The 922746-nt window shown below is 66.2% G+C and carries 838 protein-coding genes, 8 tRNA genes and 4 pseudogenes (2 of these 850 only partly in view); 341 read left to right on the top strand and 509 right to left on the bottom strand.

Annotated elements, in window-relative coordinates; all coding sequences use genetic code 11:
* Nucleotides 1-602 carry the 3' portion of an MAB_1171c family putative transporter gene (locus JOF56_RS17085; RefSeq protein WP_209638954.1) on the top strand. 628 nt of this gene lie to the left of the window's left edge, so only the last 602 of its 1230 coding nucleotides appear in the window; its start codon lies off the left edge, out of view; it ends in the stop codon at nucleotides 600-602.
* On the opposite strand, the gene JOF56_RS17080 is transcribed toward JOF56_RS17085, so the two are convergent.
* Nucleotides 586-1068 (bottom strand): sigma-70 family RNA polymerase sigma factor, encoded by a 483-nt coding sequence (locus tag JOF56_RS17080; protein ID WP_209638952.1) that lies wholly within the window; start codon nucleotides 1066-1068, stop codon nucleotides 586-588. The genes JOF56_RS17085 and JOF56_RS17080 overlap by 17 nt on opposite strands.
* A 505-nt stretch (nucleotides 1069-1573) precedes the next feature.
* Between JOF56_RS17080 and JOF56_RS17075 the strand changes: the two genes are divergently transcribed.
* Nucleotides 1574-3763, top strand: a complete 2190-nt coding sequence (locus tag JOF56_RS17075; RefSeq protein ID WP_209638950.1) for an ATP-binding protein — start codon at nucleotides 1574-1576, stop codon at nucleotides 3761-3763.
* A 55-nt stretch (nucleotides 3764-3818) separates the two neighbouring features.
* Here the strand turns inward: JOF56_RS17075 and JOF56_RS17070 are convergent, their stop codons facing one another.
* From JOF56_RS17070 to JOF56_RS17055, 4 genes are all read right to left on the bottom strand, one after another.
* Nucleotides 3819-4022 carry a cold-shock protein gene (locus tag JOF56_RS17070; RefSeq protein WP_037252080.1) on the bottom strand — a complete coding sequence of 68 codons (204 nt, stop codon included), beginning with the start codon at nucleotides 4020-4022 and terminating at the stop codon, nucleotides 3819-3821.
* A 144-nt stretch (nucleotides 4023-4166) separates the two neighbouring features.
* Nucleotides 4167-5060: an EamA family transporter RarD gene (gene rarD / locus JOF56_RS17065; protein ID WP_307855134.1), complete on the bottom strand. Its 894-nt coding sequence runs from the start codon at nucleotides 5058-5060 to the stop codon at nucleotides 4167-4169.
* Complete coding sequence (locus JOF56_RS17060; RefSeq protein ID WP_209638946.1) at nucleotides 5047-7707, bottom strand: LuxR C-terminal-related transcriptional regulator; 2661 nt, start codon at nucleotides 7705-7707, stop codon at nucleotides 5047-5049. The genes rarD and JOF56_RS17060 overlap by 14 nt, the downstream gene beginning before the upstream one ends.
* Nucleotides 7708-7789: 82 nt before the next feature.
* Nucleotides 7790-8746 carry a LysR family transcriptional regulator gene (locus tag JOF56_RS17055; RefSeq protein WP_209638944.1) on the bottom strand — a complete coding sequence of 319 codons (957 nt, stop codon included), beginning with the start codon at nucleotides 8744-8746 and terminating at the stop codon, nucleotides 7790-7792.
* Nucleotides 8747-8932: 186 nt separating this feature from the next.
* Here JOF56_RS17055 and JOF56_RS17050 point away from each other — a divergent pair, with 186 nt between their 5' ends.
* On the top strand, nucleotides 8933-9646 hold the full coding sequence (locus JOF56_RS17050; protein ID WP_209638942.1) for an HAD family hydrolase: 714 nt from the start codon (nucleotides 8933-8935) through the stop codon (nucleotides 9644-9646).
* Here JOF56_RS17050 and JOF56_RS17045 read toward each other — a convergent pair.
* The gene (locus JOF56_RS17045; protein ID WP_209638940.1) at nucleotides 9627-10052 is read right to left on the bottom strand and encodes a hypothetical protein; all 426 of its coding nucleotides are present in this window, start codon (nucleotides 10050-10052) and stop codon (nucleotides 9627-9629) included. The two genes, JOF56_RS17050 and JOF56_RS17045, sit on opposite strands and share 20 nt — an antisense overlap.
* Before the next feature lie 44 nt (nucleotides 10053-10096).
* On the opposite strand from JOF56_RS17045, the gene JOF56_RS17040 reads away from it, so the two are divergent.
* On the top strand, nucleotides 10097-10648 hold the full coding sequence (locus JOF56_RS17040) for a GNAT family N-acetyltransferase (RefSeq protein ID WP_209638938.1): 552 nt from the start codon (nucleotides 10097-10099) through the stop codon (nucleotides 10646-10648).
* A gap of 273 nt (nucleotides 10649-10921) precedes the next feature.
* Here JOF56_RS17040 and JOF56_RS17035 read toward each other — a convergent pair whose 3' ends face one another.
* Entirely contained in the window at nucleotides 10922-11728 is an 807-nt protein-coding gene (locus JOF56_RS17035) for an NgoMIV family type II restriction endonuclease (RefSeq protein ID WP_209638936.1), read from the bottom strand.
* Nucleotides 11729-11820: 92 nt separating this feature from the next.
* Between JOF56_RS17035 and JOF56_RS17030 the strand changes: the two genes are divergently transcribed.
* Together JOF56_RS17030 and JOF56_RS17025 are read left to right on the top strand one after the other, a co-directional pair.
* The gene (locus JOF56_RS17030) at nucleotides 11821-12279 is read left to right on the top strand and encodes a very short patch repair endonuclease (RefSeq protein ID WP_209638934.1); all 459 of its coding nucleotides are present in this window, start codon (nucleotides 11821-11823) and stop codon (nucleotides 12277-12279) included.
* Nucleotides 12280-12310: 31 nt separating this feature from the next.
* Nucleotides 12311-13459, top strand: coding sequence for a DNA cytosine methyltransferase (locus tag JOF56_RS17025; protein ID WP_209638932.1), 1149 nt, complete (start codon nucleotides 12311-12313; stop codon nucleotides 13457-13459).
* Here JOF56_RS17025 and JOF56_RS17020 read toward each other — a convergent pair.
* Together JOF56_RS17020 and JOF56_RS17015 are read right to left on the bottom strand one after the other, a co-directional pair.
* A complete protein-coding gene (locus tag JOF56_RS17020) occupies nucleotides 13453-14418 on the bottom strand; it encodes a NaeI family type II restriction endonuclease (protein WP_209638930.1) in 966 nt (321 codons plus the stop codon). The genes JOF56_RS17025 and JOF56_RS17020 overlap by 7 nt on opposite strands.
* 257 nt (nucleotides 14419-14675) lie before the next feature.
* On the bottom strand, nucleotides 14676-15332 hold the full coding sequence (locus JOF56_RS17015) for a KpnI family restriction enzyme N-terminal domain-containing protein (RefSeq protein WP_209638928.1): 657 nt from the start codon (nucleotides 15330-15332) through the stop codon (nucleotides 14676-14678).
* 321 nt (nucleotides 15333-15653) lie between these two features.
* Between JOF56_RS17015 and JOF56_RS60125 the strand changes: the two genes are divergently transcribed.
* From JOF56_RS60125 to drmB, 4 genes are read left to right on the top strand one after another with little or no spacing between them, the layout of a single operon-like run.
* Nucleotides 15654-20315 (top strand): sacsin N-terminal ATP-binding-like domain-containing protein, encoded by a 4662-nt coding sequence (locus JOF56_RS60125; RefSeq protein WP_209638926.1) that lies wholly within the window; start codon nucleotides 15654-15656, stop codon nucleotides 20313-20315.
* Nucleotides 20316-20317: 2 nt separating this feature from the next.
* Nucleotides 20318-21895 (top strand): NERD domain-containing protein, encoded by a 1578-nt coding sequence (locus JOF56_RS17005; protein ID WP_245379654.1) that lies wholly within the window; start codon nucleotides 20318-20320, stop codon nucleotides 21893-21895.
* The gene (locus JOF56_RS17000) at nucleotides 21892-25044 is read left to right on the top strand and encodes a helicase-related protein (protein ID WP_209638922.1); all 3153 of its coding nucleotides are present in this window, start codon (nucleotides 21892-21894) and stop codon (nucleotides 25042-25044) included. The genes JOF56_RS17005 and JOF56_RS17000 overlap by 4 nt, the downstream gene beginning before the upstream one ends.
* A complete protein-coding gene (drmB, locus tag JOF56_RS16995) occupies nucleotides 25041-26858 on the top strand; it encodes an MrfA Zn-binding domain-containing protein (protein WP_209638920.1) in 1818 nt (605 codons plus the stop codon). The genes JOF56_RS17000 and drmB overlap by 4 nt, the downstream gene beginning before the upstream one ends.
* Before the next feature lie 173 nt (nucleotides 26859-27031).
* Here the strand turns inward: drmB and JOF56_RS16990 are convergent, their stop codons facing one another.
* The 3 genes from JOF56_RS16990 to JOF56_RS16980 all read right to left on the bottom strand — a co-directional run bounded on the left by JOF56_RS16990 (nucleotide 27032) and on the right by JOF56_RS16980 (nucleotide 31938).
* Nucleotides 27032-27943 (bottom strand): MBL fold metallo-hydrolase, encoded by a 912-nt coding sequence (locus JOF56_RS16990; RefSeq protein WP_209638918.1) that lies wholly within the window; start codon nucleotides 27941-27943, stop codon nucleotides 27032-27034.
* Between the two features lie 9 nt (nucleotides 27944-27952).
* Nucleotides 27953-31012, bottom strand: a complete 3060-nt coding sequence (locus JOF56_RS60120; protein WP_209638916.1) for a UvrD-helicase domain-containing protein — start codon at nucleotides 31010-31012, stop codon at nucleotides 27953-27955.
* Nucleotides 31013-31245: 233 nt separating this feature from the next.
* Nucleotides 31246-31938, bottom strand: a complete 693-nt coding sequence (locus JOF56_RS16980) for a TetR family transcriptional regulator (protein ID WP_209638914.1) — start codon at nucleotides 31936-31938, stop codon at nucleotides 31246-31248.
* A gap of 85 nt (nucleotides 31939-32023) precedes the next feature.
* Here JOF56_RS16980 and JOF56_RS16975 point away from each other — a divergent pair, with 85 nt between their 5' ends.
* From JOF56_RS16975 to JOF56_RS60700, 3 genes are all read left to right on the top strand, one after another.
* Nucleotides 32024-32236, top strand: coding sequence for a DUF6372 family protein (locus JOF56_RS16975; RefSeq protein WP_209638912.1), 213 nt, complete (start codon nucleotides 32024-32026; stop codon nucleotides 32234-32236).
* A 257-nt stretch (nucleotides 32237-32493) separates the two neighbouring features.
* Nucleotides 32494-33216: a hypothetical protein gene (locus JOF56_RS16970; RefSeq protein WP_209638910.1), complete on the top strand. Its 723-nt coding sequence runs from the start codon at nucleotides 32494-32496 to the stop codon at nucleotides 33214-33216.
* A gap of 1 nt (nucleotide 33217) precedes the next feature.
* A complete protein-coding gene (locus tag JOF56_RS60700; protein ID WP_372447974.1) occupies nucleotides 33218-33544 on the top strand; it encodes a PIN-like domain-containing protein in 327 nt (108 codons plus the stop codon).
* Here the strand turns inward: JOF56_RS60700 and pcaC are convergent.
* From pcaC to JOF56_RS16950, 3 genes are read right to left on the bottom strand one after another with little or no spacing between them, the layout of a single operon-like run.
* The gene (gene pcaC, locus JOF56_RS16960; protein ID WP_209638907.1) at nucleotides 33532-33918 is read right to left on the bottom strand and encodes a 4-carboxymuconolactone decarboxylase; all 387 of its coding nucleotides are present in this window, start codon (nucleotides 33916-33918) and stop codon (nucleotides 33532-33534) included. The two genes, JOF56_RS60700 and pcaC, sit on opposite strands and share 13 nt — an antisense overlap.
* Complete coding sequence (locus JOF56_RS16955) at nucleotides 33915-34829, bottom strand: S-adenosylmethionine:tRNA ribosyltransferase-isomerase (RefSeq protein ID WP_372447973.1); 915 nt, start codon at nucleotides 34827-34829, stop codon at nucleotides 33915-33917. The genes pcaC and JOF56_RS16955 overlap by 4 nt, the downstream gene beginning before the upstream one ends.
* 35 nt (nucleotides 34830-34864) lie before the next feature.
* The gene (locus JOF56_RS16950) at nucleotides 34865-35515 is read right to left on the bottom strand and encodes an SDR family NAD(P)-dependent oxidoreductase (RefSeq protein WP_209638903.1); all 651 of its coding nucleotides are present in this window, start codon (nucleotides 35513-35515) and stop codon (nucleotides 34865-34867) included.
* Between the two features lie 73 nt (nucleotides 35516-35588).
* Between JOF56_RS16950 and soxR the strand changes: the two genes are divergently transcribed.
* The 4 genes from soxR (at nucleotide 35589) to JOF56_RS16930 (ending at nucleotide 38611) form a co-directional block, all read left to right on the top strand.
* Nucleotides 35589-36062, top strand: coding sequence for a redox-sensitive transcriptional activator SoxR (soxR, locus tag JOF56_RS16945; protein ID WP_209638901.1), 474 nt, complete (start codon nucleotides 35589-35591; stop codon nucleotides 36060-36062).
* 9 nt (nucleotides 36063-36071) lie between these two features.
* On the top strand, nucleotides 36072-37034 hold the full coding sequence (locus JOF56_RS16940) for a hypothetical protein (protein ID WP_209638899.1): 963 nt from the start codon (nucleotides 36072-36074) through the stop codon (nucleotides 37032-37034).
* A gap of 69 nt (nucleotides 37035-37103) precedes the next feature.
* Nucleotides 37104-37439: a YciI family protein gene (locus tag JOF56_RS16935; protein WP_209638897.1), complete on the top strand. Its 336-nt coding sequence runs from the start codon at nucleotides 37104-37106 to the stop codon at nucleotides 37437-37439.
* Between the two features lie 41 nt (nucleotides 37440-37480).
* The gene (locus JOF56_RS16930; RefSeq protein WP_245379651.1) at nucleotides 37481-38611 is read left to right on the top strand and encodes an RNA polymerase sigma factor; all 1131 of its coding nucleotides are present in this window, start codon (nucleotides 37481-37483) and stop codon (nucleotides 38609-38611) included.
* 77 nt (nucleotides 38612-38688) lie between these two features.
* Here JOF56_RS16930 and JOF56_RS16925 read toward each other — a convergent pair whose 3' ends face one another.
* On the bottom strand, nucleotides 38689-39144 hold the full coding sequence (locus JOF56_RS16925) for a hemerythrin domain-containing protein (RefSeq protein WP_209638893.1): 456 nt from the start codon (nucleotides 39142-39144) through the stop codon (nucleotides 38689-38691).
* A gap of 78 nt (nucleotides 39145-39222) precedes the next feature.
* A complete protein-coding gene (locus tag JOF56_RS16920; protein ID WP_209638891.1) occupies nucleotides 39223-39468 on the bottom strand; it encodes a hypothetical protein in 246 nt (81 codons plus the stop codon).
* A 99-nt stretch (nucleotides 39469-39567) separates the two neighbouring features.
* On the opposite strand from JOF56_RS16920, the gene JOF56_RS16915 reads away from it, so the two are divergent.
* From JOF56_RS16915 to JOF56_RS16900, 4 genes are all read left to right on the top strand, one after another.
* Nucleotides 39568-40416 carry a helix-turn-helix domain-containing protein gene (locus JOF56_RS16915; protein ID WP_209638889.1) on the top strand — a complete coding sequence of 283 codons (849 nt, stop codon included), beginning with the start codon at nucleotides 39568-39570 and terminating at the stop codon, nucleotides 40414-40416.
* Between the two features lie 6 nt (nucleotides 40417-40422).
* Nucleotides 40423-40596 carry a DUF397 domain-containing protein gene (locus JOF56_RS16910; protein WP_209638888.1) on the top strand — a complete coding sequence of 58 codons (174 nt, stop codon included), beginning with the start codon at nucleotides 40423-40425 and terminating at the stop codon, nucleotides 40594-40596.
* A 164-nt stretch (nucleotides 40597-40760) separates the two neighbouring features.
* Nucleotides 40761-41093, top strand: a complete 333-nt coding sequence (locus tag JOF56_RS16905) for a VOC family protein (protein ID WP_209638886.1) — start codon at nucleotides 40761-40763, stop codon at nucleotides 41091-41093.
* Nucleotides 41094-41134: 41 nt separating this feature from the next.
* Nucleotides 41135-43630, top strand: a complete 2496-nt coding sequence (locus JOF56_RS16900; protein WP_209638884.1) for a DEAD/DEAH box helicase — start codon at nucleotides 41135-41137, stop codon at nucleotides 43628-43630.
* Here JOF56_RS16900 and JOF56_RS16895 read toward each other — a convergent pair.
* The 10 genes from JOF56_RS16895 to JOF56_RS16850 form a co-directional block, all read right to left on the bottom strand.
* Entirely contained in the window at nucleotides 43627-45015 is a 1389-nt protein-coding gene (locus tag JOF56_RS16895; RefSeq protein ID WP_209638882.1) for a M20/M25/M40 family metallo-hydrolase, read from the bottom strand. The genes JOF56_RS16900 and JOF56_RS16895 overlap by 4 nt on opposite strands.
* Before the next feature lie 108 nt (nucleotides 45016-45123).
* Nucleotides 45124-46818: an ABC transporter ATP-binding protein gene (locus tag JOF56_RS16890; RefSeq protein WP_372447970.1), complete on the bottom strand. Its 1695-nt coding sequence runs from the start codon at nucleotides 46816-46818 to the stop codon at nucleotides 45124-45126.
* Nucleotides 46815-48494: an ABC transporter substrate-binding protein gene (locus JOF56_RS16885; RefSeq protein WP_209638880.1), complete on the bottom strand. Its 1680-nt coding sequence runs from the start codon at nucleotides 48492-48494 to the stop codon at nucleotides 46815-46817. Before JOF56_RS16885 ends, JOF56_RS16890 begins: the two co-directional genes overlap by 4 nt.
* Before the next feature lie 10 nt (nucleotides 48495-48504).
* Nucleotides 48505-49500, bottom strand: a complete 996-nt coding sequence (locus JOF56_RS16880; protein ID WP_209638878.1) for an ABC transporter permease — start codon at nucleotides 49498-49500, stop codon at nucleotides 48505-48507.
* Nucleotides 49500-50429: an ABC transporter permease gene (locus JOF56_RS16875; protein ID WP_209638876.1), complete on the bottom strand. Its 930-nt coding sequence runs from the start codon at nucleotides 50427-50429 to the stop codon at nucleotides 49500-49502. Before JOF56_RS16875 ends, JOF56_RS16880 begins: the two co-directional genes overlap by 1 nt.
* 119 nt (nucleotides 50430-50548) lie before the next feature.
* On the bottom strand, nucleotides 50549-53836 hold the full coding sequence (locus tag JOF56_RS16870; RefSeq protein ID WP_209638873.1) for an NACHT domain-containing protein: 3288 nt from the start codon (nucleotides 53834-53836) through the stop codon (nucleotides 50549-50551).
* 69 nt (nucleotides 53837-53905) lie between these two features.
* Nucleotides 53906-54562, bottom strand: coding sequence for a response regulator (locus JOF56_RS16865; protein ID WP_209638871.1), 657 nt, complete (start codon nucleotides 54560-54562; stop codon nucleotides 53906-53908).
* Complete coding sequence (locus tag JOF56_RS16860; RefSeq protein ID WP_209638869.1) at nucleotides 54559-55734, bottom strand: sensor histidine kinase; 1176 nt, start codon at nucleotides 55732-55734, stop codon at nucleotides 54559-54561. The genes JOF56_RS16865 and JOF56_RS16860 overlap by 4 nt, the downstream gene beginning before the upstream one ends.
* 115 nt (nucleotides 55735-55849) lie before the next feature.
* On the bottom strand, nucleotides 55850-57034 hold the full coding sequence (locus JOF56_RS60115) for a CDP-glycerol glycerophosphotransferase family protein (protein WP_209638867.1): 1185 nt from the start codon (nucleotides 57032-57034) through the stop codon (nucleotides 55850-55852).
* A gap of 466 nt (nucleotides 57035-57500) precedes the next feature.
* Nucleotides 57501-58718: an ROK family transcriptional regulator gene (locus tag JOF56_RS16850; protein ID WP_209638865.1), complete on the bottom strand. Its 1218-nt coding sequence runs from the start codon at nucleotides 58716-58718 to the stop codon at nucleotides 57501-57503.
* A gap of 491 nt (nucleotides 58719-59209) precedes the next feature.
* Here JOF56_RS16850 and JOF56_RS16845 point away from each other — a divergent pair, with 491 nt between their 5' ends.
* Entirely contained in the window at nucleotides 59210-60949 is a 1740-nt protein-coding gene (locus JOF56_RS16845) for an albusnodin/ikarugamycin family macrolactam cyclase (RefSeq protein ID WP_281065444.1), read from the top strand.
* The gene (locus JOF56_RS16840; protein ID WP_209638861.1) at nucleotides 60946-61659 is read left to right on the top strand and encodes a lasso peptide biosynthesis B2 protein; all 714 of its coding nucleotides are present in this window, start codon (nucleotides 60946-60948) and stop codon (nucleotides 61657-61659) included. Before JOF56_RS16845 ends, JOF56_RS16840 begins: the two co-directional genes overlap by 4 nt.
* A 3-nt stretch (nucleotides 61660-61662) precedes the next feature.
* Here the strand turns inward: JOF56_RS16840 and JOF56_RS16835 are convergent, their stop codons facing one another.
* Genes JOF56_RS16835 through JOF56_RS16825 form a run of 3 tightly spaced genes read right to left on the bottom strand, consistent with a single transcriptional unit; the run spans nucleotide 61663 to nucleotide 66721 of the window.
* Nucleotides 61663-64266 carry an ATP-binding protein gene (locus JOF56_RS16835; RefSeq protein ID WP_209638859.1) on the bottom strand — a complete coding sequence of 868 codons (2604 nt, stop codon included), beginning with the start codon at nucleotides 64264-64266 and terminating at the stop codon, nucleotides 61663-61665.
* A gap of 47 nt (nucleotides 64267-64313) precedes the next feature.
* Complete coding sequence (locus JOF56_RS16830) at nucleotides 64314-65543, bottom strand: aminotransferase family protein (RefSeq protein WP_209638856.1); 1230 nt, start codon at nucleotides 65541-65543, stop codon at nucleotides 64314-64316.
* An 8-nt stretch (nucleotides 65544-65551) separates the two neighbouring features.
* A complete protein-coding gene (locus tag JOF56_RS16825; RefSeq protein WP_209638854.1) occupies nucleotides 65552-66721 on the bottom strand; it encodes an acyl-CoA dehydrogenase family protein in 1170 nt (389 codons plus the stop codon).
* 61 nt (nucleotides 66722-66782) lie between these two features.
* Here JOF56_RS16825 and JOF56_RS16820 point away from each other — a divergent pair, with 61 nt between their 5' ends.
* Entirely contained in the window at nucleotides 66783-67838 is a 1056-nt protein-coding gene (locus tag JOF56_RS16820; RefSeq protein ID WP_307855133.1) for a CaiB/BaiF CoA transferase family protein, read from the top strand.
* Nucleotides 67835-68485 carry a GntR family transcriptional regulator gene (locus tag JOF56_RS16815; RefSeq protein WP_209638850.1) on the top strand — a complete coding sequence of 217 codons (651 nt, stop codon included), beginning with the start codon at nucleotides 67835-67837 and terminating at the stop codon, nucleotides 68483-68485. Before JOF56_RS16820 ends, JOF56_RS16815 begins: the two co-directional genes overlap by 4 nt.
* On the opposite strand, the gene JOF56_RS16810 is transcribed toward JOF56_RS16815, so the two are convergent.
* On the bottom strand, nucleotides 68385-68969 hold the full coding sequence (locus tag JOF56_RS16810; RefSeq protein WP_209638848.1) for a hypothetical protein: 585 nt from the start codon (nucleotides 68967-68969) through the stop codon (nucleotides 68385-68387). The genes JOF56_RS16815 and JOF56_RS16810 overlap by 101 nt on opposite strands.
* A gap of 256 nt (nucleotides 68970-69225) precedes the next feature.
* Nucleotides 69226-70023, bottom strand: a complete 798-nt coding sequence (locus JOF56_RS16805; RefSeq protein ID WP_209638846.1) for a hypothetical protein — start codon at nucleotides 70021-70023, stop codon at nucleotides 69226-69228.
* Between the two features lie 19 nt (nucleotides 70024-70042).
* On the opposite strand from JOF56_RS16805, the gene JOF56_RS16800 reads away from it, so the two are divergent.
* On the top strand, nucleotides 70043-71281 hold the full coding sequence (locus tag JOF56_RS16800) for a serine/threonine-protein kinase (RefSeq protein ID WP_209638843.1): 1239 nt from the start codon (nucleotides 70043-70045) through the stop codon (nucleotides 71279-71281).
* A 46-nt stretch (nucleotides 71282-71327) separates the two neighbouring features.
* Here the strand turns inward: JOF56_RS16800 and JOF56_RS16795 are convergent, their stop codons facing one another.
* Together JOF56_RS16795 and JOF56_RS16790 are read right to left on the bottom strand one after the other, a co-directional pair.
* On the bottom strand, nucleotides 71328-73184 hold the full coding sequence (locus JOF56_RS16795; RefSeq protein WP_209638841.1) for a glycoside hydrolase family 9 protein: 1857 nt from the start codon (nucleotides 73182-73184) through the stop codon (nucleotides 71328-71330).
* 115 nt (nucleotides 73185-73299) lie between these two features.
* Nucleotides 73300-74370 (bottom strand): hypothetical protein, encoded by a 1071-nt coding sequence (locus JOF56_RS16790; RefSeq protein WP_209638839.1) that lies wholly within the window; start codon nucleotides 74368-74370, stop codon nucleotides 73300-73302.
* A gap of 206 nt (nucleotides 74371-74576) precedes the next feature.
* Here JOF56_RS16790 and JOF56_RS16785 point away from each other — a divergent pair, with 206 nt between their 5' ends.
* Nucleotides 74577-75218, top strand: coding sequence for a lytic polysaccharide monooxygenase auxiliary activity family 9 protein (locus JOF56_RS16785; RefSeq protein ID WP_209638837.1), 642 nt, complete (start codon nucleotides 74577-74579; stop codon nucleotides 75216-75218).
* 45 nt (nucleotides 75219-75263) lie between these two features.
* On the opposite strand, the gene JOF56_RS16780 is transcribed toward JOF56_RS16785, so the two are convergent.
* The 3 genes from JOF56_RS16780 to JOF56_RS16770 all read right to left on the bottom strand — a co-directional run bounded on the left by JOF56_RS16780 (nucleotide 75264) and on the right by JOF56_RS16770 (nucleotide 80817).
* Complete coding sequence (locus JOF56_RS16780) at nucleotides 75264-78461, bottom strand: S8 family serine peptidase (RefSeq protein WP_245378282.1); 3198 nt, start codon at nucleotides 78459-78461, stop codon at nucleotides 75264-75266.
* A gap of 257 nt (nucleotides 78462-78718) precedes the next feature.
* Complete coding sequence (locus JOF56_RS16775) at nucleotides 78719-80227, bottom strand: FAD-dependent monooxygenase (protein ID WP_209638833.1); 1509 nt, start codon at nucleotides 80225-80227, stop codon at nucleotides 78719-78721.
* Nucleotides 80224-80817, bottom strand: a complete 594-nt coding sequence (locus JOF56_RS16770) for a TetR/AcrR family transcriptional regulator (protein WP_209638831.1) — start codon at nucleotides 80815-80817, stop codon at nucleotides 80224-80226. The genes JOF56_RS16775 and JOF56_RS16770 overlap by 4 nt, the downstream gene beginning before the upstream one ends.
* 117 nt (nucleotides 80818-80934) lie before the next feature.
* On the opposite strand from JOF56_RS16770, the gene JOF56_RS16765 reads away from it, so the two are divergent.
* Genes JOF56_RS16765 through JOF56_RS16745 form a run of 5 tightly spaced genes read left to right on the top strand, consistent with a single transcriptional unit; the run spans nucleotide 80935 to nucleotide 84926 of the window.
* Nucleotides 80935-82050, top strand: coding sequence for an acyl-CoA dehydrogenase family protein (locus JOF56_RS16765; protein WP_209638829.1), 1116 nt, complete (start codon nucleotides 80935-80937; stop codon nucleotides 82048-82050).
* Nucleotides 82050-83063, top strand: coding sequence for a s-methyl-5-thioribose-1-phosphate isomerase (locus tag JOF56_RS16760; protein WP_209638827.1), 1014 nt, complete (start codon nucleotides 82050-82052; stop codon nucleotides 83061-83063). The genes JOF56_RS16765 and JOF56_RS16760 overlap by 1 nt, the downstream gene beginning before the upstream one ends.
* Complete coding sequence (gene mtnC, locus JOF56_RS16755; RefSeq protein ID WP_209638825.1) at nucleotides 83060-83773, top strand: acireductone synthase; 714 nt, start codon at nucleotides 83060-83062, stop codon at nucleotides 83771-83773. Before JOF56_RS16760 ends, mtnC begins: the two co-directional genes overlap by 4 nt.
* Nucleotides 83770-84354, top strand: a complete 585-nt coding sequence (gene mtnB / locus JOF56_RS16750) for a methylthioribulose 1-phosphate dehydratase (RefSeq protein ID WP_209638823.1) — start codon at nucleotides 83770-83772, stop codon at nucleotides 84352-84354. Before mtnC ends, mtnB begins: the two co-directional genes overlap by 4 nt.
* The gene (locus tag JOF56_RS16745) at nucleotides 84351-84926 is read left to right on the top strand and encodes a 1,2-dihydroxy-3-keto-5-methylthiopentene dioxygenase (RefSeq protein ID WP_209638821.1); all 576 of its coding nucleotides are present in this window, start codon (nucleotides 84351-84353) and stop codon (nucleotides 84924-84926) included. The genes mtnB and JOF56_RS16745 overlap by 4 nt, the downstream gene beginning before the upstream one ends.
* Nucleotides 84927-84936: 10 nt before the next feature.
* On the opposite strand, the gene JOF56_RS16740 is transcribed toward JOF56_RS16745, so the two are convergent.
* Nucleotides 84937-85950, bottom strand: a complete 1014-nt coding sequence (locus JOF56_RS16740) for a pentapeptide repeat-containing protein (RefSeq protein ID WP_209638819.1) — start codon at nucleotides 85948-85950, stop codon at nucleotides 84937-84939.
* Between the two features lie 11 nt (nucleotides 85951-85961).
* The gene (locus JOF56_RS16735; RefSeq protein WP_209638816.1) at nucleotides 85962-87050 is read right to left on the bottom strand and encodes a hypothetical protein; all 1089 of its coding nucleotides are present in this window, start codon (nucleotides 87048-87050) and stop codon (nucleotides 85962-85964) included.
* Between the two features lie 249 nt (nucleotides 87051-87299).
* On the opposite strand from JOF56_RS16735, the gene JOF56_RS16730 reads away from it, so the two are divergent.
* A complete protein-coding gene (locus JOF56_RS16730) occupies nucleotides 87300-87797 on the top strand; it encodes a phosphoribosyltransferase (protein ID WP_209638814.1) in 498 nt (165 codons plus the stop codon).
* Here JOF56_RS16730 and JOF56_RS16725 read toward each other — a convergent pair.
* The 5 genes from JOF56_RS16725 to JOF56_RS16705 all read right to left on the bottom strand — a co-directional run bounded on the left by JOF56_RS16725 (nucleotide 87794) and on the right by JOF56_RS16705 (nucleotide 92611).
* On the bottom strand, nucleotides 87794-88546 hold the full coding sequence (locus JOF56_RS16725) for an ESX secretion-associated protein EspG (protein WP_209638812.1): 753 nt from the start codon (nucleotides 88544-88546) through the stop codon (nucleotides 87794-87796). The genes JOF56_RS16730 and JOF56_RS16725 overlap by 4 nt on opposite strands.
* Entirely contained in the window at nucleotides 88543-90342 is a 1800-nt protein-coding gene (locus tag JOF56_RS16720; protein ID WP_209638810.1) for a hypothetical protein, read from the bottom strand. Before JOF56_RS16720 ends, JOF56_RS16725 begins: the two co-directional genes overlap by 4 nt.
* Nucleotides 90343-90357: 15 nt before the next feature.
* A complete protein-coding gene (locus tag JOF56_RS16715) occupies nucleotides 90358-90804 on the bottom strand; it encodes a hypothetical protein (RefSeq protein ID WP_209638808.1) in 447 nt (148 codons plus the stop codon).
* A gap of 132 nt (nucleotides 90805-90936) precedes the next feature.
* Entirely contained in the window at nucleotides 90937-91122 is a 186-nt protein-coding gene (locus tag JOF56_RS57940) for a response regulator transcription factor (protein ID WP_307855132.1), read from the bottom strand.
* On the bottom strand, nucleotides 91103-92611 hold the full coding sequence (locus JOF56_RS16705; protein ID WP_209638806.1) for an AAA family ATPase: 1509 nt from the start codon (nucleotides 92609-92611) through the stop codon (nucleotides 91103-91105). The genes JOF56_RS57940 and JOF56_RS16705 overlap by 20 nt, the downstream gene beginning before the upstream one ends.
* Before the next feature lie 118 nt (nucleotides 92612-92729).
* Here JOF56_RS16705 and JOF56_RS16700 point away from each other — a divergent pair, with 118 nt between their 5' ends.
* The 3 genes from JOF56_RS16700 to JOF56_RS16690 are packed head-to-tail and all read left to right on the top strand — an operon-like array spanning nucleotide 92730 to nucleotide 95502.
* Nucleotides 92730-93200, top strand: a complete 471-nt coding sequence (locus JOF56_RS16700; RefSeq protein WP_209638804.1) for a nucleoside deaminase — start codon at nucleotides 92730-92732, stop codon at nucleotides 93198-93200.
* Complete coding sequence (locus tag JOF56_RS16695) at nucleotides 93197-94153, top strand: isopenicillin N synthase family dioxygenase (protein ID WP_209638802.1); 957 nt, start codon at nucleotides 93197-93199, stop codon at nucleotides 94151-94153. The genes JOF56_RS16700 and JOF56_RS16695 overlap by 4 nt, the downstream gene beginning before the upstream one ends.
* A 2-nt stretch (nucleotides 94154-94155) precedes the next feature.
* On the top strand, nucleotides 94156-95502 hold the full coding sequence (locus JOF56_RS16690) for a purine-cytosine permease family protein (protein ID WP_307855131.1): 1347 nt from the start codon (nucleotides 94156-94158) through the stop codon (nucleotides 95500-95502).
* A gap of 4 nt (nucleotides 95503-95506) precedes the next feature.
* Here JOF56_RS16690 and JOF56_RS16685 read toward each other — a convergent pair whose 3' ends face one another.
* Together JOF56_RS16685 and JOF56_RS16680 are read right to left on the bottom strand one after the other, a co-directional pair.
* Nucleotides 95507-96661, bottom strand: coding sequence for a cytochrome P450 family protein (locus JOF56_RS16685; protein ID WP_209638800.1), 1155 nt, complete (start codon nucleotides 96659-96661; stop codon nucleotides 95507-95509).
* Entirely contained in the window at nucleotides 96648-97769 is a 1122-nt protein-coding gene (locus JOF56_RS16680; protein WP_209638798.1) for an amidohydrolase family protein, read from the bottom strand. Before JOF56_RS16680 ends, JOF56_RS16685 begins: the two co-directional genes overlap by 14 nt.
* 57 nt (nucleotides 97770-97826) lie before the next feature.
* Here JOF56_RS16680 and JOF56_RS16675 point away from each other — a divergent pair, with 57 nt between their 5' ends.
* The 7 genes from JOF56_RS16675 (at nucleotide 97827) to JOF56_RS16645 (ending at nucleotide 109315) form a co-directional block, all read left to right on the top strand.
* On the top strand, nucleotides 97827-99107 hold the full coding sequence (locus JOF56_RS16675; RefSeq protein WP_209638797.1) for a type I glutamate--ammonia ligase: 1281 nt from the start codon (nucleotides 97827-97829) through the stop codon (nucleotides 99105-99107).
* A 66-nt stretch (nucleotides 99108-99173) separates the two neighbouring features.
* Entirely contained in the window at nucleotides 99174-100997 is a 1824-nt protein-coding gene (locus tag JOF56_RS16670) for an AMP-dependent synthetase/ligase (RefSeq protein ID WP_209638795.1), read from the top strand.
* 10 nt (nucleotides 100998-101007) lie between these two features.
* Nucleotides 101008-101481, top strand: a complete 474-nt coding sequence (locus JOF56_RS16665; RefSeq protein WP_209638793.1) for a (2Fe-2S)-binding protein — start codon at nucleotides 101008-101010, stop codon at nucleotides 101479-101481.
* Complete coding sequence (locus JOF56_RS16660) at nucleotides 101478-102446, top strand: FAD binding domain-containing protein (RefSeq protein ID WP_209638791.1); 969 nt, start codon at nucleotides 101478-101480, stop codon at nucleotides 102444-102446. The genes JOF56_RS16665 and JOF56_RS16660 overlap by 4 nt, the downstream gene beginning before the upstream one ends.
* On the top strand, nucleotides 102443-104521 hold the full coding sequence (locus JOF56_RS16655; RefSeq protein WP_209638789.1) for a xanthine dehydrogenase family protein molybdopterin-binding subunit: 2079 nt from the start codon (nucleotides 102443-102445) through the stop codon (nucleotides 104519-104521). Before JOF56_RS16660 ends, JOF56_RS16655 begins: the two co-directional genes overlap by 4 nt.
* A gap of 353 nt (nucleotides 104522-104874) precedes the next feature.
* Nucleotides 104875-106536 carry a glucosyltransferase domain-containing protein gene (locus JOF56_RS16650; protein ID WP_209638787.1) on the top strand — a complete coding sequence of 554 codons (1662 nt, stop codon included), beginning with the start codon at nucleotides 104875-104877 and terminating at the stop codon, nucleotides 106534-106536.
* A gap of 133 nt (nucleotides 106537-106669) precedes the next feature.
* Nucleotides 106670-109315, top strand: a complete 2646-nt coding sequence (locus JOF56_RS16645; protein ID WP_209638785.1) for a glycoside hydrolase family 2 protein — start codon at nucleotides 106670-106672, stop codon at nucleotides 109313-109315.
* Here JOF56_RS16645 and JOF56_RS60695 read toward each other — a convergent pair.
* On the bottom strand, nucleotides 109312-109548 hold the full coding sequence (locus tag JOF56_RS60695; protein ID WP_372447961.1) for a TetR family C-terminal domain-containing protein: 237 nt from the start codon (nucleotides 109546-109548) through the stop codon (nucleotides 109312-109314). The genes JOF56_RS16645 and JOF56_RS60695 overlap by 4 nt on opposite strands.
* Here JOF56_RS60695 and JOF56_RS16640 point away from each other — a divergent pair.
* Nucleotides 109433-109786: a VOC family protein gene (locus JOF56_RS16640; protein ID WP_372447959.1), complete on the top strand. Its 354-nt coding sequence runs from the start codon at nucleotides 109433-109435 to the stop codon at nucleotides 109784-109786. The two genes, JOF56_RS60695 and JOF56_RS16640, sit on opposite strands and share 116 nt — an antisense overlap.
* Here the strand turns inward: JOF56_RS16640 and JOF56_RS16635 are convergent.
* The 4 genes from JOF56_RS16635 to JOF56_RS16620 form a co-directional block, all read right to left on the bottom strand.
* Nucleotides 109768-111114 carry an 8-oxoguanine deaminase gene (locus tag JOF56_RS16635; RefSeq protein WP_209638781.1) on the bottom strand — a complete coding sequence of 449 codons (1347 nt, stop codon included), beginning with the start codon at nucleotides 111112-111114 and terminating at the stop codon, nucleotides 109768-109770. The two genes, JOF56_RS16640 and JOF56_RS16635, sit on opposite strands and share 19 nt — an antisense overlap.
* A 9-nt stretch (nucleotides 111115-111123) precedes the next feature.
* On the bottom strand, nucleotides 111124-112152 hold the full coding sequence (locus JOF56_RS16630) for an LLM class F420-dependent oxidoreductase (protein WP_209638779.1): 1029 nt from the start codon (nucleotides 112150-112152) through the stop codon (nucleotides 111124-111126).
* The gene (locus JOF56_RS16625; RefSeq protein ID WP_209638777.1) at nucleotides 112149-113300 is read right to left on the bottom strand and encodes a CaiB/BaiF CoA transferase family protein; all 1152 of its coding nucleotides are present in this window, start codon (nucleotides 113298-113300) and stop codon (nucleotides 112149-112151) included. Before JOF56_RS16625 ends, JOF56_RS16630 begins: the two co-directional genes overlap by 4 nt.
* Before the next feature lie 139 nt (nucleotides 113301-113439).
* On the bottom strand, nucleotides 113440-114624 hold the full coding sequence (locus JOF56_RS16620; RefSeq protein WP_209638775.1) for an RNA-guided endonuclease InsQ/TnpB family protein: 1185 nt from the start codon (nucleotides 114622-114624) through the stop codon (nucleotides 113440-113442).
* A 291-nt stretch (nucleotides 114625-114915) separates the two neighbouring features.
* Between JOF56_RS16620 and JOF56_RS16615 the strand changes: the two genes are divergently transcribed.
* Entirely contained in the window at nucleotides 114916-116007 is a 1092-nt protein-coding gene (locus JOF56_RS16615) for an alcohol dehydrogenase catalytic domain-containing protein (RefSeq protein WP_245378280.1), read from the top strand.
* On the opposite strand, the gene JOF56_RS16610 is transcribed toward JOF56_RS16615, so the two are convergent.
* Both JOF56_RS16610 and JOF56_RS16605 read right to left on the bottom strand, forming a co-directional pair.
* Nucleotides 115997-116602, bottom strand: a complete 606-nt coding sequence (locus tag JOF56_RS16610) for a TetR/AcrR family transcriptional regulator (protein ID WP_209638773.1) — start codon at nucleotides 116600-116602, stop codon at nucleotides 115997-115999. The two genes, JOF56_RS16615 and JOF56_RS16610, sit on opposite strands and share 11 nt — an antisense overlap.
* A gap of 9 nt (nucleotides 116603-116611) precedes the next feature.
* Nucleotides 116612-117421 (bottom strand): oxygenase MpaB family protein, encoded by an 810-nt coding sequence (locus JOF56_RS16605; RefSeq protein ID WP_209638771.1) that lies wholly within the window; start codon nucleotides 117419-117421, stop codon nucleotides 116612-116614.
* Between the two features lie 129 nt (nucleotides 117422-117550).
* On the opposite strand from JOF56_RS16605, the gene JOF56_RS16600 reads away from it, so the two are divergent.
* Nucleotides 117551-118924 (top strand): WS/DGAT/MGAT family O-acyltransferase, encoded by a 1374-nt coding sequence (locus JOF56_RS16600; RefSeq protein ID WP_209648299.1) that lies wholly within the window; start codon nucleotides 117551-117553, stop codon nucleotides 118922-118924.
* 371 nt (nucleotides 118925-119295) lie between these two features.
* On the opposite strand, the gene JOF56_RS16595 is transcribed toward JOF56_RS16600, so the two are convergent.
* The 6 genes from JOF56_RS16595 to JOF56_RS16570 form a co-directional block, all read right to left on the bottom strand.
* On the bottom strand, nucleotides 119296-120492 hold the full coding sequence (locus JOF56_RS16595; protein WP_209638769.1) for an acyl-CoA dehydrogenase family protein: 1197 nt from the start codon (nucleotides 120490-120492) through the stop codon (nucleotides 119296-119298).
* Nucleotides 120489-121775: an acyl-CoA dehydrogenase family protein gene (locus JOF56_RS16590; protein ID WP_209648298.1), complete on the bottom strand. Its 1287-nt coding sequence runs from the start codon at nucleotides 121773-121775 to the stop codon at nucleotides 120489-120491. Before JOF56_RS16590 ends, JOF56_RS16595 begins: the two co-directional genes overlap by 4 nt.
* 242 nt (nucleotides 121776-122017) lie before the next feature.
* Entirely contained in the window at nucleotides 122018-123727 is a 1710-nt protein-coding gene (kstD, locus tag JOF56_RS16585) for a 3-oxosteroid 1-dehydrogenase (protein WP_281065443.1), read from the bottom strand.
* A gap of 118 nt (nucleotides 123728-123845) precedes the next feature.
* Complete coding sequence (locus JOF56_RS16580; protein ID WP_209638767.1) at nucleotides 123846-124868, bottom strand: alpha/beta fold hydrolase; 1023 nt, start codon at nucleotides 124866-124868, stop codon at nucleotides 123846-123848.
* 20 nt (nucleotides 124869-124888) lie between these two features.
* Nucleotides 124889-126433, bottom strand: a complete 1545-nt coding sequence (locus tag JOF56_RS16575) for a succinic semialdehyde dehydrogenase (protein ID WP_209638765.1) — start codon at nucleotides 126431-126433, stop codon at nucleotides 124889-124891.
* Entirely contained in the window at nucleotides 126430-127290 is an 861-nt protein-coding gene (locus tag JOF56_RS16570) for an SDR family oxidoreductase (protein WP_209638763.1), read from the bottom strand. Before JOF56_RS16570 ends, JOF56_RS16575 begins: the two co-directional genes overlap by 4 nt.
* Nucleotides 127291-127352: 62 nt before the next feature.
* Here JOF56_RS16570 and JOF56_RS16565 point away from each other — a divergent pair, with 62 nt between their 5' ends.
* Entirely contained in the window at nucleotides 127353-127997 is a 645-nt protein-coding gene (locus JOF56_RS16565; protein WP_245378277.1) for a TetR/AcrR family transcriptional regulator, read from the top strand.
* A gap of 68 nt (nucleotides 127998-128065) precedes the next feature.
* Here JOF56_RS16565 and JOF56_RS16560 read toward each other — a convergent pair whose 3' ends face one another.
* The 8 genes from JOF56_RS16560 to JOF56_RS16525 form a co-directional block, all read right to left on the bottom strand.
* A complete protein-coding gene (locus JOF56_RS16560) occupies nucleotides 128066-129298 on the bottom strand; it encodes an SAM-dependent methyltransferase (protein ID WP_209638761.1) in 1233 nt (410 codons plus the stop codon).
* The gene (locus tag JOF56_RS16555; RefSeq protein ID WP_209638759.1) at nucleotides 129298-130632 is read right to left on the bottom strand and encodes an FAD-binding oxidoreductase; all 1335 of its coding nucleotides are present in this window, start codon (nucleotides 130630-130632) and stop codon (nucleotides 129298-129300) included. Before JOF56_RS16555 ends, JOF56_RS16560 begins: the two co-directional genes overlap by 1 nt.
* A gap of 50 nt (nucleotides 130633-130682) precedes the next feature.
* On the bottom strand, nucleotides 130683-131504 hold the full coding sequence (locus JOF56_RS16550) for a hypothetical protein (RefSeq protein ID WP_209638756.1): 822 nt from the start codon (nucleotides 131502-131504) through the stop codon (nucleotides 130683-130685).
* A gap of 11 nt (nucleotides 131505-131515) precedes the next feature.
* Nucleotides 131516-132145 (bottom strand): alpha/beta fold hydrolase, encoded by a 630-nt coding sequence (locus tag JOF56_RS16545; protein WP_209638754.1) that lies wholly within the window; start codon nucleotides 132143-132145, stop codon nucleotides 131516-131518.
* Between the two features lie 65 nt (nucleotides 132146-132210).
* Nucleotides 132211-133374 carry an acyl-CoA dehydrogenase family protein gene (locus tag JOF56_RS16540; RefSeq protein ID WP_209638752.1) on the bottom strand — a complete coding sequence of 388 codons (1164 nt, stop codon included), beginning with the start codon at nucleotides 133372-133374 and terminating at the stop codon, nucleotides 132211-132213.
* On the bottom strand, nucleotides 133371-135329 hold the full coding sequence (locus JOF56_RS16535) for an ATP-binding protein (protein WP_209638750.1): 1959 nt from the start codon (nucleotides 135327-135329) through the stop codon (nucleotides 133371-133373). The genes JOF56_RS16540 and JOF56_RS16535 overlap by 4 nt, the downstream gene beginning before the upstream one ends.
* Before the next feature lie 5 nt (nucleotides 135330-135334).
* Entirely contained in the window at nucleotides 135335-136948 is a 1614-nt protein-coding gene (locus tag JOF56_RS16530; RefSeq protein WP_209638748.1) for a carboxyl transferase domain-containing protein, read from the bottom strand.
* Nucleotides 136949-137055: 107 nt separating this feature from the next.
* Entirely contained in the window at nucleotides 137056-137844 is a 789-nt protein-coding gene (locus tag JOF56_RS16525; RefSeq protein ID WP_209638746.1) for an SGNH/GDSL hydrolase family protein, read from the bottom strand.
* Between the two features lie 151 nt (nucleotides 137845-137995).
* On the opposite strand from JOF56_RS16525, the gene JOF56_RS16520 reads away from it, so the two are divergent.
* The 4 genes from JOF56_RS16520 (at nucleotide 137996) to JOF56_RS16505 (ending at nucleotide 142624) form a co-directional block, all read left to right on the top strand.
* Nucleotides 137996-138592, top strand: a complete 597-nt coding sequence (locus JOF56_RS16520) for an SACE_7040 family transcriptional regulator (protein ID WP_307855130.1) — start codon at nucleotides 137996-137998, stop codon at nucleotides 138590-138592.
* 146 nt (nucleotides 138593-138738) lie between these two features.
* Complete coding sequence (locus JOF56_RS16515) at nucleotides 138739-139563, top strand: SAM-dependent methyltransferase (protein WP_209638744.1); 825 nt, start codon at nucleotides 138739-138741, stop codon at nucleotides 139561-139563.
* Nucleotides 139564-139953: 390 nt separating this feature from the next.
* A complete protein-coding gene (locus tag JOF56_RS16510) occupies nucleotides 139954-142068 on the top strand; it encodes an EAL domain-containing protein (protein WP_209638742.1) in 2115 nt (704 codons plus the stop codon).
* A 127-nt stretch (nucleotides 142069-142195) separates the two neighbouring features.
* Nucleotides 142196-142624 (top strand): hypothetical protein, encoded by a 429-nt coding sequence (locus JOF56_RS16505; protein ID WP_245379634.1) that lies wholly within the window; start codon nucleotides 142196-142198, stop codon nucleotides 142622-142624.
* 468 nt (nucleotides 142625-143092) lie between these two features.
* On the opposite strand, the gene metX is transcribed toward JOF56_RS16505, so the two are convergent.
* On the bottom strand, nucleotides 143093-144163 hold the full coding sequence (metX, locus tag JOF56_RS16500; protein WP_209638738.1) for a homoserine O-acetyltransferase MetX: 1071 nt from the start codon (nucleotides 144161-144163) through the stop codon (nucleotides 143093-143095).
* Nucleotides 144160-145461 carry a bifunctional o-acetylhomoserine/o-acetylserine sulfhydrylase gene (locus JOF56_RS16495; protein WP_209638736.1) on the bottom strand — a complete coding sequence of 434 codons (1302 nt, stop codon included), beginning with the start codon at nucleotides 145459-145461 and terminating at the stop codon, nucleotides 144160-144162. The genes metX and JOF56_RS16495 overlap by 4 nt, the downstream gene beginning before the upstream one ends.
* Before the next feature lie 160 nt (nucleotides 145462-145621).
* Between JOF56_RS16495 and rdmE the strand changes: the two genes are divergently transcribed.
* A complete protein-coding gene (rdmE, locus tag JOF56_RS16490) occupies nucleotides 145622-147139 on the top strand; it encodes an aklavinone 12-hydroxylase RdmE (RefSeq protein ID WP_209638734.1) in 1518 nt (505 codons plus the stop codon).
* A 10-nt stretch (nucleotides 147140-147149) separates the two neighbouring features.
* Nucleotides 147150-148019 (top strand): SGNH/GDSL hydrolase family protein, encoded by an 870-nt coding sequence (locus JOF56_RS16485; protein ID WP_209638732.1) that lies wholly within the window; start codon nucleotides 147150-147152, stop codon nucleotides 148017-148019.
* Here the strand turns inward: JOF56_RS16485 and JOF56_RS16480 are convergent.
* On the bottom strand, nucleotides 148016-149128 hold the full coding sequence (locus tag JOF56_RS16480) for a DUF5925 domain-containing protein (protein ID WP_307855129.1): 1113 nt from the start codon (nucleotides 149126-149128) through the stop codon (nucleotides 148016-148018). The genes JOF56_RS16485 and JOF56_RS16480 overlap by 4 nt on opposite strands.
* Nucleotides 149129-149433: 305 nt before the next feature.
* Here JOF56_RS16480 and JOF56_RS16475 point away from each other — a divergent pair, with 305 nt between their 5' ends.
* The 9 genes from JOF56_RS16475 (at nucleotide 149434) to JOF56_RS16435 (ending at nucleotide 163886) form a co-directional block, all read left to right on the top strand.
* Nucleotides 149434-150966 (top strand): PucR family transcriptional regulator, encoded by a 1533-nt coding sequence (locus JOF56_RS16475; protein WP_209638729.1) that lies wholly within the window; start codon nucleotides 149434-149436, stop codon nucleotides 150964-150966.
* Nucleotides 150967-151089: 123 nt separating this feature from the next.
* Nucleotides 151090-152202, top strand: coding sequence for an alanine dehydrogenase (ald, locus tag JOF56_RS16470; RefSeq protein ID WP_209638727.1), 1113 nt, complete (start codon nucleotides 151090-151092; stop codon nucleotides 152200-152202).
* Nucleotides 152203-153383: 1181 nt separating this feature from the next.
* Nucleotides 153384-153575 carry a hypothetical protein gene (locus JOF56_RS16465; RefSeq protein WP_209638725.1) on the top strand — a complete coding sequence of 64 codons (192 nt, stop codon included), beginning with the start codon at nucleotides 153384-153386 and terminating at the stop codon, nucleotides 153573-153575.
* A complete protein-coding gene (locus JOF56_RS16460) occupies nucleotides 153572-153976 on the top strand; it encodes a hypothetical protein (protein WP_245378275.1) in 405 nt (134 codons plus the stop codon). The genes JOF56_RS16465 and JOF56_RS16460 overlap by 4 nt, the downstream gene beginning before the upstream one ends.
* Nucleotides 153977-154033: 57 nt before the next feature.
* Entirely contained in the window at nucleotides 154034-155080 is a 1047-nt protein-coding gene (locus JOF56_RS16455) for an ATP-binding cassette domain-containing protein (protein ID WP_209638723.1), read from the top strand.
* Nucleotides 155080-155916: an ABC transporter permease gene (locus tag JOF56_RS16450; protein ID WP_209638721.1), complete on the top strand. Its 837-nt coding sequence runs from the start codon at nucleotides 155080-155082 to the stop codon at nucleotides 155914-155916. Before JOF56_RS16455 ends, JOF56_RS16450 begins: the two co-directional genes overlap by 1 nt.
* 46 nt (nucleotides 155917-155962) lie before the next feature.
* The gene (locus JOF56_RS16445; RefSeq protein WP_209638719.1) at nucleotides 155963-159709 is read left to right on the top strand and encodes an ABC transporter ATP-binding protein; all 3747 of its coding nucleotides are present in this window, start codon (nucleotides 155963-155965) and stop codon (nucleotides 159707-159709) included.
* Nucleotides 159710-159941: 232 nt separating this feature from the next.
* Entirely contained in the window at nucleotides 159942-163646 is a 3705-nt protein-coding gene (locus JOF56_RS16440; protein ID WP_209638717.1) for a multifunctional oxoglutarate decarboxylase/oxoglutarate dehydrogenase thiamine pyrophosphate-binding subunit/dihydrolipoyllysine-residue succinyltransferase subunit, read from the top strand.
* 60 nt (nucleotides 163647-163706) lie between these two features.
* Entirely contained in the window at nucleotides 163707-163886 is a 180-nt protein-coding gene (locus JOF56_RS16435; RefSeq protein WP_209638715.1) for a DUF6104 family protein, read from the top strand.
* A gap of 176 nt (nucleotides 163887-164062) precedes the next feature.
* On the opposite strand, the gene hutI is transcribed toward JOF56_RS16435, so the two are convergent.
* The 7 genes from hutI to JOF56_RS16400 form a co-directional block, all read right to left on the bottom strand.
* Nucleotides 164063-165211 (bottom strand): imidazolonepropionase, encoded by a 1149-nt coding sequence (gene hutI / locus JOF56_RS16430; protein ID WP_209638713.1) that lies wholly within the window; start codon nucleotides 165209-165211, stop codon nucleotides 164063-164065.
* A complete protein-coding gene (locus JOF56_RS16425; RefSeq protein WP_209638711.1) occupies nucleotides 165208-166494 on the bottom strand; it encodes a formimidoylglutamate deiminase in 1287 nt (428 codons plus the stop codon). The genes hutI and JOF56_RS16425 overlap by 4 nt, the downstream gene beginning before the upstream one ends.
* The gene (locus JOF56_RS16420; RefSeq protein WP_209638709.1) at nucleotides 166491-167693 is read right to left on the bottom strand and encodes an allantoate amidohydrolase; all 1203 of its coding nucleotides are present in this window, start codon (nucleotides 167691-167693) and stop codon (nucleotides 166491-166493) included. Before JOF56_RS16420 ends, JOF56_RS16425 begins: the two co-directional genes overlap by 4 nt.
* 7 nt (nucleotides 167694-167700) lie before the next feature.
* Complete coding sequence (gene hutU, locus JOF56_RS16415; protein WP_307855128.1) at nucleotides 167701-169344, bottom strand: urocanate hydratase; 1644 nt, start codon at nucleotides 169342-169344, stop codon at nucleotides 167701-167703.
* On the bottom strand, nucleotides 169341-170846 hold the full coding sequence (gene hutH / locus JOF56_RS16410) for a histidine ammonia-lyase (protein WP_209638707.1): 1506 nt from the start codon (nucleotides 170844-170846) through the stop codon (nucleotides 169341-169343). The genes hutU and hutH overlap by 4 nt, the downstream gene beginning before the upstream one ends.
* 73 nt (nucleotides 170847-170919) lie before the next feature.
* Nucleotides 170920-171861: a hypothetical protein gene (locus JOF56_RS16405; RefSeq protein ID WP_209638705.1), complete on the bottom strand. Its 942-nt coding sequence runs from the start codon at nucleotides 171859-171861 to the stop codon at nucleotides 170920-170922.
* Complete coding sequence (locus JOF56_RS16400; RefSeq protein ID WP_307855127.1) at nucleotides 171858-172340, bottom strand: SigE family RNA polymerase sigma factor; 483 nt, start codon at nucleotides 172338-172340, stop codon at nucleotides 171858-171860. The genes JOF56_RS16405 and JOF56_RS16400 overlap by 4 nt, the downstream gene beginning before the upstream one ends.
* A 55-nt stretch (nucleotides 172341-172395) precedes the next feature.
* Between JOF56_RS16400 and JOF56_RS16395 the strand changes: the two genes are divergently transcribed.
* Nucleotides 172396-173172: an IclR family transcriptional regulator gene (locus JOF56_RS16395; RefSeq protein ID WP_209638703.1), complete on the top strand. Its 777-nt coding sequence runs from the start codon at nucleotides 172396-172398 to the stop codon at nucleotides 173170-173172.
* Here JOF56_RS16395 and JOF56_RS16390 read toward each other — a convergent pair.
* Nucleotides 173169-174593 (bottom strand): DHA2 family efflux MFS transporter permease subunit, encoded by a 1425-nt coding sequence (locus JOF56_RS16390; protein WP_209648291.1) that lies wholly within the window; start codon nucleotides 174591-174593, stop codon nucleotides 173169-173171. The genes JOF56_RS16395 and JOF56_RS16390 overlap by 4 nt on opposite strands.
* Nucleotides 174594-174679: 86 nt before the next feature.
* On the opposite strand from JOF56_RS16390, the gene JOF56_RS16385 reads away from it, so the two are divergent.
* Nucleotides 174680-175477: an SDR family oxidoreductase gene (locus JOF56_RS16385; RefSeq protein ID WP_209638702.1), complete on the top strand. Its 798-nt coding sequence runs from the start codon at nucleotides 174680-174682 to the stop codon at nucleotides 175475-175477.
* Between the two features lie 43 nt (nucleotides 175478-175520).
* Here the strand turns inward: JOF56_RS16385 and JOF56_RS16380 are convergent, their stop codons facing one another.
* The 8 genes from JOF56_RS16380 to JOF56_RS16345 all read right to left on the bottom strand — a co-directional run bounded on the left by JOF56_RS16380 (nucleotide 175521) and on the right by JOF56_RS16345 (nucleotide 184768).
* On the bottom strand, nucleotides 175521-176438 hold the full coding sequence (locus tag JOF56_RS16380; RefSeq protein ID WP_209638700.1) for an ABC transporter substrate-binding protein: 918 nt from the start codon (nucleotides 176436-176438) through the stop codon (nucleotides 175521-175523).
* 11 nt (nucleotides 176439-176449) lie between these two features.
* Nucleotides 176450-177169, bottom strand: coding sequence for an ABC transporter permease (locus tag JOF56_RS16375; RefSeq protein ID WP_209638698.1), 720 nt, complete (start codon nucleotides 177167-177169; stop codon nucleotides 176450-176452).
* A complete protein-coding gene (locus JOF56_RS16370) occupies nucleotides 177166-177822 on the bottom strand; it encodes an ABC transporter permease (protein ID WP_209638696.1) in 657 nt (218 codons plus the stop codon). Before JOF56_RS16370 ends, JOF56_RS16375 begins: the two co-directional genes overlap by 4 nt.
* A complete protein-coding gene (locus JOF56_RS16365) occupies nucleotides 177819-178907 on the bottom strand; it encodes an ABC transporter ATP-binding protein (protein ID WP_209648290.1) in 1089 nt (362 codons plus the stop codon). The genes JOF56_RS16370 and JOF56_RS16365 overlap by 4 nt, the downstream gene beginning before the upstream one ends.
* 112 nt (nucleotides 178908-179019) lie before the next feature.
* Nucleotides 179020-181722: a bifunctional diguanylate cyclase/phosphodiesterase gene (locus JOF56_RS16360; protein WP_307855126.1), complete on the bottom strand. Its 2703-nt coding sequence runs from the start codon at nucleotides 181720-181722 to the stop codon at nucleotides 179020-179022.
* A gap of 313 nt (nucleotides 181723-182035) precedes the next feature.
* On the bottom strand, nucleotides 182036-183214 hold the full coding sequence (locus JOF56_RS16355; protein WP_209638692.1) for an NAD(P)-dependent malic enzyme: 1179 nt from the start codon (nucleotides 183212-183214) through the stop codon (nucleotides 182036-182038).
* A 451-nt stretch (nucleotides 183215-183665) separates the two neighbouring features.
* Nucleotides 183666-184076 (bottom strand): type II toxin-antitoxin system VapC family toxin, encoded by a 411-nt coding sequence (locus JOF56_RS16350; RefSeq protein ID WP_209638691.1) that lies wholly within the window; start codon nucleotides 184074-184076, stop codon nucleotides 183666-183668.
* On the bottom strand, nucleotides 184073-184768 hold the full coding sequence (locus tag JOF56_RS16345) for a hypothetical protein (protein WP_209638689.1): 696 nt from the start codon (nucleotides 184766-184768) through the stop codon (nucleotides 184073-184075). The genes JOF56_RS16350 and JOF56_RS16345 overlap by 4 nt, the downstream gene beginning before the upstream one ends.
* Before the next feature lie 433 nt (nucleotides 184769-185201).
* Here JOF56_RS16345 and rfbC point away from each other — a divergent pair, with 433 nt between their 5' ends.
* Nucleotides 185202-185798, top strand: a complete 597-nt coding sequence (gene rfbC / locus JOF56_RS16340) for a dTDP-4-dehydrorhamnose 3,5-epimerase (protein ID WP_209638687.1) — start codon at nucleotides 185202-185204, stop codon at nucleotides 185796-185798.
* Here the strand turns inward: rfbC and JOF56_RS16335 are convergent.
* Entirely contained in the window at nucleotides 185755-186078 is a 324-nt protein-coding gene (locus JOF56_RS16335; RefSeq protein WP_209638685.1) for a S26 family signal peptidase, read from the bottom strand. The two genes, rfbC and JOF56_RS16335, sit on opposite strands and share 44 nt — an antisense overlap.
* 118 nt (nucleotides 186079-186196) lie before the next feature.
* Between JOF56_RS16335 and sodN the strand changes: the two genes are divergently transcribed.
* Together sodN and JOF56_RS16325 are read left to right on the top strand one after the other, a co-directional pair.
* A complete protein-coding gene (sodN, locus tag JOF56_RS16330) occupies nucleotides 186197-186613 on the top strand; it encodes a superoxide dismutase, Ni (protein ID WP_209638683.1) in 417 nt (138 codons plus the stop codon).
* Nucleotides 186614-186699: 86 nt separating this feature from the next.
* The gene (locus JOF56_RS16325) at nucleotides 186700-187566 is read left to right on the top strand and encodes an SDR family NAD(P)-dependent oxidoreductase (protein ID WP_209638681.1); all 867 of its coding nucleotides are present in this window, start codon (nucleotides 186700-186702) and stop codon (nucleotides 187564-187566) included.
* A 3-nt stretch (nucleotides 187567-187569) separates the two neighbouring features.
* Here the strand turns inward: JOF56_RS16325 and JOF56_RS16320 are convergent, their stop codons facing one another.
* Complete coding sequence (locus JOF56_RS16320; RefSeq protein ID WP_209638679.1) at nucleotides 187570-188619, bottom strand: glycoside hydrolase family 19 protein; 1050 nt, start codon at nucleotides 188617-188619, stop codon at nucleotides 187570-187572.
* A gap of 295 nt (nucleotides 188620-188914) precedes the next feature.
* Here JOF56_RS16320 and JOF56_RS16315 point away from each other — a divergent pair, with 295 nt between their 5' ends.
* Both JOF56_RS16315 and JOF56_RS16310 read left to right on the top strand, forming a co-directional pair.
* Nucleotides 188915-189523, top strand: coding sequence for a histidine phosphatase family protein (locus JOF56_RS16315; RefSeq protein ID WP_209638677.1), 609 nt, complete (start codon nucleotides 188915-188917; stop codon nucleotides 189521-189523).
* A 52-nt stretch (nucleotides 189524-189575) separates the two neighbouring features.
* Complete coding sequence (locus JOF56_RS16310; protein WP_209638674.1) at nucleotides 189576-189989, top strand: DUF4259 domain-containing protein; 414 nt, start codon at nucleotides 189576-189578, stop codon at nucleotides 189987-189989.
* On the opposite strand, the gene JOF56_RS16305 is transcribed toward JOF56_RS16310, so the two are convergent.
* The 3 genes from JOF56_RS16305 to JOF56_RS16295 all read right to left on the bottom strand — a co-directional run bounded on the left by JOF56_RS16305 (nucleotide 189979) and on the right by JOF56_RS16295 (nucleotide 192011).
* Entirely contained in the window at nucleotides 189979-190641 is a 663-nt protein-coding gene (locus JOF56_RS16305; protein ID WP_209638672.1) for a tRNA-dependent cyclodipeptide synthase, read from the bottom strand. The genes JOF56_RS16310 and JOF56_RS16305 overlap by 11 nt on opposite strands.
* A gap of 125 nt (nucleotides 190642-190766) precedes the next feature.
* Nucleotides 190767-191504 (bottom strand): S1 family peptidase, encoded by a 738-nt coding sequence (locus JOF56_RS16300; RefSeq protein ID WP_209638670.1) that lies wholly within the window; start codon nucleotides 191502-191504, stop codon nucleotides 190767-190769.
* Between the two features lie 108 nt (nucleotides 191505-191612).
* Complete coding sequence (locus JOF56_RS16295; protein ID WP_209638668.1) at nucleotides 191613-192011, bottom strand: hypothetical protein; 399 nt, start codon at nucleotides 192009-192011, stop codon at nucleotides 191613-191615.
* A gap of 330 nt (nucleotides 192012-192341) precedes the next feature.
* Between JOF56_RS16295 and JOF56_RS16290 the strand changes: the two genes are divergently transcribed.
* Nucleotides 192342-193262 carry a diacylglycerol/lipid kinase family protein gene (locus tag JOF56_RS16290; RefSeq protein WP_209638666.1) on the top strand — a complete coding sequence of 307 codons (921 nt, stop codon included), beginning with the start codon at nucleotides 192342-192344 and terminating at the stop codon, nucleotides 193260-193262.
* Between the two features lie 213 nt (nucleotides 193263-193475).
* Nucleotides 193476-193730: a WhiB family transcriptional regulator gene (locus JOF56_RS16285; RefSeq protein ID WP_209638664.1), complete on the top strand. Its 255-nt coding sequence runs from the start codon at nucleotides 193476-193478 to the stop codon at nucleotides 193728-193730.
* A 77-nt stretch (nucleotides 193731-193807) separates the two neighbouring features.
* Here JOF56_RS16285 and JOF56_RS16280 read toward each other — a convergent pair whose 3' ends face one another.
* Nucleotides 193808-195316, bottom strand: a complete 1509-nt coding sequence (locus tag JOF56_RS16280) for a sensor histidine kinase (RefSeq protein ID WP_209638662.1) — start codon at nucleotides 195314-195316, stop codon at nucleotides 193808-193810.
* 154 nt (nucleotides 195317-195470) lie between these two features.
* Between JOF56_RS16280 and JOF56_RS60690 the strand changes: the two genes are divergently transcribed.
* Nucleotides 195471-195545 carry a 50S ribosomal protein bL37 gene (locus JOF56_RS60690; protein WP_372448383.1) on the top strand — a complete coding sequence of 25 codons (75 nt, stop codon included), beginning with the start codon at nucleotides 195471-195473 and terminating at the stop codon, nucleotides 195543-195545.
* Between the two features lie 43 nt (nucleotides 195546-195588).
* On the opposite strand, the gene rsrA is transcribed toward JOF56_RS60690, so the two are convergent.
* Both rsrA and JOF56_RS16270 read right to left on the bottom strand, forming a co-directional pair.
* Nucleotides 195589-195903 (bottom strand): mycothiol system anti-sigma-R factor, encoded by a 315-nt coding sequence (rsrA, locus tag JOF56_RS16275; RefSeq protein ID WP_209638660.1) that lies wholly within the window; start codon nucleotides 195901-195903, stop codon nucleotides 195589-195591.
* Entirely contained in the window at nucleotides 195900-196517 is a 618-nt protein-coding gene (locus JOF56_RS16270) for a sigma-70 family RNA polymerase sigma factor (protein ID WP_209648289.1), read from the bottom strand. Before JOF56_RS16270 ends, rsrA begins: the two co-directional genes overlap by 4 nt.
* Before the next feature lie 168 nt (nucleotides 196518-196685).
* Here JOF56_RS16270 and ybaK point away from each other — a divergent pair, with 168 nt between their 5' ends.
* The gene (ybaK, locus tag JOF56_RS16265; RefSeq protein WP_209638658.1) at nucleotides 196686-197162 is read left to right on the top strand and encodes a Cys-tRNA(Pro) deacylase; all 477 of its coding nucleotides are present in this window, start codon (nucleotides 196686-196688) and stop codon (nucleotides 197160-197162) included.
* 178 nt (nucleotides 197163-197340) lie between these two features.
* On the opposite strand, the gene JOF56_RS16260 is transcribed toward ybaK, so the two are convergent.
* Nucleotides 197341-197952 carry an alpha/beta hydrolase family protein gene (locus tag JOF56_RS16260; protein ID WP_209638656.1) on the bottom strand — a complete coding sequence of 204 codons (612 nt, stop codon included), beginning with the start codon at nucleotides 197950-197952 and terminating at the stop codon, nucleotides 197341-197343.
* A complete protein-coding gene (locus JOF56_RS16255) occupies nucleotides 197949-198704 on the bottom strand; it encodes an SOS response-associated peptidase (protein WP_209638654.1) in 756 nt (251 codons plus the stop codon). The genes JOF56_RS16260 and JOF56_RS16255 overlap by 4 nt, the downstream gene beginning before the upstream one ends.
* A 72-nt stretch (nucleotides 198705-198776) precedes the next feature.
* Here JOF56_RS16255 and aroA point away from each other — a divergent pair, with 72 nt between their 5' ends.
* The 3 genes from aroA (at nucleotide 198777) to JOF56_RS16240 (ending at nucleotide 202013) form a co-directional block, all read left to right on the top strand.
* The gene (aroA, locus tag JOF56_RS16250; RefSeq protein WP_209638652.1) at nucleotides 198777-200042 is read left to right on the top strand and encodes a 3-phosphoshikimate 1-carboxyvinyltransferase; all 1266 of its coding nucleotides are present in this window, start codon (nucleotides 198777-198779) and stop codon (nucleotides 200040-200042) included.
* A gap of 1 nt (nucleotide 200043) precedes the next feature.
* Nucleotides 200044-201084, top strand: a complete 1041-nt coding sequence (rsgA, locus tag JOF56_RS16245; protein ID WP_209638650.1) for a ribosome small subunit-dependent GTPase A — start codon at nucleotides 200044-200046, stop codon at nucleotides 201082-201084.
* Nucleotides 201085-201188: 104 nt separating this feature from the next.
* On the top strand, nucleotides 201189-202013 hold the full coding sequence (locus tag JOF56_RS16240) for an SCO4651 family lipoprotein (RefSeq protein ID WP_209638648.1): 825 nt from the start codon (nucleotides 201189-201191) through the stop codon (nucleotides 202011-202013).
* A 526-nt stretch (nucleotides 202014-202539) separates the two neighbouring features.
* Here the strand turns inward: JOF56_RS16240 and pruA are convergent.
* From pruA to JOF56_RS16225, 3 genes are read right to left on the bottom strand one after another with little or no spacing between them, the layout of a single operon-like run.
* On the bottom strand, nucleotides 202540-204183 hold the full coding sequence (gene pruA / locus JOF56_RS16235) for an L-glutamate gamma-semialdehyde dehydrogenase (RefSeq protein WP_209638646.1): 1644 nt from the start codon (nucleotides 204181-204183) through the stop codon (nucleotides 202540-202542).
* A gap of 10 nt (nucleotides 204184-204193) precedes the next feature.
* Nucleotides 204194-204685 carry a DUF6912 family protein gene (locus JOF56_RS16230; protein ID WP_209638643.1) on the bottom strand — a complete coding sequence of 164 codons (492 nt, stop codon included), beginning with the start codon at nucleotides 204683-204685 and terminating at the stop codon, nucleotides 204194-204196.
* A gap of 4 nt (nucleotides 204686-204689) precedes the next feature.
* On the bottom strand, nucleotides 204690-206102 hold the full coding sequence (locus tag JOF56_RS16225; protein ID WP_209638641.1) for a WS/DGAT/MGAT family O-acyltransferase: 1413 nt from the start codon (nucleotides 206100-206102) through the stop codon (nucleotides 204690-204692).
* 92 nt (nucleotides 206103-206194) lie between these two features.
* On the opposite strand from JOF56_RS16225, the gene JOF56_RS16220 reads away from it, so the two are divergent.
* The gene (locus tag JOF56_RS16220) at nucleotides 206195-206950 is read left to right on the top strand and encodes a TrmH family RNA methyltransferase (RefSeq protein WP_209638639.1); all 756 of its coding nucleotides are present in this window, start codon (nucleotides 206195-206197) and stop codon (nucleotides 206948-206950) included.
* 4 nt (nucleotides 206951-206954) lie between these two features.
* On the opposite strand, the gene JOF56_RS16215 is transcribed toward JOF56_RS16220, so the two are convergent.
* Nucleotides 206955-207284, bottom strand: coding sequence for a hypothetical protein (locus JOF56_RS16215; protein ID WP_245378273.1), 330 nt, complete (start codon nucleotides 207282-207284; stop codon nucleotides 206955-206957).
* Between the two features lie 233 nt (nucleotides 207285-207517).
* Between JOF56_RS16215 and JOF56_RS16210 the strand changes: the two genes are divergently transcribed.
* On the top strand, nucleotides 207518-207991 hold the full coding sequence (locus tag JOF56_RS16210; protein ID WP_209638637.1) for an Rv3235 family protein: 474 nt from the start codon (nucleotides 207518-207520) through the stop codon (nucleotides 207989-207991).
* Nucleotides 207992-208735: 744 nt separating this feature from the next.
* Here JOF56_RS16210 and secA read toward each other — a convergent pair.
* The 7 genes and pseudogenes from secA to JOF56_RS16175 all read right to left on the bottom strand — a co-directional run.
* Nucleotides 208736-211753, bottom strand: a pseudogene (gene secA / locus JOF56_RS16205) (preprotein translocase subunit SecA); the annotation flags it as partial.
* Nucleotides 211754-212068: 315 nt separating this feature from the next.
* The gene (gene hpf / locus JOF56_RS16200; protein ID WP_209638633.1) at nucleotides 212069-212749 is read right to left on the bottom strand and encodes a ribosome hibernation-promoting factor, HPF/YfiA family; all 681 of its coding nucleotides are present in this window, start codon (nucleotides 212747-212749) and stop codon (nucleotides 212069-212071) included.
* 484 nt (nucleotides 212750-213233) lie between these two features.
* Nucleotides 213234-213821, bottom strand: a complete 588-nt coding sequence (locus JOF56_RS16195; RefSeq protein WP_209638631.1) for a ComF family protein — start codon at nucleotides 213819-213821, stop codon at nucleotides 213234-213236.
* Between the two features lie 192 nt (nucleotides 213822-214013).
* Nucleotides 214014-215726 carry an LpqB family beta-propeller domain-containing protein gene (locus tag JOF56_RS16190; protein WP_209638629.1) on the bottom strand — a complete coding sequence of 571 codons (1713 nt, stop codon included), beginning with the start codon at nucleotides 215724-215726 and terminating at the stop codon, nucleotides 214014-214016.
* Nucleotides 215723-217426, bottom strand: coding sequence for an MtrAB system histidine kinase MtrB (gene mtrB, locus JOF56_RS16185; protein ID WP_209638627.1), 1704 nt, complete (start codon nucleotides 217424-217426; stop codon nucleotides 215723-215725). Before mtrB ends, JOF56_RS16190 begins: the two co-directional genes overlap by 4 nt.
* Nucleotides 217427-217436: 10 nt before the next feature.
* On the bottom strand, nucleotides 217437-218114 hold the full coding sequence (mtrA, locus tag JOF56_RS16180) for an MtrAB system response regulator MtrA (RefSeq protein WP_033392556.1): 678 nt from the start codon (nucleotides 218112-218114) through the stop codon (nucleotides 217437-217439).
* 147 nt (nucleotides 218115-218261) lie between these two features.
* The gene (locus JOF56_RS16175) at nucleotides 218262-218894 is read right to left on the bottom strand and encodes a dTMP kinase (RefSeq protein WP_209638625.1); all 633 of its coding nucleotides are present in this window, start codon (nucleotides 218892-218894) and stop codon (nucleotides 218262-218264) included.
* An 88-nt stretch (nucleotides 218895-218982) separates the two neighbouring features.
* Here JOF56_RS16175 and JOF56_RS16170 point away from each other — a divergent pair, with 88 nt between their 5' ends.
* Nucleotides 218983-220026 (top strand): hypothetical protein, encoded by a 1044-nt coding sequence (locus JOF56_RS16170; RefSeq protein ID WP_209638623.1) that lies wholly within the window; start codon nucleotides 218983-218985, stop codon nucleotides 220024-220026.
* Between the two features lie 35 nt (nucleotides 220027-220061).
* On the opposite strand, the gene JOF56_RS16165 is transcribed toward JOF56_RS16170, so the two are convergent.
* Complete coding sequence (locus JOF56_RS16165) at nucleotides 220062-220325, bottom strand: hypothetical protein (RefSeq protein WP_209638621.1); 264 nt, start codon at nucleotides 220323-220325, stop codon at nucleotides 220062-220064.
* 188 nt (nucleotides 220326-220513) lie between these two features.
* On the opposite strand from JOF56_RS16165, the gene JOF56_RS16160 reads away from it, so the two are divergent.
* Entirely contained in the window at nucleotides 220514-221512 is a 999-nt protein-coding gene (locus tag JOF56_RS16160) for a helix-turn-helix domain-containing protein (RefSeq protein ID WP_307855125.1), read from the top strand.
* A gap of 670 nt (nucleotides 221513-222182) precedes the next feature.
* On the opposite strand, the gene ahcY is transcribed toward JOF56_RS16160, so the two are convergent.
* Entirely contained in the window at nucleotides 222183-223673 is a 1491-nt protein-coding gene (gene ahcY / locus JOF56_RS16155) for an adenosylhomocysteinase (RefSeq protein ID WP_209638619.1), read from the bottom strand.
* Between the two features lie 68 nt (nucleotides 223674-223741).
* Here ahcY and JOF56_RS16150 point away from each other — a divergent pair, with 68 nt between their 5' ends.
* A complete protein-coding gene (locus JOF56_RS16150; protein WP_209648286.1) occupies nucleotides 223742-226024 on the top strand; it encodes a lipase family protein in 2283 nt (760 codons plus the stop codon).
* Here the strand turns inward: JOF56_RS16150 and JOF56_RS16145 are convergent.
* Both JOF56_RS16145 and JOF56_RS16140 read right to left on the bottom strand, forming a co-directional pair.
* Nucleotides 226021-227295, bottom strand: a complete 1275-nt coding sequence (locus JOF56_RS16145; protein ID WP_209638617.1) for a glutamate mutase L — start codon at nucleotides 227293-227295, stop codon at nucleotides 226021-226023. The genes JOF56_RS16150 and JOF56_RS16145 overlap by 4 nt on opposite strands.
* Nucleotides 227273-228790: an amino acid permease gene (locus JOF56_RS16140; protein ID WP_209638615.1), complete on the bottom strand. Its 1518-nt coding sequence runs from the start codon at nucleotides 228788-228790 to the stop codon at nucleotides 227273-227275. Before JOF56_RS16140 ends, JOF56_RS16145 begins: the two co-directional genes overlap by 23 nt.
* Before the next feature lie 114 nt (nucleotides 228791-228904).
* Between JOF56_RS16140 and JOF56_RS16135 the strand changes: the two genes are divergently transcribed.
* Nucleotides 228905-229696, top strand: coding sequence for a hypothetical protein (locus JOF56_RS16135; RefSeq protein ID WP_209638613.1), 792 nt, complete (start codon nucleotides 228905-228907; stop codon nucleotides 229694-229696).
* 7 nt (nucleotides 229697-229703) lie between these two features.
* On the opposite strand, the gene JOF56_RS16130 is transcribed toward JOF56_RS16135, so the two are convergent.
* The 6 genes from JOF56_RS16130 to JOF56_RS16105 are packed head-to-tail and all read right to left on the bottom strand — an operon-like array spanning nucleotide 229704 to nucleotide 234975.
* A complete protein-coding gene (locus JOF56_RS16130) occupies nucleotides 229704-230624 on the bottom strand; it encodes a cation diffusion facilitator family transporter (protein WP_209638611.1) in 921 nt (306 codons plus the stop codon).
* A 39-nt stretch (nucleotides 230625-230663) separates the two neighbouring features.
* Complete coding sequence (manA, locus tag JOF56_RS16125; RefSeq protein ID WP_209638609.1) at nucleotides 230664-231881, bottom strand: mannose-6-phosphate isomerase, class I; 1218 nt, start codon at nucleotides 231879-231881, stop codon at nucleotides 230664-230666.
* A 17-nt stretch (nucleotides 231882-231898) separates the two neighbouring features.
* A complete protein-coding gene (locus tag JOF56_RS16120) occupies nucleotides 231899-232990 on the bottom strand; it encodes an SIS domain-containing protein (RefSeq protein ID WP_209638607.1) in 1092 nt (363 codons plus the stop codon).
* 5 nt (nucleotides 232991-232995) lie between these two features.
* Nucleotides 232996-233199 carry a Trm112 family protein gene (locus JOF56_RS16115; RefSeq protein WP_209638605.1) on the bottom strand — a complete coding sequence of 68 codons (204 nt, stop codon included), beginning with the start codon at nucleotides 233197-233199 and terminating at the stop codon, nucleotides 232996-232998.
* 30 nt (nucleotides 233200-233229) lie between these two features.
* A complete protein-coding gene (locus tag JOF56_RS16110) occupies nucleotides 233230-234579 on the bottom strand; it encodes a phosphomannomutase/phosphoglucomutase (protein ID WP_209638603.1) in 1350 nt (449 codons plus the stop codon).
* Nucleotides 234580-234627: 48 nt separating this feature from the next.
* Nucleotides 234628-234975: a DUF3499 domain-containing protein gene (locus JOF56_RS16105; RefSeq protein WP_245379611.1), complete on the bottom strand. Its 348-nt coding sequence runs from the start codon at nucleotides 234973-234975 to the stop codon at nucleotides 234628-234630.
* Between the two features lie 124 nt (nucleotides 234976-235099).
* On the opposite strand from JOF56_RS16105, the gene JOF56_RS16100 reads away from it, so the two are divergent.
* Nucleotides 235100-235570, top strand: a complete 471-nt coding sequence (locus JOF56_RS16100) for a metallopeptidase family protein (protein WP_209638600.1) — start codon at nucleotides 235100-235102, stop codon at nucleotides 235568-235570.
* A gap of 73 nt (nucleotides 235571-235643) precedes the next feature.
* Here JOF56_RS16100 and JOF56_RS16095 read toward each other — a convergent pair whose 3' ends face one another.
* Entirely contained in the window at nucleotides 235644-238778 is a 3135-nt protein-coding gene (locus tag JOF56_RS16095) for a glycosyltransferase family 2 protein (protein ID WP_307855124.1), read from the bottom strand.
* 61 nt (nucleotides 238779-238839) lie between these two features.
* Nucleotides 238840-239154: a WhiB family transcriptional regulator gene (locus tag JOF56_RS16090; protein WP_209638599.1), complete on the bottom strand. Its 315-nt coding sequence runs from the start codon at nucleotides 239152-239154 to the stop codon at nucleotides 238840-238842.
* Between the two features lie 241 nt (nucleotides 239155-239395).
* Between JOF56_RS16090 and JOF56_RS16085 the strand changes: the two genes are divergently transcribed.
* Nucleotides 239396-240169 (top strand): site-2 protease family protein, encoded by a 774-nt coding sequence (locus JOF56_RS16085; RefSeq protein WP_209638596.1) that lies wholly within the window; start codon nucleotides 239396-239398, stop codon nucleotides 240167-240169.
* Here JOF56_RS16085 and JOF56_RS16080 read toward each other — a convergent pair.
* A complete protein-coding gene (locus JOF56_RS16080; RefSeq protein WP_209638594.1) occupies nucleotides 240095-240976 on the bottom strand; it encodes a helix-turn-helix transcriptional regulator in 882 nt (293 codons plus the stop codon). The two genes, JOF56_RS16085 and JOF56_RS16080, sit on opposite strands and share 75 nt — an antisense overlap.
* A gap of 117 nt (nucleotides 240977-241093) precedes the next feature.
* Between JOF56_RS16080 and JOF56_RS16075 the strand changes: the two genes are divergently transcribed.
* A complete protein-coding gene (locus tag JOF56_RS16075; RefSeq protein ID WP_209638592.1) occupies nucleotides 241094-241843 on the top strand; it encodes an SDR family oxidoreductase in 750 nt (249 codons plus the stop codon).
* 43 nt (nucleotides 241844-241886) lie between these two features.
* Here the strand turns inward: JOF56_RS16075 and JOF56_RS16070 are convergent, their stop codons facing one another.
* The 4 genes from JOF56_RS16070 to JOF56_RS16055 are packed head-to-tail and all read right to left on the bottom strand — an operon-like array spanning nucleotide 241887 to nucleotide 244115.
* Nucleotides 241887-242675 carry a hypothetical protein gene (locus tag JOF56_RS16070; protein ID WP_209638589.1) on the bottom strand — a complete coding sequence of 263 codons (789 nt, stop codon included), beginning with the start codon at nucleotides 242673-242675 and terminating at the stop codon, nucleotides 241887-241889.
* Between the two features lie 15 nt (nucleotides 242676-242690).
* Complete coding sequence (locus JOF56_RS16065) at nucleotides 242691-242981, bottom strand: hypothetical protein (protein WP_209638587.1); 291 nt, start codon at nucleotides 242979-242981, stop codon at nucleotides 242691-242693.
* Between the two features lie 34 nt (nucleotides 242982-243015).
* Nucleotides 243016-243729: a YbaB/EbfC family nucleoid-associated protein gene (locus tag JOF56_RS16060; protein WP_209638585.1), complete on the bottom strand. Its 714-nt coding sequence runs from the start codon at nucleotides 243727-243729 to the stop codon at nucleotides 243016-243018.
* A 14-nt stretch (nucleotides 243730-243743) separates the two neighbouring features.
* A complete protein-coding gene (locus JOF56_RS16055) occupies nucleotides 243744-244115 on the bottom strand; it encodes a hypothetical protein (RefSeq protein ID WP_209638583.1) in 372 nt (123 codons plus the stop codon).
* 118 nt (nucleotides 244116-244233) lie between these two features.
* Between JOF56_RS16055 and cofD the strand changes: the two genes are divergently transcribed.
* Both cofD and JOF56_RS16045 read left to right on the top strand, forming a co-directional pair.
* Nucleotides 244234-245220, top strand: a complete 987-nt coding sequence (gene cofD / locus JOF56_RS16050; protein ID WP_209638581.1) for a 2-phospho-L-lactate transferase — start codon at nucleotides 244234-244236, stop codon at nucleotides 245218-245220.
* On the top strand, nucleotides 245217-246533 hold the full coding sequence (locus tag JOF56_RS16045) for a coenzyme F420-0:L-glutamate ligase (RefSeq protein WP_209638579.1): 1317 nt from the start codon (nucleotides 245217-245219) through the stop codon (nucleotides 246531-246533). The genes cofD and JOF56_RS16045 overlap by 4 nt, the downstream gene beginning before the upstream one ends.
* Here JOF56_RS16045 and JOF56_RS16040 read toward each other — a convergent pair.
* The gene (locus JOF56_RS16040; RefSeq protein ID WP_209638577.1) at nucleotides 246515-246838 is read right to left on the bottom strand and encodes a hypothetical protein; all 324 of its coding nucleotides are present in this window, start codon (nucleotides 246836-246838) and stop codon (nucleotides 246515-246517) included. The genes JOF56_RS16045 and JOF56_RS16040 overlap by 19 nt on opposite strands.
* Before the next feature lie 284 nt (nucleotides 246839-247122).
* Between JOF56_RS16040 and JOF56_RS16035 the strand changes: the two genes are divergently transcribed.
* Together JOF56_RS16035 and JOF56_RS16030 are read left to right on the top strand one after the other, a co-directional pair.
* The gene (locus JOF56_RS16035) at nucleotides 247123-247458 is read left to right on the top strand and encodes a hypothetical protein (protein WP_209638574.1); all 336 of its coding nucleotides are present in this window, start codon (nucleotides 247123-247125) and stop codon (nucleotides 247456-247458) included.
* A gap of 22 nt (nucleotides 247459-247480) precedes the next feature.
* Nucleotides 247481-248041 (top strand): NUDIX hydrolase, encoded by a 561-nt coding sequence (locus JOF56_RS16030; RefSeq protein ID WP_209638572.1) that lies wholly within the window; start codon nucleotides 247481-247483, stop codon nucleotides 248039-248041.
* Here JOF56_RS16030 and JOF56_RS16025 read toward each other — a convergent pair.
* Nucleotides 247989-248885 (bottom strand): DNA-3-methyladenine glycosylase family protein, encoded by an 897-nt coding sequence (locus JOF56_RS16025; RefSeq protein WP_209638571.1) that lies wholly within the window; start codon nucleotides 248883-248885, stop codon nucleotides 247989-247991. The two genes, JOF56_RS16030 and JOF56_RS16025, sit on opposite strands and share 53 nt — an antisense overlap.
* 57 nt (nucleotides 248886-248942) lie before the next feature.
* On the opposite strand from JOF56_RS16025, the gene JOF56_RS16020 reads away from it, so the two are divergent.
* The 4 genes from JOF56_RS16020 to JOF56_RS16005 all read left to right on the top strand — a co-directional run bounded on the left by JOF56_RS16020 (nucleotide 248943) and on the right by JOF56_RS16005 (nucleotide 252658).
* On the top strand, nucleotides 248943-250037 hold the full coding sequence (locus tag JOF56_RS16020) for a mannose-1-phosphate guanylyltransferase (RefSeq protein WP_307855123.1): 1095 nt from the start codon (nucleotides 248943-248945) through the stop codon (nucleotides 250035-250037).
* A gap of 117 nt (nucleotides 250038-250154) precedes the next feature.
* Entirely contained in the window at nucleotides 250155-250577 is a 423-nt protein-coding gene (locus tag JOF56_RS16015) for a hypothetical protein (RefSeq protein ID WP_209638569.1), read from the top strand.
* Between the two features lie 102 nt (nucleotides 250578-250679).
* Nucleotides 250680-251684, top strand: coding sequence for a S8 family serine peptidase (locus JOF56_RS60110; RefSeq protein ID WP_209638567.1), 1005 nt, complete (start codon nucleotides 250680-250682; stop codon nucleotides 251682-251684).
* On the top strand, nucleotides 251612-252658 hold the full coding sequence (locus JOF56_RS16005; RefSeq protein WP_209638564.1) for a hypothetical protein: 1047 nt from the start codon (nucleotides 251612-251614) through the stop codon (nucleotides 252656-252658). The genes JOF56_RS60110 and JOF56_RS16005 overlap by 73 nt, the downstream gene beginning before the upstream one ends.
* A 22-nt stretch (nucleotides 252659-252680) precedes the next feature.
* Here the strand turns inward: JOF56_RS16005 and JOF56_RS16000 are convergent, their stop codons facing one another.
* The 3 genes from JOF56_RS16000 to JOF56_RS15990 all read right to left on the bottom strand — a co-directional run bounded on the left by JOF56_RS16000 (nucleotide 252681) and on the right by JOF56_RS15990 (nucleotide 255984).
* Entirely contained in the window at nucleotides 252681-253571 is an 891-nt protein-coding gene (locus JOF56_RS16000; protein WP_209638562.1) for a glycosyltransferase family 2 protein, read from the bottom strand.
* Nucleotides 253572-253624: 53 nt separating this feature from the next.
* The gene (locus JOF56_RS15995) at nucleotides 253625-254782 is read right to left on the bottom strand and encodes a glycosyltransferase family 4 protein (protein ID WP_209648283.1); all 1158 of its coding nucleotides are present in this window, start codon (nucleotides 254780-254782) and stop codon (nucleotides 253625-253627) included.
* 71 nt (nucleotides 254783-254853) lie between these two features.
* The gene (locus tag JOF56_RS15990) at nucleotides 254854-255984 is read right to left on the bottom strand and encodes a glycosyltransferase family 4 protein (RefSeq protein WP_209638560.1); all 1131 of its coding nucleotides are present in this window, start codon (nucleotides 255982-255984) and stop codon (nucleotides 254854-254856) included.
* Between the two features lie 29 nt (nucleotides 255985-256013).
* Here JOF56_RS15990 and JOF56_RS15985 point away from each other — a divergent pair, with 29 nt between their 5' ends.
* Nucleotides 256014-256913 carry a glycosyltransferase family 2 protein gene (locus JOF56_RS15985; protein ID WP_372448382.1) on the top strand — a complete coding sequence of 300 codons (900 nt, stop codon included), beginning with the start codon at nucleotides 256014-256016 and terminating at the stop codon, nucleotides 256911-256913.
* On the opposite strand, the gene JOF56_RS15980 is transcribed toward JOF56_RS15985, so the two are convergent.
* Complete coding sequence (locus tag JOF56_RS15980) at nucleotides 256864-257457, bottom strand: DUF7850 domain-containing protein (protein ID WP_209638556.1); 594 nt, start codon at nucleotides 257455-257457, stop codon at nucleotides 256864-256866. The genes JOF56_RS15985 and JOF56_RS15980 overlap by 50 nt on opposite strands.
* 76 nt (nucleotides 257458-257533) lie before the next feature.
* Here JOF56_RS15980 and JOF56_RS15975 point away from each other — a divergent pair, with 76 nt between their 5' ends.
* On the top strand, nucleotides 257534-260023 hold the full coding sequence (locus tag JOF56_RS15975) for a glycosyltransferase (RefSeq protein ID WP_307855122.1): 2490 nt from the start codon (nucleotides 257534-257536) through the stop codon (nucleotides 260021-260023).
* 5 nt (nucleotides 260024-260028) lie between these two features.
* Nucleotides 260029-261111 (top strand): glycosyltransferase family 4 protein, encoded by a 1083-nt coding sequence (locus JOF56_RS15970; protein ID WP_209638554.1) that lies wholly within the window; start codon nucleotides 260029-260031, stop codon nucleotides 261109-261111.
* Here JOF56_RS15970 and rfbD read toward each other — a convergent pair.
* Nucleotides 261090-261998: a dTDP-4-dehydrorhamnose reductase gene (gene rfbD / locus JOF56_RS15965; RefSeq protein WP_209638551.1), complete on the bottom strand. Its 909-nt coding sequence runs from the start codon at nucleotides 261996-261998 to the stop codon at nucleotides 261090-261092. The genes JOF56_RS15970 and rfbD overlap by 22 nt on opposite strands.
* The gene (gene rfbB / locus JOF56_RS15960) at nucleotides 261995-262990 is read right to left on the bottom strand and encodes a dTDP-glucose 4,6-dehydratase (RefSeq protein ID WP_209638549.1); all 996 of its coding nucleotides are present in this window, start codon (nucleotides 262988-262990) and stop codon (nucleotides 261995-261997) included. The genes rfbD and rfbB overlap by 4 nt, the downstream gene beginning before the upstream one ends.
* 169 nt (nucleotides 262991-263159) lie before the next feature.
* Here rfbB and JOF56_RS15955 point away from each other — a divergent pair, with 169 nt between their 5' ends.
* The 3 genes from JOF56_RS15955 to JOF56_RS15945 all read left to right on the top strand — a co-directional run bounded on the left by JOF56_RS15955 (nucleotide 263160) and on the right by JOF56_RS15945 (nucleotide 266679).
* Nucleotides 263160-264707: an LCP family protein gene (locus JOF56_RS15955; protein WP_209638548.1), complete on the top strand. Its 1548-nt coding sequence runs from the start codon at nucleotides 263160-263162 to the stop codon at nucleotides 264705-264707.
* A gap of 78 nt (nucleotides 264708-264785) precedes the next feature.
* Nucleotides 264786-265979, top strand: coding sequence for an LCP family protein (locus JOF56_RS15950; RefSeq protein ID WP_307855121.1), 1194 nt, complete (start codon nucleotides 264786-264788; stop codon nucleotides 265977-265979).
* A 10-nt stretch (nucleotides 265980-265989) separates the two neighbouring features.
* Entirely contained in the window at nucleotides 265990-266679 is a 690-nt protein-coding gene (locus JOF56_RS15945; RefSeq protein WP_209638546.1) for a TIGR03089 family protein, read from the top strand.
* Between the two features lie 279 nt (nucleotides 266680-266958).
* On the opposite strand, the gene JOF56_RS15940 is transcribed toward JOF56_RS15945, so the two are convergent.
* Both JOF56_RS15940 and JOF56_RS15935 read right to left on the bottom strand, forming a co-directional pair.
* Nucleotides 266959-267645 carry an META domain-containing protein gene (locus JOF56_RS15940; protein WP_209638544.1) on the bottom strand — a complete coding sequence of 229 codons (687 nt, stop codon included), beginning with the start codon at nucleotides 267643-267645 and terminating at the stop codon, nucleotides 266959-266961.
* A gap of 161 nt (nucleotides 267646-267806) precedes the next feature.
* Nucleotides 267807-269369, bottom strand: a complete 1563-nt coding sequence (locus JOF56_RS15935) for a class I adenylate-forming enzyme family protein (protein ID WP_209638542.1) — start codon at nucleotides 269367-269369, stop codon at nucleotides 267807-267809.
* 103 nt (nucleotides 269370-269472) lie between these two features.
* Here JOF56_RS15935 and JOF56_RS15930 point away from each other — a divergent pair, with 103 nt between their 5' ends.
* Nucleotides 269473-270630: an acyl-CoA dehydrogenase family protein gene (locus JOF56_RS15930; RefSeq protein ID WP_307855120.1), complete on the top strand. Its 1158-nt coding sequence runs from the start codon at nucleotides 269473-269475 to the stop codon at nucleotides 270628-270630.
* Nucleotides 270631-270720: 90 nt separating this feature from the next.
* Nucleotides 270721-271323, top strand: a complete 603-nt coding sequence (locus JOF56_RS15925) for a hypothetical protein (RefSeq protein ID WP_209638538.1) — start codon at nucleotides 270721-270723, stop codon at nucleotides 271321-271323.
* Nucleotides 271324-271350: 27 nt separating this feature from the next.
* Here the strand turns inward: JOF56_RS15925 and JOF56_RS15920 are convergent, their stop codons facing one another.
* A complete protein-coding gene (locus JOF56_RS15920; RefSeq protein ID WP_209638536.1) occupies nucleotides 271351-271941 on the bottom strand; it encodes a DUF6000 family protein in 591 nt (196 codons plus the stop codon).
* A 42-nt stretch (nucleotides 271942-271983) separates the two neighbouring features.
* Nucleotides 271984-281682: a LamG-like jellyroll fold domain-containing protein gene (locus JOF56_RS15915; protein ID WP_209638534.1), complete on the bottom strand. Its 9699-nt coding sequence runs from the start codon at nucleotides 281680-281682 to the stop codon at nucleotides 271984-271986.
* A 543-nt stretch (nucleotides 281683-282225) separates the two neighbouring features.
* On the opposite strand from JOF56_RS15915, the gene JOF56_RS15910 reads away from it, so the two are divergent.
* On the top strand, nucleotides 282226-284040 hold the full coding sequence (locus JOF56_RS15910; RefSeq protein WP_209638532.1) for a tachylectin-related carbohydrate-binding protein: 1815 nt from the start codon (nucleotides 282226-282228) through the stop codon (nucleotides 284038-284040).
* Nucleotides 284041-284123: 83 nt separating this feature from the next.
* Here JOF56_RS15910 and purE read toward each other — a convergent pair whose 3' ends face one another.
* From purE to JOF56_RS15885, 5 genes are all read right to left on the bottom strand, one after another.
* Nucleotides 284124-284603, bottom strand: a complete 480-nt coding sequence (gene purE / locus JOF56_RS15905) for a 5-(carboxyamino)imidazole ribonucleotide mutase (protein ID WP_209648280.1) — start codon at nucleotides 284601-284603, stop codon at nucleotides 284124-284126.
* 21 nt (nucleotides 284604-284624) lie between these two features.
* A complete protein-coding gene (locus tag JOF56_RS15900; protein WP_209638530.1) occupies nucleotides 284625-285812 on the bottom strand; it encodes a 5-(carboxyamino)imidazole ribonucleotide synthase in 1188 nt (395 codons plus the stop codon).
* 7 nt (nucleotides 285813-285819) lie between these two features.
* Nucleotides 285820-287016 (bottom strand): glycosyltransferase 87 family protein, encoded by a 1197-nt coding sequence (locus JOF56_RS15895; protein ID WP_209638528.1) that lies wholly within the window; start codon nucleotides 287014-287016, stop codon nucleotides 285820-285822.
* A complete protein-coding gene (locus JOF56_RS15890; RefSeq protein WP_307855118.1) occupies nucleotides 287013-288362 on the bottom strand; it encodes a glycosyltransferase 87 family protein in 1350 nt (449 codons plus the stop codon). Before JOF56_RS15890 ends, JOF56_RS15895 begins: the two co-directional genes overlap by 4 nt.
* Nucleotides 288363-288483: 121 nt before the next feature.
* The gene (locus JOF56_RS15885; protein ID WP_209638526.1) at nucleotides 288484-289302 is read right to left on the bottom strand and encodes a GGDEF domain-containing protein; all 819 of its coding nucleotides are present in this window, start codon (nucleotides 289300-289302) and stop codon (nucleotides 288484-288486) included.
* 202 nt (nucleotides 289303-289504) lie between these two features.
* Here JOF56_RS15885 and JOF56_RS15880 point away from each other — a divergent pair, with 202 nt between their 5' ends.
* From JOF56_RS15880 to JOF56_RS15870, 3 genes are all read left to right on the top strand, one after another.
* Nucleotides 289505-291799 (top strand): sigma-70 family RNA polymerase sigma factor, encoded by a 2295-nt coding sequence (locus tag JOF56_RS15880; protein WP_209638524.1) that lies wholly within the window; start codon nucleotides 289505-289507, stop codon nucleotides 291797-291799.
* Between the two features lie 134 nt (nucleotides 291800-291933).
* On the top strand, nucleotides 291934-292491 hold the full coding sequence (locus JOF56_RS15875) for a GtrA family protein (protein WP_209638522.1): 558 nt from the start codon (nucleotides 291934-291936) through the stop codon (nucleotides 292489-292491).
* A 41-nt stretch (nucleotides 292492-292532) separates the two neighbouring features.
* Nucleotides 292533-293048, top strand: a complete 516-nt coding sequence (locus JOF56_RS15870) for a GtrA family protein (protein WP_209638520.1) — start codon at nucleotides 292533-292535, stop codon at nucleotides 293046-293048.
* On the opposite strand, the gene JOF56_RS15865 is transcribed toward JOF56_RS15870, so the two are convergent.
* Together JOF56_RS15865 and JOF56_RS15860 are read right to left on the bottom strand one after the other, a co-directional pair.
* Nucleotides 293045-294322: a sensor histidine kinase gene (locus tag JOF56_RS15865; RefSeq protein ID WP_209638518.1), complete on the bottom strand. Its 1278-nt coding sequence runs from the start codon at nucleotides 294320-294322 to the stop codon at nucleotides 293045-293047. The genes JOF56_RS15870 and JOF56_RS15865 overlap by 4 nt on opposite strands.
* Before the next feature lie 3 nt (nucleotides 294323-294325).
* Nucleotides 294326-295003, bottom strand: a complete 678-nt coding sequence (locus JOF56_RS15860; protein WP_209638516.1) for a response regulator transcription factor — start codon at nucleotides 295001-295003, stop codon at nucleotides 294326-294328.
* Between the two features lie 33 nt (nucleotides 295004-295036).
* On the opposite strand from JOF56_RS15860, the gene hisN reads away from it, so the two are divergent.
* Nucleotides 295037-295798, top strand: coding sequence for a histidinol-phosphatase (hisN, locus tag JOF56_RS15855; RefSeq protein WP_209638514.1), 762 nt, complete (start codon nucleotides 295037-295039; stop codon nucleotides 295796-295798).
* Here hisN and JOF56_RS15850 read toward each other — a convergent pair.
* A complete protein-coding gene (locus JOF56_RS15850; protein ID WP_209638512.1) occupies nucleotides 295788-296414 on the bottom strand; it encodes a TetR/AcrR family transcriptional regulator in 627 nt (208 codons plus the stop codon). The genes hisN and JOF56_RS15850 overlap by 11 nt on opposite strands.
* A 110-nt stretch (nucleotides 296415-296524) precedes the next feature.
* Here JOF56_RS15850 and JOF56_RS15845 point away from each other — a divergent pair, with 110 nt between their 5' ends.
* A complete protein-coding gene (locus JOF56_RS15845; RefSeq protein ID WP_209638510.1) occupies nucleotides 296525-297559 on the top strand; it encodes a medium chain dehydrogenase/reductase family protein in 1035 nt (344 codons plus the stop codon).
* 4 nt (nucleotides 297560-297563) lie between these two features.
* Nucleotides 297564-298169, top strand: coding sequence for a TetR/AcrR family transcriptional regulator (locus tag JOF56_RS15840; protein WP_209638508.1), 606 nt, complete (start codon nucleotides 297564-297566; stop codon nucleotides 298167-298169).
* 28 nt (nucleotides 298170-298197) lie between these two features.
* Here the strand turns inward: JOF56_RS15840 and JOF56_RS15835 are convergent, their stop codons facing one another.
* From JOF56_RS15835 to JOF56_RS15805, 7 genes are all read right to left on the bottom strand, one after another.
* Entirely contained in the window at nucleotides 298198-298476 is a 279-nt protein-coding gene (locus JOF56_RS15835) for a hypothetical protein (protein ID WP_209638506.1), read from the bottom strand.
* Nucleotides 298466-300445 carry a TNT domain-containing protein gene (locus JOF56_RS15830; protein ID WP_209638504.1) on the bottom strand — a complete coding sequence of 660 codons (1980 nt, stop codon included), beginning with the start codon at nucleotides 300443-300445 and terminating at the stop codon, nucleotides 298466-298468. The genes JOF56_RS15835 and JOF56_RS15830 overlap by 11 nt, the downstream gene beginning before the upstream one ends.
* A gap of 1 nt (nucleotide 300446) precedes the next feature.
* The gene (locus JOF56_RS15825) at nucleotides 300447-300758 is read right to left on the bottom strand and encodes a WXG100 family type VII secretion target (protein ID WP_209638502.1); all 312 of its coding nucleotides are present in this window, start codon (nucleotides 300756-300758) and stop codon (nucleotides 300447-300449) included.
* Nucleotides 300755-301195, bottom strand: coding sequence for a YbaB/EbfC family nucleoid-associated protein (locus JOF56_RS15820; RefSeq protein ID WP_209638500.1), 441 nt, complete (start codon nucleotides 301193-301195; stop codon nucleotides 300755-300757). Before JOF56_RS15820 ends, JOF56_RS15825 begins: the two co-directional genes overlap by 4 nt.
* 149 nt (nucleotides 301196-301344) lie before the next feature.
* A complete protein-coding gene (locus JOF56_RS15815; RefSeq protein WP_209638499.1) occupies nucleotides 301345-302277 on the bottom strand; it encodes a hydroxymethylglutaryl-CoA lyase in 933 nt (310 codons plus the stop codon).
* Nucleotides 302278-302820, bottom strand: coding sequence for a PH domain-containing protein (locus JOF56_RS15810; protein ID WP_209638497.1), 543 nt, complete (start codon nucleotides 302818-302820; stop codon nucleotides 302278-302280). It abuts the gene before it with no gap.
* Between the two features lie 70 nt (nucleotides 302821-302890).
* Nucleotides 302891-303670: a biotin--[acetyl-CoA-carboxylase] ligase gene (locus tag JOF56_RS15805; RefSeq protein WP_209638495.1), complete on the bottom strand. Its 780-nt coding sequence runs from the start codon at nucleotides 303668-303670 to the stop codon at nucleotides 302891-302893.
* Nucleotides 303671-303745: 75 nt separating this feature from the next.
* Between JOF56_RS15805 and JOF56_RS15800 the strand changes: the two genes are divergently transcribed.
* The 3 genes from JOF56_RS15800 to JOF56_RS15790 are packed head-to-tail and all read left to right on the top strand — an operon-like array spanning nucleotide 303746 to nucleotide 307569.
* Complete coding sequence (locus JOF56_RS15800; RefSeq protein ID WP_209638493.1) at nucleotides 303746-305392, top strand: acyl-CoA carboxylase subunit beta; 1647 nt, start codon at nucleotides 303746-303748, stop codon at nucleotides 305390-305392.
* The gene (locus JOF56_RS15795; protein ID WP_209638490.1) at nucleotides 305389-305604 is read left to right on the top strand and encodes an acyl-CoA carboxylase subunit epsilon; all 216 of its coding nucleotides are present in this window, start codon (nucleotides 305389-305391) and stop codon (nucleotides 305602-305604) included. Before JOF56_RS15800 ends, JOF56_RS15795 begins: the two co-directional genes overlap by 4 nt.
* 57 nt (nucleotides 305605-305661) lie before the next feature.
* Entirely contained in the window at nucleotides 305662-307569 is a 1908-nt protein-coding gene (locus JOF56_RS15790; RefSeq protein WP_209638489.1) for a Xaa-Pro dipeptidyl-peptidase, read from the top strand.
* Nucleotides 307570-307621: 52 nt separating this feature from the next.
* On the opposite strand, the gene JOF56_RS15785 is transcribed toward JOF56_RS15790, so the two are convergent.
* Both JOF56_RS15785 and JOF56_RS15780 read right to left on the bottom strand, forming a co-directional pair.
* Nucleotides 307622-308731, bottom strand: a complete 1110-nt coding sequence (locus tag JOF56_RS15785) for a CU044_5270 family protein (protein ID WP_209638487.1) — start codon at nucleotides 308729-308731, stop codon at nucleotides 307622-307624.
* Nucleotides 308718-309278, bottom strand: coding sequence for an RNA polymerase sigma factor (locus tag JOF56_RS15780; RefSeq protein WP_209638485.1), 561 nt, complete (start codon nucleotides 309276-309278; stop codon nucleotides 308718-308720). Before JOF56_RS15780 ends, JOF56_RS15785 begins: the two co-directional genes overlap by 14 nt.
* Nucleotides 309279-309652: 374 nt before the next feature.
* Here JOF56_RS15780 and JOF56_RS15775 point away from each other — a divergent pair, with 374 nt between their 5' ends.
* From JOF56_RS15775 to JOF56_RS15760, 4 genes are all read left to right on the top strand, one after another.
* On the top strand, nucleotides 309653-310201 hold the full coding sequence (locus tag JOF56_RS15775; RefSeq protein WP_307855117.1) for a PadR family transcriptional regulator: 549 nt from the start codon (nucleotides 309653-309655) through the stop codon (nucleotides 310199-310201).
* Nucleotides 310198-311571, top strand: a complete 1374-nt coding sequence (locus JOF56_RS15770) for a DHA2 family efflux MFS transporter permease subunit (RefSeq protein WP_209638483.1) — start codon at nucleotides 310198-310200, stop codon at nucleotides 311569-311571. Before JOF56_RS15775 ends, JOF56_RS15770 begins: the two co-directional genes overlap by 4 nt.
* A 14-nt stretch (nucleotides 311572-311585) precedes the next feature.
* A complete protein-coding gene (locus JOF56_RS15765) occupies nucleotides 311586-312185 on the top strand; it encodes a Maf family protein (RefSeq protein WP_209638481.1) in 600 nt (199 codons plus the stop codon).
* A 207-nt stretch (nucleotides 312186-312392) separates the two neighbouring features.
* The gene (locus tag JOF56_RS15760; RefSeq protein WP_209638479.1) at nucleotides 312393-313715 is read left to right on the top strand and encodes a dicarboxylate/amino acid:cation symporter; all 1323 of its coding nucleotides are present in this window, start codon (nucleotides 312393-312395) and stop codon (nucleotides 313713-313715) included.
* On the opposite strand, the gene JOF56_RS15755 is transcribed toward JOF56_RS15760, so the two are convergent.
* On the bottom strand, nucleotides 313712-314347 hold the full coding sequence (locus JOF56_RS15755) for a hypothetical protein (RefSeq protein ID WP_209638477.1): 636 nt from the start codon (nucleotides 314345-314347) through the stop codon (nucleotides 313712-313714). The genes JOF56_RS15760 and JOF56_RS15755 overlap by 4 nt on opposite strands.
* A gap of 143 nt (nucleotides 314348-314490) precedes the next feature.
* Between JOF56_RS15755 and JOF56_RS15750 the strand changes: the two genes are divergently transcribed.
* The 5 genes from JOF56_RS15750 to JOF56_RS15730 are packed head-to-tail and all read left to right on the top strand — an operon-like array spanning nucleotide 314491 to nucleotide 318840.
* Nucleotides 314491-316287, top strand: a complete 1797-nt coding sequence (locus JOF56_RS15750) for an acetyl/propionyl/methylcrotonyl-CoA carboxylase subunit alpha (RefSeq protein WP_209638475.1) — start codon at nucleotides 314491-314493, stop codon at nucleotides 316285-316287.
* An 18-nt stretch (nucleotides 316288-316305) separates the two neighbouring features.
* Nucleotides 316306-316710 carry a DUF1707 SHOCT-like domain-containing protein gene (locus JOF56_RS15745; RefSeq protein WP_209638473.1) on the top strand — a complete coding sequence of 135 codons (405 nt, stop codon included), beginning with the start codon at nucleotides 316306-316308 and terminating at the stop codon, nucleotides 316708-316710.
* A gap of 13 nt (nucleotides 316711-316723) precedes the next feature.
* Nucleotides 316724-317167 (top strand): DUF1707 SHOCT-like domain-containing protein, encoded by a 444-nt coding sequence (locus tag JOF56_RS15740; RefSeq protein ID WP_209638471.1) that lies wholly within the window; start codon nucleotides 316724-316726, stop codon nucleotides 317165-317167.
* A 41-nt stretch (nucleotides 317168-317208) separates the two neighbouring features.
* Complete coding sequence (locus tag JOF56_RS15735; protein ID WP_209638469.1) at nucleotides 317209-317757, top strand: DUF1707 SHOCT-like domain-containing protein; 549 nt, start codon at nucleotides 317209-317211, stop codon at nucleotides 317755-317757.
* Nucleotides 317758-317799: 42 nt separating this feature from the next.
* On the top strand, nucleotides 317800-318840 hold the full coding sequence (locus tag JOF56_RS15730) for a DNA adenine methylase (RefSeq protein ID WP_209638467.1): 1041 nt from the start codon (nucleotides 317800-317802) through the stop codon (nucleotides 318838-318840).
* Here the strand turns inward: JOF56_RS15730 and JOF56_RS15725 are convergent.
* The 3 genes from JOF56_RS15725 to JOF56_RS15715 are packed head-to-tail and all read right to left on the bottom strand — an operon-like array spanning nucleotide 318827 to nucleotide 322606.
* Nucleotides 318827-319477, bottom strand: a complete 651-nt coding sequence (locus JOF56_RS15725; protein WP_209638465.1) for an ABC transporter ATP-binding protein — start codon at nucleotides 319475-319477, stop codon at nucleotides 318827-318829. The genes JOF56_RS15730 and JOF56_RS15725 overlap by 14 nt on opposite strands.
* A complete protein-coding gene (locus JOF56_RS15720) occupies nucleotides 319474-320124 on the bottom strand; it encodes an ABC transporter ATP-binding protein (RefSeq protein ID WP_209638463.1) in 651 nt (216 codons plus the stop codon). The genes JOF56_RS15725 and JOF56_RS15720 overlap by 4 nt, the downstream gene beginning before the upstream one ends.
* Nucleotides 320117-322606 (bottom strand): ABC transporter permease family protein, encoded by a 2490-nt coding sequence (locus tag JOF56_RS15715; protein WP_209638461.1) that lies wholly within the window; start codon nucleotides 322604-322606, stop codon nucleotides 320117-320119. Before JOF56_RS15715 ends, JOF56_RS15720 begins: the two co-directional genes overlap by 8 nt.
* A gap of 173 nt (nucleotides 322607-322779) precedes the next feature.
* On the opposite strand from JOF56_RS15715, the gene JOF56_RS15710 reads away from it, so the two are divergent.
* The 4 genes from JOF56_RS15710 to JOF56_RS15695 all read left to right on the top strand — a co-directional run bounded on the left by JOF56_RS15710 (nucleotide 322780) and on the right by JOF56_RS15695 (nucleotide 325713).
* Complete coding sequence (locus JOF56_RS15710; protein ID WP_209638459.1) at nucleotides 322780-323346, top strand: GNAT family N-acetyltransferase; 567 nt, start codon at nucleotides 322780-322782, stop codon at nucleotides 323344-323346.
* 77 nt (nucleotides 323347-323423) lie between these two features.
* Nucleotides 323424-323753: a transcriptional regulator gene (locus JOF56_RS15705; protein WP_209638457.1), complete on the top strand. Its 330-nt coding sequence runs from the start codon at nucleotides 323424-323426 to the stop codon at nucleotides 323751-323753.
* Nucleotides 323750-324910, top strand: coding sequence for a PPE domain-containing protein (locus JOF56_RS15700; RefSeq protein WP_209638455.1), 1161 nt, complete (start codon nucleotides 323750-323752; stop codon nucleotides 324908-324910). The genes JOF56_RS15705 and JOF56_RS15700 overlap by 4 nt, the downstream gene beginning before the upstream one ends.
* Before the next feature lie 2 nt (nucleotides 324911-324912).
* Nucleotides 324913-325713, top strand: coding sequence for an ESX secretion-associated protein EspG (locus tag JOF56_RS15695; RefSeq protein ID WP_209638453.1), 801 nt, complete (start codon nucleotides 324913-324915; stop codon nucleotides 325711-325713).
* A 603-nt stretch (nucleotides 325714-326316) separates the two neighbouring features.
* Here JOF56_RS15695 and glpD read toward each other — a convergent pair.
* Nucleotides 326317-328074 carry a glycerol-3-phosphate dehydrogenase gene (gene glpD, locus JOF56_RS15690; RefSeq protein ID WP_307855116.1) on the bottom strand — a complete coding sequence of 586 codons (1758 nt, stop codon included), beginning with the start codon at nucleotides 328072-328074 and terminating at the stop codon, nucleotides 326317-326319.
* A 223-nt stretch (nucleotides 328075-328297) separates the two neighbouring features.
* Here glpD and JOF56_RS15685 point away from each other — a divergent pair, with 223 nt between their 5' ends.
* Both JOF56_RS15685 and glpK read left to right on the top strand, forming a co-directional pair.
* A complete protein-coding gene (locus tag JOF56_RS15685; protein WP_209648276.1) occupies nucleotides 328298-329038 on the top strand; it encodes an MIP/aquaporin family protein in 741 nt (246 codons plus the stop codon).
* Between the two features lie 15 nt (nucleotides 329039-329053).
* The gene (glpK, locus tag JOF56_RS15680; protein ID WP_209638451.1) at nucleotides 329054-330562 is read left to right on the top strand and encodes a glycerol kinase GlpK; all 1509 of its coding nucleotides are present in this window, start codon (nucleotides 329054-329056) and stop codon (nucleotides 330560-330562) included.
* A gap of 48 nt (nucleotides 330563-330610) precedes the next feature.
* On the opposite strand, the gene JOF56_RS15675 is transcribed toward glpK, so the two are convergent.
* Nucleotides 330611-331051: a SixA phosphatase family protein gene (locus JOF56_RS15675; protein WP_209638449.1), complete on the bottom strand. Its 441-nt coding sequence runs from the start codon at nucleotides 331049-331051 to the stop codon at nucleotides 330611-330613.
* Between the two features lie 49 nt (nucleotides 331052-331100).
* Between JOF56_RS15675 and JOF56_RS15670 the strand changes: the two genes are divergently transcribed.
* Entirely contained in the window at nucleotides 331101-331973 is an 873-nt protein-coding gene (locus JOF56_RS15670; RefSeq protein ID WP_209638447.1) for an LLM class flavin-dependent oxidoreductase, read from the top strand.
* On the opposite strand, the gene JOF56_RS15665 is transcribed toward JOF56_RS15670, so the two are convergent.
* The 3 genes from JOF56_RS15665 to JOF56_RS15655 all read right to left on the bottom strand — a co-directional run bounded on the left by JOF56_RS15665 (nucleotide 331974) and on the right by JOF56_RS15655 (nucleotide 334496).
* Entirely contained in the window at nucleotides 331974-332579 is a 606-nt protein-coding gene (locus JOF56_RS15665; protein WP_209638446.1) for a class F sortase, read from the bottom strand.
* A 6-nt stretch (nucleotides 332580-332585) separates the two neighbouring features.
* Complete coding sequence (locus tag JOF56_RS15660) at nucleotides 332586-332954, bottom strand: GVDTG sorting domain-containing protein (RefSeq protein ID WP_209638444.1); 369 nt, start codon at nucleotides 332952-332954, stop codon at nucleotides 332586-332588.
* 138 nt (nucleotides 332955-333092) lie between these two features.
* Nucleotides 333093-334496 carry an NAD(P)H-quinone dehydrogenase gene (locus JOF56_RS15655; RefSeq protein WP_209638442.1) on the bottom strand — a complete coding sequence of 468 codons (1404 nt, stop codon included), beginning with the start codon at nucleotides 334494-334496 and terminating at the stop codon, nucleotides 333093-333095.
* A gap of 103 nt (nucleotides 334497-334599) precedes the next feature.
* Here JOF56_RS15655 and JOF56_RS15650 point away from each other — a divergent pair, with 103 nt between their 5' ends.
* Nucleotides 334600-335049: a gamma-glutamylcyclotransferase family protein gene (locus JOF56_RS15650; protein ID WP_037252314.1), complete on the top strand. Its 450-nt coding sequence runs from the start codon at nucleotides 334600-334602 to the stop codon at nucleotides 335047-335049.
* On the opposite strand, the gene JOF56_RS15645 is transcribed toward JOF56_RS15650, so the two are convergent.
* The 8 genes from JOF56_RS15645 to JOF56_RS15610 form a co-directional block, all read right to left on the bottom strand.
* A complete protein-coding gene (locus JOF56_RS15645) occupies nucleotides 335021-335452 on the bottom strand; it encodes a hypothetical protein (protein ID WP_209638440.1) in 432 nt (143 codons plus the stop codon). The two genes, JOF56_RS15650 and JOF56_RS15645, sit on opposite strands and share 29 nt — an antisense overlap.
* A 117-nt stretch (nucleotides 335453-335569) precedes the next feature.
* Nucleotides 335570-345085 (bottom strand): polymorphic toxin-type HINT domain-containing protein, encoded by a 9516-nt coding sequence (locus JOF56_RS15640; RefSeq protein WP_209638438.1) that lies wholly within the window; start codon nucleotides 345083-345085, stop codon nucleotides 335570-335572.
* Between the two features lie 168 nt (nucleotides 345086-345253).
* A complete protein-coding gene (locus JOF56_RS15635; RefSeq protein WP_307855788.1) occupies nucleotides 345254-348247 on the bottom strand; it encodes an ATP-binding protein in 2994 nt (997 codons plus the stop codon).
* A gap of 93 nt (nucleotides 348248-348340) precedes the next feature.
* Nucleotides 348341-349606 carry a M20 family metallopeptidase gene (locus JOF56_RS15630; protein WP_209638434.1) on the bottom strand — a complete coding sequence of 422 codons (1266 nt, stop codon included), beginning with the start codon at nucleotides 349604-349606 and terminating at the stop codon, nucleotides 348341-348343.
* Nucleotides 349607-349823: 217 nt separating this feature from the next.
* Nucleotides 349824-350093, bottom strand: coding sequence for a hypothetical protein (locus JOF56_RS15625; RefSeq protein WP_209638431.1), 270 nt, complete (start codon nucleotides 350091-350093; stop codon nucleotides 349824-349826).
* A 9-nt stretch (nucleotides 350094-350102) separates the two neighbouring features.
* A complete protein-coding gene (gene meaB / locus JOF56_RS15620) occupies nucleotides 350103-351071 on the bottom strand; it encodes a methylmalonyl Co-A mutase-associated GTPase MeaB (protein ID WP_209638429.1) in 969 nt (322 codons plus the stop codon).
* Nucleotides 351068-353245, bottom strand: a complete 2178-nt coding sequence (gene scpA / locus JOF56_RS15615) for a methylmalonyl-CoA mutase (protein WP_209638427.1) — start codon at nucleotides 353243-353245, stop codon at nucleotides 351068-351070. The genes meaB and scpA overlap by 4 nt, the downstream gene beginning before the upstream one ends.
* Nucleotides 353242-355086 (bottom strand): methylmalonyl-CoA mutase family protein, encoded by a 1845-nt coding sequence (locus tag JOF56_RS15610; protein ID WP_209638425.1) that lies wholly within the window; start codon nucleotides 355084-355086, stop codon nucleotides 353242-353244. Before JOF56_RS15610 ends, scpA begins: the two co-directional genes overlap by 4 nt.
* 90 nt (nucleotides 355087-355176) lie before the next feature.
* On the opposite strand from JOF56_RS15610, the gene JOF56_RS15605 reads away from it, so the two are divergent.
* Nucleotides 355177-356883 (top strand): serine/threonine-protein kinase, encoded by a 1707-nt coding sequence (locus JOF56_RS15605; protein WP_307855115.1) that lies wholly within the window; start codon nucleotides 355177-355179, stop codon nucleotides 356881-356883.
* Here the strand turns inward: JOF56_RS15605 and JOF56_RS15600 are convergent.
* Nucleotides 356866-357513: a MerR family transcriptional regulator gene (locus JOF56_RS15600; RefSeq protein ID WP_209638423.1), complete on the bottom strand. Its 648-nt coding sequence runs from the start codon at nucleotides 357511-357513 to the stop codon at nucleotides 356866-356868. The genes JOF56_RS15605 and JOF56_RS15600 overlap by 18 nt on opposite strands.
* 101 nt (nucleotides 357514-357614) lie before the next feature.
* Between JOF56_RS15600 and JOF56_RS15595 the strand changes: the two genes are divergently transcribed.
* From JOF56_RS15595 to JOF56_RS15575, 5 genes are read left to right on the top strand one after another with little or no spacing between them, the layout of a single operon-like run.
* Entirely contained in the window at nucleotides 357615-358547 is a 933-nt protein-coding gene (locus JOF56_RS15595; protein ID WP_209638422.1) for a hypothetical protein, read from the top strand.
* Nucleotides 358548-358562: 15 nt separating this feature from the next.
* A complete protein-coding gene (locus tag JOF56_RS15590) occupies nucleotides 358563-359015 on the top strand; it encodes an ABA4-like family protein (protein ID WP_209638421.1) in 453 nt (150 codons plus the stop codon).
* Nucleotides 359012-359815 (top strand): purine-nucleoside phosphorylase, encoded by an 804-nt coding sequence (locus JOF56_RS15585; protein ID WP_209638420.1) that lies wholly within the window; start codon nucleotides 359012-359014, stop codon nucleotides 359813-359815. The genes JOF56_RS15590 and JOF56_RS15585 overlap by 4 nt, the downstream gene beginning before the upstream one ends.
* On the top strand, nucleotides 359812-361458 hold the full coding sequence (locus tag JOF56_RS15580; RefSeq protein ID WP_209638419.1) for a phospho-sugar mutase: 1647 nt from the start codon (nucleotides 359812-359814) through the stop codon (nucleotides 361456-361458). The genes JOF56_RS15585 and JOF56_RS15580 overlap by 4 nt, the downstream gene beginning before the upstream one ends.
* 2 nt (nucleotides 361459-361460) lie before the next feature.
* Nucleotides 361461-361913, top strand: a complete 453-nt coding sequence (locus JOF56_RS15575) for a flavodoxin family protein (protein ID WP_209638418.1) — start codon at nucleotides 361461-361463, stop codon at nucleotides 361911-361913.
* Between the two features lie 8 nt (nucleotides 361914-361921).
* Here the strand turns inward: JOF56_RS15575 and JOF56_RS15570 are convergent.
* Nucleotides 361922-362602 (bottom strand): annotated as a pseudogene (locus JOF56_RS15570) (NsdA family TPR-like regulatory protein); the annotation flags it as partial.
* Nucleotides 362603-363016: 414 nt separating this feature from the next.
* On the opposite strand from JOF56_RS15570, the gene JOF56_RS15565 reads away from it, so the two are divergent.
* Nucleotides 363017-366601 (top strand): S8 family peptidase, encoded by a 3585-nt coding sequence (locus JOF56_RS15565; RefSeq protein WP_209638416.1) that lies wholly within the window; start codon nucleotides 363017-363019, stop codon nucleotides 366599-366601.
* A 109-nt stretch (nucleotides 366602-366710) separates the two neighbouring features.
* On the opposite strand, the gene JOF56_RS15560 is transcribed toward JOF56_RS15565, so the two are convergent.
* The 4 genes from JOF56_RS15560 to JOF56_RS15545 are packed head-to-tail and all read right to left on the bottom strand — an operon-like array spanning nucleotide 366711 to nucleotide 368707.
* Nucleotides 366711-367685, bottom strand: coding sequence for an aldo/keto reductase (locus tag JOF56_RS15560; RefSeq protein WP_209638415.1), 975 nt, complete (start codon nucleotides 367683-367685; stop codon nucleotides 366711-366713).
* On the bottom strand, nucleotides 367682-368053 hold the full coding sequence (locus JOF56_RS15555; RefSeq protein WP_209638414.1) for a MerR family transcriptional regulator: 372 nt from the start codon (nucleotides 368051-368053) through the stop codon (nucleotides 367682-367684). The genes JOF56_RS15560 and JOF56_RS15555 overlap by 4 nt, the downstream gene beginning before the upstream one ends.
* 39 nt (nucleotides 368054-368092) lie before the next feature.
* Nucleotides 368093-368473, bottom strand: a complete 381-nt coding sequence (locus JOF56_RS15550) for a type II toxin-antitoxin system death-on-curing family toxin (protein WP_209638413.1) — start codon at nucleotides 368471-368473, stop codon at nucleotides 368093-368095.
* A gap of 27 nt (nucleotides 368474-368500) precedes the next feature.
* Entirely contained in the window at nucleotides 368501-368707 is a 207-nt protein-coding gene (locus tag JOF56_RS15545; RefSeq protein ID WP_209638412.1) for a ribbon-helix-helix protein, CopG family, read from the bottom strand.
* Nucleotides 368708-368823: 116 nt separating this feature from the next.
* Between JOF56_RS15545 and JOF56_RS15540 the strand changes: the two genes are divergently transcribed.
* Nucleotides 368824-369402 (top strand): TetR/AcrR family transcriptional regulator, encoded by a 579-nt coding sequence (locus tag JOF56_RS15540; protein WP_209638411.1) that lies wholly within the window; start codon nucleotides 368824-368826, stop codon nucleotides 369400-369402.
* On the opposite strand, the gene JOF56_RS15535 is transcribed toward JOF56_RS15540, so the two are convergent.
* Nucleotides 369383-369829, bottom strand: coding sequence for a hypothetical protein (locus JOF56_RS15535; protein ID WP_209638410.1), 447 nt, complete (start codon nucleotides 369827-369829; stop codon nucleotides 369383-369385). The two genes, JOF56_RS15540 and JOF56_RS15535, sit on opposite strands and share 20 nt — an antisense overlap.
* A 20-nt stretch (nucleotides 369830-369849) precedes the next feature.
* Nucleotides 369850-371004 (bottom strand): hypothetical protein, encoded by a 1155-nt coding sequence (locus JOF56_RS15530; RefSeq protein WP_209638409.1) that lies wholly within the window; start codon nucleotides 371002-371004, stop codon nucleotides 369850-369852.
* Nucleotides 371005-371124: 120 nt separating this feature from the next.
* On the opposite strand from JOF56_RS15530, the gene JOF56_RS15525 reads away from it, so the two are divergent.
* Nucleotides 371125-371658 carry a DUF3558 family protein gene (locus JOF56_RS15525; protein WP_209638408.1) on the top strand — a complete coding sequence of 178 codons (534 nt, stop codon included), beginning with the start codon at nucleotides 371125-371127 and terminating at the stop codon, nucleotides 371656-371658.
* A gap of 5 nt (nucleotides 371659-371663) precedes the next feature.
* On the opposite strand, the gene upp is transcribed toward JOF56_RS15525, so the two are convergent.
* A complete protein-coding gene (gene upp / locus JOF56_RS15520) occupies nucleotides 371664-372287 on the bottom strand; it encodes a uracil phosphoribosyltransferase (protein WP_209638407.1) in 624 nt (207 codons plus the stop codon).
* A 137-nt stretch (nucleotides 372288-372424) separates the two neighbouring features.
* Between upp and JOF56_RS15515 the strand changes: the two genes are divergently transcribed.
* From JOF56_RS15515 to JOF56_RS15485, 7 genes are all read left to right on the top strand, one after another.
* Entirely contained in the window at nucleotides 372425-373099 is a 675-nt protein-coding gene (locus JOF56_RS15515; protein WP_209638405.1) for a DUF1707 SHOCT-like domain-containing protein, read from the top strand.
* Between the two features lie 95 nt (nucleotides 373100-373194).
* Nucleotides 373195-374175: a deoxyribose-phosphate aldolase gene (deoC, locus tag JOF56_RS15510; RefSeq protein WP_209638404.1), complete on the top strand. Its 981-nt coding sequence runs from the start codon at nucleotides 373195-373197 to the stop codon at nucleotides 374173-374175.
* A gap of 1 nt (nucleotide 374176) precedes the next feature.
* On the top strand, nucleotides 374177-375610 hold the full coding sequence (locus JOF56_RS15505) for an aldehyde dehydrogenase family protein (protein WP_209638401.1): 1434 nt from the start codon (nucleotides 374177-374179) through the stop codon (nucleotides 375608-375610).
* Complete coding sequence (locus tag JOF56_RS15500; RefSeq protein WP_209638399.1) at nucleotides 375603-376499, top strand: aldehyde dehydrogenase family protein; 897 nt, start codon at nucleotides 375603-375605, stop codon at nucleotides 376497-376499. Before JOF56_RS15505 ends, JOF56_RS15500 begins: the two co-directional genes overlap by 8 nt.
* Nucleotides 376496-377167 (top strand): hypothetical protein, encoded by a 672-nt coding sequence (locus JOF56_RS15495; protein WP_209638397.1) that lies wholly within the window; start codon nucleotides 376496-376498, stop codon nucleotides 377165-377167. The genes JOF56_RS15500 and JOF56_RS15495 overlap by 4 nt, the downstream gene beginning before the upstream one ends.
* Nucleotides 377168-377245: 78 nt before the next feature.
* Nucleotides 377246-377569 (top strand): type VII secretion target, encoded by a 324-nt coding sequence (locus tag JOF56_RS15490; RefSeq protein WP_209638395.1) that lies wholly within the window; start codon nucleotides 377246-377248, stop codon nucleotides 377567-377569.
* Nucleotides 377566-378738 (top strand): C40 family peptidase, encoded by a 1173-nt coding sequence (locus JOF56_RS15485; protein ID WP_209638393.1) that lies wholly within the window; start codon nucleotides 377566-377568, stop codon nucleotides 378736-378738. The genes JOF56_RS15490 and JOF56_RS15485 overlap by 4 nt, the downstream gene beginning before the upstream one ends.
* 107 nt (nucleotides 378739-378845) lie before the next feature.
* Here JOF56_RS15485 and JOF56_RS15480 read toward each other — a convergent pair whose 3' ends face one another.
* A complete protein-coding gene (locus JOF56_RS15480) occupies nucleotides 378846-379025 on the bottom strand; it encodes a hypothetical protein (RefSeq protein WP_209638391.1) in 180 nt (59 codons plus the stop codon).
* Between the two features lie 132 nt (nucleotides 379026-379157).
* Here JOF56_RS15480 and JOF56_RS15475 point away from each other — a divergent pair, with 132 nt between their 5' ends.
* The 5 genes from JOF56_RS15475 to JOF56_RS15455 all read left to right on the top strand — a co-directional run bounded on the left by JOF56_RS15475 (nucleotide 379158) and on the right by JOF56_RS15455 (nucleotide 382549).
* A complete protein-coding gene (locus tag JOF56_RS15475) occupies nucleotides 379158-379550 on the top strand; it encodes a YbaB/EbfC family nucleoid-associated protein (protein WP_209638389.1) in 393 nt (130 codons plus the stop codon).
* Nucleotides 379547-380029 (top strand): YbaB/EbfC family nucleoid-associated protein, encoded by a 483-nt coding sequence (locus JOF56_RS15470; protein ID WP_209638387.1) that lies wholly within the window; start codon nucleotides 379547-379549, stop codon nucleotides 380027-380029. The genes JOF56_RS15475 and JOF56_RS15470 overlap by 4 nt, the downstream gene beginning before the upstream one ends.
* Nucleotides 380030-380123: 94 nt before the next feature.
* Nucleotides 380124-381395: a SatS C-terminal domain-containing protein gene (locus JOF56_RS15465; RefSeq protein WP_209638385.1), complete on the top strand. Its 1272-nt coding sequence runs from the start codon at nucleotides 380124-380126 to the stop codon at nucleotides 381393-381395.
* Entirely contained in the window at nucleotides 381395-382141 is a 747-nt protein-coding gene (locus JOF56_RS15460; RefSeq protein ID WP_209638383.1) for an AraC family transcriptional regulator, read from the top strand. The genes JOF56_RS15465 and JOF56_RS15460 overlap by 1 nt, the downstream gene beginning before the upstream one ends.
* Before the next feature lie 36 nt (nucleotides 382142-382177).
* On the top strand, nucleotides 382178-382549 hold the full coding sequence (locus tag JOF56_RS15455) for a DUF4345 family protein (protein ID WP_209638381.1): 372 nt from the start codon (nucleotides 382178-382180) through the stop codon (nucleotides 382547-382549).
* Nucleotides 382550-382759: 210 nt separating this feature from the next.
* Here the strand turns inward: JOF56_RS15455 and JOF56_RS15450 are convergent, their stop codons facing one another.
* Entirely contained in the window at nucleotides 382760-383869 is a 1110-nt protein-coding gene (locus tag JOF56_RS15450; RefSeq protein WP_209638379.1) for an adenosine deaminase, read from the bottom strand.
* Nucleotides 383870-384123: 254 nt separating this feature from the next.
* Between JOF56_RS15450 and JOF56_RS15445 the strand changes: the two genes are divergently transcribed.
* Nucleotides 384124-385389 (top strand): coiled-coil domain-containing protein, encoded by a 1266-nt coding sequence (locus JOF56_RS15445; RefSeq protein WP_245379576.1) that lies wholly within the window; start codon nucleotides 384124-384126, stop codon nucleotides 385387-385389.
* Between the two features lie 48 nt (nucleotides 385390-385437).
* Here JOF56_RS15445 and JOF56_RS15440 read toward each other — a convergent pair whose 3' ends face one another.
* The gene (locus JOF56_RS15440; protein ID WP_209638375.1) at nucleotides 385438-386715 is read right to left on the bottom strand and encodes a thymidine phosphorylase; all 1278 of its coding nucleotides are present in this window, start codon (nucleotides 386713-386715) and stop codon (nucleotides 385438-385440) included.
* A 36-nt stretch (nucleotides 386716-386751) separates the two neighbouring features.
* Nucleotides 386752-387141, bottom strand: coding sequence for a cytidine deaminase (locus JOF56_RS15435; RefSeq protein ID WP_209638373.1), 390 nt, complete (start codon nucleotides 387139-387141; stop codon nucleotides 386752-386754).
* 85 nt (nucleotides 387142-387226) lie between these two features.
* Here JOF56_RS15435 and JOF56_RS15430 point away from each other — a divergent pair, with 85 nt between their 5' ends.
* Nucleotides 387227-388333: a phospholipase D-like domain-containing protein gene (locus JOF56_RS15430; RefSeq protein ID WP_209638371.1), complete on the top strand. Its 1107-nt coding sequence runs from the start codon at nucleotides 387227-387229 to the stop codon at nucleotides 388331-388333.
* Between the two features lie 3 nt (nucleotides 388334-388336).
* Here the strand turns inward: JOF56_RS15430 and JOF56_RS15425 are convergent, their stop codons facing one another.
* From JOF56_RS15425 to JOF56_RS15410, 4 genes are all read right to left on the bottom strand, one after another.
* Nucleotides 388337-389614: an ABC transporter permease gene (locus tag JOF56_RS15425; protein ID WP_209638369.1), complete on the bottom strand. Its 1278-nt coding sequence runs from the start codon at nucleotides 389612-389614 to the stop codon at nucleotides 388337-388339.
* A complete protein-coding gene (locus JOF56_RS15420; RefSeq protein ID WP_209638367.1) occupies nucleotides 389614-390705 on the bottom strand; it encodes an ABC transporter permease in 1092 nt (363 codons plus the stop codon). The genes JOF56_RS15425 and JOF56_RS15420 overlap by 1 nt, the downstream gene beginning before the upstream one ends.
* Nucleotides 390702-392222 (bottom strand): ABC transporter ATP-binding protein, encoded by a 1521-nt coding sequence (locus tag JOF56_RS15415; RefSeq protein WP_209638366.1) that lies wholly within the window; start codon nucleotides 392220-392222, stop codon nucleotides 390702-390704. Before JOF56_RS15415 ends, JOF56_RS15420 begins: the two co-directional genes overlap by 4 nt.
* 69 nt (nucleotides 392223-392291) lie before the next feature.
* Complete coding sequence (locus JOF56_RS15410) at nucleotides 392292-393443, bottom strand: BMP family lipoprotein (protein ID WP_209638365.1); 1152 nt, start codon at nucleotides 393441-393443, stop codon at nucleotides 392292-392294.
* Nucleotides 393444-393868: 425 nt separating this feature from the next.
* Here JOF56_RS15410 and sdhC point away from each other — a divergent pair, with 425 nt between their 5' ends.
* The 12 genes from sdhC to JOF56_RS15350 all read left to right on the top strand — a co-directional run bounded on the left by sdhC (nucleotide 393869) and on the right by JOF56_RS15350 (nucleotide 401542).
* On the top strand, nucleotides 393869-394279 hold the full coding sequence (gene sdhC, locus JOF56_RS15405; protein ID WP_209638364.1) for a succinate dehydrogenase, cytochrome b556 subunit: 411 nt from the start codon (nucleotides 393869-393871) through the stop codon (nucleotides 394277-394279).
* Nucleotides 394279-394686, top strand: coding sequence for a succinate dehydrogenase hydrophobic membrane anchor subunit (locus JOF56_RS15400; RefSeq protein WP_209638363.1), 408 nt, complete (start codon nucleotides 394279-394281; stop codon nucleotides 394684-394686). The genes sdhC and JOF56_RS15400 overlap by 1 nt, the downstream gene beginning before the upstream one ends.
* 41 nt (nucleotides 394687-394727) lie before the next feature.
* Nucleotides 394728-396482: a succinate dehydrogenase flavoprotein subunit gene (sdhA, locus tag JOF56_RS15395; protein ID WP_209638362.1), complete on the top strand. Its 1755-nt coding sequence runs from the start codon at nucleotides 394728-394730 to the stop codon at nucleotides 396480-396482.
* Nucleotides 396482-397255: a succinate dehydrogenase iron-sulfur subunit gene (locus tag JOF56_RS15390; protein WP_209638361.1), complete on the top strand. Its 774-nt coding sequence runs from the start codon at nucleotides 396482-396484 to the stop codon at nucleotides 397253-397255. The genes sdhA and JOF56_RS15390 overlap by 1 nt, the downstream gene beginning before the upstream one ends.
* A 210-nt stretch (nucleotides 397256-397465) precedes the next feature.
* A complete protein-coding gene (locus JOF56_RS15385) occupies nucleotides 397466-398149 on the top strand; it encodes a S1 family peptidase (protein WP_209638360.1) in 684 nt (227 codons plus the stop codon).
* Nucleotides 398150-398480: 331 nt separating this feature from the next.
* Complete coding sequence (locus tag JOF56_RS15380; protein WP_209638358.1) at nucleotides 398481-398789, top strand: gas vesicle protein GvpO; 309 nt, start codon at nucleotides 398481-398483, stop codon at nucleotides 398787-398789.
* 2 nt (nucleotides 398790-398791) lie between these two features.
* Nucleotides 398792-399142 carry a gas vesicle protein gene (locus tag JOF56_RS15375; RefSeq protein ID WP_209638357.1) on the top strand — a complete coding sequence of 117 codons (351 nt, stop codon included), beginning with the start codon at nucleotides 398792-398794 and terminating at the stop codon, nucleotides 399140-399142.
* Nucleotides 399139-400032, top strand: coding sequence for a GvpL/GvpF family gas vesicle protein (locus JOF56_RS15370; RefSeq protein ID WP_307855114.1), 894 nt, complete (start codon nucleotides 399139-399141; stop codon nucleotides 400030-400032). Before JOF56_RS15375 ends, JOF56_RS15370 begins: the two co-directional genes overlap by 4 nt.
* On the top strand, nucleotides 400025-400177 hold the full coding sequence (gene gvpJ, locus JOF56_RS15365; protein WP_209638354.1) for a gas vesicle protein GvpJ: 153 nt from the start codon (nucleotides 400025-400027) through the stop codon (nucleotides 400175-400177). The genes JOF56_RS15370 and gvpJ (JOF56_RS15365) overlap by 8 nt, the downstream gene beginning before the upstream one ends.
* 11 nt (nucleotides 400178-400188) lie before the next feature.
* On the top strand, nucleotides 400189-400479 hold the full coding sequence (locus JOF56_RS15360; RefSeq protein ID WP_209638352.1) for a gas vesicle protein K: 291 nt from the start codon (nucleotides 400189-400191) through the stop codon (nucleotides 400477-400479).
* On the top strand, nucleotides 400476-400826 hold the full coding sequence (gene gvpJ, locus JOF56_RS15355; protein ID WP_209638350.1) for a gas vesicle protein GvpJ: 351 nt from the start codon (nucleotides 400476-400478) through the stop codon (nucleotides 400824-400826). Before JOF56_RS15360 ends, gvpJ (JOF56_RS15355) begins: the two co-directional genes overlap by 4 nt.
* Entirely contained in the window at nucleotides 400823-401542 is a 720-nt protein-coding gene (locus tag JOF56_RS15350) for a GvpL/GvpF family gas vesicle protein (RefSeq protein ID WP_209638347.1), read from the top strand. Before gvpJ (JOF56_RS15355) ends, JOF56_RS15350 begins: the two co-directional genes overlap by 4 nt.
* Nucleotides 401543-401553: 11 nt before the next feature.
* Here the strand turns inward: JOF56_RS15350 and JOF56_RS15345 are convergent, their stop codons facing one another.
* Together JOF56_RS15345 and JOF56_RS15340 are read right to left on the bottom strand one after the other, a co-directional pair.
* Nucleotides 401554-402297 (bottom strand): GvpL/GvpF family gas vesicle protein, encoded by a 744-nt coding sequence (locus JOF56_RS15345; RefSeq protein ID WP_209638345.1) that lies wholly within the window; start codon nucleotides 402295-402297, stop codon nucleotides 401554-401556.
* Complete coding sequence (locus JOF56_RS15340; protein WP_209638343.1) at nucleotides 402272-402628, bottom strand: gas vesicle protein; 357 nt, start codon at nucleotides 402626-402628, stop codon at nucleotides 402272-402274. Before JOF56_RS15340 ends, JOF56_RS15345 begins: the two co-directional genes overlap by 26 nt.
* A gap of 343 nt (nucleotides 402629-402971) precedes the next feature.
* Here JOF56_RS15340 and JOF56_RS15335 point away from each other — a divergent pair, with 343 nt between their 5' ends.
* Both JOF56_RS15335 and JOF56_RS15330 read left to right on the top strand, forming a co-directional pair.
* Nucleotides 402972-403463, top strand: a complete 492-nt coding sequence (locus JOF56_RS15335) for an ArsR/SmtB family transcription factor (protein WP_209638341.1) — start codon at nucleotides 402972-402974, stop codon at nucleotides 403461-403463.
* A gap of 27 nt (nucleotides 403464-403490) precedes the next feature.
* Nucleotides 403491-404492 carry a serine hydrolase domain-containing protein gene (locus JOF56_RS15330; protein WP_209638339.1) on the top strand — a complete coding sequence of 334 codons (1002 nt, stop codon included), beginning with the start codon at nucleotides 403491-403493 and terminating at the stop codon, nucleotides 404490-404492.
* A gap of 57 nt (nucleotides 404493-404549) precedes the next feature.
* Here the strand turns inward: JOF56_RS15330 and JOF56_RS15325 are convergent, their stop codons facing one another.
* Complete coding sequence (locus JOF56_RS15325; RefSeq protein ID WP_307855113.1) at nucleotides 404550-406925, bottom strand: immune inhibitor A domain-containing protein; 2376 nt, start codon at nucleotides 406923-406925, stop codon at nucleotides 404550-404552.
* Between the two features lie 160 nt (nucleotides 406926-407085).
* Nucleotides 407086-407433, bottom strand: coding sequence for a hypothetical protein (locus JOF56_RS15320; protein ID WP_209638337.1), 348 nt, complete (start codon nucleotides 407431-407433; stop codon nucleotides 407086-407088).
* Nucleotides 407434-407564: 131 nt separating this feature from the next.
* Here JOF56_RS15320 and JOF56_RS15315 point away from each other — a divergent pair, with 131 nt between their 5' ends.
* Both JOF56_RS15315 and JOF56_RS15310 read left to right on the top strand, forming a co-directional pair.
* Complete coding sequence (locus JOF56_RS15315; RefSeq protein WP_209638335.1) at nucleotides 407565-408929, top strand: D-alanyl-D-alanine carboxypeptidase family protein; 1365 nt, start codon at nucleotides 407565-407567, stop codon at nucleotides 408927-408929.
* A gap of 273 nt (nucleotides 408930-409202) precedes the next feature.
* Nucleotides 409203-409901 (top strand): annotated as a pseudogene (locus JOF56_RS15310) (D-alanyl-D-alanine carboxypeptidase family protein); the annotation flags it as partial.
* A gap of 235 nt (nucleotides 409902-410136) precedes the next feature.
* Here the strand turns inward: JOF56_RS15310 and yhjD are convergent.
* From yhjD to JOF56_RS15290, 4 genes are all read right to left on the bottom strand, one after another.
* On the bottom strand, nucleotides 410137-411111 hold the full coding sequence (gene yhjD / locus JOF56_RS15305; RefSeq protein ID WP_209638333.1) for an inner membrane protein YhjD: 975 nt from the start codon (nucleotides 411109-411111) through the stop codon (nucleotides 410137-410139).
* A 48-nt stretch (nucleotides 411112-411159) separates the two neighbouring features.
* Nucleotides 411160-412137: a tryptophan--tRNA ligase gene (gene trpS / locus JOF56_RS15300; protein ID WP_209638331.1), complete on the bottom strand. Its 978-nt coding sequence runs from the start codon at nucleotides 412135-412137 to the stop codon at nucleotides 411160-411162.
* Between the two features lie 57 nt (nucleotides 412138-412194).
* The gene (locus tag JOF56_RS15295) at nucleotides 412195-412509 is read right to left on the bottom strand and encodes a hypothetical protein (protein WP_209638329.1); all 315 of its coding nucleotides are present in this window, start codon (nucleotides 412507-412509) and stop codon (nucleotides 412195-412197) included.
* Between the two features lie 216 nt (nucleotides 412510-412725).
* On the bottom strand, nucleotides 412726-415242 hold the full coding sequence (locus JOF56_RS15290; RefSeq protein ID WP_209648272.1) for a bifunctional FO biosynthesis protein CofGH: 2517 nt from the start codon (nucleotides 415240-415242) through the stop codon (nucleotides 412726-412728).
* 182 nt (nucleotides 415243-415424) lie between these two features.
* Here JOF56_RS15290 and JOF56_RS15285 point away from each other — a divergent pair, with 182 nt between their 5' ends.
* Complete coding sequence (locus JOF56_RS15285) at nucleotides 415425-416792, top strand: methionine--tRNA ligase (protein WP_209638326.1); 1368 nt, start codon at nucleotides 415425-415427, stop codon at nucleotides 416790-416792.
* 108 nt (nucleotides 416793-416900) lie between these two features.
* On the opposite strand, the gene JOF56_RS15280 is transcribed toward JOF56_RS15285, so the two are convergent.
* The 5 genes from JOF56_RS15280 to JOF56_RS15260 form a co-directional block, all read right to left on the bottom strand.
* On the bottom strand, nucleotides 416901-417695 hold the full coding sequence (locus tag JOF56_RS15280; RefSeq protein WP_209638324.1) for an exodeoxyribonuclease III: 795 nt from the start codon (nucleotides 417693-417695) through the stop codon (nucleotides 416901-416903).
* 155 nt (nucleotides 417696-417850) lie between these two features.
* Nucleotides 417851-418219, bottom strand: coding sequence for an SH3 domain-containing protein (locus tag JOF56_RS15275; RefSeq protein WP_209638322.1), 369 nt, complete (start codon nucleotides 418217-418219; stop codon nucleotides 417851-417853).
* 143 nt (nucleotides 418220-418362) lie between these two features.
* Nucleotides 418363-419577: an NADP-dependent isocitrate dehydrogenase gene (locus JOF56_RS15270; RefSeq protein WP_209638320.1), complete on the bottom strand. Its 1215-nt coding sequence runs from the start codon at nucleotides 419575-419577 to the stop codon at nucleotides 418363-418365.
* Nucleotides 419578-419725: 148 nt separating this feature from the next.
* Entirely contained in the window at nucleotides 419726-420310 is a 585-nt protein-coding gene (locus JOF56_RS15265; RefSeq protein ID WP_209638319.1) for an LPXTG cell wall anchor domain-containing protein, read from the bottom strand.
* A gap of 99 nt (nucleotides 420311-420409) precedes the next feature.
* Nucleotides 420410-420754 (bottom strand): LPXTG cell wall anchor domain-containing protein, encoded by a 345-nt coding sequence (locus JOF56_RS15260; protein ID WP_209638317.1) that lies wholly within the window; start codon nucleotides 420752-420754, stop codon nucleotides 420410-420412.
* 156 nt (nucleotides 420755-420910) lie between these two features.
* On the opposite strand from JOF56_RS15260, the gene JOF56_RS15255 reads away from it, so the two are divergent.
* The 5 genes from JOF56_RS15255 (at nucleotide 420911) to JOF56_RS15235 (ending at nucleotide 425420) form a co-directional block, all read left to right on the top strand.
* Nucleotides 420911-421129, top strand: a complete 219-nt coding sequence (locus JOF56_RS15255) for a hypothetical protein (RefSeq protein ID WP_209638316.1) — start codon at nucleotides 420911-420913, stop codon at nucleotides 421127-421129.
* Nucleotides 421130-421322: 193 nt separating this feature from the next.
* Nucleotides 421323-422132: a metal-dependent hydrolase gene (locus JOF56_RS15250; RefSeq protein WP_307855787.1), complete on the top strand. Its 810-nt coding sequence runs from the start codon at nucleotides 421323-421325 to the stop codon at nucleotides 422130-422132.
* A gap of 12 nt (nucleotides 422133-422144) precedes the next feature.
* Nucleotides 422145-423533 (top strand): serine/threonine-protein kinase, encoded by a 1389-nt coding sequence (locus tag JOF56_RS15245; protein ID WP_307855112.1) that lies wholly within the window; start codon nucleotides 422145-422147, stop codon nucleotides 423531-423533.
* A 23-nt stretch (nucleotides 423534-423556) separates the two neighbouring features.
* Complete coding sequence (locus tag JOF56_RS15240; protein WP_307855111.1) at nucleotides 423557-424159, top strand: class I SAM-dependent methyltransferase; 603 nt, start codon at nucleotides 423557-423559, stop codon at nucleotides 424157-424159.
* 70 nt (nucleotides 424160-424229) lie between these two features.
* A complete protein-coding gene (locus JOF56_RS15235) occupies nucleotides 424230-425420 on the top strand; it encodes an MFS transporter (RefSeq protein ID WP_209638312.1) in 1191 nt (396 codons plus the stop codon).
* Here JOF56_RS15235 and JOF56_RS15230 read toward each other — a convergent pair.
* Complete coding sequence (locus JOF56_RS15230; protein ID WP_209638310.1) at nucleotides 425360-425551, bottom strand: DUF1918 domain-containing protein; 192 nt, start codon at nucleotides 425549-425551, stop codon at nucleotides 425360-425362. The two genes, JOF56_RS15235 and JOF56_RS15230, sit on opposite strands and share 61 nt — an antisense overlap.
* A 48-nt stretch (nucleotides 425552-425599) precedes the next feature.
* Nucleotides 425600-426094: pseudogene (locus tag JOF56_RS15225) on the bottom strand (HhH-GPD-type base excision DNA repair protein); the annotation flags it as partial.
* A gap of 44 nt (nucleotides 426095-426138) precedes the next feature.
* On the opposite strand from JOF56_RS15225, the gene JOF56_RS15220 reads away from it, so the two are divergent.
* The 11 genes from JOF56_RS15220 to JOF56_RS15170 all read left to right on the top strand — a co-directional run bounded on the left by JOF56_RS15220 (nucleotide 426139) and on the right by JOF56_RS15170 (nucleotide 437719).
* The gene (locus JOF56_RS15220) at nucleotides 426139-427680 is read left to right on the top strand and encodes a recombinase family protein (protein WP_209638306.1); all 1542 of its coding nucleotides are present in this window, start codon (nucleotides 426139-426141) and stop codon (nucleotides 427678-427680) included.
* Nucleotides 427681-428271: 591 nt separating this feature from the next.
* Entirely contained in the window at nucleotides 428272-430566 is a 2295-nt protein-coding gene (locus JOF56_RS60105; RefSeq protein WP_209638303.1) for a type IV secretory system conjugative DNA transfer family protein, read from the top strand.
* 115 nt (nucleotides 430567-430681) lie between these two features.
* Nucleotides 430682-431503 carry a replication-relaxation family protein gene (locus JOF56_RS15210; RefSeq protein ID WP_209638301.1) on the top strand — a complete coding sequence of 274 codons (822 nt, stop codon included), beginning with the start codon at nucleotides 430682-430684 and terminating at the stop codon, nucleotides 431501-431503.
* Entirely contained in the window at nucleotides 431500-432549 is a 1050-nt protein-coding gene (locus JOF56_RS15205) for a DNA-methyltransferase (protein WP_209638299.1), read from the top strand. Before JOF56_RS15210 ends, JOF56_RS15205 begins: the two co-directional genes overlap by 4 nt.
* Before the next feature lie 40 nt (nucleotides 432550-432589).
* The gene (locus JOF56_RS15200) at nucleotides 432590-433426 is read left to right on the top strand and encodes an antirestriction protein ArdA (protein WP_209638297.1); all 837 of its coding nucleotides are present in this window, start codon (nucleotides 432590-432592) and stop codon (nucleotides 433424-433426) included.
* Between the two features lie 119 nt (nucleotides 433427-433545).
* Entirely contained in the window at nucleotides 433546-433866 is a 321-nt protein-coding gene (locus tag JOF56_RS15195; RefSeq protein WP_245379561.1) for a hypothetical protein, read from the top strand.
* Nucleotides 433867-434177: 311 nt separating this feature from the next.
* Nucleotides 434178-434402 carry a helix-turn-helix domain-containing protein gene (locus JOF56_RS15190; protein WP_209638295.1) on the top strand — a complete coding sequence of 75 codons (225 nt, stop codon included), beginning with the start codon at nucleotides 434178-434180 and terminating at the stop codon, nucleotides 434400-434402.
* Entirely contained in the window at nucleotides 434402-435805 is a 1404-nt protein-coding gene (locus JOF56_RS15185) for a tyrosine-type recombinase/integrase (RefSeq protein WP_209638293.1), read from the top strand. Before JOF56_RS15190 ends, JOF56_RS15185 begins: the two co-directional genes overlap by 1 nt.
* 126 nt (nucleotides 435806-435931) lie before the next feature.
* On the top strand, nucleotides 435932-436420 hold the full coding sequence (locus JOF56_RS15180) for a DUF3846 domain-containing protein (RefSeq protein ID WP_209638290.1): 489 nt from the start codon (nucleotides 435932-435934) through the stop codon (nucleotides 436418-436420).
* 160 nt (nucleotides 436421-436580) lie between these two features.
* Nucleotides 436581-437396 (top strand): Rv3235 family protein, encoded by an 816-nt coding sequence (locus JOF56_RS15175; RefSeq protein ID WP_209638288.1) that lies wholly within the window; start codon nucleotides 436581-436583, stop codon nucleotides 437394-437396.
* Nucleotides 437397-437428: 32 nt separating this feature from the next.
* A complete protein-coding gene (locus JOF56_RS15170; protein WP_307855110.1) occupies nucleotides 437429-437719 on the top strand; it encodes a hypothetical protein in 291 nt (96 codons plus the stop codon).
* Nucleotides 437720-437767: 48 nt separating this feature from the next.
* Here the strand turns inward: JOF56_RS15170 and JOF56_RS15165 are convergent, their stop codons facing one another.
* Both JOF56_RS15165 and JOF56_RS15160 read right to left on the bottom strand, forming a co-directional pair.
* On the bottom strand, nucleotides 437768-438628 hold the full coding sequence (locus JOF56_RS15165) for a transposase (RefSeq protein WP_209638286.1): 861 nt from the start codon (nucleotides 438626-438628) through the stop codon (nucleotides 437768-437770).
* Between the two features lie 475 nt (nucleotides 438629-439103).
* Nucleotides 439104-440318: a pentapeptide repeat-containing protein gene (locus JOF56_RS15160; protein ID WP_209638284.1), complete on the bottom strand. Its 1215-nt coding sequence runs from the start codon at nucleotides 440316-440318 to the stop codon at nucleotides 439104-439106.
* A gap of 294 nt (nucleotides 440319-440612) precedes the next feature.
* Here JOF56_RS15160 and JOF56_RS15155 point away from each other — a divergent pair, with 294 nt between their 5' ends.
* The gene (locus tag JOF56_RS15155) at nucleotides 440613-442679 is read left to right on the top strand and encodes a recombinase family protein (RefSeq protein WP_209638282.1); all 2067 of its coding nucleotides are present in this window, start codon (nucleotides 440613-440615) and stop codon (nucleotides 442677-442679) included.
* A 106-nt stretch (nucleotides 442680-442785) separates the two neighbouring features.
* Here the strand turns inward: JOF56_RS15155 and JOF56_RS15150 are convergent, their stop codons facing one another.
* Nucleotides 442786-443184, bottom strand: coding sequence for a hypothetical protein (locus JOF56_RS15150; protein ID WP_209638280.1), 399 nt, complete (start codon nucleotides 443182-443184; stop codon nucleotides 442786-442788).
* A 177-nt stretch (nucleotides 443185-443361) separates the two neighbouring features.
* Between JOF56_RS15150 and JOF56_RS15145 the strand changes: the two genes are divergently transcribed.
* Entirely contained in the window at nucleotides 443362-444483 is a 1122-nt protein-coding gene (locus JOF56_RS15145; RefSeq protein ID WP_209638278.1) for a restriction system modified-DNA reader domain-containing protein, read from the top strand.
* 734 nt (nucleotides 444484-445217) lie between these two features.
* Here JOF56_RS15145 and JOF56_RS15140 read toward each other — a convergent pair.
* Nucleotides 445218-445589, bottom strand: a complete 372-nt coding sequence (locus JOF56_RS15140; protein WP_209638276.1) for a hypothetical protein — start codon at nucleotides 445587-445589, stop codon at nucleotides 445218-445220.
* A 485-nt stretch (nucleotides 445590-446074) separates the two neighbouring features.
* On the opposite strand from JOF56_RS15140, the gene JOF56_RS15135 reads away from it, so the two are divergent.
* The 3 genes from JOF56_RS15135 (at nucleotide 446075) to JOF56_RS15125 (ending at nucleotide 450018) form a co-directional block, all read left to right on the top strand.
* Nucleotides 446075-446827, top strand: a complete 753-nt coding sequence (locus tag JOF56_RS15135; protein WP_209638274.1) for an MBL fold metallo-hydrolase — start codon at nucleotides 446075-446077, stop codon at nucleotides 446825-446827.
* A 109-nt stretch (nucleotides 446828-446936) separates the two neighbouring features.
* Complete coding sequence (locus JOF56_RS15130) at nucleotides 446937-449468, top strand: BsuBI/PstI family type II restriction endonuclease (RefSeq protein WP_209638272.1); 2532 nt, start codon at nucleotides 446937-446939, stop codon at nucleotides 449466-449468.
* Between the two features lie 142 nt (nucleotides 449469-449610).
* A complete protein-coding gene (locus tag JOF56_RS15125; RefSeq protein WP_209638270.1) occupies nucleotides 449611-450018 on the top strand; it encodes a hypothetical protein in 408 nt (135 codons plus the stop codon).
* A 950-nt stretch (nucleotides 450019-450968) separates the two neighbouring features.
* Here JOF56_RS15125 and JOF56_RS15115 read toward each other — a convergent pair.
* Nucleotides 450969-451331: a histone-like nucleoid-structuring protein Lsr2 gene (locus JOF56_RS15115; protein ID WP_209638265.1), complete on the bottom strand. Its 363-nt coding sequence runs from the start codon at nucleotides 451329-451331 to the stop codon at nucleotides 450969-450971.
* A gap of 645 nt (nucleotides 451332-451976) precedes the next feature.
* Between JOF56_RS15115 and JOF56_RS15110 the strand changes: the two genes are divergently transcribed.
* The 3 genes from JOF56_RS15110 to JOF56_RS15100 all read left to right on the top strand — a co-directional run bounded on the left by JOF56_RS15110 (nucleotide 451977) and on the right by JOF56_RS15100 (nucleotide 454845).
* Nucleotides 451977-452573 (top strand): RNA polymerase sigma factor, encoded by a 597-nt coding sequence (locus JOF56_RS15110; RefSeq protein WP_209638263.1) that lies wholly within the window; start codon nucleotides 451977-451979, stop codon nucleotides 452571-452573.
* Nucleotides 452560-453921, top strand: coding sequence for a Crp/Fnr family transcriptional regulator (locus JOF56_RS60100; RefSeq protein ID WP_209638260.1), 1362 nt, complete (start codon nucleotides 452560-452562; stop codon nucleotides 453919-453921). The genes JOF56_RS15110 and JOF56_RS60100 overlap by 14 nt, the downstream gene beginning before the upstream one ends.
* 66 nt (nucleotides 453922-453987) lie before the next feature.
* Entirely contained in the window at nucleotides 453988-454845 is an 858-nt protein-coding gene (locus tag JOF56_RS15100) for a hypothetical protein (protein ID WP_209638257.1), read from the top strand.
* Here JOF56_RS15100 and JOF56_RS15095 read toward each other — a convergent pair.
* Nucleotides 454842-456206 (bottom strand): hypothetical protein, encoded by a 1365-nt coding sequence (locus JOF56_RS15095; protein ID WP_209638255.1) that lies wholly within the window; start codon nucleotides 456204-456206, stop codon nucleotides 454842-454844. The two genes, JOF56_RS15100 and JOF56_RS15095, sit on opposite strands and share 4 nt — an antisense overlap.
* A 654-nt stretch (nucleotides 456207-456860) precedes the next feature.
* Here JOF56_RS15095 and JOF56_RS15090 point away from each other — a divergent pair.
* Both JOF56_RS15090 and JOF56_RS60685 read left to right on the top strand, forming a co-directional pair.
* Entirely contained in the window at nucleotides 456861-457082 is a 222-nt protein-coding gene (locus tag JOF56_RS15090) for a hypothetical protein (RefSeq protein WP_209638253.1), read from the top strand.
* A gap of 45 nt (nucleotides 457083-457127) precedes the next feature.
* The gene (locus JOF56_RS60685) at nucleotides 457128-458204 is read left to right on the top strand and encodes an RNA polymerase sigma factor (protein ID WP_372448381.1); all 1077 of its coding nucleotides are present in this window, start codon (nucleotides 457128-457130) and stop codon (nucleotides 458202-458204) included.
* A 251-nt stretch (nucleotides 458205-458455) separates the two neighbouring features.
* On the opposite strand, the gene JOF56_RS15080 is transcribed toward JOF56_RS60685, so the two are convergent.
* Complete coding sequence (locus JOF56_RS15080; RefSeq protein WP_209638249.1) at nucleotides 458456-459262, bottom strand: dihydrolipoyllysine-residue succinyltransferase component of 2-oxoglutarate dehydrogenase complex; 807 nt, start codon at nucleotides 459260-459262, stop codon at nucleotides 458456-458458.
* A gap of 1132 nt (nucleotides 459263-460394) precedes the next feature.
* Here JOF56_RS15080 and JOF56_RS15075 point away from each other — a divergent pair.
* Nucleotides 460395-460628, top strand: a complete 234-nt coding sequence (locus tag JOF56_RS15075; RefSeq protein ID WP_209638248.1) for a hypothetical protein — start codon at nucleotides 460395-460397, stop codon at nucleotides 460626-460628.
* A 1454-nt stretch (nucleotides 460629-462082) separates the two neighbouring features.
* On the opposite strand, the gene JOF56_RS15070 is transcribed toward JOF56_RS15075, so the two are convergent.
* Entirely contained in the window at nucleotides 462083-463192 is a 1110-nt protein-coding gene (locus JOF56_RS15070; protein ID WP_209638229.1) for a hypothetical protein, read from the bottom strand.
* Nucleotides 463193-463313: 121 nt separating this feature from the next.
* Here JOF56_RS15070 and JOF56_RS15065 point away from each other — a divergent pair, with 121 nt between their 5' ends.
* Together JOF56_RS15065 and JOF56_RS60095 are read left to right on the top strand one after the other, a co-directional pair.
* Nucleotides 463314-463718 (top strand): hypothetical protein, encoded by a 405-nt coding sequence (locus JOF56_RS15065; RefSeq protein WP_209638227.1) that lies wholly within the window; start codon nucleotides 463314-463316, stop codon nucleotides 463716-463718.
* A gap of 309 nt (nucleotides 463719-464027) precedes the next feature.
* Nucleotides 464028-464267 (top strand): helix-turn-helix domain-containing protein, encoded by a 240-nt coding sequence (locus tag JOF56_RS60095; protein ID WP_209638225.1) that lies wholly within the window; start codon nucleotides 464028-464030, stop codon nucleotides 464265-464267.
* Nucleotides 464268-464433: 166 nt separating this feature from the next.
* Here JOF56_RS60095 and JOF56_RS15055 read toward each other — a convergent pair whose 3' ends face one another.
* The 7 genes from JOF56_RS15055 to JOF56_RS15025 all read right to left on the bottom strand — a co-directional run bounded on the left by JOF56_RS15055 (nucleotide 464434) and on the right by JOF56_RS15025 (nucleotide 471937).
* Nucleotides 464434-465018, bottom strand: a complete 585-nt coding sequence (locus tag JOF56_RS15055) for a 2OG-Fe(II) oxygenase (protein WP_209638223.1) — start codon at nucleotides 465016-465018, stop codon at nucleotides 464434-464436.
* Between the two features lie 27 nt (nucleotides 465019-465045).
* Nucleotides 465046-466419, bottom strand: coding sequence for a cysteine--tRNA ligase (cysS, locus tag JOF56_RS15050; protein WP_209638221.1), 1374 nt, complete (start codon nucleotides 466417-466419; stop codon nucleotides 465046-465048).
* A 16-nt stretch (nucleotides 466420-466435) separates the two neighbouring features.
* Nucleotides 466436-467494, bottom strand: a complete 1059-nt coding sequence (locus tag JOF56_RS15045; RefSeq protein WP_209638219.1) for a hypothetical protein — start codon at nucleotides 467492-467494, stop codon at nucleotides 466436-466438.
* Complete coding sequence (locus JOF56_RS15040) at nucleotides 467494-468903, bottom strand: ATP-grasp domain-containing protein (RefSeq protein ID WP_209638218.1); 1410 nt, start codon at nucleotides 468901-468903, stop codon at nucleotides 467494-467496. The genes JOF56_RS15045 and JOF56_RS15040 overlap by 1 nt, the downstream gene beginning before the upstream one ends.
* Nucleotides 468900-470036 (bottom strand): sugar-transfer associated ATP-grasp domain-containing protein, encoded by a 1137-nt coding sequence (locus tag JOF56_RS15035; protein WP_209638216.1) that lies wholly within the window; start codon nucleotides 470034-470036, stop codon nucleotides 468900-468902. The genes JOF56_RS15040 and JOF56_RS15035 overlap by 4 nt, the downstream gene beginning before the upstream one ends.
* A complete protein-coding gene (locus JOF56_RS15030) occupies nucleotides 470033-471226 on the bottom strand; it encodes a cysteine--tRNA ligase (RefSeq protein ID WP_209638214.1) in 1194 nt (397 codons plus the stop codon). The genes JOF56_RS15035 and JOF56_RS15030 overlap by 4 nt, the downstream gene beginning before the upstream one ends.
* Before the next feature lie 303 nt (nucleotides 471227-471529).
* The gene (locus JOF56_RS15025; RefSeq protein ID WP_209638212.1) at nucleotides 471530-471937 is read right to left on the bottom strand and encodes a hypothetical protein; all 408 of its coding nucleotides are present in this window, start codon (nucleotides 471935-471937) and stop codon (nucleotides 471530-471532) included.
* Between the two features lie 488 nt (nucleotides 471938-472425).
* Between JOF56_RS15025 and JOF56_RS15020 the strand changes: the two genes are divergently transcribed.
* From JOF56_RS15020 to JOF56_RS15010, 3 genes are read left to right on the top strand one after another with little or no spacing between them, the layout of a single operon-like run.
* Nucleotides 472426-474012, top strand: coding sequence for a helix-turn-helix domain-containing protein (locus JOF56_RS15020; RefSeq protein ID WP_209638210.1), 1587 nt, complete (start codon nucleotides 472426-472428; stop codon nucleotides 474010-474012).
* Between the two features lie 52 nt (nucleotides 474013-474064).
* A complete protein-coding gene (locus JOF56_RS15015) occupies nucleotides 474065-475009 on the top strand; it encodes an FAD-dependent oxidoreductase (protein WP_209638208.1) in 945 nt (314 codons plus the stop codon).
* 22 nt (nucleotides 475010-475031) lie between these two features.
* Nucleotides 475032-475895 carry a DMT family transporter gene (locus JOF56_RS15010; protein ID WP_209638206.1) on the top strand — a complete coding sequence of 288 codons (864 nt, stop codon included), beginning with the start codon at nucleotides 475032-475034 and terminating at the stop codon, nucleotides 475893-475895.
* A 410-nt stretch (nucleotides 475896-476305) separates the two neighbouring features.
* Here JOF56_RS15010 and JOF56_RS15005 read toward each other — a convergent pair whose 3' ends face one another.
* The 8 genes from JOF56_RS15005 to JOF56_RS14970 all read right to left on the bottom strand — a co-directional run bounded on the left by JOF56_RS15005 (nucleotide 476306) and on the right by JOF56_RS14970 (nucleotide 481672).
* Entirely contained in the window at nucleotides 476306-476896 is a 591-nt protein-coding gene (locus JOF56_RS15005; protein WP_209638204.1) for a class I SAM-dependent methyltransferase, read from the bottom strand.
* A gap of 74 nt (nucleotides 476897-476970) precedes the next feature.
* A complete protein-coding gene (locus JOF56_RS15000; RefSeq protein WP_209638202.1) occupies nucleotides 476971-477453 on the bottom strand; it encodes a glycine-rich domain-containing protein in 483 nt (160 codons plus the stop codon).
* A gap of 91 nt (nucleotides 477454-477544) precedes the next feature.
* On the bottom strand, nucleotides 477545-478213 hold the full coding sequence (locus JOF56_RS14995) for a replication-relaxation family protein (protein WP_209638200.1): 669 nt from the start codon (nucleotides 478211-478213) through the stop codon (nucleotides 477545-477547).
* A gap of 137 nt (nucleotides 478214-478350) precedes the next feature.
* Nucleotides 478351-478611: a hypothetical protein gene (locus JOF56_RS14990; protein ID WP_209638198.1), complete on the bottom strand. Its 261-nt coding sequence runs from the start codon at nucleotides 478609-478611 to the stop codon at nucleotides 478351-478353.
* Nucleotide 478612: 1 nt separating this feature from the next.
* The gene (locus JOF56_RS14985; RefSeq protein WP_209638196.1) at nucleotides 478613-480520 is read right to left on the bottom strand and encodes a type IV secretory system conjugative DNA transfer family protein; all 1908 of its coding nucleotides are present in this window, start codon (nucleotides 480518-480520) and stop codon (nucleotides 478613-478615) included.
* Between the two features lie 389 nt (nucleotides 480521-480909).
* Complete coding sequence (locus JOF56_RS14980) at nucleotides 480910-481068, bottom strand: hypothetical protein (protein WP_209638194.1); 159 nt, start codon at nucleotides 481066-481068, stop codon at nucleotides 480910-480912.
* Nucleotides 481065-481358 (bottom strand): hypothetical protein, encoded by a 294-nt coding sequence (locus tag JOF56_RS14975; protein WP_209638193.1) that lies wholly within the window; start codon nucleotides 481356-481358, stop codon nucleotides 481065-481067. Before JOF56_RS14975 ends, JOF56_RS14980 begins: the two co-directional genes overlap by 4 nt.
* Before the next feature lie 2 nt (nucleotides 481359-481360).
* Nucleotides 481361-481672, bottom strand: a complete 312-nt coding sequence (locus JOF56_RS14970) for a hypothetical protein (protein ID WP_209638190.1) — start codon at nucleotides 481670-481672, stop codon at nucleotides 481361-481363.
* A gap of 219 nt (nucleotides 481673-481891) precedes the next feature.
* Between JOF56_RS14970 and JOF56_RS14965 the strand changes: the two genes are divergently transcribed.
* Nucleotides 481892-483115, top strand: a complete 1224-nt coding sequence (locus tag JOF56_RS14965) for a hypothetical protein (RefSeq protein WP_209638188.1) — start codon at nucleotides 481892-481894, stop codon at nucleotides 483113-483115.
* A 561-nt stretch (nucleotides 483116-483676) separates the two neighbouring features.
* Here the strand turns inward: JOF56_RS14965 and JOF56_RS14960 are convergent.
* From JOF56_RS14960 to JOF56_RS60085, 3 genes are all read right to left on the bottom strand, one after another.
* The gene (locus JOF56_RS14960) at nucleotides 483677-484783 is read right to left on the bottom strand and encodes a hypothetical protein (RefSeq protein ID WP_209638186.1); all 1107 of its coding nucleotides are present in this window, start codon (nucleotides 484781-484783) and stop codon (nucleotides 483677-483679) included.
* A gap of 128 nt (nucleotides 484784-484911) precedes the next feature.
* Nucleotides 484912-486168, bottom strand: coding sequence for an effector-associated domain 2-containing protein (locus JOF56_RS60090; protein ID WP_209638184.1), 1257 nt, complete (start codon nucleotides 486166-486168; stop codon nucleotides 484912-484914).
* A gap of 935 nt (nucleotides 486169-487103) precedes the next feature.
* Nucleotides 487104-489137 carry an ATP-dependent nuclease gene (locus JOF56_RS60085; protein ID WP_209638182.1) on the bottom strand — a complete coding sequence of 678 codons (2034 nt, stop codon included), beginning with the start codon at nucleotides 489135-489137 and terminating at the stop codon, nucleotides 487104-487106.
* Between the two features lie 218 nt (nucleotides 489138-489355).
* Here JOF56_RS60085 and JOF56_RS14945 point away from each other — a divergent pair, with 218 nt between their 5' ends.
* The gene (locus JOF56_RS14945) at nucleotides 489356-491929 is read left to right on the top strand and encodes a DEAD/DEAH box helicase (protein WP_209638179.1); all 2574 of its coding nucleotides are present in this window, start codon (nucleotides 489356-489358) and stop codon (nucleotides 491927-491929) included.
* 289 nt (nucleotides 491930-492218) lie between these two features.
* Here JOF56_RS14945 and JOF56_RS14940 read toward each other — a convergent pair whose 3' ends face one another.
* On the bottom strand, nucleotides 492219-492791 hold the full coding sequence (locus JOF56_RS14940) for an HhH-GPD-type base excision DNA repair protein (protein ID WP_209638177.1): 573 nt from the start codon (nucleotides 492789-492791) through the stop codon (nucleotides 492219-492221).
* A gap of 599 nt (nucleotides 492792-493390) precedes the next feature.
* On the opposite strand from JOF56_RS14940, the gene JOF56_RS14935 reads away from it, so the two are divergent.
* Complete coding sequence (locus JOF56_RS14935; protein WP_209638175.1) at nucleotides 493391-494374, top strand: WD40 repeat domain-containing protein; 984 nt, start codon at nucleotides 493391-493393, stop codon at nucleotides 494372-494374.
* 425 nt (nucleotides 494375-494799) lie between these two features.
* On the opposite strand, the gene JOF56_RS14930 is transcribed toward JOF56_RS14935, so the two are convergent.
* Entirely contained in the window at nucleotides 494800-495279 is a 480-nt protein-coding gene (locus tag JOF56_RS14930) for a hypothetical protein (RefSeq protein WP_209638174.1), read from the bottom strand.
* A gap of 892 nt (nucleotides 495280-496171) precedes the next feature.
* Entirely contained in the window at nucleotides 496172-496993 is an 822-nt protein-coding gene (locus tag JOF56_RS14925) for an inositol monophosphatase family protein (protein WP_209638172.1), read from the bottom strand.
* A gap of 86 nt (nucleotides 496994-497079) precedes the next feature.
* On the opposite strand from JOF56_RS14925, the gene JOF56_RS14920 reads away from it, so the two are divergent.
* From JOF56_RS14920 to JOF56_RS14910, 3 genes are read left to right on the top strand one after another with little or no spacing between them, the layout of a single operon-like run.
* Nucleotides 497080-497763: a response regulator transcription factor gene (locus tag JOF56_RS14920; RefSeq protein WP_209638170.1), complete on the top strand. Its 684-nt coding sequence runs from the start codon at nucleotides 497080-497082 to the stop codon at nucleotides 497761-497763.
* Nucleotides 497763-499034: an ATP-binding protein gene (locus JOF56_RS14915; protein WP_209638168.1), complete on the top strand. Its 1272-nt coding sequence runs from the start codon at nucleotides 497763-497765 to the stop codon at nucleotides 499032-499034. Before JOF56_RS14920 ends, JOF56_RS14915 begins: the two co-directional genes overlap by 1 nt.
* Nucleotides 499035-499090: 56 nt before the next feature.
* Nucleotides 499091-500272, top strand: coding sequence for a cytochrome P450 (locus tag JOF56_RS14910; RefSeq protein ID WP_209638166.1), 1182 nt, complete (start codon nucleotides 499091-499093; stop codon nucleotides 500270-500272).
* Between the two features lie 77 nt (nucleotides 500273-500349).
* On the opposite strand, the gene JOF56_RS14905 is transcribed toward JOF56_RS14910, so the two are convergent.
* The 6 genes from JOF56_RS14905 to JOF56_RS14880 form a co-directional block, all read right to left on the bottom strand.
* The gene (locus JOF56_RS14905) at nucleotides 500350-501339 is read right to left on the bottom strand and encodes a malate dehydrogenase (protein ID WP_209638164.1); all 990 of its coding nucleotides are present in this window, start codon (nucleotides 501337-501339) and stop codon (nucleotides 500350-500352) included.
* Between the two features lie 162 nt (nucleotides 501340-501501).
* Nucleotides 501502-502158, bottom strand: a complete 657-nt coding sequence (locus JOF56_RS14900) for a VanZ family protein (protein ID WP_209638162.1) — start codon at nucleotides 502156-502158, stop codon at nucleotides 501502-501504.
* A gap of 135 nt (nucleotides 502159-502293) precedes the next feature.
* The gene (locus JOF56_RS14895) at nucleotides 502294-502590 is read right to left on the bottom strand and encodes a DUF3017 domain-containing protein (protein WP_307855109.1); all 297 of its coding nucleotides are present in this window, start codon (nucleotides 502588-502590) and stop codon (nucleotides 502294-502296) included.
* Nucleotides 502587-503435 (bottom strand): bifunctional methylenetetrahydrofolate dehydrogenase/methenyltetrahydrofolate cyclohydrolase, encoded by an 849-nt coding sequence (locus JOF56_RS14890; protein ID WP_209638161.1) that lies wholly within the window; start codon nucleotides 503433-503435, stop codon nucleotides 502587-502589. The genes JOF56_RS14895 and JOF56_RS14890 overlap by 4 nt, the downstream gene beginning before the upstream one ends.
* A complete protein-coding gene (locus JOF56_RS14885) occupies nucleotides 503432-504376 on the bottom strand; it encodes a DMT family transporter (protein WP_307855108.1) in 945 nt (314 codons plus the stop codon). The genes JOF56_RS14890 and JOF56_RS14885 overlap by 4 nt, the downstream gene beginning before the upstream one ends.
* Nucleotides 504373-505602, bottom strand: coding sequence for an MFS transporter (locus JOF56_RS14880; protein ID WP_307855107.1), 1230 nt, complete (start codon nucleotides 505600-505602; stop codon nucleotides 504373-504375). The genes JOF56_RS14885 and JOF56_RS14880 overlap by 4 nt, the downstream gene beginning before the upstream one ends.
* A gap of 74 nt (nucleotides 505603-505676) precedes the next feature.
* Here JOF56_RS14880 and JOF56_RS14875 point away from each other — a divergent pair, with 74 nt between their 5' ends.
* A complete protein-coding gene (locus tag JOF56_RS14875; protein WP_209638159.1) occupies nucleotides 505677-507713 on the top strand; it encodes a TNT domain-containing protein in 2037 nt (678 codons plus the stop codon).
* Between the two features lie 44 nt (nucleotides 507714-507757).
* On the opposite strand, the gene JOF56_RS14870 is transcribed toward JOF56_RS14875, so the two are convergent.
* The 3 genes from JOF56_RS14870 to JOF56_RS14860 form a co-directional block, all read right to left on the bottom strand.
* On the bottom strand, nucleotides 507758-508210 hold the full coding sequence (locus JOF56_RS14870; RefSeq protein ID WP_307855105.1) for a universal stress protein: 453 nt from the start codon (nucleotides 508208-508210) through the stop codon (nucleotides 507758-507760).
* A gap of 17 nt (nucleotides 508211-508227) precedes the next feature.
* Nucleotides 508228-509364 (bottom strand): reverse transcriptase family protein, encoded by a 1137-nt coding sequence (locus tag JOF56_RS14865; protein WP_307855104.1) that lies wholly within the window; start codon nucleotides 509362-509364, stop codon nucleotides 508228-508230.
* A gap of 279 nt (nucleotides 509365-509643) precedes the next feature.
* On the bottom strand, nucleotides 509644-512964 hold the full coding sequence (locus JOF56_RS14860) for an error-prone DNA polymerase (RefSeq protein WP_209638157.1): 3321 nt from the start codon (nucleotides 512962-512964) through the stop codon (nucleotides 509644-509646).
* A gap of 107 nt (nucleotides 512965-513071) precedes the next feature.
* Between JOF56_RS14860 and JOF56_RS14855 the strand changes: the two genes are divergently transcribed.
* Nucleotides 513072-513812 carry a hypothetical protein gene (locus tag JOF56_RS14855; RefSeq protein WP_209638154.1) on the top strand — a complete coding sequence of 247 codons (741 nt, stop codon included), beginning with the start codon at nucleotides 513072-513074 and terminating at the stop codon, nucleotides 513810-513812.
* 195 nt (nucleotides 513813-514007) lie between these two features.
* On the opposite strand, the gene JOF56_RS14850 is transcribed toward JOF56_RS14855, so the two are convergent.
* From JOF56_RS14850 to JOF56_RS14830, 5 genes are all read right to left on the bottom strand, one after another.
* Nucleotides 514008-515972: a S9 family peptidase gene (locus tag JOF56_RS14850; RefSeq protein ID WP_209638151.1), complete on the bottom strand. Its 1965-nt coding sequence runs from the start codon at nucleotides 515970-515972 to the stop codon at nucleotides 514008-514010.
* Nucleotides 515973-516025: 53 nt separating this feature from the next.
* Nucleotides 516026-516856, bottom strand: coding sequence for an RNA polymerase sigma factor (locus tag JOF56_RS14845; RefSeq protein ID WP_209638150.1), 831 nt, complete (start codon nucleotides 516854-516856; stop codon nucleotides 516026-516028).
* Nucleotides 516853-517716 carry a haloalkane dehalogenase gene (locus tag JOF56_RS14840; protein WP_209638148.1) on the bottom strand — a complete coding sequence of 288 codons (864 nt, stop codon included), beginning with the start codon at nucleotides 517714-517716 and terminating at the stop codon, nucleotides 516853-516855. The genes JOF56_RS14845 and JOF56_RS14840 overlap by 4 nt, the downstream gene beginning before the upstream one ends.
* Before the next feature lie 86 nt (nucleotides 517717-517802).
* The gene (locus JOF56_RS14835; protein WP_209648263.1) at nucleotides 517803-519350 is read right to left on the bottom strand and encodes a DNA polymerase Y family protein; all 1548 of its coding nucleotides are present in this window, start codon (nucleotides 519348-519350) and stop codon (nucleotides 517803-517805) included.
* A 106-nt stretch (nucleotides 519351-519456) separates the two neighbouring features.
* The gene (locus JOF56_RS14830) at nucleotides 519457-520215 is read right to left on the bottom strand and encodes a GntR family transcriptional regulator (RefSeq protein WP_209638147.1); all 759 of its coding nucleotides are present in this window, start codon (nucleotides 520213-520215) and stop codon (nucleotides 519457-519459) included.
* Between the two features lie 228 nt (nucleotides 520216-520443).
* Between JOF56_RS14830 and JOF56_RS14825 the strand changes: the two genes are divergently transcribed.
* The 3 genes from JOF56_RS14825 (at nucleotide 520444) to JOF56_RS14815 (ending at nucleotide 521347) form a co-directional block, all read left to right on the top strand.
* Entirely contained in the window at nucleotides 520444-520584 is a 141-nt protein-coding gene (locus JOF56_RS14825) for a hypothetical protein (RefSeq protein ID WP_209638145.1), read from the top strand.
* Nucleotides 520585-520633: 49 nt separating this feature from the next.
* Nucleotides 520634-520852 carry a hypothetical protein gene (locus tag JOF56_RS14820; protein ID WP_209638143.1) on the top strand — a complete coding sequence of 73 codons (219 nt, stop codon included), beginning with the start codon at nucleotides 520634-520636 and terminating at the stop codon, nucleotides 520850-520852.
* Between the two features lie 207 nt (nucleotides 520853-521059).
* On the top strand, nucleotides 521060-521347 hold the full coding sequence (locus tag JOF56_RS14815) for a hypothetical protein (protein ID WP_209638140.1): 288 nt from the start codon (nucleotides 521060-521062) through the stop codon (nucleotides 521345-521347).
* Between the two features lie 368 nt (nucleotides 521348-521715).
* Here JOF56_RS14815 and imuA' read toward each other — a convergent pair whose 3' ends face one another.
* Both imuA' and JOF56_RS14805 read right to left on the bottom strand, forming a co-directional pair.
* A complete protein-coding gene (gene imuA', locus JOF56_RS14810; RefSeq protein WP_209638139.1) occupies nucleotides 521716-522393 on the bottom strand; it encodes a DnaE2-dependent mutagenesis accessory factor ImuA' in 678 nt (225 codons plus the stop codon).
* Between the two features lie 112 nt (nucleotides 522394-522505).
* Entirely contained in the window at nucleotides 522506-523189 is a 684-nt protein-coding gene (locus tag JOF56_RS14805; protein ID WP_209638137.1) for a GntR family transcriptional regulator, read from the bottom strand.
* Nucleotides 523190-523269: 80 nt separating this feature from the next.
* Between JOF56_RS14805 and JOF56_RS14800 the strand changes: the two genes are divergently transcribed.
* Nucleotides 523270-524523, top strand: a complete 1254-nt coding sequence (locus JOF56_RS14800; protein WP_209638134.1) for an MFS transporter — start codon at nucleotides 523270-523272, stop codon at nucleotides 524521-524523.
* Entirely contained in the window at nucleotides 524520-525287 is a 768-nt protein-coding gene (locus JOF56_RS14795) for a putative hydro-lyase (protein WP_209638132.1), read from the top strand. The genes JOF56_RS14800 and JOF56_RS14795 overlap by 4 nt, the downstream gene beginning before the upstream one ends.
* On the opposite strand, the gene JOF56_RS14790 is transcribed toward JOF56_RS14795, so the two are convergent.
* Nucleotides 525272-526450, bottom strand: coding sequence for a phytase (locus JOF56_RS14790; protein ID WP_209638131.1), 1179 nt, complete (start codon nucleotides 526448-526450; stop codon nucleotides 525272-525274). The two genes, JOF56_RS14795 and JOF56_RS14790, sit on opposite strands and share 16 nt — an antisense overlap.
* 104 nt (nucleotides 526451-526554) lie before the next feature.
* On the opposite strand from JOF56_RS14790, the gene JOF56_RS14785 reads away from it, so the two are divergent.
* On the top strand, nucleotides 526555-529728 hold the full coding sequence (locus JOF56_RS14785) for a S8 family serine peptidase (RefSeq protein ID WP_209638129.1): 3174 nt from the start codon (nucleotides 526555-526557) through the stop codon (nucleotides 529726-529728).
* A gap of 40 nt (nucleotides 529729-529768) precedes the next feature.
* Nucleotides 529769-532912: a S8 family serine peptidase gene (locus JOF56_RS14780; protein WP_209638127.1), complete on the top strand. Its 3144-nt coding sequence runs from the start codon at nucleotides 529769-529771 to the stop codon at nucleotides 532910-532912.
* Between the two features lie 45 nt (nucleotides 532913-532957).
* On the opposite strand, the gene purH is transcribed toward JOF56_RS14780, so the two are convergent.
* The 8 genes from purH to JOF56_RS14740 all read right to left on the bottom strand — a co-directional run bounded on the left by purH (nucleotide 532958) and on the right by JOF56_RS14740 (nucleotide 541957).
* Nucleotides 532958-534523, bottom strand: coding sequence for a bifunctional phosphoribosylaminoimidazolecarboxamide formyltransferase/IMP cyclohydrolase (purH, locus tag JOF56_RS14775; RefSeq protein WP_209638125.1), 1566 nt, complete (start codon nucleotides 534521-534523; stop codon nucleotides 532958-532960).
* Nucleotides 534520-535107, bottom strand: coding sequence for a phosphoribosylglycinamide formyltransferase (purN, locus tag JOF56_RS14770; protein WP_307855103.1), 588 nt, complete (start codon nucleotides 535105-535107; stop codon nucleotides 534520-534522). Before purN ends, purH begins: the two co-directional genes overlap by 4 nt.
* A gap of 96 nt (nucleotides 535108-535203) precedes the next feature.
* The gene (locus JOF56_RS14765; protein ID WP_209638123.1) at nucleotides 535204-536562 is read right to left on the bottom strand and encodes a cell division protein PerM; all 1359 of its coding nucleotides are present in this window, start codon (nucleotides 536560-536562) and stop codon (nucleotides 535204-535206) included.
* Nucleotides 536563-536701: 139 nt separating this feature from the next.
* A complete protein-coding gene (locus tag JOF56_RS59490; RefSeq protein ID WP_281065439.1) occupies nucleotides 536702-537331 on the bottom strand; it encodes a DUF5336 domain-containing protein in 630 nt (209 codons plus the stop codon).
* A 281-nt stretch (nucleotides 537332-537612) separates the two neighbouring features.
* Nucleotides 537613-538500 (bottom strand): succinate--CoA ligase subunit alpha, encoded by an 888-nt coding sequence (gene sucD, locus JOF56_RS14755; RefSeq protein ID WP_209638119.1) that lies wholly within the window; start codon nucleotides 538498-538500, stop codon nucleotides 537613-537615.
* A gap of 5 nt (nucleotides 538501-538505) precedes the next feature.
* Nucleotides 538506-539684 (bottom strand): ADP-forming succinate--CoA ligase subunit beta, encoded by a 1179-nt coding sequence (gene sucC, locus JOF56_RS14750; protein WP_209638118.1) that lies wholly within the window; start codon nucleotides 539682-539684, stop codon nucleotides 538506-538508.
* Nucleotides 539685-539777: 93 nt separating this feature from the next.
* Entirely contained in the window at nucleotides 539778-540128 is a 351-nt protein-coding gene (locus JOF56_RS14745) for a hypothetical protein (RefSeq protein WP_209638116.1), read from the bottom strand.
* Entirely contained in the window at nucleotides 540125-541957 is a 1833-nt protein-coding gene (locus JOF56_RS14740) for a hypothetical protein (protein ID WP_209638114.1), read from the bottom strand. Before JOF56_RS14740 ends, JOF56_RS14745 begins: the two co-directional genes overlap by 4 nt.
* Before the next feature lie 848 nt (nucleotides 541958-542805).
* Between JOF56_RS14740 and JOF56_RS14735 the strand changes: the two genes are divergently transcribed.
* Nucleotides 542806-543576, top strand: a complete 771-nt coding sequence (locus JOF56_RS14735) for a M23 family metallopeptidase (RefSeq protein ID WP_307855102.1) — start codon at nucleotides 542806-542808, stop codon at nucleotides 543574-543576.
* Between the two features lie 484 nt (nucleotides 543577-544060).
* Here the strand turns inward: JOF56_RS14735 and JOF56_RS14730 are convergent, their stop codons facing one another.
* Both JOF56_RS14730 and pcrA read right to left on the bottom strand, forming a co-directional pair.
* Entirely contained in the window at nucleotides 544061-544801 is a 741-nt protein-coding gene (locus JOF56_RS14730) for an aspartyl/asparaginyl beta-hydroxylase domain-containing protein (RefSeq protein WP_209638110.1), read from the bottom strand.
* Nucleotides 544802-544921: 120 nt separating this feature from the next.
* Entirely contained in the window at nucleotides 544922-547255 is a 2334-nt protein-coding gene (gene pcrA, locus JOF56_RS14725) for a DNA helicase PcrA (protein WP_209638108.1), read from the bottom strand.
* Nucleotides 547256-547534: 279 nt separating this feature from the next.
* Between pcrA and JOF56_RS14720 the strand changes: the two genes are divergently transcribed.
* From JOF56_RS14720 to JOF56_RS14690, 7 genes are all read left to right on the top strand, one after another.
* Nucleotides 547535-548191 carry a DedA family protein gene (locus tag JOF56_RS14720; protein ID WP_209638106.1) on the top strand — a complete coding sequence of 219 codons (657 nt, stop codon included), beginning with the start codon at nucleotides 547535-547537 and terminating at the stop codon, nucleotides 548189-548191.
* A 203-nt stretch (nucleotides 548192-548394) separates the two neighbouring features.
* Entirely contained in the window at nucleotides 548395-548670 is a 276-nt protein-coding gene (locus JOF56_RS14715; RefSeq protein WP_209638104.1) for a chorismate mutase, read from the top strand.
* A gap of 64 nt (nucleotides 548671-548734) precedes the next feature.
* Nucleotides 548735-549040 (top strand): hypothetical protein, encoded by a 306-nt coding sequence (locus JOF56_RS14710; RefSeq protein ID WP_209638102.1) that lies wholly within the window; start codon nucleotides 548735-548737, stop codon nucleotides 549038-549040.
* Between the two features lie 192 nt (nucleotides 549041-549232).
* Nucleotides 549233-550153: a hypothetical protein gene (locus JOF56_RS14705; RefSeq protein ID WP_209638100.1), complete on the top strand. Its 921-nt coding sequence runs from the start codon at nucleotides 549233-549235 to the stop codon at nucleotides 550151-550153.
* 165 nt (nucleotides 550154-550318) lie between these two features.
* Nucleotides 550319-551242, top strand: coding sequence for a hypothetical protein (locus JOF56_RS14700; RefSeq protein ID WP_209638098.1), 924 nt, complete (start codon nucleotides 550319-550321; stop codon nucleotides 551240-551242).
* 308 nt (nucleotides 551243-551550) lie between these two features.
* A complete protein-coding gene (locus JOF56_RS14695; RefSeq protein WP_209638096.1) occupies nucleotides 551551-552885 on the top strand; it encodes a serine/threonine-protein kinase in 1335 nt (444 codons plus the stop codon).
* Between the two features lie 83 nt (nucleotides 552886-552968).
* Nucleotides 552969-554618, top strand: coding sequence for a serine/threonine-protein kinase (locus JOF56_RS14690; RefSeq protein WP_281065438.1), 1650 nt, complete (start codon nucleotides 552969-552971; stop codon nucleotides 554616-554618).
* Between the two features lies 1 nt (nucleotide 554619).
* Here the strand turns inward: JOF56_RS14690 and JOF56_RS14685 are convergent, their stop codons facing one another.
* A complete protein-coding gene (locus JOF56_RS14685; RefSeq protein WP_209638094.1) occupies nucleotides 554620-555525 on the bottom strand; it encodes a LysR family transcriptional regulator in 906 nt (301 codons plus the stop codon).
* Nucleotides 555526-555673: 148 nt separating this feature from the next.
* Between JOF56_RS14685 and JOF56_RS14680 the strand changes: the two genes are divergently transcribed.
* Complete coding sequence (locus JOF56_RS14680; protein ID WP_209648260.1) at nucleotides 555674-556576, top strand: DMT family transporter; 903 nt, start codon at nucleotides 555674-555676, stop codon at nucleotides 556574-556576.
* Between the two features lie 39 nt (nucleotides 556577-556615).
* Here JOF56_RS14680 and JOF56_RS14675 read toward each other — a convergent pair whose 3' ends face one another.
* The 3 genes from JOF56_RS14675 to JOF56_RS14665 form a co-directional block, all read right to left on the bottom strand.
* Complete coding sequence (locus tag JOF56_RS14675) at nucleotides 556616-557365, bottom strand: S1 family peptidase (RefSeq protein WP_209638092.1); 750 nt, start codon at nucleotides 557363-557365, stop codon at nucleotides 556616-556618.
* 109 nt (nucleotides 557366-557474) lie between these two features.
* Nucleotides 557475-558146: a response regulator gene (locus tag JOF56_RS14670; RefSeq protein WP_209638089.1), complete on the bottom strand. Its 672-nt coding sequence runs from the start codon at nucleotides 558144-558146 to the stop codon at nucleotides 557475-557477.
* An 8-nt stretch (nucleotides 558147-558154) separates the two neighbouring features.
* On the bottom strand, nucleotides 558155-559399 hold the full coding sequence (locus JOF56_RS14665) for an ATP-binding protein (protein WP_307855101.1): 1245 nt from the start codon (nucleotides 559397-559399) through the stop codon (nucleotides 558155-558157).
* A gap of 111 nt (nucleotides 559400-559510) precedes the next feature.
* On the opposite strand from JOF56_RS14665, the gene JOF56_RS14660 reads away from it, so the two are divergent.
* Together JOF56_RS14660 and JOF56_RS14655 are read left to right on the top strand one after the other, a co-directional pair.
* Nucleotides 559511-560776, top strand: coding sequence for a PspC domain-containing protein (locus JOF56_RS14660; RefSeq protein WP_209638085.1), 1266 nt, complete (start codon nucleotides 559511-559513; stop codon nucleotides 560774-560776).
* Nucleotides 560766-560990 (top strand): hypothetical protein, encoded by a 225-nt coding sequence (locus JOF56_RS14655; protein ID WP_209638084.1) that lies wholly within the window; start codon nucleotides 560766-560768, stop codon nucleotides 560988-560990. Before JOF56_RS14660 ends, JOF56_RS14655 begins: the two co-directional genes overlap by 11 nt.
* 4 nt (nucleotides 560991-560994) lie before the next feature.
* Here JOF56_RS14655 and guaA read toward each other — a convergent pair whose 3' ends face one another.
* Complete coding sequence (guaA, locus tag JOF56_RS14650; RefSeq protein WP_209638082.1) at nucleotides 560995-562554, bottom strand: glutamine-hydrolyzing GMP synthase; 1560 nt, start codon at nucleotides 562552-562554, stop codon at nucleotides 560995-560997.
* A 123-nt stretch (nucleotides 562555-562677) separates the two neighbouring features.
* Between guaA and JOF56_RS14645 the strand changes: the two genes are divergently transcribed.
* From JOF56_RS14645 to JOF56_RS14635, 3 genes are all read left to right on the top strand, one after another.
* Nucleotides 562678-564123: an aldehyde dehydrogenase family protein gene (locus tag JOF56_RS14645; RefSeq protein ID WP_209638079.1), complete on the top strand. Its 1446-nt coding sequence runs from the start codon at nucleotides 562678-562680 to the stop codon at nucleotides 564121-564123.
* A gap of 201 nt (nucleotides 564124-564324) precedes the next feature.
* Entirely contained in the window at nucleotides 564325-564489 is a 165-nt protein-coding gene (locus JOF56_RS14640) for a hypothetical protein (protein ID WP_209638077.1), read from the top strand.
* Nucleotides 564490-564575: 86 nt separating this feature from the next.
* Nucleotides 564576-567212 carry a CHAT domain-containing protein gene (locus JOF56_RS14635; RefSeq protein ID WP_307855100.1) on the top strand — a complete coding sequence of 879 codons (2637 nt, stop codon included), beginning with the start codon at nucleotides 564576-564578 and terminating at the stop codon, nucleotides 567210-567212.
* Here JOF56_RS14635 and JOF56_RS14630 read toward each other — a convergent pair.
* From JOF56_RS14630 to guaB, 5 genes are all read right to left on the bottom strand, one after another.
* A complete protein-coding gene (locus JOF56_RS14630) occupies nucleotides 567209-568681 on the bottom strand; it encodes an FAD-binding oxidoreductase (RefSeq protein ID WP_245378264.1) in 1473 nt (490 codons plus the stop codon). The two genes, JOF56_RS14635 and JOF56_RS14630, sit on opposite strands and share 4 nt — an antisense overlap.
* A 122-nt stretch (nucleotides 568682-568803) precedes the next feature.
* A complete protein-coding gene (locus JOF56_RS14625) occupies nucleotides 568804-570456 on the bottom strand; it encodes an FAD-dependent oxidoreductase (protein ID WP_209638075.1) in 1653 nt (550 codons plus the stop codon).
* Nucleotides 570457-570514: 58 nt separating this feature from the next.
* Nucleotides 570515-571012 carry a GNAT family N-acetyltransferase gene (locus JOF56_RS14620; protein WP_209638072.1) on the bottom strand — a complete coding sequence of 166 codons (498 nt, stop codon included), beginning with the start codon at nucleotides 571010-571012 and terminating at the stop codon, nucleotides 570515-570517.
* Nucleotides 571013-571087: 75 nt separating this feature from the next.
* Nucleotides 571088-572221 carry a GuaB3 family IMP dehydrogenase-related protein gene (locus tag JOF56_RS14615; RefSeq protein WP_209638070.1) on the bottom strand — a complete coding sequence of 378 codons (1134 nt, stop codon included), beginning with the start codon at nucleotides 572219-572221 and terminating at the stop codon, nucleotides 571088-571090.
* 24 nt (nucleotides 572222-572245) lie between these two features.
* Nucleotides 572246-573757 carry an IMP dehydrogenase gene (gene guaB / locus JOF56_RS14610; protein WP_209638068.1) on the bottom strand — a complete coding sequence of 504 codons (1512 nt, stop codon included), beginning with the start codon at nucleotides 573755-573757 and terminating at the stop codon, nucleotides 572246-572248.
* 119 nt (nucleotides 573758-573876) lie between these two features.
* Here guaB and JOF56_RS14605 point away from each other — a divergent pair, with 119 nt between their 5' ends.
* Nucleotides 573877-574263, top strand: coding sequence for a DUF5319 domain-containing protein (locus tag JOF56_RS14605; protein ID WP_209638067.1), 387 nt, complete (start codon nucleotides 573877-573879; stop codon nucleotides 574261-574263).
* Nucleotides 574264-574317: 54 nt separating this feature from the next.
* On the opposite strand, the gene JOF56_RS14600 is transcribed toward JOF56_RS14605, so the two are convergent.
* From JOF56_RS14600 to JOF56_RS14580, 5 genes are all read right to left on the bottom strand, one after another.
* On the bottom strand, nucleotides 574318-575337 hold the full coding sequence (locus JOF56_RS14600; protein ID WP_209638065.1) for an anti-sigma-D factor RsdA: 1020 nt from the start codon (nucleotides 575335-575337) through the stop codon (nucleotides 574318-574320).
* A complete protein-coding gene (locus tag JOF56_RS14595; RefSeq protein ID WP_042198889.1) occupies nucleotides 575338-575910 on the bottom strand; it encodes a sigma-70 family RNA polymerase sigma factor in 573 nt (190 codons plus the stop codon). It abuts the gene before it with no gap.
* A gap of 248 nt (nucleotides 575911-576158) precedes the next feature.
* A complete protein-coding gene (locus tag JOF56_RS14590) occupies nucleotides 576159-576755 on the bottom strand; it encodes a response regulator transcription factor (RefSeq protein ID WP_018682728.1) in 597 nt (198 codons plus the stop codon).
* A complete protein-coding gene (locus JOF56_RS14585) occupies nucleotides 576752-577729 on the bottom strand; it encodes a hypothetical protein (RefSeq protein WP_209638064.1) in 978 nt (325 codons plus the stop codon). The genes JOF56_RS14590 and JOF56_RS14585 overlap by 4 nt, the downstream gene beginning before the upstream one ends.
* Complete coding sequence (locus JOF56_RS14580; protein ID WP_443667620.1) at nucleotides 577722-578654, bottom strand: MerR family transcriptional regulator; 933 nt, start codon at nucleotides 578652-578654, stop codon at nucleotides 577722-577724. The genes JOF56_RS14585 and JOF56_RS14580 overlap by 8 nt, the downstream gene beginning before the upstream one ends.
* Nucleotides 578655-578917: 263 nt before the next feature.
* Between JOF56_RS14580 and JOF56_RS14575 the strand changes: the two genes are divergently transcribed.
* Complete coding sequence (locus JOF56_RS14575; RefSeq protein ID WP_209638062.1) at nucleotides 578918-579220, top strand: WhiB family transcriptional regulator; 303 nt, start codon at nucleotides 578918-578920, stop codon at nucleotides 579218-579220.
* Between the two features lie 78 nt (nucleotides 579221-579298).
* Here the strand turns inward: JOF56_RS14575 and groL are convergent, their stop codons facing one another.
* Nucleotides 579299-580924: a chaperonin GroEL gene (groL, locus tag JOF56_RS14570; protein ID WP_209638059.1), complete on the bottom strand. Its 1626-nt coding sequence runs from the start codon at nucleotides 580922-580924 to the stop codon at nucleotides 579299-579301.
* A gap of 77 nt (nucleotides 580925-581001) precedes the next feature.
* Nucleotides 581002-581295, bottom strand: a complete 294-nt coding sequence (gene groES, locus JOF56_RS14565) for a co-chaperone GroES (RefSeq protein ID WP_209638057.1) — start codon at nucleotides 581293-581295, stop codon at nucleotides 581002-581004.
* Between the two features lie 544 nt (nucleotides 581296-581839).
* Between groES and JOF56_RS14560 the strand changes: the two genes are divergently transcribed.
* Entirely contained in the window at nucleotides 581840-583366 is a 1527-nt protein-coding gene (locus JOF56_RS14560) for an alkaline phosphatase D family protein (protein ID WP_209638055.1), read from the top strand.
* 105 nt (nucleotides 583367-583471) lie between these two features.
* On the top strand, nucleotides 583472-585388 hold the full coding sequence (locus JOF56_RS14555; protein ID WP_209638054.1) for an N-acetylmuramoyl-L-alanine amidase: 1917 nt from the start codon (nucleotides 583472-583474) through the stop codon (nucleotides 585386-585388).
* Nucleotide 585389: 1 nt separating this feature from the next.
* Here JOF56_RS14555 and tsaD read toward each other — a convergent pair whose 3' ends face one another.
* Genes tsaD through tsaB form a run of 3 tightly spaced genes read right to left on the bottom strand, consistent with a single transcriptional unit; the run spans nucleotide 585390 to nucleotide 587526 of the window.
* A complete protein-coding gene (gene tsaD, locus JOF56_RS14550) occupies nucleotides 585390-586439 on the bottom strand; it encodes a tRNA (adenosine(37)-N6)-threonylcarbamoyltransferase complex transferase subunit TsaD (protein ID WP_209638051.1) in 1050 nt (349 codons plus the stop codon).
* Nucleotides 586436-586894 carry a ribosomal protein S18-alanine N-acetyltransferase gene (gene rimI / locus JOF56_RS14545; protein WP_209638050.1) on the bottom strand — a complete coding sequence of 153 codons (459 nt, stop codon included), beginning with the start codon at nucleotides 586892-586894 and terminating at the stop codon, nucleotides 586436-586438. Before rimI ends, tsaD begins: the two co-directional genes overlap by 4 nt.
* Entirely contained in the window at nucleotides 586891-587526 is a 636-nt protein-coding gene (tsaB, locus tag JOF56_RS14540; protein WP_209638048.1) for a tRNA (adenosine(37)-N6)-threonylcarbamoyltransferase complex dimerization subunit type 1 TsaB, read from the bottom strand. The genes rimI and tsaB overlap by 4 nt, the downstream gene beginning before the upstream one ends.
* A gap of 60 nt (nucleotides 587527-587586) precedes the next feature.
* On the opposite strand from tsaB, the gene JOF56_RS14535 reads away from it, so the two are divergent.
* Entirely contained in the window at nucleotides 587587-587958 is a 372-nt protein-coding gene (locus JOF56_RS14535) for a MerR family transcriptional regulator (RefSeq protein WP_209648256.1), read from the top strand.
* Nucleotides 587946-588275, top strand: coding sequence for a thioredoxin (trxA, locus tag JOF56_RS14530; protein ID WP_209638046.1), 330 nt, complete (start codon nucleotides 587946-587948; stop codon nucleotides 588273-588275). The genes JOF56_RS14535 and trxA overlap by 13 nt, the downstream gene beginning before the upstream one ends.
* A gap of 50 nt (nucleotides 588276-588325) precedes the next feature.
* On the opposite strand, the gene JOF56_RS14525 is transcribed toward trxA, so the two are convergent.
* On the bottom strand, nucleotides 588326-588886 hold the full coding sequence (locus JOF56_RS14525; protein WP_209638044.1) for a TetR/AcrR family transcriptional regulator: 561 nt from the start codon (nucleotides 588884-588886) through the stop codon (nucleotides 588326-588328).
* Nucleotides 588887-588990: 104 nt separating this feature from the next.
* On the opposite strand from JOF56_RS14525, the gene JOF56_RS14520 reads away from it, so the two are divergent.
* The 3 genes from JOF56_RS14520 to JOF56_RS14510 are packed head-to-tail and all read left to right on the top strand — an operon-like array spanning nucleotide 588991 to nucleotide 592539.
* Nucleotides 588991-589908, top strand: a complete 918-nt coding sequence (locus tag JOF56_RS14520) for an SDR family NAD(P)-dependent oxidoreductase (RefSeq protein WP_209638042.1) — start codon at nucleotides 588991-588993, stop codon at nucleotides 589906-589908.
* Nucleotides 589909-589937: 29 nt separating this feature from the next.
* The gene (locus JOF56_RS14515) at nucleotides 589938-591308 is read left to right on the top strand and encodes an acyl-CoA synthetase (RefSeq protein ID WP_209638039.1); all 1371 of its coding nucleotides are present in this window, start codon (nucleotides 589938-589940) and stop codon (nucleotides 591306-591308) included.
* On the top strand, nucleotides 591292-592539 hold the full coding sequence (locus JOF56_RS14510) for a carboxyl transferase domain-containing protein (RefSeq protein ID WP_209638037.1): 1248 nt from the start codon (nucleotides 591292-591294) through the stop codon (nucleotides 592537-592539). The genes JOF56_RS14515 and JOF56_RS14510 overlap by 17 nt, the downstream gene beginning before the upstream one ends.
* Here JOF56_RS14510 and JOF56_RS14505 read toward each other — a convergent pair.
* Nucleotides 592483-593859 (bottom strand): MFS transporter, encoded by a 1377-nt coding sequence (locus tag JOF56_RS14505; RefSeq protein ID WP_209638035.1) that lies wholly within the window; start codon nucleotides 593857-593859, stop codon nucleotides 592483-592485. The genes JOF56_RS14510 and JOF56_RS14505 overlap by 57 nt on opposite strands.
* A gap of 107 nt (nucleotides 593860-593966) precedes the next feature.
* On the opposite strand from JOF56_RS14505, the gene JOF56_RS14500 reads away from it, so the two are divergent.
* Entirely contained in the window at nucleotides 593967-594926 is a 960-nt protein-coding gene (locus JOF56_RS14500) for an Lrp/AsnC family transcriptional regulator (RefSeq protein WP_307855098.1), read from the top strand.
* On the opposite strand, the gene tsaE is transcribed toward JOF56_RS14500, so the two are convergent.
* From tsaE to alr, 3 genes are all read right to left on the bottom strand, one after another.
* Entirely contained in the window at nucleotides 594916-595389 is a 474-nt protein-coding gene (gene tsaE, locus JOF56_RS14495; protein WP_209638031.1) for a tRNA (adenosine(37)-N6)-threonylcarbamoyltransferase complex ATPase subunit type 1 TsaE, read from the bottom strand. The two genes, JOF56_RS14500 and tsaE, sit on opposite strands and share 11 nt — an antisense overlap.
* On the bottom strand, nucleotides 595368-596348 hold the full coding sequence (locus tag JOF56_RS14490) for an alpha/beta fold hydrolase (RefSeq protein ID WP_245378262.1): 981 nt from the start codon (nucleotides 596346-596348) through the stop codon (nucleotides 595368-595370). Before JOF56_RS14490 ends, tsaE begins: the two co-directional genes overlap by 22 nt.
* A 101-nt stretch (nucleotides 596349-596449) precedes the next feature.
* On the bottom strand, nucleotides 596450-597532 hold the full coding sequence (alr, locus tag JOF56_RS14485; RefSeq protein ID WP_209638029.1) for an alanine racemase: 1083 nt from the start codon (nucleotides 597530-597532) through the stop codon (nucleotides 596450-596452).
* Nucleotides 597533-597753: 221 nt separating this feature from the next.
* Between alr and JOF56_RS14480 the strand changes: the two genes are divergently transcribed.
* Nucleotides 597754-598386: a TetR/AcrR family transcriptional regulator gene (locus JOF56_RS14480; protein WP_209638027.1), complete on the top strand. Its 633-nt coding sequence runs from the start codon at nucleotides 597754-597756 to the stop codon at nucleotides 598384-598386.
* Between the two features lie 293 nt (nucleotides 598387-598679).
* Here JOF56_RS14480 and JOF56_RS14475 read toward each other — a convergent pair whose 3' ends face one another.
* Nucleotides 598680-600065, bottom strand: a complete 1386-nt coding sequence (locus JOF56_RS14475) for an NAD(P)H-hydrate dehydratase (protein WP_209638025.1) — start codon at nucleotides 600063-600065, stop codon at nucleotides 598680-598682.
* Nucleotides 600066-600498: 433 nt separating this feature from the next.
* Here JOF56_RS14475 and JOF56_RS14470 point away from each other — a divergent pair, with 433 nt between their 5' ends.
* Nucleotides 600499-601056, top strand: a complete 558-nt coding sequence (locus JOF56_RS14470; protein ID WP_209638023.1) for an eCIS core domain-containing protein — start codon at nucleotides 600499-600501, stop codon at nucleotides 601054-601056.
* A gap of 13 nt (nucleotides 601057-601069) precedes the next feature.
* Here JOF56_RS14470 and glmS read toward each other — a convergent pair whose 3' ends face one another.
* Nucleotides 601070-602908, bottom strand: coding sequence for a glutamine--fructose-6-phosphate transaminase (isomerizing) (glmS, locus tag JOF56_RS14465; RefSeq protein ID WP_209638020.1), 1839 nt, complete (start codon nucleotides 602906-602908; stop codon nucleotides 601070-601072).
* Nucleotides 602909-602973: 65 nt separating this feature from the next.
* Here glmS and JOF56_RS14460 point away from each other — a divergent pair, with 65 nt between their 5' ends.
* Nucleotides 602974-603783 carry a dienelactone hydrolase family protein gene (locus JOF56_RS14460; protein WP_209638018.1) on the top strand — a complete coding sequence of 270 codons (810 nt, stop codon included), beginning with the start codon at nucleotides 602974-602976 and terminating at the stop codon, nucleotides 603781-603783.
* Here JOF56_RS14460 and JOF56_RS14455 read toward each other — a convergent pair.
* The 7 genes from JOF56_RS14455 to rplM form a co-directional block, all read right to left on the bottom strand.
* Nucleotides 603780-604298: a hypothetical protein gene (locus JOF56_RS14455; protein WP_209638016.1), complete on the bottom strand. Its 519-nt coding sequence runs from the start codon at nucleotides 604296-604298 to the stop codon at nucleotides 603780-603782. The two genes, JOF56_RS14460 and JOF56_RS14455, sit on opposite strands and share 4 nt — an antisense overlap.
* Before the next feature lie 8 nt (nucleotides 604299-604306).
* Nucleotides 604307-607618, bottom strand: coding sequence for a hypothetical protein (locus JOF56_RS14450; protein WP_209638014.1), 3312 nt, complete (start codon nucleotides 607616-607618; stop codon nucleotides 604307-604309).
* 2 nt (nucleotides 607619-607620) lie between these two features.
* Nucleotides 607621-607938: a hypothetical protein gene (locus tag JOF56_RS14445; protein ID WP_209638012.1), complete on the bottom strand. Its 318-nt coding sequence runs from the start codon at nucleotides 607936-607938 to the stop codon at nucleotides 607621-607623.
* A gap of 118 nt (nucleotides 607939-608056) precedes the next feature.
* Complete coding sequence (locus JOF56_RS14440; protein ID WP_209638010.1) at nucleotides 608057-608473, bottom strand: hypothetical protein; 417 nt, start codon at nucleotides 608471-608473, stop codon at nucleotides 608057-608059.
* Nucleotides 608474-608549: 76 nt separating this feature from the next.
* A complete protein-coding gene (gene glmM / locus JOF56_RS14435) occupies nucleotides 608550-609884 on the bottom strand; it encodes a phosphoglucosamine mutase (protein ID WP_209638007.1) in 1335 nt (444 codons plus the stop codon).
* A gap of 73 nt (nucleotides 609885-609957) precedes the next feature.
* Nucleotides 609958-610482 carry a 30S ribosomal protein S9 gene (gene rpsI / locus JOF56_RS14430; RefSeq protein WP_307855097.1) on the bottom strand — a complete coding sequence of 175 codons (525 nt, stop codon included), beginning with the start codon at nucleotides 610480-610482 and terminating at the stop codon, nucleotides 609958-609960.
* Entirely contained in the window at nucleotides 610479-610922 is a 444-nt protein-coding gene (gene rplM / locus JOF56_RS14425; RefSeq protein ID WP_209638005.1) for a 50S ribosomal protein L13, read from the bottom strand. The genes rpsI and rplM overlap by 4 nt, the downstream gene beginning before the upstream one ends.
* Nucleotides 610923-611239: 317 nt before the next feature.
* Between rplM and JOF56_RS14420 the strand changes: the two genes are divergently transcribed.
* The 6 genes from JOF56_RS14420 (at nucleotide 611240) to JOF56_RS14395 (ending at nucleotide 615944) form a co-directional block, all read left to right on the top strand.
* Nucleotides 611240-612370, top strand: a complete 1131-nt coding sequence (locus JOF56_RS14420) for a sensor histidine kinase (RefSeq protein ID WP_245378260.1) — start codon at nucleotides 611240-611242, stop codon at nucleotides 612368-612370.
* A complete protein-coding gene (locus JOF56_RS14415) occupies nucleotides 612358-613032 on the top strand; it encodes a response regulator (RefSeq protein WP_209638004.1) in 675 nt (224 codons plus the stop codon). The genes JOF56_RS14420 and JOF56_RS14415 overlap by 13 nt, the downstream gene beginning before the upstream one ends.
* Before the next feature lie 50 nt (nucleotides 613033-613082).
* On the top strand, nucleotides 613083-614765 hold the full coding sequence (locus JOF56_RS14410; protein ID WP_209638002.1) for a type VII secretion-associated protein: 1683 nt from the start codon (nucleotides 613083-613085) through the stop codon (nucleotides 614763-614765).
* 15 nt (nucleotides 614766-614780) lie between these two features.
* Nucleotides 614781-615065, top strand: a complete 285-nt coding sequence (locus tag JOF56_RS14405; protein ID WP_209638000.1) for a hypothetical protein — start codon at nucleotides 614781-614783, stop codon at nucleotides 615063-615065.
* Between the two features lie 213 nt (nucleotides 615066-615278).
* Nucleotides 615279-615596, top strand: a complete 318-nt coding sequence (locus JOF56_RS14400; RefSeq protein WP_209637998.1) for a WXG100 family type VII secretion target — start codon at nucleotides 615279-615281, stop codon at nucleotides 615594-615596.
* 51 nt (nucleotides 615597-615647) lie between these two features.
* A complete protein-coding gene (locus JOF56_RS14395; RefSeq protein ID WP_209637996.1) occupies nucleotides 615648-615944 on the top strand; it encodes a WXG100 family type VII secretion target in 297 nt (98 codons plus the stop codon).
* Between the two features lie 61 nt (nucleotides 615945-616005).
* Here the strand turns inward: JOF56_RS14395 and mycP are convergent, their stop codons facing one another.
* Together mycP and eccD are read right to left on the bottom strand one after the other, a co-directional pair.
* Nucleotides 616006-617442, bottom strand: coding sequence for a type VII secretion-associated serine protease mycosin (mycP, locus tag JOF56_RS14390; protein ID WP_209637994.1), 1437 nt, complete (start codon nucleotides 617440-617442; stop codon nucleotides 616006-616008).
* The gene (eccD, locus tag JOF56_RS14385; RefSeq protein WP_307855096.1) at nucleotides 617442-618839 is read right to left on the bottom strand and encodes a type VII secretion integral membrane protein EccD; all 1398 of its coding nucleotides are present in this window, start codon (nucleotides 618837-618839) and stop codon (nucleotides 617442-617444) included. The genes mycP and eccD overlap by 1 nt, the downstream gene beginning before the upstream one ends.
* Nucleotides 618840-619038: 199 nt before the next feature.
* Here eccD and eccCa point away from each other — a divergent pair, with 199 nt between their 5' ends.
* Nucleotides 619039-623037, top strand: coding sequence for a type VII secretion protein EccCa (gene eccCa / locus JOF56_RS14380; RefSeq protein WP_209637992.1), 3999 nt, complete (start codon nucleotides 619039-619041; stop codon nucleotides 623035-623037).
* An 85-nt stretch (nucleotides 623038-623122) separates the two neighbouring features.
* Here eccCa and JOF56_RS14375 read toward each other — a convergent pair whose 3' ends face one another.
* From JOF56_RS14375 to eccB, 3 genes are all read right to left on the bottom strand, one after another.
* On the bottom strand, nucleotides 623123-624316 hold the full coding sequence (locus JOF56_RS14375; protein WP_245378259.1) for a WXG100 family type VII secretion target: 1194 nt from the start codon (nucleotides 624314-624316) through the stop codon (nucleotides 623123-623125).
* Entirely contained in the window at nucleotides 624313-624630 is a 318-nt protein-coding gene (locus tag JOF56_RS14370; protein WP_209637990.1) for a hypothetical protein, read from the bottom strand. The genes JOF56_RS14375 and JOF56_RS14370 overlap by 4 nt, the downstream gene beginning before the upstream one ends.
* A 192-nt stretch (nucleotides 624631-624822) precedes the next feature.
* Nucleotides 624823-626688 (bottom strand): type VII secretion protein EccB, encoded by a 1866-nt coding sequence (gene eccB, locus JOF56_RS14365; RefSeq protein WP_307855095.1) that lies wholly within the window; start codon nucleotides 626686-626688, stop codon nucleotides 624823-624825.
* A gap of 89 nt (nucleotides 626689-626777) precedes the next feature.
* On the opposite strand from eccB, the gene eccE reads away from it, so the two are divergent.
* The 4 genes from eccE (at nucleotide 626778) to JOF56_RS14345 (ending at nucleotide 631803) form a co-directional block, all read left to right on the top strand.
* Nucleotides 626778-627992: a type VII secretion protein EccE gene (eccE, locus tag JOF56_RS14360; protein ID WP_209648249.1), complete on the top strand. Its 1215-nt coding sequence runs from the start codon at nucleotides 626778-626780 to the stop codon at nucleotides 627990-627992.
* A 74-nt stretch (nucleotides 627993-628066) separates the two neighbouring features.
* The gene (locus tag JOF56_RS14355) at nucleotides 628067-628723 is read left to right on the top strand and encodes a hypothetical protein (RefSeq protein ID WP_372448380.1); all 657 of its coding nucleotides are present in this window, start codon (nucleotides 628067-628069) and stop codon (nucleotides 628721-628723) included.
* Nucleotides 628724-628865: 142 nt separating this feature from the next.
* A complete protein-coding gene (locus tag JOF56_RS14350) occupies nucleotides 628866-630413 on the top strand; it encodes a S8 family peptidase (RefSeq protein WP_209637988.1) in 1548 nt (515 codons plus the stop codon).
* 217 nt (nucleotides 630414-630630) lie between these two features.
* On the top strand, nucleotides 630631-631803 hold the full coding sequence (locus JOF56_RS14345; RefSeq protein ID WP_209637985.1) for a S8 family peptidase: 1173 nt from the start codon (nucleotides 630631-630633) through the stop codon (nucleotides 631801-631803).
* Nucleotides 631804-632009: 206 nt separating this feature from the next.
* Here JOF56_RS14345 and truA read toward each other — a convergent pair whose 3' ends face one another.
* From truA to JOF56_RS14135, 42 genes are all read right to left on the bottom strand, one after another.
* On the bottom strand, nucleotides 632010-632780 hold the full coding sequence (gene truA / locus JOF56_RS14340; RefSeq protein ID WP_372448379.1) for a tRNA pseudouridine(38-40) synthase TruA: 771 nt from the start codon (nucleotides 632778-632780) through the stop codon (nucleotides 632010-632012).
* 62 nt (nucleotides 632781-632842) lie between these two features.
* Nucleotides 632843-633487, bottom strand: a complete 645-nt coding sequence (gene rplQ / locus JOF56_RS14335) for a 50S ribosomal protein L17 (protein WP_209637983.1) — start codon at nucleotides 633485-633487, stop codon at nucleotides 632843-632845.
* A gap of 41 nt (nucleotides 633488-633528) precedes the next feature.
* Nucleotides 633529-634584, bottom strand: a complete 1056-nt coding sequence (locus JOF56_RS14330; RefSeq protein WP_209637981.1) for a DNA-directed RNA polymerase subunit alpha — start codon at nucleotides 634582-634584, stop codon at nucleotides 633529-633531.
* An 88-nt stretch (nucleotides 634585-634672) separates the two neighbouring features.
* Nucleotides 634673-635278, bottom strand: coding sequence for a 30S ribosomal protein S4 (gene rpsD, locus JOF56_RS14325; protein WP_209637979.1), 606 nt, complete (start codon nucleotides 635276-635278; stop codon nucleotides 634673-634675).
* Nucleotides 635279-635301: 23 nt separating this feature from the next.
* Nucleotides 635302-635706, bottom strand: a complete 405-nt coding sequence (gene rpsK, locus JOF56_RS14320) for a 30S ribosomal protein S11 (RefSeq protein ID WP_033384187.1) — start codon at nucleotides 635704-635706, stop codon at nucleotides 635302-635304.
* A gap of 200 nt (nucleotides 635707-635906) precedes the next feature.
* Complete coding sequence (gene rpsM / locus JOF56_RS14315) at nucleotides 635907-636287, bottom strand: 30S ribosomal protein S13 (RefSeq protein WP_209637977.1); 381 nt, start codon at nucleotides 636285-636287, stop codon at nucleotides 635907-635909.
* A 157-nt stretch (nucleotides 636288-636444) separates the two neighbouring features.
* On the bottom strand, nucleotides 636445-636558 hold the full coding sequence (gene rpmJ / locus JOF56_RS14310; RefSeq protein ID WP_010148647.1) for a 50S ribosomal protein L36: 114 nt from the start codon (nucleotides 636556-636558) through the stop codon (nucleotides 636445-636447).
* Between the two features lie 35 nt (nucleotides 636559-636593).
* On the bottom strand, nucleotides 636594-636815 hold the full coding sequence (gene infA / locus JOF56_RS14305) for a translation initiation factor IF-1 (RefSeq protein ID WP_005166804.1): 222 nt from the start codon (nucleotides 636813-636815) through the stop codon (nucleotides 636594-636596).
* A 158-nt stretch (nucleotides 636816-636973) separates the two neighbouring features.
* Nucleotides 636974-637387, bottom strand: coding sequence for a DUF1707 SHOCT-like domain-containing protein (locus tag JOF56_RS14300; RefSeq protein ID WP_209637975.1), 414 nt, complete (start codon nucleotides 637385-637387; stop codon nucleotides 636974-636976).
* A gap of 325 nt (nucleotides 637388-637712) precedes the next feature.
* The gene (gene map / locus JOF56_RS14295; RefSeq protein ID WP_209648246.1) at nucleotides 637713-638486 is read right to left on the bottom strand and encodes a type I methionyl aminopeptidase; all 774 of its coding nucleotides are present in this window, start codon (nucleotides 638484-638486) and stop codon (nucleotides 637713-637715) included.
* A 41-nt stretch (nucleotides 638487-638527) separates the two neighbouring features.
* The gene (locus tag JOF56_RS14290) at nucleotides 638528-639076 is read right to left on the bottom strand and encodes an adenylate kinase (RefSeq protein WP_209637973.1); all 549 of its coding nucleotides are present in this window, start codon (nucleotides 639074-639076) and stop codon (nucleotides 638528-638530) included.
* Nucleotides 639073-640374, bottom strand: a complete 1302-nt coding sequence (gene secY, locus JOF56_RS14285) for a preprotein translocase subunit SecY (RefSeq protein ID WP_209637971.1) — start codon at nucleotides 640372-640374, stop codon at nucleotides 639073-639075. Before secY ends, JOF56_RS14290 begins: the two co-directional genes overlap by 4 nt.
* 195 nt (nucleotides 640375-640569) lie before the next feature.
* Nucleotides 640570-641118, bottom strand: a complete 549-nt coding sequence (gene idi / locus JOF56_RS14280) for an isopentenyl-diphosphate Delta-isomerase (protein WP_209637969.1) — start codon at nucleotides 641116-641118, stop codon at nucleotides 640570-640572.
* Nucleotides 641096-641677 carry a hypothetical protein gene (locus tag JOF56_RS14275; RefSeq protein ID WP_209637967.1) on the bottom strand — a complete coding sequence of 194 codons (582 nt, stop codon included), beginning with the start codon at nucleotides 641675-641677 and terminating at the stop codon, nucleotides 641096-641098. Before JOF56_RS14275 ends, idi begins: the two co-directional genes overlap by 23 nt.
* A gap of 83 nt (nucleotides 641678-641760) precedes the next feature.
* Nucleotides 641761-642294 (bottom strand): hypothetical protein, encoded by a 534-nt coding sequence (locus JOF56_RS14270; RefSeq protein WP_209637966.1) that lies wholly within the window; start codon nucleotides 642292-642294, stop codon nucleotides 641761-641763.
* 98 nt (nucleotides 642295-642392) lie between these two features.
* Entirely contained in the window at nucleotides 642393-642836 is a 444-nt protein-coding gene (gene rplO, locus JOF56_RS14265; RefSeq protein WP_209637964.1) for a 50S ribosomal protein L15, read from the bottom strand.
* A complete protein-coding gene (gene rpmD / locus JOF56_RS14260) occupies nucleotides 642836-643021 on the bottom strand; it encodes a 50S ribosomal protein L30 (RefSeq protein WP_037270250.1) in 186 nt (61 codons plus the stop codon). The genes rplO and rpmD overlap by 1 nt, the downstream gene beginning before the upstream one ends.
* A complete protein-coding gene (rpsE, locus tag JOF56_RS14255; protein WP_173140150.1) occupies nucleotides 643021-643665 on the bottom strand; it encodes a 30S ribosomal protein S5 in 645 nt (214 codons plus the stop codon). The genes rpmD and rpsE overlap by 1 nt, the downstream gene beginning before the upstream one ends.
* A gap of 43 nt (nucleotides 643666-643708) precedes the next feature.
* Entirely contained in the window at nucleotides 643709-644110 is a 402-nt protein-coding gene (rplR, locus tag JOF56_RS14250; RefSeq protein ID WP_209637962.1) for a 50S ribosomal protein L18, read from the bottom strand.
* 1 nt (nucleotide 644111) lies between these two features.
* On the bottom strand, nucleotides 644112-644651 hold the full coding sequence (gene rplF, locus JOF56_RS14245; RefSeq protein WP_209637960.1) for a 50S ribosomal protein L6: 540 nt from the start codon (nucleotides 644649-644651) through the stop codon (nucleotides 644112-644114).
* 15 nt (nucleotides 644652-644666) lie between these two features.
* The gene (gene rpsH / locus JOF56_RS14240) at nucleotides 644667-645065 is read right to left on the bottom strand and encodes a 30S ribosomal protein S8 (RefSeq protein WP_209637958.1); all 399 of its coding nucleotides are present in this window, start codon (nucleotides 645063-645065) and stop codon (nucleotides 644667-644669) included.
* Between the two features lie 74 nt (nucleotides 645066-645139).
* Nucleotides 645140-645325 carry a type Z 30S ribosomal protein S14 gene (locus JOF56_RS14235; protein ID WP_033384211.1) on the bottom strand — a complete coding sequence of 62 codons (186 nt, stop codon included), beginning with the start codon at nucleotides 645323-645325 and terminating at the stop codon, nucleotides 645140-645142.
* A 3-nt stretch (nucleotides 645326-645328) separates the two neighbouring features.
* Entirely contained in the window at nucleotides 645329-645892 is a 564-nt protein-coding gene (gene rplE / locus JOF56_RS14230) for a 50S ribosomal protein L5 (RefSeq protein ID WP_209637956.1), read from the bottom strand.
* 2 nt (nucleotides 645893-645894) lie between these two features.
* Nucleotides 645895-646212: a 50S ribosomal protein L24 gene (rplX, locus tag JOF56_RS14225; protein ID WP_209637954.1), complete on the bottom strand. Its 318-nt coding sequence runs from the start codon at nucleotides 646210-646212 to the stop codon at nucleotides 645895-645897.
* Nucleotides 646213-646214: 2 nt separating this feature from the next.
* The gene (rplN, locus tag JOF56_RS14220; protein WP_033384214.1) at nucleotides 646215-646583 is read right to left on the bottom strand and encodes a 50S ribosomal protein L14; all 369 of its coding nucleotides are present in this window, start codon (nucleotides 646581-646583) and stop codon (nucleotides 646215-646217) included.
* Between the two features lie 68 nt (nucleotides 646584-646651).
* Complete coding sequence (gene rpsQ, locus JOF56_RS14215; protein WP_209637952.1) at nucleotides 646652-646933, bottom strand: 30S ribosomal protein S17; 282 nt, start codon at nucleotides 646931-646933, stop codon at nucleotides 646652-646654.
* Nucleotides 646930-647172, bottom strand: coding sequence for a 50S ribosomal protein L29 (gene rpmC / locus JOF56_RS14210; RefSeq protein WP_245378258.1), 243 nt, complete (start codon nucleotides 647170-647172; stop codon nucleotides 646930-646932). The genes rpsQ and rpmC overlap by 4 nt, the downstream gene beginning before the upstream one ends.
* Entirely contained in the window at nucleotides 647172-647591 is a 420-nt protein-coding gene (gene rplP / locus JOF56_RS14205; protein ID WP_209637950.1) for a 50S ribosomal protein L16, read from the bottom strand. The genes rpmC and rplP overlap by 1 nt, the downstream gene beginning before the upstream one ends.
* A 3-nt stretch (nucleotides 647592-647594) precedes the next feature.
* On the bottom strand, nucleotides 647595-648458 hold the full coding sequence (gene rpsC / locus JOF56_RS14200) for a 30S ribosomal protein S3 (RefSeq protein ID WP_209637948.1): 864 nt from the start codon (nucleotides 648456-648458) through the stop codon (nucleotides 647595-647597).
* A complete protein-coding gene (rplV, locus tag JOF56_RS14195) occupies nucleotides 648458-648895 on the bottom strand; it encodes a 50S ribosomal protein L22 (RefSeq protein WP_209637946.1) in 438 nt (145 codons plus the stop codon). Before rplV ends, rpsC begins: the two co-directional genes overlap by 1 nt.
* A gap of 41 nt (nucleotides 648896-648936) precedes the next feature.
* Nucleotides 648937-649218 (bottom strand): 30S ribosomal protein S19, encoded by a 282-nt coding sequence (rpsS, locus tag JOF56_RS14190; protein ID WP_033384221.1) that lies wholly within the window; start codon nucleotides 649216-649218, stop codon nucleotides 648937-648939.
* A gap of 18 nt (nucleotides 649219-649236) precedes the next feature.
* Nucleotides 649237-650070 (bottom strand): 50S ribosomal protein L2, encoded by an 834-nt coding sequence (gene rplB / locus JOF56_RS14185; RefSeq protein ID WP_209637944.1) that lies wholly within the window; start codon nucleotides 650068-650070, stop codon nucleotides 649237-649239.
* 20 nt (nucleotides 650071-650090) lie between these two features.
* A complete protein-coding gene (gene rplW, locus JOF56_RS14180) occupies nucleotides 650091-650390 on the bottom strand; it encodes a 50S ribosomal protein L23 (protein ID WP_033384225.1) in 300 nt (99 codons plus the stop codon).
* Complete coding sequence (gene rplD, locus JOF56_RS14175) at nucleotides 650387-651070, bottom strand: 50S ribosomal protein L4 (RefSeq protein ID WP_209637942.1); 684 nt, start codon at nucleotides 651068-651070, stop codon at nucleotides 650387-650389. Before rplD ends, rplW begins: the two co-directional genes overlap by 4 nt.
* 1 nt (nucleotide 651071) lies before the next feature.
* The gene (gene rplC / locus JOF56_RS14170) at nucleotides 651072-651722 is read right to left on the bottom strand and encodes a 50S ribosomal protein L3 (RefSeq protein WP_209637940.1); all 651 of its coding nucleotides are present in this window, start codon (nucleotides 651720-651722) and stop codon (nucleotides 651072-651074) included.
* 39 nt (nucleotides 651723-651761) lie between these two features.
* Nucleotides 651762-652067 carry a 30S ribosomal protein S10 gene (gene rpsJ, locus JOF56_RS14165; protein WP_003938093.1) on the bottom strand — a complete coding sequence of 102 codons (306 nt, stop codon included), beginning with the start codon at nucleotides 652065-652067 and terminating at the stop codon, nucleotides 651762-651764.
* Between the two features lie 390 nt (nucleotides 652068-652457).
* Nucleotides 652458-653651 carry an elongation factor Tu gene (tuf, locus tag JOF56_RS14160; RefSeq protein WP_209637938.1) on the bottom strand — a complete coding sequence of 398 codons (1194 nt, stop codon included), beginning with the start codon at nucleotides 653649-653651 and terminating at the stop codon, nucleotides 652458-652460.
* A gap of 141 nt (nucleotides 653652-653792) precedes the next feature.
* Nucleotides 653793-655892 (bottom strand): elongation factor G, encoded by a 2100-nt coding sequence (gene fusA / locus JOF56_RS14155; protein ID WP_209637936.1) that lies wholly within the window; start codon nucleotides 655890-655892, stop codon nucleotides 653793-653795.
* 40 nt (nucleotides 655893-655932) lie between these two features.
* Nucleotides 655933-656403 carry a 30S ribosomal protein S7 gene (gene rpsG, locus JOF56_RS14150; RefSeq protein WP_173140179.1) on the bottom strand — a complete coding sequence of 157 codons (471 nt, stop codon included), beginning with the start codon at nucleotides 656401-656403 and terminating at the stop codon, nucleotides 655933-655935.
* A gap of 1 nt (nucleotide 656404) precedes the next feature.
* Complete coding sequence (gene rpsL / locus JOF56_RS14145; protein WP_025361387.1) at nucleotides 656405-656779, bottom strand: 30S ribosomal protein S12; 375 nt, start codon at nucleotides 656777-656779, stop codon at nucleotides 656405-656407.
* A 403-nt stretch (nucleotides 656780-657182) separates the two neighbouring features.
* Nucleotides 657183-657773 carry a response regulator transcription factor gene (locus JOF56_RS14140; protein ID WP_209637934.1) on the bottom strand — a complete coding sequence of 197 codons (591 nt, stop codon included), beginning with the start codon at nucleotides 657771-657773 and terminating at the stop codon, nucleotides 657183-657185.
* Complete coding sequence (locus JOF56_RS14135) at nucleotides 657770-658915, bottom strand: sensor histidine kinase (RefSeq protein WP_209637932.1); 1146 nt, start codon at nucleotides 658913-658915, stop codon at nucleotides 657770-657772. Before JOF56_RS14135 ends, JOF56_RS14140 begins: the two co-directional genes overlap by 4 nt.
* Nucleotides 658916-659005: 90 nt before the next feature.
* Here JOF56_RS14135 and JOF56_RS14130 point away from each other — a divergent pair, with 90 nt between their 5' ends.
* Both JOF56_RS14130 and JOF56_RS14125 read left to right on the top strand, forming a co-directional pair.
* On the top strand, nucleotides 659006-659887 hold the full coding sequence (locus tag JOF56_RS14130; RefSeq protein WP_209637930.1) for an ABC transporter ATP-binding protein: 882 nt from the start codon (nucleotides 659006-659008) through the stop codon (nucleotides 659885-659887).
* A gap of 2 nt (nucleotides 659888-659889) precedes the next feature.
* Entirely contained in the window at nucleotides 659890-660597 is a 708-nt protein-coding gene (locus JOF56_RS14125) for an ABC transporter permease (protein WP_209637928.1), read from the top strand.
* Here JOF56_RS14125 and JOF56_RS14120 read toward each other — a convergent pair.
* From JOF56_RS14120 to JOF56_RS14040, 17 genes are all read right to left on the bottom strand, one after another.
* Complete coding sequence (locus JOF56_RS14120) at nucleotides 660575-660742, bottom strand: type II toxin-antitoxin system Phd/YefM family antitoxin (protein WP_209637926.1); 168 nt, start codon at nucleotides 660740-660742, stop codon at nucleotides 660575-660577. The two genes, JOF56_RS14125 and JOF56_RS14120, sit on opposite strands and share 23 nt — an antisense overlap.
* A gap of 90 nt (nucleotides 660743-660832) precedes the next feature.
* A complete protein-coding gene (locus tag JOF56_RS14115) occupies nucleotides 660833-664732 on the bottom strand; it encodes a DNA-directed RNA polymerase subunit beta' (RefSeq protein ID WP_209637924.1) in 3900 nt (1299 codons plus the stop codon).
* Nucleotides 664733-664826: 94 nt separating this feature from the next.
* On the bottom strand, nucleotides 664827-668312 hold the full coding sequence (gene rpoB, locus JOF56_RS14110; RefSeq protein WP_209637922.1) for a DNA-directed RNA polymerase subunit beta: 3486 nt from the start codon (nucleotides 668310-668312) through the stop codon (nucleotides 664827-664829).
* A gap of 274 nt (nucleotides 668313-668586) precedes the next feature.
* A complete protein-coding gene (locus JOF56_RS14105; protein WP_209637919.1) occupies nucleotides 668587-669144 on the bottom strand; it encodes a hypothetical protein in 558 nt (185 codons plus the stop codon).
* A gap of 223 nt (nucleotides 669145-669367) precedes the next feature.
* Complete coding sequence (locus tag JOF56_RS14100) at nucleotides 669368-669952, bottom strand: DUF2017 family protein (RefSeq protein ID WP_209637917.1); 585 nt, start codon at nucleotides 669950-669952, stop codon at nucleotides 669368-669370.
* Nucleotides 669953-670005: 53 nt separating this feature from the next.
* Nucleotides 670006-672273, bottom strand: a complete 2268-nt coding sequence (locus JOF56_RS60080) for a helicase-associated domain-containing protein (protein WP_209637915.1) — start codon at nucleotides 672271-672273, stop codon at nucleotides 670006-670008.
* Nucleotides 672270-673184, bottom strand: coding sequence for a hypothetical protein (locus JOF56_RS14090; RefSeq protein ID WP_209637913.1), 915 nt, complete (start codon nucleotides 673182-673184; stop codon nucleotides 672270-672272). Before JOF56_RS14090 ends, JOF56_RS60080 begins: the two co-directional genes overlap by 4 nt.
* A 19-nt stretch (nucleotides 673185-673203) precedes the next feature.
* Nucleotides 673204-673719, bottom strand: a complete 516-nt coding sequence (locus JOF56_RS14085) for an Rv1363c family protein (protein WP_209637911.1) — start codon at nucleotides 673717-673719, stop codon at nucleotides 673204-673206.
* A complete protein-coding gene (locus JOF56_RS14080; RefSeq protein ID WP_209637909.1) occupies nucleotides 673719-674984 on the bottom strand; it encodes an MCE family protein in 1266 nt (421 codons plus the stop codon). Before JOF56_RS14080 ends, JOF56_RS14085 begins: the two co-directional genes overlap by 1 nt.
* Nucleotides 674978-676183 carry an MCE family protein gene (locus JOF56_RS14075; RefSeq protein WP_372448378.1) on the bottom strand — a complete coding sequence of 402 codons (1206 nt, stop codon included), beginning with the start codon at nucleotides 676181-676183 and terminating at the stop codon, nucleotides 674978-674980. Before JOF56_RS14075 ends, JOF56_RS14080 begins: the two co-directional genes overlap by 7 nt.
* 116 nt (nucleotides 676184-676299) lie before the next feature.
* Nucleotides 676300-677466: an MCE family protein gene (locus tag JOF56_RS14070; RefSeq protein ID WP_209637905.1), complete on the bottom strand. Its 1167-nt coding sequence runs from the start codon at nucleotides 677464-677466 to the stop codon at nucleotides 676300-676302.
* Entirely contained in the window at nucleotides 677463-678446 is a 984-nt protein-coding gene (locus JOF56_RS14065; RefSeq protein ID WP_209637903.1) for an MCE family protein, read from the bottom strand. Before JOF56_RS14065 ends, JOF56_RS14070 begins: the two co-directional genes overlap by 4 nt.
* Complete coding sequence (locus JOF56_RS14060; protein WP_209637901.1) at nucleotides 678443-679468, bottom strand: MCE family protein; 1026 nt, start codon at nucleotides 679466-679468, stop codon at nucleotides 678443-678445. Before JOF56_RS14060 ends, JOF56_RS14065 begins: the two co-directional genes overlap by 4 nt.
* Nucleotides 679465-680814 carry an MCE family protein gene (locus JOF56_RS14055; protein ID WP_209637899.1) on the bottom strand — a complete coding sequence of 450 codons (1350 nt, stop codon included), beginning with the start codon at nucleotides 680812-680814 and terminating at the stop codon, nucleotides 679465-679467. The genes JOF56_RS14060 and JOF56_RS14055 overlap by 4 nt, the downstream gene beginning before the upstream one ends.
* Nucleotides 680811-681635, bottom strand: a complete 825-nt coding sequence (locus JOF56_RS14050) for an MlaE family ABC transporter permease (RefSeq protein WP_209637897.1) — start codon at nucleotides 681633-681635, stop codon at nucleotides 680811-680813. Before JOF56_RS14050 ends, JOF56_RS14055 begins: the two co-directional genes overlap by 4 nt.
* A gap of 2 nt (nucleotides 681636-681637) precedes the next feature.
* On the bottom strand, nucleotides 681638-682369 hold the full coding sequence (locus JOF56_RS14045; RefSeq protein ID WP_245379511.1) for an MlaE family ABC transporter permease: 732 nt from the start codon (nucleotides 682367-682369) through the stop codon (nucleotides 681638-681640).
* Between the two features lie 59 nt (nucleotides 682370-682428).
* Nucleotides 682429-683571 carry an ABC transporter ATP-binding protein gene (locus JOF56_RS14040; protein WP_209637894.1) on the bottom strand — a complete coding sequence of 381 codons (1143 nt, stop codon included), beginning with the start codon at nucleotides 683569-683571 and terminating at the stop codon, nucleotides 682429-682431.
* Between the two features lie 237 nt (nucleotides 683572-683808).
* Between JOF56_RS14040 and JOF56_RS14035 the strand changes: the two genes are divergently transcribed.
* On the top strand, nucleotides 683809-684666 hold the full coding sequence (locus tag JOF56_RS14035) for a trypsin-like serine peptidase (RefSeq protein WP_209637892.1): 858 nt from the start codon (nucleotides 683809-683811) through the stop codon (nucleotides 684664-684666).
* Nucleotides 684667-685510: 844 nt separating this feature from the next.
* On the opposite strand, the gene rplL is transcribed toward JOF56_RS14035, so the two are convergent.
* Together rplL and rplJ are read right to left on the bottom strand one after the other, a co-directional pair.
* Nucleotides 685511-685897, bottom strand: a complete 387-nt coding sequence (rplL, locus tag JOF56_RS14030) for a 50S ribosomal protein L7/L12 (RefSeq protein WP_209637890.1) — start codon at nucleotides 685895-685897, stop codon at nucleotides 685511-685513.
* 43 nt (nucleotides 685898-685940) lie between these two features.
* Nucleotides 685941-686474: a 50S ribosomal protein L10 gene (gene rplJ, locus JOF56_RS14025; RefSeq protein WP_209637888.1), complete on the bottom strand. Its 534-nt coding sequence runs from the start codon at nucleotides 686472-686474 to the stop codon at nucleotides 685941-685943.
* Nucleotides 686475-686717: 243 nt separating this feature from the next.
* On the opposite strand from rplJ, the gene JOF56_RS14020 reads away from it, so the two are divergent.
* Nucleotides 686718-687440, top strand: a complete 723-nt coding sequence (locus JOF56_RS14020) for a hypothetical protein (protein ID WP_209637886.1) — start codon at nucleotides 686718-686720, stop codon at nucleotides 687438-687440.
* Between the two features lie 71 nt (nucleotides 687441-687511).
* Here JOF56_RS14020 and rplA read toward each other — a convergent pair whose 3' ends face one another.
* The 5 genes from rplA to JOF56_RS13995 form a co-directional block, all read right to left on the bottom strand.
* The gene (rplA, locus tag JOF56_RS14015; RefSeq protein ID WP_209637884.1) at nucleotides 687512-688231 is read right to left on the bottom strand and encodes a 50S ribosomal protein L1; all 720 of its coding nucleotides are present in this window, start codon (nucleotides 688229-688231) and stop codon (nucleotides 687512-687514) included.
* A gap of 69 nt (nucleotides 688232-688300) precedes the next feature.
* Complete coding sequence (rplK, locus tag JOF56_RS14010) at nucleotides 688301-688732, bottom strand: 50S ribosomal protein L11 (protein WP_209637882.1); 432 nt, start codon at nucleotides 688730-688732, stop codon at nucleotides 688301-688303.
* A gap of 82 nt (nucleotides 688733-688814) precedes the next feature.
* Nucleotides 688815-689606: a transcription termination/antitermination protein NusG gene (gene nusG / locus JOF56_RS14005; RefSeq protein ID WP_209637880.1), complete on the bottom strand. Its 792-nt coding sequence runs from the start codon at nucleotides 689604-689606 to the stop codon at nucleotides 688815-688817.
* Between the two features lie 48 nt (nucleotides 689607-689654).
* The gene (secE, locus tag JOF56_RS14000; protein WP_209637878.1) at nucleotides 689655-690080 is read right to left on the bottom strand and encodes a preprotein translocase subunit SecE; all 426 of its coding nucleotides are present in this window, start codon (nucleotides 690078-690080) and stop codon (nucleotides 689655-689657) included.
* 38 nt (nucleotides 690081-690118) lie between these two features.
* Nucleotides 690119-690191 (bottom strand) — tRNA-Trp (locus JOF56_RS13995).
* Between the two features lie 179 nt (nucleotides 690192-690370).
* Here JOF56_RS13995 and JOF56_RS13990 point away from each other — a divergent pair.
* Entirely contained in the window at nucleotides 690371-691600 is a 1230-nt protein-coding gene (locus JOF56_RS13990; RefSeq protein WP_209637876.1) for a pyridoxal phosphate-dependent aminotransferase, read from the top strand.
* Between the two features lie 225 nt (nucleotides 691601-691825).
* Here the strand turns inward: JOF56_RS13990 and JOF56_RS13985 are convergent, their stop codons facing one another.
* The 6 genes from JOF56_RS13985 to JOF56_RS13960 form a co-directional block, all read right to left on the bottom strand.
* Complete coding sequence (locus JOF56_RS13985; protein WP_209637874.1) at nucleotides 691826-692233, bottom strand: MaoC family dehydratase; 408 nt, start codon at nucleotides 692231-692233, stop codon at nucleotides 691826-691828.
* Nucleotides 692230-692697, bottom strand: coding sequence for an FAS1-like dehydratase domain-containing protein (locus JOF56_RS13980; RefSeq protein ID WP_209637872.1), 468 nt, complete (start codon nucleotides 692695-692697; stop codon nucleotides 692230-692232). The genes JOF56_RS13985 and JOF56_RS13980 overlap by 4 nt, the downstream gene beginning before the upstream one ends.
* Before the next feature lie 11 nt (nucleotides 692698-692708).
* The gene (gene rpmG / locus JOF56_RS13975; protein WP_209637869.1) at nucleotides 692709-692873 is read right to left on the bottom strand and encodes a 50S ribosomal protein L33; all 165 of its coding nucleotides are present in this window, start codon (nucleotides 692871-692873) and stop codon (nucleotides 692709-692711) included.
* A 148-nt stretch (nucleotides 692874-693021) separates the two neighbouring features.
* Nucleotides 693022-693094, bottom strand: a tRNA-Met gene (locus tag JOF56_RS13970).
* A gap of 50 nt (nucleotides 693095-693144) precedes the next feature.
* Nucleotides 693145-693217 (bottom strand) — tRNA-Thr (locus JOF56_RS13965).
* 63 nt (nucleotides 693218-693280) lie between these two features.
* Nucleotides 693281-695887, bottom strand: coding sequence for a putative bifunctional diguanylate cyclase/phosphodiesterase (locus JOF56_RS13960; protein ID WP_209637867.1), 2607 nt, complete (start codon nucleotides 695885-695887; stop codon nucleotides 693281-693283).
* A gap of 423 nt (nucleotides 695888-696310) precedes the next feature.
* Here JOF56_RS13960 and JOF56_RS13955 point away from each other — a divergent pair, with 423 nt between their 5' ends.
* The 4 genes from JOF56_RS13955 to JOF56_RS13940 are packed head-to-tail and all read left to right on the top strand — an operon-like array spanning nucleotide 696311 to nucleotide 699414.
* On the top strand, nucleotides 696311-697051 hold the full coding sequence (locus JOF56_RS13955; RefSeq protein WP_209637865.1) for a siderophore-interacting protein: 741 nt from the start codon (nucleotides 696311-696313) through the stop codon (nucleotides 697049-697051).
* A gap of 59 nt (nucleotides 697052-697110) precedes the next feature.
* Nucleotides 697111-697968, top strand: coding sequence for a zinc metalloprotease HtpX (gene htpX / locus JOF56_RS13950; protein ID WP_209637863.1), 858 nt, complete (start codon nucleotides 697111-697113; stop codon nucleotides 697966-697968).
* A 46-nt stretch (nucleotides 697969-698014) separates the two neighbouring features.
* On the top strand, nucleotides 698015-698473 hold the full coding sequence (locus JOF56_RS13945; RefSeq protein WP_209637861.1) for a sigma factor-like helix-turn-helix DNA-binding protein: 459 nt from the start codon (nucleotides 698015-698017) through the stop codon (nucleotides 698471-698473).
* Nucleotides 698474-698487: 14 nt separating this feature from the next.
* Nucleotides 698488-699414 (top strand): maleylpyruvate isomerase family mycothiol-dependent enzyme, encoded by a 927-nt coding sequence (locus JOF56_RS13940; RefSeq protein ID WP_209637859.1) that lies wholly within the window; start codon nucleotides 698488-698490, stop codon nucleotides 699412-699414.
* Here JOF56_RS13940 and rfbA read toward each other — a convergent pair.
* Both rfbA and JOF56_RS13930 read right to left on the bottom strand, forming a co-directional pair.
* A complete protein-coding gene (gene rfbA, locus JOF56_RS13935; protein WP_209637857.1) occupies nucleotides 699400-700293 on the bottom strand; it encodes a glucose-1-phosphate thymidylyltransferase RfbA in 894 nt (297 codons plus the stop codon). The two genes, JOF56_RS13940 and rfbA, sit on opposite strands and share 15 nt — an antisense overlap.
* Nucleotides 700293-700784, bottom strand: coding sequence for a YajQ family cyclic di-GMP-binding protein (locus JOF56_RS13930; RefSeq protein ID WP_209637855.1), 492 nt, complete (start codon nucleotides 700782-700784; stop codon nucleotides 700293-700295). The genes rfbA and JOF56_RS13930 overlap by 1 nt, the downstream gene beginning before the upstream one ends.
* A 103-nt stretch (nucleotides 700785-700887) precedes the next feature.
* Here JOF56_RS13930 and JOF56_RS13925 point away from each other — a divergent pair.
* The 4 genes from JOF56_RS13925 to JOF56_RS13910 all read left to right on the top strand — a co-directional run bounded on the left by JOF56_RS13925 (nucleotide 700888) and on the right by JOF56_RS13910 (nucleotide 703667).
* Nucleotides 700888-700968 (top strand) — tRNA-Tyr (locus JOF56_RS13925).
* Nucleotides 700969-701573: 605 nt separating this feature from the next.
* On the top strand, nucleotides 701574-701777 hold the full coding sequence (locus tag JOF56_RS13920) for a hypothetical protein (protein WP_209637853.1): 204 nt from the start codon (nucleotides 701574-701576) through the stop codon (nucleotides 701775-701777).
* 527 nt (nucleotides 701778-702304) lie between these two features.
* A complete protein-coding gene (locus JOF56_RS13915) occupies nucleotides 702305-702496 on the top strand; it encodes a hypothetical protein (protein WP_209637851.1) in 192 nt (63 codons plus the stop codon).
* 334 nt (nucleotides 702497-702830) lie between these two features.
* Nucleotides 702831-703667, top strand: coding sequence for a hypothetical protein (locus JOF56_RS13910; RefSeq protein ID WP_209637849.1), 837 nt, complete (start codon nucleotides 702831-702833; stop codon nucleotides 703665-703667).
* A gap of 68 nt (nucleotides 703668-703735) precedes the next feature.
* Here JOF56_RS13910 and JOF56_RS13905 read toward each other — a convergent pair whose 3' ends face one another.
* Nucleotides 703736-704410, bottom strand: a complete 675-nt coding sequence (locus JOF56_RS13905; protein WP_209637848.1) for a GntR family transcriptional regulator — start codon at nucleotides 704408-704410, stop codon at nucleotides 703736-703738.
* A 160-nt stretch (nucleotides 704411-704570) separates the two neighbouring features.
* Here JOF56_RS13905 and JOF56_RS13900 point away from each other — a divergent pair, with 160 nt between their 5' ends.
* The 17 genes from JOF56_RS13900 to JOF56_RS13825 all read left to right on the top strand — a co-directional run bounded on the left by JOF56_RS13900 (nucleotide 704571) and on the right by JOF56_RS13825 (nucleotide 717577).
* The gene (locus tag JOF56_RS13900; RefSeq protein WP_209637846.1) at nucleotides 704571-704762 is read left to right on the top strand and encodes a hypothetical protein; all 192 of its coding nucleotides are present in this window, start codon (nucleotides 704571-704573) and stop codon (nucleotides 704760-704762) included.
* Between the two features lie 261 nt (nucleotides 704763-705023).
* Nucleotides 705024-705206, top strand: a complete 183-nt coding sequence (locus JOF56_RS13895; RefSeq protein WP_209637844.1) for a hypothetical protein — start codon at nucleotides 705024-705026, stop codon at nucleotides 705204-705206.
* A 337-nt stretch (nucleotides 705207-705543) separates the two neighbouring features.
* On the top strand, nucleotides 705544-705933 hold the full coding sequence (locus JOF56_RS13890) for a hypothetical protein (RefSeq protein WP_209637842.1): 390 nt from the start codon (nucleotides 705544-705546) through the stop codon (nucleotides 705931-705933).
* Nucleotides 705934-706024: 91 nt separating this feature from the next.
* Nucleotides 706025-706264 (top strand): hypothetical protein, encoded by a 240-nt coding sequence (locus tag JOF56_RS13885; protein ID WP_209637840.1) that lies wholly within the window; start codon nucleotides 706025-706027, stop codon nucleotides 706262-706264.
* A complete protein-coding gene (locus JOF56_RS13880) occupies nucleotides 706261-706488 on the top strand; it encodes a hypothetical protein (RefSeq protein ID WP_209637838.1) in 228 nt (75 codons plus the stop codon). Before JOF56_RS13885 ends, JOF56_RS13880 begins: the two co-directional genes overlap by 4 nt.
* Nucleotides 706485-706928 (top strand): RRQRL motif-containing zinc-binding protein, encoded by a 444-nt coding sequence (locus JOF56_RS13875; RefSeq protein WP_209637836.1) that lies wholly within the window; start codon nucleotides 706485-706487, stop codon nucleotides 706926-706928. Before JOF56_RS13880 ends, JOF56_RS13875 begins: the two co-directional genes overlap by 4 nt.
* Before the next feature lie 368 nt (nucleotides 706929-707296).
* Nucleotides 707297-707482: a hypothetical protein gene (locus JOF56_RS13870; protein ID WP_209637834.1), complete on the top strand. Its 186-nt coding sequence runs from the start codon at nucleotides 707297-707299 to the stop codon at nucleotides 707480-707482.
* 87 nt (nucleotides 707483-707569) lie between these two features.
* Nucleotides 707570-707809 carry a hypothetical protein gene (locus JOF56_RS13865; protein ID WP_209637832.1) on the top strand — a complete coding sequence of 80 codons (240 nt, stop codon included), beginning with the start codon at nucleotides 707570-707572 and terminating at the stop codon, nucleotides 707807-707809.
* A complete protein-coding gene (locus JOF56_RS13860; protein ID WP_209637830.1) occupies nucleotides 707806-708666 on the top strand; it encodes a vinculin family protein in 861 nt (286 codons plus the stop codon). The genes JOF56_RS13865 and JOF56_RS13860 overlap by 4 nt, the downstream gene beginning before the upstream one ends.
* The gene (locus JOF56_RS13855) at nucleotides 708666-710882 is read left to right on the top strand and encodes a zonular occludens toxin domain-containing protein (RefSeq protein ID WP_209637828.1); all 2217 of its coding nucleotides are present in this window, start codon (nucleotides 708666-708668) and stop codon (nucleotides 710880-710882) included. The genes JOF56_RS13860 and JOF56_RS13855 overlap by 1 nt, the downstream gene beginning before the upstream one ends.
* 255 nt (nucleotides 710883-711137) lie before the next feature.
* Nucleotides 711138-712037, top strand: coding sequence for a bifunctional DNA primase/polymerase (locus JOF56_RS57890; RefSeq protein ID WP_245378257.1), 900 nt, complete (start codon nucleotides 711138-711140; stop codon nucleotides 712035-712037).
* Complete coding sequence (locus JOF56_RS57885; RefSeq protein WP_307855094.1) at nucleotides 712034-712771, top strand: DNA cytosine methyltransferase; 738 nt, start codon at nucleotides 712034-712036, stop codon at nucleotides 712769-712771. Before JOF56_RS57890 ends, JOF56_RS57885 begins: the two co-directional genes overlap by 4 nt.
* Nucleotides 712772-712892: 121 nt before the next feature.
* Nucleotides 712893-713942, top strand: a complete 1050-nt coding sequence (locus JOF56_RS13845) for a DUF3631 domain-containing protein (RefSeq protein ID WP_307855093.1) — start codon at nucleotides 712893-712895, stop codon at nucleotides 713940-713942.
* Nucleotides 713903-714139 carry a helix-turn-helix transcriptional regulator gene (locus tag JOF56_RS59485; RefSeq protein ID WP_209637824.1) on the top strand — a complete coding sequence of 79 codons (237 nt, stop codon included), beginning with the start codon at nucleotides 713903-713905 and terminating at the stop codon, nucleotides 714137-714139. The genes JOF56_RS13845 and JOF56_RS59485 overlap by 40 nt, the downstream gene beginning before the upstream one ends.
* Nucleotides 714139-715512, top strand: coding sequence for a site-specific integrase (locus tag JOF56_RS13835; protein ID WP_209637823.1), 1374 nt, complete (start codon nucleotides 714139-714141; stop codon nucleotides 715510-715512). The genes JOF56_RS59485 and JOF56_RS13835 overlap by 1 nt, the downstream gene beginning before the upstream one ends.
* Nucleotides 715513-716520: 1008 nt before the next feature.
* On the top strand, nucleotides 716521-716778 hold the full coding sequence (locus JOF56_RS57875) for a permease (protein WP_307855092.1): 258 nt from the start codon (nucleotides 716521-716523) through the stop codon (nucleotides 716776-716778).
* 484 nt (nucleotides 716779-717262) lie between these two features.
* The gene (locus tag JOF56_RS13825) at nucleotides 717263-717577 is read left to right on the top strand and encodes a DUF6355 family natural product biosynthesis protein (RefSeq protein ID WP_209637821.1); all 315 of its coding nucleotides are present in this window, start codon (nucleotides 717263-717265) and stop codon (nucleotides 717575-717577) included.
* Nucleotides 717578-717626: 49 nt separating this feature from the next.
* On the opposite strand, the gene JOF56_RS59480 is transcribed toward JOF56_RS13825, so the two are convergent.
* The 3 genes from JOF56_RS59480 to ddaH form a co-directional block, all read right to left on the bottom strand.
* Entirely contained in the window at nucleotides 717627-717749 is a 123-nt protein-coding gene (locus JOF56_RS59480; RefSeq protein WP_281065436.1) for a hypothetical protein, read from the bottom strand.
* Nucleotides 717750-717811: 62 nt separating this feature from the next.
* On the bottom strand, nucleotides 717812-718357 hold the full coding sequence (locus JOF56_RS13820; protein ID WP_209637819.1) for a hypothetical protein: 546 nt from the start codon (nucleotides 718355-718357) through the stop codon (nucleotides 717812-717814).
* Nucleotides 718358-718821: 464 nt separating this feature from the next.
* Nucleotides 718822-719658 (bottom strand): dimethylargininase, encoded by an 837-nt coding sequence (ddaH, locus tag JOF56_RS13815; protein WP_209637817.1) that lies wholly within the window; start codon nucleotides 719656-719658, stop codon nucleotides 718822-718824.
* 75 nt (nucleotides 719659-719733) lie between these two features.
* Between ddaH and JOF56_RS13810 the strand changes: the two genes are divergently transcribed.
* The 4 genes from JOF56_RS13810 to JOF56_RS13795 all read left to right on the top strand — a co-directional run bounded on the left by JOF56_RS13810 (nucleotide 719734) and on the right by JOF56_RS13795 (nucleotide 724099).
* On the top strand, nucleotides 719734-720192 hold the full coding sequence (locus JOF56_RS13810; protein ID WP_209637815.1) for an Lrp/AsnC family transcriptional regulator: 459 nt from the start codon (nucleotides 719734-719736) through the stop codon (nucleotides 720190-720192).
* The gene (locus JOF56_RS13805) at nucleotides 720189-720935 is read left to right on the top strand and encodes an enoyl-CoA hydratase (RefSeq protein ID WP_209637812.1); all 747 of its coding nucleotides are present in this window, start codon (nucleotides 720189-720191) and stop codon (nucleotides 720933-720935) included. Before JOF56_RS13810 ends, JOF56_RS13805 begins: the two co-directional genes overlap by 4 nt.
* A gap of 207 nt (nucleotides 720936-721142) precedes the next feature.
* Nucleotides 721143-723050, top strand: coding sequence for a 2-oxoacid:acceptor oxidoreductase subunit alpha (locus tag JOF56_RS13800; RefSeq protein WP_209637810.1), 1908 nt, complete (start codon nucleotides 721143-721145; stop codon nucleotides 723048-723050).
* On the top strand, nucleotides 723047-724099 hold the full coding sequence (locus tag JOF56_RS13795) for a 2-oxoacid:ferredoxin oxidoreductase subunit beta (protein WP_209637808.1): 1053 nt from the start codon (nucleotides 723047-723049) through the stop codon (nucleotides 724097-724099). Before JOF56_RS13800 ends, JOF56_RS13795 begins: the two co-directional genes overlap by 4 nt.
* 45 nt (nucleotides 724100-724144) lie before the next feature.
* On the opposite strand, the gene JOF56_RS13790 is transcribed toward JOF56_RS13795, so the two are convergent.
* The 22 genes from JOF56_RS13790 to JOF56_RS13685 all read right to left on the bottom strand — a co-directional run bounded on the left by JOF56_RS13790 (nucleotide 724145) and on the right by JOF56_RS13685 (nucleotide 749225).
* A complete protein-coding gene (locus tag JOF56_RS13790; protein ID WP_209637806.1) occupies nucleotides 724145-724906 on the bottom strand; it encodes an ESX secretion-associated protein EspG in 762 nt (253 codons plus the stop codon).
* A complete protein-coding gene (locus JOF56_RS13785) occupies nucleotides 724906-726516 on the bottom strand; it encodes a hypothetical protein (protein WP_209637804.1) in 1611 nt (536 codons plus the stop codon). Before JOF56_RS13785 ends, JOF56_RS13790 begins: the two co-directional genes overlap by 1 nt.
* Nucleotides 726517-726535: 19 nt before the next feature.
* A complete protein-coding gene (locus tag JOF56_RS13780; protein ID WP_245378255.1) occupies nucleotides 726536-727147 on the bottom strand; it encodes a DUF3558 family protein in 612 nt (203 codons plus the stop codon).
* Nucleotides 727148-727153: 6 nt separating this feature from the next.
* Entirely contained in the window at nucleotides 727154-727564 is a 411-nt protein-coding gene (locus JOF56_RS13775) for a hypothetical protein (protein WP_209637799.1), read from the bottom strand.
* Between the two features lie 140 nt (nucleotides 727565-727704).
* The gene (locus JOF56_RS13770) at nucleotides 727705-728952 is read right to left on the bottom strand and encodes a sensor domain-containing diguanylate cyclase (RefSeq protein WP_245378254.1); all 1248 of its coding nucleotides are present in this window, start codon (nucleotides 728950-728952) and stop codon (nucleotides 727705-727707) included.
* 195 nt (nucleotides 728953-729147) lie between these two features.
* Entirely contained in the window at nucleotides 729148-730173 is a 1026-nt protein-coding gene (locus JOF56_RS13765) for a sunset domain-containing protein (protein WP_209637797.1), read from the bottom strand.
* Nucleotides 730174-730236: 63 nt separating this feature from the next.
* Nucleotides 730237-731292: a polyprenyl synthetase family protein gene (locus tag JOF56_RS13760; protein WP_209637795.1), complete on the bottom strand. Its 1056-nt coding sequence runs from the start codon at nucleotides 731290-731292 to the stop codon at nucleotides 730237-730239.
* A gap of 66 nt (nucleotides 731293-731358) precedes the next feature.
* A complete protein-coding gene (gene nuoN / locus JOF56_RS13755) occupies nucleotides 731359-732930 on the bottom strand; it encodes an NADH-quinone oxidoreductase subunit NuoN (protein ID WP_307855090.1) in 1572 nt (523 codons plus the stop codon).
* A 1-nt stretch (nucleotide 732931) separates the two neighbouring features.
* Nucleotides 732932-734506, bottom strand: coding sequence for an NADH-quinone oxidoreductase subunit M (locus JOF56_RS13750; protein WP_209648241.1), 1575 nt, complete (start codon nucleotides 734504-734506; stop codon nucleotides 732932-732934).
* Between the two features lie 20 nt (nucleotides 734507-734526).
* A complete protein-coding gene (nuoL, locus tag JOF56_RS13745; protein WP_209648240.1) occupies nucleotides 734527-736437 on the bottom strand; it encodes an NADH-quinone oxidoreductase subunit L in 1911 nt (636 codons plus the stop codon).
* A gap of 63 nt (nucleotides 736438-736500) precedes the next feature.
* Nucleotides 736501-736800 (bottom strand): NADH-quinone oxidoreductase subunit NuoK, encoded by a 300-nt coding sequence (gene nuoK / locus JOF56_RS13740; protein ID WP_209637793.1) that lies wholly within the window; start codon nucleotides 736798-736800, stop codon nucleotides 736501-736503.
* Nucleotides 736797-737642: an NADH-quinone oxidoreductase subunit J gene (locus tag JOF56_RS13735; RefSeq protein ID WP_307855089.1), complete on the bottom strand. Its 846-nt coding sequence runs from the start codon at nucleotides 737640-737642 to the stop codon at nucleotides 736797-736799. The genes nuoK and JOF56_RS13735 overlap by 4 nt, the downstream gene beginning before the upstream one ends.
* A complete protein-coding gene (gene nuoI, locus JOF56_RS13730) occupies nucleotides 737639-738172 on the bottom strand; it encodes an NADH-quinone oxidoreductase subunit NuoI (protein WP_209637792.1) in 534 nt (177 codons plus the stop codon). Before nuoI ends, JOF56_RS13735 begins: the two co-directional genes overlap by 4 nt.
* Nucleotides 738159-739451, bottom strand: a complete 1293-nt coding sequence (nuoH, locus tag JOF56_RS13725) for an NADH-quinone oxidoreductase subunit NuoH (RefSeq protein WP_209637790.1) — start codon at nucleotides 739449-739451, stop codon at nucleotides 738159-738161. The genes nuoI and nuoH overlap by 14 nt, the downstream gene beginning before the upstream one ends.
* A gap of 31 nt (nucleotides 739452-739482) precedes the next feature.
* Nucleotides 739483-741927: an NADH-quinone oxidoreductase subunit G gene (locus JOF56_RS13720; protein ID WP_209637788.1), complete on the bottom strand. Its 2445-nt coding sequence runs from the start codon at nucleotides 741925-741927 to the stop codon at nucleotides 739483-739485.
* Nucleotides 741927-743225: an NADH-quinone oxidoreductase subunit NuoF gene (gene nuoF, locus JOF56_RS13715; protein WP_209637786.1), complete on the bottom strand. Its 1299-nt coding sequence runs from the start codon at nucleotides 743223-743225 to the stop codon at nucleotides 741927-741929. Before nuoF ends, JOF56_RS13720 begins: the two co-directional genes overlap by 1 nt.
* Complete coding sequence (gene nuoE / locus JOF56_RS13710; protein WP_209637784.1) at nucleotides 743222-744085, bottom strand: NADH-quinone oxidoreductase subunit NuoE; 864 nt, start codon at nucleotides 744083-744085, stop codon at nucleotides 743222-743224. Before nuoE ends, nuoF begins: the two co-directional genes overlap by 4 nt.
* Nucleotides 744082-745428 carry an NADH-quinone oxidoreductase subunit D gene (locus tag JOF56_RS13705; RefSeq protein WP_209637782.1) on the bottom strand — a complete coding sequence of 449 codons (1347 nt, stop codon included), beginning with the start codon at nucleotides 745426-745428 and terminating at the stop codon, nucleotides 744082-744084. The genes nuoE and JOF56_RS13705 overlap by 4 nt, the downstream gene beginning before the upstream one ends.
* Nucleotides 745425-746165: an NADH-quinone oxidoreductase subunit C gene (locus JOF56_RS13700; RefSeq protein WP_209637780.1), complete on the bottom strand. Its 741-nt coding sequence runs from the start codon at nucleotides 746163-746165 to the stop codon at nucleotides 745425-745427. The genes JOF56_RS13705 and JOF56_RS13700 overlap by 4 nt, the downstream gene beginning before the upstream one ends.
* A 3-nt stretch (nucleotides 746166-746168) precedes the next feature.
* Entirely contained in the window at nucleotides 746169-746729 is a 561-nt protein-coding gene (locus JOF56_RS13695; RefSeq protein WP_209637777.1) for a NuoB/complex I 20 kDa subunit family protein, read from the bottom strand.
* A gap of 17 nt (nucleotides 746730-746746) precedes the next feature.
* The gene (locus tag JOF56_RS13690; RefSeq protein WP_209637775.1) at nucleotides 746747-747145 is read right to left on the bottom strand and encodes an NADH-quinone oxidoreductase subunit A; all 399 of its coding nucleotides are present in this window, start codon (nucleotides 747143-747145) and stop codon (nucleotides 746747-746749) included.
* Between the two features lie 790 nt (nucleotides 747146-747935).
* The gene (locus JOF56_RS13685) at nucleotides 747936-749225 is read right to left on the bottom strand and encodes a geranylgeranyl reductase family protein (RefSeq protein ID WP_209637774.1); all 1290 of its coding nucleotides are present in this window, start codon (nucleotides 749223-749225) and stop codon (nucleotides 747936-747938) included.
* Between the two features lie 169 nt (nucleotides 749226-749394).
* Here JOF56_RS13685 and JOF56_RS13680 point away from each other — a divergent pair, with 169 nt between their 5' ends.
* On the top strand, nucleotides 749395-752082 hold the full coding sequence (locus JOF56_RS13680) for an alpha/beta hydrolase family protein (RefSeq protein ID WP_209637772.1): 2688 nt from the start codon (nucleotides 749395-749397) through the stop codon (nucleotides 752080-752082).
* A 1-nt stretch (nucleotide 752083) separates the two neighbouring features.
* Here the strand turns inward: JOF56_RS13680 and JOF56_RS13675 are convergent, their stop codons facing one another.
* Genes JOF56_RS13675 through JOF56_RS13665 form a run of 3 tightly spaced genes read right to left on the bottom strand, consistent with a single transcriptional unit; the run spans nucleotide 752084 to nucleotide 754998 of the window.
* The gene (locus JOF56_RS13675; protein WP_209637770.1) at nucleotides 752084-752776 is read right to left on the bottom strand and encodes a demethylmenaquinone methyltransferase; all 693 of its coding nucleotides are present in this window, start codon (nucleotides 752774-752776) and stop codon (nucleotides 752084-752086) included.
* Nucleotides 752777-752785: 9 nt separating this feature from the next.
* Entirely contained in the window at nucleotides 752786-753895 is a 1110-nt protein-coding gene (locus tag JOF56_RS13670; RefSeq protein ID WP_209637768.1) for a glycosyltransferase, read from the bottom strand.
* Nucleotides 753895-754998 (bottom strand): glycosyltransferase family 4 protein, encoded by a 1104-nt coding sequence (locus tag JOF56_RS13665; RefSeq protein ID WP_209637765.1) that lies wholly within the window; start codon nucleotides 754996-754998, stop codon nucleotides 753895-753897. Before JOF56_RS13665 ends, JOF56_RS13670 begins: the two co-directional genes overlap by 1 nt.
* A 155-nt stretch (nucleotides 754999-755153) precedes the next feature.
* Here JOF56_RS13665 and JOF56_RS13660 point away from each other — a divergent pair, with 155 nt between their 5' ends.
* A complete protein-coding gene (locus tag JOF56_RS13660; RefSeq protein ID WP_209637763.1) occupies nucleotides 755154-755990 on the top strand; it encodes an inositol monophosphatase family protein in 837 nt (278 codons plus the stop codon).
* Here the strand turns inward: JOF56_RS13660 and JOF56_RS13655 are convergent.
* From JOF56_RS13655 to menD, 3 genes are all read right to left on the bottom strand, one after another.
* Nucleotides 755956-756417, bottom strand: coding sequence for a DUF3592 domain-containing protein (locus tag JOF56_RS13655; protein ID WP_307855088.1), 462 nt, complete (start codon nucleotides 756415-756417; stop codon nucleotides 755956-755958). The two genes, JOF56_RS13660 and JOF56_RS13655, sit on opposite strands and share 35 nt — an antisense overlap.
* Before the next feature lie 74 nt (nucleotides 756418-756491).
* Nucleotides 756492-757994 carry a M1 family metallopeptidase gene (locus tag JOF56_RS13650; protein WP_209637762.1) on the bottom strand — a complete coding sequence of 501 codons (1503 nt, stop codon included), beginning with the start codon at nucleotides 757992-757994 and terminating at the stop codon, nucleotides 756492-756494.
* A 98-nt stretch (nucleotides 757995-758092) separates the two neighbouring features.
* Nucleotides 758093-759769, bottom strand: a complete 1677-nt coding sequence (gene menD / locus JOF56_RS13645) for a 2-succinyl-5-enolpyruvyl-6-hydroxy-3-cyclohexene-1-carboxylic-acid synthase (RefSeq protein ID WP_209637760.1) — start codon at nucleotides 759767-759769, stop codon at nucleotides 758093-758095.
* Between the two features lie 18 nt (nucleotides 759770-759787).
* Between menD and JOF56_RS13640 the strand changes: the two genes are divergently transcribed.
* The 4 genes from JOF56_RS13640 to JOF56_RS13625 are packed head-to-tail and all read left to right on the top strand — an operon-like array spanning nucleotide 759788 to nucleotide 763730.
* On the top strand, nucleotides 759788-760699 hold the full coding sequence (locus JOF56_RS13640; RefSeq protein ID WP_209637758.1) for a 1,4-dihydroxy-2-naphthoyl-CoA synthase: 912 nt from the start codon (nucleotides 759788-759790) through the stop codon (nucleotides 760697-760699).
* A complete protein-coding gene (gene menE, locus JOF56_RS13635; RefSeq protein ID WP_209637756.1) occupies nucleotides 760699-761796 on the top strand; it encodes an o-succinylbenzoate--CoA ligase in 1098 nt (365 codons plus the stop codon). Before JOF56_RS13640 ends, menE begins: the two co-directional genes overlap by 1 nt.
* Nucleotides 761796-762839, top strand: coding sequence for a DUF8814 domain-containing protein (locus tag JOF56_RS13630; RefSeq protein ID WP_209637754.1), 1044 nt, complete (start codon nucleotides 761796-761798; stop codon nucleotides 762837-762839). The genes menE and JOF56_RS13630 overlap by 1 nt, the downstream gene beginning before the upstream one ends.
* A gap of 18 nt (nucleotides 762840-762857) precedes the next feature.
* Entirely contained in the window at nucleotides 762858-763730 is an 873-nt protein-coding gene (locus tag JOF56_RS13625; RefSeq protein WP_209637752.1) for a 1,4-dihydroxy-2-naphthoate polyprenyltransferase, read from the top strand.
* Here JOF56_RS13625 and cds1 read toward each other — a convergent pair.
* On the bottom strand, nucleotides 763723-764814 hold the full coding sequence (gene cds1, locus JOF56_RS13620) for an L-cysteine desulfhydrase Cds1 (RefSeq protein WP_209637750.1): 1092 nt from the start codon (nucleotides 764812-764814) through the stop codon (nucleotides 763723-763725). The genes JOF56_RS13625 and cds1 overlap by 8 nt on opposite strands.
* 123 nt (nucleotides 764815-764937) lie before the next feature.
* Here cds1 and JOF56_RS13615 point away from each other — a divergent pair, with 123 nt between their 5' ends.
* On the top strand, nucleotides 764938-765114 hold the full coding sequence (locus JOF56_RS13615; protein ID WP_209637748.1) for a hypothetical protein: 177 nt from the start codon (nucleotides 764938-764940) through the stop codon (nucleotides 765112-765114).
* A 19-nt stretch (nucleotides 765115-765133) separates the two neighbouring features.
* Here JOF56_RS13615 and JOF56_RS13610 read toward each other — a convergent pair whose 3' ends face one another.
* From JOF56_RS13610 to JOF56_RS13590, 5 genes are read right to left on the bottom strand one after another with little or no spacing between them, the layout of a single operon-like run.
* Nucleotides 765134-766156, bottom strand: coding sequence for a mechanosensitive ion channel family protein (locus tag JOF56_RS13610; RefSeq protein ID WP_209637746.1), 1023 nt, complete (start codon nucleotides 766154-766156; stop codon nucleotides 765134-765136).
* A 46-nt stretch (nucleotides 766157-766202) separates the two neighbouring features.
* Complete coding sequence (locus tag JOF56_RS13605; RefSeq protein ID WP_209637744.1) at nucleotides 766203-766874, bottom strand: DUF6596 domain-containing protein; 672 nt, start codon at nucleotides 766872-766874, stop codon at nucleotides 766203-766205.
* Nucleotides 766871-767212 carry a YciI family protein gene (locus JOF56_RS13600; RefSeq protein WP_245378253.1) on the bottom strand — a complete coding sequence of 114 codons (342 nt, stop codon included), beginning with the start codon at nucleotides 767210-767212 and terminating at the stop codon, nucleotides 766871-766873. Before JOF56_RS13600 ends, JOF56_RS13605 begins: the two co-directional genes overlap by 4 nt.
* A gap of 38 nt (nucleotides 767213-767250) precedes the next feature.
* Nucleotides 767251-767517 carry a DUF4229 domain-containing protein gene (locus JOF56_RS13595; protein WP_307855087.1) on the bottom strand — a complete coding sequence of 89 codons (267 nt, stop codon included), beginning with the start codon at nucleotides 767515-767517 and terminating at the stop codon, nucleotides 767251-767253.
* 11 nt (nucleotides 767518-767528) lie between these two features.
* On the bottom strand, nucleotides 767529-767981 hold the full coding sequence (locus tag JOF56_RS13590; protein ID WP_209637742.1) for an Lrp/AsnC family transcriptional regulator: 453 nt from the start codon (nucleotides 767979-767981) through the stop codon (nucleotides 767529-767531).
* 210 nt (nucleotides 767982-768191) lie between these two features.
* On the opposite strand from JOF56_RS13590, the gene JOF56_RS13585 reads away from it, so the two are divergent.
* The 3 genes from JOF56_RS13585 (at nucleotide 768192) to JOF56_RS13575 (ending at nucleotide 769259) form a co-directional block, all read left to right on the top strand.
* Nucleotides 768192-768614 (top strand): VOC family protein, encoded by a 423-nt coding sequence (locus tag JOF56_RS13585; RefSeq protein WP_209637741.1) that lies wholly within the window; start codon nucleotides 768192-768194, stop codon nucleotides 768612-768614.
* Nucleotides 768615-768755: 141 nt separating this feature from the next.
* On the top strand, nucleotides 768756-768968 hold the full coding sequence (locus JOF56_RS13580) for a BldC family transcriptional regulator (protein ID WP_209637739.1): 213 nt from the start codon (nucleotides 768756-768758) through the stop codon (nucleotides 768966-768968).
* Between the two features lie 102 nt (nucleotides 768969-769070).
* Nucleotides 769071-769259, top strand: coding sequence for a hypothetical protein (locus JOF56_RS13575; RefSeq protein ID WP_209637737.1), 189 nt, complete (start codon nucleotides 769071-769073; stop codon nucleotides 769257-769259).
* A 7-nt stretch (nucleotides 769260-769266) separates the two neighbouring features.
* On the opposite strand, the gene JOF56_RS13570 is transcribed toward JOF56_RS13575, so the two are convergent.
* From JOF56_RS13570 to JOF56_RS13460, 23 genes are all read right to left on the bottom strand, one after another.
* The gene (locus tag JOF56_RS13570; protein ID WP_209637735.1) at nucleotides 769267-770754 is read right to left on the bottom strand and encodes an AAA family ATPase; all 1488 of its coding nucleotides are present in this window, start codon (nucleotides 770752-770754) and stop codon (nucleotides 769267-769269) included.
* Between the two features lie 110 nt (nucleotides 770755-770864).
* The gene (gene ccsB / locus JOF56_RS13565; RefSeq protein WP_209648235.1) at nucleotides 770865-771845 is read right to left on the bottom strand and encodes a c-type cytochrome biogenesis protein CcsB; all 981 of its coding nucleotides are present in this window, start codon (nucleotides 771843-771845) and stop codon (nucleotides 770865-770867) included.
* On the bottom strand, nucleotides 771842-773332 hold the full coding sequence (gene resB / locus JOF56_RS13560; RefSeq protein WP_209648234.1) for a cytochrome c biogenesis protein ResB: 1491 nt from the start codon (nucleotides 773330-773332) through the stop codon (nucleotides 771842-771844). The genes ccsB and resB overlap by 4 nt, the downstream gene beginning before the upstream one ends.
* A gap of 38 nt (nucleotides 773333-773370) precedes the next feature.
* On the bottom strand, nucleotides 773371-774120 hold the full coding sequence (locus tag JOF56_RS13555; RefSeq protein WP_209648233.1) for a cytochrome c biogenesis CcdA family protein: 750 nt from the start codon (nucleotides 774118-774120) through the stop codon (nucleotides 773371-773373).
* Nucleotides 774121-774223: 103 nt separating this feature from the next.
* Nucleotides 774224-774796, bottom strand: coding sequence for a TlpA disulfide reductase family protein (locus JOF56_RS13550; protein ID WP_307855086.1), 573 nt, complete (start codon nucleotides 774794-774796; stop codon nucleotides 774224-774226).
* The gene (locus JOF56_RS13545) at nucleotides 774793-775401 is read right to left on the bottom strand and encodes a histidine phosphatase family protein (protein ID WP_209648232.1); all 609 of its coding nucleotides are present in this window, start codon (nucleotides 775399-775401) and stop codon (nucleotides 774793-774795) included. The genes JOF56_RS13550 and JOF56_RS13545 overlap by 4 nt, the downstream gene beginning before the upstream one ends.
* A 17-nt stretch (nucleotides 775402-775418) precedes the next feature.
* A complete protein-coding gene (hemL, locus tag JOF56_RS13540) occupies nucleotides 775419-776729 on the bottom strand; it encodes a glutamate-1-semialdehyde 2,1-aminomutase (RefSeq protein ID WP_209637731.1) in 1311 nt (436 codons plus the stop codon).
* 264 nt (nucleotides 776730-776993) lie between these two features.
* The gene (locus tag JOF56_RS13535; protein WP_209637730.1) at nucleotides 776994-777515 is read right to left on the bottom strand and encodes a DUF5666 domain-containing protein; all 522 of its coding nucleotides are present in this window, start codon (nucleotides 777513-777515) and stop codon (nucleotides 776994-776996) included.
* Between the two features lie 10 nt (nucleotides 777516-777525).
* Nucleotides 777526-778722: an ABC transporter permease gene (locus tag JOF56_RS13530; protein ID WP_209637729.1), complete on the bottom strand. Its 1197-nt coding sequence runs from the start codon at nucleotides 778720-778722 to the stop codon at nucleotides 777526-777528.
* Entirely contained in the window at nucleotides 778719-779429 is a 711-nt protein-coding gene (locus JOF56_RS13525; protein WP_209637728.1) for an ABC transporter ATP-binding protein, read from the bottom strand. Before JOF56_RS13525 ends, JOF56_RS13530 begins: the two co-directional genes overlap by 4 nt.
* The gene (locus JOF56_RS13520; protein ID WP_209637727.1) at nucleotides 779426-780679 is read right to left on the bottom strand and encodes an efflux RND transporter periplasmic adaptor subunit; all 1254 of its coding nucleotides are present in this window, start codon (nucleotides 780677-780679) and stop codon (nucleotides 779426-779428) included. Before JOF56_RS13520 ends, JOF56_RS13525 begins: the two co-directional genes overlap by 4 nt.
* A gap of 66 nt (nucleotides 780680-780745) precedes the next feature.
* The gene (locus tag JOF56_RS13515; protein ID WP_209637726.1) at nucleotides 780746-781087 is read right to left on the bottom strand and encodes a hypothetical protein; all 342 of its coding nucleotides are present in this window, start codon (nucleotides 781085-781087) and stop codon (nucleotides 780746-780748) included.
* 13 nt (nucleotides 781088-781100) lie between these two features.
* Nucleotides 781101-781535: a transport-regulating membrane protein Mce1N gene (gene mce1N, locus JOF56_RS13510; protein WP_209637725.1), complete on the bottom strand. Its 435-nt coding sequence runs from the start codon at nucleotides 781533-781535 to the stop codon at nucleotides 781101-781103.
* A complete protein-coding gene (locus JOF56_RS13505) occupies nucleotides 781532-782041 on the bottom strand; it encodes a hypothetical protein (RefSeq protein WP_209637723.1) in 510 nt (169 codons plus the stop codon). The genes mce1N and JOF56_RS13505 overlap by 4 nt, the downstream gene beginning before the upstream one ends.
* A gap of 10 nt (nucleotides 782042-782051) precedes the next feature.
* Nucleotides 782052-782498: a hypothetical protein gene (locus JOF56_RS13500; protein ID WP_209637721.1), complete on the bottom strand. Its 447-nt coding sequence runs from the start codon at nucleotides 782496-782498 to the stop codon at nucleotides 782052-782054.
* 16 nt (nucleotides 782499-782514) lie between these two features.
* A complete protein-coding gene (hemB, locus tag JOF56_RS13495) occupies nucleotides 782515-783492 on the bottom strand; it encodes a porphobilinogen synthase (protein WP_209637719.1) in 978 nt (325 codons plus the stop codon).
* Nucleotides 783492-785024 carry a bifunctional uroporphyrinogen-III C-methyltransferase/uroporphyrinogen-III synthase gene (locus JOF56_RS13490; RefSeq protein ID WP_209637717.1) on the bottom strand — a complete coding sequence of 511 codons (1533 nt, stop codon included), beginning with the start codon at nucleotides 785022-785024 and terminating at the stop codon, nucleotides 783492-783494. Before JOF56_RS13490 ends, hemB begins: the two co-directional genes overlap by 1 nt.
* A gap of 20 nt (nucleotides 785025-785044) precedes the next feature.
* Nucleotides 785045-786016, bottom strand: a complete 972-nt coding sequence (gene hemC, locus JOF56_RS13485) for a hydroxymethylbilane synthase (protein WP_209637715.1) — start codon at nucleotides 786014-786016, stop codon at nucleotides 785045-785047.
* The gene (locus tag JOF56_RS13480) at nucleotides 786013-787320 is read right to left on the bottom strand and encodes a glutamyl-tRNA reductase (protein WP_209637713.1); all 1308 of its coding nucleotides are present in this window, start codon (nucleotides 787318-787320) and stop codon (nucleotides 786013-786015) included. The genes hemC and JOF56_RS13480 overlap by 4 nt, the downstream gene beginning before the upstream one ends.
* Nucleotides 787317-788120, bottom strand: coding sequence for a redox-sensing transcriptional repressor Rex (locus JOF56_RS13475; RefSeq protein ID WP_372447869.1), 804 nt, complete (start codon nucleotides 788118-788120; stop codon nucleotides 787317-787319). Before JOF56_RS13475 ends, JOF56_RS13480 begins: the two co-directional genes overlap by 4 nt.
* A gap of 163 nt (nucleotides 788121-788283) precedes the next feature.
* Entirely contained in the window at nucleotides 788284-789798 is a 1515-nt protein-coding gene (locus JOF56_RS13470) for a molybdopterin-dependent oxidoreductase (protein WP_209637711.1), read from the bottom strand.
* A gap of 65 nt (nucleotides 789799-789863) precedes the next feature.
* Nucleotides 789864-790079, bottom strand: coding sequence for a glutaredoxin family protein (locus tag JOF56_RS13465; RefSeq protein ID WP_209648230.1), 216 nt, complete (start codon nucleotides 790077-790079; stop codon nucleotides 789864-789866).
* A 20-nt stretch (nucleotides 790080-790099) separates the two neighbouring features.
* Nucleotides 790100-791542, bottom strand: a complete 1443-nt coding sequence (locus JOF56_RS13460; RefSeq protein WP_209637708.1) for an AMP-binding protein — start codon at nucleotides 791540-791542, stop codon at nucleotides 790100-790102.
* A gap of 192 nt (nucleotides 791543-791734) precedes the next feature.
* Between JOF56_RS13460 and JOF56_RS13455 the strand changes: the two genes are divergently transcribed.
* Entirely contained in the window at nucleotides 791735-792361 is a 627-nt protein-coding gene (locus tag JOF56_RS13455) for a sigma-70 family RNA polymerase sigma factor (protein WP_209637706.1), read from the top strand.
* On the opposite strand, the gene JOF56_RS13450 is transcribed toward JOF56_RS13455, so the two are convergent.
* From JOF56_RS13450 to JOF56_RS13385, 14 genes are all read right to left on the bottom strand, one after another.
* The gene (locus JOF56_RS13450) at nucleotides 792358-793287 is read right to left on the bottom strand and encodes an HAD family hydrolase (RefSeq protein WP_209637704.1); all 930 of its coding nucleotides are present in this window, start codon (nucleotides 793285-793287) and stop codon (nucleotides 792358-792360) included. The two genes, JOF56_RS13455 and JOF56_RS13450, sit on opposite strands and share 4 nt — an antisense overlap.
* Nucleotides 793288-793314: 27 nt before the next feature.
* Nucleotides 793315-794385 carry a DUF5667 domain-containing protein gene (locus tag JOF56_RS13445; RefSeq protein ID WP_209637701.1) on the bottom strand — a complete coding sequence of 357 codons (1071 nt, stop codon included), beginning with the start codon at nucleotides 794383-794385 and terminating at the stop codon, nucleotides 793315-793317.
* 155 nt (nucleotides 794386-794540) lie between these two features.
* The gene (locus JOF56_RS13440; protein ID WP_209637699.1) at nucleotides 794541-795527 is read right to left on the bottom strand and encodes a lysophospholipid acyltransferase family protein; all 987 of its coding nucleotides are present in this window, start codon (nucleotides 795525-795527) and stop codon (nucleotides 794541-794543) included.
* 11 nt (nucleotides 795528-795538) lie between these two features.
* A complete protein-coding gene (locus tag JOF56_RS13435) occupies nucleotides 795539-796582 on the bottom strand; it encodes an NAD-dependent epimerase/dehydratase family protein (RefSeq protein WP_209637697.1) in 1044 nt (347 codons plus the stop codon).
* Nucleotides 796583-796713: 131 nt separating this feature from the next.
* On the bottom strand, nucleotides 796714-796815 hold the full coding sequence (locus tag JOF56_RS13430; protein ID WP_076993459.1) for a 30S ribosomal protein bS22: 102 nt from the start codon (nucleotides 796813-796815) through the stop codon (nucleotides 796714-796716).
* Nucleotides 796816-796944: 129 nt separating this feature from the next.
* On the bottom strand, nucleotides 796945-797178 hold the full coding sequence (locus JOF56_RS13425; RefSeq protein WP_209637695.1) for a helix-turn-helix domain-containing protein: 234 nt from the start codon (nucleotides 797176-797178) through the stop codon (nucleotides 796945-796947).
* A 129-nt stretch (nucleotides 797179-797307) separates the two neighbouring features.
* Entirely contained in the window at nucleotides 797308-798117 is an 810-nt protein-coding gene (gene proC / locus JOF56_RS13420) for a pyrroline-5-carboxylate reductase (RefSeq protein WP_209637692.1), read from the bottom strand.
* Between the two features lie 19 nt (nucleotides 798118-798136).
* Nucleotides 798137-798907, bottom strand: coding sequence for a thioesterase family protein (locus tag JOF56_RS13415; protein WP_209648229.1), 771 nt, complete (start codon nucleotides 798905-798907; stop codon nucleotides 798137-798139).
* Between the two features lie 53 nt (nucleotides 798908-798960).
* The gene (locus JOF56_RS13410; RefSeq protein ID WP_209637690.1) at nucleotides 798961-799878 is read right to left on the bottom strand and encodes a proline dehydrogenase family protein; all 918 of its coding nucleotides are present in this window, start codon (nucleotides 799876-799878) and stop codon (nucleotides 798961-798963) included.
* 169 nt (nucleotides 799879-800047) lie between these two features.
* On the bottom strand, nucleotides 800048-800833 hold the full coding sequence (locus tag JOF56_RS13405; RefSeq protein ID WP_209637689.1) for a sugar phosphate isomerase/epimerase family protein: 786 nt from the start codon (nucleotides 800831-800833) through the stop codon (nucleotides 800048-800050).
* The gene (locus tag JOF56_RS13400) at nucleotides 800833-802071 is read right to left on the bottom strand and encodes an Rv0497 family membrane protein (RefSeq protein ID WP_209637687.1); all 1239 of its coding nucleotides are present in this window, start codon (nucleotides 802069-802071) and stop codon (nucleotides 800833-800835) included. The genes JOF56_RS13405 and JOF56_RS13400 overlap by 1 nt, the downstream gene beginning before the upstream one ends.
* Nucleotides 802072-802120: 49 nt before the next feature.
* A complete protein-coding gene (locus tag JOF56_RS13395) occupies nucleotides 802121-803065 on the bottom strand; it encodes a Ppx/GppA family phosphatase (protein WP_209637685.1) in 945 nt (314 codons plus the stop codon).
* Between the two features lie 72 nt (nucleotides 803066-803137).
* Nucleotides 803138-803827, bottom strand: a complete 690-nt coding sequence (locus tag JOF56_RS13390; RefSeq protein ID WP_042182430.1) for a response regulator — start codon at nucleotides 803825-803827, stop codon at nucleotides 803138-803140.
* On the bottom strand, nucleotides 803824-805002 hold the full coding sequence (locus JOF56_RS13385; protein ID WP_307855084.1) for a sensor histidine kinase: 1179 nt from the start codon (nucleotides 805000-805002) through the stop codon (nucleotides 803824-803826). The genes JOF56_RS13390 and JOF56_RS13385 overlap by 4 nt, the downstream gene beginning before the upstream one ends.
* 187 nt (nucleotides 805003-805189) lie before the next feature.
* On the opposite strand from JOF56_RS13385, the gene JOF56_RS13380 reads away from it, so the two are divergent.
* A complete protein-coding gene (locus JOF56_RS13380) occupies nucleotides 805190-805807 on the top strand; it encodes a helix-turn-helix domain-containing protein (RefSeq protein WP_209637681.1) in 618 nt (205 codons plus the stop codon).
* Here JOF56_RS13380 and JOF56_RS13375 read toward each other — a convergent pair whose 3' ends face one another.
* The 8 genes from JOF56_RS13375 to JOF56_RS13340 form a co-directional block, all read right to left on the bottom strand.
* Nucleotides 805808-806713 carry a GNAT family N-acetyltransferase gene (locus JOF56_RS13375; RefSeq protein WP_209637679.1) on the bottom strand — a complete coding sequence of 302 codons (906 nt, stop codon included), beginning with the start codon at nucleotides 806711-806713 and terminating at the stop codon, nucleotides 805808-805810. It lies immediately after the preceding gene.
* A gap of 130 nt (nucleotides 806714-806843) precedes the next feature.
* Nucleotides 806844-807584 carry a phosphoglyceromutase gene (locus JOF56_RS13370; RefSeq protein WP_209637677.1) on the bottom strand — a complete coding sequence of 247 codons (741 nt, stop codon included), beginning with the start codon at nucleotides 807582-807584 and terminating at the stop codon, nucleotides 806844-806846.
* 392 nt (nucleotides 807585-807976) lie between these two features.
* Entirely contained in the window at nucleotides 807977-808807 is an 831-nt protein-coding gene (locus JOF56_RS13365; protein ID WP_209637675.1) for a DUF4349 domain-containing protein, read from the bottom strand.
* Nucleotides 808808-808889: 82 nt separating this feature from the next.
* Nucleotides 808890-809399, bottom strand: a complete 510-nt coding sequence (locus JOF56_RS13360; protein WP_209637673.1) for a type III secretion system chaperone family protein — start codon at nucleotides 809397-809399, stop codon at nucleotides 808890-808892.
* Nucleotides 809396-810682 (bottom strand): D-inositol-3-phosphate glycosyltransferase, encoded by a 1287-nt coding sequence (gene mshA, locus JOF56_RS13355; RefSeq protein ID WP_307855083.1) that lies wholly within the window; start codon nucleotides 810680-810682, stop codon nucleotides 809396-809398. The genes JOF56_RS13360 and mshA overlap by 4 nt, the downstream gene beginning before the upstream one ends.
* A complete protein-coding gene (locus JOF56_RS13350; RefSeq protein ID WP_209648227.1) occupies nucleotides 810679-811479 on the bottom strand; it encodes an alpha/beta fold hydrolase in 801 nt (266 codons plus the stop codon). Before JOF56_RS13350 ends, mshA begins: the two co-directional genes overlap by 4 nt.
* Before the next feature lie 41 nt (nucleotides 811480-811520).
* Nucleotides 811521-812693 (bottom strand): L,D-transpeptidase, encoded by a 1173-nt coding sequence (locus JOF56_RS13345; RefSeq protein ID WP_209637671.1) that lies wholly within the window; start codon nucleotides 812691-812693, stop codon nucleotides 811521-811523.
* 77 nt (nucleotides 812694-812770) lie between these two features.
* Nucleotides 812771-813859, bottom strand: a complete 1089-nt coding sequence (locus JOF56_RS13340) for a UDP-N-acetylmuramate dehydrogenase (RefSeq protein ID WP_307855082.1) — start codon at nucleotides 813857-813859, stop codon at nucleotides 812771-812773.
* Nucleotides 813860-813884: 25 nt separating this feature from the next.
* Here JOF56_RS13340 and JOF56_RS13335 point away from each other — a divergent pair, with 25 nt between their 5' ends.
* Genes JOF56_RS13335 through purU form a run of 4 tightly spaced genes read left to right on the top strand, consistent with a single transcriptional unit; the run spans nucleotide 813885 to nucleotide 816795 of the window.
* Nucleotides 813885-814385 carry a DUF2505 domain-containing protein gene (locus JOF56_RS13335; RefSeq protein WP_209637667.1) on the top strand — a complete coding sequence of 167 codons (501 nt, stop codon included), beginning with the start codon at nucleotides 813885-813887 and terminating at the stop codon, nucleotides 814383-814385.
* Entirely contained in the window at nucleotides 814364-815188 is an 825-nt protein-coding gene (locus JOF56_RS13330) for a class I SAM-dependent methyltransferase (protein ID WP_209637665.1), read from the top strand. Before JOF56_RS13335 ends, JOF56_RS13330 begins: the two co-directional genes overlap by 22 nt.
* Nucleotides 815189-815920: a maleylpyruvate isomerase family mycothiol-dependent enzyme gene (locus JOF56_RS13325; RefSeq protein ID WP_307855081.1), complete on the top strand. Its 732-nt coding sequence runs from the start codon at nucleotides 815189-815191 to the stop codon at nucleotides 815918-815920.
* A gap of 14 nt (nucleotides 815921-815934) precedes the next feature.
* The gene (gene purU / locus JOF56_RS13320; protein WP_209637663.1) at nucleotides 815935-816795 is read left to right on the top strand and encodes a formyltetrahydrofolate deformylase; all 861 of its coding nucleotides are present in this window, start codon (nucleotides 815935-815937) and stop codon (nucleotides 816793-816795) included.
* On the opposite strand, the gene JOF56_RS13315 is transcribed toward purU, so the two are convergent.
* The 4 genes from JOF56_RS13315 to JOF56_RS13300 are packed head-to-tail and all read right to left on the bottom strand — an operon-like array spanning nucleotide 816792 to nucleotide 821668.
* Nucleotides 816792-817790, bottom strand: a complete 999-nt coding sequence (locus tag JOF56_RS13315) for an NADP-dependent oxidoreductase (RefSeq protein WP_443667643.1) — start codon at nucleotides 817788-817790, stop codon at nucleotides 816792-816794. The genes purU and JOF56_RS13315 overlap by 4 nt on opposite strands.
* A gap of 2 nt (nucleotides 817791-817792) precedes the next feature.
* A complete protein-coding gene (locus tag JOF56_RS13310; RefSeq protein WP_209637659.1) occupies nucleotides 817793-818680 on the bottom strand; it encodes a fumarylacetoacetate hydrolase family protein in 888 nt (295 codons plus the stop codon).
* On the bottom strand, nucleotides 818580-820718 hold the full coding sequence (locus tag JOF56_RS13305; protein ID WP_209637658.1) for a putative glycosyltransferase family protein: 2139 nt from the start codon (nucleotides 820716-820718) through the stop codon (nucleotides 818580-818582). The genes JOF56_RS13310 and JOF56_RS13305 overlap by 101 nt, the downstream gene beginning before the upstream one ends.
* Nucleotides 820715-821668, bottom strand: coding sequence for a glycosyltransferase family 2 protein (locus JOF56_RS13300; protein WP_209637656.1), 954 nt, complete (start codon nucleotides 821666-821668; stop codon nucleotides 820715-820717). Before JOF56_RS13300 ends, JOF56_RS13305 begins: the two co-directional genes overlap by 4 nt.
* A 94-nt stretch (nucleotides 821669-821762) precedes the next feature.
* On the opposite strand from JOF56_RS13300, the gene JOF56_RS13295 reads away from it, so the two are divergent.
* Both JOF56_RS13295 and JOF56_RS13290 read left to right on the top strand, forming a co-directional pair.
* Nucleotides 821763-823418 (top strand): PIG-L family deacetylase, encoded by a 1656-nt coding sequence (locus JOF56_RS13295; RefSeq protein WP_209637655.1) that lies wholly within the window; start codon nucleotides 821763-821765, stop codon nucleotides 823416-823418.
* 56 nt (nucleotides 823419-823474) lie between these two features.
* Nucleotides 823475-824581, top strand: a complete 1107-nt coding sequence (locus JOF56_RS13290; RefSeq protein ID WP_209637654.1) for an SLOG cluster 4 domain-containing protein — start codon at nucleotides 823475-823477, stop codon at nucleotides 824579-824581.
* Here JOF56_RS13290 and JOF56_RS13285 read toward each other — a convergent pair.
* From JOF56_RS13285 to tgmC, 4 genes are all read right to left on the bottom strand, one after another.
* Entirely contained in the window at nucleotides 824570-825112 is a 543-nt protein-coding gene (locus tag JOF56_RS13285) for a YbaK/EbsC family protein (protein ID WP_209637652.1), read from the bottom strand. The two genes, JOF56_RS13290 and JOF56_RS13285, sit on opposite strands and share 12 nt — an antisense overlap.
* A gap of 9 nt (nucleotides 825113-825121) precedes the next feature.
* A complete protein-coding gene (locus tag JOF56_RS13280) occupies nucleotides 825122-825817 on the bottom strand; it encodes an alpha/beta fold hydrolase (protein ID WP_209637650.1) in 696 nt (231 codons plus the stop codon).
* Entirely contained in the window at nucleotides 825817-826110 is a 294-nt protein-coding gene (locus JOF56_RS13275) for a DUF2516 family protein (RefSeq protein ID WP_209637648.1), read from the bottom strand. Before JOF56_RS13275 ends, JOF56_RS13280 begins: the two co-directional genes overlap by 1 nt.
* A 74-nt stretch (nucleotides 826111-826184) precedes the next feature.
* Nucleotides 826185-827324, bottom strand: a complete 1140-nt coding sequence (gene tgmC / locus JOF56_RS13270; RefSeq protein ID WP_209637646.1) for an ATP-grasp peptide maturase system methyltransferase — start codon at nucleotides 827322-827324, stop codon at nucleotides 826185-826187.
* Between the two features lie 137 nt (nucleotides 827325-827461).
* Between tgmC and JOF56_RS13265 the strand changes: the two genes are divergently transcribed.
* Both JOF56_RS13265 and JOF56_RS13260 read left to right on the top strand, forming a co-directional pair.
* Nucleotides 827462-827863 (top strand): helix-turn-helix domain-containing protein, encoded by a 402-nt coding sequence (locus JOF56_RS13265; RefSeq protein WP_209648225.1) that lies wholly within the window; start codon nucleotides 827462-827464, stop codon nucleotides 827861-827863.
* Between the two features lie 5 nt (nucleotides 827864-827868).
* Nucleotides 827869-828528 (top strand): hypothetical protein, encoded by a 660-nt coding sequence (locus JOF56_RS13260; protein WP_209637644.1) that lies wholly within the window; start codon nucleotides 827869-827871, stop codon nucleotides 828526-828528.
* A 73-nt stretch (nucleotides 828529-828601) separates the two neighbouring features.
* On the opposite strand, the gene JOF56_RS13255 is transcribed toward JOF56_RS13260, so the two are convergent.
* Both JOF56_RS13255 and JOF56_RS13250 read right to left on the bottom strand, forming a co-directional pair.
* Entirely contained in the window at nucleotides 828602-829228 is a 627-nt protein-coding gene (locus JOF56_RS13255; RefSeq protein WP_209648224.1) for a P-loop nucleotide/nucleoside kinase family protein, read from the bottom strand.
* A gap of 29 nt (nucleotides 829229-829257) precedes the next feature.
* Nucleotides 829258-829668: a TFIIB-type zinc ribbon-containing protein gene (locus JOF56_RS13250; protein ID WP_209637642.1), complete on the bottom strand. Its 411-nt coding sequence runs from the start codon at nucleotides 829666-829668 to the stop codon at nucleotides 829258-829260.
* A 75-nt stretch (nucleotides 829669-829743) separates the two neighbouring features.
* Here JOF56_RS13250 and JOF56_RS13245 point away from each other — a divergent pair, with 75 nt between their 5' ends.
* From JOF56_RS13245 to JOF56_RS13235, 3 genes are all read left to right on the top strand, one after another.
* Nucleotides 829744-830493, top strand: a complete 750-nt coding sequence (locus JOF56_RS13245; protein ID WP_209637640.1) for a 3-hydroxybutyrate dehydrogenase — start codon at nucleotides 829744-829746, stop codon at nucleotides 830491-830493.
* A gap of 62 nt (nucleotides 830494-830555) precedes the next feature.
* Nucleotides 830556-831830 carry an MFS transporter gene (locus tag JOF56_RS13240; RefSeq protein WP_209648223.1) on the top strand — a complete coding sequence of 425 codons (1275 nt, stop codon included), beginning with the start codon at nucleotides 830556-830558 and terminating at the stop codon, nucleotides 831828-831830.
* On the top strand, nucleotides 831796-833595 hold the full coding sequence (locus tag JOF56_RS13235; protein ID WP_209637638.1) for a helix-turn-helix domain-containing protein: 1800 nt from the start codon (nucleotides 831796-831798) through the stop codon (nucleotides 833593-833595). The genes JOF56_RS13240 and JOF56_RS13235 overlap by 35 nt, the downstream gene beginning before the upstream one ends.
* Here JOF56_RS13235 and JOF56_RS13230 read toward each other — a convergent pair.
* The gene (locus JOF56_RS13230) at nucleotides 833585-833962 is read right to left on the bottom strand and encodes a DUF3224 domain-containing protein (RefSeq protein ID WP_209637636.1); all 378 of its coding nucleotides are present in this window, start codon (nucleotides 833960-833962) and stop codon (nucleotides 833585-833587) included. The two genes, JOF56_RS13235 and JOF56_RS13230, sit on opposite strands and share 11 nt — an antisense overlap.
* A 127-nt stretch (nucleotides 833963-834089) precedes the next feature.
* Between JOF56_RS13230 and JOF56_RS13225 the strand changes: the two genes are divergently transcribed.
* Nucleotides 834090-834800, top strand: coding sequence for a phytanoyl-CoA dioxygenase family protein (locus tag JOF56_RS13225; RefSeq protein ID WP_209637634.1), 711 nt, complete (start codon nucleotides 834090-834092; stop codon nucleotides 834798-834800).
* Between the two features lie 28 nt (nucleotides 834801-834828).
* Nucleotides 834829-835386 (top strand): sugar O-acetyltransferase, encoded by a 558-nt coding sequence (locus JOF56_RS13220; protein WP_209637632.1) that lies wholly within the window; start codon nucleotides 834829-834831, stop codon nucleotides 835384-835386.
* Between the two features lie 15 nt (nucleotides 835387-835401).
* Here JOF56_RS13220 and JOF56_RS13215 read toward each other — a convergent pair whose 3' ends face one another.
* From JOF56_RS13215 to JOF56_RS13200, 4 genes are all read right to left on the bottom strand, one after another.
* Entirely contained in the window at nucleotides 835402-837693 is a 2292-nt protein-coding gene (locus tag JOF56_RS13215) for an FtsX-like permease family protein (protein WP_209637630.1), read from the bottom strand.
* Nucleotides 837690-838382 (bottom strand): ABC transporter ATP-binding protein, encoded by a 693-nt coding sequence (locus JOF56_RS13210; RefSeq protein ID WP_209637628.1) that lies wholly within the window; start codon nucleotides 838380-838382, stop codon nucleotides 837690-837692. Before JOF56_RS13210 ends, JOF56_RS13215 begins: the two co-directional genes overlap by 4 nt.
* Entirely contained in the window at nucleotides 838379-838903 is a 525-nt protein-coding gene (locus JOF56_RS13205; RefSeq protein ID WP_209637626.1) for a PadR family transcriptional regulator, read from the bottom strand. The genes JOF56_RS13210 and JOF56_RS13205 overlap by 4 nt, the downstream gene beginning before the upstream one ends.
* A 78-nt stretch (nucleotides 838904-838981) precedes the next feature.
* Nucleotides 838982-840190 (bottom strand): DUF445 domain-containing protein, encoded by a 1209-nt coding sequence (locus JOF56_RS13200; protein ID WP_209648222.1) that lies wholly within the window; start codon nucleotides 840188-840190, stop codon nucleotides 838982-838984.
* 98 nt (nucleotides 840191-840288) lie between these two features.
* Here JOF56_RS13200 and JOF56_RS13195 point away from each other — a divergent pair, with 98 nt between their 5' ends.
* Complete coding sequence (locus JOF56_RS13195) at nucleotides 840289-841473, top strand: pyridoxal phosphate-dependent aminotransferase (RefSeq protein ID WP_209637624.1); 1185 nt, start codon at nucleotides 840289-840291, stop codon at nucleotides 841471-841473.
* Here JOF56_RS13195 and JOF56_RS60075 read toward each other — a convergent pair.
* The 3 genes from JOF56_RS60075 to JOF56_RS13180 form a co-directional block, all read right to left on the bottom strand.
* Nucleotides 841451-843574 carry a CHAT domain-containing protein gene (locus tag JOF56_RS60075; RefSeq protein ID WP_209637622.1) on the bottom strand — a complete coding sequence of 708 codons (2124 nt, stop codon included), beginning with the start codon at nucleotides 843572-843574 and terminating at the stop codon, nucleotides 841451-841453. The two genes, JOF56_RS13195 and JOF56_RS60075, sit on opposite strands and share 23 nt — an antisense overlap.
* Entirely contained in the window at nucleotides 843571-844422 is an 852-nt protein-coding gene (locus JOF56_RS13185; protein ID WP_245378250.1) for an RNA polymerase sigma factor, read from the bottom strand. Before JOF56_RS13185 ends, JOF56_RS60075 begins: the two co-directional genes overlap by 4 nt.
* 797 nt (nucleotides 844423-845219) lie before the next feature.
* The gene (locus JOF56_RS13180) at nucleotides 845220-846368 is read right to left on the bottom strand and encodes a S8 family peptidase (RefSeq protein WP_307855080.1); all 1149 of its coding nucleotides are present in this window, start codon (nucleotides 846366-846368) and stop codon (nucleotides 845220-845222) included.
* Nucleotides 846369-846573: 205 nt separating this feature from the next.
* Between JOF56_RS13180 and JOF56_RS13175 the strand changes: the two genes are divergently transcribed.
* Nucleotides 846574-847584: a hypothetical protein gene (locus JOF56_RS13175; protein ID WP_209637618.1), complete on the top strand. Its 1011-nt coding sequence runs from the start codon at nucleotides 846574-846576 to the stop codon at nucleotides 847582-847584.
* A 508-nt stretch (nucleotides 847585-848092) separates the two neighbouring features.
* On the opposite strand, the gene JOF56_RS13170 is transcribed toward JOF56_RS13175, so the two are convergent.
* The 3 genes from JOF56_RS13170 to JOF56_RS13160 are packed head-to-tail and all read right to left on the bottom strand — an operon-like array spanning nucleotide 848093 to nucleotide 849085.
* Nucleotides 848093-848341, bottom strand: coding sequence for a DUF3703 domain-containing protein (locus tag JOF56_RS13170; RefSeq protein ID WP_209637616.1), 249 nt, complete (start codon nucleotides 848339-848341; stop codon nucleotides 848093-848095).
* A complete protein-coding gene (locus JOF56_RS13165; protein ID WP_209637615.1) occupies nucleotides 848325-848876 on the bottom strand; it encodes a Clp protease N-terminal domain-containing protein in 552 nt (183 codons plus the stop codon). Before JOF56_RS13165 ends, JOF56_RS13170 begins: the two co-directional genes overlap by 17 nt.
* The gene (locus JOF56_RS13160) at nucleotides 848876-849085 is read right to left on the bottom strand and encodes an Lrp/AsnC family transcriptional regulator (protein ID WP_209637613.1); all 210 of its coding nucleotides are present in this window, start codon (nucleotides 849083-849085) and stop codon (nucleotides 848876-848878) included. Before JOF56_RS13160 ends, JOF56_RS13165 begins: the two co-directional genes overlap by 1 nt.
* Nucleotides 849086-849226: 141 nt before the next feature.
* On the opposite strand from JOF56_RS13160, the gene JOF56_RS13155 reads away from it, so the two are divergent.
* Nucleotides 849227-850156, top strand: coding sequence for a hypothetical protein (locus JOF56_RS13155; protein WP_209637611.1), 930 nt, complete (start codon nucleotides 849227-849229; stop codon nucleotides 850154-850156).
* On the opposite strand, the gene JOF56_RS13150 is transcribed toward JOF56_RS13155, so the two are convergent.
* Nucleotides 850146-851084 (bottom strand): chitinase, encoded by a 939-nt coding sequence (locus JOF56_RS13150; RefSeq protein WP_372447868.1) that lies wholly within the window; start codon nucleotides 851082-851084, stop codon nucleotides 850146-850148. The genes JOF56_RS13155 and JOF56_RS13150 overlap by 11 nt on opposite strands.
* A 189-nt stretch (nucleotides 851085-851273) precedes the next feature.
* Between JOF56_RS13150 and JOF56_RS13145 the strand changes: the two genes are divergently transcribed.
* From JOF56_RS13145 to JOF56_RS13135, 3 genes are read left to right on the top strand one after another with little or no spacing between them, the layout of a single operon-like run.
* On the top strand, nucleotides 851274-851951 hold the full coding sequence (locus JOF56_RS13145) for a polysaccharide deacetylase family protein (protein ID WP_209637609.1): 678 nt from the start codon (nucleotides 851274-851276) through the stop codon (nucleotides 851949-851951).
* A 7-nt stretch (nucleotides 851952-851958) separates the two neighbouring features.
* Nucleotides 851959-852876, top strand: a complete 918-nt coding sequence (locus JOF56_RS13140; protein WP_209637607.1) for a glycosyltransferase family 2 protein — start codon at nucleotides 851959-851961, stop codon at nucleotides 852874-852876.
* Complete coding sequence (locus JOF56_RS13135; RefSeq protein ID WP_209637605.1) at nucleotides 852873-853880, top strand: GNAT family N-acetyltransferase; 1008 nt, start codon at nucleotides 852873-852875, stop codon at nucleotides 853878-853880. The genes JOF56_RS13140 and JOF56_RS13135 overlap by 4 nt, the downstream gene beginning before the upstream one ends.
* Here JOF56_RS13135 and JOF56_RS13130 read toward each other — a convergent pair.
* From JOF56_RS13130 to JOF56_RS13110, 5 genes are all read right to left on the bottom strand, one after another.
* Entirely contained in the window at nucleotides 853877-855190 is a 1314-nt protein-coding gene (locus JOF56_RS13130; protein WP_209637604.1) for a UDP-glucose dehydrogenase family protein, read from the bottom strand. The genes JOF56_RS13135 and JOF56_RS13130 overlap by 4 nt on opposite strands.
* Nucleotides 855191-855201: 11 nt before the next feature.
* The gene (locus JOF56_RS13125) at nucleotides 855202-856536 is read right to left on the bottom strand and encodes a glycosyltransferase family 4 protein (protein ID WP_209637602.1); all 1335 of its coding nucleotides are present in this window, start codon (nucleotides 856534-856536) and stop codon (nucleotides 855202-855204) included.
* 255 nt (nucleotides 856537-856791) lie between these two features.
* Nucleotides 856792-857628, bottom strand: coding sequence for a glycosyltransferase (locus tag JOF56_RS13120; RefSeq protein WP_209637600.1), 837 nt, complete (start codon nucleotides 857626-857628; stop codon nucleotides 856792-856794).
* Between the two features lie 8 nt (nucleotides 857629-857636).
* Entirely contained in the window at nucleotides 857637-858620 is a 984-nt protein-coding gene (locus JOF56_RS13115) for a TolB-like translocation protein (RefSeq protein ID WP_209637598.1), read from the bottom strand.
* Complete coding sequence (locus JOF56_RS13110) at nucleotides 858617-859831, bottom strand: MFS transporter (protein ID WP_209637596.1); 1215 nt, start codon at nucleotides 859829-859831, stop codon at nucleotides 858617-858619. Before JOF56_RS13110 ends, JOF56_RS13115 begins: the two co-directional genes overlap by 4 nt.
* Before the next feature lie 148 nt (nucleotides 859832-859979).
* Here JOF56_RS13110 and JOF56_RS13105 point away from each other — a divergent pair, with 148 nt between their 5' ends.
* The 5 genes from JOF56_RS13105 (at nucleotide 859980) to JOF56_RS13085 (ending at nucleotide 865453) form a co-directional block, all read left to right on the top strand.
* On the top strand, nucleotides 859980-860768 hold the full coding sequence (locus JOF56_RS13105) for a YveK family protein (RefSeq protein ID WP_209637595.1): 789 nt from the start codon (nucleotides 859980-859982) through the stop codon (nucleotides 860766-860768).
* Nucleotides 860769-862085, top strand: coding sequence for an O-antigen ligase family protein (locus tag JOF56_RS13100; RefSeq protein ID WP_307855078.1), 1317 nt, complete (start codon nucleotides 860769-860771; stop codon nucleotides 862083-862085).
* Nucleotides 862082-863296, top strand: coding sequence for a glycosyltransferase family 39 protein (locus tag JOF56_RS13095; protein WP_209637593.1), 1215 nt, complete (start codon nucleotides 862082-862084; stop codon nucleotides 863294-863296). The genes JOF56_RS13100 and JOF56_RS13095 overlap by 4 nt, the downstream gene beginning before the upstream one ends.
* Complete coding sequence (locus tag JOF56_RS13090) at nucleotides 863293-864705, top strand: lipopolysaccharide biosynthesis protein (protein ID WP_209637591.1); 1413 nt, start codon at nucleotides 863293-863295, stop codon at nucleotides 864703-864705. Before JOF56_RS13095 ends, JOF56_RS13090 begins: the two co-directional genes overlap by 4 nt.
* 130 nt (nucleotides 864706-864835) lie before the next feature.
* Nucleotides 864836-865453 (top strand): class I SAM-dependent methyltransferase, encoded by a 618-nt coding sequence (locus JOF56_RS13085; RefSeq protein ID WP_209637589.1) that lies wholly within the window; start codon nucleotides 864836-864838, stop codon nucleotides 865451-865453.
* Here the strand turns inward: JOF56_RS13085 and JOF56_RS13080 are convergent.
* The 8 genes from JOF56_RS13080 to JOF56_RS13045 all read right to left on the bottom strand — a co-directional run bounded on the left by JOF56_RS13080 (nucleotide 865434) and on the right by JOF56_RS13045 (nucleotide 877445).
* Nucleotides 865434-866261 (bottom strand): class I SAM-dependent methyltransferase, encoded by an 828-nt coding sequence (locus tag JOF56_RS13080; RefSeq protein ID WP_209637587.1) that lies wholly within the window; start codon nucleotides 866259-866261, stop codon nucleotides 865434-865436. The genes JOF56_RS13085 and JOF56_RS13080 overlap by 20 nt on opposite strands.
* A gap of 7 nt (nucleotides 866262-866268) precedes the next feature.
* Entirely contained in the window at nucleotides 866269-867504 is a 1236-nt protein-coding gene (locus JOF56_RS13075; protein WP_209637585.1) for a glycosyltransferase family 4 protein, read from the bottom strand.
* Nucleotides 867501-867761, bottom strand: coding sequence for an LbetaH domain-containing protein (locus tag JOF56_RS13070; protein WP_209637583.1), 261 nt, complete (start codon nucleotides 867759-867761; stop codon nucleotides 867501-867503). The genes JOF56_RS13075 and JOF56_RS13070 overlap by 4 nt, the downstream gene beginning before the upstream one ends.
* A gap of 38 nt (nucleotides 867762-867799) precedes the next feature.
* The gene (locus JOF56_RS13065) at nucleotides 867800-868942 is read right to left on the bottom strand and encodes a glycosyltransferase (protein WP_209637581.1); all 1143 of its coding nucleotides are present in this window, start codon (nucleotides 868940-868942) and stop codon (nucleotides 867800-867802) included.
* Complete coding sequence (locus JOF56_RS13060) at nucleotides 868939-873036, bottom strand: DUF4082 domain-containing protein (RefSeq protein ID WP_245378249.1); 4098 nt, start codon at nucleotides 873034-873036, stop codon at nucleotides 868939-868941. The genes JOF56_RS13065 and JOF56_RS13060 overlap by 4 nt, the downstream gene beginning before the upstream one ends.
* Before the next feature lie 263 nt (nucleotides 873037-873299).
* On the bottom strand, nucleotides 873300-874163 hold the full coding sequence (locus JOF56_RS13055) for a COG1361 family protein (RefSeq protein ID WP_209637579.1): 864 nt from the start codon (nucleotides 874161-874163) through the stop codon (nucleotides 873300-873302).
* A 13-nt stretch (nucleotides 874164-874176) separates the two neighbouring features.
* Entirely contained in the window at nucleotides 874177-875676 is a 1500-nt protein-coding gene (locus JOF56_RS13050; protein WP_209637577.1) for a sugar transferase, read from the bottom strand.
* A gap of 410 nt (nucleotides 875677-876086) precedes the next feature.
* Nucleotides 876087-877445 carry a glutamate-1-semialdehyde 2,1-aminomutase gene (locus JOF56_RS13045; protein ID WP_209637575.1) on the bottom strand — a complete coding sequence of 453 codons (1359 nt, stop codon included), beginning with the start codon at nucleotides 877443-877445 and terminating at the stop codon, nucleotides 876087-876089.
* 56 nt (nucleotides 877446-877501) lie between these two features.
* On the opposite strand from JOF56_RS13045, the gene JOF56_RS13040 reads away from it, so the two are divergent.
* From JOF56_RS13040 to JOF56_RS13030, 3 genes are all read left to right on the top strand, one after another.
* Nucleotides 877502-878260: a WecB/TagA/CpsF family glycosyltransferase gene (locus JOF56_RS13040; RefSeq protein ID WP_209637573.1), complete on the top strand. Its 759-nt coding sequence runs from the start codon at nucleotides 877502-877504 to the stop codon at nucleotides 878258-878260.
* 292 nt (nucleotides 878261-878552) lie between these two features.
* Complete coding sequence (locus JOF56_RS13035; RefSeq protein WP_209637571.1) at nucleotides 878553-879344, top strand: MBL fold metallo-hydrolase; 792 nt, start codon at nucleotides 878553-878555, stop codon at nucleotides 879342-879344.
* Nucleotides 879341-882016, top strand: coding sequence for a VTT domain-containing protein (locus JOF56_RS13030; protein WP_209637569.1), 2676 nt, complete (start codon nucleotides 879341-879343; stop codon nucleotides 882014-882016). Before JOF56_RS13035 ends, JOF56_RS13030 begins: the two co-directional genes overlap by 4 nt.
* Here the strand turns inward: JOF56_RS13030 and JOF56_RS60070 are convergent.
* Both JOF56_RS60070 and JOF56_RS60065 read right to left on the bottom strand, forming a co-directional pair.
* Nucleotides 881991-883067: a glycosyltransferase family 4 protein gene (locus JOF56_RS60070; RefSeq protein ID WP_209637567.1), complete on the bottom strand. Its 1077-nt coding sequence runs from the start codon at nucleotides 883065-883067 to the stop codon at nucleotides 881991-881993. The genes JOF56_RS13030 and JOF56_RS60070 overlap by 26 nt on opposite strands.
* A 14-nt stretch (nucleotides 883068-883081) precedes the next feature.
* A complete protein-coding gene (locus JOF56_RS60065; RefSeq protein WP_209637565.1) occupies nucleotides 883082-884080 on the bottom strand; it encodes a glycosyltransferase family 4 protein in 999 nt (332 codons plus the stop codon).
* A 71-nt stretch (nucleotides 884081-884151) separates the two neighbouring features.
* Between JOF56_RS60065 and JOF56_RS13015 the strand changes: the two genes are divergently transcribed.
* The 4 genes from JOF56_RS13015 (at nucleotide 884152) to JOF56_RS13000 (ending at nucleotide 890197) form a co-directional block, all read left to right on the top strand.
* On the top strand, nucleotides 884152-885609 hold the full coding sequence (locus JOF56_RS13015) for a flippase (protein WP_209637563.1): 1458 nt from the start codon (nucleotides 884152-884154) through the stop codon (nucleotides 885607-885609).
* A 321-nt stretch (nucleotides 885610-885930) separates the two neighbouring features.
* Entirely contained in the window at nucleotides 885931-887838 is a 1908-nt protein-coding gene (locus JOF56_RS13010; RefSeq protein ID WP_307855077.1) for a glycosyltransferase, read from the top strand.
* The gene (locus tag JOF56_RS13005; RefSeq protein ID WP_209637561.1) at nucleotides 887835-888857 is read left to right on the top strand and encodes a glycosyltransferase family 4 protein; all 1023 of its coding nucleotides are present in this window, start codon (nucleotides 887835-887837) and stop codon (nucleotides 888855-888857) included. The genes JOF56_RS13010 and JOF56_RS13005 overlap by 4 nt, the downstream gene beginning before the upstream one ends.
* A gap of 89 nt (nucleotides 888858-888946) precedes the next feature.
* Nucleotides 888947-890197 (top strand): glycosyl hydrolase, encoded by a 1251-nt coding sequence (locus JOF56_RS13000; RefSeq protein ID WP_209637559.1) that lies wholly within the window; start codon nucleotides 888947-888949, stop codon nucleotides 890195-890197.
* On the opposite strand, the gene JOF56_RS12995 is transcribed toward JOF56_RS13000, so the two are convergent.
* The 4 genes from JOF56_RS12995 to JOF56_RS12980 are packed head-to-tail and all read right to left on the bottom strand — an operon-like array spanning nucleotide 890187 to nucleotide 895148.
* The gene (locus JOF56_RS12995) at nucleotides 890187-891218 is read right to left on the bottom strand and encodes a glycosyltransferase family 4 protein (RefSeq protein ID WP_209637557.1); all 1032 of its coding nucleotides are present in this window, start codon (nucleotides 891216-891218) and stop codon (nucleotides 890187-890189) included. The two genes, JOF56_RS13000 and JOF56_RS12995, sit on opposite strands and share 11 nt — an antisense overlap.
* Entirely contained in the window at nucleotides 891215-891955 is a 741-nt protein-coding gene (locus JOF56_RS12990) for a YveK family protein (RefSeq protein ID WP_209637555.1), read from the bottom strand. The genes JOF56_RS12995 and JOF56_RS12990 overlap by 4 nt, the downstream gene beginning before the upstream one ends.
* The gene (locus tag JOF56_RS60060) at nucleotides 891952-894003 is read right to left on the bottom strand and encodes an O-antigen ligase family protein (protein ID WP_209637553.1); all 2052 of its coding nucleotides are present in this window, start codon (nucleotides 894001-894003) and stop codon (nucleotides 891952-891954) included. The genes JOF56_RS12990 and JOF56_RS60060 overlap by 4 nt, the downstream gene beginning before the upstream one ends.
* Complete coding sequence (locus JOF56_RS12980; protein ID WP_209637551.1) at nucleotides 894000-895148, bottom strand: class I SAM-dependent methyltransferase; 1149 nt, start codon at nucleotides 895146-895148, stop codon at nucleotides 894000-894002. The genes JOF56_RS60060 and JOF56_RS12980 overlap by 4 nt, the downstream gene beginning before the upstream one ends.
* Before the next feature lie 20 nt (nucleotides 895149-895168).
* Between JOF56_RS12980 and JOF56_RS12975 the strand changes: the two genes are divergently transcribed.
* A complete protein-coding gene (locus JOF56_RS12975; RefSeq protein WP_307855076.1) occupies nucleotides 895169-895699 on the top strand; it encodes a dTDP-4-dehydrorhamnose 3,5-epimerase family protein in 531 nt (176 codons plus the stop codon).
* Between the two features lie 161 nt (nucleotides 895700-895860).
* Here the strand turns inward: JOF56_RS12975 and JOF56_RS12970 are convergent, their stop codons facing one another.
* From JOF56_RS12970 to JOF56_RS12950, 5 genes are read right to left on the bottom strand one after another with little or no spacing between them, the layout of a single operon-like run.
* Nucleotides 895861-896847, bottom strand: coding sequence for an NAD-dependent epimerase/dehydratase family protein (locus tag JOF56_RS12970; RefSeq protein ID WP_209637549.1), 987 nt, complete (start codon nucleotides 896845-896847; stop codon nucleotides 895861-895863).
* Nucleotide 896848: 1 nt separating this feature from the next.
* Nucleotides 896849-897496: a PIG-L deacetylase family protein gene (locus JOF56_RS12965; protein WP_209637547.1), complete on the bottom strand. Its 648-nt coding sequence runs from the start codon at nucleotides 897494-897496 to the stop codon at nucleotides 896849-896851.
* Nucleotides 897477-898268 carry a glycosyltransferase family protein gene (locus JOF56_RS12960; protein ID WP_209637545.1) on the bottom strand — a complete coding sequence of 264 codons (792 nt, stop codon included), beginning with the start codon at nucleotides 898266-898268 and terminating at the stop codon, nucleotides 897477-897479. Before JOF56_RS12960 ends, JOF56_RS12965 begins: the two co-directional genes overlap by 20 nt.
* Nucleotides 898265-899476 (bottom strand): methyltransferase domain-containing protein, encoded by a 1212-nt coding sequence (locus JOF56_RS12955; RefSeq protein WP_372447867.1) that lies wholly within the window; start codon nucleotides 899474-899476, stop codon nucleotides 898265-898267. The genes JOF56_RS12960 and JOF56_RS12955 overlap by 4 nt, the downstream gene beginning before the upstream one ends.
* Nucleotides 899476-900912, bottom strand: a complete 1437-nt coding sequence (locus JOF56_RS12950) for a sugar transferase (RefSeq protein ID WP_245379452.1) — start codon at nucleotides 900910-900912, stop codon at nucleotides 899476-899478. Before JOF56_RS12950 ends, JOF56_RS12955 begins: the two co-directional genes overlap by 1 nt.
* Nucleotides 900913-901550: 638 nt before the next feature.
* On the opposite strand from JOF56_RS12950, the gene JOF56_RS57845 reads away from it, so the two are divergent.
* Nucleotides 901551-902861, top strand: coding sequence for a peroxidase family protein (locus tag JOF56_RS57845; RefSeq protein ID WP_209637539.1), 1311 nt, complete (start codon nucleotides 901551-901553; stop codon nucleotides 902859-902861).
* Between the two features lie 488 nt (nucleotides 902862-903349).
* Here JOF56_RS57845 and JOF56_RS12940 read toward each other — a convergent pair.
* The 4 genes from JOF56_RS12940 to JOF56_RS12925 form a co-directional block, all read right to left on the bottom strand.
* Nucleotides 903350-903423: transfer RNA gene (locus JOF56_RS12940), tRNA-Phe, on the bottom strand.
* A gap of 65 nt (nucleotides 903424-903488) precedes the next feature.
* Nucleotides 903489-903562 (bottom strand) — tRNA-Asp (locus tag JOF56_RS12935).
* Nucleotides 903563-903604: 42 nt separating this feature from the next.
* Nucleotides 903605-903677: transfer RNA gene (locus JOF56_RS12930), tRNA-Glu, on the bottom strand.
* Nucleotides 903678-903901: 224 nt separating this feature from the next.
* On the bottom strand, nucleotides 903902-904147 hold the full coding sequence (locus JOF56_RS12925) for a hypothetical protein (RefSeq protein ID WP_209637538.1): 246 nt from the start codon (nucleotides 904145-904147) through the stop codon (nucleotides 903902-903904).
* A 255-nt stretch (nucleotides 904148-904402) separates the two neighbouring features.
* Between JOF56_RS12925 and JOF56_RS12920 the strand changes: the two genes are divergently transcribed.
* Together JOF56_RS12920 and JOF56_RS12915 are read left to right on the top strand one after the other, a co-directional pair.
* The gene (locus JOF56_RS12920; protein WP_281065435.1) at nucleotides 904403-904612 is read left to right on the top strand and encodes a heavy-metal-associated domain-containing protein; all 210 of its coding nucleotides are present in this window, start codon (nucleotides 904403-904405) and stop codon (nucleotides 904610-904612) included.
* A 736-nt stretch (nucleotides 904613-905348) separates the two neighbouring features.
* Complete coding sequence (locus JOF56_RS12915; protein ID WP_209637534.1) at nucleotides 905349-905657, top strand: hypothetical protein; 309 nt, start codon at nucleotides 905349-905351, stop codon at nucleotides 905655-905657.
* A gap of 98 nt (nucleotides 905658-905755) precedes the next feature.
* On the opposite strand, the gene JOF56_RS12910 is transcribed toward JOF56_RS12915, so the two are convergent.
* Complete coding sequence (locus tag JOF56_RS12910; protein ID WP_037265614.1) at nucleotides 905756-905959, bottom strand: cold-shock protein; 204 nt, start codon at nucleotides 905957-905959, stop codon at nucleotides 905756-905758.
* Nucleotides 905960-906526: 567 nt separating this feature from the next.
* Between JOF56_RS12910 and JOF56_RS12905 the strand changes: the two genes are divergently transcribed.
* The 3 genes from JOF56_RS12905 to JOF56_RS12895 all read left to right on the top strand — a co-directional run bounded on the left by JOF56_RS12905 (nucleotide 906527) and on the right by JOF56_RS12895 (nucleotide 908974).
* Nucleotides 906527-907561, top strand: a complete 1035-nt coding sequence (locus tag JOF56_RS12905; protein WP_307855075.1) for a L,D-transpeptidase — start codon at nucleotides 906527-906529, stop codon at nucleotides 907559-907561.
* Nucleotides 907562-907860: 299 nt separating this feature from the next.
* The gene (locus tag JOF56_RS12900) at nucleotides 907861-908040 is read left to right on the top strand and encodes a LuxR C-terminal-related transcriptional regulator (RefSeq protein ID WP_209648215.1); all 180 of its coding nucleotides are present in this window, start codon (nucleotides 907861-907863) and stop codon (nucleotides 908038-908040) included.
* A 94-nt stretch (nucleotides 908041-908134) separates the two neighbouring features.
* A complete protein-coding gene (locus JOF56_RS12895; protein WP_209637530.1) occupies nucleotides 908135-908974 on the top strand; it encodes an alpha/beta hydrolase in 840 nt (279 codons plus the stop codon).
* Here the strand turns inward: JOF56_RS12895 and JOF56_RS12890 are convergent.
* Genes JOF56_RS12890 through JOF56_RS12880 form a run of 3 tightly spaced genes read right to left on the bottom strand, consistent with a single transcriptional unit; the run spans nucleotide 908967 to nucleotide 913824 of the window.
* Nucleotides 908967-911522 carry a serine/threonine-protein kinase gene (locus JOF56_RS12890; protein ID WP_209637528.1) on the bottom strand — a complete coding sequence of 852 codons (2556 nt, stop codon included), beginning with the start codon at nucleotides 911520-911522 and terminating at the stop codon, nucleotides 908967-908969. The genes JOF56_RS12895 and JOF56_RS12890 overlap by 8 nt on opposite strands.
* A 14-nt stretch (nucleotides 911523-911536) precedes the next feature.
* Entirely contained in the window at nucleotides 911537-912496 is a 960-nt protein-coding gene (locus tag JOF56_RS12885; protein ID WP_209637527.1) for a glutamate ABC transporter substrate-binding protein, read from the bottom strand.
* Nucleotides 912496-913824, bottom strand: a complete 1329-nt coding sequence (locus JOF56_RS12880) for a GlnX family signal transduction membrane protein (RefSeq protein ID WP_209637525.1) — start codon at nucleotides 913822-913824, stop codon at nucleotides 912496-912498. Before JOF56_RS12880 ends, JOF56_RS12885 begins: the two co-directional genes overlap by 1 nt.
* A gap of 209 nt (nucleotides 913825-914033) precedes the next feature.
* On the opposite strand from JOF56_RS12880, the gene JOF56_RS12875 reads away from it, so the two are divergent.
* From JOF56_RS12875 to JOF56_RS12865, 3 genes are all read left to right on the top strand, one after another.
* The gene (locus tag JOF56_RS12875) at nucleotides 914034-914249 is read left to right on the top strand and encodes a hypothetical protein (RefSeq protein ID WP_209637523.1); all 216 of its coding nucleotides are present in this window, start codon (nucleotides 914034-914036) and stop codon (nucleotides 914247-914249) included.
* Nucleotides 914250-914256: 7 nt separating this feature from the next.
* Nucleotides 914257-914751 (top strand): DUF5134 domain-containing protein, encoded by a 495-nt coding sequence (locus JOF56_RS12870; RefSeq protein WP_209637521.1) that lies wholly within the window; start codon nucleotides 914257-914259, stop codon nucleotides 914749-914751.
* A 47-nt stretch (nucleotides 914752-914798) separates the two neighbouring features.
* A tRNA-Lys gene (locus JOF56_RS12865) sits at nucleotides 914799-914871 on the top strand.
* A gap of 577 nt (nucleotides 914872-915448) precedes the next feature.
* Here the strand turns inward: JOF56_RS12865 and JOF56_RS12860 are convergent.
* Nucleotides 915449-918544 carry an AfsR/SARP family transcriptional regulator gene (locus tag JOF56_RS12860; RefSeq protein ID WP_209637519.1) on the bottom strand — a complete coding sequence of 1032 codons (3096 nt, stop codon included), beginning with the start codon at nucleotides 918542-918544 and terminating at the stop codon, nucleotides 915449-915451.
* A 214-nt stretch (nucleotides 918545-918758) separates the two neighbouring features.
* Between JOF56_RS12860 and JOF56_RS12855 the strand changes: the two genes are divergently transcribed.
* Nucleotides 918759-922746 carry the 5' portion of a LamG domain-containing protein gene (locus JOF56_RS12855; protein WP_209637518.1) on the top strand. It continues 2687 nt past the right edge of the window, so 3988 of the gene's 6675 nt are visible here — the first part of the coding sequence; it begins with the start codon at nucleotides 918759-918761; its stop codon lies beyond the right edge, outside the window.

Genomic DNA, 922746 nt, shown 5'->3' with positions numbered 1-922746 from the left:
TGTGGTTCGGCTGGGATTCGCTGGACTGGGTCTCCCCCACCGCTCGCGCGGTGTCGGCGTTCGGGTTCATCCCCGGCGCGATCGCGGCGGCCCTGCCTGGCATCGAGCGGCTCAAGCCACGTCTCGGCCTGGCCGCCGAACGCTGGCAGGTTTTCCTGCTGTTGCGGCCGATGCACCGGTCGTTGCGGTACGTCAACCCCGCGGTTGTGTTCGTGGCCAGGGGAAAGCGGTTCGACCCGCATCACCGGGTCCGGCGCCAGCTGCTGGAGCTCAGCGAGTGGCGTTGGACACTCGCGCCGCGGTTCGACCCGGAAGTCCGGGCGGCCGCCGAGCGGATCGGCACGATGCGCGGGCTGACCGGCGTGGATCTGGGCGCCACAGTGGAAGCAGCACAACTGAAAGCCGCCGTCATGCACACCCGCCGGGCCTCAGGTCCGCCGGTGGAAGGCGAAGCGACCCAGGACGGGTCCGGGTTGGACAGTGAGTACGCCTGGTGGGTCGCCGTGGCGCACGCTTTCCGGCACTCCAATGTGGTTACCGCCGCGCTGGCCGAAGCCCGCGAACCGCGGGCCCGCAGCTTTCTGTTCACGTCCGGTCGCTGAGCGTCCGGCGCAGCGCCCGGACTCCGTGGTACATCCGGGATTTCACGGTTCCCGGTGGCACACCCAGCGTCTGCGCGACCTCGTTGACCGTTTTGCCATGCATGTACGTCTGCAGGATGACCTCGCGCTGGGCGTGTGGCAGCTTGTCCAGCGCCCGGTGCACGACGACTGAGGAAACGGTCTGGTCAGCCGGATCCGGCACGCTGACATAGTCCTCATGGGCCTCTTCGACCTCGAAGGGGCGCGCCCGCCGGCTCCGCCGGTCGTCGATCACGACACGCCGGGCGACCGTGCACATCCAGGCACGCATCAACTGTGGCCGCGGGTCGAGTCTGTTGGCGTTGCGCCAGGCTCTGATCAGGGTTTCCTGCACAACGTCTTCCGCCCAGTGCCGGTCGTAACCGGTCAGCCGCAACGCGTACGGCATGAGCGAGACGCCCATCTCCTGATACAGCACTTGACCCATGACCACATCGTCTTTTGTTGCGCCGCAACAATCCAGCCGAAAATCCCGTTACGCATACCTGCCTCGTCACACCCGATTTCCCAAGCACGGCAACGAAATTTGCTACTCACCGTTAGGTTCGTGACCCGCTGGGCGAATCGCCCGGTCCACCAGCACGAACCCCGTCGCACAACAGAAGGTCGACAAAGGAATGTCGTCACGTAAGGAAAGTGTTTCAGAAAGAGCGAGGAGGGACATGGTCAGCTTGGGGGTGAAACTGACCAGGCCCCTCCTCCAGTGGCGGCTGGTGCTGGGGACACCGGATTGCCGCCGGCCACCTCCCACCGTCCGCGGAGGGGTGTGCCGCTCATGTGCGCACGCCCGGCGTGGGTACTACTACCGTTGCCGATAGGCCCAGCCGGTTGGCACGCTTGTCCTCTCAACTATCACCGGCCGGGCCACCTGGCGGGAGTGGTTGACCGTTGCCTCGTCAGCAGGCAACGACTGGGACGGGAGGCGCGGGGCTGTGTCAGGCACGTTCGGCGATCGGCTGCGGGAAGCCAGGCTGGCCGCGGGCTGGTCGTTGCGCGAACTGGCCGGCCGGGTGCACTACAACACCGGGTATCTCAGCAAAATCGAGAACGGGCTGCGTCCCGCGTCGGTCGAGTTGGCGAAACGGTGTGATGCGGAACTGGGTACGGCACTTGCCCGGCTGATCCCGCCCGCGGTCCCGCGCTCGGCACAGCGGCCCGCGCCAAGGCAATTGCCCGCGCACGAACCGAGGATCGTTGACCGGCAAGACGATCTCGACGCACTGAACGCGATGCTCGCCGACGACCGGATGACCGTCGCGGTGTTGTCGGGCACAGCGGGTGTCGGCAAGACAACACTTGCATTGCACTGGGCACACCAGATCCGGCACCGATTCCCGGACGGCCAGCTGTACGCGGACATGCGCGGGTTCGGGCCACAGTCTCCTGTGGACGCCAGCCGCGTGCTGCGCGGCTTCCTGCAGGACCTTGGCGTCGCGCCGCAGGCGATCCCGGCCGAGGACGACGAGCGCGCGGCGATGTTCCGCAGCCTGCTGGCCGACCGCCATGTCCTTGTCGTGCTTGACAACGCCCGTGACAGCGAGCACGTCCGTCCACTGTTGCCAGGCAGCCCGAGCTGTGCCGTGATCGTCACAAGCCGGGACCGGCTGGACGGGCTGGTCGCGTCGGCAGGTGCACGCCGGCGCACACTCGGGCTGTTCAACGTGGACACCAGCAAACAGATGCTTGCCATGCGGCTGGGGGAATCCGGGATCGCCGCGGAGCCCGAGGCCGCCATCGAACTGGCCCGGCTGTCGGCCGGGCTGCCCCTGGCGCTGAGCATTGTCGCGTCCCGGGTGAACACGGAGTTCCCTGCGCCACTGCATCATCTCGTCGAGGATCTGCGGGATACCAGGCACCGCTTGGACGCGCTCGACCTCGGCGAGACGGATCTCAACCTGCGTACCGTGTTCTCGTCGTCCTACAAACGACTCTCGCCTGGCGCTGCGCGGATGTTCCGGCTACTGGGCGTGTTCCCTGGCTCGGACATCGACGTGCACGCCGCATCGGCGTTGGCGGGCACGGACTTCGGTGCGGCGCGCCGGGATCTGGCCGAACTGGTGCGTGCGCACATGCTGACCGAGCAGCGACCCGGCCGGTTCGGCTTCCACGACCTGCTCCGGGTGTACGCGGCCGAGAAGGCCGAACCACAACCCGAAGCGATCGCCCGGCTGCTCGATCACTACCTGCACACGGCGATCAGCGGCGACAAGCAGCTCTACAGCAACCAGTCCGGGTTCGAGGTGGCCGAACCGGTCGCCGGCGCGGTACCCCGGCAACTGCCGGACTACCCGAACACGATCCGCTGGTTCGACGACGAGCACCAGGTCCTGATCGCCTGTGTCCAGCACGCCGCCGACGGAGGCTGGGATCAGCACGCCTGGCAGCTGCCGCGCGCCCTGGCCGGTTTCCTGCGCCTGCGCGGGCACTGGCAGGACTGTCTGGCTACGCAACACATCGCGCTCGCCACCGCGCGGCGAATCGGCCACAGGCCGGCACAAGCCGACGCACACCGGCTGCTTGCCCAGGTGTACCACAGTCTTTGCGAGTACTCCGAGACTGTTGACCACGCCGAACAAGCCATCAACCTGTACGGGCAGCTAGGTGACCGCAGCGGCGAAGCGTTGGCACACCGGCATTTGGCGTGGACGTATCACGAGAAGACCGACTACGAACGGGCTGTGGCGCACCACCGCCAGGCACTTGCCCTGTTCCGGTGGAGCGGGCACCGCCTCGGCGAGGCCAGCAGCCTCAACGGTCTTGGTTGGACAACGGCGTACCTCGGCGACTACCAGGCCGCGCGCGGCTTGTGCGAGCAGGCACTGCGGATTGCCGACAACCTGCGCGACAAGCACATGCAGGCCGCCGTACGCGACAGCCTCGGCTATATCCACCACCGGCTCGGTTCACTGCCCCGCGCCGCGGAGCACTACCGCCAGGCCATCACCGGATTCCGGGAACTCGGCAGCTCGTACTACGAGGCGCTGTCGCTCAACAACCTCGGCGACGTGCAACTGGCCGAAGAGGATCTCTCCTCGGCTACCGAGTCCTGGCAGCAGGCCAAAGCGATTCTTGACTACCTGGGTCATCCGAAAGCAGCCGAAGTGGCTGCCAAACTCTCCTAGAGAAGGCGGAAGGCCCGCACCATGAGTGGTACGGGCCCACGCTACGAAGTGCTGATCAGATCGCACGCACGCTCTGGGCCTGCGGGCCCTTCTGGCCCTGGCCGATCTCGAACTCAACACGCTGGCCCTCGTCCAACGACCGGAAGCCCGTGCCCTGGATCTCCGAGTAGTGCACGAACACGTCGGCGCCCCCGCCGTCCTGCTCGATGAACCCGAAGCCCTTCTCGCCGTTGAACCACTTAACGGTGCCTTGCGCCATACCACTATCTCCCTGAAATACAGCCCAGGTCATCACAGCGAAGACCCGCGACCGGCGTCCATACTGCCACCAGATGGCGATCGAGGCATAGCTGGCCAGCCAATTTGATCCAAAAACACTCTGTGACCAGGGCAAAGCTGACAGCTACCTGGCCGCCCGATCACCCACAAGGGCCCCACGGCGGCCTCTGGCGTGCCGTAGACCGTCGAAACTGAGCACCGCGAGGGCCACCCAGACCAGTCCGAAACCCAGCAGCCGGGCGGGCGGCATCGGCTCGCCGAACACGGTGACGCCGAGGGTGAACTGCAGGACCGGGGTGATGTACTGCAGCAGCCCCATCATCGTCAACGGCAGCCGCTGCGCCGCCCCGGCGTAGAACAGCAGCGGTATACCGGTGACCGGTCCAGCCAGGACCATCAGCACCACGTGCCACGCGGGCCCGTCAAGAAATGTGTTGCCACCGGGGCCGGCGAAGAAGAACATGTACCCCAGCGCGATCGGCGTGAGCACGAGGGTTTCCACGGTGACGCCTTCGAGCGCGGGCACGGTCACCGATTTCTTCAGCAACCCGTACGTGCCGAACGCGACGGCGAGGGCGATCGCGATCCACGGCAACCGTCCATATTCGACAGTGAGCACCAGGCCGGCCGCGACACCGAGGCCGACCGCCGTCCACTGCAGGCCACGCAAGCGTTCCCGGAGAATCGTCACACCGAGGATCACGGTCAGCAACGGGTTGAGGAAGTATCCGAGCGCGGTCTCCACGACCTGGTTGGTGTGCACGCCATAGACGTAGACCAGCCAGTTCACCGCGATCGCGAACGCGGCGAGGACCAGCTTTCCCTGAAACGCCGCGCGCAGGCCACGAAGCCGCTGCAGCGCCGTGAGCAACAGCACGCCGAACACCGCGGTCCACAAACAACGGTGGATCAGGACCTCAACCGGCCCAGCCGGTTTGAGAGCCTCGAAGTACAGCGGGAACAACCCCCATACGGCGTACGCGGCGATCGCGTAGCCCAGTCCCTTACGACTCTCCACCCGGCCAGTGTCCACGCAGCGCACCCGCGAGCTGCGGGCGACCGGATATTCCCAGTTTCCGGTACGCCTTGGTCAGATGCTGTTCCACGGCTCGTTGCGTCACGTACAGCTCGGCAGCGATCTCCCGGTTCGTGCGGCCACGCACGGCCATGGAGGCCACGCACAGCTCCTGATCGGTCAGCGCGGTCGAGTCACGCCGCGACCGGCGCCCGCCGGCGGCCCTGAGCTCGTTGGCGGCCTGCGTCATGAGCGGGATCGCGCCGCACGCCTTCGCCAGATCGTGTGCCCGGCGGTACACCGGCCGCCGATCGGCCGGCGGTAGCAGCGCGCCCCAGCTCAGCAACGACCGCGCCAGCTGCAGCCGGGCCGACGAGTCACCGAGTACCTGGACCGACTCCTCCAGCAGCTCGTAGCCCTGCTCCTGGGCGGCCACACCGGCCACCCGCAACGCCATGCCCAGCGCCCGTGGCCGGCCCCAGCGCCTGGCCAGGGCGACTTCCTGCTCAGCCAGCCGCAGCGCGTCAGCCGGCCTGCCGAGCGCCAGGTACTCCTCAGCCGCGAAGGACCGCCACGCCGTGCCGCCCGGGTTCGTGACCCCGCGCCGCATCAGCCGCTTGCCGCATTCCAGCAGGTCGAGCAGGGCTCCACCGTGGTCGCCGAGCCGGGAGCGCACGATGCCGCGGTGGTAGAGCACCCGGTCGAACCGCCGGGACTCCGGGACGGCCCCGTCCAGCCGGTGGATCGCCAGCAGCTCGGCCGACCGGTCCGGGTCGCCCATCTCCGCCCAGGTCGAGCACAGGGCCGTGACGGCCAGCGTGACCACTCGTTGGCGGCCCAGCTTGAGCTGGTCGAAGATCCGCAACGCCGCCTGGCCGGCCGTCTCGGCCTCAGCCAGCCGGCCCAGCCGCAGGTAGATGTGCGCGCGCAGGGAGTGCACCTGCGCCGAGGCGACCGGCACCTCGCCGCTGCCGGTGGCCGCGAACGCGTCCTCGCACAGCCGCAACGCCAGGTCCAGCTCGTCGGCGATCATCAGCGAGATCACGATGTGGGTGAACGCCGCCCGATCGATGATGTCGCCGACCGCGCCGTGCACCAGGCTGGGCGGGGCCGAGCGGGCCAGTTCGGCCGACCGGCTCGGGTCCTCGCCGCGCAGGCAGTCCCGGAACGCCAGCAACGCCGACAGGAACAGCTCGTTCTTCGGTGACATACCCGGCTCGGCGAGCAGCCTGGCCAACCGCGGCTGCAACCCGGTATCCACACAGGATTCTTCGAGGATCAGCCTGGCGGCGTACAACTGCAGTGCGTGCCCGAGATCACGGTCGGCAGCCGCGACCGCCGCCGAAGCGCTGTCCAGCGCGGCGACCGCACGGCCCCGGTCCTGGCGTTCGGCGATCTCGTAGGCGAGCGTCAGCGTCAACCGCGCTTCCTCCACCGGATCGGTGACGTGACTGTGCGCGTTCTGCAGCGACTCGAACGCGGCCTCCGGGTCCAGATGGGTCTGCAGGTTGCCCAGCTCAAGCATGATTTCGGCGCGTGAGCCGTTGTCCGGCAACGGTTCTCGCAACAGACGGCGGAGATACGCGGCGGCCCGGTCAGGGCTTTCCGCCCGCCGCGCGGCTTCGCGCAGCTCGGCGATCGCCCACTCCGTGCCGAGTGGCGCGCTGGCAAGCAGGTGTTCACCGGCGGGCTGGCCACGGCCGTGCAGGAACTTCGCCGCCCGGCTGTGCGTGGTCTCCCGCTCCGGGCTGGACATCGCGTGCAGCAGGGCAGACCGGGCGATCGGGTACGTGATCGAAAGTGGTTCCTCGCCGACGAAGCCGAGTTCGTGGAGCGTCCGTGCCGCGGCCATCGCCGGGGCGAGCTCGAGCCCGGCGGCCGCGGCGGCCAGCGGGATGCCCGCCTGCCCCAGCAGCGCGACGGCTTTCGCCAGGTCGAGCACGTCCGCGCCATGCCAGGTCAGCCTGGGCACAAGACTCGCCGCGACCGAACCCGCGGCCGCTTCGATGCCCTGCGGCGTCTGGGCCGTCTGCGCGGACACCAACTCGCGTAACAGGTACGGATTGCCACCTGTGGCCGTGCGGCACGCGGCGATGTACTCGTCCGTCGCAGGGCCGATCATGCGGGCGCAGCCGGACAGTTCGAGGCCGCTGAGCTTGATCCGGTCGAGCGGGCCGGTGAGCTCGTTGACCAGGGCGGAGCGGACCGGGCCACAGGTCAGCACCAGGGTGACCGGCAGATCGGCCAGCCTGCGGTGCATGAACGTGAGCCAGCGCAAAGACTGCTCGTCGGCTTTGTCGACGTTGTCCACACCGATGAAAACCGGATTCCCGGCGGCCAGTTCCCGCAGATGCCTGGCCAGATGCCGGAGCACCGGATGCATATCCGTCCGGCAGGACAGGTCGAAATCGTCCAGCTGCCCGGCAAAGAGCTGGTCGACCACACCGAATGCCAATCCGGTCTCCACCGCGGACGCCTCTGCGGTCCGTACCGTCAATCCGGACGCCTCGGCCTGCCGCGCCATTTCGGCGAGCAGCGACGTCTTACCAGAACCCAGCTTCCCCTCGACACATGTTATCCTGTGCCGATATTCCCTGGGTCGTTCCGGAAATTCCGGCACACCGTTTCTCGCGTCGAGAACCCCGGTCATGTGATACCCCCGAAGGCAGGTCAGAAAATCGTATCACCAGCCGGATACACCGCCGACCCAACAAATTGCCATAACTCTGCGATTATGCTCGATCACCCTCACGTGAACTCCACCAGCGCGCATACACCGGCGAGGCACGCATGAGCTCCAGATACCCGGCGAGCATCCGCTCGTAGATCTGGTCGGCGACCTGCGCGATCGGCGAGTCACCCCGCCAGGCCAGCAGTAGCCGCCGGTAGTGCGGGTTGCCCGCGATCGGCCGCAGGACGACCGCCCCCTGAGGCTGTGACGTGGGAAAGTAGCATCCGATGGCCTCTCCTGAAGAGACCAGCAGGCTGGCCGCGATCGAACTGGCCACCCGGTGGCGGATCTGCGGCACGAACCCGGCCGCCCCACAGGCCATCCGGAAGCTGGCCAGCCCGCCGGCCTCGTCGTCCGGCGGCAGCACCCACTCGGCTTTGGCCAGGTCGGCCAGCACGATCTCGTCCTGGCCGGCCAGTGGATGGCTGGCCGGCAGGCCGATGAAGAACGGCTCGGTGACCAGGACCCGGTGCTCGATTCCGGGGCCAAGGTAGATGGGATAGCGCGGGAATTCATGCAGCACAGCTATTTCCAGCATGTTCGCACCGAGGGCCTCGATGACCGGACGAACCTCGGCCGATATCCAGCTGGAGACATCGGGGTCCGGCAGCACCGCGCGAATGACCGTGACCAGCGCGGGCGTATGCCTGTTGTCGATCCCGCCGACCCTGATGACCGGATCGAGCACGCGATCGGAGAACTGCTCGCCCGCTTCACCCAGCTGGTCGAAGCGCTCGACGAGCTGACGTGCCTCGTCGATGAAGTGCTGACCGAGGTCGGTCACCACGATGCCGTCCCGGCCCCGCCGGAACAGGTGCCCGCCGACCTCCCGCTCGATGCGCTGGAGCTGGGAGGACAGGCCCGGCTGCGTGACCTGCAAGATCGCTGCGGCACGGCTGATGCTCCCTGCGTCGGCCACGGCCAGCACGGTGCGCAGATGCCTGATCTCCAGGCGCATCCGACAACCCCCTACCCCCGAAGGTGTTAGCGTTCGCAATCCCCGCCTTCGGTCACCCGAACACACTATGCGAAAGTAGGTTAATCACCCAACCAGGCTCTTGTAGGCTCACCGTTTCAGAGTAACGTCCCCGAAGTGCGCCGGTTCAGCAAAGAAGACAAATAATCAATGCCCACACTAGCGGACATGTACGACGGATTCGTCTTCGAACTCGAAGGATTACTCGATGCCGACTCCAGAGCGATCCCCTTCGCCAGGGAAACGCTCGAGTCACTGCAATCCATTGCATTTGTGAGCAGCGACGCCATACGGACACCGGCCGCAGGAGCGGCATTGCTGGCCGATCTGGGAATCAATGCCCATAGGGGCCAAGTGATCACCAGCTCGCAAGCGGCGGCGCGACAGGTATCCGGCCTGGTCCCCCGCTCGGACGCAGCCATCGTCGGCGCCGGCACGAGCGTCGACGACGAACCGTCCTACCCTGCGTTGCTACGTTCGGCCGTACAGCTGACCGGCGCCCGGTTTCCCTTGGTCGTCAGCCACTCGCTCGCATGTGTTTCCGCGGCGCGGTTGATCCACCTGCCCAGCGCGCTGGTGCTGAACCCGGAGAGCGATCTGCGGGAACTATTGCTGTGTCCGCCGCCACAACGGCCCACATTCGTCCTGACCGATATGCGGGACATGTTCCATGGCCAGCCGATCGTCGACTGTGACTCGCGTTACTGGGAATGCGAAGGATGGATAGCCGCCGTCAGGCACGGCCGGCTACGGCTGTACCCAGGCCCCTCATCCACGCTTGCCGCAGGCGCCCGCGTGTTGTGCGCGGCGGCATGGAACTGGCGAGGGCCGGAACTCGACGTCGAACCGGCCGTGTCGCTGTTCACTTCCCTTGTTGGTTGAACACCACAAGCGCGTCGTCCATGCAGGGCAGCAAAGTCACGTCACCGTGGATGTTCGGGCCCTGGTAGGTGGCGGTGAACTCACCTTCCGGGCCGGCCGCGGCCTCTTGCGCCGTGCTGCTCCAGCCCCGCTCGGTGACAGCCTTGGCAAGCTGGCTCTTGAGCTCCAGCGGCTCCGCGTCCGCGACCGCGGCGACCTGGATGTCCGTGCCTTTCTGCTTGCCGCGCGGGTCGATGACGTCGGTCGGCAACGGCGGCACCGGGTCAGGCTTGAACTCCTCGACCGGCAGGCCGGTGGCCATGATGTCCTTGGCACTCTGGCACTTCTGCTCCAGCGTCGGGTCCTTCTCCTTGATGGAACACCCACCGAGCGCGAGCACCAGCAGTGCGACCAGTACGAACCGCAACGCCCCTCCTTAATCGATTTGACCCTAGCCGGACGATCGAGCCCATGGAGGTCTTTCTGACAACCTCACGCCTGGTGTTGCGCCGTTTCACCCCGCAGGACGCGGACAACCTGCTCGAACTGGACAGCGACCCGGAAGTGATGAAGTTCATCAACGGCGGCCGCCCAACCCGCCGATCAGTCATCGAAGCCACAATATTGCCCGGCTACCAGCTCTACGACGCAGGCCACGGCCACTGGGCAGCCCAGGAAGCGACCACCGGAACATTCATCGGCTGGTTCGCCCTGCAACCCACCTCTCAGCCCAAGGAGGCCGAACTCGGCTACCGCCTACGCAGACCCCACTGGGGCAAGGGCTACGCAACCGAAGGAGCCCGCGCCCTAGTCCACAAAGGATTAGAAACCTTCACCCGAATAACCGCCCAAACCATGACAGTGAACAAAGCCTCCCGCCACGTCATGGAAAAAGCCGGCCTAGAGTTCGTCCGCCACTTCCACCACCCCTGGCCAGACATAATCGAAGGCTCCGAACAGGGCGACGTCGAGTACGCGATCACAAGGCCAGGCGTGTCAGATCAACCTCGTACCCGGCCGTGACCAGCTGGTCTTGATGAGTCCCCGTTGCCTCATAACGGTCTGAGCCCGCCGGAAGCTCAAAGGTGTGCACCGTGATCCCAGGCATCCCACTGGCAGGCCCCTCCAGCCGCCAGAAATGCGGGATGCCGCCTTCGGCGTACGCCAACGGCTGGACCCTGCGATCTGGCTGCCAGGCGCCGTTGCGTCTAGGTGCACGACTTCGCCACACCAGCACCAAAGGCGCTGCGTGCCGCCGCGGTGATCAGTCGTCCGAGGTGTGCTAGACGTCGCACCTCAGCTAAGGATCAGGTCGGTGACGAGCTCATGGAAGGGCTTCACGCGACGTTGTTGTACCAGTTCTGCCCACTCGCTTTGTTGCCTGGCCGTCGTCCCACAGGTCTTCACTGCTCGGTCCAGCTCTTCATAGAGCAAGTGATAGACCGCATCCACCTCTCCGGTGCCCCGACCGATGGAGACAAGACGGCTGGGGGACGGCTCTATAGTCACCAACACGAGGTGTGGCAGGCGTCCACGGCGGTGTCGTACGAGCGTAGCGAACTCGTGCCTGACGTTCTGGACGCGGTCCGAACGGATCGACCACTTGCACGAAATCGCAGCATGAAGGAACGGAAGCCGTCCTGCCTGTGGAGGATCGACGCCGACAAGGACATCGGTCTTGATGTGATAGTCACGCCCAAGAGTCGTACGCAGGGTCGGGTGATCCTCAAGCAGGCTTTGAAGTTCGCCGAGGTGGTGAAATTGGGCGTAGTCGGAGGCGTCTCCTTTGCGGGCGACCGTCCAGCCGCGACTGGGAGCCTGCTCGCTCAAAGACCGTCGGATGTCGGTTTCGACCCCTATCTCGAAGGGCGTTCCGTGGTTACGGTTGTCCTGGGATGCGTCGCCGATGTCGGCGCCCTTGCGTCCTCGAGGAATGCCCAACTGTTGGTAGATGTCGCCTGCGATTCGAAGACTCTCGTCGGAGCCGATGTCGGCGATGTTAGGTGCGATCGCTTCATTGAGCACGCGTTGACAGCGCGGCATGCCTTTCTTCGTCGCAGGGCGCCAGCCGAGGAGTGCGTGAAGCCAGAGAGGGGCTGCCATTGGCGTGAGGCTACCGATGGGACCGCGTTCTTCGCCTTGGGGTCGACGGGACCTGTACAGGGCAGTCCCAAGTCTTGAGGGACAATGCCGGTATGCAGCGATTACCCACGACCGAGGGCACCCGGACCCGAATGAGCAGGCAGCGGGCGCGGGACACGAGCGCGGAGACGACGCTGCGACGGGAACTGCATCGCCTCGGTCTGCGGTATCGGATCCATCGTCGACCGTTGGTGTCAGTCCGCCGCGAGGCCGACGTGGTGTTCGGTCCTGCCAAGGTGGCGGTCTTCGTCGATGGGTGTTTCTGGCACGGATGCCCAACACACGGCACCTGGCCGAAGCGCAACGGCGAGTTCTGGCGTACCAAGATCGAGAAGAATCGCGCCCGGGATCTCGACACCGACCGGCAACTGGCGGAAGCAGGCTGGCTCTCGATCCGGGTGTGGGAACACGAGGATCCTTTGGCTGCGGCGACCCGGATCGCTGAGGTGGTAACGGCACGCCGATCCCTGGCCCGGATCCCAATGCCCGGGATTGTCAGTGGGGTCGGCTAGTGTTCGCGGTGTGGGATCACGACTGTTCACGATGATCGACCTGTTCGCGGGTTGTGGCGGCATGACCTCGGGATTCATGGCCGCCAAGGGGTACAAGTCGGTGATGGCGGTCGAGTTCAACCTCGAGGCAGCCGCGACATACGCGGCCAACTTCGGTGAGGCTCATACTCACTACGCGGACATCGCTGACATTCCTGATGAACAGGTCCCGGCGGTTGACGTGATCATCGGTGGACCGCCCTGTCAGGGCTTCTCCAACCTCGGTTCACGCAACGTAAACGACCCGCGCAACAAGCTGTGGAAAGAATACATTCGCTTCGTCCGACATGCGCATCCGAAGGTCTTCGTGATCGAGAACGTCGACCGGTTCTTCTCGTCGAGTGAGTTCGCGCTCCTGCAGGCGGAGACACGGCCAGGCGGTCTGCTCGAGGAGTATCACCTCGAGGCTGGCTTCCTGCTGGCCGCCGACTTCGGGGTGCCGCAGCGTCGCAAACGAACGATCGTCATCGGTTCGCGGATAGGCGAGATACCGCTACCCCTGCCTACCCACATCCGACCAGGTTCGCTGGGCAAAGAGCCGGAATGGCACACCACTCGGGACGTGCTCACCGGGCTACCCACGGTGCCAGCCGTCCGTGACCTGCCGGAATCCTGGACTCGCGTCTTCGACCAGCGCGTACGCGGGGTCTTCAAGAGCCCCGACCTGCACATCGGTCGCAACCCGACACAACTCTCCCTGGATCGCTACCGCCACATCCCACCCGGTGGCGGCCGCTTCAACCTGCCGGACCATCTGCTGTCCCGGTGCTGGCGAGAGAAGAAGACAGGCACCACCGACGTCATGGGCCGAATGCAATGGGACATGCCTTCTCTGACGATCCGGACTGAGTTCTACAAACCGGAGAAGGGCCAGTATCTCCATCCGCAATGGCACCGCGACGACCCGGATCGCAGCGTGGACCGACCCATCACACATCTCGAAGCGGCGCGCCTGCAGACCTTTCCGGACGATTTCGTCTGGTGTGGCAGCAAGATCGAGATCGCGAAGCAGATAGGTAACGCAGTGCCATCGATGCTGGCCGAAGCGATCGCACACCACCTCAAGCCCTATCTGCGTGGCAAAGGTGGCACACGTCCCAAGGAACTGCCCTGCCGCCTGTGCCAACGGCGCAGTCAGTAGTGGATGTTGTCCGGAAGCGGCTGCACGGCTTCCCCTGGTCTGGCGATGGCGTAACCCCTCTCGGCGATGTCGGCGACAGGGCGATCGGTAGTTCCGACCGGGACTTCCACAAGCCGCACGGACAGGAATGTCCCTTTGGGCGGCACAGGTAGCCGCAAGGCCCGGGCGATCTTGGGACTGTCGTTCTGATGCCCCAGGACGGCGATCCCTTCGGGACGCAAATGCCTTCGAGCATCTCGGCACCGTTTGAGCCCGTCCTGTTGCTGGGCCACCGTGACGGCTGCGTTGCGGTCGATCAGCTGTCCCTGCACGCTCCGCAGCAACTCGTTGATCTTTCGCTGCCCGGACCCTGCACTCATGATCCGATCGACCGTGGTACATGGAAGCGATAGCAGCAGATTGTGCGGGAGCGGGGCGTTGCGTGCGAGCCAGGCGATCGATGCCTTTGCCTGTTTGGTGATAGTGGTCTTGTGATCCTTGTTCCGACCCTGGTTGAGGATCTCGGGACGGATCCGGATCACTCCGACGTCGAACGTGCTCTTTCGATCGTTGGCGCTCATCAGCAGGCACAAATGCCCCATGGCTTCGGTGGGGATGGCCCACGCCCCTGTGAGTGAGAACTTGGCATCGATATCGTGGCCTGCGACCTCGTAGTCCATCTTGATGCCTTTGGATAGTTCGAAGGCAGCGCGGGTGACGATCTCGACCTTCGTGCCGAGGTAGGTCTTCTCGGTCTTGGCGAGGTCGTCGATGTCGAACCGGCCCGTCCTCTGACCGTCAAGTACCTCGTCAAAGGACTGTCGGAATACTGACCCGAACCGCGCTTGCAGGTCCCTATGCCCGCGGAACCAGTCCAAGACCGCTTGCAGTGCCGATTCGACTGCGCTGCCGGACTCGCCGCCATGACCGATGTCCTCTGGCCCGCTGGTCAGGTCGAACAGGCCACCCGTGTCTCGCATGAGAAGAAAGGTAGCGGAGTACGGACGGGCGAGGAGGTCCATTCGCCCGGTCCACACTGGATCAGAATTCGCCATCGGTGTCGGCGAGACTGTCCTCGCCGCAGTTTGGCACCGATCTCCGCGACGGTTACTCATCCGGTGTGCGAGCAACGCGACGTTGCTCGTTCTGCATCACCTCTTTACCCGCCTGGTGAGGTCAGGCGACTCGTCTAAGCCAGTCCACACTCACAACAGCGGTCCACCGGACCCAGCCTGAGTCAGAGCAGCAGGCGGTAGCTGCCCGGAGCCAGTTGCGGATCCTCGTCGGCCGAGCGGATATCCCAACCCTCGTCCCGTAGGTCGCCGATTGCGGGCTTCCAGGTTCCGCTCTTGGCCACATATTCGAGATCATCACGGTCGGCGGCCTGAGGGCTGACGGCTTTCAGGAAAGCGAGGATGCGGTCTCGGACCGTGCCGCTGCTTCTGCGGATATCGGAAGCGAGTTGCCACTTCCTTGCCAGTTCTTCGTCCCGTTCCCCCCGGAGGAGGATGTACTCGTCGGGGCGGAGCGTGGATCGCTGAACCCCGCTCTCGATGGGCCACCCCTCCTCGACGCGTAACTCGCGGATTCGCCGCGGCCATTCGGCGATCCCGGCGACCCCGGACAACTCCGGACCCGAGACGACCTGACCAACGTGTCGCAGCAGATACCGCAGCAGGCGCTTCTGTGCTCCGCCCAGCCCCAGGAGAACGCCGACTCTCGCCATGTTTTCACGGTGAAGAGCCATGCTGAGCCCCACGGCCGCACTGGCGTCCTGCCAGTCATCCTCCGTAACCCTTTCGGCGGTACCAATCTTGTCCAGATGGCTGATTGCAGCAGTCAAGGCATCCCGAGCGCCCGCGATAGCGGTACGTAGTTCGTCGTCCGAACACATAGGTATAGTCTTTCATGCAATGCGACTCACTCGCCCGCGCTTTCGGTCCACCGTTACAGATATCCGAGCCTGTCGATTGGGTCGTACTGCGGCCCATTTCGACAGCGGTAGTGGCGGTGACCGGGAATCGTGTCCGTGAACAGAATCGGCTATCGAGAACTCCGTCGCAGTCGCGAAGGGGTCCAGCCAGGGGCCGCCGATCGTGTCGCATCGGATTCCAGCAGCTCAGGGTTTCTCGCCATCTGAGCCAGGACGCCCGATTCGGACTGTCCACACGTTTCGCAGGGAGATGAACATGGTCGACAGTGGACGAAGCCGTTGGTGACCGCCGACAGTGCCTGGAACCAGGAGGATCCGGACCTGGTCCGATGGCTTGAGCAACACCGTGTGAACACGCTCAAGGCCTACGCTGCGGATCGACTTCTGCTGGGCGAGCACGCGAACCAGGAAGACAGTTACAGGACTGGGGGCTATTCGCGACGACAGATTCTGGAGCTGGTCCAGAATGCGGCCGACGCACAGCACGAGAACCGGCGGGGCCGCATCGAGATACGTCTCGTCGGTGAAACCCTGTACTGTGCGAACGAGGGGAAAGCCTTCTCCAGGGGTGGGCTTGAGGCCATCTGTCACGCCTTCCTCAGTGACAAGCGTGACGAGGCGATTGGCAGGTTCGGCCTCGGGTTCAAGTCTGTGCTGGGCATCACCGGGAATCCAGCCGTCTTCAGTCGGTCGATCAGCTTTGGCTTCGACGCCGAGCGGGCGGCAACGGAGTTTCGTCGTCTCGATCCGACCGCCACACGCTTCCCTGTACTCCGCATGCCTGCTCATCTCGACGTGATGGAGGAAATTCAGCGCGACACCGTGCTGGCCGATCTGGCTGAATGGGCCACCACGGTCATCCGTTTACCGCTGACAGCGGACGCGGCTCGGCTCGAACGCGAGCTCAAGGACTTCCCGCTGGAATTCCTGCTGTTCGTTCCGAGAGCGTCAACCCTACGAATCGTGGTCGATCGCCCAGAGAACGAACGCGTCGAACTGGAGCACGAGTGCATTGCGCTCCCTGACGGGGTGCGCCGCCTTCAAACCAAGGGTCGTGCACCGTCGGACTGGCGGGTATGGCAGGGCATACACCGACCATCACCCCAAGCCCTGCAAGAGGTCGGAGAGGCAATCCGCCGCGAGAGCGTCAAGGTGACCTGGGCAGCGCCGTTGGCCTCGGACCTCTCGACGCTGGGGCGGTTCTGGGCCTATTACCCACTGACGGAGACCACGTCGCTTCGCGGCATCCTGAACGCTCCCTGGCAGATCAACGACGACCGCACAAGCCTCCTCCGCGGGAAATTCAATCAGGAGATCCTGGAGAGGATCTCCGCTCTCGTCGTCCAGGGTCTGCCGGACCTCGGCGATCCAGCAGACCCTGCCCGCCACTTCGACTACCTGCCTGCGCGAGGTCGCGAGGCGCCGAATTTCGCCGATCGGTTCCTCACCGAACGCGTTCCGCAGCTGGTAGCGGCGGACGCATGCATTCCCGACCGCGACGGCGTGCTCCGTCGTGTCGACGAGCTGCGCTTTCCGCACCAAGAGCAGGTCCGACTCGACGCTGCCTTACTCAATGCCTGGTACTCGGCCCCAGGAGGCCCACGCTCGGTGCCCCACATTCAGTGCTTTCGCAACACCACCCGACAGGCGCGGCTGCGCAGTCTGATCCGCGCCGACGACACACGGGCTGCGTCCGTCGAGTTACCCGCCCCGGCCTGGCTCGAACAAGTTGTCGGTAACGCGACTGACAAGGAATGCGCATCCGCTCTCCAGGTCGTCGCGGCTACCAAGGATCAGGACACTCGACATAGGTTCCTGTCCGCCAGGATTCTGCCGGATGACAGTGGACGCTTGTGGCCACTGAGCGCGACCGGAGATGTGTTCCTCCGTGGGGACGCCCTCACCAGCCAAGCCAGGATCAGCCTGGTGCGACAGTCCCTTCTGGCACTTCCCGATGTCGAGCCTCTCCTTCATGAGTTCGGCTTTCAGGACGTCAATCCCGCCGACGAGCTGGCCAAGCTCACTCGTGCGGACACCAAGAAGTGGGCCAACGCCGAATGGGCCGAGTTCTGGCGGCTGGTGTCCGACGTGCCGAAATCCCTTGCCGAGCAACACCTGGAGGACCATCTCGCCAAGGGACGCAGGCTCAAAGTCAGATGCCGGGACGGCTGGTGGCATTACTCCGACGAAGTCGTCATCGCAGGCAAGGTCCGGCCGCAAAGCCCTGTGATGGTGCTCGACGAGGACTTCCATCACGATCTACATCCCGACCTGTTGCGACGGATCGGCATTGCCGCCGAGCCTGTGGTCAGTCGTGCGCTGGCCCAAGACTCGACCTACCTGGAGTATCTGCGACGAATCCGTACGACGTACCTGTCGAAACTGCCGGCGCGAGGTCGGCCCTCCGATAAGGAGCTCGGATTCCTGGACCACGACCCGGTGGGGCCTCTGCACATCCTTCGTAGATTCCGGGATTCCGGCGACGTCGAGTCGTGTATGGGCTGGACCGATGCGCTCCTCAAGCTGGACGTCCCCGACAAGTGGATGTTCGGGCGCGTCGCCCGCAAGACCCTTTCGCCCATTGAGGTTCTCGCGCCCTCGGTCTGGGCAGCCAGGGAATACGGACTGCTGGCTACCTCGTGGGGGCCGCGTCCAGCCACGGGCAGCGTGGCCCGGACACTGCTGGCGTACGCGCCTTTCCTGCCCGTGGCCGAGTGGCAGGCCGCTGACAAGTTGCCCCTGACCGAGTCCCTGGCCGACATCGCTCCAGGTATCTGGCAGGAGTTTCTCGGTCGGGTGCCCTCAATAGGGGACGCGTGGACCCTCGGTGGCCTGGTCGCCGAGGCGGCCCGCACTCTGCCCGAGAGCGAAGTACCGGAATACGTACCTGCGATCAGCGGCTCCTCGGGCTGCCGCGTGCCACGCGAGGAGCTTCTGATCGCCAGGACGGAAGAGGAAAACCTGGCTCTCGCCCAGCGAAGGTCGGCCTACGTCGTGGTCTCCGATAGCGCACTCGCCACGCTTCTCATCGACAAGTGGGGCTGCACTCTCGCGTCATCCCGACTGCGCGTGGAGGTGCTGGCTGAGAACCCGGCCGAGCCCGTCGTCGTCCTGGACCGCTACCGCGGCCTCCGTCCGCTTGCGGAGGGCGCGCTTCACAACGTGGACCTCGTCGAATGCGGCGACCTCTTCCGACAGATCACAGGACCGGAGGGGGTGGACCGGGAACCGGCGGATCTGCTGCGCGACGGCAACGTCGTCTACCATCGCGCAGCGCTGCAGGACGAAGATCTCCTAACACGGCTCGCCAATGAGTTCCGTATCGAGCTGAACACCAACGCGATCGCCCGAATCCTCGAGGACTCGCAGGACGAGGCGGTCCAGACACGCATCGCGATGTGCCGCAAAGAGCGGAACCACCCTCGGAAGCTGTTGCACCTCCTGGATGTGGAGAAACTCGAGGCCAGGCTCCCAACAGGGCTGCTGGACACCGTGCGCAAGCTCGACGACGACGAGGGAACTTATCAAGTCGCACAGCTGCTGGTGGACGTGCACGGCTACGACGTCCTGCGTGAACTGCGCCACGACCTCAAGGCCGCAGGCTTCCCGGTACCCGACCGCTGGGCCGGAAGCCCGCCCGCAGTAGGTTTCGTCCGCAGCCTCGGTTTCCCCACCGAATACGCCGGGGAACGCGGTTCCCACCTCGAACCTGACCTGACCGTGCTCGGGCCACCTCGCCTTGGTCCCCTTCACCCTTACCAACAGGAGCTCGCGGAGAAGATCCGGCGCCTCGTCGCCGACCGAGGTCGGGGCTTGTTGTTCCTGCCAACCGGCGCAGGCAAGACCCGGGTCACTGTGCAGGCACTGGCGACGGCGTTCATTGAGGACGGTCTGACGGGTCATTTGCTGTGGGTCGCCCAGAGCGAGGAACTGTGCGAGCAGGCCGTCCAGACATGGAGCACCGCGTGGCGCGATATCGGTGACGGCCGAGCCCTGCGGATCTGCAGGCTCTGGGACCGCAACGAAATCGCCGAGGGCGAGAACGAGCTGATGGTCGTCGTGGCCACGGATGCGAAACTTACCGGGTGCCGAGACGATCCAGACTACACATGGCTCGCGAAACCGGCCGTGGTTGTGATCGACGAGGCGCATGAGGCAACCGGCAAAGATTACAGGAAACTCCTTGCCTGGCTCGGGTTGGATACCCGCCGGACAACCAGGCCCTTGCTCGGGTTGACCGCCACGCCGTTCAAGGGCACCAATGAGGAGATGACCCGGCGGCTGGTGGGACGGTTCGGCGGCAACCTGCTGGACGTCCTCGGCGATGACCCCTATGGCAGGCTTCAGGAGCTGGGAGTTCTCTCCCGAGTCAAGCATCAGGTCCTCGACGGCGGTGCAGTGATCCTCGATGCGGAGGAGGCCGAGACCACCCAACGCACACGGCTGTTGCCTTCCAGCGTCCTGGAGCGCCTTGGTCGTGACGAGGCAAGGACATTGCGTTTGTTGGAGCACATTGCAGGCCTGCCACCGGAGTGGCCGGTCCTGGTGTTCACGGCATCGGTGTTATCGGCCCAGGTCTTGGCAGCCCTGCTGCGTGTGCGGAAGATCCCGGCGGCCTCGATCAGCGGCTACACACGCATCCATGAGCGCAGGCGCAGTATCGAGCGGTTTCGTGGCGGCGAAATCAGGGTTCTCACGAACTGTAACGTCCTGACTCAGGGTTTCGACGTCCCTGGCGTCAGAGCCCTGTACATCGCCCGCCCCACCTTCAGCCCCAACGCCTACATCCAGATGGTCGGGCGCGGATTGCGCGGCCCCGCCAACGGAGGCAAGGCAGAGTGCCTGGTGGTCAATGTCGCGGACACGTTCGGTCAGTTCGGCGAACGCCTCGCCTTCAGGGAATTCGATCACCTATGGGAACGACAAGGGGGACGAGACACGTGAGGATGATCCCCGCCCCCGAGACCTTCGGCTGTATCGACAGTGTCGCGGAGCTACGAGTGGCAAAGCTCCTCGCTCAGGCAGATCTGGGCGTGCCGACAACCTGCCTGTACTCATTGAGACTACCCATCCACGAATACAAGCGGATGTCCGAAGTGGACTTCGTCGTGGTGTGGGACGACACCGTCCTGGTCATCGAGGTGAAGGGCGGACGCATCGGCCGCCGGGACGGCCTGTGGACCTTCACCGATCGCTACGGACAGACTTACGAGAAACGCGAAGGTCCCTTCGAACAGGCTGCCTCTGGCATGTTCGCGCTGCAACGCCGACTTATGGACCGTCTGCCGCATCTCGACGTCGCCTTCGGCTCCCTGGTGCTCACCCCGGACCAGGAACTCGACCGGGACCTGGAGTGGGAGCCCCGACAACACGCCGGGCCGCGGGCCATGAGCGTCCGCGCGCTGGAACAGGCTCTGCGGCGCGCTCGCAGCTTCTGGCACGAACGCCTCGGCCACCCGGTACGAGGCGGCGCCCGCAAGGAGCTGCTGACCGTGCTCCGCCCGGACTTCGACCGGGTGCCCAGTCTGGCCGCTCGGGCAGCAGGGCTTGAACAGGAATACGTCCAGCTGGCCGAGCGGCAGTACGACCTGATCATCGGAGTTGAAAACAACAAGCGGATCGTGTGCACGGGTGGCGCGGGTTCGGGCAAGACGCTACTTGCCGTGGAGACGGCGCGCCGTGCCGCCGCCTCTGGGGACAAGGTCCTGCTTACCTGCCGATCCCCTTTGCTGGCTGGGGTGCTCCGCGACGCTGTCGCAGGCTCGGGCGTCATCTGCGGCGCATTGGCCGAACTGCAGGGAGCGTCATCCGCCGATGTCCTCGTCGTCGACGAGGCCCAGGACCTCATGGACGTCGACGCCCTACTGCAACTGGATGATCTGGTCCAGGGCGGATGGTCGACCGGTCGTTGGCGGATCTTCTGCGATCCCAATAACCAGGCCAACGTCGATGGAACATTCGACAGGCAGGCTTATGACGAACTGGCGGCCAACGCAGTGCCCATCGACCTCCCGTACAACTGCCGCAATACCTCGCCGGTGGTCCTGCAGACCCAACTCCTCACCGGGGCCGATCTTGGAGTGGCCCGAGCGGGAGCCGGTCCTGTTGTCGAGTACAAACGCCACGACGACGACCAGGGGGCGGCCCGGCTGCTGGACACGCAATTCAGCAGGCTTCGACAGCAGGACGTCGACCTCGCCGACGTCGCAGTTGTCACTCTCCGGGATCGGGTGGAGGACAGCGCCGCAGTGAACTCCAAGGCATTCCGTACCGGTCTGCTCACAAACCGGCCGGACCCGCGAACGAAACAATCGGGTACAGCCCGGCTCGTTACGAGTGCCCAGATCAAAGGGCTTGAGGCAGCCCACGTCTGTCTGGTCGACGTGGAGGAGATCACAGAACCCGCCCGACTGGCACGCCTGTATGTGGCGATGACCCGGCCGAGGATCAGTCTCTGGGTTGCCATCAGCGAGACGGCATGGCAACAGCTCGAGCAAGGCTCAAGCGAGAGGACCATACCATGAGCGACCGTGCTCAGGTCGGAGTGCGCGACGATCTGCTCGCCTACTTGCTTGATCAATACCTGGGTCCGGCGTCGGGCCTGGAGGAAGTCGTCCACACCAGACCAGAACACACCTACCTTGTCGGGACGCTCTATCCCCAAGGGCCGTCAGCCGAGAGGCACTACGGCGACAGCCTCGGAATGGATGCCCACGACGAGGAGCTGGACGAACCCATCGAGATGGCGAACAGCTGGCATCCGGCCTCCGCCGCCATCTCGTTCCTCCACGACGCTTCCAGGCTACGCTGCGAGATCAGTGCAGGCACTTACGAGAGGATTCCAGGGAACGAACCGAACACGCATGGCAATCAATGGTCGCGGCGTGACTGGCGCGATGAGGCAGTCTTCCGTGCAGACGGCACCCCCGATGACAACAAGGTCGAGCTCCTAGGCGGGCGAGCGCAGTTGGTTTGCGTATGGCGCAAAGCGGGCACGGCATGGTTGGTGACCGTCGCCCTCGAGAACCGTGCCGAGCATGACGAGGCGGAGTCCCCGCCGCCGACCGAGATGTGTCTCTTTCAGACCGCCTTCGTCTGCCATGTACAGGATGGCCGGATCCTGCCGTATCCCAGTAGCACTGATTTGTCCGACGAACCGGAGGACCAAGAACTTCGGCTGTTGTATCGGCACCGACGCGTATACGGCATCGGGCATGGCTGCTCCGTCGACTGGACCAGAGACCCTGACGGCGAGATCCGTACAGTGCAGACGAAGATGCTGCCCGCCACGGTCGTTCCTGGTGTCGCACGGCCGTCAAGCGGAGGCGACGTGCTTCGGATGGCCTACCTCGCAGACGAATCGGTCGATGTCAATGAGCTTCTCGCGCAGCTCAGGGATTTTGTCGGCGGCTACGAGGCGTGGGTCGCCCAGCGCGTACAGGACGCACAGACTCTCGAACCGTTCCATCAGCCCGCTGCCCGGCGACTCCTCAAGCGGATGCGACGCGCGGCCGTACGCATGCACGAAGGAATCGACCTCCTGCGCGATGATCCGAAGTGTCTGCTGGCCTTTCGCCTCGCCAATGCAGCCATGTTCGAGCAAGTGTGCCAGACGCGACATGTGAAGGATCACCCCGGCGAACTGGGCATGTCACTCGTCCCCCGAGACCCGTACGGCGACGAGCCTCGCTGGTATCATTTCCAGCTCGGATTTCAACTGCTCAGTCTGACCTCGACCGCCGACGGATCGCATGCCGACCGCAGCGTCGTCGATCTCGTCTGGTTTCCCACCGGTGGTGGAAAGACCGAGGCATATCTCGGGCTCGCCGCGTTCGAAATGATTCGCAGACGGCTTGTGGACGGCCTGCGCGGCGGCGGCACCGCCATCCTAACCCGCTACACCCTCCGGCTCCTGACGAGCCAGCAGTTCCAGCGTGCAGCCACTCTGATCTGCGCCCTGGAACGCCTGAGGGAAAGCCATCTCGACTTGAGAGATACTCCACCGTTCAGCATCGGCCTGTGGGTGGGCGGCGACACCACACCGAATAACTACAAGGACGCCCTCAAACGGGTCAACGAGTTGCTTCTTGCGCAGAAACCGAAAAATCCTTTTCAGCTACAGAACTGCCCATGGTGCGGAACGCTGATCGTTCCCAGGAGACGACAGCCGAAAGCACCCGATGGCGGACCGAGCCCGGCATACGGGGTCAGAGCCACGAAAAGCCACTTCGAGCTCTTCTGTCCGCACGGCGATTGTCCGTTCCATGAAATCCTTCCAGTGGGCGTGGTCGACGAACAGATCTTCGCCGACCCACCCACGTTGCTACTGGCGACAGTGGACAAGCTCGCTCGCCTGCCGTGGGTGCAGGACGCGGGCCGGCTATTCGGACGGGGCTCGGTGCCCTACAACGCACCGAGCCTCGTGATCCAGGACGAGTTGCATCTGCTGTCTGGTCCGCTGGGAACCACAGTCGCGTTGTATGAGGCGGGAGTGCACGCCCTGCTCTCCTGGGACGGGAGCACCCCGAAGATCGTCGCATCGACAGCCACAATCCGTGCCGCCGCCCATCAAGTACGCAGTCTCTATGGTGCGCCGGTCGAACTGTTCCCACCCAGCGGACTCGACGCAGACGACAGCTACTTCGCACGCACCGATCGGACAAGCCCAGGCAGGCTCTACATAGGTCTGATGCCGCAAGCCTTCACACAGGCCTCCGCCACCATTCTGAGTAGCGTGGCAATTCTCCAGGCACCCGCCGTTCTAGGGTTGTCGGACGGGGAATTGGATTCGTACTGGACACTGGTCATCTACCACAACAGCCTGCGTGAACTCGGGCGAACGGTGACTCAGGTACGAGATGACGTCGACGCCATGCTGCAGGCCCGCAGAACCGATGCGACAGTCACCCGCAGCCTGCGCGGCGGCGGCGTCGTGGAACTCACCAGCAATGTCCATGCCGATGAACTGCCCGAGATCATCACACGTCTGGAACAGAAGGTTGGCCAGCGGGATGCCGTCGACGTCCTGGCGACGACCAACATGCTCTCGGTGGGTATCGACATAGGCAGGCTAGGGGTGATGCTCATGAACGGACAACCGAAGACCACGTCCGAGTACATCCAGGCCACCAGCCGAGTCGGTCGGTCCGCCGCGGTTCCGGGACTGGTCGTCACTCTGCTCCGGGCCAACAAACCAAGGGACCGCTCCCACTACGAGTCCTTCCGCGCCTACCACGAGTCGCTCTACCGGCACGTCGAGCCCACCAGTGTCACGCCCTGGTCGTTGGCCTCTCGCGAGCGGTCATTGCGAGCCGCATTCGTCTTGCTCATCCGACACGGAGTGGGACTCCGCCGTAATGACCAAGCTGGGGACTTCTCCGCTGACGACCCGGTTGTGCGTCGGGCCCTTGAACGGTTGGCCGAAGCCGCCCGCCGCGCTGATGCCGATGAAGCCGATGCTAGCGAGCGTGAGCTACGGCGCATCGCCCAGGAGTGGCACGAGCGCGCCAAAGCAGTCACCGCCAGGGGCGAACGATTGTTTTACCGATCCAGGGACCACGCCACCTTGCTCAAGGATTTCGGGACAGGAGGCGAGGGCTGGCCAATCGCGCACTCCATGCGGTCGGTCGATCGGCAGGTGCGGATCCTGGCTGTCGGAGAGGGGCGTAGATGAGAACCGTACGGCTGAGTCAGACCATTTCGCCCTTTGGTGTAGGAGCCATTGTGGACGTAATGGGGGAATCTCTCATGGGTGTCGACATCAGTGAATGGCCCTACGAGCGAACGGTGCGAGTGGAGTCCAAGAGGCTCGAGGAACGCCTGGGGGTGCACGAGCTCCGCTCGCCCCCAAGCGTCCCGGCAAGGCCGTCGATCAACAGCCCAGGGATCCCATACCAGCGTTTTCCCCGGTGGCTGTTCTGTCAGGACTGCCGTCGGATGCACCACTACCGTGCCCAGCAGGAGACCGGTGAGGCGCCCCAATGCGGCCAGTGCAGGGGAAAGTTGGTGCCAATGCGATTCATCGCGGTCTGCGCGACCAGGGGACATGTCCGGGACGTGCCTTGGGACAAGTGGGCGCACTCCGCGCCCGAGTCGGATTCCCAGCAGCGGTGCCAAGATCATATGCTCGTCTTCGACACGGCCGTCAGGGGAAACGAAGGGCTATCCGGTCTCGTCGTGCGCTGCCTGACCTGCGGTGCTTATCGGAACCTTGGTGACCTGCCCGCCAGGGGGGCGCTCAGCCGAATCGGAATCGCCTGTACTGGAGGACAGCCGTGGCAACGAAACTCTCCGCCTTGCGACCAACCTCTCGAGATGCTGCAGCGGGGTGCAACCAACGTTACGTTGGCTGACACCACCACTGCCCTTGACATTCCTGAGCCAGCTGGCAGTGCTCGGGACATCGCAGCAGAGGTGCGCCAACACCGCAACTTCGAGGATGTGTGCAGTGCGCCCCACGGCCCTCGAGCCTCTGTCCTCGTTGGGCTCATCGCCGAAGACCTCGGAATTGATGAACGGCAAGTCCGCCAGGCGCTTGACGGCGACCCGAACGAGGTCCTACGTGAGATGCGGCGAGGGCTCCTCAGCGACGAGTGGGATGCATTCCTTGAGGCCACCGGCTCGACCGACGAGCCTGTCGGCACGCCTGACTTCGTCATCAGTGCCACCGAGCTCAGGCGCCTCGGAGCCGACACCTCTGTCGTGACAGAACAGTTGAGCGGACTTGTCGACGCGGTGGTTCTCGCACATAGGCTGCGTGAGATCCGTGTCCTCCATGGTTTCCGTCGCTACACAGCCGACGCCGACCTGGTCGACGTGAATCTCGGAAGGAGAGGACGCGGACGGTGGCTTCCGGCCGTCGAATCATTTGGGGAAGGGATATTCGTCTCGCTGAATCAGGAACGTCTCACCGAGTGGGAGCAGGAGGAGATGGTCCGTGTGCGGGCTGCCGTACTGGAGGATCGCCGCCGCCGCAGCATCATGGGGTCGAGGCTTTTCGAGGCGACACCTCGAGCCGTGCTGCTCCATACACTGGCGCATATTGTCATGCGTAGGCTTGCTTTCTCGTGTGGTTATTCCTCAGCCTCCCTGCGTGAGCGTGTCTACGCCGAGACCACTCCGCGGTCCGAGGCAGGATTTCTCATTTACACAGCTGCGGGTGACGCCGAGGGCACTCTCGGAGGCCTTGTGCGGGAAGGTGAGGCGCCCAGACTCGCGCGTACCCTTGTTGCCGCAATAGAGGAAGCTGGATGGTGCTCGGCCGACCCACTCTGCCGGGAAAGCCGCGGACAAGGGTTGAACAGCCTCAACCGTGCTGCGTGCCACGGCTGTTCGCTAGTCGCGGAGACGTCGTGCGAACGGTCCAACGTCTTGTTGGACCGGGTATTGGTCGTTGGAGATGACAAGACACCTGGTTTTTTCCAGCCAGTACTTGAAACCATCCGCGCTGAAACAGTGGCCCGGTCCCGATATCTTGCCGATGAGTAATTGCTCTCCTACGTCTCGTTTGGGCCGTCGATGGCTGTGCGAAGCAAGGAGGTGCGAGTCAAATGAGGGCGAGCCCTTCTTAGTCAGGATCGTGTGAGACCCCTGAATGAGGACGGGGCCATGCCAAGGACGGAATCGCCCAATCGTCTATCACTCCATAGAACAGACAGACGTCACAGGGCGCAGTGCAGGGGGCCGCCGTTGTAGGTGATGGCGTCGGTCAGGGAGGCGACGAGGTTCATCTCGGTGTTGGTTGCCTCGGCGTAGGCGCGGTGCAGGTTGAGGACGATGCGTTCCTGGTCGGGGAGGTCTTTGAACTCGCCGAGGGTGGCTTCCTGGGCGGCCTGGAGCGGGGTGAGGCCGCGGTCGAGGCCGGACTGGGCGGTGGACTGGATGAAGCGGTAATAGCGGGCGTGGAAGTCCAGGACTGGGCCGAATTCCTCGCCTGTGAGGAGGGGGCCGTGGCCGGGGACGACGTGGGCGGCGGGGAATGTGCGCAGCCAGTCCAGGGCTTTCAGGGCGCCGGCGACTGAGCCCATGAAGACCAGGGGCGTGACCTGGTGGAAGACGAGGTCGCCGGTGAACAGGACTGCTGCGGAGGGCACCCATGCGATGGCGTCGCCGACTGTGTGGGCGGTGTAGCCGGGGTGCTGCACCAAAACAGCTACGTCGCCGGCGTACAAGGTCATCGCCGAGTCGAAGGTGACGGTCGGCGCGCGGACGGCCGAAATTCCCCAGTCTGGGGTTGGGGACCAGATCGGTGGGGTGTTGGCGAGCAGGAAGTCCGCGAGGATGCCGTCCCGGGTCAGGGTCTGCGAGACGATCACGGTCGAGTCGGGCAGCAGGGCGTTGCCGTACATGTGGTCGCCGTGCAAGTGGGTGTTGACGGCCATCTTCAGAAGGCCGCCGTCCGTGGCCGTGGCCACCGCGTCCAAGAACAAGGCAGTTCGCTTGCGGGTGGCGCACGTGTCGATGAGCACCACATCTGAGCCGGAGTGCACGACTCCGGCGTTGTTCAACCACCACGAACCGTCGGGCTGGACCCAGGCGTGGATGCCGGGGGCGACCTCGTGCAGCGCTGACATAGGGCGAACCTATAGCAACCGCAGCTGCCTGCTCTTGCGTGAGGTCCGCCCTGCCAGCTGTTCGGCGAGGTCGGGGCCGAGAGTCTTCAGGAAGGGCGACGGCGTGTCCCGATGGCTGATGTACAGGTGTTTCTGGGCGCGGCTCACCCCGACGAAGAACAGCCGCCGTTCCTCGGAGACGTCCTCGGCCCACCGCATTGGCAACAACTGGTCAGAACAGCCCACGATGAACACGACCGGGAACTCCAGGCCCTTCGCCGCGTGCAACGTCAGCAGTGAGATGCGGTTCGCGCGCGGGTCCCAGGTGTCGACCTCGGCGCCCAGCGACAACTCGGCCAGGAAGGCGTCCGGGGCCAGGCGCGCGGCCAGTGGGGCCAGCAGTTCCAAGGCGTCCTGGACGTCAGGCGAATCCACGGCCTGAGCTGCGCGTTTCAGCAGTGCGGGAGTGTTGGGCGAGTCGACGACCATGTGCCGCAACAGTTCCTGGACGCCTGGGTGGCCGCTGAGCCGGTTGTGGGACCGTTTCTGGAAGGGCAGGCCTTCCCGGGAGAGCGTTTCCATCACCGGCCGGGCCTGCGCGTCGGTCCGATACAGCACGGCGATGTCGTCAAAGGACAGTCCACCTTCGACACCATCACCAGATACGCGGCCTGAGTCGTGGGCGTGGAATGACGATCCGCCAAGCAATTCCTCTATGGTCTGGACCACGAACTCGGCCTCGGACTCGTCCGAGGCCGCCGGGTAGATACCGATCCTGGACCGGTCGCCGGGCTCGGACCGCATCGCCTGCAGTTCCCGGTCCGCGACCAGCGTCGACGGTTTGATCGCCGCCACGGCACCCGCGACGATCACCGGGCTCGACCGGTAGTTGCGTGTCAGGTGCACTGTCCGGGCAGTCGGGAAATCGCGCTGGAAACGCAGGAAGAATCCGACATCAGCCCCACGGAATGAGTAGATCGCCTGATCGGGGTCGCCGATCGCGCACAGATTCCCGGTCGGCGGCGTCAGTTCCTGCAGCAGCCGGTACTGCAGTTCGTCGACGTCCTGATACTCGTCGACACAGATGTAGGTGAACCTCGACCGATAGTGCTCCACCAGGTCGATCTGCCTGGACAGTAAAGTCACCGGCATCGTCAGCAGATCGTCGAAGTCGACGAGATCCTTGCTGTGCAAGGCTTTGTCGAACCGTTCGACCAGTCCGATCAGGTCGCCGTCGATCTCCTCGCCGATCGGCAGCTCACCGGCGGCCGCCGCCGCCATCCTGGCAGCAAGCATTCGCTTGGCACGTGAGATGTCCTGCAGCGCCCGCCGCGGCTCCTCACCGATGATCTCCCGCAGTACGGCGATCTTCGTCGGCTCGTCGGCGACGCTGAAATCCGGTGCCAGGCCGAGCTTGTCATGCTGCTCACGCACCAGCATCAGGCCGAACTGGTGGAACGTGGTAACGGTCATCTCGGCGGCCGACGCAACCAGGCTCGCCAGACGTTCCCGCATCTCCTCAGCGGCTCGTCGAGTGAACGTAATAGCCAGACAGCTAGCGGGATCAACACCCTGCGAAAGCACCAGATGTGCCAGCCGGTGCGTCAAAGTCCGCGTCTTGCCCGTTCCCGGACCGGCCACGATCAGCAGCTGACCGTCCACAACAGACGCCGCGGCCCGCTGGTCGGGATCGAGGCCGTCCAGCAACGAAGCCGAGGACTCGTAGACCACCGCCGGAGCCGGTCGTTCCACCGGAACCTCGACAATGGGCTTGATCCCCCGCCGGGAGACCACGATCTCCTCGACCGTGGGCACGTCGAACAGGCCCGGCGACTGGTCGGTCGGCGCGTCCAGCTCACCCGGCGCGAACATCTTGATCGTCCCGTACTCGCCGTCGAATCCGGGATCGCAGCGCACCTGACCGCTCCGCAACCGGTCGATCGCCTCATGCACAAGCGGATGCTTGATCTCGGAAAGCGGAACCTCCATCAGCATCGGCAGTTCCGGCCCGTACGAGTTGACCAGGTCGGTCACTGCCGTGCCGACCGCCTTGCTCTTGGGGCCGACCTTGAGAATCTCGCCCATGATCTCCGGCAACGGCACGATGCTCCACGCCTGTCCGGCGTTGGCCGGCCGCGTGCCGGCGTCCCGGTCGGCGAGCTCCGCGATCCGGTGCAGCACGCCGACGGTCAACGGCTTCGAGCACGACGGGCAGATCGCGTTCAGCTTCTTGGTCTCGGCCGGCTCCATCCGGATGTCGCATTTGCGGTGCCCGTCCAGGAAGTACTTGCCTTCCTCGGGGAACATGTCCACCGTGCCGACGTACCCAGGGCCGTCGCGCAGGGCGTCACGCAGCGCGAAGTAGCTCAACTCGGTGTCGAAGACGGTCGCGTTGCGGCCGAGGATCGGCGGCGAGTGCGCGTCGGAGTTGCTGACCAGCCGATACTTGTCGAGGCTGGACACGCGCCAGTTCATCGTCGGGTCGCTGGACAGTCCCGTCTCGACCGCGAAAACGTGGTCGGCCAGGTCGGCGTAACAGTCGGCGACCGCGTCGAACCCGGATTTCGAGCCCAGCACGGCGAACCACGGCGTCCAGACGTGCGCGGGCACCAGGTACGAGCCCTCGCCGGACTCCAGCGTGATCTCCAGCAGGTCCCGGGAGTCCAGACCGAGGATCGGCCGCCCGTCGGATCCGAGATTCCCGATCTTGGCCAGGCTCGCGGTGAACTTCTCGGCCGCCTCGAACGACGGCACGTAACAAAGGTGGTGCACCTTGCGGGTGCGGTCGTCACGCTTGTAGATCGTCGAGATCTCCACCTCGAGCATGAACCGCACTTCGCCGTGACAGCTCGGCGGCAGCTTGCGCAGCACGTCGGCGTCGATGTCGTCGCGCAGCTTGAACAGGCCGGGCTCGGCGGGCACCAGGGTTTCACGCAGCTCCTGCGCCCACGCGGGATGCGTGAAGTCGCCGGTGCCCAGGACAGTGATCCCCTTGCGCCGCGCCCACCACGCCAGGTTGCGCACGTCACAGTCGCGGCTGCAGGCCCGGCTGTACTTCGAGTGCACGTGGAGATCAGCGTAATAACGCACCGACGGATACTGCCATGACCACCCCCGGACCCTTCGGAGGCTGGCCTTTCCGGCGGCGTGGCGAGCGATGACGATCTTGCTGGTTCCACGTGGATCAGCGGATCTTCGCCGAAACGGTTGAGCCGCTTCAGGTTTACCTCTCGCCCAAGTTCACCCGGTCATCGGAACAACAACACCCGAATGGCCCTGGCCAACGATCCCAGGCTATCTTCCGTCGAAATTGGCACTGAGTGTCAGCGTTCGAGCGCGTCTTCGATCCGGCTCATCACACTGGCCAACGGCATCCCCCGGCGCATGACCGCGACAACGACGTCGTCGACATCCTCGGAGCGGGCCGCGGTGACGCCCAGCGTCTCGCGGATGTAGCGGAAAGCGCGGTCCGCCTTGCCTAGTACGTCACCTTTGCCACCGGCTTTGAGGTACTGCCGGAGAACGTGGTTGTGCGCAGCGACGACCGCCGAACCGGCAACCTCCGCCCACAGCGCACCGTCCGGTTCGTCGCCGACACGGCCGACGAGATACCGCGTGACAGCGATGTGATAGCTGTGCGCACTCGCGATCTCTCTAGCCCGCAACTGGGGGAAATCGCGTGTCAACCGGTACCGCTGTACTGCGATAACACCTTCATCGAGATAAGCCTCAAGCACTCCGTGCACCGCCCGGCACGCCACCGACAACGGCGACTCGTCGATCGGCGCCGTGGCGAAAACCTCCGCGACCCGCAGCAGCCGCGCCTCATGGTCCGGGAAGATCACGTCTTCCTTGGACGGGAAGTACCGGAAGAAGGTCCGCCGGCCGACCCCGGCTGCCGCCGCGATCTCGTCGACCGTGGTCTCCTCATAACCCTGCGCCTGAAACAGGTCGATCGCGGCCGCTGTCAGCGCCTCGCGGACCCGGCGCCTGCGGTCGGGCACCCCGCTCGTCATGCCGGAAAACTAGCACGAGGTGTTGCGCAATGGCACTGAGTGCCATTAGTGTGTTGAGTCACGCTCACCAACGATGGAGGCAGCGATGAATCCGAGCACCGCCTGTCTGTGTGTTTGCGCCCCGGCGGGCCACCACCACAGCACCTGCCAGTCCACCGCCGAACCAGGTCTGAGCGTGGCACTGAGCCAGTCCACCACCAGGCCGATCCGCGTCCCGGCGTGCCGCCCCTGCTACGAGGCCGTCCGCCGCGCACTCTGGGCAGGTGTCGGCCTCCGCCTGCACCCAGCCAACGCCTGACAGAACCCCCGGCGTGACCACCCCGCCAGTTTTGAACCCTCGAACCCCACTGGGCCCCGGCACATCCACAGGCCGGGGAGCGCTGGTCGCCGTAACCTCCTGCAACTACGTCGACCAGCGCACTACCCACGCCACAACCTTCACTCTGGACGCACGACCACCAAGATTCCGATCCAACGGGTGTGTCGTGCCGGTCGCTGCCCAGTGAACTGGGACGATGTCACCAGTAGCGGCGATGGAAGGGTGGTGATCCACAGATGAAGGCGGATGCCCTCGACCGGTTCTCCACCGCGCTCTACACCGTGCCCGAAGCGGCCCGCTACCTGGATGTCCCGCCGAGCACACTGAAATCCTGGGCGCATGGCTACCGCAACCGTCCAGCCGGCCGGCCCGAGGTGGTCGGAGCGCCGATAGTCACCGCGCTTTCCCGCGATCACATCCGGCAGCCGGTGATCCCTTTCATAGGCTTGGCCGAAGGCGCGATCTTGAGCGCGATCCGCCGCAGCGGTGTTCCGATGCAACGCATTCGCCCAGCCCTGGAGCAACTCGGCAACCAGTTCGATCTGTCCCATGCGCTGGCGAACAGGCGTCTCTACACCGACGGCGCTGAAGTCCTGTTCGACTACGCGGAAGGCACCGATGACCCTGGCCTGGTCCGCGCCGCGCGGGAACTTGTTGTGGTGCGCAACGGCCAGCGAGTGTTCAACGAGGTAGTGGACGCCTACCTCCAGCGCCTGGAATTCGACAGCGAAGGCTACGTACGTCTGATGCGGCTACCGGCTTACGCGGTGGCCGACGTCGTCGTCGACCCCGCCCGGGGGTTCGGTCAGCCGATCTTCGCTCACGGCGGTGTGCGGCTTGAGGATGCTCTCGGTTTGTTCCGCGCAGTCGAGCCGCTCGACGTTGTCGCCGACGAGTACGGCATCCCGCGCGACCATTTAGAAGACGCAGTCCGTATCGCTACCCGGCCTGCGGCTTGACATGACGGCCGGGCATCCAGACGGCTTGCCCCCGCTGTTCCTTGATCGCAGCCTCGGCCGGCGGCAAGTACCCGATCTTCTCTGTGCCGAGGGGTTGTGCCTGCAAACCCTCGCGGAGGTGTACGGCATTCCGGCCGATGAGGACGTGGCCGATGTCGACTGGCTCGCTCGGGCAGGCAGCGAGGGCTGGGTCGTCCTCATGAAGGACGAACGCATCCGCTACCGCCCGGCCGAGCGAGTCGCGCTTGTCGATCACCAGGTTCGAGCATTCTGCTTGACGAGTGGAAATCTTCGAGCCGCCGAAATCGATCTTGATCAGGACTCCTGATCGAGGTTGTTCAGGACTTCCTGGGCGATGGACAGGGCTCGGTTGGCGGCTGGGACGCCTGCGTAGAGGCCGACCTGGAGCAGGACTTCGGAGATTTCGGCCCGCGTGACGCCGTTGCGCAGGGCGGCCCGGACGTGCATGGCGAGTTCGCCCTCGTGTTGCAGGGCGGCCAGGAGGGCGAGGGTGATCAGGCTTCGTTCGCGGCGGCCCAGGCCGGGGCGGCTCCAGATGTCGCCCCAGGCGTTGCGGGTGATGTAGTCCTGGAAATCCTGTGTCACGTCGTCGGTTCTGGCGATGGCGCGGTCGACGTGCTCGTCGCCCAGCACCTCGCGGCGGACACGCATCCCCTGGTCGTAGCGCTCCTGGTCGTTCATTTGGGCAACAGTAGGCAACTGTCGCCGAATTCGTGCCACAAGTAACCCTCGTCACCGGCTGCCGCGTAAGCCTGGTCCACGAGCGCAGAACCGGCCACGGCCTGCAGTAACTGCAGGTGTGAGGCACCTGGTGCATGCCATCCGGTGATCAGTCCGTTGACCACGCGCGCAGGCCACTCGAGTCCTAAAACGAGTTCTGTCCAGCCCTCCCCGGCACGCACCACACCATCGGGTGAAGCCACGGACTCGAGTGCACGAGTCACGGTCGTGCCCACTGCGACAACCCGGCCACCGGCAGCACGAGTCGAGTTCACAAGCCGCGCGGTCGCGGCAGGGACCTGAAACCTTTCAGGCAGCGGAGGTTTGCCCTCTTCGATCGACGAAACGCCGGTGTGCAAAGTGATCGGAGCAAAAGCAATCCCGGAAGAAACCAACGATGTAACCAGTTCAGGAGAGAAGGGCCGGCCCGCGCTAGGCATCTCTGCGCTCCCAGCCGACTGGGCGAAAACCGTTTGATAGTCCGAGATCGGCCACTGCTTGGGCACATACGAGTACCGGATCGGTCGCCCATGCGAAGCAAGCATGGTAGGCACGTCGACCGAGACCTTCGCCCGCCAGAGCCGCCCCGGCACGTAAGGATCGAGGAGTTCGAGGTCCCCGCAAGGCAGCGAGATCCGCTGTCCCGCAACCGCTTGCGTCCCCTCCGGGCGCAGCTCGACCACCCAGGAGCAGTCGTCGAGCTGAGTGGAGAAGTGCACGGTCACCTCACCGTCCACGGCGGCTGCCATGGTGCCGGAGTTGTTGACCACGATCAGGTCACCCGCACGAAGGAACTGCCGCAGATCGGCGAAGTGCGCATGCGTCACCCCCGACGGGCGAGCCACGAGCATGCGCACGCCGTCCCTCGGCACCCCATGAGCCTCAGGCGGCTCGACCGCGGAAGGCATCATTTTGTGTACCGCCCGCTCGGTGGGCGTTCGTCCAGCAGCTTGAGCAAAGAAGGCACAACCGTTGACGGTTCCGGCCGGTCCGAGATGTCCTCGCCGGGGAACGCGGCCTGATGCATGTCGGTCCGCATGTCACCCGGATCGAAGGCGTAGACACGCAAAGAAGGCTGCTCCACAGCAAGCACTGCGCTCAACCGATCCAGAGCAGCCTTGCTGGACCCATAACCACCCCACCCTTCATAGGCTTCAACGGCAGCGTCGGAGCTGACATTCACGACAGTTCCATCCACTTTGGTCAGCAACGGCAAGGCAAGCTGGATCAAAGCGAGCGGCGCGATGACGTTCGCCTCGTAGACGCTGCTGAACTCGGTCAAGGGATAAGAAGCCAGCCGCGGCTGAGGACTCGGTCCCAGCGCGCTGGCATTGTTGACCAGCAAATCCAGGCGTGACACGGCGTTGATCAGGTCCGCACGATGTGCGGGATCTGTGACGTCACCTGGCACGAGCGTCACCGACGATCCGAAATCCGCTGCTTTCAACGCCTCCGCACCACGCGCGTCAACGACCAACTCCCAGCCGCGAGCGGCCAGCGCGTGCGACAGTGCCCGGCCGAAACCCTTCGATGCCCCGGTGACGATGGCTACCGGCATCAGACTCTCCTTGCCTCGGAGTACTTCTGAAGGCATCCTGGTAGTTGAAGTCAACTTGAAGTCAAGGCGTGATATGCACACCAGGGATCTGCTCACAGTCGGTGAGGTCGCCAAGCGCAGCGGCTTCGCGGCATCGGCGCTGCGTTACTACGACAGCCTCGGCCTGATCTCGTCCACGCGCACCTCCGGCGATCAACGCCGTTACGAACGCGGCGTCCTGCGCCGGCTGGCGTTCATCCGGGCCGCCCGCAATGTCGGGCTCACCCTGGACGAGGTCGCCGAGTCGCTGGCCCGCCTGCCGCAGAGCCGCACACCCACGAAAGCCGACTGGGCCAAGCTTTCCCGCGGCTGGCACGACCGGCTCAACGAGCAGATCCAGGCCTTGGAGAAGCTCCGGGACGATCTTGACTCGTGCATCGGCTGCGGCTGTCTGTCGCTGCGCAAGTGCGCGTTCTCCAACCCCGATGACGGGCTCGCGGCCCTCGGACCGGGCGCGGCCTATCTGCCGAGGCGGCTGCGTGAACCCCAGGCGGGCCAAGGTGGTTAACTCCGGAGCATGGAATACCAGCTCAAGGCCGAGGTCGCCCCGCCGGCAGGCACCTCGGAACTGGACGCACTGCACCGCCACGGCGTCGTGTCGCTGCTCGACGAGCAGCTCGACCTGCTGGCCGGCATCGAAGGCCCCGACGGTGTCGAGATCGAACCGCTTGATCATGAAGTGAGCGCCCATCCGGGTGGTGCCTCGATCAAGTGGCTGGTCGAGGCGCCCGCGCTGGCGTTCGCCGAGGAGGCGGCCCGCGCCGTGCTCACCGAACTGCTGGAGCGCACCGAGCTGCTGTCGGCCTGGTCCGTCGGCACCTGCGAGGTCACGGTCAGTGACGAGGACCTGGAGACCGCGCTCGAGGACGAGCCGGAGGACGAGCTCGAAGACGACGTGGTCGAGCTGGTCGAGCTCACCGAGGACGAGCTGGAGGAGCGCCGCGACCTGCTGCTGGCCGACAGCGAGCTGGTCACGGCGCTGGGCACGGACGCGTTCGGCACCGAGGACGGCGTGACCGCCGACCAGGCGAAGCTGGTCGCCGGTGCGCTGGCGGAGGCCGTCGTGGTGGTCATCGACGAGCTGTTCGACGACGTCAACGCCCTCGACGAGGACGACACCACCGCCGACCAGCACGAAGAGCTGCTGGTGATCGATGAGCTGCCGGAGGGGTTCGCCGACCAGTACTCGGCGTGGTTCGCCAAGCGGTTCCTGATCGCGACCGTGATCGTCGGCGACCGGTTGACCGAGGACGAGTGGCGTTCGCCGACCTGCGTCGCCGAGGCGTTGGCGCTGCACCTGCTGAAGGGCCGCGCGCGGACTGAGCTGACCGCGGCGGGCCTGCTCGACGAGGAAACCCTCAAGCGCGCGTTCGCCGCGTTCGACGAGCACGCGTTCGACGACCTGGAGCACGAGGCCCTGTACACCGACGAGGCCGAAGGCTCCGTTGTGGACTGGCTGCCGGCCATCGCGAAGTCGTAGTGTTCGTGCCGGCCCGGGTGTCGAGTCCGGGCCGGCCCGGTCGTCATTCTCCTGACAAAGGAGGATCAGATGCGTTACATGTTGTTGATCTACGGCTGCCACCGTGAGGAGCTGCCGGACGGCTATGACCAGGTCAACGCCTACGTGAAGGACCTGACCGCGCGGGGAGTGTTCGAGGCGGCCGACCCGCTGCACCTGCCGGCCACCGCGACGACCGTGCGCGTGCGTGACGACGAAGCGTTGATCACCGACGGGCCGTTCGCCGAGACCCACGAGCAGCTCGGCGGGTATTTCATCGTCAATTGCCGGGATCTGGACGAGGCGATCGAGCTGGCGGCGTTGTGCCCGCTGGCCAAGCTGGGCACGGTGGAGATCCGGCCGATCTTGGAAGTCACTTTCCGGTAGTGCATCCGGTCGAGCAGGTGTTCCGCGCGCACCGGACCCGGATGCTCGCGGCCCTGGTCCGCGTCCTCGGCGACATGGAGCTCGCCGAGGACAGCCTCCAGGACGCGTGTGCCCAGGCGTTACGCAGTTGGTCCGAGGTGCCGCGTGATCCGGTGGCGTGGTTGCTGACGGTTGCCCGTAACCGCGCCATCGATCGCCTCCGGCACGCCAACCGGGCGCCCGTGCAGGACGTCGTCCCAGCTCGGGAGCACAGCGAAGACAGTCTGGTGAACATCGGTGACGACCGGCTGAGCCTGATCTTCACGTGCTGTCACCCCGCACTGTCGATGGAAGCGCGTGTCGCCTTGACTCTGCAGGCGGTGGCGGGTCTTACCGCTGCGCAGATCGGCCGCGAGTTCCTCGTGCCAGAGGCGACGATGGCGCAACGCCTGGTCCGGGCGAAACGCAAGATCCGCGACGCCGGGATCTCGTTCGCGGTACCGGCTGATGATCAGCTGCCGTCGAGGCTTTCGGCTGTGCTCGCGGTCGTGTACCTCGTTTTCACGCAGGGCTACACCTCCGCGGACCGGATCCTGGCCGATGAGGCGATCCGGCTGGGCAAGCTGATCGCGACGCTGATGCCCGACGAGCCGGAAGCCCTGGGCCTGGTGGCCTTGTTGCTGTTGCAGGATTCCCGGCGTGCCGCCAGACGTACACCATCAGGTGATCTCGTCCTGCTGGAAGACCAGGACCGTTCGGTCTGGAACACCGCCCAGATCACCGAAGGCATCGGCCTGCTCGACCGCGCACTACAGCGGCGCGACGCCGGCCCCTACCAACTCCAGGCCGCGATCGCCGCCGTGCACTCGCAGGCACCGTCCACAGCAGACACCGACTGGGTGCAGATCGTCGCCCTCTACACAGAACTGGTCGCCCGCAATCCCTCCCCCGTGATCCGGCTGAACCTCGCAGTGGCGATCGCGATGGCCGACGGCCCGGAGACCGGGTTGAAGCTGATCGACTCGATCGAAGGCCTCGACCGGTTCCACCTGATGCACTCGGCCCGCGCGGACCTGTTGCGCAGACTCGGCCGGACCTCGGAAGCGGCGGACGCCTACCAGCTCGCGTTGTCGTTGGCCGGTGAGGAGTCCGACCGCCGCTTCCTCCAGTCCCGCCTCACCAGCCTCCACTAACTCGAGCCCGAACATGTGCCCCCAATGCCACATTGGGGACATCGCATGCCCCCAATGTGGCATTGGGGGCATACTTGCTACGTCTTGTGGAGGAATTTGGGCTGGTCGGCTGTCCACTCAGGAGCGTTGAGCTCGTTGAGCGCCTGGATGATCTTGCGTTCCTCGTAGGCGAAGTGGGACTCGATGATGGCCTCGATGCCGTTGAGCTCCCGCAAGGAGTCCTCCGGATCGGTGAAATCCAGCTGTTCCAAGCGTTCCAGCATCATGGTGATCAGCCCGTGGTCGTGCGCGAGCTCTTCGAGCACCGGTTTCAGTTCCGGGAACTGCTTGGCCAGCGCGGGAAAGGCGCCTTCGTCCTCACCCGTGTGATGTTTGGTGACGGCAGCACAGAACGACAGGCAATGTGCCTGCAATTTCTTTGGTCGCACCCCATGCTGCACATCCGAACGCAACCGGGCCAACTCGCCCCGGAGCCAGTCATGAACCTCGATGAGTTGAGTGCCAAAAGCCGCGAACCGGCTCGTGTCCTGCAAAAACTTCCCCTGTAGTACGACGCCTCCATGCCCACGGGGTTCTCCAGCCGGGTACACGCGACGCTGGCCCGAATCAGATCATCCAGAAGAGTCCCCGTCAAGTGGCGGCTCCGGGTCGATCCACACAACCTCGCACGAGTCCCCGAACAGGAAGGAGACCGCCGCGACCGTGCTGAACCGCCCACACATCCCCGGTTCCACGGAATGCACGTCCACATTGCCCGGTGCAGCAAGTCCCCAAGCCACAAGCTGGCCGCCGGAGTCGTCATCAAGAGTCTCGAACACGGCGAACCGGCTTGGCGGAGAATGAAGGTCAGCAGTCACAGAACCAACCGTGGCACAACGGAATTGTGTCCCAGCACATGAAACAGCTAGCCCGATCGTGTAGTGGCGTAGGCCTGTCCCGCCCGGTGCACTGGAATTATGACAAAGAAGCGCGGCACAGCGCGAATCCGTGGCCTGGCAGCAGAGTTGAAAGACCTCCGCACCAAAGCAGGTTTGAACACCCGGGAAGCCGCCGCCCAAGCAGGACTCTCGGCATCAACCCTCAACCGGATAGAGCTAGGCAACAGAATCATAGAAGTAGCGGACATGGCAGGACTGCTTGTGGTCTACGGGGTGACAGGAGTTGAGCGAGAACGCTTGTTGACTATGACAAGGGAGGCCGGTCAGCCTGGCTGGTGGGAGACCACTGGACCAGGCCTACCCAAAGAGGTGCCAGCACTGATCAACTTCGAAGCGGAGGCAGCCAGAATCGTCGAGGTGTCGTTGCTTCGAATCCCCGGTTTGCTGCAGATACCCGGCTATATCCGCGAGATCCTGACATCTGCAGGTGTCACTGGCACGAGCCGAGAAGCCATGGTGTCAGCGCGACTCGGCCGCCAAGCAGTCCTGACTCGCCCAGGCTCACCCCAGTATGTAGCGATCATCGATGAGGCGGCATTGCAAAGGCCCATCGGCAGCCCGCAGGTGATGGCCGAGCAGCTTCGGTATGTCATCGCCCAAGCGAGCTTCGCGAACGTGGATGTTCGAGTCGTGCCCTTCACACTCGGGGCTCACACCGGCCTGGATGGCACCTACATGACCCTTGAATTCACCAAGGCCAGGTCGATCGTGTACCTCGAGCACAAGCGATCCTCACTGTTTGTCGACGAGCCAGAAGATGTGGCTCCGTTTCATGAGGCAACCGATATTCTGTTGGAGACAGCCCTGGATTCATCCGAATCGGTGAAGTTCCTGACCCGCCTGGTAGCCGACTACGAGAAAAGTTGAGACAAGATGGATCTTGAAACCGCCCGGTGGCGCAAGTCAAGCCACAGCGGATCAAACGGCGGTTGCGTTGAGGTCGCCTTCGTGCCTGGCATCGCCGCCGTCCGCGACACCAAGAACCGCACCGGCGGCACCCTCACCTTCCCCGAATCAGCCTGGCGCTCTCTCACTCGAATCACCTGACCAGCACCTACTTACACAATACCCCTCGACTCATGGGGAATTGTGTAAGTGTGGGCAGGTCAAAGGCCTGTGCAGACCCCGCTAAAAGATCTTGGAGTCACCTGTCGAGTCCGGTGAGGGCCGGTCGTCCTTGGGGAGTTGGCACTACCCGAGAGGACAGATTCATGGCTGGCGAGATCAACTGGTACGAGCTGGCGGTCGAGGACACGGACAAGGCCGGTGCTTTCTTCGGTGCGGTGTTCGGCTGGCAGACGATGCCGTTCGAGGGGCAGGACTACCACCTGATCACCAATGGGCTCGGGGCCATCGCGCCGAAGTCCGCGAACCTGCCGGGCAGCCGGGTGTACTTCTCCGTCGACGACCTCGACGCCACCCTGGTGAAGGTGGGCGAACTGGGCGGCAAGGCGGGTGAGCCGTCCCCGGTTCCTGGGTTCGGGCGGATCGCGCACTGTGAGGATGATCAGGGGACCACGTTCAGCCTGTTCCAGCAGAGCTGAGGCCGAGGTCGAGGCGCTGGTGGGATAGGTTGGGGAGTGCCATGACACTCACCGAGCTTGTTCCCACCAGCCCTGACCCGGACTCCCTGTTCGAAGCGTTCTCCGAATGGGCGGCCGGCCGTGGCCTGAGCCTCTATCCGGCGCAGGAGGAGGCGCTGATCGAGGTCGTCTCCGGGTCGAACGTCATCCTCGCGACGCCGACGGGTTCCGGGAAAAGCCTGGTGGCGGTGGGTGCGCACTTCGCGGCCATGGCTGATCAGCGGCGTAGCTTCTACACCGCGCCGATCAAGGCCCTTGTCTCGGAGAAGTTCTTCGACCTGTGTGAGGTGTTCGGCGCCGATCAGGTCGGCATGATGACCGGCGATTCCAGTGTGAACGCGGGCGCGCCGATCATTTGCTGCACTGCCGAGATCCTGGCGAACATCGCGTTGCGTGACGGCGCCGAAGCGGATGTCGGCCAGGTTGTGATGGACGAGTTCCATTTCTACTCCGAGCCGGAGCGCGGCTGGGCGTGGCAGGTTCCGCTGCTCGAACTGCCGAAGGCCCAGTTCATTCTGATGTCCGCGACACTCGGTGACGTCACCAAGTTCGAGAAGGACCTCACGCGCCGCACCGGCCGGCAGACCACTGTCGTCTCCTCGGCACAGCGCCCGGTCCCGCTGTTCTACAACTACTCGCTGAGCCCGCTGCACGAGACGCTCGAAGAATTGCTCTACACCAACCAGGCCCCCATTTACATCGTCCACTTCACACAGGCGTCGGCGATCGAACGGGCTCAGGCGTTGATGAGCATCAACGTGTCCACGCGCGAGGAGAAGGACGAGATCGCCCGGCTGATCGGCCGGTTCCGGTTCTCGTCGGGCTTCGGCAAAACGCTGTCACGCTTGGTGCGCCACGGAATCGGCGTGCACCACGCGGGCATGCTGCCCAAGTACCGCCGGTTGGTCGAGCGCTTGGCCCAGGCCGGGCTACTGAAGATCATCTGCGGCACGGACACGCTCGGCGTCGGCATCAACGTTCCGATCAGGACAGTCCTGTTCACCGGTCTGTCCAAATACGACGGTACGCGGACCAGGCATCTCAAGGCACGCGAGTTCCACCAGATCGCGGGCCGGGCCGGGCGCGCCGGGTTCGACACGGTCGGCAACGTCGTCGTGATGGCGCCCGAGCACGATATCGAGAACGAGCGCTTGCTCGCCAAAGCGGGTGACGACCCCAAGAAGCGCCGCAAGGTGGTCCGCAAGAAGGCGCCGGAAGGCTTCGTCTCGTGGGGCAAGCCGACCTACGAGCGGCTCATCGCCGCCGATCCGGAGCCGTTGACCTCCAGCTTCGCGGTGAGCCATTCCATGCTGCTCAACGTGATCGGCCGGCCGGGCGACGCCTTCAAAGCCATGCGCCACCTGCTGGAGGACAACCACGAAGAGCGGCCGTCGCAGCGCAGGCTTATCCGCCGGTCGATCGCGATCTACCGGGCGCTGCTCGCGGCCGGTGTCGTGGAGAAGCTCGACGAGCCGGACGAGACCGGCCGCACGATCCGGCTGACCGTGGATCTGCAGTTCGACTTCGCGTTGAACCAGCCGCTGTCTCCGCTCGCGCTTGCCGCGATCGACTTGCTGGACAAGGAATCGCCCAGCTACGCACTCGACGTCCTCACGGTCATCGAGTCTACTTTGGAAAGCCCACGGCAGATTCTGTCCGCGCAGCAGCACAAGGCGCGCGGCGAGGCCGTGAACCGGATGAAGGCCGACGGCATCGAGTACGACCAGCGGATGGAACTGCTCGAAGAAGTCAAGCACCCCGAGCCACTGAAAGAGCTGCTCGACGCGGCGTACGAGATGTACCGGCAAGGCCACCCGTGGGTCGCCGACTACCACCTCGAGCCAAAAGCTGTTGTGCGGGACATGTTCGAGCGAGCGATGACGTTCGCCGACTACGTGAGCTTCTACCAGCTCGCCCGTTCCGAAGGCCTTGTGCTGCGCTATCTCGCGGACGCGTACAAGGCTCTCAAACAGACCGTGCCGGACGAGGCCAAGACCGAAGAACTCCAGGATGTCGTGGAATGGCTGGGTGAACTGGTCCGCCAGGTCGACTCCAGCCTGATCGACGAGTGGGAGAAGCTGCGCAACCCCGACGACGAGGATCTGCGGGAGCAGGACGAAACACTGGCCGGGGTCACCAAGAACGACCGGGCGTTCCGGGTGCTCGTGCGCAACGCGTTCTTCCGCCGAGTGGAATTGGCGTCCCGCCGCAACTACTACGAGCTCGGCCGGCTCGATTCAGCTGACGGCTGGGACGCCGAGTCCTGGCAGGAGGCGTTGGAGCCGTACTTCGAGGAGCACGACGACCTGCCGGCCGGCCCGGAGGCCCGCGGCCCGCACCTGTTCGTCGTCGAACAGCAGCCCGAGCGCTGGCTGGTCCGCCAGGTCATCGACGATCCCGCTGGTGATCACGACTGGGCGATCTCCGGCGAAGTCGACCTCGCCGCGTCCGACGAGGCCGGCAACGCCGTCATCCACATCACGGAAGTCGGGAACTAGCTCGGCACTGGGAACGCGACCGGGCTGCGGTGGCCTGCCTTGTCGTAGGCCCGGACGCCGAAGAACACGTTGTCCTTGGACAGGTCGATCTTGGCTGACGTGACGTCGCCGACGTCGATCGCGCTTGTCCAGTCAGAGGCCGTGGTCTCCCGCCAGACGACCTCGTAACCACCGAGATCCGGCTCGGATCCACGGTCCCACAACAGGTCCGTGTCGTTGGTGAGCTGTGATGTGTTGACACGGACGTTCTTCGGCGTGCCTGGCGCGTTGGCCAACGACCACAAAGTAGCGCCGTTGACACGCGCCACCCGTGCGATATAAGGAAAGTCGCAGAACTCGGGCAGGTCGCCGAACTGCTTGCCGTCGACCACACGGACATCTTGGTGCTGGTGCGCGTAGTCCTCATTGGGTTCCGTGAAACGGGCAGCCGGATATGCCTGCTCCAGGAACGGAATGTGGTCGCCGCCGCGCAGGTATCGGTCCCGCCGGTAGATCACGCGAACGTCCATACCAGTGGCGTCGTTCACCGCAACGCTGCGCACGAACCTGGACAGCTGCCGCGAGCTTGAGTCGTTCTCACCACCGACCGACCGCCGGATATTGGCTTGAGCAGGGGTTTCCGCCGTTGGTACGCCTTCGGCGAAGAGCCGGATCGTGCGTGGGTCGCGGGTTGCGTCGTCGGCTTTGGAGCTGCCCACGATGTCGTTGGTGAACATGGCCTGGATGTCGGCGTTGGCGGCCTTGTATTGGGTCGCCATGTAACGAGCGCCGTGCAGGCCTTGTTCCTCACCGGCCACGGCAGCGAACACGATCGTCGCCTCAGGCCGCCGTTTCGCCATGACACGGGCGAGTTCCATGGCCACGGCGACACCTGATGCGTCGTCATCGGCGCCAGGTGCATCGCTGGTAAAATCGTTAGGATCGGTGCAGCGTGAGTCGTAGTGACCGGAGACGACGTAGATCCGTTCCGGTGACGTGGAACCGCGCAAGGTGGCGACCACATTGGTGATCCGGACCGCTTCGGGGATCCGGGGCGGTGCCGGTTGCTGGATGTAGGACTGCAACTCGACGGTCAGATTCTCGTTGGCGTACTTGCTCATCTCCGCGAAGATCCAGTCCCGGGCGGCGCCGATACCGCGGACCGGATTGTCCTGAGAGGACAGTGTGTGCCGGGTACCGAAGGAGGCCAGCTTGCGCACGGTCGCCTCGATCCGGCGTTCGTCGACCTCCTTCAGGATGGCGCGCAGTTGTGCGTCCGGCGGCTGCGGCTTGACCGGCTTGCCGGGCCCGCGGTCGCCGAGTTCCTCGGCACCAGCCGGAATACCGGCGCCGGCCAGCGCGACCGTGGCGATGGATGCGGACAAGAACGTTCTTCTCGTGCCCATGTTCGCCGTCCTACGCCCATCCGAAGGTCACCGCCACCCTCGAAAGTAGTTTTTGCCCCCAATGCCACATTGGGGACATCCCATGCCCCCAATGTGGCATTGGGGGCACTACACCAACTGGCGCCAGGCTTCGCGGCGGCGGCGCTGACCGGCCGGGTCGGCGACCGGTGCTGCTGCGAGAAGTCGCTGCGTATAGGGGTGAATCGGCCCTGCCAGCACTGCCGCGGTCGGTCCTTGTTCGACCACGTGTCCACGGTGCATCACCGCGACTCGACCGGCCAACTGCTCGATCACTGCGAGATCGTGACTGATGAAAAGACACGCGAACCGATGCTCTTCTTGTAGGTCTCTGAACAGGTCCAGGACTTTGGCCTGCACGGACACGTCGAGCGCACTCGTCGGCTCGTCGGCGACGAGCAGATCCGGCTGCAGAGCAAGCGCTCGTGCGATACAGACCCGCTGCCGTTGCCCACCGGAGAGCTCATGCGGATACCGGGCCCGCAAAGACGGGTTGAGCTGCACCGATTCCAGCAACCCGGCCACTCGCCGATCCACTTCGGACCCTCGAACGGCTTTGTGCAGCCGGATCGGCTCGGCCACACTGTCCCCCACGGTCGCGCGCGGGTTGAGCGACGACAACGGATCCTGAAACACCACGCCAATCCGGCGCCGCAGGGCTTTGGCAGCGCGGCCACGAACCCGGGCGACATCAACACCATCGACCAGGATCTGGCCGCCGGTGGCCTTCACCAGGCCGGTCACCGCGCCCGCAACCGTGCTCTTCCCGGAACCCGATTCCCCGACGAGGCCGAGCACCTCACCTGGCTCCACATGCAACGAGACCCGGTCAGCGGCATGTACTGCCATTGACCGGAACCTGCCGCCGTAAACCACCGACAGGTTCTCGATACGCAGCAACGGCTCGACGCCGGGCACGTCCGGAACCGACTCGGTCGCTGGATGATCCGCCGCCGCGAAATGATCCTCCCGGACCACAACATCCGAGATCAGAGCGCGTTCAGTCACCGTGCCGCTCAGGGAGATCACCGAGCCCAGCAACTGTTGTGTGTACTTCTCCTTGGGCGCGGCGAAGATTTCCTCTACCGGGCCTTGTTCGACAACCTTCCCGTCGTACATCACCACGACCCGGTCGGCAAGATCGGCGACCACGCCCATGTCATGGGTGATCAACAAGATGGCGGTGCCCAGACGGGTTCCCAAGTCCCGCAACAACTCCAGGATCTCGGCCTGCACTGTCACGTCGAGCGCGGTCGTCGGCTCGTCGGCGATGAGCAGCTTGGGATCGTTCGCCACGGCCATCGCGATCACGATCCGCTGCAACTGCCCACCGGACAGTTCATGCGGATACGACCTGAACCGCCGTTCCGGATCCGGCAGGCCGACCAGGTTGAGCAGCTCGATCGCCCGGCGCTTCGCGTCCCGCGCGGACATCTTCTGGTGCACCAGGATTGCTTCGACGAGCTGCTCGCCCACCGTGAACACCGGGTTGAGCGCGCTCATCGGCTCCTGGAACACCATGCCGACCTCGCCGCCGCGAACAGCCCGCAGCTCGGCCGGAGTCATCGGGTACAGGTCCCGGCCGGACAACAAGGCCCGGCCGGTGACCTGCGCGTTCGACGGCAACAGTCCCAGCAGGGACATCGCCGTCACGGTCTTGCCGGACCCGGATTCCCCCACCACGGCGACGACTTGGCCCGCCGCGACGGAGTAGCTCACCGACCGGACCGCGGGCACGGAGTCGAACGTGACTTCGACTCCGTGCAGGTCGAGCAGTGTTGTCACGGAATGATCCCGAACTGCCGGTAGTCGGCGTAGGCCGGGAACCTGCCGATGATCACGTTGCCGACCTTGGACCCGTGCAGGTACGAGTTGCGGGTGTAGATCAACGGCACCACCGGCGAGTCGGCCAGGATCTTCTTGTCGATCTCGGCCCACTTCCTGCCGGCCTCATTCGGGTCCACTGTGGCCTGTGCCTCGGTGATCAGCTTGTCGATCTCGGGCTTGTTGTAGCGCGAGGTGTTGAATCCGCCGCCACCGATCTCGGTGGACTGGAACAGCGGCTGGATGTTCGCGTTGGCCGACGGGATGTCCGGCTGCCACGACTCGAGGACCAGGTCGTAGTCCGGGTTCGGCTTGGTCTGGACCTCGGCGGTGAAGGCGTCCTCGTCCAGTGTCTTGATGGTGACCTTGATGCCCGCGGCGGCCAGGCCCGCCTGGATCGACTGGGCCTTCTCCGGACCGCCGTTCTCGTTGCGGGTGACCAGAATCAGGCCGTCCAGGCCATTCGGGAGCCCGGCCGCGGCCAGCAGTTCCTTGGCCTTGTTCGGGTCGCCCTCAGGCTTGGTCGGATACGGGTCGAACTGCTCGCGGCCGACCAGACCGGGCGTGATCAACGTGGTCGCGATGTCGCCGGCCAGCTGCGCGTTGCCTGCACTGGCGACCTGGAAGGCCGCCTTGTTGACTGCGTACTGGAACGCCTCACGCACCTTGGGATCGGTCAGCTTGCCGCGCTCGGTGTTCAGCGCCAGATACGCCAGCGCACCGGATTCGGACGTCACCAGCCGGGACTTGGCCGAGGCGTTGCCCTGGATCTGGGCCAGCTGGGCGGGTGAGGCGAACGAGGTGCCGAAGGCGTTGCGGTCGTCACCGGAGTCGTCGATCAAGCGCTTGGACACGACGTTCGTCTGCTGGCCGAGCTGCCAGACGACCTTGTCCGGGTACGCCTTGCGGGTGTCGTCGGTCGCCTTGTCCCAGTAGGTGTTGCGCGCGAGCACAGCTTCCTTGCCGCGCTCGAACTTCTCGAGGAAGTATGGACCCGAGGCGACGGGGTGCTCGTTGTAGTTGGCTTCCGCGCCCTTGCCCTTCGGCACCGGGGCGAACGCGGGCGTGCTGGCGACCCAGTTCCAGTCACCGTACGGCCGGGCGAGCTTGAAGATGATCGTCTTGTCGTCCGGCGTCTCGATCGTGTCGAGCTCCTTGCCACCCTCGAACGGGCCTTTGTAAGCCAGGCCAGGCGAAAGCAGGTCCTTGTGGTACGCCAGGCCGCCGGAGAACGCGGCCGCGAACGAACGCTCCAGGCCCCACTTGACGTCCGCCGACTTGATCGGCGTGCCGTCGTTGTACTTCAGGTTGTCCTTCAACGTGAAGGTCCACGTCTTGCCGCCGTCGCTCGGCTTGCCGGTGTCGGTGGCCAGGTCCGGGACGATCGTGGTGTCCTTGCCGGGCGCGACCTGCCACGACGTCAACCGCCGGTGCACGAACTGAAGACCGGTGACGACCAGGCTCGAACTGCGCGCCGGGTCGTACTGCTGGGTCGGCGAGTCGGTCAGCAGGTAGAGCGTGCCGCCTGGCTTGACCTCGGCCCCAGCCTGCGGCCCGGCCGGCTTGTCGTTGGCGCCGCAGGCGGTGAGCAGCAGCGTCGTCGCTGTGATCGCCGTCAGCAAATGCCTGCGTTTCATGGATTCCCTTTCATGTCAGCCGCGCCCGTGGGTCGAGCACGCCGTAGAGCAGATCGACAAGGAAGTTGACGAACGTGACCAGTAGCGCCGAGAACAGCGTCACACCCAGCAGGATCGGCAGGTTCAGCCCGGCGATCCCGTCCACCAGAAGCTTTCCGACACCGGGCAGGCCAAAAATCCTTTCGGTGATGACGGTTCCGGCCAGCAACGCGCCAAGGTCCACTCCGAACACTGTGACGATCGGCAGCAGTACGTTGCGCAACGCGTGCCTGCCGATGACTTTGCGTTCGGTCAGGCCCTTGGCCCGCGCGGTCCGGATGAAGTCCTCGCCCAGGGTCTCCAGCATCTGACCACGTGTCAGCCGGGCGTAGATCGCGGCATGCAGGAACGCCAGGACCAGCCACGGCAGCACCAGATGCCACGCCCACTGCACCGGGTCCTCGCCGATCGGCACGTATCCGGTCTTGGGCACGACATCGAGCGCGAACGCGAAGATCGTGATTCCGATCATGCCGGCGAGGTACGCGGGCATCGACACTCCGGCCATCGCGACGGCCATCGTGACCCGGTCCACTGTGGTCCCCCGCTTGAGCGCGGAGACCACGCCGAGCCCGACGCCGGTGATCAACCAGATGATCGCCGCGCCGATGGCGACGGAGAAGCTGACCTCGACCCGGTCCAGGATCTCGGTGAGCACCTCGGCGTTGTTCTGGAAGTCGTAGCCGAAACACGGTGCCGGGCAGTGGATGGCTGACGGTCCGCTGCCGAACGTCCGGCCGGTGAAGATGCCGCCGACAAAATCGAAGAACTGCTGGTACCAGGGGGAATTGAACCCCATGAACTCCCGTGCCAGTTCAAGGCTTTGCGGAGAGCACGGTCGTCCACACGCGAGCTGCGCCGGATCCGACGGCAGGATGTAGAAAACCAGAAAAGTCACGAACGTGACGATCAGCAGAACAAGCAGCATTCCGGCGAACCGTCCGGCGATGAATCCAGCGACGCGCATCAGCCCCGGCCCTCCGCCTTCGGGTCAAGGGCATCCCGGATGCCATCACCGACCACATTGAACGCCAGCGTGATCAGGAACAACGTGACACCCGGAAAGACCAGGTACAGCGGATCGGTCTCGAAGTAGTCGATGGCCGTGGAGATCGTCCGGCCCCAGCTCGGCGTCGGCGGCAACACCCCGACCCCGAGGAACGACAACGCGGCCTCGTTGCCGATCATCGACGGAATCGTGAGGCTGGACACGATGATGATCGGTGCCCAGAGATTGGGCAGCAACTGCTTGGTGAACACATGCCACGGCCCGCCGCCCATGGCCGACGCGGCCTTGACGAAGTTCCGCTTCGTGAGACTCAACACCTGGGCCCGCACGATCCGCGCGACCCTAGGCCAGCCGAACAGCCCCAGCACGACGATCATCAGAAGCTGCCGCGGAAACTCCACCGGAGCCACGGCCCCCAGCGCGATCATGAAGATCAGGTACGGAAACCCCAGGATGACGTCGGCAGTCCACGTCACCACGCGGTCCCACCACCCGCCCAGATACCCGGCACTTGCTCCGATGAGGACACCGAGAACGACCGAGAGGGCGGTCGCTGCCAAACCCACTAGCAACGACACCCTCGCGCCGTACGCCACCAGGGCAAACAGGTCTACACCTGTGAGTGGCTCCACTCCGAACCAGTGCTCCGCGCTGGGTCCTTCAGCCGGAAGCCCGGTCGGCCCGAGGTTCTTGATGTCCGGGTTGAGCCCCTGCCCTTCAATGGCCGTAAGCAGGTCAGCCGCGACCGCCATGAAGACGATCAGAACAATGATGATGGCGCAGGTGAGCGTCCACTTGTCGCGGCGCACAGCCTGCCAGAGGGCAGCCGGGACCGACTTCGCGGCACCCGGCGTGACTCCGCCGCCAAGCGGTAAGGGGTCGGACACAGCACCTTCTGTCGTTCAGCCGATCGAGTGACGAGCACGGACCTTATGTCCAGACCATGCCAGCTCCTTCACCATCTCACCATCTGGACAGTAAGTAACGCGCGCCGAAGATCACCACATCACCCCTCAGTGGCAGACCCGTAGTAGTGGCTCAGCAGCCACTCCCCACGCTTCACAAGCTCAGGCCGACGCCCGGAATCAGCCAGTTCGCGAAGATTCGCCCGCCACAGGAACTCATCCCACAGCTCCCAGCCAGGATCGATTCCCAGCTCAGTGATCCTGAGGTTGACCTCGACCCGAAGCACGATCTCCTCGACCGGATCCGTGATCCGGATCTTCAACTGGGTATAAAAGTCCAGCAGCACACGATCAGTGTCATCACTCCATCCCAGAAACCGCACAACACAGGGAACAGCCACTGACGGGGTGACCGTGTCCACACCGAGCAGTTCGAAGATATCGACAACCAATTGCGGCGAGATGCGCTGATCAACACACATCCGGGAAACTACCAGATCCGCATAGTTCGTCCGCAGTTCCGGACTATTTTCGGTGACCGAACCAGCAGCCTTGGCGCACCAGAGATAAACCCAATCAATGTCCTCACCATTCTCGACAACCGGATTCAACAAGAGCGTGAGCGCCATATTGGCAATGGATCGGACGCCCTCGTTGGAATCCCCGAATCCAGTGAGCATACCCGGGAGATACTCGACAACCGGCTCGGCGAGATGCGCGAACACATCATCACCGGCACTCGCAAAGAAATTCTGACGCCTGAGCAGTAGCGAATCAGTATGAAAAAACGATCGCAAGCCATGGCGACCAAAAACCAGGCCGTCCTGATAGGACCAATCCAGTGCGACCCGCGACGCCATACCAGAGCTTGACAGTCTGAGAACAATATCTCTAACCCGGCCAGCCCATATCTTCTCCACCGAAAGAGCGTTAACCATGCTGTAGTAGTCGATCTGCGAACGCCACAGCAGCGCATCAGCCTGCCAGAGGTCCATCGCGCGTTCTTTCCTGCCATACAGCTGACTTGCCCTGATCTCGCCCAGCAGAGCCGTCACAAGAATCACCAAGTTCGCACTGTAGTTGGCATGCCGTCTCGACATCGAAGCCGATCGCGGTTCATAACTATCTCGGCCATGTGCAGAGCGGCGGCGATCCACTATCCGAAACAGGCGGATGAGAATTTCCCCCATCGCCTGTCGATCCGCAACAGTCAACTGCTCGGGAATCTCAGCGAGAAATCGGACAGCTGCTGCTCGCGTACTGAGCGGCGCGAACGACAGCAGTGCATGGAGCATGCTGTCGTCCAACGGCGGCCGATCAAAGAACTCCTCGACGGCTGCTTCCCTCGCCACTAGTGCCTGAACAAGCTTCCATGCCATTCTCGCGACCAGGTACTCCGCGAAGGTGGCATGCAGGAACTCAAAGGTCTCAATGCTCTTTTCCGCCTGCTGCGCACGGGCGCGGTGAATGAAGAAGAACCGGCCGATCGCGATCTCGGCATCGCTCAACTGCCTGCGGAGGCCCGAGGCCGACCCCGCGGTCTCGCCAAGCAGCGCGACCAGGTCGCGATTCAGGTCTTCCTGGGTGACCCATTGCGCGCCTCGGTTGAACATCGCAAACGCCACATAGGACAGTCGGCGCAGTTCGCTCTCAACCGCTCGGTCGATCTCATCGTCCGACTGGCCCTTCGCCTTGGTGACCTCGCGGCGCGCGAACTGGACCAGTAATCCTTCGTACAGATCACTTTGGCTGATCGTGCCGGCTGAGCCTTGTAAGGCATTCTTGTCGCCGTCATAGAGCGCGAGCATGAGCAGGAGAAGCGGCTGCGTCGCCAGCTCTGGATAGGCCAGCACGGCTTCGGGTGCCAGCGAGGCAACACCGCTACGGGCGAAATAGCCACGGTTCTCCGAGTTCCAGATACCCACCCACTGTTCGACCTGGTTCCGGTCGAACGGCTCGAGCCGCAGCGCGATCGATTCCCCGGGAAAACGCGCGAGCCCGGCCACCGCTATCCGAGTGGTCACGATGACAGCCAGCGGGCGCTCCTGATCGGCCTCCCGCTTCTGGAACTGGGCGACTCTGGTTAGGTAGTCGATGTGTTGAGCGCCGGTCGCCTGCAGGAGCTCGTCGAAGCCGTCGAGCAGGATCACCGGAATCGCATCGCCCGTCGACCCAGCCAAATCGGTCCATTCGACACGGTCGCCAGTGGCCTGCCTGATGGCGTGTTCAATCTGGTCCTGAATGTCGGCCTCGGCGGGTACATCCCGGAGTTCGACCCGAATGGGCAAGAAGTCAGAGGCAGGCAGCCTGGCAGCGAGCACTTTGGTGAGCATCGATTTCCCGGCGCCCGGTTGGCCGAGCACCACCAATGGAGCGCTCGCAGCCTGTGTCGAGGTCAGATAAGCGACAAGATACTGCTGTATGTCATCGCGTTGAAGCGAATCCCTCCACCAGGATTCCTGACTTGGTTTGCTGTCTGCATGGACCGCACTCACCCGGAATCGCGGATTGACGTACGCACGCTCGACTGTCGGAATCCCGAACTGACTCGACACCTCGCCGCGTGGCAGGACGGGTTCCAAGAGCTGCGCCCGATAGGCACGGGCCAACGCCACGCGGCGGTCGTCAGGCTCCTTACCTGTCCGAATCTCGTCCAGGATCTTCTCGAGTCCGGCCAGACCCGCGCCCAGCGCGCGGACCTCGTGACGGGTCGCGGCGTGATCGGTCATGTTGACCCAGCACGCCACCTCCGGGAATTCCGCCACCAGAGTCCGGAACAGATTCTCGTACCTGCGAAGCGCCTTTTCCGGCAGTGCCTCCACTTGAGCGCGGAACTTCTCCCGGCCGACCTCATTGCTCTGCTCCCAAACAGCCAACCGCAGGACAAAATTGAACAGGCCACGCGCCATCATCGCGTACCGAGTTTCTATAGATAAGCGGTTGATCTCATATGGCCGTTCAGGGGTGGGCAGCAGGTTCTGATCATGTAGCCACTCGCCGACTGGGAGGTGCGCGGAATTGAAAGAACTCACCTTTTGCAGGTAGTGCTGATCCTCCGGCGTCAACGCGAAGTCCGCCCTGCTGAAAGGCAGGTCGAAATCCTCGAAGGCCTCGAAGAACGCCGTCATCACAATGACTGTGTGCGCGGCCTCGATGCGCTGGGTGCGGTCGAAGCGGCGAATCCCGCGCTTGGCTTCGATCACCGCGTTCACCAGGTCGTGCGAGAGCCTGACAAAGTCGGCCTTGGCGTCGAACCAGGACAGTACGTCGGAAACCACCGTCGCCGCACCGAACATGATGCCGCCGGTCGCCTTGTCCAGCGCGGTTACCAGCTTGCTCTGCCTGCCACCGATGAGGATCGCCGCTTCACGGTAGCTGAAGGTCCGCATTCGGGTATGCGATCGTGCTCCACCGCCACTGTCAAGAATTGTGCTGCAGCATCACCGGATCAGCGCAACTCAGCCATTCTGGTCCGGTACCAGTCCGGCGTCCTGGGCGAGGATCGCGGCCTGCACACGAGAACGAAGGTCGAGTTTGGTGAGCACTCGGGAGACGTGTGTTTTGACTGTTGTCTCGCCGATGTACAGCCGGCGGCCGATCTGCTGATTGGAGAGACCTTCGCCTAGGCAGACGAGGACTTCGCGTTCGCGTTCGGTCAGTTGGTCGAGGCCGTCGGGCTCGCGGGTGGGCTTGGGCACGGCCGCGGCGAAGGCTGACAGCAGGCGACGGGTGATCTTGGGTTCGAGCACCCCGTCCCCTGCCGCGACCAGGCGAATCGACTCGATCAACCGGTGCGCTTCCACCGATTTGAGCAGGAAACCCGCCGCGCCGGCTCGAAGCGCGCCTTGCACGTATTCATCCAGGTCGAATGTGGTGAGCACCAACACGTCGCACACGCTGTCGCGCACAAGTTCCTTTGTTGCCTCGATGCCGTCCATTCCGGGCATGCGGACGTCCATCAACGCCACATCAGGCCTGAGAGTGCGGGCCATGCGCACGGCTGTCGCGCCGTCGCCCGCCTCGCCGACGACCTCTATTCCGTCGGCACCGCTGAGAATCAGGACCAGGCCGGCTCGGATTGCCGCGTGATCGTCCGCGACCAGCACCCGTATCAACTTGCAATTCCTCCTATCGGCAGGTTCGCGCGGACTCGCCAGCCGCCGTGCCATGGGCCGGCGAAGAACTCGCCGCCGACGGCGTGGGCACGCTCTCGCATGCTCACGAGTCCGGTGCCTGTCCCGGTTCCCGGTGCGCCGGTCAGTTCGTTGGTCACTTCCACGACCAGCTTTTCGTTGTCCACCCGGACTTCTACTTTCGCCACGCCGCCGGACGCGTGTTTCAGGGCGTTGGTCAACGCCTCCTGCACGATCCGGTATGCCGCCATGTCGACGGCCACCGGAAGCTCAGCCGTGTCCTCGGATCGTCGCACGTCGAGGTCGAGCCCGCCGGCGCGGGCCGAGTCGACCAACCGGTCCAGCTCGGCCAGCCGCGCGGGCGCGGTCCGCGGGTCCTCCGGGCCGCCGTCGGCGCGCAGGACCTCGATCATCGCGCGCATCTCGGCGAGCGACTGGATGCTGTTCTCCCGCACGGACTTCAGCACGGTTTTCACCAGCTGTGGGTCGCGGTCGGCCATCGTCAGCAGCGCCTCGGACTGGATCGCGATCGCCGAGAGGTGCCCGGCGACGACATCGTGCAGGTCACGGGCCATCTGGGCGCGCTCGGCGGCCACGGCTGTGCGCCGGTCCAGCTCTGCGATCTTCCTCAGCTGCCGGGAGTTGGCTCGTTCGGCGTCGGCGATCTCGGTGACCTGCCGCACGTTGATCGCCCACCACACCGGGACTACCAGCAGGGTGAAGGCGTTGATCATGTTGAAGAACGCGTTACGCCACTCCAGCGACAAGGCCGCCGTCACCACGCCCACACCCAGCACGATCACGATCACGCTGCCGAGAATGAACCGGCTGGCCGTCCGGGGACTGTTCATCGTCGCGGAGAACAGCAGGTCGACGAACACGATGATGACCGGAATGGTCAGGCCGTAGGCGAAGTCCGCGAGCAGGATCGCCGTGGCGACACCCAGCACGATCAGCGGCGCCTTCTTACGGAACATCTGCGCTACGCACAGCACCGCGGATTGCAGGATGAGCATCCATATCGGCATCTGCCCACTGGTGGACACCGCGTAGAAGCCTGTGCCGTACAGCACCAGCGCCACGGCGAAGGTGGTCAGCGCGACGAAAACGTCCCACCAGGGACGGTCCCGGTAGCGGACGATCACCTGGCCCATCAGCACAACCACAATGAGAACACAGTTCCGGCCGGAAAACGGTCGTACGAAGGGATGACCCGGCTGATCGCGGCTCAGCCTCCACAGTGCACGGACTGGCCGCGATCCACCGGCGTCACGGCCAGTCGATGTCGTTGACCATCTTGGGAACCGGAACACGGGTCCATCGTGCGGCCAGGTCCGGCTGGTCGAGCCCGAGCAGGCGGTAGAGCGTTTCCCTTAGCAGGGACGCGGATCCGCCCGGTGCGGCGGACACCCGTTCGAACGCCGCGCTCCACTGGACCGGCGGGCTCATCCGGGCGGCCAGCACCTGTTCGAAGAGCGACCTGTCCAGATCCAGTCTCGGGCTCAGCCGGGCGAGTTCGGCCATGATCGAGTTCGGGTCGACCTCGTCCTTGGCGAAATGGCTCAGCAGCACGGGAAGACCGACCGCAGCCGCGTAGACCGAGACCGAACTGTGGTCGGCCACCAGGACATCGGCGGCGGTGACCAGCGCACGCCAGTCTTCGCCGACGTCGATCAGGTCGACTCCCGTCTCCCGGACGTCACGCAGCCAGACCCGCACCTGGCGGGCGCCGTGCTCGGCCCACACAGCGGGGTGCACCGTCGCGATCACCTTGTGGTTGCCGGGCAGTTCGGCGGGCAGGCGAAGCAGCAGGTCCCGGCGGGTCGCCATCAGAGATTGTGGCCCCCATGTGGAGGCGACCGCGACCAGAACCTGTCCTTTTCGGACCCCCATCCTCGACCGGTAGGCCTCACGGTCGGGCAGCGATGCCACCAGCCGGTCCAGGCAGGGATCGCCTGCCATGACCGCGGCAGGCACCGACTCGGGGCACTGCTTTTCCAGAGTTGTCAGGTGATCGTGGTGCGGGAGCACGATCGCGTCGAACACCGGCTGGCCGTTGTGCATCAACGAACGGCGGTCAAGGCCGTACACCGGCCTGTCCTCTCGAGCCCCGTCCCAATCCAGCAGCGGCCACAGTTTGTTGTATCCGGCGCCGTGCGGCGCGGCGAACCGGTAGCGAGCCTGGATCCGTTCCATCTGGTGCAGGCTCGCCGAGATCGCCAGGTCGAATGAGCTCTGAGTGGCCTCCTCCCAGGGGACCACCCGCACATCGAGGTTGCGCAGCCGTCGTTCGACACCGTTGCCCAGTTCGTCGGGCACCTGGGTGAATACCAGCTGCACCCGGGGGTCGACCTCGATCAGCGGGATGATGTCCTCAAGACGCATCAGGCTGGCGACAGTATGCGCGGCGACCAAGACGACCCGTTCGACGTTGACCGTCCGCCACGGTCGCACTTCGGGATGAACATCAACTAACGACGGGGGCAGAGCTCGCCGCATGATGTGAATCGCCGCAGTGCCGCGAGTCGACGTCCACCGCGCGGCCGACGTCCGCAGCTTCCGGATCCCGCTCCTGCCGAGACGGCCGGGCTCCGCCTTATGTAAGGGTTCGGCCGTCTGAGGGCGGCGCGGTATCATGTACATGGCTCAGCAAGCCTTTCCTGACTTTGCGGTGGGACCGGCGATGCGGACCATGGGCGGTTCCTGTGCCAGCAGGGCCGCCCTTTTTCTTTGCGATGTGAGTACCGACGGGCCGGATAGGCGGTCGGATCGTCGGACACCTGCCCAGCGGGCGGCGTCTCGCTACTCGAAGCCTCATCGCACGCTCCTCCCAACCCTGGGAATCCCACGTTGGATATATCAAAGCGTACGACTCTTCGAATCGAAGTCAAGCCTCTTCTCGTTCGTACTAACGCTTGCGTCAAGGCGCAACTGTCGAGTCGGCCTTGAGCGCGAACGCGAGCGCACCGCGGGCACCCGCGAACTGACCGAGCTCGGAACCGACCAGCTTGGTGGGCACCGGGTGGTCGTACATACCGCGTAGCGAGAACAGCTTCATCTCGTGCATGGCAGTGTCGATCAGGAGATCCGAGGCGCGGCCGAGATCGCCGCCGAGCACCATGACGTCCGGGTTGACCACGTTGGCGACCTTGGCGAGGGCGACTCCGATGTTGCGGCTCGCGTCCTGCAGGACCCGGCGGCAGACATGGTCGCCGGCCTTCGCGCGCTCGATCATGGCCTCGAGGCTGGTGGGCAGGTCCATCCGGTAGCCGGCGTACGCCTGCCGGACCTGCTCGATGAGCCGGGCACCGCCCACGAGCGTCTCAAGGCAGCCGCGGTTTCCGCACCGGCAGACGATTCCCAGCGGATCCATGGTCAGGTGACCGATTTCCCCGGCGAGGCCGTGCCGTCCCCGGAAGATCAGGCCACCGACGATCAGGCCGGCGCCGATGCCGGTGGATGCCTTGACCAGGAACATCGTCTCCTTGCCGCGGCCGGCGCCGTAGATGTACTCGCCGTACGCAGCCAGGTTGGCCTCGTTGTCCACGATGATCGGCACACTCGGGAACTGGTCGCTGAACCGTTGTTTCGGGTCTCCGGCGAGGTCCCAGTCGAGTGACGCCGCCACCTGGCTCACCAGCCCGGTCCGTGGGTCGATCGCGGCGGGGATGCCGAGACCGAAGGACACGATGTGGTCGGCGTCCAGTCCGGTCTGCCCTGCCAGCTCCCTGATCAGCTGGCTGGCCTCGCGGACCCAGACGTTGCCGCCTTGGTCCGCGCCGAAGTCAGCGGTCTCGAATTCGATGGCGGAGGTGTCGACCCGTCGTGCCGCGACGGCAAGACCGTTGTGGTTGACCTCGATACCGACCGCGACTCCCCGGACGTTGCCGACGCGGAGCTTCTTGCCACGCTCGCCGTCGCCGGCGGAGTCCACCCGCAGGATTTTCTCCGCCACGAGTTCGTTGACCAGTCCGGAGACTGTGGCAGGGGACAGGGCTGTCAGCTTGGCGATGTTGACCTGGGTGGCCGATTCGACCATCACCGCGCGGATGATCTTGCGCCGGTTGGCGTCACGGAGGGAGTCGGATGGCGTCCAGAGCAGCTTCCTCGCATCATAGGTGGTACTGCTCGACGTCACGGCGGCGATCCCTTCTGGCTTCGAACCGAACTCAGGTAGTCATCGAGTCTACCCAGGAAGCAGTATAGGGCCGGTTGAGCAGCGGTCAATTGAAGCCATAGTAGCTGCGAATTGCGACTTCCGTATTATCGAGAAATAGTCGTGGAATATTTGCGCGAGCGACCGAGGTGTACCCCGAACAGGTACCTCCGTTCGTCACTGGTGGGTGATGTGCGCGTGCGGCTAGTATCAACGTACTGTTAAGCGCAGGTGACCGAGTGGGATGGCAGCCTGGGAGGTGGCCGATGGCCCGACGGGGCAGTGAGAACAATCACGACGTGCCAATCGGTGATCGGGATTATGAACCGCCTGCCGTTTTAGATTTCGGTGCCGTCCTTGAGGTCACCCGGGGCGTCAATGGTACTACCTACGAGGACAATAATAAGCAGACTTACGACTAGCCTGACGCGGATGGGCGGAGTTTGACTCTGATATTCGTTCGCGAGGCTCGAATGAACTTCGTGGTTTTGTGGCGCGCTGGGTCGTCATCGCCGGAACTTGTCACACGCCAGGCACGGACGATCAAGGCGGACGCCGTGCGAATGATCGTTCTCGGTCACTGCCTGGCCTCCGACACACAGCTGACGGAAGGCCTCTCGGTCGTGAGCCGGACCCGGCAACCGCATCCCGTGCTGAGCGGCTGGCCCGGCTGTTATTCCCTTGTGGTCCTCCTGCCGGACGGAGTCGTCCTGCTGACCGACCCGGTTGGACAGTTTCCTGTGTACTCGACGGCCGCCGCGGACGGGACCTGGTTCTCCTCGTCCGCCGTCGAACTCGCCGCGCGGGAGAATATCGGAGTCGACCATGTCCGGCTGGCGACTGGCATTGCCTGTTCCGACGTGCTCGACATAATGGACAATCACACCGCGTTCACGGAGGTACGTCGTCTCCCGCCCGGACATGTGGTGAACGTCGATGCGACCGGTATTGAGATGAAACCGGTCGGTTCGGTCTCGATCGATCGCGGAACCCGATTCGAAGATGCCGCGGAGCGGCTGAGGTCGGCCCTTCTGAAATCGGTGGAATCGCGTGTGGCCACGGCACCAGTGATAACGGGAGACTTCAGCGGGGGTATCGACTCGTCGGTATTGATGTTCCTGAGCATGCGTGCCGGAGCAGAGGTTTCGGGATTCACGTTCCACCATTCGGCGGCCGAGACGGACGATCTACGGTGGGCCAGGCGATACGCGGCGCTGGCGCCGGAGCTGACCCACCACTTGGTCCCTTCCACCCAGGACGACCTGCCGTACATGAACCTTGTCGCGTCCGAGGACGAACCACACCCGTCGTCGCTGGGAGTCGGCTCCACGCGGTCGAGGCTGCGGATGGCCGCCGAGCAGGGCTCCACTCTCCACCTGGTGGGCGAGGGAGGGGACGTGGTGGCCAGTGCCCCGCCCACCTACCTGGCGGATTTGGTCCGCCACGGCGAGGTGTCCGCGTTGTGGACGCATTGCATGCGGTGGGCCAGAGTCAGGCAATGCTCGCCCCTCGCGTTGCTGAGGCGAGCGATGTACGTGGCCACGACGCCCCGCAGGCAGGCGCTCCTCTCGTTGGCCGCAGCGGTTGAGCGTGCGTCCCCTGCTGATGACACCCTGCCGTGGCCTAACAAGGCGATCCGTCATTGGGGTTCACCACAAGCGGAGTGGCTGACCAGACGAGCCCGCGCCGACCTGGCCGCGCAACTCCGATCACGTGCGGACACACCAACAGACGACATCGGCGTGGCGGACGCGGTGACGCTGAGCCTGCTGCGAATGCAGGTGATGACGCAGCGAGCGGTCCGGGATGCCGGCATGGAGTTCGGCATCGAAGTCCATGCTCCGTACCTGGACACCGAGGTCGTCCAGGCCTGCCTCGCCCTTCCGGCGTACCGCCGGGCCGGTCTCGCGGGGCCGAAGCCGTTGCTGAGGGCGGCGTTGACCGGGCTGGTGCCGCGAGCCGTGCTCGACCGCCCAACAAAGGGCGACTACACCAGCAGTTCCTATCGGGGAGTCCGGCAAGCAGCGCCCGCATTGCGCGAACTGCTCCGGGAGTCCGCCGCCGCGGACCACGGCATAGTCGATCCGGTTCCGGTACGGGCCACGCTCGAACGAGCGGTCCAAGGCCTGCCGGTGCCCTGGTCGAAGCTCGACCAGGTGTTCGCGGTCGAGCTGTGGCTTCGTGCCCTCTCCCGGAAAGTGAGCGGCGTTTGAACGAGTTCACCGTCCCGGACAGTGTGCACGCCGCCGAGGACAGCAACGGCGATCTTGTCCTGCTCAACCAGGCGACTGGCCGGTGGCACAAGCTCAACCGGACCGGAACGGACGTCTTCCTGGCGTTGCGGTCCGACGTCGGTCTGGACGAGGCCGTCGAGGCCCTGATCCACCGGCACCCGGACATCCCGGCGGAGCGGATTCGCCAGGACGTCGACCGGCTCGTGGGCACATTGGTCGAACGAGGGCTGCTTGTCCTGGCCGACGACTTCAAGCGAAGCGCGGCGGCGGTCCTGATGACCCCGGCCAAGCCGGGACGGCCGATCACGGCCGGCCAGTGGGTGATCACGATGGCCGGTTTCGTGCTCGCCGTGGTGCTGCTGCGGCTGCCGTTCCGGATCGTCACAACCAGCGTCATCCGGTTACGGCGACTTCTGCTGCGCCGCAACGCATCTGTCGATGAAGCCCGTTCGATCCTGGCCGCCGCCCATCGCGTCAGCACCTACTATCCGGGCCGGGTCGCGTGCCTGGAACTGTCCTTGACCGCAGTGCTCGCCGGTGCGTTGTCCGGCCTGGGGATCGACTGGTGTCTGGGCACAGCGGTCGACCCTCAGACGTTCCACGCGTGGATCGAGGTGGAAGGCGAGCCGGTGACCGACCCGTCCGACGACCCGATCCCGCCCACTTACCGCAAAGTCCTGACGGTGTGACGGTCAACCAAGCGCGTCGAGCTGGGCCCGCACCTTCTCGACGCCCGGATTGCCGAGTTCGGTGAGCATCGTCTCGGTGCGCTGGTAGTACTCCCGAGCCAAAGAGCGTTGGCCTGACTTGTCATAAAGCTCGCCCAAAGCCCAGTGCGCGTCCGCTTCGCCCAATGGGGACTTCACTTCACGCATCACCGCTAGGGTTTCCGTGAGGTTCTCACGCGCGGTTTCCCAGTTGCCCGCACCGGTTTCCGCACGCCCCAAAGCAAGCAATGCCCTCGCGAAGTTGTATGGATCCGACGGTTGGAGACTGCCGAGTTCCGCGCGGGCCTCGTGCAGAGACCCGATCGCCTCGTCGTAACGCCCTGCCTCGGTCATGGCCCGGCCGATGCTGATCAACGCGAGACCGGCGCTGCGTTGCTCGCCGCGTTCCCGGTATCCGGCCAGCGCCTGCTGGAAGTGCTCGATCGCGAGCTCGATCCGGCCCTGGTCGAGGTACACGAAGCCGAAACGTTCGATCGAACTGGTCATCCGGTGGCGCTCATCGAGCTGCCGCCAGAGCTCAGCGGCACGCTGCATGTGCTGCAACGCCTCGTCATTGCGCCCCAGGGCTTGGAACAACAGCCCGAGACGGTCCTGAGCCTCGGCTTCGGCGGCGACGTCCGGACCACCGCGGGTCGCCTCGACCGCGAGCAGATCGAACTGCATCCAGTCGTGATAGTGCTTGCGGAAAAGGAAAAGGCCCCACATGGCGTCCGCCAGCTGCCACGTCACCGTGCGCAGTCCTTGCTCGAAAGCCTTACGGGCGGCGGCAAGCAGGTTACGCCGCTGCCGGTCGAGCCAGTCGATGGCATCGGCGTGACCGCCGAACGTGACCGGTTCCCGGGGAATCTGCTCGATATCGCGCCGCAGCCCTTGGCGGTGCGGGGTGACCACGTGGCCTGCCTCGGTTGCGGCTGCGAGGTACCAGTCCAGCATCCGGCGCAGGCCAAGCGCTTGGTCGGCTGCGGACTCGTCGCGCTCGGCAAGCGACAGCGCGTGCAGCCGGATCAGGTCGTGGAACCGGTAGCAGTCCTCGGCCACCTCCTCCAGCAGGTTGGCCGTGAGCAGTTCGTCCACGAGGTGTTCCGCGTCGGAATGCGACGTGGCCAGCACAGCAGCGGCGACGCCGGAGTCGAAGTCCGGGCCGGGGTGCATGCCGAGTAATCGGTAGAGCCGGGCCGCGGGCAGGGAAAGAGCCTGATAGGACACGTCGAACACCGCCTTGACAGACAGGTCGTCGCCGTAGCTGAGCCGGGTGAGCCTGCGTTGCTCGTCGACCAGATCGGCAACGACTTTCTGGACTGTCCACTTCGGTCGCGACACCAGCCGGGCCGCCACCACGCACAGTGCGACAGGCAACCCGTCGCACATTCTCACCAGCTCACGCGCCGCGCCGGGCTCCGCCTTGATCCGTTGCCCGCTCACCGTGCGTGCGAGCAATTCGACGCCGTCCTCGACGGCGAGCCTGTCGACCTGGACGAACTGGGCACCCTCAGCGATCAACGCTTCGAGCTGCGATCTGCTCGTGGCGACCGTGACACTCATGGGCGAAGATGGAAGCAACGCACGAACCTGGTCGGCCGAGGCCACGTTGTCCAGCAACACCAACAGCCGTCGGCCTGCTGTGAGCGACCGGAACATCGCCGCCTGCTCGTCAAGGTCGAGCGGCACCTGCGGCGGCGCGATTCCCAGTGCCCGCAGGAACTTTCCGAAAACCTCGGCGAGCTCCACCGGCCGGCCTGGGCCGCCGAGATCGGCGTAGAACTGGCCGCCTTCGTACCGGTCTCGCACGCGATGGGCCCAATGCAGTGCGAACGCCGTCTTCCCGACGCCAGGCGGCCCGACGAGCACGACAAGCCGCCCCGAACGGCGGGCCCGGTCGAGGGCCCTGAGCTCCTGTTTCCGGTTGACGAATGTGGCGACACCAGGCTGGAGCTGGCGTGGCGAATCGAGCATGCCTGCGGCGGGGGCACGCTCGATGACCGGCGGCGTCTCGGTCCCGGGAAGGTGGATCCACGCCTGCAGCCGGGTTCTCTTCACGCTGACAGGCACCGGATGGTAGTTCGCCGGATCGATGTCGCCGTAGCAATGCCGGACGATGCCGTCGTAGATCCCGTCCGACACGATCGCGGCGAGCGGGACCGGGGAGTGGCGAAGAGAGGTCCTGAGCTGCTCGGCGACGAGCAACCGGCACGCCACAACAAGATCGGTCCCGGACAGGCCGTGATCGTCCATGCTGACCTCGCCCGCGTGCACCGCGAGCCGTAGCCGGATCCGCTCGGCCAGCCGCGCCTGCGAGTTGTGACCGACCAGCGCCGCGGACAGGGTCCCCAGCAGGGGACTGATCAGCAGCACCTTGGAGATCTCCGGCGGGACGACCACGATCGCCCCGTCAGTGCGGTCCTCGTGAACGCACGCGTCCCACGGGATCCCGGCCGAGGCGAACGACTCCCGCATGACCTTGTACATCCCTGCTCGGACAGCGGTTTGGGCGTCGTCGTCGCGGTACGGATCGCTGAAGCCCTCGACATCGAACGCGACCACGGAACGATGAGTCGGGTACCGGTGCATCGCAGTCCTTCTCCCCACCATCACACACAGGACCGTGGTGCCAGATCTCAAAGATCCTGGAGTGCCGCCTCGAATCCGGTGACCAGATCGGCGACCTGGGCATCGGTCATCACGAGGGCCGGTGAGATCTGCAAACCGCCCGCGCCGACTGCTCGGCCGGAGACGCCGTGCTTGCGTAGCAACCGAACCATTGCGGGCGCGTGTGCGGCGTCGGCCATCTGCACCGCTGCCACGGCACCGACTCCGCTGCGGACTTCGGCGACGGCCGGGTGGGCGGCCAGGGCTGCCAGTTCTTTGTCCAGTGTGGACTCGATACGGGCGGCCGCGGTCAGCAGATCCTCGCGTTCCACAATGTCCAAATTGGCCAGGGCGACGGCGGCACTCGTGGCGTGGCCCGAGTACGTGTAGCCGTGCCGGAGCCAGACGCCAGGCTTGAAGAACGGCTCGGCCAGCGCGCCCGCGATCAGGACCGCGCCCATCGGCAGGTAGCCCGAGGTCAGGCCCTTCGCCGTGGTGATCATGTCGGGGTCGAGGGCGAACCGGGTGCTGGCGAACCAGGCGCCGCCGATCCGGCCGTAGCCGGTGATCACTTCGTCGGCGACGAACAGGATGTCGTTGTCCCGGCAGATCCGGCGGACCTCGGTGAGATAGCCGTCCGGCGGCGGGTAGACGCCACCCGCGCCGATCACCGGCTCGCAGAAGAACGCGGCGATCTGGTCGGCGCCGACGCGCTCGATCTCGGCGCGCAGAGCGTCGGCCGAATCCCACGCTACCGAGGAAGCGTCGGGCATAAGTGAGCCATAGCCCTCGCGGTTGCCGGGGATGCCAGCCAGCGCAGTGCCGCCGATGTGGGTGCCGTGGTAGCCGCGCTCACGGCCGATCACGATCTTCTTCGACGGCTTGCCGAGTTCGTGCCAGTAGCGGCGCGCCAGCTTGACGGCGGTGTCGATCGAGTCCGAGCCACCGCTGGTGAAGAACACCTTCGTGTCGGCCATCGGCGAGATCGCGGCGAGCCGCTCGGCCAGTTCGATGGTCGCGGGCGTCGCCACGTCACCGAACGTGTAGTAGGCCGCGATGTCACGCATCTGCGCGGCCGCGACATCGGCGAGCTCAGCGCGGCCGTGCCCCACGTTGGTGAACCACAGTCCTGCGGTCGAGTCGAGGTACTGACGACCGTCAGAGTCGTACACGTACACGCCCTCGCCACGGGAAACGACGAACTCACCGTCCCGAGCGACCGCACCCATGTCTGAGAACGGGTGCCACAACGCCCCCATCACGCCTCCTACCTGAACGCGCTCACGCCCGTGAGCGCCTGGCCGATGACGAGCAAGTGGACCTCACTCGTCCCCTCGTAGGTAAGCACTGATTCCAGGTTGTTCGCATGTCGCATCACCGGGTATTCCAGAGTGATCCCGTTTGCACCGAGGATTGTGCGCGCCTCGCGAGCAATCTGCAGCGCGGCGCGAACGTTGTTCAGCTTGCCCATGCTGATGTGCTCCGCACGCAGGGTGCCCGCGTCCTTCAACCGGCCGATCTGGATCGCCAGCAGCATGCCTTTGCCCAGTTCAAGGGCCATTTCCGCGAGCTTGGCCTGGGTCAGCTGGTAGGCCGACAGCGGCTTGTCGAAGACCTCGCGGTCGCCCGCGTAAGCGATTGCGGTCTCCAGGCAATCCCGGCCTGCACCGAGTGCACCGAAGACAATGCCGAAGCGTGCTTCGCTCAGGCAGCCAAGCGGGCTGGACAGGCCCTTGCTCTTCGGCAGGATCGCGTCGGCAGGCAGCCGGACGTCCTCGAGCACGAGCTCACTGGTGACCGAAGCGCGCAACGAGAGCTTGCCCGGCACGGTGTTCGCGGTGAATCCCCTGGTCGAGGTGGGTACGACAAAGCCGCGGATGCCTTCGTCGGTACGCGCCCAGACCACGGCGACGTCCGCGATCGAGCCATTGGTGATCCACATCTTGGTGCCGTTGAGCACCCAGTCACTGCCGTCGCGCTTGGCGTTCGTGCGCATGCCGCCGGGGTTCGAGCCGAAATCCGCCTCGGTCAGGCCGAAGCAGCCGATCGCCTCGCCGGTGGCCATCCTGGGCAGCCACTCGTTCTTCTGCTCGTCGCTGCCGTACGCGTAGATCGCGTACATCGCGAGCGAGCCCTGCACAGACACCAGGCTGCGCACACCCGAATCCGCCGCCTCAAGCTCGTGGCACGCGAGACCGTACGAGACCGCGCTGGTGCCGGCGCAGCCGTATCCGTGCAGGTGCATGCCCAGCAGGCCCAGGCCGCCCATCTCCTGGGCGAGCTCGCGAGCGGGCAGCTGGCCCTGCTCGAACCAATCCGCAAGGTGCGGCCGGATGCGATCGGCGCAGAACCTACGGACCGTGTCGCGGATTGCACGCTCCTCGTCGGAGAGCAATCCGTCGGCATCAACGAGGTCAAGCGGAGCAATACGGGTCATACCCAGCAGGCTAACCCCAGATTGGATCCAATATCAATTCTCCAATGGTAGTCTGCGTCGCGTGCAAGCTTTGGCAGGCGTGACGATCGCCGACTTCAGCCGCGTGCTGGCCGGGCCGTACGCGACGATGCTGCTGGCCGACCTGGGCGCGACGGTGATCAAGATCGAGCGACCCGGCACCGGCGACGACACACGTGCGTGGGGGCCGCCGTTCGTGGACGGCGAGTCCACCTACTACCTCGGGCTCAACCGAAACAAGCGATCGGTCGCGCTGGACCTCGGCAGCCCGGAGGCCCGCGAACTGGCTGCTCAGGCCGATGTCGTGATCGAGAACTTCCGGCCGGGCACGATGGCGCGACACGGCCTGGACTACGCGACGCTGTCGGCCGCGAACCCGAAACTGGTCTACTGCTCGATCACCGGGTTCGGCCCGGATTCATCGCTCCCCGGCTACGACCTGCTGGTCCAGGCCGTCGGCGGCCTGATGAGCGTGACCGGGACGCCCGGTTCACCGACCAAGGCGGGCGTGGCCCTGGTGGACGTGATCACCGGATTGCACGCGATGTCCGGCATTCTTGCAGCCCTGCGACACGCCGAACGCACGGGAGAAGGACAGTTGGTCGAGGTTTCGCTGCTGTCGTCCCTGTTGTCCGCGTTGGTGAACCAGTCCGCCGGCTATGTGATGGCCGACGTTGTGCCAACCCCCATGGGCAACCAGCACCCAAGCGTCGCGCCGTACGAGGTGTTCGAGGCCCGCGACCGGCCGATCGTGCTTGCGGTCGGCAATGACAAGCAATTCGCCGGATTGTGTGAAGTTCTCGGAATTCCGGATGACCCCCGGTTCCAGACGAACGCGCTGCGTGTTCAACACCGGCCTGCGCTGACCAAGGAGATCAACTCCCGGCTGGGCAGTCAGGACGCGGCCCATTGGCTGCCCGCGCTGACGGCCGTCGGCGTCCCTTGTGGACCGATCAACAACGTGGCCGAAGCGGTCACCCTGGCGGCCCGGCTCGGCCTGGAACCGGTCATCGAGATCGACGGACTGCCGCAGGTCGCGAACCCGATCAGGCTGGCGAAAACGCCGGCGGAGTACCACACCGCCCCGGGAAAACGATGAGCGCGCCCAAGCGTCCGCCGACTGCACAGGAATTCGTGCTCGCCGAACTCCGACGCGCGATCCTGACCGGCGAAATGGCACCGGGCACACCGATCCGGCAGGACGCACTCGCCGAACACCTTGGGGTCAGCCGTGTTCCCCTACGTGAGGCCCTGCGGACGCTCGAAGGCGAAGGCCAGGTGATCTACCGTCCGCACCGCGGATACCACGTCGCCGACCTGTCCCTGGACGACCTGCTGGAGGTCTACCGAATCCGCGAGCTGCTCGAAACCGAGGCAACCCTGCGCGCAGTCCCCCTGATGACCCCCGAGGACATCGACCGCCTCGAACAGTCCGATGCGGACATCCAAACAGCCGCGGCAGCCAACGACATCGTCGGCATGGCCGCGGCAAACCGGCAATTCCACTTCACAGTGCTGGAAGCGTCCGGAATGCCCAGGCTGACGCGCCTTGTCCGAGTCCTCTGGGATGCGACCGACGCCTACCGCTCCCTCTACTACAGCTCCCCGGCGAACCGCGATCGCGTCCACAGCGAGCACAAAGCCATCATCGCCGCAATCCGCTCAGGCTCCGCCGACGAGGTAGTCCGGCTCTGGAACCAGCACCGCGCCGGCGCCGTCGACGCCCTCCGCCAAATCGTCCAATAAGGACAAGGATCGCGTCCTGCGCGGTGGTGGCACCGGGCAGGACTGTGGCCGACTCCATGCCTATGCCTGCTTTGCATCCGCCTTCGGTGTCGATGAGCAGTTCCGCTTTCGCACCCGCGAACTGGACTTCTGAGCCGACGGTGAGTACGGAAGTCTCGAACGGTTTATCGGTGCCGTTCGTGACCTTGACCGTGACCTTGACGGCTCGTTTGGCCTCTGGGGTCGCGAACTCGCCGGGCTTGCACTCGGCCGGCTGGGGGATCTCGACAGCCAGGCCGTTCTTCCACGTGTATCTCTGGCCCCACGTCGGTGCGGCGGGCTGCTCTTTCCCGGCTGCGGGGGCGGCGGCTGCGCCGGAGGCGTTCGAGACTGTGCCGGTGTTGACGTCCGGCGTGATCAGTGGGTACCGGGCAGTGGTGGACCCGGCGCGGCTCGGCCTGCCGATCCATGCTGTGCTCCGGCTGCGTACCACCCACGCGCGCATCGTCGCCTGCCTCGACTACTTCTCCGAAGTGCCCGAGGTCGTCAACGTCTACCGGGTCACAGGCGAGGACTGTTTCTGCTCGACCTGTACGTCGCCGGCGCGGAACGTCTGGAGACCTTGGTCGACAGCATCGGCCGGTTCGGCCCTGTCACAACATCACTCGTCCTGCGATCCTATGAACCGAAGGCGATCCGGCCGGCGGGCAGTGAGTTCGTGCGCTGACCGTCCATTTGGCGTGCGAGCGACTGGTTCTTGGTTATTGCAGGGATTCCAGGTGGCGGCGGGCTCGTTCGGCGGCTTTTTCGGCTGTGCGGAAGACTGTGCGGGCTTCGCGGACTTCGCTGTTGGCTTCTTGTTCGGTTGTGCGGGCGCGTTCCAGTTCCGCGGTCAGCTCTTCGAGGTGGCGGGTGGCGCGTGCGGCTTTTTGTTCGGCGTGGGCCAGGGCGTTTTGGGCGCGGTCGCGGACTTCGCTTGTGTGTTGAGCTTCGGCGCGGGCGCGGCCTAGTTCCTGGCGTTGGCGTTCGGCTCGTTGTTCGCGGCGCAGGGCGACCTCGTCGACGACGGGCTCCGCTGGTTCTGGCCAGCCTTCCTGTTCGGTGAGTTCGTTGGTGGCCGAAAGGTTTCCTGCCTTCAAAATCTCGGTGACGGCAGGGTCGGCGAGCGCCGCGGTGAAGACCGATTCGATGTCGCGCACCATGGATTCGCTCAGCTTCTGGCCTTCGTCGGAGGCCAGTCTCCGGACTTGGGCGACCAGGGCACGGATCAGCTGATGCCGCTGCTTGGAGAGCTCTCTGAGGGTCTCGCCGTCGAAACGGCCATGCGCGTCACGCAACGCCGCGCCAAGGTTACCCAACCGTTGCAACTCATCGGGTTGCCGGCGCGCGAGCAGGTTCAGGGCCCACGCTGCCTGTGACGGCTTGCGGAGTTTGGCGATCTTGGCTGCGGTTTCCTTGTCGCCTGCGGCTTTCGCCTCGCGCACGTACTCCGCCCGGGCTGCCATGAACTCGGCCGGCAGCAGGGCGTAAAGCTGATTCGCTATGGATTTGAGATCCATGGTCACTAGTGTGACCCAAATGTACGAGGAATCCGGCGGACGCGCCGCACCCGTGCTGGCCGATCGCTACCGCGTGGTGTCCCAGCTCGGCAGGGGTGGCACCGCACGTGTCCTGCGGGCATGGGATGAACGGCTGGATCGCGAGGTCGCGGTCAAGATTTTCCAGCCGCACGCCGACCCGGTCGGCCGCCTGCGATTCGAGGACGAGGCCAAGCTGCTCGCCGGATTCGACCACCCGGGCCTGGTCAAGGTCTATGACTCCGGTTGCGCCGACGGCGAACCGTACCTCGTGCTCGAACTGATCAACGGCCCGCAGCTGGGCAGGCGGATCGACCTCGGCCCGATGCCGCCGGACGACGTGAGCCGCATCGGCATCGGACTGGCCGAAGCCTTGGCGTATGTGCATTCCCGAGGTGTGGTCCACCGGGACGTCAAGCCGGGAAACGTCCTGCTCTCCTCGGACGGCCAGCCGCATCTGGCCGACTTCGGACTGGCAAAACTACTAGCCCGAAGCGGCATGACGGCTTCGGATCGAATTGTCGGCACCGCGGCCTATCTTTCACCCGAACAGGTGCTTGGCACAGACGTAGGTCCGCCCAGTGACATCTACGGCCTCGGTCTGGTCCTGCTGGAATGCCTGACCGGCGAAATCGAATACCCGGGCTTCGACGCCGAGACAGTGGTGGCACGCCTCAACCGGTCACCCAAGATCCCCGAATCGATTCCGCCCGCCCTGGCCGAGGCGATCGAGGCGATGACCCGATCCGACCCGGCCGCCCGCCCCACTGCCGAGGCGTGCGCGGAATTGCTGCGCTCCGACCGCCCGACCGTGCCGATCAAACGCCCCCGGAAACTGGTTCGCGCGAAGGCCGCCGCTCTGGTCGGCGCCGCCCTCGCAGCGGGCGTCGTCAGCCTGGTGCTCACTTCGCCCACGTCAGGGACACCATCCCGGCCCCAGCAGTTGGAAAACGGCACAGTTGCCGGTTCGACTCCGGGTTCGGCAGCGCCGGGTTCGCAGATTCCCGATGACGCCGAGACCCCACAGCCCACCGCGGATCAACGGCATGTCAATTCCGGCGGAAAAATCGCGAAGACCCCTCCTCCGTCGGTCAGCACTTCGGTCGCGACATCGGATGCGGTGACGCCCGGCGATGACGATGTCGTGGATGACGGCGAGCCTGATTCACCCACCAAGACGAAAAAGCCCAAGAAAACCAAGACCAAGACGAAGACCGGGCAGCCCGACCCCAGTCCCTGATTTCGGCCGGCGGCCCGGTGCGAAAACACACCGGGCCGGACAGCTCTCAGCTGGAAAGGCCGAAGGCCAGCAAAGCAGTGGACGTGAAATCGATTGCGGGCTCGGAACTCGGCCATGACCGCAAATCGTCGAAGAACCGGGATCCTTGCCCGTCAAAAGCCTCGAAATTATTGGAGCAGGCGATTGCGCCTGGCGGCATCTCACCGAGATCCTCGAAGTTGTCGGCTCCGTTCGGTCCGTTGATCACGGCGCCGTAGAGGATGCGTGAGCCGCCGTTGGGGTCGCCGGCGAGGTTGGCGGCCTGGTGGTGGGGGCACTTCGGGAATGTCGAACCGGCACCGACGACCAATGAGATACCCCAGGCGTTCGACCCGAGCGCGAAATTACGTTGCTGCACACCGAAGGCGTCAAAGGACCTGTCCCCTGTGACCGACCGGTAGAGCCGGGCTGTCGCCGCGAAGCCGAAGCTCTTGCTGGCCGCGTCGAACTGGGTGATGTCGACGCCGGTGCGGAACGGGCTGGTGGCTGCGTTCGTCGCGCCCGATGTCAACTGCCGCCGCAGGTCACCGACCAAATCGGACGCAGTCACAGCGGCACCTGGAACACCGCGCCGCAACAGAGGAATCAGCTCAGCGTGAGCCAAAGCGCTTGTGTCATAAAGGTTGAGAGTGTCCTTGTCATCGCTTGCGATGTAGGCCTTGGCCCAGTGGGCCGCCTGCCGCGCCCAGTCGGATGCCCGGTGGTCGCCGAGTTTGCGCGCAGCCAGAGCCAGCTGGATCGCACCGAGCTCCATGTCGTCCATCCAGGACGATTCGGGGTAGTAGGCGTGCGGGAACGCCGTCACGAGCTCACCGACGTCTGTTGTCTTGGCAGCGGCAAAGATTGAGGCAGCTTCGGTGAGATAACGCTTGGCTTTGGCAGGATTGCTCTCAAGCTGTGCACCGAGCGCGAACGCAGCCGCGACACGACCGGCGAGGTTGGGACTGACGGGTGATCCTGCCGGCCCGGCGGGGAATACCGGCCGATACTTGATGAAGTACTCGGAGTCGCCTGGCTTGACGTCCAGTTTGTCGTCCGCTTCAGCCAGGCGCCACACGTCGTGGTCGCCGACAAAGCCGAATTCCTCACTGCCGGTACCGATCCCGACCTGGGCATAGAGAGTGCCCGTGCGTGCGTCCCAGGTTTTGTCCAGCCAGTCCAGGCCGTGCCTGAACTCCGCGAGCAGCTGGGGATTCCCGCCCTCACGCTGGACATAACCCATCTCTGCCAACGAATACGCCGTGTTGGACGTGAACTTCACGAAGTCGCCCGCGTCAACCCAGCCGCCCTCGACATCGACCGGCCCGCCGATCGGCTTGAGTGGTTCGGCGGGGACGTCTCCCCCGTCGCCCTTGAACTTCGGTTCGGCGTAGACGGTTGCCCTGCTGTCGGTGAGGTGGGATTTCCCGCGGTTGAGACGGCCCGGGATTATGTCGCGGCCGTCGCGCTGGGCCTGGAAGAACTCCGTGGTAGCTCGAACCAGGGGCTGGAACAGTGTTTCCGCGCGGTCGACCTTGAACGACGGTGAGGTCGCGGCGATCCGGCCGGTGAACCTGACCCGGTAGCTGCCGGGCTTGGTGATCTTGGAGAAGTCGACCTGGTGGACCGCGGTGTATCGCGAGTTCCAGCTGCCCAGGCTGGCACCGACCTTGCCGGACAGCACGGTCCGGCCCGAGGCGTCGACCACGGTGTACGGCGCGCCGGCGACCGCGGCCGTACCCAGCAGGTATCCGTACTTCGCTTCGCTCGTCGCGTACCCGACCTGGTCCACGCGGACAAATCCGGCGGCGGCCGCGGTCGCCGGAGTCGCGGTCGCAGCAAGACAACACAGTGTGACCACGGCAACCGACCCACGTCTGAGCATGACAGCTCCATCTCTGGCGGCGAGATAATTAGGGAACTTTCCGAACAGTAAAGACTCGCGCACCGGGATGGTCAAGAGGCCGGCCTCCGCGAACCACGCGAGGGCCGGCGCGACTTCAGTTACGTGAGGTGTACGCGACGAACGAATCAGACTTCGCACGCTTGCCGAACTCGTCGAAGCAGTTGACGTTACGTACGACGGCATTGCCGCCGGAGGTGCCCCACAGGTCCTCTAGGCCGCAGTGCTCCGAGCCCTTCCCGAACGCGGTGACCTGCACGTGGTCCTCCAGCATGCCGACCTTCGGGAACGTCACGAGGTACTGCCCGGGTCCGAAGAACACGGTGTTGACGGCACCGAGCGAGTTGTAGTTGGTCTGCGACGGCAGCGCCGGGTTCACCCAGACATACCCGAACAGCTTGGGCGGGCCGATGGCACCGACAACCGGCCGCTCGCGGTTGTAGCTGAGGGTCCATCCCGTGTCGAAGGGCTTGCTGTTGTAGTCGTAGCAGCGCACCACGACGGTTTGCCCCGAGGCACCGGGGTACCACTCGGAGATCTTGCAGCGCGCCGGCTTGTCATTGACCGCGGTTGCCTGGAAATTGCCACTCTCGTCCGGCGGGCCGGACATCGGCAGCCAGACCTTCCACTCGCCCGTGCCAGGGCCGCCCCAGCCGACGTAGTTCGCAAGGCCCTCGGAGTTGTACTCGTCGAGAATCGTGCCGTCGTACGCGGAGTGGATGTAGGCGTGCTTGTCCGTACCAAATGGACTGAAGCCACTGCTGCCGGTGAACATCACGGTGAACCGTGAGTCGGCGGGAACACCGCCGAAGGCATAGCAGTCGACCCACACGTGTTCATAGCCGGTGCTGAAGCTGGGTTTCCAGCCGACAAGCTGGCAGTAATGTGGCTTGGGGTTGACCGCGGTGACGTGCGGGATGCCGACTTTGTTGGCAGTCTTGGCAAAGCGCACCTCGTAGCGGCCGGTCCCGTACGAGCGGACCTCGCTCGCCGGACCGGTCGGGGTCCACTGGTGCGACGGGTCCATCAGCCCGAACACCGGGCCGGGCGCGGGTTTGTCGTTGTAGGCGAACGCCCACACGTCCCCGATCGATGCCTGGGCGGGCACCGAAACGGTGATTCCCAGCAGTACAGTGATGATGGATATCAACAAGGATCTCAGCCGCATCGCGGCCCCCTTTGGATGGCGTGATTTTCCTCCTTGCCTCACTCAGGTCGTGAGTTACTCGCTCACTGTTAGCTACTCGAAGCTGCAAATCTTTTAGCCCGAATGGACCTAGCGGCGCTGGACTAGACCAATTCACACTCGAAACAACGTCCTCTTCATGGGTCGGGCGCGACGACTTCATGACATCGCTGTCAAGGAGACGCCTGATGACCATGCGCCGGAGAGCCGCCCTGGTCGCCCTGCTCGGTGCGATCCCCATCCTGCTGTCCACAGTCGTGCCGGTGTCCGTGGCCAGCGCGCACGGCTCGACCATGAACCCGCCCAGCCGCACCTACCAGTGCCGATTCAACGAGAACCCGGAGAACCCGACGTCGGCCGCGTGCCGGGCGGCCGTGCAGGCAGGCGGTACGCAGGCCTTCTACGACTGGCACGAGGTCAACCTGCCCAACGTCGCGGGCAACCACCGCGCGTTCATCCCGGACGGCCAGCTCTGCGGCGCCGGCCGGGCCAAGTACACCGGCCTCAACCTGGCCCGCAACGACTGGCCGGCCACCCGGCTGACCTCGGGCGCCAACTTCACCTTCCAGGTCAAGGCAACAGCCGCGCACCTGGGGGTGTGGACGATGTACGTCACCCGCAACGGCTACAACCCGACCACACCACTGCGCTGGTCGGACCTGGAGCAGTTCCACCAGGTGACCAACCCGCCCATCTCCAATGGCGTGTACCAGATCGCCACTCGCCTGCCCAGCGGCAAGTCCGGCCGGCACGTGATCTACACGATCTGGCAGCGCCAGATGCCCGACAGCGGCGAGGCTTTCTATCTCTGCAACGACGTTCTGTTCTAGACAGCACTCAGGGGCGGCCGGACGGCCGCCCCTGAGTGTTTTCCACTAGCTCACAGCATTGATCTGGACAACACCGTTGCCCACGATCCCGCCGTCACTGGTCTGCACGGCCAGCTCACCGAGGAGCTTGCGACCGGCAGGCAGCGCGGCGTTGACCGTCACCGTGCCGGGCGCGTTCCATACTGTCCCGATAGGACGGAGCTTGTCGGTGTCGTTGACCGCCACGTTGCCCAGCGCAGGCGAGGCGAACACGTCGGTGTAGTCGAACTCCGTGGTGCCTGCCGGCACCGAGAAGCCGTCCACCAACGTGACCCAGAGGCCCGCTGCCGGGTTGGCGACGCTCACCGCTTCGTCGGAGTCCCCGTCCGCGCTCTGCGCGGCCAGCACACAGGTGCCGGTCGTGCAGTTGAACAGGAACAGGTCGAGGTCAGCGGTCCCGTCCGACGTGTTGCCGATCGCCGCACGCAGCGACGTCGAGCCCGGCAGCACCTGGATCGCACGCTGTTGCTGCGCGAGGTCGGCGATCGTCGGCCGGATGACCAGCGAGCTGCTCAGCGGACCGCCGGCGAGCTTGCCGGTGAACGCGGCAGCCGTGCTGGAAACCGTGTAGTTACGCGGCAACGGCACACCCGTCTGGATGGTGTCGATGACATCCGGGTTCGGGCTGATCGCCGTGGTGATCGCGCTGACGGTCAGCGAGAACGGCGCCAGGCCCGTGTCGGAGGTCCGGCGGGCCTCCACGTAGACCTCCCAGACACCACTGATCGGGTTGTTCACCGTCCGGGTGGCCGGCAGACCACTGGTGCAACCCGCACCCGCATCGGGGTTGTAGCACGAGGTCGTTCCGGTCGGGTCGATCGGAATGCCCCGCGGGTCGACGCGGATGAACCGGACCTGCCCGGCGCCTGGCGTGGCACCGCCACCGGTGAGGTCCACCTTGAGGCCCGTGGTGCCCTGCGGCACGCGGACAAAGAAGTTCTGCGTCTGGTTACGGGCGATCTTGCCGCTCACGGTGTAGGTGAACTTGGTGCCCGCGTTGAACTCCTGCGGCACGAACACAGTGTTCAGCGTGCGGCTGTCGATGCCCGGCGTGAACGGGTTGTCCAGCTGCAGGCTGGCGCTGTGGATGCCCGCCTTGCCCGGATCTACCCGGACGTCCACCTTCACCGGCTTGTTCAACGGCAGGTTGACCACGCCCGGCGAGGAGAACGTGCCGTCGTTGCCGACCCATCTCAACCGGTACGGCACCGTGCCCTTCGAACCCGTTGTCCGGGTGAAGGTGTAGGTGCGGGTGTACTTCTTGCCGCGCTGCACGCCTTCCCGGTCGTGGATGCCGATACCGACGCCCGGCGTCGGCAGGAAGGCGTCCAGCACCGTGTTGACCTCGACCGACGCGGTCACGGTGTCCGGGTTCGGGTTGATCGCCAGCTGGAAGAACGCGCCGAACACGTCGAACAGGCCGTTGCCCTGCTCGTACGCGCCATAGTTGTCGATGAAACGCGCGGACGAGTAAATCGCGTTACGCAGATCGCTCACCGACGGACGCTTGCCGCCATGCGTCTGCTTGTAAGCACTGACAAGCAAAGCAGCCGCACCAGTCGCCTGCGGGGACGCCATCGACGTGCCCTGCAGGTGGCCGTAGCCGTTGGGCAGCACGTACGTTCCGGGCACCGCGCCCTGTGCCTGCCAACGCGGAATCGCCGAGATCGCCGAGCCAGGCGCGATGATGTTCGGCTTGAAACCACCGTCCTCAGCCGGACCACGCGACGAGAACGGGTGCAGGTTCTCCTTCTGGGCCGTCTTGGAACCGTAGTTCGACAGCCAGGTGTCCCGCGTGATGTACGAGCCGACGCTCACCACATCCGAGGCCACCGACGGGTCGCCTATGGTGTTCGCGCCGGAACCGCTGTTGCCGGCCGAGAAGAACACCTGGACGTTGTACTGCTCGATGACACGGTTGTAGATCGTCGTACCGGCACCGTTGCCGTCGTTGAGGGCGGGCAGGCTGCCGATCGAGACGTTGATGACGTCCGCACCGTTCTTGGCGGCGTAGACGACACCGTCGATCATGCCCGAAGTCGTGCAGGACGGCGTGGAGAAGCAGGCCTTGACCGCGAGCAGGTTCGCACCCGGTGCCGCACCGGACATCCGGCCGTCCAGCAGGGCGTTACCGGCCGCGATACCGGAGACGTGCGAACCGTGCGCGGCACCGGCGATGCCGAGGTTCACGTACGGGGTGTCCGTGGGGCCGTACAGCGACTTGTCGGTCTGCACGGTGAACGGGACCTGCTCGGACACGGCCGGCGTGGCCGGGTTGTCCGTACCGAAGTGGCCGACGTCCTGCTTGACCTTGTAGTCGATCATCGCGGTCTCGTCGGTGAAGTTGCCGTTGCCGTTCAGGTCGACACGGACTTCCTTTGTCGCGACGTCCTGCAGCACGCCGAACCGGTCGAGCTTGTCGCCGTCCCGGTTGACGTCACCGGCGAGCTCGCTGGCGGCGTTGGCGAAGTCGCCCGCGTTCTCGGTGAACAGGCCGAACGAGTACGGGCCGCCGGTCGCCGGTGCGGTCCAGGTCCGGCCCGAGGCGCTGAAGGAACCGGTGAACGTGGTCTTCGACATCGGGACCCACGTGTTGTCACCGGACGTCGGCGGGTTGGCGTTGTACCAGTCGACGACCTTGCGCTCGCCGCGGCTGGTCTTGGTCAGCGCCGGGTGGTCCAGGTCGATGCCACTGTCCACAATGCCGACTGTCACACCCTTGCCGTCCCAGAACGGGAACAGCTGGCTGAACTGGGCGGCGTGGGTGTCGCCGGTCGGCATGTACGGGTTCACGCGCGGGGTTTTCGGGCCCGGCGCCGGCTGGGGCAGCGGGTCGGTCATGCCCTGCGTCGACGGCTCGTCCCGGGCGATCACGCTGTCGACGTCGATCGCACGGACGGCGTCGAGCTTCACCGCCTTGCGGGCCGCCTCCGGCGGCAGTGTCACTTTGAGATAGTCGACGTCCTTGTCCACGGACTTGACGACCGAGCCGAGCCTGCGCAGCTCGTCGGCGGCCGCGTCGGTCTTGCCCTTCTCGGCGGCCACCAGGATGGTGACCTCCGTCTTGCCCGTCTTCTCCGCTTCGGCGATCAGCGCGCGGTCGTTCGAGTCAAGGCTCTTCTTGTCGGCGGGCACCGGCTGTTCCGGCGTCGGTTGAACCGCGAGCGCGCTCGGCGCCGCGAGCCCGAGCAGGGCGGTGCTCATCGCAAGCACCGCCCACCCGGCGCGCATTCGCAGGGGAGATCGTGATGCTGTCACGGCGAAACCCTTCATGGGGATCCCAGGGAAACTGCCATCAGAGCACATATCGCGAAAGGTGCCCGGACAATCACACAACTGGCCTATTCTCCGCAGTCCACATTGGCCTGTTCGGGCTACAGCGGAGAATTCGTAACACGAAGGGGGTTGCGATCCAATAACGGCGCGGACACTCGCTCACGCACCGCGCACGATCGGCTGCGTTACGTCGCCATCGCCGCGGTTCGCGGAATACCAAACCACATTGCCATCTCTTCATTTAGTCCACTAAGGACGGTGTCGCCCGCCCAGGCGACGTAGCCGTCCGGCCGGACCAGGATCACGTCGGCAGGTGGCCGACCCGATTGCACCGCCACCAGATCCACCCGGTCGCTCCAGCCCGCGGCAAGATCCGCGAGCGCGGCCGATCCGGTGAAGTCAAGCAACGTAGGTCGGGCGTCGTACATCAGTTCGGCAACGCGGCTACCGTCCGACAATTCGATGTCCGGCAGGAACTTGCCCGCCAACGGGTGCGTTGTCCGCATTTCATAACGGATGTCCGAGCCCGCCATGGTCTCCGCGATGTGCCGCACAGTGTCCACGTTGGTCAGCAGTTCCCCGAACAGCTCACGCAACGCGGTGACCTCACCGCCGGGCGCGGTCAGCGCGGACTGCGCCTGGGTGTGCATGACGACCCGTTCAGCCACTGGCCTGCGCTCGGATTCGTAGGTGCCGAGCAGCCCTTCCGGCGCCCAGCCCCGCACCTGCGCGGCCAGCTTCCAGCCGAGGTTGGCCGCGTCCTGCAGGCCGAGGTTGAGCCCAGGGCCGCCCATCGAGGAATGCACATGCGCCGCGTCACCGACCAGGAAGACCCGGCCCGCCCGGTACTTCTCCGCCAGCCGGGTGTTGCCGCCGGTCAACCGCCGCAACACGTGCGGCCCCGGGGACGCCGGCGGGCCGATCGGCACGTCGGCGCCGAGCACTCGGTGCACACTCGCACGCAACTCGTCGATCGTCATCGGGACCTCGTCACCGGGCGCCGAATCCCATTCGACCGTGGTCATCAACGGCCTGCCCGGCTCCAGCTCGGCCCAGACGAACAGGCCACGGTCGGTACGGGTGAAGCTGGCACTGGCGATCCGGCCGAAACCCGGGACGTCCAGCCGGCCATCCACTCGCTCCGGCATCGTCACGTGCGCCGCCCTGGCCACAGTGTCCACAGTGGTCACACCAGGAAAGTCGATTCCTGCTTGCTTGCGTACCACGCTGTGCGCGCCGTCGGCGCCGACAAGATATCGCGCCCGTTCGGTGTAGTCGCCGTCCGGACCACTGATGGCAATCGTGACACCGTCATCGTCCTGTGTGAACGAGACAACCCGGTGTCCACGACGGACTTCCGCACCGAGCTCGACCGCACGTTCTTCGAGCACTTGCTCCAGCCGGCGTTGCGGCACCGGCAGAATGGTGACCGGATTGACCTCGAGTGCACTGAGATTGAGCGGCATCGCACCGAACATGAACATCGGTGCTTTGAACGGAACCCGGCCGCCGCCGAGCCGTTCATGCAGGCCGCGATGGTCGAGCAGCCGGACGACCTGCCCCACCATGCCGTTGGCCTTGGGTTCCGTGCTGCGTTCGGCCAGCTGTTCCAGCACAATCGGGCGCACTCCGGCCTGTGCGAGCTCGCTGGCCAGAAGCAAACCGTTCGGGCCGCCCCCAGCGATCACAATCATGGTTCTCCTCCTTGCAGATGTGTCAGGTGTCCCAGTGCGGTACGGACCAATGGGCCGAGCGGCATCGGTGGATCAGCGCTCACCCACTGTTGCTGCGCGACACCGCACGCAGCCCCGACCGCGCCCGCGACGACCCGCGGGTACATGTCCTTGTCGACATCCAGGCCGACTCGCTCGGCGATCGCCTCGGCCAGCGCACGTTCCATTGCCGCATGGACCTTGAGCATCTCGCCGAACAGCAATGGCGAGTTGACCATTTCCCGGACACCGCTGGTCCAGCTCTTGTCCGGGACGGTGTCGTTGTCGTAGACGGCAAGCACTGCCTTGGTGATCGCCTCCCAGAACGGCTCCCGCGGCGGGCGTTCCCGCAACGCGTCGCCGATCTGGGTCATCCGGTCCAGCTCACGCCAGACAATCGCCTCGTACTTGCTGGAGAAGTAGTTGTTGAACGTCCGCGGCGAAACACCTGCCTCCGCCGCGATCTCCTCGACAAGCACGTTCTCCACACCACGGTCGACGGCGAGCTTGAGCGCAGCCCAGCTCAACGCCTCCCGGGTGGCCCGCTTCTTGCGTTCCCTCAGGCCTGACACCACCCGAGGGTAGAGAAAAAGTGCGCGCCACGCAAGTTTGCCGCTCACGCACTTTTCTCCGGGCCGTCAGCGGTGAGCCGGCAGTCGAGGACGTCGTCATTCGCTAGATTTGCCGCCATGACGGACTGGATCGGCATGGCCGAGGACGTGGCCAGCCAGTTGCAGGCGGACGCGGCCGACCGCGACCGGGCGAACCTGCCACCGACCGCGGAGGTCGAACTGCTGCGCGCCTGCGGCCTGCTGGCGGCCGACGACGAGGTCACCGGCGCGGTGACCAGGATCGTTTCGGCGGCGGACGCGTCGATCGGCCACCTGATCGGCTACCACTACCTGCATCTGTGGCGCGCGAAGCTGTTCGACAACCCGGCCGCGTCCGACCGGATGCGGGCAGATCCGAGCTGGTTCTGGGCCGGGGTGAGCAATCCGCTCGACGCGGCGTTGTCGTTGACGCCCGAGGGTGACGGGTTCGTCGTGGACGGCCGTAAGACCTTCGCGACCGGTGCGAGCGTTGCGGATCGACTGGTCGTGTCGGCGACCAGGACCGACAGCGGCGAGAAGCTGACGTTCACTGTGGACGCCAAACAGCCGGGCATCTCGTATCCGTCCGACTGGGACAATTCGGGCCAGCGGCTGACCGCGAGCGGCGGCGTGGTATTCGACAAGGTCGCCGTCGACGGCAGGGACGTGCTCGGCGCCCAGCCGGCCGACGACGTCCGGCTTTCCCTGGCAGCGCTGGGTTTCCAGCTGGCTTTGACGCAAGTTTACGTCGGCATCGCGGCCGGTGCGCTGGCCCAGACCGCCGAGTACACGCGCGGCAGCGCCCGGCCGTGGTTCCTGTCCACAGTAGAGAAAGCGACCGACGACCCGTACATCCTTGCGGGATATGGCGAACTCGTCGCCCAGGTCGAAGCCGTGGGCCTGCTCACCGACAAAGCCGAGGTATCACTCCGGCAGGCGACCGATGCCGGCAATGGCCTGACACCCGAGCAACGCGCGAACACCGCGCTCACGATCTCGGCCGCGAAAGTGTTCGCCACCAAGGTGGTCAACGAGACCACAGCCAAGATCTTCGAGTTCATGGGCGCCCGGGCGACGGCTTCGAAGTACGGCTTCGACCGGTTCTGGCGCAACGCCCGCACGCTCACCCTGCACGACCCGGTCGTCTACAAGGCCCGCGAAGTCGGGGCGTACTTCCTGACCGGCGAGCACCCGCCGTTCACGGGATACAGCTGATGGCGCCGGTCCTGGCCGACAGCGTCAGGCTCACCGAAAACGGCGTGCAGATCCTCGACCGCCGTGGCTTCCCGTTCGCACGCGAGTGGGTGCTGTGCCGGACCTCCGACGAGGTCGCCAAGGCCATTGAGGACATGGTCACGCAATCCTCAGGCCCGTACTTCGCAGCGCTGTACGGCATGGTCCTGGCCGCACGCGAAGCCGCAGGGTTACGCCCGCACGCGGCGTACGCCTATTTGGAACAGGCCGGCACGCGACTCATCCGCGCACGGTCCACGAACAATCACCTGCGTAAGGCCGTGCACGCCGTGCTGTCGACCGCGGCGGGCTCTGGAGACGACCTCATCGCGAGCGCTATGGCGGGCGCGCACGCAGGCGACGAACTGTACCGCGAACGCAGCCGTGCGCTGGGTTCCGCGGCGGCCGCGCTGTTGCCTGACGAGGGCGGAGTCCTCACGCACTGCTGGGCGGACCTCTACTTAATCGAGACCGTTTCCGCAGCTCAGCGGAGCGGCAAACGCTTGCGATTCTTCTGCACCGAGACCCGGCCGTACCTGCAGGGCGCCCGCCTGACCGCGGAGACACTCGTCGAGATGGGTGTGGACACCACCCTGATCTCCGACGGCATGGGCGCCGCCGTGATGCAGTCCGGCGAGGTCGACGCCCTGATCACCGCCGCCGACCGGGTCACGATGGACGGCCACGTGGTCAACAAGGTCGGCACGCTCGGGCTGGCCGTCGCCGCGACGGCGTTCGGCATCCCGTTCCACGCCCTGGTGCAGGCGCCCGACCAGGACGCACCCACAGCGGCCGACGTCCCCATCGAGTACCGGCCCGGCGACGAGGTCCTGCACACGCTCGGCATGCGTACCGCCAGCGAGAAGGTGCGCGGGTTGTATCCCGCATTCGACGTGACACCGCCACGGTTCGTTGCCACGATCGTCACCGATCGCGGCCCATTCGAACCGCATCGCATCGCCGAGTACTACCGCGAAGGAGAAACAAACCAGTGACCGCGCTGACCGCTCGATGGGTCGTCGTCGACATCGAAGGCACGTTGACCCCGACCAGCCAGGTGCACGTGGTGCTGTACGACTACGCGCGCCCTCGGCTCGGTCCGTGGATCGACTCGCACCCGCGCGATCCAATCGTGGTCGATGCCGTCAGTGCAATCCGTTCATTGAGCGGATTGCCCGACAGTGCAAACACCGAGGCAATCGTCGAGGTGCTGCACGGCTGGATGGACGCGGACCAGAAGATCGCCCCGCTGAAGACGTTGCAGGGCCTGATCTGGCAGCGTGGCTACGCCGACGGCGACCTGGTCACCGAGTTCTTCCCGGATGTCGTGCCGGCTCTGCGGTCGTGGCACGACACGGGCCTGGACCTCGCGGTGTTCTCCTCGGGCTCGGTCGCCGGGCAGGTCGCGTCGTTCTCCCGGACCACCGACGGCGACGTGACCTCGCTGTTCTCGGCGCACTTCGACACAGTGAACGCCGGGCCCAAGCGGGAAAGGCCGTCCTACACGGCGATCGCGGCCGCGTTGAACGCCGCCGGACCGCAGATCGTCTTCTTCTCCGATGTCCCGGCAGAGCTGGACGCGGCGGCCGAGGACGGCTGGCAGACCGTCGGCCTGGCCCGGCCCGGCGAGCCGTTCGGCGACGCGGACTTCGGCACCCACCTGGCGATCAAGGCATTCGCCGAAGTCAGCGTGGACCTGCCGTGAACCTGCTCGAAGCCGGGGTTCTGCTGGCCGCGGAGTCCGCGCGGTACACAGCCATGGGCTGGATGCGCGGCACCTCCGGGAACCTGTCGGTGCGCCTCGGCGACGACCCGCTGCGGCTGGCCGTCACAGCGAGTGGTCTGGACAAGGGCGAGCTGACGGCTTCCGACGTGGTCGAGATCGACGCATTCGGCAACGCGATGTCGCCCGGCGTGCCTTCGGCCGAGGCTGGTCTGCACGGCCGCATCGCTGCGGTTTCCGGCGCCGGCGCTGTCATTCACGTGCACGTTCTGGCGCCCGTGCTCGCGGGCGAACGCTGGCCGGACGGTGTCGTGCTGCGCGACCTGGAGATGCTCAAGGGCTTCGGGCGCCAGGCGCACGACGACACCGTGACCATCCCGGTCGTTCCCAACAGCCAGGACATGGCCGTGCTCGGCGACGCCTTCGAGGCCGGTTTCCGCGCGGACACCCCAGCCCTGATCGTGGCCCGGCACGGGCTCTACGTCTGGGGCGCCGACCTGCACCAGGCCCGGCATCGCGCGGAATGCCTCGAATGGCTGCTGAGGTTCATACTCGAAGCATGACGTTGCTGACCGTTTGGCCCGACACCGACCCGTCGACAGTGCTGCTGCGCACCGAGGATCACACCGAGATCCAGGGCGAACTCAAGCAGCTCGGCGTCCGCTTCGACACCTGGCCGGTCGTCCCCGGCCTCCCCGCGGAGCCCACCTCGGAGCAAGTGCTCGACGCCTACAGGTCGTACGTCGGCCGAGTCGTGGAGACCGAAGGCTACGTCTACGTCGACGCCCTGCACATGACACCCCGCGACACTCCAGAATGGACCAGAACGGCCGCCGAGGCCCGGCAGAAGTTCCTCGCCGAACACACCCACGACGACGATGAGGACCGCTTCTTCGCACGCGGCTCCGGCGTCTTCTACCTGCATGTCGACGGCAAAGTCTTCGGAATCCTCTGCGAGGCAGGCGACCTGCTCAGCGTGCCCGCCGACACAACCCACTGGTTCGACATGGGAACCCGCCCCGACTACGTCGCCATCCGCTTCTTCCATGACGACGACGGCTGGGTCGGCAACTTCACCGGCGCCCGCCTGGCCGAGGACTTCCCCAGCTTCGACACCCTCACCGCCACTCGCTGAAAGGGAGCGGCTAGGGCAGGAACTGCTTGATCTCCGGCGGCGTGCCCCGGGCGAATGTGACGCGCTCGAAGTTCGTCGTGTTGCCGAACACAGCCGCTTTGAAGACAGCGCTGCGCTCGAACACCGCTGACTCGAACATCCCGCTGCCGGCGAACTTGGCCGATGCGAAACTGGCGTTGCCGCGGAACCTGGCGGACCCGAAGAAAGCGTTGCCCCTGAAGGCTGTCGCACGGAAGACGGCTTCGTCGGTGAAGATCGCCGATTCGAACGAGACGTACTCGGTGAAGACCGATGAGTCGAAGGACGCGGTACCGGTGAAGAGGGCCGATTTGAACTGGGCGGTTTGCGCCTGGCAGCGCTTCAGATCGAGCGCGATGAGGTGCGCCCCAGACAGGTTGATCTTCATCTCGGCCCAGAACTTGTTGTCCGGATCCCTGGGCAGGTCACGCAGATGAGCGCAGAGAATGTCCTGTGCCGTACGCCGGACTTCAAGCTCTTGAGTCCGTTGCCTGTCCTCCGCATCATCGGTGGGCTCGACACCAGGGAGTACATAAGGCATGCGCAAGTACGCGCAGAACACGTTGACGATGGTCTGTCGTTGCACTCGATAGTCCTGTGCGAGGCGCTCCAGGGCGTAAAGGCCGCCCATACGGACCGGGGCCTTGTCTGAGCCGAGTTGTTCGACAGCTTTGGTGTAAAGATCCGTGATCCGCCGCTCGGTCGCGTCCGCGCGGGTGTCACTGGCAACGCGTTCTTGGCGCTCAAGGTCGGCTTCGGTGGATCGTTGCCGTTGCCACGCCAGGTAGAGCGCGAACAAACCGCCACTGCCCGCGCCGACGCTCAAACCGATCTTGAGTGCGTCGAAACGCGCCGCGACCAACTGCTCGCCATTGAGCCCTCTGGTGGCTATCCACCACAGTGCGGTCACTATCGCAGCGGTCAGCAGCGCGATCGTGGTCGCGATTCCGGTGATTCCCCGGTGCGAGACGACCGGTGGTGCAACCCGGCGATTTGAGGAGTCCATAGCCACTTTGCTCAACCGTTCCAGGTGATGCCGTAGAAGGTGAACCGCCCATTGCTGGCCGGTGAGCCGGGAAGCAGCCGCACGACCAGCGAGGCATATCGATCCATATGGCTCAGCCCGCACAACTGGCTTCCGACATGCAACTCGGCGAAGCTGATGGAGTCGCGCCATCCGGTCGCCCTGGCACAGCGCTCGCGATTCGCCAGGGGATCGTCCGGAATGATCGTCAGTTTGGCGCCCAGGTTGGTGAACACTTTCTGCGTATCGATCTGTAGTTCCCCAGGCTTTGTGGAGTCATGGCGCCAGTACTCGATGTCCACCCAGTTGTACCCCTGCTGCTGAATCAGTTCGACGACACGTTTCTCCTGCACCTTGTCGTATCTGCCGGGATCTTCGGATGGCTGCGCAGGTTGTTTGCCCACGTTGGTGGGTGCTGTCGCACTGGGCGTGTTTTTCGTGGTGACCGGCGGGGATCCTGTCGGCTTGCCGGTTGGGGTTGCCGGCCCGTTCGGCAAACCCGCGGAAGTCGAAGGCGGTGCGGTGGACGTAGGCGACGGCGCTGAACTCGCCACTGTGGAAACAGGAGCGGAGCCGACGGCCGGCGGGTCGGTGCGCGGAGTTCCGCCTGGCACCAAAGCGGTCACCATGACTATGCCGACTGTGAGGGCAACTGCCCCGAGGATCAGGATCGCCGGCCGAATCCGGCGTGTTCTGCCGGTTTGTTCCTCAGTGATGGTGTCCGACCCGGGCGGCTCATCGGACGGTTCCGGGCTTTCATCGTCTGCCGACGAGATCTCGTCCTCGCGATCAACACCGGTGTTTTCCAGTGCGGCGCCGACAGCCTCCCATTCGGCATGCCACTCTTCGATATCGCCGTCGCATGCGGAGACGTAAGCCTCAACGGTCCTCCAGGCCGGCCAGATCTTACCGGACGCGGCAGCCAGCAGCTTCTCGTGCGGACATCCGGTCTTCCCCTCCATTTCTTCATAGGACATCTCAGACCTGCGCAGCTGTTGCAGCTTACCTGCGAACCGCTTAACCGGGTCATACTCAGGTGGATCTTCCGATTCGATCATATGGCTTCGCCCCCTCGGCTTCACTGCGAAGGAATTGAACCAAAAGATCGAATCAAGTGTTTACCGACCCCATGTGACCGAGTTGTTATCTGCTCACAATTTGCCTTGCACATATGGTTGACCGAAATCGGGCGACGACCGTCCTGGAGTACGCGCAGGACACATCGCCCGAAAGTGCCGTGCACCGTCTCAATCGGACTCGACTGTCCAATGAGGACGAGGAGTGACCAGGCACCCACAAGGCCGCGGCGGTTGCCGGGTTAGGCTGCCGACATGGCGGCTGAGCGCGAGATACTGACATGGGACCTGTTCGGGACGGCGTCCCGGGAACTGGCCACGACCATTGCGCAGGACGGGTTCCAGCCGGATCTGATCCTGTCCATCGCCCGGGGTGGGCTGTTCGCGGCGGGTGCGCTGGGCTATGCCTTGAACGTCAAGAACTTGCATGTGATGAATGTCGAGTTCTACACCGGTGTGGACGAGCGTCTGGACCTGCCGGTGATGTTGCCGCCAGTGCCCAATGTGGTCGATTTGACTGGTGCGAAGGTGCTTGTGGCCGACGATGTCGCGGACACCGGCGCCACGCTCAAGCTTGTGCGGGACTTCTGCCAGGACCATGTCGCCGAGGTGCGGTGCGCGGTGATCTACGAGAAGCCGCGCTCGGAGGTCAAGTGCGAGTACGTGTGGCGCCGGACGGACCTGTGGATCAATTTCCCCTGGTCCGACCAGCCACCCGTGGTCGACGCCCCGGACGCGGTTCTCGAGGCCTAGGCCGTTCTCAGCAGTTCCTCGATGCGGTGGGCGATTCGTTCGCCGTCCGCGGGTGCGATGCTGACCCATGTGCCGTCGTGCACCATCAGATAGCGGCCGTCGCTTGTGTCGAACCAGGTGATCATGGTTTTGGCACGGGTCCGGACGCCTGCGCGGACGCTGGTTGCGCGGCTGCTGGTGGTGACGCCGAACTGGCCGCCGCGGATTCGGCGCTCGGCGAGTTCGACGAGCATGGTGGCGTCATCACCGCTGACGCCATTGCTCATCAGGATGTCGCGCTCGTCGCTGTCCCCGAACGGGTCAGCGTCCTCACCGTTGACCGCACGCTGCATGGCCTGGTACGGCAGCGAAATCGCGTTTCCCGTACCGGCCTCTCCCTCGGGCAGAACCTCCACAATGGACCATGCCAGGGAGGTCGGCCGGACTGCCGCGAACGACAGGGTTTCGCCTCCGATCGCGACCAGCACCCCCTGGGTGCCGTCGGTCGCTGCCAGGCCACGGATCGGCGCGTCGCCGAATCCGACTGTGTCCACCGATGTGGCAGGCGCGGCGAGCACCTTCAGCAGGTTGGCCAACCGTGCGTCGAACTGCAGCCCGGCCATGGTCTCTGCCCGCATCTCGGCGCGTTCCTCCAGCGTCGCGCCGTTGCTCGGCACGTCGAGGGGGTACGGCATCCGGCCGAGTTCGAGATGTTCCCAGAGGAAGTCGAACTCCCGTGTGGACAGTTGGTAGTCGATACCGACTGTCATTTGTCCCCTGCCGGTTTGCGGGCCGTCTTGTCGCCGATCACCGGCGGCGCCATGCGACCAGGCTCGTCCACGACCTTCTCACCGGTGACGTACTTCGAGCGGTGTTCCTTGTCCTCTTCACCGCGCTGGCCACCGCCGCCCATTCCGCCCATGCCCATCCCGGGCGCCCCGGCGGCACCAGGACGGCCGGCGGCCGCCGGGTTGCCGGGGTTACCGCCGCGCATCGCGGCTTCCTCAGCCGCCATCACGCCCGCGCCGGCGCCGAAGCCGGGGTTACGCATTCCGCCCTGCTGCTCGATGAAACCAGGGGCGCCGCCGCGTGGCGCAAAACCGCCGCCTGTTCCCCCACCGCCGCCGGGAACACCGGGAACGCCTGGGCCACCGGCGAAAGGCATCGGACGGGGCATCATGTTGGGCTTGTACGGCTCGCCCGTGAGCGGGTCGATCCTTGGCGGCATGTAACCGGATCGCGGATCACCCGGGGCGTAAGGACCACCACCACCCTGGTTGTTCGTCCCGCCTGGCTTGTTCTGCCCACCTGGCCGGTACGGACCACCGCCGGGCGGGAAGTAACCGCCGCCCGGGTAGTTCGGCTGTTGGAAGTTGGGCGGTGGCTGATAGTTGGGCGGCCGGTACGTCGTGTCGCCCTGGAAGCCGGTGCCGCCCGGCGGCACGAACCCTGAGGTGGTCGTCGCGGTCTGGGGACCGTTCGGCGGCACGTTGGCAGGTGGGCCAAAAGAAGCCGCGGCGGGCTGGAATCCGGCGCCACCAGCGAAGTTCGGCGCGGCACCGCCGGAGAAGCCACTGCCGCCCTGGAAACCGGAACCACCCGACGAGCTGCCGCCCTGGAAACCACTGCCCGGCGAACTGCCACCCTGGACGTTGCCGCCTTGGAAGTTGCTGCCCTGGAAGCTCTCCTGGCCGCCCGGCACTCCAGCAGGGCTACCGGCCGAGGACAGCGGCAGCAATGCACTCGCGGTAGTCGGTGCGCTGCCAGCAGTCGCATCGCTGACGCCGCGCATCATCAGGCCGTTCACAGCGTCGCCGTCGGTCGTGGTGGCGTCCGGCGGGACGACGAATCGCGGCGTGGTCTGGTCCACCGACCGCGACTGGCCTTCCATGCTCACCATGACCTGCACGGCCTGCTCGTGCGCGGACCGCGCCTTCTCGCTGACCGCCTGCACGTCCTGAACCGCCTGCGTCAGCCCGGCGAGCCCGCCGGTGGCGAATCCCTGGCGCAGCATCTGCTCCCAGTCGAAGTCGACCGGCTCGGGCATCGAGGCTTTGGCGCGCTCGGCGGTCAGTCCCTGCTCGGCGATGCGCGTTCCCATGTACTGCGAGGTCTGCGCGGCGTCGCCGCCCCAGGTGGCCAGCTTCAGCGTCGACTCACGAGCCGCCTGCGCGGCAACACCTTGCCAGCCGGACTCCGTGCCACGGATGATCTCGTCCATCGCGCGGGAGTTGTCGGCCATCATGTTGCCGAGATCGGTCCACTCGCGGGCGAGCGCGTACGCCTCGGCCGGGTCGTTGCCCGCGTGCACCGACTCGTACAACTGCTGGTGGGGCACGGATGCCCAGTTGCCGGACTGGTTGAGCACCCGGTCCTCGCCCATCGAGACGTTCTCGTCCAGCTTCTTCGCGGCGTTGTCGATCCGGATCTGGTCGATCAACCGGCCGAGGTCGCCGAAGAGCCCGTCGCGCCCGGTGTCGGTCGTCTCGGAGACAGGTGCGTCGAACGTGTCGTAACGCTCGAATTCGTCCTGGTCAAACCCGCTGTGATGGCGGTCGCCGGCCATGAGGCTGTTATCTCCCTAGAACTTCGAGGAAACCCGCTGGAACGCCTGCGCGGACCCCTCTTCGGAGGTCTGGTAGCGCGCGATCGCCTCGGCCACCGCGTCATGGGCTTTCACGAGCATCTGGTGGTATTGGTACAGCACGTTCACGAAGGACACGTCCTCGCCGTCGGCCCGGCGCTCGAACTTGCCCGACATGGCCTGCCCGACCCAGTTCGTGCCCAGCGGCACCGGGCGGGACATGCCACGCAGCCGGTTGAGCCACTCGGCCGCCGAGTCGGCCTGGCCGCGCAAGGTGGTGAGCAGCCGTTCGCCGGCCTCCGGCTCGAGAATCACATCGCCCGACTTCACCGCGGCGTCCAGGGCCGCGACGTCCACCATTCGCTCTGCCAACGTTGTCGCCGCGTGGCCGGCGGAGGTGACCGGTGTATCGGCGACGGATGCAGGGTTGTCGTCGACGTACATTATTTCCTTCTATGAAAAATGGTAAATGGACGCAAACCAAAACAGTGCCACATTTGTGCGCGAGGGTACCAATACCTCCGAACGATCACCACCGGCGCATGAGTTCAAGTTGGCGCAAGCTCGCCACGCGGCTCAGGCCTGCTCGGACAGCAAGCGCGTCAACTCTGTCCGGGAGCGCACACCCAGTTTGCGGTACACCGCAGCTAGATGGCCCTCCACCGTCCGCACACTGGCGAACAGCTGTGCGGCAACCTCTCTGTTGGTCAGCCCGGTCGCGACCAGTTCCGCGATTTTCGTCTCAGTCTCGGTCGCCGCCACGACCGTCGCCGACGTCGGATGCCATCGCCAACGCGACCGCGTGCAGATGCTGGTCGTCTCGGGCTTCGGCGATCGTGCAGCGGATCAGCTCCTGCGCGGCCGGGGCTCCGCGCGCCCAGTACGTCAGCTCGGTGCGGAACGGCAGAGTGCGTCTACGCAGGTCCGGTGGCATGTCCGCACTTTCGTTCTCGTCGACGTATCGCGCCGCACGCTCCGGTTCTCCGACTGCGTACAACACCTCCGCCGCTTCGAGCCTGCGGCGGCACAAGGCCCACCGGTCGTCTGGCGGCGTGAAGTCGACGGCGAGCTCCACCAACTCCGCCGCACCACCAGTGGCGCCACGGGCCCGCGCCACCGACGCTCCTTCGTCCAGCGCCACAGCGACTTCGGCGTCCGGTGGTTCGGCCGCGACCGCCATGTGCCTGGCGCGCTGCTCCGGGTCCTTGACAATCTCGGCAAGCCGCCGATGCAACGCGGACCTTCCGCCCGGTGGCAACGCCTCCAGCGCGGCGTATCCCAGCAATGGGTGCGCAGGACGCAACTTTCCGGCCGTCTCCACGACCACACCCACGGTCACCGCGACGTCAAGAGCCTTGCCAGGGTTCGCAACAACACTGTCAAGTGCTTGCAACGCCAGCGAAACCGTCGGATCTGCAAGGGCCGAGACCGCGATCAACGCCGCCCTCGTCGACGCCTCCAGTCCGGTAAGCCGTTCGGTGACAACGGCAATCAGCGACGCCGGCAGCGGCAGGTCGATCGTCGGGCCGCCGGGCTGGCGGGCCAGCGCGCGGCCGACTTCCAACGCCCAGAACGGATTGCCAGCCGTACGCTCGACAAGAGCACGCAACACCCGTGGCGGCAATGTGAGGTCGAGCCGCGAGCTCAGCAGCTGTTCGATGGCGCCTGCGTTCAACGGCTCCAGCCGAAGCTCGTCGACGGGGATTTCCCGCCACAGTGCGGACGCGATCTGGTCGAGCCGCAACGTCCCGAGGATCCGGATCGGCTCGGTCCGCATCCGCCGCAACGCGAACCGCACGGCCTCCACCGTCGGAGTGTCCACCCAGGACACATCGTCCAGCACGATCAGCACCTGCCGGTGCTCGCACAGCCGCCGCAGGACAGCCAGCACGGCCATCCCCACTTCGCGCTGCCCGCCCGCCGCCGGACCGGGCATCCGCCGCGCGAGCGCCACCTCCAGGGCGATCCGCTGCGGCTCCGGCAGCTCTCGCAGCAGCCCGTCCGCGGCCTCGTCCAGCAGATCGGTCAGCCCGGCGAACGACAGGCCGGTCTCGCTCTGACTCCCCCGGGTGGCCAGCACCAGATACCCACGGTCACCAGCCAGGTCCATGGCCGCGGCACAGACGGTGGTCTTGCCTATGCCCGGTTCACCCACCATGAGCAGGCCTCGCGGGCCGTCGTCCGGCTCGTCGAGCAGTCTGCCGACCGCCGCCAGCTCCCGTTCTCTGGCCAGCCACCCCCGCGTCCGCATATCACCCATCGTGACAGAGATCCAGTCATCCGTGGGGGCCACGGTCACTGCCCGATCGGGCGATCCCGGCAGCCAACAACCTCTTGCCACCGTGCGATCCAGGCACGACAGTGTGACCATGCAAGCGAGCCGCGAGTTGATCGAGGCGAGACAGATGCTGACCGTGGCGCGTCAGGAGGCGCTTCGTGGCAAGGCGGAGGGTGGGATCCCCATCGGCGCGGCGATGTTCGGGCCGGACGGCGAGCTGCTCGGCAGCGGCCACAACCGGCGGGTGCAGGACGGCGACCCGTCCATGCACGCCGAGACCGCCGCGTTCCGCAACACCGGCAGGCGGCCGGACTACCGCGACACGGTCATGGTCACCACGCTGTCGCCGTGCTGGTACTGCAGCGGGCTGGTCCGTCAGTTCAACATCGCCAGGGTGGTGATCGGCGAGGCGACCACGTTCTCCGGCGGGCACGACTGGCTGGCCGAACACGGTGTCCAAGTGACCATTGTGGACGACCCGGACTGTGTCGAGCTGATGACGGAGTTCATCAAGGAACACCCCGAGCTCTGGTTCGAGGATATCGGAGAGGCACGAACATGACTGTCCCGCTCGTCGATCTGGAGCCCTGGTTCCACGGCTCACCCAAAGACCGTCTGGCCGTCGCCGACCAGATCGACCGGGCGTTGCAGAATTCAGGGTTCCTGCTGATCACAGGGCATGGCGTGGACCCCGCGTTGCGCGCGGACACCCGCGCGCAGGCCCGGCAGTTCTTCGGCCTGTCCGGTGAGCAGAAGCAGCGCTATGCCGTGTCGGTCGGCGGGCGTGGCTGGTTGCCGCCCGGCGTCGAGGCCAACTCGTACGCCGAAGGCACCGAGACACCGCCGGACCTGAAAGAGTCCTATTCGATGGGTGCCGACGCCGCGGTGGGCATTCCCGAGATCGACTCGTTCTGGTTCGCTCCCAACGTGTGGCCGTCCGAGGTTCCTTTCCTGGAATCGACCGCACGTGAGTACATGACGCGGATGCGGGCCCTGTCCGACACGCTGCTCACGATTTTCGCGGTGGCGCTGAGATTGCCGGAACGGCATTTCACCGCGCACACGCACAATCCGACGTACACCTTCAACATCAACTGGTACCCGCCGTTGAACGTGGTCGGCGAGCCCGACGACGGCCAGTTCCGGATCGGCCCGCACACCGACTTCGGAACGGTCACGGTGCTGGACCGTGAGGCCGGTGTCGGCGGGTTGCAGGTGTACACAAAGGATGGGCATTGGGTCAACGCTCCGTACAACCCGGACGCGTTCACCGTGAACATCGGCGATCTGATGGCCCGGTGGACCGGCGACCGCTGGCGTTCGACGCGGCACCGCGTCCTGCCGCCGCACGCGAGCGCGCCCGACGAGGATCTCGTCTCGCTGATCTTCTTCTACGAGACCGACCATGACGCCCGGATCTCCTCGCTCGGCCCGCCGATCGGGCAGATGTCGTACCCCGAGGTGATCGCCTCGGAGTACCTCAAGGAAAAGCTCGACGCGATCACCGTGAGCTGAAAGTGGCCTACGGCGAGAAAGTCGTCAAGGTAGAGCCGGGTGGAATCGAACCGGTCGCGGCGCAGGACAAGCACGGCAGGCCGATCCAGCTGTTCTGGACGTGGACCTCGCCGAATCTGGAATTCGCCACGATCTTTCTCGGTGTGCTCGCGGTGTCGGCCTTCGGACTGTCCTTCTGGCAGGCGGCCGCGGCGCTGACGCTCGGCAATCTGCTGGGCTCGATCGCACACGGCTTTCTTTCCGCGCGTGGCCCGGTGCACGGCGTTCCCCAGATGGTTCTCGGCCGGGTGGCGTTCGGCTATTGGGGAAATCTTCTGCCGGCTTCGCTGATGTCCATCATGGCCGGTGCCGGCTGGTTCGCGGTGAACAGTGTCAGCGGCGCGTTCGCGTTGAACTCGTTGACCGGGTTGCCGGTACTGCTGTGCCTGGTCCTGATCGTGGCCGTGCAGATCCTGATCGCCTTCTTCGGCCACAACCTGGTCCAGGCGTTCGAACGGTACGTCTTCCCGGTGCTCGCCGTGGTCTTCCTGGTCACGGCCATATTCATCTTCGCCAGGTCGGCGCTCAGCGGAATTGGCGGCGCCGGCGGGCTGGGAGGTTTCCTGCTCACGGCCAGCGCGGCCTTCGGCTACACCGCGGGCTGGAATCCTTACGCCGCCGACTACACGCGTTATCTGCCCGCCGGGACATCACGCCGGGCCGTCGGCTGGTTCGCGGGCTCTGGCCTGTTCCTCGCCACGACCGTGCTCATGCTTGTCGGTGCGGCCTCCGTGACTGTCGGAGGCAATGCGTCGAGCAATCCCGCGACCACATTCACCAACAACCTGCCGCCCTGGCTGGCCGCACTGACCTTGCTGGCGATCGCACTCGGTGCGGTCGCGGCCAATGTACTGAACGTGTACTCCGCCGCACTCGCCTTCCTCACCCTGGGGATCAACCTTCCGCTGGCGTGGCGGCGGGCCGTGGTCGCGGCTTGTTTCGGTGCGATCGGGTTCGTCCTGGCGTGGCTGGGGCTTTCCGACGCCGGGCACGCGTACGAGAGTTTCCTGCTGGTGATCGCGTACTGGATCGGGCCCTGGCTCGGTGTGGTCCTGGTGGACATGCATGTCCGCCGAGGCCAGGTGATCGACAGCGCCCTGACCGACACCCGGCACCGCAACTGGGCCGGTCCAGTGGCGATGCTCGCCGGCATGCTCATCTCCATCGGCCTGTTCTCCAACCAGTCGCTCTACACCGGCCCGATCCCCCAGGCCGTGCCGTGGATCGGTGACATCACGTTCCTGGTCGGTTTTGTCATCGCGGCGGGGATTTACGCGGTATGGCCCAAAACTCCGGTTCGCGCCGGATAGCCGTCTACCCGGGAAAGCGGACCGGCAGCTGCTGCAGTCCGCGGAAGACCGGGAACGGGTGCCATGTCAGTTCGCCGTCCAGCCGGACTGAAGGGCGCTGCCGGAGCAGGGTGCCGATCGCGATCTCGCCTTCCATACGGGCCAGCGGAACGCCGAGACAGCGGTGGATTCCGTGGCCGAAGGCGAGATGTGGTTGCTCCGGACGAGTGATGTCCAGCCGGTCGGGATCGTCGAACCGGCTGGGATCGCGGTTGGCCGAAGCGACCCCCACGATCACCACACTGCCCGCCGGGATGATCGTCCCCGCGATCTCGATGTCCTCGGTCGGATAGCGGGGTGACGCGCGGGCGGTCGGCCCGTCGTAACGGAGAAGTTCGTCGACCGCACCCGCGATGAGCGCGGGCTGTGAGCGGAGCAGGGAAAGTTGCTCTGGGTGGCCGAACAAGGCGGCGAGGCCGTTGCCGATGAGGTTCATGACCGGCTCGTGCCCGGCGAACAGCAATTGCTGTGTGAGCGCGACGACTTCCGCCTGCTTCAGTTCGCCTGCCCGCAGTGCGCTGACAAGATCGTCACCTTCTTGTTTGGTGGCAACAAGATCTGTGACGTATTCGCGCAGCCGACGGCCGCCTTCCTCGCGTGACATGCCTTCCGGCGTGATGTAGGGCGGTGTCATCGCCGCGGTGGTCCACTCGCGGAACTGGTCACGGTCCTCGATCGGGATGCCCAGCAGTTCGGCTATCACTGTGAGGGAGAGCGGGTACGCGAAGTCACCGATCAGGTCGGTGCGATCCGGCAATGACGCGACCAGTTCGTCGGCAATGCCCTGAACTCGCGGCCGGAGAGCTTCAGTTCGCTTCGTCGTGAAGGCCTTGGTGACGAGCGCACGCAGCCGCGTGTGCCGGGGCGGGTCGGTGGTGTGCAGGTCGAACGTGGCCTCGGCCGGGTCGCCGCTGACCATTCCGGCGTTGCGGAGCGCTTCCCACGCGTGCCTGGGGTCCTTGGCCAGTCTCGGATCCGCCAGCGCGGCCTTGGCCTCGTCGAACCTGGTGATCAGCCAGTACGTCAGGCCTCTCGGGTCCTGGATCCGGTGTACCGCAGCCTCTTCCCGCAGCTCGCGGTACGTGGGGTGCGGGTCGGCGAAGAACTCAGGCGTGTACATCGCGATCCAGCCTATAGGCGCGTATCGCGTTCTCGCTGGCGATCAGTCTGGCCACCCGTTCACCGTCGGTTGCGTTCCAAGATCCTTCGGACACCGCCGCGTCGATGACCGCCGACAAACCCCGCCGGAACAATCGCGCGGACAGGTAGTAGAACTCCGGCAGGCCGAAGGCGTCCGACGAGTACAGGAACTTGCCGAACGGCGTCAGCTCAAGGGTCTCCTCGATCACGGCGGTGGCCCGGTCGCCCAGATTGTGCGTGGCCAGGCCCACGTCCACGAACACGTTGGCGAACACCTGCGCCAGATATCCGGCGTGACGGTGGAACGGGTAGTTGTGCAGCAACATCACCGGCACCCCGGTCGGCTCGATTTCCCGGAGCAATCCCATCAGCAGCAACGGATCGCACGACCGCATGTCCACATCGGAGTCACCGAGGCCGACGTGGAACTGGATCGGCAACCCCCGGTCGACCGCACACCAGATCAGGAACCGCTGCAGCACCGGATCGGCCAGCCGTTGATCGCGCGCCAGCCAATGCGCTGCCGCGTTGGCCACCTCGGCTTCCGACGGCCGGTCCGGATCGAGGTCCAGACCGGTCCGGTAGGCCGCGATGGACTTCACCCCGACCGCCTCCCGGGTCCTCGATTCCAAAAGGGACTGGAACGCGCCGGCGAATCCGTCGGCGTCGACGGTGCCGAACAGCGACTCGGCGACCTGCTCCAGCCGGACGATCTCGTAGGCAGGCGCCGACGCCAGCGCCCCGAGTTCCGCCGGGGTCAGGATCGGTTCAGGCACGTAGCCGGTGTCCACGCACAGGCCCGACAGTCCGGCGGCGGCCAGGAACCGGGCGTTGACCTCCTCGAACCCGAGCGCGGCCCGCTGCACGAGGTACTCGAGTGCGGGTGTGTGCGGTTCGAGGCCGAGCACCGGCGCGCACCACCTGCGGACCGCGTAGCCGATCCGGGAATCCAGCAGGCTTCCGCCCACTGTGGACATTTCGCCGCCGGCCTCGGTGAGCATCGCCTGGAAAGCGGCCTCGTCCAGGTCACGCCGGACAACTCCGTGGCAGTGGTGGTCGATCAGGTCAAGTTCGGCCCATTCCGGCATCGCGCGCGCCCCTCAACAAGGAGATCATTGCCCCGAGCCTAAGAGTGAGGGGAAGCGATGGATTCCGCGAACCTGACCGCGCGGGGTGTGCTCGCGGTCGCGGTCACCTGGGTCGACAACAGCGGCGTCACGCGCGTCAAAGCGGTCCCGGTCAACCTGCTCTCCAGGGCCGTGACCAGCGGAATCGGCGCGTCCCCGGTCTTCGACTACTTCCTGCTGGACGACTCGATCGTCGGCGGCGGGCCGGTCGGCGACCTGCGGCTGAAACCCGACTTGAGCAGGCTGACCGTGCTGGCGGCTCAGCCCGGCTGGGCGTGGGCACCCGCAGTGCGGCACGACCAGGACGGCAACGTCCATCCAGGTGACGCCCGGGGCCTGGCTCAGCGGGTCGTGACGCGGCTGGCCGCCGACGGACTCGTCGCGATGGCCGCGTTCGAGGTCGAGTGGTGCGTCTCCAAGGGCGAGGACGACTTCGTCCCGGCGTGCAGCGGTCCCGCGTACGGCATGACCAGGCTGACGGAACTGTCCGGCTACCTGCACGACATCCTCGACGCGCTCGCGACGCAGGGCATCGAGGTCGAGCAGATCCACCCCGAGTACGCCGCCGGTCAGTACGAGCTCTCGGTCGCGTGCCAGTCCCCGGTCGCCGCCGCGGACACCCTCGTCCTGGTCCGCGAGACCATCCGCGCGGTCACCCAGAATCACGGTCTGCGGGCCACCTTCGCACCCAAGGTGGTCGCCGGCGGTGTCGGCAACGGCGGGCACATTCACCTGAGCATATGGCGCGACGGCAAGAACCTGCTGGCCGGAGGCGATGGCCGGTTCGGGCTGACCGCCGACGGCGAGTCATTCCTCGGTGGAATCCTGTCCAGACTGCCCGCATTGCTCGCGATCGGTGCACCGTCTGTAGCGAGTTATCTGCGGCTGATCCCGTCGCATTGGGCCGCGCCGTTCGCCGCCTGGGGCCTGGAGAACCGGGAGACCGCACTGAGGTTCATCACCGCAGGTGAACCGAATGTCGAGGTGAAATGCTTCGACCTGTCGGCCAACCCGTACCTGGCCATCGCCGGGCTGCTGGTCGCGGGCAGCGCCGGGATCGCGGAAGGGGCGCTTCTGCCCGAGCCGGTCGACGTGGACCCCGCGACGCTGGACGACGCCGTGCCGCTGCCGTCCTCGCTCGGTGCGGCTCTGGCGGCGTTCGAGGCCGAACCGGCGTTGCTCACCGCGTTCGGGCCGGAACTCGCCGCGGCCATCAGCACCGTCCGCCGGGGTGAGATCAGCCTTTTCGGTGATGCCCCCGCCGAAGAGGTGGTCGCCCGCAGCCGATGGAGTTATTGACGAGTCTGGAATTGGCCGGGTCGATGTCATAGGTTTTCAGCTCCAGGGTGACGCAAAGGAGCGGGCGTGGGCAGTGTTGAAGAGGCACGGCAAGCAATCGACGGCCAGACGGTAGCCAGTTTCCTACGACGTAACGCAAAAGAATTCGCCGACCTGCCTGCGATCAGTTCGAGCTGGGGCCCGGACGCCACGACGCTGGCGTGGGGTGAATTCCGCGAGCACATCGCCGCGCTCGCGCACGGCCTCAGTGAGCTGGGCCTGTCCACCGGCGACCGGATGCTGATCATGTCGGCCCGGCGCCCTGAGCACTGGGTCAGTGATCTCGGAGCACTACACCTCGGTGCGATCTCGTGCACCACGTACGACACCCTGTCCCCGGAGCAGATCACCTTCGTCGCCAGGCACAGTGCGACGCCCGTCGTTGTGCTGGAAGGCGCCGAGCAGATCTCTCGCTGGCGGCCCGCACTGGACGAGTTGCCCGGCCTGCGCAAGGTCGTCGTCATCAACGAGGATGACGTGCCCGCGGGTGACGACAGGTTCGTGTCGTACCGCGAGGTTTACGAGAAAGGTGCCGCCAAGCACGCCGCGGATGTCGAGGCGATCGAGCGGCTGGCGGACACGATCAACCCGGAGCAGCCCGCATGCATGATCTACACGTCCGGCACCACAGGTGACCCGAAGGGCGTAGTGCTCAGCCACTACAACCTGCTCTTCGAGGCCGCGTCGGTGGACACGGCGCACCCGTTGCCGATGCATGGCAAGTCGGTGTCGTACCTGCCGTTGGCGCACATCGCCGAACGCATGCTCGGTATCTACCTGGTCATCTACAAGGCCGGGCACACCACCACGGTCGCCGACCACACGCAGCTTATTCCCGCGCTGCATGGGGTTCGGCCGTTCGGATTGTTCGGCGTGCCGCGCGTCTGGGAGAAGATGGCGGCCGCTCTGCAGGGCGGTCTGGCTGCCATGCCTGAGGAACAGCGTGCCGGCGTGCAGATGGCCCGCGACGCTGCCGCCGAGGTCTGGAAGCTGGGCAGCGAGGGCAAGCCGGTTCCCGAGGAGCTCGCCGCACGGCTGAAAGTGCTCGACGAGAAGGCCTTGCTGCCGATCCGGACCATGCTCGGGCTGGAGCAGATGACCCGGGGCGGCAACAGCGGTGCCGCGCCGATCCCGGTCTCGGTGCTGGATTTCCTTGCCAGCATTGGCATTCCGGTGCTCGAGGTGTGGGGCCTGAGCGAGACCACCGGCGCGGTCACCCAGAACGTGCCGGACTCCTACCGGGTCGGCTCGGTCGGCCAGGCACTGCCCGGGTGCGAGATCAAGCTCGGCGAGGACGACGAGTTGCTGGTCCGCGGCCCGACAGTGTTCCTCGGCTACCTGCAGGCGGACGGCACGATCAAGCCGGATGTCGACGCGGACGGCTGGTACGCCACCGGCGACGTCGGCAAGATCGACGAAGACGGATTCGTGTTCATCACCGACCGCAAGAAGGAACTGATCATCACCGCCGGTGGCAAGAACATCGCGCCCGCCAAGGTGGAGGGCCTGCTGCGAGCCCACCCGCTGGTCAGCCAGGCAGTGGCGATCGGCGACACGCGGCCGTACATGACCGCGTTGATCGTGCTGGACGACGAGGCCGCACCGATATGGGCGCACGCCAAGGGAATCCCCGCCGACAACCTCGCCGCCCATCCCGTTGTCCTGGAAGAACTCGAGAACCTCGTACAGCAGGCGAACGCCGTATTGTCCTCGCCCGAGCAGATCAAGAAGTACCGAGTGCTCTCCGAGACATGGACCGCGGAGTCCGGTGAACTGACACCGACACTGAAGCTCAAGCGCCGCGTGATCACCGACAGGTATTCGGAGGCGATCGCGTCGCTCTACGAATAATGTCTGGTGGGTGACATCCCACCACGAACAGACGACGTCACTAACGGTCAACGGCCGGCCCTGTCAGGTGCCGGCCGATCCAAGGATGACGCTGGTCGACGCGCTGCGCGAGCAGCTCGGGCTCACTGGAACGAAGAAAGGCTGCGACCGCGGCGAATGCGGAGCGTGCACAATCCTGCTCGACGGCAGGCGTGTTCTGTCCTGCATGATGCTCGCGGTCGCGGCCTCGAATGCCGAAATCACCACCATCGAGGGTTTGTCCGCTGAGGGCGAACTGCATCCCGTGCAGAAGGCGTTTCATGCCAATGATGCCTTTCAGTGTGGTTTTTGCACACCCGGACAGGTGATGTCCGCGGTCGCCTGCATTGCCGAGGGCCACGCGGGTTCGGCCGCGGAGATCAAGGAGTGGATGAGCGGCAACATCTGCCGCTGCGCGGCATATCCACAGATCGTCGCCGCCGTGACGGAGGCGAGCGTCCAATGAAGACATTCACCTACGATCGCGCAGGCGATGTCGCTGAGGCGCTGGCGGCCCTGGCCGAGCCGGGAACCCAGCTGATGGCCGGCGGCACGGAGATGGTGAACTGGCTCAAGGAAGGCATCGAGACGCCGGACCGTGTGGTGGACATCAACGGCCTGCCACTGGCGTCGATCGACACTTCCGGCCCGCTGCGGATCGGCGCGCTGGCCCGGATGAGCGATGTCGCAGCCGATCCTGTTGTGCAGCAGGACTATCCGGTGCTGCGTGACTCGTTGCTGCGGGCGGCTTCCGCTCAACTGCGCAACATGGCCACCATCGGCGGCAACCTGCTGCAGCGAACCCGGTGCGCGTACTTCCGCTCGGATACGCCTTTGCCTTGCAACAAACGGGAACCTGGCAGTGGATGCTCGGCACTGATCGGTGACACGAGCGCGCAGGCCATCTTTGGATGGAGTGAATCCTGCGTCGCCACGCACCCTTCCGATTTGGCCGTGGCATTGGCGGCGCTGGACGCGTCGGTGATTGTGCAGGGTCCGTCTGGCGAACGCCGAATTCCAGCTGTGTCGTTCCACCGGCTCCCTGGCGATACCCCCGCGCTGAATACAGAACTCGCGTCGAACGAATTGATTGTCGCAGTGGAGGTTCCGGCCGCCGCGCCACGATCACATTACTTGAAAGTTCGCGAACGGGTGTCGTACGAATTCGCGGTCGTTTCCGCGGCTGCAGTCATCTCCTTGGAGGGCGACACGATCACGTCTGCCCGAATTGCCGTGGGCGGCGTAGCTCATCGGCCTTGGCGGCTGACAGCGGCCGAGTCCGCACTGACCGGCGTCTCGATCACCGACCGCAATGCTCTGTCGGATGCGGTCGCTTTGTCGTTCGCCGATGCACGTCCGCTGGCGGACAACGGCTACAAGGTGATCCTGGCTCAGCGGGCCGCGGTTCGCGCACTGGAGGAGGCCCGATGACCTCGCTCATCCGGCCGGACGGCCCGGCCAAACTCACCGGCGCCGCGATCTATGCCGCCGACACCCAGGTCCCGGATGTCGTCCACGCGGCTCTCACGACCGCAACAATCCCTTTTGGGCAAGTCGCGTCGATCGACAAGTCCGCGGCATTGGCGGCGCCTGGCGTGCTGGACGTTATCGACCACACGAACGTCCCGCAGCTTCCGCCATTGACCAGCCCGCCCCTCGGACATTCAGTCATCCCGTTGCAGACCACGCAAGTGCACTACGACGGCCAGCCGGTCGCGCTCGTGCTTGCTTCCACGCTCGAACAGGCGCAACACGCGGCAACCTTGGTATCCGTGTCCTATTCGGACGTTGGAACTCCACTGGCCTTCGGACAGGGTGCAGCTGTCATCCCGAGCGGCCCGGCCGTGTACGGGCCGCCGGTGGAGCGCACGGGCGATGTCGACGCCGGTTTGGCTCGTGCGGACAAGGTCGTTCAGGCCACGTACACCACCTCGGATCGCCATCACAGTCCAATCGAGCCGTCGGCCACGATTGCCTGGTGGGACGACGATCAATTGACAGTGCATTCCTCGGTGCAATCCTCGTCGATTGCACAAGGCGCACTCGCAGGTCTGTTCCAGATCCCGTCGGAGCATGTCCGGGTCATTTGCCCGTATGTCGGCGGTGGCTTCGGTGCAAAAGGCTACGTCTGGCCGCACCTGGTGCTGGCGGCTGTCGCGGCCAAGGCCAGCGGCCGTGCAGTCAAACTGGTGATGACACGGGCGCAGATGTTCTCGTTGTCCGGGCACCAGCCCGAGACCTCGCAGACTGTCACCCTCGGTGCAACCGCAGACGGCAAGCTCACAGCAATCCGGCACCACAGCATCAATGCCGCTGCGCGCGTCGACATGTACACCGAGATGACCACCGGCGGCTCGACCTGGCTGTACGACAGCCCGGCGATCGACACCGAGCTGAGGGTCCGGCAGGTCGACCGGCCCCAGCCGACGCCGATGCGTGCGCCGGCCGAGGGTCCCGGCCTGGTGGCGCTCGAGTCCGCGATGGACGAACTGGCCGTGGAACTGGGCATCGACCCGGTCGAGCTCAGGGTGATCAACGAGCCGCCTGCCGACCCGATGACCGGCAAACCGTTCTCCGCCAGGTCCTTGGTGCAATGCCTTCGGCAAGGCGCGGAGCGCTTCGGCTGGGCGGACCGCAAACCGCAGATGCGTGACGGCAATTCACTCATCGGCTGGGGCATGGCCGTGTCCTCGATGAACGGCTTCCGCGGCTCATCCTCAGCACGCGTCCGGGTCTCGTCGGACGGGCACGTCGTGGTCGAGGCCGGTATGCAGGAGATCGGCAGCGGCCTGCCCGCCATGATCCAGGTGATCGCCGCCGAAACACTGGGCTGCGCCCCGTCGGACGTCGAAGTCCGCCACGGCGACACAGCCTTCCCGCCTCACATGGGCACGATCGGATCGATGTCCAGCGGCAGCCTGAGCGCGGCCGTCCAGGACGCCGCAAGCTCGGTGATGGAGAAGCTGCAGGCCCAGCCCGGCGACTCGCTGGCCGGCCTGATCGACGCGGCAGGCCTGGAGTTCGTCGAGTCCGACGGCAGCTGGGCACCCGGCGCGGAAGGCAACGAATACTCAATCCGCACCTACGGCGCGGTCTTCGTGGAGGTCAGGGTCGACGCGGACCTGGGCCTGGTCCGCGTCCCCCGGATAGTCGGCGTCTACAGCGCGGGCCGGATCATCAACCACCTCGCCGCCCGCAGCCAGATGACCGGCGGGATCATCTGGGGCCTCGGCCAGGCCCTGCTGGAAAAATCCGTCCTGGAGCCGAACCTGGGCCGCTTCCTGTCCCGCAACCTCGCCGGCTACGTCGTCCCGGTGAACGCGGACGTCGGCGACATCGACGTCACCTTCATCGAAGAGGAAGACCGCATCGCCAGCCCAGTCGGCGCCAAGGGAATCGGCGAACTCGGCGCCACCGGCGTCGGCCCAGCCATCGCCAACGCCATCCACCACGCCACCGGCCGCCGAATCCGTTCCCTCCCCATCCGCATCCACGACCTGCTTTAGCCAATACCCCTCGCTCCCGCAGGGGTCCCCTCCCGGGGGACCCCTGTTCACAACGCTATTGGAAGGGGGCGACAGTTCCGGGCGACCGACGCCGAAGCAGACGCGACTTATCCACAGATCCCAGTTGTCCACAACAGGGATCCAACTGGACTTGACTTACGGCTCGTGCACATCTCTTCGGAAGCTATCTGGCCGAGGTCACTCGCCAGTGGCGCGACGTCACCAAGAAGTATCAACCGACAGTGCTCGAAGCACACCAGCGGGTCACCCGAACAAGATGATCTAATACCTCAAGTAGTGAATCAGCAACAAAAGATGGCTAACGCCCATGAGTTGCTGACGATGTCCAGGGGGTGACCGTTCCTCCCACGCACCAAAGACCGCTCGCGCCTGTCGCGCCTGATCGGCCGGCCAACGGCGCCGCACCGACTGCGTTCGCGGCCCTGATGCGCGGGAACGCGGAGCGGATCCGCGAAAAACGTCAGTCGCTACGTGCCGGCTTGCGATCGGATCACTTCCGCTTCCTGCTTGTGCTGGGCGTCATCGCCTACGTCGCGACGTTCGTGGTCTACAACTACTTCTTCACCCATGTCGGCTTCACGAACCACACGTTCCCGCACACCTGGGTATTGGGATACCCGTCGTTCAAGACCGAGTATGAGGGCCGCTGGTTCGCCGACATCCTGATCCAGCTCACGGGCGGATCCGGGGTCCCGACGTTTCTGATCGCGTTGGCCGCGGCCGTGCAGATCGTCAACGCGTTCGTGTTCGCGGCGATCTGGCGCGTCCGCAACCGGGCCACGCTCGTCGTGCTCGTCCTGCTCTTCTGCTTCCACCCAGCGATCCTTGACTACTACTCGTTCTCGGTCGACCACGTGTCGTTCGTCATCGGCGATCTGCTCGCCATCCTGGGCACGCTGGCGCTGGATCGCCTGCGCAACAGGTGGTACCGGATTCCGCTGGCAATACTGGCCTTCGCGCTCGCGCTGGCCACCTACCAGCCGAAGATCGCGCTGATCGCCCTGCTTCTCATCGCGTGGTGTCTACGACCTGGCGACGACAACGAGGTGGAGGCGGCGGCTCCCGCAATGGTGCGACGCGTGGCTGTCGCAGTGGCTTCCCTGAGCGCTTCTGTCGTCGTCTACTACCTCAGCGTCCTGCTGACCGCCGCGAGATCGGGCGGCGAGCGGCGGCACATCAACTCGGTCTCACGGATGATCGAAACGTTCGCGGATTCGTACCGGGAGACGATCGCGAACTTCACCACGCGGGTGGACTACCTGCCAAGCCTGCTGTCCTTCCTCCCGGCACTGCTGTTCGTAGCCGCTGTCGCGGTTCTTCTGGTTCGGGCCCGGCGCCGCGGGCTCGCGCCGGTGATCCTTTCCGTGCTGCTGATCGCCTGCGTTCCCCCGGCGCTGCAGCTGAGCTACATCATCAACGACGAGACCTGGGCTTCGGTCGGCCGGATTCTCTCGGTCCACCTCTACCTCGTCGGGTTCGCCGTGATCGTCGTCATGGCGGCGAACACGCTCGGACGGATCGCTGTCGGCGTCGGCTCCACAGTCCTCCTCTACTTCTTCGTCACCGTGGCGTCGCAGGAGGCCAACAGCGCAGCCCTGCGAGAGGTCTATGACACAGCCAAGGTGCAACGGATCGTCACCCGTATCGAGCAGGTCGTCCCCGATGGCTTGGCCAGCCCTCGGCCCGTGGTCGTGATCGGGGAGCTTCCACTCCAGTCCGAACAGCCGTTCAAGCGGCTTCCCAACCTCCTCTACGGCGCCCATGTCAACTCGGAGCCGTTCGTTGCCTACCGGCAGACTCTGATCCTCAACTTCTTCCTCGGCCGGCCTGTCATCGTCGCGCCGACCGAAGCTCAAATCGCCTCGGCGACAAAAGCGGCGGGAACTCACCGCGCGTGGCCTGCGTCGGATGCGGTTTTTGTGACCGATGACGGTGTCCTCACCGTGCTGCTTCAGCCCTACCGGGACGGTGTGCCGGTGACGTGGAAGCGTTGATGACCGCAGGAGTACAGGTGTGGGCTCGTGGGCGGCGGTGATGGTTTGTAAGGGCTCTTGCCAAACCTGGGTGTAAGCGCGAGAGTGAGGGGCGCCCGTATCCGCGCCGCCGCATAGCCCAGGAGCGTCCCTTATGAGACGTCGCCGTGCCGGCCTGGCGGTCATCGCCGGCTTGACCTTGATGTTTTCCCTGCTACCGGGGCTGAGCGCGAGCGGCGCCCCGAATCTGAGCCTGGCCGCGGGCCAGGTGAGCACGATCCCGGACTGGCGCCTGCAGACCAGCCGGACAGCCACTCAGACCGGCGATGTGATCTCCGGCCCGGGGTTCAACGACTCGAGCTGGCTGCCAGTGCCCGCCCGGTCCACGGTGCTGGCCGGGCTGATCGCCAACAACCGGTATCCGGATGTGAACTTCAGCGAGAACCTGAAGCAGGTCAACAAGAACGACTTCAGTGTCCCGTGGTGGTACCGCAAGGGTTTCACCGCCGAACAGCCTGCGGGCACGCACACGTTCCTGAAACTCAAGGGCGGGGTCATCTCCCGCGGCGAGGTCTGGCTGAACGGAACGAAGGTCGCCGGGACGGACACGGTGATCGGCGCATACCCGACCCGCGAGTACGACGTGACCTCGCTGATTCGTAACGGCGACAACGCGATCGCGATCAAGGCGATGCCGTCGGACCCGTCGAAGGATCTGCTGATCCACTTCGTGGACTGGACGCAGCTGCCGCCTGACCGCAACCAGGGCCTGTTCCGGGATGTGCAGTTCGCCAACAGTGGCGCGGTGTCACTGCGGGATCTTCGGGTCTCCACGGATCTGCCGCTGCCGAATCTGAATACAGCCGACCTGAGTGTAAAAGTCAATGTTCGCAATGACTCCAGTGCCGCCGTCAGCACGCAGGTCACCGGAACGATCGACAATGTCGGCTTCACGCAGTCGGTGTCGCTGGCAGCCAAAGAGACCAAAACAGTCACGTTCAACCCGGCCAATACACCCGGCCTGCGGCTGACGAACCCACGCGTTTGGTGGCCGTTCACAATGGGCGACCAGCCGATGTACAACGCCGAACTGTCCGCGACTGTCGGTGGCGTGGTGTCGGATACCGCGAGCACGAAGTTCGGCGTCCGTGAGATCACCTCGTCGCGGGTCAACGGCGGCGGACGGCAGTTCGTGGTTAATGGCAAGCCGTTCCTGGTCCGCGGTGGCGGCTGGGCGTCAGATCTGTTCCTGCGCACCAATGTGCGCTACATCGAAGACCAGATGAACCTGGTCCGCGCGATGAATCTGAACACCGTCAGGCTTGAGGGCAAGCCGGAGAACGACGAGTTCTACGATATCGCCGACCGGCTGGGAATCATGGTCCTGACCGGGTGGGAGTGCTGTTCTGCCTGGGAGAACTACGGCTCGTTCAATGCCGAGAAGAATCGCGTCGCCGGTGAGTCCGCCGAAAGCGAGGCCAAACGCATCCGGAACCACCCCAGCCTGCTCGGCTTCCTGATCGCGAGCGATCTGGCCACACCCGCGGCGCAGGAGAAAATCTATCTCGACGCGTTCGCCCGCGCGGACTGGAACCTGCCGATCATCGCGTCCGCGTCGAACAAGAGCTCCCCGCAACTGGGCAATTCCGGTATGAAGATGGACGGCCCGTACTGGTGGGAGCCACCGGTCTACTGGTACAACAAGCAACAGGGCGGCGCGGCCGGGTTCGCTTCGGAGATCGGCCCGGGCCCGACCATCCCCGAGATGGACGAGCTGAAGAAATTCCTCACCACGGCCGACATCAACAAACTGACCAACTACACCGCGAGCCAGTACCACCTGTCGCCGACCGGCACGTTCGGCAAGTTCTCCTTCTGGGGAACGGCACTGGACAGCCGCTACGGCAAACCGGCCACTGTGGACGAGTTCGTCCGCAAGGCGCAGCTGGCCAACTACGAGACGAACCGCGCCCAGTTCGAGGCGTTCGCGGACAACTTCTCCGACAGCAGCAACCCCTCGACCGGCGTGATCTATTGGATGCTCAACGACCCATGGCCCAAGCTGTTCTGGCACCTGTACGACTACAACCTGGCCACCGCCGGGTCGTATTTCGGCGCGAAAACCGCACTCCGGCCGTTGCACGTGCAGTATTCGTACGACGACAAGTCACTTTCGGTGGTGAACACCGGACTTCAGGATTCGTCCGGACTGAGTGTCCAGGTGACATTGTTCAATGCCGACGGCACACAGAAGGCGAACGAAACGCGCGCTGTCAACTCACGCGCGAACGCAACGGTCAAGGCAGGCAACCTGCCACAACCCAGCGGCCTGTCCACGACCTACTTCGCCAGACTGCTGCTGAAGAACTCAGCCGGAACAGTCATCGACCGCAACGTGTACTGGCTGTCCACAAAGGCCGACACGCTCAACTACGACGATTCTGACTGGTACTTCACGCCGCAGTCGGCCTACGCGGACCTCAAAGGCCTGAACTCGTTACCAGCAGGCACAGTCGACGCCTCAGCGACGTCCACTGCAGAAGGGGAGAACACCAAGACGACCGTCACGATCACCGGAACGGGCAGCAAGGTCGCGTTCTTCCTACGAGCGAGCCTGCGCAAGGGTTCCGGTGGACCTGAAGTCCTGCCCGTGAACTGGTCGGACAACTACGTCACGCTGTGGCCAGGCGAAACCCTGACGCTCACGGCAACCTACCGCACCACCGATCTCGGCGGCGCGGCACCGGTCGTGGAACTGTCCGGCCACAACATCACCAAGCGGAGTCTGCCCGCGAGCTAATCCCTCATCGCTTCAAGGAAACGTGACAGGGCGGCCCATGTGTCCGCCAGGTCATCCGGATTCGTCGAGGAGGCCAGCCAGAGCGCCGCTTCGTTCATCGCCCCGGACAGCAGGTGGGTGAGCGGCGCGACTGGTTGCGCCGCAATGATTCCGGCCGCGATCAACGAGGTCAGCGCTTCGCCAGGGCCGATGCCGTACGAACTCGCCCTGCTCGACCCGACGCAACCGACCATTCCGGAGGGATACGGCAAGCCCGTGCAGGGGCTGCTGCTGAACTTCGAGGTGGAGGACGTGGACGCGGAGTGGGCACGGCTGGTCGACGGCGAAGGCCTGCCGGTCGCCTTGTCCCTGCGCAGCGAGGACTTCGGCCGACGGCACTTCATCGTGGCCGACCCCAAAGGAGTCCTGATCGACGTCATCACGCCGATCGCACCGTCGGCGCAGTACGCCGATCAGTTCCTCAACGCCTGACATGCCTTGGCCAAGTCGCGAGCCAGGGTGGGCTCGTCCGCGGTGAGCAGCCGGTCGTTCCCGACCACCGGTTCACCGCCGACGAGCAGCATTTCCAGTGGCGGAACGCGCCCAAGTACCAGTGCCGCAACAGGATCCACGATTCCGGCGTGTGCAATCGTGTCCACGCGCCAGATCGCGAGATCCGCGAGCTTGCCCGGCTCGATCGACCCGATGTCCGCAGCCCTGCCCAGGCACCGCGCACCGCCCATGGTGCCGACCCACAACGCTTGCCTGACCGTCAAAGCCTTCGCCCCACCACGTTGCCGCGCGGTGAACAAAGCCTGCCGGAGTTCTTCGGCCAGACCACCGGATTCGTTGGACGCCACGCCGTCCACACCCAGCCCGACGGGCGCGTTCACATCCAGCAACGCACGAACCGGCGCCATTCCGGAGCCCAGACGCGCGTTCGAGCTCGGGCAGTGCGCGATCCCGGTACCGGTCCGGCCCATCAGCGCGATCTCGTCGTCGTGCAGGTGCACGCCGTGCGCCAGCCAGACGTCAGAACCCAGCCAGCCCAAGTCCTCCGCGTAGGCAACCGGAGTCTTTCCGAACTCCCGCAAGCATTGCTCTTCCTCATCCTGGGTCTCAGCAAGATGAGTATGCAACCGCACGCCGTGCCTACGCGCCAGCCCAGCGGCCTCCCGCATCAGTTCGGTGCTTGCCGAGAACGGCGAACAGGGCCCGACCGCGACCTGAATCTTCGCCCCGGCAGACGAATCGTGGTACTTCCCGATCGCCCGCTCGGTCTCAGCGAGGGCTTCATCGGTTTCCTCCACAATGGAATCCGGCGGCAGCCCGCCCTTCGACTCGCCGCGGTCCATCGACCCCCGGATGGCGTGCAGCCGGATGCCGATCCGCCTCCCGGCGTCGATCAACGCCTCGAAAACGTCTCCGCCGTCGCGCGGGAACACATAGTGATGATCAGCGGCAGCGGTGCAGCCACTGAGCGCCAGCATTCCCAGGCCCGCGGCCGAAGTCGCGGACACGATCTCCGCGTTGATCCCGGCCCAGACGGGATACAGCGCGACAAGCCAGCCGAACAGGTCCTCCTGCTGGGCGTAACCGCGCGTCCCCCATTGGTACAGATGATGATGTGTGTTCACCAATCCAGGCGTGACAAGGCAACCAGCCCCATCCACCCGCCGCAGACCGGAATACTCCGCAGGCGCAGCACCAGAACCCACTGCGGCTATGCGACCGTCCACAACAGCCACATAGCCGTCAGCAAATTCAGTGCCCTGCCCGTCAATCGTCGCGACGTACGCGCCTGTGATGAGTGTGTCCACTCACCCAGACTAAGCGAGCCACTCCTTGACCTGCTCGACCAACTTGGCCGGGTTCTCACCGATCGGGGTGACGTTCAGGGTGGTCACGCCGGCTTCCTTGAAGGCCTGGAGACGTTCCTTGACGTAACTGGCCGGGCCCACCAGGTTCATCAGTTCGGCGAACTCGGCGGGGACCGCGGCGGCGGCCTCCTCCTTCTTGCCTGCGAGGTAGAGGTCCTGGATCTTCTCGGCCTCGGCCTCGTAGCCGTAGCGACGGGCCAGGTCGTTGTAGAAGTTACGGCCCCTGGCGCCCATTCCGCCGACGTAGAGGGCGATCACCGGGCGGGAGGCGTCGCGCAGCGCTTCGACGTCGTCGCCGATCGCCAGCATGCCGCCGGCCACGATCTCCAGGTCGCCGAGCTCCGCGGAGCGCTTGGCCTTGCCCGCCGCGAGTGCCGGGCCCCAGACGTCCTGGGCCTTCTCCGGGATGAACAGGGTGGGCAGCCAGCCGTCGGCCACCTCGGCGGTCATCTGGACGTTCTTGTCACCCAGGGCGGCGATGTAGATCGGGATCGAGTCGCGGACCGGGCGGGTCAGGATCTTGAGCGGCTTGCCCAGCCCGGTGCCCTGGCCGGCCGGCAGCGGGATCGGATAGTTGCCCTCGTTGGTGATCACCTCACGGCGCCAGATCCGGCGGCAGATGTCGACGATCTCCCTGGTCCGGCCGAGCGGCTTGTCGTAGGCGACGCCGTGCCAGCCCTCGACCACCTGCGGGCCGGACGCGCCGAGCCCGAGGATCGCGCGGCCGCCGGAGACGGCGTCCAGGCCGGCGGCCGTCTGCGCGAGCAGGGCCGGGGTGCGGGAGTAGATCGGCAGGATCGCCGAGCCGATCTGGACCCGGTCGGTCTTCGCGGCGACGTAACCCATCAGGCTCGGAGCGTCGAAGCCGTACGCCTCAGCCACCCAGACCGCGTCCAGGCCGGCGTTCTCCAGGCTGACGATCTGCTCGATCAGCTCTTTGGGGTCGCCCGCGTACATCAGCTGTGTGCTGATCTTCATTGATCATTCCCGTCTTGTACGGCGCCGTGCGCCAGCAGTTCGTCGACATCCTGGAAACCCCAGTCCACCAAGGCGTTGCGGGTGTGCTGGCCTGGAAGTGCCGGCGGGGTGCGCAGTCCGGCCGTGGTGGCCGAGAACCGCGGGGCGGGCGCGGGCTGGACGACGCCGTCCCGCTCCACCAGAGTGCCGCGAGCGGCGATGTGCGGATGGTCCTTGGCCTCCGCGAGCGAGAGAATCGGCGCCACACAGGCGTCCGTGCCCTCGAACACCTCTGTCCATTCGCGACGCGTCCGGGTCGCGAACACCTCGGCGAACCGCTTTCGCAGCTCCGGCCAGCGCCTGAAGTCCAACTGCCCGGGCAGGTCCTCGTCGGCCAGGCCCAGCAGGCGGACGAACTCCCGGTAGAACTGCGATTCCAGCGGTCCGACGGCCATGTGCTCGCCGTCTGAGGTCTCGTACACGTCGTAGAACGGCGCCCCGGTGTCCAGCAGGTTCACGCCCCGCTCCGGGCGCCAGACACCAGCGGACATCAGTCCGAAGATCATGGTCGCGAGGTGCGCGGCGCCGTCGACGATCGCCGCGTCCACCACCTGGCCCTGCCCAGTCTGTTCGGCGTGCCGCAGCGCCGACAGGATGCCGACCGCCAGATACAGCGAACCGCCGCCGAAGTCGCCGACCAGGTTCAACGGGACCTGCGGCGGCCCGTCGACGCGACCGAGCGCGTGCAGGACGCCGGTGATGCCGATGTAGGCGATGTCGTGACCAGCGGACTGAGCGAGCGGGCCGTCCTGCCCCCAGCCGGTCATCCGGCCGTAGACAAGCTTCGGATTGCGCCGCATGCACTGCTCGGGGCCGATGCCCAGGCGCTCGGCCACGCCCGGCCGGAAGCCCTCGATCAGCACGTCCGCCGCCTCGGCCATGCGAAGCACGACCTCGGCACCCCGATCGTTCTTCAGGTCCACGAGCACCGAACGCTTGCCGCGGTTGAGCAGGTCACGGTTTGCCGGCCCGGCCACCGGGACACCACCCGGCCGGTCCACGCGCACCACGTCGGCCCCCAGATCGGCCAGCAACATCGCACAGAACGGGGCCGGGCCAATGCCGGCCAGTTCGACCACGCGGAGACCCGCGAGTGGTCCTGTGCTCACCGTCGACCACCTCCTACTCGCCAGTACGGGACTGTATACCTAACACCGTACGGATAGCTGTCACGAATCCCACACTGAAGAACGGGCTCGTTGCCTGAGCCTGCATGACGGGGTCGCCGATAGGCTTGCTGCTGCCGCCCTAGCTGGCTGCCAGGGTGGGCGCTGCGTGTGGACGCGTGACTTCGCCCCAGCATGCAACACCGCGTCGCGCGATGTTGCATGCCGCGTTGTAGTCGGCGTGCCCAACGAAGCCACACCGGCCACAGACAAACGACGCCTGCGAGCGCCGGTTCTTCTTCTCGGTCCAGCTGCAACAGTGGCATTCCTGCGACGTGTAGGCAGGATCGACCTGAACAAACGCCGTTCCTGCCTGCTCAGCCTTGTAAGCCAGATACCGGCCGAGTTGCGCGAACGCCCAAGAATGCAACGTGGCCCGTTGGGGCTTGCGAAGCCGTACCCGTGCACGGATCCCCGTCAACTGCTCGACAGCGATGCCACGTCCGGTGCGTTCAGCCTCGGCCACGATGCGCTTGCTGATCTGATGGTTCATGTCGGCCGCGAACCGCCGTTCCCTGCGGCGGCGTTTCTTCAGCAGACGCCGCGCGGAGGATGTTCTCCTGGCTTGCAGCCGAGTCCGGATGCGCTGCTGCCGCTTGCGGTAGCGGTTCAGGCGTGACCCGGACATCCGGTCACCGTCAGATGTAGTGGCGATGTTCACGATCCCCAGGTCGACGCCGAGAAATCCGTTCACAGGCGCCAGCCGCGCGGCCTCGGGGCTCTCGACGACGGCGTGCAGCAGCCACACCCCGTCGCGCCAGATCAGATCAGTTTCGCCAATCGATCGGGACCGCAATACAGCGAGATGACCGGGATGGCCTGCGACCCGCAGGTGGCGCAGTCGGCCCGCCACCGTCCATATCGACACTGTCACCTCGTGGCTGGCATCGCCGAATTGCCAGGACAGGCAGCGAGCATCAAACGGCTGCCCCGCCACCGGGCGGAATGCAACCGGCGTTTGCTCGACTTTCCGGCGCTGATCCGATCCTGGTGGCCCGTAGTTCCCGGCCGTCAGGTTGGCGTGCAATGTCGTGTACGCGTTCGCGGTCTTGGCGATCACCCGGATCGCCGGCTGTGCCGCCAGGCCGAACCGTTCCCGCAGCTCGGTGTAGAAGCGTTTCTGCACGTCGAACTTCCGGAACACCCGGCTGGCGTGCATCTGTTCAGATAGCCAGGACGCAGCGGCGTTGCAGGTATGCAGAGTGTCGGCCAGCGCCGACGTCTGCTCAGGCGTCGGCAGCAATCGCACCTGCACCACACGCTTCACGAAAATCACCGTACCTGTCCAGACCGATCACCAGCCCCAACGGCGCGCCCCCACGGAGCGCGCTTCTCTCGATCACCAAAGAGGACAACTTGTGAACTACGCCATGTGGATGATGGGGCGGCCTGGCTTGGTCGCGCTGGTCATTTACGCCGCGCAACCCGCCCGGCATCACCCCGGCCAGAATGGTGAGCACCTGCAACGAGGACGCCGGTTGCGCGGGGCGGGGTGGAAATGGCCGGCTTCGGCGACCAAGCCCGCCGAGCGGAGCGACACCAGACGACACTGTGCAGAATGGGCTCCATGGTGAATGCGGCTGTTGTTGCAGGACCGGATGCGGCCATCGAGGTCCGCGAGATCGAGCTCCCGGCGCTGGGGGCGAACGACGTACGGGTCAAGGTCGCGGCGGCCGGGGTGTGCCACTCCGATCTGTCGATGATCAACGGGACCTTCTCTCCGGTCTTCCCGCTTGTCCTCGGCCACGAGGCCGCCGGGACCATTGTGGAGACTGGGTCCGCGGTGACGCGAGTAGCCGTTGGCGACCGGGTCGTTGTCAACTGGGCACCCGCGTGTCGGCACTGCTGGTTCTGCCTCAATTCCCAGCCATGGCTGTGCACGGCCGTCGAGGGCGTGGTCAGTCCGTCACGCGGGACTGTGGATGGCGCTCCGCTGCAGGTCACGCTTGGGGTTGGCGCTTTTTCCGAGGAGGTTGTCCTCGGGGAGAACTCTGTTGTGCCACTTGCGCCTGGTGTTCCGCTTGATGTGGCCGCGTTGCTTGGGTGCGCTGTGGTGACTGGTGTGGGCGCGGTTCGTAACACCGCTGCTGTGCGGCCGGGTGAGTCCGTGGTTGTGATCGGGCTTGGTGGCGTCGGGTTGTCGGCGATCATCGGCGCGCGACTGGCCGGGGCCGGGCCGATCATCGCGGTGGATGTCGCACCGGACAAGGAAAGTCTCGCGCGCAGTGCGGGTGCGACACATTTCATTGTGGCGCATGACAAGCTGGCCAAGGAAATCCGCAATCTGACCGCCGGGCGCGGCGCGGACCACGCGCTGGAATGCGTCGGTGCCTCAGCGACAATCCGGACGGCGTGGCAGACCACTCGACGTGGCGGCCGTGTGACGATTGTCGGCGTCGGGCGGCGGGACGATCAGGTCAGCTTCAACGCCTTGGAGCTGTACCACTTCGCGCGCACGATCGGGGTGTCGGTGTACGGATCGGGCGACCCGGACCGCGATATTCCGTTGCTGGCCACGCAAATCGAACTCGGCAGGCTGGATCTGGCACCACTGGTGTCACACCGGATCGGTCTCGACGAGATCTCCGACGCCTTCGACCGGATGAAAACAGGGACCGGTGCGCGGTCGCTGCTGATGTTCACACCTTGAGCCACGCCACCAGATAAGTCTTGGCGAAGGCCCGCATCTCGCGTTCGTTCTCGGTCGGGATGCGGCCTTCCGGCGTGAGCACCATCGAGTGAATCAGGCGCGCCAGCATTTCGGCGAGCGGTTCGGCGTCGAAATCCCCGAGGTGCCCGGCGCGCTGATCCTCTTCGATTTTCTGCTTCAGATATCCGCGAGCGAGCGCGATCACCGCCCCGCCGTGCAACGTCAGGCCGGGCAGCACCGCCTCGGGCTCGCTGGAGAGCAGCCGGTTGAGCAACCGGTGTTCACGCAGGCCCCGGACGACCGCCACAAACCCCTCGACCATCCGCTCCTCGGCATTGGCGGCCTTGCTGATCTCGACGTCCGCGGCGGCGATGAACCGGCGCACCTCCCGCAGCCCGACCGCCGCGACCAGGTCGTCCTTCTGTGGGAAGCGGCGATAGAGGGTCGCCCGGCCGATGCCGGCCTTCCGGGCGACGTCGTCCATCGTGGTGCGGCGCAGGCCGAATTCCTCATACGCGTCCAGCGCCGCGTCGAGGATCCGGCGCGTGCTCTCATCCTCGGGCTCGGCGGCCGTCAGGACTTCGGCGAGGAACATTCCGCGAGTCTACGGCCGTGCGGCGCGTTTGGCGGCCAGCGCCATCGGGTGATAGCGCAATCTGGCCGGTATCAGCGGCATCCCATTACGCACAGTCGCCTGCAGTATCCTTAAATTCCGCCGGTCCTGATCCGTCCACTGTAGACCAAGGCGATTCCGGAACACCGGCGGAAGCGTTCCCGTGGTGGCGGTCGTCATGACTTTCGAGGAGAACGGGCCGATGGCGCGCCACGCGGCCTTCGGCCAGCCAGGCGGGCAGATCGGCCGACGGTCGCCGAGCGACGCCAGGACCGCCCGCACACTGCTGTTGTCCTCCAGCTTGTTGGCGACCATATCGTTGAAATAGTCGAAGAATCCCGGCAGATCCTCAGGCATCTGATGCGCCTTGAGGCCAAGCACCTCGCCCAGTTCCCGCCATTCCCGGTAAAGCCGCTGTTGCTTGGCCGTGCTCAACGGCGTGGCGAACCTGGCATGCAGATCCACACTGCCTTCGAACAACGTGGCATGAACCCACCAATAGGCCTCGGGATTGAGCGCGTGATAGCGGTGGCCGTGATGGTCGACCCCCTTGATGTCCTTGTGCATTTCCCTCAACCGGCCGGCTTCGGCGACCGTCCGGCTGCCGCCGTACGTCATGATCATCAGGGAGTCGACCGTGCGCTGAAGCCGTTGCCAAGGCCTGGACTGAAAGTCCGAATACTGGGCGACGCCCGCACCGACAGCGGGGTGCGCGACCTGCAGCAGCAACGCCCGGCCCGAACCGAGCAACAGGCGCCAGTCCAGGACGTTGTGCCAGGTTTCCGACTCAGGTCCCAGCATCAGCCACCTCCTTGAGACGCTGATACTCCAATTGTATCATAATCTCAGCATGATCGGATCTTCCTGGCTACCGTCCGTGGCGGTAATCTCTGCTGGTCGCACCGGGGACAGGAGGCGCCCATGGCCCGGATACCGCTCATGCCCGTGACCGACTCGATGTTCTTGATCGGCGAGTCGCGTGAGCATCCCATGCACGTCGGCGGACTACAGCTGTACACCCTGCCGGACGACGCCGGGCCGGACTATCTGAGCCGGATCTACCACACGCTGGTGGCCGACGAGCAGAGCGTTCAGCCGCTGTTCCGGCGTCGGCCCCGGCGGCCGGTGTCCAGCCTCGGGCAGTGGTCCTGGACGACCGATCACCAGCTCGACATGGAATACCACGTTCGGTTGTCGGCGTTGCCGCGGCCAGGGCGGGTTCGCGAGTTGCTCGAGCTGACTTCGCGGCTGCACGGCTCGTTGCTCGACCGGCACCGTCCACTGTGGGAGTTCCACCTGATCGAAGGCCTGGAAGGCAACCGGTTCGCGACGTATTCGAAAGTCCACCACGCCCTGATGGACGGCGTCTCGTCGTTGATCCTGGCCAACCGCGCGCTCTCGGCGGACCCCTCGACCATGGACATGCCCCCAGTCTGGGCTGTTCCCCCGATGGACCGGCCGTCGACTTCGGACGGCAGCGGCCCGCTCGCGGTGCTGGAATCCTTGCGCTCCACAGCGGCCGACCTGGCCGGCGTCCTGCCCGCAGTCGTGAAGAACGCCAACATAGCCTTGCGCGAGCAGGCGAGCGTGCTCCCCTTCCAGGCGCCGCGTTCGATCTTCAACGTCCAGATCACCGGCGCCCGCCGATTCGCGGCCCAGGCCTGGTCAGTGGACCGGATCAAGTCCATCCGCCGCGCGACCGGCGCGACACTGAACGACGTGGTCCTGGCCATGTGCTCCGGCGCGCTACGCCGCTACCTGCTGGACCTCGGTGCGCTGCCCGACCGCCCCCTGATCGCCATGGTCCCAGTTTCCTTGCGCGCCAAGCAAAAGAACACTGAAGCAAGCGGAAACTCAGTCGGCGCGATCCTGGTGAACCTCGGCACCGACCTGGAGGACCCGGCCGAGCGCTTCACCCAGATCCAGTCCTCGGCGCAGGTCGCCAAGCGCTCCCTGGCCGAGCTGAGCCCCCTGCAGATCCTCGCGCTGTCCGGCATGACCATGGCGCCTCTGGCGTTCGCCCCCATCCCCGGCTTCGTCAAGCTGACGCCGCCACCGTTCAACCTGATCATCTCCAACGTGCCCGGCGTCCCAAAGCCGTTGTACTGGAACGGCGCCCGCCTTCAGGGCATGTACCCACTCTCGATCCCGTACGACGGCCAGGCCCTCAACATCACCATCACCAGCTACGCCGACAACCTCCAGTTCGGCCTCACCGGCTGCCGCCGAAACGTCCCCCACCTGCAGCGCCTGCTCGTCCACCTCGAGGAATCCCTCTCCGAGCTGGAGAAAGCCACTTTGTGATCGACACATGGCGGGATGGCACCGACAGCCATCCCGCCGCCGGACGACTCGACTGAACGCGGCCTCCGCCCCCCGGAATCCAGCCTATCGGTGGGGTCTGACAAGAGCGGGCCGGTGAAGATCCACAAGCCCGAGTTGTCCACAAGCGCCGACTTGTCCACAGCGGTGACCGGGATCCGACTTGGTCACCGGTTCCTGTCAGACCCCGCCATTAGGCTGGAAATCGGGGCCGAAGGCCATCCTCCCGGCAACACGGTGAACGACAGCACGAAGCTGACACCGCAAGCTCAGCCCCTGTCGGCCCTGCCGACAGGGGCTGGACTCCAGGGGCTGACTGCCACAGGAACGACTGTGTGGGCTCTGGGGGTGGGTTACTTCAGCTGGGCGGAGGTTTTGCCGAGCAGGCGGCGGGCGACGATCAGTTGCTGGATCTGCTGGGTGCCCTCGAAGATGTCGAGGATTTTGGCGTCGCGGGCCCATTTTTCCAGCAGGGCGTTCTCGGAGTAGCCGATTGTGCCGCAGAGTTCGACGCAGCGCAGGGTTATCTCGGTGGCGACGCGGCCGGCTTTGGCCTTGGCTTCGGAGGCTTCGAGGGAGTTGGGGTTGGCGTTGTCGGCCATCCAGGCCGCCTTCAGGGTGAGCAGGCGGGCTGCTTCCCAGTCTGCTTCTGCGGCAAGGTAGGCCGCTGCGGCCGCCGACTGGTTGTTGATGGGGATGTCGTAGGAGATTTCGATGCCGGCTTGCGTCAGCAGGCGCTCGGTTTCCTCGAGGGCTGCTTGGGCCAGGCCGACTGCCATGGCGGCCACGAGGGGGCGCGTGTTGTCGAAAGTCTGCATGACGCCGGCGAAACCCGTGCTGATCTCGGGGTTGCCGAGGAGGTTCTCCGCGGGCACGTGACAGTCGGCGAAACGGATCACGGCTGTGTCGGACGCGCGGATGCCGAGTTTGTTCTCCAGACGCACGACTTCCATGCCTGGCGTGCCCTTTTCGACCACGAAGGACTTGATCGCCGCGCGGCCCAGCGACTTGTCCAAAGTGGCCCAGACGACCACCGCGTCTGAGCGTTCTCCCGCGGTGACGAAGATTTTCTCGCCGTTGAGCACGTAGTGGTCGCCGTCTTTGACGGCCGTTGTTTTGATCGCGGCGGAGTCGGAACCTGTGTCGGGCTCCGTGATCGCCATGGAGGCCCAGAGCTTTCCGAACCGCGTCAGCTGTTCCTCGTTGGCGACCGATGCTATCGCCGCGTTGCCGAGGCCTTGGCGGGGCATCGAGAGCAGGAAGCCGAGGTCACCCCAGCACAGCTCCATGGTGCCCAGCACCGTTGACATGTTGGCGCCGTTACGGATCCCGGTGCCGGATTCGGTCCGGCGGACGCCGGAGGCACCGCCGCCGCCTTCGCCGGAGGCGTTCACGCCGTCCAGCAGGGCCGCGAAAATGTCGAGCTCTTTGGGGTACGTGTGCTCGGCGCGGTCGTACTTGCGTGAGTTCGGCCGGAAGATCTCGGCCGCGGCCTGACGCGCCTGGTTCAACAGCGCGCCGAACTTGCCCGGCACCTCGAGGTTGATCACAGCAGGACCGCCCCTTCCATCAGACCGACCGCCCGCAAGTCGCGGTACCAGCGCTCCACCGGATGCTCCTTGACGAACCCGTGCCCGCCAAGCAGCTGCACACCATCGCTTCCGATGGCCATTCCCTTGTCAGTACACAGTTTCCGAGCCAACGCCACCTCACGGGCGAACGATTTGCCCTGCTCGGCACGAGACGCGGCCCGGTAAGTCACCAGCCGCATGCCGGACAGCTCGATCCCGATGTCGGCCACCTTGAACGCGACGCCCTGCCTGTGGCTGACAGGCTCACCGAACGCAACGCGCTCGTTCACGTAAGGAATCACATAGTCCAGCACGGCCTGCGCGGTACCGACGGCCAAAGCGCACCACCCGAGCCGGGACAATCGGATGCAGTCGGCGTACACATCGCGAGAAGCCCCGCCTAGCAACGCGGACCGGGGAACCGTGATGTTGTCGAGCAGCACCCGGCCCATCGAGGCGGCACGCAATCCCATCGCGGGCTCGGCCTCGATCACGACGTCCGACGACTCCACGAGGAACAGCGCGGGCGAACCGTCGAGCATGGCCGCGACCACGAACAGTTCGGCCTCGGCTGCGCGCGGGACCAGGGATTTCACGCCGTCCAGCCGATACCCCTCGGGTGTTCGGCGAGCGGTCGTCTGCAGCGCGAAAGGATCGAACAACGGCCGCGGTTCGAGCACTGCCAAGGCCGCCGCCGGCACGTTCTCACCGACGAAAGCGGGCAGGTACGTCGCCTGCTGGTCGGCATCGCCCCACAGCGCCAAGGCATTGCTCACAGCCGAAGGCGCCAGGCACGCCACCGCGAGGCCCATGTCGCCGTGCGCCAGGGCCTCAGCGATCAGGACACCGGACACTGTGGACCGCTCGCTGCCCGCACCGCCGAGCTGCTCGGGCACGCCGATCATGGTTACGCCCAGCTCAGCGGCGGTGTTGAGCAGTTCGAGCGGCGCCTTGCAGGCGGTGTCGGCGTCGGCAGCCGCGGGGCGCAGCTGTTCGGCGGCGAACTCCGCGACCGTGTCGCGGATCATCTGCTGGTCCTCGTCGGGCGTGAGGTCGAACAGGCCACGCTCGGGTGCCGCGGACAGGCGCGCGGGTTTGCCCAGCTTCTGCACGGACTGAAACGACCGTGTCGCGGCGCCGAGCGTGCGGAAACCCGTCCTGGTCGCATAGAAGACGCCGCGCTCAATGGGCTTGTTCAGCCCGAACCGCTGCACGAGGCGAGCTCCCGCGATCCGGTTGAGCACCGCGAGCGCGATACCCATCGCGTCACGCTTGTGCCGGTCGACCATGTCACCAACTCCTCGCATCCCGAGTCTTATCTACTCTAGAGTAGGTAAGACTCGGGCGCGAGACCAGAGTCAGTCGACCAGGGCGAACGCATCCCCGTCGGACGTCCCGGTGATGCCGCGCACATTCGTCGGCCCCACCACCCGACTGGGCGTCCCGGTGTCGCAGCTGCTGCTACACGCGTCGCCGGTCGAGCGGTTCGGTCCAGTTGGACTGGTCAGATGTCCCTGGCGGCGATGTAACCGAAGGTCATGGCAGGGCCGATGGTCGAGCCTGCGCCGGCATAGCTGTGTCCCATCACCGCGGCGCTGGCGTTTCCGGCCGCGTACAGGCCTGGAATGACCGAACCGTCGGCACGGAGCACGCGAGCGCGGGCGTCGGTCCGCATTCCGCCCTTGGTCCCCAGGTCGCCGGGGACGATCTTGAAAGCGTAGAACGGTGGCAGCCAAAGGGAAGCGAGGCTGGACGACGGGAAGACACCCGGGTCTGTGTAGTAGTGGTCGTACGCGCTGTCGCCGCGACGGAAATCGGTGTCGCGACCAGAAAAGGCCATGCTGTTGAACCGGTTGACAGTGGCACGCAAAGTCGCCTGTGGAACGCCGATCGCGGTGGCCAACGCTTCCACTGAGGACGCTTTGACCACGGCTCCGGAGTCGAACCAGGCCTGCGGCAAGGGAAGCAGCGGTGCAGTGTCCTTGAACAGGTACCGGTTGCGGTAGTTCTGGTCCACGATCAGCCACGACGGGATGCACGGCGCCGACGGGTTCTTGTCGTACATCACGTGCACGACATCGCCGTAAGGTGCGGCTTCGTTCACAAACCGCTGGCCGGCCTGGTTGATCATCAGCCCGCCCGGCAGAGTCCGCTCAGCCAGGCAGAAATAGGGACCTTCGGGCAGCGGGATCGCCGGGCCCCACCACGCGTCGTCCATCAGATCCAGCGCGGCTCCGGCTCGTTGACCGGCCCGGATGCCGTCGCCCGTGTTCTCGCGGGCGCCCACGGACCAACCCGTGTTGATCGGCTGGCGCTGGTACTGAACGCGCATGACCGCGTTGTGCTCGAACCCGCCGGAGCCGACGATCACGCCACGCCGCGCCTTGATCTGTCCTTGTGGTGTCTCAACGCCTTTGACAGCACCGTTCTCGATGACAAGGTCCAGCAACGGCGTGTTCAGCAACACCGGCACGTTGGCCGCCATCAGGCCCGCGCGCAACGCGCCCGCAAGCGATTGCCCCATGGTCAAAGGCTTCTGACCGGCGGCCGCAGCGGCCGTTCCGCGAGCGACGCACTGGAGGGCGACCGCCAGCCCCTTGGCGTTCACCGCGGACAGCGCGAGCCACTTGTAGTCGGCGCTGAAAACCACCAGTCCAGGCGGGGTCGCGAGGTACGGCGGGTTCAAACGGGCCAGTTCGGCGCCCAGAAGGTTGCCGTCGAACTGGTCGGGCTCGATCGACCGGCCGTTGGGCATACCGCCCGGCAGCTCCGGATAGTAGTCGCTGTAGCCCTCCATCCACCGGAACCGCAACGGGCTGTTGGCCATCACGAACGAGATCATGGCCGGCCCGTTGGCCAGGAAAGCCTGTTGCCGGGCAAGGGGAACTTCCGCACCGACCACAGCGGACAGATAGGAGGCGGCCTTCGCCGGTGTGTCGGGCACGCCGGCCGCGAGGATGACCGGGTTGTTCGGGATCCAGATGCCCGCGCCCGAGCGGGCCGCGGACCCGCCGAAGGTCGGCGCCTTCTCGATCACCACACAGGAAAGTCCACGTTTGGCCGCGGTCAGCGCGGCGGTCATCCCCGCCGCGCCCGAGCCCACTACGACAACGTCGTATTCGCTGGCGGCATCGGCTCGCAACGGGTTCGCGAGCCCGGCTGCCATCGCGAGCCCAGCTCCGGTGAGGACGTGACGACGGGAGACGTTCGGCATGAGTCAGCGCTCCATCGACGGTGATGTTGCCGCTCAAAGCTAGAACGCGTTACACGTCGTTCGCAATCCATCAAATGGCGCACTGCAACAGTAACCGACGATGTCGGCAGAACATGTTTCAGGCGATGAACGAGTCGATCACCCGCCACGTCGTGTCCCGGGCGCCCCGGCCGGTCAGCACACCGAGGTGGCCGCCAGGACAGACCTCGAACCGGACTTCGGGCGAATTGTCCAGCAGGTGCGTGAGCCGGCGGACGGCCGGCTCGGGGGCGATGCCGTCGGTCGCGCCTGCGATCACCAGTACCGGGACCTCGATCCTGGCCAGCGAGATCAGCCTGCCCGCCACGTCCACGATCCCGTCGTGCAGGTCGTTGCCGCGAAAGAACCGATGGTAGAGCTGGCCGAAGGTCCGGCCGGGATAGGCGATCATGTTCTCCATGAAGCGGTCGACCGCCTCGATCTGGGCGAGAAACTCCTTGTCGTCCAGGTGCGTGGCGATCGCGATCGGCTTGGTGAGGTACTTGTCCACAGAGGTCAGCTGGAACGCCCAGCGGACGACCTGCCGCGGCGCGCGGCCGAGCAGCCGGTAGGGGCCGGTGAGCAGCCAGCCGCCGGTCAGCTCGATCAACGGGCGGGCCGGGGCGACCAACGGGATCGCGGTGAAGTCGATCGGGCTGGCCACCGTGGTGATCGACGCGATCGGCAGATCCGTCTGGTCGGCGGCGGTGAGCAACGACAGGATCCCGCCCAGGCACCACGCCACGATGTGCACCGGACGACCGCCCGCGTCCTGGCTCGCGGCGCGGATCGCGTGCGGCAGGACCTCGTCGATCCAGTGCTCGATCCCCAGGCCACGGTCGGAAAAACTGACCGTGCCGTAGTCCACAAGGTACGTTGCCCGGCCTTGGGAGACGAAGTGCTCGGCCAGGCTGCAGCCGCGACGCAGGTCGAAGCACAGCGCGGGCGCGGCCAACGGCGGCACGAGCAGCACCGGGTCGCCGGACCGGGCCCCGGTCATCCGGTAGACCCACCGGTTCGGACCGTGGTCGACCAGCACCCGCGGCATCGGCCTGAGGTCGGCGACGCCGCCGCGCAGCACCTTGTCGAGCGCGTTCGTCGTCGCGGTCGAGAGACTGATCATGCCGCCATTATCGCAGGTAGTTAGCGTATGCCCGCCTTTCGGAACAGTCGCAGCAAGGCCCGCATGTTCTTGGCGAACAGGCCGTACGGCAGCCAGCGTGGTGGCGTGGTCAGCGGCACTTTCTGCACGGAGACGTTCTGGGCCTCGGTGTACTTCAGCAGGCCTTCGGCACCGTTGCGACGGCCGAGACCAGAGTCCTTCATCCCGCCCATGGGTGCGTCGGCGCTGCCGAAACCGACGACGTGACCGTCGTTGATGTTCACCGTGCCGGCGTTCAGTTGGGCGGCAACGCTCTCAGCGTGCGGAATGGATTTGCTGAAGATGCTCGCGTTGAGGCCGTACATGGTCGCGTTCGCGCGTGCGATGGCTTCGACATCGTCGGCAACGCGATAGATCGACACGACCGGTCCGAAGGTTTCGCTGTCGTAGCAAAGCATCTCGGGCGTCACATCGGTCAACACGGTCGGCTCGTAGAAGAACGGCCCGATGTCGGGGCGCGCACGGCCGCCTGCCAACACCGTCGCGCCCTTCTCACGGGCATCCTCGACGTGCGCCGACACCGTCTCCAGTTGTCGTCGGGACGTCAGCGATCCCATGTCCGCGCTGAAGTCGTATGCCGCGGTGAGGTTCATCCGCTTGACTTCCTCGATGAACCTGGCCACGAACGCGTCGTACACGGCAGTGTGGACGAAAAGGCGTTCCGGGGACATGCACAGCTGCCCGGAGTTGGAGAAACACGTCTGCACGGCCCCGGTGGCGGCCTTGGCGAGGCTGGCGTCCGCCAGGATCAGCAGCGGATTCTTGCCGCCGAGCTCCAGCGAGCACCCGACCAGGCGCTGCCCGGCGCGGGCGGCGATCTCCCGGCCGGTCCTGGTCGACCCGGTGAAGCCGACGTAGTCGGCGGTGTCCACGATCGCAGTCCCGACCACCGGGCCGTCGCCGAGCACCACGCGGAGCAGTCCTTGCGGCAGCCCGGCTTGGTAGAGCAGGTCCACGCCGAACAAAGTGGACAGTGCGGTCTGTGTGTCCGGCTTGAGCACCACCGCGTTCCCGGCGATCAGCGCGGGAATCAGGTCCGTGAACGCCAGGGCGAACGGGTAGTTCCACGGCGTGATGATGCCGACCACACCTTTGGGCGCACGCAGCTCAGTCGTCTTGACCAGCAACGGCATCATGCCCTCACGCCGTTGCGACGCCAGCAGCTTCGGCGCTTTGCGCGCGTAGTAGCCCACAGTCACCAGCGGGCTCGCGGCTTCGAGGAACGCGTCCCGGCGCGACTTCCCGGTCTCCGCCTGCAGCAGATCAAGCACTTGCTCGGAGTGCTCGAGCACCAGCGCGTGGAACCGTTCGAAGATCGCGATCCGGTCGGCCACAGCTACGTTCGCCCAGGCCCGCTGGGCCACCCTGGCCGCCTCGACGGCCTCGGCGACGTCCTGCGGCGAGGAGCGCGGCACCTTGGCCAGCGTCCCACCGGTGAAGACCTCGACCGTACTGAGAGTGTCCGATGTGGATGCGGAAACCCGGTCGCACAGCCGGGCGACCAACGCGTCCGTGATCGTGTTCATGCCTTGAAACCGTAGGCCTCGTCGGCCGCGGGCGCACTAGCCGCGGCGCGTGATTCGTATTCCGCCCGTTCGGCCGAATGTGCGGCGTCCACGAACAACCGGTCGCCCTTCATCTGGCGGACAAGCCATTCACCGACCGAACGCGGCATCAGACGGGCGAACCTGTTCGTGGTTCCCACTGCACGGGGTACGAACACGTCGAACCTCGGCCGCTTCAGGGCGCTCACGATCGCGGCGGCGACCTGCTCGGCGGTGACCGTTTTGATCATCTTGGCGTCCTTGACCCCGGCCGCGAGTTCGGTGCGCACGATGGCCGGCATCACGCATGTCATCTCGACGCCGGAGCCGCGCAGTTCCATCCGTACGGCCTCCGACAGGCCCACCACACCGTGTTTACTCGCGCAATAGGTCGCTCCGCCTGGGAAACCGGCCTTTCCGGCGGCTGAGGCGATGTTCACGATGTGGCCGGTTGCGCGAGGGCGCATGCGTTTGACGGCTTCACGTGTGCCATGCATGACGCCGTGCAGGTTGATCTCCAGCACGCGCATGGTGGTGATGTCGTCTTCGTCCTCGAACCGGCCCAGCGGCATGATTCCGGCGTTGTTGATCAGTACGTCGATCGGGCCGGTGCGGCTTTCGGCCTCATCCAGGAACTTGGTGAACCCCGCCGGGTCTGTGACGTCCACATGAAGTGCGAGTGCGCCGAGACGTCTGCCCGTGCTCTCTGCCGTGGCCAGGTCGAGGTCGCCGATGACGACCTTCGCCCCCTCTGCGACCAGGGCCTCGACCGTCGCCGCACCGATTCCGCGGGCGCCGCCGGTGATCACGACCACCTTGCCCTGCAGGGAACGCGCCACACTGCACCTCCGTGTCGCCGGACAGTCCAACTAACATACACACCTGAAGGTATTGTTGCGTCATGTCGGTAACCACCGAGAAGCCCCGTAGGTCCAAAACCGGCCGTACGCAGGAGGAACGCAGTGCGGCCATGCGCGAGCGGCTGCTCGACGCGACCATCGACTGCCTGGTCGAGTACGGCTATTCGGGCACCACGACCACTCGCGTGGCCGAGCGCGCCGGCGTGACCCGCGGCGCCCAGGTGCACCACTTCCCGACCAAGACCGACCTGGTCACGGCCGCCGTCCGGCACCTGGCCACACGCCGGGCCGAGCTGGCGTTCGCCCAGATGGATCGGCTCTCTGAGTCGGCCGACCCGGTCGGCGACACCCTGGACCTGCTGTGGGAGATCCACCAGGGCCCGATCTTCGCGGCCAGTACGGAACTGCTGCTGGCCGCGCGCACCGACCCCGAGCTACGCGTCCAGGTCTCCGACGTGGAGCCGGAGATCGGCGCGATGGTGATCGACTTCGGCAAGCGCCTGTTCGGCGAGCAGGCCGCCACGCCCCAGTTCCGGCACTACTCCTACACCGCGATGGACACCGTCCGCGGCCTGCTGATCAGCAACTGGGCCTACCCGGACGACAACCAGCTCGATGCCCGCTGGCAGCGCGCGAAAGCATGCCTGCGCACGATGGCGCCAGCCGGCCTGACCCCGTCCGGCTAGAGATGTGCCCCCAAAGTGGCGTTGGGGGCATCCAACGCTCCGAAAGCCACTTTGGGGGCGAAACAACCTCACCAGGTGGGGCGGAGGGGGAAGCCGGAGCGGCCCTGGTTGTCGAGTTTGACGCCGAGGACCTGGTGCAGCTGGATCTCGTTGCGTTCGAAGCCGAGGCGCGAGCCGGCCATGTAGAGCCGCCAGACGCGGGCCTTGTGCGGGCCGACCTCGCGGACGGCTTCGGTCCAGTGGCGTTCGAGGTTCTCGCCCCACGCGGCGAGTGTGAGTGCGTAGTGCTCGCGGAGGTTCTCCTCGTGGCGGACCTCGAAGCCGGTGTCGTTCATCTGGGTGATGATCCGGCCCGGGCCGAGCAGTTCGCCGTCCGGGAAGACGTATCGGTTGATGAAGTTCTCGGTCCGGGCGTCCTGCAGGTTGTCCGAACGGGTGATGCAGTGGTTCAGCAGCCGCCCGCCTGCGCACAGCTTCGAGTAGAGCATCTCGAAGTACGAGGCCAGGTTGGCCTCGCCGATGTGCTCGGTCAGGCCGATCGAACTGATCGCGTCGAAGTCCGACTCGAAGACGCCGCGGTAGTCCAGGTGCCGGACTTCCGCGAGATCGCCGAGGCCTTCCTGGGCGATCCGTTTCTGTGCCCACTCGGCCTGGTTGGCCGAGAGGGTGACGCCCAGGGCACGGACGCCGTAGTACTTGGCGGCGTGAATGACCATGCCGCCCCAGCCGCAACCCACGTCGAGCAGCCGCATGCCGGGCTGCAGCGCGAGTTTCCGCGCCACCAGGTCGAATTTGGCGTACTGGGCGTCCTCAAGGGAGGTGTTCTCGGTTTCGTAGACGGCGCATGTGTACGCCATCGAAGGACCGAGCACCCACTCATAGAACTGGTTGGACACGTCGTAGTGGTGCGAGATCGCGACCGCGTCCCGCTGGCGTGAGTGCCGTCTGCCTGACAGCCGTGACTCCTCGGCCGGCGGTCTGGTGGGCCAGAGCACCTTGGCGACCGCGAGCTTGGTGGCCACCTTCATCAGCAGCGAGGCGGAGAGCTTGCGCGGTGACATTTCCGGGAATGTGGCCAATGCGGTGTACATGTCGCCGACGATCTCCAGCGCACCGGTCACGTACGCCCGCACCAGACCGAGTTGGTTGGGCGAAGAGGCGATGTGCGACAACGCCAGCGGCGAGCGCACCTCCACTCGTACGTCGGCGTCCCGGGTGCCAGACCGGCTGCCGTCGTAGGCGATGAACTCGACCGGCACACCAGGACCGGTCATCTCTTGAATGGCTTCAGCGATTCGCATCAACTACCTCGCACGCACTTGTCGTAGAGGCCGGGCAACCGACCGTCCGGATCGAACTCACGCTTGAGGGCGCGATAGCGCTCTCCGTTGTACAACCGCCAGAAGTCCTCCTGGGAGTAGAAGGACTCCGAGTACAACGACTTGTGGCCGCCGAGCTCGGTGACGACCCGCTCGATCATGCGGTTGTGCGTGCCTGCCGGTTCACCGGGCGCCAGCGGGACGGTCGCCCAGAAGCCGACGTTGACGTACAACGTGCCGGGGTCCATCGGGTACAGCGGCCAGGTGCGCCGGTCGCGCAGCTTGATCGGGCACAGCCAGACCGGGCTGATGCCGATGTCCCGGTGGAAGAACTCGAGGAACTCCGCGAGCCGGTCGAGCGGGATCTCGACGTCCTGGATCACCGGTTCGCGGGCGGCCGCGCCGCTTGCCCGGCCGATCCGTTCGGTGATCCGGTATCGGCGGTCCAGTGCGACGATCTTGCGGTAGACGTCCGAGCGCAGGTACCGCTTGGGCCACAGGCGACGCACAACCGGGTGCTGCACGCCGAACGCCCGGGAGCACCAGAACCAGTCGGTGTCCCAGCGCCACAGGTAGTCCCGCACTGTCAGCAGGTCGGCCGACCGCTCCCGGATCGATTTGTAGAAGATCTCCTGGCCCTGGTAGTCACTCGGCCGATGCGTTGGTTTGTCGACAAATCGACCCAAGGTCAGGTACTGCTCGTCCGGCCCGAACACCGTGCCGTCCAGGAAATCCACGTCGGGACGTTGTGCGATCGCAGTGATGTCCGTCGGATCATCGAACTTCACGTGCCGTAGCTCGACATACGGCAGCACGGGTTCGAGCTCGATTTTCAGCCGCAGCGCGTAGCCGAGCGTGCCGTACGAGTTGGGAAAGCCACGAAAGCGTTCGTCATCCCGGTCCAACCGGACAATCCGGCCGTCTCCGGTGAGGATCTCCATCTCCAGCACGGATTCGTGCGGCAGCCCGTTGCGGAACGACGTCGACTCGATGCCCAGGCCGGCCACCGCACCACCGAGCGTGATGGTCTTGAGCTGGGGAACCACCAACGGCATCAGCCCGTACGGCAGCGTGGCGTCGACGAGCTGCTCGTAGGTGGTCATCCCGCCGACGTCGGCCGTCCGCGCCTCGGCGTCGATACTCAGGACACCGGCGAACTCACTGACGTCCAGCGTCCGCGTGGCCGGATCGCGGAAGCGGAACAGATTCGAGGTGGTCTTGCCCAGCCGTACGGGCGCCCCCGGCGGGAGCGCCGCGTACTGATCGCGTAGAGCGGCCGCTGCCCGCTCATGGCTCATCACGGCATGGTTGCCCATGACAACCGATGCTATGCCGCCCCGATCGACTCAGCAGCGTGATTTTCCAGCTACGCCGCCGCGCGGTACTCCCTGAAGAGGTCGGGTATATAGGCCAGAAGCAGGTCCACCGTGGTGAACAACCCGGCAATCGGGTCCAAACGGGCGAAAGCGTAGGCGAGCTCGCAGCCCTTGCGGGACGGCACGGGGTTGCCCACATCGGTGAACCAGTCCAGGAACGGCACCCGCTGGCGGGCCAGGTCGGGGTGGATCAGTCCGCCGTAGACGGCCAGCAGGTCCAGCGCGGCCGGCCGGTTACGCAGCGTCCACCGGTAGAACTCGGAGAACAGGAAGAACCGGCGCTCCACGGCGGTCGGCTTGATCTTGTGAACGCGCTCCGCGAGCACCACACCGTGATCGGTCGACGCCTGTTCGGCTTCACCCCACGCTTTGTCGTGCACGTTGCGTACGGTCAGCTGCCCGGCGTGCAACTTCGTCAGATATGTCGCCCATTTGCGCGAACCCGGGTTGCCGAACTCGTCCTGCGAACGGCCGAGCGCGATCGCGATCCCGCGTTCGACCCCCTCGACAATCCCGGAGTCCACGTAGGACACCCACGTTCCCGGCGCGCCCATGTTGTGGTCGCGGAAGAACGTGATCACGCCCTCGATGTTGCGCCACCGGTCGGTCGCGTCCAGTTGCGCGCCCGGACCGCTTTGCATGAGCCGGACGAACTCCAGCCGGTCGTCCATGGACATCAGATTGATCTCGGCCGCCGTGCAGTCCAGCGCGGCCGTGCAATCGCCTGGAGTGCGGCCGGCCGCAGAGGCCGGCAACGGCATCACCAGACTGGCCAACAGCGCGAATACGACGATCCACCCAGAGCGCTTCATGCCTCAGGACGTTAGAACCTGCCGAGGTGACTCAGCAACAGTTCGGAAATACCGGGCGAAAACTGTTCCCACTGATACGGGCCGGTGACCCAATCGGGTGCATTGTCGGCGATGAACAGCGTAGGAACCGTGACGCGGTGGCCGTACCCGAGAAAGTCGTTGGCGCGATACCAGTTGAGCGCCGACTCCAGCGCCTGGCTGTCCTCAGGAATCGGCTGCGGCCCTGGCCTGGGCAACGACACCGTGGCCAGCGTGCGCACCCGGTGCGTATACCGCGCTGCCGCGATCCACCCCACCGCCGCGCCCCAGTCCTGGCCGACCAGGTCGAAGCGGTACCAGCCAAGCGCGTCCGCCATCGCGACGACATCGTCGACGGCGTAGTCCAGCCAATAGTCCTCGACCGCCAGGGGCCGTACGTCCGGCGAATATCCACGCTGATCCGGCGCGACAGCCCGGTATCCAGCCCTGGCCAGCGCCTGCAACTGGCCCTTCCAAGCGATACCGGACTGCGGGAAGCCGTGCAGCAACAGCACTTTGCGGCCGTTGCACGGACCGGCGGCGACCGCGTCGAAAGTCCCCGCGGCGGTCGGGATACGTAACGGCGTGATGGTCTCACCCCGGTCGAGCACACTGCTTGCCATGGGCACAGCGTCGCGCGCGACCGGGCCACGCATCATCAGGGATGCCCCGGAGGGAGCCCTTGTTTCTACTGCCAGGGGCGGGCCAGACCCAGGTCACGGGCGATGAGCATGCGCTGGACCTCGCTGGTGCCCTCACCGATCTCGAGGATCTTGGCGTCCCGGTAGAACCGGCCGACCGGGTACTCGTTCATGAAGCCGTAGCCGCCGAAGATCTGCGTGGCGTCGCGGGCATTGTCCATGGCCGCTTCGGAGGAGACCAGTTTGGCGATCGCAGCCTGACGCTTGAACGGCTCGTTGCGCAGCATCCGGGCCGCGGCCTCGTAGTAGGCCAGGCGGGCGACGTGGGTGCGGGCCTCCATGTCGGCGATCTTGAACTGGATCGCCTGGTACTCGCCGATCTTGTGGCCGAACGCCTCGCGCTCCTTGACGTACCGCACGCACTCGTCCACACAGCCCTGTGCGAGCCCCACCGACACCGCGGCGATCGCGATCCGGCCCTCATCCAAAGTGGACAGGAACTGGGCGTAACCGCGACCTTTCTGACCCAGCAGGTTCTCCGCGGGGACAACGCAGTCCTGGAAAGACAGTTCCCGGGTGTCCGAGGCACTCCAGCCGACCTTCGAGTACTTCTTGGAGACCGAGAACCCTGGTGTGCCGGATGGGACGATGATCGCGGAGATCTGCTTGCGGCCGTCATTCTCGCCGGTCACCGCCGTGACTGTGACCAGGCCGGTGATGTCGGTACCGGAGTTGGTGATGAACGCCTTGGTGCCGTTGATGATCCAGCTGTCGCCGTCGCGGCGGGCGGTGGTCCGGGTCGCACCCGCGTCGGAACCGCCGCCCGGCTCGGTCAGTCCGAAGGCGCCGAGCATCTCGCCGGACACCAGCTTGGGCAGCCATTCGGCCTTCTGCTCGTCGTTGCCGAAGCGGTAGATCGGCATCGCGCCAAGGGAAACGCCGGCCTCCAGCGTGATCGCGACCGACGAGTCGACGCGCGCCAGCTCCTCCAACGCGATGCACAAGGTGAAGTAGTCGCCGCCCATACCACCCACGGACTCCGGGAACGGCAGGCCGAACAGGCCCATCCGGGCCATCTTGGCGACGATGTCGTACGGGAACTCGCAGCGCTCGTAGTACTCGCCGATGACCGGCGCGATCTCTTCCCGCGCGAACTCCTGCACGGTCTTGCGCAGCGCTTCGTGCTCCTCCTCGAGCCTGAAGTCGATCATGTCGTCATCTCCTCTGGGGTCACCAGGGCGAGTGGTTGGTTGAGCGTGACCTGTTGGCCCGCTTGGACATGCAGCTCGGTGAGCACGCCGTCGACTGGCGCGGTGATGGTGTGTTCCATCTTCATCGCCTCGACCACCAGCAACGGCGTTCCCGCGGTGACGCGGTCGCCCTGCACGGCCTTGACCACCAGCACAGTGCCGGGCATCGGGCTGGTCACCGGCCCGCCAGCGGTACCGGAAGCCGTGGATTCCTCCAGCAGCGAGTGCTCGGCGATCGACCAGGTGAAGCCGTCTTCGGCGAGCCAGAGCACGCAACCGGCCCTGGCGCGGCGATACTTGTGCGTCCGGCCGTCGAAAGTCAGCCGTAGCAACGAATCCTCGACGGAAGCGGACGCCTGTACAGGAGCCGCGTCGCCGACAGTCACCTGGTCGCCGACAACCCGGACAGTCACCTGCCGGTCACCGGAGTCGAACCGGACCGAGAAGCCCGCATGCGCGCCGATTCGCCAGCCGCTGGGCACGTCCCACGGGTCGACAACCGGGCCATTGGGTTGCAGCGCAAGCAGATCGTCGAGTGCCGCGGCGGCGAAGACATGGTCGGGAGTCGACTGGGTGAACTTGCCGCGCCGCTCCACGAGCTGGGTGTCGAGCCGCCCGGCCAGCACGTCCGGATCGTGCAGCAAGTCCCTCAGGTAGGCCACGTTCGTGCCGACGCCGAGCACAGCCGTGTCCGCCAGCGCCGCCGAAAGCCTGCCCAGGGCGGCTTCCCGGGTCGGCGCCCAGGCGATCACCTTGGCCAGCATCGGGTCGTAGTTCGAGCCGACCTCGGTTCCCACGCGCAGACCGGAATCGACGCGTACGTCCACAGGTTCCGCGATGTCCAGCACGGTCCCGCCGGTCGGCAGGAAGTCCCGTGCGGGGTCTTCGGCGTAGACCCGGGCCTCGATGGCGTGCCCGGTGAGCTCGACCTGCTCCTGCGACACCCCCAGAGGCTCGCCCGCGGCCACCCGGAGCTGCCATTCGACCAGGTCAAGGCCGGTCACCAGCTCGGTCACCGGGTGCTCGACCTGCAGCCGGGTGTTCATCTCCATGAAGAAGAACTCGTCCGGCCGGTCCGCGGAGACAATGCATTCCACGGTCCCCGCACCGGTGTAGCCGACCGCACGGGCCGCATCGACTGCGGCAGCGCCCATCCGGGCCCGTGTCTCGGCGTCGAGCACAGGCGACGGCGCCTCTTCGATGATCTTCTGGTGCCTGCGCTGCAGGCTGCACTCGCGCTCACCAAGATGGATCACGTTGCCGTGCGCGTCGGCGAGCACCTGGATCTCGATGTGACGAGGCCGCTGCACGAATCGCTCGATCAGCAAAGTGTCGTCGCCGAACGAGCCCCGCGCTTCCCGCCGGGCCGACTCGATCGCCGCCCGAAGCTGCGTCACCTCGGTGACCAGGCGCATTCCCTTGCCGCCACCGCCGGCGGAAGGCTTGAGCAGCACCGGGAAACCGATCTCGGCGGCCGCCTCGACCAGGTCCGTGTCGGTCATGCCCGGCTCGGTCCGGCCGGGAACAACCGGAACACCCGCGGCCATCACGGTCTGCTTGGCGCGGATCTTGTCGCCCATCGCCTCGATCGCGCCGGTCGGCGGGCCGATGAACACCAGCCCGGCCTCTTCACAAGCCCGCGCGAAGTCCACGTTCTCGGCCAGGAAGCCGTAGCCGGGGTGGATCGCCTGGGCGCCGGCTTCCCTGGCGGCGGCGATGATCCGTGGGATCGAAAGGTAGCTCTCCCGGGCCGCGGCCGGGCCAATGCGGACCGCGGTGTCGGCTTCGAGCACGTGCCGGGCGCCGGCGTCCGCGTCGCTGTAGACCGCGATGGAGCGCACGCCGAGCCGCGCCAGGGTCCGGGTGATCCGGACCGCGATCTCGCCGCGGTTGGCGATCAGGACTCGCTGGAACATCTGCCTCACATCCGGAAAACGCCGTAGCCGGCTTCTTCGAGTTCCGCGTTCGCGGCCACCGACAGGGCCAGCCCGAGCACGGTCCTGGTGTCGCCTGGATCGATCACGCCGTCGTCCCAGAGCCGCGCGGTCGAGTAGTACGGGTTGCCCTGGTCCTCGTACTGCTGGCGGATCGGGTCCTTGAACGCCTCTTCGTCCGCGGCCGGCCAGTCGCCGCCGCTGCCCTCGATCTGGTCGCGGCGCACGGTCGCGAGCACCGACGCGGCCTGCTCGCCGCCCATCACCGAGATCCGGGCGTTCGGCCACATCCACAGGAACCGCGGCGAATACGCCCGGCCACACATGGAGTAGTTGCCGGCGCCGAACGATCCGCCGATGACCACAGTGAACTTCGGCACCCGGGCACACGCCACGGCGGTGACCATCTTGGCGCCGTGCTTGGCGATGCCGCCCGCCTCGTAGTCCCGGCCGACCATGAACCCGGTGATGTTCTGCAGGAACACCAAAGGAATCCGGCGCTTGTCGCACAGTTCGATGAAGTGTGCGCCCTTGAGCGCGGACTCTCCGAACAGGACACCGTTATTGGCGATGATGCCGACCGGGTGGCCGTGAATTCGCGCAAACCCTGTTATAAGCGTGTTTCCGTACTCCCGCTTGAACTCGCGGAACTTGCTGCCGTCGACCACCCGAGCGATGACTTCCCTTACGTCATAAGGGGTTCGTGAGTCGGTGGGCACGACGCCGTACAGCTGCAAGGGGTCGACAGCGGGCTCTTCCACGGGAGCGAGGTCCCAAGGTTTGGGAACACGAGGACCCAAGGTCGACACGATCGACCGGACGATCCGCAGCGCGTGCGCGTCGTCCTCAGCCAAGTGGTCGGTCACACCCGAGACGCGAGAGTGCACGTCCCCGCCACCCAGCTCTTCGGCCGTGACGACCTCGCCGGTCGCGGCCTTCACCAGCGGAGGTCCGCCCAGGAAAATCGTGCCCTGGTTGCGTACGATCACCGCTTCGTCACTCATCGCGGGGACGTACGCGCCACCGGCGGTACAGGAGCCCAGCACGGCAGCGATCTGCGGTATGCCGCGTGCGGACATGGTGGCCTGGTTGAAGAAGATCCGACCGAAGTGCTCGCGATCCGGGAAGACCTCGTCCTGCTTGGGCAGGAACGCGCCACCCGAGTCGACCAGGTAGATACAAGGAAGATTGTTGTGTAGCGCGACTTCCTGCGCGCGCAAGTGCTTCTTCACGGTCATCGGGTAGTACGTGCCGCCCTTGACCGTGGCGTCGTTGGCGACGATGACGCACTCCCGGCCGGAGACGCGCCCCACACCGGTGATGATCCCGGCAGCAGGCGCTTCGTCGTCGTACATGCCGTCTGCGGCTAGCGGAGAAAGTTCCAGGAACGGCGAACCAGGGTCGAGCAGGGAATCCACCCGCTCGCGAGGCAGCAGCTTGCCGCGCTCGACATGCCGCTTGCGAGCCTTCTCCGGGCCGCCCAGGCGCGCTCGGGCCAGCCGTTCGCCCAGGTCGTCGGCCAGCGCGGCATGCTCTTTCACGTAGCGCTGGTAGGCGGCATCCGACGGGTCTGCCTGGCTGCGCAGCACGGGCGCGTCCATCTCGCTCCCAAGTTAGTCATCGTTAACCTAAGCTGAATGTTAGCGCTGACTAACGTGCCCGTCCACCCGGACAACCCCGGCCGAAGCCGGGGCCGTCGGGGTGTTGATCAGCCGGTGATCGCGGTCAGGGCCGGCAGGTAGCCCCTGGCCTGGCCGTTCTTGTTGGGGTGATAGGACTCTTCGACGGGCCATGTGAGGCTGTTGAGCCACAGGTCGCCCGAGCAGATCTCATGCCCTGTCCAAGCGTTACGGATGTCGACGAACGTGAATCCGGCCGCCGCCACTCGCGCCGCGGTCACCTGGGCGAGGGTGTCCGCACCGCTGTTGATCGCGGACCGTTTGGTGTCCGACAGGCCCACACTGCAGGAGCCGGGCACCTTGTAGAACCGCGGATAGCCGAGCACGACCACCCTCGCCGAGGGTGCGCGTTGTTTGATCTGGTTGTAGACGTTGTCCAACCGGGCAGGCAGTTCGTTCTGCGCGAACGTCTTGGCCTGATTCACCCGATTGGTACAAGTGGAATCACTGCCCAATGTGCATGTCGTGATCACGTCGACAAAGCCGGCGTCATTGCCGCCGATCGAGATGGTCACCAGTGATGTACTCGCACTGAGCGCACTGACCTGGCTGTTCAGCACGTCAGCGGTCTTCGCGCCGGAACACGCGATGAAATTGAACGACGCCGGTGCGTGGGTGTTGGCCCACAACCGCGGGTACGCATTGGTGCTGCGTTTGCAGCTACCGCCGCTGTAGGTGCCGCCGGTGCCGACACCGGATGAGTAGGAATCTCCAAGAGCCACATAGTTCTCGGCCGCCGCATAGGCCGGCGCGGACAGTGTGGTGAAGCCAAGGGCAGTAGCCGCAAGGCATAACAGGACACGGAACGGTCGCCTCATTGAGCCCTCCGCAAGTTCCCACAAGCAGGGTTGGGACTTTCAGGATGAGCGGCGTTTGTCGATTGTGGAAGTAACTGGTGAATTGTTAACCCGACTGTCCGTACGCCGTCACTGTTAGCGCTCGCTAACGTCACCCCGCTAGCATGGCCGCGTGTCGTCCCATCCGTTGTCCACAGGCGCGCCGGCCACACGGCGTGAACAGATCCTCGCCGCCGCGGCGGAGTTGTTCGCCCGGCACGGCTTCCACGGGGTCGGCATCGACGACATCGGCGCCGCGGTCGGCATCTCCGGCCCCGCGCTCTACCGGCATTTCCGCAGCAAGGACGCGATGCTCGGGGAGATGCTGACGTCCATCAGCGAGGTCCTGCTCGACGGCGGGCAGAGCCTGGCGGCCCGGTTCACCGAGCCGGCCGGGCTGCTGGCCGAACTGGTGCGTTTCCAAGTGGACTTCGCCCTGGACAATCCGGCACTGATCACCGTGCAGGAACGCAATCTAGGCAACCTGACCGACCCGGACCGCCGTCGCGTGCGCGCACTGCAACGCCGCTATGTAGAGGTGTGGGTACAGGCGATCCAGGAAGTCGTCGCCGGTATCGACGAGCCGTCCGCGCGGGCGGCCGCGCACGCGGTTTTCGGATTGATCAATTCGACCCCGCACAGCCGTCACCTCGACCGTGACCAAATGGCGGCATTACTCCGCGAGATGGCAATCGCCGCCCTGACGCAGCGTGGGACAGCAGCGCCGTAAGGACAGCGCCTGACGACGCATTTCTGTCACACGGCACGGACACAAGTGCTATGACACAGGCAGGTAACCGACCCCTGCCAATCCGGACATATAGCTGTAGGCTTCCCGCCGTTTTCACTCGAACACAAGCGAAATGGGCTGGGTAGATGACCGGCAAGCGCGGCTGGATTCCGGAGAACCTCGACCCTGCCCGGCCTTCTCCGGCCCGGATCTACGACTACGCCCTGGGCGGCGGGCACAACCTCGCCAGCGACCGGGCGATCTTCGACGAGCTGGTCAGGATCCAGCCCAATGCCCGGCAGATCGCGTGGAGCAACCGTGCCTTCATGCGCCGGGCCGTGCTCTTCATGATCGAGACCGGGATCCGGCAGTTCCTCGACCTCGGCTCCGGTATCCCTACAGTCGGCAACGTGCACGAGATCGCCCAGAAGGCCGCGCCCGGATCCCGGGTGGTCTACGTGGACGTCGAGGAGGTCGCCCTGGCGCACAGCCAGCTACTGCTGGAGAACGAGCCGGACGCGGCGATCGTCGACGCCGACATCACCTACCCGGACAACGTGCTCAAAGCGCCGGAAACGCTGCGGCTGCTGGACTTCAGCCAGCCGGTCGGTGTCCTCGCGGTGGCGGTCGGCCACTACATCCCGGCCGATGTGGACATCCACGCGGCGTTCGAGGCGTACCGCGAGGCCGTGCCGGACGGCAGCGCGCTGGCGATCAGCCACTTCACCGCCGATTTCGAACAGGTACGGGCGCAGGAGATCCTCGAGACCGTGCAGGCCAGTGCGTACAACCCCGCCTGCCTGCGGTCCCGGCCGGAGATCCTGGCGCTGTTCGGCGACTTCGAGCTGGTCGAACCCGGTCTGGTGCCGGCGTCCGGCTGGCGCCCGGACACCACCCCGCCGCAGTCGGCGGTGCCGGAGGACGACGGCATCTGGGCGGGCGTGGCGATCAAAAAGGGCACGACTGCGTAGTGACAGAATCTCAGCCCTGACACCCGGGATATCCCGTGAAACTTCATTCGATCGGACTAATGAAAACTACGGTGAGCAACCGTTTGCTGGCACCTACTCGCCTGAATGGGCCGCGACAGTGCGCCCGTCTACCGGATGGCTACTCCGCTGAGTAGCCTGGCCATCACCAGAACAGGACCGAGAGGTGTGCTGTAGCAGTGGTGTGCGACTTGGGCGGCCAGTCCCGACGGCGAGATCGAATGCCCGCGACACCGTGAACACTCGCCCCACAGGCCCGACATCCCGATAAGCACATGATCCACCGGTATACCCCGTTGCCCCGACCGCGAGAAGGTGCGTTGTGAGACCGAGCCCCCGCTCTGTGGTGGCGCACCGTCAGGAGCAGGCCCCGTGACCCCGCCGGGACCGCTTGACCCCGAGCGCGCCCAACGGCGTGCCGAGGTCGCCAAGGCATGGGCACGGGTCATCGGCCGCACTGCCTACGTGCCGATGACAGCCGACGAGATGGACGAGTTCTTGCTCGATCAGCTGCACGTGCTCGCCGACGCGGTCAACGCCGAACTGTTCGACCCCTCCAGTGCCGTCGGCGTCGGCCACGCCTTGGTGAACAACGACTTCACCGGGCCGGAGAGCCTGCAGTGCACGGTCGAGATCCTCGCCGCCGCGCTGCTGCTGGACTCCGACCGGCGCACCGACCGCGAGCTCGCCAAGAAGGTCGTCGGCCTGCTGTCCAACCTGGCCACCGGATACGCCACCGGCATCCGGCTGCGCACCCTGGACCAGCAGGAGCACATCAAGCAGGCGCTGCTGAAGTCCAAGCGGGAGGCCGAACGGCGGGAGCGCGCCGCGACCGAGCGGTTCGAGGAGGTCTTCCACGCCTCGGCGATCGGTATGGCGCTGACCGACATGGCCGGCAACTTCGTGCAGACCAACTCGGCGCTGGCGCACATCCTCGAGTGCACCGAGGCCGACCTGGACGACCGCAACGTCCGCGAGCTGTTCCCGCCCGAGGACGCCGACGACGTGGTGATCTCGTACCGCGAGGTCACCGAGGGCATCGTGCCGCGGGTGCGTGAACGCCGCCGGATGGTCCGGCAGGACGGCACCATCGCGTGGGTCTACCTGGTGATCTCGCTGCTGCGCGACGTCAACGGCGAACCGGCCTACCACGTAACGATGGTGGAGAACCTCAGCGAGCTGCAGGCGCTGCAGAACCAGCTGGGCCAGCAGTCCGTGCGCGACATGCTCACCGGCGTGGCCAACCGGCAGCACTTCCAGTCCAAACTGGACGCGATTCTGGAGGGCGCGTCACCGCGGACCGCCATCACCCTGCTGCACGTCGGCATCGACTCGTTCTCGGTGATCAACAACGGCCTTGGCCACCTGGCCGGCGACCGGATGCTGCAGGTGGTGGCCAACCAGCTGCGCGCGATCGTGGCCGACTACAACGCGGTGGTCGGCCGGGTCGGCGGCGACGAGTTCGCGATCCTGATCGAGAACACCCCGGACGTGCCGCACTACCAGGTGCTGATCGACCAGATCAACGACCGGCTGGCCGAGCCGACCTTCATCGGCGACGCCGGCGTCGCGGTCTGCGTGAGCATCGGCGTGGCGCAACACGTCGGCCGGGCGTACGGCCGGCTGGACCTGTTGCGTGCCGCCAACTCCACCATGCGCCGCGCCAAGGCGGTCGGCAAACGCCAGTGGGAGGCGCACAACGTCCACGAGGACGCCGACCAGAAGGCCCTGTTCGCGCTGACCGCGGCGATGCCCGGCGCGTGGGAGAACGGCGAACTCGACTGCGACTACCAGCCGGTGATCGACCTGGCCGACGGGCACGTAACCGGCCTGGAAGTGCTGCTGCGCTGGGATCACCCCGACGGCGTGATAGGGCACTACGCGTGCCGCGACATGTCCGAGAGCACCGGCATGTCGCTCACCATCGGGCCCTGGGCGTTCCAGCGAGCCTGCGAGCAGGCCGCGGATCAGGAGATCGGCCTGCGGCTGCGGCTGACACAAATGCAGTCCTCCGACGGCAACCTGGCAGGCGTGCTCAACCGGGTGATCGCCAAGACAGGCATCCAGCCGGACCGGCTCGAGATCGCGCTCGACACCCGGGCGGTGATCGCCGACCGCGGCGAGGCACAGTCGAACCTGCAGGCGCTACGCGACAACGGCGTAATCGTCGGCCTGCACGAGTTCACCGGCAGCCAGACCGAGTTCGCGATCGTGGAGGACGAAGAGGTCCAGTCGGTGATCCTGGCCGGCTCGATCGTGGCCGACCGCCCCGACCGCAGGCGGCCCGACTCGCTCTTGACCAAGGTGACCGCCGGGATGATCGCAACCCTGAACCAGGCCGGCGTCATGGTCAGCGTCGTCGACGTGCCCACAGCACAGGACGCAGCGTGGTGGCACGCCATCGGCGTCACCCGCGCGCAGGGCGAGTTCGCCGGAGTGCCCGGCGACCTGGCGAGCGTGCTCCCTGAACGCCCGGCCCGTCGGTGAACCGGGGCCCGACAGTTTTCAATCACCTTGCGGAAGGCCCATACGGCTGTTGGAAGATGTCGTAGTGGACCCGAACTCCGATCAACCGCAACGCATCATCGCCGCCGCCAGCCAAGCGCTGGCGTCGATGCACGCCGGCCAGGACACCGGCGCGGTCGAGCGGATGACCGCCTTCGCCCGCGACCGCGGCCGCGAAGAGGCGACCGAACTGATGCTCATGCTGTTCCGCGAATGCAGCGCCATGGTGGCAGCCCTAGGCTCAGGCGGCACAGCACCGGTGAAAATGCAGGTCTACGACGACGACGGACACGAAGTCCCCATCGACGAGGCCGACCCACCCGTCCGCACAGCCGTCCGGACACTTCTGGCCGAAGTCCACGGCGACACCGAAGCCGCCAAGGACCAAATCGAGATCGCCCTGGCCAACGCCTCCCCCGCCGAGATGGCCATGGTCATGATGCAAGCGCTGCGCTGGACAATCAAACTGGCCGCCGAATGCGCCACCCGCGCACTCCCCGTCTCCGGCTGGATCACCACAGCCTTGAACGGCGACTGACCGATTCCGCTCCGGCGGCCAGGCCACTTCCCACCCGGCCGCCGTTCCCCAGCCGTCGATCGCACCTACCCAAGGCAGGGCCAGCCTCCGCTCTGGCTCTGGCCTTAGCTCTGGCTCCGGCCAGCGCCCACCCGGTCCAGCCCCTCGCCCAGACGAGTAAACCTCGAGCGAAAGTCCCTTTCGCACGGGTTCGCCTCTTGAAAACCCCTGCTCACCCGCCATCCCTTGTAGTCTGGAGCAGGGACGCCCCCCAGTGGCGGGTGGGGGCTGTCTACTTATGTAAGGGCCTGGCGGGTTTGTGTTTGTGCTGGTCAGGGCTGGTTTGTGCGGGGCTTGGGCGCTGGGGCGCTGACCGGGGCTCGACCCTTCAGGTCGGTGACCGTGCTCGCCTACCGCTCGCGGGCGCTAACCCAGGCTGGTTCTCACGTCGAGGCTGGGGCGCTCAACAACCAGATTCTACTTGGCCGGCTATGTGAGTAGTTCCTTGGCGAGTGCCGAGATCTGTGGGGTTTCGATCAGGAATGCGTCGTGGCCGTAGGGTGATGTGACTACGCGGAGGTCGCCTGCGTTGGGGATGGCTGCGGCGAGTTCGGCTTGCTGCGACAGGGGGTACAGGCGGTCGCTGTCTACGCCTGCCACGATTGTTTTGGCTTGGATGCGGTTGAGTGCGGCTTCTGTTCCGCCTCGGGAGCGGCCGACGTCGTGGGAGTTCATGGCTTCGGTCAGCACGACGTAGCTGCCTGCGTCGAAGCGGCGGACCAGTCTGGCTGCTTGGTGGTCCAAATAGGACTCGACGGCGAACCGGCCGTCGCCTTGGGGTGAGCGGCCGAAGCGGGCTGCCAGTTCGGGTTCGCTGCGGTATGTCACGTGGGCGATTTGGCGGGCGATGCCTAGGCCGGTGATTGGGCCGGGTGGGTTTGCGTGGTAATCGCCGTTGCGCCAGGCTGGGTCGGCGCGGATCGCGGCCAGTTGGGGTGAAGCCCAGGCGATCTGTTCTGCTGATGCGGCTGCGGGACAGGCCAGCAAGAGCAAGGCTGCGACTCTGGTTGGGTGCGTGACTGCCCATTCGACCGCGCGCATGCCGCCCATCGAGCCGCCGAGGACTCCGGCCCACGTTTCGATTCCCAGGGCGTCCGCGAACTGTGCCTCGGCGGCGACCTGGTCACGCACTGTCAATGCTGGGAATCTGCTGCCCCAGGGTTTTCCGTCTGCCGCTGGCGTTGATGGACCGGTTGTGCCTTGGCAGCCGCCGAGTACGTTTGGGGCCACCACGAAGAAGTGGTTTGTGTCCACGGCTTTGCCTGGTCCGATCAGGCCTTCCCACCAGCCGGGGGTGCCTGGGCCCGCCACATGACTGTCGCCTGTCAGCGCGTGGAGCACCAGGACGCAGTTCGACTTCGCCTGGTTGGGCAGACCCCAGGTTTCGTACGCGATTCGGATGTCCGGCAGGAGGTCGCCGGACTCCAGTTCCAGCGGCTGCCGGAGGCGGACCCAGCGACGACGGCCCGCTGGGTCTCCCTCCTGCCAGCCACCGGTCATGTGTTCGCCTTCGCTGCTCGGAAGCCTGCCTCCAGATCCGCTTTGAGGTCCTCGATTCCCTCGATACCGACCGAGAGACGAACCAGGCCCGGCGTCACGCCCGTGACGGCCTGTTCCTCCGGCGTCAACTGGCTGTGCGTGGTGCTTGCCGGGTGCACGATCAGGCTGCGCACGTCGCCGATGTTCACCAACTGTGAGAACAGTTCGGTACCGTCCACAAAGGCTCGTCCGGCGTCGACGCCGCCGCGTAGTTCGAAGCTCACGACTGCGCCTGCGCCGCGCGGCAGGTACTTCTGGCCTGCCGCGTACCACTTGCTGCCCGGCAGGCCAGCGTAATACACAGCGAGGACCTCATCGCGCTGTTCCAGCCATTCGGCGAGCGCCTGGGCGTTGGCCACGTGCCGCTCGATCCTCAGTGACAGCGTCTCGATTCCTTGGATGACAAGGAAACTGGTCAATGGCGCGATCGCGGCACCTGTGTCACGCAACAGCTGCACGCGCAGTTTCGCTGCGAAGGCACCATGTCCGAGAACTGGCCAGTACTGCAGGCCGTGGTAGCTCGGGTCTGGCTCGTGGAAGTCCGGGAACCGTTCGGCGTTCGCGCCGAAGTCGAACTTGCCTCCGTCGACGACTACGCCGGCTATGGCTGTGCCATGGCCACCGAGGTACTTGGTCGCCGAGTGGATCACTATGTCCGCGCCATGCTCGATCGGCCGCAACAGGTATGGAGTCGGCACAGTGTTGTCGACGACGAGCGGTACTCCCGCTTCGTGTGCCACCGCGGCGACAGCCTCGATGTCGAGCACGTTGCTGCGCGGGTTTGCCAACGTCTCGGCGAAGAACAGCTTTGTGTTCGGCTGGACCGCCGCACGCCACTCGTCGAGGTTGTCCGGGTCGTCGACGAAGGTGACCTCGATGCCCAACTTTGGCAGTGTGTAATGGAAAAGGTTGTATGTGCCGCCATACAACGAGGCGCTGGAGACGAGGTGGTCACCGGCTCTGGCGAGCGTCAGGATCGTTGCGGTCTCGGCTGCCTGCCCGGAGGCGAGCGCGACCGCCGCGACGCCGCCTTCGAGTGCGGCGACGCGCTGCTCGAGTACATCCTGCGTCGGGTTGTTGATCCGGGTGTAGATGTTGCCGGGCTCAGCGAGGCTGAAGAGGTCGGCGCCGTGCTGTGTGTCCCGGAACACGAACGATGTCGTTTGGTAGATGGGTGTCGCGCGTGCCCCGGTGGCCGGGTCGGGAGCTGCGCCGGAGTGGATCTGCTTGGTCTCGAACGACCAGCCGTCGGTGGACATGCCAAGCAAGCTAACGAGTCCGTCTACGCCCCACTACCGCGTCCACTTGCTGGAACCGGCCCTACCCGTTCGGGTGATCCGCCACTTCTCGGCGAGTCGTAAGACTCTTTCCCAAAACGACATCTTGTCAAACTAGTCTCTTAGTTCATAAGATGCTCTCATGGCTGAGGCACTTGTACTGATAGTCGGAGCGGGACTGGGCGGCACGTCGACAGCGATGTTCCTGGCAAAACGGGGCGTGGATGTGACGGTCGTCGAGCGGCACGAGAGCACGTCCATACATCCGCGGGCGTCCGGGCAATATCCCCGGACCATGGAATTCCTCCGGATCGCGGGCGTGGACGAGCAGATCAAGGCCGTCGCCGAGGACACCGGGCTCAAGATGAGGGTGGCCGAGACGGTCCGCGGCCCGATCCACCAGACGATCATCGGCAATCTCGACGAGCTGAAGTCGGCCGTCGAAAAGGTCACGCCCGCCGGCTGGGGGTCGGCGAGCCAGGACCAGGCCGAGCCGATCATGATGGCCCAGGCCGAGAACCACGGCGCACGGTTCCGGTTCGGCACCGAGCTCGTGTCGTTCAAGCAGGACACTGACGGTGTCACCGCACAGCTGCTGGAGCGCGATACCGGCCGCACCGACGAGGTCCGGGCCCAGTACCTGATCGCCGCGGACGGAAACCGCAGCCGGGTCCGGGAGAAGCTGGGCATCCCCCGGTTCGGCAAGGGCCGGCTGGCCAACCACATCGGCATGGTGTTCAACGCCGACCTGTCGGAACTGCTCACCGACAAGGACATGTGGCTGTACTACTTGCAGAACAAGGATTTCACCGGCGCCTTCGTCACCACGAGCGTTCCCGGCCGGCACATCTTCTCGGTCGAGTACCACCCGGAGAACGGCGAGAGCTTCGCGGACTACCCGGTTGAGCGCTGCGCCGAGTTGATCAGAGCCGGGCTGGCCATGCCGGATCTCCAGCCCGACATCGTCTGGCGTGGCCCGTGGGAGATGGCCGCCAGAATCGCCGAACGTTGGCGTGACAACAGGGTTTTCCTCGTCGGCGACGCCGCGAAGGTGACGCCGCCGACGGGCGGGCTGGGCGGCAACGCGGCCGTGTGCGACGGCTTCGACATCGCCTGGAAGCTGGCTGCCGTCCTGAACGGCGAGGCAGGCCCGGGCCTGCTCGACACCTATGAGGCGGAACGCAAGCACTCGGCCCGGATCGTGGTCGGCGAATCGCTGTTCAACTACGTCCAGCGAATGGCGCCGCACCTGGCCGGTGACGACATCCCGGCGTCGGTCGGCGCGGTGGAGGCGATGTTGGGCGAACGGCGCCACTCCAGTGCGGTGATCGACGAGAACGACGACGGCTCACCGGTGAAGAACCCGCTCGAGCTCCAGGGCGAACCGGGTTTCCGGGCGCCGCACGTGATCCTGCCGTCCGGTCTGTCTACACTGGACCTGTGGAGCACCGGCTGGGTGCTGCTGACCGGACCGGACGGCCGCTGGCAGGAGGTCACGAACCTGCCAGTGCACGACCTCGGCGAACACACCGAGAGGTTCGGAATCAGCGCCCACGGCGCGAGCCTGATCAGGCCGGACGGGATCGTCGCCTGGCGGACGTCCGAGCAGGCGGACAAAGAAACGCTGGAGAACGTACTACGCCGCGTGTTGTCTTGTTAGGTTGTCAGCCATGCGAGTGATCGTGCTGGTAGTGACGCTGTTCGGACTGCTAATGGCCGCTCCGGCCGCGGCGGACCAACAGCACGGCCTGTACCGCAGTTACGTCGCGCTCGGCGACTCCTACGCCTCCGGTCCCGGCATCCCGGCGCAAACCGGGCTGCCGGCCGGATGCACGCGGTCGGACCACAACTATCCGTCACTCATCGCCAAATGGCTGCGCATCCCTACGTTCACCGACGTGAGCTGCGGTGGCGCCCGGACCGTCGACATGACGTCGCCGCAGCAGGTGTCCGGCGGCACGAACCCGCCGCAGCTCAACGCGTTACGCGCGGACACACAGCTGGTGACGTTGATGATCGGCGGCAACGACATCGGGTTCGGCGAGATCCTGCAGACCTGCGGCAGCCTCGCCATGAAGGACCCGAATGGCAACCCGTGCGAACGGCACTACACGGCAGGCGGCAAGGACCAGCTCGCCGCCCGAGTCACCGCGGTCGGACCGAAGATCGCCGCCGTGATCAAGGAGATCCACAAGCGTTCACCGAAGGCGCACGTGGTCGTGGTCGGGTACCTGCGAATCCTTCCCGCGCAGGGAAGCTGCTTCCCTGTCGTGCCGTTCGCGACCGGTGACGCGCCTTATTTCGACGGCGTCGGCAGGAAGCTCAACGCCGAACTCGCCACCCAAGCGCGTAAGAACAAGGCGTCCTTCGTCAACCCGTACGCGTTCGCGTCCGGTCATGACGCGTGTCAGGCCCCCGACCGCAGATGGGTCGAGGGCCTGATCCCGGCTTCACCGGCCGCGCCGATGCATCCGAACGCCAAGGGGATGCAGGCGGTCGCGGTGCTCAGCGTTCCCACTGTCCTGTTCGGACGGTTCTAGAGGTACAGATTCGCGTGCTGATCCTGGGTGTCGGCCACGACCGGTGCCGTGCCCTCCCGGATCGAGTACAGCTCGGCGAGGGTCGCACCGGTGCCCGGCGCGACACCGGCGTCACCCAGCCAAGCGCTTGCCTCGGCATGGGTCAGTGGACCGACCTCGACCTGTGCGAGGCACCGGCCAGGCCGGGTCACCGCCGGGTGCAGGCGTGCCAGGTTCTCGTTGGTGGTGATCCCGATGAGCGTCCGGGTGCCCTGCCCGAGCAGGCCGTCGGTGAGGTTGAGCAACCGGGACAGCGCCTGCCCGGTCGAGGCCTTCGCCTCCCCGCGGATCAACTCGTCACAGTCCTCCAGCAGCAACAACCGCCACGGCTTCTCGTCGTCGTTGCTCACGCCGATGGCGACTTCGATCAGGTATGCAGGGTCGCCGAACAGCCGCTCCGGGTCGAGCACGCAATCCACCTGGCACCACTTGCGCCACGACTGCGCGATCGCCCGCAGCACGGTCGTTTTGCCCGTGCCCGGCGGACCGTGCAGCAGCAACAGACGCCCGGCGAGGTTGTCGGCCGTGGTCGCGAGAAGACGGTCGAACGCGGTAGCCACACCCGCGGTGTAGTTGCCCCGGATCTCCGGCCACATGGGCGCGGCGATATCCCGGACACGCCGGCGCGACACGCCGTCGAAGTACCAGAAACCCATGCTGACAACCGAAACGTCCTCGGTCTCCGGCTCTTCGGCACCGTCGATCGCTTCGGCCAGCACGCGCTCGGCGAGCTCGTCGTTGATCGCCGTGACGGTCACCCGCGCGCCCTCCTCCCAGCGAGACGCCAGGAGCATCCAGCCTTCGCCGGTCGCGAGCACGGCCTTACGGGCGTTGTCCTGGGCGACCCGGATGACAGTCGCGTTAGCGGGCAACAGTGCCGCTTCCTTGCGGACGCGCTTGACGTTGCCCGTCCGCGCGAACGGCAGGTCGCCTCCGGCGAATGGTGCGATGCTCAGCGCGTCGAGAACGTCGATCGGCGTGTCCGCGTCGTCGAACTGCAGGCGCAGCGGCATCACCGTCACCGGATCGGTTGAGGTGGCGGTCTTCAGAACATGCAGCTGCTGGGACACTTGACCATCATCGCGGGAAATCTCTTAGTCGACAAAGGATTATCGGATTCACCCGAAAAGCGGGTGCGGAAGTGTGACCGCCCCCGATGACGGCCACACCTCCGCTCGAATACCCGGCAGGCCCGGGTGCGTCTGCCCCAGCCCTGTCACCCTCTGTGGTGAACCGCTAACGCAGTACCCCAGAGCGTGCGCTGCTAAACCCTCTACCTCCAAAGACGGCATGAGTACGCGAAAGGTTGCGTGCGGATAGGGCGAAAGTTTGGCGCAAACAGACGACACTGAATCTCCTGAGCAGGGAGGTACTCATGATCACTGTGCAGGGCGTGGTCGACCGGGTCGGCCCGACGCTCCTGCGCACTGTGCTGGCCGGCGACCGGGTCGTCAGCGACGTGGTGATCGCGGAGCTCGGCAGGAGGACCCATGTGGCCGACGGCGACCTCGTCCTCGGCGTCACGGTGAACACCGCCGGCAAGGCCGCTGAGCTGGTCGAACACTGTGGCACGAAGGGTGCTGCCGCGGTTCTGCTCAAGCCACCTCTCGCCGCGAGCGCGGGCGTGCTCAGCGCGGCCCGGTCGACCGGCACAGCGGTCATCGAGGTGCACCACGCAGCAGCCTGGGCGCAGTTGGTCTGGTTGCTGCGCACGATTCTGGACGCCGCCGCGGACGACGAGCACGCAGTCGAGCCCGGCAACGCCGGTCTCGGCGACCTGTTCCGGCTGGCCGACGCGGCGGCCGCAGTGGTAGACGCGCCGGTCACGATCGAGGACGCGAACTCGCGGGTGCTGGCGTACTCCGCTCGCCAGGACCGCACAGACCCGGCGCGGGTGTCCACGATCATGGGCAGGCGCGTGCCGGACGACGTGCTCGCGCGATTCCGGTCCCGCGGCGTGTTCCGTGAGCTCAGTCGGGGCCGGACCACGATCTTCGTACCCGCCCAGAAGGACGGCACCTTGCCGCGGCTGATCGTGCCGATCCGGATGGGCGGCGAACTGCTCGGCTCGATGTGGGCCGTGGTGCCCGGGCCGGTCTCCGACGAGCGCGCCGCTGCTTTCGCCGACACCGCGCCAGTTGTGGCACTGCACCTGCTGCGTCGCCGCGCGCTGGCCGACGCCGAACGCCGCCGGTCCGCTGAGCTGGTCCGGACCGTCCTGCAGGGAAAAGGCAGCGTCCGCCTGGCCGCGGCCGAACTCGATCTTGAAGACGAGCCGCACAGGGTCGTCGCCATCGACGTGGACACAACTGACGCGCTCGGCGCCGAAGGCCTACGGCTGGCTTTGTGGGAGCGCATTACCGCTGGGGTTGGACGTCGCCCGGCCGTGACAGACCTGCACGGCGTGCTCTATGCGATCGTGCCCGACCACGCGGGTTGGCCTGCCCTTCGTGACGCGTTGCGTACCGAGACTCAGGCCCTTGTCGGCGTCGGCTCTCCCGCGGAGATCGTCGAACTGGCTGAGTCACGTGCGCAGGCCGAGGAAGTTCTCGGTCTCGTACGAGCGGGGTTGGTCAACGGTCCCGCCGCAAGCCACGACGAAGCATGGTCGGTAATCGCGTTGCACCGCGTCTCAGCCGCTGCCGTGCCAACCGGCGCCGCCGATTTGGGGCCTCTGTCGATATTGCGCGCCCACGACGAAGAGTCCGGCTCGTCATACGTCGACACGTTGTACGAATGGCTACGGCACCCCGGCGACCCCAAGGCCGCGGCACGTGCACTGCAGATCCACGCCAACACCCTCCGGTACCGGATGTCCCGCTTGATCGATCTGACCGGCCTGGATCTGGACGATCCGGACGTCCGGCTCGCGGTGACCGTCCAGCTCGCCACGACCCGTTGGGCCTAGCAACTGTGCTCCCACGACAACAACAAGAGGCTCGAATAGTGCCCCGAGCACGATGACACGACTCCAAGTGTCCGTCACCGTGGGATAAAGCACCCGGTTGGCCGATTGGCAGAGGAGCATCCCGTGAAGATCGCTGTCCCCCGCGAGGTCAAGAACCACGAGTACCGGGTCGCCCTCACCCCAGCCGGCGCCCACGAGCTCACCTCCCGCGGCCACGACGTGTTCGTGCAGGCCGACGCCGGTCTCGGCTCGGCGATCCCGGACGAGGAGTTCCTCGCCGCCGGCGCCAAGATCCTGGCCACGGCCGAAGAGGTCTGGGCCGAAGGCGAGATGGTGCTGAAGGTCAAGGAGCCGATCGCCTCGGAGTACCAGTTCCTCCGCAAGGACCAGGTCCTCTTCACCTACCTGCACCTCGCCGCCGACGCCCCGCTGACCAGCGCGTTGCTCGACGCGGGCACCACAGGCATCGCCTACGAGACCGTCCAGACCCCCAACGGCGCCCTCCCGCTGCTGGCCCCCATGTCCGAGGTCGCCGGCCGGCTCGCGCCCCAGGTCGGCGCCTACTCCCTGATGCGCCCCTCCGGCGGCCGTGGCGTCCTGCCCGGCGGAGTCCCCGGCGTCCACCCAGCCCGCGTGGTCGTCATCGGCGGCGGCGTCGCCGGCGTCAACGCGGCCCGCATCGCCCAAGGCATGGGCGCGGACGTGGAGATCCTGGACACCAACGTCGACCGGCTCCGCCAGATCGACATCGACTTCAACGGCCGGATCAGGACCCTCACGTCCAACCGCTACTCCCTCGAGCAGGCGGTCCTGGAAGCCGACCTGGTGATCGGCGCCGTGCTGGTGCCCGGCGCCAAGGCCCCCAAACTCGTCAGCAACGAACTCGTCGAGCGCATGAAGCCCGGCTCAGTCCTGGTCGACATCTCCATCGACCAAGGCGGCTGCTTCGCCGACTCCAAGGCCACCACGCACGACGACCCGACCTACCAGGTCCACCAGTCAGTGTTCTACTGCGTCGCCAACATGCCCGGCGCCGTCCCGCGCACTTCCACATACGCGCTGACGAACGTGACGCTCCCCTACGCAGTCGCCCTCGCCGACAAAGGCTGGCAAAAAGCCCTGCGCGACGACCACTCCCTCGCCCTCGGCCTCAACATGCACGCAGGCGCCCTCACCAACGCCCCAGTCGCCGAAGCCCACAACCTCAAGCACACCCAACTGACCCACGTCCTCTAGACGAACACCCCCCAGACTGAGCGGGTCCGCGACACATCGCGGGCCCGCTCAGCCGTCCCAGAGGGCAGTCAACACAGCCCCCAAGAGACGTCGATCACGGGAACAAACGTTCAAGACGCACGACCAAACACGCCCCGAGCTGCGAAATCACGCCCCGCATTGCCGATTAACCAACGACAACGACGTTGTGTTGATAAAAATCACCGACATACCAGCCCCCCGATGCAGCGCGAAACGACTTTATTGCCTAAGCTGTACCTGACGGCCCGCTCCCGGTGACCCCCAGGCTGGTTGAGCGGGCCGTCCTTCGTCTCGTTCCCGCGGCTACTCGGTGCTTCGCACCTTCGCTGCCGCGAGACTCAGTCTGTTCCTTCTGGGGGCCGAGCCCCCAGACCCTCACGTTCCGTTATGCCGCGATTCGGCTTGGCGCGGCTGACGGCGCGGAGCGCCATAGCCGCAGTTTGAGTGCTTCGCCACTCACAGGGCCCTGAGTGCTTCGCCTGTCGCAGGCGCTTGGGTGCTTGGCCACTCGCAGGCTTTGAGGGTTCGTGGTTTGGGCTTGGGTGGGCGCAGGGAGAGGGCCGGTTGGCGCCCCCGAGCGGCACGTGGGACCGGTTGCCGAGGCTGGAGGTGCTGGCGGGCGTGGTCAGCGCCCCCGAGATCAAAGAGGCCGGGTTGGCGACCACCCGAGTGTCTTTGCCCCGTTTGGCGCGTTAGCGCAGCAGAGGGCTGCTTCGTGGGTTCCCTCGCTCCAGTATGACCTGGGCGAAGCCTGTTCACGCATGTCCAGGGCGCCGCAACACAGCGGCGAGCAACCCAAGCTCGGCGCTTCCCAGCGGACAACAACCCGTAACGGGGCGCCGGCGAGCGCACGATTGCGGTGTCCTGGACATGCGTGCTCACCCTTGGGCAGGCCATGCTGGAACGAGGGGACCCGACGCAACCCACCTGTCCCACGACGGCGATCCCCCACCCCTCCTCCTGGCGGTCTGCCCGCCGGCGAGGCAAACAATCACCAGCAAAAACTCAAGGTGAAGCACCCAGGAACCCAGAGGTGGGTGGACAGTCACGAGAAGAAAGGGCAGGTGGGGAAGGTTTACCGGGCGGGAGAAGGGGCCGGTTGGGGGTTCAGGTGGGGACTGGAGATGTCGATTGGGTAAAGGTGACTGGTTGGGACAGCAGTGGCTGAGCCGCGGTGGGATGTGCAGTGTCTTGATCCGTTCGGGCGTGATCGGGCGTTGACGGTGCTGGTGGAGCGGGGCCGGGTGGTGCTCGTGCCGCCGCCGGGTGCTTCGGCGGTTCTGTCCATGCAGCAGATCAAGAGACTGCGGCAGGCCCTTGACCAGGCGGCCGGGCGGGCGAGTGAACCATGAGCAATCCGTTGGACGACGTGCTTCGCGCAGCCGTGTTGCGCAGGCTTGATCTGCTTGACCAGGTGGCCGAACAGGGGGACCCGGCCACCTTGCTTCCGCTGGCCCGCTCTGAGATCAGCCGGCTCGCCGACGGGTGGCGGCTGCTGCTGACGGTGCACCAGCCGGGTCCGGACCGCAAATGCACGGCCTGTCCACGCGGCTGGCGGGGTCGCAGGTGGCCTTGCCAGGTGTGGCGGATGGCACATGAGCACCTGATCGGTGAAGGTCTGCCGCATCGCGAACGCAGGCGTCCGCTACGCAATTCCTTGTTCCGTGCGCTGCGTAAGTCGCGGTCGGGGCAGGTGCCGCCGGAGCTCGCATGTGAACAAACGATGGAGATTCCGCCAGTCCCCCGCGCCTGACGTCACCCTGTGGAGGAGGATGTCGCCCACTGATGACCCGGGCGATCTGGAGGGCGTGTGCACGACGGTAGTGGTCGGGTGGTGGTCCAGGGCCTGACCAAGACGTTCGGTCAAGTCCTGGCGGTCCAGAACCTCAGCTTCACCGTGGAGCCCGGCACAGTGACCGGCTTCCTGGGCCCCAACGGTGCAGGCAAGACGACGACGCTGCGCATGCTGCTCGGTCTTGTCACGCCCACAGCGGGCTACGCGACGATCAACGGACAGCCGTTCCATAGCCTCGGTAACCCGGGCCGCGTGGTCGGTGCCGTGCTTGAGGCGCAGAGTTTCCATCCCAAGCGCAGCGCACGTAATCACCTGCGGGTGTACGCGGCCGCGATCGGTGTTCCGGATCAGCGCGCGGACGAGGTGTTGCGCCTGGTCGGCCTGGCAGACGCCGCCGAGCGTGGTGCGGGTGGTTTCTCAATGGGTATGCGGCAACGGCTCGCGTTGGCGACTGCGCTGCTCGGCGACCCGCAAGTGCTTGTGCTCGACGAGCCCGCGAACGGCCTTGACCCTGAGGGCATCCTGTGGCTCCGGACGTTCCTGCAGGGCTTCGCGCGCAGCGGCCGGACCGTGCTGGTCTCCAGCCACCTGCTGGCCGAGATCGAGCAGACCGTCGAGCAGGTCGTGATCCTCAGCCGTGGCCAGGCCATGTACTACGGCCCGCTCGACCGGTTGCGCAAGTCCCAGCAGTCCCGGGTCGTGGTGCGGCCCGCGGACCCGCAGAAGCTGATCACCGCTTTGCAGGAGGCCGAACTGACCGCGATCGAGCACCTGCCGGAAGGCCGGCTCGCCGTCACCGGCGCGACGCCCGAGCAGGTCGGTGACATCGCGCTGCAGGCCCAGGTCGCGATCTACGGCATGCTCACCGAACACGCCGACCTCGAACGGATCTTCTTCCAGCTGACCAGCGGCCAGTTCTCCGGCGCGAACCTCGATCCGTACCAGCAACAGCAATACCAACAACCGCAGTACCAGCAACAACCACCGCCCGGCTGGCAGCAACAGCAACCGCCGCAACAACATCCACAGCAGCCCGGCCAGGGATTCGGGGGTGGCTACTGATGGACCGCCTGATCAAAGCCGAGTACCGCAAGATCTTCACCACCAAACTGTGGTGGGCGCTGCTCATCCCGGCCGCCGCGCTCAGCCTCGGATTCACGTGGGGTGGCGCCGCGCTGGGCCTCGTCGGGGACCTGCAGCGCGAGGTCGGTGGCGTGTTCCCGTTGGCGCTGCCCGCGTTCGCCCAGGGCATCAACTTCGCGACCGTCTTCGCCCTCATCCTCGGTGGCACCTCGGTGACCGGCGAGATCCGCCACAAGACGATCACCACCAGCTATCTGACCGGCCCCACGCGTGGTGCCGTGCTGACCGCGAAACTGATCGTCTACACCACGATCGGCGCGCTGTACGGCGTGGTCTGCATGATCGCGGCAACGCTGGGTGCGTTGCTGGGCAACAACTTCCCGGACCCCGGCGACTGGTTCGCCCTGGCCGGCACGGGTGCGCTCGCGATGGTGCTGTGGACGCTGTTCGGCGTCGGGCTCGGTGCGTTGATCGGCAACCAGGTCGGCACCATCGTCGGGGGCATCGTCTACGTGCTCGTGGTCGAGCCGGTCATCGCGATTGTGCTCAGGACCAACGATGCCGGCGAGGTCCCGCCGTTCCTGCCCAACACCTCCGGCGGCCAGATGGTCAGCGCGCACTCGCTCGACCTGCTCGTCGACAACCTGCCGTTCGCCAGCCGGCGCGAGCAGCAAGGGGCCCGCGACGGGTTCGAGAGCATCTTCGGTCTCTCCGACAAGCTGGCATGGTGGGGCAGCGGCCTGATCTTCGCGTTCTACGTACTGGCCTTCGCCGTCGTCGGCTACCTCGTGGCACGCCAGCGGGACATCACCTGACCTGCGAAAATCCAATATTGTCGGTATGGCGGCATAACCTGGCGGGGTGCCTGAGAACTCACCTGGATGGATCCGGCGGCTGGCCGGTGCGGCTTGGCGGCATCGCCGCCTGGTCTTGTTCTCCGTACTGGCTTCGGTGATCGGGGTCGGTTTTCAGGCTGTGGGGCCGATCCTGGTCAAGGTCGCCGTCGACGGCGCGGTGGCCGGGCACACCGATGGGCTGGCCGGGCTGGTGGCCGCGCTCGTGGTGATGGAGCTGCTTACGTTCGGTTCCGCGTTCGTGCGGCGGTATCTGGGCGGCCGGCTGGCCTTGGACGTGCAGCACGACCTGAGGCAGCGTGTTTTCCAGGCTGTGCAACGGCTCGACGGCGCGAAACAGGACGCACTGCGCACAGGCCAGGTCGTATCCCGGTCGATCACGGACCTGCAACTCGTGCACGGCTTGCTTTCCATGGTGCCGCTGGCGGTCGGCACTGTGGTCTTCGCGGTGGTCGCGATCGGCGCGATGTTGTGGCTTTCACCACTGTTGACCGTGATCGCGCTCGTGGTGGCGCCGGCCGTGGTGATCGTCGGCGTTCGGAGCCGAAGGCTGCTCTTCCCGGCGACGTGGGCCGCCCAGCAGAGCGCCGCAGATCTGGCTCAGCACGTGGAAGAGACCGTCACGGGTGTCCGTGTGGTCAAGGGATTCGGGCAAGAGGTCCGCGAGGTCTCCCGGCTGGAGAAGGCTGCACGCAAGCTGTTCGCGGAACGGATGCGTGCTGCGGCGCTGACTTCGAGACCGGCCGCGACGATGGTGGCGCTGCCGGCGGTCGGGCAGGTCGGCGTGCTGGCGCTCGGTGGCTGGATGGCGCTCAACGGCCAGGTCACCTTGGGCACGTTCCTGGCGTTCACGAGTTATGTGGCCAACCTGGTCGGCCCTGCGCGGTTGCTGTCGAGTCTGGTGGTGAACGCGCAGCTGGCCAGGGCTGGGGTCGAGCGCGTGTACGACCTGATCGACTCGCAGCCAGAGGTCAAAGAGGCTGCGGACGCGCGGGATGTGCCGGATGGCCCATTGGCGGTGTCGATCGACGGCGTCCAGTTCGGATACACCCGCAGCGAACCTGTGCTCAACGGCCTGAACATCCAGGTTCAACCGGGTGAGACGCTGGCGCTGGTCGGCACGGCGGGGTCCGGGAAATCGACGATCTCCATGCTGCTGCCGCGTTTCTACGACGTCCACGAAGGAGCGATCAAGATCGGCGGCGTGGACATCCGTGAGCTTCGGCTGGCGGAGCTGCGGCGCGCGGTCGGGGTCGTGTTCGAAGAGGCTTTCCTGTTCTCCGACAGCATTCGCGCCAACATCGCGTACGGACGTCCGGACGCCGGCGAGGAAGAAGTGGTCGCAGCGGCCAAAGCCGCGCAGGCGCACGAATTCATCACAAGCCTCGCCGAGGGCTATGACACGACTGTCGGCGAACGCGGACTGACGTTGTCCGGCGGGCAAAGGCAACGCATCGCGCTGGCGCGGGCCTTGTTGACCGACCCGCGAATCCTGGTCCTCGACGACGCGACGTCCGCTGTGGACACCGCGACCGAAGCCGCGATCCACGACACCCTCAAGGAGATCACCGCCAGCCGGACCACGCTGCTTGTCGCCCACCGCCGGTCAAGCCTGGCTCTGGCCGACCGGATAGCGGTACTCGACGGCGGCCGCGTGATCGACATCGGCACGCACGACGAGTTGACAGCCCGGTGCGAGCTGTACCGGAATCTCCTGGCGAGCCAAGGCGAAGCGATCGAAGAGGAGTGCAGTTGCACGCCTGAGCAACTGTCACACGAGGGAATCACGCCCGCACTGTGGCCCGAGAACGCGGAGCAAACACCGGCAGCGACCTCCAAGTCGGCTCCTGCCCTGCAAATGGCCGGTGCCCGGGGTGGGCCCGGTGCGGCGGCCGGAAACGTCCCGGCGACACCGGAATTGCTCGCGCAGATCGAGGCTTTGCCCCCGGCGACCGAGAAACCCGACCTGCCAGGCGAGGATCCGACCACACCCGACCCGAAGTTCTCGTTGCGGCGGCTGCTCAAGCCGGTGCGGTGGGCGCTCATCGTGGTGGGCCTGCTGGTGATCGCGGACGCGGTCATCTCGATGAGCCTGCCCACGCTGGTGCGGTTCGGCATCGACAATGGCGTTGTCACGGGCAGGTCCGGCGGGCTGTGGCTGGCCGCCGGAATCGGGGTTCTGCTGGTCGCGATCGGCTGGCTGACGTCTGCGGCAGGCACGGTGCTGACCGCGCGTGTCGGTGAACGGCTGCTGTTCCTGTTGCGTGTCCGCAGCTACGCACATCTGCAGCGGCTGGGACTCGACTACTACGAGCGGGAGATGGCCGGCCGGATCATGACCCGGATGACCACGGACGTCGACGCGTTGTCGACGTTCCTGCAGACCGGGCTGGTGACCGCGGTGGCGAGCCTGCTGACCGTGGTCGCGGTGACGGTCGCGTTGATCGCCACGGACGGCTCGCTGGCGCTGGTCGCGCTGGCGGTGCTGCCCATCGTGATCGTGGCCACCGTGATCTTCCAGCGACTGTCCTCTGTGGCCTATGCGGAGGCACGGGAGCGGGTCAGCGCGGTCAACGCCGACATGCAGGAGAACGTGTCCGGGCTGCGCGTGGCGCAGGCGTACACCAGGGAGGGCCGGTCCGCCGAAGCCTTCGCGGCCCGCAGTGACGCGTATCGCCGGTCCCGGGCCAGGGCACAGCGCTATATCGCCACCTACTTCCCTTTTGTCGACATGCTTTCCGGGATCGCGCGGGCCGCTGTGCTGGTCGTGGGCGCACAGCGCGTGGCTGAGGGCAGCTTGAGCCCGGGTGTACTACTGGCGTTCCTGCTGTACCTCGGGTTGTTCTTCGCGCCTGTGCAGCAGCTGAGCGGAGTGTTCGACGGGTACCAACAGGCGCGCGTCGGTCTTCGCCGGATCGGCGAGCTGTTGCGTACGCCGAGTTCATTGCGGCCAACCGAGAAGCCTGTTGCCGTGCCGGCGAGCCTGCGCGGCGAGGTGGATCTGCGAGACGTCTCGTTCCACTACCCCGGGGTGGACGAGCCCGCGTTGGACCGCGTGACGTTGCGCGTGGCGCCTGGCGAGACAGTCGCACTCGTCGGCGCCACCGGTGCCGGGAAGTCCACGCTGGTCAAGCTGGTCGCCCGGTTCTACGACGTCACCTCCGGCTCGGTCCGGGTGGACGGTGTCGACGTGCGGGACTACGACCTCAGCGCGTTCCGGCAGCGTCTCGGGGTCGTGCCCCAGGAAGCACACCTGTTCACCGGAGACGTCGCTCGCAACATCTCGTACGGACGGCCCGAGGCGTCGCGTGCGGAAGTCGAAGACGCTGCGCGTTCGGTAGGCGCACTACCGATGGTCGCAACGCTCTCCGAAGGATTCCGCCAACAGGTGGGCGAACGAGGCCAAGGCCTGTCGGCTGGGCAACGCCAGTTGGTCGCGTTGGCACGGGCCGAACTGGCGCAGCCGGACATCCTGCTGCTCGACGAGGCGACGGCGGCGCTCGACCCGTCGACGGAGGCGACTGTGCTGACCGCGAGCGAGCAGCTGACCAGATCGCGAACGACGTTCGTGGTGGCGCACCGGCTTGCCACAGCGGCCCGGGCCGACCGGATCGTCGTGCTGGACGGCGGCCGGATCGTCGAGCAGGGCAGCCATGACGAGCTGATCGACGCGGGAGGCCATTACGCGCGTTTATGGCGGTTCGGTATCGCCGACGAGTCGCCGGACGTGCTGGCCGGATCGGGCTTGGACTGACCGGCGAGCCCTTGCCAGGTCGGCACATCATTGCGCACACTGAGCCGGGGTACGAGCACGGACGGCCAGCCGCCTCTGAAACCATCTCGTGATCGATTCAGTGACCGATACCCCATTATCGGCATGCGCACAAGGTTCAATCGGGTCACACACAGCCCGAGCGGGGTACTAGCCTGGTTGGCGAGTGTGTGTTCAATATCGAGAACGAGATGGATAGAGGCGAGTGCCAGCCGTGTCCAGCAGCAGCCCTGCGTCACAGTTCGGCCCCAATGAGTGGCTCGTCGAAGAGATGTACGAGCAGTTCCTCGCGGACCCCGCGTCAGTGGACCCCGCGTGGCACGATTTCTTCGCCGACTACAAGCCCACACAGCAGCGGACTCAGGGCGTGGCCACCAACGCAGCCACCGGTCAGACCACCACGGTCACCAAGATCGAGCCGCCCGCTGCCGACACCAACGGCCAGGCGCCCGTGAAGGTGCAGCCGTCGCCGGCACCCCCGAAGCCGGCGACAGCGCCCAAACCGGCCCCTGCACCGGTGAAGAAGGCCGAGCCGGCCGCCAAGCCGGCCGCCGCCAGTGGGGCCAGACCGGCGGGCGAGACCACCAAGCCGATCCGCGGCGCCGCGGCCGCGATCGCCAAGAACATGGAGCAGTCGCTGACTGTGCCGACCGCGACAAGCGTTCGCGCGGTGCCGGCGAAGCTCCTCTTCGACAACCGGGTCGTGATCAACAACAGGCTGAAGCGGACCAGGGGCGGGAAGATCTCCTTCACGCACCTGATCGGCTACGCCATGGTGCGCGCCCTGCAGGCGTACCCGAACATGAACCGGCACTACGCCGTCGTGGACGGCAAGCCGCAGCTGATCACGCCCGAGCACGTCAACCTGGGTCTGGCCATCGACCTGCCCGGCAAGGACGGCCAGCGCACCCTGGTGGTGGCGTCCATCAAGGGCTGCGAAGACATGAACTTCGTGCAGTTCTGGCAGGCCTACGAGGACCTGATCCGCAAGGCCCGCGGCGGTCACCTGACCACCGAGGACTTCCAGGGCACGACGATCTCGCTGACCAACCCGGGCACCATCGGCACCAACCACTCGGTGCCGCGGCTGACCGCAGGCCAGGGCGCGATCATCGGTGTCGGCGCGATGGAGTACCCCGCGCAGTACCAGGGCACCAGTGAGAAGGCCCTGGTCGAGATGGGCATCAGCAAGATCATGACGCTGACGTCCACCTACGACCACCGGATCATCCAGGGCGCGGAGTCCGGCGAGTTCCTGCGCCGGATCCACCAGCTGCTGCTGGGCGAGGACAACTTCTACGACGACGTGTTCACGTCGCTGCGGATCCCCTACGAGCCGATCCGCTGGGTGCAGGACATCCCGGACGGCGCCCTCGACAAGACCGCCCGCGTGATCGAGCTGATCGACGCCTTCCGTAACCGCGGCCACCTGATGGCCGACACGGACCCGTTGAACTACCGGCAGCGGCGCCACGACGACCTCGACATCCTGTCGCACGGCATGACGCTGTGGGACCTGGACCGCGAGTTCGCCGTCGGCGGCTTCGCCGGCCACGAGCGGATGACGTTGCGCGACGTGCTCGGCGTGCTGCGCGACTCGTACTGCCGGACCGTCGGCATCGAGTACACCCACATCCTCGACCCAGGCGAGCGCCGCTGGATCCAGGAGCGGGTGGAGGTACCGCACGAGAAGCCCGACGCGGCGGTGCAGAAGTACATCCTGTCCAAGCTGAACGCGGCCGAAGCCTTCGAGACGTTCCTGCAGACCAAGTACGTCGGGCAGAAGCGGTTCTCGCTGGAGGGCGGCGAGACAGTCATCCCGCTGCTGGACACGATCCTGGACAAGGCCGCCGAGTACGAGCTGGACGAGGTCGTCATCGGCATGCCGCACCGCGGCAGGCTGAACGTGCTGGCCAACATCGTCGGCAAGCCGATCTCGCAGATCTTCCGCGAGTTCGAGGGCAACCTCGACCCGGGCCAGGCGCACGGTTCCGGTGACGTGAAGTACCACCTCGGTGCCGAGGGCAAGTACTTCCGGATGTTCGGCGACGGCGAGACCAAGGTGTCGCTGACGGCGAACCCGTCGCACCTGGAGACCGTCGACCCGGTGCTCGAGGGCATCGTGCGGGCCAAGCAGGACATCCTGGACAAGGGTGGTTCGGGCTTCACTGTTCTGCCGGTCGCGCTGCACGGTGACGCCGCGTTCGCCGGCCAGGGTGTGGTCGCCGAGACCCTGAACCTGGCGCTGCTGCGCGGTTACCGCACCGGCGGCACGGTGCACGTGATCATCAACAACCAGGTCGGCTTCACCACGGCACCCGAGCACTCGCGCTCGTCGCAGTACGCGACCGACGTGGCCAAGATGATCCAGGCGCCGGTCTTCCACGTGAACGGCGACGACCCGGAGGCCTGCCACTGGGTGGCGCGCCTCGCGATGGACTACCGGCAGGCGTTCAACAAGGACGTCGTGATCGACATGCTGTGCTACCGGCGGCGCGGGCACAACGAGGGCGACGACCCCTCGATGACCCAGCCGGCGATGTACGACATCATCGACACCAAGCGCAGCGTGCGTAAGACGTACACCGAGGCCCTCATCGGCCGCGGCGACATCTCGGTCGACGAGGCCGAGAAGGCCCTGCGTGACTTCTCCTCGCAGCTCGAGCACGTCTTCAACGAGGTGCGCGAGCTGGAGAAGCACCCACCGGTGCCCAGCCCGTCGGTCGAGGAGGAGCAGCAGGTCCCGGCGCGCGTGCCCACCGCGGTGTCGCGCGAGATGATCGAGCACATCGCGGACGCGCACATCAACCTGCCCGAGGGCTTCACCCCGCACCCGCGGGTCAAGCCGGTGCTCGAGCGGCGCGCCAAGATGGCCCGCGAGGGTGACATCGACTGGGCCTTCGGCGAGCTGCTGGCGTTCGGTTCACTGAACATGGAGGGCAAGCTGGTCCGGCTCGCCGGCCAGGACTCGCGGCGCGGAACGTTCACGCAGCGTCACTCGGTGATCATCGACCGGAAGACCGGCCAGGAGTACACCCCGCTGCAGAACCTCAGCGAGGACCAGGGCCGGTTCATGGTCTATGACTCGGCGCTCTCCGAGTACGCGGCCGTCGGCTTCGAGTACGGCTACTCCGTGGCCAACGGCGACGCACTTGTCCTGTGGGAGGCGCAGTTCGGCGACTTCGTCAACGGAGCGCAGTCGGTCATCGACGAGTTCATCTCTTCGAGTGAAGCCAAGTGGGGCCAGCTCTCGGACGTCGTGCTGCTGCTGCCGCACGGCCACGAAGGCCAGGGCCCGGACCACACGTCCGGCCGGATCGAGCGCTTCCTCCAGCTGTGCGCGGAGGGCTCGATGACCGTGGCGGTGCCGTCCACTCCGGCGAACTACTTCCACCTGCTGCGCAGGCACGCGCTCGACGGCGTGACCCGTCCACTGGTGGTCTTCACGCCGAAGTCCATGCTGCGCAACAAGGCCGCGGTCAGCAAGGTCGAGGACTTCACCAACGAACGCTTCATGTCGGTGATCGACGACCCGACCAGGCCGGACCCGGCGGGCGTGCGCAAGATCCTGTTCGTCTCCGGCAAGCTCTACTACGAACTCGCCGCCGAACAGGCCAAACGCGGCGCCACCGACACAGCCGTGGTCCGCGTCGAACAGCTCTACCCCGTGCCCCAGAAGAAGCTCGCCGCGATCTTCGACAAGTACCCCAACGCCCACGACGTGCGCTGGGTGCAGGAAGAACCGGCCAACCAGGGCTCGTGGCCCTTCTACGGCCTCTTCGTCCGCGAGAAGTTCCCCGAGCGCATGGGCAACATGAAGCGCGTCTCCCGGCGCCCCATGTCCGCCCCCTCGGCCGGCTCCTCCAAGGTCCACGAGGTCGAGCAGCGTTCCTTGATCGACCAGGCATTCAACGACTGAACAACGTAAAACCGGCTCCCGGGGTCTCTCACCCCGGGAGCCTTCTCATGGAGCGAACCTATGTACTTCACCGACCGGGGAATCGAAGAACTGGAACAGCGCCGCGGCGACGAAGAAGTCACCCTCGGCTGGCTCTCGGAAAAACTCCGCACCTTCGTCGACGCAAACCCCTCCTACGAGGAAGCCATCGAACGCCTCGCCACCTTCCTCGCCCGCGACGACCAGGACATCGACGACTGAGCCAACTGATCGCTCGCGACTTTCCTCTCTACGGCCGGTGATCGGCAGACACGACATGCCGATCACCACTGTCCAATGTGAACGCCGCAAGAGCTTCTTATCGTGCCTGAAGGCAGCCGAATGGTACGGCCCTTGCCACCCGTTTGGACATCACATAGATGGAATGCAGCGCAGTCTCAGCGGGCGCGTTCACCCTTTCGCCACACCGCGTACGTCAGTGGAACGCCTGGGCGGTAAGCAAGATGCGTAACGGAAGGCGCGTCCAGTACGTGAATGTCGGCCCGCGAACCTGGCCGGAGGATCCCGATTTCGTTCTCGCGGCGCAAAGCGCGGGCGCCGCCCCAAGTAGCCGCGCGAACAGCTTCGGAAACACTCATGCGCATCTGCAGCACGGCAGTAGCGACGCAGTAGGCCATAGAGGTCGTATACGAAGAGCCGGGATTACAGTTGGAGGCCAACGCGACTGTGGCGCCTGCGTTCAGGAGGCCCTGGGCGTCGGGTAGGGGTTGGCGGGTGGAGAGGTCGCAGGCGGGAAGCAGGGTTGCGACGGTTTCAGACGAGGCGAGGTCGTCGATGTCGGACTTCGTCAAGTATGTGCAGTGGTCGACGGAGGCGGCGTTCAGCTCCACAGCGAGACGGACGCCGGGGCCGTAGTCGAGTTGGTTGCCGTGGACGCGTAGACCTAGACCGTGTTTCGCGCCGGCTTCCAGCACCGCACGGGACTGCACCCCGTCGAAGGCTCCGGTTTCGCAGAAGACGTCTATCCAGCGGACGTGGGGGGCTACCGCTGAGAGCATCTCCCCGCAGACTAGGTCTACATAGGACTCTGCGTTCCAGCCCTGTGGTACCAGATGCGCGCCCAGGAAGGTGACTTCGTCGACCAGAGGGCCGGCTATCCGGGCGGAACGGACTTCCTGCGGAACGTCCAGGCCGTAGCCGGTTTTGGTTTCTATGTAGGTTGTTCCTTGGGAGACGGCTTCGGTGACGTGGCGCTGGATTACCGCAGCCAGTTCGGCGTCGGTGGCGGCGCGGGTTGCGGCTACTGTTACTGCTATTCCGCCTGCGCGGTAGGCGGAGCCGGCCATTCGGGCGCTGAATTCCGCTGTCCTGTCTCCCGTGAAGACCAGGTGGGTGTGACTGTCGACCCAGCCGGGGAGGGCCGCTCGGCCTTCGAGATCAACGCTTGTGTCCGCAGCGGGGGCCGAGGAGGAGGGGCCTGTCCAGACCACCCTGTCGCCGTCGATCACCAGCGCCGCGTCTGTGAGGGTGCCTAGTTCGTCGTCGTTTGTTGTCAGCTCGCCGATGCCGGTGAGCAGCAGAGTCATGGCCAGAGCTCCTCAATTGCCTCAGCCAGCAGCAAACCGACGTTGCCCAGCCGTTCGTGCTGCCCGTCGCGGACAACGATCCGGCCACTGGCGATGACTGTGTGCACGTCCGCCGCGGTCGCGGCGAGCATGGCCTGCTCGGGCAGGCATCCTGCGGTGCGGGGGCTGTCCATGCGGATCGCGACGAGGTCCGCGTGCCCAGCCGGCCAGCCGAGACTGGAGTGCGCTGTCAGGGCCGAGAACAGCTCAGCCGGGGTGAAACGGCCGCGTTGACCGGTTCTGAGACGTTCGCCGTGTTCCAACGCCCTGGCTTCAAGCAGCGGGTCGATCACGGCATGCTGGTCGCTGCCAAGCGAAAGCGGCGATCCCGCGTCGACGAGTTCACGTGCGGGGCCGATGCCGTCCGCCAGATCGGCCTCGGTGGTCGGGCAGAAACAGGCTCCGGTCGCCGAAGAGCCCAGCAGGTTAATGTCCTTCGTGGACAAATGGGTGGCGTGGACTGCCGTGGTACGCGGGGAAAGTGCTCCCGCGGAAGCAAGCAGCTCAGTCGGGGTGAGCCCATATGCCGCCAGGCAGGCCTCATTTTCGGCAGGCTGCTCCGAGAGGTGAACATGCAACGGGCCGGTGGGCCAGGCGGATACCAGCTCACCGAGAGCGGAACGCGGAACCGCCCGGACCGAGTGGATCGCCGCGCCCGCGAGCAAAGTCGAGTCCGAGGCCAACGCGGAGACCCGGGACGCCCAGGCATCGACCGACCCATCGGAGAACCGTTGTTGCGCGGGGGAAATCGGCTGATCGATGCCACCGGCCAGGTAGCAGGTGTCCAGCAGGGTCACCCGGATTCCGACATCCCGGGCGGCCTGCCGCAATGCTTCGGCCATCTCGTTCAGGTCGGAGTACCGGGCCCCGCCCGGGGCGTGGTGCACGTAGTGGAACTCGCCCACACATGTCACCCCGGCCAGCGCCATCTCCGCGTACACCGCGGTCGCCAGCTTCCGGTACGAGGACGGATCCAGCCGGGACGCGAGCGCGTACATCCCTTGGCGCCACGTCCAGAACGTGCCGCCGTCGGAGTGCGTGCGCCCGCGCAAAGCCCGGTGGAACGCATGCGAATGCGCGTTGGCGAAACCCGGCAGCACGAGCCCGGTCAACCGGTAGGCGTCCGGCGGCCGGGGCAGATCCGGTGTGGCCGAGGCGATCCGGCCATCCTCGGCCACCTCGACCAGGACACCGGCACGTACGCCTGACGAGTCCAGCCAGGCGTGCTCACACCAGTATCTCATCCGACGAGCTTCTCGAGGACTTTCGCCAACGCCTCGACGCCGGCCTCACAGTCAGCGGGTTCGGCATGTTCGGCAGGCGCGTGGCTTACTCCGGTCGGGTTACGCACGAACAGCATCGCGGTCGGCACGTGCCCGGCCAGGATCCCGGCGTCGTGACCTGCGCCGGTCGGCAGAGCGGGTGCTTTGCCCAACGCTGAAACCACTTCGTCACGCAGCTCCGAGTCGAAGTGCACAGCGTCCCCATAGGACTCTTCGGTCACCGTGACCTCGCAGCCTTCGTCCCTGGCGGCCTGTTTGGCCGCAGCGGTGATGCGCTCGACCACCGACCGGGTGCGGCCGTCGTTGGGCGCCCGCGCGTCCAGCCAGACGTCCACGGTCGAGGCGATCACGTTGGTTCCGCCCGGGGTGGGTTCGATGCGGCCGACGGTCGCGCGTGAACCGTCCACACTGGATGCTGCCCATCGGGCGGACAGCACCAGCTGGGAGGCGGGCAGCATCGGGTCGTGCCGGGAGGTCATCGGGGTGGCCCCGGCGTGGTTGCCCTCGCCGGTGAACCGGAACCGCCAACGGCCGTGGGCCAGGATCGACGTGGCCACGCCCACCGGCGCGTCCAGGTCGACCAGCCCACGGCCCTGTTCGACGTGCAGCTCCACGAACCGCCCGATCCGGGACAGGGCCTCCTCGTCCTTACCGACGCGCGAGGGATCCAGCCCGGCGGCCTTCACCGCGTCGGCGAACGTGTCGCCAGAACGGTCTTTCAACGCCAGCGCCGCCTCGGCCGGGGTGGCGCCGGTGAGCAGCCGGGAGCCGAGGCACGGCACGCCGAACCGGCCGCCCTCCTCCTCTGCGAACACCATCAGCGCCAGTGGCCGGCCCGGCTTGAACCCTTTGGCCTGCAACGCGTCCACCGCCGCCAAGCTCGACACCACACCCAGCGGCCCGTCGAACGCACCACCGCCGGGCACCGAGTCCAGATGGCTGCCGGTGACCAGTGCGTCCGGGCCCGGGGCGCCCCACCAGGCCCAGATGTTGCCGTTGCGGTCGACCTCGACGTCCAGGCCACGCTTGCCGGCCTCGGCCGTGAACCATTCGCGCAGTTCCAGCTCGGGGGCTTCGAAGCCGTGCCTGGAGTATCCGCCGCGCGCCGAATCCGTTCCGACGTCCTTGATCGCGGTCAGCAACTCCGTCGCCGTGCTCATGCGAAGATCATGCCCGGGTCATCGGAATATGCACACCCCGTGATTGCGCGATCTCACCCGCTCGGTCGTATCCGGCGTCCACATGGCGTAGTACACCCATACCCGGATCGTTGGTCAGCACCCTTTCGATCTTCTGGGCGGACAACTGCGTTCCATCCGCGACAGTCACCTGTCCGGCGTGGATGGACCGGCCGATGCCGACCCCGCCGCCGTGGTGGATGGACACCCAGGTGGCCCCGGACGCGGTGTTGACCATGGCGTTGAGCAGCGGCCAGTCCGCGATCGCGTCCGAGCCGTCGGCCATCGCCTCGGTCTCGCGGTACGGCGAGGCGACCGAGCCGCAGTCGAGGTGGTCGCGGCCGATCACGACCGGCGCGGACAGCTCGCCGCTGGCGACCATCTCGTTGAAACGCAGGCCCGCCAGGTGCCGCTCGCCGTAGCCCAGCCAGCAGATGCGGGCCGGAAGACCTTGGAAGGCAACGCGTTCGCCGGCCATCTTGATCCACCGGGCCAGTGACTCGTTCTCCGGGAACAGCTCCAGGATCGCCCGGTCGGTGGCCGCGATGTCGGCGGGATCGCCCGACAGTGCCGCCCACCGGAACGGGCCCTTGCCTTCGCAGAACAGCGGCCGGATGTACGCGGGCACGAACCCGGGGAAGTCGAATGCACGTTCACAACCGCCGAGTTTTGCCTCGCCACGCAGAGAGTTGCCGTAGTCGAAGACCTCGGCGCCCTTGTCCAGGAAGCCCAGCATCGCGTCGACGTGCTCGGCCATCGAGTCGCGCGCCCGGTCGGTGAACTCGTCCGGCTTCTTGGCCGCGTAGTCCGCCCAGTCCTCCAGAGCGACGCCCTTCGGCAGGTACATCAACGGATCATGCGCGGACGTCTGGTCGGTGACGATGTCGATGTCGACACCCCGGCGCAGCAGCTCGGGCAGGATTTCGGCGGCGTTTCCCACCACGCCGACCGAAAGCGCCCGCTTCTCCCGTTTGGCGGCCTCGACCCGCGCGATCGCACGATCCAAATCGGACGCGAGCTCGTCGAGGTAGCGGGTCTCCAGGCGGCGCTGCGCGCGGTGCGGGTCGACCTCGATGCACAGGGCGACGCCGTCGTTCATGGTCACCGCGAGCGGCTGGGCGCCACCCATCCCGCCCAGACCGGCGGTCACGGTCAGAGTCCCGCGCAGCGAACCGCCGAACTTCTTGTTGGCGATGGCCGCGAAAGTTTCGTACGTGCCCTGCAGGATGCCCTGCGTGCCGATGTAGATCCACGACCCGGCGGTCATCTGGCCGTACATGGTCAGGCCGGCGGCCTCGAGCCGGCGGAACTCCGGCCAGCTGGCCCAATCCGGCACCAGGTTCGAGTTGGCGATCAGCACGCGCGGCGCCCACTCGTGGGTCCGCAGCACGCCGACCGGACGGCCGGACTGCACGAGCAGCGTCTCGTCCTGGTTGAGGTCGGTCAGTTCACGGGTGATCGCGTGGAAACTCGGCCAGTCGCGTGCGGCCTTGCCCGTGCCGCCGTAGACCACGAGGTCTTCGGGGCGTTCGGCGACATCCGGGTCGAGGTTGTTGTGCAGCATGCGAAGCGGGGCTTCAGTCGCCCAGCTCTTCGCGGTCAGCTGGGTGCCGGTGGCGGCCCGAATGGTCACTTGATGCCTCCAGAGCGGATGAGTTCTTCGGCAGCGGCGATGTCGGGCGCGAGGTGCCGGTCGGGCCCTGGCCCGGGAACACGGGTGCGCAATGCCTCGACGGCAGCCGCGGTGGCCGTCGACGGTTTGAGCGGGGCCCGCATGTCGAGCGCGCGGGCGGCGGTGAGCAGTTCGATCGCGAGGACCGTGGTGAGGCCGTCGACCGCTTTGCGCAGCTTGCGTGCGGCCGCCCAGCCCATGGAGACGTGGTCCTCCTGCATGGCGCTGGTCGGGATCGAGTCGACCGACGCGGGCACGGCCAGCCGCTTGAGTTCGGCGACCACCGCGGCCTGCGTGTAGTGGGCGATCATGTGTCCGGAGTCGACACCCGGGTCGTCCGCGAGGAACGCGGGCAGGCCGTGCGAGCGGGACACGTCGAGCATCCGGTCGGTGCGCCGCTCGGACATGCTGGCCACATCGGCGACCGGGATCGCGAGGAAGTCCAGTACGTACGCGATCGGCGCGCCGTGGAAGTTGCCGTTGGACTCGACGCGGCCGTCCGGCAGGACGACCGGATTGTCCACAGCGGACGCGAGTTCCCGGTCGGCGACAAGCTCGGCGTGCGTCAACGTGTCCAACGCGGCGCCGTGCACCTGCGGGGAGCAACGCAACGAGTACGCGTCCTGCACGCGCGTGCAGTCGGGACCGCGGTGGCTGGCGACGATCTCGGAATCGGCCAGGATCGACGCGATCCGCGCGGCCGATTCGCCCTGGCCGGGGTGCGGACGTAGGGCGTGCAGCTCGGCGGCGAACACACGATCCGTGCCGAGCAGGGCTTCGATGCTCATCGCCGCGGTGAGATCCGCGATCTTCATCAGCTTGCGCAGGTCCGCGGCGGCCATGATCAGCATGCCGAGCATGCCGTCCGTGCCGTTGATCAGCGCCAGGCCTTCCTTCTCGGCCAGGCTGACCGGCGTGATGCCGGCTTCCCGCAGGGCTTCCCCGGCGGGCCGGAGCACGCCGTCGACCCTGACCTCGCCCTCGCCCGTGAGGGCCAGGGCAACCGAGGACAGGGGTGCCAGGTCGCCCGAGCAGCCGAGCGAGCCGTACTCCTGGACCACGGGAATGATGCCGGCGTTGATCATCCCGGCCATCGCTCCCACCGTGGCGACCTTCACGCCACTGTGCCCCATCGCGAGCGTCCGCAACCGCAGCAACATCAGGCCACGAACCACTTCGGGCTCGACCTCAGGGCCCGCGCCCGCCGCGTGCGAACGGACCACCGCGTGCTGCAACGCGGTCCGCCGCGCCGGTGGGATGTGGCGGACCGCGAGCGCACCGAACCCGGTGGACACGCCGTACGTCGGCTCCGGTTGTGACGCCAGCCGTTCGACGTGCTCGCGCGACTGTGCGACCGCGCGCAGGGCGTCGTCAGTCAGACGGACGCCCGCGCCTTCACGAGCCACCGCGACAACGTCGGCGCGGCTGATCGGGGTGGGACCCAGGTTCACCTGTTCGGCCATAGCCGCCATCACACCGCGCGGATCACATCCGCACGACCCGACGGAACCCGATCGTGTCTGGGATCCCAGACATTCACTTGCCGAGCCAGGAGAAGTCCGGTTTCGGCCCGACCTTCATGTCCTCCGCGATCTGCCTGGCCTGCGGCTCGGACAGCTGGGAGCCGCCGCTGTAGACCAGTTCGATCTCCCGGCCGTCCGGCGTGGGCACGACGACGTTCCACCCGTTCAGCTTGGTCGCGTTTCTGGGCACGACCCTGGCCTGTATGGCCGGCGGCCCCGAATCGGTTGTTGTCGAGGCATCGGTCCAGGCTTCGCCGGTGGCAGGCGAGCTGCCCTGGATCGACACCCTGATCCGGCTCAGCCCGGCAGGCAGCGTGCCGAAGGACAGTTCTTGGCCGACCACCGCGACGCCGTCCGGTCGGACGGAGTTCGCCGCCTTGATGGCCCTCTCCCGGATGTCCGGGCCGCCAGAGGCCTGAACGACGATCGCCGTGTCCTGGTCCGGCATGAAGACCACGTTGATGAACCCACCAGTGGAGGGACCCGCCACCCAGCCGGGCGCGCCGCCGACGAGGATCTGTTCAGCGCCCTTGCGGGTGACCGAGGACCAGACCGGGCTTCGCGGGGTGTGCACAGCCAGGTGGATAGACCAGTCCTTGTCGGTGCTCCAACTGCGCGCCTGCCCGCCTCCGTCGAGGTCGGCGCTCCGGCTCCGCTCCACAAAGCCGGGTGGGAGGCCGGTCACCGTGTATCTCATCGGGAAAGCGGTGACCGCGGGCGGCGGGGTGGGCTGGGTCGTCGCCGGTGGCGCCGGTAGCACCGGTTCGGCGCTCTGGCGGAACGCGATGGGGACTGTGATCGCCGCAGTCACCACAGCCGCTCCAATGACCACCACCAGCAGGGATCGACGACGGCGACGGGGCTTGGCCAGCGCGTTGATGATCTGGCCGGGATGCGGCGCACGGTTTGCTGCCTTGGCCAGCGCGGCTTTGATCAGCTCTTCGGTGTCGGTCATCGCGGGCCTCCAACCGGCTCGGTCTCGGCGACACGCAGGGTGGCGATCGCGCGGGAGATATGACTGCGGACGGTGGTGACGCGACAGCCCAAGATTTCGGCGATCTCGTCGTCCGAGCAGCCCTCGTAGTAGCGGAGCACCACGCAGGCACGCTGTTTTCGAGGCAGGCACGCGATCTTCGCGAGCATCGCGTCCCGCTCGTCGTAGTGGGCCGTCGGGTCCGCCATGACCGGTTCGAGATCAGCCAGCGCGACGTCCTTCCTGGCTTTGTGCCTGCGCCAGGACAGGTACTCGTTGGTGACCATCCGTTTGACGTACGCGCCGGGATTGTCCATCGCGCCGATGCGTGACCACCTGACCTGGGCGCGCAGCATCGTTTCCTGCACGACGTCCTGAGCCAGGTTGGGGTCGCAACTGAGCGCGGTGGCATACCGCAGCAGTGCGGTCAGCCGGGCGCTGACGAACTCTTCGAAGTCCACGCCCCTCCAATGCTCGAACCGCCGGATTCATTGAGCCCGTATTAGCGTGACATTCGTGGTCACCAGTTCGGACGTGCCGGCGTTGCGCCGCGGCTTGGCCGTGTTGCGGCTGATCGCGGGCCGGCCTGGGCCGGTGTCGGCCGCGGCTGTGGCCCGTGAGCTGGGATTACCGCGATCGACCACGTATCACCTGCTGGCGGAGCTGGCCGAGGCCGGGTTCGTGACACACCTGCCGGAAGAACGCCGCTACGGCCTGGGCGTGACCGCGTTCGAGGTCGGGTCGGCGTACCTACGGCAGGACCCGCTCGAACGACTCGCGCGGCCGTTGCTGCGCCGGTTCGCTGACAGGGTCGGGCACACCGGGCACTTGGGCGTGCTGCACGGCGCCGAGACGCTCTACGTAGTGCGAGAACAGCCGTCGCATCCACAGTCGCTGGTGACGTCCGTCGGTGTTCGGTTGCCCTCACAGTTGCCAGCGTCAGGCCGGGCGATCCTCGCGTACTTGCCGCCCGCGCAGGTCAGGGCTTTGTTCCCAAGCAAGGACAGTTTTGTCGCACGTACCGAACGCGGACCGCGGGACCTTCCGTCGCTGCGGCGGCTGCTGACCTCGGAACGCCGACGGGGCTGGGCAGTCGAAGACGGCTACGTCACCAGTGGGTTCGCGTCGGTCGCGGCGCCGATCTTCGACCACGGCGGCCGGCCGATCGCCGCGATCAGCGCCACCTTCCGGCACGAATGCGCCCAGGAATGCGGCGAGACCTGGCCTGACCTGGCCGCCGAGGTGAGCAAGGTGGCCACCGAGATGACCATCCGGGTCGGCGGGGTCCGTTAGGAAGGCTTCAGCACGCCGCGGTCCACGTCTTCGAACAGCGCTGCGGCCCGCGCGGCGGTGCTCTTGGCCCACGCCCCGGTGCTGATCAGGCCCAGCGCCAGGATGCCCACTCCGAGGCCGAACACGAGCCACCACACGCCACGCTCCGAGTCAGTGAAAGCAGTGCCTCCACTGACCGAGCCCACGATCGTGCCGGCGATCGCGACGCCCAGGGTGGTACCGGTCTGGCGGCCCGCGGATGCCAGCGAGGTGGCTACGCCCGCCATTGATCGGGGCATGCCCGAGACGGCCGTGTTGGTGATCGGCGGGTTGACGGTGCCTTGGAAGACACCGAAAAACAGGTACACAGCAAGCACGAGCACAAGCGGGGTCGCAGGCTCGAAGAACAGTGACAGCAAGCCGCCCAGAGCCAGTGCTGTTCCGGAGACCACAAGCGGCGGCCGCGGACCGCGTACACCGACCAGTTTGCCGGTATACGGCGAAAGCAGCGCGATCAGCGCACCGACCGGCAGCAGGCTCAGCCCGGCCGCCAGTGCCGACATCCCCCGGATGTTCTGCAGGTACAGGGTTGTGACGAACAGGAATGCACCGAAGGCGCACAAACTGAACAGGGCCATCAGGATCGCCGAACTGAACGGCACGCTGCGGAACAGACGCAGTTCCAGCAACGGATCGGCACGGCGGCTCTCGTAGATGATGACGCCGGCCACGCCCAGAACCGCGACGCCCAGCAGGACGATGATCACCGGTGAGGTCCAGCCACGATGGTTGGCCTCGATGATCGCGTAGACCACACTGCCCAGCACGAGGATCACCAGGAGCTGGCCGATCGGGTCGAACCGGCGGGCCCGCGGCGCACAGGACTCGGGCACGAACAACGTGGTGAGCACGACCGCGACGAGCACGATCGGCACGTTGATCCAGAAGACAGAACGCCAGCCGATGCCGTCGACCAGGGCTCCGCCGAGGATCGGGCCCAGCGCCAACGACAGTCCTGACATCGAGCCGAACACGCCGATGGTCTTCGCCCGCTCGGCCGGGACGGTGAACGTGGTGGCGATGATGGCCATTGCCACCGGATTGAGCATGCAGCCACCGACGGCTTGCACGGCACGAGCCGCGATCAGTCCCTCGATGTCCGGCGCCAGGGCGCAGAACAGCGAGCCGAGGCCGAACGCGACGAGGCCGATCTGGAAGACGCGCTTGCGGCCGAACCGGTCGGCAGTCGACCCGGCCAGCAGCAGGAAACTGGCCAGCACCAACGTGTACGCGTCGACTGTCCACTGCAGACCAGTCACCGAGGCGTTCAGGTCACGGTGGATGGCCGGCAGCGCGGTGTTGACGATGGAGATGTCCATGACCACGACGATCATGCTGGCGCAACAGATGGCGAGCACCAGCGATCGTTGGCTGAGTTTCATCACGTGCGTTGACGCTAGGACTTGGAGTGCGCTCCAGGTCAAGCTCGGATTGACCTGAACCAAGGTTGAGGATGCACAGTGGCGGTATGACGATCCTCGTAACCGGGGCGACCGGGAAAGTCGGCCGGCAGGCCGTGAGCCAGCTGCACGCCCAGGGACACGACGTCCGCGCCCTGGTCCGCCGCCCATCCGGGCTGCCCGGCGAAATACCGGGCGATCTGACCGATGCGGGCAGTGTGAAGCAAGCACTGGACGGCGTGGACAAGGTGTTCCTGGTCTGGCCGTTCTTCGACGCCGACAACCTCGCGCCGGTCCTCGAAGCCATCTCGGACCGGCACATCGTGTACCTGTCCTCCTCCGGCGAACCCCCTTGGGCGCTTGCCGCCGAAGCCCTGATCGAGCAGGCGACTCCGCGGTGGACTTTCCTGCGGCCGACCGGATTCGCCGGCAACGCACTGGAATTCGCGCCCGAGATCAAAGCAGGCGACGTTGTCCGCGCGCCCTTCGGCAAGATGGCCAGGCCGTTGATCCACGAGTACGACATGGCCGCGGTCGGTGTCCTCGCCCTGACCGAAGACGGTCACGCCGGCAAGAAGTACGAGTTGAGCGGCCCTGAACTGGTGACCCAGATCGAGCAGGTCCAGATCATCGGCGATGTGATCGGCCGGCCACTGCGTTTCGAGGAACTCTCCCCCGAACAGGCCAAAGCCGACATGACGGCGGCAGGCTGGCCGCAGCAGCTGATCGACAGCGCACTCGGCGCCTGGGCAGGCATGCTCGAGACACCCGAGGCCATAACGTCCACAGTGGAGGAGCTGACTGGCAGGCCCGCCAAGACCTTCCGCGAATGGGCCGAAGACCACGCGGCCGACTTCCGGGCATGAGAAACGCGGGTTCCCCAGCGGAACCCGCGTTCTCCGCAGATGATCAGATACCGGCTGAGGCCAGCCAGTCCTGCGCGACCTTGGACGCGTCCGGCTTGTCCGGGGCGGCCAGCTTGCCGTTGAGGTCGAGCAGTGTCTTGGTGTCCAGCTTCGCCGAGATCTTGTTCAGCGTCGTCTTCACCACGTCGGATGCCTTCTTGGCGTTGAGCACCGGCACGACGTTCTGGGCGGCGAAGTTGTTCTTCGGGTCGTCCAGCACGACGAAGCCGTTCTGCTCGATCGAGGCTTCGGTGGTGAAGATGTCCGCGGCCTGGATGTCACCGTCGAGCAGGGCTTTGGCGGTGATCGGGCCCGGCTCCAGGGACTTGTACTCCTTGAAGTTCAGCCCGTAGCGCTCCTTGAGGCCCGGGATGCCGTCCGGCCGCTGCTGGAACTCCGGCGGCCCGCCGAAGACCATCTCACCGGCGTGCGCGGTCAGGTCCGCGATCGACTTGGCGTTGTACCTGGCCGCGGTCTCCTTGGTGATGACCACCGCGTCCTTGTCCTCTGCCGACGCCTTGTCCAGCACGGTCAGAGTCTGCGGCAGGACCTTCTTCAGCTCGGCGTACACCTCGTCGGGGCTGGTCGCGGTCTTGGTCTTGTCGATGTACTGCATCAGCACGCCGGTGTACTCGGGCACCAGGTCGATCGAGCCGTCCTGGATGCCAGGGAAGTACGTCTCCCGGCTGCCGATGCCCAGCTTCTTCTCGACCTTCACGCCCTTGGCCGACAGCGCCTGGGCGTAGATCTCGGCCAGCAGCCTGCTCTCGGCGAAGTTCGCCGAACCCACGATGATCGTGTCGGCCGGTGCCGGATTGCCTGTCGCGTTGTTGCCCGCGAGCGGGTCGGACGAGCCCCCGCATGCGGTCAGCGCGAGCGATGCCGCGACAACGGTCGCCAGCCCTGCCAGTGTGCGCCTCATTGTTGATCTCCTCATGCGGTTTCTATTGCTACATCAACGGGCCGGACTTTGCGGTCACGACGCCGGGTCGGGTTGCGGCGCAGGCCGCGCGAGACGACAAGCCACTGCAGACCGATCAGCAGCCCTTCGACGACCAGCGCGAGGGCGGCGATGACGTACGTGCCACCGAGCGCCTGCGAGAAGTCACGGATGTACAGACCGTCGATCACGTACCGGCCAAGCCCGCCGAGCGAGACGTAGGCCGCGATCGTCGCCGTGGCAAGGACTTGCAGCGCGGCCGCACGCACACCGCCCAGGATCAAAGGCAAAGCGTTGGGCAGCTCGACGCTCCACAGGATGCGCCCCTCGCGCATGCCCATACCGCGGGCAGCGTCCACAACGGAACGGTCGACGTTGCGGATTCCCGCGTACGTGCCCGCCAGGATCGGTGGAATAGCCAGCACGATCAGCGCGAGGGTGACCGGCAGCAGGCCGATCCCCATCAGTAGCACCAGCAGGATCAGCAGGCCGAGCTCGGGGATCGCGCGCAGGCCGTTGACCGCGCCGACCAGGATCCCGGCTTTGCCGGTGTGCCCGATCAGCGCGCCGATCGGAACCGCGATCACCAGGCCCAGCAGGACCGCGAGCCCGGTGTAGCCGAGATGTTCCAGGATCCGCGTGGGAATGCCGGTCGAGCCGGACCACTGCGCGGGTTCGAAGAGCCATGCGAAGGCGTTGCCGAAGTTGTTCATTTCGAGGCCTCCACTTGCTGCCCGGCCCTGGCCCACGGCGTCAGCACGCGGCCGATCAGCAACAGCAGGCCGTCGAAGATCATCGCGAGCAGGAAGATCAGCACGATCGCAGCGATGATCTCGTCGTAGTTGCCCACTGCGAACCCGTCGGTGAACAGTGCACCCAGTTGCGGCACACCGAGAATCGCCGCGACGCTGGTCAGGCTGATGTTGGAGACCGTGGCCACGCGCAGGCCCGCGATCAGCACTGGCACCGCCAACGGCAGCTCCACGCCGAAGAACCGGCGGACCGGCTTGTAACCCATCGCGTTCGCCGCCGCGATCACCTGCGGCGGGACCGCGAGGAGCGCGTCTGAGACGGAGCGGACCAGCAGCGCGACGGTGTAGATGGTCAGCGCGACGATCACGTTGATCTGGTCGAGAATCCTGGTTCCCAGCAGGGGCGGCAGGACCAGGAACAGCACCAGCGACGGGATCGTGTACAGGATGCTGGCCGCGGGCACCAGGATCGCCCTGGCCACCGGCGAGCGGCTGGCCACCCAGCCGAGCGGCACCGAGATGACCAGCCCGAGCAGTACCGGGATCAGCGAGATCACCAGGTGCGAACCGGTGAGCTCGACGATCCGGTCGATGTTGTTGCCGACCCAGTTCATGCCTGGGCCGATCGCGAATGGTTCTCGATCAGATCGAGCACCTTGCGCGCGGAGATCACACCGAGGTATTTGCCGTCCTCGTCGACCACGACACCACAACTGGTCGGCGAGGACAGTGCCGAATCCAGCGCACCTCGCAACGGGGTTCCTGTTGTGTACAAAGAACCGCCCGCCACCAAGGAATCCGGCGTCAAGTCACCGTCCACAGTGGCTCCTGGCGGCAGCCAGCCGCACGGACGGCCCTCCGCGTCGAGCACGAGCACCCAGTCGGCGGCGCCGGAAAACGGTTTGCCGATCGTCGCCGTGGCCGTCTGGTCGATCTCGACACCTTCGGAGCCCACAAAAGACAGTCCACGATAACCGCGGTCCCGGCCGACGAAGCCGGAAACGAACTCGTCCGCGGGCGTCCGCAGCACCTCGGCAGGCGTGCCGTACTGCGCCAGCACACCGCCTTTGCGGAACACAGCGACCTTTTCGCCGATCCGGACGGCTTCGTCGATGTCGTGGGTGACGAACACGATCGTCTTGTCCAGTTCGTCCTGCAGGCGCAGCAACTCCTTCTGCAGATCCTCGCGGACCACCGGGTCCACGGCGCTGAACGGCTCGTCCATCAGCAGGATCGGCGGATCGGCGGCGAGCGCCCGCGCGACGCCCACACGCTGCTGCTGCCCGCCGGAGAGCTGGACCGGGTACCGCTTGCCCATCTCCGGGGCCAGGCCGACGGTCTCCAGCAACTCGGCGGCCCTGGCGCGGGCTTTCTTCTTGTCCCATCCGGACAGCAGCGGCACTGTCGCCACGTTGTCCAGCACAGTGCGATGCGGGAACAGCCCCGCCTGCTGGATCACGTACCCGATGCCGCGGCGCAGCGACGCGGGCTCGGAGTCCCGGATGTCCTTGCCGTCGATCAGGATGGTGCCCGAGCTCGCCTCGATCATGCGGTTGACCATCCGCAGTGAGGTGGTCTTGCCGCAGCCGGACGGCCCGACGAACACCGTGATCGTGCCCGCCTGCACGGTCAGGTTCAGCTTGTCCACCGCGATGGTCCCGTCTGGGTACTGCTTGGTCACGTCCCGGAACTCGATCACCGGGGCCCCTGTCGTCGCGGGCAGCCCCTCGCCGGCCACCTCAAGTCTCAAAGACCCTATCCCGGGGCACCGACAACGGCACGGAATTCCAGCATATGGCCAGCGTGGAGCCCTACTTGGGCACGTGCAGCGGCCCCAGGCCCAGCAACGCCCGGAACGCCTCGGCAGGCACGGCGCGCGACATCAACCAGCCCTGATAGGCGTCCACACCGATGTCCCGCAACATCGAGAACTGGGTAGCCGTCTCGACACCTTCGGCCACACAACTGCGGCCCATCGCACGGGCCAAATCGACCACCGCACGCGCAACGGCGAAATCCGACTCGTCGGTGCCGATCCCGGCCACGAACCTTCGGTCCACCTTGATGATCTGCGCAGGCAGGTCCTTCAGCCTGGCCAAAGAGGAGTATCCGGTGCCGAAGTCGTCCACAGCGAACCGGACGCCCCGGCTGACCAGATCGGCCATCGCGGTCCGGCTGCGCGACGGCAGATCCACGAAGCTCGTCTCCACGAGCTCGAGCACGACTCGTTCCCATTCCACACCGGAACCCGCGATCGCGGTCGCCACCACGTCGACGAACTCCGGGTCGCCGGGCACCAGGCCGGCCAGGTTGATCGCCACCGACACCTGGCGGCCGTCCACCACCGGCCAGGTCTTGGCCTCCTGCAACGCCGTCCGCAACACCCACCGGTCCAGGTCACGCAGCAGGTCGCCCTGTTCGGCGACCGGCAGGAACTGGCCCGGGGTGAGTAAGCCCCGGTCCGGGTGCGGCCAGCGCACCAGCGCCTCGGCCGACAGGATCGCCCCGTCCACCCCGACGACCGGCTGATAGTGCAGTTCGAGACCGTCGTTGCCCAACGCCTCGCGCAACTGGCCTTCCAGCACCATCTGGCTGTCCGCGGACGCGATCAGTGCCGCGTTGGCGAGCGAAACCCGCCCGGCACCACGTCTTTTCGCCTCGAACATGGCCGCGTCGGCGAACCGCAGCAAGTCCGCGCCCGTCGTCTCCGGGCACGTCGGCACGGCCGCGCCGACCGACGCCGAGACCCGCAAAAGCTGATCCCGCACCGGAACCGCGGTCCGGAACAGGTGCGCGACCTTGTTGGCCAGCTCGTCGACACCACCGACCTTGGTCTGGTCACGACAGATCACCACGTACTCGTCACCGGACATCCGCGCGGCCGTACAGCCGTCAGGCAAACCGTCCTCAAGCCGCCGGGCGAGCGCGATCAACAGCTCGTCGCCGGCGTCGTGGCCAAGGGAATCGTTTACTCGCTTGAAGTTGTCGACGTCGCAGAACAGCAGGGCGACATCCTTCGCGTCCGGCCCGGTGAGCAGCTCGGCCAACAGCTCGTTCACCGCGGCCCGGCCCGGCAGGCCGGTGAGATCGTCATGGGTGGCCTGGTGGCGCAGCAACTCCGCGGCCCGCAGGCGTTCGGTCACGTCCTGGAACACCACAAGCCAGAAGCGACGGCCGTCATCGGCCACCGACGAGACGACGTTGAGTTCGCAGTACACCGGCTCACCGGCGGCGGTCATCAGAACTCGCTGGCCGGCCTCCAGCCGGGCCGCCGGATCATGGTCCGGGTGCGTCAGCCGCTCCGCGGTCATGCCCCGCAACCGTTCCAGGTCCATACCGAGCAACCTGCACAGCGCGTCGTTCGCGTCCACCAGGCGTTCACCCGCGTCGAACAGGCCGATCCCGACCGGGGTGATCGCCACCAGATCGGTGAACCGCTGGCTGGAGCGTTGCATCCGGCTCTCGGTCGACCGCTGCTCGGTGACGTCCTGTGCGGTGCCGACCATCACCGGACCGTCCTTGCGCCCGGCGAAAGAGGCCCCGCGGCAGCGGAATACACGCACTGACCCGTCAGGACGGACGATCCGGTATTCGCAGACCACCGGATCGCCGTTCTCCGCGAGCTGGCGCCAGGTCCGGTCCACCCAGGCCCGGTCATCCGGATGCACGAATTCGAGGTAGCCGTCGTACGTCATGCTCGTTCGCGGCTCGACGCCGAACAACTCATAGAGCATCGTCGACCAGACACAGTCGCCGGTTGCGGTGTTCCACGCCCATGTGCCGAGCAACGCGACGCGCTGGGCGTCCTCGAACAGTCTGCGGTCCAGGCCGCGCTGACGGTCCGGCACGCGCAGGTTGGTGATGTCCTGGACGACGCCACGGACCCGGTACACAGCGCCCTCATCGTCGAACACCGGCTGCGCGCGGACCGAGAAGACCCGGTCGCTCTCACGTTCCCGCAGTTCCAGCTCGATCGGCTCGTCCTCACGAGCCTCCATCAGCCGTTCCCGGAACTCCACCACCGTGGGCAGGTCCTCCGGGTGCGTGCGAAACAGCAGCTGCGCTTCGGCGTCGTCACCGTCCAGGGAAGCACCGAGCAGGTCGTACAGCGTCTCGGAGTAGTACGTCCGGCCTTCGGCGACTTCGTGGACGAAGCTGCCGAGCCGGGACACGCGCTGCGCCTCGATCAATTCGTCGGCGCCGAAGCGGCCGTTGACCGCAGGCGCGAAAACAACCGTGGCCGGGCCGCCGTCATCGTGCAGGCGCAGAGCTGTGACCTCGACAGATGTGCCGTCAGGGCGCAGGACGCGCTGACCGGCCGTGTCCTCGGCGAGCAGGCCGGCCAGTGACTGGCCGATCAGCTCCTCCGGCGAATGGACCCCGGCCAGCGTGGCCGCACCCAGATTCGCCTGCACCACCAATCCGTCCGAACACCGGACCCAGCCCGCCTCCGCCGGCAGCGAATCGGTCACCGATTCACGCGCCGGCCCCGCAGGCTCGACCAGTTCGGCCACGGTGCCACCCTTCCCGCGCCTCAACTCGGGCGGGCCGAGCGCCATCCTGGATACGTACCTCCCGCCGCGCGATCAGGCTACCGCAGTGTTGGATTGTCCTCGCTCCGCTCGGACAGGCTTGATCGCCAAAGTCGGCCATTTCCACCCCGCCCCACGCGACCGACATCTTTCGCTGTGCTTCTCCCAGCCTGGCTGGGGCGATGTCGGGCGTGTTGCGAGGCGCAAATGACCAACGCGATCAAGCCAGCCGTGAGCAGGCCGAAGCGCCGCCAGTGCTTGTCTGGCGGCGCTTCAAGCCCGATATTGGCAACGCTCAGGCAACGCCGTCCTTGACCGCAGCGGCGGCCACGGCTTGTGCCACCTCCGGGGCAACACGGGGGTCCAACGCGCTCGGCATGATGTGGTCGGCGTCGAGCTCGTCGGTCGCGCAGGCGGCGATCGCCTCGGCCGCGGCCAGCTTCATGTTCTCGGTGATCCGCCGGGCGCCCGCGTCCAGGGCGCCGCGGAAGATCCCCGGGAAGGCCGAGACGTTGTTGATCTGGTTCGGGAAGTCGCTGCGGCCGGTGGCCACCACGGCGGCGTGCCTGCGCGCGATGTCCGGGTGGATCTCGGGGTCCGGATTGGACAGTGCGAACACGATGGCCTGCGGGGCCATCGAGGCGATCAGCTCCTCGGGGACCTGCGAGGAGGACAGGCCGATGAAGACATCCGCGCCCCGCAACGCGTCCGCGATACCGCCGCGCAGGCCTCTGGCGTTGGTGATCTCCGCAAGCTCGGCCTTGTAGGCGTTCAGGCCGTCCCGGCCGGGGTGGATGATCCCGCGCGAGTCCAGCAGGGTGACCTCACCGACGCCGGCCGCGATCAGGATCTTCGCGCACGCGATGCCCGACGAGCCCGCGCCCGCGATGACCACTCGCATCTGGTCGATCGGCTTGCCGGTCACCGTTGCGGCGCCACGCAGCGCGGCGAGCACGACCACGGCGGTGCCGTGCTGGTCATCGTGCATGACCGGGCAGTCCAGCGCCTCGATCAGCTTGGCTTCCAGCTCGAAACAGCGCGGTGCGGAGACGTCCTCAAGGTTCACCGCGCCGAACGACGGGCGCAGGCGGACCAGGGTCTCGACGATCTCGTCCACATCGGTCGTGTTGAGCACCAGCGGGATGGAGTTGAGCCCGCCGAAAGTCTTGAACAGCGCGGACTTGCCCTCCATCACGGGCAGGCTGGCCGACGCGCCGATGTCACCGAGACCCAGCACCGCGGTGCCATCACTGACAACCGCGACCAAGCGGTGGGTCCAGGTGTAGAGAGCGGCGGCCTTCGGGTCCTCGGCGATGGCGCGGCTGACCTTGGCGACACCCGGGGTGTAGGCGATGGCCAGCGCGCGCGGATCGGAGATCGGCCTGGGAACACCGATGTCGAGCTTGCCGCCCTCGTGCGCGCGAAAGATCTCGTCGTCGGTCACCGGCTTGGCCAGGTCTTCAGTTGCAGTCACAGGAGGCGTCCTCAAAGTGCGTGCTTGGGTGGGGGAAACGGCGCCGGTATACCCGGCGCGGTGGCACCGGATGTCGAGCGGCGTCGACCGCCCGGCCGCACCCGCCGCTTGGTTTGACGGGGCAACCGCGGACGCTGCGGTTCAGACAGCCTCGCACATCCACACAGCAGTGTCTGCGGTGGGGATCACAGTTTCCCCCATGATTTCCGCATGTCAGACCCAATTTTCGCAAGACGTCCGTCCGGTTTGTACACAAGACCGCAGGCAAGCGCCTTCACAATCGGTCAAGAGAAGCCGAACACGTCGGCGAACAAGAAAGCGCCGCCTCCAGCCGGGCTCCCCGGCACGAGCCCTGCGACTCGGCGTAGTCCCCCGAAGCTCACTCCAGCACCCCAGAGCCGCTGCGGTCATGGCCGATTCCTGGCCACGAGCGTTGACGGCGTCGGCCACCTCATGGCTGGACGAGTTGCAGGCCCGGCATCATCTGGAAGTGACGAACATTATTCGTCATCAGCGGGGCACCGTAGAACACGGCCGTCGTGCAGATCCATAGATCGTTTGTGTTCTGCGCCTGCCCCAGGGCATGCCCGGCTTTGCGCGCCTCAGTTTTCAGTTTCCCCCACAGCGCGGCCATATCCGGAGTGTATGGAGCCACCACGTAGGGCCGGATGGCAGCTTTTAGTTGCGAGATCTTCTTCTGACCCCAGTTCGCGCTGATCGCGCCGAAATGTGCCTCCGCTATGGAGATGAACGACAGGGTCGGAGTCGCGCCACGCAAGGAGTTCAGGTAGGAGGGCGAGATCTTCCGGCCCTGCCAAAGACAGGAGAAGACATCCGTGTCGACAACTATGAAGTTGCTCATTCGTCACCACGCGCCGCACGGAGCGCGGCTAGAAACTCGTCGAAGTCCTCGATGGGGGCACCGCGAAGCTGTTCAGGATCATGTAGCGGCCGCACGCCCTGCTCGGCGGCCAGATCCTCAAGCGTGCGCGACTGGGAGGTCTCGATGGCGGTCAACTCCACCAGGTGCAGCACTCTGACGGTTCCGTCGGACTGCAGCTCGGCCGAGCCGCTCGCCATCACCAGTTGTTCCAGCTGATTGAAGACGTCCTCCTTCAGATCGATGTCGAAATCGCACCACACACTTCCCAGCGTCGTGTCGATCCGGCATTTCAGGGACAGCGGTTCGAAATCGCCCATATGCAAGCGACCCACGATGGTCGTCTGACTCGCGGTGTTGAGTTTCTGGATCTGCCGGAGTTGGGACCGGACGCGACTGTCGAGGGTGAACAGCACGGTCTCCCCGACGCTGAACTCGATCCGGGTCAGGCCTCTTCGGCCAATGCCGCCACACAGCGTCGCGAGTCCGTTGAGAACCAGCGGCGTGAAGTGCGTGCCCAGTTCTTCGGCCGGCTTCTCTCCGGTCTGCTGTATGTGTTCGATTCCTGTGACTAGCGTGTCGAATGAGGCGTCCAGCAGGTTGTCGAGTGTTGACGTTTCTGCTGGTAATAGTCGCATCACGGCAGAGCCACCACTGAAGCCCGCGAAATCCATCCGGACGGCTTCAGCGATATCCGACGGCCGTCTGCCGGCCCGAGCGCGGACACCAGAGATGGACAAGGCGATACGTTCCAGAGTGGCTTGGAGATTCGACGCGATGCGCGCGAGCTCGCTGAGGGGGATGCGCGCGCCCGAGGTAGCAGGACCGACTGCTCTGACAGTCAGCCCTTCGTCAAGCGATCTGTTCATTCTCCCCTCCTTCCCTCCGAAGTGCCTGCCCCTCCAGCGTAGTGACCGGGGAATGGACGGAAAGCGTTCCTTGATCGTGTCACCCGACTGCGCTACATGGAAACCTTTGTGCCACGGGCAAGGGACACTGGCGGGTGAGCTCCAGCCTCAAGGTCACGATGAGTAGCGCACCCGGCTCAGCCGTCTGGCCGCCTACGGCCTGGCTGTGGGGCAAACGCGGAGTTCTAGGCTGATGGGCATGCAGGTACGTGAGATGTCGATTGCGGGTGTCTTCGAGTTCTCTCCGCAACTGTTCGGCGACAGCCGCGGCCTGTTCGCGGCGCCGTTCCAGGACGAGGTGTTCGCCAAGGCGGTGGGGCACCCGTTGCGGCTGGGCCAGACGAATCACAGCGTTTCCAAGCGCGGCACCATCCGCGGCGTGCACTTCGCCGACACCCCGCCGGGGCAGGCGAAGTACGTGTACTGCCCGCGCGGCTCGCTGATGGACATCGTGGTGGACGTCCGCGTGGGGTCGCCGACCTTCGGGCAGTGGGAAGCGGTCACCCTCGACTCCCGCGACTACCGCGCGCTCTACATCCCCGAAGGCCTCGGTCACGCCTTCGTGGCGCTGGAAGACGACACAGCCATGAGCTACTTCTGTTCAACTGGCTACAACCCGTCCGGTGAACACGGCATCACCCCGATGGACGAGTCCCTGCGGCTGCCCTGGCCCACCGACATCGACCCGATCCTCTCGGAGAAGGACACCAAAGCGCCCACCCTGGCCGAAGCCGAGGCCGCGGGCCTGCTGCCTACGTACGAGGCATGCCTGGCCCACTACGCGACGCTGCTCTGATCGGCCAGATCACCACCCCAAGCACCTCGGCCATGCCGAGCTGGTTCGAGTCCGTCGACGCCAGCTGGTTGTCCCCGACCACGAAGTACCCCGGCCGGGCAACCCGCTTGATCGACAGCTGACCCGGCCGACTCGCCCACCGCACCAGCACGACGTCTCCCACACGCGCCCGAGCCGATCTCCGCACAAGTACGGTCGCGCCGTCCCTCAGCGTCGGCGCCATCGACGGCCCGCGCACAGTCACCCGCCGTATCGGCCAGCGGCCCAAGGGATGGTTCATTCGATCACCTCCGCCTGCCGCCGCCCATCCGCGCGAGTAAGGTCCCCATTGTCGGAGCATCCGTAATCAGAAGCGCGCCGAGGTGCGGATATCTCGGTGCTATTGCCAGGGAGGCACCATGCGACTCTCGTCGCGGATCAGGGCTTTCGTGCGCCCGCGGCTGGAGGCAACCGCGCACTGCGACCTGCCGTGTGGCGTATATGACCCCGCCCAGGCCAGGATCGAGGCCGAGTCGGTCAAGGCCATCCAGGAGAAGTACCAGGGCAACGAGGACCCGGAGTTCCGCTCCCGGGCCATCCTGATCAAGGAGCAGCGCTCCGAGCTGGTCAAGCACCACCTGTGGGTGCTGTGGACCGACTACTTCAAGCAGCCGCACTTCGACAAGTACCCCGAGCTGCACACGCTGTTCAACAAGGCCACCAAGGCCGCGGGCGCCGCCGGCGCCAAGGGCAGCATGGACCCGGCCAAGGGCCAGGAACTGCTCGACCTGATCGCCGAGATTGACAAGATCTTCTGGGAGACCAAGCAGGGCTGAGGTCAGTTGACCTGAAACGGCGCTCACCGGTGAGGTGGGCGCCGTTTCGCGTTCGGGGCCGGTCTTGGCGTGGTTAGGCTGCCGGTATGGAGCAGGGCGGGACCGTGCTGGTCACTGGGGGAAATGCCGGTATTGGGTACTTTGTTGCTGAGCAGCTTGCCGGGGCGGGGGCGTCGGTTGTTCTGGGGAGCCGGAATCCGGGGAAGGCTGATGCGGCGATCGGGGTGATCCGGGAGCGTGTGCCCGGGGCCGATGTGCGGAAGGTACGGCTTGATCTTGCCGATTTGGGGTCGGTGAAGGCCGCGGCGGATGAGGTGGGGGTTGTGGGCGCGGTTGTTCACAACGCGGGGATGTTCGGCGCGGGAACGCGTAAGACCACCGCGGATGGCAACGAAGTCATGTTCGCGACCAATCATCTTGGGCACTTCGCGCTTACTCATTGGCTGAAGCTTGCGGAGAACGGCCGGGTTGTCGTCACGGGGAGTCTGATGGCCCGCAGTGCCCGGCTGGATTTCGATGATCTTCAGACTGAGCGGAACTACAAGACCATGCGGGCGTATGCACGGTCGAAGCTCGCGCAGATGGTGTTCGGGTTTGAGCTTGATCGACGGTTGCGGGCTGCCGGCAGCACAGTCAGGTGCGTCGTGACCCATCCAGGTGGGGCGCTTGATTCGCTCACACCGAACAGGCCCGCGGTGGCGACCGGACATTCAGCGTGGGCGTCGCCGGCAAAGGTTTTGCTGCAGGGTAAGGATTCTGGCGCATGGCCTGCCGTCAGGGCCGTGCTTGATCCTGGAGTGGAGGGCGGGCAGTTGCTGGGGCCGCGGGGCCTGTTCTCGACGAGAGGCAAGCCGAAGACCGAGAGTCCGCGCCCGCACTTCGTCGATCCGGCGGACGCGAAGAAGCTCTGGGACGCAAGTGCGCGGCTCACGGGCGTCGATCCGCTCGCATAGCGATCAGCAGTAGAGGTTCGGGCCTGCCGGGACACCGAGGATGCCGACGAACCGGGTGTAGTTGTTCACTCGGCTTTGGACCTGGGCCGGATTGCGGCCGTCGCATTCGAGCGAGCCGTTGATGCTGCGAATGGTCTGACCGAAGCCCGCACCGGTCACCATCGCGTTGTGGCCGGTCATGGTGCCGGGGCCGGTCTGGGTGTTCCAGTACCAGAGACCTGTCTTCCAGGCCACGGCCGCGTCGTTCTGCACCAGCCATGGGTTGGTCAGCAGGGGAAGGCCGAGGGCATTGCCGGCCGCGTTGTAGTTGAAGTTCCAGCTCAGCTGGATCGGGCCACGGCCGTAGTACGCCGCCTGGCCGGCAGGGCAGCCGTAGGGCTGGCTTGCGTCGCAGTAGTGCGGGTAGTTGGCCTCGTTCTGTTCGACGATGTGGACCAGGCCGCCGGTTTCGTGGTGCACGTTCGCGAGGAAGGCCGCGGCTTCCTGCTTCTGGACCGTGTCACTGCCGGTCTTGGCGAAGCCTGGGTACGCGCTCATCGCCGCCACGAGGCCGCTGTATGTGTAGAAGCTATTGCGGCCCGGGAACATCTGGTTGAACTGGGCCTCGGTCACGACGAAGTCGCCAGACGGAGGCGGGTTGGTGCCGCAGGTGTACGGCTCCCAGAACCAGGTGCTGATCACGGGGTCGTAGCCGGGGTTGTCGTGCTCGGCGATGTAGAACTTGCCGTCGGTGTATTGCACGATGTCACCTGTGACATAGGCCTTGCCGGCCTGCCAGTTCGGGTAGTCGCAGCCGGGGCCTGGCGGTGCTCCGCCACAGGCTCCCTGGTCGGCCCAGACGGCCGCGGAGCCGGGGGTTTCGTTCTGGGTCCACCATTTCGCGGACCAGTTGTGACCATTGTGGGACGCGGTCATGCCATTGGTGTAAACCTGGGTGGCGCTCCATGCGGAGACACACGCGGGAGCGGCCGATGATGTACCAGGCGAGAAGATCGCCATGGCGCCGACGGCCGCGAACGCGGCCACGGCCGCCACAAGGCGGCGTAGGGACACTGGTTAACTCCTTAGGCAGGGTAAGAGTTTTCGCGCCTGTGTCACGTGACTCCGGCCACTAAACCGCAATTGGTCTACACCAGTCAACTGTCACCCGAAAGGATTGGGCGGCGGCTGTGGCGGGCACCCTGGATCATGCTGTTACAGCTGGTATGGGCGTTTGTCGCGGCGTTGAGCAGAGCGCGCCGCCGGAAAGCAGGCAAGTCTTTACAGGACAAGCGTTTTGTAAAGAGTACGACGCAGCTCACATCTCAAACGCACCGCGCGTAGCGGTGCCCGAACCTACGATCGGCGGGTGACAGTCGAAACAGGGTCGGCGCTGTACATCCTTCGGCACGGCGAGACCGAATGGTCCGCGAGCGGCCAGCACACTGGCGTCACCGACATCCCCCTCACCGCGACAGGTGAGCAGCAGGCGAGGCGCGCCGGTCTGGTGATCAGCGCCCTGCGCGGCAGCGCTGTGCCGCCGTACCGCGTGTTCACGAGCCCTCGCGAACGCGCCGTGCGTACGGCCGAGCTTGCTGGGTTCACCGTCGACGAGAAGGCCGAAGAGCTCGCCGAGTGGAACTACGGCGACTACGAAGGCCTGACCACGTCCCAGATCCGCGAGCAGGTGCCTGGCTGGACGGTCTGGACGGACCCCATCCCGGGCGGCGAGGAGGCCAAGGAGGTCAGCGACCGTGCTGACACCCTGCTGGCCCGGGTCCGTGAGCTGCTGCCGTGCGGTGACGTGGTTCTGGTCGGGCACGGGCACTTCAGCCGGGTGCTGATCGCACGCTGGCTCGACCAGCCCGCCACCCAGGGTGTCCACTTCGGACTCGATCCGGCCGGTACCGCGGTGCTCGACTACGAGCGCGGCGAGCCCCGGGTCGGACGGCTGAACATACCGCCGCTGGACCTCTGAACCTGCCGAGTAGGTTTGCCGCGCACGATCATCACACGCGAGGAGCAAACCTATGGGCGCATGGGACGTGGGGCCTTTCGACAACGACGCGGCAGCCGACTTCGCGGGGGACCTGACCGACGCGTCGCCGGACGACAGACCGCAGTTGATCCGCGAGGCCCTCACCACCGCCGCCGACAACACCGAGTATCTGGACAACTCGGATGCGTGCGCGGCGATCGCCGCCGCGGCCATTGTCGCGTCGCAGCAACCCGATGGCCCGGAGGTGGATTCGGTCTACGGGCCGGATTTCCTGACCGACGGCGGCAGCATCGACCTGCCGGAGGACTTCGTCGAACTCGCGGTACGGGCGATCGCACGCGTCCTGGACGAGGAGTCCGAGTGGCGTGATCTCTGGGACGACGCCGACAGCCTGGACGACGCCATCGCCGCGCTGGAGCCGATCCGAGCGGCGCTCAACCGTTAGTTCGCACCATGAGATAGCCCTGGTTGGCTGAAGGGGCCAGCCAACCAGGACCGGTCTGCAGCACGTCGGCGAACGCGAGCACGCGGTGGTACGCGCACAGCGACTCGGGCACGCCCAGGATCGACGGGGTGTCCATGCCGATCGGGAGTTCGTTCAGGAAGTACGCACTCGCCGTGATCACCTGCTGCTCGGTCGGCGTCTCGCCGCGGTGCCGGAGGTAGGCGCGGGATACCGCCAGACAGGACGCCCGGAATCGCTCATCATCGTCGAAGGCCGTGCGGACCAGATCGCGCAGTTTCAGGTATCCCGGATTCCGTTCCAGGTCCGACCAGCCCAGCAACATGCCGTCCGGATCGCCGGCGCCCACGTCAGCCAGCGCTCGATGCACCCGGCTGCGGACCCGACGGGCCTCCTGCTCGACCTTGACGGCCGCTCTCTGCGGCGAGTACCCCACTGCGGCCAGCGTGTGGATGCTCGGCGTGTCGGCGATCAGGAAGTGCACGGAGTCGAAGCGCACCAACGCCCACGCGGCCAGCTCGAGCAGCCGGGCCTGCGAGAAGAAGCTGTTGAACAGACTGACTCCGAAGAGCATGTGCCGCCCACCGGCCAGCAGCCGCTGGCAGTTGGGCGACGCGGCGACCGCCTCACACATGCGCTCCACAATGGACCAAAGCCGGTCGCGGCGGGAGTCCCCGAACGGGTTGACAATCCGGTTCGGACACCGGAAAACGGGCCCGGGCTTGGATCCCCGGGCCCGCTTCACTCAATCAGTTGATCTCAGACGCCCGCGTTGGCCTGAATCCACGGGCGGTAGCGGGTGACGTTGGTGTACGCGGTGCGGGTGGAACGGTCGCTTGTGGACGCGACACCGACCTGATAGCCGGAGGCGGAGAACATCGGGCCACCGGAGTCGCCACCGGCGGTGATGCCGTTGACCCGGGTGCCGCACACCGCGATGCCACCGCGGTAGTCACTGCAGCCCACCGATGTGACCCGCACAGTGGCGACCTTCAGCCGCTGCGACTGGCAGTTGATCTCGGGCTGGCCGGTGCAGGTCGCACCCCAGCCGTAGACCTGCGCGTTCTGGCCGGTCGCCACGTTCGCCGTGGTCCCCAGCGGCGAGTAGGTGCCGCTGTAGGACTGGGTCAGCGGCACGATCGCGAGATCGGCCGACGGGTGGCGGACGATCTGGTTGGTGATGCCGGTACGCATCTGGCCGCCGGAGGTCTGGTCCAGGCTGCCGATCCGGAAGGTGTAGGTGGCAGTCCTGTTGCTGACGCAGTGTTCCGCGGTCAGGATGTAGGTCGGCGCGATGATCGTGGCCGTGCAGTTCTGCTGGCCGTTGACGAACAACCGTGCTGCCCAGGGGGCGTTGGTGGCATAACCGCCACCAATGATCATCGGCGTGACGTCCGACGGCTCCCCGGCGGGAGCGGCGGAGGCCGCGGGCGCGGCAATGCCCATCACAGCCAGGGTCACACCGGCGACGGACATGCCAAAACGCGCGAACTTCATGGAGATCACTCGATTCCGCGGCGGTCGGCCGCTTGCAGGGTGGAATCAGGGACCCGTTCAGAGTCGCCCGTTCGAGTGAGTCCATGTACCCGTCAAAAGTCGGGTTTGTTACTTGGTGTCTTCCTCGCGGTAACCGTCCGCCCAGAGCCGCGACGGCGCACGGAACAACAGGACGAGCGCGGACACGCACAGCACGGCGATCGGAACACCGAACAACGGCTGGCTGGACGGGCCGATGGCGTACCAGGACACGCCCAGCAGCAGGATCTGGATGGCGGTGGCCGGGCCGCGCGCCCAGCGCTTGCCCAGCAGCAGGCCGATGCCGCAGGCCAGGACGCCGCCGAAGATCACGATGAAGTAGCCGGCCTCGCCATAGATGTTCATCCCCGGCCGGGAGCTGCCGCCGATCAGCAGGATCACCGCGAACGCGATGCCGGCCAGCCCTTCGAGGCCGACGAGGACGCCGGCTGCCTTGACCGTGCCCGGCACGGAGGTGTTGGTGGTCACAGAAACTTCCTGGTAGCGGCCGGTTTGTGACTTTCGGTACGTGGTAACCGATCGTATGCCACCCGTACGGCCGGTCCCATCCGGCGCCGGTTCGCGCGATGATCTACACACTGTGAAAGGGCCGGAGCCGGCCCTTGACCAGAGTGTCGTCGTCGAGCGGATTGGTCGTCCGGGTGCACTCGTCACGACAGTCGCGTCCTCAGGATGGTGTTGGGACGAAGGGAGCGCCATTACTGGCCGCCACGACCTGACTCGGGCGGGTTAACCCATGCCCCTCGATCGATACCCGTGCTGGGCAGGTCTGCCTACGCACTGTTTTACCCTGCAGTCATGCGCGCAGTACTGGTAGTCAACCCACAGGCCACGGCGACCACGCCGGCCGGCCGGGATGTGCTCGCGCACGCCCTGGCCAGCGAGGTCAAGCTGGACGTCATCGAGACCGACTACCGGGGCCACGCCATGACCGCGGCCGCCAAAGCCGCCGAAGAGGGCGTCGACCTGGTCGTCGCGCACGGTGGCGACGGCACGGTGAACGAGGTCGTCAACGGCCTGCTGTCCGGCGGCAGTCACGCACCGATGCTCGGTGTTGTGCCAGGTGGGTCGGCAAATGTCTTCGCGCGGGCGCTGGGCCTGCCGCGTGACCCGGTCGAGGCGACCGGCGTGTTGCTCAAGGCGATCGAGGACGGCACGAGCCGCCGGGTCGGGCTGGGCAGGGCTTCCTGGGACACCGGCAGCCGATTTTTCACATTCAACGCGGGAGTCGGCTGGGATGCCGACGTTGTGGCATGGGTGGACCGCAAGCGCGGCAAGCAGACCAGCCCCGCGCTCTACGCCAGAGCGGCTGCGGCCTGCTATTTCAAGCCCGCGCACGGCCAGCCGCGGCTGCAGATCGAGATCCCCGGCGAGCAACCGCACCAGGGCATGCGCCTGGCGTTCGTGTCGAACACCGATCCCTGGTCCTACCTGGGCGACCGCCCGGTCCACCTCAACGCGGGCTGCACGTTCGACGGCGATCTGGGCCTGTATTCGTTGAGCACCCTGCGGTTGCCGACAGTTTTGCGAGCACTGCGCCAGGCTGTGTCCAAGCGGGGAAACCAGCACGGCGGGAAGCTTTTGCGGCGTGACGACGTTGGCATCATCAGAGTCACCGCGGAGGAGCCTGTGCGCCTGCAGGTGGACGGTGACCTGGTCGGCGAGCGTACGAACGTCGAGTTCACGTCGGTTCCGAAGGCACTTGTGGTTGCCGTCTGACCGATTGGGTACTTGAGATACCGGGTGTGTGATGCGAGGTCACACTACGTCCGGAGATACGTCGTGACGTCGATCTTTCGGGTGAGTTCACTCACCGGCCACAGAAGACCTCTTGACATCCGGCCAGTTCGTGAAAGCATTCACAAGCACCCCGACGACCGAAATGAACGACGACTGGCGCGCCGAAGCGCGCCTGGCAAGGAGCTAGGAACAATGGACTGGCGCCACCGCGCGGCCTGCCGTGACGAGGACCCTGAGCTGTTCTTCCCCGTTGGAAACAGCGGTCCTGCGCTCCTGCAGATAGCCGAAGCGAAGGGCGTTTGCCACCGCTGCCCCGTGACCTCCTCGTGCCTGTCCTGGGCCCTCGAAAGTGGCCAGGACGCAGGCGTATGGGGCGGGATGAGTGAGGACGAGCGACGCGCACTCAAGCGGCGCAACGCTCGGACCCGGGCGCGCAGCAACGCCTGAGGCTCTGCATAAACCCGCGCAATACAAGCGCCCAAGGGCCCGGTACCGATGACCTCGGTACCGGGCCCTTGGGTTATTCAACGCCTATGCGACAACGGGACCCGAAGTACCGCTTCGGTACCGCGGGTTTCTCGCCTCCGAAGCGACAATGAGCCGCGCAATTCGGACTCGACAAGGGTCCGCACGATCTGCAGACCGAGACCATCGGTACGTTCCAGCGAGAAACCGCGTGGCAGACCTTTGCCGTCGTCGGAGATCACCACGTCCAGCCAACGCGCCGAACGGTTCGCCGAGATGGTGACCTCGCCGCCCTGACCGCCCGGATATGCATGCTCTATCGCATTCTGGGCAAGTTCCGCGAGAACCATGACAAGCGGGGTCGCCAGCTCCGCGGACACGATGCCGAACTGCCCGCCGCGCCGGACCTTCACATGCGACTCGGCCACCGCGACGTCGCCTACGACCGGGATCACCTTGTCCAGCAAGGTGTCCAGATCGACCCGTTCGTCGACCGACATGGACAGTGTCTCGTGCACCATCGCGATCGCGGCGACCCTGCGCACGGACTCGGCCAAGGCCTCCTTGGCCTCGGCACTGTTGGTACGCCGGGACTGCAGGCGCAGCAACGCCGCCACGGTCTGCAGGTTGTTCTTCACCCGATGGTGGATCTCGCGGATCGTGGCGTCCTTGGACAGCAGTGCCCGATCGCGGCGCTTGACTTCGGTGACATCACGGACAAGCACCAACGCGCCGGCCGGAGTGTCCAACGGCCGCAACGGAAGCGCCCGGAACAACACCGCGGCACCGCGCCGCGACTCCACTTCGGTCCGCATACTCGGCTGGCCATCGATCGCGGCGAGCATGCGCTGCGCGATTTCGGTGGCGTCGAACGGGTCCGCGATCAGCGACCGGGTCAGCGGCGCGAGCCGTACTCCGACCAGATCGGCGGCGTGCCCCATCCGATGGTATGCCGACAAGGCATTCGGGCTCGCGAAGATAACGGTTCCGTTGGCATCCACACGGATCAGGCCATCACCGACGCGTGGGCTCGTGTGGACATCAGCCGTCGGTTCGACGCTCGGAAACGTGCCGTCCGCGACCATCTGGCACAGATCGCCGGCACTGCCGAGATACGCGATCTCCAACGGCGACGGCACGCGCGGGACCGCGAGGTTCGTCTCCCGGGACAGCACACCGACGACTTCGCCGTCGAAGACGACCGGGATCGTCTCACGTCGCACCGGCACGCCGAGGTACCAGTACGGGTCCTCTTCCCGGCAGATCCGCCGTTCGACCACGGCCCGTCGTAGCTGAGGGTGATCGGCGACCTTGATGAACGTGCCGACGACATCCTCGGGATGCGCTGTCGGTGCCGTGGTCGGGCGAGCGTGCGCGACGCAGAGGAACTCGCCGCCGAGCTTGTCGTTGTCACCGTCCGGGTGCTCGACGTACGGCACCCAGAGCAGGAAATCGGCGAACGACAGGTCGGACAGCAGCTGCCACTCGGCAACGACCTTCTGCAGGTGATCGACGGCACCACCAGGCAGTCCGGTGTGCTCCGCCAGCAGGTCAGCGAGAGTGGACACGGGTCTCCCTTGCAGTAGTCAGTGCCGGCCCGATCCAACCACGGTCCGTGCCGGTCCCCGGCACCTGTCACAATGGCAGGACGAAGGACCATCGCATCCGCCAAGAGCTGGACACACTTGCTCCGGCGAGGATCGCAAGCAGTAGGAGACTGGCATGTCGAAGCGCGCCCGTAAGCGTCGCGATCGTAAAAAGGGTGGGGCGAACCACGGAAACCGCCCGAACAGCTGAATACGAAACGGCCCCGGAACTTCTCCGGGGCCGTTGTCATGTCTCAAGGCGTCTTGCGGATCTCGACCTGTGCCTGCGTCACCTCGAAGGCGACACCGCCCTGCTCGACGACTGTCTTGCGGATCGTGGCCCGCAGCCGCTCCTTCAGGGCCTCCGGAGCGTGCTCGCCGCCGCACTTCTTGGCCAGCAACTCCTTGAGGTGCTCGTCGATGCCGTACTCCGCCAGGCATGGGCTGCACTCGTCAAGATGCTGTTTGAGCAGCGCCTTACGGTTGCCGTCGCACTCGTTGTCCAGGAAGAGCCACACCTCGGCCAGTACTTCCGAGCAGTCCGTCTCGTGGTGGTCACCGCAGCTCACGACCCCGCCACCTCCGCCCGCACGAATCCCCGCTCTTTGGCGACGTCGGCCAGCATGTCGCGGAGCTGACGGCGCCCGCGATGCAGCCTCGACATCACGGTCCCGATCGGGGTACCCATGATCTCGGCGATCTCCTTGTAGGCGAATCCCTCGACGTCCGCGAGGTAGACGGCCAGCCTGAACTCCTCCGGCAGCCGTTGCAAGGCCTGCTTGACGTCGTCGTCCGGCAGGTTGTCCATGGCCTCGACCTCAGCCGAGCGAAGGCCGCTCGACGTGTGGCTCTCGGCCTGAGCCAGCTGCCAGTCCGTGATCTCGTCGGTCGGCTGCTGCAGCGGCTGGCGCTGCCGCTTGCGGTAGCCGTTGATGTAGGTGTTGGTGAGAATCCGGTACAGCCACGCCTTGAGGTTCGTACCCGCGGAGAACGACTCGAACGCAGCGAACGCCTTCAAGTACGTCTCCTGCACCAGGTCCTCGGCGTCGGACGGGTTGCGCGTCATCCGCAACGCGGCCGAGTACAGCTGGTCCAGCATGGGCATGGCATCCCGCTCGAACCGGGCCGCCCGTTCCTGGGCGCTCTCCGGCTCCTTGCTCACCTGGGTCTCGGTGCCCGGCACCGCACTCCTCTCCCACCGACCGGCAGTCGTCCCGGTCGCTCGCGACTTCATCAACGATACGCGGCGTGTGGTCAGCCGGCTGGGCGCCTTCGGCGGGGCGATCTCGGTCAGCACGTCCGGATCAACACTGACGAAGGGCGGCACATTCCCAGCCGTAAGCTGCACCACATGGCGGGCAAGGGAACCCCGGGCACAGCACTGCTGACCAAGCAGAAGGTGCCGCACACTCTGCACTCGTACGACCACGACCCCAGGGCCGCCTCATACGGCCTGGAGGCGGCGGAAGCTTTGGGCCTCGCTCCCGAGCGTGTGTTCAAGACGCTGCTGGCAGAGGTGGACGGGTCTCTTACCGTCGGGATCGTGCCCGTGACGGCTCAGCTCGACCTCAAGGCTCTGGCCGCCGCGGTCAACGGCAAGAAGGCTCGTATGGCGGATGTGGCGGATGCTGAGCGGGCTACGGGATACGTTGCCGGTGGAATTTCTCCGCTGGGGCAACGCAAGCGTTTGCCTACCGTGGTGGATAGTTCTGTTCTCGAGTTTTCCACTTTGTTCTGCTCCGCCGGGCGGCGTGGCCTGGAAGTCGAACTCGACCCAGCCGACCTCATCCGGCTGACCGGCGCCATCGTCGCCGAGATCGCGGCCTAGCTGGGCGTTTCCGTACGAACGGCCCACTCGTACATCCAGTTGTCCACAGTCCGCCCGCTTGACCCTTGTTGACCATGCTCCCCCGATAGACTGGACCAGGGCCGCCCCCCGGGATGGGTGGGGGCATCTCTTCTTGTGCCGGGGCGGGTTTTGACTGGTGAAGCCTGATATCGGGTATCTAGTCCAGGGGGCGGAGGACTCGGGAGAGCCAGTCCTGGACTGTTTGGGATATGCCCTTGGCGTCGGCTTTCAGGCTGTGGTCGCCGGCGAGGAGGACCACTTCGCGGTGGTGGGCCGGTTCTGGGCGGCCGAAGGTGTCTTTTTCGCCTTGGACGACCAGGACTGGGACGTCGACTCCGCTGAGTTCCGGGAGGCGGGTCTTTTCGGGCTTGCCGGGTGGGTGCAGGGGGAAGGCCAGGCACAGCACTGCGACGGCCTCGCCTTCGGTTGCGGTTCGGCAGGCGACGCGGGCGCCGGAGGAACGGCCTCCGAAGACGAGTGGGAGGTCCGCGAACCAGCGTTCTGACAAGTCGTCCGCGACTGCGAGCCAGGCTTCGTCGAGTTGACCTGCTGGGGCGGGGGCGCGGCGACCGGCCACTCTGTATGGCTGTTCGACCAGGGCGACGTGGACGCCGGCGGCTGTGGCGCCGCGGGTGGCGGCGACCAGGTCCGGGGCTCCGATGCCGCCGCCTGCGCCGTGGCCCAGGAGCAGGGCCGCGCGGCCTTCGGGGGCGCAGTGGAGTTCCGCGCGGGCGGGCCCGCGGGGGGTGGCTATCCGCGCGGTTGTCATCGGCCCAGGTCGAACAGGGCGGATTCGTCCTGTTCCGGCACGGGATCCATCAGTTCTGGACCGTTGTTCTTGACGCTGTTCACCGCTGGGGAGACCGGGCGCAGTTCGAGCGCGGCCAGGAAATCCTCAGAGGGCGGTTTGATCAGGGCCGCCGGGTCCGTCGAGTCCGGGTCGAGCCAGGCGTTCCAGGCGTCCGGGGGCAACAGGACGGGCATCCGGTCGTGGATCTCGGCGATCTGGGCGACCGCCGGCATCGTCAGCACGGAGCACGTCACGAGCGGTGGACTTTCCGGCTTCTCCTTGTCGTGCCAGACGGTCCACAGGCCGGCCATGGCGATGCTCAGGCCGTCCTTGCGGGTGGTGAAGAACGGCTGCTTGACCTTGCCGTCGCGCTGCCATTCGTACCAGCCGTCGGCGGGCATGATGCATCGCCGTTTTGTCCATGAGGTGCGGAACGCGGGTTTCTCGGCCGCGCTCTCCGAGCGGGCGTTGATCATCTTCGCGCCGCTCTTGGGATCCTTGGACCAGGCCGGCACCAGGCCCCACTTCATCACCCGCAGGCTGCGCTCGGTGGTGGACATGTCCGGCTCGCCGTCGTCGTCGCGCGGGTGGCGTTGCACCACCGCCACGACGTGGCGTGTGGGCGCGACGTTGTAGTCCGGGCCTTTGATGGCGTCCTCTGTCGCGTCGACAGCGTCGAATTCCGCCGCGAGGGTCGCGGGGTTCTTGGTGGACGCGTACCTACCGCACAATGTGACAACACCTCCAACAGAATCGTGGCACGTGCGCGCGAGCATGGCGAGTGGATGGGGGATCATCGACGCATGACGCAGCCTTGGCCTGCCCCTGCCGCCGCCGGACCGGTGCGTGCCGCCGTATCGATTCCCGGGTCCAAGTCGATCACCAACCGCGCACTCGTCCTGGCAGCACTGGCCGACAGCCCGTCCGCCGTCCGCGTCCCACTGCGCAGCCGCGACACCAATCTGATGGCCGCTGCACTGCGTTCGCTCGGCGCGGAGATCACCGACGAGAACGAAGACTGGCTGGTCACACCGAACACGCTACGCGGCCCGGCGGACGTCGACTGCGGACTGGCCGGGACGGTCATGCGGTTTGTCCCGCCCGCTGCGGCCATCGCGGCCGGTGAGATCCGTTTCGACGGCGACGAGTACGCCCGCGAGCGTCCGATGGGGACGATCCTGAACGCGTTGCGCGGCCTCGGCGCCGACATCACGGGTGACCGCCTTCCCTTCACGATGCACGGAAAAGGTGCCCTCGCGGGTGGCGAAGTCACCATCGACGCGTCCGCCTCGTCGCAGTTCGTGTCCGGGCTGTTGCTCTCCGGACCTCGTTACGACAAGGGTTTGACGGTCGTGCACGACGGCAAACCGGTTCCGTCCATGCCGCACATCGAGATGACCGTGGACATGCTGCGCGCCGCGGGCGTCGATGTGGACGACTCCGAGCCCAACACGTGGCGTGTCCAGCCGGGTCCGATCCGTGGCCGTGAATGGGTCGTCGAGCCGGATCTGTCCAACGCCACGCCGTTCCTCGCGGCGGCCGCCGTCACCGGTGGCACCGTGACGATCAGCGGCTGGCCGACGTCCACAACCCAGCCCGGCGACGACATCCGCGGGATCCTGCTGGCCATGGGTTGCACGGTCGAGCTGGACGAGAACGGGCTCACGGTGTCCGGACCGGCCAGACTGTCCGGTGTGGACGTTGACCTGCACGAAGTCGGTGAGCTGACGCCGACCATCGCCGCACTGGCGGCACTGGCCGACGGGCAGTCTGTCCTGCGCGGCATCGCGCACCTGCGTGGCCACGAGACAGACCGTCTCGCAGCGTTGGTGAATGAACTGAACGCGCTCGGCGGCGACGCCGAGGAGACCGAGGACGGTCTGATCATCCGGCCGAAACCGCTGCATGGTGGTTCGTGGGGCGCCTACGCCGATCACCGGATGGCCACTGCCGGCGCGATCCTCGGCCTGGTCGTGTCCGGTGTCGAGGTCGACGACATCGCCTGCACCAGCAAGACGATCCCGGACTTCCCCGGGCTGTGGCAGCAGATGCTCGGCGGAGGCCACTGACGTGAGCCCGCGGGACCGGCGCCGCGACTGGAGCAGGCTCGACGAAGCGGACGTGCGTGTACGTCCAGGTCGCGGCACCAGGCCCCGCACCAAACGCCGTCCTGAGCATGCTGACGCGCTCAGCGCGATGGTGGTGGGCAAAGACCGCGGGCGCTGGACGTGCGCCCTCGGCGGAGACCCGAAACAGCTGGTCGTGGCGATGCGGGCGCGTGAACTCGGCCGCACGCCGGTGGTCATCGGCGACAACGTCGACCTGGTCGGCGACACAAGCGGCAAACCGGACACGCTCGCGCGGATCGTCCGTGTGGCCGAACGCACCAGCGTGCTGCGTCGGACCGCCGACGACACGGACCCGTTCGAGCGCGTCGTGGTCGCGAACGCGGAACAGCTGCTGATCGTGGTCGCACTGGCCGACCCGCCGCCGCGGACCGGTTTCATCGACCGTGCCCTGGTCGCGGCCTATGCGGGCGGGCTGGAGCCGGTGCTCTGCCTGACCAAGGCCGACCTGGCCAGCCCGGACGACCTGATCGCCGCGTACGCGGATCTGACCTTGCCGATCCTCGTGACCAGGCAGGACCGTGAGCCCGACGAGGTGCGTGAACGCCTGCACGACCGGGTGTCCGCCCTGGTCGGGCACTCGGGTGTGGGCAAGTCCACACTCGTGAACAAACTCGTGCCGGATGCCGAGCGGGAGACCGGCGTGGTCAGCGCGGTCGGCAAAGGCCGCCACACCTCGGTGACCGCGGTCGCGCTGCCGCTGCCGGACGGCGGCTGGGTGATCGACACGCCCGGTATTCGATCTTTCGGCCTGGCGCATATCTCACCCGACGACATCGTCGCGGCGTTCGACGAATTCGTTGAGGCAGCTGAGGAATGTCCGCCTGGTTGTGGGCATCTGGGCGAACCTGAAGATCCAGACTGCATGCTCGACACGGTTGTCACAGATGGGCACGCGACCAAAGGCAGGCTGGAATCACTGCGCCGGCTGCTGTCGTCACGTGCGGGTATCGACGAGACACAGCGTGAAATCGGTAGCGAATAACTGGAACCTCACGATATACCCCGACGTCCAAGTATTCGGACAACCGCTGATAGTTTGACCTGCGGGCACAGGAATCCGACGCACTAGCTGGGGTAGGACGCAGAATGCGGAAGACAGGATTGGTGGCGGCGAGCCTGGCGCTCGCGCTCAGTTTGACCGCTTGTGGCAGCAAGCAGGCCGGCACGCCGGTGGCCGGGGACGGCACGGGTGGCGGCACCGGTGGCGACAGCGGCCAGAGCAAGACCTTCGACGCACTCGGTCTGGCCGCGGCGATCAACGACAACAGCAAGGCCAAGCAGAGCGCCAAGATCGCGATGACCATGGAAGCCGCTGGTCAGAGCATCAAGGTCGACGGCCAGGTCAAGATGGACGCCAACCCGGCGATGCAGATGACCATGGACATGTCCACCATGAAGATGGAAATGATCCTCATCGACAAGGTGCTCTACATGAAGCTGCCCGCCGGCATGGGCGGCGGCTCGAGCACAAAGCCGTGGGTCAAGATCAGTAAAGATGGTGACGACCCCATCTCCAAGCAGATGGGCACGATGCTCGACAGCATCGACGACAGCTTCGACGTCGGCAAGCAGATGGAGCAGCTCAAGACCGCGGGCACCATCACCAAGCAGGAGAAAGAGACGCTCGACGGCGAGCAGACCACGCACTACTGGATCACCCTCGACATGGCCAAGATGGCCCAGTCCAGCGACCCGAACGTCAAGAAGGCGGCCGAGGACGCGACCAAGGGCGGCCTGGACAAGATGAACATGGAACTCTGGGCCAACTCCGACAACCTGCCGGTCCAGATCACCACCAAGATGGCCGCGATGGGCCAGAACGTCTCCATGAAGATGACCTACAAAGACTGGGGCAAGCCGGTGACCATCACCGCCCCGCCCGCCGACCAGGTCGGCGAGATGCCCCGCTAGCAAGAACCACAGATCAACCCTCGTGAGTGCCCGCACTCACGAGGGTTTTTCATTGCCGGCCCCAGGTCCAACCTGAGTTCTCATCGCGAAGAAGACATGCGACTGGCAGGGCCGTCGGGCGCGTCCTCTCAAGCGTGATCGAAGCCACTCACTGAACTGAAGAGGCCAGCGCCCCAGCCGAAAAGAGCGCCGATCGACGGGGAGAAGGTCCTGGCAGGCGCGGTCAGCACCCCCCGAGCGGGAAGCGAGCCCAGTTGCCGAGACGAAAGGTCCGAGCCCCGGTCAGCGCCCCCGGTCGCAACGGAACCCTGGTTGGCGAGGTGAAGGTCCGGCGGGCCGGGTTGGCGCCCCCTGCCCGGTTGCCGAGCCGAAGTGGAGCGCAAATACGAACCCGCCCAGCCCTTACATAAGTGACAGCCCCCACCCGTCCACTGGGGGGGCGGCCCTGCTCCAGTCTACAAGGGATGGCGGGTGAGCAGGGGTTTTCAAGAGGCGAACCCGTGCGAAAGGGCCGTTCGCACGGGGTTCACTCGGGTGGGTGGTCTCTCATGTGGGGGTATGTGTGGGTGGTCGGTGGGACGAAGGTCTCCTTGATTGAGCGGGGGCTGATCCAGCGTTGCAGGTTGAAGATTGATCCGGCTTTGTCGTTTGTGCCTGAGGCGCGGCTGCCGCCGAATGGTTGCTGGCCGACGACGGCGCCTGTTGGCTTGTCGTTGATGTAGAAGTTGCCGGCGGCGAATCGTAGGGCGCGTTGGGCTTCCTCGACTGCGTGCCTGTCGGTTGCGAAGACGGCGCCGGTCAGGCCGTATGGGGCGGCTGTGTCGACGGTTTCGAGGATCTTGGAGTAGTCGGCGTCGTCGAAGACGTGCACCGCGAGGATTGGGCCGAAGTACTCGGTTCGGAAGATCTCGTGGCCTGGGTCGTCGCCGAGGAGGATTGTGGGCTGGACGAAGAATCCGATGCTGTCGTCAGCCGAGCCTCCGGTGAGCACGTCCGGTTTGCCCTCGGCGCGGACCTGTTCGAACAAGGCTGAGTGCTTGGCGAACGCGCGTGAGTCGATCACGGCTCCGCCGAAGTGTGCGAAGTCCGTGACATCGCCGTAGGACAAGGACTTTGTCGTTTCGACGAGTTCGTCGCGGACTCCGCCTTCCCAGAGGGAACGCGCGATGTAGGCGCGGGACGCGGCCGAGCATTTCTGGCCCTGGTACTCGAAAGCGCCGCGAACCAGTCCGACGGTCAACGCTTTCGGGTCCGCGGACCCGTGTGCCACAACGAAATCCTTGCCGCCGGTCTCTCCTACTATCCGCGGATATGCCCGGTAGGTGTCCAGGTTTTCGCCGATGGTGCGCCAGAGGTGCTTGAAAGTCTTGGTGGAGCCGGTGAAATGCAGTCCGGCGAAGTCCGGGTCGCGCAGCGCGACCTCGCTGACCGCGTGCCCGTCGCCGGTCACCAGGTTGATCACGCCGGGCGGCAGGCCGGCGGCTTCGAGCAGGCGCATCATGTGGTGCGCGGCCAATGACTGGGTCGGCGACGGCTTCCAGACCACGGTGTTGCCCATCAGGGCGGGCGCGGTCGGCAGGTTTCCGGCGATCGCGGTGAAGTTGAAGGGCGTGATCGCGACGACGAAGCCGTCCAGCGGCCGGTGGTCGAACCGGTTCCAGATGCCGGGGCTGGACTCGGGTTGCTCCTCGATGAGCCTGCGGGCGAAGGAGACGTTGAAGCGCCAGAAGTCGATCAGTTCGCAGGCGCTGTCGATCTCGGCCTGCTGCACCGACTTGGACTGGCCGAGGACTGTCGCCGCGTTCAGTGTGTCCCGCCACGGCCCGGACAGCAGGTCCGCGGCCCGCAGGAGGATCGCGGCTCGTTCGTCGAACGGCAGGTCACGCCATGCGGGCGCGGCTGCTTTGGCTGCCGCGACGGCCGCGGCCACGTCGTCGGGCGTGGCCTGTGCCGTCCGGCCCAGGATGTGGGCCCGGTCGTGCGGCTGGACGACGTCCACCCGGTCGCCGCCGGCCATCCGCTCCTGGCCGCCGATGGTCTGGGTGAAGTCGAACTGGACGCCTTCCAGTTCGGCGATTCTCGCTCGCAGTGACTCACGTTCCGTGCTGCCGGGCGCGTACGCCCTGATCGGCTCGTTGACCGGGACTGGCACGGACGAAACGGCGTCCATCAGCGGCTCCCTACATCAGCTCCAGCAGGAAAGGCAGTTCCTGGGTGGCGTACCAGGCCAGGTCGTGGTCCTCGGCGTCACCCAGAAGGAATTCTGCGTCCTCATCCCCCATGTCCGCAGCGTCGATCACCTCGGCGGCCGCGGCGACGGCCTGTTCCGCCTCGGGTGCGTCGAGGTGGATCGCCGCGATGTCCTTGAGCTGCACCGGGCCCGAGAGCCGGACCACCGAATTGTCCAGGTCGGGCCGCACAGTCACACCGTCCACATCGGCCGCGATGACCACGCGACGGCGCATCGCCTCAGGATCGGCGGCCAACAGGCGCAGCGATGCCCGCGCGGCGTCGGCCATCGCGACGTACTCGAGGTCCTCGGCCGAACCGGCCGTGTACGCCTCCCGCAACGCCGGGGTCAGCGCGAACGCGGTGCCGTTCAACGGCTTGAACTCACCGGCCGCGTTGAGCTCCTGCAGCATCGGCACCGTGCCAGGAAGGTAGACCCGCACGCCCTCACACCCTTACCGTCGAAAGCAGTTCTTCCAGTGACTCCTCGACCATCCTGGCCAAGTTGTCCACATCGGACATGGCGGCCCGGTCTCCGTTGAGTCCGAAGTAGACGCCGCCGTCGTACGAGGTGACCCCGATCGCCAGCGCCTGGTTGCGCACCAGCGGCACGACCGGGAACATCTCCATCATCTTGGCGTTGCCCGCGTACAGCGACTCCTGCGGCCCCGGCACGTTGGTGATCACCACGTTGAAGATCCGGCGGGAGAACGAGCCGGCCGCCCGTGCGCCGAGCGAGTGCAGCGTCGGCGGGGCGAACCCGCTCATCCGGCGTAAGGCACCAGCCGCGACTTTTCTAGCCGAGTCGTTATGCACACGCATAGCGTGACTGACATGGTGCAAACGCACGACCGCGTTCGGCTCACCGACTGGCAAATCGACTAGCTTCGCGCTGACCGTGTTGCCCAGCATGCCCGGGATCGTCTCGTCGGCTTCATCTTCGCGCACGGCTAACGGCACCAGCGCGCGCAGCGTGGTCGACGAGGTGACCGTCTCGCCGCGCGACAACAGCCAGGTCCTCAGCGCGCCTGCGAGCGTCGCGAGGACAGCGTCGTTGACCGTGCAGCTGTGCTCGCTACGAATCGCGCGGAAGTCGTCGAGGCTCGTTCTCGCCACGGCGAACCGTCGCTGCGGCGAGATCCTCACGTTGAGCGGGCCGCTTGGCGCAGATGTCGCCGCCGTGCCTATGGCCGTGACCAGGCCCCCAGCCGTGTCAGCGAGGCGCTGGACAAGCGTGCTGGAGAAGATGTCCCCAGCCACCGCGCGGGCGTTCTCGACTATCTCCCGGGGGCTCTGGACGGCGTCCGAGAGCGCGTCCATGAGAAGGCGGGTCGGGGTCGGCGTGCGCTGCGGGATCCAGACGCCGTCGCTACGGTGCCCGACCTGCGGCGACGTGTCCAGGATCAGCTGGCCGATGTCGATCGTGCCGATGCCGTCGACCAACGCCAGATGCGCCTTGGTGATGATCGCGAACCGGCCCCGGGCCAAGCCCTCGACCAGGTACGTCTCCCACAACGGGCGCGTCGGGTCCAAAGGCCTGGACATCAGGCGCGCGACCAGCTCGTGCAACTGGTCGTCATTGCCCGGTTTGGGCAGTGCGGAGCGGCGGACGTGATGCGTCAGGTCGAACTCGGTGTCGTCCACCCAGACCGGCCGCGCCAGGTGACCGGGCACCGGCACGACCTTCTGGCGGTAGCGCGGGATGAGGTCGAGCCGCTGCTCGATCATGGCGACGAGCTCGTTGTAGTCGAACCCACCCTTCGGTCTGCGGAACACCGCGACCCCGCCGACGTGCATCGGCGTCGCCTGGTCCTCCAGGTAGATGAACGACGCGTCCACCGCGGACAGGCGATCCGGCATGCATTGAGTTTATGGCCCTCGCCCCGCTCGGGCGGGTTTGGTCGCCGAAGCCGGTCGTCAGGCCGCGGGCAGACCGTGGGATTCTGGCGCGCATGGCGTCACCGAAGGACAGATTTGTCACTGTGTACGGCCGCAAGCCGGTGCTCGAGGCGCTTGGCGACACGATGCTGCAAGTGGACAAGGTTGTCCTGGCCGACACGGCACGCGGGCCTGCCGCGCGCGAGATCCTCGACGCAGCCGCTGCGCGGGGCGTCGAGGTGCAGCGTGCGACCGCGCAGCGCGTGAAGGTGCTGGCCGGCAATGGCAAGCAGGACCAGGGCGTACTCGCTGATATCGTCGCGCCGCGGATGAAACTGCTGGAAGACGCGTTGGCCGGGCCACGACCCCCGCGCGGGGTGCTGGTGCTCGACGGGATCACCACTCCGGCCAACGTCGGCATGATCCTGCGGACCGCGACCGCCGCCGGGATGGGCGGGATCGTCGTGCCGCGGCGCGGGGTCGCCGGCATCGATCCGCTCGTGGTCAAAGCCTCGGCAGGTGTCGCATTTCACGCGCCGGTACTGCGGTGCGCGACCGCCGCGGAGGCCGCGTCAGCGCTGCGTGACGCTGGGTATCCCCTGTTCGCGTTGGACGCGGGGGCACGGACTTCGCTGTTCTCGGCTTCGATTCCGGAAAAGGCCGCGTTCGTACTCGGTAGCGAGACCGCCGGAGTGAGCGCCGAAGTCAGGGCGCACGTATCCGAGTTGCTGTCGATTCCTATGCGTGGTGGAGTGGAATCATTGAACGTCGCAAGTGCGGCGGCGGTGTTGTGTTTCGAACACCTCCGCCGCAATCAAGCGACTTATTAGTATATTAGCGCTCGTCTATGCGGTAACGAGCGACGCGGGGTACATGAGTCAGCAGACCTCCCTGACATTCAGCGCGGGACGTGAGTCCCTGCTCGACCCAATAGCCGTACTCGTACCACAGGCTCGACCCGGCCACGCAGGTCGCGACCACCCGATACATATAGGGTGGGTAAGGCAAGTAATCGCAGAAGACCGAGACGCCCTCACCGAAAGCGATGTCGTACTTCCACACATCACACCCAGGCGGCGGCAGATCCTGAGTGGCCGCGGCGGCCGGCGTGAAACCGACGACCGCGAACAGCGAGAACAATCCGGCCAGCAATTTTCTGCGCATCGCGACTCTCCTAGCTGAACGACTGGCAGGATCGACGATACGAGCCAGCGAGAATTGCTGACAATTAACCGGCGTGGTGAAAATAAAACGCGGCCGGTGACGTAGGTTGCTCCAACCGAGCGATCCTCGCCTCCTACGGAGTGTGATTCGGCGTCATCCGGCTGGGCGAACCTTGTCCGGATCCGGCCGCCTGCGCCCTCAAAGGGTCAAACGATCCAGAGGGGGAGAACCCGATGTCACCCACGTTGCGGCCGCTCAGCGGCTACGAGCCTGCCAGCACAAAACCCCGCCTGACCTGGGCGGACTTCCCAGACCCCACCGAGCTGACCGAGCGCTGGACCAGCCTGCGCCCGGTCAGCACACCCCAGGTCACCCCGCCGGAAACCCCCGACGACAGCGCCTTCACCCTGATGCTCACCAAGATCCTCGAAGTCCTCGACGGCAGACGCCAGATCGGCCAGCTCCAGGCTCTGCTCGCGGGACCGGTCTACGAGGCGACCCTCACCCGCCTGCGTGTCACCCCGCCCAAGGGCATCCGCCACCAACTCCAGACCCTCCGAACCTGCCGCCCAGGCCCCGACACAGTCGAACTCTGCGCCCGCATCGACACAGTCCAGGTCGGCAAGGAGAAGCGGACTCGCGCCCTGGTCGCCCGAGTGGAGCGACATCGCGGCCAGTGGCAATGCGTGTTCCTCCGCCTGCTGTAGCCGGCCATGGGCGCCGGCAGCGATGTTGCCCAAGGGATGAAGAGCTGGCGCCTCAGTCTCGCGGAACGGGGTCCCGGATCCGGAACGGCGGGTGAACGGTGTCCACGTCGAGGCCACCATTTTCACGCTGTGTGGACGCACCGCAAGAGCCCCGGGACGGCCTTCGGCCCCCGGAATCCAGCCTATCGATGAGGTCTGACATCCAGCGTGCCGTGAAGATCCACAAGGCTGAGCTGTCCACAGGGCGTGGGTTGTCCACAGGTTGAGGTGGGGCTGTTGTCGCACGTCAATGCGGCGCTTCAGACTGGGCGTGCGGTTGGGTGTGGATGCCTGTGGGTGGGCGCTGCGTGAGTGAAGGCCGGTGCGAACCCCTCGGGTCGCACCGGCCTTCGGTGGGTTGGTTCCTACCTAGCGGCGGGGGCCTTTGCGGCCCTTCTTGGCGTTGGCGCGGGCTGCGGCGCGGCGTTCGCGGCGGCTGCCGGAGCCGGAGCCTGAGTCGTCGTCGGAGTCGCTGTGGGACTCGACGCCGCCATCCTCGGCTGGGCCTGTGTAGTTCAGCTGTTGCTGGGCTGGGCCGCCGAGACCTTTGCCGCGCAGGGCCGGTGGGACCTGGGACTCCGGTTCCGGAGTTGGGTCCTGGAGGCGGTGGCGGCCTTGGCCGTTGCCGGCTTCCGCTGCTTGCGCGGCCTGGGCTGCGCGGGCGAAGGCGGCGGGGACCTCGACGGGCTGCTGTTGCTGGGGTGGCGGGGCCGCGGCCTCGACCTGGAGGTTGAACAGGAAGCCGACGGTCTCTTCCTTCAGGGCCTCCAGCATGGCCTGGAACATCTCGTAACCCTCGCGCTGGTACTCGATCAGCGGGTCACGCTGGGCCATCGCCCGCAGGCCGATGCCCTCCTTGAGGTAGTCCATCTCGTAGAGGTGCTCACGCCACTTGCGGTCCAGCACCGAAAGCACGACCTTGCGCTCCAGGTCGCGCATGGTGCCCTCGCCGAACTGGCCGTCGAGCTCGGTCTCACGCGCGGCGTACGCCTGCATGATGTCGTTGATGATCGACTCCTGCAGATACTCCGCGGTCAGGTCCTCATCGCCTTCGGCGAGGTCCTCCCACGTCACCTTCACCGGGTACAGGGTCTTGAGCGCGGTCCACAGCTTCTCGTGGTCCCAGTCCTCGGCGTAGCCCTCGGAGGTCGCGCCCTGCACGTACGCGGTGGCGACGTCGGTGATCATGTGCTCGATCTCGTCGCGGATGTCCTCGCCCTCGAGCATCCGGCGGCGCTCGGCGTAGATCACCTTGCGCTGCTCGTTCATCACGTCGTCGTACTTCAGGACGTTCTTGCGGATCTCGAAGTTCTGCTGCTCGACCTGGGTCTGCGCGCTCTTGATCGCACGCGTCACCATCTTGGCCTCGATCGGCATGTCGTCGGGCACGCGCAACGTGGTCATGACGCGCTCGACCATGGCCGCGTTGAACCGGCGCATCAGCTCGTCACCGAGCGACAGGTAGAACCGCGACTCGCCTGGGTCGCCCTGACGGCCGGAACGACCACGCAGCTGGTTGTCGATACGACGGGATTCGTGCCGTTCGGTACCCAGCACATACAGGCCGCCGAGCTCGGAGATCTCCTTGCGCGACGCGCTCGCAGTCTCGTACGCCTGGGTGTAGGTGCGGTCGTACGCGGCCTGGTCGAACAGCGACTTGTGCACGAGCTGGAAGTGCTTGTCGTACAGCGCCGCGTGCACGACGTCGTAGATCGCCGCGCCCACGGACTCCTCGAGCTTGGCCTCACGCTTGGCGTCGTCGGCGCCACGGTCGCGCTTGGTGGAGCGCTCGGTCGCCTTCTTCACCACCGACAGCGCCTCGTCGGCGGCCTTCTCCGCGGCGCCAGGCGCCTGGACGTCGGTCTGCTTGTTGAGGATCTGCGCCACACCGTCCCGGATGCGGTCGTTGATCTGGTCGAACACGGTGTCGCGCCGCTTGAAGTAGACCTCTTCGACCTTGGCGGCACCGCCGAGCCGAGACGCCTTCGCCTTCTCGTCGGCCACCGCGTCCGTCGCGACGAGGACGTCACGCAGCGCGGACCCGAGCCGGCCGAGCGCCTCCTCGCGGGAGGCTTCGGCCACCGGCTTGGTGCTGCGTTCCGCCGCGGCGCGGGCCTTCTCCTCGGCCTTCTCAGTCGCGATGCGGTGCGCCTGCACGTGGGCCGGGTCGCCGCCGAGCTCGCCCTCTTCGGGCTCCTCGTCGAGCAGTTCGGTGTCCTTGACCTCGATCTCGCCACCACCGAGCACGATGTCGGTACCACGGCCGGCCATGTTGGTCGCGATGGTGACCGCGCCCTTCTGACCCGCCTGGGCGATGATCGCCGCTTCCCGCTTGTGGTTCTTGGCGTTGAGGACCTCGTGCGGGATGCCCAGCTTGACCAGCAGCTTCGACAGGTACTCCGAGCGCTCGACGCTCGTGGTACCGATCAGCACCGGCTGGCCCTTCTCGTGCCGCTCGGCGATGTCCTCGGCGACGGCGTCGAACTTGGCCTGCTCGGTCTTGTAGATCAGGTCCGTCTGGTCCTTGCGGATCATGTCCTTGTTGGTCGGGATCGGCACCACGTTGAGCTTGTAGGTCTGCGAGAGCTCGGCCGCCTCGGTCTGGGCGGTACCGGTCATGCCCGACAGCTTCTCGTAGAGCCGGAAGTAGTTCTGCAGCGTGATCGTGGCCAGCGTCTGGTTCTCGGCCTTGATCTCGACCTTCTCCTTGGCCTCGATCGCCTGGTGCATGCCCTCGTTGTAGCGGCGGCCCGAGAGCACGCGGCCGGTGAACTCGTCGACGATGAGGACCTCGCCGTTGCGGACGATGTAGTCCTTGTCCTTCTTGTAGAGCTCCTTGGCCTTCAACGCGTTGTTGAGATACCCCACCAGCGGCGTGTTCGCCGACTCGTACAGGTTCTCGATGCCCAGCTGGTCCTCGATGAACGCCACGCCGGCCTCGGTCACACCGACCGTGCGCTTGCGCTCGTCGACCTCGTAGTGGATGTCGCGGCGCATCAACGGCGACATCCGCGCGAACTCCTGGTACCAGCGCGACGACTGGTCGGCCGGGCCGGAGATGATCAGCGGCGTGCGGGCCTCGTCGATCAGGATCGAGTCGACCTCGTCGACGATGGCGAAGTAGTGCTCACGCTGGACGCAGTCGTCGATGCTCCACGCCATGTTGTCGCGCAGGTAGTCGAAGCCGAATTCGTTGTTCGTGCCGTAGGTGATGTCGGCCTGGTAGGCCTCGCGGCGCTGCTCCGGCGTCTTGTCCGACAGGATCGTGCCGACGGTCAGGCCGAGGAACTCGTGGATCCGGCCCATCCAGCGGCCGTCACGTTCGACCAGGTAGTCGTTCACCGTGACGACGTGCACGCCGCGGCCGGCGATGGCGTTGAGGTACGCGGGCAGCACACAGGTCAGGGTCTTGCCCTCACCGGTCTTCATCTCCGCGACCATGCCCAGGTGCAGCGCGGCGCCGCCCATCACCTGCACGTCGTAGTGCCGCTGGCCGAGCACGCGCTTGGCGCCCTCACGAGCCACCGCGAACGCCTCGGGCAACAGGTCGTCGAGGTCCTCGCCGTCCTCATAGCGCTGTTTGAACTCGGCGGTTTTCGCGCGCAGCTGTTCGTCGGTGAGGTCGACTACGTCCTCTTCGAGGGAGTTGATGTGCGCAGTGATGTTGCGCAAGCGCTTGAGTGTCTTTCCCTCGCCCGCGCGGAGTACCCGAGCCAGCACCATGTTGCCTGACCTCATTACGTGATCGACTGTGCGCCCGCCGATGAGGGCACCTCACCCCCATCGTAGGGGCTGTGTTTGACTGCCCTCGCTCCGCTCGGGCGGGCTTGGTCGCCAAAGCCGGCCATTTCCACCCCGCCCCACGCAACCGACATCTCCGCTTTGTGCTGATCACCAGCCTGGCTGGGGCGATGTCGGGCGTGTTGCGGCGCGTAAATGACCGGCGCGACCAAGCCACAGGTCGGACACAGCCACCCTCTATCAAGAACGCCCCGGGAACGCTGAGGTTCCCGGGGCGTTCTTCTTTCTCGCCGATGTCTAGGACATTCTGATCACGCCGTAGTCGAAGCCCTTCCGGCGGTAGACCACGCTCGGGCGGCCTTCTTCGGCGTCGAAGAAGAGGTAGAAGTCGTGTCCGACCAGTTCCATCTGGTAGAGAGCCTGGTCAACGCTCATGGGAGTCGCGGGATGCTCCTTTTCCCGCACGATGCGACCTGGCCTGGGTTCCTCCAGACCGTCGTCCCAACGTTGCTCGGGTACGACACCGTCGTACTCCGGGGCTTCCAGCAGCGCGGTCTGCGCGACTCGCTGGCCGTTGGAGAAGTTGCGCGCGCGCAATTCCGGCGCTGCGTCAACGGAGCCGATAGCTGGCGTGGACGTCGCTTCGGCCACTGAGGCCGGGCTACGGCGTCCGTGGTGCACGCGCCTGCGGTCATGCAGCCGGCGCAACCGGTTCTCGAGTTTGTTCACCGCGGAGTCCAGCGCGGCATAGAAGTCGCCTGCGCAGGCCTCGGACCGCACAACCGGTCCCCTGACTTTGGCGGTGATCTCCACCCGCTGGCAGTTCTTGGCCTGCCTGCGGTTGGGCTCGTGGAACAACTCAACATCGAAGCGGATGACCTTCTTGTCGTACCGCTCCAGGCGGGCCAGCTTGTCCGTCACATGTACCCGGTAGTGATCGGGCACTTCGACGTTGCGCCCCTTAACGACGATGTCCATACACGACCTCCTCGCTGCTTTCTGCGAGCCATTTGTCGGCGAAAACATGGCGACCGGGGTCCTGCCGAACTGAGCCGTTGCCTCTTTGAAGGCTCAGTTCCCCACCGGCGCCAGGGTCATGGGCTGATCGCCTCCTCCCTCATGCCGGGGCTGATAGCGCTGCACGTTAGCCCGGGTTGCGGTTCAGCAACAGTCCCCTTGGTGAGGGAACTCGCACTGCGACGGAGAGTGACGCAGGGCACAGGAAAAGCTGGTCCGCAGTACCCGAGTGGCGGCGTCCCGTCCACACGACAAGGACGCTTTTCACCCTTGTGGAGGAGCGATAACCCCAGCACGGTCGCTGTCCGGGCACTCTCGGATGGGGCCCGTCGTCCCTCCAACGGGCCCACCGGTCGTTCATCCCGGTGTCTCATACCGTTAAAACGTGCGATAGCCGATCTTGGTTCCCGGAGATGTTTCACCCGTGTGGGGGTATGCAGACGATCTAGGTCGCCGTCAGTGCCACAACGGCCGTGACCTCGGCACCTGCCTGGTGGAGCGCACTGCAACAAGCCGCCGCGGTCGCGCCCGTCGTGATGACGTCGTCGACCAAGATCACGCGCGCACCCCGCACAGCCGCGCAGGACAACCTGCCGGCCAGGTTCGCGGCCCGGCCCGCCGGATCCAGGCCGACGGAATCCTTGGCCCCACGGTCCAGCCGGAGCACCGGCCGCACAACCGCGCCCGTATGCGAGGCGATCAGTTCCATGTGGTGAAAGCCGCGCTTACGGACCGCCGCCCGTCTGGAGGGCGCCGGCACCACATCGGCTTCGGGTAAGACCCGTAAAGCTTCGGCGAGCAGCCTGCCGAAGTACTCGGCCAGCTCACGCCGTCCACGCTCCTTGTACGCGATCACAGCCCGCCTCGCCGCCCCTTCATAGGCCCCCAGCGCGTACATCGGCGGCCCTGGGGAACGAGTGACGAGTTGAGGCTCGGACATCGTGCGGTGGCACCTCAGGCACAGCACAGTGCCCGGCTCGCCGCAGCCCGCACAGCAGGCCGGCACGAGCAGTTCCAGTAGCCCCCGAAGCATGCGAACACCCTCGCACAAGGGTCTGACAGTTTTGAATGTCCTCGCTCCGCTCGGACGGGCTTGGTCGCCGAAAGCCGGTCATTTCCGCCGCGCCCCACGCGACCGACAACTTCGTTCGGGGCCAGGCACCGCTGTGGCTGGGGCGATGTCGGGCGTGTTGCACGACGCAAATGACCAGCGCGACCAAGCCACCTAACCAGGGTAGAAGGGGCGGGCGGCGGCGCCCTGGTTGTGGGGGTGCGGCAGCCAGAACTGGCCGATGTCGGTCGCGGTCCACATGCCGTTCGCGTCGGTCACGATGACTGGACGGCTCGGCGCGGCGGTGATCGAGGTCAACGGCACGGTCAGGTTCGCGAGGTTGTAGCGGAACACTTCGATGCCGTCGACCGGAACGCGCCACACGAAGCCGTTCGGCATGTTCGTGGCCACCGCGAGCGTGCTCGGGTTCTCCCAGTCGACGCTGACCACGCTGCTCACGCCGGGCAGCAGTTGTTTCGGCGCGGAGATGCTCACGCCTGTGGACTGCGACCGGGCGACGGCACCGACATAGAGCTTGCCGTCGGCGACCACAGCGACCCGGACACCGTCCCGGGACAGCCGGAGCTCGGTGATCTTGCCGTATGCGGCCAGTTCTGTCTGGTTCACCGGCAACGGATCCCACGCGCCCTCGCGGGTGCGTACGAGCCTGGTCACGACGCCGTCGTTGACCGTCCAGACCTCGTTGCCGACTTCGTCGGTCCGAACGCCGTACTGCCATGTCGGGCGTGTCATCTCAGGTCCCGTGAGCACTGTGCGCAGGCCTTCGGTCACCGGCCCGACGCGCAGCTGTACGGAGTTGGGGCCGGTTCGTTCCACGACCGCCAGTTGGGAGCCGTCGACCGACTGCGCGGCGCTCACCGCGTTCTCGATGCCCGCGCCCGCTGCACTGCCGATCGGATTGCCGTCCTTGAGGTCCTTGATCCGGCCGCCGACCACCATCATCCCGGCCAGCTGGGCCTTGGGGGTGGTGCGATCGCTGGCCGACGGGACGTCGGCGACCTTCCAGTCCGAGCGGTCCGGCAGCAACGGCAGGTTCTCGACCTGCAGCCGCACGGTGGTCGCCGCGACCTCCTGCAAGGACAACACGATCTGAGCGGCGATCGCCTGCTTGTCCTCGGCGGTGAGGTTGCCGAGCTCACCCAGGTTGACCACGGTGGCCACACTGTCTTTGGCCTGCGTGACGTTGGTGCGTAAGACCGTGCTTGGCGGCAACGCGCTCTTCACCGCACCCTGCAGGCCCGCTGCGGGACCACCGAGCAGCAGGTCGACGACGTCACGCGCGGACGCCAGCGGCGCACCGGGCAGGTAGCGCCGGTCAGGGACCAGAATTGAGCGCGACGGATCGTAGAAGTACAGGTTGACCGGCCGGTAGTGGTTGGTGAACGCCGAGAACGGGATGGTCAGGCCGCCGTTGGGCACTTCGTTGATCCGCCACTGCCCGTCCTGGCGGACCAGTTTGACCTTGCCGTTGTGCGGACCGCCCTGCGGGATGAAGGACCGGTAGGAGTCCAACGACCCCTTCTTGACGCCCTTGATCTCGACTACCGCGGTGTCCTCGGCCTCCTTGTCCACCGGCTGCGGCACGGTGCTGTAGTTGTCGTCGATGATCGTCGGCTGGTTCTCCGGCCGCCAGCTCTTTTTGGCCTGCTCGGTGAGGTACGCGCGGGCGATCTCGGTGTCGCCGCTGGCCTCGATGAACCTGCGCACGAAGGTGATCGGGTCGGTGTTCTTGCCCGGCAGCTGCACCTCACGGGTGGTCTGCACGCCCGAGTTCGGGATCACCTGGGCAGCGGTCTGTTCAGGGATGTTGGCGCACGAGGCGACTAACAGCGTGCACGCAAGCAAGGGGATCAGGCGCCGGATCACCGGACTTCCTCCAACGATTCGGCGGTGGCGGCCTGGACCTGTCCGGACGGAGCCTGCGCGGTGGGCTCAGCCGGGGGTTCGGCGTCGTCGGCCGGGCGCAGCGGCAACGGGCTCTCGCCGACCTCGACGTCCTGGTTGCGCGGCAACAGAAGCCGGAAGTTCGCGCCACGGCCCGGCTCGCCCCACGCCTCCAGCCGGCCACCGTGCAGCCGCGCGTCCTCCACGCTGATCGCCAGGCCGAGGCCAGTCCCACCGGTGTGCCGGTTGCGGGACGGGTCAGCCCGCCAGAACCGGTTGAACACCAGGTCGGCTTCGCCTTGCCGCAGGCCGACGCCGTAGTCCCGGACCGTCACCGCGAGCGTGTTGTCGTCGAATGCCATCCGCAGCCGGACCGGGTGGCCTTCACCGTGGTCGACCGCGTTGGCAAGCAGATTGCGCAGGATCCGTTCGACACGCCGGGCGTCCACCTCCGCGGTCGCGGGCGCTGCAGGCAGCTCGAGCTCGATGCGGCTGCCCGCGTTCTCCGCGATCACCCGGACCGAGTCCAGGGCGCGTTTGGCGATCGCCCGGACGTCGGTGATCTCGGCGACCAGTTCCTCCACACCCGCGTCCAGCCTGCTGATCTCCAGCAGGTCGCCGAGCAGGGACTCGAACCGGTCGAGCTCGTCCACCAGCAGCTCGGTCGACCGGGCCAGGCCCGCGGGGAACTGGGCGCGGGACGCGTGCAGCACGTCGGCGGCCATCCGCACGGTGGTCAACGGCGTGCGCAGCTCGTGCGACACATCGGACGTGAATCGCCGCTGGAGCTGGCCGAACTCCTCAAGCTGGCGGATCTGGTACTTGATGCTCTCGGCCATCTGGTTGTACGACTCGGCGAGCTTGGCGACGTCGTCCTCACCGACCACGACCATCCGTTCGTCCAGCTCACCCGCGGCGAACCGTTCGGCGGCCTCGGCGGCACGCCGGACTGGGCGGACGACCTGCCTGGTCACCAGGTTCGCGACGCCGGCCAGCAGCAACAGCAGCACGAGCCCGCCGACGATCAGCGTGCTCTGCACCAGGTTGATGGTGTTCTGCTCGGAGGTCAGCGGGAACATCAGATACAGCTGCAACGTCCGGCTCGCGCTGGTCACAGGCGCGCCGACGAACAGGAACGTGGTCCGGGCGCCGTTACGCTCGACGGTCGCGATCTGCCGGGCCATCTGATTGGTCTGCACGAACGCGCGCAGCGACTCCGGCACGTCCAGGTACTCGCCGACGGACACGCTTTCCGACACGTCAGGGCCGTCGTACGCGATCACCGGCTCGAACGCGCCGGCCACCGAGTCGGCTGTGCCGGTGTCGTCGTCGGACGAGCTGGAGAGCTTGTTCAACGCGTTGCTGATGCGCTCACGGAACCCGTCCGCCAGCACGTCGGCGCCCTGCAGCTCGCGGTCGGCCACCGACACCGCGACCAGCGTCTCGGCCGTGGCCGCGTCCTGCTTGCTGGTCAGCAGCCGGTCGGTGATCTGGTTCTGCAGCACCATGCCCAGCACGAACACCACGGCAGACGACAGCGCCAGCGTGCTGACCACGACGCGCACCTGCAGCGAACGGCGCCACAACTCGCCGAACGCCAGAGCGCGTTCACGGCTGAACGCGACCGCGCGGCCCGCCTGCCGGATGACCAGCCGGCTGGACCGCGCGAAGAACCGCCTCATACGTCCAGTATCACGGAGGGCCTGCCTTGTACCCCACGCCCCGCACGGTCAGCACGACCTCGGGGTGCTCCGGGTCCTTCTCGACCTTCGAGCGCAACCGCTGGACATGCACGTTCACCAGCCTGGTGTCCGCCGCGTGCCGGTAGCCCCACACCTGCTCCAGCAGCACCTCACGGGTGAACACCTGGCGCGGCTTGCGGGCCAGCGCCACCAGCAGGTCGAACTCCAACGGGGTCAGCTGGATCGCCTTGCCCTCGCGGGTCACCTCGTGGCCCGGGACGTCGATGGTCAGATCGCCGATCGCCAGCACCTCGGCCGGCTCGGACTCGGTGCGCCGCATCCGCGCCCGCACCCTGGCCACCAGCTCCTTGGGCTTGAACGGCTTGACCACGTAGTCGTCCGCGCCGGACTCCAGGCCGAGCACGATGTCAACGGTGTCGCTCTTGGCGGTCAGCATGACGATCGGGACGCCGGACTCCGCGCGGATCGCTTTGCATACGTCGATGCCGTTCATGCCGGGGAGCATCAGGTCGAGCAACACGAGGTCGGGTTTGAGCTCGCGCAGCGCGGGGAGCGCGCGGGAGCCGTCGGCCACGACCGCGGTGTCGAACCCTTCACCGCGGAGCACGATCGTCAGCATCTCAGCGAGGGCGGGGTCGTCGTCCACAACCAGCACGCGTGCCTTCATGCCCCCCATCGTCGCACTTTCGCCGGCGGGGGCGTGCGCAACCCGCTGATCTTGCCCGTGTATCACCCGTTCACTCCGTTCGATCGCCTCGCTCCGCTCGCGGGCTTGGTCGTGATGGTGACCTATCCGTATCAGCCGCCAAGGGCGTTACGCGTCAGCCATAAGGGTGCAGCTCAGCTCGGTGAAATCGACGTCGCCGGTGCCGTCGAGCACAAGCCAGGGCGCGAGCCAGCCGATTTCGGCGAGGCCGTCGTAAACGCGCGCACATCTGGCCTGCAAGCCGCCGTCCTTTTCGTAGGTGTCCCGGACTCGGTCGCGGGTTTCCGCGCGACTGACGGCCAGGTCGACAGGCACTTTGAGCAGCAGCTGCATGTCCGGCACAGGCAGGCCGAGCCGGTCCACTTCGAGCGCCCGGATCCACTCGACGACCTCGCCACGCTCGTCCTGGTGCAGCCGCGCCGCCTGGTAGGCCGCGTTGGACGCGATGTAGCGGTCCACAAGCACCACGTCGAAGTCCTGGATGTCCTGCATGAGTGTCTCTTTTGCACCGTGGCGGTCGAGCGCGAACAAGACCGCCATGCCGTGCACCGAGTCCCCGGTGTCACCCAGGCGTCCGTGCAACGCGTCACTGACCAGATCCGCGTGCACGCTTTCGCCGTAACGCGGAAATGCGTGCTGTGCAACCTTCGTTCCGCGACGCTCGAATGCCTCGGTCAGTGCACGTGTAAGCGTGCGTTTACCCGAACCGTCGAGCCCTTCGATGACCACCAGTCGACCCACGCCGCAACCCTAATCGGACTTGCGCTGATCGTTTAACCTGGCGTTGATTCGCGGGTCCGACCGCGAACATGGGGGTTGGAGAAATCTTTTGAACACCATCAGAAGACTGCTCATCGTGGGCAGTTGCACCGCTGCCGCGCTCGCGTTGATCGCCGGACCGGCCTCGGCCGGGCGCACCCGGATGCTCATCCAGCTCGACGCGCTGGAGCTGGGCGTGGCCAGCGGTGCGTGGGGGATCAACAACAGCAACGTGGCCGTCGGCTGGTCGAACGTCGGCTCGACGTCCCACGCGGTGAAATGGGAGCCTGGCAAGGCCGTGACGGATCTCGGCACGCTGCCGGGCGGAAGCGGCAGCGCGGCCAACGCGATCAACGACGGCGGCACGGTCGTCGGGGAGGGCTCCGACGGCACCGGCAACCGCCGGGCGATCAAGTGGGCGCCTGACGGCACGGCGACGGCTCTCGCCACGCCCCAGGGGGACAACCACTGCAAGGCGACAGCGATCAACAACCAGGGCGTGATCGTCGGACAGTGCTCCGTGGACGGGTCGTCCTTCGGTGGTCACGCGGTCCGCTGGTCGTCGAACGGCGCCGCCTCGGTCCTCGGCATGATGTCCGGCCACACGGTCAGCAACCCGTCGGCGATCAACCCGGCCGGCAAGATCGTCGGCTGGTCCCGCCAGTCCGCCGGTCACCCGCCGGTGGCCGTGACCTGGAGCCCGGACGGAACAGTCGCGCAGCTCGAGTTCTCCGGCGACAGCGAGGCGTACGGCGTCAACGACCTCGGCCAAGCCGCAGGCCGGTTCTACGCGATGGAGAGCGGATCCCGTGCTGTCCGTTGGGAAACCGACAGCCGCAGGACTGCGATGGGCGCGCTGCCCGACGTCGCCAAGCCGGAATCCCGCGGCATGGCAATCACGTCAAAGGGTGCCGTCGTCGGCGACACCAAGGCGGCCAACGGCCGCTACGTCGCAGCGGTCTGGACTCCGGACGGCACGGCGACGAAGCTCGCTTCGCTGTTCGACCTCCCGCCGGGAACGATCGACTTCGCCACAGCCGTGAACAACTCCAGCGGCTCGATCGTCGGCAGCTCCGGCGGAAACGCCGTGATGTGGACGGGTTATCTGCAGTAAGGCCCTAGTCGTGGCCGGGGCGACCCGGCCACGACTTATTCCTGTGGAACCTTCTGCCGCACCCGCCGTGCGGAGAAAACGCCACCAGCGCCGACGGCAAGCCCGCCCAGTGCCACAAGAAGCAGCAGTGGTTCCCGTTTGGCGGGGGCCGTCTCGGCGACCGCCTCACGTTCGCCCCTGGCGATCACCTTGGCCATCGGCGCCGGTTCGGCGACGGCCGGCAAGGCCGTCCCGAGGGCGAGGCCGGCGCCGAGGATCGCGGTCGCGGGCAGACGCCGCGTGAGCCATGGCGCAGGCATGGGCTTGGGCTCCCTTCTCGCCCTCAACGTGCCGGGCCAAGTGCGATGACCGGATGCAGGGTGGCCGGTCATGGCAATTGGCACGGCTTTGGTGACACACACTGCGATCAGGTGATCCCGCACGGCAACCCCGGTGTGCGGGCAAGGGGATCGTTCGCGGCTACCTCTCGTTCCCACGAGGAACTACTGTGAACGTTCACGGCTCGTTCACAGGTCGTGAACGGCTGCTCGAGGGGAAGGCGATCCGAGAGGTGGACAACGGCCCGCTGCCTGAACGACTCAGCGACGCACTGCGATATGGGCCTTTCCACCGTGCGCTGCGTGAGGCGATCGAGTACCGGGGCCTGTCGCTGACCCGGATCACGGCGCATCTGCAGCGGCTGGGTGTGAAAATCGGTCAGTCGACTCTCAGCTACTGGCAACGCGGCCTCAGGCACCCCGAGGTCCCCCGCTCGATAGACACGGTACGCGCGCTGGAGACAGTCCTGCGCCTGCCGCCGGACTCACTCGTCGTGCTGATCGGCCCCCGCCAGCGAGGCCGCCCGGACGAAGTGGTCCCAAAATTCACGGAAGTAAGCCGAGTCTGGCAGAACGCCACGGACCTGCTCACCGAATTCGACGTCCTCCCCGAGAACAAGACGAACGCGGACCTCCGGATCGATGCGGTACACGACTACATCCAACTCGGGCCACACCGCGAACAACGCACCCAGACAACCCGATTCGTCGTGACAGCGGCCCGATCCGGACCGGACCGGTACTTCGCGACGCACGGCGGAGACGAAGGGTGCCTCGTCGACCGCATCGAGATCACCACCGCCGAAGGCTGCCGCCTTGGCCGAGTCCGCCGCACGCCGGAAAAAGGCGTGATGGCAATGGAATTCCTGTTCGACCGCAGGCTTTCCGAAGGCGAGACACACGTTTTCTGCTTTACTATCACCGATGGCAGTGGCGGCCCTTCACCCGGGATGGAACGGACTTTCTTGCGCGGCGTGGGGACTTACCTTGTGCAGCACGCTTTTCATCGGCGGGCTTTGCCTTCTCGGGTGATCCGCCAGTTCCGGACTCGGGAGGGTGCCGAGCCTGTTGGTATTGAGGGGCTCGTTTGCGGGTTGGGTCGCGTTACCAGCGGCTACTTCACCGACCTGCCCGCCGGAATGGCCGCGATCCAAATCGAATGGCCTTGAACTGCTCTTGCAGCGCTACGCCATCGGTGTGAACCCCGTGCGAACGGCCCTTTCGCGCGGGTTCGCCTCTTTCAACCCCCTGCTGATCTTGCTTTCCCGATAGACTGGCGCAGGGACGCCCCCCAGTGGTGGGTGGGGGCATGTCTTTTTCTTGTGTAGGGGGCGGGTGGGGTTGGTTTTGCTGGTCAGGGTTGGGTTTCGCAGGACTTGAGCGCTGGTGATTGTGGCGCTTTTTCTGTTGAGAGATCATGCCCTGCCGGGCGGGCAAACCTCCCTCAGATGAGGACGGAAGGGCGGTTCGCGCCCCCACCCTCGATCGGCCTGCCCCAGGGTAACCACACAAGCCCAGGACACCGCACGCTTTCGACCGCCGGCGCCTCTCTTTGTTGATGCATGTCCCTGAAAGGTGACTCCAGTTTGGGCCGGGTTTCGCCGGGGGCGCGCCGGGCTAGGCCCGCCAGACCTTCAAAACTCGGTAACCGGGCTCGCGTCCCGCTCGGCGGCGCTGACCGGGCACGCCGGACACCCTCAGGCTTGGTGACCGGGCACGCCGGTCGGCTCCACGGCGATTGGGGCCGACTGGCGTACGTCGGGAAGCGAATCCTGGCGAGTCGCGGCCCGGCAATGGTCTGGGCCCTGGGGGCGGACTGTTGCCGGGCCGGGGTTTGGGTTAGTAGCGGTAGTGCTCGGATTTGAAGGGGCCTTCGACGTCGACGTCGATGTATTCGGCCTGTTCTTTCGACAGTTTGGTGAGTTCGCCGCCTAGGGCTTCGAGGTGGATTTTGGCGACGTACTCGTCGAGCTTCTTGGGGAGGCGGTAGACCTCTTTGTCGTACTCCTCGTTCTTGGTGAAGAGTTCGATCTGGGCGATCACCTGGTTGGAGAAGGAGTTCGACATCACGAATGATGGGTGGCCTGTGGCGTTTCCAAGATTCAACAGCCTGCCTTCGGACAGCACGATGATTGAGCGTCCTGAGGGGAACACCCATTCGTCGACCTGGGGCTTGATGTTGATCCGGCGGATGCCTGGGTATCGCGCGAGGCCTGCCATGTCGAGTTCGTTGTCGAAGTGGCCGATGTTGCCGAGGATCGCCTGGTGTTTCATCTGGGACATGTGGTCGGCTGTGACCACGTCTTTGTTGCCGGTCGTGGTGATCACGATGTCGGCTTCGCCGATGACTGTCTCGAGTTTCCTGACTGCGTAGCCGTCCATCGCGGCTTGCAGGGCGCAGATCGGGTCGATCTCGGTCACGATCACGCGGGCGCCCTGGCCGCGCATGGATTCTGCCGCGCCTTTGCCTACGTCGCCGTAGCCGCAGACCACGGCGACCTTGCCGCCGATCAGTACGTCTGTGCCTCGGTTGATTCCGTCGATCAGGGAGTGGCGGATTCCGTACCTGTTGTCGAACTTCGACTTGGTGACGGAGTCGTTGACGTTGATCGCCGGGAACAGCAGCTCACCGGCTGCCGCCAACTGGTACAGCCTCAGCACGCCGGTGGTGGTCTCCTCGGTCACGCCCTTGATGGACGCGGCGATTCCAGTCCATTTGGACGGGTCCGCCGAGAGCGAGGCGCGCAGCGTGGCCAGGATGACCTTCCACTCGTCCGGGTCGTCTTCCTCCGCGGAGGGAACCACTCCGGCCTCTTCGTACGCCTTACCTTTGTGCACAAGCAGGGTCGCGTCGCCGCCGTCGTCCAGCAGCATGTTCGGGGTCTTGTCGCCGGGCCAGGTGAGCATCTGCTCGGTGCACCACCAGTACTCCTCCAGCGTCTCGCCCTTCCAGGCGAAGACCGGCACGCCCTTGGGCTCCTCCTCGGTCCCGTGCGGGCCGACGACCACGGCCGCGGCCGCGTGGTCCTGGGTGGAGAAGATGTTGCAGGACGCCCAGCGCACCTCGGCACCCAGCGCGACCAGGGTCTCGATCAGGACCGCGGTCTGCACGGTCATGTGCAGCGAGCCGGAGACCCGGGCGCCGCGCAGCGGGTACACCTCCGCGTACTCGCGCCGCAGCGCCATCAGACCCGGCATCTCGTGTTCGGCCAGCCGGATCTCCTTGCGGCCGAACTCGGCCAGGGACAGATCCGCCACCGCGAAGTCGAGGTCGCCGACCTTGCCGGCGAACCGGGTCCCGGTTTCGTTCCGCGTGTCTTCAGCGGTCATCGTCCAATTCCCTCCAAACTCGGTCCCCGGAACACTACCGCTGGTCACTCACTGGAGTCGTCGTGCTGATGCCTGGACGCGAGACACGCGTGGTCGAACTGCGTGTCCACGGCATCATGGGCACCACCGCGGAATCCCTGGTCGGCGCCGTGGCCGCGGTCGATGTCGCAGGTGACGGCGTCGGCCGGATCGTGCGCCCGGCGGATCGGCTGCGCCGCCCGGCTCCCGGCCCGATGCTGCACACCGCGGTCCGGGCGGTGCCGCGCACGATCGAGGGATACGTCTGGGGCGGGATGACCTCGGGCGGCGTGACGAAGTCCACGTGGGCGCTGATGTTCCCGTTCACCCTCGCCAACATGGCGCACTGGATGCTGCCGCCGGTCCCCCATGACAACCGTCCCGCCGCAGCGTTGGGCCTGATCGGCCGCTCGTTACTACGGCTCGCCGCGCTGCTGCTGACTGTGCTCTTCGTCACGCAAGTAGCAGTGGTGAGCCTCGACCTGGTCGCGGCGCAGTGCCTGGCGCCCGGTTCGCCGTGCATGTCCGGTCTGGTGCCGGATTGGCTGCGCACGTGGCCGGGATTCCGTCCTGTTGTAGGACTGCTACCTGCGGCGTTCGTGATTCTGTTGCTTGGCCGGGTGTCCTCGGTGACGTGGAACGTGAACGCGCCGCCGATGCCTGGCCCAGTGCCGGGCAACCGGCCGCAACGGATGCCGGGCGCGAGTCTCACCGCCGACCCGGACACGCCGACGCTGCGCGCGCTTCACACGGTTGCCGCGTTGGCCGTGCTGGCGTTGTTGCCGGGTACGAGCGTCATGACTGTGCAGTGGGTCGCCGCGCTCGTGCTGTTGGTGCTGTCGGCGTTGGGTGTGCTGTTGCTGGACGATCCCACTGGCGCTGCGCCGCATCGCGCGGGTCGCTGGTTGCGGATCGCTTTGGGGGTCGTGACCAGGCGCGTTTTCCTGATCGCGGGTGTCCTGCTGGTCATCGGCAGTGCGTTCACGCGGGATCCGCTGCCGAATCGGGTGCCTGCGCTGGACGTCACGATCGAGGGCATCGCGGGCCTGCTCGTGATTGTGGTCGTGCTCTTCGGTTTGGTGACGATTCCAGCGGCTTTGCTTGCGCGGCGCGAGTTCTGGGCTGATCTGCCGTACGAGTTGCGGCCGTGGGCAGGCGGATGGATCTCGCCGATCGTGCTCGCGGTGGCCGGGCTGCTCGGCGGCGGGTTCGGTGCTGGTATCGCGATCACTGTGCGCGGGCTGCTGGGCAACAACGATCTGCAGCTGCCCTTGGGGTATGAGCCGTTGACGCTGTTGTGGGGCGTTTCCGCCGCGCTGGCAATCGCGATCGGCCTGGTCCTGGGGTCGATCACCGGCGTTCACCGGTGGCACAACGACCGCAAAGGCAAGCAGCCGCCCGAGGCGGATCTGTTGCACCAGAACACAACTCCTCAAGAGCACTCGACCGCGACGCGCGCCTGGCGGCGCGGCCGGTTCCAGCGAAACCACCTGCACCATTTACTGATCGCGTTCGGAATCGCGTTGGGCGGTGGCGCCGGGGTCGCGATCTGGATGCGGCTCAGGGACTTCGGTGCGCCGGAATGGATGGCGCCGTTCTCGGCAGTCGGCGTCTTCGCGCTCGGTTTCCTGGCCGCGACGCTGATGCGTGCCGTGTACCAGGCGGTGCGACGGCCAGAGCTGTCCAGAACGCTTGGTGTGCTTGCGGATCTCGCGTGTTTCTGGCCTCGTGAGGCGCATCCCGTTGTGCCACCGTGCTACGCGCTCAAGGTCATTCCTGAGGTCGCTGAACGAGCCGCGGAACACCTGGCTGATCGCAACACCAGGGTCGTGATCACCGGGCACAGTCACGGCAGTCTGATCGCCGCTGTGGCAGTATCCCGATTGATGGAGACGCTTCCTCCTGAGGATCGTGAGCGGGTTGGGCTTGTGACAGCCGGTTCTCCCCTGCAATGGGCCTATCCGCGGGCGTTCCCGAGCGTGGTCCCGCACAAGGCGTTGGCGGAGTTGCATGGTGAGCTCAACGGTCGGTGGCGCGCCTTGTGCCGTGGTACGGATCCGCTTGGTGGTGCGGTGACGACGTGGCGGCGGCAGGTCTTCGACTCGCAGATGATCGGCGTCGGTTTCCGCACAGACGGCAGCAGTGGGCCGTTGACCGCCGCGCAGCAGACGGAATCCGGCGCGCTCATCCTAGGCAGTGATCACTGGCTGCCGGACCCGCAGCTCAAGCCTGTTCCTGGGTTGCGTTGGTCGCCGGGCGTGCGTGGGCACCGCGACTATCAGGCCGACCCGGAGTGGGATGAGGCCGTCGCGATCGCCGCAGGACTCAGCTAGCGTGGCACCATGTCGCCGCCAATCGTCCGCAAGAGGCGCCGCGCTGTCTCGACGTGACCGTCCTCGGCCAGCAACCCTGCCGGGGCCAGAACATAGTCCCGGTCAACGACAATCCGCGCCGACCGGATCGCCGGGCGCAGCACGGGATCGGCCCGCAGCTGATCGATCACCTGGCTCACGTCGGGAGCGTGCCGGAACACCCCGCCGGACAACACCAGCAGCCCGGCACCACGCGGCCCCAGCTTGCCCTCCACCATCCGGAGATGCCTTCGCACAGCCAGAATCGCCGCCAGCCCGGCGAGTTTCAAGTCCACAGAGGATTCTTCGGCGGTGTCCGGAACGAAGTCGACATCCCTGGCACGCCGCTCCGCGAACTCCTGCAGGCCCTCCGTTCCAGGGAGTCGCTCCGCCGCCGCTTCGGTCAGGATTCCCGCCGCCGACCACCGCATACCGATGTCGCCTTCGACCGTTCGACGGTCGTCGGGTAACGCGACAGCGCGTTCTTCTGCGTCCTGTATAGACACTGCGGAGTAGACATCCGTAGTGGCTCCGCCGACATCGACCACCAGGACGGCATCTTCGCCGGCCAGCTGGGAAACCCCTGCCAGTACGGCATCCGGCGTGACCGCGCGGACGAGTTGCCGGAATGCGGGGCCACGGGACAGGCCCTTGCCGCCGATGACGTGGTTCAAGAACACCTGGCGGATCGCGGCCCGCGCCGGACCAGGCGCGAGTTCACCGACATCCGGCAGGACGTTGGTCGCAGGGACGACAGTGCGGCCGTCCATCAGCGACAGTGCTTCTGGTTGTGCGTCCTGGTTTCCGGCCAGCACGATCGGCGGCCTTATCCGATTGCGGGCCAGTTTTCTCGCGTTGTGAAGCAGTACCTTTCGGTCGCCGCCGTCCGTCCCGCCGACCAGCAGCACCACGTCCGGCGAGGCGGCTCGCAGCGCCCGGATTCCGGCGCCGTCGAGCTCGCCCGCCGAGACGTACACGACTTTTGCGCCAGCCGACAAGGCGACCCGATACCCGGCTTCGGCGCTGATCAGGCGCTCCTGACCGACGACGGCCAACCGCAGGCCGCCGCCGGCGGAGGAACACGCGAGAACCTCGTCGGCGTCGCCTAGTTTCGACAGCACCGCCTGGACCCCGTCGAGCACTTCCGGCGGGGTCGTGGCGTGCTGCGCCGTGGCCAGCAGCTCACCGGTATCCGAGACCAGCGCACCTTTGGTCCACGTGGATCCGACATCAAGACAGGCGATCGACGGCATTTTCCTTGATTCTCTTACCCAGCAACGAGTTCCTGCGACTGTACGCGAAGTATACGACCACGCCGATCACCATCCACGCGATGAACCGCAGCCAGGTGAGCACCGACAGGTTCAGCATCAGCCACAGGCACGCGAGGATCGCCAGGATCGGGATCAGCGGCACCCACGGCACCTTGAACCCTCGGGGCAGGTCAGGCCTGGTGCGGCGGAGCACCCAGACTCCGGCGGAGACCAGGATGAACGCGAACAGGGTGCCGACGTTCACCATTTCCTCGAGCTTGTCGGCCTCGAAGAACGTCGCCGCGATCCCGACGAGGATCGCGACCAGGATGGTCGCGCGGCCCGGCGTGCCGTGCTTTCCGGTCTTGGCAAGGCCTCGCGGCAGCAGCCCGTCGCGCGACATCGCGAACAGCACCCGGATCTGCCCCAGCAGCAACACCATCACGACTGTGGTGAGGCCTGCCAGCGCGCCGATCGAGATGATGTTGGCCGCCCAGTCCTGGCCGTTCACCGCGAAGGCGGTCGCCAATGTCTTACGCCCAGCGGGTTCCGCGGCTGTGGACAACTCGTTGTACGGCTGCATCCCAACCACGACAAGGGATACGGCAACGTACAGCACTGTGACGATCGCGAGTGATCCCAGAATTCCACGCGGCACAGCGCGCTGCGGATTGCGGGTCTCTTCCGCGGTCGTGGCCACCACGTCGAACCCGATGAACGCGAAGAACACCAGGGAAGCCGCGGCCAGCAGACCGAAAATGCCGTACGTGCTCGATGCGCCGCCCGCCAACGCGGAGAACAACGTCTGGTCCACACCCGTGGCCGACGTCGCGGATGCCGGCGCCGCATCCGGGATGAACGGCGTGTAGTTGTCGGCCTTCACGAACGACAACCCGAAGAAGATCACGAACAGCACGATCGCGACCTTGATGCCCGTGATCACCAGGCTGACCCGGGACGACAGTTTCGTGCCGATGGTCAGCAACACCGCGAGCACGATCACCAGCAGCAACGCGCCCCAGTCGACGTGCAGGCCGAGGATCGTGGCCGTCGTGCTGACGTCCTTGCCGAAGATGTAGCCGAGCACCACCTGCAGGTACGCCGACCAGCCCTTGCCGACCGCGGCCGCACCGACCGCGAACTCCAGCACCAGGTCCCAGCCGATGATCCACGCGATGAACTCACCGAAAGTCGCGTAGGAGAACGTGTACGCACTCCCAGCCACCGGAACAGTCGACGCGAACTCCGCATAACACAACGCCGCCAACGCACAGGCGATCGCCGCGAGCACGAACGCCAGCGAGACCGACGGGCCCGCGAAGTCACCCGCCGTCCGCGCGGTCAGCGTGAAGATGCCCGCCCCGATGACCACCGCGACACCGAAAACCGTCAGATCCCACGCCGAAAGGTTTCGGCGGAGTTTGGTATCCGGTTCGTCGGTGTCCGCAATGGACTGTTCGACCGTTTTCGTTCGCCACAAGCCAGTACCTGGCACCGTTGCCTCCTAACACGCGCCCCGACAGTGCGTGATCCAGAGACTACGGGTTGACACCGACAATTGTCGGACGTCTCGTCTCGCCTGCCCCAGATGGCCGCTAGGTTGGTTGCTGTGGCTGGGATCGATGACGTCCGTCGGCTGAAACTGCGCACGGTCCTCGGCTGGGGGATGGACGACCTGACAGAGCTGACCCATCACCGCAGCAGCTTCGACGTGGCGACCGCGGCCGTCCGGCGGCTGCGCCGCAGGGCTCGCTTGTTCAGTCTGGCCGGTCTTGCCCTGCTGGTCAGCTTCGTGCTGGGCGCGATTCTGATCGAGCGAATGGCGAACGAGCTGCCAGCGGGCGGCTGGCGGGCCGAAGGAGTCGTCACCGACAAGTCGTCGAAGGTACTCGATGTCAGGTTGACGGTGGACAACGTGGAAGGCGTGGTTACCGTCCGGCTGACCGGCACGAGCCCTGACTACCAGCTCGGCGAGCGCGTCACGGTCTTGTACGACCCGAATGGTCACGGCCTGTACCGGACCGACGATCCACCGAACTCACGGTTCTTGACGGCGGTGCTGATGATCACTGCCTTGATCGGTGCGGTGTTCCTGGTGCCGAGTGGCCTGATCGCGGGCAGGCGCTGGGGCAAGCGGCTGCGTTCGGTGCGCGAGCACGGCTGGCGATCCGGCCGAGCCCTGGTCCGCCGACGAATGCGGGGTCATACCGTCCTGTCGGTCAGAATGCCGGACGGCGACGTCCTGACGGTGGTGACCGTCAGGCCGGTGACCCTGCCACTCCCCATGGACCTGACAGCGAGCGACGTGTACGTCGGCGGTCAGGGAAACGCGCTGTCGATCATGTTCCTGACCGGCCCGTTCGTCGTTGCCGCCAGACTGCAGCGGCACCACGAACGCTGACGGACGCTCAAGCCTTGGAGGTGCTCCGATCCAGGTCGGGCTCCAGGTAGATCAGGCGGGCTGAGGGGACTTTGCCGCGGACGCGTTGTTCGGCGTCGTCGATGGCCTGGGCGACCTCTTCGACGGAGAGACCGGGGGTCAGGGCGATCTTGGCCGCCACCAGGAGTTCGTCCGGGCCCAGGTACTGGGTCTTGATGTGTATTACCCGTTCGACACGGCCCGCGGCCAACTCGTCGACGATGGTGTCCAGTTCAGCCGGGGTCGCGCCTTCGCCGATCAGGAGGCTCTTCATTTCGATGATCAGAATCACCGCGATGACGCCGAGCAGGATGCCGATCATGATCGTGCCGACGCCGTCCCAGACCGGGTCGCCGGTGACGGTGGCCAGGCCGACGCCGATCAGGGCGAACACCAGGCCGAAGAGGGCTCCGGCGTCCTCCAGCAGCACCACCGGCAGCTCCGGGGTGCGGGACTGGCGGATGAAGCCCCACCAGGACACGTCGCCCTTGATCAACCGGGATTCCACGATCGCGGTCCGGAAGCTGTAGCTCTCCAGGACGATCGCGACCACCAGGATGATCACCGCCACTATCGGGGACGACAGCGGTTCCGGCTCCTGGATCTTGTGGATTCCTTCGTACAGGGCGAAGGCCGAACCCAGGGTGAACAGCATCAGCGCGACGATGAACGAGTAGAAGTACCGGTCGCGGCCGAAGCCGAACGGGTGCTCCGGGGTGGCCTTGCGCTGGGACGTCTTCTGCCCGAGCAGCAGCAGGCCCTGGTTGGATGTGTCGGCTACGGAGTGCACGGACTCCGCGAGCATCGACGACGACCCTGTGATGAGGAAGCCGACGAACTTCGCGACTGCGATACCCGCGTTAGCGACCAGCGCGGCGATGATCGCCCTCGTCCCGCCCCCTGCAGACACATGTCCTCCCAGAGCCGTCCGGAATGTCCGGTCGAAACCCTAGACGATGGCTCCTGGGGTAGCCCGGAAGACCTGCGCTTCCGCGCCTTCCACCGGCACGACGTGCACCTGGGGGCTGGACGCCGGCAACCAGACCGACTGGCCACGGCCGAGCTCGACCTTGTTGCCTTCGGTGTCCAGCAGACGCACCGCGCCCGATGTGCAGATCAGGATCTGTGGTCCGGTGCTGTGCAACGGGACCTCGTCGCGTTCGCCGAGTGCCCACTGCAACCGGCTCAGCTCGAATTCGGGAGCGGGCGTCGGGTAACGCCACATCCCGGGCGAGACCTGCTCGCCGCGCAGGATGGGCATCTCGCCGCAGCTGAAGTCCAGCACGCGCAACAACTCGGGGACGTCGACGTGCTTGGGCGTCAGGCCGCCACGCAGGATGTTGTCCGAGTTGGCCAGGATCTCCACGCCTGTGCCGTGCAGGTATGTGTGCAGGTTTCCGGCAGAAAGGAAGATCGCCTCGCCGGGAGCGAGCACGATCCGGTTGAGCAGCAACGCGGCGAGCACGCCCGCGTCGCCTTCGTGGGCCTCGCCGAGCTCCAGGACTGTGCGGCACTCCAGGTCGAACTCGCCGCGTTCTTTGACGTGCAGCACGCAGGCGTCGAGTAGTTCCGGCAGGACTGTGTCCAGCGAGGTCTGCGGGAGCGTGATCCAGGTGGTGAACAAGGCGCGCAGGCCGTCCGAGTCGGGCTGACCGGCCAGGAGCTCGGTGTACGGGGCCAGGCCAGGTGTCTCGAGGGTACGGAGCAAACGGACGGTCCGTTGTGGCTCACGGAAGCCCGCGAGCGCGTGGAACTCCGTCAGCGCGCAGATCAGCTCGGGCTTCGCGGTGGGATCCGGGTAGTTGCGGTCACGTGCGTCACGCGCGATCCCGGCGGCTTCCTCACGCTCGTAGCCCTCGCGTGCCTGTTCGGCCGACGGGTGGGCCTGCAGGCTCAGGGCCTCTTCGGCCGCGAGGATCTTCAGCAGGAACGGCAGCCGGTTGCCCCACTGGCCGGCGCAGGTCGAGCCGAGCTGGCCGACCGGGTCGGCCTCGACGAGGTCGAGCAGAGAACGTTCGTCGTCCAGGCGGGACGGGTCTCCGGGGTGTGCGCCCATCCACAGCTCCGCTTCCGGATGCGGCGCCGGTACGGGCCGTCCCAGCAGCTCGGCTATGGTCGTGCGCGACCCCCATGCATAGGGCCGCACAGCGTTGCGCAGCAACTCCACTCTCAAACTCTCCCTAGTCAGACGCCGGCGGGTGCATATCTACCCGACCCGCCGATCGTCCCGGCCGCGAGGCCGAGATAGAGCGCCGCGAGCTCGAAGCGCAGCGCCAGCACCGCGGCCCTGGTCGGCTCGTCCGCACCGACCTCCTCCGCGGGCACGAGTACATCCGCACCCGGCAGTGTTTCCGCGGCCATGTGCTGTGCCGCGTCGGCTGCCGGTCCGGAGCTGATCGCCAGCAGCTGTACCCGCAGCATCGCTGTCGGATCGCCGGCGAAGTCGTCCGGATCGTCGAAGATACCCTGACCGGACGTCGAGTGTACCGCCGCCCGATGCAAGGCGAACCTCGTCTGCGCGTCGGCATACGACCCGACATCGCAGACAAATCCGGCATGCGCGGCGAGCACATGACGGGCGTGCGCGGCCACGGCGGTCGCCGCCGGATCCAGTCCCCACAGTAGCGGGACGCGGTCGGCCAGCCGCAGTGCCAGCGATTTCGCCGGGTTGACGAACGACTCGTGCGCCGGGTGGCCCTTCTCGGCTTCCTTGTCCAACTCGTCGGCGACCCGCCCCATGTCGGTCCGCAGCAGGCCCATCATGTTCACCGCGAGCAGGCCCGTCGCGAGCGCACGGGGGAATGCGAAACCAGGCGGCACCGGGACACGTGGCGGCAGTAAGAACGCCTTGCCCGCACCCGCCGCGGCCACGGGACCGTCAGGCGGGGCGGTCAGCACAGTTGTCGCGCCGTAGCGGGTCGCACGGCCGATCGACTCGGCGAGCACACGGTCGCCCGGGTCCTCGGTGTGCGTGATCACCACGTCGAGCGGGCCGACCCAGCCTGGTACCTCGTCGGTCACCACGACCGGAACCGGGCACGCCGGACCGAGCAACGCCACCAGCAGGTCAGCGATCGCACGCCCGTGCCCTGGCCTGGTCACGAGCAGCAGCGCCCGTGGCCGGAAGTCACGCAGCGCACGGCCGAGATCGCGCTCCTCGGCCATCTCGATCACCGAACGCACCTGGGCGCCGGCCTGCGCGCCGGCCCGCAGCAGGCCCTCCGTGTCGACCTCGCTCAGCCTGGCCGGGTCGTCCAGCAGGGACTCGTCAGCCACCGGACTCACTCGTTCGCGGTCTGCGGTTCTGTCGCCTCGTCCAGCAGCAGCACGGGGATCCCGTCGGTCACCGGATACTGGCGGCCACACGACGTACAGGTCAGCGCGTCGGCACTCGGGTCGTCCGGGGTGCCAGGGCGCAACGGCGCGTGGTCGTCGGACGGGCACGCGAGAATGTCCAGCAACTGCGGATCGAGCTGTACGGCCACGATTCCTCCTTCTCCCGCTCTCCAGTCTGCCTAACCGCGAACGATCGCGAGAACCTCGTCGCGTAGCGCGGCCATCGCCGCCTCGTCCGCCGCCTCGACATTGAGCCGGAGCAGCGGCTCGGTGTTCGACGCCCGCAGGTTGAACCAGGCGCCCCCAGGCAGTTCGACAGTGAGACCGTCGAGTTCGTCGATGGTGACGCCGTCGCGGCCGGAATAGGTGTCCTTGATCGCTGCCAGGCTGGCCTTCTGGTCACCGACCGTGGAGTTGATCTCCCCGGAGGCGGCATAGCGGACATATTCGTGCGTCAGCGCGGACAACGTGCCGTCCTGACCGCCCAGCGCGGCCAGCACGTGCAGTGCGGCCAGCATGCCGGTGTCGGCGCGCCAGAAGTCCCGGAAGTAGTAGTGCGCGGAGTGCTCGCCGCCGAAGATGGCGTCGGTCTTGGCCATCTCCTGCTTGATGAACGAGTGCCCGACGCGGGTGCGGACCGGCTTGCCGCCGCGCTCGGCGACGATCTCCGGCACGGCCTTGGACGTGATCAGGTTGTAGATGATCGTCGAGCCCGGCGCCTTGGCCAGTTCCCGGCTGGCGACCAGGGCGGTGACCGCGCTCGGCGAGACCGGCTCGCCCCGCTCGTCCACCACGAAGCACCGGTCGGCGTCGCCGTCGAACGCCACGCCCGCGTCCGCGCCCACCTCGCGGACCTTGGCCTGCAGGTCGACGATGTTCTTCGGGTCGAGCGGGTTGGCCTCGTGGTTGGGGAATGTGCCGTCCAGCTCGAAGTACATCGGGATGACCTCGATCGGCAGACCCTCGAACACCTTCGGCACGGTGTAGCCGCCCATGCCGTTGCCCGCGTCCACCACGATCTTCAGCGGCCGGATGCCGGACAGGTCGACCAGCTGGTTGAGGTAGCCGGCGTACGCGTCGAGCATGTCGCGCGTCTCGAGCTCGCCCGGGGTGGCGCCCGACTCGGGCATGCCCTGCTCGACCTCGCGCTGCATGTCGGCCAGGCCGCTGTCCTGGCCGATCGGCGCGGCGCCGGCGCGGCACATCTTGATCCCGTTGTAGGCGGCCGGGTTGTGGCTCGCGGTGAACATCGCGCCGGGCAGGTTGAGGTTGCCGGAGGCGAAGTAGAGCATGTCGGTGCTGGCCAGGCCGATGGACACCACGTCGACGCCCTCGCGGTTCACTCCCTCGGCGAACGCCGCCGACAGGCCGGGCGAGGAGTCACGCATGTCGTGCCCGATGACGACGGCCGGGCCGCCGACCAGCCGCGCGAAGGCGGCGCCGATCTCGCGGACCACGTCGGCATCGATCTGCTCGCCAACCAAGCCGCGGATGTCGTATGCCTTGAAGATGGCGGACAGGTCGCGCACAAGCTCTCCCGGGGTCGGATTGTCCTGTCCAGGAGCCTATTCGACCCGCTATTCGACCACGGGGTCGGGCAGCACCCGCAGATGTCCGCGGCGGCCCGACGCACCGGGATCAGGGGCCTCCACCGGCCTGTCCGGGCGGCCGGCCTCGCGCACGGCCTCGGCCAGCGCGGTCAGATCGTCGTGTGAGGGCTCGGGTACGGCGAACTCGCCGTCATGCCGGACCACTTCCCACCCCTTGGGGGCGGTGAGCCGCAGGGCATGTTCTTCGCAGAGGTCGTAGCTGTGCGGCTCGGAGTACGTGGCCAGCGGCCCGACTACGGCCGTCGAGTCGGCGTAGGCGTAGGTCAGCGTCGCGACGGCCGGATTGACACACCCGGTCCGCGAACAACGCCGCATGTTCCGCACGATCGTGGACGATAGCGCGTTTCTCGCCGGTGGGCAGGCAGGCACACCGATGACACGCCCCCAGTACCCTGTTTGTCCTAGGCGTATGCATTCTGGAGGTGCTTGGAGCGTGGTCATGCCTCGCCGTGCGCGGCGCCGCGGCGGCCGCCGGGGCCGGGATCGGCATGGTCGTGGTCTGCGCGGACCCCTCTACCCGTCCACGCTGCCGGCGGCCAGTACCCGGGCGGAACGGTTCGACGCGCTCGTGCTCGACGCGCTGGAGCCGATCGAGGCCCGCTGGCGGACCGAGCTGACCAAGCTCGACGTGGCCGTGGACGACGTCCCCGAGATCGAGACCCAGCCCCCGGGCGCGCCGCCGCCCGACGGCGTCCTCGCCGACAGCGGCGTACCGCTGGCGCGGCTCGTCCCGGCGGGTATGGACCGCCGCGGCAACCCGACCAGTGCCCGGATCGTGCTCTACCGCCGGCCGCTGGAGGCACGCGCGAAGGACAGCGTCGAGTTGGCCGACCTGGTGCACGACGTACTGGTCGAACAGGTCGCGAACTACCTGGGCGTGGATCCCGACGCGATCGAGGGCGGCGCCTGAGTCCGGTTTGTGTGTCCCCAATGCCACATTGGGGACGTCAGATGTCCCCAATGTGGCATTGGGGGCAAAACAACTAGCGGCGGCGGGCGGGGATGGCGGTCAGGAGTGTGAACAGCAGGGCCGCGCCTTGCAGCAGGAGCAGGAACGCGCGCAGCGTCGAGCTGTACTCGATCCGGACGTCAGCCGACCGCGCGGGCACGGCCACGCCGACGAGATTGCCCCACGCCCGCACGACCGGGACCTGACGACCGTTGACCTCGGCACGCCATCCCGGCTCCTCGGCCGCGCCGATGACCAGCAACCGGCCTTCGGAACCGTCGGACACCCGTACGGCGACATCCGGCGGCCGGGCGTCGACCGGCACGATGCCGCCTGCGCCCAGGGCGGTCGGCGGTGTGCCTCCGGTGACGGCCTGTTTGGCCAGTTCAGGCGCGAGCAGCACGGCCAGGCCCGCAGCGGGTTGCAGCCGGAGCGTCGGCCTTCCGTCCGAAGTGGACCCAGCAGGTGAGACGAGATCGCCCGCGGTCGTCCGTAGCCGGTCGCTGGTCGCCTGATCAGGCATGACCACGAACAGCACCCCGGCCGCCGCGGCGGAAGCGACCGCCGGCTTGGCGATTTCCGGCGTCGGCGAGCGCAAGTCGTTGTCCCACCGGCGAATCCGGCTTTCCGCCGAAGCCACCGCAACCAGGTCGTCGTCGCCGAACGCGGGCATCCGGCCCGCGGCCAGGCGAACCGGTTCATTGCCGTGCGACATCACCAGCACACCGCGACCGGTGTCCGCGAGCTCGTGACCAGGCGACGAAGCCAGCTGCACGCCTTCGCCCGCAGTCAACGGCCCGTCCCGACCAGCGATGAAAGCCCCGGCGACAAGCACTGCGAGCCCAACAGCACCAACAGTCATCGCCGGGCGTGGCCTGAGGTCCGAACCCGCCAACGCCCACAACAGACCCCAGCCAACGATGATCAACGGCGTGCCCAGCCAGCCGTGCTGCGGCGCGCCTGCGCCGACCGGAGCCGCGGCCAGCAGTCGCACGACCGCGACCGCACCCAGGCCCAGAACGAGCAAACCCAAGCCTGGCAACGAACCCCGGCCTGGCCGGAACACCAGTCCCGCTACCGCGACGACCGCGACCACCAAGCCCAGGACCGGCAACGCACCCGGCCCCAGACCTGTCTGCTCAGGAACCCAGGCGCCGACACCGTGCAGCAGAGCACCCGGATGCTGGATCAGCACAGCGGGCCACGGCAGCAGCAAAGCCAATGGCAGCAACACAATCGCGAACAACGCGGCCCCACGGCGAGGCCCGTCGCCGCGTTGGCCACCGGCAAGCACGAACCCGCCCAGCGCGCACACCAGTATCAACAGATGCGTCAGTGGTGAGAACGCGCCGATCACGGCCAGTCCGAGCGAAGATCCCGCCGCCAGCGACAGCCACGACCGCGAGCCGCGTACCAGCACCGACACAACCCCGGCAAGCACAGGCGGCAACAGGATGTGCACCACGACAGCGTCCAGCCGTCCTTGTGCGACGGCGGCTGTCGCAGGCGGCAGAAGTGCGTAAACACCGGCGATGACGGCCCGGACGCCACGCCGCACAGGCAGCCGCCGCGTTGCAAGATACGCGCCCAGGCCCGCCAACGGCATGTCCGCGAGCAGCAACAACCCGGCCTGGCCGCCCAGAATCCCCAGTACCGCAAGGGCTGTCGGCGCCGGTGACGCCGTGCCACCGTCCACTGCGTGCCAGGCCGCCAGGTACTCCGGCCAGATGTCCGGCATCGGCAGCAGTCGTCCGCCGACCAGATCGAGGCTCAGCCGGTGCCGGTTGACCGCGAGGCCGACCACGAGCAATCCCAGCACCAGCAGCAAAGGCGGTGCCAGCAGGATCTGTTTGAGGACCCGGCCACGGTCCACTTCGACCAGCATGACTTCCGGGACTGCGCTGCCGTCTCGTGGCACAGGCGACGGACGCGGCCGTGGACTGGGCTTTCTTGCTCTCAGAGGTGGCAGAACAGGGACGACGACCGCACTCGCCGGCCGGCGCAGTCCCGCGGCCAGGCGCTGCCCCTTGCGTCCCAACGCGCCCGCGGGCAACGCGTCCGGCCCGACCGGGCGCGGCAGTTCCTCGGGCGGCACCCACACTTTTTCGGGCGCTTGTCCAAGCGCGACATCGGCTTCCACGCGGCGCCGGACCAGTTGTGTGACACCGGCACGAATCATGTTGCGCAGCCTGGTAAATCTGCTGGTGAACAACCCGCCGACACTTCCGCCGAGTTTTCGCCGGTCACGGCGGCCGCGCAGCAGTTTCATCCGGCCGCCGAGCAGCCGGCCCAGCGCCACGAATTCCGCCCGCGCCCGGGAAATCCGGCGCAAAAGCGTAAAGCCCAGTCCACGCAACAGACAGAGCACCGCCAGTCGCGGCACGCCTGTCACAAACGACAAGAAAGCGCAGTTCACCAGGAACGTCCGGATACCGTGCGCGCGGGATTGCGCATCGGCCGAAGCGGTTCGCACACCGCGTGTCATGGCCCGGGCGTGTCGAATCCGCGCCGCGGGCACGCACAAAGCGACCGCGCCGGATCGATTGGCCCGCCAGCCGAAATCGATGTCATCGAACACCAGCGGCAGCGCCGGATCGAAGCCGCCGAGTTCTTCCCAGAGATCACGGCGGACCAGCAGCCCCGCCGACGGGACGGCAAGAACCTCACTGCTTTGGGAAATTCTCACCAAATCGCCGGAACCGATTCCGGTCTGCCGGTGACCGGACGCGTCGGTGGACAATCCGGCCTCAACGACCAGCCGGGGATCCGACCAGTCCAGCGCCACCGGTCCGAGCACTCCCGCGGACTGGGACAACTCGGCCGCGGTCATCAGCGCGGCCAGGCAGTCCGGCTCGGGTGCACAGTCGTCGTGCAGCAGCCAGATCCAGCCGCCGGGATCGCCCCACCGCTCCACGGCGTGCTCGAACGCCGCCTTGACAGCGGCACCGAACCCCGTGGAGCGATCGAGCGTGAGTACGCCGTCGAGCACGTCATCGCTGGTGGCCAGCAGTTTCGGTGTGCCGTCGGTCGAGCCCGTGTCGACCGCGATCACGTGCCTTGGCCTGGGTGTGCTGCGGCGCAGCGCCGAAAGCGCGAGCCGCAGCCATTGCTCACCGTCGTGACAGACCAGGACCGCGAGCACGGGCACAGTCCTGACCTGTGGGTACACCTGCTACCTCCGTAGATATCTACTCGCGAGTAGATACCGTACGGCCCCGCGATACCCCGTGCTAGATCGCGCGTTTCTTCAGCTTGCGGCGTTCACGTTCCGACAGACCGCCCCAGATGCCGAAGCGCTCGTCGTGCCCGAGGGCGTATTCGAGGCATTCCGAACGCACCTCGCAGCCCTGGCAGATCCGCTTGGCCTCTCTGGTGGAGCCGCCCTTCTCCGGGAAGAACGCCTCCGGATCGGTCTGTGCGCAAAGCGCGCGTTCCTGCCACTCCTGTTCGTCGTCTGCCGTGTCGAAGAGATGTACCAGGACGCCCAGATCCTCAGTCGGCGCGTCCCCCCACTCCACGACTCGGTCCCCTTCGTCAGCAATCATGTCCGTCCACCTCCCCGCCTTCCACTCCCCGGTTGGCGGACGCCACCCGCCCTCCCATTCGGCGAATGACATCTCTGTGATTACACCCGTGTAGTCCCGGCCGGTCAAGCGAAGTACCCACGTGGGTGACGGTATTTCCCGAGGAAAGTCCGGTTCTTTGCCCGATCGGGTGATGAGAACCGACAGCGTCCGGACAGGAGGTGGATCAACCCCGACCACTACCTGTTGCCACACTGGTGGTGTGCGGAGACAAGATGTACGTCCCAGTCCCCTGTTTCTGGGCTTGCTGGCGGCCACGATCGCGGGTGGTGTGCTGCTCGCGCTCGTCGAAGGTGAGATCGCCACCACAGCAGGCACTCTGCTCCTGGTTCTCGGCGGCTGGGCGGTATCGCTCTGCCTGCATGAGTTCGGCCACGCATACCTGGCGTATCGCGGCGGCGACCACGAAGTGCGGCTCAAGGGATATCTCACACTCGACATCCGCAGATACACCGACCCGGTGCTGAGCATCGTGCTACCGGTGATTTTCCTGCTGATCGGCGGTATTCCGCTGCCCGGCGGCGCGGTCTGGATCAACCACCACGCGTTGCGCACCAAGCGCGTGAAGTCGATGGTGTCGCTGGCCGGACCGCTGAGCAACCTCTTTCTCGGTGTCCTGCTGACCCTGTCGGTCGTGTTCTTCTTCGACCCGGCCGACTTCACCCCCACGCCCGACCCGCTGCCGGCCGCACTGTCCTTTTTGGCCTTGCTGCAGATCCTGGCGTTCCTGCTCAACATCCTGCCGGTGCCCGGCCTCGACGGCTGGGGCGCGATCGAGCCGTACCTGTCCTACCAGGCACGTTCGTTCGGCGCGAAGGCCCGGCCGTGGGCGCCCTTCATCCTCTTCGCGGTGCTGATCGGCATTCCCGGTGCCGGACAGGTGTTCTTCGAGATCGGCTACTCACTCTTCAGAGTGATCGGCGGCGAGAGTTTCGTGGCCGCCTGGGGCCGGGACAACTTCATGTTCTGGTACTGACCAGCTGCCCAGCATCGCGAGTTTGTCCGCGCTCGGCGAGCCCGGCACTGCCACATAGGTGATCAGCATGGTGTCCGGCTCGCCGGCCGGCAGCGAAAAGCTCTCGAAGGTCAGGTCGAGCTCGCCGACCAGCGGGTGGTTGATCAGTTTGCGCCCGAAGGTCTTCTCCTTGACGTCGTGCTGCGCCCACAGCCGGCGGAACTCCGCGCTGTGGATGGACAGCTCGCCGATCAACGCGGCCAGCTGCGGATCGTTGCCGTTGCGGGTGGCCGTCCATCTGAGAAGGCCGACAGTGTCCTCGGCCGCATAGACCCATTCCGGGTACATCTCCTGGGCTTTCGGGTCCAGGAACAGCATGCGTGCCATGTTCGGCCGCTCAAGGGCGCTGAAGCCGTACACCGCGTCGCCAAGGCGGTTCCAGGCCAGCACGTCCAGTCGCAGCCCCAGCACGAACGCGGGCAGCCGGTCCATCTGATCGAGCACCATCTGGACCGACCCGCGGACTTGGGCCCCGCGCGGCGACGGGCGCGCGCGCCGCGTGGGGCGCACCAGAGTACGCAAGTGTTCGCGTTCAGTCTCGTTCAGGGACAAGGCGTTGCCGATGGAGTCCAGTACGGAATCCGACACATTGGGGCTTCGTCCCTGTTCAAGCCGGGTGTAGTACTCCACACTCACGCCCGCGAGCCGGGCAAGTTCGTCGCGTCTGAGGCCAGGAACCCGGCGCCGTTCACCACGCGGCAGCCCGACCTCCTCCGGCGCGATCCGGGCCCGCCGCGACCTCAGGAACTCGCCCAGCTCGTTGCTCATGGCTTCCAGTGTGCAACGGGCGTCGAGGGCCAAGGGTGGTCCTGGCAGAACCAGTCACCGGGAAACCAGGTGAACCGGGGCCTCGTCGCCTGCTCGCAGCGGGGGCACGGTGGTGACATGAGCCAATACGAGAACCTGGCAGGACGGACTGCCGTCGTCACCGGTGCGGCCAGCGGAATCGGCGCCGCGATCGCCAAGGCGTTCGCCGCCAACGGCGCGAAGGTCGCGTTGCTGGCTCGCCGCGCCGACCGGATCCAAGAACTCGCTGACAAGATCCGTGCCGACGGCGGGCAAGCGCTTGCCGTAGCGACCGACATCACGTCGGACGCGTCGGTGGACGCCGCCGTGACCGCTGTGAACGCCGCTTTCGGCCGCGTGGACCTGGTCGTGAACAACGCGGGCGTGATGATCCCCGGGGACATCGGCAACGCACCGTTCGCCGACTGGCAGAAGATGCTCGACACCAACGTGACAGGCCTGCTGCGGGTGCTGCGGGCGTTCACACCGGATCTGACCGCGGACGGACACGCCGACCTGGTCAACATCTCGTCGATCGCGGCCCACCTGACATTCCCGGAGTACACGGTTTACGGAGCGTCCAAAGCAGCCGTGACCTTTGTGTCCAACTCACTGCGCGCGGAACTGGGCCCGAAGGGCGTCCGTGTCACGAACATCGAGCCAGGCCTGGTGGAAAGCGAACTGCGCGACGACATCACCGGTGAGTCCGGCGCGTTCCTCGACGAGTGGATCGCCAGTGCGGGCATCCTCGCCGCCGAAGAACTGGCCGACGTGGTCGCCTACACCGTCAGCCGCCCGGCCCGCGTGAACCTGCGCCAGATCATCGCCCTGCCGACAACGCAGTACTGAGGCTGAGGATGGCTCCGGGGCCCCTCGTCCCGGAGCCATGGCCTCAGTTCTTGAACGACCAGTCGGCGTCCCCGTCGGTGACGGTGGCGTCGTTGAAAGTGCCGGTGGTCGGGTCCGGCCACTTGCCACCAGGGAACTTGCTGTTGTCAGTGGCCTCACCGTGCAGCGTGACCATCTGCGCCGCCTGCGCGGTGAGCACGGCGCCGAGCGTGGTGACCGCAGCGATGATCAGGCCGCTGCTGATGCCCGCGTCGGCGACCACCATCGCCAAACCGGCCCACGACAACACAATCGTGCCGACCGCCGCGATGGACGCGACCAGTACCGCGATGAACTTCGCGACGATGATGCCGATCGCCACATAGAACGCGCAACCCGCGACAGCACAGATACCCAGTGAGATAGCGGTTTTCTCCGCGACAGTGCCGACCTTCTCCGACGCGGCGGACTGTGAGCCCGTGACGGCCTTGTAGCGGTCGGCGGCGACGCCCTTCCAGTGCGCGTCGGTCTGCAGCAGTTCCGGCTTCAGCTGGCCGGCGACCGTGGTGGCGGTACCACGCACGTCCATCCAGTCCCAGCCGTATTTGAAGAACATCACCGGCGCGGCGACGCCCTTGAGGATCTCGACGATCTTGTTCCAGATCGACTTGGCGATGTCGACCAGCTTGCGGCACAACGCCATCACCGCGTCCTTGACGAACCCCGGGATGTACCAGTGGTCCATCGCCGCGCTCGCGGCGGGCATGACCGCGTCGGTCTTCTGCGACATCGTCCGCATACCACTGTTGATCTTGTCCACGACGGCGTTGAACTGCGCCTCACTGAAGCCCATGACTGTTCGCCTTCCTCAGTAGAGGTTCCGCAGTGCGTGCTCGTTCTTGGCTTCCTCGGCGTCGTAGGTGTCCGCGACCGTACGCAGCGTCTTGCCCACTTCGGCGAGGCGGCCGGTGCCCTCGGTGCACCGGTCGGTCAACTGGTCGGCCAAGGTGTCGTACGGGCCGACCATGAGCTGGAAGACACCAGCCTCGATCCGGCTCAGCCGCAGGTCCTGGACTTCAGGACCGATCTTGGCCAGCTCGGCGCTCTGTGCGTCCCAGACGCCCGCGTCCGAGCGCAGTGCGTTGGTGGCAACGGTCACTTGTTCTTTGGCAGGTGGCACTTCGAGTGTCCCTTCAGGAATCGGCGAGCCGCTGCGGATCGCTGAGCAGAGCGAAGGTTTCGCCGATCAGACGGTCCAGCGGATTGGCCGGTTCCTGGGCAGGTGACAATTTTTCCAGTTCCCGCGTGGCCATCGCCAGGGCTTCCGACAGCGCGTTGGTCAGCCGGGTGGCAGTCTGCGCGGAAACCCAGCGCGAATCAGCCACACAGGACACAACTGCAGATTTCGACAACGTCAGCACGAGTTTCCCGCCACCTGCCGTACCCACCGCGTTGTTCGGTTCGGGCAGGTCGGGAACCTTCTCGGCGTCGTCGAACGCTTTGATCATCTCTTCGGCGAGCGCGTCGAGACTCCGGGGTTTGCCGGAGAACTTGGGTCCCTGGAACATCACCGGCACCTCAGGACGGCGGTCCAGGTTGTCCACCTTGGACTGCCAGTCGTCCTTGCTCAGAGTGGCTGACCAGGCCTTCAGCCGTTCGTCCATGGCCGCCTGGAACGCGCCGACAACAGCGTCGCCGAATGCCTCCGGCTTGAGTTTCCGTTCCCAGTCCCCCTCGACCCGAAAGGACTTCGGCACGCCATTCGGACCGAGCACGACATGCACCGCCCCGGTGCTGTCGGTGCCCTCGGCACGGGCGGGTGCGTTGGCCTCGGCATTCGCGATCAGGCCCTGCAGGCCGGCCGCGTACTGCTGAAGCTGCTGAAGCTCTTTGATCAGGTCGTCCATTCGCCCATACCTGTCTATTGCAACCGGAAAATCTGCCAGTCGACCACGCTCATCCCCACGACGGCGGCGATGAGGAGAACAGCCGCGACCACGTCGGATCCGGTGCGAGCGGCAAAGAAGCTCGCGAACACCATGGTCAGAACGCAGGCGACGAGAAGCCCGAGTGGGAACGCGACGAGCCAGAACAGCGTTTCCGACCGGGCCGGCGAGAACAGCAGGATGACGACAGCGATGGCCGTGAAAGACATCGCGGCCGCCAGCACCACCAGTGCGCCACGAGGACCGAAGATGGCCGCTCGGCCCACTGCCTCCGGCCTGCGCAGCCAAAGCAGCAGTACAGCGCCCAAGGCGAACTCGGCACCTATACCCCACGGCAAGCTCACCACGTGAGCACCACCTTCCCTGCCCGGTCGCGGGCTTGGACGCCAAATACCGGCGCGAGGTTCCCACGGCCCCGGCCAGGGCGTTCGGCAAAGGTCGAACGAGTCGTGCAAGGATCGGATCGTGAAGGTCGTCGTGGTTGTCGGAGGAGTCGGCGGTGCCCGATTCCTCCTGGGAGTGAAGGCCCTGCTGGGACTGCCGCCGGTGGGACCGGGCGAGTCGCCGCACGAGATCACCGCGGTGGTCAACACCGGTGACGACGTGTGGATGCACGGCCTGCGGATCTGCCCGGACCTGGACACGTGCATGTACACGCTGGGCGGCGGGATAGACACCGACCGTGGCTGGGGACAGCGCGGCGAGACCTGGGTGGTCAAGGAGCAGCTCGCGGCCTATGGCGCCGACCCGGACTGGTTCGGGCTCGGCGACAAGGACATCGCGACGCACCTCGTACGCACCCGCATGCTCCGCGCCGGTTACCCGCTCTCGGCTGTGACCGAGGCGCTGTGCGACCGCTGGCAGCCAGGCGTACGGCTGTTGCCGATGTCGGACGACCGCGTGGAGACGCACGTCGTCGTGGACACGCCTGAAGGCGAGCGCAAGGCCATCCACTTCCAGGAGTGGTGGGTCCGGTATCGGGCCGAGCTGCCCGCGCACTCCATCGTGCCCGTCGGCGCGGACGAGGCCCAGCCAGGACCAGGCGTGATCGACGCGATCAGCGAGGCCGACGTCGTCATGTTCGCGCCGTCCAACCCTGTCGTGAGCGTCGGCACAGTCCTGGCCGTGCCCGGGTTGCGTGACGCGATGCGTAAGACCGACGCCAGTATCGTCGGCATCTCACCGATCATCGGTGGCAAACCTTTGCGCGGTATGGCGGACGCGTGCCTGACCGCGATCGGCGTGGAGACCACGTCACAGGCCGTCGGCCAGTACTACGGCTCGCGTAAGTGTTCCGACGACGGCGTCCTCGACGCTTGGCTCGTACATACCGGCGAGGCGGCGGACGTGCCTGGTGTGGCCGTGCGGGCCGTGCCGTTGCTCATGTCGGACGTTGACGCGACCGCCGAGATGGCGCGTGCCGCGCTGGAGATGGCCGGGCTGGAAGCATGATCGAGATCCTGCCGGTCGAGGGCATGCCCGAGTTCCGGCCGGGTGACGACCTGGCCGCCGCCGTGGCCGCCGCGGCGCCGTGGCTGCAGGACGGCGACGTGCTGGCCGTGACCAGCAAGATCGTGTCCAAAGTGGAAGGCCGGCTGGTACCGGTGGACGCGGCCGGCCGGGACGCCCAGCGCCGGGAACTGGCCCGCGCGGAGGCCGTGGACATCCTCGCCCAGATCGGGCCGACCCTGATCACCCGCAGCAAACTGGGGATCGTGCAGGCCGCGTCCGGCGTGGACAACTCCAACATCGCACTCGACGAGATCGCACTCCTGCCAGTCGATCCCGACGGATCGGCAGCGAGCCTGCGCGCACGCCTCCACGAGTTGCTCGGCGTCACAGTGGCCGTAGTCATCACGGACACAATGGGCCGGGCCTGGCGCAATGGGCAGACCGACGCGGCCATCGGCTCAGCCGGTCTGCCTGTGCTGCAGGACTACGCCGGCCAGACCGACCCCATGGGCAACGAACTGCAGGTCACGCTCGTGGCCATCGCCGACGAGATCGCCGCAGCAGCGGACCTGGCCAAGGGAAAACTCGGCGGCATCCCGATCGCGGTCGTCCGCGGACTGTCCTATGAGGACAACGGCTCGACCGCCCGCGACCTGAACCGTCCAGTGGCTGAGGACCAGTTCCGTCTGGGTACGGACTTCGCCATCGCCCAGGGCCGCCGTGAGGCAGTCCTGGTCCGCAGGTCTATCCGTGCGTACAACGACACTCCCGTAGACCCAGCCATGTTGCGCCGCGCAGTCAACGCAGCTTTGACCGCCCCGGCCCCGCACCACACGCACCCAGTCCGCTTCGTCCACCTCACCGACCGCGGCCGCCGCAAGCGCCTGCTCGACGAGATGCGCGCCGCCTGGATCAACGACCTGCGCACCCACGGCATGCCCGAGCAGCAGATCCAGCGCCGCATCCGCCGCGGAGATCTCCTTTACGGTGCAACAGAAATCATCATCCCCTTCCTGATCCGCGAAGGCTCCCAGCACACCTACCCGGACGCCCGCCGCAACGGCTTCGAAGACACCATGTTCACCATCGCCAGCGGCGCCGCCGTCCAAGGCCTGCTCGTCGCCCTGGCAGCCGAGGGCGTCGGCTCATGCTGGGTCTCCTCCACCATCTTCTGCCCCGAAGTGGTCCGGGACGTACTGGAACTCGGCCCGGAATGGGAACCCCTCGGCTCAGTCGCCATCGGCTACCCGGCCGACGGCCCCCTCAGCCCCCGCCCCCTGCCCGACTTCCCCGACTACTTCGTGGAACGCTGAGACAGATTCAGTTGGAAGGCTGAGCCTCGCCGGCCCGGCTGCCAGCCTGCGGCCAATGCTTTGCGGACGGCACGCGTCACTTCCGTCGGAAGGACCGGCGCGGTGGGAACGCCGCTCCAGTTGGCGGTGTGCGGGCGGCCGGTGTCCACGACGAGGGTCATGCCTGGTTCCTCGGCGCGTTCGACCGCGAAAGTCATGGAACTCCAGCAGTTGCCTTGGCTGTAGGTCGGCTTGCCACGCAGCCGCCAGCGGTAGGTGGTGCCGTCGATGTCTATGTAGCGGGAACCCTTCTTCACCAATGTCACGCTGCCTGACGGTAGTGAGTGGATCCGGTTCCGTCGCGTGAATTCCGGTGGGATCGCTACGGTCCCCACTTCCACTCCGGTGGAATCGTTGCCGGTGGGCCAGTGGCATGCGCCTGCGGTTCCATCAGGGCGGGTGTTGCGTGTCCGGCAGGTTGTCCGGCAGTGGTGGCAAAGTCGATGTCGCTCCTGTCCTGAGCCGCTCGCTGTCGGAGACTCGCAGTCGCTGCGGATCGTCTTGGGCCTGTTTCACTTCCATGAGTAGTGCGGTCAGTTCCTCGTGCGAAATGCCGACATCGCCCGATCCGGAGGCCATGGGCCTCGTACTCGCCGCTCAAGTCCTGCACCGTGATGCCGCGTTGTACCGGCAGCCGGTCGACCCCCAGCAGCCTGCCCATCGCGGCGTTGCCGAGATGTCCCTGCGGGTGCACCAACCGGTTCACAGTCATCCCGGGCGGACCGGTCTTTGCCTGCTCGGCAGCGGGAACTGGCCGGGAATCACGCGCGGACTCGAACACCGGGTGCCTCCGTCGTCAGCCGGGGTGACCCTCGATGCAACCACAGTCGGTGACTTTCCGGCGACACTCACCAAGGTGATTCGACCGTACGCCGAACGGGACTGAGCCATCACATACAGTGCGGGCTGTGGGCGTACATGCTGATGCGGTGAAGGTGCTTGCCGAATGGCGGCCTGGGGATACCGCGCAGGAGTCGTTGCGGCAGGCCTATCTCGGTTTCCTTGCGGCGCGGGAGGATTCGTGTGAACGGTCCTGCGCAGCGGGACATTTGACGGCGTCGGCGGTTGTGTTCGACGGGGATCAGGTTCTGTTGACGTTGCATCCGCGGGTGGGCAAGTGGTTGCAGCTTGGCGGGCATTGCGAGCCTGCGGACGAAACCCTTGCGGGGGCGGCACTCCGGGAGGCGACCGAGGAGTCCGGCATCGACGGGCTCACGATCGACCCTCTTCCTGTTCACCTTGACGTGCATCCGATCACGTGCTCGCTGGGTGTGCCGACGCGACATTTCGATGTGCGGTTCGTGGTGCACGCGCCGCCCGGCTCGCGGCCGAAGATCAGTGATGAGTCGGATGACCTGCGGTGGTGGGCGATCGCGGACGTGCCGAACGAAGAACTCAGGCCGATGATCGACGCGGCTAGATCGCGCGATAGTCGCGCGGCGAGAAACGGGGCCCGCGCCGGGGCTTGACGATTCCGGCTGCCTCTATGTAGCGGACGGCTCGTTGGCGTTGTGGGGCGTAGGGCGCCAGCAAGGCGAACATGCCCTCGTCGTCGACGGGTTTGCCGGTCAATGCGTAGCCGACGTTTCCGGCTATGTGGAAGTCGCCGAAGCTGACCGCGTCCGGGTCGCCCCAGGCTCGCTGGGCTATCTCGGCAGCGGTCCAGACTCCGATGCCGGGGATCTTGCGTAACAGGGCCCTGCCCTCGGCACCTTTCAGTTCCGCGGCTCGTTCGAGGCGGGTGGCGACCTGGGCGGCGCCGATCAGGGCGCGGCGACGGGCCGAATCCACGCCTGCGCGGTGCCATTCCCAGTCGTTGATGGACATCAGCGCGCGTGGCGCCGGCGGCACGTACAAGCGTGCTGGACCGGGCGCGACGGTGCCGAATCGGTGGCACAGCTCACGCCACGAGCGCCACGCCTCCTTGCCGGTCACTTTCTGCTCCAGCACGGCGGGCACGAGCACGTCCCACACGCGGCCGCTGCTGCCGAGCCGGAGTCCAGGCATGCGGCGGCGGGCCTCGGCCACGATGTCGTGGTGGGAGACGAAATCCGAGTCGTCGTCCGATGCCCCCAGCAGGTCCGGCAGGCCTTCGAGCAGGAAGTCCGCGCCTTCGCCCCACGCTTCGGCGTGCACGTCCCCGCCTGTGCGGGTCACGCCGAGTGTGCCGGGACCGGCCGGGGTGTTCGCGGCGAGGAAGATCGCGCCGCCTGGGGTACGCCGGAATGTGGGGTCGCCGCCGCCCCGGCCAAGGGGTGACAGCACGGCGCCCAGGTCCAAGGCGAACCCGGGCCGCCACACGCGGACGGACATGCGAGGGAGTTTATGGTGCCTGCATTCGGAGTATCGCGGCGACGTTAAAGTGACCTGGTGGACCTCCATGTGGTTGTGCCCGCGGGCGGCAGTGGGACCAGGTTGTGGCCGCTTTCCCGGGCCACCGACCCCAAGTTCCTGCACCCGCTGACCGGTACCGAGCGTTCTTTGCTGCAGGCGACCTACGACCGGCTCGTGCCGCTCGCCTCGGCCGACCGCGTTCACGTCGTCACCGGGACGGCCCACGCGGCCGCAGTGGCGCGTCAGCTACCGGAGGTACCGGAGCGCAACATCCTGGTCGAGCCGCTGGCCAGAGACTCGTGTGCGGCGATCGCGCTGGCCGCGGCCGTGATCGAGCAGCGCAGCCCGGGCGCGGTGATGGCCTCGTTCGCGGCCGACCATCTGATCGCCGACGTGGACGCGTTCTCACAGACGGTCATGGAGGCGGCCGTGGGCGCCGCCCAGGGCAAGCTGATGACCATCGGCATCGCGCCGACACGCCCGGAGACCGGCTACGGCTATCTCCAGTGCAGCGCCACGGCTGAACTGGGCGTGCAGCAGCCGGTGCTGGAGTTCAAGGAGAAGCCTGCGCTCGACGTCGCGACCGAGTACGTCAGCTCCGGCCGGTACCTGTGGAACGCGAGCATGTTCGTCTGGCGGACGGACGTGTTCCTGCGTGAGCTCCAGCAGCGCAGTCCGGAGGTCTACGCCCCCGTCACCGAGATCGCGCGGGCCTGGGACACCGACGACCGCGCAGCGGTACTGGGCGAGCTGTGGCCGACCATCCCCAAGGTCGCGGTGGAATACGCGGTGATGGAGCCGGCCGCGGCCGACGGCTTGGTCTCGACGGTTCCGGGTGACTTCGGCTGGAGTGACATCGGCGACTTCGAGACGCTCGGCGAATTGTTGTCGACCGAGGTGGACGGCACCCGCGTGGTGAACACGCCTGGTCGCGGCGTGGTCGTCTCGGTCGACAGCGAGGGTGTCGTGGCCGTGCCCGCGAGCGGCCGGCTGGTCGCTGCCCTGGGTGTGCGCGATTTGATCGTGGTCGACACGCCCGACGCGGTGCTCGTCTGCCGTCGCGACCGCGCCCAGGACATCAAACGGCTGACCGAGATCCTGCGTGACACGGGACGGACCGAGTACATTTAAGATCAACATACTGATTTGAGTTCTTCCCTGACGCCAACCCTCTCTAGGGATACTCTTGGTGGCAATGGAACAGCCGGTGGAAGTGCCGGCTTGAGGCGACGCGGGAGAGGCCGGAGCATGGACCCCCGGGAGCGAGCCGATGCCGCTCTGGCCCGCGCCCGCGCGCGCGGCGCCTTCGTGGTGACGCCGGAAGACGCGATCTCCCCGATGGACGCGGTGAACACACTGCAGATCCCTCGGGTCGTCGTGGACGCGCTGGACAACCAGCACCAGGCTGATCCCGAGGCCACCATGGCCGTCGGGCATCCGCTGTCCGACCCCCAGCCGACGCAGCGCCATCCGTCGCCGCGCAGGCCTCAGCCTTATCCCAACGCGCCGAAGCAGCACCACTATCAGCACCAGGCGCCGCCGCCTCGCCAGGCACCGCCTCCTGAGCAGGAGCAACAGCAGCAGGAGCAGCCCGAGGGCATGGTGCCGACGGTGAAGAAGCAGCCGAGCCCGCGCCCGACGATGTCGCAGCGACTGGACGGCAAGCTCTAGCGCTTCAACGCAGGGCCCCTTCACGAGCGTCTTACAGGTGGCAAGTCAGCTACCGAAAGGCGCCATGTGCATAAGCGGGCGTTCGCCTGCGTGCTGGGGGTCGTGGCCAGCACTCTCATCCTGACAAATTCCACTACCGCGTCAGCCGGGCAACCGGCAGTGCCGTCGACGGGGCAGCGGGTCACTCTGATCACCGGCGACGTCGTCACGTCGGCCGGCGGGCAGATCGGCATCCAACCGGCCAAACGTGACCGGCCGGTCCCCTTCGAGCAGTTCACTCGCAACAGCGACGAATACGTCATTCCGGGCGACGTCACCGGGCAGGTCGCGACCGGCAAGCTCGACCGGCGACTGTTCAACGTCACCGGGCTGATCCGGCAGCGCTACGACGACGCGCACACCGATTCGGTGCCGCTGATCATCGAAGGCGCCGCGCGAGCCGAGCGGCGATTCGGCGAGTTGAACCTGGCTTCGGTCAGTGCCCGCAAGGGCTCGTGGCGGGACGTCGTGGCCGGCGGCCGGAAAGTCTGGCTCAACGCCAGGGTTTCCGCGTCCCTGGACGTCAGTGTCCCGCAGATCGGGGCACCGGCCGCGTGGCAGGCCGGTCACACCGGCGAAGGGGTGACCGTCGCGGTGCTCGACTCGGGGATCGACGCCACCCACCCGGATCTGGCCGGAAAGGTGGCTCTGGGCAAGGACTTCACCGGCACCGGCGGTACCAACGACGTGTTCGGCCACGGCACGCACGTCGCGTCCACCATCGCGAGCGGGGACGCGAAATTCCGTGGTGTCGCGCCAGGTGCGCGGCTCGCGGTCGGCAAGGTGCTGGACGACACCGGATACGGGCAGGCCGACGACATCATCGAAGGCATGCGTTGGGCGGCTACCGAAGCCAAGGCCAAGGTGGTCAACCTCAGTCTCGGCGGCGCCGAGTCCGACGGCACCGACCCGATTTCCCAGGCTGTCAACGAACTCTCCAAGGCGCACGGCACGTTTCCCCTGGCCAGTGAGGTCTACGCCTACTCACCCCGAAGGTGTCCTCGCCGCTGTTCACGTACTACGACGCCTTCAGGCTTTTCGCCGCTGAGGACAAGCAGTACGAACTGACTTTCCCGACCAAGGGACAAGTTCCGGCGAATGTCGCGTACTCGGTACGTACGGCCGACCTGGCCGCGGTGACGGCGCGGTTCTACGGGCAGCATCCGGACGCCCCGCCGATCACCGGTGCGAACAACATCGGCTTCGAAGTCCCGGTCGGCCTTTCCTTCTACACACCGGCGAAACCGGGCTCGCAGCGAATCGAGTACTTCACCCCCGGCAAGTGGCGGCTGGCAGTGTCCACCGCGAGGGACTCCTCGCGCACCCAGGAAATGGCGCTGGCGGCAGGCGGCACCTACCAGGTCGAATGGAACCGCGCGGTGCTCAGCCCCGGATTCACCGGCCGGACGAGCAGTGAGCTGGGCGTCGATCATCCTTGGGCGTTCCGCCGCAACGGCCTCATGCCGATCGAAGTGCCGTTCTACACCGACGCGGCAGGCCACACCGTCACGCCGGACACCGAGACCGGGACAGCCGACGGGACAATAAGTCTGTACAACGGCGACCAGTTGATCGGTACACAGAACTCGCCGGGTAAGGGGATCTTCTGGGTCGGCCAGCACGACAGCGAGTTCCGCCTGGTGGCCGAGGCGAACCGGGACCAGCAGTGGTGGCCGTTGTCCACAAAGGTCACTTCGGAGTGGGCGTTCTCCGCGCCGTTCCGGCAGGGCCCGTTCGACGTCGCGCTGCCGTTGCTCACAGTCCGTGCCGAGCCGCCGGTGGATCTTGGCAACAAGTCGCCAGGCGGGCCGGTCGAGATACCGTTGACGGTCACCCGGCAGGACGGCCCGGCCACAGTTTCCGGCCTGTCGCTCGAATACTCCGTCGACGACGGCGCGACCTGGCAGCAGGCACCCATCACAGCAGGGAAAGCAGCTGTCACCAACCCTGCCGGCGGTTACGTTTCCTTGCGCACCAAGGCAACCGACACTGAAGGCAACGGCGTCACGACAACCGTGATCCGCGCCTACCAGACCACCTAACAGCTGTTCGGTGGCCGACCGCTCACTTGCGGGTCTCCAGTTTGAGGCGGAGTTTCAGGCCGGCCTTGATCGCGGCCAGCAAGGGCTTCCACTCCGCGCCCTGGTGGCGGTCGGCCATGTAGCGGTAGGCGCTCAAGTGGTGCGCCTCAAGCATTTTCGCCGACGCCTTGGACGTCGAGTGCCCGCCGATGTGCACGACCTCGGCCGAGGGCACGTAGACGTTCTGCCAGCCCGCCTTGCCGATCCGGTCGCCCAGGTCGACGTCCTCGAAGTACATGAAATAGCGCGGATCGAACCCGTCGACCGAGTCGAAAGCCTCACGCCGCAACAACAAACACGAGCCGGACAGCCACCCGGCCGGACGCTCACGCACCTCGGTGTCCGACTGCCGGTACGCCTTGGTCCACGGGTTGTCACGCCACACACGGCCGACCACCGCGTGCCCCACGCCCTTGCCGAGCGACGGCAGCAACCGCGCCGACGGGTACACCTCGCCGTTGGTCTCACGGATCAACGGTCCGAACGAGCCACCACGCGGCCACCGTGACGCCGCCTTGAGCAGCTCGTCGATCGAGCCCTTGCCCCACTCGATATCCGGATTCGCGACGATCACCCAGCCGTACTCGTCGCCGAACTCCGCCACCCCGCGATTGGCCGCGGCGCCGTAGCCCAGGTTCTCCCCGGTCACCAGCAGCCGGACGTTCGGGCGTTCGGCCGCGACACGCTCGGGCACGCCGTCGGTCGAGCCGTTGTCGGCCAGCACCACCTGCGGTTCGCGTTCGGTCGCCTCGGCCAGCGTGTCGAGGAACCGCTCAAGCGTCTCGCCCGGGGAGTAGGTGACGGTGACGACCGCCAGCTCGTCGCCATAACGTCTCGGTTCGGTCACGGCATTGGATTCTGTCACGTCGCGCATTGGATCTTCATAGGGTGTGTCTGATGGGTCTCGGTCGATGAGAGCCGGGCCGGCTATCGCGATCGAGACCCATCAGACACACCCCAACCTCTTCGATGGATGGCCAGGGCTCGGGCGTAGACGGCGCGATGGCGCTCGGCGCTTTGGGACCAGGTGAACTCCTTGGCCCGGCGTTCGGCGGCCGAAGCGAGAACAGCCCGGCGGGCCGGATCGTCCAGCAGTTCGGCCAGTGCGGCACCGATGTCGCCCGCGCCTGTGCCGCAGTAGGCCACGGCGTCGCCGCCGACCTCTGGCAACGACAGGCGGCTCGTGGTCAGCACACAGACGCCGCAGGCCATGGCCTCCAGCACCGGCAGGCCGAAGCCCTCGCCCAGGCTGGGATACGCCACCACTTCGGCTCCGCCGAGGAAGCCGGCGAGCTGGGAGAAGGCGAGGTAACCGGCCCTGATCACGCGCAGGCGGTGCGGCAGGGCGTCCAGGGCCCGTTCGACCTGGCCGTCCCAGCCCGGCTGGCCGGCCAGGACCAGAGCGGGCGGGTCGGGGCGGTCGGCGACGGCCTTGGCGAAGCCACGGATCAACGCGGGCACGTTCTTGCGGGGTTCCAGGGCGCCCAGGAAGGCCACGTACGGCATCTTGCTGAGGCCGATCGCGGCTCGTGCCGCGTCGATCTCCGACTGGGTCGGCGGGTGGAAGCGTTCGACGTCGACGCCGTGCCGGACGACCACCATCGAGCGAGGGTGGGCACGCGCGACGCGGACGAGCTCGGACGCGGTGGCGTCGCTGGGAACGATGCACAGCGAGGCACGGTTGAGGGCGACCCGGGTCCAGCCACGGAAGAACCGTGCCTTGACCGAGGAATGCAGCAGGGCATCTGTGAAGAACGTGGCGTCGTGCAGCGTGACCACCGAGGCCGCGGGGCTGGCGAGCGGCGTCGTGTAGTGCGGCGAGTGCAGCACGTCCACGCCCAGCCGCCGCACTAAACCCGGCAACGTCGTCTGCTCCCAGGCCAGCCGGGCTGTCCGGGTCTCGATCGACTCCTTGGTCGGCACGATCCGCGAGCGCGGCGCGAGCCTGCTGTACAGCTCGGCGTCCCGCTGCTGGCAGACGACCGCGATCCGGGCACCATCGGCGTCCAAAGCGGACACCAGCGAGTCGACGTAGCGACCGACGCCACCACGGTCCGCGGGGACCGCGGTGGCGTCGATCAACACGCTGGGTTCAGGACTGACCACCCAAGCAGACTACGGCCAAGGACTGACACACAGTGCCCAAACCCGGTAAGTCACAACAGCCCGGCGTGTACTGCGTGTGACAGCTCGATGTGCAGTTTCCACAGCGATTCGGCCGCTCGGTCCCAGGTGAACCGCATTGCCCGAGCTCGCGCGGCCTCCACGAGGGTCGCTGTGTGCTCGGGGAAGGCCACAACGCTGTGCAAGGCGTTCGCCAACGCTGCCGGATCGTTACGACGGGCCAGCACTCCCGTGCCGCCAGCCACCTCGACGAGCGCGGGCGCGTCGGAGTGGACGACGGGTACCCCCACGGCCATGGCCTCCAGCAGGGGCAGCCCGAATCCCTCGGCCATGCTGGGCGCGGCCAGCACGGTCGCGCGGTTCAGCACAACCGCCAGCTCGCTGTCGGCGAGCCGGCCGAGCAGGTGCAGCCGTCCGGGCCTCAGGCCGACTTCGGCCGCCACTCTGGCGAGATCAACATCACCCCAGCCCTGTGGGCCGGCGATCACCAGTGGCAGGTCCGGCGCGGTCGGCCGGGCCATCGCTTCGACCAAGACGTCAAGGCCCTTACGCGGCTCGACCGTGCCGACTGCGAGGACGTAGTTCTCGGGTAACCGTAGACGGTCGGCGATCTCGTCAGCGCTGTCCGGCAACCGCGTGACAACCGCAGGAACGCCATGGCCGACAACGTGAACACGCGCGGGACCGGGCGCGTACTGGCTGAGCTCGGCGGCGACCGCGGCTGTCGGGACGACAATGGCCGTCGCGCGCTGAGTCGCGCGCCTGATCATGGCCTGATGCCAGGACGCACCTCGGCGCGTGAGGGTCTCGGGGTACGTGAACGGGACCGTGTCATGCACGGTCACGACGAGGCTGCGTCCCCGGCGCGGTGCTGGAGGTGCGAGCGGTGTTGGCGCGTGCACGGCGTCGCCGCCTGGCCATAGCTTGAGCCCGCGTTCCCAGGCGGCGGCCAAACCGCGGCGTGGCAACGGCAGCATCCGAGGGCCGTCGATACCAGGGACCATGGCCGCACCAGGGTTACGGTGGCGTGCGGTTACGCCCACGACCGTCCACCCAGCGGGCGCGTGCTGAACCATGGCGTGAAGAAGCTCACGTGTGTAGCGGCCGGTGCCGCCCGGCACAGGGGCCAGCAGTTGCTCCGTGAGCACGACCAGTTCAGGCACGTACCAACCATATTTTGTCGTGGGTAGTGTTGCAGTTTGTGCTGACAACGGGGCGTACGACTGTCGTTGTGGTGACCTGGCGCGGTCGTGAGCACATCGAGGCCTGCCTGGACGCCCTGGCCAAGCAACAGCGTCCACATCGGATCCTGGTGGTGGACAACGCCTCCGACGACGGCAGCGGAGCACTCGCACGAGCGCATCCGAGCAGGCCAGAGGTACTGCGGCTGCCGGTGAACACCGGGTACGCCGGCGGGATCCAGGCAGCCCTGGAGGTTTGCACGACTCCGTTCATGGCCTGGCTGAACGACGACGCGATGCCCGAACCGGGCTGGCTCGCGGCCATGGAAGACGCACTGGACGCCGACCCGAAAGCGGCCGCGGCCAGCGCGAAACTGCTCACCCTCGACGGCGAGACCCAGTCGGTAGGCGTGGGCCTGACCCGGGACGGGCACGGCGTCGACCTGGTCGAAGGCAAGATCTTCGGGTTCTGCGGCGGCGCTGCGCTGGTACGCACCGAGCCGTTGAAGGCCGTGGGCGGCGTACCAGCGGACTTCTTCTGCTACTACGAAGACACCGACACGTCGTGGCGGCTACGGCTCGCGGGATGGACCGTCCTATCCGTACCCGACGCGCATGTGGTCCACGTGCACGGCGCCACGACGAACCCGGGCTCGGTCAACTTCCATCACTGGAACGAGCGCAACCGGCTGCTGATGCTGATCAGGTGCGCGCCGTGGTGGGTCGCCGCTCGCGAGATCGCCAGGTTCGCCCTGATCACAGCGTTGCTGCCGGTCAAACGCGACGCCCCGGACGCGGCCAATTTCAAGATCGACCTGCGGGTCCGGGTGCTCGGCGAGGTCGTGGCCAGGCTGCCGTGGGCTATCGCGAGTCGGGCGGGTCGACGGTCAGGTAGACGCAGTCCCATTTGACCCAGTTCGCGTTGGTCGCCGCGAAGAACTTGATCATGGCCGTGTCCGCCGGCGCAGCGCTCGCGCCGAGGTCGAACCGGCCGAGCTTGCCGTCCGTGTCAATGTCGTGATCCGCCTGGACCGAGCGCTCGGCGACCTGCCGGCCGTCCTTGTCGTAGAACCGCAGCCCGACCGGCTGGTTCTGCGAGATGTCGTGCGTCCCGGCCCACACCACCAGGCGATAGCTGCCGCGCGGGATGACCGTGGGGATGGTCTCGTAGGCCGTGCTCACGCGGCCCGCAGGCGTCGAGATCGTGGCATTGAGCAGGCCGAACGCGGGGTTGGACTTGTCGGCGAACAGCTTGGGCTGCTGCTCGGTGGGCGTGCCCGGCGGCACGCTCCACGACGGCTCGAAGGTGTACCCGGCGGGCTGGCCGTTGGCCGCGATCTCCTCGACGCTCGGGTTCGGTGCGACACCGCCCGCGCAGGTGGGCACGTCCGCGACAGCCACCCCGGCCGGTACCAGCCCGGCCAGCAGAGCAGCAGTGATCACGCGCACGAACACCGCCGCAGGCTAACCACTGATGAGCCGTCTCGCTCGATGAGGCACTCTTAAGAGACCCAACTTGCCTGGAGGTGTCGTGCCCGACGACGCGCTGCTACCGGTGGTGTCGGTGATCGTGGTCAACTACCGCGGCTCCGAGGACACCATCACGTGCTTGCGGTCGCTGCGTGACGACCTGGACTATCCCGCCGACCGGCTGCAGGTCATCTGCGTCGACAACGCCTCCGGCGACGGCAGCATCGAGCGGATCAGGACCTCGGTGCCGGATGTCCAGCTCATCGAGTCGGACACCAATCTCGGCTTCGCCGGTGGCTGCAACCTGGGCGTTCTGCACGCCAAGGGCAACGTCGTGGCGTTTTTGAACAACGACGCCCGGCCGGACAGGAACTGGGCACGGGCCGCGGTGGACGTACTGCTGACCGACCCGACAGTCGCCGCGGTCGCCAGCAAGGTGCTCGACTGGGAGGGCAAGCGCGTCGATTTCGTCGACGGCGGCCTGACCTGGTTCGGCATGGGCTACAAAACCCATCAGGGTGAACTCGACGAAGGCCAGTTCGATACTCCGCGTGACGTCCTGTTCGGCACGGGCTGCGCGCTGTTCGTCCGGGCCAAGACCTACCGCGAGCTCGGCGGGTTCGACGAGCGGTTCTTCATGTTCTATGAGGACGTCGACCTCGGGTGGCGGCTCAACCTGCGTGGCTGGCGGGTGCGGTACGCGCCCGCCTCGGTGGCGTACCACAAGCACCACCAGTCGATGACCACTTTGGACAACTCGCGCGAGATCTACCTGCTCGAGCGCAACGCGCTGGCCGCGCTGTACAAGAACGTCTCCGAGAAAGCCCTGGGCAAGGTGCTGCCCGCGGCGCTCGCGCTGTCGATCCGGCGCGCGACCGCGCGTGGCGGGATCGACCCGTCCCAGCTGGAGATCACCAACCGGCCCGCGAACGGGCCCGATCACTCGGATCCGATCGAGATCCCCAGGGTGGCCGCGGCCGCGATGCTGGCAATCGACCAGTTCGTGGAGATGCTGCCGTCACTGCGCGAATCCCGCGCCATCGAGCAGGCCGCGCGGGTACGTTCGGACGGCGACTTGTTGCCGTTGATGCGCAACGCGCTCGAACCCGCTGCGCCCGAGATGCGGTACCTGCTGGCGCACCAGAATCTCGTCGCGACCCTGGACCTGGACGATGTGTACGGCCACCGCCGCAACATCCTGGTGGTCACATCGGACTCGATCACCGAGCGGATGGCCGGGCCGGCGATCCGGGCCTGGAACATGGCCGACGTGCTGGCCGGTGAGCACGACGTGCGGCTGATCACGATGAACGCGCACTCCGACCCGCCGCAGGCGCCCTTCACCGTCAAGTACATGCCGCCTGCCGACATGGGCCCCGAGGTCGACTGGGCCGATATCGTCATCATGCAGGGGCATGTGCTCGAGCAGGTGCCGAAACTCAAGACCAGCAATACGATCGTGGTCTGTGACATCTACGACCCGATGCACCTGGAGCAGCTCGAGCAGGGCAAGGACCTCACCGACACGCGCCGCGCGCACGTGGTCGAGGTCGTCACCGAGGTGCTCAGCAACCAGTTGCTGCGCGGCGACTTCTTCCTGTGCGCGTCCGAGCGGCAGCGGCATTTCTGGCTCGGTCACTTCGGCGCGATCGGCAGGCTCTCGCCGACGCTCTACGACAGCGACCCGTCAGTGAAATCGCTGCTGGCCGTCGCGCCGTTCGGCCTCTCGGCGAAACCGCCGCAGCGCAACGGGCCCGGCCCGCGCGACACGCTGCCCGGCGTCGGTGCCGACGACAAGCTGATGATCTGGGCCGGTGGGATCTACAACTGGTTCGACCCGTTGACGCTGCTGCACGCGGTGGACCGGCTGCGCCCCACGCGCCCGGACGTGAAGCTGCTGTTCCTGGGCATGAAGCACCCGAACCCGGACGTCGGCGAGATGGACATGGCCACCAAGGCCCGGTCGCTGGCCGCGCGGCTCGACCTGGGCCGCAACGTGATCTTCAACGAGACCTGGGTGCCGTTCGACGAGCGGCAGAACTGGCTGCTGGACGCCGACTGCGGCGTGACCACGCACTACGAGCACGTCGAGACCACCTTCGCGTTCCGCACCCGCGTGCTGGACTACCTGTGGTCCGGGCTGCCGATCGTGACCACGGCAGGCGATTCGTTCGCCGATCTCGTCGAGCGCGAACGCCTCGGCGTGGTGGTCCCGGCCGAAGACCCGGACGCGCTGGCCGCGGCGCTGGAGAAAGTCCTGTACGACGAGGAATTCACCCGGTCGTGCCGGGAACGGATCGAGATCGTGCGGGAGCGGTACACCTGGGAGACAGTTCTCGCGCCATTGGTCGAGTTCTGCCGGAACCCCAGGCCTGCCGCGGACCGTCTGACCGGTACCGGGCCACTGGTGCCGGACAAGCCGCTGGGCGCGCTGGCCACAGTGCGCCGGGACGTGGCGCTGATGAAGGAATACCTCAACGCCGGCGGGCCACGTGAGCTCGCGAAACGAGCCGGTGGCCGGTTGCGCCGGGTGTTGGGACAAGGGAGGTAAGCGAATTGGCCAAGGGCAGGTTGCGGGTACTTTTGGACGGGACGCCACTACTGGGGTCCCGGACCGGAGTTGGCAGGTACACCTCTGCCCTGGCCGAGGAACTCGCGTCCATGCCCGAGGTCGACATGCGTGCCGTCGCGTTCACCTTGCGCGGCTGGAGACGACTGCGGCGCGTGCTGCCGCACGGTTCCCGGGCGCGCGGGATGCCCGTTTCCGCGCAGCTGCTGCGGAAATGCTGGCTGCGTGCGCCGTTCCCGCCGATCGAGCTGTTCGCGGGTTTCACCGATGTCATGCACGGTACGAACTTCGTGCTGCCGCCGTCTTTGCGTGCGGCCGGTGTGCTGACGATTCACGACCTCGCCTTCCTGGACGCGCCTGACGAACTGCCGCCTAGCGACCGTGAGCTGCCTGAGCTGGTCCGGCGGTCCGCGAAGCGTGCGGCGATGGTCTGCACGCCGAGCCAGGCTGTCGCCGACGTGGTCGCTGAACGACTCGACCTTCCGGCCGAGCGGATCGCGGTCACCCCGCTGGGGATCGATCCCGCGTGGTTCACTTCCCGGTCTCCCGGCGACCATCTGCGTAAACGCCTTGGCCTGCCTGAGGAATACCTGCTGTTCGTCGGCGCCGCCGGGCCGCGCAAGCGCTTGGACTGGCTGCTGAAGGCGCACGAGTCAGCGCCCGACCTGCCGCCGCTCGTACTCGCCGGTCCTGGCCACACGGCCGTGTCCGATCGCGTCCGCCCGGTCGGCTATCTGTCCGATGTAGACCTTCGCACGGTGGTCGCGGGCGCTTCGGCTCTGGTGCTGCCGTCCCGGGACGAAGGCTTCGGCCTGCCGGTGCTGGAGGCGATGGCCTGCGACGTCCCTGTCATCTGCTCGGACGTACCGGCCCTGCGTGAGGTCGCGGGCGGGCACGCGACGCTCGTTCCCTTTGGGGACTTGGAAGCCATGCGACTGGCGTTGAGCGCGGCACTACAGGAACCGCCCACCCCGGCGACGTTGACCGCGCGCCGGACGCACGCCGCCTCGTACACATGGCGGCGGTGCGCCGAAACGACGGTCGCGGCCTACCGGCGCGCGTCTTCCTGAAAACTGGGGAACGCCTTGGCGAGCGCGTCTCGCCAAGGCCGCAACACAGTCAGGCCGGCGTCCACCCAGGAAGCCGGGGACAGCACGGAGTTCTCCGGACGCTTGGCCGGCCGCGGGAATTCCGCTGTGGTACACGGTTTCACGCGGTCAGGGTCCGCGCCGAGCTCCTCGAAGATCGCCCGGGCGAAGCCGTACCAGGTGGTCTCGCCGCCGCCGGTGCAGTGCAGCGTCCGGCCTTCCGGCCCGTTGCCCGCCACGATCCGGCCGGCCAGCTCCAGCAGGCCCGAGGCCAGGTCCGCGCTCCACGTCGGCGATCCGCGCTGATCGTCCACAACAGACAGCGTGGCGCGTTCGCCTTCGAGCTTGGTGATCGCCTTGACGAAGTTGGATCCGCCGGCGCCGTAGACCCACGCGGTGCGGACTACCCACGCGTCCGCGCCAGAACGCAGAACTGAGGCCTCACCGGCGAGCTTTGTCATGCCGTAGACGGATTTCGGCCCGACCGGGTCGTCCACTTCGTACGGTCCGGCCTTGTCGCCGGGGAATACGTAGTCCGTGGAGACGTGCACCAGCGGGACCTGCCGCGACGAGCACACCGCGGCCAGCAGCCGCGGACCGTCGGCGTTCACCGCGAAAGCCTTGGCCTGAGCGGATTCCGCCACGTCGACCGCGGTGTACGCGGCAGCGTTGACCACGATCGCCGGGAGGCCGGCTTCCGCTGCCGCGGCGACCAGGTCATCGACCGCACGGACGACCGAGCCGGCCTGCGTGACATCCAGATCGTTGGAACCAGGGGCGCGTACGACAGAACCTTCGGGCGCGGCGGCTACGAGATCGTGGCCGAGCTGCCCGTTCCCACCCGGGACCAGCAGTGCGAGGGCCGTCATCGCGACGATGCCAACGCGGCGCGCTTCTTCAACGGCTCCCACCACGAACGGTTGTCCCGGTACCACTCGACCGTGCTACGCAACCCCTGATCGAAGGGCACCTTCGGCTGATAACCGAGCTCGCCGCTGATCTTGCTGATGTCCACCGAGTAGCGGCGGTCATGGCCCTTGCGGTCCTCGACCGGCTCCACCATCGAGAAGTCCGCGCCGACCGACTCGAGCAACAGCTCGGTCAGCTCACGGTTGGTGAGCTCGGTGCCACCGCCGATGTTGTAGACCTCACCCGCCCGGCCGTTCTCAGCCACCAACTGGATGCCGGCACAGTGGTCGTCCACGTGCAGCCAGTCACGAACGTTCAGCCCGTCACCGTAAAGCGGGACTTTCGCACCATCGAAGAGATTGGTGACGAACAGCGGGATCACTTTCTCAGGGAACTGGTACGGACCGTAGTTGTTCGAGCACCTGGTGATGCACACCGGCAGACCGTATGTGCGGTGGAACGACCGCGCGATCAGGTCCGACGACGCCTTCGAGGCCGAGTAGGGGGAGTTCGGCAACAGAGGGTGATCCTCCGGCCACGACCCCTCGGCGATCGAGCCGTAGACCTCGTCGGTGGAGACGTGCACGAACTTGCCCACCGAGGCGTCCAGCGCGGCCTGCAGCAGGTACTGCGTGCCCAGGACGTTGGTCAGCACGAAGTCGCCCGCCGACAGGATGGACCGGTCCACATGCGACTCGGCAGCGAAGTGCACGACCAGATCCATGCCCTGCATGAGCTCGCTGACGAGGCCTGCGTCACAGATGTCCCCGCGCACGAAACGCAGCCGCTCCGAGCCGGCCACCGGGTCCAGGTTGGCCATGTTGCCCGCGTAGGTCAGCTTGTCCAGCACGACCACCTCGGAACCGGCCAGCGCCGGATAAGCGCCGCTCAGGACCTGCCGCACGTAGTGCGAGCCGATGAAACCCGCACCTCCGGTCACCAGAACCCGCATTCGCTGCCCCTCTCGTGCCAGATGTCGGCCGCAAGTCTGTCATGTCCTGTGTGCGGCCGGATCAACTGTTTGTGGCTGTCGAGCGTATTAGAGGTGAGCGCATTCCCAGCCGTCACCGTCGGTTGCCCAGTAATGTGGGCCAGACGGGGATTCGATCACAGGAGGAAGCTTGGGCAGCGGCGCACGTCTCGCGCTGTACCTGGCCCGGTGCGTAATCGCACTGGCGTCGGTCCTTGTGCTGACCTTCACCACGTATGCATATGTCACGTTCCGTAACGTGAACGCCGATGTCGTCACCACGGACGTGATCGCGCCCGAGGTGAAGCAGGCCGGGCCGAAGCCGCTCGACGGCGCCCAGGACATCCTGCTGGTCGGCCTCGACAGTCGCGACGACGCGTACGGCAACCCGCTGCCCAAAGAGGTCATGGACATCCTGCACGCCGGTATCAACGACGGCGAGCGCAACACCGACACCATGATCCTGTTGCACATCCCGACTGACGGCAGGCGCGCGGTCGCGATCTCCTTCCCCCGCGACACCCTGGTGGAGGTGGCCGGCGGGTTCGGCAAGCACAAGCTGAACTCGGCCTTCGTCTACCAGTTCAACGACACCATGAAATCGCAGAAAAATGTGCCGAAGAAGCAGGCGGAGGAGAAGGCCAAACAGGAGGGCCGCAAGAACCTGATCGCCACGATCGAGACGCTGATCGGCAAGGCGGTCACCATCGACCGGTACGCCGAGGTCAACCTGGCCAGCTTCTACGAGATCACCAGGGCCATCGGCGGCGTGGAGGTCTGCCTGAACAAGCCGGTGGACGAGTACCGCTCCGGCGCGAAGTTCCCGGCCGGGCGGCAGACCATCGAGGGCGCGGCGGCGCTTTCGTTCGTGCGGCAGCGTTACGAACTGCCAGACGGCGACCTCGACCGGATCGTGCGCCAGCAGGTCTTCATCGGCGCGTTGGCGCACAAGGTGTTGTCCACCGGCGTGCTGACCGACATGGGCAAACTCGGCGATCTGGTGACCGCGATCAAGAAGTCCGTGGTGCTGTCGACCGGCTGGGACATCACCACGTTCGCCCAGCAGATGCAGGGCCTGTCCAGCGGCGCGATCGACTTCTACACCATCCCGACGCTCGGCCCGGCCAAGTTCGGCGGCGCGGACGTGATCAAGGTCGACACCAAGCAGGTCAACGAGTTCGTCAGCGGGCTGACCCGCGACGAGCGCACGTCCCCGTCATCGAGCAACCAGCCCACCACCACACCGCAGCCGACCACTTCGGCGAACGTTCCGCCCAATTCGGACACCAAGATCACGGTGGATGTACGTAACGCATCGAATTCCAAGGGTCTTGCCTCGGCGGTGCAGAACATCTTGTCCGGAAAGGGTTTTCTGCCGGGTGTGGTCGGCGACGCGACGCAGCAGCAGCGCACCTCGACGATGTTCTACCGGCCCGGTGAGCAGGCCTACGCCGAACGCGTGACCACGGAACTGGGCACACAGTTCAAACTCACTGCCGACGCCACGCTCAAACCAGGTCAGGTACGCGCGATCCTCGGCCAGGACTTCCCTTCCGACATGGCCCGTGTGCTGTCCGGCCAGAGCACCGGCCCGGTCGCCCAGGGCCGCCCCACTTCCCCTTCGGGCAGTCTTTCCCCCAGCGGTCAGCAACCACCCAAGCCGAGCATCAACGCCGATGGGGTGACGTGCGTCAATTAGGTCGCGGCGAGCCGGGAGACCCCACACTGGGGTGACTACTCTCGTAGGAGACGCCGGGGGTGGGGAGGAGAAGCTTCGGTGAGTGACGAAGAGGTTTCGCACGAGCCGGATCGGAAGTCAGGGGGACGCCTGCGGCGCGTCGCGTGGATGACCGGTCGGGTCCTCGTGGCATTGGCTTCGGCGGCAGCGCTCGCGTCGGCCGGGCTGGCGCGTGACCGCGTGGAAACCGTGCGCGAGAACGTACCGACCACCGACGTGCTGTCCGAAGAGGTGCAGAAGACGGCACCGCCGGCGGACGACGGCGCCGACGACTATCTGGTCGTCGGTAGCGACACCCGTACCGACGCGCAAGGGCATCCGTTGCCGGCGTCTGTGTTGGCACTGCTGAAAACCGAGGCTTCTGACGGCGTAAATACCGACACGATCATCCTGCTGCGCGTGCCCAAGGACGGCTCGAAGGGCTTCGCGATCTCCATCCCGCGGGACACGTACGTCCAGATCCCCGGCTACCGCGAGGACAAGATCAACGCGGCGTACGGCGCGACGAAGTACCGCACAGCCGAACGCCTTGCGGCCGAAGGGAAGACCGACCGCGCGGAGATCGAGCGGATCTCCGACACCGAGGGCCGTTCCGCGCTGGCCCAGTCCGTGCAGAACCTCACCGGCGTGCGCGTGGACCACTACGCGGAGGTGAACCTCTACGGGTTCTATCTGATCACCAAGGCCATCGGCGGTGTGACGGTGTGCCTGAACCACGGCACCAGCGATCCCAACTCCGGCGCGAACTTCCGCAAGGGCGTGCAGACGATCTCCGGTACGTCGGCGCTCGCGTTCGTGCGTCAGCGCGACGGCCTGCCGCGTGGCGACCTCGACCGGATCGTCCGCCAGCAGGTGTTCCTCGGTTCGGCCATGCAGCAGATGCTGACCGCCGGCACGCTGACCGACCAGACCAAGCTGAACGCGCTGACCGACGCGGCCTCCAAGTCGATCGTCGTCTCCCCTGGCCTGGACATCCTGACCCTGGTCAAGCACCTGAGCTCGATGGCGTCCGGCAAGATCGAGTTCGTGACGATCCCGGTGGTCGCGGTCGGCGCGCGCAACGAACGCGGGCAGAGCATCATCACAGTGGACCTGCCCAAGGTGAAGGAGTTCGTCGCCGGTCTGCTCGGCCGTCAGCCGCCCAAGTTCGCGTCGAAGGGCCCGTTGTTGCTCAACGGCACGGTCGCGCAGCAGCAGCCGGCCACAGTAGACGGTGTGCGATGCGTGGACTGAGGGAGTTTTCTTGAGCGTCACAGAAGCGTTGTTCCGGCCACTGCTCGCCGGCGACCGGTCGCGGCCGCTGATCACGCACTACGACGACGCTGCCGGTACCCGGGTCGAACTCTCCGTGGCGACGCTGGCGAACTGGGCCGCGAAGACCGCGAACTGGCTGGTCGAGGAGTTCGACGTCGAACCCGGCGACTCGGTCGCCGTACGGCTGCCCGCGCACTGGCAGACCGCGGGCATCCTGCTGGGCGCGTGGTGGTGCGGCAGCCGGATCACCGCGTCAACCGAGGACGCCGTGGTCGCGTTCACGACCGTGGACGGGGAGGCGCCCGGCGCGCAGGCGCACGCCGTCGTGTCGCTCGACCCGATGGGAATGGGCGTGCGCGGACCGGCTCCCGACGGCACGCTGGATTACATCAGTGAGTCCCGCATTTATGGCGACGAATTCTTTCCGCTTCTCAAAGTTTCTGAGACAGATCAGGCCCTGGAGTCGATGACCGTCGCCGAGGTCATCGCCGCGGCCAAGGCCGAGTCGACCAGCGAACGAGCACTGTCCAGCATGGACTGGACATTTCCCGGCGGCGTTATCACCGGCCTGCTGGCCATTCTCGCAGGCGGCGGCTCACTGGTGCAGGTGAGCAACCCCGGCGAACCGGACGCACATTGGGCGGCAGAACGGGCCACACTCGTTCTTCCAAACGGGTGACTCCGCGCTGTACCCTTCGGACCAATTGACGTTCCGGGGGGTGCGAATGAGCAGGCGGACCTACTTATCGTGGCTGGCTGTCTGGATTGCCTCGGTGGTGGTCTACGCCGTAATCCAGACAGCGCCCAATTGGCAGATACCGGGATGGGTGAATATACCCATCATCCTGCTGGGCGTGGTTTCCCTGGCGCAATGCTGCCGCTGGCATTGGTATCGGCACCGCTGCCGCGTCTGGTCCAAACTCAACGCCCGCGCGGCCGCCGACCACGCCCGCGCCCATCAACGGTGAACAAGCCGCAGCCCATTGCCCGACGGGTGCCTGAGCTCCAGTGACTCGTTCTTGATACGGAACGTGACCTCGCCGTCGAGCACCGGAACGATGGCCTGCTCAGCCTGCATGAGCTCGTCCGGGCAGGCCTTGCGGGTGAGCCCGACCGGCTCGAACGTGATCCGGTCGCCGGCCATCCGATAGCCCGCCCGACCAGAGTTGCATTCAGTGGTCACAGTGACCGCGTTGTCCGCGAACACAAGCGTGGCCGTCGACTGCGTCGACTGAGCCAGCTCCCCAGTCGTCACCGACTCCAACTGCCACTGTGTCCCTGTCAAGGGCAAATCCTTCTTGGCAGTCAGAACAATTTCGGTGTCCGCCGACGTCAGTTTCAGCGTCGTCCCGTCAAACCGGAACGCAGGCCCACTCTCGATGACCCCGGCCAGCCACGTGTCCTGCTCATGCCGCGCCCGATCACACCCCATCTCCGTCATCTCGAGGCTGTCAGCCTTCAACCGCCCATCCCCCGTGGCCACCCGCCCACCCATCATGTTGCACCCAGCCTTGGCCAGCAGCCGCCCATCCTCAGTGAAGTCAAGCGTCACCTGCGTCCCGCCCACCATCGGCCTCGGCTTGCCCTGCACCGAAACCGACTCCGCGACAAACGCCCGCCCCTTCAACTCCTGCTGCTGCGGCACCTGTTGCCCACCAGGCTCCTGCCGACCGCCACACCCAGCAACAACCAGCACAATCCCAACCAGCCACACCGTCTTCATAACCCAAGGACGGACCAGCGAGGTGCTCAGGTTGCACACAGGGTTGTTGCCCGGCCCATGGCTGCCATGGGCCGGGGCCTGGTTCAGCTGGTGAGGCGGTCGCGCAGTTCGCGTTTGAGGATCTTGCCCGCGGCTGAGATCGGGATCTGGTCGGTGAGGATGACCTCGCGGAGGCGTTTGTAGGGCACGACCTGGTCGTTGATGTCGGCCATGATCTGCTCGGCGGAGGCGTCGGGTTTGGCCGGGATGACGAACGCGACGGGAAGTTCGCCGACCTCGGTGTCCTTGCGGCCGACGACCGCTGCCATGGCCACGGCCGGGTGGGCGATCAGCAGTTCCTCGAGTTCGCGCGGGTAGACGTTGTATCCCTTGTAGAGCAGCATGTCCTTCTTGCGATCCACAATGGACAGGTAGCCGTCCTCGTCGAGGATGCCGATGTCGCCGGTGTGCAGCCAGCCGTCGACGATGGCTTCGGCTGTCTCCTCCGGACGGTTGTGGTAGCCGAGCATGATCTGGGGGCCGCGGATGCAGACTTCGCCGGGCTCGCCCGCGGGCAGCGGGTCGCCGCCGTCGAGGGGAACGATCTTGACCTCGGTGTCGAAGACGGGCACGCCGACCGTGCCGACCTTGCGGAGGCCGGACGCGAACGTCGGGGAGCCGGTGGCGCCCATGGTGACCTCGGTGAGGCCGTAGCCCTCGGAGATCACGGCGTTCGGCATGATCTTCTGCAAAGCGTTGGTCATCTCCAGCGGCATCGGCGCCGCGCCTGAGCCGATCGCGAGCACCGAGGTCAGGTCACGGGTGTGGATGTCCGGGCACGCGAGCAGGCCCGCGAACAGCGCCGGCGCCCCGCCCATGTAGTTGACCTGGAGTTTCTCGGCGTCCGCGAGGTAGGCGACCGGGTCGAACCGGTCGTGCAGGGTGGCCGTGAAGCCGACGAGCAGCAGGACGTTCAGACCGGCGATCGTGCCCATCGCATGGAACCACGGCGTGAGGTTGATGCCCTTGCCCTCGCCGACACGGGCCCGGTACTCCTCCGGGGAGGCGCCGCTCTGGTCGAGATACAGCCCGCCCTCCGCGTCGAGCGCCGGCACCGAGCCGGTCTGCCAGCAGGCGAACTGCAGCGTGTTGATCACGACGTTGCGGTGTGGCAGCCGCACGCCTTTGGACAGTCCGGTCGTGCCGCCGGTGTAGGCCAGATGCGCCAGGTGGCTGTGGATGTCGATCTCTACCTCGGGCTGCGTCTCCGGCTGGCCCTCGCAGATGCTCGCGACTTCGCCGGGTGTGACCGTGAGCACTGCGTCGGAGTCCTTGAGCACGGCTTCGACGGCCGGCTCCGGCAGCAACGGGTTGACCGGGACGAACGTCGCCCCCGCGAGGAGCAGGCCGTAATACGCCACCGGGAACGGCAGGCAGTTGGGCATCCGCAGGGCGACCCGGTCACCGGGCTTCACCCTACGCGCGACCAGCCCATTCGCGAACTGGCACGCCCTGCGCCAGAGCTCGGCGTAGGACAGCTCCTCGTCGTGGTGCCGGAAGGCCACCCGGTCGCCGAACCGGCGAGCGGAGCCAGCGAGGATCGCACCGACGGCGACCTCCGGGTAGTCGAGCTTCTTACCGAGATGGGGAGGCCACGTAGCGCTCATTCGTCGACACTTAATCCAAATGCGGGCCACGACACAAGCCCGGGCCGGTAAACGAGGGCTAACATCGGATCGTTGCAATGGATTGCGCGGAAGGCGGAGCACGGTGAACGCGGGCCTATACCAGCTGGCGGAGGAACACGACGCGTTGCGGGAGGCGGTGCGTGCACTCTCGGAAAAGGAGATCGCACCGTACGCCGCGGACTGTGACGAGAACGAGCGATACCCCGTAGAGGCGAGGGATGCGCTTGTCCGTTCCGGCTTCAGCGCCCCGCATGTTCCGGAGGAGTACGACGGCCAGGGTGCAGACGCAGTGGCGACATGCATCGTGATCGAAGAGGTCGCCCGGGTGTGCGCGTCGTCCTCGCTGATCCCAGCGGTGAACAAGCTCGGGTCGATGCCGATCATCCTGTCGGCGTCCGAGGAGTTGAAGAAGCAGGTTCTGCCGTCGCTCGCGTCCGGCCAGGCGTCGATCTCGTACGCGCTCTCAGAGCGTGAAGCCGGCTCCGACACGGCGGCGATGCGCACCAAGGCGCGCCTCGAAGGTGACCAGTGGGTGCTCAACGGCACCAAATGCTGGATCACCAACGCGGGCGAGTCCACTTGGTACACCGTCATGGCGGTGACGAACCCGGACGCGGCCAAGCCGTCCCAGGGCATCTCGGCCTTTGTGGTGCACGCCGACGATCCCGGCTTCTCCGTCGGGCCCAAGGAGCGCAAGCACGGCATCAAGGGCTCGCCGACCCGCGAGATCTACCTGGAGAACTGCGTGATCCCGGCCGACCGGATCATCGGTGACCCAGGCACCGGCCTGAAGACGGCCCTGCGCACCCTCGACCACACGCGCCCGACCATCGGCGCCCAGGCTGTCGGCATCGCCCAGGGCGCCCTCGACGCGGCCATCGCCTACGTCAAGGAGCGCAAGCAGTTCGGCAAGGCCATCGCCGACTTCCAGGGCGTCCAGTTCATGCTCGCCGACATGGCCATGCAGATCGAAGCCGCCCGCCACATGGTCTACGTCGCCGCCGCCAAGGCCGAACGCGGCGAACCGAACGTCGGATTCGTTGCCGCCGCGGCAAAGTGCTTCGCCTCAGACGTCGCCATGTCCGTCACCACCGACGCGGTCCAACTATTCGGCGGCGCCGGCTACACCCGCGACTTCCCCGTCGAGCGAATGATGCGCGACGCCAAGATCACGCAGATCTACGAGGGCACCAACCAGATCCAGCGCCAAGTCATGGCCCGCTCCCTGCTCAAGGGCTGAGAGCCGGATCGCCGGCCCTTGCGTAAGGGCCGGCGATCGTGGGTCCTTTTAACCTGCCAGGACAGCGCCCTGCGTGAATACCTTGGCGTGATGACCGGACCCGTACGGGTGATGACGTGTTTCGCGATAGTGCTACTTGCCGCAGGATGCAGCACGCCAGAGAAGACGCTGCCCGCCGACTACAACGCTGTCCCAGTCACCAAGCGGACCGACTACACAGCACCGACGCCTAGTGTTCAGGGCGGGATTCTCGGCGCGTCCGCGCTGACGACCATCCGGGACCGCGTGCAACGAATACTGCTGCCACAAATCCGCAAACAGGTCACCGTGCCGGTCGACTGCGACCGCTCACCCGAGCCGACCGGCACCCAGAAGTCCGTGACATGCCACGCCATCTGGGAAGGTGTCCAGGTGCCGTTCGGGGTCCACGTCCAGGGTGCGGGCCGCCCGTACTACCAACTGGAGGTCAGGCAGATGGAAGGCCTGCTCCTGGCTGAAGCCGTACGCGATGCCTGGGCGTCAGAGAAAAACGAAGGTCCACTCAGCTGCGACAGCGGCATTCCCACAGCGACGCTGGTCCCGCTCGACCAACCCACGCCATACCGCTGCGCATCCGGCACAAATGTTTACACAGTCAGGATCACCAGAGGCGACAACACATCACACATGTGGTTCGAGTCGGTCAAGACGTAGCCGGAGCCTTCGCCGTGTCGCAGAGCCTCAGCTGTCGAACATGTTCGCAAATTGATCCCATCGTCGGACTCGATCCCTCCAGTAATTTGGGTCGACGCTGTCGATTACTCCCGCCATAGCCCATCGATCCCACGGCCCATCAGTTTCAATAATTTCCATAGCGTGATTAGTCGCCAAGCGTTCGTCAATCGCCAGCAACGCGCCCAACGCCCACGGCTGATAACCTCGCCACTCCAAGTCAGGAAGCAAGCGTTCAAGATACGCCTTGATAACTAGGGCGTCATCAGGATCGCCAAACCTTGAGAGGGCAAAAAATATACCCTTAGCTACTTTGTTTTCATCTCCGACCAAAATTCGGCAATGGAGCACGTCACGAAACCGATCGCGTCGCATAAACCCAATGAGCCAACATGCGGTGAGAAATGCTCGCCAATCATCCGCTAAAAGCTCCTCAAGTTCGACATCCGAGATCTCGCGAGCGTCAGACATCAATTCTGAACCAAAAGCCATGCGCCAATCCGCATCAACGTCGAGGAAACTTTCCGAGAGCAGTTTTCGATATCTACCATTCACATGGACATACCGGAGAAGCAACTCCCTTCGTTCGACTTCCGACACTCTATCCCCTTCACTGATGCCCCGACTCCACGTACACATGAATCAGCGCTTGGGCTGAACAAAAGGCCTTCCCATGCCGCAGCTTACCGCACACCCTTCCACACGCCCCTCGATAAGAATCTCGAGTTCATCCAGCCCTCGTTGGCCAGCCACGGACATTCTTCCTGGATTGACGGCCGAGCGTGGGATTCTCAATATAAGAGCCCCTTCATCGCCAAACTCTCTCGCGAACTCCCAAGCAGTTTCAATGTCGGGTGTCCATGAAGTAAACACACTCTCCGTTTCACTGCCTTGGTGTCTCCCAGGGTCGCTATGCCCACCAAGGGGCTCTGCAACGCCAGCCTTGGCCTCATCCAACTTCCAGTGATTGTTCGTGACGCCACGGTAAAGATACTCACCATCGGAAACACCAAGCCAGTCCGCTCGTTCGAACACCTCGTCCGGACCGCAGTTATGCGTCAGTACCGAAGTGTTACCGGCGAGCACGTAGTAGGCGTGGAGGCCGTCGATGGTGAGGTTGTAGACGCGGCGGACCTCGGACCAGGACCTGGTTACCGTGACAGTGGCGTCCTGGTTGTCGGCGGTGGCGAGCTTGTGGCCGGGTTTGAGGTCGATCGCGTTCAACCAGCGCTTCTCCGAGGCCACCCAGAACGGGTGCTCATCAGTCGCCACCACAGAGCCGGAACCGGTGTCCGAGCCAACGGTGACCTCAACCAGCGTTCGCCGGCTGGCGTGCGAACGAACGTCGGTGACCTCGCGTACCTCAGTCCGGTCTGTCGTCGGGTCAGTGGCCAGGACCTTGTCACCCAGCCTGACGTCCTTGATCGGCTTACGAGAGCCGTCACCCATCAACACCGGAGTGCTCGGGTCGAAGCTGTTGGGACTACACGAACCAGCACCAACACCGGCGCCAAGGGAAGCCTGCGTCAACCAGACAGTCTGATGAACCGTCGAGCGAGTCGGGTCACCACCATTGCCGACATTGAAGACACCATCATCCGTATAGATAGTCGAAACTTCGGACATGGGGTCATCAGCAAGCTGGTCAATTACAGGTTTGCTCGGATCAAGGATCGCAGTCTTGATCTTGTCAAGGATCTCGCTGGCATCCTTGACCGCGTCGATTACCGCCGCGACCCGGTCGGCGGGAGCGTTGGGGGTACCGGAGACCGGTTGACTGACATACGGGTTCTTGACCTCAGGCGGTTCCACGATGGCTTGCTTGCGCCACTTGTCTTCCTCAGCCTTGCGCGCTTGGTCTCTGAGGTCTTCAGGGGTGGGACCGTCACCCGGAGGTTGCCAAGGGCCGGGACCGGGGCCGGGACCGGGGCCGGGGCCAGGACTTTTGATTCTACGAAGCCATTGAAGGAGCGCGAGAAGCAATTTCGCCGATCCCATGGCCATAGCCATAGCAACCGAGACATTGCCCCAGGGAAATCCGATGTTCGGCCGCCCGATGTATGGGAGTTGAATATTCTTGACCTTATTCGTATTACCCGCACCAGTGAGACCGTAATAAATGTCCAACGCGGTATCATAGATATTGTAACCCGGAATGGCTTTTTTACCGCCACACTTCAGCGCAGCACGAACGGCACCTCCGACAGATCCATTTCCGGATATCGCTTTCTTTGTTTCTTTGACTGCCGTGGCCGCACAGTGCCCGTCGGGGTCAATATTGTTGGTTGGACTGCCTGCCGCGTACGTATAGCGGTTAGCCAACCCCGACGGTGTACGTGGGAGGGAGATTTTGTCGCGCGCGTTGAAGCCACCGGTCGAGGGGGTATACCAGCGGGCGCCCATGTCGACGTTGCCTGTCGATGGGTCGGTGTAGTCGCTCTGGTAGCCCAGCGAGCGTTTCGCACCAGTCGTGGCGAGCGGTTTGCCGAACGGGTCGAACGTGGCCGAGTCGGCGACAGCGAGCGAGCCGGTCGGGGCAAGGCCGCCGATCAGGTCACCGTGCTGGTCGGTGAGGGTGAGGCGTTTGTCGGTTCCTTGAGACAGAGCCAGCACGTCGCCGCCGGGGCCGCGGCTGTATTGCGCGGTCGGGTCCGAGGCGAGATCGAGCCCGGTGCCTACGTAAGTGAAGGCCTGATTGTTGCGAGTGGTGAGCCGGTTGAGACCGTCGTAACGGTAGGTCGCGTCGCCGCCCGAAACCAGCCGGTCGAAGGCGTCAAAAGTGGTGGTTTCCGTGTGACCGGAACTGGTGCGGGTGTTGAGGGTGCCGCGCGGGCTCCAGGCGTAGGTGTAGTCGCCGTCGGACAGCAGCCGGTTACGTTCATCGTAGGTGGCGGTCTTGGTTCCGGCCTTGGTGCGGTTGCCTGCCTTGTCCCAGCCGTATTCGGTGGTGGTTCCGTTGACGGTCCACGAGGTCAGGTTGCCCGCGCGGTCGTAGCCGTAGGTGTTGTCAGTGGCCGCGCCGAGACCGGCGGTGGTTTTGCGGGTCAGTTGGTCGGCGACGTCGTACTCGTAGGCGATGGACGCGACAGCAGTGGTGTTGTCGCGCAAGGTATCGCCGCGCATGCGGCCGTAGTCGTCGTAGGTGAACTCACGGATCCGGTTGGCGCCGTAGTTGACGGTCTTGACTGCTCCGGCGTTGTCGTAGCCGAGGACCTGGATGGTGTTGGTGATTCCATCTTGGACGGTGGCGATACGGCCCTGCGAGTAGGTGGTGTTGTGGGTTCCGGCGGCGTCGACGCGTTGGGTGGGGCGGCCGTTGGCGTCATAGGTGTGGGTGGAGTTGCCGCCGGGGCCGGTAGTCGTCAGCAGCGCGCCGCGGTCGTTGTAGGTGTAGGTGTTGGGTGTGCTCGGTGTGCTGATGCTGGTCAGACGACCGGCGAGGTCGTAGCTGGCGGTGCGGTCGTCTGTCGCGGTCTGGGTGCCGGTGCCGGTTTCCTTGGTGAGGCGGCCGAGTGCGTCGTAGGTGCGCTGTTTGGTGATCCCGCCGGGGGCGTTGATGGTGGTGGTGTTGCCAGCGAGGTCGTAGCCGAGGGTCCAGGTGCGGTCACCGAGGTTGGGATGCGCCGAGGTGGAGGGCTCGGTGACGGTTTCGGTGAGGCCGAGCGTGTTGCTGGTGTAGCGGGTGATGTAGCCGCGGCCATCGGTGAAGCGAGTGAGTTTTCCGTTGACGTCGTAGCCGAAGCTGGTGTTGATCGTGTCGTTGGCGGTGAAGGGTTCTTGTTGGCTGGTCAGGCGGTTGAGTGCGTCGTAGGTGTAGCGGGATGTGCGGTCGAGAGCGTTGGTGGTGGTGAGGATGTTGCCGGCTGGGTCAAACGATCGGCGGACGACTCGGATGACTTGTTCGGCGGGGTCGAGTTGGTAGCTGGCGGTGGCGCGGCCGACGCCGTCGTGGCGAATCCAGGTGGTGCGGCCCAGCCCGTCGGATTGGCGAACGGTGTTGCCGGCGAGGTCGTATCCGTGGCGGGTGATGACTCCGGCAGGATCGGTTGTGGTGATGCGCTGGTTGAGCGTGTCGTAGGTGTAGGTGGTGGTGTCGCCTGTGGGTGTGGTGCTGCTGGTGAGGTTGCCGTCGTCGTCGTACCGCATGGTCGTCGTGTGCGCGGCGGGTTGTGGCCGGCGTTCGAGCCGCGTCAGCGTGGCTTGGCGACCGAGGTCGTCATAGGTGGCTTCGACGCGCGAGCCCGTGGGGTCGGTGACCGACAGTTGATCCCCGGCAGGGGTGTAGGTGATCTTGGTGATGCCGCCGGGTTCGGTAAGTGCGTCGTGTTTGGGGGCTTGGATTTCGACAAGCCGACCGAGTTGGTCGTAACGGTGCCGAGTGACCGCACCTCGTGGATCGGTGACGACAGTGGGTTTCCCGAGAGCGTCGTACTGGGTCAGGACAACGCTTCGGTACGCAGCACTGTCCCCCGGTTTGCGGTACTCCGGAGACTCAGCACGGGTGACCAGGCCTCGACGGTCATAGGTCTGGGTACTGGTGTTGCCTGCGGGATCAGTGGTGTGCGTGGCTTCACCGAAGGTGTTGTAGCCGGTGATGGCCTTCGGCCGGGACGCGACGGGGCCGGTGCTGTCGCGTTCGACCTGGACGGTGGGGCCGGTGGCGGAGACCAGCCGGCCGAGTTCGTCGTAGCCGTTGTCGGTGGTGAAGTCGGCTGCCACAGCGCCCGGTGCGTTGCCGCGTGGGTCGGTGACCTTGCGTGGCAGTCCGCGCTGGTCGAGAACGCTGAAGGTAACCAGCCTTTCCTGTCCGTTATAGACAGTCTGGCTCGTCAGCCGTCCGGCGGGGTCGTAACCGTATTCGGTCTTCTCGATCCGGCTGGTGTCCAGGCGGATGCTGTTGGAGCTGTTGCCGGTGCGAGTGGCTGAGGTGACGTTGCCGTTCTTGTCGTACGTGGTGGTCGTGCGACGTTGGAGGCCCGCAGGGTCGGCGGTGGTGACGGTTCGCCGTCCGACGGCGTCGTACTCATGGGTGACAACGCGGCCGTTGGCGCTGGTCTGCCGGGTGAGGTTTCCTACGGCATCGTAGGTGTTGTGCTGCAGGATGATGGTGCGCGGCGGCGCATTGGGGTTCGCTGGGTCGCGGACGTCGCGGGCTACGATTCTGCGGAGGCGGTCGTCGGTGAAGTATTCGAGACGGGTGGTTCGCCCAGCGGCGTCGGTGTGGCGGACCTGACGTCCGGCCATGTCGTAGGCGTAGGAGTCCAGGACGAGCGTGTTGTGGACAGTGGCTTGTCTGTCGCCGTCGCCACCCTGTCCGGCGTCCGGGTTCACGGGCTGGCCATGCCAGGCCCGCAGCCGGACTTCGGCGATCTTGTTCCGGCCGGTGTAGGCGTATTCATAGGTGCTGCCAGAAGGATCCACTGTGGACGTCAGGTTTCCGAAGCCGTCGTAGCGGCGGAAAGTCGTCGCCCCTTCGGGGTCAGTGATCCTGTTCGGCCTGCCGTGCTCGTCGTAGCCGGTGGTGGTCACCCGGGACGGGTCACCACCGGTCAGGTCGCTGGATTCGACGCGTTCCGGGTTGCCGTCGGCGTCATAGGACGTGGTGGTGCGTCCGGTGTGTTTGACCCCGGTGACCACGTTGGTCGTGGCCGGTGAGGTGACCGACGTCGTCCTGGAGAGTTCGTCGTAGGTGTAGGTGGTGGTCAGGCCTTGCGGATAGGAGTCGGAAACCTGGGTCTCGCTCGTCTTACGGCCGAGCATGTCGTAGGTGAACTTCGTGACCAGTCCGGCGGCGTTCCTGATTTGGGCGAGGTCGCCGTTCTGGTAGTAGCTGTAGTAGGTGACCGCGCCGAGTGGATCAGTGGTGCTGGCGAGCAGACCGGCGGGTGCGTTTCCGCCGCCGATCGCGGCTTCGTTACCGGTGGTGTAGATGTGCGCGACGACGCCACCGTCAGGATTGGTCTGGCTGGCGAGCAGCCCGCGCTGCCCCAGGTCGGTGTAGGTGTAGCTGGTGAGGAACCGGTCGTCGGCCGGTCCGCTGGAGCGGGCATCGCGGGAGGCGATCATCTTGTTATTGCGCGGGTCGATCGGGTCCTGCGGATTGAAGTAGTACGAGGAATACGAGGTCTGGCAGTCCCCCGGGGCGACGCGGCAGGTTTTGCGTGAGGTGATGTTGCCGCGTTCGTCCATGCCGAGGACGACACTGTTGGCGTTCTCGTCAGTGATGGTGTTCTGAAAACCGTTGTCGTCGTAGTCATACGTGCGGATGCCCTGGCCCTTGACGGGGCCACCGACCCACTCGCTGCCTCCGCCGGCAGGACCGCCACAGTAGATCGGGCCCTCGTCCGGCGGCGCCGGGATCGGGGTCGTCGGCGGAGTGCCGGGACATGTCGGGATGGCAGGTGGGGTGGGTACGCCGGCTGCGTCCCGGCGGTCCTCCTCTCGCACGCTCAACCCGAGAGGTGCCATGTAGCGCAGGATCCGGCCGCGCACAGGGTCATAGTCGTAGAAATGGTGCCGGTTTCCCGGGTCGGTGACCTGCGCGGTACGGATCAGGTTCTTGGCACTGCCGGTGACGACCGGGACCGCGAGTTTCCAGAGACCACCGTTGCGGTCGATGTATTCCTGCAGACGGTCGTAGGTGACGTCGTAGGACAGTTGTGCCGCGACACGCCCGCTGGGCAACGTGATCTTGGCCAGTTGGTCTGATGCGGCCCGCTCCTGGAAGTGAGCGGTCACGGTTGTCGGGCCGAGCGGATGTTCGTAGTAGGCGACCTCGTCGATCTGGCCTGCGAAGAACCGCCGCGCCTGCGAACCCCAGCCCGGCCAGCTCGCCGATGCGTTCGCCGCACCGATCTGGTTGTAGGTCACGTCGTTGTGGTTGATCTCGCCCGCAGCCGTTCCGACTGGTACGCCGTCCAGATACAGGGTCTGCGTCGCGAGCGAGCCGGAGAGCACGACGTGGTGCCACTGGTCGTTGTTCACCACAGTGGGGCTGGTGATCGGCGCGGTCCTGCCGTTGGCGAACTGTCCGCGCAGCTTGCCGTCGGTACCGATGTACAGCACGGGCGTACTGACGCTGGGGTCTTGTCCAATCAGTTTGTTCTGGTAGCCCAACAGCGGCCCGCCGGTCGTGGTCTTGAACCACATCTCGACGGCCAGATCCCGGTTTTTCCGTACCGTTCCGTCGGGCAACGTCAGCACCGAGGAGGTGCCGTTGAATGTCGCGGCGGTGTCGGAGGTGCCGGCCAGCACACCCGGCGCGCGCAGGGTGACATCCTTGTAGGTGCCCTTGTCCTTGCCCAGGTTGGTGCGGACTTGGCTGGCTGCTTCGGTTCCGTCTTGTTCACCGAGACGCCAATAGGAACCGGGCCGGGCGTCAGCGACCGAACTGCGGTAGTGCGACCCAGTTGAGTACTCGTAGCCGGTACAGCCGCCTTTCGGGTCACAGACCTTGGTGAGTTTGTCGCCGTCGTAGGTGTAGTTCCAGGTCAGCTGGCGGCCGTTGATCGGATCAGTGCTGACCGTGGAGATGTGCCGCCCACTCCAGGTGAAGTACAGGATGCGGTCACTGGTCCGGCTGATGGCGCGCTTGAGTTTGTCGATCGGGCCGTAGTCGAGCTCGATCCAGTGCCCCGACGCCTCATGGATGGTGATCAGGCGGCCGTCCGGACGGAAGGTGTAGAGCGTGGACTCCTGGTCCACCAGCGCCCAGCCGCCTCCCTCTTGTGCGAGACGAGTACGGAAGTTCGCTGACCGGCCGGGCGGTGGGGAGAACGTCGCGTCGGCGTTGCGTCCGAATCGGACCTGCTGCCCGTCCGGGTAGGTCACCACCACGTTGCCGGAGCCGTCGTCATCAGGGATGACTCTCATGTCGTAGCGACTCGACCATCCGGCGCCGAAGCTCAGGTCCCGGCGCGGGTCCATGCTGTTGTAGGTACGCGCGACAGTGAGTTTCGGGCCGGTGGTCTCCACGGAGGCGTCGATCGCGCTGGAGTAGTAGTTGCCCGTCTGGGGATGGAAATCCGTGCTGGGACCGCTGTACGGAGCGGTCGCGAGCTGGGCGGTGATCTCCGGTTGCGGGACAGCGGTCAGGATGTGGCTGGGTGGTAGTGCTTCGCTTTCCGCGTGGCCGTCATAACCGAACGCGCGCCACTGATAGTCCTTGCTCCACTTCAGCGCTCCGGCAGGGACAGTCCAGAACCGGGAGTTGATGTATCCCGAAGAGATACATCCGACGCCTTTCAGTGTGCCGTCTGGTTGCCGGACGTACTCGGTGCAGATCTCGAAGCGGTACTGCGGCGACAGGTTCGGTGGAGCATCGACATCGACCGCGTCCACCCACAGCTGGGGAGTGAGTGTCTGAGCGGAGTATCCGTTCGGCGGGTACTGGGCCTTGACGATCGGCGGGACGTCGATCACCCTCAGCATCAACCGGATCGGCGCGATCTGCTCGTCGGTGAACCATGGCCCACCGCGCCGCAGCATGCTGAAATCCAGCAGATAGTCATCAGGATCGAGCGGTTTGACGGTCGCTTCCAGCGTCACCGACGCCCCGCGCGCAACATCATGCGGCAGGCTCGCCGCCTCGACAGAAGCGATCGGCGTTCCTCGGGTGGTGAATGCCCGGTACCCCAACGCGAACGTGGACGGCGTCCAGGTCTCGGCGCCGCGGTTGGTGACCGTGACCTTGACCTTGCCGCCCTGCGTCCGCGTCACCGGCGGGTCGACGACGCCGTTGTCGATCCGGTACTCCGCGTTGTACGGCGAGTGCGTCACATACAACCGGGGCGGGTTCGCTGTCCGGTAGCCGTAGAACTTCTTCCACCCGAACGTGTCTGTTTCCGACGCGCGAACCGTCAGGCCGTGGTTCTCCCGCGCACCGGTGACCCAGTCCTGCACCAGGTCCCGGCCGGCGAGGCCCAGGTTGATCGGCGCGTGTGCGGCCGGGCAGTTCGAGACGGTCTGTCCGACGGCGATGAATCCGTGCGCGAACGATGACTCTGTCAACGCCGGACCGTAGGCAGGCCCGGGGAATCCACCATTCGTGCCCCACGGCGCGGTCACCGGATGCACCGTCACCGGACGCGGCTGGCAGGACCAGGACCAGTAGTTGGTCAGCATCAGCTGCGCGCCGTGAATCTTGTGGTTGGCCAGCCGGGTGCGAACGTCGCCGAAACGCAGATAGGCAGCGGCCTTGGTGTCCCCGCTCGTGCCGACCTTCAGATCATCGGCACCATCCGTGCGCCACGAGTTCTGCACGAACATGCTCGCATCGACAGTGAACGTGTCCACAGGAGGATCCACCGCGACGGGGTAACGGCGAGCCGGGTCACGCAGCCACGCCGAGTCCAGTTCCACTCGCAGGGCGGGCTGTCCCTGGTGCTCGATGAGCTGGTAGGTCACGCCATAGGACGTAGCGGGGTCACCGGTCTGCGCGTTCTGGGACGCGTCGGTCATGAACCCGCGCGGGAACTGCGCGCGTTGAACGCCTTTCTCGTCGGTGAACACAACACGCCCGTCGGCGATGGACGCGCGAAGACCTTTGAGCCGCAGGGGGAAAGTCCACGAATGCGGCGCATCAGGGGAGGCCAGGACCAGGGTCTCCTTGAAACCACCGGGTTTCACGTCGATACGCAAGTCCGCAGACGGCCGGATCCCGGCGTACGTGATCGCGTTGCCCTCAACCCGACCAGCCGTCGTAGCTGCATCCAACAGACCGAACGACAGCTCGTGCTGATCATCCAAACGCGTCTGAACCAACGTCGCGGCGTCCGATCGACGCGCGAAACGCAGATCCACCGCGTCAGCCCGATTACGCCACTCGTTGGCCCCTGCCTCGACGACTGCGGTGTCAATCGGCTCGTATCCGCCGTTCGCGGTCCGGTAGTTGACCGGATCGCGGTTGAACTCCGTGGTCTGTGTGCCGTCGGTGTTGCGGTACGTCCGTTCCCGCTCCGTGCGCTGCTCCGGTATCTCCTTGCTCGTCGCGGCATCGAACCCACGCGCCGCGGCGGTTCTCTGCTCGACGCGGGTCTCGTTGTGTGGTGCGTTGGTCTGCTGACCCTGGATCGGCGGATACTTGGCCTGCAACGACTTCGGCGCAGCCTGATTGGCCGACTCGGAAAGCTCCTCCGACGCCTGCCCGCCCGCCGGGCGCACCTGCTGTTTCGGCGACAAGCCCATGGCCTGCTCGAGAGCGGCCTGCTCGTCGATCTGCCCAGGTGTCAGCAGCGGTGTGCCTGGCCCTATCCCGGTCGCGACAAGCGACAGCACCAGCAGCAAGACGATCGACTTGATCGTGAAACGTGGACGGCGCGCATGGGTCTTCCACGACAGCACGAGAGCCCCTCCCCATAAACCAGCAGGACACAGACAGTCCTATGGCCGTGACTCGGCGAAATCACCTTGGCGGAAAGCGAGTCGGAAAACAAGCCACCACAAGCAGGAAAAACACTGCCCTACCACGGAATGTAGTTCAGTCAAGACCCCACCGAGACTATCGGTCTTATGATTTTCGCGGCATACGTTCGCTGTAACGCCCGGAACTTGCCGGACGAGACAGACAGCGGTTCACTCTCCGCGTCGCAATGCGTCGGTCGCGGGAGATCAACAAGGGGGATGACATGAGAAAACTGCAGGAAATCGCGCTATCAGCAGACGCGATCAGCGGTTAATCCCCAGCACACGCAGTCCAACTGGAGTGGACACGAATACCGCTCCCTGGGTATTTCGGCATCAGAGAAAGCGAGCTCCTGCATGACCACACGCACGAGGCGAACAACTCGAGGAATCCTTGTCGCCAGCGCAAGCATCGCGGCGCTTCTTATTCCTGTATCGCATCAGAACGCCTATGCGCAAGATCCGATCCAGTGTCGTGCCTCGGTGCCGGTCTTTGTCGCCACCACAACCGGCGAACTCAGCCTCCTCCAGCACGAAGAGCCTGAGACAGGTGTCGGCTCCTGGAGCGGAGGCAGCCAGATCGGCGCCGGCTGGACCCAGATGAAAATCGTTGGCGGCCCCGACGGGCGCGTTTACTCGATACCTCAAAACGGCGAACTACGACGCCTGCGATGGAACGGCACCGGCTGGGACAGCGTCAACGGCGGGCAACACGAAGTCATCGGCACCGGCTGGAACCGCTACACCACGCCCGAATACTCCAATCGGATCACCGTCGACGAACGCGGCCATTTCTACACCGTGGAACCCGACGGAAACCTCCACCAGTGGGTCCACAACGAAACCAGCAAGACCTGGACCCACCGAATCATCGACACCGGCTGGAGCCAATACAACCTGGTCGTCGCCGCAGGCAACGGCGTCATCTGGGCCCGCAAACCCGACGGAAACTTCTATCGCTTCCGGTATCACACCGAGTCCCAACGCTGGCTCCAGCGCGAAAAAAACCTCGGAATCGGCTGGAACAGCTTCAGCGCCGTCTTCTCGCCCGGCGCCGACATCTTCTACGCAGTTCGCCCCGACACGGGCGACATGTTCTGGTACCGATACTTCGAGTCCACCGACAGCTGGGCCGGCAACGTGGGCAAACTTGTCGGCCAAGGCTGGAACCGGCCCAACGTGCTGGCCACCACGAACACCTGCGCCCTCACCACCAACCCTTTCCCATCGCGCCCCGCCGTAACCACCCGCGACAACGCGCCCACAAGCATCAGCGAGGCAAACAGCGGCCTACTGCAGTACTTCTACACCGACACCTTCGGCCGGCTCGTCCACGGCCGTCAACGCAACACCAGCGATCTCACCCTCATCGACTACACAGTCGTCGCCGGTCACCAGTCCTTCACCGACATGCCGACGTCCGTAGTGGACGGAAACGGCAACCTTCATGTCGCCGCCCTCGGGCAGGACAGTGCAACCCGGCGCGCGACCCAAACCGCGGGCAGCACCACCTGGACACCACTGGCCGACTTCGGTGGCTGGACACCCAAACCAGCGACATTCATCACCGACACGAACAAAACCATTACCGCACTGGCCATCGATGCCACAGGAACATTGCGCACCCACAACCACAACCCCGCCACAAGCGCGGATCTTGGCTGGCGCGCCACCAACGCAACCGGACTGACCAACGACATCACCACGGTCCGGACCGGCGACGCCTACGAAATCCTGGTCAGAACCACCACCGGCGAACTCAAAGCCGCCCGCTACACCGCAGGCACCATCGGCCCCTGGCGCAACCTCGGCAACCTTCCCGGGACCGGGAAAACCGGCTTCGCCATCAACCCTGACAACACCCTGCAACTGTTCGCGCTGAACAACGGCACCGTCGTCACCGCACGCGAAACAACAGGCAGCGCACTCACGTGGAACCCGTTGCCGGCCATCACGGCCCAAGGAACACCGATCGTCAGTGTCTCCAACGGAATTATCCACCTCGCCGTCCACCACACTGACGGATACATCTACGTCACCGAACAAACCGCACCCGCCAGCGCCAACTACCGCCCCTGGCGCGTACTCGCTGACAGCCGCACCGGCCTAGCCTTCCGCTCCGTCACCGAGCCCACGGCGATCAGCACCACCAACGGACGCGTCGTCATCACATTCCGCGACGCCGACGGCCAACCCTACGTCTACCAATCCCTCATCCCCACCGCACAACGCAACAACCAACAACCCAGCCAGGAAACCACCTACGAAGGCGGCCCCACCACCAAACCGGCCAACTAAAAGCTCTTACAGGCTGCGGCCACCACGCGCAGAGTCATCAGCCCGCGCTGGGTACGCGTTGTGGTCGCAGCCTGAACCAGAACTCACGAGTCCTGGGCGGCTGTTTTGCGGAGGTTTGTGTCCTTTTCCAGGACGAGGGATTCGAGGTCGGCTTGGAATTGGGCCATTTTTGCCTGGAGGGGTGGGTTTGTGGCGGCGAGGATTCGGACGGCGAGCAGGCCTGCGTTCCGGGCGCCGCCTACCGACACTGTGGCGACGGGGACTCCGGCGGGCATTTGGACGATGGAGAGCAGGGAGTCCATGCCGTCGAGGTATTTCAGGGGGACTGGGACGCCGATCACGGGCAGGACTGTTGCCGAGGCGACCATTCCGGGGAGGTGGGCCGCTCCGCCTGCGCCTGCGATGATCACCTTGAGGCCTCTGGAGGCGGCTGAGGTGGCGTAGTCAAGCATTCGCTGCGGGGTTCTGTGCGCGGAGTAGACGCCGACTTCGTAGGGCACCTCGAATTCGGCGAGGGCTGTTGCGGCTGCGGACATCACGGGCCAGTCCGAGTCACTGCCCATGATCACGCCGACGTCGACCACTTACTTTCCTCCGTGAATGTCGTAGCCGTCCGGCCAGGTGCCGGTGGACAGCCAGTCCGCGGCGAAACGGGCGCGGCGGCGGACTTCTGCCAGATCTGTGCCCAGGACTGTCACGTGGCCGATTTTCCGGCCGGGGCGTTCAGCTTTTCCGTAATAGTGCACGTGGACGTCGCGATAACGCGCGAACAAATGGTGCAGGCGCTCGTCCGGCCCCATGTCCGGTGTGGACCGGGCACCGAGCACGTTCGCCATCACGACCACGGGCGCGACCAGGTCCGTTGAGCCGAGTGGATAGTCGAGCACGGCCCGCAGGTGCTGTTCGAACTGGGAAGTGCGGGCCCCTTCGATGGTCCAGTGCCCGGAGTTGTGCGGGCGCATCGCCAGTTCGTTGACCACGAGACCGTTTGGTGTGTCGAACAATTCGACCGCCAGCACGCCGACAACCTCCAGCGCGGATGCCACGCGCAGCGCCAATTCCTGCGCTTGCTCAGCGCGCGAAGGGTCAAGCGAAGGTGCGGGTGCCAAGACCTCGACGCAGATTCCGTTTGACTGCACGGTTTCGACGGGCGGCCATGCGGCGCCCTGACCGAACGGGGAACGGGCGACCACTGCGGCGAGCTCGCGTGTCATGTCCACGCGTTGCTCAACCATGAGTGGCGTTCCGGCCTCGAGCAGTTCGGCGACGAGGGACTCGCCTGATGAAGGCACCATCCACACGCCACGGCCGTCGTAGCCGCCGCGTGTCGCCTTCACTACCACTGGCCAGCCGTGCTTTTCACCGAATTGTGTGACGTCCGCCGGGGAGGTCACCTCTGCGTATTCGGGGACCGGGATGTCCATCGCGGCCAGCCGGTTGCGCATCACGAGCTTGTCCTGCGCGTGGATGAGCGCCTCGGGTCCGGGATGGACGGCGAAGCCCTCGGCCACCAGCGTCCGCAGGTACTCGGAAGGCACGTGCTCATGGTCGAACGTCATCACGTCACACGAGGAAGCGAAGGCGCGCAACGCCTCCAGGTCGGTGTGATGGCCGAGCATGACATTCGGGGTGACGAGCGCGGCGGGCTCGTCCGCGGAGATCGCGAGCACACGCAACGACTGGCCGAGCGCGATCGCGGCCTGCTGGGTCATCCGGCTGAGCTGGCCGCCGCCCACCATGCCGACGACGGGAAAGCCGGTAACTGGGTCCACGAGCAGGTCACCCTACCTGCGCCAACTTGCGAGCCGGACGCCAGGAGTGCAGAGCCGCCCCGAGCAGAGCGATCGGATAGATCAGGTACCCCCATCGTGTCGCGGGCATCAGCAGCATCGCCACGCCCAGCCCGACGCCGGTACGCAGCAGGATCTCCGCCGCGGTCCGAGGTGGACGCGCCAGCAGCCACCACAGCATCCCGACGGCCGCGAGTCCCATCAGGATCAGCACCAGCGTGTGCCCGACCGGCCCGGTCTCCTCCAGCAAATGCCCAGGCAGAGGGCTTCCCGCAGGCGATCGGACGGCCGCCATGTTCGCCGGGAACCTGATCACGTTGTCCACGAACGCATGCCAATTCACCGCTGCCGACAACCCGGTCAGCACCACGCCACCCGCCAGGAACGCGCCCAGGAACCGCCAAAGCCGCGCAACCCCAATGGCCACAGCGACCACAGCAGCCGCAGGCAAAGCCGTGAGCTTCATACTCGCCGCGAGCGCGAGCACAAGACCGGCCCACTCAGGTCTGGACCGTACGGCGAGCACGGCCGCGAGGATGAGCAACGCCACAACAGGCATGTCGTTGCCTGCGACGGCGGCGGACAGCGTGGTGAACGTCGTCAAACCAATGAGCTGCACGGGCCGCACGGACAACCGCGGCCAGCCGGCAACCTTCAACACCAACAGGAAGATCCCGATGGTCACCACGAAGGCGATGACCCGGGCATCGGTCAGCACGGACCGTCCGAACAGCGCGTTGGGCAACCCGAGCAACACCATAGCCGGGCCATAGGGGGTGTAGTCGTCCACGACAGGCGGCCGCGTCAATGTCGTCAAATCGACATATGGCGACCCGGTTTGCAGCAACAGCCGTCCCGCCCGTTCGATCACCCAGACCTCAGGCTGCGCGGTCATCGAATGCGCGGGCGACCCCCAGTCCCGCCCGGTCATACGCTTGAACACCAGCACAAGCATCGGTACGACCATGGCGAGCACGACGACGTACCCGACCGGCACCCACCGCGAACCAGGCCGTCGCGTGAGCACCAGCACCAACGCGTGCACGAACGCGAACAGATACCCGACGACCGCGAAGTTGCCCCACACACGGAAGCCGTAGAACTCCGAGAACACTGCCGTGTACAGCGCGTCCAGACCGAATCCCAGGTAGAACGCGACGTCGATCCACTGGGAACGCAGGCTCACGACGACTGGCCCGCAGGCACCTTCGGCGCGCCCTCCGGCGGCTGCGAACGGGCGCGCATACGACGGCGCAGCACCCGGATGGCGATCGCGATCCCCGCGCCGACCGGAACGATCATGTACGCGCTACCCGGGATGAACTCCCACCAGTACCAGTTCAGTTCCTTGCCGAAGCCGCTGCGCATCCACAGCAGCACGCAGCTGACGAACACCGCGAACACCACGAGAGGCGCCACCGCGGTCCGGGCGATCTTCCAGAAGCCCTTCGGCAGCGGGTCGGGCATCCGCGCGATCAGCATGATCAGCAGCGGCACCACCCAGACGTAGTGGTGCGTCCAGGTCACCGGGCTGAACAGCAGTCCGAAGAAGGCGCTGACCAGCAACGCCGTCACCGCGCGGCCGTGCCGGTGGAAGCGCCGGACCAGCAGCATCGCCGGGATCGCCAGCAGCGCGCCGATCGCCAGCGCGATCTTGGTGGAGTTCGGGTCGAGATCGGTGATCCGGTTGATCAGGCCGTTGAGCGACTGGTTGCCGTTCCAGAACACCGGCCCGATCCGCATCGGGTCGCCGACCACGGTGATCGTCCAGAAGTGCCAGGCGTCCCGGGCGGAGATCACGAACATCAAGCCCTGCAAAGCCAGGAAGGTCGCGAACGCCCGGACGGCGTCGTTGCGGCGACCGACCAGGACCAGGTGCGCGACGAAGATCAACGGTGTCAGCTTCACCGCGGCGGCGATACCGATGAGCACGCCGCCCCACTTGCCGAGCCTGCCGCCGGCGCCGCAAACGACGAGCACGTCGAGTACCACGATGACCATCAGGATCAGGTTGATCTGACCGAGGAACAGCGTGCGCCACACCGGTTCCATGCCCAGCATCACGATCGAGAACCACACCGTCGCCTTGGTCGGCGAGAGCCAGCTCGGCCGGTTGGGCAACTTCTCCAGTACGACCCGGATGACCACGCTCATCGACAGCACCGAGACCATGCTGAGCACGCCCCAGGCGATGGTCGTGGGCACCACAGTGAGCGGGACGAACAGAAGCGCGCCGGTGGGCGGGTACGTGAACGGCAGCTGAGCCCACCACGGCTCGGCCAGCAGCGTCATCTTGTCGTAGAGCGGCTCGCCGGTCAGCAACGCGACGCCGCCCGCGCGGTACACCGCCGAGTCGACGCCCATCCGGCCGTGCAGCAGGGAAACGATGATGCCGGTAAGCAGGAACGCAAACGGCACGATGAGGATCACCCACATCGCACGCCAGGATCCGGCAAACCAGACAACAGCCGCCGTCAGCCGCTCCGTCGCCCGCACGGGCGCACCCCCATTGCGCTCGCCCACGTCGCTCACGACCAACAGCAAATCACGAGATCCACCCGAACGTGGCTTGAGCCCCCTGGACGGCCTCCGGCAGGTGGTTTGCCAGACAATCGCGTGCCGACCCGCTCGAACGCGTTGAGCTGCGTTTTCCCTAGGCGCGACCGAGGGACTCGATGAGGTCGCACGCTTGTTCGTGGGTCGGCGGCAACCGGTGCAGGCGGACTTCGACCGGACCGAGCGTGTGCAACTGCGGGTCGACCGAGAGCCGCTTGGCGAGCGTCCACTGCGCCTCGGCGCTGCGTTTGGCCAGTTGAGGCTCTCGTTCGGTCAGCACGACGGCCACTGACGGGCCGAGCAGAGCAAGGCTTTCGCCGCCGTCGAAGACCTGCCGGAGCACGTCGGCGGCCAGCACCATGGCCATCAGCCGGGACCACCCGACCACGGCCGAAAGATCGATACTCACAGTGAGCAGAACATGGCCGACGGATTTCTGGTCGCGAGACGCCTGCCGGTAGATCTCGCCGAGCCGGGTACGCAGGTACGCGGCCGTGGACAGGCCGGTCAGGCTCTCGCGGACCTCGCTGCGGCAGATCTCGTTGGAAGAGACGTCCGCCCAGGCCAGCGCGGTCAGCCGGAGCAGACGGGCCGGCGTGGTGTCCGGGTTGGCGGCCAGCAGCCGTGGGTCGCTGAGCACCGCGTGCAGCGCCGCGACGTCCGTCAGCGTCTCGTCCAGGCCCGCCCCGGACACCGCCCGGGCCCGGCCCAGATCCGCCAACGGGTCCGCCAGGTCGGCCTTGACCAGCGCTGACGCACACACCGCGTCGACCTCGGGCAACGCCCAGTCGCTCGGGTAGCGCCAGCCGGCCGCGATACTCGCGGTCCGCCATCTGGCACGCAAAGACCGAAGGGCGGCCTCCGCGCCATCGGCGTCGCCACGGAATGACCGTGAACCCGCTTCGCGAAGCGCCACAGGTACCAGTTCCTCTCCGCCGTTCGAAAGATCCGGATGGGAAACGTCGCTGGGCCTCAGGTGTGACGCGATTTCAGCCGATTTGTCATACGGACGGGTTACCCGCTTACGCTCAGCTAGCAAACGCGTTGACCGGGGAGATGACTCCGTGATGTAGGTCCGTCACACTTGTCCGCATCACGGGCAGCGACGAGGGAGGCACGTGTCCACGGTTCCTGCTGAGGTGCACGGGCCGAGCGACGCCGAACTGATCGAATCGGTTCGCAACGGCACGGTCGCGGCTTACGGATCGCTTTACCAGCGACACGTCGGGGCCGCGTACAACCTCGCCCGCCAGCTGTCCCGTTCGCAGGCTGAAGCCGATGACCTGGTGTCCGAGGCGTTCGCGAAGGTGCTCGACACGTTGCGGGCCGGTCGCGGCCCGGACTCGGCGTTCCGCGCGTATCTGCTGACCGCCCTGCGGCACACCGCCTACGACAAGACGCGTCGCGACAAGAAGGTCGAGCTGTCCGAGGACGTCACCACGATCGCCGGCGCGGATACGGCTGTCCCGTTCTCCGATACAGCTGTTGCCGGGTTGGAGCGGTCGTTGGCCGCGCGTGCGTTCGCGCGTCTACCCGAGCGGTGGCAAGCCGTGCTGTGGCACACCGAGGTCGAAGGGCAGTCGCCCGCTGAGGTCGCGCCGCTCCTCGGCCTGACGCCCAACGGCGTGAGCGCGCTCGCCTACCGCGCGCGTGAAGGGCTTCGTCAGGCGTACCTGCAGGTGCACCTGGCTGAGTCGGACAACGAGCGTTGCCGCGCGACGGCCGAACGGCTTGGCGCGTGGACGCGTGGCGGACTGTCAAAGCGTGAGACCGCTCAGGTCGAGGCGCACCTCGACGAGTGCGAGCGTTGCCGGGTGCTGGCTGCGGAACTCGCCGACGTCAACAGCGGTCTGCGCGGGATCATCGCTCCCCTGGTGCTGGGTGTCGGTGCTCTGGGCTACCTGGCTACGACAACCGCCAAGGCAGGCAGTGCCGTTGTGGCCGGTGTCGCGGCGGGGAGCGCCACCGGCGCAGCAGGCGCCGCGTCTTCGTTGCCACGGCAGTTCATCGGTGTCGCGGCGTCTGCGACCGCGCTGGCCGCGGCGATCGCGATCGCGTTGACGTCGGGTGGTCAGCAGGAGCTCCCGATCGCGCAGCCCGCGCCCGCGCCCACCACACAGACGCAACGGCCGACCCTGCCGAACATCCCCCCGGTGCCCCCGGTGCCCCCGCCACCGGTGCCCCCGCCACCGCAGAACACTCCGACCCAGCCGTCGGCGACACCTGCACCGACACCTACGCCCACGCCGACCACCGCTGCCCCGAGTCCGTCCTCGCCGACGGTGACGACCCAGCCAACGTCACCAACAACGCCACCGCCCCCGCCGCCACGTCTCTCGGCGCCGACGATTCAGCCGATCACGGTGGTGCCAGGTACCAGCCCGGTCGACATGCCGATCACGGTCAGCAATACCGGCGGCAGCGTGTCCGAGCCCATTCTCGCGGCACTCAACCTGCCGGAAGGCGTGAGCGCGGTCGGGACCTCACGGTTCAGCACCGGTCCGATGCTCAGGTTGAACGCGGCCCCGCCCCCGTCATCGGTGCAATGCCCCGGCGGCACAGGCACCGTCGTGTGTACGAATGGCCGTGGCCTGGAGCCAGGCGAGTCCACGACGTTGCTGTTCCGGATCGACGCCACCGAGGACAGCCCCGGCGGCACCATCACCGGCTTCGTCAGCGCGGGCTCATCGTTGAGCGTGCCGATCTCGGTGAAGGTCGACGTGAAGCCGATCCCGAAGAAGGACGGCGTCTCGATCTACGCCTTCCGCGACTGGCTCGACTTCCCGGTCCCTGGCCGACATCACAAGGCTGGCATCGTGGCTATCGCCACGAACACGGGCGAGAGCACCAAGCAGGTGACGATCTCGTTCGACCAGCCCGTCGAACGCATATCGGCCTGGCCCGCCGCCTCCTGCACGCCAAACGGCGCGACAGCAAACTGTGTCACTCACGACAACCTGAAACCCGGCGACCGGTTCTACCTGCGTGTGAGTCTCTCCGACCCGAGCGGAGAGACCCGCAAGCCACAGGGCCAGTCCCGCAAGGTCCTGGTCACCGCCACGCTCGGCACCGCGAGCGCCCGCACAACCGTGAAGTTGCCCTGGTGGAGCTGGCCGGATCCGCCTCCCAAGCCGACCACCACCAAGCCGACGCCGACCAAACCGACTCGACCAACTGAGACAACGAGGCAGACAACTCCGACGTCGCCGACAACAGAGACAAAACCCGGGGACCCGACCAAGCCCACGGAACCGACGAAGGCGCCGCCTGAGGAGACGAAGCCGACCACGACTTCGACTCGCACGCAGCCGCCGCCTGAGCCGAGTGATTGCGACAGCTTGAGCGATGTCGAACGGTTGCTCGCCGTTCTGACCGGCCGGTGCCCGGCCTCCGAGGGGCCAGCCCCACGCTGAGCGCGGCTTGTGCGTGCTTCGTCCGGTTCTAATCGGACGAAGCACGCACATGGGGTCAGGCCCGTGTGTGTAGGCGCACAGTGATCGGGAGCTGCTGTCAAGCGGCCGAATGGCGATCAGTAGGGTCTGGCTCCATGGCCTTTGTGCAGACCGTTCTCGCGCGGATTCCCGAGCCTGTGCGCAGGATTGTGCTCAAGCACCGGGAGCTGCTGAGATTCGTCGTGGTCGGCGCGGTCTGCTTTGCCGTGACCAACGTTGTGAACTACACGTTGAAACTCACGATCCTGAATGCGAACCCGGTCACGGCTTTGGCTGTGGCGGTCATCATTGCCACGATCGTGTCCTACATCCTTAACCGTGAGTGGTCGTTTCACACTCGCGGCGGGCGCGAGCGCCACCATGAGGCCGCGCTCTTCTTCCTGATCAGCGGGATCGGCGTCGGGCTGAACTCGCTGCCGCTGGGAATCTCCCGCTATGTCCTGGACCTCAAGGTTCCGAATGTGAGCCTCGTCACTCAGGAGATCGCCGACTTTCTCAGTGGCATGATCCTCGGCACGCTGCTCGCGATGGTGTTCCGCTGGTGGGCCTTTAAGAAGTGGGTTTTCCCCGAGGCCAACGCCCGTACGGGCGAGGCGCGTGCGGCCCGTCGGTTGCGTGCTGTGCGTGACGATGAGGAACAGCGCGCTGCGTAGCGTGTCAAGTGCTGCGGCATTTCCGTCCGTAGACTGCGGAAGTGTCGATAGTCGAGAGCGTGCTGGCCCAAGTGCCAGAACCGTTGCGTTCTGTGCTTATCCGGCACCGCGAACTGCTGAAGTTCGCGATCGTCGGCGGTACCACGTTTGTCATCGACAACGGCATCTGGTTCTTTCTCAAGCTGACTGTTCTGGAGAGCAAGCCGATCACGGCCAAGGCGATCGCCGTCATCATCGCCACGATCGTGTCCTACATCCTCAACCGTGAGTGGTCGTTCCGGACTCGGGGCGGGCGCGAGCGTCATCACGAAGCCGCGCTGTTCTTCCTGATCAGCGGTGGTGGTGTGGCCATCAACCTGGTGCCGCCGTACGTCTCGCGTTATGTGCTGGACCTTGAGGTGCCGCACGTGGAGCGCTGGGTGCAGGAGGTCGCCGACTTCATGTCCGGGTCGGTGATCGGCATGCTGCTGGCGATGTTCTTCCGGTTCTGGGGATTCCGGCGCTGGGTGTTCCCCGAGGCGAACGCGCGGCCCCGGATCGTGCGCGACGACTCCTAGCGCGGCGACCGTTCGGCGGGCCAACGCACGCCGCGCACATCGTCAACGCGCGGCACAGGTAGGAAGATCGTGAACGTGGCAGGGCGCGAGACCGACAGTTCCAGCCGTCCGCCGTCAGACTCGACGAGCGCCCTAGCCAATGCGAGCCCGACGCCTGTCGACCCGACTCCGGAAACACCGCGGTCGAAGATGTGCGCGACGAGCTCGTCAGGGACACCGTTGCCACCGTCTGACACCTCGATCGCGACGGTCGCGTCACCGCCCCGCACGGCCAACGACACCGGTCCTGCACCATGCCGTAGCGCGTTGTCCAACAGCACGCCTATGGCTTCCCGTAGCCGTGCTGTCGTCGCCTTGGCCAATGGACGGCCGTGTACGCGTAGGCGCAACGCACGTCCCTTGGAACGCAACGGCTCTCGCCACTCGCCCACAATCGCCGGGAGCGCCGCCGCGAGGTCCAACGGCTCCGCGTCGGTTGCACGCGCCTCACGGGCTGCGGCAAGCAGCTCGCTGAGGACGTCACCGAGTCGTTCAGCCTGTTCCAGAGCCGCCATGGCATCGGTTCTGTTCTCGTCGTCAGTCGTGTGCGTCAAGGCTTCGAGCCGCAACTGCAGCGCTGTCAACCGGCTACGCAGCTGGTGCGAGACATCTCCGACCAGATCGCGTTCCCGCTGTACGAGCTCCGCCAGCGCACCTGCGGAGGTGTCCAGGGCCTCGGCGACACGGTCTAGCTCAGCTACCCCGTAGCGCCGCGAATCGGGCCGGAAGTCGCCTGCGCCCAGGCGTCCCGCACGGTTGGCGACGTGCCCGAGTGGCTGCGCCAACCGTCTTGCCGTCACGATTGCGACGCCCGTCGCGATGGCGATCGTGAGCACGATGACGAGCACGACAAGCCCGGCGACCTGCGTCTGCCGGGCGCGGGTGGGCGCCGCAGGGATCTGCACGGTCACGGTTCCCTGGCGCAGGATCTCGATCTGCTCGGCGAGATAGTCCTGGCCAGGGTCCGGGCCGAATATCTCGGGCGGCTGGTCCGGGCGCGTGACGATCAGCCGCCCTTTCGGCGGCACCACCGACTCGACGTCGGTGATCGTCGGCTCCCGGTTGTTGGCCAGGTCGTCGTCCAGCTTCAGCCCGATCTGCTGGACCCGGGTCCGCAGATCCTCCGTGGTCAGGGTCTCCACCAGCTCCAACGCCGTGTAGCCGAGCGGGATGCCCAGCGCACAGGTGGTCACCGCGACAGCCAGCAGGATCGCCAGCAGTATCCGTCTGCGCATGTCCTAGTCGGAGTTGAATCGGAAGCCCACGCCACGGACCGTGGCGATGCGCCGTTCCGCGGCGCGCGGGCCGAGGTCGCCGAGTTTGCGGCGCAGCCAGGACATGTGCATGTCCAGCGTCTTGCTGGTCTTGCGTTCCGGCGTGTCGTCCCACACCTCGGCGAGGATCTCCTCGCGGGTGACGACCTGGCCGGCTCGCTGGATCAGCACGCGCAGCAGCTCGAACTCCTTGTTGGCCAAGGTGATCTCCTGGCCGTCCACGGTCACCACGCGGGCGGCGAGGTCCATCTTCACGCCGTTGACCTCGACCGCGCCGGGCGCCTGGCGCCGCATCAGGGCCCGGATCCGGGCCAGCAGTTCGGCCAGCCGGAACGGCTTGGCCACGTAGTCGTCCGCGCCGGCGTCCAGGCCGACGACGAAGTCGACCTCGTCGGCCCGGGCGGTCAGCATCAGCACCGGCAGCCCGCGCCCGGACGAGCGCAACCTGCGGCAGACCTCCAGGCCGTCCATTCCGGGCAGGCCCAGGTCCAGCACGAGCAGGTCGGCACGACCCGCGTCGGCGAATTCCAACGCACTCAGCCCGTCGGTGACGACCTCTACCGCGTAGCCCTCACGCTGCAGAGCGCGTGACAACGGGTCTGCGATCGCCGAGTCGTCCTCGGCCAGCAGCACCACACTCACGGTGACCACTGTAGGCCTGGCAACATCAGGTAGGTGTCATCCGACCTTGAGTTCGCACTGCGTCTTGCCGACGCGGCGGACGCCATCACCTCCGCCCGGTTCCGTTCGCTGGACCTGAAGGTCAGCCGCAAGCCCGACCGCACCCCCGTGACCGACGCGGACACCGCGGTCGAGGACGCGATCCGTGCCCTGCTCAAGGAGTCTTTTCCGGATGACGCGGTGGCCGGCGAGGAGCGCGGCGGGACCGTGGGCGCGGGCCGGACATGGGTGCTGGATCCGATCGACGGCACCAAGAATTTTCTGCGCGGAGTACCCGCTTGGGCGACATTGATCGCACTTGTCACAGACGGCAAGCCCGTCGTGGGTGTGGTGAGCGCGCCCGCTCTCGGCAAGCGTTGGTGGGCGGCTGCCGGATATGGGGCTTTCACTGACGACGGACGCAAGCTGAGCGTGTCCGATGTGTCCAGTTTGGACGACGCATATCTGTCCACAACACACTTGGGCTCCTGGGTGGAGTACCACTCACGGGAGGCCTATCTGCGGCTCGTGGACGCCTGCTGGGAGAACCGCGCGTTCGGCGACTTCTGGCAGCACTGCCTGGTGGCCGAAGGCGTGATCGACATCGCCGCCGAGGCCATCGTGAACCCGTGGGACGTGGCGCCGCTGCAGGTGCTCGTCGAGGAAGCAGGCGGCCGTTTCACCGATTTGTCCGGCGTTGCCACGTTCGAGGGCGGCTCGGCGTTGTCCACCAACGGACATCTACACGACGCGGCCCTCAGCAAGCTCAGTCGTTGAGGTGAGCCAGCGCGCTGATCATGCGCTCGGCGATGTCTTCCGGCCACGGGAACGCACGGGTCACGGCGCGCTGGTGAGCCAGTCCGTGCAGGCCCAGCCAGAGTGCGACAGCGTCGCTGAAGAGGTCGGTGCTGGTGGCCCGGCCGGCTTTGACGCAGTCGCCGAGGGCGCCGGAAAGGATCTGCAGTGACTCGGTGCCCAGCGCGATCAGATCCTCCGCGGTGATCGAACTTTCGCCCAGAGCCGGCATCCACAGGCCGCCGAACATGGTGCGGTAGCGCTCGGGATGGTTCTGAGCCAGCTCCAGGTAGGCGTGACACACCGCGAGCAGACGCTGCCGCGGGTCGTCGCCGCCGGTTTCCGCGGCGGCACGCAGACCCGCTGAGAGCCGGTCGAACTCCTGGCGCACGACGGCGAGCATGATCGCCGGCTGGTCGGGAAAGTGCGGGTAGATCGAGGGGGCGGCGATTCCGATCCGGCGAGCGACCGATCGCAGCGTGATCGCACGTTCGTCGCCTTGTTCGTCGAGCAGTTCCACGGCGGCGGCGATGATCTCCTCGCGGAGCTTGCCTCCCTCACCACGGCGGTTGCGCCTGCGCACTCCTGTGTTCTCCACGCCGTAACCATACACCGCGAAGTTTATGGCTGTAACCTCTTGTGGGCCGACGACTAACGACTGTAGGTTTACATCTGTAAGCAAACGAGCGAAGCCTTAAGGAGTACGTTGTGACCAGCGCAGCCACCGAGATCGTCCTGCCAGGCACTGTCGAGCCGGACGGCTTGGAGATCCGCACCCGCGAGTTGCCGGCCCCCGCCGCCGGGCAGGTTGTGCTCAGGATGGACGCGACCGGCGTCTCGTTCGCCGAGCAGCAGATGCGCCGGGGCAAGTACTACGACCAGCCGCCGTTCCCGTTCGTGCCGGGCTACGACGTGGTCGGCACGGTCGTCGCCACCGGGCCGGGCGTGGATTCGGCGCTGGCCGGACGCAGGTTCGCCGCAGTCATCAAGGTCGGTGGGTGGGCCAGCCATCTGCTGGTCGAGGCCGCGGATCTGGTTGCGGTGCCGGACAACGTGGACGCGGCCGCCGCGGAGACCGTGGCCGTCAACGGCGTCACCGCGTGGCAGATGTTGCACCGCAAGGCCAAAGTCCGTGCCGGTGGCACGATCGTGGTGCTGGGTGCCAACGGCGGTGTCGGGTCCACGCTCGTGCAACTGGCCCGGCACGCCGGGATCAGGGTGATCGGCACAGCCTCGGCGCGCCACCACGAGTCGGTGCGCGCCATGGGCGCGATCCCGGTCGACTACCGCGACCCGGACATGTACGAGCAGATCCGCAAGCTCGCCCCCGAAGGCGTGGACGCGGTGTTCGACCACGTCGGCGGCCCCGGTCTGACGCAGTCGTGGCGGCTGCTGCGCCGCGGCGGCACGCTGGTCCAGTACGGCTCCGCGGCGACGAAAAACGAGGAGGGCAACTCGAAACTGCCCGTGCTCAAGCTTTTCGCGCAGCTGATGACGTGGAACTCCCTACCCAACGGCAAAAGCGCGTACTTCTACAACTTCTGGGCGGGCAAGCGCCTCAGCCGGACGGCCTTCCGCGCCCGGCTGAGCGAGGACCTCACCCAGGTCCTGAAGCTGGTCGACGATGGCGTCATCACTCCGCAGATCGCCGCCCGGATTCCGCTCACCGACGCCGCTTCCGCGCTGACGCTGGCCGAATCCCGGACCGTCCTGGGCAAGGTCGTCATCGTCGCCACGCCGTGACGTCATGGGCCACCTGCGCAACCGCCGGGGCGAAGGCGTCCGCCTGCGGGCCGATGTCCTGGCGGCGGCGACCGGCCTGCTCGACCAGGGTGGCGAACGCGCCGTGACCCTGCGAGCCGTGGCCCGCGAGGCCGGGATCGCGGCCCCCTCGATCTACCCGCACTTTCCTTGCCAGCAGGCCATTCTGCGTGCGGTGGTCCACGCGGCCTTCGCCGAACTGACCGACCATCTCGAGGCAGCGGTGATCGCCGCGGGCGAGGACACCGCGCAGCGCCTGTACGCCGCCTGCCACGCGTACCTCGATTTCGCCGCCGCGCACCCTCAGCGCTACCGCACCATGTTCAGCCTGGCCGGACAGCGCGATCTCGACGTTCCCATCCTGCAGCTGTTCGCCGATGTCCTCACCGACTGCGCCGCCGCCGGCCGTTCGGCAAGCACCGATCCTGCCACCGACGCCGTCGCGCTGTGGCTGGGCCTGCACGGCCTGGCGCACCAGCGATCGGTGATCCACACCTTCTTCTGGTCAGCCGAAATCGTGCCGCGCCTCGTGACCGCGCTGGCACTCGTCAACCAGCTTCCGGCACGCCCGTCGCCCCAGCCTCTGCCCTGATCGCGGGCATCTCACTTTTCTTCGGTGTCTAATCGGCTTTCAGAATCCCGACTGCTCCACGTGCGACCTGGGCCCAGGTGAGCCGGCCGAACAGGTAATGGCAAGCGACCTGTTCGTTGGTGAACCGGGCCCAGTCGTATCGGTTGCCCTGCTCACGCCAGAAGACCTCCCAGGCGATAGTGCCGTTCTCGTCCGGGTCGTCGGCACGGATCAGGCACCAGGCGTTGTCGGCCTCGGTGCCGACCGACACCAGCTCCGGCGGGATGCCTACCGCGCCGAGCCAGCCGGTGATCGACTCAGCTTTCATCTCTCTCCTCAGCAAGGTAGCCAAGCGCGACCAGGTCGAGCGCCGGGTGAACCGTCCGCAATCGCACGCCACCACCGGATTGACCGAACCACGCGGCGGAAATCCCGCGCCACACGGGAAGCGGCTTCAGTACGCGGTACCGGCGGTACTCGGCGTTCACATGCGACGGCGGCAGGCTCCGTTGTGTGAAAGTGGTGTCCACGGCGGCGAAAACGCGGCCTTCGGGCGTGCCGAACCGGTCGATGACCGTGCCCGGCTCCAGGACTTCCGGTTCACCTGGGGCCGTCACGCCTTCGGGGAAGAGTTCGCTTGGCGGCCAGGCGTATTCGGTGTCGAGCGTGTCCCGGCCGGTGCCCGCGCGCACGACGAACCGGCGATCCCAGTCGCGTTCGTTCTGCCCGGCAAGGGGATCGTGCCCCTCGGCCAGCTCATGTTCTTGCGGCGGACCGGTTTCCACAGCGTCGCCGCCATCGAGCGCCCACGCCAGAGCTTCGGCGTCGTCGATCAGATCAGCCTGAGGGTGATCGTTGGGCTCGAACCGCATCCCGGCCGCGTAGTCGAATTCGGGACTGGGCGGCGGAAGCTGGCGGGACGGCCGGTCCGCGGCGATCGGCATGTGCCCGATCGGGAACATCCGAACCAGCCAGATCGCGATGACCGTGTCGCGCTCCTGATACCTGCCGCCGGCGGCATCCGGTTGCTGCACCGCCATTCCCGCCACCGCCGCGGGCATCTGCCGGGCCGGCTCGACGGGCATCACAACCGGCGCCGGGCCACGCTGCACCGCCGGCCCCGCCGCGAGCGGCTGCTGTCCCGGGATCGGTTGCCCCGCAACAGGAGGAGGAACGGCTGCGGCCGGTGGCGGAGGCGTCGGGCCACCACCCACGAACGGCCCGCCACTGGCGGGCGGAGGTGGCGCGACCGGCTGGTTGACCGGTGGCGGGCTTTGCTGCACAGGGGGCGGTGGAGCGTCTAGGACTGCCGCTGCGGAAGCGGCTTGCACAACGTGGTCCGGCCGCGGGATGCCCGCAGGTGGTGTGGGTGCGTCCGCAGGGAGGATGTGCGGCCTGTCCTGCGCTGGAATCGGCCCAGTCGCGGGATCTACCGCATGATGATCGATCACGCCGCCGGCCGGAGGCATCATGTGGCCGCCGCCGTCCGGGACAGGACCCGGCATGCCGGCATGGCCGCCACCGACCATGTCGACAGCCCCGGGCACCACACCGCCATGGCTGCTGGGACCACCCGTCATGGCGTCCACCACACCAGGAAGAACACCTGGCCGCTGGCCATGATCGCCCGGCCCCACGACACCGTCGACGACCGGCTGAACCACACCGGGCAACAAGCCCTTGCCGTGCTCACCGGGCCCTGGATGGCTGGGCACCGCGCCATCACCGGGCAGCAACCCTGTGCTGTGTTGCCCTGGGTTGGGGTTGACGATGGGCTGGACCGCGTCGACAGTCGCACCGGAGATGGGCTGGACCGCGGTGACCAATGTGGAGTGGACGTTCGCGACGTTGGCGGCGGTGCCTTTGATCGCGGTGTCGAGGCCGAGCAGGGCGGTCGGGTGGCCGGAGGCGGCGGCGTGCTCGGCGACGTCCTTGTTCTTGGCCAGCGGGACCAGGTTCTGCACGATGGCCAGTTTGGCGTCGGCGACCTGGATGGCGGCGTGGTCGAGCTGGTCGGCGGCCTTGGTGCAGCCGCGGGCCATCGAGGTCAGTTTGCCGGTGTCCGGCTGGACGTAGGTTCCCCAGTGTTTTCTTGCCGCGTCGGCGCTTTCGCCTTCGGTGGTACCAAGCGCGGAGCGGGCGGTCGTGTCCGCGTCGCTGATCAGAGCGGTGATCTTCGCGCCGGTCTGCCGCCAGGCCTGCGCGGTCTCGCGCATTTTGTCCTCGTCGGCCTCGGGCCATTTGACGCCGGTCTGCGCCGCCACGTCGGCGAGTTCCGCAGGCAACTCGATGCCCATGTCAGACCGCCCCAAGATCTCTCGACGCGCCCGTATCGACGTCCCGGTAGGCGGCGGCCATCGTGGTCAGCCGGTCGCCCATGTCGCCGAGCTGGCCGGACGCCGCGTCGATGTTCCTGCGCGTCTCCTGCGACGGCCCGGAGTAGACGGCCGCGAAACTCTGGCCGACGTCGTCGGTCCCCCACGGGCTGCCGAGCTCGTCCAGCGTGCGGCTCAACTCCCCCGCGAGGGCCGCGGCCCGTTCCGCCAGGCCGCCGAAGTCACCGGCATGCTGGGCGAGCCGTTCGTGATCGGTCAGAAAGCCGTCCTTCACACCCGCCCCCTCGGGTTGTCCAGCCAGCTGACGTCTTCGAAGCTGTCGTCCTCCGAGCGATGCCGCCCCGGCGGCGCGACCTCCGCCGCGGTCAGGTCAGCACGCCCGCCAAGCAACGCGGCCGGATCCGTCTGCACGGGAAGCAACGGACTGACAGTCCGATTGGCCGTCTCAGACGCCTTGGTGGTCGCCGTCGCGACCGTCTGGACGATGAGCTTGCCCAGATCTGACGGCCGATATCGGAGATACGCCTGATCCGAGATGGTCAACCCGGTCAGTGTGCCGTGCGCGCCGACAGTCGCGGTCACGGTGCCGTCCGAGCTGGTCACCGTCTCGCTGATGGCCGCGAGTGTCTGCTGCATCGACGCAAGCTGCTCACGGCTGCGCCGGTAATCGGCAAGGAGTTCCTCGACCTGCGCCCGATGGTCGGTAGCCACGGCCACCTCCGCTTCGCCCTCACACTGCCCCGTCACGCGTTGGACGTGGCAGGTCCCGTCCCGGTTCCAGCGGTTTGCGGATCCGTACGTCCCGAGATTAGAGAGCGCGAAGCAAGGCGGCGAACCGATCAACAGGGAAGGTGCGCAGGTCACCCTTGATCAAACACGGCCTGCACGACGCGGGACGGGCTCGGGCGGCCCAGTTTGCCTGCCATCCAGGCACTGGTGGCGACCAGCTTGGTCAGGTCGACGCCGTGTGACAGGCCCAGTCCGTCCAGCATCCAGACCAGGTCCTCGGTCGCCAGGTTGCCCGTCGCCGACTCGGCGTACGGGCAGCCTCCGAGGCCGCCGGCTGACGAGTCCACTGTGGAGACGCCGCACTGCAGGGCGGCCAGCGTGTTCGCCAGGGCCTGACCGTATGTGTCGTGGAAGTGCACAGCCAGGGCGTCCGGCGAGGAGAACCCCGCGATCAGCGCCTCGACCTGGCCTGGCGTGGCCACACCGATCGTGTCGCCGAGGGACAACTGCGAGCAGCCCATGTCCAGCAGGCGCTGACCTGCGGAAACGACCTGTTTGAGAGCAACCGGGCCTTCCCAGGGGTCGCCGAAGCACATCGAGAGGTACCCACGGACCTCCAGGCCCGCCTCGCGCGCCCGCGTCACCACCGGGTCGAACATCTCGAACTGACTGTCGAGCGTCCGGTTCAGATTGCGCTGCGCAAACGTTTCCGTCGCGCTGGCGAAGATCGCGATGTGCGAGACGCCCGCTTCCAGCGCCCGGTCCAGACCCCGGTCGTTGGGCACCAGGACCGGGTACCGGACTCCGTCCCGTTTGGACAGACCGGCCAGCAGCTGCGCCGCGTCCGCCAGCTGGGGCACCCACTTCGGGTGCACGAAACTGGTCGCTTCGATGGTTCGCAGGCCCGCTTGGCCAAGCCGGTCGATGAACTCCAGCTTCACGCCGACGTCCACGACCGACTTCTCGTTCTGCAGCCCGTCGCGCGGGCCGACCTCCCAGATCGTGATCTCGGCCGGGAGCTCGGTGCGCGACGGGACCTTGTCCGGCAGGCCCGCGGCGGCCATTCAGCTGCCCTGCACCGGCGGCTGCTGCTGATAGCGCTGCTGTGCTTTGAAGTCGTCGTCCGGGTTGTCGTTGATCTCCCGGTACAGCAACGAGTGCACCTTCTCCACCTGCGGGATGTCGTCGAACTCCAGCGGCTCGTCGGACGCCGACTCGATGATCAGCGTGCCGCAGCCGACGATCCGGTCGATCAGGCCGTGCTCGAAGCGCACACTGTTGATCCGCGACAGCGGGATGTCGATCCCGGTCCGGTTGATCAGGCCTTCCCGCGCCATCACCCGGTCGGTGGTGACGATGAAGTGCGTGGTGCGCCACCGCACGAACGGCACGAGGAACAGCCACACGATCAGGACCAGCGCCACGACACCGATCGCGATCATCGCGACCATGCTCCACGACAGGTCCTGTGCCAGGATCGTCAGCCAGATGCCGACACCGAGCGTGACTACCAGCACGATGTACGGCAGCAGCAGCATCTTCCAATGCGGGTGCTTGTGGATCACGACACGCTCGCCGTCGCTGAGCAGGTCGTCTGGATAGGCCACGGTGTCCTCCCGTACCTGGTGATGACGCACGTACCGTACCGCTGGCGGGTACGTCCAGTGTCGCAGAGTCTTAAGAGGCCCGAAGGTGAACCACGTCGCCGGCAGGTACCGAGTGGTCGTGCCCTTCGGCGTCACGCACAACAAGCGTTCCGTCTGTCTCGAGGTAGCGCGCGGTACCGACAAGCTCCTTGTCACCTGACAGCTCGACGCGTACGTCCTGGCCGAGCGTCAGACAGTGCTTGCGGTACTCCTCGTGCAGGCCGCTGGCGAACGGGTCGCCCTCGGCTTCGCGCCACGGCCGCTCCCATTTGTCCAGCTCAAGCAGCAAGCTCGTCGCGAGTTCGGTGAGATCGAGCTGGTGCGCGCCCTCCGCTATCAGGGATGTCGCCTCGATACCGCCAGGGCCGAGCCGCGCGTCGACGGCGCCGACGTTCAGGCCTATGCCGAGTACGACGCCTTTTTCCTTGGTCACGGCCAGCACACCCGCGCCTTTGCGCTGCTTGGGACCGAGCAACAGGTCGTTCGGCCACTTGAGCGCGGACTGCACGCCTGCCTCGTCGGCGACGTTGGCGAGGGCAACCCCCGCGAGCAGGGTCAGCCACGGTACGCGTACCGCGGGCACACCAGGCTCGTAATACACGCTCATATACAAACCGCCTGGCGGCGACGTCCACTCACGGCCACGACGGCCCGCACCTGCGGTCTGCTCACGCGCAATCAGCACTGTGCGGTCGGGGGCGTTGACGCCTTCCAGATCCGCGTTTGTCGACTCAGTGCTGTCGACGACCGTTATGCCCGAATAGGGGCCGTTCGGTTCCACCAAGCGTCGGGTTAGCACATCTACGTCCACACCGAGAACCCTAGATGGTGACGAGCGCAACGGCGGGAATCCCCGGGACGGCGCGCCTGGCTAGAGTGCCAGCCCATGAGCAGTGCGTCGCAGCCCATTGGGCCGCCACCGGGTGCCGACACGAACACGGACATCCACACGACGGCAGGCAAGCTGGCGGATCTCTACCGCCGCAACGACGAGGCCGTGCACGCCGGGTCGGCCCGCGCGGTGGAGAAGCAGCACGCCAAAGGCAAGAAAACCGCCCGTGAGCGGATCGACATGCTGCTCGACCCGGGCTCTTTCGTCGAGCTGGACGAACTCGCCCGGCACAGGTCCACGAACTTCGGCCTGGAGAAGAACCGGCCGTACGGCGACGGCGTGGTGACCGGCTACGGCACCGTCGACGGCCGCCCGGTATGCGTGTTCAGCCAGGACGTCACCGTCTTCGGCGGCGCGCTCGGCGAGGTCTACGGCGAGAAGATCGTCAAGGTGATGGACCTGGCGATCAAGACCGGCCGGCCGATCATCGGCATCAACGAGGGCGGCGGCGCGCGGATCCAGGAAGGCGTCGTCTCGCTCGGCCTGTACGGCGAGATCTTCATGCGCAACACGCGTGCGTCCGGCGTGATCCCGCAGATCTCGCTAATCATGGGTGCGAACGCGGGCGGGCACGTCTACTCGCCCGCGCTGACGGACTTCGTGGTGATGGTCGACAAGACGTCGCAGATGTTCATCACCGGGCCGGACGTGGTGAAGACCGTGACCGGCGAGGAGGTGACGTTCGAAGAGCTCGGCGGCGCGCGGACGCACAACACCAAGTCCGGCAACGCCCACTACCTGGCCTCCGACGAGGACGACGCGGTCACCTACGTGAAGGAACTGCTGTCGTACCTGCCCTCGAACAACCTGTCCGACGCGCCTGTCTTCCCAGGTGAGGACACCGGCGACGGTTCGGTCGCGGACATCCTCAGCGACACCGACCGCGAGCTGGACACGCTGATCCCGGACTCACCGAACCAGCCGTACGACATGCACGAGGTCATCACCCGCGTGCTCGACGACGGCGAATTCCTTGAGGTACACCAGCTGTTCGCACCGAACATCCTGGTCGGCTTCGGCCGCGTCGAAGGGCGTGCGGTCGGCGTGGTCGCCAACCAGCCCACCCAGTTCGCGGGTTGCCTGGACATCGACGCGTCGGAGAAGGCAGCGCGGTTCGTGCGTACGTGCGACGCGTTCAACGTGCCGGTGCTGACGTTCGTAGACGTGCCAGGCTTCCTGCCGGGTACGGACCAGGAATGGAACGGCATCATCCGTCGCGGCGCGAAGCTCATCTACGCGTACGCCGAGGCGACCGTTCCGAAGGTCACCGTCATTACGCGCAAGGCGTTCGGTGGCGCGTACGACGTCATGGGCTCCAAGCACCTCGGCGCCGACATGAACCTCGCGTGGCCGACGGCGCAGATCGCCGTCATGGGTGCGCAGGGCGCGGCGAACATCGTGCACCGTAAGACGCTCGCCAAGGCCGCAGACGAGGGTAAGGACGTCGAGGCGTTGCGTGCCGAGCTCGTCCAGGAGTACGAGGACACGCTCCTCAACCCGTATGCGGCGGCTGAGCGTGGTTACGTCGACTCCGTCATTCCGCCTTCCTATACGCGTGGCTATGTGGCACGTTCGCTGCGCATGTTGCGTGACAAGCGTGAGACGTTGCCGCCCAAGAAGCATGGGAACATCCCGCTATGACAGCTTCGGACAGGCCGCTGCTCCGGGTCGTGCGGGGCACGCCAGACGACATCGAACTGGCCGCGTTGACCGCTGTCGTGGCCGCGCTTCCCGCGCCTTCCGTTGCCGCCGAGGAGCCGCCTCAGTCCGCCTGGTCGGACCCGGCCAGGCGGATGCGGGTGTCGCTGCCGTCGGGGCCGGGCGCGTGGCGGGCCTCGGGATTTCCTCGGTAACTGGCAACAACTTTCGGCTCTGACATCCGGGCACGCGCTTGACCTAGCGTGCCCGGTATGTCACTTCGTGGTTGGCTGACTGCCTGTTCGTTGAGTCTGATCGGGCTGCTGTCGGGACTGGTCGTCGTGCCTGCCTCGGCCGCGCAGCCGGCGTACGTCATCAAGGACGGCGTTACGCAGCCGGTGTTCTCGTTCGCCGACGCCGTCCGGGAGACCGTCTGGGTGGACATCGGACTCGACCTGGACAGCAACGGCGTGGGTGACCGCGTGGCCACCGACATCATCCGGCCGGCCACGACCGACCGCGTACCGGTGATCATCGACGCCAGCCCGTACTACGCGACCTCCGGGCGTGGCAACGAATCCGAGCGGAAGTCGTACGACTCCGCGGGCAAGCCGGTGAAATTCCCACTGTTCTACGACAATTACTTCGTCCCGCGCGGATATGCGGTGGCTCTGATCGACTTCAGCGGGTCTTCGCGTTCCACGGGGTGCATGGACACCGGTGGGCGGTCCGAGGTCGCTTCGGGCAAGGCGGTGATCGACTGGCTGAACGGCCGCGCGACCGGGTATTCGGCCGTGTCCGGCGGTTCCACGGTTTCGGCTTCATGGTCCACAGGTGCCGCCGCGATGATCGGTAAGTCTTGGGACGGCAGTATTACGCAAGGTGTGGCGTCCACCGGGGTGGACGGACTACGCACAATCGTTCCCATTGCCGCGATCAGCTCCTGGTACGACTGGTTCCGGTCGGACGGTGTTTCATTCCGCGGATTCGGCACCCCGACAAGTCTTGCGTCCGGTTTCGAGAACGCGAATGCCCAGTCTCGTTGCGCGGCAGTACGTTCCGAGATGACTTCGGGCGCACCTTCGAATGGCGACTTCACACCGATGTGGCAGCAGCGTGATTACGTACGCAATGCGGGCAACGTGAAGGCCGCAGTGTTCTCGGTCAACGGGCGTGCGGACCTGAACGTGAAGTCCATCAACTGGGGCCAATGGCTCGACGCGCTCCCGGCGTCCGTGCCCCGCAAACTCTGGCTGTCGCAGACCGGCCACATCGACCCGTTCGATTTCCGTCGCGCGGAATGGGTCCAGACCCTGCACCGCTGGTTCGACAGGTGGCTGCTGGACATCCCGAACGGAATCGAGAACGAACCCAGGGTTTCGGTCGAACGCGGCGTCGACCAGTGGAGCGACACAGCCACCTGGCCGCCCTCCGGAACCCAGCGCCAAACGGTGTATCCGGTCGCGGGTTCTGTCGCCGGAGTCGGCACATTGAGTTCTTCCCCAGGCAGCTCGACTTCCGCGTTCACCGACAACGGCTCCGGAACGCCAACCTCCTACATTGCGTCCCCCAATGCCACTTCCACCCGCCGCGTGCTTTACAGCACAGGAGCTTTGACCTCAGACCTACGAGTCGCCGGCATTTCCCGGATTACCGTCGCCGCAACGCCTTCCACCTCCTCAGCCCACTTGTCGGCCTACCTGGTGGATTACGGCCCCGCCACTTCCCGCAGCACAACCGGCGAGGGAATCCGAACCCTGACAACAGAATCCTGCTGGGGCGAAAACCGAACCGGCGACGACGCCTGCTACCGGGACACCGAGCCCACCACCGCATCAGTGGACGCCCAGGTAATCGCCCGCGGCTGGGCGGACCTCGCGAACTACGCCTCCCTGAGCACACCCCGCACACTGACCCCAGGAACCAAGTACACCATCACCTTCAGACTGTCCACAACAGACTGGACTGTCCCTCGCGGCCATAGGCTCGCACTGGTGATCGCCGGCACCGACAGCACCATGACGCCGTCTCCGGCCCAACTCCCCCGCGTGACAATCAACCTGAGCGAAACCTCAGCCCAAATCCCCATCGTCGGCGCAATCCCCCAAGCCACAACCATGGCACCCCTCGACACAACGAAGATCCAAGCCGACCCAGCCCCAGGCCGCCTCGACAACTGAACAGCTGAGGGAACCCGCTCGCCCTGATCGCGAGCGGGTTCGTTTCCTCCGGTCAGCGGGCCGGTGGGGTTCCGATGGCGTCGGCCACGCCGATGGTCACCGCGCTGGAGTCGAGTAGCTTGCCGGCTGAGGTGTCTTGGAGGGTTCGGTCACCGATGTAGTCACCGGTACTCTGGTCGACGATCATGTCCTTGGTCCACTTCCACTGCGAGTCGCTGACCCTGATTGCGATGCCGGTTCGGCCGTCCAGGTTGGCCAGGTTGTCGACGGTCGTCATGCCGGGGATCTTGGTGAGTGCACGGTAGATTGCGGCTCGTAGGTCGCCGGGGATCTCTCCGGTGCCGAGAACGCTTTGCGCGGCATGGAATGCGCAGGCTTCAGCCAGGCATGTCGAGTCCCTGAGCAGAACGAACAACTGCTGAGGGTCACGCGTCAGCCCGGCCAGGAACTCTGGTGTGGGATTGAGGATGCTCACCGGAATCGGCGGCGCAGGTTCCTGTTTGTCGATGTTGACGCCAAGTGGCAGCGCGCCGTCCGGAACCGAACGCGGCGGTGCGGTTTGCTTGGGCGGGACAAGGTCCGGCAAGGTGAACTTCCCGTTCTTCGCGCGGGACTCCCATGGAGTGACCTCGTTGAAGTAGAACGGCGCGTCCATGGCCTCCTGTTTGGTACAGGACTTGGTCTCCAGTGGTTCGGTGTGGGTGGTGCGGCGCAGCCAGTCCTGGTCACGGTCGGCCGGAATCCAGGTCTCCTCGGTCTGTTCGTACCGGTACCAGCAGTTGGCGTCGAGGGCCCCGTGCAGCACAACCCCAAGCCACCTGGACTCTTTCTTCTTGATGTACCGATACTGGCCGGACCCGACTGGACTGTCCGTGGCGTTCACGGTCATGTCCGCCGCGGTGTTCAGGACCGTCACCGCATCGGCGGAGGGCGTAAGCCCGGAATCGCTGAAGTTGATCACGGCCATGGTGCCGGCCGTGAGCGCTGCGACGGCGGCCGCCGCACCGATCCATCGCCGCGGCTGCCGATGCGGAGACTGCACACCTGCGGCGCCCGCGAGCACTCGGTCGCGTCCGGCATCGAAGTTCGTCTCCGACATCGGCGGCACGTCCGGCGCCAAGTCCCGCACGGCGAAATCAACCCGGTCCTCATCGTGACGCATGGCGCTCAACCTCCTGATCGTCCATGGTTTCCTCGGTGTCCACCAGTCCACGCAGCCGGCTTCTGGCTCGGTGCAACCAACTGCGCACGGTGCCGACTGGGACGTCGAGCACCTCTGCGATCTCGACGGGAGCCAGGTCGCCCCACGCGACCATGAGCAGCACGTCACGCTCCTCGACCCGCAGCTTGGCCACGGCAGCAGCCAGCTTGCCGGCGAGCGTCGCCGCGTCCGCGATGTCCACCACCCGGCTGCTCAGGTCGATGCCAGGCACCTCCCGAGCACCGTGCCGTGTCCATGCCCGCAGACGCCGGACCTCGGTACGAACATGGCCCCGCAGCACATTGCTGGCCATGCCGTACAACCACGCCCGCGGACTCGCCCGGGACGGGTCGTAACGCTCACGGTTCTGCCATAACAGCAGGAACGTCTCAGCGACCAGGTCGTCCGCGACATCCGGCCCAACGCGCTTGGACAGATAGCCGTGCAGGGGTCGCGCGTACTCGTCGTACAGCTCCGCCAGAGCCGGCAACCCGTCGAGATCACTCATCCTGTGCACGGCCTCTTATTGACCGCAGCGGCATGCGGCGTTGCAGCCTTGTTCACAGCGATCTCCACAGTGCCTGTCGACGTCAGGAGCCACACCCCGGCGGCCTCCGCCCCTGGAATCCAGCCTAGACAGCAGGGGCGACAGTTCTGGGTGGCGGCGGGTCCTGGCTGTGGATGGGCGCTCAGTGTGGACAGGTCCGGGTAAACGATCTTCGGGTCACCGAAACTGTCGGACCCCATCGGTAGGCTGGAAATCGGGGGGCCGAGGGCCGCGTGGGTGCAGGTGTGGGCTGTTGCTGTTGCGGTGGGGTTGCGGGGATGGGGTTAGCGTTGATCTTTGTCCGGAATGGTTTCGGCGGATCAATGGGGTGTGACGTGAATCTGTCGCCCTTGGCGTTGCTTGTGCTGGAGTTGCTGGCGGAGCGGGAGATGCATCCGTATGAGATGCGGCAGCTTCTCGCGCGGCGGGGGCGGGATCGCAGGATCAGGGTCACGCCGGGCTCCTTGTACCGGTCGGTTGAGCGGCTGGCTGAGGATGGGCTGGCTGAGGTCGTGGAGACGAGCCGGGAGGGCAGGCGGCCCGAGCGGACTGTCTACGCGATCACGGGGGCTGGGCGGGAGGCCTTCGCGTATCGGCTGCGGGAGATGCTGGCCAAGCCGGTGGATGAGTTTCCGCAGTATCCGGTTGCGCTTGTGTGCATGCACGCGCTCGGCAAGCAGGATGCGCTTGATCAGCTCGCGCGGCGGCGGGTGGAGCTCGAAGCCGAGATCGCCCGGTCCCAGACGACTGGGCCGCGTGAGGTTTTCATGGTCGACCTCGACTATTCGCAGGCTATCCGACGGGCTGAGCTGAGCTGGACCACGCAACTGATCGAGGACCTCACCTCAGGCCGCCTCGGGTGGCCGGAGAGGGCAGCACAATGAGCAGGAGCTGGGCAGCGCTTTTCGCACTGTGCTTCGGGTTCTTCATGATTCTGCTGGATACCACGATCGTGAATGTGGCCATCCCCCGTCTGATCACCGATTTACCGGCCACGCTCAATGAGGTTGTCTGGGTCAACAGTGTCTATCTGCTGACGTTCGCTGTTCCGTTGTTGCTGACCGGACGGCTGGGGGATCGGTTCGGGCCACGCCGCCTTTACCTCATCGGCCTGGTTGTCTTCACGGTCGCGTCGTTGTGGTGCGGGCTGGCGACGTCCGCGTCCGAGCTGATCGTGGCGAGGGCTGTGCAAGGGCTTGGGGCTGCCGCTCTCACGCCGCAGTCCATGGCGTTCATCAGTTTTCTGTTCCCCACCAATCGGGGGACGGCCATGGGGGTCTGGGGGTCGGTCGCCGGGCTGGCCACGATCGCCGGGCCGGTGCTGGGCGGCCTGCTGGTGCAGACGCTGGGCTGGGAGTGGATCTTCTTCGTCAATGTGCCGATCGGGATCGTCGCGCTCGTCCTTGTTCTCGCGCTCGTCCCGGATTGGCAGCCACGCCACAGTCACCGGTTCGATGTACCCGGCATCATTCTCAGTTCACTCGGCCTGCTCGGTCTGGTCTTCGGCATCCAGAACGGTGAACAGCTCGGGTGGGACGCGGTCGCGTGGCCATTGGGTGCCGGGGCCGCCCTGATCGGGATCTTCCTTTGGTGGCAGGCAAGAAACCCGAACGAGCCGCTGCTTCCGCTCGAGCTGTTCCACAACCGCACGTTCTCGTTCGGCAATCTGACCGGGGTGCTGATCGGGTTCGCGATGTCCGCGATGTTCATCCCGCTGACCATTTACCTGCAGTCCGTGCTGCACATGACGCCGTTGCAGGCCGGGCTTTTCATGGGTCCGATGTCGGTGGTCTCCGCTGTGCTCGCGCCGTTCGCCGGGCGGTTGTCCGACCAGATCGAGGGCAAGTTCATCGTCATCTTCGGGCTGATGGCCTACGCGATCGGCATCGGCAGCATCGCCCTGATCGCGCGGCCGGAGCTGAACGCCTGGTGGCTGGTGCCGGGGCTGCTTCTGTGCGGAGCCGGGATCGGCACGATCTTCAGCCCGCTGTCGAGCACGTCCATCTCCGGCCTGCAGCCGCAGCTGATCGGCGCGGGCGCGGGCATCTACAACATGTCGCGACAGGTCGGCAACGTGCTCGGCAGCGCGGCCGCCGGTGTGCTGATGCAGGCCCAACTGGCGGCCACGAACGATCTCACCGAAGCCGCGGGCAACACCATGCTGCTGCCCGCCGTCGTGCTGCTCGCCGCGGTGTTCTTCGCCGCCGGGATGCGCAAGCACGTCCCCGAGCCGGAGTTCGCGTTCGCCGACTAGTTACCCTGCCGGACGTGCGCCTCATTCTCGCCTCCGCGTCCCCCGCCCGGCTCAACGTGCTCAAGCAGGCCGGGATCGAGCCGATCGTCCAGGTGTCCGGTGTGGACGAGGACGCCGTCCAGGCCGCCCTGCCGGACGCGAGCCACCAGGAGCTGGTGACCGCGCTGGCGCGGGCCAAGGCGCACGCCGTCGCGGAGGTCACCGAGCACAAGGACGCGGTGATCGTCGCGTGTGACTCGATGCTGTCGATCAACGGCGAGATCCTCGGCAAGCCGGGCACGCCCGAGCGCGCCAAGCAGCGATGGGCGACGATGGCCGGCAAGAGCGGCGAGTTGCTCACCGGGCACGCGGTGATCGTTCTGGAGAACGGCAAGCAAGCCTCCGACTGGGAGAGCACGACCGTCCGGTTCAGCATGCCGACCGAGGCCGAAGTGGACGCCTACGTCGCCAGCGGTGAACCGCTTCAGGTCGCCGGCGGTTTCACCATCGACGGCAAAGGCGGCTGGTTCGTCGACGGGATCGACGGCAACGCCTCCAGTGTGATCGGCATCAGCCTGCCGTTGACCCGCCGGCTGCTCGCGGAGGTCGGCATTAGCGTGACCACCCTCTGGTAAGCCTGGTCACAGCCAGGGGCGTTGGGGAAGATGTGACAGACGGTCAACTGTTCTAGACCATTGCTGTCTACATCGGGAGGGACGTCACCGTGCGTTATTCCCTGCTGCTGACCCAACGCAGGTACCTCGACCAGGGCCGGCTCGCCAGCTCTGTGTGTCCGGACTGACCACCTCAGTCCTGTTCCGGCTCACACATCGGGGTGACCCATGTCCTTTGTCCGCACATACACCAAACCCAAGGTCTTCGGCCTGATCACGCTCGCCGCCCTCGTGCTCGGCGCGTTACTTGGCTTCATAGCGAAGAATTCGAACGTCTCGTGGCTGGCGGAGACGCTCGACACGATCGGCACCGTCTTCACGAACCTCTTGCAGGTGACCGTTATCCCCCTCGTGTTCACGGCGATCGTGGTCGGTGTGAACAGTCTGCGGTCGCTCGGCGGGCCACACACCGCCGCACGGCTGGGCGGCAAGACCCTGCTGTGGTTCGCGACCACGTCCCTGATCGCGGTGCTGATCGGCATCATGATCGGGCTGATCGCCAGGCCCGGCACCGGCGTGCAGGTCACGCCGTCGCAGGCGACTGTCGACCGGCTGTCCCAGCGCGCGCAGGGCGACTGGTGGACCTTCATCAAGGATCTCGTCCCGGACAACTTCATCGCCGCGTTCTCCGAAGGCGACGTGTTGCAGGTCGTGTTCCTCGCGCTGTTGATCGCCACGGCCACATACGCGCTCGGTGACCGCGCGAAACCGTTCGTGGCGTTCAACCAGTCGGTGTTCGACGTCATCCAGAAGGTTCTCGGCTGGATCATCCGGCTGGCGCCGCTGGGTGTGCTCGGCCTGATCGGCCACGCCTTCGCCACGTACGGCAACCAGTTCATCAAGCCGCTGTTCTCGTTGATCTGGACGGTGTACCTGGGCGCGGCGCTGATCCTGTTCGTGGTCTACCCGCTGCTGCTGAAGTTCGTCGGCAAGGTCAGCCCGCTGAAGTTCTTCGCCAAGGCGTGGACCGCGCTGGAGTTCGCGTTCGTGTCCCGTTCGTCGGGCGCGACGCTGCCGTTGAGCCGGCAGACCGCGGTGAACCTCGGTGTGGACCGTGGTTACGCGGGATTCGCGGTTCCGCTGGGGACCACCACGAAGATGGACGGTTGCGCGGCGCTCTACCCAGCGCTGGCGACGATCTTCATCGCGAACATCTTCGGGGTGCAGCTGAGCTTCGTGCAGTACCTCGGGATCGTGCTGGTCGCGGTGTTCGGCGCGCTGGCCACGGCGGGCACGACCGGCTGGTTCACCATGCTCACGCTCACCCTGAGCGCGATCGACCTGCCCGCCGAGGTGATCGCGACCGGTATCGCGATCGTCTTCGCCATCGACCCGATCCTGGACATGATCCGCACGGCGACCAACGTCGCAGGCCAGATCACCGTCCCGGTCCTGGTCGCACGCAGCGAGGGCCTGCTCGATGACGAGGTGCTCAGCGCCCCGAGCGCCCCGCCGCTGCTCGAACCGGAAAAGGAGCCCGCGAAAGTCTAAGGACAGGGCTTGCGGAGCTGGTTGTCCGCAGGATGCACGGTGGGCCAGCCGGGCAGTTTGTCCGGCTTGTTCACGACCGCCGTGCACCCGATCTCGGCGCCGTCCAGCGTGAACACTTGCGCGAAGTAACCGCGCTGGACGGCCACGACCTCGGGGGCTCCGTCCCCGCGCACGTTGGCCAGCGACAGGTAGCCGCCGGTGGCGAGATACTGCTGTCCGGTCGCGCTCCACTTCCCGGAACGGCCGACCACGACCTCACCGATCATTGCGTTGCCGTCCACGTCACCGCGGATCATGCACGCGGAAAGTGTTCCGACCGTGCAGTGCAGGGATTTCGGCGTCAGTACGGCACCCCGGCCGGTGATCGTCGCCTCGATCAGCCGGTCGTCGCCGATCCTCAGCCGTCCGGACCGGGCGCCCGCGTCGGCGATCAGTTCGATCTTGGTGCTGCCGATGATCGTGGCCAGCATGACCGAGCACGGTTCGACCCGGCAAGTCACCGGCCCCTGCGGCACCGCCGACGTCGTCGGCGTGTTCGGTGGTGCCGCCGCGGCCTCCCGCTTGATCCGCAGATAGGCAGACGCACCCACCGCACCGGCCGCGACCAGTAACGACAGCAGTACGGTTAGCAAAACTGAACGCCCACGCCCCACCCCGTAAGGGTAGCGAGACAAGGGTCCAACCGTGGCCTTGCTCGCAGTTGGGCGGCCGTTTTGAGCCGTAAACTGCCCCGAAGGTCAGCACCGGGGATTTTCTCGCACAAGGAGGAGTGGGCGTGCCCGAGTCGGCAATCACGACGGATCTGGCTTCGCTGCACAAGGTACTCATCGCCAACCGCGGGGAGATCGCCGTCCGGGTGATCCGGGCGTGCCGGGACGCCGGGTTGGCAAGTGTGGCCGTGTACGCGGATCCTGACCGTGACGCACCTTTTGTCCGGCTGGCCGACGAGGCGTTCGCGCTCGGCGGCTCCACCCCGGGCGAGTCCTATCTTTCCTTCGACAAGCTGCTGGACGTGGCCAAGCGCGCGGGCGCGGACGCCGTGCACCCCGGCTACGGCTTCCTGTCCGAGAACGCGGACTTCGCGCAGGCCGTGCTCGACGCCGGGCTGATCTGGGTCGGCCCGGACCCGCAGGCCATCCGCGACCTCGGCGACAAGGTCACCGCGCGGCACATCGCCACGCGCGCCGGTGCTCCGCTGGTCCCAGGCACCAAGGACCCGGTCGCCGGGCCGGACGAGGTCGTGGCGTTCGCCAGGGAACACGGTCTCCCGGTCGCGATCAAGGCCGCGTTCGGTGGCGGCGGCCGTGGCCTGAAAGTGGCCCGCACGCTGGAGGAAATCCCCGAGCTGTTCGACTCCGCGGTTCGCGAGGCCGTCACGGCGTTCGGCCGTGGCGAGTGCTTCGTGGAGCGTTACCTTGACAAGCCGCGGCACGTCGAAGCCCAGGTCCTGGCCGACAAGCACGGCAACGTGATCGTGGTCGGGACGCGGGACTGCTCGCTGCAGCGCCGCCACCAGAAGCTGGTGGAGGAGGCGCCCGCGCCGTTCCTGAGCGACGAGCAGCGCGCGAGCATCCACTCCTCGTCCCGGGCGATCTGCAAGGAAGCCGGTTACTCGGGTGCTGGAACGGTCGAGTTCCTGGTCGGCCAGGACGGCACCATCTCGTTCCTCGAGGTCAACACTCGACTGCAGGTCGAGCACCCGGTCAGCGAGGAGACCACCGGGATCGACCTGGTCCGTGAGCAGTTCCGGATCGCCGACGGCCAGCCCCTGCGGTTCACCGAGGACCCCGAGCCGCGCGGTCACTCGTTCGAGTTCCGGATCAACGGCGAGGACGCGGGCCGTAACTTCCTGCCCGCGCCGGGCACGGTGACCACGTTCGTCGTGCCGGACGGCCCTGGTGTCCGGGTGGACGCGGGTGTCGAGTCCGGCAGCGTGATCGGCGGCCAGTTCGACTCGCTGCTCGCCAAGCTGATCGTCACCGGTGAGAACCGGGAAGAGGCCCTGCGCCGGGCCCGGCGGGCGCTCGACGAGCTCGTGGTCGAGGGCATGGCCACGGTTGTGCCGTTCCACAAGGCGATCGTGCGGGATCCGGCCTTTGTGGAGAGCTTCACCGTGCACACGCGGTGGATCGAGACGGAGTTCGAGAACAAGATCGAACCGTTCACCGCTCCGGGTGAAATCGGTGAGGAAGAGCCGCGCCAGACCGTGGTGGTCGAGGTCGGCGGCCGCCGCCTCGAGGTCTCACTGCCCGGCGACCTGGCCATTTCCGCTGGTGGAGGCGGTGGCGGCGGGGTCGCGACGAAGACCGCCAAGCCGCGTAAGCGCAGTGGCGCCAAAGGGGCCGCCGCGGTCTCCGGCGATGCGGTCGCCGCGCCGATGCAGGGCACCATCGTCAAGATCGCGGTCGAGGACGGCCAGCAGGTCGAGGCGGGCGATCTGATCGTCGTACTCGAGGCGATGAAGATGGAGAACCCGGTCAGCGCGCACAAAGCGGGGACGGTCACCGGGCTCGCGGTCGCGAGTGGCGAAACGGTCACGCAAGGTAGCGTCCTGTGTGAAATCAAAGACTGACGTTCCTACACTAGGGATATGGCACCGAGCGACGGCAACGTCCGGATCGGCACCTCAGAGCGAGAGGAAGCCGTCCGGGCGTTGGCCGAGCACATGACTGCAGGGCGCTTGGACGTCACCGAGTACGACCAGCGCTGCGCGCTCACCGCCGCGGCCAAGACCCGCGCGGAGCTCGCCGCGATCTTCGACGATCTGCCCGAGCCGAACCCGATGCGGGACATGCCGCCCCCGGCGCGGGCCCCGATCCCGATGCAGCCGGCCGCGCCGCTGGTGGAGAAGGAACGCAACAACACCAAGGCGATCATCATCGGGTTCGTGGTGTTCTCGGTCGCCGCGATCGTCACGGTAACCGCGATCCTCGGTGAGTGGTGGGCCCTGGTTCCCGCGTTGCTGATCGTGATCGTCCTGGCGATCGCGTCCTGACTAGGATTCCGCCATGGCACAGCGCCCGTTCATGCATGTGAGGATTGGCGACAAGGAACGGGACGAATCAGTCACGCTGCTCGCCCAGCACTTCTCCTTCGGCCGCCTCTCACCCACCGAACACGAGCAACGGCACAACGCGGCGCGCGCGGCCATATTGCGTTCCGAGATCGAGATCCTGTTCGAGGACCTGCCCGCGCCGCACCCGGATCTCAGCGCGGCCGAGCCACCACCATTGACCCCTGATCAGCGCAAGGAGCTCGACGCGAGCCGGGAAACGCCGCTGTCCAGCGCGATGAATGTGGTCGGCGGGCTGTCGTTGTTGTTCGGCCTTCCCGCCGGAATTGTTCTCGGGTTCACCCTGGGTTGGTGGTGGACGCTGCTCGTGGTGTTCGCGGTGATGATCATCTCGATCGTGCTGTCGGCGGTGACCAAGAAACGCAGGATCCACGACTGATGTCAGGGTTGGTCTCAGCTTCGCCGCCGTACGATTGACCTGTGAGTGATCCCGAGATCCGTGTGGGAGACGCCGAGCGGGAGGAAGCCCTGCAGGCGTTGGGTGACCACATGAGCGCGGGGCGTCTCGACATAGATGAGTATGGCGAGCGCACGGCCCGCGTCGCGGCTTCCAAGACCCGCGGGGATCTCCTTGCGCTGTTCAAGGACCTGCCCGACCCCAAGCCGGCGTTCCTGCCACCGGCCACCGTCCAGGCCTCGCCGATGCCCGAGCCGAGCACTCCCGCACCGCGTCCGACCACGCCCGTCGGCGCCCGGATCTACGCGGCGATCGTGCCGGTGGCCTGGATTGTCGCGGCAGTGCTGTTCTTCGCGGTGAAGACGCCGTTCATCTTCGCGTTACCGGTGATCGTCATGATGGTCGGCGCGAGCGTCTGGGGCGACGACTGGTCGCGTGCGCGGCGGGAACACCGCGAACGCCAGATACGCCACCGTGAGCACCGCCAGCAGTGGAAGAACCAGCACCGCAAGTACTGGGAGGACAGGCGGCGTTACTGGGACGGCCGGCCCCGCCGCGACGACTACTCCTGACGAAACCGCCTTGGCGCCGCGGGCATGGGTCATGATGGCGCGATGACCACGCCTGACATCAGTGCGGCGCTGGAACGCACCTCTGTCTTTCCCCGGCTCAGGTACATGGGCTCCAAGTACAAACTGGTGCCACACCTGGCCAAGGTGTTCACCGAGATCGGCGGGCGCACCGCGCTGGACGCGTTCTCAGGCAGCGGTGTCGTCTCATATCTCCTGAAATCCCTGGGATATCGGGTCAGCTCGAACGACTTCCTCAATTTCCCATCGGTCATCACCCGCGCCACTGTCGTGAACCAGACGGTCCTGCTGACGAAGGACGACATCGAAACCGTCTGCGGCCCCGCGGCCGATGATCGCGACTTCATCCGGCGAACCTTCGACGGCCTGTACTTCACCGCTGAGGACCGTGAGTTCCTCGATACGGCATGGTCCAATATCGCCCAGCTTACCGACGACAAGCAGGCGATAGCGATATCGGCGCTCGTTCTCGCCGCCGCGCGAAAGCAGCCACGCGGAGTCTTCACCATCACCGATCTTCGTTACGACGACGGCAGGCGCGACCTCCGGCTCCCGCTCTCCGAGCATTTCCGGGAGCGCGCGGCCGAGTACAACAAGGTCGTATTCAACAGCGGGGTACAGAACCGGGCATTCCGCAGCGATGTGTCCACCCTGGAACCAGGTGGGTACGACATCGTCTACCTCGACCCACCGTACGCTCCGCCGCGCGACGACAACGACTACATCAAGCGCTACCACTTCCTGGAAGGTCTCTCCGTCTACTGGAAAGACCAGAAGATCATGGAGAACACCAAGACCAAGAAGCTGGAGAAGCGATTCACGCCGTTCGCCTACAAACGCACGATCACCGAGGCACTGCGGCAGACCTTCAAGCAGTTCAAGGATTCCACGATCGTGCTGTCGTACTCCTCCAACGCGGTGCCCGACGCCGGAACCATCGCGGGCCTGTTGCGAGAATTCAAGGGCGATGTCCAGGTCCGCCCGGTGGACCACAAATACTCGTTCGGCACACACGCCACAGCGCAGCGCCGGGACGTGTCGGAGTATCTCTTCATCGGGCGGTGATCAGCTGTCCTTCCTTGAGTTCCAAGCGGCGGTGTGCCCGCGCGGTCAATGTGGGGTCGTGCGTCGCGATAAGACAGGCGCTTCCCTCTGCCACGAAATCCAACAGCAGTCGTACAGCCAGCTCGATTGTCGCGTGGTCGAGGTGCGCGGTGGGCTCGTCTGCCAGCAACACCTTCGGTCGGCCGGCGACCGCGCGAGCCAAGGCCACCCGCTGCCGCTGGCCGATGGACACTTCGGCCGGATAACGCCGTGCCAGCTTGCCGATCCCCAGTGTGCCAAGCAGATCCGCGGCCCTGGCCATCGCATCGGCCACCGGCCCGCCGCTGAACAGCATCGGCGAGGCCACGTTCTCTTCCAGCGTCAGCTCGTCCAGCAGGCCGAAACTCTGTGGCAGCACCGCCATCGTCGACCAGGGCGGGCAAACACCCTCAGGCAGGCCCGCGACCTGCACTGATCCCGCATCCGGCACGTCGAAACCTGCCAGCAGCGCCAAAAGCGCGCTCTTGCCGGAGCCGGAGCGGCCCACGAGCGTGACCAGTTCGCCTTCGCGCAACTCCAGTCCGACATCGACGAGAACCGGGCTGCTGAAACTGCGCGATACACCAGAAACGCTGAGAACCGTACTCGACGCTGTCATCGCTCCCCCAACCGGAACACTCTCGCCGCGACCTGGAGAACGGCGTCGTCATGCGACGCGACGACCACCGTCACTCCGAGCCTGACCAGGTCCAGCAATGTCTCGATCACCAGCTCCGCGGACTTGGCGTCCAGCTGCGATGTCGGTTCGTCTGCCAGAACGACCTCCGCGCCCGCGGCCAGTGCGGTCAGCAACGCCAGGCGTTGCTGCTGACCGCCGGACAACGCGCTGATCGCCCAGTCCGCGGTTCCAGGCAGGCCAAGGCGGTCCAGCAGACCGATGTCCGGGTCGGGCGCGCCGGCGAGCTGGGCGGCGGCCCGCAGGTTGTCGCGGACGTTGAGGTAGCTGAAGAGATTGTCGACCGGGCTCTGGAACACCAGGTGGACGCGGCGCCTGAGCGACCTGCGGGCTCGTTCGCTGAGACCGGCGGTGTCGTTGCCACGCAAGGAAACCGCGCCGCTGGTGGGACGTTCCAGGACGCCGAGGATGCGCAGCAACGTGGACTTGCCCGAGCCGGATGGGCCCGCGAGCACGGTCAAGCCGTCGCCCGGGATGTCGAACGTCGCGTTCCTGACCGCCGTGACCTCGCCGGACGGCGTTCGGTAGCGATGCACGACATCGCGGACCTCGTAGACAACGTCAGGCACGGAGCAGCTCCCTTACCTTGGCCCGCCGGGCAGCTCGGACGGCGTAGACGGCGACGAGGACGACGCCTGAGATCGCCACCGCGAGCGTCAACAGGCCGACACCCTGCAGGCTCGCGGGTTGCGGAATCGGTGCCAGCATAGGGAACGGGTCAAGTCGCTGCGTGATCAGTTCCAGGATCAGCCAACCGCCACCGACGCCGACCACTGTGGCCGTGCCCGCCAGGATCGCGAGCTCGACGAGGTGCGTGACAAGCAGAGCTCGGGCGCGTAGCCCCATTCTGGCAAGCAAAGCGTGGGCGACAGCCGTGGACCTTCGGCGGGTCTCGACCGACACCAAGAGCGTCACCACGGCGACCGCTGCGAGCGCGAACCCGAGCACGATGAAGAAAGCGAAGATCCATGCGACGACGAGGAACGGCAGTTGCTCGGTCGCACCGCTCGCGTTGACGACTTCGCTGGTCTGGTCGCCGTTCGCGTTGAGCACCGCGACGGCCTGCGCGGGATCGCCCCTGGTCAGGATCTGCTGGGTGAAACCGCGCCGGATGTCCGGGCTCACCGCCCGCCAGGACGCGATGATCATGCCCTCGTACTGGCCGGTCGCCGGGAAGCTCGGCACGGTGCCGGCAACACGCATCTTGGACAGGTAATCACCCGGAGAGATGAACTCCGACAGCGGGTACTTGCCCGCGATGATCACCGGGATCGTGCCGTCGGTCGTCGGTTTGTTCAGCACTGCCATCAAATCGGTCAGGCTCTTGTCCGCCCAGCGATCCCGCCACCGGGCGCCGTCGGCGAACGTCTCCGGGTCCACGATCAGGATCCGGGCACCGATGTTGCCCTTGATCACCAGCTGGCTGAACGCGATCCGGGTGGCCTGGCCCTTGAGCCCGGCCGGCACGCCTTCGGCTTCGGCCGCGCTGCGTACCAGCGGAATCGCGTGATCCGAGCCGACCCGCATCCAGGTCTTGTCGGCGAGGGACTCACGTTCGGTCTGCGCGACACCGACACCGGCCGCGATCACACCGATCGCCAGACCGGCGACCGCCAGCAGCGCCACAGCGACTTTCCGTTGCGCCGCGGTCCTTCTCAGCGCCCACAGCACAGTCGGGTTCCGCCAGCCCTTGAGCCGGTGACTGGCCCTGGACAGCAGGCCGGCGAGCCTGGCGACCACGCCGACGACGAACACAATGCACAGCAGTGGGAACGCGAGCGCGGCCAGGCTCACAGTCGGCAACTGGTTGCTCGGGTCGATCTGGATGGCGTGGTCCGCGCTCGTGGTCCACACGACGATCGCGGCGACCCCGGCCAGCACTTCCCACGGGATCTTCTTGGCCAGCACGACAATCCGGCGCGGCGCGCGTTCGATCGCGCTGAACTCACGGCGCACACGCATGGACGTGACCACGCCTAGAACTGTGAGGCCGATCAGCCACGTGATTGCGGCCAGAATCGCGGCGCTGCCGGGCGCCCAGCCGTCGAGTTGCCGGGCCGGCGCCAGCAGCGGTGTGATCAGCCAGGCCATCGCCCAGCCCGCGATCGCGCCGGCGAGCAGCGGACCGCCCATCTCCAGCACCGCTTTGCCGCCGATGGCCGCCGGATGCACTCCGCGCGTCCACAGTAGACGAACCTCGGCACTGCGGCGCTGCAACCATTGGGAGGCAAGCCCGATCACTCCCAGCAACCCGGCCAGGACGCTGATGACCGTGAGCGGCAGGACGGCTTCACGGACCGTTTCCTGAGTATGCGCGGCCGATTTCGCGCTCAACGCGGCGTAGTCCGTGACTGCCGGCTTGACGTTCAACGCTGCCACCAGCTGTGGCGCCATCTCCGCCGTGTCGGCCGCCCAGGCGTCGATCTGTTCCCGGGTCTGCAGTGGCCGGTTGGCGACGATGTCCACATGGCTGCCGATGGACGGCTTGGGGCCCAGCTTCGCCAGCAACTCGGAGGTGACAAGGAAAGGCGCAGGCGGGTCGTTGACGCCGGCCACCGGCTTGGGCACGATCTGCCCGCGGTCGGCACACCAGTATTCGCTGACCGGGTCGGTCATCCGCTCGTAGACCGCGCCGACGAGGACGGGCTGCCGGTCGATGGCGATCATGTCGCCCGGCTTCACCTTCAGGCGCGCCGCGACGGTGTGCGGAATCCAGACGCCGTCACGATTCCCGCCCGCCAGGACCTTGACATTATCGAACGCGTTGTCCCGCGTGATCAGGTAGGCCCAGTCGGCCGGGCCTTTCGCCACGAAGATCCTCGTCCGGTAGGTCTGCGCGCCGTACCGGTCCGCGATCCGTTTCACCTCCGCGTCCGTCGACGGCGGCAGATCGACTTTCGAAGCGTCCAGCCGCAGGCCGTTGTCGGTCTCACATCGATGACCCACCACGTACTGGGTCGCCGCGGACCCGGACGCCGAAACGTAAAACGCTGTCGCGGATGCGACGAACGCCAGAACAAGCCCTGTCACCAAACCGACGACAACGGTCACAGGGCTGCTCAGTGCCGCGCGCGGGGCACTCCTCCAGGGCAGCCTCACCTGGTGAAACTATCGCAACAACCGACGATCCCAGGTCTTCGGTGGCCAAATCGCTACCCTTGGGCCCAGGATGGGGCCCACTCGGCCCTCACAAAGTGTCAGAGGGGCACGCTAGCGTTCTTGTCATGGAGCCCATCGAGATCAATGCCGGCGGGTACTACCTGCGGGCGTTGCGGGCGGACGACCTGCTCGACGACCGGCCGGCGATCGTCGAGGCGTTCGCCGACGCCGAGACCCGCAGATGGGTCGCCGACTACCGGATCGACGACCTCGACGACGCGGGCGCGTATGTGCAGCGCCGCGCCGACGAGTGGAAACGTGGCGTGCGGTGCTCGTGGGCGGTGTCCGAACCGACGACTGGTCAGTTGCTCGGCGAGGTCGATTTACGCGGGCTCGAGGGCGGTTTGAACGCGGTGCAGGCGGCGTGCTGGACCCATCCCGGTCATCGCGGGCGCGGCGTCGCGTCCACCGCGTTGGCGGCGGCGGTGCGGTTCGGCTTCGGCGCGCTCGGTTTGACCAAGATCGGTTACCAGCACCAGGAGGGCAACCACGGCTCGAGGCGGGTCGCCGAGAAATGTGGTTTCAAACTGACCGGCGAGAGCCACGAACGGCTTGGGGAGCAGGAGGTCCGGTTACTGCACTGGGCCACGACCCTTGATCAGATGCCGGCCAAACCGCTGACATCTGGGTGACGAATACACCAATAGTCGAATCCGATTGTGGGATTGCGGCTACGGTGTCCAGACATTCGCGACCGTGGGAGGACGGCGTGGCGGAAGAGGGATTCCAGTTCGATCCCCAGGTCTTGCCCCGATTACACAGCGCTTTCGCCGACGCGCTGGCAAAGGTGGACCGGCAGATCGAGCTCGCCAGATCCGAACTGCGGGTGACGGCGTGGGCAGGCGACTCCGTCAGCGGGTACGCGCACACGCGGTTCAACGCCCGCTCGCTGGACGGCGAAGCCAACGCGTTGCAAGCACTCGAGGACTACCGCGAAGCGCTGAACACGTTGGTGGTCAAGCTGCACAAGGGCGCGGGTGACTACCGCGACAGCGAGGACGACAAGCACGCGACCATGAACCAGCAGGGGGAAGGGTGACGCGCGAAGACCTGGAAGTCACGCGGTGGCGCGGCTTCACCCATGCCGAACTCTACGCCCAGCTGCACAGCGGACCGGGCGCGACAGCGTCGGCGGTTCCGTCGCGCCGATGGGCCGACCTGGCAACGACGATGCAGGACATCAGCCAGGACATGACCAAAGCGATCGCCGACGCGAAGGCCATGTGGGCCGGTGCGGCGGCCAACTCGGCGTACGCCCAGCTGGGCGAAGTCGCCGCGTGGGCAGGCAGGACAGGCGACGAAGCCGAGAAGATGCGCGCGAGCGTCGACCAGCAGGCCGACCACATCGGCCGGGCGCGTGCGGCGATGCCGGCACCGGGCGAGGAACCGACGCCGCAGCCAGATCCGGCAGTCGCCCCGGTCGCGCAACTGCTGGCCATGCAGAAAGATCACGAGGTGGTCGAGCGCGCCACCACGGATGCCGCACGCCGGGCGTTCGAGGTGATGGAGGCCTACCAGAACGACACGACGTCGACCACGGACGCGCTGGCCTCGTTCGACGAATCCGTGGACACCTCCGGTCACCACGGGCACAACCAGCGCCACCGGGGCGGCGTCCTCGGCTTTTCCGAGCAGACCAGGCTTTCGGGCGCCGGGCCGGACTTCACACCGACGCCCGACCACCACCGCAACTTCTGGGAAACCCCGCACAGCCGAGGCGGTCAGACCGTTTCCCAAGCGGGAGCACAGTTCCTGCCGATGACCGAGTCCCGGTTCCAGCCGGCTACGCCGTTGCAGCCAGGCGTCGCCGCGGGCGCCGATCCGCTCGGCAGTCCGGTCGCCGCGACACCACGACGTGAGCCGTCCGCACGGAAGGGATCGATCACCGGCAAACTCCCGGTGACAGCCAGTTCCCTTGACGCAGGCCCGATTCCGGGTGCGGCACCGCCGGCGGGCTCCCATGTTTCGCCCGCAGCCGCGACATCCCCCGCAGGCAGCTCGTCCGAGCGTCTCGTGCCGCGGCGCGGTGGCGAGCAGTTGATTCCGTCGCAATGGGCAGATGACGCGGTGGAACCGGCGAACCAGGCCAAACGGCGCCGCGATCGCACCGAACAGGAGAAGATAACGGAGAGTGTCGAAGGAGCCGAGGCCGAGGTTCCTCCACCCGTGATCGGAAACGGGCCGTATCGTCAGTGACGATGTTCGACACGGGACTTGACGACACCGGGCTGGGTCAGCCGGTCACGCTGACCGCGCTGGAGTTCGACGTGCTGTGGGAACACCTCGACCTCGGCGACATGCCGTTGGTGCTCAAGGTGCCCTCACCAGGCCGGACGAACGCCGAACGGGCTGAGCTGGTGGACCGCGCGTGGCAGGGGATCCAGGCCAAAGGCCTTGGCAGGCAGGTGGATCTCGACCCACGACTGGTCGGGCTGCTGCGACTGGTCGCACGGCCGCAGCGGGAGCTCGACGGCCGGCTCTGGCTCGGCCACAGCGTCCGCCTGATGGCCGCGGCCGACGGCGAGGCCGGTGTCCTCGCGGTGCAGGAAGGCAACCGGTTGACATTGCGCGGCGCGGACGGCCTGGGCCTGCCCAGGCACACACTGTCCGTGCTGCCACCGGCAAAAGCCGGCGTCGGCCACTCAGTCACCTTGCCCAGCAAGGAGTTCGAAGCCGCCGCCCGGCAAGCTACGGCCCCGAAGGAATTCGAGGCCGCACTATGCAGCCGTGGCGTGCGCGACGCCGACGCCGAGGCCCTCCGCAAAATGATCGGCGACGTCGACCGCCAGGGCCAGTTCGGCGGCGCAGCCAGAGACAAATGGGGCCGCCGTGTCCGAACCAGGCGCGTGATCAGCTTCTTCGACACAGCCGACGGCCGATACCTGCAGGTACGCAAGGAAAGCACCGGCGGCGAAGCCTGGACGACAATCTCCCCGACCGACCACAAACGCCTCCTGCACCACCTGACCGAACTCCACAGCGACGACGTCTCCTCCTGACCAGACCGGTGCGCCTCAACAGTGTTTCGTCGGGGTCTACGCCGCCCAAGGTAAGACCTGGGCCATCCAGGTGATCCCCGTGCGAACGGCCCTTTCGCACGGGTTCATCCCTTGAAAACCCCTGCCCAACCACAATCCCTTGTAGACTGGACCAGGGACGCCCCCCGGTGAGGGTGGGGGCTGTTTTCTTATGTAGGGGCGGGGTTTCGGCAAAGTCGATCACGTGGATGATGGTGGGCTCGGGCTCTGGTTGATCATGAGAGGGTCGCGCCAGCCGCTGTATCGTCCTCGACTACCGCTGTTGGACCGACCAGGTTCGGTGAACTTGCAGAACTGTTTCGTCGCAATCCTGATCCACGGTGCGCGGCCGAACCCGCCCTGCTGCGCGGGCACTGGCAGATCGGCAACCGACCGCACCACGCCTGCGACATCACCTACCGCGAAACGTATCCCGCGCCATGGCCATCCTGCGTGGCCTCGCCATTAGCGCGCTGCACCGGCACCCGTGACATCGCCCAAGCCCGCCGACAGATTCACACTGCTCGCAGCCCAAGCCGGCTTCTGGCCGAACCGGCAGGGCTGTTCTCTTGGGGACGTACTGGGTCAGGAGACTGGTTCGATGATTCGGGAGCGGGCTTCGGGGGCCTTGGAGCGTAGGGCGTCCGCTCCTTCGTCGTCTGGTTGGGTTTGTGAGTCGCGTTCGGCCTTTACGCGGGCGGAGTAGATGTCGATCTCGCGTTTCACGGTTTCGGGGTCCCAGCCGAGGATCTCGGCCATGAGGCCGGCTATTTGTTCGGCTGCGTCGACGCCGCGATGGGCGTACTCGATTGAGATCCGGGTGCGCCGGGCGATCACGTCTTCCAGGTGCAGGGCGCCCTCGTGGCTGGTTGCGTAGACCACCTCGACCTGCAGGTAGTCGGGCGCGGCCGTGAGTGGCTTGAGCAGCTCTGGCCTGTTCTCGGCGAGGGCCAGCACCTGGTGGATCATCGAGCCGTAGCGGTTGAGCAGGTGCCGGACCCGGTATGGGTGCACGCCCGCTTTGGTGGCCAGTTGATCCGCCTGGTTGACCAGGGCGTGGTAGCCGTCCGCGCCGAGCAGCGGGACCTTGTCCGTAATGGACGGTTGGATTCGGCCGGGCAGGTCGACTGAGGCCGCGTCGACGGCGTCGGCCGCCATCACGCGGTAGGTCGTGTACTTGCCTCCGGCGATCGCGACGAAACCTGGCGCGACGCGGGCGACCGCGTGTTCCCGGGACAGCTTCGAGGTTTCCTCGCTCTCACCGGCCAGCAACGGCCGCAGGCCCGCGTAGACGCCTTCGATGTCGTCGTGCGTCAACGGCGTGGCCAGCACGGTGTTCACGTGCTCGAGGATGTAGTCGATGTCGGCTTTGGTCGCTGCCGGGTGGGCCAGGTCGAGGTTCCAGTCGGTGTCCGTGGTGCCGACAATCCAGTGGCTGCCCCAGGGAATCACGAACAGCACCGACTTCTCGGTGCGCAGGATCAGCCCGGCTTCGGACACGATCCGGTCCCGCGGCACGACGATGTGCACGCCCTTGCTCGCGCGCACCCGGAATCGGCCGCGGCTGCCGGACAGGCGTTGCAGCTCGTCGGTCCAGACGCCGGTCGAGTTGATCACGGCGTTGGCCTTGATCTCGGTTTCGCGGCCGTCCTCGACGTCGCGCACTCGCACGCCCGAGACCCGATCGGCCTCGCGGACCATGCCGATGACCTGTGTGGACGTCCGGACCACAGCGCCGTAGTGCGCCGCGGTGCGGGCCACCGTCATCGTGTGGCGCGCGTCGTCGGCCTGGGCGTCGAAGTACCTGATCCCGCCGATCAACGCGTCCCGCTTCAACGCAGGCACCATACGCAACGCGCCTGCCCTGGTCAGGTGCTTCTGCCCAGGCACGGACCGCGCGCCGCCCATCGTGTCGTACATGAACAGGCCGGCCGCCGTGTACGGGCGCTCCCAGACCCGGCGCGTCAGCGGGTAGAGGAAGGCGACGGGTTTGACCAGGTGCGGCGCGATCCTGGTGAGCATCAGCTCACGCTCCCGCAGCGCCTCGCGGACCAGTCCGAACTCGAGTTGTTCCAGGTAGCGCAGGCCACCGTGGAACAGTTTCGACGACCGGCTGGACGTGCCGGAGGCAAGATCCCGCGCTTCGACGAGCGCCACCTTCAGGCCGCGCGTGGCGGCGTCGAGCGCGGTGCCCGCGCCGACCACACCGCCACCGATCACGACCAGGTCGAACGTCTCTTCGGTGAGTCTGCGCCACGAATCCTCGCGCTCGGCCGGTCCCAGGCGGCCCGCGACGGTCACCGGGTCGGTGCGGACTGGCTGGCTCGGCTTACGGCTGGCCACAAAACGCCTCCCTGTCCGGCATGGGTGCACTGTCCAGTCCTCACGCTACCGCCATCCGCCGACAATCGCGCCGTACGGACACGTGAGAAGGATTGCGTCGTTCGGATCATGGACAATTGCCGTTGGAGCGCACTAACGTCGCTGCTCACCGAGGGTTTGGCAGCGGTGCCAGTCGGGGCGTCGCTGGCTGCCCCTGGTCCGTGTGACCAACCTGGAGGTGGCGATGGGCGCGGGCGAGATATTCCTTTGGGAATTGCTGGGTACCGCCGTTCTGATCTTGCTGGGTACCGGCGTGGTGGCCAACCACGTCCTGCGGGACACACTCGGTAGCGGCACAGGTTTCCTGTTCGTCAACATCGGATGGGCGTTCGCCGTGTTCACGGGTGCGAGCATCGCGGCGCCGAGCGGTGCGCACCTCAACCCGGCGGTCACCCTTGGCCTGGCGATCGCGGACAAGACCGACTGGGCCGACGTGCCGATCTACATTCTCGGGCAGATGGTCGGTGCGATCCTGGGTGCCACGCTGTGCTGGCTGACCTACAAACTGCAGTTCGACACACATCCGGAACCGGCGAACACGCTGGGCATCTTCTCCACCGCGCCGACCGTGCGCAATCCACTGTGGAACACGATCACCGAGGTGATCGGCACGTTCGTGCTGGTGGGATGGATCCTGTTGTCACCGGCGATCAAGGTCGGCGGCGACGGCGTGCCGCAGTTCGGCAACTCGGCGCTCGGCTACGCCGGTGTCGCGTTCGTCGTGCTGGTGATCGGTACGTCACTCGGTGGTCCCACCGGGTACGCCATCAACCCGGCTCGTGACCTCGGCCCCCGCATCGCGTACGCGATCCTTCCCATCCGCGGCAAGGGCAGCCCGGACTGGGGATACTCGTGGGTGCCGGTCGTCGGACCGCTGATCGGCGCAGTGCTCGCCGGCCTGCTCTATCTCGTACTGCCCGTCTAGGAAAGGACTCGCACGATGGCCCAGTACGTGGCCGCGATCGACCAGGGCACCACCTCGACCCGGTGCATGATCTTCAGTCATGACGGCCGGGTGGTGTCGGTCGACCAGAAGGAACACGAGCAGATCTTCCCGAAGGCGGGATGGGTCGAGCACGACCCGGAGGAGGTCTGGCGCAACACCCGCGAGGTGGCCGCGGGCGCGGTCGCCAAAGCGGACCTGCATGTGTCGGACATCGCCGCGGTCGGTATCACCAACCAGCGCGAAACCGCGGTCGTGTGGGACAAGGCGACCGGAAAACCGGTCTACAACGCGATCGTCTGGCAGGACACCCGGACCGACAAGATCGTCAACGAGCTCGGCGCCCTGGGCGGCGGGCAGGAGCGCTACCGCGCCAGGACCGGTCTGCCGCTGGCGACGTACTTCTCCGGCCCCAAGGTCCGCTGGATCCTGGACAATGTGGACGGTGCCAGGCAGAAGGCCGAGAACGGCGAACTGCTGTTCGGCAACATGGACACCTGGGTGCTGTGGAACATGACCGGCGGGCCGGAAGGCGGCGTGCACGTCACCGACCCGACCAACGCGTCCCGGACCATGCTGATGGACCTGGACACCCTGCAGTGGGATGCCGAGATCGCCGGTGAGATGGGCATTCCACTGTCGATGCTGCCGGAGATCCGGTCCTCCTCGGAGGTCTACGGCAACGTCCGGGAGAAGGGCGCGCTGGCCGGCGTGCCGATCGCCGGCATCCTCGGCGACCAGCAGGCGGCGACGTTCGGCCAGGCCTGCCTGTCGCCCGGCGAAGCCAAGAACACCTACGGAACCGGCAACTTCGTCCTGCTCAACACCGGAACAGAGAAGGTGATGAGCGAGAACGGCCTGCTGACAACGGTTTGCTACAAGATCGGCACGAACGAGACGGTCTACGCGCTGGAAGGCTCGGTCGCCGTGACCGGCTCGCTCGTCCAGTGGATCCGTGACAACCTCGGCATGATCTCGACCGCGGCCGAGATCGAGGACAGCGCCCGGACAGTCGAGGACAACGGCGGCTGCTACTTCGTGCCCGCGTTCTCCGGGCTGTTCGCGCCCTACTGGCGTTCCGACGCCCGTGGCGCGATCGTCGGCCTGACCCGGTTCGTCAACAAGGGGCACCTGGCCCGCGCGGTCCTGGAGGCGACCGCTTTCCAGTCACGCGAGGTCATCGACGCCATGAACGCCGACTCCGGCGTGCCCCTCACGGCGCTCAAAGTGGACGGCGGCATGGTGGCCAACGAACTGCTCATGCAGTTCCAGGCCGACATCCTCGATGTCCCCGTGATCAGGCCCGTGGTCGCGGAAACCACCGCCCTCGGCGCCGCCTACGCAGCCGGCCTGGCGGTCGGCTTCTGGGCAGGCGAGGACGACATCCGCAACAACTGGGCAAAAGACAAGGAATGGGCCCCGGCCCTGGACGCGGACAAGCGGGAAGCCCTCTACAACGAGTGGAAGAAAGCCGTGACCAAGACCTTCGACTGGGTCACGGACTAAGCACCGTCAGGCTGGTTCCCACCACGGTGACGTGGTGGGAACCGGCTGTCATGGCAGGTCGGTCCACTTGCCGGGGAATCGCACCACGGCCAGTGAGGCGGGTGGGAAGTGTTGTGGGGCTTGGTTTCCCAGTAGTTGCCAGGCCAGTTCGTGTACTGCGGGGTTGTGGCCGATCAACAGCAGGGTTGTGGCCTCGTCGGGGGTTTGCCAGACCTGCTCGCGCAGGGTGTCCGGGCCGGCTTGATAGAGGCCTGGTTCGAAGTCGATTGTGGGCTGGGCCTTCAGTTGCGCGCTGATCTGGTCCCAGGTCTGGCGGGTCCGGCGGGCTGGGGAGCAGAACACGTGGTCCGGGTGCATCGCGGCGATCTGCCGGCCGACGTGGGTCGCCTCGGTGCGGCCGAGCGGGGTCAGCGGGCGTTCCACGTCGGCTGTGCCGGGCACGTCGGCGGCGCTGGCGTGCCGGAGAATCAGCAACGTGCGGGCGGTCATAAGACCCAGTCTGGCATTTTTGTCGGTGGGTGGGTGCATGGTGTGAGGCATGCGATTCTCGGTGAGCATCCCCAACTTCGGCGACTTCGCCGACCCGGAGGCCGTGGCCGTGCTGGCCCAGGCCGTCGAACACGCGGGCTGGGACGCCCTGTTCGTCTGGGACCACATGGTCCACGAGAAGCGCCTGGTCCGGGAGATCGCCGACCCCTGGATCCTGCTCACCGCCGCTGCCCTGGTCACCAGCCGGATCCGGCTCGGCACGATGATCACTCCGGTCGCCCGCAGGCGTCCGCAGAAGCTCGCCCGTGAGGTCACCACGCTCGACCGGCTCACCGGCGGCCGGATGATTCTCGGGGCCGGTCTCGGCGACCCGGTCGACGACGAGTACGGCGCCTTCGGTGAGCCCACGTCCCGCCGGGTACTGGCCGAACGCCTCGACGAGGGCCTGGCTGTGCTGGACAGGCTCTGGTCCGGCGAACGGACCACCTACGAAGGCAAGCACTTCACGGTCCGGGACGTGATGTTCCGCCCGACTCCGGTGCAACGCCCGCGCGTCCCGATCTGGGTCGGCGGGCGATGGCCCAACATGCCGCCGATGCGCCGGGCGGCCCGCTGGGACGGCGCCATTCCGATCATGACCGGTGCCTGGCAGGCGGAGCCGCCGCCGATGCATGAGGTGACTGCCGCGGGCGCCTTCTTACGCAGTGCGCGCGCCGATGCGGGGCTTGCCGACGAGCCGTTCGACTTCGTCGTGGGTGGTTCCAGTCCGGCCGGCGCATGGCCGCTCATCGAGGAGTTGTCCGAGGCGGGCGTGACCTGGTGGGACGAACGCATGCCTTTCGGCGAGCTCCTGGAGGACATCGACGCCATCAGGCGCCGCGTCGACCAGGGCCCGCCGAAAACCCGTCAGCAGGAGGATTAGCTAGGCCTGACCAGGGACGAAGGAGGCGAACACGATGATGTTGTCCTTGTAGCTCTTGGCGGTGTGGTCGAACACGCCGCCACAGGTGATCAGCCGGAGCTCGGGACTTACGGTGTCGCCGTAGACCGCGTCGGTCGGGAAGTCCTTTTTGGATATCTGTTCGACCCGCGTGACCTTGAAACGCGCGGTCGAACCGTCCTGACGGGACACCAGGACCTCGTCCCCGGCGGCCATTTCCTTGAGCCGGAAGAAGATTCCCGGTTTCTTGTGGCCGTCCACGTGGCCGAGGATCACCGCGGGGCCGGCTTCGCCCGGCGTCGATGCCTTCTCGTACCAGCCTGCCTGCATGGGTTGGTCGACCGACGGGACCTGGATGGTCTCGTCGGCGTTCAACCCGAGCGGGATCAACGAGGACTTGGCGCCGATCTTGGGAATCGAGATCTCCGTCGGTACAGAGGCCGGTAACGCGGCCGCGTTCTTGGCCGCTGGGGGTGCCTGTCCGGCTGCGCCGGGCGCGTCCGGCGCAGGCACCGTCGGCGGATTGTCCGGGCTGCTGCAGCCAGCCAGGACGAGCAGGAGAACCGCGCTACCGAGCCATTTCCGCATCGGCGATCAGCTCTGCTTCCGCGTCCGGCGCACCGCCAGGGTGCCGCCGCCGGCCAGCGCGACCAGACCGACGCCACCTATGACGTACATACCGGTGTTGGACGACGCGTCCTCCATGCCGGCGCCGGTCTCAGGCGCGCCCTTGGGCTTGATCCGCGGACGGTCCGGCGTCCCCTCCGCGGGGCGGGCCTCGGGCGTGGCAACGTCAGCGGCAGGGCGCTGGCTGGGCGCCACGGGTGTGCGCACGCGCGTGGACGTGGGGACGGGAGAGGTGGTGGTTTCCTTGGGGTTGGTGTCCGCGAAGGCAACCGGGGACGACAGCACAAGCGCGCCCACGCCGATCGCGAGACCGGCCAGGATGGAACGAATACGCATGCGGAGACCTTTCAATGAATAGGGCGGGTTCAATGCCTTCGCGGACTACACGCCCAGCCCCGGTCTCGCAGTTGCCTTCAATTTTGCGACGCAGATCTCGTGGCCGGCACTCAACCTCAGTCGGCCACGAACGTCTACTTAGTCCAAGTCGTCATGCCGCATGAGCCGCCGGCCGGCTTCGGTGATCGAGCCGGACAAAGACGGGTACACCGAGAACGTCAGAGCCAGGTGCTCGACTGTCAGCTGATTCTGCACGGCGATCGCGATCGGCAGGATCAGTTCGCTCGCGGACGGCGCCACGACGACACCGCCGATGACCACACCTGTCGCGGGACGGCAGAACAGCTTCACGAAACCGCGGCGCAGTCCTTCCATTTTGGCGCGGGCGTTGGTCGCCAGCGGCAACATGATCGTGCGCGCGGGCACCTCACCCGAGTCGATGGCCTGCTGGCTGATACCGACCGTGGCGATCTCCGGGTGCGTGAAGACGTTCGCGGCGACAGTCTTGAGACGGATCGGCGCGACGCCCTCACCGAGCGCGTGCCACATCGCGATCCGGCCCTGCATGCCCGCGACCGACGCGAGCATCAGCACGCCCGTGCAGTCGCCCGCCGCGTACACGCCGGGGACGCCTGTCCGCGACACGCGGTCGACGGAGATGAATCCGCCAGGTCCTGGCTGGATGCCGACCTTCTCCAGACCGATGTCGGTGGTGTTGGGCACCGAGCCGACAGTCATCAGTGCGTGGCTGGCCTCGATCTTGCGGCCGTCCGCCAGGTGAACCACCACGCCGTCCTTCACGCGCTCGACCTTCTCGGCGCGAGCGTGCTTGTACAGAGTGGTGCCGCGCTCGGCGAACGCATCCTCCAGGACGGCAGCTGCGTCGGCGTCCTCGTGCGGGAGCACACGGTCCCGGCTGGAGACCACGGAGACCTTCACGCCCATCTCGGTGTACGCGGAGGCGAACTCCGCGCCGGTCACACCGGAGCCGACGACCACCAGGTGCTCAGGCAGCTCGGTCAGGTCGTAGAGCTGACGCCAGTCGAGGATCCGCTCGCCGTCCGGCACCGCGCCGGGCAGGACACGCGGGGTCGCGCCCGTTGCGATCAGCGTCACATCGGCGCCGAGCACCTCGGGCTCGCCGCTGAGCGGCGTGACCCCGATCCGGTGCGCGGCCAGTCCCGGCTGCTCGTCGACGAACCTCGCCACGCCCGCGATCAGGCGAACGCCCTCCCGCTGCAGCCGCGCCCTGATGTCGGCCGACTGCGCCAGCGCCAGGCCACGGACACGCCCGTGCACCACCGGAACCTCGACGATCGCTTCCTCGGCGTTGGTACGAATCCCCAGCTCATCAGCGTTGCGGAAGGCCGAACGCGCACCAGCCGAGGCAATGAACGTCTTGGACGGGACACAGTCATAGAGCACGCACGCGCCACCAAGGCCGTCGCGCTCGACAATCGTGACGTCGGCGCCGTGCTGCGCTGCGACCAGCGCAGCCTCGTAGCCGCCGACGCCGCCCCCCATGATCACGATCCGGGTCAACGGGCTCCTCCTGTACCGCACTAGCTGGTCGAGCTCAACCGTACGCGTGACTCCCCGAGGCGCATCCCGTCGGGGGATGTGTCGGGTCGCTACGCTGTCCGTCGTGCCGCTCTACGCCGCTTACGGGTCCAACATGGATCCCAGCCAGATGCTCGAGCGAGCGCCCTATTCGCCGATGGCGGGTACCGGGTGGCTCGTCGGCTGGCGCCTGACCTTCGGAGGCGAGGACCTCGGCTGGGAGGGTGCCCTCGCGACCATCGTCGAGGACCCCGAATCGCAGGTGTTCGCGGTGCTCTATGACGTGAGCCCGCGTGACGAGTCCCGCCTGGACAGGTGGGAGGGCGCGCTGGGCCTCTACAAGAAGATCCGCCTGCGTGTGCAGACCCTGGAAGGCTCGGTCGTGGCCTGGCTGTATGTGCTGGACGCCTACGAAGGCGGCCTGCCCTCGGCCCGGTACCTCGGTGTGGTGGCCGACGCGGCGGAAGCCGCGGGCGCGCCCGCTGACTACGTCGCCGACCTGCGCATCAGGCCATGCCAAGGCATCGGCCCCTGAGTACCAGCTCGGCCTCGCGCCGGCCACGTGGGTCGGCGCGAGTACGCACGGCCAAGATCACCCGTTCGGTGAAACCTCGGCGGCACGGCACCCTCGCAAGCGCTTGCTCCAAGCACGCGATCGCGGTGAACGGATCCCCTCGGCACAGCACCTCGGCCAGTGCGTGCTCGAACGAGAGCACCTTGAGCCCGTAGAACGTCTCCACGTCCCGTTGCGCGAAGCTGCCGTGATGTACCTCCAGGCCGGGCCTGGAGCGCACGCGGCGGTGGTCACGAACGAGGACGTGTATCGGGACTTGGTCGGCCGCGTGGCAGCCATAGAGGTACGCGGCGGTGTGGCTGGTCAGGACGGCATCTGGCCCGGCGAGGCGGAGCGCCTCGGTGGCTTCGGTCAGCAGCGGCATGCCTCCACGTTCGTGGATCGCATGCCGCCCGACCAGGTCGTGAAGATCAAGTTGTGGACAACCGGGTGCCTGTGGACAACTGCCTGGATCCGGGGCCCCGGGATTTGACAACGTCCGCTATGCCCCCTTTGCGTGCGGCACCGTCGGCTTCCAGGGGAATTTCTTGGACTTGATGGCGTTGCAGATCACGCACAGTATCTGGAAGTTCCCCTCGACTCCCTTGCCACCCTTCGCGTGGGGGAAGCGGTGGTCACCCCGCGCTTCCAAGATGTCGGTGAGGGTGCCCTTCTTCGACTGCGTGGGCGGCCTTAATATGCGCTGGCATTCGGGATTCTCACAGACCAGATTCCCGTTATAGAGCTCCTTGAGCTTGGCGTACAGCTTCGCCTTCAGGCCCTTGGCGAACTCGGACGCCTTGCCCTTGACGCCCTTCGCCACCTTCGACCAGCTGCTTTTGAGCTCCTTCCAACGCTTCTGGATGCCATCGCGCTGTGCGTCGGTGAGGGCCGGGTCGTCGATGTCGAACTTGCGTGCGTTTTCATACGCCTTCGCCCGCTTCGCCTTCGCCTTCGCCTTCGCGATCTTGCCCTGCGGGCACTTGACGTTGTGGACTAGGACCGGTGTGCCGCCGGTGACCACGTAGTAGGTGTGGATCTCGTCGACAGTGAGGTTGTGGACCCGTTGACCGCGCTCGGTCCACCGCTGGACCGCCGTGATCTGCACGTAAGTGCCGGCGGAAGTGCGCAGCAGTTCTCCGGGACGCAGGTCGGTCGCGTCGACCCACGCGTTGCGCTCCTGGACCCAGAACGGGTGGGCGTCGGTGGCAACGACCGTTCCAGTCGCCTCGCCCGCGGCACCGTCAGTGTCCACGGTGATCCGGACCAGGTTCTTGTCGCCCTGGCCGACGATGGTGTCGGTCACCTCACGACCGGCGGTCCGGCCGGTGGTGGGGTCAGTGGCCATGACCTGCTCGCCCGGCTGGATCCGGCTGATCTGCTTCTGGCTGCCGTCCGCCATCAGGACTGGCGTGTCCGGGGCGAAACTGTTGCACTCCTCGGGCTCGGCGGCATCGGCGACATCCGCCGCGTCCGCTGCCTCCGACTCGGCACCGCCGGCAGCGCTGTCGGCAGCGGCACTTTCAGCAGCGCTGTCGGCACCCGCTTTGGCAGCGCCGGCTTCGGCGTCGCGCGCGGCGGCCTCCGCGACATCACGGACAGCGGTCTCACCCGCGGTCGCAGCGCCGCCCGCCGCCTTCCTGATCGCCGAACTGACCAGCGAACCCATGCCGTCGAGCACCCCGGCGGACGCGCCGTTGATCGCGCCCTCGACCAGGGCGTTGCGGAGCATCTCGTTGGGGGTGTGCCCGCCCTCGATCAGGTCGTGGGTGAGGGAGCCGGCGACTCCGGCGAGCGCGGCACAGCCCACCACGCCGACGACGGACTCGCCGACGACCGCGTCACAGCCCACGTTGACCAGGATGTTGACCGCGATCCCGGCGATATCGGCCTGATGGTCGGCTACCCAGATCGCTGCGGTGCTGGCCGCGTCGGCAACCTTGTGCTCTGCGCTCTTGGCCGTGTCGGCGACGGTGTTCGCCGCACCCTTCACCGTGTTCCAGGCGCGGGAGAACCAGCTGTGCCCATCGGGATCGACGGCGTCGATGGGATCCGCGCCGCCGTAGGTGTAGCGGTTGGCGCGTACCGAGGGGCCGCCCGTCTCGAGGTCGTCGATCGAGTCCCGGGAGGCGAAGGCTCCGGCGCCGGGATTGGCCCACCGGGCACCCATGTTGACCAGCTCGGTCGCGGGGTCGGTCCAGTCGCCCTGGAACCCGACCCGGCTCGTCGCGCCCCTGCGGTAGAGGACCTCGCCGAACGGGTCGTAGCCAGTGGAATTGGTGAACCGTAGGGCGCTGGCCCCGGCGTCGAAGCCGGTCACGACGTCACCGTGTTGGTCGGTGACGGCCAGCCATGGGCGCTTGTCGTCGTCCCGGGTGACGCCAAGCAGCTCGCCGTCCGGCATACGGCTGTACTTCTCGGTGCCGTCGGCGATCGGGTCGTCACTGAGACCGGCGTAGGTGAACGCCTGGCCCGAATGGGAAGCGGCCCGGTCAAGGCCGTCGTAGGTGTAGGTGGCAACGCCCGCGCCGACCATCCGGTCGAAGGCGTCGAAGAGGTACTCGTCGACCTTGCCGGAACTGCTCCGCGAACTCAGCGTGCCCCGGGAGGTGTACTCGTAGATGTAATCGCCGTCGGTGAGTAGCCGGTTGCGCTCGTCGAAGACGGCGAGCTTCCTTCCGGCCTGGAGCCGGTTGCCGGCATTGTCCCAGGTGTAGGCGGTGTTGTTGCCCAGTTCGTCGACCCAGGAAGTGAGCCTGCCGATCTGGTCGTGGGTGTAGGTGCTGGTACCGGGCTGCGTGGTGCCGGCGGCGATCCTGGTGGTGATCCGGTCGTTGAGGTCGTAGGTGTAGGTCGTCGATATGCCACGACCACCGCGGGGGTTGCCCAGAGTGTCGGAGGTCAGCCTGCCGAGGACGTCGTAGCGGAAGGTACGCACCCGGCCTTGGCCGTAGTCGATGGTCTCCAGGTTGCCGGTGCCGTTGTAGCCGAACCTCTGGATGGTGCCGGTGCCAGTGTGGGTGGCGGTGCTCAGGCGGCCTTCCATATAGGTGAAGCTGGCACTGCCGGACGCGTCGACACGGTCGAGGATCTGGTCGTCGGCGTTGTAGCGGAAGCTCGCGGTACCGGACGGCCCGGCGGCGACGACGAGGTCACCCCGGTCGTTGTAGGTGAACTTGTTGTCGCCGCTCGGGGTGTTCACGCCGACGAGCTGCCCGGCCGTGTCGTAGGTCAGCGTCCGGTGCGCCTCTGGGGTCTTCGACGAGTCCCCGCCGGTGCCGTCCTCGGCGACCATGCGTCCGCCCGCGTCGTAAGTACGGGTCCGGACGACCCCACCTGGAGCGGTGAGCCGGACGGCAGCGCCGCGTGCGTCGTAGGACGTGGTCCAGGCCCGGTCCGCCAGGTCCGGGTGAGCCCGGGTTGCCGGCTCGATCACCGACTCGGGCAGGTTGAGGGCGTTGAACGTGGTGAACGTCGCGTTGCCGCGGCCGTCGGTGGCCCGCGTGCGGTTGCCCGCAGCGTCGTATCCGAAGGAGATCTCGATCCAGTTCAGCGGACCGGGGTCGTTGGGGTTGCCCTCGTCCGGGCCGCTGACCTTCTCCTGCTGCGTGACCAGACGGTTGGCCGCGTCATAGGTGAAGGTGACGGGGTGCTTGTAGGCATCGGTGGCCCGGACCCGGTTGCCTGCCTTGTCGTAGGTGCTCGTCCGGGTCCGCAGCGGTGTCGTGCCGTCGGTGTCATAGTCGGTCTGGGTGGTGACCTGGCCGGACTGGTCGTAGGTGGCCGTGGCGGTCCGGTAGACACTGTCCGGCTTCTGGTCCTGTGGACCGAGGCGTTCGGAGACCCTGCGGCCCAGGAAGTCGTACCGGAACGTGCTGGCCGTTCCCGCCGAAGCGGTCATGAGCGGTTCGTCTGCGTTGCTGTAGGACGTGGTGGTGACCACGCCACCGGGCGTGGTGGTGCGCGTGAGGTTCCCGGCGGGGTCGTACTGGAACGTCGTGGTGAAGTTGCTGTTGCCGGCGTTCCGCTCGACGTCCGTCTTGGTGATCACACGGTCGAGGTCGTCGTAGGTAACGGTGGTGACGGCGCCAACCGGGTCGGTCTGCGAGAGGATCTCGCCACTGAGCGCGTAGGTGTACGAGTAGAGCGCGCGTTCGGCGTCCGTCGCGCCTGGCCCGTCCGCGGTGATCACGCGGTCGAGCGCGTCGTAGGTGAAGTTGCTGACGTGGTTGAGCGGGTCGACGGTCTGCACCAGGTTGCCGACCCGGTCGTAGGTCACCCGCGTGGTCGGGACGATCGGGCTGTTGGCACCGACGGAGGTGTAGGCAGGCGCGCGCTCAGCGACCAGCTGACCCAGCCTGTCGTAGGAGGCGCTCCGGACGTTGCCGGATTCGTCGCGGTTGGCCACTGCCTCGCCGAAGGCGTTGTATCCCACGGTGATCGTCGGCCGGGTCGTCGTCGGCGTCCGGCCAAAGGTCTCGGCGGTGACCGAGGGCTTGGTGGTGCGGACCTGCCGGCCCAACTCGTCGTTCTGGTACGTCGTCGTGTATGCGGCTGGATCCCCGCCGGCGTTGCCGCGTGGGTCAGTGGTGCCGGTCAGCAATCCTCGCTGGTCGTAGGTGTGGGTCGTCACCCGCGTGTCCCCGTCGCCGGTGACCTCTTGCCGCACGAGGTTGCCGCCGTCGTCGTAGGTCATCCTGGTGACACGGGTGACGGGCGCCCCAGACGGCTGCAGGTCGAGCCCTGACCGCGTGACCCCGGTGACGTTGCCGTTCGGGTCGTAGGTGTAGGCAGTCTTGCGTTTCAGACCGCCAGGGTCGTCCACTGTGGACGCAACACGGCTCGCACTGTCGTAGGTGTTGTCCGTGGTCCGGGTGCGGTCGGCGGTGACCTGACGGGTCCGGTTGCCCACTCCGTCGTAGGTGTTCTCTTCGAGGACGAAGTCGCGGACAGTGCCGTCCGGGCCGTGGAAGTTCTGCAGGATCTTCTGGAACAGCAGGCCGTCGTTGTAGTGGGTGTACCGGGTCGTGCGCCCCATCGCGTCGGTGTGGCTGACCAGCACACCTTCCTGGTCGTAGGCGTACGAGTCCAGTACGACGTCCGCGTCGGCGGTCGCGGGTGCCCCGGAGCCCTTCCGGAGCCGTTTCTCGGTCACCTGGTTGCGGGCGTTGTAGCTGTAGTCGAAGTGCCGGCCGTTGCCGTCCCGCTCCGAGGTCTTGTTGCCGAACCGGTCGAACTCGAACGTGGTCTCGTTGTCCTCGGCGTCGACGACGTTCCACGGGTTGCCGTGCTCGTCGTAGGAGACGTCGGTGTCCCGTGCCGGATCGCCGGTCAGCAGGTCCTTCGTCTCGGCGCCAGTCGGGTTGCCGTCCGCGTCGTAACTGTTGGTGATGCGCAGCTGATGGCGGGTGCCGTCCACCTGGTCGACGGTGACCGGGCTGGTGACAGTGACCTGCCGCGATTCGCCGTCGTAGCCGAAGACGGTGGCCACCCCGCCGGGGAAGGTGTCCGAATAGGAGGTTTCCCGGACCTTGCGGCCAACACCGTCGTAGTCGTACTGGACCCGCGAACCGCTCGGCGAGCTCACCGAAGCGGTATCGCCTGTGGAGTAGTAGTTGTAGAAAGTGGTCTCGCCCCGGCCGTCGGTGACGGAGCTGACCAGTCCCGCCGGGAGCAGTTTGCCGCTGGGGCCGGGGATTCCGAGATCCCCCTTGCTCGTATACGTGTAGGTGGTGGTGCCGGCGCCCGCGACCGTTTTGGTCTGCACCCGGCCCTTGTCGTCATAGTTGTAGCTGGTGAGGTACGTGTTGTCGCCAGGACCGGACGAGCGCGCGTCACGCTTGGCGGTCGGGCGGTTGTTCCTTGGGTCGTAGGGGTCTTGGATGGTCGCCGGATAGGTCCAGTACGTGGTGTGGCACTCGCTTATGGTCCGGCAGGTCGTGTTGGAGGTGACGTTGCCGCGACCGTCGAGCGTCAGCTTGTTCGTCTGGTTCGTCTCGTCGACGAACTGGTTGAGGAAACCTCTGTCGTCGTAGCTGTACGAGCGGATCGCCAGTGCGTCGCCGGGGATCGTGATCGGGTCATCACGGTCGCCGTGGTCGACCACGCAGAAACTCGTGTCCTGCGGGGAAGGCGCAGCGCAGGACTCTGTGGGCACGGTGTGCGGGCTGCCATCGAGCGGCGTCGCGGAACGCAGCAGTTGTCCCGTCAGCGCGTCGTACTCGAACGGATACGGGCGGTCCGCCGGGTCGCTGACCTCGACAGTGCGGCGCAGGTCGGTACCGCCGCCGAACACCGTCGGCTCACTGACGCGCCATGTGCCACCGTGTGAGTCGGTGTAGGTGTCGACCCGGTCGAGGCCGACGTTGTAGGTCACCTGTGCGGCCACCCTGCCACCAGGCGTGGTCATAGTGGTCAGCGCGTTGGAGACGGTGACGCCGGCCCGGTAGTGGTCGCGGACTGTCGTTTGGTCGAGCGCGTAGTGGTAGACGGCGACCTCGTCGATCGCACCGGCGAAGAACCGGCTCGGCGCCGTTCCCCAGCCAGGCCACGAACCTGGTGCGGACGCGTAGGCGGCGCCGATCTGGTTCACATAGGACGTTCCGTCGACAGTGCGGTCGTTGGCCTGGCCGACCTTGACTCCGTTGAGATAGAGGGTCTGGCCGGCACCTGTGCTGGACAGGACGACGTGGTTCCAGCCCACGGAAACGGGCGAGGTGGTCGTGATCGGGTTGCTGGACGCAATGCCGCCGAACTGACCGACCAGGCGCTTGTCCGCGGTCAGGTAGAGGATCGGCGCACCCGAGGTAGGGCCGGCGTCCAGTTTCTTGTCCTGGTAGCCCAGCAGCGGACCACCGGAACCGTTTGCCGTGGCGTTGAACCACAGTTCCACAGTGGACTCACTGGCCGCGCGTGCCGCGTTGTCGCGCAACTGCACCCACGAGGAGGTGCCGTTGAAGGTCGCTGCGGTGTTGGACGTGCCGGGGAGCGAACCAGGCGCGCCGAGAGCGACATTGTGATAGGCACCAGTGTCGACACCAAGGTTGGTGATGTTCTCGCTCTGTGCTGTGGGTTCGCCGGAGGCCTCTCCCAGCCGCCAGTACGACGCGGGACCCGCGTCCATCACCACGCTGCGGTAGTGGGAACCAGCGGCGTAGGTGTAGCGCGTGCAGGGAGCCACTGTCACACCAGGCGGGCAAACCTGGACGAGCTTGTCCCTTTCGTAGGTATAGCGCCAGATCAGTGGACTGGCCGTGGCCGGGTCGGCGCCGTAGGCAGCGACCGGGTCAGTGGTGACGGTGGTGACATGGCCACCTGCCCACGTGAACGACAGTGCGCGGCCGACGCCACCGAAGTCGGCAGTGACGACCTGGACCTTGGTCAGCATCGTGCCGGTGGCGTCGTAGCTCAGCACCACCGACCGGCCCGACGGGTCGGTGATCCTGATCAGCCTGCCAGAAGCCGAGAACTGGTACACCGTGCCCGAACCGTCGAGCAGATTCCACCCGTCGCCGTTCGGAATCAGGGATTCGGTCCGGCCCGGGGGCGGCGAGTACGTTTGGTCCTGCGGGTTGTAGCCGAACCGGAACTGCTGACCGTTGACGTAGGTGACCACGACGTTGCCGGAGGAATCCGGGTCGCTGGTCAGCCGCATGTCGTAGCGGTTGGACCAGCCCTCGCCAAACATGCTGTCGCGCCGGGGATCGAGGCTGTTGTAGGTGCGCAGCACCGACAGTGCCGGACCGGCGTTGGCCACCACGGCATCGGTGGCCCGGGTGGTGTAGTTGCCCGACTGGGGATCGAACGCGTTGCCCGCGATCCCGGCCTGGGCGGAGGACAGCAGGGCGGCGACCTTCGGCTGCGGCACGAAGGTCAGCAATGCCGAGTACGGGCTCGGTGCGCCTTCCTGCCCGTTGACGCTGACGAATGCCCGCCACTGGTAGGTCCGGTTCCAGCGCAACCGATTCGCCGGTATCTGCAGCGTACGGCTGGGTGCCGAGTGACTGGTGCAGTTCACCGGTGCCTTGGCCGCGTTGGTGTCGCAGATCTCGAACCGGTAGGTCCTGGTCGCGCCTGGTGCGGCGGTCCCATTGGACACTGTGCTCAGTTGCGGGGTCAGAGTCGGTGCCTGGTACCCGTTGGGCGGGTACAGATCACGGATCACCTGCGAGCCGTCGGGCACCATCAACGTGACCGAAAGGCTGCGGGCGAACGGACTCCCGGTCTGGCCGGTGGTGTGCATCATCGTGAAGGTCAGGCGATGCGAGCCGGGCGGCAGCGCCTCGATGACGGCGTCAAGCTGCACTTTCGCATTCGTGGGCACGCTGCCCGCGAGCGAGGCGGCCACTACCCGGTACGGGCTGCCATCCACCTGGTATGTCAGGTTGACACTCGAGGGGTCCCATGTGGCGGGACCGGTGTTGGTGACGCTGACTTTGAGGGTGCCAGGCTTGGTCTCGAGCACCGGCGGGTTGGGCACAGCGTTGTCGATGTCGTACTGGGCGTCGTAGTCGCTGTGGGTCACCCACAGCACCGGCTGGACGTTGGAAGTGGTGCCACCAAAGGACTTCCATGCCGTCGGATCGGTGTCCGACGCCCGCAGCGACAGGCCGTTGTTCTTGGCCGGATCGGTGACCCACTGCCGCACCAAGGCCGCCCCGGCCGTGAGCAGCCCCATGTTCTCCCACGTGGCAGGGCAGCTCGCGCCGGTGGCATCAGGCGTGGACCGGTGGGCGAACGTGGCGCTGGCCAGTGCGTTGCCCACGGCAGGGCCGGGGTAGGAGTAGCGACCATCGGGTGTCCACGGCTCGGTCACCGGGTACACCCCGATCGGGCGGGGTGTGCAGGAATCGGCGCCCTGGTTGTACAGGCTCAGGCTGGCGCCGAAGATCGCCTGGCCGCGCAAGGTGTCGGCCAGACCGTTGAACTTGAGGTAGGACGCGGTGGGCACGCCCCCTGACATCCCTGCCGGCAGCGTGGCGCTACCCGGCACCGTACCGCTGCCTTGCACGACCATGCTCGTGTCTGCCAGGCCACGGTCGATTGTGGACTCAACGGTGGGGTCCACTTCGACCGGATAGACCCGCTCCGGGGCGTCCAGCCACGCGGAGTCCAGCGTGACCTGCAACGCGGGAGCGTCGCCGGCCTTGACGAGCTCGTAGCGGACTCCGGTGGAGGTGGCCGGTCGCTGTCCGGTGTCGTTCATGAAGCCGGGCGGGATCACGCCTCGTGGCTTGCCCGAGCTGTCGGTGAGGACCACCTTGCCGCCGGCCATGCTCGCCGACAATCCCGAAAGGTGCAGGGGGAACACGAACGAGCGGGGCGCCTTCGGCGACCGCAGAACCAGGATCTCCTTGACCGAACCGGCCTTGGCCTGCAGCCGCAGATCGGTCTCGGCAAGGGCACCGGGATACGTCACCGTGTCCCCGTCGGCCCGACCGGCGGTGTGCGTAGCACCGTTGAGACCAAAGGAAATCGCGTGCTCCGCGTCCAGGCCGATCGTCGCCACATCGCGGGCGTCGGCCCACTCGGCCAGCCGTAGGTTCACCGCGTCGGCGGTGTTACGCCAGCCTCCGCCGTCAGCTGGGGTCAACTTGGTGCCGACTGGCGCCCATGAGCCGTCTGGCTTGCGGTAGTGCACGGGATCGACGGAGAACTCGGTGCTCCGGCTGCCATCGGGGTTGTCGTAGGTGCGATGGGACGCACCCCTTGCCTCGGGCACCTCGCGGCTGAGCTTCGGATCGAACCCGGTCACCGGGGCTTCCGGCAGGGTCTTGACGGGCTGGGCCTCCTGGCGTGTGAAGTCCAGTGCCGGATACAGGCCGCGTGACGACTGCGGCACCGTCCGGTTGCCCGACGATGCCGTCACCACGTGCGGCTTGCCCGCGGCAGAACCCTGCCGTTGTTCTGGCCGTGTCGCCGATCCGCCCACTCCCCAGGCCGAGGAGCCGAACGGATTGGCATCCCCCGGCCACAGCGAGGTGAGAACACCGTCACCGGTGGCACTCAGAAACACCATGCAGACAAGAAGCAAAGTGACAGGTCTAGCCAGCCGAATCACTGCCGGACTCCCGGGTCGAGGAGGAAATATCAGGCAAAAGCCACGGGACAGCTCAACATCCGTGCGGCGGGAGAACCAGGAACGACGACCGGCAGAAAAATCGGCAGAAATCACGTTTGCCAAAAGCTATGAATGCCTGATCGCCGCCACGGTCTGTGGAGTCAGGAGCAGGGCCTGGGCGATCTGACGATCGGTACGCCCGGCGGAGCGCAGCACCGCGACCCGGTGCTCGATGATCGACAGGCTGGGGGCGGCCGGCGGAACCGGTCCTGGCCGCACGCCGACGGCCACGAGCTCCGCGCGTATCTGGTCGGCCAGCACCCTGCTGCCGCAGATCTCTGCCTGGTCCAGGGCCTGGCCGAGGGTCCGTCGACCGGCGTCGAGGTCACCGGCCCGGCAGGCGGCCATTCCCCATTCGTACCGGGCACGGGCCGACTCCAACCGGGCAGGCGACAACTCCAGCACGGCAACGGCCTCTGCCAGCAGCGCACGGCCCTCAGCGCCGCCGGTGACTGCGCCCAGGCAGCACAGACTGGCCCCGATCACCCGTGGAGTACCCCATCGGTGTGCCAGTTCCAGTTCCTCGGCGGCCAGCCGCCGCGCTTCCTCCCGCCGCCCGAGCGCCGCGTGGATCCGTGCGGCCTGCAACCGCCACGAAGCCACTGCCGGGTTGCCTGCTCCGTCCTGTTTCTCGTGGCTGCCGTACGCCAGCAGCATGGCCAACGCACCGCCCATGTTGCCCAGTCCGGCCTGCACCTTGCAGTGGCTCAGCAACACCGGTACCCACAGGACCGTCTCCGCCTCGGTGGTGACACCGCCGTGCTGGGCCAGTACTTCGGCTGCCCCGGCCAGATCCCCGCGTTCGATCAACGAGCCGACCACCGTGTTCACGAACGACAGCCTTGCCCGGGCGTCGGTGATGTCCACGCCTTCCGCCCCGGCGCGAACGAGCTGCGGGGTGAGCGGGATCTGTTCGCCCCGCCGGGCCTGGACGTTGAGCAGCCCGGCCAGCGCCTGCGAGCTCATCCGGGTCGAACCGCACCGGACGGCCAGCTCACCCATCTGTTCGAACCGCATCACCGCGTCGTCAAGCCGGTCGGTGGCGGTGTAGCCGATGCCTGCGATCGCCAGCATGAGCCCGGCCTGGCCGCCGGCCGGCAGTTCCCCGCGCAGCGCGCGGTCGAGCAGGTCGTTGACGACCGCCGCGCTTGCTTCCCCCACCAAGCCCGCGACTGCCAGCGCCAGGAGGACCGCGCGCTGGCCGGGAGTGTCGCCCGCCACGTCGTGTTCGCGCAGGCGTCTGGCCCACTGCCGGGCGACACCGATGGTGGACGGGTACTCATAGCCGATCATCACGAGCTGGGCCTGCAGGTGCCACGACACCTCCTGGCCAGCCGCCTCGGTGACGTCCAGTTCCGCGATGGCCTGTTCGAGAACCTCGACGGCCCGTTGCTGGCGGTGCGCGGCGAACAAAGCATCGGCGAGAAGGCCCGCTGCGCGGCCGCGGGCAAGCGGATCGGACAACGAGGACATGGCCAGGCTCAGCCGGCCCGCCGCCGCTTCCGGGTCGGTGAACACCTCGTCGGACCCCAGTTCCAGCAGGAGATCACCACGCTGTTCGGCCGCTGCCGGTTCACGCAACGCGCGCCGCAGGTAGCGCGCACCGGCCTCCGGCGCTCCCCGGCCCCGAGCCACTCGGGCGGCTTCGCGCAAGGCGTCCACCCGCCAACTCCCGTCGCCGGGCTCGGCGAGCAGCAAGTGCGCCGCCACCGCGTCGGCTGCCGATCCTTCGGCGTACAACAGCTCCGCCGCCCGCGCGTGCCCGACGGCCAGTTCCACCGGTGTCATGACCGACTCCGCGATCGCGGCACGGATCAGTGGGTGGCTGAACCGCGCCACCTCGCTCGCGCCCAGCACACCGATCTGCCGCAGCCGGTCGGCGTGGACCAGGCTTTCGGCCTCACCGAGCCCACTCAACGCGGCCGCGACATGCCATCCGGTCCCGTCCCCCAGAACCACCAGCGCTCGGGCAAGACGGCGGGTCGCCTCGTCCTGACGGGCCAACTGCCTGACGACAGTGGCAGCCAGCAACCGTCCCCTGAACTCCGCCACCAGATGCGACTGTCCGGCCGTGGGCTCGACGCGGTGCTCTCGCAGCGTCCGGAGCAGTTCCCGCACCAGCAGCGGGTTACCTTCCCCCGCCATCGCACACGCGGCACAGAACGTCGAGTCGGCGTCGTGGCCCAGTTCGGCACGCACCCATCGGGCGACTGCGTCGACGGAGAGAGCCGGCAGTGTCATGCGGTGACAAGCCGTCTGCGCCTCGATCCGTTCCAGCATCGGCTCAGCCGGATCAGTTCCGGCAGGTCTGGCGGCCAGGACCAGCAACACCGGCAGGCCAGTGATCCTCCGCGTCAGATAGTCCAGCCACCGCAAGGACGGTAGATCCGCCCAGTGTGCGTCGTCCACGACGAGCAAGACCGGTCCGCCGTCGCAGGTGTGCACGATCAGCCAGTACAGACTGTGCAGCAACCCCGGCAGCCCGTCGGGCGGCAGCGGCGTGGCCCCGGCACCCAGGATCTGGGTCGCCTGCCCGGCAGGACCGGCCAACAGCCGATCACGCACAGCCGCGGGAGCCTGGGTCAGGATCTGCTCCAGCATCTGCCGGACCACCCCGAAGGCGAAGTCCTGTTCCAGTTCCCCGCCACTGGCCCGCACCACGCGTGCGCCCCGCGTTGCCTCCCGGTCTGCCAGGACATTCAGCAGCGACGTCTTGCCCATGCCGGCCCCGGCCCGTACCAGTGCCGCCGCGCCTTCCCCTGCCTGTGCCGCCTCCGCCAGGCGCTCCAATGTCGCCAGCTGGCCGTCGCGGTCGAACAGCGCCACGTTCGCCGCCCGGGTGGTGTCACCGCGACGCGCGGTGCCCAGGAACGCAGCCGCATCGTCGTCGCTCAGCCCGAGTGCGTCCGCAAGCAGCTCGATCGTGCGACGCTGCGGACGGCCACGCCGCCCCCGTTCGAGGTCGCCGATCGCCCGGACGCTCAGCCCGGCCGCCGCTGCCAGCTCCTCCTGAGTAAGTCCTGCCGAGCGCCGGAAGCCCAGCAACAGGTCCCCGAACACACTCAACGGCAGGCCGCCGGAGTGCGAAGGTCACGTCCCGACACCCGTCCAGCAATCCATGCCCGGCTGGACGGGTCAAGACCTGAGTCAGGTTTACGCCGCGAGGGCTGTCAGCGCGGTGTGCACCATCACCCGGACACCGGTCAGCAGGGCGCGTTCGTCCAGCTGGAAGGTGGGTTGGTGCAGATCGCGCATGACTCCGTCACCTGGCCAGACGCCCAGGCGGGCGAATGAGCCGGGCACATGCTCCAGGTACCAGCCGAAGTCCTCGCCACCGGATGACTGCTTGGTCCCGGCCAGGGCGTCGGCGCCCAGGGCGGACTCGATGCCGGCCCGCAGGATGGCGGTGCTCTCGCCGTCGTTCACGACCGGCGGCACGCCACGGCGGTGGTGCAGTTCGTAGCCGACGCCCAGCGGCGTGACCAGGGACTGGACGAGGCCCGCGACCAGGGGCTCGAGGTCTTCCCAGACCTCGTGGTCGCCGGTGCGCAGCGTGCCGCGCAGCAGGCCCTGCTCAGGCACCGCGTTGGGGGCCTCACCGGCGTGCACGGCGCCCCAGACCAGCACAGTGCCGGATCGGGGGTCCACACGGCGGGAGAGCAGCGCGGGCAGGCCCGTGATGACCGTGCCAAGGGCGTGGACCAGGTCGGCGGTCAGGTGCGGACGGGAGGTGTGGCCGCCTGGCGACGTGAGGCGAAGCTCGATCAGGTCTGCGGCGGAGGTGATCGCGCCGACGCGCGTGCCGACCCGGCCGACCTCGACACGCGGGTCGCAGTGCAGCCCGAAGATGCGCTCGACGCCCTGCAGGGCGCCTGCTTCGATCATGTCGAGCGCGCCGCCGGGCATGACCTCCTCGGCCGGCTGGAAGATCAGCCGGACACGGCCGGGCAGCTCCGGCGCGGAGGCCAGCGCGAGCGCCGCGGCGAGCAGGATGGTCGTGTGCGCATCGTGACCACATGAATGCGCCACGCCGTCCACCCTGGACGCGAACGGCAGTCCAGTCGCCTCCTGCAACGGCAAAGCGTCGATGTCCGCACGCAGTGCGACACACCGGTCACCGGAGCCGACTTCGCAGATCAGGCCCGTTCCAGTTGGACTGATGATCGGCTGCAGACCGGCTGAGGCCAGCATGGTGGCAAGCAGCTGGGTGGTCTGGAACTCCTGCCTGGACAGTTCCGGGTGGGCGTGGATGTGGCGGTACCAGGCGACGATGTCGGCGATACTCCCGGACAGCCAACCGTCCAACCAGGACGGGCCGCGACCGGCGCCGATGTCCTCCACAGTGGGCATACTGACGGCCGTGTCAGTGATCAGCACCTCGGGGTCGCCCTCCGGGGCGTGTGAGTCCAGAACAGTCATGCCGCACCTCCGCGGCAGCACCGCTTGCCGCGGTACCGGGATTGAGCTTCGTGTGTCTTAGTGACATCGTGCACGGTCGGCGCAACATAAGTGTCACTCGCACATCATCCTGCACCATCGCCCTAAAGCCCCGCTGAGCAACCTGATGATCAAACCGGTCGCCGGTAGGACGGATGCGCCGAACGGCAGAGCAAGATTCAGTCTGGCTGAAGCCCGCTCACTTCGCCTTGCGCTTGGCCCGGGCCCGGTGCCCGAGGATCACGATTCCGAGCAGCACAACCGCGATGACACCGATGACCAGGCGCTGCCGGGAGTTGGCGGCGTCCTGCTCGGTGGGCGGCGTCTCGATCGTGGGCCCGGCGGGCGCGGTGGCGGTCTGCTGGGCAAAGGGAGCCAGTTGGACGTGCGGCTGGACAGCGGCGTTGGCTGCCCCTACGGGCAGGAAAAACAGCACAACGAGCGCACACGCGACCACTGCTCGCACCATGGCTCGAATTTAGCGCACACCGAAGGCCTTGAGGATGCGCTCGGCTGCCAACGATGGGGTGACTCTGCCGTCACGGACATCACGCTCCAGTTCAGGCGTGACGGACCGGACTTCGGGATGGTCCTTCAGCCGGGTCATCAGCGTGTCGCGGACCATCGACCAGGTCCACTCGACCTGCTGGGTGCGGCGCTTGGCGGCCAGTTCGCCCGCTTCGTCCAGTTTCTTGTGGTGTTGCTCGATCTGCTCCCAGACCTTCGCAAGACCGTCGCCGGTCAGTCCGCTGCAGGTCAGCACCGGTGGCGTCCAGATCTCGTCGCCACTACGCAGCATCCGCAACGCGCCAGCGAGTTCCCGGGCCGCCTTGCCTGCCTCTTTGGCGTGCTCGCCGTCGGCCTTGTTCACCGCGACCACGTCTGCCAGCTCAAGGACACCTTTTTTGATGCCTTGCAGCTGGTCACCGGTCCGCGCGAGGGTCAGGAACAAAAAACAGTCGACCATGTTGGCCACCGTGATCTCCGACTGGCCGACGCCGACGGTCTCGACAAGCACGATGTCGTACCCGGCCGCCTCCATCAGCACGATCGTCTCGCGGGTCGCGCGGGCGACGCCGCCGAGCGTGCCGGAGGTCGGCGACGGCCGGATGAACGCCGCCTGGTCGACCGCGAGCCGGGCCATCCGGGTCTTGTCCCCCAGGATGCTGCCGCCGGTCCGGCTGGACGACGGGTCGACCGCGAGCACAGCCACCTTGTGCCCCGCCGCCGTCAGCATGGTGCCGAGCGCGTCGATGAAGGTCGACTTGCCCACGCCGGGCACGCCCGTGATGCCTACGCGATGGGCGTTGCCGGCGTGCGGGAGCAGTTCGACGAGCAGCTCCTGCGCCTGCCGGCGGTGATCGGCCCTGGCCGATTCGACCAGGGTGATCGCCCGGGACAGGGTCGCCCGGTTGCCCTCCAGGACGCCCGCCGCGTAGTCCATCATGAGTGCCCGAGCTGCTCGGAGAGTTTGGCGAGCAGGTCTGTGACCGCGTCGGCGATCACGGTGCCAGGCGGGAAGATCGCGGCCGCGCCGGCCTCGCGGAGCGCGTCGAAGTCCTGCGGCGGGATCACGCCGCCGACCACGATCATGATGTCCGGCCTGCCGTGCTCGGCGAGTTCCTTGCGCAACGCGGGCACGAGCGTCAGGTGCCCGGCGGCCAGCGACGACACGCCCACGACGTGCACGTCCGCCTCGATCGCCTGGCGGGCGACCTCGGCCGGGGTCTGGAACAGCGGGCCCACGTCCACGTCGAAGCCCAGGTCGGCGAACGCGGTGGCGATCACCTTCTGGCCGCGGTCGTGCCCGTCCTGGCCCATCTTGGCGACCAGGATGCGCGGGCGGCGCCCTTCCGCCTCGGCGAACGCGTCGACCACCCGCCGCGCGGAGTCCACATTCGACACCCCGGTTCCGACCTCCTCGCGGTAGACCCCGGAAATCGTACGGATCTGCCCGGCGTGCCGGCCCCAGACCCGCTCCAGCGCACCGGAGATCTCACCGACCGTCGCCTTGGCCCTGGCCGCGTCGATCGCGAGTGCCAGCAGGTTTCCGTCACTTTCGGCGGCCGATGTCAGCCGCCGCAACGCGTCCTGCACCGCCTGCGGGTCACGCTCGGCCTTGAGGCGTTCCAGCTTCGCCAGCTGCTGCGCCCGCACCCCGGCATTGTCCACTTTGAGCACTTCGATCTGCTCGTCGGCATCGCTGAGCCGGTACTTGTTCACGCCGATGACCGGCTGGCGGCCGGAGTCGATCCGGGCCTGGGTACGGGCCGCGGCCTCCTCGATGCGCAGCTTGGGGATGCCGGCGTCGATCGCCTTGGCCATCCCGCCGGCCTGCTCGACCTCGCTGATGTGCCCCCAGGCCTGGTGCGCCAGTTCGTAGGTCAGTCGCTCGACGAAAGCACTGCCGCCCCACGGGTCGATCACGCGGGTCGTACCCGATTCCTGTTGCAGCACAAGCTGAGTGTTGCGCGCGATCCGGGCAGAGAAGTCCGTCGGCAACGCCAGTGCCTCGTCCAAAGCGTTGGTGTGCAACGACTGCGTGTGCCCCTGGGTGGCGGCCATCGCCTCGACACAGGTCCGGACCACGTTGTTGTATACGTCCTGCGCGGTCAGCGACCAGCCCGAGGTCTGGCTGTGCGTCCGCAGCGACAACGACTTCGACGACTTCGGCTCGAACTGGGCGACCAGTTTGGACCACAGCAGCCGGGCCGCACGCAGCTTGGCGACCTCCATGAAGAAGTTCATCCCGATCGCCCAGAAGAACGACAGCCGCGGCGCGAACTTGTCGATGTCCAGGCCGCCTGCCAGGCCTGCGCGGATGTACTCGACGCCGTCGGCCAGGGTGTAGGCCAGCTCCAGATCGGCGGTCGCCCCGGCCTCCTGCATGTGGTAGCCGGAGATCGAGATCGAGTTGTACTTCGGCATGTGCTGCGAGGTGAACGCGAAGATGTCGGAGATGATCCGCATCGACTGCGCGGGCGGGTAGATGTAGGTGTTGCGGACCATGAACTCCTTGAGGATGTCGTTCTGGATGGTCCCGGCCAGCTGCTCCGGCGGCACACCCTGCTCCTCGGCCGCGACCACGTACAACGCCAGCACCGGCAACACGGCGCCGTTCATGGTCATCGACACGCTCATCTTGTCCAGCGGGATGCCCTCGAACAGCTGGCGCATGTCGTAGATCGAGTCGATCGCGACACCGGCCATGCCCACGTCACCGGTCACACGCGGGTGGTCGGAGTCGTAACCGCGGTGGGTGGCCAGGTCGAACGCGACCGACAGGCCCTTCTGACCGGCCGCGAGGTTGCGGCGGTAGAAGGCATTCGACTCCTCGGCGGTGGAGAACCCGGCGTACTGACGGATGGTCCACGGCTGGGTCACGTACATCGCCGGATACGGCCCGCGCAGGAACGGCGCGATGCCTGGGTAGGTGCCCAGGAAATCCAGGCCCCGCAGGTCTTCGGCGGTGTAGACGGGCTTGACGCCGATGCCCTCGGGCGTCTCCCACACCAGTGCGTCCGCGGCCTTGCCGGTGGACTCGGCCAGGGCCGCCTGCCAGCCGGCGATCCCGGCGGGGCCCGGCTCGCCCAGTTTGACGTCCGTGAAATCGGGGATCATGCGCCCACTCCCAACGTCTTCAGGGTATCGCGCAGCACACCGAGCGCGTCGGTTCCAACGTGGACATACCCGTCGATGCCGTCGACCTCACCTCGGCCGGCCAGAAGAATCCTGACCGCGCCCGCGTCACGAAGCGCTTTGACCACATCTGGGACGCGCTCGGCATACAGATTGTCCGGGCCGCAGACGCACGCGATCTGCGCGCCACTCTCGGTGAACGCGCTCGCGACTTCCTCGGCTGTACTGGTGGGTCCGGCGTTCGGTGTCTCGATACCGCCTGTCTGGAACAGGTTCGCCGCGAAACTCGCCCGTGCGGTGTGCGCGGCAATCGGGCCTAGCGTGGCCAGGAAGACCTTCGGGCGCTGCGGCTGGGCATCCGACAAGTCCCGGAGTTCCTCGTACGCCTCGGCCAGCCGGACCTGCGGCAGCCCGCCCGACGGCCCCGCGGACGCGGGCTTGCGGACGACCGGTTTCTCCTTGATGTCAGGGAATTCGCTCACACCGGTGAGCGGATCCTTGCGGCGCGCCAAGTTGCGTGACCGGCGCTGCCATGTCTCGCCGAGCCTGTCCTCCACCAGCCCGGAGTCCAACGCCTTGACCAGGCCACCCGCGGCCTCGATCTGCTGGAAGAACGCCCATCCGGCACGCGCCAGCTCGTCGGTCAGCTTCTCGACGTAGTACGAGCCGCCCGCCGGGTCGACCACTCCGGCCACTTTGGACTCTTCGAGCAGCACGGCGTGGGTGTTGCGGGCGATCCGGCGGGCGAAGTCGTCCGGCAGCCCGATCGCGTCGTCGAACGACAGCACTGTCACGGAGTCCGCGCCGCCGACACCCGCTCCGAAGCAGGCCAGCGTGGTCCGCAGCATGTTCACCCACGGATCGCGCCGGGTCATCATCACCGGCGACGTCACCGCGTGCTGCCGCTGCGCCATCGCTGGAACGCCACAGACCTCGGTGACCCGAGCCCACAACCGGCGCGCGGCGCGCAGTTTGGCGATGGTCAGGAACTGGTCCGCACTCGCGGCATAACGGAATTCCAGCTGGCCGGCGGCCTGTTCGACACTGAGCCCGGCGTCGGTGAGAGCCCGCAGGTACGCCACGCCCGTGGCGATCGACAGGCCCAGTTCCTGCGAGTCCGAGCCGCCTGCCTGGTGATACGGCAGTGCGTCGGCGACGATCGTGCGGAGCTCGGGGAACTCGGCCGCGATCCGGACGGCCAACTGGACAGCGCCGTCGAGATCCTGCGCGGCACCAGTCCTTGCCCGCAGACCGAGCGGGTCGGCGCCCAGGTTGCCGCCTACTTCGCTGGCCGGGACGGCCTTGTCCGAATGCACTTCGAGCAGGACGTCAGCCGCCTCGAGGAACGCCGCACCGGCCTCCAGCACAACCGGCGCGAGGTCGACGTAGACCTCGTCGAGTACGTCGGGCAACGCCGAAATCGGCAGACCGGCATCGCCGACGACCAGCCAAAGCGAGGTCACGCCGTGCTCCAGGTCCGCGAGCACGGCCTTGCGGGCGACCTTCGGATCGGGGTGAGCGTGCCGTTGCCGCACATCCCAGCCGGTGGTCACGCCACCTTCGGGCCGCGCACCCCGGACGAACGGGGGCAGGCCCGGCATGCCGGCAGGCGGGGCGACGTCGTCGGCCGTGTAGAGCGGATGGACCACGATGTCGTCGTACGTCTTCGTCGCGATCAGGTCGTCGGCGTGGCCGTCGAACCCCTCGGGCAGCTTGCCTGATTTGCGCAGCACGCCGGCGATCAGCTCCTGCCACTGCTCCCGCTGTGGCGTGGGGAACTGGGCGGCGAGGACCAGCTCGTCTTGCTCCGGCGCCTGACTCATAGCACGTGATGCTAGTGAAGCGTCCTAAAGCCGGACTGTGAAACGGACCATGCCCAGGGGCCGGGCTGGGGTTTGGGCACAATAGGGGACGTGGCCTCCGAGACCGACCGGCAACCGGCTGAGCAGCCGGCCAAGGAGCCTGCTCAGCGGCTGATCGCGGGCCGCTACCGGCTGGTCGACCTGATCGGCCACGGCTCGATGGGCACGGTCTGGCGCGCGTACGACGACTTCCTGCACCGGCCGGTCGCGGTCAAGGAGGTCCGGCTGCCCGTCGGCATCCCCGATCGTGAGGCCGACGAGCTGCGGGAACGCACCATGCGCGAGGCACGCGCGATCGGCGTGCTGTCTCACCCGAACGTGGTCACGCTGCACGACATCGCGCAGGAAGACGGCAACCCGTTCGTCGTGATGGAGCTGGTGCCCGGCAGCAGCCTCGCGCACCTGATACGAGCGCACGGTCCGCTGGACAGCCGGCAAGCCGCAGCGGTGGCTGACGCGGTCGCAGCAGCGCTGCAGGCCGCCCATCAGAAGGGCATCACGCACCGTGATGTGAAACCGGCGAACGTCCTGGTGGCCGCGGACGGCCGGATCAAGCTCGCCGACTTCGGCATCGCCCGCAACATCTCCGAGCACACGCTGACCAGCACCGGCATCACCCTGGGGTCACCGGCGTACATCGCGCCCGAGGTGGCGTCCGGCGGCGAGGTGACCAACGCGGCCGACCTGTGGAGCCTGGGCGCGACACTGTTCGCCGCGATCGAAGGGCACGCACCGTACGACCCTGAAGGCGACGTCATCGCGACGCTGCTTGAGGTCGTGAACGGCGAGGTGCCGGAACCGAAGTCGACCGGGCCGATCGCCGAACTGGTCACCGAGCTGATGGTCAAGGACGGGACCGCCCGTATCACTCTGGCTGACCTCCGCAGACGGCTCTACCCGCTGCTGCCCGAGCCGGGCACGTCACCGTTCACCGTGGAGGCGATCGCCGAAGCCGAGAGCGCGACGTACGACCTCCCTGTGCGAGAGACGCGACCCGCCGAGCCGGAAGAGGAGACCGACGAAGGGCAACCGTCGCTGGCCGAGGATCCCGGGCCGTTGCCGTTCATGCCGCCGCCCGAGCCGGTCGTGGTCAAGCAACGCCGTGGTGTGCCAACGGTTCTGATCTACGCGGCGGCAGTGCTGGTGTTCGTCGCGGCGGCCGGCGGCGGGTTCGTGCTGAGCCGGTACGCCGGCGGAAAGCCGTTGCTGCCGGCAGCTCCCGCTCCGGTCGAGCAGCCTCTGGTGGCGCCGCCACCGCCGACCCAGGAAAGCGACTACAGCGAACGTAGCGGCGACAACGCGACCCTCAAGGGCGCCAAGGGCGGCGCGTTCAGGATCAAGGTGCCGACCGGTTGGGAGACATACGTCGAGGAGCGGCGGCCGAAGGCCGGACCGGAAAGCACACACGTGCACTACGTGTCGCAGGACGGCAAGTACGAACTGACCGTCGAACGGTTCCTGAACTACCTTCCCAACCGGGATCTCACCGATTACCAGGCCGGTCTGCAGGCGATCTGGCCGGGCAAGGACGCTTTCGTGGCAAGCGATCCCAAGCTGATCCCGGGCATCCCGCCGGACGAGGGCCAGCAGCTGAAGTACAACACCGTGGACTCCGGGTCGCTGCGGCGCACGACGTACGCGAACGTCATGACCAAGGCCAACGACCTGTGGGTGGTCAGCCTGACCGTGCCGACCCTGGAAGAGGACACCGGCCGGGACATCTTCGACGAGATCGCCCCGTCATTCACGCTCGCCTGAGTCCGGGTCGATCCCGAGCGCCTTCGCGGTGGCGTACTGGTGGGCGAGCCTGCGCAGGGCGCCGAACATCTTCTCGCCCAGCACCGTGCCGATGACAACGCCTTCGATCACGTCCTCCAGGCTCCGGGCCTCGGTCACCGTGGCCACGTCGATCACCGCGACCTGCTCGGCCGCCTCGGCGTATCGCTCGACCAGGCCGGCGAGGTCGTCGCGGCCCAGTTCGTAGACCGAGGCCAGCGCGGCGATCAGGGTCTTGGCCGGCGGGCAGTCGAGATCCCGCGGCCAGCCGCGGTCGGCGAGCACCTCCGCGACATGCTTGCGGGCCGCGTCCCAGTGCTCGCCCTCGCCCTCGATGGACGGCGGCTCGATGCTTTTCTGCACGGTGCCGAGCACCTCGAAGGGCTCCTCCGGCGAGTCGACGGTGTCCAGCACGTCGCGCACCTTGGCGATCGGCAGACCGCCGACGTCGGCCAGGGCCCTGATCATCTTCAGCCTGCGGACATGGGACGCGTCGTAGAAGGCCTGGTTGGGGCTGGTGCGTTCGCCGGGCAGCAGCAGTCCTTCACGCAGGTAGTACTTGATCGTCGGAACCGGCACGCCGGTGCGCCGGCTCAGCTCGGCCATCCGCATTTCGCGCCTCTCCTTCTCCGCACTTGCCATCACCGCTCGCGGCATGGATAGTGTACTTATCGATAGCGGATAGCATCACTATCTGTTCTTGGGGAGTGGACATGGCGTTGAAACAAGAGCTCAGAACGTGGCACCGGCCGTTATTGGTCCTTACCGCGCTGATGGCGGCGACACTGCTGCTGTCGGTCGGCGGCCTGCTGTTCGACGACCGGGTCCTGCGAGGCGAGCCGCTCTGGCTCAAGCCGTTCAAGTTCTCGGTCTCCATCGGCGTGTACGCACTCACGCTGGCGTGGCTGATCTCCTTGCTGGGCAAGGGAAGGAAAGTCGTCTGGTGGATGGGCACGATCAGTGCCGCGATGCTGATCCTCGAGATGATCGCGCTGGTCACACAGGTCTTTCGGGTCCAGCCCAGTCACTTCAACAACGCACCAGGTTTCGACTCGCTGGTGTTCCGGATGATGGGCGTGGCGATCGTGGTGATGTGGCTGTCGAACCTGGTCGTCGCCTTGATCGTGCTGCGGCAGCGGTTCGTCGGCGCCCCGATGCTGTGGGCGATCCGGTTCGGGCTCGTGCTGGCCCTGATCGGGATGGCGGTGGCGTTCATGATGCCGCAGCCCACGCCCGAGCAGCTCGAACTGCTGCGTAACGACGTCCAGCCCGCCCTCATCGGCGGCCACTCGGTCGGCGTGCCGGACGGCGGGCCGGGCATGCCGATCACACACTGGAGCACCACCGGCGGCGACCTGCGCATTCCACACTTCGTCGGAATCCACGCCATGCAGGCACTTCCGCTGCTCGCGTTCTTCTTCGGCCGCCGCTTCGGCGGGCGTTCGGAGCTCACCCGGACCCGGCTGATATTCGTGGCCACGTTCGCCTACGCGGGTCTGCTGGCCCTGACGATCTGGCAGGCGCTGCGCGGCCAGCCGCTGATCCACCCCGACGGACTGACCTTGGGCGTCTTCGGGCTACTGGTGGCCATGACCGCGGTGCTGACCACATCGGTGTTGCGCACGAAGGAAAAGACACTCGTCTGATGTGGAGGATGTGGGATGTCGTTTCTCTTTCAGCTCAGCTTCTACCTCGCGGCGCCGTTCTGGGCGTTGATGATCGTGGCGCCGCGGTGGTCGTGGACAGCGCGGGTGATCGGTTCCCCGCTGATCGCGGCACCGGTGGCGCTGCTCTATCTCGTGATCGCAGTCCCCCGGTTGGCCGATCTGTTGCCATTGGTGACCGGACCGACCCTGTCGGGACTGCAGTCCGCGATGGCCGACGGCGGCGCGGCCACGCTGGTGTGGGCGCACATCATCGCGTTCGACCTGTTCATGGGCCGGTGGATCTACCTGGAGAGCAGCCGGCTCGGCGTCCATCCGTTGGTGACGGTCCCGATACTGATCGTCACGATCCTGTTCGCACCGATCGGTTTCCTGGTCTTCCTGATCGTCCGCGCGGCCCGCAAGTCGACAAGGGAGCGTTTGCCGGTTGACGTAGGCTCGCGGCCGTGACCGGTACGAAACAAGACACACAGGCTCTCGCGACAGCGGCCGCCGAGGCGCTGGCCGAGCGGACAGCCACCGCGACCCACGACCTGGCCGTGGTGCTCGGCTCCGGCTGGCGCCCCGCGGCCGACGAGATCGGCACCGGGACCGAGGTCGCCATGAGCGACCTGCCCGGCTTCACCCCGCCGGTGGTGGAGGGCCACGGTGGGGCGATCCGCTCGATCGAGGTGGGCGAGAAGCGGGTGTTGTTGCTGCTCGGCCGGACACACCGGTACGAGGGCCACTCGGTCGGCCAGGTCGTGCACGGCGTACGCACGGCCGCGGCCGCCGGTTGCCGGACGATCGTGCTCACCAACGCGGCCGGTGGCATGCGGCAGGGCTTCACCGTCGGCCAGCCGGTGATGATCAGCGACCACCTGAACCTGACCGCGACGTCACCGTTGATCGGCGCGCAGTTCGTGGACCTGACGGACCTGTACTCGTCACGGCTGCGCGAGGTGGCGCGGAGCATCGACCCGTCGCTGCAGGAGGGCGTCTACGCAGGTCTGCCGGGGCCGCACTTCGAGACCCCTGCCGAGATCCGGATGCTGCAGACCATGGGCGCGGACCTGGTCGGCATGTCGACCGTGCTGGAGGCCATCGCCGCCCGCGCGGCCGGTGTGGAGGTGTTCGGCCTGTCGCTGGTCACCAACCTGGCCGCGGGCCTCACCGGCGAGCCGCTGAACCACATCGAGGTGCTCGAGGCCGGCCAGCGCTCCGCCGCACAGATGGGCAAGTTGTTGCGTGAACTGGTGATCCGCGCGTGAGGCTGACGCCTGAACTGCGGGACCGGACCTTTCGCTGGATAGCCGACGACGTCGAACCGGCCGCACGGGTCGAACTCCAGCAGGTGCTCGCCCAGGCAATGGGCGGGGCACCGAACGCGCTGGCCGAGCTCGAGGACCGGATGGCCGGGCCCCTGACGTTCGGCACAGCCGGGCTGCGTGGCCCAGTCCGGGCCGGAGTCAACGGAATAAACCGATCCGTGGTCGTCCGGACGACATACGGCGTGGCGACCTGGCTTGCCCACAAAGGACACTCAGGCGGCCTGGTTGTTGTAGGCCGGGACGCCCGCAACGGCTCCGCCGAGTTCTTCCGTGACGTGGTGGGCGTGCTGGCCGCGGCCGGTTTCCAGGTCTGCCAGCTGGACGGCCCGTTGCCGACGCCGATCACCGCGTTCGCAGTCCGTCACCTGGGAGCAGTCGCGGGAATCCAGATCACGGCGTCGCACAATCCCCCTGCGGACAACGGTTACAAGCTGTACGACGCATCCGGCACGCAGATCGTCCCCCCGGACGACCGTCTGATCGAAGCCGCGATCAGGGACGCACCCCCGGCTGTTTCCGTGCCACGGATCGAAGTCATGCCCACCACCCGTGACGACATCGTAGCCGCCTACTTCGCACGCGTGGCCACGCTGCCTCGGAGCGCGTCGCGCGATCTGAAGGTCGTCCTGACACCGATGCACGGCGTCGGCGGCAAACCCGCACTGGAAGCCTTGCAGCAGGCCGGTTTCACCGACATACACCTGGTACCCGAACAGGCCGAGCCGGACCCGGCGTTCCCCACCGTGTCGTTCCCGAACCCCGAAGAGCCAGGCGCGGCCGACTTGCTGCTGGCCACAGCCGCCTCACACGACGCAGACCTCGCCATCGCCCTCGACCCGGACGCAGACCGCTGCGCCCTGGGAATAAAGCAGGACGGCCACTGGCGAATGCTGCGCGGCGACGAAACCGGCGCCCTGCTAGGCGAGTACATACTGTCCACTTCAGACAGTCAGACGGATCGCCTGGTAGCCACCACAATCGTGTCCTCATCCCTGCTCAGCGCAATCGCCGCCGGCTACGGAGCAAGGTACGACGAAACCCTGACCGGCTTCAAATGGCTAGTCCGCGCAGGCGACGGCGCCGGCACAGGACTGGTTTTCGCGTACGAGGAAGCACTCGGCAACTGCGTCGACCCGAACTACGTGCGGGACAAGGACGGCATCTCAGCGGCAATCGTCGCCTGCGATCTGGCCGCCTCCTTGAAGGCTTCAGGCCGGACACTGGTCGACGTCCTCGACGATCTGGCCACCAAGCACGGCGTGCACCTCACCGACCAGGTTTCGTTGCGCGTCACCGAGTTGCCGCTCATCGGCAGGCTGATGTCCCAACTGCGATCTTCCCCACCCACCACGCTGGCCGGTGTCGCGGTGGCAGTCGAGGACTTGTTCCCCCAGGCCGACGTCCTGCGATTCACCGGTTCCGGCGTTCGCGTGATCATCCGCCCATCCGGCACAGAACCAAAACTCAAGGCATACCTGGAAGTCGTCTCACCAGCAGCCGACGGCCTGCCAGCAGCCCGCACAAGCGCAGACAAGCGTCTGGCAACGCTACGAACCGAGATCTCCGCGTTGTTGGGAGCCTGACCATGGCCCGCCTGCTGATCGTGCACCACACACCCTCACCAGGCATGCAGGCCATGTTCGAAGCAGTGGTGTCCGGCGCGACCGACCCCGAGATAACCGAGGTCGACGTCGCCCGGCGCCCCGCCCTGACAGCGTCGGCCGCCGACGCCCTCGAAGCCGACGCCTACATCCTCGGCACCCCCGCCAACATCGGCTACATGTCCGGTGCCCTGAAACACTTCTTCGACCAGATCTACTACCCCTGCCTGGACTCCACCCGCGGCCGCCCCTACGGCCTCTACATCCACGGCAACGAAGGCACCGAGGGAGCAATCCGCGCCATCGAGACCATCACAGCAGCTCTAGGCTGGGAAAAGGCATTCGCACCGGTGGACGTGAAAGGCCCACCAGGCAAGCAGGACCTCGAATCCTGCTGGGAACTAGGAGCAACCATCGCAGCACAGCTGATGGCGTAAGCCGCGTTCTACACCAGGGCTTCCACGTGCCGAACACGGTCGTCGGTCCGCGCAGACGGCATACGCGACGCGAACTCACGAACGCGGCCCAGAGTCTGCCTGGCGGCGTCAAGAGCCCCCGCCCGTTCGTATGACTCCGCCAGCCACGTGAGGTAGAGAGCCACTTCCCGGGAATGCTCCTCCGGGTAGTCGGCAACCGCGCCGGACAGCAGCGGTTCCGCCTTGCCCGGCTCCCGCAACTCGATCAGGACGCGTCCTGCCATCACGTCGATTTCAGCTCTGTTGAGCCAATAAACCCACTCTGATTCAGGGATGCCCGGCGACCGTCGCTCGTACGCGTCGTCTACCGCATCCAACGCCCGGAGCGCGGATTCCCCGTCTTGGGCTTTGGCACTTGCCCACGCCACCCGTTCCAACAGCAGCGTCTCAACCAGGGGTGTAGCTTCTTTGACTCCCTTTACCGCGGACCTGGCAAGTAGCAACGCATCCGCCGGGTTCCCGTTGTTCGCCAGCTGGTAGCTCAGCGTCGAAAACAGTTGAGCCACCAGTGGAGCGTTTCCCGCCGTCTCCGCCGCCGACGCTCCGGAGAGATAAATCCGTTGAGCATCTGCCAGGCGGCCCGCATCACTCGCCACCCAACCGGCAAGCTGGGAGAGTTCACCCGTTGCCGTGAGCAACCTTCGGGTTGTTCCGCGACGGAACCGGACTGGCCTACAGAGCCCCTATGCCTGCCGACGCCAGCCCGTTCTGCCCAACGGTCGTCTTCTGGACGTTCGCGGGAGACCCCGTCTGGGCAATCCGCGGTGTCCTGAGCCTGCCCGAGCCGGGTACAGAAAACGAGCCGGTATGGGTCCAGGACGCGCCGCCACTGTGCCGGGTCTTGGGGGACCTTGCCGACGGCGGGTACAGGGTCCGACCACCGACGGTTGGGACGGCAGGTCCAGAGTGAGCGAGCAAGAACAAGCAGGCAGCTTTCCAGCTGAGAACCAGCGCCACGATCGCGGCGAACCTTGTGTAACCAACCATGCAACCTCAGTGGGTCACGTGTCGTGAGCAGATGTAGCCGGCCGTGGGGGCCGGCGTCATCTACCTGAGGGAACCAAGTGGGCAGAAAGCAATGCGCGGTCCTGACAGCCGCGCTGTTCGTCACTGGGTTGGCGGTGACACCGGCAGGCGCGGCGGAACCCACGCCTACGGCGGCCGCCGGTGAGCTGGGGACGGTCACGTTGATCACGGGTGATCGTGTGACTGTGCGAGGCGAGCGGGTGGCCGGGGTGCGGATGGCCGAGGGCCGCAAGCACATCCGGTACTGGCAGTACCAGTTGAATGGGCATGACTATGTCGTGCCTGATGACGCTGTCTCGCGGTTGACGGAGAACAAGCTAGACAAGCGCTTGTTCGACGTTACTGGGCTTGTGCAGCAGGGTTACGACGACGAGCACGAGCCGAATGTGCCGACGATTGTGACCGGTGGCGTGAGCAGGCTGGCAAGCAACCTGCAGGCTGTGGACATTCCCAAAGCGGAGGCCGCGAAGACCTGGAGTGCGCCGAACCGGGTCGCCGGGGAGCAGAAGATCTGGCTGAACGGCCGGGTCCGGGCGACGCTCGACCAGAGCGTGAAGCAGATCGGTGCGCCGCAGGCCTGGCACCAGGGTTTCCGGGCGGACGGCGTGAAAGTCGCCGTTCTGGACACCGGATACGACGCGAACCACCCGGATCTCAAGTCCAAAGTGGATGCCGTGATGGACTTCACGGGCGAGGGCGACCGGGACACAGTGGGCCACGGAACCCACGTTGCCAGCACTATCGCGGGTACCGGTGCGGCTTCGGGCGGCAAGTACGCCGGTGTCGCGCCGGGTGCGCGGCTGCTGGTGGGCAAGGTCCTCGGCGAGTTCGGTGGCCAGGAAGACTGGATCATCAACGGCATGCGCTGGGCCGTGGAGAACGGGGCCAAGGTCGTGAACATGAGTCTCGGCGGCAGCCCGACCGACGGCACCGACCTGATGTCGCAGGTCGTGAACGAGCTGTCGGAGTCCAGCGGCGCGTTGTTCGTGATCGCGGCTGGGAACTCCGGTTCACCAGAGACGGTCGGCTCGCCCGGCAGTGCGGACCGCGCGCTCACGGTCGCGAACGTGACCAAGTCCGACGAGCTGAGCGTGTCCTCCAGCCAAGGCCCGCGCGTCGGCGATTACGGCCTGAAGCCGGAGATCGCCGCACCGGGAACGGACATCGTCGCCGCCCGCGCGGCAGGCACGTTGACCGAGCAGTCGATCAACGAGCAGTACACCCGGATCTCCGGTACCTCCATGGCGACGCCGCACGTCGCGGGTGCTGCGGCGATCCTGGCTGGACAGCACCCGGCGTGGACCGGCGAGCAGATCAAGAACACCCTGATCGGCTCAGCCAAACGCTTGCCTGGCATCAGCTCGTTCGCGCAGGGCTCCGGCCGTCTGGACATCGCTCGCGGTGTCTCGCAGCAGGTTCGCGCGGAAGGTGTGCTCGGATTCGGCAACCTGTGGGGCAAGCAGGACGCCGGCCGGAAGATCTCGTACGTCAATGACGGCCCCACCCCGGTGCAGCTCACGCTGAGCCTGGATGGTGTGCCGGCAAACCTGTTCGCCACGGACAAGACCGTCACGGTGCCTGCGAAGTCGAGCGCGACGGTTACTGTCACCGCGCGCGCCGGTGCGAAGCCTGCAGGCGCGCAGTCCGGTTTGCTGCGCGCGCAGGCCGGCGATGTCGTGCTCAACACGCCGGTGACCGCTAACTTCCTGGGCGACAAGAACACCTTGACCGTCAACGTCCCGTCGCGGGAAGGCGATCCGCTCCAGTCGCTGGTGATTGTCCAGAATGAGGAGACAGGCGTCTCGGACGGGATGATCACGCGAACTGGTGCGGCGACGTTCGAGCTCCCGGCCGGACGCTACCGCGCGCTTGGCCGGATCGTCGACCCGTCGTTCGCCTCGACCCTGTTCGCGTTGCCGGTTCAGGTTTCCGGCAACACCGCGGTGACTGTGGACACCAAGCAAGGCAAGAAGATCACTGTCGGGATCGATGACCCCGAAGCCCGGCCGGGAGCCGGCGGCGGCGTCGGCGTTCTGTCCGATGTGGATGAAGACGGTCCGAAGCGCGGCGCGGCTGTGCTCAGTGGCGGCGGTCCGCCCGAGAACATGTACGCCGTCGGCGGGCACCAGATGCGAGGCCTGAGTCTTGAGACAACGACCTACTGGACGCACCCGTGGGCAGTGGTCAACGTGGACGGTCCTGGAGGGTTCGAATTCGGCTCCAACAGCACATACGTGCCGTACGACCTTGACTTCCAAGGAAAACTGACCGCACGCGTGGTCGATGTCGGCGAGGCGGACGCGGAGACGATCAACAAGGCGGGTGACCTGACCGGCGCGATCGCCCTGATCAGGCCCAACGACTGGGCCACGCCGAACTACCCGCCCAAGGGGCAGGTGTTCAGCGGGATCGAGTTGCTGAAGGCCAAGGGCGCACGCGCGGTGGTGTCGTTCTTCCTGCCCACCCATGAGCTGGAGGGCAGTCCGCCGCCCGCGTTGAGCACGATCATGGCCTACAACCCGTCCGATGTGGAGGCCGTTCAGAACCTGCTGAAGCAGCGGCCGGTCGAACTGACCCTCACCGGCCGGCCGAACAGCCCGATCGCGTACTTCGTCGCCGGCTCGGTGAAGGGCACCCTGCCGACCGGGCACGACTTCCGGTTCCGCAAGGACGGGCTCGGCCGGTTCGACCGGCAGTTCAACGACACGCTGCCCAAGGGCACATACCGATACCAGCCCGCCGTGATCGACACGGGCGGCATGATCGCGAACGCCGACGTCGAGACGAAGTGGCCGCAGCAGCGGATCGACTACGTGTCACCAAATGCGGCGCTCATGCTGTACTCGGCCGCGGGCTTCACCGATCAGGCCGACTTCGGCGGCGAGACAACACCACCGGTGTTGCTCAAGCCGGGAGAGCGACGGGCGACGCACATGTTCAAGGCCCCGTTCGGCCCGGAGCTGACCACAACGCCGAGCTCCCGGCAGGACGGCAAACCGCTGCCGTGGGCGTACCGGCAGGGCGACCGGATCAACCTGTCGATCCCGATGTTCGCCGACAGTGACCCCGCGACCGCGAGCATGTTCGACCGCACCAACCTCGGCAGCACAGTACTGTTGAAGGACGGCAAGGAAATCGGCCGCCGCGACGACCGGCCCGCGCTGGGCATGTTCCCCATCCCACGTGGCCCCGGCAAGTACACGCTGATCGCCGACGCCAACCGGCCGCAGTCCGAGACCATGGCGCCGCCTCTGTCCACCAGGACCCGCGCGGAGTGGACCTTCACCACCTGGGGCGGCAACAACGACCGGACCGCACTGCCCCTGCTCGACGTCCGGTTCGACCTCCCCCTCGACGCCCACAACACAGCCGTCGCCGGAAAACCCTTGTCCGGCAAGGTAACCGCCGTGCACCAGCCAGGTTCGCGGCAGTCCCGGATCCGTGACGTCTCGGTGGAGATCTCCTTCGACGAAGGCAAAACCTGGCAACGCGTCCAGGTCCAGGGCGACCGCCTCGACCTGCCCGCCGGCGGACCGGACTTCGCATCCCTACGTGCGACCGCCCGCGACTTCGACGGCAACACAGTGACCGAAACCATCACCCGCGCCTACGCAATCAAGTAGTCCCGCACGCTGCACGTCCTTCCGCCAGTGCGAAAGGAGGTGCCCCCAAAGTGGCGTTGGGAGCGCTCAATGCTCCGAAAGCCACTTTGGGGGCACAGCAGCGCTCTGGTCAGCGGTTGAGGAGTTTCATCATGTCGGCTTGGTAGCGGTCGCCGGCTACGTCTCCGGCGGCGGTGGAGATCTGGGCGAGGTCGTCGGCGGTCAGTTCGATGGTGGTGGCGGCGATGTTCTCGGCCAGGTAGGTGCGGCGTTTGGTGCCGGGGATGGGGACGACGTCGGCGCCTTGCTGCTGGACCCAGGCGAGGGCCAGCTGGCCGGCAGTTACGCCGCGGTCCTTGGCCATTGTCCGGAGGGCCTCGACGATGGCGTAGTTCCGGTCGAAGTTCGGGCCTTCGAAGCGGGGCATTTCGCGGCGGGCGTCGTCCTCGGGCAGGTCGGCGGTCACTTTGCCGGTCAGGAAACCGCGGCCGAGTGGGGAGAACGGCACGATGCCGACTCCCAGTTCACGGCATGTCGCGAGGATTTCGCCTTCGAGGTCGCGGGTCCAGAGGGACCATTCGCTTTGCAGGGCCGCGATCGGGTGCACAGCGACGGCCCGGCGGATTGTGTCCGCACCAGCTTCCGAGAGGCCCAGGTGGCGGACTTTGCCGGCTTGCACCAGGCCTGCCATTGCGCCGACGGTGTCCTCGATGGGCACGTCCGGGTCGACGCGGTGCTGGTAGTACAGGTCGATGTGGTCGACGCCGAGCCTGCGCAGGGACGCGTCGCAGGCCTGGGCGACGTAGGCCGGGTCGCCGCTGACTCCGCTGTCGGATGGGTCGATCATCCGTTTGAAGCCGAACTTGGTCGCGAGCACGACCTGCGAGCGGCGGGACTTGATCGCCTCGCCGACCAGTTCCTCGTTGTGGCCGAGGCCGTACATGTCCGCTGTGTCCAGCAGGGTCACGCCGGCGTCCAGCGCGGCGTTGATCGTGGCCAGTGATTCGTCACGGTCAGCGGGCCCGTAACTCTGGCTCATCCCCATGCAGCCGAGGCCCTGAGCGCCGACCGAGAGCGCGCCCAGCCGGCGGGTGGGCAATGTCATGCGGTGGCCTCCTGCAGCTCTTCGCCGTATCGGTTGATCTTGTAGTTCAGGGCGTCCAGGCAGCCCTGCAGTTCGGCTATCCGGTTGAGCACGTCGGTGCGCTGGTCGACGAGGATCTGCCGGCGCCGTGCCTCGGTTCCGACGCCCCGCATCCGCAGCTGCGCGTATTCACGCATCATCTTGATGGGCATGCCGGTGGTGCGCAGCTTGGTCAGGAAGGCCAGCCAGTTCAGGTCCTCGTCGGTGTAGGCACGTCTGCCGCCGGAATCCCGGGCGGGCGGCTCCACCAGGCCGATTCGTTCGTAGTACCGCAGCGTGTCGATGGACAACCCGCTGCGCTCGGCAGCTTGGGCGATCGCGTAACTCACACCCTGACGCTAGAACCTGGAGTGCACTCAAGGTCAAGGTTATTTCCGCGGCACTCCCCACGACTCCAGGTGGGCGGCCAGGGCCGGGATCTCGATCGCGCCGCGGTCGACCTCGCGGACCAGGCTCAGGGCGGCGTCCTCGTCGGCGTCGACCCAGTAACCGTTGATGTCACACAAGGTCACGGCCGCGACCCAGCCGAGGCGCCAGTTGCCCTCGGCCAGCGGACGGCTGCGGATGATCGATTCCATCAGTGCGGCGGCCTTGAGCCAGAGGCTGCTGTACGCCTCCACGCCCAGGACAGTCGCCTGTGGGCGGTGTGCGGCGGAGTCGAGCAGACCGAGGTCACGCACCACCAGATCTCCCCCGGTCACCGCCGCCGCCAAGACGAGTAAGTCGCTGGCGTCCAGGTAGGTGATCACGGGAGACTTATACCGTGCGTGACTGGATCACCCGGTTCCGAGTCTGTCGAGCAGGCCTTGGTAGCGGGGCAGGATACGTTCGAGCACGTCACCGATCTGCTGCTGCTTGTGCAGTTTCGACCAGCGTTCGTTGAGTGCGAGGCGGAGGATCTCCTGCGTGGAGCGTCCCTCGGCCTCCGCGAGAGCCGCGAGCTGCTCGCTCTGTTCATCACTCAGGCGCAAGGTCATGGCCATTGCGGCATCTTAACGGTTCAGTCTCGAAAAGCAGAGTCCCGGCTGCCGCTGCCCAGGAGGTTGCCCCTTGGTGCACAGTCGGAAGCGACTAGTTAAAACCGGGCTAATCTCGACAAGTGCCGCGCCCAAAGACGCATGATGAGGCCCTCCGAGTCCGACTCCTGGACCGCGCAGGCGAACTGCTGTCCAGCGAAGGACCGGAGGCCCTGAGCCTTCGCCGACTCGCTGCCGACGTCGGGACCTCGACGACTGCTGTCTACTCCTTGTTCGGCGGGAAACCCGCACTGGTCAGGGAGCTCTACGTAGCGGCATTCCAACGCTTCGGCGGCCGCCTCGGCGAGGTGGGCCGCACCGGGGAACCGGCCGAGGACCTGGTCCAGCTGGGCCTGGCCTACCGCACCGCCGCGCTCGCCGAGCCGCACCTGTACCTGATCATGTTCACCAAGGCGGTGGCCGGGTTCGAACCCGACCACGAGGTGGCCGTGCAGGTGCTGGGGCCGCTTGTCGAAGTCGGGCGCCTGGCGGGCTTACCCGACCCCGAGACCGCCGCGATGACGGTCTGGGGGCTCGTACACGGCCTGGTATCGCTCGAACTCAACGGAAACCTGACGGACGCCGGCCAGGTGGAGCGCGTACTGCGCGCCGGCCTGGCCGGATTCACTGTCTCCGTCGCGGCTACCAGTCCTTACGCATGAAGGTCTGATTGCTGAAGTCATCGTCGTCGTCGGGCCCACGCCGGGCCCGTCGCGCGGCGGCTTCGGCTTTGCGCTTCTCGGCCTCCTCCTGGGCCGCGAGCTCCTCCTCGGCCTGCTGCATCTTCGAGGCCATCATCGGGCCGCTGGCGGCCAGCATGGCCCGTACCTCGGGCACGTGCGCCGCCTTGCCCTCGGCGACCGCGGCCCAGGTCGTACGGCCCTCGTTGACGGCCTTGAGCACCGCCTTGAGGTGCGGCGGCGCGTCAGGTCGTCTGGCCGCTTCCTCCAGGGCCTTCGGGTCGGCCGGCGGGAGGTCCTTGACCTCCATCTCCCAGGCCCGGATCAACCGGGTGTCCAGGTCGGCGACCGCGTTGGTGAGATTGCGCATCGCGCCCTGCAGGAACGGCGGAATGTGGTCTTCAGCCACCGGATCTCCTCAAGTCCTCGTCAGGCCCCGGCCCGCTTCGGATCGGCGCCCACCTCGTACGTACCCGTGGGCGTCTTGCCCCAGACCGACGTGTCGCTGAGCTCTGCGAGATCCTTGGCCACCTCGTAGCCCTTCTCGGCCTGCTCGATCTTTTCCTTGTAGGGAGCCAGTTTCTCGTCGACCTTGCCCTGCACGAAGCCGACCGGGTCCTGGGCCAGCTCGACCACGGTCTTGACCGCCGAGATCACCTTGTCCAGTTCCTCCAGCAGGGTCTTGGCCTCGTTGAAGACGTTGATCGCGGTCCGCACCGCGTCGATGATCTTTACCCAGCCGAAGCCCGGGATCCACGATGTCGCCGCGGCCTCGACGATCTTGTCGACGGCCTTCTTGAGCACCTCGACCATCCACTTCGCGACCTTCTCGATCTGCTGGGCGACCAGCTTGTAGACGCCCGCGACGATCCGGTTGAGCGGCCCCTCGATGTCGATGCCCTTGGCGAGGTTGTTGATGTAGTTGTTGAAGTCCTGTGCCGACCCGCCGTTCCAGTTCGGATCCAACGTGGACAGTCCGGTGGTCAGGTTCTTGGCGACCTTCTCGGCGCCGTCGCCGGCGCACTTGAGCACCTCGCCCGCACGCTCGAGCCTGGTCCAGTTGCCCGACATGGGTTCCACGAGCGCGCTGACCGGGCTCCAGCCGGTAATGAAGTTCACGGCGTCGTCGATGACGTTGATCGATCCGCCGACCTCGTCGAGGATCCCGCGGATGTCGGCGTTCTCGGCCTCCGGCACCTTCAGGGCCGCGACCGGGTCCTCGGCCGGTGGATACGCCACCGGGTTCGGGAAGTCCTTGACCTCGACCCGGTCCTCCCCGGCCAGGGTCTTGCTGTAGGTGGTGTAGGAGTTCACATCGGACGTGGTGTACATCCAGGCCGCGGTGTTGAGATTGTTCGCCGACCTGGTCAGCAGCAGGTGTTTCGGGTACATCCGGTTGTAGGTGGCGTAGGCGTACGCGTCCACCGGGCCCTTGAGCAACTGCATCAGGCCGGAAAAACCCTCGTCGGCCCTGGCCCACTGGTTGGTCCACGAAGCCACTGAACTCAGGTCCATTCCGGCGTCGTGCACGAGCAGCCCGTAGCCGGCTATGTGGTCCGGATTCGCCTTGAATCCCTCAGCCATTGTCATCCCCCCACGAGATCGACTTGTCGGCGAGTTCGACGGTAGAACCATTCGATCGGTTCCGCCGAAGTACCCAACCACATCCCGCGAACGGAGCAGCACCCGCTACCCTCCGAACACATGCGACTCATCGCCGTTGCCATCGGAAGCCTTCTGGTGCTGGCCGGATGTGGTTCGGAATCCGCGCCCCAGAACACAACCACATCCACGCCGGCCCCGCCACAGCAGGCGAGTTCCGCGGGCAGCACCGAATGGTCCAAAGTCGACCCATGTGGCCTGCTGTCCGCTCAGGACATAAAGGACTACCTGGGGCCCGAGGCGAATACGACCGGAACCAAGACCGACAAGTTCAACCGTCCGGAATGCACGTGGACCGGCAAGGACCGCGACCAGGTCAAGATCACCGTGTGGCAGCCGCCCGCCAAGGACGTCATCGCCGGCCCCACGAAGAAGACCCTGCCCGTCGGGGACAAGACCGGCTACATCACCTCGTCCACTTCGGCCAGTTGCCTGCTCGAAGTGGACGGTGGAACGGCGTTCGTGAGCATGGATGCCAAGGCGTATACCCAGACCGCGTCGAATGCCGCTGAGGACAGCACATGCAAGAAGGTGGCCACAACCCTTTCAGGCGTGGTCGAAAAGCTGGGCTGGTAGCCCCCTCACACCGCGCCGTACTGGCGGTCGCCCGCGTCGCCGAGGCCGGGCACGATGAAACCGGAGTCGTTCAGACGTTCGTCGATGCTGGCGGTGACCAGGCGGACCGGCAGCCCGGACTCGGCGAGCGCCTGGATGCCTTCCGGCGCGGCCAGCACGCACAGCGCCGTCACGTCGGTCGCGCCGCGAGCGGTGAGCAACTCGATGGTGTGCTTCATCGAGCCACCCGTGGCGAGCATCGGGTCCAGGACGAACACCGGACGGCCGGCGAGGGTGTCCGGGAGCGACTCCATGTACGGAGTCGGCAGCAGCGTCTCCTCGTCCCGGCTCATCCCGACGAATCCCATCTGGGCGTCCGGGATCAGCTTGTGCGCCTGGTCGGCCATGCCCAGACCGGCCCGCAGCACAGGCACGAGCAGCGGAGGCTTCGCCAGCCAGTAGCCGTCGGTCCGGGCGACCGGCGTGTGGATGCGCTCGACGCGGACGGGCGCGTCCCGCAGCGCCTCGTAGATCAGGATGACGGTGAGCTCCTGCAGCGCGGCCCGGAAAGCCGCACTGTCGGTGCGCGCGTCCCGCATGGTGGTCAGGCGTGCCTTGGCCAGCGGGTGATCTACCTCGACGACATCCATGCGCAACACGGTACTGGCTGTCGGACCAGTGGTTATCGTCCGGATGCAGGGTGGGCGTGTCCATCGGGCCACTGACATTTTTCCTGGTCTTGACATGCTCCTCCCCCTGGCCACGCGGCGGTACTACCCTCTGGGGCGTGAGCGAGCAGCAGCCGGGGGACCACCTGAGCATCAGGATCTCGAACGAGGACCGCGAGAAGGTGGCGCAGATCCTGCACAACGCCATGGCCGAAGGCCGGCTGGAAATGGCCGAGCTGGAGGAACGCCTGGACGCGGTGTACGCCGCCAAGACGTTCGCCGACCTCGAGCCGGTCACCCGTGACCTGCCCTTACAGGCTCCGCACCCGGTCGCGCCGCCTTTCCAGGCGCCGGTCCCGGCGCCCAGCGCCCGGGTCGTGCACGGTGTCACGCCGGGCCCGTCGCAGTCGATCGCGATCATGTCGGGCGTCGAGCGCAAGGGCGAATGGGTCGTGCCCGCGCATCACAATGTCGTCGCGGTCATGGGCGGTGTGGACATCGACCTGCGGTACGCGCGCTTGACCGCGCAGGAGACCACTATCCAGGTCTTCGCGTTCTGGGGCGGAGTCGACATCAAGGTCCCAGACGACATCCAGGTCCAGGTCGACGGAGTCGGTTTCATGGGCGCGTTCGAGGACAAGACGATCGGTGTCGGCGCGCCGGGCCGTCCGGTCGTGCGGATCACCGGTTTCGCGATGATGGGCGGGGTCTCGGTCCATCCGCCCAAGCGCCGGGAGATCGAGCGTGAGCAACGGCACCTGGACCGGGAGCGCCGCCGCGAAATCGAGGACTAGATCATTTTCCTTCCCGCGCTGTGTGCAGAGTGTCCAGCTGATGTGTGAGTCGCGAACAGGATGACCACCACCGCAACGACATAGACTCTGGTGCCATGGCCACACCGCCTTCAGCACCACCTGCGCCAACAGCAGGGCTACCGCCCGAACTCGCCGACGCGACCCGCGACGAGACCAGCCTGCGGAGGTTTCTGCAGGGATTGCCCGGAGTCGACCAGGTCGGCGTCGAACAACGAGCCGCGGGCCTGGCCACGCGCAGTATCAAGAAGGCCTCGAAGCTCTGGGCCATCGATATGGCCATCTCGATGGTCGACCTGACCACGCTCGAAGGCGCGGACACCCACGGCAAGGTGCGCTCGCTCTGCGCGAAGGCCCGCCGTCCGGACCCTGAGCGCCCCGACGTGCCCCAGGTCGCAGCGGTCTGCGTGTACCCGGACCTGGTCGCGACCGCGGTCGAGGCGCTCAAGGGCGCGCCGGTCGGCGTGGCGAGCGTGGCGACCGCGTTCCCGTCCGGCCGTGCCGCCCGGGACATCAAGCTGGCCGACGTCAAGGACGCGGTGGACGCGGGAGCGTCCGAAGTGGACATGGTGATCGATCGCGGCGCGTTCCTGTCGGGCCGTTACGGCCAGGTGTTCGAGGAGATCCAGGCCGTCAAGGCGGCGTGCGGCGACGCGCACCTGAAGGTCATCCTGGAGACGGGCGAACTGGCCACGTACGACAACGTCCGCCGTGCGTCCTGGCTGGGCCTGCTGGCAGGCGGCGACTTCATCAAGACCTCGACCGGAAAGGTCTCCCCCGCGGCGACGCTGCCGGTCGCGCACGTGATGCTGCAGGCCGTGCACGACTGGCACAAGACCACCGGTGAGTTGCGCGGCGTGAAGCCCGCGGGCGGCATCCGTACGACCAAAGACGCGATCCGCTACCTGGTGGCCGTGCACGAGGTCGCCGGACCGCAGTGGCTGGACCCGAAACTGTTCCGGTTCGGCGCGTCCAGCCTGCTCAACGACCTGCTCATGCAACGCAGGACTCAACTGGAGGGCCACTACAGCGGCCCCGACTATGTGACGGTGGACTGAGATGACCACTTGGGAGTACGCGCCCGCACCGGAATCCCGGGACATCGCCAATCTCAAGCCGAGCTACCGGATGTTCGTCGACGGCAAGTTCGTCGAGGGCGCCGGCGAGCCGCTCAAGACGATCAACCCCGCCACCGAGGAGGTGCTGGCCGAGGTCTCCACCGCCGCACCGTCCGATGTGGACGTCGCGGTCAAGGCGGCCCGGCGGGCGTACGACAAGGTGTGGGGCAGGATGCCCGGCGCCGAACGGGCCAAGTACATCTTCCGGATCGCGCGGATGATCGCCGAGCGCGGCCGTGAGCTCGCAGTACTGGAGAGCCTGGACAACGGCAAGCCGATCAAGGAGTCGCGCGACACCGACATCCCGACGGCGTCGGCGCATTTCTTCTACCACGCGGGTTGGGCGGACAAGCTCGACTACGCGGGGTACGGCCCGTCGCCGCAGCCGCTCGGCGTCGCGGGTCAGGTGATCCCGTGGAACTTCCCGCTCCTGATGGCGGCCTGGAAGATCGCGCCCGCGCTGGCGTGCGGAAACACGGTCGTGCTCAAACCGGCTGAGACGACACCGCTGACCGCGCTCGTGCTCGCCGAGATCATCCAGCAGGCCGACCTGCCACCAGGCGTGGTCAACATCATCCCGGGCGCCGGCGGTGTCGGCGCGGAACTGGTGAACCACCCGCAGGTCGACAAAGTCGCCTTCACCGGTTCGACCGAGGTCGGCAAGCTGATCCAGGGTTCGCTCGCCGGTACGGGCAAGAAGCTCACGCTGGAACTGGGCGGCAAGGCCGCGAACATCGTGTTCGAGGACGCGCCGCTGGACCAGGCCGTTGAGGGCATCGTCAACGGGATCTTCTTCAACCAGGGGCACGTCTGCTGCGCCGGTTCGCGGCTGCTGGTCGCCGAGTCGATCGCCGACGAGCTGATGGAGAAGCTGCGCACGCGCGTGTCGACGTTGCGCGTCGGCGACCCACTGGACAAGAACACCGACGTCGGCGCGATCAACTCCAGCGAGCAGCTGGCCAGGATCCGCGAGCTGACCCAGGCGGGCGAGGACGAGGGCGCCGAGCGCTGGACGAGCTCGTGCCCGTTGCCGGACAAGGGTTTCTTCTTCGCCCCGACAGTGTTCTCGAACGTCAGCCAGGCGATGCGGATCGCCCGCGAGGAGATCTTCGGGCCGGTGCTGTCGGTGCTGACGTTCCGCACCCCGGACGAGGCCGTGGCCAAGGCGAACAACACGCCCTACGGGCTGTCGGCCGGGATCTGGACCGAGAAGGGCTCCCGGATCCTCTGGATGGCCGAGAAGATGCGGGCCGGTGTGGTCTGGGCCAACACGTTCAACCGCTTCGATCCCACCGCGCCGTTCGGTGGCTACCAGGAGTCGGGCTTCGGCCGCGAGGGCGGCCGCACCGGGCTGGAGGCTTACCTCGATGTCTGAGAACCGTTTTGCCCGCGGCGGAGCCGCAGATCGGGTAACAGTCGCGAAAACGTTTAAACTTTTCATTGGGGGCGCATTCCCCCGCTCGGAGTCTGGCCGGTCGTACCCGGTGAGCGACCCTAAGGGCAAGTTCCTCGCCAACGCCTCTCAAGCGTCGCGTAAGGACGCTCGCGAAGCGGTTTCGGCCGCGCGCAAGGCTTTTGGGAAGTGGTCCGGCGCGACGGCGTACAACCGGGGCCAGGTGCTGTACCGCGTGGCCGAGCTGATGGAAGGCCGTCGCGAGCAGTTCGTCAGCGAAGTCGCTGCCAGTGAAGGCATCCCGGCCAAGCGCGCACAGTCCCTTGTGGACGCGGCGATCGACCGCTGGGTCTGGTACGCGGGATGGACCGACAAGATCGCGACCGTGCTCGGCGCGGCCAACCCGGTCGCCGGTCCGTACTTCTCTTTCACAGTCCCGGAACCGACCGGTGTCGTGGCCGTCTTCGCGCCGCAGGAGTCGTCGCTGCTGGGCTTGGTCAGCGTGCTCGCTCCCGTGGTCGCGAGCGGGAACACGGCCGTGGTGGTGACGAGCAAGGACCGGCCGCTGCCGTCGATCACCTTGTCGGAGGTGCTCGCGACCTCGGACGTGCCCGGTGGCGTGGTGAACATCCTGACCGGCAGCGCCGTCGAACTGGCGCCGTGGCTGGCATCACACGCGGACGTCAACGCGCTCGACCTGACCGGTGCGCCGAGCATCCTGCGTGCCGAGTTGGAGAAAGCCGCAGCCGGCACGGTAAAACGCGTGCTCAGGGCGCCGTCGGCCGAGCAGGACTGGACAAAGCAGCCGGACATCTCCCGATTGAGGGCGTATTTGGAAGCCAAGACGGTCTGGCACCCTCTGGGGGTATGACCCTCGGATTCGACGAGTGGGAACCGGAACAGATCGCCGAACTGATCGCGGGCACCCTGGCGGTCGGCGGTGCCCGCCACGGCAACACGCTGATCGTGCCCGGCCTGGAGTTCAGGATCGAGGTCGGGCCGGTACGGTGGCACGACGAGGGATTCGTCGAGGTGCCGATCGGTATCGGCGATCCGGCCTGGGGCGGATACGCGTGGGACCGGACCATCGGGGTGAGCGAGAGCGGCACTCACCCGGTCGGTGAGGCCGTGATCGCGTGGACGCACTACGTGCTGCCGCCGTTCATCGCGATGCGGATGCCGGAGCACCCGTTGGCCGCCCTGGTGCACAAGTACGAGACTCCCGGGGCGGAGATTCTGGCCGCACCGGTGCTGACTCGTAACTTCACCGGGCTGCCGGAGGGTTTCGCGGCAATGGTCGGTGCGAATCCGCCGACCGTCGCCGTCGCGGGCATGCTGGCCGCTGAGGGCGACTTACCGGAGCGGCCGATCTGGCTGTACACCACATGCAGCCGGGTCGCCGGGGTCGACGCGCACGAGGTGACGTTGAACAACGTGCATGTCACCGAGCATTTTCCCGGCTTCGCCGAAGACCTGGACTGGGGCGACGGCAGCGGCACAGTCAAGTCGTGGGCCGTGTTGCACCGGGTCCCCGAATAGCTCAAATCGGGGGAACTTGGCCCCGGGACTGTGCGTCGTAGTGCACAGTAGGGCCAGGACAGGACGGACGGGGGGAACATGCCGGACGGCTTCAAGGTCGAGCCCGAGGCGCTCGAGTCGTACAAGAGCACCATGACCGCGATGGCCGGTGAGCTGGGCAAGGTCGGCACCGGGACGCTCAGCGGCGTCACCGCGCTGCCCGGCGACTGCTTCGGCAAGATCGGCGCCGAGGTAGGCCTGAACGGCGCCTTCCAGCAGGCCGCGCAGGCCCAGCTGGACGGCGTGGCAGCCTCCTCGACCGGGCTGGGCGACCTGGCCAAAGCCGTCGGCGACGCGCTGGTCTCGTACGAACAGCAGCAGACCGACCACGCTCAGAAGATCAAGAAAGCCGAACGTATATGAGTGCGTCCGGATTCGTCGGTGGCCTGGTCGAGCCGATGCGGGAACATCTGGCCAAACTGGACGGTGACACCGGCTCGGGCAGCCGCGCCGCGGAGACGTTCGGCCGTGGCGTGACGGCGCTGAACGAGATGAAGGGCCGCCAGGAGTCGCAGGCGAAGACCACCCTGCAGGGCTGGTACGGCGACCAGGCAGGCTCCTTCCAGGGCCGCTCGGCCTCGTTCACCAACGCGATGACCACGTTGTCCGCCAACTGTTCCACCGCGCAGCAGGCCGCGAGTACCGCGGTCACAGCGGTGACCACCGGCCGCGGCAGCATCCAGAAGCTGATCGACGAGTTCGTCGGCTGGGCCACCCCGATCATGTCGGCCGCCGAGGCGGCGATGCGCAGCGGAAACCCCGGCGCCTGGACCCAGGCGGCCGCCGACGCCAAGGCAAAGGCCGACGACTACGCCACCAAAACCGCGCAGGAGCTGCAAAAGGTCCGCGACCAGCTGACCCCGCTGGTGGCCAAGCTCAATGGCCTGCCCAAGGTCGACGCCGGCGCCCTCGGCGGCCTCGGCACCTCGATGGGCCCGCCGCCCAGCACCGGAACGTCCGCCCAAAGCGCCGGCACCCACAGTGGTCTGGCCGCCGCCGAACGCGGCGGCAACGGCGGTTCCGGCGGCGGCTCGGGTTCCGGTGGCGGAGGCGGGGGTGGAGGCGGCGGAGGTGGCGGGGGCGGCACTGCCGTTGGCCCGCGTCTGCCGGTCGCGATCCCACCGCAGCCGGGCAGCGGCGTCGGCATCAACCTGCCCGGCGGCGCCTCCGTGGAAGCACCGAACGAGATCGCCGCTGCGGCGGTCCGCAACGCCTTGACCGCCCTTGGCACGCCCTACGTCTGGGGCGCCTCGAATCCACCCTCCGGCACCGACTGCAGCGGCCTGACCTCATGGGCCTACGCGGGCGCCGGAATGGAGCTCCCACGCCATTCCGCGGCTCAGGCCATCGGCGCCTCCGTGCCCGACGCGAGCCAGCTGCTGCCCGGCGACCTGGTCGTCTGGAAGGGGCACGTCGCCATGGTCATCGGCAACGGCCAGATGATCGAGGCAGGCGACCCCGTCCAGATCAACCCGATCAGAACCTCCAACATCGGCATGCCCTTCATGGGCTTCTACCGCCCCACCGGCTGAGCCACATCCGCACCCGAGTTGTTTGCCCCCAATGCCACATTGGGGGCATCGCATGCCCCCAATGTGGCATTGGGGGCACAAACTCAAGCCGGTCTGCGGACAGGGAGCTACCGGATTTCCAGTTCTGGCAACGTATCCACGCTTTGGACAGGCCGGCACGCGCAGTGTTCGGCCCGGGCGTCGATCACGACCCGGACCGACTCGAACAGTTCCAGCCGGACACTGACATCCCGGCGGCGGCACAACAAGATCAGCACGATCAAGAGGATGAGAGCGACTACAGCCACGAATGGCTCCTCGATGACCGCCCAAGTTCCCGGACTGGGCCCCACGCGCGGCGGTCGTAGCGCATCGCCAGGATAGCGTAATTCGGCTGTTTCGCGCTTACGCCAAGTGAGTGTGGCCATAGACTCGCCGGTGTGGGGAACGAGGATCACGTGCAGGACGAGCTGGACCGGCTCGGCCGGAGCGTCAGCGAGGCGGGGGACCGGGTCAGCACGCAGATCGGGCGCAACGGCCCGATCATCGGCGAGGCGTCCTCCGGGGACAACGCGATCACGGTGTCGGTCAGTCCCGGCGGGATGCTGCGTGCGGTCGACCTCAAGCCGACCGTGCTCGGCCGTCATCCTGACGAGGTCGCGAACGAAGTCATGCGGCTCGCCGCGCAGGCCACCCGGATCGCGAACGGACGGATGCACGCGTCGCTGGGGCCGGTCGTCAGCCCGAGCACGGCGCGCAGCCTCGAGGACCTCGGTATGCGTGCCGAGGCGTTGCCCGAAGAGCCGGACGACTTCGACGGGATCATGCGGTGACCGAACCTCCTGTTGACGAACTCGTGCAGCAGGCCGAGCTACGCCGTAAGGCAAGCGAGGACCTGCAGCGCCGCATCGGGTCGATCCTGGCTTCCGCCCGTGACCCCGACGGACTGGTCGAGGTGACCACGACCGCCACCGGCGAGATGAAGTCGTTGCGGCTGCACCCCGCCGCACTGCACCGCGGTGTTCGCTGGCTCGGCGAAACGATCACCGCGACCGCGCAACAGGCGGCGCAGTTCGCGACGCAACGCAGCCTGAACCAGCTCGCCCTGGTGCTGGGCGACGAGGTCGCCGGGCAGCTCGAAGGCGCGATGGGCATCGCCCCGGCCCGCGCCGCGGGCTGGGACGTGGTCAGCAACCACCCACCCGCCGCACCGCCCGCGACCGCACACGGCACTATCACCTCCGCACCCGGCGAAAATGAGGACGACGACGTGTTCTCGTTCGATCCTTCGTCGCTGCGATCCGACCGGTGATCGACGCGGTCGGCAAAACCCGTAGGCTGCCCGCGTTCGGTACGCCCAGAATGGGCGCTGATCACGGGATCGAGCAGGAGAAGGCGGAGGGCCAATGGCTCAGGACATCGTCCCGATCGAGCTGGGGCTGCCACAGGGCGACGTCGTCACGCTCTGGGCTCCCCGCTGGCGGGAGGACGGCGAGGACTGGGAGGCGTTCCTCGGAGACGAGGACGACTTGTACGGGTTCCCCGACGCGGCTCACCTCGCCGCGTTCGTACGGACCGCGGCCGAGCACGACCTGACGGACCACCCGGCCTGGCCGGTGGTGCCGAAGCTGTCGGTGCCCGAGCTGCTGCCGGATGAGGAACACCAGTACGACCTGGTCGGCGTGCCCGAGCTGGCGGCGCAGGACCCGGACACCTGGACGCTGGACGAACTGGCCGGGATCGTGGCCATCGTGCGCTCGCTGGCGGATGTGTGCGAGCTGGACGCCGTGCACGACGTGCTCGGTGCGGCCGAAGGGTTCGACCTGCTCGACCAGGGCACCCTCGCGTTCACCGGCCGGGAGGGCGAGCGGCGGTGGACCGATCTGGCCGAGACGATCGTCGAGCGGTGGGACGAGGTGCTCGACGCCATCGACGAGATGGTCGCGACACCGGACGTCGAAGAGGCCGCGCTCGAGGTGGCGGCCGAGGAGCTGACGGCCTTCCAGGACGAGGAGGCCGAGGCCGAAACCGACTCGGAGTCCGACGCCGACTCTGACTCGGAATCAGATTCGGACTCGGAGGAGTCGCCGGAATCGGCCGAGGATTCAGCGGCCCCGGCGCCGACCGGCTTCTGGGCCGAGGTCGGCATCGACCCCATCAAGATCATCACCGATGGCAGCGAGTACTACACCCTGCGCTGCTACCTCGACGACGAGCCGGTCTTCCTCGGCTCCGACGGCAAGATCGACGTGTTCTCCTCCGCCCGCGCGCTGGGCCGGCACATCGCCTCCGGGGAACTCGCCGACAACGACCTGACCGAGGTCTCGACGTGGGAAGAGGTCGTCACCAAGGCGACCGACGGCAGCCTCGACGTGGAAGTCCACATCGACAACACCTACGTGCTGCAGGGCCTGGCCGACGACATCGCCGAAGGCCCGAACGCCATCGACCCGACCCAGCTCGACCTCGCGGTGGAACTCTTCACCGACGCGGCCGACTGGGCCGGCGACAAGAGCGTCGGCGAGGCCCTCTCGGAGTCGGAGTCCCTGGGCTGGCTGGTCTCGTTCGTGCTGCGGCCCGACCCCACCCGCCTCGTGCCCAGCGCCCCGTTCGACGCCGAGGTCGAAGCCTGGCAGAAGCTGGTCAACGGCTTCGAGGACCGGCTGAACAACCACTGATGTCCCCAGCCCCCGAAGCGGCCGTCGACGCCGCTTTGGGGGCTGTTCTGTCTTCGGCGCGTCTCTGGGTGGCGCCAGGACACGCGGTCTACGTCGGCCCTTCCCTGCGGCTCGACACACACGTCGGTTCCGTCGCCTGCCTCGTGCTCGGCCTCGACGGCACAGTCACGGTCGACGTTCCCGGCCACTCGATCACCGGCGTCCGGTCGGCCCTTGTCCCGCCTCGTCTTCCCCACAAGATCACCGTTTCCGGGCGCGCGACGGCTTTCTGCTACCTCGAACCAGCGGCCGCAGCCGCCTGCCGGGCGCGAATGGATGATCGGCACGTCATCGCTGTGGATCATCGCGACGAAGACGTGCTGTCCGGGCTGGCGATCCGCGGTGGTTCGCTGATCGAGTTGGCTGTTCTTCCCACAGACGCACGAATCCTCGCCGCCACAAGGACATTGCACAGCGCCGACGGCATCGAGACCCCAGCCGCCGTGCTGGCCGCCCAGGCAGGCCTGTCGTTGTCCCGGTTCCTGCACCTGTTCGTCGAGCAGACCGGGACAGGCGTCCGCTCCTACCGGCGGTGGGCCCGCATGCTCATCGTCGCCCAGGTTGTCTCACGCGGCGGCGACCTGACCCGGGCCGCGGCCGACGCCGGGTTCGCCACACCGTCGCACTTCAGCGCCGCGTTCCGCCGCATGTTCGGGCTCACGCCCAGTCGGCTGCTCGCCACCGGCGTCTCGATAGCTGTTGCGTGACAGCGCCCGGGTTTCGCCGCGGCCACACTCGTTGCCATGTCAAGCGTGCTGATCACTGTGGTGGCCTTGTTCTTCGCCGGCATGGGCGTGTTCGCCCTGGCCGCTCCCCAGGCACTCGTCGCCCCGTTCCGCATCAGCCTGCAGGGCGGTGAGGGGCGTGCGGAAGTTCGTGCGGTCTACGGCGGCTTCGGGGTCGCGATCGCCGGTCTGCTCACCTTCGCCGCCATCGAACCTTCCCGCGCCACCGGCATAGTGGTCACCGTGGCTGCCGCCGTCCTCGGAATGGCCTTCGGCCGCCTGGTCAGCCGTGTGTTCGACCGGCCCGCGGCCTTCTACCCGATCTGGTTCTACTTCTGGGTCGAGATCCTCGCCGGCGCAATCCTGCTGACAGCCGTGGCCCTGCCCTGAGGCCACGGCTACCCAAAGCCTGGCCCCACCTGCGGAAACCGCGAAACTGTCAGGCCCCTGCGGTAACGTAAAAATCAGGGGTCCCCCTGGCGAATTCCTGGTGAACCGCCGCGCGCCTGAAATGCAGGGTGCCTGTTTTCGCCCCGGGGCTGGGAGCGGAGTCAGGGCGGTCGCGCGGCCCTGGTGCGAGGCCGCGCGACCGCGTCCTGGTCATTCCGAAGGGTGTCGCTCGTTCTCGGCCAGCAGGGCGGCGTAGCCGGGCTTGATGATGTTGTTGATCAGGTCGAGGCGTTCGTCGAAACCGATGAAGGCGGACTTCATCGCGTTCACGGTGAACCAGCGCAGATCGGCCCAGCCGTAGCCGAAAGCGTCCACCAAGGCGGCCATCTCGCTCGAGACTGTGCAGCCGCTCATCAGGCGGTTGTCGGTGTTCACGGTCACGCGGAAACGGAGCTTGGTGAGCAGGCCGATCGGGTGTTGCGCGATCGAGGGGGCCGCGCCGGTCTGGAGGTTGGAGGACGGGCACATTTCCAGCGGGATCCGGCGGTCGCGGACGTAGCTGGCGAGCCGGCCGAGGTGTGCCGTGCCGTCGCCGTCGATCTTGATGTCGTCCATGATCCGCACGCCGTGGCCGAGTCGTTCGGCACCGCAGTGCTGGATCGCCTCCCAGATCGAGGGCAGGCCGAAGGATTCGCCCGCGTGGATCGTGAAGTGCGCGTTCTGCTGGCGCAGGTACTCGAAGGCGTCGAGGTTGCGGGTGGGCGGGAACCCGGCTTCGGGGCCGGCGATGTCGAAGCCGACCACGCCGTGATCCCGATAGCGCACCGCCAGCTCGGCAATCTCCACCGAGCGTGCGTTCTGGCGCATCGCGCACAGCAAAGTGCCGATCCTGATCTTGTTGCCGGTCGCGCGCTCGCCTTCGCGGAAGCCGGCCTCGACCGCCTCGACGATCCGGTTGAGCGAGAGGCCCTTCTCGGTGAAGAGCTCCGGGGCGTAGCGGACCTCGGCGTAAACGACCCCGTCGTCGGCGAGGTCTTGTGCACATTCGGAGGCCACCCGGACGAGTGCATCCTCACTCTGCATAACGCCGCAGGTGTGGGCGAATGTCTCCAGGTACCGCTCGAGCGTGCCCGCGTTGGCGGCTTCGGTGAACCAGCGCCCTAGCTCGGCGACGTCGTTCGTGGGAAGATCAAGATATCTGGCCGCATCGGCGAGTTCGATCACAGTGGCCGGCCGCAGCCCGCCGTCGAGATGGTCGTGCAGCAACACTTTGGGGGCACGCCGAATGGCCTCGGGGGTAACCGGGTTCGGGGTCGACATGCAAGTACGTTACCTGGCCCTACCCTCACCCGATCGTGTCCAACCGTGCCCACGTAGTGTGCCCACTCGGTCATCGACCGCGACGGGTTGCTTACCGCCGAACGGCCTAATTGACCGAGATCAACTAACACGAAACTAACGGGTGGTGTATGGACGCGTTTTGGGACTGGCTAGGCTCCCCTGCGTCTCCCCTCCCCAGGACGAAGGTCACCTCCGTGAACGAGAACAACAACGCCACGGTGTCGTTCGACCGGATGCGCAATATGCTGACGCGCGCGGCCGAGATCCGTGAGAGCGAACAGCAGCAGGTGTTCGACGCGCTGGACGAGATCCACGCCCGGCTCTCCCCGCTGGACTCGATCGGATCAGTGCGCAAGCGGTTGTCCGAGCTGCCGGACCGCACCGAGGTCGGCGTGATCGCCGAGCGCCTGGACGAGGCGATGGCGAAGCTCGAGGCCCAGGACACGGCCATCGCCAGCCTCGCGCGTGCGGTCGAATCGATCGTCGACAAGCTGGCCACTCCCTTCGCCCAGCTCGACGGCCGCCTTGACGGCGTCGTCGGCAAGATGGAGGGCGTTGTCGGCCGGATGGACGGTCTCGAGGACAAGCTGGCGAACATCCACCGGCGGATCGACTCCCTCGACGCACACCTCGACAAGCAGGACGTGCGCATCGACACCCTGCCCGGCCAGGTCCACGTGCCGGTGCGCGAACGGATCGACACCCTCGAAACCGCGCTGCGCGGCCGTCTCGACGAGGTCGACGAGGGCGTGCACGAGCACCTCGACGGCACCAAGGACGCGTTGCACAGGCACGTCACCGAAGTCAACGACGGCCTCGGCCACCGGCTGGACGAGACCCGCGACAACATCAACACGACGCGCGACTCGCTGTCGAGCTCGGTGTCGGACTCCCGTGACGCACTGGACAAGTCGCTGAGCGGCACCAGCGACATCCTGTCCAGCCGGATCACCGACAGCACCGCGGCGCTCGACAAGTCCCTCAACGAGACCCGCGACGGCCTCAGCCACTCCCTCGACGAGGCGCGCAACGCCCTCAACGCGGCGCTGGACGAGACCAAGGAGACGATGGACGCCAGCGACCGGCTGGAAGCGCTGGCGCAGCGCCTCGAGCAGGCCCTCGGCCGGCTCGACGACATGGCCACCAGGCTGGACACCGTCGAGGACGGCTTCGCGGCCCGCCTTGGCGAGCTGGGCGGAACCCTGGAGCAGAGCCTGACGAAGGTCCAGGGCACCCTGGCCAGCCAGCCCGACACCAGTGTCGTGACGTCCTTGGTGAAGAAGAGCAACGAGGAGACCGAACGCCGCATCGGCGGTCACCTCGACGAAGCCATGGCCACCTTCGCGGAGCTGATGATGGGCGGTGGCCCCGCAATGCCGGCTGCCCCGCCGTCGACCCTGCCCCGCCAGCAGCGCCGCGCCCGCGGCAGCAAGAAGGTCAACGGCGAGAAGCCACGCCTGGAGGAGCTGGAAGAAGCCGAGACCGGCGACGACAGCTGACGTTCGCTTGAGAGGCAGGCCCCCGGTTCGCCGGGGGCCTTTCTCGTTTCAGCGGACGGTGTCGATGACCAGTTGCTGCGGCGCGGGTGCGTCGCCGATCGTGATACCGCCTTCGAGGGCTGCCAAAGCACCGGAAACAGCGTCTGGCGTGTCCGTACGCAGCTCCAGCAACGGATCCCCGGCACTGACGCGGTCGCCGGGCTTGGCGAGGCACAGGACGCCAGCAGCGTGCTGCACGGCGTCTTCCTTGCGGGCCCGGCCGGCGCCCAGACGCCACGCGGCCACGCCGACCGAATAGGCGTCAAGGGAACTCAGGACGCCGGATTCGGGCGCGGACACGATGTGCACATGCTGAGCGGTGGGAAGCGGCGCTTCAGGGTCACCACCCTGTGCGCTGATCATGCGGCACCAGGTCTCGTAGGCCTCGCCGGACGCCAGCACGGCCGCCGGATCTGTCGAAATCCCAGCCAGGGCAAGCATTTCACGCGCCAGAGCCACAGTCAGGTCGATGATGTCCTGCGGCCCGCCGCCCTTGAGCACGTCGACAGACTCAGCGACCTCGACGGAGTTGCCGACCGCCAGCCCCAACGGCACAGACATGTCGGTGAGCAGGGCCGACACCTTCCGGCCGTGCTGCTTCCCAATGCCCACAAGGGCTTCCGCCAGCGCCCGGGCGTCGGCCAGATTCTTCATGAACGCGCCTGATCCGACTTTCACGTCCAGGACCAGGGATTCCGCACCCTCAGCGATCTTCTTGCTCATGATCGAACTGGCGATCAGCGGAATCGACTCAACCGTCGAAGTCACGTCCCTGAGCGCGTAAAGCTTCTTGTCCGCCGGAGCCAGCCCTTCCGTCGCCGCGCAGACGACCGCGCCGACGTCAGCCAGTTGGCGGGTGATCTCGTCGGTGGACAGCTGGGCACGCCAGCCAGGAATCGACTCAAGCTTGTCGAGAGTTCCGCCCGTGTGCCCGAGACCGCGCCCGGAGAGCTGGGGAACAGCCGCACCACACGCCGCCACCAGGGGCGCGAGCGGCAGGGTGATCTTGTCGCCGACGCCTCCGGTCGAATGCTTGTCAACGGTGGGCCGGTCGACCTTCAGGTCCAGGGTCTCGCCGGAGTCGATCATCGCCTGAGTCAGCCGGGCCGCCTCGGCGGTGTCCATCCCGTTGAGGAAGATCGCCATCGCCAACGCGGACATCTGCTCGTCCGCCACGACGCCCCGGGTATAGGCGTCGACAACCCAGTCGATCTGGTCGTCGCTCAGACGCCCGCCATCCCGCTTGGTTCGGATCACGTCCACAGCGGACAGTCGCTCTCGGCTCATGCCGCAACCCTAACCTTTCAAGCACACCCGACGCTGTCACGTGGGCAGGTGTTCGGGGCCGAAGGCGTCGGGGAGGACTTTGGTCATGGGCAGGATTCCCTGGGGTGTGTCCAGGAGGCAGTCGGGGCCGCCGAATTCGTGGAGGATCTGGCGGCAGCGGCCGCAGGGCATGAGGAGGTCGCCTGTGCCGCTGCGGCAGGAGACGGCGACGAAGCGGCCGCCGCCGGTGAGGCGGAGCTGGCCGGCCATGGTGCATTCGGCGCAGAGGCCGAGGCCGTAGGAGGCGTTCTCGACGTTGCAGCCGGTCACCATGCGGCCGTCGGAGACCAGGGCCGCGGCGCCGACCTGCAGGCCTGAGTATGGGCAGTAGGCGCTGGCTGCGGCCTCGATGGCCGCGGCGCGCAGGGCATCCCAGTCTGGGCTCATGATCGAACACGCTACTACGAGGGTTTACCGAAGTTGGTACCTGCGCGGGAGGACTTGGCCTTTGATCGCCGATAACGTTCGGCGGATGAGATTCGGGAAACTCCTTACAGGACTGTTAACTGTCGTCGCGCTGGTTGTCCCGGTGCCCAGCGCGGCGGCTGCTGTGACCTCGGGGGCGATCTTCAATGATCCGACTGTGCCGGCCAAGCAGCAGGTGATCGTCAACCACATCCGGTCGCTGATCCAGGGGGCCGCCGTGGGGTCGAGCATCCGGGTCGCGATCTACCACTTCAGTGACGCGAACGTCGCCGCCGATCTGGTGGCCGCGCACAACCGCGGTGTCGACGTGCGGATGGTGCAGGACTACTCCGACTCCGCCACCGCCGCCAGCAAGACCGTGAAAACCGCGCTGGGCAGCCGGGTCACGGTCTGCACTCAGGATCGGGCGTGCATCGGCGACTACAAGAGCCCGATCATGCACAACAAGTTCTTCCTGTTCTCCAACACGTCCGGCTCGACGAACGTGGTCGTGCAGTCCTCGGCGAACCTCAACGCCGGCAACTCGACCAAGCTCTGGAACAACGCGGTGACACTGGTGGGCAACGCCGCGCTCTACACCTCGTACGACAAGTACTTCAACGACCTCGCGGCCAAGAAGAAGGACAACGACTACTACCGCTCGGAGAACGCCGGCAACACCAAGACGTACTTCTTCCCGCGGGCCGGCAGCGACGAGTCCACCGACACGATCTACAACATGCTCAACGAGAACGTCACGTGTGAGGGGAACACGTCGACGGGGACCGAGACCGGGCGCACGATCATCCGGATCGCCATGTGGTACTTCAGCCGCGACGACATCGCCCGCAAGCTACGGCAGCTCGCCGACCAGAAGTGCTGGATCGAGATCGTCTACACCACGCTGGACGACGGCAGCCGCGGCCATCTGACCGGCCATGACCGGATCGTGCTCTACCAGATCTCCGGCAACTACGAGGTGCACTCGAAGTACATGCTCATCGAGGGCACCTACGCCGGCAAGAAGGACACGAAATGGGTCATGACCGGCAGCCACAACTACACGTCGTCCGCACTGCGGGAGAATGACGAGGCACTGCTGCGGATCGAGTCGGGCCCGATCCACGACCAGTACCGCGCCAACTTCTGGGCACTGCGGGCAGCGGGATCGTAAAACCTAAGATCCCTGACCGCGCTTGTAGATGAAGCCGTCTGCCTGTGGCATCCGCAACCGCTGGGATGCCACAGCCAGGACGATCAACGTCACGAAGTGCGGTGCGTACGGCGTCAGGTCGCGGGGCAGTTCGTCCACCGAGAAGTAGATCGCGTACAGCAGGCCCGCGGCCAGGACCGAGGCGCCGGCAGCGAACCACTTGCGGCGGAACAACTGTACGACCACCACGATCACCAGCAGCAGCACAGCGGCGTAGAGCAACGCCAGCACGGCTGGGCCACGGCCGGACAGCTGCAGACCGTCGGTGTAGCCGAACAAAGCCGAACCTGCCGCCAGACCACCGGGCCGCCAGTTGCCGAAGATCATGGCTGCCAGGCCGATGTAGCCTCGGCCGTTGGTCTGGTTCTCCAGGTAGTCCGCGCCGTCCTTGAGCAGCACGAGCGAGGCGCCGCCCATTCCGGCCAGGCCGCCGGAGATCAGCACCGCGATGTACTTGAAACGGTAGACGTTGACACCCAACGACTCCGCCGCCACCGGGTTCTCGCCACAGGAGCGCAGCCGCAGGCCGAACCTGGTGCGCCACAACACGATGTAGCTGATCGGCACCAGCAGGACCGCGATCATCGTCAGTGGCGCGACCTGGGTCAGCAGGCCACGCAGGATGCCGGCCACATCGGACAGCACGACGCGCTGCTGGGTTTCCAGGTCCGCCAGCCAGTTCGTCAGCCCGGTCGCGGAGTAGGTGTCGAACTTCGGCACCACCGGCGACTGCCGCGGGTTGCCCGACAGCGGCTCGAAGATCAGGTGTGCCAGGTACTTCGTGATGCCCAGGCCCAGCAGGTTGATCGCCACACCGGAGACGATGTGGTTCACGCCGAACGTCACCGTCGCGATGGCGTGCAGCAGACCGCCGATCGCACCGAACAGGATCGCCACCAGCAGGCCGACCCAGACGCCTCCGTGATACGAACCCCAAGCCGCGCCCCAGGTTCCGAGGATCATCATGCCCTCGAGACCGATGTTCACCACGCCCGCGCGCTCCGCCCACAGGCCGCCGAGCGCGGCGAGCAGGATGGGCAACGCCAGCCGCAACGCGGTCTGCGTCGTGGTCGACGAGGTCAGGTCACTGTTCCCGGTCAGGTACGAAGCCGTTGACAGCACGGCGATCGCGCCGACGGCCCACAGCACTCCGCTGAGCCAGCCAGGGATCTTGCGACGCTTGGGCGGCACCGCCATGGTGACGGGCCCGGCGACCGGGCTGTCCGCGATTCCCGCTGTCATCAGACACTCCCCCCGGCTGCGATGTCGCTGGTATCGCGGCCGAGCTGGCGACCGACGCGGCGTTGCTCAGCGGCCAGTTCCATCCGGCGCACGATCTCGTACGCGATGACGACCGACAGCACGATCGCTCCCTGCATGATCGTCGTGATCTCCTGCGGCACGCCCACGTTGTCCAGCGACACCGCGGACTTGTCCAGGAACGCCCACAGCAGCGCGCCAAGCGCGATCCCGCCCGGATGGTTCCGGCCGAGCAGCGCGACCGCGATACCCGCGAAGCCATACCCCGCAGGCGAAGTCTGCAAGTACTCGTGGTCGCGGCCCAGCAGCTCCGGCAAGCCCGTCAGGCCCGCGATACCACCGGACAGCAGCATGGCAGTGAGCACCATCTTGCGGGCGTCCACGCCACCGGCGGTCGCGGCGGTCGGCGACTCACCGCTTGCCTTGAGCTCGAAGCCGAACCGGGTCCGGTTGAGCAGCACCCAGTAGCCGGCACCGACGAGCGCCGCGATGAACACGAACCCGAACAGCGTGCCGGTGCCCATCGGGATGCCGGGCATCCAGCCGGACTCCGGGATCGGCTCGGTGCCGATGTTGTTGCCCACCTGGACGCCGAACGCGTCCGTGCTGACCAGGTAGGCGATCAGGCCGAGCGCGATGGCGTTCAGCATGATCGTGGAGATGACCTCGCTGACACCTCGATAAACCTTCAGCAGCGCGGGGACCAGCGCGTAGAGCGCACCGGCCAGCACCGCCACGATGATGATCACCAGCGTGTGGATCACCGGCGGCAGCACGACCCCGCCGCCGACGATCGCGGCGACCACGGCGGCGAACCGGTACTGGCCTTCCACACCGATGTTGAACAGGTTCATCTGGAAGCCGATGGCCACCGCGAGACCCGCGATGTAGTACACCGCGCCGCTGTTGATCGTGTCGACGGCGGTGGTGCCCCGGCCGAGCTGGCCGATCATCGCACCGAACGCGTCCAGCGGGTTGTCGCCCGAGATCAGCAGCGCGACCGTGCACAGCAGCACCGAGAAGATGATCGCCAGCGCGGGCGGCAGGAGTTTGGCCCGCAACGAGGACTTCACGACTTGACCTCCCGAGGCGCGCCGGTCATGGCGCAGCCGAGATCCTCCGGCGTGACCGTCGCCGGGTCCTCTTCGGACACCAGACGGCCACGCAACATCACCACGATCCGGTCCGACAGCCCGATCAGCTCGTCCAGGTCGGCCGAGATCAGCAGCACGGCCAGCCCGGCCGCACGGGCCTGCCGGATGTGCTCCCAGATCAGCGCCTGCGCGCCGACGTCGACACCGCGCGTCGGATGGGACGCGATCAGCAGCACCGGATCGCCCGACAACTCCCGGCCGACCACGAGTTTCTGCTGGTTTCCGCCGGACAGCGCGGCCGCGGCCACCTCGATGCCCGGGGTACGCACGTCGTAGTCCTCGACGATCCGCCGAGTGTCCTTTTTGGCCCCGGCGATGTCCAGCCACTGTCCGCGTGAGACCGGCTCGCGGGTCTGGTAGCCGAGCATCCGGTTGGCCCACAACGGCTGGGTCAGCAGCAGGCCGTGCCGGGTGCGGTCCTCGGCGATGTAGCCGATCCCGGCCTCCCGGCGGGCCAGCGTGCCGAGCTTGGTGATGTCCTTGCCTGATAGGCTGACCGTGCCGTCGGTGGACCTGCGCATCCCCATGATGGTCTCGACCAGTTCGGTCTGGCCGTTGCCTTCGACGCCTGCGATGCCGAGCACCTCGCCGGCGTGCACGACCAGGTCGATGTCGTCGAGGATCGCGCGGGCCGAGCCGGCTTCCTGCAGCCGCAGGCCGGACGCGGAGAGCACGGCCGTCTCGGTGACGGTCGACTCCCGGGTCTCCGGACTGGGCAGTTCGCTGCCGACCATCATCTCCGCCAACTGGCGTGAGCTGATCGTCTTCGGGTCGGCGGTGCCGACCGTGGTGCCGCGCCGGATCACGGTGACCGTGTCGGCGATCGCGCGCACCTCGTCGAGCTTGTGCGAGATGAAGATGAAGGTGAAGCCGTCGGCACGCATCTGCCGGACGGTCTCGAACAGGTCGTCGACCTCCTGCGGCACGAGCACGGCGGTCGGCTCGTCCAGGATCACGATCTTCGCGCCCCGGTAGAGCACCTTGATGATCTCCACGCGCTGGCGGTCGGCGACGCCGAGGTACTCCAGCGCGATGTCCAGATCGGCGTTCAGCCCGGTCCGCCTGGCCAGCTCGGCCACCTTCTTGCGGGCCTTCGCGCCGATCCCGTGCAGGCCTTCGGCGCCGAGAACGATGTTCTCCAGCACTGTCAGGTTGTCGGCGAGCATGAAGTGCTGGTGCACCATGCCGATGCCGACCTTGATGGCGTCCGAGGGATTGCGGAACCGGACCAGCTCGCCGTTCACCTTGATGGTGCCCTCGTCGGGCTGCTGCATCCCGTACAGGATCTTCATCAGGGTGGACTTGCCCGCGCCGTTCTCGCCGCAGACCGCGTGCACCTCGCCGGCCCGCACTTCGAGATGGATGTCGCTGTTGGCGACCACCCCAGGGAACCGTTTGGTGATCCCCTCGAGCTCAACGGCCTTCTCGTCAGCCATCGTTGCCTCCCGGAAACACAGGCTCGGGGCCCGGAAGATCGTTCCGGGCCCCGGCCTACAGCTGCTGGATCAGTTGGACGGCTTGTCCGAAACCGTGATCTTGCCGTCGATGATCTGCTGACGGTAGGCGTCCAGCGTGGCCTTGATGTCGTCGATCTTGCCGCCGGAGGTGGCGTAGCCGACACCGTCGGCCTTCAGGTCGAACCGCTTGGGCAGCGAGGACAGCGTGTTGCCCGCGACCGCGCGGACGTAGTCGTACACCGCGACGTCGACCCGCTTGAGCATGGACGTGATGATGACGTCCTTGGAGTTCTCGACCGTCTTCTGGTTGTACTGGTCGGAGTCCACGCCGATGGCCAGCGCGTTCTTGCCCTTGGCCGCCTCGAAGACGCCCTTGCCGGAGGCACCCGCGGCCTGGTAGACCACGTCGGCGCCACGGCTGATCTCACCGGCCGCGACGACGTTGCCCTTGGCCGGGTCCTGGAAACCGGTGAAGTCACCGGCCGGCGTGATGTACTCGCTCTCGATCTTGGCGTCCGGCGCGGCGGCCTTGACGCCCTGCTTGAAGCCCGCCTCGAACTTCTGGATCAGCGGCACGTTCACACCGCCGACGAAGCCGACGTGGCAGCCCTTGCTCTTGTAGGCGGCCGCGACACCGACCAGGAACGAGCCCTGCTCCTCGGCGAACACCAGGCCGGTGACGTTCGGCAGCTTCACGGTGTCGTCGTCGACGATCGCGAACTTGACGTTCGGGAACTCCTTGGCGACCGCCTCGACCGACTTGGCGTAGGCGAAGCCGACCGCCACGATCGGGGAGAAGCCCTCGCCCGCGAGCTGGCGCAGCCGGCTCTGCTTGGCGTCCTCGGTCTCGTTGGGAGCCGCGGTGAGCTCCTTGGTCTCCTTGACGCCCATGTCGGACTTGGCCTTGTCCAGGCCGGCGGCGGCGGAGTCGTTGAACGACGCGTCGCCACGCCCGCCGATGTCGTAGGCCAGGCCGACCTTAAACGCACTGGCATCGACCTTGGCCGGCGTGCCGGAGCTGGCACCGCCCCCGCCACTGCCGCCCGACGGAACGGGGCTGAACTTGCAGCCGGAAGCCTGGGTGCCGCCACCCGCGGGTGGGGTGGTCGACCCGCCCCCGGAGTCCTTGGCGCAGCCGGCCAGCGCAAGAGCACCGGTCAGGGCGACGGCCGCCAACGTGGTAACGCGCGATCGACGCACGACGTGTCTCCCTCCCCGCTCTCATGAGCGGCGACGAACCCCAGCAAAGCGCTGGGAACTTGCGAATTGGCGAACCGTACCCGCCCGTAGGACCACCTCAGCACAGCACCGGCCGGGCGTAACCTAATCGTTTGCCGGTGATCCCACCCCCGGAACCGACCGGGCACTGTGCGTGATCAAACCCCGCCTCACCCACGCGCTGAGTTGTGCCCCCAAAGTGGCGTTGGGGGCATCCAATGCTCCCAACGCCACTTTGGGGGCACACCCTTCATGTTTCTTGGGTCACAGACGGCAACCGTTGGTTGGGCTGTGCGTAGGCGCTCGGACTAGCATCCGAGCAGTCAAGGCCCGGTGGGTGTTTGTCCCGGTTGGACTGCCGATCCCCATCAGCCGAGTGATCAGCGATGTTGGAGGCCTGAAAACCGATGTCCGCCGAAGCCCCAGCGCGGCCCGGCAAACGCGGGACGCTCTACCGCGGTGACCCAGGCATGTGGTCATGGGTCGCGCACCGCATCACCGGTGTCCTCACGTTCTTCTTCCTGTTCGCGCACGTGCTCGACACGGCGCTGGTGCGGGTCTCGCCGGAGGCCTACAACGAGGTCATCGAGACCTACAAGACGCCGCTGGTCAACCTGATCGAGGTCGGTCTGGTGGGCGCGGTGCTCTACCACGCGCTCAACGGCATCCGCGTGATGCTGGTGGACTTCTGGGCCAAGGGCCCGCGCTACCAGAAGCAGATGCTGTGGACGATCCTGGTGGTCTGGCTGCTGGTGATGATCCCCGGCGCGTACTTCATGTTGGTGCGCACGGTCTCTGACATGTTCGGAGGATCGTGATGACGATCGCACTCGACAAACCCCGCAGCCCGCGCCGTCCCTCCGCCCGGCGCAGCAACTGGGAGCTGGCCAGCTGGCTGTTCATGCGGCTTTCCGGGCTGGCACTGGTGATCCTGGTGCTCGGCCACCTGCTGATCATGAACATCCTGGACGGCGGTGTGCACCGGATCAACTGGGGTTTCGTGGCCGGCCGCTGGTCGTCGCCGTTCTGGCAGTTCTGGGACCTGTCGATGCTGTGGCTGGCCGAACTGCACGGCGGCAACGGGCTGCGCACGATCATCAACGACTACGCGCGCAAGGACCAGACGCGGTTCTGGCTCAAGATGCTGCTGTACGTCTCCATGGTGCTGATCCTCGCGCTCGGCACGTTCGTGATCTTCACGTTCGACCCGAACATGGACGCCTGACTCCACTTACCAAAAATCGTCACTGCGAAGGCCGATAACGAATGCAGTTCCACAAGTACGACGTGGTCATCGTCGGCGCCGGTGGCGCCGGCATGCGGGCCGCGATCGAGTCCGGCAAGCGGGCCCGGACCGCCGTGCTGACCAAGCTGTACCCCACGCGGTCGCACACGGGCGCGGCGCAGGGCGGCATGTGTGCCGCGCTGGCCAACGTCGAAGAGGACAATTGGGAGTGGCACACCTTCGACACGATCAAGGGTGGCGACTACCTGGTGGACCAGGACGCCGCGGAGATCATGGCCAAGGAGGCCATCGACGCGGTGCTGGACCTGGAGAAGATGGGTCTGCCGTTCAACCGGACGCCGGAAGGCAAGATCGACCAGCGGCGGTTCGGCGGGCACACGCGTAACCACGGTGAGGCCGCCGTTCGCCGTGCCTGCTACGCCGCGGACCGCACCGGGCACATGATCCTGCAGACGCTGTACCAGAACTGTGTCAAACAGGGCATCGAGTTCTTCAACGAGTTCTACGTGCTGGACATCTGCCTGACGCCGGACGCCAACGGCGACCCGGTCTGCACGGGCGCGGTGGCCTACGAGCTGGCGACCGGCGAGATCCACGTCTTCCAGGCCAAGTCCGTCGTGTTCGCGACCGGCGGGTTCGGCAAGGTGTTCAAGACCACGTCCAACGCGCACACCCTGACCGGCGACGGGATGGGCATCATCTTCCGCAAGGGCCTGCCCTTGGAGGACATGGAGTTCTACCAGTTCCACCCCACAGGCCTGGCCGGTCTGGGCATCCTGCTCACCGAGGGCGCGCGTGGCGAGGGCGCGATCCTGCGTAACGCCTCGGGTGAACGGTTCATGGAGCGGTACGCGCCGACGATCAAGGACCTCGCGCCCCGGGACATCGTCGCCCGGTCGATGGCGCTCGAGGTGCTCGAAGGCCGTGGCGCCGGGCCGAACAAGGATTACGTGCTGCTGGACTGCACGCACCTGGGCGCCGAGGTCCTGGAGACCAAGCTGCCGGACATCACCGAGTTCGCGCGGACGTACCTGGCCGTGGACCCGGTCAAGGAGCCGGTGCCGGTGTACCCGACCGCGCACTACGCGATGGGCGGCATCCCGACCAACATCCACGCGGAAGTGTTGCGGGACAACGACCACGTCATCCCCGGTCTGTACGCGGCCGGCGAGTGCGCGTGCGTGTCGGTGCACGGCGCGAACCGGCTGGGCACGAACTCGTTGCTGGACATCAACGTCTTCGGCCGCCGGGCCGGGATCGCGGCCGCGGAGTACGCCGTCGGCCGTGAGCACGTCGACCTGCCGGAAGCGCCCACGCAGTTCGTGGAGGACCAGCTGGCGCTGATCCTTTCCGAGCACGGCCGGGAGCGCGTGGCGGACATCCGCACCGAGCTGCAGGCCACAATGGACGCCAACGCGTCGGTGTACCGCACGGAGGACACGCTCAAGCAGGCGTTGCACGACGTGCAGGCGCTGAAGTCCCGGTACGCGCACATCACCGTGCAGGACAAGGGCAAGCGCTACAACACCGACCTGCTCGAGGCGATCGAACTGGGCTTCCTGCTGGAGCTGGCCGAGATCCTGGTCGTGGGCGCGCTCAACCGCAAGGAATCCCGCGGCGGGCACGCCCGTGAGGACTACCCCAACCGGGACGACACGAACTACATGCGCCACACCATGGCGTACAAGCAGGGCGACTCGCTCACGGCGGACATCCGCCTGGACTACAAGCCCGTCACCTTCACCCGGTACAAGCCGATGGAGCGCAAGTACTGATGACTGCCACAGTGGAATCGGGTATCCGCGGCGAGGCTCCTCCGGTACCGGAAGGCGCGATCACGGTCGCGCTGAAGGTGTTGCGGTTCAACCCGGAGATCGACGACGAACCGCACTGGGAGACCTACGACATCCCGGCGCTGCCGACCGACCGCGTGCTGAACCTGCTGCACTACGTGAAGTGGTACCTGGACGGCACGCTGACCTTCCGCCGGTCGTGCGCGCACGGCATCTGTGGCTCGGACGCGATGCAGATCAACGGCGTGAACCGGCTGGCCTGCAAGGTCCTGGTGAAGGACCTGCTGGCGCGCAAGGGAAAGCCGACCACGATCACGATCGCGCCGATCAAGGGCCTGGAGGCCCGCAAGGACCTCCTGGTCGACATGGAGCCGTTCTTCGAGGCGTTCCGCGCGGTCAAGCCGTATCTGATCACCTACGGTAACGAGCCCACCAGGGAACGCATCCAGTCCCAGGCGGACCGTGAGCGCTTCGACGACACCACCAAGTGCATCCTCTGCGCGTGCTGCACCACCTCGTGCCCGGTGTACTGGTCGGACGGCTCGTACTTCGGGCCGGCCGCGATCGTCAACGCGCACCGGTTCATCTTCGACAGCCGTGACGAGGGCGCAGGCGACCGCCTGGACATCCTCAACGACACCGAGGGCGTCTGGCGCTGCCGGACCACGTTCAACTGCACCGACGCCTGCCCCCGTGGCATCCAGGTCACCAAGGCGATCCAAGAGGTCAAACGGGCCCTGCTTTTCCGTCGTTGACCCGGTAATTCCCCTGGTGGGTGGTCGGTCCGATTTCTGCCGGACTGACCACCCACCAGTGTTTTATGCCTGATTCGCGAGGGATGTCCCGACGATCGATGGGTTTACCGGTGATCATCCGGCAACTTAGCGTGAAAGCGCGTTCGGGGACGCGATAAAGGCCACCCGAGCCATTCCTTTTCTCACCCTGCCGAAAGGAATGCGCTGCTCATGCGCAAAATGATTTCGATCGCCGCGCTCGCGTTCGCCGCGTCCGCGATGTCGGTCCCAGCCGCGTCCGCCTCGGTCGAGCCGCTGATCATCGGCGGCGGCACGGTCAGTTCGGCGCCGTGGGGCGCCCAGGTCTACGCCAGCGGTTCGTTCACCTGCTCCGGCACGATCATCGCCCCGCAGTGGGTGCTGACCGCCCGGCACTGCGACAGCTCGGCCATGTCCGTGCGGGTCGGCAACGTCAACCTCGGCCAGGGCACCAACCGGACCGTCGACCGCAAGGCGACTTCCCCTGACGGCGACATCCTGCTGCTGCACCTGAGCTCCGCCGTGCAGACCACCTACATCAAGCTGGGCGACTCGGATCCGGCCGTCGGCTCGACCAACAGCATCTACGGCTGGGGCCGCACCCAGGGCAGCAACCCGGCCTCGCCCGTGCTGAAGACCGCCACGGTCCGTGTGACCGGCACAAGCGAGGACGCCTTCGGTGGCGAAGCGATCGCCAGCAAGGGCGACAGCGGCGCCGCGTGGCACGGTGACTCCGGCGGCCCGCAGATCGCCAACGGCGTCCAGGTCGGCGTGTGCTCCACCGGTGAGAACAGCGGTTTCGACCCCCGTGGCACCCAGAATTACGCCAGCGTCGCCGCCAACCGTTCCTTCATTCGCGGCACCGCGGGCGTTTAACCCCAACACCCTTTTTCCAGCCGGTCTTCCATGGGAAGGCCGGCTGGACTCGTCATGACACCTCCAGGGTGGTTCAGACCTATTTCGGTCATGCCGAATGGCGGCTCGCCGATGTCCCGGCCGCCGCCAAGTGTTACCCAGTCGTGATCAGAGATACCCGGATGGCCCGGTCTCAAACGCCGGGTGGCGAAATGCGCCCAGTCGCCACCCCTGGTTGCGGCGAACTTCCCAGTGAATGTTGCTTCCCTTGCCCGAGAAGGCCGCCCGGCACCCCGCCGGGACATGATCACTTGGAGTAACGAGGTTTCCGTGTCGCCGATCACACGAGATGATGAGTGGGCAATCGCAGGAACACCAACCCCAACCAGCCGGCGAACCCGGGAAGCTGACGCCCGCCCAGGCGATCCGCAAGGCCGTTGAGCACTTCGGCCTGCTGTCCGGGCGGCAGCCCGACGGCGTGACCGGGATCCGGGCCATGGCCGAAGGCGGCTGGTCGGTACTGATCGACGTGGTCGAGCTGGAACGGATTCCGGCTACCACCACTGTCATGGCGACCTACCGGGTCGACGTCGACCGGGCAGGCGAACTCGTGGCGTGCGAACGACTCCGGCGTTACACCAGGGGTACGACCGACGTGTAGAGATGCGGGTGAGCTCCACTGTGGACAATGGCTCAAGCTCGCTGGCCGACGTGCTGGAACGGGTGCTCGACAAGGGTGTGGTGATCGTCGGCGACATCGCGGTGAACGTGATGGACATCGAGCTGCTCACCCTGCGGCTGCGGCTGTTCATCGCCTCGGCCCAGACCGCCCGGGAGATGGGAATGGACTGGTGGACCAACGATCCGTTCTTCAGCCCGAACGCGGCGATCAAGAGCGGGGGGCAGGAGCGCGATGAACTCCAGCGGCAGAACGCCGAACTGCGTGACCGGCTCGCCGCATTGGAGAAAACGTTGGGAGAGCTGCAACCGGCGTCCCGGAAGGCACTCCCGTGAGCCTTGACGACGCGCTCGGCGCACTGGCCCGTGAGCACGTCCCGGATGTGCTCGCCGACGCGGTGCGGCTGGCAAGGTCGCGGGCCACCGCGGAACTGGCCGACCGGCTGACCAAGGCCATCATCGCCCAAGTCACGGCACCTCCCAGGAAAAGTGACCGGGGACTCTGCGCCTACGCGATCACCCGGGATCATCCGCTCGACCTACGCCTGGACACCGACGTCGAACCCCGGCTGGTCGCCCACCGCGGGCTCGGCATCGTGGTGGCCGAGATGGAGCTGGCGCGGTTCGCGGAACTGGACGTCGATCCCGCCCAACCGCCCGAAGAGGACAGTCCGCTCGTCGTGCTCGCCCGTCAGCACGACGCCGTGATCCGTGCGGTGTTCCAACGACATCCCGTCCTGCCGCTGCGCTTCGGCACAGTCCTCGGCGACGAGGACGCGGCGGTGCGCCTGCTTCGCGATCGGCACGACGAAGCGCTGGTCTGGCTGGACCGCGTCGACGGCTGCACCGAGTGGGGCGTCCGGGCCCGGCTCGCCGATGAGTCTCCCGTCCCGGACACGCCGTTGGACGGCCTTTCCGGGACCGAATACCTTGCCATGCGCCAGAAACGCCTGACCGGAATCGAGAGTGGCCGCAAGCGCGCAACAATGACAGCACGAACCCTGCACGAGGCGCTGCTGCCTTATGCCACCGACAGCGCGTCTCGCGGTAACGCGAACGGTTTACTGCTCGATACCGCCTATCTCGTCCCGGCGGCCCAGGAAAAGGCGTTCCACTCCGAAATCGACCGTCTCACCAAGGATTTCAGCGGGGTGACCGTGCAGACCACCGGCCCCTGGCCGCCGTATTCGTTCACGAACATCGAACTGGCGGTGGGTAATGCCTGAACACCCCACGGCCACCAGCATTGTGGACCTGCTCGACCGGGTGGTCCAGGGCGGGGCGGTGATCAACGGAGACGTGATCATCACGCTGGCCGGCATCGATCTGATCCGGCTCGACCTGCGCCTGCTGCTGATCGGGATCCAGTGAATCCCGGCGGCGTGCGGGTGCCCGCCGACGCGGGCGCGGGCCTGGGCAGGCTCGTGGTCGCGGTCCTGGAGATCCTGCGTGACCTGCTGGAAAGGCAGGCACTGCGCCGAATGTCAGCCGGGTCGCTCGCGCCGGACGAGGTGGAACGGCTGGGCCAGGCGCTCATTTCGTTGGAACGCCAGTTCGCCGAACTGCGTGCCGTGCTCGGGGGCGACGAGCCGTCCGGCTCCCGTCCGGCCATGGACCTGGCGGCCCTGCTCAACGGGAACCAACCGGACACAGACGAGAGGAGATCCGTGTGACCACTCCTATCCTCCCCGGAACCAGTGGTGGCCTGGCCGAAGCGCTCAACATCCTGCTGGACAAAGGACTTGTGCTGGACGCCTCGATCAAGATCACGGTGATCGGCATCGAGGTGCTCACCATCGAGATCAAGGTCATCATCGCCAGCGTCGACACCTACATCCGTTACCTGGAGGCGATGCAGCGCCTCGAGCTGGCCAGGCAGAACCCGCCCAACGGCCAGACACCGACGCCCGCCCCGCAGGTCCAGGGCATCGCGGGCACGTACGGACTCATGCCGGCCGCCCCGGTCGGTGTGATTCAGGCACCGCCCGCGACCGTTGAGCGCGCACCGGAAGAGAAGTGAGACTCCAGCTTCACGGCGTCGTCCGTGCGGCCCATCCGTTGGGCCGCACGGGCACGTCATCCCAAGTCGTGGTCTGGGAGGACCTGGCGGTCGTCGTCAGCCCGCTGCCGGACGGCCGTGTGCTCGATCAGCAGGATGGTGTGCGACACCTGGAGATCCTGTCCGAACTGGTGCAGGACGGGCCGGTCCTGCCCATGCGTTTCGGGACCGTCGCCGCTGAGGAAGGGCTGGTACGGACCGAGGTGCTCGCTCCGGCCGCGGCCCGGCTGCGGGCAGATCTCGACCGGCTGGAAGGCCTGGTCGAAGTCCACGTATACCTACGGTTCGACGAGAGCACCGCGTTGCGCGCGGTGTACGACGAGCATCCCGATCAGCGTGAACTGCGGGGTCACTCGAATCTGAACGAACGGATCCGGGCGGGCGAGGTCATCGCCCAGCGGCTGGTCGAATGGCGGCGTCGCCGGGCGAAAGCGTTGCTGGCACCGGTATCGGCGCTGGCGCGGGAGTCAACATCGCTGGAAGACGGGGAACACACCGACGAGCGCTGGGCTTTCCTGGTAGGCCAGTACGAAATGACGGCTGTCCGCATTGCCGTGGGTGCGATCAAAGGTGCCGTGGCCGAATGCGTCGGGCCGTTGCCCGCCTACAGTTTCCTCACCTCCAGCGGCGGCGAAAAGACCTGGGAACCGGCTTCGCAGTCCCGATGGGGGTGGTGAACCGGCTGGTGTCAGTGGACCGCCAGCTCGATGCGAGTGAACGAGTACGGCGGCCACGGCCCGGTCGCGTGCACTGTCGCGCCCAGCCGTTGCACCTCTTCGTGGAGCCTGGCCGCCGCGGCCCGGAACTCGTCCTCATTTGCTTGCGGGACAAGGTAAGTGGCGTCCAGCAGCGCACGCGGCCGGGCTCTGTTCGCAGCGCTTGTGGCGTGCCGCGCCAGTTCGATGTGCAACGACTGAACCGTGCTCGCCCGCTTCTGCCAGCTCATCTGACTTTGCCGGCCCATCCGCAGGTAGTCCGCGCCGGAGATGCCCGTCAACGGAACGTTGGATCGTTGGTCCGTGTCCTCGTGTTCGACGCGGACGCCCCACTCACGGTGGTTCGCGACCCGGTCCAGCCACTCCGACACCTGGGCATGCCCGCTGTCGAGCAGGCGCCGGGCCGCCGCGGTGTCCGTGACGATCGTGCCGAACCTCAGCGGCAGAACAGGTTCGTGGTCGAACACCGCCCGCACGACGGCATCGTGCTCCCGCGCGAGCCTCGCGAGCAGACCGTCCTCGGCCGATTCGGCGTTCACCCCGCCGAACAAGGCCAGGTCGACCTCCGCGGCCACCAGGCCGAGGCCGTTCTGGCTGATCAGGGCGGGCGACTGGCCGGCGTGCATCTCGGGGAACGTCACCCGGTCCCACTCCCGGCCGCGGGTGATGGCGTACACGCACAGTCCTCGGTCACCGGTCATGACCGCAGCCCTCATCCCACACCTGACCTGCGGAAACACCAAAACTGTCAGACCCCTGCGGTAACGTGAAAATCAAGGGGTCCCCTTCGGGGAATTGCTCATGCGGTGGGGCATGCAATGGGGTATGCGGCTGAGTACAGCCGTTGCACGGCGCGAAGAAGGGATCGCCGGTCCACCAGTCGGTGCCTGTTTCGCGAGCGGCCCGCGCGGAGGCGACGAACAGGCGCTGCCGCAGGGTCAGCAGTTCGATGTCGACCACGTCGACCGCGATGTCGCCGACGATCACCACTCCGTTGTCGAGCACCCGTTCCAGTACGTCGGCGAGCGCGCTCGTTCTACTATCCAAAGTGGACTCCTAGGGATCGGTCACGCCCCGGGTGCGGCGCCCGCCGGTCGTCCGATGATTCCACAGTCTCTCTGGGACTCATTGTGGACGTGATCGGCCTGGCGAAACCCTTGTTACGCCTGCGAAACCCGCATGATCGCCAACTGCTCCAGGTGGCGGTGCACAGATCGGGCGAGTCGACGCCGCCACACCGTCAGTTGGTTGAGCCCGGACACCTCCAGCCGCCACGAATCAGCCGTTTACCCAGCGCGAGATAACGGATGGGTAACGTTAGACGAAGAGTAGTCAATTGATCGCCCAAGGCTAACGTTGACGTTCCTACGTAATTACGTAACATGGTCTCATGGAGTACGACGAGCGGCTGGCCGCACTGGAAGAACGGGTCGCCGCGCTGGAAACAAAGCACGCCGAAGCGGGCGTGCCGGACCCGGAAGTCTTCTGGGCCCTGACAGGCCTCAAGCAACGCAACGAGTCGGGTGCGGTGCTGTTCACCGGCGCCGCACCGCTGTCCACGGGTGAGTACTACGAGTGGCAACAGGGCGAGACGTTCGAAAAGCTCATGGCACTGGACTGGTCGGAGTTCAGCGGCGCGTTCGCGGCGCTCGGTCACCCGGTGCGGATGTTGTTGCTGCGCTTGATTCTCGGAGGCGTCCGCACGACAGCCGAACTGCAGGAGCACGAGGCACTGGGCACGACCGGCCAGCTGTACCACCACCTGCGGCAACTCGTGTCCGCGGGCTGGCTGATGGTCACCGGCAGGGGGCACTACGCCGTACCGGGGACGCGGGTCGTGCCGCTGCTCGTCGTACTCACCGCTGTGTTGAGTCCGCAATGAGTCAGTCCGCAACAAAGGGGGAAAACCATGCCCAGCCGCCGAAGTGTTCTCGCTGCCACGTTGGGAGGGCTGGCGTTGACCGCGACACCCGCGCTGGCCGCCGAATCCCGCCTCAAGTCGCTTGTAGACAGTCAGCACGCCCGGCTGGCCGGTTTCCAGACCGCAGCCATCGGCGCGTTCCGAGGCCGTGACCAGTACGCGGTCAACGGCGACACGATCTTCCAGATCGGTTCGATCACCAAGACCTTCACCGGAGTCGCCCTCGCGACCGCGGTCTGCCGCGGCCGGGTATCACTCGACGACCGGCTCACGAAGCATCTGCCCGGATTCCCTGTGTCCGAGGCGATCACTTTGAAACAGCTGGCCACGCACACGTCCGGCCTGCCGCGGCTGCCGACGGGCCTGCTCACCGATCCCGCGCTCGACGTGTGGGATCCGTACGCACACATCACCGAGGCCAAGCTGATCGAGTATCTGCGGATGACCCAGTTGATCGCGGAGCCCGGCAGCAAGTACGAGTACTCCAACCTGGGTGCCGGTCTGCTCGGCATGGCCCTGAACCGTGACTACGGCACGATGGTCCGGGACTGGATCGCGCGGCCGTTGCGGCTCAAGGACACCGGGCTGACGGTGACCGATCCTCGCCGGAAAGTCCAGGGCTACTACGACAAGGACATGCCCGTGCCAGACTGGCACATGTCGGTGCTCCAAGGCATGGGCGCGCTCTACGGCACGGTCAACGACCTGCTCCGATTCACCCATGCACACATCAAGGACCCGAGTCCTGCCCTGAAACTGGCTCAGCGGCAGCATTTCACCGACGGCACCACGCGAGTGGGCCTCGGCTGGCACTTCGGCTCGCTGCCCCGCAGCGGCGAGATCATCTGGCACAACGGCGGAACCGGCGGTTTCTCCAGCTACACCGCCTTCAGCCCCAGCCGCCGGACCGGTGTCGCGGCCATCGTGAACAGGTTCAACGCGGCGGACGAAGCGCAGGCCGCGGCCGTCGAACTGCTCGAAGCCCTGTAGAACGCGAAAAACGGGGTGCCCGCTGCGGGCACCCCGTTTCCGGTCGTCGAACTGTGGTTACTTGAAGACGCGCACGGTCATCGAGGTGCCTTGCTGCGACTGCACCCGGATCTTCACGCCCGCCTTCGGGACCTTCACACCCGCCGTCGGCTGCTCGGCGAACCAGTAGGTCTTGCTGTCGTCGAACAGCGGCTGGGCGGCCTTGCCCCGGATGTAGCTGGCACGGCCGGCCGCGTGCAGGGTGAACGAGTCCGACTTCTGCAACGAGAAGGGCGCGTCGTAGCCCGCGATACGTGGACGCCACGGCTGGCCCTGCAGGTTGTAGATCGGCTCCGGGTTCGCGTCGATCGGCAGGATCAGACCCTCACCAGGGTGCTGGCTCGAGTTGTTGTCGCCCTGCGAAGTGTCCCAGTAGGACACGAGCAGGCCGTCCTGGTACGGGAAGTGCTCCACGTAGTCAGGCCGGTCCGGGAAGCCGAAGTTGTACGGACCCGTCTGCATGTGCTCGTCGTAGGACGCGTACGTGCGGTTGGTGGCGATGTAGAAGTTGTCGAACGCCGCCGTCTCGGTACCGGTCGTGGTCTTGAACCCGTTGAGGGTCCAGCCCGTCGTGGCACCTTCCGCACCGTCGTCGAGGATCGTCGCGCCGTCGGCCGTGATCTTGATGTTGTCGGCGAAGAAGCCGTCCGGCGCCACGCCACCGTCGGTGACATAGCGGAACCGGAACTTGGCCTGCTTGCCGGCCACCGAGGTCAGCGGCACGGACACGTCGGCCCAGCTAGCCTGCGTGCCGGTCAGCGCCGGGGCGCCCGCACCGTCCTTCGGGAAGGCGGCGCCGTTGACGGTGCCGTTCAGCGAAGTCCAGTTCTGGCCGCCGTCGGTCGACACCTGCACGTACAGGTAGTCGAAGTCGGCTTCGATGTCGTAGCGGGCCTTGAGAGTCAGGCTCGCGGACGTCTTGCCGGTCAGGTCAAGGTCCCGGACCGCCGAGTTGTCGACGTCGTCACCCTTGCCGCTCCAGTACATCTTGGTGCCCGCGAACGGCGCGCCGTAGTTGGTGGACACCTGCTTGTCCGGCAGCACAACGACAACACCTTGTGCCTTGTCGGTGTTGTACTCGTGCGGGCCGAGGTCGATCCTGCGATCCTGGCCTGCCACAACGACTTCGTAGTCCAGCCAGCCCAGCTGCATCTTGTCCCACGCCGACAGGTCGGCGGCACGGGTACCCAGCGCCTCACCCGGGGCCGAGACGCGGCTCTGGCCCATGATGCTCCACCAGTTCACGCCGTTCTCATTGGCCGCGGCCGGGCCCGAGGTGTCGTAGTGGTCCGGCAGGCCGAGGTCGTGGCCGTACTCGTGGGCGAACACGCTGATCCCGCCGTTCTCCGGCTGGATGGTGTAGTCGCCGATCCACAGGCCGGTGTTGCCGACCTGCGTGCCACCACGCTTGTTGCCCACGGGGCCGTCAGGCGAGCTCGGATAGGTGTACCAGCGGTGGCTCCAGATCGCGTCCTCACCCTGGATCGGGTCACCGTCGGCCTGGTCGCCGCCGGAGTGCACGATCTGGAAGTGGTCGATGTAGCCGTCGGGCTCGTTGAAGTCACCGTCGCTGTCGGCGTCGTACCGGTCCCACTGGTCGAACGACGCGAGCTCGGCCTTGACCTGCTCGAGGGTCGCGCCACCGGCGAGACGGTCGGCCACCCACTGGTTGACCGCGTCGCGGACCAGGTCCCAGGTGTTGTTACAGACGTTGCCGGCACACGGGAAGCCGTTGGAGCGGCCGTAGCGGGCCTCGTTGTACTTGACCTTGACCCAGTCGGTCACCGTGCCGTCGACCGAGTAGCGGCCCGAGGACTGCTTCTCGTAGTACGACTTCAGCGAGTCGGGCCCGGAGCCGAAGTACATCTGCTGGAAGTGGCCGCGGGAGTAGTCCGGCTGCCAGACCGTGGTGTTGTCCACGGCGCGGTTGGGCGCGGGGATCTCGTTGTGCAGCGGGCCGTCGAACTTCGTCGGGCCCGGGATCGCCGGCGCGATGTCCACGTCGGGGAAACGCGGGTCGCGGTCGTTGCCGAACTCGGCCAGCACCACGAAGATCTTGTCGGTCTTCTCCCGGCTGAGCTCGACGTACTGGTCAACGCGCTGCTCGGGAACGCCACCGCGGCGTGCGTCGGCGGGCTTGGCGCCGATCTTGGCGACCGTGCTCGCACCGCGCTTCTCGGCCTTGGTCTCGCCGGAGAGCACCTCGGCGAGCGCCTCCTGGCGCAGCGCCCGGCGCTTCTCCTCGAGCTTGTTCGGCAGATCGTGGTCGTCGGGTGCCTGTTCGGCGACCGACGGGGCCACGGTGGGTGCGGCGACCGCCGGCGCGGTCAGACTGCCGACACCCAGGCCGACCAGCGCACACAGCGCTAAGCCGGCTGTTGCTCTTCGATGCACTTGCCCTCCCGTTAGCTCCGCGGCCAGAGAGTGATCACTCTCCGGCTGCAAACAAACCGGGCTGACAGTACGAACTAACTCGAAGGAGTGAAATACGCCATACGTAGGGTTATCGCTATGTAGTGATGAACCGACCCCTCACTCAGGTGGGTGATCTCTATCAGGCCCAGAACACCGCCAGGCCGACATTCAGCACGACCAGGCCGCCGAGCGTCGGCGGCAGCCATTTCGGCGCTTTGTCCTTGGTCACGTAGAGCACCGAGAACACCCCGATCACCACCAGCACCAGCAGCTTGATGCCGAGTTTCATGTGGTTGTAGTCCTGGTCGGTCAGTGGCGCGAGCAGCATCAGAGCCAGGCCGGTGACCAGCTGCAGGCCGGCGCCGTGCAGCCAGCCCTTGTTCAGCGGCGCGTCCTGGCCCGCCTTGAGCTGCAGCATGAGCGTGCCGATCAGCATCGCCATCCCGAGCAGGTGCAGGAACACGAGCAGGTGCCGGACGAACTCCACTGATCAATCTCCTCGCGTGGTGGAAAAACAACCAGAACGGCATTATTCGCCCATCACTTACCGCGACACCTCCGGGGCGGTTTGCGTAGCCCCGGCGACCGACATCACGATCGAGTGACTAGCCTGCATGTGTGCCCGAACGAGATCGGCAACTGGCCCGCGTACTGAACCTCAGTCTCAGCATCGCCGCCGCCGTCACGTTCGCCGTGGTCCCCGCGGCGAACGCGGCCCCCGACTCGCGGCTGATGCAGCAGCCCACCTCGCCTTCCAACCCGCGAGGAAGCACGTCGTCCTCCGGCTCCAGCAAGCCGTCGTCGTCCGGTACGACGACGAAGTCCTCCGAAGCGCCCGCGCCGAGCGTCTGCAGGGAGAAAGCCGTCCCGCCGCCGGCCAACGACGGCAACGGCGACCAGATGCCGCCACTGGAGATTCCGGACGTGGCGATCGGCGGCCCGCTGATGGGCGACTGCGGCGTGGTGCTGCCCCGCAACGCCACCCCGCCGCCGGACCGGCTGACCTCCGAGTCCTGGCTGATCGCCGACCAGACCACCGGTGACGTGCTCGCGGCGTACGCACCGCATGCCCGCCAGCGGCCGGCCGGAACCATCAAGGTCCTGCTGGCCATCCTCGCGCTGCGGGAGCTCCCGGCCGACAAGATCATCGTGGGCACCAAGGAGGACACCCGCCAGCAGGGCACCAAGGTCGGCATCGTCGCGGACGGCAAGTACCTCGCGGGTGACCTGATCCGTGCCCTGATCGCCACCCCGGCGGCCGACGCCACCAGCGCGTTGTCCCGTGAACTCGGCGGCATGGACACCACCGTCGAGAAGTTGAACGGCCTGGCCAAGGAGCTCAAGGCACTCGACACCCGCGTGGTGAACCCGAACGGCAACGACGTGCCTGGCCAGAGCACGTCCGCGTTCGACACCGCCCTGATCTACCGCGAGGCCATGCGCGTCCCCGCGTTCGCCGAGGCCACCGGCTCCAAGACCGCCGAGATCAAGCCTCAGGGCAGCCGCAACACCCGGATCTCCCGCACCAACGACAACAAGCTGCTGAGCGACTACAAGGGCGCCACCGGCGGCAAGGCCGGCTCCACCAACGCCGCGAAGAACACGTTCGTCGGCAGCGCCGAGAAGGACGACAGGCACCTGATCGTCTCGATCATGCGGTCGGACAAGGCACCGTTCGAGCAGGCGGGTTCGTTGCTGGACTACGGCTTCACCCTGGCCGGCGCACGCGTCCAGCCGGTCGGCCAGCTCGGCAGCACGACCAGCCAGGCCCCGCAGACCAGCCGCGACACCAACGTCCAGGGCACGTCGGGCCAGAGCAGCACCCAGGCCGGCGGCCCCAACGCGTTGCAGCGCTCCGCCTTCGGCACGTTCGGCCTGCCGGTGACGATCCTGGCCGGCGTGGTGGTCCTGATCGGTGTGCTGATGACCATGCGCCGCAAAATGCAGCGCGCCAAACGGCTGCGCGCACAACAAGCCCAGTGACGGCGACTGCGTGCGCATACCCGGTGACTTGACCGCGTGTTTACGGCCTAATCTGGGTTTGTGGTCCTGACGTCGCGGCGACTGTTCGCCACCCTGTTTGCTGTGCTGTGCCTGATCGGTTCCGCGGGTTTCACCGCGGTCGCGCAGCCAGGCACGCCCTGCCCGAACAAGACGACGCCGCCCCCGCCGGTGGACACATCCGAGAAACCCAAGCCCGGTGAGCAGTCGCCAGGCCCGGTCCCGGTACCCGACAAACCGGTCGGCGGCGCTCGAATGGGTGAATGTGGCGTCATCGCACCGCAAAGCGCGACCGCACCGCCCGCCGACGTCACGTCCGCGTCATGGCTGCTGGCAGACCTCGACAGCGGCAACGTGATCGGCGCGAAGGACCCGCACGCCCGGCACCGGCCGGCCTCGTTGATCAAGGTCCTGCTCGCCATCGTGGTGATGAAGGACCTGAAAATGGACACGGTCGTCACCGGCACGTCGGAGGACGCCAACCAGGACGGCACCAGGGTCGGGATGGGCGCGGGCGGCCAGTACACCGTCCAGCAGCTGTTCCAGGCGTTGCTGATGCATTCGGGCAACGACGCCGCCCACGCGTTGGCCGTGCAGCTGGGTTCAGTCGACAAGGCCGTGCAGAAGATGAACGACACTGCCCACGCGCTCGGCGCCATGGACACCCACACCGCGACCCCGTCCGGGCTCGACGGGCCAGGCATGATGACCTCGGCCTACGACATGGCGCTGTTCTACCGGGAAGCCATGAAGCATCCCGAGTTCGCGACGGCCATCACCACCAAGCAGATCGACTGGCCGGGCTACGGCAACAAACCGGGTTTCAAAGTCAACAACGACAACCGCCTGCTCGGTAAGTACGACGGATTCCTCGGTGGCAAAACAGGTTTCACCGACGACGCGCGGCACACATACCTCGGCGGCGCCGAACAGAACGGGCGCAGGCTCGTGGTGGTGCTGATGCGCGGCGAGCAGGCGCCGGTCAAGATGGCCGACCAGGGCGGGAAGCTGCTCACCTGGGGTTTCGGCCTGCCCAAGGTCCAGCCGGTCGGCACCTTGAACACGCCCAAGCCGGCCGCGGCGACCGACGACAACCCGGATCCGGCGGCGAGCGTGTCCACCGGCGGCACGTCGACCGCGGCGCCGGTGAAGCCGATCTCGAACCAGGGCGGCATCCTGCCGACCGCGGCTATGTCGATCGCCGCGGTGACAATCCTCGGTTTCCTGATTTGGCGTATTCGATTGCGGTACGCACGGCGGACTGCTTCTGTTCCTCCGGAGACTGATCCGGAGAAGACGATGCGGATCGACCCGATCCGGGATTAGCCGTCGCGGTCCAGGCCGTGACGAACAGCAGGAACCTGGCAACCAGATTGGCGAACACCAGCAGGCCGATGACCGGCCCGAAAATGACGCCGGTCGGTGAACTGGTGACGCTGCTGAGGTAGATCGCGCCCAGTTGTTTGAGCAGTTCGAACCCGATCGCCGCGGCCATCGCGCCCTTCATGGCACTGCGGACGATCACCTTCTCGCGCGGCAGCCTGGTCAGCACCCACAGGAACACCAGCCAGTTCGCGATGACCGACAGCAAAAGCGTGGCCAGGAACAGCAGGAACCGCGCCCAGCCTGCACCTTCCAGCCCAACCAGCCGCAACAGCAGGTTCCCCAGCCCGGTACCCGCCGCAGTCAGACCAAAGGACACAACAAGCGCGAGCCCCAGGCTGATCAACGCCAGCAGGTCCTTGAACGTGGTCGAGATCAGCGGCAGTTGCCTGCGTTCATGGCCCCACTGGGCGGTGAGCGCGTCCCGCAGGTTCGTCGTCCAGCCGATGCCGGAGTACAGCGCGGCCAGCAGGCCGATCACCCCGACTGTGCCCTTGGAATCCAGCGCGGTGGTCACCACGTCGTTGATCGTCCCGCCCAGCGGCCCCGGAACAGCCTTGCTGATGCCCTGTTTGAGCTCATCGAGCAGCTCAGGCTGGGCGGACAGGATGAACCCGGCCACCGCGAACGCGATCATCAGCAACGGGAACAACGACAGCACACTGAAATAAGTGATCGCCGCGGCGAACTGACTGCCGTACCGCTCACCGAAGGCATCGTCGGCCCGGATCAAATGATCAAGCCACGGCCATTTCGCGCGGTATTCAGCCAGTTTGCCCATCCGATAACGCTAACCAGCGCCTTTGGCACCCGCACGGCGAAACTCCGCTCAGGCCAGAAACCCCACCCGATCGTAGACCTGCTTGAGCGTGTCGGCGGCGACCTCACGAGCCCGCTCAGCACCCCGGGCCAGCACCTTGTCCAGCTCGGCCGTATCGTCCAAATAGGACTTGACCTTGGCCTGGACGGGCGTGATGAACTCGACGAGGACCTCGCCAAGCTCCTTCTTCAGATCGCCGTACCCCTTGCCCTCATACGCAGCCTCAAGCTCGGCAACAGTCTTGCCGGTGAGAGCGGAGTAGATGGTGAGCAGATTGCTGACGCCAGGCTTGTTCTCGGTGTCGTAGACGATCTCGCGGCCGGTGTCGGTGACAGCGGAACGGATCTTCTTCGCGGCCTTCTTCGGCTCCTCCAGCAGCTCGACCACGCCGGCGGGAACCGACTTGCTCATCTTGGCCGTCGGGTCCTGCAGGTCATAGATCTTGGCCGTGTCCTTGACGATATAAGCCTCAGGAAGCGTGAAAGTCTGCCCGAACCGCCCATTGAACCGTTGCGCAAGATCCCGCGTAAGCTCAAGATGCTGCCGCTGATCCTCCCCAACAGGAACAAAATTGGCCTGATAGAGCAAAATGTCAGCGGCCTGCAAAATCGGGTAGGTGAAAAGTCCGACGCTGACCCGATCCAAAGCCTGCCGCGCGGACTTGTCCTTGAACTGAGTCATCCGGCTGGCCTCACCAAACCCGGCCATACACTCCATGACCCAGGAAAGCTGAGGATGTTCCGGAACCTGACTCTGAACAAAAAGAGTGGACCGCTCAGGATCAATCCCCAACGCCAGAAGCTGAGCCGCCGAAACCCGCGTCCGCGCCCGCAACAACTCCGGATCATGCTCGACAGTGATCGCATGAAGATCAACAATGCAGTAGAACGTATCGTGCGTCTCCTGCATCGCCACCCACTGCCGCAACGCACCCAGATAGTTCCCCAGGTGAAAAGAGTCAGCAGTCGGCTGGATACCCGAAAGCACCCTCGGACGATCATTCACAGTCGGCACAACGGAATCCTACCGACCCAGGATCACCCGTCAGGGAGTGCGGGCCGGAGTACGAGGCTCGGTGACGGGCTGCGCCACCGGAGCGGCCGGCTCAACCACGGGAATCACGGCTGTATCGGCTGCCTTCGCCTTGGCGAGTTTGCGGCTGAAACGCCACAATCCGAGCAGCATGCCCGACAGGCCGATCGCGGCGACGGCGATGCCGACTGGGCCGGCGACGTTGAACGGGAGCCGCGTCGTGCTGTCCTGGGCGAAGGCCAGTTGGCCGGTACCGAGCATGAGCAGGGTTACGAGCCCTGCGGTCACCAGCGAACGGGTCCTGCCACCAGCCACCCGATTACGCACTGGTTCTCCTCCTGCGACACAACCGACCTGATGTCCCCCGATTGAGGGATCAGGATTCTGACCGAGCCGAGAAAAAACTACCGAGTGTGTCAAGCGTTCGGTGGTTGAGCGGCACTCGGGCTTGCGGGGAGCGAGGCTATCGCTCGTTCGGGGTGCCCGGAACCCCGGGGTGTGGATCAAGACCCGCCGTGCCCGCGGGCACGGCGGGGACCTGCGTCAACGCGCCGCAGCGGTTACCGCGCCGTACGTAGTCGTGCGCTGCCGTGCGGGGCGACCGGCCGATGCGGCCAGTTCTTCCAGCTGACTCACCGTGCGTGCCGAGCCGTGTTCGGAGCCGGCCATCCGGCTGATGGTCTCCTCCATCAGCGTGCCGCCGACGTCGTTCGCGCCGCCGCGCAGGATCTCGACGGTGCCTTCCTCGCCGAGCTTGACCCACGAGCACTGGATGTTGGGGATACGGCCGTGCAGGCCGAGCCGTGCCATCGCGTGCACTGCCCGGTTGTCCCGCCGCGACGGTCCGGAACGGGCCACGCCCGCGAGGTAGATCGGCGCGTTGCGGTGGATGAACGGCAACGCCACGAACTCCGTGAACCCGCCGGTCTCGTCCTGAATACGCGCCAGCGTGCGCAGGTGTCCAAGCCAGTGCCCTGGGTGGTCGACGTGGCCGTACATCATCGTCGACGACGACCGGATGCCCAGCGAGTGCGCGGTGGACACGACCTCGATCCACGTGGAGGCGGGCAACTTGCCCTTGGTGAGCACCCAGCGCACGTCGTCGTCGAGGATCTCGGCGGCCGTGCCGGGAATGGTGTCCAGACCGGCCTCCTTCAGGTCCGTCAGCCATTCCCGCACGCTCACGCCCGCCTTGGACGCCGCGCTGACGATCTCCATCGGGCTGAAAGCGTGGACGTGCATGCCCGGCACGCGCGTCTTGATCGCGCGTACGAGGTCCGCGTAGTACGTGACCGGCAACTTGGGGTCGATGCCGCCCTGCATGCAGACCTCAGTCGCGCCGTCGTTCCACGCCTCCTCAGCCCGGTCCGCGGCTTCTTCCACCGACAGCCGGTACGCGTCCGCGTCGCGCTCGCGCTGGGCGAAGGCACAGAACCGGCAGCCCACGTAACAGACGTTCGAGAAGTTGATGTTCCGGTTGACGACGTAGGTGATGTCGTCGCCGACCGCCTCCCGACGGGCCGCGTCGGCCAATTCGACCAGCTTGTCCAGCGCCGGGCCATCGGCTGTCATCAACGCCAGCGCGACGTCCGCGTTGGCCGAGTCCAGCAAGGCGCCGGGATTCGACTCGGCCAGTGCGAGACCGGCCTTCACGTCCGAGGCGAGCCGCTCAGGCGCTTTCGGCAGCTGCTTGCGCAGTTCCTCCCAGTCGCCGTAGACCGAGTCGAAGTCGCCGCGACGGTCGCCTGTCCGGCCGACGGTGTCGATGGTGGCGTGCAGGTCCGCACGGCCCATCGTGTCCTCGACGACGTCCGGCTCCTGCCACGCCAGGCCGACCGGCTTGACGTCCTTGGCGAGGCCGTCAGGCTTCGAGACCGCCGCGATGTGCTCGGTGATGCGGATGTCGGTCCACTGGCCGGGCGCTCCCTTGAGGAACCGCGGATAGACCGGCAACCGCTCGTGCAACTCGAACCCGGCCTGCGAAGTCTGCTCCCTGAGCGAGTCCAGGGCCGGCCACGGACGCTCCGGATTCACGTGGTCCGGCGTGACCGGCGAAACGCCGCCCCAGTCGTCGATACCGGCCTTCAGCAACAGCTGGAACTCGTCACCGACGAGGTTCGGCGGAGCCTGGACGCTCACGCCCGGCGGCATCAGCAGCCGGCCGACGGCCACGGTCGCGGCCAGCTCGTGCAGGTCCACGTCGGGCATACCGCGCATCGCCGTGTCCGGTTTGGCGCGGAAGTTCTGGACGATGATCTCCTGGATGTGCCCGTACTGCCGGGCGATGCCACGGATCGCGAGCAGGGAGTCGGCGCGCTCGGTGAGCGTCTCGCCGATGCCGACCAGGATGCCGGTGGTGAACGGCACGGCGACCCGGCCCGCATCTGTGAGGACGCGTAGCCGGACCGCCGGCTCTTTGTCCGGGCTGCCATAGTGCGGGCCCCCGGGCTCACTCCACAGCCTGTGGGCCGTGGTTTCCAACATCATGCCCATACTGGCCGCGACGGGTCGCAACCGGGACAGCTCTTCCCAGGACAGCACTCCGGGGTTGAGATGCGGCAGCAGACCGGTCTCCTCGAGCACCGCGATGGCCGATGCCCGCACATAGTCCAAAGTGGAGTCAAAACCGCGCTCTTCCAGCCATTTCTTCGCCGCGGGCCAGCGTTCCTCGGGCCGGTCGCCGAGCGTGAAAAGCGCTTCTTTGCACCCGGCGGCGGCGCCCTGACGAGCGATTTCGAGAACTTCGTCACGCTCGAGATAGGCGGCCGGCAGCCGGTGCGGAACGGTCGCGAACGTGCAGTAGTGACAACGATCACGACAAAGTCGGGTGAGTGGAATGAAGACGCTGCCGCTGTAGGTGACGATCCCCTCGCGACCCTCGGCTCGCAGGTGCGCGTCCCGGACCCGGGCCGCCGCGGCCATCAGCTCGTCCAACTGCTCGCCCCTGGCGTGCAGCAGCACCGTGGCCTCGGTGAGGTCCAACGTGGAGCCGTCGATCGCCCTGCGCAACGCCCGCCGCATCGCCGCGTCACTGGGACGCGGCTCCGGCGGGGTCATCATCAATTCGATAGCCACCGAACTAGCCTAGGCGACTTGACCTACAATCTGACTATGCGAAATCTCGCCGTGCGGATGATGGGCCCCTTGCCGGGGTCCCTTGCCGTGCACTGATTCGCACACCAGGTACCCGGTCGTCACCGGGCACCTTCCCGACGGCGGCCGGCCGTCGAGGGAGGTCAGCGATGAATTTCTACGTCACCACCGCGATCGCGTACGTCAATGCCGAACCCCATCTGGGCTACGCCCTGGAGTTGGTCCAGGCCGACGTACTCGCCCGGCACAGGCGTCTGAGAGGCCAACCGGTCCGCTTCCTTACCGGCACCGACGACAACGCGCAAAAGAACGTGACCGCGGCCCGCGCGGCCGGCATTGACGTACGCGACTTCGTCAACGCCAACACCGAACGATTTCAAGCACTGCGCGAGCCATTGGACCTGTCATACGACGATTTCATCCGCACCAGCGCCGACGCCCGACACCGGGTCGGCGTCGAGAAACTCTGGCGCGCTTCGGCAGAGCGCGGCGACTTCTATCGGAAGTCGTACGAAGGCTTGTACTGCGCGGGCTGCGAAGCCTTCGTGACCGAGCCGATCTGCCCGGAACACGGCACAGTCCCCGAACTGGTCCGTGAGGAGAACTGGTTCTTCCGGCTGTCTCGTTACGCCGACAGGATCCTGCACGCGCTCGAGCACGACATCCGCATCGAACCGGCGGCCCGGCGCAACGAAGTCCTGTCCTTCGTACGCTCCGGCCTCTCGGATATCAGCGTTTCGCGCCCGGCGGCCCGTTCCGGCGGCTGGGGCCTGCCCGTGCCGGACGACCCTTCACAGGTCATCTACGTCTGGTGGGACGCGCTGGCCAACTACGTCACCGCCTTGGAGTCAGGCTTCGACGAATGGTGGCGGGACGCCGAGACCGTGCACGTGATCGGGAAGGGAATCGTGCGCTTCCACGCGGTCTACTGGCCGGCACTGCTGTTGTCGGCAGGCCTGCCACTACCCAAGACGATCTTCGTGCACGACTACCTCACCGCCAACGGAGCCAAGATCTCCAAGAGCTCCGGCGTGAAAGTGTCCCCTGTGGACCTGATCGGCCACTACGGAATCGACGCGGTCAGATGGTGGCTGCTGCGCGAACCGGCCCGAGTGGGCGACACGGACTTCACGGTGGAACGCCTCATCGACCGGTCGGACACCGAACTGGCCAACGGCATCGGCAACCTCTTCAACAGAGTACGAGGCCTCGCCGGCGGCTCAATCCCAGCCGGACCGCCGATCGACCTGGCCTCCAAAGTAGACAAAGCACTCGCGGACTTCGACTTCCGCGCAGCAACCGGCGCGATCGTCGCGGCAGTCGACGAAGCGAACCGTCTAATCGAGACCGCCCGCCCCTGGGAACTCCAAGGCGCCGAACGCTGCTCAGTGCTCACCCGCTTGGGCGGCGCCTGCCGGACAATCGCGCACGAACTGACACCGTTCCTCCCCACCGGCGCCGAACGGGTCCTGCTCGAACGCGGCGCTTTCCCGCGCCTGGCCACCGGAAAGCCTTGACAGCCCCTGCCCCGGGCACGCGATGTCCGGGGCACAAGCTCCCCGCCCCCTACAACCTTGCCCACGTGAAGCACCGCGCCCCGCAAAAGCACCTCCTACTTGCGGCGTTCAGTCGGCGAACGTGACTGTGACTGGGGCGTGGTCGGACCAGCGTTCGGCGTAGGTGGGGGCGCGTTCGATGACGGTGTTGGTGGCGCGGGCGGCCAGGCCTGGGGTGGTGATGTGCAGGTCGATGCGCCAGCCTGAGTCGTTGTCGAAGGCTTGGCCGCGGTAGCTCCACCAGGTGTACGGGCCGGGGCCTTCGGGGTGCATCCGGCGCACCACGTCGACGTAGCCGACCTCGTCGAAGATCTGGGTCAGCCAGGCGCGTTCCTCAGGCAGGCAGCCGGAGGACTTCTGGTTGCCCTTCCAGTTCTTCAGGTCGATGTCGCGGTGGGCGATGTTCCAGTCGCCGGCGACGAGCACCTCGTCGCCCACGGCTGCGGCCTTGTCGCGCAGTTCGGCGAGATACGGCAGGAACGCGGCCATGAAGCGCTCCTTCTCCAGTTGGCGTTCGGTGCCGACGTCACCGCTGGGCACATACACGCTGCCGACCACGATTCCGGGCAGCGCGACCTCCACGTAGCGGCCGCTGTCCTCGAATTCCGCCGCGCCGAATCCGATCCGGACTGCCTCCGGCTCAAGGCGGGTGTAGACGGCCACGCCGGCGCGGCCTTTCATGGCCGCGGGCGCATGCGTGGCGTACCAGCCTTGTGGGGCACGGACTTCCGGCGGCAACTGGTCCAGGGTGGCACGTACTTCTTGCAGGCAAACCACATCGGCTTCAGTGGCGTTTAGCCATTCGGTGAAACCCTTGCGTGCCGCGGCCCGCAGACCGTTGACATTGATGGAACTGATAATCACCGTGTTCGACTGCCTCGCTTCGCTCGGCGGGCCAGGTCGCCAAAGCCGATCATTTCCACCCCGCCCCGCGCTACCGGCTTGTTCGCTCAGAGCCTATCGCCGCCGTGGCCGGGGCGATGCCGGGCGCGTTGCGTGGGATAAATGACCAGCGCGACCTAGCCGCAGTCCCGTCCCTGCAGGGGCTTGACGAATTCGTTCGAGACCCAGCGGCCTTCGGAGAGTTTGCGGAAGCCGTTCTGCACGACCTTCTCCGCGTCGGCCTCGGCGTTGCGCTGGAACTTGCCGACGATCTGGCCCTTGGCGTCCGGCGTGGCCCGCACGTTGAGGATGTCGGCGACGACAGCGACTCTGCAAGCGCTGGCGCTGGCCGCGGGTGCGGCCGGGTTGGCGTTGTTGGCGTCTTGTTTGTCCTTGCCGAGCACGTACAGGATGACGACCCCGACCAGCACCGCGACCACGATCAGTGTCCGCTTGGGTGCCAACACGACCACCTCTCTCGCCCTGGCCCACAGTTTCGTCACCATGAGACACGAATACCGCAGCCGCATGGCCAGGCAGAACCGCTGAGCCCGAGATCCACCCGAGTCAGCGATCACCCACCCGATGTGATTATGCCCTGGAGACACCCCTGTGAGCAGCGCCCACGAGGGTGTCTCCAAGTGCGACCTTAGGCCATCTTCTTCTGCAGGTTCTCGTCCAGGGTGGCCAGGAAGTCCTCGGTGGTCTGCCACTCCTGGTCCGGGCCGACCAGCAGCGCGAGGTCCTTGGTCATCTTGCCGCTCTCGACGGTCTCGATGACGACCTGCTCCAGGGCGTGCGCGAAGCCGGCGACCTCAGGGGTGCTGTCCTGCTTGGCGCGGGCGTCCAGGCCACGGGTCCACGCGTAGATCGACGCGATCGGGTTGGTGGAGGTGGGCTTGCCCTGCTGGTGCTGGCGGTAGTGCCGGGTGACCGTGCCGTGCGCGGCCTCGGCCTCGACCTTGCCGTCCGGGGTCATCAGCACGGAGGTCATCAGGCCCAGCGAGCCGAAGCCCTGCGCGACCGTGTCGGACTGCACGTCACCGTCGTAGTTCTTGCAGGCCCAGACGTAGCCGCCCTCCCACTTCAGCGCCGCGGCGACCATGTCGTCGATCAGCCGGTGCTCGTAGGTCAGGCCCTTGGCGTCGAAGTCCGCCTTGAACTCCGCGTCGAAGATCTCCTGGAACACGTCCTTGAACATGCCGTCGTAGGCCTTGAGGATCGTGTTCTTGGTCGACATGTAGACCGGGAACTCGCGCTCGAGACCGTAGCGCAGCGACGCACGCGCGAAGTCCTCGATCGACTTGCGGTAGTTGTACATGCCGACCGCGACGCCGCCGCCCTCCGGGAAGTTCGCGACGTCGAACTGCATCGGCTCGCTGCCGTCTTCCGGCGTGTAGGTGATGGTCAGCGTGCCGGGGCCGGGGACCTTGAAGTCGGTGGCCTTGTACTGGTCGCCGTGGGCGTGACGGCCGATGATGATCGGCTTCGTCCAGCCCGGCACCAGCCGCGGGATGTTGGAGATGACGATCGGCTCACGGAAGATCACGCCGCCGAGGATGTTACGGATCGTGCCGTTGGGGCTGCGCCACATCTTCTTGAGGCCGAACTCCTCGACCCGCGCCTCGTCCGGGGTGATGGTGGCGCACTTGACGCCGACGCCGTGCCGGCCGATGGCGTTGGCCGCGTCCACGGTGACCTGGTCGTCAGTGGCGTCCCGGTGCTCGATGCCCAGGTCGTAGTAGTCCAGGTTGATGTCCAGGTACGGGTGGATCAGCTTGTCCTTGATGAACTGCCAGATGATGCGGGTCATCTCGTCGCCGTCGAGTTCGACGACCGTCCCCTGGACCTTGATCTTGGCCATCTGCCTGGGTTTCCTCTCCCGGGATGTTTCTCGTCTTTGAGTCAATTAAACAGTACAAGCATACTGGTAGCTGGCCGAGAGCATTGTCGCGGCTGTCACTTGCCTGGATCGTATGGCCGGACGGCCTTCAGCGCGCTGAAGGAGCCGCTCAACTCCGGCGGCGAGCTCGCGAGAGGCTCAACACAGCCGCACCGGCGACCAGTAGACCTCCCCCGACGAAGACCAACCAGCCGCCGTTGAACCCCGTCTCCGCCAACTCGGAACCGGCTCGCGCGGCCGCCGCAGTCGTTGTCGAGGTTGTTGTCGCCACGGCTGACGAGCTGCTGCTTGTCGCCGTAGTCGTCGCAGTAGTAGTGGTTATGGCAGTCGTCGGCATCAAGGTGCGCGGCTTGGCACACGCGAACCAACTCGTGAACGCCACTGCCTGCGGCGCCTGCAGGTTGTTCCACGGCAGGTCGCCGAGCCAGGTGTACTTGCTGTACGTCCTCAGGCCCTGTACCAGCACACCGGTCAGCTGATAGCCGGAAGGCACGGCCGTGATGTCGATGTAGGTGTTGTCCCGGACCGTCGCCGTGACCTCGAGTTTGTCCCCAGGAAGGCCCGCTGACCTGCACGTTGCCGGGCTACCCGTGCCGGTGCTCGGGCGCGTGTCGTCCGCGAAGGCCACACCGGCCTGCGACACGCCGACGGATAAGACAAGCGCGGCCAACGCGCGCAGGACATTGCGCTTCATATGCCTTTTCCTTTGACCCCCGGTTCCAAGGTCAAGAGCATAGGTGGGCAGCGAGAAGGGGGTTCGCCGCGTCCCGGCGAATCCCCTTCTGGTGCGTACTCAGCCGCGACGGCGAGCCCTCGCGAGCAACAGCGCGGCCGCACCGCCGACCAGCAGCAGGCCGCCGATCAGCACGAGCGGGCCCGCGTTGACACCGGTGTGCGCAAGCCTGGAATTGCCGGCCACGGGCACGACGACAGGCTTGACCGACGTCGTCGCGGCAGGAGTGGTCGTGACAGGCGGACTGCTGTTCGAACGGACGACGTGGTGGAACCCGAAGTCGATGTGGTCGTAGTCGAGGTCGAAGTACCCGTCGTCTTGGTGGTCGTGGACGTCGTCTTGGCGGTCGTCTTGGTAGTGGTGGTTGTCGTCTTGGTGGTCGTGGTCGTTTTCTTCTTGCCGCACACGAACCAGTGGCTGATCTGAGCCGGCTTACCGCTCGACACGAGCGGGGCGTGCAGGTCGTTCCACGGCAACGCACCCAGGTTCGGGTACTTGTTGTACGCCGGGCCGCCCTTCACCACGACGCCGGTGATCTCGTAGCCGGCCTGCACACCGGTGATGTCGATGTACGTGTTCCCGGTGATGTTCGAGGTCACCGATATCTCGGTACCGGCGATGCCCGCCGCGGCGCACGTCGTGACGTTGCCCGCGACAGCGGTGGCCCTGGGGTCACCTGACATTGGTGGATCGTTGGGCTGTGCCGCAGCTGCGACAGCCGCGCTACTCAGCGACACGCCGACAGTCACAGCCAGCGCGGTAACCGCGCGATGGACGTAGCGGTTCATCCAAGTGCTCCTTGTCTGAAGAACCGGATCATGCGCGCCCAAGCGGAGTAATCAACTACTCCGTACAGGGTAGTGACCAGCCCGTTAGTCATCCGTTACCCGGCTTCGCCACCGTCCACATGGGATCCCCAGGTCTCGGCCGGAAACCCGATATCCTGCGGACGGAGCTGATCTTGAGGGGGATTGTGGTGGCTACCGGACCCACACACGCGATGAGCGGCTTACTGGCGTGGTCGGCCGTGACCGCGCTGGCGACCGACCACTCGATCGGCCAGCTCAACCCACGCGCCTGGGCGGTCGGCGCGGTGCTCGCGACCGGCGCCGCCCTGCTGCCCGACCTGGACCACCCCGGTTCCACGGTGTCGCGCACGTTCGGTTCGATCAGCCAGGGCTTCTCCAGCGGGATGAACGCGCTGAGCCACGGCGTCTACCGGTTGACCAGGACCAAGCGTGACTCCAATCGGGACGGCGGACACCGCGGCCTGACGCACACGCTCGTGTTCGCGGTGATCGCCTCGGTCATCACCACAGCGGTCGTGCAGACCAGTCAGAAGTGGGCGCTGCCGGTGCTGATGTTCCTGTTCGCGGGCTTGGCCGTGCGCGGCATCCTGCACAAGTGGCATCCCCGCAACGACGCGCTGATGATCACACTGACGTCCGCCGGGCTGACCGCGTTATGTCTGCTGTGGACCGACCAGAGTTCGTCGGCCAACGCGGCCGCGTGCGGTATCGCCGTGGGCATCGGCTGTATCGCGCACTACATCGGCGACGCGATCACCGAACAGGGCTGCCCGATGCTGTGGCCGATCCCGATCGGTGGCAAAACATGGTTTCCGATCGCACCGCCGAAACTGCTACGCATGCGGACCGGCGGCAAGGTGGAGATGGCATTGATCGGCCCGGCCATCACAGTGTTGTCGATCTGGTTGTCGCTCGCGGCATTGCAGCAGGCAGGCGCGATTCCGGCGTTGTGGGGTTTTACTTTCCTGCCGTAGTACGGTCTGCGCGTGAACGACGCGTTACCTGACATTCCCGGGCTGACAATCGTGCAAACGCTGGGCAGCGGCGGTTTCGGTGTGGTCTACCGGGCCCGCCAGCCCCAGTTGGACCGGGATGTCGCGGTCAAGCTCGACAACCGGGTACTGCCCGGCGAGGAACGTGCCAAGTTCCTGCGTGAAGCGCGGGCCGCGGCGCGGCTGTCCGGCCATCCGAATGTCGTGAACATCTTCGACGCGGGCATTACCGCGGACGGCAGGCCCTACATTGTCATGGAGCTCTGCCCTGGCGGGTCGCTGCTGGACCTGCTGCAGCGGGAAGGGCCGCTGGCGCCGGAACGCGTGCTGGACATCGGGATCCGGCTGGCGGACGCACTCGGTTTCGCACACGAGGCCGGTGTGCTGCACCGGGATATCAAACCTGCCAACGTTCTCATCGACGCGTTCGGGGCGGTGAAACTCGCCGACTTCGGGCTGGCCGCGATTCTCGACGCGCCGTCGGAAAGCACGATCACCATGGGCGCGTTGAGCCCTTCCTATGCCGCGCCGGAGGTTTTCGCGTGGGGCGCGCCGAGCCCGGCAGCGGACGTCTATTCTCTCGCGGCGACGTTGTACACATTGGCGGCAGGGCACTTGCCGCGGGAGATCCCGTGGCCACCGGAATCACTCGACCAATTGGCCGGCGCTTTCCGCGCCCAGGTGAAACCGATTCCCGGCGCCGCACCACAAGTGAACGTCGCCTTGGCCCGCGCGCTCGCCGCAGACATCTCGCAACGCACGCCCAGCCCACGATTGCTGGCCGACGAGCTGGCCGGCTCACGGCCCGCGCCCGTCGCGCCACCGCCTCCTCCCGCCGGGAAGAAATCCAATCAGCTCAAGGTTTTGGTGCTCGCCGCGGTCGCCGCAGTCGTGGTGGCCGCGGTCGCCGTCTACATCACGATCAGCCCGTCCGGCAACGGCGGCAAGCCGACGGACACACGGGCAGCGCCGGTCGCGCCGCCGATCGTCTCGCCACCGCCCAAACTCGAGGACTGCGTCACCACACCCGGCTACTGCGTGACCGAGGCCTGTTTCGGCGGCCTGGTGCAGATCAACGACGTCCGGACCGCGTCGGCCAGGCCGTGCGCCGGTGAGCACTCCTGGGAGGCCTTCAGCGGCGGCTGGCTGCCCGACGGATCGATGGAGGTCGCGATCGAGGAGATCGAGAAACTGCCCGCGGTGACCGCGGTCTGTACCCCGGAGCTGATGAAGACCCGCACCAAACCCGGCGGCGACACTGCTGCGTGGGAGATCTCGGTGCTGATGATGGACAAGGGCAGCAACGGCAAGCCGTACTTCTATTGCGTCGCGATGCCCGAAGCGGGCGGGACCGTGACTTCCCGAATGTTCGTCAACGGATGAGCGCACGCCGGTAGGATCCGCTGGTGAGCGTGTTCGACGACATTGCCGGCGGCTACGACGACAACCTGTTTCACCTCCTCGTGGCGGAGAAGCTGGTCATCGGCGTCGCCGATGCGCCGTCCCCCGGCCTGGTGCTGGACGTGGCCACCGGGACCGGCGCCGCCGCTTTCGCGGCGTTACAGCACCTGGGCGCACACCAGGTCGTGGCGATCGACCTCTCCGCCCGGATGATCGACCGGGCCAAGGCGAAAGCCGTGGTCCAGGACCCGTCCGGCAAGATCACCTGGCACGTCGGCCCGGCCGTGCCCGCGCCTGTCCAGGCGGCGAGCACAGATCTGGTGGTGTGCGCGTCGTCCCTGCACTTCCTGGGCGCGGCGGCGTTGAAGGACTGGCTGCGGGTGCTGCGGCCGGAGGGACGGTTGGCGTTCAGCCTGCCGTTGGCGACGACATTCAACCCGTCTCCCGCGTTCGCCAGTTATGTAGCCGCTGACGTGCCGTTGCCGGCGTCCGTCGACGAGGCCGCAGCCATCGCGGAAGCCGCGGGTTACGAGCAGATCGTCGCCCACAAGCTGGAAATCCCAGGTGAGCGCGTGGTCTTCCTGGTGTATGCGACGGCCCCGAGCTAGTTCTGTGGAACGTTAATCATCTGACGCTTGTTCAAACCTCTTGTACCGTGGCTACGGAACGGGAGGGCAGATGACTCTGCGCAACTACCTGCTCGCGACCGGGACTTTCGCGGCAGGCACCAGCTCACAGATCATCGCAGGTGTGCTGCCGGACCTGGCGCACGAGCAGAACGTCTCAGTTGCGACAGCCGGTCAGCTGCTCACAGCGTTCGCTTTGACGTACGCCGTGAGCTCGCCCCTCCTAGCCGCGGCGACCGGCCGGTGGGAACGCCGGAAACTCCTTGTCACAGCCATGATGGTGATGGCACTGGGCAACGCTCTCGGCGCGATCGCGCCGAACTACGCAACGCTTTTCGTCGCCCGCATGATCACCGCGCTCGGCGCGGCCGTGTACACGCCGTCCGCGACGGTCGTGGCCGCTGAACTGAACCCGCCTGAGCGGCGTGCCCGCGCCATCGCCACGATCTTCGGCGGGCTCACTGTCGCGATGGTGATCGGGATCCCGCTGTCGAGCCTGCTTGCCGGGCCGTTGGGATATCGCGGCGTTTTCGGCGTTGTCGCTGCTTTGATCGCTGTTGCCGCAGTGAGCGTGTGGCTCGTGGTGCCGCAGGTCGCCGCTCCACCGCCGGTTGGTCTTCGCGACCGGCTCGCAGTCGCAGCCGACCGGCGCGTGCTCGCGATGCTTGTCGTGACTTTGCTGATTTCCGTTGCGGGACTAAGTGTCTACACCTATCTCACGCCACTGCTGAACGATGTCGCCGGAGTGCATGGCGCGACAGTCAGCCTGCTGCTGTTCGCCTACGGGCTTGGTGGCGTGCTTGGCAATTCGGTCGGCGGGCTGGTCACCGACCGGTTCGGCAGCCGCGCACCCCTGATCTGGGCGCTGGCAGGATGCGCGGTGACGATGGCCCTGTTGCCTGTTGTGGCGTCCGTTGTCGTTGGTGCCATTGTGATTCTGGTGCTGTGGGGCATGGCCAACTGGTCGATCAACCCGCCGATGCAGAGCCGGCTGGTCGATCTCGCACCGGACACAGCCGGGCTCGTGCTGGCCATGAACGCGTCAGCGATCTACCTCGGCGTGGGACTGTCAGGGGTGACCGGCGGCCTGGTGATCGAGTTTTCGGGCACACCGGCACTCGGACCCGTCGCCGCCGTGATCGCGGTCGCCGCCCTTGTCGTCTTCGTCGTCGCGACCCGCCCTCAGTCCTCGTTCGCGGGCTCCACAACACAATCCGGGCCTGGGAACACCAGCCCTTCGTGACCGTCGGCGAACCGCACCAGATAGGGCGGGCCTCCGTTGGTGCCACGAACCTCAACGATTTCGCCGCGTTGATCGGCAAGACCCACGTTCTTGCCGTGAACGAGAATCCGGTCACCTACCGTCGCCTGCATGGTGGCTCACCTCCGACAACCCAGAGTAAGACCTATGACAAGCAGACGTCACGGGGCCTTGGCCGCGGCCTTCGCGGCCTTCTTGAAGGTCCGGACCTCCTGCAGCGACGCCTCGTCCGTGACATCCGCGATCGAGCGGCGCGACCCCTCCTCGCCGTACGCGCCCGCCGCCTCCCGCCACCCCTCAGCCTTCAACCCGAACTGCTTGCCCAGCAAAGCAAGAAAAATCTTCGCCTTCTGGTCACCATACCCCGGCAAAGCCTTGAGCCGCCTGAAGATCTCGGCACCATCCGGCTTCCCCTGCTTCCAGATCCGGTCAGCCTTCCCGTCGTAGGTCTCCACGATGTACTGACACAACGCCTGTACCCGCTTCGCCATCGACCCGCCATACCGATGGATGGCCGGCGGCGTCGTCGCCAAGGTAGCGAACTCCTCCGGGTCATACTCCGCGATCTCATGCACATCCAGCCGGCCCAGCCGATCCACCAGCTTCCTGGGCCCCTTGAACGCCACCTCCATCGCGATCTGCTGGTCTCGGCACATTCGGCAACCATGTGGTACAATTCCGATATAACGGAGTTTTACCTATGCCTATTCAGGCAAATGCAAAAGTTGTTGAGCGTATCGCTCGTTTTAACGATCTAACCAGCCTTAACTTTGCTGGCTTGGTCCGACTTTCTTTCGAGTTGAACCCCAACACTGAACGGATAGAAGTCCCCCTCACCGGCAAAGACATCAACAACCGAGAAGACCAAGAAGATGACTGCCGGAAATCCGTAGCTAGCCGTGGCGGAAGGTACGTTTACACCTACGACGAACCCGACACAAGCGCGTGGAAGAAAAAGAAGGTTACCCTTCCTGACGGGTCAGTCGGATACCGAGTGGTCCGCCCAGTCTTCGAGCAGGCGCTCAGAGATTTGAAAGCAGGCATCGCACCGAATGGCGAGATGCTCGATGGCCTGATCGTTTGGGACATCGATCGCCTAGTGCGTGAACATCGTTACCTTGAAGACGCTATCGACGTCGTGATGTACCACGGTCGCCCAATCATCGACATCACTGGCACGCTCGACCTGCTGACCGAGAACGGCCGCGACATGGCTCGTGTGCTTGTCACGATGATTGGCAAGCAGTCGTCAGCCACCTCGCGCCGGGTTGCCAATAAGCACTACAAGATGGCGATTAGAGGCATCCCTGCAAGCGGACGGCGGCCATTTGGTTGGTTGGCCGACAAGAAGACCAAGGATCCCGAAAAAGCTGCTCTGCTGGCCAAGGCAGCCGAGGACGTTGTTTACTCTGACATCGGCGTACACACCATCGTCCGTGAGTGGAACAAGGCTGGCGTTAGGACGGACAGGGGTTTTGAGGTTTCCCGCCCCGTTCTGCGAAACATGCTGCTATCACCGCGCATTGCCGGGTTCCGGGTCTACCAAGGCGCGATGATGCTCGATCCCGAAGGCAAGCCGGTGAAGGGCCAACATGAGGCGATTCTCGACGAGGAACTGTGGCACAAGGTTGTCGATAAACTTACTGATCCAATGCGTACGGGCAACCATGTGCACCGCGGCGGCCGGAAGTACTTGCTTTCAGCTATCATCGTGTGCGCGCTCTGTTCACGCCAACTCACCGGCAACGCTGACAACCGGTACAACAACTTCAACTACGTCTGCGAGCCACCAACCTCGGGCGGCTGTGGCGGTGTAAGCGTGAACGGGCCACACGTCGACAAGCTGGTCACTGAGCTGGTGCTGACCTATCTGAGCGAACGAACCATCGAGCAGAAGGCTGAGCCTTGGAGCGGCGAGCAACAGTTAGCCGACGCCAACGAGCAAGTTGCCGAACTCATGGGTGCGTACCGGCGCAAGGAACTGCCTGGCGTGGTGGTTTTCCCGCAAGTCAAAGACCTACAGGCTACGGTTGATGCCCTTCAGGCTCAACGGTCCGATTGGAACCGAAAGCAGAAGGGCAACTTGAAAGCGCCGAGCAACATCGTAGAGATGTGGCCACAGATGAGCACTGACCGTCAACGGGCGGTTATCGAGACGCTAGACCTTGTCGTAATCGTCAAGCCATCCGCCAAGGGAAGCAACCGCTTCGACCCTGCACGGATCGAGGTCATTTTCCATTAATGATCCGCACTATCTTCTCCCACTTCTTGACGGTAAGCCCAGGAGCCTTCTTTAGTTGTTGATTGATCCATGTTTTGGTTGTCATATTGCTCGTTTTGGTTAACTCTTAACTCCCATATTTAACCACAGAAGCATGAACCTGCTCAATGCACAGGCATAGCGCAAGCCACTTCAAGACGGTTCAGTATCATCTTTATCGTCATCGCGCCCTTAATGCAGGTATCTACGCGCATCAACGTCGCACTCGTCACCATTGAAATCCGTTGCCACTTTGACAGAGGTCAAGGACTACCAATCGGTGTTGTGGGAAATGCAGATCTAAGACACTTAAGCTTGCAATCGGCGAAATAGCTGTCTATACAGAAAGGTAGGCGCGCCACGCATTAGCTCGGAAAGCAACTGGCGGCCTACCATTTGGAACCCATGCTGACAGCAGCAAGGGTATATGTCATTACAACGCATACACCGGTCATGCGTCAAGCATGAGCCGATTGTATTGGCGTATGTAGCCGTATACTCCCTCTGTTAGACGTGGTGAAATTAACACCAAATTGCCCGAGAGGAGGGAACTCATGACAGTCACAGCAAATAGTGGGCGAGCACGTGTCGCCATTGCGTTGGTGCGATTGCGCCGGCAACCAAGCGATGAACAGGCTCAACAATCTGCAACCCAAGCGGCAGCTGCACCGGCCGGTGATGGCTCGGAGCTCTGCCGTGGCTAACCTTCGTTGGTACGAGTTGTTTCCGCCCCATGGCTGCTCTCTGACCGATGTCACTGCCGTCATACGTGTACTGGCAGGCCGCGCCCGACACGGCATCTGGCGAACCACGCCGGTTGTGGTGTTCGAGTGCTGGATCGAGCAAGGCAACGTGCGCTGGTTGCTTGGCCTTGATGAGCGATTGGCCACTACTCTGCCAGCGCAACTCCCAGCGCAGCTGCCCAGTCTCGATCTCGCCGAAGTCGCTACCCCGTCCCGTCCACCGCTGCGCTCAGCCATGACTGTTCGATCGGCTGGACTCAGCTATCCGTTGAAACTCGACAATGCCGCCGCCGTGGCGTCCGGCTGTATGCAGATCGCCAGCACCTTGGGGAAACGCGAGCGGGTCGTTGTGCAGTGGGTCGTTGGCCCAGCGGCACCGCGTCACACGCCCCCGAGCCAGTTCACGATCAGCGAAGCCCTCGGCCTGCGTCCACCTCGCAAACCTGAAGTGGGCGAACAACGTGCCTGGCATGCCAAGGTCGAAGAACCGCTCTTTGCCGTTCAGGGAAGGATCGGCGCAGTTGCTCGGAACACTCCGCGAGCCAACGCCTTGCTCAAGTTGGCGCTCGACGCGCTGAGTCTGGCCGACAGTCCCCACGCTCGCCTACAGAGGGGACGGATATCGCAGGCCACCACCGAACGTTTGATCACCGTCATCGGTTCGGGGCGCAGCTGGTCAAGCGTGCTGAACGCTTCGGAGTTGGCGATGCTGATCACCTGGCCGCTGGCTGGCGTTCCCCTGCCTGGACACAGCGGCGTGCTTGTCGGTCGGGCGCCAGCGGCTCTGCTCGTGCCGCCCGATGACGCGACCTCGCCCGGCGACCGGTTCTTGGGCGTCAGCTTGCATCCGGCCGACGGCGAACAGCTGGTGACGGTGCCGGCGGCCGGTGCGACCTACCACACGGCTATCACTGGCCCAACCGGTTCAGGCAAGAGCAATGCCGTTGCCCGAATGATCCTGGCGGACGCAGCGCTCGGGCATTCTGTCTTGGTCGTCGAACCCAAAGGTGACTTGATAGCTGATGTCCTCAGTAGGCTTGATGAACGTCGGCATCATCAAGTGGTGGTGATCGAACCAAGCGAGTCAGGACCTGTTGTTGGCCTCAATCCGCTCGCTGGCCCGCCAGAGGAAGCCGAACGCAGGGCCGACGAACTCTTGCACCTGTTCCGCGAACTGTTCGGAAGCGCCATCGGCCCTAGAAGCGCGGACGTGTTGCTGCACAGCCTGATCACCACCGCACGGCTTCCTGACGGTGCGTTGACTGACGTACCGGTGTTGCTCACCAACCCGCAGTTTCGCCGACGAGCGCTCGCCAAGGTCAGCGATCCGCTGGTGCTGGCACCGTTCTGGGCGCAGTTCGATGGCTTCAGCGATGGGGAACGTACCCAGGTAGTGGCACCCGTGCTCAACAAGCTGCGAGCGTTCCTCAGCCGATCCAGTATTCGACGCATGCTGGGCCAAGCGACACCTCGGTTCTCCGTCGACGAACTGTTCACCCGGCCGCGCATCGTCTTGGTCAACCTGAATCGAGGGCTACTCGGCTCTGAAACCTGCCGCATTATCGGCGCTTTGGTACTTACCCAATGCTGGCAGGCCATCCAGCGACGGGCAGCCGTGCCACGCACTAGACGCCATCCGGTCGTGATCACGGTAGACGAGTTTCAGGATTTCGTTGGGGCGCTTGACTTCGCTGAGGTGCTTAGCCAGTCTCGTGGCCTGGGTGCCGGCTGGACGTTGCTGCATCAGAACCTCGATCAACTGCACCCCCGCCTGGCAGCGGCATGTCTCGCCAACGCGAGATCCCGTGTGGCTTTCAGACCGGCACAGAAGGACGTCAGAGTCCTCGCGGACGTTCTCGGTGTCACACCCACTGCTCTTGAACAGCTTGGCGCTTACGAGGCGTGTGCTCGGCTGTGCATCGACGGCGCTATGAGTCCGCCCTTCGCAGTGCGAACACTACCGCTGCCGAAGGCCGCTCAGAACGCAGCGATGCTGCGCCGACACAGCCTAGAGCGCTACGGCGTCTCGCCGACTGAACTTGACGATGCACTGACCACTCGTTGGCAAGGAGGTGATCGTAAAGCGGACGGACCCGTTGGCGTGACCCGCCGGAGGTCGTCATGAGCGAGTTCGTGAGTGCGGTCAATCGGGCTGCCGGTCGGGTCGAGTCAACAGCTATCCCTCCCACCGGGGGAGGCGCCAAGGCACCAACGGCTCTTAGCCGTCACGGAGGTTCGTCATGACGGCCCGTGGTACAGCAGCGCTCGTTGCCCGGCTACGTCGTGAACTTGGCGTCCGGGAATTGGCCATTTTGCGATCGCTCCAAAGAGTTCGACTTCTCACTACTGATCACCTGACCCGCTTGCACTTCGCCGACAACTCACCCAATACACGAGCACGCCGCTGCCGAGCCACCCTGCGACGTCTGACAGAGCGACGAATGACCGTCCGGCTCGGTCGCCAAGTGGGAGGTATCAAGGCTGGATCAAGTGGCTCTCTATTCGGACTGACCGGCCTTGGCACAGCGATCGTGGAGGCACCAACCGCCAGGCGTCGTCGGCGAACAGTCTGGGAAACCAAGCCCTACTTCCAAGATCACCTGCTGGCTGTGAGTGAGATGTACGTCCGGTCGGTCGAGCACAGCCGAGCTGGTAATGCGGACCTGCTCACGTTCGATGCGGAGCCGGCATGCTGGCGACGGTTCACTGGCACAGGTGGCGAGCCGATCGTGCTCAAGCCAGATGTGTTCGTGCGGGTTGGGGTCGGCGACTACGAGCTGGCGAGTTTCGTCGAGATGGACATGGGCACGGAGTCTTTGCCAACGATCCGCCGCAAATGCCAAGTATACCTCCGTTACTGGCGCTCCGGTCTCGAACAACAACGTTACGGCGTCTTCCCCCGTGTGCTCTGGTTAGTGCCGAATCAACACCGGGTCGACGGAATCACAACCGTCCTGAAACGACTGGCCCGCGGCGCCGCTGACTCCTTGTTCACGGTGGCGCCAGTTGAATCCGGGGCGAAGTTGCTCACGACCCTTCCGGGCGAAGGAGGCTCCATATGAGCGCCCTTCGACGAAACGCAGATGAGCTACCGCTCGGTGAAGTCCTCGTCGGTGATGTCCGCGACCGGCTGGACGAGCTACCCAACGCAGCAGTGGATTGCGTCATCAGCAGTCCGCCATATTGGGCGCAGCGCGACTACAGCCACAGCGGACAGATTGGTGCGGAAGCAACGGCCGACGCCTGGGCTACGCAGATTGCCGAGATCTGTACCAAGCTCGCTCGCGTCTTGACGCCGACCGGCAGCCTGTGGCTGAACCTGGGCGACTCCTATAGTCGCCACCCTCGAGAGGGCACCAACAAGAAGAGTCTGCTGCTTGGGCCCCAACGGCTTGCGCTACGCATGGCCCGTTCCGGTTGGCTGCTGAGGAACCAGATTGTCTGGGCCAAGACCAACCCTATGCCGTCTTCGGTCACCGACCGCCTCACAACCACGCACGAGTTCCTCTACCTCTTCACGAAGGAACCCGAGTACTTCTTCGATCTTGATGCGATCCGCGAGCCAGCCAGCACCCGCATCCGTAGTGGCCGAGCAAGCCGCGGGAGCTATCCGCCACGCAAGGCCGTGCCTTCACTCGGCGTTGGCACGTCACCACGGATCAACCTGAACCTCGGTCTGGTTGCGCTTCAAGCTGCTGGCCGGGGCAGCCATCCTCTCGGCAAGAATCCTGGTGACGTTTGGCGGTTCGCTACCGCCAGGTACCGAGGAGCGCATTTCGCTACCTTCCCGATCGAGTTGGTGCGGCGCCCGCTGCTCAGCACATGCCCGGAACGGGTCTGTTGTGAGTGCGGTATGGCGTGGCGACGAGCAACCCAAGTTGTAGACGGGCGACGCCTCGCCATCGGCTCCTTGCGTGCCGCCTGCAAACACCGGCGGTGGCGGCCTGGCCGAGTGCTCGATCCGTTCATCGGTTCTGGCACAGTCGCCATTGCTGCCGAGGCGTACGGCCGCGACTGGCTCGGTATCGAGCTGAACCCGGAGTATGCCGAACTTGCCCAGCAGCGTATCGCCGGCTGGCGCATGAAGAACAAGAAACCCCAACCGTAAGAAGAACAAGCAATACATAGTGAAAGGAGGAAGTTCCACTATGGAAGGACAACCACACCAACCCAATGGAGGTGAGTACCAACGTCAACCTGAACGCCCCGGAGCCAACAGTTACGGCACCAACGATCCTGAGCGCCAGGCTGAGATCAAGCAGGCGCGTACGGACGCGGCCGAGGAGCGCAGACGGGACCGTGCTCGCCTGGAACGGCTCGTCGAGTTAGGTATGACGCCTGATGACGCCGAAGCCTTGATCGAATTCGATCACTACGTCAGCGATCACTTGCGGCCACAGGCACTGGAAGCAAGAGAGCCTTTCTCTACTGCGGCCGAGATCGAAGCGGCACTGACCTACCTGCCACGCATCGAGGTAGTCGACACCGCGAGCCACGAGCGCGGCATCCGGCATGGCTTATGGATCGAGGCCGACCAGGAACCTGACGAGCTTGAAGCCGACATCAGAGCCATGCTCGACAGCTCGCCAACGCCGGAAGCTACTGCGTGGGCCATCCACGCCACCGAAGGCTTTGCCGGACTCGACTTACGCGGTTACACGGACACCCGTCTGATTGCGCAACTCGCAAAAGGCGTGGCCGAACACGGTGCGGCCTATGCCGCTTGGGTGGGCATCGTTGGCACAGACAACCATGACCTGCTCGAACGCTTCACCGACTTCCATGTTGGCAGTTACGACAGCGCGGAAGCGTGGGCGCGTGAGGCGGCAAGTGACCTGGAGTGGCCGCAGCAGTTGGACAACGCGCTTGATCCGATGCTCCGCCGCTTTGTCGTGATCGACTACACCCGCTTCGCGCGTGACGCTCGGCAAAGTTGGGATGTTGTCCAAGGCGTGGATAGCAGAACCCACGTATTTATGCGCTGATCTCCAAGCCCTCTGGCCGCCGGCCTCGGTGGCCTGTGGCTGCTCATCCCTCGTTCCTGCGGACCCACCGCGGGACATGGGCGGCCACACCACACCGAGGAAGGAGTTCCGTCGTGGCCATGGACCCACGTAACGGCAACACGGTGAAGACGTTGGGCATCAAGCTGCCTGACGCGCTTCACGCCCAGTTCGCGCTGGTGGCGCAGCTCGACGACGACTCGCTCGGCGACGCCGCCGTGAAAGCCGTCGAGTTGTATGTCCAGACAAAGCGGGCCGAGCCGGACTTTGCGGAGCGGGCTCGTAAGGCGCTGGAGGAGATCGAGCGCGAAGCTGCGGCACGGGCCGGTGCCATCCAAGGATTGTTTGGCGGCGGCGACATCGCACCGCAGGGCAAGCCGACGAGCACCACGCGCAGCCGCAAGACAGGAAGCGAAGACTAACGGCGTTGGTGCTGTTCCTCGAAGGACCACGGGCCGCGTTACTGCTGCCCGTGGTCGCGGAAAATCTAAAGACCCAGGTTGCAGCCTGGGTCTCGGGTAACCACAAATTTACAGGTTATTCACATTGTAGAACAATCCTAATTGTAGAGACTTCAGCTCAGCGTGTCAATACATTCAAACACAATCGAAAGGAAAGTAGCGAAATGCGAGTCAAACACAACGATTTGGCCGGTCAGACACGAGGACCACCGCCCCGCAACCGACTATTAACAAACCGAGCAATTTGCTCTATAACAAGAAGGGAGATGTATATGCAAGCAGCAAAAATACCACTTACTCAACCTGACCGTGATCCACTGAGATCGGATTTGCTCACTATCGATGAGGCCCGCGAGAAGCTTCGCATCAGTCGGTGGTCATTATATCGTCTGATTCAACAACGCCAGATCGCGAGCATCAGAATTGGCCGTCGTCGCTTAGTGCCGAACGTGGCAATCGACAAGTTCATCAAGGAACGCAGCGAGGAGATTGACTGATGGCTCGCCGTAACTCTAACGGCGAGGGTTCGATCTATCGGCGCAAGGATGGCCGGTGGGAGGGGGTTGTTTACGTACTAACGACCAGTGGAGTCCGCAAACGTAAAAGCCTGTACGGCAAGACGAGGACGGAGGTACACGCCAAGCTAACAGAACTAAAAGCCAAACAGCAGCAAGGTATCCAAGTTGCAGCCAAGAACTGGCGCGTTGGGGAATATCTTGACTATTGGCTAGAAGAAGTCGTCAAGAAAGAGAAAAAACCAAAGACGCACGAACAGTATGAACTCGTCATCCGGCGGCATCTAAAACCTGGAATCGGTCACCACTACCTCACCAGCCTGGGCGTCAGGACCGTTCAAGCCTTCCTGAACCAACAGACTGACCAGGGATATTCGGCTCGCCGGATTGAGACAATAAAGACCACACTTAGTTCAGCGCTCACGAGCGCAATGCGCGAAGAACTAGTAGGCCGAAACGTCGCACGATTAGTAGTGCCGCCCAAGTATAAGCCGGACAAGATCATTCCTTGGACCATAGATGAAGCGCAGCGATTCTGGGAGGTTGCCAAGAATCATCGACTAGCTCCAGCCTGGACGCTCGCGCTATTTTATGGCTCACGTCGGGGAGAAGTCCTCGGGCTTCGCTGGCAGGATATCGACCAGGCTAACGGCACCTTTCAGTACCGTCAGCAGCTCCAGCGCGTAGGGCGGCAGCTCCTCACGGTCTCGCTGAAGACCGAATCTAGCGAGCGTGAGCTACCCATGCTCTCGGTCCTTCGTGAAGGGCTCAGCCGGCTTGCCGAAGAGTGGAAATATCGCCGCCCGTCTGAACATGACCTCGTGTTTACCACAGGTAAGGGCACTCCTATTGAGCCGCGTAACTTCTCGGAGCATGCGTTCCGTCGGCTCTGCAAGCAAGCCCGGGTTCGGGTTACACGGTTTCACGATACTCGGCACTGCCAAGCAAGCATGCTCGAATACCTCGGAGTATCTCCGAAAGTCGCGCAGGCCATCCTGGGGCACAGCAGCGTAGTGACCACTCAGCAGATCTACCAACACATCAACATCGGACAAAAGAGAGAGGCGTTGCGACTCGTAGAACAGTCGCTCCAAGAACCCAAAACTGCTCAGGCTGAAGAGCCTGAGCAGCTGGTGAATGTGTTTGACGGCAATGGTTGCCGTCAAGTTAGCCGTCAAAGTCGTTCTTTGAACGGGTTTTTTCGAAAATCATATCTGGAGGGCCCACTGGGACTCGAACCCAGGACACCCTGCTTAAAAGATCGAAAAATCCAACCCTGCACTGCCCTCGACAAACGTCTGACTACCGTAAAAGCAACGATGCATGCGCGCACAATCACGTGGATGCTTGGTTGCGTTGCCGTCAACTTAGCCGTCAGAAACTAGGCGGCAGTTTTTCCTGCTCGCACTCAGTCCGTACCAGACAGCCATACCTTCCAGGGTTTTGCTGCCTGGTACGGAAGCGGACCACGTACCAGGCAAAGGCTTGTTGGTCCGGATGGTGAGGGAAAAATGATCACCGCGATCGTGATCCCGGCGGATCTCACAAAACCGTTGGCACTACAGGAGATTGAGGCGTCTGATGTGGATTCCTACCGGTCGCTAGTCGGTGGGCATCTCGAAGTGGTCGCGTTCCAGCGGCCGGCTGCGTACCTGTACATCAACGAGGAGGGCCAGGCACTGGACCTGCCGCTCAATCTGCGAGCAACGCTGCTGGCGTGGGTCCACAACAGCGCGTTCCGCGGGAATGACTGGCTTGTCGGCGATGCGGTTCTGGTCGGTGCGGTCAAGCACGGCGAGGACCTCTCGGTGCCGGAGGAATACGTCACGCTGCTCCTGAAGGCACAGCGCTTTCGGGTGGCCGTGCAGGCCTACGGCGACGAACAATGGTACGCCAACGACGCGGTGTTCGATGCCGTATTTGCTGCGTACATCGCCGCCGCCGATCTGGCTCAGCGCTGGACTCAGGTAGCTGAGCTGATGGTCGTCGTAAACGACTGACTCGCGCCTCCCTATGCCCGTCACTTGTTCCGACTTTGGTCTGGAGTGAGCGGCGGGCGCTTCACCAATAACTTCAAATGGGAAACTGAATATGGAACGACATAACTATCACCGAGGAGGTGAAATACGAAGTACCTATCAACCACGACAAGAGCTCGCTGTGCTCAGCGAATCTTGCCAGGCCACCTCCGAGCGCGAACGCATCGACCGCGGTGTTGCCGAAGCCTTTCGCGATGAGCGAAGCATCGGCCATGTCACAGCGCGAGCTATCGCCACTCAGCTCTATGCCAGTTGCGACACTCCGCTCTACGCGCTGGCAGCAACGGGCGCTGTCACTGAGGGCCTTGCCGACGAACTATCCAGCCTCAGAAACGAGGGCATACCGCCTGAACTTGAGTCCTGGCTCGATGCGCTGGACCGCTATCTCGTTGCGCGCGCCGACACCCCAGAGTCGGTGGCTGGATGGCATGAGCTGTCACCCGACGATTTATCGCAACCGGAGGGGCAGCAAAACCATCCATCCATACGACCACTGCCTGAATATGAGCCTGCCCCACAACCAGCTGTGCCCGCATCGTCGAAGTCGAGGAGTGCCGCTTTTCAGTTGGCGCTCGACTTGCAATGGGCGCGCAATCATCGGCCCAAAGACCTGGAAGGACGCGTAGCGCCATTAGATGTTGGAAACACTCGGCGCATCCTGGCGGCCGCAGTTGACGTCATCGCTGGGCGTCGCCCTGCCGCCCAAATTCGTGACCAGCTCGGCCCGATTGCCCTCGCCGCAGTGCAGACCAGAGCCAGGGAGGCTGTACGCACAGGGCAAGGACTCCGTCTCTGCTCAGTACACACGTACCAGCCTGCCAAGGGAGTAATCGAGGCATGCGGCACCGTCGACACCGGCCGACGATACCGGGCACTGATCGCCAGGCTGGAAACGGGAAGAAGCGGCTGGCAATGCACGATGTTACGGTTGCTATGAATGGGCTTGCCACCGGTAGCTGTGGGAGACGCGTGTCTGTTGAACATCGTGCACGGGCAGCCTGGGGGCGACCGTACACCCAACCCGGTGCAGAGTTCGGGATCGACCGACGGACGGTCAGCCAGATTCTGCACAGGCATGACGTGCCGATGTGCCGCCGCGAACTCTCCCCAGACCAGACCGACGACGCAGTGCGGTTGTACGAGGCCAGCTGGTCGCTGGCGCGGATCGGCGAGCGGATGAGGGTTGATCCGACGATGGTGCACAACAGGTTGCGGGAGCGGGGAGTACGGATGCGCGATGCGCAAGGGCGGGAACGCTGACTGCAGAGCTCATGACTTGACCTCTTCTATCCCGCCAGGCGCCCCAAACTAGCGTCTGTTCTCAACGGTCATCTGCTTCAGCCACTCCACAAGATTCGCTGCTTCCGGGATGACTCGAAGTGACTGCATCAAGTTCGCAAACAGGCCGTTCTTCATGTCCAAGAAATATCGCATGTAGACACCTCCCGTGGCACCGTACCGTCTTGGTATGCGGTTCCAAGGGATCTTGTTAGCGAACCGGTAACGAATGCCGTTGTAACTACGACGACGTTGCGTCAGGTTATAAGCGCGACGATCAACTACACGGCCGTAAGCGTCTTTTCTTAATGGGAGACATGAGGTCAACAGTTCCCACTCAGCATCGGTGAAATCGCTTGCTGCGGGACCAACCACATGATGCCAGGCTTTGAGAAGTTGAGCCGGCTTAAGTTCCAATGCAGGGTGCCACCAGGACAATTCGCCACGAGCAACCGGCACTGTGGGATTCATGTACTGGGCGAGTTCCACCAGTTGATCTTCGCTGGCGTGCACCTCCATCCAGACTTGAGCATCGTCTTGTTGGCCACCGTCCTCCCAAGCGTCACGATCGCCAATTAGCTGGCTAAGCGTGGGAACGGCTTTCACTGCTGCCCAATGGAAGGCGTCGGCAACTTCCCAAGGAAGCTGCTGCTTCAGGATGGCCGCAGCTTGTTCTTCCCGAGAACCGTCTGGAACGGCACAGTAGAGCATATCGATGAATCGGTCGTATTCCTCGTCAGTAACTTCATGCACGAGATATTGCTTGACGGCTTGTTCAAGCTCAGGATCCCAGGGACGGTACTCAACAAAGCCGTCGTCGGCGATGAGATTGTCGGCGTAAATGTTACCAAGGCGGGGCTCGAGATAATCGGCAAGTGGTTCGAACTTCATGCCGCTCCACCTCCGTCTAAGGTTACGCCCTCGATATCGTCCCGCATCTGGTACGCAAGTTTCAAAGCCGTGGGTTGATACCCCTCGTCCCGAACACCCATCTGTGCCAGTTTGAGAGTCACCCAACTATCAAGGTAGCTGCGAACACGGGTCTCGCTACACTTGCAAGAGAGAGTAACAGAGAACCAATACATGCCAGCGGTGGCGACATATACCCCCAGTTCCACGTCAGTTGCACGCCAGTCGTGGCGATGACGACGCTTGAAAGCAGCGATAGTTTGGAAGATCTTGACAGGTAGCAAATTCATGACTACATCTATTTTTGACCAAAACGGCGATCTTGACAAGTGGTTCGCTCAATACAACAAGATCTTGAGTCACTGGTCGGCCAAAAATAGTCCGTTGACGAAATTATCGGGACGTATCTCAAAGGCCCAGAGTAGTATGCATGTAGCGCGACTCTTCCATGCTTGCGCTACGCTTCTCTTGGCGCACTGTACGTCGTGCCCGTGGTACTACCCGAAGACATATAGTTTGTAGCCGGGTCACAGCCGTGCAGAGCATCCGGAGGTCCGGAAATCTCTCCCGGATCCAACGACACGTCCTGGAAGACCAGCAGACCCCATCGACCACTTTGGTTTGGATCGAGATCCCCATCCTCATTGCTCACGGTCCAGCCAGGCGGCCACTGCCGTTCGGAACCCCACCCGGTATCAAAGTCGAGGAGCGCTCGCGCGTCCTCAAGCTCGATCGGCTCATCTGACGAGACTTCGCTTAACCACGTCATCCCGCAGAATCTGGCTTCTTTGAAGGTCAGCCTACGCGAATAAGCTTGAGTGAACAGCACACGGCGACCGAACCGAACACGGTAGAAGTGCCCATATTTGTCGAACTGTACTTGGTTGAACCAGACGTCCCGGTCGAAGGTAGCATGAGCGAAGTTGGCGCCATCGGTGAATCGAGCGCCCGTGAAATTCGCGGTGTCGATCCTACAACCGGTCCAATCCCAACTAACCAGCGTGGCGTCCCTAAGATCCAGGAACATGCCCTCCCAGAACCTCGGCTCTGCGGACGACTTCTCTCGTGCATCAGCGTCTCGAAAGTCGCGCAGATGTGCCGTAAGGATGCGCTCGGCAGTGAGCCGAACCTGGAACTCCTCAGCCGGATGTAACGCGTCGAGTCCTTGCGTCGCACTGCCGGACGACGCCTCTGCATCAGCCAGCGTGGTTTCCTCTACCGACGTCTTTCCTTCTGCTTTCGGAGGCACATATGGCATCCGAAGGTAGGCACACAGCACATCGACCACGGTCTGGCGGTGACCAGGGTGGTTCTGGGCGAGCCGCTCAAGCGCATAGAGACCGCCGAGACGGATGGGCGCCCTCTCGCTACCAAGCTGGTCTATAGCTTTGGTATAGAGATCAGTGATCCGACGCTCTGTGGCGTCGAACTCGGCGGTGACAGCAACCTCTTCGTGGTGAGCTTGAGCTCGCTCGCTCAGCCATTGCCGGCGCGCAGCAAGCAACAGTCCAAGCGCAGCACCCGTACCCGCTCCAACGCCAAGCCCGGTCCGGATCGCTGCCATACGCAACTCCGCCCGCTTGTCCGAAGCCCCTTGGTCTGCCTCCGCAAGGAGCCAGCCGATAGCAGCCCAGCTCGCCGCTACGACCATGCCGACGCCAGCCAGCACCACCCACCAACGCAACGCTCTCAGCGGGCGGCGGCCCATGGCTGCGGACGTGTTAGCGGACCGTCGGAGTCTGCTCATTCCTCAACTCGTACAGCCCACTCGGATGGCTGTCCATGCCCCACAGGGCCCAGTGTCCGCGACCAACTCGTCTCTCTGCCTCGTCGACAACATTCAGCGGATAAGTCACAGCGTGCGCAACAGAGCGAGCACTAACTCTTCGCGACTAGATCAACACGGTATGTTGCGACCGAACAGCTGATCATCTCGCTCACAGTCTATTGAGGAGGGTGCGGCCACATGGTGCCCGACAAGCCTGCCGCCAACCTGTCGTCCCCGGAGCTGGGCTGGCGCGCGGGGACGTTGTCGGCGCCAGTGCCAGCCTCAGGCCCGTCCGGGTTGTCCGACTATGCGGTGTCACCGTTGGGTGTGTCGGCACTGTTGTTGCGCGACGAGGTGCGAGTGGCGTTTTTGGCCCGCACGTCCACTGAGGACCTTCAGGATCCGCGTCAATCGATCGTGCGGCAGTTGGGGAACTGCAAGTCAGCGCTTCCGGAGTCGTGGGTGATCGTGGCGCACTTCTATGACGTCGAGTCCGGCCGGATGGAACTGGATCGTCGCGGCCGCGGGACTGACTACGACCGGTTCGACATCCCGATTGCGCGTGATGGCGGCATTGCCGACTTGCTGGACGAGGCGGTGCGCGCCGGGCGACGGTTTGACGTCGTGATCTGTGAGTCCGTTTCTCGCGTTGCTCGCCGTGCGTACGAAGGACTGGTCATCGAGCGCGCGTTGGAGCGAGCCGAGGTGCCGTTGTTCGCGGCCAACGAGCCGATCACGCTGACAGGCAGCAGAGCACAGCAAATCCTGCAGCGGCGGATCAACCAGTCGGTCGCCGAGTACGAAGTGTTGAACACCCTGGAGCAGTCCTGGAGTGGGTTGTGCACGCACGTGCGTGAAGGGTGGAACATCGGCAAACCGCTGTACGGCTATAAGGCCAAGACTTTCCGCCATCCCAACCCGGTCAAGGCCGGCAAAGGGCTGACCAAGACTCGGCTAGAACCGGATGGCCTACGAGCCGAGACCGTCACGCAAATCGCCTTGTGGCGGTACTACGAAGGGATTGGCTACGACACCATCGCCGAGCGGTTGAACGCGGACTTGGTCAGGTATCCGCCGCCGGAACCCCCGGGCAAGCAGCGGGCACGTGGATCGTGGGCGAAGACCAGTGTGTACGACATCCTCCGCAACCCGAAGTACACGGGGTATCAGGTGTTCAACCGGCGTGCCAGGAAGTCGCGGGGCGGGAAGGTCAACGATCCGGTGAAGTGGGTGTGGTCGACCGAGCCCGCACACGAACCGCTGATCCCGAAGTGGATGTACGACCAACTCATCGCCCGTCGACAAGCCACGCGGGGGTCTCGTGACAGCGACGAGCGGAATTCCCACCCCGCAACGACGCGGACATACGTGATGCGGAGCTTGATGTTCTGCGCGTGTGGTCGCCGGATGCACGGGAATTACCGTCGCAACGTCGTCTACTACGCGTGCTTGTCCCGCGGCCACAACCACAACCATCCCGGCACACACGGAGGTCACCCCAGGGCGATCTACCTCCGAGAAGACGCCCTCTTGGACGCGGTGTCGCGGTTCTTCGCCGACCAGGTGTTCGGTGCGCACCGCCGGGACATCCTGGCTGCCGATCTGGCCGCAGTCGACGAACAGGCTGCTCGTAAGCGGCAGGAGGAGCGAGAACGGCTACAGCGGGACGTGGCCGACGCGGTCCGGCGGCAGAAAGCGATCCTGCGCCAGGTCCAAGACAGCGATCCGGACGACCCGTTCACCGCGGCCCTCCGCAACAGCTATAACGAGTTGGAGACCCGGAAGCAGGCTGTAGTCGCCCGACTGGACGCCGCCGAGGACAACGACTCCAACGGTGTGAGCGCAGTGGACATGGCCCTGCTGGACGCGCTGCCCTCCCAGCCGTTCGACCTCGCCAAAGCGCCTGAGCCACTGGTACGAAAGCTGTTGAAGAGCACCCAGCTCGCCGTCCAGCTCACGGACAGGGCTGGCCATGTGACGATGACCATCCGGCTGCCCGCCGACTTGCAAAGAGAGATCACCCACGCGGAGAGGGCGATCACCCATGCGAAGGCTGGGAAAGTACTTGGAGCGCAAATCAACGATCTTGCGGAACCTGAGCCTGGCCAGCCGGTGTGGTCCTATGTCCAGCAACGGGAACGGAGCGGCGACCGCACATACGCCGGTTACGTCGACTACGCCCACAACGGGGAAGCTGAACGACTGCGCGGCGAAGTCGCGCCTGTCCTCCTCAACCTGCTGCGCTGGTCCCCACCACAGTGCTGACCAGACTGCGATAACACCCGCTGTACAACGGGGTTCCCCTCTGGGTACGACAAGACTGGTTATCCAGGTATGGCGACTGGTGACGCGACAGACCTCGGTACGCGGATCATAGCTGCGAGCTGCGTCGCCTCGGCTGCCCGTGTTGCTTGAAAATGTCCTGGACCTGCGTCGCCCAGAAGACGTACGGCTCGTCGAAGCGGTATCCAAGCGACCTGGCCATGTCGTAGAAGCCAGGGCCTGGCTCCTTGTCGCCGTCCTTGTGGGTCACGATGGCGGTGAGAAGTGGCTGGTCGGCTGCGTGCTCGTCCTCAAGGATGGCGCCAAGCAAGTGATTCATGAGCGCCGAGAAGGGATCAACGTGCACCGCAGTCACTTGAGCAGCGACATGGCTGTACCACGTCATCTGTCGGGCTCGAGCTGCTTCGAGAATGGCAGCGCGCAGCTGCGCTTTGGCTGAGTCCCACGTGGCGTCCGATAAGCCGAAGGTTGACGGCGTCCGTCTCATCAGGTGCTCCTCACCCCTCAAGCTATCTGCCGAGTGGTTCGTCGCCGTGCCCCAAGCCGTTACACCCGCACGGATGGTTTTGTCTGCGTGAACGAAGAGGCACGAGTAGCGCCGTAACCAGCAATACACTTCAGCTGGATTGATCGGAAGTGTCCAGGACGGCGGCGGGAGGCGGCGGTGGCGCTGTATGACACGATCAAGGATTGCGTCGAGCGGCTCGATCGCTACACGCGCCAAGGACAGCGGATCGGCGAGCAGAACACCAAGGCCAGTCTGATCGAGCCAGTGATCAAAGCTCTTGGCTGGGACGTCCTCGACCCCGACGAAGTACACCGGGAATATCGCCGACGCAGCGCTGACAATCCAGTCGACTACGCCCTGCTGATCATGCGGACCCCACGGTTGTTCATTGAGGCGAAGGGCTTGGGCGAGAACCTGGACGATCCTCGGTGGGCGAACCAGACGATCAGCTATGCCGCTGTCGCCGGCGTCGAGTGGGTCGTGCTGACCGACGGGTCGGAGTGGCGCATCTACAACGCGCACGCCCCCGTACCGATCGAGCAGAAGCTGTTCCGCTCCGTCCGGCTCGCCGACGACATCGACCAGGCGGCCGAGGTCCTTGCGCTGCTGGGGCGTGACGACTTGCGCGACAACCGCATCCAGGAACTGTGGAAAAGCTATTTCGTCGACCGCCAGGTTCATGGCGCACTCACCACGTTGTTTGGCGGACAGGAACCACCGCGTGAACTGGTCAGCATGATCCTCAAACAAGCACCGGACCTCAACCGTGCTGACATCCGGGCAAGCCTCATGCGGGCTCGTGCCAGCTTCGACTTTCCTGTCACCGTCCCGCTTGCTGGCACCCGCCTCACAACCAGCACACCGTCATCGGCCCCTCCGGTAGACCTCCACCAGCCCGATCGACCGCCTGTCCCTGCCTCGTCGGCAACTTCCGGCAGGCGAGTCACGGTCAGTGCAGCAGAGCGGGCACTAACTCTTCGAGACCTGATCAACGCCGGTATGTTGTCGACCAGAAGGCCGCTGACCGCGGAGTGGCGACACCAGACGCGGCAGGCCGAACTTCTCCCTGACGGGTCAGTCCGCGTCAAAGGGACGACCTATACCTCGCTAAGCGCTGCTGGCGAAGCCGTCAAGATCGACATTGCCGACTCCGACCTTAAGGACACGACCCGGGCCACCGATGGCTGGGACTTCTGGAAGGCACCCGACCCTACAAGCGGCCGCCCAGTACGCCTGAAAGAGCTACGCCGACGCCTCGCGCAAAGCTCAGTTACATAAACTGACAGGAATGGCGAGCAACGAATCAACGAAAAGATATCGTACGGCAACAAAAGTGCCGGTTTTGAACCTTCAGGGAAACCGCTACCCCGCCCGTCGCCAGATCACCGATCAGGCGGGTTTCCCTCACTCTCTAAAAGGGCGATCATCGATGATGACGAGATCGGGCTTCGCCGCATCCGAGGACGTCGAACCCTATCCCCCGCGTGGCAAAACGAAAGCACGTCGGCGTTAAACCTCTCAACGCGCCATCCACGCCGACACCCGCTACGACATATCACCCCACCTGCACATCTTCGGTAAGATCGCTTAACCTAACCAACTTTTTTCACTTTGCTAGCAAGCTCGCGCAGACCTCTTGATCGTCGCTTCAGATACTCGCGTCGATCAACGCTGCACTATTTCATAGTGGCGCATTGAATATGCACGTAAGCTTTGATATAACAAGATAGGCGAGTCAGAGATTGACGACAGTCATCTACTTTACCTGTCTCTACGAGTCCTCTTTTGTTCAGCAGTTCACTGAACCTAAAGTGGCCGTTTTGATACCTTGAAAGCTGCATCCGACTTCTTCGGCCACCCCTGCGCACACTCATCGCGCAGCGTGCGCAGGGGTGGCCCACTCGAGGTCACTGCCTTTTGAGTATCAAGGGAGGAACGGGCGCAATGTTCGACGGCGTGATCACGACAATTCAACCTCCACGGCTTGCCCATGCCATTGATGATGTTCGATCTCACATCACGTTTATTGACAGTCTTAATTCGACGGTTTTGGACTCAAGCGGGTTTGATGCAGTTAGCATTTGGGACGGCGAAACTATCATCAGCCGTTCAGACAGCACTTCAGCATGATGTCCTCCCGTAACCAGGTCAAAGTCAGCTTCAGTGTCGGCGGTCGCTACCACACGACAACTGATAACGTTGAGATCGGAAGGGCTGGCGACGACTCCATGATAGGCCTCAAACTTGACGGCATCTCCGGGCTCGTGCGTGCCTCGATCGAGTTCGACGCCACAATTACGGCCATAAACGCTGTTGAGTCGGGGGAAGATCAATTGCCTTGCATTCAGGTTCACTACCATATCGCGGGCGGTTTCATTGTCCATAGTCGAAATGTGGAGGTCGTCCGTGCAGACGTAGCAACATTTCTGGAACCCGATCTGTCTCGCGTGGATAACCTGATCGTGGATTCAAGTTTCAGCGAGATCGAACTGCACTCGGTCCAGTCCATCAACTAGGCGGTTCCACAGCTGTTGTGGGGTAGCACCGATAGGCGCTACCTCACAACCACAACCCTACATTTTCTTTGCACTCCAAGATGGTTGGCGCTCTCCTAGGACGTTCCAGAGCGCAGTGAGATCAGAGCAGGCCGCTGAACAATCGACCAACGGTCCCAACGCCAGCCATCTGCGTATGCTCACGTCAGACGCAAACACCCGGACCGTCGGTCCATGGCTCGATTACGGCAGAGGAGGCTTGTTTGGTGATCCTCGATGACGTAGCCGCAGCACGATGGGAGGGGTGCACCAGCAGTAGAGGTGCGGATCAGCGAGTGGCTAGTGGCCGGGACGAAGGGTATGAAGTCGCGAGTATGAACGCCATCAACTCGGATGCCGTGATGACGATCACTGTGCTCGGATGTGGCTCGGTGTATCCGCGCCCAGGGCAACCTTGCTCTGGCTACCTCCTTAGAGCCTGCGGCAACGCTGTCTGGGTTGATGCCGGCGCAGGGACATTCGCCGAGCTCCAACGCCACGCCTACCTACGTAACATCACCACCATCTGGATCAGCCATCTGCATCCCGCCCGCTGGGCCGATTTGCTGGTCGCGTGGAGTGCCTACGTACACACGCCCTCGCTGCCTCGCCCTCTTGTTCTCGGACCGCCGGGGTGGCACCGACGGCTCGACGGGATGTTGGGACGTTCCGGCGCAACTGAAGAGGCGTTTACCATAGGGAAGTTGCACCACGGTCTCAGCAGACGTGTTGGCCAACTCGAGTTGCAGGCTCACAAGCTCCCACATCGTACGCCGACGTTCGGACTTCGGGCACAGCAGGACAAGCGCGCGTTTGCCTACTCTGCTGACTCAGGCCCAAGCGAGAGGTTGGTTGAACTGGCGCGAAACGTCAACCTTCTGTTGATCGAAGCGGGTGCGAGCACTAGCCAGGACTATCACTGCACTCCCGAAGATGCAGCTGACACCGCGACCAAGGCCCAAGCCGAACGTGTGCTTCTCACCCGTCTTACGACCGACCTCAAGCCCGCCGAGGCGCTCGCGCGCTGCCAAGCTCGCTTTGCTGGCAACATCGAGCTAGCCCGTGTTGGCCGTATCGCAACGGCCTGAAGGAGACGCAGACTGAGTTGACGCTGGTCCTGCCTGCACCACAGCAGCAACGATAGACACGCCGTACTACTACCAAAGCCTTGGCCACACAGCCCGATATGGTGGCGCGATGACGGGAAGCGCCGGCGAAACCAGCTCCATCGATGATCTCCTCGCACGTACGGAAGAGCGCCGGCTACTTGCCGGTACGGAGCTGGCCCCTGCCACACGTCGCGAGCTGGGACAGTTCTTCACCCCCCGCGAAGTAGCTGAACGGATCGCGGCTCAACCGCGGCTGGACCAAACCAGCACACTGTCCGTGCTCGATCCAGGGGCCGGTGCAGGTGTTCTGACAGCCGCACTGGTTGGTCGAGCGCTACGAGAGCGGCCAGATTTGAAGATTATGGCAACTGTTGTGGAAGTTGATCCATCGCTTCACGAGCCCTTGCGTGCGACTCTTGAAGACTGTCGCGTCACCGCCGCCGCCCACAATAGTCAATTCGAATACGAGATCGTCTCGACAGACTTTATTCCATGGGCTACCGCATTTATTTTGGGCAGCCTTGACGGACCAGACGAACAGCCCAATTTCGATGTTGTTATTCAGAATCCACCGTATGGCAAGGTGGCACGGGGGTCGTCCGTCCGGAAGCATCTTTCATTGGTTGGAGTTGAGGTTCCTAACCTGTATGCCGCGTTCCTGGCCCTCAGTACTCGCTTGCTCGCCCCCCAAGGTCAATTGGTTGCAATTACTCCGCGCAGCTTTTGTAACGGAGCCTACTTCCGGCCGTTCCGACGCGACCTCCTAGCAAAAGTCGGCTTGGACCGAGTGTGCGTATTTAACGAGCGAGGGACCCTCTTCGCGGACTCCGCAGTGCTTCAGGAGACGATAGTTTTCAGCGCGACAAACGGTCGTAGGCCAGACAAAACTGCCATCGTGACGACGAACGGCCACGCCGATCAGGGGCACGAGCGGCTTGTCTCGTATGACGAGCTAGTAAAGCCTGACGACCCTGAGATGTTTTTGCGAATCCCTACTGATGTGGAGGATGACAAGAGTAACTGGCTTGTATCGAAGCTTCCAGCAACTCTCCCAGATCTCAAACTGCAAGTTTCTACAGGCCGTGTCGTCGACTTTCGAGCTACCGAATATCTTCGATCACAACCCGAAAACGGTGCCGTTCCGCTTATCTACCCTCATCATTTCCGCTCCGGAAAAGTGGTGTGGCCGTCGGAGAGCACCAGAAAGCCGAACGCGATCATGGACGCGCCTGGGTCGCGGAAGCTTCTCTTGCCCCGAGGCACCTACGTATTGGTGAAGCGACTGAGCGCGAAAGAGGAACCGCGTCGAGTCGTAGCTTGTGTAATCGGCCCGGAGGATATCCCGACGTCGATGATCGGATTCGAGAACCATCTCAATGTTTTCCACTACGCGAATGAAGGGCTAGACTCAGATCTTGCCGCTGGACTCGCAGCGTGGCTTAATTCAGAGAATCTGGAGCTGTACTTTAGGCAATTCAGTGGCCACACGCAGGTAAACGCCACCGATCTGCGGAATATGCAGTATCCCGCTCGGGAAAACCTCATTGCGTTGGGTCAGGCGCTAACACCGGAGCATTGGTCAGATCAAGATGAGATGGACAAGCTAGTTAAGTTGCACGTGTTTGGCCAACTCGACGACGACCCAGGGGGACATGGAGTGACGAGCCCAGCCGAGCAGACCGTCGCAGACGCTCGAACCTTCCTGAAAGCATTGCAGTTCGATGCAGAACGCCACAACGAACGGTCCGCACTCGTGTTACTGGCCCTAGCCCAGCTGCATCCTGGCCAGCCCTGGGACGAAGCCACGAACCCCCCTTTGCGGACAGTCGAGATTATGGATTTTCTACGGGCCCACCATGGTCGGGACTACAAGCCGAATACCCGCGAGACTATTCGTCGCCAGACGCTGCATCAGTTTGCCGCAGCGGGCCTAGTGGTTCAAAACCCAGATCAGCCCGACCGGCCGATCAACTCGCCTAAATGGTGCTATCAACTGACCGACCCTGCGATTGCGCTGATACACAAGTACAAGACCAAAGAATTCGCCTCAGCGCTCGCGGATTACCTAGAGAAACTTCCCGGCCTGTTGCAACAGTATACCGCCGATCGCGAGTTGATGCGGATCCCACTGACTCTTCCCGGCGGTAAGACTCTCGCACTTAGTCCGGGTGGTCAGAATCCACTAATCCGTGACATGATCGAGAAGTTCTGCCCCGCCTACACGCCTGGGGGTGAGATCCTCTACATCGGTGATGCCGGCAATAAATGGCAACATGTGGAGAGAGAAGCATTTACCGACCTTGGTGTGGTGTTCGATGAACACGGAAAGATGCCGGACCTCGTCGTATTCATGCCGAATAAGAACTGGCTGGTCCTACTCGAAGCAGCATCCAGTCATGGTCCTGTACACGTGCAACGCTTCAGTGAGCTTAAAACACTATTTGCGGCGAGCACAGCGGAGCTGGTCTTCGTCAGCTGTTTCCCCAGCCGAGCGGAGATGCGCAAGGACCTGGCACAAATTGCATGGGAAACCGAGGTATGGTGCGCCGATTCTCCCAACCGTATAATCCACTTTGATGGCAAACGCTACTTGGAACCGGAGAATACTCCATCTAAGTGAGGACACCATGTCGGGACTGACGCAACCTCAAGGTATGCAATCAGCATATCTTGTTGTAATTAGCGATGTGGCTGCACTAGCATGGGTTCTCACGAACTCGCGCATGGCCTTTCCGGAAGCACGCCGAAGCACAGTCGAGGCCATGAAGGTTGGCGACGATATCTTCATCTACACCTCGCGCGGATGCTATCACAACACGTCGCGAGACCGAGGACTTCTGGTCGGTCAAGCCAAGCTCGCAAATAAACCGAAATTGCTTGACCGGCCGGTGGTGATTGGTCCACGCAAATTCGCCTACGCCTGCAAGCTACAGATTCTCGGTATGGCCCCGCTAAGAAAAGGCGTCGAGCTCGCGTCAGTAGTCGACCAGTTGGAAGCTTTTCCTCAACCAGCTCACTGGAGCGCTCGGCTGCGTCAGCCGCCGTTGGAACTAACCTCTCACGATGCCAAACTGCTCAATGAACTTCTGTCGCCTCATTTGGAACCGCTTAAAGCCCACCTTTCTACCTACGAGGCCGAGGCGATACGGTTAGCAGGTAGGTTCCATTGAGAAATTTTGCTCTAGGATTTCGTCAAAACAAGCCAGACGCCTTCACCCAGAAGAGAATGTGCAGCAGGATTGAATACACTGCGTGGTAAGTGGTAGCCTAATGTAGTCCCCTAGAGGGCCAACAAGCGTCTCGGCTAGTATATCATCCACGTGTGGCCCGCTCCTACCTGCTCGTCATCAGCGACGCAACAGCACTCGCCTGGATTCTCGCCGAAAGTCGCATGGCCTTCTCAAATTCGAAGCGCTCCGGCGCTGGCCGCATGGAGATTGGCGACGAGCTTTTCCTGTACACGGCCAGAGGTTGCTTTCACAATCCAACCCGCGACATGGGGCGAGTGATGGGTGTAGCCAAAGTTGCTAGCGAAACAAAGCTCCTGACGGAGCCCATTAGGTTCGGGCAGCGAGAGTTTCCATACGGATGCAAACTCACGATATCCGCGATTGCACCCCTTAGAGAAGGCCTTGTGCTCAGGGAAATCGTGCCCAAACTCACGATCTTTCCTAATCCAGGAACATGGAGCGCCCACCTGCGGCGGTCCTTGGTGCCACTGCCAACCGTCGATGCACGACTGATCCGACGGCTCGTCCAACCATACGTACAGCCGCCACAGCATCATCTCAGCTCCTACCAGGCTGAAGGACAACGATGGCGGCAAGACCGCCCGCTTAGATGAGCTGGCTTTAGAGCTCACTCTTTCGCGACCAGTTACCGCGGCTTGGGCCATCGCCGAAGAACAAACATGAAAGATGACGTAGATGTCGTTTCTGGAGTACAGCTGGAATGGGGTGGCAAGAACGAGCAGGTCCCGCGTATTCACTTGGCTCGGGTTATAGAATCTCTCAACGCCGTATGGTCAGACCGCGAACCTTGCTCATGGGCCCAGCAGCTGTAGATCGGCTGACTACAGTAGCAAGTGTGGTTCCGTCGGCTAGGGCTATCTGGATCGGGGCTATCTCCGCTTTCCCTTGCTGGCGTGTGCAGCCTCGAACGCCTCGATCACATTGCTGGGGATACGCCCGTGGTCGGACAGCTCGTAACCGTTCTGCCGCGCCCAGTCGCGGATGGCCCTGGTCTGCTGGCGGTTGGCCACCGGTGTGGTGGCCTGGGGCGAGGTACCACGCTTAACTCGACCACCAGTCCGCCGAGCGTTGTCGACGAAGTCGCCGAGCTGGTTGCGAAGCTTGGCGGCGTTGTTGGCCGTCAGGTCGATCTCATATACGGCCCCGTCGAGTCCGAAGGTGACGGTGGTGATGTCATCAGACGCGGTGCCATCCAGGTCATCGACAAGCTGGACGAGGACTTTCTGGGCCATTGCATTGCCTACTTTCTGTTCAGGGCGGACGGTAACGACCGAGGTCAAACGGAGATAGCTCAGAAGAGCATAGGTTCGTGGGGTGCTCGTAGATCAATACCTGCATGGCCCTGGCGTGGCGCGAAGTACACATCGAAGTGTCACCAGCTTGATCAGCTACCCAGCTGCCCAAGTCTCCTACCAGGGAAGATAGAAAATTCCTACGGAAATTGGGAGGCACGTTAAACGTTTTGTGGGTGTCCACGCCTGTACCTCTCAACAACCGCTGTCAGTCTCTTGATGACGAGAGGGCGAGAACTGTGCCGACGGAGCTACTCACAGCCTTGGGACTCGTCCTCGGGCTGGGCAGCCTCGGCACTGTAATTCGGCAAATCGCAAGACGACGAACGTCGCGACGTTGTACGACGGCTGCCGAAGCCGAGAAGACCGGCATGTGGGATGTGCTCAGGAGCTGGGTTGAGGGCAAGGCACAGATTGCCTTAGAACGGGAACGGCGGTCCACTCGCGTGGCGACCCTCAGGCAGATCAACAGCCTGCCACCCGGAGCTTCAATCACCGAGGTGTCTGGTCCTGGAACCAGCGTGGTCATTCGCGTGCCTGCAAGCTACCGCTGTCATGAAGCGGGTCAACCGCAGGGTGCCGCTCATGACTGAGCCCAGTGCGCCGCACGAAGTGCCAGACGAGCCTGAATCGTGGGACGCTGACTGGCTGGTGTTCTACCAGCAGTGGCGCCCAAAACTTCTAGCCTTCCTCATCTCCACTACGCAGCACGATACCCGTTTCATCGAGGATGTCGTTCAAGACAGCTTTTTGTTGCACCGCAGACACTGGGCCGGGCTCGACGACCCGAGCAAAGCTCATTCGTATCTCTTCAAAATTGCCCTACGCCTGTTGCGTCGACGGGCGCTCAAAGAATCGCGCTATCAGCCTATTCTGCCGACTGGCGATGACGAAGGCGCCCAAGCCAGCCAACGTCGCGGTTCCCAACCAGATACCTTCGGCCTGGCGGATGCTCGATGCGACGTATATGCCGCCATACGGAAACTGCCGCCGCGCCAGGCTGAGGCGATTGGGTTGCGCTACTTCCTCGACTTGCCGGTGCGGGACATCGCCGAGATACAACGCATAACAGAGGGGGCAGTCCGTTCTCACCTGCTCCTCGGGCGCCGACATCTCGCTGAGCTGCTTGGCGAAGACCTAGAAGCCGCACCGACGAGGGAGGTGCCTCGTGAGTCTCAATGATCGTCTCCGCGGCGCCGCCGAGGCACTAATCGCGGCCAGCACCCGTGACCATGACCTCGAGCACGGTACACAGTTGCTTCACAAGGCATATCAGACCTTTCGGCCGACGGCCTCCCAAAGTACTGCGCCAATTTGGGATGATCAAGATGTCGACGACGAGACCGCCTATCGCATGGGCACGGTGAGCGCCGAACGCGGCGACTGGCATGGCGCTGCGCTGTGCTTCCACCAGGCAGCTGTGCACGATTTTGGTGACGCCGCACTACGTCTTGGCGATGTGCTCGAGCAGCTAGGTCGTCTTGACGAAGCCACACAGTGGTACCGACAGGCCGAACAGAGCGGATTGTCTGAAGCGTCAGGCAAGTTGGCCGCTCTAACCACGGTCAAGCAGGAGCCGAAGGACAGTGCCGCTCAGCCGAGCACCAATCTTTCAGCCTGCAAACCCTCTCAAGCCGTCATCCCCATGGGGCCAACGACGAGCCAGCCAAGTGCTGAGAAACAAGATGCTGACACGGCGCCAATTCTGCCTCTTGTTGCTCGAGACCGGAGAGCGACGAAGGAAGTCTTGCCCGGTATGTCATTCCCCGCAGCCGCTCCCAGCAAGACATGGGAATACTACTCAGGGACAAGCCTGGCACTCGACGAGAGCAGCTCTGAGGGACGGGATCAAGGCTCATCGCCATACCCTCCGGCCAGCTTGCTTGGGCGGCTGACGAATCGCACCCGAGAGGACTTCTTGGTGATTGGTGTTTCGGAGAGTAGGCCGGCAGGCGCGAGAATCATTAGCCAGGGCGAGTCAGATTCGAATGCGCTGTTGTTGCTACACGGCTCAGTGAAAGTCATCGCCACGAACTCGGCGGGCGAACGGACACTGCTTGCAATCAGGACCGGCGGTGATCTCATCGGCGAGATGGCTGCACTGGATGTCGGCCCGCGATCCGCCACGGTGATCACGTGTACCGACGTCTTCTTCAAACGAATGACAAGGGCCGAGCTGCGTAACTTCCTGGCGAGGCACCCAGACGCGGCCATTGAGGTGGCGACGATGCTAAGCGAACGATTGCGTTGGTCCGACAGGCGACGGATCGAGCACGGTCGCCCTGCGAGCGTACGAGTCGCTCAAGTGCTTGTTGATCTGTACGAAGCGTATGGCACCCGAGTCGGCAACCGCTGGAACCTGTCTATGCCATTGACTAGGGAGGAGCTGGCCTCCATAGCAGGCATCAAGATGACCACTGCGGAAAAGATCATCCGTTCGTTCCAGCAGGAAGGGCTGGTGAGCGGTCGTTACCGCGATTTCTCTATTCTCGACATGTCTCGGCTGCGGCTGCGGGCCGAAGTGCTGTGACCGCGGCTTCGGTCGTTGCCTGGTCCAACAGGCGCGACTCAGCTTGCGTGATCACGAGGAGAACCAGTGGAAGTTGGGCAGGAATGGGCCTATCGAGCGAAGCAACGCGACCCAGTTGTCCAGGTCAAGGTCCTTCGGATCGGCACCAACCGCCCACCTCGGGTGCTCGTCAGGTTCGTGGCCGACCAGTTCGAGGGGCGTGAGGAATGGGTGCCGCCGGCTCGCCTGAAGACGTTGTGGAGCAGGGTCGACGACTGGTTGGCGAGCGAAGCTCGGTGGACAGCCCTTCACGACGCCTCGTGGCGTCATGGCGATGACGCAGAACTTCTCGCCGCCGAGCTCATCCTTGATGGACGGTCGTCTCTTGGCTGTGTCAGCATCGGGGGCTCCAGCGACAACGGCATCCTGTTCATCAACGATCTTGATGCGCTGTCTGCGAAGCTCAACCTGGACGCCTCTGAACTAACTCGTGATCCGTTGTGCATTCAGTCGGGCGACGGCACGTGGGCCTGTCCCTTTTCCATGATGCTTACCGTCGCCAAACGAGCTGCACAGGTGCTCGCTGACGAGATTCTTGCCGAGGTTGCGAAGGAAGAACGAAAAGCTCGTCAACGGGCCATCCACGGTGAGTACCACGGCAGCCGCCGCGGGGAGGAGTACTACTTCAGGCCTGAGGTCTGCGCAGAAGTTGACCAGCGCTACATCCCTGCTTGGCGGCTGATGCGGGAGTGGTGCGGCCAGGACGCTGTAGAGCAGCATACGGAACTCTCGGCGCTCCGCGAAGAAGTCTTTCGCCTCGGCAAGCTGGTCGAGCGGGCTATTACTGCCCTAGCCAAGCACGACAAGGCAACTGCACAGGACCTGGAGAAGGAACTCGGCGTCCCCATCGAGACGTTGCAGCGCAGCCAGCGCCCCAACGACTAGTACCGCGCATCTGGGCCGTATGGACTCCACCGGCCCAGGTACGGCTTCAGGTCCTGCGGCCGTGGCTCCGAGATACCTGGCTGGAACGTATGGCGGCGCAAGGGATCGATGCGGTCGGCATACGTCCGCGCCCATTCGATCCACGCGGTGACATCGCTGTTGGCATCGGCCTGGGCTGCCTGCAGCGCATCGCAGTAGGCACGTATGCGAGCGGCTTGTTCCCAACCGTCGACCTGTTCGGTCAGCGCCTTGATCTTGACGTCCTCGGCAAAGCGGAACCGTGCGGTCGCCATCGCAGCTTCGCAATCCTGTTGGCGCCGGGCTTCCTCCTCCAGTTTGGCGATACGCCGTTCCTCATCGAGCTGGGCGCGCGCCTCCAGCTCGGCGAGGACGTCCGTGAGCTTGCTTTCGAGCGTCCACCTGGCACGATCGGCCCAGCGCCGGCGACGCCCGCTGTACTTCCATTCATGCTTCAGCTCCAGGACGAGGTAGCCGGTGCCAACCTCGCGTTCGGTCGGCTGGACCCGTTGCCATGCATAGACTTTCTTTTGTTCGAGTTCCTCGGACGTCGGATACTGCTCGACGACTTCGCGCTGCTCGGATATTTGCGTGCCGTAGCGCGACTCGCCGCAGATCATCGTGATGCCATGGGCATCGTCCTCGAGCTCAGCCGAGTTGCCACGCCGCTCCCATTCGGTCAACAGCGTGTTCAGGATGCGGAGCGCCCGGTTGAGGCTGGCTTCGGTGACGAAGATCCGACCGGGTCGACGCTGCAGCTTGGCGACGAGCGGATGCACCTGGCCGATTGCATTGGGCACGTCCACGCGCAGGCGCGGCGCCCAGTGCCGTGCGTCGGGGTGCTCTCCTTTAACGAGTTCGATCCGGAGATCGCCGGTATCCCGCCCGCGGTGGCGAAGGTGATGTCCTCTTGGCAGGAGACCGTCCTCTTTGGCGGCGTGAATCGCCCGCCGCCAAGCCGCACGTGTGGGCGCTTCGGGATCGACCACCGTAACGACGCCTGCATTCTCTTGCAGCCGATCTATGAGCTGCTGAGCCGTGATCTCTAGTTCCGTCTGCCTTGGTCGAGTTCCTCTCGGTGTCCGGTTGCTCACCGAAGTCGACGGTGCGACATCGGTGTTGGTTGGACGATCGGGGTGGTGGCCATGCTCGATGTAGAAGGCACCAGCGTCGGTGAGCGTGGCCTGCCAGCCGCCACGCCTGTTGATGTCGAGCAAGCCGCGGTCACGGAGGGCGTCGGCTGACTGGCGGGTAGGACTGTCCGAATCGTGGAGGTCGTCGCCGCCAGCGACGCGCTGCAGGACGGCGAGCTGGCGGTCGTTGAGGGGATCCCATCGGCGCACTGGAGTAGTTCATCGCGTTTGCAGGGAAGTGGGTGGGGATTCGATCGGATGTCATCCGACCGTGCGACTTGGGGTCCGCCTGTCAACTCTAGGTGTCAGACGCACGACGCGCCCACTGACCTAAATTGGTCCATATAGCCTCTTGACGTGACCAGGCGACGCCTAGTTGTGCTCACACGTGCACATCGCTCGTACACGATCGGGTGAAGACCGGTCCAGAATCTCGGCATTTGGCGTCTCATTTTCGAGGATAGAGAACGACGTCGCTGAGTAGGCGAGGTCAGGGCCCTTCACTTGGGGTCTGTCGGATGGCCCGCCGTTCGTGCTCCGGTGGAACGTAGACTCGAACGGCGGGCTCGACACGCCGGACACGTTCGGCTGATGTCTGGACTAGCCTGCGCACGCATCGTGCGAACGGGCCACACTTTCGAGTGACGCTAGCCGGAAAGTGTGACACAGCTTGTGATCTTGACCGAGTCTTCTGTTGGATATTCGCAAGTAAACGTCGTAGCTGAAAGCAACCCTTCCACCGGAGCGGAAGCTGCGACGCAGACCCGACAGAGTTAACCCCGATTGCCGCACATGCATGGAATCTTTCGCAAATGCATAGATAGGACCTTGAGCTTGCCTACTCGCGATAATAAGTTCCAACTCTTGACGAAGGTAATTGCGCCCGGAACACTTACCGCAACAACGCTTTGTGACAAGTGGCTTGATATTCCTCCAACGTACCAGGAGCATCTTGATTTCACAAACACCGTATCCGCGATAGCTACAGGAGTTCAGCTCCTGCCAACTTTGTTGCGTGCAATCCTGTCGGATGACTTTGTAATCAATGTCAAACGGCGTTCAACCGAGGAAAAAGCTGAAAAATGACACCAGCGGAAAGGCGTTGACTAATCCGTGACCGAGATTGAGTCAATGCTGAGCATAGATGGCGAGGACGTTTCGTCCTCGCCATCTGGCGTTGCGCAAGACCCGCCTAGATTCGAGGAATTCTACACACGAACTTTTCCACTGCTCGTCAACTTTGTCAGGCGGCGGAACTTGAGCACAGCGTGTTCAGCCGAGGATATCGCTTCAGAGGTCATGTCTACGGTCTGGGAAGCATGGCGCCGTCTGAGCGTTCGAGCTGACGAAGATAAAGAGCATGTATATAAGCGAACACGTAAGTATGCGTTTGGGGTTGCAAAAAACAAGATCATTGATGCAAGGCGCGAGGCTCTCCGTTATCAAGGAGTCGGACACGGCGGGCCTATGCGACTAGACTATCTAGCCGTCAACTCGACTGCACCCAAAACGGCGCTCTTGGATGCAATCCAAACATCGATAGTGCTAACCAGTCAACAGCGGCGAGTGCTCGAATTGTATCTGCTGGGCTATAGCACAGCCGAGATTTCGAAAGGTCTTCGCGTAAAAGAGAGCACTGTAAGGACGCATCTCGCGTCCGCTCGAAATGTAATTCGCGAAGTACTTCAATCTGACCGCGTCGGTACCGACGAGCAATCACTGCAGCTCGAACAGTCATCGATAGCCAAGCGTCGAAAGTTTAATTTCGATCTGCGGGCGATTATCGCCACACTCTTGGCATTGTTCACCCTTGCAGGTGCAACCTTCACGGTTCAGAACGTTACCTTGTCCCAGCCGGCGAACCAGCCAGAACGGCTACCCACATTGCCGACCGATTTCGGTACACCCTCACCTGGCACTTCTCAGGGCAGCGTGCCGAATGGTGAGAGTCAGTTGCAGCCTAGAACATCTGACACGGAGGAACACGGCAGCCGAACCCGCTCAACCAGTGAAAGGGGTCAGGAGCCCACTTCTATAATAACTTCGAAAACAACACCATCGAATGCGCACTCGTCGAGTCCCTCGAATAGCCAAAGCTCATCACCGTATCCGAGTTCGCCGTCGACTCTGCCGGAGAACAAGGAGGGGATCATAGATATCCTATTGGATACACTTGGCTTGAAGTCATCGGTCCCTACTACCAGGTGAGATCAGCGCCAAGCGATGCAATGGGACGTTGGGTCGCACCGGTTCGGCGCAGAACGGCAGGTCGGGTCAAGCTGGCACGCCAGCCATCCCGCTTGCTGACGTCCGCCAGGCCGCGACCTCGGAGGGCCCGACGATCACGGTCAATGAACCTCTTGTGATCGGCGACGTGCGGACGCATGTGGTCATTGGCGACTGGTTGTGTTTTGTCGGCGGGACTTGGCATGTGATCACGATGAGCCTTTCTCTGCTCATCAGGGGACGCGGGTAAAACCGATCTTCTTGAGCATAGTGATGCTCCTAGTGCTCTCTGTAACCGACCTGCTGTGACCGAATACAATGGATTTGATCGGGCTACTGTCCGTCGGAACCTCGAGGCCGATCTTGCACTCCTCCCCGATCGCCCTACAGGCGGCCTCCAACGACTGAGTCTCGCCGTTAGCGAAATAGAACGTCGCGGTGTACTTGATGTTGGGCAGACCGGTGAAGACGACATTGGCCGCCGTCAAAGGCTTGGTGAGGATCAGTCTGAGCGGTACAGCATTGCAGGTGGTAATTGTGGACAGACTTGAACTGGCGAGGTAAATACCTGCGCCGGAGACCGGGATTCTTTCGGCTAGGCCTGGGCGGGAGATGCGGAGCGCTAAGCCCTTAGCGTCCCGACAATTAAAGGTGGCCTGTGACACCTCGGTGCTAACAACGACGCCGCGCTTGGACCAGGTCGTCCCGCTGACTAGCTCATCGAGAGGGAGCAACCTGCCGTCGGCGTCTAGCTGAAAGTCGACGATCGCGGCCGTTGCGACACCGTGCGGGGGCGCTGGCTGGGGTGAAGTCGTTGGAGCGTAGGGCTGGCCGTTGCTCGGGACAATCGGCTGACCGCTCGGGTTCTGAGGGTCTGGGGGATTCTTATTGGCGTTCGGGTCTTGGGGATTGGTTTGTTCCTCCTCAGCTTTTGGATCGGGGTTTGCAATAACCTGGGGGACAGTAGGAGATGTATCCACCAGGATGACAGATCCTGCTGCAAGCGCGATCGCAGCCAGTACGCCGGCCAGCGCGTACAACTGCTTGCTTCTGCGGCTGAAGGTCGGACGCACCACGGCTGGGGTGCCCGCAGCGGCAGGCAACACCCAGGGCCGAGGTTGTTCAGGTTCCTGGTGGTCCTCACCGCCACGCCGTTCGGATGACGAGCCGACGTCAGTGGCTGCCGTATCAACCGCGGCCCCTGCAGAGGACATGTTCGCGACTGAGCTGCCAGTGACCTCGCGCCTCTCGTCGGCGCAGCGCGTGACCCGTAGCTGCTTACGATGCGCCAGTTTCTGGCGAATCAGACGGCCGAGTCGGACCTCGGGCCGAGTCCCGATTGGCCTGGAGAACGCTGGCGTGTTGCGGAAGAAGGCGTTTCTCAGGTCAGAGCGGAACTTGCGGCTAGGCACCGGTTCCTCCTGCCTCTGCCTCCGCCAATGCGGAAGGTGGGCTGATAGAGGACGTTGCGGCCTCAACGGCCGACGCGTCACCGGCGACAGGAATTCGTGAACCTATCTGGTCAATGATCAGCGGGGCACACACGCCCACAGCGAGAGCTCCCATCGGGCCGTTGACCTGCTCCGACAGTCCAGCTGCTGTCGCCAGCCCGCAGCCTATGAACAACCGCAACCCGGCAGAGAGAAGGTGCGCGCCTAGCGATGGCTCTCCCTCCGCCTTCCAAGGCACACCGTGCACACGTCTGACGGCTCTGAACAGCTCGCTTGCTTCCACTCCCAGACCGCCAAAAGCCCCCCACCACAAGAGTTCGACGACAGTCAAGGCGTCCTCGATCCACACATATAACCCTCCGCTCCGCACCACCAGCGATGATCTATTTGCCGGCAGCACGCCCCTCGATAACTACTCATCGGCGACTGACCGCTGAAGTGTTAGCTCACGAACGGCAGATAGTGGAAATCTACCCGAAGACTAAGATCGATTTCACAAGCTTTCTAGCCGGTTGCAGACTAAGCACCCGAAGCTACCTGACGCCGAGCTCTGACCTAAAGATCTTTCAGCGCCAGTGGTTGCTTGTAGTTCACTACGTATTTCGTCCAAGGCGCCGCTACCTTGATCAGCGATATGCCAGGGCTCTCTTTGGAGTGAACTTTGAGCCGGAACCGTTCGTGCGTCCTACCGTCGAGGTGAGCGATGCAGCGGGAGGTAGGTGTGACCGATGACGACGGCACACACAAAGTGGGCTCGAAAAAGCGACCTATCACGATCAACCTGCCGCCAGGCTTGCCTGAGCCGTCACCCGAAGGCTGGAGGATCTTGCTCAAGATCCTCTGCGAGGTGACAGCTGAGCACGGATTCAAGTTTGACAAAATCCACAAGCTGGCGGCCGACGTACCGAGTGGCGAGGCAGGCGCTCCGCAGCCGTCCAGCTCCAGCCCACCATGAGATTTTGTGCAAGCCTCTTGACGGAGGAGTCCTGCCCTCTGTGGACAGCCGTTTGCCTCGGTTCGCGCTGTGCGATGAACTTAGCGTCATGGTCAGTAGCGATGTGGATCAGGTGGACCGGTGTTCTTGGTGTGGAGCGTGTTGTGAGCCAGCCGATGACCGCGTCCGACTCCATCTGCTCGGCGGAGCAGACACAGAGCGGCCAGCCACATTGGTGGTCGCCTGCTCCCCAGGACATCTCGCGCTCTTGGAGCACGCACACCGATATTCCTGAGGCTGGCCGAAGAACGCCTGTTTTGGCGATCCGCAGCCGGTGGCGCGAGGGCTTCGCCGACGCAGGCGACAAGCCCGAGCTCCATAAGTCGATTGAGTTCGCGAGGAGTGTAGGCACGATATTGAGGGTTTCAAGGCATACGCGGATGTTACCTTGATCCTCCTTTTGTCCTCTAATCGTAACCCTCCAACTCGTAGATGAGGCCGCAGTGCTTAAATGCGCCAAACGGGTGAACATGTGCATACATTGTAATGCCGTCCCGCTTAGTCGCGAGTGAGTAGACAACAGGGACACGATGACAGGGGACTTCATTGCTTAAGCAATACTCAGAGCCCGGGAGACCCCATGGCGGAGAATCACGATAAGGAAGATGCCGGCAAGGAGCCAGAGAAAGCTCGGGCATCTACCAGCCGCGGGACTGTAATCGCCACGATCACGGCCGCCGCCCTGACTGCCACTGGCGCAATCGTGGCGGCGATCATTACCGGGTCGAAGCCGCCAACGCCCGTTGGATCATCTGCACCATCGACGTCGAGCCAACTTACCCTGTCATCCACCCCAGAAACATCCTCACCAAGCACAGTAGTCTCTTCAGCATGTAGCGAGAGCTTTGCCGTCACCGCCCCAGCTGACATGACGAAGATATCGGCCAGTGGTGGTGCAGAATTCGCTGGGACAGCTTGCGAGGGCGATCGAATCTGGTTGCTCGACTATGATCCGACTGACGGTTACTACTATCAAGTAAATCCGGAACCGCTTCCAATAATTGCCGGAAGGTGGAGTTTTCATAATTCGCCTGTCGGCAATGTTGGCGACAAGAAGGGGACCATATACCCGGTCGTCGTCCTTCGTGTACCCGCACCGTGCAGCGATGCTCTAAAAGCGAAGGCGCCTGACAGTGATAACACGGTGAGGTTCAAACCACTACCCGCTGGGTGCCCCGACCGGAACGACACGACCCACGTTAAAACTGTGCGCCTGGTTAACGACGGACCGTGACTATGTGAGCGGTAGAGACTTATTACCTGGCCAGTGCGTAAATCAAGCCCTCCTGCGACTCTTTGCAGGCCCTCACGGCGAGCTCGTGGATGGTGAGCGACTCGCTTCGACAAGATCGGCGCGTCATAACCACGAAGGGCTTTGCCCCGTGCAAACGTACCCAGAGAGCGATCGGGTCGGGTTACGCATCATGGCGCCGTTGTTCCTCCTGCAGTACCCACACAAACGCAACGCCAGAGCGCGGGAAGATCCAGCCGTCGAAGCCGACGTCAACGGTCTTGGTCGGGACGTCGCTGGGCGCCTGCTCGATTCGTGACGCTTGACTGCCAGCAAAGTAGTCGAGGATGTTCACTCGACGGATGCCAGCGTCGGCGTAGGTCAGTCGGACATGCACGCCTTTGGTGGGACGTGGCAGGTCAAGGTAGAGCACGTGACCATGGCGCAGTACGAGGACGCGGTAGGTGTAGGCGATGGTCACAGGTTGATCGTTGGCCGCAGTGTCACCGAGGTCAACCCGGTAACTCTGAGCCCCGCGGTGCTGGGAGCGATGGACCTTCTTCTCGTGGCCATCAACCGAGAGCCGGAGGAGTTCGAAAGCCTCGGGCGAGGCAGCGTCCACTTTGGATGATTCATCAAAGTGCCAAGCGGAGGCGACGGTCGGATCTCGCAGCAACTCACGGTACTCACGTTCGTCAGCGACGCAGGCAAATCGCACCGTTGACCCAGTCGTGACGACTTTGTACTCCCAGCGAACAGTCGCGACGAACATAGAGACAAGTCCAGCTTTGGGACCAGCGGCCCATGGGCTGAGGGACACGTCGATGTCAACATCGTGCCAACGCTCGGGCGAACGGATCACTTGGTCGCGGAGGTCGGTGTACAGGTCATGAGCGAGCGCCTGATCACCAAGCCGAAGCGCCAGGGCGTTTGTGGCGATCCGGTCGAGAGTGTCATCGGAGGCGATGTTCTTCAGATCGTCAGGCTTGAACGCGAAGCTGCTCAGCAGGGCATCGCGGATGGCTGGGGCCTTGTTCTCGATGGCGCGTTCCAACTGTTCGCTCAAGAGCGCTTCGCTCTCTTTGCGAGTGCGGTAGTCGAGGTAGATGCCAACGAGGCCGGCTACGAAGAGCGAGGTGCCGATGTCGGGCAGAAAATCTGCGGCCCAGGTAGGGAGCCATGATGTCGACTCAATGGCCGTAGCAAGGGCGCGCACCACGATGCCAGCGATCATGAGGAAAACCGCAGCGAGCTGCAGTTTGGCTTTGTAGAGCTGACGGGACAGGCTTGGCATGTACAAGATCAATTATAGCAAGATTCGCCCGTGTTAGTAAATGCACATTCAAGTTCGCTCGCCCATGGTAGTTACCTTCACTATTGACCAATAATTTGCGGAGTGAAACAATGGAGCGTATATGGAAGAATCAAAAATTGCACAACTCATCACGGAACTAAAGGCTGATATGGTTCGCGGCTTTGACACCGTCGCCACGCGGCTTGACGACATAGATAAGCGCTTAACAGAGCATGACGAGCGCTTTGACGACCTGAACAAGCGGCTTGGCAGCCAGCAGGTTCGCAACGACGACCAATTCATGCGGCTGTACCGTCATATTGAGACCCGCTGCGACACCATCGAAGCGCTCATGGCAACGAAGGTACAAACAGAACAGCTCATCGAAATGGTGGACGGCGTCGCCAAGGTTGTCGAGAGCGATCATGTGGAAGTGACGTCCATAACGGCGAAGATGGAGCGCATTAAGGCGCGAATACATCGGCTCGAAAACCACACGCCACAACTCAGGCAGGACGCTGCCTAGTCTTATGCCAGCCAGCGTCGATTGAACCTTTCGTACACGCGGCCAACCGGGATGCTCACCGCCGGGACGGCAGACGTAGCGAGGTCAGTGTTCAATACCAAGCGAGAGCCCCTGGGTGCTACAGACGCCCAGGGGCTCTCGTCCTCACCTGCGGTGGCGGTCAGACGCCACCACCACCCCCACTCTTGGCGATCCGCATGGTCATCACCTCCTCGGTGTTTCGATGGGGCCTCACCGGGAAACGGTCCGTTTCACCGGGGACAATATCCTATTTTGGGATATCCAAGGCGGTTACTGTCCGCTTATGCCGTGGACAAGTCGATCTACTCGGCGGAGTATCAGCGCCTCTGTGCGCTCCTCCGAGATCTTCGGCTTGAAGCTGGGCTGACACAGGTGGAAGTAGCCGAACAGCTCGACGAGCCGCAGTCGTTCGTCAGCAAGTACGAGTCCGCCGAGCGCCGGCTGGATGTTGTGGAACTGCGGCATGTTGCTGAGGCTTTGGGCACGTCACTGCTGGCCGTTGTTGAACGGCTCGAACGTGGTCTGTAGGTGACCGATGCCCTTGGGATTGATCCTGACGAGTTGATGCGTGGACGGCGCCCGCCACGCTTGACGCGCCGTAGCCGCCTTGCAGATCGCATCGAAGTTCTTTCTCTATATCGAAGATCCAGTGGACATCTCGGTCTGGCCACCCAACCAACATGCGCACAGCATCTCACCCCCGCACCGTCTGCAGAGGAGCGACGACTCGCACGACCGAACGCCGCGCTAGCAGGCTGAACCGTTCGCCGCGGTCGATCTGTTTGACGCCATGCATGAAGTCGCGTGTGGCCGGGAACGCCACCAGCGTGCCTTGCGGCGGCCGGAGTTCTAGCGGCGGCTGCTCGAAATAGAGAGCCCCGCCCTCGTACGCATCCGGCCCGTTCAAGAACAGGAGTGTGGTGAGATCGCCGCCAATGACCGGCTGACCGTTGCTCTCAGCTCGTTCGAGTTCGACCTCGGTCACTTCGTCGTGGTGCGTCACGAAGCCCACACCGATACCGTAGCGGTAGATCAGCTGCGGCTGGCCATCGATCGGCGCGCTCTCGATGCCGAAATACTCGTCGACACGATCAGCCACCAACTTCAGGACGACGTCGGCCAGCTCGGCTGGCACTTCCACGAAGGCGCAGTTGCGCTGGGACTGGTCGACGACGCCTTGGTAGCTCCGCGGTAGTGACTCCGTCGATCGGAAGTAACTGAGCAGATCGTCACGGAGCTGTTCGGGCAGAACGTTTTCAACAACAAGCGGGCCGCGCAAGTGCCATGGAGCGCTATCCATGTGGGCTTACCCTTCTTCAGTCCACCAACGAGTTCCGTCGGGCGTGTCTTCGATCGTGATGCCGCGCTCCAGGAGACTGGCACGGATGGCGTCTGCCTCGGCGAACTTCCGTTCCTGGCGCAGCGTGCGCCGCTCGGCAAGCAGCGCCTCGATTTCCTCACTGTCGACCTTGTGGTCTTCCAGGTCGAAGGCATCGAATAGATCATTTATGTCTGCGAGCAGCGCCTGCGCCGCAGGGCCCGGCATCTCCCCGCTGCGGTTCTGTTCGCGGATGTAGTCAAAGAACACCGCAAGCGCGCCGGGAGTGTCGAGGTCATCGTCCAACCGCTCGAAGAAGCGCTCACGGGTGCGCCTGACGAGCGCGATGCTCGCCTCCGACTCGACGTGCGACGGATCGATCAGCCGAGCGAAGTTCTCGACGCGCCGTCGGGTGTTGCGAGCGTTCTCAATCGTGATGTCGCCAAGCTCCATCGATGAGCGATAGTGCTGGCTCAGGAAGGCAAAGCGGAGCGTGCGGAAGTCGGTGCGTTCCAGCACATCACGGATGGCCATGAAGTTGCCGACGCTCTTGGCCATCTTGGCGCCAGCCACTCGCAGCAACCCGCCGTGCAGCCAGTAGCGCACCAGCGGCGACTGGCCGGACGCCGCTTCCATCTGGGCCACTTCAGCTTCGTGGTGCGGAAAGATCAGGTCGACGGCGCCACCGTGCAGGTCATACTGCGGTCCGAAGAGCGCCTCGGTGATGGCGGTGTCTTCGATGTGCCATCCTGGCCGCCCCTCCCCCAACGGCGTGTCCCAGCACGGTTCGCCAGGCTTGCGGGCCTTCCAGAGCGCGAAGTCGCCAGGGTTGCGCTTCTGCTCGTGCTCGTCGATGCGGGCGACGGAGTCTTCAGCCTCGACTTCGGTGCGACCGGACAGCTTGCCGTAGTCCGGAAATGTCGACAGATCGAAGTACCAGCCGTCGTCGAGCTGGTAGGCGTGGCCACGCTTAACAAGCTCCTGTACTTGCGCCACGATCTGGTCGATGTAGTCGTGGGCACGGGCGTAGATATCGACGCTGGTGTTGTGCAGCGCCGCCATGTCCTCGAGGTAGGCGGCTTCGTATTGCGAGGCCAGTTCGCGCGGCTCGACATCGAGCTCGGCTGAACGCCGGATAATCTTGTCGTCGACGTCGGTGATGTTCTGCGCGTACGTCACCTTGTAGCCGCGCTTTTTGAGATAGCGCGCGATGAAGTCGAATTGCGTATATGTCTTGGCGTGACCGACGTGGCTAAAGTCGTACACAGTTGGGCCGCAGACAAACATTTTGACGACGCCATCTTGCATCGGTACGAAGTCGTCTTTTTGTTTCGTCAGGGTGTTGTACAGCCTGAGACTCATTTTGAATTGTCCTCTGTTAATCGATGACCTGTTTTAGGTGCGCACTAACAACAGGCGCAACAGTCCGCCACGACTCGGGTAACGAGCTGGCCAGACATGCCACAAGATCGACAGAGGATCCACATAGCGAAAAGTTTACTACGTCACGGGTTACGTCAGCGAGCGAAGCCTCCACCTCATCGCTGACGGCGTCGGCAAAGGTGCGCTCCCGCAGCTGAATGCGCGAATAATAGCCACGGCGGTGTCGGGCGGCTGCAGGTCCAGTCGTTGCCAGGCCATCGACGCTCTGACAAAAGGCGGTCAACGCCCGGACGCGACGCTTGAGATCAGACATCGACGTGGGATCGCACCGGATCGCCTCCTGCAGGAGTTCGGCTTGTTCGATGGAGATCAGCGACCGGCTGACCAAGTGCGCGAGCTTCCACTTCCTGTTCGGGATCAGCAGGCCGCTCATGGCGTACACGCAGTCAATGACCTCATCGATGGCCACATTCAGGATATGGTGCCCGCTCGACGATCCCAGGCGACGAGCCTGCCGGAACGGCATGGTGGTGATGTCCCAGGTAAGACGGTTGGCTAGCCTGACGTGCTCGTCTGCCAGCTGACTGAGGCTACGGCGGGCTTTCTCGTCGACGAGCTGCTGAAAGCGCCCTTCACGGTCGGCGATCACCTCCCGTTTGTTGAGGTAGGCGTCGCACTTGTCGCCATTCCACACCGTCCGAGGATCTGCCTCGTACTGGTAGATCATCTGGTGAACGTTGACTTCCATACGTCCCCACGGAACCGGCACGTGGAAGAGGAAATTCGGCACCCAGTCGGGAATGCGATCGGCGAGCAACTGGTAAGTGTCGCTGCGCCGCGGCCGCCACTCTGAGGCGGCCATCGGGATGTCGAGCACCAAGGAGATGTCGAAGTCGGATTCCTCGTCAAAGTGGGTGGGGTTGGCTGACGTACAGGCGCTCGATGACAGCACGAGCACCGCCTGGACGTCGGGCTTCGCGGCCAGCGCGTCGAGGAAGGGCTGCATGACTGCTCGTGCCTGGGTGAGTGTCTGGTTCGGGACCGCGTCCTCCATCACAGGCCTCCAGCCGGGGAAAGCGCTGGCGCGCAAGGGCGAAGTGACCACGAGGTCTGCAAGGCGGCCAGTATGGCTGTGCCCTCGGCGTTAAGCGATTGGCCGTCGGACGCGGTAAGGCTTCGCCGCGTCACCACGCGCGCGAGCACCGCGCCCGACTCCAAAACGGTGCTGGCGCCTGGCAAATCAGCGAGCACGACTTCGTCGGGACCGCAATCCAACAGGCCGACACCATCGCGACGCCACAGCAAGCGGCTACTCCGCAACGAATAGACACCCGGCTGCGGCCGCACCGACAGACACATGCCATCTGGACCGGTATGGCGAACGATCAGCTGGGTCCCCTGGATGGCGAGACCCCCCGATCGCTGTTCTGTGCGGTGCCCATACGCCTCCAAGACATGTCGCACCAGCGTCGGCACCACACCAGTTTCCAACTCGATCTCACCGAGCAGCCAGGTTGAGGCTTGGATGCGGCCGTTGACTTCAAGCACGGTGACGCATTGCTCGTCGACTGCAACGTCGACACCGAAGATGCCGTGGTATCCGCGAGCCGCCAATGCCTGACCGATACGTCGCACAGCCAAGTGGCAGCGCTGCAAGATCCAGGCAGGCAAGGTCAATGGAGCACCAAAGTCGCTACCGGCGTACGCCCCGAACGCCGCACCAACTGAGGCGAGATTGGTCAGCTGTACCGACGGGCGGGTTACGGCAACGGTGTTCGTACCGGTCACGAGGCCGTGGATGTTCACCGTCCGGTCACCGACGTAGCTGCTGGCGAGCCAGGTTTCCACCTGCGGATGCTGCGCCACTGCACGCTCCAGTTCACCGGTGGTACGGACCAGGTATGTCCCGACCCCTGCTGAGCCGGTTGGAAGCTGCAGGACGAAGGGCGACCCCAGGCGCAGAACCAGCTGGGCGTAGCGCAGATCGGCTCGCCTGACAGCGAACGATCGCGGTACCGGTACCCGAAGCTCTCGTAGCCACCGCCGCATCCTGATCTTGTCGACGAGTTCAGGTAGCGGCCACGAAGCAAGCGACGGCGCCACCGTGAGCCCGTGGGCGTCCGCCAGTGCTGCCCGCCAGTGCTCGGTCAAGGTGTAGGGAATTAGGCCGAGCGAGCCCATTGCGGGTGATGCTGCGATGAACGGATTCACTAACGGCAGCAAGGCATCTACGTCGACACCACGCCAGCGTCGCCGGCTGCCGAGGGCGTGCTCTAGTGACACAACGTCGGTGCCGAATCGCGAAGGCCAGTCGGGGGCGGCATCCTCGCACGACCACAACTGATTGAGAGCCTCCAAGCGAAGGAGCGGCAGTAGATCGATGGGCCGCGGCGCCAAGCCGACAAGGGGCAACCGCTGCACGGCCTGACAGGCTCGTTCGACGGAATCGATCGTTCTACTCATGAGACGCCTACCCGGTGAGACAGATCTGCGAGGAACCGGCCAAGCGTGGTGGCCACGCCGCCGTGGGTCCGCTGCACGTTGGTGAGTCCTGAGCTGCTGTTGCCCTCGATGATCAGAGGGCCGTCTTCGCCGATGGCAATGTCCCAGCCAATCAGGGTGATCTGCGGGAAAAGGCCAGCAGCGCGTTCGGCAAGCGCCACGACTTCTCGAATGGCCTCGATCTTGCGGCCATCGAACCTGACGCCCGATGCCGGATGTATGTGGTGCCGGGTGAATGATTCATCGAAGGCCACTTTGGACAGTTCGCCTGATTCCTTGTTGACGGCGAGGTACAGGCCGCCGTCGTGGGCGTTGTCGACAAGCCCGGTGCCCGCTCCAAGTTTGAGGATGCAGTACTCAACCTGAGCGCCGTTGATCGGATGCCAGATGGTAATCACCCGCACCGTGTTGAGTGACTGGGCGTTCAACTCTGCCAGATTGGCATGCTGACGAACGAACCGTTCAACCAGCCATGGCCCCCACACGTGTCCGTATTGCTGAAGCGACACCTCTCGTCCAGCTTCGTCGTGAAACACGCCGTCGGAGTAGGTCAGCACCATGACGCCATCGCCGCCGCTGGAGTACCGCGCGGGCTTGATCACCACAACCTCGCCGTCGGGCACGACGTCGCCCAAAGCACTGGGATTAAAGGGACTCCCTTGGGCATCGATGCACTGCTCACCGTCGCCGCTCAGCAACAGCTTGGCCTGCGGCACTCCGGCATCGCCGAGCATCCGCTTGCACACCAGTTTGTCGTCGAGCAGCACCGAGTCCCGGTTCACCTTCGAGAGCAGCCGGTAATAAAAGACGGTCTCCGGCAGGTACGAGAGCAGCTGTCTCAAGTCGTAGCCGCGCTCGTAGAGGCCATAACGCAGGTAATGGAACGGCAAGCACCGCCAGCGAAGCCCCAGCAGTGCCGCCTCGCCGATGCACTGAGGCAATGGCTTTCGGTTCTCACTGCGCTGAAATGCTGCAAGGTAAGCGATGCGGCTGCGCCTGACCTGGTACCTGAACCAGTGCGGAAGCATCAGCCGAGGAGCGACCACGCGGCGATACTGCGCCTCGAACTTGGCTACCTGCAGATTGAACTTCACGCTGTCCCCCTCAGTGAAGCCCCCGGCACAGTGATGCCAAGCAGCGTCAGCATGTCGCTGAGGCCGGCGGCCGCGGTGGTGTCACTGCCACCGATAAGTAGGGACTGCGTCATGTCACGAACCGCCCGCATGGCTTCAGGCGCGTCAAGGTCGTTGTCCAGCGCGGCCTGCACGCGCGCCAGGTACGGCCGCGGATCGGCGCCATCAGGTCGCGTTACGGCATGATTCACCTGGTCGAGCAAGCGCGCGGCGGCCTGGAGAACGTCGTCGCGCCACTCACCGCCAGTTCGATAGTGGTAGGTCATCAGGGCAATGCGGATCGCGGCGGGGTCGACCCGCTCGATGAGGTCACGCACGAACACCAAGTTGCCGAGTGACTTCGACATCTTCTCGCCGCCAAGCAGCATCGGCGCGGTATGTACCCACTGGCGCACAAACAGTTCGCTGCCCAGCGCCGTGCTCTGGGCGTTCTCGCATTCGTGGTGCGGGAAGATTAGGTCGGTGCCGCCGCCATGGATGTCAATGGTTTGACCAAGATGCTTGTAGGCCATAGCGGTGCACTCGATATGCCACCCGGGCCGGCCGTACCCCACGGTGGTGTCCCACGCAGCCGGATCCGCCTTGTCGTTGATGACTCGCCACAGCAGGAAGTCGAGCGGATGACGTTTGCCTGTGCGGTCCGGATCGCCGCCGCGAATGCGCGCAAACTGGGTCATGAGCTTGGCTGAGTAACCGCTGGTTCTTCCGAATGTCGGGAACTGGCTGACGTCGAAGTAGATGTCGCCGTCGAGCATGTAGGCCACGCCGCGGTTGACCAACTCCTTGACCGCGCTCGCGATCTCGTCGATGTGCTCGCTCGGCTTCGGTTCGACGTCAGGGTCCTTGAGGTTGATCGCCCGCATCATGCGCTGGAAAGCCGCCGTCTCGTGCTTGGCAAGCTGGAGGTAGTGCATGCCGAGCTCGCTGGCCTTGACGTACATCGGCTCATCGACGTCGGTGATGTTCCGCACCAACCGGACGCGTGAGCCCAGACTTTCGAGCCGCCGCTGGAGAAGATCGTAGGTCAGGAACGTGAAGGCGTGACCGATGTGCGCCGACTCGTAGGGCGTGATTCCGCAGACGTAGATCAGCATCTCGTCCTTGAGCCGCACGTTCGTATGCGCGCGAGTGGCGGTATCAAACAGCCTCATCGGCCCCTCCTCTCACTTGTAGTCACTCCAAAACCCTTGGCACGTCATGAAGGCTTTGCTAGGAGAGCGCTCCGTCCCAGATGGCCCGCTGGCACTTCGTGCATACGCTCGCGTTTCGATCACAGACAATTCGGCTGACGGTCGTCCGATGGCCACATGCCGCGGTCAGGAACACGGGTGTTTCGTCAGGAAGCAGCCAGGCGTGTACCAGGCCGTCCCAACCCGAACGCCACCAGTGCCACTCCACGCGCCGGCCTCAAGCCCAACAGATTTGAACGACTGCGTGACGCTGTCTGGTGTTGCCTAGCGCCCGATCGCCCGGTACCTGGCCTTGAGTCCACAGGCCGCGATCGACTCCCACGGCGGCAACGGGCTCTTCAACGCACCAAACGGGGGCGGCACTATCCAGCGCAACTCCTCGCTGCCGCAGGTTGGGCTGGGTGGCAACGGAAACGTGGTCCCGGCCCCAAGGTGCTTCACGCCGCATGTCGAGAGCTTCAGCAGCTGGTCGTCGTTAGGTGTTGGCTGTTTCGGCTGACTGAAGAAGGCCCACGTCGACGACTCATCAGGCTTGGCTGCTCGCACTTCCACGATTGGCGCCATCAGGAGATGGACACGTAGCAACTGGTTGACTTCACCCCCGAACCCGACCGGCATCGTAGTGACGTCAAGAACATCGCCGCACATGACCATGACTTCGCCACCCTCCATGGTGATAGGCCATCCAAAGGACTCGGCGTAGAGCTGCGCACCCGGTGGAAGCGGGGAGTGGACCGACTCCTGGCGGGCCCCGGTCGGCCCACTCCCCTTATATGCGGCCGGAAACACCAATGCGGGGGAGGCAGGGTTTCCGGCCGTTGGTTCGGTCGAAGGCAACATCACGGTCTCCATCCGCGCGGACTGTGGCGCCCCTCAGCCATGGCTACGAGATCAAGCCTGGACATAAGGCAGCCGCTCCAAACACCGGTCTGGTCAATGGCGGCACCCAAGCGCCGGGGCTGGAGCACTGCCGAGCAGTACTGCGTTTGTGAAACGCTCGGCGTCCGTCGGGGAGACGACTCTTCCGACGCCCGGGTGCCTGGTAACCAGCCTGGCCACGTCATGGCCAAAGTGGAATGAACCGGTGTTGGCCCGGTGTGGTACTCGTGGCGTTACCCTGTGTTCAGGCCTTGCCTCCGAGGTGAACCAAGGGGTACCTAATGGTCGCGGTCGAGCGTTGGACTGGCGCCGAAACCAAGGCGCTGCGCCTGGCCATGCGCCACACCGTCCGCGGCTTTGCCGAGCACCTGGGCGTCGGACCCAAAACCGTCTCCAAATGGGAGCAGCGCGGCGACACGATCACCCTGCTGCCCGAGACCCAAGAGATCCTCGATACCGCCCTGCGGCGCGCACCCGACGAAGTACGGGAACGGTTCGCAGCGTCAGTCGAGGTGCGTTCCGAGATCGCCGACGTTCCCAGTGAACCCCTTGACAGAGATAGTGCTGGCCTGCCTCCAGAAACAGTCCTTGTGCCGGTGCAGGTCAACGGCCGGGAGGTACTGGTGGCTATTCCTCGACGAACGTTGTTGCAAGCAGGCCTCGGAGCCGCCCTGACTAGTTTCGCGATGCCGGAGGGTGGGCTGGGAGTACTAACCGGTCCACCTCTGCCGGCTGACGCGGCAATGAACCTGCCGTGGTCACGCGACGGCATGCTGCGTGTGGTGGACGGGTGGGTCGAGTCTGGCTTGATCGATCGTCGGCCGCTGCCTGTGATTTCCGGGAAGGCGCTTCGCAGGGCGACAGCCGACTACTGGAACGACGGGCCGCAGCAGCTTCCGTTGCCGCTCACAACTCCTACAGGCGGCGTCGGCCACGAGGTGCTGGAGCAGATTGAACAGAGCATCCCTGCGCTCCAACGGCTGGACGACGCCAACGGTGGTGGAGCGCACCTAGCGTACGTCGGTGCGTACTTCCGCTCGGTTGCCGTCCTCCTCCGCCAAGGCAGCCACCCGGACCGTGTCGAGCGTCGATTGTTCGCGGCACTCGCCGACATCGGGCAACTGGCTGGGTGGATGGCCTTTGATGCTGGCAAGCACGGCTTAGCCCAGCGGTATTTCTTCACCACGTTGCGTGCGTCGAAAGAAGCTGGATACCGGTCGATGGCGGCGCATGTCTTCGCCGACTTGGCATTTCAAGCCGCCAGCCGAGAACAATCCGGCGATGCCATCGGGCTTGGCGAAGCGGCCGTTCGCGTGGCAGCCGGCGAACCGGCAACCCTCCGAGCGTCTGTGGCGACGCGACTCGCCTACGGCTACGCCGTGGCCGGGCAGCTCAAGGACTTTGAGCGCTCTTACCAGATGGGCTTGGAAGCACTCACCGATCGGGGCGAAGACGAACCAGCCTGGATGTACTTCCTGACGCCGAACCACCTCGATACGCAGGCGGGATATGCCCTGGTGCACGCCGGTGTCCTGAGTCAGGATGCTGATGACCGCCAGATGGCCGATGCTCTCCTCGATCGCGGTGGGCAGCTTCTTGATACCGGCGCACACAACCGCTCGCTTGCTGATGCTTCACAACGCCGAGCGATGTTCGAGGGCTCTTGGCTGGCAGTCGCTGCCGCCAGTCGTGGCGATCTTGTCAACGCCGTGGCGTATGGACAACAAGCGGTCGCCCGTACTGCACGGGTGCAGTCACCGCGGAGCATGGACGTCCTCGGGAAGCTGGCTGGCAGGCTTCGCTGGCGGGCACAGGACCGGCACGTCAGCAGTTTCCTGCCTGAACTTGAGGCAGCCTTGAGCCAGTAGCCGCGTCAACGGGCAAGCGCGCTGCCGCATCCTGGCGACTACTGTCAGCTGTATGGATGTCCTTGTCATCGGTGCTGGTGTCATCGGGCTGACGACCGCCACTACCCTGACCGAGGCCGGACATTCCGTGCGGGTGCAAGCGGCGGAACCACCAGACCTGACGACTTCGGCAGCAGCCGGCGCGCTCTGGGGGCCATGGCTCGTCGAGCCGCATGATCGGGTGTACGCCTGGGCTGCCCATACCTTGCATGTGTTGACAGAGCTGGCCGATACACCGGGAACGGGCGTACGGCTGGCGAGCGGCAAGGACGTCTCGATGGCCAAGCATGAACCGCCAGACTGGTTCAGGTTGCTGCCGAACCTTCGATCGTGCACGGAAGATGAGCTGCCGCCGGGATACCGCCACGGCGTGCACTACACAGCGCCGCTTATTGACATGCCGACGCACCTGGCCTATCTGATGAAGCGTCTCCAGGCGGTTAGCGTCGAGATCGAGGTCGCCGCAGTCGAATCGCTACAGGACGCCAGCTCGATGGCGCCGGTGGTCGTCAACTGCACCGGACTTGGCGCCAGAAAACTCGCTGGTGACGACCAACTCTTCCCGATCCGCGGCCAGCAGTTGGTGGTGAGCAATCCGGGTCTCACCGAGTTCCTGGAGGTCGATACCGGAGACTCCCCGGATTTGATCGCCATCTACCCGCACGGTGACCACGTCGTGCTTGGTGGCACTGCTGAACCAGGCTCAAGGAACCGTGAACCGGATTTGGCCACGGCCGAGAGCATTTTGGCACGATGCGCGGCAGTACAGCCGTTGCTCAAAGATGCTGTGGTTCTTGAGCACCGGGTTGGCCTTCGCCCTACCCGGCCGGAGATTCGGCTTGAGGAAGAACACTTCGTCACAAGCAAGGTCATCCACAATTACGGGCACGGCGGGGCGGGAGTGAGTGTGGCGTGGGGATGCGCGGCGACAGTGACGGAGTTGGTGAGCCGACAGTAACGTGAGCCGCCGAAACTGGTTGATGCTGATCACGCTGTCGATCTGTTGGGGCGCGGCCTACCTCGTCATCGCCTTGGCACTCCAAAGCTTCTCGCCGGTGGTGGTCGTCCTTGGCCGCGTGGCCCTCGCTGCCGCGATGCTTCTGCCGCTTGCGCTACACCGCCGCGTACTTGCACCGCTGCGTCAGCATCCGTGGTGGGTGCTCATCACGGTGCTGCTGCAGGCTGCGGTGCCGATGACGCTTTTGACCTATGGACAGCAGTGGCTCTCCACGGGCCTGACCGGGATTCTCATTGGGGCGCAACCATTGTTCGTCGCTCTGCTGGCGCTGCGGTTCGATCCGGCTGAACGTCCCCAAGGCATCACCGGTGTCGTCGGCCTACTGCTCGGGCTCGCGGGGTTGGTGCTGATCTTCGGCGTGGACATCCACGACGGCTCCCACATGTTGCTCGGCGGTATCCTCGTGACCGCGGCCGCCCTCTGCTATGCGATCGGCTCGATGCTAATTCACCGCAAGCTGGTCTTTGCTGAACCGCTTGGTGTGGCAACAGCCGCCATGTTGGTGGCCACCACCGTGCTGCTGGTGCCGGGCATACTGTCGCTGCCGGCGAAACTGCCGTCGCTCCCCAGCTCGCTGTCGCTGCTCGCGCTGGGCATCGTGTTTACCGGCTTCACGCTCAGGCTCTTCTACGGCCTGATCGCGAGAGCCGGACCGGCCAGGGCGACGTTGGCGTTCTACCTGTCGCCCGGCATCACGGTGATCCTGGGTTGGGTGTTACTCGACGAGCGGATCACGTGGTCGACGGTCCTGGGGCTGGCGGCGATCGTGGTGGGCTCGGTGATGGTGGGGAGACGATCTGGCGTGGTGGAGCGGAGCGGGGTGTAGGGAGCCCCACGCCCAATCCTGCCAACACGGTCGACCATATGGACTGCTAGGCGGATGCACCACGAAGTGCGCCACGGGTTGCTATGGCGAAGCAAATCTAAAAGTCTCCAAGTATCACCTGAGCATGACTGTCAAGCCCAAGCCAAACAACAACTACCATGAAGAATCCGAGCACCACCGCCGGGTGGCTGACATTGGCCGCCCGGCGCTTGCAGTTAGATCGTCGACGTCGTCGAAATACTGACTCGTCCTGCTTGAAGTGCGCAAAAGTCTCCTGGCCTCGGACTTTTGCCTGGTAATCGTAGGCAAGGCGACGTAGCGCGACGCGGAGGGACTTACGTGTCATAGCAGTGTTCATAATCACCTATAATTATAGACTTTCTGCCTCTGTTTATCAATGACCTTCCCCGCTAGGCGGCTTCAGTCAAAACCCTTCTCCGTCGACCCACAAAGCAGATCAGGCCATGTTCTTGGTACAGCGCAGTTTGATCGAATTCTCTTGCTAACCGGCTCATGTCGTCCGATGCGACAATGATCATCTTCTTCTCGGCTGGTACGTCTTCAGGCACAGGCGTGATGACCACAAAGGCACCGTTCGGCGCTAATAGCTGATGTACCTTTAACAAGAAAGCAGGCTTATCTTTGATGAGCGCGTAGACGAACTTGCAGGTGATGAGGTCATAAGATTGATTCACAAGCTTGCTCAGGCCGCCGCACTCGATGTCGAGGTGCAGATACTGTAACCGCCGCCGCGAAACGGTAGTGAGCTTTCGCGCAATATCGATGGCACTTTCGGAGACATCTATGCCAACTACATTGAAACCCCGGTGATACAGCTCTCTCGTCAATTGACCTGTACCACACCCGACATCCAAACAGCGACCACCCTGAGCAGTATTGGCAAATCTCAGCAGCGTAGAGATAGCGCGTGACGATATCATCCGGAAGTCTCTACCAGTTTCGTAGCATTTACTCCAATACGCATCTACCTCATTACTCATACGAAAACCTATTTAATTACTTGTCTTCCACCTGGCACCCACCGCTGCGGACGCCCAGGTGGAAGACGAATTATCTAACTGCAGCTGTCGCCGCCACAGGTGCTACTGGCGTCACAACTCCCGTCGCCACTACAATCCGTACCCAGATTAGTCCACAGTGGCTCGTCAACGGTAAGGCCGTGCCGCTTGAGTGCGGTAATGGTACGAGCGACATTGCCCTTACCATAATCCACGCCCTCTTCATCAGAGGGATAGTGATGAATAAATCGCCCGCCAGTTATCTGAGCACAGAACTCGGCATACTCCTTGGTGTAGAGGATAAAGGTATGCCAGCCGATATCGACCAAGGATGACGGCACATACGACTCAGTGCTTGGCCGTTCGGCGCACAGTTTCAAGAACCCAAGCGTCTGATCCATGATGCGTTCTGCGAGCATCAGGTTCACCTCTCCATCACGAGCGATGCGCCTTGTCAGGCGAACCCAGAGCTGATTGGCGATAAGATCTTTGTTGGTCAGATCGAGGTCGACAGCAGGTTCAGAGCTAATCGCAGACATTTCACCATCCCTTTCACTATGAATTATTGGACCGAACTAGTCAATGGCGCGACTTTAGGGCTACGTTGTCAATTCCTCCTCTCGGGATGCGTCAAGTTGTGGACAATCTTGGAAATTCAGCTATCGGGCACACATTGAAGAGTGCTTGCGCATCAGCCGGCCCGCTCTGAATGACTCGTTCGATGGCGCGTTGACGATGAACATCTGGCACGACAAATAAGACATAGGGGAAGTAACCATCCCACTGACCCGAAACGGAGGCCTTCCAGTACCGCACGCACTTCTCTTGGATTTTGTCGGCATGCTCGGTGCCGCGGTCGATCTCAAGCCACGAAAGCAACTTATTTCCGCGATGATTCAGCTCAACATAGGCGTCTGGCGTGAGCAGCTGATCTCCCACCGTTTTATGACACTCAGGCTCAGTTACAAACTCGACGACTTCCAGCAGCCCACTGCCCTCAACGCGCTTCAAGGCTACGAGGCAGTCAGCGATGGCCAAGGTATGCAAGTTCACGGCGCGTGGCGCCCAGTAGTCACCTGGTTTGTTTAGCAACTTCCAACCTTGGCGACCAAGCTGGTAAACGTACTGCCCTGACCCACCGTAGCTCCCACCAACAAGCCGCTGCAAACGCACCAGGTATTTGCGCTCGGTCAGCCGTTTAAGCGTCCGGTCGAGCGGTGTTTTTGAAGCCATGTCAGCGAAGGCTAAAGCGCGTATCTGACTCGTCGTCAACTGCCGGAACTGACCGATCAGCCTCACCACGGCTAGGTCACGCCGAGGGAGCTGCGAAGCGTCAGGCGGAGCAGTATGCCGCGCGCCGGTGGTGCTATTTACGCAGCTCACACTTCCTCCTTCCCGTGGGTCGATACACACACCGACGTACACATGCCTTCCGTTCACAGTTGACGGAGCGCGTAGACGAGCTCTTGACGAAAAGCCCGCAGCTCAGCTTCGGTCGACATAATGGAACGCCCGCAGTTATCCCCCCAATTGTTCAGCGCTAAGCGAATGGCTTGACACTGCACTTCATCCCAGCCGGGACCTTGCATCTCGGCACGAACATCAGCGCTAAGATCTTTCACTGTCGCCATCAGATCGTCCGCATGTTTCTCAATCCAGACGAGCTGCCGGTCAATCTCCCGAGCAAGGTGCGACATGTCAACCCCACTTCTGGTCGCCCAGATTTGGTTTCTTCTTGGGCATGTTACTTTTTGACGTACGACGCTCCCGCATCTCAGCTTCGACTGCAGCAACTGGTCGGCCGTAGCGTTTACGGGATAGATCACGCACCTGCCGAGCCAACCCAGTACGTTTTCTTGGTGGCAGCGTGAGGCCCGTGACTGGGTTACTGACTCCCTCAGGAGTCATCAGCCGGGCGATCACTTCAAAGTCGCCAAGTTTGGTAAAGTCTTCGTCGCTCACCTGCCGACCGAAATCGCGCGCAAACAGAAAGGCATCGCCAGCTGCGGTCTGAAACACGACTTTTGTCCTGGCGTTGGCCATCACCGCTCCGCGGATATCCGGTGGCAGGTCGTTGACGTTCTGAGTAGCCAACACCGCGCCGAGGTTGAAAGAGCGAGCCCGGGCTAGCAAATCCGCTGTGCCGACCGGCAGGTCAAGCAGCGCAGCAAATTCATCCAGGAACAGGAAGTTAGGCCGTTGCGCTCGTGTAGCCTTGGCAGCGTTCCAGATGGCGTTCATAAAGAGCGCTCCGGCAAGACTAGCTGTCGCTTCGCCGACACCCGACAAGTTGACCAGCAAGATCTTGTTGGCAGCCAGCACTTCGCCCATCGTGAAGCTGGAACGAGCTTGACCAATGATATTGCGAATCTCTTTACGGGCGTTGAGTTGCCAGATGCGGTCCATCACTGGCTGCACATAGCGGTCTTGCTGCGCCCGCGGCTGATCCATAAATCGCTGCCAGAAGTCGCGAAGCTCCTGATCTTGTACAGAGGCGATCAGCTCGTCCCGCCATGCCTGCTCTGCCGAGTTCCGCGGCATCAGCAACGACGCCAGATCGACGAAGGTGTAGCCCGGCTGGCTGACCAAGGTCATCAGGCCGTGATAGAGCACCTCGCGGACATAGACACTTCTGGTATCGCGGTAAAGGTGTTGAAAAAGCGCGCACAGCTGCTCGACCGCTATGTCAGGTTTTCCCTCAGCCAGGAGGTTGAACGATACAGGGAAAGCCGTCTCACGAACATCGACAATAACGACGTCTTGTAGGCGATGCTTGGGGATGCGCTCGATCAGTTCAAAGAAGAGGGCTTGGTCAGCATCGGCCTTCGTCTCGACCACAATGACGCCAAAGCCTTGGTCGACAAGCGAGGCGGCAAGGTTGGTGCAAAGTGCGGTTTTTCCCGTGCCGGTCGGGCCGGCGACCAAGACGTGCTTGCAGGCGTCGGCAGCAGTAATCGCGAGCGGACGTTCAGCGCCCGGAAAGTTGCTGGTGGCGATGACCAACTCACCAGCCCTCGAAATTTCTCCAGTGGCTGGCAGATGGCGAGTGCGACTTCGAGGCAGCCCGGCAACATGAGGCCGTCCCAGCGGCCAGGCCGTGAGGCTCAGCAGCTCCTTGGCCGCGAGCTTCATCGGGAAGGCCAGCACAGCGCGGGCCTCTGAGATGCGTTTCAGGAGTCGCCGCCTGGGCACCAGCCGTCGTCGGAACCCGTTACCGGGACTGCGGGCGCTGCCAAGTGCGGTCTGAACGCGATGGACAAGCTGACGGGCACGGGCATCCGTATCGGCTTTGGCGGCAACCCGCAGCACTGCCAGGAAGTTGGGCTCGGCCAGCTTGACACGCTGGTCGTCGATGTCGTCCTTGTTATTGGAGGGCGACAATAAGCGCATGGCCACCCGTGCCTTCAAGCCGAATCCGGCATTGACAGCCCTCTGTTGCGTCGGTGGATGCGCCGGCACCGCGGGTGCGACAACCAGTTGCAGCAGAACGACTTCACCGGGGTTTAGGGTCTGAACACTGGCCAACAGGCTGGTGGCCAAGACTTCAGGATCCGGAATGGACAGGCGACGTCGCGGATTTGTCATACCCAGCTCGACTGCCGACATCCAGGCGTACCGCAGAGGAGATGCCGCCGGTGCTACCCGCGTGCCGGGCACCAACGAGCGCAACTGGCCGACGAGGTAGTCAGCGTGAGAAGCCGGAACCCTCAGTCGATGCTGGAGGCCGCGGTCCGTAGCTTCCAGTTCGAAGATGACCGTCGCAACGCCACGAAAGCGGCGAGGGCCAGCAGTCAGCAGGCCGCTAAGCGCACGGACCCAAGCGAGCACCTGCTCGGGACGGAGGTCTGAGGGGAAGGTTAGGAGGTGGGCACGCACAGCTGCCCCTTGCCAACGACGTCTGATCTTCACAGCGGACACTCCAGGAACCCGAAGCCTTCAGCAGGAAGAGAAGAAGCCCACGCTCTCGGCTGGCGTGGGCTTTGCATCCGCGCGCACTACCAGCGCGTGCTGCGGTAGTAGATGGTGCCGAAGATGACCACCAGCACCAGCCCGAGGAGCAGGTAAGGCAGCAGTGGTTCCACGGTCCACCAGAGAATTTGAATCGTGACGGCAACCAGGACCGCAGTCACCAAGCCGGCCCGGAGTCTCTTCACCGAAGCCGCCGGAGCCGTTCAAGGTGTTCCATCCTGGCTCGAGCATGGTTGTAGATGTCGTCAACCTCTTGGAGCGCGGCATTGGTTTCGTTCTCGACAGCCGCGGCCCGCGCCACGAAGTCGGCCTGAGCTTGCGACCTCGCCTGTCCTCTCATGATGCCGGGCACAACAAGCAGCGCCAGGATGACAACAGCGAGAGTGATTGGCCAGTACGTCACGGCTGCCCAGATGACAGCGACTAGCGCAGCCACCGTTGTGACCGCTGCGCCGAGGAAGGTATAGGCGCCCATCGTCACCAAATCTCGTCGTAGCGCTGGTCAAGCCGACGCTGAGTTCGCAGCAGCCCGTGGGCAACAGTCATCTGGATCTGGCCGTACAGGGCGTTGAGCACCGGGTCATGACCAGTCAGGGCAAGGCGATCTTGGTTCAACCTCGCCAGCCGTTCCATAGCGTGTTCGCCTACCTTGGTCATGCCGTCGATCTTGGACACAGCCAGCGCTGTGGCGTTGTAGACCTCGTGACTGCGCTTGGCCAGCTCCTGGTTGGCGGTGCGTTGGGTTAACCACGTGTTACCGCTGTTGATTCGCCGTTCTAGTTCGCCCATAATTCCTCCCTGTGCGTCCAATGCGCGAAGCCACTCGGTATCGCTTCACTCACGACTGTGCATGCAACCCCTCGTACAGAAGGTCTCAATTTTTCGTGAGAGAGTAAAGCCCCCAAAGTGTGGTAACTCCCTGGCAAGAGGGTGGCAGGCTAGTGGCAAAAAATTGGCAGAAGTCTGGCAAGACACCGGCACGAAACTGGCATCTTAAGGGAGTCCCGGGTGACGGAAATTCCGATTGAAAAGGCTCTAGCCAGCCTTAGACTTGGCCTAGGCGCTCGTGACCCTAGAAACGTGGACAAGCTCGATCACAGGCTTCGAGAAGCTTGGCAGATCCCGGTTGACGCCGAGCGCCACTCCGTCCTCAATCAGATAGCGAAGGAGGTGGATCGACTTTCAGAATACATACCAGACAACCAGCTTAGGTTCATATATCGCGCCGCATACGGTCTTGAACCTGAGATTCCTCAAAGGGAGCTTGGTCGCCGGCGAGTGGAGATTATGCGTATATGCAAGATGGGAGAAAGGACCGAACGAAAGGAAGAAGATCGAGCTATCTCCTTGGTTGCATCGTACATTGTACTACTTTCCGACGCAGAGACCTCCGCGCCGATACAGCCTAGTTCTGATAAACTTTCCTCCGCTTATAGCGATCAGTCGTTCCCCAGAGCGCGCAACTTTCGCGTCGACGACTGGCTCCAGGAGAGAGTAGATATCTCTATATTCATGGAGTGGTACAACAAGCTAAACATTACCGAAGAACATAATATTCTGGCGACCGAGGACAACCTGACCGACGTTTGCTTTCTGCTAACCTTGCCTGTTCGTGAAGCTGATTCGGTAGAACACTTTGAACTTGAGATCCGAGATGGCGGCAAGCGCGATTGCAAAGACCCTGCAGGCTATCGGTCCTGGGGGTATGGACAACCCTTGCAAAAGATGGTGGCGTCTAATGAGCCAGGCTGGGAGGTCTCCGCAGTCTCGACAAGTTGTTACTACGTCAAACGGACACTCGACCGACCGCTCACAAAAGGCGAGAATTATCATTTCCGTATAGATATGAAGATAAATGGACCGATACTGCAGTCGTATACATTTTCCCCGATAAACCGATGCGGTCAATGCCACTTCAGCCTGACCTATTCACCAGACATGAAGGTCTTCCCGGAGGTATACGTAGTGAAGGGCGTACCTTCTCAAACACTTCAAGATTATAGGACGTATCTATGCGCCCTTAAAATCGACGAATCAGCACGTACCTACAGTCTTATCTCACCACAGTACAGTGCCGCGGTGGAGAGCTGGCTTAGGAACTACTGCTGGTACATCTTGCACGATGACAGTATAAGTATAGAGTTCGCCCGGTTGAAGCCGTCCTTTGCCTACGGCTTCGTATTGAACTGGACTACCACTGCGGGTGGGCACCTTCCTCGATCCGCAAACTAGATCGAGGAAGGCGCAGACGCGCAACCCAACTAAAGGAGAAGTCAAGGATTAGGACTCCCAGTCAAGAAAGCGTTGCGCAGCTGCTTCAGCAAGAGCTGTTGTGAGGGTGCTGTAATAAACCTCAGGGTCCGTCCGCCTCTCGGCATGTTCTAGGCCTCTCACATGCAACTGTTCGATTTGCTCGACCGTAAACCTCATGAACTCACGAAACTCTGGCCTTGTCGTCATTCTAAGGAGCCCGTCTCGTGTCCTTCGCAGACGCGCCAGAGCATCTTCAGCCTCCCGACGGTCAGCTTCCCAGTTATATGTCATACAAACACCTCGAATCGTCGGCAAGTATGCACCCAGCCACAAGATGCGCGAATGGACCCCCGTTTTAGGATTAACATTTCTCGCGTAAATTTGCAACAGCAAACACATCTTTGTGTAAAGCCCTACTGAATGCCGCCCACCGAGGTTTGTTCATTGGCGGCTAGCAGAAGCGATTCCGATCAGCTGCTCTGGGAGCCTGGCCTTCGAAACTGGGTTAACTACCCATCGGTTAGCAACAAGCCCGTGTAGCTACCGTGCTGCATAGATCTCTTCTTGGAGCAGACTGAACGCGGCATCCATCTGAGCACGAACGACATCCCACGCCCAGGTTGGGTCATGAAGGGGGAACGGCAAACCGAGCAGGTCGTGCGCGTCGATGAGCTTGGCCGACGGCCGCGTATGCTGACCCGAGTTGCGGATCTCCCTGACAGCGTCCATCACTTTGATTGCTTCCTGAACGCGACCTTGGTCGATGCTCGTGAGTTTCTGCACGAGATAATCAAGGAGCCGCCCAGATGGATGTCGCGGTCGGTCTCCAGGCACTTGCAGCTCGCTCAACAACTCTCCAAGGGCACTGAGTCCGGCCTGAAGGTCACTGAAGGTTGCGGCAGCTTGGACGAATAGTGCGGTCCGGTCTATAGCAGGCTTTCTGACGAGTTGCTTGTCCAGCACGAGCTCACAGGTAATGTCAAAGTTGGTGATTGTCCGCGCAAGTGCCCGTGGATCACGTCGTTCAAGGATTGATGGAGGTTCCTGCGGGGTGGTTGCTGCCGTGATTGCGTTCAAATACTCGTCAACCGTCGAGAAGTTGGCCTCCATGAGCAGCGACCCCAACTGGCCTGTAACTCGGTTGACGTCTCGCTGAATGGACATGCTCGGCCACTCGTGTTCTGCGATCGCAACAACCCATGGAAGAAGCGTCGGGCCGTCACCTGCCTCTTTCAAGGGCTCGCTGAGGAGAACCTTTACATCTGGCACATCGAATGGGTGATCGGCAATTTCCGCGCGCGCTGCGGACAGGTCGCGCAGATACTTCAGCAAGATATCGTTAATCTGCCTGGCGCGGTCGTCTTTGATGTGGAAGAGTCCAGCCATAGTTAGACATATGGGACTGGTCGATTGCAGTGCGCTCGTACCAATTTGATCCGTCCAGATGGCACTATAGCGACCGCGGTAGCCTCGCAACCCGATCGAAGGAAAGGATCTAATGACCTCCCTCGCATCCAGTCCGAGTTTTCTCATCTGATAATCAACATAGTTGTACACAGGAAACTTCTGATGCTCAGAAAACAGAGGCCACACGATGTTCAGCAGTTCGAGCTGTGGCTCTTCCAAACGCTCCATCAGGATACTCATGGATCCTCCTTGTGGCAGGCAAGCCCACAAACGTATCGACGTCGTCAAGCTATTTTGACGCCACACGGATCAAGAGTATTCCGAAGGTCACAGGCAAGGATCGGCGGTAATTCAACCTCCACCTCCTACTAAGAGCCCTCCCCGATCGTCGAACCAGTGGTGACCAGCTGCGCAATAGTCTCATCGAGCTTTCTTACAGGCATGGATCTACCTTCGAGGTTTCGAATCATAGCCAGGAGCTCGCCGAGGCCGTTGTGATACCGCATGCAAGTCACAACCAACGCAAGCACGTGGTACCGGGCGTCAACGGAATACGGGACGGAGTCGGCAATCTCCGGACGCAAACTCTCCAGCAACATAATGCGACTAGAAGTATCACCAACTACCGGAATTGCCAGCAAAGCGTCGACAAAAGTCATCAGGCCATCCTGCGAAGCGGGATCCACTCCCAAAAGGACCTCAGTCAATCGATCGCGCGGCACATCCGACATCTCGTCACCCATCGCGCGAATCCATCCATTCTTTGCACCCCTGGACTGATACGCATCTGGATTTGCACTTTGGCTATGTATGATCACATTCGCATAGAACCATTCCGAAGCGACGACTACCAATGGACTGGACAAGTGAGTAACCGCCAAGGCTCCCCTGCGGTCTAGCAGCCGGAACACATGAAGCAACGCTTCACTGGCTGGCCCATGTTCGTCGTAGTGAAGCTTCCCGGCATGTACCGCCATGTGAAGCCGCATCCCGCGCGTTTGCTGGCGATGTTCGTTGTACGCGTGCAGTCCTGCAAGGACAAGGTGAGGCAACCTGCTCACCAATCTAGTCATTGTGATCGCTTCAGGGACGAGCACGAGGAGTCCGTCACCGCGGTCGTAACGTTCACATTGAAGCCACGGGACCGCAGCCTCGTTGAAGGCGTACTCCAAGACCCCGTACAGGTTACGTCGGGCAAGGAGAAGATCCGCAGAGGTCCACCCCGCCGCCCGATCCGCTTCACTCATTTGCACCAGCACGATGGACATACGCCGACCTTCAAGTATCTGCTCTGGCGAATGTTCGTCCGTCGTCGCGGCGTCAACGAATGCCCTCTGGACAATTGAACTAGCAGATCCCTCTTGAGTAGTGCGAATACCCTCCACCGGTAGCCTTTTCGCCGGCGGTTTTCGCGCTTCCATCGCTCTCAGTGCGGCGCTCAGACCTGCCTCAATAGCAATTGTGGAGGCTACGTCGTCGCGCACCAGTTGTTGTTGAGCTAGCGCGACGGTCTCCGACAAGCCTGCTTCTATGTCAAGCAAGCCAGAGAAGTCTTGAACTATCCGACCGTATGCTTCGGTATCAGCTTCGTCTCTCAGATTGTCGATGTTGTCATACTCGGTCACTGTCGCTCGCCCCCACCGCAGTTACGAAGTCGACGAAGGGCCGCTCTTGCGTCGCGAATCAAAGAGCGCACTCCATCAGGCGTCATCTCAAGAGCGTCAGCAATTTCTGCTGTTGTCCCCCCGTCATAGAGCCACGCCAATGCTTGGCGTTGCCTCATATTGGATAGTCGACCTAGCCAGTACAACAGATCATGCCTATGTTCGATGTCGTCCAAATTTGCGAGCGATGCAACCAACGGCGCGCCAACGCAGTCCGGATGCGGGATGGGGGAGGAATCTTGACGTCGCATCAGGTCACACCCTCTGCGGAAGGCTACTAGTTTAACCCAGCCAAGTGGATTCACGAGTGTTGTCCACTTTGGAGGGAGTGCAGCAATCATGGCCTCTTGTGCGCAGTCTGCCGCGTCGTGTACAGAGAATCCTGCCGTAACAAGAAGAGCCACGACCCGGGGGAGGCTGTCGATGTAGAACTTGGAGTATTCCGCCAGTTCGGCAGACTCGTCATCCATCAGCGCCCCTTCAGCGTCGACCGACTAGGCTGTGCGCCAGGGCCAGGGCCGCACCGGCCGCACTTCCGCCAATGAGGACCGCGTTCTCTACGCTCATCGTTGCTCCATAGCCCAGCAAGCCTGCCATGAGTCCTATAGTGCAACCAATCGATAGAACTACCGCGGCTCTGAGGCTAAGTAGCGGGTCTGGTCGCTGCAATATCATCACGTCCCTATCCGTGGTGGTGCATGCCATCTCCTTTAAGTCGTAACCTCACCACGGAAGCGTGGGTAACGAGATGGTAACGAGAATTGATCTACGCGGCCTACGCGCAAGGCCAGGGCGTTTGGATTACTTGGGCCGCGTACCAACAGCAGCTACACCTGTGCTCCATTTGCCAGGGCACACTCATCAAGTTGAACGATCTCCGTAACCGTGGACATCGGTCACTGCGTGAACAAGTTGTTGATCTTCTCGAACATCATGCTCGCCGCGTCCAGCGTCTCGGCCGGGACATGGTGCGGGTCGTCCTCGATCTGGTCGGCCAGCGCCCGGTTGACTTTCCATTTCTCAAACTCGCCGTGCCCTTTGCGGGTAAAAAGCGCAGTCAGCCGATCGACGATGTTCGAGATCTGCTTCTCGTCGGCGTTGGGCCGCAAGTCGATGCTCCCGTAGGCCTTCTTCACGGCGGTCAAGAAGTAGTCATCCGGGAACAGGTCCTCCGTCTCGCCGGTCGTGTTGCCGTCCGGGGTGTAATCGCCGGTGAACACCGTTCGATTTGCATCGCCGAGCAGCCGCTCGACTAGCTTCTTACCCTCGCGCCTGCCGGGCTCATCGCCGTCGAGCACGGCCACTACGTCGATCTGGTGGCCGATCAGCATGCTGGCCAGTGGAATCATGCGTGAGGCCCCGCCACTCGGGGTGATGATGATCGACGGGTCCAGGCCGGTGCGGCCGGTCGCGCTCACGGCGTGGTCGAGGGCTTTGAATATCCAATAGTCCGTCATGCCCTCCACCGCGACCTGGCGCTTGGAGATGAACAGCGACTGCGCCAGCTGGTAACCCAGTGCCGCCTGCAACGGGAACAGCGCGTCCTTGTCCTTGGGCCACACGTCCTCGCTGATCTTCGTCGAGCCGGTGGTCGGGTCCTCGTAGACCGGCCGGACCGTTTCCAAGTGCTCGGCGTCGATCATGAACGGCGAATGGCTGCTGTAGAGGACCTGGTTGTCCTTGGACAACTTCCGCAGGAACTCCACGATCTTCGCCTGGGCCAAGCCGTGCAACGACGTGCCGGGCTCGTCGAGCAGCAAGATGCTGTTGACATGCGCGTCTTCGGCCTCCACCAGGAACACAAGAAAGAAGGAGAAGAAGTACTGCATACCGACGCTGCGCTGGTCGAGCTCGATCTCGCTTGGGTCAAGATCATCCGACACCCAGATCCGCAGGTAATCCGCATCGGCCTGGTAGCGGAACGTGTGCCGCCGCTGTAGCCACCACTCCCCGAACTTCCGGGTCATCGCCTGGGACGCGGAGGACGTGCGGATGGCTCGCTCGTCGATCTGACGGCGCACGGCATCGTTCTCCGGCTGTCCAGGCTGGTGCACACCGAGCCGATGGATTTCGCGCACATCCAGGCCCACATGACGGAACAGGCAGTGTGTGGTGCGGACACGCGGCGCGTGCGGGGTGGAGGTGAGCTGCTGGATGAACGTCGGGACGTGCACGGAGCTGTCGAGCACGTCGTACCGGTCGAAGTACACGAACTGCGGCATCTGCTTGACGACCCAGTCACGAGCCTCACCAAGTCGCACGTGTGTGCGACTGCGCCCAACGACCTCGCGCAGCGGCTCGGCAACCGGGTTCAGGCAGGGCTGCTGCCACTCCTCGTTGATGTGCTGCGTCACGGCCGCGAGCAGCGCCTCGGCCTGTGCGAGGGAGACGATCGCGTGGTTCGAGGGGATCGCGTTTACGGCGTTGGTGAGCGCGGCGCCGATCTGTTCCTTCAGTACTCGCAAGTCCTCACCGCGGCCATCCGGCGCCACCGCGTCGGCGAGAAGACTCCGCGCTTCTTCCACCGCCTGGTCTGCCTGCCGCCTGGTCACGATCTTCACACCTTGCTGAGGAGTGAAGCCGACGACGTACTTGCCCGAGTAGCGGCGAGTCACCTCAGCCGTGGTCACATCGGACAACGCGGCGGTGATTTCGCTGAGCTCGGCGCGCTCGTCATCGTTCAGCAGCAGCCGGACGCTGGCCACCGGCCAATCGTCGTCGTCGAACTCGTCGGTGTACCGACGGCGGGGAAACTCCCGCAGCCCGTCGTAGCCTTCACCATCCGACGGCTTGATCTTGGACAGTCCACGGAGGACGGCGGACTTGCCGGCCTCGTTCTTGCCCACAAGGACGGTCAGGTCGTGGCAGTTGATCCAGCCGGTGTCCTCGATGCGCTTGTAGTTCTGAACCCGGAAGGCCTGAAGTTCCACCTGGACATCTCCATCACACTGTGCGGCCCGGTATCCAAACCGGACGATTTGCTGAGGGTAAAGGCCACCTCCGACAGATGTGGCGACCGCCACACTGAGTCCCGCTGGAGCACAACTTGAGGCGGCTAGCCCGAGCCTGCTGAACGACCAGAAAACCCGCCGACAGCAGCAGCCGCGGCGCGTAGAGTCGGCCGGATCGTTGTTGAAATGAGGTAGCTGTGGCGTTCAAGGGTGGGAGCACCGTCGGCCCGCCGCCGGAGAGTCCGGAGTCGCTGTATCGGGATTTGCCGCGTCGGCCGGATGCTGTTCCGGGACTCTGGATCCACCAGGGTGACATCCTGCGCGAGTACCGGCTCAAGCACACTGAATCCACCGATGTCGCGCTGGAATTGCCTACCGGCACCGGTAAGACCATCCCTGGTCTGGTGATCGCCGACTGGGTGCGCCGTGTTCGGCGTCAGCGCACGGCGTATGCATGCCCGACCCAGCAGTTGGCCCGTCAGGTGGCGTCGATCGCCGCGCGCGAAGGCGTGCCGGTCTCGCTTCTGGTGGGTTCGCATCAGCGCTGGCCAGCCGACGCCGAGAACCGGTATGTGGCCGCTGAGGCGGTCGCTGTCACCACCTACAGTTCGGTGTTCAACAGCTCGCCGAAGCTTGCGCCCGCCGACTTGTTGCTGTTCGACGACGCCCACGCGGGCGAACAGTACGTCGGCGAGCAGTACGGCGTGCATGTCAAGCGGCGCGACCTGCCCGCCATCTACGAGGCTCTGCTGACGGCGGTGGGGCCCGCGCTGGACGGCATGCTGCTGCAGCGGCTGCGGGATGCCTCACCTGATCCGAATGCGTATAACCAGCTTCGGCTGGTAGTGCCGCTTCGCCACATGGGGATGACCGCAGTGGTGGACAAGGTGCTTGCTGGGCTGGATGGGCCGTTGTGGCACCGCTACTCGATGATCCGCGGCGGACTGGCCTCATGCCTCGTGTACGTCTCCTACAGCGGCATCCTCATTCGGCCGGTCGTTCCGCCCACCTGGGACAATCTGCTATTCGCCGGTGCCCGTCAGCGGCTGTACTTGTCCGCGACCTTGGGCAACGGCGGCGAGCTGGAACGTTCGTTCGGACGCACGGGAATCAAGCGGTTGGCGCTGCCAGCGACAGCACCGACACCACGGTCGGGTCGCCGGTATTTTGTCTTCCCTGAGCTGGTCGAGGGCACCGATCCAGCCGAGCTGGCCCGCACCATCGTCGCCTTGGCGGGTAAGGCGCTGGTGCTGGCACCGGATACTGAGACCGCGGTGTCGCGAGCGCAGGGGCTCGCCCAGCCCGGCTGGCCGGTGCTGACTAAGGAACATGTCGAGAACGGCCTTGAGGCATTCGGCGCGCTGCCTAACGGCACCTGTGGCCTGGCCGCCCGCTACGACGGACTCGACCTGCCAGGTGACGCCTGCCATGCAGTCGTGTTGGATGGCAAACCGGACCAGGACACCCTGCAAGAACGGTTTCTGACCGAACGGGTACGGGCAGGAACGGCGCTGGCCGAGCGAATCCGCACCCGTGTCGTGCAGGGTGCCGGTCGGTGCACGCGCGGCCCGAACGACTGGGCCATCGTGGTCGTGTTGGGCGCGGACCTGACTAAGTACCTGCTCTCGCCGGAGACCTGGCGGGCACTGGACCCAGAGCTCCAGGCGGAGATTCAGTTCGGCATTCGCAACAGCCGCAACACCAGCTCAACTGACGTGTTGGACAACGTGAAGGTCTTCCTCGATCAGGCAGATGCCTGGCGCGAAGGCGCTGAACCACATCTGCTGGAATACCGCCAGGGCGCCGTGCGGGTACTGCCGGACGGTACTGACTCGCTGGCTAAGGCGGTCGACTCCGAGATCGAGGCGAGCACGTTCGCCGTCGCGGGACGATGGGCCGAAGCCAGCCGCCACGCGCAGGACGTCGCCCAGAAGCTCGCGGTCGGCGGCACTGCGACTCATGGTTATCGGGCCTTCTGGCTGTACCTGGCTGGCGTGTGGGCCGACCAAGCTGGTGCTGACAGTGGCGACATGGGGCTGCGCCGCACTGCCCGGGAGCTGGTTCGCAAGGCGGAGGACACCTCAAAGCCCGGCACTTGGACAAGGGAGTTGCCGCCGCTCCCGGATGCGCAGGCCGAACCGTTGGGACCGCAAGACACCGCCGCAGTGGTGGCGCTCGCCCAGCGGGTGATCTCCGGGATCGACCGGGACCAGCACGATGTCACCGTCACGGCCATGTTGGCTGATCTTGGCCAAACCGATGCGACGATCTACGAGCCCGCCCTGACCCAATTGGGGCTCCTGCTCGGTGCGGACGCGAGCAAGCCCGCTGGTCGTGGTCGTTGCGACTCCACCTGGTGCTGGGAAAACACCCTGTGGATCGCGGTCGAGGCGAAGAGTGAGCAGTTGCCGGGCGGGATGATCCACCACAAGTACGTGCGGCAAGCCGGTGACCAGCTGCGGCTGCTCGCTGCCGACCGTCACCAGGACGCCGCGCCCGCGGGGAGCGTGACCGTGATCGTCTCGCCGAAGCCGGCGGTGGATCCTGACGGGGCGAAGGGAGCTGAGGATCACGTGTACCTCGTCCATCCCGACGTGATCATCGAACTCGCCCGGGACGTCCAGGCGGCGTGGGCGATCGTGCTCGCCGAGCAGTCCGGCAAGCAGCCCGCCGAGCTCAAGCGACTGATTGCGGTCACGCTCGAGCAGCGCGGGATCCTGCCGATGCAGGTGCGGGAACGTCTCACACCGCAACCGATCGCGGCTCGCTGACCGACCAGTCCGGAGCGACGAAAGACGTGCCTAGGACCAATGCCGGTCGGTTAAGTCGAACCAAGATCAACTTCGTGAATGGTCACCAGCGGAAACAGGCCCGATCAAGATCAATAATCGCGGTTCCGGACACCTAAACGACCGGCATTGTGCCTAGGACAGCGGATCACTATCTGTTCGTCTTGGCCGTCAGAAGGTAAGGTTCTCGGCCGCACGCTTCATGAAAGGCCCGCTCGAAGGCACCGTCAGACGAGCACTGCGGGTTAGTGGGAAACACTTATGCCCGCCTTCACCCCTTCGCTACGGCCTTCGCGGCTTTCTTGAAACTGCGGACCTCGGCAAGCGACTCTGAACTGGTGACATCGGCAATTGAGCGCCGTGAGTCCTCCTCCCCGTAGGCGCCAGCGGCCTCACGCCAGCCCGCTGGACGTACACCGAGTTGCTTACCGAGTAGCGCGAGGAAGATTTTCGCCTTCTGCTCGCCGTAGCCAGGAAGTGCTTTGAGCCGCTTCAGCACCTCGGCACCATCGGGCTTGTCCTGCTTCCAGATCTTGTCGGTCTTGCCGTCGTAGTGCTCGACGATGTACTGCGCAAGCGCATGTACCCGGCGGCCCATAGAGCCGCCGTAACGGTGGATCGCTGGCTTGGTCACGCACAGCTCGACGAACTCGTCAAGCTTGGTCTCGGCGATCTTGGTAACGCTGAATCCACCCATACGGTCTGAGATCTTCTTCGGACCAATGAAGGCAATCTCCATCGCGATCTGTTGATCAAGAAGCATGCCTGTAAGCAGGGCGAACGGATCCTTACTGAGCAGCTGGTCGGCCTCTGAGTCGCCGGTCAGGTGAAGTTCGTGCGGCATGGCGACCATCCTGGCATGTGTATGGCCGCGGTGCGCTGGCTGCTGCGCGGCAGCACGATCCTGGTAAGCACGCCGTGAACATCGAGGCTTCGGCCGATTGGCCGTCCATGAAGGGTCCTGTGAGCGTGGCGTGCTGCGAAGAATTCCTCCACTTGTGGCGGGCGGCGAGGCCGTTCAATACGGGTCGGTGAAGTCCTGTAACTGTGCTGGCTCGTCCGGCGATACCGTGACATTGGCCGAGGACGCTGTCCAGCGTGGCGAGGAAAAGGACTGCAAAGATGAATAGGCAGCGCGTCGTTTACGCCTCCGGCGCCCTGGTTAGCCTCTTCATTTGGTGGCTAGTGAAAGATCCACTTACAGCTGGTGTGGGTGGTTTCGTGACGTATGTCATCGGCCTGGCCATAGAGACATGGGCAGTGGATCTATTGCGTGGAAAGAAGTCACATGCCTCGAGTGACGCGCCAGCAATGACTCGCGCTGACAGCAACTCGATTCGTGCAGCGAAGACAGCGGCTGCCGTGGTAGCTCCAGCGCGGCTGCCTGCTGTCCAAAGGCCTATGGAATCTCGGCCCTATCGTCGTCGATTTCAGAGACGGACCTTGCTGCTGGCTGCGACGTCGCTTGGTGTCGGCGGTGTTGCTTCTTGGTTAGTTGTGAGCCACAAGCGAGATGACTCGATCAAGGTGCTTACAGGACATTCTGATGTGTTGTTCTCTGTGATATTTAGCCCTGATGGCCGGACTGTCGCCAGCGGATGTATGGACAAGACGATTCGGATCTGGGATGTCGAATCGGGCTCCATCCGATCGACGCTTGCGTTAGGAGAACCTGGCGGCGGGCTCGCTGATCTGAATTTTAGCCCTGATGGCAGGACGATCATGGCAAGTGTTGGCTGGACGGCTGGCTTGGGGGAGCGGGCTGCCTTCTGGGATCTGTCCGCCGGGAATCGCTTGGGAGCGATCCAGCTGCAAGGTCAGCACAACAAGTGTGCCTTTAGCTCGGATGGCACGCTACTGGCAGTCGCCGGGGCGCAGAAGACCATCGCGCTGTGGGATATCAAGACGCGCAAACAGGTCGGCACGTTCGTTGGCCACAGCGGCAATGTCGCCGATGTCGCTTTCAGTAAGAACGCTAGGTTCCTCGCAAGCATTAGTTCGGATAATACGGTCAGGTTGTGGGATGTTGCCTCTCGCCAGCAGGTCGCAGCGATCAACGACACCGAAATCGGGAACACCGCCGCCTACATCACAATCAGTCCTAATGAGACAATGGTCGGCTATACGATGAGCCCCGGCGGTTTCAAGCTCTGGCGTGTGTCGAGCGCAACTGCAAGTGACATCGACAGCGGTGTCCATCCATCGGCGAGTTCCCCAGTATTCAGTCCTGACAGCCGCCGGATCGCGTGCGTTGAGCAGTCGGAAGGTAAATGTGTCGTGCGGATATTCGACGTTGAGACTAGAACTGAAGTGGCAATGCTTTATGGGCACGACAATGCGATCACCTCGCTCGCGTACAGCCCTGACGGCAAAACGCTGGCCAGCTGCAGTTTCGACAAAACGGTGCGAATCTGGTCGGCTGCATGATTACCTGAACAGGAGCTATGACTGGGTTGCGACCAAGTAATCGGTCGGCGTCGGCGTCACCGGTTAGATGAATTGCATGCGGTATGACTGTCATCCTGGCACGGATGTAGGCCCATAGCACTGAGTTGTCGTGCCCCTGCGTCAGGTTGCTCGACCGTAATCATCTAACTAGAAAATGTCGTCTGACCTGCGAAGATAGACGCACCCATGGGGCATTTCCTGGTAGAATCACCTTGCCAGAACCACATGGTTACTGAATGTGCTGATCAAGCAGCATCCCGATCAGCAACGCCAACGGCTCCTTGGCCAGCAGCGCATCAGCCTCAAGCTCCCCAGCCAGGTGCAACTTCCGCGTCATGCCCGACATCCTGGCACGCCGTGCCCCTGGGAGCGATGCAGACGCAGTCGATCATGCCCCGGATCGGCTAGGTGCACGACCCCAGGGGGTCCAGCTTGTTCTGGAGTACATATCCAGAAACACCTCGGTTCTCCACCGTTCCATAGTAGCGGTATCGGAGCGGTGGATATCCTGGAGAACGATCAACGATAAACACGTCTTTGGGAAATACCTCACCGATATCCTTTCCGGCATCGTTGACGATATTGCCCCGGACGGTTACCTCATATCTATCACAGTCCGACGACGACGACGAACTGCTCCACGGCTGAACGATGAGGATTGTCGCGACAGCGATTCCCACGGCTGCCGCAAGGACCCATCGACCACGTCCGCGACCGAACAGGCGACTATTCACCGACCTGGTTCCCAAAGTGGTGAACTCGTGATGCCGGTCCGCACCCTGCGTCTCGACTGCCTCATCCGTGGAGACGTCACGGACCTCGTTCACGTCTTCCGCTGCCCGGCCATCGGAGTCGAAGGCCTCGTCTCGCAGATTCTTGAGCAAGTCCAGTACAGCACCTCCGACTCTCGCGGATCCACACAGTGCTTTCAAGACGTCATCGGGCGCACGCTTCTCACCTCGAAAAATGCGAGATAACGTAGATCTCGAACCGATCCCCGCCCGTTCCAGGTCCTTGAGCGTGGCCGACCCGGTTCGGTCACGAACATCTTTCAGCATCTCGAGGTAACGTTTCATCGGTTCAGCCCGCAGCCGCCCAGTTGACATCCCCGGTTCCCCTTTCCGTCCCTGGGAATCGCGTTTCCGCTGTTGAAAGCGCTGAGAAATCTTTGAGATCCCAAATCGTACCGACTGGCTGGCACCGTCAGGCAATGCCACTCCATGCTGTTCCCACAGGCGTCACACGGTTCGAGATTGGTGACCCACTCGCGAGATCGCCTTGGTTCATAGTGACTTCTTCACTTCAGATGTGAACAGTCGTCACTCACACAGCTATCAGAGGTAGCAAAGCCTATGCCACGCCGAACCCATTCACGGCTTCATCATGTCAGGAAGAGCACTAAACCGATACGCAGAAAAATACATCGGTTTCCGATTTGCCCGACGACGGGCAAACGTCGCCTGGGCGAGCGCAAAGATGTAAAACTTGCACTTCGGGCGACAAAGCACGCCCGGTTGGCCGCCCAGCTCGCCAATACAGAACCCTCTCGCCGCGAAATCCGGGGATATCGCTGTAACGCGTGTAGAGGGTGGCATCTGACATCGCACTCCGTATGGGGACGCACCGCGTCACATGCACGCTATGAACACGAGCCGGTCGGTCGAGTAGACACATCGTTGATCAAGCATCATCCCGTGAGCAGGGCCAACGGATCCTCAAGTCCGCATAGTCGTTCGTCGGCCTCCGGTGGGGCTGGAGCGGCGGGCCGGGATGATGTCAGCCGGCTTCGGTGACTATCTCGGCCAGTTTGTCGGCCAGGTGGCGGGTTGCGGCCGCGATGCCGGACCAGCGTCGGGACAGGTCGAGGTCGAACTCGAGGGGTCTACCCCGGGCGTCCAGCACCACGCCGCCTGCTGAGGGCAATGTGACCATGGCGGCGGCGAGGTCCATGATTCGGTGGGTGTCTGATCCGGGGTCGACGAATGCGTCCATCGAGCCCTCGGCGACGAGTGCGGCCTCGAGGCAGGTTGTGGAGAGGACGCGTACGCGGTCTACCCGGTTGGCTACGCGCAGCCATGAGGACATGCTGTTGTCCTTGGGCCGCAACATCGCTATGGATGATCCGTCCACTGTGGTTCGTCCGGTGGTGCGGTAGGGCGTGGGCTCGTCGGCCAATGCCCACCAGGTGCGGCCGGTGTCGAGCCAGAGGGTCAACGCCTCTGTTGCTACGCCGTCGCGGACGACGGCGCCCGCGAAGCAGGACAGAGGGACGCCCATCGCTGCGTTCGCGGAACCGTCCATGGGGTCGATGACCAGGGTTATGGCTGAGCCGTGGTCGACGAAGCCGACTTCCTCGCTCAGGAGGTTCACTCGATTGCGTGACACTGATTCGAGGATCGCGCCCTCCACCAATGCGTCGACGCGCATCGTCGGGGTGCCGTCGGCGCCCGTGTCGACGACCTCGGCCAGCTCTTTGCGGGCGTACTGGGCGCGGGCGACGCCGTAGGCCGCGGCGGCGGCACGGGCAGCGTCGGCTAGTGGGGCGTGGACGCCGTCAGGCAGGTCGGGCGTGGGCACCGGCCAGGTGATCATCGACATACATGCACGGTACGAGCGGTTTCTCGACTCAGCCAAGTGGGAACGCGAATGGCCATCTCTTCGTTGCGTAATCATAAGGAGGCGCTGTGCAACATACGGGGGACGGTCAGCACCTGCTCGTGGTCGACGACGAACCTGGAATCACCGAACTGTTGTCCACCACGCTCGACCTCGCCGGCTACCGCGTTTCGACCGTGCAAACGGGTCGCGCGGCACTGAACGCCGTCGAGACCGGGCGGCCGGACTTGGTGATCCTGGATGTGATGCTCCCGGACATGGACGGTTTCACGGTGTGCCGCAGGCTGGCCGAGCGCGGGCACTCCCCTCCGGTGCTGTTCCTGACCGCGCGCAGCTCCATTGAGGACACTGTGACCGGGCTCGGCATCGGCGGCGACGACTACGTCACCAAGCCCTTCCATGTCCTGGAACTACTCGCCCGGGTGCATGCCCTGTTGCGCAGGTCCGGCCGTACCGACGAGCAGGTCCTGCGCAGTGCCGACCTGATGCTCGACGAGAGCAAGTTCCAGGTCACCCGGGCCGGTGAACCGGTCGAACTGACGCCCACCGAGTACAAACTGCTGCGGTACCTGATGCTCAACGCGGGCCAGGTGATGACCAAGGAGCAGATCCTGCAGCACGTCTGGCAGCACGATTTCGGCGAGGGCGTGGTCGAGAAGCTCGTCTCCCGGCTGCGGCACAAGCTCGACGCCGGCCGCCGCCCGTTGATCCACACCGTTCGCGGCTTCGGCTACCGGATCGTCGAGAACTAATGCCCCGCAAGGGAATTCGAGCCGTCCGCAAGCGGCTGCTGCTCGGACTGGTGGCGCTGACCGTGCTGGGCATGGTGGTGATCGACCTGGCTGCGCTGTTCGTGATGAACGTCTACGCGACCGACCGGGTCGACCGTGCACTGGTCGAGGCGCAGCACTCACTGCCGATCATCAACGGCCGCGCGATCGTCGTGGACGGCCTCACGCTCGAACAGCAGCTGCCGGAAGGGTTCTTCGTGGCCGTGGTCGCCGACGACGGCCGGATTCTCACGCGCAGCAAGCCCTACTCGCTCACCGGCGAGCCGATCACCCCGCCGTCGATCCCCGATCCGGTCCCGGCAGGCTGGGCCGGCGAACCGATCACAGTGTCCTCTTCGGACACGCGATTCCGGGTGCAGCGGTTCGACATCGGCGACAAGGCCACGATGAGGCTGCCCGGCTACGCCGAGCCGGTGCGGTTCCGGTCCGCGGTCGTCGCGGGCTCGCTCGCGCCGGGCGAGGACGCGGTGCAGCAGTTGCTCGTGTTCGAGCTGATCGCGACCGGGGCCGCGGTGATCGCGGTGTCGATGTTCGGCGCACTCGTGCTCAACCGTTCTCTCAAGGAACAACGCGCGGCCGAGACGCGCCTGCTCAGCTTCGTGGCCGCTGCCACGCACGAGTTGCGCACGCCGTTGACCACAGTCCGCGGCTGGGCCGAGCTGCATCGGGTGTCCGGGAAGCCGGAGCTCGCCGGCCTGGCGCTCAGCCGGATCGAGCAGGAGGCCAACCGGATGAACGACCTGGTCGACCAGCTGCTCGAGCTGAGCAGCCTGGACCTCAACCGGGCCCTGCGCCGGGAACAGGTGGACCTGCGCGGGATCGCGGCCGAGGTGGTCGCGGACATGTCCGTGCTCATGCCGGACCGGCAGATCACCCTTGAGGCACCTGGAGAAGTCGTCGTCGAGGGCGACGAGATCCTGCTGCGCCAAGTCGTCCGCAACCTGGTGAGCAACGCGTTGAAACACACCGGAACCGCAGTGACGGTCACCGTGCGCCGGGGCCAGCTGTCGGTAGCCGACGAGGGCCCAGGCATGGCTCCGGAGGTCGCCGGCCAGATCTTCGACCGCTTCTACCGCGCCGAGAAATCCGAGAGCGGTACCGGCCTGGGCCTGGCCATCGTTCATTCGGTGGTCAGAGCACACGGCGGCGACGTGGCCGTGACCACCGCGCCCGATTCCGGCACCACATTCACAGTTTCCCTGCCCACCGTCAGCTCTTCGTCAGGTACGTGACAGCAACGGGTCAGGTTCGCGCGGTTACGTCGAAAGGGACGACAAGGAGAGGTGCGATGACTGAGATCCTGTCCGACGCCCCGCGATTGCCCGTCAAGCGCTCCACCAGACTGGATCCTCCAGCCGGAGTGCAGGAGCGAGGTCCGCTTAGCAGACTCACCTTCGCCGACGGCTCAGCCGGCTGGCTGGTCACGTCGCACAAGCTGACCCGCACGGTCCTGGCCGACGCCCGGTTCAGCGCTCGCGGCGAGCTCCGCAAGTCGCCGATCCGCGACGCCGTCAACGACGAGCCCACCAAACCGGGCATGTTCATCACGCAGGACGCGCCGGATCACACGCGCTACCGGCGGCTGCTGACCGGGCAGTTCACCGTGCGGCGGATGAACCAGCTGATCCCCCGGATCCAGGAGATCGCCAACGAGCACATCGACCGCATGCGCAGGCATGGCCCGCCGGTGGACCTGGTGCAGCAGTTCGCGTTGCCGATCCCGTCGCTGGTGATCTGCGAGATCCTCGGCGTGCCGTACGCCGACCGCGAGCAGTTCCAGCACGACTCGAGCAGGCTGCTCAACCTCAACAGCTCGATCGACGAGGTCAAGGCTTCGATCAAGGCGATCGAGGACTATCTGCTCGGCATGATGCCCGGCAAGCGAAGCCGGCCGGGCGACGACATGCTCAGTGGCCTGGCCACCGGCAGCGACCTGTCCGACGAGGAGATCTCCACGATGGGCTTCCTGCTGCTCATCGCCGGGCACGAGACGACCGCGAACATGTTGGCGCTGGGCACTTTCACATTGCTGACCAATCCGGATCAGCTGGCGTTGCTGCGATCGGATCCCGGTCTGACCGACAACGCCGTGGAGGAGCTGCTGCGCTATCTCACGATCGTCCACTTCGGAACAACCCGGACCGCGATCGAGGACGTGGAACTGGACGGCACCCTGATCAAGGCGGGTGAGCCGATCGCCATCCACCTGCCCGCCGCCAACCGGGACCCGATGCGGTTCGTCGAAGGGGATCGCCTGGCGCTCAACGGAACCCCGACCGGGCACGTGGCGTTCGGGCACGGCATCCACCAGTGCCTGGGCCAGCAGCTGGCCCGCATCGAGATGCGGATCGGCTTCAACACCCTGCTGCGCGAGTTCCCCACGCTCCGGCTCGCAGTGCCGGCCGAGCAAGTGCCGATGCGCGACGACATGGCGATCTACGGCGTGCACGAGCTGCCAGTCGCCTGGTGAAGCTGTGCCCCCAATGCCAGATTGGGGACGTTGGATGCCCCCAATCTGGCATTGGGGGCATCCAGAAACGCGGAGGCTCAGATCAGGCCGAGGGACTTCACGGCGTCGCGCTCCTCTACGAGCTCGGCGACCGAGGCGTCGATCTTGGCGCGGGAGAACTCGTCGAGGTCCAGGCCCTTGACGATCTCGTAGTTGCCGCCGGACGAGGTGACCGGGAACGACGAGATGATGCCGTCCGGCACACCGTAGGAGCCGTCGGACACGACGCCCGCGGACACCCAGTCGCCCTCAGCAGTGCCGTTCACCCAGTCGTAGACGTGGTCGATGGCGGCGTTCGCGGCCGAGGCGGCCGAGGACGCGCCCCGGGCCTCGATGATCGCGGCGCCGCGCTTGGCCACGGTCGGGATGAACGTGTCGGCCAGCCAGGCCTGGTCGCTCACGGCCTCGGCGGCGTTCTTGCCGTTGACCTCGGCGTGGAACAGGTCCGGGTACTGGGTCGCGGAGTGGTTGCCCCAGATCGCCAGCTTCTTGATGTCGTTGACCGTGACACCGAGCTTCTTGGCCAGCTGCGAGTACGCGCGGTTCTGGTCGAGCCGGGTCATCGCGGTGAACCGCTCGGCGGGCACGTCCGGCGCGTGCGACTGGGCGATCAGCGCATTGGTGTTGGCCGGGTTGCCGACCACGAGCACGCGGATGTCGTCGGCGGCATGCGCGTTGATGGCCTCACCCTGCGGCTTGAAGATGCCACCGTTGGCTTCGAGCAGGTCACCGCGCTCCATCCCCTTGGTCCGCGGCCGGGCGCCGACCAGCAGGGCGATGTTGGCACCGTCGAACGCGACATTCGGGTCGTCGGTGATGTCGATGCCGGACAGCAGCGGGAACGCGCAGTCGTCCAGCTCCATGGCGGTGCCCTCGGCTGCCTTCAGCGCGGGGGTGATTTCCAGCAGCTTCAGCCGAACCGGGGTGTCCTGGCCGAGCAGCTGGCCCGAGGCGATGCGGAACAGCAGGGCGTAGCCGATCTGGCCGGCCGCGCCGGTAACGGTGACGTTGACGGGGGTGCGGGTCATTGCCTTCCGATCCACTCCAGAGCGAGTAAGGGGGTCTCGGGCGCGACCAGCCAGCTGCAACCAACACGGTCTCAGCGCCGGGACCAGCTACGGCAGGTTATCAACCGTTCAGCACACGGTCCCGCGCCGGTGATGGGACTCTCATCGGCTCGGTCGCGCCGGTCATTTACGCACCGCAACACGCCCGGCGTCGTCCCAGCCAGGCTGTTGATCAGCCACAGTCGCGATGCCGGTCGCGTGGGGCGGGGTGGAAATGGCCGGCTTTGGCGACCGAGCCCGTCCGAGCGAAGCGAGGACCATCAGACGCTGTTCTGCAACACGGATCTGGGTGATGGCGTAGGCGGCCAGGTAGCCGATCAGTGCACCGGAGGTGTTCGTGATCAGGTCGTCCACGTCGAAGATCCGGTACACGAACGGGGCCGTACCGAAGTTGCCGCTCAGCTGGGTGATCTCGATCAGCAGCGACACGCCGAACCCGATCGTGACGGCCTGTTTGAGAGTGCGCCGCCACAGTAGGTACGCGAACACGCCGAGCGGCACGAACAGCAGGACGTTGAGGAAGAACTGCTTGGCTGCCAGCAGGTCGCCGCGAGCTGTGTCGAGCACCCATTGGAACGGCAGCAGCTGGATGGTCTGCCGGAGCCGGGGAGTGCCCGGGCCGGGCAGCGGCAGGAACACGACGGCGAGCGCGAGGGTGGCGTACAGCGTGACGACTCCGCTGACGAACACCCGCCTGCGCATGACCAGCAGCACGACCGGCCAGATCAGGGCGAAGCCGATCAGTCCGAAGTGGATAGCGGTGAGCTGCGCCGAGGTCATGCTGACGACGTTAGGAAAACGCCGTCAGCAAAACTTCGGCCGAAAAGCTCAGCCGGGTCGGCCGTATGGTCTGCCCTCGCTCCGCTCAGGCGGGCCTGGTCGCCAAAGCGGCCATCGCGGCCTCGGCCATTCGGCTCAGAAGTCGAGCTGGCCGCCGATGATCGAGAGCGAAATGTAGATGATCATCAGGCCGAAACCGCCGTAGAGCAGCATGTCCACGCGGCGTTTGCGGACTGCCAGCAGGCCTGCTCGCTTGTCGGGCAGCAGCAGCCGCAGGACGGCCGCGACCAGAAGGCCGACGCCGATCAGGGTTGTGCCGTCCCGCCAGTGGTACATGACGATCCGGATGAGACCGACGGCCACGATCAGCAGCACCGTGAGGAACGGCCACTGATCACGGAGCCGGGTGTTCGGCGGCATGGAGACCGTCACGCCTGCGCCTCGGCGGCCTCGACAACGTTGGTCAGCAGCATCGCCCGGGTCATCGGGCCGATCCCGCCAGGGTTCGGCGACAGGAAACCGGCAACTTCGGCAACGTCGGGGTGCACGTCGCCGCGCATGCCGTCGTCGGTGCGGCTGACGCCGACGTCGAGGACCGCGGCACCTGGCTTGACCATGTCGGCCGTGATCAAGTGCGGCACACCTGCGCCCGCGACGACGATGTCGGCACGGCGAACCTCAGCGGCCAGGTCCTTGGTGCCCGTGTGGCACAGCGTGACGGTGGCGTTTTCCGAACGGCGGGTCAGCAGCAGGCCCAGCGGGCGGCCGACGGTCACACCACGGCCGACGACCGTGATGTTCGCGCCCTGGATCGGTACCTGGTAGCGGTTGAGCAGCTCGACGATGCCGCGCGGGGTGCAGGGCAGCGGAGCGGGCTCCATCAGCACGAGCCGGCCGAGGTTGACCGGGTGCAGGCCGTCGGCGTCCTTGGCCGGGTCGACCCGCTCGAGCAGCGCGCCGGTGTCCAAGTGCTTGGAAACCGGCAGCTGGACGATGTAGCCGGTGCACGCCGGGTCGGCGTTCAGCTCGTCCAGCACCGCTAGGGCGTCCTCCTGCGAGATGTCCGCGGGCAGGTCCTTGCGGATCGACATGATCCCGACCTTCGCGCAGTCCGCGTGCTTGCCGCGGACGTACATCGCCGAGCCGGGGTCCTCCCCGATCAGCACTGTGCCCAGCCCAGGCGCGATGCCACGCTCCCGCAGTGCGGCCACGCGCACCTTCAGGTCCTCGTAGATCGCGTCTCGGGTCGCCTTGCCATCCAGGATCGTCGCGCTCACACGGTTATCTTCGCAGAACCCCGACGGCTGGGTAGCGCGGCCACGAACACGGCTACCAGCGTGATCACTGTGCCCAGCACCTCGGTCCAGGTCAGTTGCGCGGTGCGGGCGGGCACGAAAACGTCCAGCAGGACGGCACCGAGCAACTGCCCCGCTACCACGCAAAGGCTCAGCAGCAACACCCCGATCACCCTGACGACTACGGCCGAGCTGCCGATCACGACCATGCCGAACGCGCCGCCGGTGTAGAGCCACCAGTCGCCTGGCAGGGCGGCGGGCCAGCCGCGGATGAGCACGTCCACGACCGCGCCGACCACCAGCAAGGTCGTGCCCGCGCTGAAGTTGACCAACGTGGCTGCCAGCGCGTTCCCGGCGGACTCCCGCACCTGGCCGTTCACCGCCGCCTGCCAGGCCAGTCCGAACCCGGCCAGTGCGGGCAGCACGAACAGCCACAGCGCCTCGGGCTGATCGAGTTGCCCCTGCACGGCGAGGAAAACCGCGCCGACCGCCATGCCCGCACCAAGTACCCGCCGCCCCGTCACGGGTTTCGGCCCCGCAGGGCCAAGTCCCGCGCGGTCGACCGCGAGGCTGCTCAGCAATTGCCCACTGACCGTGGCGACGGTGAACACCGCGACGCCGAGAGCAGTGATGGCGACGCCTTGCGTGAACAGCAGGTACGCCCCGGCGAACCCGCCGAGGAGCTGCCACCAACGCAGCTTCCGCTCCCGCAGCGCTTGGGTGAGCCTGCTCACGCCGCGCCGCCCTATCGGCATGACCAGCACCAACGTAACGAGCACGATGAGGCCCAAGCCGTTGGAGATGAGCCCCGCGAACACGCCGTCCTGCAGGCGCGTTCCGAGCTCGCCGTTGATGCGGCCCTGCGTCGCCAGGCAGATCCCGCTGAGCACGGCGAGCAGTCCGAACAGCGCCCGTGACCTCACGAGAGCGCAGGCTCCGGAACCGGTTTCGGCGCTGGGATCCGCACCGCGAGCAGGACACCCAGCACCACGAAGACCACGGCACCGGCTGCGGCGACCGACGGGCCGCCGTGGTCCAGCAGGAAGCCGGAAGTCGGCAGCGCGATCGAGAAGCCCACGGTGGAAGCCGAGGACAGCCAGCCGTACGCCTCAGTGCGCCGCTCGGGTGGTGCGATCTCGCCGACCCGGGCGTTCGCCGCGGCCGCCGCAGGCGCGATCGCGGCGCCACCCAGCAGCAGCACGAGCCCGATCAGCCACGGCGAAGCCGGATCGAACACCGGCGGCAACACCGGCACGAGCGCGGCCACACCCAGCAGGTTCAACAGGACCCGGCGCGTCAACCGGGGCATACCGGACAACCCACCCGCGACCAGCCCGCCTATCCCGGACCCGATCGCCCACACCGCGCCGAGCACGCCGGCCAGGATCGGCGCGCCGACTTCCCGCGCCCAGCCGACGATCGTCATGTCCACCATCAGCAACGCGGCGACCAGGCACAACGCCAGCCCGAGCGACGCGAGGATCCCGGGCGTGTTCAGCAGTCCCACGCGATCACGCCTGGTCTCGCCATCTGTGGAGGCGGGCACGGGGCCGGACTGCCCGGCGAGCGACAGCATCTTGGCGAAACCCAGCGCGCCGACTGTGGCCAGAGCACCGGAGATGACGATCGACGCCGCCGGGCTGACCAATGCCACCAAGAACGCGGCGAGCAGCGGCCCGACCGCGTACAGCAGCTCGGTCAACGTCGCGTCGACCGTGTACACCGAGTTCAGCGCTGGCCCCTTGAGCAGGCGCGGCCACACCGCGCGGCTCACCGGGATGACAGGCGGGTTGCTGAGCCCGACCACGAACGCGGCCACCGCCATGACCGGCCACCAGGCAGCGGGTAGGAGGCTGGGTATGAACGCGATCACGGTGAGACCGACGCCATAGCTGATCCCGGTCACAACGAGCAGCCGCGCCGCGCCCCGCCTGTCTGCGGCACGCCCTCGCACCGGCCCGGCCACGCCGATGCCTGCCATCAGGGCCGCGCCGACCACCCCGGCCAGCGCGTACGAGTCCGTCCAGCCCGCGATCAGGAACGACATCGCCAGCGGGGTCCCTGTCAGATGCAGCCTGCCCAGCATCGTCCAGGTCAGCAGACCTGGCACTCTGGGCACGGCGGCGAGGTCGCGGTAGGGCTGGAGCACCTGGCCACTGTCTCAGGGGGCACCGGCGATCAGCGAACGATTACCCTCAGAGCAGTCACGGGCCGGTTGGGCATATGGCGAATTCCGCATGTGCCGAATCGAATCGGAGAAGGGAGGATGGGGACGTGACGCAACCGACCCAGCTGGATCCGACCGAGCAGGACACGCTGGTCAAGCAGATCGGCTTGGCGCTGCTGCGGGCTGCTCCGCCCGAATGGCAGCAGGTGATGGTCTACTACCGCGCTGTCGGCCGCTATCACGAGATGTCGGCGGAGCTGACCAACGAGAACGAGGAGCCCCGCTCCTGGACGGTCTCACCCGACCTGGCCGCGCTCTTCGGGCGGCTACGTGCCGGGATGTACCGCGACGGGCGTGGCACCTGGTTCAACGCGCGTTACCAACTGGACCGGCCGTCGAGTTACAACCTCGAGTACGACCGCGAGGAACCGGAGTGGGACAACCCACCGCCGCCGCCCGCGTTCCCCGACGAGCTCCAACTCTTCCCCCGGGATGAGGAGAACATCCCGGAGTGGCTGAACCGGCGACTGAGCGCGCCGCTGCCGCCACCGCCGCCACCGCCTGGCCCGCCGCCAGGCGTGGCCCCCGGTGGACCGCCCACCCCTCCTGGTGGGTTCGACCGGCCCCGGTTCCGGGTGGCCAGGACGTTCGACGGGATGGGCCCGCAGGGCCGTCCGGTGGTCAACCGGCCGCAGATCGACGAGCTGGACACCGAAGCCGTGCTCGGTTACCTGGACGACGCGCCGTTCGCGATGCCCAGCCGAGGCTACGACGTCGACCGGCTGGACCCGGAGAACCGCAACTCGGTGCCGATCGCGTTCCACTCCGACGGCACCTGGATCTGGCCCGCGTCGGTCAACTACTACCTGCGGACCTATGGCGTCAGCCCGGAACCCGACCTGGTTCTGCACATCCGCCGGCACGGGTTCGAACTGCCCGAGGTCGACGAGGCGACGCTGGCCGAGGCAGGCGCGTTCGTGTCCCGCGGCGCGCCCCCGCCCCCACCGGCCCGCCCGGCGCCACCCAGCGCACCTCCGCCTCCGCCGCCTCCTCCTACGGCATCACCACCGCCCGCAGCACCGCCGCCCGCACCTGCCACGCCTCCGCAGGGACTGATCATCCCGGCGGTCCCGGCAGTTGCAGCCCCGCCCCCGCCCGGCCCGGCGCTCGGTGCCGTCCGGGCGAAGTTCGCCGAGCTCGGCGTGCCGGAGTCGGCGTACCGGATCGGCCCGCCGGTGGAGCACACCTGGACGTTGGAACGTGTGGACGACGGCTGGCGCGTCGGCTGGTTCGAACAGGACCAGTTCGTCAGCCCGAGCCACTTCGAGGATGTCGCGGACGCGTCGGCGTTCCTGCTGGGCAAGGTGCTGCTCGACGCTCCCGGCCCGGCGGCCCCAGCCGAGCCGCCGCACGCGGAAATCCCGGAGCCACCTCCTGTGGCCCCGCCGCCGTTGGTCACGCCGCCGCCTTTGGTCACGCCGCCGCCTTTGGTCACGGCGCCGCCGCCCCAGCGGCCGATTCCGCCGCCTCCACCACCGGTGGACGACGACTTGGCCAAGACGGTCCTGTCGTTGCCTTCGCTGTCGGCTTTGGAGGACACAGACGAGCGCGAGCCCGTCTCAGTGCCCAGCGCTCCCCCGCCGGAGCCGCCACAACAGCCAGGGACATCCACGGCAATGCTGCCCGCGCCCAGCCGCGGCAGCAGCCCTCCGGACCCGTCGCCGACCAGGCCCCAGGACTGGCCGATCCAGCCGCTGTACGGCGAACCACCGCTGACGTTGTTCCGCGGCAAGCGGATGGTCGAACTGCACCCGGGCACTGAGATCGACCGGTTCGGCGACGGCGACGGAAACCTGGTGTACGCCGTGGGCACGCCGTTCCCATTGCGGTCGCTCGTGCCGGACTGGGTCAACCGCGAGTACCACACATACCGTGTGCAGCAGTCGTTCGAGGCACTCACCGGCGTCGCGATCCCATGGTTCGAACAGCCCGGTGGCGGAACGGCTTTCCTGCTTCCGCACGCGGTCGAGGACATGCTGGAAGACGGTTACCTGGTCGAGGTTCCCGGCCGGGAAAAGCCGTCACTGACCTGACCGCATCATGGCAAAAGGCGGCGGACAGCCGCCTTTTGCCATGTCTAGGGCACGACGACCACGGGTCGCTTGGCGTCTTTGACAAGCATTTTGGGGACTGAGCCGACCAGGCCACCGCCGTGCCGGGAGCGGCCGACGACGATGCAGTCGGCGCGTCGCTCCTCGGCGATGGCTTCAAGACCGTGCGCTGGGTCGCCGCGGTAGTGCACCAGTTCCCAGGCGACTCCGGCATGGTCGAGGTATGTGGCGGCCTCGTTCCGGATCTCGTCGACGAAGGCGGTCGCGGCCTCGGTCGCGCCGGCCATGCCCATCGCGGTCCAGTAGGCCGGGCTGGCGATCGGCTCGACATAGACCAGCACGAGCTTGGCTCTCTCGCGGCGCGCCAGGCCGCCTGCCCACGCCGCCGCGTGCAGAGAAGGTGGGCTGCCGTCAACGCCCACAACGATGACGGTCAAGCCGTCCTTGCCGATCTCGAAATCGGCCGCGCCCTCGGACACACCCGGATCGTAAGGGACTACCAGGCGATGTTGCGGTACAGCGCCCGCAACTTCGCGCTCCGGCCGGGATGACCGGCCGCCACCCACTCGATCCGGCCGCGGACATGGCTCTGGAAATCCTGGTGGCCGGCCCGGTTCTGGGCCTCAGGGCCAGTCCGCACACAGTTGTGCAGCAACGCACGCAACGCGTCGTATTCGGCGCGAGGAACAGCAGGTGCGCTGTTGACCACGAGCCCAGCGAGTTTCTGCCGTTGATGCGCGGCGCTCACCCGGCTCTTGTCCGGCCGGACTCTGAAGCCCTCGTCATGGGCGATGGCCCGGACTCCGGGCAGGAGACGGTGCAGCGGAAGCGTTTGCGGCCCGGAGAACGCAAGGTCGTCGGCGTATCGCGTGTACTCGGCGCCAAGGACGTTCGCAAGCCCGGCGAGCCTGCAGTCCAGCCGGTAGGCAATTGCGTTGGCGAGCTGGGGTGATGACGGTGCACCCTGCGGCAGGTGCTGGCCCGGCAGGCGCGCCAGCAATCTGCGTCGTACGTCCGGGTCGCCTTGAGTCGGCGGTGTGTCCCGCAGCACGTCCAACGGTGTCCGCGTGGTGAGCAGCCCGGCTAGTTTGATCGCGACCTGATGCGGATACCCGGCGGTGCGCAGCAGTGCTCGCACACGGGCACCGGTGATCGCGGCGAAGAACCCTTCCAGGTCCATCCGGACCACCAGGGCCTTGCCCGCGTGCGGCTGGGCGTAGGTGAGAGGTGAACGTCCGGGCCGGAATCCGTGCGCCGCTTCATGAACAGGCAACGACAAGTGCCTGGCGATCCGGCGCTGGGCCTCCGCGAGCCGTGGTTTCGGCGCCTCGATCAGCCGGATGCCACCCGTGGAGGTCGCCACCCACTTCGGCCGGTAGTGCCGCAGCGGCTCGCCTGCCCGCCTGTTCCAGCCTCCGGCATCGGCCAGCCAATCCAATTCGGACAGAGTGACGTCCAGCAGCGCGGCCACGTCGGCTGTGTACTCCCACTGCGGGACACCCCATCGCCAGATCCGCGGCACCGGCGGCATGACCAGCACCGGCTCCGGTGGGAACTCGAGGATGAGCCGGGAAAGATCCCGGGCATTCCCCAACGGCGGCCGTGGGCAGTGTGCGAGCAGGCGATCCGCCATGGACTCGGCTTGCCCCGGATCCTCGAAACAGGAGATCAGCCGTTCGGCTATGGCAGCCCGGGTCCACGGCCCGTCGAGGGCGGATGCGGCGACGCGAAGTGACTCTTTCTCCCGATATCCGCGCGCCCCTGGATCCGCGGAGCGTACCGACGCGCGTGGGGTGTCATGCCCAGATAATACCGTGCTCCCCGGGGTTACCCCGGAGGGGTGATGTTCCACCTGCTCACCACCGCGTCGCCGCACAACCGCGAATGTACCCGGTTTGCCGTCATCCGGCCGCTACCGGAAGTCCCGGGACTTCGAGGGGATCCGCAGATCGAGGTTCTGCAGCCGGTCGGCCATCAGGCTGACGACGCCTTCCGCGCTTTCCACCACGCCGCGGACCAGCATCGCCGGGCTGCCCCGGGCGATTCTGCGGTAGCGGGCCCACAAACCCGGTGAACACACCACATTGACCATTCCGGTCTCGTCCTCGATGTTGAGGAACGTCACCCCGCCTGCGGTTGCCGGGCGTTGCCGGTGGGTGACCGCGCCACCGATCAGCACCCGGGTTCCATTGTCCACATCGGACAGTTCGGCGGCGGTCAGCGCACCCAGCTCGGTCAGCCTCTCACGGACGAACTGGGTAGGGAAACTGTCCGGGGACAGGCCGTTCGCCCACACGTCGGCCACCGCGAGCTCGACCTCGTCCATACCGGGCAACGTCGGCGCGGCCGCACTGGCTGTCGTGCCGGGCAGCCGGTCCGGCCGATCGCCCGCCACCGCACCGGCCGACCACAACGCGGCCCGGCGGCTGATCTTGAAGCAACCGAACGCACCGGCCGTGGACAGGGCCTCGACCTGCGGTGTGGTCAGCTGGACCCGCCTGGCCAGATCAGTCATGCCGGTGAACGGCCCATTCGCCTGCCGTTCCTCGACGATCAGGTCCGCGAGCTTCTGGCCGATGGCCCGGACCGTACCGATCCCCAGCCGGACCGCAGGCTTCTTGTTGTTCTCCGACAATGGTTCCAGGGTCGCATGCGCCAGGCTTGCGTTGATGTCCGGGCCGCGGACCTCGACATCGTGCCGCCGCGCGTCGGCGACCAGTGACTGCGGCGAGTAGAAACCCATGGGCTGGGCGCGAAGCAGTGCCGCGCAGAACGCGGCCGGGTGGTAGTACTTGAAATACGAGCTCGCGAAGACCAGGTGCGCGAAGCTCAGGGCGTGGCTCTCCGGGAAGCCGAAGTTGGCGAACGCCAGCAGTTTCGCGTAGACCCGTTCGGCCAGCTCGCCTTCGATGCCGTTTTTCGCCGCGCCTTCGTAGAAACGCTCCCGCAGGCGTTCCATCCGGTAGGTGGACCGTTTGGCGCCCATCGCCCGGCGCAACTCGTCCGCCTCGGCCGCGTCGAATCCGCCCACATCCACCGCGATCTGCATCATCTGTTCCTGGAACAGCGGCACGCCCAGGGTTTTCTCCAATGCCCGTTCCAGCAACGGGTGATCGTAGGTGATGTCTTCCAGTTCGTTGCGCCGCCGAATGTACGGATGCACCGAGCCGCCCTGGATCGGGCCCGGCCGGATCAACGCCACCTCGACCACCAGGTCGTAGAACTTGCGCGGCTTCAACCTGGGCAGGGTGGCCATCTGCGCACGGCTCTCCACCTGGAACACTCCGACTGAATCCGCTTCGCGCAGCATCGCGTAGATGTTGTCGTCGGTCAGGTCGAGCTTGGCGATGTCGACCTCGGTGTCCTCATGCTCCCGCACCAGATCGATCGCGTAGTGCAGAGCCGACAGCATGCCCAGGCCGAGCAGGTCGAACTTGACCAGCCCGATCGCCGCGCAGTCGTCCTTGTCCCACTGCAGCACCGAACGCTCGGCCATCCGTGCCCACTCGATCGGGCACACCTCACCCACCGGCCGGTCACAGATCACCATCCCACCGGAATGGATGCCCAAGTGCCGCGGGAAGCCCTCGATCTCTCCCGCCAGTTCCAGCACGACATCCGGGATGTCGTGATCGTTCTCGTCCACTGTGGATTTCACCGGCCCCCAGCGGTCGATCTGCTTGCTCCAGGCATCCTGCTGGCCAGGCGAATAGCCCAGCGCACGAGCCATGTCACGGATCGCGGAACGGGACCGATAGGTGATCACGTTGGCGACCTGCGCGGCGCACCAGCGGTCGTGCTTGCGGTAGACGTACTGGATCGCCTCCTCGCGACGGTCGGACTCGATGTCCAGGTCGATGTCCGGCGGCCCATCCCTGGCCGGGGCCAGGAACCGCTCGAACAACAGGTTGTGCTCGACCGCGTCGACCCCCGTGATCCCCAACGCGTAACAGACAGCGGAGTTCGCAGCCGAACCACGGCCCTGGCAGAGGATGTTGTTCTCCCGGCAGAACCGCGCGATGTCCCAGACCACCAGGAAGTAACCGGGGAACTCGAGCTCTCTGATCACCTTCAGCTCATGATCGATCTGCCTGTAGGCGTCCGGCCTGCTCTCGGCCGAGCCGTATCGCTCAGCGGCACCCTGGTAAGTCAGCAACCGCAGATACGAGTCCTCGGTATGGCCGGGTGGCACGTCGAACGGCGGCAGCTTCGGCGCGACCAGGCGCAGATCGAACGAACACTCCACACCAAGCACGGCTGCCCGCTGCACAGCGCCGGGATAGCGCGGTTCGAACCGGGCCTTCATCTCCGCGCCGGAACGCATGCACGCGGTCGGTGCCGGCGGAAGCCAGCCCGCCATCTCGTCGAGGCTCTTGCGTGAACGGACCGCAGCCATCGCCGCCGCCAGCCGGCCACGGTCGGGATGGGCGTAATGCACGGCGTTGGTCGCAACGGTCGGCAGTTTGTAGTACTTCGCCATCGCGGCGAGCACGTCGTTGCGGGCGGTGTCATGAGGCATGCCGTGATCGATCAGCTCGACGAAGACGTTGTCCTTGCCGAACAGGTCCACCAGCCGGAGCAGTTGCCCGGCGGCGGCGTCCGGGCCCACTGTGTCGAGCGCCCGGCGGACCGCGCCTTTGCGGCAACCGGTGAGCACGACACAGTGGTCCCTGGTCGCGGCCACGACCTGGTCGAGGTCGTAGACCGGACGTCCTTTCTCACCACCGTTGAGCTGGCCGGTGCTGATCGTCCGGCACAGCGCGGTGTACCCGTCGAGCTGGCGGGCGAGCAGCAGCATGTGCTCACCCGCCGGATCGGGGACGCCGGTCTGCGGTGCGGGCAGGCCGAGGCTCAGCTCGGTGCCGAACACCGTACGAACGCCGAGCTCCTTCGCGGCCTCGGCGAACCGGACCACGCCGTACATGCCGTCGTGGTCCGTGATCGCGACCGCCTCGAGCCCCTGCAGCGCGGCTGCTTCGACGAGTTCCTCGGGATGACTGGCACCGTCGAGGAAACTGAAGTTGGAATGGCAGTGCAGCTCGGCGTACGGCACCCGCTCGGCGCCGCCGGGATGATCCATCGCGCCGGGCAGCCCGATTTCCGGCGGCGGAACGTACGGGCCCCGGTGATGTGTCCACGCCGGGCTGTCGCCGCCGTCGCCGGAGTCGAAAGGTTTTCCCGACAGTGCCCTTTCCAGTTCCGACCAGCGGACAGGTGGGTTGTTCCAGCCCATTTCTGCCCCTTTTGGGTTAACCGATAACTGCCCAAGCGGGCAGACTTTGGTCCAATCGGCCGGGTCACCCCTTTATCCGCCGTTGCAATGGCGTCTACCGTCCAGCCGTGACTCAGAACCCGCAGGACCCGTACCAGCCGGGCCCCGGCCAAGGCAGGCCCTATGGCCAGCCGCAAGGCGGCCCGCAGCAGCCGCCGCCTTATGGTCAGCAACAACCGCCTTACGGCCAGCCACAACCTCCGTACGGCCAGCCGCAGCAGCCCTACGGGCAGCACCAGCAGCAGCCCGGCAGCGGCCCGAAGGTCCCCGACCCTCCCGCGTTCGCCCAGAAACTCAGCGGAATCGGCGCGAATTGGGGAACCGGCGGAGCCCGCCCGACAATGCCGACTCCCAAGAGCGTCACGTGGGCGTTCCTGCTCGCCTCCGCGGGCGCGGTGATCATGGTCGCCTACTACCTGATTCAAATGATCACCTGGGCCGGTTACTACGGCAGTTTTGTCGGCGGTTTCGGAATCGTCGGGATCCTGCTGGCCGCCGGTGTGTTCGTGATCGCCGTGATGATGCGCAACGGCGCCGACTGGGCCCGGATCACCCTGGCGATCCTCACCGGCCTCGGCGCCCTGTTCGCGCTCATCGCCCTGTTCAGCGTCGGGCTGGTGTTCACCATCCTGGGTGGCTTCGGCGCGCTGATGCTGATCTTCATGCTGGCCGAGATCGCCGCCTTCGGTGGCTCGCTGTTCTTCTTGTTCCAGCCGGACTCCAACGCCTACTTCAAGTCGGCATCACCAGGGCCGGGCCCTGGGTACCCGCCACCGCCGCCGGGCGGCCCCCAGCACTTCGGCAGCTGATCGTCTTCTCGCTGACGTTGCCGCGGGATCAGCTCGGCGAGCAGATCCTGGGCCATGTCGCGGTCGGACTGGTACAGCGAGGAGAAGTTCTCGAACATGTGTTCGAGTATGTCCCTACGGGTCACCCTGGTCAAGTCGAAAGGCGGTCGCGCATGTCGCGGCCACCCTTCGCCCTGTTCAGGATGTTTTCGCAGGTCAACCCAGGGCCTCCGGGCGCTGCCAGGCAGCGCCGAGCACATGCTGGGCCAGGAAGGCGAAGATCGTCGAGTACCACACTTTCGTGTGTCGCGGCTTGAGGATCCAGTGGTTCTCGTCGGGGAAGTAGAGCAGCCTGTGCGGGAAGTCCTCGCCCTTGGACCGCGACGACAAATCCCACCACAGCCGCAGCGCCTCGCCGATCGGCACGCGGTAGTCCTTGTCGCCGTGGATGACCAGCATCGGTGTGACGATGTTGTCGGCGAAGCGGTGCGGCGAGTTGGCTTCGACCGCGTCCTCGGTCATCTCCCTGAGGAAGTCGTACGACTGGTCGGTGGTCCGCATCTCCTGCTCCAGTGACCACACCGCCGCGTGGGTGACGATCGCGTCGAACCGGTCGGTGTGCCCGGCTATCCAGTTCGCCATGTAACCGCCGTACGAAGCCCCCATGGCCGCGGTGCGGGACTCGTCGATGTCCGTCCGTTCCACCACGGTGTCAGTGATCGACATCAGGTCCGTGTACGGCGTCCCGCCCCATTCACCCCAGCCACGCATGATGAAGCCAGCACCGTACCCGGACGACAATGCAGGATCCGGCTGCAGCACGGCGTAGCCCTTGGCCACCATCAGCCACGGATTCCAACGCCAGGACCACGTGTTGTACGACATGTACGGGCCGCCGTGAATCCAAAGCAGCAGCGGGGCAGGGTTGTCCGCGGAAGCGTTGTGCGGCAAGGAGAGCCACGCGCGGACCGTGGTCCCGTCGACGGCTTTTGCCGTGACTTCGGTCAGGGTGCCCGGCAGGTCCACGTCGTCCGCGGGGCCGGGCAGCTGTTCCACTGTGGACCCGTCCAGCCCGATCCGGACCGGCCCAGGAGGGCTGTCGATGGCCGCGCGCAGGGCATAAACCCATTGGCCGTCAGGAGAAATCTGAATGTCGGTATATGCGCCGTGATCCGGGGTCAGCCGGGCCACCGCACCCGTCTCGGCGTCGACGAGCCATAGCGGCGAGCGGCCGTGGTCGTCCGCGGCGATCACGATCTTCTTGCCGTCCGGGGTCCAGTGCGGGGTGCGTGGCCACCGATCCCAGTTCTCTGTCAGGGATTTCACCGTGCCGCCCGCGACCGGGACGACGCCGACCGAACGGTGACCCACGTCCTCGACAGTGCTGCGCCGCAGGACGACCGCGGCGACCTGGGTTCCGTCCGGCGAGATCTTCGGCGTGAAGTACTCGTAATCGGGATCGTCCGCCAGCACACGCCGTTCCCCTGTGGCCACGTCAATGGCGACCAGCGTGTACCGCTGCGAGCCCCCGGGTTCGGCGACCGCCCATGCCGCGACGACCGTGCGCCCGTCCGGCGTGATGTCCCAACTGGGTGCATCGTCCAGAGCACGGCCCACATGCCCGGTGATGTCACGCAGGTTCCACTCGTCGTCGGCCGCGAGCAGACGTGTCCGGTCCGGCCCCAGATGTTGGTCCCACAGCCGGATCGGGAACTCGTCGTAAAGGATCGCGGTGACGTCGTTGCGTTGTGCGCGAATGTCCTTGTCGCTCAGGACATCCACGGCCGATGGCAGCAGCGGGGCGGCCAGCACCGACACACCGCCCTTGCTGACGACCCCACGCACGCCTCCCGGCGGAGCCGCCACCGGATGGGCTTCCCCGCCCTCGGCCGGCAGCTTCCACAGGGCGGCCGTGTCGTCCTGGCGTTTCGACACGAACAGCAGGTCACCGGACGGCGTGAAGGCAGCGCTGGATTCGCCTTCGGCACTCCGGGTCAGCCGCCGTGCCGGTCGCCCACCCGCGGGGTCGACTTCCCACAACGCTGTGACATAACGGTTCTTCTCCGGATCCGGTGTCGCCACACCGACAACGAGCCTGCGCCCGTCCGGTGACAGGCACAGCCCGCTCAGGCGCGGCAGCCGGACATAGTCGTCGAGGTCAGAAAACTGGTCCGAGATCACTAGGCCGTCATACCATCGTGTCCCGGTCAGCGACGTTGTTAAGTGAAAAGGTCTCACTCCAGCAGCGGGAACCGCCCCGATTGCAGCAGCGCCAGCACGGCGTCCGTTTTCGCTTGCGGTGCCGCGTAGTCCGGATGCGCACGCAGCACGGCCGCGGCGTCGTGCAGCTTGTGCATCTGGGCGGCGGCTTCCTTGACACCACGGCCTTTGACGGGATGTGTCGCGAAAACCGGCTGCTTCGGGTCGATCCGGCCGATCGCGACGGCCTTGCGCACTCGCCTGGAACACCGGCAGAACGCCTCGGGGTTGACCAGTCCGCACGTCGAGCCCATGAAATTCCGGATCCGTAGCCGGGCGCGTTCCAGCCGCTTACGGAACGCGGCCGGGGTGATGTCCAGGATCCAGGCCGCGTCCGTGGAGGACAGTTCGAACACTTCGGTCAGCACGAACGCGACCCGCTCACCGCGTTCCAGGCACTGCAGCATCGCCTGGGAACACGTGAGCCGGACCTCGTTGGCCAGCAACGTGGCCTCCGGACCGGTGTAGTCGGCGGTGGCCAGGCCGGCGGCCAGGTCCTCGCGGAAGTCGTCCAGGCTCAGCCCGGCCTGCTCCTGAGGGGTCTGGCGACGCAGGTTGAGCAGGTAGTTGACGCCGATCCGGTAGGCCCACGTGAGCAGCCTCGCCTCGGCCCGCCAGGTGGCCAGCCGGGTGATGACGCGGATCAGGATCTCCTGGGTCGCGTCCTCGGCGTCGGCCGGTCGCCACACCATCCGCAGGGCCAGCCGGTAGATCGGGTCCTGCAACTGGTGCACGACCTCGGCGAGGGCTGCCTTGTCGCCGTCGACAGCCCTCGCCACAAGGGCCTGCTCATCTGTGTTGCTCACTGCTGCATTGTCAGCTTGTGCCGGGTCAGCCAGCGCGCGACCGCCTGCCCGATGGCGTGCGGCTGGTCTTCGGGGGCGTGGTGGCCGCCTGGGCCGACGGACACGACTTCCAGGCTCGCGTAGGTCTCCTTGGCCCACACAGCCGCGTCCGCCGACCCCATGGCCGTGCCCGGCTCAACGGTCATCAGGAGTTTCGGCACCCCTGGTGAATTCTTTGCCCACTCTGTGTAATTGACAATGATCTGGTCCACGTCGGCGGGAGCACCGTCGATCGGGATCTCCCGTGGCCACACCAGCGTCGGCAGACGTGACCGCGGGTCGGGATAGGGCCTGCGGTACACGTCGTGGTCCTCCGGGGAGAGACCACCGAGCACACCGGCGGGCAGGTTGACTTCGATGAAGCTGTTGTCCCGCAGGACCATCTGCTCGCCCTGCGGCGACCTGATCGCACGGAACAGCGCAGCTCCGTTCGGCGGGTACTCCGCCCAGGTCAACGACCTGAGGAAGGTCTCGACAAGCGCGATGCCCCTGACTTTGCCGGGGTTGCGGGCCGCGTAGTGCATGCCCAGCGCCCCGCCCCAGTCATGGCCGACGATCACCACATCGTCCAGTCCCAGCTTCTCGAACCACGCGTCCAGGTAGCCGGCGTGATCGGTGAACCGGTAGCCGATATCCGGCTTGCCCGACTCGCCCATCCCGATCAGGTCCGGCGCCAGTGCTCTCGCCTGCCCCTGCACATGCGGGATCACTTTCCGCCACAGGTACGAAGAAGTCGGGTTCCCGTGCAGGAACACCACCGGCACCCCCGCACCGGTCTCGGTGTACGCCATGAACGAGTCGTTGACCTCGATGGTCCGCATTCGTGTCCTCCCAAGTAGCAGCGTCTACGTGGTTGGACACAGGCTTCGTGCCAGCTGTGACCGCTTCGCTCGAAGTTTTTCTCCTTTCAGTCGTAGTGGGCCTGGATGGTCCAGGTGTTCTCCTCGTATGCGAGCAGGAGTGCGGTCTGGCTCGGTTCGTGGCCGAGCAGGACCTGCAGGCGGGCCCGAGAGCGCGGGCGGGGCTGGTCCCACCAGTGTTCGTCCGAGGGCCAAGGTCCTGCCCAGGCGGTCACCGGCCGGGGGGCTCCACCGTTGATACCGACCTGGGCAGGCTTGGCGGTGAGCAGATCCCGATCGGTGACCAGGACGGGTTTGCCGGACTCGTCGAGGACAACGGCTGGTACCGGCTCAGGGAACACGACCGCCGGGGACGGCTCGGGTAATCGGCCCGGCCAGGGCAGGCCGGGTTCGGCCGACGGCATGAGCTCCTCGCCCCACGGCACCAGCCGGACCCGGTCGATCGGATCCCGTCCACCGCCCAGAACCGGTGTGCACACTGCCTCCGGACCCAGCAGGCCTTGGACACGGACCATTGCCCGGCTTGCCCGTTCACCAGCCTCGGCATGTCCTTCCCCACGCCACAGGTCAAGCTGCAACGCCCGGCCCTCAACAACTTCCTCAGGCTCAAGCCACAACCGTTGCAACGCGGCGGTCGGCCCGCCAGTACGCAACCAGCCATCGAGCTGCCAGCGCACCCGATCGGCAATTCCATTCGGTGTCAACGGTTCCGCGCACCGCCACACCCTGCCTAGCTCTTCGTCACGTTCGCTACGCGCATAGATCCCCAATCTCGTGCAGGCCAAACCATGTGCGGCCAGCCCCGCATGCAGACGATCCGCAAGCGACTTGGCCACGAACGCAGCCGCATCAACCCGATCGACAGGCGGATCGAGCTCGGCTGTGATGGACAGGTCCGGAGGCGGACGGCGCCTGGACGGCGGGCGTTCGTCCAGCCCACGCGCCAGGCGATGCGCACGCACCGCCTCCGCGTCGAACCTGGTGGCAACATCCCGTTCGGTAATCCCGGCGAACGCCCCAAGAGTCCGCAACCCCAAGCGCCGCAACAGATCGATCAATTCTGTACGGTCCGGACCGCCCGGCTGCTGCAACTCGTTGACGGCCAATGGCGCCAGAAACGCGGGACTCGTCCCCGGCTCGACCACCAGACCGCGATGCGCGGCCAAGGTGGCAGCGAACAGGCCGTCGGCCACCCCGACCTGGCACTCCACCTCAGCCCGCCCGGCGACCTGATCGACAAGCTGCTCGGCCGCCGCCTCCTCACTGCCGAAGTAACCCGCCGGCCCCCGCGCGGGCACAGCGACCAACCCTGGCCGCACGATCTCGACGCCGACAGCCAGCTCCTCCACCGCCGCCGCGACCGCCTCGAAGCAACGGGCATCCCGCACCGGATCGTCCTCGAACACAACAAGTTCAGGACACCGGCCCTGAGCCTCCCGCCTGCGCATGCCCCGCCGAATCCCCTCACGCCGCGCCACCGCGGAACTGGCCACCACCCGATTGGCCACCACCACAGCCATAGGAACAGTCAGGGACAGCCCAGCCCCGGACGCGGCCGCCACCACCGGCCAATCCGGACACCAGACCACAAGCATTCGCATGCTTCGAACATAGGTTCGACGAAGCGGAGGGTCAATCACTCGATGGGGTGAGAACGGAAAAGCGTTGCAGGACAACAAGATGCGCGCATCGCGCGCAACTTCACTCGGCAGGAAGCCGGTAATGCAGTTCGTACTTGTCGGCGGCCAGCACCATGTCGTTGAGCTCCACGGGCCGGTCCGCCGCGAAAGCTATGCGCGTCACGGCGATCACCGGCGTGCCGTCGGCCAGTTGCAGAAGCGACTGCTCGCGCGACGAAGGCATCCGCGCGGTGACAACCTCGTCGAAATGAGTCAGCACATGCCCAGCCTCTTCGAGTCGCGCATACACACCACCCGGACCGGTGTCGGCTTCTTCGATGAGCGTTCCTCGCGTGACACTCCTGGAAAACCGGGAGATCGCGAGTTGCACCGCTTGCCCATTCGCCCGCATCACGCGGTCACGCACAAGAATCTCATCACCAGGCTCGATCTCGAGCAGCCGAGCGGACGTCTCGTCCGCAGGCTCCTTCCTCACCCGGGTCGAAACATCCGGAGTGAAGCCACCCGTAGCGGCGTCGCCCATGAACGCCCCTTTGTCCTCCGCACGCGCAGCCCGGGAAAGCCGATTCCTCGCAAGGCGAACCAAAGAAGCAGCCGGACGGACGAACACACCCCTGCCATGCTCGGCGCGGACCAGGCCATGTTCACGCAGAAGCCGCACAGCCTCGCGAATGGTCGGACGTGATACGTCGTAGCGCTCAACAAGCTCGCGCTCGGATGACAGTTGGGCATTCGGCGCGAGCTCACCGGACTCGATCTTGCTCCGGATATCGTCGAACACCTGCCGCTTGGCAGGCACACCGCTGGTCCTGTCGATCACACCGAGACCTCCTTCCGGAGCTGGTCAAGACATCCTGATGTCCGCGCTAAAGACTACCGACTGTTAACCCGACCGGGTTGTCATCCCCACTGGTATTGACCAGTCAGGTCAAAGCGAACTACGTTGACGACTCGTCAGGACGTCTTTACCAGTGAGGTGCGTATGCAGGATGAGGACTGGTCGCAGGTCATCAGCTGTCGTGACGCACTTGAGCGTTCCCGACAAGTAGTGATCCGTCTGGGGGCCAAGAACGGCATCGTGGTCATCGTGCCTCCGGGTGAGATCGCGCATCTGACAGCGGACGAGTCGATGTTCCTGCGCTCGGCTCTGGAAGAGGCCGAGAGGAAACACCCTCGGGCGGCGAACTGAGATGTCATCTGGATTTCGACCGCGTCTTCGCAGCGAGCAACCGCTGCCGATGCCGGACTGGGACAACCCCATGCCGCACGACGGCTATCCCGACGAGCACGACACGGCGTTCTTCGCCGTGCTCAATTGCGCGATCCGCGAGTTGCAGGCCTGGGTGACCGCGGCCTACGTGCAGAAGGCACCGCGTGGGCGCGCGACCGATCTCGCGGCCTCGCTTGTCGAGACAGCCCGGCGGGTCACCGAGTACACGGAAACGCTCGATCCATGATGGTGACCTGGCTTGCCGGCGGTGCGTTCACCCAACTGCTGCACAAGGTCGAGGACGGCGCGGCCACGCTAGTCTTCGACGGCTCACGCTACTGGTGGTCGGCCTGCAGCAGGCTGTGCTTCCCACTGCCGCCAGGCTTCGGCCACGGCCACATTCCTTTGTGCCACCAGTGCTTTCCGGAACAATCCACTCAGGAGGAACTTGACCATGTCCCACACATCTGGCATCTCTGCCGAAGACCCTGACTTCCCCCAGCTGGTGGCGGAAATGGTCGCCGACCAAGCACCCCGCGTGTTCGCGATCGTGCTGGAGTATGGCGAACAGATCGACGCCCAAGTACTGGCCTGGGGTATGGCGCTCGACGAGAGCGCCTACGTCGTCACAGTCGACGGCAAGAACCAATACCTCCTAGCCGAGCCGGAAAACGCCCTGAAATGCGTCTCCACCCACCCCAACACCAAGCCACACCTCGTGTGGGCGACACCCCACGCATGAACCGCAGTCCACAAGCGACAAGAACGAGCCCGGATCGACCAGCTGAACCTTGGGGACACAACAGAAGGCGAAGAGCAAGATACCTGCCGCAGGAAGGTTCCCCGCTGGAACGTCGGCCGAAGGCCTTTCCAGGCTCGATTTTACGCGGGGTGGAGGCGGCCATAAGCTTGTCGGCGCGGCAGGCCCCTCATGGCTTTGACCGCGAACCCCACCTTGATCATTGGGCCTGCCCTTTAGTCCTGACGCGGCCGCCTCAGGGGTTCCCGGGTCAAATCGAGCCGTCCCAGCCACAGACACCGAAGCAAAAACAAAGTCGAGCGCCCAACCACACGACACCAGAGCAAACCCGAACAGGACCCGGAAAACCGCTACCCTCCAGGAAACTGGAGGACTTCGGGAGGCGGCGGGTCACCGACGGACAGTGTCGCTGTCAAAGGACGGGCAGCGGCGCCACGGCCGCGGCTGGAGACAACAAGTGAGCGGCTGCGCAAATATCCGTACCCGGCCTCAAGTCCGGACCACTGGCTGCGGACGTGACTCAGCTCCAGATCGGCTCCAGGCCAAGGGCCGAATGGAATCAGGACTGCGCCGCGGTGGCGGGCGCGGGCGGAAAGCCGGCGGGCCTGGGAGTCGCTGATCCGCCCCGCGGCCGAGATGACGACGATGTCCATGCCGTCGAGCAGGGCCCCGGCCACGGCGGGCAGGTCGGCTCCTGGGCGTGGGACCAGCGCAAGCCTGGACACGGCGACGCCTAGTTCCGCCGCGGCCACGACCCCCAGTCTTGGCATGCCGATCACACCAGCCCACGACCCGCCGGCCGTGGCCTCTGCGAGCAGCACGAGCAGCAAGGTGACAGACCCGCGTACCGCCACCGTGCTGCCGCGCCGCAGGCCACCCCACGGAAAGAGCCCGGCCAGCCCCTGATGTACCGGCAGAACCCTTTCCCGGTCGACCGATGTCAGGGTCAGGCCGCTGGCCACGCCCACCCCGTCGGGCATGACCGCGGACTTCAGCGACGCCGCTCTCGTCACTGCCGACCCTGACACCGGAACACCTCCCGCACACCGAACGACCGCCGTGGGGAGCCGGCGCGTCTCGAACATGTGTTCGAGCGCTGAGGCTAGCTTATCGGGCCCGGGAGAGTCACCGCAAGCGGGGTCAGCTTTGAGATCCGTAGGCGCCGATGAGTTGACGCTCGGCGTCGTCGAGGTACACGGCAAGGGAAGCGGCGGCGGCGGCGCCGTCACCCGCCTCAAGCAGTGCGGCGATTTCGCCGTTGCGGACGAGGTAGGGCTCGTGGAACCAGCGAGGGTCCGCCATCACATGGAAGACCAGCCGCAACTCGGCGAGAATCCCCTGCATCAGCTCGTCCACGCGCGGACTGCCGGCGAATGAGGCGATGGCACGGTGGAACCGGATGTTCGCGGTACCCAGGCCACGCCAATCGGCCTGCGAAGCCGCCGCCGTACCCTCCTCGACCGCGGCCTGAAGGCGGTCCAATCCGCCAGGTGGAGCGGTCAGGTCACGGACCGCGGCGCATTCGACCAGTTTTCGCACGCGGTAGATGTCGATCACGTCGTCGGTGCTCAGCACGCGCACGAAGACGCCCCGGTTGAGCTCGTGGGTGAGCAGCCGTTCGTGTGTCAGCAACCGGAAAGCCTCGCGCAAAGTGTTGCGGGACACGGCAAGCGCGCCGCCGATCGCGTCCTCGGCGAGCCGGGTGCCGGGGGTGAAGAAGCCTTCGGTGATGCGTGCGCGCAGCACGTCAGCCACCCGTTCGGCGGTGCTCGTCCGGCCGAGCAGCGCACGATCGGCGATCAGTCCCGACGTCTCCAGCGACATTCGCTCATCTTACCTCTTGAAGGATTGTTGAACGATCCTTACAGTCAACGACCATCAGAGCTCAACACTGCGAGGTGGCCATGAGCACGACATCCCAGGAGCAGACCAGGCCTTTCGAGTGGTTCCGATCCCTCGGCCAGCGCGGACGTCGCGCGTTCGCCGGCGCGTTCGGCGGGTACGGCCTGGATTCCTACGACTTCCAGGTCCTGCCGCTCAGCCTGGTCGCGATCACCGCGTACTTCAGCCTCAGCAAGCCGGAAGCCGGCCTGCTCACCACGGTCACCCTGGTGGTGTCGGCCATCGGCGGCGCACTCGCCGGCATCCTGGCCGACCGGATCGGCCGGGTCCGGACCCTGATCATCACCGTGGTCACCTACGCGGTGTTCACGGTCGCGTGCGGCTTCGCGCCGAACTACGAGACTTTGCTTGTCCTGCGGGCGTTCCAAGGACTGGGCTTCGGCGGTGAGTGGGCCGCGGGCGCGATTCTGGTCGCCGAGTACAGCAAACCCGAGTACCGCGGCCGTGCGGTCGCGTTCATCCAGAGCGCGTGGGCGGTCGGCTGGGGCCTCTCGGTGATCGTCTACACCGTGGTGTTCAGCCTCGTCGACCCGGACATCGCATGGCGGATCCTGTTCTGGACAGGCGCTTTGCCCGCGATCCTGGTCTGGTACGTCCGCCGCAACGTCACCGACGCCCCGCACGTCACCGAAAGGCGCACGGCGAGCAAGCAACGCGGTTCGTTCAAAGCGATCTTCCAAGGGCCGCTGACCAAGACCACGCTGTTCGCCGCGCTGCTGGCGACCGGAGTGCAGGGCGGCTACTACACACTGGCCACCTGGCTGCCGACATTCCTGAAGACGGAACGGAATCTGACCGTCGTCGGCACCGGCGGCTACCTGGCATTCCTGATCTCCGGCGCGTTCATCGGGTATGTCTGCGGTGGCTACATCACCGACATGATCGGCCGCAAGAAGACGTTCGCGCTGTTCGCGATCCTCTCCGCGCTGCTGATCGTCGGCTACATCAACATCCCCACCGGCGCCAACAACCTGGTGCTGATCCTCGGTTTCCCGCTCGGCTTCTGCGCCTCGGCGATCTTCAGCGGGTTCGGTTCCTTCCTGGCCGAGCTGTACCCGACCGAGCTGCGTGGCACGGGCCAGGGCTTCACGTACAACTTCGGCCGCGCGGTCGGCGCGCTGTTCCCGACTCTGGTCGGTTTCATGGCCACGAGCTGGGGCGTCGGTGGTGCGATGGTGTTCGGCGCGGTCGCGTACGGCATCGCTGTCCTGGCGTTGCTGGGACTGCCGGAAACACTCGGGAGGGAGCTCACATGACCCCGGATCAGGCCAGAAAGGCCTTCCGCACCGGTACTGTGGTCCCGACCAGCGGCTGGGCACCTGGCTACACGCAGGCCAACCTGATCGCGGTACCCCGGGACTGGGCGTACGACCTTCTTCTGTTCGCGCAGCGCAATCCCAAGCCGTGCCCGATCCTGGATGTGACAGATCCAGGCGTGACAAGCACTCCCCTCGCGCTCGACGCTGACCTGCGCACGGACATTCCGAGCTACCGGGTCTGGGAGAACGGCGAGATGCTCTGCGAGGTCAGGGACGCGACCCGGCTCTGGCGCACGGATCTGGTCTCGTTCCTGATCGGCTGCAGCTTCACATTCGAGCATGGGCTGCTCGCCGCCGGGATTCCGCTGCGGCACGTGGAACAGGGCAAGAACGTGTCGATGTACATCACCGATCGCGACTGCCGCCCGGCCGGCCGGATGCGCGGGCCGATGGTCGTCTCGATGCGGCCGATCCCGGCCGACATGGTCGAGCAGGCCGCGCTGATCAGCGGCCGGATGCCCGACGTGCACGGAGCCCCCGTGCACGTCGGCGATCCCGGTGGCCTGGGCATCAAGGATCTGTCCACACCGGACTTCGGTGACGCCGTCCAGGCCGAACCCGGTGACGTGCCGGTCTACTGGGCCTGCGGGGTGACCCCGCAGGCTGCGCTGATGACCTCGTGCCCACCGTTCGCGATCACGCACTCACCCGGGCACATGTTCATCACCGACATCCCGGACGACACCTACCGAATAGCGTGAGCCACGTCGTCCCAGCCTACGAACTTGAAGTTGGTGCTGTCCCTCGGTTCACCGGTGTTGTCACCGTCCTGCACGACAAGCAGGCCGTTGGGAAACCGGTGGCCGAGGCCAGTGCCGATCACTGCGGCGCCATCGCTTTCCTGCACGAGGTCGTCCTTGTACTTGACCTGGAACGAGGTCCGGTACCTGCCGGGCAGATCGTAGGCCGCGAAGCTGTTGTCGCCCTGGCTGGACGCGAGCAGCAGGTTACGTCCATAGTGGATCGTCAGGCCTTCGACGTCGGCTGAGACGTGCTTGCCGCCGAAGCCAGGATCCTTGCCAGGAGTGCATTCCTCGGTCGACGGGTCATACGTCCCCGGAATGCCGAACTCGCGGACCTTGTCGATCAGCACCGGCTTGTCGTCGAGCCGGGCCGACATCCGCCAGATGCCGACGTCTTCCTGGCCCGCATACAGGGTTCCGGTGCGATAGTCCACGACCATGCCTTCAACCTGAGGTTGCTGACCGGGTTCGTCGCACGGCTGCCACTTGACGCCGTTCGGCAGCGTGAATTCCGCAGGCAGGTCAAGGGTTCGTACGACCTTGTAGCTGAACTTCGCACCCCGGGGCTCGACCCGAAGCAGCGCGACCCGCGTGGTCGACCGGCGGCTGACCAGAACGTACGTCGCCCGGTCACGCTTGTCGTACCAGGCCGTAAGACCGTAGGCCGTCTGCTGTTCATCCACTTCGGACTGCGTGGTGTTGAACACGAACGGCACGTCCGGCGCGGTGACGTCGACCAGCCCGTTGACCTGGTAGAACCGGATTTGGTCGCGGCCCCGGTCGGACACGATCGCGATGTCGCCGACGATGTCGACGTTGTTGAACCGGCCCGGGGCGTGCTCCGGGCCAGGCCGGGCAGGCGCGGGCACGTGCTTGATCTGCGTGCCGTCGAGGCGGTACGAGTACAGCCCGCCTTCCTTGGCCGTGGCCACGACGATGCTGCGGCCGGGCTCGCGGTCGTTCACCCAGATCGCCGGGTCGTCGGCGTCGGCGTTGCCGCCTTCCTCATCGTCGAACAGGCCCGGGGTTTCGGCCTGGGCCTTGACTTCAGGCCGTCCGGCCGCCGAAGCGGGAGCACCGGCCAGCAGCACCGCCAGCAGAACAAGCAGGACTCTTCGCATTCACAGAATCCTTCCCGAAAACTGTGAACAGAAACCCAACACCAGTCCTCAACCTCGACAACCGGATGTGCAACAAATAACGCGTTTTATGAGTCTTTCAGCCTATGAGTCACAAACGTTCATCCATAGGAGTGCTTACCGGGCTGATAGCCTGGGGCCTCGCTGTCCCGATCAGCGGGACAGCGAACGCCGCTCCGATCACTGGGACGGCGCCGACGGCAGCGCCGATAGCGGTCACGTTGTTCACCGGCGACAAGGTGATCCTTGACGGGCAGTTCGGCGCGAGAGTGCAGCCGGCCAAGGGCCGTCAGCGGACCCAGTTCGACATCCAGAAGGACGAGCGTGGCGACGTCCACGTGATTCCGGCGGACGCGACCGGGATGCTGCGGTCCGGACGGCTGGATCCGCGCCTGTTCAACGTCACCCAACTGTTCGAAGGCGGTTACGACGACACAAATCGCAAGGACGTCCCCCTGATCGTCAGTGGCCAGGGCGTCGCCGCGACCAAGGTCCTGGACCTGCCCAGCATCCAGGGCGCGGCGGTCCGCGTCGACAAGGCCGCCGGGTTACCGGAGTTCAAGTCGGTCGGCAAGATCTGGCTCGACGGGCCGGTACGTGCCTCGCTCGACAAGAGCGTCCCGCAGGTGGGCGCACCGGAGGCCTGGAGTTCCGGGTACACCGGCAAGGGCGCGACAGTCGCCGTCCTGGACAGCGGAATCGACACCACGCATCCGGATCTGGCTGACGCGGTCATCAAGGCGGAGAACTTCACCGACGCGACGACCGGGACTGACGATCGCTTCGGGCACGGCACGCACGTCGCCTCGACGATCACCGGGAACCACGCCAAGTACCAGGGCGTCGCCCCGGAGACCAATCTGCTGAACGGAAAGGTGCTCGACGACGGCGGCGGTGGCCGGGAGTCCTGGATCATCGCGGGCATGCAGTGGGCGGCCGCGCAGGGCGCAGACGTGGTCAACATGAGTCTCGGCAGCAGGTTTCCCAGTGCCGGCACCGACCCGATGTCCTTGGCAGTCAACAGGATCACCGCGGAGACCGGAACGCTGTTCGTCATTTCCGCCGGCAACACCGGCGGCCAGCCCGGCAGTCCTGCCGCTGCCGACGCCGCACTGACCGTCGGCGCGGTCGATCACAACGACCAGCTCGCACCGTTCTCCAGCCGGGGCCCGCGCTGGGGCGACGATGCGATCAAGCCGGACATCACCGCACCGGGTGTCGACATCGCGGCGGCCAAAGCCACCCATGGCAAGATCGGCAGCCCGGTCGACGCCACGCACGTCCGGCTGTCCGGAACGTCCATGGCGGCCCCGCACGTGGCCGGTGCGGCAGCAATCCTGGCCCAGCAGCACCCGGAGTGGAAGGCCGACCAGCTCAAAGCGGCCCTGATGGCCAGTGCGAAGCCGAATCCCGCGTTGTCGGTGTTCGAGCAGGGCTCGGGCCGCCTGGATGTCGCCAAGGCGGTGAAACAGTCCGTGTACACGTCTCCGGCGAGTGTCAACGCCGGCGTCGCCCAATGGCCGCACAATGACGACACCCCGATCAAGAAGACCTTGACCTACCACAACTCGGCCAATGCCCCGGTCACGGCGAACCTGACCGCCGACGTACGCGGACCGGCCGGCGCTCCGGCTCCGACGGGTATGTTCACGTTCTCCCAGAACACGATCACGATCCCGGCGGGCGGCCAGGCGCAGGTGGAGATCACGATCGACACCAGGGCGGCCGGGCCGGATGGGCTCTACAGCGGTTTCGTGCTGGCGGGCGATGTCCGCACTCCGATCGCGGTGAACCGTGAGGTCGAGAGCTACAACATCGCGATGAGTTTCCTTGGCATGGACGGCAATCCGACGCCCGATTACTCGACGCGGTTCGTGAATCTCGATATCGAGAAGGCGTACCTGCCGTACGACGCCTCGGGATCACTGACTGTCCGGCTGCCCAAGGGCCGTTTCTACTTCAACGCACGCATGGACACGACTCAGGGCGTCGTGCTGGCCAGCGAACCGGAGTACGTGGTCAACGGCGACACGACATTCGTGATCGACTCTCAGGCGAGCAGGCCGATTGGGTTCACTGTGGACAAACCGGGCGCGAAGGCCGGAATGGTGTTCTTCGGCTTCGACCGCCGGACTGTCTGGGCAGGCGGAACCGGGGACTTCTACCAGGCGAACTCGTTCGACGGCTTCCGGGTCCGGCCCTCCACCACGACCGCGGCGCCGGGGCAGTTCACCTTCGTGACCGAGGGCCGGCTCGCGCAGCCGGACGGCGAGGGCGGCTTCTTCGACAGCCCGTACCTCTACAGCCTGCACCACGAGGTCGACGGCAAGGTACCGGCCGAACCGCTGACCCGGGTGCGGGACAAGGATCTGGCCAAGGTCGTGTCAGAGCACGCCGCCACGGCGCCAGGCCGGTTCGGCATGCGGGAGGGTGTTGTCATCCGGGCGTTGCCGTACTCACTGGAGGAGTTCTACACACCGGATTTCGGCTGGAACAAATCGTTCACGCAGCAGCTCGGCCCGGACTGGTTCGCCGATCACGAGATCACGTTGTCGAACATGAACAAGCGGACGTACAAGCGTGGTTCGACCACCACGGAGCGCTGGAACTACAGCGTTCTCGGCCCCGCGTTCGCCGCGGAGGAGTCGGGCAAAGCGGCCCACGCCATGCGCGATCACGACGAGATCTCCCTCAACATCGGGATGTACGCCGACCAGGCGCCGGGCCGGACCAGCTCGGCCTATGACACCGGCAGTACGACGCTTTACAAGGACGGCAAGCAAATCGGCCGGAAAGAAGTGTCCGGCTACGGGAATTTTGTTGTCCCGCCAGGCGATGGCACGTATCAGCTGCACATCGAAGGCAGCAACAACCTGGCCGTGTCCAGCAAGATCATCGCGGACTGGACGTTCAAGTCAGGCACGGTGACCGGCGACAAGTCAGCAGCATTGCCGCTGCTGGCGGTACGGTTCACGCCGACGCTCGACAACCAGAACCGGGCTCACCGCGCTGTGCCGACTGTGGTTCCCGTGAACATCGACCACAACACAGGCGGCAAGGCCAAGCCGACCGCGATCCAGGTCTCGCACGATGACGGCACGACGTGGAAACCGGCGCCTGTGTTCAATGCCGGTGGCAAGTGGTTCACCGTGCTCGTCCACCCGGCCGGGGCCAAGAGCGTCTCGCTCAAGGCATCCGCCAAGGACGCCGCCGGGAACTCTGTCGAGCAGACGATCCTGCAAGCCTTCCTGTTGAAGTAATCATTCCGAACGTGTTGACGTGCTGGCGACTCTTAGAGGCATGAGTCGCAAGAGTTCAGCATTGGGTGTGATCACCGGCCTGGTGGCCTGGGGTCTCGCTGTTCCCGCGGGTGTGGCCGTCGCCGCTCCTGCGGGAACGGTTCCCACCAGCACGATCACGTTGCTCACGGGCGACAAGGTGATTCTTGGCGGGCCGCGCGGCGCGACTGTGCTGCCCGCCAGGGGTCGCGAACGGATCGGGTTCATGCAGAGCAAGGACGTGCACGGCGACATCCACGTCGTGCCGGCTGACGCTGTGCCGTTGCTGCATGCCAACCGGATCGATCCGCGGCTGTTCAACGTCACCCGGCTGGTGGCCAACGGCTATGACGACACCAAACGCGAAGACATCCCTTTGATCGTCAGCGGACAGGACATCGTCGCGACCAAAGTCCTGGACCTGCCCAGCATTCACAGCACCGCGGTCCGGGTGGACAAGAAGACCGGCCTTTCCCGGTTGCCGCCGGCCGGCGAGATCTGGCTCGACGGGCCGGTGCGGACCGCACTCGACAAGAGCATCCCCCAGGTCGGCGCCCCCGAAGCCTGGCGTTCCGGCCATACGGGCAAAGGTGCGACCGTGGCCGTGCTCGACTCGGGAATCGACGCCGCACACCCGGATCTGGCAGGCTCGGTGCTCAAGGCCGAGAATTTCTCCACCGCCACAACAGGTCCCGGCGACTACAACGGGCATGGTACCCATGTCGCCTCGATCATCACCGGCGATCACCCCAGGTACTCCGGTGTCGCGCCGGATGCCAAGCTGCTGAGCGGAAAGGTGGTCGACGACGAGGGTTTCGGTTCGGAGTCCGAGATCATCGCCGGGATGCAGTGGGCCGCAGCGCAGGGCGCGGACGTGGTCAACATGAGCCTCTCGTTCCACTATCCGAGTGACGGCGGCGACCCGTTGTCCCAGGCAGTCGACCGGCTCACCGCGCAGACCGGCACGTTGTTCGTGATCGCGGCAGGCAACAACCCCACCCGTCCACCAGCCCCTCCCGGCGCGGCGGATTCCGCGCTGACGGTCGGGGCGGTGGACCACAACGATCAGCTCGCCGAGTTCTCCACTCGCGGCCCGCGGTTCGGCGACGACGCGATCAAGCCGGACATGACCGCGCCGGGCGTCGACATCGCCGCGGCCAAGGCGACGCACGGAACCTCGGGCGATCCCGTTGACGCCGCGCACGTTCGTATGTCGGGAACGTCGATGGCCACGCCCCATGTCGCCGGAGCAGCCGCGATACTGGCCGGGCAGCACCCGGACTGGGGACCGGAACGGATCAAGTCCGCACTGATGGGCAGCGCCAAACCGCATCCCGCACTGTCGGTGTTCGAACAGGGCGCGGGCCGGCTGGACGTCGGCCGTGCGGTGCGGCAATCCGTTCAGGCAGATCCGGCAAGTGTCAACGCGGGTGTGGCCGTGTGGCCACATCAGGACGATGTCCCGATCACGAAAACGCTGACATACCGCAATTCCGGCACCGAGCCGGTCACCGCGGCCATGACCGCCGAAATCCGTGACCCGAGCGGCAATCCTGCTCCCGCAGGCATGTTCACGTTCTCGGCGAACACCATCACCATTCCGGCAGGCGGCCAGGCACAGGTCACTGTCTCGATCGACACCCGGCTCACCGGTCCGGAAGGTCTCTACAGCGGCGTCGTGCTTGCGGGTGATGTCCGGACGCCCGTCTCGGTCAACCGCGAGATCGAGAGCTACAACGTCACGGTCGGGTTCATCGGCCTGGATGGCAATCCGACACCGGACTACAGCTACAACTTCCTGGACATCGACCGGGCCAGGCAAGTCCGGAAACACAACGTGTCGGGAACTGTCGTCGCACGGCTTGCCAAAGGACGACACTACTTCAACGCAATCGTGCGGACACCGGCCGGAACGGTCATCGCGGCCGAACCCGAATACGTGGTGACCGGTGACTCCTCGATCTCGGTGGACGCCCGGACAGCCAGGCCAGCCGGGTTCACTGTGGACAAACCACACGCACAACCCGGTTTCACGCAGATCGGCGTGGAACGGAAACTGCCCACCGGAACGGCGGTGTCGAACAGCTATACGCTGCAGAACGACGGTGTTCTGTCCGTGCGCCCATCGAAGACCTCCGCCGGGCAGTTCACGTATCGCATCGAAGCCAGACTCGCTGAGCCGGACGGCGGAGGTGGTTTCTCGACCACCTCCTATCTCTACAACCTCTACCAGGAAACAGCCGGCCGGATTCCGGCCGAGCCGATGCATCGGGTCCGCGACAGCCAATTGGTCAGGGTCCGCTCAGAACACGGAGCCACCGAACCGGGCAAATACGGACAACGCGAGTCGATGGTCCTCAAACGTCTGCCGTACACGCTGAACGAGTTCTACACACCCGGCGTGCCATGGACCGGACTGTTCTTCCAGCTCGACTCACCGAATGCGGAGCGGCGGGACACGTACGCGCGCCGGGCATCTCCACGCGTGTTCACCCAGGACACCACCGAGAAGTGGAACTACGGCGTGTTCGGCCCGGCGGTGCCGGCTGACGGCGATCCCTGGTACCGGCCGTTCCGGCAGCGTGACACCATGATCGTGAACGTCGGACTCTTCACCGACCGGGAGCGAGTGCGTTTCGGGGCCGCCGACGACCGTGGGAGTACCACGCTCTACCTGGACGGCAAGCAGATCGGCACGTCATCGATGACCGGATTCGGTGTCTTCGAAGTCCCGCCGGGCCTGCGCACATACTCCGTGCACACGCAAGCCGTGCACGATCTCGGCCTGTCGGATGTAGTCACAGCCGACTGGACCTTCCAGTCCGACACCGCACCCGGGTTCGAACAGAAACAGCTGCCATTTCTGGCAATCCGGTTCGCACCGGCACTCGACAGCTACAACCGGGCAACACGTGCCGTACCTACGGTGGTCCCGATAACCGTGGACCACAACACAAACGGAACCGCGAGGAAACCGTCGGTCCAGGTCTCGCACGACGCGGGTACAACCTGGAAAACCGTCCCGGTATTGGCCGCGGGCGGCAGGTGGTTCACGATCGTGGCCCACCCGGCAGGCGCGAAATCAGTATCACTCAAGGCATCCGCCGAAGACACCGATGGGAACTCCGTCAACCAGACGATCCTGCGAGCGTTTCTGCTGAAGTGAATCGGCGGCCGGCCCGGCTGACACCGGGCCGGCCACCCATCGAAATCAGTGCGCGAAGTGGCGGGTGCCGGTCAGGTAGAGCGCGACGCCACCGGCCTCGGCAGCGGCGATGACTTCCTGGTCCCGGATCGAGCCGCCCGGGTGCACGATCGCCTTGACGCCCGCGTCCATCAGGACCTGGGGGCCGTCCGGGAACGGGAAGAACGCGTCGGACGCGGCCACCGAGCCCTTGGCCCGGTCGCCTGCCCTGGTCACCGCCAGCCGGGCCGAGTCGACCCGGTTCACCTGGCCCATGCCGACGCCGACGGTCGCGCCGCCCACGGCCAGCAGGATCGCGTTGGACTTCACCGCGCGGCACGCACGCCACGCGAAAGCCAAGTCGGCCAACGTCTCCTCGTCGACCGGGGTGCCAGTCGCGAGCGTCCACTCGGCCGGATCGTCACCCTCGGCCTGGAGAGTGTCCTTGGTCTGCAGCAACAGCCCGCCGGAGACCGCACGCATCTCGGCGCCGCCGCGCTGAGGCTCGGGCGTGACGAGGATACGGATGTTCTTCTTGCGAGTCAGCACGTCCACCGCACCGTCCGCATAGGACGGAGCGAGGATCACCTCGGTGAAGATCTCCGCGACCTGCTCGGCCATCTCCAGCGTGACCTCACGGTTGGACGCGATCACGCCGCCGTACGCACTGACCGGGTCGCACGCGTGCGCCTTGCGATGCGCTTCGGCAATGTCTATTTCGGACACCGCGATCCCGCACGGGTTGGCGTGCTTGATGATCGCGACCGCAGGCTCGTCGTGGTCGTAGGCCGCACGGTAGGCCGCGTCGGCGTCGACGTAGTTGTTGTACGACATCTCCTTGCCGTGCAACTGCTCCGCAGTCGCGAGGCCGCTACCACCGTGACTGGAGACGTACAACGCGGCGCTCTGGTGCGGGTTTTCGCCGTAGCGCAACACGTTCGAGCGCTTCCAGCTCGCGCCGACCCAGCCCGGGAAGTTGCTGCCCTCGTCGTCCGGCGACAGCACGCTGCCCATCCAGGACGCCACAGCGATGTCGTACGACGCCGTGTGCCGGTAGGTCTCGAGCGCCAGCCGCTTGCGGTCGTCGAGGGTGAAACCGCCTTCCTGGACCTTCTCCAGCACCCAGGAGTACCGCGACGGGTCGATCACGACCGCGACCGAGGCGTGGTTCTTGGCGGCCGCACGCAGCATCGCCGGCCCGCCGATGTCGATCTGCTCGACGCAGTCGTCCGGCGAGGCACCGGAGGCGACCGTCTGCTCGAACGGGTACAGGTTCACCACAAGCAGGTCGAAAGCCTTGATCTCCAGGCTTTCCAGCTGCTGCACGTGCTCAGGGCGGCGCGTGTCGGCCAGCAGGCCGGCGTGCACGCGCGGGTGCAGCGTCTTGACCCGGCCGTCGAGCGACTCGGGGAAACCGGTGACCTCCTCGACCGGGGTCACGGGCACGCCCGCGTCAGCGAGCACCTTCGCGGTCCCGCCGGTGGACACGATCTCCACGCCGGCCGCGTGCAGCCCGGTCGCCAGCTCCAGCAGACCGGTCTTGTCCGAGACGCCGATCAGCGCCCGCCGAACGGGACGCGTCTCTGAGTTCACGGGATGCTCACCTTTCGTCCGTCCACGGTGCAGCCCTCGCGCACGAGCCGCGCGAGCACGTCGACCAGCAGCCGCCGCTCCACCGTCTTGATCCGTTCGTGCAAGTCCTCGACGCCGTCGCCGGGTTCGACCAGGACCGGCTCCTGCGCCAGGATCGGCCCGGTGTCGACGCCACTGTCCACCAGGTGCACCGTGCTGCCGGTGATCTTCACGCCGTACGCGATCGCCTCTTCGACGGCGTGCGCGCCGGGGAACGCGGGCAGCAGGGCGGGGTGCGTGTTGACCACTCGTCCCGCGTACTGCCCCAGGAACGCCGGGCCGAGGATCTTCATGAAACCGGCCGAGACCACCAGGTGCGGCCCGTACTTGGCGACCTGCTCGGTGAGTGCCTGATCCCACCCGGACCGGTCGGTGTGGTCACGGACACGTTCGACAAACGTGGGCACACCGGCTCGCTCGGCCCGCGCCAGCCCTTCGATCCCGTCGCGGTCGGCACCGACCGCGACGACGGTAACCGGGTAGGTCTCGTCGCGGGTCTCGTCCAGCAACGCCTGCAGCAGGGTGCCCGATCCGGAGACGAGCACGACGACCTTGGCGGGGGTGGGAAGAACGAGCCGTTCCCTGGGTTGAGCGCTCAGCGTGATCTCCTGGCCTGGGTCGATTACGGCCAGCCTAGGTGCTCACTTGTCGATCTCGTCCGGCAGGTCGGCCCTGTCAGGAGATTGCTCGGCAGTTTCGGCGGGTGGTTGCTCGGCCGGCTCCTCGTCGGGCTGTTCCTGCTCGGCGGCCGGCGGCTCTTCCTCCGCGGTGTCGGTCTCCTCTTCGGGAGCTTCTTCGGCTGCGGCCTCGGCCACAGTGAAGTCGTCGGAGTCGTCGGAGTCGTCGAGCAGGCCCCGAGACGGCGCGAGCACCAGCCGTGCCCCGGCCCACCACGTGACCACAGCCCCCGGCAACGCGATCCACAGCAGCATCGCCATGCCCAGGCTCCACGGATGCATGTTCAGCGGGTTGAACACACCGTTCGCGAGCCGTCCGCCGGAACCCAGGCCAAGGACCACGCAACTCGCCGCGACCACCACGGCCGCAGCGCCCACAGCACGCAGCCGTGCGATCGGATCTTCGCTCGAGTTCCGCAACACCCAGCCGACCAGCGCGCCTGCGGCAAGCGGCAGCACGAACACGAGCGGCCACCAAGGAGCACCGCTTTCCGGCAAGGCGGCCAAGATCGGCACACCAGGCAACGGACCACCGCTGAAGTGCAACGGAGTCGCGGTCAGGCTGCCGATCGTCACGCCCGGACCGGCCGCGAACGCCGTCCCGCCGAGCACGGCGTTCGGCAGGTACAGCACAGAGAGCAGAAACATCCCCACGCTGTCCCCGATACCCGGCGAGAACAGCGCTTTGACCGTCATGAACGACATCGACAGGCCGAGCAGGAAGATCAACGCGCCGATGCCGAGCACCGCGGCCAGCCCGATGAGCCCGGCCCGCAGGCCGTGCACCACCAGCTCGTCGACCCGCTCGATCAGCTCTTCGAAGTACCCGCGACGGGCCAGCCCGATGATCGCAGCCAGAGCCGAAACCACAGCCGGCACAAGCATTCCGTCGAGAAACGCGGCCGAAGACGTCGCTCCTGCGATCACGCCGCCCGCGATCGCGTGCGTCACCGCGATCGCCCCGACGATCGAAACCGTGTCGCGTGCCGAGGTGATCTCCATCCGGTCGGCGGCGTTGCCGGCAGCACGGCCGACGAGCAGCACGACCAGCAACGTGGGCAGCAACGGCAGCGCACCCAGATCGTGCCCGCCCAGGTCCAGCGGCACCTGGTAGGCGCCGAGCCAGCCCGGCAACGCCGCGGACAGCACCGACGCGGTCGTGATCTCGGCCTTTGTCGCTACCGAGATCACCAGCGTGAGCAGGACGACAACACCCGCGTACCCCATGAACAACGGTCCGGCCGAAGCCACCAGCAACGCCCGGACCCGGCCGCGCTCCAGATCGGGATCAAGGTCTTCGTCCAGGTCGGGGTACAGCGACATACCAGGCACACTGGCAGCCGGACCAAGATCGGCCAGTGAGGGCGCGCCCGCCTGTCAGCCGATCAAGTGAACCGGTCACAGAGTGTCTACATGCGACAGCGGGGCAGACCGTCGGTCTGCCCCGCTGTACGACGACTGGTTACAGCCCCTGCGGCGGCTGCTGCTGCGGGTACCCGCCCGGCGGCGTGCCGGGAGGGGTACCGAACTGGCCTTGCTGCGGCGCGAACTGGGTCTGCTGGCCGGGGCCACCGGGGGGCGGCGTGCCGAACTGGCCCGGCTGCGGGTGCTGCTGCGTGGGCGGGGCCTGCGGCGGCTGGCCCGGCTGGGGCTGCGCGGGGAACGCGCCACTCGGCGGGAAGCCAGGCTGGTAGCCCGGGCCGGGTGCGGCACCGTACGGGTTGGGCGCGGGCGGCTTGAGGATGCCGATCTCGTACAGGTACGCCGCGACCGCGGCACCCATCTGCAGGATGCCGAAGATCAGGACCATCACGCCACCGGCCGCGAGGCTGGCGGGGAACGCGAAGACCATGAACAGGAACGCGAGCGTGCCACCAGTGGTGACAGCGGCCGGCGCGAGGCCCGGCTTGTCGTCACCGGGCAGGATCGCCGGCAACTGCAGCAGACCACCGATGAGCAGCACGGCCGGGATCCACGCACCGACGCCCGACTCGTAGAAGCTGCTGCCGGTGATGAGCGGGGCGAAGCCAAGGAAGAGGTTCAGCACGCCGAGACCGCCCGCGACCAGCGCGAGGATCTGCGGAAGGCTCAACTTGAGGCCCGGAGCACCGTGACCGTGACCTTGCGGGGGACCATAGCCTGCTGGACCGGGCTGTGGCTGGTGCGGGCCTTGACCCGGGTAACCGCCCGGTGCTCCGCTCGGGTAGGTCATCGCACGCTCTCCTCGGCTAACCACGACAGTTCGGACAGAATTTTTCCACTTCTGACGCAGACCGGCACGTCTCGGTTCCCTCCGGCCGAGCCGGTTACTGCATATGGCAGGGCCGGACGCTACACCAGCGCCCGGCCCTGTCAGTTAATGACCTTTGAACTTCAATTGCCTTCGACGATCGCCCGCGCCAGCGCTGCCGTCGCGCTCGGGGTCTTGCCGACCTTGACGCCCGCTGCCTCAAGGGCTTCCTGCTTGGCGGCGGCGGTACCGGCCGAACCGGACACGATCGCGCCCGCGTGGCCCATGGTCTTGCCCTCCGGCGCGGTGAAGCCCGCGACGTAGCCGACGACCGGCTTGGTGACGTTCTCCTTGATGAACGCCGCCGCACGCTCCTCGGCGTCGCCGCCGATCTCACCGATCATCACGATGACCTCGGTCTCCGGGTCATCCTGGAACGCCTTGAGCGCGTCGATGTGCGTGGTGCCGATGACCGGGTCGCCGCCGATGCCCACCGCGGTGGAGAAGCCGATGTCCCGCAGCTCGTACATCAGCTGGTAGGTCAGCGTGCCGGACTTCGAGACCAGGCCGATCTTGCCCGGGCCGGTGATGTCGGCCGGGATGATGCCCGCGTTGGACTTGCCGGGCGAGATCACGCCGGGGCAGTTCGGGCCGATGATCTGGGTCTTGTTGCCCTTCGCGCAGGCATGCGCCCAGAAGTACGCCGAGTCGTGCACCGGGATGCCCTCGGTGATCACGACAGCCAGGCCGATCTCGGCGTCGATCGCCTCGATCACGGCGTCCTTGGCGAACTTCGGCGGAACGAAGATCACCGAGACGTCCGCGCCGGTCTTCTCGATCGCCTCGGCCACCGAGCCGAACACCGGGATCAGGGTGCCGTCGATGTCGGCCTCGGTGCCCGCCTTGCGCGGGTTCACGCCGCCGACGATGTTCGTGCCCGACTTGAGCATCCGCTTGGTGTGTTTGGTGCCCTCGGAGCCGGTCATGCCCTGGACGATGACCTTGGAGTTCTCGTTGAGGAAGATGGCCATCTGTCTCACGCCCCCGCAAAGGCAAGTGCGGCGGCCTTGTCGGCCGCGTTGTCCATGGTGTCGACCTGCTCGAGGCCGGGCAGGGCCGCCTCGGTCAGGATGCGGCGGCCTTCGTCGGCGTTGTTGCCGTCGAGCCGGACCACGATCGGGCGGCTGACCGCCTCGCCGCGGGACTCCAGCAGGGCGAAGGCCTGCACGATGCCGTTGGCGACCGCGTCACAGGCGGTGATGCCGCCGAAGACGTTCACGAAGACGCTGCGCACGTCCGGGTCGGACAGGATGATCTCCAGGCCGTTGGCCATCACCTCGGCCGACGCGCCACCACCGATGTCGAGGAAGTTCGCCGGCTTGACGCCGCCGTGCTTCTCGCCCGCGTAGGCCACGACGTCCAAAGTGGACATGACCAGGCCCGCGCCGTTGCCGATGATGCCGACCTGGCCGTCGAGCTTGACGTAGTTGAGGTCCTTGGCCTTGGCGGCCGCCTCGAGCGGGTCCTCCGCGGCGGTGTCCACCAGGTCCGCGTGCGCGGGGTGCCGGAAGGAGGCGTTGTCGTCCAGCGTGACCTTGCCGTCCAACGCGATGATCTTGTCCTGCGGGTCCCGGACCAGCGGGTTGACCTCGACCAGGGTGGCGTCCTCGGCCACGAAGGCGTCCCACAGCTTGACGATGACCTCGGCGACCTGGCCGGCCACGGCCTCGGGGAACTTCGCGGCGGCCGAGATCTCCTTGGCCTTGGCCAGGTCCACGCCCTCGATCGGGTCGATCAGGATCTTGGCGAGTGCCTCGGGCTTGGTGGCGGCCACCTCTTCGATGTCCATGCCGCCCTCGACGGACGCCATCGCGAGGAACTTGCGGTTGGCCCGGTCGAGCAGGAACGAGAAGTAGTACTCCTCGGCGATGTCGGACGCCGGCGTGACCAGCACCCGGCGGACCACGTGGCCCTTGATGTCCAGACCGAGGATCGCCTCGGCCTTGGCTTGCGTGTCCTCGGGGGTGTCGGCCAGTTTGACGCCGCCGGCCTTGCCGCGGCCGCCGGTCTTGACCTGCGCCTTGACCACGACCGTGCTCGCGAGTTCCGCGGCGATCGCCTTGGCGTCTTCGGGGTTGTCAGCCACGGAGCCCGGCAGCACCGGCACTCCGTGGGCGGCGAAGAGGTCCTTCGCCTGGTACTCGTACAGGTCCACTGAGAGCTCCTGCTCAACCACTTGTACTGCGTTGGACGAAAAGACCCTAGCGACCTGCGATGCGGGCCGGGCCGTCGGTACTGGTGAGGTCGGTCACCGCACGTGACCGGCTGGTTGGCCGGAAGCCCAGGTCACAACGCCCTCGACGTTGTCGGGCCGGAAAACCGCCTTGACTCCGGCCGTCCGCAGAGCATGCTCGTCGCCCTCCGCAGTGGCGAACACCACGGTCTCGGCGGCCAGTTCGGCACCGATCCGGCGATGGTCGTCCGTGCGGATCACCAGACCAACGGCTCGCACGTCCTCCTGGATCGCGGCGTGTGCGATCTCCTCGGCGGTCGCGGCCGTCGCGTAGACGACTTCGACGCCACGGTCCCGGAGCGCTCGCGCGAGCGTTTGCGTCTCGATGTCGTCCGATTCGAGTTCGACCAGCAGCAGCCGGATCATCGGCGTTTGGCGGGCTCTGGCTTTACCGCCAGCGCGACGAACGCACTGATCACGAAGGCCGCGGCGCACGCGATCGACAACCACGTGCCCGGTCCGCCGGTGATTCCCTCGGCGCGCTCCTGCGTCAATGGCAACTCCAGCCCGCGCACCGCGACGAGCGCGGCACTACCGAGCAGGAGCGAGGCAGCTCGTGACGGGCGGCTGCGCGCCGCGAGCACCGCGGCGATGAGCACTGCGATCAGCGCGATCAGCAGGCCCCACGAGGCGAGCCGGAAGTTCGACCAGATCCCGGGGGCGACGTACTCGGGCGCCCGCATGGTCGGCAGCCCGAACGCGCCGATCGCGAACAGGATCGCGGCCGCCACCGGCGCCATCAGGATGATGTTGGACGGACGGTCCGTGAGGTCGACGTCGTCACGCTCGACGGCGCCCGCCGCCATCGCGCACACTGCCGCGCCGATAGCCAGCAACACGGCGGCCACTGTCCACCATGCGGCGGCGCCGGACCGGATGGCACTGCTTGTTCCTGTCGCGGTGAACAACGCGTCCAGCGCAAGGAACCCGGCGAACGGAATCCCGACCCAGGCAACGCTCAGCGCTGGCCGCGCGAGCGCGGCGACAGGCCTGATCAGAAGGAGAACACCAAGCACAACAAGAAGGAGACCAGCGGGCAGCAGCAGGCGGTTCGCGTACTCCGCCGGGCGCACGCCGGACAGCAGGACAAGGACGTCGGTCTGGCTGATCGGGGTGTCCGTCGGGATCTCCACGACGAACAAGTCACTGGTACGGCCCAGGATCGCGGCACCGCCGCCGAGGATCGCCAGCACTCCGGCGATCACGTGCCAACGGCCCGCGGTGTACTCGACCGGCGCGCTTTGCTTGGCAGTCTTGGTTTTCGGCCTGATCAGCGCGACGGCGACCAGTCCGGCCACACCGGCCGTCGCCAGGTAGGACCGCCAGTCGGTGTGCAACCAGTCGACCGAGTATCCCGCGATCTGCTGTGGCAGCAGGAAAGCCAGCACCGCGATGGCGACACCGAGCAGGACACCTCGGCTGAGTTTCGGCGTGCGCGCCGTACCCGCGAGCACGATGCCCAGGACGATCGCGATGACGCTGATCAGTCCGCCCGCCAGGACAAGAGTCGGGCCGTTCATCAGGTCGGGCGTGATGATGAACGCGTTGTCCGAGGCGAACGGCGGCATGGCCAGACCGAGCGCCGTCAGCCCGCCGAACGCCAGACCCCAGCCGAGCAGGCGCTTCCGCTCGGCCGCTTCGGCCTCAGTGGACTCGTCGAACTCGGCCGCGATCACGGAACCTGGCTGCGCGCCGGCGCGCAAAAGCACCATCGCGCCCGCCGCGATCGTCAGCACATGCCCGGCCACAAGCAGCCACGTGCCCGCGCCCGCCGCCAATGGATCCAGGCTCGTCGGCACCGCCAGTTCAGGCCGGGACACAACCAGTGCGTCCGCGACGAGCTGCAGGTCGATGAACAGCAGCCCGATCCCGAGCAACGCCCCGCCGATCAGGACACCGGCGGCGGTGATCGGCCGCTTCGCTGCCAGGAGCCCGCCCGCGACCAGCGCAGGCAGGATCGCCAGCGCGATCAGCAACGGCCCGCTGCCGTACGCGGGGGCAGCGTCGACGACACCGATCACGGGGCCGACCGCTCTCAGCACCGCCCCGACCGCCGCGACAAGCACCGCCACCTTGAGCAATGCCGGCACTTCCGCCCAGCTCAGCCGGTCAGCCACTGGGTCAGCACCCTCGGGGGTCGGGTCGGTTTCCGGCCGCGCGGGCCGGGATTCCGACGATCGGGTCCGCGAACTCATCGGCCCGAACCTAGCAAGCTGACTATGGCCGCATCCGACCACGTCCATACCGGACGCACCCCGCCTACCAGCGACAACCCGACATAAGGCCAGGTCACCGTCATCCAGTGAGCGGCGGCGGCGATTCGCCGAACGGCACCCGCCTGGGCCGCCCGGAGGACAGGCCGTGCACCAGGCCGGAGATCCGTCGGCCGCCGGCCGCCCGTGCTCCACTTGAAGATCGGCATCTACCCAGGTCAGCAGGCTGCGATCGGCCGTCGCAGTAACCGAACCGGTGGGCCCAGGCTTGCCCGGCAGGCCGGTTCCCGCCATCGGGCAACCCCGGTGGTGACCGTCGACTCAGCGGGGTTCGCACCCGTGCGTGGCGCGGCACAGTCCGGGTGCAAGTGATTACCGATAAGTTGCACGGGCTGCATACCGCCGGGCGTTGATCACGGCTTGCGAGCGGCTTCCGAACGACCCGATTCAGGACAGGACGTCAGACCCCCGAATGGGGTTGCGAACCGCCCAGTTGGCGTAACGCAGGTCACATCCGAGCGTGTTATATCCCTCTAACTTTGGGTAATAGTGGCTGGACAGCGATCTCTCGAGGCAACCTGTTCGGCACAACGTGCGTCTGGGAAGTTGCCCTGGACTGTCTCCCCCCGTTACTGTCCCCCGGTCCGTTGTCACGGTCCGGTCACGGCTGGATGGAGTGGTCCCCCGAACCACTCACCCGGGTTCCCCCGCCCGGTGTCCACGCCAGAGCTCGTCCCCGCGAGCCGAGGTGCGCCCGCCCGGATCTCCCCGAGACAGAAGGGCAGGCTTTGTCTCGACACCGCTCCCCCGGCGGGCAGAAGCAGTCTGCAGTGCTGCTGGAAGCGCTTGACCGCGCTCCCGGCGACGATCGTGCAGAGCGTGGTGCGCACCGGCTTCCGGCGCCGCCACCCGCGTTGCGTGGTCGCGTGGTTGTCGCCGCCGTCGCCATTGGCGCGTTCGCGGCCGCAGCAGCAGGTCAGACGCTGAAGGCAGGCGCCTCCGGTGACGACATCGCCCCGCTTTCGAACACTGATGGCGCCACCGCCGCGTTCGGCGTCGGCGGCGACTCGGTCACTGACGCCGCGGCCCCCGAGATCCTCACGGTCGCGCAGGTCACCGACGCCGGCTCGGAAGCCCGCAAGCTGACCCAGAGCGCCCAGCTCATCGCCAACCGCACCGCCAAGATCGAGGCCGAGAAGGCCGAGGCCACCCGGCCGAAGTACGTGCGGCCCGCCGAGGGCGTGTTCACCTCCGGCTTCGGCGCCCGGTGGGGCACGACCCACTTCGGCGTGGACATCGCGGGCAAGTTCGGCTCCCCGATCCGCGCGGTCACCGACGGCGTCGTGATCGAGGCGGGCCCGGCCAGCGGATTCGGCCTCTGGGTCCGCATCCTCCACGCCGACGGCACCGTCAGCGTCTACGGCCACATGGACTCGATAACGATCAAAGAAGGCGCCAAGGTCAAGGCCGGCGACCAGATCGCCCGGATGGGCAACCGCGGTCAGTCCACCGGAACCCACCTGCACTTCGAGATCTGGGACTCCAGCGGCCGCAAGATGAACCCCGCCCCCTGGCTCGCGCAGCGCAACGTCAAGCTCTGACGAACCAGGCCCCGGCGACCCGCCACACCGAGCACATCGCCGGGGACCCACGCGACGTCTGACACCCTGAGCATCGTCGGCCACGGCCCGAAGGCGCGTGCACCCCGAGGAGCGACCGCCAGGCACCAGCAAGCCTGCGCAGCTCCCGCCCCGCCTCCGAAAACTGACCCGGCTGTCCCCAAGACAGCCGCTCAACGCCGTCCAGATAGCCGCCCACACGCTCGACAAGCGCGCGAAACAAGATCTCATCCACGATGTCACCACCCCTTGCTTGCCCAGGTTCGCCTGCATGTTCCGCAGTCAAGCACAGAGGTCTGACAGTTTCTGATGTCCTCGCTCCGCTCGGACGGGCTTTGTCGCCAAAGCCGGTCATTTCCACCCCGCCCCACGCTGGCCGGCTTCTTCGCTCGGGGCCGGGCAGCGCTGCGGCCGGGGCGATGCCGGGCGTGTTGCGGTGCGTAAATGACCAGCGCGACAAAGCCGGTCAGTGCGTGTTCGCGGAAGCCGGAGTGGGCTCGGGTGCCGGGGAGGGTGCTGGACGGGCTTCGGCGGCGCGTTGGAGGACCTTGCGGCCGTAGACGTACCGGGCCGCCACCGCGACACCATGGTTGACGATGGTCTGAGGCAGGGGCATGGGGCGCAGGACGTCGACGATCAGGACGATTCGTTCGCCGGTGCTCTCGTTGACCACTTCGTGATTCCACGAATCATCGAAGAGGACGCTTTGCTTTTCCTGCCAGGTGTACCACTCGTCGCGCACACGAATGCGTGGCGGTGCGTCGTCGGGGACGATCAGGCCGAGGTGATAACGCAGGTAGCCGCAATACGGGCCCTCGTGCTCCGGAATTGATTTCCCGGGTTCCAGAATCGAGAAGAACGCCTGGAAGACGTTCGGGATCGAGGCCAGCAGCGCACTGGTCCTGGGACATTTGGACGCGTTCGGCTCCGCCCGTTCGCCCATCGCCCAGAGGTAGAAGATCTTCCACTGATTCGGCGTGACGTTGGAGATCGTCGCCTGGTCGGGGTCAAGATCGTGGTAGGCCGGCAGGGTCTCGCGGTCGGCCAGGACGCCCTCGAGTTCGGCCCGGATATCGGCATACGAAACGTCCAGGCTGCGCAGTGCCGGATATGTCGTGTTTATGTCGAACATCACCGGGCGCTGATCACCGCCCGCCGTGCGCCGGAACCAGTTGCTGACCGCGTCCTGAATAGGTTTGGTGTTCATGTGCCTCTCCCCAGAGCGTGTGTCTGTCAGCTCCGATCCTTTACCGGGAATGGATCGCACGCATCGGGGAACGGTCTTATGCGCCCCTGAAAGAAACTTCAGGGATCAACCCCTAAGGGCTCAGAGTTTCACCAGCGGGACACTGCCGATCAGCATCAGCCGGATCGTGCCGGAGCTGCCGAAGTCGATCGTGGCGGTGGCCCTCGGGCCCTGGCCGTCGGTCGCGACGACCGTGCCGAGGCCGTACTTGTCGTGGTTGACGCGGTCGCCTGCCTCGAGCTTCAGCGCGGGCGTGTCCTGCCAGCCCTTGAAGGACGTGGAACGCATGCCCTGGGCGGCGATCCTGGCCTGGGCGGAGTCCGAACCGGACCGGCTCCACGTGGTGGCCGCGGACGGGCCGGACGAGCGCCGGGACTGCTCGATCCTGCGCCAGTCCATCAACTCGGCCGGGATCTCGTCCAGGAAGCGGGAAGCAGGGTTGGTCGACGGTTGCCCCCACGCGGACCGCATCACGGCCCGCGACAGGTACAGCCGCTCCCGCGCACGCGTGATCCCCACGTAGGCGAGACGGCGTTCCTCTGCCAGTTCTGCGTTGTCGGACAGCGCCCGCATGTGCGGGAAGATCCCGTCCTCCCAGCCGGTGCTGAACACGACCGGGTACTCCAGGCCTTTCGCGGTGTGCAACGTCATCAGCGTGACCACACCGTCGGATTCCGCGTCCGGCACCTGATCCGCGTCCGCCACAAGGGAAACACGCTCCAGGAAGGCCTCGAGCGACCCCATCTCCGGCGAGGTCTCCTCGTCTTCGATCGCGGGCGGCACCTGGGCGAACTCCCGGGCGACCGTGACCAGCTCGCGCAGGTTGTCCAGCCGGGTCGCGTCCTGGGGGTCGTCGCTCTCCTCCAGCTCAGCCTGGTAGCCGGTGCGGTCGATGATGGCCTCGAGCAACTCGGCCACACCGTCATTGACCAAGGCGCGCAAGGAATCGATGAGCTCGACGAACCCGGCGATGCATTTCTCCGACCGCGGGTTGAGCATCGGGACCTGGCCCTCGGCCGCCTTGCGGAGGGCGGCGTTGAACGAGATCCGCTGCTGCTCGGCATGCGTCGCGACAACGGCCTCCGCGCGATCGCCGATGCCACGCTTGGGCACATTGAGGATGCGGCGCAACGACACCGTGTCCTCCGGGTTGGCCAGCACCCGCAGGTACGCCAACGCGTCCCGGACTTCCTTGCGCTCGTAGAACCGCACGCCGCCAACGACTTTGTACGGCAGGCCAAGCCGGATGAAGATCTCTTCGAAGACCCGCGACTGGTTGTTGGTCCGGTAGAACACCGCGATGTCACCGTTGCGGGCTTCGCCGGTGTCCACCAGCTTGTCGATCTCTCCAGCCACGAACGCGGCCTCGTCGTGCTCGTTGTCGCCGACGTAGCCGACGATCTTCTCGCCCTGGCCGGAGTCGGTCCACAGCCGCTTCTCGATCCGGCCCTGGTTACGCGAGATGACAGCGTTCGCCGCGGACAGAATCGTCTGTGTGGAGCGGTAGTTCTGCTCCAGCTTGATGGTGGTCGCGTCCGGGTAGTCCCGCTCGAACTCCTCGATGTTGCGGATCGTCGCACCCCGAAAGGCGTAGATCGACTGGTCCGCGTCGCCGACCACACAGAGCTCGCCGGGCGGGATGTCGCCCGCGCCGACCCCGACCAGTTCACGGACCAGCATGTACTGGGCGTGGTTGGTGTCCTGGTACTCGTCGACCAGCACGTGCCGGAAACGGCGCCGGTAGTACTCGGCGACGTCCGGGAAGGCCTGCAGCAGCTCGACCGACTTCATGATCAGATCGTCGAAGTCGAACGCGTTCGCCTGGGTGAGCCGGTTCTGGTAGACGCCGTACACCTCGGCGACCCGGCGCTCGAAGTCGTTGGTGGCACGGCCGGCCGCGGCCTCGTGGTCGATCAGCTCGTTCTTCAGGTTCGAGATCTGCACGGCCAGCGAACGGGCGGCGTACCGCTTCGGGTCGAGATCCAGATCGCGGGCCACCAGCGTGATCAGCCGGCGCGTGTCGTCGGAGTCGTAGACCGAGAAGTTCGACGTCATGCCGATCGTCTTGGCCTCGCGGCGCATGATCCGCACGCACATGGAGTGGAACGTCGACACCCACATCGACTTGGCGCGCCCGCCCACCAGGTCGGCCACGCGCTCCTTCATCTCCGCGGCGGCCTTGTTGGTGAACGTGATCGCCATGATCTCGCCGGGATGCACGTTCCGCGCCGCCAGCAGATACGCGATTCTCCTTGTCAGCACCCGGGTCTTGCCCGAACCGGCGCCCGCGACCACGAGCAGCGGCGAACCGCTGTGCTCGACGGCCTGGCGCTGCCGGTCGTTGAGGCCCTCGATCAGGGCGGCGACAGCCGGATTGACAGGAGTAGTACCGGGAAGCTCGAAGAGGGCGCTCATCGCGAACAAAGGTACCCGCCCCACCGACAAACCCCGCATCAGACTCGCACAGGTGTGCAGATCAACTTCGGAACCGTGGCGCAATCCTGCCTAGTTCGCCGGGAATCGAACTAGCTTCCCGGTGGTTACACCCGGACAGCGGTACAGCCGGGGGTCTTCACCGGGTGTTCAGGGCTGGTTTCCGGGGTTTTCCGGGGACCATCCCTGATCCATTCGCCAACCGCGGGCGACAGTCTTCAGTGAGGAGTTGACGACGACGAACAGACGGGGGACGGGGACGTGTTCGAAGGGCTGATGCCAGATCTGACCGCACTCTCACCGGTCGCGGTGCTGGTGACCATCTTCGTGCTGTCGTTCCTCGAGACCAGCGTCGTCATCGGCGTGGTCCTGCCCGGGGAAGTGCTTGTGGGCGCGTGCATCGGGGTGTTGCACGTGTCGTGGTCGCCGCTCGCCGGGGTGGTGGCGGCCGCGGGATGCCTCGCGGGCCAGTTGGGTGGGTACGCCATCGGTCGCTGGTCGGGGCCGGCGATCAAACACGGCTGGGTCGGTCGCAAGGCCGGGCCCAAGCGCTGGGAGCAGGCCGAACGTCTGGTCGGGGAATCAGGCGGATGGCTGTTGGTGACCGCCAGGTTCGTGTCGGTGGCGCACACGCTCGCGCCTGTGCTCGCCGGCGCGCTGCGGATGCCGCTGCGCAAATTCAGCGCGTACGCGGCGGCGTCCGCGGTCGTCTGGGCCGCCCTGTGGACCGCGGTCGGGGCCGCGCTCTCCGGGGCGAGCCAGTTCGTCGACCCGAGCGTGGTGTCGTTCGCGATGGTCGCCGGCGGGATCGTGATCGGCGGGATCGTCATGTCCAAGGTGCTGCGCCGGCTGGACAAGCCGGCCCGTATCGCCGCCGACGGCGAATCCATGCCACGGGAGGTCGTGACGAGCGGGTGATCTGCTCCCGGGTCGACGCACGACGGCGTTCTGTGTCAAGATGGCCGCGTGCGGACAGAGCGCTTTTACTTTTTCTACGGGACCCGGACTCCGGCTCCCGTGGTTCTCTGACGCCAGCAGACACCACGAGCCCCCGGAGTCCTCGGACCCGGGGGCTTCGTTCTCCCGGGGCCAGGCCTCCACTGCCCAGACAGGACGAGCCGATGACCCCCACGACCGAGAACGAGACCACCCCCACGCCCGACATCAACGCGTTGCGTGAGGAGATCGACTGGCTGGACGCCGAGATCCTCCGCCTGGTGAAACGGCGCGTGGAGGTGTCCCAGACGATCGGCGCGGCACGGATGGCCGCGGGTGGCCCGCGCATCGTCTACAACCGGGAGATGGACGTCCTGGCCCGCTACCGCGACCTGGGCCCGGAGGGCAGGCAGCTGGCGATGGCACTGCTGAATCTGGGGCGTGGCCGGCTCGGCCGGTGACATTCCGGCGAATATCAGGGCGATCACCCATCCGTGACGGCGCGACAACGGGCACACTGGAGTCATGCTTGATCTGATCGCCGTGATCATCGTCATCGTGGCCCTCGTCGCCACGCTCGCCCACGCTGGGTACTTGGCGCTGCTGAACTCGGCGGCGTCCAAGCGGGCGGGGGGCACGCCCATCGCGAACTACGTCCGCAGCCGCTGGCCGATCGCCGGTGTGACGACGGCCGGAGCCCTGCTCGGGCTGTTGCTCACCGGTGGCGACGGCTTCGTGGACATCCTCGCGATCCTGATCGGTGGTGGCTCCGGCGCGGTGGCCCTGAAGTCGCTCGAGTCCACCCAGAAGAAGTACAAAACGGATTCCTGACCGGTCCGGATGGCACGGACTGTCAAGGAATTTCACCCGGTCGTGTGGTGTCTTTTTTGGGGTCCTACCAGCGTTTATGTGTGAACCGGAACACCCTACGCTGGCGTAGGTGAGTATCCGACCCGCGCCTGATCTCCCCCTGGCCGTCACCCTCCTGGCAGCCGCCATGCCGTGATCTTGAGTAGTCACGTCATGACCGGCAGTGAGAAGGGTCACAAGAGCATGACCAGCGGGGAGCACAACGAAACGGGACGCCACCGGCACCACTCCGGCACCTGGACGCCCGAGGTCCTCCACCCACACGCGCCCGCACACGCCGCCCCCGAACCGGCGGTCCGGATCCCGCCGCCGACCCTGCTCGAGACGACCGTGCCCGGTCTGCGGAAGTTCGACCTCGGCACCATCCCGGCCACGGTCACGCCGCCGAGCACCTGGCGCCGGGCCGCGTGGTTCGCCGTCGGCGCCTCGCTGCTCGTGGTGTTCGGCCTGATGTTCGCGACCGCCTCGCTGGTGGGCAGGCCGAAGAACACCGACACCATCGACGCCCTGCCCGGCTACCCGAGCCTGCCGGTCTTCCTCGACTCGCCCACCCCGCCGGCCGTCACGGCGCCGCCGAAGCCGGCCGCGACCACCCGCAGTCCCGAACGCTCGACAGTGGCGCCGACGCCGGCCCGCCGCAGTCCGAACAGCAGTGGCCGGCAGGTGACCATGGCGCCCCTGGTCCCGCCGGTCCCGAGTACCTCGATCGAGCAGCCACCCCCGTTCGTGCCACCGGTCCGCCAGACGACACCCAAACGGGCGTTCGCCACCAATGACCCGAAAGAGATCGGCGACCGGACCGAGACGTTCTACGCACAGGTCACCAAGAACCCCGGCGCGGCCTACCAGATGACCACCGGAGAGATGCAGAGCCAGGGTGAGCAGGCCTTCAGGCAGCGCTATTCCGGCATCCAGTCGGTCGAGGTCCGGCGGATCAACATCGATCCCAACCAGGGCACGACGGTCAGTGAGGTGAAGATCACCAAGACGGATGGCTCCACGTTCGTCGAGCGCAGACGCCTGAAATTCACCTCCGGCAGCAATCCGAAGATCAGTTCTGAAGTTACCCATTAAGTCCGGCCCCCAACGGGCCGATACCCAGAGTGCTGGCGGTCACCGCTGGCCCAGTCGAGCTACACGCAGTGCCAATACCTCCCCTGAACGGGTGAACACGGAGTGGCACACAGTGAGCCCGGCTAGCAGGACCCGAAGGCAACACACACGCAAGGAAGTAACCCAGTGGAGCGTCCGACGTCTGGTCGCCGGCACATCAGAGCCGGAGCGATCACCGTTGCGGAGCTGATGAAGAACCGGCCGACCCCGGTTCACGTACCACCCCGCGACGACGCCGTCACCGTGGAGATGCCCGCCGGCCTCGCGGACACCGCCGAGACCGTGGTGACCTCGGCGAACACAGTGCTCTCTTCGGAGACCACCGAACCGATGGAGCCGGTCGAGTCCGCTCCCGCTCCCAGCCCGGTTCCCGTTCCGCCGCCGAGTTCGCACCGCAGGCCACCGGCCCGCACCAGGCAACTGGCCAAACTCGCCGGTCTCGGCGTCGCCACCGCCGTGCTCTGTGCCTCGATCGCCACCGCGTCGATCATCAACTCCCGTCGTCAGGCCGACGCGGGCGCCGTGTCGCGCCCCGTGGCCGAGATGACCAACGAGCAGGCGCTGCTGCCGAACCTCTTCACCCTCGGCGCGGCCAACGCGCCCAGGATGACCACCGAGTTGCCCGCGCCCAACAAGGGCAGCGCCGCGGCCACGGTCGACAACTCCAGCCCGGGCCGCCGTGCGGTGGACAAGGGCAACGAGGGCGTGGACACGCAGGTGGCGCCCGTCGCCGAGGACCCGAACCCGATCGACACCGAGCTGGTCAGGCGCTACTACAAGCTGCTGGCCGAGCAGCCGGCCAAGGCGCTGGGCCTGCTCGACGGCACGCTGCGGCAGTCCGATCTGTCCCAGTTCGTGGACTCGTGGACGCAGGTGCGCTCGATCGACGTGGTCGACGTGCAGAAGCGCGGTGACGGAGAGTTGCTGGCGATCGTGCACATGATGCTGCCCGACGGCGGCAAAGCACGGGTTCAGCAGCTGCTCAGGGTCACTGACGGCATCCCACAGCGGATCACCGGAGCGGAGATCATCTCGGCGCAACGATCCTGACACTCTCCGAATTGATGACGCCCGATTGGGCCGGGTCGTACCTCGCGTCACCAACCCGCCCCCCGTTCGGGCTAAGCTGGGCACGCCCGAGGGATAGGGCCGGTTGTGGCGTTGGTCTCAATCGCGGAGCGGGGTGCTACGTAACGCTGGTGTGCCTCGTGTCCAGGTAACGGTCTTGTGGCCAAGCGCGACGAGTGAGCGCATAGCCTGGAGGCGGCTATCGGGCTACGAGAGCGCAATAGCGGTTACGGGGTTATCCGCCTGTCAGGGAATATCGCCTGCGAGCTGTTCGCGGGCAAGGAGGTGTCGTGAGCGACGAAGGCCGACTGGTAGCCGGTCGCTACCGGCTCGTGCATCGCATCGGCACCGGCGCCATGGGGGTGGTCTGGCAGGCGCGGGACGAGCGATTGAACCGCGTCGTCGCGGTCAAGCAGGTTCTGCTGCAGACCGGGCTGTCCCAGGACGAGATCGAGGAAGCCCTCGAGCGTGTCCAGCGCGAGGGCCGGATCGCCGCCAAGCTGCACCACCCGAACGCTGTGACGGTCTTCGACGTCGTCGACGACGATGGCGCGCCATGGCTGGTGATGGAGTACGTACCGAGCCAGAGCCTGGCCGCGGTGATGAAGGAGCGCGGCGCGCTGCCGCCGCTCGAGGTCGCCGCCATCGGCGCGCAGATCGCCGCGGCTCTGGCCGCCGCGCATGCCGCGGGCATCGTGCACCGGGACATCAAGCCCGGTAACATCCTGCTCGCCGACAACGGCTCAGTGAAGATCACCGACTTCGGTATCTCCCGCGCCAGCGACGACGTGACGGTCACCAAGACCGGCCTGATCGCGGGTACGCCGGCGTATCTGGCGCCTGAGGTGGCCTACGGCAAGGAACCGACGCCGCCCACAGACATCTTCTCCCTCGGTTCGACGCTGTACGCGGCGGTCGAGGGCGAGCCGCCGTTCGGCCTGAGCGAGAACACGCTCGGCCTGCTGCACGCCGTCGCCGCCGGCCGGATCAACCCGCCGCGGATGGCTGGTCCGTTGACCCCGGTCCTGCTCGCGCTGCTGGCCACAGAGGCCATGGAGCGCCCGACCGCCGCCTACGCCCGGGACATGCTCGCGGCCGTGGCCCGCGGTGACCACCCTGACGTGCCCGAAGCGCGCACGGTGTTCGCCGGTGCCCAGGGCCCCGGCACGGACCCTCGTACCAGGGCGATCCCCCCGCAGTCCCCCCGGTCGCGCACTGGTGTGCGGCCGATGGTCCCGCCGCCACCACCGAAGAAGCCCTCGAAGCGGCCGTACGTGCTGGCGGGTGTGATGGCCGCGCTCGTCCTAGGGCTCGGCGGCTGGCTGATCGCGGCCAGCAACAACGACGGCAAGAACGGCCAAGAGCCGTCGAACGTCAACAGCTCCCAGACGACGACCAGCTCGACACCTACGTCGACCTACACCGAGCCGTCAACTGAGACGACGACGGAGACGACCACGAGCCGAGCCACGCCGAGGTCGACTGCCAAGCCGTCCGATCCGCCGAAGACGACGGCGAGCAAGACGACCGTCACCACCACGACAACGACCACCACAACCACCACCAAGACGAGCCCGCCGCCGTCGGGGTCGGTGAATCCGCCCACGGGACCGGGTGGCCCGTAGCAAGCAACCCTCGGGCCACCTCAAACGACACATATGTAGAGTTCCTCGGTCGCAGACATCCAGAGCCGTACGGGAGTTAGGCGTTGCCCTCCGACGAAGACCGCCTGGTGGCGGGTCGATACCGACTGGGACAGCGCATCGGCAGCGGCGCCATGGGCGTCGTCTGGCAGGCGCTGGACGAGCGGTTGCACCGCACGGTCGCGGTGAAACAACTCCTCCAGCAGCCGGGCCTGAGTGCCGCGCAGGCTGAGGAAGGCCGGCTGCGCTCGATGCGTGAGGGCCGGATCGCCGCCCGGTTGCAGCATCCGAACGCGATCACGGTCTATGACGTGGTCGACGACGACGGCTCGCCCTGGCTGGTGATGGAGTACCTGCCGTCCCGCAGCCTCGCGGCCGAGCTGGACGACAAGATCACGCTGTCGCCGCAGGAAGCGGCCAGGATCGGGACCGAGGTGGCGGCCGGTCTGGTCGCCGCGCATGCGGCCGGGATCGTGCACCGGGACATCAAGCCGGCGAACGTGCTGCTCGGTGACGACGGCTCAGTCAAGATCACAGACTTCGGTATCTCGCGTGCGGTCGGCGACGTGACGGTGACCGCGACAGGCATGCTCGCGGGCACGCCCGCGTACCTCGCGCCCGAGGTCGCCAAGGGCATGGAGCCGACGCCCGCGTCGGACGTGTTCTCCCTGGGCTCGACGCTGTACATCTGCGTCGAGGGTCATTCGCCGTTCGGTCTGAGCGAGAACACGCTCGCGCTGCTACACGCGGTCGCGGCTGGCAAGATCTCGCCGCCGCGGCAGGCGGGCCCGTTGACCGCGCTGCTGATGCGGCTGCTGCGCACAGAGCCCGAAGAGCGGCCGACAATGGCGGCTGCCAAGGAGGCGCTGGCCGCGATCGCTGCCGGCCGCCCGATTCCGCCTGGCCTGCTGACCGGCAACTACGACGGCCCGACGGTCAGCAACCGGATCCAGCCCCCGGCACCGCCTGTGCCGCCGGTGCCGTCGCCGAACCACCCGATCACCCGGCTGGACGCGAACCCGCTGTCCGACCCACGAAGAACCCCTCCCGGCGGCCTGCAGATGGGCGGCCCGCCAGGTCCGCCGCCGACGCAGCCGCCGATGCGACCGGCCTCCCGCGAGCTGCACCACCCAGGCGAGCCAAGATCCAAGCGGGACGTCCGCAAGATCGTGCTGACGGTTCTGGCCATCGTCGGCGCGGCCGCTATCGGCGTCCTGGTCGCGAGCCTGTTCACGAACAAGTCGAACCCCACCAACGCGTCCCCGAACCCCGCCACCCAGCTGCCTCCGGCAACGACAACAGTCGTCGTGACGCAGACAACGACGCCCAAACCGACGACCAAGGCGTCGACCCCGACGACCGCTCCCTCGACGACGACCAGTTCCTCCAATCCGGACGCGAATCTGGACAACGCCGGGCAATTCATCTCCCAGTACTACGACCTGTTGCCGGAGAAGCCCGAGGAGGCCTGGGCCCTGCTGACGCCCAGAGCGCAGGGCCTCTCCGGCGGCAGGCAGGGTTTCTTCGACTTCTACGCCCGGTTCGACGACGTCAAGATCGTTGACGTCGTCGAGGGCGAAAACGGCCAGGTCCGTGGCACTGTGCGCTTCACCAAGAAGAACGGCGGCGGCACCACCAGCGAGCCCTACACGTTCACCGTGGTCAACCAGGGCGGCAAGCTGATGATCGACAATTTCCGCAGCGGCGCGGGCTGACTCACTTTCCCAGCCGCGTGACCACGTCTTTCAACGCCGACAGGAACGCCTGAACCGCCGGATCGGCCGCTGAGGAATCGCGGATCGCCGCGAAGATCTCCCGCGTCGGCTCCGGGCGGCGCACCCGCCGCACGAGCACCCCGGAGTGCGTGGTGTTCAGACCGAGCCCCGGCACCATCGCCACACCCAGTCCGGCCGCCACGAATCCCTGTGTCGTCGCGTAGTCCTCGGACTCCACAGTCACCTTCGGCGTGAATCCCGCCGCCGCACAGGCATTCAGCATCAGGTCCTGACAGGGACCGGGCGTCCAGTCGGAGCCGACCCACGGCTCGTCGGCCAGATCGGCCAGATCCAGCACACGTTTCGAGGCCAGCCGGTGCCCTCGCGGCAGTACCGCGCGCAGTGGGTCGTTCATCAGGTGGATCAGCTGTACGTTGCCGCGGGCGGGATTGCTTCGCGGGAAGACCACGATCGCCACGTCCGCGCGGCCCTGCTCGACCTCCGGCAGCGGGTCCTCCGGGTCGATCAGCTTGAGGTCGATCTGCAGCCCAGGGTGGTGTTTGTGCAGCTGCGCCATGGCAGGCGGCACGAGCGCGACACCCGCGGTGGCGAAGTAGCGGACCGAAAGATGACCCGTGCGGCCTTCCTTGAGGTCACGCAACGCGCTTTCGGCTTCGGTGAGGTTCTTGCTGAGGATGGCCGCGTGCTCGGTCAGCAGCTGGCCGGCGGCGGTCGGGCGCACGCCCCGGCCGACGCGTTCCAGCAGGGCCGTACCGGCTTCCCGTTCCAGCACCGCGAGCTGCTGGCTGATCGCGGACGGCGTGTAGCCGAGGTTCCCGGCCGCGGACGTGACCGATCCGCTGGTCACCACGGCTCGCAGGATCTGCAGGCGGCGGACGTCGAGCATGACCCGATCTTACAGAAATGCTTAAGGGTCGATGCACTTTTCTTCACTTGTTCTGCGTAGTTAGCCGGGGCATCGTTACTGCCAGGTGGACTGGGCAGGTGGACTGAGGGGAGACGACCCGGTGGGCAGCAGAGGCACTCTGATCCGGATGGGCGTGCTGGCGCTGCTGTGGGGCTCCAGCTTCCTCTGGATCAAGTTCGCGTTGCAGGCGTTCTCGCCTGGCCAGATCGCGATCGGCCGGATCCTGCTGGGCACGGCCGTGCTGGTGGTGCTGTGCTACTCGGGCCGCCAGCGGCTGCCGCGGGACAGGAAGGTCTGGCTGCAGCTGATCTTCGCCGCGTTCTTCGGCAACGCCCTGCCGTTCTTCCTGTTCGGCTTCGGCGAGCAGACCGTCGACTCAGGCGTCGCAGGTGTGCTCAACGCCACGACCCCGTTGTGGGCGCTGCTGATCGGCGTGCTGATGCGCCAGGAACGCAAGCTGTTCTCGATCCGGATGCTCGGCCTGATCCTCGGTTTCGCCGGCACGCTGCTGATCTTCGCGCCCTGGCAGGCGCACGGCGTGGCGAGCTGGGGCGCGCTGGCGATCCTCGCGGCCGCGGCCAGTTACGCGGTCAGCTACACCTACATCGGCCTCAAGCTCTCCGGCCGGGGCGTCGGGCCGATCCCGTTGTCGGCCGCGCAGCTGGTCACCGCGTCCGGGCTGAGCACGCTGATGCTGCCGATCGACGGGTTTGAGCCGATCGAGTGGAGCCTGATCAGCGTGATCGCGGTGGTGGTCCTCGGGGTGTTCGGCACCGGCGTCGCGTTCGCGCTGAACTACCGGCTGATCGCCGACGAGGGCGCCGTCGCCGCGACCGCGGTCGGCTACCTGCTGCCGGTCGTCTCTGTGCTGCTGGGCGCCGCTGTCCTGGGTGAGCCGGTGACCCTGCGGGTGGTGATCGGCATGGTCGTGGTCCTCCTGGGGGTGGGCATGACCCGCTGGCAGCCGCGGGTGCGGACCGTCGAGCCGACGGTGCCCGTCATGGCGGTGGAGCCCCAGAAAACCTCGTGAGTGGCCGGTTCGCCGACCAGCCACTCACGAGGGGGTGGATCAGCCGCCGGTGTTGGTACGGATCCAGCTGGCCAGCGCGGACGTGTCGACGTAGATCGACGGACCGGTCGCGCAGGTGGAGTTGTTGTTACCGGCCCGGCTCGTGGCGCCGATCAGCTGCCACACGCCGTTGACCTGCTTGACCTGCGGGCCGCCGGAGTCGCCGTAGCAGGCGCCCTTGTTGCCGCCGGGGTTGTTGGTGCAGATCTCGGTCGAGCCCCTGATGCCCAGGCACCGGCTGTCGGCCACGATCGAGGTGTCGAGCTGCTGCAGGATCGTCGGTGCACCACAGCCACCTGCCGGGGCACAGGTCTGGCCCCAGCCGATGATCCGCGTGGCAGTGCCGTTGGCACCGGACGTGGCGGCGATGGCGATCGGCGTCTCGGTCACCGACGTCGACAGCCGCAGCACCGCGAGATCCTCAGTCGGGTGCTGAATCCTCTGGGCCACGCGCGCCACCGTGCCGCCGCTGGTGCGGTTGGTGGTGCCGACCCGGACCTGATAGGGCGTACCGCAGTGCTTCGCGGTGACCACCCAGTTCGCCTTGATCAGCGAGCCACCGCAGGAGTGGCTGCCGGAGCTGGACTGCAACGAAACCATGAACGAGTAGACCTGGGTGGCGTTGGTGCCACCCACAATCATCGGTTCGACGCCTGTTGGTTGCGCGGGGGCCGCAGCGGCTGGTGAGACCAGACCGGCGAACGCGACTCCAGCGGTGAACAGGCCGGCGAGCAGGGACCGTGCCTTCATGGAGTTCTCCTTCGTGTTCCCGGAAATGTGATCCGGGCCACGAAGAACGTTAGAAACCCTCGTTACCGCGAAGTAACCCTCAGAAGTAGGGAGATTGTCCGGATACGCCTCAGACGAGCCGACGGTCGGACGCCCAGCGAGAGAGCTCGTACCGGTTCGACAGCTGGGTCTTACGCAGCACGCTCGACACATGCGTCTCGACGGTCTTCACGGAAATGAAGAGCTCCGAGGCGATCTCCTTGTAGGCGTAGCCACGGGCCAGCAGCCGCAACACATCCCGCTCGCGAGGCGTCAGCAAATCCAGCTCCGGGTCGCTGATCGGGGCCGCACCCGGCCGGTCGGCGAACGCGTCGAGCACGAACCCGGCTAGCCGCGGCGAGAAGACCGCATCCCCTTCGGCCACACGGCACACCGCGCGGACGAGCTCCTGGCTGGAGATCGTCTTGGTGACGTAGCCACGCGCGCCGGCGCGGATCACGGCGATCACGTCTTCGGCCGCGTCGGACACTGAGAGCGCCAGGAACACCACGGCCGGGTGCGTCGGACGCATCTGCCGGAGCACCTCCGCGCCGCCGCCGTCGGGCATGTGGACGTCCAGCAACACCACGTCGGGCAGTTTCGCGGCGATCCCGGCCACGGCCTCGCCGACCGTGCCCGCCTCGCCGACGACCTCGACCTCGTCGGTGATCGAGTCCAGCTCGGTGCGCACCCCCGCCCGGAACAGGGCATGGTCGTCCACCAGAAAGACCCTTACCCGCCGGGTGGTGCTCTCCTCGCTCATCGTTTCCCCTATCGGTCTGCCCTGGCCGAAGTCGTGCTGCGCGGCATCTCCAGGTGTACCTCAGTGCCTTCGCCGAGGGCGGTCCGCAGCCGGGCCGTGCCCCCGTTGCGGTCCATCCTGCCCCTGATGGAGTCGGCAAGGCCATGCCGGTCGGCCGGAACCACCGTCTCGTCGAATCCCTTGCCCCGGTCGCGCACGAAAATGTTCACCCGGTCCGGCTCCACCTCGGCGTACACGCTGACCTCGGCGACCCCGGCGTGCTTGGCCGCGTTCACCGTCGCCTCCCGGCTGGCCTGCACCAACGCCATGAGCTTCTCGTCGAGTTCGCAGTCGCCGACCACGACCTGCTGCACCTTCACCGCGAAGGTGTCCTCGACCTCGCCGCATGCGGTCTCGATCGCCTCGGAGAGCGTCTTCGGCGTGTTGGGCTGGTTGGCGTCGTCACGCCCGTAGCCGGACGGTCCGTACAGCCAAGTCCGTAGCTGCCGCTCCTGCCCGCGGGCCAGGCGGAGTACTTCGCGCGGCGTCTCGGCCTGTTTCTGGATCAGCGCAAGCGTTTGCAGCACCGAATCGTGCAGGTGGGCCGCGATCTCGGCACGCTCTTCGGTCCTGATCCGCTTACGGCGTTCGTCGCCCAGGTCACGCACCAGGCGCAGCCACCACGGCACCGTCACGGCCGCGACACCGAGCAGAACGGCGATGACCGACGCGATCACGAACTGCGGCTGGTCGTAGTTGCCGAACGCCTGCAGCACGAACGTCGCGATACCGGAGACCACCAGCGCGATTCCCGACAACGTCCGGACCAGGGCGTTGCGTTCGCCCTTGCGCCGTTCGTCGGCCTCACGCCACACGATCGCGGCGCCGACGACAGCCAACGCGAGCGCGAGCCCAGCCCAGCCGTTGAACGTACCTGTCACCGTGCCACCGGCGAGCGCGACCCCGATACCAAGCGCGATCAGGCCGATCGCCTGCTGGCGTTCCTTCTTGGAGATCGGCGGCGGGGTGTCGGCGTCGGTGTCCTGCTGCGGCACGAACGCCCACAACAGGCCGTACATCACCACACCGGCACCACCGGCGGCGGCGAGCGCGGCGAACGCCAGGCGAACCCACAGCACGTCGACGTTGAGATGGTCGGCCACACCACCGGCGATCCCGGCGATGGTCCGGCCGGAGCGGCGCCGGTACATCCGGTTGAACTCCGCCTGCGGCGCCGAGATCTCGGTCGTCTCGCGTTTGAGCAGCAAACCCACCCCTGAATGGTCACACGCGCGAGCTGACAGGTCATCAGGGAACGTCCCGGGGACAAGCTCAGGGGCCTGCCCTGATGTGGCGGACCCCTGGCACACAGCATCCTCGTAACCGTGAGTGGAACGCAGCGACAGCAAACCCATCCGCTGGCCGGGGCGGAGGACACGCTGAAGGACTTCTGGAACAGCCGGCCCAGACGGCCGCGCCGGGGCCGGAAGATCGCGGGTGTCGCCGCGGCGATCGCCAACCGGTATTCGATCGACCCGGTGCTGGTGCGGGTCGTGCTTGTGGTGTCGGCCTTCTTCGGCGGCGCCGGGCTGATGATCTACCTGTTCGGCTGGTTGTTCTTCCCCGAGGAGAACGACAACGAGGCGCCGTTCCCGGCCATGATCGGCCGGGGCCGCAGCAGCACCGGATGGTTCTTCACGCTGCTGTTGTGCGGAGTGCTGTTCGGCGTCTCGCTCTGGACGTTCAACAGTGAGGGCGGCGGTCTGCTGGGCGCCGCGATGCTGGTTGCCGCGCTGTTCATGCTGCACCGCAGCCGGGCGGGACTCGGGCAGGAGACACCACCGGCGCCGCAGCCGACAATGCCGTTGCCTTCTGTGGGGATGGAAATGAACTCGCCTGTCATGCCGGCCCCTCCTGGGCCGGAGCCACGCAACAGCCCGCCCGCCTGGGATCCGCTTGGCGCCGCGCCGTTCGCGTGGGATCTGCCGGATCCGGCGCCGGTCAAGAAAGAGCCTGAGCCACCCGCGCCCCGGCGCCCGCGCTCCAGGGTGGGGGGAATCACCTTCGGTGCCGCGCTCGCCGTCGGCGGTGCGCTGGTGCTGCTCGCGCCGCAGGTGTCCTGGCTGACGCCCGGGCACATCACCGGGCTCGTGCTGGCGGTCATCGGCCTCGGCATGGTCGGCGGGTCGTTCGTCCGAGGCGGGCGTGGCCTGATCGGTCTCGCGGTTCCGTTGGCACTGGCCGGTTTCGTGTTCACCAACACCGACACCGGGCCGGTGGCCTCCACGGGCCGGCCCGAGTGGGGCAACACGGTGGTCAGGCCGACGTCGGTCGAAGCCGTCCAAGGTGTGTACAGCGTCGGCGGCGGAACCGTCGACCTGGACCTGACCGCGTTGCCGGACACCGGAACGGTCAGTACTTCGGTGACCGTCGGGCTGGGCAACATCTCCGTGATCGTGCCGCCGAACGCGGACGTCCAGGTCACCTGCGACGCAGGCCTCGGCGCGGTGGAATGCCTCGGCCAGGAACAGAACGCGACCGACGCCCACGTGAACACCGTCGACTACGGCGCGGACGGCCAAGGCGGACTGAAGATCTATCTGGACGCCCGGGTGAACTCCGGGACCGTGGAGGTGCGTCGTGGCAACTGACAGCGACAACGAGAAGACGACCACCGAGCGCAAGCGCCCGGACCTGCTGACCCTCTTCGCCGGAATCGCGGCCCTGGTGATGTCGGCCTATGTGCTGACCGACGGCAGGACCTGGCTGCCCGCGTTCGACCCGCGCTGGCTGGTCGCCGGCGGTGCCGTGCTCGTCGGATTGCTCCTGCTGGGCACGTCGGTCCGCCGGCGTTCCAAGGACTAGGTGGCTACTCCCACTCGATCGTGCCCGGCGGCTTGCTCGTCACGTCGAGAACGACCCGGTTCACCTCTGGAACCTCATTGGTGATCCGGGTCGAAACACGTTCCAGGACGTCATAGGGCAGCCGCGTCCAGTCCGCGGTCATCGCGTCCTCACTGGACACCGGGCGCAGCACGACCGGGTGGCCGTACGTCCGGCCGTCGCCCTGGACGCCGACGCTGCGGACGTCGGCCAGCAGAACCACCGGGCACTGCCAGATGTCGCGGTCCAGACCCGCTGAAGTCAGTTCCTCCCGGACGATCGAGTCGGCCGCGCGCAGGATCTCCAGGTTGTGCGCGGTGACCTCGCCGATGATCCGGATACCCAGACCGGGGCCGGGGAACGGCTGGCGGTGCACGATCGTCTCGGGCAGGCCCAGTTCCAGCCCGACCCGGCGGACCTCGTCCTTGAACAGCGAGCGCAACGGCTCGACAAGCTCGAAGGCCAGGTCGTCCGGCAGGCCGCCGACATTGTGGTGGCTCTTGATGTTCGCGGTACCCGATCCGCCGCCGGACTCGACCACGTCCGGGTACAAGGTGCCTTGGACCAGGAAGTCGACACCGCCTTCAGTCTTGAGATCGCGGGCGGCCTGCTCGAAGACCCGGATGAACTCCCGGCCGATGATCTTGCGCTTCTCCTCCGGGTCGGTCACCCCGGCCAGCGCCTTGAGGAACCGCTCACGAGCGTCCACTGTGACCAGTTTGACGCCGGTCGCGGCGACGAAGTCACGCTCCACCTGGGTGCGCTCACCCGCCCGCAGCAGGCCATGGTCGACGAACACGCACGTCAGCCGGTCGCCGATGGCGCGCTGCACAAGAGCCGCGGCCACCGCTGAGTCCACGCCGCCGGACAGACCGCAGATCGCCCGGCCGTCGCCGACCTGAGCGCGGATCGCGGCCACCTGGTCCTCCACAATGGACGCTACTGTCCACTGCGGACGGATACCGGCGATGTCGTGCAGGAACCGGCGCAGCACCTCCTGGCCGTGCGGGGAATGCCCGACCTCGGGGTGGTACTGCACACCGGCGAACTGCCGCTCGACGTTCTCGAAACCGGCCACCCGTGCGCCATCGCTGGTGGCGGTGACCGTGAAACCCTCGGGCACCTTGGTGACGCTGTCGTTGTGGCTCATCCAGACCGGGTGCCGGGCGGGCAGTTCCTCGTGCAGGACACCACCGGCCACCGACAACTCGGTGCGGCCGAACTCCCGGATGCCGGTCGGTTCGACCGTGCCGCCCAGGCCGAGGGCCATCGCCTGGAAGCCGTAGCAGATGCTGAAGACCGGGATCCCGGCGTCGAACAGGGCCGGATCCACACTCGGCGCGTTCTCGGCGTAAACACTCGCAGGTCCACCCGAAAGGATGATCGCGGCCGGGTCGCGAGCGATCAGCTCCTTGACGGACTCGATGTGCGGGACGACCTCGGAGTACACCTGCGCCTCCCGCACCCGGCGGGCGATCAGCTGGGCGTACTGCGCGCCGAAGTCGACCACGAGCACAGGCTTGGCACTGGCCTCGGACACTTTCATTGCTCCTCTCGGACGAACCGCAGGTCAAGCATCCCAGGCTCATCCGCCGCCGGACGTGGTGGGTGAAGCAGCTCACGGGGAGTGCCTGATTACGCACACAGTGAAGTGACTACCTTGAACGGTATGGATGCGTACACGCCCACGCCCCGGCCCTGTTGGATCGCGGGACGCCCGGAGCAGGGCGTCAGCGCGTTGACCGTGCGCCACCCGTTCGACGGCTCCGAAGTGGCCACCGTGGCAGTGCCCGGTCCCGAGCAGATCGAACGTGCGGTGGCTGCCGCGGCGACCGTGGCCAAGGAGTTCCGCAGTACCCCCGCGCATATCCGGGCCGCCGCGCTCGACCATGTCTGGCAGGGCCTGGCCGACCAGGCCGAGATGATCGCCGAGCTGATCACCGCCGAGAACGGCAAACCGCTGATGTGGGCCGAGATCGAGGTCAAGCGGGCGATCTCGACGTTCCGGTTCGCCGCCGAGGAGGCCCGCCGGGCAGGCGGCGAGCTGCAGCGGCTGGACACCGACCCGGCGTCGGAGGGACGGCTGGCGATGATCCGCCGGTTCCCGCGCGGCCCGGTGCTCGGCATCGCGCCGTTCAACTTCCCGCTCAACCTGGTCGCCCACAAGGTCGCGCCGGCCATCGCGGCCGGCGCCCCGATCGTGATCAAGCCCGCACCGCGTACCCCGCTGTCGGCTTTGGTCCTCGGCGAACTGCTCGCGGAGACGGATCTGCCCGCGGGTGCGTTCTCGGTGCTGCCGGTCGGCAACGAGGAGACCGCCGCCCTGGTGCGGGACGAGCGGCTGCCGGTGGTGTCGTTCACCGGATCGGGGCCGGTCGGCTGGTCGCTGATGGATGCCGCGCCGCGTAAGCACTTCGTGCTGGAGTTGGGTGGCAACGCGGCGGCCGTGGTCTGCGCGGACTGGACGGACCTGGACTTCGCCGCGCAGCGGATCGCCTTGTTCGGCAACTACCAGGCCGGGCAGTCCTGCATCGCGGTGCAGCGGGTGCTTGTGGACCGCGCGGTCGCCGAGGAGTTCATCGGCAAACTCGTGGACGCCGTGCGCGACCTGCGCACTGGCGACCCGCACGACCCGGATGTCGAGGTCGGTCCCGTGGTGGACGATGCCGCCGCGGAACGGATCGCCGAGTGGATCGCCGAGGCGACCTCCAGGGGCGCGAAACTGCTGGCAGGTGGCGGCCGGGATGGCACGAATGTGGAGCCGTGCGTTGTCCTGGACGCGCCGCGCGACAGCCGAATCTGGTCGGAGGAAGTGTTCGGACCGGTACTCGCCGTGTCGATTGCGGATGGTCTCGACGACGCATTCGATCAGGTGAATTCCTCGGCTTACGGACTGCAAGCGGGCGTGTTCACACGGGATCTGCACACCGCCACCCGGGCGGGCGCCGAGCTCGAGGTCGGCGGCGTGATCATCGGTGACGTGCCGTCCTTCCGCGCAGATCAGATGCCCTATGGCGGGGTGAAGGGGTCCGGGTTCGGCCGGGAGGGCGTGCGCTCGGCGATGCGGGACCTGACCGAGGAGCGGATAACGGTCCTGACAAACGTTAGCCTCTAATTCGATCGATTTCGTCACGATCGGAGTAATTGGGCCAAGATCTTGTTTCCCAACGTAATTCCCATTCGTCCATTCGTGCGGTAGATTCATTCCGGTTCTGTTGGGGAGAGCCGAAATGAACACCCAGAGTCGCACCCGCCGCTCGCGACGCTGGGTTCGGGAGAACGCGCCCCGAGCGCGCTCACGAGGAGGGAAACTCGAATGACGACTCCTGGCACCGAGCAAGAACTGCCCCCGATCGGAACGCCGCCGAAGGACGACCCGATGCGTCCACAGGGGCCGACCCATCACGAGAGCGAGCCGGTCTCCGTCGACGAAGGCGCGAAGACCAACGGCCCGACGCACCACGAGCAGCCGCAGCCCTGAGTAACCGATGAGGACGAGCGCGAGCCCGTCGGCCGGCCCTGCCGGTCGACGGGCTCGTTTGTTGACCACCGTGGTCTCATAGAGCGGTGCCCGCGACACGCACAACCGGTGGGAGACCCGGTTCTCCGGCCGACGTGATCAGCGAGGCCAGGAGACTGCACCGCCGCGCGCTCGAAGTCGGCCACGCCGGCCGCAACGTCATGGAGATCCGCCTGCTGCGACAGGCTCTCTCGATGCTGGAAAGCGCCGACGCGGGGCAGCACGGCAGTGTCGAGTGGATCCGTACCCGCAGCCGGATCCTGATCACACTCGCCTATGTCGAGGCGGAACTCGGCACCATCGCCCAGGGGCTCGCCCGGCTCGAGGCGTTGCGGCCCCAGGTCGCCCAGCTGGCCGACGAAGCCGTCCGGGCGGAGCTCAACGGTTCCATCGACGGCAACTACGCGGGCCTGCTGATCCGCGGAGGCCGCTACGACGAGAGCATCCCACTGCTCGCTTCGGCGATCGCCCACAAGGAACGCAACCTCGAGCTGGGCACCGACGACCCGCAGCGGCTGATCGACTCGCTGGTCGCGTCGGTGGCCAACCTCGGCCAGGCGTATCTGGAGACCGGACGCCTCGAGCCCGCGTTCGTCAACCTCAACCGGGCCATCACGCTCGGCATCGACCACAACCTGACAATGCGTGTGGCGTACCTGCGGCACGTGCTGGGCGATCTCAACCAGCGCGCGGGCGACATCCCGGAAGCGCTGCGGTACTACGAGGAAGCCGAACGCGTCTACCTCGAGCTGGGCCCGGACATGCTGACCCGGCTGCGGCTCGACCAGGCCCAGGCACTGGTCACCGCCGGGCTCGCCGACGAGGCCGGCCGGCACCTGGACGAGGTGCTGCCGCTGATGCGTGAGCAACGGGTGCAGCAAGACCTGGCCGAAGCCGAGGCGGTACGCGCGGCGGCGGCCCTGTTGGAGCAGGACCTTGGCCTCGCTCGCCGGATGGCCGAATCCGCACGGCGCCGGTTCAAACGACGCGGCAGCGACGCATGGGCGGCCGTCGCGGCCCTGATCGTGCTCCGCGTCGACGTCGCCAGAGCACTGGACGAAGCCAAGATCCCCGCGGCGCTGCCCGCACGAGCCGTCCAGCTGGCCGACGAGCTGACGGCGTTGCGGCTGCGTGACGAAGCCGCACTGGCCAAGACATTGGCCGCCAGGCTTGAACTCAGGCGCGGCAAACTGGCCAAGGCGACCGAGTTGCTGGCCGAGGTGCGCCGTCCACGCGCGATCACCCCGATCGACCAGCGGATGCTGCTGCGGCTGTGCCAGGCCGAACTGGCTTCCGCGACCGGCAACCGACGCAAGGCCTTCGCCCAGGCGAGAGCCGGCCTGGCCGAGCTGGGCCAGGCCCGCGACCGGATGGGCGCTCTGGAACTGGTGTCCGGCACCGCGATCCACGGTCAGCAGCTCGGCGATCTCGCGGTCCGGCTGGTGCTCGACGGCGGCACGGCAGCGGCCGAGGCGCGGCGGATGTTCACCTGGCTGGAACGCACGCGTGCGCAGACATACCGCTACGAACCGGTTTTCGGGATCGACGACCCGCAACTGGTCGAGCTGATGGCCGAGATCCGGCACCTCGGGTACTCGCTGCGGCAGGCCATGCTGGACGGCCGGCCGACTGCCAAGCTGCGGTCCCGCTACGCCGAACGCCAACGTGCTGCGATGCGGCTCGGCTGGCACGCGGCGAGCCGTTGGGGCAAGCCGCGGCCGGTTGCGAGCGTGGCCGATGTGGCCGGTCATCTGGGCAGCAAGGCGCTGGTCAGCTTCGCTGTGTCCGGCAGTTCGATGCTGGCCGTGGTGCTGGTGGAGGGCCGCGTCCGGCTGGTCCGGCTTGGGTCGGCCGTCGCGGCGACGGAGACCGCCCGGCGGCTGCACGCCGACCTCAACGCGATGGCGCCTGATCACCTGCCCGCGCCTTTACTGGACGCCATCAGGACTTCGGCTCGTAAACAGAGTGGCGCACTGGATGCACAGCTGATGCGTCCCCTTGCGCCGTTCATCCGTGACCGCGAGGTCGTCGTTGTGCCGACTGGGGCGCTGTACGCCGTGCCGTGGGGCGTGTTGGACTCGTTGCGGTCGACGCCTGTTGTCGTGGCGCCGTCGGCGACGGCTTGGCTCGGCGCCTCGAAGGCCGTGCACGACTCGGGCGCCACGATTCTTGTTCGTGGGCCTGGGTTGCAGGCCGCTGTCGGTGAGATCGACAAGATCGCCAAGCACCACCGGGGTGCCGTCTCGGTAGCGGGCGAGGACGCGACCGTGTCCGCTGTTTTGTCTGCTTTGGACGGTGCGGCGCTGGCCCATATCGCCGCGCATGGCGAACATGAGGCCGAGAACGCGCTCTTCTCCAGGCTTGAACTGATCGACGGCGCGTTGTTCGCGCACGAACTGGCCCGGCTGCGGCGGCCACCCCGCCAGGTCGTGCTGGCCGCATGTGAGTTGGCGCTCAACCGGATCCGGCCCGGCGACGAAGCCCTCGGCTTCGCGGGGGCATTGCTGGCAGGTGGCGTGAGCACTGTGGTCGCGGCCGTGAGCCGGGTCGGCGACGTGCCCGTAGCCGCGACGATGGACGACTACCACCGAGGGCTGGCCAGCGGCGCGGCTCCTGACGTCGCGCTGGCCAACGCGGTCGCGGTCGATCCGTTGCGCCGGCCGTTCGTCTGCCTCGGTAGCTAGGGTTTCTGCTGGATTCCTTGTGGGAAGGCGAAAACCTTGTTGGGGTCGTAGCGTTTCGCGACGTCCTGCAGACGCGGGAGATTCTCGCCGTAGTAGGCGTTCGCCCAGTCCGGCATGGCCGGGTCGATGTAGTTGACGTAGCCGGTCTTGCCGACCAAAGTGCCCAGCTCGTCACGGACCTCGCCGACCTGAGCGGTCGCCCGCGTGGCTTTGGCGGCGTCGGTCTTCTGGTAGATCTGCGCGCTGGCAAAAGCTTTGCGGTACGGGTACGCCGAAGCAGCCGGCTCCACCGACGCCACCGCGCCGCCGAGGCTGTCCAGCAACAGGTCCATGTCGGTGCGGTCGGTCATCAGCTCGGTGATCTTGGCCGAGTCGGCGGGCTCCTGCAGCATCCGGGATGAGGCCACAAAGGACTGCCGGCTCGTGGTCGGGCCGCCTGCGAAGTAGCGCATCGCGTCGAGGTAGGCCTTTTCCTGCACCGTGCGGGACGCGGGACGCGGTTTCAGGCCGGACAGCAAGGAATTGAGCTCGGCCGCCGAGCCGACGAAACATCCGCCGACCGTGCAGACCGGCGAACCGCCGCCGGTAATGATGAGATTGGACCACAGCTCCGGCGGCGCCGCGGCGATCCATTCCTGCCACGCGCCCAGCACGGTGTCCACCGAGCCGGCCGGGAAGCGCATCGAGAAAACCGCCAGTTCAGGCGCGGGCTCGGTGACGAACACGAATTCGGTGACAATCCCGAAGTTCCCGCCACCGCCGCCACGCAATGCCCAGAACAAATCGGCGTCGCTGCCCCGGGACACGTTGGCGACCCGGCTGTCGGCGGTGATCACCGTGGCCGACTCGAGTCGATCACAGGTCAATCCGTATTTCCTTGACAGCACGCCGATTCCGCCGCCCAGCGTCAATCCGGCAATACCGACGGTCGGGCATGATCCGGCCGGCAGCGCGCGGCCGGCTTTGGCCAGCCCGGTGTACACATCGATCAATTTCGCGCCCGCGCCGACCCGCACTGTCCCATCCTGACGGACATCGACATCGGCCATTGCGGAAAGATCGACCTGCAGCCCCGCCTCCGGCACCGAATAGCCGGCGTAACTGTGGCCACCGCTACGGGCGGCGATGGGCACTTTGGACTCGGCGGCGAGCTTCACGCAGGCCTGAACGTCCTCCTTGGTCCGGCAACGCGCTATCGCGACCGGGTTGCGCGCGTCCCACATCGGGTTGAACACCTGATGGGCCACGGAAAACTCGCTGTCACCAGGCAGCAGGACGGTACCGGACACATTGGCCCGCAACAGTTCCCAGTTGGGCGGCACCGGCTCCGCGGACGTGGACACCGGCGATGGCAACGTTGTCGTCGCCGGCCCTGACGGCGTTGTCGTACCGGCGGACGAACATCCCGCCAGCGCGGTACCCACTCCGGCGAGTCCCGCGGCCCGCAAAAAAGCACGCCGATCCATCATCCCCGACTCCTCCCGACTCGGACCATCATCGGGCGTCCGGCGACAATTCGCACGACAATGTCGTCAGATGCATATACGCCAGGTCGAGGCTACAAAATGTCACCCGGAATGAGTAGTGCCGTTTACCGCAAGGCGCCGGGAGCCGACGAAGGCACGGCAGGTGCGACCGGTGTCACGGCGGCCAGCCGGCGATATCCCGCACCCTGCGCGGGACGCGGATCGGTATCGCCCTTGTTGGGCCAGAAGGAAAAGGCCCGCTCGGCTTGGGCGGTAATGGTCAACGAGGGGTTCACGCCGAGGTTGGCACTGATCGCCGCGCCGTCCACAACGGACAAACCGGGATAGTTGTGGACCCGGTGATACGGATCGATTACTCCATTCGAGGGGTCTTCGCTGATCGGGCAGCCACCGATGAAATGCGCGGTCAGCGGGATGTCGAAGATCTCGCCCCAGGTGCCGCCCGCGATCCCGCCGATATGCTTGGCAGTCAGCTCGTTCGCCTCGTATCCAGCGGGAATGAACGACGGGTTGGGCTCACCGTGCCCCTGTTTGGACGTGTACTTTCCGCGCTTGTCCACATAGGTCGTGATCGAGTTGTCCAGCGACTGCATGACAAGCAGGATCATGGTCCGCTCACTCCAGCGGTAACCGCTGAGCAGCCGGGCGATCTGCAGCGGATGCCGGGCGATGAAGCGCAGGGCCTGCTTCCAGCGCGGAACGCTCGAAGCGCCGTCGGTCGCGATCGTCTGCAGCAGGCTCATCGCGTTGCTGCCCTTGCCGTAGCGGACCGGCTCGATGTGCGTGTTCTCGTCCGGATGGATCGACGACGTGATCGCGACACCCCGGCTGAAGTTGCGGGACTCGTCGACTGTGAACCGGCCCGAGCCGATGATCGCCTCGGAGTTCGTCCTGGTCAGCTCGCCCAGCCTTGGCGAGATCCGGGCCAGGTTGCCGTTGGCCCGCATCCGGTGCAGCAGCTGTTGCGTGCCCCATGTGCCTGCCGCCAGCACCACCTGGCCCGCGGTGAGCGTGTGCCGGAAGCGTTTGCCTGTCTTGCGGATCGCGACCTCGAACGACCCGTCCGGCTGGTGCGTCAGGCCGGTCACCGTCGTCATCGGAATGATCTTCGCGCCGCCCTGTTCGGCCAGGTACAGGTAGTTCTTCATCAGGGTGTTCTTGGCGCCCACCCGGCAGCCGGTCATGCACGAACCGCACTCCGTGCACCCCGTGCGCGACGGCCCCGCACCACCGAAGTACGGGTCCTCGACGGTCTCACCTGGCTTGCCGAAATACACCCCCACAGGCGTCGGGTGGTACGAGTCCGCGACTCCCATATCGGCCGCGACCTTCTGCATGACCTCATCCGACGGCGTGACCGTCGGGTTCGTCACGACACCAAGCATCCGCGTCGCCTGGTCGTAGTGCGGTGCCAGCTCAGCACGCCAGTCCGTGATGTGCGCCCACTGCTTGTCGGCGTAGAACGGCTCTAGCGGGCGGTACAGCGTGTTCGCGTACACCAGCGAACCGCCGCCCACACCCGCACCAGCCAGCACCATCACGTCTCGCAGCAGGTGGATGCGCTGGATCCCGAAGCAGCCCACCGCCGGCGCCCACAGGTAGCGGCGCAGGTCCCAGGAGGTCTTGGCGAACTCGTCATCGGCGAACCGACGGCCGGCCTCGATCACCGCGACCCGGTAGCCCTTCTCGGTCAGCCGGAGCGCTGCCACACTGCCGCCGAACCCCGATCCGACGACGATGACGTCATAGTCAGGCATCCCCTGAGGCTAGTTCGGCGAGCCCGTTCTGACTAGGAGTAAGTTTCTGGCCGGTAACCTAGCGGTCCGTCCGCAGGATGCTGTACGCCACGAGGTCATGGCGCTTGCCTTTGCGCAGCTGAGCACCCCGGAGAATGCCCTCGCGGGTGAAGCCGGCCTTCTCCATGGACCGTTGGGCGCGGACGTTGGTCACGTCCGTACTGCCCTCGATCCGGTCCACGTCGGTGGTGTCGAACAGGTGCCGGACAAGCGCACGCAGGACCTCGGTGCCCAGGCCTTTGCCCCGGTTGCGGGGCAGGAACGTGTAGCCGAAGTTCCACGCCATGCAGCCGTACGACGGGCCGTACATGACCGGGTGCCAGCTGACCTGGCCGAGCAGTTCCTTGCCGTCCGGGGTGGTCACGACCAGCCGGTGGATCGGGAACTGGACCGGGACCTCCCGGCCGTCCCGGTCGACGTCGAAAGCGCCGTCGCTGTTGTCCGACAGCCACTGGCGGTCGCCGTCCCTGTGTTCGGCCAGGGCGAAGTCCTCACCCCGGACCACGATCTTGCGCAAGCTGAACCCCCAGGTCCGCTCATGAGTGTTTTGTCGTGTTGTAACATAACAATCCACCCATGAGGGAACGGGTTTTCAGCCCCGGATCGTCAGGCCGACCTTCTGGAACTCCTTGAGGTCGGAGTAGCCCGTCTTGGCCATCGCCCGGCGCAGCGCGCCGAACAGGTTGACCATGCCGTCCGCGTCGGCGGACGGACCGAACAGCAGCTGCCGCAAGTCGATCTCGCTGTCGGCCGCCGGCACAACCCGGCTGCGCGGCAACGACGGGTGCGCGGCCGCGGCCGTCCAGTACAGGCCCTGCCCAGGCGCCTCGGCCGCGCTGGCGAGCGGAGCGCCCAGCATCACGGCATCGGCGCCGCAGGCGATCGCCTTGGCGATCTCACCGCTGGTCTCCATGCCGCCGTCGGCGAGCACGTGCACGTACCGGCCGCCGGTCTCGTCGAGGTAGTCACGCCGTGCGGCGGCCGCGTCGACAATCGCCGTCGCCATCGGGACGCCAATGCCGAGCACGCTGTCCGTAGAGGTGACGCCAGTGCTGTAGCCGTAGCCGACGATGACGCCTGCCGCGCCGGTCCGCATCAGGTGCATCGCGGTGCGGTAGTCGTGCACGCCGCCAGCCACCACCGGGATGTCGAGGCCCTCGATGAAGCTCTTGAGGTTCAACGGTTCCCCGTCGCGGGCCACGTGCTCGGCGGACACGATGGTGCCCTGTACGACCAGGATCTCCACGCCCGCCGCGACCAGGTCCGGCGTCAGCTCGGCGGCCCGCTGCGGGCTCACACGCGCGGCCACCGTCACGCCGGAGTCGCGGATCTCCTTGATGGCGTTGGCAACCAGGTCGGCCTGGATCGGTGCGGCGTGCAGCTCCTGCAGCACCTTTGTCACGTCGGCGGCCTCGGACGCCTCCTCGGCCGCCTCGATCAGCCGGAACAGCACCTCGTCGACGTTGCCGTGCCGAGCCCACAGGCCCTCGGCATTGATCACGGCGAGACCGCCGAGCTCACCGATGGCCACCGCGGTCCGCGGCGAGACGATCGCGTCGGTCGGGTGCGTCACGAGCGGGATCTCGAAGCGGTACGCGTCGATCTGCCACGCCGTGGACACGTCCTTCGACGACCGCGTCCGGCGCGAGGGGACGATCTCGATGTCGTCCAGCTCGTAGGCCCGCCGGGCCGTCCGGCCCATGCCGATCTCGACAAGGTCCCGCACTTGATGTCCTCCTGGCGCCATGTCTCAGCGCGTGGTGTAGTTCGGCGCTTCGACGGTCATCGTGATGTCGTGCGGGTGGCTCTCCTTGAGCCCGGCCGCGGTGATCCGGACCAGCTGAGCCTCCTGCAGCTCGGCGATCGTGTGCGCGCCGGTGTACCCCATGCCCGACCGCAGCCCGCCGACCAGCTGGTGCACCACGGAGGCCAGCGGCCCGCGGAACGGGATCCGGCCTTCGATGCCCTCGGGTACCAGCTTGTCCTCGGCCAGCACGTCGTCCTGGAAGTACCGGTCCTTGGAGTACGACTTGCCCTCGCCCCGCGACTGCATCGCCGCCAGCGAGCCCATCCCGCGGTAGGTCTTGAACTGCTTGCCGTTGTGCAGGATCAGCTCGCCCGGCGACTCGGCCGTGCCGGCGAGCAGGCTGCCCAGCATGACCGAGCTGGCGCCGGCCGCGATGGCCTTGGCGATGTCGCCGGAGTACTGGATGCCGCCGTCGCCGATCACCGGGATCCCGGCGGGCCGGCACGCCTGGTCGGCCTCGTAGATCGCGCTGATCTGCGGCACGCCCACACCCGCGACCACACGCGTCGTGCAGATCGAGCCGGGGCCCACGCCCACCTTCACGCCGTCGGCGCCCGCGTCGACCAGGGCCTGGGCACCCGCCCGGGTGGCGACGTTGCCGCCGACCACGTCCACGACGTCGCCCAGTTCCTTCTTCAGCCGCGCCACCATCTCCACCACGTTGCGCTGGTGGCCGTGCGCAGTGTCGACCATCAGCACGTCCACACCGGCGTCCACGAGCGCCATGGCGCGCTTGTGCGCGTCGTCGCCGACACCCATCGCCGCCGCGCACAGCAACCGGCCGTCCGGGTCCTTCGTGGCCATCGGGTACTGCTCGGTCTTGACGAAGTCCTTGACCGTGATCAGGCCGCGCAGCTTGCCCGCGCCGTCCACGATCGGCAGCTTCTCCACCTTGTGCCGGCGCAGCAGACCCAGCGCGGCCTCGGCGGACACACCGACCTGGGCGGTGACCAACGGCCCCTTGGTCATCACGTCGCTGACGCGCCTGGTGTGGTCCACCTCGAAGCGCATGTCACGGTTGGTGATGATGCCCACAAGTTTTCCGGCGGCGTCGGTGACCGGCAGGCCGGAGATCCGGTAGCGGGCGCACATCGCGTCCACCTCGGCCAGGGTGTCGTCCGGCGAGCACGTCACCGGATCGGTCACCATGCCCGCCTCCGACCGCTTGACGGTCTCGACCTGGCTGGCCTGGACATCGATGGGCAGATTGCGCTGCAGCACGCCGATACCGCCCTGACGGGCCATGGCGATGGCCATCCGGGCCTCGGTCACGGTGTCCATCGCCGCGGAGGCGAGCGGAATGCGCAGCGAGACGTTGCGCGACAGCCGGGTACCGGTGTCGACTTCGCTGGGGACGACATCCGACGCCGCTGGTAGCAACAGGACGTCGTCGAAGGTCAGGCCGAGCATCGCGAACTTGCTCGGTACCTCCTGGGAGGTGAGCTCGCTGGTCATGGTGGGTGGCGGGCCTTCCTACGCCTGACGTTGCCCCTGCCCGGTGTTTTCCCAGGCGAGGCCGTTGAGACCATGGTATCTGGACAGCCTTGGGGGCCCGCCCGGTACCGTGCGAGACCGTGCCGCACGACTCACTGCCCCCAGACCCCTTCGCGGGCGACCCGGACGACCCGGCCCGGGCGATCCTCGACCATGAAGACGAGGTCGAGCACCCGATGGGAGAGGACGAGCGGGCCGAACTGCTGACCGACCTGTCCGATCTGGCCGTCTACCAGGCCCTGCTGGAGCATCGCGGGGTCAAGGGCGTGGTCGTGGACTGTGGCGAATGCCAGGAGCCGCACTACCACGACTGGGCCCTGCTGCGGGCGAGCCTCGAACAGCTGCTCACCGACGGGCGGATGCGCCCGCACGAGCCCGCCTTCGACCCGGACCCCGGGTCCTATGTGAGCTGGGAGTACTGCCGGGGATTCGCCGACGGCGTCACCGCCACCGAAAGCGCCAGGTAAACACTCGTGAGGGGTTACCCGCAGCGCGGATAACCCCTCACGAAGGTTTAGCTCTCAGGGTGTTCCGGCACCGGCCGCGTCGGTCGACGCACCGTTGACCGCGCCGTCCCCGGGCAGCGGGTTGTCGCTGCGCGGTGGCGATCCGTTGCCCGTGCCCGGCTCCTCACCCAGCGTGCCTGACGGCTGCGGCTGCTGGGAGGAACTGCTGCTGGGCGTGCTCGACGACGGGTTGGACGGCGGGTTCTGCGTCGTGGAGCTCGGCGTCGGCGAGGTCGAGGAAGACGGGTGGACCGGCGGCTTGGGGGTCTCCGAACGCTGCGAGGGCAGCGTGGTCGGCGCCGGGTTGCTGGTCAGCTGCTCGAGAAGTTCCTGGTGCTCGGCTTTGAGCACGTCCTTGCCGTCCTCGGTGGAGACGTGGGACAGCTCGGTGCCCGCCGCGTCGAGGGCGTCCTTGGCCTCGTCGATACGGCCCTGCTCCAGCGCTTGCTGCGCGTCGGTCAAGTCGTTGCGCACGGACTTGGCGGCTTCCACCGACCGTGCGTGATCGGCGTAGAGGACCTTGCTCAAACCCCAGAGCGCGTCGCCGGGCTCGGCACCCCGCGCAGCCATCCCCACACCTGCGAACGCGATCGCCAGCACCGCAGCGGCTGCTGCGATCGGAACGAGCATTCGCGGTCTACGTCTACGCGCTGACCGTGCGGCGGTGACCGTCGCCATCGCGGTCTTCGTGTCCACAATCTCGGGTACAGGAACGCTGTCCACGTCCTGACGCCAGGCGAGCAGCAGCGCGTTGAGCTGCTCGTCGTCCAAGTCCACGGTGCCGGAGTCCGACTCGTCCTGCCCGACTTGCGCCGCGAGGGCGTCGAGGAGTTCGTCGTCGGCCCGGATCTGAGCCAGGTCCTCGGCCTCTTGCTCAAGGTCGAGGGCCGAGAAGTATTCATTTTCTGTTGAAACGTGGGTATCGTCACGTTCCGTGGACTTAGCGCCCGAGGGGACCGGATGAAGTTCACCCGATCGGCCGGTCTGCGGCGACTCGGGTGACTCTCTGCCGTCACTTTCGTGCCGGTCGGCCATTCAGACCACCTCCTCCGCTGACAGAGTCTTACGTAGCCGTGCCAAAGCGCGGTGCTGGGCAACCCGGACCGCCCCCGGGGTCGATCCCACCGCTTCGGCGGTCTCTTCCGCGGACAGTCCTACGACCACCCTCAGCACCACGATCTCGCGCTGTTTGTCGGGCAGGACGTCCAACAGTTGCTTCATGCGCCTGGTCAGCTCGCCCTGCATTGCCCGTTGTTCCGGTCCCGCGTCGGTCTCCGGTTCGTCAGGTACGTCGGCCACCGGCTCCGATCGGTTACGCGCCGCCGCTCGATGAGCGTCTGCCACCTTGTGCGCGGCGATGCCGTACACAAAGGCCAGGAATGGTCGTCCCTGGTCGCGGTAACTCGGCAACGCCGTGAGTACCGCGAGGCACACCTCCTGGGCGACGTCGTCCGCCGAAGCGAATGAACGTTCCTGCCTACCGACCCGTGCGCGGCAGTACCGCACAACGAGAGGACGAATGGACTCCAATACACGACCGACCGCGCGAGGATCTCCCTCGACGGCAGCGCTCACTGAAGCGTCCAGTCCGTCCCCCAAATTGGTCATCGCAGACAACAGCCTTGGCGTTACTCGGAGGCATCTGACAGTAACGGTCACCGTGCGCGGAGTATCCCCCGTGACGGTGACAACTCCTTCACCGTACCGGTCACCCCCAAGCGGACTAACCGCCGGATGGGGCTTTGTAGTCGGATCCGACTAATCAAAGTCTTGATTCGACAAATTCCGGCATGCGGAACGGCCCGAAGGTTCAGACCCCGGGCCGCACCACGCTGTAGATAGTCGTCGATCCGCCGCTAGGAAACCAGACCTCGGCGGAAACCATGCGCGACTGCTTGTGCACGGTCGCGCACACCCAGCTTGCGGAACAGCCGCCGCGCGTGGGTCTTCACAGTGTCTTCGGAGAGATAGAGCTCACGGCCGATCTGGCCGTTGCTCTTGCCCTGGCTCATCCCGCGCAGCACCTGCAGCTCGCGGTCGGTCAGTTGGACACCTGGGTCCGAAGGCTGCCGCGGAGCCGGCACGGAGGTGCTGGCAAGCGTGTGCGCCAGGGCGGCGACCAGCTCTGGCCGGGACGCGTCCCAGCGCAGGTAGCCACGGGCACCGCCGGCGATCGCGGCGGCGATGCTGCCCGCGTCGTCCGGCGCTCCGAAAACAATGACATTGGCCTGCGGGTTGGCCGACACGAGCCGACGCGTCGCCTCCACACCAGTCGGCACGGCGCGCTGGGTTCCTACCAGTACGACGTCCACCGGCTGGCGGGAGAAGCGGGCGAGCAACTCGTCACCGTGCGCTACGCAGTCGATGCGACTAACCCCGGGTACAGCAGACATAACGCGGGTGAGACCTTCCCGCACGCTGCGCCGGTCGTCGCAGATCAAGACCGTCGTCACGGGGACTCCTTCCTGCAGCCGAGTGACGTTCCACCTCCCCTATCGGACGCTTGCGCGCCGACCTTGACACGATCTGGTGGTAATTCTGTGAACGAGTTCGCCCGGATGCCTGTCCGAGTGGGTTCCCCCTGTACGAGCAGCGTGTCCGGCACCCAGGGGGAGGACGCTGCCAGGCGACGCGCGATCGGGTCAGCCCGTCGTAACACACAGTGCAAAGCACCCGCCGCGCGACGACGGTGGACCTCCGCCTTGGCGGGCTCCAGATCGGCCAGCAGGAGTGAGCAAGGCCACACCAGAGGCAGTAAGTCCAGTTCGATACCCCAGTCGACGACCCCGGCCGCGAGCTGTCTGGCCCGGATGCGCTCCGTGACACCGCCACACGACGCGAGCGTGGCCGAAAGGATCATTTCGGACTTCGCGATGTGCCTGGCCGCCCGCGCGGCCCGGGCCCGCCGCAATGCGGCCTCTGCGATCGGCAGAGCGACTTTGGGACGGCTGTCGGCGAGCTCGACCTCCGCCCGGACCCAGCCGAGCCGGACCTGACCGCGCCAGCCGACGTCACCCAGCGCGTCCGCGGCGTCGATCAGGCGACGGGCGGCCACCAGCCGTCCGGTGCCGAGGTTGTCGGCTGCGAGGCCCAGCAGGGCGTCGGAACGGGCACCCAGGAAGTCGATGCCGTCCCGGTCACCGTCACCCGTGCCGGTGAGCCGGGCCAGGGCCGCGGCGTCCAGGCGTTTGGCGACCTCGTGCCCGCCGACCTGCCGGCGATGCGAGCCCAGAGTGCTCGCGGCGAGCGACGCGATGACCGGATCGGGATCCCTGAGCAAACCGGAGAGCAAGGCCGAGGCGGCCGCGTACCGGCCTTGGCCACCGAGCACGACGGCAGCGAGCCAGCGATCCCTGGAAGTGTGTGTGGCGGGTATTGGCGTGTCGGGACGGTTGCCGAAGGCCGCCAGGCGCAGGTCGTCACTCACCGACAGCCACCGCTTCGATCTTGTCGACCGCATCGGCCAACGCGCCCAGACGCTGGACCTGGCTCGGCAGCCGGACGGCCGCCCACCCCGGCCCGCAGCCGAACAGCCGGACACGCTGACGAGTCCTTGGCACGTGCGAGAACACTTCCGGATCGCCGTAGCGCGGCTGCTGGGCCCACAACACGACCGCAGCGGGCCCTGTCCGGCGCACGGCCGCAGCGAGGGCGTTCACAGGCAACGCGGCGCCGAGCATCTGGGTTCCGACCTCTCGACGGGCCAGCGCGGCACGTAGTACGTACAGCGGCAAGCTGTGCCTCTCCTCCGGTGCACACGACAGTAGTACCGGTCTGGCATTGCGCGCCGGTCCAAGCAACGGAGTCGCGGCGATCATGGCGGCCAGAACGCACTCGTTGAGTAAGTGCTCCACCTCGACACATGCTCCCGAATGCGCCCACCGGCCCGCCACAGCCGTAAGCACAGGCCGTACGACCCGGTCCCAGCACGCGATCACCCCATCCGCGTCGATCGCCTCGACAAGAAGCCGCTGAATGCCCGAGGTGTCCATCGCGAGCGCGGCCCGCCCCAGGCCCTTCATCAACGCGGAGCCGTCAGGCCGGGCACGAGGCTCCGCGGGGACGGCATGCGCCCTTAACGCGTAGTCCGCCGCCTCGGCCGGCGAGGCACCCCGCAGCAAGGCCTTCTGCATCAGTTCAAGGCGAGCAATGTCGTCCGGGCTGTAGCGCCGGTGCCGGCCAGTCGTGTGGTCCCGCGGCCCAAGACCATAACGGCGATCCCAGGTCCGCAGCGTCGACGGCGCCACCCCCAGCCGCCGGGCCACAGCCGCCACCGGCAACGACGGCTCCGGCACATCCCCTTTCAGGGACATCCCGAGCGTCGAATCCGGCCGCGTCGCCACGCCACTCATCGTCAGGCGGCACCGATTGCCCAGCAACCTGAACGGCATTCGCGCCGAGCTGGGTTTCCGGTCACGCGAATTCCTACCGAGTGATCAACTTGTGTGCCCACAGCCAGTGAGAACCCGGTCACCCTGTGCTGTGCGTAGTGGACCGGTTACTGGATTGGGTGATCTCTAGGTGATCACTCTTGAACAAGTATTGACGCGGTTCTACTGTCGCCATCGTTGGACCGAATGGAGTACTGACGTCCTCGAACGAGGAGGCGGGCCCGATGGCAGACACGCGCAGGCTTCCCGGCCCCAACGCGGACGTTTGGGACTGGCAGCTCGAAGGCAGTTGTCGCGGCATGGACAGCGCCTTCTTCTTCCACCCGGACGGCGAGCGGGGACCGGCACGCAACAGGCGAGAGGCACGGGCGAAGGCGATCTGCCACGCGTGCCCGGTCCTGGAACTGTGTCGCAAACACGCACTGGCCGTTCACGAACCGTACGGGATCTGGGGCGGGCTCTCGGAGTCCGAACGAGACAACATCATCAAGTCCCGCAAACGCACCTTCGTCGGCGCGGGTACCTAAAGCTGTGCCCCCAAAGTGGCTTTCGGAGCGCTCAACGCTCCGAAAGCCACTTTGGGGGCGAAACCAAGCCGGTCTGACTCAGTGGCCGTGACCGTGCCCGTGACCGGCTCCGCCGGCCGCGGGTGGCTCTTCTTCCTTCTTCTCCACGACCGCGCTCTCGGTGGTGAGCACCATCCGGGCGATGGACGCGGCGTTCGTGACCGCCGAGCGGGTGACCTTCACCGGGTCGACGACGCCGTCGTCGATCAGGTTGCCGTAGGTCAGCTTGGCCGCGTTGAAGCCCTGGCCCCACTCCTGCTCGCGGACCCGGTGCACCACGACGGCGCCTTCCTTGCCCGCGTTGCTGGCGATCCAGAACAGCGGCGCGGCAAGCGCCTCACGCACGATGGCGACACCAGTCGCCTCGTCGCCGGTCAGACCGAGGTTGCCCTCGAGCTCCTTGGCGGCGTGTACGACAGCCGTGCCACCGCCGGGCACGATGCCCTCCTCGACCGCGGCCTTGGTGGCCGCGACCGCGTCCTCGATCCGGTGCTTGCGCTCGGCCAGCTCGGTCTCGGTGGCCGCACCGACCCGGATCACCGCGACGCCGCCGGCCAGCTTGGCCAGCCGCTCCTGCAGCTTCTCGCGGTCCCAGTCGGAGTCGGACGCCTCGATCTCCTTGCGCAGCTGCTCCACGCGCGACTGCACCTCGGCCTTGTCGCCGCGGCCCTCGATGATCGTGGTCTCGTCCTTGGTGATCGTGATGCGCCGGGCGGAGCCCAGCACGTCCAGACCGACCTCGGAGAGCTTCATGCCGATCTCGCTGGAGACCACCTGGCCGCCGGTGACGTAGGCCAGGTCGTCGAGGAACGCCTTGCGGCGGTCGCCGAAGAACGGCGCCTTGACCGCGACGGCCTTGATCGTCTTGCGCACGGAGTTGACCACCAGGGTGGACAGCGCCTCGCCCTCGACGTCCTCGGCCACGATCAGCACCGGCTTGCTCGCCTGGACGATCTTCTCCAGCAGCGGCAGCAGGTCCGCCAGCGCCGAGATCTTCTCGCGGTAGAGCAGGATGTAGGCGTCCTCGAGGATCGCCTCCTGTGCCTCGGCGTCGGTGGCGAAGTGCGCCGAGATGTAGCCCTTGTCGAACTGCACACCCTCGGTGATGACGAGCTCGGTGGCCAGCGTGGAGGACTCCTCCACGGTGATCACGCCGTCCTCGTCGACCTTCTCGATGGCCTCGCCGAGCAGCGCGCCGATCGAGGCGTCACGCGAGGTGACGGTGCCGACCTGGGCGATGTTGTCGCGGCCCTTGATCGGGGTGGCCTTGGCCAGGAGGACCTCGACGACCTTGTCCACACCGGCCTGGATGCCACGGCCGATCGCGGCCGGGTTGGCACCCGCCGCGATGTTGCGCATACCGACGCGCACCAGCGCCTGTGCGAGCACAGTGGCGGTGGTGGTGCCGTCACCGGCGACGTCGTTGGTCTTGGTGGCGACGCTCTTGGCGAGCTGCGCACCAAGGTTCTCGAACGCGTCGTCCAGCTCGATCTCACGGGCCACGGTGACACCGTCGAGGGTGACCGTCGGGCCGCCGAACTTCTTGGCGAGCACGACGTGCCGTCCGCGCGGGCCCAGAGTCACCTTGACCGCGTCGGCCAGCTTGTTGACCCCGCGCTCGAGTGCCCGACGAGCGTCCTCGTCGAAGCTGATCTGCTTGGGCATTTACTACCTCTCTGTATGACAAACGCCCCGATGCCCCCGGTAAAGGGGCGCCGGGGCGTCTGGCGATAGGACAGGCGTCAGTTGATGACGGCCAGCACGTCGCGGGCGGAGAGGATCAAGTACTCCTCGCCGTTGTACTTGACCTCGGTGCCGCCGTACTTGGAGTAGATGACGACGTCGCCGACCGCCACGTCCAGCGGGACGCGGTTGCCGTTGTCGTCAACGCGGCCCGGGCCCACGGCCAGGACCTTGCCCTCCTGGGGCTTCTCCTTGGCGGTGTCCGGGATGACGAGGCCGGACGCGGTCGTCGCCTCGGCCTCGCTGGCCTGGACCACGATCTTGTCTTCGAGCGGTTTGATGTTCACGCTCACCGGTGTGACCTCCACGGGTCGTCGAAAGCGTTGGCAGTTACCTTCAGCGGCTCCTGCCACCCCGCCGTCGCGGGTGCCGGGGCGGTGTCTGGTGCCGTGCAACTAGCACTCTACCCATTCGAGTGCCAGCGGTTCAACGAGCCCTCGCCGAAACCCTGCGAACGGCGTTATGACTGGTTACGCTCCGGCCACTTGGACCAGTTCGCCGGGGGCGTGAATGAACTATCCGCAAGGGCCGCAGTACGGCGGGTATCCGCAGCAACAGGGCAGTTATCCACAACAGAAGGTGGTTACCCACAGCCGCCGTATCCGCCGGGCCCGCCGCGCAGGCCATGATCACCGTCACGGTCAACGGCCGGCCGCAGAAGATCACCATGGAGATGCGCAAATCGGGCTCGAAGTGGTGCGCCTCGGGCGTCCGAGCGTTCGTTAACGGGCAACGAACAATGCGGAGGGTTCATCAGCAGCTAACCCGATCGTGGGCTGACGGCTACTCGAACGGGCGAGGGTGACCGACCAGTAAACCCCTGATCCGGGAGGTACTGTGTCCGTCCCCTCACGTCGCACGATCCTGTTCGGCGGTGCCGCCGCAGTAGGCCTCACGGCCTTCGGCAGCGCACCGGCGCTCGCCTCGCCCGGCAAGCTGACCGACCCGTTCACATTGGGCGTCGCCTCCGGCGATCCCGACCACCACAGCGTCGTGCTGTGGACCCGGCTCGCGCAGAACCCGCTGGCCGACAACGGGTTTGGCGGCATGCCGGACCGGTCGTACCTGGTGGAATGGGAGATCGCGACCGACGAGCGGTTCCGCCGCACAGTCCGGCGCGGGATCGAGGTCGCCCGGCCGGAGTCGGCGCACAGCGTGCACGTCGAGGCCGAGGGCCTGCGGCCGGGCACGGAGTACTTCTACCGGTTCCGCACGCAGGACCACATCTCGCCGGCCGGACGCACCAGGACCGCACCCGCCCCTGGCACCCTGCGCACGGACCTGACCATGTGTTTCGCGTCGTGCTCGCATTTCGGAGCCGGACACTTCACCGCGTACAAGCGGCTGGCCGAGGACGAGCCCGGCCTAATCCTGCACCTGGGCGACTACCAGTACGAGTACGCCTCGGGCGCCAACGACGTCCGCAAGGTGCTCGGTCCGGAGACCCGCACGCTGGAGAACTACCGCTTACGGCACGCGCAGTACAAGACCGACCCGGACCTGCAGCTCGCGCACGCCACCGCGCCGTGGCTGGTGGTGTGGGACGACCACGAGACCGAGAACAACTGGGCGGACGAGGTTCCCGAGCAGCCCGACCCGCTGTTCCTGGACCGGCGCAAGAACGCTTTCCAGGCCTACTACGAGAACATGCCGTTGCGCCGGACCGCGCGGCCGCGGGGCATCGACATGCGGCTGTACCGGCGGGTCGAGTGGGGCGGACTGATCAACTTCCACATGCTCGACACCCGGCAGTACCGCGACGACCAGGCGTGCGGCGACGGCGTGAAGGCCGGTTGCGACGCGCGGCTCGAACCGACCCGCTCGATCACCGGCGAGGAGCAGGAACGCTGGCTGCTCGACGGGCTGCGCCGGTCGCGCGCCCGCTGGGATGTGCTGGGCCAGCAGGTCTTCTTCGCCCAGATCGACCTCACGCCAGGAGCGCCGCAGGGCTACAACATGGACGCCTGGGACGGCTACAAGGCCAACCGCGACCGGATCGCCGAAGGCCTCGGCAGGACCCGCAACGGCGTGGTGCTGACCGGTGACGTGCACCGGCACTGGGCCGCGGAGATCAAGTCCGACTACACCGACCCGGGTTCACGCGGCCTGGGCACGGAGTTCGTCACGACGTCGATCACGAGTGGCGGCGACGGCAACGACGACCCGAACGCCGCCGTGCTGGCCGAGAACCCGCACGTCAAGTTCCACAAGAACCGGCGCGGCTACATCCGCACGAAGTTCACCGCCGGTGAACTGCGGGCTGACTACAGGACCTTGGCGTACGTACGGCAAGCTGGTGCAGAGGCAACGACAGCCGCCAGCTTTGTCGTCGCGGACTGCGACAAGAGCCTGCACCAGGCGTAATCTGTCAACGAACTAGTCCTATTGGACGCAAGTTATTGACGGGCAGGGCGCGTACGCGCAAAGTTAGGCGCTGAGGCATAGCCTCCTTGAACTGGGAGAACGTTGATGCGCCCTGCCCTTGTCCTGGTCACCGCAGCCAGCCTCGCGCTGGGAGTGACCACGGCCAGTGCCCAACCAGCCGACCTGTCCCGCCAGCACGCGTTCGACTCGGCGGCCGCCGAGTTCGGCGTGCCGGTGAGCGTCCTGCTCGGTGTGTCCTATTTGGAGTCCCGGTGGGACGCCAACGCCGGTACACCAAGCACAAGCGCCGGCTACGGGCCAATGCACCTCACCGACGTCACCGCCGCCAACGCAGGCGGTATGCACCACGACGACGGAACTGAAGACCCGCGCGGCGACGACGCGCGCCCCGCTCTCACCCCCAAGGCCGCACCGCCGGTCGCGCAACTTCCTTCACTGCAGACGGTTGACGTCGCGTCGTCGCTGATCGGCGTGCCGGCTGCCACGTTGCGCTCAGAGACGAAGCAGAACATCCGCGGCGGTGCCGCGCTGCTTGCCAAGTACCAGAAGGAAATCGGCGTCACGAGCGCCAACCCTGGCGATTGGTATGGCGCTGTCGCCCGTTACGGCGGCGCGTCCGACACGGGTTCCGCCTCGACCTTTGCCGACGAGGTCTTCACTACCATGGCGCAGGGTGTCGAGCGCGTGACCGACGACGGCCAGCACGTCAAGCTCGATGCCACCCCGGTACAGGCCAACCGCGGCCAGCTCGCCCAGCTCGGCCTCCGACAGTCCACATCGGACGAGACCGAGTGCCCGCGGACGCTGGCCTGCGAGTGGATTCCCGCTCCGTACCAGCAACTTCCGAACAACGGCTACGGCAACCACGACAAGGGCGACCGGCCCGAGTCGCAGAAGATCAAGTACATCGTCATCCATGACACCGAGGGCTACTGGAAAGACGTCATCGGCATGGTGCAGGACCCGACGTACGTGAGCTGGCAGTACTCGCTGCGGTCGGCCGACGGGTACGTGGCGCAGCACGTGAAGGCCAAGGACGTCGCGTGGCAGGCCGGCAACTGGTACGTCAACTCGACGTCGATCGGCCTGGAACACGAGGGTTTCGCGAAGCTCGGCACCTGGTACACCGAGGCGATGTACCGGTCCTCGGCCAAGCTGGTGCGTTACCTCGCGGCGAAGTACCAGATCCCGTTGGACCGCGCGCACATCATCGGCCATGACAACGTTCCCGGCACAGTCCCGGCGACAGTCCGGGGCATGCACTGGGACCCGGGCCCCTACTGGGACTGGTCGCACTACTTCGACCTGCTCGGCGCACCGTTCCGGCCAACAGGCAGTCCGGCCATGACGGGAATGGTCACGATCAAGCCTGACTACGCCTCGAACAAGCCCGCCTTCACCGACTGCGTCACGGCTGGGCAACCGTGCACACTGCGAGGATCGGGTTCAGTCATCCTGCGCACAGAACCACGCGCGGACGCCCCGTTGCTCAAGGACGCGGGGCTACGCCCTGACGGTTCGCCCGGCACCATGCAGGTCTCGGACCACAGCAGCCGCGTGGAAACCGGGCAGCAGTACGCGGTCGCCGAGGTGCGTGGCGAGTGGACCGCGATCTGGTATCTGGGCCAGAAGGGCTGGTTCCACAACCCGCGCAAGGCACCGACAGCACTAGGTGCGATCGGTGTTGTTGTCACGCCCAAGAAGGGCAAGGCGACCGTTCCGGTGTACGGCCGCGCGTATCCGGAAGCGTCCGCGTACCCGGCGAACATCCCTGTGCAGGCCGTGACTCCGTTGCAGTACACGTTCTCCGCAGGCGAGCGGTACGCGCTCGGCGGTGTCAACCAGTCCGAGTACTACTCGGCTACGACCTTCGACACCGCAAACCACACCGTGGTCCGTGGCAAGACGAAGTACCTGCAGATCCAGTTCGGGCACCGGGTCATGTTCGTCAACGCCGACGATGTCGACGTGCTGCCTTCGTTCTGGCCCCAAGGGCGATGACTCAGACGTAGACGGTGTCGACCGGTAGCCCCGGATCCGTTGGCAGTTCGAGAGAACTGGGACGGACTCCGGCGGCTACCAGGTGGGCGCCGAGCGCGGCGATCATCGCGCCGTTGTCGGTGCAAAGCCGGGGTCGAGGTACGCGCAATTCGATCCCGGCTTGCTCACAACGCTCGCGGGCAAGCCCGGAAAGCCTCGAGTTCGCCGCGACTCCACCGGAGATCACGAGCGTGCCGATGCCGAGTTCCTTGGCCGCGTGCACTGCCTTGGCGGTCAGCACATCCGCGACCGCTTCCTGGAAGGACGCGCAGACGTCCTCGACCGGGATCGGCTTGTCGTCCCGCTCCTGCTGTTCGACCCAGCGGGCGACCGCGGTCTTCAAGCCGGAGAACGAGAAGTCGAACCTGGGGTCGCGTGGGCCGGTCAGGCCGCGCGGGAACTTGATGGCCGTGGGGTTTCCCTGTTGTGCGGCCTTGTCGATGGGTGGGCCGCCGGGGTACGGCAGGCCGATGATCCGGGCCACCTTGTCGTAGGCCTCGCCCGCGGCGTCGTCGATCGTCGAGCCTATCTCGGTGATCTTGCCGGCGATGTCCTCGACTTTCAGCAACTGCGTGTGCCCGCCGGAGACGAGCAATGCGAGGCATTCCGCAGGCAATGCACCGTGTTGCAACGTGTCAGCCGCGACGTGCCCCGCGAGGTGGTTCACACCATACAACGGGACATCCAACGCAGCCGCGTACGCCTTGGCCGCGGCGACGCCCACAAGGAGAGCGCCCGCCAGCCCTGGCCCGCACGTCACCGCGATTGCGTCCACATTGGACAGTTGGATCCCGGCGGCGTCCAAAGCCCGGTCCATGGTCGGGATCATGGCTTCGAGATGGGCCCGGCTGGCCACTTCCGGGACCACGCCACCGAACCGCGCGTGCTGGTCCACACTGGACGCGACCTCGTCGGCGAGCAGGGTCATCCCGCCCTGGGAGTCGAGCCGGACAATGCCGACCCCGGTCTCGTCGCAGGAGCTCTCGATCCCGAGAATGATCTTGTCAGTCACTGGGTCACCCCCGGCCTGGCCATGGTGTACGCGTCGGCCCCGGACGGCTGGTAGTACCGCCGGCGCAGGCCGATCTGCTCGAAACCGTGCTTCTTGTAGAGGCTGATCGCCGGGACGTTGTCGGTGCGTACTTCGAGGAACACAGGCGCGTTCATCGTGTCCGCACGGTCGAGCAGCGCCACCAGCATCGCCCGGCCGATCCCCTGGCCCTGGAACCCGGGATCGACACCGATCGTGTGAATCTCGCACTCCATGTGACCGGGCGAGCCCAGCTCGGACATCCCGGCGTAACCGACCAGACCGGCCGGCTCGACGTGCGCGCCGAGGTAGAAGTTGCCGTTCTCCAACTCGAACTGGAAGGCCTGCACACTCCACGGGTCCTCACCCGGAAAAAGGATCTTCTCCAGTTCGGCGCACCTGACCAGGTCCGCGCGCTCCAACGGCGCCAATCTCACCGGGTCACCCGCTTACGGGCTCCCGGTTCGACCGCGTCGGGCCTGCGCAGGTACAGCGGCGTCAACGGCGGCGGCGTCTCACCGAACAGGTGCGCCGCGGCCTTGACGAGTCCAGCAGGGCTGGGCGACCACGGCTCGACCGTTCGCCCAAGCAACTCGGCGCCCACGACCAGGTCGGATTCGACATCTTCGAGCTCAGCAGGCTTCTGCACCGCCGGGCCGTCGACTCGGTGGCCGTTTTCGTAGCGCGCCCAGTACACCTCTCGGCGCCTCGCGTCCGTGACGACGAGGAGTCGGTGCACTTCAGGGTGGTCGGCCGCGATCGCGTCGAGCGTGGACACGGGGTACACCGGCTTGCCGAGGGCCTGGCCAAGCGCGCCGGCCGTGACCATCCCAGCCCGCAGGCCGGTGAACGGGCCGGGGCCGGACCCACACACAACGGCGTCCAGGTCGGCGAACGTCTTGCCCGCTTCGTCCAACGCTTCTTTGACGTGGGGGGTCAGCAGCTCGCCGTGCGCCCTGGCGTCGACCGTCACGCGGCTGCCCAGGGTACGGGTCAGGCCTTCGTCATCGAGGTCGACGACCCCTGCGGTGACCGCGGGCGTCGCGGTGTCAACAGCGAGTACGAGCACCGCACAAGGTTACGCATCCTGGACTTGACGCCGGTGTCAAGGCCTAGCGTGGCACTCATGATGCGCATCGGAGAGCTCGCCCAGCGGGCCGGCACAAGCACCCGGTCGCTGCGATACTACGAGGCCCAAGGCCTCCTGCAGGCGCGCCGGGCCGCCAACGGCCACCGCGAGTACGACGAGCGCGACCTGCGCCTGGTCCAGGAGATCCGTTCCCTGCTCGAAATCGGCTTCGCCCTGGAAGAGACCAGGCCATTCGTGGAATGCCTGCGCGCAGGAAACAAAGCGGGCGACGTCTGCCCAGCCTCAATAGAGGTCTACCGAAAAAAGCTGGCAGAGCTGGACGCGGGAATAAGTCGTCTGAACGAAATCCGTGACCGTCTGGCCGCCCAACTGGAAGCAGTCGCCGAAAGGAAACGACCGTGCTCACACTGACCGACGCAACCTTCGAACCCCACCTCGCGGCGGCAGAACGCCTGGTCCTGGTCGACTTCTGGGCAACCTGGTGCCCACCCTGCCGAATGGTCGAACCAGTCCTGAAAGAAATCGCAGAAGAATACGCGGAAATCCTGGAAATAGTGAAGGTGGACGTGGACGCCTGCCCCAAAACGGCCCGCACCCACCGAGTAATGGGCATGCCCACGCTGAACCTCTACCACCGCGGCAAACTGATCCACTCGATAACCGGCGCCCGCCCCAAACACACCCTCCTCCGCGAACTGTCCCCCCACATGAACCTCATCCCCCACTGACAGCACCACCCACAGACAGCGCCACCGGCAAATAGTGGGGTCGGGGCTGGTCAGGGGTGGTAGCGAAGGCCGTCCATGAGCAGGTCCAGGAGGCGTCCGGCCTGTTCGGGGGTGCCGGATTCGCTGACCATGGAGATGCCGGCTATGCCCATGAATATGTCTTCGACGTTGATGTCAGGGCGGGTTTGGCCTGCGTTGACGGTGGCGTCCAGGAGGCGGCCGAGGGCGTTGGTGATGAGTTCGCGGCTGCGCGCGAACGGGTCGCCGCCGGAGGCTATGAGGGCTTTGAGGGCGTCGCCCATGCCGCGTTTTGTCGTCATGTAGGCGACGAAGTGGTCCATCCAGGTGCGCAGTGCCTGGTCGGGTGCCATGGTTTTGAGCAGTTCGGGGGCGGCGCTGGTCAGCTTCTCGAGTTCGTTGCGGTAGGCGGCCTCGATGAGGGCCTCGCGGGTCGGGAAGTGGCGGTAGAGGGTGCCGATGCCCACGCCGGCGGTCTTGGCGATCGAGTCGAGGGTGACGTCCGGCCCGTCGTGGGAGAACGCCTGGACCGCTGTCTCGATCAGTCGGTCTCTGTTGCGCTGGGCGTCCGCGCGTAGTGGTCGAGCCGACACCGGTCCTCCTCCTTGATCGGGTTGCAAACGGAGGAAACTCCGCTTAGCCTCGAGGGAGTTAGCGGAGGTTCCTCCGTTTCTATCTTACCGGCAAGGACTCGACCATGATTGAGACAGGTTTTTCCGCCACTTCCACTGCCGACGAGGTCATCGCCGGTATCGACCTCGCCGGCAAGCGCGCGGTCGTCACGGGTGGCGCGTCCGGCATCGGTATCGAGACCGCCCGGGTGCTGGCCGGCGCGAGCGCCGAGGTGACCATCGCGGTGCGCAACGTCGACGCAGGTCAGGAGACCGCCGAGCAGATCCACGCCGCCAACGGCGCCAAGGTGCAGGTCGCGGAGCTCGACCTGGCGTCGCCTGCTTCGGTGCGGGCGTTCGTCGCCAATTGGGATGGGCCGTTGCACATCCTGATCAACAACGCGGGCGTGATGGCGCCGCCGCTCACGCGCACGCCCGAGGGCTGGGAACTGCAGTTCGCCACCAACCACCTCGGGCACTTCGGCCTGGCCACAGGTCTTTACCCCGCGCTGGCGGCTGGGCATGCCAGGGTTGTGTCCGTCGCGTCCAGCGGGCATCTGTTCTCGCCGGTCGTCTTCGAGGACATCCACTTCACCACTCGCGAGTACCAGCCATGGGTGGGATACGGCCAGTCCAAGACAGCCAACATCCTGTTCGCCGTCGAGGCGAACAAGCGCTGGGCCGACGCAGGCATCACGGTGAACTCGCTGCACCCGGGCTCGATCGCGACCAATCTGCAGCGGCACGTGTCGCAGGCGGAGATCGACCGGATGCGTAAAGAGGTCGGTGCGTCAATGCTCCGCAAGACGCCCGCTCAGGGCGCGTCGACGTCCATCCTCGTAGCGACCTCGCCATTGCTCACAGGCATTGGCGGCAAGTACTTCGAGGATTGCAACGAGGCCGCACCGAACCAGCCCGGTGCGTTCACCGGGGTCGCACCGCATGCACTTGACCCGGAGGCCGCGGAGCGGCTGTGGAAGGTGTCTCTCGACACACTGGGCTGACAGCGGGCCGTCCCGGCATAGTGGCTTGCATGTTTGGTGAGCTGATCAGGGCTACCGACCGGCCCGCACTGCGCTTCGGGGACGTGGATCTGACCTACCGGCAGCTGGCCGGCGCTGCCGGTGGCGTCGTTTCGCGGATCCAGGGCAAGTCACGAGTCGCGGTGTGGGCCACGCCGACGCCACAGACTGCCGTCGCGGTGGTCGGCGCGCTGGCCGCGGGCATCCCGGTGGTCCCGATCAATCCCAAGGTGGGCGAGCGCGAACTCGACCACATCCTGTCCGACGCCCAGCCGGACATTGTCCTGCGGGATACCGACATCGACCTCGGGGCAATCGGTGCATTGCCCGCGCAGAACTTCGAGGGCGAGCAGCCCGCGTTCATCGTGTACACATCCGGCACCACCGGACCACCCAAAGGAGTCGTACTCCCCCGCCGGGCCATTGAGTCCAATTTGGACGCACTCGCCGAGGCCTGGGAGTGGACCGCGGACGACGTGCTCGTCCACGCGTTGCCGCTGTTCCACGTGCACGGGTTGATTCTTGGCATTGTCGGGCCATTGCGCCGCGGCGGTTCTGTCCGGCACCTCGGCAAGTTCTCCTCCGAGGCTGTGGCGCGTGAGCTCGACGCGGACGCGACGATGATGTTCGGTGTCCCGACCATGTACCACCGGCTCGCCGCGGACGTCGAGCGCGATCCCGCGCTGGCCCAGGCGGTCGGCCGGGCCAGGCTGCTGGTGTCCGGTTCGGCGGCGTTGCCCGCCAGTGATCACACCCGGATCTTCCAGGCGACCTCGCAGCGCATTGTGGAGCGCTACGGGATGACCGAGACATTGATGAACTGCAGCGTCCGGGCGAACGGCGAGCGTCGTCCCGGTGCCGTCGGCCCGCCTGTGGATGGCGTTGACCTGCGAATTGTGGATGAACAGGGCAGCCCTGTGGACAACGGTGAGGTCGGCGAGATCGAGGTGCGCGGGCCGAACCTGTTCCTGGAGTACCTCAACCGGCCGGACGCGACGGCAGAAGCCTTGCGGGACGGGTGGTTCCGCACCGGTGACGTGGCCACGGCCGACCCGGACGGCTACATCCGGATCGTCGGCCGCCGGACCACGGACCTGATCAAGAGCGGCGGGTACAAGATCGGTGCGGGCGAGATCGAGAACGTGCTGCTCGAGCACCCACAGGTGGCCGAGGTCGCGGTGACCGGCGAGCCCGACGACGACCTGGGTGAACGAATCGTCGCGTGGATCGTGCCCGCAGGCGAGCGGCCCGACGAGCAGGAACTGATCGACCACGTGGCGAAACTGCTCACGCCGCACAAACGCCCACGCGTCATCCGCTTCCTGGATGCGTTGCCGCGCAACGACATGGGCAAGGTGACCAAGCGTGCACTCGGCCAGTAACCCGTTGGGCTGGACGGGGTACGAGGATTCACTGGTTCGTGCCCGGGAAGCCACGGGTGCCGAGGAATCCGTGACCTACGGCCAGGTGCTGATCGGCGACACGGACGTGATGCTGGTCGAGTTCGATTTCCGTTTCCTGGGCGGATCGGTCGGCACAGCCACGGGTGATCGCCTGGTGCACGCGTTCTCCACGGCCCGCGCGCACGGAATCCCGGTCGTTTCCTTGCTGGCCACCGGCGGTAGCCGCATGCAGGAAGGCATGTTCTCGTTGCTGCAACTGCAACGGGTCGCCCAGGAGTGTTATCTCAACCGGGAGAGCGGTATTCCTCATATCGCCGTCCTGCGTAATCCGACGACCGGCGGCGTCTGGGCTTCGCTCGGTGCGGGCGCGGACATCATTCTCGGGATATCCGGGGCACAGGTGGCATTCGGCGGCAAACGTGTCCGCTCGGCCGAGGACGCCGACAATCCGGCATTCACCGCGGAAGGGCAATACGCGGCGGGCCAGATCGACGCCGTGGTGACGCCGGAATCGCTGCCCGATGTCCTGTCAGGCTGGCTGGACCTGCTCACCGGCGGCACGCCCGAACCTGCCGATGTGCCGAAAGCGCTTGGCCATACCGAACTTCCGGCCACCGGCTGGGAGGCCGTGCAGCGGGCACGCGATCCTCGGCGGCCAGGCGCCGCCGCATATCTTGAGTCCTATTTCGACAGTTACGCGCTGATCAACGGCGACCGATCGGGTGGTGTGGATTCCGGGGTATTGTGCGGAATCGGACGCCGGGGCGACCGGTCGATAGCTTTCGCCGCCCAGACCGGAACCGCGACCCAGTCAGCCGGATACCGCACGGCCAGCCGCTTGATCACGCTGGCCGACCGATTCGGGATCCCGGTCCTGACGTTGATCGACACTCCCGGCGCGGCCAATGACGCGGCATCCGAATCGTCCGGGCTGGCCGCCGCCATTTCCGGCGCTTTCTCCGCAGTGGCCGCCGCACACATTCCGGTGACAACGCTGGTGATCGGTGAGGGTGGCTCCGGCGGAGCACTTGCGCTCGCCGGAGCCGGTCGGACATGGATCACGCCGGACGCGTATTTCTCGGTCATCGGCCCGCAGGCCGCCGCGGCCATTCTGAAACGTGACCCGGACGAGGTATCCGCGTTGGCCGACCAATTACGACTTCGTCCCCAGGACCTGCTCGACCTTGGGATCGTGGCCGGCATCGCCTGACGCCTTGAGCAGCATCAGCGCGATCAGCCCGACCGCGACACCGCTGATACCGGCGACCACATAGGACGTGTCCAGACCCTTGTCGAACGTCTGGCCGTGGCTGACGACCGTGCCGAGCACAGCCACGCCCAGCGCCATCCCCAACTGCCGGAACGTGTTCAGCGCACCCGACGCCATCCCGGCCCGGTAGAGCGGGACCGACGCCATGATCGCGCCGGGCAGCGCCTGAGCCGTCACCGCGACACCGACGCCGACGACCACCAGTCCCGGCAGGATCACCGTCCAGCTGTCACCGGTCTTCAGCAACAGCGCCCCGGCTCCGACGACCAGCATCCCGAGTCCGATCGTGTACCGGAACGGGACCGAGTGCATGAACCGGCCGGCCACACCGGCGATCACGAACGCCGTCAGGCTCATCGGGATCATCGCCAGGCCCGCGTTGAGCGGCTTCATCCCGAGCTGTTGTTGCAGCCAGACCGACATGAACGGGGTGTAGGCGAACGCCGCGAACGTGAAAGCCAGCGCTGCCAGCAAAGTCACCGAGAACGACGGCTTGCGGAACAGTGCCAGATCCAGCATCGCGTTGGTACTGCGGGCTTCGATCACGGCGAAGATCACCCAGGCGAGCACCCCGCCGCCGATCCAGCCCAGCGTCCGCGCCGATCCCCAGCCGTGATCACCGGCCTGCATCAGGCCATAGGTGAGCGCGGCGGCACCGGCCGTGAACGTGACAACTCCTGGTATGTCAACGCCTTTGGCACTCGGGTTGCTGGACTCGGCGACCACGCGCAACGTCATCCAGACCGCGATGACGGCGATCGGAATGTTGACCAGGAAGATCCACCGCCAGCCGAGGTACTCGGTGAGTACGCCACCCAGCACCGGCCCTGCCGCCGCGGCGGCACCAGAGACCGCGCCCCAGATGGCAAGCGCGACCGAACGGTCCTTGCCGTGATACGTCAGGTTGACCAAGGCCATCGTGGTCGCCAGCATCGCGGCGCCACCAATCCCTTGCACAGCACGCGAAATGACAAGCACTTCCGTGCTCTCGGCGAGCCCGCAAGCGAGCGACGCACCCGCGAAGACGACCAGACCGCCGATGTACGTCTTGCGTCGGCCTATGTGATCGGCGAGCGAACCGCTGGCGAGCACAAGCGCTGCCAACGCCAACGCGTACGCGTCGATCACCCATTGCAGGCCCGTGAACGACGCACTGAGCGAACGCGCCATCTCCGGCAACGCGACCGTCACGATCGTGACGTCGACAAGCAGGACGAATCCTCCCAAACACACCGCGATCAGCGGTGACCACTTCCCCATCAGGACTCCTTCTGCAGTGGGTACAGCGCCACCATGAGGTCAGGCTGGCTCAGATTTCCATGTTCTTGAGCTTGGCGGCGTTTTTCGACATCTCGTATGGTCATGTGGTGGAAATCGATGAGATCGACCGGGCGCTGATCCACGCGCTGGAGATCGACGGCCGGGCACCGTTCAGCAAAATCGCTGACGTACTAGGCATTTCGGACCAAACGGTCGCCCGCCGCTACCGCCGGCTGCGCGCGACCATGGCCGCCCGCGTGGTCGGCCAGACCGCGCCATGGCGGGTCGGACACGTCCGCTGGCACGTCCGGATCAAGTGTGAGCCCAGTACCTCCCTCGCTGTCGCCACAGCTCTCGCCCGCCGCCCGGACACCTACTGGGTGCAGATGTTCTCCGGCGGCACAGAAATCGACTGCGTGACCGAGTCACGCAACCCCGAGGAGCCGGACACCCTTCTGCTGCAACAGTTGCCGCGCACACCACGCGTGACCGACGTCAGCGCACACAGCATCCTGCACGTGTACTTCAACGAACGCGACTACCAGGCCCTGCTCGACAGCCTTACGCCCGAACAGATCGACGCACTCCGCTTCCGGCGGTCCATATCGAACGAACCGGTCATATTGGACGCTGCCGACTATCGCATGCTGGCCGCCCTTGAACTGGACGGCCGCGCCAGCCACGCCGAACTGGCGAAGGTGACCGGCTGGTCGGAGTCAACGGTACGGCGCCGGATGGACTACCTCCGCGAAACCGGCGCCCTCTACTACGACGTGGACATAGACACAGCCGCCCTCGGCTTCAAACTCCAGGCCCGGATGTGGATATCCGTCCCGCCGTCCGAACTCGCCACCGCAGGCGAAGCCCTGACCGCCCACCGCGAAATCGCCTTCGCGGCAGCGACAACAGGCACGGCCAACCTTCTGACCTCAGTCGTCTGCAAGGACGTTCCCGCGTTCTACGAGTACCTGACCACCAAAGTCGCCGCCCTGAGCGCGATCGAACACATGGAGACCTCGCCGGTCATCCGCACCATCAAACGCGGCGCGACCCTGATCACGCAGTAAGGGATTCCACGCGGGTTGTCCACGTGCCGTGGGGTTCGAGGTGGGCGCGGCGGGTGTCGTCGGGGAGCCGTTCGAGGCGGATGAGCAGGTAGTCGGTGGACAGTTGCTCGGCGAGGTTCTCGCCCCACTCGATGACGACGGCGGCTTCGGTCAGGTCTGTGTCGAGGTCGAGGTCGTCGACTTCCTCGATGTGGCCGATGAGGCGGTAGGCGTCGACGTGGACGAGAGGGACGCCGCCGTTGGGTGCTTTGTGGACGCGTTCGATGACGAACGTGGGTGAGCTGACGCGGCCGATGACGCCGAGGCCGGCCGCGATTCCGCGCACCAGAACGGTTTTGCCCGCGCCGAGCGGGCCGGCCAGCAGGACGAGATCGCCCGCGCCGAGGATTTTGCCGAGTCTGCGGCCGAACTCGACCGTGTCGTCCACTGTGGAGAGTGTGATCATGCCCTGCGCCGCCACCATCTACGTCCCGCGCCACGACCGCTGACGCACTGCCGAACCAGGTCGACCAAGTGGGTGTTGACTTGGTCGGGTTGTTCCAGGACGACCATGTGCCCGGCGCCGCGCAACCGTACGAGTTTCGCGTCAGGCAGTTCGGTCGCGATCCGTTCCGCGTGGGAGAACGGGGTCATCCGGTCGCGGTCGCCGCTCAGCACCAGCACGTAGCAGTGCTGCAGGCCGGCCAGCGCCTTGTACCTGTTGTGGCTGCCCAAAGTGTCGATGAAGTCGGCGAGCACACGTACCGGCGTGACGTCGAGCATGTCCATCATGAAGTCGACAAGCCTGGGGCTGACGCTGCGGCTGCCGAAGGCGAGCAGGCGTACGGCGCGACGGGTCAGTTGACCACCGGCGGCACGGACGAGCTCGACGAGGCCGGGTTGCCATCCGGCGAGTTGGCCGACGCCACGCGTCAATGGGTTGTAGCGCCACAAGATCGGGCGCGGCAAGCCGCTCGATCCGATCTCGCCCGCGGATGTTCCGATCAGGGCGACGCCGCGGACGCGGTCGGCAAACAGATCAGGATCCTGTTCGGCCAGCGCGATGATCGTCATCGCGCCCATGGAGTGACCGACCAGGACGATCGGGCCCTTGGGCACGACCGCGCGCAGCACGGCCGCGAGGTCACGGCCCAGTTGGTCGATTGTGCTCGACTCTTCGGTCGCCCGGCCGGACCGGCCGTGGCTGCGCTGGTCGTAGAGCACCAGGCGCACACGGGGATCGGTCTGCTCGGCGAACATCCGCCGCTGGAAGTGCCAGGAAAGCCGGTTCACCGCGAAGCCGTGCACCAGCACGACAGTCGCCTCAGGCGTGCCGCCGTCGTCCGGATCCACTTCCTCTACCGACAGGGGGATGCCGTCGTCGGCCGCGACTGTGCTCGTCCTGGTCGGCGGCAGCAGACCGAACGGCTCATCGACGTACATGTCTTCGATATCGCGTCGTTTCGACCGAACAGCAGCACCTACGGCCGCACCAGTTGCCACAACACCTATTACCCCGCCGACCAGTCCGGCAATCCGGCCGTTCACCGCGCCCCCAGGTAACGACGGCGCACCCGCGGCCGGTACATGTTGGTGACGATCTCGTAGTCGATGGTGCCCAGGCTGTCGGCCCACTGCCGGGCCGTCGGCTCACCGCGATCGCCCGGACCGAACAGGATTACCTCGTCGCCGGGGGAAACGTGGTCATCACCACATTCGACGACGATCTGGTCCATGCATACCCGGCCGACCACCGGCCGTCGGTTCCCGGCCAGCCACACCTCGAGACGGCCGGAAAGCCCACGCGGCACGCCATCGGCGTACCCGACGGGCACCAAGGCCAGCGTCACGTCGCGCGGGGCGGTCCACGTGCCGCCGTAGGACACGGATTCGCCGGCGGGGATGCGTTTGACCTGCGCCACGCTGGACCGGAAGGTCATCACCGGGCGAAGATCCTCTTGCTGCGGCACGGGATTGAGCCCGTACATCGCGATACCGGTCCGGACCATGTCGAACGCCAGGTCCGGCCTGGTCAGCACGGTCGCCGAGTTCGCGATGTGCCGCATCGGGTTCAGGCCTTCGGCGAGCGCGACCTGATAGGCGCGCTCGAACCGTTCCGCCTGCCGGTCGACCGAGGGGTCACCAGGTTCGTCAGCTGACGCCAAGTGCGACCAGACTGCCCGGACGTTGTGCCCCTTGGCTGCCTTGACCAGGGCTGCCCACTCGGATTCCGGACAGCCGTTGCGGTTGAGGCCCGTGTCGATCTTGAGGTGAATCGGGGCGCCCTCGGCGGCGCGCAACTCGTCGAGACTGGACACGCCCAATTCGACGCCGGCCGCGATCGCGTCGGACAGATCCTCACCGGCCGCGTAGAGCCAGGCCAGGATCGGCGCCTCGATACCTGCTTTGCGCAGGTCGACAGCCTCAGCCGCGGAGCACGAGCCGAGCCAGGTGGCACCTGCCTCAAGCGCGGCCCTGGCCACCGGCACGGCGCCGTGGCCGTACCCATCGGCCTTGACGACAGCCATCACCGCAACCTGGGCGCGCTCGGCGAGCAGGGCGACGTTGTGCCGCAGGGCGTCGAGATCGACGACCGCTTCCGCACGCGGCGCGTTCTGGTCGGACATAACGTCGCCAATGCTCGCACATCCCAGTTCCAGGCGAATGCCAGATGCGGCCGACGCCACCGGCCGGGATGATCGGTAACCGCATCCGACCAGGTAGACGGCGTGCGGCCGCCGGCTCACAGGCCAAGAACTGAAGAATCTTCGCTTGTGGGCAACAGCACTTTGCCTATAACGGCGTGGGAATGTCCTCACTCATGCGGGGGATACTGTAAGTTCGTTCGGTGGCGCAAGACAGGGCGGTCCGTCGGCGGGCGGCGCATCTGGGCCCCGAAAAACGACGGCCCCTCATTCTTGACTCAGCCCTGCAGGTCTATCTCGCTCACGGCTATCGTGGCACCTCCATGCAAGCGGTCGCGGACGCCGCAGGCGTCACCAAACCCGTGGTCTACGAGTGCTTCAAGAACCGTGACGAGTTATTGCTCGCCCTGCTGAGCCGGGAAGAGACAAGACTGTTCGACGCGGTGATCGCGGCCCTGCCCAACATGCCGGACTTCGAGAACCTCGAAGCCCTCATCGGCCAAGGCCTCACCGCCTTCCTCACCGCGGCCACCGAGGCCCCCGACTCCTGGCGGGTAGTCTTCGAGTCCTCTCGCAACTCCGATTCCCCAGTGGCAAAACGCGTCCGCGCCGCCCGCGAGACAATCCTCGGCCGCCTACGCGACCTGGTCGTCATGTACCTCTCCACGATCAACGTCGAGGACACCGAACGCAAAGCACCGGTCCTCGCCGAACTGCTGGCCTCCATCTGCGAAAGCTGCGGCCGTATGATCATCGTCGAGAAGCTTCCGTGGACGCCCGAAGATCTCGCGGAGTACGTGTCCCGCTTGATGACACTTGGAGTCAAACGCGCTTGATCGACGGTTGGGGCTGGGCGCTCGGGTTTTTGCTTCGGTGTCTCAGGCTGGGACGGCTCGATTTTATACGGAGTGGAGGCGGCCTTAAGCTTTCTGGCGAGGTTGGCCCCTGACACGGCTTTGGCCGGGATCACGGATTGGATCAGGGGGCCTGCCTCTTCAGCCAACCGAGGCCGCCTCAGAGGTCTCCGTGTCAAATCGAGCCGCCCAGCCACCGACACCAAAGCAGAAACAAAAGCAGAGCGCCCAACCAACGACAGGCACACCGAAAAGCACTCTGCGACACCAAAGATTCACCAGTCGAGATCGCGGATTGTGTCGGACAAAGCGTGGGCGATGGCGGATGCTGGAGCAGGCGCGCCAGAAGCGGCGAGCGTTCCGGCGTGAGAGTGGGCGTAAGCAGCGCATCCTGCGGCGAGCCAAGGGTCTAGCCCAGCTGCGAGCAAGGCGCCGACAACCCCGGACAACACGTCACCGGACCCTGCTGTCGCCAGCCAGGCGGACGGCGACTGATTCACGAGCACGCGTCCATCCGATGCCGCGACAATTGTGTTGTATCCCTTGAGAAGTACAACTGCGTTGACCCGGCGGGCCAGGGCTTTCGCTGATGCGACACGATCTTTGCCGAGTGGCGCGAGGCGCGCGAATTCGCGGTCGTGTGGTGTCAGGACAATGGGAGTGTCTGGGTCCCGGCGGTCCCACAGGGTTGGGTGCTCGGCCAGCAATGTGATTCCGTCCGCGTCCACGCAGACTGGGACGCCTGCGCCGAGAATGTGTGAGAGCAGTTCTCGGCCTGCGGTCGCTGTGCCGATGCCGGGGCCGACGACCCAGGCTTGCACTCTGCCTGCGTCGGCGACCGAACCGGTGGCGACGACTTCTGGCCAGCGCTGGCCGACTATCTCCGCGGCTGTTCCGGCGTATCGGACCATGCCGGACGTCGCGAGTACCGCGCCACTTACCGAAAGTACTGCTGCGCCTGGATATGTGGCTGATCCGGCGGCGATTCCGGTTACGCCCTGGGTGTACTTGTCGTCCGTGGGGCCTGGGATCGGCCAGGCTTCGGCGACGTCCGCGCGGTCGATGATGCCGAAATCCGGTTCGCCTAGGGCGTCTGCCAGGCCTATGTCGAGCACGCGGACTCGCCCGCAGCGCGGGCTCAACGCGTGTACAGGCTTGCGGCCGCCGAATGTGACGGTGGTGTCGGCGGTGACGCACGGACCGTCCTCCGCGCCTGTGTCTGGGTCGACGCCGCTGGGTAGGTCGACGGCGACGATAGGTGCGGTGATCTGCGCGACGAGCTTCGCGGCGGCGGGTCGGAGCGCGCCTTTGCCTGAGATACCGACAATTCCGTCGATGACGACGTCGGCTGACCTGGGCTCGGTGACGATGCGACCGCCAGCTCGTCGGTATGCCGCGAGTCCCTCGGCGTGCGCGCGTTCGGGCGCAAGGAGAATCGCGTCGACGGCGATGCCTCTGCGGCGTAGGAACGCGCCCGCCCAGAGTGCGTCACCGCCGTTGTTGCCTGCTCCCACCAGGAGCAGCACGCGACGCGGCTTGAACTCGGCCACGCACACGGCGACGCCGAACGCCGCGCGTCGCATCAGGGTGGCTTCCGGGATCGTCTGGAAGAGCTGCTGCTCAGCGGTTTTCACTCGGTCGGTGCTCCACACTCCGCGCATACGGAGAGTCTGCCCGATCCGGCGGCGCCGCGAAGGGCGGCCGCGGCGGGAAAACGAAATACCGGATGTACCCCCTTTTCCTGGCACACGACCGGAATCGTCATCCGTGAACTTGCGGGCCATTCTTTTTTCACCATGGCCGTTTGGAACTATCTTCACCAAATCGAGTACCGGCGTGAGCTGTCGAAGTCACAGCGCGTGCACGAATACACCGAGACCGTGGAAGATCAGGGCTGGTGCTTCAGCCAGAAGAGCGAGCAGAAGCAGGCCTGGCTGGCCATCTACACGAGGGCCTGCGCCGAGGACTTCCTTGCCCGAAGGGGCGCCAAAGGGGGCACATTTGTGGTGACGGTGTACCAGCAACGGCCAGACCGAAGGGTGCTTGTAATAGCGATCCGTATGAAATGGGCGCCACGACGGTAACCTGTCACCTATGGAGCCTGACCGTATCCGCGCTGAGGAACAAGCGCACGAGCGGGTACAACCCGCGAACGTGGTCCAGGAGCCGGCCAAGGACACCGCCAGTCCTGTCCTGGCCGGAGGCAACCAGATGGTCGCCCGGCTGGTGGAAGGCGCGTCCAGCGGCCTGCCCGGCGACGACGTCGCCACCCGCATCCGTTCCCAGCTCGGCGGCGGAAGCCCGCTGCCGGCACAGCTGCGCTCGGAGATGGAATCCGGCCTCGGCCAGTCACTCGGCGACGTCCGGCTGCACACCGACTCCACCGCGGCGAACCTGTCCAGCCAGCTCGGTGCGCACGCCTTCACCACCGGCAACGACGTTTTCTTCAACTCCGGCGCCTACAACCCGAGCACGAGCGAGGGTTACTCGACCCTGGCGCACGAAATCACCCACACAGTCCAGCAATCCGCAGGACCCGTCGCGGGCAGTGAGGTTTCGCCCGGCCTGTCGGTCAGCGACCCGTCCGACAGTTTCGAACGCCATGCGCACGAGACCGCCGAAAAGCTCACGGCCGAGCGTCACCAACACTGAGGAAAACCGGCGATCACTCGACCGTGACTGATTTCGCCAGGTTTCGGGGCTTGTCGACGTCGTAACCGCGAGCGCGGGCGATCTCGGCGGCGAGGACCTGCAGCGGGACAGTGGATACCAAGGGCTGCAACAAGGTTGGCACCTGCGGAACTTCGATCAGCTCGTCGGCGAACGGCCGGACTGTCTCGTCGCCCTCCTCCGCGATGACGATCGTGCGGGCGCCACGGGCCTGGATCTCACTGATGTTCGACAGCAGTTTCGCGTGCAGCACCGCCCGGCCCTTGGGCGACGGCATCACCACAACAACCGGCAAATCCTGTTCTATCAATGCGATCGGGCCGTGCTTCAGCTCGCCCGCAGCGAAACCCTCGGCGTGCATGTACGCCAATTCCTTGAGTTTCAAAGCACCTTCGAGCGCGACCGGGTAGCCGACGTGCCGGCCGAGGAACAGCACCGCCTTCGAATCGGCGAGCTGACGGCCCAGTGCCCGCACCGAATCCACGGTCTGCAGAACCTGGCTCACGGCCGCGGGCATCTGCTCCAGTTCATGGAACTCACGGGCGACCTCGTCGGAGTACTTCGTGCCACGGGCCTGCGCCAATGCCAGGCCGACCAGGAAATTGGCGGCGATCTGGGCCAGGAATGTCTTGGTCGCTGCGACTCCGACCTCGGGACCGGCGTGGGTGTAAAGCACCGCGTCGGATTCACGCGGAATCTGGGCGCCGTTCGTGTTGCAGATCGCCAGAACGCGGGCCTTCTGCTCGCGGGCGTGCCGGACTGCCTCGAGAGTGTCAGCGGTTTCACCCGACTGGGAAATCGCCACGACCAGGGTGTCGCGGTCCAGCACCGGGTCCCGGTACCGGAACTCGCTGGCCAGCTCCACTTCCACCGGCAGCCGGGTCCAGTGCTCGATCGCGTATTTCGCCACCAAGCCGGAGTGATAAGCCGTGCCGCACGCGATCACGAAGACCTTGTCCACATCCCGCAGGTCCTGGTCGGCCATCCGCTGCTCGTCGAGCACGATCCGGCCGTCCACGAAATGCCCGCGCAGCGTGTTCGCCAGCGCTTCGGGCTGCTCCTCGATCTCCTTGAGCATGAAGTAGTCGTGGCCGCCCTTCTCGGCGGCCGACAGGTCCCAGTTGACCTGGAAATGATTGGTCGGCGCCGGTTCACCGTAGAAATCGGTGACCTCGTAGCCGGATCGGGCGATTGTCACGACCTGGTCCTGGCCGAGTTCGACGGCATCCCGGGTGTGCTCGATGAACGCACTGACATCCGAGGCGAGAAACATCTCTTTGTCGCCAATTCCGACGACCAATGGCGACGACCGGCGAGCGGCCACAATCATGTCCGGCTCGTCGGCGTGCGTCACGACCAGAGTGAACGCACCCTCCAGCCGTCGGCACACCTTGCGCACGGTTTCCGGCAAATCCCCGTCGTATTCACGGGCGACCAAGTGCGCCACGGTCTCGGTGTCCGTGTCGCTGGAGAACTCGACGCCGTCGGCTTCCAGCTCGACCCGCAGGGCGTGGAAGTTCTCGATGATGCCGTTGTGGACGACCGCGACCTTGCCGGACACATCCCGGTGCGGATGCGAGTTCCGGTCGACCGGAGCGCCGTGCGTGGCCCAGCGCGTGTGGCCCATCCCAGCCGTGCCGACGAAGCCCTCCTGGCCGACGAGCTCGGCCTCGAGGTTGGCCAACCGGCCCGCTTTACGCTCGACTGCCAGGCCGTCCGCGGTGATGACCGCGACGCCGGCCGAGTCGTAGCCGCGATACTCCAGCCGCCTGAGTCCGTCGAGCACTACGTCAAGCGCCTGCTGGTGACCTACATAACCGACGATTCCGCACACGGGCAAACAGGCTAGGCCCCATGGGTGATCGGGTGCGTCCGGGGTCGATCGGATAACGTCGCCCCATGGCACGCGCCAAGCAGTTGGCCTATGAGCTGGCACTACCCGGGCCGCACTCGGTCCTGCGGGGTGACCTCGGCCTGGTCGGGCTCCCCGGGCTGATCTTCACGCCCAGGTCGGGACAGGATTTGCCGGCCGTCGCGGTCGGCCACGGATGGCTGCAGCCGCCGCTGCGCTATCACGGCCTGCTGCGGCACCTCGCCTCACACGGCATCGTCGCCGCCGCGCCGTCGACGCAGTCCGGGCCGCTGGGCTCGCACCGGCTGTTCGCCGCCGACCTGCTCGCGGCGCTCGACACGTGCGTGACTGTGCGGCTGGGCGAAGGGCAGGTGCGTGTTTCGGGCGACCGGCTCGGGCTCGCCGGGCACTCGTTCGGCGGTGGCAGCGCGGTGCTGGCCGCAGCCGCGGACTCGCGGGTCAAGGCCGTGGCCACGATGGCTGCCGCCGAGTCCCGCCCGCCGGCTTCGGAGGCCGCACGGTTCTGCAAGATGCCTGGCCTGCACCTGACCGCCAGCGACGACCTCATCGCGCCGGCGGTCGGCAACGCCGAGGTCATCGCCCGCAACTGGGCAGGGCCGGTGCAGGTCCGGGAACTGGCCAAAGCCGGGCACCTCGGCTTCACCGAAGGCCGGCACTGGAGCCAGATACTGCTTTCGGGCAAGGGCGAACGCAGGACCCAGCGAATGTCGCGGGCATTGCTGACGGCGTTCTTCCTCAAGCACCTGACCGGGTCTTCGAAATACGACGACCTGCTGGAATCCGACGTCAAAGGCGCGGCCATCAACACCGAATGGCTGCCCGCCGGAGTGCGTTAGCTCATCCAGGTCTGTCCGGACATGTCCTCGTCGTCCTCCTGCAGCCGGCGTCTGCCCGGTTTCGGCGGGGGCGGCGGCGCAGGAGGTGGCGTTTCGTCGTCCTCAAGCTGGCCGAAGGTCATCATCGGCTCCGGCGCGGCGGGCCGCAGCGGCTCCGGAATGGGCTCCGGGATCGGCGGAATCGGCGGTAAGCCCATCGGCGGCGTGGGCGTCGACCATGACTTCTGCTCGTCGTCGAACTCGCCGAAGGAGATCGTGGTCTCCTTCTCGCGCGGGGCCGTCCACTGGTTCTGCTGCTGAGCGGCCTGTTGCTGCTGCTCGGCCTTCTCGTTCGCAAGGATCTCGGCCAACTGCTCGCTCTGCTCCTTGTCGCGCTGCGCGGCCGCCTTGTCGGCGACCGCGAGTTCGCGTGCGAACTCCTCTCCGATCGCGGCCGTCCTGGCGTCGTACTGCGCGATCGCGTCCTCGTACAACGCGAGCGCCTGGCGCGTCTCCGGACTGGTCTCGTCGAACATCGAAACTCCTAGCGCTGCTCGTCGTCGTCGAGAACCGTGCTGATCCGGTCGGCCGCGCTCATCGGGCCGTCATCGAACAGGTCGCCCGTCGTGCTCCACGCACTCGGGCCCCGCTCCTGATCGTTGTTGCCGCCACCTCCGCCGCCGCCCATGCCCATCATCGGCATGCCGCCCATCCCGCCACCGGCCGTCGCCGGGCTGGCCGGATGTGGCTGGCTCTGGCCGTTGTCGGGCACCGCCGCCAGGCCCGCTTCACCCGCGGCCGGCGCGATCTCCTCACCGCTCACATCGCGCGGCTCGGAGTCGTCGAAAAGGTCACCCTGGGTGGACCAGATACTGTCCATTGCGGAATCATCGCCGGACACGACGTCAAAACCCAGTGACTGGGCCGCGGTGCCGGTCGAAGGTTCCGGCTCGGTCCACGCCTCAGCCTGCGACAACTGCTCAGACCGCTCGTATGGCGCGGATTCCGGGCTCTGGTACTCGTCGATGTCCGAATCGGACAGTCCGGTCGACCAGTCGCGGAACAGATCGTCGCCGATGGACGGTCCAGCCGCGATCCCACTCGCCTGCGCGGTCGCCCCCTGGTCGAACCCACCCTCGTGCTCGGTGGCCGGCTCGAAGCCACCGCCGCTGTCGGCATCGATCGCTTGCGCAGCGGCGGGGTCAAAGACGTCAGCCTGCTCAACCGGCTCGAATCCCTCAGACGCAACCGATTGCGCGGCGGGATCCACAAAGCCTGAGTCGGTGAACCCGGCACCCTGAGCCATGGCCTGGTCAGCAAAATCATCACCGGCACCAGGCTCCGGGAAACCCCCGCCCTGCGCAGCAGTGTCCGAAACGGCAAACCCGGACCGCACATCATCCAGATCCCCGAAGTCACCGTCGCCCGGCTCGGCAAAACTCGAAGGCGAGGTGGTCGCGAAGCCGGATTCCTGGTCGGCGAAACCAGACTGGGCGCCTGCCGGTTCTGAGAAACCGCTGCTCAATGGCTCAGCAAAACGACCCTCATCGACGGCATACTCCGGGAAACCAGCAGCTTGTTGCGCAGCCGACGAGTCCGCGAAACCGGGCTGCGCGCTAGACGGATCAGCGAAACCACCAGTCTCAGATTCCACAAAACCGGCTCCGTCAACGGAGATGTCCTCCGCGAAATCAGCCGATGTGGCTGAGTCGATGAAACCGGACTGTGGATCGGTGAAACCGCCGTTCAGTGGCTCGGCGAACCGACCCGCCTCGTCGACGGCGTACTCAGGGAAACCAGCCGACTGCTGGGACGTGGGTTGGGCGTAGGCGTGGCTTTCGGTGCCGATGGGGTCGAGGGAACCTGTTTGCTGGCCTGAGGTTGCGTCGGGGAAGGTGCCTGCGAAGCGGCGGGCGTCGGCCGTGATGGGCTCGGTGAAGCCGCCTTGCTGCGGCGTGGATGGGTCTGTGAAGCCGCCGGTGGTGGGTTGGGTGAAGCCTGGCTCGGTGAAGCCTGCCTGAGTGCTGGTCCCCGTGTCTGGGCGACCGCCGTTCATCGGCTCGGCGAAGTGGGCGGCCGCGCCGGGCACCGGCTCGCTGAAACCGCTCTGCTGGGCAGCCGAGTGATCTGCGAATCCAGACGGTGCAGCAGCAAAGCCTGCCGACGCACCAGGTGCAGGACCGGACTGTCCACTCGGGTCGGTGAAACCGGACTGCGGGGCCGGGTAGGGCTCGGCAGTTGGGCGGCCGGGCTGGGTTGTGACTGTGCCGTTGGCTGGGTCGGCGTAGTCGACGAGGTAGGTGGTGGGTTTGCCGGTTCCGTCGTCCACTGTGATCTTGATCTGGTCCGGGGTTCCGGGCGGGCGCTCGGCCGTGATCGTCAGGTTTCCGTCGTGCACCACGGCTTTTCCGTCTGGTCCCGCTTGGACCTGTTGTGACGGGGTTTCCAGCGCGGGAAGGGTCTGGGGACGGCCGTCGCCGGGTTGCGCCGGCGCTCCGGTGCCTGCACTGAAGTCCAGGTCGTAGGCCTTCGGTTTTCCGGTGCCGTCGTCGACGGTGACCTTCACGTGGCCTTCGCCGTCCGGGCTCTGGACCGAGATCTTGCGGTCGCCGTCCTGGATTGTGACGGTTTCCTTGGTCTGGTCCTGGGGCACGACTGGGACGACATCGCCATCGACTGCCGACGGGTTTGTGGTGTCGTCGACTGCGGGCTGCACGGGAGGCATGGGCGGCGGGGCGATCGGCGGCACGGGGGTGGACCCCATACCTGAGGTGCCGGCGGTGCCTGTGTTGCCAGTTCCGGGGCGGTCGTGGCCGCTGTCGGTGGACTTCTTCGTGTCGTCGCCGGTGCCTTGGGCGGGGCCCAGGGAGAGCTTGCCGAAGGGGTCCTTGGTGATCTTGCCTGCCTGAGTGTTGAGCTTCTCCCAGGCCTCCTGGACCGTCCTGATCGTCTCCTCGACGCGCCGGCGGAAGTTCCCGATGGTCAGGAAGTAGCAGTGGGCCATGTCGTCGAGCCAGTTGCAGATCTCGTTGGACCACATGTTGCTGCCGTCGGCCTCGATGTAGACCTGCCCCGGCTGACGCACCGACTCGGGGGTCTGCACGACCCGGCCGAAGCTGAAGTCGACGCTCCAGATGCTGGGGTCGATCACTTCGTGGGCTTCCGGCCCCCACCGGTAGGTTCCCTGCACGATCGCCTCGTTGAGCGCGTCCATCCGGGAACTCCAGTTGCCGCGCTCGGAGTTGCCGTGGTCGTCGCTCGCACCGTCGGCGCCGTAGCGGTCCATCATCGGCTTGCCGCCGAGGTCGCTCTTGTTGGCGAAGTCGGCCAATTCCTTGACCACGTGCCGGGTCGCGTGCCAGGCGCCTTCCATCTGCGCGCCCAGGTTCTGGACCTGGGCGGTGTAGTCGGCCGCGGCGTCCCGGAACTCGGTGAACCTGCCTGCCGCGGCTTCGCCCGCCTTGCTGGTCCACGCCGCCTGGACGCGCTGGACGACCTGGTTGCCCGCGCCCTTGAGGGCCTCGCCCGAGGTGGCCAGGTTGGTCAGCCTGCCGTGGGCGTCCCACATGAAGCCGAAGTTGATGATCTTGAGCTGCCAGAGGCCGCCCTTGTCGTTGTCCTCGCGCTCCTGCCAGCCCTCACCCCAGACCGGCTGGCTGCGCCACTGTCCCCGGCGGCCGGGGTCCGAGCACTGGTGCTCCATCCAGCGCTTGTAAAGGAAGCCCATCCGGTCGGCCGCCATCATCTTCTTGAAGTCGTCCAGCTGATGGAACATCGCCTCGGAGTGGTCATTGGTGTTGACGTCCTTGGCGGGCTGCAACGGGGAGCTGACCGGACCGCCGATACCCTCAGCCACCGCTACCTACCTCCGGCCTTGTTGAGCCCCCACGCGTTGTTGACGTCTGTGGCGTCGGTCATCTGCGACGACTGCTCGAGCTTGGCCGCGGCCTCGTTGAGAAACGCGTACGCCTTGCCGACCGAGGCACTCAGGCCCTGCAGAGCGGCGTTGAAGGACTGGTACGCCGCCGGCGCGGTGAAGTGCCCGCCGAGGTGCTCCTGCTTGAGGTCGTTGTCGGTGATGTAGCTCTGAACGGACTGGACCGCGACAGCCAGGTTCTTCACCTCGTCGGCCGCGGCGCGCATAGCGTCGTGGTCCATCTGGAGCTTGCCGTCCACGGCCATGGCTCCTCCCCCTTACTTGCTTCGACACAGCTCAGACGCCAGGTGTCGCCACCTTGGTTCCGCTGAGCAATGTACCCACGTCAGAGCACGTTCGCGGGCACTTTGCGCGGGGTCATCGTCTGGGTGGCGGCCCGCCCTGCCAACCAGGAGGGGGACCATACCCTCCGGGCGGCGGGCCAGGCGGTCCTGGCGGCATCGGAGGGCCGGGACCGTAAGGGCCTGGCGGCCGGTATCCGGGCGGCGGCTTGGGGGTCTTGGTACGGAACGGGAGGTAGATCGCCAGTTCCGCGATACCGACCACGGCGAGCAGGACAAGGACTTCTGCCGGGCCGATGAGCTTCAGCACAAGCAGGACGCCGGCCGCGACGACACCGGCTCCCGCGATGATGATGCCCAGTATCGGGCCTGGACCACGCTTCCGTGGCGGTGGCGGTCCGTATCCGGGCGGTGGCGGCTGATGGCCGTGCCCGTAACCAGGGCCTTGTGGCGGCTGTTGCCAGTTCTGGTTCGGGGGTGGGCCATATGTCACTTGCTCAGCGTAGCGGCGGACCTACGCGGCAATCTGAGCAACGGGAGAACGAGGACGGCCTCGTTCTCCCGGCGGCTCAGGAAACGGCTGAAACCACGCTGGCCAGGCGGTTTGCCGCGGCCTCGGCGGTGGCTTCGCTGGTGGCCTCGACCATCACGCGGACGAGCTGCTCGGTGCCGGACGGACGCAGCAGGACGCGGCCGGACTCGCCGAGTTCGGCCTCCACAGCGGCGACTGCATCGTTGACCGAGGTGGCCTTGGCGACGGCGGCTTTGTCGGCCACCTTCACGTTGACCAGCACCTGGGGCAGACGGCGCATAACGCCGGCCAGCTCGGACAGCGGCTTACCGGTGGCCGCGACACGGGCCATCACGCCCATCGCGGTGAGCAGACCATCGCCGGTGGTCGCGTGACTCGGCAGCAGCACGTGACCGGACTGCTCGCCACCGAGTGAGTAGCCGCCGGTACGCAGCTCCTCCAGCACATAGCGGTCGCCCACGGCGGTTGTGCGGATCTTCACGCCTGCCTCGCGCATCGCCAGGTGCAGGCCGAGGTTGCTCATCACAGTGGCGACCAGCGTGTCGTCGACGAGCTCGCCACGGTCCTTCATGGCCAACGCGAGCACGGCCATGATCTGGTCGCCGTCGACGAGGTTGCCCTCCGCGTCCACGGCGAGGCAACGGTCTGCGTCACCGTCGTGCGCGATGCCCATGTCCGCGCCCTCGGCGAGGACGGCCTCACGCAACCCTTCGATGTGCGTGGAACCACACTCGTGGTTGATGTTCTCGCCGTCCGGCAGCGCGTGGATCGCGATGACCTCGGCACCGGCCTCCCGGTAGGCGCGCGGCGCGGCGGCCCAGGCGGCGCCGTTCGCACAGTCCACAACGACCTTCAGGCCGTCCAGACGCTGAGGCGTGGCACGCAGCAGGTGCGCGATGTAGCGGTCCAGGGAGTCGGCGACGTCGTAGATCCGGCCGACGCCCGCACCGGTCGGACGCTGCGGCGTCGCGCCGATACCGGCTTCGATCTCGTCTTCGATGTCGTCGGGCAGCTTGTGCCCGCCGGCGGAGAAGAGCTTGATCCCGTTGTCCGGCATCGGGTTGTGCGACGCCGAGATCATCACGCCCAGGTCGGCGCCCAGGTTGTCCACCAGGTAGGCGACGCCCGGTGTCGGCATCACCCCGACCTGCAGCACGTCCGCACCGGCCGAGGACAGGCCAGCGGCCACAGCGGCCTGCAGCATCTCGCCGCTGGCCCGCGGGTCGCGCCCGACCACGGCGACCGGGCGGTGTGAGCGGTCGTGTTCAGCCAGGACGCGCGCCGCCGAGGCGGCGACGGTCAACGCCAGCTCCGGCGTCAACTCGACGTTCGCAAGCCCACGGACGCCGTCGGTGCCGAACAACCGGCCCAAGAGAACCACCTCCGGAAAGAGCGAACGGGAGCAGCAGAAATCCTGCTGCTCCCGTGCTTCGGGCTGAGTGTGATCAGCGCTTGCTGTACTGAGGCGCCTTGCGGGCCTTCTTCAGACCGTACTTCTTGCGCTCCTTGACCCGCGGGTCACGGGTGAGGAAGCCGGCCTTCTTGAGGGCCGGGCGGTCCTCGGCGTCGAGCTCGATCAGGGCGCGGGCGATGGCCAGCCGCAGCGCACCGGCCTGGCCGGTGATGCCGCCGCCACGCAGGTTCGCGCGCACGTCGAACATCTCGGGCTTGTCGAGGATCACCAGGGGCTCACGGATGAGCTGCTGGTGCACCTTGTTGGGGAAGTAGTCCTCGAGGCTCTTGCCGTTCAGCCGGAACTGGCCGGTGCCCGGGGTCAGCCGAACGCGGACCACGGCCTCCTTGCGGCGGCCGACGGTCTGGGCGACCTCGCCAGGGGCGGGAACGCGCACGACCGGCGCGGCCGGGGCCTCGTCAGCGGCCTCAGGGGCGTCGACGTCGGCGATCTCGACGTTGTCGACGGCCGACTCGGGGACCTCAGGGGTCTCGGTGGTCAGGTTCTCTTCACTCACTGGGCAACCTTGGTGATCTCGAAGGGCGTCGGCTGCTGCGCCGTGTGCGGGTGCTCGGGGCCTGCGTAGACCTTGAGCTTCTTGCCCTGGGCGCGGCCGAGCTTGTTCTTCGGCAGCATGCCCTTGACGACCTTCTCCAGGAGACGGTCGGGGCGGGTGTCCAGCAGCTCGCCGAAGGACTTCTTGCGAAGACCACCGGGGTAGCCACTGTGGCGGTAGGCGAAGGCCTGATCCCGCTTGGCCCCGGTGAGGACCACCTTTTCGGCGTTCACGATGATGACGAAGTCACCAGTGTCCACATGCGGGGCATAGGTTGGCTTGTGCTTGCCGCGCAGCAGTGTCGCGACCTGCGTGGCAAGGCGGCCGAGCACCACGTCCTCGGCATCGATAATGTGCCAGGCGCGGGCCACCTCGCCGGGCTTCGGGCTGTACGTGGGCACGGGTCTACCTCATCGTCAACTTGCGTCTGGGTACCTGTGCGGGCCGTACCCACGGCAGGTCGGACCCACCAAGGGCGCGAGTAGTCACACGCCGCGCCGCACAACAACGATAGAGATTACCCGTGGCCTCCCGGAGGGTCAAAACGGCCCCCCTATCCACCACCCCGCACACTCTGCGTCACCGCTCCGACCTGCGGATGTCGCTCTCGGTAGCAACGCAGCGACGGCGCAGATCGGTCAGCCGGAGGAATCAGCCACCGCGACCAAAGTATCGACTTTCCGGACCAGCCCGGAAACCTCACTACGCTCCCAGGAACATGACCCGCCGCAGTATCCGCGACTGGATCGTGGACACCACGATGTTCCTGCTCGCGTCGCTGGTCGGGCTGCTAGGGGCGACCCAGTGGATCGACGCCGGCACGTTGCCGGATCCGGCCTGGCTGTTCCACGTCGACCAGGTGGTCGGCGTGCTGGCGTGTGCCTCGATCTGGGTGCGCAAGCGGTGGCCGAGCGAACTTGCGTTGATCTTGATCGCTTTGTCGACATTCTCCGAGCTCTCCGGTGGCGCGATGATCGTCTCACTGTTCACCGTCGCGATCCACCGGCCGCCGCGGACCTCGGTCGCGGTGTTCGTACTGAGCATGGTCTCGTCTGTGATCTTCATCTGGGTCCGGCCCGACCCAGGGACACAGTGGGGGGTGAGCCTGGCGCTGATGCTCGCCATCCAGGGCACCGCGGTGGGCTGGGGCCTGTTCATCCACCACCGCCGTCAGCTGGTGCTGTCGCTCAAGGACAAGGCCGCCCGTGCGGAGACCGAGGCGCAGTTGCGGGCCGAGCGGGCGATCCACCTGGCCCGGGAGGAGATCGCCCGGGAGATGCACGACGTGCTTGGGCACCGGCTCTCCCTGCTGAGCGTGCACGCGGGCGCCCTGGAGTACAACCCGGACGCACCGGCGTCCGACATCGCCCGCGCCGCCAAGGTCATCCGGGACAGCGCGCACCAGGCGCTGCAGGACCTGCGTGAGGTCATCGGCGTGCTGCGGGCGCCGGTGGGCGAGATGCCGCAGCCCACTCTGGCCGACGTGACCACGCTGGTCGCCGAGTCGCGCCGGGCCGGGATGGAGATCGAACTGCGCCAGGAGCTGTCCGGGACCACACCGGACCTGTTGGGGCGTACGGGTTACCGGATCGTGCAGGAGGCGTTGACCAACGCCCGCAAGCACGCCCCTGGCGCCGAGGTCCAGGTCTCGCTCAGCGGCGGGCCTGGTGACGGCCTGGCTGTCGAGGTCCGCAACTCGGCCCCGTCCGGACCTCCGGTGCCGGGCCGGACGTCCGGTCAGGGCCTGATCGGCCTGGGTGAACGGGTCGCGCTGGCCGAGGGACGACTCGAACATGGGCCGACCTGCGACGGCTGGCGGCTCGCCGCCTGGCTACCGTGGCCGATGTGACCAGCCCCATCACTGTCCTCATCGTCGACGACGACCCGTTGGTCCGTGCCGGCCTGGTGATGATGCTCGGCGGCGCGCCCGACATCACAGTGGTGGGCGAGGCCAAGGACGGGACCGAGGTGCTTCCGCTGGTCGACCGGCACAACCCGGACGTGGTGCTGATGGACATCCGGATGCCCGCGCTGGACGGTCTGTCGGCGACCGAGGCACTGCGCGCCCGCGGCTCGGCGCCCGAGGTGATCATCCTGACGACGTTCGACGCCGACGCCCACGTCCTGCGGGCTCTGCGCGCCGGCGCGGCGGGTTTCCTGCTGAAGGACACCCCGCCCGCCGAGATCGTCGATGCGGTTCGTCAGGTCGCCCAGGGCTTGCCGGTGTTGTCCCCTTCGGTCACGCGGCGGCTGATCGACCGGGTCGCCGAGACGGACCACGACCAGCGCCGGGGACTCGCCCAGACCAGGCTCGAGCAACTCAGCGAGCGGGAACGGGAGGTCGCCGTGGCGGTCGGCCAGGGCAAGTCCAACGCCCAGATCGCGGGCACGCTGTTCCTGAGCGTGCCGACCGTGAAGACGCACGTCTCGAGCGTGCTGACCAAGCTGGACATGAACAACCGGGTCCAGATCGCCCTGCTTGTGCACGACGCGGGCCTGTTGGACGGCTGACTACGCTCGGGTGCCATGCGGCTTCGAGTGACTCGGGGGTGACCAGGTAGATGGCGCTGCGCGTCGCCGTGGACTTCGGAACATCGAGCACGTGTGTCGCGGTGTCGCTGCACGGCCGGGACCCTCAAGTCGTCGCGGTCGACGGGCGACCGGTGCTGTCGTCAGCGGTGTACGCGGCCGCGGACGGGACGTTGTTCGTCGGCCTGGAAGCCGAGCGTCAGGCCGCCGTCGACCCGTCGCGCTACGAGCCCAACCCGAAGCGCCGGATCGACGAGCCCGAGCTGCTGCTGGGCAACAACGTGGTGCCGGTGCGGGACGTCATCCGCGCGGTGCTGACGCGTGCGGTCCAGGAAGCGCGGCGGTTCGGCGGCGGTGCCCCGGTCGAGCAGCTCGTGCTGACGCACCCAGCCGATTGGGGCGGGATCCGGACCCAGGTGCTGCGGCAGGCCGCGAACGGCTTGTCCGAGCGTATTTCCCTGGTCCCGGAACCTGTCGCGGCCGCGGTGTTCCACGCTTCGCTTGGCACGCAGGCGGACACGCTCGCGGTTCTCGACCTCGGCGGCGGCACTGTGGACGTCAGCATCGTCCGGCGTGTGCCCGCGGCTCCCGGGTTTCAGGTCCTGGCGACCAAAGGCGATCCGTCGTTCGGCGGTGCCGACGTGGATCAGGCTCTGTTGCAGCACATCGGGCAGCTGGTGTCCAAAACGGACCCGGACGGGTGGCGGGCGCTGATCGAGGGGCGGGAGCTGGCCGACCGGCGGCGCCGGCGCGTCGTCTCCCAGGACGTCCAGGGCGCCAAGGAGACGTTGTCCCGGCACACGTACACCGACGTGCCGATGCCGGTCCCGTTCGCCGACGCGCACGTCACCCGCAACGATCTCGAGCAACTCGTCGCGGCTCCGCTCGGCCGGGCGGCCGAGCTGACCGCGGCGGCGATCCGGGAGGCCGGGGTCACGCCCGGAGCGATCTTCCTGGTCGGCGGGTCCAGCCGGATCCCGATGGTGGCGCGGCTGGTGCACGAGCGGACCGGCGTCATTCCCAGCACACTCGACCAGCCGGAAACCGTGGTGGCCCGGGGTGCTTTGCGGGCCGTCCCGGCCGTGGTCCGGCGGGTCGCACAGCCGCCGCCTCCGCCCGCGGCGCCCCGGCCGATGACGTTTCGTCCACCGCCGCCACCGCCGCCTGCTCCCCCCGCACCGGTCCAGCGCAGCCGGAAACCCTGGCTCGTCGGTGCGGGCGCGCTGCTCACCGCGGCCGTGGTGACGGTCGTCCTCATCCTCACGATCGGCGGAACCGCGCCCGAGGGCCGCACGATCGCCCAGTTCGACTACGAGTTCACGATTCCGCAGGACTGGAAACAGGTCTCCTCGGACACGCTCAACCGGGAGACCAAGGTGAAACCGGCCGACGCCGAAGCCGGCCTGGACGCGGTCATCGTGCAGGAACTGGCGTTGAGTTTCGACCCGGCAGTCGAGCGTGAGCGGGCGATCGGCGCGCTGCGGGCCAACTATGAGCAGTCCACATTCCGGTTGTCGGATCTGAACGAAAAAGCCCGCTTCGCCGGCCGGGACGTGGTCTCCTACCGACAGCGCCTGGACGACGCGACCGTGGACTGGTTCGTGGTGTTCGACAAGCGTGCCCAAGTCAGCATCGGATGCGAGTACACCGCCGCAGGCAAGGACCGGGTGATGCCCGCCTGCGACCAGGTGGTCCGCACGATGACCGTGAAATGAGAGGTGGTGGGACGGATGAGCTTCTCCGACGCGGTGGCGTCCTTCAACAGCGAGGTCGACGCGGCCGTCAGCCGGGCGCGCCGGGCCGCGGCCGAGGCCCGCGAGCAGTCGGGCAGGTTCCGCGAGTCGGCGCCGGCCAGTGGTGAGGCAACCGACCCCGCGCTGCGCGCCGAGGCCGTCCGGTTCCGCACCGGGCAGGGCCTGCCGGTCGGCGACGAGCCCGTGGAAACTCCTCCGGTTCCACAATCGAGTGATGAAGACGAGGACTTTTCACAAGAGCAAATCATGCACCGATTCTGACCTTCGCCTTTGGAAAACCGCTGGTCGTACCGGGTATTCACGCATTCGCATTCGCAGACGATCAGGCGCGGTTGCGGGTCTTGGCGTTTACTAGAGCAACGACCTCGAAACTTCTCGGGACAACACGGAACCGGAGCTGGCAAGGTCTGCGTCGTAAGAGCTGTACGAACGAAGAACGGACAGCCTGAACTTCACTGAAGGGGGCAACTCCCAATGCCTAACGGCACTTTTGAGATTACGCCGGAGATGCTGCACAAGGCGTCGGTGGACACCGACCGGGTCCGCAACGACACCCAGGGCTACATCAACACCCTGCGCAACCAGCTGGGCTCGCTCGAGGGTGCGTGGGCCGGTGCCGCGGCGACCGCGTTCCACTCGCTGATCGGCCGCTTCAACGAGGCCTCCAACAAGGTTCTGCAGGACCTGCAGACCATCAGCGAGAGCCTGGCCACCTCGGCCAAGGAGTACGGCCACCGGGAAGAGGAGAGCCAGTCGACCTTCACCAAGGCCGAGGGCAACTTCTCGTTCTGATAATCCGCAGCACCGCCATTATCTCGAAAAACTTTCCTGGGAGGAATCCAAATGCCTGACGGCCAGAACATCAAGGTCACATTCGGCGCCATCGAAGAGGCCGGCGGAAACATCGACGCCACCGCGAAGAAGATGGACTCCGAGCTCGACGCGCTGCGCAGCCAGCTCGCTCCGCTCGCCGAGGCCTACGTCGGTGCTTCGCGTGACGCGTGGCGCGCGGTGCAGGAGAGCTGGGAGCGGGCTCAGGAGGAGCTCAACCAGGTCCTGGCTTCCATCGGTGCCGCCACCAAGCAGGCCGCTGACGACTACCGGATGACTGAGGGCAACGTCGGCAAGCTCTGGGGCTGATCCGTACGAACGACCCAAGGCCCCGGGAGAGATCCCGGGGCCTTTGTCGTGCGGTCAGAACTCAGGACTGCTCGGCTTCTTCGCGGGGGTTGTTGCGGCGGATGGCACGCATGATGAACAGCGTCATCAGCAGGAGCAGGACCCCTCCACCCGTACCGATCAGGGCGACGGTCATCGCGGTCCAGTCCTTGGCCCGCACCGGTGGCATACCGGCAGGCATGGCCTCGGCCTTGTCGGCGGGAATGCCGAACTCGCCCGGGATCATCGCGGTCAGCGCCGCGAGTGGGTTGACCATGCCGTGGCCGACCAGGTTGTCCCGGCCGCCGGGGGCCGCCGGGTGCTGGGCGGTCATCTTGATCCGGTTCATCACCTGGCGGGCGTTGAGCTCCGGGTAACGCTCACGCACCAGCGCGGCGAGCCCGGCCACGTACGGCGCCGCGAAGCTGGTGCCCTGGATCGGAACCTTGCTGCCGTTCTTCTGCACTGTCAGGTTGGCCAGTCCGTTGCCCGACGGGTCGAGCGAGATGATGTCGGTGCCCGGACCGGCGACGCTCACCCACGGGCCCTGCATGCTGAAGGCGGCCAGGTTGCCCTTCTGGTTGACCGCGGCGACCGACAGCACGTCCTCGGCGAACCACGGTGGCGTGATGATGAACTCGGGCTTGTTGGAGTCCGCGCCGTTGCGCGGCTTCGTGCAGATGTCGCTCTGGTTGCCGGCCGAGGCGACGACCACCTTGTTCTTCTCCTGCACCGCGTAGTGCAGGGCACGCTGCAGGTCCTGCTCGGGGCGGGAGATCGTGTACGTCGACAGGCGGCAGTTGTCCACCGACATGTTGATCACGGTGACCTGGGGGTTGTCCGCCGCGTGCCGCACGGCCTGGGCCAGGCTGTTCAGGTCGCCCGCCGCGGTCTCGCCCGGGTTGGGGTTGTCGGGAGTCGGGGCCCGCTTGCCCTTGTAGACGTCGCTGGACTGGCGGATCGCCAGGATCCTGGCGTCCGGCGCCACCCCGGTGAACCCGACCTGGTCGAGGTTCGGGCTGCGGGCCGCGATGATGCCGGCGACCTCGGTGCCGTGCCCGTCGCAGTCCTCCAGCGCGTCGTTCTTCTCCGCGACGTAGTCCGCGCCCTTGACCACCCGGCCCTGGAAGAACGGGTGCGGCCGGACCCCGGTGTCGATCACCGCGACCAGCTGGCCCTTGCCGGTGGCGAACTTCTGCGCCTCCTCGATCTGCAGGCGCTGCTGGCCCCATGGCTTGTTCGGCAGGACCACCTTGCCGTCGCTGAGCGAGGCGACACAGTCCGTCTTGGGTTCGTACTTGACGTCCGTCGGCGGCTTCTCGGTGTCGGTCACCAGCGGCAGGCTCATGTCGACCGGGGGCGGGACCGCCCCGGACCCGGGTTGCTGCTGGGTGGGCTGCGCCGGGGCCGGCTGTGCGATCAGCAGGCTCGCCGCCGCGGTCATCGCGGCCAGCCTGGTCAGCTTTCGAGTCGTGCGCATCAGATCTTGAAGTTGAGATGCCGCAGCGTGGTGTACAGGTTCATGACGGCGAGCGCCAGCGGGAGCACCGAGGCGATACAGATCGCCTCGAACACCTCCACGGCCCGCCGCAACGGCGGCGAGAACCGCTGCTCGGGGAAGATCACACCGAGCACCAGTGCCGCCGCGCCGATCACCACCAGCGCGCCGAACACCCACAGCAGCCGCTCGAACGCGCTGGCCTCGATCAGCCAGCCGATCAGTACACCCGCGGCCGACAACATGCCCGTGGCCAGCAGCGCGATGGCCTGGCTGCCGTTGGCGTACGTCCGGCCGCGCAGCAGCAGCACCAGCGTGACCACGATCGCGGTGATGATTCCCCACACCCCGGGGGCGGCGGCGGTGAGCATCGCGGAGATCGCCGCGACGGCCCCGCTGCCGATGATCATGCCGGTCATGTACTCGTGGGCCAGGCCGGCCCGGCGCTCGATCGACCGGTAGTCCGGCATCGCCGAGTCCTCTTTGAGGTCCTCCGCGCTGCCCGGCACGTTCGGCAACGGCAGCTTGGCCAGCTGGATGGTCAGCCTGGGCAGCATCGAGATCCCGGCGAGCGCCGCGGCCGCCGTACCGGCCGCGATCCCGGCCGCCGGGTGGTCGATCAACGTGCCGACCGTGAAGGCGAGGATGCCGAACACCGCGGCCGTGCCGGCCGCGACAAAGGTCGTCACGCCCGCGCCGATCAGCAGGATCGAGGCCGAGGCCATGATCCCCATCAAGGCCGAGCCGAGCAGGAAGTTCGCCGCGCCGAGGCCGTCGGGGACGATGTAGACGCCGCTCACGAAGGCCATCGGCAGGCCGCCGGCCGCGGCGATCAGCACGCCGGCCGTGGTGGCCTGGTAGGCCCGGGCGACCACGGCGCCCGCCGCGATCGCGATGATCGAGGTCGCGCCCGCCACGATGGCGGCCGCGAGCTGGCTGCCGCCGTTGACCGGGCCGCCCATGAACACCGCGACGGCGGCGATGAACAGCGCCAGCGCGCCGGCGATGAAGCCGATGCGGTTCGCGGTCTGCTTGGTCCACGGCCGGAAGCTGTCCGGCGCGGACTCGGCGATCGCGTCCACCACGTCGTCGTACAGCGGTGGCGGCGGATTCTCGTTGCGCTTGCGCAGCTGCAGCATGTCGCCGTCGACGATGCCCAGCGAGCCGAGCGTGCGGCTCGGGTCGAGCGGGCTGTCGCCGAGTTTGGCCAGGCACCAGCCACCATGCCGGGCGCCGCCGTCCGGCGTCACCTCGTTGGCCATCTCGAGCAGCTTGGGCAACAGGTCCGCCACTGACACGTCAGCCGGGAGCGCGACGTCGATGCGCGTTCTCGGCGCGACCACCGTCACCCTGCTGAACACCGTGGTACCGGTAGCCACTGCCTGCCCCCTTCGAGCCTTGTCCGAACGCGCTCACCCTATTTCGGCTGCCCACATGGTCAGGTACTTCTTCACCGAATGGCGCGTCCCTGTCGGTGGGCGCCCCTAGTATGGCCGCACCGGTATCCACCGCGCTGGCGGTTCCGGACAAAGCACGACTTGTAGTAATTGCCGAGCTGTCGAAGAGGGGCCCCGCACCGTGAGCACGCTGCAATTCAAGCGTTCGCCACGCCTGTCCGCACCGCGTCCGCCGGGCGGGGAGGTGCACCTCGAGCCACCACCTGAGGTGCCCAGGATCATCCCGGGCAGCATCCTGATGAAGATGATGCCCGTGGTCATGATCGTGGCCATGCTCGGCATGGTCGTGATGATGTTCACCCTCGGTGGGCCGTCGGCCAGAAACCCGATGAGCCTGCTGTTCCCGGTCATGATGATGTTCTCGATGGTCGGCATGTTCGCAGGCGGCGGTGGCCGCGGCGGCGGGCAGAAGAAGGCCGAGATGAACGAGGACCGCAAGGACTACCTGCGGTATCTCGGCCAGATGCGGGACCGGGCCCGGGAGGCCGCACGCGACCAGCGCGCCGAGCGCGAGTGGATCCACCCCGACCCGCAGGCACTGTGGTCGATGGCCACTTCTCGCCGGATGTGGGAGCGCCGCCAGGCCGACGCCGACTTCTGCCACCTGCGGGTCGGCCGCGCCTCCACGCGGCTGGCCACCCGGCTGGTGCCGCCGCAGACCGGCCCGGTCGACGAGCTGGAACCGATCGCCACGCTGGCGCTGCGCCGGTTCGTGCGCGCCCACTCGATCGTGCCCGACCTGCCGATCTCGCTGGCCATCCGGAACTTCGCCGCGGTCGGGTTCACCGGTGAGAAGGAGCTCACGCGGGCGCTGGCGCGGGCCATGCTGGCCCAGCTGGTGACGTTCCACACGCCCGACGACGTGCTGATCGCGGTGGTCACCACCGGCCGGGCCAAGGCCGAGTGGGAGTGGGCGAAGTGGCTGCCGCACGCCCAGCACCCCACGATGGTCGACGGCATCGGCCAGATGCGGCTGATGGCCGGTTCGCTGGCCCAGATCGAGCAGTGGCTGGACGAGGAGCTGCGCGACCGCCAGCGGTTCACCCGCAACGCGCCGCCGCAGCCCGACCAGCCGCACATCGTGATCGTGATCGACGACGGCGACGTCACCAGGGAAGAGCAGATCCTGCTCGAGGAAGGCCTGATCGGCGTCACCCTGCTGGACCTGTCGGACTCGCTCGGCAACCTGACCGCCCGGCGCGGTCTGCGGCTTGTGTGCGAGCCGAAGCGGCTCGGCGCGCGCAGCGCCAGCGGCGTGGAATGGTTCGGCGCACCGGACACGTTGAGCATCGCCGAGGCAGAAGCGTTGGCGCGCAAGCTTTCGCCGTACCGGCTCGGCACCGGCGCCGCGGACACCAGCGACGAGGAGCCGTTGCTGTCCAACCCGACTTTGCTTGAGCTGCTTGGCATTCCGGGCGACCCGATGACGTTCGACGTGCAGCAGGCGTGGCGGCCGCGGCCGGTCCGTGACCGCTACCGCGTGCCGTTCGGCGTCGGGGAGTTCGGCCAGCCCGTCGAGCTGGACATCAAGGAAGCCGCGATGGAGGGCATGGGCCCGCATGGCCTGTGCATCGGCGCCACCGGTTCCGGTAAGTCGGAGTTCCTGCGGACGCTGGTGCTGGGCATGCTGGCCACGCACTCGTCGGTGAACCTCAACTTCGTCCTGGTGGACTTCAAGGGTGGTGCGACGTTCCTCGGTCTGGACGTCGCGCCGCACGTCGCCGCGACGATCACCAACCTGCAGGGCGACCTGACGCTGGTCGACCGGATGAAGGACGCGCTGGCCGGTGAGATGAACCGGCGCCAGGAGGCGCTGAAGAACGGCGGCAACTTCAAGAACGTCTGGGAGTACGAGAAAGCGCGCGAGAACGGCGCCGACCTCGACCCGTTGCCCGCGTTGTTCATCGTGGTCGATGAGTTCTCGGAGTTGTTGTCGGCCAAGCCGGACTTCATCGACCTGTTCGTCGCGATCGGCCGACTGGGCCGGTCGCTGCAGATGCACATGCTGCTGGCGTCGCAGCGCCTTGAGGAAGGCAAGCTGCGCGGCCTGGACTCGCACCTGTCGTACCGGATCGGTCTCAAGACATTCTCCGCGTCGGAATCCCGTGCGGCCATCGGTGTTCCGGACGCGTTCGAGCTGCCTTCCATTCCAGGGTCCGGGTATCTGAAGTTCGACACCTCGACCATGGTGCGGTTCAAGGCTTCCTACGTGTCCGGGGCGTACCGGCCCGCCGGCATGCAGTCCGCCGGGCCGTCCGCGCCGATCACCGGCGACCGGCGGCCACGGCTGTTCGTGCCGGACTACGTCGAGATCCCCAAGGAGCCGGTCCGGCCGGTCGAGGCACCCCAGGAGCAGGCGAAGCCCGAGGGCGGCCAGGAGGCCAGCGAGCTCGACGTGATCGTCAACCGGCTCGTCGGCCAGGGCCCGCCCGCGCACGAGGTGTGGCTGCCGCCTTTGGACACGCCGAACTCGCTGGACACGTTGCTTCCGCCGTTGCAGCCGACCGAGGACCGTGGCCTGTCGTCGGCCGGATTCTTTGCCAACGGCCGGTTGCAGGTGCCGCTGGGCATCATCGACAAGCCGTTCGAGCAGCGGCGTGACCTGCTGTGGGCGGACTTCTCCGGTGCCGCGGGCCACGCTGCGATCGTCGGCGGCCCGCAGTCGGGCAAGTCGATGATGCTGCGGACCCTGGTGATGTCCATGGCACTGACCCACACCCCGCAGGAAGCACAGTTCTACTGTCTGGACCTCGGTGGTGGAACGCTCGCGTCACTGCGTGGCCTGCCGCATGTCGGTGGCGTGGCCTCCCGTCTCGACCCGGATCTGGCGCGCCGGATGGTCGCCGAGATCACCTCGCTGATCGCCGAGCGCGAGGAACGGTTCCGCGACATGGGCATCGACTCGATGATCGAGTTCCGCAACCGCAAGCGGCGCGGGGAGATCGCCGACGACCCGTTCGGGGACGTGTTCCTGATCGTGGACGGCTGGCTGGGCTTCCGCCAGGAGTTCGAGGCGCTCGAGGCCCAGGTGGTGAACCTGGTCGCGCAGGGTCTGTCCTACGGCGTGCACGTGGTCGTGGCGGCCAACCGGTGGGCCGAGATCCGGCCCGCGGTCAAGGACCTGATGGGCACCAGGTTCGAGCTGCGGCTGGGTGACCCCTCGGAGTCCGACATCGACCGCCGGGTGGCCATCAACGTTCCGGCTGGACGGCCGGGCCGGGGCCTGTCGCGGGACAAGCTGCACTTCCTGGTCGGCCTGCCCCGCATCGACGGCTCGTCCAGCGCTGAGGATGTCGGTGCTGGAGTGCAGGACGCCTCGGGCAAGATCCGGCAGGTCTGGCGCGGGCCGGTCGCCCCGCCCGTCCGGCTGCTGCCCGACCTCATGTCGTACGACGACCTGCTCAAGCAGGACCGGCACCGCGGCACCAAGAAGATCCCGATCGGGGTCAACGAGGACGAGCTCGCGCCGGTGTACCTGGACTTCGACGCCGAGCCGCACTTCCTGGCCTTCGCCGACGGTGAGTCGGGCAAGACGAACCTGCTGCGCACGATCGTGCGCGGCATCATGGATCGCTACTCCGAAGACGAAGTGGTGATCCTGCTCGTCGACTACCGCCGCACAATGCTGGGCTTCATCAATACCGGTCACCTGCTCGGCTATGCGGTGTCGGCCAACCAGCTCAACGAGATGATGAAGGACGTCATCGGGTCGCTGCGCAAACGGCTGCCCGGCCCGGACACGACCCAGGAAGAGCTCAAGAACAGGTCCTGGTGGTCGGGTCCGGAGTTGTTCGTGATCGTGGACGACTACGACCTGGTGGCCACGCAGGGCGGAAACCCGTTGCAGCCGTTGCAGGAGTTCCTGCCGCAGGCCAAGGACGTGGGTATGCACATGATCGTGTCGCGGCGTTCGGGTGGCGCGTCCCGGGCCTCCTTCGACGCGATCATCGGCAAGCTCAAGGAACTCTCCAGCCCAGGCCTGGTCGGCAGCGCCAGCAAGGACGAAGGCGTGCTGCTCGGCTCCTACAAGTCCAGGCCGCTCCCGCCGGGCCGCGCCACGATGATCACCCGCAAGACGGGCCAGCAACTGGTCCACATCGCCTGGCTGCAACCCGAATAACCGCCTCATCACAAGGAAACCCTTGTGGACCGAAGGCTCATTGCCTCGTCCGCAAGGGTTTTCCTGTTTCCAGTGCGGGAAAAGCTCAGGAGGACTCTTCTTCCCCGATGATGGCGGGAGACGCGTCCTCCGGCGGTCCGAAAATGTCCTCAGGATTGCCGACAACACGGGACTTGCTCTGGTGTTCCTGCGCTCCGCCTCCGCCGGCGCCGGCACCCATCATGGGGGCCATCATGCCTCCCATGCCCATGCCGGCTCCGCCGCCGGGGCCACGGCCACCCGCTGCGGCAGGAGCAGCCGCAGCGCCGCCGCCCTGGGCGGGTGACCCCGGAACCTCCCCCACAGCAGTGAAAGCGCCTTGTCCCAGCGGAGCCTTGGTCTCAACCGGCGCACCTCCACCGACGGGAGCACCACCCCCGCCAGCAGCAGCACCACCGCCGCCGACAGAGGCACCGCCGGAAGCCGCAGCACCAGGAGCGGCACCAACGGAAGCTCCACCGGTCTTGGAGTCAGGCGCGGGAACGTCGATCTTCGCGGCCCAGTTGTCGGCCGGGAACGTGTGCGCCATCTTGACCTGGTCGAAGGCTTTCGAGCCGTCGATGCTGTCGCACAGCTTCACGAACGCCTCGAGGATCTGGCGCACCGACTCGAAGAACTCCCGGGCCGGCCGCCGCATTGTGTCGATGTGCTGGCGGGTTCGTTCCTCGCCCGCGACCGGGCCGGCCATCGCCTGCGAGCTGGACTCCGCTGTGTCCGCCAGAACTCCCGCCAGCTCGGTGACTATCTCTCGGATGCCGTCGGCGGTCTTGTCCAGGACGTCGGCCATCGAGCTCATCGCGTCGGACATGTCGTTGCCGGCGAGGCCGACCTTCTGCATGTAGGCGATGAACGAGTCCGCGGTCTCGCCTTCCCAGGCCGCGTCCAGGCCGCCCAACGGCTTGGTCAGGTTCTCGGTGACCTCACCCGCGGCTTTCCCCGCCTTACGCCACCGCTCGGCCTCCTCGTGCATTGCCGTCCAGCGGCCGACGACAGGCGCGAAGTACTCCTCCACGATGTCCGGCACGCCAAGCTGACGGCAAAGCTGCGACAGGTAGTCCAAGTATCCGCCGACGCTGTCCTCGACGTCCTTCCCGTCCGGCCCACCGGCAGGCGGGACCACAGGCTCAGGCCGCGGGGCGGGCGCGGGCATGGGCCGGGCGATGGGCGGGGAAATCTCGTCGTCCGGGGCCAGGCCGAGCAACAACTCGGTCGCGTCGATCTGGTTGTCGGCCGGGCTCATCGTGGCTGCTCCGAACGCTTGATCTGCTGGACGGCGTCCCGTTCGCCGGTCAGGTACCGCTCGGCGACCTCGGTCAGGCTGTCCGACGCCGCGTGCAGGCTTTCCACTGCCCGGTCCAGCTGGTCACACAGGGCCGACGCGGCCCGCGAGTAGGCCTCGGCCGTTCTGACCTGACGGCCCAGCTCACCGAAGGCCTCGACGCCGAGTGTGTCGCCCTTGAGCGCGTCCGCCGCGCTGCCGAGCTGGTCCGCACCCTTGGTCATGGTCTTGGCGTAGCTGGTCACACCGTCCGGATCGATCTTCATACCGGCCACGGGCCACCTCCCCAGCGATCTGTCACTCCGGCTCCGACGTTAGGCGCGGTCACCCGGTTCCGCGAGTGCCAGATTTGTCCGGACTTCGGGGCAGAACAGCCGCCATTGTCTGGGCCGGACAGCCGGTTGCTGGGACTCCCTTTCCACTGACACGACAATGGCCCCGGCATTTCCGCCGGGGCCATTGTCGTGTCAGGAGCCGCCTGGTTGGGCGCCTGCCGATGCCGAAGGCGTGTTCACCGTTCCGGCTCTGGGATCGAATGGCACTGAGTCGTAGCTGCGGTTGGCGTCCTTCTCCAGGAGCAGGGCGCCGTCCGGGAGCAGCCGGACGATCGCGAGCGGGGCCGGGCTCTGTTTGGCCAGTCCCAGGGCGCCCGCGGTCCGGGTATCCGGGATGCCGTACTTCACGCCGCGGTCGGAGATCAGGTAGATCGGGCCGCGGTCGAAGTCCTGCTTGGACGACGAGCCGCGGGCCACCGCGGCGAGGCCGGGCGGCATGAAGAAGTTGTCGATCTTCTGGCCGTCGGCGTTCGGGGTGGCGATCTTCAGCGGCTGCATCTTGGCGCCCTGCTGGTCGTTCATGGTGGGCACGTCACCGCTGATGTGCAGGGAGGTGTGCTGGTCACGACCCTCGCCGCTGCCCTGCATGGTCCAGCGCAGGCACGCCACCGAGTTGCCGCCGGGCTGGGCCTCCAGCACCTGGGGCACCGTGCTGGGCGAGGACTTGTCAGCCTCGCTCTTGGTCTGCTGGATCGAGTTGATCCGGTCCGGGGAGATGTCCGGGATGGTCGCGCCACCCGGCGAACGCTCGTAGCGGATCAGGTCCGCGGTGGTCTGCTTGATCTCCTCGATCCGGTCGCGCTGGATCACGTAGTACTTGCGGACGTCACCTGCCAGCGGAACCGCGAACACCGAGCCGAGCGGCAGACCCAGGTTCACGGTCGTGCTGCCGCCACCGATCTGCGGCGCGCGCAGCGCCGAGACCTCGGGGATCGCGTTGAGCAGGCCGGTGCTGATGTCCCGGATCGCGCGGGTGTTCAGCCTGAGCGCGCCGACCACCGAGGCCTTGGAGATGTCGACCTCGGCGCGGACGGCGTTGGCGGTGGGCTGGTTGGCGTCGGTCGGCGTCCGGTAGATCAGGTAGACCTTGTTGTTGCGGGCCCGGACCAGCAGGGATTCACCGTCCCGCAGCTCGCGGTCCATGTTCTCCACGCCGGCCACGACCGAGGTCTCGATGCCGATCTTGTTGGTGGCGTCCGGCCGGGTCGGGTCGATCAGGATCTTGTCGCAGACCGCCCAGAAGTCCTTGATCCGCTGGTCGTCGGCAGGCAGCAGCTGCGGTCCGTTGGGAATCCCGGTCAGCTGCCGCTTGGGGATGTCCTTGAGGTCCTTGTCCGCGATCACCGTCGGGTCGGGCGGGGCGGCCGCAGGCGTGTCCACGTCCGCCGACGCGCCGCTGTCGTCGCCCTGGCCCTGGTTGGACTGCGCCAGCACGAGCAGGCGCGCGGAGGCCAGGTTGAACGTCGGCGTCAGCGTCTTCGGGTTGCCCGACACGACGTACACGGTCCCGGACGGCTCGGCAATGATGATCCCGCTGTCCGGCACGGTCGGCTTCGGCGACAGTAACCCGACGATCACGAACCCCAGCACGCCGATGGCAGCGAGGCAGACACCGACGATGGTCGCACGCGAGTGCGTGCGCATCGGGTCGTGCAGCATCACCGCGTCCTTACGGACCAGCGCCGACTGCATCCTTCGCAGCACGAAGCGGTACGCCTGAACCTGTGACTTAGTAGTCGGTGTTGACGGCATTCTCGGCCTGCAGCTCTCCCAGTCGCGGTACGGTTCCGCAGGATAGCCGTAGCGAAGGCGCCCGGCTCGGGGTTCGGGGTAACTGGACACGAGCAGCGTGATCGAGGGGAAGAGACGGAACAGGAATGTCGGTGACCACGCCTGGACGCCCTGGTATGCCACCGCCGGGAGGACGTCCGCCAGGACCACCACCGGGGGGACCGCCGCCCGGTGGGCGCCCGCCTGGCCCGCCCGGAGGACCACCACCGGGGCCGCCCGGCGGTCAGCGCCCGGGCAGCACCGGGCCGATGCCGGTGCCTGGCCCGCCGAGAGTCCCGGTCTCCGCCCGCCGCCGGATGACCGGCGCCAGCCTGGGCGCACTGCCGGTGACCAACCTGGTCGTGGTGGAGCTCGGCCTGGCGATCGGCCTGATCCTGCTGGCCATCGACACCAGCCTGCTGTACGTGGCCATCGGTGTGGTCGTGATCGCGTTGCTGTTCGCGTTCATCCGCTGGCGTGGCCGCTGGTTCCCGCAGTGGGTGAATTTGACCACTCGCTACACGTTCCGGTCGCACGCGAGAGTGACGAAGCCCTCAGCGCCGATTTCGATGGAGCAGGTCGCCGCCGACAGCGACGCAGCCGTCACCGGTCCCGAGGACGCACGCGTCTCGCTGCTCCGGCTCGCTGTGCCTGACCTCGTGGTCGCGCACGGCCAGGACCACGAGCGCCGGCCGCTGGGCCTGGCCTGGCACGACGGCACGTGGACCGCGGTGCTGCTGGTCGATCCGGCGCCTGGCCTGATCACCCAGATGGGCACGACCCCGAGCCTGCCGCTGGGCGCGTTGGCGCCCTGCCTTGAGGACCGCGGTGTGGTGCTCGACGCGATCCAGGTGATCTGGCACTGCTACCCCGGCAGCACGGCATTGCCGCCCAACTCGCCCGCGCTCGCGTCGTACATGGAGGTGCTCGGGCCGCTCCCGGCCGCCGCACGCCGTACGACCTGGGTTGCCATCCGCCTCGACCCGAGCCGCTGCCCCGCCGCGGTGCGCGAACGTGGCGGCGGCGTTGTCGGCGCGCATCGTGCGTTGATCGGCGCGCTGTCGCGTGTGCGCAACGCGCTTGAGTCGCGTGGCGTACCGACGCGTCCCTTGGACCCGGACGAGCTGTTGAAGGCCGGTATCTCGGCAGCCGAACTGACCGCGGTCGCCGGCTCGAACACCCGCGTCGGTCTGCAAGAGCGGTGGACCGGTGTGACCGTGGCCGGTGTCGGCCACGCGAGCTACTCGATCACCGGCTGGCCCAACGGCAAGGTCGCCACCAGCCTCAACGCCCTCACAGGTGTGCGGGCGCTGTCGTCCACGATCGCGTTGTCGCTGTCGCCCGGTTCGGACAACGACCAGATCGGCATGCGCGGCCTGGTCCGGGTCAGCGCGCGGACGCCGAGCGAACTCGAGCACGCCGACGAACGGCTCGACGCGATCTCCGGCAAGCTCGGCATCACCCTGACCCCGCTGCGCGGCCTGCAGGTCGCCGGTCTCGCGGCCACGTTGCCACTGGGAGGTGCGGTGTGAGCGGCTCCAGCCGGCTGGTCGACGCACAGGGCGTGAACAAAGGCGTCGCGCCCGAGTTCCTGGTCTCCTCGGCCATGCTCGACACCGTCAGCCCGTCCGCGGACCGCGGCGGAATGGTGCTCGGCCAGGGCATCCAGCAGGGCGAGCCGTTGATGATCTCGGCGATGCGCAACGCGCCGACCAGGATCGTGCTGGTCGGCGGGCTCTATTTGGCGCTGCAGACCGCGTTGCGCGCGATGGCCGTGGGCGCGTGGGTCGTTGTCGCGACCGGTCGTCCCGCCAAGTGGCAGGTACTCGCCAAGGCTGCGGGCAACGGCCCGAACGGTCAGCCGGTGCCGTTGGTGCAGATCCGCCGGCTCAGCCCGGTCGAGCTGCCCCGGCCATCGGAGGACAGCCCGCTGCTGGTGATCCACGACGGTGGCCCGACGCCGCAGGAGCTGTTCCCGCCGCGGGCGCCCTGGCAGACGACGATTTACGTGCTGCCTTATCTGCACCCGCAGGCCGGGGCGACCGCGAACGCGGCCGACCTTGTGCTCATGCAACGACTTCCCGCCGGCCAGGCTCAGCTCGCCGGGCGTATTTGGCGTTTGTTGCCGCAATATGTCAACGAGTTGACCATGCTGAAAGACGACCAGGTCATCGCCCGCACAAACGATATGTGGCGGACATTGCGATTGGTCACCGCGCAGCGCGAACAGCAGATCATCGGGCCTATCCGGCGCGGTGACTGAGGTCTGACTGGGAATATGTAAACCGCCTGCGTGACCTTGCGTCATGGGGTGGTCACGTATCACCCTGTTGATCGTCCTTCCAATCGTGTGCGGTACGAGGGCAAAAAGTGCCGCACGCGCCCTGCAAGAAGGAGATCTCAGGATGGGTGTAATTCGTGCTGCCCGGATAACGGGCATAAGCGGGATCGCCGTGATCACCGCGGCGATCGGGCTTGCCAGCCCGGCGGCCGCGGCACAGGGCCAGATTCTCGGCATCGACGCACCGGATGTCGTCAAGGACTCCTATGTGGTCGTCCTGAAGAACACGCCGCAGACCGCGGCTTCGCTGAGCCAGAAGTACGGCGGCAGCGTCACGCACACCTACAAGGCCGCGCTCAACGGCTTCGCCACGACGATGACCGAGGCACAGGCCCGCAGGCTCGCCGCGGACCCGGCCGTGCAGTACGTACAGACCAACCGCACGCTGCGGATCACCGGCACCCAGCCGAACCCGCCCGCCTGGGGCATCGACCGGATCGACCAGCGCAGCCTGCCGCTGGACAACTCCTACACCTATCCCAATGAAGCGTCCAATGTGAACGCGTACATCATCGACACCGGCATCATGACCACCCACCAGACGTTCGGTGGCCGTGCGGTGCCAGGCTTCGATGCGATCACGGCGGGCGGCAACGCCAACGACTGCCACGGTCACGGCACGCACGTCGCCGGAACCGTCGGTGGCGCCGAGTACGGCGTTGCGAAGGCCGTGAAGCTGTACGCGGTCCGCGTGCTGTCCTGCGCCGGTTCCGGCACCACAGCCCAGGTTGTGGCCGGTATCGACTGGGTCACCGCGAACGCCGTGAAGCCCGCTGTGGCGAACATGAGCCTTGGTGGCGGCGTGGACACCACTTTGGACGCAGCCGTCCAGCGCTCGATCGCGTCCGGCGTCACCTACGCCATCGCGTCCGGAAACTCCAACGGCGCAAACGCTTGCAACTACTCCCCGGCACGTGTTCCCGAGGCGATCACCGTGAACGCGTCGACCAACACCGACGCGCGGGCTTCGTTCTCCAACATCGGTACCTGCACCGACATCTTCGCGCCGGGCCAGAACATCGTGTCCTCGTGGATCGGCAGCAACACCGCCACCAACAACATCAGCGGTACGTCCATGGCGACCCCGCACGTGGCCGGCGCGGCCGCGCTCTACCTGGCGGACAACCCGACGGCCACCCCGGCGCAGGTCGCCGCGGCCCTGGTCGCCAACGCCTCCAGCGACAAGATCAGCGGTGCGGGTAGCGGCTCGCCGAACAAGCTGCTGTACGTGGGTGCCGGTGGCACCGAGCCGCCGCCCACGACCTGTGTCACCAAGACCAGCAGCACGGTCGTGCAGATCCCGGATCTGTCCACCGTGAACAGCCCGATCTCGGTGACCGAGTGCGCGGGCAAGAAGGCCTCCAACGGGGCCAAGATCGCCGTGAACATCACCCACACCTGGCGTGGTGACCTCAAGATCGATCTGGTCTCGCCGAACGGCACAGTGCGCAACCTCAAGCCGTCGGACTCCGGCGACAGCGGCGACGACGTGGTCGAGACCTACACCGCGAACCTGTCCGTTGAGGACGCCAACGGCACCTGGAACCTGCGGGTGCAGGACGTGGCAGCGCAGGACACCGGCCGGATCAACAGCTGGAGCCTGACTGTCTGATTTATCATCATTTCAATGGCCCGTTCGACGTAATCGATGTTACGCCGAACGGGCCATTTCATTCCCAGAAATAGATTTCTGGCGATACGTGACAACACGACTCCCTTGCGTAATCCCTTGGTCAAGGACAAGTGTGGAGGAGTTCCTTCCAACTCGCGTGTGCCGGCGAGGGCGTTCCAAAAGTCGCACACGCGCCCTGCTAGAAGGAGACCAGAGGATGGGTGTACTCAAGGCTGCCCGTTTGACAGGGACAGCCGGAATCGCGGTCGTCCTGACCGCGGCAATCGGACTGGCCACGCCCGCACATGCCGCCGAAGGCACGATTCTCGACGCCGGCGCGGTGGACGTGGTGCCGAACTCCTACATCGTCGCCCTGAAGAACACGCCGGCCAACGCGGCGTCGTTGACCCAGAAGTACGGCGGTGCCGTCAAGTTCACGTACAGCGCGGCGCTGAAGGGCTTTGCCGCCGACATGACCGCGTCGCAGGCCCGCAGGCTGGCCGCCGACCCGGCGGTGGAATTCGTCCAGGCCGACCAGCAGGTCAGCATCACCGCGACGCAGACGAACCCGCCGTCGTGGGGTCTTGACCGGATCGACCAGCGCAACCTGCCGTTGAGCAACTCGTACACGTACTCGACCACAGCGTCCAATGTGAACGCGTACATCATCGACACCGGCATTCGCACCACCCACACGACCTTCGGCGGCCGCGCTGTCGCAGGCTTCGACGCTGTCACCTCCGGCGGCAATGCGAACGACTGCCACGGACACGGCACGCACGTCGCCGGAACCGTTGGCGGCAGCCAGTACGGCGTCGCCAAGGGCGTGAAGCTGTACGCGGTCCGCGTACTCAACTGCTCCGGCTCCGGCACGACGGCCCAGGTCGTCGCGGGCATCGACTGGGTGACCAACAACCACGTCAAGCCTGCCGTCGCCAACATGAGCCTCGGTGGCGGCGCCAGCACCGCTATCGACAACGCGGTCCGGAACTCGATCGCACGCGGTGTCACCTACGCGATCGCGTCCGGTAACTCGAACACGAGCGCCTGCAACTCGTCGCCGGCCCGCGTGACCCAGGCGATCACGGTGAACGCCAGCACGAACACGGATGCCAGGGCGTCGTTCTCCAACTACGGCACCTGCACCGACATCTTCGCGCCGGGCCAGAACATCGTCTCGTCGTGGGCGACCAGCAACACCGCCACCAACAACATCAGCGGTACGTCCATGGCGACCCCGCACGTTGCCGGCGCGGCCGCGCTCTACCTGGCCACGCACACAACCGCGACACCTGCGGCGGTTGAGGCGGCGCTGAAGGCCGCGGCCACCCCGAACAAGGTGACCAGTCCTGGCTCAGGCTCACCGAACCTGCTGCTGTTCGTGTCGTAGTAGCAGCCAAGCTGAGGGAGGCTCCTGACCCTGCACGGGAGCCTCCCCCGGCGAACCCGTGCGAACGGTCCGTTCGCACGGGTTGACCTTGTTTGGGCGGAACTGCTGCCGGGGTCGCGATCGTTCCGTAGTTGAAGTCGTGCACGGGGAGGCCAAGCGGTGAGGCCGGGTGCGTCGAGTTCGTCGGCGATGCGGATGGCCAGGGTTTATGCCTCGGTGAGGGTCCGGACGTTGCGGGTTTCGGCGGCGCGTGCGGCCAGCCGGTCGTCCGGTGGATAGTCCACCTTGGTCAGGATCAGGCCGTGCGCCGGTGCCACCGTGACTGTGCTGGAGCGGGATTCCGCTGTGAGCAGCGTGGCCGGCCAGTCCGGGGATTTGCGGCCCTCACCGACCGCCAGCAACGCCCCGACGAGACTGCGGACCATGGAGTGGCAGAACGCGTCAGCGGAGACCTCCGCGACGAGCACGTCATCGGATCTGTGCCATTCCAGGCGTTGCAGCTCGCGGATCGTGGTCGCGCCTTCGCGGCGTTTGCAGAAGGCGACGAAATCATGGGTTCCCAGCAAGGTTTGCGCCGCCGCGTTCAGCAGAGAAACATCGAGCGGACGTGGCCAGGCGACAATATGGTTGCGCTGCAACGGTTCCACAACAGCGTCGGAGACGCGGTACGTGTAATGCCTGCGTAGCGCGGAAAATCGGGCGTCGAAGTCGAACGGGACCTCGCGGGCGCCCAGAATCCTGATATCGCCAGGCAAAGCGCGGTTGAGCCGATACGGCTCAGGGACCTCGGCCAGGTCCACATGGGCCACTTGGCCTGAGGCATGCACCCCGGCATCTGTGCGGCCCGCGACCGTAAGGCGGATCTGCGGAACCCGCAAGATCTGCGCGAGAGTGTCCTCAAGCACGCCACAGACCGTCCGGCGGGACGGCTGGCGCGCCCAGCCTGAGAAATCCGTGCCGTCGTAGGAAATGTCCAGGCGGACACGCAGGAGCCCGCTGTCCCCATCGGGGGCAGCGGGCTCCTGGTCGAACTGATCCGTCAGGACTCGTCCTTCTTCTCGGACTTCGCCTCTTCGGTCTCGTCGGCCTTGGCCTCGGCAGTGGTGTCCTCAGCGGACTCCTCAGCCGGGGTCTCCTCGGTCGCGGTCTCATCGAGGACGGCCTTGGGCTCTTCGGCCTTCTTCTCGTCCTTGGCGAACTTGGTGCCGCGGGCCTTCTCCGCCTCGCTGGTCACGGTCTTCTCGTTGACCAGCTCGATGATCGCCATCTTGGCGTTGTCACCCTTGCGGGGCAGCGTCTTGACGATCCGGGTGTAGCCACCGTCGCGACCCACGAAGAACGGGCCGATCTCGGCCAGCAGGCGGTGCACGACGTCCTTGTCGCGGATCACCTTGGTGATCTCACGACGGTTGTGCAGCGCGGCCGGGCTGATCTTCAGCCCGCTCTCGCTGTACTTGTCCTTGCGGTCGGCCTCGGGAGTCGCCTTGGCGTACTCCTCGTTGGCCAGGTGTGCGTTCTTGGCCTTGGTGATCAGGCGCTCGGCCAGCGGGCGCAGGCGCTTGGCCTTGGCCTCGGTGGTCGTGATCCGGCCGTGGGTGAACAGCGAAGTGGCCAGGTTGGCCAGCAGCAGCCGCTCGTGCGCCGGAGACCCGCCGAGCCTGCGGCCCTTCGTTGGGGTGGGCATTCCTTGCTCCTAGTAAGTGTGCTCTCGTGCCACTAGGGGCTTCAGAGCTGCTCTGTCTCGGCGTAGTCCTGGCCGTCGTCGTGGCTCGTGTCCACGCTCGTGTCCGCCCACGCACCCTCGGTCGGGTAGTCGGAGGCGGCCGCGGTCGGGTCGAACCCGGGCGGGCTGTCCTTGAGCGCGAGGCCGAGGCTGACGAGCTTCATCTTGACCTCGTCGATCGACTTCGCACCGAAGTTGCGGATGTCCAGCAGGTCCGCCTCGCTGCGCGAAACGAGCTCACCCACGGTGTGGATGCCCTCGCGCTTGAGGCAGTTGTAGGACCGCACCGTCAGGTCAAGGTCCTCGATCGGCATGGCGTAGGCCGCGATCGTGTCCGCCTCGGCGGGCGACGGGCCGATCTCGATGCCCTCCGCGTCGACGTTCAGCTCACGGGCCAGGCCGAACAGCTCGACCAGGGTCTTGCCCGCCGACGCCACCGCGTCCCGCGGGGTGATCGACGGCTTGGACTCCACGTCCAGGATCAGCTTGTCGAAGTCCGTGCGCTGCTCGACACGGGTCGCCTCGACCTTGTAGGTCACCTTCAGCACCGGCGAGTAGATCGAGTCGACCGGGATCCGGCCGATCTCGGCACCCGCCTGCTTGTTCTGCACCGCGGGCACGTAACCACGGCCCCGCTCGACCACCAGCTCGATCTCCAGCTTGCCCTTGCCGTTCAGCGTGGCGATGTGCAGATCGGGGTTGTGCACCGTGACACCGGCCGGGGGCACGATGTCGCCGGCGGTGACCTCACCGGGGCCCTGCTTGCGCAGGTACATGGTGACCGGCTCGTCCTCTTCGGACGAGACGACGAGCTCCTTGAGGTTCAGGATGATGTCGGTGACATCCTCCTTCACCCCTGGAACGGTGGTGAACTCGTGCAGCACGCCGTCGATGCGGATGCTGGTGACCGCCGCCCCCGGGATCGAGGACAGCAGGGTCCGGCGCAGCGAGTTGCCGAGCGTGTAACCGAAACCCGGCTCCAGCGGCTCGATGACGAACCGGGAACGAGTCTCGCCTACCGGCTCTTCGGCAAGGCTTGGACGCTGAGAGATAAGCACTTCGTTCGTTTCCTTTCCTGAGGCACCCGCTATTTGATGCCTGGAACGGGAGGCCCGGCGCTATCGGAACGCCGGGCCACTTAAGCCATTACTTCGAGTAGAACTCGACGATCAGCTGCTCCTGGACGGGCGTGTCGATCTGCGCCCGCTCCGGCCGCTGGTGCACGAGGATCCGCAGGTTCGACGGCACGACCTGCAGCCAGGCCGGGATCGGCCGGTCACCGAAGGTCGCCTTGGCCACCTCGAAGGGCAGCGTCGGCATCGACTTCGGCTTGACGTCGATGATGTCGAACTTGGTCACCTGGAAGCTGGGGACGTTCACGCGCTTGCCGTTGACCACGAAGTGGCCGTGGCTCACGAGCTGACGCGCCTGACGCCGGGTGCGAGCCAGGCCCGCGCGGTACACGACGTTGTCCAAACGGGACTCCAGCAGCTGCAGCAGGACCTCACCGGTCTTGCCCTGCTGGCGGACAGCCTCTTCGTAGTACTTGCGGAACTGACGCTCCAGAACGCCGTAGGTGAAGCGCGCCTTCTGCTTCTCCTGCAGCTGGAGCAGGTACTCGCTCTCCTTGATCCGGCCGCGGCCGTGCTGGCCGGGCGGATACGGGCGGCGCTCGAAAGCCTGGTCGCCGCCGACGAGGTCAACCTTGAGCCGACGCGACTTGCGCGTGGCAGGTCCGGTGTAACGAGCCATCTGTTCTTACTCCTCCCCGTGCCTCAGACCCGGCGCCGCTTGGGCGGGCGGCAGCCGTTGTGGGGCTGCGGGGTCACGTCCTGGATCGTGCCGACCTCGAGGCCGGCTGCCTGCAGCGAACGGATCGCGGTCTCCCGACCGGAACCCGGGCCCTTGACGAACACGTCGACCTTCTTCATGCCGTGCTCGGCGGCCTTGCGCGCGGCGTTCTCCGCGGCCATCTGCGCGGCGAACGGCGTCGACTTACGCGAGCCCTTGAAGCCCACGTGGCCGCTGGAGGCCCAGCTGATCACGTTGCCCTGCGGGTCGGTGATCGAGACGATGGTGTTGTTGAACGTGCTCTTGATGTGAGCATGCCCGTGCGAGATGTTCTTCTTTTCCTTGCGCCGCACCTTCTTGACGGCGCCAGTACGCGACTTGGGTGGCATTGCTTCGGGTTTCTCCTACTTGGATGCGCGAGTGGTTGAAGGAGCGGCATTCCCGCGCCGGATACGAGTACCGGCGTCGAGATACAGGTCCCGCAGCGCCTCTGGGCGGGCGTTCTGCGGGGCGACGAGGGTGGCCCGCATGGCGGACCGGCCACGCCGCGACTGCGTGACGAGCTTGAGCGTCCGACCGCAGTACTGGCTCACTTCTTTCCGGCCTTCTTCTTACCGGCGACCGTCTTCTTGGGACCCTTGCGCGTACGGGCGTTGGTCTTGGTGCGCTGTCCGCGCACTGGCAGACCGCGGCGCCACCGCAGGCCCTCGTAGCAGCCGATCTCCATCTTCCGGCGAATGTCGGCCTGCACCTCGCGGCGAAGGTCACCCTCCACCTTGAAGTTGTTCTCGATGTAGTCGCGCAGCTTCAGGATGTCGTCGTCCGACAGGTCCTTCACGCGCAGGTCCGGGCTGAGCTCGGTCGCGACGAGAAGTTCCTTGGAACGGGTACGCCCGATGCCAAAGATGTAGGTCAGCGCGATCTCCAACCGCTTCTCGCGGGGGAGGTCTACGCCAGCGAGTCGTGCCATTTCGGCGATGTCTCCTTTGAGTTTTCTCCAGGTCTGCTCCCTGACCGTCCCGGGCCGACTCGTCTGTTAAGCCCGGGCCCCGGCCTGAAGTCCGGGGGTACGCCCGATCCGTGTGATCGGGCAGGTCATAGGAGGTCCTCTTTTGCGTGGTGCCTGATCAGCCCTGACGCTGCTTGTGGCGCAGGTTCTCGCAGATCACCATGACCCGGCCGTGACGGCGGATCACTTTGCACTTGTCGCAGATCTTCTTGACGCTCGGCTGGACCTTCACGCCTCAGCTCTCCTGTTTGGGCCTGGTGGAGGTCACTACTTGTAGCGGTAGACGATGCGCCCGCGGGACAAGTCGTAGGGCGAGAGCTCCACGACCACCCGGTCCTCCGGCAAAATACGGATGTAGTGCTGCCGCATTTTCCCGCTGATGTGCGCGAGGACCTTGTGACCGTTCTCCAACTCAACGCGAAACATCGCGTTGGGGAGGGGTTCGACCACGCGACCCTCGACTTCGATGGCCCCGTCCTTCTTGCCCATGTCCTCCGCGTTTCGTGACGGTGACTAACTTCGTACTGGACGCGGCCGTACCGGGCACGCGAGGGTTCGTTTGAAAAAACCGCACAACGAGACCGGCGCTACGAGCGCGCCACCAGCCAAGTGTACGCACCCGGTCGAGGGTCCCCAAATCGGGGGTGCTAGCTGCGGCTTCGCCCCACCCCTAGCCACCACAGCACCCCCAGCACAGCCCCAGGAGGCAGCATCGGCCACAGGAACCAGGGATAGGCGACGTCGAAGCTGATCATCGACACCATCAGCCAGATGATCAGATTGACGGCACTCACACTCAACCAGATCGCCGTCAGAACTTTCATGGTTGTTCGTGCATGGTTCGGCTTCGCAAGCGGAGGAGGCGGCGCAGGCGGCGGCAGGTCCCTCACCAAGGCGGCCAGATCCCCACGCGTCTTCGTCTGCCAGAGCACGGCCAGGCGTTCGTCCAGCTCATCGAGTGTAAGGCTGCCGTTCGTATGGGCCACCCGCAGGCGCGCTTCCATCGCCTTGCGGTCAATGTCAGTCACGCGAATCAGGTCCGGCGCGAAGTCATCAGTCACCCCAACCATGCTTCTCCACCCAGACCCGCAGGTGGATGGCGCAATCCCTACGCTTTTGGTAGGGCTGCCCCTACCTCACTGGCATCCGAGAACAGGCGCCATATGCACCGCCGTCACCCCTCGTCACCACAGCGTCACACTCAGTCATTAGAGCGTGCGTACCAGGCGAATATGATCAGAGATTCGGCGCGTCAGGCGGTGAATATGGGGTTCTTTCGCGGGACTCACCCCGGTCGGGTGCTCGCGCAGAGCACCCGCCTTAGGTATGTCCCCAATGTGGCATTGGGGACATCGCATGCCACCAATGCCACATTGGGGGCAAAACTCAGTCCTCGGGGGCTGTGAGGATCCAGGGGCCGTCGTCGGTGATGGCGACGCTGTGCTCCCAGTGGGCGGCGCGGGACTCGTCGAGGGTCACCACGGTCCAGCCGTCGTCGAGTTCGGCTGTCTTGTTGCCGCCGAGGGTGAGCATGGGTTCGACGGCGATGGCCATACCGGTGACCAGGCGGGGGCCTTTGCCGGGTTTGCCGTAGTTGGAGAGGAAGGGCTCCATGTGCATCTCGGTGCCGATGCCGTGGCCGCCGTAGTCCTTGATGATTCCGTACTTCACGCCGTTGGCGCGGGCCGAAGCGAGGATGGACTGCTCGATGGCGTGCGAGACGTCCGAGAGGCGGGCGCCCGGGACCAGGGCCTCGGCGCCTGCGTACATCGAGGCGCGGGTGGCCTCGGAGAGGGCCTTGTCCTCGGGGCGCATGGCGCCGGCCGAGACTGTCACGGCTGCGTCGCCGTGCCAGCCGTCGAGGATCGCGCCGCAGTCGATGGAGATCAGGTCGCCCTCGGCCAGCACCTGCGATGCCGCCGGGATGCCGTGGACCACCTGCTCGTTCACCGAGGCGCAGATCGACGCCGGGAAGCCGTGATAGCCCTTGAACGACGGGATCGCGCCCGCGTCCCTGATCGACTGTTCGGCGATCTCGTCCAGCTCGGCCGTGCTTATGCCGGGTTTGACCGCCTCGGAGACCAGGGCGAGGGTACGTGCCACGACGATTCCCGCCGCACGCATCGCCTCGAGTTCGCCACGGGACTTGATCTCGATCATCGTCCGGCGCCCGCGCAACAAGCCGAGCACTCCACCTCTGGTCACTTGTCCAGGGCGTTGAGCACGCGGTTGGTGACCTCGTTGACCTCGCCGACCGCGTCGATCGTCAGCACGATGTCGCGGTAGTAGTTCAGCAAGGGCTCGGTCTCGGAGCGGTACACGTGCTGGCGGTGCCGGATGACTTCCTCGTTGTCGTCCTTGCGGCCGCGGCCGAGCAGCCGGGCGACCACCACGTCCTCGTCGATCTGGAACGAGACGACCGCGTCCAGCTTCTGTCCGGACTCGGCGAGGATCTTGTCGAGCACCTCGGCCTGAGCGATGTTGCGAGGGAAACCGTCGAGGATGAACCCGCCCGCGGTGTCCTCGTCCGCCAGCCGCTCGCGGACCATCTCGTTGGTGACCTCGTCGGGCACGAGCTTGCCCTCGTCCAGGAAGCCCTGGACGCTGCGGCCGAGCTCTGTCCCGTCCCCGATGTGGGCACGGAACAGATCCCCGGTCGAGATGTGTGGCACGCCGAGCTTCTCGCTGAGCGTCCCGGCCTGCGTGCCCTTGCCCGCGCCTGGCGGGCCGACCAGAACGAGTCGTGTCACCTGAGGAACCCTTCGTAGTTACGTTGCATGAGCTGGCTCTCGATCTGCTTCACGGTGTCGAGGCCGACGCCGACCATGATCAGTACCGCGGTACCACCGAACGGGAAGTTCTGGTTGTTCCCGGATCCTGTCACCGACAAGAAGAAGTTCGGCAGGATCGCGATGACACCAAGGTAGATCGAGCCGGGCAGGGTGATGCGGCTCAGCACGAAACTCAGGTATTCCGAGGTTGGACGTCCTGGCCGGATGCCAGGGATGAACCCACCGAACTTCCGCATCTCCTCAGCACGTTCATTCACGTTGAACGTGATCGTGATGTAGAAGTACGTGAAGAAGATGATCAGCGAGAAGTACACCAGGATGTGCACCCAGCTGTTCTGCTGCACCAGGTACTGGTTGATCCAGCGCTGCCAGCCGGAGTCCTGGTTGGTGCCGATCAGCCGGGAGATCAGGTCCGGCAGGTAGAGCAGCGAGGACGCGAAGATCACCGGGATGACGCCGGCCTGGTTGACCTTCAGCGGCAGGTAGGTCGAGGTCCCGCCGTACATGCGGCGGCCGATCATGCGCTTGGCGTACTGGACCGGGATCCGGCGCTGGCCCTGCTCCATGAACACGACGCTGGCGATGATCGCGAGACCGAACAGGCAGATCACGGTGAAGGTGATCGGGCCCTTGCTCCAGATGATCGCGCCCTCAGCCGGGATGCGGGCCGCGATGTTGACGAACATCAGCAGCGACATGCCGTTGCCGATGCCGCGCTCGGTGATCAGCTCGCCCAGCCACATGATGACGGCCGTACCGGCGGTCATCGTGGTGACGATGAGGATCAGCGTGAAGATGCCGTCGGCCGGGATGATGTCTTCCTGGCAGTCGCCGAACAGCTGACCGCGGTCGGCCAGCGCGACGATGCCGGTGGCCTGCAGGATCGCCAGCGCGATGGTCAGGTAGCGGGTGTACTGGGTCAGTTTGCCCTGGCCCGCCTGGCCTTCCTTCTTCAGCTGCTCGAACCGCGGGATGACCACGGTGAGCAGCTGGATGATGATGCTCGCGGTGATGTAGGGCATGATGCCCAGCGCGAAAACGGACAGCTGGAGCAGCGCACCACCGCTGAACAGGTTCAGCAGTGAGTAGATGCCGTCCTGCTGGACGTTGGCCAGACATTTCTGCACGTTCGGGTATGACACGCCCGGTGATGGCAGAAGTGCTCCCACCCGGTACAGCACAATGATCCCGAGTGTGAACAGGATCTTCTTGCGCAGATCCGGCGTCGCGAGAGCCGAGCGGAAGGCGCCTAGCACGCAAGACCTCCTCGCGTCACCGGCATCCTGCCGGCGAACGACTTGCTTGGCCGGTCTATCAAACCGGCGGGAACACGGCCTGGCCGGACAAGCCAGGAACGCTTCGGGGCAGATTTGTCCCGAAGCGTGAGCTCGACTCTAACAGCCTCCTGAGGGTGCTCCGCACCCCCCGTCTGGCGCATTGATCGTTTTTTCTCAACAGGCCGCGGGCGGCAGCTCGGCGTCGGTGCCGGAAGGCCAGTTCCGGGGATCCGCACCGAGTGCCTCCAGTTCGGGGATCTGCCTTGTGGCCCAAGGGGAAAGCTCCCGCCGAGGCGGCCAGTCGACCCACTCGAAGTCGTCGACCTCGGCAGCGTCAGGCCGCGGATCGGCGCTGACGGTAACCCGGTAGACGGGACACATCTCGTTCTCGACCGTGCCATCCGGCATGACCGCGCGGTAACGGAACCTCGGCAGCACGAGGTCGATCGTCTCGGCTTCGAGGCCGAGCTCGTCTTTGAGGCGACGCGTAACAGTGTCACGCATGCCCTCTCCGGGCCCTGGATGGCCACAGCACGAATTGGTCCAGACACCCGGCCACGTCCGCTTGGTGAGGGCCCTGCGGGTCAGCAGGAAGCGGTTGTCCGCGTCGAAGACGTACGCGGAGAACGCCAGGTGCAGCGGGGTCTGCTCGTGGTGAACCGTCGCCTTGTCGGCGGTGCCCACGGCTTGCCCGGCCTCGTCAAGCAGAACCACCAGTTCCATGAGGATCGACATTAGCTGGCGCCGGAACCTCAGTGGTCTCTGATCTGGGGGCGGCTTTGACCGTGAGCACAGCCGACGTCACCGCCAGCACGGCGCTGGCCATCAACGCCCAGAAACCCAGGCCCAGAGCAGGCCCGTCGCCTGGGCCCATCTCTTGCTCAGGCATCAGCGGACTGTAGAACGCGAACCAGCTGACCACCTGTGGGATGACAGTGGCCGCCATCCCGGCCACGAACGCAGCCGCAGCCGTGAGCCACAACCCAGCTGACCGACCGCCGGCCCGCACGAAGGCGATCACCGTCGCGACGATGAACATCAACGTGGCCAGCACCATGGGATAGGCGTGCATCGGCAGTTCCTGCAACAGGTTGCCGTCGGACATCTTCGGCCGGTCGTCGGCGAACCCCCAGGCGTAGATCGTCGTCGTCATCTCGGCCATGACGCCGGGCATGCTGACCGTGGCCACGAACAACGGGAGGATCAGCGAAAGAATCAGCAGCACCGAAGCCGGCAGAGCGAAAAACGCGCCGAGTCGTCGGGATGGTTGCCGGTTGCTCATGCGACAGGAGCGTGACAGCGCAAGGACACGTCCTGGTCACGTCACATCCCCCGATGTCGTTCCGAGACATGACGGCCCGGCCGCTAGGCGGCTTGAGGCCCGGTATCAGCAGGCTTTCGCACGGGCACACCGGCCAGGACCGCTCCGGCCACTGCGAACACAGCGCCGACCACCAGCGACCAGAACCCCAGGCCGAAGTACGAGTCGAGAGCCCCTCCCGGCCGGCCCAGCCCCATCGTCAGGAACGAACTCGTCACCTGCGGAACCACTGTGACAGCCACCCCAACGACGAACGCGGCCGCGATAGTGAGCCAGATCCAGGCTGTCCGCACGCCAGTCTGCGCAGCACCAGTCCTCGCCCCCGCAAAGGCCAGCACACTCGCGACAACCAGGACAATCGTGGCGAACAGCAACGGAAAGCCATGCACAGGCCCCAAGCCGAAGAGCGTCCCGGCAGAACCGTCACCCGACTTGATCCCCCAAGCCGTGAGCGTCATCGTCGTCGCCACGATCGGCGAGTCGATCCTGCTCACATACAGCGGGAAAACCAGCGAAAGCGCCAGCAGAACCGAAGCCAGCAGCGCCAGGCACGCACCGATCAACCGCCGAGTGTTCATGCCTGACGAGCCTGACACCACGACAACACAACCCGGTCTCAGTCCGGACGCCAAAAGGGCCGCCCCAGGATTCTGGGACGGCCCTTTGTGGTTCTGGCTCACAGCTTGTTGATCGAACCACCTGCGGAGGTGATCTTTTCGATCGCGCTGCCGGAGAAGGCGTGGACGGTGACGTCCAGCTTCACGCCGGCGATGTCGCCGTCGCCGAGGACCTTGACGAGCTGGCCCTTGCGGACGGCGCCCTTGGCGACGAGGTCGAGGATGCCGACCTTGCCACCCTCGGGGAACAGCGTGGCCAGATCGCCCACGTTGACGATCTGGTATTCCACGCGGAAGCGGTTCTTGAAGCCCTTGAGCTTCGGCAGCCGCATGTGGATGGGCATCTGCCCACCCTCGAACCGGGGCGACACGTTCTTGCGGGCCTTGGTGCCCTTCGTGCCACGACCGGCGGTCTTGCCCTTGGAGCCCTCACCACGGCCGACGCGGATCTTGTCGGTCTTGGCACCGGGGGCGGGGCGCAGGTGATGGAGTTTGATGGCCATCAGTCGTTGACCTCCTCGACCACCACGAGGTGCCGCACGGTGTGAACCAGGCCGCGGACCTCAGGGGTGTCGTCACGCACCACGCTCTGGCGGATCTTGCGCAGCCCGAGGGTGCGCAGCGACTCGCGGTGGTTGTGCTTGGTGCCGATCTTGCTCTTGACCTGGGTGATCTGCAGCTTCGCCATCACGCACCAGCCTGTGCACGGGCACGCAGCATGGCGGCGGGGGCGACGTCCTCGAGCGGCAGGCCGCGGCGGGCAGCCACCTCCTCCGGACGCTGCAGGCCCTTCAGGGCCGCCACAGTGGCGTGCACGATGTTGATGGCGTTGTCGCTACCCAGCGACTTCGACAGCACGTCGTGGACACCGGCGCACTCCAGGACGGCACGCACCGGGCCACCGGCGATGACACCGGTACCGGCGCTGGCCGGACGGAGCAGCACGACGCCCGCGGCGTCCTCACCCTGGATGGGGTGCGGGATGGTGCCGGCGATCCGGGGCACGCGGAAGAAGTTCTTCTTGGCTTCCTCCACGCCCTTCGCGATCGCGGCGGGCACCTCCTTGGCCTTGCCGTAGCCGACGCCGACCTGACCGTCGCCGTCACCGACGACCACCAGGGCGGTGAAACTGAAGCGACGACCACCCTTCACGACCTTCGCGACGCGGTTGATCGCAACAACGCGCTCGAGGTGCGGGGTCTTCTCCTGGGCCGCGCCGCCACGACCACCGTCGCGACGGTCCCTGCGGTCGCGACGGTCGCCGCGGTCGTTGCCGCCCTGACCGCCCTGCTGACCGCCGAAGCCGCCACCCTGCCGTGTACGTCCCGGCATCAGGCGTTCCTTCCGTTCTCGATTACTTCGCGGGTGTTCTTCATCAGAACTCCAGACCCGCCTCACGGGCAGCGTCGGCGAGCGCCGCGATCCGGCCGTGGTAGTCGTAGCCACCCCGGTCGAACACGACCTTGTCGATGCCCTTGTCCTTGGCGCGGGCGGCAAGCAGCTGCCCGACCTTGGCGGCCTTGGCCTTCTTGTCGCCCTCCAGCGCACGCACGTCGGCCTCGAAGGAGGTCGCGGCGGCGATGGTGTGACCGGCCAGGTCGTCGATCAGCTGCACGGCGATGTGCCGCGAGGACCGGTTGACGACCAGGCGCGGACGGGCCGGCGTGCCGCTGATCTTCTTGCGGAGCCGGAAGTGACGACGCGCGCGGGCCACGCGACGGCGGGTCGAGATGTCCTTGCCGACCGGCTTCCGCTTTGTTGTGGTTGCTTCGCTCATGTCACTTACCCGTCTTTCCGACCTTGCGGCGGATCTTCTCGCCCGCGTAGCGGACGCCCTTGCCCTTGTACGGGTCGGGCTTGCGCAGCTTGCGGATGTTGGCCGAGACCTCACCGACGAGCTGCTTGTCGATCCCGCTGACCGAGAACCGCGTCGGGGTCTCCACCGTGAAGGTGATGCCCTCGGGGGCAGGCACCTTGATCGAGTGGCTGTAACCGAGCTGGAACTCGAGTTCAGTGCCCTTGAGCGCGACACGGTAACCAACGCCGTGGATCTCAAGCTTCTTCTCGTAACCGGCGGTGACGCCGACGACGAGGTTGTTCACGAGCGTGCGAGTCAGGCCGTGCAGCGCACGGTTCTGACGCTCGTCGTTGGGCCGCTTCACCTGCAGCGTGCCGTCCTCGGCGCGCTCAAGGCTGATCGGCTCGACAATGGTGTGCGTCAGAGTGCCCTTGGGCCCCTTGACGTTGACTGTCTGGCCATCGATCTTGACGTCGACCCCGGAGGGGACGGCGATCGGCAGCTTTCCGATACGGGACATGCCTTCTCTCCTCCCCTACCAGACGTAGGCGAGAACTTCTCCGCCTACACCCTGCTTGTTGGCCTGTCGATCGGTCACCAGGCCGGTCGACGTGGAAATGATCGCCACGCCCAGTCCGCCGAGCACCTTCGGCAGGCCGGTCGACTTCGCGTACACCCGCAGACCCGGCTTGGAGATGCGGCGGAGACCAGCGATGCTGCGCTCACGGTTGGGGCCGTACTTCAGCTCCACGATCAGGTTCTTGCACTTCTCGCCCTGCTCCGCGCGGTAGCCGGCGATGTAGCCCTCACGCTTGAGGATCTCGGCGATGTTCGCCTTGATCTTCGAGTGCGGCAGTACAACCTCGTCGTGGTACGCCGAGTTGGCGTTGCGCAGACGGGTCAAGAAGTCTGCGATCGGGTCGGTCATCGTCATGGTGACCTGTCAACCTTTCTCACCGCGGTTCCCGGGGGCCTACGGTGAAATGGGAGGTAGAGGCGGGTTCGCCTTTACCAGCTGGACTTGCTCACGCCGGGCAGTTCACCGCGGTGGGCCATCTCCCGCAGGCAGATCCGGCACAGGCCGAACTTGCGGAAAACGGAGTGCGGGCGGCCGCAGCGCTGGCAGCGGGTGTAACCGCGGACCTTGAACTTCGGCTTCTGCGCGGCCTTGTGGATCAACGCCTTCTTGGCCATGGATCAGTTCTCCCGGAACGGGAAGCCCAGGTGCTTGAGCAGCGCCCGGCCCTCGTCGTCGTTGATGGCGGTGGTCACGATCGTGATGTCCATGCCGCGCTGGCGGTCGATCGCGTCCGGGTCGATCTCGTGGAACATCGACTGCTCGTTGAGACCGAACGTATAGTTGCCGTTGCCGTCGAACTGCTTGGGCGACAGGCCACGGAAGTCACGGATACGGGGAAGCGCGATCGTCAGCAGACGGTCGAGGAACTCCCACATCCGGTCGCCACGCAGCGTGCAACGCGCTCCGATCGGCATGCCCTCACGCAGCTTGAACTGCGCGATGGACTTGCGGGCCTTGCGAACCTCGGGACGCTGGCCGGTGATCGTGGCCAGGTCGCGAACCGCGCCCTCGATCAGCTTGCCGTCGCGGGCGGCGTCACCGACACCCATGTTGACGACGATCTTCACGACGCCGGGGATCTGCATGACGTTGTCGTAGGAGAAATCCTTGTGCAACGCCGGCGCGATCTCCGCGCGGTAGCGGGCCTTGAGCCGCGGGATGGTCTTCTCAGCGGTAGTCATGATCAGATCTCCTTCCCGTTGCCCTTGCCGCGGGCCACGCGAACCTTGCGGCCCTCGTCGTTGGTCTTGTAGCCCACCCGGACGGCCTTGCCGTCGGCGACCACCATGACGTTGCTGACGTGGATCGGGGCCTCCTGGGTCACGATCCCGCCCGACTGGGCGCCACGCTGCGTCTGGGTGATCTTGGTGTGCTTCTTGATGCGGTTGACACCCTCGACAAGAACGCGGTTGTCCTTGGGGTAGGCCTGGATGACCTTGCCCTTGGCGCCCTTGTCCTTGCCGGCGATAACGACGACAGTGTCGCCCTTTTTCACCTTCATGGTCAGAGCACCTCCGGCGCCAACGAAATGATCTTCATGAACTTCTTGTCCCGCAGCTCACGGCCGACCGGGCCGAAGATGCGGGTACCACGCGGCTCGGTGTCGTTCTTGATGAGCACCGCGGCGTTCTCGTCGAAGCGGATGTACGAGCCATCCGGACGGCGACGCTCCTTGGCGGTGCGGACGATGACGGCCTTGACGACGTCACCCTTCTTCACACCCGCACCCGGGATCGCGTCCTTCACGGTGGCGACGATGATGTCGCCGATGCCCGCGTAGCGACGGCCGGAACCGCCGAGAACACGGATGCAAAGGATCTCCTTGGCACCGGTGTTGTCGGCGACACGCAGCCGCGACTCCTGCTGAATCACTGCTTTCTCCCTGACCCGTTGTGGCGTAGCAGATTTCCGACCTGATACGCGCGGTCAATAGCTGTTGCTTACTTGGCCTTCTCGAGGATCTCGACGAGCCGCCAGCGCTTGGTGGCCGACAGCGGGCGAGTCTCCATCAGCAGGACGCGGTCACCGACACCGGCGGCGTTCTCCTCGTCGTGCACCTTCACCTTGCTGGTGGTGCGCAGAACCTTGGAGTAGCGACGGTGCTTCTTGCGGTCCTCAAGCTGGACCACAACGGTCTTGTCCATCTTGTCGGAGACGACGTAGCCCTCGCGCACCTTGCGGCGGTTGCGGCTCTCGTTCTCCTGAGCGGTCGGCTCGGTCATGCGGCACCTTCGTTCGTAACTGTCTCGTCAGGGGAAGCCGACAAGCCCAGTTCGCGCTCCCGCATCACTGTGTAGATCTTGGCGATGTCCCGCCGCACCGTGCGCAGCCGGCGGTTGTTGTCCAGCTGGCCGGTGGCCATCTGGAACCGGAGGTTGAACAGCTCCTCCTTGGCCTCGCGCAGGCGGAGCACCAGCTCCTCCTCGGTCAGCTCGCGGATCTCCGAGGCTGTCACTGCCATCAGAAGTCACCACCTTCACGCGTGACGATGCGGCACTTCATCGGCAGCTTGTGGATCGCACGACGCAGCGCCTCACGCGCCACGGCCTCGTTCGGGAAGCTCATCTCGAACAGCACCCGACCCGGCTTGACGTTGACCACCCAGTACTCGGGCGAACCCTTACCGGAACCCATCCGGGTCTCGGCGGGCTTCTTGGTCAGCGGACGGTCCGGGAAGACCTGGATCCACACCTTGCCACCACGGCGGATGTGCCGGTTGATGGCGATACGGGCGGACTCGATCTGCCGGTTGGTCACGTACGCCGGTTCGAGCGCCTGGATGCCGTACTCGCCGAAGTTGACCTTGGTGCCACCCTTGGCGGCGCCGTGGCGCTTCGGTGAGTGCTGCTTACGGTGCTTGACCTTGCGTGGGATGAGCACAGCTCAGCCCTCCCCATTCCCTGCCGTGGCCTCCGGGGTCCCGTTGTTGACGGACCCGGACGCCGATGGCGCATCCTCGGCTGCGGCACCAGTTTTTGCCTCTTGGGCGGCGGCCCGTCCGGCCTCAGTGCTCGTCGCGGTGGTACCAGTGGCACCGGAACGACGGGCGCGGCTCGGACGCTCGCGGCGCGGGGCGCGCTCCTGCGTGGCGTTGTCACGGGCGTCGTGCTGGCGGCGGCCGCCAACAACCTCACCCTTGTAGATCCAGACCTTCACGCCGATGCGGCCGAAGGTGGTACGGGCCTCGAAGAAGCCGTAGTCGATGTCCGCACGCAGCGTGTGCAGCGGGACGCGACCCTCGCGGTAGTGCTCCGAGCGGGACATCTCGGCACCGCCGAGACGGCCACCGCACTGCACCCGGATGCCCTTGACCTGCGGCGAACGCATGGCCGACTGAATGGCCTTACGCATCGCGCGGCGGAAGGCCACACGGTTGGACAGCTGCTCGGCGACTGCCTGCGCGACCAGCTGGGCATCCGACTCGGGGTTCTTGACCTCGAGGATGTTCAGCTGGACCTGCTTCTTGGTGAGCTTCTCCAGCTCACCGCGGATACGGTCCGCCTCGGCGCCGCGGCGGCCGATGACGATGCCCGGACGCGCGGTGTGGATGTCCACCCGCACGCGGTCCCGGGTCCGCTCGATCTCCACCTTGGAGATGCCGGCACGCTCCATGCCCTTGGACAGCAGCTTCCGGATCTTGACGTCTTCCGCCACGTACTCCGCGTACTGCTTGTCCGCGTACCAGCGGGACTTCCAGTCAGTGGTGATACCCAGGCGGAAGCCGTGCGGGTTGATCTTCTGACCCACTAGCTGGCACTTCCCTTCTCACTGGTCTTCGCGGCCTTGCGGCCGGGCTTGCGAGCAGCCTCCGGCTTCGGGCGCGAAACGACCTCGACCGTGATGTGGCTGGTGCGCTTGCGGATGCGGTACGCGCGGCCCTGCGCACGGGGGCGGAACCGCTTGAGGGTCGGGCCCTCGTCCACATACGCCTTGCTCACCCAGAGCGTCTCCGGGTCGAGGCTCATGTTGTTCTCGGCGTTTGCCATGGCACTGGCGAGCACCTTCGCGACCGGACCGCTGGCGGCCTGCGGCGCGAACTGGAGCACGGCCAGGGCCTCGCTGGCGTTACGTCCCTTGATGAGCTCGATCACGCGGCGCGCCTTCATCGGCGTGGTGCGCACGTAGCGAGCCCGAGCCACGGCGGTAGGAAGCTCCTCCACCGCGGCTTCGTCACGGGCGTTCATCGCTGCTTACCCCTTGCTGGTTCGTGTTCTAGGCGCGCCGCTCAGCGGCGGCGGGACTTCCGGTCGTCCTTGATGTGGCCCTTGAAGGTGCGGGTCGGGGCGAATTCGCCCAGCTTGTGCCCGACCATGGCCTCCGAGACGAAGACCGGGACGTGCTTGCGGCCGTCGTGCACCGCGATGGTGTGTCCCAGCATGTCCGGGATGATCGTGGACCGGCGAGACCAGGTCTTGATCACCGTCTTCTTGCCGGACTCGTTCAGCGCGTCCACCTTCTTGAGCAGGTGGTCGTCAACGAACGGGCCCTTTTTCAGGCTACGTGGCATGGTTCACTCCCTTCCTGCTCAGCGCTTCTTGCCGGTCTTGCGGCGACGGACGATCATCCGGTCGCTCGCTTTACGGCGACGAGTACGGCCTTCGGGCTTACCGGCCGGGTTCACCGGGTGACGACCACCGGAGGTCTTGCCCTCACCACCACCGTGCGGGTGGTCGACCGGGTTCATGGCCACACCACGGACGGTCGGGCGCTTGCCCTTCCACCGCATCCGGCCGGCCTTGCCCCAGTTGATGTTGGACTGCTCGGCGTTGCCGACCGCACCGACCGTGGCGCGGCAGCGGACGTCGACGTTGCGGATTTCGCCGGAGGGCATCCGCAGCTGCGCGTACTGACCCTCACGGGCCACCAGCTGGACACTGGCGCCGGCGGACCGGGCGATCTTGGCGCCGCCACCGGGGCGGAGCTCGATCGCGTGCACCACGGTGCCGACCGGGATGTTGCGCAGCGGCAGGTTGTTGCCCGGCTTGATGTCGGCCTTGGGGCCGTTCTCAATCGGGTCGCCCTGGCGCAGCTTCTCCGGCGCGATGATGTAGCGCTTCTCGCCGTCCGCGTAGTGCAGCAGCGCGATGCGGGCGGTGCGGTTGGGGTCGTACTCGATGTGAGCGACCTTGGCCGGCACGCCGTCCTTGTCATTGCGACGGAAGTCGATCAAGCGGTACGCGCGCTTGTGACCGCCACCCTTGTGCCGGGTGGTGATCTTGCCGTGCGCGTTGCGGCCGCCCTTCTTGTTCAGCGGCCGGACCAGCGACTTCTCCGGGTGATCACGGGTGATCTCGGCGAAGTCCGAGACGCTCGAGCCACGACGGCCCGGCGTCGTCGGCTTGTACTTGCGGATGCCCATCTCTGCGAGTTCCTCGTTCCCTAGGCGGCCGGGCCGCCGAAGATCTCGATCGGCTTGCTGTCGGCGGAAAGTGTCACGATGGCGCGCTTGGTGTCCTTGCGCTTGCCGAACCCGGTGCGGGTGCGCTTGCGCTTGCCCTGCCGGTTCAGCGTGTTCACGCTGATCACCTTGACGCCGAACACCTTCTCGACCGCGATCTTGATCGCCGTCTTGTTGGCGTCGGGGTGGACCAGGAACGTGTACTTGTTCTCTTCGAGCAAGCCGTAGGACTTCTCGGAGATGACCGGCGCGCGAAGGATGTCGCGGGGGTCGGGAATCACTTCGACTCCTCCTCAACTTCACCGGAGCGAGCGGTCGCCTTCGCGGAGCGGCCACTGATCGGGCCCGCCACGAACGCCTCGTACGCGTCCTTGGTGAACACCACGTCGTCGGCGAAGATCACGTCGCGGGTGTTCAACTGGTCCGGCCACAACACGTGGACGTTGTCCAGGTTGCGCACCGACAGCAGGTTCAGCTCGTCGTCCCGGTTGAGCACCACGAGCACGTGCTTGGCACCGCTGATGGCGGCGAGCGCCTTGCGGGCGTCCTTCGTGGACGGCTTCTCGCCGGTGACCAAAGAGGACACGATGTGCAGCTGCTCGGCCCGCGCCCGGTCGGAGAGGGCACCACGCAGGGCGGCGGCCTTCATCTTCTTGGGGGTCCGCTGGGAGTAGTCCCGCGGAGTCGGACCGTGCACCGTGCCACCGCCGATGAACTGCGGCGCGCGGGTCGAACCCTGGCGGGCCCGGCCGGTGCCCTTCTGGCGGTACGGCTTCTTGCCGCCACCGCGAACCTCACCGCGAGTCTTGGTGTCGTGGGTGCCCTGCCGCGCGGCGGCTTCCTGGGCGACGACAACCTGGTGCATCAGCGGGATGTTCGCCTGCACGTCGAAGATGCCCGCGGGCAGCTCGACGGAGCCGTCGGTCTTGCCGTCCGGGGTGCGAACGTCAACGCTGGTCATTTCACGCACCACCCTTCGCGGCGCTCTTGAGGAACACCAGGCCGCCCTTGGGACCCGGCACCGCACCCTTGATCAGGATGAGGCCGGAGTCGGCGTCGACCCGGTGCACGGTCAGGTTCTGGGTGGTCACCTTGACGTGACCCATGCGGCCGGCCATCCGCAGGCCCTTGAACACGCGGCCCGGGGTGGCGCACCCGCCGATGGAACCCGGCGAGCGGTGCTTGCGCTGGGTACCGTGCGAGGCGCTCAAACCCTTGAAGCCGTGGCGCTTCATGACACCCGCGGTGCCCTTGCCCTTGCTGGTGCCGGTGACGTCGATGACGGTGCCGGCCTCGAACACCTCGGCGGTGATCTCCTGGCCGACCTCGTAGGAGTCCGCGTCAGTGGTGCGCAGTTCGGCGAGCACTCGCCGGGGGGTGACGCCGGCCTTGGTGAAGTGCCCGGTCTCCGGCTTGTTCACCTTGCGGGGGTCCACGGCGCCGAACGCCAGCTGGACCGCGGTGTAGCCATCGTTGTCCTGGGTGCGGACCTGGGTCACCACGTTCGGCCCGGCCTGAACGACGGTCACCGGGACTACCCGGTTCGACTCGTCGAAGACCTGGGTCATGCCGAGCTTGGTGCCCAGAATGCCCTTCACTTGCCTGTCAGACATGGTCTCGTTCTCTCCGCTGCGTTTCTCGCGCGCAGGCGCTTACTGGATGTTGACGTCGACGCTGGCCGGCAGGTCGATGCGCATGAGCGCGTCGACCGTCTTCGGCGTCGGGTCGAGGATGTCGATCAGACGCTTGTGCGTGCGCATCTCGAAGTGCTCGCGCGAGTCCTTGTACTTGTGCGGCGAGCGGATGACGCAGTAGACGTTCTTCTCGGTCGGCAGCGGCACTGGCCCAACGACCCGAGCGCCGGTACGCGTCACGGTCTCGACGATCTTGCGCGCGGAGGCGTCGATCGCCTCGTGGTCGTAGGCCTTGAGCCGGATGCGGATCTTCTGTCCCGCCATGGTGGCTTTGCCGTTCCTTCCGTGATGTCCCTTGTCAGAGCTCTTTACCAGCCATTTCGCTGGTGCTGGAGGCTCCGCTCCCCTGTTCACAAGTCATGGTTCCCGGTCCACGCGGTCGGGCGTGTCGCGCCCGCTTCACAGACCGGTCCCACAGTCGTTTTGCTCTCCGCGGGGGAGAACCTGACGTTCGTGGGACGGGCGGCCGGAAGCTCATCAGAATTCCCGGCATAACCCATTTGTGTCTCACATGGCAGCGTCAACGCTCCACTGCCCTCGCGCGGAGGCGGCCGGTTCCCCGAGGGAAACCCGGCCGCCCCACGACGAGCAACCTATACAGGATGCCATATCGAAATATGGCATCCAAATCGGGGTCGCTTAATACGACCTAGATCACTTGATGATCTTGACCAGAGTACCGGCGCCCACGGTCCGGCCACCCTCACGGATGGTGAACCGCATGCCCTCGTCCATCACGATCGGCTGGATGAGCGCGACAGTCATCTTCGTGTCGTCGCCCGGCATGACCATCTCGGTGCCCTCGGGGAGGGTCACGACGCCGGTCACGTCGGTCGTACGGAAGTAGAACTGCGGGCGGTAGTTCTGGAAGAACGGCGTGTGCCGGCCACCCTCGTCCTTGGACAGGATGTAGACCTGCGCCTCGAACTCGGTGTGCGGGGTGGAGGTGCCGGGCTTGGCCACGACCATGCCGCGCTCGACGTCCTCACGCTTGACACCACGCACGAGCAGACCCACGTTGTCGCCGGCCTGGCCCTGGTCGAGCAGCTTGCGGAACATCTCAACGCCGGTGACCGTGGTCTTGGTCGCCTTCTCGCGGATGCCGAGGATCTCGACCTCCTCGTTGACGTTGACAACGCCGCGCTCGATACGACCGGTGACGACCGTGCCACGACCGGTGATCGTGAAGACGTCCTCGATCGGCATCAGGAACGGACGGTCGGTCTCGCGGACCGGCTCCGGGATGTTCTCGTCGACCGCGTCGAGGAGCTCGAGCAGCTTGTCGCCCCACTCCTTGTCGCCCTCGAGCGCCTTCAGCGCCGAGACGCGGACCACGGGCAGGTCATCGCCCGGGAACTCGTACTCGGTCAGCAGCTCACGGACCTCGAGCTCGACGAGCTCCAGGATCTCCTCGTCGTCGACCATGTCGGCCTTGTTCAGCGCGACGACGATGTAGGGCACGCCGACCTGGCGGGCGAGCAGCACGTGCTCCTTGGTCTGCGGCATCGGGCCGTCGGTCGCGGCGACCACCAGGATCGCGCCGTCCATCTGGGCGGCACCGGTGATCATGTTCTTGATGTAGTCCGCGTGTCCCGGGCAGTCGACGTGCGCGTAGTGCCGCTTCTCGGTCTGGTACTCGATGTGAGCGATCGAGATGGTGATACCGCGCTGCTTCTCCTCCGGCGCCTTGTCGATCTCGTCGAACGGCGTGAAGGGGTTCAACTCCGGGTACTTGTCGTGCAGGACCTTGGAGATAGCCGCGGTGAGCGTCGTCTTGCCGTGGTCGATGTGACCGACGGTGCCGATGTTGACGTGCGGCTTGGTCCGCTCGAACTTCGCCTTCGCCACTGGATTGTCCTCCTGGACTTGTTCTTATCCGAAGGGGCGACAATAGATTTCGCGTCGCCCCGCCGGCTCATCAGGGTCGGTTGTGCGGACCCCGGGGGAACCCCGGAGAGCCCACACGCTGTGTGGTGCTCCGGTGAGGGGTTATTCCCCCGTCGCCTTTGCGATGATCTCCTTCGCCACGTTCGTGGGAACCTCGGCGTAGGAGTCGAACTGCATGGAGTAGTTCGCGCGGCCCTGGGTCCGAGACCGCAGGTCACCCACGTAACCGAACATCTCCGACAGCGGGACGAGCGCCTTGACGACACGCGTGCCACTGCGCTCCTCCATGGCCTGGATCTGGCCACGGCGGGAGTTCAGGTCACCGATGACATCGCCCATGTAGTCCTCGGGCGTGGTCACCTCGACCGCCATCATCGGCTCGAGCAGCACCGGGCTGGCCTGCTTGGCGGCCTCCTTGAGCACCATCGAACCGGCGATCTTGAACGCCATTTCCGACGAGTCGACCTCGTGGTAGGCGCCGTCGAGCAGGGTCAGCTTCAGCCCGACCAGCGGGTAGCCGGCCAGCACGCCGTACTGCATGGCGTCCTGCGCACCCTGGTCGACCGACGGGATGTACTCCCGCGGCACGCGGCCACCGGTGACCTTGTTCTCGAACTCGTAGAGCGCGCCGTCCGTGGTGGCCATCGGCTCGAGCTTGACGACGACCTTGGCGAACTGGCCGGAGCCACCCGTCTGCTTCTTGTGGGTGTAGTCCAGCTTCTCGACCGTCTTGCGGATGGTCTCGCGGTAGGCCACCTGCGGCTTGCCGATGTTGGCCTCGACCTTGAACTCGCGGCGCATCCGGTCGACCAGCACGTCCAGGTGCAGCTCGCCCATGCCGGCGATGATGGTCTGGCCGGTCTCCTCGTCCTGCTTGACCTTGAAGGTGGGGTCCTCCTCGGCCAGCTTCTGGATCGCGGTGCCCAGCTTCTCCTGGTCGGCCTTGGTCTTCGGCTCGATGGCGACCTGGATGACCGGGTCGGGGAAGCTCATCGACTCCAGCACGATCGGCTGCTGCGGGTCGCACAGGGTGTCACCGGTCGTGGTGTCCTTCAGGCCGATCGCGGCGTAGATGTGGCCCGCGATGGCCTCGGTGACCGGGTTCTCCTTGTTGGAGTGCATCTGGAAGAGCTTGCCGATGCGCTCCTTGCGCTCCTTGGTGGAGTTGATCACCTGCGCACCGGTGTTGACCTGGCCCGAGTAGACCCGGATGTAGGTCAGCTTGCCGAAGAACGGGTGCACGGCGATCTTGAACGCCAGGGCCGAGAACGGCTCCTCGGTGGAGGGCTTACGCGTCGCCGGGGTCTCGCCGTCGACCAGGGTGCCCTGCACGTCCGGCACGTCCAGCGGGGACGGCAGGTAGTCGATGACCGCGTCCAGCATCGGCTGCACGCCCTTGTTCTTGAACGCCGAGCCGCACAGCACGGGGTAGGCGGTCCGGGAGATCGTGATCTTGCGGATGGCCGCCTTGATCTCCTCGACCGTCAGCTCCTCGCCGCCGAGGTACTTCTCCATCAGCTCGTCGTCGGTCTCGGCGACGGCCTCGATGAGGGCCTCGCGGTACTCCGCGGCCTTCTCGGCCAGGTCGGCCGGGATCTCCTCGATGGCGTAGTCCTCGCCCTTCTTCACCTCGCCGCGCCAGGTCAGCGCGCGCATGTGAATCAGGTCGATGACACCGATGAAGTCGTTCTCGGCACCGATCGGCAGCTGGATCGGCAACGGCTTGGCGCCCAGCCGCTCGGAGATGGTGCGCACGGTGAAGTAGAAGTCGGCGCCCAGCTTGTCCATCTTGTTGACGAAGCAGATACGCGGGACGTCGTACTTGGTCGCCTGCCGCCAGACCTGCTCGGACTGGGGCTCGACACCCTCCTTGCCGTCGAACACGGCAACGGCACCGTCGAGCACACGCAGCGAGCGCTCCACCTCGACGGTGAAGTCCACGTGGCCAGGCGTGTCGATGATGTTGATCTGGTGGTTGGCCCAGTAAGTGGTCGTCGCGGCGGACGTGATCGTGATGCCGCGCTCCTGCTCCTGCTCCATCCAGTCCATCGTCGCGGCGCCGTCGTGCACTTCGCCGATCTTGTAGTTGATCCCCGTGTAGAAGAGGATCCGCTCGGTCGTCGTGGTTTTGCCCGCGTCGATGTGCGCCATGATCCCGATGTTGCGGACCTTGGCAAGGTCGGTGAGCACGTCGAGTGCCACGAGAGTCTTCCCCTGTCTTAAATGAGCACTAGGGCTGGTGTCACCAGCGGTAGTGAGCGAAGGCCTTGTTGGACTCGGCCATCTTGTGCGTGTCTTCGCGGCGCTTGACGCTCGCGCCGAGACCGTTGCTAGCGTCGAGCAGCTCGTTCATGAGGCGCTCGACCATCGTCTTCTCACGGCGGCTACGGGAGTAGCTGACCAGCCAGCGCAGCGCCAGCGTGGTGCTGCGACCGGGCTTGACCTCGATCGGCACCTGGTAGGTCGCGCCACCGACACGGCGAGGCTTGACCTCGATGGCCGGCTTGACGTTGTCCAGCGCGCGCTTGAGCGTCACCACCGGGTCCGTGCTGGTCTTCTCGCGAGCGCCCTCGAGCGCCCCGTAGACGATCCGCTCTGCGACGGACCGCTTGCCGTCCTTCAGCACCTTGTTGATCAGCTGAGTGACCAGCGGGGAGCTGTAGACCGGGTCGGAGATCAGCGGCCGCTTCGGGGCCGGTCCCTTACGGGGCATCTCAGCTCTTCTCCTTCTTCGCGCCGTAGCGGCTGCGTGCCTGCTTGCGGTTCTTCACGCCCTGCGTGTCCAGCGAGCCGCGGATGATCTTGTAGCGAACACCCGGGAGGTCCTTCACACGACCGCCACGCACGAGCACCATCGAGTGCTCCTGGAGGTTGTGACCCTCACCGGGGATGTAGGCGGTGACCTCGATGCCGCTGGTCAACTTCACACGGGCGACCTTGCGCAGCGCCGAGTTCGGCTTCTTGGGCGTGGTGGTGTACACACGCGTGCACACACCGCGCCGCTGCGGGCTCCCCTTGAGCGCCGCGGTCTTGGTCTTGGCGACCTTGTCCTGGCGGCCCTTACGGACCAGCTGCTGGATCGTGGGCATGGACCGGCTTTCTCTACGACTGCATCTTCATGGCGGTTGTCCGTGGTTCTGCTCTGTTCCCCCTGGCCCCGCCGTAACCCGAGGTCGGGCGTGTCGCCCTTCCCCAACGGCCCGTGCGGGACAGCGCCACATGGAACAACCGCGGCATCCCAACGGGGTTTGGGAGGACTCCGCATACGCCAGCACGCCGGAATTCACGGCCGACAGGCACACGGAGCGGCCCGACATCAGTCGGGCACGATTAGCAAAGATACCTGGCCCGCCGGGCAGTGGCAAAACTGGGGTGCCCCTAGCCTACCCCTGCTCTGATTTCCCCAGGCCACGCCCGATTTTCCAGGTCAGGTGCGCCAGGTCACAAACAGGTGCGAAGTCGATCGTCCGGCTGGGACTGCGGCACGTGGGCCTAGATCCAGCCGTTGTCACGTGCCATCCGGGCGGCCTGTGTCCGGCTACGGGCCCCCAGTTTCGTCATGGCGGACGACACATAGTTGCGGACGGTCCCGGCGGACAGGTGCAGGGCCCTGGCGATGTCAGGCGCGGTGCGGTCCTCGTTGACCATGCGCAGAACGTCCAGCTCACGGTCGGTCAACGGGCATGGGTTCTCGGCGAGGGCCTCGGCAGCGAACTCGGGGTCGACGTAACGCAGGCCCGCGTGCACACGGCGGATGACCTCGGCCAGCAGCGCGGCCGGCGCGGTCTTGGCCAGGAACCCCTTCGCGCCGAGAGACAGGGCCTGACGAAGGACACCCGGCCTCGCATGCCGGGTCAGCATGATCGCGCGCACATCGGTCAGCTCCAGCACCTGCAGGCCGTCCATTGTGGGCATTTCCATATCGAGGACGACGACGTCCGGGCGGTGCTCGGCGATCGCAAGCAGTGCCTCGGCGCCGTTCTCGACGTCGGCCACGACCTCGAGGTCGGGTTCCAGGCCCAGCAGGGCGGCCACGGCCTGCCTGGTCAACTGCTCGTCGTCGGCGAGGACAACACGGATCATCGGGGCAGACTCGCAATCACCTCGAAGGACGCGGGCTCGACGACCTGAGCGGTGAACTCCCCGTCCGCGGCCGTGATCCGCCTCGCCAGACCGGCCAGGCCGGTGCCTTCACCTTCCCGCTCGATCGGGACTGTGCCGTCGTTCACAACACGCAGGACGACCTGACCGGGACGGACGGTCAACGTGACTGTGCACTTGCGAGGGTCGGCGTGCCGAAGGGCGTTGGTCACCGACTCACGCAGGACACGGCCGAAGAGCTCGCGTTCGCTCCCGGTGAGAGTCGACAGGTCGGCGTCGACATCGCAGGCGATCCCCGCGGACTCCAGCAGCTTGCGTGCGCCCACGAGCTCAGTGGCCAGATCCGTCGGGCGATTGCCGTGCGCCAGAGCCCGGACGTCACGCAAAGCGTTGCGCGCCAGGCGTTGCACTTCGACCATCTCGTTCCTGGACTTGACCGGGTCGTCGAGGCGGGCCGCGAGCTCGCTCTTGAGGGACACGACTTCCAAGGCGTGGCCAAGGATGTCGTGCAGATCCTCGGCCAGCCGCAGGCGTTCGCGGGTGGTGGCCAGCTCGGCGGCGGCCCGGCGGGCCTCCTCGAGTTTGAGCGCCCCTTCCCACTGGCGGTACGTCACACCAATGCCGTATGCGGTGAGCAGGACCAGCAACGGCACGAGAAGCGCGGTACTGCCTACCTCTTCGGCATGTCCAGAGAGGACAGCGACCAATGAGCTCGCGGCCAGGTACATCGCGAGGACCGCGCCAATGTGCCGCCACGCGACGCCGATGGGACGGGCGATGAAGAACTCGGACACCGCCATGCTGACGAGCAAGGCGCTGAGTGCGCCCCTGCCGGTGTCGATCGACGTCGCAAAGCAGGCCAACGCGATCGCCAGCCCGCAAAGCGCGTAGACACGGCGGAGCGGGAACGGCCGCCACTCGCTGTTGATCGCCTGGTAGACGCCGCGCGCGTGCACGAAGACGAAGCCGACGGCGCCGACGAGCAGGATGACCATGCGCGACACGTCGGGCACCGGGTCCGCCTGCACCAGGAACCCCAGCGGCAGCAAACCGACCATCAGGTCGGTGAACAGCAACGTGTTGCGGGTCGACCGTCGCAACGACTCGAGCGCAGCCTCGGACACGCCTTGAACGTAACAGCCCATGACAGCTGTCATACGACGTCGTGACGGCGACGACTGCTGTCATGGCGCCGGTTTCGCGAGGCTTATGCCATGAACGTGATCGAAGTGTCCGGTTTGACCTATCGGTACGGGCAGTTCGTCGCAGTCGCGGGGGTGGACTTCACGGTCGGTGAAGGGGAGATCTTCGCGCTGCTGGGGACGAACGGCGCGGGCAAGACGACAACGCTGGAAGTGGTCGAGGGATTCCGGCGGCCGGCCACCGGCCAGGTCCGGGTGTTCGGCCTGGACCCGTTCGCCGACCGGACCGCGCTCAGCGCGCGGACCGGGGTGATGTCCCAGCAGACAGGCCTGATCGGCGAACTGACGGTGGCCGAGACCCTGGCCCTGTGGCGCGGCCTGACCAGCCGCCGCGACTCCATCCCGGAGCTGTTGTCCACAGTGGATCTGGCCGGCCGCTCGGATGTGGCGGTGGAGAAGCTCTCCGGTGGTGAGCGGCGTCGGCTGGACTTCGCCCTGGCGATCTGGGGACAGCCGCCGCTGGTGGTGCTCGACGAGCCGACCACCGGCCTGGACCCCGAATCCCGCCAGCAGCTGTGGCGGATCGTGGAGCGGCTGAAGGACAGCGGCACCTCGGTATTGCTGACCACGCACTACTTGGAGGAAGCCCAGGCACTGGCCGACCACGTGGCGATCATGCACGGAGGCAGCGTCCAGCTCGCGGGGACACTGTCGGAGGTGTTGTCCGAGCAGCCCGCCCGGATCACCGCGACACTGCCTCCCGGTGTTGTTCCGCCGAGGTTGTACGGCGATCTCGTGCTGGACGGACGCGCTTTGACTGTGCAGACCCGCACCCTGCAAGCAGACCTGTACGAACTCCTGCGCTGGGCCGACCAAGCGGGCGTCGCCCTGATGGACCTGAACGCCTCGCAAGCGTCCCTGCAGGAGATCTTCCTCGCGATCGGCAAGGAGTGACCGTGGTCGTCCACCTCGCGCTCTTCGAGCTGCGCCTGTTGCTACGCAAGCGAATCACAGCCGTGTCAGTGCTGGCCGTGCCGATCGGGGTCTGCGCTCTGGCCTGGCTTCAGTACCGCGGCATGGCCGCGTCGGAATGGCCTTCATCACTGGGCTTCACAGCGACGATGATGTTGCTGTTCTCAGTGTTCCTGGTCAGCACAACGGTTTTCACCGCCCGCCGGCAATCCCTTGTGCTGCAACGCCTGCGCACCAGCGAACTGTCCGACAACGGCGTCTTCGCAGGCGTCTCCGTGCCGATCATGCTCGTCGGCCTGGTACAGCTGGTCGTGTTCTTCGCCTTCTGTATCGCGATCGGCGCACCTTCACCGTCCCGGCCCTTGTTCGTCCTACTTGGACTCATCCTCGGCCTGGTCCTGGCTCTGCTGGCCGGAATCGCGACCGCCGCGTTCAGCCGGAGCGTCGAGGTCACCCAGATCACGGCGATGCCGGTGCTGCTCGCCGGAATGGCCGGAATGTTCATGGTGCCGCAGACCGACTCAGTGGTCTCGACCATCGGCACCCTGCTGCCGTTCGCCGGCATCGGCGAGCTGATCACCAAGGGCTGGGCCGGATCCACGCCTTCCCTCGCCCTGGCGTCAAGCCTGGTGTGGCTGCTGATCCTGGGATTCACCGCCGCCCGCTACTTCAAATGGGAACCCCGCCAGTAACGGACGCCTGCTGGGCGGAGACAATCGGCACCATCCGGGCAATCACCTTGCCGTGCTTGGTGATCTCAAGAGTCTCGCCATTCTGCACACGCGCGACCATGGCAGCGGTGTCGCGACCGAGTTCCTCCACCGAGATCTGTTCCACAAGACCAAGTGTCCATCACTATCGGTGTCGACGCGACAAAAGGGTGGGCCCCCGGCACGAGTGCCGGGGGCCCACCCTTTGCTGGTTGCTTCAGCGGTAGTCGCGGCCGAAGTCGTAGTCGTCCAGCGGGACCGCGGCACCGGTGCCGGTGCCGAAGACATCCGGGGTGTAGTAGCCGTCGTCGTAGGACGGGATCGCGTAGGCGGCGACCCGGGCCTCCTCGGTCGGCTGGACCTGGATGTTGCGGTACTTGTTGATGCCCGTGCCCGCCGGGATCAACTTACCGATGATGACGTTCTCCTTCAGGCCGACGAGCTTGTCGCTCGCGCCCTTGATGGCGGCGTCGGTCAGGATCTTGGTGGTCTCCTGGAAGGAGGCCGCCGAGAGCCAGGACTCGGTCGCCAGCGAGGCCTTCGTGATACCCATCAGCACCGGACGGCCCGAGGCGGGCTCGCCGCCCTCGGAGACGATCCGCCGGTTCTGCGACTCGAAGTCGGCGCGCTCAGGAAGCGAGCCGGGCAGGAAGTCGGTCGAACCGGAGTCGATGATCGTGACCCGGCGCAGCATCTGCCGGACGATCACCTCGATGTGCTTGTCGTGGATGGACACACCCTGCGCCCGGTACACCTTCTGGACCTCGTCCACCAGGTGCAGCTGAGCGGCACGCGGGCCCATCACACGCAGGACCTCGTGCGGGTCGGGAGTACCTTCCAGCAGCTGCTGGCCCACCGACACGTGGTCGCCGTCGGCCAGCGGGCCGGTCGGCGTCGAGGCGAGACGCTGACGCTTGGACAGCTTGTCGAAGACGATCTCCTCGCTGCCGTCGTCCGGGATCAGCGTGATCTTCCAGAACCGGTCGCCGTCCTCGATCCGCACGCGGCCGTCGACGTCGGCGATCGGCGCCTTGCCCTTGGGCTGACGGGCCTCGAACAGCTCCTGGACACGGGGCAGACCGGTGGTGATGTCGTCACCGGCGACGCCACCCTGGTGGAACGTACGCATCGTCAGCTGCGTGCCGGGCTCACCGATCGACTGGGCGGCGACGATACCGACTGCCTCACCCACGTCGACCAGCTGGCCGGTAGCCATCGAACGGCCGTAGCAGCAGGCGCAGACACCCACGGCGGACTCACAGGTGAGCACGCTGCGGACCTTCGCCTTGACGATGCCGCTCTCGATCAGCTTGGCCAGCGCCGGGTCACCGAGGTCGTCGCCCCGGTTGACGATGACGTTGCCGTCGGAGTCGGTGATGTCCTCGGCCACGGTGCGCGCGTAGACACTGGTCTCCACGTGCTGGTCGCGGATGACGACACCGGCCGGGTCCTTCTCGCCGATGATCATCTGGATACCGCGGCTGGTGCCACAGTCGATCTCACGCACGATGACGTCCTGCGACACGTCCACCAGACGACGGGTCAGGTAACCCGAGTCGGCGGTACGCAGCGCGGTGTCGGCCAGACCCTTACGGGCACCGTGCGTGGCGATGAAGTACTCACCCACGGACAGGCCTTCACGGAAGTTCGCCTTGATCGGCCGCGGGATGTACTCACCCTTCGGGTTGGACACCAGACCACGCATACCGGCCAGCGACCGGACCTGGGTCATGTTGCCCGCCGCGCCCGACTTCACGATGATCGGGATCGGGTTGTCCTCGGGGAAGTTGGCCTCCATCGCCTGGGCGACGTCCTCGGTGGCCTGGCTCCACACCTTGACGAGCTCGTTGTTGCGCTCGGCGTGCGAGAGCTGGCCACGCTGGTAGCGCTTCTCGACCGCGTCGGCCTTCTGCTCGTAGCCGTCGAGGATCTCGGCCTTGTTCGGCGGCACGATGACATCGGAGATGGCGATCGTGACACCGGACCGGGTGGCCCAGTAGAAGCCCGCGTCCTTCAGCTTGTCCAGCGTCCGGGCCACGGTGACCATCGGGTAGCGCTCGGCGAGGTCGTTCACGATCGCGGCCTGACGCTTCTTGGGCATCGGCTCGTTGATGAACGGGTAGTCCTCGGGGAGCAGGTCGTTGAACAGCACCCGCCCGAGCGTGGTCTCGGCCAGCCACATGCCGCCCGGCTCGTAGCCCTCGGGCTGCATGCCCGGGCCCGGCTGCCGGTTCTTGATCCGGATCTTGACCGGCGCCTGCAGGCCGATGACCTTGCGGTCGAAGGCCATGATCGCCTCGGCCGGCGAGGAGAACGCCAGCCCGGCGCCCTCGGCCTCCGGCTTCAGGCGGGTCAGGTGGTACAGACCGGTGACCATGTCCAGACGGGGCATGGCCAGCGGACGGCCGGACGCCGGCGAGAGGATGTTGTTCGACGACAGCATCAGGATCCGGGCCTCGGCCTGGGCCTCGGCCGACAGCGGCAGGTGCACCGCCATCTGGTCACCGTCGAAGTCGGCGTTGAACGCCTCACAGACCAGCGGGTGCAGCTGGATGGCCTTGCCTTCCACCAGCTGCGGCTCGAAGGCCTGGATACCGAGGCGGTGCAGCGTCGGTGCGCGGTTGAGCAGCACCGGGTGCTCGGTGATGACCTCTTCGAGCACGTCCCACACGGCCGGGCGGGCCCGCTCGACCATCCGCTTGGCGGACTTGATGTTCTGCGCGTGGTTGAGGTCCACCAGCCGCTTCATCACGAACGGCTTGAACAGCTCCAGCGCCATCGCCTTGGGCAGACCGCACTGGTGCAGCTTGAGCTGCGGGCCGACCACGATGACCGAACGGCCCGAGTAGTCGACACGCTTGCCGAGCAGGTTCTGGCGGAACCGGCCCTGCTTGCCCTTGAGCAGGTCCGACAGCGACTTCAGCGGCCGGTTACCAGGACCGGTGACCGGACGGCCACGGCGGCCGTTGTCGAACAGCGCGTCGACGGCCTCCTGCAGCATCCGCTTCTCGTTGTTCACGATGATCTCGGGCGCGCCCAGATCAATGAGCCGCTTCAACCGGTTGTTGCGGTTGATCACCCGGCGGTACAGGTCGTTCAGGTCGGAAGTGGCGAACCGGCCACCGTCGAGCTGGACCATCGGCCGCAGGTCCGGCGGGATGACCGGGACGCAGTCCAGGACCATGCCCATCGGCGAGTTGCGGGTGGACTGGAACGCCGCGACGACCTTCAGGCGCTTGAGGGCACGCAGCTTCTTCTGGCCCTTGCCGCTGCGGATGGTCTCCCGCAGGTTCTCCGCCTCGGCGTCCACGTCGAAGTTGCCGGCCAGGGTCTTGATGGCCTCGGCACCCATGGAACCGGTGAAGTAGTCGCCGTAGCGGTCGATCAGCTCGCGGTAGAGCAGCTCGTCGGCGATCAGCTGCTTGACGTCGAGCTTGGTGAAGGTGCTCCAGATCTCGTCGAGCCGGTCCAGCTCACGCTGGGCCCGGTCGCGCAGCTGGCGCATCTCACGCTCGCCGCCCTCTTTGACCTTGCGGCGCACGTCGCTCTTGGCGCCTTCGGCCTCCAGCTGCGCGAGGTCGCCCTCGAGCTTCTGGGCGCGGGCCTCGATGTCGGAGTCACGACGGGCCTCGACCTGCTTGCGCTCGACGCCGATCTCCGACTCGAGGGTGGGCAGGTCGTTGTGCCGCAGCTCGGTGTTCACACCGGTGATCACGTAGGCCGCGAAGTAGATGATCTTCTCGAGGTCCTTGGGCGCCAGGTCGAGCAGGTAGCCCAGCCGGGACGGCACACCCTTGAAGTACCAGATGTGCGTGACCGGGGCGGCCAGCTCGATGTGGCCCATGCGCTCACGGCGGACCTTCGCGCGGGTCACCTCGACGCCGCAGCGCTCACAGATGATGCCCTTGAAGCGGACCCGCTTGTACTTGCCGCAGTAGCACTCCCAGTCGCGGGTCGGACCGAAGATCTTCTCGCAGAAGAGCCCGTCCTTCTCCGGCTTGAGGGTGCGGTAGTTGATCGTCTCCGGCTTCTTGACCTCGCCGTAGGACCACTGACGGATGTCGTCCGCGGTGGCCAGGCCGATTCGGAGCTCATCGAAGAAGTTGACGTCAAGCACGTCGGTTCTTCTCCCCTTTGGTTGAAGACAGCAGTAATCGGGGGATAAGGCCTGAGGCGGCCGGGTGGAATTCCACCCGGCTGCCTCGGCGAGGTCAGTTCACAACGTCGTCAACGGAAGGCGACTCGTTGCGGGACAAGTTGATCCCGAGGTTCGCGGCAGCGCGCTCCAGGTCCTCGTCGTCCCCGTCGCGCATCTCGATCGCCGCGCCGTCGGACGACAGCACCTCGACGTTCAAGCACAGCGACTGCAGCTCCTTGAGCAGCACCTTGAAGGACTCCGGAATACCCGGCTCCGGGATGTTCTCGCCCTTGACGATCGCCTCGTAGACCTTCACGCGGCCCACGACGTCGTCGGACTTGATCGTCAGCAGCTCCTGCAGTGTGTAGGCAGCGCCGTACGCCTGCATCGCCCAGCACTCCATCTCACCGAAGCGCTGACCACCGAACTGCGCCTTACCACCCAGCGGCTGCTGGGTGATCATCGAGTACGGGCCGGTCGACCGGGCGTGGATCTTGTCGTCCACCAGGTGCAGCAGCTTGAGGATGTACATGTAGCCGACTGCCACCGGGTACGGGAACGGCTCGCCGGAGCGGCCGTCGAGCAGCACCGCCTTGCCGTTGGACTGGACCATCCGCTCGCCGTCCCGGTTGGGCAGGGTCGAGCCGAGCAGGCCGGTCAGCTCCGTCTCGCTGGCACCGTCGAACACCGGCGTCGCGGTGTTCGTGTCCGGCTCGACGTCGTAGAGCTCGGACGGCAGCTTGGTGGCCCAGTCCGGGTTCCCGTCGATCTTCCAGCCGGTCTTGGCCAGCCAGCCCAGGTGTGTCTCCAGGATCTGGCCGATGTTCATACGACGCGGCACACCGTGGGTGTTGAGCACGACGTCCACCGGGGTGCCGTCGGGCAGGAACGGCATGTCCTCCACCGGGAGGATCTTGCCGATGACACCCTTGTTGCCGTGCCGGCCGGCGAGCTTGTCGCCGTCCTGGATCTTGCGCTTCTGCGCCACGTAGACCCGGACCAGCTCGTTGACGCCCGGGGGCAGCTCGTCCTCGTCCTCGCGGGAGAACACGCGGATACCGATCACCTTGCCGGTCTCGCCGTGCGGGACCTTCAGCGACGTGTCGCGCACCTCGCGGGCCTTCTCACCGAAGATCGCGCGCAGCAGCCGCTCCTCCGGGGTCAGCTCGGTCTCACCCTTGGGCGTGACCTTGCCGACCAGGATGTCGCCGTCGCGCACCTCGGCACCGATCCGGATGATGCCGCGCTCGTCGAGGTCGGCGAGCACCTCCTCGGAGACGTTCGGGATGTCCCGGGTGATCTCCTCGGCGCCGAGCTTGGTGTCGCGGGCGTCGATCTCGTGCTCCTCGATGTGGATCGAGGTCAGGACGTCGTCCTGGACGAGACGCTGCGACAGGATGATCGCGTCCTCGTAGTTGTGGCCCTCCCACGGCATGATCGCCACGAGCAGGTTCTTGCCCAGGGCCATCTCGCCGTCTTCGGTGCACGGCCCGTCCGCGACGACCTGGCCGACCTCGACCCGGTCACCCTCGTTGACGATGGGCTTCTGGTTGATGCACGTGCCCTGGTTGGAGCGGCGGAACTTGTGCAGGCCGTAGGTCTGGCGGGTGCCGTCGTCGGCCATCACGGTGATGAAGTCCGCGGACAGCTCCTCGACCACACCGGCCTTGCTGGCCACGACCACGTCACCGGCGTCGACCGCGGCACGCAGCTCCATACCGGTGCCGACCAGCGGCGACTCGGAGCGGAGCAGCGGAACGGCCTGACGCTGCATGTTCGCACCCATCAGGGCGCGGTTGGCGTCGTCGTGCTCAAGGAACGGGATCATGGCCGTGGCCACCGACACCATCTGGCGCGGCGAGACGTCCATGTAGTCCACACCGTGCGGGTCGATGTACTCGACCTCGCCGCCCTTCCGGCGAACCAGCACGCGGTCCTCGAGGAAGTTGCCGTCGGCGTCGGTCGGCGAGTTGGCCTGCGCCTTGACGTAACGGTCTTCCTCGTCCGCGGTCAGGTAGTCGATCTGGTCGGTGACCCGGCCGTCGACGACCTTGCGGTACGGGGTTTCGATGAAGCCGAAGGGGTTGACCCGTCCGTAGCTCGACAGCGAGCCGATCAGACCGATGTTCGGGCCTTCCGGCGTCTCGATCGGGCACATCCGGCCGTAGTGCGAGGCGTGGACGTCGCGGACCTCCATGCCGGCGCGCTCACGGGAGATACCACCCGGGCCGAGGGCCGAGAGACGACGCTTGTGCGTCAGGCCCGCGATCGGGTTGGTCTGGTCCATGAACTGCGACAGCTGGGAGGTTCCGAAGAACTCCTTGATCGCCGCGACCACCGGACGGATGTTGATCAGCGTCTGCGGCGTGATCGCCTCGACGTCCTGGGTGGTCATCCGCTCACGGACGACGCGCTCCATGCGCGACAGACCGACGCGGATCTGGTTCTGGATCAGCTCGCCGACCGTGCGCAGGCGCCGGTTGCCGAAGTGGTCGATGTCGTCGACCTCGACCGGGATCTCCCGGCCGTCCTTGCCCATCACCGAGGTCTCGCCGGCGTGCAGCCGGACGAGGTACTCGATGGTGGAGACGATGTCCTCTTCGGTGAGCACCCCGGTGTCGTGCGGCTCGGTCAGGCCGAGCTTCTTGTTGACCTTGTACCGGCCCACCTTGGCCAGGTCGTACCGCTTGTCCTTGAAGAACAGGTTCTCCAGCAGGGTCTGCGCCGACTCCTTGGTCGGCGGCTCGCCCGGGCGCAGCTTGCGGTAGATGTCCAGCAGGGCCTCGTCAGTCCCTGCGGTGTGATCCTTGTCCAGAGTCGCGATGAGCGTCTCGGAGAACGAGAACCGTTCCCGGATCTGCTCGGTCGACCAGCCGAGCGCCTTGAGAAGCACCGTGACGGGCTGACGGCGCTTGCGGTCGATGCGGACACCGACGGTGTCGCGCTTGTCCACGTCGAATTCCAGCCAGGCACCCCGGCTCGGGATGATCCTCGTGTCGAAGACGTCCTTGTCGGTCGTCTTGTCCACCGAGGTGGCGAAGTAGACACCAGGCGAACGCACCAGCTGGGACACCACGACACGCTCGGTGCCGTTGATGATGAAGGTGCCCTTGTTGGTCATCACCGGGAAGTCACCCATGAACACCGTCTGGCTCTTGATCTCGCCAGTGGTGTGGTTGGTGAACTCGGCGGTGACGAACAGCGGTGCCGCGTAGGTCATGTCCTTGTCCTTGCACTCCTCGACGGAGGCCTTGACCTCGTCGAAGCGCGGGTCGGAAAAGGAGAGCGACATCGAGCCGGAGAAGTCCTCGATCGGCGAGATCTCGTTCAGTACTTCCTCGAGACCGCCGACTGGGTTCTCGTCGCCGGCGTCAATCCGGCGCTGGAACCACTCTTCGTGGCCGGTGAACCATTCGAAGGACTGGATCTGCAGGTCGAGCAGGTTGGGCACGCCTAGCGGCTCGCTGAGCTTGGCGAACGAGACACGCTTCGGGGCGCCTGGGATTCCGGACATGGAGTTGGTCGCAGCAGTGGCTTCGGTCGCGCGGGAGACTGCCAAGATGCGTCCTTCCAGGGACTATGAGCGGTTGAGCGGCCGCGCTAGCAGGCAACTAACGCAACTGTCAAGGGTGCTTGATGCCCAGCATCCTAGCTCTCGGGTAAGGGCGCACGGAAAGTGGGCAGAGCAAAGACGCAGTCTAGCCAAACTAGCGGCGACTGTCCAGGGGCCGGAGAAACGGCCCCCCGCTCACGTCAACAGCGTGACCCTGACGGGTCCTCCAGTCAAGGGGCCACGCGGCGTTCACCCACGTGGACCAGCAATTCATCCGTCATCAGGCCTGCTGGCGGGGGATGGACGCGATCAACCGTTCGACCGTTTCGTTGATCAACGGCGGATACACCGAGTGATACGGCACGCACAGATCCTTGAGCACTCCGTCGAGCGCGGACTCGAAAGCACGCTCCGAAGGCGTCGGAAAAGGTGACCGAGACCACACTACGAAGTCGTAGTCGGCAGCTTCCCAGGCGACCGTGTCCTCCACTCTGCGCATCACGTGATGCTGGACGTACTCATGCCTGATCCGGCGCGCGGCCCGGTAGCGGGCCAGCTCGTCGAGCACCGGCCGGGTGGTGATCACCAGCGGGCTGGCCTTCACCGCCGCCGACTCGGCCATTCGGGCGATCGTGATCGCGTCCTCGGCCGCCCGGCCGTCGACCTTGATCAACGACTCGACACCGGCCTCGGGATCCGGGCACGACCGGGTGCCGATCGTCAGCACCGCCGGGCCCAGGTGCTTGGCCAGGGCGTCGACCACTTCGGTCTTGGCCGCGGTAGTGGCTCCGGCGACGGCCACGAGGGTGCCGCGATGGGAGGGCAGGGCGATTTTCATTGCGGCCGGACGTTACCGCGCGTCGCCACCTATAACGGCGTGTCACTGGCCGGGTTCACCCGATGTAGTTACCTGGCCGCGCACCAGGGAAACGGCGGACCGTCCGGTAAATCGAACACGCGTCACGTTTATGCCGGTCCCAGGAGAATCCGGCGGCGATGGTTGTTTTTCTTGTCAGTGGAGGATTTGGTTTGTCGTTGTTTCCCTTGGAGTTTTGCGGCTTTCAGGAAGTGGGTGCGGGCGACGCAATTTCGGTGAGACCGTCCACGACGCGCCGCAGCCATTGCGTGAGTGCACGATCCGGTCGGTGGCGATCGGGATCGAGCTTGGGCATGCTGTGCCGATTGTGCTCAGTACCCGCGGGCACCGGCCAGATCCCGGCCGCGACCGCGAACACCACCCGCATATTGGGCACCGCGGCCTGCCAGGCTTCGATCTCGTGGCGCTCCCGCAGCACCACGACCCCGCCTGACTCGGGCAAAGTGTTCAGCACGACCTGGGTACCCGCGTACAGCCAGCGCACCACGTCCGGCTCCCACCACAGCCGGATCGCCTCCGGCTCCTCATCGGGAATGATCTCCCGCAATGCCGCGACAAGGGGCGGATATTCCGCCGGGGTACTCGCCAGGGGCACACCGATGGCATTGGCCGTCGGGTCATCGGTGACGTAATTGGTATACCGCCACTCGAGCAACTCCCGATATCCGGTCATTTGCCTGCGCAGCCAGGACACCGCATGCGGACTGAAGACCCCGATCAGGTCGCCGTCGGCACGGTCCCAACAGACAGTGAGGTGCACAACGTCCACGAATACCCGACGAACTTTTCCTACGCCACCGGTTGGAAAAGGTTTGTGCGAACTTATGCCGGGTCTACCGCGAGGATCCGCTCAACGCTGAACACCCGGACGTCGTCGCGCAGTGTGCACCACGCCTCGATCATCAGTCCGTCGAAGACCGCGCCCTCGATGACACGGCTGGTGACGCCGCCGGAGGCGGACTGGTACTGGATGCGGACCGGCATCCCGGTCTCGATGGCACTCGCCAGCATGGTCAACTCGGCCGCCGAGAGCGCGGGCCCGGCGCTGCGCAGGCCTTTGACCAGCTGACTCTCGGCCGCTGAGGTGTTGCCGGCCTTGAGAATCCCGGCGGCGAGCCCGGCCAGGTCCAGATCCCGCCGTTCGATTTCCGGTTCGTACAGCTCCGCCGACGTCCTGCGGGTACGCGTGTGTTCGATCAGCACTGTTCCGTCCTCGGCCTCGCTGACCGGCGCGAATCCGGCCGCACGCAGAGCCTCGAGTGTCTTGGGGACGGATGCCGCGGACACGAGCACTGTCGAGGCGATCTGGCGGAGGGCCAGCGGCTTGAGTGACCGGGTCGCGAGGATCTCGGTGGTGTGGGTCTCGTCGGTCACCACGCAGCAGCCCACCGTGGCCACCCGGATCCGGCCGTGCCGCCTGGCGACGTCCTTGACCAGGTATTCCAGTGGCTGCGGTACGCCCCTGGGCGCGATCGAGGCCAGCGACTCCAGGACCGAATCCGCCGACATGCCCGCGTCGAAAGCCTTGCGGACGGTGCCGGGCGTGAACCGCCAGGTGCTGGCGGCTCCACTGGTCTCCGGCTCGGCGAGGGTCCGCAACACGTTGAGGACCTGGCGAGTCGGCTCGCCGCCGACAATCGCCGTCAGATCCGACTGCAGGTCCACCGACTGCCTGACCTCGGGCAACGCGTCGCGGGCCAGGTCCTGGTCACCGGCCAGCAGGGCACGGCCCAGCGGGGTGAGCGCGCCGTGCGCGATCACGCCCAGCTTGGTCGCCTCGGCCACGGTCGCCTGCGCCATCCCCGCCACCGCTGCCGGTGGGAGGACCGGGCAGTACCAGCCAAGGGTGTCGTCGATCTCGGCCGCGCCCTCGATCCTCGACAGCATCCGCAGCAGCGCCCGCCGGACCGGCTCGAAGTCCGCGTACATCGGCAACGGCGGGTACACCGCCCGGCCGCCGTCGGCGATCCGATCGGTCGGCGCGTGTTCCATCGAGTACCAGGCGTCGGCCAGGATGAGCCAGCGGCTGCCCTGGTCGAGGTCACGCCACGAGTCGAAGTGTTCCGTGGGGACGAGAAGACCGTCGCGGTCCGCGGCCAGCAGCTCGGCCGAAAAGGCCAGGTCGATCCACAGTGCGACGTCGGACTCGGTGCAGCGCAACGCCTTCGCCAGGCGCTTCTGCTCACGCACACCCACGCCACCGCTCTTGACCTGCGCGATCGGTGTGCGTTCGGCGTCATCGAGCATCGACGTCACAGCGGTGAGGGTCTCGTGTGCGGCGGCCGCGCCCGCGTTGCCCAGCACGACCGGATCGACTGCAATGACGTACTGCGACGGCGGCCCGGTGAGCTTGAACCGCGAACCGGGCGGGCTCAGCGCCATCCCGATCTCGGCAGGCAGCTCGGCCACCCGGTAGTCGATCTGCACGAGCAGGCCGCGCATCAGCAGCTCGGTCACGATGGACCGGCCGGCCGGATCGAAATGGACCCGCGGCGACTCCACGCACAGCCGGTCGAGCAGGGTGCGGGCGCCGGCCGACAGCTTGGCCACCCGATTGCCGACCTCGGCCGAATCGGACATCAGCTCGCCGATCCGGTCGATCAGCTTCGCCCTGCTGACGCGGTCGGTCTTCAGCCCGAGTGACGCAGCGAGCTCGCGGCACCGGTCAGCGTGCCAGTCGGCCACCAGCCTGTGGATGGACGAACCAAGACCCAGCGGCGCGGACCAGCTGCCCGCCAGCGCCGGTGCGATGTAGTACGTCCCCTCATACGGCCAGGCCAACCCCAGATCCGTCAGCTCACGCAGTGCCGCGTGGAGCAGGACCGGATCGGCGTTGAGCAGCTCGATCACGGCGTCCCTGGTGGCGTGTCCGGCCAGCACCTGGACGGCCTGCGCCACCACGAGCGCGTCATGATCGAGTTCGGCGAACACGAACGCGACCGAACCCCGGTGCAGCAGGCGGTGGGCCAGCTGCAGCGCGTCCTGGGGCTCGGGCGGCAGGCATACGTCCAAGCGACGACGCAGTACATCGGCCAGCGCGGTCTCCGACAGGCCGAGCAGGTACTGGGCGAAGCCCTGATCGAGCGTCACCGGTTCTCGAAGAAATCCAGCTTCACGATCTTCCATTTGCCGTTCGTGCGGTGCATGTCCATGGCGAACTGGGTCGGGCCGCCGCTGGGCTGCTTGTCCGCGCGGGCTCCGATCTGGTCGGCGAACACGAGGACGCGGGCGTCGTCGCCCGCCATCCGGACCACGCCGATACTAACCGGGTTGACCACGACCTGAAGTTTCTGGTCCTGGATCTCCTTCTCCAGCGCCTTCATCGAAGCCTCGTACTGACCGACGGCCTCGCCGTCGAGGTACTCCTTCGCCCGGTTCGTCGAGTTCTGCATGTCGTCGAACTTGTACGACAGCACGCTCGTCACGGCCTGCTGAGCCGCGCCGACGACATCCTTGGTCGCGTTGACGTCCGACAGCGCGTTGTTGCCAGAGCCGATACGGGCATCGCTCAACTGCTGCGCGAACCAGAACGCGAGACCACCGAGCAGAAGCGCGACCACGACCAACGCGATGGGCAGCGCCAGCTTGGCAGACGCCTTCTCAACGCTCTCTTCCTCGACCTCGGCCTCGGCCTCGGCCTCAGGTGGGTCCAAGTCCTCACTGGGTGCGGAAATCCCGATCTCACGTGGGCCGAGACCGGTGTGGTGGTGGGTTTCCGCTGCTGGGGCAGGGTCCTGCTGGCGGTGCTTCGGCGCGTCTTCGGTCTCCGGAAGGTCGGTGACGACCGTGCCGGAGTCACGGCGTTTCGCCGACGGCCGTGGCTTGCCGTTGCCCTCGGGTTTCGGTTCCTCGCCGATCACCGGCACGTCGAGATCAGGTGTCCTGGCTGTGTCGGCGGCCTCTTCTTCAAGGTGGTCCTGGTCTTCTGGGCGCCGGTGCAGCCCGGCCACCTTGGGCCGCCGGGACGGCGGGGTGGCGGGACGGCGGCGTGGGGGTGGCACTGTGCTGTCCTTCCAAAAGCTATTGGGCACCGGTGGCGGAGTACGGGACCTGGCGGAGCACGTTGACCTTCCAGCCGTTGTCGGTCTGGTCCAGCGCGGCCTCGATGCGCAGCCGCTTGGTGGTCGGGTCCTTGTCGCTTTCCTTCACCGTGGTGTCCACGACGACCAGGATGGTGGCGACCTTCTTCTGCAGGTTCACGTCCGTCACCGCGGTCTCGCGGACCGACGCGGTCGTGACGACCTTGCTGTCCCGGATCCGTTTCTTGAACGCGTCCTGGTTCTTGGCGTAGTCGTCGTGCACCGCGCCGGTCGAGACGTCCAGGAACCGTTGGTAGACCTGGTCGACGTTGTTGTAGTCCAACGAGGTCAGGGTCGCGACCGCGGCCGCGCCGACCGTGCTGACCTCTTCCCGGGCCCGGGCGACGTCGGTGTCGTCACCGCTGGCGCTCGCCCAGGAGATGCCGAAGAAGGCGGCGAACCCGGCTGCGATCACCACCAGGCCGATCGAGGCGTACCGCAGGTACTGGTTTTTCATCATGCTCCCGTGAGTCCCAGCAGCTGGGTCAGGTTGAGCGGTCCTTGCATCGTCTGCTGGCCCAACGGGCCCGGCAACGCCCCGGCCTGTTCGGCGAGCTGCTGGCCTGGCCGTCCGGCGTTCGCCTGCACCTGTGCCCTGGTCGGATCAGCGACCTTACCTCCGAAGGGGGCGTTCTGGGCACCACGCACGTTGATCGGGCTGCCGACCGGTTCCGCGCAGTACGCCTTCTCGTTGGCGGGCGCGGGCGCGACGTCGTTACCGGCACGGCGTTTGGTCTGCTCGTAGCCCTTCACGCACGGCGGCGGGTTGAACAGGTTCAGCGCGAGCCCGAGGTGGGCGGTGCCGTCCCCCGGCGCGACCGTGTTGGCGCCGACCGCGACGACCGGGTACGTGACCAGCGCCTGTTCGAGCCCGGCGTTGCGGGTGACCAGGATGTTCGACGTGGTCAGCAGGTTCGCCAGGACCACGCCGAGGTTCGAGCCGGAATCCCGCAGCAGCCCGGTGACCTGCTCGGCGGCCTGCGGGGTGGCCGCGATCAACCGCCGGATGTCCCCGTCGGAGTTCTTGAGCTGCTCGTTGAGCTGGGCGAGGCTGCCTGCGAACGACTTGATGTTGCCGGCCTCCAGGTTCTGGGTGTCCAGCACAGTGCCTGCGTTGTCGAGCAGCTGCAACGTCTGCGGCAGGTTGTCCTTGGCCGCCCGCGTGAAGTCGCTCGTGGAGTCCAGCAGCACCTGCAGATCCGGCCCTGTCCCGGAGAACGCGCGGTCGAGTTCGTCGACCACTGTGCGCAGGGAGTCGGTCGGCACCGAGACAGCCAGGTCGTCGAGGTCACGCAACACCTTGTCGGTGGACAGCGGCACCTGTGCCTTGTCCGCCGCGATCACTGAGCTGCCGGTCAGGTACGGGCCGGAGTCGTTGCGCGGCTGCAGGTCGACGAACTGCTCACCGACCGCGGACCGGTTGGCCACCACGGCTTGCAGGTCCGACGGGATCTGCGGCGCGTCCGGCGTGATGTTCAGCTCGACTTCCAGGCCCTGCTTGGTCAGGTGGATCTCACCGACCCGGCCGACCTGGACACCGCGGTAGGTCACCTCGGCGTTGGTGAAGATGCCGCCGGAGTCCACCAGCTGAAGCCTGACCGTGTAGCCGTCGCGGCCGAAGACCTTGCCGACGTCGGTGAACCGGAACAGCGCGTACACCACAGCCAGGATCGCGATCACGAAGAACGCGACGATCTGCAGTCTGGTCCGCCGGGTCAGCATCGCTGACCTCCCAGGATCGAGCCGAGCAGGCCACCACCGTTGTTGCCGCAGTTGGCAGAGTTGCGCGGCTGGTTGGACTGGCCGCCGAGATTGGGGATGCCCAGCGGCGGCGGCGCACCCAGCTGGGCACCGTCCTGTCCGCTGGTCAGCCCACCGATCAACGGGATGTCCTGCAACGGGTTCTGCCTGCTGCGGGACAGGTTGTTCATCAGTTCCTGCAGGTTGAGGTCCAGCTTGGCGTACAGGTTGAAGTAGTCGCCCTTCACGCCGGGCACCGCGGAGTCCGGGAACGGGAAGCTGAGCAGCAGCTCCAGCGCCTTGGGCAGGTTGCTGCCTGCTTCACTGAGCTTCTGCAGCGTCGGCGTGAGCGCCTTGAGGTCCGCGATCACGTCCGCCTTGCTCTTGTTGACGGTGTCGACGGCGACATCGGAGAGCTGGTTGAGGTTCTGCAGCATGGTCACCAGTTGCGGCCGTTGATCCGACAGCACCTGCAGGCCCGGGCCGATCTCGTCGATCACCGCGGCGATCTTGTCCTTCTGGCCGTCCAGCGTGCCGGACAGTTTGTTCAACCCGTCCAGTGCCTTGGTGATGTCACTACGCCGGGCGTCCAAATCGGACACCAGCTTGTTCGCGTTGGTCAGCAGGGCCCTGAGCTGAGGTTCGTTGCCGTCGGCGACCTGGTTGAGCTCGTTGGCGATCGTCCGCAACTGCTCGACGCCGCCGCCGTTGAGCAGCATCGACAACGCGCCGAGGACCTCTTCGACCTCGGTGTTGCGGTTGGTGCGATCCAGGCCGATGTACGCGCCGTTGCCGAGTTTGCCCTGCTCCTTGCCCTGATCAGGAGCTGCCAGCTCGATGTACTTCTCACCGAGCAGGCTGGACTGCCGCAGCCGCGCGAAGGAGTTGCCGGGCAGCTGCACGCTTCCGTTGACACGCAACGTGACTTCGGCCGTCCAGCCGTCGGGCGCGAGCGTGATCGCCTCGATCCGGCCGACCGGCACCTCGTTGACCTTCACACCCGACTGCGGCACAAGGTCGAGCACATCCCGGAACTGGGCCTTCACCGTGTACGGGTGATCGCCCAGATCGGCGCCGCCCGGCATCGGCAGGTCATAGATACCGTCGAAGCTGCATGACGAGACAAGCAGTACGCCCGTTACGGCAAGCGCCAGCCGCCGAAACTTGTCAGACCCGTGCAGTAACGTTGAAAACAGGGGTCCCCCTGGGCGAATTGCTCCTTCAATGGACGCTGCGCCGGTCGCCTCGGGGGGCACTGCGCTGGCGACTGGGGCGGACGCCTTGTTGTTTGCTGTCCTCATCGGCCACCTCCCGACAGCGGGAGGGGCAGCGGCGGCAGAGTGCCGGTCTGCAGGCCGTGGATCACCTGCGCCGCTGAGGGAAGCCCCTTCGTGAGCGGGGCGATCTGCTTGCACGCGTCGGTGAGCAGCGGCGGGATCTCCTTGGGGGTGGCCTGTTCCAGCAGTCTGCAGACCATCACGATCGGCGGCTGGGTCAAGTCGTTGAGGTCCGCGCGGGCGTCCAGCGTGCCGGAGGCCGCGTTGTAGGTGTTGACCACGTTGCTCAGGGCCAGCGGTGCCACGTCGAGCACCTCGGCCAGTGCGGCACGCTGGTCGACCAGTACCTGGGTGATCGTGGCCAGTTTGTCCACATTGGACTTCAATCGGGCCCGGTTGTCCTTGATGAACTGCTGCACGCTTTCCAGGGCGGTGGACAGCTGTTGCACGGCCTGCGCCAGGTTGCCGCGCTCGGCGGCGAGGAACTTGCTGACGTCGGCCAGCTGGCTGGAGAACTGCCGCACCTGCTGGTCGCTCGCGGCCAGCGTACCGGTGAACTTGTTCAGATTGTCCACTGTGGAGAACAGCTGCTCCTGGCTGCCGGACAGGGTCCGGGCGGCCTGGCCGAGCTGCTTGATCGTCTCGTGGGCGGCGGTGCCGTTGCCTTCCAGGTTCTTGGCCAGCGTGTTGAGCAGGTCCGACAGGGCGCCGTTCTGGTTGGCGCCGTTGGGGCCCAGTGTGGTGCTCACCCGGTTCAGGCTCTTGTAGAGGTCGTCGACCTCGAGCGGCGTCGCTGTGCGGTTGCGCGGGATCGTCGCGCCGGAGTTCATCTGCGGGCCGGCCACGTAAGCCGGGCCGAGCTGCACATACCGGTCGCTGACCAGCGACGGCGACACGACCACGGCGCTGGCGTCCATCGGGATCGGCACGTCGTTGTCGACCAGGAGCTCGACCTTGACCTGGTTGCCCTGCGGCTCGACCTTGTCCACAGTGCCGACCGCAACACCGAGCACGCGCACGTCATTGCCTTCGTAGAGACCAACAGCGCCACCGAAATACGTGGTGATCCGCTTGGAACCCGCGTCGGTCAGCACGTACCACAGCACCAACGCGCCAAGCAGTGCCAGCACACAGGCGATGGCCACGCCACGTCCGAGGTCACGGCCCTTGGCCGTCTTGAACGTCATGGCAGACACCCCTGCGGGTTGATCGGGCCGATCGACGGCGGGAGCAGGCCGCAGATGTAGTTGTCGAACCAGCGGCCGTTGCCCAGCGTGTTGGTGAACTGCCGGACGAACGGGGCCAGCTTCTCGATGCCCTTGCCCAGGTCGTCCTGGTTGCGCTGGAGCATCGCGGTGAACTGGTCGAGCTGGGTCAGCACCGGGTCCAGCTGCTTGGCGTTGTCGTCGACCAGGCCCTTGAGCTCGGCCGAGAGCTTCTTGGTGCCGTCCAGCAGTGCGCTGATCGCCTGCTTGCGCTTGCGCACCTCGTCGAGCAGCTTGTTGCCGTCCTCCAGCAGTTTCTGCACCTCGGCGTCCCGGTCGGCCAGCGTCTGGGTGATCTTGGCCGTGTTGTCCAGCAGCTTGGCCAGTTCCTGGTCCCGGCTGGAGACCGTCTTGGACAACGCCGACAGGCCGTCCAGCGCGCCTTTGACGTTGTCGGGCGTGTTGGAGAACGTCTGCGAGAGCACTTCGAAGCTCTTGGCCAGCTGCGGAGTGTCCACCGCGTCCACGGTTTCGGCCAGGCCGCGGAACGCTTCCAGGACGTCGTACGGCGCCAGCGTGCGGTTGCGCGGGATCGGCTTGCCGGGATCCAGCACCGTGGAACCGTCCGGCTCCAGCGACAGGAACTTCTGCCCCAGCAATGTCTTGATCTTGATCGCGGCCCGGGTCCGGTCGCCCACCCAGGCGTCCTTGACCTTGAACGACACCAGCACCGAGTCGCCGACCAGGTCGACGTCGGTCACCTTGCCGACCTTGACCCCGGCGATCCGGACCTCGTCAGTGGGCTTGATGCCGGCCGCCTCGGAGAACTGCGCCTGGTAGGTGGTGCCGCCGCCGATGATCGGCAGGTCGTCGGAGTAGACCGCGGCCAGCAGCGCCAGCGCGATCACCACCAGGCCGGCGACGGCGATCGTGATCGGGTTGCGGGAACGGAACGACTTCATGCCTGGCACCTCGGCTGACTCACCGGTGCCAGCGGCACGTTGATCGGCTGCGTGATCAGCGGTGGCAACGAGATCGAACCGCCCGCCGAGCACAGGAAGAAGTTGAACCACGAGCCGTAGCTGGCGGTGCGCGTGAGCTCGGTGAGCTTGTGCGGCATGAACTGGAAGAAGTGCTCCACCAGCTGCTCGTTGTCGTTGAGGTTCTTGGTGAACGTGCCCAGCGCCGCGATGTCGTTGCGCAGCGGCTCACGAGCCTCGGCCAGCAGGCCGGACGTGGTACCCGCCAATCCGGACAGGGCCTGGACCGCGTCACCGATCGGCTTGCGGTCCGCGGCGAGCCCGGAAACCAGCTGCTGCAACGTGACCACCAGGTCCGAGAGCTGCTGGCCACGGGCGTTCACGGTGTCCAGCAGGCTGTTGAGGTTGGTGATCACCTCGCCGATCACGGCGTCCTTGTCGGCGATCGCGCTGGTCAGCGAGGCCGTGTGGGACAGCAGCGACTCGACTGTGCCGCCTTCGCCCTGCAGCACCTGGATGATCTCGTACGACAGCTTGTTCACGTCGTCCGGCGACAGGGCCCGGAACAACGGCTTGAAGCCGTTGAACAACTCGGTCAGATCCAGCGCGGGCCTGGTGCGCTCCAACGGGATCGAGCCGCCCGGTTGCAGCAGCCCGTTGCCGGTGCCTTGGCCCAACGCGATGTAACGCTGGCCCACCAGGTTGCGGAACTTGATCGTCGCGGTCACGCCCGCGGGCAGGCTCCGTCCGGCGTCCACCGAGAACTTCACCTCGGCCTGCTTGCGGTCGGCGATGCCGACCTCCTCGACCTGGCCGACCCGCACGCCCGCGATCCGCACGTCGTCACCGGGCAGCAACAGCGTCGCGTCGGTGAAACGGGCCGAATAGGTGTTGGTGGAGCTCAGGTTGGTGTTCGCGATGCTGATCGCCAGCACGGAGGTTGCGACCACGGTCACCACGATGAACAGCGAGAGCTTGATCATCGGTGCGGTCAGGCCCTTCACTTCGTGGTCACCTCCGCTCCTCGATACACCGGTGCTGCCAGCAAGGTCGTCCATCTCGGTACGTCATCCGGGCTGATGCCCAGCTGACCGGCCATGATCGCGGCCACGAACTCCTGTTCGGCGTGCGAGTTCGGCAGGCCGAAGTCCGTCGGCGCGCCCGACGGGGACGTCCCGCCGATCACCTGGCCGATCATGCTCGGCGGCAGCACACCGTCCTGCGCCGATCGCGCGGCCGGCGGCGGCTTCGAGCCGTCCTTGAGCGGGCCGTCCGGCGGATGCTGCGGGAACGGGTTCGGGAACTGCTTGAAGTCGTAACAACGCGGCCCGCGCTTGTCCTGGTAACGCGGCTCGTCCTGACCCGGCTTGTACGCGCCGCGGTTGACCGTGACCTCCAGGGTCACGTGCAGACCGGGCTCGTTGGTGCCCTTGCCGAACGCGACGTCCAGCTTCGGGATGGTCTCGGCCATCTGCTTGAGGAAGCACGGGTATTCCGGCGCGTACTTGGCCAGCAGCTCCAGCGTGGGCCGGGAGGTGTCCGCGAACTGGATCAGGTTGTTCTTGTTCACCGCGAGGAACGTCTTGAGGTCCGTCGACGCCGTGGTGAGGCTTCCGTACAGAGTGGACAGATTGTCACGCTGCTCGGCCACGGTCTTGGACGTGACAGTCAGATCCGTCAAGGCCTGCACCAGCTGCGGCGTCGCCTCGCTGTAGGTGTCGGAGAACTTCACCAGCGCCTGGAGATCGTGCTGTAGCTGCGGGATGTGCGGCGACAATTCGCCGACGTACTCACCGAGGTCCGACAGCGTCTCGCCGAGCGGCTTGCCCCGGCCTTCCAGCGCGGTCGAGATCGCGGTCAGCGTGCTGGACAGCTTCTGCGGCTGAACCGCCTGCAGCACCGGCAAAAGGTCGTTGAGCGCCTTCTCCACCTCGACCGCGGGCGCGGACCGGTCCTGGTCGATCGTGTCGCCGCTGCGGATCGTCGAGGCCGACGGCTGGTCCGGGATCTGCAGCGCCACATAGCGTTCACCGAACAGCGTCTTGGGCAGGAAGCGTGCCGAGACGTTGCTCGGGATCACGTTCACCTTGTCCGGATCGAGCGCCAGCGTGAGCTCGGCGCCGTGCGCGGTCGGCGTGATCTTCTCCACCGAGCCGACGATCAGGCCGCGCACCTTGACGTCCGAACGCTGCTGCAACTGGTTGCCGACCTTGTCGCCTGTCAGCTTGACGTTGACGAACGAGCTGAACGACTTGTTGAAGAAGGCGATGCTCAGCACGACAAAGCCCACGAGCATCGCGATGAACGCGACGCCCAGCAGCCTGCGCCTAAGGACCGACACGCCCGTCATCCGGCGATCCTCACGGTCGTCGTCGTGCCCCAGATGGCCAGGCTCAGAAAGAAGTCGAGCAGCGTGACGGCCACGATCGTGGTCCGCACCGCGCGGCCCACGGCGACACCGACGCCGGCCGGGCCGCCGCTGGCGCGGTAGCCGTAGTAGCAGTGCGTGAGGATGATCAGCACAGCGAAGATCAGGACCTTGCCGAACGACCAGAACACGTCTTGAGGCGGTAGGAACAGGTCGAAGTAATGGTCATACGTACCCGCCGACTGGCCGTAGAAATAGACCGTGATCGTTCTCGACGCGACGTACGAGGACAGCAAACCGATAATGTACAAGGGAATGACCGCGATGAACCCGGCCATGATCCGCGTGGTCACCAGGTAGGGCAGGCTCGGCACGCCCATGACTTCCAGCGCGTCGATCTCCTCCGAGATCCGCATCGCACCGAGCTGAGCGGTGAAACCCGAGCCGACGGTCGCCGACAACGCAAGTCCCGCAACCAAAGGCGCGATCTCACGCGTGTTGAAGTACGCGGACACGAACCCGGCGAACGCCGCCGTGCCGATCTGGTTCAGGGCGGCATAACCCTGCAGGCCGACGACCGTGCCGACGAACAGCGTCAGGCCGAGCATCACGCCGATCGTGCCGCCGATGACCGCGAGCGCTCCACTGCCGAAGCTGACTTCGGCCAGCAGCCGCATGGTCTCGCGCATGTAGCGCGTGGCCGCCCGCGGAATCCACGCCAGCGCGCGGATGTAGAACGACATCTGGTCGCCGGCGTTGTCCAGCACGTCCAGCGGCTTGCGGAGCTGGTCCTTCACGGCCATCGTCAGCTCCCCTTCGCCGGGACGACCGTCAGGTACACAGTGGTCAGTACGAAGTTCACGAAGAACAGCAACAGGAACGTGATCACCACGGACTGGTTGACCGCGTCACCCACACCCTTCGGCCCGGGAGGCGGGTTGAGGCCGCGGTAGCAGGCGACCACACCGGCGATGAACCCGAAGATCAACGCCTTGAGCTCACTGATCCACAAGTCCGGCAGCTGGGCCAGCGCGGAGAACCCGGCGAGATACGCACCCGGCGTCCCGCCTTGCAGAACGACGTTGAAGAAGTAACCGCCGAGCACACCGACAACGCTCACCAAACCGTTGAGCAGCACGGCAACCAGCATCGACGCGAGCACCCGCGGCACGACGAGGCGCTGCACGGCCGAAACGCCGAGCACCTCCATCGCGTCGATCTCCTCGCGGATGGTCCTTGCACCGATGTCGGCGCACATCGCCGAACCACCGGCACCAGCGACGAGCAGCGCTGTCACCAGGGGCGCGGCCTGCTGGATGATCGCGAGCACACTCGCGGCACCCATGAACGACTGCGCGCCGAGCTGCGTGACCAGCGATCCCAGCTGCAACGCGATGACCGCGCCGAACGGGATCGCGACCAACGCGGTCGGCAGGATCGAGACACTCGCGATGAACCAGGACTGCTGGACGAACTCACGGAACTGAAACGGTCGCTGGAAGAACCCGCGCACGACGTCAAGACCGAGGGCGAACATCTGGCCGGTCTCACGAAGTGCGCCAGCACCAGGGAATGACGACCTGGTGGGTCGAACTGTCACACGCCACCGCCTTCGCCCGGTGCGGGCGGCCGCCATTGGGTCTGCGGGACCTGCGCCACCCCAAGGTCACCCGTGATCCGGTCTCTGGGTGAAGGGGACGGTCTGTGTCCGGCCGGGACAGTCGCGAACATGTGCGGGCGCACGTTGTAGCGGTGCTGATCCTCGGGCGTGAGGCTCTCGATGATGCCCTCCTGCGCGGCCGGGGGAAGCGTGTGCAGGATGCTCATCACCCGGTCCTTACGACGACGGACACCTTGCCGCTCGGGCAGACCAGGCGTCGGCTGCAGCTGCGGCACCACACCACGAACGTCCTCAGTGGACCCGTCGTGGTGGCCGGCGTCGGCCAGCTCCTGCTCGGCGGCCATCGTGGCGACGTCCTTCTCCTCCGACATGCCGATCGGGCCGAGCCTGCGGCCGTTGAGGAACTGCTCGACGACCGGCTCCTCGGAGGTGAGCAGCACCTCACGCGGGCCGAACATGATCAGCTCGCGGCGGAACAGCATGCCCAGGTTGTCCGGCACGGTCCGGGCCAGGTTGATGTTGTGCGTGACGATCAGGATGGTCGCGTCGATCTGCGCGTTCAGGTCGATCAGCAACTGGCTGAGATACGCCGTGCGGACCGGGTCAAGACCGGAGTCGGGCTCGTCACACAGAATGATCTCGGGGTCCAGCACGAGGGCACGGGCCAGCCCGGCACGCTTGCGCATACCACCGGAAATCTCACCGGGGAGTTTCTTCTCCGCACCGGTGAGACCGACCATCTCCATCTTCTCGAGCACGATCCGCTTGATCTCGGTCTCGGACTTCTTGGTGTGCTCACGCAACGGGAACGCCACGTTGTCGTACAGGTTCATCGAACCGAACAGGGCACCGTCCTGGAACAGCACACCGAACAGCTTGCGGACCTCGTACAGCTTGTGCTCGGAGCACGAGACGATGTCGACGCCGTTGATGACACACCGGCCCCGGTCGGGCTTGAGCAGACCGATCATGGACTTCAGGAAGACGGACTTGCCGGTCCCCGACGGGCCGAGCATCACACTGACCTCGCCCGGCGGCAGCGTCAGGGTGACGTCCCGCCAAATGGTCTGTCGTCCGAAAGACTTGGTGAGACCTTCGACCACCACTTCGGCGCCCATCGAACCCTCCAGAGCTGGCTGTCCGTTCCTCACCTGACCAACGAGCCGGACTCGCCGGGGTTACTGCTTGGTACGCGGCAAGGTACATACTCCGCGGCGGCTAGTCGAATCCGCCACCCGGTCGGCCACCTTAGACCAGACAGCTCATCCGCGGGTTTTCAATACGGAAGTTCCTGTGCGCAGCAGAGTCGCCTGGATACCGTCAGTTGTCTTCCCTGCAACAAGACGGAGAGTGTCATGGGCAAATCACGCCTCGTCGCCTTACTCAGTGGAGCGCTGGTCGCCGGCGTCGTCCTGGCCGCGCCCGCCAATGCGAGCGGCACCCTGACCGGCGTGCCCTCGTTCGAAGGCAGCGGCATCCAGAACCCAGCCCTGGTCGGCGCCGACCCAGTCCGCCCAGGCCACCAGATCGCCGGATTTGACGGAATCGGCGTGCAGTCGATCATCGGCCCCGACAACCGCGTCCGCGTCAACCCGACAACATCCTTCCCAGCCCGCGCCACAGTGCTGATCACCCGCGTCTCCGGCGGAGTCGAACGTCAGCACTGCACCGGCTGGATGTTCGGCCCATCCCTGGTCCTCACCGCAGGCCACTGCGTCTACAGCGGCTCCGCCTACTACACAGGCCTGCGCTTCTACCCCGGCTACAACGGCGACACAGCCCCCTACGGCTCATGCACCGCAACGCAACTGCGCGCGAGCGCGGGTTACGTCGCCAACGGCAGCCCCGACCAGGACTACGGCGGCGCGAACCTCAACTGCACCATCGGCAATACGGTCGGCTGGTACGGCGCGTACGCCACAACCGCCTCCCTGAACGGAACCCCCACCACAATCCAGGGCTACGGCGGCGACAAGAACAAGCAACAATGGCTCTCCACCGACCAGATCCGCACATCGGGCGCACTGCGCCTCTACTACGAGAACGACACAATCGGCGGAAACAGCGGCAGCGCGGTCGCGACCAACCGTCCCGCAGGCTCGCCCGGCTGCTCAGGCTGGTGCTCACTGGCGTTCCACGCGTATGGCGGCTCCCAGAACAGCGGCGCCCGAATCACAGCAGCCCGCCTGACCGAAGTAACCGGCTGGCGCTAACGTTTCCCTCTTTTTCCCTTTCCCCTCCCTCCCAAAAATGACAGCCCCCACCCTCCCTAAGGGGGTGGGGGCTCCCCGGCTTCTATTCTAGTCGGGAGAGTGGGGGTTGGGGTTCGGTTTTCGGGAGTTTTGCGTGCGAGTGGGCCGTTCGTTCGGGGATCACTCGTTTGGAGCAGCGCTGGGCTTGGGTGTTTTGCCTGGTGTCTGTGGTTGGGCGCTTGGCTTGGGTTTTGGGTTTGGTTTCGGTGGCTGGGACGGCTCGATTTGATGACACGGAGACCTCTGAGGCGGCCGCGTCAGGACTAAAGGGCAGGCCCATGGATTGAGGTTGGGTTCTCGGCCAAAGCCATGTGGGGCCTGCCGCGCCGACGAGCTTAAGGCCGCCTCCACTCCGCATAAAATCGAGCCTGGCCTTCAAAGTTGTCGCGGCTGGTGCTGGGTGCTCAAAGTTTTGTCGGGACTGGCACCAGGTCTCAAACTTTGGTCGAGGCTGCTGCCGGGTGTTCAAAGTCTGATTGGGACTGGTGCTTGGTCTTCACACTTTGAGTCGAGTCTGACGCCTGACTTCACACCTTGAGGCGAGTCTGGTTTCTGGCCCCACGCCTTGGGTCGAATCTCGCGCCTGACCTCACACCTTTGAGGCAAGTCTCACGGCCAGCCCGCGCATCTTGAGGCATGTTCGGGGACCAAGTCTTCGTACTTTGATCCGCCTTGGGTTCGGGTGGTGTTGCTTTTGCCTGTTGGGATTTGGGGCTTGGCGGGTTTTGGCTGGGTATGCGAAAGGGCCGCCCCGTGCGCAGGGCGGCCCTTTCGAGGTACTTCAGTGCGGCCTAGGCCGCGGTGATCACTTGACGGCGATCTTGGCGCCGACGGCCTCGAGCTTCTCCTTGGCGGCCTCGGCGGCCTCCTTGGCGACCTTCTCCAGGACGGGCTTCGGGGCGGACTCGACGAGCTCCTTGGCCTCCTTGAGGCCCAGGCCGGAGACGATCTCGCGGACGACCTTGATGACCTGGATCTTCTTGTCGCCGGCGGACTCCAGCACGACGTCGAACTCGTCCTGCTCCTCGGCCTCGGCCGGGGCGGCACCGGCGGGGCCGGCAGCGGCGACGGCGACCGGGGCGGCAGCCTTCACGTCGAAGACGGTCTCGAACTCCTTCACGAAGTCCGACAGCTCCAGGAGGGTCATCTCCTTGAAGGCTTCGAGCAGGTCCTCGGTGCTGAGCTTCGCCATGATGGCGGCTCCTTTCTACTTACTACAAACGAATGGGGGTACTTCAGCTCTCGGCGGGAGCCTCTGCTGCCTTCTTCTCCTGCAGCGCGGCGGCAAGGCGAGCAAACTGGGTGGCCGGGGCCGCGAAGGTCGCGGCGGCCTTGCTCAGGTTGCCCTTCATCGCGCCCGCCAGCTTGGCGAGCAGCACCTCACGGCTGTCGAGGTCGGCGATCTGCGCGACCTCTTCGACCGAGAGCGGGCGGCCATCCATGTAGCCGCCCTTGATGACCAGGCCTTTGTTGTCCTTCGCGAAATCGCGGAGCGCCTTGGCGGCGTCGACGGGCTCGCCGTCGACGAAAGCGATGGCCGTCGGACCGGTGAACAGGGCGTCGAGGCCCTCCACACCGGCGTCCGCAGCGGCACGCTGCACCAGGGTGTTCTTCGCGACACGGTAGGACGCGGTGTTGCCGAGAGCGCGGCGCAGCGTGGTCAGCTGCGACACGGAGAGGCCGCTGTACTGCGTGACGACCGCGGCCGAGCTGGTACGGAACTTGTCCGCGATCTCGGCGACCGCAGCCACCTTGTCCGGCTTCGCCATGTTCGCCTCCTCTCTGGGCTAAGGCGATCGCTGGTACACACCCAGAAAAGACGAAACGCCCGGCGCGCAGGCACGGGCGTAGCAAAGAAAACTCAGCACCGTTCCTCCTGCGCGGGCCACCCACACTCGAAAGCCTGGGATCTTCATCTTCACTGGGAAGAGACCAGCGGTCTTCGGTAGAACGACGACAACGATACGGGACACAGCCGTGCTGCTCCAAATCGCCCCCGGCATGATGGTGACGTGGCCGACAACGAGCAGCCCAGCCAGTCGAACCAGCCGGTGCCCTACGACCCCGACCAGCAGCGTCAGTTCGAGCAGTTCCAACAGTTCCAGCAATTCCTGCAGTTCCAGGAGGCGCAGGGACAGGGCCAGTTGCCGCCCGCGATCGCGCCGAAGAAGCGGCCGGGATGGCAGAAGTTCCTGCTCAGCAAGCTGTTCCGCAGGCTGGTGCTGCTCGGGCTGGTGATCGGCGCGGCTGCCTGGGGGTGTTCGGTGCTTCAGGACACCTTCAACATCGCGCCCAAGGACGACGGCCTCGGTCAGCAGGGCGGCGCCGGGCCTGGCGGCGAGGCACAGCGGATGTACAACGAGAACCCGAAAGCCGGCGTGCAGACGGTCTATTCCTTTGTCGCACGCGGCAATGTCGACGCCTGCCGGAGTTTCGAACCTGCTGCCGCCAAACAGTTCGCGGACGACTTCGGTGCGGCCGACTGTCCTGCCGCGGTCAAGAAGCTGGCGGGAACTGTCGGTAGTAACCCAGAGGTGCGGGACTTGAACTGGTCAGGTGTGCAGACTCTGACCGTGAGCTCGTGCACCCAGTTGCGGCCCAAGCCGGGCACCAGACTGCTGGGCGAGTTCACCTTCTCGAAGCATCCCAATGGCTGGCTCGTCTCCGCGCACAAGTCCGAACCAGACCCGTGCCCGGCGCCCACGACCACAGCTCCGCCGACCACGTCGCGTTAGTCAACGCAAGCCAGAAGGGGCGGACCCGTGGGATCGGGTCCGCCCCTTCTGGAAGGTGCCTGGGAAGGCGGTCAGACGACCGCTTCGTCGGCGAGCAGGTTACGGGTACGAGCCGGGTCCACCGGGATGCCGGGGCCCATGGTCGTGGAGAAGGTGACCTTCTTGACGTAGCGGCCCTTCGCGGAGGACGGCTTGGCCCGGAGGATCTCGTCCAGCGCGGCGGCGTAGTTCTCGACCAGCTTCTCCTGGTCGAAGGACACCTTGCCGATCACCAGGTGCAGGTTGGCCTGCTTGTCGACGCGGAAGTTGATCTTTCCGCCCTTGATGTCCTGGACCGCCTTGGCCACCGCGGGGGTGACCGTGCCGGTCTTCGGGTTCGGCATCAGGCCACGCGGGCCGAGGATGCGGGCGATCCGGCCGACCTTGGCCATCTGGTCCGGGGTGGCGATCGCGGCGTCGAAGTCGAGCCAGCCACCCTGGATGCGCTCGATCAGATCCTCCGCGCCGACCGCGTCGGCACCGGCGGCCTCGGCCTCGGCGGCCTTGTCGCCGGTGGCGAACACGATGACCCGGGCGGTCTTACCGGTTCCGTGCGGCAGGTTCACGGTGCCGCGGACCATCTGGTCGGCCTTGCGAGGGTCGACGCCCAGCCGGACCGCGACCTCGACGGTCGCGTCCAGCTTCACCTTGGAAGTCTCTTTGGCGAGCTTGGCGGCCTCGAGCGGGCTGTAGAGCCGCTCCTTGTCCACCAGCTCGGCGGCCTGACGGTAGGCCTTGCTGCGCTTTGCCATCTCTGTCCTTAACTAACAGGTGTGGTTACGAGCCGCGCTCGGCTCTCCCACGCTTTCTCGAAAAGAGTCTTATTCGACCGTGATGCCCATCGAACGGGCGGTGCCCGCGATGATCTTGGCGGCTTGGTCGATGTCGTTGGCGTTGAGGTCCGCCTGCTTCTGCTGCGCGATGTCACGCACCTGGTCCCAGGTCACCTTGGCGACCTTGGTGCGGTGCGGCTCGCCGCTGCCCTTGTCGACGCCCGCGGCCTTGAGCAGCAGCTTGGCTGCCGGCGGGGTCTTGAGCTTGAAGTCGAACGAACGGTCCTCGTACACGGAGATCTCGACCGGCACCACGGTGCCACGCTGCGACTCGGTCGCGGCGTTGTAGGCCTTGCAGAACTCCATGATGTTGACGCCGTGCTGGCCCAGTGCCGGGCCGACCGGCGGAGCCGGGTTGGCCTGGCCGGCCGTGATCTGCAGCTTGATGATCGCTGCAAGCTTCTTCTTCTTGGGTGGCATCTCGTATTCCTGTTTCCTGCGTGAGTCCGCGCGGCGAACCTGCCGTGCCGCCGCGTGGCCGCCGACCCTTGATCAGGATCGGTCAGATCTTGGAGACCTGGCTGAACGACAGCTCGACCGGAGTCTCGCGGCCGAAGATCGACACCAGGACCTTGAGCTTCTGCGCGTCCGCGTTGACCTCGTTGATCGTGGCGGGGAGCGTGGCGAACGGGCCGTCCATCACTGTAACCGACTCGCCGACCTCGAAATCGACCTCGACAGACGGCTTCGTGGCGGTCGCGGTGGCCTTGCCCGCCGCCGGCTTGGCCTGCTCGACCTGCGGCAGCAGGAACTTCGCCACCTCGTCGATGGTCAGCGGGGACGGCTTGGAGGTGGCGCCGACGAAGCCGGTGACCCCCGGGGTGTTGCGGACCGCGCTCCAGGACGGGTCGTTGAGATCCATCCGGACCAGGATGTAGCCCGGCAGCACCTTGCGCTGGACCTGCTTGCGCTGGCCGTTCTTGATCTCGGTGACCTCTTCGGTCGGCACCTCGACCTGGAAGATGTAGTCCTCCATGTCCAGGGTCTGGATCCGGGTCTCGAGGTTGGTCTTGACCTTGTTCTCGTAGCCGGCGTAGGAGTGGATCACATACCACTCGCCCGGGGCACGGCGCAGCGCTTCGCGCAGCTCGGCGACCGGGTCCTCGGGCTCCTGCTCGGCCACTGGCTCCGCGGCTTCGGCGTCGACCTCGTCAGCGTCCACCTCGGCAGCGCTGTCGGCGGACTCGTCGGTGTCCGCCTGGTCGAGGAGCTCCTCGTCCTGGCCGGCGACGACCTCGTCGTCGGCCGGACTGGTCAGCCCCTGGCCGCCAGCGGCGCCGTTCTCGGAGGTCACAGTGATCTCGCTTCCTTAATCGCTACGGCTCGCGCCCGGCTGAGAAGATCAGCCGAAGATCGCGAACACGCCCTTCCCGATCCCCAGGTCCAGTCCGGCGATGATGGCCACCATCACGGCCAGGAACACCAGGACGACCGCGGTGTAGGTGACCATCTGCTTGCGCGTGGGCCAGATGACCTTGCGCAGCTCGGCGACCACCTCTTTGAGGAACCGGAACAACCGCCCGATCAGGCCGGGGCGCTTGTCCTTGCCGTCCCGGGACGGGGTGGCGTGGCCCTTCTTGTCCGACGCGACCGCGTCGGACTCAGGCTTCGCCTTCGGCTTGGCCTTGGGCTTCTCAGCCGGGGCGTCGCTGTCCTTGCGAGCGGCTGGTCGCGACGATGCGCGGCGCTCACGCCGCGCAGCGGCGGTGACCGGACGCGACGGGGGCTTCTGCTCCTCGTCGCGCTCCTTGCCCGGCTCCTCGCTCACGCCAGTTCCTCCGCTCGCCAGCTATTGCCCTTCACGTGCAGGGGCGACAGGACTTGAACCTGCAACCTGCGGTTTTGGAGACCGCTGCTCTGCCAATTGAGCTACGCCCCTAAGCGGCCTCTCAGCCACCCGGTGGACGAGATCCACTGTCCCCACTCTGTCAGGTCTGACCGCGTGGGGCAAAGTGTCTTTCGTTCCGAGTTCGAAAGTGTACGGCAAGGCCTCCACACGACTGAAATCGCGGTCACCCCAAGCCCTGCTCGTCCAGGCCGATCTGCGACGATGCAGGCATGTCAGCAGTCTCGACCGCCACTACCAGGTCGCGCGTGTCGGCCCGGATCGGCGGCATCAGCGAGTCGGCGACCCTCGCGGTCGACGCCAAGGCGAAGGCGCTCAAGGCCGCCGGTCGCCCGGTGATCGGCTTCGGCGCGGGCGAGCCGGACTTCCCCACCCCAGATCCGATCGTGCGGGCGGCCGCCGAGGCCGCCGCCGATCCCCGCAATCACCGGTACACGCCCGCGGCCGGCCTGCCCGAGCTGCGCGAGGCGATCGCGGCCAAGACCAAGCGCGACAGCGGCTACGAGGTCGAGGCGAGCCAGGTGCTCGTCACCAACGGCGGCAAGCAGGCCGTCTACCAGGCCTTCGCAACCCTGATCGACCCAGGCGACGAGGTCATCCTGCCCGCGCCGTACTGGACCACCTACCCGGAGTCGATCACCCTGGCCGGCGGCGTGCCGGTCGACGTGGTGGCCGACGAGACGACGGGCTACATGGTGACCGTCGAGCAGCTCGAGGCCGCGCGTACCCCGCGCACCAAGGCCCTGCTGTTCTGCTCGCCGTCCAACCCGACCGGCGCGGTCTACCCGCGCTCGGAGGTCGAGGCCATCGGCCGCTGGGCGGTCGAGCACGGCATCTGGGTGATCACCGACGAGATCTACGAGCACCTGGTCTACGACGGTGCCCGCGCGGAGTCGATGCCGGTCGTCGTACCCGAACTGGCCGACACATGCGTGATCGTCAACGGCGTCGCGAAGACGTACGCGATGACCGGCTGGCGCGTGGGCTGGATGATCGGCCCCAAGGACGTGATCAAGGCCGCGGCGAACCTGCAGAGCCACCTGTCCTCGAACGTGGCGAACGTGTCCCAGCGAGCCGCCCTGGCGGCCGTATCGGGCTCCCTGGACGCCGTGCACGAGATGGGCGAGGCCTTCGACCGCCGGCGCAAGACGATCGTCGAGCTGCTGTCGGCGATCCCCGGCGTCGAGTGCCCCACCCCGCAGGGCGCGTTCTACGTGTACCCGTCGGTGAAGGGCCTGCTGGGCAAGGAGATCCGCGGGCAGCGGCCGTCGTCGAGCGTCGAGCTCGCGGCCCTGGTGCTGGAGCACGCCGAGGTGGCAGTGGTTCCCGGCGAGGCCTTCGGGACGCCGGGCTACTTCCGGCTGTCGTACGCGCTCGGTGACGCCGACCTGGCGACCGGCGTGAACCGGATGGCCGAGCTGCTCAAGGAAGCCAAGGACTGAGCGAATCCGCCCGGGCGCCTCTCCACAGAGGTGCCCGGGATCGCCCCTTCTCCGCTGCCGGGCCTCTTTTGCGGGGTCGACCCTCAGCCCGCGCGACCTCCGTGACCTGCGCAAATACCGGAACTGTCAGACCTCACTGCTACCGTGAAATCAAGGGTTCCCCTTCGGGAATTCCTCATGCAATGGGGCTTGGCCGGGGCACGGACAGGGCTCGGGCGGGCCAGCTCAGGCTGGGAGTTTGAGGATGGCCTGGGCTTTGCCGAGGACGTTGCGGCCTTCGAACTTGGCGGTGATGTCGATTTTGGCGGTGCCGTCGTCGTTGAGCTCGCGGACCTTGCCGGAGAGTTCGATGATGGCGCCCTTGTCGTCGTTGGGGACGACGACTGGGCGGGTGAAGCGGACGCCGTACTGGAGGATGTTGGCGGGGTCGCCGGCCCAGTCGGTGAGCACGCGGGCGGCCAGGGCCATGGTGAGCATGCCGTGGGCGATCACGTCCGGCAGGCCGACTTCCTTGGCGAAGGGCTCGTTCCAGTGGATCGGGTTGAAGTCGAGTGCCGCGCCCGCGTAGCGGACCAGGTCCTTGCGGGTCACCTGGACGGTCAGCGGGGGCAGCTCGTCGCCGACGGCGGTCATGCGGGCACCTCTTCGGGCTTCACGGCCTCGCGCACCACGAGCTGGGCGCGGGCGACCACGACGATCTGGTCGGTGTCGTCCCAGATGTCGGCGCGCATGTTGATGAAGTCGTTGCCGGCGCGGTACATGATGTCCTCGATGTGGACGATCACGCGCAGCCGGTCGCCGGCGTGCACCTGCCGGTGGTAGACGAAGCTCTGGTCGCCGTGGACCATCCGGCTGTAGTCGAGGCCCAGGTCGGGGTCCTCGATCACGATGTTGATCGCGGCCAGGTTGATGATCGTGAGGAACGTCGGCGGGGCGATGACGTCCGAATACCCGGCTGCCTGCGCGGCGGCCGGGTCGGAGTACAACGGATTGCCGTCACCGATCGACTCGGCGAACTCTTTGATCTTGGCCCGGCTCACCTCGTAGACGGGTGACGCCGGGTAGGTACGACCGATGTACGAAGGATCCAGAGCCATCGTGAGCTAGCTCAGCGGGTTTCCTTGTGGTTGCGGTGCGTGCCGCAGTTCGGGCAGAACTTCTTCATCTCCAAGCGGTCCGGGTCGTTGCGCCGGTTCTTCTTGGTGATGTAGTTGCGGTGCTTGCACTCCTCGCACGCCAGAGTGATCTTGGGTCGCACGTCGGTGGAAGCCACAGCAGTACCTCTCTAAAGCGAATGGTTTCACCCCGCTACGGGGGTCCAGGGGGCTTGCCCCCTGGGCGGGGTCTGGGGGCCGCGCCCCCAGTGTAATGCGGAGCGATGCAGGCTTGCGCTTTCCGCAAGCACACCTCTCCCAATCGCGTAGCGGTGGGCGGACTTGAACCGCCGACACAACGATTATGAGCCGTTTGCTCTACCACCTGAGCTACACCGCCACATGAGACAAGCCGCGATGCCTTGGTGAGCATCACGGCTGGGCCCACAGAGCCCCAATACGGAATCGAACCGTAGACCTTCTCCTTACCATGGAGACGCTCTACCGACTGAGCTATTGGGGCGTGCTCTAGGAGCGAGGTGAACTTTACACACTCCCGCGAGCGGATAAAAACCGGGGGTCCCTACTAGGACAGCAAAGTGAGCACGGTCTCGTCCATACGGCCCGGCGTCTTGGTCGTACGAGCCTGCAACCAGGCCTCCAACCGGCTCTCGGAGAGCGGACGGGAGATCAGGTAGCCCTGGATGACGTCGCAGCCCATCGCGGACAGCTGATCGCGTGCCACGTCCTCCTCCACGCCCTCGGCGACCACGGACAGGCCCAGCGAGTGCCCCAGCTCGACGATCGAGCGCACCACGGCGAGGTCCGAGAGATCCGTGCCCATCCCGAAGACGAAGCTCTTGTCGATCTTCACCTCGTCCACCGGGAGCTGGCGCAGGTACGCCAGCGAGCTGTAGCCGGTGCCGAAGTCGTCGACCGCGAGGATCACGCCGAGCGCGTGCAGCCTGCGCAGGACGGGCAGCGCCTTCTGCGGGTCGGCCATCACGCCGGACTCGGTCAGTTCCAGCGTCAGCAGTTCGGCCGGCACGCCGTAGCGACCCAACAGGTCCGCGACCTGCTCGGGGAAGTCCTGTTCGGCGAGGCTGCGCACGGAGATGTTGACCGCCGCGGAGATCCGCAGACCCTTGTCGAGCCACTTGCGGACCTTGGTGAGCGCCTGCTCCATCACGAACCCGGTCAGCGCGCCGACCAGGCCGGCGGCCTCGATCGCGGGCACGAACTCGTCCGGGTCGAGGTTGCCGTACTCCGGGTGCGTCCAGCGGACCAGGGCCTCCACGCCGAGCACGTTGCGGCTGGGCAGCGCGACCTTGGGCTGGTAGTGGACCTTGACCTGGCCGGTCTCCAGCGACTGCCGGAACTGGGTGACGAGCTGGAACCGGCGCAGGAAGATCTGTCCCATGCTCGGCATGTACGCGCGGACCGGCTCGCCGCCTGCCTTCGCGGCCCGTACGGCCACGTCAGCGTGCTGCAGCAAGGTGTCCACGTCGATGACCGTGTTCTCGTCTTCCATCGTCGCGGAGACGTAGCCCACAACGGCACCTGCGTCGAGCGTGAGGCGTTCGACCACGTACGGCGCGATCAGCATGTCCCGCAGGCGTTCCGCGAGCGCGTGCATCTCGTCGATCGGACGGCTGTGCAGCAGGGCCGCGAACGCCATGCCTTCCAGGCGGGCGATCATGCTCTCGGGGCCGAGGGTGTCGCGTATACGGCGTGCGGCAGCGGAGACCATACGGTCGCCCCACGCGTAGCCAAGCGCGTCACTGACCGTGGACAGCACGTCGAGGTCGATCCGTACGACCATCGCCTGTGGGTCATCCCGAAGCGCTTCTGTTGCCGCTTGACGGAAACCGGGCCGGTTCAGCAGACCGGTGAGCGGGTCGTGATACGCGTCATGGCGCAGCCGGGACAGCAGTCGCCGGTTGTCCAGCGCGGTCGCGAGGTGGCTCGCCATCGTGCCGATCAGGCGCATGTCAGCGGTGCCGAAGCCACGCCAACGGCTCTGACGGTCATGCGCCTCGACGACGCCCAGCAGGTGGCTCGCGCTACGCAACGGCACGACAAGCGCTTCCGTCGCGTCACGGCGGAGCAGCGACTGACGGATCTCAGGCATCGCGTCGATCCGACGGAAGTGACGCACGTGCGAACCCGGCAGGCGCAGCAACGGATCGCCCTTGGCGCCGGTCAGGTCGATGGCGTACGCCTCTTGCGGCAGGTCGTTGCCTGCGACCGTGGTCCGCATCGGGGCCTGCGGGTCGAACCGGATGTGCAGCACGACCCTGGCTGCGCCGAGCTGGTCCTTGATCCGTTCGGCGATCGCGTGCCATTCGTCACTCGCGACGCCGGCCGAGATGTCTTCCAGGCCGGTCGCGGGCTTGGCCGCGGCCTGCTGGCCGGAGCGTGCCACGATCAGGCTGACCTGGGACAACGCTTCAAGATCACGCTGATCTCGCAGCAGACCGGAGTACGCGACGTACAACGCCGCGAAGCCGGAGAGAGCGAGCACCACAAGCGGCCAGCCCGCGACGGACTGGACGGAGACGACATAGCCGACGACACCGACCGCGGCGTTGACCATGCCGAGCACGAGCGTGCGCCCGACCAGCAGGATCCCCGCGGAGAGCCGCATCCGGCGGCCGAGGACGTGCACGGTGACCAGGCCGAGCAGCGTGCTTGAGATCGGCGCGGCGAACGCACCGACGAACACGCCCGCCCAAGGCGGCCCGAGACCGTCGAAGCTGAGCTGGAACGCGTGCAGCACGGCGAACGCGGTGCTGATCTCGATCACCAGCACACCCGCGTTGTAGAGCACACGGTCGTGTACGCCGCGTACAAGCAGCGTGCTGACGCCGGCGATCACGTGCGCCAGCAGGACGAGTTCGAAGGGAGCGACGAACAGGCCGATCGCGAGCGGGATCTCGGTGAACGAGATCGACCAGCTCACGCCGCTGCGGACGTCGACGTTGATGGCCAACTGCTCGGCGACCAGGAACCCGACGATCAGCAGGACGCCGGTCCAGATCAGGCTGCTGTCGTAGGTGGCAGGCGGCAGCCACCAGGAGACCAGACCCGCCGCGAGCAGGCCGAGGACCACGACGCTGACCGAGAAAAGACGGAATCGGCGGACAAGCGGCGTCTCATCTACCGGCTCCACGGCATCGGGCCGATCCGCCATGCCGCCTCCTCGTCCGACCGGGGTACGGGCATCTTGGGTCCGTCGCGACATCACCACAGCGTCACCACTGCTTGATTAGTCGGGCCACTGTACCCCGATCAGGCGAAATAGCCACCCATTCCGACGGCGCAGAGTCCCGTTCGACCTCGCAGACCGGTGACGACCAGCACCGTTCGGGGTGTACCGGACAGGTCACGTTGATCACTTTCCAACCCCTCGAACGCACGGCGAAGTTTCCACGCCGAAACCGGCTGACAGCGAAGATTCCGCGGCAGAAGTGCGCCGCGACATGGACTTTATCCGGTCAGCAACCGCGTCGAGACCGTCCTGTTATCGCGGCCACACTGAAGTACGCCCGTACGGTTGAATGCCGGACTACGTATCCGCGTGGTGGAATCGGGCGTGGCCGTACATTTGGCCCTGATGAGTACTGAACGGCGGCGTGCCCGGCGGCAGCCCACCAAGTTGTGGCGGGCGCCGGTGATCCGGACGCAACGAGTGACACCGCGGATGGCCAGGATCACTGTCGGCGGCCCGCAGATCGACGACTTCGTCGGCGCGGGCACGGACGAGAACGTGATGCTGTACCTCTACGAACCAGGTGCTGACCTGCCCGAACCGCTGACCCTGGAGACCGCGCGAGCGGCTATGTCACGCGTCCGGCCGTACATGCGCAGTTACACGATCCGCCGGCACGACCCAGTGGCCAACGAGATCGACTTCGACTTCGTGCTGCACGGTGATCACGGCCCGGCATCCAGGTGGGCGGCGTACGCTCAGCCAGGCGACGAGGTGATCTTCGTCGGGCCGTCGCCCGCGTACCGGCCGGATCCCGCCGCGGACTGGCACCTGTTGATAGGTGACGAGACAGCATTGCCGGCCATCGACGCGATCATGCGGGAGCTGCCCGGCGCGACGATCAAGGCGTTCGTCGAGATCGAGAACGCCGACGAGCAGCAGGACCTGGATGTGACCTGGGTGGACCGGGGCGAACTGGTCAAGGTGATCGAGGCGGCCGGGTTCCCGGCGGGCAAGCCGGCAGTGTGGGCCGCCGGCGAGCGCCAGGTGATGCAGGACGTGCGGGAAACCTTGGTCCGGCGGGGCGTCGAGCGGGGCAGTGTGCGGCCTGCCACGTACTGGCGGATGGGTCACGCCGGGTCCTAACAGGAACTTCCCGTCCTGGAACAGCGTTGTTTTCCAAGGGACTGTGGGAAGGAGGGACCGTGCACAAGCACTACAACGGGTTGAAGACAGCGCTCTTGCTTGGTGGCATGAGCGCCCTCATCGTGCTGATCAGCTCGCTGTTCGGCACCGCGGCCCTAGTCATCGGGGTGCTCGTCGCGCTCGGCGTGAACGTGTACGCGTTCTTCAACTCCGACAAGATCGCACTGCGGGCGATGCGTGCACGCGCTGTATCCCAATGGGAACAGCCTGCGATGTACCGGATCGTTCGCGAACTGGCGAACACAGCGCGTCAGCCGATGCCGCGGCTGTACATCAGCCCGACGCAGGCGCCGAACGCCTTCGCGACAGGCCGCAACCCGCGTAACGCAGCGGTCTGCTGCACCACCGGGATCTTGGAGCTGTTGGACGAGCGCGAACTGCGTGCGGTCCTCGGGCACGAGCTCTCTCACGTCTACAACCGCGACATTCTCATTTCGTGCGTCGCGGGCGCGCTGGCCAGCGTGATCAGCTTCCTGGCGAGCTTCGCGATGATCTTCGGCTTCGGCGGCGACGAAGACCGGCCCAACCCGCTGGCGATGCTGGTGATCGCGATCATCGGCCCGGTCGCGGCCGGCGTGGTCAAGATGGCCGTGAGCAGGTCGCGGGAGTACCAAGCCGACGAATCCGGCGCTGAGCTGACCGGCGACCCACTTGCCCTGGCGTCGGCGCTGCGCAAACTCGAGCGCGGCACGCAGAACGCGCCGCTTGTGCCCGAGCCGGCCGTGGTCTCCCAGTCACATCTGATGATCGCCAACCCCTTCCGGTCCGGGGAGAACCTGGCGCGGTTGTTCAACACCCATCCGCCGATTGCCGACCGAATCCGGCGACTGGAGGACATCGCCGGCCGCCGGCTGTGACGTCTGGCGGTGTAATTGCGGCTCCGCCACTGGGATGGTCCGAGTCATGCGGGACAGCGACATCCGGCAACGGCTGGCCTACGGCGACCAGGACGCGTTGGCTGACGTGTACGACCTGTACAGCGGCACGGTCTACGCAGTCGCCCTCGCCGTCACATGCGACGCGACGGTCGCCGAGGAAATAACCGTCGAGGCGTTCGTGGGCCTATGGGATCGGCCACTCGCCTACGATCCGGGTCAGGCGAGCCTGCGAGGATGGCTGGCCATGCAGGCACACCGAAGATCGGTGGAATGGTTGCGTGACAACAACATTCCGGCGCAGCGAGTGGAACCGGAACGGCCCGTGGCGCTGGCCGCGCTGCCTGAGCTGACCAGACAGGCGATCGAGCTCGCGTACTTCCACGGCCGGACATATCAGCAGGTGGCGATCGAACTGGGCATCCCCGCGAATACAGCGAAATCTCGGCTGCGCGCGGGCCTGCGCGACCTGGCGGCCAACCTGTGAGCGAACACGCCACGGTGACGTCACTGTTGGCTGCGTGGACGGTCCACGCGTGCGACAGACACGAGGCCCGCTCAGTCGACGCACACTTACGTACGTGCGAAACGTGCCGCGCTGAGGTCCGTGTACTGAGCACAGCAGCTGAGGGCCTCGCCCGGTCTGACGCTCAGCCATCAAAGTCCATACGTGACAAGGTCCTTGCCGTCGCCGGCAGACAGCCTGTTCCGTCGTACGCCCAGGCGTACGCGGCGGCAGTCTCAGCGCTCAACGCGCTGCTGCACGAACTCGACGCGCATCAATGGACAGGCGTGGTCGCGCACGATCAATGGAGCGTGCTCGACCTCGTGATCCACCTGACCGCGACGGACAACCTCGTCGCCGACAAGCTGGGCCTGCACGTCCACCCCGCGGTCGCCCCGGACGCGGACCCCGACTCACGGACAGAAGTCCTGCTTGCCATGCCGCGTAAACGAGACCGCGCGTGGCCCGGTTGGCGCGAGCAAGCCCACGCGATCTGCAACGAACTCGTCACACGGCCACTGCCCGCAGACCTCATGGTGTCCCGCGCGTTCGAAACGTGGATCCATGCCCGCGACATAGCGCTCGTCACCCAGAAGAACCTGCCCCCACCGCCACCCGCGCACATGCACACCATCGCCGATTTCGCCGCACGCCTACTCCCGCACGCCGCCGAATGCCGACGAGTTGTACGCCCAGGCAACGTCGTACGGCTTGTGCTGTCAGGCAACGGCGGCGGCATCTGGTCCCTGCCGCTCGGCGAACCCGACCTAGGCGTCACCGTGGAGATGACCATGGACGTGACCGAGTACTGCCTGCTGATGGGCGGCCGGCGGGAGCCCCGCGCGGTCGACGTGATGATCCGGGGCGACGTCGAACTCGGCTACGACCTGCTCGACGCCGGCCCGACGCTAGCTCCCCGATGACCCCGCCGACAGCCCTGCCTTGGCCACCGACATCACATAGTCGCCATACCCGGACTTGGCCAGCCGCGCCCCCAGCGCGAAACACTGATCCGCGTCGATGTACCCCATGACCAGCGCGATCTCTTCCAGGCAGGCGATGCGGACACCTTGCCGGTGCTCCAGGACCTGCACGAACTGACCGGCCTCCAGCAGCGAATCATGCGTGCCGGTATCCAGCCACGCGAAACCACGGCCCAGATCGATCAGCTTGGCCCGGTTCTGACGCAGATAGGCCAGGTTGACATCGGTGATCTCCAGCTCGCCCCGCGGCGAGGGTTTGAGCCCCTTGGCGATCCCGACAACCTGGTTGTCGTAGAAGTAAAGCCCGGTGATGGCCTTGTTGGACCGAGCAACGGCAGGCTTCTCCTCAATGGACACAAGCCGGCCGGCCGCATCCACCTCACCCACCCCGTACCGCTCCGGATCCTTGACCGGATACCCGAACAGCACGGCACCGCCGATCGCGCTCGCCTCCCGCTTGAGCACGCCCGAGAACCCCTGGCCATAGAAAATGTTGTCGCCCAGCACAAGCGCGACATCATCATCACCAACGAAATGTTCACCGATGATGAACGCCTCGGCCAGCCCGTTGGGAGCAGCCTGCTCGGCATACTCGAAACGCACGCCGAACTGCGACCCATCCCCCAGCAACCGCCGGAAACTCGGCAGGTCAGCAGGGGTGGAGATGACCAGGATGTCGCGCACCCCGGCCAGCATGAGCACCGAGATCGGGTAATAGATCATCGGCTTGTCGTACACCGGAAGCAGCTGCTTGGAGACCGCCTGCGTGATCGGGTGAAGCCGGGTGCCGCTGCCCCCGGCCAGCACGATCCCGCGCATCACCGGTAGTTGGTGAACTGGAGGGCGATGCCGAAGTCCTTGTCCTTGAGCAGGGCGATCACGTCCTGCAAGTGATCCTTCTTCTTGCCGGAGACCCGCAACTGGTCACCCTGGATCTGCGCCTGCACACCCTTGGGCCCGTTGTCCCGGATGGCCTTCGCGATCTCCTTGGCCTTGTCGGCCGCGATGCCCTGGACAATCGACCCGGACGCCTTGTAGATCTTGCCCGACGGCTTGGGCTCCTCAGCGTCGAAAGCCTTCAGCGAGATGCCCCGCTTGATCAGCTTCTCCTTGAAGACCTCGATGGCCGCCAGGCACCGCTCCTCGGTCTCCGCCTGAACAGAGATCGACTCCTCCCCGGTCCAGCTGATCTCAGCCCCAGTGCCACGGAAGTCGAACCTCGTCGACAACTCCTTGCCTGCCTGGTTGATCGCGTTGGTCACCTCCTGCCGGTCAACCTTGCTCACCACGTCGAACGACGGGTCCGCCACCTCTCACGCACCTCCGACTCACTCCTGGCCAAACGCCCCCAAGAGCCTACCGGGACACCCCCCGTCAACACCCCAACCCGGCCAGGTATGGTTCTCCTACCCAGGCGGGTTGCCCGAGTGGCCAAAGGGAGCTGACTGTAAATCAGCCGCGCAAGCTACGGCGGTTCAAATCCGTCACCCGCCACACCTGGGAAAACGACCCCCTGACCAGGCAAGACAGGTCAAGGGGTCGTTTGCTGTGGTGTACGGGATGTCCGGCCGTATCCAGCCGTGAGCGGCTGTCCGTGGGCCATCCGTGGGCCATATCCCACCCCCGGTCCTGCATCCCGTGGGGGCCGTCGCCAACGCAACGACATTGGTGGCGCCGTGGGCGCCGCTCTTGTTGGTCGGGTGGTTGTCGTTGTGGGTTGCGCTGCCCGGCCCGGCCGTCCGGGGTAGGACGGTCTGGGGTACCTCTCGGGTATCGGTGATATCGGTAATTCGGTAAGGTTGCAGGTCAAAGGCATGTTGATCAGTAATCTCGTCAGTAATCCTCGGTAATACGATCATGACTCGCCGGGTGTGCCGTCGGCAATGTGGGCGATAAAGAGAGGCTGAATCCCCGGGGGTCTCTGCGTGGTCGCCTGGATGCCCCCTGATCAGGGGGTATGTGGTCGTGTGCCTCTACGGCGTGTTGTCATGCCGGGAGCCTGTCGGATACGCCGTCACGCTGCCGATCCCCGGGAACGAGGTGACCTCGCGCTGTCTCAGTCCACCCAAGCACGGGCGGGATGGGTAGTGTTCACGGTCATGGCTACAACCTTCGCTGACCTTGAGGCCAGGGTGCGCGGTCTGGAGTCGCGGGCGCAGCGTGTCGAGGAGGACGTGACCGCGATCATCACCACCGTGATCGAAACTCGCGATGACGTGAGGTGGCTCAAGCGCGCGGTTCAGGCGCTTCTGACTGATCGGGGCATCACCATCGAACCGGACGACGACGAGTCGGCCGAGTAGGACATCGGTGATATCGGTAAGTCGGTGAGGTTGCTGGTCAGGGGCATGTTGATCAGTAATCCGGTCGGTAATCCTCGGTAAGGTGATCTACGCCAGCATCACGCTGACGGTAGTCGTCCACCCGGTCACTGGCTACGCCTACTGGTGGCGGTCACGCTGGGGTTAGGTCAGTGAGATGCCCCCGCCCCCCGCCGGGCGGCCGTCACCGCGCCACCCCCACCTACCAGCCCCCGTGACAAACCGGTAGGCCTGGCAACCAGGCCAACACGCAGCAAATGGGGGCGGGGCATCTCATCCCTGGTCGCCCTGATCCACGCCCGGAAGGGCAGACATCGGCAAGGGGCTAGATCACCTTACCGAGGATTACCGACCGGATTACTGATCAACATGCCTTTGACCTGCAACCTTACCGAGATTACCGATATCACCGATGTCCGACGGGCCCCGGGTGGACGACAACCATTACCTAACGGCCAACAGGAACGGATCACGCACGTCACGGGTCACCTCTTGGCAGTATGGCGCTCATGACAAGCAACGAACGCACCAAGGAAGCTTGGAACGCTGCGTTGGGAACCATGCTGCTGGTCGCGGCCTTCGTGATCGTTCTGCTGGAAATGGTCGGCTCGTCGCCGAACGCGCAGATGAACGTACTGGCCGTGCTGCTGGCCATCACCGGCAGCGGCCTCCGGCTCGAAGCGGCGGTCACGCGTCGCTGACCGAATTGTGCGAACGGATGGCGGCACCGTCCATCGGCCTTGATGTTCGTCCCCAGGCGATACAGCCGCTCTAAGCGGGCCACCTTACCGAGGATTACCGACCGGATTACTGATCAACATGCCTCTGACCTGCAGCCTTACCGACTTACCGATATCACCGATGCCCGAGAGGTCCCCGCCGGCAGGCCGGTCCGGTCAGCCGGGTCGAACACCGCAACCCACAACGACAACTACCCGACCAACAAGAGCGGCGCCCACGGCGCCACCTATCGTCTTTTCGTGCCAAGGGGCGTTGATAGACAGGCTGCAATCCAGGCATGCGACAATTAAGCCTGTGGCCGACTTGAAGCTGACCGTGGAACGTCGTAATGAGCTAGCGGCATTGCTTGATGATGAGCAGCGACTTCGTGTCGAATATCCGAAGGTAGCCGAGTATCTAGATATGGCACCCCAGCTACGGGGTACAGGCGACGATTCCGCCGACGCGGCATTCGATTTGAGGTTTGTTCACTACGTTACCGGCGGCGCTGCGCACAGTACGAACCCGTACTGGGACATCGTTGCGCCGTCGATATTCGAGTATCAAGGTCGCCAAGTAGTCAACGGCGGTCGCCCGGATGGAAGCCCTAGGCTGGCGTACGCACAAATGATTTTGCAGGCTACCTATGCCTACGCAATCCCGTCGCCAGGGACCGTTGAATGGATGTCGCAGTTCTGCGCAGACCGACCGATAGTAGAGATGGGTGCTGGTCGCGCGTATTGGGCGGCACAGCTGGCAACGGCAGGGCTTGTTGTCGAGGCGTACGACTCGGAACCGCCCAACAAGGTCGAGAACGTGTCCTTTCCTTCGGTCGCCGGGCAGGAGGATGTATGGCACCACGTTGGCAACCTTGAGGAGTTCTCAAATCGGGTTGCTGATCCTACGGACTACGTGTTGTTCCTGTGTTGGCCTCCTGGGTGGGGTAGCACGATGGCGTCGCAAGCTCTTGGCGAATTTGAGAGGTTGGGCGGCGAACGTCTGGTATTCATCGGGGAGCCACAAGGCGGGAAGACTGGAGACGACGCGTTCTTTGATGCGTTGTCGACCGCATGGACGCTTGAATCACAAGATGAGCAGTATGTGTCGTGGTGGAATCTGTGTGATGTGACACAGGGGTGGGCGCGAAAGTGAGAGAAGCCTGACTGGGCGCCAGAGTGACCCAGTCAGGCTTCAAAAGACTTCCGCGTCTGTGTACAGTTTCAGGCGTCGGCTGACAGCTTCATTCGAAACACGAACGAGTCGTATCGATCGCGCGGATACGAAATATTCGAGATCATGATTACTTGACCGTCGGCCGTCATGAATCTCTGACGCACGGTCTTAACCAGATCTCCTGGTGTCGTTCCCAGCCATTCCGCATGCTCTGGCGTTGGAAGCTGATCGGCGATAGCTTCCTCCAGATCGGTTGCTGCGGAGATTCCGGATACGTTCGATGGCTGGAACGTATCCGAAATTGATATTGGCCGACCATCTTCGGATGCACGAGTTACGACGTGAGTGAGCTCATCGCCCACCGTTACGCCAAAGTTCCCCGCTAGCTCATCAGTGGCCGGAACTGATTCGGTTTCGCGGTCAACCTGAATCTGTTGAGTGGACTCGTTGCTGAACGTCGTTTCCGCGCTCTCCATCTGACGCTCTGGGGAGATGCGAACGAGGTTGGGGCGGTCGGACACGAAGATGCCGCGTCGCCGTACGGATCGTACGAGTCCCTGACCTTGGAGTAGGTCCAGAGCCTTCCGGACGACGATGTCTGAGACGCCGTGCCGGGTGGCGATCTCTGCATAGCTCGGTAGCTGGATTCCGGGTGGGAGTTCGCCGTTGCGGATCTTCCGCGCGTACTCGCCTGCGATTGAGACGTACGCCGGGTCTGTCATCGAGCTTGATCCTTTCGACTGCATGCCGCCTGGTCGGTGCTGCTGCCTCACACACCCTACCAGCTTCGTATACGTAGGGGTTGTGCGTATACGAAGCTTCGTATACGTTGAAGAGGTCCGGCCCGGAAGGGCGTCAGGCTCCAAGCCTCGGAGGGTTCGAATGGCCAGGACCAAGACCGCCGCCCCGAAGTTCAAGCTCGTTCGCGGTGGCAGCAAGAAGCGGAAGTTTGTGGCTCTGCTGGTTTTCGTCGCCGTTGTGGCACTGGTGGTCAGGTACCCGGTTGAGTCCGCCGATCTCGTTACGACTGTCGTCGGTGGTTTTGCCGACTTCGTTAAGGCCTTGTCTGCCTGATCTTCGCCAGCGTTCCGGCCGGATGCCCGGCGTAGCTCTTTCCGGGCGTCTCCCAGGCTGCTGGTTCCCTGATTTCCCTTTGTGTTGCGGGGTTTCCGCATGCCTTCTTCGGACTATTGAGCGGTCGTATCCCGCTCCGACCGGGCCGTTGCCCGGCGAGTTCACTAACTCCACAGTGGATAGACATACGCCAAAACGTCTGAAGACCGCGCTTTCTGTTCAACCCCAACACTTTCACTACGACTTACAGGAGTCTGACCGATGTCTGAGGACCTCAGCGACGCAGAGATTGACGACATGTACGCAGCAACAACCGCAGCGATCTGGGACCGGCTCCCGAAAGCCACACGACAGGGCGTGTTGCGGGAGCTCTCGCCGGGTGACCGCAACGACGTCGCAATCGCGATCCGGCACGGCCGCCGCGTGACGCGCGGCACCCAGTAGTGAATCTCCCGGCCCGGCGGCCCGAACCGCCAAAGAACGTGCCCGCCGGGCCGGATCTCCCAATCCTTGCCACGTCTTTACGCAAAGGAGCTTGACCAATGTCGGGATGGAAGATCCTGCAGCAAGCACGCCATGCGACAAGGAACTCGCCGCGCAACCCCGCAAAGTGCAAGGGGTGCGACGACTGGTTTGAGTTCCTCAACCTGTTCGGCCGTTGCGACCGCTGCGGCCTGCCTCCTCACCCAACCCCTTGACCGAGCCGTCTTGGTCTGGGTCGTCAAGGACCAGCGGCGCTGCCCCTTGTTTTGTCGTGACACCAACCAAATCAGGAGAAACCATGTCGTACATCAAGCTTGTTGGCCACTACGTACACCAGCTGCCCGACCACATCTCGGTAGGCAACGTCGGCTTTCAAATCACGTTGGGCAACGGGACCGTTGTTGAGTTTCCGGCGCCGTTCGTCCCGATCAATCCTCGTCTCGGCATCGCCCCGCTCGTCGTGCCCAACGGGGAAACCGGCGTGGCGATCGACTTCAGCCGCTGGTCTCCCATCCGTACCGGCCCAGACGTGATCGCCAAGTTCCCGCTGAACTTCAGCGACCAAAGCATGGCCGTCAAGGTAGGCCGCGCGTTCGACGCCGACCCCGCTACTTCCTGGACCGACCCGGTTTCCAGCGTCACGACCTGGCTGCGCACCTGGGGACCGGCCAACGGCCTCACCTTCTGACTGCGCTTTCCCCATCTGGGAGATGAGACGTCAAGCACATACCCACCGGGTCGGTTTCCCTTCCCGTCTTACTTTCTTGGAGTTAATTACCATGCACGGCAACAACTTCTACCCGGACGGCCTGACCGAACGGGACATTGACCTGTTGATCGCAGAGGCGTTCGAGTCCGCCGATGAGGCCACGGCTGGGCCGACCTCGACTTTGCTGGACGGCCCGGCCGTGTGGCGTCGTCACCGGCGAATCGAGCGCAGCACCGTCAGCGGCATCGTGCGCACCCTGCCCACCACCTCTCGCGTGGCGGTCCGGCCGGACGGGCGGGAAGTCGCATGACGACCATGACCGGCTTGACGCCCGTTCCCCTGACCGGCGGCCGTTGCTGGCAGTTCCAGCACAACACGATCACGTACCAGATCGTGAGCCTGAACGGCTCTGAGCGTGTCCGGCTGTACTTCGACTTCGCGGGCCGCTGGGTCTACCAGCTCACACGCCTGACCTATGGCCGGTCGGCGAAATCGGTGGCCGACGAGATCCGCACGTGGGTGGCCGACTCGTGAGCGGCCGACAATACCCCTGGGTCTGGGCCGACGTGCCATGGTCAGACGCCCAGGAGTTGACGCGCGGTACCCACGATGGCCTGCCGCTGATGTCCTGGAACACCGCTGACCGCAACCTGCTGGCCACCAAAGGCCAACTACGGCGCATGGGTTTGCGGCCGGGCGGTCAGGACCCGGTGGCGGTGCTGTACTTCTTCAGCCGCAAGGGCATGCGCAAGATGTTCGCCAACCTCTACCTGATCGCGCTGGCGAAACCAGTCCGGCCGATGACCCCCGGCAAGTGGGGAGCCCTGGCGAAAGCCAACCTAGCTCGCCGGTTGTGCCCCGAGTGCGGCCATGACCGCTTCTACGTCATTCATCCCACGCTGGGTAAGTGCTTCACCTGCGTGGAAGCCGAATCCGCCCGCACTGCGACCGATGCCGCACCGATCGCGGCGTGACCTACCGCTCGTGAATCCAGAAAGGACACCGCCCGTGATCATCTATGGCCCGCACTGTTCACACCACGACCTGTGTTCGATGTTCGGTTGCGACCAGCGCGGACACATCGACTTCCCCTGTAACCAGCAAGACACCTGCACCTTCTGCGGGCCGGACGCGACGTGCCCGATGGACTGGGACGTCTTGGCTGCGAACTGCCCGGAGTGTCACGTCTGAGACCGATTCGAGCCTCCGTTACTGATCTCCACCTAGGCCCGGCGGTCCGAAAAGGACAGCAATCCCATGTCCCCGCGGCTTACCAGACATGTCCGAAATAGACATGACTTGAGCTGTGAAAATAAGTTGCTACTTCAAGTGGAGTGACGCTGTGAAGACGATCAATAGAAGCAAGTTCACTAACACCGTATGCGACAAGCAAGACTGCGATGAGCCGCGCTACACGCGCATGATCGGGCAGATCGTGATCGTGATGGACACGCCGTACTGCGAGCGCCACGCCAGCGAGTGGCACGCCTTCCGGATAAAGGATCTTGAAGCCTCCTACGGCGGCTGACCAGCCCCGGCCCGGCGGCCCGAACCGCCAAGAACGTGCCCACCGGGCCGGGTCTCCCAACCCTCATCAACTGTCAGGAGAACACCGATGGTAGCCACAGCGACAACCCGAACCGCCCTACGCCACATGAGCCTGGCGGCGGCGATCGCGTACGTGATCGTGACCGTGCTGACGCTGCTGATGCGTGCGGTCACGTGGGCATTCGCCCTGATCGCAGAAGTGAGCGAACGCATTGCGGACGCGGGCGAGCATGCCCGCGCCGCTGCTCGTGGTGAACAACCCGGCGTCCGGGTCTGGATGAGCACTACCGAAGGGGGCCAACGATGACTGCGAGCACGGGAAGCGCGTACCCGGCATCGGTTGAGGAACTGTTGCCCCGGGTTCGTGAGTGGGTGTCGGAGCTGGGCAAGGTGCCGTCTCGCAACCAGATCATGCGTGAGTTCAAGGTGGGTGCGCCGAAAGCGGCGGCGATCCGTGACGCGCTTGCCGACACGACGGATACCGGGCCTGAGACGCCGGGCGGTGTGAGCACCGGGCCGGTTCGTGCTCTGCGTTCGGTCCCAGAGCCTGAGTCCGAGACTGAGTCGGACACGCAGGGAACTGAACCGGCTGCCGACCGCCCTGACGACCGGGCGCCTGTTGATGACTCACCGCAGGTCACGCCGGTCGCAGACCCGGGTACGCCACCCACAGCGGAGCAGGGTTCGCCGACCGAATCGGCGCCGACTCCGGTGACCGAGTCGGGTCCGGTACGTCGGGTCCGGCGGTGGCCGCTGGTTCTGCTGGCTCTGCCCGCGTTCGTCGCCATTTGGGGCGGCTGGGTGGGTCTGGGCCGGATGACCGGGTTCGGCCCGATCCAGCTGTTGCCGGGCATCTGGGCCGGCCTGGTCGTCAACTCCGCCATCACGCTGCCGATCGGAGTCGAGGCGTATGCCGCGTTCGCGATGAGTGTGTGGCTGTCGAGCAAGGTTCTCTCGCAGAAGACCCGCCGGTTCGCCATGGTCTCCGCTCTGGGCTCACTGGGCCTGGGCATGGCCGGGCAGGTCGCCTACCACCTGATGTCCGCCGCCAACATGACCACCGCCCCTTGGCTGATCACCACGTTCGTCGCGTGCCTGCCGGTGGTGGTCCTGGGATGCGGGGCCGCGCTGCTGCACCTGATCCACGACGAAGGGAACCACTGATGACCAGCACCGACCCCCGAGCGGACACGCCTGGCACTGTGCTGCCGTTCCCCACCGCCAAACCGCCGGCCGATTCGGCCACGGGTGCCGGGCAGCCTGGCACGCAGGTAGCGCCCAGTGTGATCGTGGACGCTGAACTGGTTGATGAGCAGGAGTACCAGCGTCTACGGCGTGAGCGCTCGCTGACCGGTGATCTGGTCGTGATCGCTGCGGCGACGTGGGACCGCAGTGGCCGCACATGGCGGTTTGTGCGGCGCCACTGGGCGATTCTGTGCAAGGGCATGGACGCCGAACGCCATCGCCGGAAGGCTGAACGTCACCAGACCGACCTCAAGGCCGCTCGCGCGATGGCACGCGAAACCGGTGAGCTGGAACGGGTTGAGGCACTCAATCGGCAGATCATTGAGTCTCGCCGGTCGCGTGTGGAGACGCTGTTGACGTGGGTGGAACTGGTGTGGACGGTCACCCGCAAGGTCGCCATCGTGGTGATCGTCCTGACCGGTGTGGCCCTGGTTCTGGGGATTGCCAACGGGTTCGGTGGTTGGTTCGGCGAGTGGGGCGCGACCGAAGTGCTGCGCACTCTCGGCGCGATCATGAACTGGCTCGCCGCGATCGTCGCCTCGGTTGTGGAGTACGCGTGGCTGATCGGCACGGGTGTGGTGTCGGTGTGGCTGCGGCGCCGGTGGAAGGACGGCAAGCGACTGGGCGAGTACGTACTCCCGGCGCATCTGCGGCGTGACGGCGGCAGGCAGGCCCAAGCCGAACTGACCGAAAACCTTCTGGTCAAGGCGTTGGGCACCATTGGCAACAGCTACCTCAACGCGGCCATTAAGGACGGTTGGCCCAACCGGGACACCGATCACGCCTGGGTGCGTCCGCCGATGCCCGCCGCCAAGGGCTGGGGTGCACAGTTGCGGCTGCCGATGGGCGCTGCTGTCGACGCGATCCAGAAGGCGAAAACCACGTTGGCACACAACCTGTCCTGCATCCCGGCTGAGTTGTTCCTGGAGCCCAGCGAGGACGACCCGACCGTGCTGGACTTGTTCCGGCTGGACCGGGGCGTCCTGCGCGAACCCTGCCCGGACTACCCGCTGTTGGAAGAGGGCACTACGGACTTCTGGACCGGGTTCCCGGTCGGAGTCAGCCCCCGGGGCGCCGAGGTGACCGGGGTGACCTTCGAGCGCAACTACGTGGTGTCCGGCGCGATGGGGTCCGGCAAGTCCACACTGATTCTCGCGCTGCTGACCGGTGCGGTGCTGGACCCGTTGGTGGACATCGACGTGTTCGTGTTCGCTGAGAACGCCGACTACGACGTACTCAAGCCGTGCCTGAACACGTTCGTGATGGGCGACACCGCTGAGAACGTACAGGCTTGCCTGGATCACATCGCCGGGCTGCACGCCGAACTGTCCGAACGGGGCAGGCTGCTGCAAGACCACGACATCACCAGCGTCACCCGGGAAGCCGCAGCCAAGGAACCCAGGTTGCGGCCCCGGATCGTGGTGATCGACGAATGCCAGTCGTTCTTCCGCCAGGACTCCCCGGACATGCGCCGTCAGGTCGTGAACATGATGGTCCGGTTCTTCTCCGCAGCCCGTAAGTACGGCATCACCTGCGTGTTCGCCACCCCGGTGCCCTCGGACCAGTCGTTGCCGCGTGACCTGGTCGCGGTCACCAGCAACCGCGCCTGCTACGCCATCGCCGACAAGACCCGCAACAACATCGTGTTGGGCGACAAGGCACACGAGAACGGCATCAGCGCACTCGGGTTGAAGCCCAAGACCAAGGACAAGCTCAACGACGTCGGCACGTTCATCGGGATCAACTTCATGGACAACCCCGGCACGGTGCGCACCTACTACATCCGCCGCGCCCAGCAAGAGGCCATCGTGGCCCGCGCACTGGAATCCCGGGGCGGCGCGGTCGCCGAGCAGGCCGCTCCGGTTGAGCGGGACGCGTTGGCCGACATCCTCACCGTGGCCAACCAGACGACGCCGCGCGAGGGCGAGCAGCACCCCCGCGCTTCGGCGATCGCCGAAGGGCTGGCCGCCCGGTGGACGCGCTACCAGAAGTGGCGCATCGCCCACGTGGTCGACCTGCTCGCCGGTCACGGCTACAAGGTGCCGACTACCGACCGTATCTACCCGGTCGACCCGGGCAAGGTCGCCGAGACGCTCGCCCGACGCGACGCCGAGCAGACCGAGCACGACGAATGAGCGCCGGGCCGCAGCCCGCACCCGCCCCCTGACGGGCCGACCAGGCGGGCTGCGGCAGGCACTCATTCCCCTCATTCCGCTCATTCGCGCAGGTCAACCCAGCTCATCCGGGAATGAGGCAACTCATCCCCGCCGGGGCGAACTCATCCCCGGCTCATCCCTCACTCATCCACCCACGCGAGGCGCCCGGCGCCCATCGCGCCACCCTCGCACACCCACTGTCAGTTACCGACAGTGACAGAGATTGGAACAGTCATGTCCGGTCTTGCCGACAAGCTACTGACCGCCGCACTCCACATCGCCAGTCGCGGACTGCCGGTCTTCGTTCTGGGCCGCACCAAACGACCGCTGGCCAACTGTGACGCCTGCCGGGACACCGACCCGGCCACCCATGACCCGGACGCATGCGAGTGCCTGACATGCCACGGGTTCTACGCCGCCACCACCGACCACACCCGACTCACAGCCATGATCACCACTAATCCGGGTGGCTTGCTCGCGTTGCGGACCGGCGCCGTCTCCGGCCTGCTCGTGGTCGACGTGGACCCCGGCCACGGCGGCCGGGTGGACCCCGACCTCATGACCCCCACAGTGGCCGTAGGGACCGGAAACTACGGCTGGCACCTCTACTACCGCCACCCAGGCCACCCGGTCACCTCACGGCCCCTGCCAGGCGTGGACGGCGTCGACATCAAAGCCGACGGCGGCTACGTCGTCCTCCCACCCTCGGTACACCCGGACACCCGCCGGCCATACCGATGGCTGGCTGGCTGCAACCAGGTCAGCCAGATGCCACCCGCCCTGCAACACGCTGTGGACGCGCCACCGATCCCACGCCCACGTCACGAAACGGCCGGCATCACCACCTCCGGTGGTCCGGTCCCGCAGGCTGGCACGGAACCGGGTCGGATCACCGACCCAGACGCGCTGCTGGACGCCTTGCTGACCACAGTGCGGGGTGCACCAAAGGGTCGTCGACGCGCCACCCTCTACGGCGCCGCACGCGGCGTAGCCCGCATTGTCGCCGCCGACGCGCTGGACCGGGCCACCGCTGTCGCGGTGCTCACCGACGCCGGACACGCCGCGCAACAGTCCGAACGCGACATCCGCAAAGCCATCACCGGCGGATTCCGAGACGAACGAGTCCCGCTGTGACCGCCCGTCTCAACGTCCTGTCGCTGTTCTCCGGGATCGGCGGCCTGGAACTCGGCTTGGAACGCGCCGGCATGACCGTGGTCGGCCAAGTCGAGATCGACCCCTACGCCCGATCCGTACTCGCCCGCCACTGGCCGGAGGTACCCCGCCATGACGACGTTCGCACCGCCATCGCATGGTGGCACAGCCAACCCCGGCCCCCCGTCGACCTGGTGGCTGGCGGATTTCCCTGCCAACCCGTCAGCGAAGCAGGCAAACGCCTCGCCCAAGACGACGAACGATGGCTCTGGCCCGCCATGCACGCCGTCATCCTCGCCCTGCGACCCCGATGGGTCCTGTGGGAAAACGTGTCCGGTCTGCTCACCCGAGGACTGGACATCGTCCACACGGACCTTATTCGCGCCGGATACCGCCACCGCGTGGGGTGGGCCACCGCTTGTGCAGTGGGTGCCCCACACATGCGGCGACGGCTGCTCGGAGTGGCCCACACCCAGAGCCACCGACGCGACCGGATCGGGACGACTGGGCCGCAAACGCCACCAATGGAACCTGCGCGACGCCGTCCGCAACCGGGAAGGACCTGGCCCACTCAACCCCGCCCTGTCGGAGTGGCTCATGGGATTCCCCGAGGGATGGACCGACGTCGCGCCCTCGGAAACGCCATCCTCCCCGACATCGCCGAACACATGGGCCGACTCATCCACACCGCCGACCGACACCAGCCGGCCGCGTGACCACCAACCAGAATCCACGGGAGACAAGCCGATGACGAATGCGCTACGGCTGGTCGATACTCGGCCACAAACAGGTGCCGAGATTCTGGACGACCTCACCACGTTCGTTTCCCGGTTCTCTGTGTTCCCGCACAAGCATTGCGCGCCAATGCTCGCGCTTTGGTACGCCCACACCTGGGCGGCAGACCACTTCTACACCACACCGCGACTCATCCTGTCGTCGGCAGAACCAGAGTCGGGCAAGACCCGCGTCCTTGAGGTAGCCCAGCACTTCACCAAAGCACCCGAGATGACCATGTCCGGCTCTGCCGCCGCGTTGGTGCGCATGGTCGCCGCCGGGCCGATCACCATCCTGCTGGACGAAGTCGACACCATCTTCACGGTGGGCGGTTCCGGCAACGAGGACGTCCGGGGCATGCTCAATGGCGGGTACAAACGCACCAACACCATCCCGAAATGCAAGGGCGATACCGCTACCGGAATCACCGTGGACCGCCTCCCGACTTTCGCGCCCACCGCATTGGCAGGACTAGTCGGATGCATGCCCCCAACCATCACCACCCGCGCCATCACCATCCACCTGCGCAAGCGCCGCCACGACCAACACGTAGAGAGCTACAAGGAAAAGCGGGTCAAGCGTGAGGCCGAACCGATCCGCGACGCGCTAGACACGTGGATCACCAGCATCGGCGAACAACTTGGTGACGCAGAGCCAGTCATGCCGCCCGGCGTCGCCGACCGGGCCGAAGAAGCCTGGGAACCGTTGCTCGCGATTGCGGATGCTGCCGGAGGTCATTGGCCGGACACAGCACGACAAGCGGCCGTGTTCTTCGTACAGCAAGCACGCTCCCAACCGATATCGACCGGCGTGCAACTGCTCGCTGACCTACGCGCCCTGTTTACGCAGAACAACACCGACCGGATGGCTACTACTGAAATCCTTCACGCCCTGTGCTCAAACGAAGAGTCACCGTGGGGCGAACTCAACAACGGCAGGCCAATGGACGCCCGGCGACTGTCAAAGGAATTGAGCCGCTACCACATCGGACCCACGTCGTTCGACAGCGGCGGAAAAACTCTGAAGGGATACGTCACCTACCCAAACACGACACAAGCCGGGCTTGCCGACGCATGGGGCCGGTACCTGCCACCTATGACCGACGACAACTAGGGGGAGTTGTGAGCGCAGCGCGAGAGCGGCTGACCGTCGCCGAATTCTGCACAGAAATGAAGATCTCTCGGTCAACCTTTTACGACTGGTTGACAAAGGGGTGTGCACCACGCGTACACAGGCTACCAAACGGCAAGATCCGGATCGATCGGCGTGACATTGACGCCTGGTACGACGCGTGCGGGGAGGCTGCCTAATGACATCCACGTATAACGTGCGGGTGTGGAGCATTCAGACCCGCTACAAGGCTCAACCGGATGGCAGCCGGAAACCAACGCGCTACGTCGTGCGATGGATGGTCGGTCGCGAACGGTTTGACGAGTCGTTCAAGATCCGGACACAGGCGGACGGTTTCCGCTCCACACTCATGTCGGCCGCCAAAGACGGCCAACCGTTCGACGTGACCAAAGGGCTTCCCCTTGCGATGCTCCGGACCACAGACACAATGTCCTGGTTTGACTTCGCGTGCGCCTATGTGGATCTTAAATGGAACGACATAGCACCAAAAAGCAGGAAAAGCGCGGCCGACTCTCTGGTGTCCATCACCCGCGCTTTGATACCCGACCAGAACGGACGCCCAGACCACACGACAACAACGAGGGCGCTACGCACTGCCTTTAACAAGAATCGACGCGACCAACAGCACCCCGAGGAAATTTCCCGCGCCATACGATGGCTGCGCAACAACACACCCACCGTGGGCGTTCTCGCCGACGCGGCCGAACTTCGGGCGCTGCTTACGGCGCTCGACAGAAACCGGAACGGTCAACGCGCTGCAGTTGATACCGTGCGACTGCGTCGCACGACACTACGAAATTCGCTTGATTACGCCGTGGAACGCAAACTGTTGGACCGCAACCCTATTGGTGACGTGAAGGCCCGGAAACAGAAGTCTGTTCTTCACGAGGTCGATCGGCGATCGGTGGCGAACCCGGTACAAGCGCGGACACTACTTTCCGCTGTTCGCGACATCCATCCGCAACTTGTAGCGTTCTTCGCGGTGATGTACTTCGCCGCCCTACGGCCTGAGGAAGCTGTGAATCTGCGGAAACACAACCTCTCGCTTCCAGAAGAAGGATGGGGAGAGTTGCACTTGGAACGTGCCGCCCCAGAAGTGGGAGAGGAATGGACCGACAGCAGGACACGAGGTGAACAGCGAAGCCTTAAACACCGGGAAGACGGGAAGGGCCGACCAGTGCCCTGCTCGGATGAGTTGACCGCCATCCTGCATGACCACATCGCCGCGTTCGGCACGGCGCCCGACGGCCGGCTGTTCCGTGCGGTTCGCGGAGACGGGTGGCTGTCCAGCAGCGTCTACGGTCGGACATGGGCCAAGGCCCGCGCGGCTGCGTTCACTCCCGAAGTGGTTGTGTCTCCGCTCGCCAAGCGGCCGTACGACCTTCGCCATGCCGCCGTGTCCACGTGGCTCAACGCAACAGGAGATCCAACCCGGGTCGCCGAGTGGGCCGGACACAGCGTCGCCGTGTTGCTGCGCGTCTACGCGAAGTGTCTCGACGGCGGAGAACAAGAGGCCCGCCAACGGGTGCAGCGATGGTTGAACGGGCTGTGAGCGACCCCACCACCACGGATGGCCCACAACGAAGGTTGACCAGCACACCCGCTTGACGTTTGACCGACGACTTTGCCCACTGCCATGATGGCCGTATGCGCACGAGCTTACATCCAGCCTAACGGCTGGTCAGGCGACTACAAGTCATCTCCCCAGGTGACGTGTGCCTGCTTCCGGATGGAAAGGAAGTGCGCAATGCCCAAGAGGGCTCTCAATCGTGGACACAGGTGCCGGGTCCACCGCCGTGAGGTTCGCACCACACGGCTTATCCAGGTGATGCTGTTCGTGGTGGGCCAGGTCATCCACTACCTCTTCCGCTAAACGACACGGTTGTGGCCCAGGGCATATGTCTCTGGGCCCAATCGCTGATCGCGTAACGCCTGCTGGTCCCACGGATGGCCCACGACGAAGCCCAGCGTGGGCCATCCGTGGGCCGTGGGCACACTTGGGACCCTGGGTACCGCGTGTACGGCCAGGTCAGAAGCAATATCGATCTTGCGGGGTGAGCGTTCTGTAAATCAGCCGCGCAAGCTACGGCGGTTCAAATCCGTCACCCGCCACAACCTGGGAAAACAGCCCGGTGACCTGCGCAAACAGATCGCCGGGCTGATCTCTGTCTGTCCCGCTGTGTCCTGCGATGTCTCGCCATCTACAGCTGGTTGTCCCCTATTCGTCCCCTGGTTTTGACGGCCCCACAGCCGCTCCACCTTGGCCCGAGCGTCCTGCTCGCCGCCGTCCAGGAAACTTCGCATAGACCCTCAACAGGACTGCCACGCTGTGACCGGCCGCTGATCAGGAGTTAGTTAGAGGTCGGGCCGTCGTCTGCCTGCTCAGGGCCCGTATCGGCCCTGTCTGGGAGGGTGGTCCGACCTAACTCACTCTGGGGTTCGGTCCGGCACGACTTCGTCCATGCCGGTGGCTTCCTCGTCCTCGGCGCGATGGCCGCGGCCACACTCAAAGCCATAGTCCCGGCAAGCTGGCTGCACACCGGCTGCTGCCAACCCCGTGGTGTCGGTCCTCACCCTGGCGATCGTGGCGGTCCTGCTGTCGATCTGTTCGGAGGCCGACGCCTTCGTGGCGGCGTCCCTGACCCAGTTCTCGCTGACCGCCCGGCTGGCGTTCCTGGTCGTCGGACCGATGATCGACCTGAAACTGTTCGGCATGCAGGCGGCCACGTTCGGCCGCGGGTTCGCGCTCCGGTTCGCCCCCTGCACCTTCGTGCTGGCTGTCCTGGTCTCAGCGCTGACCGGGGCGGTCCTGCTGTGAACCGGCAAGCGCAAGCGGTCCTGCTGTCCCTCCTCGGAGGGGCCGTGTTGTACGCCGGCAGCACGGACCTTTACCTGCGTTACGTGAAGGCCGGAGCTCGGGACCGGCATAGTCCTCATCGTCGCGGCCATCGCCACCGTCTGGTACGAGCGGCGCCGACGGCTCACGATCCAGGACAGCGGTCCCGAGGGGCACGGCCACACCCACCGCGAGCCACGGATTTCCGCCAGTTCTGCAACCCGCCCCCTGGCGCGAGATCACCGGCACCTACATCGGCAAACAGACCTCAGACCCCCTCAACAACGGCGCCATCCCCTTCATCGACGTCCAGCAGGCGAAACCGGTCCAGGCCCCACCCGACCCGTACGGAGGGTACGGAGGCATGGGGTAACTGACCCCCAAGCGGCGCAGCCTGTTCGGCCGGGGACTTCAGCGGAGCATGAAACCGTTGCCCGGCAACGAGAATCCTCTCTACGTTCAAAGGGTGAACATCGACTTCTGGGGAGGAAAGACCATGCGTTTGTCCCGTATCGCCACCGCGGTCGCCGCGCTCGCCCTCGCCGGCACCGGCGTGCTCGCCACACCCGCGAGCGCGGCCGTGGACCCCTGCGGTTACTTCGAGCGTGGCAACGACGGCCTGTACAACCACTGTCCTCCGGACGTACACCTCGTCGAGGTCTACATCGACTACACCGACGGCCGCAAAGGGCAGACCTGCGTAGCCACCGGCACCACCCGGATCGGCAGTGCCAGCGAGATCTACTTCGCCTGGTCGACTCGCCAGAGGTGCCGTGTCTGAGCCCCGCCCTGGCTGTCGCATCGCCGCTCGCGGGCCCGGGTAGCGGCGGTCAGCGTCCGATGACGAGTGACTCGTACATCGCGCCGAGGTCCAGCGACTCCGGGCGGCTCGGCTGGGAGGTGTGGTCGACCAGGCGGTGCAGCGACTCCATCTTCTCGTCGAGGCGGGTCACGGCCTCGGCGGCCTGGGTCAGCTCGCTGAGCAGGTCGGGCGGAACCTCGCCCTGGTGTTCGGTCAGGCTGCGTCGTCGAGGTCGGCGGTGGCCCGCTTGGCCAGGGCTTCACGGACAGTAGTCGGGTCGACTGGGTAGCGGTTGCCCGTGGACGGCACCTTGACCCCGTCCTTGGCCAGTTGAGCGCGCAAGGCCTTGCCGGTCAGTCGCTTGTACGGCTCGAAGCGCGGCGCGTGCTTGGCCAACAGGGCGGGCACGTCAGCGGCCGGGACCGGGTCGGTGTCCAACACCGCGTCCAGGTCTTCCAGCAGGTCCCGGGCCGCATCGATCACAGGTGCTTCCCGGTCGGCGCCGGGCAGGGCGCCTCGTTCGGCGATCGCGGCAAGCGACCGTTGGATGATCGAGGTCACCTGGTCGTTGCTGCGGGAGACGTCCAGGAAGTACACCTGCACGATCTCGGAGCGTTCGCCGGTGAAGCCTTTGACCACGGCGGTTCCCCGGTCGGTGCCGGGGATCAGCTCCGTGGCCCGGTGACCGGCGGCGTAGGCGCCCCCCAGGGTGCGTGCTCCTTCAGAACCAGCGCCGGTCATTTTTCGTTTGACTAGCATCGGGCGCGGGCGCCCTCCTTTCAGGCATGAGGCGCGGGCGCCTCACAGCCTTAAGGATTTGTTTTCGCAGGCTCACAGGCTTCAATCGTTTGAGTTGCAGCTTGGGTCGTTCAATTCCCGGGGCCCAGCCAGGCTGGGACGTCGGCCAACGGCCTGAAAGGCTCGATTTTATACGGGGTGGAGGCGGCCTTAAGCTTGTCGGCGCGGCAGGCCCCTCACGGCTCCGGCCGAGAACCCCACCTTGATCCATGGGCCTGCCCTTTAGTCCTGACGCGGCCGCCTCAGAGGTCTCCGTGTCATCAAATCGAGCCGTCCCAACCAGCAATACCAAAGCAGAGCGCCCAGCCAGAGACGCCGAACCATATACCAGGGCAGGGCTCAGCCACAGACACGGAACCGGAACCCAAGCAGGGCTCAGCTGCCGGCACCATCGCAGGGGCTTGGTCAGGAGCTCAGGGCTGGGGTTAGCCGCGGATTTCCATGGTGCAGCATTTTGGGCCGCCGCCTGACTTTTTCAGTTCTGAGATTTCTACGAAGATTGGTTCGTAGCCGCGGCTTTCCAGTTGCTTGGCCAGTGCTGTGGCTTCGGTGGGGAGGATTACGTTTCGGCCGTCTGAGACTGCGTTGAGGCCGAAACAGTCCGCGTCTTCCGCTGTGGCTATCACTGCTTGGGGGAAAAGGCGGCTGAGGACTTTTTGGGAGCCTTTTGAGAATGCGGCCGGGTAGTAGGCGATGTTGGGTTCGTCCTCGTTCAGGACGAACAAGGCTGTGTCCAGGTGGTAGTAGCGGGGGTCCACCAGTTGCAGGGAGACGACTGGGACTCCGAGGACTTCCTGGGCTTCGGCGTGGGCGCCTGGGTCTGTGCGGAAGCCGGTGCCGGCCAGCAGGAACTTGCCTGTCCAGGCGAAGTCGCCTTCGGCTTCGTTGATCCTGGTGGGCATGACCACGTTGTGGTAGCCGTTTTCGATGAACCAGCGGCGGTAGTGGTCGGCTTCGGCCGCGCGTTGTGGGGCGCGGAAGTTGGCGCCGAGGACGCGGCCGTCGACCACTGTGGCCGAGTTGGCCGCGAAGACCATGTCGGGCAGGCCTGGCTGGGGTTCGATCGTCTCGACCTTGTGGCCTAGGTCGACGTAGGTGTCGTGCAGCTTGGTCCACTGCTGTTCGGCCAGGTCACGGTCCATCGGACGGCTTGGGTCCATCCATGGGTTGATCGAGTACTCCACGGCGAAGAACCGCGGTGGGCACATCAGGTAACGACGCGTCGTCGGCATGCGCTCGGCTGCCACCACGGTTGATGTCATGGATCGAAATGTATGGGCGATGTCGAGTATGGATCAAGCTCGTAATATTGCTTCGAAGCATGCAGAATGTTGCGTGTGGACTCGATAGATCAGCGAATCGTTTCGCAGCTCGTTGCCGACGCCCGATCCAGCTACGCGGAGATCGGCAAGGTGGTCGGTTTGTCCGCTCCGGCGGTCAAGCGGCGGGTCGACCGGCTGCTGGACCGGGGCGTGCTGCGAGGGTTCACCGCCGTGGTCGATCCGGAGGCGCTGGGGTGGGGAACCGAGGCATTCGTCGAGGTGCGGTACCGGGGCAACGTTTCGCCTGGCCAGATCCGCGCGAGCCTTGAGCCGCTGGCGGAGGTCGTCGCGGCGTACACGGTTTCGGGCGCGGCCGACGCGATCGTGCACCTGCGGGCCGCCGACATCCATCATCTTGAGGACGCGCTCGAGCGGCTGCGTGGCGTGGACATGATTGATCGCACTGTTTCGACTGTCGTGTTGTCGACCCTGCTTGAACGCTCGCCGGCGCCTGAGCCTAGAAACGGACCATGACTGAGGTCCTGCTGGAGCGTCATGACGGTGTCGCCGTGGTCACGCTCAATGTTCCCGACCGCCGGAACGCCCTGACTTTGCCCATTTCAGCGGCCCTGGTGGACGCGGTCGCCGAGTGCGAGGCCGATACGAATGTGCACGCGATCGTCGTCACCGGTGCGCCACCGGCGTTCTGCGCGGGTGCGGACCTGACTTCGCTCGGCGATGCTCAGGAAGAAGGCCTTCGCAAGATCTACGCGGGGTTTCTCGCGTTTGCGGAGTGCTCGCTGCCGACCGTCGCGGCGGTCAATGGCGCTGCGGTCGGCGCCGGGTTGAATCTCGCGCTCGCGTGCGATGTCCGGTTGGCAGGGCCGAAGGCACGGTTCGACGCGCGTTTCCTACAGATTGGGATCCATCCCGGCGGTGGGATGACATGGATGTTGCAGCGCGCGGTGGGCCCGCAGACAGCCAAAGCGATGACCTTGCTGGGCGACGTCCTGGACGCTGATGCCGCTGTTCGCGCTGGTCTCGCGTACCGGCGGGTGGATGACGACCTTGTCGCGGCGGCGGTCGCACTGGCTTCGGTGAATGCCCCACGAGATCTCATCCGGACCACGAAACGAACTTTTCGGGCCACAGCCGGGATTGATGATCATGCGTCAGCCGTTGAACTAGAGCTGGAGGCGCAGGTGGCAAGCATGCGCACGGCCGAGTTCGCGGCCCGGCTCACGGAGCTGAAGTCGCGGATCACCGGCCGGTCGTAGGTGTTACCGGCGGTAACATATAATTGTGGCATGTGACGTAGGCCGCTTCCGGGATACCGGTCCAAACCCGGTGCCTACCTTTGGTAACAGGTAATGACTAGTCCTTCTCCAGCAAGGGGCGAGGCCGGTGCGGGACTGTGGGACTAGGCTCGAAGCGGGGACGGCAACTGAATTCCGGTTGCGGCAGAGAGGGATCAGGCGAGTCCGATGAGCACAGGTGTCGAGGGTGAAACGAACGGCCATGCGCTGAAGTCGTCCCGGCAGACCGAGATCGCCAAGCTCGATCGAGTGGTGATCCGGTTCGCGGGTGACTCCGGCGACGGTATGCAACTCACCGGCGACAGGTTCACGTCCGAAGCCGCCGCCTTCGGCAACGACCTCGCGACGCAGCCGAACTTCCCGGCGGAGATCCGCGCTCCACAGGGCACTCTGCCCGGTGTGTCCAGCTTCCAGCTGCACTTCGCCGACTACGACATCCTCACGCCCGGCGACCGGCCGGACGTGCTCGTCGCGATGAACCCGGCCGCGCTCAAGGCCAACATCGGCGACCTCCCGCCCGGCGGGACGCTGATCGTCAACACCGACGAGTTCAACAAGCGCAACCTCGTCAAGGTCGGCTACGAGGCCGACCCGCTGGAAGACGACTCACTGGAGTCCTACCAGGTCCACAAGGTCGCGATGGCGACCATCACCCGTGGTGCGCTGGAAGAGACCGGCCTGTCGAAGAAGGACGCCGAGCGCGCGAAGAACATGTTCGCGCTCGGCCTGCTGTCGTGGATGTACCACCGGCCGACCGAAGGCACCGAGCGCTTCCTGCGCGAGAAGTTCGCCAAGAAGCCGGACATCGCCGAGGCCAACATCCTGGCCTTCCGCGCCGGCTGGAACTACGGCGAGACAACGGAATCCTTCGCGGTGACCTACCAGGTCGCGCCGGCCAAACTGGCGCCCGGCACGTACCGCCAGATCACCGGTAACACCGCTTTGGCGTACGGGATCGTTGCCGCGGGGCAGCTTTCCGGCCTGGAGATCGTGCTCGGCACGTACCCGATCACGCCGGCGTCCGACATCCTGCACGAGTTGTCGCGGCACAAGAACTTCGGCATCACCACTGTTCAGGCCGAGGACGAGATCGCCGGTGTCGGTATCGCGCTCGGTGCCTCATACGGCGGCGCGCTGGGCGTTACGTCGACTTCCGGTCCCGGTTTGGCGCTGAAGTCCGAAACTATCGGTCTTGGCGTGATGACCGAGCTGCCGTTGGTCGTGATCGACGTACAGCGCGGTGGACCGTCGACCGGCCTGCCGACCAAGACCGAGCAGGCCGACCTGCTGCAGGCGATGTTCGGCCGTAACGGCGAATCGCCGGTTCCGATCGTCGCGCCGCAATCGCCTGCCGACTGTTTCGACGCGGCGGTGGAAGCGGCGCGGATCGCGCTGGAGTACCGCACACCGGTACTGCTTCTGTCTGACGGCGCCATCGCCAACGGCTCCGAGCCGTGGATGATCCCGGATATCGAGACGCTGCCCGACCTCCGCGTTACGTTCGCTTCCGTGCCGAACGCGACCGACGGCTCCGACGAGCACTGGCCATATGTGCGGGATCCCGAGACTCTGGCACGCGAATGGGCCATCCCGGGCACGCCCGGACTGCAGCACCGGATCGGCGGTCTGGAAAAGCAGGACGGAAAGGGTTCGATTTCGTACGACCCGGCTAACCATGACCACATGGTGCGGCTGCGCCAAGCCAAGATCGACGGAATCAAGGTGCCCGACCTCGTCGTGGACGACCCGTCCGGCAAGGCCCGGGTGCTCGTGCTCGGCTGGGGATCGTCGTACGGGCCGATCGGGGCGGCCTGCCGGCGGGTCCGCAAACTCGGGCACGCCGTCGCCCAGGTGCATCTGCGCCACCTCAACCCGTTCCCGGCCAACCTCGGGGACGTCCTGCGTGCCTACGACCGGGTCGTGATCCCGGAGATGAACCTCGGCCAGCTCGCGATGCTCCTGCGAGCCAGGTATCTGGTGGACGCCATCAGCTACACCAAGGTCGCCGGCCTGCCTTTCAAGGCCGAGGAGCTACAAGGGGTGCTCACAGACGTTGTGAAGGGGGTCTCGGCATGACCGCCATCGACCTCGGGCTGCCCGGCCTGGCCGGAGTTCCGACCACGGACGAGAAGCAGACCGCGAAGGACTACAAGTCGGACCAGGAAGTCCGGTGGTGCCCGGGCTGCGGCGACTACATCGTGCTGAACGCCGTGCAGGCGTTCATGCCGACGCTGGGTCTGAAGCGTGAGAACATCGTTTTCGTTTCGGGAATCGGCTGCTCGTCGCGGTTCCCGTACTACATGAACACCTACGGCATCCACTCGATCCACGGCCGGGCGCCGGCGATCGCGACCGGGCTCTCGGTGTCGCGGCCGGACCTGTCGGTGTGGGTCGTCACCGGTGACGGCGACGCGTTGTCGATCGGCGGCAACCACCTGATCCACGCGTTGCGGCGCAACGTGAACCTGAAGATCCTGCTGTTCAACAACCGGATCTACGGGCTGACCAAGGGGCAGTACTCGCCGACGTCCGAGGTCGGCAAGGTCACCAAGTCCACGCCGATGGGGTCGCTGGACCACCCGTTCAACCCGATCTCGCTGGCGCTGGGCGCCGAGGCGACGTTCGTCGGGCGGGCGCTGGACTCCGACCGCAAGGGGCTCACCGAGGTCCTGCAGGCCGCGGCGCAGCACCGCGGGTCGGCGCTGGTGGAGATCTACCAGAACTGCCCGATCTTCAACGACGGCGCTTTCGACGTGCTGAAGGACGCCTCCGAGAAGGAACGGCGGCTGATCCCGCTGACCCAGGGCGCTCCCGTGCGCTTCGGACCGGACGGCGACTTCGGCTTGGTGCGCAGCGGTTTCGGCGGGCTCGAGGTCGCCAAGGTGGCCGATGTCGGTGAGGAGAACCTCGTCGTGCACGACGCCACGCTGGACGACCCGACCTACTCGTTCGCGCTGTCCCGGATCGGTGGCGAGGACCTCTCGCACACCGTCACCGGGATCTTCCGCAACGTGCAGCGGCCGACTTACGACGATCTGGCTCGTGAGCAGGTCAACGACGCGAAGGCCGCCCGGCCGGGTGACTTGCAGAAACTGCTGAACGGCCGGGACACCTGGACTGTGTGATTCGTTTTTGCCGAAGGCCGTGTCTCCCATGACACGGCCTTCGTTTTATGACACGGACTTCAGCAGTTCGTTCAACTGGTGGATTATCCGGGTGTTGTCGGCCGGAAAATACGTCCCACCATCGACGTCTTCCTTGGCATGAGCCTGCACCAGATAACGGCCCGCGTCAGTGTCTATCCAGCCGAGGCCAGGAGCCTGAGCTATTTTCCCGTTCCGGTCACGGCCGGAGACCGCGAAATGCCCTGACCCGATGCGTTTTCTGCGGAGAATTTCTTCCGCACCCCTGAGCTGAGCGGTCGAATTCGTCCTCGGAGGGGCCACTCGGCGGAATCCGAGATCATCCTCCTGCGGTTTCGGGTGCGCTTTCGACTGAGTGATGGTCACCGACTGGCCGGGACCGGCTTTCACATTCGGAAGCAGTCCGACAATGGCCCTGGCCAACCCCTCAGGACGGACGATCTCGAATTTCAGGATCTGTTCTTCCTGAATGACGACCATTCCTTTTTTGGCCGTTGCGGCGCCTCTTGCGTAGACCTTCTTGCCGTCTTCGACCTCGCCCATCACCGCGACCGCGACCTGATAGTCGGAAAGCAGGCGAATGGCGTCCGCCACTTCCGGCGCGAGGTTCCGTTGGTCGGCCAGACCCCGGCTGATCAAGTCATCCTTGATCGCGTCGGCGATCCGGGCCCGATCCTCGGCGAACTCACCGAAGCTCGGGATCTGGAACGGATAAACCCGGCAGTTGACCTGCAACCCGGTGGACAGAATGTCCACCGCGGCGAAGGACAACCCGAACGTCGTCGGCATCAGCCACCAATCACCGGCGGAGCCGTCATCTCATCGGTTCCGAACGTGCTGTCCGGGTCCGGTTCGACCAGGTAGGACGGCCGCTCGTGCTCTTCGTCCTCCCCACCCTGACCACGTCCGGCACCCATTCCACCCATACCGCCCGCGGCGCCACGGCCACCAACGCCGCCCGCCGCGCCGCCACGGCCCATCGCCGCCTGCTCGGCAGCAAGCCCGCCAACCCCGGCACCTGCCCCGAACCCGCCGCGCCCGCCTGCGCCACCAGCACCTACACCGCCAGCGCCGGCACCCGCGCCTCCGCCGAAACCACTTCGACCACCACCAGTTCCGCCGCCTCCGCGCCGCACGTCGTCACCACCGCCGAAGCCACCACCCATCGGCCCCATCGGCATAGGACCACCGCCGGTGAAGTTCGGGTTGTTGTTATTGAGCCCGCCACCACCCGGGCCACCAGGACCGCCAAGCCCGGGCTCAAACCCTTGGCCGGGCGTACCCGTACCCGGGCGCCCGCTGCCCGCTCCGCCACCACCGCCTATCCCGCCGCCACCACCAACTCCTCCTCCTCCACCACCGCCGACAGGGAACCGCCCACCGCCACCAATACCCCCGCCACTACCAGCACCGCCACCAATACCGGCACCACCCGTGCCGCCACCACCTCCACCGATCCCACCGCCACCAGTACCACCACCGGTGCCGCCATTGCCCCCAGACTCACCAGGCCCCGGCGGTGGAGGAGGCGGCGGAGGCGGAGTCGCCCCAGCCATCTGCGGCGGCGTATCAAACGCCGGCATAGTGCTCGCACTACTCAGGCTCGTGTCATACGTCGTCACAACGTCGGCCGCTTCTTGATGCGCCTTCTGACTCGCCTGATACGTGATCATGTAGTTCGAGTACTTCGTAATGTACTCGAACGGGTTAGTCGTGCTTTTCAGGTCCGCATTCGCCTGATCGACATTGAACGGAATCGGCTTCGGCATCGAATTACTGGCATTACTCAACGCCTGCGAGTGCAGACTCTCCTGCTTACCCGCCAGCTGCGCACTCTGCCCAGCCTTACCGATATAGTTCGCAACATCCGCCATGAACTGCCTGGCTTTGTCGCCAGACGTCCCCCGCCACTCGGACTCACTCTTGCCGATGGCATTCACGAACGTCGTCTGGTGACCGACCATGTCATTGCCAAGTCGAATCCAGTCGTCACTCATGTCTTGGCTTGTGCCTGGACTCGTGCCATCCTTGACCATTTGTTCAAGGTTCTCATGAGGATGGGACATGTAGTTGCTGTGTGGTACGGCAGGTGCGATGCGCGTCGTCACACCTTGGGCAAGAACTGACGCATCGCGACTGGTTTCGTCCTGGACCTGTCCCTGAACAGCGCCGTCCTTGAACAAAGCACGTTGAAGAAAACCCCAAAAACCGTCGTGCTCACGATCGTAGTCAGTGTTGGCCCGATCGCGGACCTGCCCCGTGGTGTCTGTTGTGCCACGCATGTCCACGCCGTGTTCGTTGGCAGTGGCCGACGAGGTTCCCGGGCGTACAGCCGTCTGCATGGTCTGCGGCTGATTGTTCTCGCCGGGACGATAGACGGCGTTGCTGTAATCTCCCATGACGGCACCTCACCCTGCTCTAAGGCAGCTTCTTCTCGACTGCTTCGGCCAGCGGCAGCACCAGGTCACACGAACGCTGCTCATCACCGTTGGCAGATGCGGTCGCATCCACTCGCGAAGACTCAGTCACTTTGATTGCGATGGCACACAAGCCACCCGGGCTCACACCCTGGACAGCCTCATGCTTTCCGACAGTGATCGGCTTCACCGATCCACGATCGGTCACGTCCTTTATCCCGAGCTTTTCGTAGACTGTGACACCGATCGTGAAGCTTCCGGATTTCTTGTACTCACAGTCACGTGAATTAGTGCGATTGGTTTCCTTTGCCGTCGGCTCAGCACCAAGACTGGTCGCATCGCTGGCCGTCAACAGAGAACACGCTGCCACGTTCTCGAGGCGACTGCTTCCCGAAGAACCTGTGCTTGCCGATGGACTGCCCGGCACATTGGGGGTCGAGAACGGACCATCGGAGCTGGCCGTCCCTCCGGTCGGCGTGACGCTTCCGCTGGGCTGCCCTGGGGTCTCGTTCGAACAAGCCACGAGCGCCGCCACAGCCACTGCCAGCACCGACGTCAGCAGAACTGAACGTGCCACTACGTTCCCCGGCCTCCCCTTGGATTTACTACCCATCGATCGTCAGACCTGAATGTTGTTCGACTTGGAGCGGTTTGCTTCTTCGGTAGCCCGGTAGTTGTCCATCGCCTTCTGAATGCCTTCTTTGGCTTTTTCCAAAGATTTCGCCAAGGCCTTGAGTTGAGTGGCGAATCCCTGCCCATCAGTGGCAACAGTCCGGACGAACGGCGCGATGACTTTGGCCCCATTACTGGTCCCCAGCATGCGTTCCTGCGCAAGCCGGTCCACAGTTCGGATCTCGCTGTTGACCCAGTCCTGAAAACCGGTGATCGCCTTGATCATCGCGTCGCCGCCTTCGGCGCTGACTTCGAAGCCGCCGGCGGCTGCGGTGTTGGCGAAGCTGTTCATGCTGTCGAAGATGGATTGGCCTATTGCGGAGCCGATGGCGCCGCCGCCTCCATCTGCTATCTGCATCGCGTGGGTCCCCCTTCTTCGAGCAGCTCATAGTCCTGGTGGCACGGTACCAATGGTCGGTCGTGCCTGTCCTAGCTATGACGGAAGGACCACTCGGTCTGGTTCCCCGGTGGTTGGGTGTCACCTGACTGGCTGAGTGGTCAGGGGGGTGGGAGGGCGAAGAGGAGGGTGCGGTTCCGGCCGGCGGTTTTGGCGGCGAGCAGGGCTGAGTCGGCGGCGCTGACGACTTCGTCGAGGGTTGTGCCGTGTTCGGGGTGGGAGGCGACTCCGACGGAGACGGTGACTGTGTCCACGCCGTCTGTGGCGACGGTGGCTATGCGGCGGCGGATGCGTTCGGCTATGGCGAGGGCGTCGTGCTGGGTTGTGTTGGGTAGCAGGATGACGAATTCCTCGCCGCCGAAGCGACCTACCAGGTCTGTGGCGCGGACCTCGGATTTGAGGACGTCGGCCACCCCTCTTAGGTGTTTGTCGCCGATGAGGTGGCCGTGGCGGTCGTTGATCGATTTGAAGTTGTCCAGATCGAGCATCAACAGTGCGGTACAGCTTTCCGGTGAGCGAGTCAGTTCCTCGGCCGCGTCCTTTGACCATGAGGCTGAGTTCAGCAGGCCGGTTTTGGCGTCCGCTCTTGCTTGGTCGCGCAACTGGCGGATCAGCACACTGCGGTGCAGGACCAGGGTTATGCCGATGATCAGCAGCAGGGCTATCGGCCAGTCCACCAGGGCCCAGGCCATCATGATTCCCAGTGCTATGGTCGCTGCTTCCAGGGCGTAGTCCGCCGGGCTGCCCAACGCTTGTCGAATTTTCTTGTGCGGGGTACCCAGATATACCGCGATCGTGATCAGGATTGTATTCACAATCAGGAAGACCAGGCCGGTACTGACGACTAGGCCGAAAGAGTCGACATTTCGGGGCATTCGGCTGAACGGGATACCACTCATGAGTACGAGATATGCGTACGCGGCATAGCCCGCGGCGATCGCGGCCGCAGTCGAGAAGGTTCTCCGGTAGAGGGGGTTCGGCCGGACGCGGACCCACCGGGAGAAGTAGGAGACAATGATCACGACCGCTGACAGCGCCGGATGCAGCAACAAGATCGCCGCGAACATCCACACCGAATTCAGGTCGATGAACGGTGTCCCCTTATATCTCTCGCGCATCCTTTCGATGGGCCTTGAGAGCTCTGTATAAAGCACCGCGCAGCTGGTAAGAAGGATAAACGGAACAGCGTTGTCCTGATCAATTGAAATCAGTGACAACGAGCTGGCGACGCCGCCGAGCGCCAAGGCGTCGATCGTGAGGACGTAACCGATGAGGCTTCGTCTGGGCAGCTGCCAGAGAGCCCACCGCCGAACCGTCATCCAGGCGAGCTGGTCACCGCGCACGCTCATAGCACTCGGCCCGCCGCCATGGCAGCAACGTAACCGAACGTGTCCTGCCAGTCACTCCGACATTTGGGGACAACCCAGCGAGGCGTTGCCGAAGGGAGGTGCCGGTGATGCGTGGACAGAACTGGCGTGGGCAGAACTGGTGACCACCGGCCCCGGGCGCGGCTGCCAGGCCCCATGGGCCGGCAGCAGCCCAGGCTAGGACAACACCCGGAAACCGACCCGCTCAGCGTCGCTGGGCGTGCGGAACCACACCTCGGCCACGATCCGGTCGAATTGCGGGTTGTCCTGCGTGCAGTACCGCAGCGCGGTCACGCTCGCCTTGACATTGAACTCCGGTGCGGGCGCGCCGCCGCCCGGCAGCGGCATCGCCGAACCCGGCCCGAACGGGCCTGGCGGGACAAAGTCGTCCTCCTCGGCCTCCTCGTACTCACCGACCGGCACGACCGGCTCGAACAACGACCGCCCGGACTCCGCGGGCGCCCCTGCCAGGGCCGGCTCGGCAACCGGCTCGAAGGGCTCGACTGGCTGCACAGCCTCGAAATGCTGCGTGACCTCGGCCGGAGCGAGGTCCGGTTCGGGCTCGAAGTCCTCGGCCGGCTCCGGCTGGGCCTCGTCGAGCGACCGGATCATCTCGGCCGGGATCGGCGTGGTGTGCTGGGTGAAGATCGTGCCCCGGTCGTCGACCTGCTCGTCGTCCTCGACGTCCGTGATCGCGTGCGGATCCGCCTCGTCCTCCTTGGTGAACCAGTCCTCGGCCGAGCCGGAGGCGGGCACGTCGGACGGCTGAGGCAGGTTCGTCGGCGGTACGAAGACCGTGGTGCTCTGGGTGAACTGCCGGAACGGCGCGTCGGACAGCTCGGTGTCGCTCTCGTCCGGAATGGGCGGCTCGGGCGGGGCGGTGGGCCCAGGAGACGGCGGTGCCATGGCCGGTGCCGCGGGGGGCGGCGGCATGACCGGTGGAGCGACGTGCTGAGGCATCTGCGGCGGCCGCTGGGACTCGAACAAGTCGTCCAGGAACCTGTCCGTTTTGTTCGGTCCCGGCTGACCCGGCGGCTCGGCTATCGGCTGGGCCGTGCGAGTCGGCTCAGGCGAGCGAAGTGCCGCCTCCTCAAGCTCGACCACACGCTTACGCGCGGGCCTGACCAGCAGCAACCACGTGAACAACACTCCCAGGAGGAAGGAGCCGAGGCTCCACAGCCAGACCTGCCCGAAGATCTGCATTCACTCGCTCCCTCGTGGTTCCCACCCCGAAAAGCAGCCTAGGGGGCACGAGACCACTGCGCCTTAGCGGGTCCGTTCGATCACGTACCGGGTGAGCAGCTCCAGCGCGGCCCGCGCGGGCCCGTCCGGCAGGGGCGTGAGCGCGCTGTGCGCACGCTCCGCGTACTGCTCGAGGGTTTCTCGGGCCCGGACCATGCCCTGGGAGCCGCGCAGCAGCTCAAGGGCCTCTTCCACCTCGGCGTCGCCGGAGATCGGTCCGGCGAGCAGCTCGGTGAGCCGGTCGTTCTCGGCCGCTGCCAGGGCGTGGATCATCGGCAGTGTCTTGACGCCTTCACGCAGGTCGGTGCCGGGGGTCTTGCCCGACTCGGCGGCCGGTGAGGCGATGTCGATGATGTCGTCGGAGATCTGGAACGCCGCACCGATGATCTTGCCGTAGCGGTAGAGCGCCTCGGTCTCGGCAGGCGTGGCGTTGGAGAACATGCCGCCGTACCGGCCTGCGGTCGCGATCAGCGATCCGGTCTTCTGGCCGATCACCGACAGGTAGTGCTCGACCGGGTCCTCGTCGGGCGCCGGCCCGACGGTCTCGCGCATCTGCCCGGTGACCAGTTCGCCGAACGTCTCCGCGATGATCCGCGCCGCGTCCGTGCCCAGGTCGGCGACCAGGCCGGACGCGTGGGCGAACAGGAAGTCGCCGGTGAGGATGGCGATGGTGTTGTCCCACCGGGCGTTCACGCTGACCGCGCCGCGGCGCATGGTCGCCTCGTCCATCACGTCGTCGTGGTACAGCGTCGCGAGGTGCACCAGCTCGACCGCGGCCGAAGCGATGACGACCTCGGGCAACGGCCCGTCGGCGACATGCGCGGAGATCAGCGTGAACAGCGGGCGGAAGCGTTTGCCACCCGCGTTCACCAGGTGCAGTGCCGCCTCGTCGATGAACGAGACGTCACTGTCCGCGACCCCGCGGAGGATTTTCTCCACATCGGTCAATGCCACACCGACCGACCGGACCAGGTCGGGATCGGCCGCGCTCAGCCCCAACGGCAAACGGGGGTCAGGAACGGCAGGCGTTGGGTCAACTGTCACGTCGTCGTCGCTCCCGGCAGCAGTGTTACCAGTCATCTCAGCGTAAACGCTTCAGCGACGGCAAGGCTGGTCAGACGCGATATGCGTGGTGAACAGCACTCCTTAGAAGGCAAACGTCCCCGTACCCGCCCAGTCCAGCGCGAACGCGGGCACCAGGCCGAGCACCAGGGTCACCAGTACACCCAAGGTGATGGCGGCTGTGGTGAACGTCCCGGGGACGGTCACGGTCGGGCCGTCCGGAGCCGGCTCGCTGAAGTACATCAGCACGATCACCCGCAGGTAGAAGAACGCCGCCACCGCCGAGGCGATCAGCGCGATCACCACGAGCGGGGTCATCCCGTCCTGGATGCCCGCCGAGAACACCACGAACTTGCCGACGAACCCGCTGGTCAGCGGGATACCCGCCATGGCGAGCAGCAGGAACGTGAACACGGCGGCCAGCACGGGCGACCGCTTGGCCAGGCCCGCCCACTGCGACAGGTGCGTCGCCTCACCGTTGGAGTCGCGCACCAGGCTGACCGCGCCGAACGCCGCCAGCGTGGTGAAACCGTAGGTGAGCAGGTAGAAGAGCGTGCCCGAAATACCTTCCGGCCGCAGTGCGATCGCACCGACGAGCAGGAAGCCCGCGTGCGCGATCGACGAGTACGCCAGCATCCGCTTGACGTCGGTCTGGGTCAAGCCGAGCACCGCGCCGATGACCATGGACGCGATCGCCACGGCCCACAACACGCCGCGCCACTCCGTGCCCGTCGACTGGAAACCGACGGTCAGCACGCGCAGGATCCCGCCGAACGCGGCGACCTTGGTGCAGGCCGCCATGAAAGCGGTGATCGGCGTGGGCGCGCCCTGGTAGACGTCCGGGGTCCATGCGTGGAACGGGCCGACGGAGGCCTTGAACAGCAGGCCCACCACCAGCAGACCGAAGCCGGCGAACAGCAGTGTGTCCGAGGCGGCGGAACCGGCGGCCGCGTTGGCGATCTCCACGAGCTTGACCGAACCGGCGTAGCCGTACAGCAAAGCCAGGCCGTACAGGAAGAACGCGGAGGCGAACGCACCCAGCAGGAAGTACTTGACCGCGGCTTCCTGCGAGATCAGCCGCCGGCGCCGGGCCAGGCCGCACATCAGGTACAGCGGCAGCGACAGCACCTCGAGCGCGATGAACATGGTCAGCAGGTCGTTGGCCGCGCAGAAGATCATCATCCCGGACAGCGCGAACAGCGTCAGCGGGAAGACCTCGGTCTGCATCCCGCCGGTCGCGGCCTGCGCGCGGTCCTGGAACGTGCCGGGCCGGATGCCGGCCTGCGCCACGAAAGCACCGCCGCGCTCGACGGTCCGGTCAGCGATCAGCAGGGTCGCGCCGAGCCCGAGGGTCAGCAACGTGCCCCAGAGGAACAGTGCCGGCCGGTCGACCGCGATCGTCCGGTACAGCGTGGTCAGCCCGGCCTGCGGCGAGTCGGTGACGTAGACGATGAACGCCACGCCCGCGCCCACGATCGCCAGCAGCGACAGCGTGACCTGCCCGGCCCAGCGGTTCTGCTTGGCCAGGAAGGCCTCGAACAGCACGCCGATGCACGCCGCGCCGAGCAGGATCAGCACCGGCAGGATCGCCGGATAGTCGATCTGCGGTGCGTCGATCTTGGCCGGCTCCTGCGCCAGCACGAAGAGTCCGGACACGTCAGTTGCCTCCCACTGGGTCGGCCAGGCCGACCGACTGCAGCGTTGCGTCCACCGTCGGCTGGAGCACGTCCAGCACCGGCGCCGGGTAGAAGCCCAGGAAGATGATCAGAACCACCAGCGGGGCCAGAACGAGTTTCTCGCGGACGTTCAGGTCCTTGATGGACACCTTCGCGGGATCGGTGGCGGCGCCGGGGCCACCGGCGACACCGACAAGAGCGTTGCCGCGCACGGGACCCTGGAAAACCCGTTGGTACGCCCAGAGGACGTACAGCGCGGCGAGGATCATGCCGACCGCGCCGAGGATCGCGTAGACCGGTTCACGCGGGTACGAACCCACCAGTACCAAGAACTCGCTCACGAAGGAGTTCAGGCCTGGCAGGGAAAGCGCGGACAGACCGGCGAACAGGAACAGCCCGGCCAGCAGCGGCGTCAGCTTCGACAGGCCGCCGTAGTCGGAGATCAGCCGCGAGTCACCACGCGCGATCACCATGCCCACGACCAGGAACAGCATTCCGGTCGCCAGGCCGTGGTTGACCATGTAGAGCGCGGAGCCCGCGATCGACTGCGTGGAGAAGGCGAAGATGCCCAGGCCGATGAATCCGAAGTGGGCGATGGAGATGTAGGCCATCAACCGCTTCATGTCGTTCTGGCCGGCCGCGAGCAGCGCGCCGTAGAGGATGCCGGCCACCGAGAGGATCAGCACCAGCGGCGCGAGGTTCTGGCTGGCCGCCGGGAACAACGGCAGGCAGTAACGCAGGAAGCCGAACGTGCCGATCTTGTCCAGCACACCGACCAGCAGCACACCGGTGCCGATCGGGGCTTCGGCGGTGGCGTCGGGCAGCCAGGTGTGCAACGGGACCAGCGGCGCCTTGATCGCGAACGCCACGAAGAAGCCGAGGAACAACCAGATCTGGGTGCTGGTCGGCGCGTCCTTGATCACCTGGGTCAGCGTCAGCCAGTCCAGCGTGCCCGCGCCGCGCAGTTCAGCGCTGGTGGCATACAGCCCGATCACCGACGCGAGCATGATCAGCCCGCCGAGCAGCGAGTACAGGAAGAACTTCATCGCCGCGTACTGCCTGCGCGGGCCACCGAAGCGGCCGAGCAGGAAGTACATCGGGACAAGCACTGCCTCGAAGAACACGTAGAACAGGAAGACGTCGGTGGCGGCGAACACACCGACCATGCCGGTCTGCATGATCAGCAGCAGCGAGTAGAACCCGGCCGCGCCACGGCCTTCCGGCAGCTTGTCGGCCCACGACCCGCCGATCACGATCGGTGTCAGCACGCCGATCAGCGCGATCATCACCAGCGAGATGCCGTCGATGCCGAGTGAGAAGTGCACGCCGAACGCGGGAATCCAGTCCACCGACAGCACGGCCTGCAGTCGTGCGCCGGACGGCTGGTAGCTCAGCCACAGCGGCACGACCAGGATCAGCTCGATGATCGACACGGTCAGCGCGACGGCCTTGGCCAGCTGGTCGTCCTTGAAGAAGGACACCACCACGCCACCGATCAACGGCAAGAGCAGCAGCACGAGCAGCAGAGCCGAGCCGTTGCCGGACGTGCCCACCATGGTCTGGGCCGTCGTTGTATTCACGAGAACCTCACCATCAGCAGCGCGGCGACCACGAGGATGCCGCTTGCCAGCATGCTCAGCGCGTACGAACGCACGAAGCCGGTCTGCAGCCGGCGCAACCGGCCGGAGCTACCACCGAACGACGCCGCGATCCCGTTCACCAGGCCGTCGACGCCCTTGTTGTCCACATAGACCAGAGCCCGCGCCAGCCAGGTGCCCGGCTTGGCGACCAGCGCCTCGTTGAGGTGGTTGCCGTACAGGTCCGCACGGGCGGCCTTGACCACCGGCGAGACCCTGGCCGGTTTGACCACCGGCACGTCCTTGCGGCCGACGAACAGCCAGGCGAACAGCACACCCAGCACCGACAACCCGATCACCAGGATCTGGATCAGCGAGTGCGGGATGACCGTGTGCTCGGCCTCCTGCAACGGCCGCAGCGACGGCGCGAGCCAGTCGGCGAACCTGTTGCCGGACGCGAAGAACCAGCCTGCGCCGACCGAGCCGATCGCCAGGATGATCATCGGGACGGTCATCACGGACTTCGACTCGTGCGGGTGGAAGTCCGAGCCGTCCTCGGCCTTCAGGTCCTTCCAGCGCTGCTTGCCGAAGAACGTCATGAACACCAGGCGGCTCATGTAGAACGCGGTCAGCCCGGCACCGAGCAGGGCCGCGCCGCCGAACGCCCAGGCGCGCCAGCCTTCCTGGCCGAAGGCCGCGGAGATGATCGCGTCCTTGGTGAAGAAGCCGGAGAACGGCGGGATACCGATCAGCGCGAGGTAGCCGAGCAGGAACGTGCCGAACGTGATCGGCATGATCCGCCACAGCCCGCCGTAGCGGCGCATGTCCACTTCGTCCTTCATGGCATGCATCACCGAGCCGGCCCCAAGGAACAGCCCGGCCTTGAAGAAGCCGTGCGCCACCAGGTGCATGATGCCCAGCGCGTACCCGAACGGGCCGAGCCCGACCGCCAGGATCATGTAGCCGATCTGGGAAACCGTCGAGTACGCCAGGACTTTCTTGATGTCGTCGTAGGCGCACCCGATGATGCATCCGATCAGGAGCGTGATCGCACCGATGATCACGACCACCAGCCGGCCGTCGGCCGACAGGTCGTAGATCGGGTTCGAGCGGGCGATCAGGTAGACGCCCGCGGTCACCATCGTCGCGGCGTGGATCAGGGCCGAAACCGGAGTCGGGCCTTCCATCGCGTCGGGCAACCAGGCCTGCAGCGGGAACTGGCCGGACTTACCGCAGGCACCCAGCAGCAGCAGGATCGTGATCGCGGTGACCGTACCCGGCGACAGCTCGCCGACCCGGGCGAAGACCTCGGTGTACTGCGTGGTGCCGAGGTTCTTGAAGAGCAGGAAGATGGCGATCGCCAGGCCCACGTCGCCGACGCGGTTCATCAGGAACGCCTTCTTGGCGGCGGTGGCCGCCGACGGGCGGTTCTGATACCAGCCGATCAGCAGGTACGAGGCCAGGCCCACGCCCTCCCAGCCCAGGTACAGCGTCACGAAGCTGTTGCCAAGCACCAGGATCAGCATGGCCGCGACGAACAGGTTCAGGTAGCCGAAGAACCGGCGCCTGCCGTCGTCGTCGGCCATGTAGCCGACCGAGTAGATGTGGATCAGCGCACCGACACCGGTGATCAGCAGCACGAACGTGACCGACAGCGGGTCGATGCGCAGTCCGAAGTCGACGTTGAGCTGGTTGACGTGGATCCAGGAGAAGAGGCTGGCCTCCCGGACTCTTTGCCCGTCGGCCAGGCTCGTGGTGTCGAAGAACAACGCGATGCCGTAGGCGAACGCGGCGACCACGGTGGCGATGCCGAACAGGTGGCCCCACGCGTTGGTCCGCCGGCCACCGACCAGCAGCACGAGTGCGCCCAAAGCGGGCAGCGCGATCAACAGCCACGCGGAGCCGGCCAGCCCGGATGCCTTGGCCACTTCTTCCGCGGCGAGGCTGAGATTCTGGGTCACCTGCTACCTCTCTCAGTACTTCAGGAGGTTGGCGTCGTCGACCGAAGCCGTACGCCTAGTGCGGAAGATGGACATGATGATCGCCAGGCCGACCACGACCTCGGCCGCGGCCACGACCATCACGAAGAACGCCATCACCTGGCCGTCGAGCGAACCGTGGATCCGGGCGAAGGTCACCAGGGTCAGGTTCACCGCGTTGAGCATCAGCTCCACGCACATGAACACGACGATCGCGTTGCGCCGCACCAGCACGCCCACCGCGCCGATCGTGAACAGCAGCGCCGAGAGCAGCAGGTAGTAGGTGGGAGTCACTTGTCACCCTCCTCTTTGGACGGCTTCAGAGCGTGCACGTCCGGGCCCGGGATCGAGCCCGCGACCGAGGCGACGTCGCCGGCCAGTTCTCGTGAAGCGGTGGCTTCGAGGATCGCCGACACCGACTCCGGCGCGATCGAACCGTCTGGCAGAAGCGCCGGTACCGCAACGGAGTTGGCGGTCGCGTAGACACCGGGACCGGGCAGCGGGCTCGGCCTGTCGTGCTCGCCGCGGAACCTCGCGTCGGCCGTCTCCCGCTGGTTGCGGCGCTTGCTCTTGTCGGTGTAGCCCAGGACCATCGCGCCGAGGGCGGCGGTGATCAGCAGTGCCGAGGTGAGCTCGAACGGGAACAGGTAGTCGGTGAAGATCGACCGGCCGATGCTGGCGACGTTGCCGCCGGCCTCTGCGGAGTTCTGCTGGCCCAGGCCGGCCGGGCGGACCGAGGTCAGTGCCCGGGAGATCCCGCCGACCAGCAGACCGGCCAGGCCGATGCCGAGGACCGCGGCCCAGACTCGTTGCCCGCGCAGGACTTCCACGACCGAGTCCGACGAGTCCCGGCCGACCAGCATCAGCACGAACAGGAACAGCATCATGATCGCGCCGGTGTAGACGATGATCTGCGCGAAGCCGAGGAACGGCGCCTGCTGGACCATGTACATCACGCCGAGCCCGAGCATCGTCAGCACCAGGAACAGTGCCGAGTGCACGGCGTTGCGGGCGAAGATCATGCCCAGCGCGCCGCCGAGCACCAGCGGGGCGAGGATCCAGAACGAGACCGCCTCGCCGGTGGAGACCTTGGCGATCTCGCCGCCGGCCTGCGCCAGGATGAGTTGCGCGCTCACTTGGACTCCTCCGCACCGGCCTGCTTGGCCAGCTCCGGACCCTTGACGTAGTAGTCCTGCTCGTTGTCGCCCAGCCGCATCGGGTGCGGCGGCATCTCCATGCCCGGCAGCAACGGCGCCAGCAGGTCTTCCTTGGTGAAGATCAGCACCTGGCGGTTGTCGTTGGCCAGCTCGTGCTCGTTGGTCATGGTGAGCGAGCGGGTCGGACACGCCTCGATGCACAGGCCGCAGCCGATGCAGCGCAGGTAGTTGATCTGGTAGTCCGCGCCGTAACGCTCACCCGGGGAATAACGCTCCTCGTCGGTGTTGTTGCCACCTTCGACGAAGATCGCGTCCGCCGGGCAGGCCCACGCGCAGAGCTCGCAGCCCACGCACTTCTCCAGCCCGTCCGGGTGACGGTTGAGCTGGTGACGCCCGTGGTACCGAGGCGCGGTGACCTTCTTGACCTCGGGGTACTTCTCGGTGGCGACCTTCTTGAACATCATCCCGAAGGTGACGCCGAAACCCTTCAGCGGATCAAGAAACCCCATCGTCTGCCTCCTTTGCGGCCACCGCGACGGTCTCCCGGCGGCCGGCCCGCGAGCGGCCTGCCCTGGTCCGCTTGGGTTTGCTCGGAATCTGCAGGTCGAGCGGCGGCACCGGGTAGTCGCCGCCGGACATCGGCACCCGGCCGGCGTGCACGTCGCGGCGGTCGGGGATCAGGAAGACGAACCCGATCAGCACCAGCAGCCCGACACCGGAGAGGATCAGCACCTGACCGGTGGTCAGGTCGTCGCGCACGTTGAGCACCGACAGCGCCACGATCCACACCAGGCTGATCGGCACCAGGAACTTCCAGCCCAGCTTCATGAACTGGTCGTAGCGGTAACGCGGCAGCGTGCCCCGGATCCAGATGAAGATGAACAGCATCACCAGGACCTTGCCGATGAACCACAACATCGGCCACCAGCCGGTGTTGAAGTAGTTGCCGCCGATCAGCGAGATCGGCCACGGCGCCATGTAACCGCCGAGGAACAGCGTCACGCCCATCGCCGAGACCACGATCATGTTGATGTACTCGGCGATGTAGAAGATCACGAACTTCATCGAGCTGTACTCGGTGTGGAAGCCCGCGACCAGCTCCGACTCCGCCTCCGGCAGGTCGAACGGGGCCCGGTTGGTCTCGCCGACCGCCGAGATGGCGTAGATGAACATGCTCGGGAACAGCGCGATCCCGAACCACAGGCCGGTCTGCGAGTCGACGACGTCGCCCAGCGCCAGCGAGTGCGTCTGCAGGATGACACCGATGATCGAGAGGCCCATCGCGATCTCGTACGAGATCACCTGCGCGGCCGACCGCAGACCACCGAGCAGCGGGTACGGCGTGCCCGAGGACCAGCCGGCCAGCACGACGCCGTAGACACCGATCGAGGAGGCAGCCAGCACCACCAGCACGCCGACCGGAAGGTCGACCAGCTGCAGCACGGTCTGCTCACCGAAGATCGAGACCTGGCCGCCGAACGGGATCACCGACAGGCCGATCATCGTCGGCGCCAGGGCGATCACCGGCGCGAGCCGGTAGGTCACCTTGTCGGCCGTACGCGGCACGACCTCTTCCTTGAACGGCATCTTGATCGCGTCGGCGATCGGCTGCAGCAGGCCGAACGGGCCGACCCGGTTGGGGCCGGGCCGGTTCTGCATCCGGCCGATCAGCCGCCGCTCGCCCCACACCGTGATCATGGCGGTGAGCAGTGCGAACAGGAAGATGAAGAGAACCTTCAGCAGAATCAGCCAAATCGGGTCATCCGCAAGCAATTGAGCCCTGGTCACTTGGCCTCCCCTCGCGTCAGTTCGGTCGTGGTCACGCTGTTCCTCCTGCGTGGACGTTCACGGCTGCGCCGTGACCGACTCCGAGGGTGCGGCGAACCGTTGCGTCGCCGGAGTTTCCGGGCAGCCAGACCACGCCGTCGGGCAGGTCGGCGTACTCGAACGGGACCGTGACCGAGCCACGGTCGGTCGACACCGTGACAGCGGCGGCGTTCTGAACTCCCAGCACCTCAGCGGTGTGGGCGGACAGACGCGCGACCGTGCGCCGGGCGGTCCCGGCGAGGTGCGGCTCCTCGTCCTGCAGCGAGCCGTTGTCCAGCAGCTGGCGCCACGTCGCGAGCAGGACCTGGCCGTCGCTCTGCGGCAGGCCCGCCTGGCGGGATTCCACCGCGGGTGCAGCGGCCTTGGCCGTGGCGGTCGCGCCGAGCCGGGCGAAGTCGCCCGCGGCGGCGGTCGGGGTCTGGGTGAACAGGTCGACGTCCATCTCGACCGCGAGAGTGTCCAGCACTCGGCAGTCCGGCAGTGCGCCGGTGCCGTCCAGCGTGGTGCCGAACTCGCGGCTGCGGCCTTCCCAGTTCAGGAAGGTGCCGGCCTTCTCGACCGACGGCGCGATCGGCAGGACGACGTCCGCGTAGTCCGTTGCGGCGCTTGGCCTCAGCTCCAGGCTGAGCACGAAACCGGCCTGTTCCAACGCCTTCAGCGCGAGCTGCGGGTCCGGCAGGTCGTACGGGTCGACGCCGCCGACCACCAGCGCGGAGAGTCCGCCGTTCGCCGCGGCCTGCAGGATTCCGGTCGTGTCACGGCCCGGCTCGGCGGGCAGCGCACCGGGCTCGAGGCCCCATGCCTGCTCGACCTCGGCGCGAGCAGCTGCGTCGGCGACGAGCCGGCCGCCGGGCAGCAACGTCGGCAGCGCGCCGACCTCGATCGCGCCACGCTCACCGGCGCGGCGCGGGATCCAGGCCAGCTTGGCGCCTGTCGTGCCGGTCAGCCGCAGCAAAGCCGAGAACAGACCCGGGATCTGCGCGGCCCGCTCGCCGACCAGGATCACCGAACCCGGCTTGCCCAGTCCTTCGGCGACGTCCGGCGCGTGCTGGGCCAGGGCGTCCACTGTGGCGGCCTCGCCACCGGGCGCGGTGGCCAGCAGCGTGCCGAAGGTCTTCTCGACCGACGACGACGTCCACTGTCCGATGTGGAAGACCTTCGTCTTGCCCTTGCGCGCCGCCTTGCGCAGCCGCAGGAAGACGATCGGGGCCTCTTCCTCCGGCTCGAACGCCACGCACAACACGGTCGGCGCGGCCTCGATGCCCTGGAAGGTCACGCCGGTCTCCGGCGTGGTGCCGGCCACCGTGGCAGCCAGGAACTCCTGCTCCTCGGCCGAGTGCGGCCGGGCGCGGAAGTCGATGTCGTTGGTGCCCAAGGCGATCCTGGCGAACTTCGAGTACGCGTAGGCGTCCTCGACGGTCAGCCGGCCACCGGTCAGCACACCGGCCGAGCCGCGGGCCTTTGTCAGCGCGTCAGCCGCGATCTGCAGGGCGTCGGTCCAGGACGTCTGCTCCAGCTCGCCGGTTTCCTTGTTGCGCACCATCGGGCGCAGGAAACGGTCGGCCGCGGTGGCGTACCGGAACGCGAAGCGGCCCTTGTCGCAGATCCACTCCTCGTTGACCTCGGGGTCGTTGCCGGCGAGCTTGCGCATCACCTTGCCGCGCCGCCAGTCCGTGCGCTCGGCACAGCCGGAGGAGCAGTGCTCGCACACGCTCGGCGTCGAAACCAGGTCGAACGGCCGTGACCGGAACCGGTAGGCGGCGCTGGTCAGCGCACCGACCGGGCAGATCTGGATCGTGTTGCCGGAGAAGTAGCTCTGGAACGGCTTCTGCTCGGCGATCCCGATCTGCTGCTGCGCACCGCGCTCGAGCAGCTCGATGAACGGGTCGCCCGCGATCTGCGCCGAGAACCTGGTGCAGCGCTGGCAAAGCACGCAACGCTCCCGGTCCAGCAGCACCTGCGTGGAGATCGGGATCGGCTTGGGGAACGTCCGCTTTTTGTCCACGAAACGGGAGTCCGCGCGGCCGTGTGCCATCGCCTGGTTCTGCAACGGGCACTCGCCGCCCTTGTCGCAGATCGGGCAGTCCAGCGGGTGGTTGATCAGCAGCAGCTCGATCACGCCCTGCTGGGCCTTGTCGGCCACCGGAGAGGTCAGCTGGGTCTTGACGACCATGCCGTCGGCGACGGTGATCGTGCACGACGCCTGCGGCTTCGGCATCGGCCGGCCGCCCATCTCGACCTCGACCAGGCACTGGCGGCAGGCACCGGCCGGGTCCAGCAGCGGGTGGTCGCAGAACCGCGGGATCGTGATGCCCATCCGCTCGGCGGTGCGGATGAGCAGCTCGCCCTTGGGAGCCACCACCTCGATGCCGTCGATCACGAGCTTGACGTGCCCTTCCGGCACGACCAACTCGTTCTTCTCGGGTGCAACGGTCATCAGTTCGCTCCCGCCAACGCCGGCTTACGGTTCTTCGCGCGGTTCTTCTCGCACAGCGCCAGGAACTCGTCCCTGAAGTACTGGATGCCGCTGGTGATCGGGCTGACGGCACCGTCGCCCAACGCGCAGAAGGACCGGCCGAGCACGTTGTCGCAGATGTCCAGCAACGTGTCGATGTCCTCTTCGGTGCCGTTGCCGGCGACCATCCGTTCGAGGATCTGCACCAGCCAGTACGTGCCCTCCCGGCAGGGAGTGCACTTGCCGCAGGACTCGTGCTTGTAGAACTGGGTCCACTTCATGACGGCCCACGGCACGGAAACGGTCTCGTTGAAGACCATCACCGCGGTCGTGCCCAGGATGGACCCGGCCTCGACAGCGCCCTCGAAGTCCAGCGGAACATCCAGGTGCTCCGCGGTGAACATCGGGGTGGACGAGCCGCCGGGAGTCCAGAACTTCAGCGGGATGCCGTCCTTCATGCCGCCGGCCATCTCCAGCAGCTGGCGCAGCGTGGTGCCCAGCGGGGCCTCGTACTGGCCCGGGCGCTCCACGTGCCCGGAGATCGAGTAGATCTTCGGGCCGGGCGACTTCTCCGTGCCCATCTTGCGGAACCACTCGGCGCCGCCGTTGATGATGTAGGGAACCGAAGCGATCGTCTCGACGTTGTTCACTGTGGTGGGAGCGGCGTAAAGCCCCGCCGCCGCCGGGAAAGGCGGCTTCAGGCGAGGCTGGCCACGGCGGCCTTCGAGCGAGTCGAGAAGAGCGGTCTCTTCACCGCAGATGTACGCACCGGCGCCGGCGTGCACCACGATCTCCAGGTCGTACCCGGAGCCGAGGATGTCCTTGCCCAGGTAGCCCGCGGCTTTCGCCTCGGCGACGGCCTGGTTGAGGCGGCGGATGCAGTGCAGCACCTCGCCGCGCACGTAGATGAAGCAGTAGTTGGCACGCATCGCGTACGAGGCGATGACGCAGCCCTCGATCAGCGAGTGCGGGTCCGCCATCATCAGCGGGATGTCCTTGCAGGTACCCGGCTCGCCCTCGTCGGCGTTGATCACCAGGTAGTGCGGCTTGTCGAAGTTGGGCGGCATGAAGGACCACTTCAGGCCGGACGGGAAACCCGCGCCGCCGCGGCCGCGCAGGCCGGAGTCCTTGACCATCTGCACGATCTGCTCGGGCGTCGCGGTCAACGCCTTGCGCAGCGCGGTGTAGCCCTCCAGCTGCTCGTAGGTCTGGATCGACCAGGAGCGCGGAGACAGCCAGCGCTTGGTGAGAACGGGTGTCACCGGGTCGACTGTGCTCATTTTTTCTCCAGGTCAGGGAACTCGACCTTCGCGGGCATCGCGGGCGCGGTCCAGCCGCGGTCGCTCGCCAGCTGCGCGCCGGCCAGCGTCTCGGCCGCCGCGGACGGTCCGTCCACATCGGACTCACGCTCGAAGAACCCGGCGAGCTGCAGCGAGACGTCCTTGAAGTCGGTCAGCGGGGCACCCCTGCTCGGCGCGGGCTTCTCGCCGCGCCGCAGGGCGTCCACCAGTTCGACCGCCTTCTCGGGCGTCTGGTTGTCGTAGAACTCGTAGTTGACCTGCAGCACCGGACCGAGGTCGCAGGCCGCCAGGCATTCCGCGTGCTCGACGGTGATCGAGCCCGGCTCGCCCGGGGTACCGACGGTTTCCTCGTGCCCCAACGGCTTGCCGGGCTCACCGAGGTGCTCACGCACGGTCTTGTAGATGTCGTCGCCGCCGAGCGCCGCGCACAACGTGTTGGTGCAGATGCTGACCAGGTGCTCACCGCAGGGCTTGCGCTTGTACATCGTGTAGAACGTCGCCACCGCGCTGACCTCAGCCGGTGCGAGCTCCAGTTCCCTTGCGCAGAACTGGATCCCGGCCTGGCTGACGTACCCCTGCACGGACTGCACCAGATGCAGCATCGGCAGCAGTGCCGAGCGGGACTGCGGATAGCGCGCGATGAGCGCACGCGCCTTGTCCACGATGCCGTCGAACACGCTCAGGTCCTCGCGGACCTCGCTGACCAGCTTCGCGGTCTGCTCAGGCCCCAGCACCGAAGCGACCGCGGCCTCTCGCGAGTCGTCCACAGTGGACTGGTAGGTCGGGCCGCCGCCGACGGACGAGCCGCCGTAGGTCTGCCCTGGACCGGAAGTGGTCATCGGTCAACACCACCCATGACAGGATCGATCGAGGCGACCGCGGCGATCAGGTCCGCGATCAGCCCGCCCTCGGCCATGGCGGGCATGGACTGCAGGTTGATGAAGCTTGGTTCCCGCGAGTGCACGCGCAACGGGCGCGTGCCGCCGTCGGACACCAGGTGGTAGCCCAGCTCGCCGCGCGGCGACTCGACTGAGGTGTACACCTGGCCGGCCGGCACGTGGAAGCCCTCGGTCACCAGCTTGAAGTGATGGATCAGCGACTCCATCGACTGGCCCATGATCTTGCGGACGTGCTCGAGCGAGTTGCCCATGCCGTCCGGGCCGATCGTGAGCTGCGCGGGCCACGCGACCTTCTTGTCCTCCACCATGACCGGGCCCGGCTCGATCAGCTTCATCGTCTGCTTGATGATCTTGAGCGACTGGGTCATCTCCTCCATCCGGATGAGATAACGCGCCCAGCAGTCCGCGTCGGTGGACGTCGGGACCTCGAAGTCGACCTCTTCGTAGGCCAGGTACGGCTCGATCTTGCGCTGGTCCCAGGCCAGGCCCGCGGAGCGCAGCACCGGGCCGGTCACACCGAGCGCCAGGCAGCCGTCCAGCGGCAGGTAGCCGACGTCCTTGAGGCGGTTGCGCCACACCGGCTGTCCCGTGAACAGCTTGTGGTACATGGCGATGCGCTCTTCCATCGTCTTGACGAACTTCGTCAGGTACTCCTTCCAGTCCTCCGGAAGGTCCTGAGCGACGCCGCCCGGCCGGATGAACGCGTGGTTCATCCGCAGCCCGGTGATGTACTCGAGCGTGTGCAGCAGCACCTCGCGCTCACGGAAGCCGAGCGCGGCCGCGGTGGTGGAGCCCAGCTCCATACCGCCGGTGGCCAGGTAGACGAAGTGCGACGAGATCCGGTTGATCTCCAGCAGCAGCTGGCGGATCAGCTGGGCCCGGCGCGGCGCCTCGATGCCGAGCAGCTTCTCGACACCCATGCAGTACGCGGTCTCGTGCGAAAGCGGCGCCAGGTAGTCGGTGCGGGTGATGAACGTGACGCCCTGCGTCCACGTCCGGTACTCGCAGTTCTTCTCGATCCCGGTGTGCAGGTAGCCGATCACCGACCGGGCCTGGGTGACCGTCTCGCCCTCGATCTCGATCACCAGGCGGAGCACGCCGTGCGTGGACGGGTGCTGCGGGCCGAGGTTGATCACCATGCGCTCGTCGTGCGAGGCGTCCTCGAGCACCTGGTCCCAGTCGCCACCGGTGAGGGTGTAGACCGGGCCTTCGGTGGTCTGGCGCGCTTCGGCGGCGTACGGGTCGCCGGTGGTGGTGCTGGAGTCAGTCGGGTTCGTGGTCACGAGTAAGACCTCCGCTGGTCGGGCGGTGGGATCTCCGCGCCCTTGTACTCAACCGGGATGCCGCCGAGCGGGTAGTCCTTGCGCTGCGGGTGGCCGTCCCAGTCGTCCGGCATGAGGATCCGGGTCAGTGCCGGGTGGCCGTCGTAGACGATCCCGTACATGTCCCAGGCTTCCCGCTCCTGCCAGTCCGCCGTGGGGTACACGCCCACGACGCTGGGCACGTGTGCGTCCTCGACGTCGACGCAGACCTCGAGGCGGATCCGACGCCGGTAGGTCATCGATGTCAGGTGGTAGACCGAGTGCAGCCGCTGCGGGATGTCCACGCCGTAGTCCACACCGGACACCGAGCTGCACAGCTCGAACTTCAGGGCGGGCTCGTCGCGCAGCGTCTGGCAGATCTTGAGCAGGTGCTCGCGGGCGATGTAGTACGTGATCTCGCCGCGGTCCACAGTGACCTGCAGGATCGCCTCGGCCGGGATGTTGCGGCGGGAGAACGCCGCCACCATCTCGTCGGTCACCTCGTCGAACCAGCCGCCGTACGGCCGCTCCGCGGGCGGCGGGCTGTACGCCGGCAACTGCAGGCCACCGAAGCCGGAAGTGTCACCGGAGCCGGTGACACCGAACATGCCCTGCCGGGACTTGCCGGCCACGACACCCGGCTTCGGGGTGGCGTCCTGGGTTTCCAGACCGGACTCGGGACGCTCGGCGCTCGACTGCTCGTCGCCTGGGGTAGTCACCGCTCAGCCCTTCTTCTTGGCGTAGCGCTCGGAGGACGGGATCAGCTCGGCCGGCTGGAAGCCCTGCTCCAGCAGCGTCGCGGCGCGGCGGGCACCCAGCGGCTCCTCGGAGATCCGCTGATGCAGCTTGAGGATCGCGTCCAGCAGCATCTCCGGCCGCGGCGGGCAGCCCGGCAGGTAGATGTCGACCGGGACGACGTGGTCCACGCCCTGCACGACGGCGTAGTTGTTGAACATGCCACCCGACGAGGCGCAGACACCCATCGCGATGACCCACTTGGGTTCCGGCATCTGGTCGTAGATCTGGCGCAGCACCGGGGCCATCTTGTTGGTCACCCGGCCGGCCACGATCATCAGGTCGGCCTGCCGCGGGCTGGCACTGAACCGCTCCATGCCGAACCGGGCGTAGTCATAACGGGCGCCACCGACGGTCATCATCTCGATCGCGCAGCACGCCAGCCCGAACGTGGCGGGCCAGACGGAGTTCTTGCGCGCCCAGTTCACCAGCTTTTCCAAGCCGGCCAGCATGATCCCGTTGGGGAGAAGCTTCTCTTCGATACCCATGCTTGATTCAGCGCCCCTCAGTTCCAGTCCAGTCCGCCCCGACGCCAGACATAGGCGTAGGCGAAACCGACGGTCGCGACGAACAGGACGATCTCCACCAGGCCGAACACGCCCAACGCGTCCGCCGAGACAGCGAACGGGTAGAGGAAGACCATTTCGATGTCGAACAGGATGAACAGCATCGCGGTCACGTAGTACGCGACCGGCACGCGGCCACCACCGACGACAGGCTGCGGAGACGGCTCGATGCCGCACTCGTACGCCTCCATCTTGGCCCGGTTGTAGCGGCTAGGTCCGACCAGCGCCCCCAGCGTCGCCGACACTCCGGCGAACAACGCTCCCAGCGCCAGCAGGAACACCAACGGCAGGTACGAGCCGAGGTCCGAACCACCGCCTTGTGCCAGCACGTCGCCCATTGACAATGCCGTCCTTTCCCGCGCCTCGATCGCCCTCGTCGGCACCCTAAGGGGTGTTCCTCACACCCCTCCTGGTTAGGCACGCCTAACCAAGCTGCGGGTATTCAGCCCCTAGCCAGCAAGAACTCCCGTTGCCAAGCTTGTGAAAGTCTTCACAAGCTGCCTCGTGACTGTGTGAAGCGATTCACAAGACGTGAAGGGAGTCTAGGACCTGCCTCACAGAACGGAACCCTCGCACCCCCAAGTCCATGTGTGACCCCAATCGCACAGCCCTTGTGATCAAGCTGCACCATCCGGGTGATCCTCGTGCGAACGGCCCATCCGCACGGGTTCACCTCTTGAAAACCCCTGCTCAACCGCCTTCCCCGATAGACTGGAGCAGGGCCGCCCCCCAGTGGCGGGTGGGGGCTGTTCTCTTATGGGGGGCGGGTTTTCGTCAACGTCGGTTGACCGGCGTGAGGCTGCTGTCGGCCAGCGCGCCGGTTGGCGGGGTGAAGGTCTGGCGGGCCCGGTCAGCGGGTCAGCGCCCCCGCGCGGGACGCGAGCCCGGTTACCGAACTCGACCCCGGTCACCGAGACAAAAATGGAACCCCGGTCAGCGCCCGCGGACGCATGGGCCACAACATCCTCCTCGGTAGCACCCGGTCCACAACCCGAACCCCCACGAGAAACAAACACCGCACGAAGGAACCCGGATCAACCTCTACCGCTACTTACCAGGGAGGTTTGCCCGCCCGGCCAGGGCACATCTCTCCAAAGAAAAGGACCCACAATCACAACCAGTGACAGGTCAGCGCAAGGCTGGGGCGATGCGGCTGGCGACGGAGATCATTCGGTCGACGACGTCGCCGTCGTGGGGGTCGAAGCAGCCGGATAGTCCCTTGTGGACCAGCGGGATCAGGGAGTTCACGCGCAATCCGTACTTGGTGGCGGCGCGCATGATTTTAGGTTTTCCGATGATTTTCGCGAAGAGGTTGCCGAGCCGGTAGTAGCCGCCGTAGAGGTCCTTCATCGCCGCTGGGTAGGCCTGCAAAGCCCGCTCCCGTGAGGGCCCCTCCTGCCGGGCAAGGGCCTGGACCACGCATTCTGCCGCGATCTTGGCGGACTCCATCGCGGATTGGATTCCCTCGCCGTTGAATGGGCTGACCATGCCGCCTGCGTCGCCTAGCAACAGCATTCCGTCACGGTAGTGCGGGGTTCGGTTGAAGCCCATGGGCAGGCCCGCGCCACCGATCTTTCCTATCGCGTTCTCCTCGCGGAAACCCCATTCCTCGGGGGTTCCGTCGAGCCACTGGCGCAACAGGGCTCGGTAGTCGGTGTTGCGGAAGGAGGCTGACGTCGAGAGGGTGCCGAGGCCGACGTTGACTGTCCCGTCACCCAGGGGGAAGACCCAGCCGTAGCCGGGGAGGAGCTTCGGGTTCGCGGGGTCGCTGCGGTCCCAGAGTTCGAGGTGGCCCTCGATGAAGTCGTCCTTGGAGCGGGGCGACGCGTAGTAGCGGCGGACTGCCACGCCCATCGGACGGTCCTCGTGCTTGTCGATCCCCACCGAAAGTGCCAGGCGGGCGGAGACGCCGTCGCAGGCCAGCACGAGTGGCGCGGAGTAGGTGACCTCGGTCTTGTCTGGGCTGACCTTGGCGCGGACGCCGACGACGCGGCCGACGTGGTTGGTGACCGCTCCCATGACTGTTGTGTTCTGTTGGAGGCGGGCGCCGTCGCGTTCGGCGACTTTCGCCAGTAGTTCGTCGAAGTCCTGGCGGGTTCGGGAGACGCCGTAGGGCGGCATTGACGACAGCTCTGGCCAGGGCAGGTGCAACTGCAGGTCACCCGTGATGATCCGCAGGGCGTTGTTGTGCACCCAGCCGGCTTCTTCGCTTGTGTCGATGCCGAGGTCGATGAGTTGCTTGACGCCTCGGGGGGTCAGGCCGTCGCCGCAGACCTTTTCGCGCGGGAACTGGCTTTTCTCCAGCAGCAGTACGTCCACGCCTGCTCGGGCGAGGTAGGCCGCGGCCGTTGAACCGGCTGGGCCGGCGCCGACCACGATGACCTCGGCGTCGTCACCCGGGCGTCGTCGGGTACCCACGGCAGCTCCCTTGTGAATGCTTTCACGATCTCCCCGCCGGCCAATTCTAGCCGCGTCACCCACGTGACCAGGGACACGTGGCCTGCGCGGACGGGTTCTTTTCGATCATGACTAAACCCTGGGGGGTCGCTACTTCGAGTAAACAGGTAGTGACTGGAGGGGTTTCCATATGCGCTTACTGAGAACTGTCGTGCCCGCGATCCTGCTGATAGCCGGTTTGGCCGTGCCCGGCTGGGCTCAGCCGGCCGGCGCGCCGCAGCCGCCGCCCGGCTGGCGGGTCGAGGGCTCCCAACTGGTGTGGACCGCGCCGGAGCAGATTCCGATGGGTGACGCCGCGATCGAGTTCTGGTCCGGTGACCGGCTGCTCGGCCTGCCGATCCCGTCGGACGACCACCGCACGTTCACGCTTTCCCTGCCGCAGTCCGCTGACTTCGGCGATCTGCAGGTAAGGGCCGCGGGCAGGCGTCTGGATGGGAAGGACCAGCGGCGTCCGCAGGCGTCGCAGCTACCGCCGGTGCCGGCTCCGTTGCAGGCCGCCGGGGTCGATCCGGGCACGCCCGGCCCGTTCCAGACGACCAAGGGCGAGTACACACTGGACTCGATCGGGCTTCCGGGTTACCCGCAGCCGATCGAGATGCAGGCCGTTGTGGTCGCTCCCAAGGGCGCACCGGGCAAGCGCCCGCTGGCGTTGTTCCTGCATGGCCGGCACTCCACCTGCTACAGCGGACCGCAGTCACGTGGTGCGTGGCCGTGCCCGGAGGGTTTCAAGCCCATACCGAGTTACCGCGGCTACCTGCAGGCGCAGGAACTGCTTGCCTCACAGGGGTATGTGACGGTGTCGATCTCGGCCAACGGCATCAACGGGCAGGACGCCCGGGTGCTGGACGCCGGTGCGCAGGGGCGCTCGTCGCTGATCCGCCACCACCTGGCCGACTGGGCGGACTGGGCCGGTGCCGGACGTGGGTCCGCACCGGACATCGTGAAGGCCGCGCCGGTGGCCGACCTGTCCAACGTCTTCCTGGTCGGGCACTCGCGCGGTGGTGAGGGCACCAACCGGGCCGCGATGGACAGCATCAGCCCGCCGCCCGGCGACTCCGGCTACAACGGCCCGGTGCGCTGGAAGATCCGGGGCAATCTGATGATCGGCCCGACGATCTTCGGTCACAACCCGGCACCGGACGTGCCTTCCGCGACGATCCTGCCGGGCTGCGACGGTGACGTCTTCGACCTGCAGGGACAGATGTACCTGGACGCGACGCGGGGCGTCAGCCGGGGCGCGGCCCTGCACAGCGCGCTGTACTTCGTCGGCGCCAACCACAACTTCTTCAACACGGAATGGACGCCTGGCCAGGCCGAAGCTCCCGCCAACGACGACTTTTTCAGCGATCCGCCGGACCCGGTGTGTTCGCCTGGGACGCCTACGCGGCTGACCGCACAGCAGCAACAGACCGCAGGTGCGACCTACATTGCCACGGCCGCGCGGGTCTTTGTCGCAGGTGACAACCGTGCACTGCCGTTGCTTGACGGTTCCGGCGTACGGGCACCGTCAGCAGATCCGGCTCGCGTTCTGGCTCACGCCGTCGGTGGCGCACGGACTCCGTTTGTCGTGCCGGACAACGCGACCACGACCAGTGGCACTGCACGCAAGTGCCTGCAGGCCACATCCGACGCAGCCGCCGCGTGCACCGATCCAAACCTGTTTCCGCTACCGCCCAGCTTCAACATGTTCCGCGGTCTCACGGACCCTGATCGCTTCGCGGTCACCGCGCAGTGGTCGGCCGCCGGTCAGGCCGCGGTCGTCAAGCCTGGCAGTGCGGTGTCGCTGGCCGGCTCACGGGACCTGGCGATGCGCTTGATCGTCCCAAGCAACAGCACGGCCAACCGTTTCGACGTCGCCATCACGGACACACGCGGCCGCCGCGTCAGTCTGGGATCGGTGTCACTGGACGGTCTGCCCGCGTCAGATCGAACGACCGCGCTGTGGGCGCAGGAGGTACGCGTACCGCTGCCGTTCCACGGCATCGACCTGCGTCAGGTGGCGTCGCTCGAACTGATCCCGCAAAGCGCGAGCGGGCAGGTGTGGCTCGTTGACGCATACGGCTGGAACCACGGCACGCCCGACCCGCAGCCGGTGGCGTTGCCGCGTGTCGACGTCGGCATGACGTCGGTCAAGGAAGGCGACTCCGGTACGACGACGCTCCAGGTCCCTGTCCAGGTCACAGGCAATGGCGCGGGCACCGTCCGGCTGTTCCTGCGCAACGAGGACGGCATCAGCACGACCTCGCGCCTGGTGACGATCCAGCCTGGCCAGCAGACGATCGAGATCCCGATCGAGATCGTCGGCAACACCCGCTGGAACAGCGACGTCCAACGTGCGCTGTACGCGAAGGCCGTCCAGGGCACGCTGGCCGGTAGCTATGCCGGCGGTGTCACGGTGCTCAACGACGATCCCATGCCCACGGTGACGATCACGCCGGTCGCCGGGAACGTCGCCGAGGGCGGTGTCCTGAAGTGGCGCGTGACGCTCTCGGCAGCGATCGACTTGAACCTCTACGTCCAAGGCCGGGCGCTTGAGCCGGCAGACGGCGCGCCTGAGCTGTCCACCACGGACGTCGACCCGGGGTGGTTGCGGGAGAACACCGGTGAGGAGCCGTTGCCGTCCCGGCCGTTGTCGGACATCCCGCTGTTCGTGGGAGTGACCATTCCCCGTGGCGAGGTCAGTGCCGAGCTCTCGATTCCGACCATCGCCGACACCGAGGCTGAGCCGGTCGAGCAGGTCCGGCTCGCCGTGACGACGTCGCCACGGATCACCGGAGCCAACCAGGAGGTGACGGGCTCGGTCACCGAGCAGTCATAGATCAGGTAGCGGGTTTCTTGGCACGGTGGAGTGCGACGACCCCGAATGTGAGGTTCATCCACTCCACCTCACCCCAGCCGGCCTTGGCCACGACTTCGGCCAGGCCGCGCTGGGAGTGCCAGTCCTTGATCGACTCACCGAGGTAGCGGTAGGCCTCCGGGTTGGACGACACCACCCGCGCGATCGCCGGTGCGACCCGCTTCATGCCCCAGTGGAACAACGCCCGCAGCGGCGCGAACCGGGGCCGGGAGAACTCGCAGACCAGCAACCGGCCACCGGGTTTGACCACGCGCATCATCTCGCGCAGGGCCGCCTCGGTGTCGTAGAAGTTGCGAATCCCGAAAACGACGGTGACCGCGTTGAACGAGTTGTCGGCGAACGGCAGCCGCATGGCGTCCGCGGCGACCTTCGGCACTTCACGCGCGGCGCCGCTGCTGAGCATCCCCACGGAGAAGTCGGCCGCCACGCACCAGGCGCCGGTGCGGGCGAACGCGACCGTGGAGACGCCGGTCCCGGCAGCGAGGTCGAGCACACGCTCGCCTGCCTGCGCGTCGAGGACCTTGCGTGTCATCTCACGCCAGCGCCGGTCGTATCCCAACGTCAGGACCGAATTCGTCCGGTCGTACCGGCGAGCGACGCCGTTGAACATCTCGGCGACCTCGCGCGGCTTCTTCTCGAGGCTGGCACGCGACATGTCCGCACTCTAGGCGAGGCTGAGTGCTCTCAGCATTCCGTGTACCGATGACGGCCAGCTGAACTCTTCGGCACGGGCCCGCGCGGCAGCCCGGCGGCGGGGTTCCGGGGCCTCCAGCAGGTCGGCGACGGCCCCCGCGAATGCCCCCGCGTGATCGTCGACGGCCGCGCCGCATCCCGGGCGCACGATCTCACGCAGCGCGGACGAGGCCGACACGACCACGGGCGTCCCCGACGCGAGCGCTTCGAGGGCCGCGAGCCCGAATGTCTCATGTGGACCTGGCGCGAGCGAGACATCCGCTGTGGCAAGCAACTCCGCGACCTCGTTGCGTGACTGCAGGAACCCGAGAAACGTCACCGGCAAACCGGATGACCTGCGCCGCAAGCAGGACATACTCGGGCCGTCGCCGGCCACCACAAGGCGGGCTCGATGCCCGGCAGAATGCAGTTGCGCCAACGTGTCCACACTGCGCTCGACATGCTTCTCCGGCGAGAGACGTCCACAGTGGACCAGCAGCGTGTCGGCGCCGTCGGCCAGATCGTGGCGCAGCCCCGAAGAGCGGCGAGCAGGCGTGAACGTTGCCAGATCGACACCCAGCGGGACCCGCCGGACGTTGCCGGTACCGATCCGGTCGAACTCCTCACGGGCGAACGCGGTCGTGCAGACGACTGTGTCGTAATGCGCAGCCATCCGGCGGTTTGCGATATCCGCCACACCACGTGCCCACTTCGGCGGCAGCAGGAACTGTTCCAGCAGCCGGTCGAGCCGTTCATGGGAGATCACAACACTGGGCACACCGTGTTCACGCGCCCACAGGCCCATGCCACGCAGCGTCAGCCGGTCGGAGACCTCGAGCCGGTCGGGTCTCAGCCGCGTCAGCAACGCCCGCACCCGCCAGGGATCGACCACCCGGTAACCACCCGTACCTGGAACCTGCGGCGCGGGCAGGGTGATCCGGCGGACGCCGTTGGGCATCGGCTCGTCGGCCAGCCGCGTGCCTGGCACGACCAGGATCACTTCGTGGCCTTGCACGCAGTAGCCCGCGCCGAGGTGGTGCAACGCGGTCCGCAGCCCGCCGGACTTCGGACCGTAGAAGTTAGCGAGCTGAACGACCCGCATCACGCCGCCTGGGCCACGCGAGTCACTGCGGTGTAGTGGCCAACGAGCTCGTCACACACAGCCGACCACGTGCGGCCCTGCACGGCGCGCGCACCTGCATGCGACAACCGCGCCCGCAAAGCCGGGTCCATCAACTCGGCGATAGCCGGTCGCAGCTCGGTTTCCATGTCCTGGAGCAGGAATCCGGTCCTGCCGTGGTCGACGAGATCACGCGGCCCGCCCGAGTCCGGCGCGATCACCGGCACGCCGGACGCCATGGCCTCCTGGACGGCCTGGCAGAACGTCTCGTGCGGGCCGGTGTGCACGAACACGTCCAGGCTCGCGTACGCCCTGGCCAGCGGGACACCAGTCCGGAACCCCAGGAAAGCCGCGCCGGGCAGCTTGCGACGGAGGTTCTCCACGTCAGGGCCGTCCCCGACGATCACCAGCCGCACCCCGGGCAGCGAGTTGAGCACGGCCAGCCGTTCGACCTGCTTCTCAGGTGCGAGCCGGCCGACGTACCCGACCAGCAGTTCGCCGTTCGGCGCGAGCTCCCGCCTGAGCCGCTCGTCCACACGACCAGGGTTGAACAGCGAGGTGTCCACGCCACGGCCCCACCGGAACACCCGTGGGATGCCGTGCTCGACCAGTGAACGCACCGCCTCGGTGGACGGCGCGAGGGTCCGGTCGGCGAACGTGTGCAGCCTGCGGATCCACCGCCAGGCCACGGCAGCGCCTCTGGCCAGGCCGTACGACGCCGCGAACCCGGCGACATCGGTCTGGTAGACCGCGACCGTCGGAACGCCGAGCCTCCGGGCAGCCCTGAGGCCGCCGAAGCCGAGCACGAACGGTGAGGCCAGATGCACCACATCCGGTTCGAAGTCCAGCAGGGCGTTGGTGATCCGAGGACCGGGCAGGCCGATCGGCAACGACGTCACCACCGGGACGTCGAGCGCACGGGTCCGGACGACCGGTGCGTGCAGGTAGGCGTCCGGCCCTGGGCCGGGCGCCACGACAAGCGCCTCATGACCGTGGTCACGAAGGTGCTCGACAACGCGGAGAACGGAGTTGGTCACGCCGTTCACCTGCGGCAGGAAGCTCTCGGTGACGATGGCGACTCGCACGGGCCTCACGATGAGCCCGGATCCGAGCACCCGGGCGACCTCCGCGTGACGAGCCGGGGAACGAAGCCGGAACTTCCAACGTGTGGCCTTGCGATCCTTCGCTGGTCATCTCCTGGTCGTGTCCCGGACACCCAGCGCGATCACGCTAGGTCGGCATGACCCTCTTGTCATCGCGCCCACCCAGGCCGGTCGAGCCCGGACTGCTCTCCAGGGCCCTGGAAGTGGCCGGCAGGCTCGCCAACGACGCGACCGACGTGATCACCGCCACCGCCGGCCGGGGCGCGCGGCCCGGTGGCAAGGATTCGCCATTCGACTGGGTCACCGACACCGATCGGACCCTGGAACGGCACACCCGCCGGGTGCTGACCGCGGAGTTCCCCGGGATGCCGGTGGTCGGCCAGGAGTTCGGCGCGGACACCGGCTCCGAGCAGGCCGAGTACCGCTGGGTCGTCGATCCCGTCGACGGCACGGCGAACTACGTCGCCGGGGTGCCGTGGTGCGCGTACAGCCTCGCCCTCGTCGACGCGTCTGGCCCTGTGGTCGGCGTCGTCGCGGACCCGTACCGCGGGCAGATCTACGCGGCTGCGCGTGGCCGCGGCGCGCGGGCGAACGGCGTGCAGGTGTCGTTGACCGACAGGTTCTCCACGGCCGGTTCGATCGTGTGCACCGAGCTGACCCGGATCGGCCCGTGGCCCGGGATGGGCGGGTTCATCGAGCGTGCGGCCCTCGCGCACGCTGGTGTCCGTGTCCTGGGCTCAGCCGCGTTGGCGATCGCTCAGGTCGCTCTGGGGCACGCGGCAGCGGCCGTGCTGCACAGCTACCACGAGTGGGACGTTGCCGGGGCTGTCGCACTGGCCATCGAAGCCGGAGCGGTCGTGCTCGACCGGCATGGTGAGGACGCCGCGTTGCCCGTAGACGGGCTGCTTGTCGCGGCTCCTGGGGTGTCCGAAGAGGTGCTCAGCTGGTGGCAGGAGACGGCGACGACTGCTTGAAGAACAGCGGTCCGTACCGGCGCATCCACCACAGGACCGGCCCGATCACGAGCCACATGAACAACACGAGCGTGCCTGCCGGCAACAGCGACAGGTACGCGCCCCGGCCGGCGACCTTGACCAGGTCCGGATGCGCGGAGTCGTACTCGACTTCGACCAGCTGACCGGTTTCCAGGCCCGCCGGGTAGCCGACGCCGTCCGGCGGAATGTGATCCGCGCCGTCAGGCGTCTGATAGCGGACCAGTGTCCGGTCGAACGACACGGACACGACTTCGGCCGTTGTGCGGACCGATCGTGAGCTGAGCCCCGCGTCCTCCCGGAACGCCCCGATCACCAGGACGACCGCGAGCAACGTGAAGGTCGCGCCGATGGCCACGAGCGTGATCGCCACGCCCCGCCTGATCCTCGCCGCCCGTCCTGCCTGCACGCTCGCACTCTAGCCAAACCGGGTGAACGGTTGATCCGCCTTGCCTCGGATCAACCGTTCACCCGGTATATCTGCTAGTGCGCGTGGAGTTCGTTGCGCGTCAGGTCGAGCTTCTCGATCGCCTTCGGCACCTGATGGCCTGCCGAGCGAGCCGAGAGCGCGGCAGGGTTGCCCAGGCCGGCGGGCTTGCCCTTGGTGAACAGCCAGGTGTTGAACAGGTCGTACAGCGGCTTGCCGGAGATCCGCTCCGACAGGGCGATGAATTCCTCGATCTTGCCGGTGCTGTAGCGCTTCTGTGCTGTCCAGGTCCGCAGGATCTGCAGGAAGGCACTGTCCCCGACGGCGTTGCGCAAAGCCTGCAACGTCATCGCGCCACGGTCGTAGACCGCGCTGTCGAACTCGTTGCCCGAACCCGGGTCGGCCACGGTGACCTGCCAGATCGGGTGGTCGGCCGGGTAGGAGTCGTAGTAGTACTGGGCGATCTCGGCCGCGGTGCCCTCACCTTGGCTCTCGGCCCACATGTACGAGGCGTAGGTCGCGAAGCCCTCGTTGAGCCAGATGTTGCGCCAGGTGTTGACCGAAACCGAGTCACCGAACCACTGGTGCGCCAGTTCGTGTGAAACGACCGAGGTGTTCGCGCCACGACGGAAGAACGCGGTCGAGTACACCGGCCGTGTCTGGTTCTCCAGCGCGAAGCCCACACCGGTGGACACGACACCGCCCTGCGCTTCGAACGGGTAGTCGCCGAACACCGAGCTGAGGAACTCGATCACCTCGGGGGTGCGCTCGACGCTGGCCCTGGCGGACTCGGCGTTGGCGCCCAGATCGTCACCGTAGGCGTTGATCACCGGTTGCCCGTTGGGCGCCGTGCTCTGCCGGACCTCGAACTGGCCGATCACGATGTAGGTCAGGTAGGGAGCCTGCGGCCGGGCGCTGCGCCAGTTCCACCGGACCCAGCCGTTGATCTGCGGCGTGGTGCCGGCGAACGTGCCGTTGGACAGCACCTCGACGCCCTGCGGCACCGCCACTGACACGTCGAAGGTGGCCTTGTCGGTCGGGTGGTTGTTGCTCGGGAACCACCACGGCGCGATGTTCGGCTCGTCGATCGCGAGGGCGGCACCGTCCGGTCCGCGCTTCCACGCGGTGAAGCCGGTGGCGTCCTTGACCGTGGAGGGTTTGCCTTCGTACTGGACGACAACCGTGATGTCACGGCCGCTGGCCAGCGGAGCAGGCGGTGTGACAACGACTTCACCGTTGGCCGCGTCGGCCTTGGCGACGAAGTTGTTCACCCGCACGGACTTCACCGGCAGCAGGAAGTCCAGGTTGAAGCTGGAGAGCTCCTGCGTGGTGCGGGCCAGGATCGTGGTCGAGCCGGACAGCAGGTCCGTCGCCGGGTTGTAGGTCAGCCTGATGTTGTAGTGCGAGACGTCGTAACCGCCGTTGCCGGCGGTCGGGTAGTACGGGTCGCCGATGCCCGGTGCGCCCGGGGCCGGTACCGCGCTCGCTGTGGAACCCAACAGGACCGTGACGAGTCCCGCCGCGGTGGCGGCGAGCGTCAGTCTCGATCGCAGAAACATTTCGTACCCCTCACTGATTCCGCACGAAAGGTGCCCCGAACCTATCCGCGCAATCAGCCAGTGAATACCCGTCGAATTGCCCATCTCATCGGACGGGATTACCCAAATGCGGCATCCTGGACGGCCGCCCGCACCCGAGCGTGCAGGTCTCGTAGCCGTGCGCGATCGGCGCGCACCTCGACGACTCTCAGCCCGGGCTCCGGCCGCAACGCCGCCTGCAATTGTGACGGCGATTCGGCCAGTATGTGCGGTACGCGATATCCGGCACACAATGCGGCCAAATCGGCGTCATGGGGTGTTCCGAACACTCGCTCAAAGCTGTTCTTGTGCTCGGCGGCGCCCTGTTCGAGCAACGAGAAGATCCCGCCGCCGTCGTCGTTGAGAACAATGATCGTCATATCCGGCCGGGCTTCCGGCGGGCCGATCAGCAGACCGTTGGAGTCGTGCAGGAAAGTCAGGTCGCCGAGCAGGGCGTAGGCCGGCCGGTCCGGCTGCCCCAGCGCGAGGCCGATCGCGGCGGAGACGTTGCCGTCGATGCCCGCGACGCCCCGGTTGGCGTGGATCGCCACGTCGGTCCGGGTCTCCGCGACCAGGTCGACGTCCCGGACCGGATTGGACGAACCGAGGAAAAGCAAAGCGCCCGAAGGCAATGCGGACACCACGTCCCGTGCGACGCGCAGCCCGGACGGCCACTCGTCCTCCTCGAGCAGCTTGTCCACGACGGTCGCGGCACGTTCGGCCGCTGTGCGCCAAGCGGTCAGCCACTCCGGATCATGGCCCTGGACGTACGCCAGATCCGTGGTGTCCAGCCAGCCCCGGACATGGATCGCGACATACTGCGGGTCTGTCCACTGTGGATGATCTCCGATGCCGTACACGGGCGCACGGCCCATGAGGCCCCGGACACCGCGCGACAGCGTCGGCCGGCCGACGACGACAACCGCCTCCGGCCGCAGATCCTCAGCCCTGTCAAGCGATCCGAGCAGCAACGGCCCGCAACGCAGCACACTGGCACCACCGGTGGTCGCCACCGGCTCGGCGATGATCGGCCAGCCCGCCCTGGTCGCGACCTCGCACGCGGCCGCGGCCCGGTCCGGCCGGCCACTGCCGACGACCATCAGAGTCCTGGCGGGCAACGGGAAATCGACCCGGCTGGACGCCACGAGCCGGGGCGGCGCCGAGGTGGTCCAGCGCTCGTAACCCGGCCGGCCGTCGAGCGGCTCCGGCCATTCGGATCCGAACGTCGGCAGCAACGGTTCCCGGAACGGCACGTTGACCTGCACCGGATGCCCGGCCTCAGCCTGCGCCACGGCGCGGCAGACCAGGCCGCGCCACACCGGGTTGAGCCCGGCGCGCCGCTCGGCCACCGGGAAGTCCACCAGGATCGCCGCGGGCGCGAACAGGTTGCGCTGGTCGATCGTCTGGTTCGCGCCGCTGCCGTGCAGCTCGGGCGGGCGGTCCGCACTGATCACGATCAGGCCGACCCCGGCATGGTGCGCCTCGAGCACAGCTGGGTGCAGGTTCGCGACCGCGGTCCCGGACGTGCAGACCACCGCGGCCGGCCGACGTGTCGCTACGGCCAGCCCCAGCGCCAGGAACCCGGCGCTGCGCTCGTCCACCCGGACGTGCAGCTGGAGCTTGCCCTCCTGGGCGGCCTCGAACAGCGCCACGCTCAACGGGGCGTTGCGGGAACCGGGACAGACGACCACGTGCCGCACGTCATTGCGCGCCAGCTCGTCCACTATGACCATGGCCTGCGCGCTCGACGGGTTCACCGTCCTATCCTCGCAAACGTGTCAGAGACTGTCGTTTCGGAGCTGTTCGACCCGGCCTTGTGGCGTGAAGTGCCCGGTTTCGACTTCACCGACATCACCTACCACCGGGCCCTGGACCAGGGAACTGTCCGGATCGCGTTCAACCGGCCGGAGGTGCGCAACGCCTTCCGCCCGCACACCGTGGACGAGCTGTACCGGGCGCTGGACCACGCGCGGATGAGCTCCGACGTCGGCTGTGTGCTGCTGACCGGCAACGGGCCCTCGCCCAAGGACGGCGGCTGGGCCTTCTGTTCCGGCGGTGACCAGCGGATTCGTGGGCGTACCGGCTACCAGTACGCCTCCGGCGAGACCTCCGACACGGTCGATCCGGCCCGGGCCGGGCGGCTGCACATCCTGGAGTGCCAGCGGCTGATCCGGTTCATGCCCAAGGTCGTCATCGCCGTCGTCCCGGGCTGGGCGGCCGGCGGCGGGCACAGCCTGCACGTGGTGTGCGATCTCACATTGGCCAGCCTGGAGCACGCCCGGTTCAAGCAGACCGACGCCGACGTGGGCAGCTTCGACGGCGGCTACGGCTCGGCGTACCTGGCCCGGCAGGTCGGGCAGAAGTTCGCGCGCGAGATCTTCTTCCTCGGCCGGACGTACACGGCCGCCGACATGCACCAGATGGGCGCGGTGAACGCGGTCGTGGCGCACTCCGAGCTGGAGAACACGGCCCTGGAGTGGGCGCGTGAGATCAACGGCAAGTCGCCGACCGCGCAGCGGATGCTGAAGTACTCGTTCAACCTGATCGACGACGGGCTGGTCGGGCAGCAGCTGTTCGCGGGCGAGACGACCCGCCTGGCGTACATGACCGACGAGGCCGTCGAAGGCCGGGACGCGTTCCTGGAGAAGCGCCCGCCGGACTGGTCTCCGTTCCCCTACTACTACTGATGACGCGCTCTGTCGTCGCGATCTCGCCGGACGAGATCCACTCGCGTCTGCCGGCCGCTTTGGACGGGTCCGGCCCCGCGCTGTTGCCAGGCGGCCCGGAGTCCTTCACCGGGCCGCTCGGGGTGGGCGAGGACTCCGACGACGACCCCACAGCCGTGGTGGTCGCGACGTCGGGTTCGACCGGCGAACCGAAGGGCGTGCTGCTGTCGGCGAACGCGCTGCTGAGTTCGGCGGAACTGACGCTCAACCGGCTCGGCGGCCCTGGCCAGTGGATTCTGGCGACGCCCGCGCGGTACATCGGCGGAATCCAGGTGCTGGTCAGGTCACTACTGGCCGGGATACATCCGGTATGTATGGATCTTGAGGCCGGGTTCCGGGTGCCTGACTTCGTCGCAGCCGTTTCGGCGGTCCTGGATACGCCTGGGCGGCACTACACCGCGCTTGTGCCCACTCAGCTGGCGCGAATCGTGACTTCTACCGAGGGTCTGGAAGCCCTGCGTGCGCTGGATGGGATCGTCATGGGCGGCGCCCCGCTCTCGGCTGAGCTGCGCTCGGCAGCCGGTGACGCTCCGCTGGTTTCGGCGTACGGGATGAGCGAGACCGCAAGCGGTTGCGTGTACGACGGCGTGCCCTTGGACGGGGTGTCCGTGCGGATCGTCGACGGTCTTGTGGCTCTGTCCGGGCCGACGCTGGCCAGGGGGTATCGCGGACGGCCAGACCTGACCGCGGCGAGTTTCGTGGACGGCTGGTTCATCACGTCCGACCTCGGCAAGCTGGTCGACGGCAGGCTGGAGATCCTCGGCCGGGCCGACGACATGATCAACACAGGTGGTGTGAAGGTGCCTGCTTCGGCCGTGGAACGGCTGCTTGAGCAGCACGTGTCCGCCGCCTGTGTGGTCGGGCTGGACCATCCCGAGTGGGGCCAGATCGTCGCCGCTGCCGTGGTCGGTGCGGCTGACCTGGACAAGTTGCGCACCTTGGTCCGTGCCGAGCTGGGCGCTGCCGCGGTACCGAAAGTGTTCCGTGTGGTCGAAGAACTGCCGCTGCGCGGTCCTGGAAAGGTGGATCGGGCCGCGGTGCGGCACTATCTGTCCTGATGAGACAGTTCGCCGCCGTTGCCGTCCTGCTGGCCGCCTTCGCCACGCCCGCATGGGCCAGCGACAAGCTGACTCTTGTCGTGGCAGCACTGTCGGTCGACCGATCGTCGAGTGTGGACTATGCGGATGGCACCCGCCTGGCCATGTACCCGCCGGTCCGGCTCGCCGCGCCGGTGAACACCTTCTCCGCTTCGGTTGCCGGAGTGGACATCCGTGGGCAACTGCCGGACGGCAACTGGACAGAGTGGACTTCCGGCGTGCTGACGTCGTCCGCCTCGGTGATCCAGCCCAGGTTGCTGCATTCCGGTCAGGTCAGCGACTTCCGGCTGACCGTGTGGCAGGGGCCGGCGCCCGAGATGCGGTCCGGACCGTCGTATCGGGTCTTCGCCACACGAGAAGGCCTGGTCGGTGGCAAGACCGCGAACGGGCACATCATCAAGTCCCGGGACCACTTCGCGGCGCTGCCGTCCCGGCGTGGCCTGTCGCCCAAAGGCAGCGGCTCGTACACCGTGAAGGTCTGCGCCGCGTCCGGCCGTTGCGCGTGGGCGCCTGTGTGGGACGTCGGGCCGTGGAACACGCGGGACGACTACTGGAACTCCACCCGCCAGGAATGGCAGGACCTGCCCACCGGGAAACCCCAGGCCGAGGCCGCCTACCAGGACAACTACAACGCCGGCCGCGACCAGTTCGGCCGGGACGTGGCCAACCCGGCCGGGATCGATCTCGGCGACGGCACGTTCTGGGACGGCCTCAAACTCACCGGCAACTCCTGGGTGACCGTGACCTACCTGTGGACGTTGTCAGGGCCCTTCGGCTACGTCCACACGCCCGGCGACACGTTGAACGTCCGCAACGGCACGACCAGCGAAGCCGACATCGTGGGACTGGCCGGGCACCACGCCCAGGTCCGGGTCGAGTGCAGGACCGTCGGCGAGGTGGTGGACGGCAGCCAGGGCACGTCCGACGTCTGGCTACGGATCGCGCCGGGCAAATACGTGGCCGAGGCGTATGTCTCAGGGGTTAGCGGCGCTCCCGCCTGCTGAGGTGTGCAGACTGTCGGTATGGCGACAGTCGCACAGTGGATGGCGGGCGCACGCGTCCGCACGCTGCCCAACTCGGTGTCCCCCGTGCTGGTCGGGGCCGGGGCCGCGGTGGCGATCGACGGGTTCGTGTGGTGGCAGTCGGTGCTGGCGCTCGTGGTGGCGCTGGCCTTCCAGATCGGCGTGAACTACGCCAACGACTACTCCGACGGCATCCGCGGCACCGACGCCGACCGGGTCGGGCCATTGCGACTGGTCGGATCCGGCCTGGTGCCGCCGCGGTTCGTGCGGCTGGCGGCATTCTCGTTCTTCGGCCTGGCCTGCCTGGCCGGGCTCGTGCTGGTGGTGGCCAGCGGCCGGTGGTGGCTGCTCGCGGTCGGGGTGCTCAGCGTGCTCGGCGCCTGGTACTACACGGGTGGCAAGAACCCGTACGGCTACGTGGGACTCGGTGAGCCGGCCGTTTTCCTTTTCTTCGGGCCGATCCCGGTACTCGGCACGCTGTATGTCCAAACCGGACAGATCACGTGGGTCGGCCTGATCGCGTCGCTTGCGCTGGGTTCGTTCTCGGCCGCTGTGCTCGCGGCCAACAACCTCCGGGACCGCCCGACCGACGCGGAGTCCGGCAAGAAGACGCTCGCGGTGCGCCTCGGCGACCGTGGCGCGCGGACCTTCTACAGCGCGCTTGCGTTGGCGCCGTTCGTGATCACGGTCGTGCTCGCGTTCTTCAGCTTGTGGTTCCTGTTCGGATTGCTGGCGTTGCCGTTGATGCTCCGATCGGTTCAGATCGTCCGCAACGACGGCAGGGGACCGGCATTGATCCCGGTCCTCAAGGACACCGCGATGGCGATGCTCATCTGGGCCATCGCCACCACAGTCGCCACAGTCCTCAGCTAGGCCAACGGCCCGACTCGAAGAACTCGGCCAGAGTCCGGTGGTACGGCTCAAGATCCAGCTCGTTGCGGGCCAGCCATGAGTCGTCGTAGTAGGTGTTGCTGTAGCGCTCGCCGCCGTCGCACAGCAGCGTGACTACGCTTCCTTGCCTGCCTGCGGCGAGCATTTCGGCGATGACCTGGAACGAGCCCCACAGGTTCGTACCGGTCGACCCGCCCACCCGGCGTCCCAGAATCGGCTGGACATAACGGATCGCGGCGATCGACGCGGCGTCCGGGATCTTGATCATCCGGTCGATCACCTGGCCGACGAACGACGGCTCCACGCGCGGCCGGCCGATGCCCTCGATCCGGGAGCCACGGCAGCCGGTCAGGTCCGGCAGCGTGTCCCGCCAGGCATCGAAGAACACCGAGCACTCCGGGTCGACCACGGCCAGGTGCGTGCACATCGACTTGTACCGCAGGTAACGGCCGATGGTCGCGCTCGTGCCACCGGTCCCCGCGCCGACGACCACCCAGGCGGGCTCTGGGTGCGGTTCGAGCGCCATCTGCTGGAACATCGACTCGGCGATGTTGTTGTTGCCACGCCAGTCCGTCGCGCGCTCGGCGTGCGTGAACTGGTCCATGAAGTGCCCGTTGAGCTCCTCGGCCAGCCGCCTCGACTCCGTGTAGATCGCGCCGGGCTCGTCGACGAAATGGCACCGGCCGCCCTGCCGCTCGATCAGCGCGACCTTCTCCGGACTGGTCGAAGCCGGCATCACGGCAATGAACGGCAGATCCAGCAGCCGCGCGAAGTACGCCTCGGACACAGCCGTGGACCCCGACGACGCCTCGATCACCGGCGTCCCCTCGGTGATCCAGCCGTTGCACAGGGCATACAGGAACAGCGACCTGGCCAGCCGATGCTTGAGCGACCCAGTCGGATGCGTCGACTCATCCTTCAGATAAAGCCGCACACCCCAGTCCGCCGGCAGCGGAAAGGGCAGCAAATGCGTGTCGGCGCTGCGGTTGGCATCCGCCTCGATGATCCGCACCGCTTCACACACCCAGTCCCGGGTGGTCTCACTACATCGGTCTACTGAGGTCACGCCAGCACAGTAACTCCCGATGGACGATCACGGTTGGGTCACGGCCTGCAACCGCCCGTTCGACAGACCGCGTCTGCATGGACAGAGAACGCAGCCGGCCAGGACGAGAAGAGGGACGAATTCGTGACCCACTACAACGGCACCTGGCACACAATCGTCGGCGGCGACTCCCACGGCATCGGCACCCTGGGCCTGGCCGCCCCCAACGAAAGCTGGACCATCATCGTCTGGATCGTGCTCGGTGCGGCCATCCTCGCCGCGTTCATCCTGCTTCTGGTGAGCGGCGTGAAGCGTCGGTAGTCAGACACGGATTCCGGCCCTAACCGGTGTCGCGGGTGGCGGCGTTGGCTGTGGGGAGGAACTGTGGGTAGTTGTCCTTCATGAAGACGATGAGCTTTTCGCGGATCTCACAACGAAGGTCCCAGGCGCTGGGGGCGTCCGCAGCCGAGGCGAGTACTCGGACGACCATCGTCCACGGGGTGGAGTCGACCACCTGGAGGATCCATTCGCGGCGGTCCCAGAGGTCGGATTCCTCGACCACGCGGCGGGCCTCGGTTCTCAGTTCCTCTATCGGGGCGCGGTAGTCCAGGTGGAGCAGGACCGCGCCGAGTACCCGGGTTTCGTGTCTTGTCCAGTTCTGGAAGGGGTTCTTGGTGAAGTAGGTGGTCGGCAGGACCAGTCTTCGTTCGTCCCAGAGGTGGACCACGACGTAGGTCAGGGTCATCTCTTCGATTCGGCCCCATTCTTCCTCGACCACCACTACGTCGTCGAAGCGCAGGGAGTCGGTCAGGGCCAGTTGCATGCCTGCGAACACGTTGGTCAGCGTGGTCTGGGCTGCCAGACCGGCGATCACGCCGACGATTCCGGCGGAGGCCAGCAGGGAGGCGCCGAGGGTCCGCAGCTGGGTGAAGGTCATGAACATCGAGGCGATCGCGATGACTGTGATCGTCGCGCCGGTCAGCCTGCGGATCAGGGCGACCTGGGTGCGTAACCGCCGGACTCGCCTGTTGTCCGGAACATCCACGTTGAGGCGCTGCAGGACTGTGTCCTCGATGACGAACAGGACCCTGATCACGAGCCAGGCTGAGACTGCGATCAGGGCGAGCAGCAACGCGTGCCGGACGCCCGCGACAACTCGGTTCTCCACGTCGTACACGACGACGTAGTTCGTTGCGACCACGAGCACAGCCATGAATGGCCGGTGGCAGTTCTTGTGCAGGCGGGTCAGGGTTCGCCGATAACGGCGCTTGGCGACGAATTTCACCAGGGCGCCCGTCAACCAGCCGACCAGGAGCGCGGCCACTGTCGCGACCGCTGCAGTCAGGACAATTTGCCACAACACCCTTCACACCCTGACGGACGATCAGCGCGGAGGCGAATCGAAGCGATCAAGGAGCCGCACGCGCCCGGAAGAACTCGGCTTCCACCGCTGTCGGCGCGAGATCCGCGGCACGTCTGTCCGCCGCAGTCGCTTCCTCCATGCGGCCCAACGCTCTCAGAAACTCCGCTCGGGCCGCGGGCAACAGGTAGTAGTTGCCCAGTTGGGACGCCAAGCGGTCCGCCTCCGCCAACCCGGCTTGGGGACCGTGTACTTCGGCGAGTGCGACCGCACGGCCGAGGGCCGCGGTCGGCGACGGATGGATCGCGACCAATTCGTCATACAGGGCAAGGATTTGCGCCCAGTCGGTCGCCGCATACGTCGAAGCCTCGGCGTGCACGGCGGCGATCGCGGCCTGCAGCGCGTACGGCCCGCCGCCACGCAAAGCACGCTCTACCAATGGGATCGCCTGCTCGATCGCTGACCTGTCCCACCGTGAACGGTCTTGTAGAGCTAGCGGAACCGGTTTTCCGTCAACAGTTCTCGCCGTCGCCCTGGCTTCGTTGAGCCGGAGCAACGCCAGCAGGCCGAACACCTCGGGTGACGGCAGTAACTGCGCGAGCAGGCCTGCGAGTTCGACCGCGCGATCGGCCGATCCGGCTGTGTAGACCAGGTAGATCACGGCGAGCACCGCGGCCCACTCGGTCCGGTGCGCCTGCGCGAGCACTTCGGCGAGGGTCATGCGTCCCAGATCGGCCTGATCTCGACGCCCGCGCCCATCGGCACGCGTTTCGCGACCTCGATCGCGTCGTCCAGGTCGTCGGCCTCGATGACGTAGAAACCGCCGATGTGCTCCTTGAGTTCCACGTACGGCCCGTCGGTGATGAGGATGTCATCGCCATCCGGACGGAGCGTGGTGGCGGTATGGGACGGCCGCAAGGCCTCCCCAGCGAACGGCCGCCCTCGCTCGGTGAGGTATTGGACGAACGTGCCGTGTTCGGCGAGCGCCTTGTCCAGCACTTCCTGCGGCGCGGCGGTCCAGTCGGTGTCGGCTTCGTGCAACAGCAGCATGTATTTCATGTCCACCCCACGAACGACACCCGCGGGAAATCGAAACCTCAGGAGTCGCTGTCGCCCCGGAGTTCGGCGCGCAGGCGTTCCCGTTCCGCCCGGCGGCTTTCGCCGCGCTTGGCCATCCCGGCGGTGACCCGCTGGTTGAGGCCACGCAGCAGCAGCATGCTCAGCGGGAACGCCACTACTACGGCGACCGCGAGCGCGACGAGCAACGGGATCTTGAAGACCACGAGTACCGCGGTGACCACGGCGACCAGCGCGATCCGCGCCGCCGTGTACAGCGTGAGGTCCCGGCCGAAATGCGCTTCCACGATGTCAGAGCCTACTCGGCGGCGCTGGTGTTCGGACGCCCCTCGAACCTGGTGGACAGCACCACCGTGGTCCGCGTCCTGGCCACGCCGTCGATGCGGCGCAGCCGGCCCAGCGTGCGCTCGAGCAGGTCGACTGTGGGCACGCGCACTTTGACCACGAACGCCTCGTCTCCGGCCACCGCCCAGCAGGACTCGACCTCGGCGAGTTCGCCCAGCTTGATGGCCACTTCGTTGTCCTCGGCGTTGTCCGAGGGCTGGATACCGACCAGTGCGGTCACGCCGAGTCCGATCGCGCTGGCGTCCACCGTCGCGTGATAGCCGGTGATGACGCCGCTGGACTCGAGTTTGCCGACCCGCTCGTGCACAGCCGACGCGGACAGTCCGACCTGACGGCCGAGCTCCGCATAGGTAGCGCGGCCGTTCAGCCTGAGCTCGTTGATGATCCGGCGATCCAAGTCATCCACTCGGGCACTCTACGATGCTTTCTGGCCTCGCTTCGCTCGGCGGGCTTGCTCGCCAGAGCCGGTCGTTTGCGCCTCGCCCCGCGCGACCGACGCCTTCGCCGTTGGCTGGTAACCGGCGTTGCCGGGGCGGTGTCGGGTGCGTTGCGAGGCGCAAACGACCAGCGCGATCAAGCCGCTCGGACTGTCGGTGCTTAGGTCTACGGTCGCGCCATGGCATACGACTTTCAGGTTGTGATCGACTGTTCGGACCCGCACACGCTGGCCGAATGGTGGGCCGACGCGCTGGGCTGGGATGTGCAGCCCAGTGACGAGGCATTCATCCGCCGCATGGTCGACGAGGGCCAGGCACCCGAATCCGCGACCAAGACGCACAACGGCGTGCTTGTCTGGCGTGAGGGGCAAGCGATCCTGCATCCCGAGTCCGGTCAGCGGATCCTCTTCCAGCTCGTCCCTGAGCCGAAAACGGTAAAGAACCGGGTGCACCTCGATGTGCGAGTAGGGTCGGAAAAGCAGGAGGCTGAAGTCGCCAGGCTCGTGGCGAAAGGCGCGAAGGTGCAGCACCGCGGGCAACAGGGCCCGCACACCTGGGTCACCATCACCGACCCTGAGGGCAACGAGCTGTGCATCGCCTAGCCCCCGTGTCCTTAGTGGGCGTTTTGCCCCTTACTACCTCTTTACCTTTGCTTAGGCGTTCGAGTACCTGATGGTCGAGATGACACGATGCGACCGGTACGCCGGAAATTTTCGCCGGCGGAGAGCGTCTAGGAGGCAGATGTGACAGCCACGATCAGCCACGTTGGCGAGCGCCTGCTCACCCCGGGTGAGGTGGCGGCTCTGTTCAGGGTCGACCCGAAGACCGTCACCCGCTGGGCCACCGCGGGCCGGATCGGCTCGATCAGGACCCCGGGCGGGCACCGCAGGTTCCGTGAGTCCGAGGTGAAGACCCTGCTGGCGGAACTGACCACCGAAGCCAGCCACGGCGAGTGACGCGGCCACTCGTCACGCCTGTATGCCAGTCGTATGCCCATGGCGGCGCGTGGCGGACAAACGGGCTAACCTCGGGTACTGGAACTCGAGGAGGTGGCGAGAATGCTCTATTTGCTCGCCGCGGTCGGAGCGCTGACGGTCGCGGTGTTGCTGTGGCGAGCGTTCGGAGCGCAGACAGCCGGCGTGCCGTCACGCCGGGAGCGCGGCACCATCGCCCCGGATGATGATCCGGAATTCCTGCGCGGCTTGGACGAGCGCAACAAGAAGGCCGGCGAGGACCCGCCGGCCTGAGCGCCGCTTACCTGTCGTTGGGGAAGTCGTCGGCCACCGTCGCCGCCATGTCGAGCAAGGCGAGGCGGGTGGCCGGCAACAAGCGGTCAAGTTCGATCTCCGCACCCTCTTCCAGGTGCGGATCGAACGGAATCTGGCACACCGCCCGGCATCGCGCGCCGAAGTGCGCGGCCAGTTTCTCCAGGTCCACCGAGCCGGACTTCGGCCGGACCGAGTTGATCACGGCGACCGACCTGGCGACCAGGTCGCGGTAGCCGTGCGCGTCCAGCCAGTCCAACGTCGCCGATGCGCTGCGAGCGCCGTCCACCGACCCGGACGACACGATGACCAGCGAGTCGGCGATATCCAGCACGCCCTTCATCGCCGAGTGCATCAAACCGGTGCCGCAGTCGGTCAGGACGATGTTGTAGAAGTGCTCGAGCAGCGCGACCGTGCGCCGGTAGTCGTCCTCGCTGAACGCCTCCGACACGGCCGGATCCTGCTCACTGGCAAGCACTTCCAGCCTGCTCGGGCCCTGCGAGGTGTACGCGCGCACGTCGCTGTACTTCGTCACACGGCTCGCGTCCCGCAGCAGGTGCCGCACTGTGGCGGTGGTCTCCAGCGGGATCTTCTGGCTGAGCGTGCCACGGTCGGGGTTGGCGTCCACGGCGATCACGCGGTCGCCACGCAGTGACGAGAAGGTCGAGCCGAGCGTTGTGGTGACCGTGGTCTTGCCCACACCGCCTTTCAGGCTCAGCATCGCGATCTTGTAGCACCCGCGCAGCGGCTGGTTCACTCGCAGGATCAGCTCGCGCCGGCGAGCATCGTCATTGCTCTCGCCCATGTTGACCAGGTGACCCGTGGCCACATAGACGGCCTTGCGCCAGCCCGACTGGGGTTTCTTCTTGTCCTGCTTGATCAGCCGTGAGCTCGACAGGTCGTGCTGGAGCTGCTGCGGCTGCGGCGGGAACGGCTGCTGCTGTGGTTGTTGGTGCTGCTGCGGCTGCGGCGCGTACTGGTAGCCAGGCGGCAACGGCGGCTGCTGAGGCGGCACGGGATACGGCCCGGAACCACCCTGGACCTGGTACGGACCAGAACCACCGGGCACTTGGTACGGCCCAGAGCCGCCTGGCACCTGATAGGGACCGCTAGGCACCTGATGCGCGCCGGATCCACCAGGGACTTGGTATGGGCCTGAGCCGCCCTGAACCTGGTGCGGGCCAGAACCGCCCGGGACTTGGTACGGGCCGGATCCACCGGGCACCTGGTAGGGCCCGGAACCGCCTGGGACCTGATAGGGACCGCTCGGAACGCGGTGCTGGCCGGAACCGCCCGGCTCGGGTGCAGCCGGGTGCGGCTGCGAGTCCGTCGACGGCTCCACGTACAGCTCCGGCTGGTCGGCGGCTGCATTGGCAGTGTTGTCGGCAGAGTTGTCCACAGGGGGATTCTCCCCGCTGGCCGGCGGCTGCCAGGCGACCGGAGGCCGCTGAGCGGAGTCGTCGTAGCGTCCAGTCACCGCCGGGGTCCCTCCTGCGGAAATCAAGGATCGAGACCACCTCGACCATCTCGTGCGACGGTAGTCGTAGGCGTGCCCGCAGGTCGAACGGGGTTACCCCTTCGTACAGGTCATCCGTTGGCGTACGAGTGCAGTCCGACAGTCACCAGGTTGACAAAGAACAGGTTGAAGACTGTCGCGGAGAAACCGAGGATGTTGATCCACGCCGCCTTGCCGCCGCGCCACCCGGCCGTGGCACGGGAGTGCAGGTAGGCCGCGTAAATCACCCAGGCGACAAACGCGACGGTCTCCTTGGGGTCCCATCCCCAGAACCGTCCCCAGGCCGCTTCCGCCCAGATTCCGCCACAGATCACACCGAAGGTGAAGATCGGGAAAGCGATGATCGTGGTTCGGTACGCCACCCGATCGAGCACGTCCGACTCAGGCAGCCGGGGCCCGAACCGGACGAACTTCGCCTGGTCGTAGTCATAACGATTGCGGATCAGGTACAGGATGCTCGCCACGCCGGGCACCAGGAACAGGCCGGAAGCGATGATCGCGGCCGCCACGTGCACGACGAGCCAGTACGAACGCAGCGCGGGCTGCAGCGGCGCAGCGTCGGAGTAAAGAACAGTGCCGCCCAGGAACATCAGGATCACGATCGGCAGCAGTACGAAGGCCGACAGGTGCCGGATCGGGAACTTGCGAATCAGCACGATCCACGTGACCACTGCGACAAAACTCACGGCGGTCATGTACTCGTGCATGTTGCCCCACGGCGCGCGCTGCACAGCCAAGCCGCGCAGCACAATCGACGTGAGGTGCAGCAAAGCGCCCAGCACCAGCAGCGCGGCGCCCATCCGCCCGACTCGCTCCGCACGGTTGCGCTCCGGCCGCCGGCCGATCGGCTGCACACCCGCGTTGACAGCCAGCGGCTCAGCGAGAACGGGAGCGCCGACCGTGGCCAGTTCGCGGACCGCCGCGGCCTTGGCTTTCGCCTTGGCGCCGAAGGCCTGCTCGATCAGGGCGAAACCCATCGCGAAGACGTAGATCAGGACCGCCGCGCCGTACGTCCAGTCGGCGAATCTGGCCAGGTTCTCGTTGACCATCAGTTCTTCCCTCCGGTTACCGCACCCGAGAGCCTTGTGAATTCCTCGCCGTATCCGGCCTGGTCAGTACGGGCGAGCCCGCCGACCTCGACCACGGTACGGCCTTCGTTCGTGGCGGACACGCGCACCCACAACCGGCGCCGCTTGATCGTCAGCGACGCCCCGATCCCCAGAATGATCGAAATCGCGAACACGAGCACCCAGACCTGCGTGGGGTCGTGCGATACCTGCAGGTAGACCCAACGTTTCACGCCGTCGAAGCGGACGACCGTGCCGTCGTCGAGCTTGATCTCACCGCCCGGCTTGAGGTTCTCCCGGGCGACCTTCTTCAGCCGACCGTCGTCGATCATCGCCTGGTCGACGGTGAAGATCGACTGACCACGGCCGTTGTCGATACCGAGATCGCCCCGCAGCACGTCGACCGCGACCGCGGGGTCACGCAGATCCGGGAAGCCGGAGTCCAACAGCGAGCCCTGCATCCGCGCGGTCGGGGCCAGCAGGCCCGTCACAGCTATCTGTTTTGTCCGTCGTTCCTGCGCGTCCGTGATGCCCGGCGGGTCAAACTTCGTCGCCCCTTCGGACAGCATCGTCGTCTGGTTCGACGGCCGCCACTGGGTGTCCATCGTGCGCTTCTCGCCGTTGGGGAACGTGACGGTGAAGATCGGTGCGTAGCCGTGGCCCAACAGGTAGATCCGGTCGCCCGCGGTGCGCAGCGGCGAGTTCACTTCGAGGCCGTACTGCGCCCACGTGCCGCTGTCGAGGTCCGCGCCCGACTGGTACTGCACGTCCGCGCGGTACAGGTCGGGCTGCCCGGACGGCAGGAAGTTCACGTTGAACTTGTCGACCTTGAGGCAGAACGGCGACAGGTCCGTGCCGTCGACGCGCAGGCCCGGGTGGAACGAGTCGTAGCCGAGCACGCCGGAGTTGCAGAACTCCTGGCTGCCGTCGGCCTTGACGATGACCTGGCCCTCGTAGCCGAACATCTTGCCGATCGCGAGCGCGACGATCAGGCCGAGCATGGCGAAGTGGAAGACGAGGTTGCCGGTCTCCCGGAGGTAACCGCGCTCGGCGGAGATGGTCCGCGAGCCGTCTTCCTCTTCGCGTTCGGTCTTCCGCCAGCCGTGAAGCGCTTTGTTCGCGTCGTCGACCACATCCTGCTGCGACTTGTGCACAGTGGACTCGACGTGGTGCGGCATGCGGCCGAGGTTGCGCGGGGTGAGAACCGGCTTCGCCTTCAGGGCCTTGAAGTACTCGACGCTTCGCGGCAGCAGGCAGCCGACCAGCGAGATCATCAGCAGCAGGTAGATCGCGGAGAACCAGACGCTGGCGTACACGTCGTAGAACTGCAGGCGGTTGAGCAGCTCGCCCCACCAGCCGTGCTGCGCGATGTAGTCCGCGACTTTGTTGGCGTTCAACGACCTCTGCGGCAACAGCGCGCCCGGCATGGCAGCCAACGCCAGCAGGAAAAGCAGGATGAGCGCGGTCCGCATCGACGTCAGACCACGCCACGTGTTGCGCAGGAACGGAATCACAGCGGCAACACCGCGTTGCTGACGAACGCGTACCGAATCCACGAAATGAACTCGCCCCAAAGCCCGGTGATCAGCAGCACGCCGACCGCGAACATCATCGCCCCACCGAAGATCTGCACCTTACGGCCGTTGCGGCGCAGCCAGCCCGTCGCCCGCACAGCCCACCGCGCCCCCAGCGCGATCAGCAGGAACGGAACCCCCAGCCCGAGACAGTAGATCAGCACAAGCAGCACACCACGCGCACCTGACCCACCCGTGCTCGCCGCGATGGTGAGCACGCCGGACAGCGTCGGCCCGATGCACGGCGTCCAGCCCAACCCGAAGATCGCACCCATGATCGGCGCACTGATCAGGCCGCCCCGCGGCAGCCGGTGGATGCGGACGTCCTTCTGCAACCTGGGCACCAGCCCGACGAAGACCATCGCCATCACGATCATCACCAGGCCGCCGGCCCGCTGCAGCCAGTCCTGGTTGACCACCAATTGGTCCGACAGCCAAACCAGACTGCCGACCCCGATCGTGAAGACGACAGTGAACCCAAGCACAAACAGCCCGACCGCACCGACAACCCGGTACTTCCCCCGTTTGGGCTGCTCGTCAGTGCCGACCGCAGGCGCGTCCGCCCCCACCAACGCCGCCAGATAAGCCAGGTAACCAGGCACAAGCGGAACCACACAGGGCGAGGCGAACGAGATCATGCCCGCGAGCAGAGCCAGCCCGCTGGCCAGCAGCAAGGGCCCCGACATCGCGATCTCGGTCGGATTCACCCTTCAGAGGGTAGGCAGTACACCGGTGTGACCTGCTACCGGCACCCAGGACCAAGGTCCCGTGCCAGGTAAAACCGCAGGTCTACCCCTTCTCGGCAAGCAGGTCCTTGACCATGGGGTCGAGGTCGGTGGCGAGGGTGGCGATCAGGTGCACGGCGGCCACGCGGTGCTGGCGGTCGAGGATGATCGTGCTGGGGACGGCGTTTCTTGGGTAGCCCTTGAGGGTGAGCAGGGAGCGGCCGCCCGGGTCGTAGATCGAGGGGTACGTGAGCTTGTAGTTGCGCATGAAGTCTTCGGGCTGGCTGCGGATGTCGTCGCGGACGTCTATGCCGAGGACCTGCAGGCCCGCGTCTTTGTTGGCGTCGTAGAGCTTCTGCAGTTCGGGGGCTTCGGCGCGGCAGGGGCCGCACCAGGCTCCCCAGATGTTCAGGACGACGACTTTGCCCGCGTAGTCCGACAGTTTGATCTGTTTGCCGGGTTCCATCAGGCTTTCGCCGGTCATCTCGCCCAGCTTTTTGCGGTCGGCGCCGGTGTAGGTGATTTCGAGTTTTCCGTCGGGGGCGACGAAGTCGAATTCGGTGCCGCGGACCACGGCGTCGGTTCCTGTTGAGCAGCCTGCCAGGACGAGGGTGAGTACGAGGAGGAGCTTTTTCACGCGCCGGTCACCTTCGGGTCGGAGGCTCCGGCGGGTTCCTGGTAGTTGATCCGGACGAGTCGTTCGTCCTCGAACTCCAGGGAGGTCAACGAGGCCAGCGAGCATTCACGGTTCCGGGGGTCGTGCCACATCCGTTTGCCTTCAAGGAAACGGCGCAGAGTCCAGATCGGCAGCTGGTGGGACACACAGACGGCCTCATGTCCGGATGCCGTGGCGCGGGCACGCTGGACGGCGCCGAGCATTCGGTGCGCGATCATCAGGTACGCCTCGCCCCAGGATGGGCGGAACGGGTTCGTCAGGTGCTTCCAGTGTTTGGGCGAAGTCAACGCGCCCGAGCCGAACTCGACTTTCTGGCCTTCGAAGACGTTCTCCGACTCGATCAGCCGGTCGTCGGTCGCCAACGTCAGCTGGTGAGAGTCGGCGATCGGGGCGGCGGTCTCCTGCGCGCGCTGCAGGGGCGACGCGACGACGTGAGTGATGTCACGGTCGGACAGGAACTCCGCGACGGTCAACGCCTGACGGCGGCCGAGGTCGGACAGGTGATAGCCGGGCAGCCGGCCGTACAGAATGCCTGTGGGGTTGTGGACTTCGCCGTGCCGCAGCATGTGGACGATCGTGCGCGTCACTGAACGGCCTCCGCAGCCGCGGCAGCCGCGTGTGACAACGCCGACTCGATGATGGCGAACGCGTCGTCGTCCAGAGCCGCGTTGACGAACCAGGCTTCGTAGGCGCTCGGCGGCGCGTACACGCCGTGTTCGAGCAAGGCGTGAAAGAACGGCGGGAAGCGCCACGTCTCGGCGGCCTTCGCGCCCGCGTAGTCCGTCACCAGGTCCTGGCTGAAGAACACGCTGATCAGGTTTCCTGCGTACTGAATTCTGTGTGCCACACCCGCTGCAGTCAGGGCGTCGCCGAACAGGCCGCCGAGGCGGTGCGCGTTGGCATCGAGCTTCTCGTACACGGAAGCATCCGCGGCGCGCAGGGTGGCGAGCCCGGCGGCCACCGCGACGGGGTTCCCGGAGAGGGTTCCTGCCTGGTAGACGGGGCCGGATGGGGCCAGCGAAGCCATGATCTCCCGGGACCCGCCGAATGCCGCCGCGGGCAGACCGCCCGACATGACCTTGCCGAACGTGTACAGGTCACCGGCGACGCCCTCAAGGCCGTACCAACCCGCGCTGGACACACGGAATCCGGTCATCACCTCGTCGATGATCAGCAAAGCGCCGTGCTGCTTGGTGAGCGAGCGCAGCCCTTCGTTGAAGCCGTTCTGCGGGGCGATCGCGCCCATGTTGCCCGCCGCGGCCTCGGTGATCACGGCCGCGATTGTCTGGCCGTGCTCGGCGAATGCGGCCTGCACTGCGTTGATGTCGTTGTACGGCAGCACGATTGTGTCCTCGGCCTGCGCGCCGGTGACACCGGGAGTGGTCGGCAGACCCAGCGTTGCCACGCCGGAGCCGGCTTCGGCGAGCAGCGCGTCGACGTGCCCGTGGTAGCAGCCCGCAAACTTGATGATCTTGGTGCGCCCGGTGTAGCCCCTGGCCAGCCGGATCGCGCTCATCGTGGCCTCGGTGCCGGAGTTGACCAGCCGGACCTGCTCGACCGGCTCGACCCGGTCGATGATCTCCTCGGCCAGGTCGATCTCGCCCGCGGTCGGCGTGCCGAACGACAGGCCGTTGACCGCCGCCTCCCGCACCGCCTCGACCACCGCGGGGTGCGCGTGCCCCAGGATCATCGGGCCCCACGAGCTGACCAGGTCCACGTAACGGTTGCCGTCCGCGTCCCAGAGATACGTGCCCGAGCCCTTGACCATGAACCGGGGGGTGCCGCCGACCGAATGGAACGCCCGGACCGGCGAGTTCACCCCACCCGGGGTCACCGCGCTCGCGCGTTCGAACAACTGGGCCGAGGTCTTGACCTGCTCAACACCTGTGCTCACACCTGCCAGTCTGCACGAGGCCCACCCCAGGCCGTGATGGAGGGCGCCTCCGGCACACGACCACGTCGGGGAGGCGCGGCCGCGTGCCGGAGGCAAGGTCACCCGTCGGTGACCAGCTCGTACCCGGAAATGTCAGACCCCCTTGCTAATGTGAAATCAAGGGTTCCCCTTGGCGAATTCCTCTTGCAATGAATGCCGCCGTAGGCACTGCGAGGAACCCGGCAATGAACACAGCGATGGGCTGTCCGGTGGAGGTGTGGGCCATCACTGGGCGGGGCGTTTGGTGATGGTCTGGGCGGTCACGGAGTTGTCCTCGCCGCGCTGGCCCTGCACGAGTACCGACGAGCCCGGTGTGATGTCGGTGAGTTTGCCCTCGGTTGTGGTCTCCACCTTGGTTTTGTCCGAAGTGGACACCTTGACCTCGGTGCCGTCGGGCATCTTCACGTAGATCGTGCTGCCTTCGACGCGGTCGACGGTTCCGGCTGTGCCACCACGGAAACCGCCGCCCTGGCCCCCTCCCTGACCACCTTGACCGCCTGGGCCGACGCGGAAGCCGCCCTGGCCGCCGTTGCCGCGTTGCGGGGTGGCGGCGCCTGTGCTGGAGCCGGCGATCGCGGAGTGGGTCCAGACTCCGCCGAAGAACGCGACCAGCGCGAGGACGACGACGCCGAGCCCGATGGTGACCTTGGAGAAGCCGCGCTTGGCCTGGGTCAGTTCCTGGTCGAGGTTGCTGTCGACCGGGGTGGAGATCACTTGCTCGGGGTTCTGCGGTGCTGGTGTGGTCATCAACTGTCTCCTAGTCGTGGCGCAGGGCTTCGATCGGGCGCAGCGAGGCGGCCCTGCCCGCCGGGTAGCTGCCGAAGAACAGGCCGATCAGCGCGGACACCCCGAAGGCCAGGAAGATCGAGCCGGGTACGACCACCGGGGTGATCCCGGCGATGGTGAACTGGCTGCCGATCACGCCGGCCGCGACGCCCAGTGCGCCGCCGAACAGGCTCAACAGCGTCGCCTCGGTGAGGAACTGGCCGAGGATCACGCCTCTGGTCGCGCCGATCGCCTTGCGGATGCCGATTTCCCTGATCCGCTCGGTCACCGTCACCAGCATGATGTTGGTCACGCCGATTCCGCCGACGAGCAGCGAGATCGCGGCCACCGACGCGAGCAACACGGTGAACGTGTCGGTGGCCGTCGTCCGGGTCGCCAGCAACTGCTCCTGGCTGAGGATGCGGAAGTCCGCGGTCTGGTTGGCCGAGATGCGGTGCCGTGCGGTGAGGATCGCGGTCACCTCGGCCTGCGCCGCCGACATCGCGTCCGAACTCGTCGCCTGTACGAGGATCTGGTTGACCTGCCCGTATCCGACGAGTGAGTTCTGCACGGCGGTCAACGGCGCGACCGCGGTGTCGTCCGCGTTCGAGAGGCCCGACGAGCCTTTCGACTGCAGGACACCGATCACGGTGAACTGGATGCTGTTGGCCAGCACCTGTCTGCCCACGGGATCGGCGCCGCCGAACAGTTCCTGGGCGGCGGTGGAGCCCAGGACCATCACCTTCCGGCCCGCCGACACGTCGTCCGCGGTGAACAGCGCTCCCTGCGCGAGGGCACTGTTGGAAGTGGAGAAGTACTCGGGGTTGGTGCCGAGCAACTGCGGGATGTCGTGGCTTGTCCCCTGGTACACGGCGGTGACCTGGGTGGACACCACCGGTGAGCTCGCCTTGACGTCGGGCGCGCCGAGGGGATCGACCAACGCCTGGGCGTCCTGCACGGTCAACGGCCGCGAAGTGGCGCCCTGGCCACCGGCCCGGGACACGGTCAGCACGTTCGTGCCCAGCCCGGCGATGCTCTGTTCGATCGACGCCGAGGCGCCACTGCCGACCGCGACCAGGAGGATCACCGCGGCGACGCCGATCATGATGCCGAGCGTGGTCAGGCCGGACCGGAGTTTGTTGGCGGCCAGCCCGATCAGGGCGAACCGCAGCACTTCACCGATTTTCATGACGTCAGTGCTCCAGACATACGCCATTGCGCCGTGTCTTCGACGATCTGGCCGTCCATGACACGCACCATGCGGGCGGCGTGCGCGGCGACGTTGTCCTCGTGAGTGATCATCACGATGGTCCGGCCCGCGCGGTTGAGCCGGTCGAAGACGCCCAGCACCTCGGCGGTGCTTTCACTGTCGAGGTTTCCGGTCGGCTCGTCGGCCAGGACCATCGCGGGCCCGGTGACCAGCGCCCGAGCCAATGCGACTCGTTGCTGCTGACCGCCGGAAAGCTGGTTCGGCTTGTGGCCGGCACGCTCCAGCAGGCCGACCATCTCCAGCGCGGCCAGCGCTCGTTTGCGCCGCTCCTTGCGGCGCAGGCCCGAGTAGATCAACGGAAGTTCCACATTGGACAGTGCGGACGTCCGCGGCACCAGATTGTACGACTGGAAGACGAACCCGATTTTCCGGTTGCGTACCAAGGAAAGCTGGCGTTCGTTGAGGTCGCCGACGTCGATGCCGTCCAGTTTGTAAGTGCCCGAGGTCGGCACGTCCAGACAGCCGAGCACGTTGAGCAAGGTCGACTTGCCCGACCCGGACGCACCCATGATCGCGAGGTACTCCCCGGGCCACACCGCGAGATCCACGCCGCGCAACGCGTGTACCTCGGTGTCCCCGCTGCCGTACGTCTTACGCAAGGCGGTCACCTGGATGACGGGGTTCATCGACCGGTTCCTGTCCCACCCGGCTGAACCCGGCCGCCACCACCGCCGCCTCCGCCACCCAAACCGCCACCGCCGAAGCCGCCGCCACCTCCACCGAAGCCACCTGCACCGCCGTTGCGTTGCTGGCCGGTGGTACCCGTGGTGGTAGCGGTCGCCAGGACGACCTGCTCGCCCTCGTTGAGCCCGGAAGTCACCTGCACCAAGGATTCGCTACGGACACCGATCTCGATGGTCCGCCGGGACTCCTGGCCGTTGGCGAGCACGTTGACGGTGTGCGTAGTGCCGACGGTCTGCATCGCGGCTGACGGAATCGCGATCACGTCGTCGGCCTTGGCGACCGTGATCGCGACGCTCGCTGACTGGCCGGGCCGCAGCTCAGCCGGAGGCGTATTGAGAGTGAGCGTGACGCCGTAGGTCACGACGCTGTTGCTGCCGGTCGTCGGCGTGAGGTCGACCGCTGCGACCTTCGCGGGTTGTGGCGTGTCCGGCATCGCGTTCAACGTGACGGTCGCGTCCTGGCCGACCTTGACCTTGGCGATGTCGATCTCGGCGAGGCTGCCCTTGACCTGCAGGCTCGCCAGGTTCGTCAGCGTGATGAAGCCCGAGCTGGCGGAAGACGACGAGGACGAAGACGAAGAGGAGCTCTGACCGGTCGAACCACCGGACGAGGACCCAGCGCGCTGCCCGACGGTCCCGTTCAACGCGGTCACGGTGCCATCGCCGGGAGCGGTCAGGGTGGTCGCTGCCAACGCCTGCTCGGCCTGCTCGACGTTGACCTTGGCCTGATCCACCTGAGCCTGCAAGGACTTCGTGCTCTGCGACTGGGACTGTTGCCCCTGGCCCTGCTGGTTCGTGGTCGTCGCCGTCGCCGCGGCGGCCACCGCGTTGGCCAGGTTCTCCTTGGCCGCGCTCAGGCTGGATTTCGCCGCCGAGAGCTGCAGCCGCGCCTGGGAATCGTCCAGTTTGGCCAGTTGCTGACCTTTGGTGACGGTGTCACCGACCTTGACGAGGATCTGCGTGACCGTGCCGCTGGTGCTGAAATCCGCGGTCCCGGTGTAGCTGCTCTGCACTGTCGCGGCCGCCGAAACGCTCTCCACCACGCTTGCCCGCGTCGCCGCGACGGTTCGTACGCCGGTGGTCGTGGCTGCGTCGGAGCTGGGCCACAGGAAGGTGTACGCACCCCAGCCCGCGGCGACCAGCGCCACCACGAGTACTCCGTTGATCAACCACGCACGGCGTCCGCGTCTCATAGCGGCAATGCTGTTCCCGCCAGATGCCAGTCGGCTGGGAGGAAACTGGGAGTTGGCTGGGAGCGCCTAGCGAGCGTGTTTCGGCCGCGCGCGGGCGGCGAGCATCAGCTGGCGGACGGCGTCGACGACCAGGACGCCGGCGACTGTGCCGGAGAGGATGGAGAGGGCCATCCAGTTGCCGTAGTAGCGGTGTGAGACGTACGGCGGGCGGCCGTCGGCGAGCACTGTGGAGATGGGCGCGATCGCATGGGGCCACAGCCAGAAGGCGAGCCAGATCAGCGCGGCGGCAACCAGGACCTCGGCTAACGCGACGAACGCGCGCCGGGGCTGGTTCAGCTTCGCACGCACCGGGGGCAGCGCGGGAAGCTCGGGTTCCTGCGCCTCGGCGGTCTTCGGCTGGGCGGTCACACCATGCAGCTTCTCACGAGTCGATTCGCTCGCGCAGAGCAGCCCGCAGCGCTTCCCCGTCCTTGGCCCAAGCCAGCACCGCGGTGCCGTCGGTCAGTTTGATGGGCACCGAATCGAACTTGCGCGGGACGGCCAGGCCACCGCCGAGGACGCGGGCGGCCATCGGCGTGCCGACCTCCTCGTCCGCGGCGGCGATCTTGTCCACATCGATGGTCTCGCGGCCCTGGCGCAGGCTCAACGGGGTCAGCTCGACCGAGCACACCCGGCGCCGGCCCTGGACCCAGACAGCCGCGGCGCCCGCGAACCCGATCGCGACGAGCACCCAGGCAAGGGTGTGCACGGGACCGGTGGCCCACTCCACGAGTGCGCCGACGACCGCGAAGATCGGGCCCCACAACACCGGCCACCAGGTGGAGCCCGGCTCGGCGTAGAGCACCGGCTGCGTCATCGGCGGCGGTTCTCCAGCTGCTGTTTGCGCATCTCCGCGAAATAGGCGTTCGACGCGGGCATGTACATGAACACCAGCCCGGTCGCCGTGATCACGACACCGACCAGGCCGAGCACCGACGACATGCCCACGCTGGACGCCTGGAACAGCAGGCTGGTCACGGCGAGCACGGTCAGCAGGATGCGGGCCCAGTTGCGGCCGGACCGCATCTTCCACGCGAACAGCAGCATCACCAGGCCGACCGCGATCACCGCGAAGAGGTAGACCCCCTTCAGGGTGCCCGCGCTGAGCTGCGTCTCAGGGGCCTGGTTGGCCATCTGCTTCTGGTAGGTCTCGACGAACACGTCCGCGTCCACGATCTGCAGGACCGAGGACAGCACCATCGAGAGCACCCAGACCGCGAACGAGACGTTCACTTCCCTGGGCACCGGTGGTCTGGCCGGCTTCCCAGCATTGTCCGGGCCCCCGATCGGCGGCATCGGCTCCGGGAACATGGGATTGGACACGGCGGAACTCCTACTGCTCGTTCAGGTATCGAGTCGAGGCACCGACGTACACCAGCGACAGGCCGACCAGCATGATCAGCAGACCGGCCAGCGCGACCAGGTTGCCGAAGAAGAACAGGAACAGCAGCAGCAGGATCGCCACGATGGTGAACCGGGTGCGTGCCTTGCGGTCGCCGTCACGGGTCTGGCGCACGAAGTACGCGCCCAGCAGCCCGAACACGACCGAGAACCCGACCGTCACCCAGACCTGGGTGGTGATCGCCGTGCGGATCTGGTCGTCGGTGAGCTTCTTGTCCGGACGCGCGATCTCGATCGCGATCGAGGTGTTCTTCGCCGCCAGGGCCAGCACCGCCGCGAGCACGATGATCGACAAACCGACGATGGAGAACCAGAAGGCGACGTTGAGCACGGCCGGCCGCGGTACGGCCGCCGAGTCCGATTTGCCTGATGTCGTCACCAGGGAAACGTTACCTTCAGCTCTCCCGGAGCCAGTTCGCGACCTCGACTGCCCAGTAGGTGAGCACGATGTCGGCCCCGGCCCGCCGGATGGACGTCAGTGCTTCCATGATCGCGCGCTGCCGCTCGATCCAGCCGTTGGCGGCCGCGGCCTCGATCATCGCGTACTCGCCGGAGACCTGGTATGCCGCGACCGGCACGTCCGCGATCTCCGCGGTCGCCCGGATCACGTCCAGGTAGGCCAGGGCGGGCTTGACCATCACCATGTCCGCGCCTTCGGCCAGATCCAGCTGGACCTCGCGCAGCGATTCCCGGATGTTGCCCGGGTCCTGCTGGTAGGCCTTGCGGTCGCCGGTGAGCTGCGAGTCCACCGCGTCCCGGAACGGGCCGAAGAACGCCGAGGCGTACTTCGCGGAGTACGCCAGGATGGCGGTGTCCAGGTATCCCGCGTCGTCGAGCGCGGTGCGGATCACGCCGACCTGGCCGTCCATCATCCCGCTCGGGCCGACCACATGCGCTCCGGCGCGGGCCTGGGCGACGGCCATCTCGGCGTAGATCTCGAGCGTCGCGTCGTTGTCCACGTTGCCGTGCGCGTCGAGCACGCCGCAGTGGCCGTGATCGGTGAACTCGTCCAGGCACAGGTCGGACATGATCACCGTGCTGTCGCCGACCTCGGACCGGACGTCCCGCAACGCGACGTTGAGGATGCCTTCGGGGTCCGTCCCACCGGAACCGACCGCGTCGTGCTGCGCGGGAACGCCGAACAGCATCAAGCCACCGACGCCGGCCTGCACGGCCTCGACCGCCGCCTTGCGCAGCGAGTCCCGGCTGTGCTGGAACACGCCGGGCATCGAGGTCAGCGCGACCGGCTCGGTCAGGCCTTCCTTGACGAACATCGGCAGGATCAGGTGCTCCGGCCGGATCGTCGTCTCGCTGACCATCCGCCGGAGCGCCGCGGTGCGGCGCAGCCGGCGGGGACGGTGACTGGGGAACATCAGCGACGCGCCCGCTTCGTCTTACGAGGCGGCGGGAGGGCGCCTTCGGCACGCAGCCGGGCGGCGTGCTCGGCGAGCGCGTCGACCAGAGCCGGGACCTGGGCGAACTCGGGCTGCACGTCGACCCGCAGGCCGAACTCACGCGCGGTCTCGGCCGTCTTCGGGCCGATGCACGCCACGAGCGTCCGGGCGTGCGGCTTGCCCGCGATGCCGACGAGGTTGCGGACCGTGGAGGACGAGGTGAAGCAGACCGCGTCGAACCCGCCGGTCTTGATCATCTCGCGGGTCTCGGCGGGCGGCGGTGCGGCACGGACCGTGCGGTACGCCGTCACGTCGTCGATCTCCCAGCCGCGGTCGCGCAGGCCGGCCGCCAGGGTCTCGGTGGCGATGTCGGCCCGTGGCAACAGAACCCGGTCCACAGGGTCGAGGATGTCGTCGTACGGCGGGAAGTCCGCGAGCAGGCCCTCGGAGGACTGCTCACCGGACGGGATCAGCTCGGGGATGATGCCGAACGACTTCACCGCGGCCGCGGTCGATTCGCCGACGCAGGCGATCTTCACGCCGGAGAACGCGCGGGCGTCCAGACCGAACTCGCCGAACTTCTCCCACACCGCGCGCACAGCGTTGGTGGAGGTGAACACGACCCACTGGTAGCGGCCGTCGACCAGGCCCTTGACCGAACGCTCCATCTGCGCCGGGCTACGCGGCGGCTCGACGGAGATGGTCGGCACCTCGGACGGGATCGCACCGTGGATACGCAGCCGCTCGCTCATCTCGGCGGCCTGGTCCTTGGTGCGCGGCACCAGCACCTTCCAGCCGTAGAGCGCGCGGGACTCCCACCACGACAGCTTGGGGCGGCCCGCGACGGCCTGGCCCACCGTGACGACGAGGTGCCCGACGAGCTCGCCCGCGTCGGCGGCCAGAGAAGCGAGAGTGGTGTCGATGGTGCGCTGCGACGACCCTGTCCCGTCGGACGTGACGGCGACCGGCGTCTGCGGCGCGAGGCCGTGCTCGACGAGCGCGGAGGCGGCCTCAGCGAGGTGGCTCGCGCTGGCGTGCAGCACGAGCGGGCCCTGCACACCGGCCAGGCCGGGCCAGTCGACTGTGCCACGCACGTCGACCTCGGTGTGCTGGGAGCCGAGCGCGACACCCGCGTAGGCGGGCACCGCTGTCCCGGCGGGGACGCCAGGAACCACGTCGAACGCGATGGTGCTGCGGGACACCGCCTGTGTCTCGGCCACCACCGGGGCCTGCGTCAGCGGGTCACCGGCGACCAACCGGACCACCGAACGGCCGTTGCGGGCCTCATTGGCCAGGTCCTTGGCCACGTCCGCAGGCTGTCCCACGGCGGGCCGGACCTCGGCCTCGGCGTTCGCGTAGGCCAGCACCCCGGACGGCACATCCGGGTCGGTCACCACCAGCTCGGCACGCTCGATCAGTTCTCGCGCGCGAACTGTCAGCAGCCCGGCGTCGCCGGGGCCGGAGCCTACGAATGCGACGCGGCCAGGGGCCTTACGTGCACGGGTCGTCATCTCAGGGCACTTCCCATCAACTAACTACGGCTCTCGGGGCCGGACAGCACTCCGGCGCCGAGATCGAGCAGTTCCGCGGCCAAGTCACGGCCTAGCTGCTCGGCAGCGGTCAGGTCACCAGTGGCCGAAGCACGCAGAAGATCGACGACAACGGGATCGCCCGCCTCGTTCTTCGCGTACACCGCGGCGACGCCACGCAACGACAGGCGCATCACCACGCGCCCTTCGTCGTCGAGGTCCTCCACGACATCGGCCAGTGCGCCAACGGGCGCGCTGCAACCGGCTTCGAGCGCGGCCAGCATGGCGCGCTCAGCGGATACAGCAGCCCTGGTGGCTTGATCGTCCACAATGGAGCGAAGAAGGTGTTCGACGTCCACGTCGTCGACACGGCACTCGACCGCGAGGGCACCCTGGGCGGGTGCCGGCAGCATCTGGATCGGCTCGAGCACCTCGGTGATCACGTCGAGGCGGCCGAGCCTGCTCAGCCCCGCCTTGGCCAGCACGACGGCATCCAGCACACCGTCGGTGACCTTGCGGATCCGAGTGTCCACATTGCCACGCAGGCCGACGACCTCCAGACCGAGCCCCAGCGCGTCCAGCTGCGCGGCTCGGCGGGGAGAGCCGGTCCCCACGGTTGAACCGGGCGGCAGCTCACCGAGCGTCAGCCCATCCCGCGCCACCAACGCGTCCCGCGGGTCCTCACGCTGCGGCACAGCCGCGAGTGAGAGCCGTGAGTCCGGGGCGGTGGGCAAGTCCTTGTAGGAATGCACGGCCACGTCCACCTCGTCGTTGGCGAGCGCGTCACGCAGCGCCGAGGTGAACACGCCGACACCGATCTCGGCGATCGGCTTGGACGAGCGGTCACCGGGAGTGGACACGGTGACGATCTCGGTCCGGACGCCGGACGCCTTTTCCAGGGCGTCGGCCACTGTCTGGGTCTGGGTCAGCGCGAGCGCACTGCCCCGGGTCCCGATCCGGATGACCCGGTTCATTGGAGTTCACCATCCACATTGGACCCGGAGATGGCATCCGGCTTCGCGGGGTCGAGCGCGAACAGCTCACGCAACGCGTCGGCATAGCCGGCGCCCGCGGGGTTCGCGGCGAGCTGCTTCACCCGGACTGTCGGGGTGTGCAGCAGCTTGTCGACCACTCGCCGGACCGTCCGGGCCAGTTCGTCGCGTACTTCGCCGTCCAGGCCAGGGAGTTTGGAGTCCAGCCGGAGCAGTTCGGCGTCCACGACCTCGGCCGCCCGGCGGCGCAACGCCGTCACGGTCGGGGTCACCTCGGCGGACCGCTGGGCCGCCAGGTACGCCTGAACCTCTTCGGCCACAATGCGTGCCGCCCGCGCCGCGCCCTGGCCACTCGGCGCGTCGGCAAGGCGGCGCTGCAGGCTTTCCAGGTCGACCACGGTCACGTCCGGCAGTTCGCCGACACCGTGCTCGACATCGCGCGGCAGTCCGAGATCGCAGATGACCAACGGGCGTTGCCGTGGCCGGACATGTGCCTGGCGAATAACCGCGGTCACCGCGCCGGTGCACGACACGACGACATCCGCGTCGGCGATGTGGGCCGCGAGGTCGTCAAGACCGACTGCCGTCGCTTCGATGCCGTCTTCGGCAAGCGTTGCGGCGAGGCGGGAACCGTTGGCGGGCGAGCGGTTCGCGATCACGACCGAGCCGATCGCGGCCCGGCGCAACGCGGCCACCGCGAGGCCGCCCATCGATCCGGCGCCGACCACGAGAGCCTTGCGCCCGGCCAAGCCGTCTAGCACGGATTCCGCGTCGGACAAGGCTTCCGAGACGACCGAGCCACCGGCCTGGTCGAGATCCGTCTCCGAGTGCGCCCGCTTGCCGACGCGCAAAGCCTTCTGCGTCAACTCATGCAGGACCCGGCCGACGGTTCCGGCCGCGTGCGCGGCGTTGTACGCCAGCCGCACCTGGCCGAGAATCTGCGCCTCGCCGACCACCATCGAGTCCAGGCCCGCGGCGACCGTGAACAGGTGCTCGACCGCGGCACCCGCGTAGTGCACATAGAGGTGGCGATACAGCGTGGCGGACGGCTGCCCAGAGTGCCTGGAGAGCACCTCCACCACGTCCGACAAACCGCCGTGGAACGCCTCGACCACGGCGTAGACCTCGACCCGGTTACAGGTCGAGACCAGCACGGTCTCGGAGACGTTCGCGCATTTCAGAAGGTCCGCGAGAACCTTGTCGAGAAGGTCCGCGGGTACCGTCACCTGCTCGAGCAGGTCGACATCCGCGGTGCGGTGCGAAAGCCCAACCGCCAGGACGCTCATCGGCCGATCACCACCCCATCGACGCCTGCCCCGTTCATCTTCGGGGGCATCGCCGTGCCGTTGACGTTCATGCTGTCCGCCCTGCGCGCGACATGGAACGACAAGATCTGGAGCTCGACGGCCAGGTCCACTTTGCGTACCTCGACGTGGTCGGGCACCTGGAGCACCACCGGCGCGAAGTTCACGATGCTCGCGACGCCCCCGGCGACCAGCCGGTCGCAGACCGCCTGAGCGGCCGCGGGCGGCGTGGCGATCACGCCGATCGAGACCTCTCGCTCAGCGCAGATCCTGGGAATGTCGTCGATGTGGCTCACCGGCAGCCCGCCGACGGGCACCCCGACGAGATCGGGGTCGACGTCGAAAAGTGCGGCCACGGGAAAACCTCTGCTCGGGAACCCGCCGTAGTTGGCGAGGGCATGTCCGAGGTTACCGATTCCGACTACAGCCACGCTGTGGTTGCGAGTCAGGCCGAGGATCCGTTCGATCTGGTCGACCAGCACGCTGACCTCGTAACCGACGCCACGAGTGCCGTACGAACCGATGTAGGAGAGGTCCTTGCGCAGCTTGGCCGAGTTCACGCCCGCGGCGGCCGCCAACTCTTCACTCGACAGAGTGACGGTGCCCTGCTCGGCCATGCCGGAGAGAACCCGCAGGTAGACCGCGAGGCGGGCCACCGCGGCCTCGGGAATGGCCCGGGCCCGTTGCATCGGGGTGTCCGACACCGGCGGGATGGGCATGGTGACCTCGGCTGCGCTGGGAGCGTCCCGTTCCCCGCCACGCTGCCCACGCGCTGCCGCCACGCTGCTACTCCTCACCGAAACCCGGACTGATCCCACAACCGCCGGAGCGACGTCCGGGGTGATGTGCTTACGGTAGCCATTTGTGAACGGATGCACAAAGTGGCTGGTAACGGCTGAAGCCGGCGTGATGCCTGGTGGGGTCGCCTTGCCCGCGGTTGTTTCGTCAACGCACGCTGATGGTCTTCGAATGCCATCCGGTAGCCCCGTCCGGCACCGGATCCGCCTTCACATCGGTTTGTGTGTAACCCGTCCGGTCGGTGGCGCGGCACTCGATGGTGTGATCCCCGGGCGGGAGTTCCATATCGATCTGCCACATGCGCCATGTGTCCAGACTCACCTCGGCGGCCAGCCGGGCCTGCTGCCACTCGCCGCCGTCGGCACGGACCTCGACCTTGGAAATGCCCTTCGTCTGTGCCCAAGCGATGCCCGAAACCGTCACTTTGGGACCGTTCGCGACGCCCGTTGGGGTGTCTATCCGGGACTGGGTCTTGATCGGGCCACGCGCGGCCCAGCCGCGCTTGAGCCAGTACGCCTCCTTGTCGGCGAACCGGTTGAATTCCATGTCCACAACCCATTTGGTGGCCGAGACATAGCCGTAGAGGCCGGGTACGACCATCCGGGCCGGGAAACCGTGTTCGACCGGCAGCGGCTCGCCGTTCATGCCGATCGCGAGCAGCCCGCGTTCCATCACGTCGGCGACCGGCGTGCCACAGGTCCAGCCGTCGGCGCTGGTCGAGAAGAGCTGATCGGCACCGGGTTTCACACCGGCATCGGCGAGAATGTCCCCCAGTGGCACGCCGATGAAGTTCGAAGTCGAGGTCAGGTCGCCGCCGACTTCGTTGGAGACACAGCACAATGTGACCGCGCGCTCGACAAGCGGACGGTTGCGGATGTCGGCGTAGCTCAGCGTCAGTTCCTTGTCGACGGCGCCGTGAATACGCAGCACCCAGTCCTCGGCCAGCACCTTGGGCACACTCAGCGCGGTGTCGATCCGATAGAAGTCCCGGTTCGAGGTGATGAATCTGGGCGTGGCGGGCGCGAAATCGGCGCCTGCCGGAACAGCCGGTGCGGGCTGAGCAGGCGTGAGCGGCCCCACCGCAGCACGCGAACCATCGACGTCAGTGCGGACTGCGAGCAGTTGCCCGCCGAGACCGGCGACCCCGATCCCGGTCACGACTCCCGCTGAAACCTGCATGAACCTGCGCCGATCCGCAGATTCTTCAATGCCATGAGCCAGCCTGTGCAGCCACCGGAATACGCCGACCCCGGCGAGAAGGCTCGCCACCGGCGCCAGGATCGACAACTGGCCGAGGTCCGGCCGGACCATCACCGCGATGACGCCCAAAGCGCCGATCACGACCGCCACCACAGTCCCCGGCGTCACGCTCCGGCGCGACAGCAACCCAGCGAGCACCGCGATGCCCAGCAGCACAACTCCCATACCGCTGAGCAGAACGAGCTTGTCGGCCGTGCCGAACGTGCTGATCGCCCAGTCCTTGATCGGAGCGGGCGTTATGTCGATCGCGGTGTTGCCGACCGCGAGGAACGGCGACGAGTTCGCGTCCAGAACGCCGGCCACCAGATGACCCGCCGCCAGCGCCGCCGCGACCGCGATGACACCGACCAGTGCCGCGCGCCAGGCGGGCAGCTTGTTGTCCGAGTGCTCCACACCCTCCATTCGACGCCCAACACATCACGGATCGCACCCCGGGTCCACAAGCGGTAAGAAACCCGTTACGTGTGTCAGGCGAGGGCGGTGCGCAGGCGGTCCTCTTCGACCTTCCAGTAGCCGTGTTCGACGTCGTCGATCAGGATCACCGGGACCCGGTCGCCGTATTCGGCGCGGAGTTCCGGGTCCTCGTCGACGTCCTCGGCCGACCAGGGGACGCCGAGGTCGGTGCAGATGCGCTCGACGTCCGCCTCGGCGAGGCCGCAGGCGTGGCAGCCTTGCCTGGTCATCACGGTCACATGGGGCACGGTCACACGGTATCGGCCTTGCGCAGGGAGGCCCGGCGCAGCTTGCCCGTGACCGAGTGGGGCAGGGTGCTGACGAACTCGATCGGGCCTGGGACCTTGAATTTCGCCAGCCGGGCCGCACAGTGGTCGCGGACCTGGTCCTCGGTGAGTTCCACGCCGTCACGCAGGACGATGACGGCTTTGACGCGTTCGCCGGTGCGTTCGTCCGGGACGCCGATCGCGGCGGCTTCGGCGATTTCCGCCAGCTCGGAGAGGACCTGTTCGACTTCGTGCGGGTAGACGTTGAAGCCGTTGACGATGATCAGGTCATTGGCCCGGTCAACCAGGTGCAGGTCGCCCTCGTCGTCGAGGTAGCCGACATCGCCGGTGCGGAACCAGCCTTCGGCGTCGGGGCCGTGTGCGCCGTCGGGCCAGTAGCCGCTGAACAGGTTCGCGCCACGGACCGAGACGACTCCCGCGTCGCCGGCGTCGTCCTCGTCGCCGGGTTCGCCGTCGCTGTCGACCAGGCGGAGTTCGACGCCGGGGAGCGGACGGCCGACCGAACCAGGCTTCGCGATGCCGCCGACAAGCGTGGACGTGAGCACGGGGCCGGTTTCGGTCAGGCCGTAGCCCTCGTAGACGTTCAGGCCCGTCGCCTGGCGCATAGCCAGCAGCGTGCCTGGCTCGAGTGGCGCGGCGCCTGAGGTGAGCAGGCGCAACGTCGCCAGCCCTGCGGAGAGGCGTTCCGCGGGGACACTGGCAAACGCCTGGTACATCGGCGGCACGCCCACGATCGCTGTGATCCGGTACTCCTCGCACGTCTTCAACGCCGGCTCGACGCTGAAGTGCTCCATCAGGACAGCCGAGGCGCTGGCTGCCGCGACCTGGAACAACCCGGGGCCGAGGCCGTAGGCGTGGAACAGCGGAACAGCGAGCAACACACGGTCGGTCGCGGTCACAGGCGCAGGCTTCAAGGACGCGCACTGCTCCACGTTGGCCAGCATCGCGCGGTGCGACAGCATCACGCCGTGGGGCGTGCCGACCGTCCCGGATGTGTAGCAAAGCAACGCGATGTCCTCGCCGCCTGGCGCGCCACGGACTGCGTCAGCGGTCGCGTCGACGGACGGCGGCTCGTTGATCACGAACTTAGGCGTGCAGTGCTCAACCACACGCTGCCGCTCACGCTCAGGCAGGTCCGCGGACATGGGGACGACCGTCGCGCCCGCGCGCAGCGCTCCGAACAGCGCGACGACAAACGGCACGCCGGTCGGTAGCTGAATGGCGACCCGGTCGCCGGGCTGCAGGTCCGCGTCGAGCAGGCGCCTGGCCTCAGCGTCGACCGCTTTGTCCAGTTTCGACCAGCTGACCGAGACCTCGGTGCCCGACTCGGCGAAGGCGAGATGGTCCGGCGCCGTCTCGGCCGCGCGCGCGACCAGGTCAGACACGTTGCGGGGCGCCTGCGCCATGCGGAACCTCATTTCGGGTCAACTATCCGGCGACACGCAGTGTGGCATGAGCCACTCACGTCACGTAGGTGCTCTTATCGTGTCTCATCCTCATACTCGACCCGCTACCTACTTTGCAGTAACAACACGTATGCTGCGTTACGGCTCTGGTGCGGCGGTGCGGTCGCGTAGAGAACCGACGAGGGAGTACCGATGCCTTCACCGTCGTGGCAGGCGCGTAACAGCGCCGAGACACGGCCGGATGCCGGCTCGGAAAAGGAGCTGGACGCCGAGCACCGCCAGGCGTGGGACCTGGTGCACCGTGCTCAGCGCGGCGACACCTCGGCGTTCGGAAAACTCTACGGCCGTTATGTGGACGTCGTATACCGGTACGTGTTGTTTCGCGTCGGCGACCGTGAACTGGCCGAGGACGTGACCAGCGAGACCTTCCTGCGGGCGCTGCGTCGCATCGCGTCCGTGACCTACCAGGGCCGGGACGTCGGCGCGTGGCTGGTCACCATCGCCCGCAACCTCGTGCTCGACCACGTGAAGTCGAGCCGCTTCCGGCTTGAGGTGACTCGCGCGGAGGTGGATGACGGCCGGACCGTGCAGGTCGGCCCTGAGCAGCAGGTGCTGTCCAAGCTCACCAACGCCGAGCTGCTCAAATGCATCGAGCAACTCGGCGACGACCAGCGCGAATGCATCGCCCTGCGTTTCCTGCAGGGCCTGTCGGTCGCCGAAACGGCCGAGCTGATGCACCGCAACGAAGGCGCCATCAAGGCCCTGCAGCACCGAGCGGTCCGGCGCTTGGCCCAGCTATTGCCGACGGGCCTGCGCTAGGCGCGGCGCCGGTACGCCATCCCCACTGCGATCGCGCCCGCGAGAGCACCAGCACCGAGCACCGACGGGACGCCGATCTTGGCGGCCTTACGCCCGGTCCGGAAGTCGCGGATCTCCCAGCCGCGCTTGCGGGCGACGTCCCGCAGCTCACCGTCCGGGTTGATCGCCACAGCCGTACCGACGACCGACAGCATCGGGACGTCGTTCACGGAGTCCGAGTAGGCCGTGCATCGTCGCAGGTCAAGGCCCTCGCGAGCGGCAAGGGCCCGCACCGCGTGGGCTTTCGCGCGCCCGTGCAGGAGGTCGCCCATGAGCCTGCCGGTGTAGACGCCGTCCTCGCTGTCGAGGACCGTGCCGAGCGCACCCGTCAGCCCCAGGCGGCGGGCGATGATCGCGGCCAGGTCCACGGGCGTCGCGGTGACGAGCCACACGCGCTGACCTGCGTCCATGTGCATCTGGGCGAGCTGACGTGTGCCGGCCCAGATCTTGTCGGCCATCAGCTCGTCGTAGATCTCCTCGCCGTGCTCACGCATCTCGTCGACGCTGTGCCCGGCGATGAAGCTCAGCCCGGTCTCCCGGCTGCGGCGGATGCCCTCCGGGCTCTCGCTGCCCAGCAGCCGGAACTTGGCCTGCTCCAGGGCAAAGCGAGCGAGGTCACCGGTGGTGAAGAACTTGCGCGCGGCCATCCCGCGGGCGAAGTGGAAGATCGACGCGCCCATCATCATCGTGTTGTCCACGTCGAAGAACGCCGCCGCGGTCAGGTCGGGCGGCCCGGTGACCGGCGAGCCTTCGGGCTCCATGGCGACAGCGGCGTCGGCGGACGCGGCCCCGGCGAGCACAGCCAGCCGCTCAAGCTCCGGTTGCTTGTCCTGATCGCGCCTGCGGGTCACCACCGAGCCTCCGGGAAAATCACGAGTTACCCCCATCGACACAGGGTACTGACCCGGATGCGGTCAACCGATACGGATCGCCGGGAGTCCGGGCAGCAAGGGTGGAAGTTCCAGGATCGGGATCGGCAGCTGGGGCTGGCTCGGGGCGCTCGGCTGGACCGGGGCGCTCGGCACGGGCACCGGCAGCAGCGGGACCTGCGGCACCGTCTGCTCGACCGGCGGGGTGGGCACGACCGGCGCCTTGCTCTCCTCGGGCGCGGGTGGTGGCGGGGTTTCCGGCGTCTTGACCCGAGGCTGCTGCTGCGTCGACGTGGGCCCAGTGGACACCGTCGGGGCGCTGCTCGCGGTGTCGCGGTGGCACAGGCCTGTGGCGGGTATCGCGCCGATGTCGTCCGAGCCGCCGGTGGTGATCTGGTAGCAGTCGGCCCGGCCCAGCAGCAAGGTGGACCGCTCGGCGATCTTGTCGAGAAGTTGCCGTGACGTGGTGGTGCGCTGCTGTACGGAGACCGGCAGGCGCGGGCCGAGCGCGGCGAGCCGCGTGGTCTGCTGCGCCACCCAGGCCCGCAGCGATTCGAGCTGCTGCAGTTCACCGCGTGTGGCCAGCGCGATCAGCTGGCGGGACGCCTGGGTGGTGTCGGCGTCGAAGTCCGTCAACGCGGTGAGATAACCGCCGACCGGGGCGTCAGCCGGATCCGGGTGGCGCTGGGCCAGCGTCTCCATCTCGCCGACCCGGGCGTTCGCGAACTCCAGGTGCTTCAACGCTTTTGACTCGTCGCCGAATGTCAGACCGAGCGTCGCGGCCTCAGCGGTCCGCTTCACGCCGTAGAGCGCGTCGCCAGGCAGCGCGTCGCGCGACAACAGCAGGCTCATACCGCCAAGCGCGAGAACCAACGCGAGCGCGGCGACGAGCGCGACGGCGAAACGGCCACGACGGGAACTGACGGCCGGACTGGCCTTGACCAGGACGCGCTTACGCATCCGTTCACGAGCAAGATCGTCCGGCGCGATCCCGGGGCCAAGGGTGCGCAAGGCCGCGACGATCGCCAGTTCCGTCTCGAAATCGGGGTCAGGATCCGCGGACGACAACGCACGAGCGAAGCGCTCGTCCTGGTCACCACTTGATCCGCTGTCCACCGGTCTCCCCACTCATGGGCTGTCAACGGTGACAACGAATCTGAGCCCCCGACAGTTACGGTGTGAGCACAATCCACCCATGTGAGGTTTGCCCCCAAAGTGGCGTTGGGGGCATCCAGCGCTCCGAAAGCCACTTTGGGGGCACGACACGACTCTCAGCCGCGGAAGACGCCGGGGCGTTGGGCGAGGCGGCGGTAGATCGACTGCTGGATGGTCTCGCGGACCTGGTCGGAGAGGTTGAACACGACCATCGGGTCGTCCGCGTCCGCCGGATCGTGCTCATCGGTGCGGATCGGCTCGCCGAACTCGATGTACCACTTCGACGGCAACGGCACGGCGCCGAGCGGGCCGAGCAACGGGAACGTCGGCGTCACCGGGAAGTACGGCAGGCCCAGCAGCCGGGCCAACGGCTTCAGGTCGCCGATCTTGGGGTAGATCTCCTCGGCGCCCACGACCGACACCGGGATGATCGGGACACCGGTACGCAGCGCCGCCGCGACGAATCCGCCCCGGCCGAACCGCTGCAGTTTGTAGCGGTCCTTGAACGGCTTGCCGACGCCCTTGAAGCCCTCCGGCCACACGCCGACGAGCTCGCCGGAGCTCAGCAGCCGCTCGGCATCGGCCGCGCACGCCAGGGTCTGGCCGGTCTTGCGCGCCAGGCTGCCCAGCAGCGGCACCTTGAAGACAAGATCCGCGCCCAGCATCCGCAGATGCCGGTTGTGCGGGTGGTTGTCGTGCACCGCGATCGCGGTCATCACCGAGTCCCACGGCAACGTGCCGGAGTGGTTCGAGACGACCAGTGCGCCGCCGTCCAGCGGCAGGTTCTCAGTCCCGTGTGTCTCCACGCGGAACCATCTCTCGTAGATCAGCCGCAACGGCGGCATCATCACGTTGTCGGTCAGCTGCTTGTCGAAACCGAACTCGTCAACCGCGTAATCACCGGTCAGCCGCTTGCGGAGGAAACCCAGGGCGCCCGCGATGTTCTGCTGCAGGCCGGTGGGTTCGGGCGCGGGGCGCAACGGGGTTGGTTCGACCAACGGGCGTGGGTCCACCCGCTCGGTCAATGTGCGGTTCATCCGACGACGTTGTTCGGGGGTGCGCAGCGGGATCACTTGTGCTTCCTGCATGAGCAGTTCACCCATCGGTTCGTCGTTTACGATCCTCGCCGGTCGTCGCGGACCAGCGATAGCTTCTTCTCCAGGCCCGCCAGGCGCGCCGGGTCGAGCACCGGTCGCAGGCCTCGGCCATGGACGTAGTCATCGAATGCCTGGCGTGTGCTCCACCGCGGCGAGAAGCCGAAATCACGCTTCAGCCTGGTGGTGTCCACAACCCGGCCGTAGTTGAGGAACTGGATCTGGTCGTGCGAGAAGTCCACGCCACGGGCGTTCTGAAGGACCCTGGCCGCGGCGGGAATCGCCACCCGCGGAACCGGGACGGCAACCCTGCCAGCCCGTCGGATGGCCTGTGAAAGCGTGAGCACGCCATCCCCGCCGACGTTGTAGACGCCGGGGTGGTCGGCTGTGGTGGCACGCTCGAGGACAGCGAGTGCGTCCTCCGGGTGAAGCAACTGCACCCGGGCGTCGAAGCCCAGCACAGTGGGCACGACCGGCAGCGCGAAGTACCGCGTGAGCACGGTGTCGACGCCGGGGCCGATCATGTTCGTCAGCCGCATGGTGGTGACGGGCACGTCCGGACGGCGACGTGCGAAACCGCGGACATACCCCTCGACCTCGACGGCGTCCTGGGCATACCCGCTGGTGGCAAGCTCCTTGGGCGCCATGTCCTCAGTGCACACAGCCGGAACGCGGGCGCCTGCGCCGTAGACCGCGGCGCTGGACTTGACCACGAGCTTGCGTACCTGCGGCGAGCGCTGGCACGCGGCGAGCAGCTGCATGGTGCCGATCACGTTCATCTCTTTGATGGCCGTGCGGCGGGAGGGGCCCGGCGGGCTCGCCGTGGTGGCGGCGTGCACGACGGTGTCCACCCGTGCCGAGCTGATCACCTTGGCGATCAGCGGGTTACGGATGTCGGCGCGGACGAACTCCGCCCGTCCCATGACCTTGAGCAGGTCTTTGGCGGGCGGAGCGGTGTCCACTCCGAGAACTCGTTCGATATCCGGGTTGGCGGCGAGGCGTGCGGCCAGATGTGCACCGACGTACCCGCCCGCTCCGGTGACCAGGACGACCTTGGGCGTCATGTGTACCTCTCCGCAGGCGTTCTGACCGCCGGTAGCTTACTCGCCCACCCGCCGCGAACCCGCCTGGAGATACGAGGTGTTAACGCAGGTCACACATGGTTTTGCGGTTATCACCCGATCGGCGGAGCCGGTTACTTGCCCTGCTTGCGACGCGCGTGCCGGGTCTTGCGCAGCAGCTTGCGGTGCTTCTTCTTGGACATGCGCTTGCGTCGCTTCTTGATAACCGAGCCCATACGGGTTCCTTGCCTTGTCTGTTGGTGGGTCTTCTACCGCGCAGGGCCACGATCGGGGCACACGCACGAGCGACCGCCGAGTTTACCCGGCGGTCACCCGGTCGGAGTCACTGCCCTTCACCCGGCCCGTCAGCCGGCGTCGAAGTAGGCGTTCTCCAGGTAGGTGTGCACGGCCTTCTCCGGCACCCGGAACGACTTTCCGACCCGCACCGCGGGCATCTCGCCGGAGTGCACGAGCCGGTAGACAGTCATCTTGGAGACCCGCATCATCTTGGCCACCTCGGCGACTGTCAGGAACTGCACCTGATTGATCGCCGTGGGGCTGATCGGTGTGGGTTCCGCATTTCTCTTGTTGGTCGGCATGTGTCACGCGTCCTTAGCCACGCGTCGCGCTACCGATCTTCCCCATCGGCAGTATCGACACGCACGTGCTTCTAGAGAGAGTAGCGGGACACGTGTGACAGTTGCGACCTCCATGAGGGGTACGGCGCATTACGCCTCGTGAGCCTTGCCGAGCTCCTGGGAACGGTCGCGTGCGGCTTCGATGGCCGCGAGCAGGGCTGCTCGCACTCCGTGGCGCTCGAGCTCACGGATAGCCATGATCGTGGTGCCGGCCGGCGAGGTCACGGCCTCACGCAGCGTGACTGGGTGTTCACCTGTTTCGGCGAGCATGGCGGCGGCGCCCACGGCGGACTGGATGATCAGCTTCTCGGCCACGTTGCGCGGCAGGCCGAGCAGGATGCCTGCGTCGATCATGGCCTCGACGAGGTAGAAGAAGTACGCCGGACCGGACCCGGACAGCGCGGTGACGGCGTCCTGCTGGGACTCGGGCACGCGGATGACCTCTCCCACGGTCGACAACAGCTCCTCGACGAGTGCCAGATGCTGCGGCTGGGCGTGCCTGCCCGCCGAGATCACGCTCATCGCCTGGCCGACGAGCATCGGCGTGTTGGGCATGACGCGGACGACCGGGATGCTGTCGGGCAGCTTGCGCTCGTACAGCGACGTGGGCAGACCTGCGCACAATGACACGATCAGGTTGCGTTCGTTCACGACCGGGGCCAGTTCGTCGAGCACCGGGTCGATGTCCTGCGGCTTGACCGCGACCACGAGCACATCGGCCTCCGCGGCGGCCGTGGGCACGTCCACCGCGCGCACGCCGTAGTGCTTGGTCAGCTCGGCCGCGCGCTCCTCATAGCGCTCGGTGAACAGCAGATCCTCAGGCTGCCTGCCACCGGACAGCAGCCCGGACAGCAGCGCCTCACCGATCTTGCCCGCCCCCAGCACAGCAATGGTCGTCATGACCCGTAAGCGTGCCAGATCAGCCCGTCGTCGCAGTCAGGGCCAGCTGACGTGCCTGACACACCAGACGGCCCGTCGAGTCCACCACCGTGGCGTCTGAGTCGAACCACGCCCCATGCACGGCACGGCAGTCGACCTGGATCCGCAGCCACCCTGGCGCGGGTCTGGATCGCAACAACGCCGTCAGCTGTACAGCAGGCGACCAACCCATACGGCCCAGGTTGAACGTCACCGGCATCGAGATGTCGCCGGCGACGAGGGCGAACAACGGGTCCGCGTGCTCACCGCGCGGGCGTGCCCACAGCCGTAGCCGCAACGGATCGCCCACGTGCCCATGCAGGAACCCCGCACCGGACGGGTCGAGCCGCACGTCGCAGCCCTCGGTCAGCCGGAACATCGACGCCGACGGCAGCGTGGCGATGTCGATCGCGTTGCCCGGCGGCTCGGCAGGCTGGTTCGGCAGGTCCGTCCACGCCGCACGGTCGCGGGGCAGCCGTCCGGTCGTGATCACCGCCTCGACACAGCTGCGGCCGCGCTGTTCCAAATTGACCGCGACGACCGTTGCCTGACGGCCGGTTTTGCGGACTTCGGTTCGCAACAACGCGGGCCCGACTCCCGGGGCGTGCAAGAACTGCGCGCTGACTGCGAGCGGATCCACCAACGGGGTGCCGTTGCCGGTATGCAAAGCGACTGCGGTTTTTGCCAGCAGTGCGAGTAGGAAACCGCCGTGCGGTTTGCCACCGACGGTCCACTCGGCCGGCAGTTCCGCGGTGAATGTGCCGTCGCCCATAGGACGAATGGCGGCGGCTGTACTGAACGAGATCACGTTACTTCCTCGCCCGTTCACGAATGGCTGACCAATGCACGTGCGAAGAACGTTGTATTGGCGGGCCTTTCGGCCAACCGGCGCATGAGGTAGCCATACCATTGAGAGCCATAGGGCACATAGACCCGCACTGTCTCCCCCTCCTGCGCCAGCCGGCGCTGTTCGTCTGGCCGGACTCCGAAAAGCATTTGGTACTCGTAGGTTCCCGGCTTCCGGTCATACCAACGCGCCCGTTCGCCGACAATACGCACCAGACGGGGGTCGTGGGTTGCGAACATCGGGTATCCATCACCGGCCAGGAGCGCATTCGCGCATCGCACGTAATTCAGATCCACTTCATGGCCGCCGAACGCGACGGCCGCCGGCTCGGCATAAGCACCCTTCACGAGTCGTACCCGGGTACTCGCGAGCCGTCCGCAGTCGGTCAGGGTCCGGTGCAGGTAGCTCTGCAGGACCGCGCCGGTCGACGGCCAGGTGCGCCGCAACTCCGCGAGCACTCGCAGAGTCGAGTCGGTGGTGGCGTGGTCCTCCATGTCGAGTGTGACGGTTGTGCCGCATTGTTCGGCCGCCGCGCATACGCGGGACGCATTGTCCAGCGCCACGCGCTCACTCAACTTCTGGCCGACCGCGGAAAGCTTGACGCTCACCTCGGCCCTGGCGGCCAGCTGCTCGGCGTGCAACGCGTCGAGCAGCTCAAGGTAGGCGCGGACGTTCTCGTCGGCGTGGGCCACGTCGGCGACGTCCTCGCCGAGGTGGTCCAGGGTGACCGACCGGCCGGAGGCGACGACTTCGCGGGTCACGGCCACCGCGTCCGCCGTCGTTTCCCCGGCGACGAACCGCCGGACGACATCTCGGCTGACCGGAGCGGTGGCGACAAGCCGACGGATCGCATCGTTGCCGGCCGCCGCGAGGATCAGCGATCGCAGCGGGTGCACGGACAGACTCTACGACCCTCGTTCAAGATCACTTACGCCTGGATCCCCTTTATGACCAGGTGATCGACTGTCAAGAACCAACCGGGGGAACCCTCAAGCCGGGTCTGCTGTGTCCCCAATGCCACATTGGTGGCATCGCATGCCCCCAATGTGGCATTGGGGGCAAAACTCAGCGGTCGAGGTGCAGGCGGGCGAAGAGCAGTGCCTCGGCCAGGTCGCGAGCCCGTTCGGCGGGGTTCCTGGCGTTGCGGGTATTGATCTCCAGCACCACTTGGCCCGTGAAACCGTTGGCCGCCAGCATTTCGCAGACCTGGTCGCACGGCTGCCCGCCCCGGCCGGGGATCAGGTGCTCGTCGCGGGGAGCACCGGTGCCGTCCGCGAGATGCAGGTGCTGCAGGCCCGTCCCCATCCGCTTGGCGAGCTCGACAGCGTCCTCCTGCGCCGCGGCGGTATGCGAGAGGTCGAGTGTGTAGTGGCTGTGGCCGGCGTCGGTCGGGTCGATCGACGGTTTGAACGCGGACACGCTTCGCCCACGCCCCAACGGTTTCACCGGGAACATGTTCTCCACGGCGATCGCGATCCCGGAGGAGGACTCCAGCTCCGCGACGAGTTCGGTGAACCTGTCGGCGTAACGGCGTTGCCAACGGAACGGCGGATGCACCACGACAGTGGGCGCGCCAAGGTCCGAAGCGGCTTCCACCGACCGGCGGAGCCGGACTTCGGGGTCCGGGGACCAGATTCGCTGGGTGATGAGCAGACAGGGCGCGTGGATGGCCAGAATCGGCACGCCGTGGTTGCGCACGCACCGCCGCAGGGCGTCCACGTCCTGACTGATCGGGTCGGCCCAGACCATCACTTCGACGCCGTCGTACCCCAGCGCACCGGCCAGCTGGAAACCGGCGGCCGCGTTCTGGGGCCAAACGGACGCGGTGGACAGACCGACAGGAATGGCCACTAGCGGTTCAGCAACAACATGGCCGCTGGGGACACCGTGACGACAAGGCCGACGAGCACCGTGAGGATCGTGGTCTGCAGGTCGTCCGCGCGCCGGATCTTGCGGACCACCCAGACCAGACCGATGATCACGACCAGCGCCACGCCGAGCGCGGCGGCCGGCAGCTTGCCCCACAGCCAGTTGAAGCCGAGCCACAGGGCCGCGCCGCCGATCACGCCGATCGCGAGCTGGCCCGCCATCGACAGCCATTCCTTGACCGGGGAGGCCGGCTTGCCCTCGTCTTCGTCCTCGTCGAAGTCGTCGGCGCCGATCGGCCGTTCGTCCTCGATCGAGCGCATCGACCGGCGGGAGTCCTCGTAGTCCTCTTCCCGCTCAAGGCCCTCGACGTACTGGGTCGACTCGCCGAACTGCGGCGGTTCCGCGTACTGGGTTGCCTCACCGAACTGGGGCGCCTCGGCGTACTGCGTCGCCTCACCGCCGACCGGGTCGAACCCGTGGTACTCGGTGGGGTAGTTGTCGCGTTCGTCCGGCTCGTGCTGCGGGTACGCCGGCGGCGGTTGCGGCAACGGCATCGACGGCTGCGGGCCACGCGCCGTGCGGGCCACGCGGTGCGGAGCCGGATGCTGGCCCGTGCGGTTGCCCGGCTGGGAGAGCTCGTCCGGGATGCGCGGCATCTGCTCGGTGACGCCTTCGGCCGGCATCGGCGGCTGATCAACCGGCACGGCACGCATATCGGTCCGGCTGTCCTGCCGGCCGTCGAGCCGCGCGGCCAGACCACCGGGCTCGGCAGGCGGCGCCGGCCACTGCGAACTCGGCTGCGGTTTGGGCTGGGGCGTCGGCCGCGGCAACGACTGGGAGCTCTGGGGCATCCTGCGCTGCCGCTCCGGCGGCGCGACCGGCGGCATCTGCCGCTGGGTCGGCTGCAGGGCCTGGGCCGCGATCGACGGCGGCGGAGTCACCGGTGGCGGGGGCTGCGGCGGCTGCGGCACCGGACGGTGCCTGCTCGTCGGCGCCTGCACCTGCGGCGGCTGCGGCGGGTCGTCGGCCGGGATGCGCGGCAGGTTGGTGCCGCTGTCGGACAGGACCCGGTCGATGATCGCCTGTGGAGCGGTCTCCTCGGCGTCATCCGCACGGCGGCGCCGCCTTCTGGGCGCGCTCTCATCCGGGCTGTTGCCATATTTGGCGAGCAGCTCGGCCACCGTGCGCTGAGTGCGCTCCGGCCCTTCCTCTCTAGTCATCTCTTCCACCGTGCCCAATGCAGGCCGAACAGTCCAGTGCTCAGCCCCGTCATTTCGAACCCACCGTGCCGTTGGTCTGGTCGAGCCGCCGCAGGATCACGCCTTCGCGCAGCGCCCACGGGCAGATCTCCAGTTCCGGCCGGCCCAGCGCGCGCATCGTGGCCTGCGCCACTAACGCGCCCGCGACCAGCTGGTGCGCCCGGCTGGCACTCACCCCTTCCAGCTCGGCCAGGTCGTGCGCGGACATCCGGGAGATGAACGCGAGCAGCTGGCGCAAACCGGCCTCGGTGAGCACCCGCCGCACCTGTGGTCCGGATGAGGATGGCGCGGCACCGGTCAGCCTGGCTAGTGATCGGAAGGTCTTGGATGTCGCGACCACCCGATCGGGTTCGCCGTACTTGAGCATCTTCTTGGCCACCGGCGCAAGCTGGTCTTCCAGCCAGCCCGCGGTCTCGGCGATCTCGTTGCGGGTCGGCGGGTCACTGCGGAACCGGGTCCGGGTCAACCGGCCGGCCCCCAGCGGCACCGACATGGCCCGCTCAGGCGCCTCATCCCGGCCGACCGCGAGCTCCAGCGAGCCCCCACCGATGTCCAGCACAAGCAGCCGCCCAGCCGACCACCCATACCAGCGCCGCGTGGCCAGGAACGTCAGGCTCGCTTCGTCCTCACCGGACAGAACCTGCAGGTCGACCCCGGTCTCACTGCGGACACGCTCCAGCACGGCCGCGGCATTGTTCGCCTCACGCACAGCCGACGTGGCGAACGCCATCAGCTCCTCACACCCGAGCTGAGCCGCCGAACTCTTGGCCGACGCAACCGTGCGGACCAGTTCGTCCGCGCCCACTTTGGACAGGTCACCGGCCTTGTTGATGCGCTCGGCCAGCCGCAGGACCGTCTTCTCAGACCGCGCGGGCAGCGGGTGGGCACCCCTGTGCGCGTCCACCACAAGCAGGTGGACGGTGTTGGATCCGACATCGAGCACGCCCAGGCGCATAAACCGAAACGTTACCTGGCGGTTGGGACGTCCGATCTGGCACATACGCGTCACGCCCCAACCTGACCATGATCACGACTCGAATTTGTAGCCCAGGCCTCGGACGGTCACGAGGTGCCGTGGAGATGAGGGGTCCGGTTCGATCTTGGAGCGGAGGCGCTTGACGTGGACGTCGAGGGTCTTGGTGTCGCCCACGTAGTCGGCACCCCAGACGCGGTCGATGAGCTGGCCCCGAGTGAGGACCCGGCCGACGTTGCGGAGCAGGTATTCGAGCAGGTCGAATTCCTTGAGCGGCAGCGAGACCTCGGCGCCGTCGACGGTCACCACGTGCCGCTCCACGTCCATCCGGACCGGGCCGGCGGCCAGGACCTGGGGCAGGAGTTCGCCTTCGGGGCCGCCTTCGCCGCCGCGCCTGAGTACCGCGCGGACCCGGGCGATGAGTTCGCGGGCGGAGTAGGGCTTGGTCACGTAGTCGTCCGCGCCGAGTTCGAGGCCGACGACCTTGTCGATCTCGCTGTCGCGGGCCGTCACCATGATCACGGGGACGGCGGAGCGCTGGCGGAGCGCCTTGCAGACGTCGGTGCCGCTCATGCCGGGCAGCATCAGGTCCAGCAGGACTATGTCGGCGCCGTTGCGGTCGAACTCCTCGAGTGCCTGCTGGCCGGTGCCGGCCACGGCCGCGGTGAAACCCTCCTTGCGCAGCAAGAAGGCCAGCGGGTCGGCGAAGGACTCCTCGTCCTCGACAATGAGAACCCTCGTCACAGCGCTCCTCCATGATCTATCTCTGCGCCCGGCGCGGGGATTCGCGCGAGGACCTTGTCACCGTTCACCCGCTGTACGGGGATCCGGAGCGTGAACGTGGAGCCCGTGCCCGGCCTGCTCCACAGCTTGACCTCGCCGCCGTGGTTGGCGGCGACGTGCTTGACGATCGCAAGGCCCAGGCCGGTCCCGCCGGTGACCCGGGAGCGGGCCTTGTCCACCCGGTAGAACCGCTCGAACACGCGTTGCTGGTGTTCGTCGGCGATGCCGATGCCGCGGTCGGTCACGGCGATCTCGACGTGGCCTTCGTGCAGCCTGCGGCTGATCGACACCGGGCTGCCGGGCGGCGAGTAGGCGACCGCGTTCTCCAGCAGGTTGCTCAGCGCGGTGACCAGCAGGGTGCGGTCGCCGTCCACGAGCAGGCCGCTGGGTTCGTCGGTGGCGATCGCCACGCCGCTCGACTCCAGGGTGAGGGTCGCGCGGCCCAGGGCTTCCCGGACGACCGCGTCGATCTCGACCGAGTTCAGCTCGGGCAGCTTCTCGGCTCCGGTCAGACGTGAGAGTGCGATCAGTTCGGTGACCAACGTGCCCAGCCGGGTGGCCTCGCGCAGGATCTTGCCGCCGAAGCGGCGCACCTGCTCCTCGTCGTCTGCGGCGTCCAGGACGGCCTCGGCCAGCAGGGCCATCGCGCCGACCGGGGTTTTGAGCTCGTGGCTGACGTTGGCCACGAAGTCGCGCCGGGTCGCCTCCAGCCGGACCGCGTCGGACTCATCGGCCGCGTCGACGACCGTGAAGCCGTCGAGCAGGGGCCGGACCTCGGCGCGTACGGCGGCGGGCTGGCGGCCCCGGGTCTCCGGGGGAGTCAGGTCGATCTCCACGAGCTCGCCGGTCTCCACGACCGTCTCGGCGGCCTTGCGCGCCCGGTCGTCGACCCGGTTGTTGTGCACGACGCCGAGCTCGGCGGCTCTCGGGTTGTAGAGCACGGCTCCGCCGAACGGATTCACCACGACGATGCCGTTGCGGGAGTCGAGGACGAGTCGCTGGATCAGATCTGCCACTGTCGGACCCTCGGGCCGGCGCGCCGTGCCACGGCTGCGTCTCCGGCCGATCAGGTAACCGACAAGGCCGCCGATCAGCAGAACGCAGATCGACAAGGCCAGGTAGGCCGGTGCGGTCACGTCCGAATGGTAAGCAGGTGAGGGGCCCTTCGTACTAGTCCGATGCCCCCTTCCGTGATCCCCGCGACACCGATCCGGCCGATGTTCGCTCGCACGTTCACCCCAGTTCACCCAATCGTGTCCATCGGGGTAGGGAATTGCTCGCCGTTGACGAGGTGGGGTGGGCGAGACAAGACTCAGAAGCCTCATGGAAACACGTGCTGGAGTCGTCGTGCTTCGCGGTCACCGCGAGTTGTACGAGCGCACATGGCACCTCTTCGCCAAGGCTCGTGAGGTCACGTGCACCGCGAAGGACGTGCGTACCTGGGCCTCGCACAACCAGGCCCCGCCGCAGGGCAAGGGCGTGCGCGTGCTGAAGCTGTACCGGCCTGGTGTGCTGCTCGACCCGACCGGCGCACAGCACGCGCGGCATGTGGCAAGTTCCGGCGGGCAGGTGCGGATCACCACCACCGAGCTGAACGAAACGATCATCGTCGACCGCCGCGTGGCGATCATGGCCGGCGACGGCAGCTTCACGGTCGTGTGGATCCCGGCGGTCGTGGAAGGCATGCTCACGCTGTTCAACGCCGCCTGGGGCAAGTCCACCGAGCTCGCCGACTACGAACGCGACTACGGTGACCTGTGCGAGATGGCGCCGCGCATGCTGGAGTTGCTCGGCGCAGGCGCCGCCGACAAGCCCGCCGCACGAGCCATGGGGATCTCGTTACGGACCTACCGGCGGCGCGTGGACGACCTGTGCAAGACCTTGGGAGCCAGCTCCCGGTTCCAGGCCGGAGCCCGGGCCCGGGAGCTGGGCCTCATCTAGTTAGTAAGCCAGGAACACCCGTTCCTGGGTGATCGGGTAACCGGCACGCTTGAAGTTCGCCGCCATCGGGTAGTTCGTCACGTCGGTCTCGGCGACGATCTCGTCCACGCCTTCCTCCACGAGCAGGTGCGTGCACTCGACCAGCAGGTCGTAGGCGTAGCCGTGGCCACGCTGATCAGGCACAACGCCGATGAACCCGACGACCGGCCCGCCGTAGTTCTTGCTCGGGACGGTGATTCCGACGAGCTCCCCGGCCGGGGTGTACGCGAGCTTCCACCACTCGCGGGGTGCCGGGTACCAGTAGAGCTCCTTGAGCTCGTCGCGGGCCGCTTCCTCCGGACTCATCCGCTTGAGGTCGGCGACCTTGTGGGCGTCCAGGCTGCCCTGCTGGATGCGGCTGAGCACGTCGACGATCACCTCGTCGTCGGGCTCCTCGCGGAATTCCAGCCGACCCGGGCGCTCAGGCACGCCGTCGGCCGGTGTCCAGGTGTAGCGCAGCCGCTCCACCAAGGGTTTCATGCCCGCACGCTGGGCGACTTCGATCCGGGCCACTCCCGCGGCCAGGGTCATCGGGTCGTCCCGCCAGCCGGGTGGCAGGGCGAGGCAGTACTCGGCCGTGAACGGCGCGGCCTTGAGCAGTGCCTCGCCGGCATCGGGGTCCTCGAAGTCGAGCCAGTCGAGAGTCAGCGGCTCGGAGTCCTCCGGGCCCGCCCACCAGGCGGCGCGTGCGACGACACGGTCGCCGCGCAGCGCCACCCAGGTCCACTCCGGGCGGTACTCGTTCTTCGAGAAGTAGTCGAGGTACGTCCGGCCGAAAACGGCGAACCCGACGACATCGGGCTGGGCGTAGGTGTCAAAGAGATGTTCTTCGCCCGCGGTGAGCGGGCGCACGACCAATTCGGTCATGGGGTCCTTCCGGGAAAAGGTGCGCTCCCGGGACTCAGAACGCCGGAATGAGGCGAGAGCGCGCGACAAGTGGCTTGAACACGGCCCTCACCTCCTCACTCGCTCTATGGCGTCGACCGGACCCTATCCATCAACGACCTTGGTTCGCCACCGCTTTGATCGCGTCCGCGGCGGCGTCCGGGTCGAGGTAGGTCCCGCCCAGGGTGATCGGCCTGAGGTCGTCGTCGAGGTCGTAGCGCAGTGGGATGCCGGTGGGGATGTTCAGCCCGGCGATCGCTTCCTCGGAGATCCCGTCGAGGTGCTTGACCAGCGCACGCAGGGAGTTGCCGTGCGCGGCGACGAGAACGGTCCTGCCCTCGCGCAGGTCCGGGACGATCGCCTCGTCCCAGTACGGCAGCATCCGGGCGACGACGTCCTTCAGGCACTCGGTGCGCGGAACATCGATTCCGGCGTAACGAGGATCACTGTCCTGACTGAACTCGGTGCCCAGTTCGATGGGCGGCGGCGGGGTGTCGTACGAGCGGCGCCAGAGCATGAACTGCTCCTCGCCGTACTGCTCAAGGGTCTGCTTCTTGTTCTTGCCCTGCAACGCGCCGTAGTGCCGCTCGTTGAGCCGCCAGTCGCGCTTGACCGGGATCCAGTGCCGGTCGGTGACGTCCAGCGCCAGGTTCGCGGTCGTGATCGCGCGCCGCAGCAACGAGGTGTGCAGCACCTCGGGCAGGATCCCGGCGTCCCGCAGCAACTCGCCACCGCGGGTCGCCTCACGGACGCCTTTCTCGGACAGGGGGACATCCACCCATCCGGTGAACAGGTTCTCTGCGTTCCACACGCTCTCGCCGTGGCGGAGCAACACCAGGGTTCCGACAGCCATACCGCAGAGCCTGCCAGATCCTCCGGGTTTCACCCGAACAGGCCAGGCAGACAAGGCCTTTCAGAGCAGACACCCACCCCCGGTTGACTAAGTACCGGAGTCCGAAATAGAACTGTTACTGATTTTCACGGTTAAAACCCGAATGGGGTAACGGCCAGGCTTGAAGTAGCCCCGGGAGTCTGCCAAGTTGACAAAGCTTCCGCCAACCGGCTCCCACGCACTCCCCGGTTGACCGGAGGCACAACCGCGGCTCGTCTCCCCTGTCGGGCCGCACCCGCTGGGGACGCTGGGGTGCCCCCCGCCCCATCGTTTGTGTTGCGGGACCGTTGTGACACAGGGCGGCTCGGGAACGCGACTCCCCCTCGCTCGAGCCGTCCTGTGTGACACATAGTTCATCTGCTGAACATGCGCTTGCGGCGGAAGTGGAATATCAGTCCCGCCGGGATGGCGACCACGACAAGGAACGGCAGCAACGCACCGAGCACGGTCGTCGCCACCCGCCAGAAGTCGCCGAACGCGGTCCAGCCGTCGTCCAGGCCGTCGATGAACCCGCCGCGTGCCTCAACGGGTGCGGCCGCCGGGCTGCTCTCCTTGACCACCTGAAGCGTCACAGTGGACAGTGCGACCTTGGTGCCGAGCGCGTCCCGCCTGCCCTGCAACGATTCCAGATCGGACTCACGCTTGGTCAGCTCGCTCTCGATCTGCGCGATCTCACCGACGCTCTGCGCTTTGCCAAGCAGCGCACGCATTCTGTCGACGCTTGCCCGTTGTGTCGCCAGCCGCGCGTCCAGGTCGACGACCTGCTCGGTCACATCGGTGGCCTGTTTGTGCTGCGCGGTCGGTTTGCCCAACTGGAGCAGCTGTTCGATCGCGGAGTCGAACCGGTCGGCCGGGATCTGCAGCGTGATCGAGGCCCGGTCCCCGCTGGAATCCTCCTGCCCGGTGAAACCTCCGGTGCCGGTGGCCACCGAACGGGCCCGTGAGATCGCCTCGAACGGATCCTTGACCAGCAGATCCACCCGTGCCGTCTGGACGAGTTTGCGTTCCTGAACAGGCGCGTTCGCCTGTTGTCCCTGCTGTTGGCCCGGGGCAGGCGGACTGCCCTGTTTGGCCGCCCCCGAGCCGCTTGCGTCCGCGTTCGCGTTGTTCGGCATCATCGGCGCGGCGGCCGACCCGCCGGTCTCGCTGGAACTGCAGGCTGCGATCCCCAGAAGCAGCGCCACCCCGGCGAAAAATAAGCCACTCTTCCGTCTGCTCATGCACCACAGACGGAGTACCGGGGCAATGACGTTGTACGGGACCCGGTTACGAGTCGGATACTCGTTGGTCTCCATCCGGCTTCGCCAGGTGCTCGAAGGCCTTCAGGTTCGCCAGTGATTCACCGCGGGAAGTACGCCATTCCCATTCACGCCGGATCGACGAAGCGAAGCCGATTTCCAACAGGACGTTGAAGTCTCCGTCCGCCGCTTCCAGAACCTGACCGAGCAGACGATCGAGTTCATCCGCGGTCACCGCATGCAGGCCTACCCTGCCGAGTAGGTAGATGTCGCCGACCGAGTCGATCGTGTAGTGCACTCCGTAGAGTTTTGCGTTGCGCTGCAAGAGAAAGCGGTAGACCTGCTCGTGTGCCTCATCAGGACGGCGGCAGACGAACGCCTCGATCACCAGGGCGTGTTCGCCGACCAGCAGCCAGCAGTTGGTCTGCAGCTTCTTGGTGCCCGGCAGGGTGACGAAGAACCGGCCGGGTTCCTTGCGGTCGTAGGCGATCTCCCGATCGTCCAAAGTGGACTTGATGATCGCGTCCAGTTCGGTCAAGAGGCCACCTCCGTTCGCTCGTGCACCTCCCGGAACGCTACCGCAGCCCGCATGTAGGCGCCGACCAGCTCGTCGGTGGTGCGATCCCAGGAGAAACCCCGCGCGTGCCTGACCGCGCCCCGCGAGAGCCGGTCGCGTAAGTCCTGACTGTTCAAACGGGTCAACGCATCCGCCCACAGCTCCCGCGAGTGGCCGGGCACCAACAGACCGGAAACGCCGTCATCGACAACAACCCGCAACCCGCCGACATCCGTTGCTGCGACAGGCGTCCCACAGGCCTGCGCCTCAAGCGCGACAAGCCCGAACGACTCGTTGTGGCTCGGCACGACGACAACATCCGCCGCGCGGTACACCTCGGCCAAAGCCGGACCGGGCAACGGTTGCAGGAACCTCACGACATCCGCGATGCCCAGGCTGACGGCCAGTTCCTGCAACGCGCGTGGCTGCTCCAGCCCAGTGCCGGAGGGGCCGCCAACGATCAACACGACCAGTTTCGAGCGGTCGATCCCACCGCGTGCCAGCAGTTCAGCGGCCGCGTAGAGCAACACGTCCGGCGCTTTGAGCGGTTGAATCCGGCCCACGAAGGCGTACACCGTCGCGTCCGGCGCGATACCCAACGATGAACGCGCGGCGAGCTGGGAGCCGGGCGTGAACTGTTCCAAGTCCACTCCGGGGAACACCGTGAACACCTTGTCCGGGTCGGCGTCGTACCGGCCGAGCAGGTCACCGGCTTCCATCTCGGTGTTGGCCACCAGGCTGTCGGCCTGGTCGACGACCTGCTGCTCGCCGATCTCCCGCGTGCGCGGCTCCGGGGTGTCGCCCTCCGCCAGCGCTGCGTTCTTGACCTTGGCCAACGTGTGCGCGGTGTGCACGAGCGGCACGCCCCAACGGTCCCGGGCGAGCCAGCCGACCTGCCCGGACAGCCAATAGTGCGAATGCACCAGATCGTAGAAACCGGGCTCGTTGTTGGCCTCGGTACGCAGCACGCTCGCGGTGAACGCGCACAGCTGGGCGGGTAACTCGTTGCGGTCGAGCACCTCGAACGGGCCCGCCTCCACATGCCGGACGAGCACACCCGGGGCCAGCTCCTCGACCGGGGGCAGCTCGGACGAGGTCGCCCGGGTGAACACGTCGACCTCGATGCCGCGCTCGGCCATCCGGGTCGCTGTCTGTGCGATGTACACGTTCATACCGCCCGCGTCGCCGGTTCCCGGCTGCTCCAGCGGCGATGTGTGCACTGAGAGCAACGCGACCCGGCGCGGCGGCCGAAGCCAGACCGTCACTCTTGGGCCTCCCTGGTCAGGACCCGGCCGGCGAACTCCAGCAGCATGTCGTCGAACTCCTCGGTGCGTTCGGCGAAGGGCATATGCCCTGTCTTGGAGAACCAACGCAATTCAGCACCGGAAATCTTCCCATGGGTGTACTCCGCCACAGCCGGATCGACGACAGCGTCCAACCGTCCATGCACCACCAGGGTCGGCACGGTGATCGACGCGAGCACGCCTGAGCTGTCCAGAGTGCGTCTGAGCAGGGCGCGACGGACCTGCCACGGCACCCGCAGCGAGTCCCCGACGATCCGCTGAGTGATCTCCCCGGGCAGATGGATCTCCGACATGCCCCGGACGAACTCGGTGAACCCGCGGGTGGCCGAGTCCAGATCCTCGAGGTTGACGTACGGCATCACCGAGATCATCGCGCTGCCCGGCTGCGCTCCCGGCCGACCACGGCCGACCTCCGTGGCCGCCGCGGCGAACACGATCCCGGCCAGGTCCTGGTCGCCGTAGGCCCGCAGGTAGTCCGTGATCACGGCTCCGCCGTACGACCAGCCGAGAAGCACCGCCGGTTTGCCGACGAGGTCGAGCACAGCCGCAACGTCGTCTGCCCAGGCTTCGGAGTCGTCGTAGCCGCCGGTGACGTCCGGCACATCCGAGGCGCCGTGTCCACGCAGGTCAGGCGCTACGACCTGGTACTTCTCGGTCAGTTTCGGGTCGCCCAGCTGCGCGGAGAACGCTGCGCCGGACTGCGCCCAGCCGTGCAGCAGCACTATCGCCGGAGCCCCGGCGGGCCCGGCCGTACGCACGGCCAAGCGGACACCGTTTCCCCCGGTGACCTGGTGAAGCGTCACTTGATCGCTGACATCGTCTTCCACTTGTCCCACGAGAACAGCCAATCATTGACGTCCGACGTGGTGGGGAAGCTGGACTTGGAACCGGTGACCTCGACCGGGTCGCCGATCAGCGCGGAGTCGAACAGCGCCTTGGCGTCGTTCTCCAGCAGGTTCACACAACCGTGTGACGTGTTCGCCTTGCCGATGTTGGCGGCGTTCTCCATGTTCTCGTGCAGGTACTCACCGTGGTTGGAGATCCGCAGCGACCACTTCTTCTTGACGTTCGTGTAGCCGTACTTCGGGTTGGAGAAGTCGCCGATCGGCTCCTTGGTCATCACGATGACCGTGCCGTTGGGCGTGTTCAGCTCGGGGTCGCCGTCCTTGCCATTGCTGGACGGGTAGGTCGCGGTGACCGCGCCGTCGCGGTACACCTTGAGGTTGTGGTCAGGCGTGTGGACCTTCAGCACCTGATTGCGGCCGATGGTGAACTTGCTGGTCACGTCGGCCTTGCCGTAGCCGTTGCCGTAGTTGACGCCGTAGAGGTTGGCCGCGACGTTGACCTTGGTGCCGGCCGGCCAGTACTCCTTGGGCCGCCAGTCCACCTGGGTCGCGGAGATCCACGCCCACGCGCCCTCGACCTTGGGCGTCGTCTCGATCTTCAGCGCCTTCTCGGCGGCGGCCTTGTCCTTGGGGGCGGCCTCGAACTTCACGCTCACCGGCATGCCCACGCCGACCGTGGCGTTGTCGACCGGGTTGACCGTGGCCCGCATCTGCTTGGCCGGGGTCATCGTGGTGAAGCTGCCCTTGAGCTCGACTTCCTTGTTGTCGCTGCCCTTGGCCTTGGCGGCGTAGGTGTAGGTCTTGCCGTACCCGAGGCGCTCGGAGTTGGTCCAGCTCAGCTTGTCGGGCGCGATGACGCCTTCGACCTTCTTGCCTTCGGGGTTGGTGACGGCGGCCTCGGTCAGCTCGCCCTCGGTCACCGAGATCTTGATCGGCTTGAGGACCTCGACGTCCTTGGCGTCGGCGGCCGGGTCGGCGACGATCTTCGCCTTGGCCGCGACCTCGCCTTCCTTGGGTGCCTCACCTGCGGCGTTCGGGGTGCCGGGCTCCGAGGAGGAGCACCCGGCGATGACGAGGACGCTCGAAAGCAGGAACGCACCTAGAACCGTTCTTCGTCCTGCTCCCACGTCAACCTCCGTCTATCGCAGCCATCTACAGGTAAAGACGCACAAAAAGGCCCCCGGTGCACCTAATGTGATCCTGCTCACAGAGCACAGCCCACCAGGACCGGCTCGGCCACCAGTTCGACCCCGAACACCCTGTGTACCCCGTCACGGACCTCTCGTGCCAGTGACAACAGGTCCGCTGTGGTCGCTTCTCCCCGGTTGGTCAGCGCCAACGTGTGGCTGTGCGACAGGGCCACGCGTTCGCCAGGACCCGGGTACCCCTTCTGGAAGCCCGCACGCTCGATCAGCCATGCCGCTGAGAGCTTGCCGCCGCCCTCGGCGGGGTACTGCGGGATCTTCACGTCCGGCCCGACGTGGGCCACGATCCTGGCCAGGGTCTCGTCGAGTTGGTCGAGCGGCAGCACCGGGTTGGTGAAGAACGAGCCCGCGCTCCAGGTGTCGTGATCGTCGTCGTCGAGCACCATTCCCTTGCCTCGCCGCAGGTCCAGCACGGACTGTCGGACCCGGTCGACCGGCACGCGTTCGCCGGGCGCGACGCCGAGAGTGTTCGCGAGCTCGGCGTATCGGATGGGCGCGGAGAGACCGCTGTCGGCCAGCTGGAAACGCACCCGCAGCACGACAGCGCGGTCTGTGCCCTTCAACACACTGGTGCGGTACGCCAAGCCGAGCTGGTCGGCTGTGAGCGTGCGCACTTCGCCGCTGGCCCGGTCGAGCAGGTCGACCGAGACGAGCACCTCCGCGACCTCGACGCCGTACGCGCCGACGTTCTGCACCGGCGTCGCACCGACCAGACCGGGAATGCCCGACAGGCACTCGATTCCGCCCAGTCCGGCTGAGACGGTCTGGGCGACGACCGCGTCCCAGTTCTCGCCGGCCTCCGCGGTCAGCTGGACCGAGCCCGCGGCCGTGCAGTCCATGCCCACGCCCTTGCTGGCGATGTGCACGACCGTGCCTTCGAAGCCTTCGTCGGCCACCAGCACGTTCGAGCCGCCGCCGAGCACCAGCAGCGGTTCGCCCGCCGAGTCGGCCGCGCGGACCGCGTCGATCACTTCGCGGGCGGTTCTCGCTTCGACAAAAGTGGTCGCCGGCCCGCCGAGTCGCAGGGTCGTGTAGCCGCTCAGCGGTATCGCCGAGCGGATGTCAAGGCCGGGACGCGAGGTCGTCACAGGCGTCAACGGTAACCTCCGGTTCATGCCTAGCCGTATGGAGCACCGGGCGAGGTTCGCCACGCCGGCCGACGCCGTCTACGCCGCGATCGTCGATCCGGCGTTCCTGACCGACCGGCTCGAGGCTCTGGGCGGCACAAACGCGGCTGTCGAAGACCGCACGGAGTCGGCAGGCACGGTGACGTATCGGCTACGCCAGGGGCTTGCCGCCGAACATCTTCCCTCAGCTGTCCGAACCCTGCTGAAGGGCGACCTGGTCGTTCACCGGACTGAGACCTGGCGGCCGGATCAGACCGGCACGGTCAAGGCGAGCGTGCACGGGGTTCCCGGTGAGATCAACGGCACGATGCGGCTGTCCGACATGGACGCCGCGGATGGTGGCTCCGAATGGGTGACCTCGCTCGAGGTCAAGGTGAGCATTCCGCTCGTCGGCGGGAAAATCGAGAAGTCGATCGGCGAGCAGGTGGTCAAGCTGCTGGCCAACGAGGCCACGTTCACCGAGAAATGGCTCGCACACCGCGGCTAGCGGCCGGCCGGGCCCGTGCGCTGGGGGTACCCACCCGGGGCACCACCAACCCGAACCGGCTGCGCAAAGTGGACCGGTGGATCGCCGGGACGCCTTGGGTGGCCTCGGTATTGCGGGACGCGGCCGACCCACTCGTAGTCGACCTGGGATACGGCTCGTCGCCAGTGACCACTGTCGAGCTCGCACACCGGCTGCGCGCGGTCCGCAAAGACGTCCGCGTTCTCGGCTTGGAGCTGGATCCGGAACGCGTCGAGGCGGCCAAACCCGCGACCGACCCGCCCTGGCTGGAGTTTCGCCGTGGTGGTTTCGAGCTCGCCGGTGCGCGGCCGATGGTGCTGCGTGCTTTCAATGTGTTGCGTCAGTACACAGAGGAGGATGCCGCGGCAGCATGGACGACGATGCTGTCCCGCGTCGCTCCAGGTGGTCTGCTCGTCGAGGGAACGTGTGACGAGATCGGCCGGCGCTGCTGCTGGGTGACGCTGACCCACGACGGGCCACAGACGTTCACGTTGGCGTGCTTGCCATCCGACATATCCCAACCGTCCGATTTGGCCGAACGGCTGCCCAAGTCCTTGATCCACCACAACGTCGCGGGCGAACGGGTCCACGATCTGCTCACCGCGATGGACGCGCACTGGGCCGCGGCCGCGCCGATGAGCCCGTTCGGCCCACGGGCCCGTTGGGTGGAGACCGTGCGGCGGCTGGCTGCAAATGATTGGCCCGTACTGGACACCAGGCGCCGGTGGCGGCTCGGCGAAGTAACCCTCTCGTGGGACGCGGTGGCAACCACTAGGCTCGACTGAGTGGATCACGAGACTTTTCTCGCACACATCGTCGAGCAGGCCGAAGCGATGCGGCAGGCGGTGGTGGCCGCCGGGCCGTCCGCACCGGTGCCGACGTGTCCGGAATGGACGGTCAAGGACCTGGTCGGCCACATGGCGGTCGTGCACAACATGGCCGGTGAGGCGTTGACCAGGTCGATCGACGACCGGCCGGCGCGGGCCACGCCGCCGGAGGACTGGACCGAGCTGCTGGCGTGGTGGGACGAGCAGCGGACCACGCTGCTGGCCCGGCTGGCCGCCGCGGACCCGGCCAAGCAGGTATGGGGATTCGTCCCCGAGCTGGCGTCGGCCGGCTGGTGGGCACGCCGCCAGGCGCACGAGACCGCGATCCACCGGCTGGACGCCGAACACGCCCGGCTGGAGAAGGTGCCCACCCTGATGTTCGGCTCGAAGTTCGCCGCCGACGGCATCGACGAGGTGCTCAGGATGTCGGAGTTCCGGGCCCGGGTGAAGCGGCCTGAGGTGACCGTCGAAGGCACAGTCCTGCTGCACGCGGCCGACGCGGGCAAAGCCTGGGTCCTGCACGCGGAGCGCGGAGTGGTGAAGTACGGCCCGGTCGAGGACTCCGCCACGCACGCCGACGCCAACCTGGTCGGCACCGCCGACGCGGTGTACCGGGCGGCGTGGAAGCGGCCAAGCACAGCGATCGCGAGCGGCCGGGTCGAGCTGCTTCAGGCTGTCCACGGCGGCTGAGAGACACTGTCGCGATGACCCAGCCCGAACGCCGGTACGTGATCACCTTCGGCTGCCCCGACCGGACCGGGATCGTCGCCCGGATCTCGCAGTTCCTGGCCGACGCCGGTGGCTGGATCGTCGAGGCGGCCTACCACACCGACCAGGACACCGGCTGGTTCTTCACCCGCCAGGAGGTCCTGGCCGACTCGCTGCCGTTCGGCATCGACGCGCTACGCACCCAGTTCGCCGAAGTGGCCGCCGAGCTGGGCGGCGACTGGACGGTGACTGACACTGGCGAGCGCCGCCGCGCCGTGCTGCTGGTGTCCAGGGAAGGGCACTGTCTCTACGACCTGCTCGGCCGGGTCGCGTCCGGCGAGCTGGACGTGGACATCCGCGCGGTGATCGGCAACCACCTCGATCTCGCGTCCATCACCCAGGCGCACGGCATCCCGTTCCACCACGTGCCGTTCCCCAAGGACGACAAGGAGGCCGCGTTCGAGAAGGTCCGCTCACTGGTCGCCGAGCACGAGCCGCACGCGATCGTGCTGGCCAGGTTCATGCAGATCCTGCCGTCGTCGCTGTGCCAGGAGTGGGCCGGGCGGGCGTTGAACATCCACCACAGCTTCCTGCCGTCGTTCATCGGCGCGAAGCCGTATCACCAGGCGCACGTTCGCGGCGTGAAGCTGGTCGGCGCGACCTGCCACTACGTCACCGCGGACCTCGACGCGGGCCCGATCGTCGAGCAGGACGTGATCCGCGTCGGGCACGCCGACGGCGTGCCCGACATGGTCCGCAAAGGCCGTGACATCGAGAAGGTCGTGCTCGCCCGAGGCCTGCGCTGGCACCTGGAGAACCGCGTTCTCGTGCACGGCAACAAGACTGTTGTTTTCTAGAGCTTCACGACCATCTTGCCGGTGTTCGCGCCGGCGAGCATGTCCATGAACGCCTGCGGGGTGTTCTCGAAGCCCTCGACGATCGTCTCGGTGTACTTCACCTCGCCGGAACGGACCCAGCCGCCGACCTCACGAGTGAAGTCCGGCATCAGGTCGTCGTGGTCGAACACGAGGAAGCCCTGCACCCGCAGCCGCCAACCGACGATCTTGCCCAGGTTGCGCGGCCCGGGCGGCGGTTCAGTGGCGTTGTAGCGCGAGATCGAGCCGCACATGGCGATCCGGCCGTAGTTGTTGAAGTTGTCGATCGCGGCTTCCAGGTGATCGCCGCCGACGTTGTCGAAGTACGCGTCGATGCCGTCCGGCGCGGCTTTGGCGAGCTGCTCGCCGATCGGGCCGTCCTTGTAGTTGAAGGCCTCGTCGAAGCCCAGTTCTTCTTTCAGATACCGGACTTTCTCAGCCGAGCCGGCACTGCCGATCACCTTCGATGCACCACGCAGCCGCGCGATCTGGCCCGCGGCCGACCCCACTGCCCCCGCGGCACCGGAGACGAAGACGACGTCGTCGGCCTTGACCTCGGCGATCCGCACGATCCCGATGTACGCGGTCATACCCGGCATGCCCAGTACGCCGAGATACGAGCTCAGCGGCGCCGCGGCCGGATCGACCTTCCTGGCGTCCTTGGCATCCACGACCGCGTACTCACGCCAGCCCAGGCCGTGCACAACTGTGTCGCCTTCGGCGAAATCCGCCACCGTGGACTGCACGACCTCGCCGACCGCGTCACCGTCCATGGCCTTGCCGACCTGATACGGCGGCACGTAGGACTTCACGTCGTTCATCCGGCCCCGCATGTACGGATCCACGCTCAACCGCTGGTTACGCACGAGGATCTGGCCTGATTCCAGCTCCGGCAGCTGGATCTCGGCCAGCTCGAAGTTCTCCGGTCGTGGCTCGCCGACCGGCCGCGACGCAAGCCTGATCTCCCTGGCAGTGATGCTCATGTACCAGGCAACATGCCCCGCGCGCTGATCCATTCCCGAGTGCTGAGCACAGTGTTGGCCAGGGTGCCGACATCGGCGATCCTGATCACGACCGTATCGCCGGGGCGCAGGTCGAAGTCGATTTCGGGGACGATCCCGGTGCCGGTCGAAAGGATCACACCGTCCGGGAACTCCAGCCATTCGGTGAGATACGGCACCAGGCCCGCAGCAGGGCGGTGGAATTCCGCGGTGGAGGTCCGGCCTTCGAAGACGGTCTCGCCGCCGCGCAGGACCTGCATGGCGATCTCCAGGGCGTCCGGCGAGGTGAGCCAGGCGGGCACGATTCCGGCGGAGATGGCGCAGCTGCCCGCGTAGACCTTGGCCTGGGGCAGGTAGAGCGGGTTGTCGCCTTCGATGGAGCGGGAGCTGACGTCGTTGACCACGACATAGCCGGCTATCTGACCGAAGGCGTTGACCACCAGACCGAGTTCGGGTTCGGGGACGTTGATCGCGGAGTCCTCGCGGACCGCGATGGGCTCCCCGTCGGTGACCACGCGCCAAGCCGGCGCCTTGAAGAACAGTTCGGGCCGTTCGGCCTCGTAGATCCGGTCGTAGACAGTGCGTTCGGTGGTTTCCTCGACGCGTGCGTCTCGGGAGCGGGAGTACGTCACTCCCGCTGCCCATACCTCCATACGGCCGTCGATGGGCGGCAGCAGGCGCACGTCCGAAGCCGGGATTTCCGGGCCTGACCGATCGAGCACCGACGGCATGTCCTCGACGCGGGTCCGCAGGACGCCGGCGATCTCACCCGGCAACGGCTTGATGTTCTCGCCCTCGGTCAGTCCGATGTGGACTTTCCCGGTCCGGTCCTGGTATCGGATCAGCTGAGTGCGGACGTTTCTCACGCCGCCAGCTTAGTGCCAGCGCAAGAGCCAGACCCGCGATCGCGCTGCCGATGCCGAGCAGGAAACCCGGTGGCGTCCAGGAAAGCCGCAGCTCACCGGACTCGACGCCCTCGGGCAGATCCACCACCATCACACCGGCCGGGCCTTCCCGGACCGGTACCCGCTTGCCGTTCACCTCGGCGCGGTAACCCGGCCAGTTCAGCCGCGCGAACGTCAGCTCGGCGCGTCCGCCGGACAGGTGGTACCTGACCCGCTCGTCCCGGTTTCCGTCCACAATGTCCTCATCGACTGTGGCGCCGTGCGACGCACTGACCCGGCCGGGTGCCAGCGGGGTGTCGCGGCGGAAGACCTTGAGCTGGTCGGTCTGCGATTCGACGTGCCAGCCCGGCCGCGGTTCCGGGTCGACGAGCTTGCGTTGCACCACAACGGTTTCGACCTTGGTCAGATCGGCGATGGACAGGTTGCCCTGAACGGGTGCGAACAGTTTGTCGTAACCCTCGCGGCATGTGCCCCAATGCTGCTGGCACAAGGCCTTGCTGTACTTCACATAGCCGACCCCGGTGTACGCCATAAGGCTGGGTACGCCTGCCGCCGCATAGCCGTTGCCGAACACCACTCCTTGCTTGGCCGGGATGTTCACGTCGGCGACTTGCGCGACCGTTCCCTGATAAGGCAAGTGCACACCCGGAATCGGATACCCGGTCGTGACCGAGTAGTTGGCCGGCATCCACGTGGTCTGCAGCAACAGCACACCCGCGGTGCCACCGGCCAGCACCATGGCCTGCCAGCGCACCTTGCCGCGCCGCGCGGCCAGAATCAGCAACGACGTCAGCGCGACCAGCACCACCAGGCTCACGGCGTGCCGCAGGGAGAACTTCGGCCAGGTCGAGACCGACAGGTACATCCCGGCCAGCAGCGCACCACCGGTGATCAACGCACGCCGCCGGAAGAAATCGGTCCGCAGCCCTGCCGACAGCAGCACGGCGAGCAACACGGACACGCCGAGCAGGAGGTTTTCGATGTTGCGGATCGGCCAGCGGAACATCCAGATGTGCGAGGGCGCCAGGCAGAACACGAGATACGTACCCGTGATCACGAACACGGCGGTCAGTTCACGGCGACGCTGCCGCAGCACACCCCAGTCGAGCCACGCGAGCACCGGCACCGCGAACCACGCGAAGTACGTGGCCGGGACCAGCAACCAGTTCACGTTCGAGTCGAAGACGCGCATCTGCGGCAGATGGCTCGGCATGCTGAGCGCCAGCAGATCGTTGATCCGTGGCGTGAACTCGCCGGCGTTGTAGAGCGTCATCCCGCCACGGGCGCCGACCGCGGCGGCACCGAGCAGCGGCAGGAACACCAGCGGCGCCACCGCCAGAACGGACATACCGACCAGCACCAGCCGCATCTGGCGGAACTCCACGAGCAGTGCGACGTAGATCACCAAGATCGCCAGGATGCCGTACGGATTGCCTGCCGTGACGCACAGAACACCGAACACGAACGCCCAGACCGGCCGCAGCGTCCCGCGCGCCACCTTGCGCGCCGACCACCAGACGTAAGGCACCCAGGCGAACGTCATCAGCCCGGCGGCCCAGGTCGAGGCCTGGAAATACAGGATGAACCCGCTGAACGGCAGCGCGACCGCCAGCCCGAAGGCGGCCCACTTCGCCGCGCCGTACTCCCGGCACAACAGGTAGACGCCGAGCGCGATGATCACCAGGAACTGGGTCTTGACCACGGCCGCGGCGATCCCGAGGTCGTCGATCCGGGTCACCAGCAGGTAGTCGATCAGGTTGACCGGGTTCCACACCCCGAACAGGGCCTCCCCGGCGATGTTGCCGCCGACCCAGGAGTCCAGGTCAAGCAGGGGGAAGTGCCCGCTCAGCAGCTGCTCCCCGATTCGCCGCCACATGGGCACGAACTGCGCCGCGCTGTCGTCGACGATGTAGAAGAACCGGTCATGCAGCAGCGGGATCTGCGCGACCAGCGCGACGAACACGCACAGCACCAACGGCGTGACCCAGCGCCGGTTCACTCGCGCTCCGCTCCTGCCACCACGGAGACCCGTGTGTCGCTTGTCTCTTTGACCAGGAAATGTGGCCGGCGCTTCGACTCGTAGTAGATCCGGCCGACGTACTCGCCCATCACGCCGAGGAACAGCAGCTGCAGCCCGCCCAGGCCGGCGACACCGACCATCAGCGTGGCGTAGCCGGGCGCGTCGACGCCGCTGGCCAGGACGTCGACGACCACGTACCCGGCATAGCCGAACGCCAGGAGCGTGACGAGCAACCCCAGGTAGATGGCCAGGCGCAGGGGCCGGTTGTTGAACGAGACGACCCCGTCGATGCCGTAGTTGAGCAGCTTGCCGAACGTCCACTTGCTACTGCCGGCCTGCCGCTGGACGTTCTGGTAGTCGATCACCGCGGTGTCGAACCCGATCCAGGCGAACAGGCCCTTGGAGAACCGGTTGTACTCCCGCAACGACAGCAGGGCGTCCACCGCTCGGCGGGTCAGCACCCGGAAGTCGCCTTCGCCGTCCCGCAATCGCACGTCGACCAGGCGATTCATCGTCCGGTAGTAGGTCTTGGAGATCAGGCTGCGCATCCGGCCGTCGCCCTTGCGGTCCCGGCGGGCGACCACCTGGTCGTAGCCGGTTTCCAGCAGGCCGATCATCCGGCGCAGCAGCTCCGGCGGATGCTGCAGATCGGCGTCCATAATGGCGACCGCATCGCCTTTCGCCTCGGAAAGCCCGGCCAGCATGGCCGATTCCTTGCCGAAGTTACGGCTCAGCGCCACGAAGCGGACACGCGGATCCGACGCGGCCAGCGCTCGCATTTTCGCCAGCGTGCCGTCGGTGCTGCCGTCGTCGACCAGCAGGATCTCGAAATCCGGCGCCACCGAGGGCAACACGTCCGCCAGCACTTCATGCAGGCTCGCGAGGCCGTTTTCCTCGTTGAAGCATGGCACCACCACCGACAGTCGCATCCGTTCCCCCAGCACCGGAAATCCGCCCACACTCCTAAGACGCCGGTGGGCCCCGGAAAGTTGCGCCTGGATTTTCCCGCTACCTTCGAAACGCATGGGCGTTCGCTACTTCATCGCGCTCGTCGTCGCTGCCGTTCTCGTCGGGTGCGGGGCCGTGCCCGAACGGCAGCCGGCCGAGGGTGTCCGTTATGTCCAGGTGGTCGCGCACGCCGACGACGACGTGATCTTCATGAATCCGGACCTGGCCAGCGGGATCCGCGCTGGTCAGGCGACTACCGGCGTCTACCTGACCGCAGGCGAGACGGACAAAGCCGACGCGGAGGCCTACGCGGCGCGCCGCCAGGCCGGGACGCGCGCCGCCTACGCACGGATGGCCGGTGTGCCGGACGAGTGGGACGCCTCCCGGCTCGATGTCGACGCCAGGCACGCCGTGGAGTTGTACACACTGCGAGCTCGTCCGCAGGTCAAAGTAGTTTTCGTGAACCTGCCGGAGAACAACGACCCGCGGGCGGCCGGCGGCCGGGCGGCGCTGGTGCGGCTGTGGCGCGACGACCGGGACAACCTCCGAGTCCGGACACTGGTCCCGACCGGCGGAGTCGTCACCCGGCCTTACTTCTACACGCACGAGGACGTCGTCGAACTGCTTGTCAAACTTTTCGACCGTTTCCAGCCGACCGTCGTTCGGGCCCAGGATCCCGATCCGGACAAACGCTACGCCAAGGACTGGCCGGGATTTCACGACCACCCGGACCACATCATGGCCGCGCGATTCACCGAAGAGGCCTCTCAGCGTTATCTCGGCCCTCGCTTCGTCCTGGAGAATTACCGGGACTACAACGTCGCCGAGGAGCCGGTGAATCTCAGCCCGGCCGACCAGAAGGACAAGAACGACTTCTTTTCCGCCTATGTCCCGCACGATTCCGATGTCAGCATGGGACATCCCTACAATGGCTGGCTGCCACGGATGTACCGGCGTTTTCCGCGCGGTTCGACATGGACCGCGGACGACAAGGCCTATGTCGTTTTCAAAGGCAGGCTTTTCTACTGGGATTCAGCCTGGCACGCATTGCCATGGGCGGGTGGGCGCTTGGCTCCCGCGGTCTCGGTCACGGGTGGCCAGGTCGTAGGCAAGCGCTTGCCGGACAACGACATCGTCACACTGGTGAACGGATCCTGGGTCTCTCTGGGCAATCCCGGGCAGAACACACCCGGCGACCCCTCCCAGACAGGTTCTCCCGTCGCCACAACCGAAGCGGTGTACGTGAAGAACGGCCGTGGCGGGCTGAGCCGCTGGGATGGTCGAAAGTGGAACGACATCGGCGGCAGCGACATCCAGGACGGCCTCGCGGTCGCCGGAGACAGCGTCTACGCCTCGACAAGAGACAAGGTGATCCGGTGGCGGGCCGGATTCCAGGACGCGGAATTCAAGTCCGGCAAGCCGGCCGGGCCACCGGCGGCGGCGATGACGGTGAACGGCCCAGTAGTCGCCTACCGGACCGAGACCGGGGACATCGAGGTCATCACCAACGGGCAGATCAAAGTGCTCGCCGGCCTGCCCGGATCGGGCAATCCGACAGTCGCCGCGGACGGATCCATATTCGCGCGGACCGCCGCGGGCGGGCTTGCGGTGAACTCCGGAAACGGCTGGCGTGACCTGGGCGGACAGGTATTCGACCAGCCTGCCCCAATGGGCCGGGGAGTGATCGCCCTCGGCCCGGACGGGCAGTTCCACAAATTCTCCGGTCCATGAAGTGGAATCGGCCGGATACGGGGCCTACCGGAGAACGATCCCGCTAGGCTGCGGCAATGCGGACGGAGATCACCGACCTCGCGGCGTTGCGGGCACACCGCGAAGCCGGCAAAGACCTGCGTAACACCGTTCTGACCAGGCTCGACCTGACCCAGGAAGACGATCTCCTCCGCACCGCACTCGACGGCGCCGTGCTGCTGGGCTGCGAGCTGAGCAGCAAGTCACGCAGCCGGGCCGAAGCCGCCGGGGCGTTGCTGTTCCCGGCGATCCCGGACCTGCCGTACCAGGTGTACCGCACGCACCTGTACTCGACCGACGAGTTGTTCGCCGGCTTCGACCCAGCCCGCCCTGAGTCCTATGCGGACACCCCGGACGCCCGGATCTACCGGCACAGCAAGCAGCAAGGCCGTCAGCCCGACCCGTTGTACGCCTTGGCCGAACGTTTGCATGACCACTCCGTCACCGCCGCGCTGACCGAAACACTCGCCAGGTGCGCCACGGGACCAGTCGCGGTGATGGGTGGCCACGCCCTGGCCCGTGATTCCTCGGGCTACCGAGGCGCGATGGAACTCGGCGCAGCCCTGGGCCGTGCGGGTTTCACGGTGCTGACCGGCGGCGGACCAGGCGCGATGGAAGCCGTGCCCTATGGCGTCCGGATGCCGGATCACATCGACGAGATCATCCGTGACGTGGCGTGCGCACCTCGATTCGGGGCAGGCGCCGACGACATCGGCAGATGGCTCGCCGCCGGGCTCCGGCCCGCGTTCCCGGCCTCGGAGCTCCCGCAGACCATCGGGATCCCGACCTGGTTCTACGGCCACGAGCCGCCCAACCCGGCATGCTCGTTGCACGCCAAGTACTTCGCCAACTCCGTGCGAGAGGACGGCCTGCTCACAGTGGCCACCGGCGGAGTCGTCTACACGCCTGGCAGCGCGGGCACAGTCCAGGAAGTCTTCCAGGACTACGCCCAGAACCACTACTCGTCGGTGGGCCCGGCCGCACCCATGGTGTTCCTCGGCAAGGACTTCTGGACCAACGACGTACCCGCGGCACCACTGGTGCAGCAACTGGCACGCGGCCGGGACGCCGAACAGTGGATCAGCGTCACCGACGACGTCGACGAAGCCGTCGCACTGCTCAGGACCTACGCGTCAACGACCTAGACCGTCGATCACTTCCGCGCCCGCGAGCTTGACCAGTACCTCACCGGGAATCAGCAGCTTGCTGCCGCGGATACCGCTGCCGATGATCAGTTCTGGGGCGTTGGCCACGGCCTGGTCGATCAGCAACGGCCAGCCGTCGGGCAGGCCGACCGGGGTGATGCCGCCGTACTCCATGCCGGTCAGTTCGACCGCGGTGTCCGTCGGCGCGAACGAGGCTTTGCGCACGTCCAGCCTGCGCCGCACGACGCCGTTCACATCGGCACGGGTCGTGGCCAGCACGAGACACGCGGCGAACCGTTCCTCACCTGCGCGCTTGCCCGCGACCACCACGCAGTTGGCGGACGCTTCCAGGGGCGAGCCGTACGCGGCACAGAACTCGGCGGTGTCAGCCAGGGTGGGGTCGATCTCCGCGATCCCGATCCGGCTTGCGTCGGGCGTCCGCCTCAGTGCGGCGGCGACCGGTGCGGCGAGCAGGTCCGGCCGGTCAGTCGCGTTCTCCACCTGGAGGGAACCCGCGATAGTCCAAGTCACGCCGCCAGGCTAGCCGAACAGGTTCCCCAGCACCCTCCGCAGCTCGGTGCGGTGGGTGATCATGGGCGCGGACAAGTCGAAGATCTCCAGCCGGGCGTCCTTGAAGGCCTCGGCGGTCTGCCGGGCGATCTCCGCGGGGTGCAGCGGGTCGCCGGTCGCACCGATCACGAGCACGTCGGCGGAGACTTCCTTCAGGGCCCGGCGGTCTTCGATCGGATACGCGCCGGCGAGCTCGTCGATCGCTTCCGGGAGGCGGCGCAGGGCCTTCGACCGGGCTTCGACGTAATCACCGAGCGCATAACCTGCCGGCAACGTCTTGGCTATGTCCTGCGGGCTGGTCCTGCGCAGCTGCTCCCGCACCTCGGCAGACCTCGGCTGGTCCAGCACAGCCGGAAGCATCAACGCGAGCTTCCCGAACCGGTCCGGACGCTCGGCGGCAATCCTGGTCAGCGCGCCCGCACCCAGCGAAACCCCGATCGCACCCTGCGCTTTCACCTCATCGGCCACACGCAGCACATCGTCGGCGATCGTCGCGTACCGCCAGTAGTTCTTCGGCACGTCAGGCTCATCCCCATGTGACGGAAGCGTCACCACAACCCTGGTCCCGGGCAGCCCCGAAGCCGGGATACGCGCTTCACCAGGCGTGGCGGCAAGACCTGGGACAACCAGCGTGACAGGCGTGCCCCGGCCGTACGCGCGCCACATCACCACCTGTTACCGCGCTGGACCTCAATCAGTTTCGGCCGCACATCCACGATGTAGACCAGCACCGCGACCAGCCCGGCGATCCAGAACATCATCGTGTAGTTGGCGAACGAGAAGATCAGCAGCGCGGCCGTCCCACCACCGGTGATACCCAGCCAGGCGGGCTTGGTCATCCGGTCTATGGCCGTGAACGCGTCCGCACGCTGCAACAACGCATGCACAAACGCGAAGACACCAACCGGGAGCGCCGCCCAGTTGATGACCGTAACGATATATCCGGCAAGCGTCGGCACACCTTCAGACTACGTGTCCGCCTCTCGATGTGACCACATGGTCCTTTTGGTCCGTCTCGGCGGTGGCAGCTTGGTCAGAGTGGCCAGTGGTGCGGGCTGTCGGGTGCGTCGAGCCAGAGGTTCTGGGTGTCGGGGGTCACCGTGATGCCGAAGCGGGCGCGGCGGGGTTCACCGAGGGTGTGCCATTTCTGGTAGGCCGCTTCGATTTCGTCCCAGAGGCGGCGGGGGCCGCCCTGGACGACGAATTCCATGTCGTGGCGGACCCAGGAGCCGTCGGGGTGGGCGAGCAGGACGCAGCTGGCGGCTCCGGCCGCGTGTACGTCGGGCAGGTCCAGGCCGGCGAAGAACTCGAAGGGGCTGGTCGGGCTGACTATGCCGGCGGGCAGGTCGGTCGCGCGTCTTGTTCCTTCGCTGTCGGATGTGGGCCAGGTGATCTCCGCGGTTTGGGGCGCACGCAGGGGCATGAAACGGCCGTCGTCAGCAAGCACTCTGCCTTCGCCGGTTGGGCCGTCGCCCGCCGTTATCCGGACGAGGCCCGCGCCGAGGGGGCGGCTGAGGGTGGTGACAACAAGACCGCCGGGGTGGGTTTGCTCGAGCCAGGCGAGGGGAATCCTGGGGACTGCGCACGTGCACAGAACGCGGTCGTAAGGCGCGCCCGGCGGGTAGCCGTTGACGCCGTCCATCACCGCGCACGTGGGCTGGAAGCCGCACTCGGTCAAGCGCTGTTCTGCCGGTAGCGCAAGGGAATCGTCGACGTCCACGGTGGACACCCGAGCCGAGCCGAGGCGGACGCACAACAAGGCGGCGTTGTACCCCGTTCCGGTGCCGATCTCGAGGACTCGGTGGTTTTCATTGGCCTGCAACGCTTCCAGCATCACGGCCATGATCGTCGGCATGCTGGACGAACAGGTCGGCGCGCCGCTGACGGGGCCGGTCGCGCGGGCGACCTCCCAGCGGGAACTGTCGCCATCCAGTTGTGTGACAAGGACTCTGTCGGCGTAGATCTGGGTGAGCCAGTCTTCGTCGCCGGTGTCCACAGCGGCCCAGCGGCCTGATCGTTGCTGGAAGTAGCGCGGCAGGAAGGCGTGTCGCGGGACGGTCAGGAAGGCCTCGCGCCATGCCGGGTCGGTGAGGGTTCCGCCTCGCACGAGCGCGCGGACCATCCGGCTCCGCAGTCGTGCCGCGGTGCCTTCGACATCCGCCTTGAGAACCATCGCCTAACACCATAAACCGCTGTGACAGAGCCCACCGGGCAAGTGCGTACTGAGTGCTTGCAATTGCTAGCAGCCCGGCCTACCTTGGAGTGTGTCGAGAGGAGGTGGCCACGGTGGCAGAGGAATCCCAGTCGCCGATGGACAAGGTCGCTGACCTCGGCCGCGACATCGGGGACTACATCCGCCAGCAGCGCAACACCGCGAAGATCTCGTTGCGCCAGCTGTCGAAGCTCGCCGGTGTGTCGAACCCGTACCTCAGCCAGATCGAGCGAGGCCTGCGCAAACCGAGCGCGGAGATCCTGCAGCAGATCGCCAAGGGTCTGCGGATCTCGGCCGAGGCGTTGTACGTGCAGGCCGGGATTCTCGACCTGCCGACGGGCGGCCCGGTGGCCGACGCGATCCGCGCCGACGCGGAGCTCAACGAGCGCCAGAAACAAGTCCTGCTGGATGTCTACGAGTCCTTCAGGAAAGAGAACGCAGCTTTGAAGTCCACAGTGGAAAAGTCCGATGTGGACCACAAGAACACCACTGAGGAGTGACTACCATGACCCGACCGAACGCCGAGGACGTCCGCAAGGCCGTCGAGCCCGTCCGCACCTCGCTGCTTGCCGCCGTCGGCGCCGGTGACCTGGTCGCCAAGGCCGTGCTGGACGCGGTGAACAAGGCCAAGGACGGCGTGACCGAGGGCGCCGAGGCGGCCCAGAAGGCCGCGCAGAACCTGCCCACCGACGTGACCTCGCTGCGCGAGAAGCTGGACCCGGCCGAGCTGCGCAAGGCCGTCGAGGAGTACACCGAGGCTGCGGTGAAGCTGTACAAGAAGCTCGCCGAGCAGGGCGAAGAGGCCGTCGAGAAGCTCAAGACCCAGCCGCAGGTCAAAAAGATCGTCGACCAGCTGGAAGAGGCCATCGAGGCCGCTCAGACCCGCGCAGGCGACGTCGCGACCGACGCCCGTGAGCTGGCCGAGGACGTGCTCGCCAAGGTGACCCGCAAGACCCGCTCGGTGGGCGAGAAGACCGCCCGCGCCGCCGAGAAGCTCGCCGACGAGACCGCTGAGGCCGTCGAGGAGCTGGGCGAGGACGTCGCCCACGAGGTCCGCAGCACCTCCCGCAAGGTCGCCAACCGCACCGCCCCGGCCCGCAAGCCGGCCGCCGCGCGCACCACGACCACCACGAAGACCAGCACCACCAGCAAGACCACCAAGTAAGCAGCGAACATGTGAAAGCCCCCGGCCTCCCGCCGGGGGCTTTCACATGTCTTGCCCGTGGAAAGAGAAGCCGCTACGCCAGGCTCGGCGACGCGGCCAGACCTGCCCGCACCCAGTCGGCCACTTCGCGGGCAGTCTCCTCGACCGGGGTGTGTGTCGTGTCGAGCAGCCGCATGGGCGGGCTCATGGTCGCGGCTTCACGCCGCACCCATTCGTTGAACTCGAGCATCTCGTCGATTCGCGGCTCGTCCCACTCACGCCAGGCCGGCCGGGCCCGCAAACGTTCGCGAATCACCAGGCGGTCGCACGTCAGCGCCAGGTAGTGGATATCGCCGATCAGCACACGCTCGGGTATCTCCTCGAACTGCACCGGCACGACGGTTCCGCAGAGCACGACCGGACGGCCGCTCTGGTGGATCATGCCGACCATCCGCAGCCAGGTCGACCGGAACAGCTGGAAGTCGTTGTGCGGATCGCGCAGACCGGCCGTCCACAGCACGTCCTGCTCGAGCACGACGACCTGGGAGCCGAGCTCACTGCCCAGAAACCTGCTCACGGTCGACTTGCCGGTCCCGCTGGGACCGGTCAACGCGAACATCGGCAACCGCAGGAACGGCTGCCGATGGCCACACTGTCCGCACACCAGGACGGCCTCGTCGGCCGGGACCATGGGCTCGTCCATGCGGACGCCACAGCCCATGCAGATCTTCAGGTCCACCGGTGCCTTGATCAGTCGAACAACTCTTCCAGGAAGCTCTTGCGCTTGCGTTTGTGGCCGTAGCCACCGTGGCCGTACGGGGGCGGGGAGTCGCCGTGACCACGGCCGTAGCCGTAGGGCGGGGCGGAATCCTTGTAGCCACCATGACCACTGTGACCGCTGTGACCACCGCGATACGGCGGGGCGGAGTCGCCGCGGTACATGGGCGGCGGCATCGGGGTCGCCTGCTGGTGATAGCGCTGCTCGGCGCCGGCGATCTGCTCGAGCTCACCACGGTCGAGGAAGATTCCCCGGCAGCCCTGGCACTGCTCGATGTGGATGCCGCCACGGTCGACGGTCTGCATGATGTTCTGACACTTCGGGCAAATCACACCCGCCAGACTACTTATGGCCGGGCCCGCATGCGCGCACTCGGCTTTCATCCACATAACAGTCCCGCAAGTTATGGCTCGCCCGCACATGGCCGCCACCGGAAATGGCACCTAGCGTGATGAACCATGAGCAGTGGCGTACCTCACAGTGGCCGGGTCGCGCTCGTCACCGGCGGCGCCCACGGCATCGGGCTGGCCTGCGCGAAAGCGCTGGCCGGAGCCGGGGCCAAGGTGCACGTCGCGGACCTGGACGGCGCCGCGGCCGAGGCCGTGGCCGCCGAGATCGGCGGCTGGGCGCACGAGGTGGACCTCGCGGGCGGTGCCGAAGGGTTACCGGCCGAGATCGACATCCTGGTCAACAACGCCGGCCTGCAGCACGTCGCGCCGATCCATGAGTTCCCGGCCGAGAAGTTCGCCCAGCTGCAGGCAGTGATGGTGACAGCGCCCTTCCTGCTGATCCGCCGATCGCTGCCGCACATGTACGCCAAAGGCTGGGGCCGGATCGTGAACATCTCCAGCGCGCACGGTCTGCGGGCCAGCGCGTTCAAGGCGGGATACGTGACGGCCAAGCACGCGCTGGAAGGGCTCAGCAAAGTGGCGGCGCTTGAGGGGGCGCCGCGTGGCGTGACCAGCAACTGCGTGAACCCCGGTTACGTCCGGACGCAGCTGGTCACAAGCCAGATCGCAGCACAGGCCGAGGCGCACGGCATCAGCGCCGACCAGGTCGTCGAGCACATCATGCTCGACCGCCCCGCGGTGAAGCGCCTGATCGACCCCGAGGACGTCGCCGACGTCGTGCTCTGGCTGTGCGGACCGCACTCCGGGCACGTCACCGGCACGTCGATCGCGATGGACGGCGGCTGGACCGCCAGCTGAAGGAGGTGCGGCCATTGACGACCGCGAACCCGAGCTCGCTACGCAAGATCATCGGTGCCAGCATGGTGGGCACCACGGTCGAGTGGTACGACTTCTTCCTCTACACCTCGGCCGCGACCCTGGTGTTCAACAAGGTGTTCTTCCCGACCTCCGACCCGTTGAACGGCACGCTGCTGTCGTTGGGCACATACGCGCTGGGGTTCGTGGCCAGGCCGCTCGGCGGGCTGGTGTTCGGCCACTACGGCGACAAGATCGGCCGCAAGCGGCTGCTGGTGCTCAGTCTGTTGCTGATGGGTGTCTCGACGTTCCTGATCGGCCTGCTGCCCGGGTACGCCACGATCGGCCTGGCCGCGCCGATTCTGCTGACTGTGCTGCGACTGGTGCAGGGCTTCGCGATCGGCGGCGAGTGGGGCGGGGCCGTGCTCATCGTGTCGGAGCACGGATCGGCTGAGCGACGAGGTTTCTGGTCATCCTGGCCACAGGCCGGGGTACCCGCGGGGAACCTGCTGGCCACGGCGGTGCTCGCGGTTCTCGCCGCGGTCCAGACCGACGAGCAGTTCCTGGCTTGGGGCTGGCGGATCGCGTTCCTGCTGTCCGCGGTGCTGGTGCTGATCGGGCTGTGGATCCGGCTCGCGGTCGCCGAGTCGCCGATCTTCCTTGAGGCACAGGCAAAGGCCGGTGGCGCGCCGGAGAAGGCGCCGATCGTGCAGGTGTTCCGGCGCAGCTGGCGCGAGGTGCTGATCGCGATGGGCGCCCGGATCGCGGAGAACGGCTCGTACTACGTGATCACCGGGTTCCTGCTGGTGTACCTGACTCTGCAGTTGCAGATACCCAGGTCGGTCGGGCTGAACGCGGTGCTCATCGGTTCGGTCGTCCATCTGATCTCGATTCCGTTGTGGGGCGCGCTTTCCGACCGGGTCGGACGCCGTGGGGTGTACCTGTTCGGCACAGTGGGCATGGGTGTCTGGGCGTTCCTCTTCTTCGGAATGCTGGACACCAAGTCGTTCTGGATGATCACGTTGGCTGTCTCGCTCGGCCTGTTGCTGCACGGCGCGATGTATGGCCCGCAGGCGGCGTTCTTCGCCGAACTGTTCGACACCAGGGTTCGGTACTCGGGTGCATCCGTCGGCTACCAACTCGCGTCGCTCGGCGCAGGTGCCGTGGCGCCGTTGATCGCGACCGCGCTGCTCCAGGACACCGGCGAGTCGTGGCCGATCTCGGTGTACGTGGCCGCGATGTGTGTCGTCACAGTGGTCGCGATCGTCCTTGCCCGCGAGACACGAGGCGTCCACCTGGGACAGGATGACCGGCGTGAAAGCGTTTCGGGAGCTGCTTGAGCTGCTGGCCGAGGGAGCGGATGGCGAACGGCTCACCAAGCTGGCCGCCAGCCGCGCTCTCGGCATGTCGCCCGACGAGGCCGCGGAGTGGGAGGCGGCGACCGATGCGGCGTTGCGGGTCCGGCACACGCTCGTCGAGCACCAGCGTCGTGAGGCTGAGCTGTCGGCGCTGGTGGACACGGCCAACGACCTGGCCCGGCTGCGTGACCCGGACGCTGTGCTGCGGCAGATCGTGCACCGGGTGCGGATGTTGCTCGGCGTCGACGTGTCGTACCTGAGCCTGAACGACGACGTCGGCGGGCAGACGTACATGCGGGTCACCGAAGGCTCTGTGTCCGCGCTGTTCCAGCAGCTGTCGCTGGGTATCGGGGAAGGCCTCGGCGGACTGGTCGCCCAGACTGCCCTGCCGTACGCCACACCGGACTACTTCGCCGACAGCCGGTTCAAGCACACGACCGTCATCGACACAGCCGTCCGTGAGGAAGGCCTGGTGTCGATCATCGGGGTGCCGTTGACCCTGGGCAGGCGCGTGATCGGCGTGCTGTACGCGGCGGATCGCGCTTTCCGGTCCTACTCGCCTGACGAAGTCGCTCTGCTGTCGTCGCTCGCCGACCACGCGTCGATCTCGATCGACAACGCGCAACTGCTGGCCGAGACAAGGCGCGCCAACGAATCGATCCGCCGGGCCGAGGAAGTGCACGACCGGTTGACCGACCTGGTGTTGCGCGGCGCCGACGCACCTGCCGTCGCAGCCGCGGTCGCGCAGGTCCTTGATGGCGGGATCGTGTTGCACGACGCCACCGGTGTCCAACTGGCCTGTGTCGGCAAGTCTGTTCTGCCACCCGCGCATGTCGTTGCCCGCGCGCAGTCGAGCGGACGAGCTGTGTCCAATGGGGACACCTGGGTCTGCGCCGCGCTCGCGGGACCGGAACTTCTCGGCAGTCTGGTGCTGACCGGACGGCCTTCACTGACCGACGCCGACCGCCTGCTGTTCGAACGAGCCAGCCTGGTGACAGCGTTGTTGCTGCTGTTGCGCCGATCTGTGGCGCACGTCGAAGAGCAGGTTCGCGGTGAGCTCCTGACGGACCTGCTGACCACGCCCGACCGGAATCCCGGTTCCTTGATCGCCCGTGGCCGTCGGCTGGGCGTGAATCTGGCTGCGCCGCACAGTGTTCTGATCGCCCACGCGGACGGGGTGTCGCGTGGGCGACTCGCGGCCTCGGCGGCAGGACACGCCGCGCTGGTCGGTGTGCACGCGGAGCAAGTCGTGCTGCTGACGGTCGACGGCGATCCCGACAAGGTGGCGCGGGCGTTGACCAACGCCACCGGGTGCCCGGTCACCGTCGGCGCGGCCGGCCCGGCGACCGGCCCGGTCGAACTGGCCGCCGCCCACGCCGAGGCCGGCCGATGCCTGCGTGCGCTCAGAGCCCTCGGCCAGGACGGGACGGGCGCTTGCATGGCCGGGCTGGGCTTTGTCGGTGTCCTGCTCGGCGACCGGGCCGACGTGGACGGCTTCCTGCGCAGCACACTCGGGCCGGTGCTCGACTACGACGAGCGACGCGGCACCGAGTTGATCAGGACGCTGCGGACGTACTTCGAGTGCGGATCCAGCCTGACAGCTGCCAAAGACGTGCTGCACGTGCACGTGAACACCGTGACGCAACGCCTCGACCGGATCGCGTCACTGCTCGGCGAGGACTGGAACACGCCCGAGCGCGCCCTGGAACTGCAACTTGCCTTGCGGGTACTGACAATCAGCTCGTGAAGGTGTAGTCCGTCGACATGGTGCCCATCTTCATCTCATAGGCACCGGAACCTCCGGCACCGGCCAGTTCGCCCGTCCCGGTACCCGGCACGACCGTGAAGGTCCCGGTCACGCCTTCGGCGTCGAAAGTGTTGGTGGTGTGGAAGATGACCGTGCCCTCGCGGCCGTTGATCCGCCCGGTGAACAGCTCCGCGCCGGTCGCGGTGCCCGAGCCGTCCGCGGTGTAGATCAGCAGGGCGGCGGACTTTCCCTCACCTTCGACGACGCCGGTGTAGGCGAAGGTCATCTTCGCGTCGCCGATCTTTGCGTTGTCAGTGGCCTCGGCATAGGCCAGCTCGTCCCACTTGGTGCATTCGAACTTGTTCATATCCCCAGCCTGCCCGCCATACCTGACAGGAAATGTCAGGTAGCGGAGAGTTTCCCCAATCTCGTCAAGAGGCCTGATCAGGTGACATGTCTGGCGAGTCGCGCGACCAGCAGCCAGCCTGGGAGGCATGCGGGAGGTTCTGGACGAGCTGGGGGTCTCACCCGAGGCGCTCGTCCCCCAACAGCGGGCCGACCTGGACGAGCTGGGCTACTGCCGGCTCGACGGGTTCGTCGGCGAGGCGCTGGCCGGACAGCTGATCGCGGAGATCACCAGGCTGCTGGAAGGCAGCCGCCAGGGCGGAACGCTGCATCTGAAAGGCCTGCTGGACCAGGGCAGCCTGTTCGACTCACTGTGGCTGCGGCCAGCCCTGCTCGCCGCGGTCACCCACCTGCTCGGCCCGGACTTCCAGATCCGGGAGATGCACTACCGGGCCGGCCGGCCGGGCCACGGTGGCCAAGCACTGCACATGGACGCTACCGACCGAGCCGGCCCTGGCCAGTGGCGTGTGTGCACAGCGATCGTCGCGCTCACCGCGTTCACCCTCACGAACGGCGCAACCCGGGTTGTCCCGGGCTCACACCTGGACCACGCGTTCAGGCCGCCCGTCGGCCACGGCAGGCATCCTGACGAAGTGCTGCTCACCGGCCCGGCCGGCACCTGCTGGCTGTTCAACAGCCATCTGTGGCATTCCGGCACACCGAACGCCTCCGCAGAACCCAGGCACGCCGTGCTGACCGCCTTCCACCGCAGGCACAGCGGCCCAACACTCGGCTCGGAAACGTTGCCCTCACACGAAACCGTGGTCAGGCTCGGAAACGCGGCATACCTGCTGATGTGACCTGATCATTTGCTGCAGTATGGGCTGGGTGACTGATCAGAAAGAGCGGATGCTCAGCGGGCAGTTGTACAAGGACAACGATCCTGTGCTGGTGGCCGAACGGCGACACTGCCAGGCCCTGCTGGACACCTTCAACGCGACCAGGTCAGGCGAGGACGAGCAACGCCGGAAGATCCTGACCGAGCTGCTGGGCGGGCTCGGCGAGGGCTCGTGGATCATGCCGCGGTTCCAGTGTGACTACGGCTATCTGATCCGGCTCGGGGACAACAGCTTCCTCAACTACGACGCGATCCTGATGGACTGCGCCCCGATCACGATCGGCAACGACGTCTCGATCGGGCCGCGTGCCCAGCTACTGACCGCGCTGCACCCGATGGAGGACCACGAAGCCCGCCGTCAGCGCTGGGAGACCGCCGCACCCATCACCATCGGCGACAACGTGTGGATGGGCGGCGGCGTCATCGTGTGCCCAGGTGTGACCATCGGCGAGAACACCGTGGTCGGCGCGGGCAGCGTAGTCACCCGCGACCTCCCGCCGCGTGTGTTCGCGGCGGGCAATCCCTGTCGAGTCATCAAAGAACTGTGACGGCCCCTGAGGGCGTCATTCGGTTCGGAGTGCGGTCAGCCGGGTGGCGCTGCGTAAGGCCGGCAGTGTCAACGCGGTGACCAACAGGATCAGTACGCCCGCGGTGACCGACATCAGACCGACGGTTGTCCAGTCCGTGGCGAAATCCGAGCCGGTCAGCCGGGACACCAGTGCGGCAACGCCGAGCCCGGATGCCACTGCGATCGCAATGGCGATGACCATCGGGATTGCGTTCTGCCACAACAGGGATCGGACAAGCGTGCCTAACGGAACGCCGGTCGCCGACAGTGCGGCGATGGATCGGCGGCGTTCCCGCGTCTGTTCGACGGCGACGACGAGCAGGCTCATGGCCGCCAGCAGCAACGTGAAGACCGAACCGATGAGCAGTCCTTTGCGGATCTCCAGGAACATCCGTACATCGGCGTTGTCGCCATCGCTGGGACCGCTGGAGATGACATTGGCGTCAAACGGGTCGATGGCATTGCGGACATGCTCGATCGCGTCGCTGGAGCCGGCACTGATCATGCCCGTCAGACCCGCCGACAACCCTGGTGTGGCTCGCAACGCTCCCGGGGTGAGCAGGACGAGGCCACTCACGATGAACTGCCCGCCGGGCCGGAGTGCGACCTCGGGAAGCTGCGCCGGCAATTCGATCTGGCCGACGACGGGCCGTGGCGTTCTGCTGCCGGGTGCCCTGGGCTCGACGGCGTTGACCGTACTGCCCGACGTCGGCCCTGGTGAACCCATGTATGTCGATGGCAGCGTGAATCCGTCGCCGTCCTGGCAGTGATCCACCTGGATGATGCGCGTCAGCGTCGCGCAGTCGGCGATGGTGATCACGCTGTACCTACCGCGATCCTCGATGGTGAGAGTCGAGACGAGGTAGTCGACGGACATATTCGGCAAAGTGCGCAGCGCGGTCTGTGCAGGGCCTGCGCTCGTGCCGTCCACCTCGACCACGAGCTTGTCACCGTCGTCGAGGCGTTGGGTGACCTGGCTCGACTGCGCGGTCAGCACAAACTGCAACGCGACGGCGCCTGCGAGCACCACTGCGAGGCTGCCGACCACACGGGCAGGTGTACCCGAATCGAGCTGCAACCGCCGGACGGCCAGCTGAAGAGCCGGCTTGCCGCCACCGGCGAACCTGGCGCTCAGCCGCTCAAGCAGCCACGGCAACAGGACCGGCACGCTGAGCAGCATCAGAGTCGCGCCGACGATGGTCAGCACGGTGGCGCTCGCGCTACCTGTCCGGACCATGCCGGCGAAGAACAACATCAGCACGCCGGCCCCGATCAGAGCAAGCCGCCACACCAGCCGGCGCCGGATCGGTGCGGCCTCCCGGACAAGGCTCAACGGCTCGATGATGGTGCGGCGCAACGCGAACTGTGTTGTCAGCACCGCGAGCAGCGGCACGACCACGACAATGAGCAGCAACAGCGGCCAGGACGGGGTCAGATCGGATGGGAAGAAATTCTCCCCGCCGATCTCGATGTCGGCGGCGAACGATCGCACCAGCAAGAACACACCGCCGCCGAACAGCAGTCCGAACAGCGCGCTCACCAGCGACTCGGCCGCCGCGATCCGCCGCGTCTGGCGGGCGTCCGAGCCGACCAGCCGCAACGCGGCCAGCCGCTGATCTCGTTCCGCACCCGCGATCCGGGCACTGCTCGCGATGAAGATGAATACCGGGAGCAGCAGTACGACCACACCGAGCACCAAGATGATCAGCAACTCCGCCCGCAGCCTGCCGCCGGAGGCGCTCCCGCCGAAGTCGTACACCTTCAGGGAGTCCGCGAACGGGCCGACCGGTCCGGCGATCGCGGACAGGTCGTTCGGCCGGATGACCCCCGCTTCGCCGATCGTGCCGGCGATCCGCTCCGGGAACCTGGGCCGCAGCAACTCGCCTTCCGGCGACGCCAGCAGCTTTGCCAACGCGGGCGACACATAGCTTTCCCCAGGCCCAGGCAACCGGTCGATGCCTGGCGGTATCGGCGCGGCAGGGCCGCCCGCGCGCACATACGTCCGGTTCACGGTGTCACCGCGAAAGTTCGTGTCGGCAAGCCGCAAATACAACGGGTCCGCGCCCGGCATCGGCCTGTCCCTCAAGAAGGTCTGCGCGTCCACACGTGCTTCCCGCGCCTCCAGCGCGGGCCTCACCGAGGCGGCGAACAAGAGCACCACGACCGCGAGGCCGACACCGATTGTGCCCAGTACCAGCCGGACCAGACCGGTCCTGGAGATCCGGCCGCCCCCGACGGCCAGCCGGAGCCCCAAGGCCAAATCGTTGATCCACCGCGACGGGGTCATGCCCCACCTGCCGGAACGCTCTCGACCTGACGGGACTTGCCGTCCCGGATCATCACCTCACGGTCGGAGTACGCGGCAACGCGCGGCTCGTGTGTGACGAGCAGGATCGCGGCGCCGGTTTGTTTCACCGCGTCGACAAGAGCAGTCATGACGCGCTCACCGCTGAGGGAGTCCAGTGCCCCGGTCGGCTCATCGGCGAACACCACCCGTGGCTGCGTGACCAAGGCACGCGCCACAGCGGCACGCTGACCTTGGCCGCCGGAGATCTCGCCGGGACGCTTGCCCGCGACATCGCCCACCTCCAGGCGGTCCAGCCATTGCGCGGCCTGGCGCTCGGCTTCGGCCCGTTTGGTGCCGCCGAGCCGCAACGGCAGAGCCACGTTCTCCAGACAGGTCAGCTCATGGACAAGCTGACCGAACTGGAAGACGAATCCGAATTCGCTGCGGCGCAACGCGCTGCGCTGCCCGTCGGACATCGCGGAGACATCACGACCGTCGTAGCGCACGGTTCCGCCGTCAGGCCGGATGATTCCGGCGAGACAGTGCAGCAAGGTCGACTTGCCCGACCCGGACGGCCCCATGACCGCGACCACCTCACCGGCCGACAACTCCAGACCGGCGCCGCTGAGCGCGACGGTCGGGCCGAACGACTTCCTCAGGTCGTCGCCGGTCAGCAACGGTGCGCTCATCGCCCGACCTGCCTTCGCAGATCGTCGAGCCGGGCCGCCGTGAGCTCCAGCCAGCGCAGGTCCGCCTCAAGGTGGAACAGCGCGTGGTCGCAGATCAACTGATCCGCCAGATCGCCACCGGTCTTGCGCTTGGTCAGCTCACGCATTGCCCGCAGGTGCGCGGATCGCTGATGGTCAAGTACATCCGTCGCGTCACGACCGGACAGCAGCGCGAGGACGACCTTCGTGAACAGTGTGTTCTGCAGGTAGAGCGCGGGATCCTCCGGCGTGGTCAGCCATGCCTCCAGATTGGACACACCGGCGTCGGTGATCGCATAGCGCTTGCGCTCCGGCCCGTCGCCGGGCTCAACACCGCCCTCCTCGACCAGGCCGTTCTTCAGCAACCGGGACAGCGTCGAGTACACCTGCCCGTAGTGCAACGGACGGTCCTGCCCGAAGCGCTCGTCGTACGCGCGCTTGAGGTCGTACCCATGTCTGGGCCCCGTCTCCAGCAGGCCAAGCAGTGTGTTCCCGATCGACATGCCACCACTATACACACAAGGTATACATCGTGTGTATACCTCCAAAAACAACCCTCTGAGCTGCACAAACAGTGTTCCTCAGGTGAACAGGTGCGCGATGGTGTAGATCGCCAGGCCGGCCAGGGCGCCGACCACGGTGCCGTTGATCCGGATGAACTGCAGATCGCGGCCGACCTGGAGTTCGATCTTGCGCGAGGTCTCCTTGGCGTCCCAGCGGTCGATCGTGTCGGTGATCAGGGTGGTGATCTCGTCGCGGTAGTTGACCACGATGTACGCGGCCGCGCCGGAGACCCAGCCGTCCACCTTCTCGCGCAGCGCGTCCTCGCCGCTCAGCCGCTTGCCCAGCGAGACCAGGCCTTCGCGCACACGCTTGCGCAGCTCCGACGACGGGTCCTCGGCCGCGTCCAGCAGCAGGCGTTTGACGTTCGTCCAGGCCGAGCCGATCACGTTCTGCACCTCGCGGTGCTCCAGGACCTGGTGCTTGACCCGTTCGGCCTTCTCCATCATCTCCGGGTCGTGCTGCATGTCCTCGGCGAAGCCGATCAGGAACCGGTCGATGGCCTGGCGCATCGGGTGTTCCGGTTCGGTCTTCAGCGCCCAGGCGAACGACATCACCTCGCCGTAGAGCCGGTCGGCGACGATCGAGTCGACGAACTTCGGCGACCAGGACGGCGCCCGCTCGGAGACGATCCCGACGAACTTGTCGTGGTTCTCCTTGACCCAGTCGTACGCGCGGTCGCAGAGCAGGTCCACGAGCTGGCGGTGGGTCCCGTCGGCCAGGACCCGTTCCATCAGCTTGCCGATCGGCGGGCCCCAGGGGACCGCGACGATCCGCTTGGTCACGGCCTGTTCGACGACTGCCTGGACGTCCTCGTCGCGCAACACGGTGACCAGGCCACGGACCACGGTCGCGAGTTCGGACGTGACCCGCTCGGCGTTGTCGTGCTGGGCGAGCCATTCGCCGAGCCGCCTGGACACGTCGACGCTGGCGAGTTTGTCCCGGACGACCTGCTCGGACAGGAAGTTCACCCCGACGAACTCGCCGAGGCTGTCACCGAGCACGTCCTTGCGGTTGGGGATGATCGCGGTGTGCGGGATCCGGATGCCCAGCGGATAGCGGAACAGCGCGGTCACCGCGAACCAGTCGGCCAGCGCACCGACCATGCCGGCCTCGGCCGCGGCCCGCACGTAGCCGACCCACGACGGCCCGCCGTTGGCCTCCCACGCCCAGGCCAGCGCGAAGATGATCGTCGCGCCGATCAGGAAACCCAGCGCGACCAGCTTCATCTTGCGCAGCGCACGCTGCTTCTGTTCGGTGCCGGGCACGGCGCCCAATGAGCTGCCCAGTTGCTCCACGGGTCCATTGTCCGTGAGGATGACTCATCGTGCGTCGTACTGCCTTGACTCCCCGGCTCCAGCCGTTCACCTCGACGATCTTCGCGGAGATGACCGCGCTGGCCACCAGAACCAACGCCGTCAACCTCGGCCAGGGCTTCCCGGACACGGACGGACCTGCGTCGATGCTCGCCGAAGCGCAGCGGGCGATCGCCTCGGGGATCAACCAGTACCCGCCGGGACCGGGCCGTCCGGAGCTGCGCCAGGCCATCGCCCGCCACCGGACCCGTTATGCAACCGAGTTCGATCCGGACACCGAGGTCCTGGTGACGGTCGGTGCGACCGAGGCGATCGCGTCGGCACTGCTGGGGCTGGCCGGGCCGGGCGACGAGGTCCTGCTGATCGAGCCGTACTACGACTCCTACGCCGCGTGTGTCGCCTTGTCCGGCGCCACCCGGCGCGTGGTGGCGTTGCGCGAGGACCCGGAGACCGGCCGGTTCGCACCGGACATCGACGCGATCCGTGCCGCGATCGGGCCGAACACCCGGTTGCTGCTGCTCAACACCCCGCACAACCCGACCGGAACCGTGTTCACCCACGCTGAACTGACCGAGATCGCGGCGATCTGCGTGGAACACGACCTGATCGCGGTGACCGACGAGGTCTATGAGGACCTGGTGTTCGACGACCGGAAACACGTGCCGCTGGGGTCACTGCCGGGCATGGCCGAGCGGACGCTGACGATCTCCAGCGCGGGCAAGATGTTCAACTGCACCGGCTGGAAGATCGGCTGGATGTGCGGCCCGGCCGAGCTGGTCGCGGCGGCCAGGGCAGCCAAGCAGTTCCTCACCTTTGTCGGCGGCGCACCGTTCCAGCCCGCCGTCGCGCACGCCCTCAACCACGAAGCAGCCTGGGTGACCGGGTTGCGTGAGCAGCTGCAGTCCAAGCGGGACCGTCTGGTGGCCGGCCTGACCGAGGCCGGATTCGGCGTACGGCCAAGCGAAGGCACTTATTTCGTGTGCGCGGACGTGCGGCCGCTGGGTTTCAGCGACGGTTTCCAGCTGTGCCGCGAACTTCCGGAGCGCATCGGCGTGGCCGCCGTCCCCGTGCAGGTCTTCACCGACAGCCCCGAACAGTGGCAGCACATCGTCCGGTTCGCCTTCTGCAAGAAGGACGAAGTCCTCGACGAAGCAGTCGCCCGCCTGCACAAACTCACCCCGCGCCAAGACAGCTGAACCCCAGATGGCCATGCCGTACCTGCGCCTCGGCCAGTGCCGCCGCAGGTGATTCGCCCTGGCCAAGGCGCCGATGCAGGGTGGCCATGAGGTCGACGGCGCGTTCGTCCGGGACTGGGATCGAGCTCGCGATCAGGGCTTGCCCACCCCGGTCGAACAGTGCAGTCGCGAAGAGTTCGGCTTTGGCGACCTCACACGCCGACAGCACAAGCAATCTGGGCGCGCGGTTGAGCCGAGCGAGGTCGTAGCCGTACAACGGGCCGTCGGTCAACCGTAGACACGAGAACATCGGCGCGTCGGCGCGGAACTTGCCGTGCGCGGCAATGTGCACGATGTCCGCGCCTTCGACAGCCGCCAGCACAGTGGCCACTTTCGACTCAACGACCGCGTATCCCAGACCCGCGACCTCACGTTCCGCGTGCCGCAGGCCTGGACCCGCCACCGCGACCCTTCCCTGTCCGTTCCTGGAACGCACGGCACGAAGCCAAGTCGCGGCAGACGGGACGACCGACACAGGCCTACCCACGCACGAGGGCAACGCGGCCCAGACCAAACCGGACATTCCCTCGGCGGGCACAATCACCAGCTCCCGATCGCCGATCCCCAACGGTCTGAGGATTCGGTTGTCGGCCGCGTTCGCCGGCCGCGGTTCCCACGAGAACCCAGGAGTCCCGACAGAACCCAGGCGGTGCACCCGAACTCGGGATCGGGTCAACGTGCACGCGATGGTTTCGCCGTTGTGGACCGTGAAACTGATGAGCATCCTGTCGCCCAAGGCTTCTCTGAGCTCGTCGATGGCGTCGGCATGCGCGGAGGTCGACGGCAGCCGCCGCATCCGTGCTTCCAACTCCGCCACACGAGCGGTGTCACCTTGAGCTTCGGCGTCTCGCAATGCCACCAAGTCGCCCACGTTCACCTGCGGCAGGACAGTGATTCTTTGCCGTTCCATCCAGGAGAACACTGTGCTCGGCCTCTTCGCATGGGCTATCGCCACGCCTGAGAACTCCGCTGCGAGCTCACGCGCGCCAACCCCCATGGCGCCTGCGTACTCCGTCACCACGCGCATTCCCGCACGGCAGGCCGCAAACCGCGCCTGCCCCTCACTCCGCATCGCACGCGCGAGCCAGCCGATCGCCCGCAGCCGCGCCGTGCTCGCCGTCCGCTCCCCTTCAAGCTTCACAAGCAACTGCGGCGCCACTTTCGCTGCGGCAAGCAAAAGTTCGGCTGCTTCGATCCTTCTGCCCCAACGAAAACACCGATCCGCGACCCGCCGGGCCGCGGCGGCATCCGGCAGCTGGGTCCGCAGCGCCAACGCGTCCGCCACGGCCACCCACGCCGGGCGCCGCTGCATCCGGAAGAGCTCGTGCGCCCGCTTCGCCGCACAGGCAGCCAAATCAATGTCACCTGAATACAGAGCGCAATATCCAGCATTCAGAACAGCTTCCGCCAACCGGCTTCCCCGCCCGGCCAGCAACGACTCCGCCTGCTCGAGCAACGCACTCGCATCCCTGGTCATCCCGGCCGCGAGCAACGCCGAGGCATGATCGATCAACGCCTCCGCCCGTCCGAACCGTAACCCCTTGCCGGCGTGCTCGAACAACTCCAGCGCACGAGGCAGATCGCCCTTCTGCAGCGCTACAAAACCACGGTTGTGAACACACGCCGCAACCCGCTCGTGCTCCCCAAGCTCACCCAGAATCCGCGCCGCGACCGCGAAATCCCGGTCCGCCGCAGTCAGCCGGAACAGATAACCGCGCGCAATGCCCCTGCCCACCAACGCGTTCGCCAGCCACTTCCGGTCACCAAGCAGGTTCCGCAACGCCCCGGAAAGTTCTGTGACAGCGTGTTCATAGTCGCCGATCGCACACAATCTCAGGCCGTTCAAACACTTCACCCGCGCGGCCGACGCGCCATTCGCGCCGGCCTTGGCCAGCTCACGGGCGCAGGCCCGGAAATTGCCGCGATCCAGCTCGATCCACGCGATGGTCAGCAGGATCGGTCCGGCCTCCTGCGGCGACTGAACCAACGCCGCTCGCGCCTGACGCAACCCCTGCGCGAAGTCACCGCGTTCCACCGACGCGAGCGCCTCCGCGTGGCTCACCGGACGAACCAGTCCGTCACAACCCCGTCGACAACCAGCCGAACCGGCCCCGGCGGAACTTTGCGTGCGGTGAACAGGCCGTACTCGTCGACATCCACCGAAACCATGCCATCCGGCCACCAAACCTGAACGTCGGTCACCGGCGTGACCAGCCCATGCAGAGCCGCGCCAATCTCCACTTGGACCGTGCAGTCGCCATGCCCGAACTTCAGAGAGTGCGCGGCACTGCGCGTGACCGGCTCCGGGAAGGCCGCGAACCGGGCACGCGGCTGCTGCGGGACCGCGATCACCTCGGGCATCGGGTCGACCTGGTCGAAGACCCGCCGGTCCAGCTTGAGTTTCAGCGCCTTCAGGCAGCGGCCCTTCATCGAGCCGACACTGCTCTCACCGATTCCCGCGGCATCGGCGAGCTGGGCATAGGTGTAGTCCGGCGCGTAGGCGAACACCCTCAGCAGGCGTTGACATCGGTCCGGCAAAGCCTGAAAAGCAGCCCAGAGCTGCCGATCCCGCTCATCGGTGAGAACCACCTGTTCCGGTTGAGGCGCGAAGGCCGCGGGCAACCACCGCACCGGCAGCGGCCTGCGCAACTCGATAACCCGCAGACATTCCCGTTTCGCCGCCGTCGCCAGCCAAGCCGAAATTTTCTCAGAATCCCGGATCCCGTGGACATGCTCGGCAAGATTGAGCCACGTCGTCTGAAAAACATCGGCCGCATCAGCCTCATTCAACCTGTGCGCCCTGGCCACCGCCCAAATCCGAGGCCCATGAACCCGCACCAGCTCTCGCCACGCCCCCTCATCCCCACTCCGGACCAATCCCAGAACATCCCCACCACGTTCAATCGACATACCCCTCAGATGGACGAACCTCCCACCCCGCTCCCAATCCCACCCACCCGAGTGAACCCCCACCAAAAAGTAACCCGCAGTGCCCACCTACCGCCCCCTTCCCTCCCTGCCTGGGCCTTTGCTCCGCCATCGGCGGCTGAGCGCCCTGCCTTGGTTTTGCTTCTATGTCCAGGGCTGGGCCCTATCTGGATTTTTGCTTTGACATTGCTGGCTGGGACGGCTCGATTTGACACGGGAACCCCTGAGGCGGCCACGTCAGGACTAAAGGGCAGGCCCAAGGATCAAGGTGGGGTTCTCGGCCAGAGCCATGAGGGGCCTGCCGCGCCGACAAGCTTAAGGCCGCCTCCACCCCGTATAAAATCGAGCCTTTCAGGCCTTCGGCCGACGCCCCAGCCTGGCTGGGCCCCGGGAATTGAACGACCCAAGCTGCAACTCAAACGATTGAAGCCTGTGAGCCTACGAAAACAAAACCTTAAGGTTGTGAGGCGCTCCGCGCCTCATGCCTGAAAGGAGGGCGCGCAGCGCCCGATGCTAGTCAAACGAAAAATGACCGGCGCTGGTTCGGTAGGAGCACACACCGTGGGGGGCTTGGGGGGCTCGGCCCCCCAATGTCCTAAGGACGCCTCTGGAAAGGCGAGCGAAGCGAGCCGACCAGAGGGGGCTAAGGACGTCCCCGCTCGACCCGGCTGGGGGTCCCGGGGAGCGGGGACGTTTGGCTCGCCGAGGGGGAGGGGGCGAGCATCCATAGAGTAGCGCTTCGACGACTGTACGTGCCAGGGGTCGTTGCCAAATTGCGTTCACAATGTTGGCTGACCGAGTGAATGTCTGTCGAGGGCTTCGGCGGGGGTGTGGCCTGTGTGGATGAGTTTGGCGAGGTCGGCGGCTATTTGCGGGGCCGCGAAGGAGGTGCCGCTCCACTTGGCCGCGCCGTATTCGCGGGCTTCGGTGCCGGGGGCTACGCCTTCGGGGGCTGGGGTGCGGCGGACGAAGCTGCTGACTATGTCGACGCCTGGGGCTGTGGCGTTGACCCAGGGGCCTCGGTTGGAGAATGTGGCGATTGTGCCGGTCTGGTCGGTTGCGGCCACGGCTGTGACTTCGGGGAGGGCCGCGGGCCAGAAGGGGCGGCTGCTGCCGCCGTTGCCCGCCGCTGCCACGGTGACTGTTTCGGTGAACTGGGCGAACTCTTGCCGGAGTATCGGGGGGCATTGGTTGTCGGCTGTGTAGCAGCCGGATGTGAGCAGGATGATGTCGGTTTTGCCGGTGGTGCGAATGGTGCGCAGGGCCGCCGCGACGGTTGTGTCGTCGGTGATTCCCATGGATGAGAGGACTCGGTGGTGCCGGAGGGTGACGCCGGGTGCGTTGCGGATCAGGACGCCTGCGACAAATGTTCCGTGGCCCGCTTGCCAGTCGGTGTTGCCGTCCGCGTCGTGGTCGAGCACTTCTGGGTGCTGTCCCCATTCTGTGAACCACTTCCGGCCGGCGAACCATGGGTGTGGGTCGAGGCCGGTGTCGAGTACCGCGACGGTGACTGACGGGTCCCAGGTTTGTGGTGTCGGCGGTCTTGGGGCGGGCACGTCCGGTTGCGGCCCGCCTATCCATACCGGGGTGCCGAGCATGATCGGGCCGCCTATGTGCACATGATTGGGGGCCGCCGGCCATCGGCTTGCCACGTCCGCGGCGACTTCGACTGGGCGGTCACGCAATTCCGAGCGCAACGTGATGCGTCCACTTGGGTCAATGTGGTCGATCCAGCGGCGCAATTGTTCGCAGACCGGTTGGACCGCGCCCGGTTCGACGACGAGTTGCCCGGCTCGCACGAGGCATTCGCGCGGCCCGTCTGGATCGTGCAAGTGCAGGTCGGGGATTCGCGACCGCCATCTGTCGACCCACTCGCTGAGCCGCATCGCGTGTTGAGTGTCCACGAAGGACACACTGTCGGCAGTCACCGGGACTCGCCCAGTCGCACTAGAAGGATCACCCAGTTCGGTGAATACGACGGACCGTGATCATCGCCGAATGGACATACGGGGGACGGACAAGGCAATCCGCCTTTCTTGGCGGCGCTTACGAAGCTAGGGTGCAATCTGCGAAGCCGGTGCGCGAGTGGATGGCGTCGCGAGAACTTGTTCCAGTGAAACGGTGGTGGTCTTGGTGACCGGCTCGGGTCTGGCGCGCGGCGCCGGCACGATGCTGCGTCGCCTTGTCGTGCGCGTGGCACTCCTCATCGGTTTCACGGCAGGCGCCTGGTTGGTCAGTGCGCTGTTCGCCGGCACCGCGTCCGCGGATGTCCGGTTGCCGCTCGATGTGCCGGGTCTCAACCTGAACATCGGCGGCAGCTCGCAGCAGCCGCCCGCGGCCACGAACTCGAAGCCCACCAAGGACAAGAACACCAAGAACACCAAGAGCGCCCGGTCCGGTGACAACAACGGGGGGCTCGGGGGTCTGATCGGTGGACTTGTCGGCGGAGTGACCAGCACCGTGACGAACACAGTCACGACCGTCACCACAACGGTGACCAAGACCGTCACGACAGTTACGACGACGGTGACCACGACGCTCGGCACCGTGACCAAGACCGTGAGCACGGTGACCAAGACCGTCACCAAGGTCGTCGACGATGTCGCCAAGCTTCCCGAGCAGATCCTGACACCGCCGCCCAGCACCAACGACAACAAGAACGACAAGTCAGTGCTGCAGCCGGTGACCGACTTGCTCAACCTGGGCCAGAACAACGGCGCCCAGACCGACACGCAGCGCACCGAGACTCCGCCGTCCGTACAAGCGCCCGCAGTGACGCCTGTGACTGCGCCGCCAGCCGTTCAGGCCCCGACCGCCACGGACCGACCGCGCGTGACTACTGAGCCGCGTCAGGCCGAGACCACGGCTGTCCCGGCGCGGACCACGGGCTGGACCTCGGAGAAGGCCGCTCCCACGGACAACTGGCCCGGCCCGCTGCCGAGCCCCACGGCTCCGGGCGCCCCGGCTGCGCCCTGCCCCACGTTCTCCTCTGGCAGCAATGGCGGATCGGACGCGCGGGGCATGCTCGCCGTCCTGCCGCTGCAGACCCAGCTGGCCCCGCCGCAGGCGGGCCGGCTGCATGACCAGCAGTTTGCCGCCGAACTCGGCCGCACTGCCGGTCTGCCGGCAACTCCTCCTGATTGATCGCACATTTTCGCGGCATAGATCTGCCCTGAGTGCGTCTCACGGGCATGACCATGTCCGCTGCACGGCGACCTGACCCCGGGGCTTGACAGCCACGTGAGGATTCGACCTCCCCAGAGCCACCCGACCTGCCAACCGCGCCTGCGCAGGTCGGGACCTGGCCCCGGCGCCGCGATGCCCCCGCGGCGCCGGGGCTCACCCCAACTGGCTGCGACACCTTGGCCGGCACAACGAGGGGCTGTGCCGACCACCACGCAGGAGTAGCGGCCAGTGTGTTCGCCCGGGTGTGATGGAACCCGGGCGAACACGAAGCAGTGCGCCGGATGGCCTTTACGCAACGACCATTAGGTCGTAGCGGTTACGCCATCCGGCGCACTGTTTTTACAGCGTCCAGGGGTGCGTTGACTAGCCCCGATCGGATTTCGCTATCTCAGCAGCAGCCGTAGCAGTAGCAGCCGGATGATCTCCGGCTGCTTGCGCGGCTTGCGGGCCGGTCGCTCCGCCGGCATCACGCACCGACCGGCGTACGGTCGCGTTCGAGCACGAATGCCCAGGTCAGCAGGAACAACTGGGTGCCGATCCGACCGGGGCTACGGCCCGCCCAGGCCGCCCGCAGGCAGGCTCGGTGCGCGGCGAGGTGCTGACGCCGAACGTCGTGACCGAGGCCGTGCGCCTTGCCGAAATGGGCGTAAGCCGTCAACCATTCGCCGCATAACAGGGCGTCGCGGCCTAGGGACATCTCATCGTCGTACGTCACGGTTGCTCCCGATCAGTGAGGTCACGCCGTCATACGTGATGCCGCGGGAGACAAGCGCGTCCGCCGCGATGGACTTGCGGGCCAGCAGCGCGAGCAGCAGGTGCTCGGCACCGATCTGCTTGTGCTTGCGCCGGATGGCCTCGCGCAGGCACTGCTCCAGGGTCTTTCGCGCGTCCACGGTGAACGGGATGTGCCCGCCGAGGCGCCGACGGCGTCCAGGCATGACCATCGCCTGCTCGCCGAGTGACTCCTCCACGTTGCGAATGATGCTGTCGACGTCGACGCCCAGCGTGCTGAGTGCCGCGGCTTCCTCGTCGGTGAGTCCGCCCCGCCGCCGGGCGCGGCCGAACTCCTCGGCCAGTTCGCCGGCCGTCAGCTCGTGCCCGGCCAGCAGCCGGTCTGTCATCTCGTCCTGGACGGTCAACAGCGCGACGAGCAGGTCCGGACTGTCGATCTCACTGGCACCGGCGTCGATCGCCGCCCGCTGCGCGGCCACGATGACCTGGCGGGCCGAGCCGGAGAATCGCTCGAACATCATCCCCTCCCGTACTTCTTGTGCACGGCCTGTCTGCTCACGCCGAGTTCGGTCGCGATGTCCTGCCATGACCACCCGTTGGCCCGTGCGTTGCGCACTTGGACCGCTTCGAGCCACTCGAGCAGCTTGCGCAGTGCCGCGACCGCATGCAGCCCCACCTTGGGGTCTTTGTCGCCGGCAGCGGATGCCAGCTTGGTCGCCTCGCTCATGGTGTCAATCTAGGTTGACACAGGCGGACTGTCAACCATGGTTGACATGGGCAGGTCAGAACGGGTTCCGAGTTCTGTTTGTGACCTAGCAAGCACGGATATTGCCGAGTGTGATCGGTGTGAGTTCAATAGGCTGGCTTTGTGGGATCTCTGCTATGGCTAGCGTTCACCCTGGCTCTCGCCGGGGCGTTGCTGAACGGCCTGGGGGCGTTGTGGCAGAACACCGCGGTCCGTGACAAGCAGAACGGCAAGCTGGTCGCGATCGGCGCGTTACTGGAACTGCTGAGCAACCGCAAATGGCTGATGGGCCAGCTGGCAGTCGTCATCGGCAGCGCACTGCACTTCGGCGCGCTCGCGTTCGCGCCGGTCACGGTCATCCAGCCGATCGGCGTGCTCGGCATCGCGGTCACCGCGGTCGCGTCCGCCCGGTACGACCGGACCGGGCTGTCGCTCGGCACCTGGTTTGCGCTGGCGGCCATCGTGCTGGGCGTCGGCGGCTTCACATCCCTGGCCGCGTCCAACGCCCAGGTCACGAGCGTGTCCGACGAGACCGCGGTACTGATCGCGTTGATCGTCGGGCTGTTGCTGATGGTGCTCGGCCTGATCGGCAGCATCGGGCACGGACTCGTTCGCTGCCTGGCCTTCGCCGCCGGCGGCGGGGTCGTGTTCGGGTTCTCGTCGGTGGTCGTCCGGCTGGCCGCACTGAGCGTCGAGCACGGCAACCGGGCGGACTTCCCGACCGGGTCGCTGATCGGCGCGATCCTCTCGATCCCGGTCGCGGTCTGGTTCATCCAGCAGGCGCACGCCAGCGGGCCGCCGGACCTGGTCGTGGCCGCGCTGACCCTGTCCGACCCGCTGGTCGCGATCGGTATCGGCTACGTGGCGCTCGGCGAGGGCGCGAAGACGTCCACGGTGGCGACGCTGGGCGAAGTCGTGTGCTTCCTGCTGGCTGCGGTGGGCATCGTGCTGTTGCCCAGGACCCGCGCCAAGAGCAAAAAAGATGCCCCCAATGCCACATTGGGGGCATCTGACGCTACCAACGCCACATTGGGGGCAAAGTTCAACCGGTGAAGGCAGCGTTGGCGCGGGTGAACTCCCACTGACCCTGGCTGATGCCCGCACAGTTGTTGCAGTCGCGGTTGAGTGCCCAGAAGGACACCCGGGCCAGGTGCACGGAGTTCGCCCAGCTGACGATGGAGCGGAAGTTCGCCGGAGAGACGACTTCACCGGCGTTGTCGGTCTTGCCGTTCATCGACGACAGGCCGGACTTGCGGAACGCCGCGTCGTCCGACAGGCCGAAGACCGACTTGAGCCGGTTCTTCAGGCCGGTGACCGCGCTCTTGGTCTTGCCGACCATGTCGCCGCCGGAGCTGAAGTCGAACGGCATCACAGTCCACACGTCGACCGCCACGCCGAGGTCCTTCGAGCGCTGAATCAGCCGGTTGCCCCAGGTCTCCGGGCCACTCACCTCGGTCGGGATGGTGATCACGATCTTCACCGACGGCCGCTGCTGCCGCACGATCTTCAAGGCACCCAGGATCTTGTCCTGCACGCCGGCGTTCTGGAACTCGTCGGTGTTCTCGATGTCCAGGTCGATCGCGGTGAACTTGCCCGCGTCGATCACCTTGACGTACGCGTTGGCGAGGTTCGTGGCGTTGGAGCAGGTCTTGCCGAGCTTGTTGCCCGACCAGCCGCCGATGGACGGGATCGCGTCGCCGCCGGCCGACCGGATCTGGTTCACGCGGGTGATGTCGGCGCCGGTGAGCGACCGGTCGCCGTCCCACGCCGGGTTGCAGGTCCCGTTGGACAGGATGAAGGCGAGGGTGAACGACTTGATGCCGGTCGACGACATCACGGACGTCGGGTTGGGCGGGCTGCTCCACTGGTAGAGGTAGGGCGCAGCGAGAATCGGATTCACCGCGGCATGGGCCACCGGCGCCAGGCCGATCGCCATCGCGGCTGTAATGGCCGCGGGGAGAATCCGCCGCATGATCTTCATGGGTCCTCCAGCAAGCAGGGGGTGCGGAAGCCCACCTCCGACTCGCAGGCGGCGGTGTCGGACCGGAGGCGGCTGACTACCGTCAGCACGTCTGAATGTGGACTAGACCAATAGACACTGTCAAGAGGTAATACCCGGCCCCCGGCGCCGATACCCGAGTGGACACCCCGCCGCGAGAAGGGCCGCCGGATGCCAGCCAAGGTCATCAACCTCACCGTGCACGGCATCGGCAAGCCGCCGCGTGAACTGGATCCCGGTGAGGACGGCACGTGGGTGACCACCGAGCAGTTCGAACAGGTGCTGGACGCCGCGATGGGCCGCGAGGACGTCCGGATCACGTTCGACGACGGCAACTCCTCGGACGTCGAGATCGCCTTGCCCCGCTTGCTGGAACGCGGTCTCACCGCCGAGTTCTTCGTCCTGGCCGGGCTGCTCGGCCAACCGGGCAGGCTGGACAAGTCCGACGTGCTGGAGCTGCGGGACGCCGGGATGCGGATCGGATCGCATGGCTGGTCACACCGCGACTGGCGGAAAATCGGCTTCGAGGAGGCGGTCGAGGAGATGGTGACCGCGCCCCGGCTGCTCGCGGAGGTGACCGGTAAGCCCGTCTCCCGGGTCGCGGTGCCCTTCGGTTCGTACGATCGGGTGGTGTTGAACCGGCTTCGGCACGCGGGCGCCGGTTTGGTCTATACGAGTGACGGCGGTGCGGCCGCGCCGGATTCCTGGCTGCAGGCCAGAACCAGCCTGCGGCACGACATCGATCCATCGTGGACAACCGATGTGCTGGCCGGACAGCCCGGGATGCGCCGCGCGGCCCGCAGGCTGGCCGCCGGGCTGATGAAACGCAGTCGTGGCGCGGCACGATGAGGGTGACGTGACAAGCGATCCGCTCCGAGTCGCCGTCGTGATCGTGACGTACAACAGTGCGGACACTCTCGGCTCGTGCCTCGCTTCCCTGCCCGATGGCCTTGAAGGCGTGCACGTCACCGAGATCGTGGTGGCGGACAACGCTTCGAAAGACGACACGTGTGATATCGCCAAGAACTCGGGCGATCTCCCGGTGCGGGTGGTGGAAATCGGCCGTAATGCGGGATATGCCGCCGGGATCAACGCCGGTGTGGCCTCGCTGGGCCCGCACGACGCCGTTTTGGTGATCAACCCCGATGTCCGGGTCCGGCCAGGTGCGGTCGCCTTGCTGGCCAAGGCATTTGACCGGCCCAGAGTGGGCATAGCCGCCCCAAGACTGGAAAATCCGGACGGAAGCCTTCAGCCGTCTTTGCGGCGCCCACCGACCGTGCTACGGGCCTGGGCGGAGGCAGTCATCGGCGGCAACCGGGCGGGGCGTTGGGGCACGCTGGGCGAGCTCATCACGGATCCGGCGCGGTATTCGGTTCCCGGACCGGCGACCTGGGCGACCGGCGGGATTCAGCTCATCTCCGCCGAGGCATTCCGGGCAACCGGCCCGTGGGACGAGACGTTCCTGCTGTACGGCGAGGAAACCGACTTCGCATTGCGGGCCGGTCGGCTGGGGTATCTGACCTGGTACTCACCGGAGTCGGTATTCGAGCACGACGGCGGTGAGTCGGGAACCAACCCGATGCTGTGGGCTCTGCTGACCGTGAACCGGGTGCGGATTGTCCGCAGGCATTACGGTTTTCTCGCCTGGCTGGGCTATTCCGCCGCGGTTGTCCTGGGCGAGGCGATCCGGGCGGCTGCGGGCCGGCCGACCGCGAAGGCGGCCCTGACGGCTTTGTTGCGGCCTTCGAAGCGATTGCGGGTGCTGCCCCAATGAGTGGTTTCCGGCTGGTTTCCTTCGATTCGCTGACTGAGGCGGACCTGGCGCACTGGCAAGAGATCCGGACCGGTGAATCCAGATGGGACAGTCCGTATTTCTCGGCTTCCTATGTTGCCGCTGTGCATGCCGGGCGGCCGGTTTCGGTTCTGCTGGGCGACGGTTTCGTCTGGCCCTTGCACATAAGCGGATCGAGTGCGCGACCGGCTGGTTCGCCGGGCGCGGACTTCCAGGGACCAGTGCTGGCACCTGGCGTCCGGTTCTCCCCCAGGGCTTTGCTCAGGGCGGCCGGGGTCAAGTCGTTGACATTCGACCACTTGGTGGACGAGTACGTCGATCTCGAGCCCTGGATCGAGGAACGCAGGCCGTCTCCTTTCATGGACGTCACCGACGGCCTGGAGGGTTATCTCGGGCGGGCCGCGAAGAGTGGCCGGGACAAGATGAGCGAGGCCCGTCGGCTGACCAACAAGGCCGGCCGCGATTTGGGCACCGTCGAATTCGTCGCCGCGTCAACGGAACATCTGGATCAGGTCATTGCCCTGAAACGCGAGCAGTACGCCTCGACAGGTGCCCGGGACCATTTCGCCGACCCGGTGCAACGGGAGCTGCTGCACCGCCTGCTGGACTCCGGGCTAGGCCTGCTGTCGACCGTGCACGCCGGGCCGCATCTGCTCGCCGCGCATTTCGGGATTCGCTCGGGCGACGTACTGCACTGGTGGTTCCCGGCGTTCGACCGGAAGTTCGGGCCACTGTCGCCGGGCTGGATCCTGCTGCGTGAGGTCGTGATGGCCGCCCCCGAACTGGGGATCACGAGGATCGACCTCGGCCGTGGCGAGGACGACTACAAGCGGCGCGCGATGACGGGATCGTCCACTGTGTGCATTGGCGCGATCACCTCCGGTGCGCGGACCACATTGCGCCGGGTAAGCCGAAAGGCGATCAGCGCGGCCAAAGCCTCACCGATCGCCCCTCAGCTCAAGGCGATAGTCCGGAAATTCCGCTAGCGGCCCAGGCCGGTCCAGGTGAAACCGGCGCGCCGCAACACGTCCTTGTCCAGCAGGTTGCGGGTGTCCACCACGACCTGGTTGCCAACCACGTCGGCCAGTTTCGGCCAGTCGAGGGTCCGGAACTCGGGCCACTCGGTCAGGATCACCAGACCGTCGGCCTCTTTGCCGACCAGGTAAGGATCATCGACTACAGTCACCGAGCCGATCTCCGGGCGGAGGGTGTCCGACCGGACCGCCGGATCGTAAGCCACCAACTCGGCACCGGCCTGGCGAAGCATGGCCGCCACTGCCAATGCGGGTGAGTCACGCAGGTCGTCGGTGTTGGCCTTGAAGGTCAGGCCGAACAGGCCGAGGCGCGTGTGCGACAGCGAGCCGTTACGCTTGCCGGTCACTGCGAGCCGGATCTTGTCGACGATGCGCTGGCGCTGGCGTTCGTTCGTGTCGATCGTGGCGCGCAGCAGCCGGAACTCGAAGTCGGCCGAGTCGGCGACCTGCAACATGGCCGAGGTGTCCTTCGGCAGGCACGAACCGCCCCAGCCAGGGCCGGGCGACAGGAACGCCTGGCCGATCCGGCGGTCGTAGCCCATACCCTCGGTGACGTCCGCGATGTTCGCACCGAGGCGTTCACACAGCTCGGCCATCGCGTTCACATAGGACAGTTTCATCGCCAGGAAGCAGTTGGCCGCGTATTTCACCAGCTCGGCGCTGGCCGCGTCGGTCAGCACTGTCGGCGCACCAAGCCGCGCGTACAACGCCGACACGCGTTCGGCCGCGTCTTGTTGGTCGCAGCCGACGACAATCCGGTCTGGGTTGAGGAAGTCCTCGACAGCCGACCCTTCACGCAGGAACTCGGGGTTGCTGACCACCGAGACGTCCGCACGCTTGAGCAGCTCTTTCGTGCGCTCCGCGGTCCCGACGGGCACAGTGGACTTGTTGACCACGACCGTGCCGGAGGGCAGCAGGTCGCGGACGTCGTCGATGACCGACTCGACCGTGCTCAGATCGGCCACGCCACCCACGCCCATCGGCGTCGGCACGCACAGGTACACGATCTCCGCACCGTCCTCGTGCGCGGCCAGCGCCTCCTTGGCGCCGACCACAAAGGACAAGCGGCCGGCGGCGAGACCTTCGGCCACCAACTCGGCCAGGCCCGGTTCGAGGATGTCGACCTCGGCCCGGCGCAGCCGGTCGATCTTGGCCGGATCGACATCGCCGCACACCACCCGGTGCCCGAGCGAAGCAAGACAGGCACCGGTGGTCAGGCCCACATACCCGGTCCCGATCACCGCGATCCGTCTGGCGAACATGCGCAGCCCTTTCAGTCAGCGGTGGGAGTCACCCGGCGCCGAGAGCTACGCAGGCCCGGCGTGCGGTGGTCACGGATGACAGCCGGCCGCGACGGCGGCGCGGCCGGCTCGAGCTCGAATCCGAACAGTTCGTCGTAGACGCCGACGTACGCCTGTGCCTGCGGCCGCCAGTCGAGCACCTGCTCGGCCCTGGCCCGGCCGTCCGAACCGAGCCGGTCCCGGCGGGCCGGGTCGTCCAGCAGGCCGAGAAGTTCCTTGGCGAAACCGTCGACGTCACCGGGTTCCAGATACACAGCGCAGTCGCCTGCTGACACAACTGTCTCAGTGAGACGGTAGGCCACCACGGGCAGCGCGTACGCCATGTATTCCATGGTCTTGTTCATTGTGGACACGTCGTTCAGCGGGCTGAGCGGGTCGGCCGACAGGCCGAGCGACGCGGTGGAGAGATAGTCGGCGATCTGCGGCGGGCCGACGCGGCCGGTGAAGGTCACATAGTCGTCCAGGCCCAGCTCGGCGCACTGTTTCTTCAGATCCTCAAGGCAGTCACCGAATCCCAGCAGGGCAAATTGGACATCCTCCCGGCCGTGGTCGCGCACGACCCGGCGGGCGATTTCGAGCACGCCGTCGACGCCGTCCTGCGGCCCCATGATTCCCAGCCACGCCACCAGATGTTCCCTGCCGTTACGCAGTTCCGGTTTGGGCGTGCCGGGTTTCATCACCGACGTGTCCGGGCCCGAGCGCACCACCGTGGTGTGCTCGACCGGCACGTCCCCGCGTTCCCAGGCGATGCGCTGGTAGGACTGGTTGGTCGAGATCACCCGGTCCGCGGTGTGAAAGGTCTTGCGTTCCAGCCAGTACAGGCCGGCAAGCTGTACACGTGCAGCAAGACCCTTCGGTTCACCGAAGCGCGACCGGAAGACCTCGGGGTTGAGATCGTGGTGGTCGAAGATGAACCGGACGCCCCGCGCCCGCCATAACCGGGCGAGCGCCCAGTATGTGTCCGGCGGGTTACAGGCCTGTATGGCGGCGAAAGGCGCCCTGCGCCAGACTTTCAAGGTCAGGCGGGCGGTCCGCAGCCAGCAGTAGACGAACTCGAGCAGGTATCCCAGCACGCCGTTGGCCTGCGGCGGCGGAGCGTACTTGTACAGGTGCACACCGGATAACACCTGGTATCCGGGATCGCCTGGCCCTTTTGGACAGATCACGGAAACCTCGTACCCGGCCGCGGTCAGCGCCTGGCACTCCAGCCAAACCCTGCGGTCCAAGGGAACCGGCAGGTTCTGGACGATGATCAGCACATGCCTGCGAGTCACCTGGGAGCCCTCTTCCTGAGTTCTGGCCGACATTGCACATGTCGTCGAGGCCCGCGCCGGAGTTACTGTTTTCCAGAAACAACAGCAAATGCGTACGATCGGGCAAGTGGCCAGGTCACAACGGCCGTCATCAAGCCCGTTAATAACCACTCAGCGGGACTGCGCAGAACGGACTAGCGGGTTCGAGTGAACGCCGGAACGAGCCGGTCCCGAACATACGCAGACATACTCAGAGTGGGCTATAAGGGAATCGAATGGTTATCAGATGACTCGTCCGGCGGCTTGACCTCAGCGTGACCCGGTGTCGGACGCCCATTTCTTGTCCTTGCCACGCAACCGCCGCCAGCGCGCGACCACCTTGTCGGCGAGCAGGACTACCAAGAACCACAAGGCATCCAGCACCCGGACCTGGCCGCGGCGAACCAGCGTTACCAGTGACCTGAGCCCCACCGGTGCCTCTTCGGCCTTACGCCCCAAGAGATCCAGCTCACGATTGCCGAGCCGGACCCGGGCCCGCCTGCGGATCACCGCACGCACCGTACGCGCCGGTCGCACCACAGAGCGTGCGCCTGCCACGGATTGCCGCTCGCTCACCGAGAACGCGCGATGTACGAATCCGTCGTCAGAAATAACCACAGGCAAAGGGAAAACCCGGGTGTGCCCTTCCTTGCTGAGCAGGTAGGCACCGGCGCCGGACAAGCCTCGACGCCCGGAGAGCAGCTGGTCGTGCACACGGTTGAACCTTGCGGCGACACGGGAAACACCGGTCATGTCGTACTCGGGTACCGGCGAACAGGCGAGCGCGCCGCGATCGATTGCCTTGAGCATCAGACGTAACGACGGCATGTCGAGGTCGACGTCGGCGTCGAGGTACAGCCGTGGAAACGTGCGGCACTCCGCATCACCGAGCACGAGCGCGTGCGCCTTGCCGGGGATCGGCGTCTCGATGACGCGCGCTCGCTCCGACCGGGCAATCTGCGCGGTCCGGTCGGTGCACGCGTTGGCGACCACGACGATGTCCAACTCGCCCGGTTTCGCCCCGGCCGTCAGCGACCGCAGGCACCGCGCGATCACCGCCTGCTCCTCGTGCGCCGCGATCACTACGCTGACAATGGGTTCGCCCACATGCTCCACTATTTCACCGATACCGGTGACGCGGCGTCGGAGATCTCCGGCTTGGCCGGGGCGGAACCGTCGGCCGGCACGAAGAAGATCGTGGTGGCCTTCTGCTCGTTCTTGGCCGTGCCGAAGGCGAGCGTCGAGTTGTCGACCCAGGCCGCCTGGTCGTCGATCCCGGTGGTGCCCGGCAGCCGCTTTTCCTGGTTCGTCTGCAGGTCAAGCACTACGAGATCCCATGGGTCGAGCGGCGTGGGACGCTTCTTGTAGGCAACTCTCTTACCGTCCGGGGACAACGACGGGCACTCCGCGTTCGGCCGCACACTCTTGAGCGTCTTCGCCTTCAGATCGCCTTTGACCAGCCATGTTGCGTCTGCTGAGGCGAACGTGGCATAGAAGGTGTTGTCGTCGTCGGCGACTGTGAGACCCCAGTAGTTGATGTCGGCGGATTTGGTGACGCGGTTCTGGATCGTCGCCTCGAAGTGCTCGATCGACTCGGTCACCTCGCCGGTGCGCAGGTCGAAGAAGCCGGTGCGGGTGGAGAAGCCGCCAGGCACCGTGTACGAGTCGCCCGTCACGAAGGAAGTCCAGGTCACGACGTTGCCGGAGGCCGAGACCCGGGCCCGGCTGGGAATGCCCGGCAGCGCGACGGTTTTGACGACATTGTTATCTCCGGTCATCACGGCGGCCTCGTAGCTCGGGCCCGGCCCGGAAAGCCGCAGGCAGACCGAGGTGTTCGCGGCCCGGTAGAACCGTTGGCAGCGCAACGCGCTCACAGTGCGCGCACCGGCTGGATCAGCGGTTTTGACCGTCGTCACGCGGTCCTGCCCGCCGTTGAGATCGACGAACATCAGGTCACCGGCCGTCGGCGGCGGCGCATTGGTCGTCACGGCGGGCTGGCTGGCGGCGGTCCACGCGACGTAACCACCGCCGCCGAGCGCCACAAGCACGATCGTCACCACGCCGACCAGCACGCGATGCGCGGAGACCCACGTCTTCATGAAGACCTCACCAGGAACGCGACGGCGACCAGCGCCACGACAAGCACAACCACCAACGCACTGACCGCGACCGCCATCGTCATGCCCGCGAGCATGACGCCGAACACGATCGAAGACGTCATACGGGCCAGTGCCTGTCCAGTTTGGATCGTTGCCAGGCCGGTCGCCCGCAACTCGGCGGGCACGAACCCACCTGCGTACGCCATCAGGATTCCGTCGGTACACGCGTAGAACAGGCCGTGAGCGGTCAGAGCGACTGCCACCGCAACGAATCCGCCATGCGGAACCAGCAATGTGACGTAGGTGACAAGCAGCAGGACGTGTCCGATGAAGAACATCCGCCACCGGCCGACCCGGTCGGCGAGCCGGCCCACAGGAGCCGCCGCGAGCAGGAACATCGCCGCGGTCCCCAACGGCAGCAGCGGAAGCACTCCGACCGGAATGTCCGAAACCTTCTGCAGAACGACGAACACGAACGCGTCGCTGATGGTCACCAGCCCGAGCAGCGTCGCCGCGATCGCCGCGCGCCGGAACTTGCGGTCACGCAACAAGCCCAGACCCGCCCGCAACGAGACCTTCGACGGCTTGGCCTTAGCGCGGTGTTCCCGCACGAATGTCAGCAACACGACAACACCGATGGCGGCGAAGCAGAAACTCACCACGAACACCGGCCCGGCGGCGGAACCCAACTGTGCCAGGATCAGGAATGTCAGCAACGGCCCGCAAAGCGCGCCGACCGTGTCCATCGCCCGGTGTACGCCAAATGCGGCACCCAACTGGTCTGGTGACGTCGCCAGGGAGATCAACGCGTCCCGCGGCGCGGTCCGGATGCCCTTGCCGGCCCGGTCGACCGCGAGCACACCGCCGATCGCGACGCTCGATGCACCGGCCATCGGGAAGACGAGCTTGGTCACAGCCGAGAGGCCGTAACCGAAGAGGGCAACAAGTTTCGGGCGGCTTGTCCGGTCGGAGACGAATCCACCGATCAGCCGCAATACGGCAGTGGCACCGGTGTACAGACCGTCGAGCAGACCGAACTGTACGTAGCTCAGCTGCAGTGTGTAGATGAGGTAAACCGGGAGGAACGCGGTGACCATCTCCGCGGAGATGTCAGTGAGCAGACTCACTGTGCCGAGCGCGAAGACGGTGCTGGGTAACCGTCCTGACACTCGGGGTGTCCTACCTGGACTGCGCGTCGAGGCGACGTACACGCGGCGCCACCTCCATCAGTCTCGCCGATCGCAGACCACATCGCGTGACCATCGCCAGTTGTTAGCTGGTCTCTTCCCGTGAGGGTGACTGCGTCCAGTAACGCGAACGCTGGTTGAGCAGATTGCTGGAGAAGAGTGCAGGGCACGTATGCCGATCGGGGACGCGATGGACTTCTGGAAGACGATCCGGGTTCTGCTGCGCCGTTGGCGCGTGGCGGTGCCTGTCTTCGCGGTGTCCCTTGGACTCGCGGCAGGCGTGTACGTATCGGTCGACACCCAGTACGAGTCCAAGGGCACGGTCGTGCTGACGTCGCCCACAGACGGCGCCAGGGTGGCCGCGGGCGCCACCGGACCCGCCGACCGGGTGAATCCCTTACTGGCGTTCGACGCGAGCCTGAACACCTCGGCCACGATCATCATCCAGAAGCTGCAGGACCCCACCGTGCAGGAGCAGTTGCTCGGTGGCAGCAAGGACATGGGCTACGAGATCGGCAACGGCCAGCTGACCGGCCCGTTCATCGTGGTGGTCGCGCTGGCGAAAACGCCGGAGGACGCGAAGGGCGTCGTCACCAAGGTGCTCGATCGCGCCAAGACCGAACTCAAGCAGAGCCAGGAGGCGCTGAAGGCACCGGCGTCGACGTTCATCGCACCGGTCGACATCATCGCGCCGACCAACGCGGAGCCCAAGACCGGTGGCAAAGTCCGGTTCGCGGCGGTCGCGCTCGTGCTCGGTTTGATCGCGAGCCTCTCCTCGGCGTACGCGATGGAGAGCTTCACCCAGTCGCGTAAGAAGAAGCGCAGCAAGGCACGGGCGATGCAGGAGTGGCAGCACCAGGGCTCGCTCGACCAGCAGCAGCCGCAACCCAACGGCACGGAGGTATCGGGTACGTCCGGCGAGACGGTGCGTATGCACCCGATCACCAAGAATCCCGGCTAAGTGGCGGCCCAGGCGGAGGTGCAGCGAGCCGACGGCGCCACTCTGGCGTGCGTCTTCGTGCTGATGCTGCTGATGATCCCGGCCCGGCTGGTGATCAGCGGCATCCCGATGTCCATCACTCCGGCCACGCTGACCGGGCTCGCGCTGGGGGTGATCTGGTTCTGCTGCCAGCTGGTCACCACGCTCGGCGTGGCCAAGGGCCGCAATCTCGCGCGTACGGCGTTGTTCCTGTACGCGATCTCACAACTGGCGACGTACGGCTACGCGACTCGTAACTACCTGCCGATGGACGAGCTCGAAGGCGCGGACCGCACGATCGTGGTCGTCTTCGGCACGATCTGTGTCGGCATTGCGGTCTGCGATGGTGTGCAGAACCTCGCCCGCCTGGACATGCTGCTGAAGTTCATGACCGTATGCATCGGCATTGTCGCGTTCATCGGCTTCCTGCAGTTCGCGCTCGCCTTCGACCTGACCAAATACCTTGCGGTACCTGGGCTGCGACCGGTCACCGACGACGGGTTCGTGCTGGAACGGGCCACATTCCGCCGGCCGGCCGGCACCACCGGGCACCCGATCGAGTTCGGTGTGGTGTGCGCGATAGGCGTCCCGCTGGCCGCGCACTACGCATACAAAACCAAGGAATCAGGGCAGAAGGCCGGTCGGTGGTGGCTGCTGCTCGCGATCATCGCGTGCGGCGCGGTGGTCTCGCTGTCCCGGTCGGCGATCCTCGGTATGTGCCTCGGCGGTGTGGTGCTGCTGCTGGGCTGGCCCGGGCGGCGCCGGGTGCAGGCACTGATCGCGGCCGCCGGATTCCTGGTGGTGCTGCGGATGATCGTGCCCGGCCTGATCGGCACCCTCTACAGCCTGTTCGACAACATCGGCAGCGACCCCAGCATCGAGGGCCGGACCGACGACTACGCCTCGGCCGGCGAGCAGATCGCCAAGCACTACCTGCTGGGCCGGGGCAACGGGACCTACCTCTCGGAGAAGTACGGGCCGCTGGACAACCAGTATCTCGGCACGCTGGTGCAGAACGGCTACATAGGACTCGTCGTGCTGGTGTTCCTGTTGCTGGCCGGGATGTACGCGGCCGCCAGAGTGCGGGCGATCAGCCCGGACCCGGTGGTCCGTGACCTGGCCCTGTCGTTGATCGCCGCGCAGTCCATCGTGGCGCTCGGAGCCGCCACCTTCGACCTGCTCTGGTTCTCCACCGCGACCGGGCTGACGTTCGTGCTGATCGGCGCGAGCGGGGCGCTGCTGCGGGCAGTGCAAGCACAAACCCCTGTCCTTCCGCCGATGTGGAGAGCCGTCCGATGACGGATTCAGCCCTGCGCTCATCGAGGGTGTTCGACTGGCTGAGCACCCGCAGCCACCAGATCGCGCTGGCCGCGGTCGGCCTGAGCCTGCTGCTCGCCGGCGGGTACGCGATCCTGCTCGGTGGTGAACTGCGTTACTCCGACGAGCACGTCTACCTCGAACTGACGCAATCGCTTGCCGACGGCCGGGGTTACGCCTTCGGCTCGGACGCGACCGCGTACCGCCCGCCGGGATATCCGTTCCTGTTGCTGCCGCTGCATCTGCTGTCCGGCGGCAGTGTCTTTGTCATGCGGCTGCTGGGAGTGCTGTGCCTGGCCGGCGCGGTGTGGTTCGCGTACCTGCTCGCCAGGCGGATCTCGCCGGTGGCGGGTGCACTCGTCGCTGTCGTGACGGCCGCGTATCCGCTGTTCGTGTACACAGCGACCGCGCTCTACCCGCAGATCCCGGCACTGTTGATGCTGCTGGCGATGTTCGAGTTCGGGCTGCGGGCCAAGGACAGGTGGGTCTGGGCGATCGGCGCCGGGCTCGCGGGCGGCCTGCTCACGCTCACCGTGCCCTCGTTCGCGCCGACCCTGCTCCTGGTCGCGATCTTCATAGGGTGGCGGGCGCGTAAGGCGATCGCGGTAATGCTCGTGGCAGCCGCGATCCTGCCTGGGCTCTGGGTCATCCGGAACGCCGTCGTGATGGGCGCGTTCATCCCGGTGTCGACGAACAACGGCGTGAACATGTTGATGGGCAACAACCCCAGCGCGACCGGCAACAGCGGGACAAGCGTGGACCTGTTCCTCTACGAGCAACGCGCCAAGGAGCAAAAGCTCGACGAGGTGGGTATCGACAACTTCTACCGTACCGAGGCGATGTCCTGGATCGCTTCGAACCCGGCTCAGGCGGCCGGGCTCTACGTGGCCAAGGTCGCGAACACCTTCGCCTACAGCGACACCCTGAAGACCGAGGGTCAGGGCGCGTCCGATCTGCTGGCGGCGCTGTCGTACTACCCGATCCTGGCACTGGCGCTGCTGCGGGTGATGATCTCCAAACGATTCCCGCTACACCGGGTCGACAAGCTGTGTCTGTGGGCGATCGTGCTGAACGTGTTGTTGCTGGCGGTGTTCTTCACCCGAATACGGTTCCGGGTCCCACTGGACGCGCTGACGATCGTGCTCGCCGCGTCCACTGTGGTCGCCTGGTGGGACAGGCGGCGCGCGGCGTGACGACAACTCAGGGCCCGATCCGCAAAGCGCTGCGGATGAGCTTGCTCAACACGGTGGTCGGCAAGCTCGGCACGTTCGTGACCGGCATCGTGCTGGCCCGCCTGCTCATGCCGCACGACTTCGGTGTGTACGCCGTCGCCTTCGTCGCGTTGATCGCTTTGCTGTCGCTCAACGAGCTCGGCGTGAGCCTGGCAATCGTGCGCTGGCCCGGCGATCCCGAGCGCATCCGGCCGACAGTCACCACGATCTCCGTGGTCACGAGCATTTTCGTGTACCTGCTCTGCTGGTTCGGCGCGCCCGCGTTCACCGCCGCCATGGAAGTTCCCGAAGCCACCGGTGTGGTCCGGGTCCTGTGTGTCGGCGCCCTGATCGACGGGCTGTCAGCGCCGGTCGCGCAACTGATGAACCGGGAGTTCCGGCAAGGCCTGCGACTGTTCGTGGACCTGTCGAACCTGATCGTCACGACCGGTCTGACCGTGACGCTCGCGGCGACCGGGCACGGCGCGTGGAGCCTGGCGTGGGGCCAGATCGCCGGCAACGCGGTGTCCTCGATGGTGCTGTTCGCGTTGAGCCGCAAGTGGCCGCGGCTCGGGTTCGACCGCAAGCTCGCGCGTGAGCTGATCATGTTCGGGCTGCCGTTGGCCGGTGCCAGCCTGCTGATGGTCGCGATGTGGAACATCGACAAGGTGATCTCCGGCCGGATTCTCGGCGTGTTCGCGCTCGGGCTCTACCTGCAGGCGTTCAACCTGGCTTCCTGGCCGGTGAACGTGTTCTCACTGATCGTGCGGCGGGTCTCGCTGGCGGCGTTCGCACGCGTGCAGGACGATCCGGCCAAGCGGCAGGAGACGTTCGCCAAAATGGCCATGGTCCTGGCGATTCCGACGTTGCCGGTGTGCACTGTGCTCGGCTTGCTGGCGCTGCCGGTGGTGACCACTTTGTACGGTTCGGCATGGTCCGGGTCCGCGGTCGCCCTGCAGTTCCTGGCTTTGCTTGGGGTGGTGCGGGTCGCGTCCGAGCTGGCGTACGACTTCCTGGTGGCGTTGGGCCGTTCCCGGGCGACGCTGTGGTTGCAGGCCGGCTGGCTGGTGGCCCTGCTGGTGTTCCTCCCGCTCGGCGCCTTGTTCGGCGGGATCGAAGGCGTCGGCATCGCGCACGCCGGAGTCGCGTTGTTCCTGGTGCTCCCGGCGTACGCGATGGCCGTTGCGCGGACAGGGATTTCCATGCGTGCGCTGGCCGCGCCGCTGGCACGCCCTTTGCTCGGAACGCTGTGCATGGTCGCGGTGATCCTGGTCGTCCGGTGGTTCACCGAGCCTTCGTTCCTGCAACTGCTGATGGGCGGGGCCTTGGGTTTGCTGGCTTACCTGCCCGCAGTCTGGCCGTTGCGCAAAACCCTCGGCGCCCTCAAGTAGCTGTTGGGGTGCCCCCAATGCCACATTGGGGACGTCAGATGCCCCCAATGTGGCATTGGGGGCAAAGTAGCTGTTGCTGTTTCGGCAACGGGAATTGCCAGATTATCGAGACCGGTCGCACAGTGGCGGTATGACACACGAACACGAGGACGTGGTATTCGACGAGGCCTGGTGGGACGGGCGCTACAACGAGAGTGAGCGGATCTGGAGCGGCAAGCCGAACGCCCAACTGGTGGCCGAAGTGGCTGGGCTGACACCCGGGTCGGCGCTCGATGTCGGCAGCGGCGAGGGCAGCGACGCGATCTGGCTGGCCGAGCAGGGCTGGCAGGTCACCGGCGTGGATATCTCCAAGGTGGCGCTCGCGCGGGCCGCTGAGCACGCCCGGGAACGTGGCGTCACCGTCGACTGGTTGCACACCGATCTCACCGAGGTCGCGCCGACTACGAAGTTCGACCTGGTCACGGCCCATTTCTTCCACCTGCAGTCGCCGGATGGAAACCAACTGCTGCACCGGCGGCTTGCCTCGGCGGTCGCACCGGGCGGGACCTTGCTGATCGTCGGGCATTCGCCGCAGGACATGCACACTGTTGAGACACGGCCGAAATCACCGTTCATGTACTACACGGCTCAGCAGGTCGAGGCCGTGCTCGAGCCGGGCGACTGGACTGTTGTCGTCTCAGAAGCCCGGCCTCGCACGATCAACGGCATGTCCATGCACGACGAGGTGCTCAGGGCACAACGGCGATGATCGTGGTCGTGTACCAGAGGTGTGAGGCGGCGATGTTGCGCGGCACCCGCAGCGGCGAGTAGGTCGCGTCCGGCCGGACCGGCTCGACGATCCGCAGGCCCGACTTGGCGTACTGCGGGCGCAGCCACACCTCGTCGAAGGCCACATTGGACTCCGGGTGCTCCTCGTCCTTGAGCTTGTGCTCACCCTGGTCGTGCGGCCAGGCCTGACGCAGGCTGCGGCCGGGCAGGATCTTCTCGGACTCGGAGTTGTACATGTTCCACGTCGAGACGAACACGCCACCGGGCTTGAGCACCCGGGCGACCTGGGTCATGTAGTTCGACGCCGCGGCCGGGGTCAGGTGTGTGAACAGCGATCCGGCGTACGCGAGATCGAATGTCGCGTCGTCGTACGGGAAGACGTAGTCGGCCGCGTCGATTCCGGTGTCGTGGCCGATCGAGGTCTGCACGTCGGCGTGCGTGAAGCGGAAGTTCGGGTGGGCCGAGGTGATGTTGCGCCTGCACCAGTCGATCATGTACGGCATCACGTCGAAACCGTCGTACTGGCCGCGCTTGCTGAGCACTGTGGTCAGCGGCTGCGCGAGCCGGCCGACGCCACAACCGATGTCCAGCACGTGGTGGTCGTGCTGCAGGCCGCAGAGCTCACGCAGGAAGTCGACCTGGTCCTGGCCGGTCTTCTTGTAGTCCAGCCAGAGTGGGGAGATGTCGCCGCGGATTCGGCGCGGCGGCATGTGGGTCACCTTCGTGACGGCGTCCTCGCCCCTGTCCCGGACGGTCTTCGCGCGATCCCGCCAGTTCAAAGTGGTCATGTTCCCCTCATGCCTTTCCATGTGACACCACGATCGGCCGGGCGTTGGCGTCATCGGTCGCGACCGTGCCACGCCACCTCTGGTATTTGGTGCGGACCTTGGTGGCCAGTACGCCACCTCCGGACCGGACAAGCTCGGTCGCGACCGACGCGACGGCGGGCCGGTTGCGGAAGGCGAGCAGGTACTCGTCCTCCTGGACCTTCGCGGCCCGGGTCAACGCGAACCGCTCGACGACCAGCCGGCGGGCGAACTCGCCCAGCGAACCCCGCCGGTCCCGGGAGTTCAGCAGCTGCTCCAGATGGCTCCGCAGATCGGAAACACCGTCGCCGCCCAGGCCGTACCAGCCTTGTTGCAGGAAAAGCGGTGCGGTGTCAGGCGTCAGCAGCGAGCTGAAGCCCTGCTCGCCGACCACCACGAGCGGCTTGCCGAAAGCCATGCCGCGCAAGGCCGAACCGCCCTGACCGACGATCACGTCAGCGGCTGCGTACGCCGGACGTGGGTCGGCGACCTCACCTGTCAGCCGTACCACTGTGCGGCCTGCCTGGGCGTTCGCCTTCGCAGCCCGCTCCTCGATCTCTTCCCGCGAGCGGCCGTCACCGACCAGGACGAGCTGAACCTTGTGCCCGGCTGCCGCCAGCTCGCCGACTGCGTCGCACGCCATCAGCAGGCCTTCCAGCTTCAGCTCGGGCACTAGGCGGCAGATCATCGCGACGAGCACCTCGTCGGACGGGATGCCGTGCCGCCGGCGGAACTGCGAGCCGTCCACCGAAGGGTGGTCCGTCTCGGTGTCCACCGGCGGCTCCAACAGCGTCACCCGCTGGTGGCCCGCCCGCAGGGCGGCCTCGCGGATCGCCTCAGTGCCCACGACCAGCGGCACTGTGCGGGGAAAGAACGGGACTACCGACATGGACATCACGGTCCCGACGACCGGTGTGCGCCACCGTAGCCCCGGCCCGAAGAAGGCCTCGATCACCGGTGGCCACTCGTAGCCGTGCACGACGTTGATCTGTCGCTTGTGGACCGTCCGGGCCAGGGTCGCGAGGACCTCCGGCGACGGCCGGCGACGGCTGAGCGGGATCTCCAGGTGTTCCAGGCCCAGGTCGCGGACCCGCTCGACCAGCGGGCCCGGCTCGGAGAGAACGATCACTTCATGCCCGCGGTCGCGTACGGCACCGGCCAGCTGGATCGCGTTGAGCTGCGAGCCGCCGATCTCCATCGCGTGCGGGTAGACCAGAATCCTCATCGCAGGGTCACCCAGCGCTCGGCGGGCAGGAAGACCCGCTCCCGCAGACTGGGATCGCACGCGACAAGGCCGGCTTCCGGCAACTCGTACACCAGGTCGACCGGGCCGAGCACCGGCACACCGTCGACGTCCTGGCCGTGCAGGGCAGGATCGTCGTCCAGCACGCCGACCGGAATCCATACGTAAGGACGCTCGCGAACAGCCGTCAGCGCGGCCTTCGCGCGATCGCCTGCGCCGAGCAGCAGTAGAGGAGCCACGCTCACACCATCGCTGTGGTGGCACGGTTTCTTACCACTCATGCCGACAAACCCGCCAGTCGGGTGAAAGTTTCCGCGCGCGCGGCCCAGGAATGCCTTGCCGCAACGGAACGTCGCTGCGCGACCACGTCCGGTTCCGCCTTGTCGATGGCTGCTTTCACGACGGCGTCAGCAAAAGCCCGGCGGTCGCCGGCCAGCTGGATGCCGCTGCTCTCCTCGGCCAGCCGTCTGCTCGCGGGCAGATCCGTGCTGACGACCGGAAGCCCGGCGGCAAGGTACTCCAATGTCTTGAGCGGAAAGGAGGCCCGGTTGAACACTGTGTCCGCGTACGGCGTCAGGCCGACGTCGATCCGCGCGAACCATTGCGGCAGTTCCTCGAACGGGACGGCGCCGACATAGTGCACATTCGGCCTTTTGAGCAACGCGTCCGCCCGGCCCGGCTGCCAGCCCGGTTCCCGCGGGCCGACCAGCAGCAGCCCGATCCCGCTGTCGGCCACCGACTCCAGCAGCTCGATGTCGATCCGGTCGCTGAGCTGGCCGATCAGCCCGGCAACCCGGTTGGGGAACCCGCCGGGCACCGGTCCTGGATCGGCGACCGCCTGGTAGGCCTCGGGATCACAGCCGTTGGGGAACACGACCGGTTGCGCACCAAGCTCCTGCCAGCGATCGGCCAGTTCCGGCCCCACCGCGAGGACAAGGTCGGCGCGTGCGATCGCCTTTCGTTCCTCACGCAGGACGAAATTCGCGTCCTGGTTCATCAGCGACGCACCGGCGACCCAGTCGTCAGTGCCGTACAACACGTCCACGACCTGCTCGCCCCAACGCCCGAGCAGGTCGTGCTGTGTGCACGCGATGAAGACGGCCGGCCGGCGCCGGGCTTTCCGTAGCGCCCAGGCGATCTGTGCCCGGACGATCGGCCAGGTGAACTCGCGGACACCCGGCCGCGTCCAGCCGGGTGGGCCGACCGGGGTGAGCCGGGCGATCCTCGGTGCAGCCGACCGCAACAGCGGTCGCCACATCCGTCCCGACTTGCCCCGGAACCGCGCCGGTGTCACTGGTGACACCGGCGGGTCCACCCACAGGATGTCTGTGTGCCGGGCCAGGGACTCGGCGAGTTGCCTCTCCGAGCCCTTGACCCCGTCCCACGTCACTCCGGACGCGACCACCACCAGCGGCCTCATGGCTGAAAGACCACGTCCACCCAGTAGTTGCCGCCCTGGAACGTCGACTCCGGGAAGCCCGGACCGACCTTGTAGACACCGTTGGCCGAGCCCGGCCCGGTCAGCGGTGCGCTGAGCGGGGTGCTGGTCACCGCGGTCCGGTTGAAGTAACCACCGTCTGCGGCGTACCTGCCGTTGGGCGCGGTATAGGAGGCCACGTAGGTCTGTCCGGCCTCGACAGCGACCGGCGTGCTGAAGGTCAGCGTCTGCCAGCCTGTCGCCGTCTCTCCTGTGAACGTCCCTGTCGCCAGCTGCACACCTGTGTTCGTCCACAGTGTCCCGGTGTGCGTGCCCGAGTTGCCCGTCCCCTTGTAGAACTTCACTCCGGTGACGAAGCCGTTGGCCGAGGTGCTGAACCGGACGCCGAGCTCGTAGTTGCCCGGGTCGTTCTCGGCCTGGACTGTCGGCACTGTCGCGTCGCTGAACAGGCTGCACGGACAGGTTTGCGTTGTCGTGGTGGTGAACGACCAGGTGGTCGCCGTCGGCGTGATGTTGCCGTTCACGTCAGCGATCTTGATGCTGCCCGTGTACGTCGCGCCCGCGGTGAACCGCGCCGCCGGGGTCCACGAGACCGTCTTCTGGTCCGCGGACAACGACAGCGTGCCGTTCAGCTTCGTGCCACCCGAGTCCTTGAGGGTGAACTGCGCTGTCGGCAGGTCGACAGGTTCGTTGTACGTCACGCTGATCGGAGCCGTGAGTGAGGCACCCGTGCCGGCGTTCGGCGGATTCGTGCTGACGACCGTCGGCGGCGTGCTGTCGCCGTTGGCGCCTGCCTGCCAGAGCACGTCGACCCAGTAGTTGGTGTTGCCGTACGAGCTGGTCGGGAATCCACCGCCGGAACCGTAGCGGTACACGCCGTTGCTGCCGTCGACACCGCTGGCCAGCGCGTGCATCGAGCCGTAGTCCGCACCCACACCGTTGAAGTAGCCACCGGTGACCGAGTAACGACCGTTCGGCGCGTAGTACGACACGACGTAGGTCGTTCCGGATTGGACAGTCACTGGCGTGTTGAACATCAGTGTCTGCCAGCCGCCACCGGTCTCATTGTTGAACGTGCCGGTCGCCAGTCTGGTCCCGGTCGAGCTCCACAGCGAGCCGGTGTGCGTGCCGGTGTTGCCAGGGCCCTTGTAGAACCGGATGCCGTGCACGGTGCCGCGGCTGTCGAAGCGGACCTTGGTACCGAGTTCCACCGCGGACGGGTCGTTCGCGGCTGCCTCGACCGGCGTTGCGAAGTCGTCCCAGACGGTGCACGGACACGTGGCCGGTCTCGGGTTACCCGTGGTGAACGACCATGTGTAAGGCGGACTTGGGATCGAGTTGCCGGCGTTGTCGGATGCCCTGACCGAGGCCGTGAACGTCGTGCCCGCGGTCCACTGCTGGCTCGGCGTGAAGGTCGCGGTCTTGCCGTCGGCGGACAGGGCGTACGTGCCAGGCACGTTGCCACTCGGGCCGCTCACACTGAACTGCAGCGAGGCAGGCGCGATCTGCTCGTCGAAGGTGATCTTCGGCGTCGCGGTCAGGCCGACACTGCCGCCGTTGCTGACCGGGTTGGTCGACGCCACCAGCGGCGCACGGAGGTCAGGTCCGGGGTCGTAGCCGTAGACGACGTCGACCCAGTAGTTCGCGTTGCCGAAGCTGCGGTCCGGGAAGCCGGACGTACCGACCTTGTACACACCGTTCGGGTTGTTGGCCGTGCTCTGCGACGCGGTCAACGGTTCCAGGCCGGTCGGCGAGTTCGCGAAGTAGTTCGCGTCGGCCGAGTAGTGCCCGGTATTGGTGTGGTACGAGGCGATGTACGTGGTGCCGGAATTGACCGGGACCGACATCGGGAACGTCAGCGTCTGCCAGCCCAGTGCGGTCTCGTTCTGGAATGTGCCCGTGGCCAGCAGGTTGCCGTTGGTGTCCCACAGCGAGCCGGTGTGCGAACCGGTGTTGCCGACGCCCTTGTAGAACTTGACGCCACGGATGTAGCCGTTGGACGCGGCCTGGAACTTCACACCGAGCTCGAGCGCTGTCGCGTCGCCGGAGTCAGGCACGCCCGGAACCATGCTGTCGTTCCAGATACTGCATGGGCACGACCGGGGGTTCACTGTGACAGTGCGGGTGACCTCGCCGGACAGGTTCGCCGAGTCGTCCACCGCGCGGAGCTTGAGCGTGCGCTGGCCGGAGGCCGAGGGTGTGAACGTGTAGTTCCAGCTGCTCGAACCGGCCTGCCAGTTGGCCGCGTGCCAGGTGGTCCCGTCGACCGAGACCTCGACACCGCTGACCCTGCCGCCGGAGTCGGACACCGTGCCGGAGAACGTGTACGCCGTACCGACGACGGGCGACGGCGTCGTGCCGATCGTGATCGAAGGCGCGGTCGTGTCCGTGCTCGGCGTCGCGGCGATCAGGCCTTGCGGTGTGCGTGGCTGGACGTTGTCCATGTCCGCCAACAAGTTCGCGGTCGCCTGTTTGATCCGTTGGTCCGATGTGGGCACTTCCGACCGGATGTGCTTGTCGTCCAGGCCCCACGACCACTGGATCGTGCCCGCGCCGAAGACGAGCGCGCCGCTGGGCTGGTATCTGTACAGCGTCAAAGCGTGTGTCTTGGTCCCCGGGCCGTACACGTCACCTTCGTTCTGCAGGACGTATGTGTCGCCCGGGGCGTTCATTTCCACCGTGGTCCGGGAAAGCTGCGCCACACCCGGCGGCTGGAAGCCGTTCTCCTCCACGGAGTCCCATTCATAACCCAGGGTCCCGGTCTGGAAGACATATCCGGGGCCGCTTCCCGGAGGCGCGACGGTATTGCGCCACAGCCGCATCTGGGTGTACGCGGCGGGCACGTTCAACTGGTCCTCGCGCATGCCGTTGACCGTGAAGATCTGGCCCAGCAACGCATTTTCCGGTCTGCCGCCGTCCTTGGGCGGACTCTGGCGGGCGTCCCGCCAGGTGCCGGTCCACTCGGTCGTGCTCGGGTCGACCTGGTTGGGCTTGGTCTCCTTGTAGCACACCACAGTTCGCCAGTTGGTCGTCGGACCGGCGACGCTCGGCTCCCAGCGGGTCTTCCAGAAGACCTCGTTGCCGGTCATGAACGCCATGTTCACGCCGGCCGCACGGGCCGCCTCGACGTTGTTGCGCTGCTCGTTGGACCAGTACTCGTCGTGCCCGACCGGCATGAAGACCTTGTGGTTCTGGATCAGGTTGCCACGCCGCGCACTGTCCACATTGGTGGTGTAGCTGGTGTCGTAACCGTTGGCCTCAAGCCATCTCAGCATCGGGTACTCGGCGTTGAAAAGGAAGTTCTCCTTCTCGCTGCCGATGATCGGCCGGTTGTAGCTGACCTTGTAGGCCGAACCGCCGTTGCCCGGGCCCTGCCCGGTGTAGAGGCTGTTGCCCTTGGGGTAGCCCGTGCGGTTGCCGTAGGTGTTGTAGGCCTGCCAGGTGGAGTCCGAGGTCTGGAAGAAGATGTCGGAGTGGCTGGTGTCGTCGCGCACGACGAACACGATGTCGCTCTCACCGATCGAATCGTCCGGGTACACCCGGCGCAGAACGGCGTAATAGACACCGGACACCGAGTCGGCCGGCAATGTGTATGTCGACGTCGTGGCCCAGTTGCCACAGTCGACAATTCCGACATCATTGGCGGGGTTGGCCGGTTGATCTTCATAACACGCCGGCTGCGTCGGCGGGGATACGCGGGTAATGTCCTTGGCGATCCGCCGTGCGCCTTTACCACCGTAAAAACCGAGCCGGTAAATATCGATCCAATATTGGCTGGCGTCCGTCTTGACCTTGAAATTGACGGTCTCACCGGGTGCGTAACTGATGTTGTCGGTGAACCCCACCACCGAGTCGTCGATCGAGCTGACCATCCACTCGTCGGCCTGGTCGGCGGGGACCGGTTTGGTGTTCTCGCAGGCCACCTTGTTGACAGGGGCGTCACAGGGGGCCGGCGTGGCCGCCACCGAACTGGGCACCATGCCCAGCACGGTGATATTGGCGACCGCCAGTGCGACCGCCGTGAGCTGGGCGATTCTTCGCCTCGACCGTATGAACCCAAAACGCAGACCGCGCATCACTCCGCCTTCCAGCCCCGCAACCGCTTTTTAGCCCCTGTCGTCGCTGAAAATGTCGGCGTTCGCTCAGTTGATGTTACGACTTTCGGGGGAGGCTACCCAAAAAGGTGATCACTATCCGGTAACGCCTTTCAGGTTACCAACTGGATTCGTGTGAATACAACTGGACCGAAAAGTGGCCTGAATATGGCGAACCGGCCAGGAGGTTCCTGACCGGTTCACCGGATGCCCCCGCTCCACGGGGCACCTTCGCTGCGGTGCGCTCAGCCGCAGCTCACAAGCAGAAGAGAGACCACCCGGCAGCTGGTGGCCGCGGAGTTGTTGGCACTGTTGGGATCGTTCGGGCTCGAAGCGGTCCTGGTCGCGCTGAACTGGAACGGCAGTCCGATGTAGAGCAGTCCGATCGGGACCGAGTACGTCCCGGTGGTGCTGGCACCGGGCGCGAGCTCGCCGAACGTGCACACCGGCTGCGCACCGCCGGTGCACTTGCTGCCCGCGTTCGCCTGCAGGCCCTGGGTCATCGCGCCCTTGACCTCGGCGGAACGCAACTTGCCCGGGCCGTTGTTGGTGACCTTCACAGTCATGTCGATTCGTGGCACCAGCAAGCCGAGCTTCGGCGTCGCGGTCAGCCCGACGGCCACGTCCGCCTCGGCGACCACTGTCAGCGTGCCGATGTTCTCCGGGACGACACCGTAGTTGCTGCCCCACATCTGGCCCTGGATGGTGTGCACCGCGCTTACAGCGTCCGGCTTGACGCGCAACGTGAACGAGACGGTGTGCGTTTCGTGGCCACCAATGGCAACCGGCAGGATCGCCTTGTACCCGACCGGCCCGTTCGGACCGTCCACTGTGGCACAGGTAACACCGGCCTGACCCGAGCAGCTGATCATGTCGGCGAACGAGGCCAGGCCTTCGGGCGTGCTGAGCGCGATGACGGTCGGGCCGATGACACTGAAGAAGGCGTGGTTCTGCACCGTCTCGGTGATCGTGAACGTGTCACCCGGCTGAACCTCGGCCGGTGCCACCGTTCCGGTTACTTCGATGTTCTCGTCGGCCAGCGCCGGTGTGGCGACGGCGAACATGGTCGTCGTCACCGCGGCGGCGACCAAGAGGGGCCTGATCCTCATGTGTTGGCTCCCATCAGTAGGCCCCCTGCCCGGTTACCACTGCGCGCACCGTCTTCCACATGATCACTGCGTCGAGGGTGAGCGACCAGTCCTCCACATACCGCAGGTCCAGCCGGACCGATTCCTCCCATGGCAGATCGCTGCGGCCACTGACCTGCCACAGCCCGGTCATCCCCGGCTTGACCAGCAGCCTGCGCCGGACGTCCGGGCCGTATTTCTTGGTCTCCTCTGGCAACGGCGGCCGCGGGCCGACCAGGGACATCGAACCGCCGAGCACGTTGAACAGCTGCGGCAGTTCGTCGAGCGAGTAACGGCGCAGGACCGCCCCGACCTTGGTCACCCGGGGGTCCTTGCGCATCTTGAACAACGGCCCGAAGCCCTCGTTGCTCAGCCCGGCGCGCAGCTTGTGCGCGTCCTTCACCATGGTCCGGAACTTGATCATCGTGAAGGCCCGGCCGTCCTTGCCGACCCGGCGCTGCCGGTAGAACACCGCACCCCGGCTGTCGATCATGATCAGCAGACTGATCAGCAGCACCAGCGGTGAGAAAACAGTGAGCAACAGGGCCGAACCGACCCGGTCGACGATCTCCTTGACCACACGCCGCGCCCCGCTGAACGCCGGCGCGCTCACGCGCAGCAGCGGCATGCCGAGCACCGCGCTGACGTGCAACCGCGGGCCGGCGACCTCCATCAGCACGGGCGCGACGACCATCTCGGCCTCACTGCCCTCGAGATTCCACGCCAGCTCCTGCAGGCGGCGCGGGCTCCAATATGGATCGGACGCCACCGCGACCACGCGGTAACCACCGCGGCGCACGTGCTCGGCCAGATCCTTCAGCCTGCCGACGACCGGCACGCCTTCCAGTTCGTCCTCTGTGTCCCCACGACCGTCGAAAGTGCACACTGCCTCGACGCGCCAGCCCAGGTGCGGAGCCAGTTTCGTGCGCACGATCAGATCGCGGGCGGTGTCGACACTGCCGGCGACCAGAACCGGCAGCAGGCACTTGCCCTCCCGCCGGGACTTGTGCAGCAACCGGCGCAAAAGGTAGCGCTGCGGGAACGAAAGTAAGGCGATCGCCGGAATCGCGACGAACACCCATAACCGGATGTTCGTCGACTCAACGGCCAAGCCGCCCAACGCGAGCACCACAGCAGCGGAGAACAGGCCCCGGCCGAGCCGGCCGAACTCGTCCGCACCGTGACCCAATACGTTCGGGCTCCACGCCCGGTTCATCAAAAGGGAGCAGAGCACGAGGGCGACCGTGGTGACGCCGAGGGCGATCCATAAGTGCTGCCAGCTGTCCGCGCCCCGTGCGCCGAACAACAAGCCGACGACCGACACCGCGACAACGGTGGCGACCACATCGCTGATCACCACGGACCGACGGTATCTCGGCTCCCAGGCAGCGATCGGAGCCTGGCCAGGCTCACCGATGGACAGCACCGGCCTCGCCTTCACAGGCGAGAGGCGGCGGTGCACGCCATGGCGAGTCGGACTGGCTTGCTCACCCATCGTGGAATCCCCCCGCTGATTCGGGTCCGGCACAGGCATTTCAGGCAGACGGCGCTGATCGTCCGCAGGTGGTGCTCCAAAGTCATTGGTATGTAACGAGTCGCTGTGGACGCTCCGGTGCGCCGCACAAACCATGAGTCGCTCGCGTACTTCCCCTCGTTACGCGCTGAGTTACCAGGTTTTTCGGCTCCTTCGCGGCCGCGCCGGTAGGTAACTCACCGACTGCCGGATGATCAGGCCCGCGTATTCACCCATAACGGGTGAATACGGCGACAAATGGCCCTGTAATCACCTTCGCGGAGTAGGCCGAACGGCGGCATATGTCACCTGCGGTGGCCGATGGAACACCGCTGGCAGCCGGGAAAATACCCATGCGGATCGCGGTGTCAAGAGGAGAATATTTACCTTTGTCACACCGGGTGCCGGGCCGGATGGCGATCGGATGAAGCCAACTGGCGGGGGTGGGCGAACCGGCGCAACGCGGGTGCGACCGGACGGCCCGCCAGCAATCCCGTGACGCCACCGGATTCCAGCGCCTTGCGGTAGACCTGCAACGACCGGGTGGCAGCGTCCACTGTGTGCAGTACGTCGCGGTCGGTGTGCGCCGCGGAGATGACGAACGACTGGCCGAGCACACCCGCCCGGAGCATCTCCTGCAGGAAAAGCGTGCGAAACGCCTGCGACGGATTACCTTCGGCGTCCTTCGTCGTAAAGATCAAACAGGACGGCCGGCCGATCACGGAGACGTGATCATCGATACCCAGTTCGGCGGCGGCCGAATTCACCCCGTCGGCCAGCCGGGCGCCCGCGCGCTCCATCCGGAGAACTGGATCATCACCCGCATAAGCCTTGACAACAGCCCGGAAAGCGGCGAGCGACACCGATTCCGGGCCATGCGTTGTGGAAAGCAGGAAAACCCTCGGCTCGCCGGTGCGCAGGCCGCCGAGCTCCATCAGCTCCCGGCGGCCGGCCAGCGCCGAGATCGGGAACCCGTTGCCCATTGCCTTGCCCCAGCACGACAAATCCGGGGTGACCCCGTAACACTTCTGTGCCCCACCAGCCGACCAGCGGAAACCGGTGATCATCTCATCGAAGATCAGCACGGTCCCGGTATCGTCACAAAGTTTCCTTACCCCTTCAAGGAATCCGGGCGCGGGCTCGGCTAGCGCGGTCGCGGCCTCCAGCACCACGGCGGCGACCTGTCCACTGTGCTCGGTGAACAGGGTTCGCAGACTGTCCAGGTCGTTGTAACCGAACCGCACCGTGCTTGGGCGTGGTATCCCGGCATCCATCTCGGTAGTGCCGATGAACCAGTCGTCCACGGAGAAGAACGGCTGATCGCAGATCGCGACAACCTCCCGGCCGGTCGCGGCCCGCGCGAGCCGTACCGCCGCGGTCGTCGCGTCCGAGCCGTTCTTGGCGAACTTCACCATGTCCGCGCCGGGCACAAGACTGAGGAAGTCCTCGGCGGCCAGCAGCTCGAGCTCAGTCGGCCGGGAGAAGTTCAACCCCTTGGTGAGCTGATCGCGGACAGCCTCGAGAACCGGCTCATAGGCATGCCCGAGCGTGACACTGCGCAGACCCATGCCGTACTCGACATAAGTGTTGCCGTCGACATCCCAGACCCGCGCGCCCTTGCCGTGCGTCAGCACCGGCGCCATGTCCTCCGGGTACTGGTCGGCACCGCGTGCATACGTGTGCGCGCCTCCTGGAACCAGTTCGTGCAACCGTTGCTGCAGCTCGGCGGACCTGCGGAAATCGTCGTTCACATGCACAACCTCCCACACGTGGTAGCCGGGCTTACACAGAGCGGTACCCTTCGCGCGTGATCGAGCGGCGCGTACCAGTTGGCACGGTAGTCGTCGACGCCCTCACCGAGGCCGAGGTCGTCCACCAGGTCCGCGAGACCTGGCACAACGGTGGCTGGATCCTGACCGCGAACGTCGACATCGTCCGCGCGATCAGCCGCGACAGATCACTGGTCGAACTCGCCTCCTCCGCGACCCTCACAGTGGCCGACGGCATGCCCCTCGTCTGGGCGGGCCGAATCGCCGGCTCGGAGATCCCGGAGCGAGTAACCGGAAGCTCCCTGGTGCACACCCTGACCGCAGCGGCCGCCCTCGACGGGCGGTCGGTCTTTCTGCTGGGCGGAGCCCCAGGCGTGGCCCACCGAGCGGCCGAAGTCCTGCAATCGCGCTCACCCGGCCTGAAAATCGCGGGAGTGGCAGCGCCGCCGGTCGGCTTCGACCAGTCCGAGGAAAGCCTCCAGCCAGTCATCGACTCAGTAGTCCTGGCCCAACCCAGCCTGGTCCTGATCGGCATGGGCTTCCCCAAACAGGAGAAACTGATCCGCCGCCTTCGCGAGGTAATGCCCAACGCCTGGTACGTAGGCTGCGGCGCCGGCATCCCCATGGCCTCCGGCGACAGCCGCCGCGCCCCAGCCTCGATGCAGAAGCTAGGCCTCGAGTGGCTCCACCGCCTCGCCCAAGAACCCCGCCGATTGGGCCGCCGCTACCTCAAGGACGACCTCCCTTTCGCCATCGCCCTCCTTGCCGGCGCCGCCCTCCGCCGCGTCCGCCGCTAACCGGCCTCCGTTCTGGTTCGGGGTCTCGCCGGGTTCGTGCCTCGCTTTGTCGGCTTTTTCGCCTTGTCCGGGTTTCGCTTTGGTCCGGATTGGCCTCGAGCAGGGTTCGCCTTTGATTGGGGGCGCGGACCTGGGGCGCCAGTGGCCTTCAGGTCGGCGACTGGGTTCCTGGGGCGCTTGCCTTCTCAGTAACTGGGCTTCGGTCTTGGGCGAAGGTGCTGGCCTGGGGCACCGTGTGTTTGTCATGGCGCGCTTGGTTGGTGGGGTTGGTCGCGTCGGGGTGCAAATGGGGATGGTTGATCGGATACTCGGGGGCGTGCGCTTCCTGGGCCATTCGACTGTGCGGATTGAGATTGGTGGCCGGGTTGTGCTTACTGATCCGGTTCTGACGGGGTGGGTTGGGCCGTTGGTGCGGGTTGTGCCGCCGCTTGGGCCTGGGGACTGGGCGGGGGTTGATCTTGTTCTGGTGTCGCATCTGCATGGGGATCATTTGCATCTGCCGTCGTTGCGGTTGGTGGCGGACGCGCGGATTGTTGTGCCGAAGGGGGCTGGGGCGTGGCTGAGGGGCAAGGGGTTCGGGCGGGTTGAGGAGCTTGGGGTCGGGCAGCAGCTGGTTGATGGGGATCTGACTGTGACCGCTACCTATGCCGAGCATTCGGGGCATCGGTGGGGGCCGAGGCTGACGCATGGGCCGGACGCTCCGGCGGTTGGGCACCTGCTGGAGGGCGGGGGCAGGCGGGTGTATGTCGCGGGGGACACCGATTTGTTTCCGGGGATGGCTGAGCTGGGACCTGTCGATGTCGCTTTCCTTCCTGTTTGGGGGTGGGGGTTGACGTTGGGGCCGGGGCATCTTGATCCGCAGCGGGCGGCTCGGGCTGTCGAGTTGATTCGGCCCAAGGTCTCCGTGCCGGTGCATTGGGGGACGCTGGCGCCGGTGGGGCTGGCGAACGCGCCGGGCCGGGTGGGGGCGCGGATGCGCAGGCTGCTGACTGAGCCTGGGCATGAGTTCGCCGCAGCGGCGAGAGGCACTCAGGTTGTTGTGACGCGTCCGGGCACAGAGGTTCCGCTAAGGCAGGGTGCATGATCAATCTAGCCCTCGACTTCACCAGTACCTCGGCGATCGGCTATCCGTTGCTGTTCGGCGGGGTGCTGCTGGGGTCGATCATTCCGATTGTGCCGACGGGTGCTGTTGTCGGTGCGGGTGCGGCGGTCGCGATGACGACCACTGAGATGTCGTTGCCGTTGGTGCTGCTGCTCAGCACGCTGGGGGCGTACATCGGGGATGTGATCACGTATGCGATCGCGAGGCTCGGTGGGGAGCCGGCGATCCGGTGGTTGTCGAGGCACCAGCACGCGGATCGGATCGCGAGTATCCGGGCCCAGTTCAGCCGGAGGGGCTGGCAGATTGTCGTGGTCGGCCGGTTGTTGCCGGCCGGGCGGATTCCGGTTCTGCTCGCGGCGGGTGCACTGTCCTATCCATGGCGGCGGTTCCTGCCGACGGCTCTGGTGGCCGCCGCGATCTGGGCGGTGGCGTACGCGCTTCTGGGCATCGTCAGTGGCGGGATCTTTGACTCGCCGCTTGTCGCTAGCCTGATCGCGACTGTGCTGGTTCTTCTCGTCACTGTTCTTATGGCGGTCATCGCGAGGCGGCAGACACGCGCGCCGGACGCGGGCAAGCTGTTGCGTGGTGGGCGCGCGACCGCGCGGGTGCTGTTGATCTGGGTGATTGTGACGGCGGCGCTGCGCGGGCTCGATTCGTTGCTGCCGGGCTTCACGATGACGCAGTGGTGGCAGCCGACCGTCTGCGCGTTGCTGCTTGGTCTGATGGCCGGGATCGTGTGGCCGCTCATCCTGCGGATCGCTCTTCCCTTCGCGCTGTTCACGTTGGGAATCGGCAGTTTCCTGGTGGTCGGGGCCGGTGCGCTGGCCATCTTCAACGCGGTTCCCGGTGTGGAGATCACCGATTTCCGGACTGCGGTCGCGGTGACCGTCGGGATGTCGTCGGTTGGTGCACTACTAAGCAGTGTGCTCGCGCTCGACGCGGAGGAGATCTACTTCCGGCGGATCGCGCGGCGCGGCGGAACGCCTGACCCGGCGCACGACACCCCGCCGGGCGTGATCTTCCTTCAGGTCGACGGACTCGGTTACGACGTGGTCCGGCGGGCTGTGCGGGACGGCGACATGCCGACGCTGGCCGCGTGGATCAACGAGGACAGCCACACCCTTGAGATGTGGCAGTGTGACTGGAGTTCCCAGACCGGCGCCGCGGTTTGCGGGATCCTGCACGGCGACAACCACGACATCCTCGGGTTCCGTTGGTACGAAAAGGATCGGGACCACGTGATGGCGTGCGCTCATCCCCGGGACGCCGCCGAGATCGAACGGCGGCACTCCAACGGCAAGGGCCTGCTGTCCGGTGGCGGCGCCGGGCACGGCAACCTCTTCACCGGCGACGCCGATCACGTCACGCTCACCATGAGCGCGGTTCCGTTGCTGGGCAAGGGTGTCCGACGCGGACGACACCCGAAGACCGGCGACGGGTACTTCACGTACTTCGCACGGCCCGCGAACGTGGTCCGCACGTTCGGCTCCGCGCTCGCGGATATCGCCCGCGAGATTTGGGCGTCGGCGAGCCAGCGTCGTGCGGACGTCCGCCCGCGTGTGAAGCGTGGCGGCATCTATCCCGTTGCCCGCTCTGGCACGACGGTCATCACCAGGGATGTCGTAGTGTCAGCGATCATCGAGGACATTCTCGCTGCACGGCCGGTCGTGTACGCGGATTTCCTCGGCTACGACGAGGTCGCGCACCACTCGGGAATCGAACGCTTTGACGCGTTGGCGGTCCTGCGCGGAATCGACAAGGAGATCAGCAGGCTGCATCGCGCGACGCGGCTCAGCCCGCGCAAGTACCACCTCGTTGTCCTGTCGGATCACGGCCAGACCCAGGGCTGGGCGTTCGCGGACCGGTTCGGCGAACCCATCGAGACGCTCATCGGCAAACTCTGCGGTGGTGAGCCGTCCACCACGACCAAGGCCACGAAACCAAGTAGCGCGGCCGAAGGCTGGCAAATGGGTGCGGCGCTGGCCGAAGGCGGGTTGATCGCCCGACGGCTCCGGGGTCGTGTCGAACGCGCGGAAGTGAACCCTGAGCGGCACAGGGCGCCGAGCGGTGAGCCCGGAGCGGTGGCGCGGGTGGCGCCGGGCGTGGTCGTTGTCGTGTCCGGGCACATCGCGATGGTGTCCTTCACCGAGCACGAAGGCCGGGTACCGCTGGAGACCATCGAGCGCGAGTACCCGGAACTGCTGCCGCAGCTGGTCGATCACCCCGGTGTCGGATTCATGCTGGTACGCAGCGAGGAGTTCGGTCCGGTCGTACTCGGCCGTGACGGGCTGCACCGGCTGGCGACCGGCGTGATCATCGGCGACGACCCGTTGCAGGGATACGGCCCGCACGCCGTCGATCTGATCAAGCGCGTCGACCAGTTCCCGCACTGCGCCGACGTGATGATCAACAGCCGGTACGCCCCGGAGACCGACATGGCCTCGCCGTACGAGCCGCATGTCGGTTCGCACGGCGGCATGGGCGGTCCGCAGGCACGCGGTTTCCTTGTGTACCCCAAGGAGTTCCGGCCTGCCGGCGAGATCGTGGGCGCCGAGGCGCTGCACCGGGTCTTCCGCGGCTGGTTGACCGACCTCGGACACCCCGATCCCGCCGAGGAGGCCACGAAGGTCAGCGACCGCGTGCCACTTCCTTGATCACGTCGGCCAAGTGCTGCGCCTGGACGTCCGTGGTCAGCTCACGCTCGAGGCGTGCGCGCCCTGCCGCGCCCATCGCATCCGCACGGTCAGGATCGGCCATAAGCGCGCCGACGGCTGACGCGAACATGTCCACATCACCTGGCGGCACAACAAGACCGTCATGACCGTGCTTGAGGTAGCCCTCCAGGCCTTCGCTCGCCGTCACGACGTACGGCCTGCCGCACGCCATCGCTTCGAGGATCACGGACATGCCGGAGCCGTGGATGTTCGGCTGTGTTGCCACGGCCACGACGTTGGCCTGGCCGTAGAACTGACGCCGTTTCGGTCCCAGATGGCCGCGGTGCAGCGTGCCCAGCTCCGGTGACAGGTCGACGTCCAGCTGCGTCGCCAGCTCCAGCCGGGTACCCGGCCGGCGGCGGCGCACGTCGCTGACGGCCTTGATCAACGTCTCGTGGTCGCGGTGCGCGTCGTCGCCGACACTGGCGACCAGATCCCGGTCGACCTCGCCGTCGATCGGCCGGAACCAGTCGGCGTCGATGCCGAAGGGGACGAACTTCAGTTTCTGGTCCGGCACGCCCCAGTCGTCGCGCAGCACCGGGATCATGCCGAGCGCCTGCACGAACACCGCGTCCATCCGGTCGAGCGCCTTGCGGGCGCGGCGCAGGAAGGGCTTCGAGCGGTTCGCCGGATCGGTCAGCAGCTGCACGCCGCTGACCACCGGTGGGCCGCCCGGCAACGTGGCCGCCGGGATACCGGTGAACTCGTCCCAGCACAGCACGACATCCGCACTGCGTCGTAACCGATTCCATTGGGACGTAACGGCTTCGAAGTACTCCAGGCCACCGGCCCGGTCACGCACACGGCGAGCGACCGCGTTGGGGACGCGGCCGGTGAGCACGGGACGGAACGCCACATCGACGCCGTGTCTGCTCAGCTCGTCGATCCCGAACGGGGTCACGTTCGGGACTTCGCCGGTCGCGTTGCGCTCCGGCCAGGTTGCGGCGTCGAGGTAATGGATGAGTTCCACCCAGGCGCGCACGCGCGGCACAGTCAGGCTCCTGATCAGATTTGGTGAATGAGCTCCGCCAGCCGGGCGGCTTGGAGCTCGGTGCTGAATTCCCGCACGACCCTACGGCGTGCGGCCTGGCCCATTGCCAGGGCCATCGCGTCGTCGGCGACCAGCCGCTGGATACATTTGGCCAACGCGTCCTCATCGCCGACCGGATAGACCAATCCGGTTTCTTCCGGAGTGACGTACTCGGCGAGGCCCGGAGTGTCCGGAATCACCACGGGGCGGCCGCAGGCCATCGCCTCGAGAGTGACCGTGAGGCCAGAGGCGTGCACGTTCGGAGTGGTGGCGACCGCGACCACGCTCGCGCGTCCGTACAGATCGCGGACCTGGCCTTCGTTCAGGCCGGTGCGGGCGAAGTTGTCCGGGATGGGCAGCCGGGTCGCAATCTCCAGGCGTGCGCCGGGGACCTTGCCGATCGCACGGATCAGCAGGTGGTGGTCTCGGTGGCGGTCATTGCCGGCGCTGACCACCAGGCCGTGCTCGGTGTTGTCCTGCGGCTGGAAGAAGTCCACGTCGATGCCGAGCGGGATGTGCCGGGGGTTCTTGACTCCCCAGTCATCCCTCAATCGGGGGATCATCGCGCTTGAGGACGCCCACACGCCGGCCGCTTTGGGCAGCGCCCGCCGAGCGAACCAGGCGGTGCGTGGCGCAGGGTCGTCGGTCAGCCAGACAACGCCTGTGACCACGGGTTTCTTGCGTTCCCGGAGGATCGCCGGCACGCCTGAGTACTCGTCCCAGCACAGCACCACGTCACCGCTGTTGCGGCGGAAGGCATCCACCCATTCGTAGCCACCCAATCGGTGGCGCGACGCGCGGCCGAGCCGCTCGGCCACGCGCCCACGGCGGGGAATCCGCATGACCGGCCGGACGCCATAGTGATCAAGCCGGTCCAGGCCGTACGGCCAGTGATCGGGAACCTCACCTTTTGAGTGTCTGCTACTCCATTCGGCGGGATGCAGACCGTGCGACAACTCGAGGTATGCGCGCACTGTATTGACCTCCGCATCGCCGTGGCACCGCATGGGATCTGCGGCAACGCGAAGTTACTAGACTACGGCCCGTGTCCAGGGCGGCGGCAATCGCGCGAGGGGTCGCCCTCCAAGTAGTGGCGCGGGTAACCGCATTGCCGTTGGCAATCGTCACGCTCGGTATAGCGACCCAATACCTGGGTGAACATGGCTACGGCGTGATGACCACGGCGATCGTGTTCATCGGGCTGTTCGAGACCCTGACCTCACAGGGCATCGGCACCGTGATCGTGCGGAGGGTGAGCGGGCGCGAAGGGGCCTCGCTCACCAGGCTGATCGGCATGGACCTGACGTTTTCGATGGTCTACGCGGTTCCGTTGGCGTTGACAGCGGGCGCTGTCGGCGTGCTGACCTACGACGATCCGGAGATCCAGGCAGCGCTGCTGGTACTCGCGGCCGGGCTCGTCTGCAACGCCATCGCCTCCTGTTTCGACGCGGTCTTCGACGTCCACGTCAAGTACGGCCCCGTCGCGACCTCCGAGTTCTTCGCCCGCGTGGCCACCCTCGGCTCAGCCGCGGCGGTGGCGTGGACCGACTCCGGCCTGCTCGCCATGTGCGCGGTCCAGATCCTGCCGCAGCTGATCAAGATGGTGGTGACCGGACTCGCGGCGCACAGGCTGACGGCGTTGCGCCCGGTCTTCCACGTCGAGGACACGATCAGCCTGGTCAAGGAGAGCATCCCGTTCACCCTGATCATGCTGATCGGCGTGATCTACTGGCGGGTGGACGGCGTCCTGCTCTCGCTGCTCGCCAACACCCGCGAAGTCGCCGCGTACGGAATAGCCGTGCAACTGGCCTTCACCCTGAACATGCTCCCGCAGGTGTTCTCGCGAACCGCACTGTCCACAATCAACGAAGGCTACGCAACCGATCCGGAGCGCTTCCGCCGCGCCGTGGCCAGCGGCTACCGATTCCTGTTGCTTTTTGCCACACCCGTTGCCGTACTTGGCATCCCACTGGCCGAGCGCCTCGTGACCGCCGTAGGCACCGACGAGTTCGCCGACGGCGCCACCCCGGTCCTGCGGCTGTTCTTCATCGCGTGCGCCATCAGCTTCCTGACCTCGATCATCAGCGACGCCATGGTCGCCGCCCACCAGCAACGGTTCCTCACCACACTGTCCGCGGTGAACCTGGTCGTGAACATCACCCTGAACATCGTGCTGATCCCGCACTTCGGCGCCATCGGCTGCGGCATCGCCCTGATCGTCACCGAGATGTCCGGCGTCCTGTTCACCCAGTTCCGCCTCAAGAAGATCGGCGTGGACCCACTGCCGGTGAAGTACATGCTCCGGCTGATCCCCGGCCTGAACCTGTCCCTGCTCGCCATGCTGGTGACCTGGTCCCTGCCGCTGGTGTTCCCGATCATCGCCGGCATGATCGGCTACTTCGCCGGCGCCTGGTTCGGCGGCGCCATCCCACCCGAAATGCGCGGCGCCCTGCTCGGCGCCATGAAACCCGGCTCCCGCTCCCAGGGCACATCCCCAGCCTGACTGGGCCGCATCCCGCAACGTTCCAGGCCGGAGAGGCTGCTCAAGCGCGAACTCGCTCCACCAGCAGAACCCCGCCGCCCCACCATAAGAAAAAGACAATCCCCCACCCATCCCAGGGGGCGTCCCTGGTCCAGTCTACAGGGAATGGGGTTTGAGCAGGGATTTTCCAGGGGTGAACCCGGGCGAGTGGGCCGTTCGCACGGGGATTACACGACTGGGTGAAAGGACTCGACATGGGTAGGACGCGCATCTGGCTTCGTCTGAGGGCCTGTGGTCGGGATGTGGTCGGGGTGTCGGCGGGCGTGAGTAAGGTGACTCGGCGTGATAGAGGAGCAGGGTGTCCGTCGGCTTGTTGTGCTGGTGGTGAGTTATCGGCGGGCGGATCTGCTGCGGCGGTGTCTGGACAGTGTGTACAAGCATCTGGCTGGGACGAGGGTCCTGGTGTGGGACAACTTGTCTGAGGGCAGTGCGGATGTGCGGGCGCTGGCGGATGAATATCCCGAGGTTGAGTGGGTTTTCTCGGAGCGGAACGTTGGTTATGCGAAGGCTGTGAACGGGCTGGCGGGGCGGGTTGGGGATGCTGACCTGTTGTTGCTCAATCCGGATGCCGAGCTGACGGGGCCGTTGGTCAAGGCGCGGGCCGCCTTGCGGGAAGATGGTGTGGCGGCGGTTTCGCCGAAGGTTGCCGAGCCGGTGGGTGGGCCGGATTGGGATGTGGCGCGGCGCAAGCAGACTGTGGTGCGGGCGTTGGTCAGTCATTCGGGGTACGGCAAGAGGCTGCGGGGGCGGCCGGTCTCCGATTACTACCCTGAGCAGCCGGATCTGGTTGATGGCTATCTCAGTGGTTGCTGCCTGCTGATTTCGGGGCGGGCCTGGCGGGAGCTGGGTGGGCTGGACGAGAAGTTCTTCCTGTACGGCGAAGAGTCGGAGTGGCAGGCACGGGCGCACGCCAAGGGGTGGCGGCTGGTGCTGGCCGACGAGACCGATGTGACACATGGTGCGGGTGGCACGATGTCGGGTGATCCGTTGGCGGAGCGCAGGTCCAGGGATCTGCTGCGCGCCGGGCAGGCGGAGATGCTCGGGATGAGCAACTACGGCCCTGGCGCGATCTTCACCGCTGGGCTGACTGTCCTCGATCGGGTGCAGCGTTCACATCGTAAGGACCGTGCGCGGGAAAAACAGGCCGCACGCGCGAAAGCGAAAACCGGTCTGCCGAGCATTCTGTTGACCAGCAACGAACTGTGTCAGGGCGGGGCCGAGCGGCAGCGGGTTCTGCTGGCCAATGAGCTGGCCAGGCGGGGTTATCCGGTCACTTTGGCTTGCCTGCAGCATTTCGGGCCGTTGACGCCGGAGCTCGACCCGGCGGTACGGCTCGTACTGACGCCGTGGTGGCAGCCCCTGGTGGACCTTCCCACCAAGGATGCTGTGCTCATCACGGGTGTGACGAACACCGAGGCCGGGTTCGCGATGGGCTGGCGAGCCGCGAACCGGCGGGGGAAATGGCTGGCTGCCACGCATGAGCCGGCCGAGCCTGACCAGCCGACCTACAGCAACGCGCTGGCCAAGGTGATCAGTCGCAGCGACGGCGTGATCGCGTTGTCGCCGAGGCACTGGGCCGACATCACCCGGCACCAGTCCTTGCACACCAGGCATTTCATCGCGCCGAACGGTGTACCCGCGCAGACACCCCGCGCCTACCGGCCGGACGGAGAAGTGCGGCTGGGCATGCTGTGCCGGATGGTCGAGCACAAGAATCCGCATCTGCTGGTCGAAGCCCTGAGCACGATGCCGGACCTGGACTGGACGCTGGATCTGTTCGGTGACGGGCCGGACCGCGAACGGCTGCAGGCGATGGCCCCGGCGAACCCGAAGATCACGTGGCACGGTGCCTCGCCCGGGCCGGACCACGCGTTCGCCGGGATCGACGTGCTGTGCGTGCCGAGCAAGGCCGAGGCGTTCCCGCTGGTCATCGTGGAAGCCATGGCCCGCGGCCTGCCGGTGATCTCGTCTGCCGTAGGTTCAGTACCGGATTTGCTGGACAATGGCAACGCCGGGGTGCTCGTCGAGCCGGTCACCGCGGCCGCATGGGCAACAGCGCTGCACCCGATCATCCAAGACCCGACCCGGCTCACGGCACTCGCCGAAGCGGGCGCCCGGCGGGCCGCCGAACTGTACACAGTGGACGCAATGACGGATGCCTACGAGACCGCTATCGCGGCGGCGCGATGAGAGTCCTCTGGCTCTCGCCCTGGATGCGCACGCTGTCCAGGGTGCATGTGGAAGCGCTGCGCGACGCCGGCCACGAGTGCCTGCTGATCACCTCGGATCAGCACTACGAGAAGATGTCCCCGCTGCCGTACGAGCGGGTCCTCGACCCGAGACCGAAGGACATGCGCACGATCGGGCCGCTGCTGCGGACCGTGCGCGAGGTCAAGCGCTGGCAGCCCAGCGTGGTGGTCGTCGAACTGGTCTGGGACCCCCGCTGGCTGATGCTGGCACGGCTCGCGCCGATGGTGCACGTGATCCACGACGACGCGCCGCACGACCAGACGGAAGTCCGGCCCGCGTGGCAGCGGCGCCTCTTCAACCGGTTCAGCAACCGCGCCACGCGTGTGGTCGCGTTCAGTGAGTATGTGGCGAAACGGTTGCCGTACCCGGCCAGTGTTGTGCCGCTGACCAGCGATGTCCGCGAGAAGGACCTGCCGGAGCGCTCGACGGACCGGCGTGACTTCGTGCTCTACGGCCGGATGTCGCCGTACAAGAACGTGCCGATCGCGTTGCGCGCTTGGGAGAAGCACCTGCTTTCCGGGCAGCACAAGGGCGACCGGCTCCTGCTGCTTGGCGATGGCCCGCTCGACGTGTCCGAACAGGACCTTCCGCCGCGGTGCGAGTGGCGGCGGGAGCGTTATTCCTATTCGGACGTTCTGCCGATCCTGGGGCGGGCCAAGGGCTCGATCGTGCACTACCGCAACGCTTCGCAAAGCGGTGTGCAGCTGCTGTCGATGCAGCTCGGTGTCACTCCGGTCGTATCGGACTCCGGCGGGTTGCCGGAGTTCCAGCCGCCCGGCGAGCCGGGCATCGGGGTGGACGACGTCGACGGCCTGGCAGCGGCGTTCAGCGAACTAGCTGATCCAGAGGTCGCGCTGCGCCGTGGCGACGCCAGCCGGACGCACTTCGAGCGCGAGTTCAGCGCTTCACATGTCGTCGAGCGCCTGGCCGATGTCCTTGCCCAAGCCGCCAAACTCTGACCAATTCGCTGAAAATAATCACCCGTAAGGGGGAGTATCACGGCATGAGGTTACTGCGTTCGACTTATTGACATGATTCCATGGTCGGCATGGCTGAGCACATCGGACGGCGCCGATTCATTGGGGCAGCGGCCGGGGCGATCGCGCTCGGGGCGGCCGGCGGTATCGCGCTGGGGCAACAGCAGTGGTTCGCGCCCGAGCAGACGGCGGAAGAAGAGACCACCAAACCGATCACCGCCGACCCGGCTGCGACGCCGGACGCGCAGGCCCTGCTCAGATGGTTCAAGGAACTGCCCACCAGGGACGCCAGGCGCGTCGTCAGCGGCCAGCAGATCGACGACATCACCGCGGCCAGCTACGAGTACTTCGTCGAGAAGCTGGCCGTGCGCACCGGCAAGCACCCGGCGATCGTCGGTGTGATGGTGCGCGACGCGTGGACCCGGGCCGATTCCAAGATCCTGGTGGACCACTGGAAACGCGGCGGCCTGATCACCATGGACATCCACCCGACCAACCCGTGGAACCCGACCGGTGGCCCGAGTTCCGCCTGGGTGCCGGATGCCAAGGCGGCCAAGCCCGATCTGCGGATGCTGCTGTCCACGTCGGACTCGACACCGCAGCGGACGCTGTGGCGCAAGCAGATGGAGAAGCTCGGCGACCTCGTCGAGGAGATGGCCTCGGCGGGTGCGGTGGTGATGCTGCGGCCGCTGCACGAAGGCAACGGATCGTGGTTCTGGTGGGGCCAGGACATGGCCTCCCGCAAGACATTCGCCCGCGACCTCTACCGGGATGTCTTCTACTACATCACCCAGACCCGCAACCTGCACAACGTGCTCTGGCTCTACTCGCCCGGTGCGTCCTGGGACGGCCCGGCGCTGTCGTACTACCCGGGCTCGGAGTACGTCGACATGGTCTGCCCCACCCGGTACGACGACGACATGCTGATGCTGGGGGAACGCACAGGCGAGTCGCCCAACAACGACTACAAGGACGTGGTGTCCACCGGCAAACCGGTCGGGTTCGGCGAATGCGGCCCCTCCACCAAGCTCGACGGCTCGTGGGACGCGCGCACGATCATCAAGCGGATCCGGGAGACGTACCCGGCCATGACGTACTTCCATGTCTGGCACGGCTGGGAGAACAAGATCATGGAACTGGCCCGGGACAAGTACACCGAGGAGCTGATGAACGACCCGTGGGTGGTCACGCGGGAGAACATCGACTGGCGTCCCAAGCCGGGCGCGACTACGACCACACGGCCGAGCACGACCGGCAGTCAGCCGCCGAAACCGTCGGCGACCGGGCGTGGTTCGGTGATCCGGCCGCAGGTCACGAGGTAGCGAGCCGGTCCCAGTGGCGTCCGAGGTCCTCGATGTAGTTCTCGATGGCGAACGGCTCCACTGTGGACCGGGCGGCCTTGGCAAGGCGTTCCCGCAAACCGGAATCGGCCAGCAGGGATTCCAGCGCCCGAGTCAGGCCGGCCACGTCACCAGGCTGGACCAGCAAGCCGTTCTCACCGTCGAGCACGACTTCGCCGATGGATCCGACCGGGCTGACCACAGGCACCAGACCGTGCCCCATCGACTCGAGCATCGCCATCGGCAGGCCCTCATCCCGGCTTGGCAGCACGAACACGTGTGCTGAAGCCAGAATCCGGTCCCGCTCGGTCGGTGAAAGCCAGTCGTGGATCTCGGCCTGGACGCCGAGCCGGGCAGCCAGTGCGCGCGTCTCGGCGACCTCGCCGTCACCGGCCATCACCAGGTCGACCGGTGACGACAGCCCGGCGACCGCGGTCAGCACGTCCGCCGAGCCCTTCCGCGCCCCGAAACGCCCCAGAAAGACGATCTTGAAACCAGGCGCGTCGGACACCGCCGGAGGCAGCTCGATCGGATTGCCCAACGCCACCACACGCTTGACGCCGAGCAGCGACATATACCGCGTACGCCACGATTCACCCAGCACAGCAAGCAGATCCGCCTGCCGGAACGTCCACGCGATCACCCGCTTGGCCGAACCGGGCAACCCGCGGTACCAGTCCATGAACTCCGCGCCATGGCAGTGCAACACCACAGGAACCCGGAAAAGCTTCGCAAGCAGGACCAGAACACCTTTACGCACAACGCTGCCACGCTCGGACACGTGCGCGTGCAGAACGTCGGCCTGCCGGCGCGCCAGCGCAGCGGCAACCCGGGCGGTCCCGGAAAGCCACAGGGCCAGCCGCATCCCGGCCGGGCCTTCCCGGTGTGTCGGGATCATCCGGATCGACGCGACCCGGGACCCGTGCTTGAGCATCAACGCCGTCACGGTCGCCATACCGCCGCGCTCGGTGGGCGCGGACCCGACCATCAGCACCCGGGTCATGAAGCCCACGGCGGGTTGGTGCGCTGATGTGGTTGTGGCTGCGGATTTTGCGGCGGCGGCTGCCTGCCCGGCTGGACCACCGGCATCATCCGGCTGGTGGCCTCGCCGACGGGCCTGCGCCGGGCCTGTAACCGCACCTGGAACCGTTGCGGATAAAGCCACCTGAGTACGAAGATCGCGATCCCCGCGACCACGAGACCGCCGAGCAACCCGCCGAGCAGCAACAACCACAGGCCAGGCGCCGAACGGGCGGGCGGCGTGGACGGGTCGGTGATCACGTTCACGACCACGCGGGCCTTACCGCCGGGGTTGGTCTCCAGCTTGGTGATCGCGTTGATGAACGACTGGGTCACAGCGACCGCGTTGCGCCGGGCCAAGTCCGGCGAAGGGCCGGTCACCGAGAGCTTGAGCACGGTCGTGTCGCCGGTGACCGCCGCCGAGATCTGCGAGGCGAGGGTGCCGGGATCGGTGCCGAGCGCCTGCGCTGCGGGGGCCGTGACCTGCGCGCTGGACGCGATCTGTGCGTACGTGGTCATCCGCTGGTTCACGTACTGGTTGCTCGTGTACGCGGTGTCCGGTTGTTCCGGATCACCCTGCCCGGTCATCAGAACCTCTGCGGACGACGTGTACACCACGTTGTTCATCCGGTTGCTGAAGTAGGCGCCACCGAGCAGGCCGGCCACGACGCCGACCGCGAGCAGCCACTGCCACCACGCAATGTTCTTGAGCAACCTCACCGTGTCATTATCCTTCTCGCCGGTAACGGCGTTTGCGCGACCTTGATCTGTGGTTGCCAGCCAACAGCAAGAGCCAGCATTGCCAGAGTAAGCGCGACGGCCACTAACGTGGGACGATCGATCAAAGTCGTCTGCAGCACGGACTGGAACGCGATGCACGCCAGCCCAAGTCCGAGCCCCACGACCAGCACAGTTCCCGGCGCCCGGCGGCGCCAGCTGTGCACGACGACCGCCGCGACCCGGACCATCAGCAGTCCGACCACAAGCAGCCCGGCAGCGCCGAACCAGAGCCAGATCCGCAGGTACTGGTTGTGAATCCACGGCCGCGCCTCGACGACTGTCCGGTCGTGCAAGGCATCATACGAAACGATCTCGCCGCCGTACGGAACGGCGACACCAGTGCCCAGCAGGGGACGTTCAAGCAGGGTATTGATCGCGGCCGTGTTCTCCCGTTCGCGGTCGGCCAGGCTGTCCTCGACCAGGGCCTCACCGCTGAAAACACTGGTCACACGGGCCGCCAGCGCCGCACCCGTGGCCCCGAACACGCCGCCGCCGGCGAGCCCCAACGCGAGTGCTCCCAGCGCGGCCGCCGCGATGAGCCGTTTCACCAGGCCTCGCGAGCCGAACCGGGCGATCGCGACCAGAATGGCGCACCCCAGCAGCGGTGCCCATGTGGATCGGTTGAAGCTCAGCGCCTCGTGCGCGATGCCAGGAGCCGCGAACAGCAACAGCCGCCAGCGCGGCCGCAACGGGAACGCACCGGAGACGAGCAGGATCAGCAGCGGTCCCCACATCGGCAGGATCGGCGCGGCCAGCCGGGACACCTCGGACGTGTCGGCGCCGGTGATCACCGACGTCCGTTCGTCGACGAGCAGCCGATGCCAGTCCATCACCGACGCGGCCAGTTCGATCATGCTGGCCGCTGCCGCGCCGACCGCCACGATCGCGACCAGCTGGGCGATTTTCCCGGCGAACGCCCGGTAGACGATCAGGAATCCGAGTGGCACCAGCAACAAGGCCCGCAGTGAGTCGGCGACCTCGGAGAATTCGGCACCGCCCAGGAATCCCATCGCGCAGCCGGCCACGATCGCCGCGGTGAGCACGACCAGCGGCCACGTGAGGACCGAGCGGCCAGGGCGTTTCCACACCACGATCAGCCCGATCAGCAGGGCGACCTCGATCACGGTCGGCGTGACCGGGCCGATCTTGACCAGTTCGAGCTTCGGCGGGAACACGGTCATGCCGAGTCCCAGCAACGCGACCGCGATCCAGCGGGCATCCCGGAAAGCCGCGAAACCCGCCACCAGCAAGGCCAAAAGCGGCGGCCCAACGGACCCAGTCCCGGCATAACCGGCGACCGCGACGAAACACACCCCGATCACAAGCATCCCGCGCCGGGTACGCACCGCCGAGGCCAACGCCCGCAGCTCACGGTCGACCTCGGCCGCGAACGCGTCGGCCCCGCCGATCCGGGATCCGCCGCTCGCCAGCTGTGAAACCCACTGCCCAGGCCGTTTCAGCGCGCAGACGAGCCAGCCGAACATGGCACCGATCACGGCACCGAGGACGCCGCCCCAGACGCCCCACTTGAGCGACATGTTCTCCGGTTCGCTGCCGGGCTCGGTCACGATGCCCGAAACCCGGCTGGCCGACGACCCGCGCGGCACCTCGGCGATGCTCACGACCTTGATCACGGCGTTTGCCGCGGCTGTGGCCCGCTCGGCCAGGTCGTCCCGGCTGGGCCCGGACAACTGCACCATCAGCGACTGTGAGCCGGAGATCTCGTGCGCGGCGATCTTCTCGTCCTGCCGCAGGCCGAATTCGCTGGCCACCGCCCCGCTGCGGGCGACTCGCGCCCAGCTCGGCATCCGTTCGGTGATGTGCCGGGCTTCGGACGCGGTGGGTGGGCGGTCGTCGGTCTGCAGCGCCGTGAAGACAATGACCGTGGTGCTGCGGTACTCCAGGCCGCCGAGCATCGGCACCGCGAACCCGATCGCCAGGCCGGCCACTGCGAAGGCGAGCACGACCAGCGCGGCGACCCGGTTCACTGCTTGTCCTCAGCCAGGCGCGCGGGCGGCACGAGCCGTCGGGTCGTGGGGTCCTCGGTGGGGACGGGTTCGGCGATCACCCAGCGGCCGTCGAGGGCCGGTAGCGCGGTGCGGACCTCGTCGAGCAGGTCCGGCACGAACAGCAGGACCGAATCGGGTTTCGCCCGGACGAGCTCGGCCGGGCTGATCACCGGGATCGTGGTGCCCGGCATCCGGCGGCCCCACTTGGACTGGGAGGCGTCCGCCACGCCGGACAGCATGGTGTTGTCGATGCCCGCAGCGGCAAGCAAAGCGACTGCCCGAGACGCCGCGCCGTAGCCAAAAACGCGCTTGCCTGTGCCGCGTTGCCGTTGGAGCCAGCCGCGGAGCGCCGTAATGCTGTTGGAAGCCGTCTCCTGCAACGAACGCACGATCCGTGGATCGCCGACTCCGCTGCCGTTCTCCTCGGCGAACAGCGCCCTGACTTCCGGATCGACCTGGCCACCACGACCCGCGGCGAGCAGGACCGTGCCGCCGTACAGGTCGAAACGCCACGCAGTGCGAGGTGTGAGACCGGCGATGGCCAGCATCCTGGCGATCGCGCCCGTCGAGTAGTAGGCGTAATGCCCGTGCCGCAACGCGTTCCACTGTCCATTTCGGATGACCGTGGCCAGCGAGTGGTACTGCAGCAGCAGAATCCCGTTCTCGACCAGCCTGCCGGTCCGCTCGGCAAGCGCCGCGTGCTGGTCCGGCGAGTGCATCAGGCCGAAGCAGTCGACCACGATGTCCGCACGCTCACCCGGTTCGACCGGCTGCAGACCGTGCTCGGCGAGCATCGGCAGCCACGAACCGCCATGTGGGCTGCCGTACTCCAGCACTCGCGCACCGGGCTTGACCAGGCCAGATCGCATCACACGGCCGATGGCGTCCTTGGCCTGCGCGACCAACGCGGCCGGCTCGACGCCACGCGGCTCCTCCGGCACGGTCGGATCCTCGGCGAGTTGTGCCAGATCGCACTCCGCACACAGCCACATCCGAAGTGGATAGACCGGATCCGGCCCGGCATCACCGGCATCGGGGAAGAAATCGCTGGCCGGCTGCTTGCCGAGGTCCAGAACCACCTCGCCGCGACGGGCCCGGCAGGACCGGCAGATCGGCGTCAGCATGCGGGCACCATGATGGACCCGTGGAGGTACGGACGACTTCGATCGACGGCGTGCTGCTCTTTGTGCCCACGCCGCACCACGACGCGCGTGGCCTGTTCACGCGGACGTTCGACGCGGCGATCGCGGCCGAGCACGGCATCGATCCGGCCTCGTTCATCCAGGATTCCCAGTCCCGGTCGCATCTCGGCGGGCTGCGCGGGCTGCACGGCCGGACCGGGCGAGGCGAGGCGAAGCTGGTGCGGTGCGCGCACGGCGCTGTGTCCGATGTGGTCGTCGATGCCCGGCCGGACTCGCCGACCTTCGGCCACCACGAGATGTTCCGGCTGGACGACGTGACCTTCGCGCACCTGTACATCCCGCCCGGCATGCTGCACGGATTCCAGGCGCTGACGCCGGTCGCGGACGTCTGCTACCGGATCGACCGGCCGCACGACCCGGCCGAGGACGTCGCGATCCGCTACGACGATCCGGACCTGGCCATCGACTGGCCGTTGCCGGTCACCGAGATCAGCGCCCGCGACCTCGCCGCGGGCCCCTGGCGGCCGCATTAGTGGTTGCGACCGGAGGTGCGGTGGGGGTATTCGGCGGATCCAGGTTTTCGCTGGGCGTGCGGCAGGGAGGTCCTCGTACCGGGCGTACTTGGGCCTTTCTGCCGTGCGGTCAGCGGGAAGCTGGGCCGTCGAGACCCCTGTCGCACCTCCGGTCGTGACCACTACAGCCCGCCGGTCTTCTTCAGCCAGGCCAGGCGCGTGAACTTCTGCTCGAAGTCCGCGCGTGTCAGGCCGTGTTCGATGTACGCGTCGTGCAGCTCGACCGCACCGGCTTTGACTGTCCACTGTGCTTCGAACGGCAGCGCGGCCCGGATCCGGGAGAAGTCCACGCGGTACGAACGCGGGTCCGCGCCTGCCTCGCCGGTGATCACGAGCTTCGACCCGGCAACGGCTTCGACCACGTGCTGAGCGATCTGCGCGACTGTCAGGTTGTTGTCCTCGGTACCGACGTTGAAAGCCTTGCAGTGCACGGCTTCCTTCGGCGCTTCGAGGGCTGCGACGAACGCGTCCGCGATGTCCTGGGCGTGCACCAACGGCCGCCAGGGCGTGCCGTCCGACAGCACCCGGACCTCGCCGCTCAGCACGGCGTGCCCGACCAGGTTGTTCAGCACGATGTCGGCACGCAACCGCGGCGAGAACCCGAAAGCGGTGGCGTTACGCAGGAAAACCGGTGTGAAGTCCGAATCCGCCAGCGCCACCAGGTCGTCTTCGACCCGGACCTTGCTCTCCGCGTACGGTGTCACCGGGCGTAGCGGCGCGTCCTCGCCGACCAGGCCGTCACCGGCTGCGCCGTACACCGAACAGGTCGACGCGTAGAGGAACCGCTTCACGCCCGCGTCGGCGGCGAGCTGAGCCAGCTTCACCGATGCCTTGTGGTTGATGTCATAGGTCAACTCCGGCTCGAGCGAACCGAGCGGGTCGTTGGACAACGCCGCCAGATGGATCACGGCGTCCACACCGGACACGTGCTCGGCGGTCACGTCCCGCAGGTCGACCTGGTGCCCCTCGGGGTCGGCGGGCTCGGGCCCCAGCACGCACGGTGCGAAGTACCCGGAGTCCAGACCGATCACCTCGTGACCGGCGGCCGCGAGCCTCGGCGCCATCACGGTGCCCAGGTAGCCCTGGTGTCCGGTCAGCAGTACGCGCACGTCACGCCTCCAAGCCCACGATCATCTTGTTCACATGAAAAGCCTCGGCATAGCGTGCCCGGCACTGCACACCACGCACCCGGGCCAGCCCGAGGAAGGTCTCCCGGTCGAACCAGTCCCGCCCGGCCTGCGTCGGGTAGTGCCGGAGCAACCTCTCCACCTTGGCCTCGGCGACTTCGCCGGACAAGGGCTGGTACACCGTCGGGGCACCCAGGTCACCGTCCCATTTGACGATCTCGTAGCCGAGCACGAGATGGTCACGGAACGCCGTCGGCACGAGTTCGGCCAGTGTCCGGTGGTCCTGGTGGGCGTCCTCGGCGTGCGGGGCCAGCACCAGATCCGGCTCCGTACGCGCCCGCAGCTGCTCGACCGCGGTCTTGGCGAGCTCCCAATGGGCCGGAATGCGGCCGTCGGGCAGATCGAGCACGGTCAGTTTCAGCTCCGCGCCAGGGCAGAACGCCTGCAACGCCGCGTGCTCCTCAGCCTCGCGAGGCGTGCCGCCGCCGGTCAGCACCAACGCGTCGATCTGCAAGCCGGGCCGCGACTGGCACAGCGTCAGCAGTGTCCCGCCGGCACCTATGGCCAGGTCGTCACAGTGCGCACCGAGCAATGTGACGCGTTCCAGCACATCAGGACGCAGCGCCCGCATCTTTCTCCCACAGCATCCAAGGCCGCTCGCCCTGCGCGTAAGCGGCGTCCAGGGCCGCCCGCTCCTTCACCGTGTCCGCAGGCTGCCAGAAGCCACGGTACGGGTAGGCCAGCAGGCGCCCTTCCTTGGCCAGCTCACCGCACGCGTCCTGGACCAGGTCGCCCCCGGCCGGCAGGTGGTCGAAGACGTCCTGCCGCAGCACGAAGTAGCCGCCGTTCTCCCACAACGGCAGCGAACTGACCGGTGTGATGCCCGTGACGTGGCTGTCCTCGCCCATTTCCACACAGTGGAAGGACGACTGCGGTGGCACGACCATCATCGAAGCGCCCGCGGTACTCGACTCGAAGCGCTCGATCATCGTGTCGAGCGGGGCGTCGGTGAGCACATCCGCGTAGTTGGCCAGGAACATCTCCTCGCCTTCCAGCAGGTGCCGCACGCGCCGCAGCCGCTCACCGATCGGCGAGTCCTGCCCGGTGTTGACGAACGAGATCGTCCAGTCGCTGATGTCGGTGGACAGCAGCTCGACCCGGCCGTCGCGCAGGATGAAGTCGTTGGACGCGGTCTCCTGATAGGTCAGGAAGAAGTCCTTGATGTGGTGCGCGCCGTAACCCAGGCACAGGATGAACTCGGTGTGCCCGAAATGCGCGTAGTAGCGCATCACGTGCCACAGCAACGGCCGTGGGCCGACCATCTGCATGGGCTTGGGCACGTCATCGCCGAGCCCGTTGCGCATCCGCATGCCGTAACCGCCGCAGAACAACACGACCTTCACGGCCGGACCTCCTCCAATGTGGGGATCGGGAACACCAGCCGACCACCCCACTCGCCTACATAGGACAGTTGCTCGGTCAGCTCAGTACGCAGGTTCCACGGCAGGACAAGCACATAGTCCGGCTTGTCCTCGGCGATCCGTTCCGGCGCGTGGATCGGGATCCTGGTCCCGGGGGTGAACTTGCCGTGCTTGTACGGATTGCGATCCACCGTGTACGGCAGGATGTCCGGCCGGATACCGCAGTGGTTGAGCAGCGTGTTGCCCTTGCCGGGCGCGCCGTAGCCGACCACGCGCTTGCCTGTGGCCGCCGCGCCGAGCAGGAACCGCAGCAGGTTCTGGCGGACCTCGTCCACGTGGCGGGCGAAGTCCTGATAGCCGGACATGTCGTGCAACCCGGCTTTCCGTTCCTCTTCAAGCACGAAGCCGACAGCCTTCGACGGCTCGGACTCCACTGGCCGCGCCCAGATACGGATCGAGCCGCCGTGCGTGGGCAGTAGCTCGACGTCGACCACGTGCAGGCCGTTGGAAGCAAGCGCTCGCTGGGCCGACGCGACCGTGTAGTACTGGAAGTGCTCGTGGTAGATCGTGTCGTACTGGTTGTACTGGACCAGGCTGAGCATGTGCTGGACCTCGATGGACACCCAGCCGTCGTCCTTGACCAGCTCGCGCAGGCCCGCGGTGAAGCCCTGGATGTCCGGGATGTGGGCGTAGACGTTGTTGGCCACGACAAGATCCGCCGGCCCGTGCTCGGCACGGACGCTCGCGCCGGTCTCCTTGCTCAGGAAGGCCGTCTGCGTCGGGACGCCCTTTTCCCGCGCCGACGCGCCGACGTTGACCGACGGCTCGATGCCCAGGCACCGGATCCCCTTGGCCACGACGTGCTGCAGCAGGTAGCCGTCGTTGCTCGCGACCTCGACCACGAACTCCGGGTTCGTCTTGGCCACGGCCTGGTCCACGAACTTGCGGGCGTGCTCGACCCAGGACGTGGAGAACGACGAGAAGTACGCGTACTCGGTGAACGTGTCCTCGGGCGTGATCAGCGGCGGGATCTGGGCGAGCAGGCAGCTGCGGCAGACCCTCAGGTGCAGCGGATACGTCGGCTCCGGCTCGTCGAGCTGGCCAGCGGCCAGAAACCGCTCGCACGGCGGCGTCGCACCCAGGTCGACCACGCTCTCCAGCTCGGCTGAGCCGCAGAGTCGGCAGATCATCAATAAGCTCCTTGGCCCTTCAGCACGGCGCGAACCGTCTTCCACAAGATCAACGCGTCCAGCGCGAGCGACCAGTCCTCGACATAGCGCAGGTCCAGCCGGACGGCTTCCTCCCACGGCAGATCGCTACGCCCGCTGACCTGCCACAACCCGGTGAGCCCGGGTTTGACCAGCAGCCTACGTCGGGCGTCGGAGCTGTAGCGCTCGGTCTCCTCGGGCAGCGGCGGGCGCGGGCCGACCAGCGACATCTGGCCGGAGACGACGTTGAACAGCTGCGGCAGCTCGTCCATGGAGAAGCGGCGCAGGATCGCGCCGATCCGGGTCACGCGCGGGTCGTTGCGCATCTTGAAAAGCGGGCCCTCGGCCTCGTTGCGGGCCAGCAGGCTGGTGCGTTTGGCGTCCGCGTCCACACACATCGTGCGGAACTTGACCATGGTGAACGACTTGCCGTCCTTGCCGACCCGGTGTTGCCGGTAGAACACCGGACCGCGGTCGTTCAGCTTGACCGACAGCGCGATGGCCATGAGGAACGGCGAAAGTAAGGCGAGCAGGAACGCACCGCCGACCCGGTCGACGATCTCCTTCACCACGCGGCGAGCACCCGTGAACACCGGCGCGGACAGGCGCAGCAGCGGCATCCCGAGCACACCGCTGACGTGCAGCCGAGGGCCGGCGACCTCCATCAGGACCGGCGCCACGACCAGCTCGGCCGAGCTGTTCTCCAGCTCCCAGGCCAAGTGCTGCAGGCGCTTCGGGGTCCAGTACGCGTCCGCCGTGACCGCGACGATCCGGTAGCCGCCGCGCTGCACGTGCTCGGCGACCCCTTCGATCGTGCCGACGACTGGGACACCGTCGACCTTGCCGTCGGCGTCCTGGCCGAGACCGTCCGCAGTGCAGACCGCTTCGACGCGCCAGCCTTGGTGTGGCGCCTTACGAGTGCGGTCGATCAGATCGGAGACCGTGCCGACGCCACCGGCGGCGAGTACGGGCAGCAGGCACTGGCCTGCCTGGCGGCGCTTGTGCAGCAGCCGGCGCAGGATGTAGCGGACCGGGAAGTCGATCATCGCGATCGCCGGTACGGCAAGGAAAACCCACGGCCGCAGGCCTTCGAGGCCGAAGGCGAACCCACCGATGGCCAGGAACACGAACCCGGTGAACAGGCCCCGGTACAGCCGACGGAACTCTTCGGCGCCGTCGCCGAGCGCGGCGATGCTCCAGGCCCTCGACGCACCGAGACCAATGAGGACAGCGGCCAGCGTCAGCACCGCGAAGATGCTCGCGTGCAGGGCGGTCACCGCGCCGAAGAGCACGTTGACGGTGAGGACGACCGCGATGATCACCGCCAGGTCGCTGCCGAGCACCGCCAGCTGGTAGCGGCGTTCCCAGGTCGCGACCATTGGCCGGACGGTTTCGGGCATATCCCGGGGAGAGACCATCTGAAAACGACCACGGCGGTGCACTGAACCGGTCCGTTCTCTCATGCAAGTCTCTCCTGAGTCGAACGCTGTGAAGGCCGAGCAGCTGGAGCGAGCGAAAAAGATGATCGTCTCCCGCTCACCCCGGGAGTCGTTCCATCTTCGAACCTCGTTACCGCGATCTGAACATTACGAATGACCCGTCCCGGCCATTCAACTGGGTCCCCGTGAAAAAGCGACTCACTGTGACCGCCGCCAGGCTTTTTCACCCGGTCGGCCCAACGCCGTCTGTCGTACCGGTCACACAGCATCGCAGGTCTGAGCCATCCTGGTGAACGACAGCAGCCAGCTTCCCGACACACCCAGTTCGATCTCAATCCCCCACGCGGGCTATTTCACTCGGTCGAACGGCGATCTCCACTCGGCCGGGTGACATTCACCATCGATCAAGCAGCGCTTTAGCAAACTGTCAAATGTGAACGCAACTTCGATGCATAAACCGAATAATTTGCCGGAGGAATAAACGGTCCACTCGGCCCCCTGGACTGCCCGGCCGCCTCCGCCCGCGCCCGGCCCTGCCTGTCGCCTAGGGGAAGCAGACCACGCCCAGGACCTGTTCGTCATGGCGGCACGCCGCCGAAAATGGACAATTCACGTGTGTGATCGAATCGGAGAAAAGCCACCCCGCACGTTTCACCCGGCGCGGAATCATCGGCGGTGTCACCGCCGGAGCGGCCACTGCCGCGCTGCCGGGCCAGGCCGTCGCGCAAACCGCGCCGCCCGGCACCTCACCCGGGTTCTTCGGCCGGATCTTCCAGCTGCCCCCGTTCGCCCAACCCAGCCAGCGCGTCCTGGAAGCCTTGCGGGAGCTGGGAAAGCCCGGCGGGCTGATGGACGCGAAAGATCCACTTCAGGAAGGGCCGGTCCGGCTGATCACCAACCCGGAACTGAGCCCGAACAACCTCGACAACCCATTCCACACGGCCGGGACGACATTCTTCGGCCAATTCATCGACCACGATTTCACGTTCGACCTCAATTCCCGGCTCGGTGTGCCGACGCAGCCGGAAACGTCACCGAACACCCGCGTCCCGACCCTGTCGCTGGACTCCGTGTACGGCGGCGGCCCCAACGCGAACCCGGAGCTCTACGACCCCGGCGACCGCGTGAAGTTCCGGGTGGAGAGCGGCGGCCTGTTCGAGGACCTGCCCCGCCGCTCCGACCGGGTCGCCGTCATCGCCGACCCGCGCAACGACGAGAACCTGATGATCGCCGGACTGCAGGCCGCATTCCTGTTGTTCCACAACCGGGTCGTCGACCTGGTGCGCGCTCAGGGCACACCGGCCGATCGCGTGTTCGCCGAAGCGAAGCGGATCGTCATCTGGCACTACCAATGGATCATCGCCAACGAGTTCCTGCCGCAGCTCATCGGCTTCGGCCTGACCCAGGACATCCTCCGGCACGGCCGCAGGCACTACCGGCACTTCATGCCGGTGGAGTTCCAGGGCGCGGTGTACCGCTTCGGCCACAGCATGGTCCGTCCCTCGTACCGCGCGAACCTCGCTGGCGACAACGGCAACCCCTTCTTCGGCTTCATCTTCGACCCAGCCGGCGAAGGCCGGCCCGATCCGGTCGATCTCCGCGGCCGGGCGCGCGCACGCCGCCGCTTCATCGGCTGGCAGACGTTCTTCAACTTCGGTGACGGAAACGTGCGCCCGAACAAGCGGATCGACACCCACATCTCCACGCCGCTCTTCAACCTGCCCCTCGGCGACGGCATCTCGCTGGCCGGAATAGGCGCCCGCATCGTCGGGGAGGTCTTCATCGGCCTGCTCCAACTGGACCCAACCTCCTACCTGGCCGCCCAACCCACCTGGAAACCAACCCTGCCCGCGAAATCCCCCGCCACCTTCACCATGGTCGACCTCCTCACCCACGCCAAAGTCGACCCCACCTCCCGCCGCCAATAACCCCACCCTCCCGGGTTTTTGCTTTGGTATTGCTGGTTGGGACGGCTCGATGACACGGAGACCCCTGAGGCGACCGCGTCAAGACTAAAGGGCAGGCCCAAGGATCAAAGTGGGGTTCCCGGCCAAAGCCATGAAGGGCCCGCCGTGCCGACAAGCTTAAGGCCGCCTCCACCCCGTATAAAATCGAGCCTTTCAGGCCTTCGGCCGACGCCCCAGCCTGGCTGGGCCCCGGGAATTGAACGACCCAAGCTGCAACTCAAACGATTGAAGCCTGTGAGCCTACGAAAACAAATCCTAATCCTTAGGCTGTGAGGCGCCCGCGCCTCATGCCTGAAAGGAGGGCGCGCAGCGCCCGATGCTAGTCAAACGAAAAATGACCGGCGCTGGTTCTGAAGGAGCACGCACCGTGGGGGCTTGGGGGGCTCGGCCCCCCAAAATAACTCCACCTGATAAAGGGGAGCGAAGCGACCAGAAGAACCGCAATCAGGTGGCCAGGGACGGGGTCGAACCGTCGACCTTCCGCTTTTCAGGCGGACGCTCGTACCAACTGAGCTACCTGGCCGTGAAGGTCCGGCTGGTTGAAGACTTGGTGTGGCTTGTCTTGCGGTGTTGCCGGACCTTCGTGTGCGACCCAGACGGGACTCGAACCCGCGACCTTCGCCGTGACAGGGCGACGCGCTAACCAACTGCGCCACTGGGCCTTGCTTGTCTTGCTTTGCCTATCCTACTGCCTGCTTGCTGCGTGCTCCCAACGGGATTCGAACCCGCGCTGCCGCCTTGAAAGGGCGGAGTCCTAGGCCGCTAGACGATGGGAGCTCCGGGTCCCTTTGGCTTTCGCCTGGGAGCAAGGAGAAGCATAGGGCACGACCCAGGGCCTTACAAAACGGGTTACCCAAACGGCCGCTAGCTGCGGAAACGTCTGATTTCTGGGCTGTTTTGGCGCCCATGGGCTCCGTTTGGGGCCCATGGGCGGGGTGGTGGTCCTCGTCACATCTGACTCTGGGCCACCTTTGAGCCTGGTCCGGAGGCAGGTTCTGGGGTTATCGGCTGACTGGTGGCAGTCCGTCGTCGCCTGGGACCAGGCCGAGCATGTCGAGCAGCAGTCGGCAGTCCTCGACGTCCAGTGCACCGCGGGCGACTGCCAGACGGGCTTTTTGTATCTGGTCGTCGGTGACCCGTGATGTGTCGCCGCTGCGCTGGGCTGGGACGCCGTTGTAGCCGGCGCTGCCCCCGTTCATCGTGTCTTGCTGGATCAAGAAGTTCCGCACTTCGAGGGACCCGCTCATGACGCCTCCCCGGCTCGGCTGTGGCCGTGAGGTTATGGGAGGAAAAGCCCTGCACACAGCCCCCCGCAGAGTGAACCGCCTACAACGGTGGGTAGTTGCTTTGGCACGTTTGGCACGCGCTGCACGGGGTAGTAGGCGCAGGACCGACTTCTGGGTAGGGCCATTCGGGTGAGCGGGTCGACGGTATTGTGTACACAACCCCGCCAACTACCTCTACCCCCTATGGGTATCTAGGCCCTCGAAGGGATGTTCGCCTTGCCCTCACGCACCACCTACACCGTCACGGGCATGACTTGTCAGCACTGCGTGGCCTCAGTCACCGAGGAACTCTCGGAACTTGACGGTGTTACCAAAGTGGCCATCGACCTGACTACTGGCGCGGTTACCGTTGACAGTTCCGCGCAGTTGGACCCCTCGGCCGTCAAAGCCGCCGTCACAGAAGCCGGATACGCGCTGGTCAGCTAGAACGTGTTCTAGACTTTTGCCGAATGCGAGCAAATCTCGGCCGGCGTCAACCGCTAAGAACCGGGCGACACACCGGTTCACCAGCCGGGCAAACATCGGGTGAACAGTTACCCGGATTTTTTGCTCGCGAACGTCTCGCCACCGAACGGTGAGCATGCAACAATCTAGGAGCTGACACACCCCCGGTCAGCGCCTGTGGAGATCCCCTCCGGCCCCCGCGTTCCTCCCCCTGGCGCGGGGGCCTCTTAATGCCCGCTTTTCGACTTCGTCTCAAAGCGGGGCCTTATCGGCCAGCCCCTGTAACTTCTGAGGGCCGAGCCCTCAGACCCCCACGGTGCGTGTTCCTTACGGACCAGCGTTGTCGCTAATTGGCTTGACCAACAACGAGGGAGTTGAGTTTGACCAACAGAGGCTTTGGGTAAGAGGTGAGGACTTAGGTTGCGGTTCCTTGGGATTGGTGAAGTTGTGGTGTGGGGTCACTCTATCGGGTGAGGGTTGAGGGTGATCAACCGGGCTTGTACGTAGCGTGAGCAAGTAGTTGGCCCCAGGTCCTGCCATGAGTCTCTTCATGATCAGGACGCGCGAGAGGCATTGTCGGTTGCGTAACACGCGACTTGCCAGGGTTCGGTCGAGACCAGCAGAAACAGACGCGCGAGACGGGCTGGGGTTGCATCCGTCCGGTGTGTCGCGGGTCACACTCGCTAGGTTCCCGCAACCTAACCGTTATCGTGTCCGGGTGCCTTTGCCATCACTGGGACGCAGTCGCAACAGCAAGCATCGTCCGGAGCCGCAGGAACTGGTTCCCGATGCCGAGCTGGAGAGCTACCTGGCCGCCCTCGCACCAGAGGCCGACGTGGAGACCACCGCTTCGGGCCGCCGCTTCGGCAACGCCGAGGTCTACCAGCTGCGCCTGTCCCTCATCGCCAATGAGCAACTCCGCGAGCTGGCCGCGCACCGCCAGACATCCCCGCACGCTCTGGCTCAGGAATGGGTCATGGAGCGCCTGTCCTGGGAGGCACAGCAGCTGCGCTACCCGCAGGGCTGATTAATCCCCGGAGAAAGAAACCCCGAGAAAGCAAACCCCGAGAACAACACGAAGGGCCCCGGACGATCATTGGCGTCCCAGGGCCCTTCGTTGTCAGGTCAGATTGGCCGTACGTTCGTGGCCTGCGGCCCCTTGGTGCCCTGGCCGACCTCGAACTCGACGCGCTGGTTCTCCTCGAGCGTCCGGAAGCCCTTGCCCTGGATCTCCGAATAATGCACGAAGACGTCCGCCTCACCGCTGTCGACCGCGATGAAGCCGAACCCCTTTTCCGAGTTGAACCACTTCACAGTGCCCTGAGCCATACATCTGCCTCCGTCGCCGGATCAGCAAGGGATTACACCGTGCAACCCCGGGCCGTCCCGGGCGTCGCCCTTCGCCAACTGCAGCGAGAAAGCAGCACGCCCGCGTTTATGTTCCGCGAGCGTGATGGAGCACGAACACAGAAACTTACGGCCTGCGAGAACGAGCCTATCGCCTGCAATCCAGGCGCACTACTGTCTCAATTCGCTATCCACTGGGCCGTTCGTGTGATCCTCCCTTGTTACCGAACGTATTGATCTGTGCGCTGCCTGGCACAATCCGCCGACTGGTGACCTTCTCCCCAACTCCGGACCAAAGTGTGATGTGAGTCACAGTGACAGCGTGTCAACGCCGGTACCCCGCGCTGCGTCGGAATGGGTGTGGAGATGGGGGCAGCAACTATGACCAATCGACGTGGTTTCAAACTGATCGCGAGCCTCGCGGTAGTGGCAGGTCTGGGGCTTGGCGCGTGCAGCAGCAGCGACGGTGGTAGCTCCCCGAACGCTCCTGGGCCCGGGCCGGCGCCGAACGCGGCTGTGGCGCCCGCTGCAGCGGGCCCTGTTCCAGCTGTGAACGTCCAACCGGCCAACGGCGCCGGTGATGTCAGTCCGTCCGGCCAGACCCAGGTCACGGCCGAGAACGGCACGATCGAGACCGTCCAGCTCAGCAACCCGGACGGCAAGCCCGTCAAGGGCGAGCTGGCGGCGGACAAGAAGACCTGGACGGTGAGCGAACAGCTCGGCTACGGCAAGACCTATACGTGGTCGGGCACCATCGCAGGCACGGGTGGCCAGCAGCTGCCGATCACCGGTTCGTTCACCACGGTGAAGCCGAAGCGGACCGAGACCGGCACGCTGAACGTGGGTGACAACAAGACATACGGCGTCGCGATGCCGATCAAGCTCGACTTCAAGAACGCGGTCAAGGACAAGGCCGCGGTCGAGAAGGCGTTGACCGTGACCACTTCCGTGCCGACTGAGGGCGCGTGGGCGTGGCTGGGCGACTCCGAGGTGCACTGGCGCCCCAAGGAGTACTGGAAGCCGGACACCAAGGTCACGGTGACCGCCAAGCTGTACGGCACCCCGTTCGGCAACGGCGTGTACGGCAAGCAGGACGTGTCGTCGACCTTCACCATCGGCCGGGACCAGCGCGTCGAGGCCAACACCAAGACGCACAGGCTGATCGTGCGGCAGAACGGCAACGTGGTGCACGACTTCCCGGCCAGCTACGGCCTCGAGTCCGACCCGGGCCGGGTGACGCCGAGCGGCATCCACATCGTGATGGAGAAGCACGCGTCGTACTCGATGACCAACCAGCGTTACAACTACGAGAACGTCGTCGTCCCGTGGGCCGTCCGGTTCTCCAACCACGGGGAGTTCGTCCACGGCTACGAGAAGTCGATCCCGGACCAGGGCAAGCGGAACGTGTCGCACGGTTGCGCGAACCTGTCGCCGGCCAACGCCAAGACCTACTACGACAGCGCGATGATCGGCGACCCGGTCGAGGTCACCGGCAGCAGCGTGCCGATGTCCGACACCCAGTTCGACTACTTCGACTGGGCTGTGAGCTGGGACAAGTGGAAGAGCAAGTCCGCACTGCAGTGACCGCGGGGACGGCTCGTGACCGCCTGGCGGTCACGAGCCGTTTGGTTGGCATGGGCAAATGACGGCAGGCCCGAAAAGGCTGTGGCCTGCGGCCGTGGCGTTGATGATTCCGCTCGCTGTGCAGGCGGGCTGGGCCGAGCTGATCGCCGGCACGCTTGTGCTGGGTGCGGCTGCTCTGTTGTTCGACTGCTTTCCGGTCGTGGTTCTCGCTGTTCTCACCGCTGCGGCGGCTGTCCCCGCTGTGGTGATCTCGCCGCAGGCCAGGGCTTGGCCGGTGCTAGCGATCGCGGTGTTCAACCATCTCGCCGGCCGGTGGACCACAGCGGACTGCATGCCCGCGGCGGTGGCGAGCGTGGCGGCTCAACATCGTCGAAGGAACGGTGAAAGTCTTTGTCAGCGCCATTCTGCGCCGGCTGGACGTGCCCAACCGGGTCCGGGCCGCGATCATCGCCTACGAGGCCGGACTGGTCGATCTATGACTTTCGGATAGTCCGGCCGGCAGCGACCGGCAGATGTCGCGGCCTGCGCGAATCACGAGCATGGCCGCATGCGAAGGAAAATTGTGCGCTGCTGGTGGCAGCGCTGATGATCCCGGCAGGCACAGCCGTGGCGGCTCCGGCGCGGCTTGCCCTCCCGCGCCCGACCGGCCTCTTTCCCGTCGGCACCACCGAGCTGCATCTGGTCGACAGCGGCAGGATCGACCCGTGGTCCGCGAAACCGCGTGAGCTCATGATCTCTCTCTGGTACCCGGCCTGGCCGTCGGTGCGCCCCGTCGCCCAGCACCTCGAACCGGGTGTCGCGGATTTCTACGACCACAACGCCGGACAGGTCGGTGTCACACCGGGAATGGCGGATTTCGCAGGGACTCGGACGCACAGCAGGGTCGATGCACCTGCGATCCCCGGCGACCGAACGGTGATCATCTACTCACCGGGTGGCGCGAACTCGCGGTCGATGGGCACCGTGCTGGTCGAGGATCTCGCCAGCCGCGGTTACCTGGTCGTCACGATCGACCACACCTTCACCGGGCCGGTCGAATTCCCTGACCGCTTCGAAGGCCTGGGGCGTGGTGTGGACAACGCACGCGTGATGCGGGAACGCGCTCAGGACACTTCGTTTTCCGACGACTGGGGCACGTTCTGGGCGAACTCCACGGGCTGGAAACGGGATGTGTACCTGCCCACCGCCGAGCACATGAGCTTCGCCGACATCCAGATCCTGCTCGCCCAGATCAACCGCGGCACGCCACTGCCCCACGACACACTGACCGGCGCGATCGGCACCATCGACCCGCAGCGGAGTATCGCGATCCAGCGGACCTACATCGACGCGTTCTTCGCCCTGCACCTGCGTGGGCAGCGGACAACGTTGTTCGACAAGCCGGTGCACCCGGAAGTGCGGCTGATCACGTAAGCGTGCGGGGGCGGATCGCGTTGGCGCGGTCGACCAGTTCGTGGCGTTGCTCGGGTGTGCTGGCCAGGCGGGCCAGGGCGCGGTAGCAGCGTTCGAGGCCGAAGCGCAGTTCTCGTTCCGACAGGTCGCAGCCGAGAACTGTGCCGCCGGTCTGGCCGCCGCCTGGGCGACCGGCGCGGACCCAGCCGTACGCGGCCTCCAGGACTTCGACGGAGAGCTGCGTACGGCGTTCGGCGTCCAGGGCGAGGCGTTCGAGACGGCGGGCCGCGTCGTAGAGGTCGGGCTCGGCGAGCTTGGTGACCTCGTGGGCACGGGCCTTGATCTTGATGGCGGCGACCTGGGCGGTGACGTAGTGGCTGGAGTTGTCCGGGACGGACTCCAGGACTTCGATCGCTCCGGCACGGGCGCCCTGCGCGAGGTAGACGCGGACCAAGCCGAACGCCGCGCTGACGTACGACCTGTCGGTGCGCCAGACCTGCTCGTAGAAGCGGGCGGCGCCGAAGTAGTCGCGCATGTATTCGGCGCTGATGGCCAACGCGAGTTTGGGCGCGGCCTCGCCGGGCAGTGCGTCGTACACGGCGTCGAAGGCGTTGCGGGCCTCGGCTGGGCGGCGCATGGCGAGCTCGAGCAGCCCGCGATGCCAGTGCAGTCGCCAGTCGTGCGGGTTGCCTGATAGCCTGCGGGCCATTTCCAGCTCGCCGGACGCGCGGGCGATGTCGCCCAATTCGGTGCGGGCACGCAACATCCGCAGCCGGACCTCGACCGAGTTCTGCGGTGCGACCGCCAGCGCCTCGACGAGTTCGTTCAGATCGTTGGCGACCACCGTGGCCAGGATGCCCGCGGCCGGGTCGTCGGTGTCGACCTGCGGGACCGGCAACGCACCGACCACTTCGGACGGATCGGGCACCGACAGTGAGACACCGCGTTCATCGGTTTGCACTGTGGCGCCGAAGGTCCTGGGTTCCGGACCGAACACAGTGGACAGTCCAGGGCGTGGCCGGTTCGTGCCGAGGGACATCACTTCCCGCAGCACACCGGTCAGCTGTTCGGCCATGTCCTCAGCCGATTCGAACCGGCGGTCCGGGTCGGGGTGCGTGGCCCGGCGCAGCACCCGGTAGTACGAATCGAAGAGCTTGAACAGCGGGACCTCGTCCGGGCCCGGCAGGCTGTCGCGGTATTTCCCGGTGTAGCCGGTGAATTCGATCGACAGCACGGCAAGTGTCCGGCCGACGGTGTAGATGTCGGACGCCACGGACGCGCCGCGCTCGGCCAGCTCGGGAGCGCTGTAGCCAAGGGTGAAGAACAGCGGGCTCGTGTAGTCGTCGTCCCGGCGGACCGCACCGAGGTCGATCAGCTTCAACGTCGAGTCGGTCTGGATCACGTTGTCCGGCTTGAGATCGCAGTACAACAGGCCGACGCTGTGCAGGTATCCCATGGCGGGCAGGATTTCCAGGCCGTACGCCAGCACCTGGCCGATCGGCAACGGCTCGGCGCGGCCGAGCGTGCGGTGGTGCTCCAGCGCGATCTGCCGCAGCGACTGGCCGCCGATGTACTCCATCACGATGTAGCCGACCGACGTCCCGGTCGCCGGGTCCGGCTGCTGCACGAAGTTGTAGATCTTCAGGATGTTCGCGTGCTCGACCTCGGCCAGGAATCGCTGCTCGGCCACGGCCGAGGCCATCGCGGTCTGGTCACCGGTGTCGATCAGGCCCTTGAGCACCACCCAGCGATCGCTGACGTTGTGGTCCTTGGCCAGATAGATCCAGCCAAGACCGCCGTACGCCAGGCAGCCGAGCACCTCGTACTGACCGCCGAGCACGTCACCGCGCTGCAGCTTGGGGCGGAACGAGAACGCGGCGCCACACTTCGGGCACTCGCCTTGCGGTGAACCCGGTTGCCCGTTGGTGCCACGGCCGACCGCGCCACCGCAATTGCTGCAGAAGCGCTTGTTCTCTGCCACAACGGGATCCGTCATCACGGCAGAGGTCGGATCCCGGTACGGGACCGGTGGGACCTCGACTAGCCCGGCGCCAAGCCCACGACGTCCGGCCGCGCGCGAACCTGTCCGTCGTGAACCGGTGCCATGGCCAGGCCCGGGGAATGGCACGGAATCGCTGACCGGCTTGGCGCCCGTGGTGGGCGTCGGCTGCTCGACAACCGGCTTCGGCGGGACGATGCTCTGCGTCGGCTCGACCGAGGCGAGCACACTCGTCGGCTGCGGTGCGTCCATCGCGGGCACGTGCATGTTCTGCTGCGGCTGCACGGCGGGCACGGGCAGGCCTTGGCCCCACTGGCCGGGCGCGGGCTGGGTCTGCGGGCTGGGCGGCGGCACAGGTTTGATCTTGAATGTCTCGTCCTCATCGGCCGCCGGCTTGGGCTTCGGCTTCTGCGGCGAGGCCTGCGACCCGCTCAGCACGTCCGGCGGGCGGAACCAGCCGGTGGCGGGCTCCTCCTGGGGCGGCTGCCATGGCGGTTCCGGTGTGCCGCAGGTGGTGCACTTGCCGTACGCGGTCTGGCCGGGGCACCCCGGTGTCTGACACTTGGCCATCGGAATCCCCCTACTCAGTCCCGGTACTTCGGGGCCGGCGGCGAGGCGGCCTCCCCGGTACGCGAGCCGACCCATGCGTCGTAGCTGCGCTGCCAGGTCCCGTCGCCCCGGATCTTGTCCAGCACCGCGTTGACATAGCGCACCATGTCCGGGTTCGTCTTGGGAATACCGATGCCGTACGGCTCCTCGCTCAGCTTCGGCCCGACGATCTTGACGGTCGGGTCCTGCGCGGCCATCCCGGCGAGGATCAGTTCGTCGGTGGACATCGCGTCGACCTGGCCCTGCTGCATCATCACCAGGCAGTCCGACCAGTTGACCGCCTGCCACGGCACGGGCTTGGCCGGGTGCTTGGCGATCGCGGTCAGCGACGTCGAGCCGAAGTTCGCGCAGACCTTCTTGCCGCCCAGGTCTTCCAGGCCCTTCACAGCCGACCGCTTGTCGACCAGGACCCGCTGGCCGGTGACGTAGTAGACCGACGAGAACGCGATCTTCTGCAGCCGCTCGCAGTTGATGGTGTAGGTCCGGACCACGATGTCGACCTCGCCGTCGGTCAGCACCCGCTCCCGGTCACGCGAGCTGATCGCCTTGTACTGGACCTTGTTCTCGTCGCCGAACAGCGCCTTGGCGATCTGGCGGACCATGTCGATGTCGAAGCCCTCGAGATTGCCCGTGGCCGGGTTGCGGAACCCGAACAGGAACGTGTTCTGGTCCACGCCGGCGATCAGCCGGCCACGTTTCTTGATCTTGTCCATCGTCGAGCCGTCGCTGGTCGCCAGACCGTTGGGCCGTAGGCTCACCGTCGGGTCGCCGCAGTCAGGCGCCGGCGCGTTGTTCTCGCTGATCTTCCCGGCGCCGGAACCGTCCGGCGTGGGACGGTCCACTGAGGTCACCATGGCCAGGTCGACCGGACGGCCCGGCGCACCGCAAGCCGTCAATACCGTCAATGCTGTGAGCAGCAGAGCGACTCGTTTCATCACCGGTACTCCCGCAGCCGTTGCCTGATCCCGAACAAGGCACCCCCAGCGCCGATCAACGCGAGTACGGCGACACCGGGCACCAGCCCGCCCAACGCGTTCTCAGCCGCGCCCGTCGCCTCGACGAACTTCTCCCGGCCCTTCTGGATCGCGTTGGACAGATCCTGGTCCAGTTTGTTGAACGAGACGGCCGCGCCTTTCTCGTCCGTCCCGATGGCCAGTTTGACGGCTTCGTCGTACTGCCCACTGCCGTCCAGCTCCCGCAGCCTGCGGTGCGCGTCCTGCCAGGCCTGCGAGCTCTGGATGGCGGAGGTCACCTGGTCGCGGATCGCCGAGTCGGCGGCGATGTCCCGGGCCTGGCCGAGCAGTTCGCGGTCGCCGCCCTTGCCGGAGATGGCGGGCGCGAGCTCCTGCCATTCCTTCTCGTAGGCGGCACCGTCACCACGTGCGACCAGCGTGAGCGTCTCGTCGGCACGGCACTTCAGCGCCACGATCCTGGCCTGCACCAGGACGTCCACCTGCTTGGAACCCTCGTCCCTGGCTCTGTCCACAGCCGCGGCGGACACAAAACCCGCCACACCGCCCCAGATCAACGCCAGCCCGACGGCGATCGTCGCGACGAGCAGGCCGACATTCAGCAGCCGGTTCGTCTTGCGGGTGAGGTACACCTGAGCGGCGATCAAGGCGCCCAGCAGCAGGACCCCGAGCGTGACCGACAGCCAGGGAAAGCTGGTGGCGTCATCCTGCTCGTCGGTCAACCGGCCGATGTCGATCTGGTAGAGCTCCTCGGCCGCGGGCAGGATCTTCGACCGCATCAGCGTGGAGGCCTCACGCAGGTAGGCCGCACCGATCGGCAGGCCCAGCCGGTTGTTCGTGCGGGCCGTCTCCACCAGGCCCGTGTAGACCGGCAACTGCTGGCCGAGCGTGTCGACCTGCTTCTCGGCCTCAGCGATGCCACCGATGTCCGACGCGGCCTTCGCCAGCGCAGCGCCGGCCTGCGCCATGTCGATCTCGTAGCGCTCACGCAGCTGCGCGGGCTCCGAGCCACCAGAGAGGAACGCACTCGACGCGGTCGCGTCGGCGTCCGACAGCGAGCGGTAGATCTGTTGCGCGGCAGCCGAAAGCGGCTCACGATGCTCGGCCAGGCCGGTGATCGTGTCCAGCTTCATCTGTAACGCCAGCGCCGCGACAAACCCCGTCAGCACGCTGAGCACCACGAGCGCACCCGCGATGATCCCCAGCCGCCCTGGCGTGGTCCGTGTCGAGCGGGCGATCCGTCGCACGGAGTCACCCCGCTGCGTCGGCGGCGCACTGACCGGAGCTCCCATGCTTGCAGAGTCAACACCACGCATGTTGCAGCCACGCGCGATACCACCGGTCAGTAACCGGCCTGTGATCCGGCATGACACACAGTCACGGAGCGATATCCCCCGTGCGAGCAACCCAATCGCCTGATTGCCCGATGGTCCTCACCTCAGCCGCTCTGCTTGTGTAGCTCGTCGGAATTTTCGCCCCACCCTCCAGGACGGCACGGACCATGAGCAAGCTCGAGCGGATCGCCACCTTCTGCGGACAGTGCAACTGCGGCTGCCCGGAACTGTGGATCGACCCCGACGCGACCGACGAACAGCGAGTCGTGATCACCGACGACTTCGGGCAGCGCATCCAGATGAGCCTCGCCCAGCTGCACGCGCTGGTCAGCGACGTGAAGGACGGTGCGCTGGACGCGCTCTTGGCCACCACCCACTCCTGACGGGGGCATGGCCGGCCCCGAATGGATCCGGTGGCTGCTGACAGCAGCGTTCCTGGCAACCGCCGGTTACCACGCCCGCCGCCTGGCCAAAGCCGGGCGGCACCCCGACTACCCCGACCAGGACCGCGCCGCCGACGTCGCCCAAACAGTCATGAGCACAGGCATGGCAGTGATGTCATCACCCATCGGTGGCCCCCTGTCACCCGCCAGCTGGCTGACCCTCTTCTGCCTCCTGACCACATGCGCCCTCGTACGCGCCCGCCACGACATAGCCATCCCCAGCGCCGCCATGGCCTACATGCTCGCCGCCAGCCACCATGACGCTCATCACATGTCCGGCCCCTGGGCCATCCACAGCCCCGGCCTGGCACTCCCAGCCATCGCCTGGACCCTGGCCGGGTACTTCGTCCTGTACGCCTTATGGACCGCTCGCCGTCCAGCCAGGACACCACGTCTGGTCATGGCCCTGGGCATGACCTACATGCTGGTCATGGCCATGTGAGGAACACTCTGAAAGTCGGTGGCGCCAGGTCGGTACGCTAAGCGCGAGGGCCTCTAGCTCAATTGGCAGAGCAGCGGACTTTTAATCCGCGGGTTCGGGGTTCGATCCCCCGGGGGCCCACTCGTCTCGGGCGATCTGTGTTCGCGGACAGCGCGAACCAGGTCGCCTCGAATTATTTTGGGGGGCCGAGCCCCCCAAGCCCCCACGGTGCGGGCTTCTTCTGAACCAGCGCTGGGCGCGTTGCGCTTGGACCAGCGTTGTGCCTGGTGGTGTCACTCGTGAGGGATGCGGCTGGGTTGAATTCGGGTCGAATGGGCGTGGTTGCCGTCTCTCGGCGTGAGTGGCCACCGGAATGAGTCATCGGGGGTCACCACTCCGCGTGGATTCATGCGTTTGCCGTTTCGCCGCTCCAGACAGGTAACTACTATCAGTAACTGGTTGGTTATTCTCCGGATTGGGGTTTCTATGCACAGGTCTGTCGAGCGGCGTGAGTTTCCTGCATCCGTGCCCTGCTGGCCGCCGGCCTGCCCACGAGCGTCATCCGCGAAGTCCTGCCGTGCGTCCAGGGACCAGGCCCGGAACTGATCTTCTGCGAAGAGGTCACCGAACGTCTGCTCAAAGAGCTGCACGGCCTGGACTACAAGATCTCCAGCCTGCAGAGCGCACGAACCGCCCTGGCCGAGCTGCTCGCTTGACTTCATGTGCACATCAACCGCACTTCCCGGGCTCTTGCGGCTGCTGCGCGTTGGCCTCGTTTGCCGGCCAGGCGGACGGCTTCGTCGGCGAATGCCGAGGCCGCGGCTGAGTCGTCGAGGGCGAGGTGGTCTTCGGCGATTTCGGTGAGTGCCTGGGGTTCGAGCAGGAGCTGACCGGCGAGTCGGAGGCGGGTCAGGGCTTCCTCGCTGTAGGTGAGGGCGCGTCGTGGTTCGCCGATCGCGCGGTAGGCCGCGGCGAGGCCCAGCAGGACGGACGGTTCGCCGTAGCCGAAGCCGATGGCTGTGACCAAGCGGAATGCTTCGAGGTAGCCCTCGATTGCGGCGTCGGGTTCGCCGCGGTGGCGGTGGATGGTCGCGACGAGCTCGCGGGCCGTTGCCTCGCCTCTCTTGTCACCGAGTTCCTGGCCCAGTCGCAGGGCTTCGCCTGCCAGGGACTGTGCTTCGTCGATGCGGCCGAGTTCGAAGGTCGTCTCAGCGAGTCCGATGAGCGCCGCGAGTTCGCCGAAGGGCTGGCCGACCTCGCGGCAGTACTCCAGCACCTGCTGGTGATCGGAGATCGCGTCGTCCAGTCTGCTGAGTGACCACCGGGCGACGGCGCGGCCGCTCAGCGAACGGAACAGGGTTTCCCGGCTGCCGCTGCGTTTGGCCAGGTCGACGGCCCGCTGGTGCCAGTGGACAGCGGTTCGCGCACGACCTGCCGAGGTGTGCGCGGTGCCGATGTAGTTCATCGCCAGCGCCTCCCCTTCGACATTGCCCGCCTTCCGGCTGACGACCAGCGCCTCGCGGTAGTACTGCAATGCGGCGGTCGGTTCGCCGCACTGGCTACGGTCTCTGCCGAGGTTGCGCAGCGCGTCGGCCTCCGCGTCGAGGTCGTTGATCTCCCTTGCCGCGGTGAGTGCTTGGCGGTGGTACGCGGTCGAGCGGTCGTATTCGCTGACGTTGTGCGAGATCAGGCCGAGCACATTGAGCAGGGCGACCTCGGCGGCGCGGTCTGCGGACCGACGCGCCGACTCCAGCGCCGCGGTGCAAGCGGCGACGACTTCGAGGTGGTGGCCACGCGCCTGCAAGTAGACGCGCAGCACGTCGACGAACTGCCACGCGTAGTGGCTCAGGACCGGGTGCGTGGCGGCCCACGTGATCGCGGCAACGAGGTTGTAGCGCTCCTCGTCGAGCCAGCTCAGCGCCTCTTGTTCAGTGTTGAGCGGGGGCGGTGGCCCGGCTGGCTCCGGTAGTGGGCGTCTTGACGTCGACGGGTAGAGCAGCCGTGCCGCGGTCGCCGCGCTGTGCAGGTAGTAGCTCGCGAACCGGGACAGCGCGGCGGTTGTGTTCTCCGGTCCGTCCTCGGTTTCCGCACGGTCGGCGGCGTACTCGCGGATCAGGTCGTGCAGTCGGTGACGGCCAGGCGTGGTGGGGTCGATCAGGCTGACCTCGGCCAGCCGGTTCAACGTCCGGATCGCCTCGGTATGGGGGACGCCGGCCAGGGCGGCGGCCGCGGCCGAAGAGATGTCTGGCCCTGGAGTCAGGCCCAGCAGCCGGAAAAACGAGCGACAGGCCTCGGGCATGCGCAGGTAGGACTGGTCGAACGCGACCCGCACTGCCGACTGTTCGTCGTCGTCGATCGCCAGCTCGGTGAGCCTGCCGGTGCTTGTCATCGCGTCGGTGTATTCGGCGATGCCCCGGTGCGGGTTGGCCGCCAGGTTCGCCCCGGCGATGCGCAGCGCCAACGGCAGGTGGGCGCAGGCGTCCGCGAGTCCGGCCAGCGCGTCCGGTTCGGCCTGCGTCCGGAAGTCGTCCAGCAGTCCAGCGAGGACCGCCCTGGATTCCTCCCCGGTAAGCACGCCCAGCGCAACCTGCTCGACGCTCAGCCCGCGCAGATCGCCGCGGCTGGTGACGAGCACCATGCAGTCGGGTTCGGTCGGCAGCAGCGGCCGTACCTGGTCGATGTGGACGGCATTGTCAAGCAACAGCAGCATCTTGCGGCCCATGAAGATGCTGCGGAACAACGCCGCGCGGTCCTCCGGATCCGCGGGCACCTGGTCCTGCGCGACGCCGAGGGTGCCGAGGAACCGGGCGAGTGCTGCCTCCGCTGTCAGTGGCGGATCCGGCCCGTAGCCCTGGAGGTTCATGTACAGCTGACCGTCGGGATACCGGCGCCTCGACAGATGAGCGACGTGCACCGCGAGCGCGGTCTTCCCGACCCCCGGCGGGCCGGAGATCACCACGTTGCGCCGTCGCGAAGGGCCGGTGAGCCGGTCGATGAGGTCCTCACGGCCGACGAAACGGTCCACATCGGACGGCAGCTGGCAGACCGTCGGCGACGCTGGGCGAACGGTCTCCACGGCCGGGCCGTCGAGCACGGCCCGGTGCGCGGCCTGCAACCGAGGGCCGGGTGAGATGCCGAGATCCTCGGCCAGGATCCGGTGGACCTTGCGGTAGGAGGCCAGCGCGTCGCCCAGCCTGCCGGAGCGGTGCTGCGCGGTGATCAGCTGAGCCCAGAACGACTCCTGCCACGGGTGGTCGTGGGTGAGCCGGGTCAGTTCGCCGAGGACCTCGCCGTGCCTGCCCAGTTCGAGACTGATGTCGACGCGTCGCTCCTCGGCGCGCAGCCGGGCCTCCTCCAACTGGACAACCTCGTCCTGACGCAGCGATTCCGACGGGACGTCCGACAGCGCGGGCCCACGCCAGCAGGACAGTGCCTCGGTCAGCAGGTCCAGTTCGGCGTCGAGGTCCCCGGCGTCACGCGCGGCATCGGTCAGCGACCTGAACCGGAGCAGGTCCAGCTGCTCGGGGCGCAGCCTGATCAGGTAGCCGTCCGGCTGGGTCTCGATCACCGAACCGGTTTCGTCGCCGAGCGCACGCCGCAGCCGCAGCGCGTAGACCTGGATGTTCTTCTTGGCAGTCGCCGGTGGCAGATCGCCCCACAGCCGGTGCGCGATCCGGTCCACCGAAACAGTTGTGTTGGCGCGCAACAGCAATGCGGCCAGCAGGACACGCAGCTTCGGCCCGTTGATCGTGACCGGGCTTCCGGCACGGGTCACCTCGATGGCGCCAAGTACCCCGAAGCCCAGCTCGGTCATGATCATCCAACCCGTTCCGGTAATCGGAAACAGCTCACAGAACAGCCATCCACCAGGTGCTGGAGCGTATCGGCTGACTTGCCCGATGTCCCGCCGAAGTTTCCGTCAGCACGAGGGCGTCAGGTGTAGCCGAGCTGAAACCGGATGGTCTCACAATCGCCTCCGTTGCCGGGGCTTGCGTCTATGCGCCCCGGATCTGGGGTGGGGAGGGACAATGCGACTACGTCGTCGCGTAGTGATCGGCACGACGGTCACAGCTCTGGTGGGTTCGTTTCTGACTGTCCTCATAGGCAGCAGTCCGGTCGTTTCCTCACGGCCGACACCGGTTGCGGAGGCACCGGACACAGTGACGGCGATGGCCGCCGCGCGGTTGCAGGGGACCAAGGTCGAGGTCGCCGATCAGCGGACCGCGACACGGACCGTGTTCGCCAACCCGCGCGGGACGCTGACCGCGGAGCTGACTCCGGTCCCGGTCCGGACCAGGATCGCGGGCGAGTGGGTGGCCGTCGACACCGCGGTGGTGCGCCGCCCGGACGGTTCGTTCGGCCCCAAGGCGGCCGAGGGCGAACTCTCGCTGTCCGGCGGCGGGGCGTCCGCGCCGCTGGCGACGATGCGGCGAGGCGGCAAAACGCTTTCCCTGCACTGGCCGAATGCCCTGCCCACGCCAGTGATCTCGGACAACCAGGTGACGTATCCCGAGGTGTTCCCCGGCGCGGACCTGGTGATGTACGCCGACCGCGACGGCTTCCGGCAGCACCTCACCTTGAAGACCGCCGAAGCAGCGAAGAACCCGGCGCTCAGGGCGATCCGGATGCCCATGAAGGCCGACGGCCTGAAAGTGACGGTCGGCGAGGACGGCTCGCTGCGAGCGCTCGACGAGGCGGGCACCGAGCTGTTCAGCGCTCCACCGTCGATCATGTGGGACGCCGACCGCGAACAGGCTCCGATCAAGGTGTCTGTTGTGGACGGTTCGCTCGAACTCGTACCGGACCAGAAGTTCCTCGCCGACCCGGCACGGCGCTTCCCCGTGGTCGTCGACCCGACACTGCGGACGCACGACAAGACTGCCTGGGCCACCGTGCTTTCCGGCTACCCGAACGACAAGTACTGGAACAGCAGTGGCGACGGGACCTACGCACAGGTCGGGCAATGCCCGCGGGACTACCCGGACAGCTACTGCAACAGCATCGGCGAAGCACGGGCGTACTTCCAGTACGACACGGCATTCCTCTCCGACAAGGACATTCTCGGTATCTCGCTGACCGGGGCCGTGGTGTCCGGCCCCGAGTGCAACGAGCCGTGGCACGACGTCTACCACGTCGACGGCGACCTCTGGAACGGGATGACCTGGAACAACAAGCTGGAGGGCGCCCGGGTCGCCTCGAGCAAGGTGCCAGGCGTGCACAGCGGCTGTCCCGGCTGGAAGAACGCCGGGTTCGGCATCCCCGAGAAGGACATCGAGAAGTCGAGCCCGACAGTGTACTTCCTCAAGGCCTTCGATTCGGGCGCCCAGTCCGCGTGGCGGAAGTACAACCCGGCGGACATGAAGCTGAAGGTGACCTGGAACCGGGCGCCGTACGTTCCCGGCAACCTCACGACCGACCCGCCGCTGAAAGCGCCGTGCCACCACTGCGGCGGAATCCCCTACGTCGCTGACGACTGGATCACGCTGAAGGTTCAGCTGTCCGATCCGGACGGTGACGAAGTCCGCGCGCAGTGGCGGATCCACGACGGGGTGGAGACCGCGTGGGACGCCGACATGAAGGTCAACGGCTCGGTGCACGGTGCCGGTATCGATCTGCGTGATCGGCACGGCAAGACGATGAGCTGGTGGCTGCACGCCTCGGACGGCGCGACGTCCAGCGGCGCGGCCGGTGGCCAGTCGTTCGCCATCGACCGGGTCGCACCGGCCGTGGAACCGACCGTGGCCAGCGAGCTGTACACGGAGGACAACCGGTGGCACGGCAGCCCTGAGGTCAAGAGCGAGTTCGTGTTCGGTTCCGCCGGAGTCGGCGACATCGACCACTACCTTTACGACTGGCAGGATCCACCGGCCACGAAGATCAACGCGGAGACTCTCGGCGGTCCGGCACGGGTGAGCCTGGCGCCGCCGGCCGACGGACCGCAAACCCTTTACGTCCAAAGCGTGGACAGGGCGGGCCACAAGAGCCCGACCCGCAAGTACCGCGTCTACGTCCGAGCCGGGAACGGGCCGCTGGCGCAGTGGTCGCTGGACGGAAACGCCAACGACAGCGCTTTCCTCGGCGACCGGCACGGCGCGCTCAACGGCGGTGCGACCTACACCTCGCGGGGCGCAGCAGGATCCGCCGTGCAACTCGACGGCGTCGACGACCACGTGAACGCACCGAACGCGATCCGCAACAGCGCGGCGTTCACCGTCTCGGCCTGGGTGAACCTGCAACGCAACAACGGCGCCAGGGCGGCTGTCAGCCAGGACGGCACGATGTTCCCCGGTTTCGTGCTGTGGTACCGAGCCGAGGCGGACGGAAGCAATTCGCGCTGGGTCTTCGGCATGCCCAACTCGACGTCTTCGGACAAGGGCATACCGATGGCGGCCTCGGCGAGCGGCGTTCCGCAACTGAACACCTGGACGCATCTCGCCGGTGTCTACGACCCCGTGGCGCAGAACATCAAGCTGTACGTCAACGGAACCCTCGCCGCGACGACACCGCACACCGTCAAACCGGACTGGGCTTCCGGTCAGGTGCGGATCGGGCGCACGATCTGGGGCGGGAACCCGGCGGTCGACCACTGGCCGGGCGCGATCGACGAGGTGCAGATCCACGACCGGGCGTTGTCCGCGGCGGATGTCTCGGCGCTGGCCGGGGCGAGCAATGTCCAGGTGGCGCACTGGAAGTTCGACGAAACCGGGGGCACGACGGCACGCAACTCCGTCGAAGGCGGCGCTGACGCGGTGCTGCAGAACGGCGCCACGTTCACCTCGAGCGGCGCGGTCAAGGGCGGTCTCCGGCTGGACGGCATCGACGACGTCGCGTCGACCAGCGGACCGCTGCTGCGCACCGACCAGAGTTTCTCGGTGGCCGCGCAGGTCAAGCTCGACCGGAACGACGACGGTACGTACACCGTGCTCAGCCAGGACGGCGACCGGGCCTGCTCGTTCTGCCTGCAATACCAGAACGGCAAGTGGGTCTTCGTGTTCCCGCAGTCGGATGCGGACAGTCCGGCCGGATACAACTGGGTCGGCACGTCGAGCAGGCCGCCGGCCGGGGTATGGACCCATCTGGCGGGAACCTACGACACCGGCGACAACAAGATCCGGTTCTATGTGGACGGTGAGTTGATCGGGGAGACCACCCGCGTCACGCCGTGGCAGGCCAAGAACGCCTTCCGGATCGGCCAGACCGTCTCCGGCGGCGTCCCGGTCGGGCGGTTCCCCGGCACCATCGACGAGGTCCGTGCCTACAGCAGGGCGATCTCCCAGGACGAGGTCCGCGGCCTGGTGAGCCGTGACAACGTCACCGCTGGCACCTGGAAGCTCGACGGCAACCCCGACGACGCCAATGGGAAGCTGAACGCCAAGGTCAAGGGCGGCGCGGACTGGACATCCGGGCAGACCAGCATGCCTGACCCCGCCGATCTCGCGGTACGGCTCAACGGCACGAATGGCTACCTCGCCATCGAACAGAGCGTCGTCGACACGGACAAGAGTTTCACCGTGACCGCGTGGGCCAAGGTGGACAAGATCACCGGGCACCACACCGTGGTCTCCCAGCAGGGCCGGACGGCCAGCGGGTTCGACCTCGGCATGCTCCCCGACGGCCGGTGGGATTTCACGGTTTCGAAGATCGACGCGGCCGATGCCGCCATCGACCATGTGTCGGGCGGCGGCGCGCAGGCCGGGGTGTGGACCCATCTCGCGGGGGTGTACAGCAAGAGCAGGCAACGGATCGAGCTCTACGTCAACGGTGTCCTGGCCGGTTCGGTACCGCATCTCGACGGCGCGGACATCGAGGGGCCGATGCAGATCGGCCGGTCGAAGTGGGGCGGCGACGAGAACGCCGAGTTCTTCCCCGGCGCGATCGACGACGTCTCGGTCTACAGCCGGGCGCTGCCGGTCACGGAGATCCAGGCGATGGCCGGACGGGACCTGAGCCTGGCGCACAACTGGTCCCTCGACGATGGCGCCGGGACAACCAGCGGTGACGCGGCGGGCACCCGGC

Source organism: Kibdelosporangium banguiense (genome assembly GCF_017876405.1).
In the GTDB taxonomy this organism is placed as follows: Bacteria; Actinomycetota; Actinomycetes; order Mycobacteriales; family Pseudonocardiaceae; genus Kibdelosporangium; species Kibdelosporangium banguiense.
The sequence above is the reverse complement of the archived record's forward strand: the minus strand, read 5'-3'. Positions and strand labels throughout refer to the sequence as shown.

Coding starts and splice junctions, on each gene's coding strand:
- JOF56_RS15235 (WP_209638312.1), top strand. CDS start 424,230: ATGACTCTGCGCAACTACCTGCTCGCGACCGGGACTTTCGCGGCAGGC.
- JOF56_RS16165 (WP_209638621.1), bottom strand. CDS start 220,325: ATGCCTGCGCCATGGCTCACGCGGCGTCTGCCCGCGACCGCGATCCTC.
- JOF56_RS14785 (WP_209638129.1), top strand. CDS start 526,555: ATGAGTCACAAACGTTCATCCATAGGAGTGCTTACCGGGCTGATAGCC.
- JOF56_RS13250 (WP_209637642.1), bottom strand. CDS start 829,668: ATGAAAGCCGAGTGCGCGCATGCGGGCCCGGCCATAAGTAGTCTGGCG.
- JOF56_RS15025 (WP_209638212.1), bottom strand. CDS start 471,937: ATGGAGGGTGGCGAAGTCATGGTCATGTGCGGCGATGTTCTTGACGTC.
- JOF56_RS15560 (WP_209638415.1), bottom strand. CDS start 367,685: ATGACATTGCCCACCCGCCGGCTGGGCGCGCTCTCGGTCGGCGCTCAG.
- JOF56_RS15125 (WP_209638270.1), top strand. CDS start 449,611: ATGAAGGTTGGCGACGATATCTTCATCTACACCTCGCGCGGATGCTAT.
- JOF56_RS14705 (WP_209638100.1), top strand. CDS start 549,233: ATGACCGGCAGTGAGAAGGGTCACAAGAGCATGACCAGCGGGGAGCAC.
- JOF56_RS13035 (WP_209637571.1), top strand. CDS start 878,553: ATGGTTGATCGGATACTCGGGGGCGTGCGCTTCCTGGGCCATTCGACT.
- JOF56_RS16785 (WP_209638837.1), top strand. CDS start 74,577: ATGACCATGCGCCGGAGAGCCGCCCTGGTCGCCCTGCTCGGTGCGATC.
- JOF56_RS15455 (WP_209638381.1), top strand. CDS start 382,178: ATGTCAAGCGTGCTGATCACTGTGGTGGCCTTGTTCTTCGCCGGCATG.
- JOF56_RS16375 (WP_209638698.1), bottom strand. CDS start 177,169: ATGAACAACTTCGGCAACGCCTTCGCATGGCTCTTCGAACCCGCGCAG.
- JOF56_RS13765 (WP_209637797.1), bottom strand. CDS start 730,173: ATGCAGATCTTCGGGCAGGTCTGGCTGTGGAGCCTCGGCTCCTTCCTC.
- JOF56_RS15590 (WP_209638421.1), top strand. CDS start 358,563: ATGTCGTTTCTCTTTCAGCTCAGCTTCTACCTCGCGGCGCCGTTCTGG.
- ahcY (WP_209638619.1), bottom strand. CDS start 223,673: ATGACCGCTGAAGACACGCGGAACGAAACCGGGACCCGGTTCGCCGGC.
- JOF56_RS15290 (WP_209648272.1), bottom strand. CDS start 415,242: ATGATGACCCCGCCGGAGCCGCGTCCCAGTGACGCGGCGATGCGGCGG.
- JOF56_RS16780 (WP_245378282.1), bottom strand. CDS start 78,461: ATGAGCACCGCCCTGCTCGGGCTCGCGGCGCCGAGCGCGCTCGCGGTT.
- JOF56_RS13435 (WP_209637697.1), bottom strand. CDS start 796,582: ATGACGCCCAAGGTCGTCCTGGTCACCGGAGCGGGCGGGTACGTCGGT.
- JOF56_RS14860 (WP_209638157.1), bottom strand. CDS start 512,964: ATGGGCTGGAACAACCCACCTGTCCGCTGGTCGGAACTGGAAAGGGCA.
- JOF56_RS16590 (WP_209648298.1), bottom strand. CDS start 121,775: ATGGGTATCGCGCTCGCGGTGCTCAACCGGATCGCGGGAGCTCGCCTC.
- JOF56_RS15760 (WP_209638479.1), top strand. CDS start 312,393: ATGTCCTTTGTCCGCACATACACCAAACCCAAGGTCTTCGGCCTGATC.
- rpmD (WP_037270250.1), bottom strand. CDS start 643,021: ATGGCGAAGCTGCAGATCACCCAGGTCAAGAGCAAGATCGGCACCAAG.
- JOF56_RS14355 (WP_372448380.1), top strand. CDS start 628,067: ATGCTCGACACCGTCAGCCCGTCCGCGGACCGCGGCGGAATGGTGCTC.
- JOF56_RS13865 (WP_209637832.1), top strand. CDS start 707,570: ATGGTAGCCACAGCGACAACCCGAACCGCCCTACGCCACATGAGCCTG.
- JOF56_RS14080 (WP_209637909.1), bottom strand. CDS start 674,984: ATGCTGACCCGGCGGACCAGACTGCAGATCGTCGCGTTCTTCGTGATC.
- JOF56_RS14835 (WP_209648263.1), bottom strand. CDS start 519,350: ATGCTTGTGGTCTGGTGTCCGGATTGGCCGGTGGTGGCGGCCGCGTCC.
- JOF56_RS13630 (WP_209637754.1), top strand. CDS start 761,796: ATGAGACAGTTCGCCGCCGTTGCCGTCCTGCTGGCCGCCTTCGCCACG.
- JOF56_RS16935 (WP_209638897.1), top strand. CDS start 37,104: ATGCGTTACATGTTGTTGATCTACGGCTGCCACCGTGAGGAGCTGCCG.
- JOF56_RS13855 (WP_209637828.1), top strand. CDS start 708,666: ATGACCAGCACCGACCCCCGAGCGGACACGCCTGGCACTGTGCTGCCG.
- JOF56_RS15195 (WP_245379561.1), top strand. CDS start 433,546: ATGGACCCACGTAACGGCAACACGGTGAAGACGTTGGGCATCAAGCTG.
- JOF56_RS16815 (WP_209638850.1), top strand. CDS start 67,835: ATGAGCGCGCCCAAGCGTCCGCCGACTGCACAGGAATTCGTGCTCGCC.
- JOF56_RS15645 (WP_209638440.1), bottom strand. CDS start 335,452: ATGCCGCTGCTGACCGAAGCCACCGAGGCGCTCCGCCTCGCCGGGCCA.
- JOF56_RS16290 (WP_209638666.1), top strand. CDS start 192,342: ATGCGCGCAGTACTGGTAGTCAACCCACAGGCCACGGCGACCACGCCG.
- JOF56_RS15380 (WP_209638358.1), top strand. CDS start 398,481: ATGAGTGGGCAATCGCAGGAACACCAACCCCAACCAGCCGGCGAACCC.
- JOF56_RS13240 (WP_209648223.1), top strand. CDS start 830,556: ATGGTGGGCACCACGGTCGAGTGGTACGACTTCTTCCTCTACACCTCG.
- JOF56_RS15140 (WP_209638276.1), bottom strand. CDS start 445,589: ATGGACAATGAAACCGCCCGCGATATGGTAGTGAACCTGAATGCAAGG.
- rplV (WP_209637946.1), bottom strand. CDS start 648,895: ATGAACGCCCGTGACGAAGCCGCGGTGGAGGAGCTTCCTACCGCCGTG.
- JOF56_RS14600 (WP_209638065.1), bottom strand. CDS start 575,337: ATGGCCGACCGGCACGAAAGTGACGGCAGAGAGTCACCCGAGTCGCCG.
- JOF56_RS15180 (WP_209638290.1), top strand. CDS start 435,932: ATGATCACCGCGATCGTGATCCCGGCGGATCTCACAAAACCGTTGGCA.
- JOF56_RS16575 (WP_209638765.1), bottom strand. CDS start 126,433: ATGAACACGATCACGGACGCGTTGGTCGCCCGGCTGTGCGACCGGGTT.
- JOF56_RS15270 (WP_209638320.1), bottom strand. CDS start 419,577: ATGGCCAAGATCAAGGTCCAGGGGACGGTCGTCGAACTCGACGGCGAC.
- JOF56_RS15010 (WP_209638206.1), top strand. CDS start 475,032: ATGCTGATCACGCTGTCGATCTGTTGGGGCGCGGCCTACCTCGTCATC.
- JOF56_RS13650 (WP_209637762.1), bottom strand. CDS start 757,994: ATGTTTCTGCGATCGAGACTGACGCTCGCCGCCACCGCGGCGGGACTC.
- JOF56_RS14455 (WP_209638016.1), bottom strand. CDS start 604,298: ATGTTCGACGAGACCAGTCCGGAGACGCGCCAGGCGCTCGCGTTGTAC.
- JOF56_RS13680 (WP_209637772.1), top strand. CDS start 749,395: ATGCGCTTACTGAGAACTGTCGTGCCCGCGATCCTGCTGATAGCCGGT.
- rplA (WP_209637884.1), bottom strand. CDS start 688,231: ATGGCAAAGCGCAGCAAGGCCTACCGTCAGGCCGCCGAGCTGGTGGAC.
- JOF56_RS14520 (WP_209638042.1), top strand. CDS start 588,991: ATGATTGAGACAGGTTTTTCCGCCACTTCCACTGCCGACGAGGTCATC.
- JOF56_RS59485 (WP_209637824.1), top strand. CDS start 713,903: ATGGGGCCGGTACCTGCCACCTATGACCGACGACAACTAGGGGGAGTT.
- JOF56_RS15670 (WP_209638447.1), top strand. CDS start 331,101: ATGCGATTCTCGGTGAGCATCCCCAACTTCGGCGACTTCGCCGACCCG.
- JOF56_RS16895 (WP_209638882.1), bottom strand. CDS start 45,015: ATGGGCACGAGAAGAACGTTCTTGTCCGCATCCATCGCCACGGTCGCG.
- JOF56_RS15345 (WP_209638345.1), bottom strand. CDS start 402,297: ATGAGGGCTGCGGTCATGACCGGTGACCGAGGACTGTGCGTGTACGCC.
- JOF56_RS13530 (WP_209637729.1), bottom strand. CDS start 778,722: ATGAAAATCGGTGAAGTGCTGCGGTTCGCCCTGATCGGGCTGGCCGCC.
- JOF56_RS13230 (WP_209637636.1), bottom strand. CDS start 833,962: ATGAACAAGTTCGAATGCACCAAGTGGGACGAGCTGGCCTATGCCGAG.
- eccE (WP_209648249.1), top strand. CDS start 626,778: ATGACCGGCGCCAGCCTGGGCGCACTGCCGGTGACCAACCTGGTCGTG.
- rplK (WP_209637882.1), bottom strand. CDS start 688,732: ATGCCACCCAAGAAGAAGAAGCTTGCAGCGATCATCAAGCTGCAGATC.
- JOF56_RS16880 (WP_209638878.1), bottom strand. CDS start 49,500: ATGCGCGTCGCTGGATTCATCGCCGGACGGTTCGCCGGAATGCTGCTT.
- JOF56_RS16975 (WP_209638912.1), top strand. CDS start 32,024: ATGAATCCGAGCACCGCCTGTCTGTGTGTTTGCGCCCCGGCGGGCCAC.
- JOF56_RS13770 (WP_245378254.1), bottom strand. CDS start 728,952: ATGAGCGTGCGCGGTGACCAGCTCGCCTGGATGACGGTTCGGCGGTGG.
- JOF56_RS13945 (WP_209637861.1), top strand. CDS start 698,015: ATGCGGGACAGCGACATCCGGCAACGGCTGGCCTACGGCGACCAGGAC.
- JOF56_RS14780 (WP_209638127.1), top strand. CDS start 529,769: ATGAGTCGCAAGAGTTCAGCATTGGGTGTGATCACCGGCCTGGTGGCC.
- JOF56_RS16810 (WP_209638848.1), bottom strand. CDS start 68,969: ATGCGCGCGTGGGTGGTACGCAGCCGGAGCACAGCATGGATCGGCAGG.
- JOF56_RS17050 (WP_209638942.1), top strand. CDS start 8,933: ATGTACGACGGATTCGTCTTCGAACTCGAAGGATTACTCGATGCCGAC.
- cysS (WP_209638221.1), bottom strand. CDS start 466,419: ATGAGTCTCAGGCTGTACAACACCCTGACGAAACAAAAAGACGACTTC.
- JOF56_RS13125 (WP_209637602.1), bottom strand. CDS start 856,536: ATGTCGGCCAGAACTCAGGAAGAGGGCTCCCAGGTGACTCGCAGGCAT.
- JOF56_RS16390 (WP_209648291.1), bottom strand. CDS start 174,593: ATGAAACTCAGCCAACGATCGCTGGTGCTCGCCATCTGTTGCGCCAGC.
- alr (WP_209638029.1), bottom strand. CDS start 597,532: ATGTCCGACCAGAACGCGCCGCGTGCGGAAGCGGTCGTCGATCTCGAC.
- JOF56_RS13335 (WP_209637667.1), top strand. CDS start 813,885: ATGCCTAGCCGTATGGAGCACCGGGCGAGGTTCGCCACGCCGGCCGAC.
- JOF56_RS16835 (WP_209638859.1), bottom strand. CDS start 64,266: ATGCACCGGTACCCGACTCATCGTTCCGTGGTCGCGTTCGATGTCGAG.
- JOF56_RS16630 (WP_209638779.1), bottom strand. CDS start 112,152: ATGAAGATCAGCACACAGCTGATGTACGCGGGCGACCCCAAAGAGCTG.
- JOF56_RS13050 (WP_209637577.1), bottom strand. CDS start 875,676: ATGGGTGAGCAAGCCAGTCCGACTCGCCATGGCGTGCACCGCCGCCTC.
- JOF56_RS14805 (WP_209638137.1), bottom strand. CDS start 523,189: ATGTCGCTGGAGACGTCGGGACTGATCGCCGATCGTGCGCTGCTCGGC.
- JOF56_RS14970 (WP_209638190.1), bottom strand. CDS start 481,672: ATGGGCGAACTAGAACGGCGAATCAACAGCGGTAACACGTGGTTAACC.
- JOF56_RS16300 (WP_209638670.1), bottom strand. CDS start 191,504: ATGAAGTTCGCGCGTTTTGGCATGTCCGTCGCCGGTGTGACCCTGGCT.
- JOF56_RS16310 (WP_209638674.1), top strand. CDS start 189,576: ATGGGCGCATGGGACGTGGGGCCTTTCGACAACGACGCGGCAGCCGAC.
- JOF56_RS13880 (WP_209637838.1), top strand. CDS start 706,261: ATGACGACCATGACCGGCTTGACGCCCGTTCCCCTGACCGGCGGCCGT.
- JOF56_RS60700 (WP_372447974.1), top strand. CDS start 33,218: ATGACGGCCGGGCATCCAGACGGCTTGCCCCCGCTGTTCCTTGATCGC.
- JOF56_RS15785 (WP_209638487.1), bottom strand. CDS start 308,731: ATGCGTCACGATGAGGACCGGGTTGATTTCGCCGTGCGGGACTTGGCG.
- JOF56_RS16435 (WP_209638715.1), top strand. CDS start 163,707: ATGTACTTCACCGACCGGGGAATCGAAGAACTGGAACAGCGCCGCGGC.
- JOF56_RS14470 (WP_209638023.1), top strand. CDS start 600,499: ATGGAGCCTGACCGTATCCGCGCTGAGGAACAAGCGCACGAGCGGGTA.
- JOF56_RS14065 (WP_209637903.1), bottom strand. CDS start 678,446: ATGAAGTCGTTCCGTTCCCGCAACCCGATCACGATCGCCGTCGCCGGC.
- JOF56_RS12995 (WP_209637557.1), bottom strand. CDS start 891,218: ATGACCCGGGTGCTGATGGTCGGGTCCGCGCCCACCGAGCGCGGCGGT.
- JOF56_RS13785 (WP_209637804.1), bottom strand. CDS start 726,516: ATGGGAGATTACAGCAACGCCGTCTATCGTCCCGGCGAGAACAATCAG.
- JOF56_RS14685 (WP_209638094.1), bottom strand. CDS start 555,525: ATGCTCGACGTCCGCCGCCTGCAGATCCTGCGAGCCGTGGTGACCAGC.
- JOF56_RS14580 (WP_443667620.1), bottom strand. CDS start 578,654: ATGAGTGGCGTGGCGACGCGGCCGGATTCGACGCTCGGGATGTCCCTG.
- JOF56_RS15695 (WP_209638453.1), top strand. CDS start 324,913: ATGTTCGACACGGGACTTGACGACACCGGGCTGGGTCAGCCGGTCACG.
- JOF56_RS16950 (WP_209638903.1), bottom strand. CDS start 35,515: ATGCCGGTAGCCATCGTCACCGGGGCATCGAAGGGTTTCGGCCGGGCA.
- JOF56_RS15575 (WP_209638418.1), top strand. CDS start 361,461: ATGGCCCGCCTGCTGATCGTGCACCACACACCCTCACCAGGCATGCAG.
- sucD (WP_209638119.1), bottom strand. CDS start 538,500: ATGGCCATCTTCCTCAACGAGAACTCCAAGGTCATCGTCCAGGGCATG.
- JOF56_RS15740 (WP_209638471.1), top strand. CDS start 316,724: ATGGCACAGCGCCCGTTCATGCATGTGAGGATTGGCGACAAGGAACGG.
- JOF56_RS13720 (WP_209637788.1), bottom strand. CDS start 741,927: ATGACCGTTGCACCCGAGAAGAACGAGTTGGTCGTGCCGGAAGGGCAC.
- JOF56_RS15460 (WP_209638383.1), top strand. CDS start 381,395: ATGTCCCCAGCCCCCGAAGCGGCCGTCGACGCCGCTTTGGGGGCTGTT.
- JOF56_RS15800 (WP_209638493.1), top strand. CDS start 303,746: ATGAGCAGTGCGTCGCAGCCCATTGGGCCGCCACCGGGTGCCGACACG.
- JOF56_RS14050 (WP_209637897.1), bottom strand. CDS start 681,635: ATGGCCGTGAAGGACCAGCTCCGCAAGCCGCTGGACGTGCTGGACAAC.
- JOF56_RS15925 (WP_209638538.1), top strand. CDS start 270,721: ATGACCGGACCCGTACGGGTGATGACGTGTTTCGCGATAGTGCTACTT.
- JOF56_RS17055 (WP_209638944.1), bottom strand. CDS start 8,746: ATGCGCCTGGAGATCAGGCATCTGCGCACCGTGCTGGCCGTGGCCGAC.
- JOF56_RS16700 (WP_209638804.1), top strand. CDS start 92,730: ATGCAAGCGAGCCGCGAGTTGATCGAGGCGAGACAGATGCTGACCGTG.
- JOF56_RS12965 (WP_209637547.1), bottom strand. CDS start 897,496: ATGCGGGCGCTGCGTCCTGATGTGCTGGAACGCGTCACATTGCTCGGT.
- JOF56_RS16565 (WP_245378277.1), top strand. CDS start 127,353: ATGTCGGTAACCACCGAGAAGCCCCGTAGGTCCAAAACCGGCCGTACG.
- JOF56_RS15230 (WP_209638310.1), bottom strand. CDS start 425,551: ATGCAGGCGACGGTAGGTGACCGGATTCTCGTTCACGGCAAGAACGTG.
- JOF56_RS15200 (WP_209638297.1), top strand. CDS start 432,590: ATGGAAGGACAACCACACCAACCCAATGGAGGTGAGTACCAACGTCAA.
- rplF (WP_209637960.1), bottom strand. CDS start 644,651: ATGTCCCGTATCGGAAAGCTGCCGATCGCCGTCCCCTCCGGGGTCGAC.
- JOF56_RS15500 (WP_209638399.1), top strand. CDS start 375,603: ATGTCTGAGAACCGTTTTGCCCGCGGCGGAGCCGCAGATCGGGTAACA.
- JOF56_RS15725 (WP_209638465.1), bottom strand. CDS start 319,477: ATGACAGCGTCGAGTACGGTTCTCAGCGTTTCTGGTGTATCGCGCAGT.
- JOF56_RS14940 (WP_209638177.1), bottom strand. CDS start 492,791: ATGCCGCACGAACTTCACCTGACCGGCGACTCAGAGGCCGACCAGCTG.
- JOF56_RS16990 (WP_209638918.1), bottom strand. CDS start 27,943: ATGTCAGCGCTGCACGAGGTCGCCCCCGGCATCCACGCCTGGGTCCAG.
- JOF56_RS16560 (WP_209638761.1), bottom strand. CDS start 129,298: ATGCGAATCGCTGAAGCCATTCAAGAGATGACCGGTCCTGGTGTGCCG.
- JOF56_RS16080 (WP_209638594.1), bottom strand. CDS start 240,976: ATGAGCAACGAGCTGGGCGAGTTCCTGAGGTCGCGGCGGGCCCGGATC.
- JOF56_RS13905 (WP_209637848.1), bottom strand. CDS start 704,410: ATGACAGACCCGGCGTACGTCTCAATCGCAGGCGAGTACGCGCGGAAG.
- upp (WP_209638407.1), bottom strand. CDS start 372,287: ATGGATGTCGTCGAGGTAGATCACCCGCTGGCCAAGGCACGCCTGACC.
- JOF56_RS13280 (WP_209637650.1), bottom strand. CDS start 825,817: ATGTGGCGCGCGTACGGCCGGGGCACGCCTGTCACGCTGGTTGTCCCA.
- JOF56_RS16845 (WP_281065444.1), top strand. CDS start 59,210: ATGAACTTCGTGGTTTTGTGGCGCGCTGGGTCGTCATCGCCGGAACTT.
- JOF56_RS14645 (WP_209638079.1), top strand. CDS start 562,678: ATGGATGCGTACACGCCCACGCCCCGGCCCTGTTGGATCGCGGGACGC.
- JOF56_RS16745 (WP_209638821.1), top strand. CDS start 84,351: ATGACGTTGCTGACCGTTTGGCCCGACACCGACCCGTCGACAGTGCTG.
- hemC (WP_209637715.1), bottom strand. CDS start 786,016: ATGAACCGGGTCATCCGGATCGGGACCCGGGGCAGTGCGCTCGCGCTG.
- purE (WP_209648280.1), bottom strand. CDS start 284,603: ATGGGCAGTGACTCGGACTGGCCCGTGATGTCCGCAGCCGCAACAGCC.
- JOF56_RS57890 (WP_245378257.1), top strand. CDS start 711,138: ATGTCCGGTCTTGCCGACAAGCTACTGACCGCCGCACTCCACATCGCC.
- rfbC (WP_209638687.1), top strand. CDS start 185,202: ATGCAGGTACGTGAGATGTCGATTGCGGGTGTCTTCGAGTTCTCTCCG.
- JOF56_RS13520 (WP_209637727.1), bottom strand. CDS start 780,679: ATGAGACGCGGACGCCGTGCGTGGTTGATCAACGGAGTACTCGTGGTG.
- JOF56_RS16970 (WP_209638910.1), top strand. CDS start 32,494: ATGAAGGCGGATGCCCTCGACCGGTTCTCCACCGCGCTCTACACCGTG.
- JOF56_RS15000 (WP_209638202.1), bottom strand. CDS start 477,453: ATGTCTGCGATTAGCTCTGAACCTGCTGTCGACCTCGATCTGACCAAC.
- JOF56_RS16060 (WP_209638585.1), bottom strand. CDS start 243,729: ATGGACGACCTGATCAAAGAGCTTCAGCAGCTTCAGCAGTACGCGGCC.
- JOF56_RS16760 (WP_209638827.1), top strand. CDS start 82,050: ATGGCGCCGGTCCTGGCCGACAGCGTCAGGCTCACCGAAAACGGCGTG.
- scpA (WP_209638427.1), bottom strand. CDS start 353,245: ATGATCCCCGATTTCACGGACGTCAAACTGGGCGAGCCGGGCCCCGCC.
- rdmE (WP_209638734.1), top strand. CDS start 145,622: ATGGCTGAGGCACTTGTACTGATAGTCGGAGCGGGACTGGGCGGCACG.
- rpsM (WP_209637977.1), bottom strand. CDS start 636,287: ATGGCACGACTCGCTGGCGTAGACCTCCCCCGCGAGAAGCGGTTGGAG.
- JOF56_RS13790 (WP_209637806.1), bottom strand. CDS start 724,906: ATGCCGACGACGTTCGGGTTGTCCTTCGCCGCGGTGGACATTCTGTCC.
- JOF56_RS15770 (WP_209638483.1), top strand. CDS start 310,198: ATGAGCAGGAGCTGGGCAGCGCTTTTCGCACTGTGCTTCGGGTTCTTC.
- JOF56_RS14410 (WP_209638002.1), top strand. CDS start 613,083: ATGGCGCTGCGCGTCGCCGTGGACTTCGGAACATCGAGCACGTGTGTC.
- mycP (WP_209637994.1), bottom strand. CDS start 617,442: ATGCGCACGACTCGAAAGCTGACCAGGCTGGCCGCGATGACCGCGGCG.
- glpK (WP_209638451.1), top strand. CDS start 329,054: ATGGCCCAGTACGTGGCCGCGATCGACCAGGGCACCACCTCGACCCGG.
- JOF56_RS16725 (WP_209638812.1), bottom strand. CDS start 88,546: ATGACAGTCGGTATCGACTACCAACTGTCCACACGGGAGTTCGACTTC.
- JOF56_RS14085 (WP_209637911.1), bottom strand. CDS start 673,719: ATGAAAAACCAGTACCTGCGGTACGCCTCGATCGGCCTGGTGGTGATC.
- JOF56_RS14960 (WP_209638186.1), bottom strand. CDS start 484,783: ATGAGTATCCTGATGGAGCGTTTGGAAGAGCCACAGCTCGAACTGCTG.
- JOF56_RS13205 (WP_209637626.1), bottom strand. CDS start 838,903: ATGTCGATCGGGAACACACTGCTTGGCCTGCTGGAGACGGGGCCCAGA.
- JOF56_RS15730 (WP_209638467.1), top strand. CDS start 317,800: ATGACCACGCCTGACATCAGTGCGGCGCTGGAACGCACCTCTGTCTTT.
- JOF56_RS17070 (WP_037252080.1), bottom strand. CDS start 4,022: ATGGCGCAAGGCACCGTTAAGTGGTTCAACGGCGAGAAGGGCTTCGGG.
- JOF56_RS14475 (WP_209638025.1), bottom strand. CDS start 600,065: ATGCGCGGAGTGTGGAGCACCGACCGAGTGAAAACCGCTGAGCAGCAG.
- JOF56_RS16025 (WP_209638571.1), bottom strand. CDS start 248,885: ATGTCCGTCCGCGTGTGGCGGCCCGGGTTCGCCTTGGACCTGGGCGCC.
- JOF56_RS14350 (WP_209637988.1), top strand. CDS start 628,866: ATGGGTGTAATTCGTGCTGCCCGGATAACGGGCATAAGCGGGATCGCC.
- JOF56_RS15030 (WP_209638214.1), bottom strand. CDS start 471,226: ATGAGGCTGTTTGATACCGCCACTCGCGCGCATACGAACGTGCGGCTC.
- JOF56_RS13440 (WP_209637699.1), bottom strand. CDS start 795,527: ATGGGTGAACTGCTCATGCAGGAAGCACAAGTGATCCCGCTGCGCACC.
- JOF56_RS14815 (WP_209638140.1), top strand. CDS start 521,060: ATGTCCCACACATCTGGCATCTCTGCCGAAGACCCTGACTTCCCCCAG.
- idi (WP_209637969.1), bottom strand. CDS start 641,118: ATGGAACTGGTGGTTCTGCTTGACGAGGCCGGGCAAGCCGTGGGCACC.
- JOF56_RS13370 (WP_209637677.1), bottom strand. CDS start 807,584: ATGGCTGTCGGAACCCTGGTGTTGCTCCGCCACGGCGAGAGCGTGTGG.
- JOF56_RS13895 (WP_209637844.1), top strand. CDS start 705,024: ATGTCTGAGGACCTCAGCGACGCAGAGATTGACGACATGTACGCAGCA.
- JOF56_RS16105 (WP_245379611.1), bottom strand. CDS start 234,975: ATGCGGCGTTGTTCGCGGACCGGGTGTGTCAATCCGGCCGTCGCGACG.
- JOF56_RS16420 (WP_209638709.1), bottom strand. CDS start 167,693: ATGAGCACGGCGACGGAGTTGCTGACCGCGATCAAGGACGTCGGAACG.
- JOF56_RS16350 (WP_209638691.1), bottom strand. CDS start 184,076: ATGAGCAACTTCATAGTTGTCGACACGGATGTCTTCTCCTGTCTTTGG.
- JOF56_RS13605 (WP_209637744.1), bottom strand. CDS start 766,874: ATGACCCTCGCCGAAGTGCTCGCGCAGGCGCACCGGACCGAGTGGGCC.
- JOF56_RS12950 (WP_245379452.1), bottom strand. CDS start 900,912: ATGGTCTCTCCCCGGGATATGCCCGAAACCGTCCGGCCAATGGTCGCG.
- sdhA (WP_209638362.1), top strand. CDS start 394,728: ATGCAGTTCCACAAGTACGACGTGGTCATCGTCGGCGCCGGTGGCGCC.
- JOF56_RS14670 (WP_209638089.1), bottom strand. CDS start 558,146: ATGAGCGAGGAGAGCACCACCCGGCGGGTAAGGGTCTTTCTGGTGGAC.
- JOF56_RS13235 (WP_209637638.1), top strand. CDS start 831,796: ATGACCGGCGTGAAAGCGTTTCGGGAGCTGCTTGAGCTGCTGGCCGAG.
- JOF56_RS15045 (WP_209638219.1), bottom strand. CDS start 467,494: ATGGAGGACGCGGTCCCGAACCAGACACTCACCCAGGCACGAGCAGTC.
- JOF56_RS14865 (WP_307855104.1), bottom strand. CDS start 509,364: ATGGCGGATCGCCTGCTCGCACACTGCCCACGGCCGCCGTTGGGGAAT.
- infA (WP_005166804.1), bottom strand. CDS start 636,815: ATGGGCAAGAAGGACGGGGCCATCGAAGTCGAGGGTCGCGTGGTCGAA.
- JOF56_RS16830 (WP_209638856.1), bottom strand. CDS start 65,543: ATGGGGGCGTTGTGGCACCCGTTCTCAGACATGGGTGCGGTCGCTCGG.
- JOF56_RS13990 (WP_209637876.1), top strand. CDS start 690,371: ATGTCAGCAGTCTCGACCGCCACTACCAGGTCGCGCGTGTCGGCCCGG.
- JOF56_RS14675 (WP_209638092.1), bottom strand. CDS start 557,365: ATGAAGGCACGGTCCCTGCTCGCCGGCCTGTTCACCGCTGGAGTCGCG.
- JOF56_RS13330 (WP_209637665.1), top strand. CDS start 814,364: ATGGCTCGCACACCGCGGCTAGCGGCCGGCCGGGCCCGTGCGCTGGGG.
- JOF56_RS13690 (WP_209637775.1), bottom strand. CDS start 747,145: ATGGGCGACGTGCTGGCACAAGGCGGTGGTTCGGACCTCGGCTCGTAC.
- JOF56_RS13525 (WP_209637728.1), bottom strand. CDS start 779,429: ATGAACCCCGTCATCCAGGTGACCGCCTTGCGTAAGACGTACGGCAGC.
- JOF56_RS14790 (WP_209638131.1), bottom strand. CDS start 526,450: ATGCGAAGAGTCCTGCTTGTTCTGCTGGCGGTGCTGCTGGCCGGTGCT.
- JOF56_RS13165 (WP_209637615.1), bottom strand. CDS start 848,876: ATGTTCGAGCGATTCTCCGGCTCGGCCCGCCAGGTCATCGTGGCCGCG.
- JOF56_RS15505 (WP_209638401.1), top strand. CDS start 374,177: ATGACCACTTGGGAGTACGCGCCCGCACCGGAATCCCGGGACATCGCC.
- JOF56_RS16980 (WP_209638914.1), bottom strand. CDS start 31,938: ATGACGAGCGGGGTGCCCGACCGCAGGCGCCGGGTCCGCGAGGCGCTG.
- JOF56_RS13455 (WP_209637706.1), top strand. CDS start 791,735: ATGCCTTCACCGTCGTGGCAGGCGCGTAACAGCGCCGAGACACGGCCG.
- JOF56_RS16550 (WP_209638756.1), bottom strand. CDS start 131,504: ATGAAGCGCTCTGGGTGGATCGTCGTATTCGCGCTGTTGGCCAGTCTG.
- metX (WP_209638738.1), bottom strand. CDS start 144,163: ATGACCGGTGGCTGGCAGGAGGGAGACCCAGCGGGCCGTCGTCGCTGG.
- JOF56_RS14515 (WP_209638039.1), top strand. CDS start 589,938: ATGTTTGGTGAGCTGATCAGGGCTACCGACCGGCCCGCACTGCGCTTC.
- JOF56_RS15935 (WP_209638542.1), bottom strand. CDS start 269,369: ATGAGCGCTACGTGGCCTCCCCATCTCGGTAAGAAGCTCGACTACCCG.
- JOF56_RS16790 (WP_209638839.1), bottom strand. CDS start 74,370: ATGCGGCTGAGATCCTTGTTGATATCCATCATCACTGTACTGCTGGGA.
- JOF56_RS13795 (WP_209637808.1), top strand. CDS start 723,047: ATGACCGCCATCGACCTCGGGCTGCCCGGCCTGGCCGGAGTTCCGACC.
- JOF56_RS16090 (WP_209638599.1), bottom strand. CDS start 239,154: ATGATTGCTGACGAAGGGGACCGAGTCGTGGAGTGGGGGGACGCGCCG.
- JOF56_RS14105 (WP_209637919.1), bottom strand. CDS start 669,144: ATGAAAATCGCCCTGCCCTCCCATCGCGGCACCCTCGTGGCCGTCGCC.
- JOF56_RS16000 (WP_209638562.1), bottom strand. CDS start 253,571: ATGCGCGACGTGACAGAATCCAATGCCGTGACCGAACCGAGACGTTAT.
- JOF56_RS16225 (WP_209638641.1), bottom strand. CDS start 206,102: ATGCCGGATCGCCTGTCCGCGGTGGACGCGTCGTTCATCTACCTGGAG.
- JOF56_RS15155 (WP_209638282.1), top strand. CDS start 440,613: ATGGTGCCCGACAAGCCTGCCGCCAACCTGTCGTCCCCGGAGCTGGGC.
- JOF56_RS16765 (WP_209638829.1), top strand. CDS start 80,935: ATGACGGACTGGATCGGCATGGCCGAGGACGTGGCCAGCCAGTTGCAG.
- JOF56_RS13670 (WP_209637768.1), bottom strand. CDS start 753,895: ATGCGGGTCGTTCAGCTCGCTAACTTCTACGGTCCGAAGTCCGGCGGG.
- JOF56_RS13625 (WP_209637752.1), top strand. CDS start 762,858: ATGGCGACAGTCGCACAGTGGATGGCGGGCGCACGCGTCCGCACGCTG.
- JOF56_RS16695 (WP_209638802.1), top strand. CDS start 93,197: ATGACTGTCCCGCTCGTCGATCTGGAGCCCTGGTTCCACGGCTCACCC.
- aroA (WP_209638652.1), top strand. CDS start 198,777: ATGACGCAGCCTTGGCCTGCCCCTGCCGCCGCCGGACCGGTGCGTGCC.
- pcrA (WP_209638108.1), bottom strand. CDS start 547,255: ATGAGCGCCCTCTTCGAGCTTCCCGGTACTACTCCTGTCAATCCGGCT.
- JOF56_RS14740 (WP_209638114.1), bottom strand. CDS start 541,957: ATGAGTTCGCGGACCCGATCGTCGGAATCCCGGCCCGCGCGGCCGGAA.
- JOF56_RS14715 (WP_209638104.1), top strand. CDS start 548,395: ATGACCCCCACGACCGAGAACGAGACCACCCCCACGCCCGACATCAAC.
- JOF56_RS14070 (WP_209637905.1), bottom strand. CDS start 677,466: ATGACGTTCAAGACGGCCAAGGGCCGTGACCTCGGACGTGGCGTGGCC.
- JOF56_RS16370 (WP_209638696.1), bottom strand. CDS start 177,822: ATGAACTGGGTCGGCAACAACATCGACCGGATCGTCGAGCTCACCGGT.
- map (WP_209648246.1), bottom strand. CDS start 638,486: ATGATCGAGATCAAGTCCCGTGGCGAACTCGAGGCGATGCGTGCGGCG.
- JOF56_RS12870 (WP_209637521.1), top strand. CDS start 914,257: ATGGCCGGCCCCGAATGGATCCGGTGGCTGCTGACAGCAGCGTTCCTG.
- JOF56_RS15040 (WP_209638218.1), bottom strand. CDS start 468,903: ATGAGTAGAACGATCGATTCCGTCGAACGAGCCTGTCAGGCCGTGCAG.
- tgmC (WP_209637646.1), bottom strand. CDS start 827,324: ATGGTTCTCAAGGCGGATGTCGAAGGCACCGCGGCACGACTGCGGAGC.
- JOF56_RS13980 (WP_209637872.1), bottom strand. CDS start 692,697: ATGGCTCTGGATCCTTCGTACATCGGTCGTACCTACCCGGCGTCACCC.
- JOF56_RS16345 (WP_209638689.1), bottom strand. CDS start 184,768: ATGGATTTCGCGGGCTTCAGTGGTGGCTCTGCCGTGATGCGACTATTA.
- JOF56_RS16615 (WP_245378280.1), top strand. CDS start 114,916: ATGGGCTCCATGGTGAATGCGGCTGTTGTTGCAGGACCGGATGCGGCC.
- rplC (WP_209637940.1), bottom strand. CDS start 651,722: ATGTCTGACAGGCAAGTGAAGGGCATTCTGGGCACCAAGCTCGGCATG.
- JOF56_RS13075 (WP_209637585.1), bottom strand. CDS start 867,504: ATGAGGATTCTGGTCTACCCGCACGCGATGGAGATCGGCGGCTCGCAG.
- rpsK (WP_033384187.1), bottom strand. CDS start 635,706: ATGCCACCCAAGTCGCGTACTGGCGCCGTCAAGAAGGTGCGGCGCAAG.
- JOF56_RS15795 (WP_209638490.1), top strand. CDS start 305,389: ATGACAGCTTCGGACAGGCCGCTGCTCCGGGTCGTGCGGGGCACGCCA.
- rplB (WP_209637944.1), bottom strand. CDS start 650,070: ATGGGCATCCGCAAGTACAAGCCGACGACGCCGGGCCGTCGTGGCTCG.
- rpsH (WP_209637958.1), bottom strand. CDS start 645,065: ATGACGATGACCGACCCGATCGCAGACTTCTTGACCCGTCTGCGCAAC.
- JOF56_RS14040 (WP_209637894.1), bottom strand. CDS start 683,571: ATGGGCGCCGAAGTGGTGGTCGAAGGTCTCACCAAGTCTTTCGGACGA.
- JOF56_RS16645 (WP_209638785.1), top strand. CDS start 106,670: ATGAGACGTCGCCGTGCCGGCCTGGCGGTCATCGCCGGCTTGACCTTG.
- JOF56_RS13375 (WP_209637679.1), bottom strand. CDS start 806,713: ATGACCGAATTGGTCGTGCGCCCGCTCACCGCGGGCGAAGAACATCTC.
- JOF56_RS17040 (WP_209638938.1), top strand. CDS start 10,097: ATGGAGGTCTTTCTGACAACCTCACGCCTGGTGTTGCGCCGTTTCACC.
- JOF56_RS15190 (WP_209638295.1), top strand. CDS start 434,178: ATGCAAGCAGCAAAAATACCACTTACTCAACCTGACCGTGATCCACTG.
- gvpJ (WP_209638354.1), top strand. CDS start 400,025: ATGCCTGAACACCCCACGGCCACCAGCATTGTGGACCTGCTCGACCGG.
- JOF56_RS16495 (WP_209638736.1), bottom strand. CDS start 145,461: ATGTCCACCGACGGCTGGTCGTTCGAGACCAAGCAGATCCACTCCGGC.
- JOF56_RS16680 (WP_209638798.1), bottom strand. CDS start 97,769: ATGCCGGAATGGGCCGAACTTGACCTGATCGACCACCACTGCCACGGA.
- JOF56_RS14045 (WP_245379511.1), bottom strand. CDS start 682,369: ATGTTCGCCCTCGGTCTTGACGTCGTGCGCGGGTTCTTCCAGCGACCG.
- JOF56_RS17000 (WP_209638922.1), top strand. CDS start 21,892: ATGAGCGACCGTGCTCAGGTCGGAGTGCGCGACGATCTGCTCGCCTAC.
- mce1N (WP_209637725.1), bottom strand. CDS start 781,535: ATGACGCAGCCGGTGCTCTACGCCGAGCCGGGCTCCACCTGGTGGCCG.
- JOF56_RS13055 (WP_209637579.1), bottom strand. CDS start 874,163: ATGAGGATCAGGCCCCTCTTGGTCGCCGCCGCGGTGACGACGACCATG.
- JOF56_RS15430 (WP_209638371.1), top strand. CDS start 387,227: ATGAGATTCGGGAAACTCCTTACAGGACTGTTAACTGTCGTCGCGCTG.
- JOF56_RS15400 (WP_209638363.1), top strand. CDS start 394,279: ATGACGATCGCACTCGACAAACCCCGCAGCCCGCGCCGTCCCTCCGCC.
- rpsJ (WP_003938093.1), bottom strand. CDS start 652,067: ATGGCGGGACAGAAGATCCGCATCCGGCTCAAGGCCTACGACCACGAG.
- JOF56_RS16805 (WP_209638846.1), bottom strand. CDS start 70,023: ATGGATCTCAAATCCATAGCGAATCAGCTTTACGCCCTGCTGCCGGCC.
- resB (WP_209648234.1), bottom strand. CDS start 773,332: ATGCGGACCGCGCTCATCCTGCTTTTCCTGCTGGCGTTGGCTGCCATG.
- JOF56_RS12875 (WP_209637523.1), top strand. CDS start 914,034: ATGAGCAAGCTCGAGCGGATCGCCACCTTCTGCGGACAGTGCAACTGC.
- JOF56_RS16795 (WP_209638841.1), bottom strand. CDS start 73,184: ATGCTCAGACGTGGGTCGGTTGCCGTGGTCACACTGTGTTGTCTTGCT.
- JOF56_RS16655 (WP_209638789.1), top strand. CDS start 102,443: ATGACCTCGCTCATCCGGCCGGACGGCCCGGCCAAACTCACCGGCGCC.
- JOF56_RS15330 (WP_209638339.1), top strand. CDS start 403,491: ATGCCCAGCCGCCGAAGTGTTCTCGCTGCCACGTTGGGAGGGCTGGCG.
- JOF56_RS15660 (WP_209638444.1), bottom strand. CDS start 332,954: ATGCGTATTCGTTCCATCCTGGCCGGTCTCGCGATCGGCGTGGGCGCG.
- JOF56_RS16015 (WP_209638569.1), top strand. CDS start 250,155: ATGGACCCCCGGGAGCGAGCCGATGCCGCTCTGGCCCGCGCCCGCGCG.
- JOF56_RS14795 (WP_209638132.1), top strand. CDS start 524,520: ATGACCCCGGATCAGGCCAGAAAGGCCTTCCGCACCGGTACTGTGGTC.
- JOF56_RS13395 (WP_209637685.1), bottom strand. CDS start 803,065: ATGCGCCTGGGCGTGCTCGATGTCGGATCCAACACCGTCCACCTGCTT.
- JOF56_RS17025 (WP_209638932.1), top strand. CDS start 12,311: ATGATCGACCTGTTCGCGGGTTGTGGCGGCATGACCTCGGGATTCATG.
- JOF56_RS14140 (WP_209637934.1), bottom strand. CDS start 657,773: ATGATCCGTGTTGTCCTCGCCGACGACGAGCAGTTGACCAGGCAGGCC.
- JOF56_RS15780 (WP_209638485.1), bottom strand. CDS start 309,278: ATGAGTGATCTCGACGGGTTGCCGGCTCTGGCGGAGCTGTACGACGAG.
- JOF56_RS13480 (WP_209637713.1), bottom strand. CDS start 787,320: ATGAGCGTCCTGGCGGTTGGGCTTTCGCACCGCACCGCGGATGTCGAC.
- JOF56_RS13660 (WP_209637763.1), top strand. CDS start 755,154: ATGACCCTCTTGTCATCGCGCCCACCCAGGCCGGTCGAGCCCGGACTG.
- yhjD (WP_209638333.1), bottom strand. CDS start 411,111: ATGGGCAAACTGGCTGAATACCGCGCGAAATGGCCGTGGCTTGATCAT.
- JOF56_RS16610 (WP_209638773.1), bottom strand. CDS start 116,602: ATGTTCCTCGCCGAAGTCCTGACGGCCGCCGAGCCCGAGGATGAGAGC.
- JOF56_RS14680 (WP_209648260.1), top strand. CDS start 555,674: ATGGGCGTGCTGGCGCTGCTGTGGGGCTCCAGCTTCCTCTGGATCAAG.
- JOF56_RS13080 (WP_209637587.1), bottom strand. CDS start 866,261: ATGACCACTTTGAACTGGCGGGATCGCGCGAAGACCGTCCGGGACAGG.
- JOF56_RS16485 (WP_209638732.1), top strand. CDS start 147,150: ATGCGAGTGATCGTGCTGGTAGTGACGCTGTTCGGACTGCTAATGGCC.
- JOF56_RS16335 (WP_209638685.1), bottom strand. CDS start 186,078: ATGAACCATCCCTTGGGCCGCTGGCCGATACGGCGGGTGACTGTGCGC.
- JOF56_RS15185 (WP_209638293.1), top strand. CDS start 434,402: ATGGCTCGCCGTAACTCTAACGGCGAGGGTTCGATCTATCGGCGCAAG.
- JOF56_RS16405 (WP_209638705.1), bottom strand. CDS start 171,861: ATGACCGACACCGAAGAGCTGATCAAAGCCGCGCTGGCCAAGGCAGCA.
- JOF56_RS17035 (WP_209638936.1), bottom strand. CDS start 11,728: ATGGCAGCCCCTCTCTGGCTTCACGCACTCCTCGGCTGGCGCCCTGCG.
- JOF56_RS12955 (WP_372447867.1), bottom strand. CDS start 899,476: ATGATCTGCCGACTCTGCGGCTCAGCCGAGCTGGAGAGCGTGGTCGAC.
- rplL (WP_209637890.1), bottom strand. CDS start 685,897: ATGGCGAAGCTCAGCACCGAGGACCTGCTCGAAGCCTTCAAGGAGATG.
- JOF56_RS15265 (WP_209638319.1), bottom strand. CDS start 420,310: ATGAAGCGCAATGTCCTGCGCGCGTTGGCCGCGCTTGTCTTATCCGTC.
- JOF56_RS13890 (WP_209637842.1), top strand. CDS start 705,544: ATGTCGTACATCAAGCTTGTTGGCCACTACGTACACCAGCTGCCCGAC.
- JOF56_RS14640 (WP_209638077.1), top strand. CDS start 564,325: ATGACGACTCCTGGCACCGAGCAAGAACTGCCCCCGATCGGAACGCCG.
- JOF56_RS16775 (WP_209638833.1), bottom strand. CDS start 80,227: ATGATTGTGATCGCTGGGGGCGGCCCGAACGGTTTGCTTCTGGCCAGC.
- JOF56_RS14875 (WP_209638159.1), top strand. CDS start 505,677: ATGGCGAATTCCGCATGTGCCGAATCGAATCGGAGAAGGGAGGATGGG.
- JOF56_RS15610 (WP_209638425.1), bottom strand. CDS start 355,086: ATGAGTCAGGCGCCGGAGCAAGACGAGCTGGTCCTCGCCGCCCAGTTC.
- JOF56_RS13000 (WP_209637559.1), top strand. CDS start 888,947: ATGGCTGAGCACATCGGACGGCGCCGATTCATTGGGGCAGCGGCCGGG.
- JOF56_RS15445 (WP_245379576.1), top strand. CDS start 384,124: ATGCGCAATATGCTGACGCGCGCGGCCGAGATCCGTGAGAGCGAACAG.
- mtrA (WP_033392556.1), bottom strand. CDS start 218,114: ATGAAGGCACGCGTGCTGGTTGTGGACGACGACCCCGCCCTCGCTGAG.
- JOF56_RS14710 (WP_209638102.1), top strand. CDS start 548,735: ATGCTTGATCTGATCGCCGTGATCATCGTCATCGTGGCCCTCGTCGCC.
- JOF56_RS16045 (WP_209638579.1), top strand. CDS start 245,217: ATGATCGAGATCCTGCCGGTCGAGGGCATGCCCGAGTTCCGGCCGGGT.
- kstD (WP_281065443.1), bottom strand. CDS start 123,727: ATGCCGAACGTCTCCCGTCGTCACGTCCTCACCGGAGCTGGGCTCGCG.
- JOF56_RS14800 (WP_209638134.1), top strand. CDS start 523,270: ATGAGCACGACATCCCAGGAGCAGACCAGGCCTTTCGAGTGGTTCCGA.
- JOF56_RS14840 (WP_209638148.1), bottom strand. CDS start 517,716: ATGCGGACCATCGAGGTCAACGACTCGTTCATGGCGTACACCGAGACC.
- tsaE (WP_209638031.1), bottom strand. CDS start 595,389: ATGGTGGCGGCGCAGGGCATGATCACACTCTCCACAGTGGACGACACG.
- JOF56_RS16930 (WP_245379651.1), top strand. CDS start 37,481: ATGCTCGCGGCCCTGGTCCGCGTCCTCGGCGACATGGAGCTCGCCGAG.
- JOF56_RS15115 (WP_209638265.1), bottom strand. CDS start 451,331: ATGGCCCAGAAAGTCCTCGTCCAGCTTGTCGATGACCTGGATGGCACC.
- JOF56_RS13900 (WP_209637846.1), top strand. CDS start 704,571: ATGGCCAGGACCAAGACCGCCGCCCCGAAGTTCAAGCTCGTTCGCGGT.
- JOF56_RS17060 (WP_209638946.1), bottom strand. CDS start 7,707: ATGACCGGGGTTCTCGACGCGAGAAACGGTGTGCCGGAATTTCCGGAA.
- JOF56_RS13885 (WP_209637840.1), top strand. CDS start 706,025: ATGCACGGCAACAACTTCTACCCGGACGGCCTGACCGAACGGGACATT.
- JOF56_RS15595 (WP_209638422.1), top strand. CDS start 357,615: ATGGCGTTGAAACAAGAGCTCAGAACGTGGCACCGGCCGTTATTGGTC.
- JOF56_RS13085 (WP_209637589.1), top strand. CDS start 864,836: ATGACACACGAACACGAGGACGTGGTATTCGACGAGGCCTGGTGGGAC.
- proC (WP_209637692.1), bottom strand. CDS start 798,117: ATGACGACCATTGCTGTGCTGGGGGCGGGCAAGATCGGTGAGGCGCTG.
- JOF56_RS14820 (WP_209638143.1), top strand. CDS start 520,634: ATGCCGGACTGGGACAACCCCATGCCGCACGACGGCTATCCCGACGAG.
- JOF56_RS16800 (WP_209638843.1), top strand. CDS start 70,043: ATGTACGAGGAATCCGGCGGACGCGCCGCACCCGTGCTGGCCGATCGC.
- JOF56_RS14990 (WP_209638198.1), bottom strand. CDS start 478,611: ATGTCGCACCTTGCTCGGGAGATTGACCGGCAGCTCGTCTGGATTGAG.
- JOF56_RS16530 (WP_209638748.1), bottom strand. CDS start 136,948: ATGGACGCGCCCGTGCTGCGCAGCCAGGCAGACCCGTCGGATGCCGCC.
- nuoF (WP_209637786.1), bottom strand. CDS start 743,225: ATGAGCACAGTCGACCCGGTGACACCCGTTCTCACCAAGCGCTGGCTG.
- JOF56_RS13030 (WP_209637569.1), top strand. CDS start 879,341: ATGATCAATCTAGCCCTCGACTTCACCAGTACCTCGGCGATCGGCTAT.
- JOF56_RS16070 (WP_209638589.1), bottom strand. CDS start 242,675: ATGGGCTTCAGTGAGGCGCAGTTCAACGCCGTCGTGGACAAGATCAAC.
- JOF56_RS13860 (WP_209637830.1), top strand. CDS start 707,806: ATGACTGCGAGCACGGGAAGCGCGTACCCGGCATCGGTTGAGGAACTG.
- rpsG (WP_173140179.1), bottom strand. CDS start 656,403: ATGCCCCGTAAGGGACCGGCCCCGAAGCGGCCGCTGATCTCCGACCCG.
- JOF56_RS12925 (WP_209637538.1), bottom strand. CDS start 904,147: ATGAGCGGGTCCCTCGAAGTGCGGAACTTCTTGATCCAGCAAGACACG.
- JOF56_RS16705 (WP_209638806.1), bottom strand. CDS start 92,611: ATGCGGACGCGGGGGTGGCTGGCCAGAGAACGGGAGCTGGCGGCGGTC.
- JOF56_RS16425 (WP_209638711.1), bottom strand. CDS start 166,494: ATGAGATACTGGTGTGAGCACGCCTGGCTGGACTCGTCAGGCGTACGT.
- JOF56_RS15450 (WP_209638379.1), bottom strand. CDS start 383,869: ATGTCGACCCCGAACCCGGTTACCCCCGAGGCCATTCGGCGTGCCCCC.
- JOF56_RS17030 (WP_209638934.1), top strand. CDS start 11,821: ATGCAGCGATTACCCACGACCGAGGGCACCCGGACCCGAATGAGCAGG.
- JOF56_RS16450 (WP_209638721.1), top strand. CDS start 155,080: ATGGACCGCCTGATCAAAGCCGAGTACCGCAAGATCTTCACCACCAAA.
- JOF56_RS13985 (WP_209637874.1), bottom strand. CDS start 692,233: ATGACCGCCGTCGGCGACGAGCTGCCCCCGCTGACCGTCCAGGTGACC.
- JOF56_RS14985 (WP_209638196.1), bottom strand. CDS start 480,520: ATGTCGGCAGTCGAGCTGGGTATGACAAATCCGCGACGTCGCCTGTCC.
- rplO (WP_209637964.1), bottom strand. CDS start 642,836: ATGGCCATCAAACTCCATCACCTGCGCCCCGCCCCCGGTGCCAAGACC.
- JOF56_RS14460 (WP_209638018.1), top strand. CDS start 602,974: ATGGCACGCGCCAAGCAGTTGGCCTATGAGCTGGCACTACCCGGGCCG.
- JOF56_RS15675 (WP_209638449.1), bottom strand. CDS start 331,051: ATGACCGCCCGCACGTTGCTGATTCTCCGGCACGCCAGCGCCGCCGAC.
- JOF56_RS12860 (WP_209637519.1), bottom strand. CDS start 918,544: ATGACCGAGCTGGGCTTCGGGGTACTTGGCGCCATCGAGGTGACCCGT.
- JOF56_RS13150 (WP_372447868.1), bottom strand. CDS start 851,084: ATGAAGATCATGCGGCGGATTCTCCCCGCGGCCATTACAGCCGCGATG.
- JOF56_RS16540 (WP_209638752.1), bottom strand. CDS start 133,374: ATGATCGACTTCAGGCTCGAGGAGGAGCACGAAGCGCTGCGCAAGACC.
- rfbD (WP_209638551.1), bottom strand. CDS start 261,998: ATGACGGCCCTCGCACTGCTGGTCCCGGGTGGGAACGGGCAGCTCGGC.
- JOF56_RS13105 (WP_209637595.1), top strand. CDS start 859,980: ATGCCGATCGGGGACGCGATGGACTTCTGGAAGACGATCCGGGTTCTG.
- JOF56_RS14915 (WP_209638168.1), top strand. CDS start 497,763: ATGCCCCGCAAGGGAATTCGAGCCGTCCGCAAGCGGCTGCTGCTCGGA.
- JOF56_RS16260 (WP_209638656.1), bottom strand. CDS start 197,952: ATGACAACCGCGCGGATAGCCACCCCCCGCGGGCCCGCCCGCGCGGAA.
- JOF56_RS15440 (WP_209638375.1), bottom strand. CDS start 386,715: ATGAGCCGAGAGCGACTGTCCGCTGTGGACGTGATCCGAACCAAGCGG.
- JOF56_RS15220 (WP_209638306.1), top strand. CDS start 426,139: ATGCCTATTCAGGCAAATGCAAAAGTTGTTGAGCGTATCGCTCGTTTT.
- JOF56_RS16900 (WP_209638884.1), top strand. CDS start 41,135: ATGACACTCACCGAGCTTGTTCCCACCAGCCCTGACCCGGACTCCCTG.
- JOF56_RS13200 (WP_209648222.1), bottom strand. CDS start 840,190: ATGAAGCTGGTCGCGCTGGGTTTCCTGATCGGCGCGACGATCATCTTC.
- JOF56_RS15840 (WP_209638508.1), top strand. CDS start 297,564: ATGGGCCACCTGCGCAACCGCCGGGGCGAAGGCGTCCGCCTGCGGGCC.
- JOF56_RS13750 (WP_209648241.1), bottom strand. CDS start 734,506: ATGGTGGGCACGTCCGGCAACGGCTCGGCTCTGCTGCTCGTGCTGCTG.
- JOF56_RS17080 (WP_209638952.1), bottom strand. CDS start 1,068: ATGGGTCAAGTGCTGTATCAGGAGATGGGCGTCTCGCTCATGCCGTAC.
- JOF56_RS15210 (WP_209638301.1), top strand. CDS start 430,682: ATGACGGCCCGTGGTACAGCAGCGCTCGTTGCCCGGCTACGTCGTGAA.
- JOF56_RS14625 (WP_209638075.1), bottom strand. CDS start 570,456: ATGCCTGACTATGACGTCATCGTCGTCGGATCGGGGTTCGGCGGCAGT.
- JOF56_RS16715 (WP_209638808.1), bottom strand. CDS start 90,804: ATGTACGTCGACGACAACCCTGCATCCGTCGCCGATACACCGGTCACC.
- JOF56_RS15390 (WP_209638361.1), top strand. CDS start 396,482: ATGACTGCCACAGTGGAATCGGGTATCCGCGGCGAGGCTCCTCCGGTA.
- guaB (WP_209638068.1), bottom strand. CDS start 573,757: ATGACCAGCGAGCTCACCTCCCAGGAGGTACCGAGCAAGTTCGCGATG.
- JOF56_RS16605 (WP_209638771.1), bottom strand. CDS start 117,421: ATGCTGGGACCTGAGTCGGAAACCTGGCACAACGTCCTGGACTGGCGC.
- JOF56_RS13260 (WP_209637644.1), top strand. CDS start 827,869: ATGACCCGACCGAACGCCGAGGACGTCCGCAAGGCCGTCGAGCCCGTC.
- JOF56_RS15065 (WP_209638227.1), top strand. CDS start 463,314: ATGGAAGAATCAAAAATTGCACAACTCATCACGGAACTAAAGGCTGAT.
- ddaH (WP_209637817.1), bottom strand. CDS start 719,658: ATGACATCAACCGTGGTGGCAGCCGAGCGCATGCCGACGACGCGTCGT.
- JOF56_RS13920 (WP_209637853.1), top strand. CDS start 701,574: ATGGCTACAACCTTCGCTGACCTTGAGGCCAGGGTGCGCGGTCTGGAG.
- JOF56_RS14730 (WP_209638110.1), bottom strand. CDS start 544,801: ATGAACACCAAACCTATTCAGGACGCGGTCAGCAACTGGTTCCGGCGC.
- JOF56_RS16870 (WP_209638873.1), bottom strand. CDS start 53,836: ATGCGGACCTTCAGCTACCGTGAAGCGGCGATCCTCATCGGTGGCAGG.
- hutI (WP_209638713.1), bottom strand. CDS start 165,211: ATGACTCTGCTGCTCACCGGCATCGGCGAGCTGACAACAAACGACGAC.
- JOF56_RS12910 (WP_037265614.1), bottom strand. CDS start 905,959: ATGGCTCAGGGCACTGTGAAGTGGTTCAACTCGGAAAAGGGGTTCGGC.
- JOF56_RS12880 (WP_209637525.1), bottom strand. CDS start 913,824: ATGGGAGCTCCGGTCAGTGCGCCGCCGACGCAGCGGGGTGACTCCGTG.
- JOF56_RS12885 (WP_209637527.1), bottom strand. CDS start 912,496: ATGAAACGAGTCGCTCTGCTGCTCACAGCATTGACGGTATTGACGGCT.
- pruA (WP_209638646.1), bottom strand. CDS start 204,183: ATGGACGCCGTTTCGTCCGTGCCAGTCCCGGTCAACGAGCCGATCAGG.
- JOF56_RS15600 (WP_209638423.1), bottom strand. CDS start 357,513: ATGCGGATGGCCGAGCTGAGCCGGCGCACCGGCGTGCCGGTTCCGACG.
- JOF56_RS13430 (WP_076993459.1), bottom strand. CDS start 796,815: ATGGGCTCGGTTATCAAGAAGCGACGCAAGCGCATGTCCAAGAAGAAG.
- JOF56_RS15640 (WP_209638438.1), bottom strand. CDS start 345,085: ATGGTGTTTCTGAGTGCCACCGGTGACGGTGTTCTCACCTCGCTGTGG.
- JOF56_RS14975 (WP_209638193.1), bottom strand. CDS start 481,358: ATGGGCGCCTATACCTTCCTCGGCGCAGCGGTCACAACGGTGGCTGCG.
- JOF56_RS13960 (WP_209637867.1), bottom strand. CDS start 695,887: ATGGCGGATCGGCCCGATGCCGTGGAGCCGGTAGATGAGACGCCGCTT.
- JOF56_RS16940 (WP_209638899.1), top strand. CDS start 36,072: ATGGAATACCAGCTCAAGGCCGAGGTCGCCCCGCCGGCAGGCACCTCG.
- JOF56_RS16210 (WP_209638637.1), top strand. CDS start 207,518: ATGTCACCCACGTTGCGGCCGCTCAGCGGCTACGAGCCTGCCAGCACA.
- JOF56_RS15745 (WP_209638473.1), top strand. CDS start 316,306: ATGGCACCGAGCGACGGCAACGTCCGGATCGGCACCTCAGAGCGAGAG.
- rpsS (WP_033384221.1), bottom strand. CDS start 649,218: ATGCCACGTAGCCTGAAAAAGGGCCCGTTCGTTGACGACCACCTGCTC.
- JOF56_RS14270 (WP_209637966.1), bottom strand. CDS start 642,294: ATGAACACTCGGCGGTTGATCGGTGCGTGCCTGGCGCTGCTGGCTTCG.
- JOF56_RS15525 (WP_209638408.1), top strand. CDS start 371,125: ATGCGACTCATCGCCGTTGCCATCGGAAGCCTTCTGGTGCTGGCCGGA.
- JOF56_RS13225 (WP_209637634.1), top strand. CDS start 834,090: ATGCGGGAGGTTCTGGACGAGCTGGGGGTCTCACCCGAGGCGCTCGTC.
- JOF56_RS14505 (WP_209638035.1), bottom strand. CDS start 593,859: ATGGGGAAGTGGTCACCGCTGATCGCGGTGTGTTTGGGAGGATTCGTC.
- JOF56_RS13555 (WP_209648233.1), bottom strand. CDS start 774,120: ATGTCGGGGCCCTTGCTGCTGGCCAGCGGGCTGGCTCTGCTCGCGGGC.
- deoC (WP_209638404.1), top strand. CDS start 373,195: ATGGCCACACCGCCTTCAGCACCACCTGCGCCAACAGCAGGGCTACCG.
- rplX (WP_209637954.1), bottom strand. CDS start 646,212: ATGAAGGTGAAAAAGGGCGACACTGTCGTCGTTATCGCCGGCAAGGAC.
- JOF56_RS13490 (WP_209637717.1), bottom strand. CDS start 785,024: ATGACGACCCGTGCACGTAAGGCCCCTGGCCGCGTCGCATTCGTAGGC.
- JOF56_RS13060 (WP_245378249.1), bottom strand. CDS start 873,036: ATGCGCGGTCTGCGTTTTGGGTTCATACGGTCGAGGCGAAGAATCGCC.
- JOF56_RS15665 (WP_209638446.1), bottom strand. CDS start 332,579: ATGCGGAAATGGCTCGGTAGCGCGGTTCTCCTGCTCGTCCTGGCTGGC.
- JOF56_RS15630 (WP_209638434.1), bottom strand. CDS start 349,606: ATGACTGTTCTGGACTCACACGCCCCGGAGGGCGACCCCGAGGTGCTG.
- JOF56_RS13380 (WP_209637681.1), top strand. CDS start 805,190: ATGGAAACACGTGCTGGAGTCGTCGTGCTTCGCGGTCACCGCGAGTTG.
- JOF56_RS16150 (WP_209648286.1), top strand. CDS start 223,742: ATGCCTGGACGCGAGACACGCGTGGTCGAACTGCGTGTCCACGGCATC.
- JOF56_RS15205 (WP_209638299.1), top strand. CDS start 431,500: ATGAGCGCCCTTCGACGAAACGCAGATGAGCTACCGCTCGGTGAAGTC.
- hemB (WP_209637719.1), bottom strand. CDS start 783,492: ATGTTCCCCAGTCACCGTCCCCGCCGGCTGCGCCGCACCGCGGCGCTC.
- JOF56_RS16195 (WP_209638631.1), bottom strand. CDS start 213,821: ATGCTTCGGGGGCTACTGGAACTGCTCGTGCCGGCCTGCTGTGCGGGC.
- JOF56_RS13775 (WP_209637799.1), bottom strand. CDS start 727,564: ATGCAGATAGCAGATGGAGGCGGCGGCGCCATCGGCTCCGCAATAGGC.
- JOF56_RS15790 (WP_209638489.1), top strand. CDS start 305,662: ATGTCACTTCGTGGTTGGCTGACTGCCTGTTCGTTGAGTCTGATCGGG.
- hutH (WP_209638707.1), bottom strand. CDS start 170,846: ATGGCCGAACAGGTGAACCTGGGTCCCACCCCGATCAGCCGCGCCGAC.
- groL (WP_209638059.1), bottom strand. CDS start 580,924: ATGCCCAAGCAGATCAGCTTCGACGAGGACGCTCGTCGGGCACTCGAG.
- nuoI (WP_209637792.1), bottom strand. CDS start 738,172: ATGGGGTTTCTTGATCCGCTGAAGGGTTTCGGCGTCACCTTCGGGATG.
- mtrB (WP_209638627.1), bottom strand. CDS start 217,426: ATGAGGCGGTTCTTCGCGCGGTCCAGCCGGCTGGTCATCCGGCAGGCG.
- JOF56_RS16285 (WP_209638664.1), top strand. CDS start 193,476: ATGGACTGGCGCCACCGCGCGGCCTGCCGTGACGAGGACCCTGAGCTG.
- JOF56_RS13300 (WP_209637656.1), bottom strand. CDS start 821,668: ATGCGACTGTCGGTGGTGGTGCCATGCTTCAACGAGGAAAACGGCCTC.
- sodN (WP_209638683.1), top strand. CDS start 186,197: ATGCGACTCTCGTCGCGGATCAGGGCTTTCGTGCGCCCGCGGCTGGAG.
- JOF56_RS14575 (WP_209638062.1), top strand. CDS start 578,918: ATGGCAGACACGCGCAGGCTTCCCGGCCCCAACGCGGACGTTTGGGAC.
- JOF56_RS13185 (WP_245378250.1), bottom strand. CDS start 844,422: ATGTCGATTGAACGTGGTGGGGATGTTCTGGGATTGGTCCGGAGTGGG.
- JOF56_RS13915 (WP_209637851.1), top strand. CDS start 702,305: ATGACAAGCAACGAACGCACCAAGGAAGCTTGGAACGCTGCGTTGGGA.
- JOF56_RS14055 (WP_209637899.1), bottom strand. CDS start 680,814: ATGACGGGCGTGTCGGTCCTTAGGCGCAGGCTGCTGGGCGTCGCGTTC.
- JOF56_RS13215 (WP_209637630.1), bottom strand. CDS start 837,693: ATGACCCCGTCGCGGTGGATCAACGATTTGGCCTTGGGGCTCCGGCTG.
- JOF56_RS16720 (WP_209638810.1), bottom strand. CDS start 90,342: ATGGCCGGCGACCGCCATCACAGCGGGTTTGACCAGGACGAATTCGAG.
- JOF56_RS15375 (WP_209638357.1), top strand. CDS start 398,792: ATGCGGGTGAGCTCCACTGTGGACAATGGCTCAAGCTCGCTGGCCGAC.
- JOF56_RS16660 (WP_209638791.1), top strand. CDS start 101,478: ATGAAGACATTCACCTACGATCGCGCAGGCGATGTCGCTGAGGCGCTG.
- JOF56_RS15875 (WP_209638522.1), top strand. CDS start 291,934: ATGGCCTTTGTGCAGACCGTTCTCGCGCGGATTCCCGAGCCTGTGCGC.
- JOF56_RS16475 (WP_209638729.1), top strand. CDS start 149,434: ATGATCACTGTGCAGGGCGTGGTCGACCGGGTCGGCCCGACGCTCCTG.
- JOF56_RS13095 (WP_209637593.1), top strand. CDS start 862,082: ATGACGGATTCAGCCCTGCGCTCATCGAGGGTGTTCGACTGGCTGAGC.
- JOF56_RS14395 (WP_209637996.1), top strand. CDS start 615,648: ATGCCTGACGGCCAGAACATCAAGGTCACATTCGGCGCCATCGAAGAG.
- JOF56_RS15865 (WP_209638518.1), bottom strand. CDS start 294,322: ATGCGCAGACGGATACTGCTGGCGATCCTGCTGGCTGTCGCGGTGACC.
- JOF56_RS13675 (WP_209637770.1), bottom strand. CDS start 752,776: ATGTCGCGTGCCAGCCTCGAGAAGAAGCCGCGCGAGGTCGCCGAGATG.
- JOF56_RS16525 (WP_209638746.1), bottom strand. CDS start 137,844: ATGAGGCGACCGTTCCGTGTCCTGTTATGCCTTGCGGCTACTGCCCTT.
- JOF56_RS15110 (WP_209638263.1), top strand. CDS start 451,977: ATGACTGAGCCCAGTGCGCCGCACGAAGTGCCAGACGAGCCTGAATCG.
- JOF56_RS15020 (WP_209638210.1), top strand. CDS start 472,426: ATGGTCGCGGTCGAGCGTTGGACTGGCGCCGAAACCAAGGCGCTGCGC.
- JOF56_RS15130 (WP_209638272.1), top strand. CDS start 446,937: ATGACGGGAAGCGCCGGCGAAACCAGCTCCATCGATGATCTCCTCGCA.
- JOF56_RS15385 (WP_209638360.1), top strand. CDS start 397,466: ATGCGCAAAATGATTTCGATCGCCGCGCTCGCGTTCGCCGCGTCCGCG.
- JOF56_RS13290 (WP_209637654.1), top strand. CDS start 823,475: ATGCGGACGGAGATCACCGACCTCGCGGCGTTGCGGGCACACCGCGAA.
- JOF56_RS14130 (WP_209637930.1), top strand. CDS start 659,006: ATGAACGTGATCGAAGTGTCCGGTTTGACCTATCGGTACGGGCAGTTC.
- JOF56_RS16460 (WP_245378275.1), top strand. CDS start 153,572: ATGAGCAATCCGTTGGACGACGTGCTTCGCGCAGCCGTGTTGCGCAGG.
- JOF56_RS13545 (WP_209648232.1), bottom strand. CDS start 775,401: ATGCTGCGGCACGGCGAAGTCCACAACCCCACAGGCATTCTGTACGGC.
- JOF56_RS14235 (WP_033384211.1), bottom strand. CDS start 645,325: ATGGCCAAGAAGGCGTTGATCCACAAGGCCGCGCAGAAGCCGAAGTTC.
- JOF56_RS13600 (WP_245378253.1), bottom strand. CDS start 767,212: ATGAAATACATGCTGCTGTTGCACGAAGCCGACACCGACTGGACCGCC.
- JOF56_RS15815 (WP_209638499.1), bottom strand. CDS start 302,277: ATGGCCGCCGCGGGCCTGCCGGACAAGGTCCCGTCGCGCACCGAGCTC.
- JOF56_RS13135 (WP_209637605.1), top strand. CDS start 852,873: ATGAGTGGTTTCCGGCTGGTTTCCTTCGATTCGCTGACTGAGGCGGAC.
- JOF56_RS13130 (WP_209637604.1), bottom strand. CDS start 855,190: ATGTTCGCCAGACGGATCGCGGTGATCGGGACCGGGTATGTGGGCCTG.
- JOF56_RS13265 (WP_209648225.1), top strand. CDS start 827,462: ATGGACAAGGTCGCTGACCTCGGCCGCGACATCGGGGACTACATCCGC.
- JOF56_RS14400 (WP_209637998.1), top strand. CDS start 615,279: ATGCCTAACGGCACTTTTGAGATTACGCCGGAGATGCTGCACAAGGCG.
- JOF56_RS14745 (WP_209638116.1), bottom strand. CDS start 540,128: ATGATCCGGCTGCTGCTGGTCGAACTCGAATCGGACGACATCGAGACG.
- JOF56_RS14555 (WP_209638054.1), top strand. CDS start 583,472: ATGCGCCCTGCCCTTGTCCTGGTCACCGCAGCCAGCCTCGCGCTGGGA.
- JOF56_RS16885 (WP_209638880.1), bottom strand. CDS start 48,494: ATGAAACGCAGGCATTTGCTGACGGCGATCACAGCGACGACGCTGCTG.
- JOF56_RS16730 (WP_209638814.1), top strand. CDS start 87,300: ATGGCGGCTGAGCGCGAGATACTGACATGGGACCTGTTCGGGACGGCG.
- JOF56_RS12980 (WP_209637551.1), bottom strand. CDS start 895,148: ATGCTGACGCCGATCTGCCGGTCCTGCCGGGCCCGTCGCGGCGAGGTG.
- rfbB (WP_209638549.1), bottom strand. CDS start 262,990: ATGCGGGTTCTGGTGACCGGAGGTGCGGGTTTCATCGGCTCGCACTAC.
- JOF56_RS14420 (WP_245378260.1), top strand. CDS start 611,240: ATGACCCGCCGCAGTATCCGCGACTGGATCGTGGACACCACGATGTTC.
- JOF56_RS15275 (WP_209638322.1), bottom strand. CDS start 418,219: ATGGTGACGAAACTGTGGGCCAGGGCGAGAGAGGTGGTCGTGTTGGCA.
- JOF56_RS16910 (WP_209638888.1), top strand. CDS start 40,423: ATGGATCTTGAAACCGCCCGGTGGCGCAAGTCAAGCCACAGCGGATCA.
- JOF56_RS17015 (WP_209638928.1), bottom strand. CDS start 15,332: ATGTGTTCGGACGACGAACTACGTACCGCTATCGCGGGCGCTCGGGAT.
- rplR (WP_209637962.1), bottom strand. CDS start 644,110: ATGAGCGAAGCAACCACAACAAAGCGGAAGCCGGTCGGCAAGGACATC.
- JOF56_RS15625 (WP_209638431.1), bottom strand. CDS start 350,093: ATGGTGCGAGCAGTGGTCGCGTGTGCGCTCGTTGTGCTGTTTTTCCTG.
- JOF56_RS16215 (WP_245378273.1), bottom strand. CDS start 207,284: ATGCGCAGAAAATTGCTGGCCGGATTGTTCTCGCTGTTCGCGGTCGTC.
- JOF56_RS15255 (WP_209638316.1), top strand. CDS start 420,911: ATGTCGATGTACGTGTTCCCGGTGATGTTCGAGGTCACCGATATCTCG.
- JOF56_RS14910 (WP_209638166.1), top strand. CDS start 499,091: ATGACTGAGATCCTGTCCGACGCCCCGCGATTGCCCGTCAAGCGCTCC.
- guaA (WP_209638082.1), bottom strand. CDS start 562,554: ATGAAAGTGTCCGAGGCCAGTGCCAAGCCTGTGCTCGTGGTCGACTTC.
- JOF56_RS15465 (WP_209638385.1), top strand. CDS start 380,124: ATGGCTCAGGACATCGTCCCGATCGAGCTGGGGCTGCCACAGGGCGAC.
- JOF56_RS14490 (WP_245378262.1), bottom strand. CDS start 596,348: ATGTACGTCGATGAGCCGTTCGGTCTGCTGCCGCCGACCAGGACGAGC.
- JOF56_RS12890 (WP_209637528.1), bottom strand. CDS start 911,522: ATGGCCAAGTGTCAGACACCGGGGTGCCCCGGCCAGACCGCGTACGGC.
- JOF56_RS13535 (WP_209637730.1), bottom strand. CDS start 777,515: ATGACCACACCAGCACCGCAGAACCCCGAGCAAGTGATCTCCACCCCG.
- JOF56_RS16505 (WP_245379634.1), top strand. CDS start 142,196: ATGCACGCCGGCCAGGACACCGGCGCGGTCGAGCGGATGACCGCCTTC.
- JOF56_RS15490 (WP_209638395.1), top strand. CDS start 377,246: ATGCCGGACGGCTTCAAGGTCGAGCCCGAGGCGCTCGAGTCGTACAAG.
- rpsQ (WP_209637952.1), bottom strand. CDS start 646,933: ATGACCGAGCCGACCGCTCAGGAGAACGAGAGCCGCAACCGCCGCAAG.
- JOF56_RS15005 (WP_209638204.1), bottom strand. CDS start 476,896: ATGAGTAATGAGGTAGATGCGTATTGGAGTAAATGCTACGAAACTGGT.
- rplJ (WP_209637888.1), bottom strand. CDS start 686,474: ATGGCGAAGCCGGACAAGGTGGCTGCGGTCGCCGAGATCGCGGACAAG.
- pcaC (WP_209638907.1), bottom strand. CDS start 33,918: ATGAACGACCAGGAGCGCTACGACCAGGGGATGCGTGTCCGCCGCGAG.
- rfbA (WP_209637857.1), bottom strand. CDS start 700,293: ATGCGCGGGATCGTGCTGGCCGGGGGCAGCGGCACCCGGCTTCACCCG.
- JOF56_RS13470 (WP_209637711.1), bottom strand. CDS start 789,798: ATGGAGGGTGTGGAGCACTCGGACAACAAGCTGCCCGCCTGGCGCGCG.
- JOF56_RS60685 (WP_372448381.1), top strand. CDS start 457,128: ATGCTGAGCATAGATGGCGAGGACGTTTCGTCCTCGCCATCTGGCGTT.
- JOF56_RS14405 (WP_209638000.1), top strand. CDS start 614,781: ATGAGCTTCTCCGACGCGGTGGCGTCCTTCAACAGCGAGGTCGACGCG.
- JOF56_RS15685 (WP_209648276.1), top strand. CDS start 328,298: ATGGGCGCGGGCGAGATATTCCTTTGGGAATTGCTGGGTACCGCCGTT.
- JOF56_RS16035 (WP_209638574.1), top strand. CDS start 247,123: ATGCCGACATCGCCCGATCCGGAGGCCATGGGCCTCGTACTCGCCGCT.
- JOF56_RS14925 (WP_209638172.1), bottom strand. CDS start 496,993: ATGTCGATGATCACCTGGCCGGTGCCCACGCCCGACCTGCCTGACGGC.
- JOF56_RS13575 (WP_209637737.1), top strand. CDS start 769,071: ATGCTCTATTTGCTCGCCGCGGTCGGAGCGCTGACGGTCGCGGTGTTG.
- JOF56_RS16145 (WP_209638617.1), bottom strand. CDS start 227,295: ATGCCGTCGATCGCCTGTCTTGATGTCGGATCCACGTGGACCAAAGGT.
- JOF56_RS13005 (WP_209637561.1), top strand. CDS start 887,835: ATGAGAGTCCTCTGGCTCTCGCCCTGGATGCGCACGCTGTCCAGGGTG.
- JOF56_RS16915 (WP_209638889.1), top strand. CDS start 39,568: ATGACAAAGAAGCGCGGCACAGCGCGAATCCGTGGCCTGGCAGCAGAG.
- JOF56_RS16685 (WP_209638800.1), bottom strand. CDS start 96,661: ATGTACACGCCTGAGTTCTTCGCCGACCCGCACCCCACGTACCGCGAG.
- hpf (WP_209638633.1), bottom strand. CDS start 212,749: ATGGACATCGTCGTTAAGGGGCGCAACGTCGAAGTGCCCGATCACTAC.
- JOF56_RS13295 (WP_209637655.1), top strand. CDS start 821,763: ATGGGCGTTCGCTACTTCATCGCGCTCGTCGTCGCTGCCGTTCTCGTC.
- meaB (WP_209638429.1), bottom strand. CDS start 351,071: ATGATGGACTACGCGGCGGGCGTCCTGGAGGGCAACCGGGCGACCCTG.
- JOF56_RS15335 (WP_209638341.1), top strand. CDS start 402,972: ATGGAGTACGACGAGCGGCTGGCCGCACTGGAAGAACGGGTCGCCGCG.
- JOF56_RS16825 (WP_209638854.1), bottom strand. CDS start 66,721: ATGACCCGTATTGCTCCGCTTGACCTCGTTGATGCCGACGGATTGCTC.
- JOF56_RS15435 (WP_209638373.1), bottom strand. CDS start 387,141: ATGAGCCCAGACTGGGATGCCCTGCGCGCCGCGGCCATCGAGGCCGCA.
- JOF56_RS13955 (WP_209637865.1), top strand. CDS start 696,311: ATGAGTACTGAACGGCGGCGTGCCCGGCGGCAGCCCACCAAGTTGTGG.
- JOF56_RS13245 (WP_209637640.1), top strand. CDS start 829,744: ATGAGCAGTGGCGTACCTCACAGTGGCCGGGTCGCGCTCGTCACCGGC.
- JOF56_RS15710 (WP_209638459.1), top strand. CDS start 322,780: ATGGAGCCCATCGAGATCAATGCCGGCGGGTACTACCTGCGGGCGTTG.
- JOF56_RS15015 (WP_209638208.1), top strand. CDS start 474,065: ATGGATGTCCTTGTCATCGGTGCTGGTGTCATCGGGCTGACGACCGCC.
- JOF56_RS17020 (WP_209638930.1), bottom strand. CDS start 14,418: ATGCGAGACACGGGTGGCCTGTTCGACCTGACCAGCGGGCCAGAGGAC.
- JOF56_RS13465 (WP_209648230.1), bottom strand. CDS start 790,079: ATGACCAGGCAAGGCTGCCACGCCTGCGGCCTCGCCGAGGCGGACGTC.
- JOF56_RS13065 (WP_209637581.1), bottom strand. CDS start 868,942: ATGAGGCCGCTGGTGGTGGTCGCGTCCGGAGTGACGTGGGACGGGGTC.
- JOF56_RS15165 (WP_209638286.1), bottom strand. CDS start 438,628: ATGAAGTTCGAACCACTTGCCGATTATCTCGAGCCCCGCCTTGGTAAC.
- JOF56_RS14275 (WP_209637967.1), bottom strand. CDS start 641,677: ATGAGCAACCGGCAACCATCCCGACGACTCGGCGCGTTTTTCGCTCTG.
- JOF56_RS15285 (WP_209638326.1), top strand. CDS start 415,425: ATGAATTTCTACGTCACCACCGCGATCGCGTACGTCAATGCCGAACCC.
- JOF56_RS13780 (WP_245378255.1), bottom strand. CDS start 727,147: ATGGGTAGTAAATCCAAGGGGAGGCCGGGGAACGTAGTGGCACGTTCA.
- JOF56_RS15495 (WP_209638397.1), top strand. CDS start 376,496: ATGACCCTCGGATTCGACGAGTGGGAACCGGAACAGATCGCCGAACTG.
- nuoE (WP_209637784.1), bottom strand. CDS start 744,085: ATGACCACTTCCGGTCCAGGGCAGACCTACGGCGGCTCGTCCGTCGGC.
- JOF56_RS16075 (WP_209638592.1), top strand. CDS start 241,094: ATGAGCCAATACGAGAACCTGGCAGGACGGACTGCCGTCGTCACCGGT.
- JOF56_RS14535 (WP_209648256.1), top strand. CDS start 587,587: ATGCGCATCGGAGAGCTCGCCCAGCGGGCCGGCACAAGCACCCGGTCG.
- JOF56_RS14900 (WP_209638162.1), bottom strand. CDS start 502,158: ATGACCTCGGCGCAGCTCACCGCTATCCACTTCGGACTGATCGGCTTC.
- JOF56_RS16555 (WP_209638759.1), bottom strand. CDS start 130,632: ATGGGCAACCATGCCGTGATGAGCCATGAGCGGGCAGCGGCCGCTCTA.
- JOF56_RS13115 (WP_209637598.1), bottom strand. CDS start 858,620: ATGAAGACGTGGGTCTCCGCGCATCGCGTGCTGGTCGGCGTGGTGACG.
- JOF56_RS13805 (WP_209637812.1), top strand. CDS start 720,189: ATGACTGAGGTCCTGCTGGAGCGTCATGACGGTGTCGCCGTGGTCACG.
- JOF56_RS13760 (WP_209637795.1), bottom strand. CDS start 731,292: ATGACTGGTAACACTGCTGCCGGGAGCGACGACGACGTGACAGTTGAC.
- rpsD (WP_209637979.1), bottom strand. CDS start 635,278: ATGGCTCGTTACACCGGACCTGCCACGCGCAAGTCGCGTCGGCTCAAG.
- JOF56_RS16580 (WP_209638767.1), bottom strand. CDS start 124,868: ATGATCAGTCTCTCGACCGCGACGACGAACGCGCTCGACAAGGTGCTG.
- JOF56_RS14765 (WP_209638123.1), bottom strand. CDS start 536,562: ATGTCGCTGTACCCCGACCTGGACGAAGACCTTGATCCCGATCTGGAG.
- JOF56_RS60695 (WP_372447961.1), bottom strand. CDS start 109,548: ATGGTCGGTTGCGTCGGGTCGAGCAGGGCGAGTTCGTACGGCATCGGC.
- ybaK (WP_209638658.1), top strand. CDS start 196,686: ATGGCGGGCAAGGGAACCCCGGGCACAGCACTGCTGACCAAGCAGAAG.
- JOF56_RS16305 (WP_209638672.1), bottom strand. CDS start 190,641: ATGTGTGAGGCGGTCGCCGCGTCGCCCAACTGCCAGCGGCTGCTGGCC.
- JOF56_RS14595 (WP_042198889.1), bottom strand. CDS start 575,910: ATGACCAATTTGGGGGACGGACTGGACGCTTCAGTGAGCGCTGCCGTC.
- JOF56_RS15150 (WP_209638280.1), bottom strand. CDS start 443,184: ATGAGACGGACGCCGTCAACCTTCGGCTTATCGGACGCCACGTGGGAC.
- JOF56_RS13460 (WP_209637708.1), bottom strand. CDS start 791,542: ATGGCGCAGGCGCCCCGCAACGTGTCTGACCTGGTCGCGCGCGCGGCC.
- JOF56_RS15415 (WP_209638366.1), bottom strand. CDS start 392,222: ATGGCTGACGAGAAGGCCGTTGAGCTCGAGGGGATCACCAAACGGTTC.
- JOF56_RS16675 (WP_209638797.1), top strand. CDS start 97,827: ATGGATTCCGCGAACCTGACCGCGCGGGGTGTGCTCGCGGTCGCGGTC.
- menE (WP_209637756.1), top strand. CDS start 760,699: ATGACGCGCTCTGTCGTCGCGATCTCGCCGGACGAGATCCACTCGCGT.
- JOF56_RS13160 (WP_209637613.1), bottom strand. CDS start 849,085: ATGAGCGAGGCGACCAAGCTGGCATCCGCTGCCGGCGACAAAGACCCC.
- rpsL (WP_025361387.1), bottom strand. CDS start 656,779: ATGCCCACGATCCAGCAGCTGGTCCGTAAGGGCCGCCAGGACAAGGTC.
- rplQ (WP_209637983.1), bottom strand. CDS start 633,487: ATGCCCACCCCAACGAAGGGCCGCAGGCTCGGCGGGTCTCCGGCGCAC.
- drmB (WP_209638920.1), top strand. CDS start 25,041: ATGAGAACCGTACGGCTGAGTCAGACCATTTCGCCCTTTGGTGTAGGA.
- JOF56_RS15425 (WP_209638369.1), bottom strand. CDS start 389,614: ATGACAGCGGGAATCGCGGACAGCCCGGTCGCCGGGCCCGTCACCATG.
- JOF56_RS17005 (WP_245379654.1), top strand. CDS start 20,318: ATGATCCCCGCCCCCGAGACCTTCGGCTGTATCGACAGTGTCGCGGAG.
- soxR (WP_209638901.1), top strand. CDS start 35,589: ATGCACACCAGGGATCTGCTCACAGTCGGTGAGGTCGCCAAGCGCAGC.
- JOF56_RS16515 (WP_209638744.1), top strand. CDS start 138,739: ATGACCGGCAAGCGCGGCTGGATTCCGGAGAACCTCGACCCTGCCCGG.
- sdhC (WP_209638364.1), top strand. CDS start 393,869: ATGTCCGCCGAAGCCCCAGCGCGGCCCGGCAAACGCGGGACGCTCTAC.
- JOF56_RS15830 (WP_209638504.1), bottom strand. CDS start 300,445: ATGGGCATCGAGTTGCCTGCGGAACTCGCCGACGTGGCGGCGCAGACC.
- JOF56_RS16380 (WP_209638700.1), bottom strand. CDS start 176,438: ATGAGGCGCACACTGGCAGGGCTGGCGACCGTTGTCGCGGCATCGCTC.
- JOF56_RS16545 (WP_209638754.1), bottom strand. CDS start 132,145: ATGGCAAGCAGTGTGCTCGACCGGGGTGAGACCATCACGCCGTTACGT.
- JOF56_RS16860 (WP_209638869.1), bottom strand. CDS start 55,734: ATGGGCCAGGTGATCGTCCGCTACCGGGACCGTCCCTGGTGGGACGTT.
- JOF56_RS15135 (WP_209638274.1), top strand. CDS start 446,075: ATGAACGCCATCAACTCGGATGCCGTGATGACGATCACTGTGCTCGGA.
- JOF56_RS16740 (WP_209638819.1), bottom strand. CDS start 85,950: ATGGACTCCTCAAATCGCCGGGTTGCACCACCGGTCGTCTCGCACCGG.
- JOF56_RS14905 (WP_209638164.1), bottom strand. CDS start 501,339: ATGACCCGCACCCCCGTCAACGTCACCGTTACCGGCGCGGCCGGCCAG.
- JOF56_RS16535 (WP_209638750.1), bottom strand. CDS start 135,329: ATGTTCCAGCGAGTCCTGATCGCCAACCGCGGCGAGATCGCGGTCCGG.
- JOF56_RS16240 (WP_209638648.1), top strand. CDS start 201,189: ATGCGGAAGACAGGATTGGTGGCGGCGAGCCTGGCGCTCGCGCTCAGT.
- JOF56_RS13400 (WP_209637687.1), bottom strand. CDS start 802,071: ATGACTAGAGAGGAAGGGCCGGAGCGCACTCAGCGCACGGTGGCCGAG.
- JOF56_RS13820 (WP_209637819.1), bottom strand. CDS start 718,357: ATGCTAGTCAAACGAAAAATGACCGGCGCTGGTTCTGAAGGAGCACGC.
- JOF56_RS13255 (WP_209648224.1), bottom strand. CDS start 829,228: ATGGGCTGTGGCGTCCGCATGGACGAGCCCATGGTCCCGGCCGACGAG.
- JOF56_RS13695 (WP_209637777.1), bottom strand. CDS start 746,729: ATGGGTATCGAAGAGAAGCTTCTCCCCAACGGGATCATGCTGGCCGGC.
- JOF56_RS15485 (WP_209638393.1), top strand. CDS start 377,566: ATGAGTGCGTCCGGATTCGTCGGTGGCCTGGTCGAGCCGATGCGGGAA.
- rplE (WP_209637956.1), bottom strand. CDS start 645,892: ATGACTACCGCTGAGAAGACCATCCCGCGGCTCAAGGCCCGCTACCGC.
- JOF56_RS14345 (WP_209637985.1), top strand. CDS start 630,631: ATGGGTGTACTCAAGGCTGCCCGTTTGACAGGGACAGCCGGAATCGCG.
- JOF56_RS16100 (WP_209638600.1), top strand. CDS start 235,100: ATGCCTCGCCGTGCGCGGCGCCGCGGCGGCCGCCGGGGCCGGGATCGG.
- JOF56_RS13415 (WP_209648229.1), bottom strand. CDS start 798,907: ATGGGCGACGGCACATTCACCGCGGAACTGCCGGCCGAGTGGACCGTC.
- JOF56_RS16325 (WP_209638681.1), top strand. CDS start 186,700: ATGGAGCAGGGCGGGACCGTGCTGGTCACTGGGGGAAATGCCGGTATT.
- JOF56_RS14630 (WP_245378264.1), bottom strand. CDS start 568,681: ATGATGGATCGGCGTGCTTTTTTGCGGGCCGCGGGACTCGCCGGAGTG.
- JOF56_RS16220 (WP_209638639.1), top strand. CDS start 206,195: ATGGCGTCACCGAAGGACAGATTTGTCACTGTGTACGGCCGCAAGCCG.
- JOF56_RS13210 (WP_209637628.1), bottom strand. CDS start 838,382: ATGAGCGCACCGTTGCTGACCGGCGACGACCTGAGGAAGTCGTTCGGC.
- JOF56_RS13450 (WP_209637704.1), bottom strand. CDS start 793,287: ATGGGGGTAACTCGTGATTTTCCCGGAGGCTCGGTGGTGACCCGCAGG.
- JOF56_RS14375 (WP_245378259.1), bottom strand. CDS start 624,316: ATGAGCCCGGCCGACAACCAGATCGACGCGACCGAGTTGTTGCTCGGC.
- JOF56_RS16385 (WP_209638702.1), top strand. CDS start 174,680: ATGACGATCCTCGTAACCGGGGCGACCGGGAAAGTCGGCCGGCAGGCC.
- JOF56_RS15545 (WP_209638412.1), bottom strand. CDS start 368,707: ATGGCCATGACCTTGCGCCTGAGTGATGAACAGAGCGAGCAGCTCGCG.
- JOF56_RS15070 (WP_209638229.1), bottom strand. CDS start 463,192: ATGCCAAGCCTGTCCCGTCAGCTCTACAAAGCCAAACTGCAGCTCGCT.
- purU (WP_209637663.1), top strand. CDS start 815,935: ATGACCCAGCCCGAACGCCGGTACGTGATCACCTTCGGCTGCCCCGAC.
- JOF56_RS13425 (WP_209637695.1), bottom strand. CDS start 797,178: ATGCCGACCAACAAGAGAAATGCGGAACCCACACCGATCAGCCCCACG.
- JOF56_RS13585 (WP_209637741.1), top strand. CDS start 768,192: ATGGCATACGACTTTCAGGTTGTGATCGACTGTTCGGACCCGCACACG.
- JOF56_RS13145 (WP_209637609.1), top strand. CDS start 851,274: ATGCCAGCCAAGGTCATCAACCTCACCGTGCACGGCATCGGCAAGCCG.
- JOF56_RS13800 (WP_209637810.1), top strand. CDS start 721,143: ATGAGCACAGGTGTCGAGGGTGAAACGAACGGCCATGCGCTGAAGTCG.
- rpsE (WP_173140150.1), bottom strand. CDS start 643,665: ATGCCGGGACGTACACGGCAGGGTGGCGGCTTCGGCGGTCAGCAGGGC.
- JOF56_RS14035 (WP_209637892.1), top strand. CDS start 683,809: ATGGGCAAATCACGCCTCGTCGCCTTACTCAGTGGAGCGCTGGTCGCC.
- JOF56_RS15530 (WP_209638409.1), bottom strand. CDS start 371,004: ATGGCTGAGGGATTCAAGGCGAATCCGGACCACATAGCCGGCTACGGG.
- rpmC (WP_245378258.1), bottom strand. CDS start 647,172: ATGGCAGTGACAGCCTCGGAGATCCGCGAGCTGACCGAGGAGGAGCTG.
- JOF56_RS16905 (WP_209638886.1), top strand. CDS start 40,761: ATGGCTGGCGAGATCAACTGGTACGAGCTGGCGGTCGAGGACACGGAC.
- JOF56_RS15835 (WP_209638506.1), bottom strand. CDS start 298,476: ATGAAAGCTGAGTCGATCACCGGCTGGCTCGGCGCGGTAGGCATCCCG.
- JOF56_RS13835 (WP_209637823.1), top strand. CDS start 714,139: ATGACATCCACGTATAACGTGCGGGTGTGGAGCATTCAGACCCGCTAC.
- rplD (WP_209637942.1), bottom strand. CDS start 651,070: ATGACCAGCGTTGACGTTCGCACCCCGGACGGCAAGACCGACGGCTCC.